Below are 922746 nucleotides of genomic sequence, written 5' to 3' on the forward strand. Positions count from 1 at the left end.
GAACGTCTTGCGATCCTCTGGCAGGCAGCTTTGCTGATACGCTTCGGTCCGCCGGCTCTTGCAGAGGCATATTGCGCCTCGCGCCTTGGCCGCCGCTGGAGCGGCTGCTACGGAGCTCTGCCTGCCGGGCTGGATGTTGCAGCCATTCTTGACAGGGTGATGCGGGCAACTGCCGCCTGAATGTCTTAAACACCGGGATAACTCCGGGGAAGCTGCGCAAGCGCCCTTGTACAACTTGCCGCCGCATAACAGACTGTTCGCACAGGAGTTTCCACTCTTCTGGTGAAAGCGCTGTCCGTGGGGGGATACGGGTGGTGCAGGCGGGGACAATGCTACCGGATCCGGACGACCAGGCAACGCTGGACCTGTCGGCGGCAATTGCCGCGCTTCAGTCCAGGATTGGCAAAGCCGGGCTTTCCTTAAAGGAAAGCGCCGATTTCTCCCTGTTCGAGCAGACTGTGCGCGGCACCGAAGACAAATACCTGATGGAGGATTTCTCGCCGCGCTTTTTCGACCTGCACGGCGCGACGGCCTTCTGGGTGGCCGCCTACAACGCTCATGGCAATATCGTCTCCGTTCAGGCCGCCAAGGTGGAGGACCTGAAGGACAGGAGCCTCGCCGAACATTGGCAGCAACAGCAGCGGCGGATTTTTGTCGATCCCAATCCCCAGGCCCGCTTCGGTACAGAACATGCGCATGACGCCTATTTCATGCGCGGCCGCATCGTCTATCACGGCAACCTTTGGCTCAGAAAGGACATCCGCGGCCAGGGATTGGCGGAACCGCTGACGCAACTCGGGTTTCTGCTGTCGCTGATTAAATGGTCGCCGGACTATCTCTATGGCCTGATGGCCGCCAAAAGTGCGGAGAAAGGTTTCGGCATCCGTGTCGGCTATCGCCGCTTCGTGCCCCGTGGGACCCATTGGGAAATCGCTCCAGGCCATATCCGCCCAGATGACTGGCTGGTCTATGCGACCCGCAGCGATCTGCACGGCCTGGCGAAGCTGATCCTCAGGTCCGCCGGTGAAGGTCCTGAATGACGCCGAGATAGGCGCAGAAGCGCAGGTCCGAGGTCAGCGCCGGCCGGACGGCGACGATCAGCCGTTCGAATGCAATCTCGAAGGTTTCTCCGTTCACATGCACCTGGGCGCGGGCATAGCCATAATAGGGTTGTCCGTCGAGCGCCTTTCGATAACCGTCTGCCGACGCCTGCTCCAGAACCGGATCAGGTGTGCGCAGGCCGCTGGCCGGGCTTGTGGGCGTCGCCCAGTCCTCGCCGAAAAGCTGGCGCTGACCGCTGTCCTTGCCGACATAAAAGATCGGTGGCGGCGTGCCGTCCGGCATCCTGTCGGAGCACAGGCTCAAATAGGGAAGAAAGGGTTTCAGACTGGCCTGCACGTCGCCAGCCGGAGCGGTCATGACGCTTTCGAAGAATGCGGACAACAGCGGATCCGCCAGGCCTTTTTCGATGGCCTCGGTGCCGAGTTCAGCAAACAGAGTGTCCGGGCGGTTAAGCACTGTTCCTCTTTCGCGCTGTGAGCTTCCGTATGTCAAATCAGTGTATCGGACATTCGTAATCAAACTGTCAAACCGGAGCCGCCGGATGCCGCGCCAACCGCATACCGAAAGGTGCCGCGAAGGTTTACCGGTCGAAGGCCTTCAGGAGCAGGGACATCACGTTCAGGAACTCATCCCGTTTCTCAGGTGAAAGTTCTTCCGGGGCCGACACGGAATAGTCGAGCGTGAGGATCATGTCCCACATTTCCGTAAGGTTGGCCGCGTCGATTGCCGCCTTGAGGTCGACGGGTTCCCTGACCACAGGCTGCACATGTTCGGGAACGTACGTCTGCAACCTTTTCAGATAGTCGTAATGCATGTCCGAGCCTGTTTGTCTTTCGGTTATTCTTTCCGGGAACCGGCGTTGCCGACATACGCTCCGGCTGACCTCCTGCGCAGATGAGGGCGCGTCGCTAGCGACAGCCCTTTCTGCTTGTTCACCCGAGGGTAGTTAATAGCATAGGTTGCACGGTTCTGTCATGTTACGGAACTGTCATAAGAGATCCGTTGCGAAACACTGTTAATACTTGCTTGCTTTCGAAATTAGGCGCAGGCAAAGCTTTCCAGGCCCGGTCGAAGCGGCCAAGTACCAAGATCGGTGTTGACTCCTGAGGCAAAGGCGGGAAAAAGCTGCAAGGAAATGAATCTCCCGCATGTCTTATCGAGGGCAGGATCACATGGTTGCGCGCATCTACCGTCCGGCAAAAACCGCCATGCAGTCGGGCAAGGCAAAGACCCACCGCTGGGTTCTGGACTATGAACCGGAAGTCGCGAAATCGGTCGAGCCGCTGATGGGCTATACCTCCTCTTCCGACATGAAACAGCAGATCCGCCTGTACTTCGACACGCAGGAAGAAGCCGTTGCCTATGCCAAGCGTCACGGCATTGCCCATCGGGTGGAAAAGGCCCAGGAACGCAAAGTGCGCGGCTCGGCCTATGCCGACAATTTCAAGTTCAGCCGCCAGGCACCCTGGACGCACTGACCGGTTCCATTCCGGTTGCTGAAAGTCCCGCCGGTCGATCGATTGTCTGTTGAAAGCAGCAAAAGCGGATCGACAGGGGTGTGGATTTCAGCGCATTTGATCGGGACGGCAACCCCCGTCCTTTTAAGAACGGCCCCGTAGCTCAGCTGGATAGAGCACTCGCCTTCTAAGCGAATGGTCGCAGGTTCGAATCCTGCCGGGGTCGCCATTTTCTAACTGTCCAACCCGAAGACACAGGTAACAGTTTGTGCCGGAGACATGGGTTACAACCTCGTGCCGAACGGGTTGTCGATTGTCTATGGTGTTCTCTGCTCCAGGTCGAAATATCCCAGATCATAGCTCATGAAGCTGATCAGCCAAATTCCATCGACGACTTCCTTGATCCCGAGCTTTTGACCGGCCAGCACGGCGCCGGCCTTTCTGAGGCTGTTGGTTGGCCTGGCACGTCAGCCGCAACGCAGCAATCCCTAGCCGCAACGCAGCAATCCCTGCGACAATGACCTGCAACCGGCCTGCAATCATGGAATGAATTTTTGCTGTTTTGGTCTTCACCCGGCACATTCAACGTGCAGGTTGAGCAGCATCGTTCATGCTGCCGTAGACAAAAAACGCCGCCCCTTCTGCAAGGGGGCGGCGGATCTTCCGGAAAGCCTCTGGAGCTTTCAGACGGAATCGGCTTTGGCCGAATCCATTTTCTGGCCAACCATCAGCGGCGTGATCTTGGTCTTCAAGATCATGTCCACGTCTTCAGATCCGTCTTCCAGGGACTGAAGGGCCATGTCCAGGAAATAGGAGCAGAACGTGCGGCCGTCCTTGTCCGATTCCTTCTTCGTATAACGGATCATGCGCTTGATTGCTTCGATAGCAGGCTCTTGATCGAGCTCAGCGCGGTCCGGTTTTCCAACTGCCTTTGACATAAGACTACCCACCAGTATTTGTTGCCGTTTGCAGCAGAGCTGCTGTGACCATCCACGAAAAGCATGCTGTTGCGGCGTGAAAGGAGCGTGATAAGGTGCTGTTGTGCTTTAGGTTGCGTGATATTCGCGGTTGCGCGATGAAGGCGCACCAAACGTGCGTTCCAAATATGGGGAATTGATGGCGATCGCGTCCTGCTTTGCATGCCTCGGGCGGCCCTTGCTCCTAAGCAAAGGGCAGGAGCCCGTTGCCGTCAAAACCCGTAAGGCTCTGGCCATTATGGGATTTTTGAGCCGCCAGAGCGGATTTTCCTCGCCGCGCGAAGCCCTTGCCGATCTTTTGTGGAGCGGAACGGACCGGCACAAGGCAATGCAGTCCCTGCGCCAGGCCCTTCGGCAGTTGAAGACGGCGGAGAATGAGGCCGGAATCGACGTCGTGCGATCGGCGCCGGGACATATCCAGCTTGACCCGGGTGTGTTCGTCTCGGACCTGAGCAGGGTCATGGATCTGGTGGAACGCGGCAACGCCGCTGATTTTCGCGAGGCGGAGGACCTTTGGCGCGGGGAATTCCTCGCCGGTTACGACGATATCGATACGGAATTTTCCGATTGGCTCACCGTTGAGCGGGAGCGGGTCAGTTCGGAGGTCACCAGTGCCGCCTTCAAGCATCTCAACCGGATATCCACCGAAGATGGCGGCCTGCAAATCGAAGCCGGCGGACGTTTTCTTCTCAAGATCGACCCGGCGATGGAATCAGCCCACAGGGTGCTGATCCGGCTTTATCTGGGGCTCGGCCAGAGGGAGCGCGCCGAGCAGCAACTGCGTGCCTGTGAACGCGAACTGAAGCTTCATTTGGATGCGGAGCCGGATGAAGAAACGCGGGCATTGCTGACGCAGGAGCATGTTAGTGCTTGGACGTCGGACGCATTTTTGCGTCCTAGTGAAGTTAAGTCAAATCGAATAGACTTTTCGAACCACGAAGAAGTCGTACGCCTTCCAGAGATTTCAATCGTGTCGTCCTCACTATTGAAGAAGGGTCTGAACGACGCTGTTCACCTTAGAGAAGAGATTGTTTCTGGATTGTCTTCCTTTAGGTCATTTGACTTATATGAGTCGGAGTACTTCGGAGACGATCACTTTCCAAAGGCGACTCTCGTAAAGGGAAATGAACTAGGAAGCTATCTCCTACGCTTCAGGCATGATGAACGATCTGGAAAAATTGTTGTCCAGTTTGAGGATCGTGGCAATGGTCAGATCGTTTTCAATGAGATCGTAGATCTGAGTCGCATGAACGTGATTTCGCCGGTCGCGAGCCAGATCGTGAGCCGCATTCATATGCATTCTACAGGTAAGCTGAGAAACCCCTCAAATACGGCTGTATTTGCAAGGTGGTGCCAAGCCGATGCCTTGTTATGGGACTTCACGCCGCAGTCAGACGAAAAAGCTCTTAGGATTCTGGATGAGATCGAAAGAATGAATAGTTCATTTTCAATGATCTATTCAGGAAGAGCTTCAATAATTATGAAGCGTGCGCTTCATTTTCCTTTGATGGAAGGTGCGCTTTCGGAAGGAATGAATAATCTACTTAATCTAGCCGAGCGTTCGATAATGCTTGACCCGTGGCAGGCCGTGAACCAACGCATTTATGGTTGGACACTCATTTTGTCGAACATGCCGGATGAGGCAAGGCGAGCTTTTCAAAACGCGGGGCGACTGAGTTCTGCAGATCCTGCGAATCTGATGTCAGTTGCCGAGGGGCTTGCCTTCTCGGGTGATGTGAACGAGGCAATCTCTACTGCAGAAAGGGCGTTCTCCCTTTCTGCCTTCGTACCTCGCATGTTTTACGAGTACCTCGCCAACATCTTTTTTGCAGCGGAGGATTATGAGGGTGCAATCAACCAGATAGAGCGTGGATCTGGTGTTGGTGTCAGCGGCCTCACAACTAGGGTTGCCGCGCTTTTGTGTGCTGGCCGAGAAGAGGAGGCGCTTCAAACGCTTCAAAGATATGGCGAGCACCGCCATGAGCTCTTGAAGAGTTCGCCAGCGCTTGCGGATGACCCTGAGGGCTGGCGAAAGAAAATCAACTTCTTTCAGGTCTCAAAGGCTCGGCAGGATTTTGATAAAGGTGCGGCTCTCGTTCAGCGCTTCCTGTTCGACGGTTCTGGATCAGTTTAGTTTGAATATTTTAGCCAATCCGGAAATATAATCTTCGTTTAAAGCGTCTAGTTTTGCTTGGTTTAGTCTGAATGGGACTGCTGTTGCATTTGGTTGTGCTTTACAGTCAACCACCTTAAACCTTAACAGTTCTGTTGTTTGTTTTGGAAGTCCGATCGCAGCCAGCTCGCGTGCAGGATTGGTCTGAAGTTCCCTGCGGAAATCGTCGTCCAATGCAGCTTTGGCGATCAGTCTGCCGAGTTCCTTCACGTTCTTTTCGTGATATGGAAATCTTGCCATTTGGTCGTTCCTTAAGCAATCCGGACCCAAAAAACTTGGATCCGGATCAGCGTGCAGAGTTTCGTTGGTTACTCCGGGATAACTTCATAGTAGCAATTTGCCAAAACGGCCTTGCCGAGTTCTTCGAAGTAGCTTTCGTCGTTTGCGGCGACGCGGGCGGCGTCGACATCGGCCGGGATCACCAGATGCACCAGGTCGGCAGTATCGGCGAGCAGGGTCGCGTCGGTTTTGACGCCGATTTCAGCCAGAACTTCTGCCGGGCTTTCGATGAGCCGGTCGCGAGCTCCAGCGTTCTGGATGATAGCGCCAAGTTTCGCGCCGATTTCCAGGTCAATACGAGAAGTTGTTTTGGCGTGCATAATGAGCCTCCAGAAGCTAAAGTTGTGCTGTGTCTTGCCTGGTGGTTGGATGGTCACCCGGCAATTCTGAAAAGGGTCAAACTTTAGTAAGATTTTGTTTGAATTAAACGATTACTACTGTTCGACTGCTTTCGATCTAAATGTAGAGCAAAGCGGTCTACTCGCTCAATGGTAGTCTTGGTAATCTACGTCGGGTGCAATTTCAGGGTGAGGCAAAGTAATAAGCTTAATAGGCTTCCGGGGGTGGGATGACGAGGGGCGTTAATCTTGGAATTGGAAATGATGTCGAGATATCCCGTCAGCTTGGAGACGAGTTGGCGTCGGATCTCTTGCGCCTGGGCCTGTTGAGCGAAAATCAGCATGGGTCACGAACCGGTTTGCGGCTTGAGGACGATAGCCTGCGCCTGTTTTTACCGATGCTCGCGGCCTTCGATATCCGCCTCGTGCCGGTGAGGAGGGAAGGGTGCCCGGTTGCCTTCTGTACCGGCCTTCTGAAAGTCGTCCATCGTACCTCGAGGGGCGGCCAGTCATCCGAACAGACAATTCCCGCCGGAGGACAGGGCAAAACCGAAGCAATTGCAGCAATTGGTTGTGTCGGCGAGCTCTCCGAGCGGCTAAGTCTTTGGAGTCTGGGGAATAGTGACAATAGAGTTTTTCAGAAAAGCCCTGGGCAACCAGAAGTCGATTTTGCCTGTCTACTTGGATTGAGTGACTCGCAAAGCCGAAATGCGGCTGTCGATCTGGGTGTGAAACCTGATGGATACACTGGAGCGGGGCCGGACTGGCACGGGCTCACGGATCGACGCGTTTCCCTTCGCAGGTTGTCGGATGGGCAGGTGGCTGCGTGTCCGAGTTTCGGAGTGTTGTTTCAGGAATTCGAACGAGCTACCGGCAGGCGCTTATCTTACGCATCAAGCGTCGGCTGTGCGGTCTGGCCGACCCTGGCCGGTGCCCGGGAACGCGCGGCGCTGGAGCTGGCCGAGCGCGACGCAATTGCACAAGCGTGGTACAACCGCTTGGGGATAACTTTCGTTGAAAATTCGACCCTTGCGGAAATTTTACAACCGGACCTGTTGGACTATCTCAACGGACAGCCGAGGGTCTTCGGCATCTATGGCGTCGAAACCGACCTAGCTGTTCATGTCGTCATGGCAATTTCACACGATGTGGAAGGTCGCCTTTGCGCCTTTGGTTCAGCCGCCGGATGGGATATCGCGTCTGCATGCGACAGTGCGATCCGAGAAATGCTGCAATCCGAAAACGCGCTGACACTGATGGACAGGTCCTATCCCGCAACGTCGCACACGGCCAAGGTGCCGCGGCAGCTTGCTTATGCTCGGCAGAAATCCATTTTCGACGATCTGCCGCTCAAGGCTCTGCCGGCTGCCGACCGGGGGCAGCTTGAAATGCGTTATTCGTTCGAAGGCCTGTTGCAAAGCTGCCGCGACCGGGCGATCGAGATCTGGGAATTCGATGCGACCCGACAGGATTTAGCAATTCCCTGTATCAAGCTGCTGTCACCGGACCTGTGCGGCTGGGAGCCGCGCTTCGGCAAGAGACGGCTCTTTCAAGGCGTCGTCGACCGGGGTCTGCGGCGGTCACCTGCGTCAGAGGCCGAATTCGCCGCGCGGCCGTTTCCGTTCTGACAGTTTGACAGGCCTGCGTGTCGAAGTTAAAAAATACATGACACAAAAGTTCATGTTTTGTGTCGCGCGTCAGGATGACGACTGGGTCATCCTATCTCTGGAAAAACTTGTGGCGGGGTCTCTCCCCGCTTTTTTTTCGCTCAAACCTCAGCGAACCGCAGGTCTTCCGTCCTCATAGGGACGGGCAAGAGTCATGACCCAGAAATTGCGCCACTTCCCCGTGTTGCGGTTCGTTCGCGCGATGCCGATCCGCGTCACATAGGGGTTGAGCAGGTTCTTGTTGTGACCTTCCGATCCCTGCCAGCCACGGAAGGCCGCGGGCAGGTCGGCATACCCGGCGCCCAGATTTTCCGCGCCCGCATAATTGGCATACCTGGCCTTGTCGAGCCGCTGCGACAGTCCAAACGCACTGTGTGCCCAGGTGTCCATGCTGTCTCGCTCGGCTATGTGCCTGGCCATCTTCTGGGACACCGTATCGAGGGCCGGGTCGTGCCGCAGCGCCGGCAGTCCCTTCTGTTCCCGGTAGGTGTTGACGAGCGACAACATCTGAGCCTTGTCGACGGGCTGGTCCGACAGAACTGTCTTGTCTTCCAGGTCACCCCGACCCGGCAGAGCGCCGCAGGCGGCAACGGTTGCCACCAGAAGGACGAGAAGCAACTTGCTCAAGAGACCGTTTCGGCGGAGCTGGCTGTAAGTCATATTCCCGCTCATGCCTCATCTCCGGGCCAGACAACTCCTTCGTCGGCAAAAAAGTCGTGCGGACCGGGGAAGTTCTCTACATAGGCCATGTGAGTTACGACGCCGGTCCGGGGTGAGTGATAATGAAGGAAATAGGCAGCCGGCTCGAAATTGAAAAGAGCCGGGCCTTCCTCGGTAAGGTCCAGGACGACCTGATGGCCGGTGCTGGGGGCGAGTGTCATGATCTTTCCGGCAAAGCCGGCGATGATCGGACGATGCAGATGGCCGCACAGAAAACGTTCCACGTGCCGGTGGGAGGAGACCACCTCGGCCAGGGCATCGGCGTCGCTCAGCCCGATCGCGTCCATATGGCCGATGCCGGAAAGGGCTGGGGGATGATGCAGGGCGATCAATGTCGGCTTGGCGCTTTCTTCCAGCCTCGCGTCCAGCCATTCCAGTTGCGCCGTGCCCAGCCTTCCGCGCGGATCGTTCGGCAAATGGGTGTCCAGGGCAATGAGACGGACATCGCCGATATCGGCCGCATAGCAAATCTTCCCGTCCGGATTGTCCGAAATGCCCGGGTAGTCCGCCATCGCGCGGCGCATGCCGTCCGTGCTGTCGTGGTTTCCCGGGATCAGATAGACGGGCATGCCGACCCTGGAAAACAGGGACCTTGCAACGGCATACTCTCTGGGGTCGCTGCCATCGGTGAGATCGCCGGTCACGACCAGCGCGTCCGGTTTGGGTGCAAGGGCGTTCAGCGATCGGATTGCGCGCTCGGCGAACATGTTTGTGTCCGACACGCGGTAGCACGCGAGGCCTCTCGGGCGCAGGTGCAGGTCGGTCATATGGGCAATCAGTGTCATCGGAACCCTACAGACTCACGGCAATTGTCTCTTGCCCGGACGATAAACCGGCGACATGAGAGGGCAAGGACTAGTTTTGTTTTTTGAAAAGCTCATGTAGGAGAAGCGTTCGGGGAAGGTTGGGAAAGCCGGCCGGTCGCAAATATTGGATATGGGAATTGATGGCGGACAAGAGCGACGATCTGGCAGCTGAAGCTCCGAAGACAGCAGAGAGCGCCACCGAAGCAGTCAGTGGCCACGGGGAAGCGATGCAACCGGTTCGAAAACCGGTTTGGCTGAAGATCTTCGGTCACGATATTACAGCACCCTTTCTGCTTCTTCTCTTTGCTATTGTCCTTTTCGCCCCCGGGCAATGGACCATACCGCCGCTTGATCGGGACGAGCCCCGCTTCACCCAGGCGACCAAGCAGATGCTGGAAACGGACAATTACATAGACATCCGTTTCCAGGATCAGGCGCGCTACAAGAAACCGGTCGGGATCTACTGGCTGCAGGCCGCGGCGGTGAAGCTAACGGGCAAGGGGGCCGATGCGCCCTTGTGGACCTATCGCCTGCCATCGGTCATTGCAGCCACAATCAGCGTTCTTGCCGCGTTCTGGCTCGCCCGGGCCTTCATGGGTCCCGCCGGGGCGTTGCTTGCCGCGGGATTTGTCGCCATGTCGATCATCGTCGGGGTCGAAGCACGGCTTGCCAAAACCGACGCAGTTCTGCTTGCCACAATTCTGATCGCCGAAGGGGCGCTTGCTCGGATCTGGCTGAAAAATCCCGGAAAACGGCTTTGGGGCTTGAGCTTTGTGTTCTGGACTGCGCTGGCGGCGAGCGTGCTCATCAAGGGCCCGGTCGGTCCGATGGTGGTTGGGCTGACCGTTGCCGGGCTGATGGTGCTGACACGAAAGTTCGCCTGGTTCAAGGCGGCCTCTCCGCTGGTCGGGCTGGTCTGGTTCCTCCTTCTGGTTTCGCCCTGGTTCGTCGCCATCTGGATCGCGACCGACGGGTCCTTCTTCACCGAGGCGATCGGCAAGGATCTGCTCGGCAAGGTGGGGCAGGGTCAGGAGGGGCATGGCGCTCCGCCTTTGACACACCTGGGAGCCATGTTTGGAATTTTCTGGCCCTTGCCGGCCTTTTTCCTGCTGGCACTGCCGCTGATCTGGCGCGAACGCAAAAGTCCGCTCGTCGTGTTCGCCGCCGCATGGTTCGTCCCGAGTTGGATCGTGTTCGAGTTGGTCGCGACCAAGTTGCCGCATTATACGATGCCGCTGCTGCCAGCACTTGTTTTGCCGGTTGCCGCCGCGTTGCTGGAAGGGGCCGGGAACGGGCTCCGATCCTGGTTGCGCTGGCTTGCCGCCATTCTCGTCGCATTGCCTGCCATCGGTCTTGCTGCAGCTGCTTTCGCGGGGCCCTTCGTTCTTGGCGCCTGGCCATCGCCTCCTGGCGCAGTCCTTATGGCGATCGGCGCCATCTTTGGCGTCATTGCCGCCGCCAGATTGCTGCGTGGCCCGGCGCTTCATGCCTTTCTTCCGGTCTGCGTCACCGCAATCTGCATTGCCGTTGGGTTCTGGGGCTTTGTGGGCCCGGCCCTGACGCCGATCTGGGTCAGCCCCCGCCTTGTGGAGGCAATCGACACGATCCCGAGCTGTGCGGATCGCAGCGCACGCCTTGTTGTGACCGACGGGTTTCACGAACCGAGCTTCATTTTTCTGGAGGGAACGACGACGCGGATCGTGCCGCCAAAGGGCGCTGCGGAGTTCCTGGCTGCCGACGACACGGACCAGCCGGCAATGTGCCGGGTCGCAGCCGTCGAAAGCCGGGAAGAAGCGGCGTTTTTGCAGGCTGCCAAGGAGATTGGCCTTGTGCCCGAGGTTCGAAAAAGGGTAGACGGCCTCAATATCAACGGTGGCGACAAGGTGGACATTGCCCTCTACCAGGCGGCAAGTCCCACCACGGGTGCAGAAGAAGGCAATGACGAGCAGCAGTAAAAATGTCTGGCATGTTCTGGCGCGGATGCGAGGGAATGTAAGGCGGGCAGCCATACTGTTTTCCGGCCGCAGGGAGCGGGCACGCCAAAACCGCGATCCGCTGCCGCCGGGGCAGCGGCCGCAGGACATCCTGGCGGTGCTGCTTCTGACCGTCGGCATCGCCGTTGTTGCCTTCGATGTGCCGACTTATCCCTGGCTCCGTTCACTGCCTGGTGAATACCGGTCGGCCTTCCGAGCCTTTACCGACTTCGGCAAAGCGGACTGGATCCTGTTGTCCACCGGGTCTGTCTGCCTCTTTCTGTTGGCGCTGGATGTAGGCCGCTATGCCTTCCGGCTGCGCATGGCTGTCGGGGCCATCTTCACCTATTCGGCTTTCATCTTCTATACGGTCGCCGGAACCGGTTTGCTTGCCATAGCCTTCAAATGGAGCCTCGGCCGGGCCCGGCCCAAGCTCTATGAGATTGTCGGTCCGGTCCGCTTCGACTTTCTGGCTTTCGATGGGACCTATACAAGTTTCCCGTCCGGGCATTCGACCACGGTCGCCGCATTGGCGACGGCACTTGCCTTCATCTTTCCGGCTTACCGCTGGCTGATTGTGGTGGCAGCCTTCTGGCTGGCATTCAGCCGGGTCATGGTCGGGGCGCATTATCCGAGTGACGTCATCGCCGGCACTCTGCTCGGGATGACGTTTACTTTCTTCACGGTCCGCGCGATGGCGCGGCGCCGGATCGGATTTCATCTGTCGTCGGCCGGCAAGATCGAGCCGAACATGAACATACTGTCGGCGCGCACCTGCCTGCGTGCTGTCTGGCAGGTGCTGCGCGGGCAGCGTGGCGCCGGCCGGATCCCGGCAACGGCACTGGCGGTCGACGAGACAGGACGGACGAACGTATGACGCAGAGCTATCAGGAGGCATTGGCTGCCAGCAAGGGAGGGCTGGAAGTCACGGTCGTAGTTCCGGCGAAGGACGAAGCCGAGAACCTGCCGATCCTTTTGGACGAAATAGAAACGGCTCTGCAGGGGCGCCGGTTTGAGGTGATCGTCATCGACGACGGCTCCTCCGACGGCACGGATATCGTATTGCAGGACTATGCGGCGACCCATGACTGGCTGCGCCCGATCCGTCACGAAAAGTCCTGCGGACAAAGCTGCGCCGTGCGCACCGGCCTGCAGAATGCCCGCGGCGATGTGGTGGCGACCATCGACGGCGACGGCGAAAACAACCCTGACTATATTCCGGCACTGCTGGACGCATTGCAGGCGGCCGGACCCGCGGTGGCGCTTGCTGCCGGGCAGAGGCTCGGGCGCAAGGCCAGCCTCGCCAAGCGGTATGCCTCCAAATTCGCCAACAGGCTGCGCGGTGCGATCCTGCGCGACAACACCCGCGACAGCGGCTGCGGCCTGAAAGCCTTGCGACGCGAGGTATTTCTACAACTACCTTATTTCGACAGCTGGCATCGTTTCCTGCCGGCCCTGGTCATCCGGGAAGGGTACGGTGTCACGCATATCGATGTGCAGGACCGCCAACGGCGGCACGGCACATCCAAATACGGTATTTTCGACCGGGCACTCGTCGGTGTCCTCGATCTCTTCGGGGTCTGGTGGTTGCGCCGGCGGCGCAAAAAGATACCTGACGCGCGTCCGCTGACCTGATTGATGCCCCAATCCCGGTGGAGAAGCCTGCCAAACTCCTAATAACTCTGACTGGATTTTCCCATGAACGCGTTTTTTGACTGGATTCACACGGTCTTTGTCGCCCAGTTCGATTTCTGGATCATTCTGGGCTTTTTTGCCCAGGGCATGTTCATGATGCGCTTCGTGATCCAGTGGATCGCTTCCGAGCGCGTCGGCCGTTCGATCGTACCGGTCGCCTTCTGGTTCTTTTCCATCGCCGGCGGGGCGCTGCTGCTGATCTATGCCATCCAGCGCCAGGATCCGGTCTTTATTGCCGGCCAGGGACTGGGGCTGGTTATTTACTTCCGGAACCTCTGGCTGATCTTCAAGGAAAAGCGGGACGATCCGACGATCTGAGAGCGAACAGCAAGAAAGTGATGGCGCCGGTCATGCCGGCGCCTTTGTCGTTCAGGATCAGCGGGCGCACAAACGGAATCGGTTGAGCGTTCTCCTGAACGCACGAAGCTCACATCTAGCCGAAGGCCCTATCGAGCGCCTGGCCGAGATCCCTGATCAGGTCTTCCGGGTCCTCCAGACCGATATGCAGGCGAACGGAGTTGAGCTCAGGATCGACTGCGGTCGCAGTGCGCGCGCCCTTGAGGCGCACCGGAATGGCAAGGCTTTCAAATCCACCCCAGGAATAGCCGAGGCCGAAAAGGGTCAGGGCGTCGAGAAAGGCAAAGGCCTGGCTCTGTGCGGTGCCTTCCCTGAAATCGAAAGCGCAGAGGCCAGAAGCACCGGAAAAGTCCCGTTTCCAGAGTGCGTGTCCCGGATCCGTTTCAAGAGCGGGATAGCGGATGCGGGCTACCTGCGGCTGGTGCTGCAGCCAGTCGAGCACGGCCTTGGTGTTGCGCTGATGGCGTTCCAGGCGCACGGAAAGGGTTCTCAGGCCTCTCAGGCCCAGGAAGATGTCGTCGGGCGCCACATGGCTGCCCATGGCGCCACAAACGGCATCCAGTTTCGGCCAGGCCTTTTCGCTTGCTGCAATCGTGCCAAGCATGGCGTCGGAATGGCCGACTATATATTTCGTGCCCGCCTGGATTGACAGATCGACACCAAGGGCAAGTGGCTGGCAGAAAAGCGGGCTGGCCCAGGTATTGTCCATAAGAACCGTCGCATCGATCTCATGGGCGGCGGCGGCGATAGACGGGACGTCCTGCATTTCGAAGGTAAGGGACCCGGGAGCCTCCGTGAAGACTGCAGCAGTCGTGTCCCGGAACAGGGACCTGATCCCGGCTCCGACCTGCGGATCGTAATACTCCACGGTGACACCTAAGCCGGGCAGCACCGTGTCGGCAAAATGCCGGGTCGGGCCATAGGCTGTGTCCGCGATCAGGATATGGTCACCCGCCTTGACGCAGGAGAGAATGGCAAGGGCAATCGCGTTGAGCCCGGAATTGGCGATCTTCACGCCCGCAGCGCCTTCGATCTCCTTCAGGGCGCCTTCCAGTGAATCGGTCGTCGGGTTTCCGCGGCGGGCATAGGAATAGGTCTGACCGCCGGTGATCATGGTCTCGACATCGGGATAGAGCACCGTCGAGGCATGGACGACGGGTGGATTTACGAAACCGTGAAAGGCGCGCGGATCCCGGCCGGCATGGGCAAGTTTTGTGTCTGGCTTCAGCGGCGTCTTGGATACGGAACTGGACATGAAGGCTCTTGCGTGCGTGGTGGAGAGGAGGGCGAACCGGGATGGGTCGCACCGACCGCACACTGTAGTCATTCGCTTCCGGCCTGCAACCGGCATGTGAAAGCGCCGTGTTGCGCTGCAAAACAATGATAATTTTACCGTCAACGTTAACGAGGCGCCCCGTCAGTCTAAATGGATTGAAGCCTTTTTAGGCATTGACTGAATTGCGTTTGGGCATGTTGTGCGTTTGTGCATCCTTTGAGGCGGGAATTGGCCGGTGGGTGGAGAAATGTGACGAGATATCTGCAGCAAGTACTTGACCCGAACGGCTAAATGCCATCGTATGGTGCCGTTGGGTTGGGACGGAAGATATCTGGAGGAAGCAGTCGTCAAGGCTGGCAACCGTCCGGTAAGCGAGACGGGGAAGACGTCTTCCGATCACACCCGGCACAATAAAGTATGGGTAACAAATAAAGGCTGCATATCCATGTCCAACAAATTCCTTCCGCTCGTAATCGGCGCTGCTATGGGAGTCGCCGCGACGACGGCTGCCGGTGCAACGACGCTGGAAGACGTCAAGGCAAAGGGCTTCATTCAGTGTGGTGTGAGCCAGGGTCTGCCGGGCTTCTCCAATCCGGATGCCCAGGGGAACTGGACCGGCATCGACGTTGACTACTGCCGCGCAATGGCTGCCGCAGTGTTCGGCGATGCGTCCGCTGTCAAATACACTCCGCTGTCCGCAAAAGAGCGTTTCACCGCTCTGCAGTCCGGCGAAGTCGACGTTCTGTCCCGCAACACCACCTGGACCATGTCTCGCGACACCCAGCTGGGTCTGAACTTTGCCGGTGTGAACTACTACGACGGCCAGGGCTTCATGGTCCGCAAGGACCTGGGCGTGACCTCCGCTCTGGAACTGTCCGGCGCTTCCGTCTGCACCAACACCGGTACCACGACCGAGCTGAACGTTGCCGACTACTTCCGTGCACATAACATGCCGTACGAAATCGTCGCCTTCGAAAAGGCCGATGAAGTTGTGGCTGCTTATGACGCCGGCCGTTGCGACGTCTACACCACTGATGCCTCGGGCCTGTACGCACAGCGCCTGAAGCTGACCAACCCGGGCGACCACATGGTTCTGCCGGAAATCATCTCCAAGGAGCCGCTGGGCCCGGTCGTTCGTCAGGGTGACGACGAGTGGTTCAACATTGCCCGCTGGACCCTCAATGCGATGCTTAACGCAGAAGAAATGGACGTCACGTCCGCCAACGTCGACGAGAAGAAGAGCTCTGACGATCCGAACGTAAAGCGTCTTCTCGGTGTCGAAGGTGCCTTTGGTGAAGCTATCGGTCTCAGCAACGACTGGGCCTATAACGTCATCAAGCAGGTTGGCAACTACGAAGAGTCCTTCAACGCCAACGTTGGTCCGGACACTCCGCTCGGTATCGCACGTGGCGTGAACGCCCTGTGGAACGACGGCGGCTTCATGTACGCTCCGCCGATCCGCTAATCCTCACGGTAAACTGAGGATTGTTGGGGTTCCGGCGGGTTTGTCTGCCGGAACCCTTAATAAATTCCACGCACAAAAAACCGGCTGAAAGCCGGGAACCGCGTGGGGGAACAGACTGCTTCCGACGACAGGGGAGCGCTGCCAAGGCGCAGCTGGGAAGCAGGACAGACACGGATCGGGGAGAGGCTTCGTGCCGGGCCCGTTCGTGAAAACTTGGGCGAGGTTCTATGTCAGTAATGGAGCAGGACTCGGCGGGGGCGCCGGCGCGTGCTTCGCTGTTGAACGATCCCAAGGCCCGCGGGCTGTTTTATCAGGTACTCCTGATTGCCGCGCTGGTCTTCTTTGGGTATTTCATCGTATCGAACACGATCCGCAACCTGGAGCAGCAGAATATCGCCTCCGGTTGGGGCTTCCTTCAAAATACCGCCGGCTTCGGGATCATCCAGTCGCTGGTGCCTTATCAGGAAACGTCCAGCTATGGGCAGGCGCTTCTTGTAGGCTTCTTCAACACAATCCTGGTCGCCGTTGTCGGTATCTTCTTTGCGACAGTGATAGGATTTGTGGTCGGTATCGCGCGATTGTCGAACAACTGGGTCATCAATCGCCTTGCCTATTGCTATGTCGAGCTTGTCCGCAATGTGCCGCTGCTGCTGCAGATCTTCTTCTGGTACTTCGCGGTGTTGCGGTCCATTCCTGCAAAGCGGGAAAAATGGTCGTTGTTCGATACATTTCACCTCAATATCGGCGGCTTGAGGATGCCCAAACCGATCTGGGAACCCGGATCGTACTGGATGGCCATCGCGCTCCTCGTCGGCATCGTCGTATCGGTCGTGGTTTCCAGGTGGGCACACAAGCGCCAGGATGCCACGGGTCAGCAGTTTCCCGTTTTCTGGACAGCTGTGGGACTCATCGTCGGTCTACCGGTTCTGACCTATCTCGTAACCGGCATGCCGATGACGCTCGAATATCCGAACTTCGTCACGGAAGGCCCGATCCTGCGTCAGGGGTTCGAACTCAATGTTGGTATCAACGTCATTCCTGAGTTCCTGGCCTTGACCGCCGCGCTTTCGATCTACACGGCATCCTTCATTGCCGAAATCGTTCGCGCAGGCATTCAGGCCGTTAACCACGGCCAAACGGAGGCGGCGCATGCGCTCGGGCTTCGCAATGGTCCGACACTGCGTCTGGTGGTCATTCCCCAGGCAATGCGGGTGATCATTCCTCCGCTGACGAGCCAGTATCTCAACCTCACCAAAAACTCGTCTCTGGCGGTCGCGATTGCCTTCCCGGACCTCGTGTCCGTCGGCGGTACGGTTCTGAACCAGACCGGCCAGGCAATCGAAATTATCGGCATCTGGATGGCGGTTTATCTGTCGCTCAGCCTGCTCACCTCGGCCTTCATGAACTGGTACAACCAGCGCATGGCGCTCGTGGAAAGGTAAGGAGCGCACAAAATGGCTAACACTGAGATGTTCCAAATCAGAACGGAAGAAGCGCCGCGGTTGCCGGCGCCTGTTTCGACCACCGGTGTCATCGGCTGGATGCGGCAGAACCTGTTTTCATCCATCGGCAACACCATTCTTACTGTAATCGGGATCCTGATCGCCTATTCGATCATCGCGCCATTCGTTCAGTTCGCGCTGATCGACGCCGTCTGGTCGGGGGAAAATCGCGAAGCCTGCCTGGTGCAGGACGGCGGTCATGCAGGTGCTTGCTGGGCCTATGTGAAGGCTTATCTGCCGCAGTTCATCTACGGCCGGTACCCGACACCCGAAATATGGCGCGTCAACATCGTCTATCTTCTGTTCGCCCTGCTTCTGGTGCCGCTGGCAATTCCCAGCGCACCGTTCAAGAAGATCAACGCGATCCTGTTTCTGGTCGTCTTTCCGATCATCTCGTATTTCCTGCTGACCGGTCTGGTCGTCGGGGGAACGGTGATCCTGCCGATCGTTGAAACAGCTGTCTGGGGCGGCCTGCTGGTGACGCTGGTCATCGCGGTAACCGGTATTGTGGCGTCGCTGCCACTCGGCATTGCGCTGGCGCTTGGCCGCCGGTCGAAGATGCCGATCATCAAGCTGGTCTCGATCGTCTTCATCGAGTTCTGGCGCGGTGTGCCGCTTATCACGGTGCTGTTCATGTCCTCGGTGATGCTGCCGCTGTTCCTGCCGGAAGGCGTCACCTTCGACAAGCTGCTGCGCGTGTTGATCGGCGTGACGCTGTTCTCCGCGGCCTACATGGCCGAGGTGGTTCGTGGTGGTCTGCAGGCGATCCCGAAAGGACAGTACGAAGGAGCGATGGCACTTGGGCTGCGTTTCTGGCCGATGATGTATCTCATCATCCTGCCGCAAGCGCTGAAGCTCGTGATCCCGGGTATCGTCAACACCTTCATCGGTCTCTTCAAGGACACGACCCTGGTGCTGATTGTCGGCATGTTCGACCTTCTCGGCCAGATCCAGTCATCCTTCACCGATCCGACCTGGTCGACACCCAGCCAAGGGCACACCGGCTATCTCTTCGCCGCGATGGTGTTCTTCGTTTTCTGCTTCGGCATGTCGCGATACTCCATCTTCATGGAGAAGAAGCTGCATACCGGCCACAAACGCTAGCACCCGCTTCCGGGGCGCGCGATGAAACGCAGCGCCCCGGCCAAAGGACACTCTTGGAGTAAAAAATATGTCTGAAAACGCTGTACGCGACGAGGATCTCGCAGCCGACCGTTCGAAAATGACCATCTCCGAAACGGATGTGGCTATCGAGATCCGGAACATGAACAAGTGGTACGGGGATTTCCACGTGCTGCGCGATATCAACCTCAAGGTCATGCGCGGCGAGCGTATCGTGATCTGCGGACCGTCCGGATCCGGCAAGTCCACGATGATCCGCTGCATCAACCGGCTTGAAGAGCACCAGGCCGGCCAGATCATCGTCGATGGCATCGAACTGACGGACGACCTGAAAAAGATCGACGAAATCCGCAGGGAAGTCGGCATGTGCTTCCAGCACTTCAACCTGTTTCCGCACCTGACCATCCTGGAAAACTGCACGCTGGCGCCGATCTGGGTCCGCAAGATGCCCAAGAAGGAAGCCGAAGACATCGCGATGCACTATCTGGAGCGCGTCAAGATCCCGGAACAGGCATTGAAATATCCCGGTCAGCTTTCCGGTGGCCAGCAGCAGCGCGTGGCGATTGCCCGTTCGCTCTGCATGAACCCCAAGATCATGCTGTTCGATGAGCCGACGTCGGCACTCGATCCGGAAATGATCAAGGAAGTTCTGGATGTCATGGTCGGGCTTGCCGAAGAAGGCATGACCATGCTGTGCGTGACCCACGAGATGGGCTTCGCCCGCAAGGTCGCCAACCGGGTTATCTTCATGGATGCCGGCCAGATTGTGGAACAGAACGAACCGGAAGAGTTCTTCACCAACCCGCAGCACGAGCGGACCAAGCTGTTCCTCAGCCAGATCCTGCATCACTGATCCCGAAGTCAGTAGGTGGCTCGGTTGTTTCGCAAGGCCGTTTTCGGTCTCATCCTTGCCGCCTTCGCACTAGGTATCGCCATGGGCCTTGGAACGCTTGTTCCAAGGCCCATGTTCGTTTCGGAAGCCGTTGAGCGGCCAGTTGACGCTCAGGAGGTCAAAAGGCGCATTCTCGTCCTTTCCAATCCGATACACACGGATATCGCGCTTCCGGCCGATCCGGATGTCCTGAAGACCTTCGACTTCGTCTCGAACGCCGGTCTGGATCTCGATTATCCCGGCGTCTTCTGGGTCGTTTTTGGTTGGGGAGGCCGGTCCTTCTATATCGAAACGCCCACCTGGGGCGATCTGAAACCGGGGCCTGTTCTCAACGCCTTAACGTGGGATGCGTCTGTGATGCACGTCCGCCGTAGCGGGGATATCCCGGTGAACCAGGATGACGTGCAGGTGGTCGAACTCGGCGCCGAAGAGTTCGCCAGTCTCTTGAAGGATATCCGCGCCAGTTTCGAACATGGGGCAGGGGGCGTACCCGTGGAGATCGCCGGGGCAGCCTATGACGCCCACGACATCTTTTTTCCGGCTGTCGGCGGTTTCAATGCGTTCCTGGGCTGCAACACCTGGACAGCGCGGATGTTGCGCGGCTCTGGCCTGCGCACAGGTTGGTGGACACCGTTACCTGACACCCTGACCTTGTCACTGGACCTGCATAACGCCCGATGAGAGGCCTGAGACGAGGGCCTCCGGCTTGCAAGCAGCGTTGCTCGTGGACCGCCGCTGATTTGAAGAGAAACTTGAACGGCGGCTGGACCCGGCCATTCATCCACAATTCCGGGGTCAGGGGACGAGCCGCTCCACGGCCGACGCTGCAAGCTCCTTCAGGACACCGGGGGCTTCACCGGCACGCGCCCGGACCGATAGGCCATGGAGAACCAGCGAGAGCAGCTGCGCAGTGGCCATGATTTCGGCTTCTTCTACCAAACCACCGGTTTCGTGGCGGATCAGGCTGGCAAAGCCCTTGTCCATCCGACCGGTAACACGTTGGAGGGCTGCGTGAAAATCAGCATCCGCGACGGCTTCAGCCGGCAAGGTGGCGATGACGAGGCAGCCGTAGGAGGCACCGCAGAAACCGGAGCGGCCTGTATAGAGATCTATGGCCGCAGTCATGATGGCTTTGAGCCGCGGCTTCAAACCTTCGGTCTTCCGCCCCGCTTCGCTTAAATAGGACTGCATCTGGTCGGCGAAACGGTCGACCGCCCTCAGAAACATCTCCTTCTTGCCGCCAAATGCCGCGTAAAGGCTCGGCCGGTTCAGGCCTGTGTCCTCCGCGATCTGGTCCAGGCTGGTTGCCGCGAAACCCTGGCGCCAGAACACCTGCATGATCCTGTCGAGAGTTTCCTCTTCGTCGAATTTGCGGGGCCTGCCGCGTTTGGTTTCCATCTTCATTTTATACCATTTCGCATAAAAACATCGACGTGTCTATTTTTGTGCGATACGGTACAGAAAAGGGAGTCGCAGATGGAAAGGTTGTTGGAGATGCCAAACGTCAAGGCAGACATGGGTACCGTCGAGTGGGGCAGGCGCCAGGGAGATTTTTCCAACGGCCGATTGAACCGGTCGGAGAAACTTACCCTGCTGGCGAATCTCGGGCGCATGGGAATGTTGGAAGCCGTCGACCGGATCGGCAGCGTCTTCGGTCTGGCAAACGCCTACGGTGCAGACCTCGAAGGTTTGCAGCCGCCGGAGACGGATCTGGTTCGCGATGCACTGGACTTTGCTCAAGACGTCCAGGGCATCGAAGTGATGCGGCACAGCTGGCGCAGCTATTATTGGGGCATGATGCTTGGTGGGTACCGAAAGCTGGACATCGACAGGGAGATCCTGTTCTGCGCAGCCATTCTGCACGATGTCGGCCTCGCGCCTGGCCGTGTGCAAGAGCCTTATGAATGCTGTTTCGTTGTGCATGGCGCGGAGCGGTGCAAACACCATCTTGTCGGTAAGGGGCATGACAGGGCCAAGGTCCATGTCATTGCGGATGCGATCGGCCTCCATCTGAACGGATATGTGTCTGCACGGACTTATGGCGCGGAAGCGCACCTTCTATCTCGCGGTGCCATGTGTGATGTCTTCGGCTTCGGTCGGCGCCGGATTGAAACAAATTCGCGGCGACAGGTCCTTGCAGGCTTTCCAAAGGGCGATCTGATCGATGCTTTGGAAATCTGGCCGGGACATCACTTGGAGGGTAGCCGGGCAGATTTCCTGATGAAATTGAGCCCGCCTCGCAGGCAGATCACACCAGCGGCAAAAATCCCGGCCGCCGGCGAATAGGAGAGCGAAAGTTCAATATCATCCAAAAATGCAACCAATGAGAGAATCGCCTTGATCGATCCTGCCGTGCGAATTCTCGAGCTGCATTGCCTAAAGTTTGCTCAAACATTGCAGTTATCCGCATTTTTTCCATGTTCGCTTCGGCTTGGGAGAGGCTTGAGATTGATATTAGATGCTACGTAAAAATACAATCTATAGTTTCTTCGGAATTGTGAGATGACGTGGGGTAGTTCTAATTGGATGTCGCGCCATGAATGATCACGATTCCGAGTTCCAGTCTCGCTTGAAATTTTCGCATATCGACAAAGACACAATTGCTTCGCTGAGAGGCATCTGGCCGCGCATTGAGCCCGTTCTCGACGACGTTCTTGCCGGCTTCTACGTGCACGTAAAGACCCAGCCGCAGCTTTCGGCTCTCATCGGGCAACATCAGCCAAGACTGGTCTCGGCTCAGAAGGGCCACTGGAAGAAGCTCTTCACAAGTGGCTTTGATGCCGACTATCGCGAGAGCATCAACAGGATCGGTCATGTGCATTGCCGGATCGGACTTGAGCCGCGCTGGTACATTGCCGGCTACCGCTTTGTCTTGAACGCCTTGCAAGCCTATCTGATCAAGAAATACAGGTGGTTATTCCGGGATCTGACGAAGATGCTGAATGCCGTCACCTCGGCGGTGATGCTGGACATGGAACTTGCCATCTCCACCTATCAGGAGCAGCTCCTGCTTGAGCGCGCAGTGCAAACCGGGAAGCTCAACCAGGCGATCAAAAGGTTCCAACAGCGCGTGGACCGGCCGTTGGCGGAAGTCGACGAAGGCGCAAGGGGCATGGCTGAAGAAGCAAGCCAGCTGACGCATGTTTCCAGGGAGGCGAGAGACCAGGTGGACAGCGCCGGGAATGTCTCGAAAGAATCGAGCCTGAGTGTGCAGACCGTCGCCTCGGCGACGGAAGAGCTTTCCAGCTCGATACAGGAAATTTCAAAACAGATCGCTAGCGCCTCCAGAATCGCGAGCCAGGCAGCAGGTGGGACGGAACAGTCGAGCCTCCAGGTGGCAAGCCTTGCCGGAGCAGCGCAGAAGATCGGAGATGTTGTCGGGCTCATTCAGGCAATCGCCGAGCAGACAAACCTTCTGGCACTCAACGCAACCATCGAAGCAGCCCGCGCCGGTGATGCCGGCAAGGGATTTGCCGTTGTGGCAAGTGAAGTCAAGACCCTGGCGGAACAGACGGCAAGGGCGACCGAGGAAATCAGCCAGCAGGTTACGGAAATCCAGGATTCCACCGAAAACGCGGTTGCCTCTATCCAGTCCATTGCAGAGGTCGTCAAGCAACTCGACGAAATGACCGCATCCATAGCCGCCGCCGTCGAAGAACAGGGCGCGGCAACGCAGGAAATCTCGCACAGCGTCCAGACGGTTGCAGCGGGTGCACAGACCCTAGACGACAACATCAACGGGGTGGGCCAGGCGATCGCCACGACGGACGAAGCCGCCGCAAAGATGCTAGGTGCCGCCGGTCATATGAAAGGCTGCGCCAATACGATCGCAGAAGAAATTCACGACTTCTTCTCTGCGTTGAAGCAGACCGGAACCTGACCCTAGAGAACCTAGTGACCCTAAGCCGGGCCGGTGGCAATTTCCGTGTCGTCCCGGCCACCCCATTCGGCCCATGAGCCGTCATAGAGAGCAAGATCTCGTACACCGAGAGCCGTCAGACCGAGGGTGAGGATGGCAGCCGTAACACCGGAACCGCAGGTGGTGGTCACTGGTCTGTCCAGATCCACACCTGCTGCGCGGTAAGCTTCCTCGAGCTGGTCCTTCGGCAGGAAGGTCCCGTCGGCGGAAATAAGGTTCGTGAAGGGCAGGTTCAAAGCCGTGGGCATATGCCCCTTGTGCAGTCCCGCGCGCGGTTCCGGCGCTTCGCCGGAAAAGCGGTCTGCGGATCGCGCGTCCAGGATCTGACGGTTGCCTGATGCGATGGTTTCGCGGACATGATCGAGATCGGCAACGGCACCATGGTTCAATCGCGAGGTGAAATGGCTTTCCACCCGGCGCGGCAGGTCGTCATCGAAAGGCCGGCCTTCCGCACGCCATTTAGGAAAGCCGCCATCGAGCACATAGACCCTTTGTGCACCCATGACTTTCAATGTCCACCAGACGCGGGGCGCGGAATAGAAATCGAAATCGTCATAGACGACCAGCGTTTGGCCGTCGCCGACACCGAGCTTGCGCATGGCGGATGAAAAGATGTGCGGCGCCGGCAGCATATGCGGCAAGCTGGAGGACTTGTCGCAAATCTCATTGACGTCGAAGAACACCGCGCCTGGAATATGCGCATTCGGATAGACAGCGGGAGCGTCCGGATGGGTGACCGGCGGCATCCAGGCGTTGATCACCACAAGGTCCGGTGATGAGAGATGATCGGACAGCCATTGGGTCGAAACGAGCGGGTGGTCGGTCATGTGCTTTCCTTAACTCTCCAAAAGTCCCTTGGATTTGTGCCAATCCTCAATGGATAGCTCCGGATAGCCCTGATAGTGCACATGCCCTGGACCTTCCGGAACATCGACCCAGTCCGGCTTGAATTCCAGCATGATATGGACAATCTCAGGCGGTGTTGGCAAGGGGCTATCGATAGCACCGGCGTGGGGATGAACAAGATGCGGCCAGCGCGGATCAAAGACCCACAGATGTGAGCCGCACGACTTGCAGAAATGACGTTCGGCTGGACTGGTCTTGCCGTCGACGTCAGCCTGCATCACGGCTTTGCATTCCACACCGCGGATCTTGAGACTGCCGGCGTCACCCATGAGATTGATCGCATAGCCGCCGCTGCCGCCGACCTTGCGGCAGATGGAGCAATAGCAGCGCATATAGGGATAGGGGGCGTGGCTCTCCACTTCAAAACCAACGGCCCCGCATTGACAGCTTCCCGACAATTTCATCTTTCCCTCCAGGTTGCCGAGGGTGTTCCACGTCAATCCGTCAGGCGGATACGTACACGGCGGTTCTGCTTTCCTTTGTTCTCGATCTTGCCGAGCTCAAGCTGCCCGATTTCGGAGGTGCGGCTGACATGGGTCCCGCCGCAGGGCTGCAAGTCGACATCGCCTCCGATCCGCACCAGACGAACCCGGCCCGATCCGCGCGGGGGCTTAACCGACATGGTTTTGACGAGACCGGGATTGGCGTCCAGTTCCTCATCGGTGATCCACTCTGTCGTCACCGCATGATCGCCCGATGCAAGCGAATTGAGCTCCTCCAGCAGCCTTTCCTTGTCGATGGTTTCGTCGCCGACGTCAAAATCGAGCCGGCCTTCAGTATCGCCGATCTGGCCGCCGGTCACAGGAAAGGGCAGGGCAACGGACAAGAGGTGAAGGGCTGTATGCATTCGCATCAAGCGATAGCGCCTCTGCCAATCGACATGCGCGATGACGACGGCTCCTTCGGCCGGGAGCTGTTGTCCTTCTGCGGGTACATGCACAATGGAGGTCTTGTCTTCGTCAAAGACTGTCGTGGCAATTTCAATCCTGCTGCCGTCTTCCAGTTCCAGGGCGCCTCAGTCGCCCGGCTGGCCACCACCTGTCGCGTAAAAGACTGTCCTGTCCAGAAGGATAGCGCCGCGTTCGTTGATTTTCACCACCTTGGCTTCGCACGTTCGAAGATAGGCATCGTCGCGAAACAGGGGCGTTGTCATCAGCGGTCTCCAGGTGGTTTGCAGAGCCGAATTGAGCAACGATCCGCGAACGGCGCAAGGCCTAATTGAACGGAAAGCGAGGCCGGGTCCCAACGACGAAGCCCGCAGACCATGGTCCGCGGGCACAGGCAATTAATGCAAAGTCGGCGTTAGTCGGCGAAGTTCAGATCGACAAATCCCTCAGACCAGTTCTGAGTGTTCGCCTTTCCCTTGGCGTTGGTAAACACCGGTTTGGTCTTCTCCTCTCGGGTAACCGTAAAGCACAGCTTGCCCCAGCCATCACCGCTCCAGTCCTCGCAATAGTGTCCCTTGCCTTCGATCTCTACGGCTTCCCAGGGGATGTTACGGATCTTGTCGCCCTTGACCACGACAACGGCGATACCGTCTTCGTGGTTGTTCTGGCGATACTCTGTGACACCGTCGGGAAAGAACCCATGGATGGAATTGCCCGACATCATGGTGTTGATTTCTGATGCTGACAGATTGGCAGGATCCGCCTGCGCGATGCCGCTTGCAAAGAATGCTGTCAGCGGCAATAGGCCAAGACCGGCCTGGTTGATTTTCCTCGTGATCATGATCCCCTCGGTTTCGATGCTTGCAATAAATCTAAACCCTTGGTTTTGTTTCCAAGGTGCTCCGCATCCTGCCTCAGCGCCAAGGGAAGGGCCGTGAATATCGACGCCAAAATTTCATCGGAACCGCTGCGTTACTCAACGAGCGCGCCCGCACGTGAAAGTGTCAACGAGCCACTTGGAGAAGCCTATTCCGCTTATTGGAACTGGTGGCTAAGGAATTTCGTCAAGCTGGCGCAAATGCGCTATCCCGAGGTCTTCTGCCAAAAGGGACCGGAAGTTGCTAAGCCGGATCCACTAAGCCGTGTCGGCCTTCTTCACAGCGCACGCGGTTGCGGTGCCGTCTTCGAGCTGTCCCGTGCGCTCGGTCGTCCAACCGGGTTCGATGTTATCAGCCATGTCCTGACAAGCGCTCCGACAGTGACCGATCTTGTCCGACGATGGTCTGGCGTTTTGGCAATGCAGTCCGAGATCCGCTTTCCCTCCGGTACCAGGTCTCAGGACTTCATTGCAGTAGATTGCGCGAAGGCGCTGGTGTTGTCCCCCCATGCGGTACGTCCTGCCAATCAACGACCTTTCGGTCCCGCAATGCTTGGGGGCGTTGCCCTCGGGACGCTGGAAAGCGCGGGAGTTGAAGTGCATAGCGTTTGGTCAGTGGCACGGAGCGGGGCGACCCATCCAGTCTTCCGGTTCGGGACCTTTGTGGGCAATCATATCGCCTTCGACAGCGATCTTGTCATCGTGCTTTCCGATGAGGCACCAGCCCTGACCGGAGAGTTCCGTCTGAAACCACCAGAGCGAGGCCTGGCGCTCAATCATCTTGTGCAGGGGGCACATCAGCTTGGCCTCAACCGTCTAGTTGGCCGTGTCGTCGGAGCGCTTGATGCTGCGGAAGGTGATCATCCGACACTTGCCGCGACTGCTGCCGGCCTGGGTTTGTCTGCACGCAGTTTGTCACGCCGGCTGAATGAGGCCAATGTCGGTTATGGCCGTCTTGCAAGGTTCGAAGGCTACCGTCATGCTGGCCGCCGGTAAGGCGTCACTCGACGAGATCGCTTTCCGGGCCGCATATTCGGACAGGCATCACATGTCCCGCGACTTCCGCAGGATGGCTCAGATCACACCGTCCGGTCTGAGGAATCTTCTGGCCGGGTGAACTTAAAGAACGGATGATGCCTTAAGGGACAGGATAGCCCTCCAGGTCAGTTATTTGCTCGTGCGACCAGCAGCTTCAGCGCAAATGTTCCCATGATGCCGGCGAAGGCCCAATCGAAAGCCTTCATGATTTTTGGCGAGGATTTCAGGAAGCGTGCAAAGGCACTTGCTCCCAAGACCATGAGCACACAGATCGGCATGCCGAGCAGCACGAAATAGAAGCCCAGGAACATCAACTTTCCAGTTGCGTTCGGGTCGCTCACGCTGACGAACTGGGGCAGGAATGTCACGAAGAACAATACGATCTTCGGATTGAGAATATTGACCCCCATGGCCTGCAACCAGACCCGATGAAACGGCTGCCGCGCTGACTTGCCAGCCTCGAGCGTCAAGCTTGACCCATGCCTTACCGACTGGATCGCCAGCCAGATCAGATAACCGGCTCCAACGATTTTCAGGAGGGTGAAGGCAAGTGCCGAGGCTGAAAGCAGGGCCGAAACACCGACAGCCGCCAGAACCGTGTGCACGACCAGTCCGCAGGCAGCTCCAAGGACTGCCGCAAGTCCTGCACCTCGGCCCTGTGTCAGGGTCTTGCTCATGAACAAAGTCATGTCGGGCCCTGGTGTGAAAGTGAGGACGAGGGCGGCGGCCGTGAAGGCGAGGAGTGTGGCGGTGTCGGGGAGGAAGGTCATGATCTGCCGGGTTCCGGTAATTCGATACCATTCCTCTTTAGATCATCGAAACCGGACTTGCCAGTGACGGACAAGACAAAGCGTGAGCCGCAGGTGGCGTCCCCGGCTCTTTGAGCCCTCAGGAGCATGCAACCAAATACCCGGGGAGCGGTCGCCAGTTTGTTAACCGGTACAACCAAAGGACTTGTCACACCGCGGGGCGAGATCAAAGGATGGGCGACAGCAGTCTTGCGCCCTGTGCCAGCACGCGAAACACATAGCTGCGGGACTGGAAGGCATCTGGCCAGGTCAGCCTGGAATTCTGGAAGTCCGTCTCCAGCATCGTCTCGACATTGGCGATCATGCGCTGATGGGTGAACCAGAGCGTCAGCTCGAAATTGATCTGGAACGAACGGTTGTCGAAGTTCACTGTCCCGATGGAGACCAGATCGTCGTCCATCAGAGTGACTTTCTGATGCAGGAAGCCGTCGGTGTAGCGGTAGACCTTGACCCCGCGCTGGACCAGCGTGTCTTCGTAAGCGTGGCTGGCGAGCCAGACGGTCCAGTGATCGCGCTTTTCAGGCATCAGCACCCGTACATCGACACCGCGCATGGCGGCCGAGCAGAGAGCGGTCTGAACGTCGAGGGAGGGGACCAGATAGGGGGTGGTGATCCAGAACCGCTTGCGTGCGCGGGCGGCCGTTTCGACGAAGGCAAGGGCGCATTCCTCGAGTTTGTCCGCCGGGCCGGTGGGCATCACCAGGACGGATTCGTCTCCCGGCATCGCGATCTCACCCACCTGCGGCACGTCGATCCGTTCGCCGCTCGCCCACAGCCAGTCCTCCACAAAGGACAACGAGCAGGCAACTGCTGCGGGACCTTCCACACGCACATGAGTGTCGCGCCAATGTCCGAACCAGGCGTCGCGGCCGACATACTGGTCGGCGACATTGTGGCCGCCGACAAATGTCACCTGGTAATCCACCACGACAAGCTTGCGGTGATTGCGGTAATTCAGCCGCATCGGCCCGAGCAGCCGCAGAAACTTGTGGTTCTGATTGAAGCCGCAGACCCTGACCCCGGCCTCGATCAGCCGGCCAAGGAACTCGCGCGACAGTGAGTGGCTGCCGACATCGTCATAGAGAAAGTAGACCTTGACGCCTTCGCTTGCTTTCGCGATCAGGGCATCCGCGATGTCTCGGCCAAGCTCATCATCATGTATGGCAAAGAACTGGAAGAAGACGACACTGCGGGCTTCGGCGATGGCTTTCTTGATGGCGGAGAAGGTGGCCTCGCCATCGATCAGCAGTTCTGCCTTGTTGCCTGCCAGGAAAGGCACTCCGGCCACCCGTGACAGAACCGGCCAATCGCGGGTTTCCTCGTGATCCGTCAGGCCGAGTTCATCGGCCCGCCTTGCACGTTCGGCCCGGCCGAGTGTTGCCTGGATACGGGCGTAATCGGAAAATGACCGCCAGCCGAAAACGAAATAGAGCGGCACGGTCAGGTAGGGCATGAAGAAGAGGGACAGCAGCCAGGCAACGGAGCCCTGCGAGGTCCTGGAATTCATCACCTCTCTCACGGCACAGATGCCGGCCGTCAGATACATGGCCGCAACGAAAGCCGCGACCAGCCCGAGGTTGTTTGCCATCACGTCCAGGACCCCGGCATCCGTCACAGCATCCCGGATCACCGCTTCTGCAGCAGCGCCATCATGTGCGAGTGTCGGATCTTCGGGGTCCATGGTGGTTCAGATCCTCAAGCCGGCTCTCAGGCGAAGGGGGCCTTGAGGGTGACCTGCCGTTCCAGCCAGACAGGCACAGGCAGGTTCTTGGACCGCAGGAATTCAGGATTGTAGAGCTTCGACTGTGACCGCGTGCCGTGATCGCAGAGGATCGTCACGATGGTTTTTCCCGGGCCGAGTTCACGCGCCAGTCGCCGGGCGCCCGCGAGATTGATCGCAGTCGAGCCGCCCAGAAGCAGGCCTTCGTTCTGGGCGAGATCGAAGACAAGCGGCAGGGCCTCTTCATCCGAAATGGTGTAGGCGTGATCGATCTTCAGATCGCCGACGATCGGCGTGCTGCGGCCAAGACCGATCCCTTCGGAGATCGAGCCGCCTTCGGAGGCTACAGCCTTGCCGGTCGTGAACAGGGACTGCATCGCTGCTCCTTGCGGATCGGCGCAACCGATGACGATGCCGGGCTTGTTTTCCTGAAGATAGGTGGAAACACCGGCGAGCGTGCCGCCGGAGCCGACTGCGCAGATGAACCCGTCGATCCGGCCGCCGGTCTGGGCCAAGATTTCCGGGCCGGTGGTCAGATAATGAGCCTTTCGGTTGTCGAGGTTGTTCCACTGGTCGGCGAAGATGGCGCCGTTAGGCTCCGTGCGGGCCAGTCCCTCGGCAAGACGGCGGGCGACATGCTGGTAGTTGTTCGGGTCGGAGAAGGGCTTGGCGGGAACTTCCAGGAGCTCTGCGCCACACAGGCGCAGCATGTCCTTCTTTTCCTGGGTCTGGGTTTCGGGGATGACTATGACGGTTCTGTAGCCGCGCGCACTGGCAACGAGGGCCAGGCCGATTCCGGTATTTCCGGCCGTGCCTTCCACGATGACACCGCCGGGCTTCAGATCGCCACGCGCTTCGGCTTCCAGGATCATCTGGCGGGCGGGGCGGTCCTTGACCGACTGGCCGGGGTTCATGAACTCGGCCTTGCCGAGGATTTCGCAGCCGGTTTCCTCCGACAGGGCTTTCAGGCGGATAAGGGGCGTGTTCCCGATCGCATCGACAACAGAAGCGGACACAGACATCTATTTTTTCCTGACTGATCTGGACCGATTGCGATTGCCGGCCAGATGAAATCTGATGAGCCCAGGACGCTAAAGGTCCGGGAGATCTTGATCAAGGCTGCAATGTAAGGCTTCAAGGGGGGAATGCCAGCATCCGTACCGCCATTCGGGGGACTTTTCCCCGTAGTGGAAAAAATGCGGCATGTGATGTTCCTCCCGGTTGCGGGATAGAAATTCTATTTCAGGCTATTCTGGTGTAAGTGATGATCCGAACCGGGTTGCCTGACGTATCGGCGATAGGGCAACTTGGGAATCTGGCCTTTGATGAGAGCAGTGATGGAAAAGAATGTGACCGGCATGGACGAGCTACTGGCCGGGTACGCGGCCGGGAACTTGACCTATCCGGCGCAGGCGCTTGTCGGTGCACATCTAGAGATGAGCGGTCAGAACAGGGGGTTCGTGTGCTCGCTGGAAACGCTCGCCGGTGTTGCGCTCGAGGACAGTCAACCGATTCCGATGTCGGACCGGGAGAGCGTGCTGGACGCTATATTCAGCGGTGCCGAAGGCGGCGACAACGACAATGTCGTTTCTGCTTCGGATTCCGGCGACGAAGACGCCGACGTACCGGCACCCTTGCGTGGCATCATTGGCCCGTCCATGACTAGCCTGCCCTGGAAGACGCTGCTGCCGGGTGTCAAGGAATGCAAGTTCGGAGACATCGATGGCTGCAGCAGCAGCCTGCTGTGGGTGCGTGCCGGCCGGGCGATGCCGTCGCATACGCACCACGGCACCGAGCTGACTCTCGTGCTCAAAGGCGGTTTTTCCGATGAAGACGGCCACTACGTTGCGGGAGACGTCGCTTTTGCCGACGGCGAAATCGATCACAAGCCCATCGCAGATGACGGCGAAGACTGCATCTGCTTTGCGGTGACGGCCGGGCGGCTGCAGCTGACCGGCCCTGTCGGACGCTGGTTCGACCCGTTCCTTCGCTGATTTAGATCCAGTCCCGGACCTGGCCGCGTAAACGGACGAAAACTCCGGGAGGCCAATTTGCCGAAAAAACTCTACGTCGCCGACCCCAAGGACGGATGTGCCTGGATCACGGGTGCGAGTTCCGGCATTGGCCGGGCACTGGCCCTTGATCTTGCCGCGTCCGGCTGGCGCGTTGCTGTTACTGCCCGTGCGGTGACGGCGCTCCAGGAGCTTGCCCAGAACGCGCGGGTTCTTCCCGGTTCAATTCATGCCTTTCCAGGCGACGTAACCGACACGTCGCTTATGGGTTCTCATTGCCGGACAATTGGCGAGGATCTGGGCGGGATTGCGTTGGTCGTTGCCAATGCGGGTCTTTATTTTCCGCAGGACGGGCTCGCCGGTGACGCTGACGCTTACCGGACGAGTTTTGACGTCAACCTGATGGGAACGGTCAATGTGCTTCTGCCGGCCATTGCAGCCATGAAAACAGCGGGCAGGGGGCAGATCGCGGTCGTTTCCTCGGTGGCAGGCTACCGTGGTTTGCCAACGTCTGCCGCCTATGGCGCGACCAAGGCCGGGCTGATCAACCTGGTGGAATCTCTCAAGTTCGACCTCGACCTCGCCGGCATCCGAATTCAACTCGTCTGCCCGGGTTTCGTCGATACGCCGGCGACCAAGAACAACCCGTTCCCGATGCCGAATCTTCTGCCAGTGGCAGATGCTGTCAGCGAAATCCGCAAGGGCTTGCAGCATCCAAGCCGCTTCGAAATCAGCTTTCCAAAGGCGTTTGTCCGTCAGCTGAAGTTGTTGAAATTGCTCCCGGACCGGTTCTATTTCCCGCTTGTTGCCCGGTCCACTGGCTGGAATAAGAAACAGGCCGGATAGACCGGCCTGTTCGATGTGTTCATAAAAGTGCCTGATCAGGCCGTTTTTTCATAGACCATCTGGCGCACGTCGATATTGCCGGAGCGGAAACCGGCCTCGCAGTAGTGCAGGTAGAATTCCCACAGACGTTTGAAGCGTTCGTCGAAGCCCATGGGGCTGATTTGCGGCCAGGCCTGGCGGAAGCGCTGACGCCACTCTGCAAGCGTACGGGCATAGTCCTGGCCGAAGATCGTCTGGTCCGTAAGCTGCAGGCCGAGAGAGCGGCCGATATCTGCAAGCCGCCCTGGTGGTGGCAGCATGCCGCCGGGGAAAATGTAGCGCTGGATGAAGTCGGTTCCCCGCCTGTAGTCGTCGAACATCCGGTCCTGGATCGTGATGATCTGCAACCCGGCGCGTCCGCCTGGTTTGAGGCAGCGCGACAATTGCTGAAAATAGGTCGGCCAGTATTTTTCACCCACCGCCTCGAACATCTCGATCGAGGCGATTCTGTCGAAAACACCCCGCTCGTCGCGATAGTCCTGGAAGACCACATCGACCTTTTCAGTGAGGCCCGCCTTGAAGATGCGTTCCCTCGCATAGTCGAACTGTTCCCGGGAAATGGTGAGTGCACGTACATGTGCACCGACCGTCCTGGCGACATGCTCTGCAAAGCCGCCCCAGCCGCAACCGATCTCAAGCACCTGATGGTTCGGTTGGATGCCGGTCTGACGCACCAGCGAAGCGTATTTCGCGGCCTGCGCCTGTTCCAGATTGTTGGTTTCGTTGCTGTAGATGGCCGAGGAATAGGTCATCGAGGGGTCGAGCCACTCCCGGTAAAAGGCATTGCCGAGATCGTAATGGGCGGAGATGTTCCGCTTCGAACCTTTCCTTGTGTTGGCATTGAGCCAATGGCGGATCGACAGCAGGAACCGGGTGAACGGCCGGCCCTGGAGCGCCCGCAAGGTCGATTCCTGGTTTTTGCAGAAGAGTTCAAGGAACGTGGTGACATCCGGTGACGACCAGTAACCGGCCATGAAGGCTTCGCCGACGCCGACGTCGCCAGCCTGCACGACCATGCGGAAGAAACGCCAATTGTGGATCTTCAGAACCGCTGCGGGACCGGGGTCCGTTCCCTCGATGCGGAAGACACGGCCGTCGGGGAAATGAATGTTTAGCGTCCCGAACCTGATGTTGACGGCAAGGCTGGCCGCGAGGCGCGCCAACCGGGGTACTCCCGTCAAAGCTGTCCGAAGGGTTTCGTGTGTCAGAACAATCGGCTCACTCATGGCAGAACCTCTTGAAATGTCATTTGTTTGAAACCAGCGGCGCCTGGAGGCCGTTCCGGTCTGACCCGTGATCCAATGCATCATTTTCGGGCCGTGGATGAAATGGTACACGCTTGCGCCAGATTTTAAAGGCCTCCCAGTGAATGGCGCCGATTACCTTGAAAGTGAGAAGCGGTACGCGAACACATTCGCGCAGCAGAGTCTTGCTCGTAAAGGGAGACCGGCGGCCCGAAAATGTCGCCGACAAGAGTGGTCCGGTGCTGTCCTTCTCCAGAATGCGGACGCGCACGGTATCGCCGGGCGGCAGCATGCGGAAGAAATAGTGCTGCTCCATCGAAACAAAGGGAGAGACGTAGAATTCCTTTCGCTGATCCTGACGGATGCCGGCGTCGCTTTCCTGTTCGGGGCGAACCGGTGCAACATAGGTATGCAACCCTCCGAAGGTGTTGCGCACCTCGTAGACCAACGCGAAGAGCCGGTCCTGCGGGTCATAGGCGTAGTAAACGCTGAGAGGGTTGAAGCCATAACCCAGCAGTCGCGGATAGGCCAGGAGAAGGATGCGGGCAGGTGGTGCCAGCTGTTTCCCTGCCAGAAGCGTTTCCACGTGGCGCCGGAGACTGGAACCGTCGCGCAGGCCGTGGTCGCTTTCGTGAAAAGACAGAAGATTGAACCGGTTGACCGAAAAAAGCCGGCTCATTCGGCTGGCTTCCTTCAACCTGTCCAGATCGATCAGCAGCGAGAAGACGGAATAGGAGAAACGATGCGACCGCGGTTTCATGCGCTGGTGCATCACCGTGCCCGGATAAAGTGTTGCCGCTTCCCGAGGGAGCGGGCCGTTGTCGCAGAGGCGGTTGGTCGGTCTTGCCGTCATTCTGCAGCCTCGAGCAAGGGGGCGTGTGCGTGTTGCCGGTCCCACGGTATTCGGGCACCGAGCGATCTGGCAATGTCGAGCCCGGATGCCAGGCCGTCCTCATGGAAACCATGGCCGCGCCAGGCTCCGCAAAACCAGGTGTTGTTTACGCCCTGGATTTCTAACAAGCGACGTTTGGCTGCAAGGGCGTTGGCATCGAATTGCGGATGATCGTAGATGAACTTGGCAAAAGTCTTTTCTGCGCGCGGTGCCTTGTACGGGTTCAGCGTCACGAAAACCGGTTTGGAATGATCGATGTTCTGTAGCCGGTTCATCCAGTAGCTGACGGTTACGTCCCGGGTCTCGCCATGATCCCGGTCGGACATGTAGTTCCAGGACGACCATACACGTTTTGAGCACGGCATGAGGGTCTCGTCCCGGTGCAGATAGACCTCATTCGGCCGGTATCGGATGGAGCCGAGGATTTCCCGCTCCTGCGGGCTCGCATCGCCGAGCATGGCAAGGCTTTGGTCCGTATGGCTGGCAAGGATCACCTGGTCGAAGACGTCGGTGTGTCCATTGATGTCACGAACGATGACTTGTCCGTTTTCGCGTCGGATGTCGGCAACCGGTGTTCCAAGACGCACCTTGTCCCTGAAGGAGGCGATAAGTCGGTCGACATAGGAGCGGCTGCCACCGGAAATCGTTCGCCACAGTGGCCGGTCGAAGGAGAGCAGCCGATGGTTCTCGAAGAAGGCAATGAAACTCTCCGCAGGATAATCCCGCATCTCGTTGATCGGTGTCGACCAGATGGCTGCGCCCATCGCCAGGAGGTAATCGTTGATGAACCCGGAAGAGTACCTTTCGTGGTCAAGGTAGCCGCCGAGCGTCACCCCCGTGAGCCTGCCAGCCTTCAGATCCTCGACAGCCTTCTTGTTGAAGCGGAAGATGTCCCGCAGCATGCGCAGGAAGCGTGGCGAGACGAGGTTTCGCCTCTGCGCAAAGATCGCGTCCAGCGAGTTGCCGGACCATTCAAGTTTGCCCCGGTCGGCAGAAAGCCCGAAACTCATGTCGCTGATTTCGCTTGCGACACCCAGATGATCGAGAAGGGCAGTGAAATTGGGGTAGTTGAGTTCGTTATAGACTATGAAGCCCGTGTCCACAGAGAGAGGCGTACCGTCATAGTCGATATCAACGGTGGCGCTGTGCCCGCCGGGCCGCATCCGCTTTTCGTAAAGCACCACGTCATGCCGGCCACTTAGAGCCCAGGCAGCACTGTTTCCGGAAATCCCGGAGCCGATCACGGCAATCCGCATTGTCTATCCTTTGGCACAGCAAACGCCTGTCGAGGCCCTCGCCAATGAAATCGTCCGTGCACACGCACTGGACCGGATACGCCACGTGGTTCGGCGCGGATCACGCATGTCGATGAATTTTTTGATTTTTTGGGAATGGGTCCACAACTGTGGATCAGCTCTTCTCAGAGCTGTTGCGGCCGCCTAGTGACGGGGCAATCCCCCGCTGATCCGGCGGATCGCCGGATGGCGGGAGTATTGTTTCACCCAGCTTGCGAGTTCTTAGGCCTGCAATGTGTCGACAAGCCAATTCCAGGCGATTTGCATGCGGGACCGGGCTGCATCGAAGAAGGCGACGACCTTCTGCCAGACCATGTCGCCAAAATCCGCGACCTGTAGCATGGTACCGCGCTTCTGTTCCGGCCGGTCTCCAGTTTCGATGAGCTCAACAGTCGTCGCGAGCGCGCCGTCATTTACGACGCGGCGGGTGACGGTCAAAGCGCCTTCGGTGACCAGTCTGGACTCATCCTTGCCCGCAACCAGATTTTCCTGGTCCATGGCCCGCACGACAACCGCACGGCCATCCGGCAACAGATGGGTTTCGTTCTTGCTGACTTCGGAGTCGTAAATAACTTCGCCGTAGGAATCGATCAGTTCGACCCAGATGGTCTTCCGGCCATCGAGCTCGATTTCGCCCACCCATATCGTGAGTTCACTTTCCAGCGGGTCCGTCTGGTCCTGGGATGCAGACGCAACTGTGACCGCGAGACGGTCCTCTGGCAACGTTACCGTTTCCTGAGGCAAAGGGGCCGCAGATGCGCTTCCCGCCAGGGCGAGGATGAGGCCAAGCGCAAGACTTCCAGCTTTCATATTCCGTTGCATGTACGCCTCCCAAGGCTGATACAACTTCATTCACTACGCCCGGGGTCTAAAATCCTGGTCCTTTTCGGACACTTTTCGACCTGTTGTGCCTAAGCGCCCCGTTTGCGCAGTCACGATTTCGCCATTATCGCACCACAATCTCCCCAATGGGTGTAACAAAGATCACAAATTTGGGCATATCCGGTTACTTTTCGGTAAGAAGTGTGGTGTCAAGGCTTAACTTCAAGGTCTTTCACCGCAACGTGATCGAATCTGCATCGTCAAATCTACCAGTGTCCGTAGGGTAAATTTCTTGACTGTGACCGATATGCATCGGTTTTTGGTGCAAATTGGAGCGGTTCTGCAGCGTGAAAACCTTCTTCTATAAACAAATAAGTGCCGTGAAGGTTCCGTGATCGGTCTGATTTTGCGCAGTCCACTTGGCCGTCAGACGTGAAAAGCTCCACCGGTTAGCCAACCGATGGAGCTTTTCCGATCTCGCCACTGTCGATGGGGCCGCGTGCCGAAATCCGATGTGCCAGATTTGATTTGTTCTGGCTGTGCGCCGCTTTTGCCGGATCCGGAACCTGAGATCCGCAGTTTTGTGCGGTCGTTATCATATTTGGAGAATTTGATACTGAGCGACCAGTCATATTCAACCTTGTCATTAATGACAGGGATGTAACAGGCAGTCTCGGAATTCTTCGGACAATTCACATCTAAAGCCATGATAATACTGGAAAATGTGGCACAGATAGTCTGTATTTGCCTTATTTCGGTCACTTAAATTAAATCGGACAAATCTTGCGCAAAGCGTAAATAGTTTGCTTAAGTCCTTGCGACTTCTTCAATAAGGTCCGTTTCCCGGCCAACCCGCATCGGAGATAAGTGACCAACACGGCCAGATCGATTCAAGGAAGTCTTCTGCTGCGCGTCAGACCTGGTTCGGTCATCATCTCCAGCCTCTCGCCGAAAGCCTCGGAACGGGGGGCCAGTCGAAATTCCGTTGAAACGGAAAGCAAGGTCCGGGCCGCTTCTCGTTGGCCAGCGCTTCGATATCCTGGTTGACCGCCCCGGCGCTGAGCGCCATTCGGGCCGGATTGGCGATCGGGGCAAGTTCCGGCGACAGATACCCCGATTTGACCACCAGGTAGCGCGCTTCAAGGGGCTCGATACCAAAGCGCCTGAAGTCGTCCAGAGCGTGAAACGGCCGGCGGCGCTCGGTCAGGATTACCCTGTTGCTGCCGATCCCGATGAGGACCTCTCTGTCCCCTTTCTGACTTGAGCCGAGCCGCTTGAGGACGAGGGCCTCCGCACTCACCCTCGGACAATTGCTGCCAAGCGCGCCACCAATAGTCAGATGGAGGAGGGAGCCGTCAGTCGCTGACCAGGCATCGTCGACCGCTAATGGATCGGCTATGCCGGCGAATACCGCGTCTCCCAACCCGCGCTGGAGCCAGGCCTGCAACACATCACACCGGTCGCCGACACCTCCGCCGGTCGGATTGTCTCCACTGTCGGCAAGTACAAAGGGAAAAGTTGTCACCGCCTCGGCGTCGTCCAGGGACGATTGAAGGGAGCCGGTGGGAACATCGAATGCAAAGGCAGAGCGAGCCGTCCAATAGGACGTGGCGATCTTGCTTGCTGCCGCCAAAATTGCAGTCGGGTCTGTTCCGGTGACGACAGCCGCGGCTGTTGCTCTTTCCGTGTCCGCCCAGACATATCCAATCATCAGATTGGCGTCGGTAACACCGGGCAAGCGGTCATACTCCGACAGCTCCCGGTAGAGCGACGCGGCAGGCTCGACTTTGGTGCTGGTACGTTCACCCGGCAGCAGAACCGGTACGGGAACCCAGGCAACGGACCGCTGCTTTCCTCCACGCAGCTGGTCGACAAGGTTTTCAGCCGCTCGTAAATGGGTCTCCAGCACATCGATATGCGGTGCCGTGCGATAGGCACAGAAGATGTCGATCCGGTCGAGGATTGCCTGGGTCACGTTGCCATGAAGATCGTAGCTGACCGCGATCGGCACCTCCTGTCCGACCAGTTCGCGAACGGCAGAAATCCAGTCTCCTTCCACATCCACCATCCCCGGAACATGCATGGCGCCATGCATGATCAGAAGCACGCCGTCCAGTGGAAGGGAGGCTTCCAGTTCCGTCAGAAAGCTCGCCTTGAACGTATTGTAGCACTCCGGTGACACCGGTCCGCCTGGAATGGAGCGGGCATGGAAGAGGGGCTGGAAGGTTGCGTCTGGGAAACGGTTGCCACCAACGCCTACCTGCGTCAGCATCGCGTCGCCGCGTGTCACCTGAAAATCCTCCACGGTTTGCAACAGCGGAGAGTAGGTGCTGCATTCGGTGTGAATGCCGCCAACCGCAATTCTCATCTGCCCCTCCCTTTGGGTTCAAAGCGAAGGCAAGAAGGAGACCTGGGCGGCAAAACGCTGCCAGACCTTGTTTTCAGGGATTGTCCATCCTGCTTCGGCCACGGCGTAGAGCCTTGGAAAGACCATGTGGTTGAATATGGTGTTATCGGTCATGTGTTCGCACCAGATACAAGCCTGGACGCCCTTGAGCCGACCTTCGCTGCCAGGTGTGAGACCGTCCGCAGGCTCGTAGCCGTAGCAAGCTTCCGGCGTCGACACGCCAGCCCACCCGGCACCCGGCTCGTACCAGCCCGATGCCTGGACCATGTCCATATAATAGTGCTGGCCAGGTGTGCAGATCACATCATAGCCTTCGTCGATCAGTTCCCTGGTGACCTGCTGTTTCTGCCAGGCCATCAGCAGGACGCCATCGGGATCTATGCCGCCGCCATGGGAGACTTCGTCCCAACCGGCGAGCTTGCGACCGAGTTTTTTCAGGATGTCGCGGACCCGGCCCATGAAATAGGCCTGGACCTCCATCGTGCCGTCGAGCTTCTTCTCTTCCATCAGGCGCTGTGTCTTGGGTGACGCGAGCCAGGACTTCATGTCGACTTCGTCGCCGCCGATATGAATGAACTCGAACGGGAACAGGCCGGCGACCTCGGCGAAGATCTTTTCCAGGAAGGCGTAGGTTTCTTCCATGGCCGGATTGAGGGCGTTGTTCGGATATCCCTGGATCGAATAGTAACTTTCCGGCGTTTCCGCCTGGTCGCACAGATGCGGATAGGTCTTGAGGACAGCCGTTGAATGGCCCGGAACGTCGATCTCGGGCATGACGTCAATGTTGAGGCTGGCGGCATGAGCGACGATGGCACGAACGTCATCCTGGCTATAGGACCCTTCATAAACTTCTGAAGCAAACCCGAGTTGCGGAACCTGCTGGCATCCCGGGCCGCGCCTTGCACCACCTGTTGTCAGTTCCGGAAAAGCCTTGATCTCAAGACGCCAACCTTCATCGTCGGTCAGGTGCCACTGGAAAACGTTCATGCGGCCCCAGGCGAGAATGTCGATAAGGCGCAGGACGTCCCTGGGTCCGCGGAAATGCCTCGAAACGTCGAGATGCGTTCCCCGCCAGGAAAAGCGGGGCGCATCCTCGATCACGCCGTCGGCCGGAAATTTGAAAAGACCCGGTTGCCGGTAAGCGCCGGTTGCGATCTGGGCAAGAACAGTCAATCCATAGTCGCGGCCGGCCGCGCCGCTGTAACTGAGCGTCGCCGATGCACCTGAGAAGGCAAGCCGGTAGCCGTCCTGAGGCAGGGAAGCGTCCTGCACAAAAGTCAAAGCCGCCAGATGATGTGAGCTCGTGAAGCGGAAGGGGTGCGGTGCGTCTGGAAAGAGGCGAATGGTGAGGGCGCTGATCTTGGCCGCCGCGGCTTTTTCTTCCGGCTTTCCTTCTGCAACGAGATAGGCGGTCAGGTCGTCGGAAAAGGCTGAAAGAGCTACCTTCTGCGGCCAGGGCACAATGTGAACCGGATCTGTCAGCTGTCCGGCCGGAAGGTGGCGCCGTTCCCCGGTGTCCAGCTCTTCCGGAGCTTCCAGGTCGTTGCAAAGTACCTCGCTCACGCTGCCATTGGTCGACACATAAGCGGATTTCGGCCCATCCAGTCGGTGCCGGGCAACATTGGCAAGGCCGGTGATGGCAAACCGCCAGCTTGTTCCGGGGGCGAGGACCAGTCCGCTTGGCGGCGTGATTTCATGAAAGTTGGCGACCCGGCTGAAGCTTGCGGCATTTTCAAGAACGGCATCGCGGGCAGCGCGGGTAACAGCTGTATAGGCAAGCGTGAAGCCTTTGAGCGGTTTCGAACCTGTATTTGTCAGGACGAATTCCTGGCGGGACGCCTTGATGTCGGCAGCGGGGCGGTAAAAACAATCGAGGACAAATTGGGGCATGACTTAAAATCCGTCAAAGTCTGGAGATTGCGTGAAAGTTCGGGGCAGGGCAGGCGATCCGGCGGTAAGGCCGCTGTCGACCGGCAGGCAAATGCCGGTGATGCAACGGGCTGCCGGACTGACGAGGAAGGAGACGGCCGCGGCGATGTCGTCCGGCTCTGGCAAGGATTTGAAGGGATACCAGGCAAGGGCCTCGGCAAAGACGTCCGGATTGGCCGCTTGCCTTGTCTTCCAGGCCTGGGTCTTGACGGTTCCCGGCGCGACGGCATTGGCCCTGATCCCGTATTTGCCGTATTCCACCGCGATCGCCCTGGTGGCATGGATCAGCCCGGCCTTGGCGGCGCTGTAGGCCGGATGCCCGAAAGCGGCAAGACCGTTGACCGAGGCAATGTTGACGACATTGGCCGATCCATTCTCAATCAAGGCTTGCTCAAAGGCCTTGAAGCAGTTGAGGGCTGCTTCGAGATTGAGCGCGAGATCCCTGCCAAGCGTATCAGCCGTCATTTCGTGCAGTGTCAGGGCAGCGGCCGCGCCGGCATTGTTGACGAGCGTTTTGACTGTTCCGAGCTGACCGGCCGCTTCGGCCAATGCGGCCAGTTCCGAAGGCCTGGTCAGGTCGCATCTGATTGCCGTGGCTTGCGCACCTTTTGCACAAAGCGCTGCGACAGCGGTGTTGAGTGCCGCTGCATCGATATCGACAGCCGCAATGACATGCGTCGCCGACAGGTGAGCGGCGATGGCTTGGCCGATATCGCCAGCCGCACCGGTAACGACCGCAACGGGTCTTTTGCTCTGGTCAGTCACCGAGGGCTTCCTTGTCGTCCGGATCGCGGGTGTTGCTGAGCTGATACTTGACGCGCCTGAGGTTTTCCCTCGCCTCGTCGCCGCGCTTCATGGCGACCAGCGTCGCAAGGAGGTCGGTCACGAACAGAAAGGCGTAGCGGCTGGTGCTGGGGCGCAGGATGTTGTCGCCTTCGGCAAGGTCGATGCCAATGGTGATGTCGGCGAGATCAGAAACCGGGCGTCCAGGACGGGTGAGGGCGATCACCGTCGCGCCATAGGTCCTGGCCGCTTCCAGCGCGCGCACCATCTGCAGGTTCCGGCCCGAGACGGACGAGGCCAGGATGACGTCACCCGTCTTCATGGTGGCTGCCTGCATCAGCTGCATGGCGTGATCAGTAATGCTCACGGTTCTGAGGCCGAGGCGGAAGAAGCGGTTCTGCATTTCGTCGGCGATCATCGAAGAGGTGCCACCCGCGCCGAAGGCGGTCAGGAGATTGGCTCCTGCGATGATGTCCGCAGCACGGACGACGCTGTCCATGTTGAGGCCCTGACGTGTCTGCGTCGCAGCGTTTTGAAACTGCGCCAGCAGGCTGTCGGCAACGTCATTAGGCGCACCGGAGGCGGCGTTGGCGGTAAGATACCGCGTGCCGGCAAAGGTGACCTGGGCCACCTGCACCTTGAAGGCCGTGAAGCTGTCGCAGCCGAGGCGCCGGCAGAACCGGGTCACCGTCGGCGGCGATACGCCGGCCCGGTCTGCAACATCCGTGATGCCGGCATTGACGATGAATTCGGCATCATTGCGCAACAGGGCGGCCAGGATTCGTTCGGACTTGGAAAGGTCCGGCTCGACCTGCTGCAGAACGGACAGGATGTCCCGCATCGGATCAGTCCGGCTTCTTGTAGGCGACGCAATCGATCTCGACTTTGCAGTCGACCATCATCGAGGCCTGTACGCAGGCACGCGCCGGCGGGTGCTCGCCGAAATAGCTTTTGTAGACACCGTTGAATGACCAGAAGTCGCGCGGATCATCCAGCCAGACGCCGCAGCGGACCACGTGCTCCAGGCCATAGCCAGCCTCTTCGAGGATTGCCAGTACGTTCTTGATGGTAAGGTGGGTCTGTTCGACGACGCCGTTGCCGACGATCTCGCCATCTTTCATCGCCACCTGACCGGAAACGTAGAGCCAGCCGTCGGCTTCCACGGCCCTGGCAAAGGGCAGGTTCTGGCCACCGGCTCCTGATTTTTCAGCGCCATAGCGTTTGATCGACATATTCCGCTCCAAAATGAAAATGATTTACATAGTGGTTTGACATTGGTTTCATTTCATCCTTATATCTTGCAAAAATCAACCATCAATATGAAAATGGTTTCCGATATGCAGGTTATTAGCGACAGTCAGACCAACCCCTTTGCCGGCAAAGACGCAGACCGCGCCTCAATCTGGGACATGCTTGTCTGGCGTGACATAAATGCTTTTGTCGCGGCCGACTGGAGCCAGGTGGCCGACGATTTCGACGAACCGGCCTTCTTCGGCGTCGATGGTGGCAAGGTGGCAAATCCCGATGACTGGAAGCTCGGATTTCCCGATCTCAATTCCTACAAGCAGCGCTGGTTGAGCCAGGCCGGAATTTTCAGGGCGACGGAATTTGCCGAAGATGCACGCGCGGCCATTTTCGATGCGACCCGTCTGACCGAGATCGACATCAATGGCGAGCGGGCGATCGCGCACAAGAAATTCGACGGCCGGATCCGGAAGGCTGATGGCGGGGAAGACCGTCTTCTCTGGCAGACGCTCTATTTCTGCGTCCGCAAGGAGGGGCGCTGGAAGATCTGTGGCTTTGCCGGGTACCTGCCGAACCCTCTCGGAGCCGTGTCCTGATATGACCCGTCCGCGCGCCTTCACAGCGGTCCTGGCAACGGAAACCAACACGTTTTCGCCCATCCGGATCGACCTCAATGCCTTCAAGGCGTCGCTCCTGGCCCGTCCGGGTGAGCATCCGGAAACACCGACGCTGTGTTCCGCTGTTGTTACAGTCGGCCGCCGGTTTGCCAGGGAAAACGGCTGGGAACTGGTCGAAGGCACAGCCGCCTGGGCCGATCCTGCCGGTCTGGTGGCGCGGGAAACATTTGAAGGTCTGCGGGACGAAATCCTCGATCAGATCAGAGCTGGTGGCGCCTTCGACGTCGTCGTCATCGGTCTGCATGGTGCGATGGTCGCCGATGGATATGACGATCCGGAGGGAGACCTTCTGTCGTCTATCCGGGAGATTGTCGGGCCTGGCACGCCGATCATCGCCACGTTCGACCCGCACAGCCATCTGACAGCCAAGCGGGTTGCCGCTGCAGATGCATTGATTGCCTTCAAGGAATTTCCGCATATCGACTTTGTCGATCGCGCGGAGGATGCCTGGGCGATCGCCGGCGAGACGGTCGCAGGCCGGATCAGGCCGGTGATGAGCGTCTTTGATCCCAAGATGATCGACGTCTTTCCGACGACGTCCGAACCGATGCGGCGTTTTGTCGATGACATGATCCACAGGGAACGGGAGACGCCGGGGCTGTTGTCCCTTTCCGTCATTCACGGCTTCATGGCAGGCGATGTCCCGGAAATGGGAACCAAGCTCCTCGCGGTGACGGATAACGATCCCGAACTTGGTCAAAACGTAGCGCGCGAACTCGGTGAAGCGCTTTATGCCTTGCGCGGCAAGGTGCGCAGCACGGAACTGACGCCGGCGGAGGCCTATGACCGGGCGTTGTCGTTCGACGGCGGTCCGGTGACGATCGCCGACATGTGGGATAATCCCGGCGGCGGTACGGCGGGCGATGCGACGGTTCTTCTGGCCGAAGCCATTTCCCGAAACCTGCAGGACATCGCATTCGGCACCATCTGGGACCCGGTCGCGGTCCAGCTCTGCCATGCCGCGGGCGAGGGCGCCCGCATGATGTTGCGCTTTGGCGCAAAGTCGGCCCCCGAAACGGGTGCTCCCATCGATGCCGAAGTTGAAATCGTCAGAAACATCCGGCAGGCGGAGCAGTTTTTCGGGGAAAGCATCGTGCCGATCGGCGATGCCAGCCTGATCCGCATCGGCGGTATCGAGGTGATCCTCAACTCCACCCGCGCTCAATGCTTCGACACGAGCCTGTTTTCGAACTTTGGCATCGATCCGGTGGCCCGCAAGATCCTGGTCGTCAAGTCGACCAACCACTTTCACCAGTCCTTCGCCCGTGTCAGTCCGCTCATCTTGTACTGCGCAGCCGGAAGGCCCTATCCGAACGATCCGCGCGTCACGCCTTACCGCAAGGCGCCGCGCGATATCTGGCCGGTCAACGAAGGCCGGACCAGTGATATCCAGAACTATGTGCCGGTGGTCGAACCGGCTGTTGCAGAGGGAGGCTGAGAGATGACTGTGGGGCTGTCTATCAACGATCTGCTGACCCCCGTTGCCGTGATCGACGAAACGGTCATGGAAACCAACATCAAGGTGGCGCAGGACTATTTCGACCGGATCGGACGGAATTTCCGCCCCCATATCAAGACCCACAAGATCCCGGCGCTGGCCGCCCTGCAGCTTGCCTTCGGCGCGCGGGGCATCAACTGCCAGAAGATCAGCGAGGCGGAAGTCTTTGCCGAAGCCGGATTCACCGACATACTGATCACCTTCAACATGCTGGGGCGACAGCGCCTCGACCGGTTGCGTGTGCTCAATTCCAAGGTGGATCTCCAGGTCGTTGCCGACAACGATGTCGTCGTCGATGGTCTGGCGGAGAGCTTTCACACGGATCAACCGCTGAAGGTTCTGGTCGAATGTGACACCGGGGCCGGGCGCAACGGCGTGCAGTCTCCGGAGGCGGCTCTCGAACTCGCCAGGCGGATCGACAGATCGCCGGGGCTGAATTTTCATGGCCTGTTGACCTACCCTAAAGCCTCTTCGGAAGCTGCGGTCGAGGCTTTCTTTTCCGAAACCCTGGCGCTCCTGAAAGAGGCCGGTCTCGACTGTCCCGTCGTCTCCCATGGCGGCTCGCCAAGTCTCTTCGACAGCGACCTCGTAAAGAGCGCGACCGAACACCGGGCGGGAACCTATATCTTCAACGATCGCTCGATGGTGCGGGCTGGCATGTGCGATTTCGACGATTGCGCCATGCATGTGCTGGCAACCGTCGTGTCGCGGCCGACGGAAACGCGGGCCGTTTTGGATGCCGGTTCCAAGGCTCTGACGTCCGATCTTCTGGGATTCGCCGACCATGGGCTCCTGATCGACTATCCGGAAGCCTCGATCCAGTCCCTCAGCGAGGAGCACGCCGTGGTGGATCTGTCGAAATCCGGCAGGAAACCCGAAGTCGGCGAGCGGGTGCGTATCGTCCCGAACCATACCTGCGTGGTCTCGAACCTCTTTGACCGCCTGGTCTTTCACAGGGACGGCGTGGTGACGCGGATTGAGCCCGTCGCCGCCCGTGGGCAAGTCGTCTAGTCCTCCAGACGACTTGCCCGCCTATTTTCTTGAAACGCAAACGGCCGCCAATTGGCGGCCGTATCGTTTTGAATGAAAATAACCAAACCTCAGATATGCATCTCTGCCGCATCGAGCTCTTCGAGCGACATCAGGCGTTCAAAGGCCTGGCCGGTGTCATCGAAGAGGTGGCAGTCGGCACCGTTGAGGCCCATGGAGACTGGCTTGCCGACCTTGGCAGGTGCGGAACCCGGCAGCAGGCTGCAGAAGGTCGCCTTCGCTCCGGTCACTGTGCTGTAGGTTACCGTGTGAATACCGAGATGTTCCACGACGTTCGGAACGACTTCGATCGCGGCGTCCGCTGAGCCCAACCTCAAGTGTTCCGGGCGGATGCCGAGGGTCAGCGTCTTGCCGGAAACGTCGCCGGCGGCATTCACCTTGACCCTCAGGTTCTGGCCTCCCGGCAGCGTCACCACGACACCATCCGCGCCGGCACTCTTTCCGGTGACGGTGAGGAAGTTCATTTTCGGATTGCCGATGAAGCCAGCGACGAATTCATTCTGCGGCTTGTGGTAAAGCTCCAGAGGCGAGCCGACCTGCGAGATCACTCCCTGATCCAGAACCACGATCCGGTCGGCCATGGTCATGGCCTCCACCTGATCGTGAGTGACGTATATCATGGTGGCATCAAGCTCGGTGTGCAGCTTTGCAAGTTCGACCCGCATTTCCGCACGCAAGGCCGCATCGAGGTTCGAGAGCGGTTCGTCGAACAGGAAGACCGAGGGCGCCCGCACGATGGCACGGCCAATGGCAACGCGCTGGCGCTGGCCGCCGGAAAGTTCGCCTGGCTTGTGCTGCAGCCGTTCCTTGAGCTGCAGGATGCCGGCGGCTTCCTGAACCTTTTCTTCGACCTTGTCTTTCGACAGGCGTTCGACTCGCAGCGGAAAGGCGATGTTCTCGTAGACCGTCATATGCGGATAGAGCGCATAGGACTGGAACACCATGGCAATGCCGCGTTTGACCGGCGGCAGGTCATTGACGACCTTGTTTTCGATCGTGATATCGCCGCCCGTGATTTCTTCTAGCCCCGCAATCATGCGCAGCAAAGTTGATTTTCCGCATCCAGACGGACCGACAAAAACAATGAACTCGCCATGGCCCACATCAAGATTGACGCCCTTGATGACTTCCATATGGCCATAGCTCTTGTGTACGTCGCGCAGCTGCAACTCGCCCATGGTCATTCCTTCTTTGGAGAGGTGGCCGGGCCCAGGATGTGGGAAGGGGCCCGGTCAGGCTCGAGGAGTTACTTGAATTCCTCAAGCTGTTCGGCTGCGGTTTCAACGGCTTCCGCCGGATCGATTTCGCCCAGGACCACGCCCTGAACGGCCTCGTTGATCGAATCCTGCAGGCCAACATAGTCGGTGACGAACGGCTCCGGTCCACCGGTTGCGATCGCATCGAGGAACGCCGCCCAGGTCGGGTCCTTCTTGACCAGTTCCTTTACTTCCGGCAGGTCGCGCAGCGGCGTGAAACCTTCGGCGAGTTCAAATGCCATCTGGTTTTCCGGGTTGGTCAGGAGCTTGGCCAGCGAAAGGGCCTGTTCTTCAACGCCCGAGCCCTTGAAGACGGCGAGCGAGTCGGTGATGAGCAGCGTGCCCGGGGTTCCACGCGGGCCGACCGGGATCGGAGCGACGCCCCAGTTCACGTCGGTTACACGGGTGCGCTCCCACGGGCCGGAGATGAACATGCCGATCTTGCCTTCGGAGAAAAGCGGACGCAGCTTGGCACGGTCATAGGCAACCGGGCCAGGCTGGGAGACGGTCGCCATCTTGCCGTAGAAGGCGAGCGCTTCGACGTTATTCTCCGAGTTGAAGACGATCTCGCCGTCCTCATTAATCACCTGGCCGCCGTTCGTGTACACGTAGTTCATGAACTGGTGCATGGTGTTGTCGAACGAGGCTGCCGCGAGTCCAAAACCGTCGGCGTCGGTCTTGTCCTTTATTGCCTTGGCGAAATCGTACATTTCGTCCCAGGTCTTGGGCGGCGTTTCCGGATCGAGGCCTGCGGCCTTGTAAAGGTCCTTGTTCCAGTAGAGTGCCTTGGTGGAGAAGGCGCGGGGCAGGCCCCACTGCTGGCCGTTTGCAGTGATCGTGGCGAGGATCGGTGCCGCGTAAGTTGCCTTTTCCTCGTCCGTCATGTTGACCGGAATAATCAGGTCGTTGGCCGCAAGCTGCTTCAGAGTGCGAGACCCCATATAGGCGACTGCGGGCGGGTTTCCAGCCGAAGCGAGGGTTGTGGACTTCTCCTGGCACTGACCCCAGGGCACGAATTCCAGCTCCACCTTGAAGCCCGGATTTTCTGCTTCCCATCCCTTGATCAACCCATCCTGGATCGGGATACCGGCGCCGGTGTTGTCGCCGCAGTTGATCATGTGAATGATCTTGTCTTCGGCCTGAGAGGAACTAACCAGGGCGAGCGCAAAAACTCCCCCCAAGAGAACTGATTTCAAAGTCATCTGTTTTCCCTTTCTGGTTGATTTTTCTTGTTATTATTCCTTGACGGCACCGGCAGTGAGGCCGGCGACGATGTAGCGTTGCAGGAACACATAGACGAACAGCACCGGCAAAATTCCGACCAGGCTGGCGGCCATGAGTTCGTTCCAGACGACCGTCTGGCGTCCGAAAAACTGGAAGAGGCCCACGGGCAACGGGTTCAGTTCGTTCACGTTGTTGAAGGTCAGTGCGTAGATGAACTGTTGCGCATAGGCGGTAATGAAGGCCGTGATCGTGACGACAACGATACCGGGCAGGGCAACCGGAATGATCACCCGCCAGAGCGTATAGATCTTGCCGGCGCCATCGACCCAGGCAGCTTCTTCGAGTTCCCTGGGGATCCGGACCAGATAGGACCGCAGCAGCCAGATGCCTGTCGGGATAACGAAGGCGGTGCCCGGGGCAATCATCGCGAAATAGGTGTTCAGGAGACCGTATTGCTGCATCAGCTTGAAGAGGGGAATGATCAGAACTGCGCCGGAAAACATGTTGACGGCGATGAAGATGCCGAGAAGCGAGTTGCGGGCGGGAAACTCGAAACGAGCGAAGGCATAGGCGGCCGGAATGATGCAGATCAGCCCGAGAATGGTGACCACCGATGCGATCAGCAGCGAATTGAGCATATAGACCCACAGAAGCGGAACGTTCCGCCACATGGAGAAATAGGCCTCGAAGCTCATCTTGTCGGTGATGAACCTGTAGGGGATCGAGAAGAGGCTGCTCAACGGGCGCAGCGACACCACGAAGGCTTCAACGAAGGGGGCGAGCACGAAGGTCAGGAATACCGCAAGCCCCAGATAGATCAGTACATATTCGTACCAGCGATATTTATGCAGCATTGTGGGGGCTCCTCTTGGCAAGGCGGCTGAGCAGGAGGAAATAGACCAGCGTGAAGGAACCCAGGAACAGGACGATCATGACCGTCCGCGCCGCACCTTCACCGTATTTGAAGCGGCTGATCGCGGTCTTGTAGGTGTCGATGATCATCGTGGTGGTCGCGCCACGCGGACCGCCTTCGGTGAGGATCCAGATGATGTCGAAGGAATTAAAGGTGGCGATCGCCGAGAGCAGCGCCATGGTGGCAATCGAGGGAATGATTAACGGCAGCGTGATCCGGCGGAACCGGTAGAAGCGGGACGCGCCGTCAACCCAGGCGGCCTCGTAGAGGTCCTTGGAAATGGACTGCATGGAGGCGAGCAGGTAAAGCGTCACCATCGGCACGCCGATCCAGACATCCGTGACGATGGTCGACATGAAGGCGGAGTTCTTGTAGGCGAGGAATTCGAACGGCCCGCTCAGGAGACCAATCCGTTGTGCCATGCCGGAAATCATCCCGAACTGGCCGTTATACATCCAGCCCCAGATGAAGACGCCAATAGCAATCGGGATCACCCAGGGTGGCATCACCAGAATACGGAAGAGCGTCCGGCCCGGCACCATGGCGTTCAGGAGCACGGCGCCAAGCGTGCCGATCAGCATCTTCAGCGCGACGGACAGGGACATCCAGTAAAACGTCCTGGCAATCACCTGAGGAAATTGCTTGGACATGATCTTTTCGTAGTTTTCCAACCCCACATACTGGAAGTTCGGACTCATGCTGGTGTTGGTGAATGACAGCCGGAAGGTCTCGAACAGCGGATAGGCGACGATAGCCACCATGACGAGAGAGGCGGGTACCAGGAGAAGGTACGGGAAGTAGTCCGTCTTTTTTCTATTCTGCGCCATGCATCCCCCTATGCCAGGCCGTAGCTGTCGAATTGCTCCCAGGTATCGGTCAGATCAAGGACAGCGCGCGCACGCCGGGCTTCGTCCAGCTTGATCGCGGTGATGCCGGCGCGAAGTGCGTCCATCACACCGACCGGCAACCGGCCGCCATTCCTGAAATAATGTGTGAGATCCCGCGCCATGGCGTCGTCTGCGCCATAGTGGCCGTCACGGCCGCCATCGACGAGTTGTGGCTTGTCGACGAGACAGGCGGAAGTCAGGGCGTCATGGACGCGGTAATAGTTGCGGATGAAGTCGCCTTCCGCCATGCCCTTCGTGCCCATGACCGCAAAGCGGCGGAATTCGTCGGGCACATACATGTTGGTGTGGAAGCAGAGGTTGGCGCCGTCCTCATATTCGATCAGCGCTGTCTGGTAGTCGATGAGATCGCCATCGCTGTCGAAATCCGCATTGCCGCCACCCCAGCGTGGGGTGAACGGATCGACGCGTTCATCATAGACGGGCGTCGGGAAACTGTGGTCCTGTGGCGGGCGGTTCTCTGGAACAAAGCTCTTACGGCCGCCGAAGCTGGAGACGTAGCGAGGCCGGCAGCCCGTGAGGCCCTGATAGAGATCCAGGTCGTGGCAGCATTTTTCCAGCATGAAGCCGCCGGAATTCTTCTCGTAGCGCCGCCAGTCGCGCATGAAGAAGGAGCCGTGATAGGGGCCGATGTGCTCGGAGGCTTCTATGGAGACGACCTTACCGAGCTGACCGGCTTTCAGGCTTTTCTGCAATTCGGTGTAAAGCGGCGAATAGCGCAGCACCAGGCCGACCATCACCCGATCCGCACCGCCATGTGCTTTCATCAGCTCAAGCAGCTCAAACGTTTCCGCTTCCGTGGTGACGACAGGCTTTTCGCAGAAGATGTATTTTACATCCGAGCGCAGCGCGGCGCGCAAGTGGTCCAGATGCATGAAATTGGGCGAGCCGATCATCAGGAGATCGAGCTTTTCCGCCGCCAGCATATCCTCAAGGGTCGAATAGGCGGTCAGGCTGTTGCCGCTCTTTGCTTCGACATGTTTCAGGCCCGCAGGTGTCGGATCGACATAGGCGGCCGGATCGAGATCGCTCGACACCTGCTGCAGGCAGTTGCTTACATGGGCGATCCGAGCGCCAAGCCCCACATATCCGGTCTTCATGCCGCATCCTCCGCGGAGAGATCCATCACATGGCGGAGTGACTGGACGAGATTGCCATCCGTTTCCCTTTCGCCGGAGGCGGCAACAAATCCCAGCCGGGTTTCGGCGTTCAAAGGCGAGGGGACTGCACTCCGGGGAGCAGAACAGGAGGCGTGCAGTTCCGGGACGCCGGAGTGCTTCAGTATATGTGCGGCATTGGAGGCATTGACGCCGGAGCCTGCCATTATGGAGATCCGACCGGCTGCGATCCGGACTGCTCGTGCCAGCGGGTCCATCCCAAGATAGGCCTTGTCGGCTTGCCCCGATGTGAGAATACGTTCGAAGCCGAGCGTTGCGGCGTCTTCGACCGCCTTCTCATAATCCCTGACGACATCGATCGCCCGGTGCAGCGTGGCTGGAAGCCGCGTCAGTTCGAGGGCTGCCGCCAGAAAGGCGTTGTCCAGGGCCTGCCGATCATCGACAGCACCGATGACGATGCCGGCAAGCCCGGCACGTTCAACTGCCTCGATATCCTGCAGCATCAGGGCCTTTTCCGCGTCGGAATAGGCAAAGTCGCCGCGGCGGGGCCGTATCATGACATAGACCGGGACCGGCAGTTTTGTGGCAGCAGTCATGAATCCATAGGATGGCGTCAAACCACCCTCGGAGAGGGCCGCACAGAGTTCAATCCTGTCCGCACCGTTCTCGGCCGCTATCCAGGCGCCTTCAATCGTGTCGACGCAGACCTCGAGCAGGATCCGGCTCATGCGATGGCCTCCCTGAACGCGGTCCGGGCGACAATCCCTGCGCCATGCAACCCACCGTTTTCGGCAAATTGTCCACGGATGATCAGTGGATCAGCGTATCGGGCAAGGACGAGGTTACGCGTTTTCCGGTCAATCAGGTCCAGCAGGACCGGATCGTTGGAAAGCCCGCCGCTGACCGGAATGACATCCGGACCGAGCGTGTTCACCAGCAAGGAAAGAGACCGTGACAAGAGGGTCGAGAAGGCTTCGATAGTGGCCGTCGCGGCAGCGTCACCGCCGTGCCAGGCTTCCGTGATGTCCTGGCTCGTCAACTCCGTATTGTGAAACGCCTTGTGGATCTTTTCCATGCCCCGTGCGGAGCAGACGGCATCGATGCAACCGGTCTGGCCGCAGCCACAACGGAAATGCTGGAGGCCGGAGATCTGGCCACCCGCCGTCGGATCGACCACCGGGCCATGTCCCCATTCACCCGCCATACCGCCAAAGCCTGTTACAAGGCGGCCATGAACGACGAGGCCTCCGCCGACACCAGACCCGAGAATGATCCCGAAGACGACAGCCTTGCCGCGCCCGGTCCCGTCAACGGCCTCTGCAAGAGCAAAGGCATTGGCATCGTTTGTAATCAGGACCGGCCGGCCAAGAGCCTCTTCCAGATCCGTCGCGACGGTGCGCTTGTGAAGGCAGGGAATGTTGGCAACGTCGGCTATTCCCGTGCGCTCGTCAAAAGCGCCGGCAAGTGAGATCGAGATCGGTGCCCGGTCGGGACCAGTGCAGGATTCTATCGCAGCGACAAATGCATCCCAGTCGCTTCTGGGGGTGGCGACGCGGCCGTTCTCGGTAACCGTTCCGTTCGTCTGGAGGGCACCGTGACGGATGAAGGAACCGCCGATGTCGAAACAGGTGATCATCGCCTGCGCATTTGCCTCTGGGTCAGATTTGTTAACGTCCAGTTATAATACCAATATGCAACCAATAAGGTCATTGGTAAACAAAAAAGTTGATTGGCATCATATTTTTTGCGGGATCGGGGGAGGTGGTATTGTCTTTAAAAGGCAGAAACGCGCGCAGGTGGGCGTCGCCCGCGCCCTCGGTATGAGGGGCAGTGTGCGGGGAACAAGTCGGGTGGTGTGTAAAAAAACGGAGTTCGGCCGTGGCCTTAGAGGAAGGGGCGCAGGTTGCCGCCGTTCTCGGTCAGGATTTTTTCCGCGCCATCCGCATCAAGACCTTCTCGGATCATGAGCGCCGCGACCTTCACGCGCCCCTCGGCTCTGCTCAGCGTGGCTGCGGCAATCTCTGCTTCGCAACCTGTGAGGTCCTGAAGGATACGCTGTGCGCGCAGGCGCAGTTTCTCGTTGTCGGCAACCAGATTGACCATGTGGCCGCGCACCGCGTGACCGAGGCGAAGGGCGACAAGTGTGGAGATCATGTTCAGCGCTGCTTTCTGCGCGCTTGCCGCACCGAGCCGGGTCGAGCCGGCAACGATCTCCGGTGGGGTCTCAAGGAAAACCGGATGGTCTGCCAGCTGCAGCAGCGGGGTGTCCGGGTTGTTTGCAAGTGCGACGATTTCGGTTCCGGCCTGCTTTGCGGCCCGTGCCGTTCCCAGGGTATAAGGAGTTGATCCGCTGGCTGAAACGGCGATCAGAATATCGCCTGTGCCAAGGTCGGAGTCCTGAAAATCACGGTAGCCGGCGTCTTCAAGGTCCTCAAAGGTCCCGGCCAGCCTCAGGAGATTCTGGACTCCGCCGGCAAATAGCATCCTGATGCGCTCGGCCGGATAGCCGAAAGTACCAGGTAGTTCCAGGCAATCCGTCAGGGCCGTCAGTCCGGAACTGCCGGCACCCGAATACCCCACTTTTCCGCCGTTCTGGGTAACATTTTGCAGCGCTGCAGCAGCTTGCGCAAGCGCCGGAATGGCCTTTTCCGTGGCGTTGACGGCATCCTTTTGCCGCTGCAGCAGCACGGCCAGAACATCCTCGTCCGACTTCTTAGACAAGCCAATGGAAAGCGGGTCGCGGTCTTCTGTCTTCGGCAACGGCATCGTTTTTGAACTCGGGGTCACGCCAAGTTTCTATCGCGGAATAATTCGGCTAAGGCAAGCTTGCGTCAGCACCCGTTCCGGATGCTGCAGGCTCGCCGACGGGAGCGAGCGCTCTTTTATCACTTGATTTTGGGTTTCGATAGAGTTTAAATTGGTATCTGAAAGGTATTATTTTCATCTCCTAAGGCGTCTCGCTTCATGACCGATTTCATCTCCATGCTTGAAAATGGCGACTGGCAGGCGAATTCCAGCGGCCCGCGCTATCTGCAGCTCAGGCGGCGAATTCAGCAGGCAATCGACGACGGCGTGCTGAAGGAGAACGAGCCGCTTCCCTCCGAGCGCGAAATTGCGTCGATCACCGATCTGTCGCGCGTGACCGTGCGCAAGGCGGTGGCCGGTCTGGTGGAAGACCAGATTGTCATTCAAAAGCGTGGCAGCGGTTCCTTCGTGGCGCCGAGGGTGCACAAGGTCGAACAGCGGCTCTCCAGTCTCACGTCCTTCACCGAAGATATGGCTCGCCGCGGCCTGACAGCCAGCAATGAATGGCTGAAGCGTGGCCTCTTTCCCGCTTCGCCGGAAGAAATGTTCACGCTTGGCCTGACGTCCGGTCAGCGGGTCGCACGGGTGGAACGTCTTCGAAAGGCGGACGGCACGCCGATGGCGATCGAGCGGGCGTCCCTTTCGGAAAAGATCCTGCCCAACCCGGAGCGGGTGACCACCTCTCTCTATGCGATCCTGCGCGCCTCGGGCTTACAGCCGGTCCGCGCCATTCAGCGCATTTCCGCGCGCAATCTGGAACCCATCGACGCCGATATACTCGGTGTGCCGGCTGGTTCGGCCGGTCTTAAGATCGAACGGGTCTCCTATCTTGCATCCGGAAATGTCGTCGAATTCACCCGATCCGTTTACCGCGGCGATGCCTATGACTTCATCGCCGAATTGCAAATTTCGGAAGACTGACCCCAATGACCGACACCAAAGAACTTGCCGCCCCGACGCATATGCGCCGGGAGATCGAAGAGATCCCGGAGGCCACCCGGCGGCTTCTCGTCGAAGGCCATCCCGCGATCCGGGACATTGCCAAGCGGGCTGGCGCCCCGGTCTTTCTGGCCAGCGTTGCCAGAGGGTCCTCCGACCATGCCGCGACCTTCCTCAAATATGTCGCCGAGATTTATCTCGGCCTGGCCATGGCGTCGCTCGGACCGTCGGTGTCGTCGATCTATCAAGGGCGGGTCAAGCTGAGCCAGGCGCTGGTCATTGCGATTTCGCAGTCCGGCGCGAGCCCGGATATTCTCTCGGTGGTCGAGAGCGCGGCGAAACAGGGGGCCTACACTGTCGGTCTCACCAACACGGCCGAGAGTGCACTTGCCAGAACCGCGGGCGCGACCGTCGATATCCTTGCCGGGCCTGAGCGCAGCGTCGCGGCAACGAAGACCTTCGTCAATTCCGTCGTGGCAGGTCTGCTTCTTCTTGGCGAAATCGGCGGCGACAAGGAGCTTCTGAGTGCGCTCGAACAACTGCCCGACCAGTTCGAAAAAGCCATCGGAACGGACTGGCACGAACTGGCGGAGCCGATCGAGAAACGCGGATCGCTCTATGTGATCGGCCGAGGCCCGGGACTTGCCATCGCCAACGAGGCCGCGCTCAAATTCAAGGAGACCTGCCAGATCCACGCGGAAGCCTACTCCTCCGCCGAGGTCATGCATGGCCCCGTTTCCATCGTCGAGAACGGCTATCCGATCCTCGCCCTCGGCGTGCGCGATGCAGCGGAAGAGGGGCTTGCGGAAGCCGCCGACCGCATGGCCGATCAGGGCGGCAGTGTTTTTGCCACCACCGACAAGGTCAGGCGTGCCGAAAAGCTGCCCTTTGTCACTGCCGGACATCCGCTGACGGATGCGCTGGTGCAGATCGTCTCTTTCTATGCCTTTATCGAGTGGTTCGCACGCCAGCGAGGCTTTAACCCGGACGTTCCGAAGCACTTGAAGAAGGTCACACAGACAGTATGACCGGCTCGACCGCCTATCTCTGCAGCCGTATTTTTGACGGCGAGACGTTTCACCTGAATGCAGCTCTCCTTGTCAGGGATGGTCGCGTCGGCGGACTTTGCTCGCAGGACGTTCTGCAAGCCGGCGTGGAGACGGTGGATCTGGGAGAAGGATTGCTGACGCCGGGCCTGATCGACCTTCAGGTCAACGGTGGCGGCGGGCTGATGCTGGGCGATGCGCACAGCGTTGCCGACATGACGCGCATCTGTGCCGCCCACTTGACCCTCGGAACGACGGCGTTGACGCCGACGCTGATCACCGACACACCGGAGACAACACAGCGCGTGGTCGACCTCGGTATCGAGGCCTGGGCGAAAGGCGTGCCGGGTTTTCAAGGTCTTCATCTGGAAGGGCCGCATCTTTTTGCGGGTCGCAAGGGCGCGCACGATCCCGGCCTCATCCGGCCGATGACAGATGTCGACATGGCGCTTTACCTGCGTGCCGCGCGGGAATTGCCGAGCCTCCTCATGACGATGGCTCCGGAAACGGTGCGGCCGGACCAGATCGCTGAACTGGCTGCGGCCGGTGTTCATGTCAGCCTCGGTCACAGCGGTGCGTCCTATCAACAGTGCAAGCAGGCGACGGAAGCGGGCGCATCCCTCGTCACGCATCTTTTCAACGCCATGAGCCCGCTTCAACACCGGGAACCTGGTCTTGTCGGCGCAGCGCTTGATCTGGGCAGCCTCAGCGTCGGCATTATCGCCGACGGTGTCCATGTCGATCCGGTCGCAATGCGCGTCGCGCTCAAGGCCAAGACAGGTCCTGGCAAGATCTTCCTGGTCACCGACGCCATGTCGCAGACCGGCACCGATGTGACCTCCTTCTTCCTGGGGGGGCGCGAGATCTTCCGCCGGAACGGCACGCTGACCCTGGCAGACGGCACGCTTGCCGGTGCCGATATCGATCTGCCTGCTTCGCTGCGTTTTCTGACCGGCACGCTGGAGATGCCCCTCGAAACGGCGCTTGCCATGGCCACCAGCGACCCCGCCGATGTGCTCGGGCGTCCGCTCGGGCGCCTGGAAGAAGGCTATCCGGCGGACTTCGTACTGTTCAGGGAACAGTTCGCGGTCGAACATGTCTGGATTGCCGGGGAAAGACTGGCAGGAGCCTGATTTTTCAAGAACTTTCAGCAGACGCGGCTGATGTCATGCGTCCTCAACTGATCTGTTTGTCTCATGCGCAGATGCCAATCGTCCTTCCAATTGTCGAAGACCGGGAGATTGGCCGCGCAGGTTCGTTTTCAACGGGAGACCCGGATCAACAGTTGCCTCTGCCAGCGCAGTTTCACACCAAGCAATTGTACCCTGCCTGAGCTCGAATTTTTGCGTTGTTGTTGGTGGACCTCTCGAAACCCATCAACTTCAACCATCGTGGCTTTACCATAATCGGTGAAACACTGAAATTTTGTGGGGAGTTCTTCCCTGCATCCCATTGCCGCAAACACACGTTTCATTTTGAATATTTTTTACGAATTACCAGCCCACGAGAGAGTCGGCAGACGTGTAACGCCTCCACAGGGTGACAGCGAAAAATCGATACTGACAAGGAAACTGCACAGCCCTATCGCCCGAGAAAGCTGTACCGGGGACTCATAAGAGGAAAACATGCATGTCTTCCACTACGCTTAATGTCTCGCTCTCAGATACGCTCCATACAAAGCTTTCCGGGCATACGACGGTTCAGGCCTGGGCTGTTGTTTTCGGTCAGGGAATAACAACACCCAATTTCATCTCCATTCTGGATGCGACAGAAGCAACCCCAACCGCGATAGAATTGTCGAACGACCTGATTGGTGGGAAAGTCTATTTTCTGATTCAAAGTGCCGAAAACAGTGAAAACAAAGGCGAAGCAAATTACATACCCGACGTAATTACCGAAGAATCCGAGTTGAACTGGTTCAACGGGCAAAATTATGGATTTCGTCTCGACAGTTTTGAGGTAACTCTCAGCAACAATCCCGCGGATGCCGGCAATCTTACCTCTGTGAATGGGTTCGGTTTGCCGATGGGGCTGACTGTGAAGTATTCAGACGGTCAGAATTCTCGCGGTTACAGTATCTCTGGCTCAGATCTCTTCACGAAATTCGCCAATATCGGGGCTTCCGGCAGTACAACCGTATACACATACTCGGATGCAGGCAGCGCTCTGTATGGTCAGAACCAGTCCGCTCTATCGCCCGCTGAAACACTCGCGATCTACCAGGATCCTGACGCACCCGGTACGCCACAGCCCTTCGCGGCTTCCGATTGGGAGGCCTATGTCACGAGCCTTCTGAGCGTTCAGCCAAACGACATCATATTGGACGGCTTCTTCAACGGGGCGGCCGATGCCAACGGGGTCTATCATCAGGCCGGATACTTCGCCTATACGCTGGAAGGCGTGGAGTCGGATGACGGCGATTATTTCTGGCTGTCACCGACCAGCTCCAGCCAGATCAAAGGGTACATCAAGATCACGTCTGCGGATCTGCAGAACAGTATTTATTCGACCCTCGGCAATGTCGGCGTATTCACATCGAAAACAGATGCCGATCCTTACCGGATACTGGACCACGCAGCCTTTTCCGGTCACCCCGAATGGACCATGAACTCCGGTGAAAACAACCAGTGGGGTGCTGTTCTGACCCAGCTGGTGACTGGCTTTTCGGCGAACTATTTCGGCAACACGGGAGCGTCGGTGAACCCTTCGGTGACTGAAGGGATCGATCTGAACAAGACCTATAACTGGGATCCGACCTATGCCTTTGGCGGAAACCTGAAGACCGCGGCGACCTATTCCGGAGATCCTTACGCGGAGATCTTGTTCAAGAACTCCAATTCCTATGGTTTCGGCTATTCCGACAATGTGATGCAGCACTTCGACAATGGAGATCCACTGATCTCCGTCAGCAACAGCGCTCAGATCGGCGGCACTTGGAACGTCAGTGAAATCGACCTGACCATCTTTGACGATAGCGAAACACCAACCGGCTATATTACGCCGGCCGTGAACAACTATCTGGCGCCGCCTGTTGCCACGCCGGTCTATGAAAAGGCTGATACGGCGGGCGCAAACAACATCACACTCAATTTCTTCAACACCAGCATGATGCTGGCGAACGAATCCGGGGAAACGAGCCCGTATGTGGCTTTAAAGGTCAAGTCCACCAAAGATGCCCATGCTCCGGACACGTTGATTGAGTTCAGTGGAGCTGGCGATAAATTCTGGGGCAACTGGACGATCGCCAGTGGCCCGACGGGATTTGTCGTGACAGCACCCACGGTGGCAGGGCCAACGCCTGGCAGCATGACCATCACCGGTCTGCCTTACTCGGAGGCAGGCTCATACTGGTTCCAGATTGTTGTCGGCACGGGGGACGCTCAAAAGACGTTTAACCTCTATGCCAGAATGGAAGAGGGGAGCAGCGGGCTGGAGTTTGTAAACCCGCTCAACGATGCCACGAACGTCCAGATCGACGGCTTGGCGCAGATCGCCGCTGCCGCGATCGACGGCTCGGTTGTCCCGACCTTCTCGGTCAATTTCCTGCATGGCACGACGTCAGCGATCGACCCGTCCCTTCTGACCTACAATCCCGACAATACGTTCCAGACAGCGCCGTCGACACCCATTGCCGGGCGACTCGAGGGGGGCACGAATTTTGTCGCCCTCGACGGGCAGGTAAACCTCAACACCAACACCATCACGACCTCGTTCGGGAGCGTCGCCTTCGGCTGGACGGGCCTCAACGTGACCGCGGCAGACTACAGCGACTGGCTGAAGGCTGAGACCAACAAGATCCAGGGCCTCAACTACGCCACGGTCGAAGTCAAACTGGGCGATGTCGTCATTCACCAGTTCTCGAACACGCAGGCCGACATCGACGGTCAATGGCAGACATCCGCTATGCAACTGGGCGACGGGACTTACACGGTCACGATGACGGAATATACCGAGGGCACGACGCTGGACAAACTCGTCAAGGCGGGTGTCACCAGCACGGTGCTGACTGTCGATGTGGATCTCCAGGAAGGCACGCTTGAACTCAAGGACGGCGGCAAGTGCCTGGGACTGACGGATTTCGGCATTGGACCCGACGACCAGGAATTCGGCAGTTGGATCTCCTTCAGCGTCTTGCAGGCGGCCGGCAACAGAGATGGCGACACCATCCTGCTCTATGTGAAGGATGCGGAAGGCGACTACGTTTCGAGAGAGGGTGTCGCAGGCTCGGACGTCTCGTTCGAGCAGTCGGTTCGAGGGTCGCTATCCTCAGTTCATGCCGACGATCTGAGCCTCCTTCTGGTCGGCAGCCAGACGGTTTACCTTGAGGCAGACCAGACCCTTTGTTTCGCGATCCTCTCCGGGAATGGTCAGATCAATCTCGATCCGGACATCCAGAACCTTTCGACCTCGGAAAACACGATCCTGGGCGTCGGCGAATTCCAGATCGTCGCCGAGGTCGAAAATGGGCTCTCCCTGCTGGAACTGCTCGCGTCCGCGCAACGCACCTTCAACCAGGAATTCATTTTCCTGGAACACGGCACCGAGGTGACGGTCAACCTCTCGGGCAGTTGCGGCAATACCAACCAGATCGGCTTTGTTCGCCTGTCACTGGATCCGGAAACGGGGGACCCGTCGAGCGTCGGCGGCGTCGACTACGGCAACACGGAGGAATTCCGGCAGTCCCTCCGGGACGAGGTCGACGGCGGTTTTCTGCTGGAAGGCGGCGGCGGTACGTTCGGCTTTGAGGATACCTGGGTGGTTGACGGCGAAGACGGCTTCTATGCCCCCGTTCTCTTCACCCAGACGGGCAACGTCTTCTTTATCGGCGATGCACACGACGGCGGTTATGAATATATCCGCACATTCGGCACAAACACATTTGGATTCGAAGACCTGTCGGCGTCCGAAAACTCCGATTTCGACTACAATGACATGGTTCTGAAGATCAGTTTGTCAGATGACGTGCTCTAACAGTGTTGTCAGTCCGCTTGCAGGGCTGCTGAGGGCAGCTTGAGGCTTTTCAAGACCAGGTTGCCGAAGATATTCCATGCAAATACGCACTCGGTGTACCCTATCGACAAACGCGTAACGTGCGCCTGGAGGACCCAGAGCTTCTACAACTCAATGATTTCTTGGATTTAGAAGAGAGTGGTGATGGCTCCCCAGGCCGGACTCGAACCAGCGACCCAGCGATTAACAGTCGCTTGCTCTACCAACTGAGCTACTGGGGATCACCACGCTCGGGGCCAGCGTGTTGCCGCCCCGTCGATGGAGATGCGTATATCAAAGGCTTGATCCGTTTGCCAAGCCCCTCAAGGCGTTTTTTTCTCCGCTCTGGCGTTTTTTTGGAGCCTATGTGGAAAACCCGATATTTTTCAGACCGATAGAGGTTAGAAACGGCCTGTAAAACGCTGCGTTTCCAGCACTTTGATACATCGAAACAGCTCAACCATCCGCAAAGCTTGCAAGGATGCGGCCGGATAATCAGGTGTTTGCGCGGGATCGGGCGCAGTGTGCTTGCCGAACGAGTGAAAAGAGCGGTGCTTGTGTGCGCCTCAAGATCCGGTTAGGAAGGTCCTGACGGTTCCGGAGAGGGCGTGTGCCCGGTCCGGATGAAACGGGAATCCGGTGCGGAGCTGATTGCTCCAGATCCGGAGCTGCCCCCGCAACTGTGAGCGGTGAGCGGCTGCACGAAAACCACTGGCTTGAAACGAGCCGGGAAGGGGTGCAGACGCGATGAACCGCAAGCCAGGAGACCGGCCGTCGCAGGAACAACCCTTGGGGACCGTCGGGTGGACGGCCGGGAGACGGATTTGACTGATCAACACGGCGCACGGACCGCCCTGGTCCTCGGCGGAGCCCGCTCCGGCAAGAGCCGGTTCGCCGAACGGCTCGTGGAAGAGACCGGTTTTCCGAAACTCTATGTCGCGACCGGCGCCGCCCATGACGCGGAAATGGGCAAGCGCATCGCCTTGCACAGGCAACAGCGTGGCGACACCTGGAAGACAATCGAGGAACAGACCGACCTTGCCGGCATTCTTGCCGCCGAAAGCCGTCCGGACCGGGCCATTCTCGTCGATTGCCTGACGCTCTGGCTCTCCAATCTTCTCTTTGCCAAAAGGGATCTTGCCGAAGAAACCGCGCAGCTCTGCGCGGCGGTGCCCAGGCTTGCCGGTCCTGTTGTTTTCGTCTCCAACGAGGTCGGCATGGGCATCGTGCCGGAGAACCGCCTCTCAAGGTCGTTCCGCGATGCGCAGGGCCGGCTCAATCAGGTTATGGCCGGGGTCTGCTCCAAAGTGGTGTTCGTTGCCGCCGGCCTGCCGATCCTTCTGAAACCCACCTCTCAACCGGATATCAGATTATGACTTCTTCTCAACAGTCGGGCCGGAAAATCCCGGCAACCATCGTCACCGGGTTTCTGGGCGCGGGCAAGACCACGCTGATCCGTAATCTCCTGACCAATGCCAACGGCAAGCGGATCGCGCTGATCGTCAACGAATTCGGCGACATGGGATTCGACGGTTCGCTGGTGAACGGCTGCGCCGATCCGGATTGCGCCGCCGAAGAAGTGGTCGAGCTGACCAACGGCTGCATCTGCTGCACTGTCGCCGACGATTTCCTGCCGACCATGGAAATGTTGCTCGCCCGCGACAACCCGCCGGAGCATATCGTCATCGAAACGTCTGGTCTCGCTTTGCCGCAGCCGCTGGTGCGCGCCTTTTCCTGGCCGAGTGTCAAACCGAAGGTGACCGTGGATGGTGTCGTGACGGTTCTGGACGCAGCCGCGCTCGCCGAAGGCCGCATCGCCCTTGACGAAGAGGCTTTGGCCGCGCAGCGGGCCGCCGATGAGGCGCTCGACCACGACAGTCCGGTTGAAGAGCTTTTCCATGATCAGCTCCGCTGCGCGGATCTGGTGGTGCTGAACAAGGCTGATCTCGTCGCCGAGGATGTTCTGAAGACCGTTCACGAGCGGATTGCCGCGGATGTGCGCCCCGCCGTACATATCGTCTCTGCCGAGAAGGGCACGCTGCCGATCGAGGTCCTGCTCGGCCGCGAGTCCGCTGCCGAAGACGACATGGCCCTCCGCCACGAGCATCATCACCATCATCACGACGATGACCACGACCATGATCACGACGATAATGACCATGACCACGATGACGACGACCATCATCATGATCACCACCACGACCATCATCATCACGACGATTTCGAAAGCCATGTGCTCGAAGTCAGTGCCTTTGCCAGCCTGAAGGATGCGGAAGCTAAGGTGCTGGAAGCCATGGCGCTGAAAGGCGTGCTGCGCATCAAGGGTGCGGTTCGTGTCGAAGGCAAGGCGGCGCCGGCCATGGTTCAGGCCGTCGGGCCACGCGTCGAAACCTGGTTCGCGGCAGGGGCGGAAAGCGCCGGCAAGCTGGTTGTGATCGGTCTCAAGGGGCTGGATCTTGCCGGTGTGCGTTCGCTGCTGGGCGAATTGAGCGCGGCCGCCTGAAAGCAAGAAGACTAAACGGAATACCGGAAGAAAAAGCAGCTGATGCATATTCTCGCCAGCCAGACGCGCCGGATCGACGACGGAGGGGACGCGGTCGATCTCGGCCAGTCCCCGGCCGACATCCTGTTCCTGTCGGCGGCCGATACCGAACTCGGCAGTTTCGCAGCAGCGCATCACCGGTCGGGCGCGGGGCGGGCAAGCCTTCGTCTCGCGAACCTGATGGCGTTGTCGCACCCCTATTCGGTCGACCTTTATGCCGAAAAGACGGTCAGTGGCTCGAAGCTGGTGATCCTGCGCATTCTCGGCGGTGTCGAATACTGGCGCTATGGTCTGGAACGCATCGAGGAAGAGGCGCGGGCGCGCGGGATCGACCTGATCGTCGTTCCAGGCGATGACAAGTGGGACGAGGACCTGACGTCCCGCTCGACGCGGCCGACAGCCGAAGTGCACCGGTTCTGGCGCTATTGCGTCGAGGGTGGTTCGGAGAACTATGTGAACGCGCTGACCTACGCGGCCCACCTCATCGGCAAGGCCGAGGACCCGGCTCATCCGGTGCCGCTGCCACGGGCCGGGATCTATCTGCCGGGGCACATCGCCCCGGGGCTGGACGATCTGAAGGCTTCCTGGAGCGACATAGCGCGTCCCGTCGCCGCGATCGTTTTCTACCGAGCGCTGGTGCAAGGTTCGCAGACCGCCCCGGTGGATGCGTTGGTTGAAGCACTCGGCGAGGCAGGCGTCAACGCGCTGCCGGTCTATGTGTCGAGCCTCAAGGAAGCCGAATCCGTTGCCGTTCTGGAGAACCTGTTCGAGGCAACACTTCCGGATGTCGTTCTGAACGGCACTGCCTTTGCTGTCTCCAAGGCGGGGACCGCGCATCAGACGACACCACTCGACCGGCCAGGCAAGCCCGTATTGCAGGTGGTGTTTTCCTCGTCCTCGAAGGACGGGTGGGTAGAAAGCGACCAAGGTCTGTCGATCCGCGACCTTGCAATGCATGTTGCGTTGCCGGAAATCGACGGCCGGATTCTGACACGCGCCGTCTCCTTCAAGGAAGAGGGGGTCTTCGATGAGGCAACCCAATCGACACCGGTGCGGTTCACGCCGGTGCCGGACCGGATGCGCTTCACTGCGGAACTGGCAGCGGCCTGGGCAAAGCTTGGGCGCACGCCAGCAGCAGAGAAGAAGACCGCGCTGATCCTTGCCAACTATCCGAACAAGGACGGCCGGCTCGCCAATGGTGTCGGTCTCGACACGCCGGCCTCGTGTGTGGGCGTCCTTAAGGCGATGGCGGCGGCTGGCTACGAGGTTGGTGAGGCGCCAAGCGGTTCGGCTGCACTCATGGAGGTTCTGACATCCGGTATGACCAACGCTCTGGACAGCCGGAACCTGCGAGCAGGCTTTCAGACGCTGTCGCTCGAGGCATACCGGGCCGCCTTCGATAGGCTGCCTTTGGCGGTTCGCTCTGCGGTAAATGACCGGTGGGGGAAACCGGAGGACGACCCGCATGTGACCGGTGGCGACTTCCGTCTTGCCTTGCACCGGTTCGGCAACCAGGTGGTCGGCATCCAGCCCGCGCGCGGCTACAACATCGATCCGAAGGAGACCTATCACGATCCGGCACTGGTGCCGCCGCACCATTATTTCGCCTTCTACATCTGGCTGCGCGAGACATTCGGCACGGATGCAGTCATTCATCTCGGGAAACACGGTAATCTGGAATGGCTTCCGGGCAAGGCGCTGGCGCTGTCTGAAGGTTGCTTTCCGGAAGCCGTGCTTGGACCGGTGCCGAATATCTATCCCTTCATCGTCAACGATCCGGGCGAGGGCGCTCAGGCCAAAAGGCGGACGGCTGCTGTCATTGTCGATCACCTGACCCCGCCACTCGCCCGCGCGGAAAGCCATGGGGTCGCCGAAGAGCTGGAAACGCTGCTCGACGAATATTATCTCGCCAGCGGTGTCGATCCCCGCCGTCTCAAGGCGCTGACACGGGATATTCTCGATGCAGCCGCCCGCCATGGCCTTGACAAGGATATCGGCCTTGAGCCTGGCATGGACGAAGAAACCCGTCTTGCACGCCTTGACGCGCATCTTTGCGATCTGAAGGAACTGCAGATCCGCGACGGCCTGCATATCCTGGGCGAAAGTCCGGAGGGCGATCTGTTGACGGATCTGCTGGTAGCGCTGGCCCGGGTGCCACGCGGCAGCGACCCGGCCGGCGAGAGCCTGCAGCGAGCTCTTGCCAGGGACCTCGGGTTCAGTGGCTTCGATCCGCTCGATTGCGAATTTTCCGACCTCTGGACGCTGGAAAAACCGGCTGTCCTGCAAGACATCATGGACGCTTCCTGGCGTTCCCACGGCGATACGGTCGAGCGGCTTGAACTGCTGGCTTGCGATCTTGTTTCAGGAATGCAGACCGCAGCTGAAACCTGGGTGGAGACCAGAGCGGTTCTGGAAGAAATAGAGCAGAAATTGAAACCGTCCGTGATCGGGTCCGGCCCGGCGGAAACTGCTGCGGTGCTGATGGCGCTAAGCGGCGGTTTCGTTGCGCCCGGTCCTTCCGGTGCGCCGTCGCGCGGGCGTCCCGACGTGCTGCCTACCGGGCGGAACTTCTATTCCGTCGATGTGCGGGCGGTGCCGACTGAAACCGCCTGGCGCCTCGGGTGGCAATCCGCCGGCCTTGTCGCCGAACGCCATTTCCAGGAGGAAGGCGAGTGGCCCAAGGCCCTGGTGCTGACCTGCTGGGGCACGGCCAACATGCGCACCGGCGGTGACGACATTGCCCAGGCTCTGGCACTGATCGGCGCAAGGCCGGTCTGGGAACAGGGATCGGGCCGCGTCACCGGATTCGAGATCCTGAAGCTTTCTGAACTCGGCCGTCCTCGCATCGATGTCACGCTGCGGGTTTCCGGATTCTTCCGCGACGCCTTTCCGCATCAGATGGATCTGTTCGACAGCGCCGTCCGGGCTATCGGCAAGCTCGACGAGCCGGAAGAGGCCAATCCTGTGGCCGCGCGCATGCGGGCCGAGACACGCAAGCTGCAGGGCGAGGGATTCGATGCCGCTGAAGCGACGCGTCGAGCCGGTTTCCGGGTCTTCGGATCCAAGCCTGGTGCTTACGGTGCAGGCCTGCAGGCCCTGATCGACGAGGGGATCTGGTCAGAACGGGCCGATTTCGCCGATGCGTTCCTGACATGGGGCGGTTATGCCTATGGCGGCGGCGCGGAGGGAACGGTCGCACGGCACGATCTGGAAGAACGGTTGAAATCGGTCGATGCCGTTCTTCACAATCAGGACAACCGCGAACACGACCTTCTCGACAGCGACGACTATTATCAATTCGAGGGCGGGCTTGCGGCGACGGTCGAAAGCCTGAAAGGCACCGCGCCAAAGGTCTATCACAACGATCATTCGCGGCCGGAACGCCCTGTCGTGCGCACGCTGTCGGAGGAAATCGGCCGCGTTGTACGGGGCCGGGCAGCCAATCCGAAATGGATCGCCGGGGTCATGCGCCATGGCTACAAGGGCGCATTCGAGATGGTCGCGACGCTCGACTATCTCTTCGCCTTTGCCGCGACGACCCGGGCTGTCGGCGATCATCACTTCGATCAGCTCTATGACGCCTACCTGGACGATCCGGCCGTGCTGGATTTTCTCAAGGACGCCAACCCTGCCGGCCTCAATGAAATGCTGTCGCGGTTTCAGGAAGCGATCGAGCGCGGCCTCTGGACGCCGCGGCGCAATTCGACCCATGCTGCACTGGGTGACTTGAAAACAAGACTGGAAGGGAGCAACGCATCGTGACTGCGGACAAGGACAAGCCGGAACTCTCCGAAGACGAACTCAACGCCCGCCATGCGGAAAAGATGCGCAAGAAGAAAGCCGCGCGCGACAAGATCATGGCCACCAAGACCATCGAGAAGGGCCTCCTGATCGTTCACACCGGCAAGGGCAAGGGCAAGTCGACCGCCGGTTTCGGTATGGTGTTCCGGTCCCTCGGCCATGGCCACAAGGTCGGCGTTGTCCAGTTCGTCAAGGGCCGGATCGAGACCGGCGAACGCATGGCGCTGGAACGCTTCTCGGATCTCGTTACCATCAAGCGCATGGGGGAAGGCTTCACCTGGGAAACACAGGACAGGCAGCGCGACATCGATGCCGCGAAGGAAGCCTGGGAAGCTGCCAAGGAGATGATCACGTCCGGTGAGTACCGGCTGATCCTTTGCGACGAGCTCAACATCGTGCTGCGCTACGACTATCTCGACATCGCCGAAGTGGTCGATTTCCTGCAGAACGAGAAGCCGGACGACGTTCACGTGGTCATCACCGGCCGCAACGCAAAGGACGAGCTGATTGAGATTGCAGATCTCGTCACCGACATGACGCAGATCAAGCATCCGTTCCGCTCCGGCGTGAAGCCGCAGGAAGGCATCGAGTTCTAGGGCTTTCCATGCATTCCAAACCCCGCACGCCGGCGATCATGATCCAGGGCACCGGCTCGAATGTCGGCAAGAGCCTGATCGTCGCCGGCCTTTGCCGTCTCTTTGCCAACCGGGGTCTGAACGTTCGTCCGTTCAAGCCGCAGAACATGTCGAACAACGCGGCTGTCACGGCCGACGGTGGTGAGATCGGCCGGGCACAGGCACTGCAGGCAATGGGCTGCCGGGTGCCCTTGAGCGTTCATATGAACCCTGTCCTGCTGAAACCGGAAACCGAAACCGGCGCTCAGGTCATCGTCCAGGGCAAGCGGTTCGGCACGATGCGCGCACGGGAATACGGAAGGCAAAAAGCCGAATTATTACCGAAGGTTCTGGAGAGTTTTGAGATCAACGCTTCAGGAGCGAATCTAGTGGTTGTCGAGGGGGCGGGCAGTCCGGCGGAGATCAATCTCAGATCCGGTGACATTGCCAATATGGGCTTTGCCGAGGCGGCCGACCTGCCGGTGATCCTGTGCGCGGATATCGATCGCGGCGGGGTGATTGCCTCCGTTGTCGGCACGCATACCGTTCTGGAAGAGGCGGAGCGGCAGCGGATCAAGGGCTTTTTCATCAACCGGTTCCGGGGGGATCCGAGCCTCTTTGCCGAGGGCTTGCACGAAATCGAAAGCCGCACCGGCTGGCATGGCCTTGGCGTCGTACCCTGGATTGCGGATGCGGCGAAGCTGCCGGCAGAGGATGCGCTCGGGCTTGCCGACGGCTTCGGTTCCGGCGGGCTCAAGGTGGTCGTGCCGGTCATTTCCCGGATTGCCAATTTCGACGATCTCGATCCGCTGCGGCTGGAACCCGGCGTGACGCTTGAACTTGTGCAGCCCGGGACTCCGTTGCCCGGAGACGCGGATATCGTGTTGTTACCGGGTTCCAAGTCCACGATCGGGGACCTGGAGTTCTTCCGGAAACAGGGCTGGGACATCGATCTGAAGGCGCATCACCGCCGGGGCGGGCACGTCCTTGGGGTCTGTGGCGGCTACCAGATGCTCGGGCGGACCATTGCCGATCCGGATGGGATCGAGGGATCGCCTGGAACGGTGGAGGGGCTCGGATATCTCGCAGTCGACACGATTCTGACCCAGGAAAAGTCGACTGTGGCGGCAAGCGGCACACATCTGGCCAGCGGTGCACCGGTTTCAGGCTATGAAATCCATGTCGGCCGCACGGATGGCCCCGGCTGCAGCGCGCCGATGATGCGGCTGGAAGACGGACGGCCCGACGGCGCCGTATCCGCTGACGGCCGCGTCTGCGGCACCTATATGCACGGCCTCTTCACCGACGATGCCTTCCGCGCGGCTTATCTTGGCGGTTTTGGAGCCGGGTCGAGCCTATCTTATGAGCGGGATATCGACCGGATATTGGACGCCCTTGCCGGACATCTTGAGCAGGTGCTGGATACGGACCTTATTCTCGAGATTGCCCGCTGTTCCTGATCCCAAAATCGGTTTGCTTCGAATGTTACCCTCCTTTTATCCCGTCAACATTCCCACACTGGGCAAGCTCTATCTGATGCCGAAGCCGTCGGGCGATTGGCTGGAGGATGATCTTGCCCGGTTGAGGGAGCAGGGTGTCGATCGGATCGTCTCGATGCTAACCGCTGAAGAGGCCGAAATTCTGGGGCTGGATCAGGAGGAAGCCAATTGTAATCAGATCGGCCTCGAGTTTACATCTGTACCGGTTCCAGACAGGCACGTTCCAGGGCTGGAAGTGGTTCGCGAGATTGTTGCTTCTATCGTTGAGGATCTGTCTCAGGGGAAGGGCGTCTCGGTTCATTGCCGGGCGGGGATCGGCCGGTCAGGCTTGGTTGTCTGCTGCGTGCTCGTAGCTCTAGGTATCAACGCAAGTGATGCTATCGATACCGTTTCAAAAAGCCGGGGCGTTGCTGTGCCTGACACCTCGGAGCAACGCGATTTCATTCTTTCTTTCAGGCTTTGAGCCTGTCATTTTTACCAATGGTTCTTACGCCGCTTCATTCGTTTGTTGGAAAGTTTCAATGCTCTTTCATTTGCCGCTCGCAATCATTCGCCTGTTTGCAATCTACTTTTTTATGAAGGCTGTTGCATACATTCCGGCAACCGTTGTCGACGTCATGGGAAATGTTCCAGACACAATAATTCGCCTACAGGTTTTGGTGGTCGTTCTAAATTTATTCGTTTCTGTGCTGGTCTTCAGCTACCCGAGAGCGATACTGATCGGGCTACCACGGCAGAGAGGAGAAATAGACCAGGACCGGAGCCAAGTTTCGCGATTTCAATCTGCTGGAATCGCGACGATCGGTCTTTATTTTGGTTTTCTCGGACTGCACGATCTTGTCTACTATCACATCTTTTTGGCGAACATGTCGGACCATGGTCTCGGCAGCCAGCCTTTGTCACCGCAGGATACGGCGGGCTATTGGGCAGCAGCTTTCGAATTGGTCGCGGGACTCGCTCTCATTGCCTTTTCTGGCGGTATTGCAAGCCTTTTTGCCAAGCTCCGCAGGCTTTCGCCTACAATAGAGGTCGACCAAGCCGAGAAATGACCCTTTCTTTGACCGACAATGGTAGTTCTCTAAAATGGCGTTCCTTAGAGGGTCAGTGCCAGGCCTGCAGCCAGAACGGCAATGATCAGCGCCTCCAGGGCATAACACCCAACCAGAATCCTGAGAGCCCGCGTGATATCGCCAGCGTTGGCATCCCGGCGTCCCTTTGAATTCAGGAAACGGTCGTTGACTGTATAGTCCTTGTAGATGCGCGGGCCGGCAAGGGCGAGGCCGAGGGCTCCGGCCATGGCCGCTTCCGGCCAGCCGGCATTGGGAGAACGATGCTTGCGGGCATCTTCCAGGATGCAGGCGAAGCTTTGCCGGACGGAACCGCGGGCGAGCGGCGCGCAGAGGGCGACGAAAAGGCCGGAGAGGCGCGAGGCCGGAAAATTGATCAGGTCGTCGAAACGGGCGGCGGCCCAGCCGAATTCGGCATAGATCTCGTTCTTGTGGCCGATCATGCTGTCGGCGGTATTGACGGCCTTGTATGCGATCAGGCCGGGCAGGCCGAGGACTGCGAACCAGAAAACAGGTGCAACGATGCCATCGGAAAAGTTTTCGGCACAGGATTCGATTGCGGCTCGTGACACGCCGGCCTCGTCGAGACGCTTCGGATCGCGGCCGACGATCATGGATACCGCCTTGCGACCGCCTTCCAGTCCGTTCTTCAGCAGGCCGTCACGGACAGCTGCGACATGCCGGTAGAGCGAGTTCTGTGCGATGAAGACAGCGGCAACGACAACTTCCAGGATGCGGCCATAGGGAATTTTGGATGCGGCCACCTCGATGGCGACGCCCGCAAGGATGGAGCCGGCGAGCAGCGCCATCAGCGTCAGTACGCCTCCGAGCTTGCGGGTGCCCGCGCTGAAATCCGTCTTGTTGAAATGCCGGTCGAACAGGCCGATGACCTTGCCGATCCAGACGACCGGATGGGGCAGGCGTTCCCATACCCAATCCGGATCGCCGATCACGGCATCAACCAGAAGCGCGGCCAGAAGCAGCCAGAGGGCGTGGTCGTAAAACAGCATCGGAAGGCCGGTCAGATTTCCTGTTGCGCCTCGACAAGGGCTTTCGAAAGCCTCGCGAGATTTTCAGGGCCGCCAGGCAGGCCGAAGCGGATCCAGGTCGGGGCGTAGTCGAAGACCCGGGTCCAGATCTTCCGGCGGGCCAGGGCTTCGTGCAGTTCCTTCGGCTTGCGCAGGCCCGCGAGCGCATAAAGCGGTGTGCCGCCGAAAACGCTGAGGCCGCATTCGGAGAGGGAAACCGTCAGGTCCGCCATATCCTCGATCAGCCGCCGGGTCATGTGGTCCTGCCACTCGGCATCCTTGAGCGCACGCGTTCCGATTTCCAGAGCGGGTCCGCTGAGGCTCCAGCTTTCCAGAATAGCGGAAATCCGGGCGACAGCCGGTTTGGACCCGGCGATAAAGCCAAGCCTGAGACCCGCGAGCCCGAAGAACTTTCCGAAGGAGCGAAGCACCAGAATGTTTTCCTTGCCGGCATGCGGCAACAGGCCCGATCCGGGAACAACGTCGGCGAAGGCCTCGTCCACAACCAGATACCCGCCGCGTTCCGTCAGGATACGGGCGATCTCCAGCAGGCTCTTGACGTCAATCAGGCGTCCGTCCGGATTGTTCGGATTGACCAGAACCAGGACCTTTGCGTCGTCGGGAAAGGAATAGACGCTGGAGACCTCGACCGGCGGCCGGCCTTCGCGTGTCCAGGCATCCTTGTGACTGGAGTAGGTCGGCGAGGCGAGTACAACAGGCCCGTCTGGCAGAACAAGCGGCAGCAGGGAAAGAAGGATCTGGGTGCCGGGCGCAGCGGCAACAGCCATATGATCGGGAATGCGGTAGGCGTGCCGGGCCGCGGCGATCAGCCGTTCACCGGCTGCGCGGGACGGCAGTTCGGTCCAGGAGCTTTCGGAAACGCCATCGGTCAGCGGGTAGCTGTAGGGATTGATGCCCGTCGATAGATCCAGCCAGTCCGCGTGTTTGCCGCCGAAGCGTTCGATCGCAAGGCTGAGGTCCCCGCCATGTTCCATGAAATGCGCCTTTTGTCTCGAGCGGCCCGTTTGAGGATGCGCCCATCCGGAATGTCATCTAGCCGGTCGCAGGTACAAAAGTACAGACTGTTCCCGACATGGCCCGCCGCAAGTGCGACCTGAGTACACACAAATGAAACAAGGCCTTGCTGGGAATGTGGCACCCACATGCACGAACCTGGAATAGACGGGTTCTCGCCTGCAACTCAAGGCGTGTTGACAGTTCATGTCGCAGTCCTAAAAAGAACAAAAAGAGAACAGTGTGCATGTGAGGACCAATCGTGCCAGACAGTCACACCAAATCGCCCGCGAAGGACTTCGACCGCGATGCACTTCTGGAGCAGCTCGGCCGGGCACGCCAGGCATTGCTTGACGCACAGCGCTGCATGCGGCCACGTTCGGGTTTGTCGCGATCGGCCAGTGCGATCATTGCCGAGATCGACGAATTCGCGCAGGTGCTCACCGGGACGGAAGATTTCTTTCACGCAAGGGCGCACGGAACGCCGGCGCGGCGGTCCGGGTGAGGCATGTCACTTGACCGTTTCGACTGTGCCGTATCGCTGCGTGGAATTGTTGCAGTGAGGTTTTTTCCACCTACCAGATATTCCCGGCGCCTGGCGTATAGGCCGCGCCGATGACCGTGTTGGCCTGCAGCACATCGCATTCCAGAATGCCGGAAAACTTGGCGGTCGGGGTGTTGGCTTCGATGATTGAGGCGGAAAGCTTCACCTTGCTGGCGGCCGAGATTTCGACCGTGTCGAGCCCCTGGATCAGGACGCTCTTGGGCGCGCTGATGACAACGTCCTGATTCTGGAACGAGATGACGCTTTCAAGCGCCGCAATCCGCGTTTCCAGATCGTTGATACGCTGGCGCAGCGTTTCCACCAGCGCGTCCGTGTTGTCGGAAGGAGCCACCAGTTGCGGTACCTTGCGGGGCTTTGGAGGCTCAACCCGCTTCATGGTTGACGTGGTGATGACGCGTGCGGGTTTCTTTGCCGCGTACGCATTGCCGCCTGACGGTTTCATGAACGCATCCCCGGTCTGATATTGCTCATACAGACGCTATCATGACGTAGGGGAAAGAGGGAGTCGCGGCAAACGGCACCGAAGCCCAAAGGGCTTGCGTTGGCGGTTAGACATGGTGGAGAGTTTGGAGGCCCCGACCGGAATCGAACCGGTGTTGACGGATTTGCAATCCGCTGCGTCACCACTCCGCCACAGGGCCCCAAGGTGGTGTGCCGCGCGTTATCAATCACTTGGAGGGATTGGTCAAGTCCTGAATGCAGGCCGCTTCATATTTCCACCGCTGCCTGGGGCATGCCTGGATGGGAAGGGCGGATTGCGGCGATTTTCCGCCAAAAGCGAAAACCCTTTGGGAGTTCAGTAGCGACTGATACTTGTCAGGGTGCCTTTGCATCGCTAATGAACGTTTCTCAAGAGGCGCCGGTAACACGGCATGTCAGAGTGAGGGCCGATATGACGGACTTTAACCAGTCCCGCCGCAAGATGGTGGACAACCAGCTGCGCACCAACGATGTGACCGATCACCGGATCCTGGACGCCATGGAACTGGTGCCGCGGGAACGTTTCGTACCGGCCTCCAAGCGGACCGTCGCCTATATCGACGAAGACCTGCCGGTCGGTTCCACGGAAAGCGGCCGCATGCTGATGAAACCCCACATTTTCGGCAAGCTTGTTCAACTGGCGGAAATCCGCGAGGGCGATGTGGTTCTGGTGGTCGGTGCAGGCACGGGTTACAGCGCCGCTGTCGTCTCCAAGCTGGCTGCCTCCGTGGTGGCGCTTGAAGAGAACGCCGATCTCGCCAAGACCGCGACTGAAGTGCTTGTCGATCTGGGTATCGAAAACGCGGTCGTGGTCGAAGGCCCCCTCGTTGCAGGTTTCGCCGCCGAAGGTCCCTATGACGTGATCCTGGTGGACGGTGCCGTGGAAGTGCTGCCGGATGCGCTGACCGCCCAGTTGAAGCCGGACGGACGCCTAGCCGTGGTCGAAGGGCAGGGCGGGGCCGGTGTTGCCAAGCTCTATCAGAAGTCCGGCACGGCCGTGAGCAGCCGCTACGGCTTCAACGCCTCGGTCAGTTTGCTGCCAGGTTTTGCGAAGGCCGCTGAATTCGTCTTCTAAACTGCCGGAAATTCCGCGTACTCGAAATTGAACCCGCCGTTTTCCGGCGGGTTTTTCTTTGCGCGGCGCAGCAGCAGGTGCCGTATCGACACCTTGTTGCCAATAAGCCGCACTCACGGAAAATCCGCATTGCGGATTTGCAAAAATCGGTCAAATGGTTGAAGAACAACACCCATCAGTTTACTCAACTGGTTCGAGTAGGTTGACCCGGAAGGAGTGTGGCGTGTCTGGTCGTTCAGCTTTGAGAATATTGACCCTTGCCATGGGCCTGCTGGGTGGTGTTTCCGTCGCTGCGCTGGGTTCGGCGGGACTGTCGCCTGCCGGCGCGGAAACCATCCGCGATTCCCTGGCGCTGGCCTATGCCAACAACCCCACTTTGAATGCAGCGCGCGCGCAGTTGCGCGGTGTCGATGAAAATGTTCCGCAGGCTTTGTCCGGGTGGCGCCCGACGGTTTCCGCATCCGCTTCAGCCGGCCGCCTCGCGACCGGGTCCGACAGCGTGATCGACTATCGCAACAATGCGTCGATTTCGCTGTCCATCAGCCAGACCCTGTTCCGCGGCTTCCGGACTGTCAATTCCACCCGGCAGGCCGAGGCTGTTGTCCGGGCACAGCGTGAAAGCCTGATGTCGACTGAACAGGACACGCTCCTGGACGCTGCGACATCCTATGTCGATGTGATCCGCGATACCGCTCTCGTTTCCCTGCAGCGCAGCGATCTGGCCTTTCTTGAGGAACAGGTCCGGGCTGCGCGCGACAGGTTCGATGTGGGCGAGGGCACGCGAACCGATGTCAGCCAGGCCGAAGCCCGTTCGGCCGAAGCAAGGGCAAGCCTCAATACGGCCCTTGCCAACCTCAATACCAGCCGCGCCATCTACCGTCAGGTGATCGGCATCGAGGCCAAAAGCCTTTCGGCCGACACCAGCATCAGCCGTTTTGTGCCTAAGTCCATCGACCAGGCGATGCAGCTCAGCGAAAGCAATCAGCCGCTGATCCGCCAGGCGCAGCATCTCGTTGATGCGGCGATCTTCAACATCAAGGCGATCGAAGGCGAATTGCTGCCGACCGTGACCCTTGACGGCAGCATTTCCCGGTCGTGGAACCCGTCCTCAGTGACGGATTACAGCGACAATGCCCAGATTTTCGGGAATGTCAGCATTCCGCTCTATCAGGGCGGTGGTGTTTCCTCCCGTGTGCGCCAAGCCAAGGAAGAACTCGGCCAGACCCGGCTGCAGTTGGACGTGACACGCGATCAGGTTCGGGCGAATGTCATTTCCGCCTGGGGCAACTATCAGGCTGCAGAGGCGTCGATCGTCGCTGCCCAGGCTGCGGTCGAGGCGCAGCAACTGGCGTTGGAAGGCGTTATCGAGGAACAGCGGGTCGGACAGCGCACCACTCTTGATGTGCTCGACGCACAGCGTGAACTGGTGACCCAGCAGTCCAACCTCGTCACAGCCCAGCGCAATCGTATCGTCAGCGGCTATCAGTTGGTGGCCTCCATTGGCCGGCTCGATGCAGAATCGCTTGGCCTGAATGTTGCGCGCTACAATCCGAAGCAGCATTACGAAGCCGTTCGCGACCAGTGGATAGGTCTCAGGACGCCGGACGGGCGGTAAGATCTCGGTAACAATTTGTCTTCACGATAGCGGCTGATGATCCGGAGGATCCTCGGCCGCTTCGTTTTTTGGCGCAGAGCCATGACAATAAAGCGGATACTGATGTTCAACGCCGGGCCGATTTCCAACTCGAATCGGCATTTTCCGACTAAAAAGGGGAAAAGGCGTTGGTAAGGGAGCGCGCTCGCTTTGCGCGTTTCTTATTGACCCGCATAATTTCGGTTAACGAATCATTCAGAATGAACTGGGTGTTCCTTAGCGTAGCCGAGAAGTACGGGGGAAGTCATGGCACAGGCGAAAAAGGCTGAAGAGCCGTCGATGGAGGAGATCCTCGCATCGATCCGCCGAATCATATCCGACGAGGACTCCCAGGGCGCCGGGGAGAGCGGTGCCACCGAGAAAGTTGAAACCCCAGTAGCTAAAGAGGCGGCGGACGATATGGGCAATGCCTCCGAAATGTCCCAGGACGATCTCGACAAACTGTTCGACATGGCCGGGGACGACGACGAACTGGACGTCGATGAAGGCGCGGATGATATGGCTGCGGCCATGGAGGCCGATGCCGAAGACGACGAGGGCGACGACGTTCTGGAATTGACCGAAGAACTGGCGATTCCCGATGATGCCATGGATATGGTCGAAGGCATGGCCGACGATCTGGAAGGCGATGCCGGGGATATTTCCTTTGCCGAACCGCCCATGCCGGAGCCGGAACCCGAGCCGGCGATGGATTTCGATCCGGACCACCTGCTGGCGGCGATGCCGATCCCGGACAATCTGCCGAATATGGCAGCCGATACACCCTTGACCTCGCAGCACACGGGCGAGCAGGTTCATGCGGCGTTCGACAATCTTGCGAATATGTTTGTCGGCTCTCAGGCCCAGACAGTGGAAGAACTGGTCAAGGAAATGCTGCGGCCGATGCTGAAAGCCTGGCTCGATCAGAACCTGCCCAATATGGTGCAGCAGATGGTCCAGAAGGAAATTCAGCGCGTTACCCGCGGCCGCTGATCGTTCTTTCGAGACTAAAGTTCACTCAGGGGGTGCCAGCCGGCATCCCCTGAAACCGTTTTGGGCTACCTCCGAGCAGAGCGCGTGCCACTCGCAGCCGGTGCAGGCGGTGCGAACAGACCCGGCTGCGAACGCATTGCGCAACTGCTTCACGCTGTCCGCATCGAGACGCACGTCCTCCACGGTGTCGAGGTCGACACCGAGCACTGTCCCCACATCGGCTGCAGCCTGGGCGTCCCGGAGCCTGACGCTTTCATTGTGGCAGTGACAAGCAGGCTCAGTGAGCATTGGCTGGCAAAGATCGTCGGGGCCGCGCACGAGCCGGACCGATTCACCATCGTTCAGCCGGCGGACGATGCGGCTGTAATTGGCGACGAAGGCAGGCGTATAGCCTTTGCCGAGATAGGTCATGAGGCAGAGCAGATGGTGGGCGCGGAGCGTAACGGTCATGGCACGCTTATGGCAGCAAACCGTCGCCAGCCCAAGCGAGGAAAGTCAGGCAGATTTGTGCTTCGGCAAATCCGCCGGTTTGAGCCGTTTCCCGAGCATAGGCGGTTGACTTGCGGCAGCGCTTCCGATTTACACGGTGGCTCACGAATTTCGAGATACATCCCCCATTGAGTGACCCTGATGCTGGATAAGACCTACGATGCGGCCAGCGTTGAGCCGCGGATTTACGAAACCTGGGAAAAGGCGGAGGCCTTCAAGGCCGGAGCGGGTGCCAAGGACGGCGCACCTGCCTTTTCCATCGTAATTCCGCCCCCCAACGTAACCGGGTCCCTGCATATGGGTCACGCGCTCAACAACACGCTGCAGGACATTCTGATCCGCTGGAAGCGCATGCAGGGCTTTGACGTCCTCTGGCAGCCGGGCACCGACCACGCGGGCATCGCGACCCAGATGGTCGTCGAGCGCGAGCTGATGGAAAACCAGCAGCGTGGTCGACGTGAAATGGGGCGCGAAGCCTTTGTCGAACGGGTCTGGGAACAAAAGCGCAAGTCGGAAGGTACGATTCTCGGTCAGTTGAAGCGCCTCGGCGCGTCTTGCGATTGGAGCCGCACGGAATTCACCATGTCGCCGAACCTCTCGGAGGCGGTGCTCAAGGTCTTTGTCGACCTTTATAACGAGGGTCTGATCTACAAGTCCAAGCGGTTGGTGAACTGGGATCCGAAGTTCGAGACAGCAATTTCCGATCTTGAGGTCGAAAACATAGAGTCCGACGGCCACATGTGGCACTTCAAGTACCCGCTGGCAGGCGGCGAGACCTATGAATATGTCGAGAAGGATGAGGACGGGAACATCACCCTCCGCGAGATCCGCGGCTATATCTCAATTGCCACCACGCGTCCGGAAACCATGCTGGGCGACGGCGCCGTTGCCGTTCACCCGAGCGACGAGCGCTACCGGCCGATTGTCGGAAAACTCTGCGAGATTCCGGTCGGGCCGAAGGAGCATCGCCGCCTGATCCCGATTATCACCGATGAGTACCCCGACCCGACCTTCGGCTCAGGTGCGGTGAAGATCACCGGCGCACACGATTTCAACGACTATGGCGTTGCACAGCGCAACAAGATCCCGATGTACCGGTTGATGGATACACAGGGTTCCATGCGCTCCGATGGCGCTCCTTATGTCGAGGAAGCTGCCAAGGCCCAGGCGATCATCGACGGCGCCGAGATGACGATCAACGAAGTCGATCTCATCAACATCGTGCCGGACGACTTGCGCGGTCTTGATCGTTTCGAGGCGCGCAAGCGCGTCATCGACCAGATCACGGCCGAAGGCCTTGCAGTGACCGTTGCTGCCGACCATCCGGACGTTGCCTGGATGAAGGGGCAGGCGCCGGAATGGAACCATCTCGGCCGGGCCATTGTACGTCCGCTGGAAGAAGGCACGGACGCACCGGAGCGCCTGCCGCTGGTCGAGTCCAAGAAGATCATGCAGCCCTATGGAGACCGCTCCAAGGTCGTCATCGAACCGATGCTGACCGACCAGTGGTTCGTCGATGCCAAGACGCTTGCGGCACCAGCATTGAAGGCCGTTCAGGACGGGTCCACCAAGTTCGTTCCCGAGAACTGGGACAAGACCTATTACAACTGGCTGAACGACATCCAGCCCTGGTGCATCTCGCGCCAGCTCTGGTGGGGTCACCAGATCCCGGTGTGGTACGACGAGGATGGCAATGAATATTGCGCGATGTCCGAGGAAGAAGCGGTTGCGAAGGCCGGCGGCAAGACGCTGACACGCGACGAAGACGTCCTCGACACCTGGTTTTCTTCAGCGCTCTGGCCGTTCTCGACTCTCGGCTGGCCAAACAAGACGCCGGAGCTGGAGCGCTATTACAAGACCGACGTCCTGATCACCGGCTTCGACATCATCTTCTTCTGGGTTGCCCGCATGATGATGCAGGGCATCCACTTCATGGAAGAAGTGCCATTCCACACGGTCTATATCAACTCGATCGTGGTCGACAAGAACGGGAAGAAGATGTCGAAATCGCTCGGCAACGTTCTCGATCCGCTTGAGCTTTTCGACGCCTACGGCGCAGATGCCACCCGGTTTGCGCTTGCAAGCCAGGAGGTGCAGTCGCGCCGGACGCTGCGCATGTCCGACCAGGCAGCCGAAGGCGGTCAGCGGTTTGCTACCAAGCTCTGGAACGCGGCGCGCTTTGCCGAGATGAACGGCTGCGCCCGTGTCGAAGGTTTCGATCCGGCGACGGCACAGCACACGCTCAACCGCTGGATCGCGACGGAAACCGGCCGTTGCATTGCCGAAGTCACCAGTGCCCTTGAGAACTTCCGCTTCAACGATGCAGCCGGTGCAGTTTACCGCTTTACCTGGAACCTCTTCTGCGACTGGTTCCTGGAGCTCGCCAAGCCGATCTTCAACGGCGAAGACGAAGCTGCAAAGGCCGAGACAAGGGCGACGGCTGCTTGGGCCATCGACGAAATTCTCAAGATCCTGCATCCCTTCATGCCGTTCCTGACGGAGGAACTCTGGGACAGGCTCGGCGACGAAGGCGTGAAGGCCGGCGGATTGCTGATGCTGACTGCCTGGCCTGACGCCAGGGTTTCCGACCAGGCCGCGGCGGACGAGATCAACTGGCTGGTGACACTCATTTCTGAGATCCGCTCTGTCCGGGCGGAGATGAACGTTCCGGCTGGTGCCAAGGTCGCAATCGTCATTGTCGGTGCCAATGACGAGACGAAGGCCCGGCTGAAGACGCACGAGGCCGCAGTGCTGCGCCTTGCCCGCGCCGAAACTGTTGATCTCGCCGATACCGCGCCGTCCGGTTCGGCCCAGATCATCGTTGGCGAAACCACGGTCTGCCTGCCGCTGGCCGGTGTGATCGATCTCGGCGCAGAAAAGGCCCGCCTGCAGAAGGAAGCCGGCAAGCTGGACGGCGAGATCAAGAAGATCGAAGCCAAGCTTTCCAACCCGAAGTTCATCGACCGTGCTCCGGAAGAAGTCGTCGACGGCGAGCGGGAAAAGATTGCCGAATCCCGGGAAAAGCTGGAAAAGGTTCAGATTGCCCTGAACCGTCTTGCGGAAATCGGCTAGACATTTTGGGGCCCGGGCAGGACTTTGTCTTTTCCGGGCCGCAATTCGACATTAGATCAGCGCCAACCGGCCGGATTCGGCCGGTGTGCTTAGCCGGGTTCCGGACGGAATGAGGCTGTTGAAGCGCGGATAAGCTCGATGGCAGAAGTTGTCGATACCGGGGACTTGAATTGAAGCGGATGGCGGATCTGGTTGACAGGATGAAGACGGCAAAGCGTTTTTGCGCGACCCTCGGGATTGCGACTGCCATCGTGGGTATGCCCGGTCTTGCAGCTCATGCGGAAAAGATCGAGAACCCGGTTGCCGTTTTTTCCGGCCTCGACAAGATCACCGGTCGCATCATTTCCTTCGACGTCTATATCGGCGAAACCGTGCAATTCGGTGCCCTCCAGGTGACACCGCGCGTCTGCTATTCCCGGCCGCAGACGGAATCGCCGCTGACCACCGGTTTCGTGCAGGTGGACGAGATTACGCTCAACAATGAGGTCCGGCGGATCTATTCCGGCTGGATGTTTGCGGCGAGCCCTGGACTGCATGCTGTCGAACACCCCGTCTACGATATCTGGCTGACCGACTGCAAACTTGCATCTAGAGTGCCGCCGCCCGAGGACTATGCAGGCCCGCCGATCTCCAGCACCGTGCCGGAAGGCGAGGATCCGCTCGCAGGTCCTGATGACGGGCAGGATAGCGGTCCCGGCGTTCCCTTGCCGAAGCCGTTCCAGGGTTGATCTTTTCTGAAATGAGAAGTGTTTGCGCTCAGCGCCGCGGCGGATAACCAGGCGCGCGCAATTCAAATCCCGTCTTGGATTTCAAGAACCCGAGCGTTTCGTAGAAGCGGTGCGCCTCGATGTTGGCGTTGCCGGACATCAGCATGACCTTGAAACATCCCTCGGCAAATGCCTTGTCGATGGCTGCCTGCAACAGATCTCGGCCGACACCCTTGCCGCGCCACGCGCTATGCGTCACCACATTTTCAATGAGGGCGTAGGACGCACATCCACGCGTGAGGTTCGGCACGATGACAAGCGTACAGGTCGATATCAGCTGATCGCCCTTTTTGCCGACAAGAAGTGTTAGTCCGGGATGATCGAGCATCCCTGCAAAGGTCTTCTGCTGCAGCTCTTCGGGCGCGGGCCGGTCGTCTGAAATCAGGTGGCGATAAAGCTCACGAAGGCCAGCCAGATCCTGCAGGTTCGCGGATCGGATGACAAAGTTTGCGCCGGAAGTGGTCATGCCTTGTTGAGCGCCCAATCCAAATGAAAAACCCGCCGAGTGGCGGGTCTTTCGCGAGGTGGTTCAGTCTATATCGATGTAATCGGCCGGTGTGATGCCGAGGCGCCCGTCGACATAGGTGCCGCAGCGCTGGATCAGCTCGTCCATGTCGTTCTCGAAGAAATGGTTGGCGCCCGGAATGGTCTCGTGGTCGATCACGATGCCCTTCTGGGTCTTCAGCTTGTCGACAAGGGTCTGAACATCCTTTTGAGGCACCACCTTGTCGTTGTCGCCATGGACGATCAGGCCGGAAGACGGGCAGGGGGCCAGGAACGAGAAGTCATGCAGGTTGGCGGGCGGCGCGACGGAGATGAAGCCTTCCACTTCCGGGCGGCGCATCAGCAGCTGCATGCCGATCCAGGCACCGAAGGAGAAACCGGCGATCCAGCAGGCGCGGGCGTCCGGGTGCACGGTCTGCACCCAATCGAGCGCTGCCGCCGCATCGGACAGTTCCCCCTGGCCATGGTCGAAGGAACCCTGGGACCGGCCGACGCCGCGGAAATTGAAGCGCAGTACTGCAAATCCGCGCCGGGCGAACATGTAGTACATCTGGTAGACGATCTGGTTGTTCATCGTTCCGCCGAACTGCGGATGGAGATGCAGCACCAGGGCGATGGGCGCATTGCGTTTTCTGGCGGGATGAAACCGGCCCTCGAGCCGGCCGGCGGGACCGTTGAAGATCACCTCAGGCATGAAGCGCTGTGTCCTTGTCAATTTGTCGCGCAGGAGAATAGCGCGCGGAATTTTGGGTTCTGGCTACGTGGTTTCCCGTAAGTCTAAACTTGACTCTTTGTCTCCGAGTTTTTAGAACCCTGTTTAGAATTATTCGAAAGTTCGCACCATCCCGCAAAGGCAGACGATGCTCGGTTCGACCGGTTGGGGGTGTTATCGTCAGCGCAGCGGAAAATTTCAAGAAATTTCGCACATGTGTCTGACGTTAAAGCGAAAATTCGATTATCAACCGTGACTGGAATCTGACAAAAGAGGTGCCATGCCGCGCAATGCCGCCCCGATCTACCTGGACCACAACGCCGGAGCGCCCCTGCGCGACAGCGTGCGTGTGGCCATGATCGAGGTGTTGAGCGATGCCGGCAATGCGTCGTCGGTGCATGCGCATGGGCGACGGGCTCGCGGCCGGATCGAGGCGGCACGGGAACAGGTTGCCCGGTTGTGCAATGCCAGAAACCGGGCAGTCACCTTTGTCTCCGGCGGGACGGAAGCGAACATGACCGCATTGTCGCCCTCCTGGCAGGATCAGGGGGCACCGGTCTATCTCGACAAGCTCTTCAGAAGCGCTGTTGAACATCCTTCCGTTGTCACGGGCGGCCGCTTTCCCGTCGCCGACCAGGTGGTGTTGACGGTGGATGATGCAGGACGCGTCGAACTCGATGCTCTCGAAGAAACGGTTCGTGAAGCTGATCCAAGCCTGATTTCAGTCATGGCAGCCAACAATGAGACCGGTGTTGTTCAACCCTTGGCGAAGATCGGCGAAATTGCCGCAAGATACGGCCATTTCTTTCATGTCGATGCGGTTCAGGCCGCCGGCAGAATGACGATCGACGTTGAGACCTGGCAAGCGGATGCAGTGACCCTGTCGGCGCACAAGTTCGGTGGACCGCAGGGGATCGGTGCTGTGGTTGTTCGCTCCACGGCGCGGGTACCTTCGCCGTTGATGGTGGGAGGCGGCCAGGAAAACTGGCGCCGGGGCGGAACGGAAAACGTCGCCGCGATCGCCGGTTTCGGCATTGCTGCGGAGGATGCCCTTGAAGAGGCCGCAGACACACGCCATCTGGCAAAGATAAAAGCCAGGCTCGAGACGGGGCTCAAGTCCGTCTGTCCAGCGACCGTTTTCTTTGGTGAAACCGCAGAACGCCTGGCCAACACAAGCTGCTTTGCAGTTCCCGGCATTCCGGCAGAAACCGCACTGATCGCGTTCGACCTCGAGGGAATGTCAATTTCCTCAGGCTCGGCTTGCTCCTCAGGCAAGGTCTCCGTCTCCCACGTGCTGACCGCCATGGGTGTGCCCGAAGATCTCGCACGTTGCGCTTTGCGTATCAGTATGGGTTGGAATACGGGCGAAGGCGATATAGACCGCCTTCTGGATCTTTGGCCGCGGATTGTCGACCGGCTCAATCCGGAAGCCCGCAACCGGGCGGCATAGAATTTCGGCGGGATACCGCCAGGAAAAGGGCAGCCGGGATCGCCCGGTTGCAGACGTAAGTTTTTAGTGCAGGCGCAAAGCCTGCCAGATGGAGGCAAGACATGCCAGCTGTACAGGAAACCATCGATCGGGTGAAAGCCATTGATGTGGACCAGTATAAATACGGCTTCGTGACGGAGATCGAGTCGGAGAAGGGTGCCAAAGGCCTTTCCGAGGAGACGGTCCGCTTTCTGTCGGCCAAGAAGAACGAACCGGAATGGATGACCGAATGGCGCCTCGATGCATTGCGCCGGTTCAAGCAGATGGAAGAGCCGACCTGGGCGCGTGTCCATTATCCGAAGATCGATTTTGACGACCTCTACTACTGGGCAGCCCCGAAATCCGTCGAAGGCCCCAAGAGCCTGGACGAAGTCGACCCGGAACTGCTGGCGACCTATGAGAAGCTTGGCATTCCGCTGCGCGAGCAGGAAATCCTTGCCGGTGTCGAGCCGAAGAACCGCGTCGCCGTCGATGCCGTGTTCGACAGTGTTTCCGTCGTCACCACCTTCAAGGAAGAGCTGAAGAAGGCAGGTGTCATCTTCTGTTCGATCTCCGAGGCTCTGCGCGAATATCCGGATCTGGTGAAGAAGTATCTCGGCTCCGTCGTTCCGGTGACCGACAATTTCTACGCGACGCTCAATTCCGCGGTCTTTTCCGACGGCTCGTTCGTCTATGTGCCGGAGGGCGTGCGTTGCCCGATGGAACTGTCGACTTATTTCCGCATCAACGAGCAGAACACCGGCCAGTTCGAGCGCACGCTGATTATCGCCGACAAGGGTGCCTACGTTTCCTATCTGGAAGGCTGCACAGCACCCCAGCGCGACGAGAACCAGCTGCATGCGGCCGTCGTCGAACTGGTTGCCCTGGATGACGCAGAGATCAAATACTCGACCGTCCAGAACTGGTTCCCGGGCGACAAGAACGGCAAGGGCGGTATCTACAACTTTGTCACCAAGCGGGGCGATTGCCGCGGCAAGAACTCCAAGATCTCCTGGACCCAGGTCGAAACCGGCTCGGCGATCACCTGGAAATACCCGTCCTGCATCCTGCGCGGCGAGAATTCCCGTGGTGAGTTCTATTCCATCGCGGTTTCCAACGGCTACCAGCAGGTGGATAGCGGCACCAAGATGATCCATCTCGGCAAGAACTCTTCCAGCCGGATCATCTCCAAGGGCATTTCCGCCGGCAAGTCACAGAACACCTATCGCGGCCTGGTCTCCGCCCACCGCAAGGCATCGAATGCCCGCAACTTCACCCAATGCGACAGCCTGCTGATCGGTCAGGACTGCGGCGCGCATACGGTGCCCTATATCGAGAGCAAGAACGCCTCTGCCCAGTTCGAGCACGAGGCGACCACCTCGAAGATCTCTGACGACCAGATGTTCTATTGCCTGCAGCGCGGGTTGTCGGAAGAGGAAGCCGTGGCGCTGATCGTCAACGGTTTCGTCAAGGACGTCATCCAGCAGTTGCCGATGGAATTCGCCGTCGAGGCGCAGAAGCTGATTTCGATCAGTCTGGAAGGATCCGTGGGTTAACGCCCAGACACAACGTTTGAATTGTCCGGGCTTTAAAAGCCTGCCGAAGTTACGAGGAAAATCTCAATGCTTGAGATCAAGAACCTGCACGCCCGCATCACGGAAGATGAAACCGAGATCCTGCGCGGGATCGACCTGACCATCAAGGCCGGCGAAGTGCATGCCATCATGGGGCCGAACGGATCGGGCAAGTCGACGCTGTCCTATATCCTGGCCGGCAAGGACGATTATGAAGTCACCGAAGGCGAGATCCTTTTCAACGGTGAAAACCTTCTGGAAATGGAACCGGATGAGCGCGCTGCCGCGGGCCTTTTCCTGGCGTTCCAGTACCCGATCGAGATCCCGGGTGTTGCCACCATGGAATTCCTGAAAACGGCGATGAACGCGCAGCGCAAGGCGCGCGGCGAAGACACTCTGTCGATCCCGGATTTCATGAAACGCGTGCGGGAAGCGGCCAGCCATCTGAACGTCTCCATGGACATGCTGAAGCGTCCGCTGAATGTCGGTTTCTCCGGCGGTGAGAAGAAGCGTGCCGAGATCCTGCAGATGTCGCTGCTGGAGCCTAAGCTCTGCGTCCTCGACGAAACGGATTCCGGTCTCGACATCGATGCTCTGCGGATTGTCTCCGAAGGCGTCAACAAGCTGCGCGGCCCGGATCGGGCGATGGTGGTGATCACCCACTACCAGCGTCTGCTGGACCACATCGTGCCGGATGTCGTTCATGTTCTTTCCAGGGGCCGCATCGTCAAGACCGGCGACAAGGACCTGGCACTGGAGCTGGAAAAGAACGGTTACGCCGACTACATCGACACGGCCGCCTGAGGGACGAGACGCGATATGAACGCCAACGCACCCATCAAACATACCCAGGCCGAAAGCGACCTGCTGGCACGGTTCGATAACGCGAAAGCGGAGCTTGCCGGTTCCGTTGCCGTTTCAGCCCTGCGTGAAGCCGCCCTCGGCCAGATCCGCGATCGCGGTCTGCCGCATCGGCGGGTCGAAGAATACAAGTATTCGGACCTGCGTGCCTATCTGAAGTCCGCAGCTTCGCTTGCAGGCGCAGCGGACCTTGCAGCAACCAGCGCGGTTCTGGACAGTCTTGACAGCTATGGTGACCTCGACCGTTACCGCATCGTCGTCGCGAATGGCAGTTTCCTGGCCGGGCTCTCCGATGTGGATGCGCTCGCCGCAGAAGGTGTCACGCTGACCGGTTTCTCTGACGCTTTGGCGAGCGAAGGTGGTGCGCAACTGCTGGCATCGCCCAAGAGTGGTGAGACCGATGGCCTCGTTGCCCTCAACACGGCCTTCGTACAAGGGGGTGTCGTGCTGACTGTCAAGGCAGGCGCGGAAGTGTCGAAGCCCGTCGAACTCGTGCAGGTCGCGGCTTCCACGGGAGCACAGGTCACGCGCAACCGCGTGGTGCTCGGAGAAGGTGCCAAGTTGCGACTTCTGGAGACCTTTGCCGGTGATACGGGTGAGGGCGAACTGAATGCGGTCTTCGATTACGACCTGGCCGACAAGGCAACGCTTGCCTCTACCCGCCTGATTGTCGGCAAGTCCGATGCCGCTCGTCTCTTCACCACGATCGCGACCATTGGCGCCGAGTGTGAATTCAAGTCGCTTGGTTTCATTGCCGGTCCGCGGTTTACTCGCAATCAGCAGTTCATCAACTTCACCGGTGAGAACTCGGAAGCCAAAATCTATGGTGTGACGATGGCAGGCGGCGATGCGCTTGCCGATCAGACGCTGATCGTCGATCACGCTGTTCCCCATTGCAACAGCCGCGAGTTCTTCAAGACTGTGCTCGACGGCCAGGCCAAGGGTGTCTATCAGGGCCGCATCAATGTGGCCCAGCATGCCCAGAAGACCGATGGCGAGATGATGACCCAGGCACTGCTCCTCTCCGAGGACGCAGAGATGGCCAACAAGCCGGAGCTGGAAATCTTCGCAGACGACGTCATCTGCGCCCATGGTGCGACCAGCGGCCAGATCGACGAGGACCTTCTGTTCTACCTGCGGGCTCGCGGCATCCCGGAAGACGAAGCCAAGACGCTGCTGGTTCTGGCGTTCCTCTCCGAGGCGATTGAAGAATACGGCGAAGACGACGTGACCGAGGGCCTGGAAGCGCGCGTGCGCGACTGGCTCGCCGCGCACTGAACCCAAAGCCGGACCGATTGGAACAAGGAGTTGCAGCCGCATGACGGTCGCCACCGCTGAAGAGACAACCGGCAGCTCCGGTTACGATGTCGAGGCCATCCGCCGGGATTTTCCGATCCTGTCGCGGGAGGTCTATGGCAAACCGCTGGTCTATCTCGACAACGGCGCTTCGGCGCAAAAGCCGCAGGCGGTGATCGATGCGGTGACGAAGGCCTATTCGCAAGAATATGCCAATGTTCACCGCGGCTTGCATTTCCTCTCCAACACGGCAACCGACAATTACGAAGCCGCGCGCGAGAAGGTGCGCCGTTTCCTGAATGCCAGGTCGGTGGACGAGGCGGTTTTCACCAAGTCGACGACGGAAGCGATCAACCTCGTCTCCTATGGACTCGGCCCGGACTATTTTGCCGATGGCGGCGAGATCGTCCTGTCGATCATGGAACACCATTCCAACATCGTGCCCTGGCACTTCCACCGCGAACGCCATGGCGCGAAGCTGAAATGGGTCTATGTCCGTGAGGACGGCTCGTTCGATCTCAACGCCTTCGCGGATACCCTGACCGACAAGACGCGCCTCGTTGCAATCACGCACATGTCCAACGTGCTGGGGACAGTTGTGCCGGTGAAGGAGGTCTGCCGGATCGCCCATGAACGCGGCATTCCGGTTCTGGTCGACGGCAGCCAGGCGGCAGTGCACCTGCCGGTCGACGTGCAGGACATGGACTGCGACTTCTATGTCTTCACCGGCCACAAGGTCTATGGTCCCTCGGGGATCGGCGTCCTCTGGGGCAAGCCGGAGCGTCTGAAGGCGCTGCGACCGTTTAATGGCGGCGGCGAGATGATCCTCGACGTCACCGAGGACATGATCACCTACAACGAGCCGCCACACCGCTTCGAAGCCGGGACGCCGCCGATCGTGCAGGCGATCGGTCTTGGGGCCGCGCTCGACTATATGGACGCGCTTGGCCGCGAAAACATTGCCCGTCACGAAGCGGATCTCAAGGAATATGCCCATCAGAAGCTGCGCGAAATCAACTCGCTCAGGATCTTTGGCGATGCTCCGGGCAAGGGTGCGATCGTTTCCTTTGAACTTCAAGGGGCACACGCGCATGATGTGGCGACGATCATCGACCGGGCAGGGGTGGCCGTGCGCGCCGGCACCCATTGTGCACAGCCGCTCTTGGCAAGATACGGCGTGACCTCTACATGTCGGGCAAGTTTCGGGCTTTATAACACGCGGTCGGAGGTGGACGCGCTTTATGAGGCCCTGTTGAAAGCACAGAGCTTTTTCGGGTAAGGACGGACCCCATGGAAAACGCGACCACAATCGACACCGCCGCCGACGGCGAAGAACTCCGGACCGAAGTCTCGGGCCAGAGCGGCATTCCGGCGGACGAACTGGACCGGCTCACCACCGATATCATCGGTGCGCTCAAGACGGTCTACGATCCGGAAATCCCCTGCGACATCTATGAGCTCGGCCTGATCTACAAGGTCGATATCGAAGACGACCGCTCGATCAACATCGACATGACGCTGACTGCGCCGGGTTGTCCCGTCGCCGGCGAGATGCCGGGCTGGGTCGAGAATGCGGTATCTGCCGTCGCCGGTGTCGGCCCGGTCAATGTCGACATGGTCTTCGATCCGCCCTGGTCGCCGGACCGGATGTCCGACGAAGCCAAGGTCGCGCTCAACTGGTATTGAGCTCTAAACCTTTTATCCGATAAGCTGAGATCCTATATCAGGTTTAAGCAACCGGAATTCCAAGAGGACAACATGGCTTCCGCCGGAAAATTCCAGGTGATGACACTGACCGATGCCGCCGCAGGGCGTGTGAAGGAACTTGTCGAAAATTCCGACAAGAATGCCATCGGCCTGCGCGTCGGCATCAAGAAGGGTGGCTGCGCCGGAATGGAATACACCATGGACATGGTGGACGAGGCGAAGCCTGGCGACGACGTCATCGACGACAAGGGCGTGAAGCTCTTCGTCGATCCTTCGGCTGTTCTGTTCCTGCTCGGAACGCAGATGGATTTCGAGACCACAAAATTTCGCTCAGGCTTTGTCTTCAAGAACCCGAACGAGGTCTCGGCATGCGGCTGCGGCGAATCCGTGTCGCTTCAGGCTGCCGACTTGAGTGCCTTTTCCCGCTGAATTACGCTTCTGATCCGACGTGCTGACCTGCGTGCCGGCTCAGCGCCCGCATGACAATCTTTCAGAGAGATCCAATGACCCTGTTCGACCGGCTGAAGGCCGACGCGGCACCGCAATGGGCCGACTACACCCGACATGCCTTCGTGGAGCAGCTGGGCGAGGGGACGCTGCCTGAGGCTTGCTTCAGGCACTATCTGGTGCAGGATTACCTCTTCCTCATTCAGTTTGCCCGGGCCTATGCTCTTGGTGTCTACAAGAGCCAGTCGATTGCCGACATGCGCCAGTCGCTGCTGGGAGTAAAGGCGATCCTGGACGATGAACTGGATCTACATGTCGAAATGTGCGGCGGCTGGGGCATGAACCGGGCTGAGATCGAAAGCGCTCCGGAAGACACGCCGACCATGGCCTATACCCGGTTCGTGCTGGATGCCGGCATGGCCGGGGACCTGCTCGACCTTCAAGCGGCGCTTGCACCCTGTGTCGTCGGTTATGCGGAAATCGGCGCCCGCCTTTCGGCTGAAGGCCGTGCCCTCGCGGGTAATCCCTATGGCCGCTGGATCGAGGAATATGCGAGCGACGCCTATCAGGATCTCGCGAAGGGGTTCATCGGCTGGCTCGATGCGACAGCCGGTCAGGTGCTGACGGAACATCGCTATCCGCGCGTCTTGTCGCTCTTCGAAAAGGCTTGCCGTCTTGAAAGCGATTTCTGGCAGATGGGTCTGAATGCAAAAGGCTGAGACGGTTCCCGCTCAGCCTTATCTTTGGAATGCAATCTTGAAAACCGCGCTTCTGAGTCAGGCGACCTCTTCCCGCTTCTCCGTCTCTTCCAGATCCTGTTCGGTTCTCACCAGGTTCCGGCCGGCATTCTTGGCAAGGTAGAGCGCTTCGTCTGCGCGTGCGACGATGGAATGGGCGGTGTCCATGGGCTCAAAGGTCGCCACGCCGACGGAAATCGTGACCCGGCCAAGATTTTCACCGGTCGACCGTTTCACAAGTTCTTTCGACATCACGGCGGTGCGGATGCGTTCGCTGATTTCCGCAGCATCGTCGAGGTCGACATGCGGCAGGATGATCGCGAACTCTTCGCCACCATAGCGGCAGGCGATATCCTGGGCCTTGATGTTCTGCTTGACCGCCAGGGCCACAAGACGCAGCACCTGGTCGCCGGTCTGGTGACCGTAGGTGTCGTTGAATTTCTTGAAATGATCGATATCGGTCATCAGCAGCGCGAAGCCGCGGCCGCTTTCCTTGGAATGGTCGATGACCCGTTCGATGGAATTTTCAAAATGTTTGCGATTATTGAGCGTGGTCAGTTCATCCGTCAGGGACTCGTAGCGGATGGCCTCGAGGGATGACTGCAGGTTCTCGATATGCTTCTTGGACTCCAGCAACTGGCTTTCCAGCCTGCGATTGGAGGCAACCGCATTCTGCGTCGACTTCACCAGGTGCGTCACGTAGTTCTGGAGCTTTTCCGGATCGGTGATCGTCTTGATCTTCTCGCCGGCCTGTTCCAGCGCGGTGCCGTAGTCGGAGGTCGCATCGGCGCTGAGTTTCAGCGTATCAACCAGTTCTTCAACTTCGCGGGAGACTTTGGATCCGACTTCGTCCAGCCGGTCGCCCAGGCGCGTCGGCGAAAGGAAGCGCCCGTAGAGGGTCAGCATTTCGTCAGTGCTGATGCGGCCGTTGCTTTTTACGGATTCATTGATGGCCCGGTTCAGGCCCTGATTGTAGCCAGCCGCATAGGTGTACCAAAGTTCGTACGACCGCGGATAAGCGGGCAAGATATTCTTCTTGATGTAACTGATCGCGGATTCTCCATACTGGATCGTCCGCTTATGGTCGTCTTCATCCGCCATCAAGCTTCTCTCAACACTATCCCGCGAATCCGCCCCACACGGTCACAGGATCTAGATTTTAACCTCGGCTGTAAGACTTAAGGAGCCGTTAAGCTTAAGGCGAAACCTCGAGAGAAATCGAATTTATGAAGCCTTTTTCGGCCGGGGTTCGCGCAGCAGAAATGCCGGGATGTGAACACCTGCACCGAAAGCCGGTTCGAACTTGTCGCTTCTTGTTTTTTTGTCGGCCGGCCGGCGTGGCAAGGTCGAGACCGGTGTCACCGTTTCCACGGCTGTTTCTACCGGCTCCTCGATGACTTCGCGTGCCTTGGACGGCGTACGGCGGCGGTTCGAGGGTTTCGGTTGTTCCGCTTCGTTGTCATTGCTCGAACGCGCCGGTTTGGCCGGCTTGCCACCCTTGCGGCGTGCCTTGCGTTCCTGGGCGGCCGCTTCGAAGTCGATCGGTTCATCAAGCCAGTCGATGGTCTTCTTGATAAGATTCTCGATTGCACCGAGATTTTTCTGGTCCTCGCCGGTGACCAGCGTGTAGGCCGTACCAGAGCGGCCCGCCCGGCCGGTGCGGCCGATCCGGTGAACATAGTCTTCCGCATTGATCGGCACGTCGAAATTGAAGACGTGGCTGACTTCTGGAATATCGAGGCCTCGGGCGGCGACATCGCTGGCAACCAGCAGCTTGATATTACCCTTGCGGAAATTGTCCAGCATCGTCATGCGGGTGCGCTGATCCATATCGCCATGGAGAGCACCGACATTGTATTCGTGTCGTTCCAGCGAGCGGAACAGCGTGGTCACGTCACGCTTGCGGTTGCAGAAGACGATCGCGTTTTTCAGGTCTTCGGCTTTTTCCAGCAGCTCGCGCAATGTGGCGCGTTTCTCGTAGTCCTTGGAGTCCGATGCCTTCAGGAACTGGGCGACATTCTCGGCGGTCGAGGATGTCGGGGCCACTTCGATCCGCGCCGGGTTCTGCAGGAAGGTTTCCGTCAGGCGCTGGATTTCCGGCGGCATGGTGGCGGAGAAGAACAGCGTCTGGCGCGTGAACGGGATCAGCTTGCAGATACGTTCGATGTCCGGGATGAAACCCATGTCCAGCATACGGTCGGCCTCGTCGATGACGAGGATCTCGACGCCTTGCAACAGCAGCTTGCCGCGCTCGAAATGGTCGAGAAGGCGGCCGGGTGTCGCGATCAGGACGTCGGTGCCGCGGTCGAGTTTCTTGTCCTGGTCGGAGAAGGAAACGCCGCCGATAAGAAGCGCAACGTTAAGCTTGTGATTGGTGCCGTATTTGGCAAAGTTCTCTTCAACCTGTGCTGCGAGTTCGCGCGTCGGTTCCAGGATCAGAGTGCGCGGCATGCGGGCACGGGCGCGGCCCTTTTCCAGCAGCGTCAACATGGGCAGCGTGAAGCTCGCGGTCTTGCCGGTACCGGTCTGTGCGATGCCGAGAATATCCCGGCGTTCCAGTACCTGCGGGATTGCACCCGCCTGAATAGCCGTGGGTTCCTTATAACCTGCTGCTTCAACTGCAGCGAGGACCTTCTCGCTAAGACCGAGAGTATCAAATGCCATGGAGCGCTTTGCCCGAATGTTGTGATTGTTAATCGACGGCACCGTGGGAGCCGCCGGTGCCAACGTGCGCACACCCTACATTCATGCGCTCAGGTGTCAATGCGTGGATGAGGTAAAATGCCAAGAAATGCGAGTATTTCCGGCATTGATTTGCCAACTCAGTTAATAGTGCAACTGGGGCGGTGCATGAAATCGGGTTGAGTTGGTGAGTATGTGTTGGTCAAACCGGCGCAGTCTCAAGCGAACTGTTTCCGTAAATTTCCCCGAAGAGGGCTGAGCCGGAAGATCCTTGCGCGAATTTGGTTATGCCGAAAGGACCTCGGGCGCGTAAAACAGCTGATAATCGGCCCGGTAACGGCGGCGCAGTTTCTGGACCACACCGTCTTGCGCAAAGGCGAGCAGTGTTTTTCCGGTCACGAATTGCGACACATCATAGTTAGCCGAAGCCGGCATCCTGAACCTTAAGGCACTCTCGGAGAGGAAAGTCGCCATCGAGCGGTCGAAATCTTCCAGAGGAAGGATGAGGTTTGCCGCGAGAATGCCCTTGTAGGTGAGGGCGGCTGCCTGGCCTCTGAACAGATTGTCGGCCTCAAGATCGGAAATATGGGACACATGGGCGACGAATTCCTGCGGAGACATTGCCTTGCTGAAATGCCTTTCCTCGTAGTAGGCGGGCAGGGGTGTGTCTTTCAGGATGATTTTTTCGTAGCAATAGGCCAGCCGGTGTGACGGATCCTGAACCCATGCGGCAATCTTCATGTCCGGATGGCGGCGCTTGAGTTCCCGCGCGGTCAAGAGCTCGACATCACCGTGAAACAGCAGCCGCTCCGCCTCGTCGCTCTGCTGGTTTTGGACGGACTTCGACGTTTGCCGGTCTATACCGGCCAGCCGGTGCAGGACAGGACGCAGAAGCTGGAAGGCCGGCTCGGCAATACGTGCGTAGGCGATATTATGTTTCGGAAATGCAAGAAAAACATGGTTGCGCAACGGGCGAAGCCGCCGATCAAAAATCGAATACATCCGGTTTAACATAGCACTCATCCGGCCGGGCAAAACGGGGAACGCGCTCAAGCACGCCGAAAATGCTCCCCTTACTTCAAAACAGAAACAGATTACCCAATCCGGCGGCTAGATATCAAGATCTTCCGCAAATTCCGCATTGTCCTGAATGAAGCGGAACCGGGCTTCGGGCTTGTTGCCCATGAGACGCTCGACCGTGTCGTTCGTGTCCGCCACGGCCTCTTCTTCAACCACGACCTTCAGCATGGAGCGCTTGGACGGGTCCATTGTCGTCTCCTTTAGCTGTGCGGGCAGCATCTCGCCAAGACCTTTAAAGCGGCCGATCTCGACCTTTCCCTTGCCTTTAAAAACCGTTTCCAGGAGTTCGTCCTTGTGGGCGTCGTCGCGGGCATAGAGCGTCTTGCCGCCCTGGCTGAGACGATAGAGTGGTGGCACGGCCAAATAAAGATGTCCGCCCCGGATCAGCTCCGGCATTTCGCGGTAAAAGAATGTGATCAGAAGCGACGCGATATGTGCGCCGTCGACGTCGGCATCGGTCATGATCACGATCTTCTCGTAACGCAGATCCGGTTCGCGGTACTGGGAGCGGGTTCCGCATCCGAGTGCCTGGATCAGGTCGGCCAGCTGCTGGTTGGCAACGAGCTTGTCACGCCCGGCATTGGCGACGTTGAGGATCTTGCCGCGCAACGGCAATACTGCCTGATTGGCGCGATTGCGCGCCTGCTTGGCGGAGCCACCTGCAGAGTCGCCCTCCACAATGAAGAGTTCAGTGCCGTCGGACTGATTGGCGGAACAGTCGGCCAGCTTTCCCGGGAGGCGGAGCTTGCGAACGGCGGTCTTGCGGGCGACGTCCTTTTCCTGCCGCCGCCGCAGCCGCTCATCGGCGCGGTCGATCACCCATTCCAGCAGGCGGTTGGCCTGGTTCGGTGAGGCGGTCAGCCAATGGTCGAACGCATCGCGGACAGCGTTTTCGGTGATGCGGGTCGCTTCGTTGGTCGCAAGCTTGTCCTTGGTCTGGCCGACGAATTCGGGCTCGCGGATAAAGACTGACAGCATGCCGCCGGCAGAAGTCATCACATCATCGCCGGTGATAATGGCTGCCTTCTTGTTGTTGGTCAGCTCGCCATAGGCCTTCAGGCCGCGCAGGAGCGCATAGCGGAAGCCTGCTTCGTGCGTGCCGCCTTCAGGGGTCGGCACGGTGTTGCAGTAGGAGTTGACGAAGCCGTCCCCCGCGAACCAGCTCACCGCCCATTCGACGGAGCCGTGCTTGCCGGCGCCGTCGGTGCGCCCGGCAAAGGCTTCCTCGACGACGCGGCGCTCCTTGGTCAGGCGTTCCGCGAGGAAGTCGCGCAGACCACCGGGAAAATGGAACACGGCCTCGGCCGGAGTTTCATCTTTTTCCGACAAGATCTCCGGATCGCAATGCCAGCGGATTTCGACACCGCCAAAAAGATAGGCCTTGGAACGCGCCATCTTCAGCAGGCGCGCCGGCAGGAACTTGGCGCCTTTGCCAAAGATCTGTTCGTCCGGCTTGAAGCGGACCTGGGTGCCACGCCGGTTCTGCGTGTCGCCGACAAATTCCAGAGGTCCCTGCGGATGGCCGCGCCGGAAGGTCTGCCGGTAGAGCTTCCGGCTGCGGGCGACCTCCACCACCAGTTCCTCCGACAGCGCGTTGACGACTGAAACGCCGACGCCGTGCAGGCCGCCGGACGTCTCGTAGACCTTGCTGTCAAACTTGCCACCGGCATGCAGCGTCGTCATGATGACTTCGAGCGCGGACTTGTCCTTGAATTTGGGATGCGGGTCGACGGGAATGCCTCGGCCGTTGTCCGTAATGGTCAGGAAGCCATCCGCGCCGAGCGTCACATCAATCCAGGTTGCGTGACCGGCGACGGCCTCGTCCATGGAGTTGTCGATGACTTCTGCAAAAAGGTGATGCAGCGCCTTTTCGTCGGTGCCACCAATATACATGCCGGGGCGCCGCCGGACCGGCTCCAGACCTTCCAGCACCTCGATGTCGGCAGCCGAATAGTCCTCGGTGACGGCGACGGGCGCGACCGGACGCGGCTTTTGCGGCACGGGCGCGGGCAGATCCTCGGGAAGAGGTGTCGAGACCGCCGCATTGCCAGCAAATAGATCGTCTTTTGCGCTCATTCCGTATCGCCTGCCGTATTGCCTTTTGAAGTTCTGGTCGCCGTTGCCGGGACGTTCGGAGCCGTTACCTACACCGAATCATGCTTCAGTTTGAAGTACAAAGACAGAACGGCAAAGGAATTTGGCCAAAAGCCCCCGTTTTCAACAGATGGCGCGCCAAAAGATCGCGGTGGAAACAGATCGTCAACCCGGACGTGTTTCTATCGTGAGGCTCGTATGGGACGGGCCGGACCAAAAATGTGCCAATTCCGCAACACTTCATGACAGAGTCATATGCAACGCCCTGGAAAGGGGCAGTTGCCCATGTTCGGCCATGTTTGACCGTCACCCGTTGCGGTAATGTCAGTGCTGAAGCCCGGCAGAGCGGTCGTCCAGGTGAAAGAGCCAGGTCGACCTGCAAGGGCGCACAGAACCGACACATGAGTCTGGAAATGGTCTTATTTGGGCGCTGAACGGCCCAACTTAGGCCGAAATGATCGGCCATGTTTGGCCACTCCGATACATAGGCTTCCGGCAGCTTCGGCTCAAGGGGGCGAAGAGACTGCAAATGCGCTTGGCGCGGACAAAAAACAACAGCGTCCGTCGGGGATCAGGATCGTTGCCGGCGGATAATAGTGTGACTGGGATGCAAAAGAACAGCGCAATGGTTCAACGCATTGGAAAAGCCGGAACTGTGCTCGGCGCGTTGATCTTTCTCGGCTTGGCCGGGCAGGCGGCGGCTTTCGACGGCCAGCCGGCAGCGACCGATGGCAGCCAGGCGAAAAGCCGGACACCGTTCGAGGCGCTGATTTCAGGTATCGGCCAGTACAAGTCGGGCGACAAGGCCGCAGCTCTTACCTCGCTGCAGTTTGCCGCGGAAAACGGTCAGCTGCGGGCCGCCTGGAAACTTGGCAAGATGTACGCCAAGGGCGACGGCGTGCCCGAAGACGACATCAAGGCCTTCGAATATTTTACCCAGATCGTACGCGACCACGGTGAGGATCACCGGACCGCTCGGGATGCGCCTTTCGTCTCCAGCGCCTTTGTCGCGCTCGGGTACTACTATCTCTACGGTATAGACGGAAAGCTGCAGGTCGACCGCGCCCAGGCGCTTCGGAACTTCACCACCGCCGCCACCTATTACCGGGACGCCAACGCGCAGTATGAGCTTGGCCAGATCTACCAGGAAACCAACAGTCTTTCTGCTGTCCGCTGGTACAATCTCGCCGCGGAAAAAGGCCATGTCGGTGCGCAGGCGCGCCTCGGTGAAATTCTGTATAGCCGTGGCAAGTCGGACCAGAACAAGGCCCTTGGCCTCAAATGGATGACGATCGCCCGCGATCAGGCGGACCCCGCGGATGCAACCTGGGTCAATTCCCTACATGAGCAGTATTTCGCACCGTCTTCGGAAACGGTGCGCAAGCTTGCCAGGGCCATGGCTGATGACTGGCTCTTGAAACACAGGCCGGACATCAAGACTGCACAGCAAGTCACGCCTCAATAGGGCGCTTTCCAAGACAAACAAGATGGATCAAGGCCGGCTGGCGTCGCGCGTCAGATAGACGCGCGCAGGGTCCCCGACTGCTGCCAGGGCGTCTGCTTCAAAAACGGTAGACCTGACGGCAGCAAGCCGGTCCCACCGGTTTGCTGAAGCTGTGTCAACGGGCAGGGCGCATTGCTGAACTGCCAGGATGTATTGTTCAGCACCATGCCGCAGGTCGCCATGCGCAACCCATCCGGGCTCTTCAGGCAGATGCTTTCCCCAATACCATAGTCCTGGCCCTTGTATCGGCAGGTGCAGGACACGGATTGGGCTTGCGCGAGGGAGTTGCCTAGGACGAACAGTGTCAGTCCAGCGGCAGCAGGTATTTTCAACTGAGCCAAAACTCTCTTCCCGGCAGAACGGACTGCTGCCGGTGAAAGATGTCCGCATTTAGCCTTTGCGGACGGAGAGCGGCCTTTGGTTACCCCATGATCTTAAAAGCTTACCAGAGCGTCAGCTGACTGCAAGTCCCGAGCGGAGGCTGGCTAGGTCAGGATGAAGGTCTGGATTGACGCACCTGGATCACTCAATGCTTACCCTCTGGGAAACATCAAGATTTTGCGCCGGATATTCCCGTTGGTGGAAGTCGGCTGCGAGGCTTGATCAATCAAGCGGTTTACATTGGCAGTTGGGCACGAATGCGGACACCTAGAGTAAAGCGGGAATCACGCGGCGAGCCGGACCCAGACCGGTACGTGATCGGAAGGTTTTTCCCAACCGCGCACATGCTTGTCGATCCCACAGCCGGCAAACCTGTCCGTTGCCTGCGGCGACATCAGGATATGGTCGATGCGGATACCATTGTTCTTCTGCCAGGCACCGGCCTGATAGTCCCAGAAGGTAAAGGTCTCTGGCGCTTCGGTGCATGACCGGACCGCTTCGGTGAGGCCCAGATGGGTAAGGGCGCGGAATCGCTGCCGGCTCTCTGGCTGGAAAAGGGCGTCCCCGAGCCAATTTTCGGGGTTTTTCGCGTCTACGGGATCCGGGATGACGTTGTAGTCGCCAAGCAGGATGAAAGGGACTTCTTCCGCAAGCCGCCTTTGCGCCTGAACAATCAGCCGGTCCATCCATTCCAGCTTGTAGGGGAACTTCTCAGTACCCAGCGGATTGCCGTTCGGCAGGTAGAGGCAGCCGACCCTAACGGTGCCGAAGTCGGTCGGGAGGCTCGCCTCGATATAGCGGGCCTGCTCGTCCGCATCATTGCCGGGCAGGCCGCGTTCGACGTCTTCCAATGGGCTCTTGGAAAGCAGTGCGACGCCGTTGAACCCCTTCTGGCCGTGGGTTTCGACATTGTAGCCGAGATCTTCGAAGGCCTGGCGCGGGAAGTTTTCATCCACCGACTTGATCTCCTGCAGGCAGGCGAGGTCAGGGGAGGTTTCCTTCAGCCATTCGAGCACCGTGTCGATACGGGCTTTGACGCCGTTGATGTTCCAGGTCGCGATCTTCATGGCTGAGGTTGCCTCGGTTAGCAGCAGTGGCGCCGGGGCAGCCGGCCGGATGACGTTGACCTGTCGGGTTCAGATCGTGAAACTGGTGCCGCAGCCGCAGCCTGCAACGGCGTTAGGGTTGTTGATCTGGAAGGACTGGCCGATCAGGTCATCGACGAAATCGATCTCCGATCCACCCATGTATTGCAAGGAAATGGAATCGATCAGCACGGTCGCACCGGGCTTCTCGATCACCAGGTCGTCGTCTTCGCGGGCATCGACGACGTCATATTTATATTGCAGCCCGGAACAGCCACCACCCTCGACGCTCACCCGCAGCATGCTGCCTGAGGGCTCCTTCGACAAAATGGTGGCTATGCGCTTGGCAGCGCGTTCGCTGACTGTTACTCGATTTTCAAGTGTTTCGGTCATGTTCTGCCGACTCGTCGGGCTACCGGAACTCCGGAAGCGTGATACCTGATTTATTGAGATAAGTAAGTTTTGCAGTCCGCCGCGTCAATGCGTGGCATGCGTTGCAGGACACCGGACACGGGGACAACTCCGTGATGAATGGCTGGTTGAGATGGAAGCGGATATTGGTTTTGGCGGGCAATCGCGGGCGGTCTATGCGGAAATTCCGGCGGAAAGCCGCGGACGGCTGTTTCCCGAGGCGGAAAGCCCGACACGCACGCCCTTCCAGCGCGATCGCGACCGGATCATCCATTCTTCCGCCTTCCGGCGGCTGAAACACAAGACTCAGGTTTTCGTCTATCACGAAGGCGATCACTTCCGTACCCGGCTGACGCATACGATCGAAGTGTCGCAGATAGCCCGGTCTCTGGCCCGCGCATTGCGACTTGACGAGGACCTGGCTGAAAGCCTGGCCCTGTCACACGATCTCGGCCACACGCCCTTCGGCCACGAAGGCGAAGATGTCATGCATGAATGCATGGCGCCCTACGGCGGCTTCGATCACAACGCCCAGTCGCTCCGTGTGGTGACCCATCTAGAGCAGCGTTACGCGGAATTCGATGGGCTGAACCTTGCCTGGGAAACGCTGGAGGGCCTCGTCAAGCATAACGGTCCCCTGGTCGCTCCGGACGGAGCGCCGCTTGGAAAGTTCAAGGACAGCGAGTTGCCCTTTGCCATTCGCGACTACGCGAAAAGGCAGGACCTGCTGTTGCACACCTGGCCGAGCGCTGAGGCACAGGGAGCGGCCATCGCCGATGACATAGCCTATGACGCCCACGACCTGGATGACGGGCTGAGGGCTGGGCTGTTTGCCATCGAGGACATGCGTGACGTGCCGTTCCTGGCGGATATCCTGGAAGAGGTGGACGGCAGATATCCTGGACTTGAGGAGAGCCGTCGTATCCATGAGATCGTGCGCCGGTCGATCACGCGCATGGTGGAAGACGTAATCCGCCATGCAATGCACAATCTGGAAGACCTCACTCCGCAAAGCGTTGAGGATATCCGCATGGCCGGCCGCTGCCTTGTCGGGTTCTCGCCTGAGATGACGGCTGCGGAAAAGGAAGTAAAGCGTTTCCTGTTCGCCAGGGTCTACCGGCACGAAGACGTTCTCGCCGTCCGTCGGCTGGTGGCGCGGGTGGTCAAGGAACTGTTCGGCAGATTTCTTGCCGAGCCGGAGCTGATGCCCAAGCCCTGGAACAGCGGCCTTGAGCAGTTGAATGAAGCCGGGATCGCCCGGCGCGTCTGTGACTATATTGCAGGCATGACCGACCGGTATGCCATTGAAGAACACCGCAGACTGTTTGACGACACCCCCGATTTGGGGTAGGCGCTTGGGCGACTTTCAAGCCCCGTGGCGCCGACGGTGAATGCCTTCGCAGCGCGCGGGGGCTTTGTGTTTGAAAAGCAAACCCTGATCGGTGCTCAATGAATATTTTCGCGGACTTCACGCAACGCGTCAAAGACGCACTTCAAGATCTTGATCTTAAAGATGCAAATGGAGAGGCGCCTGATCTGTCACGCGTTGTTGTCGAGGCTCCCCGCGATCCGGCCCACGGTGATCTGGCCACCAATGCGGCTATGGTTCTTGCCAAGGCGCTTGGATTGAAACCACGCGATCTTGCCGAGACGCTCGTTGCAAGGCTCAACAGCGACCCGGACATCCGTGAAACCACCATCGCCGGCCCGGGCTTCATCAATATGCGGGTGACACCGGCCGTCTGGCAAAATGTACTCGCCCGGGTGCTTGATCTTGGGGTTGCGTTCGGTGCGCAGACCCGCTCGCCTGCACCCAAGGTCAATGTCGAATATGTTTCGGCAAACCCGACCGGCCCGATGCATGTCGGCCATATCCGCGGCGCCGTCGTTGGCGATGCACTGGCCAACTTGCTTGAATTTGCCGGCAACGAGGTGGTCAAGGAATATTATATCAACGACGCCGGATCGCAGATCGAGACCCTGGCGCGCAGCGCTTTCCTCCGGTACCGCGAGGCGCTTGGTGAAGACATTGGCGATATTCCAGCAGGCCTTTACCCCGGCGACTATCTGAAGCCGGTCGGTGTCCGGCTTAGGGAAGAGTTCGGGGAAACGCTCAAGGACCGGAGTGAAGAGGCGTGGATGCCGCTGGTCAAGGAACGGGCGATTGCCGCCATGCTTGACCTGATCCGCGAAGATCTTGCCGCGCTCGGCGTTAAGCATGAGGTCTTCTATTCGGAAAAGACGCTGCACGAGCGGTCGGGAAGCAACGGTTCGAAAATCGACCACATGCTGGATACGCTCCGGGAGAAAGGGTACATTTACGAAGGAACGCTGCCGCCGCCGAAGGGGCAGGTGCCGGAGGATTGGGAAGACCGCGAACAGACCCTGTTCCGGGCAACCGATTTCGGCGACGACACCGACCGTGCGCTGAAGAAGTCGGATGGATCCTATACCTATTTCGCGGCGGACGTTGCCTATTTTCAGGACAAGTTCGAGCGCGGTTTTGCTGAAACCATCTATGTCCTTGGCGCTGATCACAGCGGCTACGCCAAGCGCCTGCAGGCCGTCGGCAAGGCCATCTCGGATGGCAAGACCGAGGTGATCGTCCGCTTCTGCCAGTTGGTCAAGCTGATGCGTGACGGCGAACCGGTGAAAATGTCAAAGCGGTCCGGCGATTTCATCACGCTTCGCGATGTCGTCGACGAGGTCGGCCCCGATCCGGTCCGCTTCATGATGCTCTTCCGCAAGAACGACGCGCCGCTGGATTTCGACTTCAAGAAGGTCACCGAACAGTCCAAGGACAACCCGGTATTTTATGTTCAGTACGGTCATGCACGGTGCCGGTCTGTTTTGCGTCAGGCAGGGGAAGAACTCGCAGGCGCATCCATTGACGACACCGCTCTTGCTGCCGCGGATCTGGCTCAACTTGACGATGCCGGAGAACTGGAGCTGATCTCAAAGATGGCAGAATGGCCAAAAGTGGTTGAAGCCTCTGCGGAAACACACGAACCGCACCGAATTGCTTTTTATCTGCATGAACTGGCGAGTTCTTTCCATAGCCATTGGAATAAAGGCTACGAATCGCCGCATTTACGCTTTATTCAGGCCGGTAACTTGAAATTAACCCTAGCGCGTCTTGCTTTGGTTCGTGCAGTATCTTTGGTGCTCGCGTCAGGTCTATCGATTCTTGGTGTGAATGCTCCGGAAGAAATGCGCTAGTTTTTATAAGCGGCTGACATCGGTGTTTAGGTGATCAGTGGCTGAAGTGGACCGGTTTTCGTAACGCTCATGGCACAGGACTACGAAACAAAGCGACCAGATTTGCGCGCTTCGAAAAGTGAAGCGGGCAGCGATCGGCCGTCGGCGGAAGATCCGCTGGTCGAACTGGCGCGCATTGTCCACAGAAACAAGCAATCGGGGGCAAATGTGAGCAGCGGCCGCGTCGGTAGTACGGATTATTTTGCTGGCCTAGAAGATGTCGCGGACGAGCCGCCGGCACCGGCGAGGCCTGGTTCTGGCCGTGTGGAGCCGACGTTCAACAGCCTCAGGGCTGTCCGGGACGACGCCGGGCTTGAGACCAAATCCGCTCCGGCAGCGCCGGAAGTGTCCGTTTCCGCGCCCGTCCGGCCTGCCGCGACACCATCCTACGACGCTCCCGCATCGCATGTCTCTTCGCTCTGGCCATCCGCTCCCGAGACAGAGCGTTCCAGTGACGCTCCTCAGGCATATTCCGAACCCGCTCAAGCGAGCGACCAGGTTCTGCCTTTCCGTTCTTCCCTGGCAGGTGCCGCGCAGCCTGATCCGGTCGCTGCGAATGACAGGTCCTATCTCGCACCTGCTGTGACGCTGGATCTTGAGCAGAGCCTGACCGCAGAACTGGAAGACGAGTTGATCGGCGCCTTGCGTCAATCCGTCGATGAGACGCAGCCCGCATCCTCTCACTCGCAATTCGATGAAGATCACGCAAACTGGACTGAACCGCAGTGGGACGCGCCGAACCGGAACGAGCAGACGTTCGAAGCTCCCGTGGCTGAGCCACCGTTGACTGCCGCGACGTCCTCCTATTTCCGCGAACGCATTGAAGAGCGGCCCGTACCTGCCACTCCGCCGGCAGCAGAACCGGTGTTCCGGCAGTCTCCGGCTCCGACACCTGCTGTCGACCGCTCGGACAGCTACTCGCTTCGTCAGGCAGCGACCGGCGACGTTGAACCTCGGGACTATTCAGACGAAGCTGCCGCGGACGACGCTCTGTTTTCCGACGAAGAACCTTATCGTCAGCCCGTGCCTTCTCAGCGGCCGCGCATCGATGAAAATGACTTCCTCGCAGCTCTCAATCCGGTTCCTGCCGATCCGGCGCCCAAGGCCCCGATTGTGACGCCGCACGCAGGCCATCATCCGGAACCGGCAGGCGACCCGGCGGGCATCGACGCGCTTTTTGCGGATCTGGATTTCCCGGATCCTGTTGAGCGCCGATCTCACGCCGCAGTTGTTCAACCGCCAGTGCCGGATGAGCCAGAGGTTGACGACCCGATCGACGACATGGTCTGGCCCGCTGCCGCTGCCTCGGTTCCACAGACCGAAGACGACGAAACTCCGCCGCCGCCGGAAGGCTACGATCTCGATGCCGTTGCACGGGCAATGCAGGAAAGCGATCCGAGCCTGACTGGCGCGGGTGTGCTCCCGCCGCATTCGGCTGCCGAAAGATCCGCAGTGCCGCATTCGCGCGAAAAGTCCCGACGTGGCCTTTACGTCGCAGCCGGCGTACTTGGGGTTGCCGTGATCGGCAGTGCCGCTTTCTTCTTTGCCGATGGCGATGCGGTTTCGGTTCCGAGCGGGCCGCCGCCGGTGATCGCCGGGCTGGAGCAACCGCTCAAGATTTACCCGGAACAGGGGCAAACTGCCGCGGACGACCAGCAATCGAAGGTCTTCTACGACAAGATCAATGGCAACGGCGCCGAGGGTCCTGAGAGACTCGTCGGAACAGAATCGCCGAAGCCCGCCGAATTGCCGCCCGCACCGGCGGGAGCGACAGGTGGTGCAGAGCTCGTGCCTGGTGCAACCAAGCGCGTTCGCACTGTCCTCGTCCGGCCTGACGGATCCATCATTCCCAGTGGCGATCAACCGGCAGCCGCCGCACCGGCAACGATTGCGCCTGCACAGCCGCAGGCAACCGAGCCTGCGGCACCCGCGGAAGAGCCGAGAACCGTTACGACATCTCCTGTTGTTCCAGATGCCGTGGCTGAAGAACCTGTCGTTGCAGAAGAACCGGCTCTGGCTGATCCTCAAGCGCCTGCAATCGTGACCGGAGCCGATGTCGCTCCTGAGCCGACAGTCAGCGAACCGGCAGCACCGATCGTTACCGTGACACCGCGGAAGAAGCCTGATGCGCCGGTTCAGGTCGCCAGTGCTGCGCCGGCTGTAACAGCCCCCGCTACGGCTCCCGCGGCACAGAATGACGGGCCGCTGAACCTCAACCAGCAAGCCAGTGCGCCTGCACCGGCTGCACCTGCGGCGGCCGCTCCCGCTCCAAGCACGTCGGGCAGCATTCCGTCGGGTACCTATATCGTTCAGGTGACCTCGCAGCGCTCTGAAGCTGCTGCCAGCGAGGCCTATACTGCCTTGCAGCGCCGCTTCCCGGCTGTTCTCGGCAACCGCAACGCGGTCATCGTGGCAGCCACGGTCGAGGACAGGGGGGTGTTCTACCGGGCACGCATCCCGACGACGACGCGCGACGATGCCATCAACCTGTGCGAAAGCCTGCAGGCCGCCGGTGGCGACTGCTTCGTGCGCAGGCAGCCCTGACGGGCGAAAGAACTCAGGACGATTGAAGAGCAAGACGGCCGGGTTTCCCGGCCGTTTTCATTCCGCGGCGATGGTTAGGGGCGGAGAACCGCGTCCTGTAAGCCGGGGGCCCATGAGGTGGTAGACCTCGGCAATGGCATCCATCGCCCTGCGCACCGCAGGTTCCCGTCGCAAATCCCTGTGTACGATGATGTGCTCGACATTGGTGAGTTCGGGAAGGGGATCTGTCAATCGGACCAGATCCGGGTTCCGGTCGCCCATGAAGACGGGCAGCAAGGCCAGCCCGGCGTCTGATTGCGCCATGTTCATCAGGGTGGTGATGGTGTTGGACCGCAGTTTCGGCATGGCCGGCAACCTCGTTTCCAGCCAGCGTTGTTGCGCGGGATACCAGAGATCGTCAGGTGCAAATCCGAGCCAGGCGCAGGCCTTGTAACGGTTCTCGGTCAAGGCGGCGGGATTGTCCCGGACATAAGCCGCTGATCCATAAACGGCATAGGCGAGCTCGCCGATCTTGCGGGCAATCAACGTGTCCGTTTCCGGCAGGCAGTTGCGGATCTGCAGTTCAATGCTACGGGATTGGTGGTTGACGTGCTGGTGGCTGGCGATCAGCTCCAGCTCGACTCCGTCGAGCTGGGCGGTCAGCTCGGGAAAAACATCTGTCAGTACTCTCGCACGCACCTCGTCAACGGCAACCCGCACAACCTTGAGAGCAGAACCGGAGAGATCGGGCAGGATGCGGCAGGCCGCCTCGGCATTTCGGCGCATCTCTTCGGCAAGAGGGATGAGCCGCAAGCCGGCTTCAGTGGGTTTCAGGCCCGTCGGCGTGCGGTCGAAAAGGCGCGCTCCGATGCGGTCCTCGAAGCTTTTCAACCGGCGGCTGAGCTGCGGTTGGCTGATGTCAAGAGCCCTGGCGGCGCCGGAAAGCGAGCGCATGCGGGCCGCGGCATCGACCAGTTTGAGATCGTCCCAGTTCATGGGTACGGGTATACCGATTTACAGTGCTGGGCGCAATGGAATGCATATTTGCATACCTGATATCGGCAATTCGTGACTGATGAACCCTGTCATGTAGTGGTAATCAGGTAGCCGGAAATCCAGGACTACGGCTCATGACGGAACAATCGATCTATCAACGCAACGATAACACCGCGCTGGCTCTTCTGCTGGCGATTGTGGGCCTCTCGGCTTTCACGCCGATATTTGCTGCCGGCAAACTGGCCGACGGGCTGCTGCCCGTTACGGTTCTCGTCTGGCTGCGGTTTATGGGCGGTGCCGTGACCATCCTCTCCGTGGCAACAGTCCGCCGCGTACCTTTGACACGCCGTCTCAGCCCCCTCTGGCGACTGCACCTACTGCGCGCTTTCTGCGGTGTCGGTGGGCTGGCAGCGTCAATCACCGCCGCCAGCTATCTGCCGCTCGCCGATGCGACAGCGATCGGACTTACCAAGGGCATCATCGCGATTGCTCTGGCCGGGATCATCTTGAAGGAAGTCGTCACCGGCCGGCATTGGCTGGCGGGTGGTCTGTGCGCACTGGGGGCTTATCTCGTGGTTCGCTCCGCCGGCAGCAATGGTGGCTATGGCGATTATGCGCTGGCCGGAATTGCGGCTGCGCTGCTGGCTGCAGTGTTCATGGCCTGCGAAGCGCTGATCATGCGGTACATCGCCCAAAGGGAAGATACGATCACGATCCTGGCCTATGTGAATGTTTTCGCTGCCATTCTTCTGACCGGCCCCGCGCTATGGCTGATCGTGTCGGCGGATCTGTCTTTCAACAGCATCGCCGCCTTTGCCTGGATGGGCCCGCTCGCAATCGTCGGTCAGGCGTTCAACATTTCTGCTTACAGGCGGGCAGGGGCGGCGACGCTGGCGCCGGTCTATTACGGCACGGTACTTATGTCGGCCGCCTTCGGTTATGCAGTCTGGGGCGAAGTGCCGGCACCCGTCGCAGCTCTCGGTGCGGTGCTTATCGTTGCAGGCGGTGCGGTTCTGACGCTGCCCAATCCCTTCAGATATCGACGCCGGGCTTCCTGAGGCAACTTGAATTCCCGGGTCAGCTGCTCAATTTTTCCGCGAGGAACGGCAGGCTTTCGTCCATCCGGTAGTCGATCGACGAATGATTGTCGTTGAACTCCTGATAGACATGCTCGACGCCCGCGGCCTCAAGCTTCCTGTGCAGGCGGCGGGCGCCGTAGACAAGGTTGTACTGATCGACATCGCCACATTCCAGCCAGAGACCTTTCAGGGATTTCAGCGCGTCGATATGATCGTCCACAATTTCAACCGGATCCCATTTCAGCCAGGCGTTCCAGCGTTCTTCAATGAGTTCGCAGGTTTCCGGATCGACTGGTAAACGGATGCCGCAGAAGACATTCGGGTCCGGATCCGGATCGTAGGTGGCTGCCATGGCGAGGGACATCAGGTCGTGCAGGGAATTGCCGGGGTATTTGGGACCCTTCTCGAAATCCTTGACGAAGGCTTCGATGGATCCGGCCTTGGCGATCGCTCTCAGGACGCTCGGCATTTCCGGCAGATAACAAAGGTCGAAGGCCATGTCGCCGGAATGGCAGGCGGCGGCGGACCAGACATCCGGATGCTTCATCGCGTGGATGATGGCACCATATCCACCGGAAGATTTGCCGAAGATGCCGCGCTTGCCGGCACCGCCGCATTTGAAGCGGTTTTCGACATCTTCGAGCATTTCGGTGGTGAGCCAGGTGCCCCAGGGGCCCATGGCATCGCTGTCTATATACTGGTTGCCGCCGAGGCGGGTGAAGCAATCGGGAAAGGCGACAACAACCGGTGGCATGTCGCCATCGCGAATGAGCCTGTCGAGTCGCTCCGGAACATTCTCGCCGAAATTCTTCCAACTGACATGGGCAGGCCCCCCGGCAGTGAAGCCGACGATATCCACCAATAGCGGCAATCCGGCACCGTCATGGCCGTGCGGCGTATAGACGACGATCTCGCGCGTTGCCGTGTCGCCCAGCCGGTTCCGTCCGAGGATCTCGGATCTGTGGGAAAACCGGTGCAGGCTGCCGGCCGGAATGTCGAGACGCGCGCGCATGAAGGGCTCCAATCAGCTTGGGTCAGGCGTCTAGATTGCAAGATACCGGTGGGCACGCAAGGGGCAGCCCCGGCATTTCTTGACGGCCTCCGATCCGGCAGCTAAGCCGGATTGATGATCAAAGCCTTTGTATCCGGTTGCTCCGGACTGACGCTCACTGCCGAGGAAACCGCTTTTTTCCGGGACGAGAATCCCTGGGGGCTGATCCTCTTCAAGCGCAATATCGAAACGCCGGACCAGGTGAGGGCACTGACTTCGGCCTTTCGGAACGCCGTTGGCCGGCCGGATGCGCCGGTCATGGTCGATCAGGAGGGCGGACGCGTGCAAAGGTTCCGGCCGCCGCACTGGCCGAAATACCCGGCGTCGAAAATCTTTGGAGATCTGTTCGCAGAAAATACGGAAACAGGTCTGCGCGCTGCCTGGCTCGGTGCCCGCCTGATCGCAGACGATCTTCTTGCGCTCGGCATCACCATCGACTGCCTGCCGTGTCTCGATGTCCGCTTCCCGGACACGGTCGATGCGATCGGCGACCGGTCCTTCTCCAGCGACCCGGACGTCGTCGCGGCACTTGGCCGGGCCATGGCCGACGGCGCGCTGGCAGGTGGCGTCCTGCCGGTTATCAAGCATATCCCCGGCCATGGCAGGGCGCGCGTGGACAGTCATCTGGAGCTTCCCAGGGTCGAAGCGGATCATTCTTCTTTGGAAAGCGTGGATTTCCGCCCGTTCAAGGCTCTTTCCGGCGTGTCATTGGGGATGACAGCCCATATTGTATACGAGGGGATCGATCCGCACACGGCAGGGACGCAGAGTGCCAGGGTCATCGGCGATATCATTCGTGGCGAAATCGGATTCGACGGTTGCCTGATGAGCGACGACATTTCGATGAAGGCGCTCGGCGGCAGTTTCGAGGAGCGGTCGCGGAAGATAATCCAGGCCGGGTGCGATATCGTCCTCCACTGCAACGGCGACATGGAAGAGATGCGTGCGGTAGCGGATGTGGTGCCGGAACTGGCGGGGAAGTCCGAGCTGCGATGTGCCGATGCGCTGGCAGGCCGCGAAGAGCCGGAACCTGGATTTGACAGGCAATCTGCCTGGACGGAGTTTCAAGCCTTGACCGGTTGGCAAGGCGTATAACCGGAGCGGTAATGGCGGAATTGGAAAACAGAAGGCAGGTCGCCGAGGACGGGTCCTACGATCTGTTGAGTTCCGTCAGCGCGCCGGAAGAACGGGCCAGCACCGACCCGCAACTCGTCGTCGATGTGGAAGGTTTCGAAGGTCCGCTCGACCTGTTGCTGGGACTTGCCCGCACCCAGAAAGTCGATCTTGTCCGTATTTCGATCCTGCAACTGGTGGAGCAATATCTGGAATTTGTTGCCGAGGCGCGGCGGATGCGGCTGGAGCTTGCCGCCGACTATCTCGTCATGGCGGCGTGGCTCGCCTATTTGAAATCCAAGCTGCTGCTGCCGGAACAAAAGAACGAGGACGAACCGACCGGTGAGGAGCTTGCCGCCGCGCTTGCTTTCCGCCTGCGCCGTCTGGAAGCCATGCGCGAGGTCGCGGAAAAGCTGATGGCCCGCAGCCGTCAGGGTAGGGAAGTCTTTCACCGCGGGGCTCCGGAGACCATGTCCGTCGACCACAAGAGCATCTGGGATGCGTCGATCTACGATCTCTTGACCGCCTATGCCACCCAGCGCCAACGCCAGTCGGTGACGTCGGTCAGGGTGCTGCGCCGGACGGTCTGGTCGCTGCAGGAAGCCCGCGAGTTGCTGACCAAACTTGTCGGCCGCATCAGCGAATGGGCACCGCTCAATGCCTATCTGCGCGACTACCTCTATGACAACAAGGACTGGGCAACGATTGTCGCCAGCACCTTTTCCGCCAGCCTTGAAATGGTGCGCGAGGGGCAGGTGGAAATCCGTCAGGGCGAACCCTTCTCGCCGGTCTATATCCGTTCGGTGGTGAAGGAAGACGATCATGACCACTGAGACGGAAACGCTGGACCTCGAACCGGTCGACGAAGCACCGGCGCGCCATCCGGACTTTTCCGGTCTGCGCATGGTGGAGGCTCTGCTTTTTGCGTCGTCAGAACCGCTTTCCCTGGAAGAGCTGACCCTGCGCCTGCCGGAAGGCACCGATGTGCTCGGGCTGCTGGAGCAGCTTCAGAAGACCTATGCAAATCGCGGGGTAAACCTGGTCCGGCTTGCCGGAAAATGGTGCTTTCGCACGGCCGAAGATCTCGCCTACCTGATGCACCGCAATGTCGAGGAGCAGCGCAAATTGTCGCGCGCAGCGCTCGAAACGCTTGCGATCATCGCCTATCACCAGCCGGTGACCAGGGCGGAGATTGAAGAAATCCGTGGGGTATCTACTTCCAAGGGGACGCTTGACGTTCTTCTGGAGACGACCTGGATCCGTATGCGAGGACGCCGAAGAACGCCGGGGCGGCCGGTTACCTATGGCACCACTGAGCAGTTCCTGATCCATTTCGGGCTGGAGAATGTCCGCGATCTGCCTGGTCTGGAAGAACTCAAGGGAGCCGGACTACTCGACAGCGCGATCCCGGCCTCGTTCCTGGTTCCTGTCCCCAATGACGATGCGGCATTGACGGAGGATGAAGATCCTCTAGAAGACGGGTCTCTGTTTGATGATGACGAGGATGCGGGCGAGACCGCCGAGACCTGATGCCTGATCGCGACAAGTCGAGTTTTGCCAATGGCAACGGCCATCCGTTGAGCTGGGGCGCGCCTGGAACCGCAGGTGCGACGTTTGCCGCTGGCCTCGTCTTTGAAAATGTCTCGCACGACTATGACGGGGTCACATCCGTCGAGGACCTGAGCCTGGCGATTGCACCGGGTGAGATCCTGTGCCTGCTCGGTCATTCCGGTTGCGGCAAGACCACCCTCATGCGCATAGCTGCCGGTGTCGAACGCCAAAGCCGCGGCAAGGTGCTGATCAACGGACGCGAGATCGCAGGCGACACGATCTTCATGCCGCCTGAAAAGCGCGGTGTCGGCCTGATGTTCCAGGACTATGCGCTGTTTCCGCACATGAGCATCCTTGCCAACGTCATGTTCGGCCTGACCAACATGCCCAAACGCGAGGCGCAGGCAGCGGCCTTGAGTGCGCTCGGGCGGGTCGGTCTTGCGAACTATGCAGGTGACTATCCGCATGCACTTTCCGGCGGCGAACAGCAGCGTGTGGCGCTGGCCCGCGCGCTGGTTCCGCGACCGGGCATCCTGCTGATGGATGAGCCGTTCTCCGGCCTCGACAAGCGCCTGCGAGACAATGTGCGCGATGAAACGCTTTCAGTGATCCGTGAGACGCGGGCGACCTGCATCATTGTCACCCATGACCCAGAAGAAGCGATGCGCATGGGCGACCGCATCGCGCTGATGCGCCGCGGCCGTCTCGTGCAGCATGGAACGGCAGCCGAACTCTACAAAGCACCCGTCGATCTTTTTGCCGCCAGGTTCTTTTCCGAATTGAACCAGCTGGAAGGGCAGGTGACCTCGGCAGGCGTGGAAACGCCCGTCGGCCTCCTCAAGGCAGAAGGGTTGAACAAGGGCGAGAAGGTGGATGTCTGCGTGCGTCCGCAAGGCGTTATTCTCAATACGGCCGGGCTCTGCGGTGTGCCGGGCCGGATCCGTTCGAAACGATTCGTCGGCGAGGTCGATCTCTTGTCGATTGCCGTTGATGGTCTCGACCATCCCTTGCAAGCCAGGGTGCGTGCGGGCAGCCCCTGGGAACGTGGTATGGATGTCGCCGTGACGACTGATCCGAAAGACGTGCTTGTTTTTCCGCGGAAACCTTCCCAACTTTAGGAGATGGTCCCCCCGGTTAATCATTCTGTCTAAGTAAAGCAAATGAACCGGTCGCGCATGTTGCAGGGAGGAGGCCCTTTTTGTAATAAGGGCCTAAGGGCTGAAAAGCCCATAATCAGGAGTTTGGCGTAATGGGCATTAGTATCTGGCAGATCTTGATCGTCGCGGTGGTCGTGATCCTGCTGTTCGGACGTGGCAAGATTTCCGACCTCATGGGCGATGTTGCCAAGGGCATCAAGAGCTTCAAGAAGGGCATGGCCGAAGACGAAACCGCCGATGCCCAGAAGACCATCGATCACAAGACCGGCGAAACGGTTTCTTCCGTGAAAGCCGAAGATCAGTCCAAAGCGAGCTGATCTCTGGGCCGCGCCCAATCTGCATCGCGTCTCCTTAAGGGACGGAACAACTCATGTTCGATATCGGGTGGACCGAACTCTTGGTGATCGCCTGTGTGGCGATCATCGTGGTAGGGCCGAAGGATCTGCCGCGCATGCTGCGCACGCTTGGCCAGACGATCGGCAAGATGCGCAAGCTGTCGCGCGAATTCCAGTCGACCTTCAACGATGCCCTGCGCGAGGCCGAGCAGCAGGCGGACATTGCCGACATGAAGAAGCAGGTCGAAACGGCCGCAAACTTCAATCCGCTCGGCGATTTGAAGAAGTCGATCGAGGAAGACACGGCGAAAAAGAAGGAGACGCCCAAGGCTGCTCCGGCTGAGACCGCGTCGGCTGCTCCGGCTGAGACCGCGTCGGCTGCTCCGGCTGACACGGCGTCGAAATCTCAGGACGAACCTGCTGCGAAAAAGGCGCCTGAAGAAACGGCTGTTGCCGAAGCAACACCCGCCACACCAGCCAAAAAGGCGGCGGCGGAACCGGTGACGGAAGAAGTGAAGGCATGAGCCAGGAAGATATCGACGCCTCAAAAGCGCCTTTGATCGAGCATCTGATCGAATTGCGGCAACGGCTGATGTGGTCGATCGGAGCCATATTGGTGATGTTCGCTGTCTGCTTCTATTTCGCAACGGACATCTACAATATCCTGACGGTGCCGTATCTCAGAGCCGTCGGTGAAGGCCATCCGGTGGAAATGATCTTCACCGCGCCGCAGGAATGGTTTTTCACCCAGCTAAAGCTGGCGCTGTTCGGCGCGCTCTTCCTCGCCTTTCCCGTCATTGCCAGCCAGATCTACATGTTTGTGGCCCCGGGCCTCTACAAACATGAGCGCGGTGCGTTTCTGCCTTTCCTGGTCGCGACGCCGATCCTGTTCCTGATCGGTGCCTGCCTGGTCTATTTCCTGGTCATGCCGATGGCGATGGGATTCTTCCTGTCCCAGGAACAGATGGCCGATGCCGGCAAGGTCGGCATTCAGCACCTTGCCAAGGTCAGCGAATACCTTGGCCTCATCATGGTCCTGATTTTTGCCTTCGGTCTGGTGTTCCAGTTGCCGGTGGTGCTGACGCTGCTCGGCAGGGCAGGGCTGGTGACATCGGAAACGCTGCGCCAGAAACGGAAATATGCCATCGTCGGCGCTTTTGTCGCCGCCGCGGTGCTTACGCCGCCAGACCCGATTTCCCAGATCGGTCTGGCCCTGCCGACCCTGCTTCTCTACGAGATTTCCATTCTTTCAGTCAGGCTGGTTGAACGCCAGCGGGCGGAAAAGGAAGCCGCGCGCGAAGCCGAGGATGCGGCCGCCTGATCCTGGCTTCCAGGTGTCTGCCGGGATTTGGTCCTTCTTCAAGTGATTGAGCATTTGCGGTTGGACGGCAATCACATAAGGTTGCCGTTCTTTTCTATCTTTCGGACCTGTTGGGGCAACTGCCGGGCCGCGGTCTGGTCTATTTCGGGAGCGGGACATCCATGCGCATTTTGATCACCAATGACGACGGCATACAGTCTCCGGGACTGACGGCGCTGGAAACCATCGCCAAAAACCTGTCGGACGATGTCTGTGTGGTCGCGCCGGAAACCGATCAGAGCGGTGTCGCCCATTCACTGACCTTGAGCGACCCGCTGCGCCTGCGCCGCATCGATGACCGCCATTTTGCGTTGAAGGGTACGCCGACGGATTGCGTCATCATGGGGGTGCGCAAGGTTCTGCCGGGATTGCCGGACCTGGTTCTGTCCGGCATCAACCGAGGCCAGAACCTCGCGGAAGACGTCACCTATTCGGGTACGGTTGCAGGCGCGATGGAGGGAGCGATCCTGGGTATCCGGTCGATTGCCGTCTCTCAGGCGTATGACTGGAACGTGCGCGGCGAGCCGGATTACGAGACGGCCATGACCCATGCCCCGGATCTCTTCCGCAAGCTGATCGATTTCGAATTGCCGCCCTATACGCTGCTCAATGTCAACTTTCCCGCCGGAGGGCCGGACCGCGTAAAAGGCGTCAAGGTGACTGTTCAGGGGCATCATGAGCAAAGCGGGCTTTTCATCGACGAGCGCACGGATGGCCGCGGGTTTCCCTATTACTGGCTGCGCTTCAAGGATCGGGGCAAATCCGTGCTTGATAATTCGGATCTGCAGGCGATTGCGGATGGATATGTTTCCGTTTCGCCGCTACGCATAGATCTGACGGCCCATGACATGGTGACTCACCTTGCAGGGGCTCTTCAATAATCCCGAACGGGGAGCGGTGCATGGCCGGACAGATGCCCGGCGCAGACAAAAGACCGGCGGCGTCCGGTCTGCCGGATGAAGCGGAAGCCCGCGCGTCGCTGGTGCTTGCCCTCAGGCGGCGAGGGGTCGGAGCGCGGGAGGTTCTGGCCGCGATCGAGCGCGTTCCACGCCGTCTGTTTCTGTCTGCGCGCCATCACAGTCTTGCATACGAGGACGCTGCCCTGCCGATCGAATGCGGGCAAACCGTTTCGGCACCCTCGCTGGTCGCATTCGCTGTACAGGCTCTCAATGTCGCGCCAGATCATGCGGTTCTCGAGATCGGAACTGGGTCCGGCTACCAGGCTGCGGTCCTGGCGCATCTTGCGGCTCATGTGGAAACCCTGGACCGCTTTGCAACCTTGACCGAGCTGGCAACACGACGTTTCGCCGCCCTCAAGCTGGAAAACGTCAAGGCCCGCCAGCTGGATGGTTTCGAAGGGTTGCGCCAGAAGGGCCCGTTCGATCGCATCATCGCCACTGCGGCGGTGGAAGAAGTGCCGGACAGTTGGGTCCAGCAGCTGAAACCCGGTGGCTACCTGATCGCCCCGGTGGGCAAGGCGAAAGAACCGCAGGCGCTTATCCGGTTCCAGAAGACCGAAACCGTCATGACCGCGGAAACCCTGACGATGGTGCGCACGGTGATGTTGCAGCGCGGTTTGGCGAAGAAGCTGTAGTATTTTCGTTTTCCCGTCCGGAATGGCCAGGAGCAACCTCTCCTTCGAGACGGGCTGGCGCTTGGTTGAACTATCGATTCCTGTCCTGAGCCTGCCGATTCGTACCGGAGGGCAGCCGATTCTGGGCAACAACTCAGCGGAACTCCGAATGAGCGTTGCTCCTGTCCGAATTTACTATGATCTGCAGGAACCTCCCGCATTCCGGCGCTTCAAATACTGATGTTTCCGCGTTTTTTCCGGAAACACGCGGCGGTCTTCAGTCTTTATAAACCTTACTGGCTTCTACTCTTAACCATAACAGCCATTGTTAGCGGTTTGAGTAAGGCGATGATGAAGCGGAAGCGTACCCTCCGCGGGGATATGATAGGCAAGGCAGCGACGGTGTCGCTTGTGGCAATTGCCCTCGCGGGATGTTCCAGCGCAGTCGAGCGGTTTGGTGAACCTCCGTATTATACGGGCAACACCCAGAACCAGCGTGACATCCTTGGCAACGCCCCCAAGCAGCCGACCTACCAGGATATCGTCAACGGACCGGGCGGAACCTCAGCCGGTTTGCCGCAGTCCGCAGGCCAGCCGGTCACTACGGGTTCGATACCGAAGAGATCTCCGGCGGTTCAGTCAGCGCCGTTGCCGGCTCCAACCGTGTCTGCCCAGAACCCTGCGCCGGTAAAGGCAACGCCTGTCGCTACCATGCCTGCGCCGGAAACGGCTGGTCCGGCCAGAAGCTGGAAGGGGTGGACTTCTGCCGGTGGCACGCTGGTGCAACTGCGCGAAGGGGACAGCATTGCCGCCATGTCGCGCCGCTATGGCGTGCCGCAAGAAGCGATCGTTTCCGTCAACGGGATCGAGGATCCGGCTCGCGTTCCTCCTGGCCAGAACATCATCATCCCGACCTACGTCTATAACGATGGCAGCAACCGGTCGAACGCTGGAGACGGCAGGCTTGTAACCGGGTCGGTGCCGACCGCTGTCGGTACCATGCCGCGGCCGGCCAACAAGTCGGGTACCCAGCCGACCTTCGCCGATATCAAGACGGGGCAGGTTGCCGTCGAGAACGTTGAAATTGCAAGGGTCAGCACTCTGCCGAAGCGCAAGCCCGGCGGTTCGAGGCAGGAATTGACGACGGCGTCCATTCCGTCCACGTCCGGTGTTCCTGCGCCGCCTCGCCAACCGGCCTCTCAGTCCACCAATCCGAAGGAAGTTGCGGCTGCACCGACCGACAGGGTTTCCACGAGCAGTTTGCCGCAACCGGCGCTGACCGGGGAAGCAAAGCCGACTGAACCGATCAAGACACCGACGACCGTTGCCAATGTTCAAGAGGACGACGGCAACACCGGTCAGTTCCGTTGGCCTGTTCGCGGCCGCATCATATCCGATTTCGGTGCGAAACCGGGGGGCGGCAAGAATGAAGGTGTGAACCTCGCCGTTCCGGAAGGAACGCCTGTTCATTCGGCCGACGACGGGACTGTCATCTATTCCGGCAATGAACTGAAAGGCTACGGCAACCTGATTTTGGTGCGGCATGACGGCGGCTGGGTCTCGGCCTATGCCCACAACAGCGAACTCAAGGTCAAGCGTGGAGACACGATCCGCCGCGGTGACGTGGTGGCTCTGGCCGGGGCGACCGGTTCGGTCAACCAGCCGCAGCTTCATTTCGAACTGCGCCAGGGCAACAAACCGGTTGATCCGCTGAAATACCTGCCGAAGCGCTGACAGCTGGCGCTACAGCTCTCGAAACTGATCTTGTGAAACCCGGCTCTGCCGGGTTTTACCGTTTCAGGCCAGTGTTTTGCCGAGACGACCGGCCAGATCCTGGATGAACTGATAGGCAACGCGGCCGGAACGGCTGCCGCGGGTGGTGGCCCATTCCAGCGCCTTGGCGCGCAACTCCGTTTCCTCCAATGCCAGCCCGTAATGTGCGGCATAGCCACGCACCATTTCCAGGTAGTCGTCCTGACTGCATTTGTGAAAGCCGAGCCAGAGGCCGAACCTGTCGGACAGAGAGACTTTTTCTTCCACGGCTTCCGCCGGGTTGATGGCTGTCGAGCGTTCGTTCTCGATCATGTCCCGGGGGAGAAGGTGTCGGCGGTTGGAAGTGGCATAGAAAATGACATTGTCCGGACGGCCTTCAATGCCGCCCTCCAGAACGGCCTTGAGCGATTTATAGGACGTGTCGTCATGATCAAAGCTGAGGTCGTCGCAAAAGACGATGAAGCGATAGGGAGCTGTCCGGATCAACGCCATGAGTTTTGGCAGGGACTCAATGTCTTCGCGGTGGATTTCGATGAGTTTCAGGCCACTTGAACCGCTTTCCTGCCCGATTGCCGCGTGTGCGGCCTTGACGAGGGAAGACTTGCCCATGCCCCGCGCGCCCCAAAGCAGGGCGTTGTTTGCCGGCAGGCCCGCGGCGAAACGGCGCGTGTTGTCGAGCAGGAGGTCGCGGACGTGGGCAACGGCACAAAGCAGCGTGATGTCGACCCTGTTGACCTTCGCCACCGCAACGGCTTCACCGGGATCCGGCGACCAGACGAAAGCGTCTGCTGCTGCAAAGTCCGGTACCTTCGGTGATGGCGGTACGGCCCGCCCGATCAACTCGATCAGAGAATCGAGTTTGGCGTTCAAGGTCGAGAGATCGTTTTGCGCACTCATTCTTCTTGCAAGCCCTGTTAAAAAGGCCCATGTGAGGCCCGGAACGAAGTGGTGGCAGGAGTAACACGGCTGGGCAGGCGCGAAAACGCCGGTTTTTCCCATCCCGGTACGCCGGAAACTGCTTGTGAAAGCTTGAAAACAGGCGCGCCGCCGTTATAGTCCGCGCCACCAGAATGAGAGCGTTTTTCTTCGGGACCGAATATGGCCCGGAGGGTGGGAAACGCCCCCTTAGGAGAAGTGTATGTTTATCACCCCCGCCTATGCGCAGGCCGCCGGTGCCTCGGGTACGTCCGGCATGTTGATCCAGTTTCTGCCCTTCGTGGCAATCTTCGCGATCATGTATTTCCTTATCATCCGGCCGCAGCGCCAGCGCATGAAGCAGCATCAGGAGCTGATTTCCAACCTGCGCCGCGGCGACACGATCGTCACCACCGGCGGCCTGATCGGCAAGGTTGCCAAGGTTGTCAGCGATGGTGAACTTGAAGTCGAGCTCTCCGAGGGTGTGAAGGTCCGCGTCGTCCGGTCGATGGTTCAGGAAGTCCGGTCCAAGTCCGAACCGGTCAAGGACAACGCTTGAGCCTCCGGGCACCGCTCCGATGATATCGCCGGGCCGGTCTCGCACCGGCCTGGCAGCATTTAAGGCTTGATCATGCTCTATTTCGCACGCTGGAAAATCGCGTTGATCGTGCTTGTGGTTGCCGCTGGCATCCTCACGACGCTGCCGAATTTCTTTTCCCAGAAACAGCTCGACAGCTGGCCGGACTTCCTGCCCAAGAAACAGATGGTGCTGGGGCTCGACCTTCAGGGCGGTGCCTACCTGCTCTATGAAGTCGACAAGGAGCTCTACATCAAGGGCCGGTACGAAGTTCTTGAGAGCGACATTCGCGAAGCGATGCTCCGGGGCGAGGGCGGCCGTATCAACTATACCGGGCTCGGTGTTCGCGCCGACGGTGTACAGCTGCGTATTCGGGACGTTACGCGGCTTGGCGAGGCGGAAGAACGGCTACAGCCGCTGGTCAATCCGCTCGCATCCAGTGTCTTCGGCGGACAGTCGGTCAACGAATTCGATTTGACAATCAGCGACGACGGACTGGTACGCTTTACCTATTCCGAACAAGGTCTCCAGGACCGGCTGACCAATATCGTCCAGCAGTCCATTGAGGTTATCCGGCGCCGTGTCGACGAGATCGGCACCACCGAACCGAGCATCCAGCGTCAGGGCGCCGACCGAATTCTCGTCGAAGCGCCGGGCGAAAGTGATCCTGAGCGGTTGAAGAGAATTATCGGCGAAACGGCCATCTTGAGTTTCCATATGGTCGACACGTCAATGAGCGGCGAACAGGCATTGCAGAGCCGCCCACCCACCGGAACGGTGGTGCGCATGTCGGTTGATGATCCGCCAATTCCCTATCTTCTCGAAGCCGTTCCGCTGCTTGAAGGGGATGATCTCGTCGACGCTCAGGTCAGCTTCGACCAGCGCAGCAACGAGCCTGTCGTCAACTTCCGCTTCAACCAGTCCGGTGCGCGCAAGTTTGCGCAGATCACACAGCAGAATGTCGGCCGGCCATTTGCAATTGTGCTCGACAATGAAGTGATCTCCGCACCGGTCATTCGTGAACCGATCACCGGTGGCTCGGGCCAGATCTCAGGCAGTTTCACTGTCGAGGGCGCCAACGATCTTGCCGTTCTGCTGCGGGCCGGCGCCTTGCCGGCAAAGCTGACGGTGATCGAGGAACGTTCCATCGGTCCGGGTCTTGGTGCCGATTCCATAGAGGCCGGAAAACTGGCCTCGATTATCGGCGGTGTCGCCGTGATCGTCTTCATGATCCTGGCCTACGGCCGTTTCGGTCTCATTGCCGACCTGGCACTGATGGCGAATATCTGCATGATATTCGGGGCGCTGACGGTGTTGCAGGCAACGCTGACGCTACCGGGTATAGCGGGTATCGTCTTGACAATCGGTATGGCGGTGGACGCCAACGTGCTGATCTTCGAGCGTATTCGTGAGGAAGTAAGAGCTGGCAGATCGGCGATCTCCGCCGTTGATGCCGGGTTCAGCCGGGCGCTGGGAACGATTCTGGACGCCAACATCACCACGCTTATCGCGGCAGTGATCCTGTTCCAGCTCGGTTCCGGTCCGGTGCGCGGTTTTGCCGTGACACTTGCCATCGGTATCTTCACGACCGTGTTCTCGGCCTTCACGTTCAGCCGGCTGCTGGTTGCCCTTTGGCTCCGCCGCCGCCGTCCGTCGAAATTGCCGATCTGATCCGGGAGAAAGACTAATGTTGCTGAGACTTGTTCCGGACAACACCAAAATCAAGTTCATGTGGTTGCGGAAAGTCAGCTTTCCGCTTTCCATCCTGCTTGTTATCGCCTCGCTCGCCGGATTCTTCACGGTCGGCCTCAACTACGGCATCGACTTCAAGGGCGGTACGATCATTGAAATCAAGACCGACGGTCCTGCCGATATCGCGGATATCCGCGCCAGCCTCTCCGACCTGAACCTGGGCGATGTCCAGGTACAGGAATTCGGTGGCTCGGATGACATCCTGATCCGTGTCGAGGAACAGCCGGGAGGGGAAACGGCGCAGCAGTCTGTCGTCAACAAGATCCGCTCGATCTTCGAAGGCGAAAATGTCGACTTCCGCCGCGTCGAGGTTGTCGGGCCGCGCGTTTCGGGCGAACTTGCGCAAGCAGGTGCACTTGCGGTGGCCGCCTCGCTGCTGGCGATCCTGTTCTATATCTGGTTCCGCTTCGAGTGGCAGTTCGCGATCGGTGCGATCCTGACGACCGCGAACGACGTCGTCATCACCATCGGACTTTTTGTGCTGCTGCAGCTCGATTTCTCGCTCTCCAGTATCGCGGCGGTGCTGACCATCATTGGTTATTCGCTCAACGATACAGTGGTCGTTTACGACCGCATCCGCGAGAACCTGCGCAAGTACAAGAAGCGTTCCTTGCCGGAAGTGCTCGACATGTCGATCAACGAGACGCTGTCGCGCACGACGATGACCTCGGTCACAACGCTGCTCGCGCTTGCCGCGCTCTATATCTTCGGCGGGGAGGTCATCCAGTCCTTCACCCTGGCGATGATCTTCGGCATCGTGATCGGCACCTATTCGTCTATCTTCCTGGCTGCGCCTTTCCTCATTCTGTTCAACCTTCGTGCGGAAGCAATGTCGCCGAATGACGATGAGAAGGGACCCGAGGCGAAAGCTTCGGCATAGGACCGGACGGTATGGAACTCCGTGATGCGCATTTTCCGGGCCGTGCGCCGCTGGATGCCTATGGCAACGGCGGCTTCCGGTTCGCCAACATGTCTCATCGCGGGTCGCTGCTGTGTGTTCCGAGCGGGATCTATGGCTGGAACCTGACGGATCCAAAGGACTTCTCGGAAGAAGCCTTTGAACGGGTCTTTTCGGAGCAGTCGGACATCGAGGTGCTGCTGATCGGGACCGGACTTGAATTGCGTCCGCTGCCGGCTGCGCTGAAGACGCTGTTTCGGGAGGCCGGCATTCTGGCCGATCCGATGTCGACCGGAGCGGCGGTCAGAACCTACAATGTTCTTCTCTCGGAAGACCGGGCCGTTTCAGCAGCGCTGATTGCGGTCTGAAAGGACAGGCTTGCGCTCGGATGACCACCGATTTCGATCACGCTGCCGACAGTGCGCGCCGCTACGACAAGGACCGGTACTTAAGCGCTTTGCTGGCACCGGAGCCCTACCGCGGCGGGCTGATGGCCCTCTATGCCTATAGTGCGGAAATCGCCCGCATCCGCGAGCTCGTTTCCGAACCGTTGCCGGGTGAAGTGCGGCTGCAATGGTGGCGTGATTTCCTTGAGGGAACAGAGCATGGTGCCGTTGCCGCCAACCCGGTGGCAAATGCACTTCTTCAGACGATCGAGCGCTACAAGCTGCCCAAACGAGGCTTCGTTGCCATGGCCGAGGCACGCATCTTCGATCTCTACAACGATCCGATGCCGAACCTGAACGATCTGGAAGGTTATGCGGGAGAGACCGTTTCCGGTCTCTTTCAGCTTGCCTGCCTTGTGTTGAACAACGGCGAGGACCCCGGCACGGCGACTGCCTCAGGTCATGCCGGTGTCGCCTACGGACTGACCGGGCTTATGCGGGCTCTTCCCTGGCATGCTTCGCGGCGGCAGATGTATCTGCCGCAGGATGTCTGTGCCCGGCACAATCTGGATACGGAGAGCGTATTGCGGGGAGAGGCAACACCGGAACTGAAGGCTGTGCTGGAGGAACTGCGGGGGCATGTGCGCCATCACCTGCAGCGCGTGCGGCAGGCTGCAGACACCGTACCGCAAGCCTGCGAAGCCGCCTTCCTGCCGCTGGTGCTGGTTGAGCCATATCTGAAACGGCTGGAGGCAACCTGCTTCGACCCGCTTCATCAGGTGGCGGAGGTGTCGCAACTTAAACGCCAGTGGCAACTGTGGCGCGCCACGGGCAAGGTTTTCAGCAAGATCTGATCGAGGTGCCGGTATGACCGGCATCCACGACAGCGTTATTCTGCAGCGAGTGTTTGCAGGCCAAGCTGCGTCCGCCATGCATCAAAGTCTGCCTTGGCGCGGTTGGTCATGGCCAGCTTCTTGGCACGCGTCTTGTCCTTGCCTTTCAACCGCTTGCCGTTTTCGTCCTTGTTCGGCGCTTCAACTGTCGGAAACAGACCGAAGTTCACGTTCATCGGCTGGAACGAACCGGGCTTGCCAGCGCCATCCTCGCGCGTGATGTGACCGCCGGTGATATGGCCCAGCAACGCACCGAGTGCTGTCGTTGCCGGTGGAGCCACGATTTCCTGGCCGCGCGATTCCAGGACACTGAAGAGGCCTGCCAGGCATCCGATGCTGGCTGATTCCACGTAACCCTCGCAGCCGGTGATCTGACCGGCGAACCGCAGGCGCGGGTCGGCTTTCAAACGCAGTGTTGCATCCAGCACCTTGGGGGAATTCAGGAACGTGTTGCGGTGCAGGCCGCCGAGCCGGGCAAATTGAGCCTCTTCCAGCCCCGGGATCATGCGGAAGATGTCCGCCTGGGCGCCGTATTTCAGCTTTGTCTGGAAGCCGACCATGTTGTAGAGCGTGCCGAGAGCGTTGTCCTGGCGCAGCTGCACCACCGCGTAGGCCTTCACCTCCGGATTATGGGCGTTGGTAAGCCCCATCGGCTTCATCGGCCCATGACGCAGCGTCTCGCGGCCGCGCGATGCCATCACCTCGATCGGCAGGCAGCCGTCGAAATAGGGCGTGTTTTCTTCCCATTCCTTGAAATCGGCTGTTTCACCAGCCAGCAGTGCGTCGATGAAGGCTTCGTACTGGGCTTTGTCCAATGGGCAATTCAGGTAGTCCTTGCCGGTGCCGCCGGGACCGACCTTGTCGTAGCGCGACTGGAACCAGGCCTTGGAAAGATCCACGCTCTCGAAGTGCACGATCGGTGCGATGGCATCGAAAAAGGCGAGAGCGTCCTCGCCGCTCTTTTCGAGGATGGCTTTCGAAAGCGCCGGTGATGTCAGTGGCCCTGTCGCGATGATCACCTTCTCCCAGTCCTCCGGCGGAAGTCCTGCGATTTCCTCGCGCGAAATCGTGACATTGGGATGGTTTTCAAGTGTCCGGGTAACGGCTTCGGAAAAACCTTCCCGGTCGACCGCCAGGGCACTTCCCGCCGGAACCTGGTGGGCATCGGCGCAAGCCATGATCAGCGAGCCAAGCTTGCGCAGTTCGTGATGAATCAGCCCGACGGCATTTTGCTCCGAATCGTCCGAGCGGAAAGAATTGGAACAGACAAGTTCTGCCAGACCGTCGGTCTGGTGGGCGTCGGTCTTGCGGACTGGCCGCATTTCATGAAGCACGACCTTCAGACCGGCCTCGGCGATCTGCCAGGCTGCTTCGGAACCGGCAAGGCCGCCGCCGATAATATGAATGGGGGTCATTTGATGTCCCTGGGACCTGGTCCGGCCGCCAATCGTCCGCTGTGCGGCAGGCAGGCAGGAGGATGCTTTTCCGCCGTGATACCTCCATTGCAACGGTACTGCAACGCTTTCCGGGCGGTTCATTCCATGAGCGGGCGCTTGGGAGGCCGGTGAAAACCGGTCGGCAAAAAGAAAAAGCGCCTGCCGGTGGGAGGAGGATCCGGCAAGCGCTTTTCGAAGATCTGCGCCAGTGGCGCAGAAGGTGCAGTCAGGAGGATGGGAGGAGGAGACCTCCGGACTGCGAAGCTTTTTATTTCGTGGACATGCGTGCAAAGCGGGCGATGTCGCCACGTGCAATGCCCAGGTCGTCCAGTTCGCGGTTGGACAGGTTGGACAGCTCGTCATAGGTCTGACGGAAGCGTTTCCAGTTGTTGAACTTGCGAACAACGGTATCGATCATGGTTTAGGCCTTTCGCTATCTCAATGGCCACGGCACCGCGGATCGGCGTCTGGCCCGTTCATCTCTTACAGGCTGGAAGATAGGAGTTTTGTGCAGTGCGAGGTAGAGGGGAAATCGCGAAGCAGATATGCATTTTTTGCAGATTAAAAAAGTCTTAAAAGGGTTGAAATGGCTTTATGCCTGCGCATGCCGCATGGCTGACATAATTAGACCTTCGCAAGTGCGAGATGCTCTCAAAACAACGATCCTCGAACGCCTTAACTTGCAGCCTGGGATGGCTTGCTGCCCAACGAGTGAATTTCAGTAGGCATATGGACGGCGTTTCCTGTCAGGCGGTGAAGGGACCGCAATGCTGGTTCCGGTCGAGGACCCTACCTACCTGTCATCAACCCGTTTGGTAACGGTGTGACCTTGACCGGAAAGCGACGCATGCGCCGCTGGATGTCGGTCTTTTTGGAGGCGAAATCTAAAATGCGAATGAACACTTGACTTTGACGTGGCGTCAAACCCGCAAGAAACTATTCAACGCCCTGTTTGTGAGGATCGTTTGATGTTTCGGATCGGAGAGTTTGCTCAAATTGCTCAAGTTTCGACCCGCCAATTGCGGTTTTATGACCAGCTTGAGCTTCTATGCCCGGAGCATACTGACCCGCAGTCCGGTTATCGCTATTACGCAATGCGGCAGTTACCACGCCTGAATGCGATTCTTGCGCTGAAGGATCTGGGCTTGACGCTGGATCAGGTCGCTTCTCTGCTTAAGGATGAGGTATCGCCGGAAGCCCTGCGCGGAATGTTGCTGCTCAAGAAGGCGGAAACAGAACAGGCGATCCGGGCCGAGGAACAGCGCCTGCGACATATCGAAAGCCGTATTGCGCAGATCGACAGGCGGGACGGGTCGGTCAGCTACGATGTCGTGACCAAGTCTCTGCCGCCGCAGACGATCCTTACAACGCAGCACAGCGTTGCCGATTTCGAGGAGGCTGGTTCTCTGGTGGCTCAGGTGGCGGCGGTCGGCCGGGCTGCTCTCCGTCCTTCCAGTCGGGGCAACCTGGTGGTGCTCGCACGCAACGAGCCTGAAATTGACCGCCTGGATCTCTCGATCGGGTATTTGCTGCGGCGTACGCTCGATCGCCCGCTGAAAGCCGACGGATTTACGTTCGAGCCGCAGAACCTGCCGGCGATAAAGCTGGCCGCAACGGTTGTGCGTCAGGGCACAAATTCCGAAAGCCACGCCGCGTTCGGTGCCATTGGCAAATGGATTGAAGCGAACGGATTTTCCATCGCGGGACCGAGCCGCGAGATATTCCTGGAACCGGTACTTGAGCCGCCTGGCTTCGACAAGGCGCTGGTGGAGATTCAGTTCCCCGTCACCGCCGCCTGACATCGCAATTTTGTTTTTCGCCGACCACCGCGTCCGCTGCCGGGACTTTCGCGGGCGGCTTACTGTACCCTCCCGGTCATGAAAGACCCATGTCATGAAACTCTATGGCGTTCCGCTTTCCGTCCACACCCGCAAGGTTCAGCTGGTCTTGCGTGCCAAGGAAATTGACCACGACCTGCAGGTCGTCATTCCCATCGTGCCAGATACCCTACCGGAGAATTGGGGACAGCTCAGCCCGAGTGGGCTCATACCCGTCCTCGAGGGCGGCGACTTCACGCTGCCTGACAGCGGAGCGATCATTCAGTATCTCGACTCAAAGCATCCCGACACGCCGGTCATTCCGGCCGATTCGCAAATGCGCGGACGGACTTTGTGGCTCGAGGCCTATCTCGGCGCCTTCTTCCGCGATGTAATGCACCCGTTGTTCCACCAGCGCGTCGTAGCGCAAATGCGCGGCGCAACGCCCGACAACGGTATTATCGACCATGTACTCTCGAGCGTTGCCCCTCGCTTTTTCGACTATCTTGAAGGCGAGGCAAGCGGCGAATACCTGGTCGGGGACACCATGACGGTTGCCGACATATCCGTCGGCTCGAATCTGGTGCTGTTCCACTATCTCGGCGAAACCCTAAGCGCTGAACGTTATCCCGCTCTGTCGATCTATTTCGGACGGCTGCTGAAGACACGCGCGTTCGTGGAACAGTTGGAGGCAGAGGTACCATTCACCGGACAGATGGGATTTTCGCAGGCAGGTCTCGCCGCGTGAAACTTGGCAGGCCGGGCGCTTTGCCCGGTCGCGCCTGCCGATATGCACAATCTCAAGAGCGGCAAAGTCGCCAAGAGTGGCAAAAGTCAGGGAAAACAAAGAAAGATTGTGCAAAAAGCATTCGCCGGACAAACGAACGCCCGCCAGTGGGAGGAGGTACTGGCGGGCGTCGTTTCGACGTGACAGGGCTGGGAGGAGGATGCCCTGCGTGTCACACGCCCGTCGGCTGGGAGGAGGATGCCTAGGGACGCGATCTCTTGTTCAATCAGCCGTTCTGACGGCGGGCGACAAACTTGATGTCGCTGCGGCTAATGCCGAGGTCGGCGAGCTCACGCTGAGAAAGGCGGGACAGTTCGTCGACCGCACGGCGATAGCTCACCCAGTTGCTGTACTTTTGGCGCATGGCGTCAAACATCTTCTTATTCCTTAATTCCCGAAACGCATCTGCGTTCCGCGCCGTTGTTGTCCTAGGATATATTTCACCACTCGAATTAAAAGAAGTGCCCATTCTGCATGTCTGACATGCGTCTGGTGCAATGCAGCAAACTGTGGATAGGGCAGGTGGATCTGATTCGAAAAATCTTCATGAAAACAAAAGAAAAGCCTTGTGTGCATTGCACACAAGGCGGACGCTACGTAACCTCTGGGAAGTTAATTCCTATTCGGCTGCATCATGCGTGCGCTGTGGCCTGCGATGCAGCAATTCTTGCAGGAACTGGCCTGTGTAGCTCTCATTGACTTCTGCCACATCCTCCGGCCGGCCGGTTGCCACCACCTGGCCGCCGCCGTCGCCGCCTTCCGGTCCAAGGTCGATGATCCAGTCGGCGGTCTTGATGACCTCCAGATTGTGCTCGATCACCAGAACCGTGTTTCCCTGGTCGACCAGTTCGTGCAGCACGTCGAGCAGTTTTGCGACATCGTGGAAATGCAGGCCCGTGGTCGGCTCGTCGAGAATATAGAGCGTGCGGCCGGTCGAGCGCTTTGAAAGCTCCTTTGCCAGCTTGACGCGTTGTGCTTCGCCGCCGGAAAGGGTCGTTGCCTGCTGACCGACCTTGATATAGCCGAGGCCGACCCGGGCAAGCGTTTCTATCTTGTCGCGAACGGCAGGAACGGCGGAGAAGAACTCGGCAGCTTCCTCGACCGTCATGTCGAGTACGTCGGCAATCGACTTGCCCTTGAATTCTACTTCCAGGGTCTCGCGGTTGTAGCGCTTGCCCTTGCAGACGTCACAGGTGACATAGACATCGGGCAGGAAGTGCATCTCGATTTTGATGACGCCGTCGCCCTGGCAGGCTTCGCAACGCCCGCCCTTGACGTTGAAGGAGAACCGGCCCGGCTGATAACCGCGTGCTTTCGCCTCCGGCATGCCGGCGAACCACTCGCGGATCGGGGTGAAAGCGCCGGTGTAGGTCGCCGGGTTTGACCGGGGCGTCCGGCCGATCGGCGACTGATCGATATCGATCACCTTGTCGAGAACTTCAAGGCCTTCGATCCGGTCATGCGGAGCCGGGTTTTCACGGGCACCGTTGAGGCGCCGGGCGGCGGCCTTATAGAGCGTGTCGATCAGGAAGGTCGACTTGCCGCCACCGGAAACACCGGTGACGCAGGTAAAGGTGCTGAGCGGCACATCGACATCGATGTCTTTCAGGTTGTTGCCGCGGGCGCCACGAACGGCTATCTGCCGCTTCTTGTTGATCTTGCGGCGGCCATCGGTGCGCGCAATCATCTTGGCGCCGGATAGATACTGGCCGGTCAGGGAGTTCGGATTGGCCATGATTTCGGCCGGTGTGCCCTTGGCCACGACTTCACCGCCGTGGACGCCGGCTCCCGGGCCGACATCGACCACGTAGTCTGCCGTCAGCACCGCGTCCTCGTCATGTTCGACGACGATGACGGTGTTGCCGAGGTCGCGCAGGTGCTTCAGCGTTTCCAGGAGCCGCGCATTGTCGCGCTGGTGCAGGCCGATGGAGGGCTCGTCGAGAACGTAAAGCACACCGGTCAGGCCGGAACCGATCTGCGAGGCGAGCCTGATACGCTGGCTTTCGCCGCCCGACAGCGTTCCGGAGGAGCGGGACAGGGTCAAATACTCAAGACCGACATCGTTGAGGAATGTCAGACGCTCGCGGATTTCCTTGAGGATCCGTCCGGCAATCTCGCTCTGCTTGTCGTTGAGCTTTTCCAACAGGCCCTCATACCAGCGGCTGGCCTCGCGGATGGAATATTCGGTGATCTGGCCGATATGCATGCCGGCGATCTTCACTGCCAGCGCTTCCGGCTTCAGGCGAAAGCCGCTGCAGGCCGGGCAGGCATGGTCGGACTGGAAGCGCGCGAGTTCCTCGCGCACCCAGGTGGACTCGGTCTCGCGCCAGCGCCGCTCGATGTTGCCGATCACGCCTTCAAAGGTCTTTTCCGTACGGTAGCTGCGCACGCCGTCGTCATAGACGAATTCGATGGCGGTCTTGCCGGTGCCGTGCAGGATTGCCTCGTGGACCTCCGCCGGCAGATCCTTCCAGGGCGTTGCCATGGACACCTTGAAGTGGCTGCAGATCGCTTCAAGGGTCTGGGCGTAGTAAGGCGAGGTGGCGCCGGTCTTGGCCCAGGGCAGCACTGCTCCTTCGCGCAAGGAAAGCGAATGGTCGGGAACGACCAGGTCTTCCTCAAAAGCCAGTGTCGTGCCGAGGCCGTCGCATGTCGGGCAGGCACCAAACGGATTGTTGAAGGAAAAGAGCCGCGGCTCAATCTCCGGTATGGTGAAGCCCGAAACAGGGCAAGCGAACTTTTCCGAAAAAATGATCCGCTCCGGATCGCCATTAGCGTCGGTCCGGTCGGCAAATTCGGCGATGGCTATGCCATCTGCAAGTTTCAGCGCCGTTTCAAGCGAATCCGCCAGGCGGCCGGCGATATCGTCGCGCACGACAAGACGGTCCACGACCACATCAATGTCGTGTTTGAATTTCTTGTCGAGGGCAGGGGCCTCGGCAATCTCGTAGAAGGTTCCGTCTATCTTGACGCGCTGGAAGCCCTTCTTCATGAGTTCCGCCAGTTCCTTTCGGTACTCGCCCTTGCGGCCACGCACCATGGGGGCGAGCAGATAAAGGCGGGCGCCTTCTTCCAGTTCCATAACCCGGTCGACCATCTGGCTGACCGTCTGGCTCTCGATCGGCAGGCCGGTCGCCGGGGAATAGGGAATGCCGACACGTGCGAACAGAAGGCGCATATAGTCGTAGATCTCGGTGACCGTGCCGACCGTGGAGCGCGGATTGCGGGACGTGGTCTTCTGCTCGATGGAAATCGCCGGAGACAGGCCGTCGATCTGGTCGACATCCGGTTTCTGCATCATCTCCAGGAACTGGCGCGCGTAGGCGGACAAGCTTTCCACGTAGCGTCGCTGGCCTTCGGCATAGATCGTGTCGAAAGCCAGCGACGACTTGCCGGAGCCGGAAAGTCCGGTCATGACGATCAGCCGGTCTCTGGGCAGGTCCAGATCGATGCCCTTGAGATTATGCTCGCGCGCGCCGCGGATGCTGAGCATCTTCGTCGGGTCGCTTTTCCAGGCGTCGTCCGGCTGTCCGTCCTTGGATGTCGTCATTGTCGGTCTTTCTGAGCGCGCACTGGTCCGGCTGCTGCGGCCCGCGCAGGCGCATGGTTGTCGAGAGGCGGAACGTGTCCGTTTGCCCCGATATAGCAGTTTAGGCGGGCGGTTCCAGAGAGGCTTTTAAAGCATCCTCCATTTGCGCCCGCCGGATGCGATGCCTGATTGAATCGGTTTTACAGAAATGATAAGAACAAAACAAGTACATTGCTACGGGCAGCGTCAGGAATGCATGGGCCGAAACAGGCGAGGGGCTCCATTTCCCGCCAGCAAGTTTCCTGACACGGTTTTGTGCGTGATTTGGAACAAAAACGGAGCAAAATGTAACGGAGCGCAATCAGGGGTAGTTCTTACGCTTTCTGATTGAAAAGCAGGCAGCCCTGGCCGGTAGCTGGTCACGGCCTGCCTTGTGGAAAATGGGTGCTGGCAAAGGAAAAGTGCAGCACAGCTGTTGGCGGACCGCTAGGGTTCTGATTTCTAGCAGCATGGCTTGCAGCGCGGTTCAGGGTCGGCCAATGCCGGAGAAGCATGGCGATCTGAGCAGAACCGCGCGAGAACAGACAGGAGTGCAGTATGGCGGGCAGCGTCAACAAAGTAATTTTGGTCGGCAATCTGGGTGCCGATCCGGAAATCCGCCGTACGCAGGATGGCCGCGCCATCGCAAACCTGCGTATTGCGACCTCTGAGTCCTGGCGCGACCGCAACACCGGCGAACGCCGGGAAAAGACCGAATGGCACCGTGTGGTCATCTTCAATGACGGCCTGTGCAAGGTGGCGGAACAGTATCTGCGCAAGGGATCGAAGGTCTATCTTGAAGGCCAGCTGCAGACCCGCAAATGGCAGGACCAGTCCGGCCAGGATCGCTATTCCACCGAAATCGTGCTGCAAGGCTTCAACTCCAACCTGACCATGCTCGATGGTCGCGGCGAAGGCGGCGGTAGCGGTAGTCTGCCAGACTATGGCAATGACAGCCAGGGCGGCGGCAGCTTTGGGGGTGGATCCGGAGGCGGCTTCGGTGGCGGTGGCAGCTACGGCGGCGGCTCCGGCGGTTCGGGTGGCGGCGGCTACGGCGGGCCGTCCGGCGGTGGCGGCGGCCCGATGGACGACGAAATTCCGTTCTGATCGGACCGAAATTTTTTCATGGGCCGCCGATTTCTACCGGCGGCCCTTTTCGTGAAATGTCCGTCGCGGCAATTTCGTCACAGTGATTTGAATTCAAATGCTGTGAATCCTGCCGGGTCTTAACCATACCAAGAAGCCTGCTATAGTAATTTGCTGGTGGACGCGTGTTTCCACCCTGTGGATTTGGCCGGGTTGCCTTCAATTCGCCGGGAACTTGGGGTGCATGCGTAAAGGGTTGTTCCGCAAAAGGTGGAGCAGATCGCATTTCCCTGGGCAGGGTATGAAATCTCCGGCGGTCGGGGCGCAGCGACAGGCCGTTACCAGAACGAAAAATTTACGGGTTGAAACAATGCAAACGATGAAAATGGGGCACGGTGAGCGCGACAAGGCCAGCAACCGCTCCCGGCGGGTTATCGGAACGGCATTCAAGGCCGGTCTCATGGCGACTGTTCTGGCCGCCGGGTTCACGTCCGTTGCCGTCGAACCGGCGTCTGCCCAGGGTCTTTTCCAGCGGTTGTTCAACCCGGAAGCCCACCGCAAGCAGCAAGAGCGTGAACGCCAGGAAGCACTGCGCAAGAAGGTGGTGACGGCAACTGTCTCCGCACCCCGTTACCTGGCCTATTCGCCGGATGTGTGGAAGAAGGTCTCGCTGGAGGAACTCTCCGAAAAGAAGACGGCCGAAGCACAGCCGTCTCCCGAAGACGCGGTGACCGACGCTCCGGCTGCCAACGTCTCCACGACCGATACCCTACCGCCCGCACCGGTCGTTCTGACTGCCTTTGACGAAGCCCGTCCTGCGCTCAAGGACATGACACTCACGGTACTGCCGGAAGTGGGTGAGGCGCTGATAGCCTATTACCGCGAACATCCTGATTTTCTCTGGGTGGAGGATGGACAGGTGACGCTCCGGGCTGCACAGCTCCGCCGCGCTCTCGCCGATGCCGGTCTCTATGCCCTCAATCCGGAGGACTATTTCGTTGCCTTGCCGGCAACCACAGGCCTTGAGGGTGCCGACAAGGACGCTGCCCTGATGCGCTTCGAAATGGATCTCAGCGCCGCAGCGATCACCTATGTGCTCGACGCCAAACGTGGCCGCGTCGATCCGAACCGGATTTCGCAATATCACGACCTGCCGCGCCACGAGGTCGACCTCGTTGCCGCGCTGCAGACACTTCAGGCTGCCGACGACCTGTCATCTGCGCTTGCAACGATGCAACCGCAGAACGACCATTTTCGCAAGCTGACGGAAGAACTCGCCCGGCTGAAGGCCGAGGACGAGGAAGCGGACCAGATCGTCATCGCACCGGACACGTTCCTGAAGGCGGGCAAGTCCAGCCCGGAGATGAAAAATATCGTCGCTGCGATCAACAAGAACGGATCGGCAGAACTGAGGACGGCTCATGCGGAAACCCTTGCCGCTTACGACGGCGCGGAGCTCTATTCCCCGGAACTGGTCGAACTGGTCAAGGGGTTCCAGAAGGAAGCCAAGCTGACGCCGGACGGCATTGTCGGCAAGAACACGATCCTGGCGATGGTCGGCGAGACCAATGCCGCAAAGATCGCCAAGGTCGAGCTGGCAATGGAACGCAGCCGCTGGATCCCGGAAGTGCTGGGAGAGCGCAAGGTCTTCATCAACCAGGCCGCTTTCACCGCCACCTATACCGCACCGGGCGAGGTGCCGCTGTCCATGCGTGTCGTGGTCGGTACCAAGGCCAACCAGACGAACTTCTTCTACGACAAGATCGAGATCGTGGAATACAACCCTTACTGGGGCGTGCCATACTCGATCATCGTCAACGAGATGCTGCCGAAACTGGCGCGCGATCCGAGCTATCTCGACCGCGCCGGCTATGAAGTCACGACCGCCGGAGGCCGGCAGATTTCGTCGTCATCCGTCGACTGGTACGCGGTTGCCTCCAAGCAGCAGTCGGTGAATGTGCGCCAGTATCCGGGCAGCTCCAATGCGCTTGGGGAAGTGAAGATCCTGTTCCCGAACAAGCATCACATCTATATGCACGATACGCCGGCCAAGAACCTCTTTGCCAAGGACATGCGTGCATATAGCCACGGCTGCATCCGCCTGCACGACCCCAAGGCCATGGCAGCTGCCGTGCTCGGCAAGTCCAAGGACTATGTGACGTCGCGCATTGCCGGCGGGCAGAACGAGCAGGAGCAGGTGACCGGCGACATTCCGGTCTATGTCTCCTATTTCACCGCCTGGCCTGAGCTGGACGGCAGTGTTGCCTATTATTCCGACGTCTATGATCGCGACCGCTATCTGATGCAGGCCATCGACAAGACCGAGGACCTGCGCGCCAAGGCGAGGACGTCCTGATAATTCCAGGACGTTTGACGTAAAAATGAAAACCGCCGGATTTCCACCCGGCGGTTTTTTCTTTCAGGATCGTTCTGCCCCATTTCAGGATGCGCCACCAAGGCAATCGGCCATCGATTTCGACAATCCCGACAAGAGGTTTGGATAAAGATCCGGACCATTTGGCAACTCCGCGCCAAGCGGATCGAGTACGCCTTTGCGGGCGTTGCTGCCTTCCAGCACAACATCCACGAGCTTTGAATCGAACTGCGGTTCCTGAAAGACACAGGCAACGTTCAGCGCCTTGATCTTTTCCTGAATTTCCCGAATCCGGTCGGCACTGGCAAGCGCCTCGGGCGATACGGTCACAGACCCGCTGGCCTCGATGCCGTAGTGATGCTCGAAATGATGATAGGCATCGTGGAAGACGATGAAGGCCTTGTTCGAAAGCGGGGAAAGCTGGGTGCCGATTTCGCCGTCAAGCTGGGTGATCCGGTCGGCGAAAGCCCCGGCATTGTTGCGATAGGTATCCGCATTGTCCGGGTCGTTCCCGGCGAGGGTTTCGGCCATCGCCCTGGCAATCGCAATACCGTTGTCCGGGTTCAACCAGATATGCGCGTCGTGCTCTTCTCCATGATGATGGTGCTCGTGATCAGCATGCCCCTCTTCTGCATGGGTTTCCTCGTCGTGGCCGTCATCTTCATCGTGATGACCTTCCTCGTGCCCGTGTTCATCACCGTGCCCGTGTTCATCACCGTGCCCATGTTCATCACCGTGGTCGTGTCCCTCGAAATCACCGCCTTCGCGAATATCCAGCTGTTCAATGCCCGGTGCTTCCATCAACTCGACGGCCGTCGCCTGGCCTGCCATGGCCGCAATGGGTTTTTCGAGCGAAGGGGTCAACTCCGGCCCGATCCAGAACACGATGTCTGCGTCCTGCAGGAGCGCCGCCTGGGATGGCTTCAACGAAAAACCGTGTGGTGAAGACGAACCATCGATCAAGATCTGCGGTGAGCCGACACCGGCCATCACGGCAGCGGCGATGGAGTGCAGGGGTTTGATGGTGGTAACCACTTTCGGTGCCTCTGCCTGCGCGCCAGCGGTGAGGGCCAGAACCAGACCGCTTGCGGCAAGGAGTGTGCTGACTTTAATAGCGGGCAGGGTGGGGTACTGTCGGGGAAAGTGCATCGAGGGAAGTCCAGCTATGTAATTTAGTAACATGTAATTTTATAACGTTATCGCAATTGCGGTGCAAGTCCGTTTCGAACGATTGTTGAGAACCGATAGTGCGAAGACCTTGGTTTGCAGCCGAGGCACAGGTAAGCTTCGATAAAAATGCCGACGGATCAAAAGCTTCATGCCGACCAGCACAGATATCCTGACAGAACGGTTCCTAAAGCCCAGCCCGCCCAAGGCTGCCCAACTGATCGTGACCATCTATGGTGACATCGTGGAGCCGCGCGGAGGTGTGCTCTGGATGGGGGACCTCATCAGCCTGTGCGCGGGCTTCGGCGTCAACGAGTCGCTGGTCCGAACGGCCGTGTCCCGTCTCGTGTCCAAGGGGCAACTGGTGGGTGAGCGCGAGGGGCGGCGGAGTTTTTATGCGCTGACGGCGGAAGCGCGAGAAGAATACCACCTTGCGGCAGACCTGTTTTTCGGCCCGGCTGATGGCGAATGCGGCTGGTTGTTGAGCCATAGTGCCGACCCGGTTGAACAGGCCATGTTGTTGCGTCACGGTTTTGCCTGTCTGGAGGGGGATACCTTTGTCGGTGCGGACAGGCCTGGAATGCCAAAACTGGGAATAGCGTTTCGCGCGGAGGCGATCCATCCCGGTGACACGGCGTTGGCGGATCTCGTGCGCGACCGGTTCGCGCTTGACGGCCTGTCTTCGGACTATGCGGACTTCGTCTTTCGCTTCGAGCCGATGCAGGATTACCTTGCGGGTCTGACGCCGCAGGCTGCCTTGTTGTTCCGCCTTGCGCTTGTTCATGCCTATCGGGGTATCCGATTGCGCGACCCGCGCCTGCCTCGATCGGTGCTGCCGGAAACCTGGCCCGGCATTGCGGCGCGCGCACTTTTTGCCGAGCTTTATGCCGGGCTCTCGCCGGCGGCGGATCGGTATATCGGCGAGCACCTGCTCAATCAGGACGGGCCCCTGGCTGCCAATCCGGAACCGGTCCGAGAAAGAATGCAGTCTTTGGCAGCAAGTGCTTGAAAAGATGGCTGTTTTTATTCCCCTCTTTGATGTAAATTAAAACATCACACAAAAAATCAAAAACGTACTTTTTCTGTGACGTATTGTGCGGTATCCTTTCGGAAAGTCCACATGACGAAAGGAGGCGTCATGTACGCTCAGATGGTGAAGACCGACGCGACGAAGCTGCGCGACATTTCCGAAATGTCGCCGGAAGAGCGCGCCTTTCAGGAACGCATCGACCGCGGCGAGAAGATCGAGCCGACGGACTGGATGCCGGAAGGCTACCGCAAGACGCTCATTCGTCAGATCGGACAGCATGCTCATTCCGAAATCGTCGGCCAGTTGCCGGAAGGCAACTGGATCACCCGTGCGCCAACTCTTGAGCGCAAGGCGATCCTGCTTGCGAAAGTGCAGGACGAAGCCGGACACGGTCTTTATCTCTACTGTGCCGCGGAAACGCTCGGTGTGAGCCGGGACGAACTGATCGAGCTGCTCCATGCGGGCAAGATGAAATACTCTTCGATCTTCAACTATCCGACCCTGACATGGGCCGATATCGGTGCCGTTGGCTGGCTGGTGGACGGCGCGGCGATCATGAACCAGGTGCCGCTGCAGCGCACGTCGTTCGGACCTTACTCCCGCGCCATGATCCGCATCTGCAAGGAAGAAAGTTTCCACCAGCGCCAGGGCTACGACATCATGATGAAGATGGCCAAGGGCTCAGAGGCGCAGCGCCGCATGGCGCAGGATGCGCTCAACCGCTTCTGGTATCCGTCCCTGATGATGTTCGGTCCGTCCGACAAGGACTCGATCCATTCCGCCCAGTCCATGGCCTGGAAAATCAAGATCAACACCAATGACGAGCTGCGCCAGAAATTCGTCGATCAAACGGTGCCGCAGGCCGAGTATCTGGGCTTGAGCGTTCCGGACGAAAACCTCAAGTGGAACGAGGAGAATGGCGGATACGACTTCTCCGAGCCAGACTGGAGCGAGTTCTTCGAGGTTCTGAAGGGCAATGGCCCGTGCAATCGCGAGCGCATGGAAGCCCGCGTCAAGGCCTGGGAGGACGGTGCCTGGGTGCGCGATGCCCTGATGGCCCATGCGGACAAACGCGCCGCCGCGCGCACAGCGGCGGAGTAAGCCTGATGAGCGAAATGCACCTCGCGGAGCTGAACATTGCCCGCCTCCGCTACGACATCAACGATCCGCGTGTCGCCGATTTCGTCAACAATCTCAACCGGGTGAATGCGGCTGCCGAACGCAGCCCCGGTTTCGTCTGGCGCCTTGTCGCAGACGCGGACACCTCGGTTGCCATGGCACCGGAAGCGGATCCGATGGTGATCCCGAACCTGTCTGTCTGGACTGATGTTACGTCGCTCGAAAACTTCGTTTTCAAGACCGTGCACAAACGCATCTACGACCGCCGTGCCGAATGGTTCGATCTTATGGACAAGATGCATTTCGTCATGTGGCGGGTTGAAGCCGGACATCAGCCGACGCTGGAAGAAGCGTTTGAACGGCTCGATCACCTCAATGCCAACGGCTCCAGCGACCACGCATTCGGCTGGGACCATCTGCGCGAGGCCAATCTGTGGCGCTCGGTCGGATGCTCCGGCTCTGCCGCCTGATTTTCGGAGGAAAAAGCATGAAAAAGGAATGGCCGCTTTGGGAGGTCTTCATCCGGGGGCAGCACGGTCTGAACCACCGGCATGTCGGCTCGCTGCACGCGCCGGACGCCGAGATGGCGATCAAGAATGCCCGCGATGTCTATACCCGTCGCAAGGAAGGCGTGTCGATCTGGGTGGTTCCGTCGGCACAGATCACGGCGTCCGATCCCGGTGCCAAGGACGCCTTGTTCGAACCGTCCATGGACAAGATCTACCGCCATCCGAGTTTCTACGACATTCCAGATGAAGTCGGTAAGATGTGATGGTGACCGAGGCTAAAACAGGCGATTTGATCGCAAACGATATTCTGTTCGAGTGGCTGCTGCGGCGCGGCGACACGGCACTGGTTCTTGGCCATCGTGTATCGGAGTGGTGCGGACATTCTCCGGTTCTGGAGGAAGATATCGCACTCGCGAATATCGCACTCGATCTTATCGGGCAGGCGCGTCTGTGGTTGAGCCTTGCCGGTGAGGTTGAAGGCAAGGGACGCGGTGAAAACGAGCTCGCCTATCTGCGCGATGCCTGGGACTTCCGCAATATTCTCCTGGCCGAGCAACCGAACGGAGATTTCGGCAAGACGCTGATGCGCCAGTTCCTGATCGACGCCTATCAGGTGCCGCTTCTGGAAGCGCTCAAGGCCTCGAAAGACGGCCGTATCGCCGCCATTGCCGCCAAGGCCGCCAAGGAAGTCGCCTATCACCTGGACCGTTCGGCAGATCTTGTGATCCGACTGGGCGACGGCACTCCGGAAAGCAATCGGCGCATGCAGGAGGCACTGGATAGTCTCTGGTCCTATACCGGTGAAATGTTTGCGGGCGATGCCATCGACAAGGCCGTCGCGGAAGCCGGTCTGGCACCCGATCCGTCGGAGCTGAAGCCGCTCTGGCAGGAAACGGTCGATGCCGTCCTGGCCGAAGCGACGCTGACGAAACCGGACGGCGACTTCGCTCATCTGGGCGGTATCAGCGGCAAGCATTCCGAACATCTCGGCCATCTGCTGGCTGAAATGCAGTTCCTGCAGCGCGCCTATCCCGGCGCGACCTGGTAACCCGATGCAGGTTTCAACGGACACGGTCTGGCAATGGCTGTCGGAGATCCCGGATCCGGAAATTCCGGTCCTGTCCCTGACGGATCTCGGCGTCATCCGGGATGTCGGCTGGGAGGCGGAAACGCTTGTCGTAACCGTCACCCCGACCTATTCCGGCTGTCCGGCAACGGCAGTGATCAACCTCGACATCGAAACCAAGCTCCGGTCTTGCGGCATCAAGGATCTGCGTCTGGATCAAAGGCTCAGTCCGCCCTGGACGACGGATTGGCTGACAGTCGAGGGCCGGACGAAACTGCGCGAATACGGCATTGCGCCGCCCGTCGATGGAACCCGTTCCAGCACGGCGCAGTCCGGCCGGCTGTCACGATTGACGGGGGGAGGCACTTTCACAGTGTCCTGTCCGCGTTGTGGGTCCGAAAATACCGAAAAGATTAGCCAATTTGGCTCCACACCTTGCAAAGCGGCCTATCGCTGCAAGGCGTGTCTGGAGCCGTTCGACTATTTCAAATGCCACTGAAAGGCATTTTCGAAAAACATCCGGGAGGAAGAGCATGTCGCGGTTTCACGCCCTGACAGTGACCGAGGTAACGCATGACACGCGCGATGCGGTCGTCGTGACGCTGCGGCCACAGCCAGAAGAGGTGGACCTTTTCAGGTTCTCACAGGGCCAGTACCTTACCTTCAGACGCGATTTCGAGGGCCATGAAGTCCGGCGCTGCTATTCCATTTGCGCCGGCACCGAGGACGGCGCCCTGAAGGTCGGCATCAAGCGGGTCGATGGCGGCGCGTTTTCCTGCTGGGTCAACGAAAACCTTCGCCCTGGCGATACGGTGGAAGCAATGCCGCCGCTCGGCAGCTTCAACGCGCCGATCGAACCGGATCAGGCCCGGTTCTATGTCGGTTTTGCAGGCGGTTCCGGTATCACTCCGATCCTGTCGATCCTGAAAACCGTCCTGGCGCGTGAACCGCGGTCCCAGTTCACGCTGGTCTATGCCAACCGGCAGGTGTCATCGATCATGTTCCGAGAGGAACTGGAGGATCTGAAGAACCGCTATCTCGGCCGTCTGCATGTGATCCATATCCTGAAGAGCGACGCCCAGGACACCGAGCTCTTTTCCGGCCGCATCGACGAGGAAAAGCTTGCCGATCTTTTCGATACGCTGATCGATCCGCTGGATGTCGACCTTGCCTTCCTCTGCGGTCCGCACGGCATGATGGAGACCGTCCGCGCCAGCCTCGAATCCCGTGGTGTTTCTGCCGACAAGATCAAGCAGGAGCTCTTCAAGTCGGACCAGCCCGGCCGTCTGCCGCCGAAGCTGCGCCCGGAGGTGATCGACGGCTCCGCCAAGGAAGCCGATCTGAAGCTGACCATCGACGGCACGACCCGGGAGATCCACATGGAACCGGGCGAAACCATCCTGGAAGCCGCGCACCGGCACAATATCGACGCTCCTTATTCCTGCTGCGCCGGGGTCTGTTCCACCTGCCGCGGCAAGGTGTTGGAAGGCGAGGTCGAAATGGCTGCCAACCACGCGCTCGAAGATGACGAGATCCGCGACGGCTATGTGCTGACCTGCCAGTCGCGGCCGCTGACAAAACGCCTCGTCGTCACCTACGACGCCTGAGCTTCAAACAGATTTCAGAACTGGATTTCAAAATGACCGTTCATCCGCACAAAGTCCGTGTCCTGGAAAGTTATCTGGCGGGGAGCTGGCGGCCCGGCAAAGCCGAAGGCAAAGCCCTGCTGGATGCAGCCACCGGAGCACCTGTGGCAACCATCGATGCCTCCGGTCTGGACCTTGCCGAAGCGCTGGCATACGGGCGTGAAAAGGGCGGCAGCGCCTTGCGCAAGATGACCTATCATGAACGCGCCCTAATGCTGAAAACGCTGGCGCAGGCGCTGATGGATCAGAAGGAAATCTTCTACAAGGAAAGCTTCGCCACCGGTGCTACCCGTAAGGACAGCTGGATCGATATCGAAGGCGGTATCGGCACCATGTTCGCCTATTCGTCGAAGGCCCGGCGGGAAATGCCGAACACGCGGGTCTTCGTAGAGGGGCCGGTCGAACAGCTCTCCCGCGACAACAGCTTTTCCGGCCAGCACGTGCTGACGCCTCTACGCGGAATAGCCGTTCATATTAACGCCTTCAACTTCCCGTGCTGGGGCATGCTGGAAAAGATCGCGCCCGCCCTTATCGCGGGCGTGCCCTGCCTCGTGAAGCCCGCCAGCCAGACCGCCTATCTGACCGAACTGATGGTCCGGCATATCCTTGCGACCGGCATTCTGCCGGAAGGCGCGCTGCAGCTGCTGTGCGGCTCCGCCGGCGATCTGATCGACCATGTGACCGGACAGGACGTTGTGACCTTCACCGGTTCTGCCGCAACTGGACAGATGCTGCGGGCGAACCCGGCGATCGTCCGGAATTCGGTACGTTTTTCCATGGAAGCGGACAGTCTCAATGCGGCCGTGCTTGGGAGCGATGTGACCCCGGAAGATCCGGAATTCGATCTGTTCGTAAAGGAAGTCGCCCGGGAAATGACGGTGAAGGCCGGTCAGAAATGCACCGCCATCCGCCGTGTGATCGTGCCGCGCAAGCTGGTCTCCGCTGTGGCGGACGCTCTGGGACAGCGGCTTGCGAAAACGGTAATTGGCGATCCGCGTGAAGAGAGCGTTACCATGGGGCCGCTTGCCTCCGCCGGCCAGCGCGAGGAAGTGCTGACCCGCGTCGCGGACCTGAAGGCAGAAGCAGAATTGCTGCCCGGTGCATCAGGTTCCTGCGATGCGGCGGGTGCTTTCGCTGCCCCGGTCCTGCTTCACTGCGACAAGCCGCTGACCGCGGAAGCCATCCATTCGGTGGAGGCATTCGGGCCGGTGGTCACGCTTATGCCTTATGACGAACTGGAAGAGGCGGTGGAGCTGACCCACAAGGGCAAGGGCTCGCTGGTTGCTTCCCTCTTCACCAACAATCCGGCCGTTGCAGAGGAAACGGTTCTCGGTATGGCGCCTTTCCATGGCCGCGTGATGATCGGCAACCGTGCCAGCGCGAAATCATCGACGGGTCACGGCTCACCGCTGCCGATGCTGGTTCACGGCGGGCCGGGCCGGGCAGGCGGGGGCGAAGAACTCGGCGGCCTACGGTCCGTGAAGCACTACATGCAACGCACCGCAATTCAAGGGACACCGGCATTTCTTGGGGCCGTGACCGGCCGCTGGATCGCGGGTGCGCCGGGGCAGGAAGACAGCCGTCATCCGTTCCGCAAGTCCCTCGCGGAGCTGAAGATCGGCGACCAGCTGAAGACGAATGCGCGGACCGTTTCGCTGGAGGACATCGAACATTTCGCGACCTTCACCGGCGATACGTTCTACGCCCATATGGATGAAGCCGCCGCACAGCGGAACCCGTTCTTCGAAGGCCGGGTTGCGCACGGATATCTGATCGTCTCCTTCGCTGCGGGTCTCTTCGTCGATCCGGACGAAGGCCCGGTGCTCGCCAACTATGGCGTCGACAATCTGCGTTTCATGACACCGGTGAATGCAGGCGATGCGCTGAAGGTTCAACTCACCGCCAAGGAAATCTCGCCCCGCATTTCCGCCGACTACGGTGAGGTTCGCTGGGATTGCCTGGTGACCAACCAGAAGGACGAAGCCGTCGCGCAGTATGACGTGCTGACGCTGGTTGCCAAGGAGTGGCCGGCGAGCGTTTGAGGGAAGCAACCTGCGAAAAGGCCACCCCTTTGGGTGGCCTTTTTTGTTGGGCGAAGTTTCAAGCAACAACCTCTCCTCCATCATCCCGGCTAAGCGAAGCGCGCGCCAGGACCGGGGAACCGGAAACATATCCGGGCCTGCACCCTGGAAGAGCTGATTTGGGCGCTCCGGTCCCGGATCTTTGCCGCGCTGCGTCCGGGATGACGATGGATGGGACGGTTGTTTTCGGTGAGGGCTTCGGCCCTACAGGCGCCCAATCGTAACCATCACTCTTTCGTCCGGTTGTCGACCACGCGCTTCGCCTTTCCGGCGGAGCGTTCCACCTGGCCGGGTTCGGTGACATCGATCTTTGCCGATACCCCGACAACGCTCTTGATATGGTGGGAGAGTTCCCTGGCCGATGCCTGACGCGCGTCGCCGGAGGCTGCATTGGGCAAGGCCTCCACATGCACGGTCATCACGTCGAGCCGGTCGGATCTCGTCAGTTCGATCTGGAAATGCGGCGACAGGCCTTCGCATTTCAGGATCTGTTCCTCGATCTGGGTCGGGAAGACGTTGACGCCTCTGAGAATGATCATGTCGTCGGAGCGGCCGGTGATTTTTTCCATGCGCCGCATGGAGCGGGCGGTGCCAGGCAGAAGCCGCGTCAGGTCGCGGGTGCGATAGCGCACCATCGGCAGGCCTTCCTTGGTCAGCGTGGTGAAGACCAGTTCGCCGATCTCGCCATCCGGCAGGACTTCCTCCGTCACCGGATCGATGATTTCCGGGAAGAAATGATCTTCCCAGATATGCAGACCGTCCTTGGTCTCCACGCACTCGTTGGCGACGCCGGGCCCGAGCACTTCCGACAGGCCGTAAATATCGACGGCATGCATGTCGAAGGCTTCCTCGATTTCCAATCGCATGGCGTTTGTCCACGGCTCCGCACCAAAAATGCCGGTGGCGAGAGAGCTTTCACGCGGGTCGATGCCCTGACGGCGGAATTCGTCGAGGATGGACAGGAGATAGGACGGCGTCACCATGATGATACGGGGCTTGAAGTCCTGGATCAGCGTCACCTGGCGCTCCGTCATGCCACCGGAAACCGGCACCACCGTGCAGCCCATTTTCTCCGCGCCGTAATGGGCGCCAAGGCCGCCAGTGAAGAGCCCGTAGCCATAGGCAATGTGAATGATATCGCCAGGCCGTCCACCGGACGCCCGGATCGAACGCGCCACCAGATGGGCCCACATGTCGATGTCGTTGGCGGTGTAGCCAACCACAGTCGGTTTGCCAGTCGTGCCCGAGGAGGCATGAACGCGCACGATCTTGTCGCGTGGGACCGCAAAGAGGCCGAAAGGATAATTGTCTCTGAGGTCCGCCTTTGTGGTGAACGGAAACTTCGCGAGATCGGCTAGGCTCTTCAGGTCGGACGGATGCACCCCCTTATCATCGAAGCGCTGCTTGAAAAGTGGAACGTTTTCATAAGCATGGGCGAGGGACCATTTCAGTCTCTCCAGCTGCAGCGCCGATATTTCGTCCCGGCTCGCTGTTTCAATAGGTTCGAGATCTCCGGGGAGCGGAGCCAGATTTTCCATGTTTCCTCCCTAGATCAGCGAACGCTCGGCCGGAACCAGTTGAGCGTCCAGAAGCTGATCGATCTTAAAGTGTTAGAGCATCTTTTGTGCGTTCTCCTGAACGTGCGATGCTCCGGACACCCCATTCAGGGTACCCACCGTCCTATTCCGGCAGTATCGTGCCCTTCGTCGTCCGGGAATTGCCGCGAAATTCGGCAATCACGATACCGTTCTGGTTGCTGACCGTCACATCGTAGAGACCGGACCGTCCCTGACGCGATTTCTCCCGGGCCAGCGCTGTCAACCTGTCGCCCAGATGGGCAGGTGCCAGAAAGGTGATGTCGCAGTGCTGGGCGACAGTTACCTGATTGTAGGTGTTGCAGGCGAAGGCGAAAGCACTATCGGCCAGCGTGAAGATATAGCCGCCGTGGCAGATGCCGTGACCGTTTGTCATGGCCTTGGTGACGGTCATCGCCATGGTCGAATGACCAGCGCGGACGGCTTCCAGTTTCATGTCGAGATGTTGCGTCGCCGTGTCCTGCGACCACATGCGATCGGCGCAGGCGCGTGCCAGTTCATCCGGTGTCATGAATGTCTCCTCGTTCAAGCGCCGGTAAACCGGGCAGGACGCTTTTCCAGGAACGCCGTGACGCCCTCGCGGTAATCATCGCTGCGCCCGGCGCGCCTTTGTGCATCACGCTCGGCATCAAGCTGACGGTCGAGCGGCTGGTCGGCCGCCTGTTGAATGAGCTCTTTCGTCAGTGCCAGGCCGGTCGTGGCACCCGCGGCCAGTTGGGTGGCGAGTTTTGCTGAAACTGCCATGAGATCGGTATCCGGCACGGCCTTCCAGATGAGGCCCCAGGCGGCGGCCGTCTCAGCGCCGAGCGGTTCGCCGGTCATGGTCAGTGCCTTGGCCCGCGCTTCACCGATCAGGCGCGGCAACAGCCAGGTGCCGCCTGAATCCGGTACAAGGCCGATTTTCGAGAACGCCTGTATAAAGCGCGCTGACTGAGCCGCAAGGACGATGTCGCAGGCGAGCGCGATATTGGCCCCGGCACCGGCAGCCACGCCATTGACGGCGCAGAGGACGGGCTTCTGCAGCGCACGGATCTGGCGGACAAGCGGGTTGTAGAGGGTTTCCAGCGTTACACCGAGATCGGGAGCCGCACCACCGGAGCGCATGTCCCGGTCGGACAGATCCTGTCCGGCGCAGAATGCCCGCCCGGCGCCGGTGAGCAATACGGCGCGGATCTCGGCACTGGTTTCGGCCTCTTTCAAGGCAGCTCGCAGCGCAAGGTGCATTGTTTCGTTGAACGCGTTCAGCCTGTCCGGCCGGTTCAAGGTGACCAGAAGATAGCCGTCCCGCTTTTCCGCAAGCACCGTTGGTGCATCCGTCATGCGCCCCTCCCAAAGCATCACATACTTATTCGGTTTTCCCGAAAAACTGTGACATTAATGCACGGGATTTCCTCCCGGTCAAAGGCAGATTTGGCCAAAACGGTTCGCTTTCCAATGCCAGTCCTCTGGAAGGGCCGTGACCGCGCAGACTTGCAGGCCCTATGCGAAATGCGTATCGAAATCAGCGAAATTGATTCAGCGGATATTTACTTTAATCGCCAATAGTTAGCCCAGTTTCTTCGTTCGTCAGGGCGTCATGTTCCTCCGTAAATCCGCCAATGACAGTTTTTCCCTGGATATTCCTCTCGAGCTGGAGGAAGGTCCGCCGCCCGTTGCATACCGTCGCGTCTTACAGGTGCTTTCGGTGACGGCGGCTGCTTTTCTGGCCTGGGCCGCCATTGGCCAGGTGCGCGAAGTCGCTAACGCCACCGGCGAAATCGTTCCGGCTGGAAAAGTGCAGACCGTTGGCCATCTGGAAGGCGGTATTGTGGCCGAAGTGATGGTCCTGGAAGGACAGCTCGTCGAAAAGGGCGCTCCGCTGGTGCGACTTCAGGAAACGGCAACTTCCAGCGACCTGGAGAAGGTCCAGACCCGTCTCAAATATCTGGAGACCGAAGAACAGCGCCTGGCTGCCTCCGGCACAGGAACGGGCCCAAACGGACTTCGTCTCGGCAGTGGCAGCGGGTTCTCGGAAGCGCAGCAGGCAGCATTCGATGCTCAGAACACGGCGCTTGAAAAGGAACAGCAGGCGCTCAAGGCGAGGGTCAGCGAAAAGCAGGCGGAACTGAAGAGTATCGTCGAGCGCATCGCTTTTCAGCAGACCCGGGTCGAGATCGAGCAGGAACAGTTCAAGATCCAGGAATCGCTCTTCGACCAGGGTTACACGTCGAAGCGCCGTTTCCTGGAAGCCAAATCCGCGTTGCAGAATGCACAGAGCGAGTTGAGCGAACTGGAAGGCATGCGTGGACGCGTTCAGGCGCAATTGACGGAAGCCGAAGCCAGTCTGGAGCGGTCTATCGCAGTTGCAGCTGAAGAACAGGCCATTGAGCGAAGCAAGGTCGTTCAGGAGCGCAGTGAACTTGCTTTTGAGGCGGAAAAACAGCGCGACCGCTTCGACCGCCTGTTCGTCCGTTCGCCTGTCAGCGGCCACATCAAGGCGCTTTACCTCAAAGGCCCCGGCAGCGTGCTTCCTCCGGGAGAGGTTGTCGCAGAAGTCGTGCCGAGTTCCAATGACCTTGTGGCGGAAGTTCGCATTTCCCCACGCGACATCGGCCATGTCGAGGTTGGCGATGAAGCCGAAATTACTGTCACCACCTTCGACCCAAATATCGAGGGAACGCTGAAGGGCGAGGTCTCCGTGATTTCCGCGTCGAGCTTCCGCGACGAAGAAGGCAACTACTATTTCAGGGCGATAATCCCGCTAGCCTCCAACACGATTGGTGAAGGCGCTCGCGCCGGTACTGTCTCTCCGGGCATGGTGGTCAACGCGAAGATCCTGACCGGATCCAAATCGATCCTGCAATATATGCTCAAACCCGTCACCCGGGCCATTGGTGATCCGCTCAGCGAGCGCTGACCAAAGCAATTCTCCAACCAACCTGCATTTTGTGCTCCCTCCGGGAAGGCAAAGGAAAAGGCCCCGCCGTTTCCAGAGGGGCCTTTTGTCAGTTACCGCTGTCCGGTGGCATCAGCTACCAGCGGATCTCCTCGATATCGTTGAAGTTGACCCGGCTGCCATCGGAGAAGTCGATGTAACCGTCCGCGTCCTGGGACAGTTCCATGCGGCCATTTTCCATATCAGTCGACTGGATGGAGCCGTTGGTAATCGTGACCGTCCAGTCTGTGCCGAATTCGCCGGCGGAAAGAACACCGGGGCCGCCGCCAAGGTCGATGACGTCTGTCCAGCCAATGCCAGCACCGCCGTTGATGGTGTCGCTGCCGTCGCCCAGACCGTACATGAACAGGTCCGAGCCATCGCCGCCGCTGATATTGTCGTTGCCCAGACCGCCGATGATGACGTCGTCGCCAGCGCCGGCACTGATGTTGTCGTGGCCGTCGCCGCCGAAGATAAGATCGTTGCCGCCATGGGAGACGATCACATCGCTGCCGGAACCGCCTTCGATCCTGTCGTTGTAATCACCGGATTCAATGACATCGTCGCCACCTGCACCGTCCAGGTTATAGGAGTAGTCGGTGCCCGCACCGCTGCCGGTATTGCTGTCGTCGGTATCGGTGTAGCTGATATCATACTCGCCGGTGACAGCGATCGAGAAGGTCTCGGTCGATTCCGATCCGTCCGCGGATGTTGCCGTGATGATCAGGTCGACGGAACTTTCCACCTCGCTGTCGAAGAAGGCGTGATCGGCAATCGTCACGACGCCATCGGCATCGATGGAGAACCGGTCGTCGCTGAGCGTATAGGTCACTGCATCGCCATCTGCATCGGTTGCCGATGCCGTAATGCCGACCTGGGTGCCCGCACCCGCTGTTTCGTAGATCGTGTTGGCGGAACCGTCCGTATCGGTGACCGCGCCGACATCATGCTGGATCAGATTTTCAGCCAGAACGTTGCCATCGGCGAAGCGGAAGTTCTCGACGTTGGAAACGGTGTCAACGCCATCAGGCGCGCCGGAACGAAGGTCGGTGATCGTGTAGCTACCGTCTTCGTTCTGCGCGATGTCGTAGTCGCTCCAGTTACCCGAATAGATCGCGGTGTCGGTACCCGTGCCGCCGTCGATGCTGTCATTACCTAAGCCGCCGAAGAGACTGTCGTTGCCTTCACCGCCCCGGATCGTGTCATTGCCGGCCGCCGCCCAGATGACATCGTCGCCAGTGCCGCCGTCGATCGTCATGTCGGTGGTGTATGTGTAGACATCGCTTGTCATGTCCAGGATGTCGTTGCCGGCTCCCAGATTGACAACTTCGATACTGTCAAGGCGGGCGCCTGAAGCCTCCGAATGCATGCCGGAGAAATTGTCATGCAGGAAGATGGCATCGGAACCTGAAGTGCCGAGCAGGGTGTCCGTGCCTTCGCCGCCCTGGAACACGTCGGAATTCTTGGTCTTGCCGGTGAGCGAGACGGTATCGCCGGTCACGGTGTTCACTGCCGAATAACCTGACCAGGTGCCGTCGCCGCCCATCTTGAGCGTGTCGTCACCTGCGCCACCCTGAAGCAGGTCGGCGCCCGCGCCGCCGCTCAGAGTGTCGTTGCCTTCGCCGCCCTGCAGCTTGTCGCTGCCTGTGGAGCCGTTAAGCGTGTCGTTGCCGGCACCGCCGTCGATGTTGCCACCATTGCTGTGCGCGGTGATCGTATCGTTGCCCGATCCGCCCGTGATCGACGTTTCCGCGACACCGGTATCGGTGAAGGTGACCCCGCCATTGCCAAGCTGCAGGTTTTCCGAAACGTCGGAGACGGAGAGCGAGAAGCTCTTGCTGGACGTGGATCCGTCCGTGGATGTCGCCGTAACCGTGATCGAAATCTGCGGCTGGGTCTCATAATCGAAACTCGCACCGGATGCGACCCGGACGGTGCCGTCCGCATCGACCGTGAAGCGGCTGTCGTTGACGGTGTAGGTGACGCTGTCGCTGACATCCGCGTCGCTCGCCTGGACCTTGATGCCGACCGTCGAGCCGGCAGAAGCGTTTTCGTTGAGCTTGTTGGTTGCGGAGTTTGTGTCGGTAATGGCCGAAACGTCGTATTCGTCGACGTCCGAGACAGCGATCGCAAAGGTCTGCTGCGAGGTCGATCCGTCGGAGGAGGTCGCGGTCACAGTAACGTTGATGGAGCTTTCGGTTTCCGCATCGAAGCTGGCACCGGAAGCGACCCGGACGGTGCCGTTCGCATCGACCGTGAAGCGGCTGTCATTGACTGCATAGGACACTGTGTCGGACACATTGGCATCGTCCGCGAAGGCGGTGATACCAACCGTTGTGCCCGCCGATGCGTTTTCAGCAATGGTGTTCGCAGAACCGTCGGTGTCGGAAACCGCGCCAATGTCTTGCGCGACAAGATCGCCTGCAAGAACATCGCCATCGCCATCGGCAAAACGGAAGCTTTCGACGTTATAGACAGTGTCTGTGCCGTCAGGAGAACCGTCGCGTGTGTCGACAACCGTGTAGGAACCGTTGTCGTTCTGTGTAATCGCATAATCTGCGAAGTTGCCCGAGAAGACAGCGATGTCCGTGCCACTGCCGCCGTCGATATAGTCGTTGCCGGAACCGCCTTCCAACGTGTCGTTGCCCGACCCGCCATAAAGAGAATCCCTGCCGGAACCGCCGTAAAGTACGTCGTCGTCGTTTTCACCGTAGAGGCTGTCGTTGCCTTCGCCGCCGATCAATGTGTCGTTGCCGCCGCCGCCATAGATCGTATCGTTACCCGATCCACCGTCGAGATAGTTTGCGTCGGTGCTGGGCTGCGAACCGCGTTCATCGTCGATGAAGTCGTTGCCGGCACCACCATAGACCGTATCGGCACCTTCACCGTAGAGAATGGTGTCGTTGCCCGCGCCGCCATAGATCGTGTCCGCGCCACCGCCCGCATAAATCGTGCTGCCGCTGTCATGAGCCGTGATGGTTTCGGCAGCGTCGTTGCCGGTGATCGATGTCTCGGCGACACCGGTGTCGGTAAACTCGGTTTCGCCATCGCCAAGCTGGTAGGCTTCGGCGACGTCAGCAACGGAGACCTCGAAGGTTTCCTGCGAGGTGGAACCGTCGGAGGAGGTTGCAATGACGGTCAGGAAAATCGTCGGCTCGCTCTCGTAGTCGAAGCTTGCACCGGAGGCGACAGTCACCAGGCCATCCGCGTCCACCGTGAAACGGCTGTCGGACACCTGATAGGTCACTGTATCGCCGGCATCGGCATCCGTGGCTGCGACCGTGATGCCGACTGTATCGCCTGCGGAGGAGTTTTCCGCCAGCGTGTTCGCGGAGGCGTCCGTGTCTGTCACGGCAGAAACCGCGAATTCGTTGACGTCTGAGACCGAAATCGTGAAGATCTCCTGGGATGTCGAGCCGTCGGAGGATGTGGCCGTGACGGTGATGTCGATGGACCCTTCCGTCTCAGCATCAAAGGCCGCGCCGTCAGCGACCCGCACGGTGCCGTCGGCATCGACGGTGAAGCGGGCATCGTCAACCGAATAGGTCACCGTGGCCGTGATATCGGCATCGTTGGCGTGTGCCTTTACACCGACGCTCGTGCCGGAACTTGCATTCTCCGCAATCGAATTGGCGTTGTTGTCCGTGTCGGTGACCGCGGAGACATCGAATTCATCCACATCGGAAACTGCAATCGTGAAGGTCTCGGTCGAGGTCGATCCGTCGGTGGATGTCGCTGTTACCGTGATGTCGATGGACCCTTCCGTTTCGGCATCGAAGCTGGCGCCGCTGGCAACACGAACGGTGCCGTCGGCGTCGACGGTGAAGCGGGCATCGTTGACGGAATAGGCAACCGTGTCGGACGTGTTTTCGTCCTCGGCGAAGGCGGTGATGCCGACGGTGGAGCCGCCCGCCGCGCTTTCAGCAATCGTGTTGGCGGCGCTGTTGGTATCGGAGAGGCCGCCAACATCTTGTGCGATCAGGTCGCCCGCGAGAACATCGCCATCGGCGAACCGGAAATTCTCAACATTTACAATGGTATCGGTGCCATCCGGAGAGCCCGGGCGGTTGTCGGTCACCGTGAAGACACCTTCGTTTTCGGTGATGGTGTAGTCGCCGAAATTGCCGCTGAAGACGGCCGTGTCGGTTCCAAGTCCGCCGTCGATGATGTCGTCGCCGGCACCGCCTGACAATGTGTCGTCGCCCGGGATCACGGCTGCCGTGCTGACAAGATCGGACGTAAAGAGGTTCTCGGCCGTGCCGCCTGGAGGCGTGACGGTGGCTTCGAGCACTTCCTCGCCCCGATTTTCCCAGACCTTGACGACGATCGTGTAGACTTCGCCCGGCTCGAGATCGACTTCACCCCAGCGGGTGGTCGCAGCCTGATGATAGTCGTTGTCCAGATAGTCGGTTTGTGAACCGTTCTGGTTGGTAAAGCTCAGACGGTTACCGGCTGCATCGAATATCTCGATGGTGGATCCATCGTCGGACCGGGTGGAGAACCTGTAGGTGCCGCCATCCGTCGCCGTAAAGTTCGAAGACAGAATGACACCGAAGTCCTCAGGATTGTCTTCCGATCCACGCGCGTCTTTGACGAGCGTGTCCAGATCGAAGGCATCCGTGGTGCCTTCGCCGATCAGCGTTCCCGAAGAAATATCGCCAGCTTGACCGGCATTGCCGCTGAAGTCGTGGTCGAATACCTGGTAGTGCCAGGTTCCGGTAACAGGTGCGGCTTCGCCATGGATCGTGTCGTTGCCTGCACCACCTTCAATGGTGTCGTTGCCTGCGCCGCCGGAAAGCGTATCAGCGGAGTTGCCGCCATGGATCGTGTCGTCACCTTCAGCACCATCGATGGTGCTGCCATCACCGTGAGCGACAACCGTATCGTTGCCGTCGCCACCGGTTATGCTGGTTTCAGAGACGTCAGTGTCAGCGAAGGTCTGGCCGCCATCGGCCAACAGATAATCTTCGGCAACATCCGAAACGGCGATCGAGAAGGTTTCCGATGATGTCGACCCGTCGGAAGAAGTTGCCGTTACGGTGAGGGAGATGCCCGGTTCGCCTTCAAAATCGAAGGAAGCTCCATCCGCAACCCGGACGACACCGTCCGCATCAACAGTGAAGCGGTCATCGTCGACTGAATAGGAAATGGTGTCAGTGATGTCGCTATCCGTTGCCAGGGCCGTGATGCCGACCTGGGTGCCACCGCTTGCGTTTTCCGCGATGGTATTCGCGGTCGTATCGGTATCGGTGACTGGGGTGACATCGGCTTCGTTCACATCCGAAACGGCGATGGTGAAGGTCTCCGTGGAGACAGAACCATCGGAGGAGGTGGCCGTGACGGTGATGTCGATGGAGCCTTCGGTCTCCGCATCGAAGCTTGCGCCATCGGCGACGCGAACGGTTCCGTCTGCATCGACGGTGAAACGGGCGTCGTCAACGACATAGGAGACCGTGTCGGTGACGTCTGCATCGGAGGCAAAGGCGGTCACGCCGACGGTGGTGCCGGCGGTTGCGTCTTCCGCGATGGAGTTGGCGGAAGCGTCCGTGTCGGTGACAGCGGAGACGTCGAATTCGTCAACATCGGAAACGGCGATGGTGAACGACTCTGTGGAGATTGAACCATCGGTGGACGTTGCCGTGACGGTGACGTTGATTGAGCCCTCGGATTCGGCATCGAAACTTGCACCATCAGCAACGCGGACAACACCGTTCTCATCGACGGTGAAGCGAGCATCATCGACCGCGTAAGAAACCGTGTCGGTCGCGTCCGCATCGGAGGCAAAAGCCGTTACACCTACAGTGGTTCCGGCTGCCGCATCTTCCGCGATGGCGTTGGCGGAAGCGTCTGTGTCGGTGACTGCGGAGACGTTGAATTCGTCAACGTCGGAGACAGCGATTGTGAAGGCCTCGGTCGAGGTCGACCCATCGGTGGACGTCGCTGTAACGGTGATGTCGATGGAGCCTTCGGTCTCTGCATAGAAGCTTGCGCCGTCGGCGACGCGAACGGTTCCGTCTGCATCGACGGTGAAACGGGCATCGTCGACGGAATAGGAGACTGTATCGGTCACGTCTGCATCGGTGGCAAACGCAGTCACTCCAACCGTTGTGCCTGCTGCTGCGTCCTCTGTGATGGAGTTGGCAGAAGCGTCTGTGTCGGTGACAGCGGAGACGTCGAATTCGTCGACATCGGAGACTGCGATGGTGAAGGTCTCGGTCGAGGTCGAACCGTCAGAGGAAGTCGCTGTAACGGTGATATCGATGGAGCCTTCGGTCTCTGCATCGAAGCTGGCACCATCGGCGACGCGGACCGTACCGTCTGCATCGACGGTGAAGCGGGCATCGTCGACCGAATAGGAAACCGTGTCGGTCGCGTCGGAATCGGTCGCCAGCGCCGTTACGCCGACAGTGGTCCCGGCGTCTGCGTTCTCGGCCAAGGTGTTTGCTGCGCTGTCCGTGTCGGTGACGGCAGATACTCCGGTCTCGTTGACGTCGGAGACAGCGATCGTAAAGGTCTCGGTCGAGGTCGATCCGTCGGTGGATGTCGCTGTTACCGTGATGTCGATGGAGCCTTCGGTCTCCGCATCGAAACTTGCACCGCTGGCGACGCGAACATTGCCGTCGGCGTCGATCGTGAAACGGGCATCGTCAACGGAATAGGAGACCGTGTCGGTGACGTCTGCATCGTTGGCAAACGCGGTCACACCGACACTGGTGCCGCCAACCGCATCTTCCGCGATGCCGTTGGCGGCAGAATCCGTATCCGACACTGCGGAGACGTCGAATTCGTCAACGTCGGAGACCGCGATGGTGAAGGTCTCTGTGGAGACTGAACCGTCGGTGGAGGTCGCTGTAACGGTGATATCGATGGAGCCTTCGGTCTCTGCATCGAAGCTGGCACTATCGGCGACGCGGACCGTACCGTCTGCATCGACGGTGAAGCGGGCATCGTCGACCGAATAGGAAACCGTGTCGGTCGCGTCGGAATCGGTTGCCAGCGCGGTTACGCCGACAGTGGTCCCGGCGTCTGCGTTCTCGGCCAAGGTGTTCGCTGCGCTGTCCGTGTCGGTGACGGCAGATACTCCGGTCTCGTTGACGTCGGAAACCGCGATTGTAAAGGTCTCGGTCGAGGTCGACCCATCAGTGGAAGTCGCCGTGACAGTGATGTCGATGGAACCTTCGGTCTCCGCATCGAAGCTGGCACCATTGGCGACACGAACAGTACCGTCGGCATCGACGGTGAAGCGAGCATCATCGACCGAATAGGAAACCGTGTCGGTCACGTCCGCATCGGTTGCAAACGCGGTTACACCAACCGTTGTGCCGGCTGTTGCGTCTTCTGCGAGCGAGTTGGCAGAAGCGTCCGTGTCGGTGACTGCGGAGACGTCGAATTCGTCAACATCGGAGACAGCGATTGTGAAGGCCTCGGTCGAGGTCGACCCATCGGTGGACGTCGCTGTAACGGTGATGTCGATGGAGCCTTCGGTCTCCGCATCGAAGCTGGCACCATCTGCGACACGGACTGTGCCGTCGGCATCGACCGTGAAACGGGCATCGTCCACGGAATAGGAGACCGTGTCGGTTACGTCCGCATCGGTAGCCATTGCAGTGACGCCGACCGTTGTGCCTGAAGTTGCGTTTTCTGCGAGCGTGTTGACAGAAATATCCGTATCAGAAACCGCAGAAACGCCAGATTCGTTGACGTCAGAAATCCCGATCGTAAAGGCCTCGGTCGAGGTCGACCCATCGGTGGACGTCGCTGTAACGGTGATGTCGATGGAGCCTTCGGTTTCCGCATCGAAGCTTGCACCGCTGGCGACGCGAACAGTGCCGTCGGCGTCGATCGTGAAACGGGCATCGTCCACGGAATAGGAGACCGTGTCGGTGACGTCTGCATCGTTGGCAAACGCGGTCACACCGACGGTAGTACCGGCAACCGCATCTTCCGCGATGGCGTTGGCGGCAGAATCCGTATCCGACACAGCGGAGACGTCGAATTCGTCAACGTCAGAGACTGCAATCGTGAAGGTCTCGGTCGAGGTTGACCCATCGGTGGACGTGGCGGTTACGGTGACGTCGATCGACGTCGCGGTCTCCGCGTCAAAGAGCGCGCCTTCAGCGACACGCACCACGCCGTTTTCATCGACGGTAAACCGAGTGTCATCAACGGAATAGGAGACAATATCGGTGATATCGCCGTCCTGAGCAAAGGCGGTGATACCCACTTCGGTTCCGGCGAGGGCGTTCTCCGCCAGGCTGTTGACGGCTGAATTGGTGTCGGCCACCGCCGAGACGTCGAATTCATCGGCGTCATTGACCGCAATCGAGAAGGTCTCGGACGAGGACGAGCCATCGGTGGATGTTGCCGTCACGGTGATGTCGATGGAGCCTTCCGTTTCCGCATCGAAGCTTGCGCCTTCGGCGACACGGACAACGCCATTTTCGTCAACGGCAAAACGGGCGTCGTCAACGCTGTAGGATACGCTGTCGGTCGCGTCCGCATCGCTTGCGAAAGCGGTCACGCCGATCACCGTTCCGGCGGCTGCATCTTCTGCAATCGTGTTGGCGGCGGCATCCAGGTCCATCACGTCGGAAGCCGAATATTCGTTTTCGTCTGTCAATGCCAGCGTGAAGGTCTGCGTGGACTGCGAGCCATCCGTGGACGTGGCTGTGACGGTGAAGGAAACCGATCCTTCTGTTTCGGCGTCGAAACTTGCGCCTTCGGCGATGCTGACGATGCCGTTTTGATCGATCACAAAGCGTGGGTCGTCGACCGAATAGCTGACGCTGTCGCTGACGTCCTGATCACTTGCGCTCACGGTAATGCCGGCGAGGGCGCCGCCCTCGATACCTTCGGAGATTTCTCCGGCAACGGTGCCGAAAGTAGAAACCGGGCTGACGTCGTATTCGTTGACGTCGCGAATTGCGATCGTGAAGGTCTCTGTCTGGGTCGCGCCATCGGAGGCAGTCGCGAGCACGACGATCTCGTGGCTGCCGGCGGCTTCCGAGTCCAGAGCTCCCGCGACGGTTACGATGCCGGTCACCGGATCGATGGCAAACAGGCCGTCGGCATTGTCGAGCAAGCTGTAGGTCACGCTGGCGCCGTCCGCCACATTGGCGGAGGCCTGGATGCCGGTCACGGATCCAACAGCGGAGTTTTCATCGACCGCATTTTCGGCACTGTCCGTGTCGGTCACGGCAGAAAGATCGGAAGCGATTGTGCCAATCACCTCATCGTCTTCGTCTTCGTCTTCGTCTGCAGTTGCTACCTGGCGTTGACCGGCGTCATCGGATTCCTTGTGGCCCGCTTCTGGTGTATTGGACGAAAAAGGAGACGTTTCATTTGAGCCGCCGTCGAGACGGTTTGCAGGATCGGAGAAGGAGCCACTGTCATAGTGTTGTCTGGAAGCTGCTGTTTCTTCGACGGGCCCGGAGGCGTCAGCGGCAAACTTCATCGCGGAGTTGTCTGGTTCGCCTGCCGCGTCGTCGGCACGCGGGGCAAGGTCTTCGGACTGCAATTCCAGACCATTTTCATCAATGGAGTTGCCCGGCGTTTCTTCTTCGCCGTAATGCTGCTCTGTTTCGCGGCTGCCGAGATGCAGGTTCGCGTTGACCTGTTCCATGGATTCGCCCATGTCCTGGTCCAGGTGGTAGTCGTGCGCCTTGTCGAGATGCTGGTCGCGACTGTCCAGAAGCCCGGAATGCAGCATGTTGTCGGAATTCAGGGTCGTCCTGCTTCCCGACGTTCCACCGTCCTTCGCACCGCCGTCGTTGGTGTTGCCGGTCTGCTGGTCTCGATTTTCAGTATCACTTGCCATGTCGGTCGCACGTCCGCACAATTTCCGATCATGCCAATGAACGCAGCCGTCCTTAACAAAGCGCAAAATTCCCCGTAGTTACTGGAAGTTAGTTCTAATAAAATTCTGATATTTCGCCGTAAGGTAAACGCTTTTTAAACCCGAAAGGCACAGTTTGAGCCAGTAGCCCCTCGACTCTGGCTGGAATATGCTGAATTCGGTACTTTCCTCATTCTTTTTGCCCCGCATGCGCGTCCGGCATTCGCCGACGGGGAATTGGATTTCCTCGCCGCGTTTGCCACGGGACGTCATTGTTGCATCCGTCTTCGCAAACTTCATGAGCCTGGCGATGCCGCTTGCCATCCTCCAGGTTTATGACAGGGTTCTGCCGAATGCCTCCACCGACACCCTGTTGGTGCTGATGCTTGCAGTCGTCGGCACCCTGATTGCCGATGCCATCGTCAAGGTGTCCCGCGCCGCTGTTGTCGGCAGGATGGGGGCCGGCTTCAATCATCAGGCTCATTCGGAGCTGTTCCGCCGGGTGCTGGCCGCAGAACCTTCGCTGTTTGCCAAGACGCCGGTTTCCGTCCAGGTGCACCGGCTTCGCTCCCTGCAGTCGATTGCCGATCATTACGGCGATCAGAGCCGGCTGCTGGCGATCGATCTTCCCTCAGGCGCTATCTTTCTGACCGCGCTGATCTTCATCGCAGGTCCGCTTGCGCTGGTGCCGGTCTGCCTGCTGGGCATCTTCATGCTGTTTGCCCTTCGCCGGAACCGGACCCTGCAACAGGTGGTCGCCGACAGGGCGGACCAGGACGACCGCAAGTCCGACTTCATCCTTGAGGTTCTGTCAGGTGCGAAAACCGTCAAGTCGCAGGCAATGGAGGCCCTGATCATGCGGCGCTTCGAGCGGCTGCAGCGGTCAACGGCCGAACTCAGCGCCAGATACATGCGTCTGTCGGGGCAGGCGAGGGATGCTTCGGCCCTCTTCGGCACTTTGACAACGGTGTTCGTGGTGATCTTCGGTGCGCTGATGACCATCTACGGCAATTTCAGTGTCGGCGGTGTCGCTGCAAGCACGCTCCTGTCGGGACAGTTTGTGCAGCCATTCCTGAGGGCGATCAATCAGCTGACGGATATGCAGAGGCTGAAACACGACTACACTCAGGTGGGCGACCTCTTCGACTTGCCGGAAGTTCAACAGCAGGATCCACTGGACGCAGAGACGGACGGCTCCATCCACTTGATCAATGTATCGGTCGAGGTTGGTGATGGGCGGAAAACCGTGTTTCAGGATGTGAATCTGACCGTCGACAACGGTCAGTTTGTCGGTTTTCGCGGTGCCGACGGCAGCGGCAAATCCACGCTTATGAAGCTCCTGACCGGCGAACTCGCACCGACGGTCGGAAAGGTGATGATCGGCGGGCAAGATTATGACGGTGTCTATCAGCACGCCCTTCGCAAGACCGTTGCCTATGTCGACAATCAGTCTGCCATCTTCAATGGGACGATCCTTGAAAACATCACCATGTTCGGTGCCGTTGCGGATATTGCCCATGCGCGAATGGCCGCCAAGCTGATCGGCCTGGAAAAGGAAATCCATCTGCTTCCGCGCGGCTATGAAACACAGCTCGGATCCGATCTTGGCGGCAAGGTGCCGGCTGCGACCCTGCAGCGGATCTGCATCGCACGCGCGCTGGCGAGCGAACCGAAGATCCTGATCCTGGACGAAGCCAATGCGCAACTTGACCAGCAAGCGGAAAAAGGACTGATCGATGCGCTGCACCGCCTCAAGGGGTTTCTGACTGTCATCATCATTTCGCACCGGCCCTCGATGCTGGCCGTCGCCGATCATCAGTATGAGCTGCGCGACGGGCAGATCCATTCGCTCGGTGCGGTGAATGTTGAGGGTGCGCCCCGAAAAATGGGGCAGCCTGCGTGACAAGATCGCTCTTCAATCTCGATGATGTACAGCCGACCGACAATGCCGTTCACAGGCAGTGGCAGGATCTGACCGCCGAGGTCGCAAAATCGTCCACGACGCAGGGACTGCTCGGGTTGCCGGAAGAGGGAGCCGCACCGGCCGAAAAATGCCTGATCCCGTTGCTCCGGGAAATGCGCTGGCAAGGCAACGACAGGCTGTTGTTTGAAGCTCTTCCGCATTTCGACCGCATCGAGACCTTCCAGAACCTGCGCACTGTGCTGAACAGGCTCAACGTAAAAACGGCTCTCTTTCGCGGTGGTGCTGTCGAATTGACCCATGCCCAGCTGCCGTGCCTTCGTCTTGACGGCAAAGATGTGCAAGTCATAGCGGCGCGAACCGCAACCGGCGAACTGCGTGCCTATTCGGGGCTGACGGGAGAGGCCGTTCTACTGAAACCGTCCGAAATCGGCCGGAACGAGCTTTATCTGGCCTATGAAGAGAAGGATGAGAACGGACAGGCTCAGAACAATCGCAGCTGGTTCTCGACCGTAACCAGGCGCTTTCGCACCAGCATCCTGTCTATTCTGCTGTTGGGTTTCGTCCTGAACATTCTGGCGCTCGGACCGCCGCTGTTCATCATGGCGATCTATGACAAGGCGATTGGGGCAAAGTCCACCACGGTGCTCGTTACCATGGCGGTCGGTATTGTCATCCTGCTTTTGTGCGACGTGGCTCTGCGCCGGATGAAGACCTGGCTGCAGTCCTATCTCGGCGGCCGGATCGACGCGATTGTCGGCACCAAGACCTTTGAACGCATCCTGCATCTGCCCTATGCCATGCTGTCGGAGGCACCGATCGGCACACAGGTCATGCGGCTTCGCTATTTCGACAGCGTTCGCGACATCTTTCAGAGCTCGCTTTTCAACGCCATCGTCGACATCCCGTTCACGCTGATCTTTATCGCCGCGATCTTTCTGATCGGTGGACAGGTCGCGATACCGCCGCTTGCGCTCCTCGGGATCTACGGCTTGATGGCGGTCTATGTGTTGCCGAAGGTTCAGCGCGAAGTGGCAGCGGTCGGCGATCAGAAGTCAAAGCTCAACAGCTTCATGATCGAGACTTTCCGCAATCAGCGCGCGCTCCGCAATCTGTCTGTCGACGACATCTGGCTGGAACGGTTCTCGGCACTCTCCACACATTTCAACCGCCTCAATGTTCATGCCCGCCACATCACCCATGTGCTGCAGACGGTTTCCCAGACCCTTATGACCATCTGCGGTGTGCTGGTTCTGGGGATCGGAGCGATGCGGGTTATGAATGGCGACATGAGCATGGGAGCGCTGATCGCCACCATGGCGCTGTGCTGGCGGGTGCTCAATCCGATGAACCAGGCTTTCCTAAGCATCACCCAATTGGCCCAGAGCCGCACTGTGGTCGATCAGATCAACAATCTGATGCAGGTGCAATTGGAGCGAGAGCCTGGTCATTTGCCCAAGATCACGCGTGACATTCGCGGTGATCTGAAGATTTCTTCGCTTGTTCTGCGCTATCCAGGCGCGACCGAAGCATCGCTCAAGGGCCTGGAGCTGACCATCAAACAGGGCGAGACCGTTGCGATAACCGGGCCGAGCGGTTCGGGCAAGACGGCCCTTTTCCAGGCCGTGATCGGCCTCTTCCAGCCGCAGGTTGGCTCGATCCTGTTCGACGGGCTCGACGTGCGCCAGCTCGACGCCGCCGAATGGCGCTCCTCGATCGGCTACGCACCGGACGACCTCGATTTCTTCTACGGCACCGTCAAGCAGAACCTTCTTTTGTCGGAGCCTGGTGCCAGCGACGAACGGCTGCGGGAAATCACGGACCAGCTGGGCCTGCTTGCCTATCTGGATGACAATTTCAATGGGCTGGAAACTCGCCTCAACGGCGAGGTTCTGAAACAGATCCCGGACAACATGAAGCAGCGTATCGTCCTTGCCCGGGCGCTCGTCAAATCCGCTCCGCTCTATCTCTTCGACAATCCCGGCACGCATCTCGACTTCGAGGGCGACAAGAAGTTCATGGCGATGATCGAAGCCTTGAAAGGCAAGGCGACGATCCTCATCAACACCCAGCGGCCGAGCCACATGAAGATGGCGGACAGGGTGGTCGTGCTGCGTAGCGGTGCGATCGCCATGATGGGTACGCCCGAACAGGTCGTGCCGGCGCTCATGGGCCAGCCTGCCAAAGCCGGCTAGCCTTTGAGGGTCAGAGCACAGACGTCATCCCGCCATCGGCATAGATAATCTGTCCGGAGACATAATCTGACGCCGCCGAGGCGAGAAAGACAGCGACGCCGACAAGTTCTTCCGGCCGTCCCCATCTCCTTGAGGGCGTCCGGCCTTTCACCCAGGCGTCGAAGTCCGGATTGGCAATGAGCGCCTCGTTCATGTCGGTGATCATGTAGCCTGGGCCGATGGCATTGACCTGAATGTTCTTTTCGCCCCACTCGGCCGCCATCGATTGTGTCAGCATCTTCAGGCCGGCCTTGGAGACCGCGTAGGGGGCCACGGTCGGGCGGGCAAGGGCGGACAGAACCGAGGCAATATTGACGATCTTGCCACCGTCGCTCACAGCCATGCGGCGGGCGGCCTCCCTGCCGATGACGAAGGCCGAGGTCAGATTGACATCGAGCACGCGCTGCCAATCCGCGGTTTCAAGTTCCAAAAGTGGTTTCCGGTACTGGATGCCGGCATTGTTGACGAGGATGTCGATCGAGATTCCGTCTGCATCGAAACGCTCGAAGGCCGCTCGCACTGCGGTTTCATCTGCAATATCGAAAGCAACGCCAGAGGCATCGGCGCCATCCGCCCGAAGTTCTTTCACAGCCTCCGACAGCCGGGTTTCGTTGACGCCGTTCAGGATGAGGCTCGCACCGGCCGCTCCAAGTCCCTTCGCGATCGCGTTGCCAAGACCTCGTGAAGATCCGGTCACCAGCGCGGTCTTGCCGGTGAGGTTGAAGAGAGAGTGGGTCATTTGGGGATCCCGGAATGGCAGGTTGACTGGATTGATAAGCCGACCTTACCGGAAATGCCGGCGCGCGGACCACCTCCAAAGAAAACAGCCGCACTCGGCGGCTGTCTGATGTCGTTTCTTTCCGGTGCGGGTCAAAAAGCCGACTGGACTGCTTTTTTGGTAGCCGCGACAACCATGTCGATTTCGCTTGTCGTAATGCAAAGAGGAGGAGCGAAACCCAGTATGTCGCCCTGGGGCATCGCACGGCCGATCACGCCTTCCTTTAGCAGCGATGCTGCGATCTGCGGCCCCATCTTCCGGGCGGGATCCAGATAGGTGCGGCTTTCCTTGTCGTCGACGAATTCGACCGCGCACATCAGGCCTTCCCCGCGGATGTCGCCCACATTCGGATGGCTACCAAGCGCGTCTGACAAGCTCTTCTTGAAATAGGCGCCTGCGGTCCTTGCGTTCTCGACCAGGTTGAGGCTGTCGATCAGCTTCAGATTGGCGACACCGGCCGCCGCACCAATCGGATGGGCGGAGTAGGTCCAACCATGGCCGATCGGTCCGAATTCGTCGGTGCCGTCCTCCAGCACCTTCCAGACCTTGCCGGAGATGATCGAACCGGAGAGCGGGGCGTAGGCCGAGGTCAAACCCTTGGCGATGGTAATGAAATCGGGCTTGAGGCCATAGTGGGTAGAGCCGAACATGCTGCCGAGACGGCCGAAGCCGGAAACAACCTCATCTGCGATCAACAGGATGCCGTGTTTTTCAAGGATCGGCTGGATGGCCTCCCAGTATCCCTTCGGCGGCGGCACGATGCCGCCGGTACCGAGAACCGGTTCGCCGATGAATGCCGCGATGGTATCGGCGCCTTCGCGCGCGATCAGAGCCTCGAGGTCTGCGGCACAATAAGCAACGAAGTCTGCTTCCGAGAGCGAAAGGTCCTCGCGGCGGAAATAGTCGGGTGCCACCGTGTGCAGAACCTTCTCGAGCGGCAGGTCGAACTTCTTGTGAAACAGCTCCAGGCCGGTGAGGGAACCGGTCATCAGGCCGGACCCGTGATAGCCGCGCCAGCGGGAAATGATCTTCTTCTTTTCCGGCCGGCCGAGAATGTTGTTGTAGTACCAGACCAGCTTGATGTTGGTCTCGTTGGCGTCAGAACCGCCGAGGCCGAAATAGACCTTCGACATGTGTTCGGGAGCCCGGTCGAGGATCATCTTTGCAAGCGTGATCGACGCTTCGGTGCCGTGACCGACATAAGAATGGTAATAGGCAAGTTCCCGAGCCTGTTCGGCAATGGCCTCGGCAATTTCCGAACGGCCATATCCGACATTGACACAGTACAGCCCGGCAAAGGCATCGAGCAGACGTGTACCGTCCCTGTCCTCGATATAGACGCCACTGCCGCCGGTGACGATGCGGCTGGGGCTTTCGCCGCGCGCATGCTGGGCGAGGTGGGTCGAGGGATGGAAGAAATTGTCCCGGTCCCAGGCATCCAATTGATCGTTCTTGAGCATGATATCTCCTTGAAAAAACAGCCGGGCCGGATCAGCTCCAGTCGCGGCAGACATATTTGATTTCGGTGAAGGCCTCGAGGCCATAGCGCGCACCTTCGCGGCCGAGCCCGGATTGTTTGACGCCGCCAAAGGGGATCGGATAACCGGTGACCTTGGTCCGGTTGACGGCCACCATGCCGTATTCAAGCGCGCGGCTCGCCCGGTAGATGCGCCGTGGGTCGCTGGTGTGGAGATAAGCGATCAGCCCGTATTCCGTGTCGTTGGCACGGGTGAGGGCCTCTTCTTCCGTGTCGAACGGGCTTAGTGCCGCGACCGGACCGAAGGTTTCCTCCCGGAAGATCAGAGCATCAGCGGGGACGTCAGCAAGCACGGTCGGTTGATAGAAGAGCGGACCTGCCGCATGCCTGTCACCGCCGGTCAGCAGACGAGCGTCTTTGGTTATCGCATCCTTCACCTGCTCTTCTTGTTTGGCGACAGCCCGTTCATGCATCAGGGGGCCTATATCGGGATCCTCCAGTCCCGGCCCGACGGTCAGGGCTGCCGCCTTCCTGGCGAAAGCCTCGCAGAAGGGCTCATAGATCGGGCGCTCGATCAGGAAGCGATTGGCTCCAAGGCAATCCTGGCCGGAGGTTGCGAACTTCGCTGCAATAGCCTGATCGACAGCATGATCGAGATCCGCATCGGCAAAGACGAGAAACGGTGCATGGCCGCCAAGTTCCAGCACCAGCCGCTTCACGGTCTGCGCGCCCTGCCGGTAAAGCAGGCGGCCGATCTCGGTCGAACCGGTAAAGGAGACTGCGCGGACGCGCGGATCCTTCATCCACGGGTCGACGATCTCCGGAGCATTTCCCGGCAGCACGTTGAAAACGCCGGAGGGCAGGCCGGCCTTTTCCGCAAGTTCGGCCAGCGCAAGAGCCGAATAGGGCGTTTCTTCCGACGGGTGAACCAGCACGGTGCATCCGGCCGCCAGCGCGGCCGCGGCCTTGCGGGTGATCATGGCGCAGGGAAAGTTCCAGGGCGTGATCAGGGCGGCGACACCGACCGGTTCGCGCCAGACTTCCATTTCCGCATCGGCGAGATGGGACGTGATGCTTTCGATATTTGGACGTTTGGCTTCTTCGGCATAGAATTCGACGAAGGAGGCCGCATAGTCGATTTCGCCGCGGGATTCGGAAATCGGCTTTCCCTGTTCCCGCGTCATGATGACGGCAAGGTCTTCCTTGTTCTCGAGGATCAGGGCATGCCAGGCCTGCAGCAGGCGGGCCCGTTCCTGCGGCAAAAGGGCGGACCATTGCCTGAAGGCCTCATCGGCAACGCCGACCGCCGCAGCGGCCTGACTTCCCGACAGTTTCGCAATCTCGCCAAGCGGGCTGCCGTCGGCCGGATCGCTGACGGGAAACACTGCACCATCGGTTGCCCCAAGCCAGCGGCCGCCGACATAACCGAAACTGCGCAGGAGATGCCGGTTCCGGATCTGGCTGAAGAGGGAGGTTTCGACCGGCGTATCTGCAAGAGAGTGGGACTGCATGGCGATGCCCTTTGTTGTTCAAGAGCTGATCGTATGTGTGGTCCCGGGAACGAAACGGCTTTCCTTGCCCGGATAATTGCCCGTTTCGTTCCTATTCTCCGCCTGAACTGTCCAAGTCTGTTCCCAGGCGTTCCGCAAACAGCAGATCCAGCGGTGGTGCCGCGTTCTGCTTGACCGGCTTCGTGACCACATAGGTGAAGTAGCGCACCACGCCGAGACCCCGGTCGAGTAGGGCATCCATGAAACGCTGGTAGCTGTCGATGTCACGGGTCACGATCTGCATCAGGTAGTCCAGCCCGCCCCCGATCGCCCAGCAGGCGGTGACCTCTTCGCTACTCCGGATCGCGCGCTCGAAGGTCTGGAAATACTCCGCGCGGTGATGTTCCAGTTCGATGGTTACGAAAACGGTGACGTGGGAGCCGAGAGCCTTCAGCGAGATCCTGGCGCCATAGCCCTCGATGATGCCGGCCGCCTCAAGCCGTTCCAGCCGCTTCCAGCAGGGGCTCGGGCTTAGATTTATCTTTTTGGCCAGATCCGCCTTGGAGAGACGCCCCTCAATGACAAGCACTTTCAGGATCTCCAGGTCACGGTCATCCAGTTTCAGCATGTCGCGGTCTCGGGATCTCAGGAAACGATGGTTGTCCCGGCATTCGCTTGCCGGGCCTTGCCGAGGGCATAGGTTGCGATGGCGGTATCCTGGACGCCCGTGCCGGTGAGGTCGCAGACGGTGATTTCGGCGTTGGTCGATCTGCCTGGTGCCTTTCCCGCGATCACGTCGCCAAGTTCCCTGACGGTGGATGCGTCCTTGAGCGCGCCACCTTCAAGAGCTGATCTGAGTTCTCCAAGTTTCTCGCACTGACTGATGCGGTCGCAGACAAGTATGTCGGCCCGCGCCAGGATGGCGGGCGCAAGCTCGTTCTTGTCTTCCTGGTCCGATCCCATTGCCGTGATGTGAAGCCCAGCATGCAGGCAATCTTCGGTCAGGAGCGCCTGTTTCGACGGCGTCGTCGTGATCACCAGTTCGCTGTCGGCCACCAACTGATGCCGGTCGTCGGCTGCAACCACCTCGATGCCGAGCAGCGATGTCATGTCCCTGGCGAGATAGCGGGCTTTTTCAGGATCGCGTCCCCAGATCAGCGCCCGTCTTGCGGGGCGTACCTTCGCTGCCGCGATCAGTTGCAGCTGTGCCTGTACACCGGTGCCGATGATGCCGATTGTCGAAACATTGGAAGGAGCAAGGTGCCGGGCTGCAACGGCGCCTGCAGCTGCCGTCCTCACATCCGTCAAGTAGCCGTTATCGAGAAACACGGCCTGGACGAGGCCGGTTCTGGCCGAAAACAGCACCATCAGCCCGTTGAGACTTGCAATGCCAAGCGAGGGATTGTTGAAGAAGCCGGGCGAGACCTTGATGGCAAACCCGTCGAGGCCGGGTACATAGGCGGTCTTTACGTCAACTTCCGCATTGATATCGGGAATTGCCATCGAAAGGACCGGGGGCATCACCACCTTGCCGGTTGCAAGTTTTGCAAAGGCGTCCTCGATCCGGTCGATGACTTCAAGGTCCAGATGAACTGCCCGCCGCAGTTCGGCCTCCGTAACAAGTCTGATTTCATGCGACATAGGGAATTCCCTTCACGATGTGATCGCCGAGTTCAACGTCCTGACCCGTCATCACCTTTGAAACCTGATGCATGTCGACGTTCCGTCCACTCAGAATCGTCGCGACGGGACCGCTGAGATCTTTCAGCTTACCGGCCAGACAGGCCGCAATGCCCACGACTGAGGCTCCTTCCGCGATGTGGCTGTCTTCATAATAGAGCACCTGCATCGCACGGTAGATCTCCTCTTCGCTGACGAGCACAAATTCATCCAGAAGATCCCGGCAAAGCCTGAAGGAAAATTTGTTCTCGAGCCCGATCCCGCCACCGAGCGAGTCGGCAAGGCTCGCCACTTCCTCTGCCTCGACCGGCCTGCGGGCAAGTACCGATTTGAACATCGCAGCGCCCCGGTCCATGGAAATCCCGATTGCCCGGACATCCGGGTTGGCCGTCTTGGCTGCAAGGGCAACTCCGGCTGCCAGTCCACCACCCGAAAGGGGAATGAGCAAGGTTTTCAGGTTCGGCAGGTCTTCGACGATCTCCAGCCCTAAGGTGCCTTGTCCGGCGATGACATGGGGATGGTCGAAGGGCGGAATTTCGAAAACACCCGGGTTCTGCGCGAAATCCCGGCAGTCCGCTGCGGCATCGTCCTGACTGATTCCAGCAATTCGGACCTCCGCCCCGAGGGCCCGAATGCCGTCCACCTTCGTCTTGGGAACGAGGCCCGACATGCAGATAACAGCTTTCAGGCCCAGTTCCCTCGCGGCGTGGGCAACAGCACGGCCGTGATTTCCAGTGGAACAACAGGTGAGGGTGTTGGTTCCTTCCGGTGCCCGCAGGGCGGCATTCGTTGCGCCGCGTAACTTGAAAGCCCCGGTCGGCTGCATGGTTTCCATCTTCAGGAAAAACGGGGCTCCAGTCGCTTCCGACATATACCGGGAAGGCAGCAACGGTGTCCGGACGACCCTGCCTGCAATTGCCTGCCGGGCGGAAAGAATATCGGCAAGGGTCAAATTCATGGATCTCTCCGGAACCGGTCAGTCTGCCACTCCGAGCAGAGCAATTGCGATATTTGTGTACAATTGAGCCGAAAATGACAAGAGCCATACAATTCGATTATTTATTTTCTTGCGTTCTGACGTGCTTGCGTTCTTATTTGTGTACAAATGCCATTTGAGAGGACGCGCCATGCCCGGTCTCGATCTACCCTTCAGTGCCGCTGAATACAGCCGCCGTCTTGCCCTTGTCCGCACGGAAATGAATGCACGGGGCATTGACGTTCTTTTCCTTGAAGATCCTTCCAATATGGCATGGACGACCGGCTATGACGGCTGGTCCTTCTATGTGCATCAGGGTGTCGTCGTCTTTCAGGACGAAGACCCGATCTGGTGGGGACGCAATCAGGATGCCAATGGCGCGCGCCGGACCGTATGGATGGAGGATGACCGGGTCGCTGCCTATGCGGACAATTTCATCCAGTCGACGGAACGTCATCCGATGCAGGATCTGGCGCGCCTGCTTTCCTCAAAGGGTTATGCCGGCAAACGCATCGGCGTAGAGCTGGAAAACTATTATTTCTCCGCCAAGGCGTATTTGACTCTGCGCGAGGATTTGCCGAACGCCGACTTCGTCGACGCCACCAGCATGGTCAACTGGCTGCGCGGTGTGAAATCCAACGAAGAACTGGTCTTCATGCGCAAAGCCGCACGGATCTCCGAGAAGATCATGGACGGCGTCTTCGAGCGGGTTCGGCCCGGCATGCGGAAAGCGGACCTGGTTGCGGAAATCTATGCCGACGCCATCCGCGGCCTGGACGACGCCTGGGGCGATTATCCGGCGATTGTGCCGCTGCTTCCCAGTGGTGCCGATGCCTCCGCACCGCACCTGACCTGGGACGGGCGTTTCATGCAGGAGGGCGAGGCGACTTTCTTCGAACTTTCGGGCTGTTTCCGCCGCTACCATGCGCCGCTCTGCCGGACCGTCTTTCTCGGCAAGCCGCCGCAATATTTGCTCGACGCGGAAAAGGCGCTCGTTGAAGGCCTGGAGGCTGGTCTCGACACCGCACGTGCCGGCAACACCGCCGGAGATATTGCCCGCGCACTTGCGCGTCCGCTGGAAGCTGCCGGTATCGAGCGCGGCGCCAGAGCCGGCTATCCGATCGGCATTTCCTATCCGCCTGACTGGGGCGAGCGCACGATTTCCATCCGGCCCGAGGACCCAACCGTCCTGAAACCCGGCATGACCTTCCACTTCATGCCGGGCCTCTGGATGGACGGTTGGGGTCTGGAGATTACCGAGAGCATCCTTATCCGTGAGGATGGACCGGCCGAATGTCTGTGCAGCAGGCCGCGCGAACTGTTTGTAAAAGGCTGACGCGGAATGGGCCCTCTCCATCTCCTCGACAACACCCGGGATATCCTGGACCGGCTGATCGCCTTTCCGACCGTCTCGGCCGACAGCAATCTCGACCTGATCAACTACGCAGCCGGACTATTGGCAGATTGCGGCGCGCGGGTTCGCGTTTCCGAAGACAGGACCGGGCGGAAGGCCAACCTCTTCGCGACGCTTGGACCGGACATTTCCGGTGGCATCGTCCTGTCCGGGCATACGGACGTGGTGCCAGCGGATGCGGCCGAATGGACTGGTGACCCGTTCCGCATGCGGACAGAGGAGGGGCGGCTTCTCGGCCGCGGCACCTGCGACATGAAAGGGTTCATTGCAGCTGTCCTCGCAAAGGCTCCCGATTATGCCGCCCTCGATCTCAAGCGGCCGCTCCATGTGGCACTCACTTATGACGAGGAGGTCGGTTGCTTCGGTGCCCGTCACCTTGTCGAGGAATTGAGCGAGGGCGACATCCGGCCCTCCGTCGCCATCATCGGCGAACCGACGGAGATGCGCGTCATCGAAGGCCACAAGGGATGTTATGAATATACCACATCATTCCATGGCACCGACGGACACGGCTCGGAGCCAGACAAGGGCGTCAATGCAATTCATGTTGCAGCAGCCTTCATCTCCCGGATGATGGACCTTGCAGAGGACATGAAAAATAGGGCTGGACCTGACAGCGCCCGCTATTCGCCGCCCTGGACAACCCTGCAAACCGGCCAGATCGAAGGCGGTTCCGCGCGCAACGTCATCGCCCGTCACTGTGCCGTCGAGTGGGAAATGCGTCCTGTCCGCTCCGAGGATGCGCGTCACGTGAAGCAGGCGCTTGAAAGCTATTGCCGGGATGTGCTCCTGCCGCAGATGAGGACCGTCTATCCGCAAGCGGAGATCGTGACGGAGATCATTGGCGAAGTCGCAGGTCTCGCGGTCGTGCCGGACAACGAGGCGCGGGAAATCGCGACACGGCTGACCGGTGCCAACCTGAGCGATGTCGTCGCTTTCGGCACGGAAGCCGGACTGTTTCAGGCGCTTGGCATGTCGGTGGTCGTCTGCGGCCCCGGTTCGATTGCCCAGGCCCACCAGCCGGACGAATTCGTAACGCTGGATCAGCTCGACAAGTGCCTTACCATGCTGACCGGCCTGGAACGAACGCTGGCGCAATCGGCATGAGCGACCGGAACTTGCGCCAATATGACGATGTCGCTTCCTGTCTTGAGCAGGCGGGAAGCGCGCAGGAGCGCTTCCAGATCATGTATTCGGCCCTGCGGGAACGTATCTGCATGCTCGACTATCCGCCGGGCACGCAATTGAGCGAGGAAGCGCTGGCGGAGGAATTCGGCATCAGCCGCTCGCCGCTGCGCAAGGCCCTGCAGATCCTGGAAGCCGATGGCCTTTTGCTCTCGCAGCAGGGCGTCGGTACGCTGGTTACGGATGTCGATCTCGACGAACTTGCCCAGGTCTATGAATTGCGCCTTGAGCTGAACGAGCTGACCGGCAAGCTATCGCCGGCACCGGTTGATGCGACCTTGAAACAGAAATTTTCCGTCCTTCACCAACAGGCGAATATTCTGCGGCAAGCGCCAGGCCGGCAGGCCTTTGCCAGGCTCAACATCGACTTCTTTCACGCCTTCCAGGAGCTGTCGCAGAATCAGCCATTGAAGGATGTTTCCGAAAAGCTCTTCTATCAAACGGCCCGTATCTGGCTGACGCTGATCGGAGATGAGGATCTGGCGGAAGAAGTCGGCGTATTTTGTGACGAAGTTGTTGAAATTGCCCGGGCCGTGGACGTCGGCGATCCGCAAGCCGCCGCGTCGATCCGGCGGGCACATTTGTCCATGGGATTCAGCCGGCTGCGCGCGAGACGATAAGTTGCAGGTGGCAGACGGTTCAGCCGACCCAAAAGGGATGGCATGAGCAGCATCCGAGGCTGCGAGTATTTCCAGGTGATGGATAAAGAGTTGGCTGGGGAACCTGGATTCGAACCAGGACTAACGGAGTCAGAGTCCGTGGGTCTACCGTTAACCTATTCCCCAACACGGCTCGAAGGTCGAGCGGCCAAACGCGGCAGAGCAGGCGAACGAAGTGTTCGCTCTCGTTTGGTGTGCCGCATATACATCCATCGCAAAGTGGATTGCAAGTCCCGTATCTGACTTTTTTGTGAATGCGCAGGCCTGTGGAAAGTCTGAGTGGCGGGCGAGCGCGCAGGGCTCACGGAAAGCTTTTCCGAAGGCAGGCAACCTGTTACAGTTTTGTCAACGAAAGACACGATCCCGGGTCGCGCCCGATGAAAATCGCCGGCAGCGCGGGGATCTGAGAGGCAAAAACGTGACTCAGTCAGGTCAGGAACCGCCCGATAGCGGGCGACGACCCCCTGATGTGTCCGCAAGCAGCGGGGCTCCCAGAGAGCCCGGTGGCCCGAACAGGCGGCGGCGGAAACGCCGCTCCGGCAAGGGCCCGAAAGGTAATCTCGCGGTACAGGGGAAATCCGCCGCGATCGGATCGCCTTCAAGGAACGGGCAGGGCCCCGTTCCGGCTGCAAACGGACCCGTCGAAGCTGCACCCGCAGGCGAGCCTTTGGCTGGCCGCAACGGGGAAGGTGCATCCTCCAGCAACAAGCGGCGGAAGAAGCGCAAGCGCGGCCATCCAAGATTTGGCGGAGAACCGCAGACCACCGCAAATCGGCTTGAAAACAGCTACTTGGCGCAGCCGGCTCATCAACAGGGCGACGGCACCACGAGCCTGAAGGGCAAGAAGGCCGCCAACCGGCGCGGACGCAAACGCCGGCAGGCTGGCGGAACGGCAGTCAACGGACAGCCGGTCGCCAATGGAGTTTCGGTGCCGGCTGGACCGCAGCAGGCGACCAATCCTCATTCGGAGCATGACGGCCCCGATGTGCAGGAAAACCAGCAGATTGCGGATGCCGGCATTCGCGTTCCGAATGGTCGCGGTGGCAGCGGGCGCTCAGAGGCGGCACGGCACCCGCGGGCGGGAACGGGCGAACGCAATGCGGCGCCGCTCTATGCCGCGCTTGATCTTGGGACCAACAATTGCCGGTTGCTGATTGCCCGTCCAGAGGACCGGGGCTTCCGGGTCGTCGACGCCTATTCGCGAATCGTCCGGTTGGGCGAAGGGGTCGGATCCAACCGCCGCCTCAGCGAAGCGGCCATGGACCGCGCCATCGACGCGCTTGCCCAATGCCATCGCAAGCTGGCGGACAGGGGCGTTGCCCGTTCGCGCCTGATCGCGACAGAAGCTTGCCGCGCGGCTGAAAACGGCGACGCCTTCATCGAGCGCGTCAAATCCGAGACCGGCCTGGCCCTGGAAGTCGTCAACCGTGAAACGGAAGCCCGCCTGGCCGTTGCCGGTTGTGCTTCGCTGGTCGATCCGGATGCGGACGGGGTTATCCTGTTCGACATCGGCGGCGGTTCTTCGGAAATCGTCTGGCTGGATCTGCGCAACCGCTGCGGTGCGCGTGGATATGCGCTGACGCGGTTCATCCGCTCCTGGATTTCACTACCCGTCGGCGTGGTGAACCTTGCCGAACGCCATGGCGGCGTCCACGTCACCCCGGATATTTTCGAGGCCATGATCGAGGACGCGGCCGAACATCTTGCCGCCTTCAACCTTGCCAGCAACCTGACCGAGGCGATCGCCTCCGGCCGGGTGCATATGCTCGGCACCTCCGGTACTGTCACAACGCTTGCAGGTGTTCATCTGGGCCTCAGGCGCTATGACCGCCGACGCGTCGACGGCACCTGGCTGGAAGATGGTGATGTGTCGCGCATGATTGATCAGTTGCGTGACATGCCGTATGAGGCGCGCGTGGAAAATCCGTGCATTGGCGCGGATCGCGCGGATCTGGTACTGGCGGGCTGCGCCATCCTGGAGGCGATCCGCCGCCGCTGGAGCTGCTCGCGCCTGCGCGTTGCGGACAGGGGTCTGCGCGAAGGCATCCTTACCGAACTGATGGCCGCCGACGGCGTGTGGTCGCACAGAAGAAACGGCGCCCGGCATGACCGTGGCCGCCACAGGAACAGGTCATGAGCCAGGGAAAAAAGGGCACGGGAGACCGGGGTCTACACATCAAGGTCAAATCGGCGGCCGGCCGGCGCGAATCGTCCACGCGCTGGCTGCAGCGCCAGCTCAACGACCCGTATGTGCGCCGCGCCAAGATGGACGGCTACCGCTCGCGTGCCGCCTACAAGCTCATCGAGATCGACGACAAGCACAAGCTTCTTAAGCCCGGTTACCGGGTGGTGGACCTTGGCTGTGCGCCCGGAGGATGGTGCCAGGTTGCGGTCGAACGCGTGCAATCGAGCGTCGAAGCTCCGAAAGTGGTGGGTATCGATTATCTGGAGATGGACCACGTTCGCGGCACGACCTTCCTGCAGAAGGATTTTCTGGACGACGATGCTCCGGCGGCGCTGATGGCGGCTCTTGGCGGTCACAAACCGGATGTGGTGCTTTCCGATATGGCGGCGCCCACGACCGGCCACAAGCAGACCGACCACCTGCGCACCACTCATCTCTTCGAGATCGCCATCGACTTTGCCCGGCGCAATCTCGTGCCCGGCGGTTCATTTCTTGCCAAGGTTTTCCGCGGCGGGACGGAAAACGCCCTGCTGCATGACCTGAAGCGGGAATTCAAGACGGTTGCCCACCTGAAGCCGCCCGCAAGTCGCAAGGAAAGCCCGGAGCTCTACGTGATCGCCAAGGGTTTCCGCGGCAGCGACCTGGAGCCGGATGCCTGATCCGACAGGCCGTGCGGGACAGCGTTCATTGAAGGGACTGGGAAAGGCGAGGCGAATGAGCGCCTAAACCCCTTTTCATTCTGTCACCTGCATGTTATTGACCCGCGCCAACTTCTCCGGCACAGCCGAAGCGACTCGACAGATGCAGGCACGCTCCCAGAGCCTGCGTCTCAGCTATTCTTTTTAAAGGGGAATTGGCAATGGCATCCTTCTTTGTCCCGTCGACCGGGCAGCAAGCCCTGACCTTCGACGATGTTCTGCTCATTCCCGGACACTCGGAAGTCATGCCGGGCCAGGTGGACCTGCGCACCCGCGTGACACGAGAGCTTGAACTGAATATTCCGATCCTTTCCTCCGCAATGGACACCGTGACCGAAGGCCGGCTCGCGATTGCCATGGCACAGGCCGGTGGTATCGGCGTCATTCACCGCAACCTCTCCCTCGACCAGCAGGCCGAAGAGGTCCGCATGGTCAAGAAGTTCGAGTCCGGCATGGTCGTGAACCCGCTGGTGATCGGCCCGGATGCCACCCTTCAGGACGCTCTCGACCTGATGAAGCGCTTCGGCATTTCCGGCGTGCCGGTGGTCGAAAACGGCGGCAGCGGCGCGCAGGTCGCCGGCAAGCTTGTCGGCATCCTGACCAACCGCGACGTCCGCTTCGCCTCCAATCCGGACCAGAAGATCCATGAGCTGATGACCAAGGACGATCTCGTCACGGTCAGCGAGAATGTCAGCCAGGACGACGCCAAGCGGCTTCTGCACCAGAACCGCATCGAGAAGCTCTTGGTGGTCGACGAGAACCGCAACTGCATCGGCCTCATCACCGTCAAGGACATGGAAAAGGCGCAGCTGAACCCGAATGCCTCCAAGGATCCTCAGGGACGCCTGCGGGTTGCCGCGGCCACCAGCGTCGGCGAAGAAGGCTTTGCCCGTGCGGAACGGCTGATCGATGCCGGTGTCGACATGGTTGTTGTCGATACCGCGCATGGCCACTCGCAGAAGGTTCTCGACATGGTCAGCCGCGTGAAGAAGCTGTCCAATTCGGTCCAGGTTCTCGCCGGTAACGTTGCCACGTCCGAAGCCACAAAGGCACTTATCGATGCGGGCGCCGATGCGGTCAAGGTCGGCATCGGCCCGGGGTCCATCTGTACAACGCGTATCGTTGCCGGCGTCGGCGTGCCACAGCTCACCGCCATCATGGAATCGGTCAATGAGGCCGACAAGCACGGCGTGCCGGTTGTTGCCGACGGCGGCATCAAGTATTCCGGCGACCTTGCCAAGGCGATCGCTGCCGGAGCGGCCTCCGTCATGGTCGGGTCACTGCTTGCCGGGACGGAAGAAAGCCCGGGCGAAGTCTATCTGCACCAGGGCCGGTCCTATAAGTCCTATCGCGGCATGGGGTCCGTCGGCGCGATGGCGCGCGGTTCTGCTGACCGTTACTTCCAGGCCGAAGTTCGCGACAGCCTGAAACTGGTTCCGGAAGGCATCGAAGGCCAGGTTCCCTATAAAGGCGCGCTCTCCAGTGTGCTGCATCAGCTTGCCGGCGGCCTGCGCGCTGCCATGGGCTACGTGGGCGGCAGCACCATCCAGGACTTCCAGGAGAAGGCCCGGTTCGTTCAGATTTCCGGGGCTGGCCTGCGCGAAAGTCATGCGCATGACGTGACGATTACCCGGGAAAGCCCGAACTATCCTTCCAACGTTTAATCCAACCGGCAACGGGGCCGCTTCAAGAAGGTGGCCTCGCAAGGGAACAGCATGAAAGATGGTGGACGCCTCGCGGCGGCAATCGAAGTTTTGACCGAGGTGGAAACCCGTCACCGGCCCGTTCAGGTCGCGTTGAAGGAATGGGGCTCCGCGCACCGGTTTGCAGGATCCGGTGACCGCACAGTCATCGGCAACCTCGTCTTCGATGCTCTTCGCAACAAGGCGTTACTCGGCGGATTGATGGAAGACGGCTCTCCGCGCGCGCTTGTTTTCGCGACCTACTGCCTGACGTGGGAGAAGGGGCTCCAAGCGCTGCAAGAAGTCCTCGCACAGGATCAGCATGCCCCCGAACCGCTCACGGACCTTGAGACGACGCACCTGACATCCGGTGGCGAGGCACAGGACATACCCTTGTCTGCGCAGGCGGATGTGCCTGATTGGCTTTGGCCGCATTTTCAGGCGGTCTTCGGCGATGACGCGGTCGCTGAGGGCAGGGCGCTGGCACAAAGAGCTCCGGTCGACCTTCGCACCAACACGCTGAAATCTGACCGTGACAAGGTCCTCAAGCGCCTGGCTCATACCGGCGCCCGGGCCACGGACCGGTCACCGTTCGGCATCCGGATAGAGGCCAAGCCGGATCTTGGTCGTATGCCGCATATCCAGGCCGAGGAAGGTTACCGCAAGGGCTGGTTCGAGCTTCAGGATGAAGCCAGCCAGCTTGCTGCCCACATCGCCCAGGCAGGGCCAGGCCAGCAAGTGCTTGACTATTGCGCCGGCGGTGGCGGCAAGACACTCGCGCTTGCTGCTGCAATGCAGAACAAGGGCCAGCTCTACGCCTTCGACGCGGACCGGCTTCGGCTCGCTCCGATCCACGAGCGGCTTCAACGGGCAGGTGTCCGTAATATCCAGGTTCGCGACCCGGCCAGCACCAGCCTAGACGACCTTGTCGATCTGATGGATCTGGTTTTCATCGACGCTCCCTGCACTGGAACCGGTGTGTGGCGCCGCAGACCCGATTCCAAATGGCGCCTGTCGGAAAAAGCCCTAGAGGACCGTATTGCAGATCAGCGGCAAGTTCTCGAAAGGGCAAGCCGGTATGTGAAGCCGGGCGGGCGGCTGGCCTACGCGACCTGTTCGGTCCTCAATGCCGAGAACCAGGACCAGGCAGCCTGGTTCCTGGAGACCCATGGTGATTTCAAGTCTGTCCCGGCAATCAACGTCTGGACTGAGTCCCTTCCGGGCGCCAAAGCTCCGAAATACGTCTCCGCACGCGGCGATATCCTGCTGACGCCGGCCTCCACCGGCACTGACGGATTTTTCGTGGCTCTCTTTCAGCGCGACAAATAGGGCCGTTCAGGAGTGGTCCTGGCGGCGCAGGCCGAGCACATTCGGCAGTTGGTCGCCATCCGCGGACAGAAAATCATCTCTTCCGGACGGGACTGGTTCGGCTGTGTCCCGTTCACTTTCAGGCAGCGCGGTGTCATTGCTTTCCGGGCCTGCGGCCGGGTCGTCTGCAGGTGTTTCTTTCGCCTGCGCGGCAGGCACGTCCGTCTTTTTCGGTCGATTGACGCCGGAAAGCGAAGTGACCAAACCTTCGACAAGCTTGCGAACGGCGGGATCGATGCCCTGACCGGAGGTCATGCCGGTCAACACAGAGCGTGCCTGGCCGGAATATTTGAGCGCCGCAAGCGCGGCACCAAGAGCGTTTAGCGGCTCTTTGGCTTTCGGGTCCAGGTCATGGCCGGCGAGAGCGAACCGCAGGGCGGGGCCCTGATCGTCCAGTTTTCTCGACAGGACGCTCAGGCGGACGAGGGTCGAAACGGAGCGCGGACTGAGCTTCAAGGCTGCCTCGGCGGCTTCGCGCGCGTCTTCCAGATCACCTTTGCCAGCGAGCGCGTCGGAAAGGAGCTCCAAAGGCAGAGGATCGGCCGGAGCCCTCTCGCTTGCCCGGATACACATCTCGACCACTTCGTCGTAGCGCTTGCGCAGGAGCAGCGTTTGCGACAGACCGATCAAGGCGGGGCCAAAGTTCGGATCCGATTTCAGCGCTTTGCGATAGGCGGCGATCGCGGCAGCCTTCTGGTCGGTCTTTGCCTGGGTTTCGGCAAAGAGCGTCAGCACGGCAGCGGTGTCCGGCAATAGTTCGACCAACCGGCGTGCCGGTTCCGCGGCTTCGGCCGGCTTGTCTTCCTTCAGGAGCACGCTGGCAAGACCATAGAGGGCGTTGCGATTGTCTGGAGCCTGGGAAAGTACTTCGGAAAAATTCTGCCGCGCATTGGGAATATCGCCCAACAACAGCTGGCAGTTCCCAAGGCTTGCACGGGCGTTCAGGTGCTCGGGTTCGGCAAAGACAATCCGGCGAAGCTGGCTCTGGGCTTCTTCAAGGTATCCGGTCTGCAAGAGAGCCGAGGCGGTGCGATAGGCGATTTCGGTATCGTCCGGCGACAATTCCTGCGCCTTCAGATAGGAAACGAGCGCTCTGTCCAGATTGCCGGCGTTCTCCAATGCAACGGCTTCTTCGAACGCTTTACGGGCAGCTGCAGTCATCTGGATCGATTTTCCTAAAGGCACCGGCTTCTGGCTTCGTCACGGTGCAGGCGAAGCAGGCGGTCTTAAGGTTAGCCTAAGGAGCCGGGCCGCGCCGGTCAAAAGCGAATTTCGGCCGTACACAGCTTGTCCGCCGAAATGTTTGCCGGCCAAATTCATGCCATTTCACGGCCATGGTTCGGGCACCATCGGGAAAATCCTGTGCGGGAAAGGAATGGGCGTTAAAATCAGGTTCAAATTGCTGAAAAGACCGGTTAGAAGCTGGCCATGACCCAGCATCAACGTCTTCTCATCATCGACTTCGGCTCCCAGGTCACGCAGCTCATCGCGCGGCGCCTGCGCGAACTCAATGTCTATTGCGAAATCCACCCCTACCAGAACGTGACAGACGCCTTTCTGGCGGAGTTCGCGCCTCTGGCAGTAATCCTGTCCGGCGGTCCGGATTCCGTGACGCGCGAAGGTTCTCCGCGTCCGCCGGAAAGCATGTATGAGCTTGGCATTCCCATTCTGGGGATCTGCTACGGCCAGCAGGTGATGATGCAACAGCTCGGCGGCAAGGTCGAAGGCGGCAAGATCACTGGTGGTGGCGGTACTGCCGAGTTCGGACGGGCCTATGTAACCCCTGTCGAGGCGACGATCCCGATCCTGGACGGATGGTTCGCGGAAGGGCGCGAGCAGGTCTGGATGAGCCACGGCGATCATGTCAGCCGGCTAGCGCCCGGGTTCGAAGTGTTCGGCACTTCTCCGAACGCGCCCTATGCGATCACCGCCGACATGACCCGCAATTTTTTCGCCGTTCAGTTCCACCCGGAAGTGCATCACACGCCGAATGGCAAGAAGGTCTACGAGAATTTCGTCAAGCTGGCTGGTTTTACCGGCGACTGGACCATGGGCGCCTACAAGGACGACGCCATTGCGCGAATCCGCGAACAGGTGGGCGACAAGAAGGTCATCTGCGGCCTTTCCGGCGGCGTCGACAGTTCCGTTGCTGCAGTCCTGATCCACGAGGCGATCGGCGACCAGCTCACCTGTGTCTTCGTCGATCACGGTCTCCTGCGTCTCAACGAGGCGGAAGAAGTGGTGACCATGTTCCGGGACAATTACAATATCCCGTTGATCCACGCCGACGAATCCGAACTCTTCCTCGGCGAACTCGACGGCGTTTCCGATCCGGAAACGAAGCGCAAGATCATCGGCCGTCTTTTCATCGACGTGTTCCAGAAGCATGCGAACGAGATTGAAGGCGCCGAGTTCCTGGCGCAGGGCACGCTCTATCCGGACGTGATCGAGAGCGTCAGCTTCTCCGGAGGGCCGTCGGTCACCATCAAGTCGCACCACAATGTCGGCGGCCTGCCGGAAAAGATGGGCCTGAAGCTGGTCGAACCGTTGCGCGAACTCTTCAAGGACGAGGTGAGGGCGCTTGGCCGCGAGCTCGGCCTGCCGGACAGCTTCATCGGCCGCCACCCGTTCCCCGGTCCTGGTCTTGCCATCCGCTGCCCGGGTGAGATCACCCGCGAGAAGCTGGAAATCCTGCGCAAGGCGGATGCGGTCTATACCGACCAGATCCGCAAGCACGGCCTTTACGACGACATCTGGCAGGCATTTGTCGCCATCCTTCCGGTCCGCACCGTTGGCGTGATGGGCGACGGGCGCACCTACGATTATGCCTGCGCGCTGCGCGCCGTGAACTCCGTCGACGGCATGACCGCGGATTATTATCCCTTCAGCCACGAGTTTCTTGGCGAAACGGCAACGCGTATCATCAACGAGGTTCAGGGGATCAACCGGGTCACCTACGACATCACCTCGAAGCCTCCGGGTACGATCGAGTGGGAATGACGTGAATACGGCCGCAACAGTCCACGCTGTCTGTTGCGGCCTTTTCGTTTCTGACCCTCGTGCACAAACGGGACTGTTCGAATGGCAAGTTTGCCGGATCTGAAGCCGGATTGCTCTTCCTGCGCCGCTCTTTGCTGTGTGGTCTTTGCCTTCGACAAGTCCGAGTCCTTCGGGATCGACAAAGGCGCAGGGGAAGTCTGTCCGAACCTCGGCAATTCCGGAAAATGCAACATTTTCGGGAAACGGGAGGAACTCGGTTTCAGCGGATGCGTAGCTTATGACTGTTACGGAGCCGGGCAGCGCGTGACCAACCAGGTTTTCGCCGGACGGTCCTGGCGGGACGACCCGAAGCTCAAGACCCGTATGGGCGAAGCTCTATCCGTATTGCGCCAAGTCCATGAGCAACTTGTTCTGCTCGCTGCAGCGGAAAAGCTTTCGCTGGATGACTTCGAACGTCAAAAGCTCTCAAAGCTGCAAGCGGACTTGGCGCCGGTAACCGGCTGGAGCGAAGAAGGGTTGCAGGCGTTTCCGCTCACGCAAACGGTTCGCGACGTGTCCGCCTTCCTCACCAGCCTGCGCCGGCATGTCGGTGGCAAGCGCTGATTTCTGCCGCCGTACCGCTATCGGGCACACCTGATGCAGAAGGCTGCTGCCGGATCGACTTCCAGCCGTTTCCCGGCAATTTCCTCGCCGCACTCAACGCAATAGCCGTAGTCGCCGCTGTCCAGGCGGGAGAGGGCTGCCTCTATCCTCTGGATCGAGGCGCGGCGCTGCCGTTCAGAGGCCTGCGCCATGGCCTGGCCCTGAAGGGCGTCCATCCGCGACAGTCGGCCGACCGATTGCTGGTCAAGTTCCACGGTTGCCCGCGCTTCCCCGGACATTTCGCTCAAGGTTTCCAGCTCCGACTTGAGAGCCAGAAGCTTTTTGCGAATGTCTTTCGATTTCCCGTCGCGCATCGCCATCCTCCGATATGAAGGATGACGGTGCGGGCAGGGCAGAGCAAGTCTCTTCAGGAAATGCGTTTCCTGCGATACCTTCAGAACCCTGCGAGAACAATCTTGCCGATGGTTTTGTTGCTCTCGATCTTCTCATGCGCCAGACGCAGATTGGCGGCATTGATCGGCTCGATCACTTCGGACAGCGTTGTCTTGATCTTTCCGGCGTCCACGAGATCGGCGACTTCCGTAAGAAGCCGCCGTTGCTCCTCGATGTCCGGTGTCTGGTACATCGACCGGGTGAACATCATTTCCCAATGGATGGAGACCGCCTTGAGTTTGAAGGGCGCGATGCTGACATTGTCCGGATCATCGATCAGCAGGAACCGACCCTGCGGCGCGATCAGAGTGGCGATATCATCAAGGTGCTGGTCGGTATGCGTGGTAGAGAAGACGTAACCGGGTGCTTCAAGGCCAAGAGTTTCGAGCTGGGCTGCCATGGGCCTGGAATGATCGAGCACATGATGCGCGCCGAGTTCCTTCACCCAGGCCTGACTTTCCGGCCGGGACGCAGTGGCAATCACAGTCATGTCCGTGAGCTGGCGGGCAAGCTGGACAGCGATCGAGCCGACGCCCCCCGAACCGCCGATGATCAGCAGTGTCTTTGCGCCTGAAGGCACCGGTTCCCTGACCTTCAGCCTGTCGAACAAGGCTTCGTAAGCCGTGATCGCGGTGAGGGGCAACGCGGCAGCTTCGGTAAAGCTCAAGCTCTTCGGCTTTCGCCCGACGATACGCTCATCGACGAGGTGAAATTCGGCATTCGTGCCCGACCGTGTGATGTCACCGGCGTAATAGACTTCGTCGCCAACGGCATAGCCGGTCACATCCGGCCCGACTTCCGCGACCACACCGGCGGCATCGTATCCGAGAACAACGGGAGCGCCATTTTGCGCTGGACGGGACTGCCGGACCTTGGTGTCGACCGGGTTGACGGCAACGGCCTTGACCTCGACCAGAATGTCACGGCCTGTCGGAATGGGGCGGGGCAGATCAATGTCGGCGAGGGAATTGGCGTCGCTGATCGGACGCGGTTCGTAATAACCAATGGTACGCATGTGTAAGTCTCCTGAATTGCGTACCGCTCAAATTGAGCATAAAATCGAATTACGCAAGAATGCACTTTTCAGACACTTACACACAAAAATGAGCCATAGGCACAAAATGGATACCAAAGAAATGACATCAACAAAGCAAGTGAAAGACACCTATGGCTGCCATCCGGGCTGCGCCGTGGAAGCCGCTCTGAGCCTTATTGACGGCAAGTGGAAAGGCGTCATCCTCTTTTTGCTGATGGAAAACGACGTCATGCGCTTCAATGAGTTCCAGAAAGCCTTGCCGGATATCACACAGCGTATCCTGACGGCTCAGCTGCGCAGCCTGGAAACCGACGGTCTGATCGAACGCACCGTCTTTGCTGTCGTTCCGCCCAAGGTCGAGTATCGCCTGACCGAGCTCGGGGCTTCGCTGGAACCCGTGGTGAAGGCCCTTGCCAGATGGGGCAACGACAACAAGACCTTGTGGCCGAAAGGTTTCAAGCGGGACAGTCACCTGCAACAGGCAGGCTGAAGGCGCAAACTTATTCTTCGGGCACACCTGAAACCGCTCTTTCTTCGGCCAGAATCTGCTCATGGTGTTCCATGGCCCGAACTCACATGAACAGACGGGTCATCGCGAGCATTTGCATCTTGATGGTAGGTTTCAGGGAACAGATTGTCTTTTCCACCCGTCCCAGCGGTCCCAGCGGTCCCCTGTGCAGGGTACGGATTTCATGAAGGTTCTTGATTGCAGGCGTCGCTGCGAAGATGGGTCTGATCTTGGAGATCACCTCAGGCGAAGCTCCTTTGCCGACAGCCGGTCCCTATGACGCATTCGTGAGTTTGATCAACCCGGATGACTTGCAACGATGGTTCCGTTGAAAATGAAACGGGACAGGATTTGATGAAACCCGGTTGGAACCTCTTAGGGACACTTCTTGTTGCGCTGGCAGCACTTCAAACACTGCCGGCCGCAGCGAACGAGGTGGAAATCGTCGAGGCGACCGCGGTGCAGTCCGGCGACAGCTGGACCTTCTCCGTTACCCTTCGGCACGATGACACCGGTTGGGATCATTACGCTGATCTCTGGCAGGTTTATTCGCCGGACGGGAAGCTTCTGGGTGAACGGGTACTCTTGCATCCGCACGAAAACGAACAGCCTTTCACCCGGTCCCTATCAGGTGTTGCCATTCCGGCGGATGTGAAAGACGTCATCATCCGGGCCCGCGACACCGTTCATGGCGTCTCTCCACAGGAGTACAGGCTCACTTTGGAGCGCTGAGGCCGCCTCAGGTGCGGATGAAGGCGAGGACCCCGTCGGCGACGAACTGGACGGAGAGGGCGGCAAGCAGCACGCCGAGCAGGCGTGTGATGACGAGCTGGGCGGTGTCGCCGAGCAGACGTTCGATCTTGTCTGCGACAAGGAAAGCCCCCATGCAGCTGAGCAAAATGACCGCGATGACGCCGCCAAGGCTCGCATAGGCGAGGGTATCCGGTGCCTGGCTCGAGAGCAGCACGATTGCAGAGATTGCGGCCGGGCCGGAAATCAGCGGGATCGCCAGCGGAAAGATAGCCAGTTCGTTGATCGTGCCGTGATGGGCTTCGGACTCCATAGCCTTTTCGGCAGTCTCCGTCTTGCGCGCCTGGCGTTTGCCGAAAATCATTTCGATGGCGATCATGAAGAGGAGTATTCCGCCTGCGACCCGGAAGGCGGTGACGGAGATGCCGAGAACGTTCAGCACGGTCTGTCCAGAAGCATAGAATACCAGTAGGATCGCCGCCGCCGTGACCGTCGCGCGGATGGCCACCTTGCGCCTGTCCTGCTTGCTCATTCCGGCCGTGATCGCCAGGAACATTGGCGCCAGGCCGACCGGATCGATGGTAACGAAAAGCGTCGCAAAGGCGTTGATGATGTAGTCGAGCATGGCGATTCCCGGGGCGGTTTTTCAGGCGCTTTGAGGGCCTTACTATAGGCCTTTGGCAGGGGCGGCGAGGACTTGTCGTAAAATCATTTTTCACCCCTGTGCATACTTCTTGTAGCGCATTGATTTTAAACACTTATTACTTAGGCGGAAAAGCGCCCTGAATTTGGACCGGCGCGTTGAATCGGCTATAAAAGACGCAGCAATAACAATGAAATGAGTGTCTTCCTTGGCTGACCAGGACAACAGCACGCCTTCGGATGGTCTCCCGTCCGACATCAAACCGGTCTCCATCGTCGATGAAATGAAGCGCAGCTATCTCGATTACGCCATGAGCGTGATCGTTTCGCGTGCGCTTCCCGACGTTAGAGACGGCCTGAAGCCGGTGCATCGGCGCATTCTCTATTCGATGCACGAGAACGGCTATGAGTGGAACAAGCCCTACCGCAAGTCCGCCCGCGTGGTCGGCGACGTCATGGGTAAATACCACCCGCACGGCGACAGCGCGATCTACGACGCACTCGTGCGTATGGCGCAGAACTTTTCGCTGCGCCTGCCACTGATCGACGGCCAGGGCAATTTCGGTTCAGTCGATGGCGACCCGGCGGCGGCCATGCGCTATACGGAATGCCGTCTGCAGAAAGTCGCGCACAAGCTGCTCGACGACATCGACAAGGAAACGGTCGACTTTCAGGAGAACTATGACAACTCCGAAAGCGAACCTGTCGTTCTGCCTGCCAAATTCCCGAACCTTCTGGTCAACGGGGCAGGCGGCATCGCCGTCGGCATGGCCACCAACATTCCGCCGCATAACCTGGGTGAAGTCATCGACGCCGCGATTGCCATCATGGAAAATCCGGCGATGTCGCTCGAAGAGCTGATGCAGATCGTGCCGGGGCCGGACTTCCCGACCGGCGGGATGATCCTCGGCCGTTCCGGTATCCGCAATGCTTTTGAATCCGGCCGCGGCTCCATCGTCATGCGGGCGAAAGTTGACGTGGAAGAGGTTCGCAAGGACCGTACCGCACTGATCGTTTCGGAGATCCCGTATCAGGTCAACAAGTCGACCATGATCGAAAAGATCGCCGAGTTGGTGCGGGACAAGCGCATCGAGGGCATCTCCGACATCCGCGACGAAAGCGACCGCTCGGGCATGCGCGTTGTGATCGAACTGAAGCGCGATGCGGTTCCGGACGTGATCCTGAACCAGCTCTACCGGTTCAGCCAGTTGCAGACCTCCTTCGGCGCCAACATCGTTGCGCTGAATGGCGGCAAGCCGGAGCAGATGAACCTCTCCGACATGCTGCGCGCCTTTGTCTCCTTCCGCGAGGAAGTGATCCAGCGTCGCACGCGCTTCCTGTTGAAGAAGGCCCGTGACCGTGCCCATATTTTGGTGGGCCTCGGCATCGCGGTTGCCAATATCGACGAAGTCATCAAGCTGATCCGCAGCGCACCGGACCCGGCGACCGCCCGCGCTCAATTGATGGAACGCAACTGGCCGGCACAGGACGTCGAGGCACTCATCCGCCTGATCGACGATCCGCGCCACACGGTCCAGGAAGACGGCACCTACAAGCTGTCGGAAGAACAGGCTCGCGCCATTCTGGATCTGCGTCTGCAGCGCCTGACGGCCATGGGCCGGGACGAAATCGAGGACGAACTCAACAAGATCGGCGCCGAGATTTCCGATTACCTGGACATTCTGCGATCGCGCGCCCGCATCCAGGAAATCGTCCGTGACGAGATGCTGGAGATCAAGGAAGAATTCGCGACACCGCGCCGGACCGAGATCATCGAAGGCGGACCGGATTTCGACGAAGAAGACCTGATCCAGCGCGAAGATATGGTCGTGACCGTGTCCCATGGCGGCTATATCAAGCGTGTGCCACTGGCGACCTACCGCGCACAGCGGCGCGGCGGCAAGGGCCGTTCCGGCATGGCGACGAAGGAGGAGGATTTCGTCACCCGCCTCTTCGTGGCCAATACCCACACGCCGGTACTTTTCTTCTCCTCGCGCGGCATCTGCTACAAGATGAAAGTTTGGCGTCTTCCGCTCGGCGGACCGACTTCGCGCGGCAAGGCGCTGGTCAACATGCTGCCGCTTGAGCAGGGAGAGCAGATCACCTCCATCCTGCCGTTGCCGGAAAACGAGGAGACCTGGGGCGATCTCGACGTGATGTTCGCAACCGTTCGCGGCACCATCCGGCGCAACAAGCTGTCCGATTTCGTCAACATCAATCGCAATGGCAAGATCGCCATGAAGCTGGAAGACGGCGACGGCATTGTCAGCGTCGATACCTGCTCCGAACATGACGACGTGATGCTGACGACCAATTTCGGCCAGTGCATCCGCTTCCCGGTCACCGATGTCCGCGTCTTCGCGGGCCGGAATTCGGTCGGGGTGCGCGGCATTCGTCTGGCAGACGATGATCGGGTGATCTCCATGCAGATCCTCCACCATATCGACGTCAGTGCAGAGGAACGGGCCGCCTATCTGAAGCTTTCACGTGCCATGCGCGGTGAAGCGGACGAAAACGGCAACGGTGCGGATGAGGAAGGCGTCGTCGCCGGCGACCTGCCTCAGGAACGCTACGCCCAGATGAGCGCTGCAGAGCAGATCATCCTGACCATCTCGGAGAACGGCTACGGCAAGCGGACATCCTCGTTCGAATACCGTGTCACCGGCCGCGGCGGCAAGGGTATCACGGCCATGGCGGTCAACAACCGCAACGGGGGACTGATCGCGTCCTTCCCTGTCGAGGACAGCCACCAGATCATGCTGGTGACCGACGGCGGCCAGCTGATCCGCTGCCCGGTGGATGGCATCCGCATCGCCGGCCGCGCGACCCAGGGTGTCATCGTCTTCAAGACGGCGTCCGATGAAAAGGTCGTCGCCGTGGAGGGCATCTCCGAGGTCGACGAGGACGAAGATCTCAGCGAGATCGAAGGCGTCGAAGCTGCTGAAGACGGTGCCGCCGGAGAGGGGGAGGCACCTTCGGAAGGCGGAGAAGAAACACCCGAAGCGTAAATCCGCGCTACCCGGATCTGAAAACGACAACAGCGGCCAGGGGGAAACCTGAGCCGCTGTTTGCCGTTATACAAGTGGTGTGGCGATGTTTAGTTCGCCGGGTACCGTGCCAGAATGGTCTCGTTGACGGTCGGGGTCGCTTTTTCGACTGTAACGAAGGAGACCTTGCGCACCTTGCTCGCGCCGGTCAGGGCAGCTGCGCAGTCTTCGCTCCATGCGCCCCAGGCCTGGGATTTGCAAGTTTCGCTCGCCGGGATCTGTGCAGTTCGGTCTGTCTTTGTCGTGGCCAGGCCCTGGGTCGCCAGGTTGGTCAGGTCGTCTGCCTGCGAGGCGTTGCTCGGGTGCATCGACATCACTCCGGCGGCGATCATGGTCAGCAAGGCCAGAACGAAAATTGCAGCCATTTTCAGATGAACGGCCGGATCGGCAGCGTTCGCCTTGATGGCAAAGGTTTGTGCCGCCCGCGGGGTCGTGGTCGGCTCGATAGATATTGTATTGCTCCTCATTTCCCTGGCTCCTGCTCACGCCAATTGATTTCGATGGAGCCACCTTGGACGACGCTGGGGAAGAGAGATGTGACGACCGTCACACATTGTCAGTTACTGGCAAATGAACGGATGTATTTGCGTTTTGCTTGTGAGGCTGGAGCAGGCAGAGTAAGGAAGGAGCCATGACTCGCATTGCGCTTTATCCGGGTTCCTTCGACCCAGTCACAAACGGCCACATGGACATCCTGCGGCAGGCACTTGCCCTGGCCGACAAGGTGGTGGTTGCGATCGGGATACATCCCGGCAAGACGCCACTCTTCACCTTCGAGGAGCGGGTCGAACTGATCCACGCCTCGGCAAAGGCCGAGTTCAGCCAGGAAGAGGCAGAACGCATCGATGTAATTGCCTTTGACGACCTCGTCATCAACAGGGCACGCACCCAGAAGGCGGCCTACCTGGTCCGGGGGCTGCGTGACGGTACCGACCTTGATTACGAAATGCAGATGGCCGGCATGAACGGCACGCTGGAACCGGACATCCGTACCGTGTTTTTGCCGGCGTCCCCGCACGTCCGCCATATCACCGCCACCTTGGTGCGCCAGATCGCAAAAATGGGTGGGGAAATTGCGGCCTTCGTTCCCAAACCCGTTGCGGAGCCGCTGAGGAGCCGGGCAAATCCCGGCAACTGATTGATTGATTGCTTTGACCTGAACCTTAGGAGACCCCCGTGTCACGCCTTTTCGCCGTATTTGCCGTTCTGGCATCGATCCTGATCATGCCCGCTGCCGTTCAGGCACAGGGCACGGACCTGGAAAACACGCTTTATCTTGATCTCAAGGACGGCCGTGTCGTCATCCAGTTGCGACCGGATCTTGCGCCTCAGCATGTGGAACGCATCAAGAAACTGGCCCGTGAGGGCTTTTACGACGGTATCGTCTTTCACCGGGTAATTGACGGCTTCATGGCCCAGACGGGCGATCCGACCGGCACCGGCATGGGAGGTTCCAACGAGCCTGACCTGAAAGCCGAATTCTCCAATGCGCCGTTCGAGCGCGGCACGCTCGGCATGGCCCGTGCCCAGAACCCCAACAGCGCCAATTCGCAGTTCTTCATCATGTTCGACGAAGGGGCATTCCTCAACGGCCAGTACACTGTTTTCGGCGAAGTTGTCGACGGCATGGAGTTCGTCGACAACATCACCCGCGGTGAACCGCCGGCAAATCCGGACAAGATCGTAAAGATGCAGGTTGCGGCCGACGCTCAATAAGCGCCCGGTCAAAGCTTGCCACCCCATTCAAGGAATACCAAAGGAGACTAACCCGATGGCCGATATCAAAGACGCCGAAAACACCCTGTTCATGGAAACCACCCAGGGCCCGATTGTGATCGAGATGAAGCCGGACCTGGCACCGACCCATGTCGCACGCATCAAGGAACTTGTCCGCGAAGGCTTTTACGACGGCATCGTCTTCCACCGGGTGATTGACGGCTTCATGGCCCAGACCGGTTGCCCGAACGGCACCGGCACCGGCGGTTCCGGCAAGAAGCTGAAGGCCGAATTCAGCAAGGAAAAGCACGTGCGCGGCACTTGCTCCATGGCCCGCGCGCAGGATCCGAATTCCGGCGACAGCCAGTTCTTCATCTGCTTCACCGATGCGCCGTGGCTCGATGGTCAGTACACGGTCTGGGGCGAAGTGATCGAAGGCATGGACAACGTCGACAAGATCAAGCGCGGCGAGCCGGTTTCCAATCCGGACAACATCGTCTCGGTCAAGGTTGCTGCCGACGCCGCCTGATTTCCGGTATCAATCAGTTCTGGAGAGGCGCGGTATCTTCGTCCGCGCCTCTTTCTTCTTCAGGGCCCAGCAAATCCCGGCATCGTTCGCTGAGGAAAACTCGCAGCGGATATTCCTGAATTCCCTTTTCCGAAAATTCCAGCTCTCTTCCTTCAGGAAAGGTTTTCCTGAATTCCTCGAGACCTGCACGATCTGCAGCAGCGTAGTCGACACGGGTTCTAACGAGCATTCCAAGCGCCTGTTCCATTGTCTCGACGAATGTGAACTCAGCACCGGCCTTCTCGAAGGGCATCCAGAAGTCCGACAAGGTCGAGCTACGTAGCAGAGCGATGCGTTTCCCCCGAAACTCTTCCGGTGAAGACCAGACAAACGGTTCTTCTTCTTTTCTGCGAACAAGCCCAATCACGATCTTCGCATCGCCAATCTGCCGATAGACGTGAGGCGTGGAAGCTGAAGGCGGGTACAAGGCAACGCACCAATCGCCTGTATCAACCGCATGCTGAGCTCGTGCGGGTGGTAAAAATCGGGCTTTTATCGTGAAGGGAAGTTTCCTCGCTGACAGCCAGGTTCGCAATTCATGAAAGACCAGACCGTCATCAGACCGGGTAGGGGTTGTATACGGAGGGTATTCTACCGCGATCACTTCCAATACAGTCGCCTGTGCCGCTTGGATTCCGATCAGCAGAAAAAATGCCCAAATTCGTATAACAACGAGCATCGCAACTCCGTCTTGCCAATTGGTCCGCATATCATATGCGTCTTCCTGCAGAACAAATACTGTCAAACGTGACAGAGGCACGGGAAAGCTTCAAAAGGCGGTCTTTAATCCCTGATTTCCAACAAGTGTTCCCGTGAGGAATTGCAAACGACCTGTTGACCAGAAAAAGACGGCCCGTTATGAGCGGTCGATCCAGCGCGCCGGCCGATACGCAGCCGCGCCTGTCCTCCAATGATCAAAACATCGCAAGGCCGCCATGCGCGTCGACCAATTCGATTTTGACCTTCCAAACGAACGGATCGCCCTGCGACCCGCCCGGCCGCGTGACACAGCGCGCATGCTGGTCGTGCGTCCCGGTTCCGATCCGCTGTTGAGCGACAACGGGGTGCGGGATCTGCCGGCAATGCTGCAGCCGGGCGATGCTCTTGTCTTCAACGACACCAGGGTTATTCCGGCCCAGCTGGAAGGCACGCGTCTGCGCGGTGAAATTTCTGCAGGCATTGGCGCCACACTGCATATGCGCACCGGTCCCGACCGCTGGAAGGCGTTCGTGCGGCCGGCAAAGAAACTGCAGGTCGGCGACGACATTCTTTTTGAAGGCTTCGGCACCCGTCTGACAGCAGAAGTCGCCGAAAAAGGCGATGCCGGCGAAGTCCTCTTGGTGTTCGACCGGTCTGGTCCGGATCTGGATGTCGCGATAGCGGCCGTCGGCCATATCCCGCTGCCGCCCTATATCGCCCAGAAGCGCGGCGAGGACGATCAGGACCGCAAGGACTATCAGACAATTTTCGCCGAGCGCGACGGCGCCGTCGCGGCCCCGACCGCCGGTCTTCATTTCACGCCTGAGCTGCTGCAGGCATTGAGTGACCGGGGCATCGAGCAGCACCGGGTGACACTGCATGTGGGCGCGGGCACCTTTCTGCCCGTAAAGGCCGACGATACGAACGACCACAAGATGCATGCGGAATGGGGCGAGGTTTCCCGGGACACCGCCGAAGCCCTGCTGGCGGTCAAGGCACGCGGCAACAAGGTTGTCAGCGTCGGCACCACATCACTCCGCATTCTCGAAAGCTCAGCCCTGAAGAGTGGTGCGATCGCGCCCTTTGCCGGTGAGACTTCGATTTTCATCACGCCGGGTTATCGCTTCAGGGCAATCGATGCCCTGATGACCAATTTCCACCTGCCGCGTTCGACCCTGTTCATGCTTGTGTCCGCGCTCTCGGGTCTTGAGACCATGCGCGCGGCCTATGCCCATGCCATCGCGCAGGACTACCGTTTCTACAGCTACGGCGACGCCTCGCTTCTGTTCCCGCAGGAAGGCGCCGTCTGAGGACCTTTCATGACTGACACCGCAAAACCCTTCGGCTTCAAGCTGATCAAGACCGATGGCATGGCCCGGCGTGGCGAGATCACCACACCGCACGGCATCGTCCGTACGCCGGCCTTCATGCCGGTCGGCACGCAAGCGACGGTCAAGGCCATGTATCCGGGCCAGGTACGTGAAACCGGTGCCGATGTGGTGCTCGGCAACACCTATCACTTGATGCTGCGTCCGACGGCGGAGCGCGTTGCTAAGCTTGGCGGCCTGCACGAATTCATGAACTGGCCGCATACGATCCTTACCGACAGCGGCGGTTTCCAGGTGATGTCACTGGCACAACTGCGCAAGCTTGACGAGGACGGGGTTCGATTCCAGAGCCATATCGACGGCCAGAAATATCACCTGACGCCGGAGCGTTCGGTCGAAATCCAGGGTCTGCTCGGCTCGGACATCCAGATGCAGCTCGACGAATGCATCAAGTTGCCGAGCCCGCGCGAAGAAGTACAGCGCGCGATGGAGCTGTCGCTGCGTTGGGCAGAGCGGTCCCGCAAGCAGTTCGAGGCAATGGACGGTCCGGACAAGGGGCAGGGGCTATATGGCATCGTTCAGGGCGGCGATCAGCCGGATCTGCGCGTCCGCTCGGCCGAAGAACTCGGTAAAATGCCCTTCGAAGGCTATTCGGTCGGCGGTCTGGCCGTTGGCGAGCCGCAGGACGTGATGCTGGCAATGCTCGAGATCACGACACCCGTCATGCCGGTGGAGAAGCCACGCTACCTGATGGGCGTCGGCACGCCGGACGATCTTCTGGAAAGCGTGAAGCGCGGGATCGACCAGTTCGACTGCGTCATGCCGACCCGGGCCGGCCGTCATGGGCTCGCCTATACGCGCTTCGGCAAGGTGAACCTGAAGAATGCGCGCCACCAGGACGATCCGCGTCCCCTGGATGAGGCAAGTGATTGTCCGGCGTCAAGCATCTACAGCCGCGCCTATCTGCATCACCTTGTGCGGGCGGGCGAGGGGCTCGCCGGTATGCTGCTCACCTGGAACAACATCGCCTACTATCAGCAGCTCATGCAGGGAATGCGCGACGCTATCGAGGAAAGCCGTTTCGAGGATTTCTACGCCAGGACCAAGGAAGACTGGGCGCGCGGCGACATTCCGGCTCTTTAGGCCTGAGGTTCGCTAGGACTAGCCGCACGCACACAAGGCGTCAGGTGGACAGGCCGTCCGAAGCTGTCAGGTAACAGCCGGAAATCCGCCAGCTGCCGTCGTCCTGCTGCTCGAAACTGTAAAGCGCTACCCAGCTCTTGCCGTTCGGACCGGTTACGAAGACTTCCTGCGTCGGACCGAGTGAAGTCATCTTTGACCGGCCAAAGGTGACGCTTTGCGGCCGGTAGACAGGTTGATAGCCTTGGCGGACCATTTCCATGAAGAATTCCGGCGTCTGGAACCGCTGTTGCAGGGAGCTGGTGGCAAAAGAAAAAGCCTGCTTGGCGTTGCCGGAAGCAAAGGCAGTCATCTGATCCTTGATGATCTTGTGAAAGGCGCCGCTGTCGAGACTGTCTTCCGCGCGGACCGCTCCGGTGGCCAGTATCAGGCTTACGCCAGCTGCTGCCGCCAACTTCCAGAAACGAGCATGAGCCATGATCGGTGTCTCCTTTCCCGAAACTCGATTATTATACGGCCCGAAACCCTTTTCAGATTGCTAAAATCCGAATAATCCCCTGCGTCAATCAAGGCCTCTTTGCGGCCTCATCCATTGCAATGTTCGAAAGAAAAACAAATGCCGGTCTGAGTTTTTCTCTTTGACGCGAAATTATCCCGTCAATTCAAAGGCGCCAGAGCCGAATACCGTCGGGAACGGTTGTCCGGTCCAGCAATGCCGGAATATCGGCAACAAGGCCCCGCGCACCGTTCAAGGCGCCCGCCAATGTGCTCCAGCTTGAACCACCCTGACAAAATTGCGAATGAGGAACCGCGAATACCGCGATATCCGCAACCTCAAGCTTCTCATGTGAGGTGAGGGTGATTCCGTATTCCTCGGAAACCTGCTCCGGATCGGCGAGTGGATCGATCACCTGGATCTTCGCACCGAATTTCTGCAATTCGCGAATGAGATCCACCACCTTGGAATTTCGGGTATCCGGTACATTCGCCTTGTAGGTGATGCCGAAAACGGAAATTTTCGGCGGCATCGGCAATCCGAGTTTCACACCTTCCTGGATGATCTTGCCGGCGATGAAGGCGGGCATGGCTTCGTTGGTGCCGCGACCGGCGAGGATCACCTGCGGTGTCAGGCCGATTTCATGGGCCTTGTGGGTCAGGTAATAGGGATCGACACCGATGCAGTGACCACCAACAAGACCGGGCTGGAACGGAAGGAAGTTCCATTTGGTGGCAGAGCCCGCCAGAACATCCCTTGTGTCGATCCCCATCTGGTGGAACAGCATCGAGAGTTCGTTCATCAAGGCGATGTTGAGGTCGCGCTGGGTGTTTTCGATCACCTTGGCGGCTTCCGCGACACGGATCGACGGTGCCTTGTGAATGCCGGCCGTTACCACCGAGCCATAAAGGGCGGCCAATGTCTCAAGCGCCGGTTTGGAAGACGCCGAGACGATCTTGGTGATATCTGCAAAGCCCCGCTCCGTATCGCCTGGATTGATGCGCTCGGGCGAATAGCCGACTTCGAAATCTGTCCCGAGCTTCCTGCCGGATTCCCGTTCGAGGATCGGCACGGCTACCTCTTCCGTCGCACCCGGGTAGACGGTGGATTCAAAGACTGCGATCGCGTCCCGTTTCAGATTGCGGCCGACGGTTGCTGCCGCGCTTTTGAAGGGAGAAAGATCCGGACGCTTGGCTTCGTCCACCGGCGTCGGAACGGCGACAATGAGAATATCCCGGTCGCGAAGGTCTTCCTCATTCGCGGAAAAAGAGAGGGTCTTCTGCACAAGATCCCCCGTCGAGACGGATGCGGTGCTGTCCCGACCCTCTGCCAATTCCTGCAATCGCCTGCGATTGATGTCGAATCCCAGGACATCGTAGCCATACGCCGCAAAGGCGGTTGCAACCGGCAGACCGACATATCCAAGGCCTATGACGGCGATTTTCTTCGAAGACTTCAAAGTGTCGGACATGAAATTTCCAGGGCAGATCGGAGTACAGGAAGCCGATACGGGAAGGGCCGAACCGCATTACGGTCCGGCCCACTCCTAATCTGTTACCAGCGGCTTTTTCAAGCCCGCTTTGAACGTGGAACTGCTTATTCAGCTGCCAGAGGACGACGAATCATTTCTTCAAGGAATGGCACCATTTCCCGGGCAAGCTTCGGATCGTCCATGCCGAAGGCGATGTTGGCGCTGAGGAACCCTGCCTTGCTGCCGCAGTCATAGCTGCGCCCTTCGAACTTGAGCGAAGCGAAGGGCTGGGTTTTCATCATGGCGAGCATGCTGTCGGTCAGCTGAATTTCGCCACCGGCGCCCTTGCTGTGCCGTCCGAGCAGGTCAAAAATCTCCGGCTGGAGAATGTAGCGCCCGGTGATCATCAGATTGGACGGAGCGGTGCCCGGCGCAGGTTTCTCCACCATGTTGGTGATTTTGCGGGCATTCCCGTTGATCTCATCGGCCAGTTCGACAATGCCGTAATTGTGAGTTTCTTCTTCCGGGACTTCTTCCACGGCGATGATGTTGCCACCAACCTCCTCATAGAGGTCAACCATCTGTTTGAGGCAACTGACCTGGGACTTGATGATCATGTCCGGCAGGAGGATCGCAAACGGGTCGTCGCCGATGATGTCACGTGCGCACCAGATGGCATGGCCGAGGCCGAGCGGTGCCTGCTGGCGTGTGAAGCTCGTCGACCCGGGCACTGGCCGGTGTTTTTCCAGAAGCTCCAGGGCCGCGGTCTTGTTGCGCGCCTTCAGCGTGTCTTCCAGCTCATAAGCCATGTCGAAGTGATCTTCGATAACATGCTTGTTGCGGCCGGTGACGAAAACGATGTGTTCGATCCCCGCCGCGCGGGCCTCGTCAACCACATACTGGATGATCGGCCGGTCGACGATTGTCAGCATTTCCTTCGGAACCGCCTTGGTCGCAGGCAAGAAGCGGGTTCCTAGACCTGCGACAGGCAGGACGGCTTTGCGAATGGGTTTGTTCATCTCAGACCTTCCGATGCTGACTGTTTGACAGCTTCCGCATTTTTCGTTGCCCAGTAATAGACAACCGTTCCACGAAACTCACGCTTAATGTTTCGAACCGGGAAAGCCGGGGCTGGCATTCCGTCGGCCGGTCCATTGTGCGGCGCGACAAAATTCCTATGAGTTGAACACTGTGATGATAATGAGGCCGTTACGGCCGTGTCGAATTTTAAATCGATTTAATTCCACATCAATCTCTCAGCTGGCGATGTTGCGGGGAAACCAAAAGAGCGCTATGGAACACCCGCAAAGGGTTGGGCCCGGACCTTGCTTCCGTGGAACAACGAAGCAAGGCGCTTCCGATGACACAAGGTGAAAGATGACTGAGGCAAACCGCGTAGTTTCCGTTGGCAACGTAACGTTCAGCAACGAAGCGCCTTTCAGCTTGTTGGCTGGCCCTTGCGCCCTCGAAAGCCGGGACCATGCGCTGGAATGCGCCGCAGCAATCAAGGAGATTGCCGGCCGTCTCGGTATCGGCGTCGTTTACAAGACCTCTTTCGACAAGGCCAACCGCACGTCACTTTCCGGCGGACGGGGCGTTGGCATGAAGGAAGCCTTGCCGATCTTTGCCGAGGTGAAGGAAAAATTCGGCATGCCGGTCGTGACCGACATTCACAGCGCAGACCAATGCGCGCCGGTTGCCGAAGTTGTCGACGTGCTTCAGATCCCGGCCTTTCTGTGCCGCCAGACGGATCTGCTTGTTGCTGCTGCTCAGACCGGCCGTGTCGTCAATGTCAAGAAGGGTCAGTTCCTGGCGCCCTGGGACATGAAAAACGTGCTCGGAAAGGTGACCGGATCCGGCAATCCGAACGTGCTTCTGACAGAGCGCGGCGCCAGCTTCGGTTACAACACCCTGGTGACTGATATGCGCGCGCTGCCGATCATGGCACAAACGGGTGCGCCGGTCGTCTTCGATGCCACCCATTCCGTTCAGCAGCCCGGCGGGCAGGGCGCCTCTACAGGTGGCGACCGCACCATGGTGCCGGTTCTTGCCCGCGCTGCCGTTGCCGTCGGTGTCGCCGGTCTCTTCATTGAAACCCATCCCGACCCCGACAAGGCTCCCTCGGACGGCCCGAACATGGTTCCGCTGAAGGATCTTGAAGCGCTTCTCACACAGTTGAAAGCGCTCGACAACGTGGTCAAAGCCCCGGTGGCAGCCGCGGAATAACACTTTCAAGCCGCACCTTCAGGGGTGCGGCTTTATCATGCGGAGCCTCCGCTCTACTCATCTGGCCGGTTCGCCGGCTTCCGGAAGTGCCGGACCTCCACCGGCGAATTCAGCTCAGCTACATGCGACAAGGGAGTTCTTTCCATGACCGCCATTATCGATGTCATCGGCCGTCAGATTTTTGACAGCCGCGGCAACCCGACCGTCGAGGTCGATGTCTTTCTGGAAGACGGCTCCTTCGGCCGTGCGGCGGTACCGTCCGGCGCCTCCACCGGTGCACATGAGGCTGTCGAGTTGCGTGATGGCGGCGACCGTTTCATGGGCAAGGGCGTGCAGAATGCCGTCGATGCAGTCAACGGCGAGATCTTCGAGACGGTCGGTGGCCTTGATGCCGAAGACCAGCTGCAGATCGACCAGGCGATGATCGATCTCGACGGCACCAGCAACAAGTCACGCCTTGGTGCCAACGCAATCCTCGGCGTGTCCCTGGCCGTTTCCCGCGCAGCTGCCCAGGCCTCCGGCCTGCCGCTCTACCGCTATGTCGGCGGAACCTCGGCCCGTACCCTGCCGGTTCCAATGATGAACATCATCAATGGCGGTGCCCACGCCGACAACCCGATCGACTTCCAGGAATTCATGATCATGCCGGTCGGCGCTGAGAGTCTCAGCGAAGCTGTGCGCATGGGCTCGGAAATCTTCCACACCCTGAAAAAAGCGCTGAATGCCGCCGGTCACAACACCAATGTCGGCGACGAAGGCGGCTTCGCTCCGAACCTGGAATCGACGGACGCTGCCATCGGTTTCGTCATGAAGGCCATCGAGACCGCTGGCTACAAGCCGGGCGAAGACGTCTTCCTGGCGCTTGACGCGGCTTCCACCGAGTTCTTCAAGGACGGCAAATACGTTCTGGAAGGCGAGGGCAAGACCCTGGCGCCGGAAGAAATGGCGAAGTACCTGGCAGATCTCGTCTCCCGTTACCCGATCATCTCGATCGAAGACGGCCTTGCGGAAGACGACTGGGACGGCTGGAAGGCTACGACCGACCTCATCGGCAACAAGTGCCAGCTGGTTGGCGACGATCTTTTCGTCACCAATTCGGAGCGTCTGCGCAAGGGCATCGGCCTTGGTGTCGCCAACTCGATCCTGATCAAGGTCAACCAGATTGGCACCCTGTCGGAAACGCTCGACGCCGTCGAAACCGCGCACAAGGCGGCTTATACCGCTGTCATGTCGCACCGGTCCGGCGAAACCGAAGACAGCACGATTGCCGATCTTGCGGTTGCCACCAATTGCGGCCAGATCAAAACGGGGTCGCTTGCGCGTTCCGACCGGCTTGCAAAGTACAATCAGCTGATCCGCATCGAGGAAGAACTCGGCGCCCAGGCCGTCTATGTCGGCCGGTCCATCCTGCGTGGCTGATTTTCAGCACAGCTTCAAACGGAAAGCCCCGCATTTGCGGGGCTTTTTGTTTTTCAGAAGAAGGTCTTTCAGTGCGTGGCAACGACCTGCGGGTTGGCGCGGGTTTCCTCCGCGTGCAACAGGGCGGCCGCGATGGTTTCCGCCTTCTCGGCTCCGGCAAGCACGAACCTGCCGTCGATGATGAAACAGGGCACGCCTGTTATGCCGGAGGTTTGAGCATTGGCAATCTGGGCCTCGACCTTGTCGAGATCGGTTTCCGTTTCAAGGAGTTGCTCCACCAGGTCCGACTGCATGCCTGCGTCCGCCGATATGCGGACAAGAACCGCAGGGTCTGTCAGATCCTCGCCATCTAGAAAATAGGCCTTGAAGAGGAGTTCCACGACTTCGTCCTGAAGATCGTCCGCTTTCGACCACAGGATCAGGCGATGGCAATCGAGAGTGTTGGGCGACAGCTTGATGTCCTCGAAAGCAAAGGGAATGCCTTCTTCCTGACCGGCTGCCCGGATCTGGCTGTAGAACGCATCGGCGCGCTCAAGGCCACCGAACTTGTCGCTAAGATACTGTTTGCGGTCCTTGCCGGTTTTCGGCAGCGTCGCATCGATCTGGAACGGATGCCAGCGAACCAGGATGTTGAGTTGCGGCACAGACCGCAGAGCCGCTTCCAGCCGTCGCTTGCCAATGTAGCACCAGGGGCACATCACGTCCGAGACGACATCGACGGTGAGCGGGGCAGGATCTGTCATGAGGCTTCCGGAACTGTTCTGAGATAGTGTCAAAGCTAATGTCTTTGACAAATATGCCAACCCCAATTTCACGGCAACGTTAAGGCAGACGCCAAATTGGCTTGTATGCCTGTAAGCTCAAAGCACCGTGTGGATCAGGATTGAGTTGATGCGTTTTTGCAGGCGGGTCGTGCCGGCCTCATTTTTCAGGACCGCAACCGGGCCGAATTCCCGCACAAGGCAGACGAGATCCTCGTCCCGGCTTGTTGCATCGGCGATGGAAAGAAGGGTGGCGTAAATTTCGTCCAGTTCGTCCTCCGAATGGACGGCGATGCCGAAATTTTCAGGTTGCAGCCGCATTTCCCAAAGATCGAGCCCGCGTGCTGCGAGCGCATCGCTGCAGGCTTCCAGATAGCGGGTGTAATCTTCGACTTCGAGACCGCCCTCGGTGACTTGCTGGCGCAGCCAGACATGGCTTTCCGCCAGGATCCGGTCCGCCAACCGGCGTCTCTTGCCGAAGCGAAGGGCCGATTTCAGCCGCCGTGAAAGGGTCTCCTTCCGGTTTTCTCCGACCAGAACGTCGGATGCGCCGTTGCGGAACAGGAGGACCAGATCCTCCTCACGCTCGCACACGGCCAAAACCGGCAAACCGGCAAAGCGTGCATCTCGCCGGATCTGCTGCATGTAGTCGATCGCATCGTCGAAGGGGGCATCGATGACGACGGCGTCGAAGGCCCGTTTCGACATGAATTCGACCGCCATGTTGCCGTCGAATGCGCCAACCACTTCAACCTTCTGGTCGCTGGCATCCTGCCATTCCAGGAAACGGCCGCTCAGGCCGACGACCAGCAGGCTGCTGGTGCCGGAATGATGGGGGGCGGATCCGAAACCGGGAATGCGGCCGAAGATCCTGCGGCGCAACTGCGCCTCTTCCGATCGCAATATGGCCCTTTGGTGAATGCAGATTAGCATCAACAGAACTTCATCGGGCACGATTCGGTCGATGATGGCCGTTGCCTGCAATCCTTCCGGAAACACGTCTTCGCTGCCGGTGAGGATATAGAATGGAACTTCGCAGGAGAGAGCACGCACCTGCGGCAGCAGCCAGTCAAAGAAACCAATACGCTGATCTTCGATAATGGAAGCAATGTCGATAACGATCGCGGCCGGCAACGCCATGGGGAGCCCGCCGCGCCGCTCGAACATGCTCAGCAGCGAGACATCGAGGTCTTCCGGCATGTCCCCATTGCTGCTCCGCCTCGGCCGCCGGCCCGCATACCAGTATGGGCCGCGCCAGGACAGCGAGGTTTCAACATCCATTCCGCGTCCCCATCTATGCCACGGCTGCCGGCAGACGTTGTGTCCGCATGGTCAAGCGGTCCCGGCTGATGGTCCCGTCCGAGTTCCGTGGCAGTGACCTTAAAATCAACACACGATGGGGGATCTTGGCAAGGTCTACGCCTTCCGCATCGAGATAGGCAAAGAAGGCACCGGCATCCGGCACGTGTCCGGAGTCCGGAACAAGTGCGGCATACATCCTTGCGCCTAGAACCGGATCCTCGACTATAAAGGCAGCAGCCTCGCGAATGCCGGGATAGCCGGAATAGATGACATCGATCGTTTCGAGGTTTCCGGTGCCGAGTGCATAGAGCCCTGGAATGCCGAAACCGGATATACCGCCTTCCGTCAATTCAACCTTTATGTTGGTGTTGAGGAACCCGGTTTCTTCCCACCGGACCTGTTGCTGGTCCACATGCATGGTTCGCCAGCCGATTTCCGGAACCATCGGTCCTTTAACCAGCAGCGACTGAATCTGAGCGTCCACCTCCTCGGTGACCGCGATTTCGAGAAGGGCTGGCCCGCTTTCGCACCCGTTCGACCCGCTATATTTTCCCAGCGCGGTCGCCTTCATCTTTGCGGACGGACTTCGCACCTTGGCAACCAGCGCGTATTCGTCGGCCACGTGCAGGTCGATGAGCCGCCGGCGGGCAACGAATGTCGTCGGATGCGGCGCGGCGATGTTCCACGCTGCAAGAATGGTCGTCTTGGTATTGGAAAGCTTGCGGTCCAGGGTCTGCGCCAGAGGGCCCGGCGTCATGACGATATCCGCTTCCACCTCATTCGCATGTGTTGCCAGATTGGCGAGCGACGTCGGATGGTGCAGATGCAATGTTCCACCGGTCATGAGCCAGGGCACGAGACCGCCGCCAAGGCCTGTCAGGCCGCTCAGGGAATAGGGCAGCACCAGCGTGCTGGCTTCCTTGACATGGGCTTCGTGAACGATCATCTGCGCCGCGGAAATCCAGTGATTGTGGCAGCGTGTCACCGGCACGTTTTCTTCGCCGCTTCGGCTCCAGCAGATCGTTGCAGTGTGATCGGCGGGATCCGGGCGTTCTGACGGCGTGAAGGTGAGGGCATCGCCCATCTCCGCCAGCATAGGGCCAAGTTCGATCAGGCCATCTGGTATGTCCTTGCCGAGACCGAAGACAAAACGCAACGAGAAGAGTTCGGCGGCGACGTCACGGGCCGCAGTGCCGACATCGCGCGTCTCCACCCTGTCGGCGGCAATGAACCCCTTGGCGCCGATCGAGTTGAGGGCTTCCAGGACGTTTTTCTGCCGCCAATGGAGCGGCAGCGGCGAGATGACGAGGTCGGCCCGGAGGGCTGCGAGAATGGCGATGACCGTGTCGACCGTGTTGGGTGCCTGGACACCGATCACGTGATCGGCGGCAAGGCCGACGGTCTTGTAGAAAGCGGCGAGCCGGTCGATTTCCCGGTCCGCTTCGCGGTAGGTCAACTGGCGCGGGCTTCCGCCGGTCCAGGTGGAGCGGTCGGGCGCATCCACCAGGGCAAGCCGATCCGGGTGTTCGGCGGCGGTTTTCCGGAAGAGTTCGTCAAGCGGCACATCGGACCAGGCTCCGCTCTCGTGATACTCCTTGGACAAGCTGTCTTGGGTGGCTTTCATGTCGTCTTTCGTCCGTTGGTCCGATAGTTATTGAGCGGCGGCCCACCATGTGTCGTACTCATGCCCGTAAAGGGACTCCTTCTGGGGCGGCACCACTTTCTTCCAGTGTGCGACCCAGTCGTCCGGCACGTGATACAGCGGCACGGCATAGGCACCGGAAATCAGCACGCGGTCGAAAGCCCGGACGGCTGCAACAAATTCGTCCTGGGTGCGTGCGCCGACAATTGCATCGATCATGGCGTCGATGGCGGGTTCGCTCGCGCCGACAAAATTGAAGGACCCTTCGGTTTCCGCGGCCTTCGAGGACCACCGTCCGTATTGCTCGGCGCCTGGCGACAGGGATGCCTGCCAGGTGTTGAAGACCATGTCGAAGTCACGCTTGGTGCGGCGGTCTTCGAACTGGGTCGGGTCGACGCTGCGCACGCTTGCCTCGACGCCCAGAAGCTCGAGCGTCCGGATATAGGCGAGCGCCAGCTTTTCCTCATCTTCGTTCTTGGCGAGGATTTCGAAGGAAAGCTGATTGCCGGTCTCGGAATGAATGAGTTTGCCGTCCTTGAGGGCGTAGCCCGCCGAGGCAAATTCGTTCAGCGCGGCTCGCAGGATCTTGCGGTCGCGCCCCGAGCCATCGGCGTCAGTCGGCCGCCATGTGCCTGCCATGACCTCCGGATCGACCGCATCCGGGAACGGAGCCAGCAATTCCTTCTCGCGTTCGCCGGCAGGTCGCCCGATCGAGGAAAGTTCCGAATTGTCCCAATAGCCAGCCGTGCGGGTGTAGAGGCCGTGATAAAGGTTCCGGTTCACCCATTCGAAATCGAACAGCATCCGCAAGGCCTTGCGGACGTTCCGGTCGGAAAACTGGTCCCGTCTCGTGTTGAAGGCCATGCCCTGCATTGCGGCCGGGATGCCGAGCGGGATCGCGATCTTTGCGACATCGCCGTTCTTGAAAGCGGGAAAATCGAAACCGGTTGCCCAACGGACGGGATCACGGAACTGCAGCGCGTCGACGATCCCCTTCTTGAAGGCTTCCTGGAGCGTGGTTTCGTCCCGATAATATTCAACCCGGATCTCGTCGAAATTGTCGAAACCGGCTTTGACCGGCAGGTCCTTGGCCCAATAGTCTTCGTTCTTCTCATAAACGACCAGACGGCCCGGCTCGATAGTCTTGAAGGTGTAAGGACCGGAGCCGACCGGTGGGGTCAACGACGATTTGTCGAAGTTGGCCGCATCCGTGTGCTTCTTTGAATAGATGGGCGCCAAGGCGATCAGCAGGGGCAGTTCCCGGTTATCGCCGTTTTCGAACACGAGCTTCAGCCGGTTCGGCGCCGTCACCTGCTTTTCCGTGATGGCGGCATACCAGTTGCGGAAGGGCGGGCGTCCCTTTTCGGCGATGATTTCCAGCGAAAAGATGACGTCATCGACCGTCACCGGAGTGCCGTCCGAAAACCTTGCCTCCGGATTGAGTTCGAATTCGATCCACTCGCGGCTGTACGGCATGCGCACCCGCTGCGCAAGGAGGCCGTAAAGAGAGAAGGGCTCGTCATAGGAGCGGACCAGCAGGCTTTCCAGGATGTTGTTGCCGAACTCGCGCTCACGCATGCCGCGCGCCGATGTCCATCCGCCCTGGACGATGAACGAATTCAGGCTGTCGAAGGTGCCCTGAACGCCAAGCGTGATGCTGCCGCCCTTGGGAGCCTGCGGGTTGGCGTAGGGAAAGGGTTCATCGGGACCGAGGGCAGGGCTGCCATGCATGGCGATGCCATGGCTCCACGCAACATCGCCGTCCTCAGCAGTTGCACCTGAGGACCAGGCGAAAGCCAACATGACGGCGGCCATCGCGACAGGGGCGAGGGTTCTGCCGGTCACTGTTCCGGCTGCAAGGATTGATCCGCAAACTCTCGAAATACGCATAACGCTGCCCGGATTCCAATGATTCTCACCCTTCAGAGTACCACAGGGTTGCAGCAGGTGCGCCAGCCGCAAGCCAGAAACACCAAGATATTCAGATTTGAATCAAGCCGATGGTCTGCGTTGCAAATCGGCCACCCTCTTGCCCAATTTAAGTGTCTTACCATCATTTCACCGTTCGAATGTTCTAACGGGCCTTGCGGTTGGTTCCGGAATGCCTCAGAACAACGCGAAAGTTCGTACACGCACGATTGAGGACGTTTCGATGACGAGTGTTTTGAAAAGAGGATTGTTCGGATGCGCGATGGGTGCATTCGTAGCCCTATCTTCTTTTGCAGGTGCACCCGCAATTGCCCAGGAAGAAAAAAGCCCATGGACGAAGGCGTGTAACACCAATCCGAATACGCAGAAGCAGATCTGCTTCATTTCGATTGAATTGCGCACCAATACCGGCCAGTTCCTGAGCAATATTGCCATTCAGGAAACCGAAGGCGAAGCCCGCAAGAAACTGCTGGTTGCCGTTCCGACCGGCGTTCTGATCCAGCCGGGTGTGCGCATTCAGATCGACGACGGCAAGCCGGTTCAGGGCAAATACAGCATTTGTGCCCCGAACGCCTGTTACGCCGAACTTGCAATCGACGACAGCTTCGTCACCGCGATGAAGCAGGGTGGCGAGATGATCGTCGCGCCGTATAACCAGCAGGCCAAGGAAATCGTCTTCAAGATGACCCTTGTTGGCTTCACCAAGGTTTATGACGGCGAACCGATGAACCTTGCCGAACTGCAAAAGCGCCAGGAAGAACTGCAGAGCGAACTGCAGAAGCGCGCCGACGAAGCCCGCCAGAAGCTGATCGAAGCCCAGAAGCAGGGCCAGTAAACTCTGCAGCAGGTGCTAAAAACACAAGGCCGGACCTCATCGAGGTCCGGCCTTTTTCTTTAAGTCTCCTGGAACAGACCGGCGTCAGTGGATTTCGACGCTGCGCGGCAGATAAGAGCCGTCCATCTGTTCCTCGAAAATCTCTTCCACCTGAGGATGGCGAACCGGTTCACCGGTCATGTCGGCTTCCAGGTTCTGTTCGCTGACATAGGCAACGTACTCGGTCTCTTCGTTTTCAGCGAGGAGGTGATAAAACGGCTGATCACGCAGCGGACGCACGTCTTCCGGGATGGCGTTCCACCATTCTTCCGTGTTGCTGAATGTCGGGTCGACATCGAAAATCACGCCCCGGAAGGGGTAGATCCGGTGCCGGACGACCTGACCAATTCTGAATTTCGCCGTTCGCATGATTACTCGTCCGATACTGCATGCATTGCCGGGATAACGTGCCGACTGTCTGCATGCAAGCATTGTAACATTAAATCTTAGATGGCGAGCCTTGCCAAAGTCTAAAGACCGTAGACCTCCGCGAGCGCCTTGTCCTTGGACGCAACCAGGCGGGCAAGGTCGACAATCACCTTGGCCTGTTTCCAGGTAGCGTCGTCCTGCATCTTGCCGTCGATCATGACGGCTCCGGTCCCGTCGGGCATCGCATCCAGGATCTTTTTGGCAAAGGCGACTTCGCCGGGATCGGGTGAAAACACCTTCTTGGCGATATCGATCTGGGTCGGATGCAGCGACCAGGCGCCGAGGCATCCCATCAGAAAGGCGTTGCGGAACTGGCTTTCGCAGGCCGCGGCATCGGAGAAGTCGCCGAAGGGGCCGTAAAAGGGTTTCAGTCCATAGGAAAGGCAAGCATCCACCATCTTGCCGACCGTGTAGTGCCAGAGATCCTGCTGGTAAGCTACGCGCCCGCCGCCGGCATCGGCGTCGGAAAGCACCGCATAGTCCGGATGGCCGCCACCGACACGGGTTGTCTTCATGCCGCGGGACGCGGCAAGATCGGCCGGGCCGAGGCTCATGCCGTGCATGCGCGGACTGGCGGCCGCAATGTCCTCGACATTTTTCACGCCTTCCGCCGTTTCCAGAATGGCATGGATCATGATCGGCTTTGTCAGACCGGACTTGGCTTCAAGCTGAGCAAGCAACTGGTCGAGATAATGGATGTCCCAGGCCCCCTCGACCTTGGGCAGCATAACAACGTCCAGCTTGTCGCCGACCGCCGGAACGATTTCCAGCAGATCGTCGAGGAACCACGGACTGTTCAGGCAATTGACACGGGTCCACAAACCCGTCGAGCCGAAATCGTTGTCCTGCGCCATTTGAATAAAGCCCTTGCGGGCATCCGTCTTGGCGTCGGCGGGAATGGCGTCTTCGAGATTTCCCAGTACCACGTCCACGTTGCGGATCAGCTCCGGCACTTTCGCCCGCATCTTCTCGATATGCGGCGGCACGAAGTGGATCATGCGCTCCAGCGAGACCGGCCGTTCGCGATAGGGTTCCGGAGCTCCGATGGCGAGCGGCTTGAAGAATGCACCTGGGGTTTTCATGTATCGGCTGTCCTCCACCTGACTGAAGGACTAGCTATAACGCCAATGCTGCGCTGCAACCATACCCAGAAAGGAGAAGTGTCAATTGCTTCTTTCTTTCTGGGAGATTGAACGACGGGCGTGTTTTCCGGCCGCGTTTTTCCCCGGAGGTGCCCACTTCTTGTGGATCCACATCCATTGTTCGGGGTGTTCGCGGATCCAGCCTTCGAAAATTGCATGCATCTGAGCCGTTGCGGCTTCAATATCCGCCTGCCGGTCCTCGGTGACCGGAACGGAGATCGCCCTGGCTTCCACGCAGAAACTGACGCCCTTCTTGCGGATGACCCGCCCCAATACGATCGGCACATTGCAGGAGCGGGCGAGGGAGGCCGGCACAGGCGTGGCGTAGGCCATCTGACCGAAAAACGGTACCTGAATGCCTCTCGCCTCACGCAGATCCCCCATCATTGCGACAATGCCGCCGCTCTTGAGCGTACTCAGTATCTTTCGCGCCGTCTGATGACCTTTCGACAGCAGACCGCCCCGGTAGAGATCCTGCCGGAGCGATCGCAGCGCCTTGTCGGCTTCCGGATTCCGCAGAGCCTGGTAAACACCGGTAATGTCGATCCCCCTGCGAACGGCAGGCTGCACACACAATTCCCAATTGGCACTGTGGAAGGAAACGAAGAGACAGGCGCGTTCGCCGTTCAGCACCTGTTCCGTCACCTCATCGGCGACCGCCTCGTAGCGGTTGTCCTGTTTGAGGAGCCTGTCGATATGGAAGGTTTCGGCAGCAACCCGGCCGAGATTTTCCCACATACCGCGAATGATTTGATCGCGTTCGGCCGAGGACATTCCCGGGAAGGCTTTTTTCAAGTGGCGGCGAGCTCTCTTGTGCCGGGCATTGAATGGAGCAAACAATCGCCAGCTTTTGCCCATCAGGAAAGACGCGACGTCCACCGGAATCAACCGGAACAACCAGATCGCGACGTTGAGCGCAACGCTTTCGATCCTGTTTTGAAAGGCCATCAGCCTCGGGTTTTTTCGCTGTCTTAACTTGCGGGACATTGGGTGCGATTGCTTCCGTGACTTCGCTTAAGTCTGCAGAAAATTGGTATGCCGGTCTGCACTGCGCTTCGGGGCACTTGCGATGCGGCGTCAGACCTGATTGGTATGCGGGTCACCGGGTGGCCAGCGGGTCACGCGTCCTTAGCCAAGCCCGGCGCAAGATGCAAGCGCCGAGGGAACCGCCGCTTCGTCCGACTGGGTCTGAATTTACTCCTGGAAACTGCATGCAGAACGTCATCACCCTGGCCCTTCCGTTTTTCGGGCTGATCCTCCTGGGCTTTGCCGCGGGCAAGCTGAAAGACTTGCCGGAAGCAGGCTTGAGCTGGATGAATTTCTTCGTGGTCTATCTGGCGCTGCCGGCATTGTTTTTTCGGTTGTTGTCGGAAACGCCTTTCGAAGAGCTTGCGAATGTCTCCTATATCGCTGCGACGACCTTCACCACCTATATTGTGTTCGCCATTTCCTTTTGCATCGGAGTGGCCGCGACCCGCGGCAATATAGGCGAATCGACCATCCTCGGCATAGCCGGTGCCTATTCGAATATCGGGTATATGGGCCCGGGCCTGACCCTGGCGGTCCTTGGAGTCAAGGCGACCGTTCCGACGGCACTGATCCTGGCTTTCGACAATGCGCTGATGTTCATCCTCGCACCGCTCCTGATGGCTCTTGCCGGCACGGAGAACGAGAGCATCCTCGGCACCTTGAAAAAGATCGGCATCCGGATCTTCACCCATCCCTTTATTCTGGCGACCATTGCTGGCGTAGCGGCAGCAGGCCTGGAAATCCGTCCGCCAGAGGCCATAGACACGTTGCTGCGCTATCTAAGCAGCGCGGCCGCGCCCTGTGCACTATTTGCCATGGGGGTAAGCATTGCCTTGCGGCCGGTCGGCCGAATACCACTCGAACTGCCGGTCATTCTCGCCGTCAAGCTGGTGCTGCACCCGCTGCTTGTCTTCCTGTTGCTGACCTGGCTTGGCGGTTTCGAACCGAGCTGGATCGCGACCGCTGTCCTGATGTCCTGCCTGCCGCCCGCGACCAATGTCTTCGTGATTGCCCAGCAATATGGCACCTATGTCCAGCGGGCCTCGAGTTTCGTCCTGATCGGTACCGCGCTCTCCATCGTGACGGTAACCGCCTTCATCTGGGCGCTGACCAGCGGCTTTCTGCCGACGGGTCTCGGCTAAGGAATTGGAGCGCAAATGGCAGACAATCCGGATGTTCTTGCCCTGATCGAGAGTTACCCCGCTGATATCAGTGCGGCGCTCCTCGAGCTTCGGACCCTGATCCTTGAAACGGCACAACAACTGGATGCGGCCGGAGAGATCGAGGAAACATTAAAATGGGGGCAGCCGAGCTATCTGACGGTGCGGCCCAAAACAGGCACAACGATCCGGATAGACCGCGACAGTTCAGCAGCCGGCGACGTCGCGCTTTACGTGAACTGCCAATCGTCGCTCGTCTCGGATTGGCGGGCCCTCTTTCCGGAGCTGACATATGGCGGCGATCGAAGCGTTCATTTCAAACTGTCGGATCCGCTGCCTGAAGGGCAAATCCGGCAGATGGTCACCATGGCGCTGACCTATCACAAGGCAAAGGATAAGCGGCCCCGAAAACCGGCGTGATCGACGCCGAGCAATGCTTATTTGTGCAGCTGGAAACCTGAGCCGGGCGCAAGGCCCTCACGCATCAGTATCCGCCGCAAGGGTCCGACCTTTCCGGCCAGATACATCCCGGCACTGCGCGCCACCTGGACCGGCAGGAACCCCGTCAGCAAGGAGCGGTTCAGGAGATCCACCGCATTCGTTCTCGACTGGATATCGCCGAGCCGTTTTCTTTCATAGGACGCAAGGACCGCGGAAGCGCCGATATCGGCAGCAGATCGCGCTGCCATCGACAGGACAGCGGTCAGGTCGGCAATATCCCGGAGCGAAAGGTTCAATCCCTGGGCGCCGATAGGCGGGAAGACATGCGCCGTCTCCCCGATGAGTGCCAGACGCGGACCGACCAGTGACCTGGCGCTCAGGCCGGAGAGGGGGAAGCTCTGCGGTTTCGAGGCAAGGGTGAAAGCGCCGAGAATGGAATGGGCACGCCGTTCCAGGTCGAGCGCAAGCTGCTCGGGAGAAAGAGCCATCAGTTCCGCTGCACCTTCCGAGGTTTCTACGCAGACGAGCGAGGATTGCCTCCCCGGCAGCGGGACAAGCGTGAAGGGGCCGGTTGGCGTGTGAAATTCCGTCGAGATGTTCTGATGCGGCAGCCTGTGCTCAAGGTTGAGCACGACGGCCTCCTGCGGATAGGACCAGCGCTTGACGTCGATACCGGCCGCCTCGCGCAGCACGGAATTCCTTCCATCCGCGGCAACCGCCAGCCTGGCTGATATTACCGTGCCTGAAGACGTTGTCAGCACAGCTTTGTCCCCGGCGATGCCGACTGAAACGACACTGTCGGTGAGGAGTGTCAAACCGGTCTGCTCGGCACAATGCCTTTCAAGAACTGAATTAAGATCACTGTTCAAGATATTGAAACCAAACTCTTCCATACCGAGTTCGGCACTGTCGAAGGCCACTTCAGGGGCCCGGAACAGGCGGCCCGTGCCGTCGATCATACGCATCTTTTTCAAGGAAGCCGCATTGCCTTCAATGTCTGGCCAGACACCGATGTCGCGTAGCAGATCGATCGATTTTTGCCAGAGTGCCGTCGTCCTCCCGTCGGTTTGGGCGGCCGCGGGCGCGATGACGACGCAGGAAAACCCCTGCTGAGCCAGCGCCAATGCAGCAATCCGTCCGGATGGCCCACCGCCTGCAATGGCGATATCGTACTGGTCTGACTTGGCTTTCCTGGGCATCGCGCTGATCCGTGATTTGAAACCTGTGTTTTAGATCGCCGTTTGCAGCCGGAAAATCAACGGGGCGAATAAACGCAGGCCCGTGACCCGTTCAAGAAATGATCCGAGGCGGCGTTATGAGCAAAATCAATTTCTTCCGGTGCTGTTTCGGCTAATGAGGCCTGTGATAGGCTGCCCGAAGCACGATTGATATGCACGATGACGATGCTGACCGGAACTGAGACGAGTAAAAACCTGCGTACTGGAAGCACCTCACGCGGCTGGCCCCTCGTGGTGCTTGTTGTTGCGCTTCTGAGTCTCTCGGGGTGGTCCTATCTCATCGCCATGATTGCCGACATGCTTCCGGCCATGGACATGGGCGAGGCAGGTCCCGGCATGGGCCTCCTCAACAATTTCAATCAGTTCGCCGGTCTGCCGGACGACGTCCGCGCTGCGCTCGCTGTGCTGTGCCTTCCGGCAGGAGCAACCTTCGGCATGCCTGGCACGGAGATGACCCTTGCCGATCTGACCAAGATCTTTGTGATGTGGGTGATGATGGCGATGGCCATGATGTTGCCGACAGCCGTGCCGATGCTGCGCGCTTACTACATTCAGATCGGATCTCTTACCGGAAACAGTACGAATGCAAGGCAGGGCAGGGTCTTTCCCGTCCTGATGACCGCGACCGGTTATCTCGCGGTCTGGATTGCCTATGCGTTGGCGGCCACTGCGGCACAGTGGGGCCTTTCTCGTGCGGGGGCCCTCAATGACATGCTTGCACCCGTCAGCCTCGCGCTCACGACAACGGTTCTTCTGGCCGCGGGACTGTACCAGTTCACCCCTTCAAAGCGCGCTTGTCTGCAACGTTGCTGGTATCCGCGCTGGGTGTTTTCCCTGACCCGGCAAGTGCCGTCGCCTTTGTCCGGGTTTCGCGAGGGGCTCGTTCAGGGATGGGTCTGTCTCGGCTGCTGCTGGGCGGTCATGACTGTCATGTTCGCAGTCGGCCTGATGAATGTTCTCTGGATCGCGTTGCTCGGCGGCGTCATGGCGTTGGAAAAAACCTTTCCAAACCGGCTGCTACGTCCCGCTATCGGTATTGTGTTGCTGATCTGGGCGGGATCGCTGGTGGTTCTTATCCTTTCGAGAAACGCACCCGTCTAATTTGCCCGCCTAATGCCCATGGGACTGTTTTTTAGGTTCACACTGTCATACGATTGCAATAAAGGACCGTGTCAGCGTCTGTGTGATCCAGGGATGTCCGTGGGACCGCCGTAACCTCACGCAATCGAGGGCGCGAACGCTGCGACTTGTCGCGCCCCTGATCCAACAATTGAGGAAACGCCCGTGACGGACATTACGCCAGGCAAAGACAAAGCAGAGCCGGCCCTGTTCCTGATCCATATCCTGACCGCTTCCGGTGCGCCGATCGCCCTGATCGCGCTGCTTGCCGGTGCACGGGAGAACTGGGCCGAAATGTTCGCCTGGCTGGGGCTGGCCTTTTTCATCGACGGCATCGACGGACCTCTGGCACGCCGCTTCAACATCGCAGAACGGCTGCCGCGCTGGTCTGGTGCATCCCTCGACTTCGTCATCGACTATGCGACCTATGTCTTCCTGCCCGCCTTCGCGCTTTCCTGGAGCCTGATGCTGGAAAGCCCGTGGAACTGGATCTGCGGCGGCCTCGTGGTCTTTACCGGCGCGCTTTATTTCGCCGACAACGGCATGAAGACGCCCGACGGATCGTTCAAAGGCTTTCCGGCTGGCTGGAACATGGTGGTTTTCGGCCTCATGGTTCTGTCGCCCTCGCAGAGTTTCACCATCCTCTTCGTGCTCCTGTGCTGTGCCATGACCTTCGCGCCCGTTCGCTTCGTGCACCCGGTGCGGGTACGCCGCTGGCGCATGATCACGCTTCCCGTGACGCTTCTCTGGATGGGGCTCGCCGCCTATGCCATTCTCGACGGCATGTCGCTGACCGGTCCGCTGGCCTGGGTCTTCACCGCCTCAAGCTTCTATCTGCTTCTCGTCTCCGCAGTTCAGCAATTGCTCGACCGCGTCGACTGAACGTAGCCAGGGGTCGCGCGCTTACGGACAGCTCACCACGCCCTCGATGCAAATCGAGGGCGTTTTTCTGTCCGGCGACTGACGATGGCACGCTGTTGCTTCAATCGCCGGATTCGTCAAGGCATACCCGGGTTGCCAAGGACCTTTTCGAACTGCATTGAAATCACTAAGGTCTTCAACAAACCCCGTCGCTTGTTCAGCGTGCGGGGGCATCACCAACAATGCCGGGGAAGCAAAATGGTTCAAGCAATCCGAGTTCACGCGACCGGTGGTCCGGATGTCATGCGCTGGGAACAGATCGAGGTCGGTGAGCCCGGCCCGGGTGAGGCACGTATCCGCCACACAGCCGTCGGTTTGAATTTCATCGATACCTATTTTCGCTCCGGCCTTTATCCGGCACCGAACGGCACACCGTTCAGCCCGGGGAACGAAGGCGCCGGTATCGTCCAAAATGTGGGCGAGGGGGTGAACCACCTGAAGCCCGGCGACAGAGTTGCCTATGTCGGCCCGCTCGGCGCCTATGCGCAGGAACGTCTGGTTCCGGCCGACCGGCTGGTCGTCATCCCGGACGGCATCGACGACAAGACTGCCGCCGGCATGATGCTCAAGGGCATGACCGCGCAGTATCTTCTGCGCCAGACCTATAAGGTCGGCCCCGAGACGACGCTGCTCTTCCACGCCGCAGCAGGCGGTGTCGGCCTTATCGCCGGCCAGTGGGCCGCCCATCTTGGCGCGACTGTCATCGGCACAGCCGGGTCGGAAGAGAAAGTCGCGCTCGCCAAGGCGCATGGCTATCAGCATGTCATCAACTACCGGACGGAGAATTTCGTCGAGCGGGTCAAGGACATCACCGGCGGCAAGGGCTGCGACGTTGTCTATGACAGCGTCGGCAAGGACACCTATCCGGGGTCGCTCGATTGCCTGAAGCCGCGCGGGCTCTGGGTCAGTTTCGGTCAGTCCTCCGGGCCGATCACCGATTTCAACCTTGCCCTCCTGTCGCAGAAGGGCTCGCTTTACGCCACAAGGCCAACGCTCTTCACCTACATCGCCACCCGTGAGGCTCTTGAGGCGACTGCAGGCGAACTGTTCGACGTGGTGCAGAAGGGCATCGTGAAGATCGGCGTCAACCAGGAATACAGGCTTGCCGACGCCATCCAGGCCCATACGGATCTGGAAGGGCGCAAGACCACCGGCACGACTGTCCTGATCCCCTGACGGTCGTCTCCATGCGTTCCGGCCGCGCCCAAGATCTGTCCCGCAACCTTTATAGCCCCGCCATGCGCTATTTTCTGGCCGTGGCCGAGGCCGGATCTATCCGCGCGGCTTCGCGGGAACTGAATGTCGCCTCTTCTGCCGTGAACCGTCAGGTGCTCTGGCTGGAGGAGGCGCTTGGCATGCAGCTCTTCGACAGGGTCGGGCGGCGGTTGCGGCTTTCCCAGGCAGGTGAATTGCTGCTGGCACATATTCGCCGCACCTATTCGGATTTCGAAGGAACCGTCGCCGAACTCGACGCGCTCAAGGGCCTGCGCCGCGGCACGGTTTCGATCGCCAGTGTCGAAAGCGTTGCCGAAAAGCTGCTGCCGGCGGTGATCAGCAGCTTCCGCAAAAGTTATCCGGGCATCCATGTGAATGTGTCGATCTCGTCTTCCCGGGAGGCCGCCCGCAAGGTCGAGGCCGCGGAAGCCGATGTCGGCTTCACCTTCGACCCCCCGGAAACGTCCTCGCTCACCGTTGCCTTTCACCATGATCTCGTGATCGGCGCGCTGATGCGGCCCGATCATCCGCTTGCCGGTGCCAAGGCACTCAGCCTGCATGAGTGCCTGAGATTTCCGGTGGCGTTGCCTGCAGAGGGGCTTTCGCTGCGGACCCGGCTTGACGTTGTCCGCAGCCGTATTCCCGGCATCTCGCGCACCTATGTGGAAGCCAATTCCCTGCGGCTGATGCGGGCGCTTGCCCGGGAGGAACAGGTGATCGGCTTCCAGACCCGGATCGGCTGCGAAGACGATCTCGCCAATGGTCTCCTGATCTTCAAGCCGCTCAGCGATGCGCCGCTTCAGGCCGACAGGCTCTGTGTGGTAACCTCATCATTGCGTGCCCTGGCGCTGGCGCCGGGCATGTTTTTCGACCATGCCGTGTTCGCCTTGAAGGACCAATTGCCAGCGCTTGATGCCAAATAGTTATCATAACGGTCGCAAATGAGCGCTTTGGTTCAACGTTTTTTTAAGGCACATTTTTTGTGACAGTTTTGCGGCAGACCGCCGCGCGAGGGAGAAAACTGATGGGGCGTTTGACAACGCACGGTCCCGAAACCGCCCGGCACAGGCCTATTGAAGGCCTGGCGATCCAGTTTCTGTTCGGGGAGTGCTGAGCGATGCGTGACACCATCCGTTTCCTCAAGGGCGGCGAGATCGTCGAACTTGAAAATGTCGGACCGACCGAAACCGTCCTTGATTATCTGCGCCTGCGCCGCCGGGAAACCGGAACCAAGGAAGGCTGCGGCGAGGGCGATTGTGGAGCCTGCACGGTGGCAATAGGCCGTGTCACCGGCGGCAAGGTCGTCTACCAGCCCGTCAACAGCTGCATTCAGCTGCTTGGCATGATCGACGGTGCCGAGCTGGTGACGGTCGAGGACCTGTCGACCGACAGCCGCCTGCACCCTGTTCAGGCCGCGATGGTGGAGCTGCACGGCTCGCAATGCGGTTTCTGTACGCCGGGCTTCATCATGACGCTGTTCACGCTGTATCACGATGCGGGCGCCGAGAAGTCCCGCAAGACAGTGACCGAGTGGCTCGCCGGAAATCTGTGCCGCTGCACCGGTTACAGGCCGATCATCGATGCCGCGCTGGACGCCTGTTTCGACGCGGCAGACGACGCCTTTTCCTGGCGTGCCCATGAAACCCGGGAAACCTTGAGGACTTTGGCCGACGGCAGCGACGTCTTCATAGGCGACAGCGACTGTTTCTTTTCCTCGCCCGCGACGCTCGACGGGCTCGCCGCGCTTTATGGCCAGCATCCGGACGCGACGCTGGTTGCCGGGGCAACCGATGTCGGTCTCTGGATTACAAAACACCTACGAGAGCTCCCGAAAATGATCTGGCTCGGCCGGATCGAAGGCCTCGACCGGGTGGAGGCAAGTCCTTCCGGCGTCCTGATCGGGGCGACCGCAACCTATCGGGCCACCGAAGAGGCAATGACTGACCTCGCCTCCGATCTTGGCGAGCTCTGGCGCCGCATCGGTTCCAAGCAGGTGCGGGCCTCCGGCACTGTTGGCGGCAACATCGCCAACGGCTCGCCCATCGGCGACACACCGCCCGCACTGATCGCTCTCGGCACGACGCTGGAACTGCATTCCGCCTCCGGCTCCAGGGCGCTGCCGCTTGAAGACTTCTTCATCGACTACGGCAAGCAGGATCGGCAGACCGGCGAATTCGTCACCGGTCTTTTCGTACCGCGCCTCTCGGCCAACCAGGCCTTCCGCTGCTACAAGATTTCCAAGCGCTTCGATCAGGACATCTCTTCCGTCATGGGAGCCTTCCGGCTGACCCTCGACGCGGAGGGCATCATTACAGACGCACGCATCGCCTATGGCGGCATGGCCGGCACGCCAAAGCGGGCTGCGGGAGCCGAGGAAGCGCTGAAAGGAGCTTCGCTGGAAGATCCTGCGACCTGGGGCGAGGCCATGCATGCCATCCTTGATGACTTCACGCCGCTGACCGACATGCGGGCGAGCGCGGACTACCGGATGGAAACCGCCCGGGCGCTGCTCGCCAAGGCGCTCATGGAAATCAGCGGGACGGCGCCGGAAGAGGTGCGCGTCCTTGCAAAGCGGGAGGCCGATCATGACCGTGCCGCTTGATGCCAATGAAATGACCGTTCCGTTGAAGACCGTTCGCAAGGCGCTGCCCCATGACAGCGCGGAAAAACACGTCCGCGGCACTGCGACCTATATCGACGACATGGTCGAGCCGACAGGCACCCTGCATGTGGTTCCAGGGTGGGCGAGGCAAGCCGTGCGCGGGCGCATATTGTCGGTGGACCTGGAGGCGGTGAAGTCTGCACCGGGTGTCGTCGCGGTGCTGACGGCCGGAGACGTGCCGGGCAAAAACGATTGCTCGTCTTCCTTTGGCGACGATCCTGTGCTCGCTGAAGACGAGATCCTGTTCTATGGCCAAGTGGTGTTTGCCGTAGTTGCCGAGACCCGCGATCAGGCGAGAAAAGCCGCGCAAAAGGCGAAGATTGATGTTGCTGCGATAACGCCGATCCTGACCGCGCAGGACGCGGTCGATGCGGATACAACGGTGCTGCCGGACTACCAGTTCCGCAGAGGTTCACCGGAAACCGGAATGAATGCGGCCGAAGAGGTCCTTTCCGGAACGATGCAGATCGGCGGGCAGGAGCATTTCTACCTGGAGGGCCAGGTCGCCATGGCCGTTCCCCAGGAAGACGGCGGGATGCTGGTGCACTCCTCCACCCAGCACCCGACGGAAATCCAGCACACCATCGCCAAGGTGCTTGGCGTTCCGGATGCGGCCGTGACGGCGGAAGTGCGCCGCATGGGCGGCGGTTTCGGCGGCAAGGAATCCCAGGCCAACCAGTGGGCGGCACTTGCCGCCATTGCGGCATCGGTCACCGGTCGGGCCTGCAAGTTGCGTCTCGACCGGGACGACGACATGATCATGACCGGCAAACGGCATGATTTTAAGGTCAACTGGCAGGTTGGCCATGATGGCGAGGGCCGTATTCGCGCCGTCGACATGGAGTTCCTGGCACGCTGCGGTTACTCGGTCGATCTGTCGCTTGGCGTCAACGACCGCACGCTGTTTCATGCAGATTCAAGTTATTTCTATCCGGACGCGCTGATCCGATCGCGCAGGCTGCGTACCGATACCTGTTCCAACACCGCGTTCCGCGGCTTCGGCGGGCCGCAGGGGATGCTGGCGGCGGAGCGCATGATCGATGCGATCGCCATCAGCCTCGGCAAGGATCCGCTGGAGATCCGCAAGCTCAATTTCTACGACGGCGAACGCAACCTGACGCCCTATGGCATGCCGGTCGAGGAATATGAGGTCATGCACAACCTCATCGACCAGTTGGAGGAAAGTTCCGCCTACTGGACACGCCGTGAAGAGGTCAAGGCGTTCAACGAAAGCAACGCGGTGCTGAAAAAGGGCCTGGCGCTGACACCGGTCAAGTTCGGCATCTCCTTCACGCTGAAACACCTCAACCAGGCAGGCGCACTGGTCCACCTCTATACGGACGGCTCGGTTCATCTGAACCATGGCGGTACCGAGATGGGGCAGGGGCTCTATCAGAAGGTCGCCCAGGTTGTCGCGGAGGAATTCGGCATCACCCTGGACAAGGTCCGCATCACTGCGACCAACACCTCCAAGGTGCCGAATACAGGGCCGACGGCTGCGTCCTCGGGCACGGATCTCAATGCCATGGCGGCCAAGCTCGCCGCCAAGGAGATCAAGAACCGGCTGATCACGTTCCTCTGCGAACGCCATCAATGCGGACCGGAAGCCATCCTCTTCGCCGACAACAAGGTGGTTGTGGGCGACCAGAGTTTTGCGCTCGCAGAAATCGCCAAACAGGCGCACATGGCGCGCATCCAGATGTCCCATGCCGGTTTCTACGCGACGCCGGGCATCACTTGGGACCGGGACAGCGTCAGCGGCCGGCCGTTCTACTATTTCGCGTTTGGCGGTGCCTGCGCCGAAGTCACCATCGACACGATGACCGGCGAAATGACCATTGACCGTGTCGATATCCTGCACGATGTCGGCCATTCCCTGAACCCGGCAATTGACCTTGGCCAGATCGAGGGCGGGTTCGTCCAGGGCATGGGCTGGCTGACGACCGAAGAACTTGTCTGGGACGAGCAGGGTCGGCTGCGCACCCATGCGCCTTCCACCTACAAGATCCCGACCGCCTCCGACCTGCCGCCCGACTTCACCGTCAGGCTCTATGAGGGAAGCGGCAATCCGCAGGCGACCGTCTACAGGTCGAAGGCGGTCGGCGAGCCACCGGTGATGCTGGCCAATGCTGTCTTCTGCGCCATCAACGATGCCGTGGCCAGCCTGAGCCCTGGCATGGTGCCGAACCTGAACGCGCCGGCAACGCCTGAGGCCATCATGAAGGCTGTCCAGGACATGCGGCGGAGGAAAATCTCCTGATGAAGGTCTGGGCGCACATTGCCGACTGTCTGAAGCGCAGTGGAGCTTGTGCGCTCGTTACCGTAGCCCGTGTCGACGGTTCCACGCCGCGTGAGGCTGGTGCACGCATGGTGGTCAATGGCGACGCCGGTTTCTTCGGCACCATTGGCGGCGGCACGCTGGAATTCGAGGCAATCCGGCGCGCCGCGCAGGCAGCGTCCTTAGCCGAGCCGGGCATGTTCGTGCAGTCGGTTTCGCTCGGACCAGATCTTGGCCAGTGCTGTGGTGGCCGTGCCCAGATCTCGGTCGAGGTTTTGACTTCGGACAATCTGGAGCAGGCTCAGGCCTTTGCGCAGATTGAAGCTGAAGGATTGCCTTTCTCCACCGAAGCGCTGGTGGTGAACGGAAAGGTGCAGGGCCGTCAGTTTCGCGAGGAACCGACCGAGCATCGATTTTCCCTGGAATCTGACCAAAAAACGGGCAACCAGCTGCTGATCGAGCAGTTCGGCGACACACGCCGCGCGCTCTATCTGTTTGGTGCGGGCCATGTCGGCAAGGCTCTCGTGTTGGCGCTTGCGTCCTTGCCCTTCGATATCACCTGGATCGATGGCCGGAGGGACCAGTTTCCCGGCCCGGTTCCGGCCAACGTGCACAAGGTCTGCACGGTCGATCCGGACGTCATTCTTCAAGATGCCCCGGACGGCGCATTCGTGCTGGCAATGACCCATTCACACGCACTCGACGAAGAGATCATGGCACGGGCCTTGCTTCAGCAGCGCTTTGCCTATTGCGGTGTGATCGGGTCCAGGACCAAACGCGCCCGCTTCCTCAAGCGCCTGAAGGCACGGGGGCTGAACGACACCTTGATCGCGAACATGGTCTGTCCCGTTGGCGTGAGCGCAGTCAAATCAAAACACCCGGCTGCAATCGCTGCCGGAATAGCCGTCGACCTACTCATTCGGGACGAGGCTGAAAATCATCAACAGGCCGCTGCAGGCGGAGGGCTTGCACAAAAACTAAACCATGGACAATAAAGCGGCATTCGCTTGGGGGACGGCGTGGCAGATACGTTAATACATGAAATGGAGGACGGCTCAGCCCGGCAGCGCAGGACAGGTGACAACACCTTGCTGGACGCACGCGGGCTGACCAAGCGTTTCGGCGATATTCTGGCAAACGACAGGGTCGACCTCGTCATCAACAAGGGTGAAATTCACGCGCTGCTCGGCGAAAACGGCGCCGGCAAGTCGACGCTGGTGAAGATGTTCTATGGGTCGCTGGAACCGGATGGCGGTGAAATCCTGTGGCGGGGACGGAAGGTTGATATCGGCAATCCGGCCGCGGCCCGTGAGCTTGGCATCGGCATGGTGTTCCAGCATTTCTCGCTGTTCGAGGCCTTGACGGTCGTCGAGAACATCGCGCTTGCCCTGCCCAATCCCGGCCGCATGGCGGAGCTTTCAGCCAAGATCGAGACCGTATCTCGCGACTATGGCCTGCCGCTCAATCCGGACGACATCGTCGCGGACCTGCCGGTCGGCATCCGTCAGCGCATCGAAATCGTCCGCTGCCTGCTGCAGGAACCGCAGCTGATCATCATGGACGAGCCGACCTCGGTGCTGACACCGCAAGAGGCCGACCTCCTGTTCCTGACGCTGAACCGCCTGGCCAAGGAAGGCTGCGCTGTGCTCTATATCAGCCACCGACTGGAAGAGGTCAAACGGATCTGCCATCACGCGACGATCCTGCGTCACGGCAAGGTGGTGCGCGAATGCGACCCGACAAAGGAAACGCCGGCCTCGCTTGCCAGCATGATGGTGGGGGCCGATGTGGCGTCCGTCAGCGCCGGCGCGCAGAAGCCGGTGATCGGCGAGACGCGGCTGGCCCTGAAGAACCTATCGGCCAAAGCCGCGACGCCTTTTGCAACCGCGCTGAACCGTATTTCACTGGAATTGAGGGCAGGCGAAGTGGTCGCGATTGCCGGAGTTGCCGGCAATGGCCAGGGTGAACTCTTCGATGCGATTTCAGGCGAAATGCCGGTCGCAGCGGATATGGTCGTTCTCGACGGTAAACCCTGCGGCACCCGCAACATCACGTGGCGGCGCCGGCAGAACGCGGCCTTCGTGCCGGAAGAACGTCTTGGCCACGGCTCCGTGCCCGGCATGAGGCTCTCCCAGAACATTGTGCTGACGCGGCATGCCACAGGCGACAAATTGCTTGGCGGCGGCTTCGTCTCCAAGGCTCGGGCCAGTGCGCTGGAAAAGCGCATCAAGCAGAAATACGACGTGCGCATGTCGCACGACGATGCAGAAGCGCGTTCGCTCTCCGGCGGCAATCTGCAGAAATTCGTGGTCGGCCGCGAACTTGACCGCCAGCCAGGCGTGCTCATTGTCAACCAGCCGACATGGGGCGTTGACGCCGGTGCTGCGGCCCTGATCCGGCAAGCCCTGATCGATCTGGCAAGATCCGGTTCCGCTGTTCTTGTCATCAGCCAGGATCTCGACGAAATCTTTGAAATAGCCGACCGGATCGCAGTGATCTCCCGAGGGTTTCTATCGGCGGCCGAACCCGCCGAGGACATGACCCGTGAACGGGTCGGCCTTCTGATGGCCGGCGGCGCGGAAACGCAAGGGGAGGTGGCCTGATGCGTATCGAACTGGTGAAACGCAAGGAGCACAGCCAAGTCATGGCGCTCCTGTCGCCGCTGATCGCGGTCGGCCTGACCGCCCTTGCAGCCGCTATCATTTTCTCAATAACCGGCCACAACCCGCTGATAGCTCTCTATAAATTCTTCATAGAACCATTGACGCAGGAATGGTCGCTGAATGCCACGATCGCCAAGGCGACACCGCTCATCCTGATCGCCTGCGGCCTCGCGGTCTGCTATCTCTCCAACAATTGGAACATCGGCGCTGAAGGCCAGTTCGTCTTTGGGGCACTGTTCGGGTCCGCTCTTCCGATCCTGCTGCCAGAGTTCGAAACGGTTGCGACGCTGCCGCTGATGCTGATCTTCGGTGCGATCGGTGGTGCGCTCTGGGCATTGATCCCGGCTCTGCTGAAAACGCGGTTCAACACCAACGAGATCCTTACCAGCCTTATGCTGGTCTATGTAGCCAGCCTGTTGCTTGACTACCTTGTCCGGGGTCCCTGGCGCGACCCAGGCGGGTATAACTTCCCGGAATCGCGGATTTTTTCCGACGCGGCGACACTTGGCTCCATCCCCGGCACCTCCATCAGCTATGCCGCTCTGCTGACCATCGCCGTCGCCATCATCCTGGCGGTGGTGCTTGCGAAAACCCTCAAGGGGTTCGAGATCCGGGTCATGGGCGAAAGCCCGCGTGCCGGCAGCTTCGCGGGTTTTTCCTCCCGGAAACTGACGCTGTTTTCGTTCGCGCTTGCTGGTGGCCTTGCGGGCCTTGCCGGCACGATGGAAGTCTCCGGCGGGCTCAACCAGCTCCTTCCGCAGATATCGCCAGGCTATGGCTTCACCGCGATCATCGTGGCGTTTCTTGGCAGATTGAACCCGTTTGGCATAATCGTTGCCGGATTTGTCCTGGCGCTGTCCTATATCGGCGGCGAGGCGGTCCAGTCGGCCTTGGGCGTTTCCAACAAGATTGCCAGCGTTATCCAGGGGCTTTTGCTCTTCTTCGTGCTCGCCTGCGACACGCTCATCCTTTATCGCATCCGCTTTGCCGGTCGCCGTGCCCCCGCAGGGGAGGTCTCCCATGTTTGAAGCCGTTCTACTGACCGTCATCACCGCGGCAACGCCGCTTCTCATCGCTGCCGTCGGCGAGCTTGTCGTCGAACGCTCCGGCGTCCTTAACCTCGGTGTCGAGGGCATGATGATCATGGGGGCCGTCGTCGGGTTTGCCGTTGCCAACCAGACCGGCTCCGGCACGCTCGGCGTCGTCGCCGCAATCGCCGCGGGTATGGCGATGTCGGCCCTGTTCGGGTTTCTGGTCCTGGTCCTGGTGACCAACCAGGTTGCAACCGGCCTGGCCCTTACCATCCTCGGGATCGGCTTTTCCGGCCTCATCGGTGAAGCCTTTATCGGCGTACCCGGCCTGAAGCTGCCGGAACTCAATATCCCGGTCCTGTCGGAGATCCCGTTCTTCGGGCCGGTATTCTTCCAGCAGGATGCCATCGTCTATCTCAGTTTCGTGCTGGTGGCAGTGGTTGCCTATTTTCTGTTCCGCACACGGCTCGGCCTGGTGCTGCGCTCTGTCGGCGACAATCACGGGTCAGCCCACGCACTTGGGTATTCGGTGATCCGCATTCGCTTCGCCGCCATTCTCTTTGGCGGCGCCTGCGCGGGTCTTGCCGGAGCCTACATGTCGCTGGCCTATACGCCGCAATGGGTGGAGAACATGACAGCGGGCAGGGGCTGGATCGCGCTGGCGCTGGTGGTGTTCTCGTCCTGGCTGCCGTTGCGTGTCGTCATCGGCGCCTATCTCTTCGGAGGGGTGAGCGTCCTGAACCTGCACGCCCAGGCCGTCGAGATCGACATCCCGTCACAACTGCTTTCGAGCCTCCCGTATCTTGCAACTATTTTGGTGCTTGTGCTCATCTCGGCAAACCGCAGACTGACGCTGGTCAACACGCCAGCCTGTCTCGGTAAGCCTTTCGTTCCCGACCGGTAAGCCTCCCAGCGACCGGTCGGTCCGCGCCCGAAGCGATCAGGGACGGACAGCTATAATGATCGCAACAGAGAGATCGAACCAGAGGGGACTGAACCACATGAAATCTCTTTTGAAAGCAACCGTCGCCGCTATCGCCTTCGCGGCAGCCGGTTCAGCGGCAAACGCCGCCGACGTCAAGGCCTGCTTCATCTATGTCGGCCCTGTCGGCGACTTCGGCTGGTCTTACCAGCACGATCAGGGTCGTCTGGCTGCTGAAGCCCATTTCGGCGACAAGCTGGAAACGGCGTATCTGGAAAGCGTGCCGGAAGGCCCGGATGCCGAGCGTGCCATCGAGCGTTTCGCCCGTGAAGGCTGCAACATCATCTTCACGACGTCCTTCGGCTACATGAACCCGACCGTCAAGGTCGCCAAGAAGTTCCCGGACGTGAAATTCGAACACGCAACCGGCTACAAGACCGAAGAGAACGTTGCGACCTACAATTCCAAGTTCCACGAAGGCCGCTACATCATCGGCCAGATTGCGGCCAAGCAGTCCAAGTCTGGCGTTGCCGGTTACATCGCGTCCTTCCCGATCCCGGAAGTCGTCTCCGGCATCAATGCGTTCCTGCTCGGCGCGCAGTCCGTCAATCCGGACTTCAAGCTGAAGGTCGTGTGGGTGAACTCCTGGTTCGATCCGGGCAAGGAAGCCGATGCCGCCAAGGCGCTGATCGACCAGGGCGCGGACATCATCACCCAGCATACCGACTCCACCGCACCGCTGCAGGTTGCCCAGGAACGCGGCGTGAACGGCTTCGGCCAGGCATCCGACATGATCAACTTCGCGCCGGAAGCTCAGTACACCGCGATTATCGACGATTGGGCTCCGTACTATATCGAGCGGATCCAGGAAGTCGTGGACGGCACGTGGGAATCCAAGAGCACCTGGTCTGGGCTTGCGGAAGGTCACGTCGTGATGGCGCCCTACACCAACCTGCCGGATGACGTCGTCGCCATGGCCAAGGAAACCGAAGCCAAGATCTCCGGCGGATGGGAGCCCTTTACCGGCCCGATCACCAAGCAGGACGGGACCGTCGCAGCTGAAGAAGGTGTCCGCCTCGACGACGGCGCAATCCTCGGCATGAACTGGTACGTGCAGGGTGTCGACGACAAGCTTCCGCAATAACCCAAACTGCTTCAGGTCTTGAGGGACGGCCCGGATGCCCGCCATCCGGGCCGTCTTTTTTCTGCTGGGAGCAATTTGTGGACCGATAGGGTCACGTCTTTGGAATACAGAGGGCAAATCCAGTTGCACCACAAAAATGACGTTGCGTCTTTTTGCATTTAGACGCTCTTAACAGTTGTTCGCTCTAATGCCTTGAACCGCAGTCAGAGGCCCGTCCGGGCCCGATGCGGAGCGACTGCAGGCCCGGTTCCATTGGCAAGTTTCAGTTAAGATTGTTGAAGGACACTGCGGGTCTAATTCAGCCGGGTGGTGGTGCAGGGCGAGGCCTGTACCGGCCCGGAGACGGCAAACCGGGGGGCACCGGTACGTCTGATGACAGGGATTGACCGGATGGGAGTTTTAAACAGGCCTCTTTAGGGCCATTGCGATCTGTCGTCAGGACGGTTGAGCTGATGCGATTTGATAAACTATTGCGAATTGGATTTCCGGCAATTTTTGCCGTTCTTACCCTTGCAATCGGTGTTAATTTTATTGTGCTGCTGCAAGCGCAAACCATGCTTCACCAGAAAAACCAGCTGCAAAATCTCGTACTGCAGGACACACAACGCTTCAGCACCTCGGAACTTGAAAAGCTCATCGCACGCTACGCGGCGCTCCAGAGCCCTGAAGACGCACTCGCGGCGCAGAGCGCCTACACATCCTTGCTGAAATCCTTCCAGAACTGGCCGAGCGAGCAATACAGCCAGATTGTCGGTCATTCGGACTACATTCAGGACAAGCTCTTCAACATCCTGCGCAGCAGCAGCCGGGTGGAACCCTACCTCAGCACCCTCGACGATCAGACCTCGATCAACAATGCCTTGATCATCCTGCAAGGTATCGGCAGTTCGCTCGAGCAGATCAACCAGATGGTCACTCAGGAAGCCACCCATCAGGCGGACGAAGCCAGAATAAGCCTGCAACGGTCACAGATCGTGCAAAGCCTTCTCGTCCTGGCGTTTTTGAGCGCTGCATTTGCATGGTTCATTTCGGGAATGGCGCGCAATACCCGTTTACGCCATCAGGCGGAAGCAGACAGAAAACAGGCGGAGACCCTGACGCATCTTTTGAACCACGATGCAGTCACCGGTCTCATTCAGCACAGGGTATTCGCAGACAGGGTGCGAAGTGCCCATGACGCTCTGACGGAAAACCGGACACTCAGCATTTTTTGCATCGATCTGGAATCCAGGCTGCCGACCTTGAATACCTTCGGTCCGGCGACCGAGGAATCGATCCTTGCATCAACAGCGGATCTTTTGCGTCACGCCGCCGATCAGCTGGATGGCCAAACGTGCCTGGCAAGGTCGGCAGGCAAGGGGTTCCTGCTGATGAGCGTCAGCAAAGACGAACTCGCTTTGACCGCTCCAGTTATCGCCAATCGCATCCATGATCTTTTCCTGCGTCCGGTTCAGACCGGATTTGGCGCTTTTCTTGTGTCGCCAGCCATTGGCTATGCCGATAGCGGCACGATGGACAAGGACCCTGCCGAGATCATTCGCAATGCGGAACTTGCCGTTGCGAATGCTGTCAGCTATGGACGCCGCCGTGTGGTGACCTACGAGCCGGCGATGCGTGCGGAAATGGAACGGCGCACCACGGTGGAACACGCTCTGGCACGGGCGATCGAGGCAAACGAGTGCCTGCCGCATTTCCAGCCCCAGTTCAATCTGAAGACCGGTCGCATCTTCGGGCTGGAGGCGCTGGCGCGCTGGTACCATTCCGAACTTGGCTGGATTTCGCCTTCAGAGTTCATACCGATTGCCGAAAGCAACGGCGACATTGTCTCGCTCGGCTGGAAGATCCTGGAAACGTCGTGCTCGGAAATCCAGCTTCTGCCGCCGGACCTGTCGCTTTCCGTCAACCTGTCGGTCGCGCAGATCCTGAGTGACGACGTGGTGGCGATGCTTGACGAATGCCTCGCCCGCACGGGCCTGCCGGCGTCCCGGCTGAAGCTGGAAGTCACCGAAACCACAATAATGAGCGACCTGAGGCGCATTCAGACAACGCTTTCGGAGCTGCGAGCACTTGGGGTCGGCATCTCTCTGGATGATTTCGGTGTCGGCTATTCGGCGCTTTCCTACCTGACCGACTTCCATTGGGACGAAATCAAGATCGACCGTTCCTTTGCCACCAAGGCTGTAAAGGATAGAAAACTGCGCGAGATCCTGAAGATGGTGCTCGGAATTGCCGAAACCATGGGATCGCAGGTGCTGATCGAAGGCATAGAGACCGTCGAGCAGCGCGATGTCCTGGTGGACATCGGTTGCACCATCGGTCAGGGCTACCTCTTCGGTGGACCGATGGCGATAGACGACATCACCACGCTGTTCTTTCCAGACCACAGCCACCGGACAATCGTCGGGCTTTGATGCACTAAGAACCTTCAGGCGTCGCTTTTCCGAGCACCGGGCCGGATAAAATCATCTGCGACGTGAAGTATCCCGTTTCGGCTGTTTCCGTCCCGCGCGAGCATGCACGGCCGTTGCTGCCAGCAGCCCCCCGGCAACTGCCAGAAGCAGACCGATATGGAATGGTGATCCTGCAAAATGCGAAGCTACTTCCTGCCAGCCGTTAAGATCGTCATGGGGTCCGGAGTGTGCGTGGGCAGGGGAAGCCAGAAGCAAAATCACTGCGGCATTCAAAAGCGTTTTCATTCCGGGATTTCTCCTTGCGTCAAACGTGAAATCAACAGGGTATTCAGATCAATGTCGGCACGGGCCGTCAGCGAGACGTAAGTGAAGGTCATTTTCTCGCGCGCCTTTACCATCGCGCCGGGAAATGGCAGATACGCAAGCTCCCGAGAGGCAAAGGCAGGCGAGGCAGTGCCCACCTGCCAGTTGCTGACGATCTTCGCGTCCACCAGATGCTGGATGAGCCCGTCCGGTCCTGGCCGGTGGAACGGAACCCCGGCAAGGCGCAGGTAGCTGGTCTTGTCTTCCGCCGACCGGAAGCCGTCGATGAAACTGGTCGCAAGCGCCTGAATTTCTCCTGCCCGGTCTGCCTCCGAGGGGCCATGAACGTGAGAATGAAGATGATCCGGTCCGCCGTGGTTATGGCCACGCAGATGGCTGAGATTGTGATCGTGCGGATGATCATGGTCGTGATGGTGATGCGCATGCCCATGCCTATGGCTATGGGCATGATGATGATGACCGTGAGGAGGATGATCGTGGGCCATTATCCCACCTCCGGCCCGGCCGGGATCGAAACCGGCTTGTCGAAGATCCACCTGTGAGCTCCCATCTTGCCGTGGGACACCAGAGTGCCGAGGACATCGACGATGACGCGGGTCGCCAACAATGCGGTGATGTCGGAGCAGTCATACGGTGGCGAGACCTCCACGACTTCAAGGCCGCAGATGCCTTCCTTGGCGACCAGCGACACCAGTTCCAGCGCCTCGCGCGGCAGGAACCCGCCGGGTTCGGGCCAACCGGTGCCGGGAACGAAGCCACAGTCGACGCTGTCGATGTCGAAGGAGATATAGACGGCGTCCGCGTCTTTCCAGGCAAGCTCCAGCGCGCGGGCCGCGGTTTCGGCCAGCCCCAGCTCCTCCACGTCGCGCATGGTGAAGATGTTGGTGTTGCGCTCGCGGGCGACCTCCACACCTTCGCGCGGCACCTGCCAGCCGCCGATGCCGATCTGGACGAGGTTCACTGCCGGCACATTGACGAGATCAGTGGCATGGAACCACGGCGTTGTATGCATGCGCTCATCCAGATCCTTCTCCTGGATGTCGATATGCCGGTCGAAATGAACGATGCCGATGCGTTTTGAAGTGCATTGCGCGATGCCGCGCACGCAGGGAAAGCCGATGGAGTGATCACCGCCGATCATGATCGGCAAGGCGCCGGACGAGGCGACGTGAGAGACCGCGCGTGTGATCTGGTCGAAGGTCTTTTCGATATTGGCCGGAATGGTGAAAACGTCGCCGACGTCGCACAAGGTCATCTGCTCGCGCAGGTCTACGCCCATTTCGTAGTTATAGGGCGTATAGAGCGCGGAAATCTTGCGGACGCCCTGCGGCCCAAATCGTGTTCCCGGCCGGTAGGTGGTGCCGCCGTCGAAGGGGATGCCGATGACAGCCGCATCATATGCCCCGACCTTGGTGACATCCTCGATATACGGCGCCTTCAGAAAGGTGTTGATGCCGGCATAATGAGGCAGTTCCCCGCGGGCAAACGTTGGGATCGACTTGTCGGTCAGGCTGTCGGAGCCGGTCAGCCCCATGCGCAGCGCCCAGGCCTTTTCCTTTTCCCAGGCGGCGGAGGGCAGGGTGCCTTCCTTTTCAGCTGCCTTCCAGCCGCGAAGCTGCAACTTGTCGAAGTCCGGATGATGTTGCCGCGCGATTGGCTGCCGGTTGATCCGGCCGGCAACCCTGTGCCTTTTGGAAGGTTTTGAGGGAGCGAACTGGCTCATGGGGTTTCCTCGTTCTGGGGTGTCGTGAATAACTGTTTTGTTGGCGAACCGATTACTTCCGCGATGGCGGTCGGGTCCTTTTTGCGCACCGGTGCGGTCAGCGGCAGGTCGTAGGTGATGGTCGCGCCATAGGCTTGAGGTGCCTGCGGGTCGTGGCGGATTTTGTCGAAAACCAGGAGCCGCGTGCCGAGCTTGAAGGCTTCGTGGATGTCGTGCGTGACCATGAAGATGGTCATGCCGAGTTCCTTCCAGAGACCCAGCAGCAATTCGTGCATGTCGACCCGGATACCGGGATCGAGCGCGCCGAAGGGTTCGTCGAGAAGCAGAATGCTCGGCTTCTTGACCAGGGCCTGGGCAATTGCGAGCCGCTGCTGCATGCCGCCGGAAAGCTGGGCCGGATAGCGGTCGGCCGCAGCCTTGAGGCCTATGCGTTCCAACAGGTCGCTGATCTGCTCCAGCGCGTTTCTGCGTGCCACGCCAAAAAGCTTGCCCGACCAGCGCGCTGCCTCGAATTCCTTCGCCAGAATCAGGTTTTCCGCGACCGTCAGATGGGAAAAGACCGAGTATTTCTGGAAAACAATGCCCCGGTCCGGCGTCGGCTCCAATGGCAGGGGCTTGCCGTCGAGGAGAATATGGCCGCGGGTCGCATGTTCCTGGGACAGCAGCATCCTGAGGAACGTGGATTTGCCGCAGCCCGACGCTCCAACGATGGTACAGAAGGTGCCTGATGCGACTTCCAGATCCACCCGCTCCAGCACGGGCACGCCGTCATAGAGTTTCGCAAGCCCTTGAACGGCGAGCTTTGGAGAAGGGGTCACAGTGCGTCCCCTCCCAGGTGATGCCAGCGGAAGGCGCGCCGCGACAGAAGCAGCAGGGCGCGGTCCAGCAGGAATGCAAGCAGGGTGATCCAGACGACATAGGGAAGGATCACGTCCATGGCCAGGTACCGCCGAACCAGGAAGATCCGGTAGCCAAGCCCGGAGGTCGAGGCGATGGCTTCAGCGGAAATCAGGAAGATCCAGGCAGGAACGAGGCCGAGGCGCAACGCCGTCACCAGGTGTGGCAGAACTTGCGGAAGCACCAGCCGCGTTACCATCTGCCAGACCGTGGCGCCGAGGGTCTCGGCCTTGATGATCATCTCGCGCGGGATATCCAATACAGCCTGTGCTGTGGCGCGGATCATCACCGGTGCGGTGCCGATGACGATCAGCGCGATCTTGGCAAGCTCCCCGAGGCCGAAGGTGATGAAGAGGATCGGCAGGATGGTGATGGGCGGTATCAGCGAAAAGGTTGCGAGATACGGCGCCAATGCGCTGCGCATATGAGGAATGAAACCGATGGCGACCCCAAGCGACAGCGCCAGCACCGTGGAGACCGCCATGCCGGTACCTAGCCGCCACAGACTGTCAAAGGTGTCCAGCCAGAGCAGCAAATCGCCGGAACGCTTGTCGGCGACCGTGGCCATGCGCCAGAAAGCGTCGCCCATGCTTGAAAGCGATGGCAGCAGCTTGTCGGCGGGATTATCCAGCCGGCGGTTATGGCTGGCAACCGCATAGACGATCAGCGTCAGGACGAAGGGCAGGAACCCCAGCGCGAAGGCTGTTATCCGGGACGGTTTCCGGTTGATGATACGCATGAAGGATCCGGACGATCTGGGTGTTTGCGGGTGCGGTCCCGGCAAGAGCGCGCCGGGACCTTGTCGAAAAAACCGTCAGAGCGTTCCGTCGGCCGCCATCGCCATGAAGCTCGGATCGAACTTCAGCTTCACGTTGCCCGCATCGCCATAGATGGACCCGTCCGGAAAGGAGACGCCGACAAATTCCGGGCTCGGCGCGCCTTCGCCGAGAATGCCCTTATCGAACAGGAACTCAGCGACGAATTTCATGGTCGCCGGCAGTTCCGCTGACTTGGTGAATTCCACCGCTTCCGCAGGCGTATAGAACATCTTGGTGGTGGCAAGCTGCGCATCGTAGCCGGCGAGGTCCGTGCCGGAGGCCTCCGCCATGGCGGTGCGCGCGGCAACGCCCTCATCGCTGTCGGAGGACATGATCGCCATCAGCTCATACCAGGCCCCGACCAGCGCCTTGCCGAAGGCGGGATTATCGGCAAGCGTTTCGGTATTGACCATCATGATGTCGATGATTTCGCCCGGAATGCCTGAACTGTCGAAAACCTTTGTGGCGTTGGATTCCGCCTCTATCTCGGACAGCAGCGGGTTCCAGGTGACGACCGCCGTTACGTCCGGCGTCTGGTAAGCGGCGATCATGTCCGCATCGGAGGTGTTGACGACGGTCAGGTCCTGCTCGCTTAAGTCCACGGTATCGAGGGCACGGGCAAGAAGATAATGGGAGACGGAGAGCTCCACCAGGTTGACGCTCTGGCCCTTGATATCGGCAAGCGCCGTCTTGTCTTTCAGGATGATGCCGTCGTTGCCGTTGGAATAGTCGCCGACAATCAGCGCCGTCGTGTCGACGCCGCCACCGGCGGGGATCGAGAGCGCGTCCATGTTGGTCATGGAGCAGCCGTCATAGGCGCCGGCGGTATACTGGTTGATCGATTCCACATAGTCGTTGATCTGCACGATCTCGACGGAGATGTCGTATTTGTCGGCCCATTTCTTCATGAGGCCGCTGTCCTGCATATAGCCCCAGGGCATCCAGCCGACATAGATCGACCAGCAGACCTTGAAATCGGTCTTTTCTTCGGCGGCAGCGGGGGAAAGGGACAGCGGCAGCGCGAGCGCTGCGGCGAGGAGGGTAGCTTTGGCAATCGATTTCAGCATCTGTGCGCGTCTCCTGTCTTGGGCCGGACCGATTGGCCAGGCTTACGTCATGAGGTCTTTGCGCACGGCCGGGAGCAGGTTCGCGCGCGCGAAACCTCGTGCAGTTGTCTCCCGGGTTTTTGTCCCGCCGTGTCACCGGTCTATGTCGGCATCAAGCCTTCGCGACCAGCTTGCACCTCTCGGTCCTGCGTCGACTTGCGACCGGATCCCTAGGCGCGCTGCACACTCACTTCAAAGCAAGGCTGGTGCCAGATTTGCGGAGGAGGTAATTTTTTGAGAAAATTCAATGGCTTTGGGGAGTGACAGAAGATCTATAGACGAAGTCGGGTAGTTTTCGGACATTCAGTCTTTGATCAATTAATGGGCAGGATGCGCAGCGACGCGCCAAAACGTTCCGGCCACTACTCGAAAAACCTGTTTGGTTTCTCTGTAGCGTCATAACGCGACCAAAATTAGCGGACTTCCTAGCAGCCTCAACTGCAGGTTTTGCAGATTTGGAGCCGTTAAATGAAATTTCTCTTCTTATTGCTGCTTTGTTTTTTCACCGGCGGGTCGCTGGCGGCACAACCGCTTTCTGAGGAGGAAATCCACCAAACAGCAAAAAAGCTCTCTGTCCTTATGAAACAGGTCGACACATGGGCGCCGAGCAAATTTGAAAGGGCAATGCAGGAAGGCGACAGAATATTTCTGCTTCAACTCGGCGCGAACCTCATGGAGACCGTTGCAAACTTCCAGAAACTTCGTGCGCAAGAACTCAAATTAAAGGCGTCATCTGAAACGCCGGTTCAGACACGGATTGGTGTTTACAGAAGCTGCGTGATTGCAGCGTCAAATATGGCGGAATATGTAACCAGCCTCATCGAAGCAGGCGAAGAAGAAACGTATTATGGCCGTTACTTTAGCATCGGTGATTCGAACCGATGTGAATGTAACGCTAAGGTAAACCCTGGCTATCGCGGCGTTGGTTGCAGATTTTGATCTAGCTCGCAAGTAGCGATCAGGGCCACCAGCAAGCCGTTCATACATTCGAATTGTGGGAAAGAAATTTGGCGGTGAGGGTGGGATTCGAACCCACGGTACGCTCTCACGCACGGCGGTTTTCAAGACCGCTGCCTTAAACCACTCGGCCACCTCACCTGAGCAGCCGTTCGCACAAGCGGCGCGGCTGCATCCCCCGTTTCCTTTGTCTGAAGCGGAAAGTCAAGCGCGGATGCGCGAACATGGAACTGGTCCGCCGGAATGGTGTGGATGTAGTCAGGAGTTAGTCTGACGATCGATTTGAGGATGCTGGGGAAGAGTTCCCTTGGGATATTCCGGCCCGGGGCTTTTGAGGGGGCAGGACGTGCACGCCGGGCACCGGAATATCGCCAAAGGGCAGGTGCCGCCGGTCCGGTGTCGTGGGCAGGGTTTTGGACCGGCGGCTGAAGCTGGAGGTGGGGTCCAGCATTGCTGTGACAGGGCGGTCATCAGCAATGAGTTCACCCTAGGCGGAATTGACGATCCTGAATGTGACCTGCGTCACAACTGGTCCGATTGACGATTTTTGCCGCACTGTGCCCTAGAGGCAACAGCTGTAACTCAGCGCTTGACTTGCGATTCACGTAATTATTTCAGTTTGTTACCGCCCACCAAAAGTGGCTGTTTCCTGCGCCTTTCCCCCCAGGCCGTGGAGAACCTAATTTAGGCGGCTTTGCGGTCTCGACGGCCGGTTTACTTTGAAGTAACAAAGTTGCGCTTTAACAAGGGCATATGCGGGATGAGCATGCGGGGGCTAGCGAATCTTGCGGGGACTGATCAACAGATCGGAACAATGCCTGAAAAACCGGTGCAGAGCGTCGCTAGCATCGGGATGATCGCGCGAGCTGCGGGGCCGCCAGCGCGTTAAGTGAGTAGGACGGCAGTATGCAAGGGATAGGCGGACAATCTTGCCAGGTGATGAACCAGGCGGCAGGAACGTCTTCAGGGGAACTTGAGTCCGATACGCGTCCGGCCCGAACATTCGGAGCCCAGCTACGCACCGGCCTGATCGTGATCGCGGCCGTGTCCGCGGTTGCCGCCTGCAGTTCCACTCCCGAGCAGAAATCCAAATTCAGCCCTGAAAAATACGGCGTCAAAGGCAGCCCGCGCATGGTGGCCGAAGGCCAGCCCGTGCCGAAGGGCGGCGGACGCTACATCGTCGGCAAGAAATACAAGATTGCCGGCAAGTGGTATTATCCCAAGGAAGAACCGAACTACAAGAAGACCGGCCTGGCTTCCTGGTACGGACCGACCTTCCATGGCCGCAAGACAGCCAATGGCGAAGTCTTTGACCGCAACGCCCTCACGGCGGCCCATACGACCATGCCGCTTCCGTCCTATGCCCGCGTGACCAACGTGAACAACGGCCGCTCGATGATCGTGCGCGTCAACGACCGCGGTCCCTTCCACGGCAACCGGGAGATCGACCTCTCCGAACGTGTCGCGACGATGCTTGGCACCAAGGCTGACGGTGTCGGCAAGGTGAAGGTGGAGTATGTCGGCCGCGCGCCGCTGCACGGTCAGGATGAAGCCTTCCTGATGGCCTCTTACAGCGGACCGGACGCCGTCCAGCCGGGTGCCACCATGCCAGGTACGATGCTGGCCATGGCCGAGCCGGAAGCAGCCCCGCAGGTCGTCTTCGGCACTGTGCCGGCACCGAGCTCCCGTCCTTACCTTGCGCTCACCACCACGACAACCGCAGCCGTTTCGCCCGGTGTCGACACCGTTACCGTTGCCTTCGACCCCGCCATCGCGTTCGAAGCCGGTCGCCCGACGATCAAAGTCGCTTCCAACAACCGTTTCGAACCGGTCGAGACCGGCTACAGCGCCGGACCGGCACCTGCTTCCGGTACGCTGGGTGTTCTGCGTGTACCGGTTCCCGGAACGCCAAACGGCCTGGATACGGGCGGTGCAATCTCATCCTTTGCCGCCAACCAGCGGATTTCCGATGCGCATGCGATTCTTGCAAATGCGTCGTCCTCCGGCATGTCCCTGCGCGAGCTGGCACTTCGCTCCGAAAACGGCGGCTAGGGCTGGAAGCGGGCAGCGCCCGGTGATCTGTCCTGCCGCGTAGAAATAGAGTTCGCAAGGCAGGCGGTTCGATGCGCTCGGCAGTTACTGGTTCACCTCTCAAGTCCTTGCGACAGCTCTTCTTCCGGCTTCTTCCTATCCTGCTTCTGGTGGGCGTTTCTGCCGATGCGCGAAGTGCGTTGGCAGCAGAAACCATTGTCACCAAGGCGCCGTCGGCGTTTCTTTATGAGCCGTCCTCCGGCACGATCCTGTTCGCCAAGGAACCAGACAAGCCCTTCAATCCCGGTGCGCTCAACAAGATCATGACGGCCGCCACCGTCTTCAAGGCGTTGAAGGACGGTGACCTGACCATGGATCGGCCCTGCAAGGTCAGCGAACATGCCTGGCGGACGGGCGGAGCACCTTCGCGGCGCGGGGCCACCATGTTCGCAGCGATCAAATCCGACATCGCGGTCGAGGATCTCCTCAAGGGCCTTCTGGTTCACAACGCCAATGATGCGGCCATTGTCCTAGCGGAATGTCTTGACGGATCGGAACAGGCCTTCGCCGGCCGCATGAATTCACTCGCCAAGTCAATCGGAATGACGAACAGCCAGTTTGCCAACCCGACCGGGTATCCGGAAGAACCGAGCCGGACCACGGTTCGGGACCAGGCGCGCCTGGCGGAATATGTTATCGGCACACACGCCGATCTTTATCCGATGTTCGCGCTCTCCGAATTCACCTGGAACAACATCTACCAACGAAACAAGAACCCGCTTCTGGGCGAGATTCGCGGTCTCGACGGGCTGGGCGCCGGCAATGACGAGACAGACGGCTGGTCGGGCCTTGGATCGGTGAACCGGAACGGACGCCGGGTGATCGCCGCAGTCTCGGGTCTTGCCTCGGACAATCACCGCCTGCAGACCTTGAAGGAAGTGATCGAAGGCGCCTGGGAATATTTCACCGTCCAGACGCTCTACAAGGCGGGGGAAACCGTTGTGGACGGCCGGGTCTTCGGCGGAATGGACAGCAGCGTGCCGTTGGTTTCCGGCAGCAACGTCGATGTCCTGCTGCCGCGCGGAGGCACGCTCGACTATCGCATTCGCGTTGTCTATGAGGGACCGCTTGCCGCTCCTATTGAAAAGGGAACACCTGCCGGTGAAATTCGCGTAATCGGCAAGGACGGCATCATCTATCGCTCACCGCTTGTCACGGGTGCTGCGGTCGCCAGGGGCGACATGCTCGGCCGCGCGCTCGATGGGCTTCAGGAACTGCTCTTCGGCTGGATCGGCTAGGCTCTTTCTCAGGCAAACACTTCCACATCCGGCAATGAAACTGGTACAAGCCCGGAAGGCTGACAATTTCAAGACAAGCGGAGCCAGGGTGGCGGGACATTTCATAACCTTTGAGGGCGGCGAGGGGGCCGGAAAATCCACCCAGATCGGCCGCCTCAAGACCTTCCTTGAGGGGCTGGGCCTGTCGGTTATCGTTACGAGGGAGCCAGGTGGATCTCCGGGCGCGGAAAAGATCCGCTCCATGCTGCTTTCGGGCGGAGCGAAGGATCTGGGGCCGCGCGGCGAGGCGATGCTCTTTGCGGCTGCGCGCGCGGATCACGTCGACAGCACCATACGTCCGGCGCTGGAGCGTGGCGACTGGGTGCTGTGCGACCGCTATGCCGATTCGACCTGGGTCTATCAGGGCGAGGCCGGGGTCGACCGAGATTATCTGAAACTTCTGGAGACCGCTGCGGTCGCCGGCGTCTATCCCGAATTGACGATCCTGATCGATGTCCCGGCCGAACTCGGCCTTGGCCGCGTCGCCAAGCGATCCGCGACCGACGAAAGCGGCGGACCTGACAGGTTCGAGGGTGAGGACCTGAAGGTTCACCAGCGCCGCAGGCAACTGTTCCTGGATCTTGCCCGGGAAGAGGCCTACCGGTTTGCCGTCATCGACGGGTCCAGCGATACCGAGAGCGTATCCGCTGCCGTGCGTGAGGCCGTTCTGAAAACCTTTGCCGGTGAGCTGCCGGTCTCCCATGCATCCGGCGTGCCGGAAGGGGCTGTCTGATGGCCCGCGCAAATGAACCTGCCGACATCCCCGAGGTGGATGCCCTTCCGGGCTTCCCGTTGCCGCATGAGCGGGACCGGCTGATCGGTCATCTCGAAACCGAACGGGCGCTCCTGGATGCCTACCGGTCTGAGAGGCTGCATCACGCCTGGATCCTGGGCGGGCCGAAGGGTATCGGCAAGGCAACGCTGGCCTTCCGGTTTGCCCGCTTCGTGATCGCCAACCCGGACCGCTTTGGCCCAGGGGTTGCCGCCGCGACCGATCTTGGCGTGCCGGCTGATCATCCCGTTTCCCGTCAGATCAGGGGCGGTGGGCACCCCAATATCCTGCATCTGCGCCGGCCTTGGGACGACAAGGGCAAACGCTTCAAGGCGGATCTGCCTGTCGATGAAGTCCGGCGCACCGTCTCCTTTTTCGGCACCACCGCTTCTGCCAAGGCGTGGCGGATCTGCATTGTCGACGCTGCCGATGACATGAACACGAGTTCCGCCAACGCGCTCCTGAAGATCCTTGAAGAACCGCCGCAGAGCTGCCTGTTCCTGGTTCTGAGCCACGCACCCGGCCGGCTGTTGCCGACCATCCGCTCGCGCTGCCGCCGGCTCGACCTGGCGCCGCTCAGTGTGGAGGAAATCGGCGAAGGTCTTTCGGACCTGGCACCTGGAACGGTGTCCTCCCCGGAAGACCTGCGCGACCTCGCTCGAACAGCGGATGGCAGCCTGCGCTCCGCCATAACACTTCTTTCCGGCGACGGTCTTGCCATTGCCAAGGGCGTACGCCAATTGGCAGACAATGCGGCGCAGCTCGATCTTGCGGCAGCACATGCGCTGGCAGACCTGGTCGCCGCGCGCGGCCAGTCCGACAACTGGGAAAGCTTCCAGCACATTGTCCAGATCTGGCTGCACGAGCGGATGCACCGGGATCTTTCCAAGGGGCTCGGAGCAGCTCTCGGCCATGTGGAGACGTGGGAGAAGATCAACCGGTCGATCCGGGACGCGGATGCGCTCAACCTCGATCGCAAACAGGTGGTCCTGGATTTCTTTTTTGCGCTGCGGGCGGCCTGACACCATCTAGAGGCAATCTGTTCGCCTCATTGTCTCGTCCGGCCTTGGGCTTTGCCCGATAATTCGCTATCAAGGCGCGCCGGACCTTCTGAAACCAACCAACTGCATCCTGGATTTTTCATGCTCGTCGACAGTCATTGCCATCTGGATTTTCCCGACTTTGAAGGCGAGCGCGCCGACCTGATTGCGCGCGCCAAGGAAGCCGGCGTCGGGCTGATGGTGACCATCTGCACTCACATCCGGAAGTTCGACCGGATCCGCGCTATCGCCGAGGAGTTTCCGGAGGTCTACTGCTCCGTCGGCACGCATCCGCATAATGCAGGCACGGAACGCGGCATTCCGGCCGACGAAATCGTGCGTCTGGCCGATCATCCCAAGGTAGTGGCGATCGGTGAAGCCGGGCTCGATTATTTCTACGACAAGGCTCCCCGCGACGCTCAGGCGGAAGGCCTGCGCATCCACATCGAAGCTGCGCGCCGCACCGGGCTGCCACTCGTCATCCATGCGCGCGACGCGGATGCGGATATGGCTGCAATCCTACGTGAAGAAATGGGGAAGGGGGCCTTCCCGGCCCTGTTGCATTGCTTCTCGTCCGGTCGCGAACTGGCGCTCACAGGCATTGAGCTTGGCCTTTACGTCTCCTTCTCGGGCATTCTTACCTTCAAGCGTTCCGAGGAGCTGCGCGAGATCGCGCGTGAGCTGCCCGCTGACCGGCTGCTGGTGGAAACCGACGCGCCATATCTTGCGCCGCAGCCGAAACGCGGCAAGCGCAATGAACCGGCCTATACGGCGATGACGGCTGCGGTACTGGCCGAAACCCGCGGCGTTTCGCAAGAGGAAATGGCCCGCCAGACAACCGAGAACTTCTTCAGATTGTTCAAGAAAGTCCCTCGGCCGGAGGGGTTGGCGACGGTGGGCGCGGCATGAGCCTGACGCTGACAATCCTTGGCTGCGGTTCTTCCGGCGGCGTGCCGCGTATCGGCAACGACTGGGGTGATTGCGACCCGGATGAGCCGAAAAACCGGCGCTCCCGCTGTGCACTTCTTGTGGAAAAGCGTGTGGAAAACGGGTGCACAACCGTGCTGATAGACACCGGTCCGGACGTGCGGAACCAGCTTCTGACGGCCAATGTCGGCCATCTTGATGCTGTTTTGTTCACCCATGCCCATGCGGATCATCTGCATGGCATCGACGATCTGCGCGCGTTCTGGGTTCGCAGCGGCAAAAGAATTCCGGTCTTCATGGATGACGAGACTTTCCGGCGTGCCGAGACAGCCTTCAGCTATTGCTTCAGAACGCCCGCAGGCTCCAATTATCCGCCGATCCTTGACAGACAGGTTCTTGCAGCCGGAAATCCAGTAACGATCACAGGCGCAGGCGGTCCGATCACCTTCGACCCATTCGAAGTCGTCCATGGAGAAATAAATGCTCTTGGGTTCAGGTTAGGCGATGCAGCCTATATTCCGGATGTGTCCGACATCCCGGAAAACTCCCTTAATCACTTGAGAAACCTGGATCTTCTCATTCTCGATTGCCTGCGGCGCCGGCCGCATCCGAGCCATTTCTGCCTGGAAGATTCACTGGCCTGGACGACGCGCATTGCCCCGAAACATGCCATTTTCACCAATCTTCACAATGACTTGGACTATGCAACATTGACCGACGAACTACCTTCCGGGATCGAGCCGGCCTATGACGGAATGCAGTTGGAGGTACAAGAGCACGCCAGGACAACAATCCTTCCGGCCCATGCCGGCTAAACCGCGCTACAAGCCTCCGACCGCGGAGCGGCTGACACGCTCGGCGCTGCATTATCTGGAGCGCTATGCGACATCCTCGGCCAATTTGCGCAAGGTGCTGGAGCGCAAGGTCCTGAAGGCCTGCACGAGCCTGGACCTTGATCCGGGCGACTATTCCGGACTGATAGACAGCGTCGTTGAAACCGTTGTCAGAAACGGTCTCGTCGATGACCGTGCTTACGCAGAGACCAAGCTCGCGGGCTTGCGCCGGCGCGGTGGTTCAGCGCGCAAGATTGAGGCCAAGCTTGCCGCCAAGGGTGTCGACCGCAATACCATCGAAAGAGTGCTGCAGGATGACGAGGCATCGGACGAAGACGCCGCACGTATATTCGCGCGTCGTCGCAAACTGGGCCCGTTCCGGCAAAAGGATCGCAATGAGCGGCGCGACAAGGACCTGGCTGCCATGTGCCGTGCAGGTTTCTCATTCGAGATTGCGCGAAAGATTATCGACGCAAGCGACGACTGAGCCAATTGTGAACCGCCGTTCGACGACGACTGAAAGTGAAGACGCTGATCATTCTGCGGAGATATGCGTCGCCGATAGGATCGCAGGCTCTCGTAAGTCTCTGTTTCAAAGCTTCAATTTCCCAAGCATATAAAAGTTCCATAATATTGATTATGCGAATTATGAGTATGCGCGATGGCGGTAATGCGATGGCACTTCCCGCGCTCCTGTCTCGGGCCAATTTGATCGCTTGGTACCGGACTTATGCCTGCGATCGTGAAAATGCCCATATGAGAGCGCTCATGCGCGCGATGCGCCGGTCCAATCTCAGCATCGACGTGCGATCGCGATGAACAACGCAGACTTCCCGGGATGGTCTCCGGCATTCACCAACGGCCGATATGATATTCTGCCTTGATGTCAGTGACCGACCGATACTCTTTTCGACCAGTGAGCCCCGCGGATTTTGGTCTTCTGGCGGAATGGCGGTCCCGACCACATGTTCGCGACTGGTGGGATACGGCCGAACCCTTCAACGAGCAGAAGCTGGAAGACCTTCGTGTGAAACGCTGGATCGTCTCGATCGCGGGCATACCCTTTGCCTACATGCAGGACTACACGGTCCATGGGTGGAAGGATCATCATTTCTCCGGGCTCCCAAAAGGCTCCCGCGGCATCGACCAGTTTATCGGCGAGCCTCACATGACAGGCAAAGGTCACGGGCCCGCTTTTATATCAGCACGTTTGCAAGCCCTGTTTGATGAAGGTGTTCCAGTCGTCGCGACCGATCCCCATCCGGACAATGTCCGCGCCATAGCCGCCTACAAAAAGTCAGGTTTCCGGGCGTTTGGTGCTCCTCAGGAGACGCCCTGGGGGGTGGTCTTGCCAATGAAGACCAGTCTGAAGCTTTGACCTGCTCGGATTTGAAACCGTCGGTATGGATCGGTCATTCTGATTTTCCCATCAAATGAAAGGTGCGGTAACTGTGCAACGTCAAATGCCTCCCGTGGGCATTGTGGACATGCAATCGATTGCAGTGCCGATGCGGGGCCCCGGTTTCAATCAGTCGGAGCGAGATGTAACGCGGTGCTGGTTGATGGTCTTAGACAGCCGCCCAATCCGGCCCTGGTTGCTCTGGATGACGGCTGGCAATCGGAAACGCCGCTGAAATACGTCCTCAGCACGCTCCAAGTGTTGGTTTTGACAGCCCCAGCAACTCTCAGTCGACGGGGGAAATTTCCAACGCAGCGACCGCAACAGGATTAGCAATAGCTTCGATGGTTGCGATGCGGCTCTTGTTAAACGAAAGCCGCAGCACGATGCGAAGCTTGCCACCGGGTGCGACAAGCAACCCGAGTTTTCCATCGACCAGTGCAGCGCGCGCCGCCTGGGCCCTCCCCTTGAAGGCATCGGCGACGGCATGCGCGCCCTTGATCTCGGACGAAGATCCCAATAGGGCAGCAACGCTATCTGCCCGGAACACAACGTCCGGATCCAGTATGGACACCAATGCATGGAAGTCACCGCTACGGGCTGCAGCCAAAAATGCCTTGACGACTTCATGCGAAGCGCTGTGACCGGTTTCGCCAGGACCTGCCCCGCCCCTGACGCGGCGCCGCGCGCGACTGGCAAGCTGGCGCGTTGCTTCCGGGCTCCTGTCAACTATTGCCGCGATGTCGTCGAACGGAAAGGAAAACAGATCGTGGAGAACAAAGGCAAGCCGTTCTGCCGGTGCAAGCCTTTCCAACACTACGAGCAGAGCAATGCCAACAGTATCGGCCATTGCCAACTCGTCCTCTGGACTGATACCGGATTCCAGATTGGTGCTAGTCTGGGAAGCTTCGCCATCTAATAGTTCCTCCCGGCGTGCCTTGCGCGCGCGAAGCATGTCCAGGCAGATGCGGGCGACAACTGTCGTGAGCCAACCTCCGAGATTTAAGATGCCGTTTTCTGCACCGCGTTCCAGCCGAAACCAGGCCTCCTGAACCGCATCCTCCGCCTCACCCGTTGAGCCAAGCATCCGGTAAGCGATAGCCTTCATCTGCGCCCGGTGTTTTTCGAATTCCTGCGACAAAAATTTTATTTCCGACATCGGTCACACTTTCCTTCTGAACATCGTCATGCTCATGACGAACGAATTCCGTGTGATGTGACGGACATCGCACGAAATCGTCTCCGTCGAATCCGATCCGGAAATGGATCGGCAATCTGTTGAAAAACTTCGGAGTACAAAATGCAGGCTCGTATGAAAAACCCCGTTTTCATCCTTCCCGAAGCGATGAAGGCATTGTTCTCACTGGACAAGGCGACGGAAAAGAGTGAAGGGCTGCCTCAGGTGACACGGAAACTCGTGCATCTGCGAGCCAGCCAGATAAACGGGTGCAGTGTTTGCGTTCACATGCATTCGGGTGAATTGAAGAAAGCAGATGTATCGGATGACCGGATCTTTGCCGTTGCCGCCTGGCGAGACACGCCGTTTTTCACCGATCAGGAACGCGCCGCCCTCGCTCTGACGGAAGAACTGACGCGCATCGCGGACCGGGCCGATCCGGTTTCTGATGCAGTGTGGGAACAAGCTGCCCAACAGTTTGACGAGGAAGCCCTTGCCGCACTCATTCTCCAGATCAGCCTGATAAATGTCTGGAACCGCCTCAACGCATCTGTACGCCAGGTTGCAGGCGACTGGGGTTGAACTCCGGTTTGATCGGGGAGAGATGTGGGCAGCCCCAACGAGGCTGCCCATGACTTTGCGCTGCTTCGCTGCGAAATCGGGCAACTTCGGCAGGTTCAACACCCAAGCCACATTCCCGCTCACCTGTTGCAGTTCCCCTCCAACGGCGAGCGTGTCACCAGGCAATAGCTCATCGGCAGCTGAGCCGCCCGGCCCTCATAAAGGGCATACTCCGCTTCGCGGATCGAATGCCCGTATTCGTGCAGTTCTTCTATGCCGAGCCCCGCAGCAACGGTGGCATTGACGATGTTTCCCAGCGAATGGATGAACCAGTAACCGGTCTCCCCCTTGCCGTGATCGGCGCCGTCATAACTGATGGCGTCGGTGATTTCCTGCGGGCGCCGGTCGAAGTAGCTGAATGTTGGTTCGAAAGGCGTCTTGCTCGAAGGATCGAACATTTCCAACACCGGATGGGTTTCATAGATGACCAGCACCCCGCCGGGCGCGATCAATCCGGCGACGATCCGGAAGAACGCCGGCAGATCCGGCATCCAGTTGAGAACGCCAATCGTGATCAGCGCCAGATCGAAAGTTCCCAGGTTCTCCGGCAAGTCATAGACGTCAGCTTCGATGAAAACAGGAGCAAGGTTGGCAGACGATGCCAACTGCCGGGCCAGCTCGAGAAAGCCCTTTGACTGATCGATACCGAGGGCCGGCCGGATGCCGAGTGATGCGAGGGAGAGCAATTCGCGCGCATTGTTGCAGCCGATCTGGACCGCCGACTTGCCGGTGAGATCCAAACCCTGGAGCACCCCGGTCAGATGCCCATCCAGCACGGAAAAGCCCGGCCGACCGGCCGCCTCAAGGAGCCGGTCCCATTGATCTCCGGCTCCATGCAGCGGCGCGGATGCCTCCCATGCGGCTTTGTTTGCTGCGGTGTAGTTCTTGATAGTTTCCGAAACCATTATTTTCCTTTTAGATATTATTTTCAATAAGTTACGCCACAATCACAAACCTGCCGAAGGGGATCTCATCCCTCACCGCTGGAATCCTCTACCAGGCGCCAGGGTGGAAACCGGCGATCTGGTCCTGCATGAAACAGGCAAAGCCGATTGCCGGACGGATCGGAGAAACGGGCTTCGCGCCACCGCCAGTTTTGTAGCACCGGCGGTGCGTCGAAGACGATTCCCTTGGCAACCAGATCCTTGTACCGCCTTTCGAGATCGTCGACTTCGAAATAGAGCATGGCGTTCCCGGCCATGACCTCCTCCGCGTAGTGTATGGACAGCGTGCTCGACCCGGAGGGCAATTCGAACCGGGCATAACGACCATCGCTCAGAACGATCAGCTTCAGGCCCAGTTTTCCATAGAATTCCAGCGACTTATCGAAATCGTTTGTTTCCAGCGTAACCTGATTCAAATCCATCTGTGCATACTCCGGAAGTGAGGAATTTCATTCGCCGGCAGATCCTGGGGCCTCAAGTTTAGGTCAGGTCAAGAAGTCTCGGCGCCAGGTCGAAATGGCACAAAAAGATGCCTCATTTTCGCGACAAGCCTCTAGTCTGCTGAAAACCTTCAGATACCGAATCCTGGGAGCTTTCCTTGAGCGCGAATACAGACAAGACCCGCATTGCGGTTCTCTTCGGTGGCCGGTCCGCCGAACATGACGTTTCCATCCTGTCGGCAACAAACGTGTTCAATGCTCTCGATCCGAACCGCTACGACGTTTTGCCCGTTTACATCACCAGGCAAGGTCGATGGTTGTTGAGCAGGTTGGAGAACGGGCCGGCGACGCCTGATGATGGCACGGAAGTTTGCCTGCTGCCCGGGGGCCACGGACGGGTGTTGGCACTCGCAGCAAACGGCGCTCCGGTGGAATTGCCGAAGGTCGATATTCTTTTTCCCGTCTTGCATGGAATTCACGGTGAGGACGGCGCCGTTCAGGGGCTCGCCGAGGTGGCGATGGTTCCGCTTGCTGGCTGCGGCATCGCCGGGTCTGCAAATGCGCTCGACAAGGATCTTGCCAAGCGCCTGCTCAGAGACGCGGATCTGCCTGCCGCGCGGTCAATGACCATTCGCAAAGACGCAGTCCCGCAATTCGACGATCTGACCACCGCGCTCGGACTGCCGGTCTTCATCAAACCCGCCCGTCAAGGCTCCTCGGTTGGCGTCAGCAAGGTGACGAATGCGCAGGACTACGCCATTGCGCTTGAAGAAGGGTTCCGGCACGACAACAAGCTTCTGGCAGAGGAATTCATCCTTGGCCGTGAAATCGAATGCGCCGTTCTTGAGAACCCGGATGGAAGCCTGTTAGTCTCGCGCGCCGGCGAAATCGTGCCCGCCGCCAGCCACGGATTCTACACCTACTATGCCAAGTATATCGATGCCGACGGCGCGGCCTTGCACGTCCCGGCGGTACTGCCAGGTGAAATGGAAGAAACGATCCGGGACATGGCCGCCCGTGCATTCAGGGCCCTCGGTTGCGACGGCATGGCCCGCGCGGATTTCTTCGTTACCGCCGAAGGCCGCATTCTGGTCAACGAGCTCAACACCATCCCGGGCTTTACCGATATCAGCATGTATTCCAAGGTCATGGCAGCGAGCGGCGTCAGTTATTCGGAAATCATCGACAGGCTGGTGGCGCATGGCCTCGCGCGGGCGGAAAGATCGGTTTAAGGAAGCCTTCTTCGCTGGGGAAATCATGTGCCGCAGCCGGCACTAAACGAGCATGTTTCTCCCCGAGGACTTGGCGCGGTATAGGTTCTTGTCTGCTGCCTCCACGAGCAATTTTGGCCCTGATTGTTCATTCGGAAAGAGACTGGCCGCACCGATACTGATGGTCACGAAGGGCGAGACGCTGGACTTTTCGTGTCGAAGACGCAGCTTGCGGACGGTCTTCAACAGCCGGTCCCCGAAAACCGTCGCACCTTGCAGATCCGTCTCCGGTAGCAGGCAGCCGAATTCCTCGCCGCCGAAGCGAAAGAACAGATCCCCTGCCCGCTGCGATTCCAGATTGAGAGCCTGGGCGACTTCGTGGAGACAGCTGTCGCCGGCAACATGACCGTAGTGATCGTTGAACTGCTTGAACTGGTCGATGTCAATCAGGAGCAACGACAAGGGCCTTCGGTTGCGGCCGCAGCGCCGCCATTCCTGTTCCAGAACAGTGTCGAACTGCCTCCGGTTGGCAACTCCTGTCAGTTCATCGATACAGGCAATGTTCTGCCAACTCCGGATTTCCCGTTCCAAAGTAAGTTGATGCCGGTGAGCTTCACTCACCTTGGTCACGTCATGTGAGGAGAAAAACGAAAACAAGCGCCCGCGGTGTTCGATGACTTTGGCACTAATGATGATGTGCAGTGTCTTTCCGGTCTTGGTGCGCATTCGGGCGCCAAGGTTTTCGATCTTTCCATTTAAAAGCAATTGTCTGACGATCTCTTCCCTGTAAGGCGCGCCACCTTCCCAAACACCGAGTTCCGTCGCGGTTCTGCCGATCACCTCAGCACGCTCGAACTCCAATGCTTCCAGCCAAGCCTGATTGACATCGAGATGCTCGCCGGTTGCCAGTACGGTGATGGCAGACAGGCCGGGATTGAGATCGAAGGCATGTGGATAGAGTGCACGAATGTCATTTTGCTGCCCATCATCCGGCAACAGGAAGATCATTGATCCCGCGGTATTGCCGCCATCGGACAGCGGCTTCACCTTGCAGACAAAGGTTTTGCAGGATTGAGGGTGGCGAAACCGGCCGGTGGTTACCGCCAGGACTTCCTGTGCTGGTGTAAAGGCTGAAATATCAAGTGGTTCGAGCCATTGATCTATGCCAGTTCCGGAAAGCGAAACATCCTTTCCACCGGCGACAAGCCGGGCAAAGGCTGGCGATCCAAACATAACAGTTCCGCCAACACTGACGACGGCAAAGGCATCGGAAAGTAACTGTGTTTCAAACAAGGGAATGTAATTCCGAAAGGGTAACAGCTCTGCAAAACATCTACATCTTCATCAGAAACGTGTTCATCTTTACTCTTCAATCGATTGAATAAACCGATAAGAATATCAGATTCCTGTCTGGAGAAGGCATGGATTTATCTTTTGAGCACTGTTCACAAGCGACTATTATTCTCCCAACGGCCGCGCCCTCAAGATAATATGAAGAGCATGCCTTCGGTTATTTTCGTTTTTGCCGCAAATGCAGCAATAAATTCATAAACCAAAAAACCTTCCGAAACGCAATACGAAACATTCCTATAATGCATACATTCATTATTCGGAATTTACTTGATATCGCTCTTCTTCACTTCCCGCACACACGCGTGGCTTCCGCCCCAAACCGGGCTGATACGGGCTAAATTTTACCTGTTTCCTCGCGTCAGCGGAAATTTTCTTCCAGCGGATAGCGTCACGCGCGGCGGGAGATAGCCTCCTGCAGGAACTCAACGCCCACAAACTCACCGTCCCGTCGAACGATACGGCAACTTTTTATCTGGCCATCATCCAGGTGGAGATGGAAGTGTTCAGGCAGGACCGGTTTGCCGACCAGGTAGAAGCGGGCGCCGGATTCCGATATGTCGCGCAAGGAACATGCAAGGTGTTTGTCTGGGCTCAAAACGACCGTCGCATCCTCGTGGACACGTTTGCGCGCAGCCTGGCGCCGGTTCTCCATGCCCACGACCCAATTGTCGAGATTGCTGCAGACGGCGGCGACATTGTCCGAGGCCTGCTGCAACTGGCCGCTGATCTCATCCGTCGCAACACATTGCTGCTCGGCTGCATCCGTCGTGCCTTGCACGAGAGTCTGCACTTCGGAAATGGATGTCCGGATTGATTTCAGCGCCTCATCCACGGAACCCGCAACCGACTGCATTTCCTCGATTTCGCCGAAGATGCGCGTAGTGGCGTTCGATGTCTGGTTGGCAAGCGCCTTGACTTCGTTGGCAACGACGGCAAATCCGCGTCCGGCCTCGCCTGCCCGTGCTGCTTCAATCGTCGCGTTTAGCGACAGCAGGTTGATCTGGTCGGCGACACGGGAGATCAACTGAACGACGTCGTCCATGGATCCTGCGGCTTTTCGCAATCTTTCCGTAGATTGTTCCGCCGTTTCGGAGCGAGACTGCATGTCCCCGATCGCGCGCCGCGCATTTTCCATACCGTGGGAAACATTCTGCGCAGATCCGGTGATGTCGCGAGCGGAGGATACGGCCTGTTCCACTGTGCCGAGCGTCTCCTCCGCAGCCTTGATCGCGATCTGGCGGGCCTTCATATTCTGGGTGATGTCGGTGGCGAACTTGGTAATCTTGATCAGGTTGCCCGCCGCATCGAAGATCGGATTGTAAGTCGCCTGGAGCCAGATCGGGTCGCCGGATTTCGCATAGCGCTGATAGATGGCCGAGGTGTGCTTGCCCTCGGCCAGTTCCTTCCAGAATTTGGCATATTCTTTTGTCTCGGCATATTGCGATGCCACGAAAAGCCTGTGGTGTTTGCCAACGACTTCTTCACGCCGGTACCCGGTCGCCTTGAGGAAATTATCGTTGGCATCGAGGATGACCCCGTCCTTTGTGAAGGAAATCATGGCCTGGCTTCTGCTGATTGCCTGGATTTGTCCTTCATGCTCGGCATTGCGCAGCTTTTGTCCGGTGATCTCCGTCGCGAATTTCACGATCTTGAACGGGTGTCCGGACGCATCGAAGATGGGATTGTAAGACGCAACGATCCATACATCCCGGCCGTCCTTGTGCCGCCGCCTGTACTCACCCGACTGGAACGCGCCTTCCGCGAGCTTTCTCCAGAAGTCCCGGTAGGCCGCACTTTCGCGTTCCTTGGGTTGGACAAAGAGGCTGTGGTGCCGGCCCCTCACCTCTTCGATTTCATATCCCAGGGTGTCGAGAAAGTTTGCATTGGCGTCCAGGATCGTTCCGTCGAGGTTGAAATGAATAACGGCCTGAGAACGGTTGATCGCCTCGATCTGTCCTTGCGCGTCAGCCGATTTGAGCTTGGATGCCGTGATGTCAGTGGCGATCTTGACGATCTTGCGTACCTTGCCTGAGCGGCCGATTACGGGGTTATAGGACGCCTGGATCCAGATCTCGCGGCCATCCTTCGCGATCCGGGGAAATTCTGCCGCCTGGAAGGTCCCCTCACCGAGGCGGTTCCAGAAATCCCGGTATTCGGCGCTCGCGGCATAGGCAGCATCGACGAAGATGCTGTGATGCCGGCCTTTCACCTCTGCCAGCGAATAGCCCATTGCCTTCAGGAAATTCTCGTTGGCGTCGAGAATAGTGCCATCGGGCTTAAACTGGATAATTGCCTGGGAGCGGCTGAAAGCCTCGAAGACTTCACGCCAGTCGTTATTCGGCAGCAATGCCATGAAGATCGGCCCCAACAAATGGATTCGGTCCTCAAAAATTACAGGTAGCAGATTGATCCTTGCTTAACGATAGGTATACGCACTTTTGTCAGGGCGACCACGGCACTCCCTGCCGAGGATGTCGGACTTGCCTGAAGCGGTGCCGGTCTGACATAGACCACCGAACTGGCTATCGGCTATCAAGAACGGACTTATCGAGGGTTCATCAATGATCGTGCGGGATCCCCCCAATCATCTGCGGCTGTTCTTCATCATGCAGGGCTCCATTGTGCCCCGTATCGCACCTCTTATTGCAATAGTTGCCGGCTTTACGCTTCTGGTGTCCGTCGTCGACAGGCTGGTCGTACCAGTGCCGCACATTTCGCTTGCCGCAACCGGAGTCTTCGGCATCGCGTTGTCACTGTTTCTCGGCTTTCGCAACAACGCGGCTTACGAACGCTGGTGGGAAGCGCGCAAACTTTGGGGACAGCTTGTGGCCGACATGCGCAGTCTTGGCCGGGAAACAGACCTTTTTCTGACTGATGCCGTGTCCAGACGGCATCTGTATGGTCTTGCCATTGCTTTTGCTCATCTCCACCGCGCGAATCTGCGTGGGGTCTCTGCGTCAACTGAGATCGAACGCTGGCGCGAACATGTTCCTGTATCTGCGGCCTCGATATCAACGCGCGTTGCGGCCCTCGATGCCGCAACGCGCGTCCTCATCGATGCGCGCGCCAATGACAAGCTGGACGGGTTCGGACAAAAGGCCCTGAGCGAAAGGTTCGCCTCCATCAGCCTGGCGCAGGCGGGATGCGAGCGAATTCGCAACACGCCCCTGCCCTTCGTCTATTCGCTGCTCGTGCTGCGTACATCCTGGCTCTACTGCCTCGCCATCCCCTTTGCTCTCATCGACGGCACGGGCTGGATGGCACCGCTATTCGCTGCCATCATCGCTTATGTCTTTTTCGGACTTTCGGCTGTCACGGAAGAATTGGAACACCCCTTCTACTCCACGGCTCACGGTCTGCCGCTCGATGCCCTTTGCAGGACCATCGAAATCGTCTTTGCCGAGCGGCTCGGCGAACCGAAACTGGAACCGTTGAAACCCCTGGATGGTGTGTTGACCTGATGCTCTACCACTTTTAGATCGATCAGCTTTTGGGCGCTCAACCTATCCCGGTTGTGCGTCCGCTGATCTAGTCAGCGATGCGGCCGCGCATTTTCTTGACCGCTCCGCGTTGTTTCTTGGCATCGAGCCGCCGTCTTTTGGAGCCGAGGGTCGGCTTCGTCGCCTTGCGGGGTTTCGGCTTTTCCGTTGCCTTGCGCAAAAGCTCCAGAAGGCGCTCCAGCGCGTCCTCCCTGTTTCGCTCCCGCGTCCGGTGCCTGTCCGCCTGCAGCACGATCTCTCCACCGAGCGTCAGCCGGCTACCGGCCAGGCTTGCAGCCTTTGCCTTGACGTCTTCGGGTAGCGTCCGGTTTCCTGTCAGGTTGAAACGCAGCTGGACTGCAGTCGAGACCTTGTTGACATTCTGTCCGCCAGGGCCGGAGGCGCGGATAAAGTCTTCCGAAATGTCATCCTTCAGGATATGGAGGCGCGGCGTCACCTGTATCCTCGACGCGGATTGCAGGTCCGGCGTTTCGCCGCTCATCCCGACTTGCCGTCTTCAGGTGGCCAGGAGAGGCCGACCCCGTTGAGGATCAGCGACGTGACGGCCGCCTCGGTCTCCTCCAGAAAGGCGGCGTCGGAAAGATCCCTGCCCGTCAGCGCGCGGATCTGGACCTGGAAATCCGCATAGTGCTGCGTCGTGGCCCAGATCGTGAAAATGAGATGAACCGGATCGACCCGACGCATCTTGCCGGCCTCGATCCAGTCCTCGATGACCTGGCACTTTTCCGCGACAAGCCGTTTCAGATCGGTCTCGAGGACCGGCAGGATCTGAGGCGCGCCCTGCATCACCTCGTTGGCGAAGAGACGCGAAGCCTCGGGGAAGGTGGCGGACATTTCGATCTTCTGCCGGATATAGGCGCTCAGTTCCTGCGCCGGTTCCCCCTTCGGGTTCAGCGTCTTCAGCGGAGCCAGCCAGACTTCGAGAATATGGGCAAGCGTCGCGTTGTAGATCGCTTCCTTGGAACTGAAATAATAAAGCAGGTTCGATTTCGACATGCCGGCGTCGGCGGCGATCCGTTCCACGGTTGCGCCTGAAAAGCCCTTGCGGGAAAACTCCCCGAGCGCGGCCTCCAGAATCAGGGACCGGTTCTTTTCCTGGATCCGGCTCAAGCCGCCCGATTTCAAAGTGGCCTGCGCCTGCCCGCTGATATCCGCCATTGACCGTTCCGCTTCCCGTCCCCGTACCGTCACTCAAGAAAGCCTGATTTTCCTTCGTAAACCAATGCTTTCAGCAGGTCTCGGCACAAATTCCAACAGGATGACCAGAAATTAGTCGCAACGGCTGGAATTGTATCTTGACCATTTGGTCAAATCCCTCCTAGGGTAAATTGACCAGATGGTCAGAAGGCTAGTCGATTGATCCGCCCCGGGCAATGGGGTGTCTTGAGCAAGCGGCCACCGAAGTCCATCATCAGAACCGGGACAACCCGGACCGGCCCAAACGGCCAACCAGAGACATTATGGACCGACCGGAAAGAGGCAAAGCCCGTCCGGAACGTCAGGGAACAGTTGGGGAGAGGACCAGCGCAGACCGCACTGCCTTTGGACAGGTGCGCGTGCTATGCCTTCCTCCTTAAATTGCAAACAGTCGGTCCCTTAGACGCAAAGGGCCGCGAGGAGGACGTATGTCAGCACCGAGCCAGGCTGCCACCAACAATCTCGAAGCGTTCTGGATGCCGTTCACGGCCAATCGCCAGTTCAAGCAGGCCCCACGCATGTTCGTGGCGGCCAAGGACATGCATTATACCACTGCCGACGGCCGCCAGGTACTGGACGGAACTGCGGGCCTTTGGTGCTGCAACGCCGGCCATTCCCGCCCGAAGGTCGTGGAAGCCGTCCAGAAGCAGATCGCCGAGCTCGATTATGCACCGGCCTTCCAGATGGGGCATCCGAAGGCTTTTGAACTGGCCGCCCGCCTTGCAGCGATGATGCCCTCTCCGCTCGACCATGTCTTCTTCACAAATTCCGGCTCTGAGAGCGTCGACACAGCGCTCAAGATTGCCCTCGCCTATCAGCGTGCCATCGGCCAGGGCACCCGTACGCGCCTGATCGGCCGTGAGCGCGGTTACCATGGCGTTGGCTTTGGCGGCATTTCCGTCGGCGGTATCGTCACCAATCGCAAAACCTTCGGCACCATGCTGACCGGGGTCGACCACATGCGTCATACGCACGATCCGGAACGCAATTCGTTCTCCCGCGGCATGCCGGAAAGCGGTGCCGAATATGCCGAGGAATTGATCCGCATCATCACGCTGCACGATCCCTCGACAATTGCTGCTGTCATCGTCGAGCCGGTTGCCGGGTCCACCGGCGTGCTGATCCCGCCGAAGGGCTATCTGGAGCGCCTGCGCGAGATCTGCACCCAGCACGGCATTCTGCTGATCTTCGATGAAGTCATCACCGGCTTCGGCCGTCTCGGCTCGCCGTTTGCAACAGACTTCTTCGGTGTGACCCCGGATCTCGTCACCACCGCCAAGGGGCTGACCTCAGGCGTCATTCCGATGGGCGCGGTGTTCTGTACGTCCGATATCTACCAGGCGTTCATGACCGGGCCGGAGCACATGATCGAGCTCTTCCACGGCTACACCTATTCAGCCCACCCGGTCGCCTGCGCCGCCGCACTTGCCACGCTCGACACCTATGACGAGGAAGGCCTTTTGACCCGCGCAGCCGATCTGGCGCAATATTGGGAAGACGGACTGCATTCGCTGAAGGATTGTCCGAACGTCATCGACATCCGCAATCTCGGTCTCATCGGCGCGATCGAGTTGACGCCTATCGCGGGCGAGCCGACCAAGCGTGCCTTCTCGGCCTTCCTGAAGGCCTATGACGACGGCCTCCTGATCCGCACCACCGGCGACATCATCGCGCTGTCGCCGCCGCTGATCATCTCCAGGGCCCAGATCGACGAGATTTTCGGCAAACTGCGCACCGTCCTGCACGCCATCGACTGACAGAGCCAGACCGAGACTGAAACTTCTTTAGGAGACTAGAAAATGGCAGCCCCCGGCGAGAACCTCAGGATCAACGCGGACCGTCTCTGGGACAGTCTGATGGAGATGGCGAAGATCGGCCCGGGGGTCGCCGGAGGCAACAACCGCCAGACCCTGACCGATGCCGACGCGGAAGGCCGCAGACTGTTCCAGAAATGGTGCGAAGACGCCGGGATGACGATGGCGGTCGACACCATGGGCAACATGTTCATGACACGCCCGGGCACCGATCCGGACGCCCTGCCCGTCTATGTCGGCTCGCATCTCGACACCCAGCCGACCGGCGGCAAATACGACGGCGTGCTCGGCGTGCTTGGCGGGCTGGAAGTCGTACGTACCATGAACGACCTCGGCCTGAAGACCAAACATCCAATCGTCGTCACCAACTGGACCAACGAGGAAGGCACCCGCTTTGCTCCGGCCATGCTCGCATCCGGCGTCTTCGCCGGTGTCCACACCCAGGACTGGGCCTATGACCGGCAGGACCACGATGGCAAGAAATTCGGCGACGAGCTGAAGCGCATCGGCTGGGTTGGCGACGAGGAAGTCGGCGCCCGCAAGGACAAGATGCATGCCATGTTCGAGCTTCACATCGAACAGGGCCCAATTCTTGAAGCGGAAGGCAAGGATATCGGCGTCGTCACCCATGGCCAGGGTCTTTCCTGGACTCAGGTGACGGTAACCGGCAAGGACAGCCACACCGGCTCCACGCCGATGCCGATGCGCAAGAATGCGGGTCTTGCCATGGCGCGCATTCTGGAGCTCGTCGACCAGATCGCCTGGTCCCATGCCCCCCACGCGGTCGGCGCTGCCGGTCACATCGAAGTCTTCCCGAATTCGCGCAACGTCATTCCCGGAAAGGCAGTCTTCACCATCGATTTCCGCTCACCGGACATTGCCGTCATCAAGGACATGGAAGACCGGCTGAAGATAGGCGCTCAGAAGATATGCGACGACATGGGGCTTACCGTGGAGTTCGAGAAGGTCGGCGGTTTCGATCCGGTGGAATTCGATCAGGACTGTGTCAGCGCCGTACGCAACGCCGCAGAACGGCTTGGCTACAGCCACCGGAACATCATTTCCGGCGCCGGTCACGATGCCTGCTGGGTCAACAAGGTCGCGCCGACCGCCATGATCATGTGCCCGTGTGTCGACGGCCTGTCGCACAACGAGGCCGAGGACATCTCGAAGGACTGGGCCAAGGCGGGGGCGGATGTCCTGTTCCACGCTGTGGTCGAGACGGCGGGAATTGTCGAATAGACTGGAAACAGGCCGGGGGGTGGACTGAGACATGATCGCAAACGGAAAGGGATTGGTGATGGCCGGAAGCCTGATTGGGCTTGCCGGACCTGCCTTCGCCTTTTCCGTCGGCGACACCTGGGACTGGCAGCTGAGCGCGCCCGTCGATCTCAACCGCTCCGTCAGCGTCATGGACTTACATCCTGATCTCGTCACGCCTGACGATCTGAAAGTCCTGCGCCAGAGCGGCATTCTCGTCATCTGCTATGTCAGCGTCGGAACGCTTGAAAAAGGCGCGCGCGACGCGGCCGCCTTTCCGGCCGAAGTGCTGGGCAAGACTTATGAGGACTGGCCAAACGAGCGCTTTCTCGACATCCGCCGCCTCGACATCCTGCTGCCGATCATGAAAGCCCGGTTCGAAGCCTGCCGGCACGAAGGCTTCGACGCGGTTGAACCGGACAATATGGACGTCCACGACAATGACAGCGGCTTTGCGGTTACCGCCGATGGCGTTGTTGCCTATGTCGCGCGACTGTCGATGATAGCGCATGGGCTTGGTTTGAAAATCGGCCAGAAGAACGTGCCCGATCTGACCGCAGATCTTATCGACCACATGGATTTCGCCGTCACCGAGGGCTGCTACCAGGACAGATGGTGCGACGACATGAGCGCCTATATCCGCGCCGGTAAACCAGTTTTCGATGCAGAGTACACAGACAGGCCCATAGACTTTTCAGAAGCCTGCGCAACCGCGCAGGCGCAGAAAATCGCCATGATCCTCAAGGATCGGGATCTGACGGCACCCGTCAGGTTCTGCCAGTGAGTTTCAAGGTCAGAAATAATCGCCGGCGGAAATTGCCGGGCACCTGAACGAAGCAACGAGGGGAACAGCAATGGCAAGCAAAGTGATCAAGGGCGGCACGGTGGTTACTGCCGACCTGTCCTACGAAGCCGATGTGAAGGTCGAAGGCGGCCGGATTGTCGAGATCGGTCCAAACCTTTCCGGTGACGAAGTCCTTGATGCGACCGGCTGCTACCTGATGCCGGGCGGCATCGACCCGCATACCCATCTGGAAATGCCCTTCATGGGCACCTTCTCCTCCGACAATTTCGACAGCGGCACCCGCGCAGCGCTCGCAGGCGGAACGACAATGGTTGTCGACTTCGCCCTGCCCTCGCCCGGCCAGTCGCTGCTGGAAGCGCTGCAGATGTGGGACAACAAATCGACGATGGCCCATTGCGACTATTCCTTCCACATGGCCATCACCTGGTGGGGCGAGCAGGTTTTCAACGACATGCAGACCGTCGTGCAGCAGAAGGGCATCAACACCTTCAAGCACTTCATGGCCTACAAGGGCGCGCTGATGGTGAACGACGACGAGATGTTCGCCTCCTTCTCCCGCTGTGCCGAGCTTGGCGCCCTGCCGCTTGTTCACGCGGAAAACGGCGACGTCGTCGCGACGCTGCAGCAGAAACTGCTGGCGGAAGGCAACAACGGCCCGGAAGCCCATGCCTATTCGCGTCCGCCGGAAGTGGAAGGCGAGGCCACCAACCGCGCCATCATGATCGCCGATATGGCCGGTGTGCCGGTCTATATCGTTCACACCTCCTCCGAGCAGGCGCATGAGGCCATCCGCCGGGCCCGTCAGAACGGCATCCGCGCCTATGGCGAACCGCTGATCCAGCACCTGACGCTGGATGACAGCGAATACAGGCATGCCGACTGGGACCACGCCGCCCGCCGGGTGATGTCGCCGCCCTTCCGCGACAAGAAGCACCAGGACAGCCTCTGGGCCGGTCTTGCCTCCGGTTCGCTGCAGGTGGTCGCGACCGACCACTGTGCCTTCACCACGGACCAGAAGCGCACCGGCGTCGGCGACTTCACCAAGATCCCGAACGGCACCGGGGGCCTGGAAGACCGCATGCCGATGCTGTGGACCTACGGCGTCAACACCGGCCGCCTGACCCCGAACGAATTCGTCGCTGTCACTTCAACCAATATTGCAAAGATCCTTAATATCTATCCGAAAAAAGGTGCAATTCTGGTTGGTGCTGATGCAGACATCGTTGTCTGGGACCCGGAAAAGACCAAGACCATCTCAGCCTCCAGCCAGCAGTCGGCAATCGACTACAACGTCTTCGAGGGCAAAACGGTCAAGGGTCTGCCGCGCTACACGCTCACCCGCGGCCGCGTGGCTGTCGAAGACGGCACGGTCAATCACCAACAGGGTCACGGCGAATTCGTCGCCCGCAAGCCCTACCAGGCCGTCAACAAGGCGCTCAGCACATGGAAGGAACTCACCGCACCCCGTAAGGTGGAACGCACGGGCATTCCGGCCAGCGGGGTCTGAAGGGAACCAGCCACAGCCGTCCGGTTCTAACTTCACCGGATGGCGGAGAAAACTCCCTCTCCCGCTGGGAGAGGGTTGGGGTGAGGGAACAAACCTCGGCAAGAACCACAGATGTCTGCTCCCTCACCCGGACCTTCGGTCCGACCTCTCCCACAGGGAGAGGTGATATGAAGAATGCAGCGAACGCATCGTTCGATTGAAAAATTCAGCGAACATGCTGACCTGATGTCTTTCGAAGGCGGTGTGAGACCGGACCCGACTCGTGTAGCGAGGACATAGATGAACGCTCTAGCCAGCGCAAAGGACACCGAAATGGTGGCAATGACACATAGCGCCAGCCCGAACCGGGTAATCGATATCGAGAAGCTCTCGCTCACCTTCGAGACCAATGACGGTCCGGTGCATGCACTCTCCGACATCGACCTGAAGATCGAGGAAGGCGATTTCGTGTCCTTCATCGGCCCGTCCGGCTGCGGCAAGACCACGCTGCTGCGGGTCATTGCGGATCTGGAAAAGCCGACCGCCGGATCGATTACCGTCAATGGTGTCTCACCCGAAGAAGCACGCCTCAACCGGGCCTATGGCTATGTCTTCCAGGCGGCAGCGCTCTACCCCTGGCGAACAATCGCCAAGAATGTCGCTCTGCCGCTGGAAATCATGGGGCTTTCGAGGGCCGAACAGCAGGAACGCATCACCCGCAACATGGAGCTGGTGAACCTCACCGGCTTTGAGAAGAAATACCCCTGGCAGCTCTCCGGCGGCATGCAGCAGCGCGCCTCCATCGCCCGCGCCCTGGCCGTCGAACCCGATCTTCTGCTGATGGACGAACCCTTCGGAGCGCTGGACGAGATCGTCCGCGACCACCTCAACGAGCAGCTTCTGCAGCTCTGGGCCAAGACCAACAAGACCGTGGTCTTCGTCACCCACTCCATTCCGGAAGCCGTGTTCCTTTCCACCAAGATCGTCGTTCTGTGCCCGCGACCTGGCCGGATCTACGATGTTATCGAGAGCGACCTCCCCCGCGACCGACGGCTTGACATCCGCGAGACCCCTGAATTCCTGAAAATCGCCCATCGGGTGCGTGAAGGCCTGAAGGCCGGGCATTCCTATGAGGATTGAGGGAGGGTTTTGACATGACTGACGCAACCCTCACCCCGCCCCGCAGCACCAACCCGTTTTCCGGTTTGATGTCCGGCACGGTCGGGCCTGTGATCGTCGTCGTGCTGGCGATCATCGCGCTCTGGTACATTTCGGCTGTCGCGCTGAATACGCCGTTCCAGCGCGACCTTTATGAACGCGCCGGTCAGACGGATGTCTCCTTCAGCCAGATGGTAACCGATACGCTGTCCCAGGACCGCCCGGTCCTTCCGGCACCGCACCAGGTGATCGTGGAGATCTGGGACACGACGGCGAACAAGAATATCACCTCCAAGCGGTCCCTGATTTATCATACCGGCATCACGCTCTCCTCGACGTTGCTGGGTTTCGTGATCGGTACTGCCCTCGGCATCCTGCTTGCCATCGGCATCGTGCATTCGCGTGTCCTCGACAAGTCGATGATGCCCTGGATCATTTCCTCCCAGACGATCCCGATCCTGGCCATCGCGCCAATGATCATCGTGGTGTTGAATGCCGTCGGCATTTCCGGGCTTTTGCCCAAGGCGATGATCTCGACCTACCTGTCGTTCTTCCCAGTCACGGTCGGCATGGTGAAGGGCCTGCGTTCGCCGGAAGTCATTCACATGGACCTGATGCACACCTATTCGGCAACGCGCCTCCAGGCCTTCTGGAAGCTGCGCCTGCCCTATGCGGTGCCCTATCTCTTCACCTCCATGAAGATCGGCATGGCCGCTTCGCTGGTCGGCGCCATTGTCGGCGAACTGCCGACCGGTGCCGTTGCCGGCCTCGGTGCCCGCCTGCTTGCTGGCTCTTATTACGGCCAGACGGTGCAGATCTGGTCGGCCCTGCTGATGGCCGCCTTCCTGGCCGGGTCGCTGGTTGCCCTGATCGGGGTGTTTGAAAAATTGACGCTGAAACGCATGGGGATGGCCCAATGAGCACCACGACCGTCAGGAAAAGCCGGTTCGACATGCCGGCATTGCTCGCCTGGTTCATCGTCGCGATGGTGGTGATCGGCCTCTTCAGCCCGATATTCGGGCCGGACTACGGCATCATGGACGTACCGCGCCTTGCCATTTGCCTGGTGATCCTGGCGATTGCCGGCGTGCGCTACGAACTCGGATTCATGCGCAACATTGTCGGTGACCTCATTCTGGGGCTTGTCACCGCCATTGCTGCCTGGCTGCTCGTGTCGACCGCCGCAAACCATGTCGGCGAAGCGACGCTCGGCTTTTGGGCATTGGCGGCGGCCACCTGGGCAGCCTCATGGCTGTTCGTTGAACGCCTTGCTACCTGGCGCAATATTTCGCCACTGACGGCACGGCTGGTGAACCTCGCCATTCCGGCAATCTTCGGTATCACCCTCCTGCTGCTCTGGCAGATTGTTGTCACTGGCGCCGGCGTTCCCAAGGTTCTTCTGCCGGCTCCCTCCGAGATCTGGCTGCGCCTGACATCGTCAGGCACGACACTCTGGGCGGATTTCCGCCAGACGTTCCTGAAGGCCGTGGTTGCCGGCTATGTCATCGGCTGCGGTTCGGCTTTCATCATCGCCATCCTGGTGGACCGGGTGCCATTCCTGCGCCGCGGTCTCCTTCCGATCGGCAATCTCGTCTCGGCCCTGCCGATCATCGGGGTCGCACCGATCATGGTGATGTGGTTCGGCTTCGACTGGCCCTCCAAGGCGGCGGTCGTCGTCATCATGACCTTCTTCCCCATGCTGGTGAACACGGTCTCGGGTCTCGCCGCCTCCGATGCGATGCAGCGCGACCTGATGCGCACCTATGCCTCGAATTACTGGCAGACGCTTTTCAAGCTGCGCCTGCCGATGGCGATGCCCTTCATCTTCAACGCCCTGAAGATCAACTCGACGCTCGCCCTCATCGGCGCGATCGTCGCCGAGTTCTTCGGCACGCCGATCGTCGGCATGGGTTTCCGCATCTCCACCGAAGTCGGCCGGATGAACCTCGACATGGTCTGGGCTGAAATCGCCGTGGCCGCTCTCGCCGGATCGCTTTTCTACGGGATCGTCGCGATCCTGGAGAAGGCCGTAACCTTCTGGCATCCGTCGGTCAGAGGCTAGGCTCGCACAAACCTCTGCCGTCAATCCGGACAAGCGCAGTGAATGCTGCACGCAGATCCGGAATGACGGTGGAGAGGTTGTTCGCATCCAAAAGCGGACGGGATGAAGCGGTTTTCATGGCTTTCAGGATTTGTCATAAACCAGCAAGATCTGACCTGCACTCCTGACCAATCAAATCAAGGCACTTCCATGCTCCCCAGCCGCGACATTTCCCGACTGATTGAAATCATGGCCGCGCTCAGGACACCCGTAACCGGTTGCCCCTGGGATCTGGAACAGACCTTTGCGACCATCGCGCCCTACACGCTGGAAGAGGCTTATGAAGTAGCCGATGCGATTGCCAAGAACGATATAGTTGAGCTTCGTGAGGAACTTGGCGACCTGCTGTTACAGGTCGTCTATCACGCCCGCATGGCCGAGGAAGAGAAGCACTTCGATTTCGAAGACATTGTGGAAGGCATTACCAGGAAACTGATCCGCCGGCATCCGCATGTATTTGGCGATGAAAACGGCGACAAGGCAGAGCACGTCAAGGGCATCTGGGAGCGCATCAAGGCAGAAGAACGGGCAGAGAAGCGGGCTGCGCGCGAAGCGCTCGGCATGGCGGAAACGAAGAAGGGCTATCTCGACGATGTCCCGACTGCCTTCCCTGCCCTGCAGGAGGCCGACAAGCTGCAACGACGCGCCTCGAAGGTCGGGTTCGACTGGAACGACGCAAGGCTTGTGCTGGACAAGATCCGCGAAGAAACCCACGAGCTCGACGAGGAACTGGCCAAGGGTACGCCAGACAAGGACCGCATGACTGACGAGCTTGGCGACACGCTCTTTGCCCTTGCCAATCTGGCCCGTCACCTCGACATCGACCCGGAAGAGGCCCTTCGGCGCACAAACCGCAAGTTCCGAAAGCGCTTCGCCGCCATAGAGGGTCATGCCGATGCGACCGGAACGACCCTGGAAGCGATGAGCCTGGACGAAATGGAAGCGGCCTGGCAGGCTGCCAAGGGCACGTGATCAGCCGTCGATATAAGCGGCGTACACTTCCCGGAACGGCCCCCGCTGCTTGTCGCTGACGCGGACTTCGGCCGTCACGAAATCTTCCGCATCACTCCGTTCAAGCACTTCCGCCATCTGGTAGAGCTTGGCCAGCAACGCGCCTTCGGCAACAGGAATGCGTACCGTCAGCACATCGTCATGCTGTGCCATGAAGGTATCGACACGGGTGAGAAGCTGGTCGACGCCGTCGCCGGTCAGGGCGGAAAGGGCAATCGGTCCCTCGCTGCCTGCCTCTTCCAGAAGCTTGTCGCGATAGGCCGGATCCAGGCAGTCGATCTTGTTCCAGACCTCGATGATCGGCGCGCCGGACACGGCATCGACGCCGAGGTCGTCGAGCGTCTTGCGGACATCCGAGGCCTGGGCATCGGTGTCGGCATGGGAAATATCGCGCACGTGCAGGATCAGGTCCGCTTCCAGCACCTCTTCCAGCGTCGCCCGGAAGGCGGCCACAAGATGGGTCGGCAGATCGGAGATGAAGCCCACAGTGTCCGACAGGATCACTTCCTTGCCATGGGGCAGCGAGATCTTGCGCAATGTCGGATCGAGCGTCGCGAAGAGAAGATCCTTGGCAAAGACATCGGCCTCTGTCAGACGGTTGAACAGCGTCGACTTGCCGGCGTTGGTATAGCCGACGAGGGCCACGACAGGCTGGGGGATCTTCTTTCGTTTCTTGCGGTGAAGGTCCCGGGTGCGGCGCACCTGTTCCAGCTGTTTTTGAAGCGCAATGATGCGGTCCTGGATCTGGCGGCGGTCGGCCTCGATCTGGGTTTCACCCGGACCACCCATGAAACCCGCCCCGCCACGCTGGCGCTCCAGGTGGGTCCAGGAACGCACAAGGCGGCTCTTTTGCCAGGTGAGATGGGCAAGATCGACCTGCAGCCGGCCTTCCTTGGTACGGGCGCGGTCGCCGAAGATTTCAAGAATGAGGCCGGTCCGGTCGATCACCTTGGTTTTCAGGCGCCGTTCCAGGTTGCGCTGCTGCACAGGTGTCAGCGGATGGTCGATCACGACGAGGTCGAGGTCCTCGCTGGCGACAATGCCGGCGAGTTCAGACACCTTGCCTTCGCCAAAGAGCGTCGCCGGTTTCGGGGCACCGACCCGGACGACGCCGGAGTGCCTGATGTCGAGATTGATTGCGGCACTGAGGCCGAGTGCTTCTTCAAGCCGGGCTTCCGGGCTGCGGTTGCCGCGCAGCTCCGACTGAGCACCCTCGCCGCGCAATTGCAGGACAGGCTCCAGCACCATTGCACTGAAGGGCTGGGGCAGACGGTCCACCCCAGTATCTTTAACTCTCAGCGATTTCTGGCCGGGTTCCTCGGAACCGTTGGATTTTGAGTAATCGTCCGCGCGAGACTTCGGTTTCAATCAGCTTGCCTTTTCAGCGTTTTCCTCTGCCTGATCGAACAACTGAACAGGTCCGTTTGGCATAATTGTGGAAATCGCATGCTTGTAGACAAGCTGGGAATGTCCGTCACGCCGCAGCAAGACACAGAAGTTGTCGAACCAGGTCACAACGCCCTGCAGCTTAACACCATTGATGAGGAATATCGTCAGAGGAGTTTTTTGCTTGCGAACGTGATTAAGAAAAGTGTCTTGGAGATTTTGTGCGCGCTCAGCCATCAGTCTTTTTATCCTATTTGCCCCGGATGCGGCCGAGCATCCGGCGTTTCAGCAGCTTCTCGTCAAAAAGCGTTCCAATTCAAACGCTTAAATCTGACGCACCGCTCGCTTCTTAATATTGCCCACCAGTCAGGACCGTCTGCCTCGGTCCCGAAATGTTTCGTTTTCGACCCAATTTGGCCAATCGAATCATACCGCCTGCAAATCAGTAGCAGTATGGAACACTTCGCGCAATCGGGTTGCAACGGATCCAGGATGGCCGTTGCCGATCATTCTGCCGTCCACACGTGTCACCGGCATCACGACGCTGGTTGCTGCCGTTACGAAGGCTTCCTTGGCGTCGAACGCCTCTTCCAGACTAAACGGCCTCTCCTCAAAGGTCAGCCCTTCCTTTTGGATAATATCTAGAACAACGGCACGCGTAATGCCACGCAGAATACCGCTTTCCGCAGGACGTGTGACCAGAGCGCCGTCCTTGGTAACGATCCAGGCATTGGTCGAGCCGCCTTCCGTCACATAGCCGTCCTTGTCGACATACCAGGCTTCCTTGCCGCCGTTTTCCTTGGCGTTCTGTTTCGCCAGGACGTTGGGCAGCAGGGCCACGGTCTTGATGTCGACCCGCGGCCAGCGGTTTTCCGGGTAGCTGACGACGGCAATCCCCTGAGCGGCAACAGCTGCCGCGGCTGCAGGATTGGCGGAGCGCGCGGTCACGACGATGGACGGCGCGACATTTTCCGGCGGGAAGAAGTGATCACGCTTGGAAACACCACGTGTCACCTGGATATACACTAGACCGTTGCGAACCCGGTTGCGCCGCACGACCTGGTGCAGCACGAACTCGACCGCGGCGCGGGACATCGGCCAGTCGATGCGCAATTCGCCCAAGGACCTGTCGAGACGATCCAGATGCCTCGGTACATCGACGAGATTGCCCTGCCAGACTTCACAGACCTCGTAGACACCGTCGGCAAACTGATAGCCGCGGTCTTCCACATGCACCGCTGCATCCGCATGACGAACATACTGGCCGTTGACATAGGCAATCCGGCTCATGATTCCTCCAGATCGGGACGGCTCATTTCGAACCGTTTGGTATTGTTGGAAGTTTTGACCTTTCGGTCAGACAAATGCAAGATCAGAAAAGAACCGCAATGCCCTAAAAGAAGTCAAGGCTGACGCGGAACATCTGTTCCACCTGGCGCACCCGGTTTGCGACCGCAAAGATCACGATGCGGTCCTGGGCCTGGATCTGAAGGTTGCCGTTGGGTGTCAGCACTTCACCACCACGGAAAACCGCGCCGACACGGATGCCCGAGGGAAGGTCGATCACCCGGAGCGGCTTTCCGACCAGAGGCGACGTATCCAGTGCTTCGGCCTCGACGATTTCGGCCGCACCGTTCTGCAGCGAATGCACGCCACGGATACGGCCGCGGCGCACATGCTGCAGGATCTTGGAGATCGTGACGGCGCGCGGGTTGATAAAGGCATCGATGCCGAGCGCATTGGCGAAGGCCGGGTAGCTGGGATTGTTCAAGAGCGAGAGCGAGCGCTTGCAGCCGAGCTTCTTGGCCATGACGGAGGAGAGGATGTTGACCTCATCCTCGTTGGTGAGCGCGACCATCGTATCCGCAGAGCCGGCATCGGCTTCGTTGAGGATGGTCTGGTCGAGCGCGCTGCCATGCAAGATCACCGAGCGTTTCAGCTCGTCGGCAACGGCCATGGCCCGTTCGCGCGAGGCTTCGATCATCTTGATCTTGGTGCCAGACTGGCGCTGCTCCAGAGCCTTGGCAACGTAGAGACCGATATTGCCGCCACCGCAAATGACAACCTTGGCCGCTTCCGGCTCTTCATGGCCAAAAATGCTCAAGGTTCGGCGCACCTGGTCGCGCCGGGCAACCACATAGGCCAGGTCACCGGTCAGGATGGAATCGCTGCTCTTGGGAACGAACAGCTTGTTGTTGCGATAAAGGCCGACGACGACCGCACCGAGATCCGGGAACAGTTCGGTCAGCTGGCGCAGGGGCGTGTCGACAACCGGGCAGTTTTCCTCGCACATGATCCCGACCACGACCACCTGGTCGTCGGCAAAGCGCACCGTTTCGACGGCACCCGGCAGGGCAAGCCGGCGCAGGACCATTTCCCCGACTTCGATTTCCGGCGAAATGATCACGTCGATCGGCATGTGATCGCGGGAGAACAGATTGCGCCAACGGCCCTGAAGATAGGACTGGGCACGGATACGGGCAACCTTGGTCGGCACGTTGAAGAGCGAATGCGCCACCTGACAGGCCACCATGTTGACCTCGTCATAGAGCGTGACGGCGATGATCATGTCGGCTTCTTCGGCACCGGCCTGGGCCAGAATGTCCGGATGAGCGCCATGGCCGACAAAGCCGCGCACGTCCAGCTGGTCGCCGATGGCGTTGATCAGCTGCGGCGAGGAATCGATGACCGAAACATCGTTCTGTTCCGCGGCAAGGCGTTCGGCAATGCCGTAACCGACCTGACCCGCGCCGCAAATCACGATCTTCATGAAAAGATCCCTTCTTCCCTATGCCGACTACATTCCAGCATCGCTCAGCCTTCAGGTCATGCCCAGGGTCTTCAGCTTCCGATGGAGTGCTGAGCGTTCCATACCGACAAATTCGGCAGTCCGCGAGATGTTACCGTCAAATCTCTTGATCTGAGCCTGAAGATATTCACGCTCGAAAATCTCGCGGGCTTCGCGCAAGGGGACGGACATCAGGTGTTCGCCGGTGCCGGAGGTCGGCAGGGATGGCAGTGTCTCGCCGATTTCAGCCGGCAGAAGATCCGCGGTGATGGTGCTGTCGGGGTCACCGCGGCTCAGGATCATCAACCGTTCGACGTTGTTGCGCAGCTGGCGCACGTTGCCGGGCCAGTCGTGGGTCTGCAGCACCGCCATGGCATCGTCGCCGATCGGCCGGAGCGGGATACCGGACGCCCCGGAAATCTGTTCCATGAAGTGATGCACCAGCACAGGAATGTCCTCGCGCCGCTCGGCGAGCCCCGGCACGCGCAGGGGAACGACGCTCAGGCGGTGATAGAGATCCTGGCGGAAGAGACCGGAGGCAATGTGCTCCTCAAGGTTCTTCGATGTCGACGACAGGATGCGGATATCGACCTGAACCTTCTGGGTGCCGCCAACACGGGCAAAGCTCTGTTCCACAAGCACGCGCAGGATCTTTCCTTGCGTCTCGGCGGGCATGTCGGCCACTTCGTCGAGATAGAGCGTGCCGCCATGGGCTTCTTCCAGGGCACCGATCTTGCGCAGATTGCCGTTTTCGTCCTCGATGCCGAAAAGCTCTTCTTCCATCCGCGCCGGCGTGATCGTGGCGGCGTTCAGGACCACGAAGGGGCTTTTGGCGCGCGGCGACTGGTCGTGGATCATGCGCGCGGCGCGCTCCTTGCCCGCCCCGGATGGACCGACGATCAGGATACGGCTGTTGGTATGGGCGATCTTCTGGATCGTCTGGCGCAGATTGTGTGCCGCAGACGAATTGCCGATGATCTCGCTTGTCTCGCCGCTGCGCTGCTTCAGATCGCGGATCTCGCGCTTCATGCTGGAAGCTTCCAGCGCGCGTTCCACGATATGGACCAGGCGGTCAGCCTTGAACGGCTTCTCGATATAATCATAGGCGCCACGTTTGATGGCGGAGACGGCAGTCTCTATGTTGCCGTGGCCGGAAATGATCACGACGGGCATTTCCGGGTCGGTTTCCCGGAAAAGGTCGAGGAGCGCCAGACCGTCGAGACGGCTCCCCATCAGCCAGATATCGAGCACGACCAGCGAAGGCTTTCGTTCCTTTACGGCCGCAAGCGCGCTGTCCGAATCGTGTGCGGTCCGGGTCCCGTAGCCGTCATCGTCCAGAATGCCGGCGATCATTTCGCGGATGTCGGTTTCGTCGTCTACGACAAGAATGTCATGCGCCATGGGCAGTCACTGTCTGGTTTTGCAGATCGGTCTCAGGTTCGACTTCGGCATGCGCCGCAAGGGTCAGCCGAACGAGAGTTCCCGTATCCTCAGGGTTGTCTTTCGGAGCGTCGAGCAATTCAATGCCGCCGCCATGGTCTTCCAGGATCTTGCGGACGATGGCGAGGCCCAGCCCCGTACCCTTCTCCCGCGTCGTCATATAGGGCTCCAGCAGGCGGCTGCGATTCTCTGCCGGCAGACCGATGCCATTGTCGACCACATCAATCACGATCCGGCCGCTGCCATCCTGCGCCTCACCGCGAAGGTGCACCGTAACCTTGCCTTTCGGCAGACCCTCGCCGCTGCGTGCAGCGACAGCTTCTGTCGCGTTCTTGACCACATTGGTCAGCGCCTGACCGATCAACCGCGTGTCGAATACTGCTTTGACCGGCTGGGTCGGTACGTCTGCCGAAACGCTGATCTCCGGGTTGGCAACCGCCTGCATGAACGCGGCTTCGCGTACGGCTTCGCGTAGGTCCCCTTCGGATTTGCGCGGCTTGCGCATCCGCGCGAAGGAGGAAAACTCGTCGACCATCTGACCTATATCGCCGACCTGGCGCACGATCGTGTCGACACACTGGTCAAAGACCTCCCGGTCGCCTTCCTCGATCCGCTTGCCGTAGCGCCTGCGAATGCGCTCGGCAGAGAGCTGGATCGGCGTCAAAGGGTTCTTGATTTCATGCGCTATGCGCCGGGCGACATCCGCCCAGGCAGAATTGCGCTGCGCCGAGACGAGGTCGGTAATGTCGTCAAGGGTCACGACAAAGCCGTGCTCTCGCCGCGTCGATTGTTCGCGGGTGATACGCACGTTGATCGTCCGCAGCCGCCCTCCCCGCGTGATCTCAACCTGTGATTCAGGCAGACGCTCGCTGTCATTGTGCAGAATTTCGAAAAGGCAGTCGCTGAGTTCCGGCACGACTTCCATCAGCGGCTTGTTCAGGATCTGCACCTCGTCCAGTTGCAGCAACTCAAGCGCCGACCGGTTGACCAGCATGATGGAGGCCTCGTCATCGACACTGATGACGCCCGTGGACACGCCCGACAGAACCGCCTCGTTGAAGCGCCGCCTGCGGTCGATCTGCTCATTGGCTGCAAGCAGCGCATCTCGCTGACCGAGCAACTGGCCGGTCATCTTGTTGAAGGTCTCGCCCAGATTGGCGAGGTCGCCGCCGGACTTCTCGGTCTGTACCTTGACCACGAGATTGCCCTTGGACACCTCATCGGCCGCCGATATCAGGGTCCGGATCGGCGAAACAAGCCGGTTTGCAAAGCCGAATCCGATCCAGATGGCGGACAGAAGCAGCACCAGAGCCACGCCAAGATAGACAAGGGCAAATGCCACCTGGACACCGAAGCGGCTGTTCTCCATCTGCTGATACTGCGAGGCACCCGTTTCCGTCAGGCGCAAATACTCGACCACCCGCGGGTCGATCGCACGCACGGCGTAGAGATAGAAGTTGTCATAGGCGGAAAGTTTCATCACTCCGCCGACGATGTTGGAGCTTCCCGGTGCAATCAGGATCGGGTCGCCGGACTTGGCCTTGAAGAAACTGTCGGCGGGCGGCAGCGGCACTTCAGCATTGGGGTCAAGCACGACCCGGGTCACCACGTCGCCGTTCTCGTTGAGCATGAAGGCCGCCAGGATACCGCGTAGCGACACCTGCGTCGAAAAGAACTGGTCGAAACGGGTCGGCTCGAATTCATAGACGGCCTTGGCCCGGTCAATGTCATTGGTCATGGCGATCAAGTCGCCTCGCAGCACCCTGGCGTGCTCCTGCAGGTAGGCCTGGGCGACGGTCAGGGCATTGTCGATGATCTGCCGCGTCCGGTCCTCAAACCAGCGATCTAGGCCCCGGTCAAGCGTCACGGCAGCCAGGATCGCCATCAGGACGGCAGGAACCGCGGCAACCAGGCTGAAGAGGGCAACCACACGGACATGCAGGCGCGCAGCCGCCCGGCCACGCCGGCGAGCCTGCCACAGCTTCAGGATTTCAACGAAGATGACGCCGAGAAGCACGGCCGCCAGAGCGCCATTGATCGTCATCGCCGTCATGATGACTTCGCGGGTCGGATCGATTGAGGTCAGACCCATCAGGATGGCAAAGGTCACGCCGATGGACACCAGCGCAACCACCATGATCGCAAGGCCGACCCGCCGCCATCTCTTGCCGGCAGCACTGGACTGTGCAACGGATTGCTGTTCCGCTTCGAGTATCATTCGGCCTCAGACGCCTGCCGCCCGCGACACGAACCGCGGGTGTTTACCAACTGTTGCGGCAAACTTATCACACAATGTTGCGAAATTGCGACAGAGCTGGCGCGACCGGAAAAAAATGCGGTGGACGATTCCTGCATCGGCAGGAAAGTGCCTGCTCAACCGGGGAAAATCCACGGTCTTTCCCTCAATGAGCTTCCTTGCCCATGAGCAGATCAGGGGCTACAGGCGCTTTTGCAGGATTTCGCTGATTTGAGCGTGAACGCGTAAAGCTCCAGCGGCAAGTTCGGATCTTACGACGCCGCTCTGCCCTTTCCTTTAGGCATTGGAAACAGAGCGACGAAGCAACCATCTTGAGAAACGGGCCTGTTAGCGCGACAGGCGCATCACCTGAACATCGAGATCGCGGATCTTTTTGCGCAGCGTGTTTCGATTGACGCCAAGCAATTCGGCTGCCTTGATTTGGTTTCCACGGGTGGCAGCCAGGGCGGCACTGATCAGGGGATACTCCACTTCGCGCAGAATGCGGTGATAGAGGCCGGGAGGCGGCAGCGCTTCGCCGAAGGTATCGAAATAGCCGGCAAGATAGCGCTCCACCGAACCGCCGAGATTGACAGTTTCCGGCACCTCGTCTTCCAACGGGGCGACCGAGGGTTGGCTGAGTTCCTGTTCAAGCAGGTTTTCGCTGATCACGTCCTGAGGATAGAGAGCTGCAAGCCGGCGAACGATGTTTTCCAGTTCGCGAACGTTGCCCGGCCAGCGGTAGCGGCGCAGAAGGTTAAGCGCGCCCTGGTCGATCTGCTTGGCCGGCAGGCCTTCCTTCTCTACCAGCGTGAAGAAGTGGCGCACGAGATCCGGAATGTCCTCGACACGTTCGCGCAGCGGCGGCAGGCGGATCGGCACGACATTCAGCCGGAAATACAGGTCCTCGCGGAAAAGACCCTGGTTGATCAGGTGGCGCAAGTCCTTGTTGGTCGCAGCAATGATGCGCACATCGGTTTTGATCGGTGTGCGCCCGCCGACGGTCGTATATTCCCCCTGCTGCAGAACGCGCAGGAGACGGGTCTGGGCTTCCATCGGCATGTCGCCGATCTCATCCAGAAACAACGTGCCGCCATCGGCCTGCTCGAACCGGCCGGAACTGCGGTTCTGGGCACCGGTGAAGGCCCCCTTTTCATGGCCGAACAGTTCGGCTTCGATCAGATCGCGCGGAATGGCAGCCATGTTGATGGCAACGAACGGCCCGTTGCGGCGCTTGCCATAGTCGTGCAGCGCCCTGGCGACCAGTTCCTTGCCCGTGCCGGATTCGCCGTTGATCATGACGGTGAGGTCCGTCTGCATCAGGCGGGCAAGTACCCGGTAGATCTCCTGCATGGCCGGCGAACGGCCAACGAGCGGCATGCCCTCGCCGGCATCGTCCAGATCCACAGCCGGTCGCCGCTTCGGCTCTTCCAGCGCCCGCTGGACGATGCTGGTCAGCTCTTTGAGATCGAAGGGTTTCGGCAGGTACTCGTAGGCCCCCTTCTCCGAGGCCTTGATCGCGGTCATGAAGGTGTTCTGCGCGCTCATCACTAGGACGGGCAATTCGGGACGCATCTTTTTCATGCGCGGCAGCACGTCGAAGATGTTTTCGTCCGGCATCACCACATCGGTGATCACCAGGTCACCGTCGCCGGAAGACACCCAACGCCAGAGCGTCGAGGCGTTGGAGGTCAGCCGCACCGTATAGCCGGCCCGCGACAGGGCCTGATTGAGTACGGTCCGGATGGCCGCGTCATCGTCTGCAACTAGAATCGTGCCAGTCGGCATGGTCAATTACGTCCTCTGCTGATCCGCTCGCTGCCACTCGAGCCGGTGTCCGTAAAGGCAGGCATCAGAATTCGAAAAACGGTTTTGTGCCGCTGGCTGTCGCACTCGATCACACCGCCATGATCGCCGATGATCTTGGCAACCAGCGCCAGCCCCAGGCCGGAGCCGTTGGTCTTGGTGGTGATGAACGGCTCGAACAGATGCGGCAGCAAGTCGTCGGGAACGCCAGGACCATTGTCCTGAACGCAGAACTCCAGCGGCAGGCTGACTTTTTCCTCCGTGCCGGGCACGGACAGCCGCACACCAGGCCGGAAGGCGGTGGAGACCCGGATTTCGCCGTCCGGATCATCGCCAATGGCCTCGCTGGCATTCTTGATGAGATTGAGGAAGACCTGGATCAGCTGATCCTTGTTCGCATAGACCGGGGGCAATGACGGGTCATAGACCTCGACAATGCGCTTGCCACGCGCAAAGCCTGAATCGGACAGCCGCTTCACGTGGTCCAGCACGACGTGGATGTTGACCGGCTCCCGCTCGATCGGCCGTTCGTCGGAGAAGACTTCCATGCGGTCGACCAGTTTCACGATGCGGTCGGTCTCGTCCATGATGAGCCGCGTCAGGGCACGGTCTTCGGCCGGAACTGACTGCTCGATCAGCTGGGCTGCCCCGCGAATGCCCGAAAGCGGGTTCTTGATTTCGTGCGCCAGCATGGCGGCGAGGCCCGTGACTGTGCGCGCCGCACCACGCGACGTCAGCTGCCGGTCGATCTTTTCCGCCATGGTGCGCTCCTGGAACATCAGCACCACCGCACCTGGCCGCTCGGAAACCGGCGCCGCGTTGATGTCCACGACCTTGGGCGCCCCGATACGAGGGGAGCCGATATCGACCTTGTATTCGTTGACCGGCGCCCGGCGCTCGCGCACCTGGTCGATCAGCGTCAGCAGCGGGCTGCCGAAGGGAACGAAATCGCTGATCGGATGGCGCCGAAGAACGGAAACGCTGGAACGCATGAAGATTTCCGCCGCCATGTTCGCCGATTCGATCACCCCGTCAGGAGCGACCAGCAGCACCGGATGCGGCAGAGCGTCTAGGATCGTCGGCCCGTCGCTGGCCAGTGCGGCCGTCCGGCCGTTCTGAAACACACTTTCCGTCACGCTGCGTTCCGTTCGTTCGATGTGGCAAGCCAGTCCCTGGCGAGGCGAACCACCTCGGACGGCTGATTGGAAGTCATGAGCATTTTCCGGATGGCGGCCGGAATTTGATCGCAGCCGGCCTCTTCCAGGTACCAGCCCAGATGTTTGCGGGCGATGCGCAGGCCCGCCTCGACACCGTAGTGGCTCAGCATTGCCTCGTAGTGTTCGGCGGCAAGTTCCGCAAGTTCGGAGCCAAGTGGAGCTGTCAGCCTTTCGCCGGTTGCCAGAAAGTGCCCGACCTGTCCCGGCAGCCAGGGCCGGCCATAGGCACCGCGGCCGATCATTACGCCGTCCGCACCGGAAAGTTCCAGCATGGTCAGCGCGTCATCAATCCCCCTGCAATCGCCATTGGCGATCAACGGCACCGCAATGGCTTTCTTGACGGCGGCGATGGCGGCCCAATCCGCCTTGCCCTTGTAGAACTGGCAACGGGTGCGGCCATGTACCGTGATCAACTGGACGCCTGCAGCTTCCGCGCGCTTTGCCAGGTCAGGGGCATTGAGGGACTTTTCGTCCCATCCAAGACGCATCTTCAGCGTCACCGGAACATCGGTTGCAGCAACGGTCGCCTCGATCAGCGTCAGCGCATGATCGAGATCGCGCATCAGCGCCGAACCGGAATATCCGGACGTCACCTTCTTGGCCGGACAGCCCATGTTGATATCGATTACATCGGCGCCCAGATCGGCGATGACCTTGGCAGCTTCCCCCATCCAGCGTGCTTCGCGGCCGGCGAGCTGCACCACATGCAGACCATCCTTCTGGGCCTCCGCACGCATCTGGGTTTCCGCGTCGCCGCGCATGAAGGATTCGCTGGCGACCATTTCGCTGACGACCATGCCGGCGCCATAGCGCGCCGCGATCCGCCGGAACGGCAGATCCGTCACTCCGGACATGGGCGCAAGCGCGGCCGGGTTGGGCAATTGAATGCGGCCTATCGACAGCGGTTTCCTAGGCGATAACACAGTGCCTCTTTTCTGCTCAATGACTGTGCAGATTTTGATTTGCCTATATTGTAGACAACTTTTGCATTGCAACAAGTCAAAATTTGCGAACCGAACATGTTCTTAGTTAAAGACGGTCCAAAGGTTTCAGAATGGCTCGAGATGCAAGGAGACCCGGAATGGCTAAAACCGCTGCCGCCCTGATGGTTGCCGCAGGGCGTGGCACACGCCTGGCGGATCCTGACAACCCGCAGCCCAAGCAATACCGGCTTATTGCCGGCAGTCCGGTGCTGAGCCATACACTGAAAGCCTTGGGGAATCACCCCCGGATCAGCCGCTTGGTTACCGTCATTCACGCCGACGATGGAGACCTTTATGCCGATGCTGCCGCAGCAGCGGGTCGGGAGTTCGGGCACAAACTGCTTTCCCCGGTTTTCGGCGGTGCAACGAGACAGCAATCCGTCCTTGCCGGGCTCGCTGCCCTTGCAGATGAGGCCCCGGACTATGTGCTGATCCACGATGCTGCCCGCCCTTTCCTGCCGCCTGCCGTAATCGACCGTTTGCTCGACGCACTCGAGGCTGGAGCCGAAGGCGCTCTTGCTGCCGTGCCCGTCAACGACACCTTGAAGCGCGCCGATTTGCATGGCCGTTCGTTCGAAACCGTCGACAGGTCGGGCCTTTGGGCGGCGCAGACCCCACAGGCCTTTCCCTACCGGCGGATACTGGCCGCACATTCCAGGGCTGCGGAGGCCTGCCGCCACGATTTCACCGACGACACCGGACTTGCGGAATGGGATGGAATGTCCATTGTGCTCACCGCTGGAGATCCTTCAAACTTCAAGATCACGACAGCGGCCGACCTCGGGCGCGCGGAACAAATGGCAAGGCATTCACCCATGACCGGCACTTTGATGCCCCTCGCACAACTCGCCGATATCCGAACCGGGATCGGCTATGACGTTCATGCCTTCGAGGACGGCGATGCGGTGATCCTGGGCGGTGTCGCAATCCCGCATTTGAAGAAGCTGAAGGGTCATTCGGACGCGGACGTTGTGCTGCATGCCATAACCGACGCCACCCTCGGTGCGATCGGCGACGGCGACATTGGCCAGCATTTCCCGCCGAGCGACCCGCAATGGAAGGGGGCCTCGTCCGACCGGTTCCAGTTGGAAGCGCAACGCCGTCTGGCGGCCCTAGGCGGCAGGCTTGCCCATATCGACGTGACCATCGTTTGCGAAGAACCGAAGATCGGACCACACCGGGATGTGATCCGCAGTTCCATCGCCGCCATCTGCGGCATCCCGATAGCACGCGTCTCGGTCAAGGCAACCACATCGGAGCGTCTTGGATTTACCGGGCGCAAGGAAGGCATTGCCGCTCTTGCCAGCGTGACCGTACGCCTTCCTCTTTCCGACGACGAATGAGCCGCACTATGAGCGAAAACGACCCGCATCGCCTGGAAGACCTTGCACCGCTTGCAACAGATGTTCTTGATGCGCTGAAGGCGGCCAGAAAGATGGTGGCAACTGCGGAATCGTGTACCGGTGGCCTTATTGCTGGGACACTCACGGAAATTGCCGGTTCGTCAGCGGTTGTTGACCGCGGCTTCATTACCTATTCCAACGAGGCCAAGACAGAACTGCTCGGTGTTCCGGCGGACCTGATCCGGAAATCCGGCGCAGTCAGCAAGGACGTAGCTATCGCCATGGCCGAAGGCGCCCTTGCCCGGTCCCGGGCCGATGTTGCCGTCTCGGTTACGGGGATTGCCGGTCCCGGTGGCGGCAGCCCCGAGAAACCCGTCGGCACGGTCCACATTGCCATAGCCGTCAAGGGACGCCCGACAGAGCACCTGCATTGCTGGTTTGCCGACTATGGCCGGCGCTCCATCCGGCTCGCAACGGTACAAACTGCGCTTACATCTATTTTAAATGCGATTTCCTGAGTAAACGCTTCTTAACGCTCCGGCGAGTTCGCACTGGGCTTCCGTTTGGGTCACACGTATAGTCCGGCCAAATTGACCTCAACAGAACTCACGATCCAAAATCCATGCTGAAACAAGCTACTCTTCTGGCTGCCCTTGTGTGTGTCGGCGGCACGGTCCAGGCTGGCGCAGTGCCGCAGCCGGGAGATTTTTATCTTATTTCCCGCGACCGGGGCGGCAATTTTGTCGGCAGTCACAAGCTGTTCCCGGAAAACACCGGTGGCCTTGAGCAAGTCTCGTACTGCAACCGGGATTATTTCGTGCGCAGTCATTCCGTGGCCTGGACCCAGTTGGAGGTCGAGCGTGGCAACACCGTCCGGCTGGAATTCAATTTCGGCCGCGGCTGGCGTCCGATCTGCGACAACCCGGAGCGCCAGGTCACTCTGGAAGACATCGGCATCACACTCAGCCCGCAGGACGTTCTGGCAACACCGGACGAAAGCACCGGACCAAAGAGCCGCCTTTCGGCGATCGGCGCCCTGTTCCAGGCGAATAACTCCGATGATGGAAAAGGCAGTTATCATACACGTTGAGAAGCTTTGGATGCTTTTTCCGTATGGAAGGCGTCCGGCTCGCAATTCACGCGATCAACGATTTGGCCGCCGTCTCCCGCCCAATTGAAAGACGGCCGCTCCAGCGGAACAGCACCGGCCCAAAATTGATAAATTTTTAATAAAAGACGCTCGCCTGCCGAAATCTCTTTTACAAACCCTTCCCTTATAGTCAGCGTCGGCAAGAACCAAGTCGCGAAATGATTTCGCGAAACAGGGAACAGGATATGTCAATCCATCGTGCGCTTCTTGCGGCGGCAGCCCTTCTGCTTTCGGGCGCCACTGCCTATTCGGGGAGCGATGCACCCGAGGTCGGGGATACGTATATCATCTCCCGTGACGGACAGACCTTCCGCGGCTCGCACCGCATCTACGATCGCAGCCACGATGGCCTTGTCGCCGTCGAGTATTGCGGCCGTTCCTATTGGGTGCGTTACGCCACGGTCGCCTGGACTCAGCTGGAAGTCGAACAGGAATATACCGTTCGCGTCGAATTCAACTGGGGCAAAGGCTGGCGTCCGATCTGCGATCATCCGGAGCAACAGGTGACACTCGAAGGCCTTGGCGTCATCGATGACCCGCGGATAGTCGTCCAAAACGACGGCACTTCATTGCAAAAGGTCAACCGTTTCTCGGTCATCCGCGAAGCGTTCCGGACAACTGGCGAAGAAGTCGCAAAAACGTATCACCGTAACTAAAACCGGCACAGGGTCTGGTAAGGCCCGGGTAAGCCGGAAAGCTTAGACTTTGAACAACTGAAGGTGAATTGAAGGCACAAAAGGAAACTCTGACATGAAACGCTCTATGGCGTTCATCGCGGCATTCGGCACCACCTGCATCATGCAGGCAGGTATCGCCACCGCTCAGAGCGATTTTTATATCCGGTCTCAATACTCAAACGGCACCTTCACCGGTTACCATGAAATTCTGACAGAACCCAAGGAAGGCTACTACGAGGCGCGCTATTGCGACCGTATCTTCTGGGTATCTTCAGGAACCGTCATCTGGACGGAAGAGGAAGCAGCCGCTGGACGCAGCCTCATTGTCGAGGAAAATATCGGCGACAACCGAAACCCTCTCTGCACCGACTACACCTCCTTCGCAACACTTGAGGACCTCGGGCTCAAGAAGAAGGAAATCGATCAGATCCGCCGCCGTGCCGAGCCGCTCGACATGCAGTCCAGCCGCATCCGCACTATCCGCGACGCCTTCAAGCAGTTCAAGTAACGGATATTCCGCGCCGGATCAGGCGCCGTAGACCTCGTCGGCACGGGCCTCGAAAGCGCTTGAAAATTTACGGAAGGCCTTGTCGAACATCACGCCCATCAGCGAACCGAGCGTCCGGCTGCGGAACTCGTAGTTGATGTAGAAGCCGACGGTGCAGGCACCCTCGCCCGCTTCCTCGAAGGTCCATCTGTTTTCAAGATGCTTGAAGGGACCGTCCAGATACTCGACCAGGATCGTCCTCATATCCCGACGCAGTTCCACGCGGCTGGTGAAGGTTTCCTTGAAGAGCTTGTAGGCAACGGTCATATCGGCGATGAGCACCGTACGATTGTCTGCAAGTTCCTTGCGGCCACGAACATGAAGCCCCTGGCACAGCGGCACGAATTCCGGATACCGCTCCACATCGGCCACGAGGCGGAACATTTCATCCGCCTTGTGGTTGACCTTGTGGCTTGAGGTGTAGCTGGGCATTCCGGGTCCGGTGGTCCTGTTTCCGCTTTGGCCCTAGTGGCCGAGCTTGGCTTTCCGTGCCGTACGCAATTCCGCAAAATCCTCACCTGCGTGGTGGGAAGAGCGCGTCAGCGGGCTTGCGGACACTTTCAGGAAGCCCTTGGCATAGGCGATGCGCTCATAGCCCTTGAATTCTTCCGGGGTAACGAAGGACATCACCGGGTGGTGCTTCTTCGACGGCTGCAGATACTGGCCGACTGTGAGGAAATCGACATCGGCGGCCCTGAGGTCATCCATGAGCTGCAGCACTTCGTTGCGCACCTCTCCGAGCCCGACCATGATGCCGGACTTGGTGAACATTTCCGGATCGAGTTCCTTGACCTTCTGCAGAAGGCGGATCGAGTGGAAGTAGCGCGCGCCGGGACGCACCGTCAGATATTTGGACGGCACGGTTTCAAGGTTGTGGTTGAAGACGTCGGGCCTGGCCGCGACAACAATCTCCAATGCCCCATCCTTGCGCAGAAAATCCGGTGTCAGCACTTCCACGGTGGTGTTGGGCGCCGTACGGCGGATGGCGGTGATCACGTCGGCAAAATGCTGCGCGCCACCGTCGTCGAGATCGTCCCGGTCGACGGAAGTGATGACCACATGCTCCAGCCCCATCGTCGCGACCGCATCGGCGACGCCCTGGGGTTCCTTCGGGTCGACCGGTCCAGGCATGCCCGTGCGCACGTTGCAGAAAGCGCAGGCGCGGGTACAGGTATCGCCCAGGATCATGAAGCTGGCGTGTTTCTTCGACCAGCACTCGCCGATATTCGGGCAGCCGGCTTCCTCGCAAACGGTCACCAGGTTGTTTTCGCGCACAACGTTTTGCGTTTCGCGATAAACCGGTGAAGTCGGAGCCTTGACGCGGATCCAGTGCGGCTTGCGCTGGTTGGGATTATCCGGACGATGCGCCTTCTCGGGATGGCGCGGACGTTCTGCGGATTTCTCCTGCGGGCGATTTAGCGTGTCGACGATCGTAACCATGGGCCTTAAGTGTCGTTATTCCTGGGAAAGGTCAAGACGGAAAAAGGGTGATCCAGCTATGTGTCCGGCGCAGATCGGGTCAGTTCCAGCAGCCGTTGACGCGCCCTGTCGGAAAGCGGTTGCGACTTGCGCGATGCCTCGTTCATCTGGACGATCACAGTCATGCCCTGCGCCACCGGATGGCCCTCCTGAAAGACCTTCTGGTAGAGCTTGAAAGAGCTGCGGCCGACCTCAAGAACCGCCGTCCCGATCTCAACATCGCCGGGCCAGTTGATCTCGGACAGAAAATCCAGTTCCAGCCGCGCGATCACGAAAGCCGCCCCATCGTCAGCAAGCGCCTCGTTGTAAAGCAACTCGACGCGGCCGGTTTCCAGGAAGGTGGCGAAGACAGCATTGTTGACGTGGCCCTGCCGGTCCGTGTCGCCGTAGCGCAACTTGTCACCGGTCTTCAGGGGAAAGTCCCCGATGATGGTGAATTCTCTCGGGTCCGTTCTCACTTGAACATCTTCTTCCAGATGAACAGGAACAGGATCGACCCGAGAATGGCGATAACCAGCCGGTCGAGGATTCCGCCGGTTACATTGAGATTGAGCAGCGAAGCCAGTTCTCCGCCGACAAGTGCGCCGACAAGGCCGACAACAAGGCTGCCGAGAAAGCCACCCCGGCTGTTCAGCACCCGGTGGGCGACAGCGCCCGCGATCAACCCGATGACGATTGTGATGATCAAGCCCATCGCGGACGCTCCTTCACGCAGAATTACCGGGCGATCAGCCGTGCGAGCAGCACGACCACAATCGCGCCAATGGCCGCCACGACAATCTCGTTCACGTAGACATTGCCAAGATCGACCGGGATGCCAGCGACGCGGAACAGAAAGCCGCCCACCACCGCCCCGATCAGGCCGATAATCAGCGAGCGGACGAGGCCGCCGCCTCCGACAATGAAACTTGCCAGCCAACCGGCTATAAGGCCGATTGCAATCCAGATCAGTATTGCCGTTCCATCCATGACTTAGGCTCCCTTCGGCCCTTTACCCAGACGGCCTCACGTTACCCGTTTTGCGAGAAGCGTCCAGACCTGATGTCCTGAACAGGGCCACTGGTCGTACAGGCGACTTATCGCCGCCGGCCAGAGTTCGAGGCAAATGGAGGGCCCCGGGACCATGTGCCCGGGGCTGTGCCGGATCAGGCGTTCAGAACCTTGCCATAGGCGTCGAGCACTGCTTCCTTCATCATTTCCGACAGGGTCGGATGCGGGAAGATCGTGTGCATCAGTTCTTCTTCGGTCGTTTCCAGGTTCATGGCGACGACGAAGCCCTGGATGAGTTCGGTCACTTCGGCACCGCACATGTGCGCACCGAGAAGTTCACCCGACTTCTTGTCGAAGATGACCTTGATCATGCCGTTGTCTTCGCCGAGCGCGATGGCCTTGCCGTTGGCATTGAAACTGTAGCGGCCGACGCGGATGTCGCGGCCCTGTTCCTTTGCCTTTGCCTCGGTCAGGCCGACTGAAGCGACCTGCGGGTTGCAGTAGGTGCAGCCCGGGATCTTGCGGTGATCCATTGCGTGAACGCCGGGAACACCCGCGATCTTCTCGATACAGATCACGCCTTCATGTTCGGCCTTGTGCGCCAGCATCGGCGGGCCGGCGACGTCACCGATGGCATAGATACCGGGCACGTTGGTGCGGCAGTATTCGTCGATCACGACACAGCCGCGGTCGGTCTTCACGCCGAGCGCTTCCAGACCGATATTCTCGATGTTGCCCTGAACGCCGACGGCGGAGATCAGGTGATCGGCGGTGATCTGGCTGACCTTGCCGTCCTTGGTCTCCACATGAGCGGTGATGGAATTTGCCGCCTTGTCGACCTTGGTCACCTTGGCCTCGGTGATGATCTTCAGGCCGCGCTTTTCGAGCGCCTTGCGGGCGAATTTCGAGATTTCCTCGTCTTCGACCGGCATCACGTTGGCCATCAGTTCGACAACGGTGACGTCGACGCCCATGGAACGATAGAACGAGGCGAACTCGATGCCGATGGCACCGGACCCCATGACAACCAGGGACTTCGGCATCTTGGCCGGCTTCATGGCTTCGAAATAGGTCCAGATCAGCTTGCCGTCCGGCTCGATGCCCGGCAGCGCACGTGGACGGGCACCGGTCGCGACGATGATATGCTTGGCCGTGTAGGTGCCCTCTCCCTTCACGCCCTTCGGAACCGGGTTCTGAGGTTCGACGATCGGTTTGGAGGACTTGCCGACCGTGATTTCACCCGGCTTGGTGAGCTTGGCTTCACCCCAGATCACGTCGATCTTGTTCTTCTTCATCAGGAAGCCGACGCCGCCATTCAGCCGCGCGGAAACGCCGCGCGAGCGCGCGACGACATCCTTGACGTCGGCCTTCATGGAGCCCTCAAGCGTCAGGCCGAAGCTTTTGGCGTGGTTGGCGTGATCCAGGATTTCGGCCGAACGCAGCAAAGCCTTGGTCGGGATGCAGCCCCAGTTGAGACAGATGCCTCCCAGGTGCTCGCGTTCGACGATGGCGGTCTTGAAACCCAGCTGGGCGGAGCGAATGGCGGTCACGTAACCACCCGGCCCCGAGCCGATGATGATCACGTCGTAATTGGTGTCGGCCATGGTGTTGTTCCCCGGCGAAAGATGTCATCGATTGAAAACGGCGCGGCGTTGCCGCCGCGCCGGAGATGCGGCCGTCAGACCAGCATGCTCATCGGGTTTTCGATGTAGCCCTTGAAGGCGGCGAGGAGTTCGGCGCCGAGCGCCCCGTCCACACAGCGGTGGTCGGTGGAGAGCGTCACGGACATGACGGTCGCAACCGCCAGTTCGCCGTCCTTCACCACCGGGCGTTTCTCGCCCGCACCGACGGCCAGGATGGTCGCGTGCGGCGGGTTGACGACGGCCGAGAAATTCTTGACCCCCATCATGCCCATGTTGGAAACCGCCGTGGTGCCGCCCTGGTACTCTTCCGGCTTCAGCTTGCGCTCTTTCGCGCGCTTGCCGAGATCCTTCATCTGATTGGAGATCACCGACAGCGGCTTTTCTTCCGCGCTTCGGATGATCGGTGTGATCAGACCGCCAGGAATAGACACGGCCACGCCGACATCGGCATGCTTGTGCTTGACCATGGCCTCATCCGTCCAGGACACGTTGGCATCCGGAACGTCGCGCAGAGCCAGAGCCAGAGCCTTGATGGTCATGTCGTTGACCGAGAGCTTGTAGGCCGGCTTGCCGTCCTTGTCCTTTGCCGCAGCGTCGTTGAGCTGGGTGCGGAGGGCCAGGAGGGCATCCAGTTCCACATCCACGGAGACGTAGAAATGCGGAATGGTCTGCTTGGATTCCGTCAGGCGCTTGGCGATGGTCTTGCGCATGCCATCATGCGGCACGAGCTCGTAACTGTCCTTGTCGAACAGTTTCAGAACCTGATCCGCCGACGGGCCTGCTGCCGGTGCCGGGGCAGCAGCGGCAGCCTTCGGAGCTTCCGCGGCGGCGGCAGGAGCCGCCTTGCCGGCGCCGGACGCAACAGCGGCTTCGATATCGCGCTTGACGATACGGCCATGCGGACCGGACCCGGACAGCGCCTTGAGGTCCAGACCGTTCAGCTGAGCCAGACGGCGGGCCAGCGGCGAGGAGAAAATCCGCCCGCCATCGGCGGCCTTTGGCGCCGGAACCGGATCAGTCGCAGCCTTGGCTCCAACCTCGATAGCCGGGGAGCTGGCAGGAACTGCCGGAGCCTTGTCGCCGCCCGTCGGTGCAGGAGCAGCAGCGCCGCCGCCAGACGCATCGATGGCGCCGGCGTCCTCACCGTCTTCCAGAAGCACGGCGATCAGCTCGTTGACCTTGACGCCTTCCGTTCCCGCCTGCACGACGATCTTGCCGACCGTGCCTTCGTCAACGGCTTCCACTTCCATGGTGGCCTTGTCGGTTTCGATCTCGGCGATGACATCGCCGGCGGAAACCTTGTCGCCTTCCTTGACCAGCCATTTGGCCAGGTTGCCCTCCTCCATGGTCGGAGAGAGGGCCGGCATGGTGATATTGATTGGCATGTCCGTCTCCCTGGCCTCAGGCGGTGTAGGTTACGGCTTTGACCGCATCGATGACTTCGGCAACGTTCGGCAGCGCCAGCTTTTCCAGGTTGGCGGCATAGGGCATCGGAACGTCCTTGCCGGTCACGCGCAGGATTGGCGCATCGAGATAGTCGAAGGCCTTTTCCTGGACCTGGTAGGCGATTTCCGAGGAGACTGAGCACATCGGGAACGCTTCCTCGATAGTCACGATCCGGCCGGTTTTGCGGACCGAGGCCAGCACCGTGTCGATGTCCAGCGGACGGATGGTCCGCAGGTTGATGACTTCCGCGGAAATGCCCATGCCGGCCAGCTCTTCGGCTGCCTTCAGCGTGTAGGTCATGCCGATGCCCCAGGAAACGAGCGTCACATCCGTGCCACCACGTTCCACCTTGGCCTTGCCGATCGGCAGGACGAAGTCGTCCATGTCCGGGATCTCGAAGGAGTGGCCGTAGAGGATTTCGTTCTCCAGGAAGATGACCGGATTCGGATCGCGGATCGCGGCCTTCAGAAGGCCCTTGGCATCCGCTGCCGAATAGGGCTGCACCACCTTGAGGCCCGGAACATGGGCATACCAGGCGGCATAATCCTGCGAGTGCTGGGCGCCGACGCGGGCGGCAGCTCCGTTCGGACCACGGAAGACGATCGGCGCGCCCATCTGGCCGCCGGACATATAGAGCGTCTTTGCGGCAGAGTTGATGATCTGGTCGATCGCCTGCATGGCGAAGTTGAAGGTCATGAACTCGACGATCGGCTTCAGGCCTGCCATCGCGGCACCGACGCCGAGACCGGCAAAGCCGTGTTCGGTGATCGGCGTATCGATGACACGCTTGGCGGAGAACTCGTCGAGCAGCCCCTGCGTGATCTTGTAGGCGCCCTGGTATTCGGCGACTTCCTCGCCCATGACGAAGACGTCGGGATCCCGGCGCATTTCCTCTGCCATGGCGTCGCGTAATGCTTCGCGCACAGTGGAGGACTTCATCGTGGTTCCGGCCGGAATTTCCGGGTCCTGAGCGGATTCCGGAGCTGGAGCTGCCGGTGCCGGCGCGGAGGCTACGGCAGGTGCGCTCGGGGCTTCGGCAGCGGCAGGTGCCGGCGCGGCGGCGGCCGGAGCGGACGCCGCAGCATCGACAGCACTGGCATCTTCGCCGTCGGCCAGGAGGATCGCGATCTTCTCGTTCACCTTTACGTTGTCGGTGCCTTCGGCAACCAGGATCTTGCCAAGCGTGCCTTCGTCGACCGCTTCGACTTCCATGGTGGCCTTGTCGGTTTCAATTTCGGCGATCACGTCGCCTGCGGATACGGTGTCGCCCTCGGCTTTCAGCCACTTGGAGAGCTTGCCCTCTTCCATAGTCGGCGAAAGCGCCGGCATCAAAATGTCAATCGGCATGTTGTCCCCCGACCTTAGAGCAGAATGTCGGTGTAGAGTTCAGACACATCCGGTTCAGGATCGGTCTGGGCAAATTCGGCGGCCTCGGCGACCTTGGCGCGCACATCCTTGTCGATGGCCTTGAGGTCGTCTTCGCTCGCCCATTTCTTTTCCAGAAGACGCGCACGGACCTGTTCGATCGGGTCGTGTTCGGTCTTCATCTTCTGCACTTCGTCCTTGGAGCGGTATTTCGCCGGGTCGGACATGGAGTGGCCGCGATAGCGGTAGGTGATCATTTCCAGAATGAACGGCCCCTTGCCGGAGCGGCACCATTCCAGGGCCTCTGCGGAGGCGGCCTTAACGGCACGCACATCCATGCCGTCGACCTGCTTGCCCGGGATGCCGAAGGAGGCACCGCGCTGGGAAAGGTCGGTGGTGGCGGATGCGCGGGCAACGCTGGTGCCCATGCCGTATTTGTTGTTCTCGATCACATAGACGACCGGCAGCTTCCAGAGCTCGGCCATGTTGAAGCTCTCGTAGACCTGGCCCTGATTCGAGGCGCCGTCGCCGAAGAAGGCCATCGCCACGTTGCCGTTCTCACGGTATTTGTTGGCAAAACCGAGACCGGTGCCGAGAGACACCTGGGCACCGACGATGCCGTGGCCGCCGTAGAAATGTTTCTCCTTGGAGAACATGTGCATGGAGCCGCCCTTGCCTTTCGACAGGCCTCCGCGGCGGCCGGTCAGCTCGGCCATGACGCCTTTCGGGTCGAGATCCATGGCCAGCATGTGGCCGTGGTCGCGATAACCGGTGATCATCTGATCGCCGTCCTTCTTGGCCATCTGCAGACCGACGACGACAGCTTCCTGCCCGATATACAGATGACAAAAACCGCCGATGAGGCCCATGCCGTACAATTGGCCGGCTTTTTCCTCAAATCTGCGGATCAGAAGCATTTCGCGGTAGGCGTGGAGTTCTTCGTCCTTGTCGAACTCTGCGATCGCAGGCTTCGCCTTCTGGGCGGAGCTGCGGGTCCGGCTGGCGCTCTTGGAGCTAGCGGAAGTGGTCTTTGATGCTGTGGCCATAACCCTCTTCTCGGCGTGACGTTTCCCCTAAGACAGGTAGGAGCAACTTATCCTGTTGCCGCTGTCAATCCAATCCGTCCATCTCGCACTGCAAAAGTGAGATAAGCGGCTGCGTCTGCACGCTTATTTTTTGTTTAACGGGATTTTTGTTAAGTAGCAGAAATGAACTGAAAATCAGTTCATGCTGTAACGGTGTCCGGGACGCAGAACCACCAGCTCATCCGGGTGCACCAGATTGAGATTGAGCCGTGCCCGTTCGTCGAGCATATCCGGGTCGAGACTCTCCGGACGCAGCAGGCTGACACGGGCCGCCAGTTCCTGACGCTCGGCGGTCAGTACCGCCAGCTCACCCTCAAGCTCTGACACCTGCCGCTCGATCATGGCACGACCGACCATGCCGAGCTCACCGCTCATGGCATGAAAGCCGAAATAACCCAGCGCCGCAATGGCAATTGCGGGCGTGATGAGACGGCGCAGGAATGATTGTTTTCGCTGACGGGTAGCTGCTCGGGGCACTCTTGGGACCTTGACGCTGATACACTGGCCTCTTGGTTCCATCACTATGCGGTTTTAGGTTTAATAGAGTCTTGAGACAGCCAATCAAATGCACGGTAAAAATGTGACCGTCGGGAGCGGCCTGTGGACAGCTTTTCTCGCGAACGCAAGGACATGATCGAGCAGCAACTGCGCCGCCGCGGCATCCGTGACGAACGCGTACTGGCGGCCATGGCAACGGTTCCGCGTCATCTCTTCGTCCCGGCGGATCAACAGGACCGCGCCTATTCGGACTGTCCGTTGCCCATCGGCCATGGCCAGACAATCTCCCAGCCTTATGTGGTCGCCCTCACCTGCGAATTGCTTGAAATCCCTGAGAACGCAAAGGTTCTGGATATTGGAGCCGGCTCTGGCTACGCGGCGGCCGTGCTGGGCAAACTGGCGGAAACCGTCATCAGCATTGAGCGCCTGCCGGAGCTGGCAGACCTTGCTCGAAACAATCTTGAAAAGGCCGGCAGCACCAATGTCGAGATCCTTTGCGCCGACGGCACCCTCGGCTGCGCGCAGCAAGCCTCGTTCGACGCCATCGCCGTTGCTGCCGGTGCACCGGCTGTGCCTGAGTCTCTCAAGCACCAACTCAAGGTAGGCGGCTGTCTGGTTATCCCGGTCGGACCGTCCAGGAGACTTCAGGACCTCATCCGGGTGCGACGTATCTCGGACAATGAGTTCAGGACAGACAACATGGGCGGCGTCGCCTATGTGCCGCTTGTGGGGGCGGAAGGATGGGCTGAGGGGGAATGATTTCTGAAGTCTCGCCCATGCCGCAAAACAAAATATACTCAGCACACCTTTCCGCGCGTCATTCCGGACAAGTGCAGCAAGGCTGCGCGCTGATCCGGAATCCAGATTTCAGCGTGAGCGAAGCGATCACTTAAGCTTTCCAGATAGCCGCGCTTGCAGCGCGAAATATATCTGGATACCGGATCGGCGTTCGGCTGCGCCTCACTTGTCCGGTATGACGGGCTTTACCCTCAAGCCGCCGCCAGCCGCGCCAGTTTGGTCAGGATCGTCGCCGCGCCCTTCAGCCGTGTATCCGTCTTTTCCCAATCGCGCGTCAGCACCACCTTCTGGTCCGGTCGGATCTTGGCAAGCACACCCTGCTCGGCGATATAGGAGACGAGGCCCGCCGGGTTGGCGAATTCGGCGTTGCGGAAGGCGATGACGATGCCCTTGGGGCCCGCGTCCACCTTCTCGACATTGGCCTTTCGGCAAAGCCCCTTGATGTAGACGATCTTGAGGAGATGCTGGACCTCCTCCGGCAGCGGGCCGAAGCGGTCAATCAGTTCCGCGCCGAAGGCATCGATTTCCTCCGCCTCGGTGACATCGCCAAGACGGCGGTAGAGCTGCAGACGCAGCTGCAGGTCGCCGACATAGTCTTCCGGGATCAGGACCGGCGTACCGATGTTGATCTGCGGCGACCACTGCTCGTCACCAAAGTCCGCGCCGCCGTCCTTGAGCTGGGCGACGGCCTCTTCCAGCATCTGCTGATAGAGCTCGAAGCCGACTTCCTTGATGTGACCCGACTGTTCCTCGCCGAGCAGGTTCCCTGCTCCGCGAATATCGAGATCGTGGCTGGCAAGCTGGAACCCGGCGCCAAGCGTTTCCAGCGACTGCAGCACCTTCAGCCGCCGTTCTGCAGTCGTCGTCAGCGTCTTGTTGGCCGGAACCGTAAAGAGCGCATAGGCGCGGGTCTTCGAGCGGCCGACGCGGCCACGAAGCTGGTAAAGCTGCGCCAGGCCGAACATGTCCGCCCTGTGCACGATCAGTGTATTGGCGGTAGGAATATCGAGGCCGGATTCGACGATGGTGGTCGAGAGCAGCACGTTGTACTTGCCCTCATAGAAGGCGTTCATGACGTCTTCCAGTTCGCCCGGCGGCATCTGGCCGTGGGCGACCGCGACTTTGAGTTCCGGCACCTGGTTTTGCAGGAATTCCAGCCGCTCGGCAATGTCCGCCAGGCGCGGGCAGACATAGAAGCTCTGGCCACCTCGGTAATGCTCGCGCAGCAGGGCTTCGCGCACCACCAGCGGATCGAAGGGTGAGACGAAGGTGCGTACGGCCAAACGGTCGACCGGCGGCGTCGCGATGAGCGACAGCTCACGCACGCCCGTCAAAGCTAGCTGAAGCGTGCGCGGAATCGGTGTTGCGGAGAGCGTCAGGACGTGGACGTCCGACTTCAGCTCCTTCAGCCGCTCCTTGTGTTTGACGCCGAAATGCTGCTCCTCGTCGATGATGAGGAGACCGAGATCGCGGAACTCTATCGACTTGCCGAGCAGCGCATGGGTGCCGACGACGATATCGACCGAGCCGTCGGCAATGCCTTTCTTGGTGAGGTTCAACTGCTTTGCCGGAACAAGGCGCGAGGCATGGGCGACATTGATCGGCAGGCCGTGAAAGCGCTCGGAGAAGGTCTTGAAATGCTGGCGCGCCAGCAGCGTCGTCGGCACGACGACGGCGACCTGCCGCCCGGACATCGCTGCGATGAAGGCTGCGCGCAGAGCAACCTCCGTCTTGCCGAAGCCGACGTCGCCGCAGACCAGCCGGTCCATCGGGCGCCCGGAAGAAAGATCCTCAAAGACGGAATCGATCGCCGTGAGCTGGTCTTCCGTTTCCTCGTAGGGGAACCGGGTCGCGAACTCGTCATAGACCCCGTCCGGCGTTTCCACCACCGGCGCGGTCTTGAGCGCGCGCTGCGCGGCCGTCTTGATGAGGCCGTCCGCAATCTCGAGAATGCGCTTCTTCAGTTTGGCCTTGCGGGCCTGCCATGCCCCACCGCCCAGCTTGTCGAGCGTGGCTTCCTGGTCTTCAGAGCCGTAGCGCGACAGAAGTTCGATATTTTCGACCGGCAGATACAGCTTGTCGCCGCCGGCATATTGCAGCTCCAGGCAGTCATGCGGCGCGCCAACGGCCTCGATGGTCTTGAGACCAATGAAGCGGCCGATACCGTGGTCGACATGGACAACCAGATCGCCCTCGGAGAGACCCGTCGCCTCGGTGATGGCATTGGCACCCTTGGCCTTGCGCCGCGACTTGCGCACCAGGCGGTCGCCGAGAATGTCCTGCTCGCCGATAAAGGCGATGTCTTTCAGCTCAAAGCCGTGCTCGATGCCGAGCACGCACAATGCCGTGGTCCTGGCCGGCAGGGCTTCGACATCCTTGAGTGCATCGGCATCCTTGACGGGACCGAGCCCATGGTCGCCGAGGATCTGGCCGAGGCGGTCGCGCGAGCCTTCCGACCAGCAGGCGATCACCGTGCGCTTGCCGTCCTTCTGCAGTGTCTTCACATGGGAAGTCAGCGCGTCGAAGATGTTGACGTCACCTGCGGCACGTTCGGCCGCAAAGCTGCGGCCCTGACGCCCGCCGAGTTCCACCACCGTCTTACCGCTACCGGGTGGCGGCGTGAAAGCATCGAGCGCGGCGCTGGCGCGGTCGGAGACAGCTGCCTGCCATTCGGCTTGCGAGAGATAAAGACCTGCAGGATCGACGGGCATATAGGGCACCGTGCCGGCGCTCGAGCCCATCTCGCGCGCTTCCTGCCGTGCCCGGTAATATTCGCCAACTTGCTCGGTGCGTTCCCGCACCGCGTCAACCATGCTGGTGTCGAGCACCAGTGGCGTATCCCCGACATAATCGAACAGGGTTTCAAGCCGTTCGTGGAACAGCGGCAGCCAGTGCTCCATGCCGGCATAGCGGCGGCCGTCGCTGATCGACTGGTAGAGAACATCGTCCCGGCTGGCCGCGCCAAAGCTCGCCAGGTACGACCGGCGGAACCGGGAGATGGCGTCTTCGGAGAGCACCACTTCGCTCATCGGCACCAGATCCAGCCGCTTGAGCTGCTTTGAGGTGCGCTGGGTTTCGGCATTGAAGGAACGGATCGATTCCAGCGTGTCGCCGAAGAAATCGAGCCGGACAGGTTCTTCCGATCCTGGTGCAAAGAGGTCGACGATACCGCCGCGCACCGCATATTCACCGGTTTCGCGCACGGTCGGCGTACGCGAGAAACCGTTCATTTCCAGCCAGCTGGAAATTGCCGTCATGTCGACCCGGTTGCCCGGCGTCATGGAAAAGGTCTGGTCCGCCATGAAGGACCGCTCCGGCATGCGTTGAAGCGCTGCATTCACCGTCGTCATCAGGACGGTCTTCCTGCCCGCCGGAATGCCGCGTGCGAGCTGGCCGAGTGCAAGCAGCCGGCGGGCGCTGATGGCGGTATTGGGAGAGACACGGTCGTAGGGAAGACAGTCCCAGGCCGGCAGCTGCAGGATCTCGGCGGCCGGGTCGAAGAACTGCAGCGCTTCGGCCACCATCGCCATGCGGGTGGCATCGCGTGCCACGAAGACCAGGGCCAGGCCAGTCGCCTCGCTTTCGGCGAGCAACCGCGCCAGGGCAAAACTCTCGGCCCCGTCCGGCACGCCGGCAAGCGTCACATTGGCCCGGGTCTTCAACAGGCTGTCAAACACGGCTGCAGTCCTTGTTGTTATCGGGCAAAACCGGCCGGACCGGCCGCGTCGTGATAGGCGATGATGCGGCGGTAGAGCGGTCCGTCCCATTCCTCAGGCAAAGGCTTGCGGCCGGTCATCCAGGCATAAAGATCCTGATCATGTGCCGTCAGCAGATGCTCCAGCTCGGCGAGCTCTTCTTCCGACAGGCGATCGATTTCGGCATCGGCGAAACCGCCGAGAAGCAGGTCCATCTCCTTCATGCCGCGATGCCAGCAGCGAAACAGGATTTTCTTGAGCCGCGTATCCCGGGAGGTTTCGCCGGAAGAAGTTTGCGTGCCGGAAGTTTCGGACATGAATGACCTATGTGGTGCTGGCCGGTGCCGGAACGAAGGCGGGAACCTTCCTGGCAAGCTTCGGGCCCTTGTGAAATCGTGTCGGTTATATAACGCCGGAGTTCCGGCTTGTCAGCGCCCAGTTCACAGAATGTTCTATTTCTTGCGCAGCGCTCCGCCTTCGTGGCAGAACAGGTTTTCCGATAGCCCTGCGCCCTGCCGATTGTCAAAGGTCACGTCGCCGAACATGCGCCCTCCAGTCCTCGATCCCCTCTTTGCCCCGGTCTCGACCCTGCCTGGTATCGGTCCCAAGATCGCCAAGCTGGTTTCCGGGCTTGTCGGCGGACAGCCGGACCGGGATGCGACCGTTGCCGATCTCCTGTTCCATATTCCCCACAGCCTGATCGACCGGCGTCACCGGCCCGGCATTGCCTATTCGGAAAACGGCGATATCGTCACGCTGGACGTTACCATCGGCCGGCACATGGCGCCGCCCCGTCACTCCAAGGCGCCCTACAAGATCAGGGCCTTCGACGACACCGGCGAGATCGACTTCGTCTTTTTTCATCCGCGTCACGACTGGCTGCAAAAAACGTTTCCTGCCGGCGAGAGGCGCATCGTCTCCGGCAAGGTCGAATGGTTCAACGACCGGCCGCAGATGGTCCATCCGGATTATTCGGTTGCACCCGAGGAAGCTGCCGAGATGCCGGCGATCGAGCCTGTCTATCCACTGACGGCCGGTCTCGCTTCCAAGACGATGCAAAAAGCCGTGAAGGCCGCGGTCGAGCGCATCCCGCATCTGCCGGAATGGCTGAACGAACCCTACCTGAGGCAGACCGGCTGGCCAGATTTCGACGAGGCGTTGAAAACCCTGCACGCGCCGCAGGAACGCACGGATATCGACCCCGCCTCGCCTTACCTGCAGCGCCTCGCCTATGACGAATTGCTGGCAAGCCAGCTGGCGCTGGCACTCGTCCGTGCGCACATGCGCACGCTTGGCGGTGTCGCACGCACACCAAAGGGCGACCTGCAGAAGGGCGTGATCGCCGCCCTGCCCTTCGAGCTCACCGCGAGCCAGGGCAAGGCCATCGAGGAGATCAACGCGGATCTCGCCAAACCGGTCCGCATGCTGCGCCTGCTGCAGGGCGATGTCGGTGCCGGCAAGACCGTCGTTGCGCTGGCCGCCCTCGCCCAGGTTATCGAGACCGGGGCCCAGGGTGCATTGATGGCGCCGACGGAGATCCTCGCCCGTCAGCATTACGCCTCCATGCTGCCGCTCTGCGAGAAAGCCGGCATCCGGCTTGCCCTGATGACCGGCAAGGACAGTCAGAAGGAACGCCGCCTTCGTCAGGAGCAACTCGACGCCGGCGAGATCGATCTCGTTGTCGGCACACACGCATTGTTCCAGGGGTCCGTCACTTTCAAGGATCTCGGCATGGTGGTCGTTGACGAGCAGCACCGCTTCGGCGTTCACCAGCGTCTGGCACTGTCTGCCAAGGGCCAGGGTGTCGATGTGCTGGTCATGACGGCAACTCCGATCCCGCGCACGCTTGTACTGACAGGCTTCGGCGACATGGATGTCTCCCGTCTCACCGACAAGCCTGCCGGGCGAAAACCCATTACCACCGTCTCGGTCTCCCTCGACCGGCTCGACGAGATCGTAGGCCGGATCGGTGCTGCCATAGCGGATGGCCAAAAGGTCTACTGGGTATGCCCGCTGGTTGAGGAATCGGAAAAAATCGATCTTGCCGCTGTCGAGGAACGGCACAGGGTGCTTGAACACGAACTCAACCAGCGGATCTCACTGGTTCATGGCCGCATGAGCGCAGACGAGAAGGACGCCGCAATGGCGGATTTCAAGTCGGGCGTCACCAAGGTTCTTGTCGCGACCACCGTTATCGAGGTCGGCGTCGACGTGCCGGATGCGACGATCATCGTGATCGAGCACGCCGAACGCTTCGGCCTTGCCCAGTTGCACCAGTTGCGCGGCCGCGTCGGCCGGGGCGACAAGCCGTCCTCCTGTGTCCTGCTCTACAAGGGACCACTCGGCGAAACGGCTGGTGCCCGGCTCAACATCATGCGGCAGACCAATGACGGCTTCCTGATCGCCGAGGAAGACCTGAAACTGCGCGGCGGTGGTGAAATCCTCGGAACCCGCCAGTCCGGCACGCCAGGCTTCCGCATTGCCCGGGCGGACGAGCATGCCGACCTGATGGAAGTTGCCCGCGACGATGCACGGCTGATCCTGGAGACCGATCCGGACCTGAAGTCGAAGCGCGGCAAAGCGCTGCGCTGCCTGCTTTACCTCTTCGGCCGCGACGCGGCGATCCGGTTGCTCAGGGCGGGCTGATCAGGCGTCTTCCACCTTCCGGACCCGCTCCAGCTGTGCCGGATCCTCGACAGCGTCTTCAAGAATTTCCGGGTATTTCGGATTGACGAGGCCGGCCGAAATCACAAGCTTGGCCGCGTCTTCCACACTCATTTTCAGCTCGATCACATCCTGCTTCGGCACAAACAGAAGAAAGCCCGATGTCGGGTTGGGAGTCGTCGGCAGGAAGACCGAAAGCGTATCGGCCTTGTCCTTCAGGCGGCGCTCGACTTCACCTTTGGTGTCTGTCGAGATGAAAACAATCGCCCACAGTCCCTTGCGCGGATATTCGATCAGCGCCGCCTTGGTGAAACTGCTGCCACGCTCATCAAGCACTGTCTCAAAAATCTGCTTCAAGCCACTGTAAATATTACGAACAAGCGGCATGCGGCCGACGATATTTTCACCAACCGAGATCAGGCTCCTGCCAAGGAAGTTTGCCGCCAGGAAACCGACAACCGTCAGAACGAGCACAGCGACGATGAGCCCGAACCCGGGGATCGGGAATGGCAGGTAAGTGTCCGGATTATAGATTTTCGGCACGAAGGGTTTGACCCATCCGTCGACCCATTTGATAAAGGTCCAGGTCAGCCACAACGTGATACCGATCGGACCGGCGATGACCAGACCGGTCAGGAAGTAGTTGCGAAGGCGCGTCATGGCGCCAGGCCGATGACTGGTTTTCTGTGCCTCGTCGGATTTTTGCTTTTGCCGGCTCATGGTCGAAACCTGAACTTCCCTTTGTGCTCGTCTTTTCAACAGCCCCGCATTTAGATAAGCATCTTTATCGCAGTGCGGTATCCTTCGCTCGATTTATTTTTCAGCGATATACAGCGATATTGCCGATTTCGGAGGCAGCCTTGCGGCGGACCACGTTCAAAATTCTGGGAACCGGATTCGTCGGCCTCGGCATAGTCGGCGCGTTTCTGCCTCTCCTGCCGACCACAATCTTCTTCATCCTGGCGGCTGCCTGCTTCGCCCGGTCTTCGCCAGCACTCGAGGCCCGCATCCTCGCTCATCCTGTCTTTGGACCGCCGGTTGTCGCCTGGCGCGAACATGGCGCCATTACGCCACGCGCAAAGATATTCGCCATAGCCGGCATGAGCCTGGGTTACTGTATCTTTCTTCTGTCAGCCGGACCCGGCCCGTGGCTTGCGGTTCTGGTGGCCTGTTTCATGCTTGGCTGCGCCGCTTATGTTCTCTCGCGGCCGTCCGGTCCCAAACGGTCGACATTCGGCAGCTGACGGGCCATCCGGGCGCGATCAAATGTCCGGGATAAGCCGCTTTCCGAAAGCCGCCGACGTTTCCTGCTCGTATCCCAGTTGCTGATAGAAGCGGATCACCACTTCATTTTCCCGCCGGACGAAGAGGTTGATCTTCGGGCATCCGAGTTCGGTCAGAAAAGCTTCGCAATGCGCCATCATCATCTGCCCCAAGCCTTCCGACTGGTGCTGCGGGTCGATGCAGAGATAGTAGATCGCACCACGATGGCCATCGTAACCGGCCATCACCGAGCCAATCAGCCGGTCGCCGAGAAGCAGCACGAAAAAACCGCCATTGCGATCTTTCTGCTTCCGGTCGATATCCTTGTCCGGATCGTTCCAGGGACGCACCAGGCCGCATTTTTTCCAAAGCGCGACGACATCGTCCCTGTACTTTTCCTCGAAGGTCGAGATGGTGCAGTCTTCGGCTGGCATCATCGCTTATTCCACCGTCACCGACTTTGCCAGGTTGCGCGGCTGGTCGACGTCCGTGCCCATAAAGACGGCCGTGTGGTAGGCGATGAGCTGAACGGGCAGCGCATAGATGATCGGTGCAACAATGTCGGACATATCCGGCAGGATCACAGTATTTTCCGCTGCGTTTCCGCATTCCGCCGCACCGCGCCTGTCTGTGATCAGAACGATCCGCCCGCCGCGCGCGGCCACTTCCTGCATGTTGGAGACGGTTTTCTCATAGATGGCGTCATAGGGTGCGATCACGAAGACGGGCATGTTCTCGTCGATCAGCGCGATAGGCCCATGCTTCAATTCCCCGGCGGCATAACCTTCGGCGTGAATATAGGAGAGTTCCTTCAGCTTCAGTGCCCCTTCCAGCGCCAGCGGGAAACTGGTTGAGCGGCCGAGATAGAGCGCATTGCTCGCCTTGGAGAGCGGATGGGCGAGCTTTTCGATCTCGCTTTCCGATGCCAGCGCCTTCAGCGCCAGGCTCGGCACCTCCGTCAGTTCCGCCACAAGTTCCTGCTCGCGTTCCGCCGACAGAACACCACGCTCCCGCCCGGCCTGAAGCGCAAGTGCGGCAAGCACCGCCAGTTGGCAGGTGAAGGCTTTGGTCGAGGCAACGCCGATTTCCGGTCCGGCGATGGTCTGGAAGATGCAGTCCGCCTCGCGGGCGATCGTGCTCTCCGGAACGTTGACGATGGCACCGATGGTCGCGCCGTTCATCTTGCAATAGCGAAGAGACGCCAGCGTGTCGGCCGTTTCGCCCGACTGGGAAATCACCAGCGCGGCGTCCTTGTCGCTGACCGGCGTTTCGCGGTAGCGGAACTCGCTGGCAACGTCGATATCAACCGGCAACCGCGCGTATTTTTCGAACCAGTATTTGGAAACGAGGCCGGCGAGATAGGCAGTGCCGCAGGCCGTGATGATCAGGCGGGACAGGTCCTTGAACTTCAGCTGGTCCGCACCGGCAACCTTGGCCCGGTTGGCCGTGTAGTCGAAGTAACGCGACAGCGTGTGACCGAGCACTTCCGGCTGTTCATGGATTTCCTTGGCCATGAAGTGCTTGTAGTTGCCCTTGTCCATGAGGCTGGACGTGACGGCGGAACGTGCTTCCGGCCGCTCCACCGGATTGTTGGCCTGATCGAAGATTTCGAGACTGGTTCTGGTAATGACAGCCCAGTCGCCCTCGTCCAGATAGGTGATCCGGTCGGTAAAGGGGGACAGCGCGATCGCGTCCGAGCCGAAGTACATTTCGCCCTCGCCATGGCCGACAGCGAGCGGAGAGCCCTTGCGGGCGCCGATCAGAAGATCCTCTTCACCCTCGAAGAGCATCGCAAGAGCAAAGGCGCCGCGCAGACGCGGCAGGACTTCGGCAACGGCCTCCCGCGGCGTCAGTCCTCTCTTGATGGCGAGGTTGAGCAGATGGGCGACGACTTCCGTGTCGGTTTCCGTGTCGAGCACCGCGCCGGCCGCAACGATTTCGTCGCGCAGGTCCAGGTAGTTCTCGATGATACCGTTGTGAACGACCGCAACGGATCCGGCCTGGTGCGGATGTGCATTGGCAACCGTCGGGGCGCCGTGGGTTGCCCACCGTGTGTGACCGATGCCGGACGTGCCCGCAAGCGCTGACTTTTCCAGAACGGCTTCCAGGTTGCGCAGCTTGCCTTCCGCCCGGCGGCGGACAATCGCGCCATCGATGAGCGTGGCGACACCGGCGGAATCATAGCCGCGGTATTCCAGCCGCTTCAGCGAATCCACGATCCGCGGCGCAGCTTCGATCTTACCCAATACTCCGACGATCCCGCACATCAACAAGGCCCTTTAGAAAATGGAAAACTAAGACCGGATTGCTTTAGACGACTGCGCCGCCCAAGCTGAAATCAATCCCTGTTTCAGAAAATGACAATGGTCGGTTAAGCCGGAATTACGACTTGGCATCCTTGGCCGCCTGCAGCTTTTCGCGCAGTTTCTTGGCCTTGCCTTCCTTCACCACCTGCCGCGCGCGGCCAAGCGCCATGGAATCGCGCTGCACGTCGTCGGTGATCACGCTGCCTGCTGCGATGAAGGCGCCGTTGCCAAGCTTTACCGGCGCAACCAGCGTCGAGTTGGAGCCGACAAAGCTGCCAGCGCCTATTTCCGTTCGGTGTTTCAAATAGCCGTCGTAGTTGCAGGTGATTGTTCCCGCGCCGATATTCGACTTGGAGCCGACGCTGGCGTCGCCGATATAGCTGAGGTGGTTGGCCTTTGCCCCGGCGCCGAAGGTGGCGTTCTTGACCTCGACGAAGTTGCCGACCCGGCTGTCCGGACCGAGAACGGCGCCCGGCCGCAGGCGTGCATAGGGACCGACAACGGCGCCCTCGCCAACGCTCGCCCCTTCCAGGTGGCTGAAGGCGCGGATCTGAGCACCGGCGGCCACGCGCACCCCAAGCGCGAACACCACGTTCTGCTCCACAATGGCGTCGGCTTCCAGAACCGTGTCGTGCGAAAAGAAAACCGTATGCGGTGCGAGCAGTGTCACTCCATTTTCTAGCGCCGCCCGGCGCATGCGCGCCTGAAAATCAGCTTCGCAGGCGGCAAGCTGCGCCCTTGTGTTGATGCCTTGTGTCTCGACTTCCGTTCCGGGGACGGCGACGACCTTCAATCCGCGCTTGTTGGCGATCTCGACTGCGTCGGTGAGATAGTATTCGCCCTTTGAATTCTCATTGCCGATCGCTTCCAGAAGCGCCAAGGCGTGTTTGCCGGAAAAGCCCATGATGCCGGAATTGCAGAAGGTCACCTTGCGCTCTTCTTCGCTGGCATCCTTCTCCTCACGGATCGCGACAAGGCGTCCGCCTTCCATCAAGAGGCGGCCATACCCGAACGGCTTGCGGGTCTCGAAGCCGAGCACGACGAGATCGGCACCACCGGCCAATGCCTGCCGGACCCTGCCGACGGTTTCGGCGGTTACCAGCGGCGTGTCGCCGAAGAGCACCAGGACATCGTCCACTGCAGTTTCAAGCGCTGGCTTGGCTGCCAGCGCTGCGTGCGCTGTCCCCAGCCGCTCTGCCTGAACATGGCAGCGTGCGTTTGGCGCAAGCGTTGCCACCAGTTTTTCCAACTCCGGCATGTCCGGTCCGGTGACGACGGATATCCTGTCGGACCCCGCCTTCATCAATGCCTTCAGCACGTGGCCGACCAGCGGCAGTCCGCCGATCTCGTGCATGACTTTGGGAAGGTCGGATTTCATCCGTGTACCAAGCCCCGCGGCCAGGACAATGGAAAGGCAAGAACGCAGTGTCATGAAAGATCCGTGGTAATTTTCCGGAAGAGCTTCTAGTGGTTCGGCCTCTATATGCCCCGATCCACAGAACATTGAAAGATCTGACTGCGGAAGCGTTCCGGTTTGCGTTTCATTAACCATAATCTGCCCCTGATAGGGTATCGTTCGTCAGATTCGCAGTCAGGTTCGGGAATCGTTCCGTTTGCCAAAGAAGAAGGCGCAAAAACCAGTTCGGGAGCTCGTCCGGGAGACCTTCACGCCGTCGCGTGTCGGGATTCTTTCCTGGGCGTTTGCCGCTGTCCTCATGGGCACCGTCGGTCTTGCGTCCTATCAATTCGGGAATACGGATCGTGGCTTTACGCCTCCTGGCCCCGGATCTGCTGGCTTGCTCCTGCCGCCAGCCGGCGGCGTCGAAACCACGGCCTCGATTTCCACGGGATCCGGCCGTGGTGTTCCGGTGGAAGTGATGCGGCTGCCGGAAGCTGACGGCGAAGGCTTTGAAGCCGATCTCAGTCAAAGCCAGATTGAAGTCCTGCAGAAGGAACTCGTCGGGCTACGGCGCCGCCTCAGCGCATTGTCGGAACAGAACCTGGCCTATTCGCGCCGGATTGCTGCCCTTGAGAAAGAGGTCGCACTGACCAAACTTTCCTCATCGGGCCGGCCGGCGGCCGAGCCCGAGGCCGCTGCCGAACCTGGCGCCGGGGTTGTCATTACCAGGACGCCGCCGTCTCCTGCCATGCCGGAGCCGCCGATTGAACCGGACACTTCCGGGCCAACCGGGACACCGCCAAAGTCGCAGGACCATTCGGCCGTTTTTACACTGCCCAAGCCAAAGTCGACCGTTTCGTCGGCACCCGTAATGCCGCAAGTTCCTCCCCGGCTGATCAATCTTCACCGGGATACAGTTGCCGCGACGTCTGCAGCCGATCTAAATCCGAATGACCCTGTCCGGATCGTGGCCCTGTCGCAAAGGGAAGTACCCAAAGCGAACATTGCCGAGGTGAACCAGGCGCAGGTTGCGCTGCCGCCTGTCGTCCTTCCTGAAGCAGCCGGCATCCCCCTGGCAACCGGATCCATCCCTGCGACCGCTGCCGATACGATCCCCGGCAACTTCGAGCCGACACCAACCGAGGCAAGCCAGCGGCCGGCAGTTGTTACACCGTCCAGCCCTGCAGGGCGGCTGCGTGGCGGCGGTGACAGGCAGCTGAAGCGCAGTGATTTCGGCGCCATCATCGGCCATTACACGTCAACAGCTGCGGCGGCCAAGGCCTGGGCAGATTTCAAGAACCAGAATGTCGAACGCATGCGCGACCTGCAGCCGCTGCTGATGCAGCGCTCCGGCGCGGAAAACGGCATTGCCCTGATGGTTGGACCTTTTGCAAATGCAGCCGATGCCGCAGTTGCCTGCCTCCAGCTTCTTGATGTTACCGAACTCTGTCATCCGGCACTTTATGCCGGCGATCCGCTGGTTACCGCGGCGGATTTCAGAGACACCGCGTTCTGAATCCTGGAAAAAACCCGCACAGATGCGCTCGCAGTCTAACCGATGGTCTGCAGTCCCGGAAACGTCTCCAGAAGCCAATAGGACACGACAGCGATCTGCCCTGTCAGGAAGAGGATGCCGGTCAGCACCAGCACACCGCCCATGGTCTTTTCCACGGCACCCATATGCCGGCGGAAACGTTTCATGAAGGACAGGAAGGGCCCTGCGAAAAGGGCCGCCAGCAAAAACGGAATGCCCAGACCGACGGCATAGGCGCTCAGGAGGACGGCCCCCTGCCCGACAGTGTCCTTGGTGGCTGCAACTGCAAAGATTGCCGAAAGGATCGGACCGATGCAGGGCGTCCAGCCGAAACCGAAGGCAAGTCCGATCAGGTAGGCGCCGAACGGGCCCGCGGGCTTCTTCTCCACGTGCACACGGGCCTCCCGGTAGAGAAATCCGATTCGGAATACGCCGAGAAAGTGCAGGCCCATGACGATGATCGCCGCCCCGGCGAGATAACCGAGAATGTCGAGATATTCCCTCAGGACCTGGCCGAGCACACTTGCGGTTGCGCCGAGCAGCACGAAGACCGTCGAAAAGCCGAAAACAAAAAACAGGGCGCTGAAAAAGACCCTGGTCGTCACCGCGTTGTTGTCCTCTTCGGTTCCGCTGAGCTGTTCCAGCGACACCCCCGCAAGGAAGCCGAGATAAGGCGGCACAAGCGGCAGCACGCAGGGCGAAACGAAAGACAGTACCCCGGCGAATGCGGCGCCAACGATAGTCACTTCCTGGATCATTTAACTTTCCGGTTTTTCAGACAGTCAATTCGGGTCGTCAGATCAGAATGGCAGCGCCCTGTTTAGTCCGGTTGCGGCCAGGACCAAAGACAAATGCCGCTCACCTTTTGGAGAGGTTCGATCGCTGCGCTTAAAGTCCATTCGCCGGGTCGCAGCTCTTCCGGCCCGATACACCGGTGCGGGTCAGTCTCTGCCGTTGGACCCGGTTGCAGGATCCAAACCCTTTTCCTCAAAGAAGGTCAATGCGCCAGGATGTAGCGGAGCCGCCATCTGGTATCCGACGAGGTCACCAGACTGGAGGTTACCGAGAGCGGGATGGAGCCGCCTAAAGCTGTCGAAATTGTCGAAAACGGCCTCCACCAGCGTCCGGACAATGGCATCCGGCATCCTTGCGGAGGTAACGAAGGTCGCGACGACGCCAAAGGACTCAACGGGTTCCCTCAGCCCGTAAAGACCGGCAGGAATGCTAGCATGCATGTAATAGGGCGTTTCCTGCATCAGCGCGTCGACCGCCTCCCCCTCGATCCCGAGGAGGCGTATGTCACACCGTGCCTGCGTTTCTTCAATCAAGGCCGCCGGCTGGCCGATAAGTTCGAAATACCCGTCGATCGCCCCGGAACACAGCGCTTCGGCGAGTTCCGACGTCTTCAGGTCCGACAAGGCCGCCTGATCGGCCTCCGTCCAGCCGAGACGATCGCTCAAGGCGCGCCAGGATGCAGCAGAGCCTGATCCCTTGCCGCCAATATTGATGCGTGCCCCCTTGAGGTCGTCGAAATTTTCGAAGGGCGCTTCCGTTCGAACAACCACGGTTGCGACTTCGGCATGCAGGGCAAAGATGGAACGTAGCTCGTCGAACGGCTCGATGTCCTGAAACCGGGAGGTGCCGTTATAGGCGTGATATTGCCAGTCGGACTGCACATAGCCAAAGTCGATCTCGCCGGACCGGATCTTCTCCAGATTATCGATCGAGCCAAGTGTGGTTTCCACGGAACAGCGCACACCATGTTCGGCGCGGCCGAGATTGACGATTTTGCAGGTTGCACCGCCCGACGGGTAGTAGACGCCAGTCACACCACCTGTCCCGATCGTGATAAAGGATTGCTCGTCGGCATGACCCAGTGCCGGTACACCACAAGACATACATGCCAGGAGAAACAACAAGCTCCCCGCCCGTTTCAGGACAAGAGAGAGCTTCTCGCCAGAACCCGGAAAGCTCCTTTGGCGACCTGCTCCGGAATCGCTCTTCTGCATCAGTGTCTTGCTCACGATGACACGCTCTCCTTCAACAGGTAACCGGGCTCTCCCGCTATGTCCGAAAATTCGACGCATCAAGGGATAACAAACGTATCCAGAGAAGACCAGAACTGGTTGGCGCGGGAGCTGTGTTGCAACCCGTGGCGAATGATTCAGCAAAAATGCAAAGGCAATTGGCGAGAAGAAATTGGCAGCACCCCGCCATGAATCAAAAAAGGCGCTGCCGCGCCATTTCTCAAACCATGGAATATGCTCCGGCCCCATCCCCCGGGCCGGCCATATCCAGATAGTTCAGGTGATGCGGCCTCCGCGTATCACTTCGAAGAGCTTTCCCTTGAGCTCTTCTTCGGCTTCGCCATCCCGGAGCCCTTGCCGCCATTGATCGAGAATGAGACGCAGTCCGAGCGTTTCCCGGCTATGCGGCAGATCCCCGATGAAGGATGCAAAAAACAAATCGAGCCGTTCCCGGTCGATCAGTCCCTGGTCAATCAGGCCGTGAATCAGGGTCATCGTCGCCGCGATGTGCCCCTTCACGAAATCGAACTCGACGGAGTTCGTATGGGTGTCGACTGTGGTTGTCTGCATGTAACCTCTCATGTGCATGATAACGTTACAACACAAAGCTTTATTGCGCTACCTGACAGTTTTTGCAGGAGAATGATCGTTATTTTCTTAAAAATGAATCTTCGAAATTAGCATTCAGGATAATATAACAGTCTGACTTTTGTATTACTTCCCCGCCACTATATATTATTTAGAGTAATACCCATTATAAGCGTGAAAACGTTGCCTGTGCTCCTTCCTAGTCAAGGATCAGTACGCAACAACACTGTTTTCCGGCAGCCTGTTGAAAAAGTCGAATTTGCCTCTTGCATTGTCCTCCCTGTCGGCCTAAACACACGCCACCAACGCGGTGGCGCGTTCACAACGTGCCGGCCAGCGCTGGAGATTTGGTGAGAGCCGATAGCTCAGTTGGTAGAGCAACTGACTTTTAATCAGTAGGTCCAGGGTTCGAGCCCCTGTCGGCTCACCAATCTTTTCAACGACTTATCCAGAAACACACATATTTGTGCACTCTGTTGGTGAGGCAGGAGAGTTTTACTTTTCCTGTTTCCAGCCAGCAATCGTCATACCCTCAAAAGTAGTCGATGAACACGACGGACACATGAATGCAGGGACACTTGTCCTGACCGTTCGTCGCCTGGTGAAAAACTTCCGTTAAGGCAGATCGCAAACAATCGCCGGGTTTTCAATCGCAAGAATATCGTGACCGCAACTATTTGGCCGGTAGTTTCGAGGGAGCTAAATGTGCCGGTTTTGCGCAGTGGCCGGCATGCGCGCGCCCAGGCTCATCGGGAGGTGCACCTCCAGCCGAAAACTCCTTTACGGCATTCGCTTGAAGCAGCACACATGACAGGACACTCCGGCGCAAACTTTCAGGGAAAAGAGTCGGTTGAGCGCCACTGGCTGAAAAAGCAAACCCCGGCACTTTCCCGACTGTGTTGGGAAAGAAACCGGGGTTCGGTTCGGTCTGGCGCTCGGGCTTAACCTGCCGGTGCTTCGCTCACCTCGTGTCCCTTGCCGCCGAACCAGCCCTTGACGGTCTCGCGCATGGATTGGAGGCACACATACAGAATTGGGATCATCAGCACGCCGATGCAGGTGGCAAAGAGCATGCCGCCGAAGACGGCGAAGCCGATGGCTTTCTGGCTGGCGGCCCCCGCACTCGACGCAGTCATGAGCGGCACCACGCCCAGCAGGAACGACAGCGCCGTCATCATCACCGCACGGAAACGCAAGTGCGCGGCTTCCACAGCGGCGTCCCTGATCGACTTGCCGTCCGCCCGCTGTTCCATCGCAAACTCGACGATCAGGATGGCATTCTTCGCCCCCATGCCGACCAGCATGATCATGCCGATCTGCGTATAGAGATTGACGTCGCCTCCGGTTGCGAACACGGCGACGAGCGCACCTAGAAGCGCGAAGGAAACCGACATCAGGATCGCGACCGGCATCGTCCAGCTTTCATACTGGGCGACAAGGAAGAGATAGGTGAAGAGGATCGACAATAGCAGGATGAAAAGGACGACCTGGCCGGAGCCGAGCTGCTGCAGAGCCGTACCGGTCCATTCCAGCGCATACCCGTCCGGAAGTGCCTGCACGCCGGCTGCATTGACCTCGTTGATGACTGCACCTGTCGACGCCCCCGGCGCAGGGTCGGCCATGACAGCGGCTGCCCGGAACATGTTGTAGCGGGTCAGGATCTGCGGTCCGAGCACGTTCTGGGTGGTCAGAATGCTGCGCATCGGCACCATGGTGCCATCGATCGTACGCACATAGAGCGCGCCGATATCCTCCACGCGATCGCGGAACTTGCCCTCAGCCTGGATCATGACCTTGTAGACCCGGCCGAAAATGTTGAAGTCGTTGATGTAGTAGGACCCGAGATAGGCCTGCAGCGTCGTGAAGACGTCGGAGACATTGATACCCAGTGTCTTGGCTTTCTCGCGGTCGAGATCGACGAAGACCTGGGGCACGTTGGCGCGAAACGTCGAGTAGGCGCGGCCGACATCGGGGCTCTGGTTTGCCGAATAGACGAGCGAACCAACAGCGGATGCCAGATCCTGCGGCGACCCGCCGCCCGTCTGCTGCAGCATCACCTGCACACCGCCTGTGGTGCCGAGACCCGGGATGGGCGGCGGATTGAAGGCGATGATGTTCGCACCGGGAATGGTGGAGAACTGGGCCCAGAACTTGGCCAGGATCGCATTGATGCGCAGGTCAGGCGCCTGGCGGTCCTTCCAGTTCTTCATGGTTGCGATGACGAGCGCCGCATTGGACGACGTCGCACCGTTCAGGATGGAGTAGCCGTTGACGATGACGACACTGTCGACACCCGCCGTGTTGGAAGCCAACTCGACGACACGCTTGGTGACATCCTCGGTTCGCTGCAGTGCGGCGCCATCGGGAAGCTGCACATCGACCATCAGGTAGCCCTGATCTTCCGACGGCAGGAAGCCCTGCGGCAGGGAGCCACCGAGCACCACGATGAGCGCGACTGCGCCCGCAACCACCACCAAAGCCATCACGGCCACGCGCACCAGCCGGCGGACGATCGCCGTGTAACCGTTGCGTACGGACGTAATTCCCTTGTCGAACAGGCCCATGATGCCGCGCGGCGGACCGGAGCGTGCTTTCAGGATCAGTCCGCAAAGCGCCGGGGACAGCGTCAGCGCGTTGATCGAGGAGATCAAGACAGAGACGGAGATGGTCACTGCAAACTGGGAATAGAGGCGGCCGGTAATGCCGGGCATGAAGATCGTCGGAACGAACACGGCCAGCAGAACAAGGGTCGTCGCAATCACCGGACTGGTGATCTGCTCCATCGCCTTGGTAGTGGCTTCCTTGGGCGACAGGCCCTCGTCGGAAATGATTCGTTCCACGTTCTCGACCACGACGATGGCATCGTCCACAACGATACCGATCGCCAGCACGAGCGCGAACAGCGAGATGGTGTTGAGCGTCATGCCGAGTGCCAGCAGCACCGCGAAGGTGCCGATCAGCGACACTGGGATGGCAACGGTCGGAATGATGGTCGCTCGCCAGTTGCCGAGAAAGACGAACACGACGGAAACGACGAGCAGGAAGGTCAGGAACAGGGTGGCAATCACATCATCGAGCGACGCCTGAACGAAGTCCGTGGTGTTGAACGGAACGCCATATTCCATATCCGGCGGAAAATTCACGGCAAGGCTGTCGAGGCGCTTCAGCACGTTTTCGGCAACCTGAAGCGCATTCGCGCCGGGAGCCTGATAGATGGCAAGAACGGTCGCCGGCTTGCCGTTGAATTCACCGGAAGCATTGTAGACCTGAGCGCCGAGTTCCACGCGGGCAACATCGCCGATTTTCACCACCGCGCCATCGGCGCCCGTCCGCAGAATGATCTGCTCGAACTCCTGCGGCGATGCCAGACGGCCCTTGGCCTTGATGGTGTACTGAAACTGCTGTCCGTCCGGCACCGGCGGCGCACCGATCTGGCCGGCGGCCACCTGGATGTTCTGGTCCCGCACCGCAGTGATGAAATCGGTGGGCGTCATTCCGAGGCTTGTCAGCCTGTCCGGATCCAGCCAGATGCGCATCCCGTAGGAGAAGTCGGTCATCACATCGGCCCGGCCGACGCCCTGAACACGCGCCAGGGAATCCTTCAGGTTGATCGACGCATAGTTGGACAGGAACACCGGATCATAGGTGCCGTTAGGCGAATAGAGCGTGACCACCAGCAGCATGTTGGTGCTGGCCTTCTGCACGGTGACGCCGTTGTTGGTCACATCACTTGGCAGTTGGCTTGTCGCCTGGCTGACGCGGTTCTGTGTGTTGACCGTCGCAATATCGGGATCCGTGCCGACTGCGAAGGTGACGTTGAGCGAATAGTTGCCGCTGTCGTTGCTGGTCGACTGCATGTAGATCATGTCGTCGACGCCGTTGACCTGCCCTTCGATGGGCGCAGCAACGGTTTCTTCCAGCACCTCGGCATTTGCACCGGTATAGGTCGCGGAAACGTTGACCACCGGCGGCGTGATATTGGGGAACTGCTCGACGGGCAGCGCCAGGTATCCAAGTACACCGGCAATCGTGATCACGATGGAAATGACCAGCGCGAATTTCGGCCGGTAGATAAAGAAGCGTGAAAACATCTAGCTCTGCTCCGCCGGCTTGGAGGCAAGGACCGGGTTGACCTCGACACCGGGCCGCACTTTCTGCAGCCCTTCGACGATCACCTCATCCCCATCCTTCAGACCCTTGGTGACGACAAAATTCGTCTCCACCTGCTGGCCGAGATCAACGTAGCGTTGCTCCACCTTCTTGTCGGCGGTGATGGCAAGTGCAAAAGCTCCCTCCTGGTCCCGCTGGATGGCGGCTTGCGGCACGACCAGTGCGGTCTCGGACTTGGGTGCTTCCAGCACGATGGTCACGTAGGTACCGGCGATCAGACGGATGTCCTTGTTGTCGAACTGTCCACGGAAGGAAATCGTGCCCGTTGCCGTATCCACCTGGTTGTCGATGAAGACGATCTTGCCCTTTTCCCCGTAGCTCTCGCCGTTCGGCAGAACCAGACTGAGATCCGGAGATTCATCCGGCTTGATGTCGGAGGCATTGATGCCGTGCGTCTTGACCGCATTCAGATACTGCGCCTCGCTCACGGAGAAATTCACATAGACGGGCGCGAGGCTGAGGAGACTGGCAAGCGCGCTGGCGGAAGGTCCGACGACTTCGCCGACGCTATAGGTCGTCTTGCCAAGCTGACCGTCGAAAGGCGCGGAAACATCCGTATAGCTGAGATTGAGTTCGGCATCCTGGAGCGTTGCCTGCGCTGCCTGGACCGAGGCTTCGGCCTGCTGCTTCTGTGCAAGGGTTGCCTCATAGGCAGCTTCCGACAGGTGCCCCTTGTCCCTGAGGTCGCGGTCGCGCTTTTCGTCGGCGCTCTTCAATGCCGCATCGGCCTGTGCACTCGCGAGATCCGCCTTGGCCTTGGCAAGCGCAGCCTCGTACTGGGACTTTTCAATCGTGAACAGCAGATCGCCCTTCTTGACCACCGAACCGTCCGCAACGGCCTTCTTTTCCAGGAAGCCGCTGACACGGGCAATCAGATCAACCTGATCGATCGCGGCGACCTGCCCCACGAAACGCGCACTCTGCCTGATGTCCTGACTGACGATCTTTGCAACGGTGACGGAAGGGGGCGGAGCAACGGGGGCAGCGGCCTGTTTCGAATCGTCAGAGCAACCGGCAAGAAAGGCCGAAGCGACAGCGGCTAGTGCAATGGAACGGGGGAAAGAAGCGAAACGCAAAAAGGTCATTCGGAAACTCCGCAGTCCGAGCGGCAGGCAAAGGCGCTTGGTTGGAGTTCACTATAGAAGGACTGTTTGATTCAACAAGAGATTATTGCCTGACCGACAGCAACTGCACCGCGAAGAATTGGTCAGATTTCGTGCCGTGAAGGAAGGTTGAATGCACCACCAAACGTGGCGTAGCAGGTTCGCTGCCAATCAGTCGGCAGGAGACAGAATCAAGGTAAGTCCGAAGAGATCCTTTGAGGGGATGACCGTGCGTTCGTTGCGTCCCTTGCAGGCAACTTCCAGGGCGACGATTTGCGGCAGATCGCCGGTGACGCTTTCCGCCGCCTTCCGGCCGACGAGCAGTTCATAGGCCGACGGCGTCAATACGGAGATCTGACCGCGTGCTGTCTGCAGCTCCAATCCGAGGCTGGTTGCCCGCATCTCCCGTTGCCCCGCGAAAGCGCCAAGAAATTCGTGGTGATCCGAGGGATCGTTCGCCAGAAGATAGATCCCCTTGACGCTGACAGCGCCATTGCCGTGGGTCTGGAAAGCTTCCTTCCAGAAGTTTTCCGGATACCTGTTATGGCAGGTGAAATAACCGATGCCGGGCGCATGCGGATCGCTTGCGAAGGTCAGGTCGAAGGCAACCTTGACCTTTGAACCGTCGGCGAGATTGGCAACCCGTTCGAAGGAGAACGGATCGAAAATCGCCAGGCCCGCCTTGCGGAAATCTTCGCGGTCCCGTCCGGCATCCGTGCTGTCCAGAACCAGCATGCTGGCCCCTTCCCGCTCTGCCAGGAAATCCCGGTTGAATGCCCCGAAGGAAAAGGCACTGCCCGTCGGTTCCACGATGAGCGCCGGATCGGCAACCGTGAGGATCTCAACGAAGAACCCATCCAGCTGGACCAGCCGGTTGGCCGTGCCCCAGGAATGGCGGTTTTCCGGTGTCACGGTAAAGCCAAGTGCGCGCCAGGCTTCGCCTGCGGCCTCCAGATCCTTTACCGCAACGACGAGATGATCGAGACCGCGCAGCATCGCCCTGCCCTTTCCGGTACGCCCGTCAGACCAGACGGCTCTGCTGGACGGCCGCACCGATGAAGGAGGCGAACAGCGGGTGCGGATCGAACGGCCGGGACTTCAGTTCCGGGTGGTACTGTACGCCCACGAACCAGGGATGGTCCGCAATCTCGACCGTTTCCGGCAGGACGCCGTCAGGAGAGGTTCCGGCAAAGATCAGGCCGCAATTTTCAAGCTGATCCCGGTAACCGATATTGACTTCATAACGGTGACGGTGCCGCTCGGAGATGCTGGTCTCGCCGTAGATCTCGGCAATCTTGGACCCCGCCTTGAGAGCTGCCGGATAGGCACCAAGACGCATGGTGCCACCAAGGTCACCGTCTGCATCGCGGGTTTCGCGGGCGTTGCCCTTGGTCCACTCGGTCATCAGACCGACGACCGGCTCCTTCGCCGGACCGAATTCGGTCGAGTTGGCTTCCGCAATGCCTGCAAGATTGCGGGCAGCCTCGATTACGGCCATCTGCATGCCGAAGCAGATGCCGAAATAGGGAATGTCGTGCGTGCGGGCAAAATGAGCGGCGGCAATCTTGCCTTCCGCACCGCGCTCGCCGAAGCCACCTGGCACAAGAATGCCGTGCACGCCTTCCAGATAGGGGCTCGGATCTTCCTTTTCGAAGGTTTCCGACTCGATCCATTCCAGATCGACCTTGACCCGGTTGGCGATTCCGCCGTGAACGAGCGCCTCGATGAGCGACTTGTAAGCGTCCTTCAGCACCGTGTACTTGCCGACGATGGCGATCTTCACATTGCCTTCCGGATTGGCAATGGCGCTTGAAATGCCCTGCCAGCGGTCAAGGACCGGCGCCGGCGCGCCCTTGATGCCGAAAGCCGCCAGAACCTCGTCGTCAAGGCCTTCCTTGTGATAGGCGATCGGCACGTCGTAGATCGACTTGACGTCATAGGCCGGGATGACCGCGCTCTCACGCACGTTACAGAACAGCGACAGCTTGCGGCGCTCGGTCTCCGGGATCGGCCGGTCGCAGCGGATCATCAGGATGTCGGGCTGGATGCCGATGGACCGCAGCTCCTTCACCGAGTGCTGTGTCGGCTTGGTCTTCATCTCGCCGGCGCTCGGGATATAGGGCATCAGCGTCAGATGCACATAGACCGCATCGCCGCGCGGCAGATCGTTGCCGAGTTGCCGGATCGCCTCGAAGAACGGCAGGCCCTCGATGTCGCCGACCGTGCCGCCGATTTCGACCAGCACAAAGTCATAGTCCTCGTTGCCGGTGACGACGAAATTCTTGATCGCGTCGGTGACGTGCGGAATGACCTGGACGGTGCCGCCGAGATAATCGCCGCGCCGTTCCTTGGCGATGATGTCCTGGTAGATCCGGCCGGTGGTGATGTTGTCCTGCTGGTTGGCAGGCCGCCCTGTGAAGCGTTCGTAGTGACCGAGATCGAGATCCGTTTCAGCCCCGTCATCGGTGACGAAGCACTCGCCGTGCTGATACGGGCTCATGGTGCCCGGGTCGACGTTGAGGTACGGATCGAGTTTGCGGAGGCGGACCTTATAGCCGCGGGCCTGGAGCAGAGCGCCCAGTGCCGCGGAAGCAAGACCTTTACCAAGCGAGGAAACCACGCCGCCAGTGATGAAAATATATCGCGCCATGGATCAATACCATATCCTTGCCGAGGGCGGCTTGGCCACTCGGGAGTTGCGTTCTCAACACATAAAAATGCCCTGCGATTGGCGCCGCAGGGCATATGTCGGATGAAGGAGCCGGCCGGCTCTTCGGCCGCCTTACTGGGCAGCCGGGACCTGCGGACCTGCAGGCTCCTGGTTCAGCTGTTTCAGCGAATCAAGCACACCGCCAGAGCCACCTTCAGTGGTTCCGTCAGTCGTTGCCGGTGCGTTCTGGGTTGCGGCCGGAACCGCGTCCAGAATGGAGCCCGGGCGATCCTGATTCTTGGCAATCAGGCTAAGCGCAAGAGACGTTGCGAAGAAGGCGACCGCCAGGATAGCGGTCGCGCGGGTCAGAATGTTTGCCGTCCCCCGGCTGGACATGAGGCCGCCGCCACCACCGCCGATACCGAGTGCACCGCCTTCGGAGCGCTGCAAGAGGACCACAAGCACCAGGGCCAAAACGACCATCAGGTGGATTACGATGACTACGGTTTCCATCGAATGCCATTCTGTATTGAATTCAAGATTGGCGGCCTTCTACACCAGACGCCGCCAGCTTACCACCCTTCAATTGCGCCTTCGTCACAGAAGCTTCAAGCCCCTGTGGTCAGGTTGGACGCCGGATCGGGTAACAGCCGGGCGTTCCCCTGTCAGGAATAGGCGGCCAGGATGCCCAGGAAGTCATCGGCTTTCAGGCTTGCACCGCCGACAAGAGCTCCGTCGACATTGGCGACCGCCATCAGTTCACGGGCGTTTGCCGGCTTGACCGAACCGCCGTAAAGAAGCCGCATGGCGGCGCCTTCCTGCCCGAACCGGGCCACCAGATTGTCGCGCATCGCCTTGTGCATTTCTTCGACGTCAGCGGCGGTCGGCGTTAGGCCCGTGCCGATTGCCCAGACGGGCTCGTAAGCGATCACGGTGTTTTGCGCCGTGGCGCCATCCGGGACGGAGCCGTTCAACTGCCGCTCGACCACCGAAACGGCTTCGCCGGCCTTGCGCTCTGCTTCCGTTTCGCCGACGCAAACGATTGCTACAAGGCCTGCACGCCAGGCCGCCTGTGCCTTTGCATTGACATCGGCATCGCTCTCGCCGTGATCCGTACGCCGTTCGGAGTGGCCGACAATGACAGCCGACGCGCCGGCGTCTGCCAGCATTTCCGCAGAGATATCGCCGGTGTGGGCACCGGAGCTTGCGGCATGGCAATCCTGACCGCCGACTGCCATTGCGCCGCCGGCCGCCTTTTCGGCAAGCGCCGCGATCAGCGTCGCGGGAGCACAGATCATGGGGTCGACCGCCGCGGCAAGATCACCGGAGATCCCGGCGATCATCTTGTAGAATTCGGCCTGGTTCGCCTTCAGGCCGTTCATCTTCCAGTTTCCGGCAACCAACGGCTTGATCGCTGCACTCATTATCCCAGTCTCCCCGGCGCGTTTCAATTGTGCCGCTTATAGAGCAGAAGCTTTTGAGCGTTGCAATCGTCGTGAAAGCGGGAAAATCCAAATCCTGTCCGAAGTTTGTAAAAGGCCGCCTTGCAGGTGCGGCGCCGCGTCTTTATGATCCGCCCGCTCCGGCCAGGGCCGGAATGGAAACAGGCCGGCATATTCGGCTGCTGGTAAAGAAGAAGAAGACGGGAGTCGTCATGCTTGACGCGCTGCGCAAGGGCGCCGGCACATGGGTTGCCAAATTGTTTATGGCTTTGCTGATCATGAGCTTCGGCGTCTGGGGCGTCAGCGGGTTCCTGACCGGTGTCGGCCAGAATACCGCCGCCTCCGTCGGCGAAGCGGAAGTCTCCCTCGTCGATTTCGACCGTACCTACCGTCAGGATCTGAGCCGGCTCGCACAGCAGTTCGGACGGCAACTGACCCCGTCCGAAGGCGCTGCGCTTGGCATTCCGCAGCAATCGCTTGGCAAGCTGATCGCGGAAGCTGCCATGAACAGCACCGCCAAGACGCTCAAACTCGGCGTCTCCGACGAACGTCTTGCCGAGATCATTCAGACCGATCCCGCCTTCCGTGGTCCGAACGGACAGTACGACAAGAACCGCCTGCAGGCGGTGCTGCAGCAGAACGGCTATCGGGAAGACGATTTTGTTGTCCAACGCCGCAAGGTGGCCGAACGCGGCCAGCTTGCCGAAGGCATCGCCGGGAGCATGAAGGCACCGGCAACCTATCTGGAGGCACTGGATGCCTATCAGAATGAAACCCGGTCCGCGGATTACCTCGTCGTCACACCGGCCTATATCGGTGAAATCGAAGATCCGGCGGCAGACATTCTAAGCACATTCTTCGAGGACAAGAAGGCCGATTTCCGGGCGCCAGAATACCGTGAGATCAGCTACCTCGCCTTGACCCCGCAGGCTCTTGCCCGCCCTCAGGACATTTCCGGGGAAGACGCCCGTGCCGACTACGAGCGACGACTGGACGACTTCTCTCAGCCCGAACGCCGCCAGGTGCGGCAGATGTCTTTTTCGACCAAGGAAGCTGCCGACGAAGCGGTTGCGGCACTCGCCGGCGGAAAGACTTTCGATGACCTTATGAGCGATCGGAACCTTACCAGCAATGACGTCACACTTGGCGTGATGACCAAGGCGGACTTCCTTGACGAAGCCATTGGCGATGCAGTCTTTTCGCTTGATGCCGGTTCTACCAGCGGCGCTGTCGACGGCCGTTTTTCCACGGTGATCGTCAATGTGGAGGAAGTCCTGCCCGAGAGCGTCAAGCCGTTTGAAGAGGTCAGGGAAACCATCGTCACGGAGCTGGCACGCGAACAGGCCGAGCGGGAAATCCTGGATCTCCTTGATGAAATCGAGGATGCGATCGCCGGTGGCGCGACGCTTTCCGAAGTCAGCGAACGCTTTTCGCTTCCCCTCGAGACGCCTGCCGCCTTTGATGCTTCCGGAAACGGAGAAGCCGGCGGTTCGGTCTCCCTCCCCGCAGCCGAAGGATTGCTCGAAGCAACTTTCGACAGCGACATCGGTATCGTCAACGACGTCCTTCAGCTGGGAACGCAAGGGTTCGTCTGGTACGACGTGACGAAGGTGATCCCGTCGCGGGACCGCACCCTGGATGAAGTCCGCGCGGATGTGATTACGGCCTGGAAAAGGGAAGAACTCTCCAAGCGCTTGAGCGACACGGCAGCGGACCTGCTGGCGAAGGCTGAAAACGGCACGCCCTTTATTGCGCTGGCTGCGGAAACCGGCCTGGAAATCAATATCGCCTCGGGTCTGAAGCGCAACACGCCGTCCGGTGACTTCGGCCGGGAAGCCGTCTCGGCAGCCTTCAGCGGTCCTGTCGGCACCGCTGCGGTCACCGAAACGGCGGATGGCCAGGGTCGGCTGGTGCTGAAGGTTACCAATTCCACCATCCCGGACTTCAATGCAGATGCACCGGAGGTTACGGCGCTCGGTACTCAGCTGTCGCAGCAGATCCAGGACACCCTGCTCGGCCAGTTCATTTCCGACCGGGAGACCAAGGAAGGCGTCAGGATCAACGACGCGGCCGTTGCCCGGGTTCTCGGGCTGGACACCAACTGAGCGACGAAGGCGGACTGATCCCATGAGCACTTTCAAGGACCTCATCGCCAAGGTGTCAGACGGCCATGCCTTGAGCCCGGCGGAAGCACGGGAGGCCTTCGAGGTAATCCTGTCCGGTTCCGCCACGCCGTCCCAACTCGGTGGTTTTCTGATGGCGCTCAGGGTTCGCGGCGAGACCATAGCCGAAGTGACCGGGGCGGTTGCCACCATGCGCTCGAAGATGATCCCGGTGAAGGCTCCGGCCAACGCCATGGACATCGTCGGCACCGGCGGCGACAATTCCGGCAGCTACAATATCTCGACTTGCACCGCGATCGTGGTTGCCGGGTGCGGCGTTCCTGTCGCCAAACACGGAAACCGGTCGCTGTCTTCCAAGTCGGGTGCCGCCGAAGCCCTTGCCGAACTTGGCGTCAATATCGACATCGGACCCGACCAGATTGCGACATGCCTGGCGAAGGCCGGCATCGGCTTCATGTTTGCCCCGCTCCATCATGCGGCCATGAAACATGTCGGGCCGACGCGCATGGAGCTCGGCACCCGGACGATCTTCAACCTCCTTGGCCCGCTGACCAATCCGGCTGGTGCCAAAAGACAGATGGTGGGCGTTTTCGCCCGCAAATGGGTTGAACCGCTGGCAGAATCCCTCAAAGAACTTGGATCTGAGAAAGCCTGGGTCGTTCATGGTTCGGACGGCATGGACGAAATCACCACCACGGGCCCGACATCCGTTGCCGAACTGAAAGACGGCACTATCAGGTCTTTCGAGATTTCGCCGGAGGATGCCGGTCTTCCGCTTGGCGATGCGGCACAGCTCAAGGGCGGTCAACCGTCCGAGAACGCGGCGGCGCTGCGCGCGGTGCTCGCAGGCGCGAAGAATGCGTATCGCGATATCGTGCTGTTCAACGCGGCTGCGTCGCTCATAGTAGCCGACAAGGTCTCCAACCTCAGGGACGGCGCCGCCATGGCGGCAGAATGCATTGACAGCGGTTCTGCTGCTGACACACTGGAAAAGCTCGTCGCGGTGTCGAACGGATAGAATATGGCCGATATCCTGCAGAAAATCGAAGCCTACAAACGTGAGGAAATCGCGGCCGCCAAATCGGCAGTGCCGCTGACAGAACTCAAGGCGCGGCTTCCGGACGTCGATGTTCCACGCGGGTTCCGCAAGGCTCTGGAAGCAAAGCACGCCGCGGGCGACTATGCCCTCATTGCCGAAATCAAGAAGGCCAGCCCTTCCAAGGGTCTGATCCGCGAAAATTTCGACCCGCCGTTGCTCGCCAAAGCCTACGAGACCGGCGGTGCCGCATGCCTGTCCGTTCTCACGGACACGCCTTCTTTCCAGGGCAAGCCGGAGTTCCTGAGCGCGGCACGGGCAGCCGTCTCGCTGCCGGCACTGCGCAAGGACTTTCTCTACGACACCTACCAGGTTTACGAGGCACGTGCCTGGGGCGGTGACTGCATCCTGATCATTCTCGCTGCCGTCAATGATGCGACGGCAAAGGCGCTGGAAGAGACGGCCTTCGAACTTGGCATGGACGTTCTTCTGGAAGTGCACAACGCGGAAGAACTGGAGCGGGCGCTAAGCCTCACGTCCCCGCTTGTCGGTATCAACAACCGCAATTTGAAGACCTTCGAAACCCGGCTTGAGACCAGCGAGCTACTCGCACCACAGATCCCGCAGGACCGGATTGCGGTTGGGGAATCCGGTCTCTTCACGCCGGCTGACCTTGCCCGCATGAACAAGGTCGGCATCTCCACGTTCCTTATCGGCGAAAGCCTGATGCGGCAGGAAGATGTTGCCGCAGCAACCCGGGACCTGCTGGCCCGGCCTGCTCTTTCCAAGGCGGTGTAACCCTCATGAGCGGTCAGGATCCGCGACTGACCCATCTGGATGCGGCAGGAGCCGCCAACATGGTGGACGTCTCAGAGAAGGCCGTCACTCACAGGGTGGCGGTCGCGCAAGGCAGTGTCGTCATGCGTGCCGAGACGTTGGAGTTGATCCGCTCGGGCAATGCCAAAAAGGGCGACGTTATCGGCACCGCCAGGATCGCCGGCATTCTGGCGGCGAAAAAGACCCACGAACTAATCCCGCTTTGCCATCCGCTGCTTTTGTCGAAAGTCACGGTCGATATCGAGATTGATGACGTTCTGCCCGGGTTGGTCGTGACGGCAACGACAAAAGTGAGCGGTCAGACCGGCGTCGAGATGGAAGCCCTGACCGCCTGTTCGCTTGCATGTCTGACGATCTACGACATGGCCAAGGCCGTCGATCGCGGCATGGTCATCGGCAACATCCGCCTTGTCGAAAAGGCCGGCGGCAAGTCTGGCCACTGGACGCTCGACAAAGACGGCAACCTGGGCGGCACCTGATGAGCCTGATGCCGGTCGAGGAAGCCCTGGCGAAACTTCTGGACGGTGTCGCGCCGCTGGAAACGGAACTTGTGGCCCTGGAGAAAGCCAACGGCCGTTTTCTGGCAAGGCCCCTTGCCTCCACCTGTACCCAACCGCCTTTTGCCGCTTCGGCCATGGACGGTTATGCCATCCGTTACGCGGACCTTCGCCCGGAAGCCGTAACGCTCACCGTGATCGGCGAAGCGCCCGCCGGCCACGGCTTTAAAGGTCAGGTCGGACCCGGCGAGGCTGTCAGGATCTTTACCGGAGCGCCTGTGCCGGAAGGCGCGGATACGATCCTGATCCAGGAGGATGCCGACCGTGGCGGCGAACGGATCACCGTACTGGAGAACCCGACCAAAGGCGCTTTCGTCAGGCCTGCCGGTCTCGATTTTTCAAAAGGCGAAGAGCTGCTGGCACCGCCCCTAAAGCTTGCCTACCGCCATCTGGCACTGGCGGCCGCGATGAACCATGCGGTCATTCCCGTAATCAAGCGTCCAAAGGTCGCGATCCTGGCGACCGGCGACGAACTGGTGCGCCCCGGAACCGAGCCCGGCCCTGACCAGATCATTGCCTCCAACCACGCCGGCATTGCTGCCCTTGTCGAGGATTGCGGCGGTGAGCCGCTTGATCTTGGCATCTCCCCGGATGATCCCGTGGTGCTGGCCGAACATGTGCGCCGCGCCATAGAGGAACGGGCCGACATACTGGTGACGCTCGGCGGTGCTTCCGTCGGCGACCATGACCTTGTTCAGGACGTGCTCGGCAAGGAAGGCATGGACCTCGCTTTCTGGCGTATTGCGATGCGGCCTGGCAAGCCGTTGATGGCGGGACGACTTGGACAAACCAAGGTTCTAGGCCTGCCTGGCAATCCGGTTTCCAGTCTTGTCTGCGGCCTCTTGTTCCTGAAACCTCTGCTGCAGACCATGCTCGGCCAGCCGCCGGAGCAATCCGGCCCCAGGACCGCGCTGCTTGGCGCGGCTCTTCGGGAAAATGACCGTCGCCAGGACTATGTCCGGGCAATCCTCTCCGAAGGACCGGCAGGCAGGCCATTGGTCACGCCGTTTTCCCGCCAGGACAGTTCCATGCTGAACCTGCTGGCCAGATCAGGCGCGCTGATTGTCCGCCCGCCGCATGCACCGGCGCTTGAGGCAGGAGCCGAAGTGCCGGTCCTGGTTCTCTAATTATCGCCTATGCCGATCTCAACGTTCGCGCAGGGCATGTGCGATCTGATCCTCGATCGGCTTGATCAGATAGCTCAGCACCGTGCGGTCGCCTGTCTGCAGGAAGGCTTCGACTGGCATGCCCGGCACAAGAACCTTGCCACCGAGCTTTGCCAGTTCGTCGTCGTCGATCACCAGGCGCGCGGTGTAGTAGCTGACGCCGGTGCGCTCATCCGTCGACAGGTCGGCGGAGACAGTCAGGAGTTCAGCATTAAGCTCCGGCGTGGTTCTCTGATCGAAACTCGGAAACCGGACCCGGGCCTGCTGCCCTTGCGACATCTTGTCGATATCGACCGGCTGGACCTGCGTTTCTACGATGAGCTGATCCTCGCGCGGGACGATCTGCAAGACGGTTTCACCAGGTGAAATCACCCCGCCGATGGTGTGAACCGCAAGCTGGTGCACAAAACCGCTACGCGGCGCCAGAATATCGACGCGTGTAAGTTCGTCTTCCGCTGCGATCTTCTGTTCTTCCAGCTGGGCAACGCGAGACCGCACTTCCTGCAGGTTCTCAAGCACTTCCGCCCGGTAGGATTCCTCGATCTGCAGGATCTGGATCCTGCGTTCGCTGATGGCTTCCCTGGTGCGGGCGATCTGGGCGATCAGGTCGCCATATTCGCCTTCGAGCCGAGCCTTTTCGCGCCGGAGAGCAGACACCCGGCTCTTGGCGACAAGCTGCTTGTCCAAAAGGCCGCCGAGATCCCCGAGTTCTTCCTTGATAAGTTCGATCTCCGAATCCTTGGCGGTCACCTGGGCCTCTAGCCCCTCGGTCTGCTTGTTGAACTGCCGGATCTGTTCTTCCAGCTGCTGCTTGCGCCCGTCCTTCGACGCCTGCCGTGCTTCGAGCAGCATCTGCTGCCCGCGCTCGATGTCGCCGAGATTGGACGACCGTTCCTCCGGCCAGGCGATGGTGGATTTCTCGTCGCGTTCAGCTTCCAGCCGGGATTCCTGGGCCGTAAGCTCCGCCAGCTGTTTCGTGATGACTGCAAGATTGGCACGTGTCACCGTGTCGTCGAGACTGATCAGAAGATCGCCGGCTTCGACAATATCACCGTTCTTCACCTTGATCTCTCGCACGATACCGCCTTCGCGGTGCTGGACCTGCTTGGTATTCGTTTCGACAACAACGGTGCCCGAGGTGACAACTGCGCCGGAAATCTCCGCAAAGGTTGCCCATCCGCCGAGACCGCCGACAACCAGAAGCGCCACGAACAGCGCAAAGAGCATATGATTGCGGACGGTCTTGCGCAGCATCACGTCGGAATCGTCCGGCGACTGACCGGCAAGCGGTTTGGCCATGTTTTCGTTTGCCATCTCTTATCTTCCCGGAATTGCCCCAGCGCGCATACGCTGGACCGGTTGCACCACCTGTTTGAGCACCTCTTCCTTGGGGCCAAATCCGGCCATCTTGCCGTCCTTCAGACAGAGGATCTTGTCGACCGTCGCAATGGCGCTCGGCCGGTGGGCAATCACCACGACAATGGAGCCCTTCTCACGCATCGCCTTGACGGCTCCTGCCAGCGCGCCGTCGCCTTCCGCGTCCAGATTGGAATTCGGTTCGTCCAGGACGACAAGGAAAGGATTGCCATAAAGTGCACGGGCCAGGGCGACGCGCTGGCGCTGCCCGGCGGAAAGCTGGCGGCCGCTACGGCCGATCACCGTGTTATAGCCCTCCGGAAGGCCGACAATGAGATCGTGCACGTCGGCAAGTTTGGCGGCCTCGATAATCAGTTCCGGTGAACTGTCGGGACGGAACCTGGCGATGTTTTCCGCAATCGTGCCGTCGAAGAGCTGCAGGTCCTGAGGCAGATAGCCGATGAACTCGCCCCGCCGGCTGCTCGGCCACTGACCAAGCTCGGCGCCGTCATATCGGATCACACCTTTTAGTGCCGGCGAGACGCCGACAAGGGCACGGGCGAAAGTGGATTTTCCGGATCCCGACGGACCGATAATTCCAAGACCGTCTCCTGCTTGCAGCTCCAGTGACACGTTCTGCACAAAGGGCAGCACCTCGCCGAAGGGGCCGCAGAACACCTGCTCCACCGAAATCTTGTTCGCCGGCAGAGGCAGATCCATCTTGTCCGGTTCTGCCTCGGCAGCCTGAAGCACTTCCCGCAGACGGCGCAGCGACTGACGGCTGGCAATGAAGCCGCGCCACTGGGCAACGGCCTGCTCGATCGGCGACAGCGCACGCGAGATCATGATGGACGAGGCGATCATGACGCCCGGGGAAATCTCCTGCTTGATCGCAAGCCAGGCCCCAAAGCCGAGGATCGCGGACTGCAGAACGAGCCGGATGGTCTTGATCGTTGTGCCGAAGAGACCGGTCCGGTCGGTGGCACGGCGTTGCGTCGACAGATAGTCGTTGTTCTGCGCACTCCAACGGCGGGTCAGCGAATCCTGCATGCCCATCGCCGTCACGACTTCTGAGTTCCGCTGCCCGATCTCGACATCGGCCGACCGGCGGCCGGCATGACCGGCGGCTTCTTCCGACGGTCCGCGCGACATCAATTCATTGAGGCCGATCATCACAATGATAATGATGGCGCCTGCGAGTCCCACGAAGCCCAGGAGTGGATGGAAGAGAAACACAATCCCGAGATAGAGCGGCAGCCAGGGAATATCGAAGATCGCCGCCGGGCCCGGACCGGAAAGAAACTGCCGTACGGTGTCGAGATCCTGCACAGGCCGCAAACGGGCCGCCTGCCGGCCGAGCCGCACAGGCAGAGCGTTGGAGACCCGGTAGACAATTGGCGACAGCCGCGCATCGACCCGTTGTCCGAGCCGAGCAAGCAACCGGCTGCGTACACCTTCAAGCAGACCGTAGAAAATATAGAGAATGATCGCCATGACCCCGATCACGATCAGGGTCTGGACCGAACCGCTGGCAAGCACCCGGTCATAGACCTGGAGCATGAACACAGGGCCCGTGAGCATGAGGACATTGATGACGAAGCTGACGACCGCGACGCCCCAGAAGGCCAAGTAAATCGGCCGGAAAGCCTGGGTCACGGGATTTTCGCCTCCCGCCTGGGCTTTCGCGTGCTTCTGCCTCGATCCAACCATAAAGTCCTCGGTTATTCTGAGAAGGGCGCTCAGCCCACACCAAGCCCATATAGCTTGATATCGTTTTTGTCTATGCACGCGAATTGACACACGCAATACGTGCTTTTCCTCAACAGGCACAGCCCTGTGATCTAACACGGCCTGACAGCCTGCCTACGGCCTAAAGCGTGTCGCGTTTAACTGGAAATGTCTTGCATCGCTTTTTGCGTTGAAATCTCTGATTTCAGACAGCGAAAAGCGATTCCGATAAAACGCGATTTGCTCTAGCTTGCAATGAGGTACAAGCACCGGACTGCATTCTGGCTGTGAAATTACTATGACAGCCTTCGGAAAAGTAATGAAAAATAGTTAAGCCCGGCCGAATACCGGCCGGGCTTTGTTTCCGTTGCGGAGCAAAGGAGTTAGCTGGCAGCTGCCACAGCGCGTTTGGCCATGACTGTCACCAGATTCGCCCGGTAGGCCGCCGAGCCGTGAATGTCGGCCAGCAGATTGTTCGCATCCGGTGCAAGGCCTGCGACAGCCTCAGGAGACCAGTTTCCGGCGAGTGCAGATTCCATGGCCGACATCCTGAAGACCCCGTCCTGACCTGCCCCGGTTACCGCCACCCGGACGGAGCCGTCATTGCCCTTGGCCACGAAGACGCCAGCCATTGCATAGCGCGAGGCCGGGTTCGGGTATTTGGCATAGGCACTTGCGGAGGCGCCCGGGAATTTAACCGCGACCACGATTTCATCGTCGTCCAGCGCGGTTTCGAACATGCCGGTAAAGAAGTCTTCCGCGGCCAGTTCCCGTTTGCTGGTGACGACCGTTGCACCGAGCGCAACCAGCCCGGCCGGATAGTCCGCCGCCGGGTCGTTGTTGGCGATCGACCCGCCGATGGTGCCCATGTGGCGCACCGCCGGATCGCCGATGCCGCCGGCAAGCGTTGCCAGCCCCGGCAGCTTCTGTCTGACGATGTCGGAGGACGCGACTTCCGAGTGCGTCGTCGCCGCGCCAATGACGACTTCGTCGCCTTCGGCCCGGATGCCTTTCATGCCCCCGATCCCGGTGACATCCACCAGGTCGCTCGGAGCGGCGAGCCGTTGCTTCATGGTCGGCAGCAGGGTCTGGCCACCGCCGAGGAACTTGCCGTCATCGGCACTTGCCATCAGCGACGCGGCTTCGGCGACCGATCCGGCTTTGTGATACGTCGTTTCATACATGTTGGGTCTCCCCGAAAATGGAACTGTTGTGCCGGGCGGATGACCCCGCCCGGAAATTTACGCGGATCCCTATTCGGCCGCCTGCCGCAATCCGGCCTGGCAGAGCGCCCAGACCTTTTCCGGCGACGCCGGCATCGACAGGCTGTTGTTGCCGATTGCGTCGGTGATCGCGTTGATCACCGCCGGCGGCGAACCGATGGCACCTGCCTCGCCGCAGCCCTTCATGCCAAGCGGGTTGCCCGGGCAGGCAGTCACATGGGTCGACAGACTGTAGGACGGCACGTTGTCGGCGCGCGGCATGCAATAGTCCATGTAAGACGCGGTCAACAGCTGGCCGTTCTCGTCATAGGCCGCATTTTCCAAAAGCGCCTGGCCGATGCCCTGGGTAATTCCACCGTGCACCTGACCTTCGACAATCATCGGGTTGATGATGTTGCCGAAGTCGTCGGCTGCGACGAAGTTGACAATCTCCGTCCGGCCCGTGTCCGGATCCACTTCCACTTCGCAGACATAAGTGCCTGCCGGGAAAGTGAAGTTGGTCGGATCGTAGAAGGCCCCTTCCTTCAGACCCGGTTCCATGCCTGCGGGAAGGTTATGGGCCGTGTAGGCGGCAAGTGCCACTTCGGTGAAGGACAGCTTCTTGTCGGTGCCGGCCACCTTCAGTTCGCCTCCCTCGATCTGGATGTCGCCCTCGGCGGCTTCCATCAAGTGGGCTGCGATCTTCTTGGCCTTGGCCTCCACCTTGTCGAGCGCCTTGACGATTGCAGACATGCCGACCGCGCCGGAGCGCGAGCCGTAGGTGCCCATGCCGAACTGAACCTTGTCCGTATCGCCATGAACGATGGAAACCGCGTTGGTGTCGAGGCCGAAACGCTCGCTGATCAGCTGGGCGAAGGTGGTTTCATGCCCCTGGCCATGACTGTGTGAGCCTGTCAGGACTTCGATGGTCCCGACTGGGTTCACACGCACTTCCGCCGATTCCCACAAGCCCACACCTGCACCGAGCGAGCCGACCGCTGCCGACGGTGCAATGCCGCAGGCCTCGATATAACAGGAAAGACCGATACCGCGCAGTTTGCCGCGCGACGCAGCCTCCGCCTTGCGGGCAGCAAAGCCGTTGTAATCAGCGGCGGCAAGCGCTGCATCCAGCGTCGCATCGTAGTCGCCGGCGTCGTAGCACATGATGACCGGCGTCTGGTGCGGGAATGACCGGATGAAGTTCTTGCGGCGGAACTCTGCAGGGGCAAGCCCCACTTCCCGTGCCGCAGTTTCCATGATCCGTTCCAGAAGATAGGTCGCTTCCGGCCGGCCGGCGCCGCGATAGGCATCCACCGGCGTCGTGTTGGTGTAGACCGTCTTCACATTGGCATGGATCGCCGGGATATTGTACTGACCCGACAACAGCGTCGCATAGAGATAGGTCGGAACCGACGATGAGAACAGGGACATGTAGGCGCCGAGATTGGCGACTGTCTTGACCCTGAGGCCAAGGATCTTGTTGTCCGCATCCAGTGCCAGCTCGGCTTCCGAGCGGTGATCGCGGCCATGGGCATCGGTGAGGAAGGCTTCCGTCCGATCGGAAACCCATTTCACCGGGCGGCCGACGCGCTTGGAGGCCCAAAGGCACACCATTTCTTCCGGATAGATGTAGATCTTGGAGCCGAAGCCGCCACCGACATCCGGCGCGATCACACGCAGCTTGTGTTCCGGAGCGACGTTGTAGAACGCCGAGAGCACCAGTCGGGCCACATGCGGGTTCTGCGAGGTGGTGTAGAGCGTATAATGCTCCTCGGCCGCATCGTATCCGGCAAGCGCCGCGCGCGGTTCCATGGCGTTCGGAACCAGGCGGTTGTTGTGGATCTCCATGCGGGTGACATGGGCAGCCCTTGCAAACGCGTCATTTGTGGCCGCTTCGTCGCCGATCTCCCAGTCGTAGATCAGGTTGCCTTCCGCTTCCGGATGGATCTGCGGTGCGCCAGGCTGAAGGGCAGCCAGCGGATCGATCACCGCGGGCAGTTCCTCGTAGTCCACAACCACTGCATCGGCGGCATCGCGTGCCTGGGCCTGGGTATCGGCAACCACGACCGCAACGGCCTGGCCGACATGGCGCACGATCTCCGGCTCCAGAGCGCGCCAGCCGCCCATTTTCATCGGTGAGCCGTCCTTGGAATGGATCATCCAGCCGCAGATCAGATTGCCGATGCCGTCGCCGACCAGTTGGTCGCCGGTCAGAACTGCATCGACACCGGGCATTGCAAGCGCGGCGCTGGCATCGATCCCCGTCACCTTTGCATGGGCGTGCGGCGAACGCACGAAGGCGGCATATCCCATGCCGGGCATGGTCATGTCGTCGGTATATTTGCCCTTGCCCGTGATGAAGCGCTTGTCTTCCTTGCGCAGGGCGCGGGCACCAATCCCCTCTACTGCCATCTCTCTCTCCCAGACTATCTGATCCGGTACCGCCTCTCCCGGAAATCCTCCTCGTACCGGACGGGCCGGCATGCGCCTTTACGGGCGCTCATCTCATCAGGACCTGGCGGTCAACCGGCCGATACCTGTTCCTCCCGGCATCAAGCTGCTGATGGGTCCTTCGTCCTGCTGCGCGGAGCCTTCCGCGCATCACGCTTGGGAGTTCGCCGTTATTCCGCGGCCTGGGCCATGCCGGCCATCTGGTCGGAAGCGGCTTTGATCGCCTTTACGATGTTGTGGTAGCCGGTGCAGCGGCAGATGTTGCCTTCCAGCTCGTGCCGGATCGTCTTTTCGTCGAGATTGCCGGGGCCGTGACGATTGATCATGTCAACGGCCGTCATGATCATGCCCGGCGTGCAGAAACCGCACTGAAGACCGTGATGTTCGCGGAAGGCCGCTTGCACCGGATGCAGGCTGTCGGCTGTGCCGATCCCTTCCAGCGTGACCACTTCAGCGCCATTTGCCTGGGCGGCGAGCATCGTGCAGGACTTTACCGCCTTGCCGTTGACATGCACCACGCAGGCACCGCATTGCGACGTGTCGCAGCCGACATGAGTGCCGGTCAGCCCGCGCGTGTCGCGAATGAACGATACGAGCAGCGTCCGGTCTTCGACATCCGCCGAAACCGTCTTGCCGTTCAATACCATCGATACTTTCGACATGAATTTCTCTCCCTCGTGAAATTCCCTGAGCCAAAGTTTTTGGAACCGACTTCGTCCGAAAACTCCCGGACGGATTGATCCAACACCTTAGGTCCGACCAGGTTCCGGACATGCAATCGAAAACGTTTGCCTGTCCACTGATCCGAAATACCGGCTTGTCACCGTGTTCTTTTCGCGGGACCTGACGCGTAAACGCCCGTCAGATCCCGATCATTTCAAAATTTTGACGATCCGGTCAACTTGCAAGAGCAAGCACGACAATCAGTGCTGCGACCAGAATGAGACCCCAGACCATCGGACCGCCGAGAAAATTGCGTCCGGCTGCGGCCTCGATGTTTTCCTCCGCCTTGTGCAGCCGCTCCTCAACGGCATGCTCGGCCTCCTCGATCGCGTGCATGACCTCGTGCGGTGCATCCTCCATCGCGATCCGCTTGGCTTCTTCGGCTAGACCCGGATCCAACTCGTCTTCGAGATCTTCGGAACCCTCATCTCCTGCCGCTCCACCGACCATGTCGGAGAATTTGGTGAAGAATTCCTCGGCCATTTTCTTCGCGGTGGAGTCGATCAACCGGCTGCCGAGCTGAGCAAGCTTGCCACCGACCTGGGCCTTAGCCTCATAGGTCAGGACGGTCTCGTCCCCCTCCTCCGTCAGCCGGACATCGGCAGAGCCTTTCGCAAAACCGGCAACGCCGCCCTTGCCTTCACCGGAGATCGTGTAACTCTCTGGCGGATTGATGTTTTCCAAGGTGACAGCGCCGGTAAACTTGGCCTTGACCGGGCCGATCTTCGATGTCACGGCGGCAGTCATCTCGGTGTCGGATGTCTTCTCCAGGCTTTCGCAGCCGGGAATGCAGGCCTTCAGAACCTCCGGATCGTTCAACGCCTCCCAGACGGTTTCCCGTTTGGCCGGAATCCGGTGGGAGCCACTCATATCCATATGTTCTCTCCCCAAGTCGCTCTTTGGCGATTTATGCAATCGATTAGGTAATGCTCTTGCCCGGCGATGCCAGTGCCAAAACACTTTGCCCCATGAGAACGTGTTTCGTGCAAATATTCAATCGCTTATATGACAGGCAGATCAGATTGGCCGGACTTGTCGAAAGTCCGGTGAAACAAGAGGCTCGTCACAACGCTGCTGCGGGGCGTTTCAGGTCCCGGACAAACTCTTTTTCCGAAAGAGAAAGAGTGCGGCGGACACCGCACCCGTCAGCCGAAAGCGACGCCCGGCTCGACAGCTTTCTGAATGAAGCTATCAAGGTCTCGCGTGCACATTGGCTTGGAATAAAGGTAGCCCTGCAGATAGTCGCAGGAGAGTTCCTGCATGATTTTTCGTTGCGCGACCGTCTCCACCCCTTCCGCAGTCACGCTGAGATCGAGAGCCTGGGCGACGGCTATTATCGATTTCACAACGGCCAGTGCGTCGGCGTCCTGGTCCATATTCATGATGAAGCTGCGGTCAATCTTGATGCCGTCGACGGGCAGCTTGCGCAGATAGCTGAAGGAGGAGTAGCCGGTGCCGAAATCGTCGATGACGACCCGCGCGCCCTTGTTGCGCAGCCAGGTCAACAGCGACAGCGTTACCTGGTCGCTGCTCAGGAAGAGCCCCTCCGTCACCTCGAACACAAGCCGGTCGAGGGGAAGCTCAGCCGCGGAAGACGCGTCCTCGATATCCTTGTAGATCCGGTTCGTCTGCACCTGCCTTGGCGACACATTCACGTTCAGACGGACGTCATCGGCAATGCCCGGCATGCCGCTGAATTCGGCAAAGGATGTCTTGAACATCCACGCACCGATATCTCCGATCAGACCGCTGGCCTCCGCCGCCTCGATCATCCTGGCCGTATTGAGGAAGGTTCCCGATGGCGTGCGGAAGCGCATCAATGCCTCGAAAGAGGCGATGCTTTCGTCCTGAGCCCGCATGATCGGTTGGTAATGAACCGAGAATTCCGTCTGATTGCTCGTTCCCGTCAGGAGTGAGGCAAGGCGCAGCCGCTCGAACGCGGCTTCCTGCATGAGCGGATGGAAAACCGCGTGGTTGGTCAGCCCTTTCTGGCGAACATCATTCAAGGCTATCGACGCGAACCGCACCAGTTGCTCGGCGCTCTGGTCTTCGTTTTCCGCAGAAGCAAAACCAAGCCGCATGCGCAAGGTGATCTGGTTGTCGTCGAGGGCAATCGGTTCCTGAAAAGCTTCTTCCACACGTGCGACCACATCCTGGATCTTCTCGGCGGTACCGCCTTTCAGCAGGATGAGAAACTCGTCCTTTTCCTTGCGTGCAATCGTCAGGGCTTCCGGAAAGGTCTGGGAAAGCCTGTGCCCGGTCCGCTTCAGCACGGCACTGGCTTTTTCATCGCCGATGCCGTCAACGATAACCCGGAACCTTTGAATGTCCGAGTGAACCACCAGAAGCGGCGCGCCTGCAGCCGCATGGCGCTGGAAGGTTTCGATGAACCCGGAGAAGGTCGACAGTCCGGTGACCCGGTCGACATAGGCCAGGTTGCGAATGTGCTCCAGCAGCCCCGTCTTCTCATAGCCGAGCGCGACATTCGAGACAAACAGCTGCACAACTTCCGCACCAACGAGTTCCTCCATCAATTCCTCGGACATGCCGAGAAACAGCGCGCCGGTCATGCCATTGCGCGTAACAAGTGGCAGGGCAACCCCCTTCGGCGAGGAACAGGTGGCATGCGTCTCGATGCAGCGTGTCACGGAGGTACGGATGGTATCATCGCCGATCACGTCGACGGGGAGGTCGATCTTGTCTTCATAGTCACCCGTCGCCGCAAGAACGCGAATGTTCGACCGGTCGAAAGCTCCGTATTCCGGCAATGTCTCAAGTCCGCACAGCAGGCAATCGACCGGCTGGCCGACAAGATCGGCGAAATGCTTGAGCACTGCGGAGGAGAACTCGCTGAGAGCATTCTTCTCGACAATTACGGCAAATTGCTCGTTGAGCTGCTTCAGCTTTCTGCGGTTGATCTCCAGCGACATCACCAGCTTGTAACCGCGCAGCGCGGTGATGATGGCTGTGATGAGCTTGGTCCTGGAAAGTTCGGCCTTCTCGGTATAGCCGTCGATGTCGAACTTCATGATCACGTCGGCCTGTGGCGCATAGCCCGGTTGGCCGGTACGCAGGATCAGGCGCGTGAAATGGTTCTCAAGTTCCGACCGGATCCAGCTGACAAGGCCAAGACCCGCCGTATCGCTTTCCATGACGACATCGACGAGAGCAACGGCAATGTCGTTCTGCTCGACAAGGATCTGCCGGGCCTCCTGGGCGGACAAGGCATGCAGCAACTCGAAGGGACGGTTCTCGAACATGCAGCCGGAGACCGCTATCTTGGTCACTTCATGCACGTCCGGATCGTCATCGACAATCAGGATCTTCCAGGGCGATTTGGTGCTTTTCTTGATCTCTGGTTCGGAAGGTGCGAGGAAATCCATCACCATGTCAGTGCACCTTCTGTCCGAGCGTTTTTTTGGCATCTTTCATTGAGACCGCAGGAAATTCGATGGTGAATTCCGTGCCGGTGCCGACGGTCGAGGAAACGGAAATGGTGCCGTTCAAGGCTTCTGTCACCAATTGGTAGCAAATCGCCATCCCTAACCCCGATCCCCCTTTGCCGAACTTGGTCGTAAAGAAAGGCTCGAACACTTTCTTGAGATTCTTCTCCGGGATTCCTACACCAGAATCCTTGCACTTAAAGACTATCTTTTTCTCCCCCGTCCCGTTCTTGCCCCTGTCCCGGGACACAACGACACGTGAAGACAGTTTGATCACACCGTCGTTTCGCCCTTCGTAACCGTGCTTGATCGCGTTTTCCACGAGGTTGGAAACCAGCTGGCTCACAGCTCCCGGATAACTGTCGACAATTTCATCCGCGCCAAGGTCCAGCTCGACCGAGAAGGGCGTCTTCTTGATGGTCGGCTGCAGGGTTGCAAGGGTCTCACGAATGATGTGGTCGAAATTGAAGGACCGTTTCTTCTCGCTTTGACGGTCAACGGCAACCTGACGGAAATTGCCGACCAGGTCGCGGGCGCGACCGAGCGTCTTCTCGATGATGCTGGCGGTCTCGGAGATGCGCTCGACCTCGTTTTCAAGGGCTTCCTTGCTCAGTTTCTGCTCATCCAGTTCCCTGCGCAGGTATACCGTGGAATCCTTGATCGTGGTTGCGGCCATAAGCGCGTTGCCGAGCGGTGTGTTCAGTTCATGCGAAACCCCGGCGACAAGCGCACCGAGCGCGGCAAGGTTGTCCGCCTGGATGAGTTCTTCCTGCACCAACTTCAGCTGTTCCGTGCGGTGGGCCACCAGATCCTCAAGGTTAGTCTGGTATTCTTGAATTTTTTGCAAATCCAGATGCCGGCGTTGAACCATCGACTGCAGGCTTGCAGCCAGGATACCGATCTCGTCTGCCCGCCCCTGCATAAGTTCCGCCTTGGGAGGATCCTCGATCAGTCTGGGCGTCGACAGATAATCGACGATCGCCGAAAGCGGCTGGCCTATCAGACGCCGGAAAACCGTCCTGATCACGACCGCCAGAAGCAACAGGTAGATGATGATGGCGGTCACGATGAAACCGACCGTGGAGACAATCTCATACGAAATTGTATTGCGGTCGATGAGAATAAAGACCTGCCCGATCGCGTCCTTGTGGAGGATCGTGCTGGGAGAATTCAACGTATAGCTGAGAGCCTCTGCAGCCCTCGGCCCTGTCACCGGCTCACCGAAATTGCCTGTATCCGGTGTCTCGACCCAGACCTTTTCGACAACTTCCAGGCTTTCCAGACCCCGGATCAGTTGCAAGGTCGCATCGGCATTCACGGTCCAGATAGCGCGTTCGAAAGGCCGCTTGGTCGCCTGAAAGAAGGCTTCGGTAACGCGGATCGCGCGGGCGTGGGACGCATCCCAGGTAATCTTTGTCAGGATCCCGATGAAAATGACGCCGAGAATGGCAAAAAGGCCGAGCGTATAGAGAATGAAAGTCCGGGACAGGCTGGCGCGGCCCATCTCCTTGGGTGTGTATGGCAACGACGTACTGCCGCTCAGTGTCAAGACGCCCACCTCAGTTCATGGTGTCCGTTCCGTTGCACGAAAATCCGGCAGATCGCATTGTTTCGATATTTCCCGGAGACGGGTAAGCACCGAAGCGCAGGCGCGGACCGCCTCGTTAATTTCGCCATCACAGACACATCACTCTTGCCCCTTGCCCCTTGCCCCAGTCAAACGATCCAGGTTTCGAAGACCAAGTGATCAGGGCGTCGCTGTGCCTTGTATTCTGGGTAGGTTTTCTAAATTTTCCATAAAAATCAATTGTAAATTGAAACAGCCCCGCAGACCTTGGTAAGCGGTCAAGACTTGGCTGTGTAAATCGGATGATTTCAACGATTTCGAGCGGCATTGCATCATGCAATTGTTTCCGGCAGATACTCATGCCAGTCCGCTCCATCGCTGCCTTCGCACGCCTAAGCTCCTTGCAAGATCTTCATTTAATGAAGCTATTTGGCTCAGGCGTTGACAACCGAAAGGTAAGGCTTTGTCGGCTCCCGTGCTTCGGACGGCAGTTCGACAGCGTGGGAGGTTGCGGGCGACGCTTGAACCAGACGCCGGGAATCGGCTGCTTTCTGCTTCGGCGCCGCGGCGTCCTTGAGCATGTAGCCGATGTAACGGGTGGATTCGACGGCATCGTATCCGAGTTTCTTGCGCAGTTTTTTACGCAGCTTGGAGATGTGACTTTCGACGACACACTCGTCAACACCGTCATTCATGACGCCATAGACCGCGTTGAAGATCTGGGTCTTGGTCACCCGGCGCCCCTTGTTCTTGACAAGGTATTCGAGAATGCGGCGCTCACGGCGCGGCAGTTCCATGACGTCGCCGCCAACCAGCGGATCGCGGCCGTCGAAGAACACTTCGATCGCCCCCGTGCCCGCGGAGTTGTTCCGGGACGTGATCCGGCGCCGGAATGCACCGACCCGCGCAATGATTTCCCGGACATGCACAGGCTTCTTCAGCACATCGTCCAGCCCTGCGGAGAACAGGTCGAGTGTGCCTTCCAGATTGGCCGTGTCTTCCAGCGCAACGATCTGGGCTTCCGGACAACGGCTGCGGATCGGGGCGACAAAGCCGCAACGGTCCTCGCACTCGCCCAGAAGGATTGCATCGACCGATGCAAGATCCTGGGAGCAGGTGATTTCCAGCCAGTCTAGAAGTTCAGATGGTTGCAGTTCCAGGGAGGCGTAGCCTTCCCTCTCGAATGCCGAGGCATAGCCTGCGGTCACTATCTCTCTTGAGTCCACGATTATAAACATGTCAGCCCCTTGGATTTACCAATATGGAATCCGTAATTTTGGAGCTTCACAAGGTCAACATTTCTTCCCTATCTGGGCAGCTATTTTGAAATTCAAGGTATCGATAATTCATATATCCACATGGAAAACTAAATAAAAACTCACAGACTTTGCGGCTAAACTGAGAGAAAAGTTTAATAAAATTACAAAATCGCCGATTTCCGCGATCTTCATTAGGATTTAATCCAGATATATACAAAAAACGCCGCCAGAAAAAGCAGCATTTCAAAGTTTATACTTTAAATGTGGAAAATGGTTTACGTATCGGCAGCCAATGCCGCTGCCAAATCCGCGAAGGGATCGGACGGTGCAACCTGATCGGATCGCTGTCGCAACGCCTCGTAGATTTTCGGTACGAGCCGGCAAGCTTTCTCCAGTTTCTCGTCCCCGGAAATCTGAAAGCCACCCATGAGCCGAAGGTCTTTGGTGTCCTCGTAGTGGGAAATCAGACCCTTGATGCGGTGGATCAGCTCCTGCTGGTCACGGGTCCACGCGCGATCGGCAAGGCGTGAGGTGGACTTCAGGACGCTGACAGGCGGGTAACGGCCGGATTCGGCGATCTGCCGGTCCAGCACAATATGCCCGTCCAGAAGTCCCCGGATCGTGTCAGAAACCGGATCGTTGTGATCGTCTCCATCGACGAGCACCGAGAATATTCCCGTTATCGACCCCTCGCCGCTGCTCCCGGGACCGGCCCGCTCGATAAGGCGCGCAAGATCGGCAAAGACGCTTGGCGGATAGCCGCGCGCGACAGGCGGTTCCCCCGCAGCCAGGGCCACATCGCGCGCGGCATGGGCAAAGCGTGTCGCCGAATCCAGAATGAGCAGCACCTTGTGACCCTGCGCGCGGAAATATTCGGCAACACTCATCGCCGTTTTGGGCGCAAGACGGCGCTGCATGGCACTTTCATCGCCGGTTGAGGCGACGACGACCGAATTGGCAAGGGTCTCACCCAGGATATCGTCGATGAATTCGCGCACCTCGCGTCCACGCTCGCCGACGAGGCCGACGACCACCGTGTCAAAATCGCCAAAACCGGCGAGCATGCCGAGCAAGGTGGATTTGCCGACGCCGGAGCCGGCGAAAACGCCGACGCGCTGGCCGACGCAAAGCGGCGTGAAGAGGTCGATCACCCGCACACCCGTGCGAACGCCCTCGGAGATCTTCGCCCGGTTCATCGCTGGCGGCGGTGCCCGGTCAAGCAGGAAGGCCTCAACCCCGTGAGCCAGCGGCCCGGCCTCGTCGATCGGTTCGCCAAGTGCGTTGATGATGCGGCCACGCCAGCTCATGTCCGGGTGAATGGCAAAGCCGCCCATGACGGAGGCAACGCTGCCGATGCCGATATCCGTGACCCGCTCAAGCGGCTTGATCACCACATCCTTCTGGTCGAGCCGGATAATCTCGCCCTGGCGGATCCCCGCCCGGCCTTCGAACTGCACCAGATCTCCAAGGCAGACAACGCGAGACAGACCGGAGACGCGTATCGCTTCCGTCGAAACCTGCGTGACCCGTCCGCTCAATTTGACCGGTCCGGTTTCCGTATCAAGCGCGGCCAGCGAAGCCGAAATCTGGTCAAGTGCGTTCAGATGCGGAGCGTTGGGCATGGCGTTCCTGAAGAGCTTTCAAAACATCAAGCGGCAGATGATTGGCCTTGTGGGCGGCGAGGCTGTCCAGCCCGGCTTTGTCGGGTAGAACCGGTTTCGCCTCTTCCAACTTTGGGGGAAGATCGAGGTACGAGACCGAGGATCCGTTGCCGTCACGCACGGGCTTGTCCGCGTTCCCGCCGGTCAGCAGATTTGCTAGAGCCGGCGCGTCGGCCAGCGCTTGTTTTGCACCGGTCGAAGCCACAGTCTCACCCAGAAGCATCTGAGACGTCACTTCGCTCATAGCCGGTGACCTGTCTGGATCAAGTGAGGGCTTAGGTGCCGGAACGGGGACTTCAGACTGTTCAGTCACCGGTTCGGGCGTATGCACTTCTGCTAGCGTAGCCGAGTTGCCTGCCGATGGTTCAGCCGGCCCCTTGAACCGGTCCCCAACTGCATTATAGGCGAGCATCGCCCCCAGGCCGACGGGACCTCCGAGTGCAAAGCCATAGAGGGCATTGCCCGTCTTGCGGGCTTCGTCCGAGATCCTGTCATTGGTGACCGCGCGATAAAGTTCGGCAACACCCGGGATATGCTGCAAGGGATTGATGACATCGATGAAGTCGCCGAAACTGAAGGACGAGCCTTTGTCTTCGGCAACAGCAGCATTTCGCGCAGGCTTTGGCTCTTTCGCGGTTCCTGGCCCTTGCATTGCCGCTGCCAGATCCAGGGGCCGGCCGGTGGACTGAACGCCTTCCACCGCCGTCATGACGTGGCTCCGAGTTCCCGGATCGCCTTCTCCTGGCTCTCGTTACTGCCGTCGATCATCTTGGTGGCGCTTTCAAAGGCGCGCGAGATCATGATCATCTTGGTCATTTCCCGCACCGGATTGATGTTCGCACCTTCCACATATCCCTGGCGCACGCCGTTCCGGTCGTAGGTCTGGACCGGCGTAACAGGTTTGTCCGGGATGACTGCTGAATTCTCGGCCCGGGTGAGCTGTGCGTCTTCCGGGATCAGGAACAGACCGACCTGTCCGACGACGCCAACGTCCCCTTGCGAAATCTCGCCTGACTGGGTGATCAGCGGCATGCCGCCGTCCGGATCGAGCGAGATCGCCTGGCCGCCTGTTCCAAGGATCTGCTGGCCCGTAAGGGTGCGTAGCGTCCCGTCCTGGCCAATCTCCAGGCGGCCGTCGCGGGTATAGGATACCCTGCCCCCGGCATCGCGGATCGCGAACCAGGCTTCTCCCTCGACGGCAAGATCAAGCGGATTGTCCGTCTTGTTCAGGCTGCCGCCCTGACGCGAGATGTATTTCTCGCCGCCGGTGGCAAAGCTCACGTTGTCCTGTCCGGCCTTGGAGATGAGCTCGGCGAATTTGACCTCGTCGGCGCGATATCCGGCCGTATTCATGTTGGCGACATTGCGGGCCACTGTTTCGAGCCGGTTGGACAGCGCCACCTGTGCGGAAAGCGCGACGTAAAGAGCGTCCTGCATGGATCAAAAGCCTCCGAGGCGAAATTTCTGGATGCTGGCGAGCAGCCCCTCACCCATCTGGACAATGGCGCGACCGTTGCCGTAGAGCGCCAGCGTCGGCGAGGTCCCTCCGCCCGGACCATTGGAGAGGTCATAGAGGGCGGAGAAGCGGTTGAGGAACTTCGACAGGTAGTCGGCATCGCCGAACTTGTCGAAGTCGAGATGCTCCTCCAGATAAGCCGCCTGCTTGTCGATGTCGGACATGGCGAATTCCTGCGGCAGGCCAAGCGAGGTATAGACCGCCTCGGACAGTGCCCGGTCCGCCAGGACGTCATAGGCATTGGTGATATCCGGCGCGCGGCGTTCGAAATAGAGTGCCAGACGGACTCCCTGGTTCTGTTCGCCCTCGCGTACTTCCAGAGTCTGCCGGTGGAATTTCGCCACGATCGCGTCCTGGGTTCTGGAAAAGGACGTCGTTGTCTCGCCGTAGCGCTTGAAATTGAAGACTTCAGCGAATTTCTTGTATTTTGTGTCGGCTAGCTGGTTGGCAAAGGCCTCGCGGTCGTCCGTGCCCTCTTCCAGCACCTTGCGCATGAAGGCCTTGGCGTAGGTCATGTCTTCCAGGCCCATGGCCGTCATCGCATAGTTGAAGATCCGGTCGTCGGCGAGGAAGTCGTCGATGGACTTAATATTGCGGATGTTCTCCAGGTAATACGCGCTCTGGCGTTCCACCATCGGGTCGGTGGCCACCGTCTTCAGCGAGCGCTCCATATTGGTTCTGACCAGTTGAACCTGCGTCAACGTGTTGATCATGGCGTTCTTCCCGTTCGAGAGCCCATCAGCGGGCAGGCGTTGGGGAAACCATCCCTGCCAAAGCTTACGCCAGGCTGACGGCAAACGAGATTCTCGCCGCCCTCCAGCGCGTCAGCTTCGGACAAGTCTCGCTGTCTAGCGTCCTCCCGACATGAATTGAACTTCGCACCAAATGGGAGCTGTTAGGTGACTATTCTAATCGGCCTGATCATTGCCGGCGCGTCCCTTATCGGCGGTTTCGCCGCGCTCGGAGGCAAGGTCTCCGTGCTGTGGCAGCCATGGGAACTCGTCATCATCCTCGGTGTCGCCATCGGCGCCTTTGTCGTTGCCAACCCGATGAAGGTGATCAAGGGCACTGTTGTTGCTGTCACCGACGCGCTGCGCAACGCCGTTCCGAACAAGCGCGAATATCTCGACGTCCTGGCGCTGCTTTACGGCCTTATGCGCGAATTACGCGCCAAGGGCCGAAACCAGGTCGAGCCGCATATCGAGGATCCGAACACTTCGCCGATCTTCCAGAAGTACCCTTCGGTCCTTCGCAATGCCAACCTGACGACCTTCATCTGCGACTACTTCCGCCTGATCATCGTCGGCAATGCCCGCGCCCATGAAATCGAGGCGCTGGTGGACGAGGAACTGCATACGATCCACCGCGACCAGATGAAGCCGTTCCACGCCATGAGCAGCATCGCGGATGCACTGCCTGCCATCGGCATCATTGCCGCGGTGCTCGGTGTCATCAAGGCTATGGGCGCCATCGACCAGTCGCCGCAGCTTCTCGGCAGCCTCATCGGCGCCGCGCTCGTCGGTACGTTCGTCGGCATCTTCTTCTCCTATTCGCTGTTCGGTCCGATCGCGACCAAGATCCGCAGTGTCCGCGAGGCCCGGATGCGCACCTACATCGTCGTCAAGCAGACCTTGCTTGCCTTCATGAACGGTGCAGACCCGCAGATCGCCCTGGAGCACGGCCGCAAAACGATCTCCGACTATGACCGTCCGACCATCGACGAAGTGGAAAACGAGACCATGAGCGCCGGTGCCGGTGCCGACAATGTCCAGGACCTGCAGGGAGCCGCCTAAGCCATGATTGAAGCAGCGACCGCCAGCTCAAAGGCCTCCAGTTCCGAACGCGCGATGATCGCCGACCGCCTGCTGGACGCCGCCGGCATCTCCGTCGACCGCCTGCCGATGCTTCCGGTGGTCTTCGACCGCATGGCCCGCCTGATGGCCGATGCCATGCGTCAGAAGTCACCCTCGCCGTCCTATATTTCGGTGAGCTACGTGGAGAACAACCGCATCGGCGACGTGCTCGACGAGTTCGAATCCAACGCCCTTGTCGCCGTGCTCTATTCGCCCGAATGGGACGCCCGCGTGCTGGTGGGTTTCGACCGGGATTTCATCTTTACCCTGGTCGACGTGCTCTTCGGCGCCGACGGTACCGAACCCCCGATCGACGACGAACGGCCCTTCTCGAACATTGAGACCCGCATTGCCCGGACGATGTTCGAGGTTGCCGCGAAGGCGCTTGCGGAGAGCTTCGCCCCGATTGCCGAGACGACGATGAAGATCGAGCGGATCGAAAGCCGCATGGACTTTGCCGTCGTCGGCCGGCGCAACAATCCGGCGGTGGTGGCCCGGCTGCTGCAACAGGCCATTGGCCGCGGCGGCGAGGTTTTCATCGTCATGCCGCATTCGACGCTGAACCCGCTGCGCCAGCGCCTCTCCCAGGTTCTGTCCGGCGAAATGTCGAGCCGCGACAAGCAGTGGACCCAGCATTTCCACAACGAAATCCAGCGGACGGAAGTCAAGTTGGAAGCCATTTTGGAAGAACGCGAAATGTCTCTTGGCGATCTCGCGGACCTTAGGGTCGGCCAGGTCATCGAGCTCCAGGCAACCGCGCGCTCTCCAGTCACCCTCGCCTGCAACGAGCAGCCGATCTTCACCTGCCAGCTCGGCCAGCTGAACGGCTCCTACACGTTGCAGATCGATGAACTCATCCATGAGGAAGAAAAGGATCTGTTCGATGATCTCCGCAATCGTTGATGGCGTCCTCCTGATCGCGCTGGTCGCGACCACGGTGCGGATGCTGATTATGCACCGGGAGCTGCGCCGGCTTGGGACCTTTCACGAGGACTACCAGCGCATCTTCGATCAGACCGCCCTGGCGCTCGACGGCATCGAGGTGTCGATCCAGGAAATCAACGTCAAGGGCGCCCAGATCCTCAACGCCCTCGGCAGCCGCATGGACGATGCGCGCGAGCTGATCGCCGAGATCGATGGGCTGACCCGGGAAGCCAAGCGCCAGCAATCCGTGCTGAAGGCGGAGTTGAAGGAACTCTCCAAGGCAACGGCAACGCTGCAGACACCGAAACGTTTTGAACCTGTCCGCGACGACCTGGAGCTTTTCGAAGACGACCTGACGTCCGACCGTGGCGGGCTGCCCGTCGCTGTCCAGACCTCTGCTCGCAAGGAGCCGACGATCCATCGCGGCCAGCCCGTGCAGCAGGTGCAGACCCGCATCCACCGTATCGACAACACGCTGCAGAGCCCGTTCCGCACCGTCTCCATGAACCAGAAGGATAAGATGTAATGTCCGACACGATCATCGATCACATCGACAGCGAAAAGTCCCCGAAGACCCGCCCGGCCGACGCCACCAACTTCGCAAAAGTCGAAGCGCCGGAGAAAGACCGCGCCGGGGAGACCATCGGCGACGATCGCAATCTCGACACCATCCTCGGAATTCCGGTGAACATCCAGGTGGTACTGGGGTCTGCGACCATGCTGGTCTCCAACCTTCTGAAGCTTGGCCGCGGCGCCGTCATTCCGCTGAACCACCGCGTCGGCGAGCCGATCGACATCGTCGTAAACGGCCGTGTCATCGCCCGCGGCGAGGTCGTGGTGGTGGAGGATGACAATTCCCGTTTCGGTGTCTCCCTCACCGAAATCATCAGCGCCCAGGCCGGCGCCCTGGAGATGTGAGGCCGGGGCCATCCGGTCCCGTCCCCCAATCTTTTCCAAGCTGACTTTCCAGGAATGAAGTGATCATGACGAGCTCCGCCAACGCCGCCGCCGCGACCGCTGCGCAACTTGCGAGACCCCCGACACCGCCCGCCCGCCGCCTCAACGGCGTCCAGCGGGTCGCCGCCCTGCTGCTGTCTCTGGGCAGGACCAGTTCCCAGAAGCTGCTCCGGCACTTCGACCAGGAAGAAATCCGCATGATCACCGTTTGCGCCGCCCAGCTCGGCACGGTCGCCTCGGAGGAACTTGACCGGCTGGCGGAAGAATTCATCCAGCAGTTCTCGACCGGCACGACGCTCTATGGTTCTGCCAACGAGGTGGAAAAGATGCTGGAGGGTGTCCTGCCCGAAGACCAGCTCGCCGACATCATGTCGGACGTCCTCGGCAATTCGAACCGCTCGATCTGGGACCGGTTGACGACAGTATCCGAAACTGTCTTCGCCAATTACCTGCTGAAGGAACATCCGCAGACCGCGGCGCTGATCCTGACCAAGATCAAGCCGAGCGCGGCCGCCAAGGTTCTCGGCCAGATCAATGCCCAGACCCGCAATTCGCTGGTCCGGCGTATGCTGTCCATCAAGGCGGTCGTGCCGGAGATCATGCGTGACGTGGAAAAGACCATGCATGAGGACTTCATGCTGAACCTCTCCGGCACGCTGGAGGCGGACAGCCATGCACGCATGGCCGACATCCTCAACAAGATGGACCGCGAGCATATGGAAGACGCGCTGGAAAACCTCAACGAAGTGAAACCGAAGACGGCCGAACTCCTGAAGGGGCTGCTCTTCACCTTCGACGATATCACCAACCTCAACGCCCGCACCCGCATGGCAATCTTCGACCAGATTCCGACGGACCGTATCGTGCTGGCGCTGAAGGGCACCAACGGACAGTTCCGGGAAGTGATCCTGTCGTCGCTGACCTCGCGCGCCCGGCGCATTGCCGAGCACGAGCTGGCAGCCGGCGAACCGGCGGCGCAGCGCGATGTCCTGGACGCCCGCAGCACCATCACCAACCTGGCACTGGAAATGGCGGCCCGGGGTGAGATCGAACTCAATCCGAAACAGGACGAGGGAGCCTTTTTCGCCTGACATCCGCTTACCTGAACCAAAACGCGAATATCCGGAAGCGCGGTGGGTGAATGGCAGAAGAAGACAAGGATTCAAAAACAGAAGAGCCGACCGAGAAAAAGATCAGCGATGCCGTCGAGAAAGGCAACACGCCGGTCTCCCGGGAAGCTCCGGTGCTCGCAACGTTCGTCGCGGCTCTTCTGATCGGAAGTTTCGTCGTGATGTCGGCATCGCGCCAGCTCGTCGCTCAGCTGACGCATCTTCTGGACATATCAGGAGGAGTGGACCTTGGAAACAGCGCTGATGCCCTGCTGCTCACCCACACGGTATCGATCGAGGTCATGCGCTTTCTGGCGCCCATCGTCGCCATTCTCGCAGTGTCGGGCCTTGCTTCGGCCTTCCTGCAGAATTCGCCTAGCATCGTCTTTCACCGCATCAAGCCGGATATTTCCAAACTCTCGCCCCTCAAGGGCTGGAACCGCATTTTCGGCGCCCAGGGCCTCGTGGAATTCCTCAAGGCCGTTTTCAAATTCTCCACGGCCAGTGCCATCGTCTATGGCCAGTTCCGGGCGAAAGAAGCGGAACTGATCAACGCCATGTTCACAGACCCCAGCGCCCTGCCCGAAGCGATCCTGCAGATTTCCATGAAGCTGATCGCGGGGGTGTGTATCGTCACCATCCTGCTCGTCACCGTCGACATTCTCTGGTCGCGCGCCCATTGGCGCAAGAACCTGCGCATGAGCAAGCAGGAGATCAAGGACGAGCACAAGCAGATGGAAGGCGATCCGATCGTCAAGGCGCGGCAGCGCTCCCTCGCCCGCGACCGCGCGCGAAACCGCATGATCGCCGCCGTGCCGCAGGCAACCCTTGTGGTCGCCAACCCGACCCACTTTGCAGTTGCCCTGCGCTATGACGGGGAACAAAATCCCGCTCCGGTTGTTGTAGCAAAGGGGCAGGATCTGATTGCGCTGAAGATCCGCGAGATCGCGGAGGCCAATAACATTCCCGTGATCGAGGACAGGCAACTGGCCCGCTCCCTATACGCAGCTACGGAAGTCGAGAGGATGATTCCGCCGGAATTCTACAGGGCAGTTGCGGAAATCATTTGCTACGTGTACTCACGCCAGGCCAAAACTGCTGTATAAATTAATGTATCTGGAGGTCCGGGGAATGCACGATATGCCTGAAGGCAACGGAAACAGGCCGTCGTCCCTGGACTGCGACCGTCAGCGCCAGCAAGCGATCGCGGCCGCCCTCACCGACTTCATCGAGGATCTGAAACTCGTGGATGTGGTCGATTTCGTCGCCTATATCCGCACGGACCAGCACGGCAATATCGAGGAACTGATTAAGACGTCCGCCGAGCTCTTCTTCAAGGAAGGCTCGCTGCGCTATTCCATGGCAGCACAAGCGGACGTCGAATGGGAAGAGACGCCGAAGATCTCGCTCGACCTGGAGTTCTTCAACAAGGGCGTCTGGATCTACTTCACCGTCGTGCTTGCCTGGCCGGACAATGCTGTCAACGTTTCTTACGTCGAGGTGCCGGATGCGGGCGGCGACAAGGTCAAAGAGACGGAGATGCTGCTCGAAGCGCTGAAGGATGCACGGTTGAGGTAGGGTACTACTCTTGGTATAAAATTCTTGGATCGCAGCCGGAAAATCAGTTTTTCGCCACGCCCCACTAGGGCGAACCAAGTCGTATATTGCCAGATCGTGGCACAGGCTTGGTTGAGGACAAACTGAAGTAACGCGACCACTGGTTCCAGACGTCACTTTTCTTTTTGGAAACCCAATAGCGTGTCCAGAAAGCCAACAATACCGCGAGCTGCGACCTTGTCGCCAACCTGCCATTCGGCATAGGAATTGCCGACCAAGGGCCTGTATATTGCCAATGCCTTGTAGAGTGTGTCTTCCAGTTCTTCAGTCGAGGGATTGGAGATTTCCGGTGTCACACTGCCGGTCACCGTGCCGTAGCGGTCGAATAGAATGAATTTGACGCTCACCACTTCTGCCCCGTTCAAGGTCATACCGTTGGCGAAATATAGAACGTTCCGCTGTTTATCGAGCGTCGGGTAGATCTTCCACCCTGTGGCCTCAAAGTGTTGACCAAGCGCCTCACCCTGTTCAAGCAAGGTCTCCGTCAAAGAGTTGAGAAGGGATTCAATTTTTTCGGAGACTTCGCTGCCCCAACCATCATAAGAAATGCGCCCCTCATCGCTCGGCGCGTAAAAGCCTACCCAGGCGACACCTGGAAAGGGCTTGAACAAGATCATATCATCGCTGGAGCATTGATCAGGTGGAAAACCATTGAATTCTACCAAGAATTTGCACCTCTCCTCCGCGTTAAGATAATAGCCTCGCCCATCCACCGGCGTGAGTGTCCCTCTGCCGGCGCTTAGCGGCTGGGTAAAAGGTATGGGATGGTAATTCGCTCCTGCCACTTGCAAGATTAATCGTTTGGCGAACCAGCAAACCGTTGCCACCAACGGAAAAACGTATTTCTGATAAACACGCTTTATCATTGGACCTCCCAAAACTTCAAAATCAAAATAGCGGGTGAAGAATATCTGCACGAGAAATCCACCGGTAATACTCACGCGTCAGCCTTCTCATAACGGGTTTGCTGGAGAACCGCAGCATGCATTCACCCAAGCGGTGCGATTTTGTCGAACAGCCCCTTTTGGGTGTCCCAGGCTGACCTGGTACACCGATCTTAAGCCCGGTCTGCCTTTGCTTTTTCGTAGGTGGCATCCAGCCTGGATCTCAGATACTCAGCCCCGGAAATCGGCGGATATTTCGCCGACCGGCCTGCTGACTGACATCCTGGCAGGCAGGCGATCTCCGCATCCGGGTTCGGATCCAGGAAAAAGGCGATCGAATAGCGCTCCATGCCGCTGTCGTTGACGACCCGGTGCGGGGTGGAAACGTAAGTATCGTTGGACCAGCGCATCAGGCAGTCGCCGATGTTGCAGATGAACGCCCCCTCCAGCGTTGGTGCTTTCAGCCAGGCGCCATCACGGCGGCGTACCTCCAAACCTCCGACCTGATCTGGAAGAAGCAAGGTCAGGTTGCCGTAGTCGGTATGTGTACCGGCGCCCAGCTGGCCTTCCCGGACACGGGCGGGCTGCGGCGGATAATGCAGCAGGCGTAATGTGGCGAGCGGTGCATCAAGCTTGTCTTCAAAGAAATCCGGGTCCGACCCAAGATCGAGCGCAATTGCCCGGTGCATCTGCCGGCCGAGGCTCCAGACCGCATCGAAATAGGTGAGCAACGTCTCCTTCCAGCCGGGGATCTCCGGCCACTGGTTCACCGCCCGGAACGGTTCGCCCGCAAGGATCCGCGGATCGTCCGGTGCAAGATTCCAGCCTATGTTGAAGGCTTCCTTCAGGTCCGAAGGTTTTGCCGGATCCAGCGCCTCGCCTTCCATCGGCACATAGCCGCGATTGGTTTTGAAGAAATCCTTTGTCAGCGCCATCTTGTCGTCGAGCGGCAAGGCGAAGAGCGCGTGGGAGGCAGCGAAAGTTCGATCGATCAAGCCTGGATCAATGCCGTGACCGGTTACATAGAAAAAGCCGACTTCCCGCGCGGCACAGCCCAATTCTTCTGCGACCCTATCGAGACCGTTTTTCCCGGAGGACAAGGCACTAAGGTCGATAACGGGAAGGTTCATGGCAACTTCACTTTCAAATGCGGCAGGCAATACCGATTGCGACCGGGCAATGATAGGACGAACCGGCGGTCCAACGGCATAAAAACGCCGGACAGATATGCGCTTGCGAAAGCCGTGCTAAACCCCACCTGAACTTGCAAGGTCCGCCCTTCTTACCAGTTTTCATAACCCCGGAAGCGCCAAGATGAAGAAGATACCGATACCGGAGGAACCGACACAGATGGTAACTGCCATCGTTGCCTATGCCGGCATCGCCATGCGGTTGCACCATGAACTGTCGAACCATTCGGACACTTCCGGTGCGGATCTCGAAACCATCAAGACGGATCTGATCCGGGAAGCCAAGAAGGCGATCCCTCATGGAGATTTCGCGAAGGACGAAATCGGTGTCTACAAGACGATTTTTCAGGCAATCGACACGATTTTCAGTCCGGTCGAATAAGGAATGCGGACGAGGCAATCATGAATGCTTGCCGTCAAAAAAGCGGCGCCCAACCGGAGCCGGACGCCGTTGCCTGGGAGGCGGCAGGAGGTAATCAAAGACAAGCAGAAAACAAACCCGCTTCAGTGCGTGATGATGTCTTCCTTGTTGAAATAGTTAAACTCTTCCACCAGCACGTCATGTACGACCGGCCGGCCAAGCCGGGCATTGGTGGTCTTCTTCAGTCGCTCTGTGAAAGCTTCAAGATCGTAGCGTTCCAGGTTGCGGAAATCGAGGGTCTCGTCGGAGTAGAGCACCCGGAAGGCCTCATCGATGAGGAAGGGATGCGGCGGCACCGGAAGGCGCCGGAGCGTGTCGCCATCCGCTGTGAAGACCATCTTGATGACCACGTAGCCCTGCAACGTGCCGTCGAAGAGGATCGGGACGTTGACCGGCTTGATGGTCTCGTAATCGAGACCGACAAAAGCAGGCTCGTCACCGCCGATGCGTTTCTGGGCGGCGAAATACTGGGTCGTGGCATAGCCCGACACCACCATGGTGAGCGACATCCACAGACCCGCGACCAGGATCTTCATCATCGCGCCGGCTCCGGAAAGGGGGCCTGGTAGGTGCCGTCGGAGTCGAAATCAAGCATCGTCCGCGACATCAGCGAGACCACTTCGGAAACCGCGTTCATGTGCAGCTGAAGCAGTCCTGCATTTTCCTTGAGGACGTCCTTGAACTCGGCAAGCTCATCGCGAAGTTCATCCGAGTAGGCTGCCGGCGGCACCAGATTACGTGCCCGTGTCAGATCCAGGAGCGCCTGGCTCTTGCCGTATTCGAAGATCTTCAGGTCCGCCGTCGGATTTGCCCGGAGCGCGCGCGTCTCGTCGCCGACGGCACGAATGGCGCGCCGCACGGCAACCACCAGCGGCATGGACCGGGCGGGGTCAGGCGCTGCCGGCCGCAAAACAAGTTCGGTCACGACGGCATCCTGCGGGGCAAGATCGTTGGCGGCATCCATCAGGCTTTCACTCCCTTGTTGAGCGTATCGGATATGAGATCGGCAATGCCGACACCGCCACTGGCGGCGAGCTGGTTGGCGACCTGTTCGGCGAGCATCGATTTCCAGATCTCGCCAGCGGCACCCTTGCCGAAAATCTCTTCGGAATCCTGGGGCAGCATGGTCTCTACGAACTGGGTCAGGATCATCGCCTCGAACTGCTTTGCGGGCGATTTGGTGACGGCAGCCGTGTCTGTTCCCGTTGCCCTGACGCTGCTCATCTCGGTGGAAGCGCGATTGGACGCCCCGGTAAAGGCCAGCTGGAACCCCTCGCCGCTGCCGCCGGCAGAAATCGACCGGAGCCTTTCGGTGGCATCGGCCAGGCTCACCGGGTCGGCTGCCTTGACAACGTCCAGGATCAGATCGGAGGGAGGCGAAATCGCCATATCGGGCTCCTTGAATTCTGTCGGGTGCAAACGGGGTGCGGCTGACGACAGGGCAAGGCTAGCAACAAGCTTTGGCCGGAACCCGTTTGCCGCTTCAGATGTAGCGGCCCCAGCTTGCGGGAGGCTTGCGCGCTCTCCGCCTGTCCCTCCTCAACCGTATCGGCGTTCCAGGAGTTCCATGAGGTCGCGTTCTTCCTCGGCACGCTGTTCCTCGCCTCGCATCCTTGCCAGCCGTTCTGCCATCAGCTTCAGCATCAACCGCTGGCGGTCGTATTCGGAGTTCACCTTGGCGCGGGCTTCACTCAGGCGCGACATTTCCTCGATGATCCGGCGCAGGCGCTCCGCCGCATTGGCTATGAAGCGGTCATGCTGGGCCAGGTCGCCGTTGGAGAGCGCCAGCAGGATGCGCCGTTCCTTTTCGTTGAGCTGATAAACCTGGGCGTCGAGCTTCTGCAGAAGCCATGAGGAAAACAGGAAGATCTGCTTCTGCATCCGGAACAAGCGTTCGATATCCTGACTGTTGCGCGCCATCGGACTACCCTATTTGGAGCCAAGAGAGATAGCCGTCGAGGAAGATCATGATGGCTTCCGCGATGACCAGATAAAGGAAGTAGAGACCGCCCGCGATCACGAACGGCATGGAGATGAAGTAGACGGGGATCTGTGGTGTCAGCTTGTTGACGAGACCGACGGCGAAGTTGACCACCACGGAATAGACGATGAACGGGCTGCAGACCCTGAGCGCCAGCAGAAAGGTGCGGCCCATCTGGTCGGCGAACTGTTCCAGGCTCGCCAGTGCCGCCAGCGGCTGTCCGACCGGGATTGCCTCGTAGGACGCCGTAAGGCCGCGCAGGATTTCCCAATGCTGGTTGGTGATGAAAACCATGGCGGTCGCCGTCACCGTGAAGAGGTTTGCCACCGGCGGCAGGGAATCGACGCCATCCACCGGCATACCGGGCATATTGGAAAGACCGATCGCCATGGAGACCAGGGTCGTCATGGTTTCCAGCGCTGCCAGAAAGATCCGCCCCAGAAAGCCGATGAAGGCTCCGGTCAGCAACTCCGCGCCGATGAAGCCGGCAACGGTGCCGAGCTGTTCGTCCGGCAAGGCCGCCTGGACACCCGGCGCCAGCAGCGGTGACAGGGCAAGCGCCACCGAGATCGAGATGAACAGACGCACCTGGACCGGCACCCGGTTGCTGCCGAAACCTGGAATCACCATCAGGCAAGCGCCGATCCGGCAGAACAGCAGGAACACGGCCAGGAGCAGCGACGAGCTGAACTCGCTGAAAAGCAGCCCGCCGGAAATCACGAGACGCTGCCGAGTGCCGCGACGTCGACACCGCGGGCGATTTCCAGGTGTGACAGGACGGGAAGCGTCGGGAACATGCGTTCCACGATCATGCGCACATAAGGCCGGGCATCGGGGGCCGCGACAATCGCAAAGCGGCTGCCGCCCTTCATGTGTTTCTTGACCGCATCCGACATCTGCGTTCCGAAATCCTCGACCAGCTGCGGTTCGATGTCGAACTCGATGACATCTCCCTTGCCGTCGCGCTTCAACGCATTGTGGAAGGCAAGATCCCAGCGGTTACCGAGGCGCAGCACCTTCAGCGGACCGCCTTCGGCGAGATCGCCGCAGATCTGCTGGGCAATGCGCATGCGCACATGTTCCACCACCTGTTCGGAGCGGCGCACATGAGGAACGATCTCGGCGATCGCCTCCAGGATCAGGTTGAGATTGCGGATGGAAACCCGCTCGGCCAGCAGCAGCTTCAGCACCGCCTGAAGGCCGGAGAAGGACGTATGCGCCGGGCAGATGTCGTCGAGCAGTTTCTGGTATTCCGTATCCAGCCGGTCAAAGAGCTTGCGCATGTCCTTGTAGGAGAGCAGCTGCGGCAGGTTGTTGCGGATCACTTCGCTCAAGTGCGTCAGGATCACGGTGATGTTTTCCGCCGGCACCAGTCCCTGGCGCTTCAATTCGTCCTTGTAGGCAGGCGGCACCCAATAGGCGGGCATGCCGAACGCAGGTTCGCGTGTCTGGTCCGCCGGGACCGGCAGCGGCTCGTCGCCGGTCGGGATCACCAGAAGCTCGCCGACTTTCAGGTGCTGCGAGGCGATGATCGTGCCGTGGATCTTGATCTGGTAACTCTTCGGGTCGAGGATCAGGCTGTCGGTGACGCGGATATCCGGCACGACGAAGCCGTATTGCTCGGCGAATTTCCGCCGCATCTTGGCAACCCGGCGCGAAAGTTCACCGGTCTTGGTGAGGAGTTCGGCGGAGAGCTGCTTGCCGAGGACAAGTTCGACTTCCGCCGATTTCAGCGTTTCCTTGACGCTGTCCTTTTCTTCCAGACGCGCCTTTTCTTCCGCCACGCGTTTCTTGTCGTCCTCGACCTTCCTGGCTGCCGCCAGGCGCTTCGGTATGGCGTAGCCGATGAAGCCCATCAGACAGGCGAGCAGCAGGAAGGGCAGCATCGGCAAGCCCGGCATCAAGGCAAAGATCGCCATCAGGATCGCTGCCACGAAAAGCGCGCGCGGATAACCGCCGAGCTGGCCGAGAACAGCCTTGTCGGTCGAGCCCCGGGTCCCGCCTTTTGAAACAAGAAGACCTGCGGCGAGCGAAACGATCAGGGCCGGGATCTGCGAGACGAGACCGTCGCCGACGGAAAGTTTTGTGAAGACGTCGGCGGCGTTGGCAACGGTCATGTCGTAGCGCGTCACGCCGATGACGATGCCGCCCAGGATATTCACGGCGGTGATGATGAGACCGGCGATCGCGTCGCCGCGCACGAATTTCGAGGCACCGTCCATGGCGCCGAAGAAGGAACTTTCCTCTTCCAGTTCCTTGCGCCGGCGTTGCGCTTCCTTGTCGTCGATGAGACCGGCGGACAGATCGGCGTCGATCGCCATCTGCTTGCCCGGAATGGCATCAAGGGTGAAGCGCGCACCGACTTCCGCGATGCGGGTGGCACCCTTGGTGATCACCATGAAATTCACGATGATCAGGATCGCGAAGACGATCAGGCCGATGACAAAGTCGCCGCTCATCACGAACTGCGAGAAGCCGTTGATGACGTACCCGGCCGCGTTCAGCCCCTCATGACCGTTGGCAAGGATGGCGCGCGTCGTGGAGATGTTCAGCGACAGCCGCAGCATGGTCGCAATCAGCAGGATCGTCGGGAAAGACGAGAAGTCCAGCGGCCGCTGGATCCAGAGCGACACCATCAGGATCAGGACCGAGAGCGCAATCGACATGGCGAGGCCGATATCGATCAGGAACGTGGGGATTGGCAGAAACAGGACGGCAAGTATCAGGACGATGCCGATCGCGAAGCCGATGTCCCGGCGGCCATCCGGCGTGCCCTCGGAAACCGGCGAAAGGGAAGTGTCTGTCATACCGTCTCTCTGCTGCAGGTCTGATGAGGGCACCCTCGCCTTCCAAGCTTGCGCGAGGCTGTCAGACGGGCAGGTTCAGGACTTGCGTAAGGCACGCCGAAACCGAAACGGCCCGCATCCAGGCGGATGCGGGCCGGCAGGGATCATCAAGAACGAAAGGGAGGTCAGAACCCGGTCTCGATGCGGCTGTAGATCAAGGTGGTCAGCGTATAGATCTGGCCGCCGATAAAGGGCCCGGCGACGACGATCATCACCAGAATGGCGACAATCTTCGGAATGAAGGTGAGCGTGACTTCCTGAACCTGGGTCAAGGCCTGCATCAGCGCGATGCCGATACCGACAATCATGGCCGGAACGATTGCGGGGGCGGATCCGACCAGGATGGTCCAGATTGCGGTCCGGACCAGATCCAGGGCATCAACTTCATTCATGTCGTTCCATCCGCTCCCGATCAGGAAATGGTCACACCCGGTCCAAGCAGGATGCCCTGGCCGTTGTCGAGTGCCAGAACCGTGCCGTCGGAATAGACCTCGACCTTCTCCACGACACCCGTCGTGCCGTTGGCATCGGTCACCGTCCGTCCGATCAGGTCGTCCACCTGGCCGAAGGAGAGGTTCCTCAGCAGCGTCTCCAGCTTCGCATTGGTCTGGATAGTCTGTTCAACTTGGCTGAAGCTTGCGAGCTGGGAAAGCTGTTCGGAAGCTTTCATCGGTTCGGTCGGATCCTGGTTCTGCATCTGGGCCATCATCAGCTGCAGGAAGGTGTCGTAATCGACCGTCAGCTTCTTCTGGGCAGCTGCTGCCGCACCGGTTCCCTGAGTGGCGCTTACGCCTTCAACGCTTGTCATGCTGGTTTCTCCTCAAACGACGGCCAGACGGGGGCTTCCTTCAAACCGGTCTCTTGCGACCGGACGCGGGGCCGGTTGGGCTTGCTGGGCCGGTCTGGCAGGCTGACGGGCGTGCCCGCCGGGTCCGGACTGGCTGGTCTGGTTGGCCTGACTTTTTTCGGCAAGCATCAGACTTGCCTCGAGCGGATAAAGGCCGCGCACGATCTTCATTGCCTCGAACCAGCGCTCGGAACGGGCGAGGTCCTCCACCTCGTCGAGGCGCAGCAGGATCTCCCGGGTGGAAAAAGCGGATTTCACCGACCCCAGAACCAGGTGGAACATGTCCTGCACCGCCGGTGCGGAAACCGGATCGATGATCATGGTCTGCAGGATGAAGTAGAGCTGGCGCAGCGGCGTCGTGGCGTCTTCCGGCTGCAGCACATGAGCTTCCAGCAGGAAGACCGCATCGTTCAGAAGCTCTATATTGGTCTTGCGTTCGGCCCGGATCACCGCGCCGTTGAGGAACAGGCGCTCGCCTGCTTTTAATCCGATTTTCATGTTGCTTAACCGTCCAGGCTGTCGCGGATGATGGAATTGATCTGAATGATGTCGGCGAAATCCTCCTGCTCCCACTGGCGCAGGGACTCCACTTCCTTCAGGACCCAGATACCGACGGAGATCAGGTTTGCCCTCGTCTCGATCGGCAGTTCGTTGGCGTCGTCCGCCAGGTGTTCCAGGAAGTAGCTCCACAGGCGGCGCGTATAGAACAGCGCGTCGACGGCTTCCGGCGACTTGACGCCACGTTCGCTGGCGACGTTGAGCTTGTCGATCACGATCGACATAGCCTCATGCTCGTTGAGCCGCTGGTCGGAGCAAAGATCATCCATAACCTCGGCGTATGACAGATTGTACATGGGCCCTCTCAAGCTTGGGTTTGATGTGCGGTTTCAGGCACTTGTCCGGTCTCAGAGATAGTTGAGGATGCTGAGGCCCTGCATGCGGGCCGTCACCGCGTATGTGGTTTCAAGCTGGGTCAGCGCGGTGTTGAGACGCACGGACGTTTCCTCCAGATTGACGTTTTCAAGATCGTTGATGCGGCGGTTCAGGATGTCGGTCTGAACTTTCAGCCGGTCGCTCGCGAGCTTCACCTGCTCCTGCACATTGCCGAGCTTGCCCATCTGGCTGGTGACCCCGGCGATGCCGGTGCCCAGCTTCTCGATGGCCTTGTCGACCACCACTTTCCAGGTACCCGGATCGAGGTTCTCATTGCCGAGATCCGACATCATCGTGTAGGCGGCGGCGAGATCCCGAAATGCCTGCTGATTGGCGCTGACCGAGCTCGAGACGGTTTCGCTGGCGGAAATCCGGCTGGTGAGGACGCTGCTGGAGGCCGTCGACCAGGTTGCGCCCCAGGCGGGATCCTGGAACATCGCGTCGAAGGCGCCGTTGAGGTAGGTGCTCATGGCCGACGGTGTGATGCCGGAGACGCCCGGATTGGCCTGGTTGATGCCGAACTCGGTCAGGAACGCGGCATCAGCTGCCAGCTTGTTCGGCGACGCCGGGTCCGAATAGTCCGCAAAGGGTTCCTGGTCCGAATTGATCCCGGCGAAGACATAATTTCCGTTGAGCTGCGTATTCAGCCGCGAGGTCAGCAGCTCCATGTTGCCGATCGCGTCGGCCTTGACGATGTCGGAGCTGCCGCCGTTTTCACGCAGGGCCACCAGCGTCGCCAGAAAATCCTGCGCGTCGGACAGCATGTCGCCCATCGCCGCCTGGCTGACGTCGAGCCGTGAACGGGTCAGTGCATTGGTGTCGACGATGCCGTCCAGAAAATGGAACTCGGCCCGGAGAGAAACGCTCTCGCCTGTCCTGGTGCCAAGGTCGAGACCGACATCGTATTTTCGACCGGAAGAGAGTTCGATGCTCAACCGCTGAACCAGGCTCGACTGGCTCTGGATCTGCCGGCGCGATGCATCGGCCAGCGAGATCGTGGAGATATAGGTGGTTTTCATGGCGCTTACCTCGCTGCGGCCAGTAGGTCTTCAAGCATGGCGTCGACCGCGCTGATCAGCCGGGTCGCGGCCGAATAGGAGCGCTCGATTTCCAGGAGCAGCGTCATTTCCTCGTCGATATTGACGCCGGTCTTGTTGTTGAGGTTTTCCGCGGTGCGGCCGAGAATGACGGCCTGCACCTCGACATTTCCCGTCATGGTCTTGCGGCCGGATTCAAGCCAGCTGACGGAAGTCGCCGCAAAGCCGCTCAAGGAGTCCGTCGGATCCAGTTCGACGCCGCCGTCAAAGACCGTGTTCCTGTCAAAGGCGGAGACAAGCTCCTGCAGGCGGTCGGAATAGCCCGCCGCGCCGGCGGGATTGTAGTTGTAGTTCGGGTCGAACGGGTCGGAGATGCCGCCGTCGCGCAACCGGTCGAGGTTGCCGCCCTGGTCCGGGTCCGCATTGGCATTGACGACGATTTCCGCAGCCAGACCCGAGACGAGCGTGCCCGAAGCCGGGACGGCCGGGGCGCCTGACCAGGTGAAGAGACCGGCCTGATACGGGCCGCCGCCACCACTCTGGTCGCTTTCGGCGAAGACCTCGATCAGTCCGCGGGCGACTTCGTCCAACTGGCTCTGATAGGTGACCGAAACCTCGTCCCGCAGTTCGGCCAATCCCTGCAACCGGCCGGACCTGATCTCCATGACAGCTCCGGGACCTGCAACCGGGACCCCGTCGACCATCACCGAATTGCCGGTGGTCGTTGCCCCATAGACGATGGTCGGCTGGAAGGTGACGGCCCGAGCCTTTGTCTCGAACAGTGTGACGCCGCTGTCGGTATAGACAACGATATCACCATTGCTGCGGTTGAGCGTGGTGATGCCGATCTCCTCGGAGAGCTTGAGCAACACCTGATCGCGGCTGTCGAGGGCATCGGTCACGTCGGCGCCCGACTGCGTGCCCTTGACGACGAGGGAGTTCAGATCCTCAAGCTGCTTGAGCAGCGTGTTGATCTCCCGCACCGAGGTTGCCATGTCCGCATCCGCGTTGGCACGAACGCTCTGGATCAGAGTCGATCCGGAATTGAGCGTCCGAACCATCTCCTTGGAAGCCTGCAGCACATCCTGCGCGAGGATGGCGTTGTTCGGATCGGCGGAAAAATTCTGCAGGGAGAGCTTCAGTTCGCCAAGCTTTGCCGCCGGGGACAACTTGTTCTGGGTGTCCCCGGAGGTCTCGGCAAGCCGGGTCAATCCGCCCAGAATTGCTTCCTGCGCCGTTCCGGTGGACGTTGACTGGAGCAGCGAGGAATAAAGAGCGCTGTCGGTGACCCGGCCGATACCGTCGACCCGGAGGCCACCGGACTGGCCGCTGTCGGTGTAGGTCTGGCTCAGGAGCACGGATTTCCGCGAATAGCCGGGGTCCTGGGCCCCGGCAATGTTGCGGGCAACGACCGAGGACTCTGTCTGCCGGGCGGCCAGTGCGGACTGGGCGACCTTGAGGGCGACGGACAAACTCATGACTAGTACTTTCCGGTTGGCGGGTTTGCCGCGTTAGCGGACTAGGTTCACGAGCTGCTCGAGCAGGTCCGAGCCCGCCTTGAACACCTGCGAATTGGCGGTGTAGGTGCGCTGAGATTCGATCATCGAGGTAAGTTCGTTGCCGAGATCGACGTTGGAGTCTTCCAGGCCTCCGACCTTGATCTTGCCCATGCCGCCCTCACCCGCGAAGCCGACGCGCACATCGCCTGAATCGAACGACGTGCTGTAGACGTTGCCGGAACTCGGGCTCAGCCGGTCGGGGCTCGGCACGTTGGCAAGCGGGATCTTGTAGATCGCGCGGCGATCGCCGTTGGTGTAGATCGCGAACAGCGTGCCGTCGTCGGAGAACTCGACATTCTTCACCGCGCTTGGTGCGTTGCCATCGGCATCGACGTTGGTCACGGTGAAGTCGGCGTTGAGATAGGTCGACTGGTCGAGATCGAGATCGAAGGTATTGCCGTTCGGCACAGCGATGTTAATCGTGGTCGCGCTGGCAGCTGCCAGGTTGCCCGTGGTGACATCGAAGGTCAGCGTCTGGCTGTTCAGCGCAGGTGCCGTATAGGGGAAACCGCCGCCTGGACCGGCGTCGGCCGCGTTATAGACTGTCACTTCCCAGTCACTGTCGGCCGCCGTTTCGGTAACCTTGGAATAGTAGACGTCGAGTTTCACCTCGTTGCCGAGATTGTCGTAAACGATCATAGAGGTCTTGTGGGAATAGGCGGCGGTCGCGGCGTTGGCGGAGGGCAAATCCGCGGCCGGAACGATCGCAGCGTCCTCGCTGACATTCACCCGCAGGAAGGCTTCGCTTGTCGGCACGGCTTCGAGCTGGTTCTGGGTGATGTTGATCCGCTCCAGGCCGCCAAGGCCGTTGGCAACTGTGGTCGGCGCGGTGGTGCCGTTGATCGGGTAGCCCTGGAGATAATAGCCGGCCGTGTTCAGCAGATAACCGTCGCCATCGGGAACAAAGTGGCCGGCACGGGTCAGGAAGTTTTCGCCCGCCTCGTTTCCGACAACGAAAAATCCGTTGCCGTCGACGGCGAGATCAAGCTTCGAGGTGGTGAAGCTGATATTGCCCTGCTTGGTGATCTGGTATTCGGTCTTGGCCTCGACGCCGCCGGAATTGAACGAGCCGGCCCCCTGCGAGACAACAAGCGATGAGAACTCGGACTGGGCTCTTTTGTAACCCGTAGTGCTCGAGTTCATGATGTTCTCGGCAACAGTGCCAAGCTTGCTAGACTGCGCATTCATGCCGGAAACGCCGCTGCGCATCACTCCGAAAAGGCCCATGACAGGTCTCCTGTGTCCAATTCAACTGGAGACAGTCAACCCCGCCTGCCTTGCGCGAAGCTGTTCAAGCACGAAGAATAATCATTTATACTCAAATACTTATTTGCCTAAAATTGTAATTATCAAACAAAAGAAAAGCATCGGCACAGAAAAACACCGATGCTTTGTCTCAAGCGCCGCAGAACTGCTTGGACTTATCTGTCCAGCTCCCGAAACCGGTAGCAACCATGTTGCGGATCACCGTGCACACATAGCGTTTTTGCGCCGGGTCATTGTTCGGTCCTGCGTGATACCGGGCAACAGCCATGGTCCAGGAGCCCTGGCTCTGGCGCAGGTCTTTCAGGAACTGGGCCGCGTATTGCACGTTTGCGCGCGGCTCCAGCATATGCTCGACCGAGCGGAATTTCTCGCCGTGGTAATAGGCATTGATCTGCATGCAGCCGATATCGATCAGCTTCTTGCCGTGCTGCTGCGCGTCGATGACATCATCCTTCGCTGCCTGCCGGCTCGGCGGAAACACCGACTTGCCCTCGATGTTGAGTGCGTAAGGGTAGAGCGAATTTCGGCGCCCCGTTTCCGTCAGACCAACCGCATAAAGAACGCCAAGCGGCACCTTGTATTTCTGCGCAGCCGCGATCATCTCGCGTTCGCAGACGTTCTGCGTTTCCGCGGCCGCCGGAAGGCTGGCGAGCCCGGCGCTAAAGATAGAGGCCGTCAGAAAGGCTGACGCGAGAACCGTCTTCATCACCTTCTCCTTTTGTGGACTGCGAAACTTGATACGCGTCTTCGCTGGTTTCTCGGGCTGCACGGCCTTGCTGCTGGCCCGTTCCGCCACCGGAATGCTGCGGCTGACCGTCAAACGGGTTGCCGCTTGCCGAACCGTTCTGGTTCTGGTTTTGCGTCTGGGGACCGGAGGAGTTGCCCCCTGGCTGAACCGTGATGCGGTCGTCCCCTGCCTGGATCGTGATCGTGTCGGCGCGGAAGCCGGTTGCCTTCAGCATCTGATCAAGCAGTTGCCGGTCCTGCTTCAGGACCTCGGCCGTTTGAACGCGGCTTGTCACCAGGGACACTTCAACACTATCACCGACCATCCGCAGAGACACTTTGACGGTGCCCAATTCGTGCGGGTTCAGCTGGATATCCAGAGTTTTCAGGACCGGTCCTTCCGCCTTGGCAGTCAGACCCGCCTGATCCGTCGCGCGGCCCGCAGCCATTTCCTTCATCGCAGTGGCAACCTGATCACCCACCTGCTGGGCGGGCGAAAGACGCATGTTGGGAGCGAAGTGCGTTTCCTGGCGCAGAACCTTGACCGTCCCGGCCGCATCTTCCGGCAGCAAGGACCGCTGACCTCCGGGTCTTGAAGAACCGTCCGAAACCGCCTCTGGCTCAACGCCGAACTGGGCAAAGAGCGACGACGTGCCGGTGCGGACCATGCCGTCGCCATCGCCTTCCACTAGGACGCTGCCCTGCCCCGTCATCTGATTGTTCACTGGTGAACCGGCGCTGCCGGGAGGTGCATTGGCAGCAGGCGATTGAGACTGAACCTGCTTGCCGGCGAGCACGGCATTCAAGGAAAGACCAGCGTGCGCGGCAGGCGTCTGCAACATGGTTGCCGCCTTCGGATCCGGCTCGGTCTCCGGCGCCCCTTCCTTTTCGCCGCCGACGGCAACCTTGCGTGCAAGGGCATTCTGCGATGCCTGGCGCAAGGCATCCACGAGGTTGCTGGTTGAAAAGGCGACCGCTCCTGTGGCTTGTTCCATGGCGGTTCCGGCGCTACCGGGTTCGGCGTTTCCTTGTACGGGGCTGCCATCCGGTCGGTCGGTTTCAGGCGCCCCATCAGGTTGGGAATCGCTGTTGCCGGCGTCGTCCTTTTTCATTCCCTGGAGAAGCGCCTGAAAGGCGGCAGCGGCCTCCCTCGAGGTGCTCTGCCCGCGCTCACCGGCACCACCATCCACCGGTTTTCCGGCCTTGGAAGCACCTGGAACCAGCGCCTGCGTGTTAACGGTCATTTTTGTCTCCGAGATGCCTAAGGGACGTTTCGGTGCGGCGCAGCAGCACTTCCGCCAGTTCCATATCCGGCGTTATCCAGTCCCGCGCTTCCGGGTCGGCCATGTTGCTGGCGACGTTGAATTCGCCGATGACATTTGAAGGCGGTTCCGGGAAATGGCGGACCGAGTTCAAGACCACATAAACACCGTCGAGAAGGGCCATGTCCTCGGGTGACAAAGCCGTCTTGTCGATGGACCAGAGAAGGTCACGGTTGGCAGTGATGAATTCGGGATCGAGCCGTGTGGCAGCAAGGTAGATCTTCAGGATCTCGCTCTCCTTGGAGCCCTCGATCGAAAGCGCCAGGGCTTCGGCCACCGCCTTGCGCGCCACATTGAGATGACCGGCAAGCAAGGCGGAGCGCCCAAGGCGGATGTAGAGCCCACGCCGGCTGTCGGCGTCGAATTCATGCAGCACGTCGTCCAGCAATGCGAACTTGTCTTCGCTCTTGACGAAGCCGAGCGTATCGAGCGCGAGCGCAAAGCGGCGGCGGAAGTCCCCCGCATACACCGATGTCTTGAAACGGCGCAGATAGCGGATGCTGAGAACCCGGAAACGATCGACATCGCTCAGCATGCCGGCGACGAATACCTCCCGCCGCAACGCTGCTTCTTCGACCAGCGTTCCTGGCATCAGTAGGCTTGCGACCTGCAACAGTGCCATGGCCTTTTTCGGATCGCTGCGAAGATAAGGCGCTGCCTTGACGAGCGCGACATGGCCTCCGAGGCTCGCGGGCAGATCGAGTGGATCGATCTCCACAAGCAGCAGCTCCATGTCGTCTTCGCGTCCCTCCACATAGGCAAGCGAGGCCTCCATCAGCCTGCGGTCGATGGCCGGAGCCGGATCGAGGGTCAGCAACTGGCGCATGACCTGCGGATGACCGCCGCTGAGCAGATGAATGACAGCGGCCCGTGCATTGCGCGGTTCCTGCCAGACGTCCACCGGCATCGACATGAAACCGGCATCCATTTTTTCCAACAGGGCGCGTTGCGCCTGCATGGCGTGGCTGTTGCCCTGTGCGATCTGTTCCTGAAGCGACTGCAGCGACCGGATCATTTCAAAAGGCTGCGGACCTCCTGTTCTTTTCCCGGTGTCCTGAGCGACGGATGTCTGGAAGGCAAGGAGTGCGCAGAAAAACCCCAGGAAAAGACCTGCCAGTCCGGACTTTCCAATTACCATCGCCCTGATCATTCCGAGCCCTCCAGCAGGTAGATCTCGATCCGCCGGTTCGGCGCGGCAAATGGATCGGCCGGAACCTTCAGCTGCCGGTCGGCATAGCCTTCCACCCGGTCGAACCGGGCCTTGTCGACACCGCCGCGGGAGAGCATGTAGAGCGCCATATGCGCGCGAGCCGAAGACAGGCGCCAGTTGTCGTAGGTTTCGGACTTGAACGGACGTGCATCCGTGTGGCCCTTGATCACGATCCGCCCCGGGGTTTGCGCCACCACTTCGCCGATTCGCGCCAGCAGCTTGACGAGTTCGGGCCGCGGCTCGGCAGAGCCGATGGCGAACATGCCGAAATTCTGGTCGTCGGTCAGGCTGATCAGGGCACCCTCGCCATCCCGTGTCACAGTGATGCGGCCTGCGGTTTCTTCCAGGACAGTTCCTTCGGTCTGCTCAAGCACTTCGGAGAGACGAGCGACCAGGATTTCAGCGGGCGCTGGCCCGTCCCCGGTTTTCGGCTGCACTCCGGAGCCCTGGAAGCGATCCTCCGTCGTGCCGTCATGTTGCAAACCGGCCTGTGTCAGGACATGCGCCACGACAGGATTAGTCTGGTCTCCGGTATCAGGTTTCGTGCCGGTGCCGACAAATTCGAAAGCTGTCGTCCCGTTCTGAACGTTTTCGCCTGACGCTGGCGCGACGGTGTCGTCCTTGGGCAGGAAGAGCGCCTGTCCCTTGTCCTCGGCAACACCTTCCTCGACTGGAGCGCCGAAGGCGAATTGTCCGTCGAGCGGCGTCTGGCCCGGGCCAGTGGTTGCGTCTGGTGTGCTCACCTCGGCTGCCGGCTCCGATCCGTCGACGCCCCGGCCCGGGCGGAATTGCCAGAACAACGGATCGAACGGATCCCGGTAGGCCTGGCCGCCCTGGGCGCCATCGGTTTTCTGCAGACCGGTGCCGATACCTTGCGGATTGTCTTCGCGGCTCCCGGCGACGCGGATCTTCTCCGACAAGGTGTCCAGGACAGCGTAGGGGTCGGAGAAGAGGATAGATTCCGAGTGTGTCTGGGTGAATTGACCGGACGCGCGAACCCCGCCCTGCTCCGGCAGTTCCTCGGCTTCCTCCAACTTGTTTCCGGTTTCGACGCCGTTGCCGAAATTCGCATCCTGGTCGACCGGCTCTTCGGAACCGCCGAGTTTTCCGGTGAAGAGCTTAGTGCCGTTTTCGTTGGTATCGCCGTGGATCTGTGGATCGTTGAGGCCCTTGCGGTTGGGAGCGGTCGAGGCCAGCTTGACCGGGTTGAAATACTGCGCAACCCCCCGGCGCACGCTGTCGTCGGTCACGTTGATCAGCCACATCACCAGGAAGAACGCCATCAACGCGGTCATGAAATCCGCATAGGCAATCTTCCAGACTCCATGCGGCAAGTGGTCTTCGTCCCAGCTGTTCTTGCGCCGGACAATGACGATTTCGTTCGGAACACCGTCCAGCATCACTCCGCCTCCGCTTTCAGCACTTCAAGCTGGCTGAGCCACTGGCCAAGCCGCGTTTCGATGGTGGTCTCGTCCAGCAGCGCGACAAGTTCGACCTGCTTGCAGGTCTGGACATCGATCCGCTGGCGCAATGAGGGCAGTTGCTCCAGCACCATGTCGACAAGGGATTGCGGGCCGCGAAGACGGATCATCTTTCCGGTATCTTCCTCGGCGAGCCGGTGCAAATTGGTGGCAAAGGCCGCAACAAGCTGATCGGTGATCCGCTCGCTCAGGAACGGCTGCAACAGCCGCGCCAGCGAATAGGAAATCCGCTGTTCCATGACATCCATGAAGCCTTCGATCGACGCACTGACATTGGCGGACTCCCGCATGTCGAAGCGTGTGCGCTCCTCGTCCATGAGGCGAAGGTGCTCCGCCCTTTCCGCGTCAAGGATCGCTTCGTAGTGGGCGCGGGTTCTGGCATTTCCCTCACCCAGGCCGCGCTCGTATTCGGCAACGAGGCGCTCCTCGACGCTCGGTTCAGGTGCGGTTTCGTCGCAAGGTTCGAGAACATCGACCAGGGCCGGGTCAAAGGCGGCAAAGGAACGGAGCCTTGCGGCGGAAAAGACCGGAATGTGCGAGGCGGCGGATGTGGTCATTAGATGCGCTCCGATTCATAGAGCCACTGGCGCAGGATCGCCGCGGACTGTTCCTCGTTGAATTCCAGAAGAGATTCCAGCTTGCGTAGAGCGGACTGGTTACGCTTGCTGTTGAGATCCTGAAGCATGTCGGAATGATCCGGCGGCACCAGATAGGCCTGCTCGCCATCCATCGGCTCGGCACGGCTCTCCACACTTTCCGGCAGCATGCCGATTTCCGCCATTTCCACCTGCTGCCTGGAGACTTGCGGCACCAGGGCGGCAACAGCCGGACGCAGGCCGAACCAGATCACCAGCATCGACACCACCAGGATGGCGAGCGCATTGATGATGTTGCCGGACTGACGCAGCAGATATTCGCTGACGCTGATCGGCGGGACCGGGGCCATGGCACGACCGCCATCGACGAAATCGACGACAGCAACTTTCACGTTGTCGCCACGCTCGCTCTTGATGCCGGCAGACGATGCCACCAGGGCCTCGATTTCACCGAGTTGCTCCTCGATCTGAGCCTGACTGGGTTCGCCGCCGATGGACTGGACCAGCCGGGCCTTGTCGACCAGAACGGCGATGGAGAGTTTTTCGACCCGGTAGCCATCCTGCGCGGTTTCGATCCGCTTCGACGAAATCTCGTAGTTGACGGTTTCCTCGCGGCGCTCGTTCTCTTCGCTGGAGCGCTCACCATTGTCAGCGGCAACATCTTCTTCCGGCAGGTTCTGTTCCACCGTTGTTGGAGCTGAAACGCTGGAGTTTTGCGCGTTTTCGTTCTCGCGGATGGTACGGACAGACCGTTCGGTGCGCGAATCCGGATCGAAAATGGTCTCTGCAATCGTCTTGCGATCGGTGTTGAGCTCCGCCGCAACGCTGACCTGGAAATTGTCGAGGCCGAGATAGGGCGTCAGGGTCTTGCGGATATTCTCCTGGATGCGGTTGCTGACTGCGGTTTCGAGAGAAGCGAGCTGGCCTGCGGAGGCCTTCGTCGGATCCTTGCCGGCAGCCAGGATGCCGCCGGATGTATCGAGAACCGTAACCTTGTCCGCCTCCATGCCCGGAACGCCGGCGGCGACGAGATGCCGGATGGCATCGGCCGTGCGAATGTCGTCCGGAACGTCGGAGCGGATAACGACGGAAGCGGAAGGAGGCTGCTGGTCGCGGCGGAAGGAAGCTTTCTCCGGCAGCACGATGTGAACGCGCGCCGCCCGGATACCCTGCATCAACTGGATCGTGCGGGCGAGTTCGCCTTCAAGCGCCCGTACCCGTGTGACCTCCTGCATGAAGGAGGTCAGGCCAAGCGAACCCAGCTCGTCGAAGAGTTCGTAACCGGCATTGGCGCCGCGCGGCAGGCCCTTTTCGGCAAGCAGCATGCGCGCCTTGGCCGTCTGTGCATGACTGACAAGGACCGAGCTGCCATCGGCGCTGATGTCGAAATTGATGCCGGCATCGCGCAAGGTGGAACCGATGCGGGTGACGTCCTCGCCATCAAGACCTGTATAGAGAGCCGTCTGTTCCGGCCGGCTCAGATAATAAGCGCCCGCACCGACGGTCGCGATAGTGGCGAGCCCGACAAGGGCGAGCGCGATCAATCGGCGCAGGCCCAGTTCCATCAGGTTTGCCCAGAGTTTTTCGGCGTGTTCACGGCCCGGCATGCATAACCCCTTCATGCGCGTATCGTTTTGTTGTGCTCACTATCGGCAGCGGAGCTTGCGCGAGCCTGTTAGCGCCGGTGGATGGTGAAGGCCGAAAAACAAAAAAAAACCGCGCCCCGGAGGGCGCGGTCCTCTTGCCTTGTAATCCGGCCGAAGGCCTGATGGATTAACGGAACAGGGACAGAATGTTCTGCGAACCCTGGTTGGCGATCGACAGAGCCTGGATACCGAGCTGCTGCTGGGTCTGCAGAGCCTGGAGGCGGGTCGATTCCTTGTTCATGTCAGCATCAACCAGCTGGCCGACACCGCGGTCGATGGCGTCACGCAGAGCAGACACGAAGTCTTTCTGCAGGTCGACGCGCTTCTTCACGGAGCCCAGGGTGGTCGCAGCGTTGGTGATGTCGCCGAGGGCGGCGTCAACACCGGCAATTACAGTGTCCAGACCAGCAAGGTCAGCGTCGGTCACGGCGGAAATGTCCAGATCCGCAATGCCGTTGCCGGTGATGTTGGTCAGGGCTGCAAAGCCGCGGTCCTGGTCGAGGATGCCGGACTGGTCGGCAGCGTCGTAAAGTTCCGTGGTCGTGGTGTCGATGGTGACGGTCTGGATTGTGATGGCGCCACCGGCGCGGGAGAACGAAGCCACAATGTCCTTGGCGGCCGCGTAGCCTGCTGCACCGGAGTCGACAGACAGCCAGTTTTCACCGTTGAACACGGCCGAGTCGGCAGTGTTTTTCAGCTGGTTCTGCAGCTCTGTGATGTCGGACTGGATCTTGCCGCGGTCAACGCCCGGCGTACGGGCGGCAACGACCTTGGCCTTGATTTCGTTCATGACATCAACAGTGCTGTCCATGGCGGTGTACATGACGTCGACGGTCGCAGCACCAAGACCCAGGGAGTCTTCAACGGCGCCGAGAGCCATGTTGTCGGAACGCATGGTGGTTGCGATGGACCAGTACGCTGCGTTGTCTTCCGCGCCGGAAACGCGATAGCCCGTGGAGATGCGGTTCTGCGTCTCTGCGAGGTTGGCGTTGGTGCTCCGCAGGGTCTGCAGAGCGGTCATTGCGGAAGCGTTCGTCATCAAGCTAGACATGATATGTCCCTTTCAATGTGTCAGTGGAGACTGGATTGGGACATGCCGGATTTGCACCGGCACAGCAGGGGCAGCGTCATGCTTTTGAACCTTGGGTGGGTTGGGTTCAACCTGCTGTAAGAAGGACCCTAGCGGCCCAACCTTGCGCGAAGCTTACGCCAATTCGATCATTTCGACGTTTTTCGATTTTTGACTTCGATATGCGCGCTTCACAACCTGGTCAACGTGCAATTTGAGCGTGTGCGATCTGATCGCCACAACAAGAAAAGGCGGAGCTCGCAAGCTCCGCCTTTTCAAGTCGCTTTGGCACTCGAACGCTTAAAAGAACGATCGGACCAGGCTTCCCACAAGAAGGTTCCAGCCATCGATCAAGACGAAAAACAACGCCTTGAATGGAAGGGAGATTACCGTCGGTGGCAGCATCATCATGCCCATGGACATTGTGATCGTTGCCACGATCATATCGATCACGAGAAAAGGCAGCGCGATGAGAAAGCCGATCTCGAAGCCGCGGCGCAATTCGGAAATCATGAAAGCGGGTATCAGCACACGCAGTTCCACCTCCCCGGCGCTAGCCGCGCCTTCATCGGTCAGGCGGCCGGCTGCGAGATCGTCGAAGAGCACCAGATCTTCCTCACGAACCTGGCTGAGCATGAATTCCCGGAAAGGTGCCGTCGTGCGGACATAGGCTTCCTGCTCCGATATCTCGTTGTTCATCAGCGGCTGGACGCCCTCCTGCCAGGCTTTGTCGAATGTCGGCGCCATGACGTAGAAGGTCATGAAGAGCGCGAGTGAAATCAGGATGAGATTGCCCGGCGTTGTCTGCAGTCCGATACCTGACCGCAGAAACGAAAAGGCGATGACGAAGCGCGTGAAGCTCGTCACCATGATGAGGATCCCCGGCGCCAGCGACAGAACGGTCAGGAGCGCGATCATCTGGACGATGCGCCCGCTTGCACTGCCCTCTCCCGCCGGCAGAAGCGCGGACAGATCCGGAACCTGGGCGGCAGCCGCACCAGACATCACAAGAAGCGCCAGACCGGCAAAAGCAACTCGCCTCATTGAATGACCACCGATTCCAGAATGACTTCGCTGATCTGGCCCTTGGTTCGGGTTCGCGCCCGCTCCGTCAGGTCTTCACGCAGATGCTGCAGACCGATGCCGCCTTCCAGATGCGACAGGGTGAGCGTGCGCATGTAGCCAAGAAAGTCGTCCTCGACCTTTTTCTTCAGAACGCCGACGTCTCCATCCGGATCCTCTTCCAGGAGGATCGACGCCTGCAGCCGGATCCAGGTCTCTTTCGGTGCGGCCATGTTGGTGACCAGCGGTTCCAGTGTCTGGAGCCGGGTGGAGGGTGAGAACGGCAGCGTTTCCGTGAAATTCTGCTGTTGACGGAGGCGGCCATGGACCTCTTCCTCCGTGTAGTCGGCGACATATTTCGCCAGTCCCGCGCCGGCACCGGTGCCGATAAGCGTGAGCAGCACAAGTGCGGCGACAAAACCCGAACTGCGGCTTTGCTGGGGCGCACCTTCAAACGGCACTTCAATGATAGTCGTCATGAACTTCTTTTCGCTTTTTCCGGATCAGGGTCAGAACGGGGTCACGATGTCGTAGATCTGCTGGCCCCAGCCTGGCTGCTGCACCTCGGAGATGCGGCCGCGACCGCCATACGACACGCGCGCCTCGGCGATCTTGTCGTAGGGAATGGTGTTGTTGGCCTGGATGTCGCGCGGGCGCACGATGCCGGCGATCTGAAGAATGCGCATCTCGAAGTTCACGCGCACTTCCTGGGAACCGGCTATGACCAGGTTGCCGTTCGGCAACCGGTCGGTAACGACAGCGGCCACCGAGAGCTGGATTTCCTCAGACCGGTCAATGGAGCCCGAGCCGCGCGATCCGGAGCCGGAATCAAGACCGAAATCGGCACTTCCGCCGCTGGATACACCATCCCAGTCCGTGTCGAGCGTTCCGCCGACACCAAGATCGGATGTCCGCCGCCGGTTCGAACTGTTGTCCAGGTTGGCACGATCGTTGATCTGGATGGTGACAGTCAGAACGTCACCGACCTTTTTCGCGCGCGGATCGGCGAAGAAGTTGTCGCGTCCGCTGGCCCAGAGGGAATTGTAGTCCTTGACCGTGCCCTGACTGAAAGTGCTGACCGGATAGGCGGCCGGCTGCTGCACGGCGAGGCCGTAGCCGACCGGAGACATTTCCGGCTCGCGGCCGACATCTTCCAGCTGACCGGCACATCCGGCCAGGACCACGGCGCCAAGTGAGTACAGGATGGCACGCATCAGAAACTCCGTTGTGTTTCGGGATGGGTCAGCCCCATCATCGACTGGGTCAGCTGGGCAGCACGCGAGGGTTCCATTTCGTCGAGGATGCTGCTGGCGACACGGGACTTGAGCTTGAGCAGCACTCCAACCGCGGCCTCTTCGTCCGTGGTCGACAATTGCGCGGCGGCAGTTTCGGGGCGCATGCGGCCGATAATGGAAACCACCTGGTCTTCAACCTCGTTCAAAAGGTCCTCGCGGCGCTTGACCCAGATTTCGAACTCCCGCTCCCGGCGCTGCAGTTCCTCGATCCGGCCCCTGAGCTTGGCTTCGAGACTGATCAGTTTCCAGGTCTGCCACTTGATGCGCGCGTCGGACGCGGCTTCCGCGATGTTCTTGCAATAGAGCTCGCTGTCCGGCGGCGGCACGGGTGCCTGCACACTGGCGACACCAGGGGTAGCGCCAGGTTGCGGCTTTTCGCGTGGCGCCTGGGCCATCGCGCCCGTAAGACCTGCGATCGAGAACGCCGCAAATGCCAGGAGCCCGATCGTCCGGCAGCGGTTCTTGTGAAATGGCATTGCGCCGTCCCTTGTGTTGACCCTCAGTGACTGCACCTTCCGGGATCGAGCTTGCGCGGGGCTGGCGAATGCAAAACGCCGCTCAAGGGAGCGGCGTTCTGAAAATCGGATTATCGGATCGCTGGATCCGGCAGGGACTATTGAACGACAAGTTCCGCCTGCAATGCCCCGGCCGTCTTGATGGCCTGGAGGATTGCGATGATGCCGGTCGGACGCAAACCGATCCGGTTGAGGCCGCGTACCAGGGTCGGCAGATCCGTGCCACCAACGACGGCAAGCTGGCCGCCGGTTTCCTGGGCATCGACATAGGTTCTCGGCACCACGACCGTCTCGCCGTTCTGCGAGAATGGCGAGGGTTGCGAAACCTCGGCCGCTTCGGTGATGCGGACCGTCAGGTTGCCATGCGTGATCGCGACAGTCGAAATCTGAACATCCTTTCCTATCACGACCGTGCCGGTGCGTTCGTCTATCACCACCTTGGCTGTCTGGTCGGGTGTCACCCTTATGGCTTCGATCTCGGCAACGAACCGTGTCATGCTGAGGTTGTTCGGTGGGGTCAGATCCACCGTGCGGTAGTCGCGTTCCTTCGCCACCTTGATGCCGTAACGCTCACGCGTGTACTGGTTGATGGCGTCGGTGATGCGCACTGCGGTGCGGAAGTCCGGGTTGGAAAGCTCCAGCACCAGTCCCGGAATTTGCGAAAACTTAGCCGGCAAATCTCTTTCGATCAGGCCGCCGTTCGGCACGCGTCCGACGGTGGGAATGCCCTGAGTGAGGCTTTCCGCGTCGCCGATTTCCGCAAAACCGGAAACGGCAACCGGCCCCTGGGCCACCGCATAGATCTGTCCGTCGGCACCCAGTAGCGGCGTAGCGATCAGCGTGCCGCCGGCGAGCGACGTCGCATCGCCAAGCGAAGACACACTGACATCGATGGTCGAGCCCTTGCCGATGAAGGATGGCATTTCCGCCGTGACGACGACTGCGGCGACATTACGTGTCCGCAGCCGCGCATCGCGCACATTGACACCGAGGCTATCCAGCATCGACTGCAGCGATTGTTCGGTGAAGGGTGAATTGCGCAACGTGTCGCCGGAGCCCTTGAGGCCGATCACCAGGCCATAGCCGACGAGCTGGTTGTCACGCACGCCCTGCAGGCTGGCAATGTCCTTGATCCGGACCGTCGCAGAGGCCGGCAACGCCATCAGGACGGCAAGAAGAAGCACGATAATCCGGGTCATCAATCAATTCTCCACGCGGATGGTGCCGTCTTCCTGGACCCTTCCGGAAACCACCAGTCCGCTATCGATGTTGCGAACGCGCACGAAACTGCCGGCGCCACCGTTCTGCAGGGCTTCGACCTGCATGATGATCGTCAGTCCCTGTTCCCGGAACACCAGCCGTGCCGGCTCGCCCCGCCGGACGAGGACCGGCTTTTCGACCGAATTCATTGGGACCGGCTGACCGGGCAGCAGGGTTCGGCGGGCAACCATGCCGACCAGCTGGCCGCGATGGGTGGAAACCGCAAATTGCTGGGCTGTCCTGGCCGGAAACTTTCGTTCGATCAGATCCTGATGCGAGATTTCGGTGCCCGCCGCTATCGTCTGCCGCGGCACGGGAAGATCGACACCGGCAGCGCGTGCGGCCGAACCGGCGAAAAGCGACAGCAATACCAGACAAAGAATACGCAAACCCATCACACTTGCCCCCTTAACGGATGCCGTTGGTAACGGTGCCGGCCATTTCGTCCGCGGCCTTCATGACCTTGGAATTCATTTCATAGCCGCGCTGGGCGCTGATCAGAGCCGTGATTTCTTTCACCGGATCGACGTTGGAACTTTCCAGGTAGCCCTGGCGAACGACACCAAATCCCGGATCGCCCGGAACGCCGGCAACAGCCCCACCGGATGCTTCCGTTTCGCGGAAGAGATTGCCGCCAATCGGCTCCAGACCGACGTCATTGGCAAAGTTCGAAAGGGTCAGCTGACCGAGTTCCCGCGGTGTGATTTCCCCGTCAACCTTGGCATAGACGTGACCGGACTCGTTGATCACGACCTCGATGGTCTCGTCCGGGACGATGATTGCCGGTTCGACCGCATAACCGTCGATGGTCACCAGGCGTCCCTCGGCATTCTTGTTGAAGGAACCGGCGCGCGTATAGAGCGTCTCGTCGTCCGGGCCCGTGATCTCGAACCAGCCACGGCCGTCGAGTGCGACGTCGAACTGATTGCCGGTGTTGGTGAGCGCTCCCTGCATGTGCAGCTTGCGGATACCGGCCGTGCGCACACCAAGGCCGAGCTGGGCACCTTCCGGCACCGGATCCTCACCGCCCCGGTTCGGCACGCCCTGAAGGCGTTCGGCCTGATAGAGGAGGTCGGAAAACTCGGCTTGAGACCGCTTGAAGGACGTGGTGTTCATGTTGGCGATGTTGTTGGCGACAACCTCGACATTCATCTGTTGTGCGCTCATGCCTGTCGCGGCGATCGCAAGGGCTTTCATGGGGTCTCTCCTTTGAATACGCAGGCTCTCACGGGGCTGAAATCAGCCGGTCAGATCGTCATGCGGCTGATTTCCTGGTAGGCGCTCACCACCTTGTCGCGGATGGCAATCGCAGTCTGGAGGGTGGATTCCGCAGCCATGACGGCTTCGACCACCTGCTGGACGGAGGCCTGTCCGTCGACACCGGCAATGGACACGGCCTCGCCCCGCTTGACCCTGTCGATCGCATCCTGTGAGACCTGTGCCATGGCGTCCGAAAAGCTTGCCCCTGCCACGGCACCGGTGCCACCGAGATCGGGCGTGCCGGCGGTGTAGCGCGTTGTGCTGGTGGCTTTCAGGACACCGTCGGTCGACGACGTCAGGGCGGAAATTTCATTGATCATGGTCAGTTCCTCAACAGGTCGATCTGGCGCATGACCATTTCGCGGGCCTGGGTCATGACTTTGAGATTGGCTTCATAGGATCGGTTGGTCTCGCGCATGTCGGCCAGCTCCAGGAGCGTGTTGACGTTCGGCATCTTCACGTAGCCGTCCACGTCTGCGGCCGGATGCCCCGGGTCGTATTCAACGGTGAAATCCGCCTTGTCCTCGCCGATGCCCTTCACCGAAACAAGATTGGCCTGATGGGCACGGCTGAACTCGCTTTCGAAAGTGATGGTCTTGCGTCTGTATGGATCGTCGCCGGATGTTTCACCTGTCGAGCGGGCGTTGGCGAGGTTTTCCGAAACCACACGCAGGCGCTCCGACTGGGCGCGCAGGCCGGCGCCTGAAATCTGCATCGTGGCAATGAGCGGATCGGACATCTTTGTTTTCCCTTAGGATTTTACGGCTGCGAGATACATCCGGTGAAAGGACTTCGCGACACTGGCGTTCAACGAATGATCGCGCGCGACCTCTCCTGCTTTCACCAGTTCCTGTTCCAGACTGACCGAGTTGCCCGAATGGGTGACGGTCCAGCTGTCGGCTTTTTCAACATCGGACGCACGGGCGACTTCCAAGGACTGGCCAAGGTGGCTGCCATGTGTCGCCGTCATGGCGAGCTGCGTCTTGCTAATGACCGTTGTGAAGGGCTCCAGGTCTCTTGCCTTGAAACCGGGTGTGTTCGCATTGGCGATGTTTTCAGCAATCGTTGCCTGGCGAACGGACAGCCAGTCATTGTTGTGAGAAACGAGTTTGGTCAGGAACACAGGTTCCATCGGAGACCTCCTATCGGCTCAGGTTGTCCCAAGTGATAAGCGGCCAAGCTTGCCCGAGGCTGGCTCAAGCAGCCGTTCGAAGCGCACGCGGCGCAAGCTCCACGCAATCTTCGCAGTGCATGCATTGACGACACAGGCCCGTCCGCTGCGTGGCCAACGAAGGAATACCAAAGCGGGAGTACCGCATGTCCATGTGGAAGCTGGGTTGCAGCAGCACATTTGATCATCGACCGGCCAGGAACCTGCCGGGACCGGCTGCGCTGATCCTCGTCCCGATCCTTTCTTTGGCTCCAACCCAGGCCGGTGCACAGGCCAATCCGGATTTCCAATTCAACCAGTTAAACTGCGACGCCTATGCAAGATCCTATGCGGATGCCCACACCTCGGCCGACCCGACGGATGTGCCCTTGGTCGACGGCGCCATGGAGGGCGCTGTTGCAGGTGGCGCCTGGGAGGGACCGGATGGTGCGCGCCGCGGTGCGCGCGTTGGAGCGGCCCTCAGCGTACTAGACACGCTCGGCAATTATCCCGCGGGTTGGCGCGGCCTTTACGATCTCGCCTACCGGCTCTGCCGCAACCAGCAATCGACGATCGTGCATCGCCCCTCGACACTGGGCGAGCCCAGTTACCGGCCCTTGCCCGTGGCTCCCGGAAGAGCCGAGCCGCGCAGGCCCACGCGACCGCTTGAACCGACAAAACCAGAAAATTGAGGCTGTGCCATGTTCTCCTTCCTGACCGCAAAGCGGGATTCGTTAGCAAAGGCCATCCAGCGCCGGCTGCACCCGCGCCAGCGCACCCGGTTGCGGCCGGCCAAACTGGCGGGGCTCGACAACGAATTCATCTGCGACTGTACCATCAGAGACATATCGGATGGGGGACTACGCCTGGTCCTGAACGAAGAAACGGATCTGCCGGAGGAGTTCTATGTCTTTGACGCGGTTCCGAAGACAGTATCTGAAGTTCAACTTCGTTGGCGTGACGGGTTAGCGGCAGGGGTAGTCTATTTGGTTCCACCGGCAAGTATCCGCCATTTCCGGAATACAGGGGTCCAAAAGCTTGCCCAGAGGCTCTATGCCTTAAACGACTAGTATATCAGTAATTGTCCTACAAATTGCCAGGACAGTTGCAAATACAACAATTTTTAAGCAGACGTTTTGACGCCTGCGAGTGGCAATTCAAGGCAAATCCCTCTCAATATTTCGATAGTTCTGAGAAATTGGAACAATAATTCTAGTATTCCCTGAAGATAGATTGTAAGACAGATTCAGGACACCACGCTGGCTTCGCGTTCCGACAAAGGGAAATCGAGGCCCGATTGTTTGAGTCTGCGAATGAATAACAAAAGTACAACAACTTTCGAACTCCCGGACAAAACGCTCACTTCCCTGCCGACCGGCGCGGTTAAAGACACGGTTGAACAACTTGGCAGGCGCATTGCCCACGGCGACTACAAGACCGGTGCGGTGCTGCCGCGCGAAGATGAGCTGGTAGAAGAATTCGGTGTGTCAAGAACCGTGGTGCGCGAGGCAATCAAAGTTCTGTGCGGAAAAGGCCTGGTGCGTACCGCACGCCGATATGGCTCGCGTGTCTGTCCCTTTGACGACTGGAACCTGCTCGATCCCGATGTGATCCGCTGGCACAATCCGAAAAGCCCGCAGGCCGCACGGCTTTATGCCGAGGCCACGGAGCTTCGCATCATCTTCGAACCGGAAGCAGCCGCGCTCGCAGCGATCAACGCAAGCCGAGCCCAGAGGGAGATCATTCACGCGGCAGCAAACGCCATCCATCCGGTGGACAGCTCCAACGATACGATGGGTGCCGACTATGCCTTTCATGCCACGATCCTGCAGGCCAGCGGCAACCTCATGCTTGCCCAGCTTCAGAACCTGATTTACGCGGTACTGATCTTTTCCTATTCGGACGGATGCAGAGACGTATCCGGCGACCAGATCTCCCGCCGAAATCACATGGGCGTGGCTGACGCCATCGTTTCGGGCGACGCGGAAACCGCACGGTCGCGCATGCATGCAATGCTGACGCAAAACAAGGCCCTGGCCGACAGGATCGCCGCTTCGGCAAAAAACTGACGAGACAAAATTCGTCGTCGCCTTGCAGGCTTGTGGCGCTTGCCAACGGGGAGATTCTGCCGTCTCGCGGCACTGTTCCAACGCCACCTCCCCTGGCGGCTCCACTTGGTCATCCAGTTGTTGGACAAATCCACTTTTTCCAGACACAGTGCCGTCGCAGTGATTGAAAATCAGTGATGGCCACAAGGCCGCAGTCTGGACGCCCTATGAGTTTCTATTCGCATGCTGAGCTAACCTCCGGCATTTTTCTCGGCCGCTGCTGGCGGCCGGACGTGCAAGGACCGTCCGTCGTAACCTTGCGCGATGACCAGGTACTCGACATCACCACCAAATCGGCCGCCACCGTTCGCGACATCTGCGAACTGAAAAATCCCGCCGACTATGTCGCGTCGGCCAGCGGCGATGTTCTGGGATCGCTGACCGGGATCTCTGCGGCAGATCCGGCAGATCCATCCCGTCCGCATTTTCTCGCCCCCTGCGACCTGCAGGCGGTCAAGGCCTGCGGGGTCACCTTTGCGAAGTCCATGGTCGAACGGGTGATCGAGGAAAAGGCCGCAGGCGATCCGTCGAAAGCCGAAGCAATTCGTGGCCGCATTGGTGCGGCGATCGGCGACAGCTTGCGCAATGTCCGTGCCGGGTCCGAGGAAGCGGCACGCGTCAAGGCGGTGCTCATCGAAGAAGGATTGTGGAGCCAGTATCTAGAAGTCGGGATCGGTCCGGATGCAGAGGTCTTTTCAAAGGCGCAGGTGCTTTCCTCCGTCGGCCCCGGCGCCGATGTCGGCCTGCATCCGGTTTCGCAGTGGAACAATCCCGAACCGGAAATCGTGCTGACGGTTACCTCGTCTGGCCGAATCGTAGGCGCCGCTCTCGGTAACGATGTCAATCTGCGTGACGTGGAAGGCCGGTCGGCCCTGCTGCTGTCAAAGGCCAAGGACAACAACGCCTCCTGCGCCATCGGTCCGATGATCCGGCTTTTCGACGAGGCCTTTTCACTGGCTGATGTGCGCAAGGCGGAGCTTGTGCTGACCGTCGAGGGACCAGAGGGGTACCGGCTGGAGGGGAGCTCTTCCATGAAAGAGATCAGCCGCGACCCGGAAGATCTGGTTCGTCAGACGATTGGTCGTCACCACCAGTATCCGGACGGTGTGATGCTGTTCCTCGGCACCCTGTTCGCCCCCACCAAGGACCGGGACGTCCCCGGAGAGGGCTTCACCCACAAACTGGGCGACATCGTCACCATCGCCTGCCCTGGCCTCGGCCACTTGCAGAACAAAGTTCGTCTGTCGACGGAGTGCGCTGAGTGGACCTTCGGGATCAGCCAGTTGATGCGAAATCTCGCAAGACGCAGACTTCTTTGAAGCAATCACGGCAGCCCAGCGCCAGGCGAACCGTCAGAGCGACGGCTTCACCATCCGTGCCGGATCGACGATCAGGTCGAAGTCCTCCGCGGAGACATAGTCCAGATCAAGGCAGGCCTGTTTCAGTGTCAGGTCATGTTCAAAGGCATGATGGGCCGCATGGCTGGCCTTGTCGTAGCCGATGACCGGACTGAGCGCAGTCACCAGCATAAGCGACTGATCGAGGAATTCGCGGATGCGCTTCTCGTTCGGTTCCATGCCGTCCACAAGGTAGCGGGCGAAATTCGTACAGCCATCCCCCAGGATCTTCACCGATTGCAGGATGGCGTTGATCATCAGCGGTTTGTAGACGTTCATTTCCAGGTAGCCGCTGGCCCCGCCGATGCCGACAGTGACATCGTTCCCAATCACCTGGGCGGCTATCATCGCCAGTGCTTCGCACTGGGTCGGATTGACCTTGCCCGGCATGATAGAGGATCCCGGCTCGTTCGAAGGGATCTTCAATTCAAAAAAGCCGCAGCGCGGTCCGCAGGACAACAGCCTGATATCGTTTGCGATCTTGAAAAGCGAGACAGCCAGCGTCCGCAGGGAACCGGAAAGCATCACGAGGGCGTCGTGACTGCCCTGCACGGCAAATTTGTTGGGCGCCGTGTAGAACGGCAAGTCGGTGAGTTTAGCGATTTTTTCTGCGGATTTTTCTGCGAACATGGGATGCGCATTGATGCCGGTTCCGACCGCCGTTCCGCCCAGCGCCAGCCCATATACATCCTTCAGGGCGTCGTCGATCCGTTCCAGATCCTGACGCAACAACTCGGCATAGCCCGAGAATTCCTGCCCAAGCGTCAACGGCGTTGCATCCTGCATGTGGGTTCGGCCGATCTTGATAATATCCTCCCAGGCATCGGCCTTCGTCTTCAGGCTTTCGTAGAGCCTGCGCACGCCAGGCAGTAACCGCTGGGTAACCTGCAGCGCCGCGGCCATATGCATTGCTGCCGGAAACGTGTCGTTCGACGATTGCGACAGGTTGACATGATCATTGGGATGAACCGGATCCTTTGAACCGAGCACCCCGCCGGCAAGAGCAATCGCACGGTTGGAGATCACCTCGTTGACATTCATGTTGGTCTGGGTACCGCTTCCCGTCATCCAGACATGCAGTGGAAAATGCGCATCCAGCTTTCCATCGGCCACTTCACCCGCCGCCGTCTCGATCAGTCCGGCAAGATCGTCACGCAGCAAATCCAGTTCCGCATTGGTCTGCGCGGCCGCCTTTTTCAAGATCCCATACGCATGGATGAGTTCTATCGGCATCAGATCGCTGCCGATCGAAAAGTAGCGCAGAGATCGCTGCGTCTGGGCGCCCCAGTACTTGTCTTCCGGGACGTCGATTTCGCCGAGACTGTCACTTTCCGTGCGCATGTCGATTTTTCAGATGTATCACGAGGCCAAGAGAGCAGTTGTCAGGTCGCTGTCAGGCTTTTTCAAACCATCAATCACGTCGAAATGGTGCCGGCCCGGGTCTTCATGATAGGTGGCGCTTGGCCAGGCGTCCGCAAGCAGCTTCGATTGGCGGAGAAATTCCGGACGCTCCCCACCGCCGACCCAGGCGACGACCGGGCAATCGACTGCGGCAGTCTTCAGGGCCGGGCTTTCCGCGATGGCGTCTTCCTCGCTCATCTTGAAGGCATTGTTCATGGCAGTGTTCCGGAGAGGCTGCAGATCATGCAGCCCGCTTATGGAAACGACCTTTTCGATCCGTTTGAGCACCTCTGGTGCAAGGGGGCTGTCGTCGCATACCATCCGCGACACGAGATGCCCTCCTGCCGAGTGACCGGCCAGCCGCAAGCTTCCCCCGACCCGGCTTGCCGCCTTGTTGATGGCCTCGCCGACTTGTCGGGTCATACGGGAAATGGGGACGGCAGGGGCGAGATCGTAGGAAGGCATGCACACCGTCCACCCGTTTGCGAGGCTACCCACTGCAAAATGCGACCAAAAGCTTTTGTCGAAGCGGAGCCAGTAGCCGCCGTGAACGAAGACCATCAGCCCCTTCGATTTTCTTTCCGGATGAAAGACGTCGAATCGATGCCGCTCCCCTTCGCCGTAAACGACATCCAGATCCTTCTTGATCCAAGTTTTTCGAAAGGCTTCCGCTTCCGGTGCCCAGCGTTCCACAAGTGCGTCGGCGTCTGGAATATGCGCCATGTTGGAGTAGGCATCGTCCCAATCGGTAATGGTCATGTCGTTCATTCAAGTGCCTCGGGATCTTTTCGAAATTCGCGGTGCGCATCCTGCACGATTTGCCGTGAAAGCGGAATGACCTATCGGCAATCACACCTTGTCAAAACAGTCACGCCCAACCTAACGTCTCCGGCGAAAGCAATGGGAGTTGAATTTCAAATGACGGAGCGCTGTTCCAACCGGGTTGCCAACCTGGCGCATTTCCTGACCAGGAACGCCGCCCGCTGGCCGCACAGGCCAGCGATTGTCTGGGAAGGCACTAGCTGGACATGGCAACAGTTCGATTCGCGCGTTAGTGCCCTCGCCCATGCATTACGCACCCGATACGGCATCGGGAAAGGCGACCGGATTCTCGTCCAGGCACAGAATTCAAATCAGATGTGCGAGATCATGCTCGCTGCCTTTCGCCTTGGCGCTGTCTGGGTGCCCTGCAACTTTCGTCAGGCACCCGGAGAAACCGCCTATGCCGCGGAGAAAGCCGAAGCTCGGGTCTTTCTCTGCGATGCGGCCTTTGAGGCTCAGGCAGACGCCGTCCGCACGGCGATGCCAGACCTTGCCGGTTGCATCAGCATTGGCGAAAGCGGGTTTGGCGACAGCTACGAAGGCCTTATCTCCCTATGCCTGGGTCAGCCGGTTGAGAACGCGCCGGTCGACCATAACGATCCCTGCTGGCTCTTCTTCACCTCAGGCTCCACCGGCCGGCCCAAGGCAGTCGTGCTGACCCACGGCCAGATCGGCTTTGTCTGCGTCAACTACCTGGCCGACCTCCTGCCGGGCACAAGCGAAGCAGATGCCTCCCTTGTGATCGCCCCTCTCTCCCACGGCGCCGGCCTGCAGATGATCGCGCAACTTTCGGCGGGGTCTGCCCATATCCTGATGCCGCAAGGCGGCTTCAATCCGGCACTCGCCTTCGAGCTCATCGAAAAACACCGGGTCAGCAACCTCTTCACCGTGCCGACAATCGTCAAACGGCTGGTCGAAGACCCGGCAGTTGACCATTACGACCATTCAAGCCTGCGCCACGTGATCTATGCGGGAGCTCCCATGTACCGGGAAGACCAGAAGCTGGCCCTGAAGAAACTCGGCAAGGTTCTGGTGCAATATTACGGCCTCGGCGAGGTGACCGGAAACATCACCGTGCTGCGGCCGCTGGACCACGTTCTGGAAGACGGTCCGGAAGCTCGCATCGGTACGTGCGGCACTGAGCGAACCGGCATCGAAGTTTCCATCCAGGACGAAGAGGGAACCATTCTGCCGCCGCATGCGACCGGCGAGGTCTGCGTGATCGGTGCGGCTGTCTGTGCAGGCTATCTGGACGACGATGCCGCGAACGCAAAATCCTTCGGCAATGGCTGGTTCCGTACCGGAGATATCGGCCATATGGACGAGCAGCGATACCTGTACCTGACCGGCCGTGCTTCGGACATGTATATTTCCGGTGGCTCCAACGTCTATCCGAAGGAAGTGGAAGAGGTTCTGCTGAGCCATCCCGGCATCGGTGAAGTCGCCATCCTTGGCATACCCGACCGGCAATGGGGTGAGGTTGGCCTCGCTGTCTGCGTTGCGGTTGCGGACTTGGCGACGCGTGATGTACCGACCGCAGAGGAACTCTCCGGTTTTCTTGACGGCAAGGTGGCCCGATACAAGATGCCGGCGCGTTATCTCTTCATCGAAGAGATGCCGACCAGCGCCTATGGCAAGATCACGAAAAAGCTTGTCCAAGAGTTCCTGTCGGAAAAGGGCCTGCTGTGAGGCGCCCCGCTCCCGTCAGGCTTGCGGACATCAGGCATCCTGGACCGGTTGCGCAAGATCGATCCCCGTTTGTCCCCTGCCGTGCCGACCCGGTTTCCATTGAAATTGAAGCCGGTGTCCCCTTTCTTGAAGCGCTGGGCACTTTTGCCGACAAGTCCGGTTACTGCTCCGGCGTTCTCGATCTCAGCGGCCTCACGCTGGCACCCTTTGACTATGTGATGCCCGACCGTGCAGTCGATGACCGTCATGCGGCCTGGTACAGCGACACGCAGACCTCCAGGGGGGCCGTCCTGGAAACCGCTGTTGCAATCCTCGGCTGGCGGGACGGAGCCTGGTTTGCGCACATTCACGCCTACTGGTTTGAAGACAGTGCCTGGCGTCTTGGCCATCTATTGCCGCAAACGCTCACCACAAGCCTGGCCGGTATGGTCTCCGGCTTCGGTCTCAAAGGTGCAATGTTCGAAGCCGCCCTGGACCCGGAGACGGAATTTACGCTCTTCCGCGTCAAACCCGATCCGGAGACGGCAACCGAACCGCAAACCAATGCCCTGATCACAACACTCGCCCCCTTTGCGGACCTTCACCACAGCGTCGCCGCTCTTGCCGGTAATCTTGGCGCAGGCACTTTCGAAGTCATGGGTCTCGGCAGCCTTGCCGGAGCGCAGTTTCTGGAAGGGCCGCCAATGACGGGCCTTATCTCCGAAATTCTTCTTCAACCCGGCATCAGAGGTTCTTCCGGCAAGGATCTCTCACTGCCGATCCGGGCAATAGACCTTCAAGGACGACTTTTCAGCGGCACGCTGAGCCCTGGCGGCGCGCCGACGTTGATTACCTGTGAACTCCTCTTGAGGGAGCCGGATCGCGGTTGACCCTCAGACGCCACCGGCTGTGACAGAATTGCTGACATCCGGTCGGCGCCGCCTTCAATTATTAAATCGTGCGACCGGCGGAAACCGGAACCGCAGAAAGATCCACTGCCCATATGCACTCTTCCAAGAACAGTAAGAGAACATTTACCCTTGCAGAACACAATGAGAACAGGTAATGTGTTCTTGATTTGTACCAGACTCATTTCTCGGTCAGGGGAAACCGGCATGTTGACGCGCAAGCAGTATGAACTGCTCATGTTCATTCACGAAAGACTGAAAGAAACCGGCGTGCCGCCGTCCTTCGACGAAATGAAGGATGCGCTCGACCTGCGGTCGAAGTCGGGTATTCACCGCCTCATCACGGCGCTGGAAGAGCGTGGTTTCATCCGCCGCCTGCCCAACCGGGCAAGGGCAATGGAAGTTGTTCGCCTGCCAGACTCAATTGCTCCCGGACTCGGTGCTCCCAGACCGCGCGGCAGCTTCTCTCCGGAGGTGATCGAGGGCTCGCTCGGAAAACCGGAACCGGCACGCCCTGCTCCCGAGCCTGCTGCTGGCGTTACCGAGATACCGGTGATGGGCCGCATCGCTGCTGGTGTGCCGATAGAGGCAATCCAGACGCACAGTCATTCGATTACGGTGCCACAGGAACTGCTCGGGCGCGGAGAGCATTATGCACTCGAGGTTCGCGGTGATTCCATGATCGAAGCCGGCATTCTGGATGGTGACACCGTCCTTATTCGTCGCACCGACAGCGCCGAAAGCGGCGATATCGTCGTTGCTCTGGTGGATGAAGAGGAAGCCACATTGAAGCGCCTGCGCAAAAAAGGCGCGTCGATTGCGCTTGAGGCCGCCAACCCGGCCTACGAAACACGCATCTTCGGTCCCGGACGCGTTCGTGTTCAAGGCCGCCTGATCGCGCTTTTTCGGCAGTACTAGAAAACGCGCAGTCACCGGATCTCTCGGGTCCCAGTTGATTGCTTTCGAAGAAACGATCCGTCTGTACGCACGCGTAGACCATTCCTGTTCTATGGCTTCGCGACTTTTGCTGTTGTTTTCCCCGGATCGGATCTCTTTGCCTTGGCGAGGCTTGCACGTGTCACCGTTCCGGGTCTGTGCCATGGACGCGGCGGGTCGGGAATGGCAAAGAGCAGCTTTGAAATTCCGGACGGGGTTTGGCGGTGATCAGGTGCGCTGCTTTGTGCTGCCGGAATGGTCTCAGGACTGGCTGCTGCAGCAGCGTGGACAACTTCATTCTCACCTTGATCTTCCAGCCATATGGCAACAGCGCCGCGTTTGAGACGCATCTGGCCGTCCAGGACGAGTGCAGCCCCGCAAGATGGCGGCGCGATTAGATCGGTCACGACAAGATCTGACTTTCGGCAATCCATCTCCAGGGCTTCGATCCGTTTGGGCGACGCAATCACGACAAGCTGAGCAGTTTCTGCAGGTTCCACCGCTCCTTTTCTGCCATGGGCCTTGACCACACAGCCGTCAGCGTCGCACTTTCTTTGAGGCGATTTCATCTTGCGCGACAAGATCTCCTGCGACGCTACCCCCTCCGCCTGCATCCAGAGCTCTGCAGCAAACGACCCGGTCCGGCCCGCGTAACGCAACTGGCCCGCTTCATCCCTGGCTGCCAGCTGGCTACCGCGGGCAGCGATCTGAATGTCGGGCGGGCGCGTTTCCACCGCGACCAGAAGACCGGCCAGGAGCGGCACCCCTGCAATCAGGCGTTTTTTGCCAGGAAGCAATAGACCGGCAAAGAGCGCAGCCAGAAGCAGCAGCGCGGCCAGCCCATCGAGACGGCCGAGCATGCTGTCATCCGCCCCCAACCCCGCCGTGAAGCTGGCGATTTTCAGAAGCAGCGACAAACCAAAAGACATGACCGCCAGTGGCAAAGCGGCGAGACCAAACGGCATCAGAACAAGTGCAATAACTCCCATCGGCATTACGATGAGCGAGAAGACCGGCATGCCGAGCAGGTTGCCGACAATTCCGTATGGCGCAATACGGCCGAAGTGGTGCGCCCCGATGATGCCTGTCGCCAGGCCGGCGACAAGTGCCGTAACAAATAGGCCCGCGATCCACTTGGACAGAAATATAGCAAGATGCCGCAAGGCGGAGGGCCGGCTCGGTTCAGAAAAATCGCCGCGGCTGCGTTTGCGCCAGAGGTCATAGACAGCGACGAGGCAAATCACCGCCGCAAAAGACGTCTGGAACCCTGGTGCAAACAGGCGTTCGGGCGCTATGAGCAACAGCACCAATCCGGCAAGGGCAACACTGCGCAAGGTAAGACCTCGCCGGCCGAAGACGATCCCCATGAAGACAATCGCGATCATCAGAAAGGAGCGCTGGGTCGCAACGGCCGCGCCTGACAGCGCCAGATAGAATACTGCCGCCCCTAGCGCGGCCACGGCGGCCCATTTGTGGATCTGCCGGTAAAGCGTCAGGGATGGTATCGCGGCCAGCAGCAACAGCACCACGCCATAGGCGCCACCGGCAAACAGCGCCATGTGCAGGCCGGAGATAGCGAGGATATGGGCCAGCCCCGCTGCACGCAGGTCCTCTTCCTCGTCCTCACCAATACCGCTGCGATCGCCGACCAAAAGGGCGACAATCAAGGCCGTTTCCGGTCCGGAAGAGAGAGGCGCCCGGATCCTTTGCGCAATTGTCTCCCGAACCTGAGCCACCCCGGAAAGGCCCCGCATGCGCAGCGACAGCTCACGCGGACCGGCCGATTGCGCGGGCCCGAAACTGAAACCAGTCGCCCCGATGCCGTCGAAATAGGCGCGATACGAATAGTCATAACCACCGGGAAAGACCGGCCCGGCCGGTGGAAACAATCGTGCCCTAACCCGCACCAAGTCCCCGACCCTGTCGCTGCCGCCGGCAGGCACCCGCATGCGAACCTTTTCGGGAAAGGAAATCTCGTCCGCCGGATGATCGCCTACGGATTGCACGGCAAGCACAATACGGATCCCGGCCGCATCCTCCTGGCGCTCCAGTACCAGGCCAGTGAGCGTGACGTTCATCTCTTCCGCCAGCCGGGGCGCTTCAACAGCAGCCGTTCTGATGGATGCCGTCGTTGCACCACCGGCAAAAGCCAGCAAAAGAACTGTGTGAAGAGCCAGGTTGTTCCTTCGGCGACTGGCCAAAGCCACCAACGCAGCCACACCCAGCAGCGCCGACAACAAGACCCAAGACGGTTCTTCCGGCAAATAGCCGTGAACGGCGATGCCCGCGGCAAAAGCAAAGGCGCACCAAAGCAGCCCCTGACTGTCGCGCAGCCGTTCGCCGCTTTGTGGAATGTCTGCTGAAATGACGACAGTGCGGGCCTTCAAGGTGCTCCATGAAAAAGGGGCCTTGAATCGCAACCTCAGCCTGGATCCGGATATTTCCTCCGGGTACACAGCAGCCGGCGCCTCGGAAGGTCGCGTTTTATTCTCTGCAGGTGGACCTGACGCTAGCGCCACCGCTTTTATCCTCCCGGCCCAGAAACGGCCGCGCCCCTATTTAGCCTTGCCAAAGCCTGTGCTAAGACCGCGCCCAAGATCTGGCGCGCTTTGCGCCGCAATACTGACAGAGACTTTCAAAAAGCACCATGGCACAGAAAATCGTCACGCGCTTCGCCCCGTCACCGACCGGTTTCCTCCACATCGGCGGCGCCCGTACTGCGCTCTTCAACTGGCTCTTTGCCAAACACCATGGGGGCACAATGTTGCTGCGCATCGAGGACACGGACCGTGCCCGTTCGACCCAGGAAGCTGTCGACGCCATCATGGATGGTCTGACCTGGCTTGGACTTGACTGGGATGGAGATCCGATTTCCCAGTTCTCCCGCGTCGACCGCCACAAGGAAGTCGTGGACCAGATGCTCGCGGACGGCACCGCCTACCACTGCTATTGCACGCCGGAAGAGCTTGACGCCATGCGTGAAAAGGCCCGCGCGGAAGGCAAGCCGCCGCGCTACGACGGGACCTGGCGCGACCGCGATGCCTCCGAAGCTCCGGCCGGCGTCGATCCTGTCGTGCGTATCAAGGCACCGCTGGACGGCGAAACCGTCGTTGACGACATGGTGCAGGGCCGGGTCGTGATCCCGAACAAGGATCTGGACGATTTCGTGCTGATGCGCTCCGACGGGACGCCGACCTATATGCATGCGGTTGTTGTCGACGATCACGACATGGGTGTAACGCACATCATCCGCGGCGTGGACCATCTGACCAACGCCGCCCGGCAGACCCTGATCTTCAAGGCCCTTGGCTGGGACGTCCCCGCCATGGCGCATATTCCGCTCATCCACGGTCCGGACGGGGCAAAACTCTCCAAGCGCCACGGTGCGACCGGTGCGGAAGCCTATCGCGCGATGGGGTATCTGCCGCAGGCCATGCGCAACTACCTCGCCCGCCTCGGCTGGAGCCACGGCGACGAGGAAATCATGTCGCTCGACGACATGATCAAGTGGTTCGGCATGGACGCCGTCGGTCAGTCGGCCGCCCGTTTCGATTTCAAGAAGCTGGAAAACCTCAACGGCCACTACATGCGGTCGAGCGATGACGCCGATCTGATGCGGCACTGGAAGGTCTATCTCGAGCATGCGGAAGATGGTGCACCGGTGCTGGCCTGGCTCACTACAGGAAACAACGAACAGACAGCGCTCATGGCCCTGCCCGGTCTTAAGGAGCGTGCCAAGACCCTTGTGGAACTGACAGAAAGCGCTTCTTACCTGTGGCGCCAGCGGCCACTCGATCTCGACGAGAAAGCCGGCAAGATCCTGGACGACGAAGCCCGAGCGATCCTGAAGGATCTGCACGGCGTGTTGTCCGCCACTGCGGACTGGTCTGCCGAACCGTTGGAAACCGCCGTCAAGGCGTATGCAGAAGGCAAGGAGCTAAAGCTCGGCAAGGTGGCGCAGCCGCTGCGCGCCGCGCTCACGGGACGCGGAACCTCTCCGGGCATCTATGATGTTCTGGTCGCGCTCGGACGGGAGGAGTCTCTCGGCCGCATTCAGGATCAGGCCGCCTGAGACTGGCCTGAAAAACAGTCGGCAGGCGCAATTGCTGCGCCGCCGACAGAAAGCTGCTTCGCAGAAATGCGCCTTTGACCAAAGCGTTATATCGGCCAGCTTGCGGCAGTGCAGTAAATGGGCTACGCAAGACGCGAAAATTCTTCAGTGCCGCCCGGCAACCGGAAACGGGACCCGTTTTCAGACAGGTCGAACCTGGCCGGCGCATCCGCTATTGCAAAGGGGTTTCTGAATGGCCGACAACAACGCCAAGCTCAACGTCGGTGGTAACGACCACCCATTCGACGTTCTTGACGGATCCATCGGACCGTCGGTTGTGAACATCTCGTCCCTGTACAAGGACACGGGCATGTTCACCTACGACCCGGGCTTTACCTCCACAGCGTCCTGTGAATCCAAGATCACCTATATCGATGGTGACGAAGGCACGCTGCTTTATCGCGGTTATCCGATCGAGCAGCTCGCCGACCACGGCGACTTCCTGGAATCCTGCTATCTGCTGCTCTACGGCGAACTGCCGACCAAGGTGCAAAAGGACGATTTCGTGCAGCGTGTGACCTATCACACGATGATCCACGAGCAGATGAACCGGTTCTTCTCCGGCTTCCGCCGCGACGCTCATCCGATGGCGGTCATGGTCGGCACGGTCGGGGCTCTCTCGGCATTCTACCACGACAGCACCGACATCACCGACCCGCATCAGCGCATGGTCGCCTCCCTGCGCATGATTGCAAAGATGCCGACAATTGCCGCGATGGCCTACAAGTATCATATCGGCCAGCCGTTCGTTTATCCACGCAACGACCTGAACTATGCTGCCAACTTCCTGCACATGTGCTTTGCCGTGCCATGCGAGGAATACAAGGTGAATCCGGTCCTGGCCCGTGCCATGGACCGCATCTTCATCCTGCACGCGGACCACGAGCAGAATGCTTCCACGTCAACCGTGCGCCTGGCCGGCTCTTCCGGTGCCAATCCATTCGCCTGCATCGCGGCCGGCATCGCCTGCCTTTGGGGCCCCGCCCATGGCGGCGCCAACGAAGCGGCGCTCAACATGCTGTCGGAAATCGGCTCCGTTGACCGTATTCCGGAATTCGTCGCACGCGCGAAGGACAAGAACGATCCGTTCCGTCTGATGGGCTTTGGCCACCGGGTCTACAAGAACTACGATCCGCGTGCACGCATCATGCAAAAGACCACGCACGAAGTTCTGGGCGAACTTGGCATCAAGGACGATCCGCTCCTGGACGTCGCGATGGAGCTGGAAAAGATCGCTCTCAACGACGAATATTTCGTCGAGAAGAAGCTTTACCCCAACATCGACTTCTACTCAGGCATCACACTCCGTGCGCTCGGCTTCCCGACCACGATGTTCACCGTACTGTTCGCCCTCGCGCGCACCGTCGGCTGGATCGCCCAGTGGAAGGAAATGGTGGAAGATCCGTCCCAGCGCATCGGCCGTCCGCGGCAGCTTTACACCGGCTCGACCAAGCGCGATTACACGCCGATCGATCAGCGCCGCTGACGCAATCCGGCTGTTTTCAAGGGCAGCCGGCATTACAGCGACCAACAGAATCAGGATGCTCCCGGGCCCTCCGGGAGCATCCTTTCTTTTATTCCCCAAGGGAACCGCCTTCACCTGAAGAAATTATTTTCCGCCTCGGCCACTCCAGAAAAATAAGAAATCCAGAGCGCAGTCATCGCAAACCAATATTTCCAGCTCACCTTCACCCAAGACAATATTTGGGTTTCTCCATCTAAAAACTACGAACTTTTGATTTACTAAGTTTTTAGTTAGTCAATAATATTTATTTCTCCGAAGTATTTATATCTTCTTTTTCTATGCGCTTAGTGATCCTTGAGAATTTTTACAAATAATAAGGAATCATTGCTTAGCCTAGCTCTCAATAAGCTCGCGTGAAACACGCTCGGGGTCTTGAGGGGTTGATATGAGTTTCCTGAAATTCGCTTCTGATCTGAAGTTTGGCGTAAAGGTCGGCGGCAGCTTTGCCGCTGTGGTTGCGCTTACCGGCATCGTCGGCGGCGTTGGCGCCTATAGCGTCATGACCCTGTCCGAGCGCATGGAAGTTGCCAAACAGTCGACCTCCACCATTGCCCAGCTTCAGAACCTTGCCAGCAAACGGGAAACCTTCCTGTCGACCCAGAATATCGAGGCAGCCAACAATGCCATCGCCGATATCGGTGTTTTGAGCGGTGAACTGGAAATGCTGGAGAACCAGCTCAAATCCGACCCTCAAGCCCAGGTCCCCGTGCAGCAGGCAGCCGAGGCGGTGAACAATTTCAGCACGGCTTTTGAAAAAGTTGTCGACCTTACGCAGGTCCAGGCCGGGAAACGGACACAGCTAGACAGCGCTGTCCAGAACCTTGAAAAGGTGTCCTCCGAGATCCTCGGCAAGGCCCTGATGGCGCGCGATGGCGTCAGCCAGGACGAAAGCAACGCCCGCAAGACGCTCGTGCTGGCGAACAAGGTCGGCCAGGCCGCCGCTGGCTTCCAGGAAGAATCCCTCACTCTCCAGAACATGTTTGCCGCTGCGGCCAACAACGCCAAGCAACTTGCCGAAATCAAGGACCGTGTCGCCCAGTTGGTACCTTCTGCCAAACAGATGGCAGCCAACAGTTTCGAAGGCGTCGATCCGGGCAAGTTCACGCAGTTGGCGACCAAGACCGCCGAACTTGAACAAACACTCGGTAAACTGGCGGAAACCAAAGACTATATTGCCATTTTCGACCTGACCGACACGGCGAAGGAAGGGTTTGAGCAAATCGTCTCGGACGTCAAGGCGATCCGCGCCCAGGCAAATGTCGCCATCGACAACGTCTATGCCCAGGCAGATGAGATCAACCAGCGCTTCTACGTGGTTGACAGTGTCGCCGACACCGTGATGCAGATCGAGGCCGACGCCAATGCCGTCAAGGCTGCCGCCTTCTATTTCATGCTGACGCCCGAAGACACCACGCAGCAGGCGGTTTCGACCGGGATCGAGGGCCTCAATACACTTGCCTCACGTCTTGAGAAAAGCGCCAAGGACTTCCCGGCCATCGCCGACATCGTCCCGACCGTGAAGGCATCGATCGATTCCTTTTCCGGCAGCTTTTCGGAACTCGCCTCCAACCAGTTTAAGCTGGGCCATGAGATCGAGACAATGAAGGGTCTGTCCCAACTGGTTCAGACGAAGATCTCCGAGATTTCGTCTGCCCAGAGCGAAGCCGCTCAGGCCTCCAGCCGCAGTGCGCTCAGCGTGATCAGCGTGGCCTTACTGGCTGCGGTTCTTGCCGGTGTCGGCATGGCGATCGCCCTGAACTTCGCCGTGACGCGGCCGCTGCGCCGCACCACCGAGACCATGTCGCGTCTGGCTGAAGGCAACACTGACGTCGATATCGACGGCATCGAGCGCGGCGATGAAATTGGCGACATGAGCCGCACGATGCAGGTCTTTCGCGACAATGCTGTCGAACGTCTGCGCCTGCAGTCGGAGACCGAGCAGGAACAGCATCTGCGTGCGGAACGCCAGAGTCGCATCGAAGCGCTGATATCCGGCTTCCGCGAAAAGGCTTCCGAAGTCCTGAGTTCCGTCGCCGAGACAGCCCATACGCTTGACGGGACCGCTCAGGACCTGAGCGCCATCGCCAGCCAGAACTCCAGCCTTGCCGACAGCACTTATGGCGTCACCGATGAGGCAACCCAGAACGTCCAGACCGTCGCCAGCGCCGCCGAAGAGCTCGCCGCGTCGATCCAGGAAATCTCCCGCCAGGTGAACCAGACGACCCAGGTCGTTGACCGCGCCACTGAAGGCACTCAGGTGACCAATCAGAAGGTTCAGAGCCTGTCGACGGCTGCCACCAAGATCGGTGAAGTCGTCAGCCTCATCCAGGCGATTGCGGAACAGACCAACCTGCTGGCGCTGAACGCCACCATCGAGGCAGCCCGCGCTGGCGAAGCCGGCAAGGGTTTCGCAGTCGTGGCGGCCGAAGTGAAGGAACTGGCGACCCAAACCTCGAAGGCAACGGAAGAGATCAGTTCGCAGATCTCCGAAATCCAGAGCGCCACCAAGGACGCGGTTACCGCCATCGAGGCGATTACCCAGACCATGGAAGAGGTCAACGAATACACTTCCACCATTGCGGCCGCTGTCGAACAGCAGGGTGCCGCAACCAACGAGATCTCGGTCAATGTCCAGCGGGCGGCAGAGGGCACCGGATCGGTCAAAACCAACATGTCCGATCTTTCTCAGGCCGTCGCACAGACCAGCCAGAACGCCAATCTTGTCCTCGGCGCCTCGAGCGAATTGTCCCAGAAGACCGACATTCTGAAACAGGAAGTCGGTCACTTCCTGGACAACGTCGCCAACGCCTAGAGCGTTTCGCTCTCCAGTTGGCCGCGACAAGCCTTTAACAGAGCGCTGAATTGAAAAGCCCCGGGTGGCAATGCCCACCGGGGATTTTCTGCTTCGGTACCAGTGAGGAATGCGGGCGTCAGCCGGCCCGTTTCATCGTTTCGATCACCACATCCGCCGCAGCAGCGCGCTGGCTGTAGCCGTCAGGAAGACGCATTGCTTCGTCGAGCCGTTCGAGCTCCGCAATCTGGCGTTCTCGCTCAGGGCCTCCCTTCAGGAGACCGACCAGATGCCGTGCCAGAACGTCCGGCTGCACTTGTTCGTCCAGAAACTCCGGGATTGCCTTGGTGCCGAGAATGATGTTCGGCAGGACGAAAGACTCCACGCTGGAGAATTTGAAGATCCGGTTGAGATCCTTGAGCCGGCGGAAGAACCAGTCGACCTTGTAGGCAACCACCATCGGCACGCCGGCCAGTGCCAGTTCCAGAGATACGGTTCCGGAGGCAGCCAAGGCCGCGTGCGCGCAGCGGAAGGCCTTCCTTTTGGCTTCAAGACCCGTGACGATCTCTACCGGAACCGGCCAGGCGGCAACGCCGTCGCGGATACGTTCTTCCAGATGGGCGACGGCCGGCAGCACGATCCTGAGGTCCGGAATGTCCTTGCGGACAAGACCCGCTGTTTTGCCAAAATCGCCCAGCAGACGATCTATCTCGCTGCGCCGGCTACCGGGAAGGACCAGCAAGGTCTTGCTGGTTCCGTCGAGAGGCGGTCGTTCGCCCTCCGACGGCCTGATCGCTGCAGCATTCTCGCTGAGCGGATGACCGACATAATGGGTGCGCGGTCCGCCCAGGCGCTTGTGCGCTTCCGGTTCGAAGGGTAGCAGCGCCAGCAACTCGTCCACATAGGCGCTCATTTTGCGGGCCCGTCCCGGCCTCCAGGCCCAGACGGACGGCGAGACATAGCCGACGACGGGAATGTGCGGTGCGCGCTTGCGCACACGCTTGGCGACGGCGTGGGTGAAATCCGGACTGTCGACGATGACAAGGACATCCGGTTCGGCGGCAACAGCCGCATCGACGGTCTGATAGACCCGCTTTACGATGAGTGGCAAGCGGGCCAGCACCGCCGTCAACCCCATCACCGACACATCGGAAATATCAAAAAAACTGGTAAGACCGAGCGAGGTCATCCGCTCGCCGCCGACGCCGCAATAGCGAACACCTTCTCCAAGGCGTTCATTCAAGGCCTTCATCAGCTCCGAGCCAAGCTGGTCGCCGGATTCCTCGCCGGCGACAATACAGATTGTCGGGCCCCCGCCGCTCATGGCTGCGGATCGCCTTGTAGCCCAGTGGCATTGCGGTCGATACCGACAACAAAGAGGCCGGCGGCATCTGCCTTCCGAAGTGTTTCCTCACGCTCGGCAATCAGTGCGCCCTGCGCTTCCACCGCTATGCCGGCCAGCCCCGCAGCAACCGCCAGATCGATCGTCCTTGGGCCGACAGTCGGCAGATCGACGCGCAGATCCTGGTTGGGCTTAGCGGTTTTCACAAGAACGCCCGCCCTGCCCTTCGCTCGTATCCGTCCGGCCCGCTTCAGGTCGGCACACCGTTCCAGCATAAGGTCTGTGCCTTCCGCGCCTTCCAGTGCGACAACACGGCCGCCAACGGCAATCGCAGCCTGTCCGATGTCCAGTTCGCCGAGTTTTTCCGTCGCGGTCAGCGCAAGGGCGAGGTCTCGCCAGTCGTCCTGCTTGGGCTGCACCTTGCCGAGCACACCGCTTGAAGCCAGCAATTCCGGCGCCACATCCTTGATGCCCACGACACGATACCCCTCGACTTCAAACAGACGGATCACCTTGGTCAGCAGGCTGTCGTCCCCACCGGTAAGTGCCCGGATGATGGTCGGCAGACGCTTGAGCGTGCCGAAATCTCCAAATATGGAAGTGAAATCCGGCCGTTTGGAAACACCGCCTATCAGAAGAACATCCTGGCAGTTCGTCTGTTTCAGGAATTTGTAGAGCCGGCCGATCTCGCCCCAGCCCAGTTCGGCATCCGCCCGGGACAGTGTCCCGGGATCAGCCTCTCCCCGGATGGCGACCACACGAAAATCGCGTCCGGAGCTGGCAAGCACCTCTGCGATCTGGCAAGGCAGGCTGCCATTACCGGCAATCAGGGCAAGACGCGGTTCCCGGGGTCTGTCTGCCAGGGACATCTGCTCAGTCTTCACTGCGCGGCGTGCAGAACCGCCGGTCTTCCTTTTCCAGGATGAAGTCGGTGACGATCTTCACCAGAGGCTGATCGACGCTCTCTCCGGCAATGGCTTCGGCGCGGCTGCGCAGAGTTCCTTCGTTGCTTTCAAACAACGCCCGATAGGCGGCTCTCAGGGCATGGATCTGCTCACGCGGGAAGTTGGCGCGTTTCAGACCGACAAGGTTGAGACCGCCGAGGCTCGCCCGGTTTCCGGTGACCATTCCAAAGGGGATCAGGTCGTTTTCAAGACCCGCCAGCCCGCCGATGAAGGCATTGCTGCCGATGCGGGTGAACTGGATGACTGCAGAACCGCCGCCGCAAATGACATTGTTGCCGACATCCACGTGACCTGCGATCATCACGTTGTTTGAGAGGATCACCCGGTCGCCGAGATGGCTGTCATGGCCGACATGTGAATTGGCGAGCAACGCACAGAAGTTACCGATAGTCGTGGATCCACCGCCGCCTTCGGTGCCCGGATTGATCGTCACACCTTCACGGATGATGCACTTTTCGCCGATATCAAGCGTTGCGGCCTCACCCCGATATTTCAGGTCCTGGGCCTGATGGCCGATTGACGCAAACGGAAAGATGCTGGTTCCGGCGCCGATCGTCGTCGTGCCGGAAATGGCCACGTGTGATTTGAGTTCCACATGATCGCCGAGCTTAACCTCCGGACCGATCACGCTGTAAGGGCCAATACGGACGCCTTCGCCGAGCACGGCCCCATCTTCAACAATGGCCGTCGGATGAATGTCAGTCATTTGTCCTCACGCATCTATCAGCATGGCGCTGACTTCCGCTTCCGCAACCTTCGCACCGTCAACCTTGGCCACCGCGTCGAATTTCCAGATATTGGCGCGCTGCTTGATCTTCTTGACGTGGAAATGAACCTGGTCGCCCGGCTCCACCGGCTTGCGGAACTTGGCTCGGTCGATCGTCATGAAATAGACCAGCTGCGGCGGCGCATCGTCGCCGCGGGCGTGAACGCATAGCGCGCCGGCGGTCTGCGCCATGGCTTCGATCAGGAGTACACCCGGGAAAATGGGTCGTTCCGGAAAGTGACCGGTAAAATGCGGCTCGTTTATCGTGACGTTCTTGATGCCGATGCAGCTCTCATCGCCATCCATTTCGATGATCTTGTCGATCAGCAGGAAGGGATAGCGATGCGGCAGGAGCTTCATGATCTTCATGATGTCTGCGCTGGCAAGTGTTTTGTTTTCTTTGTCTTCCATGAAATACCCCTTGGCGGTCTGCCGCCGCAAAGTTCCGGTTGTCACCTGGTCACCCAAACGAAAGTCGTCGCATCAAACGTCGCGTACTGAACGAATTCCGGATGAGACAGGTGACCGGCAAGTCTGATTTCCAGGTTACCGTTTACGATCCACCGCCACGCTCTGCAAGCTTTCTGAGGGCAGCAACTTCGCGGAACCATTGTTTGACCGGCTTTGCCGGAGTGCCACCGTAACGGCCTCCGGCAGGCAGATCCTCGTTAACGACGCTGACGGCGGCAACCTGCGCGCCCATGCCGATGGTGACGTGACCCCGTACACCTGTTTGACCGCCGATGGCGACAAAATCTTCAAGCGTGCAACTGCCGGAAAGACCGACTTGCGAGACCAGAACGCAATGACGGCCAACCACGACGTTGTGGCCAATCTGTACCTGGTTGTCGATCTTGGTTCCTTCACCGATCATGGTGTCCCGGTTTGCTCCCCGGTCTATGGTCGTGCACGCACCGATCTCGACATCATCCTGAATGATCACCCGCCCGACTTGCGGTACTTTCAGGTGTCCCTGAGGACCCATCGCATATCCGAACCCGTCCTGACCGCAACACACGCCCGAATGCAGGAAGACACGGTTGCCGATGACGGAATGCTGCACTGTGCAATTCGGGCCGATGACGCAATCGCGGCCGATCTTGACCCCGCTTCCGATCACAGCATTCGCCCGGACGACCGTACCGGACCCGATTTCCACGCCGGCGCCGATAACCGCACCAGGTTCAATCGTGACATTGTCTTCCAGCGAAGCTGCCGGATCGACATAGGCCCGCTCGGAGATCGATGCATCGCCTGGTTCCCGCGGCACCATAGCAGCGGGATAAAGCTTTGCCAGAACCTTGGCCCAGGACCTGTATGCGTCGGCACAGACCAGCGCCGCCACGCCCTCCGGCACCTTGTCCTTGTGACGCTTGCCGACAAGGCAGGCTGCTGCAATCGTCTTTTCCAGCTCAGGGAGATAGGCTGTGTTGTCGAAAAAGACCAGCATCCCAGGTCCGGCGTCTTCCAGCGGCGCGACACCGGAAATCTGCAGTTCGGGGTCTCCCCGCAAGATTTCGGCTTCCGCCCAGACGGCGATCTCCGCCAACTGTACCGGGGCAGGCGTTTTAAAAAATTTTGGCTCGGACATGATCCTATCCCTGTTGCCAGACAACAAAACGGCCGCCGATTGGATCGGCGGCCGATTTTAATCCCATGTGACCGCGGTTTAGAAGCGCGTGCCACCGCTCAAACGGAAGACCTGGGTCTTGTCGGCGTCGTCCTTGACCAGCGGGTAAGCGAAGTCTGCCCGCAACGGTCCGAACGGAGAGTTCCAGCGAATGCCAGCGCCAACTGAAGCACGGACATTGAGATCGTCAGAGTCGATCCGTCCACCGTTGCTTTCGACGAGATTGACAAGACCACTGTCTGCATCCCAAAGCGAACCCGCATCCGCGAAGACCGCACCGCTCAGGCCGAACTCCTTCGGGATCAGCGGGAACGGGAAGAATGTTTCCGCTGTAGCCGCGAAGTAGAACCGGCCACCGATCGCATCGTCAGTGGTCGCATCGCGCGGACCGATACCCTGATTTTCAAAGCCGCGGACAAGCGTGCCACCCAGCATGAACTGCTCGGACACACGCAGGCGCTCGTCACCCAGGGCCATGATGTTACCACCACGAACCGACACGCTACCGACAAGGCCGTAGTCTGCCAGGATTTCCTTGTAGGCACGAGCCTGGGCTTCGGTCTTGATGTAGAAGCTGTCGCCACCTAGGCCGGCCAGTTCCTGACCGAAGGAGGCATAGATACCGTCGGTCGGGTCAAGGTTCCGGTTGAGCGTGTTGTAGCGCAGCTCATAACCGACGAGGGAAGTCAGGTAGGTACCCAGCGAGTCACACACAGCGAGGGACAGGTTGGCTGTATCGCAGTTGCTGATGTTGGTGGACTTGTTGTCCGGGTCGGAGTTCTTTTCCTGGAAGATGTTGTAGAACAAACGAACCGTAAGCTCTTCTTCGCGCAGAGGAAGTGTGAAGCCGAAGCCACCACCGGTCTTCTGCTGGTCGAAGGAACGGTAGTCGTTGGCATCTTCAACCTTGCGGTAAAGGTCCAGATCCAGAGCAACACGGCGGCCCATAAAGAACGGCTCCACGAAACGGAACTCGTAGGACTGGGTGTCCGTACCGCCACCAACTGCAATCTTCACAAACTGCCCGCGGCCAAGGAAGTTCTTTTCCGTCAGCGAGATGTCGCCAACGATACCGTCAACAGTCGAGTAACCGACGCCGAACGAGATCTCGCCGGTAGGCTTTTCCTCAACCCTCACATTGACGACGACACGGTCGGCCGCGCTGCCCTGCTGGGTCGTGATAGAGACCTTTTCGAAGAAGCCGAGGTTCCGCAGGCGGCGTTCCGCCTTGTCCATCAGCGCCCGGTTGAATGCGTCGCCTTCGGCAATATCGAACTCGCGGCGGATAACATATTCACGCGTGCGGTCGTTGCCGATAATGTTGATGCGTTCGATATAGGCCCGCGGGCCTTCTTCGATGTAGTAGATCAGAGAGATCGTGTTGTTGTCGTAGTCGCGGGCACCGCGCGGACGCACACGGGCAAAGGCGTAGCCCTCCTCAGACACGCGCAGGGTGATGTCTTCAACCGTTTGCTCAACACGCAGAGAGTTGAAGGTCGCCCCGCTCTTGGTGCGGATCAGACGGCGCAGATCTTCCGGATCGACATCGGAGATGGTGGAAACGATCTCGACGTCGCCGATTTCGTACTTCTCACCTTCTTCAACGGTGAAGGTCACATAGAAGATGTTCTGCTCGCGATCGAGGTCGGCACTCACCGAAACGATACGGAAGTCGGCATAACCCTTCTTGTTGTAGTACTGACGCAGCAGCTCCTCGTCGGCCGCCAGGCGGTCCGGGTCATAGGTATCGGTGCTGCGCAGGAAGCTCAGAAGGCCGCTCTCGCGGGTCCGGATAACGTCGCGCAGGCGACCGTCACTGAACGACTTGTTGCCGATGAAGCTGATGCGCTCGACGCCCGTCTTGGCACCTTCATTGATCTCGAACACCAGATCGACGCGGTTCTGACCCCGGTCGATGATCTGCGGTTCGACGGACGCGCCGTAGCGGCCGGAGCGCCGGTAGGCTTCCAGAATATTCTGAACGTCGGCCTGAACCTTCGCGCGGGACAGCATCGAACGCGGCTGCGAGCGGACGGCCGTTTCAAGCGCACTGTCCTTGATCTTCTTGTTACCCTCGAAAGAAACCCTGTTGATGATCGGATTTTCAGTAACCGTCACAACCACCAAGCCGCCCCGTGGGGTGATATCGACCGTGGCAAACAGGCCGGTAGCATAGAGCGCCTTGAGGGACTCATCGACGTCGAAAGCACTGTAAGAGCGCCCGGGAACGATGGTCATGTAGCTGATAACGGTTTCATCCTCGACACGGGTGTTGCCACGCACATCAATGCTTCGGGCAACCGCGGCCTGCGCCTCGGAAATCAGGGACAATGAACCGAATGCCTTCGGCAACGCCGTCCCGATCGAAAGTACGGCTACCGCAAGCAGAACGGCCCGTGTAAGTCTCTGCAATCGCTGCATATTTGCGCTATGCCTTTGTTTTTAATACCCCTCCCGGGAATCCGCATACACCCCAGCAGATTCTCGGAACCGACGAGTGTTTTACCGGTTTTTGCCGATAACGCAACCGCCCTTCCGGGCTGAAAGCGATTTAGTCTGAAGACGTTGCGTCAATGTCACGGGTCACCTCCGCGTTTCCCGAAAAGCGTGTCACCAGCCGGCTGATATCTATCCAGTTGACGAAAACCATCAGCATCAGGATCAGCGCCAGGCCGATCCGGAAACCGGTGTCCTGAACCTTCTCGCCGAGCGGCTTGCCGCGGATCGCTTCGGCCGCATAAAACAACAGATGCCCTCCATCCAGCACCGGCACCGGAGCCAGGTTGATCAATCCGATGCTGACGGAAAGCACCGCCGACAGCCAGATCAACGACCCGAAGCCGACGCTCGCCGCTTGCCCGGACACTTCCGCCACACGGATCGGGCCGCCCAGTTGGTCTGCGGATTGCTTCAGGGTGATGACGCGCCAGATATAGCCCGCCGTCGTGGAGATGATCATGCCGGTCTCGCGAACGCCTTCCTCCACGGCTTCAAAGGGGGAATAGGCCTTGCGAACCTTGTACTGGTCCTCGGCAGGCGGAGGTGCAAACCCGATATGACCGCCTTCGATGGGATTGCCGAAGGGATCGGTCTTCTTCTGCGAACGGGGCGTCACCGTGAAATGCAGCCGCTCGTCGCCACGCTGGATCTCGAAATCCAGCGGAATGTTGGGGCTCATGATGACTGTCTGAAAGAGCTGGCCATATGTCAGGATGTCCCGGCCATCAATCTTGCGCACGATATCGCCTGCTTCAAGACCGGCTTCGGCAGCAGCTCCCCCCTCCACGATCTGGGAAGCCATCGGAAGCCATCCCTGTTTGCCGTAGAACATGAAGAGCGAGGCGAAGATGGCGATGGCGAGCAGGAAATTCGCGATGGGACCGGCCGCAACAACCGCCGCCCTCTGCCAAACCGGCTTTGCGACAAAAGCCGTTCGTCGTTCTTCGTCGCTCATCTGCGCGATCCGTTCCCGGCTGGGCATGCTCGCCGCATTCTCGTCGCCGGCAAATTTCACATAGCCGCCAAGCGGGATAAGACAAAGCTTCCAGCGTGTTCCCTGCCGGTCTGTCCATCCGATCAACTCGCGTCCGAAGCCGACGGAGAAGGCATCCACCTTGACGCTACACCAGCGCGCCACGGCGAAATGGCCAAGTTCATGGAAAAACACCACAATTGTCAGCACAAACAGAAACGGAACGATGGTGCCGACAACGAGTGAATAGGCGGAAAGCAGAAAATCCATGAAACAGTCCGGTCCTGCGCAGCTGGATCGGCGGCAGGTCCACCGGTTCCTTGTGGTCCTGCTTGCCAATCGATCAAAAGTGTCGGAGCAGCCGTTCAGCATCCAATCGAATGCGGGCTGCCCCGGGAATGGTCCTCGGCACTGTACTAAAAGGAAAATTACGGCGTGTTAATGGTGGCAGAAGTTTTTTTGAAGTGCTTCAACACTATAGACGACGTGTCACAATCCACTCGGCCGTGGCGGCACGGGCCTCCAGGTCAAGCGCCAAAACGTCTTCGACACTGTGCAGTGCACCAAGGCGCCCTGCCCCCGTCAGCTTTGCCAGAACCGCCTCGATGGCGGCAGGGATATCCAGAAACCCAATGCGATGGCCGAGGAAAGCCTCAACGGCAACTTCGTCTGCTGCGTTGAGGGCGGTAGGAGCACCACCTCCCGCCCGCATGGCCTCCAGCGCCAGACGCAGCGCCGGAAACCTCTCCGGGTCCGGAGCTTCGAAGGTCAGCGTCCGAAGCGCAGCCAGATCCAGGCGCTTGACCGGCGCCTCCATGCGGAGCGGAAAGGCAAGGCAGTGCGCGATCGGCGTACGCATGTCCGGGCTGCCGAGCTGTGCCAGCAGCGACCCGTCCCGGTACTGAACCAGGCCGTGAACTGCTGACTGCGGATGGACAAGGACATCGAGCTGATCGTGCGACACCGGAAAAAGATGTGAAGCTTCAATAACTTCAAATCCCTTGTTCATCATCGTCGCACTGTCGATGGTGATCCTCGATCCCATGTCCCAGTTCGGATGCTTCAACGCCTGCTCCGGTGTGACATGTGCCATGTCGTCCCTTGAGAAGGTCCTGAAGGGTCCACCGGAGGCAGTCAGGATCACCTTTTCCACCTGATCGGCGCGTTCGCCTTCAAAGACCTGGAAAATGGCATTGTGCTCGCTGTCGACGGGCAAAAGCTCGGCTCCAGTCGCACGGATCTTTTCCATGAAAAGGTCGCCCGCGCAGACAAGACATTCCTTGTTTGCAAGGGCAATTCGCCGACCGGGCCGGATCGCGGCCATCGTCGGCTTCAATCCTGCCGAGCCGACAATCGCGCCAACGACGATGTCCGCTTCGCAGTCGACGGCCTCAAGAACAGCTGCCTCACCTGTCGCCGCCGTGATCCCACTGCCCTCTAGGCGGCCGCGAAGATCTTCGAAATTCGCACCGTCAGCCAGAACCGCCATCCCGGCTTTCAACTTGAGCGCCATTTCGGAAAGCGCTGCGGAATTGCGGTTGGCGACCAGTGCCACGACCTCAAAACGGTCGGGATTGCGCGCTATCAGGTCGGCAAGGCTCTGGCCGACCGATCCCGTCGCCCCAAGCACGGTAACCCGGACCCTAGCCCCGGTGCCGCTTGCCGCCGTTGCAGCCGCCATCGCCAATACTCCAAATTCAGTTGAGGCCGAGACCGGCGATAGGATCTGCGAATGTGCCGCCGGCGATCAGGCCGATCAGTACCGCAAAGATGGCTGCAGCAACCAGCCCGTCGATCCTGTCCATGATGCCGCCATGCCCGGGAATGAGCCGGCTGGAGTCCTTGACATCAAAGCGGCGCTTGATCGCGGACTCAAGCAGGTCTCCAGCCTGTGAAACGATGGAAAGCCCCAGCGCAAGCAACGTCCAAAGCATCAGATCGCGTGCACCGGCCCAGAAAACGACACCGAGCCCGAACGCTGCAGCCAGCACAAGGCCGCCGATTGCACCGGACCAGGTTTTCTTGGGGGATACACGCGGCCAGAGCTTCGGCCCGCCGAGTGCCCGCCCGGTGAAATAGGCAAAGATGTCGGTTGCCCAGACGACGAACAGCAGAAAGAACGTAACCAGCAACCCGTTGGTTCCGCCGCGCAGGGCCAGCAACGCGTAAAGCGCAAGACCGCTGTATAGTATCCCTTCCAGCGCCCACCGGCCGGGTTTGCTGAAGCCGCTGACGGCATAGGCCGCGAATGCGCCCAGAACCATCACGCCAAGGCCAATGTCGGAATGACCCGCGATGTGAAGTCCGCAGAGTGCCGCCAGGGCGGCAAAGCCGACTAGAGCCGCCGCCGACTTCGCCCCAGTTCCGGTGATGGAATACCATTCCCACAGGAACAGGCCCGTGGCAGCCAGCATCAGGGCCGTAAAGGGAAGCCCCCCCCAATAGGCGATCAGCAGTACAACCGGCCCCAAAACGAGGGCGGAGGCAAATCTCAGGCCGAGATCGGAGAGTTTTTTCTGGGACTTGTCTGGATCTGCCATTGCGCGCCGGGCTTCAATAGGCTTTGGCGTCGAGGCCGCCATACCGGCGCTCACGGCTGCAGAAACAGTTCAGGGCCTCGTCGAAGGCCGCCTCGTCGAAGTCGGGCCAGAGCAGATCGCAGAAATAGAATTCGGAATAGGCGGCCTGCCACAACAGGAAGTTAGACAGGCGCATTTCGCCGCTGGTGCGGATGATCAGGTCCGGATCGGACAGTCCATGTGTATCAAGGGCACCGGAAATGGCAGCCTCTGTGACATCCTCCGGCCGGATCTCCCCCGCCTGTACCTTGCAGGCAAGTGACTGTGCCGCGCGCACGATTTCCGCGCGGGCACCGTAATTGAATGCCACCACCAGATTGAGGCCAGAGTTGTTCTTCGTAAGATCCTCGGCTTCCTTGAGGAGCGCCAGGATGCCGGGTTCCAGATCGTCCCGGCCGCCGATGATGCGGATGCGGACATTGGCGTCGTGCAACTCGCTCAGATCCCGCTGGACGAAACGGCGAAGCAACCCCATCAGGAAGGTGACTTCCGCCTGCGGCCGGCTCCAGTTTTCCGATGAGAAGCTGTAGATCGTGATCGTCTCGATGCCGATCTTGCCGGCGTGCCGAATGACCTTGCGCAGCGCCGTCAAGCCCTGCCGGTGCCCCTCGGTCCGCGGGAGGCCGCGCGCGGTTGCCCAGCGTCCGTTGCCATCCATGATGAAGGCAACGTGACGTGGCAAACCAGCACCGTTATCGTCCGCTCCAGGTGCTTGCAGGTCGCGGTCCGGGCTGACGCTCATCGGCTTCCCCCACTCACAGGCCCAGGTCGTTCAGACCTGGGAAATTTCCTGCTCTTTCTTCGCGAGCATGGCATCGACTTCCGCAATCATCTGATCGGTCAGCTTCTGAACTTCGTCGGAAGCAACGCGGCTGTCGTCCTGCGAGATCTCGCCGTCCTTCTCAGCCTTCTTGGCAGCGTCCATGCCGTCGCGGCGGACATGACGGATGGCGACCTTGGCCTGCTCGGCATATTTGTGAGCGACCTTGATCAGTTCCTGACGGCGTTCCTGGTTGAGCTCCGGGATCGGCAGGCGCAAAAGCTGGCCGTCAACCACCGGGTTAAGGCCCAGGTTGGATTCGCGAATGGCTTTTTCGACAGCGGACACCATGCTCTTGTCCCAGACCTGGACCGCGAGCATGCGCGGCTCCGGAACGGATACGGTGGCAACCTGGCTGACGGGCATGGACTGGCCATAAGCTTCGACGGTAATCGGATCCATCATCGACGCGGAGGCGCGACCGGTCCGCAGCCCGGCAAATTCGGTCTTGAGAACCGACAGGGCGCCCTGCATGCGGCGCTTCAGGTCTTCGAGGTCCACACCTACTACCGACATTTTGTCCTCACTAGTTTTCTTGTACTTGGCTTGGAACGACGGTCGTCAATTTGGCAACATTTGAGAGGAACTTCTCGCCGTCATCAATTGCTTCCAAATTAACATCCGACGCTCTGATAGAGTCTCGGCGCGCGCCAACATGGCATAAACGCGCTGAAACACAAGAGCTTGAACCGGGATTGGGGTCTAAAACTTTCAGCCGCCCACGACTGTATAGGTGCCCGTTTCCTGCAGCACGCTGACAAGGGCACCGGGCGTATGGATTGAAAACACGATGACGGGAATTGAATTGTCCCGGGCAAGCGCGATGGCGGTCGTATCCATCACCTTGAGGTTCCGGGTGATGATCTCGTCGTAACCGAGCGTGTCGTATCGCTCGGCCTCCGGATTGATCTTCGGATCTTCCGAATAGACGCCATCGACCTGCGTGCCCTTCAGGAATGCATCGCATTTCATTTCCGCCGCGCGCAGCGCCGCACCGCTATCGGTGGTGAAGAACGGGTTGCCCGTACCGCCGGCAAAGACGATGACGTCGCCATCTTCCATGTAACGGTCGGCAACACGCTGGGAAAAGGTTTCGCAGATGGACGGTACCGAAACCGCCGAGAGAACGCGCGCATTGACCTTCAGCCGGCGCAGGGCGTCGGCGAGCGTCAGGCTGTTCATGATCGTGGCGAGCATACCCATGTGGTCGCCCGTGACACGGTTACCGCCCTTGGCGGCCACCGCCACGCCGCGGAAGATGTTGCCGCCGCCTACAACGACGCCGACCTGGGCACCGAGTGCCACCGCGTCCGCGATCTCCTTGGCGATTCTCTGCACGATGGCGGGATCAATTCCAAAAGCCTGGGAACCCATCAGGGCCTCACCGGAGAGTTTCAGAAGGATCCGCTTCCAGCGCAGAGAATTCGTCATGGGTGCACCCTGTATGAAATTGTCTTTCTAAAAAAAAAGCGCCGGACTTGCCGGCGCTTTCCTTGAGCTTACTGCCCGGTGGCTGCCGCCACCTCTGCAGCGAAGTCTTGCTCTTCCTTCTCGATCCCTTCGCCGAGGGCGAAGCGGACGAAGCCGGTGAGCTTGACTGCGGTGCCAAGTTCCTTGGCCAGCGCTTCGACGGCCTGCTCGACCGTCTGATCCGGATTGATCACGAAGGCCTGCTTCTCGAGGGTAACTTCCTCGTAGAATTTGCGCAAACGGCCTTCCACCATTTTTTCGATGATGTTTTCCGGCTTGCCGGATTCGCGTGCCTGTTCGGAGAAGACGGACTTCTCGCGCTCGACGACGGCCGGATCCAGTTCCGCGGTGTTCAGGGACAGGGGGCTGGTAGCGGCCACGTGCATGGCAATCTGACGGCCGAGGCCGTTCAGCTTGTCCTTGTCGCCAGCGGATTCCAGAGCGACGAGAACGCCGATCTTGCCGAGACCTTCGACAACCTGACCATGAACGTAGGTCGCCACGACGCCTTCGTTCACGCTCAGCAGAGCCGAGCGGCGCAGGGTCATGTTTTCGCCGATGGTCGCGATTGCATCGGTGATGGCTTCGGAAACCGGCTTGCCGCCGAGGTCGGCAGCAGCAACGGCTTCAACGGAGCCATCGGTGCCGACAGCAACCTTGGCAACCTTGGTGACCAGCTCCTGGAAACCATCGTTGCGGGCAACGAAGTCGGTTTCGGAGTTCAATTCGATCACGGCAGCCTTGTTGCCTTCAGCAGCAACACCGACCAGGCCTTCAGCGGCGACGCGGCCGGCCTTCTTGGCGGCCTTTGCCAGGCCTTTGGTGCGCAGCCAGTCAACGGCAGCTTCCATGTCACCGCCTGCTTCAGTCAGGGCGGTCTTGCAGTCCATCATGCCAGCGCCGGATTTCTCACGGAGCTCTTTTACCATCGCAGCGGTAATGCTCATCGATTGCCTCGTGGATGGGGGTTTCGGATAAGACACGGTTTAGCTCAGGGCTTTCCGCGCCTTTATGACGGGGCTGCAACAAAGTGCAGCCCGTCTGGCGAATTCAACAACTATCTGCCGCGGCAGGCCGCGGCAGAAGAGACTTAAGCTTCGGCTGCAGCTTCGGCGGCCGGTGCTTCTTCAGCAACATCTGCCAGGGCTTCTTCGACCGGCGCTTCTTCAGAAGCACCGATGTCCATGCCGGATGCGCCCTGGGCGCGGGAGATGCCGTCGATGGCAGCGCGGGCGATCAGGTCGCAATAAAGCGAAAGCGCGCGGCCGGCGTCGTCGTTACCCGGCACCGGATAGGTGATGCCTTCCGGATTGGAGTTGGAATCGAGGATCGCGGCGACCGGAATGCCCAGACGGCGTGCTTCCTGGATGGCAATGGCTTCGCGGTTGGTGTCGATCACGAAGATAAGGTCCGGGATACCGCCCATGTCCTTGATGCCGCCAAGGTTCCGCTCGAGCTTTTCACGCTCGCGGTCCATGAACAGACGCTCTTTCTTGGTCAGAGCGTTTGCGGCGTCGGAGGACAGGGTCTCTTCCAGCTTGCGCAGGCGCTGAATGGACTGGGAGATGGTCTTCCAGTTGGTCAGCATGCCACCGAGCCAGCGGGCGTTGACGTAGTACTGAGCGGAGTTACGTGCGGACGAAGCAACGGCTTCCTGAGCCTGGCGCTTGGTACCGACGATCAGAACGCGGCCGCCACCGGCAACCGTGTCGGACACGGCCTTGAGTGCCTGGTGCAGAAGCGGAACGGTCTGGGACAGGTCCATGATGTGAACATCGTTGCGCACACCAAAGATGTACTGACCCATACGCGGGTTCCAACGGTGTTTCTGGTGACCAAAGTGAACGCCTGCTTCCAGAAGCTGACGCATGGTGAAATCGGGCAGTGACATGGCCCTTATCTCCTGAGTTTTCCGGTTTGACCTCCGCAAGAGGATGTGGACCGGAGGAAATTTCCTTCGGCCACCGGATGGACCCCGATAAGCTCAGGTTCCGCCCCTTGCGTGTGGAATGCGCGCCTTATAGTTGGGAAGAAATTTTATTTCAAGGCCTAAGGACCGGTTTTCTTGCCGGTTTTGCACCTTTGCAAGCCTCAACAATCCTTCCCGGCTTCCTGCGCATGTTTGCGCGCTAGTTCCCGGCTTCGATCTCGTCAAAAACCGTCCGCGACCATTTTTGCGACCATCCGCCGAACGGGGCCAGAAGAACGAACAGCTCCTGCCCGAGATCCGTCAAGAGATATCCGCTCCCGTCATGGTCGACCAACGCGCATTCCTTGAGTTCTTTCAGCCGCTTGTTCAAGACTGTCGGCGACACGCCTTCACACTGGTCCTGCAATTGGCGGAAAGTCAGGCTGCGTTCCGAGAGCTGCCAGATGATTCCAAGCGCCCAGCTGCGCCCGAGCAGGTCGAACAGCGCCATGATCGGCTTGCCGGTCTTCGATCCCCGGACCGGAGACCCGGGCCTTGGTATGGAGGCTGCCATGGAAAATCCTTGCTATCTTTTGTGTAGCAGTGCTATAGCTACATAATCAGTAGCACTTCTCGGACCATCTGTCATGCTGCTTCTTCCGATCGCTGCCGCCATCGGGGCCTCCACCGGCTGGGCAACTGGCATCGTCCTTGCCCAGAAACCCGCCCGGCTTCTCGGCGCATTTGAGTTCACCCGCATCCAGCTGACCGCCTGCGCGGCTCTGGTCTCATTGCTTTGTGCCGCTCTCGGATACTGGTCGTCCATTCCCTGGCACCACTGGCCGGCATTCACTCTCAGCACTGTTTTCGGCATTCTTGCCGGCAACCTTGCCATGATCGAGTGCTTGCGCCGCGGCGGACCTCGGCGAACGGAACTGCTGTTGTCGCTGAAAGGACCAGTCGTCGCCGTGATGGCGTTTTTTTGGTTCGGAGAAACCTTGGGCGCCTGGGATCTTGCCGGTGGGCTTGTCGTCCTGGCTGGACTTTTTCTGGCGGTGCAGTTCGGCGGCAATGAGCGCTCGGAAAGCGATCGGCTGAACGGCCGTCTCTGGTCCGTCGTCCTGCTGGGTCTTGTCGCAGTGCTGTGTCAGGGCTTCGGCTTTCTGGCAGTCAAGCCGGCCATGGCGGAGGGCATGCACCCCCTCGCCGTTTCTGCCGTTCGCCTGCTTGGCGCTGCCTTTATCATTTCCGTCATCGCGCTTTGGCCCGCCCGGCTATTTCGCCCCAGAAGCCGCCTGACCGCACCGCTGCTCGGACGGACGATCCTGCCGGGTGTCATCGGCTATATCCTCTCAACTTCGCTGCTGCTTTATGCCTTCGCCAATTTCGACGCCGGATTGGCCGCAATCCTCGGCTCTCTCTCCCCTGTCCTGGTCCTGCCGATCCTGTGGCTGAAGGAGGGGCAGGCACCGAGCCGTGAAGCAACACTTGGAGCTCTCGCGGCAATCGGCGGTACGGCGATCATCGTCTTGCTCTGACCGGGGAGACGGAATCGGTTCTGCCCTGTATGCCTAGGCTACCGCCTCTTCCTCCATGGAGCCCCGTCTTGACCACAAAAGGCATCAGCCATCTCGGCCTCACCGTCCGCGACCTGGACCAGACCACCGCTTTTTTCACCGACCTGCTCGGCTGGAAACTGCTGGCGCGTGACGACAGCTACCCGCGAACGACCGTTTCGGACGGCACGGCCCGTCTCACCCTTTGGCAGGCCGACCGCACAAAACCGATGACGGATTTCGACCGCAAGACCAATATCGGCCTGCATCACGTCGCGCTGGAAGTTGCCAGCGAAGACGAACTTCTGGATCTCGCGGCCCGCATCCGCGACTGGCCAGGTGTCATCGTCGAATTCGAACCAGAACCGCTCGGCAGCGGACCGCGCAAACACATGATGTTCGCGGAACCCGGCGGTATCCGGCTCGAGATCGTCTGGCCGGCGGGACAATAAGGATCCGGAAGTCGATGGCGCCTTCAAGAGCGGTCGCGTTCCGCTGCTTTCTAGTTTGGGGTCGCGTTCCGCTGTTTTTTTAGTCTGGGGTCGCGTTCCGCTGTTTTTTTAGTCTGGGGTCGCGTTCCGCTGTTTTTTTAGTCTGGGGTCGCGTTCCGCTGCTTTTTTAGTTTGGGGTCGCGTTCCGCTCCAGGGCCGCCGCAATTGCCTGCGGCACCGGTTGCCCCGTGCGCTCGCTGGCAAACAGGTATTCGCCCGCCGGATTGACTTCAAAGAACACATGTTCGCCACCGGGTGTCACGCGCAGGTCGATTGCCCCGTAGCGCAGCCCGAACCAGTCCATCAGTTTCAGGAGCTTGTCACTGACATCGTCCGGGAGATCGTAGGCGCGCACTTCCGCGGTGCCGACACCGGGGCGATAGTCGACCTCGTAGCGGGTTTCCGAGCGAAAGGACGTCGCGAACACCTCGCCGTCCACGATGGTGACGCGGAGGTCGAGGGCGAGCGGGATATATTCCTGGAAGATCACCGGAGCAAACCGCACGGCGTCGAGCTGCGCCATTTCCAAGGCACCGACCTTGAGGGTCTCCCGCGGTGCCTGGGCAACATTGCGGAACGCCTTGCGGACAACACCCGTCGCCGAATGTTCCTCAACGAACAGGCGTGCTTGCTGCGGATCATTGGTAACCAGCGTCTCAGGTATGCGCAGCCCGAGCCGTCTTGCCACCCGGTGCTGCGTGACCTTCCTGAGCGCGGTTTCGTCCGCGGTCGGCGGGTTCATCCAGTAACACGGCATGGCATACCAGAAACCCTGCACGGCTTCCGTCGTCTCCGACTGCGCGAACATGCGCGAGGTTTCGTCCGCAATGACCGGATCTATCCTAAACGGCCTTATCCGCCGGCACCACACCGCTCCAACCCGGTCCAGATCGATGCGCCGCCCGCTGGCCGTTTCGAAATAGAGGCGATCCTGCGACGCCCCTGCCCGTGCATTGATACGCGTTTCCATGGGGATGCTGGCCAGGTCGAGAATGTCGAATTCGGATCTTAGGTGCTGTGTGACCTTGTTGACGTGCTCGTTGCCGGCAAATGAAATGATCAAAATCAAGAAACCAATCCTTCCCGAAAAGAAGTTCCGGCCGCGCGAACGGCCGGAACCCTTTACCTCTCAAATTGCTCAGCTACCGCCGAGCTGCTGGTAGGCTGCCCAAACCTGCTGCCAGGCGGCATAGCCCTGTGCGTCCAGCATGCCGCGCTGGTTCAGGTCCGCGTATTGAGCAAGGATCTGCGCGTAATAGTTCAGGTGCTCGATCCTTGGATCCTGCTGCGGCTGAGCGGCCTGGGGCGCGCCGGTGCCGAGTACGAAGGGCACGTTCGGCCCCGGTTGAACCGGTGTGAACGGAGTGCTCGGCAGGCCAGGTTCGAAGGGTGGTTCCAGGAAGGACTTCGGCGGATCGAAGACCTGCTTTCCTGGCGTGTCGCCGAGGATGTTCTTCGGACCCGGATCAAGCCGCGGCGGTTTTTGCGGGCCCGGGTCGCTGATCAGGCTCTTTGGCGGATCGTTGATAATGGACTTCGGCCCCGGATCGAACGGACCTTCCTTCTTGATATCCTTTGGAGCGTCCTTCGGCAGATCCTTGGGGAGATCCTTCGGAAACTCTTTCGGGGGATCCTTCGGGAAATCCTTGGGCGGGTCCTTCGGGAAGTCCTTGGGAGGATCTTTCGGCAGGTCCTTTGGCGGGTCCTTGGGGAAGTCCTTGGGTGGGTCCTTCGGAAAGTCCTTCGGCGGATCCTTGGGCAACTCTTTCGGCGGGTCCTTGGGCAGATCCTTTGGAAACTCCTTGGGGGGATCCTTCGGGAACTCCTTGATGATGTCCTTCGGCAGATCCTTGGGCAGGTCCTTCGGGAAAGGTTTCGGGCCACCGCTGCACGGGATCGACACACCGATGGCGCTTCTCGGTCCGTCGAGGCAGGCATGCATGCGCTGGATCTGGCCTTCGGTGAACATCACCATCGTGTCGTCGTCGACATAGTCCATGTAGTTCATGTACATGTCGCCGTTCGGCCCGTTGGAGCAGGAGATCGTCGGAAAAGTCGGCTTGCCGGTGTTCGGTCCGCCCTGGTTTGGCGTGTCACTGACGAAATCGGATCCCGAACAGCCGGCGCCGTCATCACCCCAGATATGGCGCAGGTTCAGCCAGTGGCCGATTTCGTGCGTCGCAGTCCGGCCCTTGTCGAAAGGCGCTGCTGCAGTTCCGGTCGTGCCGAAGCCGGTATGCGTGACCACGACGCCGTCGGTTGCCGCCGGACCGCCGGGAAACTGCGCATACCCCAGAAGGCCGCCAGAGAGCTGGCACACCCAGATATTCAGATAGTCGTCCCGCGGCCAGGCATCCTTGCCGCCCTGGTTCGAGAACTTGACGTCGTCGTTCGACCCGAATGACGTCTTGTTGGTCTGCGTACGGGTAACACCGTCGGTCGGCTTACCGTCCGGATCTACCTTCGCCAGCTCGAACTCGAGCCGTGCATCTCCCGCCAGGGGCGAAAAAGGCGCAGGGACATTGGAAACATCGGAGTTCTTCTTGCGGAAATCCCGGTTCAGAACCTCGATCTGGCTGTCGATCTGCGCCTGACTGATGTTTTGGTCCGCCGTCTTGTAGACCACATGAACAACCACGGGAATGCGGGTGCAGCCCGGGCGCATGAGTGGGCCCGACATTGCCGCACGAAAGGCTTGCTCCTCGATGCGGGTCAGGCGACGTGCATATTCCCTGTCGGTATCAAGCAGACGGCGATGGACTTCCATCGTACCGCAGCCCCGATGCTTCGGATTGCTGTCTTCAGCCATATCTTTTCTCCCAATTTCCGTTTCGGCACGCGGCATGCGGCACGTGACAATGAAAAAGGTCCCCGCTCCCGGAGCGGACAAACGCTCCCGGTTCGCACCGGTCTGCGGTGCGTGAACTGTGCATGCTGCGATTGCGGCGGGGACAACCCCCAGAGATCCTGCGATCGAATGCAGAAATCTCTAACTGTTTAAAATCGACCAGCTTTTGGCTGATCCCCTCACTCCATACCGAGCGGTGTGCCCTTGAACTTGTCCGGCGCAGGTCAGATTGCGAAAGCCGAATTCAAGTGGGACGGAGTGTCTTTAAAAAAGCTGCAGATCTATTTGCGTTTCAAAATCAGTTTGTCGTCTTGTGCGTATTCTACGTCATACTCGCCCTCCCATCCTGGGACTTGAACATCCAGCCTGTCGCCCTCCAGCGACCAGCCTCCCGACCCGGTGCTTTCCAGTCTGTCAGTCGGACCGGGTGCTGCACCTCGCGCCCCGCCCTGTTCCGTAAGCTCGAGATGGCGGCGTCCGCGGGCTGGAGGTATCTTTGATCCGGAGCGGTAGAAGACCATACGGTCGCCGCTGCTTTCCTCGCCGATTTCAACCCACTCGCCTGCTATGTCAGCCTTGTCCGCCATTTACCCAATCCACGCTGGCTTTGTCTCAGTCCGGCATTTCCCGGCTGGATTTAGCAGTCGCCGCAACCGCAACCGCACCCTCCCAGGGCCTTGCCGGCGGTCAACGTATCATAGGCTGCGCGCGTCGCCTGCCAGTTGCCGTAATCCTGCGCCGAAAGCATGCCGTCGCGTCCGAGCCGGGCATATTGTGCAAAGAGCGCGTTATAATGGGTCGCCAACTCATTGAGCAGCCGCGCCTGATCGACACCGGCATGCTGCGGCCAGGCCGCCTGGCCGCCATCTGCAACCGGCAGGGCTTGTTCTTTCAGCACGGCCTGGCCGGCAACGAAGCCGGCATTCATGCGCAGGATCTGGAACGCGAATTCCGGACGCACCCGGTCCAGCGTGTCGTTTGCGGTATGGATCGCACTGTTTGCGCCGTCAGCACCCTCAATGGTCAGAACGGCAGGTATCCCCGCCTCGATGAAGGGAACGTGGTCGCTGGCGAAGGGGTTGAGAGAGGTCTGGACTGCGAGCGTGGTGAAATCGGCAGCCGACTGCGCGAGCGCCGAGATCTGCGTCTGGCTGATCGCGTGCCCTTCGAGCAAAACGGTAGGAGGCTCGGAATTGACCGAACCGATCATGTCCATGTTCAGGACAGCTCGGATGCGTTCGCGCTCGGACTGAGAGAGCGCGGCGACATATTGCGTGCTGCCATGCAGGCCCTGTTCCTCACCGCCGAACAGCACGAAAGTCAGGTCGTTTTCGAAGTCGAACGTGGAACAGGCGGCGGCAAGTGTCAGGAGACCGGCGGAGCCGCTGGCATTATCGTCAGCCCCCGGTGCTGAGGCATCGGGACCGCCCGGATGATTGACCGAATCCAGATGCGCTACGACAATCACGTTGCCGCGCCCTCCAAGCCCTTTCCCGCATTGACGGGCAACGACATTGGCGGAGGTTTGTCCACCGGGCATCGTGACCGTTTCCAGATTGGCCGAATATCCAAGCTCGGAAAGCAGATTCCGGCACCACTCGGCGGCCTCCCTATAGTGCGGGCTGCCGGATAGACGCGTCGGGTAGGAAACCAGTTTTTCGATGCAGGCCTGGAATGCGGCCTGTTGCACACAGTCGACGACACGGGCATGGGGTGCACCGGTTGCGGCTGCCGACCGCGCGGGGGATGCCGTTTCGAATACGGTCGTGTTTTCAGAAAGCGGCTCAACCTTGAAGCAGACATCGTCGCGATCGTTGATCTTGCGCGCTTTGGCCTTGGTGAGCTTGACGACGAGGTATCGGCCCTTGTCGAAAATCACCTCAACTTCGGGATGTTCAAGCTGGAAAGTCCGGCCTTTCTGGACAACGAGATGCATCTCCGGCTTGGAGACGGTCCCCTCCGGCTGACGCGTGCTGCGCCGTCCATCCGGAACCTCGCTCTCGATCTTGGACCAAAGGTTGTTCGTGGAATAGGTCAGCACGTCATCGCCGAACCGCACCCAACATCCGCCCGCAGCCTCAATCCGGTTGCGTGTGTTCTCAAAATCCAAATCGGAAACTACATAAGATGAATACTTCATGGCAACGCCTCATGAAAAACTCATCATAGCACCTTACCGGATTTTACTCAACCTGAGATCAGCGTTATGAAAAATTTATACTTTTACTATACTACCGTTTACTCAACTCGAAATTGCTTACCTTACGTTATTTTATAATATTACGGCTCGCTTTCGCAGTGCGATCAATTGTCGTTAGCCACCACGATCACTGCAGTCTTTTTGGGGTTCGCCAAGACGCTACAGACAAACCGAAGAAGGCTCGACCAGGAGTGTGATCAAACCCAACAAGCTGATCGAACGTCAACGCGACCGGAAGAACTGTTGGGTGTCATGTTGGTCGCCGCCCGTTGGCGGTATCCAGCCGAACGCCACCTGTTCAGTGGAACCAACAATCCATGAAGATCCAGCTGGCTGCAGCGTCGATGCTTGCAATTCGCAACCTGCAAAAGCGTCTCGCGAGATTGTGCGGTGGATGAAATCAAACGTCGTCTGCGTCCGGCAAACCGTTGCATTGATCCAATAGAGGCGGCGGGTAACGATGAAGCGGGATTTCGCATACTCCAACTTCACTGGTTTCCCCCTAAAGCCCGTTCTTACAATGCGTTAGAGAGACTTTTAAAAGAAAAACCTGATTTACATTGCCAAACTGTGTACCACCCTGGACAAATCTGCCAATTGCCTGCGCATCGCTTTTGGCAATGGTTGAATTCAACGTCGGAATCGACAGGCATATACGATTTGTCCGCAGGAACAGCGTCGACCTGGCTTGCCTCGGCCCATGGTCTTTGGCCAGCCTCACGCCATCTGCACATCCGTGACGCCTGGCACGGCTTTCAATGCGCCTGCTATTTCCGGTGACAGGCGGAAGCGGCCGGGGAGTTTGACTTCGACCTCGCGTGCGCCATTGTCCAGAAGCACGATCACTGTCACGTCGCCCTCGCCGCGCACCTGAAGCTGCTTGGCAAGGCTCGGGATCGGACGTTCGTCGCGCACGAAGACACGCATACTCTTCTGCAACCTCGCCGCCTCGACCTCGATCGGATCCACCTTCTCGATCCGAAGAGACGGCTCATCGTCGCGCATGTCGGCGCCGACGAGGATCACCACCGAGCGGCCTGTTTGCAGAACGTCGCGGAACTGCTCCAGCTTTTCCCGGAAGAGCAGCGCTTCGTACTGGCCGGTGGAGTCCGAAAGGCGGGCAATACCCATACGCGTTCCGGTCTTGGTCTTGCGTTCCTGCATGGAAACGACAGTACCGGCAAGACGTCCGTGAGAGGCGCCGCGCTTGACCGCTTCGGCGAACTGGGTCCAGGGCTGTGCCCGCATCTTCTCCAGGACGGCGGCATATTCGTCGATCGGATGGGCGGAGAGATAAAAGCCGATGGCGGCATGTTCCCGCTGCAGTTTTTCCTCGTTGGTCCAGCCGTGGACCTCGTCCAGCTGCAAGGGCTCCTCGCTGTCGCTGCCGCCGAAAAGCTCGTCCTGGCCGAGCGTCTTGTTCTCTTCCGTGCGTTGCGCCAGGCCCATGATCCGGTCGAGGCCTTCGAAGACACGTGCCCGGTTTGGCTCCAGCTCGTCGAAGGCGCCGGCGGCAACGAGGTTTTCCAGCGTGCGCTTGTTGAGCGCCTTGGGCGAAATGCGCCGGGCGAAATCACCGAGGCTCTTGAAGGGCTTGTCGCCCCGCGCCTCGACAATATGCTCGACGGCCTGTTCACCGACACCCTTGATGGCGCCCATGGCGTAGAGGATCTTGCCGTCGGCAACGTCGAAATAGACTTGGCCCCGATTGATGGACGGCGGCTCGATCTCGATCTTCATCCGCCGGGCTTCCTGGCGATAGTCGCCGAGCTTGTCGGTGTTGCCCATGTCGAGGGTCATGGATGCAGCCATGAACTCCACCGGGTGGTTCGCCTTGAGCCAGGCCGTATGATAGGAGACGAGCGCGTAGGCGGCCGCGTGCGACTTGTTGAAGCCGTAGTTCGCGAACTTCGCCACCAGATCGAAGATCGTGCCTGCGTGGCTCTTGTTGACGCCCTGTGCCACCGCACCGTCAACGAAACGGGCGCGCTGGACCTCCATTTCCGCGGCGATCTTCTTGCCCATTGCGCGGCGCAGAAGGTCAGCTTCCCCTAGGGAATAACCTGAAAGCACCTGGGCGATCTGCATCACCTGTTCCTGGTAGACGATGATGCCGTTCGTCTCCATCAGGATCGGTTCCAGCAGCGGATGCAGGCAGTCCGGATCCTGTTCGCCGTGCTTCACGGCGTTATAGACGGGAATGTTCTCCATCGGGCCGGGACGGTAGAGCGCCACGAGCGCAATGATGTCCTCGAACCTGTCCGGCTTCATGCCGGCAATCGCCCGGCGCATGCCCTGGCTTTCCAGCTGGAACACGCCGAAGGTCTCGCCGCGCGCCAGCATCTGGTAGGTCTTTTCGTCGTCGATCGGCAGCGCGGCCACGTCTACATGGATGCCGAGCCGGTCGATCAGCTTGACCGCCGTATCGATGACCGTCAGCGTCTTCAGGCCGAGGAAGTCGAACTTCACCAGTCCGGCTTCTTCCACCATCTTCATGTTGAACTGGGCAACCGGCATGTCGGAACGCGGGTCGCGGTAGAGCGGAACCAGTTGCTCCAGCGGCCGGTCGCCGATGACAACACCGGCAGCGTGGGTCGAGGCGTGGCGGTAGAGGCCCTCCAGCTTCTGGGCCATGCCGAGCAGCCGTTCCACGATCTCCTCTTCCTTGGCGGCTTCCCTTAGACGCGGCTCATCGTCAATTGCCTGGGCGAGCGTGACCGGATTGGCCGGGTTGGCAGGCACCAGCTTGCAGAGCCGGTCGACCTGGCCATAGGGCATCTGCAGCACCCGGCCGACATCGCGCAGCACGGCGCGGGCCTGGAGCGACCCGAAGGTGATGATCTGCGCCACCTGCTGCCGGCCGTACTTGCCCTGCACATAGCGGATCACCTCTTCGCGCCGGCTCTGGCAGAAGTCGATGTCGAAGTCCGGCATCGAGACACGTTCCGGGTTGAGGAAGCGCTCGAACAGCAGCGAGAAGCGCATCGGGTCGAGATCTGTGATGGTCAGCGCCCAGGCAACCAGGGAGCCTGCACCGGACCCGCGGCCGGGACCGACGGGAATGTCGTTGGACTTGGCCCATTTGATGAAGTCGGCAACGATCAGGAAGTAGCCCGGGAATTTCATCCGCTCGATGATGCCCGTCTCATAGTCGAGACGATCCCAGTAGTCCTTTTCCTCCAGCCCCGGCGCCAGGCCATGGGCGTCGAGACGGGCCTGCAGGCCTTCTCGGGCCTGGCGCTTCAGTTCGTCGGCCTCGGCGCGTTCCGCCTCCTCCGGATCGGCGTCAGCCCCGGCAAAGCGCGGCAGGATCGGTGCCCGCTTCAGCGGCCGGAAGCTGCAGCGCCTTGCAATCTCGACCGTCGAGGCAAGCGCCTCGGGAAGATCGGCGAAAAGCGCGCACATTTCCGCACGGGACTTGAAATAGTGTTCGGGGGTCAGGCGGCGGCGATCGTCCTCGATCAGCACCCGGCCTTCGGATATGCAGATCAGGGCATCATGAGCTTCATAGTCTTCCCGCTTCGGGAAGAAAGCCTCGTTGGTTGCCACCAGCGGCAGACCAGTTTGATAGGCAAGGTCAAGGAAGGCGTCTTCCGTCTTGCGCTCGGCTTCCATGCCGTGGCGCTGGATCTCAACGTAGCACCGGCCCGGGAACCCCTGCGACAGCCGTTCCAGCCGCAGCTTGGACAGGTCCTTTCGCCCTGCAAGCAAGGCTGCGCCGAGCGGACCGGTGACGCCGCCCGTCAACACGATCACATCTGCGGATTTCGACAGGAGATATTCGGCAGAAACATGTGGCCGCAAGCCGGTTTCCGTATCGAGAAAGGCGCGAGAGCTCAGCTCCATCAGATTGCCATAGCCGGTTTCGGTCATGGCAATCAGCACAAGATCGGCCAAAGCCGGTTCGCTGCGGCGGCCCGATTCCAGCCCGTCGTCAAAATCAACAGACAGCTGGCAGGCTGCGATCGGCTGGATGCCCGAACCCCAGGCCTTGCCTGCAAATTCCTGCACGCCGAAGAGATTGTTGGTGTCGGTGATCGCCAGAGCCGGCTGTTCATCGGCCTTGGCAAGATCGAGCAGCTTCTTGATCGGCAGGGCGCCTTCCAGCAGCGATAGTGCCGAGTGCACTCTCAGATGCACAAAACCGGGGCCGCCTGCTCCGCCGGCCTCTCCAGCACCTTCAGGCTGCCCGCCGGCTCCTGGCCGGGACGTATCGGGATTGGAACCAGTCATGACGGCACTCGTTACATCTTTCAGAATCAGCACTCAAGTGAAGCGCGTTCGGAAAACCCTGTCGAGGCGTGATGAACGTTGTGCCCGTTGTTCTTTGGCTGCGTGGCGCATGGGTCGACCAGCACGGGGCAGACAGCAGGACCAGACGGCGCGAAAAACTTTCCAAGGGCAAGAGAGCACACATCATCATAACAGATGACCCTTCCCTGCCCGCTTCCTTCCACAAGCTGCCGCGGTCAGCTGACTGAAAAAAGCACGTCACTCCAGACGGCAATCGTGGTGCAGAAACAGACCAGAGATCCGAAAGCGGCAAAATCACGAGCGATATGGAACATCACATCCTCCAACCTTGACTAGTGCGTAACTGGATCTTGTTCCATTTTTGTTCCTATTGCAAGCCCTTTTTGTTCCCCTTGTCATCAGCTAATCAAATTTGCTGAAAACTGCGGGTTTTTGGTTTGTTCCACATCATCAATCGCAAGAACGATCCCGTCTGAAGTTTTACCAGACGGTTTCGTTGTTGCGAGAGGTGAGCCGGCTATAGGGAAGCCTCTGAACTAGAGTTCCTTGACCAGACCTTCGTCGAGAGTGATCGCGCGGTCCATACGGCCCGCCAGCTCCATGTTGTGGGTGGCGAAGAGGGTCGCGACACCCGAAGCACGCACGAGGGCTTGCAGGGCATCGAAGACATAGGCGGCCGTATTCGGGTCGAGGTTGCCGGTCGGCTCATCGAGCAGCAGGATGCGCGGAGCATTGGCAACCGCACGGGCAACCGCAACACGCTGCTGCTCGCCGCCAGAGAGTTCGGACGGGCGATGGCTGCCGCGCTCGCCAAGACGCATGTATTTCAGGAGCTCGTCCGCACGTTCCGCTGCCAGATGCCGGGGCAGGCCACGGATCATTTGCGGCATCATGACGTTTTCCTGCGCGGTAAATTCCGGCAGCAGATGATGAAACTGATAGACGAAGCCGATATCGTTGCGCCGGATCGCCGTGCGCTTGTCGTCGGACAGGTTGGAGCAATTCACGGGCCCGAGATAGACATCCCCCTCGTCCGGCCGCTCCAGAAGTCCGGCGATATGCAGCAGGGTCGACTTGCCGGTGCCTGAGGCAGCGACAAGCGCGACCATTTCCCCGGCCTCGATACGCAGGTTTGCGCCTTTGAGGATATGCAGCTTCTTGCTGCCCTCGTCGAAGCTGCGCGTGATGCCGGAAAGCTCCAGCGCGGCAGGGGCAAGGCCCGGCGTGCGGGCGGGATCAACGGCCATGTTCATCTCCCGTCTCCCTATTCATACCGGAGGGCTTCGACAGGATCGAGCCGAGCCGCCCGCCAGGCCGGATAGACCGTTGCCAGCAGCGACAGCACCAGCGCCATCACCAGCACGGTGATGGTCTCGCCGCTGTCGATATCCGCCGGAAGTTTCGACAGGAAGTAAAGTTCTTCAGAAAAGACGTCAGTCGTTGTCAGCCAGGAAACGAATTGACGAATGCTCTCGATGTTGAGGCAGATCACCAGCCCCAGGCAGAAGCCCGCGAGCGTGCCTACACAGCCGATGCTGGCACCGGTGATCAGGAAGATCCGCATGACCGCGCCACGCGTCGCCCCCATGGTCCTGAGGATGGCGATATCCTTGCCCTTGTCCTTCACCAGCATGATCATGCCGGACACGATGTTGAGCGCGGCCACCAGCACGATCAGGAACAGGATGATGAACATCACGTTCCGCTCAACCTCCAGGGCCGCGAAAAAGGTGACGTTGCGCTCCTGCCAGGTGGAGACGAAGGTCGGACGATCCGCGGCTTCCTCCAGCAGGGGCCGCATGCTGCCGACCGCATCCGGGTCGCTCACATAGACCTCGATGCCGGTCACCTTGGTGTCCATGTTGAAATAGGCCTGGGATTCTTCCAGCGGCATGAACAGGAAGGTGGAATCGTATTCGCTCATGCCGATCTTGAAGATCGCGGAAACGGGATAAGCCTTCAAACGGGGAGTCACGCCCATCGGCGTCACGCTGCCACGCGGCGATATGATGGTGATGTTGTCGCCGATCGTGATGCCGAGCTGCTGCGCCATGTTGGCGCCGATGGCCACTCCAGCCCCTTCTTCGAAACCGTCCAGTGTCCCGAGTTGAATCGTATTGGCGATCAACGGGATCCGGCGAAGATCGCTCTCGTAAACGCCGCGCACCAGGGCACCGAAATTGCCGGCCGGCCCGGAGACCAGAGCCTGGCCTTCCACAAAGGGCATGGCGCTCACAACGCCCGGAAGCGGATCGAGCCGCGCGGAGACCGCGTCATAGTCCGTCAGCGGCATGTCGATCGGCTGCACCAGCATATGGCCGTTGATGCCGAGGATCTTGCCGAGCAGCTCCGTGCGAAAGCCGTTCATCACCGCCATCACGATGATGAGCGTCGCGACGCCCAGCATGATGCCGGCGAAGGAAAAGCCGGCGATCACGGAGATGAAAGTCTCGCGCCTGCGGGAGCGCAGGTAGCGCCCGGCGATCATCCATTCGAAGGCGGAAAAGGGACGTGTGGGGGCTGCCGGTTTGTGACCTTCGTCAATTTCCGCAGTGTCTACCGCTGTCATTGTCCATCCACTTCAGCAAAGCCCCGGGCCCTCAGGCAGCCGGAGAGCCGGCCGATACCATAAAGCCCCGCGGCCGCGGCAAATCCGCGACCGAATCCCCGTTCCGAGGATCACCGGACTGGATTAGTCCGTCAATGCCGCGGTCAGCTTGTTGATCGTGGCTTCCGGGGAAAGCATTTCCTTTTCCCCAGTTGCCCGGTCCTTGACTTCCAGCAGGCCGTCCTTCAGGCCGCGCGGTCCGGCGACAACCTGATACGGCAGGCCGATCAGATCCATCGTGGCAAATTTTGCTCCCGCGCGGGTATCCGTGTCGTCATAGAGGACCTCGATGCCGGCAGCTTCCAGCTTGGCATAAAGATCTTCGGACACGCTGTCGGTCAGCTCGTCGCCCGGCTTCAGATTGACCAGCCCCACATGGAACGGCGCAACAGACTTGGGCCAGATGATTCCGTTCTCGTCATGATTGGCTTCGATCAAGGCGCCAAGAAGGCGAGATACACCAACACCGTAAGAGCCCATGTGGACCGGAACCTCGGTGCCCTCGGCCGTTGCGACCTTGGCGCCCATGGGTTCGGAATATTTGGTGCCGAAATAGAAGATGTGGCCAACTTCGATGCCGCGCGCGGAAACCCGGTTTTCTTCCGGCAGCGCGTTGAAGGCGGCTTCGTCATGCATTTCGTCGGTCGCCGCATAAGGCGTCGTCCACTCGGTCACCACCGGCGTCAGATCGGAGAAGAAATCCGTGTCCTCGGCCGGGACCGGCAGATCCAGCAGCGCCTTTTCGCAGAAGACCTCACTCTCGCCGGTCTCGGCAAGAATGATGAATTCATGGCTCATGTCGCCGCCGATCGGGCCCGTATCTGCTTTCATCGGGATCGCCTTCAGCCCCATGCGGGCGAAGGTGCGCAAATAAGCGACGAACATGCGGTTGTAGGCGTGGCGCGCGGCTTCCTTGTCGAGATCGAAGGAATAGGCGTCCTTCATCAGGAATTCGCGGCCGCGCATGATGCCGAAGCGCGGACGGACCTCGTCGCGGAACTTCCACTGGATGTGGTAGAGGTTCAGCGGCAGATCCTTGTAGGAGCGCACATAACCGCGGAAAATGTCGGTGATCATTTCCTCGTTGGTCGGGCCGAACAGCATGTCGCGTTCATGTCGGTCGGTGATGCGCAGCATCTCCTTGCCATAGGCATCATAACGCCCGCTTTCGCGCCACAGATCCGCGGACTGAATGGTCGGCATCAAAAGCTGGACAGCACCGGCACGTGCCTGCTCCTCTTCCACGATCCGTTCCACCTTGCGCAGCACCTTCAGCCCCAGCGGCAGCCAGGAATAGATGCCGGCGGATTGCTGGCGAATCATGCCGGCGCGCAGCATCAGCCGATGGGACACGATTTCCGCTTCCTTGGGTGTTTCCTTCAGGATGGGCAGGAAGTAACGGGAAAGACGCATGAAAGTTCTCTCAATTGGAGCAATGCCTGTTTGGTGCGCAGTCAAACCGCAAGCGGTGGCCAATTACAAGCGTTTTGCTGCATTGCGGCCAGCTTATTCAGATCTGCCGGCGAAACGCAGCAAAAATGCCCGGGTTTCCGGCGGTTTCCGTGTGATTTGCCAGCTAATTTTTTGCCCGTAAAAATACTAAGGTCTTAGTACAAAATACCGCTAAGGAAATAGGCAAGCAAAAAAAATAGTCTGCGCACGACAAATAGGTGACAAGCCTGATTCAATCCGGTAGGTTCCATTTCCATAACAAGAAGATGCCTCGGCAGAAATGCCAAGAAGCTCAAGGACATCGCGGTCTGAGTCTTGGGAGGAAGGACCCTCGGCGCACCTTACGGTCCGCAGCCGCCCAATCGCCCGGTAATACCGGCCGGTAAGGGTACAGGGTCGAATTTAGACGCGGAACTTTTACAAGGCAGGGCTTCGGCTCTGCCTTTTTCTTTGACTTGCTGCCGTCGTTACTGACTGGCGTCTTCAATAGCTGTCAATGACTCCTCCAGTCGACGGCATTGCCGGTCCTCGGAGCCTATCAGCTTCCCGGTTGGCTGTAGGCGCCGGAGGGAGGATTGAAGAACGGAATGTCGTCCAGGCCGAAGCCGGAGGTACGAAGAGCCAGGTAACCTGAAAAGATGATCGTCGCGACGATGGTCGTCAGGATGACGACACGGATAAACCGCGGACGGTCCGGGGCGCTTGGCTCTGAACCGGGCACCACCTCACCCGCCTCTTCCTGTGTCCGGCGCATGCCGAAGGGCAGAATGGCAAACAGGATGATCCACCAGATCATGAAATAGATGGCCATGCCAAACGCCACGGACATTGCTTACGCCTCTTCCAGTTCGGTCAACGTGCCGAGGAAATCCTTCGGATGGAGAAACAGCACAGGTTTTCCGTGGGCACCGATCTTCGGCTCGCCATCGCCCAGGACCCGCGCACCATCGGCCAGCAGCTTGTCGCGCGCGGCGATGATGTCATCAACTTCGTAGCAGACATGATGAATGCCGCCGGAGGGGTTCTTTTCCAGGAACTTGGCGATCGGCGAATTCTCACCGAGCGGTTCAAGCAGCTCGATCTTGGTGTTCGGCAGATTGATGAACACCGTGCTGACGCCGTGATCCGGCTGTTCCTGTTTCGCCGAGACATCGGCACCGAGCGTGTCCCGGTAGACCGCGGTCGCAGCCTCGATGTCCGAAACAGCGATGGCGACGTGATTGAGCCGTCCGATCATGCATAAACCTCCACCTTGGATGCACCTTCAACAGGTCCCCAAAACTCAGCCTCATCATTGGAAGGACCGACAGGTCCGTCTCAAAGCATCGGCCTCTTGTTGGGGAGCATTTTGCCTGTCCTTCGAGACGGGCCGTTGACCCTCCTCAGGATGAAGTCATGCTGTCTTGATGCGCCCAGTCCGCAACTTCATTGATCAGATAGCCGGATACGGGTACCCGGCTATGCTGACAAGGCGACTATAGTTGGGTCACCATCACCTTGCAGAGCGTCTTTTTGCCCCAAACCTCCAGGATTTCGGCCCTGGCAGCCCTGCGGGCTGCTTCCCCGACCAGATCCTTGTCCTTGCGGCGGCCCTTCGGAATGCTCTTCACCGCGCCCCGGACGGCCTTGAGCACGATGTCCTCCATCGGCTCGCCGTCATCGTCGGTGTCCGGCAGACCGAGCAGCACGACATTCGGATCGTCGAGCAGGTCCCCTGCCCGGTTGACCACTATCGAGATGACTGCCGCGCCGGCAAAGGACAGCTTGCGCCGTTCCTTCACGCCGGTGACCTCCGGGTCGTCCAGGATCTCGCCGTCCTTGACCAGAATGCCCGACGGTGCCTCGTCGATGATCCCAGCCCGGCCGGCGCTGAGGCGGATGATGTCCCCGTTCTTGCCGCGTACCACTTCCGGAACGCCTTGTGCCTTTGCAAACGCTGCATGGGCGGCGAGATGCAACGGTTCGCCATGGACGGGAAGCACGACCTTGGGCTGCACCAGCTTGTAGAGCTGCTCCAGTTCTCCGCGGCGCGGGTGGCCGGAGACATGCACCAGTGCGTCCCTGTCGGTGATGATCTCGACATCCTTGTCGGCCAGGTTGTTCATGACCTCGCCGACGGCCTTCTCGTTGCCCGGAATGGTGCGGGAGGAGAAGATCACCATGTCGCCCTTGGAGAGTGCGATGTTGCGATGATCACCCGCAGCGATCCGGGCGAGCGCCGCCCGGTTTTCGCCCTGTGAACCTGTGCAGAGCAAGACCGCCTTTTCCCGCGGCAGATAGCCGAAGGCCTCTTCTTCATGGAACGGCTTCAGGCCTTCCAGATAACCAAGCTCGCCGGCCACCTCGATCACCCGGTGCATGGAGCGGCCGACCACGACCACATCGCGATCGTTGGCGGCCGCCGCTTCCGCGATGGCGCGGATACGGGCAACGTTGGAGGCAAAGGTCGTCACCGCGATCCGGTGGCTGGCCTTCGCCATCACCTTTTTCAGCTCTGCGGCGACTTCCGCTTCACTCGGGCTGACGCCGTCGCGGATGGCGTTGGTACTGTCGCAAACCAGCGCCATCACTCCTTCCCGGCCAAGTTCTGCCAGCCGGTCCATGTCGATCGGCAGACCGACGCCGGGCGTCGGGTCGATCTTCCAGTCGCCCGTGTGCAGCACCATGCCGGCGGGTGTGCGGATCGCAAGCGCGCAAGGCTCCGGGATCGAGTGGGCCATGGCGACGAATTCGACGTCGAAAGGCCCGACCTTGATCCGATCGCCCTGCTTGACCACCGTCACGGGCACCTCTTCGGCGCCCGGCTCGCTTTCGGCCTTGGCAGCCAGAAGCCCCGCGGTGAAGGCGGTGGCATAAACCGGCACCTTCAGATAGGGCCACAAATGCAGGATGCCGCCGTAGTGATCCTCATGGGCATGAGTGATCACCATGCCGGCGATGTTGTCGACCTCGTCTTCCAGGAACTTGATGTCCGGCACGACCACGTCAATGCCCGGCAGCTCCGGACCGGCAAAGCTGACGCCGCAATCGACGATCAGCCAGGTGCGGTCGTCCTCCGGACCGTAGCCGTAGAGGCCGAGGTTCATTCCGATTTCGCCCACCCCACCGAGCGGCAGAAATACGATGTCATTGTCTTTTTTCTTGGCCGAAGCCATGGATTGCTCCTTTAACCGTCAGCGCGGACCCCGCACGGCGCTCAAGCACCGGGTAAAAACACATCGCCCGCATAAAGGGTGCGCAAGCGGCCATCGCCCTGTTTCAGCACCAAATGGCCGCGCGCATCCAGGTCGGCAAAAATGCCGGTAATCTCTTCCTGGGCGGTTCGGACCGTGATCGTCTTGCCCAGATGGGCCGCCCGCCGGAGCCAGGCCCGGCGAATGGCATCGAAGCCGCCTGGCTGGCGCCAATAAGCAAGCTGCTCCGCCATCGCTCCCGCGAGGCATTCGAACAGCCGTTCGGCAGGCACCTGAAAGCCCAGGCTTCTCAAGTCTGTTGCCTGATACAGGGAAAGCGGCGGATGGGAAACACAATTCACGCCGAAACCGATCACCACCGCCTGCCGTCCATCGGCAAGCGTCTCCGCTTCCAGCAGGATCCCGGAGAGTTTCGCTCCGTCGACCAGGAGGTCGTTCGGCCATTTGAGGGCAACGAGGTTCAGCGTGCCCGCAGCCTTGTCGACCGCGTCGGCCAGAGCGACGGCGGCTGCAAGCGGCAGTTCGCCGATCCGCGCCGCGGGTTCCGGGTCGATCAGCAGCAGGCTGGTGAACAGGTTGCCGACAGGCGACGACCAGTCCCGGCCGCGCCGGCCGCGTCCTGCGGTCTGCTCCCCGGCGCGAATCCAGAGCTGTCCGGGATGTCCGGCCTGGGCGCGCTCGAAGCACAGGGAATTGGTGGAGCCGACGCTTTCGTGCTCCTCAAAGCGAAAGTCCGGCGCACCGGGCGCCGGACGTTCCATTCCGTTTCTCGTCATGTTGCCGGTCAGAACAGCGACTGGGCTGCCGAACTTGCCGCCCCGACGATCTGACCCGGCGCGATCCAGAAGAAGATCACGAACAGGCTGGAAAGACCGAGCACGACGCGCAGCTCCATCGGCATCTTTTCAAAGCCTTCGACGGGTTCGTCGAAGAACATAACCTTCACGACGCGAAGATAGTAGAAAGCGCCGACCACCGACATCACCACACCGATGATGGCGAGCGGATAGAGCCCTGCCTCGACAGCCGCTGCAAAGACGTACCACTTGCCGAAGAACCCGACCAGCGGCGGGATGCCGGCAAGCGAGAACATCAGCAGGCCGAGCAGAATGGCCATTGGAAGGTTGGTCTGGGAGAGGCCCGACAGATCATTGACTTCTTCGACCATGCCGTCCTTGCGGCGCATAGAAAGGATGCAGGCAAAAACACCGAGGGTCATGCCGAGATAGGCGATCATGTAGAAGATCACGCCTTCGACACCCGTCTGGGTACCGGCGGCAAGACCGACTAGGGCGTAGCCCATGTGACCGATGGAGGAATAGGCCATCAGCCGTTTCAGGTTGCGCTGACCGATCGCGGCAAAGGCACCGAGCGCCATGGAGGCGATGGAGACGAACACGATCACCTGCTGCCAGTCGCTGGTTACCGGCTGGAAGGCTTCGATGACGATGCGCACCAGCATGCCCATGGCGGCCACCTTCGGCGCGGCTGCCAGGAAAGCGGTGACCGGGGTCGGCGCACCTTCATAGACATCCGGCGTCCACATGTGGAACGGCACGGCGGAGATCTTGAAGGCAAGACCGGCCAGGATGAAGGTCAGGCCGATGATGAGGCCGATAGAAGCCCCGCCATGATTAAGCGTTTCCGCGATGCCTTCGAAGGAAACCTGACCGGTGAAGCCGTAGACCAGCGACATGCCGTAGAGCAGCATGCCGGAGGACAGGGCACCGAGGACGAAGTATTTCAGGCCCGCTTCCGTCGAACGCACGCTGTCGCGGTTGATCGCGGCAACGACGTAGAGCGACAGGCTCTGCAGTTCGAGGCCGAGATAAAGCGCGATCATGTCGTTTGCCGACAGCATGAGCATCATGCCGAGCGTCGCCATCACGATCAGGATCGGATACTCGAACTGATCGAAGGATTCGCTTTTGGCATAGGCCCAGGACATCGCGATGGCAAAGAACGAGCCCGCCAGCACCAGCAGTTTCATCAGATGGGCGAAGTCATCCATCTTGAAGGAACCGCCGAAGGTCTCGCCGTAACCGGGCACGAACAGCAGCACCAGGAAGGCGCCGCCGATGAGGCCCATGGCAACGCCGAAGACGGCGTAGGTCACGCGCTTGCCGCCAAAGGCGCCCATCATCAGAAGGACCATGGCTCCGAGGGCCAGGATGATCTCCGGCAGGACCGGTTTGAGATCTGGCAGGTGGGTCAATTCAGACATGGCTCTGTCTCGTCCTCGAAACCTTAGTGGGCTGCGGCGGCTGCCGCCGCGTGCTGGACAACGCCAGCCGCGTCAAGCGCCGCAGTGTACTGATTGATGAGATTGTCGACCGCACCCTGGGTCACGTCCAGGATCGCCATCGGATAGAAACCGAAGAAGATCGTCAGGATGACCATCGGGATGAGAATGACCTTTTCCCTGAGGTTCAGGTCGAGGATCGACTTGAGGCTTTCCTTTTCCAGTGCGCCGAAGACGACACGGCGGTAGAGGAACAGCGCATAGGCGGCGGACAGGATCACACCGGTGGTGGCAAAGAATGCCACCCAGGTATTGACCTGGAACGCGCCCATCAGCGTCAGGATTTCGCCAACAAAGCCCGAGGTGCCCGGAAGACCGACGTTGGCCATGGTGAAGATCAGGAAAGCCACCGCGTATTTCGGCATCCGGTTGACCAGGCCGCCATAGGCGGTGATCTCGCGTGTGTGCATGCGGTCGTAGATCACGCCGACGCAAAGGAAGAGCGCGCCGGAGACGATGCCGTGGGAGAGCATCTGGAAGATGCCGCCCTGCACGCCCTGCGTGGTCATCGTGAAGATGCCCATGGTGACGTAGCCCATATGGGCGACCGACGAATAGGCGATCAGCTTCTTGATGTCTTCCTGGGCGAGCGCCACCAGCGAGGTGTAGATAATCGCCACGATCGAAAGCGTATAGATCATCGGGGCGAACATGTCGGAGGCGAGCGGGAACATCGGCAGCGAGAAGCGCAGGAAGCCATAGCCGCCGAGCTTCAGGAGGACGCCCGCCAGAATGACCGAGCCCGCCGTCGGCGCTTCAACGTGCGCGTCCGGCAACCAGGTGTGCACCGGCCACATCGGCATCTTCACCGCAAAGCTCGCGAAGAAGGCGAGCCACAGCCAGGTTTGCATTTCAGCCGGGAAGCCGTGTGCAAGCAGCTGTTCGATATCTGTCGTGCCGGCATTCCAGTACATCGCCATGATGGCGATCAGCATCAGCACGGAGCCGAGGAGCGTATAGAGGAAGAACTTGTAGGACGCATAGACCCGGCGCGCACCGCCCCATACCCCGATGATCAGGAACATCGGGATCAGGCCAGCTTCGAAGAAGACGTAGAAGACCACCAGATCAAGCGCGCAGAAGACGCCGATCATCATGGTTTCCAGCACCAGGAAGGCGATCATGTATTCCTTGACCCGCTTCTGCACGCTCTCCCAGGAGGCGAGGACACAGAAGGGCATCAGGAACGTGGTCAGGATCACGAACAGCACCGAGATGCCGTCGACGCCCATGCGGTAGCTGATCTTGTCGCTCAGCCATTCCTTGTGTTCCACGAACTGGAAGCCGGAATTGGCCGTGTCGAAGTTGCCCCAGATGAACAGCGACAACAGGAAAGTCACCGAGGTCGTCACCAGAGCGACCATGCGGATGTTCTTCTTGCTGCCATCGTCATCTCCCGGAACGAGGAGAATGAAAAGCACGCCAAGCAGCGGCAAGAAGGTCGTGAGTGACAGAATTGGCCAGTCAATCATTAGTGTGCACCCCCGCCGGTGCTGGTACCGGTGAACATCGACCAGGTGATGAGCAGAGCCACACCGATCAGCATCGCAAATGCGTAGTGATAGAGATATCCGGTCTGCAGCCGCACGACCCAGGCGGTGACGTTCTGGACGCGCGAGGCAACGCCGTTCGGGCCGAAGCCGTCGATTACGGTGCCATCGCCCTTCTTCCAGAGCACCCGGCCGAGCCACATGGCAGGACGGACGAAGATGAAGTCATAGAGCTCGTCGAAGTACCACTTGTTGAGCAGGAACTGATAGAGGCCGGAATGGCGCTCTGCCAGCTGCTTCGGCATTTCCGGAGAGCGGATGTAGAACTGGTAGGCGACCAGGAAGCCGAGCACCATCATCACGAAAGGCGACACCTTCACCCAGGCCGGCACTTCGTGCATGGCGTGGAGAACGTGGCTGCTTTCCATGGACGGCATCGCGCCCGTGACACCGGTGTTCCAGAAGGCATCGTAGCCTGCACCGTAGAACGAGCCGTAGAAGACCATGCCGGCGAGGACGGCCCCGATCGACAGGATGAACAGCGGCACGGTCATGACCAGCGGCGATTCATGGACGTGTTTCATGACATCGACAGGTGCACGCGGCTTGCCGTGGAAGGTCATGAAGGTCAGGCGCCAGGAATAGAACGAGGTCAGCGCGGCAGCGATCACCGTCAGCCAGAAGCCGTAGAGCGCCATCGGATTGGCATGCTCGCCCATGGATCCGCCGAAGGCTGCCTCGATGATGGCGTCCTTGGAGATGAAGCCGGCAAAGCCGATATGGGTGAACGGAATGCCGACACCGGTCAGCGCCAGCGTGCCGATCATCATCGTCCAGTAGGTGATCGGGATATGTTTCCTGAGGCCACCCATCTTGCGCATGTCCTGCTCGTCGGAGACCGCATGGATCACGGAACCGGCGCACAGGAACAGGAGCGCCTTGAAGAAGGCATGCGTGAAGAGGTGGAAGATGCCGATCGAATAGGCTCCGACGCCGAGCGCCACGAACATGTAGCCGAGCTGGGAACAGGTCGAATAGGCGATCACGCGCTTGATGTCATTCTGTACGAGGCCGACCGTTGCGGCAAAGAAGGCCGTGGTCGCGCCGAAGAAGACAATCACCGTCAGCGCCGTATGGGAGAGTTCCATCAGCGGCGACAGGCGCGCCACCATGAAGACGCCCGCGGTCACCATGGTTGCCGCATGGATAAGTGCGGAAACCGGGGTCGGGCCCTCCATCGCGTCCGGAAGCCAGGTGTGCAGCAGGAACTGCGCCGACTTGCCCATGGCGCCCATGAAGAGCAGCAGGCAGACGATGGTCATCGCGGAATGCGGATCGAGGTGGTAGCCGAGGAAGGACATCACCTCTTCATGCCCGCCGATGAAGGACGGGGCATCGTTGAAGATCTTCGTGAATTCGATGCTCTGGAACAGGTAGAAGACGCCGAAAATACCGAGCGCGAAGCCGAAGTCGCCGACGCGGTTGACGACGAAGGCCTTGATCGCAGCCGCGTTGGCCGAGGGTTTCTGGTACCAGAAGCCGATCAGGAGATAGGAGGCAAGGCCCACGCCTTCCCAGCCGAAGAACATCTGCAGCAGGTTGTCGGCGGTGACCAGCGACAACATGGCGAAGGTGAAGAGCGACAGATAGGCAAAGAAGCGCGGCCGGTGCGGATCGTGGTGCATGTAGCCGATGGAGTAGACATGCACCAGCGCGGAGACCGTGGTGACCACGACCAGCATCACGGCGGTGAGCGTGTCGACCCGGATCGACCAGGCAACCTTGAGATCGCCGGTATCGATCCAGCGGAAGAGTTCGACGATCTGAAGTTCGGAGCCGCCGAGCCAGAAGCCGAAGAAGACGATCCACGACAGCATTGCCGCCAGGATCAAGAGGCCGCTGGTGACATATTCACTGGCCTTGGCACCGATGGCACGGCCGAAGAGGCCGGCGATCAGGAAGCCGATAAGCGGCAGGAACAGGATTGCGGAATACATCGGTCCCTACCCTTTCATCACGTTGACGTCTTCCACGGCAATGGAGCCGCGGTTCCGGTGGAAAACCACCAGGATCGCCAGGCCGATCGCGGCCTCTGCGGCGGCGACGGTCAGAACCAGCATGGTGAAGATCTGGCCCATCATGTCGCCGAGGAACGACGAGAAGGCGACAAAGTTGATATTGACCGAGAGCAGCAGCAGCTCGATCGACATCAAGATAACAATCACGTTTTTCCGGTTCAGAAAGATACCGAAGATCCCGATCGTGAACAGGATCGCCGCGACCGACAGATAGTGCGACAGACCGATTTCCATGGGCGCCTCGCCGTGCTCCCCTCGTTTACCCCAACCGGAAACCGCACGGAGGAGCGTGCCTGTTTCCGGACTTATTCGAATGACGCAATTGCCTCGCGTCAGATACCCTTGCCCGTCTCGACCTTGCGGACCTCGATGGCGGTTTCGCGGTTACGCGCAACCTGGTCCGGAATGCTTTGACGCTTGACATTCGGCTTGTGGCGCAGGGTCAGGACGATCGCCCCGATCATGGCCACCAGAAGAACCAGGCCAGCGACCTGGAAGAAGTAGATGTATTTCGTGTAGAGGACCGAGCCGATCGCCTGGATGTTCGTGACGCCTTCAGCGCCCGGGACCCCGGCGATCACCGGTGTCGGTTCGGAGCCATGACCCAGCACACCCGGTGCGATGATCCAGGCACCGAGACCCATCAGCAACTCGACCAGCAGGATGATGCCGACCAGGCTGCCGACCGGCAGATACTGCAGGAAACCCTGGCGCAGCTCGACAAAGTCCACATCCAGCATCATCACGACGAAGAGGAAGAGCACCGCCACGGCGCCGACATAGACGACGACCAGGAGCAGCGCCAGATATTCGGCGCCGAGCAGGATAAACAGACCCGCGGAATTCACAAAGGCCAGGATCAGGAACAGAACCGAGGTCACCGGATTGCGCGACGCGATCACCATGAAGCCGGACGCCAAGGTGACGCCGGCAAACAGGTAGAAGAAGAGAGCGTTCAGGATCATGTTGAAGACCTGCCTGTCGTGTGGCCTTGCGGCCGGATATGCGGGGCCCGGCCGGATTGCCGGGCTGAACCACGGGTTAGCTCCTAGCGGTAAGGAGCATCCATTTCAATGTTGCGGGCGATTTCGCGTTCCCAGCGGTCACCGTTCGCCAGAAGCTTGTCCTTGTCGTAGTAAAGCTCTTCACGGGTTTCCGTCGCGAATTCGAAATTCGGTCCCTCGACGATCGCGTCCACCGGGCAGGCTTCCTGACAGAAGCCGCAGTAGATGCACTTGACCATGTCGATGTCGTAGCGCGTTGTGCGGCGGGTGCCGTCGTTGCGCCGCGGACCGGCCTCGATGGTGATCGCCTGAGCCGGGCAGATGGCCTCGCACAGCTTGCAGGCGATGCAGCGCTCTTCGCCGTTCGGATAACGGCGCAGTGCGTGTTCGCCCCGGAAGCGCGGGCTCACCGGGCCCTTTTCGAACGGATAATTGACCGTTGGCTTCGGCTTGAAGAAGTAGCGCATCGCCAGGATGAAGGCCGACACGAACTCCTGCAGAAACAGCGATTTGACGGCTTGACTAAGTCCCATCGCTTTTTGCCTCTCTTTCCTCAACCAGCCAGCTGGCTGGCCGCCAAATACCCGATGACCGGAAAGCCGATCACCGGAACTCCAAAAATCAGGACGCCTAACAGCGTCTTGTGGCGGGCGACGGCACCACCGTCGCCGCCTGCCTGCCTGTTCTTCGTTTCCGCCGCCTGAAGCATGCCCTTCAGGATCTTCCAGTCGAGCCAGCCCACATAGAGGCCCACGGCGGCGCCGATCACGCCCGCCAGCGAGACACCGGCGAGCAGATCGCTCACGTCAGGGTGCCCAGCCCATGATCATCAGCACGGCTGCGACGACCACAACCATGGCCAGCGACAGCGGCAGGAACACCTTCCAGCCCAGGCGCATCAGCTGGTCATAGCGGTAGCGCGGGACCATGGCCTTCACCATGGCGAACATGAAGAAGCCGAGCAGCGACTTCAGCAGGAACCAGACGATGCCCGGAACCCAGGTGAACGGTGCGAAGTCGAACGGCGGCAGCCATCCACCCATGAAGAAGATCGTCATGAGCGCGCACATCAGGCAGATGGCGACATATTCGCCAAGCATGAACATCATGTACGGGGTCGAGCCGTATTCCACCATGAAGCCGGCAACCAGTTCCGATTCCGCTTCCGCCAGATCGAACGGCGGGCGGTTGGTTTCGGCGAGCGCAGAGATGAAGAACACCACGAACATCGGGAACAGCGGCAGCCAGTACCAGTTCAGGAAGGTCAGCCACGGCACGCCGAGCATGTTGGCAAGACCGGTTTCCTGGGCATGGACGATGCCCGAGAGGTTCAGTGTGCCGGCGCACAGCAGGACGGTCACGATCACGAAGCCGATGGAGACCTCGTAGGAAACCATCTGCGCAGCGGAGCGTAGCGCCGACAGGAACGGGTATTTCGAGTTGGACGCCCAACCACCGATGATGACGCCGTAGACTTCGAGCGACGACACGGCGAAGACGAAAAGGACACCAACGTTGATGTTCGAGATCACCCAGCCGTCCGCAACCGGGATCACGGCCCAGGCGGCAAGCGCCAGGAGCACGGAGACCAGCGGGGCCAGCAGGAACAGGATCTTGTTGGAGCCGGACGGAATGACCGGTTCCTTCAGGACGAATTTCAGAAGGTCGGCAAAACTCTGCAACAGGCCCCAGGGGCCGACCACATTCGGGCCGCGGCGGATCTGGACGGCTGCCCAGATCTTGCGGTCCGCATAAAGCACATAGGCGACGATAACCAGCAGCACGACCATCAGCAGGACACTCTGCAGTGCCATCAGAAGGAATTGCCCAAAGTAGGTCGTCGTAAAGAACTCAACCATATCGGTCCCCTACCCCTTATTCTGCTGCTTCCGCCGCCCGCGTCTTGGCGAGCGCCGAGCACTCGGCCATCACCTTCGAGGCGCGGGCGATCGGGTTGGTCAAATAGAAGTCCTGGACGGCATTCGTGAAACCGGCGCTGTCCATCTTGGCCTTGGCGTTCGCCAGCTTGGCGACATCCGCCGGATCGCCGGCTTCGATCGCGTCGATGCCGGTCATGTGCGGATGGGCTTCAAACAGCTTGGCGCGCAGTTCGCTGAGCGAGTCGAACTCGAGCGTCTGGCCGAGAACGGCGGACAGAGCACGCAGGATCGCCCAGTCCTCGCGGGCATCGCCCGGAGGGAACGCGGCCCTGTCGGCCATCTGGACGCGGCCTTCGGTGTTGACGTAGATCGCCGACTTTTCCGTATAGGCGGCACCCGGCAGGATGACATCGGCGCGGTGTGCGCCCTTGTCGCCGTGCGTGCCCTGATAGACGACGAACGCGCCTTCCGGAATTTCAACCTCATCGACGCCGAGCAGGAACAGGACATCCAGTGCGCCTGCATCCAGCATGGCGCCTGTGTCCTTGCCGCCCTCGCCCGGCACGAAGCCGAGGTCAAGCGCACCGACCTGCGAAGCTTCCGTGTGCAGAATGTTGAACCCGTTCCAGCCGTCCTTCACCACGCCGAGTGCCTTGGCGGCTGCCGCGATGTTGGCCAGCACGGCCGCGCCGTCCGGTCGGTTGAGCGCGCCCTGGCCGACGATGAACATCGGACGCTCGGCCTTCGCCGGAGCATGATCGATGAACTGCTTCAGGCTGTCCGGGCCGGCGCCGAGATAGGTCACCGGATAGGTCAGGTCGGCATTTTCGCCGATGAGGCCGATGGTGACGTCGCCGTGGACAAAACGCTTGCGGATGCGGGAATTGAGCACCGGCGCTTCACGGCGCGGATTGGTGCCGATCAGCATGATCGCGTCGGCTTCTTCGATCCCCTGGATGGTGGAATTGAAGAGATAGCTGGCGCGGCCATTCTTCGGATGCAGCGGCGAGCCCGGGAAACGGCTGTCGATATTGGCGACGCCGAGTTTTTCCATCAGGCGCTTCAGCGCGAACATGTCTTCCACACCGGCGAGCTGGCCTGCCAGCGCGCCGACCTTGTCGGCGGACGTGGCCTTCACCTTCTCGGCGATGATCTGGAAGGCTTCACCCCAGGAAACGGGCTGCAGCTTGCCATTCTTCTTGGCATAGGGCCGGTCGAGACGCTGGGTCTTGAGGCCGTCCCAGATGTAGCGGGCCTTGTCGGAGATCCACTCTTCGTTGACCTCTTCATTAAGCCGCGGCATCACGCGCATGACTTCCTTGCCGCGCGTGTCGACCCGGATGGCCGAGCCGACCGCGTCCATGACGTCAACGCTTTCGGTCTTCGTCAGTTCCCACGGACGGGCATGGAATTCATAGGGCTTGTGGGTCAGCGCACCGACCGGGCAGAGGTCGGCGACGTTGCCCTGCATTTCGGAGGAAAGAGCGGCATCCAGATAGGTGGTGATTTCCGCGTCTTCGCCGCGGCTGATCAGGCCCATGTCGGTCACGCCGCAGACTTCCGTGGTGAAACGGACGCAACGGGTGCAGTGGATGCAGCGGGTCATGATCGTTTTGATCAGCGGACCGATTTCCTTGTTCTCGACCGCGCGCTTGTTCTCGTGGAACCGGGAGCCGTCGACACCATAGGCCATTGCCTGGTCCTGCAGGTCACACTCGCCGCCCTGGTCGCAGATCGGGCAATCCAGCGGGTGGTTGATGAGCAGAAACTCCATCACCCCTTCGCGGGCCTTCTTGACCATCTCGGACTTGGTCTCGACCACCGGCGGCTCGCCGTTCGGGCCCGGACGCAGGTCCTTCACGCCCATGGCGCAGGAGGCGGTCGGCTTGGGCGGTCCGCCCTTCACTTCCACCAGACACATGCGGCAGTTGCCGGCAATGGACAGCCGGTCATGGTAGCAGAAGCGCGGAACCTCGGCGCCCGCTTCCTCACACGCCTGAAGCAGCGTGTAGTCCGCCGGGACGTCCACTTCCTTGCCGTCGATGATGAGCTTCGTCATCCGTTGCTCTCCAAATCCCGTTCCGCTTACTCAGCCGCCACCATGGTCGAAGAAGACTTCGACTTGGCGACATAGTCGTCGATGCGTTGCTCGATGACAGGCCGGAAATTCTTGATCAAACCCTGGATCGGCCAGGCGGCCGCATCCCCGAGTGCACAAATGGTGTGGCCTTCGACCTGCTTGGTCACCTTGAACAGCATGTCGATTTCCTCATAGGAGGATTCGCCCTTCACCATGCGTTCCATCACGCGCCACATCCAGCCGGTACCTTCCCGGCACGGCGTGCACTGGCCGCAGCTTTCGTGCTTGTAAAAGTAGGAAAGCCGCGCGATCGCCTTGATGATGTCGGTGGACTTGTCCATGACGATCACCGCTGCCGTACCGAGGCCGGAGCCGAGGCCGCGCAGCGTGTCGAAATCCATCGGCGCTTCCTTGATCTGCTCTGCCGTGCAACAGGGCACGGAGGAGCCGCCGGGGATTACTGCCAGCAGGTTGTCCCAGCCGCCGCGGATGCCGCCGCAATGCTTTTCGATCATCTCGTCGAACGGCACGCCCAGCTCTTCCTCGAAGGTCGACGGCTTGTTGACGTGGCCGGAGACGCAGAAAAGCTTGGTGCCGGTGTTGTTCGGACGGCCGAGCGCGGAGAACCAGGCAGCGCCACGGCGCAGGATGGTCGGTGCAACGGCGATCGATTCCACGTTGTTCACTGTCGTCGGGCAACCATAAAGACCGACGTTTGCCGGGAACGGCGGTTTCAGGCGCGGTTGGCCCTTCTTGCCTTCCAGGCTTTCCAGCAGAGCCGTTTCCTCGCCGCAGATATAGGCGCCGGCACCGTGGTGAACGTAGATATCGAAATCGTAGCCGTTCTTGTTGTTCTTGCCGATCAGACCGGCGTCGTATGCCTGGTCGATCGCCGCCTGCAGGCGCTCACGCTCTCGGATGAACTCGCCACGCACATAAATGTAGGCGGCAATGGCGCCCATGGCGAAACCGGCGACAAGGCAACCTTCGACCAGCGTGTGCGGGTCGTGGCGCAGGATCTCGCGATCCTTGCAGGTACCGGGCTCGGATTCGTCGGCATTGACGACGAGGTAAGCCGGACGGCCGTCGGATTCCTTGGGCATGAACGACCATTTCAGGCCGGTCGGGAAGCCTGCACCGCCACGGCCGCGCAGACCGGAATCCTTCATTTCCTGAATGATCCAGTCGCGGCCCTTGTCGATCAGACCCTTGGTGTTGTCCCACTGGCCGCGCTTCTTCGCGCCTTCCAGGCCCCAGTCATGCAGACCGTAGATATTGGTGAAGATCCGATCCTGATCCTTCAGCATCTCTTCCCCCTAGTCTTCGCTCTTGGAGGAGGCCACTTCACCGGCTTCCACGCGCTTGGAAAAATCTGTCTCGCCGCCCGAGGCCAGGATCTTGGCCTGGTCGATCCAGCCGTCCCGCTCGATGCGTCCCTTGAACTTCAACCGGCTGTCGACCCAGGCAACTTCCGCCGGCCCCCAGCTTGCCACCTGGTCGAAGTGGAAAAAGCCGAGTTCGTTGAGCGTTGCTTCAAGCTTGGGCCCGACGCCCTTCAGCTTCTTGAGATCGTCCGCCTTGCCACCGCGAGCAGCCTTCAGGAGTTCGGGTTCCTTCTCGGCAGTCTCGGTTGTACCGCTGGTGTCGGCGGCGCGGGCAACCTCGACTTCGGTGCGGTCGTCGCTGTCCGGCTTGCCCTTGTTCTGGCTGCGCGCTTCAGGCGTGGATGCCTTCTTGTCACCTTCGGCCTTTTCGGCCTTGGCCTTCTTGGGAGCGGCCTTTTTCGGTGCCGGAGCAGGCGCTGCAGCAGCAGGCGCTTCGTCCTTCTTGGCGGACCGGGCTGCAAATTCCGCCTTCACCTTGGCAACCGCGTCTTCTGCGGGCGTCGGTACGCCGTCATAGTCGTTGCCATGAGCATTGATCGGCGCACCGGCAAAGGCGTGCGATGCCTTCTCGGAGCCATCGACAATGTGGGGAACCGGCAGCTCGCCCTTTGTGTTGTCGTCGATCTCGGTAAGAGACGTCTGGCCGCCTTCGGCCATCGCGAAGCGGCGGCCGTTTTGCGGACCCGGGGTGACTTCCTTGCCGGCGGCAATGTCGTCGATCAGCTGGTTGAAGCTGTCCGGGGTCAGGTCCTCGTAGGTGTCCTTGAAGATCTGCACCATCGGCGCGTTGACGCAGGCGCCCAGACACTCGACTTCTTCCCAGGAGAACATGCCGTCCTCGGAAATCTCGTGCATGTGCTTGGCAATGCGGCTCTTGCAGATCTTGATCAGTTCTTCCGACCCGCGCAGCTGGCACGGTGTCGTACCACAGACCTGGATATGGGCCTTGCTTCCGACCGGCTGCAGCTGGAACATCGTATAGAAGGTCGCCACTTCCAGAACGCGGATATTGGGCATGTCGAGCAGCTCCGCGATATAGCGGATTGCCGGCTCACTCACCCAGCCATCGTTCTGTTCCTGCGCACGCCACAAAAGCGGAATGACCGCGGAGGCCTGGCGGCCTGCCGGATAGCGGTCGATCAGCTTCTTCGCCCAGTCGAGATTTTTCTCGCTGAACGCGAAGCTTTCTGGTTGTTCCGCGGCAAGTCGGCGAACTGCCATGGTGTTATCCCCGTTCTCTCATACGGACCGGAGCCGGACGGGCGGCTGCCGGGATCAAAAATTGGTGGCGGGCCGCCCGCATCAGCGGTCGACCTCACCGAACACGATATCCAGGGACCCGAGCACTGCCGAGACGTCGGCAAGCATGTGCCCGCGGCACAGGAAGTCCATGGCCTGAAGGTGAGCGAAGCCCGGTGCCTTGATCTTGCAGCGATACGGCTTGTTGGTGCCGTCCGCGACGAGATAGACGCCGAATTCGCCCTTCGGTGCCTCGACGGCGGCGTAAACTTCGCCGGCCGGCACGTGATAGCCTTCGGTGTAGAGTTTGAAGTGGTGGATCAGCGCTTCCATCGAGCGCTTCATCTCGCCGCGCTTCGGCGGCACGATCTTGCCGTCGATGGCAGAAACCGGACCGGTCTCGACCGTGAGCTTCTCCAGGCACTGCTTCATGATGCGGACCGACTGGCGCATTTCTTCCATGCGGATCAGATAGCGGTCGTAGCAGTCGCCGTTCTTGCCGATCGGAATATCGAAGTCGAGTTCGGAATAGCACTCGTAAGGCTGCGACTTGCGCAGGTCCCACGGCGCACCGGATCCGCGCACCATCACGCCGGAGAAACCCCAGGCCCAGGCTTCGTCGAGATCGACGACGCCGATATCGACGTTGCGCTGCTTGAAGATGCGGTTTTCTGTGAGAAGACCTTCGATGTCGTCCAGCGTCTGCAGGAACGGATCGCAGAAGTCCCAGATATCGTCGAGAAGATCGCGAGACAGGTCCTGGTGCACCCCGCCCGGGCGCACATAGGCTGCGTGCATGCGAGCGCCGCAAGCCCGCTCATAAAACACCATCAGCTCTTCGCGCGGCTCGAAGCCCCAGAGCGGCGGCGTCAGTGCACCGACGTCCATGGCCTGGGTGGTCACGTTGAGGAGATGCGACAGCAGGCGACCAATTTCCGAATAGAGCACGCGGATCAGCTGGCCGCGCTTCGGCACAGTCACGCCGAGCATCTTTTCGACAGCCAGCGCGAAGGCATGTTCCTGGTTCATCGGCGCCACATAGTCGAGGCGATCGAAGTAGGGAACGGCCTGCAGGTAGGTCTTCTGCTCGATCAGCTTTTCGGTGCCCCGGTGCAGGAGACCGATATGCGGATCGACACGCGTGACCACTTCGCCGTCCAGCTCCAGCACAAGGCGCAGCACGCCGTGGGCCGCCGGGTGCTGCGGGCCGAAGTTGATGTTGAAGTTACGGACCTGAGCCTCAGCCATTTTGAGGTTCCTGCATTTTTTGCGTGAAATAGGCGATGACTTCCGGACCGGTCATTCTGCGGGTTTCATTCGCGAAGGCGTAATTGTCCGGTTGTTCGTCAACGAAGATTTCAGACGTGAATTTGAAGACCGAGGGATCGTCGAAAGCTTGCGCGGCAACGCTGACATGGGACCCGTCCGCCATCCGCCACAGAAGGGACGAACCGCATTTGGTGCAGAACACGCGCTCGCCGTAGTCGGACGACTTGTAGACGCCGAGAGCCTCCTGCCCGTCCATGTCGATGCTGTTCATCGCTCCGCAGCTGACGGCCATGTAAGTACCACCGGTCCAGCGGCGGCACATGGAGCAGTGGCAGACGCCCATCTCGTTGTCGACGGGCGTTGCGGCAAACCGCACCGTTCCGCAAAGACAACCGCCTGAAAGCCGTTCGCTCATCCCTCGCCCCGCCCTTAGTTGGTCGTTGCTTTCTCATCGCCCGGCAGCACGTAATCCGTGCCTTCCCAGGGCGAGAGGAAGTCGAAGTTCCGCATTTCTTGGTTCAACCGGACCGGCTCATAAACGACGCGCTTCTTCTCGTCGTCGTAGCGCACTTCGACAAAACCCGTGACCGGAAAGTCCTTGCGCAGCGGATGCCCGTCGAAACCGTAGTCAGTGAGGATGCGGCGAAGGTCAGGATGGCCGGAGAACAGGATGCCGTACATGTCGTAGGCTTCGCGCTCGAACCATTCGGCAGCTGGAAAGATCGGCGTCAGCGAGGGGACCGGAGTTTCCTCGTCGGTTGCGACCTTCACGCGGATGCGCTGGTTCTGAACCGGCGACAACAGGTGATAAACGACATCGAAGCGCCTTTCACGCGCCGGAAAGTCGACGCCGCACAGGTCCGTCAGGTTGGCAAACTTGCAGGAACTGTTGTCGCGCAGAAAGCGGATCGCATCGAGAATTCCAGTTGCGTTGACGGTCAGCGTCAATTCGCCGAATTCGACCTTCCAGGACACAAGAGACTCGCCCAGGCCGAGCTGGATATGCTCAGCGAGTTCCTTCAACGTCTCGTCCATCGTGTTCGACCTCACTCCTGGGGCATCCCGCTTGCCGGGCACCCAAATCTCTTAAAAAATCCGCCGCCTCTCCCGCGGCAGATCCTTATCTTTCGATCGTGCCCGTGCGGCGGATTTTCTTCTGCAGCATCAGGACGCCGTAAAGAAGCGCCTCCGCCGTCGGAGGACAGCCCGGCACGTAAATGTCGACCGGCACGACGCGGTCGCAGCCGCGCACCACCGAATAGGAATAGTGATAGTAGCCGCCGCCATTCGCGCAGGAGCCCATTGAGATGACGTAGCGCGGCTCGGGCATCTGGTCGTAGACCTTGCGCAATGCCGGCGCCATCTTGTTGGTGAGCGTGCCGGCAACAATCATGACGTCGGACTGGCGCGGGGATGCGCGCGGGGCGAAGCCGAAACGTTCGGCGTCGTAGCGCGGCATGGACATCTGCATCATTTCCACGGCGCAGCAGGCCAGGCCGAAGGTCATCCACATCAGCGAGCCGGTCCGGGCCCACTGGATCAGATTGTCGGTGGAAGTGACGAGAAAGCCCTTGTCGGCCAGCTCGTTGTTGACTTCCAGGAAAAACGCGTCGTCCGCACCAACCGGCTTGCCGGTATTGGGGTCGATGATGCCCTTGGGCTGCTGCGCGACGAGCGGCCCGGTCGTGGTCAATCCCATTCCAGCGCTCCCTTTTTCCATTCGTAGATAAAGCCGACGGTCAGGACGCCGAGAAAGACCATCATGGACCAGAACCCGTACCAGCCCAGATCACCGAACACCGTTGCCCAGGGGAACAGGAAGGCCACCTCAAGGTCGAAGATGATGAACAGGATCGAGACCAGGTAAAAGCGCACGTCGAACTTCATGCGCGCATCGTCAAAGGCGTTGAAGCCGCACTCATAAGCCGACAGCTTTTCCGGGTCAGGATTCTTGTAGGCCAGGAGGAACGGCGAGATCAGCAGCGCAAGGCCGATCACCAGCGCAATGCCAATGAACACGACGATCGGGATATATTCCCGCAAGAGATCTTCCATTTCTTTCGCGTCCTTGCATATGGGGGCGGATCGGGAGGCGACCCGGCGCCGGGGCGATGCCCCTGCCCTGTTAAACCGGCAGGTCGCGCTCAGCCCGTCAGCTGTATGAAACCAACATGCGAGGGCACGCTTATCTTACGCATTGGTGCAACGCAAGACCCCCTCGCAGCCAAACTCTTGCCACACTTGGACCAAGTTCGGACCGACCCCTGCCAACTCCTTTGTTTCAGCCAGTTTGCAGCTAAGCAAAATCTTTCAACAACCTGAAGGGAAATATGCCGCACCCGGGCGGGAAATCCACTCCACAGCCAGAATCGATGATCAGCACCAGGGATCAAAACATCAAGGAAATGAATGCGCTGCAGCCGTCTTGCCCGAGGTCCGCTTGAACTTAAGTTCTACGAAAATCCGGATACGGCGCACTCGGCAATGAAGCCGCATTGGCGGCTCAAGCGCTAATGCTTTACTTTAGGATATCTCGAGAAGCGCCTGAGGCGAAAAGGAAACCGTGAGTGGCGCGAGTGACGGGGCTCGAACCCGCGACCTCCGGCGTGACAGGCCGGCACTCTAACCAACTGAGCTACACCCGCACATTCACGGTATATTGCGCCATTTCCTCAAACTGCATGCCGCAGATTTTGGGGAAGTGGCGCGAGTGACGGGGCTCGAACCCGCGACCTCCGGCGTGACAGGCCGGCACTCTAACCAACTGAGCTACACCCGCTTCGGTGGGCAACGCGCTGTCACCCTGAAGTGGCGCTGATGTACGGCGGCTGGATTTGGAAGTCAAGCACCCTAATCGGTCCGAGTTGCCGTTTTTTGACATTGCCGTGCCCGATCCCGGTTTTCCCCCATCCCATACATGCCGATCAATGTGGATAACTCTCTGTTTCGTAACGGAATTGTTCGCGGCAATTTGCACCTTTCAGGCAGGTGTTCCGGCAGGATTCTTTTGCCGGCAAGCCTGTTGACGCTATTGCGAGACAGAAAACGGGTGCCAGTCTATTCCGCCGGCACCAGTCTCGTATCGCGCAGCTGTCCTTCCTTGGCGAGGATCGGAACGGCGGCGGATGCAAACAGCGAATTGATGTCCTTGAGGCTGCGCATGACTTCAAGATGCGCATTGCTCGATTCCATACTTTCCACGGTCTTGGCCTTCAGCCGGTCCAGATGCCGGTTGTGGCTTTCCCTCTCAAGACTGCGCATCTTGTCCTTTTCGGCGATCAGCTCACGCGCAGAGGCAACATCCGCCGAGACAAGCACATTGAGCGCCAGCTCCATGTTGGCCAGGACCCGGTCGTGCATGCGTGTCAGCTCCATCAGGCCTTCCGGTGAGAAACTGATCTTGTTGGCCTGCAGTTCCAGCGCCAGATCAAGGAGGTTCTTGGCAACCAGGTCCCCCGCCCGCTCCAGATTGACCGCAAATCCGACCAGTTCCATGCTGCGCTCCGCCTGTTCGGCCGAAAGCTCGCCCCGGTTGACTTCGGCGATATAGAGCTTGATGGACGAATGGATGGCATTCACCTGCCGGTCGAGCTGCTGCAACCGACGGATTTCCTGCTCGCTCCCCTTTTCCAGCATCAGGATCACCGGTCGCGCCATAACCTCGACCAGTTCCCCCATGCGCAGGAGTTCACGCGTCGCGCAGGCAAGCGCAAGCCTCGGATTGGTGACCATCTCCCGGTCGAGCGCGCTTTGCGGCAACAGCCGCTCTCTTTCCTCCTCCTCGGCCTTGTCCGGCACCAGCCGCTCCACAAGCCAGCCGACCGGCCGTGTGAGTGGCAGGCAGGTGAGGACAAGAGCGAAATTGAAGGCGACATGAACGGCCACGATCTGCTGACCCGGATCGCTGCTGATCGCTTCGAGCGGCAGATCTACCGACGACAAGACCGCCAGAGCCAGAAGCGCGCCAGTGGTGCGGAAAATGAAGTTTCCGAGCGGCAGGAGCTTTGCCTTGCGGTCCATGCCGCGCGTCAGCCACAGCGCGACAAAGCCCGCTCCGACATTCGCGCCCAGCACCAGCGGAATGGCGGCCTCCATGGAAAGTCCCGCCTTCTGGACGAAGGCGGCAATCATCAAAACCGCGGCAACGCTGGAATGTACCAGAAAGGCCAACAGCGCACCGACAGCCGCCGCCATCGGCGCATCCTGCCCGAGATAACCGGCAATCTGCGGCATGAAGCGTGCCTCTTTCAGCGGCGTCGTCGCTTCGCCGATCATCTGCAGCGCAATCAGGATGAAGGCAATGCCGAGAAGGATCCGACCGATCTGCTTGGCAGCGCGCGAATCCAGCTTCAGAAACAGCCAGGCTCCGACGGCAAGCAGCAGCGGCACCAGCCAGCTCAGATCAAACACCAGGAACTGCACCACGAGGGCCGAACCGAGATCAGCGCCAAGCAGCACGGCAAGGCCGGCTGCCGTGGTTATGAAACCCGATGTGGCGAAACCGGCCGCAAGAATGGCCACAGCCGTCGCGCTTTGCAGAAGAACCGCGACCGCCATCCCCGAAACCGCGCCGGACACCGGTCCTGCCGACGCCTTGCCGATGGCGCGCCGCAGGGACGGTCCGGCAGCCCGCTCGAACCCGGTCCGCACCATACGGACCGCATAGAGGAGCAGCATCACCGCCCCGAACATCTTGATGAGTACAAGGATTCCCATGGTGCTAAGTTTTTATCCTCAAACGTGTTTTTATTTAGCCAGAGAAGTTTATCGAAGGAGAAGGAAAAAGAAAACAAGCCAATCGAAGGCAAAGCGAAAGCGAGCGCCTCCCTCAGAGGCGACTTTCGGCGATGACGGCGGAAAAGCAAAAGTGCACGGTGCAGGCACGCTACGGCCTGATGCATCGGCGTGAACCGGCAAGACACGCGAACGGGGCAACGCCTGCGGTGGAGACGGCCCTGAAAACACAGCTAAATCAAAGGGAAATGGTGGGCGATGAGAGACTCGAACTCCCGACATCTTCGGTGTAAACGAAGCGCTCTACCAACTGAGCTAATCGCCCTCAACGAGGTGAGACGCCTTTTATTGTGTCGCCCGTCGCTTGGCAAGAGCCTTTTCCAAGTTTCCCGCTCCCTGCATGATCCCTGTGGATGACTGCGCCAAGTGCTGGCAGACTGCGTGTTTGCGAAGCAATCGGATTTGATCGCCATGTTGCCGTCCCGCCGACTTTTCCTGAAATCGATCCTTTTCGGACTGGGTTCTTCCGCCCTGTTCCCCCGTGTGCATCCGGTCCGGGCAACCACGGGCCACAAGGTCATCGTCATCGGAGCCGGCATGTCGGGCCTTTCGGCGGCACAAACCCTGGCAGGTGAAGGATACGATGTCACGCTTCTGGAAGCCCGCCAGAGAATCGGCGGTCGTATCTGGACCGACCGGTCGCTCGGTGTCCCGCTCGACTTGGGGGCGAGCTGGATACACGGCACGAAGGGCAATCCGGTCACGGAGCTTGCCCGCCGGTTTTCCCAGCCGCTCTACGACTGGGACTACGACAACGGAGAAGTGATCGACCTCACCGGACACGATGCACGTGCGTCCGACCAGTTCGACGCCTTCACCAAAGCACTGGAGGATTATGCCGATGAACACGACGACGCCCTCACCAGCCTGTCCGTTGCGGATGCCATCGCTCGCGTGAAAACAAAAAATGAGTTCCGGAACCTGAGTGACGCAGAACTCGGATTTCTCGCAGCCGTCATGTTTGAACTGGAATTCGCCGCTGATGCGCAGGAATTGTCGCTTGCCGGTGTGGCCGAGGGATCCGGCTATTCCGGCCCGGACGCGGTGCTGCCGAATGGTTATGAACCGATCGCTCTCGGCCTCGCCGACGGCTTGACCATCCGTCTCGGCACGCCTGTCGACGAAATCTCCTATTCACAGGCCGGCGTGGAGATTCGCGCGGGCAAGGACGTCATCGAGGCCGACTATGCCATTTGCTGCGTCCCGCTCGGCGTCCTGAAAGCCGGCACGATAGATTTCAACCCGGGTTTACCCGCCGCCAAAAGCCGTGCGATAGAGCGCCTTGCCATGGGCGTTCTCAACAAGGTCTATCTTGGCTTTCCGAAGGTGTTCTGGGACGAGAACGTCCTCAATTTCGGACGCATTTCGGAAAAGCCGAAGCAGTTCGCAGACTGGTTCAACCTGGCACCGGTCAGCAAGGCCCGTGTCCTGTGTTCGCTCAATGCCGGGAGTTTCGCTCTGGATCTTGAGAAATTCAGTGACCAGGAACGGCAGGATGCTGCATTTGCAGCGCTCCAGACCATGTTCGGCAGGGATATCCCCCCACCCGTATCGGCCATCAGTACAGCCTGGCGCAGTGATCCCTATGCGGGCGGCTCCTATTCCTTCCTCCCCGTCGGGACCGATCCGTCGGAGCGGGTGGCACTCGCCGACAGTCTCAAATCGCGCGTCTTCTTTGCGGGAGAAGCCACCAGCAGCGAATATCCGGCGACCGTGCATGGGGCTTATCTTTCCGGCGAACGCGCGGCCCGGCAAGTCATGGCGGCCGCCGGGTAGCACCAACGATTTATCGAAGCTGCCCGCAGCTTTGATCGCCTCAAAAGAAAACCCCGCAGCCGGTAATCCGGATACGGGGTTTTCAGGAAGAAATCGCGTTGAACGATTATGCGTTCACAGCGTCCTTCAGGCCTTTGCCGGCCTTGAACTTCGGCGTCTTAGAAGCCGGGATCTGGATCGTTTCGCCAGTCCGCGGGTTACGGCCTTCGGTGGCTGCACGTTCGGAAACCGTGAAGTTACCAAAACCGATAATGCGGACTTCGTCGCCGCTCTTCAGCGTGGAAGTGACAGCTTCGAAAGTTGCGTCAACTGCTTCGCCTGCCTGCGCCTTGGTGAGGCCGGTCTTTTCTGCAACAGCTGCGATCAGATCGTTCTTATTCATAGCAGATACCTTTCTAAGAAACGGCAGAGTGCCGACGATTCCTGTCAGCGCCGTTGCGCGAAATTCGGTTGAATTGACATGAAACGCAAGTGGTTTTTTCGCAGAAAACAGCCATTTTGACCGATTATTCAAAAGAAAAGCCCCGGTTTTCCCGGGGCTTTCCGATTTGTGCGGTGCAATGTCGCGATCAGTGGGCCAGAACACCTGCGGTGTCGTCGTCCTTGTCACTCGCCTTGGTTGCAGCCTCGTGCGCCGTCTCATCCCATTCGATGGGTTCCGGCAGGCGGGTAAGCGCGTTTTTAAGCACCTCCTCCATGCCCGAAACCGGGATGATTTCAAGCGAGTTCTTGACCGAGTCCGGAATTTCCGCCAGGTCCTTGGCGTTGTCTTCCGGGATCATCACCAGCTTGATGCCGCCGCGCAGGGCCGCCAGGAGTTTCTCCTTCAGGCCACCGATCGGCAGGATGCGCCCGCGCAGGGTGATCTCGCCGGTCATGGCAACATCGCGGCGAACCGGGATGCCGGTCATGGTCGAGATCACGGCCGTTGCCATGGCGATACCAGCGGACGGACCGTCCTTGGGCGTCGCGCCTTCCGGCACGTGGACGTGAATGTCCTTCTTGTCGAAGGTCGGCGGCTCGATGCCGTAGTCGATCGCGCGCGAGCGGACATAGGAAGCCGCCGCAGAAATCGATTCCTTCATCACGTCCTTCAGGTTGCCGGTCACGGTCATCTTGCCCTTGCCCGGCATCATCACGCCTTCGATCGTGAGCAACTCGCCGCCCACTTCCGTCCAGGCAAGACCCGTGACGACACCCACCTGGTCTTCCAGTTCGGCTTCGCCATAGCGGTAGCGCGGAACGCCGAGATACTTCTCGACCACTTCCTGCGTCACGCGGATGCTTTCCTTGTCGCTCATCAGGATGTCCTTGACCGCCTTACGGGCCAGGGTCGCCATTTCGCGCTCAAGGTTACGCACGCCGGCTTCACGGGTGTAGCGGCGGACAATGAAATGCAGCGCATCGTCGTCGATGGAGAACTCGCCTTCGCGCAAACCGTGGTCCTTTTCGGCCTTCGGAATGAGGTGACGGCGGCAGATTTCCACCTTTTCCTCTTCCGTGTAGCCGGCGATGCGGATGATCTCCATGCGGTCCATCAGCGGACCCGGAATGTTCAGCGTGTTCGCCGTCGTCACGAACATCACATCCGACAGGTCGTATTCGACCTCCAGATAGTGATCCATGAAGGACGAGTTCTGTTCCGGATCGAGCACCTCAAGCAGAGCGGAAGACGGGTCGCCGCGGAAATCCATGCCCATCTTGTCGATCTCGTCAAGCAGGAAGAGCGGGTTGGATTTCTTTGCCTTCTTCATCGACTGGATGACCTTGCCGGGCATCGAGCCGATATAGGTGCGGCGGTGACCGCGGATCTCGGCCTCGTCGCGCACGCCGCCGAGCGACATGCGCACGAACTCACGGCCCGTCGCCTTGGCGATGGACTTGCCGAGCGAGGTCTTGCCGACGCCGGGAGGACCGACCAGGCAGAGGATCGGACCGCGCAGCTTGTTGGCCCGGCTCTGGACCGCCAGATACTCCACGATACGTTCCTTGACCTTGTCGAGGCCGTAGTGATCGGTGTCGAGCACCTTTTCGGCGAACGACAGGTCCTGCTTGACCTTGGACTTCTTGTTCCAGGGAATGCCGATCAGCCAGTCGAGGTAGTTGCGCACGACGGTCGCTTCCGCGGACATCGGGCTCATCTGCTTCAGCTTCTTGATCTCGGCCGCGGCGCGTTCGCGCGCTTCCTTGGTCAGCTTGGTCTTCTTGATCTTGTCTTCGAGTTCGGCGATCTCGTCGCGGCCGTCCTCGCTGTCGCCGAGTTCCTTCTGAATGGCCTTCATCTGCTCATTCAGGTAGTACTCGCGCTGGGTCTTCTCCATCTGGCGCTTGACGCGCGAACGGATACGCTTTTCCACCTGCAGCACGGAGATTTCGCTCTCCATCATGCCGAGGACGCGTTCAAGCCGCTCAGCCACGGAGACGACGCCGAGGATTTCCTGCTTTTCCGGGATCTTGATCGCCAGATGCGACGCGATGGTGTCGGCGAGCTTGGAATAGTCGTCTATCTGGTTGACCGCACCGAGAACCTCCGGGGAAACCTTCTTGTTCAGTTTCACATAGTTCTCGAACTCGGACACGACAGAGCGCGCCAGGGCCTCGACTTCAATGTTCTCGCCGTCCCGCTCGGGCAGAACCGTCGCGGAGGCCTCGAAATAGTCGGTGCGGCCGGAATATTCGCCGATCTGCGCACGCGCGCCGCCTTCCACCAGCACCTTGACGGTGTTGTCCGGCAGCTTCAGGAGCTGCAGCACAGTCGCCAGCGTGCCGACATTGTAGATCTGGTCGGGCTTGGGATCGTCATCGGCCGCATTCATCTGGGTGGCCAGAAGAATGTGCTTGTCGGTGGTCATCACCTCTTCGAGCGCCTTGATCGACTTCTCGCGGCCGACAAAGAGCGGCACGATCATATGCGGGAAGACAACGATGTCGCGCAGGGGCAAGACGGGGTAGACAGACGTGCTGTCCTGGTCAGTGGCGCGAATTTCTGCGTCGCTCATTTTTTATCCTTTCTCAGCGTGCTGCGGCCCCACTCGGTAAAAGGCAGCCGAAACACTGGAAAACGGCTCCGGACCGGAGAAGTCCTGGTGGCCTGACCGCAGCACCCCTGATGGGCGCGCTGACGATCCGCGCAAGCCGTCCTTAGCTCTAATAGGTGGACACCTGACCTGCCGGTGTCAAGGCAATCAGTTGCGGCCAATAGGTCTTGTCTGTTGACGACTCAGCCTGCCGGTGGAAAACCGAATGACAGCGGTACCAAACCCTTAAAAAGCAAAGTGCCGCCCCGAGGGAGCGGCACTTATTCACGTTTTTGTCGACACCGGAGCCAAACGCGTCAGGCGCCCTGTCAGGCACTCGTCGCGGATGTTTCTTCCCGGTCCTCGTAGATATAGAGCGGACGCGCCTCGCCTTTGACGACTTCCGGCGAGATCACGACTTCCTTCACGCCCTTCAGACCCGGCAGCTCGTACATGGTGTCGAGCAGGATCGCTTCCAGGATGGACCGCAGGCCGCGTGCGCCGGTCTTGCGGTCGATGGCCCGGCGGGCAATCGCCTTCAGCGCTTCCTCGTGGAAGGAGAGCTCCACCTGTTCCATTTCGAAGAGGCGCTGGTACTGCTTGACCAGGGCGTTCTTCGGTTCGGTCAGGATGGTCACCAGGGCCTCCTCGTCGAGGTCTTCCAGGGTCGCAATCACCGGCAGACGGCCGACGAATTCGGGGATAAGACCGAATTTCAGCAGATCTTCCGGCTCCAGCACCGCAAAGAGTTCGCCGATGCGGCGGTCTTCGGGAGCATGGACCTGCGCCTTGAAACCGATCGATGTCTGCGTGCCGCGGTCGGAGATGATCTTGTCGAGGCCGGCAAAGGCGCCGCCGCAAATGAACAGGATGTTGGTCGTGTCCACCTGCAGGAATTCCTGCTGCGGATGCTTGCGGCCGCCCTGCGGCGGAACGGAAGCCACCGTGCCTTCCATGATCTTCAGAAGTGCCTGCTGCACGCCTTCGCCCGACACGTCACGCGTGATCGACGGGTTGTCGGCCTTGCGGCTGATCTTGTCGACTTCATCGATGTAGACGATGCCGCGCTGTGCGCGCTCGACATTGTAGTCGGCCGATTGCAGCAGCTTCAAAATGATGTTCTCGACGTCCTCACCCACGTAACCGGCTTCGGTCAGCGTGGTCGCATCCGCCATGGTGAAGGGCACGTCCAGAATACGGGCAAGGGTCTGCGCCAGCAGGGTCTTGCCGCAGCCGGTCGGACCGACCAGCAGAATGTTGGACTTTGCCAGTTCCACGTCGTTGTTCTTGGAGGCGTGGTTCAGGCGCTTGTAGTGGTTGTGAACGGCAACCGACAGCACCTTCTTCGCACTGCCCTGCCCGATGACGTAGTCATCCAGAACGTCGCGAATCTCCTGAGGGGTCGGGATCCCGTCCCGTGACTTCACCAGCGAGGACTTGTTCTCCTCGCGAATGATATCCATGCACAGCTCGACACATTCATCGCAAATGAAAACAGTCGGGCCGGCGATCAGCTTGCGCACCTCATGCTGGCTCTTGCCGCAGAAGGAACAGTAGAGCGTATTCTTGGAATCGCTGCCGCTGGCCTTGGTCATGTAGTCAACCTCGCGTTAGTGGGGAGTGTTTCCCCTTATCTGCCCGGTTGCGGCCAAACTATGGCGGAACCGGTTCCGAAGGGACGCATGAAGCGCCGCTTCACGATGTGATGTCATCATGCTTCGCCAGTAAAAATCAATATAGGTTTAAGGCGAAGATGAAAACCCGGCATCTCACCGGGATTTTCCGGCTTTAAGCGTGGAAATTCAATCCTTGCTTAAAGCCGGGTTAGCCCGCTCACTTGCCGTCGTCATCGCCAAGTGTGGCCCGGTCGGTGATCACCTTGTCGATGATCCCGAATTCCTTGGCCCTTTCGGCTGTCATGAAGTTGTCGCGCTCGAGCGCTTCTTCAACCTGATCGAGGCTCTGTCCAGTGTGCTTCACGTAGATTTCATTCAGCCGGCGTTTCATGGCCAGGATTTCCTGTGCATGAAGCATGATGTCGGCCGCCTGGCCGCGGAAACCGCCGGAGGGCTGGTGCACCATCACGCGTGCATTCGGCAGGCTGAAGCGCATGCCCTTCTCGCCCGCAGCCAGCAGGAGCGACCCCATGGAGGCTGCCTGGCCGATGCAGAGCGTCGATACGGCCGGGCGGATGAACTGCATGGTGTCGTAGATCGCGAGACCCGAGGTGACGAGACCGCCGGGCGAATTGATGTAGATCGCGATTTCCTTGCTCGGGTTTTCCGCTTCAAGGAACAGAAGCTGCGCGCAGACAAGGGTTGCCACGTGATCCTCGACCGGACCGGTCAGGAAGATGATGCGCTCCTTCAAAAGGCGCGAATAGATATCGAAGGCCCGCTCGCCCCGGTTGGTCTGCTCGACAACCATCGGCACGAGTGTGTTCATGTAGATATCGACAGGATCCTTCATACCTCATCCATATGCTTGAGATGTTGCCCGGAGGACATCCGGGCAGGATACAGGCCTGAAGCGCATCGATTCAGGGCCTGACTCGAAAAAAGCGACACCCCGTATATATGGGATGTCGCCCTCAACGCAAAGTCATGACAGATGCGGCGTGAATGCAAGGTTAAATCCGGCGCCGCATCTGGGGATTATGAGGGAAAGCCGGGGCCTCAAGCCTCGTCTTCTTCCTCACTCACCAGCTTCTCCAGCTCTTCCTTGGAAACCGTCTTGTCGGTTACCTTGGCAAGCTCGAGCATGAAGTCGACGACCTTTTCCTCGTAGATCGGCGCACGCAAGGAAGCCAGAGCCTGCTGGTTGTTCTTGTAGAATTCGAACACCTGCTGCTCCTGACCCGGGAACTGGCGGATGCGGTCGTAAAGAGCGCGCTGCAGTTCCTCGTCGGTCACCTGGATGTTGTTCTTCTCGCCGATCTCGGAGAGAACCAGGCCGAGACGGACACGGCGTTCGGCGATCTTGCGGTATTCCGCCTTCGCCTCTTCTTCCGTCGTGTCTTCGTCCTCGAAGGTCTTCTCGTTGCGCTTCATGTCGTCTTCGACCTGACGCCAGACAACGTCGAACTCGGAGTTGAGCAGCTTTTCCGGCAGATCGAAGGAATAATGCTCGTCGAGCTTGTCGAGCAGCTGGCGCTTGACGCGCTGGCGGGTCATCTGGCCGAACTGGCCTTCGATCTGGCCGCGGACAATTTCCTTCAGCTTGTCGAGCGACTCAAGGCCGAGGTTCTTTGCGAACTCGTCGTCAACCTTGGCTTCGCCGGGAGCCGCAACTTCCTTGACAACAACGTCGAAGGTTGCCGGCTTGCCGGCCAGATGCGCCGCCGGATAGTCTTCCGGGAAGGAGACTTCGACGACCTTCTCATCACCTGCCTTGACGCCGATCAGCTGATCTTCGAAGCCCGGGATGAACTGGCCGGAGCCCAGAACCAGCATGCCGTTCTCGTCGGCACCGCCTTCAAACGGCTCGCCGTCGATCTTGCCGAGATAGGACATGGTCACGCGGTCGCCATCGGCAGCCTTGCCCTTCTTTGCTTCGAACGGGGTGTTGTTCTTGGCGATCTGGGCAACCTGCTCGTCGACTTCGCTTTCGGCGATCTCGACAACCGGACGCTCAATTTCGATGCCGGCGAAATCGACAATCTCGAATTCGGGCAGGACATCGTAGGTCATCGTGAAGGAAAGATCCGCGGAACCGGCCAGGATCTTTTCAGCATCGTCTTCCGGCAGGTCGATTTCCGGGGTCAGGGCCGGGCGCTCGGAGCGCTCCTCAACGGCCTTCTGAGTCGTTTCCTGGATGGTGTTCGACAGGATCTCGGCCATGGCCTGGCGGCCATACATGCGCTTCAGATGCGCGAGCGGAACCTTGCCCGGGCGGAAGCCCTTGATGTTGGCCTTGGATTTCAGGTCGGCCATGTACTCTTCGAGCTTGGCGGCGAGATCACCAGCCGGAATGTCGATTTTCAGCTCACGCTTGAGGCCCTCGGAGAGGGTTTCGGTTACCTGCATGGGTTTTGTCGTCCTCGGTCCCGAGCGGCAATCCGCCCCGGAGGTTTCGTTTTTAAATCCCGTGTGCCGCATCGCCCGCACTCCCCTTTTGCCGGGAGCGTTCAAACGGCGATGCTTCGCCCTGGAGAGACTCCAAGACGCACGATGGGAGCGCGATACTGCGTGGGCCTTGAAGTGTCAAGGGGAGACAGGGGATTTGAGCATGAATTCGCTGCGCAAAACGGCCGTATTGGCCACATTTCAGCTAACTTGTGCTCCAGCTGCTCAGAGGAAGGAAGGCTGGAAAGCAATGGTGCGGATGGAGGGACTTGAACCCCCACGCCTTGCGGCACCAGAACCTAAATCTGGCGTGTCTACCAATTTCACCACATCCGCATCGCGAAGGCTTATGGCACCCCGCGCTTGAAGCGGGGCCTCTATAGCATCGCCGGTTTTCCCGTCAAAGGAAAAAGCTGGAGCGCTCCTCACCCTGTGGCTGATTTCTCCACAAGATGGCGCAGCGCAGGTTTCATCGCTTCGGCAAGGTCCTCCGCAATCAGTCCGGGACCGGCGACAAGGCCGGCTTCACCGTGAAGCCAGACCGCTTGCGCCGCAGCCTCAAAGCCCGGCACGCCCTGTGCAAGAAGCCCAAGGACGATTCCCGCCAGGACATCCCCGGAGCCGGCCGTCGCCAGGAAAGGGGGCGCATTGCGGTTGATTGCGGCGCGGCCGTCGGGTGCGGCAATCACCGTGTCCGCGCCCTTGAGGATCACGATCGCCCCGCATCCAGCCGAGGCCGCCCGCGCCCGTTCCAGCTTGCTGCCGTCAAGGTCCGGGAACAACCGTGTGAATTCCCCCTCGTGGGGCGTCAGCACGACTGGCGCGGGATGGGACCGGATACGCTCCAGGAGTGAGGCCGGATGGGTCGAAAAACTGGTCAGGGCGTCGGCATCGAGCACGGTGGCCCTGCCTGCGTCCAGAATGGCATTGACCGCAGCGCAGGTTCTTTCCCCGAGCCCGTAGCCCGGCCCGATCAGCAGCGCATTCAGGCGCTGGTCCCTCAGCAGATTCCGGACGCCCTCTTCGCCCGCGACCTTTTTCACCATGACGGCTGTCAGATGGCAGGCGTTGACGATCAACGCGTCCGGTGGAGATGCGAGTGTTGCAAGACCTGCTCCTGACCTCAACGCCGCACCGGCAGCCAGGCGCCCTGCACCGGTTGCGGAAACAGGTCCGCCAAAAACGACCGCGTGCCCTCTGGAATACTTGTGCGCGAGCGGGTCCGGTCTTGGCCAGGAATCCATCCAGAGCGCCGGCTCATTGACAAATGTATCGGGAGCGATCCTCTCGAGGACGCTGGAATGAATACCGATATCGGCGGTCTGAATTGCCCCGCAATGACCTCTTCCCGGAAAAAGCAAGTGCCCCGGCTTTTCGCGAAAGAAGGTCACGGTCGAACATGCCCTGATCGCTTCCCCGCGCACCGAACCCTCCGCCCCTTCCACGCCGGAGGGAAGATCGACCGCCAGTACTTTTTTACCGGACCGGTTTACCGCTGCAACGAGCTCGGCCACAGCTCCGGTCAATGGCCGGTCGAGCCCGGCCCCGAACAGCGCGTCGACAACGAGACCGGCATCGTTAAGCGCGCAGATAAGGTCGCTAGCGACCTTATCGCCCTCAATTGCGAGGTTGATCTGGATCTTCATGCGATCGAAGGCCAGGAACGCATCGCCCTTCAGACTGTCCGGCGACTTCAGGAGATATACCGCGACGCGATATCCGGCCGCCGCAAGGCACCGTGCGGCAATGAAGCCATCGCCACCGTTGTTGCCGGGACCGCAAAGAACAACTATGGAGCTTCCTGCCGCCACCATTGCCATTGCGGCACGTGCCACGGCCAGCCCCGCCCGCTCCATAAGCTCGATACCCGGGACACCGCCAGCGATGGCAAGCCGGTCGGCTTCAGACATTTCCACCGGTGTCAGCAAGGCGGCCTGCCAGCCGGATAATTTCGAGGCCATGGGCCGGCGCTCCAGACGTTCGAGGTTGTTGCGATACCGGTTTATCCCTCAGCCGCTGCCACCGCCAGCCCGCCGGTTACTTGATCGGCACGGAAATGCGAATAGCAACGCCGCCGGCTGTGAAACGCCTGTCGATCTTGCCGCTCATCTCGCCGGCAATAAGAGCTTCCATCAGACGGCTGCCAAAACCGAAGTTTTCCGGTGCTTTCACTTCCTGTCCCGTTTCCTCGATCCAGTCCAGCTCCAGGCGACGGCTACCCTTCCCGCCCTTCACTATTTTCCAGATAACTTCGAAGCGGCTGCCGTCGCTGAAAACATCGGAATATTTCATCGCATTGGTTGCCAGCTCATGGAACACCAGGCCAAGAGCATGGGTGCCGGTCTCGTTCAGCTTGACAGAGGGACCGTCGATCGTGATCCCTTTTGCGCCGTCGCCGAAAACCTGTTCCAGTTCCTGGAGCAAAAGCGCACGCAGGTCCGCCTTTTCCCAGCGTGAGCGCGTCAGCAAATCCTGGGCGTTGGCCATGGCCTGCAAGCGTGAGCCGAAGGAATTGTTGAACTCTTCCAGGCTTTCCGACGCCCCCGCTGTCTGGCGGGCGATCGCCAGAATGCGCGCAATGGAATTCTTGATCCGATGCTTCATTTCCTGAAGCATCAGGTCCTTTTCCTGGATGGTTTTTTCAGACATCTCCTTCAGCAGGAAATTTGCCTCGCTGGCCTTCTGCCACGAGCGTACAGAGACCGCGAGCGCTGCGGAAAAGAGCAGCGACACCGAGCCAAGCATGAAGGTGCGCCAATAGAGAAAGCTGTCTTTGTGCGCAGACGTTTCGATCACTGCAATTTCCCAGAGACGCCCGCCGACCTCTATCTGTTTCAAGGTTAGATTTTCTGCGTCCCCCAGGCTCTCGGCATAGCCCTCGGACGCGAAGAGAACCTGGGGCACTCCGTCCGTGATGTCGGATGTCTGCACCAGAACCGGTACCGGAGCCGGCGATGTCAGCGCCGCCTTGTGAAGGTCCCCGGCACGAAACGGCGCATAGACGAACCCCTGTATCGGCTGCTCGCCGGTCAAGACCTCCCCGCTGGCCCCTTCATCGGCGATGAGCGGCAAATAGGCCAGGAAGCCAACCTGCTTGTCTTCCGTGATCTCCTGCACGAGGGTGACGGGCGCCGATACACTGACGGTAGACGTTTCAGCAGCTGCCAGCATGGCCTCTCGGCGGGTTGCTTCGCTGAACATGTCGAAACCAAGCGCCGCCTTGTTGCGCACATCGAGAGGTTCAAGCATCAGGATCGGCGTCCTGAAGTCCTGCCCGGTTTCCGGCCAGACCTGCCGCTCGATCTCGTAGTTGTTTCTCAGAACATCGGACGCCATGTCCTCCTGGCCTGTCCGGATCAGTCCGGCAAAACCCACCCCCTGCATCCCGGACAGGTGCCCCTTCAGAAACAGCCCCAGCGCAAAGCTTTGAAATTCCGGCCGGGAAACCCTGCCGTTGTCAGCTTCGAAGAAGGAATGAGTGGCCGCGATAAGAGACAGGTTATGTTCTGTTCGCTCGCGGATCCGGCCGACCGCGTCATCGGCCAGCGATTCAAATGCCTGCAGTTCGACTTGGCGTTCTGCCTCCAGGATAATGTAGGTCAGCGTCAGGCCGATCGCGGCGCTCAGCACAAACACGAGAAGCGGTATGTGTTTCTTCATCCTGTTTGAGCCAATCAATGCTGCCGGGAAAACGGTGTTGGTTTTATTCCAGATTTCTTACAATGAGAAATATGGACCCAAGAAGCACGACAACTCTGTCCGGCGCTATAACATTTGTTAATTTTCAAAGTTTTTTTGCTCACAGAAGTAGTTCTTCGATTTGCGGAATTCGGTCTTCGCTGCATCATCTGCCGACCGCAGCATCATCCAGGCGATGCCTGGCTTTTCGCTTCCCGTTCCTGCTCCTGAGCAGCTCCTTGCCGGATATTGGCGCTCGATTGCGGAAACTTCAGCCTGTAGTCCGGGCTCCTGCCAACCGCGCCGAATGTCGCTGAACCGTTCAGCGACTGGGGTATGACCTGCTCCAGGAGCAGGCTTGAAAAGTTGCTCGGCCGCTGGTCCCGATCCGAAGGCTCTTCGCCATTCCCGTCATCCACCATATGCCATTCGATCTCGATGCTTCCGGGCGCATCGCCGTCAAGCGACTGACAGGACAACAAAACCTTTTGCCGGCGGGAATCCCGCGCTCGCCCTGGCAGCCAGGCCATCAGCTCGTGCAGGCCGAGACCGAGATAAAGCGCGGCATTGGGCGTCAGAACCGGATTGATACCGGAATGGACGAACTCGGGCCGCCTGCTCTCTTCCTGAAGCACGGCCTGGGCGTCCGCCAGCTCCCGGAGAGAAACGCCGAACCAGTCAGCCTCCGTGACGAGATCCTGCGAACTGGAGAGGGCATAGATCCGACCCCGGAACTCGGAAAGGAACTGCTCCAGTGTTTCCGCGTACCGGGCCGATTGACTTGCCAGGCCCTGAATGATGGCCAGCAGGTTCTTGGATCTATGGCTGACCTCGAGCAGCAGATCCCGCAACACGCGTTCCCGTCGCCTTGTCTCGGTGACATCGACAACTGTCGTGAGGACCTGTTGCCGGCCCTCGAGGGAAGGCACGATTTCGATATGGACTTCGAAGAGGCTGCCCTCGCCTGCCTTGACCTCCACCCAACCAGCCTCGCCTGTTTTCAGGACCTGGTTCTTGGCTGCCACAAGCTTCGCTCCGATCCGGGCTCCAAACACGATCTCGTCGCTGGGAAGGACGCCGGGAGGAACAGACCAGATGCGGGGCAGATTGGCGATGAAGAGATAGGAGAGCGTGTCGTCCTGCAAGGTGACACACGCGCGGGAGCGCAGCAGCGCCACAATGAGATATTCACGCAGCTCCTGATCTGACTGACTTGAATTGTGCCACGTTAGCCTGCGCAAGGCATCCTCGCTCGATCGATTGCCGGATCCCGTTACTATACGAACCGGCGAATCTCTTCTCAGCTTATTTTCGTTCAAAACCTGCAATCACTGAAAGAACAAAGACCACGAGGAACAGCCCGATGAGAATCTGAGCGATAGACGCGCTCACGCCGACCGTGCCGACGAAACCGAAAAGGGCCATTACGAGTGCGATGGCCAGGACAGCCATGGCATAGAACTGCATACCGAACTCCCGAACAAATCCTTCACTTAACGCCTGAGCTGGAAATTTGTTCCAAGACAGTCCAACAAAGAGCTTTCTGATCGAGAATTAGGCAACTACCCACCCCCCCAGGCACAGTTCCACACATCCATTCTGCCTATTTTTTGTTCTGATTGCATATTTTCTGTTCATATGGTTGCTTGTTCTCACTAGCCGCCGCAACCCGACCGCCTAAAGTTGCCGCTTTTAGTGGCGGAATTCCCGGCTCCGGAAAATTTTCGATGGCCTGCACTCCGGTTGGCACACATCGTGCTTTATTGCTGGCAACGGTCCCGTCCGGGCCCGGCAGGGTCGGCGTGACCCGCGGGCTTGTGGCAAGGGCAAGCCGGTAATTGGCCTTCAAAGTGGAGAGAGACACAAGGTGATGAAAAAGATCGAGGCGATCATCAAACCCTTCAAGCTGGACGAGGTCAAAGAAGCTCTTCAGGAGGTTGGTCTTCAGGGCATCACCGTCACGGAAGCCAAGGGTTTTGGCCGTCAGAAAGGCCACACGGAACTGTATCGCGGAGCCGAGTATGTTGTCGATTTCCTGCCCAAGGTGAAGGTGGAGATTGTCCTCGGCGACGACATGGTCGAAAAGGCCGTCGAGGCGATCCGCAACGCTGCGCAAACTGGTCGCATTGGCGACGGCAAGATCTTTGTTTCCAATATCGAGGAAGCAGTTCGAATCCGGACCGGAGAGTCCGGGATCGACGCTATCTGACCCACCCATTCCGGCATCCGCCGGTTTTCCGAATTCCGGTCCAAGGCACCAGAGCCAATATTGAAGACACTCTGCAGGGCCGGAACCAAACCCAACTGTTCACACGAAAAATCAAAGGGATGGACATAATGACCACTGCCGCTGAAGTCCTGAAGGAGATTCAGGAAAAGGACGTGAAATTCGTCGACCTGCGCTTTACCGACCCCAAGGGCAAGATGCAGCACGTCACCATGGACGTTGCACTTGTCGACGAAGACATGTTTGCTGAAGGCGTCGCCTTCGACGGCTCGTCCATCGCCGGCTGGAAAGCTATCAACGAGTCCGACATGATGCTGATCCTCGACCCGGAATCCGCTCACATGGATCCGTTCTTCGCTCAGTCCACCATGGTAATCATCTGCGACGTCGTCGATCCGGTCACCGGCGAAGGCTACAACCGCGACCCGCGCATGACCGCCAAGAAGGCGGAAGCCTACGTGAAGTCCGGCGGTTTCGGCGACACCGTTTTTGTCGGTCCGGAAGCTGAATTCTTCATGTTCGACGATGTCCGCTTCACCGCCGACCCGTACAACACCGGCTTCCAGCTGGACAGCTCCGAACTGCCGTCCAACATGGGCTCCGAATACGAAACCGGCAACCTCGGCCACCGTCCGCGCACCAAGGGCGGCTACTTCCCGGTTCCGCCGGTCGACAGCGCGCAGGACATCCGTTCCGAAATGCTGTCCGTCATGGCTGAAATGGGCGTTCCGACCGAGAAGCACCACCATGAAGTGGCCGCTGCCCAGCACGAACTCGGCATGAAGTTCGACCATCTGACCCGTTGCGCAGACAACATGCAGAAGTACAAGTACGTCGTGCACCAGGTCGCCCATGCCTATGGCAAGACCACGACCTTCATGCCGAAGCCGATTTTCGGCGACAACGGCACCGGCATGCACTGCCACCTGTCGATCTGGAACAACGGCGAGCCGACTTTTGCCGGCAACCAGTATGCCGACCTGTCGGAAACCTGCCTGTACTTCATCGGCGGTATCCTGAAGCATGCCAAGGCGCTGAACGCTTTCACCAACCCGTCGACCAACTCCTACAAGCGTCTGGTCCCGGGCTATGAAGCACCGGTTCTGCTGGCCTATTCCTCGCGCAACCGTTCGGCTTCCTGCCGTATTCCGTTCACGTCTTCTCCGAAGGCAAAGCGCGTTGAAGTCCGCTTCCCGGATCCGTCCGCGAACCCGTATCTCTGCTTCTCCGCTCTTCTGATGGCCGGCCTCGACGGGATCAAGAACAAGATCCACCCGGGCGACGCGATGGACAAGAACCTCTACGACCTTCCGCCGGAAGAACTTGCAGAGATCCCGACCGTCTGCGGCTCCCTGCGCGAAGCCCTGGAAGCTGTCGATGCAGACCGCGAGTTCCTGAAGGCCGGCGGCGTGTTCGACGACGACCAGATCGACGCCTACATCGAACTGAAGATGGAAGAAGTCGAGCGTTTCGAAATGACCCCGCATCCGGTCGAATTCGACATGTACTACTCTGTCTGATCCTCAACCGATCGAGACGAAACGGAAAACCCCGGCGCAAGTCGGGGTTTTTATTTTATCAAAGTATATTGAAGCAAATTTAATCCAGGTTATTTATCCACTCCACAAGCTTTTGCTCGTTTGCAATTTGCAGCCGTAACCCATGAAAGCTGACCCCTGCGGTTTGATTTTGATTTTCTTTTGATCGAAATCGCGCCCAATCAAAAAGATCTGAAATTTTATTATAGGCCTCTGCCAACTCTAAGATCTGCGTGAATAAATTAAATCCCGTCCCAGCATTAACTATCTTAACGTCTCTCGCCAAACCATTCATCCTAGCGTTTGTTACTTGGACGACACTAATCGACTCCGCTACGTCCTTCAGATGATCCGGAAATCGCTCTAAAGTTTTTTCGAGCACTCTTATCGCTTTGTAAGGTATTTCCACACTCGAAAATTCACTTTCGGTGAGTGAAATCAGATTTAAGTGAACATACCCAGCATCACCTCTATCGTTTTCTAGATAACGAAAGAACTTTTCATACTCTTGCGCACATCTAGAGAAATATAGACACATTTCAGATAAAGCGATTGCTGCTGTGGCTCTTTTTGCTTGTGCAGCAGCCTTCGATTGAATTTCTCTCTCGTTTCGACTATTACTGTCAATTATCAACGCAATAACCGCCGCAAGCGTGGCAGCAAAAGCTGAAACAACAGTTCCAAACGCAATCAATGGATCCCAACCGACATATTCACCGAAATCAATCTGGATAACGTCATTTAAAATAAGTCCATTTATTTGCAGAAACACGATAAAAACTATAAATACCAACCACAGAAAAATACCGACGAATATTCCACCGACAAAAAAACGAAAAGTCGACATAGTAACACCTCGCTAAAAAGATTCTGATTACTATTATTGGCTTTTAACCGCTCCCCCAACTCCTAACTGAACGATAAAACTTCACATCCTCAGCCAATCCGCCAGCGACGGCCTCTTGTTGCGGCCACGGCCACGCATGGCGGGCGATGCGATCATGGCATTCAGCACCGCTTCCTGTGTGGTTTCGGCAGCCGCCTGGAAGAGGATATCGATCCTGTCTTCCGCCAGAATATCGCGAGCGATAAAATCTGCTCCACCAAAATGGGCGATCCTGCAAGCCGTTGAAAAGGCGAGCACAATATCCCCGCTGCCATTGCCATAAAAGGCACCAAGCCGCGCAAGACCCGCCCCTGCCCGCCTGGCGATCCGTTTCAGTTGCCGGCTCTCCAGGGGAACGTCAGTGGCCAGAACGACAATAACGGAGCCGCGTTCCTCCGTAGAGCCAACATCCTTGGGATGCGGCCTGCGCCCATCCGGCAGGACAAGATCTCCCGGCCGGCCGAAATTGGCGAGCACCAGGGCACCGAGACTGTAGGTTCCGCCGCCAATCTCAAAAACGCGTGACGCGGTCCCGATACCGCCTTTGAAGCCGAAGGCGCTCATGCCGGTTCCGGCACCAACGCTGCCCTGTTCCACCGAGGATGTTGCCGCCGCCAGCGCCGTCTCGGCATCCTCCTCGCTCAAGGCCAGTGCCTGGATATCGCTCAGCCAGCCGTCGTTACATTCCATGACCACCGGATTGACCGTTCCGGTGGAGCGTCCGATTTCCGGGTTCTCGGCGATCGCCCGGCGGATCAGCGCATTGACACCGGTTCCGACGCCGAATGTGTTGGTGAGAAGGATCGGTGTCTCGAGCATTCCGAGCTCCGCCACCTGGATAAGACCGGCACTCTTGCCGAAGCCGTTGATGACTTCGACACCGGCAGCAAGCTTTTCGCGGAAGAGATTGCCCTGGTGCGGCACTATGGCGGTGAAGCCTGTTCTGAGATCGCCGTCATTGACCGTGCAATTGCCTACAGTAACTCCCGCAACATCAGTGATTGCGTTGGCGGCCCCGGGCTTGAGCGAGCCGCAGACAAGGCCGAAGGAACGGGCGGGAGAAAAAGCAAGATCAGGCATCGGACACCGGGACTGGATTCTGGTGCCCGAGTTGAAAAGCAGCTTTGCCGAAATCTCAAGACGAAAAAGCCTCCCGTAGGAGGCCATTCGCTATTCTTTCCGGCTGGTCTCAGTAGCAGACCTGCTGATAGCCGACGACAATGTAGCGGCCGTAATAAGGGCTCCAGCGGTGTATCGGCTGGTTGTGGCAGCGCACCGGCTGGTAATAACGCGGCTGAGCCTGCGAAGCGATGATGGCGCCGGCGGCAAGGCCAATGATGGCGCCGGCGGCAACGGCACCGGCGCGATTCTTGGCCTGGGCTTCAGTCGGGGCAAAAGTGACGGTCGCGGTAGCGACGGTGGCAACTGCGAGGGCGGCGATGGCGAACTTGCGAAACATGACGGCTCCTTCTCTTTTGGAGGCAGCTTCGATTGCGCTGCCGATGAAGGCACCATAGGTTTTCCGAGCAGGAGCCGCTGTGACCACAATCACGTAGGGTCACTTTCGCGCCGACGTGCTAAGACAGGGACTTATTGCAAGCCATGTCGAATTTCAGGAGTTCTCCATGTGGGTGATTATGGCCGTTTCCATTCAGCTTCTCGCGGGCCCGAACAGTTGGGCAGTCACGGATGAAGGCACGTTCCAGAGCAGCGGCGAGTGCGAGGCCGCCTTGTCGGAAGCTGTTCCGCGCACCTTGTCGGAAGGCATGCGCCTTGCCTGGGAGCAGGAGGAACTGAAATTCATCTGCGTCAAGGTACGCGGGTCCGGGCCGGGCACCAACTGAAAGGTCTGGCATCCGGTGTAAGGTGCGAAGGCTCCGGATCCAGTGGCCCTGGACGGCAGCCGGAACCGGCAGACAGGAAACACGCAAGGTAATCGGGAGATGCTTCAAGGTGCCATGATCGTCTGGTTCGTCCTCACAGCTGCCAGTCTCGCCTTTGTCGTCTGGGATTCGCTCTTCAACGGGGTAACAAGCTGGGTGCAGCGGCTCGCATGGATCCTCGTCGTCGCCTATACCGGGCCTGTCGGCTGTTTCCTCTATCTTCTTGCCTGCCGCCGTCCATTTCAGGGTGGCCATGATGCCTTCACCAACAAGCCCTGGAAGCAGGCAATCAACAGCGAGATGCATTGCCTGGCCGGCGATGCAACCGGTATTGTCATTGCCGCCGCCATCGTTCCGCACTTCGCCCTCACCAATGGTTGGGATGCAATCTTCGAGTATATGGCCGGCTTCGTCTGTGGCCTCTTCATCTTCCAGGCCCTGATGATGCGCGCCATGTTCGATGGCGACTACTGGAAAGCGGTCCGCAAGACGTTCTTCGCCGAAACAGTGTCTATGAACTTCGTCATGGCCGGCATGTTGCCTACCATGATCGTGCTGACGAGCCTGTGGCCGGGTTCGAACGAACCGGCGACGCCGGATTTCTGGTTCCGCATGAGCCTTGCGTCCATTGTCGGATTACTTGTCGCCTATCCGGTGAACCACTGGCTTGTTGCCTCTCACCTGAAGCACGGCTGCATGACTCTGCCGGGCAAGGACACACCGGAACTTGGCCACCGGTCGCCGGAACACGGCATGGCCGGAATGAAGGATATCGCGGGTGGCATGAACGGTCACGGTGACCATGCAGGCCATGCCAGCCACGCAGGTCATGCGGGTCACGCCGGTCACGACGGGCAAGGCGGCCACAAGAAGATGGAAATGGCGTCTCTCTCGACTGCAAGGCAATCGGTTTACATCGCTCTTTCCTTTCTCCTGCTGATCGCTGCCGGGCTGATCACCGACCAGATTGTGCCGATCCGCTTCGCCCTGGCAAACTGAACGGCTGAATTTCGCAATCGCTGCAATTTACAAGTCCGGCTGCACGCGATAGAGCACGTCCAACAACGGCCCATGGGCAAAACGGACTTCAGGACGGACAGGCAAGCATGAGCGAGTTCAAGTCGGACTTTCTAAATGTTCTCTCGGAACGCGGTTTCATTCATCAGATTTCCGACCCCAAGGGTCTGGACGACCTTTGCGCCAAGGAAACCGTGACCGCCTATATCGGCTTCGACTGCACGGCACCGAGCCTGCATGCCGGATCGCTCGTGCCGATCATGATGCTGCACTGGTTCCAGAAAACCGGCCACCGCCCGATCGCCCTCATGGGCGGCGGCACCACCAGGGTCGGTGACCCGTCCGGCAAGGACGAGTCCCGCAAGATGCTCACCGAAGAGCTGATCGAGGAGAACAAGGCCGGCATCCGCAAGGTGTTCGAAAAACTGCTCACGTTCGGGGACGGGCCAACCGACGCCCTCATGCTCGACAATGCGGACTGGCTGTTGAAACTCAACTATGTCGATTTCCTCCGCGATATCGGCCGGCACTTCTCCGTCAACCAGATGATCCAGCGGGACTCCGTCCGCCTGCGCCTGGAGCGCGAACAGCACCTGTCCTTCCTGGAATTCAACTATATGCTCCTGCAGGGCTACGACTATCTGGAGATCTACCGGCGCACCGGCTGCCGCCTGCAGATGGGCGGCTCCGACCAGTGGGGCAACATTCTTTCGGGCACCGACCTTGTCCGCCGCCTGACCGATGTCGACGCCTATGCCCTCACCTCGCCGCTGCTGACCACCTCTTCCGGCGCCAAGATGGGCAAGACCGCCGCAGGCGCGGTCTGGCTGAACGAGGAACAGCTGTCGGCCTATGACTACTGGCAGTACTGGCGCAACACCGAAGATGCCGATGTCGAGCGCTTCCTGAAGCTGTTCACCGTCCTGCGGATGGACGAGATCGCCCGCCTCGCCGCGCTTGAGGGTTCGGAAGTCAACGAAGCCAAGAAGATCCTGGCGACGGAAGCAACCGCGCTGATCCACGGCCGCGAAAAGGCGGAAGCCGCCGCCGAGACCGCCCGCCGGGCATTCGAGGAAGGCCAGTCGGCGGAAGGGCTGCCGACGGTTGAGATCGCGAAGGCGGAACTCGAAGCCGGTATCGGCGTCCTGTCGGTTTTCGTCACCGCGGGCCTGTGCGCCTCCAACGGTGATGTCCGCCGCAACATCAAGGGCGGCGCAGTCAAGATCAACGATCAGGGCGAACAGGACGACAAGCGCCAGCTTTCCATGGCGGACCTGACGGGAGACGGCATCATCAAGCTGTCGCTCGGCAAGAAGAAGCACGTGCTGCTGAAGCCTGTCTGACCGGCAGAATTTCCAGACCGCACGAAGCCGGGCCTGCGCCCGGCTTTTTTGTCAGTTCGGCTGGAATTCGAACATCTTGCGGAAGATGCCCGGCGCGATGGCAGAGATCGGATTGACCGACAGCACCGGGTCGGACACGGTTCCCGAAAGCCGGTAGGTCACACCGATCAGCCCCTCGCCCGAATTGCCCCCAAGCGCGAACCCCAAAAGCGGGATCTTGGCGAAGAAATTGTTGAGCGCGTAGATCGGAACAAATGTCCCGGTTAGGCTCAAGGTCTGCTGGGCAAGGTCCACGGTGCCGCTGACCGTACCGCCGAGCGCGTTGCCTTGCAGCGCCCCCCGGCTGATGGTCAGGATATCGTCTTCGCGGGTGAAGTTGATGTCCAGCGTTTCAAAACTGGCGCTGCCGTCCCTGTCGAGCGCCTTGATGGCACCGGAACCGTCCGCATTCAGTTTTCCAGGGTCCTGCTCGCGGATCCGCTTGATTGCTGCATCTTCGGTGATCCTGAGCGAACGAACGTTGAATTCTCCGACCCAACTGTTCTCGTCTGCCATGGCAACGTTCAGGACCCCGGTACCGCCACGCATACGCTGGTAGAGATCGAGGAACCGCAGGGTTGCACCCGTGTTGGCGAAGCGGCCGTTCGCCGCTTGTGATCCGCCCTGATCCGTGACGGTGAACTCGAAATTCGCCTTGCCGTTGACGAGCCCCTTCAGATCCGCCGACATCAAGCCCTTGGAGCCGGTTTCGATCTTGCCGGAAAATTTCTCGATCGCCTGATTGTTGAAGCCGGTGACGCGGTCGATCGTCGCCGCGATCCTGGCCCCGCCGGAAAAGTCGCCGGCACCCTTGCTGCCGCCGGGACTGCGCATGCTGCGGATCAAGCCTCGACCATCGAAGGAAGAGCCTGCAAAGATAATGTCGTAACGGCCGTCGCCCGCCCGCTGGATATCGACCTCGACATTGTCTCCAGGCCGGAGCTTGAACGTGTCGAACGAGGCGTTCATGAGATCGCCCCTGGCCGAAAGCTGCATGGAACCGATCACGTTGACGCCCTCGGACGTCAGCTTGAAGTCCTGGATCCGCCGGTCCGTGTCTGTCTCCACCATCTTGAACGAGGCAGTGGCCGAGACGCCCTTGGCCTTTTGCCAGCCGAGTGCCTGCAGGCGCATATCGGTTTGCTTCAGGTCGATGACGAATTCCTGGCCGTCGCTCACCTTGGTAACGCTCAAGGTCATCCCGCCGGACAGGAATGCGGTCAGATCGATGTCCTTCTGCTTGAGTTGTTCCGCCGTGACGGTGACGATGACATCCTGCCTGGCAGCGATGCCCGACTCGCCAAGCGGGATCACGAGGTCTATATCCGCCTTCAGGCCGTCCAGGATGCCCTTGCCGGTGATGGCCACCTGGTCCTTGTCCGCCTCCAGAGCAACATCCGCGTCGCGCACCGTATGATCCATGATCGGATTGCTGTCGGAAAAGTTCTGAAGCTGTCCCGTCGCGCGCCAGTCAATGTCGGCAAGGTCGATCTGCTTGCCGAGCGGGAAGGACGCAGCGATGTCCATCACGCCGGTTCCCTCCACGCCATCCTTCTTCAGGCCAGCTCTTTCCAGGACGCGGAACGGTGCACTGTTCACGAGTGCGCCAAGATCTTTTGCGCCCCCTTCCAGCCGCGTGGTCACCCTGGCCGTCTTCCCGTCCCGAAGCGGCAGGTTCAGGATCTGGAACTCGCCAGCCGGTACCTTCACCTCACCGCCTTCCGGGGCGGTCGTCCGCCCGTCGGAGGCGACGACTGTCAGCGTTTCGTCCTTCAGGGTCAATGTGCCATCGAGGCCGCCGATTTCGGGAACGTCACCAACCGGCGTCACGGCCGCATCGGAGAAGGTCATGTCAATAAGCATGTCGTTGCCCGACCAACCCGGATCGGGATCCCGGTGGTCGAATGCCGGCGGGCGGATCGCCCCGGTGTAGGAAACGGTCTCGATCAGGCCGGTCTTGATCCGGTCCAGCACCCAACGCCGTGCCGGCGGCACCAGAGTGATCGGCCACATCTGCTTGGCAAGCGCAACCGGAATAAGTTCGCCTTCCGCGGCCAGGGCCAGATAGGGGCCTTGCGGTGTGAGCTGAAGCGAAGCGACACCGTTGACGACGGCCTTCCCCGCCCGGGCGATGAATTCATCGACCGACAAGTGACGCGCGACCGGATCGAAACGGGCCTTGACCAGAATGCCTTCCAGCATATGGGGTTCTTCGGCAACATCGGACGACCCGAATTGCGGATATTTGGATTCCAGGTTGATGTGCCAATCAGGCGCTTCGCCGTTGCCAGGCTCGATACGTCCCTCGAAGAAAACTCGGGTGCTGCCGCGGATGACATGGGACGTCGTGATCTCGATCGCATTCTGCCCGCCCCTAAACAGGAGCGACAGGGCCGCATCGTCGAAGGCAACCAGCGTCTTGCCGAGCTGGAACCAGCCATTGCGGACCCTGGCGACCGCATTGGCGGAAAGAAACCTGCCCTCGGCGGTCAGGGTGCTTTCAATCTTGGCAGAGGCCGGCAGCCCAAGTCCCTTGCCCTGAACGGTGCTGGCATTCGGGCCGAGGAGCTCGGCAAGCGTGATACCGTTCACCACCACGCCGATATTCTTGTGGCTGCCCCCTTCAGGTGCGCTGCGGGCAAGTTCCATGCGCCAGTTCGAGACGTTCCCGGCAACACGCGCGAAAGCCCGGATGGTGCGGTTTTCACCACGCAACACATCCGCATCGATGCCGGAATATTTGCGCGGCGCAGGCCCGGTCAGTTCGAAGGAGGCGTCGCTGATCTGGACAAACTTAAGCCCGCGCCGGGCGAACTGATCGTCAACGACGTCACTGACCCTGTCGACCGCTTCCATGAGCGGCCCCATTTCGGGAACCTTGGCGGGACCGGCACTCAAGGCGATACGTACATGCGGCTTGTCCAGATTCAGCGAGGAGAATTGGATCTTACCGGAGTAAAGCGCCTGCCGGTTGAGCGGCGCGGTCAGTACGGGCAGTGAAATGCTGACCGGAGACGCGCCGGCAATGTCGGCCCTGGCGTCCTTGATCAGGATATTGATGCCTTCGTCGGCCGTGAAATCGAGACTGGCGCTGCCGACAAACAGCTCTACTGGACCGCGCGTTCCCTGATAGGCAAGTAGGCTGCCCAGCATTGGTACGCGGACCGGCCCCGTTGCGAAGAGCCCGACCACAGTTGCCAGGGACAGAACCAGGAGACCGGCCGCGAGCAGGCACAGACGCTTTCTGCTGAATTTGCGCGGCTTCACCGCCGTCCGTTCTGCTGATCCGCCGGTTTTTGGCAAATCCGTCAATCCAATCTGCGGCCTGACCGCGTAGGTAAGGCGTTCTTTGTGATCCGGAGCTAAGCACCGGGCGAAACTTGCGCAGCGAGTCGCCGAGCAAATTATGATACTGCGAAAGCTTTGCTAAAAGCGACCGCACCCTTGATGACGCAGCCGGAAACCGGCATTAACGCACAAACTTTGACAGAAGGAAGGCATGATGGGCGATTTGGCCATTGGGGATAAGGCACCCGAATTCGATCTTGAGGGCAACGGCGGCGACCGTGTTTCGCTGAGCGCGCTCAAAGGAAAACCCGTGGTGGTCTATTTTTATCCCAAGGACGACACGCCGGGCTGCACGAAAGAAGCGATTGCCTTCACGGAGCAGCTTCCGCAGTTCGAAAAACTCGGCATCACCGTCATCGGCCTTTCACCGGACACGGCCGCCAAGCACGACAAATTCATCGCCAAGCACAATCTGGCGATCCGGCTGGGAGCTGACACAGACACAGCCGTCGCGACCGCCTATGGCGTCTGGGTCGAAAAGTCGATGTACGGGAAGAAGTACATGGGCGTGGACCGTTCCACCTTTCTGGTAGACGCGAGTGGAAAGATCGCGCAGATCTGGCGCAAGGTGAAGGTGCCCGGCCACGCGGAAGCCGTACTGGAAGCCGCACGGGCGCTCTGAACCGCAGGAAAATCCCGGATCGCCAACATGTCCACTCCCTCCTCCGGCGGCACTACGCCACCGCACAGTCTCGTCGCCGGAGCAAGGGCGATCGTCGCCTCGCCGGATACCTCGGAGAAAGTGCGGCTGGCCTACGCGGCGGCAAAGGCATGGTTCCAGAGGGACCTTGCTCTCGGGTCGCCCTCACGCGATGGCACCATGCCCGACCGGCCCGGGCGGCCGGAGCACCCACGGCTGCTGGCGCCACGCGATATGCCCAAACGCAGTCTGACCGGTCAGGCCGGCCGGCCGGCGCTGATCCATTCCCTTGCCCATATCGAACTCAACGCCATCGACCTGACCTGGGACCTGATCGGCCGCTTCGCCCATGTCCGCCTGCCTCGTTCCTACTATGACGACTGGGTGCGGGTCGGACTGGAGGAAGCCAAGCATTTTGCCATGCTTCAGGACAGGCTGGCGCAACTCGGGGCGGCCTATGGCGATCTGCCCGCCCATGACGGTCTCTGGCAGGCCGCCCAGGACACCGGACATGATCTTGCCGCACGGCTCGCCATCATTCCGCTGGTGCTGGAAGCGCGGGGTCTCGACATCACCCCTTCGATGATCGTCAAGGCGCGTGCGACCGGCGACGAGGAGACCGCCAGGTGCCTCGATATCATCTACAGGGACGAGAAAAACCACGTTGCCTTTGGAGCGAAGTGGTTCCGATTCTTGTGCGACCGGCAGGGAATCAGGCCCGAACCCGCTTTTCACACCTATGTCCGTCGGCATTTCCGTGGCGCATTGAAACCGCCCTTCAACGATCGCGCACGCTCCGAAGCGGGACTAACCCCCGGTTTTTACAAGCCTCTTGCACCTCTCGTCGGGTAATTTTCACGTTTGTGAAGACGATTTATTAACCTTACCAAACTCTAATCAGACTCAGTTCTTTTGCAGAATGCAGGCAGTGACTGAGTGACGATGCAACAGCGCCAAGAAAAGACGCGGACTTACCAGGCTCCGGGACACCCCTCCCGGCAGGCGAAAGGTCATACTCCGCATCACGCAGCTCCGGCAAAAGGTGCCAGGACAACGACCTACAGTGTGCGGCCGGTCCACCTGATATGTGGCGCTCTCACCTGCGTCGCGGCCACCCTCGCCTTCGCAGGCACCGCCGGCTATTACCTGATGCGCAGTGACCTGCTGGCCGAAGCCAGCGTCGAACGCACCGAACTCGTTCTGGAATATCAGGATCATATCGACCGCCTGCGAGCGGAAATTGCAAGCCTTACCAGCCGCCAGATGGTCGACCGGGAAACGGTTGAAATCCAGCTCATGGATGTGCTTCGCCGCCAGCAGGATCTCAACCAGCGCCATGCGATTGTTACCGATCTGGTGGCCCGCGCCGAAAGCGTCGGTATCTACCTGAGCAGCGACAAGCCGCTGCCGCCGCAAAAACCCTCTCTTGCCGCCCTCGACGGCAACGACAGCACTGCGATCGGCGGTGAAAGCCAGCTGATCGACGAACCTGTCAAGGCGCTCGGCCTTCGGGACGACACCAGCAAGGCCTTCGACCCGCTGTCGATCCTGCAGCAGCCGGTGAGCGGCACGAACAGCTCGGCGCTTGATGTAAAAAAAAACTCTGACGAGCAGGCAGCCCTGAAGAAGCGGGCTGCCCTGGAAGCCGTCAGCCAGCATATCTCCGTCATGGACGAGGAAAATACGGTCGCGGTGGACGCAATCACCATCGCCACGGAAAGCCGTATCGAGGACATCCTCGACATCACCCGGACCATCACGCCGTCCCTGAACGCAGCGCTGCGCGAGCAGACGTCGATCGGTGGACCGTTCGTCCCCATTACGGACGAGAACTTTCCCGACAGGCTGGAGCGCGCCAACAATGCGCTTGAAACCCTGCGCCGGGTGAAGTTCACGGCGCTGCGCCTGCCGATCCACCGGCCGGTCCGCAATGCCTCGGTTTCCAGCAGTTACGGACCGCGGGTCGATCCGTTCCTCGGCCAATTGGCGATGCATACCGGCATCGACTTCAAAGCTCCGTATGGCGCCCGGGTTTTTGCTACCGCGCCTGGGACAGTGGTCACTGCCGGCCGGAATGCAGGCTACGGCAAGATGGTGGAAATTCACCACGCCAACGGCTTCATCACCCGCTATGCACATCTCAGCCGGATCCAGGTGTCGGAGGGCGACCACGTTGTTGCCGGTGACCTTTTGGGCAATGTCGGCTCCACCGGCCGCTCCACGGGTCCACATCTCCATTATGAGATCCGCAAGGACGACAGGCCAAGCAACCCGGCGCCTTTCCTCTCCGCAGGCGACCGCCTCAAGGCGCTGTCCCTGTAACACTGAAGTCTCATGTTATCCGGCACAAAAACGGGGCCGAAAGGCCCCGCTTGCTTATCGTTTCGCGCATCGCATCCTAGTGGAGCGAATTTGACATTTGCTCCAGCGCTAGCAGCAGGAGGATGCAAATGTCAGAATCGAACCACTAGTCGATGTCACTGACCTCGACTTCATCGCCGCCGAACACGCGCTGCGCCAGCGCAGCTTCCATGAAGTCGTCGAGGTCGCCGTCGAGGACGTCGCCCGGAGAGGTGCTTTCAACGCCTGTGCGCAGGTCCTTGACCAGCTGATAGGGCTGTAGCACGTAGGAGCGGATCTGGTGACCCCAGCCGATATCGGTCTTGGAGGCCGCTTCCGCGTTGGCCGCTTCCTCTCGCTTTTGCAGCTCGGCCTCGTAAAGGCGCGCCTTCAGCATGCCCCAGGCCGTTGCCCGGTTCTTGTGCTGCGAGCGTTCGGACTGACACTGCACCACGATCCCGGTCGGCTGGTGGGTGATGCGCACCGCCGAATCGGTCGTATTGACGTGCTGACCGCCTGCACCGGACGCGCGGTAGGTGTCGATACGGCAGTCGCTCTCGTTGATGTCGATCTCGATCGAATCGTCGACCACCGGATAGACCCAGGCGCTGGAGAAGCTGGTATGGCGGCGGGCGTTGCTGTCATAGGGCGAGATGCGGACCAGGCGATGCACACCCGATTCCGTCTTCAGCCAGCCATAGGCGTTTTCGCCCTTGATCAGCAGTGTCGCGGACTTGATACCGGCTTCTTCGCCGTCGTGATATTCCAGAATCTCGACCTTGAAGCCGCGCTTCTCAGCCCAGCGGCGATACATGCGTAGCAGCATCGACGCCCAGTCCTGACTCTCCGTGCCGCCAGCGCCGGAGTTGATCTGCAGATAGGTGTCGTTGCCGTCGGCCTCGCCGGACAGCAGCGAATTGAGCTGCAGCTGGGTGACCTTGCCGCGAAGCCCGCGCAGGGCCTCTTCGGCTTCGGTGATGACGGACTTGTCGTCCTCCATCTCGCCCAATTCGATCAGCTCGATATTGTCGGACAGATCCTGCTCCAGGTCCTTGATGCCATTGATGCTGTCATCAAGCTGCTGGCGCTCGCGCATCAGCTTCTGCGCCTTGGTGGCGTCATTCCACAGGTTCGGATCTTCAGAAAGGGCATTCAGCTCCTGGAGACGGACAACGGCCTGATCCCAGTCAAAGATGCCTCCTCAGCAGGCTTATGGCCTGCTTGATTTCATCGACGATCGCTTCCATTTCGGCGCGCATCGGATACCTCGCTTATTTTGATGAAGCGGCCCGGCCTCGCAAGGGAGGCACGGGCCGGAAATCGGAGCGGGACATTAGCCGGGCATCTGGCCCGTGTAAACCGCCCAGGCTGCGCTTCGGCCCGGTGCACCGGTGGGGAACCGGTGACCGGATCAGTAAAGACCACCGGTCCCGACCGTCACAGCCTGCTGGGCTTCCGGTGAAACGTCGGTCGGAACGCCCATGGTCTCGTCGAAGCCGATGACGGAGTAGCTGTCGGGTGGTGCCATGCCTGGCTTGAAGGCTTCCAGAATGGACCCCGGCCCGGCGGCTGCGGTCCGCAGACCCGTCTTCCTGTCAATCGGAATCAACTGCAGGCCTTTGGGAACGCGGAATTCCACCGGTGGCTTGTCGGCGAGTGCCTTCTTGACGAAATCGGTGAAAATCGGCGCGGCGACGTGGCCACCGGTTGCCCCGCGGCCCATCGGCTTAGGATTGTCGAAGCCGACAAAGACACCGACGGCGAGATCCGGTGTAAAGCCCATGAACCAGGCATCTTTCTCGTCGTTGGTGGTCCCGGTCTTGCCGGCCACCGGACGGTTGACAGCCCGCACAGACGTTGCCGTACCGCGCTGGACCACACCTTCCATCATGGAGGTGATCTGGTAGGCGGTCATCGGATCGAGCACCTGCTCGCGGTCGTCGATCAGGCCCGGCTCGTCCTGGCCTTCCCACACATCCTGCGTACAGCCGTCGCAGATGCGGCTGTCATGCTTGTAGATGGTGCGGCCATACCGGTCCTGGATACGGTCGATCAGGGTCGGACGCACCTTGCGGCCACCATTGGCGATGGTGGCGTACGCAGTGGTCAGGCGCAGTACCGTGGTCTCGCCTGCGCCAAGCGACATGGAGAGAACCGGCAGCATGTTGTCGTAGATACCGAAGCGCTTGGCGTATTCGGCCACCAGCGGCATACCCATGTCCTGTGCAAGACGCACGGTCATGACGTTCCGCGACAGTTCGATGCCTGTGCGAAGCGTCGACGGGCCGTAGAACTTGCCGCCGTAGTTCTGCGGCCGCCAGGTGCCGAGACCCGGGCCCTGGCTGATTTCCAGAGGGGCATCCATGATCACGGACGACGGCGTATAGCCGTTGTCGAGTGCGGCGGCGTAGAGGAACGGCTTGAAGGAGGAACCCGGCTGGCGATAGGCCTGTGTCGCCCGGTTGAACTCGCTCTGGGCAAAGCTGAAACCGCCCACCAGGGCCAGCACGCGACCCGTATAGGGATCCATCGCAACCAGGGCGCCGGAAACCTTCGGGATCTGGCGCAGCTCATAGGAGCCGGGAGCAACAGCGCTTTCCTCGACATAGACAACGTCGCCGGGCGCCAGAACGTCGGAGACGGCACTTGGCGTGCGTCCCTTGACGCGGGCCCATTTCATGGTGTCCAGGAACAGCGCACCGGTCTTGCGTTCGTCGGACAGCTGACCGCTGACAAGGCGCTCCGGCTGAACGCCGACGCTGGCCTGATCGCCACCGCTTTCCAGAACGACCGCGAGCCGCCATTCCGGCAGATCGCTGAGAGCTTCCACCTTTGAAAGTTCGACGCCCCAATCGGCACCGATGGTAATCTTGTCGACAGGCCCGAGCCAGCTGCCGCGTTCATGATCGAAGGCAATCAGGCCCTCCATCAACGACTTGCGGGCCATCTTCTGCAGTTCCGGGTCGAGTGTGGACCGCACCGAGAGGCCGCCTTCATAAAGGCGCTTGAAGCCGAAGATTTCGGCGACTTCGCGCCGGACTTCTTCGGTGAAATATTCCGCCGAGAGGAGCTGAGACCCGGTTTCGCGCGGCTTGACCACGATCGGCTTCTGCTTTGCTTCCTCGCCTTCCAGGGTGCTCACGTAGCCGTCCGCGATCATGCGGTCGATCACGTAGTTCCGCCGTGCGATGGCAGCTTCGGTCTTGCGGTAGGGATGGTAGTTGCTCGGTCCCTTGGGCAGCGCCGCCAGATAGGCCATTTCTTCAAGCGTCAGTTCGTGCACCGACTTGTCGAAATATATCAGCGAGGCGGCGGCCACGCCGTAGGCGCCGTAGCCGAAGAAGATCTCGTTGAGATACAGCTCCAGGATCTCGTCCTTGGTATAGGCCTGCTCGATGCGTAGAGAAAGGATCGCTTCCTTGACCTTGCGTTCGTAAGCAGCCGAGCGGCGTTCACGCTCCTCGCTCACCAGATCGGAGAGAAGAAAATTCTTCGCGACCTGCTGTGTGATGGTGGACGCGCCTTCCGGCCGCCGGCCCGAGCCGTAATTCTGGATGAAGCGGACCGCCGCACGGGCAACGCCTTCCGGGTCGATACCGATATGGGTGTAGAAATTCTTGTCTTCCGCGGCGATGAAAGCGTGCTTGACCTTGTCCGGAATCGCCTGGATCGGCAGGAACATGCGCCGCTGTGTGGCGTATTCGGCCATCAGCTGGCCGTCCGCGGCATGGACTCGGGTCATCACCGGCGGTTCGTAGTTCTTCAGGGCTGTATAGTCCGGCAGGTCCTTGGTCAGGCTCTGCAAATAAACCCAGACGCCAGCGGCGATCAGCAGCGCGAAGACCGTGCCGATTCCGAACAGGTAGCCAAAAAACTTCACCAAAAATTTCATACCGCGGGCTCGTCTTTCCCGTTCTCAGCGCTTCCAGTTTCTAACATGGAAACTTTAACACGGCACCCACCGGCACCGGCAGTCGCACAAACTTGTCTGCCTTCCTCGTGCACCAATATGGCGATGCTGAGGCGAGCGCCAGCGCAATGCTTCAATTTTCGAAGCAATTCAAGCTTTTTACTGTGACGGCGTCGGTTGCTGCCGCGCGAGCCGGGGACGGAAGAAGCCGTTGACCGCCTCCGTCATGGCATTGGCCATGCGCACGCGCCACTCGTCCGAGATCAGCAGTTTTTCGTCGTGTTCGTTGGATAGGTACCCGAGTTCAACAAGCACCGAGGGGACGTCATGCGCCTTCAGCACCTGAAAACCCGCGGACCGATGCGGATTGTTGATCAAGCGGACCGCACTTTGCAACTCGTCGACCAGGGTGCGGGCGAAATAGACGGAAAAGGACTTCGTTTCGCGGCGCGCAAGGTCGATGAGAATATCGGTCACCTCCGCCGGTTCCTCCGACAGCTCGACCCCGGCGATCACGTCGGACATGTTTTCCGACTGTGCCAGATCTTCCGAGAGCTGGTCCGAGGCCTTGTCCGAAATCGTGTAGACCGTGGCACCGCGCGCGAATTTCTGTCCCCGGCGCACCGAATCCGCGTGAATGGAAATGAAAAGATCCGCCTGCAGTTCGTGACCGATCTCCACCCGCCGTCCGAGCGGAATGAAGGTATCGTCGTCCCGGGTCAGTTCGACGGCATAAAGGCCCGTGGCATCGAGCTTTTCCTTGAGGAGCTTGGCGAATTCCAGAACGATGACCTTTTCCGGCGTGCCGTGGACACCAGTGGCCCCGATGTCGATGCCGCCATGGCCCGGATCGAGCACGATCAGCGGCTTGGCCTTGTTGCCGCCCTCTGCCAGCCGGTCACTCTTGGGGGCGGAATCCTCGCCGGCACTGGCCCGCTTTGCCCGTGACGATTCGGCGAAGGCCTTGAATTCGTCCGGCGTTGCCTTCACCAGATCGATCACCAGCCGGGCGGGCTGGTCGTCGACAGCGGGCAGAAAGAACGTCTTGTCGACCTGGACCGGCCCCGTCAGATCCATCACGACTCGGGATTTGCCGAGCGCAAACATGCCAAAGCGCCAGTCGGCGACCAGGCCGCGGCCGGTTTTCCCGGCATCCGCCGGAATGGAGAAGGCAACTTCCGGCAGGTCGACGACAAGCCTGTAGGGGCTGGCGAGCCCCGAGATTACAGGCGTGACCTGACGGTCCATATCGAGGACGAATCGCGTGCGCGTTTCGTCGCCAGCAACACGCGCACCCGTCACCTCCGGCTTGTCATCCTGCGCAAAGGCGCTCGCGGCCGGCAGCGCAAACGCCACTGCCGCAGCCATCCGGACCAACAGGAGACACAGGAGGGCCGGCTTCTTCCAAAGGGCCGTCAGGGTCTGGTCTACTTGCGGTTTCATACCGTCCTTGAACTCAATTGCTTCAGCCGCACCACTCCGCAGTGCCGCGTTGCGAAGCCCCCGCGCCCAGTCATACGACATCCTCGGGGGAAGGAAAATGCCACATCCTATTCACATTGCTTGCAATGCGCTGCGGCGGAACGTAAAAGTACCTTACGGATTTCGGTTCGAAACCGATACCTTCCCGGGTGGCGAACATGGGTGTCTATCCACAACGTCATCGCATTCCCAGGCCTTCGAGCGACAGAACCGAGGCCGTTCTGCCGGTCCAAGAGAGCTCCTGGAAGACAGCGGATCAGGTATCGGCCTCATTTTCGGACCGCCCCGCCTCGCGACGTGATGCCCTGAAATATCGGCAGTTTTCCCGGCGAGGTCTGCGGCGGACCTTGAGGACGAGCCCCTTCCGTGTCCGGGCGCAGATCCAGTGGCGATGCCAGGCTGCCCTCCGGCACAGGTACAACGACTTTAACTGAAGGGCCTGCGTTGCCCCCAAGGACCCGCGCGATGCACATGGTGATCGACATACAGCAAGGAACCGCTTTTGCGGCCACCTGCGTTGATCATACGACCGCGCCGGGCGCAGACGCCCTTCCCTCTCTTAGCAAAACAAATACGGCAGCCATCCAGCTTTCGGACCTTGCGCGTTTCGCGCATGCGCCCGGGAACGCTGCCGTGGAGAAGTTCAATAATGGCAAACAAAATGCTGATCGACGCGGGCCACCCGGAAGAGACCCGGGTCGTCGTCGTGCGTGGCAATCGGGTTGAAGAATTCGACTTTGAGGCAGCGAACCGGAAACAGCTTCGCGGGAATATTTATCTGGCAAAGGTGACGCGGGTCGAGCCCTCGCTTCAGGCAGCCTTTGTCGAATACGGCGGCAACCGCCACGGGTTCCTGGCTTTCAGCGAAATCCATCCAGACTATTACCAGATACCGGTCGCCGACCGCGAAGCGCTGCTGGCAGCCGAAGCGGCCGACCGCAAGCGCGAGGAAAGCGACGGCGAGGAAAAGCCGAAGCGCCGCCGCCGCTCCCGCGCCGCGCGCAACGAGGCAACTGAAACCGTTGCCAGCGAGAAGATTGATTCGGACGCTGCCGAAGAAGGTTCCGATAGAGCAGCCGACGCCGGTGAACAGCCGGAAGAAGCAGCGGATGCCGGGGCGGTGACCGCCAAGGCTCCGGAAGGTTCCGAGGATGCTGGCGACGTCTCCGGCGATGGCGAAGATGCAGCCGCAGCTTCCGATGAAGCGGAAGAAGAAGATGAAGCGCCTGTCCGTTCGCGCGGACGTGGCCGCGGCCGCCGGGGCCGTCGCAACGACGACGAAGACAACGATGCGGACAACGACATCGACACTGTCGAATCCGTCGGCGCGGAAGATGCGATGGAAGAAGTTCCTGAGCGTTTCATTCCGATGCGCAAGCAGTACAAGATCCAGGAAGTCATCAAGCGCCGCCAGATCATCCTGGTGCAAGTGGTCAAGGAAGAACGCGGCAACAAGGGTGCTGCGCTCACCACTTACCTGTCGCTCGCCGGCCGTTATTCCGTGCTGATGCCGAACACCGCCCGTGGCGGCGGCATCTCCCGCAAGATCACCCAGCCGACCGACCGCAAGCGCCTGAAGACCATCGCCTCCGAGCTGGATGTGCCGGAAGGCATGGGCGTTATCCTGCGCACGGCCGGTGCCAGCCGCACCAAGGCCGAGATCAAGCGCGATTTCGAATATCTGATGCGCCTTTGGGAGAACGTGCGCGAGCTGACGCTGAAATCCAGCGCCCCCAGCCTCGTCTATGAGGAAGGCAGCCTGGTCAAGCGTTCTATCCGCGACCTCTACAACAAGGACATCAACGAGGTTCTCGTTGCCGGCGAAGAAGGCTATCGCGAAGCCAAGGACTTCATGCGCATGCTCATGCCGAGCCATGCCAAGAACGTCCAGCCTTACCGCGATCCCTCCCCGCTCTTCATCCGCTACGGCGTAGAGCCGCAGCTCGATGCCATGTTCTCGCCGCAGGTCACCCTGAAATCCGGTGGCTACATCGTCATCAACCAGACCGAAGCCCTGGTTTCGATCGACGTGAACTCCGGCAAGTCGACCCGTGAACACAATATCGAGGACACGGCGCTCCAGACCAACCTGGAGGCGGCGGAAGAAGTCACGCGGCAGCTGCGCCTGCGCGATCTCGCCGGCCTGATCGTCATCGACTTCATCGATATGGAGGAGTCGAAGAACAACCGGTCTGTCGAGCGCAAGCTGAAGGATTGCCTGAAGAACGACCGCGCCCGCATCCAGGTGGGACGCATTTCGCATTTCGGCCTTCTGGAAATGTCGCGCCAGCGCATCCGCACCGGCGTCCTGGAAAGCTCGACCACGCCTTGCCCGCATTGCCAGGGCACCGGCATGATCCGCTCCGTGGAATCGGTGGCGCTGCACGTGCTGCGCTCCGTCGAGGACAATCTCCTCAAGGGTGCTTCGCACAACCTGATCATTCGCACCACGACCCAGGTCGCGCTCTATATCCTCAACCAGAAGCGCTCCAACCTGGTCGATCTGGAAATGCGCTTCGCGATCGATATCGAAGTTCATGCCGACGACATGGTCAACGGCCAGCTCTACGTGCTTGAGCGGGGTGCGCCGGTCGACCGGGACCGTGTTCCGATGCCGGCTCCGGTCACCACCATTCATCCGGACACGTTCGACATCATCGACGAAGACACCGAACAGCCTGAGGTCGAGGAACTCGCGCAGGAAGAGGACGACGACGACGGCCGCCGCAATCGCCGGCGCCGCCGCAAGCGCCGCCGGGGCGGCGAAGGCCCGAAGGACAATGGCGATGCCCGCCAGGTCCAGGCCGAGGGCGACGAAGACGGCGATGACGGCCAGGACGACGATCAGCCGCGGGAAGTCCGCGCGGAAGAAGACGATGCGGGCGACGACGAGCCGCGCCGCAAGCGCCGCCGCGGCCGCAGGGGTGGCCGCCGGGGCCGCCGCAACGGCGAAGGCGACGAGGCAAGCCTGCAGGCGGAAGACGGCGACGACACCGAAGGTTCGGCCGACGGTGCTTCTCAGGAAGCAGCCGAAGTGAAGGAAACCGAACCGGAGAGCGTCACGGCAGAAGCTTCCGCTGACGAACGCGACGCCGACGGCGAGTCCGGATCTGAAGAAACTGGCGCCGATACCGTTGCCGAGGAGGTCGATGGCGAAGAGGTTGCCGAAGTTTCGGCCAGCAGCGATACGATCGTCGTCGAGACACCGACATCCGAACAGCCGGTCGCGAACGACGCCGAGGAAGAGGAGCCGGCCAAGCCTGTACGCACCGCTCCGGCGGAACCGGTCGTGACCAGCGAAACGTCCAACGAGGATAAGCAGGACAAGCCGAAGCGCGGCGGCTGGTGGCAGCGCGGCAGATCGTTCTTCTGATCAGATTGCCAGTGATTGGGCGGCCGGATGGCCGCCTCGGAAAGAAATCCCCCGGCCCAGTGCCGGGGGATTTTTTGTTTTCGGTCGAAGTGCCGTGAATGAACCGGCTTCTCGCCGGAGTTCGTTCGCCGCCGATTGCCTTTAAGGCAGTTGCGCCTTGACCAAGCCTTCCGCAGCGCTCTTTGCGGCGCCCGCAGGATCCGGATCAAAGCCCATATGCGCGGCGACGATCGCTCCTTCCTTGAGGAGCATGAGCTGGCGGGCGAGCAAATCCGGATCGCGCGCTTCCGCCTTCTCCGCAAGTGAACGGATTGCCGTCAGCAGCAGGCGCTTGTGCTCTGCCGATTGGACGTGAGCCGGATGGGATGGGTCCTGAAACTCTGCCGAAGCCTTGATGAACATGCAGCCCCGGAAGGCGGGGTCGGCGAACCATTCCTTCAAAATATCGAACAGCGCCAGGAGCTTTTCGCCGGGCAGCAGATCCAATTCGTCGAGGCGGCGCAAAAACCAATTGCGGAAGGTCTTGTCCCGGTGACGCAACACAGCCAGGATCAGCTCCTCCTTGGTCCGGAAATGCTTGAACATGGTCGTCTTGGAAATACCGGTTTCGGCCACGAGTGTATCCATGCCGGTGGCGTGGAACCCGTCCCGGTAAAAGACCGCCAGGGCCTTGCGCACCAGTTCGTCGCGTTTGCTCGGTCGCATGCTCACCCTTTCTGTACCGACCTGTACATAGTCTACGTAAATTGCATGCGCAAGTGATGCCCATCACACCGATAGTTCCAAAACCGTTTTAGACGCTACCTGGATCCATCCATTGCCAGTTGAACGACAAATCCAAGCCCTACCCTTGAAAAGATGTACAGATCGGTACATATAAAAATCATAACTGAACAGAACGGTACATAAACACCTTTCTTCTTCACGAGGCAGACCCATGTTTTCGCTCCGTCCCGCCTATCCGCGCGGCATCTATGTTTTCGGCGCGGTCGCTTTCGCCTTCCTGCTGTTGGCTGCAGCGATCAGGCCTGAGGCCGGCCAAGTGGAAGCGGATAGAAAACCTGCATCCGCCTCCTCCCCCCAATTGCTCGCCATGGATCTTGCGCAATGACAGACCAACGCCCGCCCTTGCCGCCATTCACACTGGAAAGCGCCCGTCTCAAGGTACGGGCGGCCGAAGACGGCTGGAACAGCCAGGACCCGGCCAAGGTGGCGCTTGCCTATACTCCGGATACCCTATGGCGCAACCGCTCGGAGTTTCCGGCCGGGCGCGAGGAAGTCATCGCGTTTTTGACCCGCAAATGGCAGAAGGAACGGGATTACCGCCTGATCAAGGAACTTTGGACCTTTGCCGGCAACCGGATTGCTGTGCGCTTTGCCTATGAATGGCACGACGGCGCCGCGCAATGGTACCGATCTTATGGCAATGAAAACTGGGAGTTTGCGCCAAGCGGCCTCATGCATCGCCGCTTCGCCAGCATCAACGACCTGGCGATCGCAGAAAGCGATCGCAAGATGCATTGGCCGAAGGGCCCACGCCCGGCCGAGCATCCGGGGCTCAGCGAACTCGGGCTTTAACTTCGAGAAATGGCCAAAGCGGGACACCAGGCCGACAACCGGGCATCCCTTTATGTTCAGGTGCGGCCGGGCCGTCGCTTCAATGCGTCACGACCGACAGGGCGCCGTTCTGCAAAAAGTAGCCCTTGTTGAAGTGGGCCAGCTCGAGCAGGTTGGTTGTCCTGATATCGGTGAAATCCGGCAAGGCTTTTCTTGCCGGATCGAATGACCTGTGAACCTGCGACAAAAATATCAGGATCGCGCCCCGTGCCGCCGCAAACTGTTTCAACGTCTCGATCTGCTGGCCAAGCGGCGGTTCGGATCTGCGCTGGTCCATGACCTGCAGATAGTCCACCACCGCGATGGTCCCGGGAACAGGGTCTCCAAGCGCGGCCGTGATGCTGCTCGCACAAAGACAGTCGCTCAGCTCCAGGTCTATCCGGCTTGCTGCACCCTGATAGCCACTTTCCGACAGGCTTCGGCTGATCTCCTGATGCGTGCATTCCGCTGAAAAGAACACTGCGCGGCGGCCGTCTCTTTCCGCTTCGGCAAGGACCTCAAGCCCAAGAACTGTCTTTCCTTGGCCCGGCCGGGCTGCCAGCACCAGCATGTCGCCGGTCTCAAGCGTTGCCAAGAGGCGCGCTGCCGGACCCTGCGCCTGCGCGTTGGCGGCCAGGTGGTTCCAGGATCTGTATCCTTCCCGGCGAGCAATCTCGTCAAGCGCGAGGTGAAGCGCCACTGATTTGCGGCGCGCAAGCAGACGGGCTTCACGTTTCAGACGGAAAACGGGTGCGGAGAACTTCATGTGCAACTCCCTGCCGCATGCAAAACCGCAATCCCTCCTCATGCGCACGCTCGGGCATCGAGAGCCTTAAAAGAATACCCTGCAGGTCGGCTGCTGTTCCAAACGGAGGGGGACGGCGCGGGTCGAGCCTGGCAAAGGTTATCCGATTCCCGGCAAAGGCCACCAGCCCTGTCGCGCCGCTCCGTTCACTGGTCCCTGCTGAGGCCCTTTTCTTCAAGCTCGCGCAGATATGTGCCCCAATGCGAGTCGCGGTCGCTGCCGAGTTCGAAGAGGTAGGTCCAGGAGAAGATGCCGGAATTGTGCATGTCGTCGAAATGGATCTTCACCGCATAATTGCCGACCGGATCCACTTTCATGATCTGGACATTGCGCTTTCCGGGGATGGTCTTCTTCTGGGACGGATTGTGGCCCTGAACCTCTGCCGACGGCGAACAGACCCGCAGATACTCGGCCGAAAGCTCGTGCCGATCCCCTGTATCGAAGGCGACCGTCAGAGATTTCTTGTCCTTGGAAACGCGCAGTTCTGTCGGCCAGGGGGCGGTCGGTTCGGTCATGTCCGGATCCTTTGAGGCAGGGCGGGCGCGGCCCGCAACAGATGCCGGACGATAGCGGCAGCCTGCTTTCCGTCAAGCGGCGTCTTGTCCCGCCCGTTTCACTGCTTCGTATCCGTCCAGCGCGGCCTTGCGGGCCTTGGCATGATCGACCAGGGGCAAGGGATAGTTTTCTCCTAGACTGACCCCTGCCTGCCGCAAGGCCTCATCCGGCGCTTCGAACGGCGCGAACAGGTAGGCTGTGTCCAGCGCCTTCAACTCCGGCACCCAGGTGCGGACATAGTTGCCCTCCGGATCGAACTTCGCGCCCTGGCTGATGGGGTTGAATATGCGGAAATAAGGCGCTGCATCCGCTCCCGAACCGGCAACCCATTGCCAGCTGGCCGAATTGTTGGCGAGGTCCGCATCCAGCAACGTGTCGCGAAACCACGCTTCGCCATGGTGCCAGTGCAGACGCAGATGCTTGATCAGGAAACTTGCGACAATCATGCGCACGCGATTGTGCATGTAGCCAGTCTGCCAGAGTTCGCGCATGCCGGCATCGACGATCGGATATCCGGTCTGACCTTTCTGCCAACGCTCCAGATCCTCGCTGCTCTCCCGCCAGGGATAGGCATCGAAGGCCGGTTTCCAGTTCTCGGAAGGCAGTGCCGGAAAGTGATAAAGCAGATGATAGGCGAATTCACGCCAGGCGATCTCTGACAGAAACTTCATGCCGTCGCCGGCAAGCGAAGGATCCTTTTCCATTACCGCCTGCGTCAGGTGCCAGATCTGACGCGGCGAGATATCGCCGAAATGAAGATGGGGCGACAGGCGGGAGACGTTGGGCAGGTCCGGACGGTTGCGCAGCGGTCCATATCCATCGAGCCCCGCTTTTAGAAAGCCGTCCAGCCGGGCTTGTGCACCAGCCTCTCCCGGCTGCCACAGCTCTTCCCATCCGTCCGCCCAGTTTGGCTTGACCGGCAGCAGCCCGAGCGCGTCAAGATCGTCCCCCCCATCGTAGGCTACTGTGTCGATCGTGTCAGGCACGGGCAATGGCTGCGGAACTTCTTTTTGCTGTGCCGTCTTCCAGAATGGCGAATAGACCTTGAACGGGCCGCCGGACTTCGTTTCCACCTCCCACGGTTCCCAAAGAAGCGATGCCTTGAAGCTCCTCGCCTCGATGCCTTCTTCTTTCAGGGCGGCCTTCAGATCCGTGTCGCGTTCTACGGCATGGGGTTCGTAGCACCGGTTCCAGTACACGGCATTGGCGCCAATTTCCCTGGCCAGTTGCGGTATCAGATGTCTTGCGCTGCCACGCAGGAACACGAGCCCGGGCAGCTCGGATTTCAGCGCAGCCAGGCTTTGATGCAGCCACCAGTGGCTCGCCCCGCTCAATGGATGCGTGTCGCCGGACTGGCTCGGCGTTTCCAGAATGAAGACAGGAAGAATCGGGCCCTGTCTTGCCGCCTCAAAGAGCGCCGTATTGTCGCTGAGGCGCAGATCCTGACGGAACCATAGAAGTGTTGTCATGCTGTCCCTAATTTTTCTCTGAAGCCAATACGCCGGAGACGGCAATCGGATCAATCCTGACCTCTGCATCCCTTCCTCCGGCGGCGGCAAATAATATCGGGGCAGCTTCTTGTTTCTGGTTCGATTTCGTACTAATTAGTGCGATATCGTACTTTTTAAAGCGAGGCAGGCATGACACTTTCCCGGCGGAAAACCCTGGCCCTTCTGGGCGGCGGCGTGGTTGTTGCGGCGGCAGCAACCGGCGGCACATTTCTGGCGACCCGAACACCGCAGAGGGCCGTGGCTCCCTGGCAGGCCGCGGGAGGTTATGACGACCCGCGCCTTTTTGCTCTTTCCTACGCGCTTTTGTCCCCCAATCCCCATAACCGCCAGCCCTGGCTGGTCGAACTGACCGGCAAGGACGGATTTCTCCTGCATCGCGACAAGACCCGTGAACTGCCTGTGACCGATCCGTTCAACCGGCAGATCTTTATCGGTCTCGGCTGTTTCGTGGAACTGATGTCGGTTGCCGCGACGTTGCAGGGCAAGGCGGCCGCGATCACGCTCTTTCCGGATGGTCCGGATGGTCCCGTCGCCTCGGTCCTTCTGGCGGACGGCGCGGAAACCGACCCTTTGGCAGCACATATTCTTGACCGCAGGTCCTGCAAGGAACCCTTCGAAATGCGGGCGGTTCCTGAAAGCATGGCGCAGATCCTTTCCGGCTACGGACGTGTTCTGACCGAAGAAACAGAGGTAGCCGGCGTGCGCGATCTTACCTGGCAGGCCTGGCTGACGGAAATGCACACCTTTCCTGCCCTTAAAGAAAGCGTCGACCTGATGCGTTTCGGCAAGGCCGAGATCAATGCCGATCCGGACGGTATAGACCTTGGCGGTCCGTTTCTGGAAAGCCTGATGCTGGCCGGCCTGCTGACCCGCGAAAGCCAGCTCGATTTCAGTTCGACGGGTTTCAAGGAAGGCGTGAAGATGTACGAGGCAATGCTGAACGCAACACCTGCCTATGTGGTGGTGGCAACCGGCGGTAACGAACGGGTGGACCAGATCGCCGCCGGGCGGCGCTGGCTGCGGCTCAATCTGGAAACGACACGGCTCGGACTGGCGCTGCATCCGGTGAGCCAGGCACTGCAGGAATATGCTGAAATGGCCCCCCATTACGCACAAGCCCACCAGTTGCTTGCCAAACCGGATGAAACCGTTCAGATGCTGGGGCGCCTCGGCTTCGGCCCGAAGACGCCGCGCACTCCCCGCTGGCCGCTTGAAACAAGGATAATGAATGGATAACGAGACACGGCATCTCTTTTTCAGCTTCTTCAACGAGATCGGCATCATCGCGCAGCTTAGCCGCGCGGCGATGGAACTGCGGTTGCCGAAAGGCCTGACCCTGCCCCATTTCAGCGTCGTCAACCATCTGATCCGTGTGAAGGACGGGCAAACCCCGTTGACCCTTGCCAAAGCCTTCCAGGTGCCGAAGACCACGATGACACATACGCTGGCAGGGTTGTCGGAGCATGGCTATGTCGAGATGCGGCCGAACCCGGAAGATGGCCGCAGCAAGACAGTCTGGCTGACGGCAAGCGGCCGGAATTTCCGCGAAGAGGCGATCCGGTCCATCGATCCGGACATCGAAATGTTGCGAAACGCTATCCCGCCCGAACGGATCGGCGACATTCTGCCGGTGCTTGCAGAAGTCCGGTCCTTCATGGATTCTTCCCGCAATTGACAAAACTACACTGACAAGTTTACCTGTTGCCGCATACTGGACACTGCCAGTCCGGTTTCAATTGATCTTCTCCAGTCTCGCACCATATGATCGGGACAAAAGGCAGAACCGAGGGAGAGCGCGACGTGACAGACGGCAAGATTGTTGTTCCGGCACCGGTGGCAATCGATCAAGCGGCGACACCGATGATCGATCCGTTCGGGCGCGCTGTCACCTATTTGCGTGTCTCGGTTACAGACCGGTGCGATTTCCGCTGCGTCTATTGCATGGCGGAAGACATGACTTTCCTGCCTAAGCGTGAAGTGCTGAGCCTTGAAGAGCTGGACCGGCTATGCACTGCCTTTATTGAAAAGGGGGTGCGCAAGCTGCGCCTGACCGGTGGCGAGCCGCTGGTGCGAAAGAACATCATGAGCCTGATCCGCAGTCTCGGCCGACACCTGGACAGCGGTGCGCTCGACGAGCTGACGGTGACGACCAACGGTTCGCAGCTCGCGCGATATGCGACGGAACTCTACGACGCCGGTGTTCGCCGTATCAATGTGTCCATCGACACGCTCGACGCTCAAAAATTCAAGGCCGTGACCCGTTGGGGCGACCTCGGCAAGGTGATGGACGGCATTCGCGCTGCAACCGAAGCCGGGCTCAGGATCAAGATCAACATGGTCGCGCTCAAGGACGTCAACGAGCACGAGATCACATCCATGCTCGAATGGTGTCATGCCCATGGCCATGACCTCACCATGATCGAAACCATGCCACTCGGTGAAATCGACGGCGACCGCACCGATCAGTATCTGCCGCTCTCGACCGTCCGCGCACGGCTGGCAGAGCAGTTCACGCTGACGGATATTCCGTTCAAGACCGGCGGTCCGGCGCGCTATGTGACGGTGGAGGAAACCGGCGGCAGGCTCGGCTTCATCACGCCGATGACCCATAATTTCTGCGAAAGCTGCAACCGGGTCCGGGTCACCTGCACCGGCCAGCTCTATATGTGCCTCGGCCAGGACGACATGGCGGACCTGCGCGCGCCCCTGCGGGCCTCGGAAGGCAACGGCTTGCTCAGCGCTGCCATCGACGAAGCCATTGGCCGCAAGCCGAAGGGTCATGATTTCGTGATCGATCGGACCCGCAAGCAACCTGCCGTTTCCCGGCACATGAGCGTGACCGGCGGCTGACCGCCACCGGGCCGATTTCCGTTCCAACGTCTTGAGAAGACATGCCGGCAGCCGTCACTCGGCTGGCACGAGATCCGCTCGGGCTGCGTTGAAACGGATTGCAAGGGCAGCGATCAGACTGCCCGCCATGCCGAATGCCATGACCGCAATCATGCCCCACGGCGTGCCGCTGAGGCTGCTGCCGGCATAAAGCCAGGCGACGACGGTCCCGGCCAACGCGCCGGTTGCAACCTGCATGGACGCCGTCAGGCCGGAAGCGGCCCCCGTCAGTTCGGGTCTGACGCTAACCGCACCTGAAAGCGCGCTCGGCAGGCAAACGCCATTGCCGAGCCCCAGCAGGAACATCGGCAGGAAAAGCCCTGTAGGTGTCAACGTTCCGAAATGTGCAAATGCGGCGATCAGAACAACACAGACGATGCCGATCAGAGTTCCTGCAATAATCATCGGATACATGCCAACCCGTTGAGCGAAGCGGCCCGAGATATAGTTCCCGGCAATGTATCCGAGCGCGACGAACATGAAATAGAAGCCCATTCCCGCCGCACTGAGACCCAGGAGATCTGCTGCGATAAACGGCGCGCCTCCCAGATAGGCGAAATAGGCAAGCGCGCTGAAGGCGGCCGTCAGTGCGTAGCTCCAGTAAAGCGGCTCGCGGAACAAGGCCGCATAGGATCGCAAGACCTGTCTTGCGCCAACCGGCCCGCGGTTGTGGTGCGTCTCCGGAAGGTTGCGGATACTTGCCCACAGGACACCGATCCCGAATACCAGCATCAGAACGAAACCGCCCTGCCAGCCATAGAACTGGTCGAGCATGCCGCCGATCGCCGGCGCGATCGTCGGCATCACGGCAAGGCCCATGGTGACATAGCCGATCATGCTCGCCGCTTCCTTGGGCTCGTAAAGATCCCGCACGATCGCCCTGCCCAGAACCAGGCCGGTGCATCCGCCTGCCGCCTGCAGCACGCGGGCGGCGATAAGCGCCTCGATGGTCGGCGCCAGCAGGCACAGAACGCTGCCGACAACAAAGAGAACCATGCCCGCAATGATCACCGGACGGCGGCCGAACTGGTCGGACAACGGTCCCCAGAACAGTTGCGCAACAGCGATGGCAATGAAGAAGGCCGACATGGACAACTGGATCTCGCCCGCCGTCGCCGAGAACACGAGCATCATGCCCGCGAGCGACGGCAGGTAGATCTGCATCGCCAGCGGACTAATGGTCGAGATCGCCACCAGCACTGCCAGGGAAGGTTTTGCGTCGCTATCGATGGACGGGGAGCAGTCGGAGGTCATGCTCGGGAGGGACCCTTCTCATTTTGCCGACGCCTGGGGACGGTTTGGTCTCAATAAGATACAAACTGGCCGTGATCGGGGTGTGAAAAGTCCCAATGCTGCCGAGACGACACTCGAAACGATTGAAAAATAACGGTAAATCCAACTTCCCGCGAAAAACGGAAGGCGTTGGCGTCACGCCGGGTGATCCAAGCGTGAAATTGAAATGCACGTGTCGGAAAACTCCCGCTTCCCGAAAAGTGGAAGCAAGATTCCTCGACCTATAAGGCACCAGGCTGCAAAAACAGAACCGCCGCTCTTTCTGGCAAAAGACCGGCGGAACTTGTTCTGTAATCAGGCCGGCAGGCCCGGTATCGGTCTGCGGAATTCCTAGTCGAAAACGATTTTCGGCGCTGCGCGCGCAGCACCGCCCGAGACGCCGTCCTCGATTCCGGCCAGCACGCGTGCAGCAATCTCCTTGTAGATCCCGGCAGGTGCTCCTTCCGGATCGGAGACGACAACCGGCGTGCCGGCGTCCGACGTTTCGCGGATCTTCATGGTCAACGGCACTTCTCCGAGGAAAGGCACGTCAAGCCTCTCCGCTTCTGCCCGCGCGCCGCCATGGCCGAAAATGTCGTGGCGTCCGCCGCAGTCCGGGCACAGGAAATAGCTCATGTTCTCGACGATGCCGAGCACAGGAACATCCACGCGCTTGAACATGTTGAGCCCCTTGCGCGCGTCGATCAGCGCCAGGTCCTGAGGGGTGGACACGATCACGGCACCGGCCAGCGGCACTTGCTGGGCCATGGTCAGCTGGGCGTCGCCCGTGCCGGGGGGCATGTCGACCACCAGTACATCAAGTTCGCCCCAGGCGACTTCCCGCAGCATTTGCGTCAGCGCAGAAATCACCATTGGTCCGCGCCAGATCATCGGCGTTTCCTCTTCCACCATGAAGCCCATGGACATCACCTTGACGCCATATCCTTCCAGCGGCTTGAGCATGCGGCCGGAAAGGGATTCCGGCCGGCCGGACACATTGAAGAGGCGCGGTATCGAAGGCCCGTAGATGTCGGCGTCGAGAACACCGACCTTCTTGCCCAGTGCGGCCATGGCAAGCGCAAGATTGGCGGTGGTGGTAGATTTGCCGACACCACCCTTGCCGGAGGCGACGGCGATAATCTGCTTGATGCCCGGAACGCCAGGTTTCGTTGGAACCTGTTCTTCCACAGGCCGCCGGGGCTGGCGCGGAGCAGACGCCGGTGCCTGCGGCGGAGCCACATTGCGCGCGGCGCCCGGGGCACGTTCAGCCGTCAAGGCAACCATGACGGTTTCGACCCCATCCACTTCCCGCACCACCTTCTCGGCTGCCTGGCGCAGCGGCTCCAATTCCTTTGCGCGCTCCGCCGGAACGGTAATGGAAAAGGCAACGCGGCCATCGGACACGAAGACATCCGAAACCAGCCCCAGAGAGACGATATTACCCTCCAGATCCGGTCCCTTGATTTGCCTCAGCCTGTCCAGGACTGCATTTTTGATGGTGTCGTTCATGTATCGGTCCTGTCGAATGCACCTGCCCGAAGACGAGCCGGTCTCAGCCTTTCGGGAACTGTAGATCGCTGTGCCTGGCAGGCAACCTGCCAAAGTGAAGCACAATCCGTCTCAACCCCGGGCAGCCAGTCTTAAAAGTGATGAAAACCGGAAACAAGCCCGTCGTAGTACAACCGTCTCCGGATCTTCCAATCCGGACTATTGCATCATCGCCTCGAAACCTCTTTGATGTAGTCTTTAAAAAACACAACCAGAAGATCCGGATCCCATGTGCACCTTCGCCGGCCTGCTGCGCCGCGCCCTGACCTGCCTCCTTTTACTTGGTGGCCATGCTTTCATTCCTGTATGGGCGGACGAGGCTTCCGTCAGAACAGTCACGTTGCTCGCCACCGATTACCCACCTTACGAAATGGCCGAGCCGGTGGAAGGGTTGCGCGGTTTCGACCATGAAGTCGTAACGGAAGCCTTTGCGCGCCAGGGATGGCAGGCAAGGATCGTGTTCCTGCCCTGGAACCGCGCCATCTCCGAGGTTCAGTCTGGCAAGGCAGCCGGCGTGATCTCCTGTGCCTACTGGGAACAGCGGGAAGAGTTTGCCCTGTATTCTAAACAGCTCAGCAGCAACACCTACGGTGTCTTCTTTCGCAAGGGCTATCCGGCAAAGGAGATTGCGCGCGCGGAAGACCTAGCCGGCGAAAATGTCGGCGCTGTGCAGGGTTATGCGACCCTCGCCCTGCTGAACGATGCCGGCGTGGCACCCTATCCTGTTCCCGACGACGAAGCCGGTGTCCGCATGCTTGAAATCGGCCGTATCGACTATTTCTTCAACGGTCGCCAGGCAACGGATTTTCTGATCAAGCAACTCGGGCTGACAGGAACCTTCAGTTTCATCTCGATCACCAACAACCCGCTGTACATATGCCTGTCAAAAGCGTTTCCCGGATCCGAACGTCTCCTGACGGATTTCAATCGCGGGCTTGCCGCCGTCAAGACGGATGGCACCTATACCCTGATCCACGCCAAATATCAGTAGCTGTGCTGGCGATATTCGATTGTTCCCCTTAAGGCGCGGGGACAATCTTTCGGTTGCAGGTTCCCGGCCAGCCGATATCTTGCCTTTCCCTCACTCGTTGCGGTCCGAAGATCGTCCAAGCCACAGGATTTGCCATGCCGGCCTGCCTTATCACTGCGGTCAACCGCGGGATCGGATTTGAACTTGCGCGTGCCGCCCTTGCCGGTGGCTGGACGGTGTACGGCTCCGTCCGCTCCCAGTTCCAGGTGGCCGAAACTTCGGAACGTCTCGGCAACGGGTTCCAGCCCCTCGTCTTCGACGTGACCGACCATGCCGCCGTGCGGGAAGCGGCCAACGGACTGACGGCGACGCTTGACCTACTGATCAACAACGCCGGCGTCATCGGCCCCGAACGGCAAACATCGCAGGATATGGATTTCGACGGCTTTGCCGAAACGCTCTCCATCAACACGCTGGCCCCGCTTGCGGTCGCCCAGGCCTTCCAGCCGCATCTGCGCCGTTCCGGTGCGGGGCGGATCCTGACAATCTCCAGTCAGATGGCCTGGATGGGTTACCGCAAGTCGGACACACTTGCCTACCGGGCCTCCAAGGCAGCGGTCAACAAGGTGATGCAGTGCCTTGCAACCGACCTGGAAGCAGACGGCATCGCGGTTGTTCTTGTCGATCCGGGCTGGGTGCGCACCGACATGGGCGGACCGGAAGCCGACCATGAGGCGGAAGACGTTGCTCGCGGGATCCTCAAGATTTCGGAAGGCTTGACCGTTGCCGATACGGGCAAATTCTTTAAATGGAACGGCGAAGAACGCCCGTTCTGACGCCATGTACCTGGAGACATCCGGAGCAATCATGACCTGGCCCCTGCCGATTACACTGACCGGAAAATTTGCAACGCTCGCTCAGCTTGACCACAGCCATACGGCGGATCTCACCGAAGCGGCAGCCGAAGGAGACCTTTGGAAGCTCTGGTATACCGCCATTCCGAAGCCGGACGCGGTCTCATCGGAAATAGATCGCCGGCTTGGCCTGCAAAAGTCCGGGTCGATGCTGCCCTTCGCCGTCCTGACACCGGACGGCAAGGCGGTCGGGATGACCACCTACATGAATATCGATGCGGCCAACAGGCGCGTCGAGATCGGATCCACCTGGTACCGCAAGGCGGTCCAGCGCAGCCGGGTAAATACCGATTGCAAGCGCATGCTGCTGGCGCACGCCTTCGAGGACCTCGACTGCATCGCTGTCGAATTTCGAACCCATTTCATGAATCGGCAGAGCCGGGCGGCCATCGAACGACTTGGCGCGAAGCTCGACGGGGTTCTGCGTTCCCATCAACGTTCGCCGAACGGTACGCTCCGGGACACCGCAGTCTATTCGATTCTCCCGCATGAATGGCCTGCCGTGAAAGCGGGCCTCGAATTCAAGCTCGAAGAAGAACGCTGAACCGCTTTTCCACACAAAGATAAGCCCACGTTGTTTTACACAATTTTCTTGTTCCGCTTACCAGGCACACAAGCACACGTTTGCGGAGAACTTGGCAACGGTTCGGTAACGGTCCGGGCACTTCTTTCAATTTGAGTCAAATTTTAAGCAAATGTGAGGAATTGGAGCGCAGGCTGGTTTCATCGGCAAAAGGATGGGACTCGCCATGGAACTTTATCGCGCCTGCTACCGAAGCAGAATCAATTGGGACCGGATGCATCTGCCTCTACCCGACGAGATCGACAAGACGCTGCTGCGCATTCGCCGCATCAACCGAAAGGCTGGCGTTACCGGTGCTCTCCTCCTGGTCGATCAGCATGTGATCCAGATCCTGGAAGGTCAGACAGGCCAGGTGCTCGACACAGTCTACTGCGTGATGAACGATCCGCGCCTGCACACCATTGAAGGCATCATCCACGAACCGGCGGACTACCGCATGTTCCCGAATTCGCTGATGTTCTTCCGCGACCTGAGCGACGGTCTGGCGGCCTCTCAACACGACGTCCTGCGTCCGCTGCTCGATCATCCCGGCGACGTGACCCGCGACGAAGCCTATCTGGCGTTCAGCCATTTCGCCAAGGAACTGCAGGAAGGCCGCCTGACCAACGACATGCTGATGATCTGAGCCGCTCCGGCCATTTGACCGGAGTGCCTCAGGCCATCAATTGTCGAAATTTCCGAGGTCTGTGACTTCGATGTCCTAGTCATTTTGCCGATGATGCCGATAGTGTGCGCCCGATGAATACCAGTGGTCATTGTCTGGCCGCTGGAGGTGGCGGGGGCGCAACATGCCGGGCAAGGGTCCAAGTCTTCAATCATTCTCCGCAGGTTTGCTGGCCGCCCTGGTCGGCTTTGCCAGTTCCTTTGCGATCGTCATCCAGGGCCTGGTCGCTTCCGGCGCATCCGCAGCAGAGGCCACGAGCGGTTTGATGGCGCTTTCCCTATCCATGGGCCTTTGCGCGATTGTTGCCTCGCTCAAAACCAAGATGCCGGTCAGCATCGCCTGGTCGACTCCCGGTGCAGCCCTTCTGGTGACGGCCGGGCCAATCGAAGGCGGCTTCGCCGCGGCGGTCGGGGCATTTCTTGTGTGCGGCGTGCTGATCGTCCTGACAGGTCTTGTCCGCCCATTCGGGCGCGCCGTCGCAGCGATTCCCGCACCGCTCGCAAATGCCATGCTTGCAGGCGTTTTGTTCGGACTTTGCCTGGCGCCTTTCAAAGCGGTGGCTGAACTTCCGCTGAGCGCCCTTTCCATCATCGCAGTCTGGGCCATCGCCTTCCGCTTCTTCCGGCTTTTCGCAATCCCACTCGCCATGGTGACGACTTTTGCGATTGCACTCGCGACCGGTGGACCGATCGACCTTTCCTCCGTCCGCCCGATCAGCGAACCGGTCTTCATCACCCCCGTCTTTTCCATTGAGGCCCTGGTCAGCATCGCCCTGCCGCTCTTCATCGTGACAATGGCTTCGCAAAATATTCCCGGGGTCGCCGTGCTCAGCGCCTATGGCTACAAGCCGAAGAGCGGCCCGCTTTTTACCCTTTCCGGGATTTTCAGCCTGCTCTCCGCCCCCTTCGGCGGTCACGCGGTCAATCTGGCGGCGATCACCGCCGCCATGTGCGCCAACGAGGATGCGCACAAGGACCCCGAACGGCGCTATTGGGCCGCTGTCTTCGCAGGTGCCGTCTACGTTCTCTTCGGCCTCTTTGCCGGTTTGGTGATGGCCTTTGTTGCCAAGACACCCGCGATCCTGATCGAGGCTGTCGCCGGTCTGGCGCTGCTCGGTGCCCTCGCCTTTTCCGTCGGCGAGGCGACCAAAACGCCCGAGACCCGAGACAGCGCCATCATCACTTTCCTGGTAACTGCTTCCGGCGTCAGCTTCTTCGGCGTCTCCGGCGCGTTCTGGGGCTTGCTGGCGGGGGGTGTATTCATGGCCGTTACAAGGACAAGAGCGACCAAGTAACACCTTGCCCTGCGGCGACCCGCTCCCATAGTGTTGCAGGATAAGGAATATTGGAGTCGCCAGGCTGTGACAGGCCCCTACATGCTGCAACCCGATCCGTCCGCACCGGGCCTCTCGACCACCGTCACCGGCATCGACCAGAACGGTGACGCCGTCGAGACAAGGGTGGTCACGGAAAAACCTCTGACGTTGTATCTGAATGCGCAGGAAGTGATCACAATGATGACGATCGGCGACCATCCGGATCTGCTTGCCGTCGGCTACCTCAAGAACCAGAACATGCTTGCCGATGACGATGTCATCACCGCAATCGACTACGATGACGACCTTGACGTCGTGGTGGTGCGCACCGAGAGGGAAACGGATTTCGAGGAAAAGCTGAAGAAGAAGGTGCGCACTTCGGGCTGCGCCCAGGGAACGGTTTTCGGCGATGTCATGGACGGGTTCGAGACCGTCTCACTCTCAACCGAAGCCCGGCTGAAAACCTCCTGGCTCTACGCACTCACCAAGGCCATCAACACCACGCCGTCGCTTTACCTGGAGGCCGGTGCGATCCATGGCTGCGTGCTTTGCCAGGAAGACAGGCCGCTCGTCTATATGGAGGATGTCGGGCGGCACAACGCCGTCGACAAGATCGCCGGCTGGATGGTCCTGAACGATATCCCCGCGCACGACAAGATCTTCTACACGACCGGCCGGCTGACCTCCGAGATGGTCATCAAGACCGTCATGATGGGGATCCCTATCCTTGTCTCGCGTTCCGGCTTCACCGCCTGGGGCGTCGACCTGGCACGCCAGGCGGGCCTGACGCTGATCGGCCGGGCCCGCGGCAAGCGTTTCGTCGCGCTTGCCGGCCAGGACCGGATCGACTTCGACATGGACCCGAGGCATGTGGAAGACGAACCGGAAAAGAGCCGCCGCAAGGGAAGCGAGGACGCAACATGACATCGGCCCGCGCTTCCTTGAATGCAAACCACGTGCTTGGCTGTGTGCTGGCCGGAGGCCAATCCCGGCGCATGGGCGGCGGTGACAAGAGCCTCATGGATATCGGCGGACGGACCATGCTGGATCTGATCCTGGCCCGTCTTGCTCCGCAACTTTCGGAAGTGGTTCTGAATGCCAATGGTGATCCGGGCCGCTTCGCCCGCTTCAAGCGGCCGGTCATCGCCGATCCGGTTGGCGAATTTGCCGGTCCCCTCGCCGGCATTCTGGCCGGCATGACCTATGCCCGCTCGGAACGGCCGAATCTGACCCATGTTGTATCGGTCGCCGGCGACACGCCGTTCTTCCCCCCGAGCCTCGTCGGGAGTTTTCTCGCCGCCGTGCCCGCTGACCGGCCGCTGATCGCCCTCGCTTCCTCCGGCGACAAGCTGCAGCCGGTTTTCGGGCTGTGGCCGGTTGCACTTGCGGACGACCTTCGGGACTGGCTGAAAGCCGGCAAGACCGGCAAGGTACTCGCCTTTGTCGACTGCTACGACAGTGTCGAAGTCGCCTTTGAACCGGACCCCGCGACCGGCCTCGACCCATTTTTCAATGCCAACACGCCCGACGACCTGACAGCCGTCCGGGAAGCTCTGAGCCATTACCAGAAATGACAAATTCTCCCGTATTCGGCATTACCGGCTGGAAAAATTCCGGCAAGACACAGCTCGTCTCCAGCCTCGTGGCCGAATTCACCGCGCGTGGCTTCAAGGTCTCGACCATCAAACATGCCCATCACGGCTTCGATATCGACACGCCGGGAACCGACAGTTTCCGCCACCGCGAGGCCGGTGCAGTGGAAGTTGCGCTTGTCTCGGGACGCCGTTGGGCGTTGATGCACGAGCTGCGGCAGGAGGAAGAACCGCCGCTGGAGGAAATTCTTGTCAGGCTGGCTCCTTGTGACCTCATCCTGATCGAGGGATACAAACGCGAAAATCATCCCAAGATCGAGGCCAGGCGCACGCAGACCAGTGATCGCGGCCCACTTTCGATCACCGATCCCAACATTCTGGCCATCGCCACCGATCATGATTTGCCCGAAGAGGTGCTGCCGGTGTTTCATCTGGATGATGTCTCCGCCATGGCGGATTTCATCCAGAACCACCTCGACCTTCGAAAGCGGGGCGCATGACCGCAAAACGGCTTCTCGACGATTGTTTTCTGCACGACAGGGACAGGTTGCGCCATGGTGAGGCCCTGGCGATCCTGAAAGAGCGCCTGTCGACGGTAGCCGGCGCGGAAATGGTCCTGCTTGAGAATGCCGACGGCCGCATTCTGGCAGCGGACGTCATCGCCCCGCGCAACGTTCCGCTTGCCGACAATTCCGCTGTCGACGGTTACGCGTTCCGCCATGCCGATTTCGACGAAGCCGGTGGCTTTTTCCGTCTGGAGCAGCGGATTGCTGCCGGACATGCACCGGACGCGGAGCTCGGCCCCTGGGCGGCAGCCCGGATCTTCACCGGAGCGGTAATGCCGCCGGGAGCAGATACGGTCGCCATGCAGGAGGATTGCGAACCTCATCGGCAGGATGGCCAGGATTTCGTCATCGTGCCGCAGGGTCTGAAAAAGAGCGCCAACTGCCGCAAGGCAGGTGAGGATGTCGCCGCCGGAACCGCTATCCTGACCGCGGGCCGGCACCTGCGTCCCCAGGACCTTGCAGCGATTGCGTCCACCGGTCAGGCCGAGGTGTGTGTCTATCGCAAGCTGAAAGTCGCCCTTGTTTCGACCGGTGACGAACTGCGCCGGCCTGGCGACCTGATCACGCTTGGCGATGTCTACGATTCCAACCACTTCCTGCTGCGTGGCCTGCTCGCGACACTGCCGGTTGAAATCGAGGACCTCGGCATCCTGAAAGACGATCCGGAGCTGGTGGAAACCGTGCTGGCGGAGGCCGCCTCCCGGTTCGACGTGATCCTGACGACGGGGGGCGCCAGCCGGGGCGAAGAGGATCATATCCTGAATGCGCTCGACAAGCTCGGCACGCGGCACCTGTGGCAGCTCGCGATCAAACCCGGCCGGCCGATGATGTTCGGCAATATCGGTTCCTGCGTCTTTCTTGGCCTGCCGGGCAATCCGGTTGCCGCGATGGTGTGTTTTCTGCTTTATGCCCGCCCGGTCCTGAGCGTGCTCGGCGGCGGCGCTTTTCTCGAACCGCAGTTCTTTGAAGTTCCGGCCGCGTTCGAGATATTGAAGAAGAAACCCGACCGGCGCGAATTCTACCGTGCGTCGCTCCAGCCGCGTGCCGACGGACGGCCCGCCGCGCACAAGTTCCAGCGTGACGGATCCGGCCTCATTACCGGGTTGCGCGAGGCCGACGGACTGGTGGAGGTCCCTGAAGACGTGACCTCGATCCGCAAGGGCGACATGGTGCGCTTCCTGCCGTTTTCGTCGTTCGGGCTGCGCTGACCCGGCGGAGACCGCCGGGCAGCACCATCAACAGGTCAGTAGGCGTAGGGCCAGCCGGCCGCAACGAAGCGATAGGCTTCGCCGTCCTTTGCAATGCGGCCCATGCCCGGGAACGGGATGTGCGCGCCGGCAAAGTAGAGCTTGTCGCTGGCGGCCTGCTCGAAGAATTTCTTCCGCGTTTCGGCCGCCATGCCGCTGTCGATATCGAAGCCGATGCCCCAATCCGGCTTGTCGAACTGGTACATGGCCATGTGGACGATGTCGCCGGCAATCACCAGGGTCTCGCCGTTGCTGTCGATCACATAGCCGGTGTGACCAGGTGTATGCCCGGGAAGCGCCATCGGCCGGATGCCGGGGAGAATTTCCTCTTCGCCGGAAAACAGGGTCTGACTGTCCTTGTAGGCTTCCGCCGCCTTGCGGGCTCCGAGGAAGAAGGGTTTGAACTGGTCCGGCGCGCCGTTCATGGCCGCATCGTTATACCAGAAGGCATTGTCGACTTCCGGCAGGATCAATTCGGCATTGGCGAAAACCCGATTACCGTCGCCGTCAATTGCGCCGAACAGATGATCCGGGTGCATATGGGTAATGAGAAGCGCGTCGATCTGGTCCGTCGTTACTCCGACCGCCTCGAGCGCCGATGGCAGGCGGCCCATGGTCGGTCCCATCGCATCGGCGGAGCCGGAATCCACCAGGACCAGACGCTCGCCCGTGTTGATCAGGAAGGCGTTGACCGGCAGGCGCAGACTGTCCTTTTCGATCAGGGCCCTGCCACGCAGGCGCTCGCCTTCGGCAGCGTCGTAGCCAACGACCACGTCAGACGTGACGTCCAGATAGCCGTCAAGCAGCGCGGTCACCTCGAAATCGCCGATCTTGTAACGCAGCGCACCGGCCAAAGGTGCTCCGGCCTGCGGTGCGGAGGCTGCTGCCGGAGCCGGGATCATCGTCAGACCGCCTGCGGCGGCAATCGCACCTGCCCCGGCAGCGGCGGTGAGTAATGATCTTCTTGAGAAGGAGATATCGGATTTGGTCATGAGTTGCCTCCCGGCTCGACCTGAATGGATGGAATTGGCTGGCCCGTTCGGACGTGAACCGCCCGGCCCGCTCTATAAGTGTTTCATTGAATTTCTTTTTGAAGCTGGCCGGATCTTATATTACTCATTAGTTCTGCTTATTAATCTCAACCCTCTCTTGCAGATCATCCAGGCGGCACGACATGGACAAGCTCAGCGCCCTTTCCGGTTTCGTCGAGGCCGTCAACCTCGGCAGCTTCTCCGCCGCCACCAAGAATCTTGGCATTTCCCAGCCTGCCGTCAGCCAGCAGGTGCGCAGTCTGGAAGACGATCTCGGTATCCGACTTCTCAACCGGACGACCCGGCAGCTCAAGCTGACGGAAGCGGGAGAACGCTACTACGCCTATGCACGCGACATTCTTGAGCGGCTGGCGGAAGCCGACCGGTCCGTGCAAAGCGAGGATGCCCAGATGTCGGGCCCGCTTTCCATCGGCCTGCCGCTCGGTTTTGCCGAAACCATCCTGTCGGATTTCCTGATCCGCTTCAAAAAAGAGAACCCCTGCATTCTGCTCGACGTCTCGCTTTCGGACCAGTTCGTCGATGTCATCCAGCAGCGGCTGGATGTGGCGATCCGCATGGGAGAGATCGAAGACGACCGGCTGATCGTGCGAAAGCTGGGACTGGCACAGCGTTGCCTTGTCGCTTCGCCTGGATATCTGGACCGGCGCGGACGCCCCAGCCACCCTGCGGACCTGCCGGAGCACGACTATCTGCTTTACAAGAATATCTCGACCGGCAACCGGGTACCGTTCATCAGCACGATCGGCGAGACGTTGTCGGTCAAGATCAATCCGGCCATGATCGTCAACAATTCCTCGACCCTGCGCCAGGCCGCCCTCGCCGGCCTCGGTATAGCCCTTTCCAACCGCTGGCTGATCGAACCCTATCTGCAGTCCGGTGAACTTGAGCTGGTGCTGCCGGACTGGCAGTACCCGCCGCATCCGGTTCATGCGGTCTACCCGTCCAACCGGTTCATCCCGCTCAAGGTCCGCCGCTTCGTCGACACGTTGCAGGCTTATTTCGAAGAGGAAGGCGCGTTTCGCGGCACGCGAACGAACTATGAGGCTGCGGCCGCGGAGTAAGTTTGCCGGACCGGCAGGTTTGCCACCGATCCGGGAAGGGTTTCAGACGTCGTAACCGGCCAGTATCCAGGGTTCCTTCTGCGCATCGGCTTCCCAGGCCTGCCAGGCAGCGGTTGCCGTCATGGTCTTGCTGTAGCGCCCGGCCACCGGGTCGTCCGACAGCCGGTAAGTTGCAAAGCGGCTGACGACCGGTGCGTACATCGCATCAGCGATCGTGAAGTCGCCGAAGAGGAACGGACCGCCTGAGGCCTCGAGACATTCCGTCCAGATGGCAACGATACGGGCCACTTCGGTTCGGACAGTTTCGCTCACCTTCAGTGCCTCGACCGGACGGCGCATGTTCATCGAACATTCCGTTCGAAGTGCCGGGAAACCGGAATGCATTTCGGCGGAGATGGCACGGGCCTTGGCGCGTTCAGTGCTATCCTTGGGCCAGAGGCCCTTTTCCGGAAACAGCTCCGCCACATATTCGAGAATCGCCAGGCTGTCCCAGACCGTCAGGCCGCCGTCCTTCAGCACCGGAACCTTGCGGCTGGGAGAAAAGGTGGCGAATTGGGGGTTGCCGTTTTCGAAATCGAAGGGAACCAGAGTCTCCCGGAACGGGATTTCCTTGTGTTTCAACGCAATCCAGGGTCGGAAGGACCAGGACGAGTAGTTCTTGTTGCCGATGAACAGTTCGAAATCCGACATTTGGCTTCCTTTCGTGCACACCGGCCGCGCCCTGGCAGATGCCGTCGCTTCGCGCCGATGGGCTCTCGTCGTAAGAGGTGTTCGCCGCCTGCACAAATTGATTAAGTTCATGATTTCATGAAAGTTTCTGATCTGTCGTCGCTACATGTCGAGCAGAGCAGTGAAAAAGGTCGAAATTTCCGTATGTTAGCGGTGTATCGAGAACCTGCGTGGTTCCTTCGGCCTGGTGGGAAACGCCTCTTTCAAGAACACCTCGTATTGTCCTGTTGGCCCGGGTTTCGTTCTCACAGCCGGCCAGACCCTTCCCCATAGGCAGCTTGAAGCACATGAAAAAAACGGCGCACGTGCCTGTGTTTTTTTCCTGGGCATGCTTGAAATTTGAACCGAAGTGTATGGAATAGAGCGTTCGGGCAAGAAGGCGGGACGAACCCGCTTGCGCCGCGAAGACAATATTAGGGGAACTAAATATGCGTGTTTTGCGTATGGCTGCGGCCGCTGTAGCAGTCCTGGCTGCCGTAGGTGGCGCTGAGGCGAAAGACTGGTCCAAGGTGCGCATCGGCACCGAAGGTGCTTATCCTCCGTTCAACTCCCTGACCGCAGACGGCCAGCTGATCGGTTTCGACGTCGACATCGCCAAGGCGCTCTGCGAAGAGATGAAGGTCGAGTGCGAATTCGTCACCCAGGACTGGGACGGCATGATCCCGGCTCTGCAGGCCGGCAAGTTCGACGCCGTGATCGCGTCCATGTCGATCACCGACGAGCGCAAGGAAAAGGTCGATTTCACCAACAAGTACTACAACACCCCGCCGGCAATCGCCGTGCCGAAGGACTCCAAGCTGACCGGCACTTCGGATGAAGACCTTAAAGGCGTTGCACTCGGAGCCCAGGCTTCGACCACCCACTCCAACTATGCAGAAGAAAAGCTCTCGTCTGCCGACCTGAAGCTTTATCCGACCCCGGACGAGTACAAGCTTGATGTCGCCAACGGCCGTGTTGATGCCGTCATCGACGACGTCGTGGTGCTGTCCGAGTGGCTGGCTAGTGACGACGGTGCCTGCTGCAAGCTGCTCGGCACCCTGACGCCGGATCCGGTGATCCACGGCGAAGGCGCCGGCATTGCCATCCGCAAGGAAGACGGCGACCTGAAGGAAAAGTTCAACGAGGCAATCGCTGCCATCCTGGCGAACGGCAAGTACAAGGAAATCAACGACAAGTACTTCACGTTCGACGTTTACGGCGGCTGATAAACCTCGCCTAGAACAAAGCGTTGATACGGCGCGCCCGGTGCGCCGTATCCACCTGCAGGGAAAAATCCCGCAGAACGGCCGGAGGGGCGGCCGGAACAACAACAACAAACAGAAAGAAGCGCCGGCTTATGAATGAAGCTTTGACGCTACTCTCCTTCGGGGAACAGGGCTGGGGCGATACCATCGCCCGCGGGGTATTGGTCACAGTCTCACTGGCAATCGCAACATTGCCCTTCGGGCTTGTGCTTGGGTTTCTGATCGCACTCGCGAAGAAGTCTTCCGAGCCCAGCCTCAAGCTGGCTGCCAATATCTACACCACCATCTTTCGCGGCCTTCCGGAACTGCTGACGCTGTTTCTGGTCTATTTCGGCGTACAGATCGGTCTCCAGCAAGCGGTGAAGCTGCTCGGCCTGGAGATCCAGATCGAGGTCAACTCCTTCGTGGCGGGCATGGTTGCGCTGGCGCTGGTGTTTTCCTCCTACGCTTCCGAGGCCTTCCTGTCCGCCTTTCGCGGCATCCCTCAGGGCCAGTATGAAGGCGGCCACGCTCTCGGGCTCAGCAGGTATCAGACCATGACACTGGTGATCCTGCCCCAACTGGTGCGCCTCGCACTGCCGGCGCTCGGAAACCTCTGGCTGATACTGCTAAAGGAAACCTCGCTGGTCTCCGTCATCGGCCTGCCGGATCTGGTGCGCGAATCCGGCATCGCTGCGCGCGTTTCCAAGGAACCCTTCCTGTTCTTCGGCATCGCCTGCCTGATCTATCTGGTGCTGGCGATGATCTCGTCGACGGGACTTGCAAAGATTGAAAACTGGTCGAAACGGGGAGAATTGCAGAAATGATCGCTGCCAATCCCCTGACCGGACGGAAACCGCCGGCACGACCCAAACAACCATGGACCAACGCAAAGATCGCCGGACATGTGCTGATGGCGCTCTGGCTGGTCTCCTTAGCTTCACTGCTGATCTACCTGGTCGGCAATCTCGAGAAGCCCATTCTGGAATATGCGTTGCCGTATCTCAGCGGCAGCTGGGCGGACTATGCCAGGGCTCGCATTGAGACACATCAGTTCGAGAGCTTCCTCGGCCGCTACGGCGACAAATATATCAGCGGTTTCCTGGTCACGCTGCAGATCGTCGGGCTTTCCCTGCTGCTTGGCGCGGCACTTTCCGTTCCGCTCGCCCTCGCCCGCTCCTCGAAGCTGAAGATCTTTGCCGCGCCCGCCTACGCCTATGTCTATTTCTTCCGAGGGACGCCGCTTCTGGCACAGACTTTCCTGATCTATTACGGCGTGGGATCCTTCAGGCCGCAGCTGGAAACCGTCGGCCTCTGGTGGTTCTTTCGCGACGCATTCAACTGCGTGATCTTTGCCTTTACCCTCAACACCTCCGCCTACCAGGCGGAAATCCTTCGCGGAGCGGTGCTAAACATATCGAAGGGGCAATGGGAGGGCGCAGCCGCGCTTGGTCTTTCCAAACCGGTGATCTTCTTCAAGATCATCCTGCCCCAGGCCCTGATGGTGGCTTTGCGGCCCTACGGCAACGAGATCATTCTGATGATCAAGGGCTCCGCGATCGCTTCGATCGTCACCATTTACGACCTGATGGGTGAAACACGGCGCGCCTATTCCCGGACATATGATTTCCAGGCTTATCTCTGGGCGGCGGTCATGTATCTGATCATCGTCGAAACGCTGCGCCGTATCTGGGACAGGATCGAAGCGCGGCTCACGCGGCACCTCATCCGCTGAAGCCTAACCATTGACACCTTCCGCAAGGCCGGGATCCAATGATCCCGGCCTTCTTTTTTCAAAATTCCCTTCGGAAAAAGCTCGTAGCCCGGGTCAGCTCCGGTAACGGAACAACCTGTTTTCATTTGATTATCCGCTTGGACAAGGCTACCCCTGACGAACCCCAAATTCGGAGCCTTTCATGTCCAATTCACCGACCGACGTCACCGGTCTTCATCTCGACAGCCTGCTGGCCCATGGCGGCGGCGGCTTCGATCCGGCGACGGGCGCCGTGGTTCCTCCCATTCCGACCGCGACCACGTTCGTGCGCGACGAAAATTATGAGCTGGTCAATCCGGGCCACCTCTACAGCCGCGACGACAACGCCCTTTTCAAGAAGACCGAGAAGCTGCTGGCCGCGCTCGAGGACGGCGCCGACAGCCGCCTTTTCTCTTCCGGCATGGCGGCCGTTGCAGCGGTGGCCCGTATCGTCAAACCGGGCGGAACGATCCTTGCCCAGTCCGGGATCTACTGGGGCACGACGCTCTTCCTGCGCAAGCTCTGCGCCCGCAACAAGATTGCGCTGATAGAGGCAGACGCCTGCGATCTCCAGGCCTTCCAGGATGAAATCTCGGTCACCAAACCGGATCTCGTCTGGCTGGAAGTGCCGAGCAATCCATACCTGAAGGTGGCGGACATTCGGCAAATTGCCGATCATTGCAAAGAGGCGGGCAGCCTGCTCGCAGTCGATGCGACAGCGGTAACGCCGCTGATCATGAAGCCGCTCAAGCTTGGTGCCGACCTGGTGATGCATTCGGCGACCAAGGCGCTCAACGGGCATTCCGATCTGCTCGGCGGTGTCGTTACGACCAGGGATGCCGACAGCGAGGCTTGGACGTTCATGAAGGAGGAACGCAAGCTCGCCGGCGCGGTGCTCGGGTCCTTCGAAGCCTGGCTCTTGCTGCGCGGTCTCAGGACGCTTGCCTTGCGCGTCGAGCGCATGAATGCCAATGCCATGGCTCTTGCCGTTCATTTGGAAAAACACCCCAAGATCGACAGCGTTCTCTATCCTGGCGTCAAAAGCCATCCGCACCATGAGCTGGCGAATTCGATGATGACCGGCGGCTACGGATCACTGATGTCCGTGCTGATCAAGGGAAGCAAGGCGGAAGCGCTCAAGGTCACCGGTGCACTCGGCCTGTTTCAACGGGCAACGTCCCTCGGCGGCACAGAAAGCCTGATCGAGCACCGCTACACGATCGAGGGCGAAGGCTCCGGTATTCCGGAAAACCTCGTGCGGCTTTCCATCGGCATCGAGCATCCGCAAGACCTGATTGCGGACTTCGATCAGGCCCTGGCGAAAATCTGACGTACCTGGAGCGCGCTCAACCGCGCTCCTGCTCGGCCCGCATCGTGCGCATCCAGCCAAGAAACGCCTTGAGCGGTGGCCGCTTGACGCCGGGCCGCGTCACCAGGTGATATCCGGTCCCTGGATAAACGCCGTCCTCGAACAGGACCCTCAGACTGCCGGATTCGATTTCCGCCTCGACAAAGGTCTTCGCGGTGGCGGAGATCCCCTCTCCCCGCCGCAACCCTTCCAGCACCATATAGCCCGGCAGGTGGGTGATATTGAGCTTGCCCTTCGGCACCACGCCCTGGTTTTCGACCCAGACTGTCAGTTCATTGGTGCCGTATTCCTGCAGCCAGGGAAACTGGAGAATATCCTCCGGGCTTTCGATCCTGGTATCGCCAATCAGGCAATTGGCGCCGATGATCGCAAAATTGGTCGGGATGAAGAGCTCGGATTCCAGGCCCGTCCAGTCCCCTTTGCCAAAGCGCACGGCGAGGTCCACGCCGCCGGGACGCAGTTCGACGACATCCGCCGTCGGGTTGATCATCAATTCGATATCCGGATGTTTGTGCCGGAAGTCGCTGATACGCGGCATTAGCCAACTGATGGCGAAGGATGGCGTGGTGGTGATGCTGAGTGGACGGGAGAGGTCCTCCCGCAACAACTCCTCGACAGTCTCCAGGATCGTCGCGAAACCTTCGCTCAAACCCAGGTAGAGCTGCCTGCCTTCGGGCGTCAGGGCGACACCCCTGCCCTCGCGGACAATCAGTTTCAACCCAAGGAACTGCTCAAGCCCTTTGACCTGTTGGCTGACGGCGGCGTGGGTGACATTGAGCTCGCGTCCGGCCGCAGACAGGCTCTTGGTATCCGCGACGGCCGTGAAGGTTCTGAGACTTCCGAGCGAAGGCAGCGACTTCCATTCCATATGTAACTTCACCTTACATTTTGAAAATCTTCCTGAGTGGCAGTTCCCCACGTTAACAGCCATCTTAGGATCAGTCATCAGGAAGAAGGATGTAAGTCAATGTTGGAAAAGTACGCACACCGCTTTCTCGAAGCAACCCGCTTTACCGCCAACACCAGGCCGGACCCGCACACGCAGCGGCATCTCGACGATGCGACTGCCAAGCGGGAACGCCATGCCCGGCTCTGGTCGCGCCGGCCCTACTGGGCCTGAGGCAAGCGCGAGTGCTGACAGCACGGTTCAAATGCCCTAAAACCATGTTGAACAGTCAATTTTCAAAGGCCCGGCTCACCACCGGGCCTTCGCGCGATAAGGATGTGTCGGCATGGCAAAGGTTGCATTCATCGGTCTGGGCGTCATGGGGTATCCGATGGCCGGCCACCTGAAAACCAAGGGCGGACACGACGTCACGGTCTATAACCGGACGCAGGCGAAGGCCGAGAAATGGGCCACGGAGTTCGGCGGCAGCTTTGCCGGCACTCCGAAGGAAGCCGCTGAGGGTTGCGACTTCGTCTTCTGCTGCGTCGGCAACGACGACGACCTGCGCTCCGTGACGACGGGCGCTGACGGCGCATTTCATAGGCTCAAGGACGGTGCGGTCTTTATCGACAACACCACCGCGTCGGCAGAGGTTGCCCGGGAGCTTTACGCTGCTGCCAGGGAAAAGGGGTGCGGCTTCATCGACGCGCCGGTCTCCGGCGGTCAGGCGGGCGCTGAGAACGGCGTCCTCACCGTCATGTGCGGCGGCGATCAGGATGCTTTCGACAAGGCCAAGCCGGTGATCGAGTGTTTTGCCAAATTCGTCGGCCTGATGGGGGAAAGCGGCGCTGGCCAGCTCACCAAGATGGTCAACCAGATCTGCATCGCCGGGCTGGTTCAGGGCCTATCGGAAGCCATTCATTTCGCCAAGAAGGCGGATCTCGACGTCGCCAAGGTCATCTCCGCCATCCGCGGCGGTGCCGCCCAGTCCTGGCAGATGGAAAACCGCTGGGAAACCATGAACGGCGGAAAGTTCGACTACGGCTTTGCAGTCGACTGGATGCGCAAGGATCTCGGCATTTGCCTGAAGACGGCAAACGACACCGGTGCCCGCCTCCCGGTGACCGCCCTGGTCGACCAGTTCTATGCGGAGGTCCAGGCCATGGGCGGCAAGCGCTGGGATACGTCCAGCCTGATCGCGCGGCTTGAAAACGCCGAGAAGAAGTAACGGCGCGGCAATGGCGCAAGACCCGCAGGCAGCAAAGACGGTCGAGGAAATCCTCGCAGATCTTCGCGCTGCCGGGTCAGAGACCAACCGCGCCGGCATGGCGCGATTCGGCATTGAAACGTCCAAGGCCTTTGGCGTGCCGCTGGCGGTTCTGCGGCCGTATGCCCGCAAAATCGTCAAATCGCCGGAGTTGGCTCAGAACCTTTGGGCCAGCGGCTATCACGAAGCACGTCTGCTTGCGATCCTGCTGACGCCGCCGAAAGCGCTCGCGCCGGAACTGGCGCTTTCCTGGCTGGAGGACATCCGCTCCTGGGACCTTTGCGACCAGCTCACGAATGTGCTGGCACGGCGTGCGGGGTCGAACGAACTTGTGCCCGCTCTTGCCGTCGATGAACGCGAATTTGTCCGCCGGGCCGCGTTTGCCCTGATTGCCTGGCGGGCGGTCCATGCCAAGACCGCGCCGGACGAGGAGTTCCTCGACGATCTTGACCTCATCCGACGAGGCGCTACGGACGAGCGGAATTTCGTCTGGAAAGCGGTGCATTGGGCATTGCGCCAGATCGGCAAACGCTCCGCCAGCCTGCACGGTCCGTCCCTGGCGCTGGCGGAAGAGTTGTCCGCCTCTGAAGACAAGACGGCGCGCAAGGTGGGCCGTGCGGCGGCGCGGGAGCTGTTTTCCAGCAAGGTTCTGAGCCGCCTGAGCAAACTTCCGGATGTCTGAGCAAACTTCCGGATGTCTGACTGGCTGAGCCCGAGGCCTACTGCCCGCTCGCTTCCCTGGCAATCGTATCGAGCAGCGCATTGACATCGGCAATCGCCGCCCTGGAAGCCTCAGAACCGGTCGCGCTCAGTTGGCGGAAACCGACCGTCACCTTTCCGGGCAGATCGGGCGTTTCGTAAACGAAGATCGAATACGGGCAATAGGCGATGTTGCCGGCATCGGCTTCCATCGCCTTGCGCGACAGGTCGGCCGAGCAGAACAGCATCGACTGGGCCTGCGTGAAGATCTGCTTGCTGCCACCGACATCCTGCGAGGTGCGTGCCAGCATGTCGCCGATATGGGAAACATAGTCGATGACCAGCCCCTGATTGACGATGGCGTTCTCCAGATCGAAGCGAACATCGTCGAAGGCGGCTTCGACTTCATAGGCGGTAACACCTTCAGTCACCGACTGGCCGACAGCAACGGTCGACACGCTGAAAACGAGCCCGGCACAGGCAGCTATCGGGAAAACCAACTTGCGGAATGTCTCGACCATACGGCCTCCTCCCAAGATCAGCAGGAAATCATTCGAGATCGATGGGACCCCGGAGCTGACCAATGATCAAAGGCGACCATGCGGTTCATGATGAAACGCGCATGCCTCGCCGGTTGGGGAGAGATTACTCTGCTCCCCGCCCAGGCGCCATTGATACATCGCAAACTTTGAATATTTCCGGTGATAGACCGGTTCAGACCTCGACTTCGACCGTACCGATCGGATTGGAACAGCAGGCCAGGATGTAACCGGACTCGATATCCTCGTCGCTGATGCCACCGGAATGGATCATGTGAACGTCGCCTGACAGCTTCTTCACCTTGCAGGTGCCGCAGACACCGAAGGTGCAGCCTGAGGGAATGTTGAGGCCGGCGCTCTTGGCAACCGCCAGCACGGTGTCCGTTTCCGTGCACGAGGCAGTAACATTGGACCTTGCGAAGACGATCTGGGCCTGGACGTCGTCCTGGGGCACCACGTCGTCGAACTCGTTGAGTTCTGCACGGGTTTCCGCAGGCGCCTGGAAGCTCTCCTGGAAATAGTTCTCCATGTTGAAGCCGAGCGAGTTCAGGATCTCGCGGACGGCATCCATGAAGCCCTGCGGGCCGCAGCAATAGACTTCCCGCTCCAGATAGTCGTTGCACATCAGGCCCAGCATCAGCTGGTTGAAATGACCGCGATACCCGGTCCAGACCTCATAAGGGTCATTCCTGTTGACGACGAAATGGATCTGCAGGCCGGTCACCCGGCTCGCCATGTATTCCAGGCGCTTGCGGAAAATCAGCTCCACCGGGCGATTGGCGCATTGGATGAAACAGATGTCGGGATCTTCACCGCGCTCGAACAGCGTCGTCGTCATCGACATCATCGGCGTGACGCCCGAACCTGCCGAGATGAAGAGGTATTTGCCGTCCGGATTGCGCGGCAGGTGGAAAACGCCTGCCGGACCATAGGCCTTGATGCGCATACCCGGTTCCAGATGATCGAGCATCCAGCGGGTACCGATGCTGCCTTCCTGCGCCTTCACTGTAACGGAGATATAGGCGTGCGAGACCGGCGATGACGAGATCGTATAGGTCCGCTGCACGTTGCCGCCGGGCACCGGCAGATCGAGCGTGATGAACTGGCCCGCGCGGAACACGAAGGTCGCTCCGGACGGCGGACGGAAGGTGAAGGTCTTCACACCAGGCGCTTCGGGCAACGCGCTGACGCATTCCAGAATTTCGCTGTCGTTCCAGACGGGCGTGTCTCGCCCAGGCATCGGGATCATGGCTCTACTCCGCCGCGACGCGGAATCGGCCCATCAGACCGGTTTCCAGGGTCTGGGCATACCAGTCGACGAACTGGATGACACCGCTTTCCTGAAGCGCGGAATAGGGTCCGGGCTCATAGGCAGGCGATTTGATGCCGATCTGGTTTTCCTCGACGATCTGGCGGTCTTCGTCGTTTGTGTGGATCCAGACCTCCGTCAGCCTTGTCAGGTCGTAGTCGACACCCTCCTGGGCATCCTTGTGCACCAGCCAGGTGGTTGTCACTTCCGTTTCCATCGGCCCGATCGGCAGGACACGGAAGGTCAGAACGGAATCCGACAGGAAGTGGTTCCAGGTGTTCGGGTAGTGGAAGAAGAGGCAGGATCCGGCATTGTCGAAAGGAACGGAGCCGATCCGCTTCGAGACGGCCGCCTTGCCGTCCATGGTGTAGCTGACCGCATCGCCCAGGAACGGAATGCGGACAAAGCGCCACTGTTCGTTTTGGGAAATCAGGTATTTCGCAGGCAGTCCTGAGTTTTCGCAGCGTTCGACATGCGCCTTGCCCATGTTGGACGTGGAAGAATCGTCGCCGCCGACGAGATTCGGATCGTCCGGGAATGTACGGCAGAGCGATGGATGCGAACCGGAGCAGTGGTAGCACTCGCGGTTGTTCTCAAGCACGAGCTTCCAGTTGCCCTGTTCGATGATGCTCGATTGATGCGCGATCTTCAGGTTGGAGAGATCGTGCGGCCCAAGATAGCGCGCGGCCTGTTTTTCCAGATCCGTCGTATCCGGCGCATTGGCGGCCAGGCAGATGAACACCATGCCGGCGACCGTCACGCAGTGAACGGTTTTCAGGCCATGGTCCTGCGGCTTGAACTCCGGTCCCATCTCGCGGGCCCACAGCAGCTTGCCGTCGAGCTCGTAAGTCCACTGATGATAGGGGCAGACAAGCTTCGGCGCCGAGCCCTTGGAGGCGGCACAGATCCGGCTGCCACGGTGGCGGCAGGAATTGTGGAAGGACCGGATCTGACCATCCGCACCGCGCACGATGATGATCGAATAATCGCCGATCTGCAGGGTGACGTAATTGCCGGATTTCGGCACTTCGGCCGATGGAATGGCAAAGATCCATTCCTTCTGCCAGATGTTGCGCAAGTCCGCCTGATAGACGTCGGCATCGGTGTAGAAGGCCTGCGGCAAGGAATAGCCTGCGCGGCGGCTCATCAACAGAGAAAGAATATCAGCATCGCTGAGCATGGTGACACGTCCTTTTCCGGCCGCAACCGGCGGCCGATCCTTGCGACGAAAGTTAGGGCCTCATGCCCCCGACATCATAGCGCAAAAGCGGCATTCGGTTATGCAGGTGAGACGCTGCCCAAAATTTCCGCGTGCGATGCAGCAAACTCAGATATCTTTCACCAGCCGCAGCGCGTCGTAGATGGCCGCATGGGTGTTGCGCGCAGCCACTGCATCACCAATGCGGAAAAGCGCATACTCCCCGTCCGGATTGGCGTTGAGCGGCTGCGGCCTGCCAAAAATCAGCGCTTCCTGATTGACCGCCCCCAGGTTCTTCGACTTCGGCTTCAGGTCGAAATAGAGCTCGTCCAGGGGAATCGTGCCGTGATTGACGACGATCTGGTCGAAATCGCGCTCTTCGGTGTGCTTCGAATAATCCGTGCCAATGACAGCTGTGAGTCGGTTGCCGGATTTCCGCGCGGCCTTTAACCGGTAGGTGACGGTGAAACGGACGTCCTTGTCCTGAAGCGAGCGCATGTAGGGCACCAGGTTCATCGCCATGACGTCCGGTGCGAAGGACCGGTCCGGCGTCATGATCTCGACGTGAGCGCCGGATTTGGCAATCATTTCCGCCGCCTGCAGGGCGGGATGGTCGCCGGCATCGTCAAAGACCAGAACCTGACGGCCCGGCTTGACGTCACCGGAGAGAATATCCCAGGCAGATACCACCAGTTCATTGCCCTCGCTCAGGACTTCGGTGTGCGGCAAGCCGCCGGTTGCAACGATAACCACGTCCGGATTTTCACCCGTTACATCATTGGCTTCTGCAAAAATATTAAAGCGAAACTTCACATTCCTGGCGAGACACTGGTCCATGCGCCAGTCGATGATGGAGATCATCTCGCGCCGCCGCTCGGACTGGGCCGTCAGCCGCACCTGGCCGCCGGCATGGGGCGCTGCCTCCAGCACCGTGACGTCGTGGCCCCGCTCGGCCGCGACCCTGGCGGCTTCCATACCGGCAGGCCCCGCACCGACGATCACGACCTTTTTTCTGGTTTCCGCTGCCGGGATATCGTGCGGCATGGTCAGCTCGCGCCCCGTCGCGGCGTTGTGTATGCAAAGCGCTTCGCCGCCCTGGTAGATGCGGTCAAGGCAATAGGTGGCGCCAACACAGGGACGGATGTCGCCTTCCCGCTTTTCCATGATCTTCTTGACGATCTGCGGATCGGCCATATGCGCCCGCGTCATGCCGACCATGTCGAGCAGGCCTTCGGCGATTGCGTGCCGCGCTGTCGCGACATCCGGTATCTTGGCGGCATGGAAGGTCGGCAGTCCGATCTCCTTCTTGATCTTGCCGGCAAAATCCAGATGCGGCGCGTTGCGCATGCCCTGGACCGGAATGACGTCGGTGAGGCCCGGGTCGGTGTCGATATGACCGCGGATAACATTGAGGAAGTCGATCTGGCCGGTTGCCTTCAGCCGCCGCGCGATCTCCAGCCCCTCCTCCGCCGTGATGCCGCCGTCCATGTCTTCATCCGCCGTGAAGCGGATGCCGAGAAGGAAGTCGTCGCCGACACGCTTGCGGATGGCATCGATGATTTCCAGCGACAACCGCATGCGGTTTTCCAGCGAGCCGCCATAGGGTCCTTCGAGCGTGTTGGTGAGCGGCGACCAGAACTGATCGATCAGGTGGCCATAGGCTTCGAGCTCGATGCCGTCCATGCCACCGGCCTTCATGCGCTCGGCTGCATCGGCATAGTCCGAGATAATTCGGGCAATATCCCAGTCTTCCACCTGTTTCGGGAATGCCCGGTGGGACGCCTCGCGGGCATGGCTTGCCGTAACCGCCGGGAGCCAGTCGCCCTTGGCCCAATGCGTGCGGCGGCCGAGATGGGTCAGCTGGATCATCACCGCACAGCCGTGCTCGTGACAGGCATCGGTCAAGCGCCGGATCCACGGAACGACTTCGTCCTTGTAGGCCAGGATGTTGTTGAAGACTGGCGGCGAATTGCGCGAGACGGCGGCGGAGCCTGCGGTCATGGTCAGCGCGACACCGGCCTTCGCCCGCGTCTCGTGATAGACGCGGTAACGGTCCTTCGGCATGCCTTCCTCCGGATAGGCGGGCTCGTGCGAGGTGATCATGATCCGGTTTTTCAGCGTCAGGTGTTTCAGCTGATAGGGCTGCAGCAACGGATCCTTCGACATCTCTTCCTCTCCCGTTTTCCGCCGCGTCGCGGATTTCCTCAGGTTTCCTGAAGAGTACGGTTCGGAGGCAGCTGTTGAAAGACCCGAAAGCGACATCTATGTCGTATTTATCGACACATGTGTCAATTTTGATTGCCGATTGGGATTTGCTCTGTTATCGCAACGTCATGAGCGACCCATTGATCGAAAAAACCTCCGGCTGGCGCGGCACGCGCGAGATCTGGATCGAGGCGGCCTACCAGGCGCTGATCGAGCACGGCATCGATGCGGTGAAAGTGATGCCCCTGGCCGACCGGCTTGGCCTCTCACGCACCAGTTTCTATGGTCATTTTTCGGACCGGAAGGATTTGCTCGACGCGCTGATTACACAGTGGCAGGTAAAGAATACCGGCAACCTCGTCAGGCGAACGGAAGCCTATGCGGAGACGGTCACGGAGGCGATCCTGAACCTCTTCGATCTGTGGCTCCTGCCGGACCTGTTTGATTCCCGCCTGGAATTTGCCATGCGCAACTGGGCGCATGCGGATCCGGACCTCACCGGAATGCTGGAGGAAGCCGACCGGGTCCGGGTCGAGGCCTTCAAGGCAATGTTCGAGCGCTTCGGCTATGACCCGGCCTCCGCGGATGTTCGGGCCAACACCATGTATTTGACGCAGATCGGCTATATCTCGATCGTCAAGGACCGTCCGAGCGAGCCGCTTGGGCCCCGCCTGCAGCGCATGCCGCATTATATCGAGATCTTTTCCGGCAAGACGGTCTCGGAAGCGGAATTCACACGGTTCCTGGCGCGGCATCCGCTTTCCGCGTGACCTCTTCCGGATGTGGTCCTATCCTGATCCCTCAAGGATAGATCATGACAGAAGCCACAGGTCTCCACACGCCATCAGACAGCCTGCCTCCAGGCATAGAGGCCGGTTTCTGGCGCCGACAGGCTCCGAATGAACTGCGGCATCTCTTTGCCAACATCACCGGATATGAAGAACGGCAGCCGCAGATCAACCGGCAGGTCGAAACCGCGTCACTGACCATTCCCTTCATCCTGAGCTTCGGCGATCCCTTTGAGATCGGCCTTGGAACCCACCCGACCAAGGACAATGCGGTCCCGAGTTTCCTCGCCGGCCTTAGCAGCGCGCCGGTCTACATCCAGTCGAACGGCCGCGCCCAATGCCTGCAGGTCAATTTCACACCGCTCGGCGCCCGCCAGTTCTTCGGCCTTCCGATGGACCTTCTGTCGGACAGGATGCTCCCGGTCCTCGATGTGGCCGATGATGAAGTCGCCGTCTTCGTTCGCCGGATCGAGGACATGACCTCGTGGACGGCCAGACTAGACCTCGCCATGGCATTCGTTTGCACCCGGCTGAAACGGAATACCGAGGCACTGACCCCGGCCGATCATGTCTTTGCCCGGCTTCTGGAAACCGGCGGCAGGGCGTCCATCTCGGCTCTGGGAGCGGAAATCGGCTGGAGCCGGAAGCATCTTGCGCACAGGTTCCGGCGGGATATCGGCCTCCTGCCGAAAACCGTTGCCCGGCTCATGCGGTTCGGCAGGGTGATCCGGCTTTCCGGCGACGGCAGGAGCGTAAACTGGGCGGATCTGGCCGCCGATTGCGGCTATGCCGACCAGGCGCATCTGATCCGCGATTTTTCAGAATTTTCCGGCAAGTCCCCCTCTGGCTGGCAGGCCAGTCTTGCCAACAATGCTCAACCGGCCTGGTAGAAGGTAACAAATCTTCAATCCCGCGCAGCCGGCAAGCGCTATCCCTTCACCATCAATGGAGGTGACACATGACACAGGAAGCAAGCCGTATTTTTCCCGCCTACCGGTTCGGCAACGCCGAAGCCATGAGAACCTTTCTCAGCGAAGCCTTCGGGTTCGTCGATCACGAGGTACACCGGGACGACCAGGGAAGGATCATCCACGCCGAAATGGCCTTCGGCTCAGCCATCATCATGTTCGGCCAGGCCCGCGACGATGATTTTGCCAAGATCGTTGGCCAGCCGGACGGCCAGTGCGGCAAGGCCATCTATCTTGCGGTGGAAGATACCGATGCTGTCTTTGAACGCGCCAAAGTCGCCGGTGCCGTCATCGTTCAGGGATTGACCGAAAGGGACTACGGCAGCCGCGAGTTCATCTGCCAGGATCCGGAAGGCAATATCTGGAGCATCGGCACCTACTGGCCGAAAGTGGAAACACCTGCCGCGCGCCTTGCGGGTTAGGCTTCCCTGTTCTTGGAAACCCTATCCGGTCGGGCGGTTCTTTCCGTCCGGCTCAGGCGTTCCGGTCCGGTTTCGGCTTTTCTGCTGCCACATAGGTGAGCGGCAGGGCCGTGGTGTTCTTGATCTGCTCCATGGCAAAAGTGGTCGAGACGTCTGAGATGTCGATCTTCGAGATCAGCTTCTTGTAAAAAGCGTCATAGGCCTCGATATCCGGCACGGCGACGCGCAGGAGGTAATCCACCTGCCCTGCCATGCGGTAGAATTCGACGACTTCCGGAAACTCCCGAATGACGTCGGCGAATTTCTTGAGCCAGTCTTCGGAATGCTGGCTTGTGGTAATGGCGACAAAAGCCGTCACCTTGGCATTGACCTTGGCCGGATCCAGCAGGGCGACGCGGCCGGTGATGACCCCGTCTTCTTCCATTTTCTGTATCCGCCGCCAGCAGGGTGTCGTCGACAGGCCGACACGCCGTCCGATTTCGGCGACGGGCACGGTGCAGTCTTCCTGCAGGATGGAGAGAATGCGGCGGTCAATGCGGTCTATCATGGGAAACCATTCCGGCTGCTGCGGCTGACTTCCCTTGCGATGCGAACAGGCCTGTCTTGGGAAATCATTTTAGCTGAGGTGGAAAAGACGTATCTGAGTTTCAATGAGATTGTCAATTCTCGCCGAATTGAGAATTTTTTTCGAACGGGTCGCCGAAGCGGCTTCAGGTGAGCCGCGCCACCTCATGCCGCAGCACCGGCAGCAGCTCGGCCTCGAACCAGAGGTTCTTCTTCAGCCAGGAATTGTTGCGCCAGGAAGGATGCGGCAGCGGCAGCACGATCGGCTTGCCTTCTTGCCTTACCGCGAAATGGCTGCGCCAGTTTGCGACGGTCTCCGTCAGTGATTTCTGCCGCTGGCCCTTGAGGTGATAGGCCTGTGCATACTGGCCGATCACCAGCACCAGTTCGATCCGCGGCATTGCTGCAAAGAGCCGGTCGTGCCAGGCCGCACGGCACTCGGGCCGCGGCGGCAGATCGCCACCCTTTGCATCAAGGCCCGGGAAACAGAACCCCATTGGCACGATGGCGAGTTTGTTTGCGTCGTAAAAGACGTCCTCGCCAATCCCCATCCAGCTTCGAAGCCGGTCGCCCGAAGGGTCCGTAAAGGGCCGGCCGCTTTGATGCACCCTCGTTCCGGGCGCCTGGCCGCACACGCATAACCGGGCTGCCCGGGAGACCTGCAGCACCGGCCGCGGCGCATGCGGCAAAGGTGCCTTCGCCGGCCTATCTGCGCAGATCCGGCAGGCACGCACCTCGGCAACAAGGCTTTCGAGCGTTTCTGAATTCGCCATTTCTGACAATGAGTTGCACCTTGACACAGCCGGTTAACACTTCCCTTACCACGATCCTGAGGACGTTCTTAAGGAATGGTGAGTCACATTGAACAAACACAAAAGAACACAATAACAAAATCAAAATGTCTGGGCGTTCTATGGGTAGCCTCGCGTCAGAAACCGGCGACGACAGATTTGCCATCGACGAGCAGCGTGCGCAGCGCCGCCGCGAAATGGCGCGCTCGGTCAAGGACGTGCGCAGCCGTCTCGGCGCGCCGGAATCCCGGCATACGACCTTCGACCTCGAACGCCAGCACCTTTTCGCCGACACCCGGATCAACGCGGCCTATGCCGTACCGCTGCTGGCTCTTATCGTCGCCGCCATCTCGGTCCTTTGGATCGACCCGCTCTTCATCGGCGGCTGGTTCACCATTACGCTTTGCACCCATTTCCTGATGGTCGTCACCAGCCACTCCTACGAGAAGGCCCCGTCCGACCAGAAAGCCCGGATCTACTGGCGCCGGCGTTTCACCATGGGCGACCTGATCTACGGTGCCAGCTGGGCGCTGTTCTTCCTGATGCCCAAGACCAGCACGGCCGGTGACGGTTTCGTCATCTTTCATTTCGCGACGCTTCTGATCGTCGTCGCCATGAACACCATGCAGTCGGCAACCCTGCCCCGGTGCCTGCTGGCCAGCACCCTGCCAATGACGCTGGTCGTGACGGTCAGCTTCCTGCAGCAGGTCAACCCGATCCACTATACGCTTGCCGCCATGGCCATCGGCGCGCAGGGGTTCTTCCTGATCCTCGGCAACCAGCTCCTGAAAAACGCCAACACCATGCTGGAATACAGGGCCGACAAGGATCACCTGATCGCCGAGCTTGAAACCGCCAATGCCATGTCCGACGAAGCGCGGCGGCGCGCGGAAGCGGCAAACCTTGCCAAATCCCGGTTCCTTGCCACCATGAGCCACGAGTTGCGTACGCCGCTCAACGCCATCCTTGGGTTTTCCGAAATCATGAAGGATGAAGTGCTCGGCAAGATGCACAACAAGAACTATCGCTCCTATGCCGAGGACATTCACGGCTCCGGGCAGCATCTCCTGAACCTCATCAACGAGATCCTGGACCTGTCGCGCATCGAGGCGGGACGGCACGAGCTGCATGAGGAGCCGCTTTTTCTCGATGATGTCGTGGAAGAATGCGGTTCGATGATGAAGGTGCGCGCCAAGGCAAAATCCATTGCGTTGCACCACACCCACGAGCCCGACCTGCCGCGTGTCTGGGCGGACGAACGCGCCCTTCGCCAGGTGGTGCTCAATCTCCTGTCCAACGCGGTGAAATTCACCCCAATCGACGGCGAAGTCCGCATCAAGGTCGGACCGACATCGGACGGCGGTCAGTATGTGTCGATCACGGACACCGGGCCGGGCATTCCGGAAGACGAAATACCGACCGTTCTGGAAGCCTTTGGCCAGGGATCTCACGCCATCAAGACGGCGGAACCCGGTACCGGCCTCGGCCTTTCCATCGTGCAGGCGCTCGTCAACATGCATGACGGCAAATTCGCGCTGAAGTCGAAACTCGGCGAAGGCACGGAAGTGATCGTGACCCTGCCGCGGGCCCGCGTCATGAACTATTCGCCGGACGTGGTCTGGGTGGACCCGGACGGCGAAGAAGCCGATTTCGGCACGGGCGGCATCCGGACCGCTTGAACGCGATCCGGATAAGTCATTTTCCAAGGTTTCCCGAAGTTTCTCAGTCTTCCTTGCCGGATACACCCGCGTCCGCGAAGGTCGCCATGCCCGAATGCATTTCGGCGGCTGCCTTGACGATGCCGGCGGCAAGAGCCGCGCCGGAACCTTCACCGAGGCGCATGCCGAAATCGAACAGCGCATCCTTGCCCATATGATCCAGCACCTTGGCATGTGCCTGTTCGGCGGAGACATGCGCAAAAAGGCAATGGTCAAGCCCGGCCGGGCCCATGGCATAGACTACGGCGGCGGCCGCCGTCGTGACGAAGCCGTCGACGATAACCGGTACGCGCTGAACGCGTGCGGCGATGATGAGCCCGGCCATGGCCGCGATTTCGCGGCCGCCGATCCGGCGCAGGATCTCGAGCGGGTCCTTCTCGCCGTTGAGCCGCGCAACCGCCTTTTGAACCGCCTCCCGCTTGCGGACAAGACCCGCGTCATCGACGCCGGTGCCGCGGCCGATCCAGTCTTCCGCCTTGCCGCCGAAGAGCGCATTGATCACGGCAGCCGCGACAGTGGTGTTGCCGATGCCCATTTCGCCGAGGCAGATGAGGTCGATGCCACCGGCAAGCGCTTCCATGCCGTAGGCCATGGTCGCCGCGCAATTGGCTTCGTCCATGGCGTCTTCCCGGGTGATGCTCGGCGTCGGCATGTCGACGGCAAGATCGAACACCTTCAGACCGATCTCGTTTGCCCGGCACAGCTGATTGATGGCAGCACCACCTGCGGCGAAGTTTTCGACCATCTGGCGGTTGACCGCGCTCGGGAAGGCGGAGACGCCTTCATCCGCAACGCCGTGGGCAGCAGCGAATATCGCGACCATCGGCCGGGTGATCTTGGGCGGCGCCTTGCCAGACCAGGCGGCCAGCCATTCGGCGATTTCCTCCAGCCGTCCGAGAGACCCGGCAGGCTTCGTCAGTTCCGCGTCCCGTGCCTTCACCTTCGCGAGCGCTTCTTCATCCGGCCCGGGCATGGATCTTACCAGGTTGCGGATATCGTCGAAGGGCAGCGCGGTCTCGGACAGGGACATTGTATTGCTTCCGGTGGTTCGGGCCGGTAAACGGCCTCTTGGTCTCGCTCTGGGCCTGATCTATAACGGCGGCCTAAGAAAACTCAAGCGCGGGACCGGCCAAATGAGCTCCGAAACCGACCAAGTGCCTGAATCCGGACCCGAACCGCTTTCTGCAAATTCTCGGGATAAATCCCGGGCCTGGGCAGAGGATCTGGCGCGATTTGCCGCAGACACTGCCGCCTGCGTGCGATTCTTTTCCCGCCTGCCCCTGAAGCCGGTCAATGCCCTGGACGATCCGGCCGCTCCGCCGGATTTCACTCGCATCGCCCGCGCGGCCCCGGTTGCCGGTGTCCTCATTGCGCTGCCGGCCGCCGCGCTCGGGCTGCTGCTTGCCCATACCGCCCTTCCTGGCCTCGCTGTCGCGGCCTTCATCGTTGCCATTGCAGCCGCAACCACCGGCGGACTGCACGAGGATGGCCTTGGCGACGTCGCTGACGGTTTTTTCGGCGGGGCAACCAAGGAAAGGCGGCTGGAAATCATGAAGGACAGCCGCATCGGGGCGTTCGGTGCGCTGGCTCTGGTCCTGTCGATTGCATTGCGCCTTGCCCTGCTTGCCGCCCTCTTCCAGCGTTTCAGCCCGGCGGATGCCGCCCTGCTTTTTCTCTGCAGCGAGGCGCTGAGCCGCGCGCTTATGGTCTGGCAGTGGCACCAGCTGCCTGCCGCGCGTTCGGGCGGCCTTGGCGCGCGCTTCGGCAAGCCGGACCACCAGGCGGTAAACCAGGCCCTGCTTGCCACGCTTCCTTTCCTCGTCCCGGCCATTCTGCTGTTGCCGCTTTCCGGCCTCTTCCTCGGCCTTGTCCCGGCAGTTGGGGCAGCCTATGGCACGGGCAGGATGGCACGGGCAAAGATCGGCGGTGCGACAGGTGATGTCCTTGGCGCGATTCAGCAACTGAGCGCACTTGGCTTTCTGACCGGGATGCTTATGGTGCAATGAGACCCACGCAAGGATTGCAGCAAGCATGACGTTTCCCGCAACTGATCCCGTGCAGATCAGCTCCCATGGCAGGAGCCTTGCTCGCGGCCTTGGTGCCGCAGTACTGCTTTTCACATTGTCAGTCCTTTCCGCTTGCGGCGGACGTCCTGACGCGGGTGTGCTGACGCTGAACCTCGATCCTGCACCCGATGCCAGGGTCAGCGATATTCTGATTGTCACGACCCGTGAACGGGACGAACGCCCAGGCACCTATTTCAGCGGCGAACGGGCGGGCTCGATAAACTATGCCGAAGCCTCCATTTCAGTTCCCCCGTCTCACAAACCCGGTGAAGTCGAATGGCCGGGCAGCGCGCCCGGCAACCCGGAAACCGACTTCGTCGCCCGCAAGGCCGGCTACATCGCCGACAAGGCTGCCTTCCGTCAGGCCGTCAACTCCCGGCTCGCCGCGCTGCCACCCGCAAAGCGCGATATCATCCTCTTCATCCACGGGTACAACACGCGCTTTCCGGAGGGCCTGTATCGTTTCACCCAGATCGTGCACGATTCCGAGTTTCCCGGGGTTCCCGTACTTTTCACCTGGGCGTCGCGCGGCAATCTCCAGGACTATGTCTACGATCTCAACAGCGCTGCCGTCGCCAGAGGCGCCCTGGAAGAAACGATTGTCGAACTGGCGAAGACCAAGGCCAGGAACATCACCATTCTTGCCCATTCCATGGGGAACTGGCTGTTGATGGAAACGGCCGTTCAGGCCAGCCCGGAAAACCGGCGCCTGATCGCGACACGCTCCGCAAACATCGTTCTTGCGGCCCCCGATATCGACATCGATGTCTTCAAGGCCCAGTTGAAAAAGGTCGGACGACCGTCGCGACCCTTTACGGTGATCGTTTCCCGAGACGATCGGGCGCTCAGCCTCTCCCGCAGGATTGCCGGTGGCAAGGAACGGGTCGGCGCCTATTCCAATGACGAGGAACTTGCGCAGCTCGGTGCAATTGTCGTCGATGTCACCGACCTCGAAGCGCAGGATAGTGCGCATCACTCGAAATTCGCCCAACTTGCACAGATCCAGCCTGAATTGCGCAAGGCACTTGGCCAATCGGCGCGTGCCTCGCATGCGGATCAGAACAGGGGTCAAAATCTCGGCGACGATCTGGGCAGTTTCGTTGGTTCCACCGCCCAGGCTGCTGTCACCCTGCCAATCCGGGTGATCACCGCCCCGTTCACATTTGCCGGCGGAGGTCTTTGATTTGGCGAAAAGCTGCGGAAAACCGGCACAATCCGTCTTGGCAAAGCCACAATCAACGGCCATATGCGATTTATGAAATCGCCCTGTATCAACATCTGTCAGATCGACCAGGAGAGCGGGCTGTGCACCGGCTGCCTGCGCACCTTGGACGAAATCGCCTGCTGGTCGAGCTATACCGAACAGAAGCGTAACGAGATCCTGGCCAGTCTCAGCCAGCGCCGCCAACCGGATGCTTCGGCCGGAGCGCGGTAATGGGCAATCCAAGACAGTATCGTGGCCTGATAGTGGTCATTCTCGTTGCCGTCATGGCCGGGGCCGCATTTTATGCCTTTTTCGGCGACCCCACGGACCCGGCCAACATCAATTTCGACGACAGCGGCCCGCGGATTGTCGCCCTCTCCGCGCTCGCCTTCGTGTTCCTTGCGAGTTTCCTCTTCGGTCAGCCGAAGGTTCGCGACATCCTTCAGGGCACGCTCTTCTGGGGCGGCCTCCTGGCGCTGCTCGTTATCGGATATACCTACCGCGCCGACCTGGTGCAGGGCGGCTATAGAGTTCTTGGAGCCCTGTCGCCGGGCCTTGCGGTGACCCAGCAGGACGGGTCAATCCTGATCGTGCGCGATATCAGCGGGCATTTCGTGCTGGACGGCCGCGTCAACGACGCCCCAACCCAGTTTTTGCTCGATACGGGCGCCAGCGCGGTCGTGCTGACCTTCGAGGACGCGCGCCGCGCGGGCTTCCGGGAAGACGACCTGACCTTTTCCGTCCCCGTCTCGACCGCAAACGGCCGCACGCTCGTTGCACCGGTCAAGATCGACACGATCACAATCGGCGATCACACCTTGCGCAACATCCGCGGCTTTGTCGGCCGCGATGGTACCCTGGAGGCCAGCCTGTTCGGCCTTTCCGCACTCGACCGCCTGCAAGGCTGGCGGATTGAGGGCGACAGGCTGATCATCTCACCCTGAGGGCCATGGTCTTCCTGAACTTTCCCGCACCTTCTTCCTCATCCTGAGGAGGACCGTCAGGTCCGTCTCGAAGGATTGGCGAATTAATCCCAATTGCGTGGCCCATCCTTCGAAGTGCCGCTGACGCGGTTCTTCTGGATGTGGTGGAAAAGGGGCGCCAATGTACCATGACCGCATTGCTCGAAGTCGAAGACTTATTCGGCTGCCGCGAGATCCGCTCCGGACGGGCTGACGGCAGCAAGCGCCTTTTCGACGACTTCCAGCCCTGCCCCCGGCTTGATTGCTTCCACGGTCAGAATACGCCGCCAGGAACGCGCACCCGGGCGTCCGTGAAACAGCCCCAGCATGTGCCGTGTCATGTGCGCGAGTTTCACGCCCTTGGATAGACGGTCTTCCAGATAGGGGCGATAGGCCTTGACCGCTTCCCAGGGAGAGATATCCGGCCCCTCTTCGCCGTAGAGACGGCGGTCGACGCTGCTCAAGACTTCCGGTGTGTGGTAGGCGGCGCGGCCGAACATCAGACCGTCGAGTGTGTCGAGGTAAGGTTCGGCCTGATCGAGATCCTGCAGGCCTCCATTGAGGCCAATGAACTGCTCCGGCAGGCGCTGCTTCAACCGCACCACCCGGTCATAGTCGAGCGGAGGGATATCGCGGTTTTCCTTGGGGCTGAGGCCCTTGAGCCAGGCCTTGCGCGCATGCACCCAGAGGGCGTCGCTGCCGGCTGCAAAGACGGCGTCCGCCATGGCGTCGAGTGCCACTTCCGGATCCTGCTCATCCACACCGATGCGGCATTTGACGGTCACGGGAATGTCGACGGCCTTCTTCATCGCCTCGACACAGGCGGCCACCAGCGCCGGCTCTTCCATCAGGCAGGCACCGAAGCGGCCGGACTGAACCCGGTCCGACGGACAGCCGACATTGATGTTGACCTCGTCATAGCCGAAATCCGCGACAATCCTTGCCGCTTCGGCCATGTCCCTCGGATCGGACCCGCCAAGCTGACAGGCAATCGGGTGTTCTATATCGGAAAAGCCGAGCAGGTGCTCCCGGTCACCGTGGATCACCGCACCGGTCGTCACCATCTCCGTATAAAGCAGCCCGTGCCGCGTCAACTGCCGGTGAAAAGCCCGGCAGTGGCGGTCGGTCCACTCCATCATGGGAGCGATAGCGAATTTGTGGGACGGGTATTGCGTCATGTGTCCAGGTGCATCAGGTCTTGCCCGGTCTGTCTTGCGGGCGGTTCGGTTTTGTTGATCCGCCCTATATCACGACTATCCATATATGCACATGGGAATGGGGCGCTTCTTTCGTTCTGGAAGTTCGAAGATTCAGGTCCTGGATGTCGGGAGGCGCCAGGAGGGCTGAACGATGCCCGGAGGGCAGTTTGCCGGCAGTCTGGAGAGCGCCAGAGCGCCGCCGTTTACGCCAATCGCCTTTGAAGTGATGGCGATCGACATGCCGTCCTCGCCAAAGAACGCGATCTTCGTAGGTGCCGGAAATGGCACTGGTATAGCCAACTCCAGTCGTCCTAGCCGATCGAAGAGGTAGATTTCACCGCCATCGACGCCGGCGATCCAGTATCGCCCGATCGTGTCTACAGCTGCTCCATCGGGGCGCCCGGCAAGGGTCTTCGTCGTTGCAAATATCGTCGCCGGTTCCTTCGCCATGCCATCCGGCTCAAGGCTGAGAGAGTGGATGACCTGACTGTCCTTGTGGGAGTCAGAGAAATACAGGCGCTGGTTCTCAAGGTCGGCGGCCAGCCCGTTCGGGATCGTCAGGCCGGCGAAGACTGGCGTCAGACGATAATCCCGCGTCACACGGTGGAGCGCCCCCTCACCCGCGTTCGCATGCAAGGACATCGTGGAAGTCCACAGACGCCCTGACTGATCGACAGCAGCATCGTTGAACCGGTGACCCGGTTGATCGAGGCTCACCAATTGCTTGAAGCTGGTGGTCGCCGGATCGAACAGGAAGATGCCGGTCTCCATGCCGACTGCTGGGCCTTCGATTCCGGCGAGTACTACAAACCCGGGCATCTCGGGGGTCGGCCATCGGGAGACCCTCCCTGATGTCAGGTCGGCCCGCAGAAGAGCATATCCCTCGATATCCACCCACCACAATGAACCTGTTGCGGGGTCCCAGACGGGGCTTTCCCCCAATTGGGTTGACCCCTCATCCGGGTATATCAATTCGAAGTCGAGCTTCATTCTGCGCCTCTCCCTCATTCAAATTAATTCGCCATTTCAATCGATTAGAAGAACAACTGGAAAGCGGTTGACTCGTGGCTCAATCTGTAAATAGTATATTAATGCAATTAATATTTTAGTTGCAATACTGACCGGGAGGAAATCATGAACAGCACCATCAAGGCGCTCGGACTCTGTCTTGCCGTCGCGGCAGGCCTTAGTGTGGGCACCCCATCCTATTCCGCGACGACTTTGCGCATCGGCACCGTGCTCGCGCCCGACGACCCGATGGGTCAGGGCCTCGACAAGTTCAAGTCGGAAGTCGAAAAGGCGACAAATGGCGAAGTGGAAATTCAGGTGTTCCACAATTCGCAACTGGGCGACACCACCGAAATGATCGACCAGGCGAGAGCCGGTGCAAATGTCGGCACCGTGACCGATGTCGCCCGACTGTCGAGTTTCGTGCCGTCCCTTGCCATCATGTCCGCACCCTTCCTGTTCGACACCTACGAACAGGCCGATACCTTCGCCCTTTCCGACGAGTATCTTGCCTGGGGCGACGAGCTGAAAGAAAAGTCCGGCCTCGTGATGCTGGCGTCCAACTGGTATCAGGGCCCGAGACATGCCCTTACCCAGAAGCCGATCTCCGGCCCGGACGATCTCAAGGGTGTGCGCATGCGCACCATCGGGGCACCAATCTGGATCGAAACCATTCGCGCGATGGGGGCCGAACCGACGCCGATTGCCTGGGGCGAAGTCTACTCGGCGCTTCAGCTCGGTACGATCGATGCAGCCGAAGCCCAGCCCACAGCGATCAAGGGTGCCAAACTTTATGAAGTGATCAAGAACGTGACCAAGACCGGTCACATCCAGCTGGTGACAGCGCTGGTCGTCTCGGCAGATGCCTGGGACCAGATCTCGCCCGAAAACCAGAAAATCGTCCGCGACCTTGCCGTTGAAAATGGCCGGTTTGCGTCGCAGCTTACGATCGATCTGGGCGAGAAGGCCTTGGCCGACGTTGCAGCCGGAGGCGTGACCGTCTCCGATGTGGACCTTGCGCCGTTCAAGGAAGCCGTTGCGGGCGTCTACAGCCTTCTGGAACTGGAGACCGAAGCGGCGATCGTCAACAAGGTGCTCGGCCGCTGACGCGACCATAAAACTGAGCATTTGGGCGCAGGCGAACCTGTCGGGAACGAGAAATGTTGAAACGCATCGAATTTGCCTGCGCCGCCCTGCTTCTGGCGGCGGTCGTGATCCTCGTCGGCGCTGCTTCGGTGGCGCGGGCGACGGGTTCACCCATCATCTGGTCCATAGAAATCGCGCAACTGCTTTTCCTGTGGCTGTGCATTTTTGCAATCGACCTCGCATTCCAGAACGAACGGCATTTCGGCATCGGGCTGGTGCTCGACAATGTCCCCGGCATCGGCCGTAAAGCGCTGGAAATCATCAATCTCATCGTGATGATCGCCCTGCTGGTTTTTCTCATGCGATACGCCTGGAAGAACACCATTCTCATGCATCCGCGGCTGGACGGAGCCCTGCAAATACCCGGGTCCTATTTCCACGCCAGCATGATCGTCGGTTTCGCCCTGCTGATCCGCACGCTCTCCTTCAAGCTCTTCGATTGTTTCCGGAACAAGGCCGAACGCTGACATGTTGCTTCTGATTGCTGGATTGTTTGTCCTTTTTCTGCTCAGCGGCATGCCGGTCGCCTTCGCGCTGGCACTGGCATCGATACCCGTCTTCGTGCTGACAGGCACGATGCCGCCGACTGTCGCCATCCAGAAGATGGTCACCGCGACACAAAGCTTTCCGCTGCTGGCGGTTCCCTTCTTCATCTTCGCCGGCAACCTGATGAATTCGACCGGGATCACTGACCGCCTGATCACTTTCGCAAGGTTGCTGACAGGTTGGCTTGCAGGAGGCCTCGGACAGGTTTCCATCATGCTCAGCCTGATGATGGGCGGCATCTCCGGCTCCGCGGTGGCCGACGCATCGATGGAAGCACGCCTCCTCGGTCCGAGCATGATTTCCAAGGGAGGTTATTCGAAACCGGCAACCGCTGCCGTTCTTGCCTTCGGCTCGATCATCACCGCAACCATTCCCCCAAGCATCGGCCTGATCCTGTTCGGCTTCATCAACGAGGTCTCGATCGGACGGCTGTTTCTTGCCGGGATCCTGCCGGGCATCCTGCTCACCGCAACCTTGATGTTTACCGCCTGGGTGGTGGCAAAACGCAACGGTTATGCTCCGGATCTGCCGTCGCCGCCGACATTTGCCGCGCTCTGGAACAGCTTCCGGGAAAGCATCTGGGCCCTCGCCTTTCCCGTGATCCTGATTGTCGGCTTCCGTTTCGGGTTCTTCACGGCAACGGAAGCGGGCGCATTTCTGGTGTTCTATGCTCTCTTCGTCGGCTTCTTCGTCTACCGGGAACTGACCTTTGCCAAGCTCTATGACGCCATGCGGGACTCTGTGCTCGATCTCGGCATGGTCATGCTGCTGATCATGATGGCAGCCGTTCTGGGATATGCGGTGACCATCGAACAGGGACCGCAGCAGATTGCCACGCTGGTGACCTCAATGACGGAAAATCCGACACTGATCCTGGTGCTGGTTCTTCTTCTGCTTCTTGTCAGCGGTATGTTCCTGGAAGGGGCGGCAAACATCCTGCTTGTGACACCCATCGTGCTGCCGGTCCTCGTCAATGCCGGCTTCGACCCGATCCATATGGGCATCCTGATGGTGACCTTGATCAATATCGGCGGACTGACGCCACCCGTCGGCGTCATCATGTTTACTGTCTGCGGTATTCTTGGCGTAAAAACAGGGGCTTTCTCGAAAGCCTCCCTGCCCTACTTCCTTGCTTTGCTTGGGTTTCTCGTCCTTCTGGTCGGGTTTCCCGTGCTTTCCCTTTTTCTGCCAAGCCATCTGATGTAGCTCTTGGGGTTCCTGTTCCGTGAGGTCGATTGAATGAGTGTCAGTTCCCTGTCCGAAGCCCTGGTGAGAGCGTCCGACGAAATGTCGGGCCCGGTCCAGCTCAACGCTGCGGCCAGCCGGGTCTACAGCCGGCTCCGGACCCAGATCATTTCCATGGAACTGAAGCCGGACTCCGTATTGACGCGTGCGGACATCGCCAAGGAGCATGATGTCAGCCAGTCGCCGGTGCGGGAGGCCATTCAGGAGCTGGAGAAGGAAGGACTTGTCGTTTCCTATCCCCAGTCGAAGACGCTGGTGACGAAAATTGACGTGAACCATGCCAGGGAGACCCAGTTCCTGCGGCTCAGCGTCGAGCTGGAAGTCGCCAAGTCCCTGGCCGGTGCCGACAATCAGGACCTGCTGCTGCCCTCGAAGCGCGTCCTCAGAATGCAGAAAATGGCCGGAGAGGACCGGGACATTGCCGAGTTCACGGCGTTGGACCGGTTGTTCCATCTGTCCCTGTTCCAGGCAGCGGGTGTTGCTTCCCTCTGGCACTTGATTTCCGGCAGGTCTGGCCACATCGACCGCCTGAGACGGCTCAACCTGCCGGACCCGGGCAAGATCGCTTCCGTGCTCGATTCTCACGAGAAGATCCTTGATGCGATATCAGCCGGAAACCTCCAGGATGTTGAAATCCATGTACGGACCCACCTGACCGGCACACTTGCTTCTGCAAAGTCCATCATGGCGCTTCACCCGGACTATTTCGGCGAAACAGACGCGGGTTAGCCTTCCCCCCAACCACCGGCGCAAAACACAGGAATGGCTGTGCATTGCCGACGAACGGTTTCGGCCTGAAACAGCCTTGCCGCTCGCTTCTGCCGATGCTTATCTGCCCGCCTGTCAGGGAGGCAATGACATGCAAACGGCGGCAGCCGGAACGCGGCCGAACGCGACAACCGGTATTTTTCTGATGTCCCTGGGCGTCTTTTGCCTGTGTATCAACGATGCCATCGCCAAGACGCTGACGGAAGGGTATTCGCCCATACAGATCCTGTTTCTGCGCAATCTCATCGCGCTGCCGATCGCCCTGGCCATCGCCTGGAAGCTGGGCGGAAGGGCGGCACTCGTTTCCTATCGGCCTACCGCACATATTGTCCGCGGTGTCTTGTGGATGATTGCGGCAGTGTTGTTTTTTTCCAGTTTTCTGTATCTCGGTCTTGCCGAGGCGACGGCACTGATTTTCGTGATGCCGGTCTTCGTGACTGCGCTTTCCGGACTGGTCTTGCGCGAAAAGGTCGGCTGGCGCCGCTGGTCGGCGGTGCTTGTCGGTTTCGCCGGCGTGCTGGTGGTTGTCCGGCCTGGCTCCGGCGCGTTTCAGGCCGCGTCGCTGCTTCCCGTCGCAACCGCATTTTTTTATGCCGCACTCATGCTGAGCGCGCGCTGGGTCGATCCGCGTGAAAGCGTCTGGACACTGATGCTGTATCTGGTCGGCGCCGGAGCGCTTCTGAGCGCCCTGCTGGTCCCCTTCTTCTGGACGCCTCTCAGTGCGGAGGACCTTTGGCTTTTCCTGGGCATTGCCTTTTTCGGGACTGCCGGCATCACGTTGATGACGCAGGCTTTCCGCTTTGCACCGGCAGCCGTTGTCGCTCCGTTCGACTATACCGCGCTGCTGTGGGCGTCCCTGTTCGGCTGGATCTTGTGGAAGGAAATCCCGGACGCAGCCACCTATGCAGGGGCGGCAATCATCATTGCCAGCGGCATCTACATCGTCTGGCGCGAGCGCCGGCTTGATGGCTAACTGACCGAATTTTGCAGGGTCCCGGCTGTTCCGGAACCCTGCTTTAGAGGCTTCGTCTATTGAGCCGACGGCTTGACGTGGTTTGCGGCGGACCAGACATTCGGTGAAATTTCGCAGCCGAGGCCGAGATCTTTCAGGCGTTTTTCCTGCTGGCCAACCTGGTAAGGGCCTTCATAGACCGGGCACTGGCAGGTCGTCAGGCCATCCGCACCTTCCTTGCAAGGGGCCGTCATGCAGCCGGCGTAGCTGTCGGCTTCGCACGCGGTCGACCCGAAGCTGTGCTGCGAGATATTCTGGAAGCTGAAGGTCGAAATCAGCTTCATGTCGGGCATGTTCTTGTAAAGCGTTTGCCCGACGCCCGCGCTGATATCGCCCAGCATTGAGCACACATCCGCCTGCTGACAGCTGTCGCCCTGAAACCCATTGTCAGCACAGTCGGAAAGGTTCTTCAGGTTCAGGCAGTTTTTCCCAGTCGGGCCGCACGTGCTCAGCGTGTTGTCATACACATCGGGCTGCAGGATGCTGGTCAGCAGGACGTAGTTGTACTGGAACATGATGCCCAGGGGGTTGCCGTCGGCTTCGTCCGCAACATCGGTCACTGCGTAACAGGTACAATCGGCCAGCTTCCCATCGGAATTTGCATCCACCGTGCAAGGCATGACCGGCGGTGTCGCGCCGTGCCGGCTGGGTGTCGCGATCTCCGGCCCGGAATAATAGCAAAGAGCATAGGAATTGCCCTTGCAGGCGAGGAATTGCGATTGCAATGACCAGGTGTCCGATTGCGGAGGCGGCATGTCATTGGCAGCAGCACCGCCAAATTGAAGCGCCGATAGGCCAAGCGCGACCAGTGCGATGCGGAACAGGTTTTTCATAGGCTCACTCCGGTAGATTTTGTCAGGTTTTGTCAGAATAGGTCTGAATAGGTTGCTCTTTTCAATTATGCTATTACAGGTTGCTATTTAAGCCAACCCAATAGTCACCTGACCGTGAGAAAGACAGATTGAGAGAACAGGTTCCGGAGGGGATCGTGGAACGCTTGTGGCTGCAGGATCTTGGATCTTGAAACGGATTGGTTCGGACGGTCTTAAGCCGTCTTGCTAATCTCGCGCAAACGCGGCATTGCCCATCGGACGACACCACTCACCCAGAGGAAACCGAGTATCCCGCCGAGATAGACATTCATTGCTCCGCCCGGTGCGAAGAAGCCGCTCGAGCCGAAGACGGTGACCGTCTCGATAAGCTGCTCCACGCCGAAGATGACGCTGAGCCAGGTCAGCCAGCGCGGGATGACGGTTTCCCTGGCAAGTCCGAGCGCTATGAAGGGAACAGCCATGGTTGCCATGGAGCCGTTGATGACCGGCCCCCAGAAGGCGGGAATGATGAAGAGCGTACGGGCCGTTGAGGGGGCGAGCCCCTCCGGCTCAAATGCCAGCCCCGCCCAGAACCAGGCCTGGACCTGAGAGGTCACGATGCAACCGATGACGCCGGCGAAGAAGATGTAGCGGTGCGGTCGCGGCATCACCGAAGCGACCAGTCCGGCGAAGATGGCAAGTCCAAGAGAGAGAAAGGCAGAGGTCCAGGCATAGATCCTGGCCTTGTGGCCGTTTTCGGAGAACCAGGCGACAATCTCCTCGCCGCTGGTCTCCACCGTCGGGAAACCACTTCCGAGAGCCACGAAGCTGCCGATATAGAAGGCGGCTGTCAGAAGGATCGACACAAGCAGAATTCGGGAAGCTGTCACAGGTCTTCTCCCGAGTGAAAAACCCTGCCGAGACTTACACCCGGCAGGGCCTTTCAGTTACATGCGCTGGGTAAAGGTCGAAGCCTTCACCAGAAGGGCATAATCCTTGGCCAGATCCAGGAAAGCATCGTAGCTCTTCTGGACTTCGGCGAATTTCGGATTGGCTGCTGCATTCTCGGCCATCACCTCGGAAACCGCCGTCTTGAGTGCTGCCAGGACATCGTCGGGGAAGTTTGCGAAGGTGACGCCCTCCTCCTTCAGCTTCTTCATGGCAACGGCGTTGTAATAGTCGAACTGGGCGGTCGTTTCGGTCGCGGCCGCATCGGCGGCATTGGCGATGATTGCTTGCAGATGTGCCGGCAGGCTGTCGTAAGCCTCCTTGTTGACAATGATCTCGAGCGCCGCGGATGGTTCGTGGAAGGCAGGAACGTAGCAGTAGCTCGCAACCTTCTGCAGACCGAAAGCCTGATCCAGCATCGGACCGACCCATTCCGCGGCGTCTATGGCACCGGACTGGAAGGCCGGGAAGATTTCCGGGGGCGGCAGCAGCACCGCGTTGACGCCGAGCTTGCGCATCGCTTCGCCGCCGAGGCCGGCGATACGCATGTTGAGGCCGGACAGATCGTTCAGGCTTTCCACCGGCTTCTTGAACCAGCCGGCCGCCTGGACGCCCGAGCTGCCGGAATAGAACGGCTTCAGGCCGCGTTCGGCATAAAGTCCGTCCCACAATTCCTGACCGCCGCCATAGCGCAGCCACGCGGTCGTCTCGACAGCGGTCATGCCGAAGGGCACGGCCGAGAAGAAGTGCAAGGCGGAGTTCTTGGAGGCAGCGTAATATGGGGTTGAATGGCCAATCTCAGCCGTCCCCTGTTCGACGGCATCCGCAACACCGAAAGGCGGGACAAGCTCACCGCCGGAGAAGACCTTCAATGTGAGCTGGCCGTCGGACATCGCCGTAACGCGTTCTGCGAACGTGGTCACGTTGGTGCCGACGCCAGGCGCCTTGGCCGGAAAGGAGGTCGGCAGTTTCCATTCGATCTTGCCCTGGGCAATGGCGGGTGCCGCCAGCAGGCTTGCGGGTGCGGCAATAGCCCCCGCTTTCAGGAAATCACGTCTTTTCATGTCTTACTCCCTCAAAGCTCAAAACAGGACGGACGGCAACAGCGTTGCCAGGATCGGAAAGGTGGCGACGAGGCCCAGGGCCAGCAGCTGGATGGCGACAAAGGGGATGACCGCGACATAGATATCGAAAGTGCGGATCTCCGCCGGTGCAACCGACCGGAAATAGAAGAGGGCAAACCCGAAGGGCGGCGTCAAGAAGGATGTTTGCAGGTTAAGCGCAATCAACACCGCGAACCAGACCGGGCTGATATCCGACTGCAGGAGGATCGGTCCGACGATCGGCACCACGATGAAGATGATCTCGACAAATTCCAGGATGAACCCGAGGAGGAAGATCACCAGCATCGTCAGGAGCAGCATGCCATATGGGCCGCCCGGCAACGCATTCAGCAGTTCGGAAACATGCTCATCCCCGTTGAAGCCTCGAAAGACCAGCGACAGGACACTGGCCGCCATGACGATGCCGAAGATCATGCCGGTGATCTTGACGGTTTCGCTCAAGGCCGGCAGCAGCAGCCCACCCCGCAGCAAGGCGGCACTAGCAGCCAGCAACAGCAGGAAAGCCGCCGCAGTCAATGTAATGGAGACGAGAGATAACGCGGTCCAGGCGACCTTGCCGCCTTCGAAATCGAGTCCGAACAGGCCTGCCCGGCGCAGCAACAGGAGCAGGACCGCAAGAAGGGCACAGGCAATCGCCCCTTTCGCCGTCCAACCGCCCTGGCCGGCAGCACTGATGAGAACGGCCCCGGCCACGCCAACGCTGGCTGCCTCGGTCGGCGTTGCGATGCCGACCAGAATGCTGCCGAGAACGGCGACGATCAGACCAAGGGTCGGAGCGACATTGCGCAGCAGCTCGGCAATGCCGACCCTTGCCTTGGATTCCGTCCGAGCTTCGCAGGTTCCGGTCCTTCGCAATCGCAACAGGACATAGGCCGCATAAAGCGCAACCAGCAGCAAACCCGGGATAAGCGCCCCGGCAAAGAGGTCGCCGACGGTGACCGGATCCGGTGCGAAATTGCCGGCCTCCTGCTGCGCCTCGAAATAGGCGTTGGAGACCTGGTCTCCCAGAAGGATCAGCACGATCGACGGCGGGATGATCTGACCAAGTGTGCCGCTGGCGCAGATGAGGCCACTGCTCATGTGCTTGTTGACACCGGCAGCCAGCAAGGCCGGCAGCGTGATGGTGCCGAGCATGACGATCGTCGCCCCGATGATGCCGGTGGAGGCGGCGATCAGTGCGCTGACAAGCACGACGGAAAGAGCGAGCGCTGACTGATGGCCACCCATAGCCGCCGTAAGGCTCTGCAGCATTTTCTCCGCCTGGCGCGACTTTTCCAGAAGCAGTCCCATCAGCACAAAAAGTGGCACCGCCAGCAGCAGCGGGTTGGTCATGATGCCGTAGATCCGCTGCGGCACGGCCTGGAAGAAGACCAGGTCGAAATGTCCCGTGGCTGCCGCCAGCAGCGCAACAATCGTCGGCGCTCCGGCAATGGCAAGAAGCACCGGCACGCCGGAAAGAATGCAGGCGAAGACGGCGAAGGCCAGCAGCAGAAGCCAGAGGATATCGGCGCTCATGCGATCTTCCGCCGGAGCGCGCCAACCAGCCGCTGCAGGGCATAGAGCAGCACCAGCGCAGGCAGGATCAGCAGACAGGTCTTAACGACGAAGAGGCCCGGCAGCCCTCCGGTTTCAGGCGACCCTTCCAGAATTTCCCAGGAGCTGCGCACCAGCGGAAATGCCGTCCACAGCATCAGGCCGAAGACCGGCAGGGCCAGCAGCAAATCGCCCAGCCAATCGATGCGACGGTTTGTGGCCGCATTCCAGTTCTGGCGGAAGACATCGACGCGCACGTGCCTGTCTGCATCAAAGGAGACAGCGACGGAGAGGGCCACCAGCGCGGCGAAGGCATAGTTGACCGCGTCCTGGATCTCCAGAAAACCAACGCCGAGCAGATAGCGCATCAGCACCATGGCCAGCTGGCCGAAAAACACGATTGCCGCGAGCCCCGTACAGAGCCAGAGCACCGCTGAAAACACCCTGCGCATGAAATCTCTTGCCGTTTACCAGTTCCCGCCCCTGAAGGCCCGGCCCCTGCCGCTATCGCAAACGATCCGGTTGGGGCGGCCTCAGCTTAAACAGCCAATTGCCATGTGTATACAAGGATTTCGCGGTCTTGCCGGGTTGCGCACAGGGGCGCCGCGCGGGGCTCCGATCACGTGTTTTCAAGTCTTGGTGAGACGACTGTAGTGTGTCGGGACTGCTTCGATTTCGCGCAGCAAAATCAATTGCGGCAGCGCAGCAAATACGCTACGCGAAACCCCTCCTCCCTTCGGAGCGCGATTGCCTTCCCTTCCTCCCGGGGTGGCGATTTTTCAGGCGCTCCGGAACAACTGCCTATTCAATTTTGGAGTTTGCGATGCTCGGCAAAAAAGTTCCCTTCGTCACCTTCCGCACCCGCGTCCGCGACGAGTCCATCGAGGGCCCTAATCCCTTCCGCTGGGAAGACAAGACCAGCGACGACTATTTCAAGGGCAAGAAGGTTGTTCTGTTCTCGCTGCCGGGTGCCTTCACCCCGACATGCTCCACCTTCCAGTTGCCGGATTTCGAAAAGCTGTTCGGCGAGTTCAAGGCTGAAGGCGTCGACGAGATCTACTGCATTTCCGTCAACGACGCTTTCGTCATGAATGCCTGGGCCAAGGCGCAGGGCGTGGAAAACGTCAAGGTGATCCCGGACGGTTCCGGCGAGTTCACCCGCAAGATGGGCATGCTTGTCGCCAAGGACAATCTCGGCTTCGGCATGCGTTCCTGGCGCTATGGCGCCATCGTCAACGATGGCGTGGTCGAACAGTGGTTCGAGGAAGAAGGCTTCTCCGACAATTGCGAAAGCGACCCTTACGGCGTCTCCTCTCCGCAGAACATTCTGGAAAAGCTGCGCGCCGCAAAGGTGCAGGCAGCATAAGATTCAGGCATGACCTGATTGCTCCGACCCCGGCCCAAGCAGCCGGGGTCTTTTTTTGCCTCCCGGCTGGCAAGTGCGGGTTCCTCCCCTACTTCCATTGTGTCAGCGGAGGTGTGTCGATGCGTTGTGCGGTTGCTTTTTTGATCCTTGGACTTGTCGCAAGCCAGCCGGTTCAAGCCGAAGACGCTCCAGCCCCCTTTGCCGCTTTCGAAAAAGCTGGTCCCGAAGTTCTGCGGGATCCGCATGACCTGGCCTTTGGCCCGGACGGCCGACTTTATGTGGCCGACAAATTCGGTCACCGCATCGCCGTCCTGGATCCTGATACTCTTGAACTTCTGGAAACCTATTCCGCAGGCGTGCTGCCCGGCGTGCACGACATTTCCTTTGCGCCGGACGGTCGGATTGCGGTTGCGGTAACGGGAATGAACAGCGTTTATGTCTATTCCGGTCTCGAGACGCTGGACGGTTCGCCTGTCGAAATCCTGCCGGCAAGCCGCACGGAAGGAGCGCTCGCACACAGCAACGGGCGAATTTATGCCATGTCCGGCGGCACCGCAGAGGTCATTGCCTACGAAAACGGCAAGGCGGTTGCGAGTGCCGGTTCTCATCCGGGCGCTCATGACGTTGCCGAGGCACCGGACGGCTCGGTCTGGGTCGCGGACAATTTCAACAGGCGGCTTGTCCGTTACACGCCTGATCTGGAAGTGCTGCAGGTGGTCGACGGACCGGAGTTCGGTTTCACAGGTCCACGCTATCTCGACATCGACAGTTTCGGCAGACTGGTTGTCGCCGACCAGGACGCCCACCGGATCCTGATGATTGATCCGAATGCCGAGGAAGGCGCCATCCTGGTCGGTGTGCTTGGCACCGGTCGGCCAGGAAAGGGACCGAACCAGTTCGACGATCCGGAAGGAATCGTCATCCGCGGGAACGAGTATTTCATCTCAGACAGCGACAACAATCGTGTCGTGAAATACACGGTGGCAATCAACTAGACGGCGGTTTCCCTGCTCCGCGACATGACCTCTCTATTTTTGCCGAATGCAGTCGGCGCGACATCCAGAAAGTGGTGAATGCGGATCTGGACGAAATTGCGCTGGCTCTGACGGACACTGTCAAACAGGCGGAAGATTCTGCAAAAACCTCCGAACAGGCTGCCACCTCGGTCCAGTCGATCGCAGCCGCCGCTGAAGAACTCGTGGCGTCCATTCAGGAAATCAGCCGCCAGGTCAAATCAGCGATGGACATTGCCCACAGCGCGGTCGAGGAAGCCGCGCAGTCGAGCAAGATCATGTCGGGACTGTCCGAAGATGCGAAGACCATCGGCAACGTGATCGAGCTTATTGACGGCATCGCCAACCAGACAAACCTGCTCGCGCTCAACGCTACAATCGAGGCGGCGCGCGCCGGGGAAATGGGCAAGGGCTTCGCGGTGGTCGCCTCGGAAGTCAAAAGCCTTGCCTCCCAAACAACCAAGGCGACGGAGGAAATCTCCAATCAGATCGTTTCGGTGCAGAACACCACCGACAATGCGGTGCTGGCGATCGAGAAGATCATGACGACCATCGAGAGGATCAATGAAATTTCGCTCGGCATTTCCTCGGCAGTCGATCAGCAGACGGCCGTGACGCAGGATATATCCAGAAACATGCAGATCGCGTCCGGAGGCGTCGAGAGGCTGACATCGAACATTCAGTCGATTTCGTCGTCGACAGCGCAGATCGATGCCGCGACCCACAAGGTTCGCGAAGCATCCCGCGCCCTCGGTTAGGTGTTCCCAGCATCCCGCAAAGCCCCTGTGTTGCTTCCCGGGGATTCTACGACTTGCCTTCCAGCCGGCGGCGCTCGTCTTCCGTGCGCAATTCCAGCCACATGGCGTTGAGGATGGCGAGGCAGCACGCCAGCGGCATGCCGAGCATCCAGGCGAAGTACCACATGTTTCTCTCCTCAGTAGGCCGAGTGATTGTCGCGTTCGATGGTTTCCTCGTCCACCTTACCCCACAGCACCTTGTAGACCCAGGCGGTGTAGACAAGCACGATGGGCAGGAAGATGAGGGTTGCCACAAGCATGTTGAACAGCGTCCGGTGGGTCGAGGATGCATCCCAGACCGTCAGGCTCGCCTCCGGCTGGACGGAAGACGGCAGGATGAACGGAAACATGGAGACGCCGACAGTTGAGATGATCCCGAAGATCGCCGTCTTGGAGACCGGAAAGATTAGCATTTCCAGCTTTGTCTGCAACAGGATCAGCGTCAGGAAAAGACCAAGGAAGCCGAGCGCCGGAGCCAGCCAAAGCACCGGGTGGACAGTGTAATTGTGCATCCATGCGCCTCCTTCCGTGATCGCCTGTTTGGCCAGGGGATTGGCGGCCATGTTCGGATCGATTTCGGAAGTGATACGGAACCCTTCCACATAGCCGCTGGCAACCAGATACCCTCCGAGCGCGAAAAGAACGATGGCGAGCCCGGCAGCGACCGTGCCGAACCGGCGGGCACGCCGGGCGATGTCGCCGCTGGCGCGCATGACCAGCCAGACCGATCCGTGCATGACCAGCATGGAAAGGGAAAGCAGCCCGCAGAGCAGCGAGAACGGCGAGAACAATCCGAAGAACGATCCCTCGTAGGTCATGCGAAGATCGTTATCCAGCGAGAATGGCACGCCGAGCAAAACGTTGCCGACAGCAACGCCGAAGACAAGCGCCGGAACGCAGGAGCCGGTGAACAGCGCCCAGTCCCAGGCAGTACGCCAGGATGGATCAGGCCGCTTGGAGCGGTACTTGAAGGCCACCGGCCGCAAGATCATGGCGGCAAGCACGACGAACATCGCCAGATAGAAGCCGGAGAAGCTGATGGCGTAAAGCGGTGGCCACGCAGCGAAGATCGCTCCGCCGCCGAGGATGAACCAGACCTGGTTGCCTTCCCAGGTCGGGCCGATGGTGTTGATGACGACGCGCCGCTCTATATCGGTCTCGGCGACGAAGGGCAGCAGCGTGCCGACGCCCATGTCGAAGCCGTCCATGACCGCAAAGCCGATCAGGAGGATGCCGAGCAGCAGCCACCAGATCATTTTCAGCACCGAGTAATCGATCAATTCATAGAGAACCATGTCTGCTTACTCCGCCGGAACAGTGGCTGAAGGAGAAACCGGCCGTCTGACGGAGGCGGGAAGGTCTTCCGTCCCCTCGCCGTCTTCCGGACCGATCTTGATATATTTGATCATCAGCGCGATCTCGATGACCAGCAGCACGCTGTAGAGCACGACAAAGCCGGCAAGCGTCAGCAGCACTTCGGTAACGCTGAGGCTGGAAACCCCGGCAGCGGTTGGCAGCATGCTCTCGATTATCCATGGCTGGCGGCCGTATTCGGCGACGAACCAACCCATTTCGCAAGCGATGAAGGGCAATGGAATGGACCAGACTGCAACATGCAGCATCCATCGGCGCTTCTCACGCATAAGGTCCAGCCGTCCGGAGGAAGAAAAGTAGAAGAAAACCGCCGTCATGAGGATGAAGAAGAAGCCGCAGGCCACCATGATGCGGAAAGCATAGAACATCGGCATGACTTCCGGCACCGTCGACCAGGCAGCCGCATCAACCTGTTCGGTCGTCGCTTCCATCGGATTGTCGGTGAACGGCAACAGCAGATAGGCATAGCCGAGAGAATTTTCGTTGATCCGGAAAGTCTCGCGCACATCCTCGCTGGCATTGGCCGGATCGTGACGGATCTTCTGCAATGCGTCCCAGGCAATCGCGCCCTGGCGGATTCGGTCCTTGGTGCGTTCGACGAGGTCCTTGATGCCGGGGATCACGGTGTCAAGCGAGCGGGTCGCGATCAGGCCCATGACGTAGGGCACTTCAATTGCGAAGACGTTCTCGCGTTTTTCCATGTCGGCCCAGGCGACAATGTTGAAGGATGCCGGCGCCGGCTCCGTGTCCCACATGGCCTCGATTGTGGCGAGCTTCATCTTCTGGTTCAGGTTCGCCTCATAGCCGCTTTCGTCGCCAAGGACGACCACCGAGAGGGCGGAAGCGAAACCGAAGGCGGAGGCAATGGCCATCGACCGCTTTGCAATCGCAATATGCCGCCCCTTGAGCATGTACCAGGCAGAGATGCCGAGCATGAACATGGCAGCCGTGACATAGCCGGCAGAAACCGTGTGCACGAACTTGGCCTGGGCCACCGGATTGAACAGCACCTCATAGAAGCTTGTGACTTCCATGCGCATGGTATCCGGGTTGAAGGCGGCGCCCACCGGATGCTGCATCCAGCCATTGGCGATCAGGATCCAGAGAGCGGAGAAATTGGTGCCGATGGCGACAGCCCATGTGGCCATAAGATGCTGGCGGCGGGAGAGCTTGTCCCAGCCAAAGAAGAAGAGCCCGACGAAGGTCGCTTCCAGAAAGAAGGCCATCAGGCCTTCGATCGCGAGCGGCGCCCCGAAGACGTCGCCGACATACTGGCTGAAATAGGCCCAGTTCATGCCGAACTGGAACTCCATCGTCAGGCCTGTCGCGACGCCAAGAACGAAGTTGATCCCGAAAAGCGTGCCCCAGAACTTGACCATCCGCTTCCAGATCTCGCGGCCCGTCATCACATAGACCGTTTCCATGGTCGCCAAAAGGACGGCGAGGCCTATGGTCAAGGGCACAAACAGGAAGTGGTAGAGCGCTGTCATGGCAAATTGCAGCCGGGACAGGTCAACGACGTTGAGTTCCATCGTATTCCCCCTTATCGGGCCAGTGAGAACCCGAGCACTAAAGACTGGAAAACCCGGCCTTCCGGCCGCCCCGGCAAGGTTACCGCTTCTCTGCCCGAGGAGCGGAAGTGCCTGCCAATCCCGTCAATGAACCGGCTTAGAAATTCGAGTCTTCCAATGCGGTGATCGTGGCCCAGTGCCAGGTCAAGGTCAATGCGACAGATCGGTTCACGCAACCTGAAGGCGTGCAAAACAGGACGCGAAGTCTTTGAATATCGGAAACAATCCGCAAAAGCAGCCTGTCCGGCCTCAGGACAAGGTGTCCAGCACGACAACCCTGTCCGCCCGCACCAGTTCCTGTTGCCTGTGCGCGATCATCAGAACCGAGGCCTTGCCCTTGAATGCAAAAAACCGGTCGAGCACATCAGCTGCGGTCGACGCATCCAGGCCTTCCGTCATCTCGTCCAGAATGAAAAGGTCCGGCGCTGTCAGAAACGCCCGCGCCAGCGCCAGGCGACGCTGTTCACCACCCGAAAGACCGAGCCCGCGCTCCCCCAGAACCGCGTTCAACCCCTCCCGGCCTTCCGCAATGCGGCCGGAGAGTGCCGCCTGCTGCAGCGCCTGCCAGAGCTGTTCATCGCTCGCCTCAGGATTGGCGATGCGCAGGTTCTCCGCGACGGTGTCGTTAAAGAGATAGGCCCACTGGCCGATCACGGTGATTTTCGCGCGCAGTTCCACCTCGCCGAACCGGCCGAGATCCTCGCCTTCCAGCCGGATGCATCCAGCAGCAGGTCGTCTCAGCCGCGCTGCGAGCGCTGCGACGGTGGACTTGCCGCAGCCGCTGCGTCCGGAGAGTGCAACCACCTCACCATGCCGGACGTCGAAAGACAGGTTTTCGACGACGTCCCGTTCGGCGCCCGGATAGCGGAAGACAACTTTGCTGAACGACAGGATCGGCCCCTTACTCTGCCTGCGAACCGCCTCGCCGTCTGCGCCCGGTGCTGCAGTCGTGTCTGCCGCCCCAAGTGCCAGAATGCGTCGGCAGGCGAGCATTGTGCGCGGAAGCTTCGCGAACCCCGGCAGCGTCATGGCAAAGATTTCCGGCAGTCCCATCACCACCAGAAGCAGTCCGATCGCCAGCGCCGGGCTCAATGTGCCGGTCAGGCTTGCGTCCGCGCAAACCAGAAGCGCAATTGCGAGGAACGCCTGACCGGCGAAGGCCGCAAGCGCGCTCAGCCGCTGTGCGCGGCGGTCTTCGATCTCTTCCGACAAGGCAAGACGCCGGTCCGCCTCCAGAACCGAGGCGGCAACGGCTTCACGTCCACCATAGATGGCGAGATCCCTGCGGCCGGCCGCAAGGTCGGTAGCGCGCAGACGCATGGCATCGAGCGCGGCATCGGACCTAATCGCTGTCGCCTTGTCGCAGCGAAATAGTACATGCAGTGCCAGCCCGGCCCAGAGCGCCAGAAAGGCGGCACCGGCAATCAGCAGCGCTGTCGAAAGCGAACTCCAGAGAAGCAGAGCACCCACTGCCACGGCAACCGCGACGGCGAGGGGAACGACCAGCCGAAGATAAATGGCATCAAGCGCGGAAATATCCAGCGTCAGCCGGTTGAGCAGCAGTCCGGAACGCCGTCCCACTCCACCGCGCGCCGCCATGGCCGAAAACAACCGGTTGCGAAAGCCGGTCAGGAAGCGGAACGTCGCATCGTGAGTCACGACACGTTCGCCGTATCGCCCAGCTGTGCGCAGGATCGCGAAGGCCCGGATCAATGCGCTCGGGGCGAAGATGTTTAGGAAAACTCCCGTCGTTCCGGCGACGGCGGCAGCCGTGATGAACCAGCCGGCGACGCCGAGCAACAAAAGACCGGCAACTGACGGCACCAGCGCCACGGCGAGACCGAGCCAGAAAAACAGGCGCCCTGCCCGGTGCTGCTGGCGGATGATGGTCCAGACGGATGTCATGCCGGCACCTCTTCAGGCCGAAGGCTGCCTTCTTCGCAAAGCGCGATCCGGCGGCCTGCGATGCATTGGAGGTTCGGATCGTGGGTCGCAATGATGGAAGTTCGGTTTTGAGTCAGCTTCTTCAGCCCCGCGATCACATCCGCCGCGGTTTCGGGGTCGAGGGAGGCGGTCGGTTCGTCAGCGAGCAGGATCGGCGCTGACTTTCGCATCGCGGCCCGCGCCAGCGCGACCCGGCGGACCTCGCCGACCGAAAGCCCAAAGCCGTCTTCTCCCAGCAGCGTGTCCAGCCCACGCGGCAGCCGCCGGACGAGTTCCTCTGCGCCTGCCAGCCGCAAGGCGGTCCAATAATCTTCGTCCCTTATCGTGTCCGGATCGTCGACAGCCCGCTTGAGATTGGACCTCAGGCTACCGTGAAAGAGCCTAGGTGCCTGCCCCAGCCAGATTACCTGGCGGCGCAACTCCTGCGCAATCTGATGAACTGGCCTGCCATCCACAAGGATCGCGCCTTCGACCGGCTCATGGAAGCCTAGAAGCGTGTCAATCAGCGTTGTCTTTCCGCTGCCGCTTGGACCTTCCAGCAGGACAGTTTCGCCGGCCGCGATCCGAAGATCGAGCTGATTGAAAACCTCTCGGCTTTCCAGGTGGATGGTCGCCGATCGGAACAGGATGTCCGGCGGCATCGCCAAGGTAAAGCCGCTACCGACACTGGCCGGGGCCGGGTCTAGCGACCGTCGGTCATCCGTATCCGTCGCAAAGAGCGTTTCAAGTTTCTCCAGAGCGGCCAGGCCACCTGCCCGGTCGTGGTAGGCGGCCGCAAAGGCCCGGAGCGGTGCAAAGAATTCGGGTGCCAGGAGGAGGACGAAAAGGCCCTCAGCAAAGGTTAGCGGCGCTCCCCAGGTGCCGGTTTGAATCTCTCCAAGCAGCGAGAAACCCACATAGACCGCGCAAAAGGCGATGCCGAGCGCGGCGAACAGCTCCAGTACCGTCGACGACAGGAAGGCGATTTTCAGGATCTGCATCGTCCCGGTTCGGAAGCGCTCTCCAGCTTCCGCAATCTGCGCTTCCGTCCGGCCGAGCGAACCGAAGACGGTCAAGGTCTCAAGACCGCGGATGCGATCGAGGAGAATGCCGCTCAGACGCGTCAGCTCCGCCTGCTGGCCGGCGCTTGCGGACTTGGCCTTCAGGCCGATCAACGCCATGAAGAGCGGAATTATCGGCCCGCAGATGAGCAGAATGAGCGCCGCAAGCCAGCTGACACAGGCGGTTGCCAGCACGATGCCGAGCGGCACCAGGCGGAGACGCATCGTCTGGGGTTCGTAGGTCCGGTAATATGGGCCGAGCAGATCGACCTGTTCGGTGACATGGGCCGCAAAAGCGCCGGAGGATGGAAAGGATGCCGCCGGCGAGCGGTCCACCGCACGCTTCAAAAGCTCTTGCCGCGCGCGGCTCTGGATGGCGCGGGCCGTCAGCCGCGCCATGTCTGCCGACCGGTTTTGCAGATAAAGTCGAAGCACCGCGACCAGAACTATGCCCACGGCCGAATACCAGACCACATCCTGGGGAAACACAGACGGTCCCGTAACGCCTGCAAATGGCAGCAGTCCGAGCGCCCATGCGATCAGGGCCGCCTGCCCGATCCAGAGAAGATCGGAAGCAGCCAACAGAAGGCCGGCCAGACGCAGGCTTTTGCTGTCAGCGGCATCCGCCTGGCCGAAGCAAGACGCAGAACCGCTGGTTCCGCCCGCCTCCATCTCCCCGACTGCCAAATTCTTCGGACTTTGCTTCGTCATCAGCCGTTTAGTGTCGCCCTGCCCGCCCAATTACAAGGGGCAGATTGCCACGGTGTCCGCCGTTTTGCCATGGAACGGATGTCTGCTCCCCAACGCTTCCTCTTCGGGTTAGACCCACATTTCCGTGTCCAGCCCAATCATCCTGACAGGAGGTTGTCAGGAGGCCTGTGCGATCTTTTGTTCAAGGGAGATTCCTCTGAAACTCAAGGAGACGAACATGTGCGAGCCCTGTCTCGAACTGGTGATTTTCAAGGTGAAGGATGCGGATGCCGCGCGTCATGCCCGCCGAAAGGCACGCGATACTGTCCAGACCTATGACGGTTTCCTGGCCTGGACGGCCTATGAAGCCGCTGAAGACGGCAATCTCTTTGCCGACCTGGTGTTGTGGCGCGACCTGGCCTCGGCCAAACGCGCGGCCGCGCGACTTGCAAAAGACCCGGTCTTCTCGGCGCTTCTTGCCGAGATCGACGGTCTCGTCTCGTTTGCGCATTATCATGCGGACTGGACCGTCGAAGCGCGGGCGCAGGCAGCCTGAGACCTGAGCCGGCGGAAAGACTTAAGCCTTGCATCCGCTTCTTCCGGATCGTCAAATATCGTCAGATACTCAACACCTTCCGGGAGAGAGACGAATGACAGGCAGGAGCAGAATTCCGGGACTGGACGGTTTCGTGATTGCCGCCCGCCTGGTGAGCTGGGGCATCTGGGGTCTTGGCGCTGCGCTTGCCGCGATCCTGCTCCTTGCCGCCACATTCACCGAAGCTCTGACCGCCTTCGCGGCTTTTCTCGTTCTGGGATATTGCGCGAGCCTGCTGATCATGGCCTATCGCGACGGAAAGCTGCTGCTGCCCTTTGGCTATATCTATCGCGAGAAGCAGCGCGCTGCTTTCTGGATATTCCTGAACATCTATTCCCTGCTGATCCCGGCCCTGCTGCTGGGGACTGCCGCCTATTATCTCGGCGTTTGATGTCCGGGTTCTAACTGGTGGATTAGTGGAGCGAATTTGACATTTGAGTCCCGCTCGCGGCTAGGCTGATGCTCAAATGTCAAATTCAAAAGCTCCACTAGAATCATATATTTATCTAGTGGTTCTTATGATTCTGACATTTGCTCCAGCGCTAGCAGCAGGGGGATGCAAATGTCAGAATCGAACCACTAGCGCCAGCTTTTACGGTCTACGACAACAAATATGTGTACCAACCGGTTGAAGTTTACTCAGCATTTGGTTCTGCAACCCCTCAGTAGTTCTGCAACGAGTTGAATCCACGAAGATCCGGCTCGCCTTCGCCTGGCGCGCGAGGCGCTTCATTCTACCGCTCGTTCTCAAGCTGGCGTTCCAGCGTGGCTATGACAGCAGCGATTGCCGCGTCGGCACGCTCCGCAGTGCATCTTGGCCGCAGCCGAGCAATGAGGAAGGGATCCCGGAACAGCTGTGTCGCGTCTTCGGCCAACTCGCAAGCCTTCGTTCTTTCCCGGCCCTCGAAAACTGTGCCGAGAATTTCCTCCAAGACGCTCTGCAGTTTCGCCACATGAAGTCCGACTGCCTCCGGGTTTTCCCCCGCAAGCGTCAGATAGGCCCGGAACAAATCCGGATCGGCATCATACCGGGCCGCTTTCAGGTCGCGTTGCACCCTGACAAAAGCCTTCAGTTTCGTTTGCCAGCTGTCCGCAGCGGATACTTTCTCCTGAAGACCGGCCTCGATTTCGGCAAACCAGCGCTCGGCCAAGGCAGCCATCAGGGCCGCCTTGTTCGGGATGAACCTATAGACATTCGACTGTGACATCCGGCAATCGGCCGCAAGATCGGTAACCGAGAAACGCGCTGTGCCAAGCCGCCTCAACCGGCGCTCCGCTGCCAAAAGCAAGGTTTCGCGGATTGCGCCTGCTTCTACCTTCGGTCTTGCCATACCTAGAGCCAGCGCCTGACGTTTTTTCTGTAGTCTTCGTAGCTTGAGCCGAATACCTGCCCGGCATTGCGCTCCTCGACCGGGATGTACCAGAACTCGGCAATCAGGAAAAAGGCGACCGCGAACAACACGTTCAAAAACTCGTTGGTGCATAGGGCGACCCCGAGCAGGATGAGCAGGAACCCCAGATACATCGGGTTTCGAGAAATCGCGTAGATCCCGGAAGTCACCAGCCGGGTCGGCGTGCGGAAAGTATGAATTTCCGTTTTCTGCGATCGGAACGTGCCGTGACCCTTTTTCAGGAAGACCAACCCCACGGCGGCAATCGCAAGACCTGCCCATTGGTAGGGCGCCGGGAACATCGGCGATCCGGGGCAAAAGATCGTGACCGGGATCATCGACAACAGGAAGACGCCGACAAGGGCGGGTGGAATTATCTGTGGCATGACAGGTCTCCAAAACCGTATATTGAAAGATAATAAATTTCATCTTTTATTATTTTACAAGTCAAAAAAGACGCCCCCGGCAAAACCGGGAGCGCCAAATCGGACGCAAGTCCGGGAGGAACTATTTCATCGTCGGAATGACGAACTCTGCCCCGTCCTTCAGACCCGACGGCCAGCGGGAGGTCACGGTCTTGGTGCGGGTGTAGAACTTGAACCCGTCCGAACCGTGCTGGTTGAGATCGCCGAAGCCGGACTTCTTCCAGCCGCCGAAGGTGTGATAGGCGAGCGGCACCGGAATCGGCACGTTGATGCCGACCATGCCGATATTGATGCGCGAGGCGAAGTCGCGGGCGGTATCGCCGTCACGGGTGAAGATCGCCGTGCCGTTGCCGTATTCGTGGCTGAGCGGCAGTTCGAGGGCTTCCTCGTAGTTCTGGGCACGGACGACAGAGAGAACCGGGCCGAAGATCTCGGTCTTGTAGATCTCCATGTCCTTGGTGACGTTGTCGAAGAGGCACCCGCCCATGAAGTAGCCGTTCTCATAGCCCTGCATGGAGAAATTGCGGCCATCGACGACGAGCTTGGCGCCTTCCTTGACACCCTGGTCGACGAGGCCCTTGACGCGGGCAAGCGCTTCCTTGGTGACCAGCGGGCCGAAATCGACATCGTTGCCTGCGGTGTATGGCCCGATCTTCAGGGCTTCGACCTTCGGGGCAAGCTTGGCAATCAGCGCGTCCGCGGTGCTGTCGCCGACCGGAACGGCGACGGAGACGGCCATGCAGCGCTCACCGGCGGCACCATAGCCTGCACCGATCAGAGCGTCGGCAGCCTGGTCCATGTCGGCATCCGGCATGATGATCATGTGGTTCTTGGCACCGCCGAAGCACTGGGCGCGCTTTCCGGAAGCCGTTGCACGGGCATAGACATACTGGGCGATCGGGGTGGACCCGACGAAGCCGACAGCCTGGATGGTTTCGTCGTCGAGGATCGCATCGACCGCGCTCTTGTCGCCGTTGACGACGTTGAGGACGCCCGCCGGCAAGCCGGCTTCGATCATCAGTTCGGCCAGCATGATCGGCACGGAAGGATCGCGCTCGGACGGCTTCAGGATGAAAGCGTTGCCGCTGGCGATAGCCGGGCAGAACTTCCACATCGGGATCATGGCGGGGAAGTTGAACGGCGTGATACCGGCAACGACGCCAAGCGGCTGGCGCATGGAGTACATGTCGATGCCCGGGCCTGCGCCCTCGGTGAACTCACCCTTGAGAAGATGCGGCGCGCCGATACAGAATTCGGCGACTTCCAGACCGCGGATGACGTCGCCCTTGGCGTCCGGCAGGGTCTTGCCGTGCTCGCGGGAGAGCGCCTCGGCAAGCTTGTCCATGTCGCGGTTGAGAAGATCGACGAACTTCATCATCACGCGAGCGCGGCGCTGCGGGTTGGTGGCAGCCCAGGCCGGCTGTGCGGCCGCGGCATTGGCAATGGCTGCGTCCATTTCAGCCTGGCTGGCGAGTGCGACCTGCGCCTGCACTTCGCCGGTTGCCGGATTGAAGACATCCGCATAACGGCCGGACGTGCCTTCAACACGCTTGCCGCCGATAAAATGACCGATCTTTTCCATGTCGCGTTTCTCCCAAAATGTCTGACGCGCCGGCTGACACTGAGGTGGCCGGGTCCGGCTTTCTTTCTGACTTTTATTTTTGCCGCAAACAAGACCCAGAAATCCGGACCTGTTGTGCATTTTTTATAGTTATGGCAATAAAACTTCGCGGCGATCACGATAGATCCAATCCTCTCTCCGTGTCATCCCGCTTGCGGCGAAGCGGAGAACCAGGCCCCTGGAATCCCGGGATGCGCATAGAGAAATGAGGATGACGGTGAAGTTTCCCGGATCCTCGCCTTTGCGGGAATGACGACGAGAAATTGGAAATTCAACGCCATGAACTGGGACGACATCCGCATCTTTCTTGCCATTGCGCGCTCGGGGCAGATCCTTTCCGCCGCACGGCGGCTCGGGCTCAATCATGCAACCGTCGCCCGGCGGCTGACGGCACTGGAGGACAGCGTCGGCACGCGTCTCTTCGACCGGTCGACCTCGGGCTGCGTCCTGACCGAGGCCGGCAGCCGCTTCTTCGAGCGGGCGGAACGGATCGAGGCCGAGGCCGTCGCGGCGGAAGCCGATCTTGGCCATGACACACCGGAGATTTCCGGCACCGTGCGCATCGGGGCTCCGGACGGTTTCGGTGTTGCCTATCTCGCGCCTCGCCTCGGCAAGCTTACGGAAAAGCATCCCGGGCTGACGGTACAGCTCGTGCCGGTGCCGCGGTCCTTCTCCCTCTCCCGGCGCGAAGCGGACATTGCAGTGACCATCGACCGGCCGGAGACCGGCCGGCTGGTGGCGGGAAAGCTCGTCGACTATTCGCTTGGTCTCTACGCTTCGCGAACCTATCTGAAGGCCCGCGGCACCCCCTCCACGGCAACAGATCTCAGCGCGCACGATCTGATCGGCTATGTGGAGGATCTTCTTTATTCGCCGTCGCTCAATTACGGGATGGAGATCGTCAAGAACTGGACCGCCCGCTTCGAGATTGCCTCAGCCCTCGGCCAGACCGAGGCGGTGCGGTCCGGCGCGGGTATCGGCATCCTGCACGATTTCATCGCACGCGATGATATAAAGCTTGTCGCCGTTCTGCCGGAAATCAAGCTGCGCCGGGCGTACTGGATGGTCACCCATGAAAGCTCGCGCCCGCTGCGCCACGTCGCTGCCGTCCAGGAATTCCTGCGCGATCAGATCGCGCGCGACAGGGCGATATTCGGCTGACCGGTCTCGCTGCTATCGCCAGCGTGCCGTGGCTTCCAACCATTCCCGTGTCCGCGTTTCCGGATCGGCGTTCAGAGTAATGTCGGTCACAACCGCCGCACTGTCGGCACCGTTTTCAAAGACGCCCGGCAGACGCTCCGGATTAAGGCCACCGATTGCGACCAATGGCAAATTGCCGACCCTGGCTTTCCACCGGGCGATCTTCTCGATCCCCTGCGGTGCCCATTTCATCTTCTTCAGGATCGTCGGATAGACCGGGCCCAGTGCCACGTAGTCAGGATTGACGCTGAGCGCCGTGCCCAGTTCCTCGCCGTCATGGGTCGAAACGCCGAGCCTCAAGCCCGCCTTGCGGATCGCGGCAACATCCGCGTCGGCCAGATCTTCCTGACCGAGATGGACGAAGTCGCAGCCCTCCTCAATGGCGAGCTGCCAGTAATCATTGACGATCAGCTGGCAACCGTGCTTCGCGCAGATCTCCTTGGAAGCGGCGATCTCGCGGCGCAGAACCTCTTCCGCAGCATCCTTGATGCGCAGCTGTACAAGCTTGACGCCGAGCGGGATCAACCGGGCAATCCAGTCGGAACTGTCGACGATGAGGTAAAAGGGATCGAGCTTCATTCAAACACCGCCATTCCAAGCACCGGGGTCGAGGGAACCGCCATATCGCGCGGTGCCAGGGGATTTGCTTCATATGCGAGCCGTCCAGCCTCGATAGCGAGACGAAAGGCCGTTGCCATGGCAACCGGATCGCCGGCCTTCGCCACTGCCGTATTGAGCAGCACCGCGTCGAAACCGAGTTCCAGGACTTGCGTTGCATGAGACGGGCGTCCGAGTCCTGCATCTACCACCAGCGGGATATCGGGGAAATGAGCGCGATAGGTCCTGAGCGCTTCCGGATTGACCGGACCACGCGCCGAGCCGATCGGCGCGCACCAGGGCATCAGCACCTTGCAGCCTGCTTCCAGCAGCTTCTCGCCAACGACGATGTCCTCGGTCGTATAGGGAAACACCTTGAAGCCATCCTCGCTCAGGATACGGGCAGCTTCCACCAATCCAAACACATCCGGCTGCAGGCTGTCGTGTTGTCCGATGACTTCCAGCTTGATCCAGTCCGTTCCGAACAAATCCCGCGCCATCTTCGCGGTCGTGACGGCTTCCTTGACCGAGTGGCAGCCGGCAGTGTTCGGCAGTATTTTGACACCAAGCTGCCGGATCAGCTCCCAGAACTTGCCGCCAGAACCGGTCCCAGCGCTTTCCCGGCGCAGCGAGACGGTCAGGATGTCCGTACCCGAGGCTTTCACCGCTTCTCCCAGGATCTTCGGCGAGGGATATTGCGCCGTGCCCAATAGAAACCGCGAGGCGATCTGTTCGCCGTAGAATTCCGGCATCTCTCAGCCCCCCTGCATCGGCGACAGGATCTCGATCCGGTCTCCGGCTGCGAGGCTGCAGGCAGAGCGTTCTTCCGCGATGACGAGATCGCCGTTGCGGGCGGTCGCAAGAAAGTCGTGGTCGTAGGCAAGTTCCTCCAGCAAAGCCGCCAGCGTGGTGCTCGCAACCTCCCGATCTTCGCCGTTAATGATGAGCTTCAAGGGTCTTCTCCTGAAGATGATGAAGGAGTGTCTTTGCGGCTTCGCTTGCATAGTGGGGCGCCAGCAAAAAGCCGTGGCGGTAAAAGCCGTTGAGCGAGAGGGTATTTTCGCTGAACGAAATGCGCGGCAGGTTGTCGGAATAGGCGGGCCGGAGCCCTGCCCCGGTCTCCACGATCTTGGCTTCCGCAAAACCCGGATGAAGGCTGTAGGCAGCGTTGAGCAGCTCCATCGTGGACCGGACGCTGACCGGGCCCTCGTCGCCGCTTTCGATCATTGTGGCGCCGACCATGAAAAGGTGATCTTCCCGCGGCACCACATAGACCGGAATGCGCGGATGCAACATCCGCACGGGCCGCGCCAGGGAAACGTCAGGCGCGTGAAGCAGCAGCATTTCACCGCGCACGGGCCGCAGGTCCGGATCGCCCGCGGCAATTCCTGTGCACTCGGCCACAAGACCGGCCTCCGCCCCCTGCCCGGCCTCAGCCCCGAAAACAAAGCGGACACCGTCTGCTTCCAGCTTTTTGCGCAGTGCCATGAGCGCCTTGCGCGGATCGAGATGCGCTTCTTCAGAAAAGAACAGCCCCCTTGCGAAACGGTCACCAAGGTCGGGTTCCAGACCGGAAATCTCTGCCGCACCGATCCTCTCGAATCCGGTCGTGCGGGAGGCGAACCTGTCGAGCTCGGCAATATCGCGCGGTGGCGCAACAACGAGTGTTCCCTTCCGGCTGACATGGCCGGGCAATACCTTGTCCCACCAGCAAATGCTTTCCCTGCCGAAGGTGAGCACGTCTTCTTCGGCATTCTCCCGCTCGCACCAGGGAGCCAGCATGCCACCGGCGAGCCACGAGGCGCTGCCGGTCTGGTCTTTTCGAACTTCGAGGATCGTGACGTCTGCCCCGCGCGCACGAAGCTCGTGAGCAAGAGCAAGGCCCGCCACACCTGCGCCGCGGATTGCAATTCTCATGACTGCCCCCTCAGGCTCGGCGAGGCAGATACGAAGTTCAAATTCGGAGGCGCAGTTTCCGGCACGCAGGACTTTCCGCAGCGATTGAACAGCACTGCACAATTCAGTCAGTCCGGCTGGAGAGGCTGCCCGGGATCTGATTCCGGGTTCCGGAACGCCCAAGACGAAGACACCCTCCCTTCGCCAGCATGACCTGGATCAGGTTCATCGGGTCCCTGCGCTGCGCGGATGCGCCCTGCAGTATCTCAGCCCCTTGTCGGGACACCCCGGGTGAACGCCAGTTGTGCCGGGACAGCAAGCGCGCTGTCAAGAGTGGAACGGCTGCCTCACCCCAGGTCGGGAAGATCGTCGAGGAACTGTTGCATGTCGGTGAAAGTCTGGAGTTTGTATACCCGGAGATGAGACGGCGGCGCGCGATAGACCGCGTCCAGCTTGACACGGGCGGATTGCCGGGTGCGCCAGATGAAGCGGACAAAGTCGACGGTTTGCAAATTGAACTGCTCCGGGCACCCGTCGGGCAAATCCGGGCGGCTCTGGCCGTAATAACGCAGCGAGCGTTTCAGCACGCGGTAGATCCGTCTGCCGACGGGAGCATCGAGCCAGACGAAGGTGTCGGCCCGCGCGATCCGTTCGGCATAGGTGCTCGAGTGACCGCCTTCGAAAATCCAGGTGTCCTTCATGTGCACTTCGTGGGTCATCCGGTCTTTCTCCGCGCGGCTCCGCTCGACCCAACCCGGCCGGTAGTGGATCTTGTCCATGTGAAAGACCGGCAATCCGGATTTTTGCCCGAGCGCGGCGGCGAACGTGCTCTTGCCGGAGCCGGGGCCGCCGACGATCATGACGCGTTTCATAATGCACCTTTTGGTTCGGAAGGGCCGGACGTTATACACGCTCCGGTTTTGACGGCAACCCGGAAACGGACTGTTCAATGGACACACGCGGCGCAGCAGCCCTATCTAACGAGGAGATGAAATTTTCCATCGAGGATGACGCTGATGAGCTGGTTGAACTGCCCCGATCCTATTGCCGGAAACGCAGCGAGCTGCGATCCGATCGAGACCATAATCGTCCCGCGGACTTCCGATCTCGGCGGTTTCTCCGTCCGCCGCGCGCTGCCCTCGGCCAGACGCCGGATGATCGGTCCCTTCATCTTCTTCGATCAGATGGGTCCTGCGGAGCTTCTCGTCGGCGGCGGCATCGATGTGCGCCCACATCCGCATATCGGTCTTGCAACTGTCACCTATCTCTTTGAAGGCGAGATGTATCATCGCGACAGTCTCGGCACCGAGATTGCCATTGCCCCGGGCGCCCTCAACTGGATGAGCGCCGGCAAGGGCATCGTTCATTCGGAGCGTGAACAGGCGGAGCGCAAGCAGCAGCCCCGCTCTCTCTTCGGCCTGCAGAGCTGGGTCGCCCTGCCGCAGCACCTTGAGGAAAGCGACCCCACCTTCCAGCATTTCGGAACGGATGAGCAGCCGGAGTTCGCCGACAAGGGAGCATCGGTCAAGCTGATCGCCGGAAGCCTTTATGGTCATAAGGCGCCGGTTCAAACGGCCTCGGACATGTTCTATGCGGACATCTCCCTCGCCCCCGGCGCAAAGATCCCGCTCGATGCCGGCTGGGAAGAACGCGGTCTTTACACGGTGTCCGGGCAGATCGAGGTCGCAGGCCAGAGCTTCGATCCCGCACAGCTTCTGGTCTTCAAGCCGGGTGACCATCTGGTAATCGAAAACAACACGCCCCATCCGGCACGCTTCGTTGTCCTCGGCGGGGAACCAATGGACGGCCGGCGTTACATCTGGTGGAACTTTGTCTCTTCCTCGAAGGAGCGCATTGAACAAGCCAAGGAAGATTGGCGGCAAGGCCGGTTCGATACGGTACCCGGCGACGCGGAGGAGTTCATTCCCCTTCCCGACCGTCCGGGGCCGTAATTGTCCAGCCGCTCTCCAGTGGCGGCGCCTGTTCGAAGCGGTCGGAGGGCCGGATCAGGTCCGGCTCGCCAAAATCGAGAATGATGTTGAGCCGGCGGCTTGCGCGCGCATCGCCGGTGAGCTTCGGGTCTTCGGGCGCAACCGACAGGCGGACGCCGCGATGGCTCGTCTCCAGCTTTGCAAAACCGGAAATAGCCGTCCTGAAGTCTTCCGGAACCGTCCAGCCGTAGCGGCCCGCAAGGGCGTCAATCACCAGCCAGACGGCTTCGAGACCGATCTGCTTCTGTTTCGGATCCTCGACAACCAGCTTCAGCCTCAAATAGTCGATCTTGGTTTCAGAAGGACCGCGCAGCAGGAAGAACAGGGTCGTCGGACCATAGTCGACACTCGGGGTCGTCAGTGGCACCAGTTCGGATGCGCATTGCCAGCGCTTCGTCTGAAACGGCGCCCGGCGCCAGCCCGGGTTTTCAAGACCGAGGCTGCCCAGCTCGGTGCAAAGGGCATCGGGCTGGCCCAAAAAAGCGCGTTTGAGTTCAGCCGCAAGCTCCGGCTTCGGATTGAGCAAGGCGGTTCTTGTGATTTCAGGCAACGGCTGCAGGGGATCCGGTAAAGGCTGCTCGATGGCAACCTCTTCGACATCGGCCCCCTGACGGAAATGCCAGAGCGTACCGCCGATTGTTGCGCTTGCGATGATCAGCGCCAATGCCCCCCAGAGATAATAGGATGCAAGGAAGGAAGCCCTGGAAGTTGGGTGTCCCGGCACCGATGGCGCGGCTTTTCGGGGAGACGTGACAGGCTCGGCGGCATCGTCCGCCCACCGCGGTCCGCTGCTGCGGGCCTTCGGCTGTCGAGCGGACCGCATGTCCTTGTCGTGGCGGGTGTCTTCCATTTGAGTCTTGTGACAGAGTTCTCGTTCGTTCGCTACCGGATGCGGTGTTCCGGTCCTGGGCATAGGCACGTCCTGCAACCAACTGCACATATGACCTTCCGGCAGACGGTTTTGTCCTAAAGTCCAAAAATGGCGCTTCTGCGGGCGAACGTCTCAGGTATTTCAGGAAAACTGTCGCGCTTAACGGCTAAAGTTGTTCGGCAGGGGCAAGAAGCCGCGCTTCGCACTTGAAGCAAAGACCTTTCGGCTTATAGGGTGCGTCGCGATCAGCCGCTCTTGCCCGGATTTGCCATGCCCACTGAAATGACCTCGCCATTTCCGGCCGACACCAAGACACTGCGCCGGAAGATCATCGAAACGGCACGGGCGCTTCCAAGGCTCGGTCTCACCAAGGGCACCTCGGGCAATGTGAGCGCGCGAATCGGCAGCGGCTTCCTCATCACGCCGTCCGGCACGCCCTATGAGGACCTAGAGGAAGACAGCATCGTCGCCGTCGATTTCGACGGCTGCTACCGGGGCGATATTCTGCCCTCTTCTGAATGGCGGATGCATCTGGATTTCTATCTGGCGAAACCGGCCTGTGGTGCCGTCGTGCATTGTCACAGCCCGCGGGCAACGGCACTCGCCTGCCATCGACGCGGCATTCCGGCCTTTCATTACATGGTGGCCCTGGCGGGCGGCGACCGGATCGACTGTGCGGCCTATGCCAGCTTCGGCACAAAGGCACTTTCGGAGGCCATGATCGCCGCACTTGGCGCGCGCAATGCCTGCCTTCTTGCCAATCACGGCCAGATCGCCGGTGGACCGACGCTGAAAAAGGCGCTCTCGGTCGCGGAAGGTGTCGAGGATCTTGCGGATCAATATCTGTCGTCCCTGGCGCTTGGCGAACCGGTGATCCTGAGTGCCGACGAGATGGCGGACATTCTGAAAAAATTCAAAAGCTACGGCAAACAGACAAAAGACCTCGAAGACGGTCAGGCGGCCGCCTTCGAATTGCCAAAACGGGTGGACTGAAATGCGGCTTGGAATCGACTGGGGCGGAACGAAAATCGAAATCATCGCCCTTTCTAACGAAGGAATGGAACTGCACCGTCAGCGGGTCGATACGCCGCGCGACGATTATCAGGGCTGTCTGGAGGCCGTCCGCTTTCTAGTGGAAGCCGCGGAAGCTGCGACCGGCGAAACCGGAACGCTTGGCCTCGGCATTCCGGGGTCGCTGTCTCCGCGTACGGGGCTGGTCAAGAACGCCAATTCCACCTGGATGAACGGCAAGCCGCTGGACAAGGATCTGCAGGCGATCCTCGGCCGTCCCGTCAGGATCCAGAACGATGCCAATTGCCTGGCTGTTTCCGAAGCGACGGACGGTGCCGGTGCCGGTGCTCACATCGTCCATGCCATCATCATCGGAACGGGCAGCGGTTCGGGCATTGCGATCGATGCCAAGGCACATCTCGGTGCCAACGGCATTGGCGGCGAATGGGGCGGGATTACCGTGCCGTGGCTCAAACCGGAGGAATATCCGGGGCCGGACAGCTGGATCGGCCACAAGGGTGTTATCGACCGTTGGTGTTCCGGGACCGGTTTCCAGCTCGACTACAAGGAAAAGACCGGAACGCTTCTGAAGGGTCATCAGATCATGGACCTGAAACGGTCTGGCGACGCGACCGCGACGGCGGTTTATGAGGCCTATGTCAGCCGCCTCGCACGCGCGCTCGCCATGTCGGCCAATCTCCTCGACCCGGATGTCTTCGTGCTCGGCGGCGGCATGTCGAATGTGGACGAGCTCTATGAAGACCTGCCGCCCGTCATGGCGCCCTATATCTTCTCCGACACGTTCGAGACGCCGATCCGCAAGGCGGTTCACGGTGACAGTTCCGGTGTGCGCGGTGCTGCCTGGCTGTGGGGATAAGCTTCCGGTCGTCAAACGACGAGCCATAAACCAAAAAGGCCTGCGCGAAAGCACAGGCCTTTTTGGGTTCCGGCAAAGCACGTGGTCAGGTCTTCAGGCGGCCAAGCGTCACCAGGACGATCCCGATACCGACCGAGGCGACGGCAGCCAGTTTGGCAAGGTTGGGAACCTCGCCGAAGACCAGGAACCCGAGGCCGAGACCAACAACGGCCGCGACCGACCCGATCTGGCTGAGATAGACCGGCCCCGCGGTCTGCTGCAGACGGAAGTAGAGGCCGTATTGAATGGCGAAGATGGCCGTCTGAGCTGCAAGGAGCCCCGCCGAGGCCGAGGTCCAGGTTACCGGCACCACCGGGATACCGGCGATCGCGGTGAAGAGCGCCAGCGCCATAAAGCCGGTTGCCATCATGCCGAGCGCCAGATCGACAGGTTTCACCCCATTCGGCCATTGCATCGTGCGGTAGATGTTGCCCGTTGCCAGGAAAACCGGGATCGACAGCGCGATCATCGACCACCAGGACGCTTCCACCGAAAGATCCTTGCCGGAAACCGCGAGCAGGACACCGCCGGCGAGCCCGAAGAGCACACCCGTTCCCCTGAGCAACTGCGGACGCTCCAGCCGAAGCAACACCGCGAAGGCGTAGGTCAGGACCAGCGGAAAGGCGAAACTCAGCGAGACGAAGCCTGCCCCCACCTTAGGTGCCGCATTGACCGCGATCATGTTGGGGATGATGAACAGGACCCCGCTCATCAACAGATAGATGCCCAGTCGCCCATAGCCGCCTTCCGGTCGCGAGACCTCTGCTTTCCGCCTGCCGTTGCCGAGCCGGGTAATCAGGAACAGCCCCAGGGCACCACCCAGGATCGACCATTGCAGCAAGGCCAGCGGATGCCAGCCCGCGGAAGGGCCCGCCTTGGCGATGATGGTGGATACGGCAAGAAAACTGCCGACGACAAGAAGAAGAACAAGGGGCTGCTCAAGCGCAACTGTGCGACCCCTCTTCCCGTCTGCCCCCGCTTCCGAACTGATCGTGTCCGCCATCGGACTGTCCTTTCTGAGACGTGACGCCGGCCCTCTGCCGCGTCGATAGGACAGAGGTATCATTTTTTATCTCGTTTTCAAGATACTTTACATCAAGATTCTTGACTGCAATTGACATCTCCCCGAAAACCGGAGAGTCTCCGGAGGAGAAAGAAACGAAAGATCAGACATTTATCCAGCGTCCACACATCGCACACGAAAAAGGTGTATGAGACGCCGTGCCCCCAATACGGAACGCGTTCGATGACAGCTCAGTCCCCCGGCTCCAAGGCCTCGAAAGACCATCTCTTCGGAGATCCGGAGGATCTCCTGCTTGACCGCGCCGAGCGTGCGCGGCGGCAATGGCAGAAGGAATTGCCGGATTTCAAGGACCGGCTCGCGCCCATGGTCCTTCTCGGACGCTTGAACGAAGCGGCACAGGTGCTGAGCCGGGACTATCTCGCCCCTGCCTATGCGGATATCGGGTTGAAGACCGGCGAATTTGATGTGCTTGCGACGCTCGTGCGGTCCGGCCCGCCCTACAAGCTGACACCGACAGAGCTTTACCGGACGACAATGATGAGTTCGGGCGGCATGACGGCCCGGGTGGACAAGCTTGAAAAGGCCGGGCTGGTCGAACGCTGTCCGCATCCGGATGACCGCCGCGCGCTGACCGTGTGCCTGACGGAAAAGGGCCTCAACCTGATCAAGACACAGATGGCCGGCTATATCGACACGCAGCACCGTGCAGTCGGGGGATTGACCGGCGAGGAACAGCAGCAATTGTCCGGCCTACTGGAAAAGTTGATCCGGTCGGTCAGCGATCCTCTTTCCAAAAACCGCTGATCTAGGCGGCCGTTTCGCGCAGGACCGATTCCAGCAGGGTCCATTGCCGCTGCGAGATTGCCTCCCTCGAGGCCAGCACCCAATAGGTCTGGGGACTGGCAAGCGTCTCCTCGCACGGCCTTTGCAGACGCCCGGTTTCCAGGTCCTCTCGGCAAAGTGGAAGCGAGGCGAGCAGAACACCGTGTCCGGCACGCGCTGCGCCGAGGGCCGAGACGAAGGTGTCGAACCTCAGCGCGGGAAGCGGCGTCGACGGCGTAGCGAAGCGCGCACTCCATTCGCTCCATCCGGGCCGAGGACCGGAAAGCGCAATACGCGGCAACTCCGTCCAGGGCTTGCCGGACTGTAGCAAATCCGGCGAGGCAACCGGAGCAATGCGTTCACCAAACAGCGGAAACCGGTACGCAACGGGCCAGTCGCCGCTGCCATAGCGGATGCGGATCATGTCGTCTTCCTGCGGCGTGTCCGTGGTCAGGACCATGGTGCGGAAGGAGAGCTGTGCATCGATCCCGGCAACGAGACGGCCAAGCCGCGGCTGGATCCAGAGATCGATGACCGACGAACTTGCCGAAACAGTCAGCCTGTTTCGCGAAACGCCGAACAATCCCTCCGTGCTCCGGCGCAGGCTTTCGAATGCCGAACGCACATGCGGCAGCCAGGCTTCGCCCTCCACGCTCAAGGCAATGCTGCGCGCCTGACGCAGGAAAAGCTGAGTGCCGAGCCGCTTCTCAAGCTTGTCGATCCGCTGGCTGACGGCCGCTTGGGTCACACCGATGTCCCGCGCGGCTGCGGTAAAACTGCCGCAACGCGCGGCAGCTTCGAAAGCACGCACCCACTCCAGCGGCAGGTTCTCGAGCCGGGACCGATCCATTAGCAAAACACCATCTCAGTCTTGAAATTCGTAATTTGATTTAATGGATAGTTCGCCCGATCCTTGGTTTCAATCACTGAACTCAAGGATCTGACCGATGGCGGACGTATCAATCCTGGATGGCGGTACTTATCTTGCCCTGACGACCGGCGGTAAGACACACCGGTTCCACGCGATCTGGCTGCGCGACAATGCGAGCGACCCTGAGACGCGATCGCCCGGCAACGGCCAGCGCCTGATCGCCTTGCGCGACATTGACGCCGGCACCAGGATTTCAGCCGCGGAAATCCGGAACGGCTCCCTGTCGGTTACCTTCGCGCCAGAAGGCAAGACGGTGAGCTATTCCCTTCCCTGGCTGCTTGCCAATTCCTACGACCGCCCGGAGGCCAACCCAAGCGGCTGGTTATCCGATGGCGTCGAAACCTGGGACGCGAAACTGAACCGGCAGGTTCCTACTGCGGATTTTGAAGCTGTCCGCACCGATCCATCCGTGAAAGGACAGTGGCTTGCACAGATCGCGAAATACGGCTTTGCCAAGCTGACCGGCGGTCCAGTCGAGGACGGTGCCCTGATGAAGGTGGTGGAACTCTTCGGTTATGTCCGGGAGACGAACTACGGACGCCATTTCGAGGTCCGCACGGAAGTCAATCCGACGAACCTTGCCTTTACCGGCCTCGGCCTCCAGGCCCATACGGACAACCCCTACCGCGATCCTGTGCCGACGGTTCAGGTGCTCTATTGCCTCGAAAGCACCGCTGCGGGCGGCGAAAACATGGTGGTCGACGGCTTTGCGGCAGCGCTTCGCCTCAGAGATGAAAACCCGGCGTGGTTCGACGTTCTCAGCCGCTATTGTGCAAGGTTCGAATATGCCGGTGAAAAGGGCGTGGCGCTGCGCTCGCGCAGGCCGATGATTGAACTTGCCCCCGACGGCGAGCTGATCGCAATCCGCTTCAACAACCGCTCTGCCGCCGCAATCACCGACGTTCCGTTCGAGGACATGGCGACCTACTACGCAGCCTACCGCAAGCTGGGGGAAATCATCGACGACACCGCGATGGAAGTGACCTTCCGGCTGGAACCGGGCGAGTGTTTCATCGTCGACAACACGCGCGTCCTGCATGCGCGCAAGGCCTATTCCGGCACTGGTACCCGCTGGCTGCAGGGATGTTATGCCGACAAGGACGGCCTTCTTTCGACGCTGGCTGCGCTGCAATCCGCCTTGCCGGAGGCTGCGGAATGAGCAAACCGGAGTTTGCCGACCTTTCGCGTGAAAACATCGTCGCCTTTCTTGGCGATATCTTCGAGCGCTGCGGCGACGAGGAATATCTCGGCGAGCCGGTCACAATGGCCGAGCACATGTTGCAGGGGGCAACACTGGCGGAGCAGAACGGGCTCGACGAAGACATCATCGTCGGCGCCCTATTGCACGATATCGGTCACTTCACCTCCGAATTCGGCACGTTTTCGATGGAGGACACAGTGGACCGCTTTCACGAGGAAGCGGGTGCCGAAGTGTTGGCGCAGTTCTTCCCATCCGTCATCACCGACTGCGTGCGCCACCACGTTGCCGCCAAGCGCTATCTCTGCGCAACCAAGCCCGACTATTTCAAGCGCCTTTCCGAAGCCTCCGTTCACTCGCTCAATTTGCAGGGCGGGCCGATGAGCGCCGAGGAAGTCGCCGAGTTCGAAAAGAATCCGAACCTGAAAAAGATCATCCAGGTGCGTTATCTCGATGAAGCCGGCAAGCAGCCGGACATGGCAACGCCCGACTTCTGGCACTTCGCGCCGATGGTGCAGCGGATCGTCGACAGGCATCTCGGTGAATAGGCCAGTCCAACCCTTGCCCTACTCGGACAGAACATGGCCGGAGGTTTCCCGAAAAATGTCCTGCCCCTCGCGCACCAGCACCACCTCGCCGGTATAGGTGCCTGCAGGCCACCCCGCGGATCTGGTCTTGCGGCCGACATAGGCAACCCACTGGGCTTTGTTGGCTTCCAGGGGCTGGCCCTCACTTTCGGCAAGGACGCCGTCGGGGCCGGTCAGTTTCAGCGCAATCCGATCTCCCTTCTTGAGATTGATCAACCGGGCATAAAATACCAGCGCGGGCGCCTTCGCCGCGGCAATTGTCACGTCAGCTGTTTCCAGTTCGATCGTTCCGACCGGGCCGCCCGCCAGCCCTTTCTCGATCAATGCCCCCTTGGCATGCTTCAAAAGCGGATCAACGGGGTCACGCCAGAGCCCCTGACCGGTGACGGCCGTTGCTCCCGCCTCACAGATTGCCGCGCGCTGTCGCGTTTTTTCCACAGTGCCGAGGAATGGATCGACGATCTCGCCATTATGTCTCACGGCAAGATGCACATGGGCAAAGGCCGCGAACCCCGAATAGCCGACCTGCCCGATGGCCTGACCCCGCTGGACGCGATCGCCGGCCGCCACGACAACAGAGCCCTCTCGAAGATGGCAGTATTGGGTTTCCCAGCCATTTTGGTGGGAGATCACAACGCCATTGCCGCATTCCTTGTCTTGGACAGCCTGCCGGTCTTCCTTGGTGCGCATCAGCCGGTCCGGCACGTCGTTGCGCAAGGCACGGACGATGCCGGGTGCTGACGCCAGCACATCGGCGATCACCTTCGTGTTTAACACACGGATATCCGTGCCCTTGTGACCGTCATAGCTCGCCTGGCCGCAATCCGCCGCCCGCACGGGCTCCGCCGGATCGATGTCAACGTAATTCTGGACGAAGCAGTCAACGCCGAGCTTGCATTGCAGCGGCATCGACAGTTGAAGCTCCTGCGCGGCTCCCAGCCCTGGCGACAACAGCAGACACGTCGCCGTCAACAGCGTCTTGGGCAAGTTTGTTCTCATCCGCCCGCCCCCTTCGTCATCAGCCTTCAATTAGCATTGAGTTGCATTCCGTGCAGCAATCGACGACCTTGCGCGGAGCAATCATTACGCAATCAGGTGTAACAAATATGTTGAAGTCATGGCTGGCCGGACTGGCCGTCACTGCCTTGTTGGCGCTGCCTGTGGCCGCCCAGGAAGGCCTGCAGATCCGCGACATCGAAAAGGGAACCGGTGAAGAAGCCACCGTCGGCAACACGGTCGTGGTGCATTACACCGGCTGGCTGATGGACGGCACGAAGTTCGATTCCAGCCTCGACCGGGGCACGCCCTTCTCCTTCACCCTCGGCGAGCGCCGTGTCATTGCGGGCTGGGAAAAGGGCGTCGAAGGCATGCAGGTGGGCGGCAAGCGCGAGCTGATCATTCCGCCGGACATGGCTTATGGTTCGCAAGGGGCTGGCGATGTCATCCCGCCGGATGCCACGCTGAAATTCGAGATCGAGCTCCTCGAAGTAAAGGCGAAGAAATTCTCCGATATCGGAAATGAGGAGCTGAAAGAGAAGCTCGCCTCGGGCGCTACCGTCATCGACATCCGCCGTCCGGACGAATGGCGGGATACGGGCGTTCTACCGGGGAGCCATCTGGTGACATTTTTTGACACGGCCGGGAACGTCAACCCGGAGTTCGGCCCGGAATTGCGGAAACTGGTCTCCAGCCCCGGCGATGAGGTTGTCTTCATCTGTCAGACCGGCGCACGCAGCCGGGTTCTGGCAGAATATCTTGCTGGACAGGCCGGTTTCACAAATGTCGTCAATATCGAAAAGGGCATTGCGGGCTGGTTGGCGGACGGCGGCGACGTGACCGAAGCGTCGCTTCCGGTTGGCTGCTGGCTGTGCTGAATTCGGCGCATCACGATTTCAAGTTGTAAATACAACAAAATTCGACAAGGCTTCCCTAAACGTCACATAAGCCGGTTAGACTGGCAGACGGACCGGACGGGAGGCCCCGATGAACGCACCTTTGATCCTTCCCCGGGACGAAGCCTGGAGCGACCATGACTTCGTCCGCCACGCCGCCCTGCAGGGGCCGATCGTGCGCGACCGTCACGGCATATTCATCACCTTTTCCTATGCCCACATGCAGCGGCTGGTCGACCCGCAGCTGACGCGGCAGATGGAAACGGAGACCATGGCGCTGCAAGGGCTCGACAGCGGTCCGGTCTACGATCTCTTCCGAAATTCCATGCTCTTTGCCAACGGCACGGCGCATGCCAATCGCAGAGCACCGCTGGCACGCAGTTTCTCCATTCCGCTCATCCGGCAGTTGCGGTCCAACCTGCGGGATCTCTCGGAAGAGCTCGTCCGGGAAGCTCTTGAGGACGGCGAGATCGAATTTCGCGACCGGATCGGCGGCCAGCTTGCCTCAAGGACAATTGCGATGGTGCTGGGCGTACCGAGAGACGACCTGACGCTGATCACCCGGCTGGTCTATTCCTCGATCCGGGCCCTCTCGGTCCGCTCGCCCCAGGTTCTGGCGGAGGCTTCCGAAGATTTGAACGCGCTCAGCGCATATGTCGAGGACCTGCTTCGGGATCACGAAGCCGCCGGCCGAAAGGATTTCCTGGCTGCCTATCTGCACCGCGCCGGAGGATCCGACTTGAGCGAAACGGAGGTCCGCATGCAGATCGTAACGCTTCTGCTGGCGGGATCCGAAACCACGCGCGGCGCCCTCACCTCAACCGTCTCCCAACTGTTGCAGAACCGGGCCCAATGGGAGATTCTCCGGTCAGACCCCGAAACCCATCTTGCCGGCGCCATTGCCGAAGGACTGCGCTTTGACCCGGTAATTGGCGCACTCATTCGCGTCGCGGAGAAAGACCTCGTCTTTGAAGGCGTCGCCATCCCGGAAGGCAGTCTCATCGGCCCGCTGGTTGTCTCGGCCCTGCGAGATCCAGACGTCTATAACCGGCCCGATACCTTCGACATCAGCCGCAGCGATCACCCTCGGTGGCATCCGGTTTTCGGCGCTGGTGAGCACCGCTGCCTTGGCGAGGCTTTGGCACGGGCCGAGATGGAGGAAGCGCTTGGCGCTCTCTGCAGGCTTGCGCCGGACATGGACCTCTGCGGCCCGCCGCCGCAAATTCGAGGGCTTGGTGCGACGCGGACCGTGGGCGAGATGATGTGCAGGCTCGCGGAATAAGGCCGCGGGCCGAACCTTGAAGGCGATTACTGCTCCAGCGGCGGCATGCGGTTCCAGGCGTCGAGGGCGGCGATCTTGTAGGCTTCGGCAAGCGTCGGATAGTTGAACGTGTTCTCGACGAAATATTCCAGCGTGCCGCGCAGGTTCAAGACCGCCTGGCCGATATGGACCAGTTCCGTCGCCCCCTCGCCCACGATATGGCAGCCGAGCAGACGCCGGGTTTTCAGCGAGAAGATCATCTTCAGCATGCCGGTATCGAGGCCCATGATGTGGCCACGCGAAGTCTCGCGGAAGCGGGCGACGCCGCATTCGTAGGGAATACCACGTTCCTTGATCTCCTCCTCCGTCATGCCGACGGTGGAAATCTCCGGCACGGCATAGATGCCATAGGGGAAATACTCCGGCGGATCGTAGGCTTTTTCGCCGAGCGCCTGGCAGGCAGCGATGCGTCCCTGTTCCATCGAAGTCGAGGCAAGGCTCGGAAAGCCGATGACGTCGCCGGCGGCATAGATATGTGGCACGGAGGTCTGGAAGGTTTGCGGGTCGACCTTGAGGCGGCCGCGATGGTCGACCTCTAGGCCGCAGTTTTCCAGATGGAGGGTCGGGGTCGCGCCCATGCGGCCGGCGGCAAAGAGGATGACGTTGGAGCGCACCGAGCGTCCGCCTTCCAGTGTGATTTCGCACTCGGCGGGCCCGTGCTTCTCGATCTTCTGAACGGTTGCCCCGAAGCGCATTGCAATGCCGCGATCGCGTAGCTGGTGCGTGAAGTCGGCAACCAGTTCCTTGTCGAGGAAGTCGAGCATGGTCTCGCGCGGCTCGACAAGCGTCACATGCACATCAAGCGCGGAGAAGATCGACGCATATTCCACGCCGATGACGCCGGCGCCGATGACCGCGACCGAACGCGGAATTTCGGTGAGATCCAGAACCTCGTCGCTGTCGAGCACATATTCGCCGTCGAACGGCACGTAGTCCGGCCGGAACGGTTTGGTGCCGACGGCAATGATGAATTTGTCGGAGGTGAAGGTGAAGACCTCGCCGGCATCGCCCTCGACTTCAATCCGGTGCGGTTCCAGGAACCGCGCCTCGCCGCGGATCGTGTCGACCTTGTTGCGGGCGAACTGGTGCTCCAGCACCTCAACCTCGTGATTGAGTGTGATGTGCAGCCGGGCACGGAGATCGGCAGCTGTCAGGTCTTCCTTCACACGGTAGGAGCGGCCGTAGAAACCGCGCTCACGCCAGCCTGTGAGGTTGAGAACGGTTTCGCGCAAGGTCTTGGAAGGGATCGTGCCCGTGTGCACCGAAACGCCGCCGACACGGCGGCCGCGCTCCACCACCAGAACGTTGTAACCGAATTTTGCTGCCTGGATCGCGGCCCGCCGGCCTGCGGGCCCGCTGCCGATCACGATGAGATCGTAGTGTTCCATGTGCCCCTCGCTGCCGCGTCGTCACCAGTAGCCGCCGCCTGAAAAGCGCGGCAACCCGTTGCGCAGCCCTCTGTCGCTGCACTGCAAAAACAGCACTTTGTCACACTGGTCAAGTCGGCTGGCGCAAAAGAGGTGGATTGCGGCGCAAACAGACCATTTTCTGCTCAAATCGAAGACGGCACGTGCATCGCCTTTAATAATTCACCCTTGAAACTGGAAGACATGGCAAGCGCAAAACTCCCAAATTTCAATAGCCATACAATTTTTGATTGAACACTTCAATCCAAACACTCGCCCCACCAAACACAATAGCAGAACAACTTAACAAAACAGAAAGACGATACTGCTAAACAGCTGTAGGAATATTCCGACTTACTCCGGATCTCGACTTTACGAACTCACAAGATGGAAATTTTCAGACGAGCTTTCCGCGCGTTTCTGACGATCACTATCCTTGCGGCCACGACAATGTCCGGCACCGCAAGAGAGCTCGTGTTTGCCGCGGACCGCTGGTGCCCGGCCAATTGTTCGCCAGTGAGCGACCGGCCGGGCTATATGGTGGAGATCGCACAAGCAGTGTTCGAGCCGCTTGGATACACGATCCGCTATGTCGAACTGAACTGGGCACGTGCCAAGCTTTATGTGCGGCAAGGTCGGTTCGACGGCATTTTCGGTGCATGGCCCGAAGGCGAACCGGACTTCATCTATCCCCGTCTTTCGCACGGATACTCGGCCAACGGGTTGTTCGTCCAGGGACAGGATCCCTGGATATTTCATGGTCCGCAATCCTTTGCCGGCAGAACCGTCGGTCTGATCGTCAATTACGAATATGGCGAAGACTTCGAAGCCGCGATCGACACCTACGGCTATCCTGCCTATGTCGCGGGTGACGAAGCGCTGGCGCTTAACATCAACAAGCTCAAGCTCGGACGTATCGACGTTGTCGTAGAGGACGTGAATGTCTTCCGTTTCAAAGCCATGGAAATGGGGCTCGCCGACCGGTTCCGGCTGGCTGCCTCCGTCAATGCGGACGAAGTCTTTATCGCCTTTTCGCCGAAGGTACCGGACGCGGAGGAACTGGCCGGGGCGCTCGATGAAGGCATGAAGCGTTTGCGTGCGAGCGGGGACCTTGCCCGGATCCTGGCACGCTACGGGTTGACAGACTGGTCGGGACTGCAGACCAGCCAGGACTCGAAAGAGCTTCAGAACTGAGAGAAAGAGAGCGATTGACTTACCGTCCCGGTCTTCAACAGCTGATGCGAAAGGTGCTGCCGTCGGCGGCCCTTGCCGCGTTGCTGGGTTTGCCGGTCGCTTTCACTGCCCCGGCGCAGGCCGACGAATGCCCCGTCGCGGACGATATTTCCATCGCCGCCGAAGATGCCTTCTTCCCCTATTCGGGTGTCTACGAGGGTGAATTGCGGGGATTTGCCGTCGATATCATCTCGGCCGCTTTCCATGCGGCTCATTGCCGGGTCACTTTTGACGTCATGCCTTACAAGCGCTGCATGCAGGAAGTGGCGCAAGGACGGCAGCTCGGCTGCTTTGACACCACCGGATCGGACGAGAACCGCCGGAATTACATCTTTCACCAGGTTCCGCTGTTTTACGGCAAGATCCTGATCTTCGCGCATCCGGACAACCTGACCCCTTTCAGGCCCGAATTATTCCGGCAGAAGACGTTTTCGGTCGTGCGCGGCTACACCTACACGGACGAATTCGATTCCGATCCGAGGATCGACAAGATCGAGGTCGATTCCGATCTGCAGACCCTTGCTCTGGCAGCCAAGCACCGCGCCGATTACGCGGTTGTCTATGAGAAGGTGGCCGCTTTTCACATCAGCAACAGCCCGGATATCGTCACCCCCGCCCCGGTACCTGTCCATGAACTCATCCGCTTCGATCTTTACGTCTCTTTCAGCCTGGAAACTCCGGAACGCTCCAGGATGGTGGCCGAGATCCTCGACGAGGGTCTTGAAGCCATCCAGGCCAACGGAACCTATGCAGCAATTGAAGCGGCCTGGGACGCGTGGCTGAAAGAGGGCCTCAAGGACGGCAAGCCTGCTCCGGTCTGGGTATCTGCAAAAGTCGCCGATTAGACTTTTTCGTTGCCAAGCTGCGCCGCATAATCTATCGGTCTTTCCATGAACATGACCCTGAAAGCAATCTGGTGGTGGCGCGGCGCGAAATAGGCGGCCAGCGATCACTCATGCTTTGATGGATCAGGGATAAACCAAAGGCCGCCGCGGGACACCGCTGGCGGCCTTGGTGCATTATAAGGCCGCCCGAACGGCCACCAGAACGGGAAAGAAACCATGCCGGTGCTGGCAGATCAGACCTATCAAACCAACAGCGGGATCACCATCCTGCGGACCTCCCGCCCGTCCGACTACGAGACAGGCACGTCCGACTGGATCGACCGGCTGGACGGTGAACTCGGCGCGGTTCTGTCCTCGTCCTATGAATATCCCGGCCGTTACACCCGCTGGGACATGGCTCTGGTCAACCCGCCGCTGGTGTTGGAGGCGACCGACCGGCGCGTGGAGATCCGCGCCCTCAACGACCGCGGTGGTGTTCTGCTGCCGGCGATCGCAGAGGTTCTGAAGAGCCATGCCGATGTCGACACGTTCGAGGCGGATGCCGGCCGTATCCGGCTGACGGTCAAGCAACCGGACCGGCTCTTCAACGAGGAGGAACGCTCGCGCCAACCGTCGACCTTCTCCATCGTGCGTGCGCTGAAGGACATGTTCGCCTGCGACGACGATCAGCTCGGCCTCTATGGAGCCTTCGGCTATGACGTTGCTTTCCAGTTCGAACCGATCGACCTGAAACTCAACAGACCGGACGACCAGCGCGATGTGGTGCTGTTCCTGCCGGACGAGATCCTGATCGTCGATCACCACGGCAAACGCGCCTATGTGCTGGAATATGACTTCGTTGTCGGTGGCCGCACCACCAAGGACATGGCGCGTACCGGCGAAAAGCGCCCGTACACCCCTGCCAACCTGGACCCCGGCCGTGGCGATCACGAGCCCGGCGAATATGCTAAGCTCGTCGAGAAGGCCAAGGACTATTTCCGCCGTGGCGACCTCTTCGAGACCGTGCCCGGCCAGACCTTCTACGAGCCCTGCGCCAATCCGCCCTCCGCCGTCTCGCGGCGTCTCGCCCAGATCAACCCCTCCCCGTATTCCTTCTTCTTCAATCTCGGCAACCAGGAATACCTCGTCGGCGCATCGCCGGAGATGTATGTGCGTGTCAGCGGTGGCCGCCGGGTGGAAACCTGCCCGATCTCCGGCACCATCCGCCGCGGCAAGAACGCCATCGAGGACGAAGCACAGATCCGCAAGCTCCTGAATTCGGCCAAGGACGAGGCGGAACTGACCATGTGCTCCGACGTCGACCGCAACGACAAGAGCCGGGTCTGCGTGCCGGGCTCGGTCAAGGTCATCGGCCGCCGTCAGATCGAGATGTATTCCCGCCTGATCCACACGGTCGACCACATCGAAGGTGTCCTCCGTGAAGACATGGACGCGCTCGACGCCTTCCTGTCGCACACCTGGGCCGTCACTGTCACCGGAGCACCCAAGCGGTGGGCGATGCAATTCATCGAGGACCACGAGAAGTCCCCGCGCGCATGGTATGGCGGTGCCATTGGCGCGGTGCTGTTCAACGGCGACATGAACACCGGCCTGACGCTCCGCACCGTGCGCATCAAGGACGGCACGGCCCAGATCCGCGCCGGAGCCACCCTGCTCTATGACAGCGTGCCGGAGGACGAGGAAGCCGAGACGGAGCTGAAGGCTGAAGCCATGCGCGCCGCCGTGCGCGAGGCAGGCCTTGCGACAAAGGCGCTGGAAAAGGGCGAAGACCGCAAGCCCGGCAAGGGCTTGAAGATCCTGCTTGTCGACCACGAAGACAGTTTCGTGCACACACTTGCCAACTATTTCCGCCAGACCGGCGCCGACGTCGTCACCTACCGCACCCCGGTCGCTGACCATGTCTTCCACGACGTCAATCCGGATCTGGTGGTGCTCTCGCCGGGACCCGGCAATCCGAAGGATTTCGACTGTGCGGCCACCATCGGCCGGGCCCGTTCGCGCGCATTGCCGATCTTTGGCGTTTGCCTTGGCCTGCAGGCGCTTTCGGAATATTTCGGGGCGGAACTCGGACAGCTCGACATCCCGATGCACGGCAAGCCGTCGCCGGTGTCCGTCTCCGGCAATTCGCTGCTCTTTGAGGGCTTGAACGCACCGGTGATCGTCGGACGTTATCATTCGCTCTATGCTAAGCGCGATACCTTGCCGGCGGATATCCGCGTCACTGCGGAAACCGAGGACGGCGTCGTCATGGCCATCGAGCACCAGAACGAAGCCATCGCGGCGGTTCAGTTCCACCCGGAATCGATCATGTCGCTGGATCAGGATGCCGGGCACAAGATCATCGAGAATGTAGTCAGCCGGCTGGTTTCCACAAGAGATCAGCAGGTTGCCGCAGCCTCGTGATTTTTGTCACGGCTTTTTGCGATTGTCCGGGTAAAGCTGCAGGCAGATATTTGAAGGAGTTTTCCCTTGCACATTCTGCTTGCAGCCCTTGGCATTCTCGCCGCCGCAGCTTTCTGGATCTATCGCATCCGCCGCGTTGCCGACAACACACGTGTGGTGCTTGACGCCGCGCAGGAGGTGAAAGCCGCTGCCCGGCGTTTCGGTTTCAAGACCCGGGCCAACCAGCACCCGGTCGACGGCATAGATGATCCGCGGGTAAGTGGTGCCGCCCTGCTCGTGCTTGTCGCGGAAACGGACGGGGGCATTTCCAAAGCCGAGCAGGATGCAATCCTGGGCCAGCTCCAGTCTGTCTTCAGCATGCCTCTCGGCGAAGCGGAGGAGCTGTTCATGTTCGCCAAATGGCTTGCGAACCGCAATTCAAATCCGGACGACATGATACGCCGGCTCATCAAGCGGACGGTGAACCTCGGTGGCCGCGACACCCTGCCCGACATGATCCGCATGGTGCGTGCCGTCGGAATGGCCGACACCGGAACGATGACCGACGATACGGCCCAGGTCATCGAAAAACTGAAACAACTGAATGCCTGAAAGGCATTGTTGCCGCGACGTCAATTTCCGACAGGTTTCACGCTGCTCTTGCAGAATGTTTCCATGTGTTTCCGGTACTAAAGACTGTAAATCCAAAAGAAAGTTGATTAACAGACTACAACGGAGTTCTATGGAATTACGCAGTCGGATTTAGCCGGTCTTCACGGATCGCGAATAGTATTCGAAGATCCTGCAAGGATGGGCGCATGGGCAATCCGCGTTCTGAAAAACGCAGGCAAGTTGCTCCAACACCAATAAAGCGATCAGCTTCTGGCCGATCAAGGGAGACACGATGGCCGCATCCCCCAACCGGATCGGACCGCGCAGGCGAAAGCTGGCGGCAGTGGCCGGACCGATGTCGCTGGCCATCGGGCTTGCGGCACTTTCCATCGGCCTCAACCCGGCTGGCGCAGAAGAAACCGGAGCCCTCAAGAACACAATTCTGGGTCTGGGCAATTGCCCGCCCTGGAACCCTCAATCCGTCGAAGTGTGCCGCCATAGCGTCGAAAAGGTGATGACCGCACTCGCCCCGCGCATCGACGCGGGACCGGAACGGCAGCATCTGCTTGTCAACGAAGGTGCCAGTGCCAATGCGCTCAAGCTGAAAGCGACTGAGCTGGCACATCAACTGGGACAGCATGACCGGCTGATCATCTATGCCAACCTGCCTGTCAGTCTGACGGAAACCGCCAGTCCGGACGAGGCGACCGGCTATACGTTGCAATTGTGGGCGAGCAACAAACCGGAGTCCGCGGTCGGGGCCATTGCCAACGGCACTTGGATGTCCGCCTCCGCTTTCGCGGCACTGATCCACGCCATCCCAGCCGGCGAAGTCATTCTGGTTTTCGACACCAACAATCCGCACGCCATTGATCTCAGCCTCTTCAATAGTCACTCGGTCGATCACAAGGACCGTCCCGAAGCTCTTGCGGTCTCCTCCGGACCAGGCCAGAAGGCCAATTATTCCGCCGACCGGACCATTTCGCTTTTCGCCAAGCACTTTGCCCTCGCGCTTGGCGAGACCGAGGGCACGCTTTTCGACGCCATGACGGTTGCCGTGAGCGGTACGCGCCAGGCGGCGATCCCGATCTGTGCGGATCTGAAGGAAACCCGAGCCCCTTCGCAAGAAGAGCCCGCCGATTGCGCCCAGGTGCCGGAGATCTTCGACCCTGAAGCGCTGCTCAGCCAGACAGTGCTGATCCCGCTGGCGGAATCCAACGTCAACTAGGGTCTTTTGACACTCAGGATTTGAGCCAAATCCCTGCAGGACGCGGCAGAATTCGGTCTCGAACACGTCGGAAAGTCCTCGTGGTGGCTAATGCGTGTCGCGTTCATTTGAATTCACGTGACCCGCTTTATCTCTTTTTTGACGCACGTCTTTTTGCGAAAAACCGGTATCCACTTTTTCGCGACGTGCTCTAGAACCGAGCTGAGTTCACCCGGCCAGGGACTTGCCGCTGGCTGCCTCGAAAACCTGCAGACCTCCGAATTTCAGACGGTCGAGCGCTTCGCTCACCTCCGCCGGAATGGTCCGTACCAGTTTGCCGGTCGGCGCCGGCCGGCCGATCAGGTAACCCTGGGCCTCGTGGCACCCGCGCTGCGCCAACATACAAAGCCTTTCGGTGTCCTCCACTCCCTCGGCGACGACGCGCATGTTCAACGCCTTGCCGAGACGGACCACCGTCTCGATGATCGCCAGCGAGCCGTAATTGTTGCGGGCTTCGGATACGAAGGACCGGTCGATCTTGATACAGTCGAAGGGAAAGCGGCTGAGGTAGCTGAGCGAAGAATAACCAACGCCAAAATCATCGAGCGCGATCTTGACGCCGATCTCCTTCAGCCGCGTCAGCACGGTCAAGGCCCTGGCATCGTCCTCGATCAGGGTGTTCTCCGTAATTTCCAACTCGATCCGGCCTGCGGGGACCCCCGAACGCTCGATCGCGCGCTTGACGTCGTCGACGAAGTCCTTGTCGCGGAACTGCACCGGGCTGACATTGATGCTGATATTGGCGTGCAGGATGGTATCGGACGCGACCCTCAAGGCTTCGGCCAGCACATATTTGCCGACGGCAACAATCTGGCCCGAGGCTTCGGCCACCGGAATGAAGTCGTTCGGACTGACGAGACCGCGCTCAGGATGGTTCCAGCGTATCAGGGCCTCGTAGCTGACGATCCTGGCTGTCGACAAGCTCATGCGCGGCTGGAAATAGAGCTCGAACTGGCCTTCGGACAACGCCGTATTCAGGTCCTTTTCCAGCGCCCGGCGCTGGCGTACCTCGTCGCCCATGCCCGGCTGGAACAGGCAATAGGTGTGACGGCCCCGGTTCTTGGCATTGTAGAGCGCGATGTCGGCGTTGGAGATCACCTGGTCCTCGTCGTCCTGGCCGGTCATCAGGGCAAGGCCGATGCTGGCCCCCGGTTTCAGAACGAGACCCTGGCCACAGTCGATCGGCTCGGACAGGATCCGCACCAGACGCAGGGCCATGTCTTCGGCCTGGTTCGCAAACTGGATGCCGTTCTGGACGATGGCGAACTCGTCGCCGCCGAGGCGCGAAACCGTATCGCCTGGCCGACTCGCCTGACGCAAACGCTCCGCCGTCACCCGGATCACCGTGTCTCCGACAGGATGACCATGCAGGTCATTGATGTCCTTGAACCGGTCGAGGTCGATCAGAAGCAGAGCGGCCGACCGGCCGTAATCACGGCATTTTCCGATGGTCTGCTTCAGTTCGGCATTGAAGACGGCCCGGTTGGGCAGGTCGGTCAGCGGATCATGTTGCGCCAGGTGCAGGATCTGGGCCTCGGCCTTCTTGCGGTCTCGCAGGTCGACGAGGGCGGAAACGCGTGTCGGAATGCCGCGGTAGGAAATGACGCGGGTGCGGATTTCCACCGGAACTCGCTCACCGGAGCGGCTGACCAGCGTGACCTCGCGCGGTTCCTTCTCGGCCTTGATCAGATGTTCTTCCAGCGTTCCGGCAAGCTCGTTGTCGACGAATTCATAGAGCCCCCGCATCTCAAGCTCGGCGATGCCGTAGCCGATCAGGTCCTCGAAGGTCCGGTTGCCGTCGAGGATCCGTCCGTCCACGGAAATGACGATGGCATCGAAGGTGGCATTTGCAAGCGCGGAAAGACGCTCCGCCTCCTCCCGCGTACGTTTGGCGTCAGCGGCGCGGCTGTGGGCGTTCTCTTCGCTCTGGACCGTATCCATCAGCGCATTGAAGAGCCGCGTCAGGCGTTCCGAATCGTCCCCCTTGGAGACTTCAAGCCGCATGGAGAGATCTGCCTTGCCGGCGATCAACCGGTCGAGTGCATCCTCGACATGGCCAATGCCAAGCCGCGTGCCGTGCTCCGCTTCGTTGAGGCCGAGTTCCTCGCTTGCAGCATCGAGCCGGAGCGGCTCGATCCGGTTAAGGAGAGAAAGCAGCAGCCAGCCGGTGCCGAAGCACCAGACAAAACAGACGGCCGCCCCGGTGAGTTGAACCAGGAACTGCGGCAGATGCGCCCCAAGGGGCAACTGATCGACAGGCGCCAGAAAGGCCAGCCCGAGCGTTCCGGCGACACCCGCGAAACCATGGACGCTGATCGCGCCGACCGGATCGTCGATCTTGAGGACCCGCTCAAGAAAGACCGCTCCGAGCACGGCGATCGCACCTCCCGCGGCGCCAATGACAAGAGCGCCCGGAGGCGTCAGGACATGACAACCGGCAGTGATGGCCACCAGGCCGCCCAACAGGCCCGAAATGGAGTTCTCCGGCAGGATTACCTTGTCCTTGCAGCGCCCCAGCAGATAGCCTGCTCCCGTACCGGCGGCAGCGGCCAGAACCGTGTTGGCCAGGATCTTCGGCACGTCCCAGGAAGCTGCCAGGGTCGAGCCGCCGTTGAAGCCGAGCCAGCCAACAAACAGGATCAGCGCACCGGAAGTAGCGAGAACCGAACTGTGGCCCTGAATTCGAAATGGCTTGCCGTCAGGTCCGAAGCGGCCGTTGCGGGCACCCAGGATGGCGCAGGCGGCGAGCGATATCCAGGCACCGGTGCCATGCACCACCGTGGAGCCTGCGAAATCGACAAAGCCGATATTGGCGAGGATCGCCGTTGCGTCGGCAAAGAGCGCCCCGCCCCAGGCCCAATGGGCAAAGACCGGATAGATCAGGCCGGCCGTCAATACGGAGCACAAGATATAGGACGAGAGCCGCATGCGTTCGGCGACAGCACCGGAAATGATCGTTGCCGCCGTGCCGCAGAACATCACCTGGAAGGCAAAGATCGTCAGGCCCCAGGCATCGAGGCCGGAAAGGCCGAAGAGACGGGTGTCGAAACCGGCAAACCAGCCACCACCGGCACCGAAGGCGAGCGAAAAGCCGAAACCGGCGAAGATCAGCACGGAGACCGCAAGATCAAGCAGGTTTTTCTGGGCGACGTTGATGGAGTTCTTCGAGCGGACCAGCCCGGCTTCAAGCAGCATGAAGCCCACCTGCATGAACAGCACCAGACCCGCGGCGACCAGAACCCAGACCATGTCGAGGCTTTTTTGCAAGGACTGCAGGTCCGGCGTTGCGGCAGCGCCAGCCGGCCCGATGCAGACCAGACCGGCACTTAGGAACAAGGCTCCGGAAGTCACCGCCCGCCTGATCATGTCTCTGCCCCGTTATTCGAAAACAGAGGCATGATTTGCCCGACAAGTTAATTCTGTGTTGCTAATTTTGTCAGGGCTTTTACCAAGGAAAAGCTGCATATTTCTTCAGCAAACGCACCGGAATGCAACCTGATAGCAGTTGACTATTAAGCCTCTGGTCAAAAACACATAATTTAGCCCGACAAACCATGCCGGCGCAGAATTGAGCAGCCTTCCGTTGGGGTATATGCTCAAAATTGATGCATCTTAAATTGCTGTAATTGCGGAGAAATTCACTCCAATCCAGCCTATCTACGCCAAATCTTGCGGACTAATCTTCAATCGCCCCGCAGTCCGGAAACTTTTCCAGGGGCAATATCTCGGGAATATCTGCCTCCGCACGCCGGATCATCGGCTGCCCGAGGAGCCGCGCCGCGAGCCACGACCAGTCTTCCGGATGGACGTTGACGAGCGCGGACACCCGTTCGGGCGCGATGGGACGGACGGCGCCGCGACCGGCTTCGGCAATGGCGAAGCTGAAGACATAGTTCGGGGTCATGCCCATGCGCAGGTCGGAGACAACGATCCTGCCATCCTTCAGACCGGTCTTGTAAAAACCACGGTTGAACCAGGCCAGCTTCCGGAAGGCATCGGTCTTGTCCACGCAGGCTGCAAGCTCCGGATGCCGGGCATGGTTGTAGATCTCGGCCGGAGCCAGTCCATCCAGCAGCGAGATATAGAGATTGTCGTAGCTGTCTTCACGCAGGCCGATCACCTTCCAGACAAGAATATTGAAGGGTGCGGCAATGGCAAAGACGCGATCGGGCGCGCCTCCATTGGCCTCGAAGATCTGGCTGGCACGGGCTTCAACAAGGCGCTGTATGCCTGCTCCAAGCGCGAGATAGCCGGTGGAGACGACCAGCGCCACCGCCGTCCAGGTGCCGAGGCGCCTGGACCAGGATTTCGATGCAAGCGCCCAGAGGCAGACGGCCAAAAGAGGCAGCGAATAAAGCGGATCGATGATGAAGATAGAACCGACGCCGACCGGATCCGGATAGAGGGGCCAGAAGAAACGCGTGCCATAGACCGTCATCGCATCGATGCCGGCATGGGTGGCAAGACAGAGGAAGACCGTTACCCAAGTCAGCCAGCGATGATCCCGCAACCCCTTGAACAACCGCATGAGCCCCTCGCCCAGGATGGGGGCAGCCAACGCGTGGACGAACACCGAATGTGTCCAGCCCCGGTGATAGACGAAGCTGTCGATTGGATCGTCGAAGGGAAGGAAGACATCAAGATCCGGAAGCGTGCCGAGCGCACCGCCAACCAGCGCTGCCTTGCGGGGTCCAAGTTTCTTGCCCAGAAGGGCTGTGGAAACGGCGGCGCCAAGAACGAATTGGGTCAGGGAATCCATGAAGCTCTACTGGTCGGTGGCAACTGTTTGGCCGGGCATGTGTGCCCGGAGGGGACGATTGACAAGTGCGAAGTGCAAAAAAGGCGGGACTGTGCCCGCCTTTTTTCAATTCAGCGACCGATCAGGCTCAGTCCACTTCCCGGACAGCGCCCTTGGAGGCGCTGGTCGTGAGCTTGGCATAAGCACGCAGCGCTGTGGTGATTTTGCGCTTGCGCTTTTCGACCGGTTTCCAGGCGGATTCACCCTTGGCATCCATCGCTGCCCGGCGGGCGGCAAGGTCCGCGTCGGAGATGTCGACTTTCAGAACGCGGTTCGGAATATCGATCACGATCAGGTCGCCCTCCTCGACCAGGCCGATAGCGCCACCTTCAGCCGCTTCCGGCGAGATGTGTCCGATGGAAAGGCCCGAGGAGCCGCCGGAGAAGCGGCCGTCGGTGACGAGGGCGCAGGCCTTGCCGAGCCCCTTGGATTTCAGATAGCTGGTCGGATAGAGCATTTCCTGCATACCCGGGCCACCACGCGGACCTTCGTAGCGGATCAGCACCACGTCGCCTTCCTTGACCTTGCCGGTCAGGATCGCGGAAACGGCGCTGTCCTGGCTCTCGAAAATACGGGCCGGACCGGAAAACTTCAGGATGCTTTCATCAACGCCTGCGGTTTTCACGACGCAGCCGTCCTCGGCAATGTTGCCGTAAAGAACGGCGAGACCGCCGTCCTTGCTGTAGGCATGCGCGGCTTCGCGGATGACGCCTTTCTGCCGGTCGAGGTCAAGCTCGTCCCAGCGGCGCTCCTGGCTGAAAGCAACCTGGGTCGGCACGCCGCCCGGAGCGGCGCTGAAGAATTTGTGCACGCTTTCCGAATTGGTCTGGCAGATGTCCCAGCGCGACAGCGCTTCTTTCATGGTCGCGGAATGTACGGTCGGCACGTCGGAATGGAGCAGCCCTGCCCGGTCGAGTTCGCCGAGAATGCCCATGATGCCGCCGGCACGGTGGACGTCTTCCATGTGGATGTTTTCGACAGCCGGCGCGACTTTGCACAGCACAGGAACCGTCTTGGAGAGGCGGTCGATGTCGTCAATGGTGAAACCGACTTCGCCCTCATAGGAGGCCGCCAGCAGATGCAGGATCGTATTGGTGGAGCCACCCATGGAGATGTCGAGGCTCATGGCGTTTTCGAAGGCCTTGAAGCTGGCGATATTGCGTGGCAGCACGCTTTCGTCGTCCTGCTCATAGTAGCGCTTGGCTAGGTCCACGATCAGGTGCCCCGCTTCCACGAAGAGGCGCTCGCGATCCGCGTGGGTTGCCAGGGTCGAGCCATTGCCGGGCAGTGCCAGGCCGAGCGCTTCGGTGAGGCAGTTCATGGAGTTGGCGGTGAACATGCCCGAGCAGGAACCGCAGGTCGGGCAGGCATTCTGCTCCATGGTCAAGACATCGGCCTCGGACATGCGATCATCGGCAGCGGCAACCATGGCATCGATGAGGTCGATGGACTTCTCGACGCCGTTTTCCAGCACGACCTTGCCGGCTTCCATCGGCCCACCGGAGACGAAGACGACGGGAATGTTCAGCCGCATGGCCGCATTCAACATGCCCGGGGTGATCTTGTCGCAGTTGGAAATGCAGACCAGGGCGTCGGCGCAGTGGCCGTTGACCATGTATTCAACCGCATCGGAAATCACTTCGCGGGACGGCAGCGAATACAGCATGCCGTCATGGCCCATGGCGATGCCGTCATCAACCGCGATGGTGTTGAATTCCTTGGCAACACCGCCGGCCTTTTCAACTTCCCTTGCCACGAGCTGACCGAGGTCCTTCAGGTGGACGTGGCCCGGCACAAACTGGGTGAAGGAGTTGGAAATCGCGATGATCGGCTTGCCGAAATCGCCGTCCTTCATGCCGGTGGCGCGCCACAGGCCGCGCGCGCCGGCCATGTTGCGGCCGTGGGTGGAGGTTCTTGAACGATACGGGGGCATTGGATCTCTTCCCTCAGTTTAGGGTATCGGCCGCGGCTTTACGCGCCGGTGCGGGTTTCCCCGCTGTTTGCGTCTGGGTACTGGTTTGGCAGCTTTTTGAGCCCAAGAAAAGGCCGGATGAGGGCAAAACCGTACGCTCGGGTACGATTGTTCGGAACAGACCTCGGCCGAAGCGCAATTCAGGCTGCCGATCGGCGTCCTGATCCTGTTTCGCGGCGTTCCGGCAATGGCTGGTCTCTTCAAGCGGCAGGTGGAAGGCTCCGCCCTGTTCTTTTCCGAAAGCCTGTTGCTTTGTTACTGTGCCGGACGCCTGATCAGCCTGTCCTTGGACAGGATGCCCCTGATCCACTTCTGATGGCCGCAACAATTGAACTGGGTCCCGGCGCCTGGTGTGCCGCCTGCCTGGGAAGGAGCAAGTCATCTGCGACAGGCCCGGCCTGAAAAGATAGCCGGCCGTGAAAAAGAAAGCCGGTGCGAGTTTGACCTCGCACCGGCTGTCCTTCAGACCGCCCTGGAAGGGGTGGATGTCGGGCGGCCTGAATTGAAGCGCCCTATTATTCGGCGGCGATGGCAGCCTCCGACAAGGTTGGATAGTCGGTGTACCCCTTTTCGCTGCCGCCGTAGAGCGTATCGGCGTCCAGCGGGTTCAGCGGGGCGTCCTTTTCTAGCCGCTCGACCAGGTCCGGATTGGCAATGAACGGCCGGCCGAAAGCCACCAGATCGATGACGCCATCTTCGACTGCCTCGATGGCGGATGCACGGTCATAGCCGTTGTTGCCCATGCGGGCGCCGTCGAAAAGCGCATAGAGCGCCGACAGATCTCCACCTTTCGGGATATCGCGCGGGCCGCCGGTCTGGCCTTCGACCAGGTGCAGATAGGCAAGGCCATAGGAGTTGAGCAATTTGATCGCGTGCGAGAAAGTCGCCTGCGGATTGCTGTCGGCGATATCATTGGCGTTGGAGAACGGGCTGAGGCGCACGCCAACCCGGTTCCCGTCCCAAACGCCGGTAACGGCGTCCATGACTTCCTTGAGCAGGCGTGCCCGGTTCTCGATCGGACCGCCATAGGCATCCTCACGCTTGTTGGAGCCGTCGCGCAGGAACTGGTCGATCAGGTAACCGTTTGCCGCATGGATCTCGATGCCGTCGAAGCCGGCTGCCTTCGCGTTCGCGGCCGCCTTGCGATAGTCCTCGACGATGCCGGGGATCTCGCTGATGTCGAGCGCGCGCGGGGTCGGCGTTTCGACGAACTGGGTGCCGTCGAAGGTCTTGGACTTGGCGGCAATCGCGGACGGTGCCACCGGGTCAGCGCCGCCGGGCTGAAGGACGGGGTGGGAAATCCGGCCGACATGCCAGAGCTGGATCACGATCTTGCCGCCCTTGGCATGGACCGCGTCGGTGACCTTCTTCCAGCCGGCAACCTGGGCGTCGGAATAGATGCCCGGCGTCCAGGCATAGCCCTTGCCCTGCGGCGAGATCTGCGAGGCTTCTGTGATGATGAGGCCGGCGCCGGCGCGCTGCTCATAGTATTTCACGGTCAGGTCATGCGGCGTGTCGTCTTCGGCCCGGGCCCGGTTGCGGGTGAGCGGAGCCATCACGATGCGGTTCTTCAACGCGATGGCGCCGGCATTTGCGGGCGAAAACAGCGTGGCTTGCGACATGGGGAGTTCCTTTCGATTGCCTGTCTGAATGAGGCTATTTTTGGACTATTCAGTCCATAATTAAACGCGGTATCGGGCGGTCAATCATGGACTTGAAGAAGGGTGAGTTATGGCGAGAGCACGGCTTTCGCCTGTTGCAGTGTTCTGGCAATCCGGTCGGCCGGTACGCCTGCCTTGCGCAATGCCAGGGTTCCGATGGCGAGCGACGAATAGGCGCTGGCCCTGTCCCTCACCGCGTCCGGATTGATCGGATCGATGGCGCGGGCGAATAGATCTTCGATGCTTTCCAGGTGACGGCGGCCGATTGCGGCGACCTTCTCGTCATGGGGAGCAAGTTCGGTGATGCAATTGACCAGAAGGCAGCCTCTCGGACCGCCTTTCGGATCGGAAAGCGCCTGCATCATGGCCTCGACCGCATTGCCCCCGGCGGTCTCCGCAACGTCCTTGAGGCCGCGGATGCCGTTTCGGGAATAATGCTCGAGCGCGCGCAGGAACAGGGTCTGTTTGCAGTCGAACGTGGCATAGAAGCTGGACCGGCTGAGACCCATGGCCTTGGTGAGGTCGTCGAGGGACGTCGCCTCGAAGCCCTTCTGCCAGAAGACCAGCATTGCCGCCTCGAGCGCGGCAGCTTCGTCAAAGCTGCGCGGCCGCCCGGGTCCGGCGCTGCGTCTTGCCGCATGGGGTGTATGGGTGCCTGTTTCGGTCATGCATCCTGATATGGACTACGCAGTCCAGAATGCAAGAGCGGCCAGAAATATTTTTGGACTGATCGTTTCAGATAACGTTCTGATCGCCCGCCGGCCTTCAGCGCTCACATCCGGCAGGAGCCGGAATAGGCATCGCCGACATCGTCGAACACACGCGCGGTCGCTTCCATTTCATAGAGCCGGCTGGTACGGCGCACGGCTTCGACCAGGTAGAAATCCTGGATCGGAAACTGGTTGGAGTTGAAACGGAAATCGCCGCGCACGCTCTCGAAGGGTGCGGCGCTGATGGCGGAAATCAGCGCTTCCTGATCCTTGACGCCACCGGTCAGTTCCAGCGCGAAATGGATCAGCTTGGCCGCATCATAGCCCTGGGCGGAATAGATGGACGGCGCGTATTTGTAGGCCCGGCTGAATTCCCGGACGAAACGCTTGTTGGCCGGATTGTCGAGATTGGGTGCCCACTGAGAAGCGGAAAACAGCCCTTCGGCCATTTCGGCCGTATAGGGCAGCGTCACCGCATTGACCGTATTGGCCGACAGAAACGGAATGATGCCCTTGAGACCGGAGGTGTGGAACTGCTTGACCAGCTCCACACCCATGCCGCCTGGCATATAGGCATAGATGGCATCGGGTTCGATTTCCCCGATCTGCTTGAACTCCTCGGAGAAATCCGTCTGGCCGAGCTTCGGGAACAGTTCACGCGCAATCTGCCCCTTGAAGTGGCGGCGGAAGGCGGCAACAGCATCGCGCGCGGCTTCATAGTCCGGGGCGATGGTGACGACCCCCTGGAAGCCCTTCAAACTGGCAAAGCGGCCCATTGTCTCGTGGACCTGGTCGTCCTGGGAGGCGGTGGAGAAGAAATATCGGCTGCAGTTGCGACCGGCGATGGGCGCGGGACCGGAATGCGTACCGATGAAGAGCGTCTGGGAGCGCACGATAGGATCGTGCACGGCCAGCATGATCTTTGAGAAATTGACACCGACGATCATGTCGACGCCGTTTTCGTTGATCAGCTTGGTCGCCTGCTCGACCGCATAGTCCGGGTCAAGCTTGTCGTCGACGACGATCACATTGGTCGGCAGGCCACCAAGAGCGCCGTTGGACTGCCTCAGCGCGAGCATGAACCCGTCGCGCATATGCTCGCCGTAGACCGCCGCCGGGCCGGAAAACGTCGCCATCAGGCCGATCTTCAGCTCCGGAACGTCCTGAGCCGAGACCGGCTGTCCTGTCAGCGCCAGTCCGGCCAGCAAACCTGCACTCAGGCCTGCGCGCAGACGCGCAGCGCGGGGAACAAGGTGAGAAATCCAGCGTTTCATGTTGCATTGCCCGTTTGTTTCGGGGTCTGACGGTTGCCGCCGGGCGCCGATGCCCAGCCCTCCGGCGGTTCCGCAAGCTCTTCACTCAGTCTGACAGAGACTGGTTAGGCTTTTGCAAACGGCAGGGATCTTCAACCGCCTCGGTTCCACCACCTTGTCACAATTGCCGAAAAATTCCCCAGTGCCGCCGCAATCCGGCCCGCGTGGCGACGCATTAACAAAGGTTAATGCTGCGGCATCTTGAAAGGCAACCGCTCCGAGCGTGCCCGAACCGCAAAACCAGGAGGGCCACATGTTTCCAGTACCCGCGCCAGCCGCCGCTTGCGACTTCCCCGAAGGCTACGAACCGGACAATGCACCGAACAGAAACGAGCTGAAACTCGTCTCCGTAACCGACTTGAAAACTCCCCCGAAAAGAGACGCTGCTCCAGAAACCGGGATCGAAACGGACACAGAGGCCGGCGAGGAATCTGTGACCGACTTGGAGGCTCCGCAAATATCAAGCGAGAGCGACCCGAGCTCCCTCGCCGCCAGGATCCTGCAGATGCACGCCGCATCCGGTGACCTGCAACAAGGGCAGACGCGCAAGCCGCAACTGATCGGCACCAGCGAGGACAGCGCCTTTGACATGCCCGGCGTCCTTCAGCGTCCAGCACCGGTCCGCCGAACCACCGGACTGCAACCCGAGCCTGTTCCAGTTCCGAAATCGGCGGCCCGGGTCTCGGCACGGCTGCGCAACGGACCGAGTTTCGGAGCGCTAGTCGCGAGCACGCTCTTGATCGTCGCCGTCGGTTCGGGAGCAGTTTTCTTCGGCCTCACCGATCTCCTGACCGGCAAGTCCGAAGACGGCAGAACCGTGACGACGCAGCTGATCGAGACGGAGCCGACCATTGCGAGCCTTATTGAGGACAGCCAATCCGATACGCCCGGCAGCAACGGCCTCGCAAGCGCGCCGGAAGCGAGCGCGGAACAGGTCACACTGGCAAAGGATCGTATCCGGCAGGCTTTTTCCGCCAGGAGCCTGCCTTCCGAAGCCCCGGTCGATCTCGCCAAGCCTTTAAGCAACACGGCAACTGTCGACGACAGCAAGATCCAGGCCCGGCTGGCTCCGGCTCAACCCCTGCCCGTGACGGTGCGAGCCGACGCCTCGCAGATCGCCTCCCCACCACAAACGAGCGCGGACGTTCTTCCGGGCGCGCTGGAGGGTGCGCCGGTCCGGACGGGTCTGGAGCCGAACGCGGAACTGCCCGTCATGGACGAGGAGGCCACCGCGCCGCGACCGGCCTCCGTTGATGCCACGCCCGTCGCCGAGGAAACCGCAGAGGCACCGGAAGCACAGGTTCTGACCGCCAGTGCGGTGGATTTTCCCAATGCGGGCAAGATCACGGCTGCGGTGAACCTGCGCCAGTCCGGGGAAAAGGACGCGTCGGTTCTCGCGGTCATCCCCGCCGGCAGCGACGTCCGCTTTAGCGAATGCGGCACCTGGTGGTGCGAAGTTGCCTTTGGCGACAAGAAAGGCTTCGTCGGCAAAAATTACGTAAAGAGCGTGCAATAGGTCGTTTCAATTGATGCGACCGGGGTAGCGCCTTGTTAAGCGCGATCGGTTACACTCCGCGCCTCAGCTCTTCCGCAGGTCTCAAGGCCCGGCGGGAGAGCAGTCTGGCAAGAGCCGGACCGCCGACAGGAGACGGACCATGCTTGATCGCGCGCCCCTTCGTTTCACGATATCCCTGGTCGTCCTCGGCCTCACCGGCTTCGCCGCCAGGGCAGACGGCACGGACTGCGTCGTTTACGCAACCGACTACGCCAATGCGCACATGGGCAGCGGCGATGTGGTCGGCGATGCGGTCTCCAGCGGCATGGCAGGAGCGGTTGCAGGCGGTGCATGGGCAGGTCCGTCAGGGGCCTATCGCGGTGCCCGCGCCGGCGGTGCGCTTGGGGTGCTCGATAATATGGGCTCCCTGCCCGGCGGCTGGCAGGGTCTCTATGACATGGCCTATCAGATGTGCCAGCAACAGACATCCGGTGTGAACGCACCTTACTACGAGGCCCTGAGCCTTGGTGCGTCCTCCTCGGATTGCCGCTCTTCCGCAACAGTTCATGCACCTTTGAAGCGCACACCCGACGGCGGCGTCATGGTAAGTTCGGATTTCGGCAACTGCCGCTGATCCGTTTCCAGCTGCTGCAATCACACTATTTCCCTCAGGACCGGCGCGAGAAACCAGCCCAGAGCGGTTGACCTTGCGGACGAAGCACAGTCAATTAGGGCGATTTTATCGGCTCCGGCCGTCTTTGCGCCAACCACAGGATTTTGCATGACCCGCCGTCTCCCGTCCGCTCCTGCCTTCGCCTTTGCCGCGCTTACCGGCCTTTGGCTTGCCGCCTCGCCCGCCCAGGCCCAGCAATGCGGCGGCGACTTCCGGCAGTTTCTGGCTGGCGTGAAACAGGAAGCCTTATCCCGCGGCCTGTCCGCTCAGGCCGCGGACCGCACGCTTGCCGGAGCGCAGATCGACAGAAAGGTTCTGTCCAGGGACCGGGCCCAGGGCGTCTTCAAGATGACCTTCCTGGACTTCTCCAAGCGTGTCATTTCCGGCTACCGGATGACGAACGGCGCTGCCAACATGAAGAAATACGCCAGCGTGTTTCAGCGGACCGAGTCCGAGTATGGCGTGCCAGCACCCGTGATCACCGCCTTCTGGGCGCTGGAAACAGATTTTGGCGCGGTCCAGGGTGACTTCAATACGGTCAACGCGCTGGCTACGCTTGCCCATGACTGCCGCCGGCCGGAACTCTTTCGCCCGCAGCTGATTGCCGCGATCGAAATGGTCCAGCATGGCGACCTTGACCCTCAGGGCACCACCGGCGCCTGGGCAGGCGAGATCGGCATGGTGCAGATGCTGCCTGAGGACATCATCAAGTTCGGCAAGGATGGCGACGGCGACGGCCATGTGAAGCTGAAGGAGAGCGCCGCAGACGCAATCCTCACCGCCGGTGCCTTCATCCAGCACCTCGGCTGGCGCCGCGGAGAGCCGTGGCTGCAGGAGGTCAGCGTGCCGCAGAACCTCAACTGGGCTGAGAGTGGACTCGGCAAGACCAAAACAGGGGCCGAATGGGCCTCACTCGGCGTCCAGCCGCGCTGGGGCCAGATTTCCGGCAACCTGCCCGCTTCCCTGCTGCTGCCCCAGGGCCGCAAGGGCCCCGCCTTCCTCGCCTATCCGAACTACAACATCTATCTGGAATGGAACCAGTCCTTCGTCTACACGACGACCGCCGCCTATTTCGCCACACGCCTTGCCGGCGCGCCGGTCTATACGGAGGGCAATCCGGAACCGGGCCTCGACGATGCACAGATGAAGCAGCTGCAATCGAAACTTTCCAGCATGGGGTATGACGTCGGCAAGATCGACGGCATTCTGGGTGCCGGCACCCGCGACGCCGTTCAGCAGGTGCAGCAAAAGCTTGGCCTGCCGGCTGATGCCTGGCCCACCCCGTCGCTTTTGAACCGGCTCTGAGGCAGTCTCTTGCGCCGCGCTGACCCGGCGGCGGCATCACCCGTTATCCGAAGCAAACTGCTTCTGGCCGCGGAACTTGCCGTCCTGATCGCCGGGCCAGTGCTGCTGATGGGCCTTTCGGTCCAACTACTGCGCTTTGCGACGATTTTCCTCGTTGCCCTCTATGCCGTCTGGCGGCTATGGGCGAACGGCGTTGCCGGAACGTATCTCAGCTTCAACTGGACCGGATGCCGTGCTGCCCTGCCCGGCATAATGTTGCGCTGGCTGCTCGGTTCAATGGTGATCCTGGCCGTTGTTCTGACGCTCAGCCCCGAGCGATTGTTCTGTATCCCGCGCGCCAATCCGGCGCTGATGGCCGTGATCGTGACCTTCTACGGGCTGGTGTCCGTGTTGCCGCAGGAAATCGCTTTCCGCGGCTATGCCGCCTGGCGTCTCGATAGCTTGCACCTACCCTTCTGGGCAGCCTGCCTGATATCGGCGGTGCTGTTCGGCTGGGTACATATTCTTTTCGGATCGATGCTGTCGGTAGCCTTGAGCGGTGCGGCAGGTCTTTCCTTCTACCGCACCTATCGCAAATACCGCTCGCTTGCAGCCGTCTGGCTCGAGCACAGCCTGCTTGGCATATCCGTCTTCGCGCTGGGACTGGATAACTTGTTCTACCTCGGCCCTGCTTCACCGGCGATTATAGCGGTTTGCGGAACACCTTGACCCGATTTCCCGGGTTCCAGAAAGCAAATATATGGCCCGGCATCCTCTTGGATCCCGGGCCTTTCTGACGGCTTACAGAAGCTCAGTTGCTGCCGCCCATGCCGGATTTCAGCTTCTCCTCGATGGCGGAGAGATTGAACGAACCGGGTGTCTGGCTCGGCGGATAGTCCTGCATGGTCTGCAGAAACCGGGAAGCGAGCGCCTGGATCGGGACGATCACGAAAGCCCTCTCAAGCAGCCAGTCATAGTAGACGTTGGCATTGTGCTGGGCCTTTTCGAACGGGTCCCGGCGCAGGTTGAAGATGGCCGGAACACGCAGTTCGGTAAATGGCTCCTGCCACACGCCGAAGGCCTGACCGCGGTTTTCCAGGAACACAACCTTCCAATCGTCGTAGCGGGCAGCGACGATCTGTCCGTCGTCATTCACGTACCAGAACTCGTGCCGGGGCGAACTGTCCGCCTCACCCTTCAGGTAGGCGTTCATGTCGTAGCCGTCGATATAGTTCTTGTAGGTCCGCCCGCCGAGTTCGACGCCCGTCTTGAGTTGCTCCTTGATGTCGGAAGAGCCTGCGATGGCCGCGAAGGTCGGCAGCCAGTCCTCATGGGCGACAATCCCGTTCAGCGTCACGCCTTCCTGGAAGACGCCTGGCCAGCGGACAAAGGCAGGAACGCGGTAAGCGCCTTCCCAGTTTGAATTCTTTTCACTGCGGAACGGCGTGGTCCCGGCATCCGGCCACGTGTTGTAATGCGGGCCGTTGTCGGTCGAATACATCACCACCGTGTTGTCCGCGATGCCAAGCTCGTCAAGCAGATCCAGCAATTCGCCGACATGCATGTCATGCTCCACCATGCCGTCATGATAGGTGTCACCGCTCGGTCCTGAAATGCCGGTGTGCTCGGCCTTCACGTGGGTGCGGAAATGCATGCGGGTGCCATTCCACCATACGAAGAAGGGAACGCCTTCCTCCACCGCTTCGCGGATGAAACGCTTTGCCTCGGCCAAGCTTTCATCGTCGACGGTCTCCATGCGCTTTTTCGTAAGCGCACCGGTATCCTCAATCCTCTGGGTACCGTCGTCATTGGCCCAGGTATGCAGCACGCCGCGCGGGCCAAACTGTTCGCGGAAGGTCTTGCCGTTGGCAAGCACCATGTCGCCTGGATAATCCCGGTTTTCCGGTTCTTCCTCGGCATTGAGGTGATAAAGGTTGCCGAAAAATTCGTCGAAGCCGTGATTGGTCGGCAGGTGTTCATCCAGATCGCCCTGGTGGTTCTTGCCGAACTGACCGGTCTTGTAGCCGAGCGACTTCAGCACCGTCGCCATGGTAACGTCCGTCTCCTGCCAGCCCTGTTCGGCACCGGGCAGTCCCACCTTGGTCATACCGGTGCGTACCGGCACATTGCCGCCGATGAAAGCGGCACGGCCTGCAGTACAACTCTGCTGTGCGTAATAATCGGTAAAGGCAACGCCTTCGCTCGCGATGCGGTCGATATTCGGCGTCCTGTATCCCATCATGCCGCGGTTGTTGTGGCTGATGTTCCAGGTGCCTATGTCATCGCCCCAGATCGCAAGGATATTCGGCTTCTGCGTTTCTTGAGCGAAGGCAGACTGGGTCACGACTGCAAACGCTAACGCGAGCCCAATTACCGCCATCTTGATAGGCGGCTTGGTCTGAAAAGGTGTCATACAAAACTCCCACACAAGTGGATACCGCAGACGCAGCCATGAGTTGCATGCGATTTCGCGACCAAGTCGCAGCATCACAGATATTACCTAGCGTCAGTTTCGGCTTTAGACAAGAAGAAACCAGCCTTTTCCTGAGGTGCCGTGATGAAAGCTCCGCCCACTCCTGCTTGAACTCGATCAATCAAGGCGTGAATTCAGGCAAAATATCAACGCATTGCGCCGGCCATTCGGGACAGGCTCCGGCTGCGTAGATCAATCTTGAGGCGATCAAGGTATCTCCCCATTCGCAATCGATTTTTCAAAACCGACTCTGTCGGCATGAACCTTTTCCAGGGTATCCTTCATTGCGTGAGCGGCAGAGTTGTACTTTCCGCTCCACAGGATGATCTCGGCCAGAACGGGGCCAAGGCCTCGCCCTTTCTGGGTCAATTCGTAGACAAAACTGCGCCAGTTTTCCGGGTCGCGCCGCTTTGTAATCAGGCCCTTCTCCTCAAGATGCCTGAGGCGCTGAGCGAGAATATTGGTCGATATTCCCTCCCAGCCTTCCAGCAATTCGCCATAGGTTCGCACTCCCTTCAGGGCCATGTCCCTAATGATGAGAAGCGTCCACTGATCGCCGAATATGTCGAGCGCAAAAGCGACCGGACATCCTGAATCGTAATTCTGCTTTTTTGCGTTCATGCAAAAAATCTAGTTTTTCCACTTGCATTTTACAAGTGAAAGCCGCATATGCAGTCAATTTGTAAAATGCAAGTAGATAGGAGTTCACGATGCAGGAAGAAGACACTCCCCCTTTCAATCACGCAAACGGACTGACCCGCCGCACGGTTCTGGCAGCAACGGCTGCAGTCGCAGGCACCATCGCGGTCCCGACCATTCTCAAAGCCAAGGAAAGCACCATCATGGAACCCAAAGCATTCGTGTATACGGAAGTCGCCATCTCGGTCCCGTTCGACCAGGCGCCCTGGGCGAAGATCAACGAGGCAATCAAGGAGCAGCCAGGTTTCCTGAACAAGACCTGGCTGCAGGGACACGCCAACCAGTCCCTTGGCGGGTTCTACGCTTTCGACAGCCTGGACAATGCCCGTAAGTTCGTGACCGGCTATTTCCCGACCGAGCCTCGTGCCTTCGGTGTGGCACACAACACAAGGGTTTTCGACGCCGAAATCGTGCGCGATGCGAGCGTTGACCTCGGATCGGTTCATTATGGCAATACCGTCACGAAAAAGCCGGGTGCGTTTGTCTATACCGAGTTGCAAGTATCGGTACCATTCGACGGTTTTGGCTGGCAGGACCGCAACGAGGCTTTGAAACTGACGCCAGGCCTGCAGAACAAGGTCTGGCTGAGCGGGCTCGGTACGAACACCCTTGGCGGCTTCGATGCCTTCGACTCGCTCGACGACGCCCTCGACTATGCAATCAATGCGTTTCCGGAGATCGCCGCCAAATTCAACAGCGCTTTCTACACCCGCGTGTTCGATGCAAGCGTGACGGAGATGGCCAGCCGGGAGATGCGCTCGCCTTATTACCCGGGCTGATCATACCGGATTGAACCTTCCCGGCTCTGGTCCGGGGCTCCGTCCGCCGGAGACTTGTCTGCCGGCGGACGGCCCTTCAGACCTATTCCACCTTGTTCGGATCGGTCCCCGGCGCATCTTCGTTCACCGTCGCCACGCTGCCTTCTCCCAAGAGGAAGACCGCCAGGATCCTCGCCGGTCCTTCGCCGGTGTTCTCACCGCGATGGGTCACGTCCATCGCCTCGAGCAGGCCGTCGCCAACACGATAGACCTTCTTGCCGAACTCTTCGTAGGTGACGGTGATCTCGCCTTCCAGAATATAGGCGAACAGCGGCGCATGGTGCTGGTGCCAGGCGGTTTTTTCACCCGGCGCCATGGTGATTTCAATGGCCCTTACCGACGGATTATCCTGAGGGAACTGGACAGCCTCACCGGTCACCGTCTTGCCGGTGTTCATGACTTCCCGAATGTTGGCATAGGGGGTCTGGGCCGCGGCCTGCTCATCCTGCGCGGCTTTCGAACCCGGTTTGGCGTGGGGCTGGGACGGCGCAGGCTTGCCGCCCGGTGTGATCGACTTGTCGGCCGACAGCACCGGCGTCGCCAGAAAGGCCCCGCTCAGAAGCGCGATGAATGCAAAGCTGGACAGCTTCATGATAAGTCCCCGGTTTGATTTTGGTGTGCCGGTACGGGTACGTAAGCACGCGCCTCGAGCGCCGACATGTGCCCCCATTGTGCACGACCTTCCGGGGCACAACAACATTTTCACAATGACTTGAACGCCTTATCCAAGCAACGATCTGAGCTTCGGGGAAATTTCCACCTCGATCACCGTCGTTCCCTTGTGTACCAGAGCGGCTTCGAGCGCGGCCTTGAAGTCGCCGGCGGTCTTGACCTTTGCGGTCTTCGCGCCGTAACCGCGTCCCAGCGCCTCGATGTCGAGCCCCGGCAGATCGAGGCCCGGCACATTCGGCGTTTCTTCCAGGATCGCAAATTCCTTGAGGATCGCATATTCGCTGTTGCGCATGGCGATGAAGACCACATGAGCCTGCTGCTGCACGCCGGTATAGAGGCTCTGCACCGAATACTGGAACGAGCCGTCGCCGATCACCGCGATCACCGGCCGGTTACGGCCGCTTTCCACTTCGGCCAGGGCCAGTCCGACAGCTGCCGGCATGTCCCAGCCGAGCCCGCCGGAGGCGAAGGTATAGAACATGTCCGGCTTGTCGATGGGGATCTGCCGTTCCAGTTCGATGACGTTGGAGGGCGACTCTTCCACAAGCACGTAGTCCGCCGGAGCGCTTTTCCGGACAAGGCTGTAGACCGCGTCCGGTGTCAGCGGCAGAGCTGTATAGTCCGGCACCGGCGCCGGGTCCTTCTTGTAGGGATTGTCCTTTTCGGCACGCTTTGCAAGCATCGGCTGGATCGCTTCGAAGAAAAGCTTGCTGTCGGAAACGAGGCTGTCGCCGACCGGGGCTTTCGAAGCCATGTCCGGATCGTCGGTGATATGCAGCAGTCTTGTTCCCGCCGGCAGATAGTCGCCCGCGACATAAGGATAATACCGGAAGACCGGAGCACCGACGGTCACGACAAGATCGTGCCCCTCAAGCCGCTTGCAAATCGGCCCGATGGCAGAAGGCAGCGTGCCGGCATGGAGCCTGTGGCTTTCCGGAAAAGGCGTCCGCTCGGCAAAGGGCGCCGTCAGCACCGGTGCGGAGAGCGCTTCGGCAAAGGCGATCCCTTCCTCCCAGGCCTCGGAGCGGGCAATGTCGGAGCCATAGACCAGCACCGGGTTGGACGCGGCATTGATCCGTTCCGCAAACTCCTTGATCCGGGCCGGGTCGGCCGCCGAGCGCAACGCGACTGAGCGGACGATTGCGGGCCCCTCCATTTCCTTGTCCCAGTCGTCCAGCGGCAGGGACAGGAAGACCGGACCGCTCGGCTGCTGGATCGCGGCCGCATAGGCGCGCATGAAAGCTGCCGGAATGTCCTGGGCCCGGGCAGGCTCGTAGCTCCATTTCACCCAGGGTTGGGGCAGCAGCGTCGCGTTGATATTCGTCAGGAGCGGTTCCAGCAGCAGCATGTCCCGGGTCTGCTGGCCAGCTGTCAGGATCAGCGGCGTCTTGTTCTGGTAGGCCGTCAGAATGCAGCCCATCGCATTGCCGAGGCCTGCGCCCGTATGCACGTTGACGATGACAGGTTTGCGCAGCCCCTGCGACAGACCGTCGGCGATGCCGACGACACTGGCCTCCTGAAGGGACAATACGTAGCGGAAATCGTCGGGAAAGTTCTTGAGGAAAGTTTCTTCGGTGGAGCCGGGATTGCCGACGATGGTCGTCAGGCCGAGATTGCGAAGCAGATCGAGGGTAACGTCTTTAACCGTCGGCATAATATCCTCCTAACGATGCCGTCAGAACCGGTTCAGGCACCAGGAAACGAAAAAAATCCATCGTCTATTGCGTCAATTCCCTCAAAAGACTAAGCCACGCCATCCGTCAGAGACAAGTGAAGATTGTTTCATCTGCGTCAACACGTCAGACGATAATTGCGTCACCTGGCTTTGGCGTGGCAACCTTTCGCCCGTCGGAGCCCGGCGCCTTGATGAAGGCATCCGCACTCTGATCGATAATCGGAAACGTGCCGAAGTGGCAGGGTACGATGGTGTCGAAATTGAAGAAACGGCTGCAGGCAATCGCCGCCACCCTGCCGCCCATGGTGAAACGGTCGCCAATCGGAACCAGGCCGATTTTAGGCTGATAGATTTCGTTGATGAGCGCCATGTCGGAGAAAATATCCGTGTCACCCATGTGGTAGAGCACTTTCTCGCCCGGTGCTTCGATGATCACACCGTGCGGATTGCCGAGATAGATCGCTTCGCCGCCTGCCTGGAAGGACGAGGAATGATCCGCTCTTGTGAGCCCCACACTGAACGGGCCTGCATCGACCTTGCCGCCGGAGTTCATCGGACTGAAATTCTCGATCCCCTGCCGGTTCGCCCACATGCAGATCTCGAAATTGGACGTCAGCTGCGCGCCGGTCTTCTTGAGGATGTCGATGGTGTCGCCGATATGGTCGTTGTGGCCATGGGTCAGGATGACATGGGTCACGCCTTCTGCGACCTTGTCCACCGAGAGGTTTTCCGGAAATGACGGATTTCCGGTCAAAAACGGGTCGATCAGGATGGAAGCACCATCGATCTCGATCTTGAAAGCGGAATGGCCGTACCAGGTCAATTTCATTGTCGTCTCCCCGATCTTCGAATTTTCGTAAAGCTACCAGCCCAGGGCGGCTCACAACAAGCCGGTCCCCAGCCAGCAGCAGCCAGACTTTCAAATGGCATCGTCAGTTTTCGCAGCGCCGGTGTGCAATTTTAGCAACACCACAGATAATTCAGCTACCGAAACTTGTGTCTTCCAAATTTGCCCAACAAAATGACGTTGGGGAATCGTGGGACGCAGGATTATTGCTTATGCCGATTGGGGCAAAACGCGTGCGACTAATCCGGGCGATGTTGCCGATCGTCCTTGCTTCTTGTTGCTCTTCCGCAGCGTTGGCTGCCAGTTGCAAGAACGATGGCGGACTGGTGTTCCTAGGCACCAACAAGTCCGACAGCCGTTCGATCTGGATTTCCGGAACGGTCGCAGGTGATTATCGCCTGGATGCGGCACAGGTCAATCAGACAGTCGACACCTGGTCGCGCTCAGACAAGGGCCTGCACCTTTCCGTTTCACCCGTTGTATCCAATGGTAATGGGGGCACGCACAAGCTTTACAGTGTCGATGGCGGATCGGACTGCCTGATCGATACCCAGAACCAGAAGCGGGATTTCCAGCTACCGGACAACATCAAACCTCCGTCGCTCGTCAGACCACCTATCGGCAATTTTTTTCCGGGGTTCGGCCGACCGGCACCACCGATCGCAACGCTCCCTCCCTCAGGCATCACGCCTGGCAGGCCAGGCCCTATTTCTCCTCCCGGCAGCGGGGTCGCACCGCCTGTCGGAACATTGCCTCCAACCGGAATAACGCCAGGAAGGCCAGGGCCGATATCCCCGCCTGGTAGCGGCGTTACGCCCCCGATCGGGACACTGCCCCCCTCTGGTCTCACTCCGGGGAGACCGGGCCCCGTTTCACCGCCAGGAAGCGGCATCGCACCACCCATCGCGACGTTGCCGCCTACCGGAATAACACCGGGCAGGCCGGGGCCGATTTCGCCACCCGGCAGTGGTGTTGCACCGCCTATCGGAACATTGCCTCCCTCGGGCATCACGCCAGGCAGGCCGGGACCAATAATGCCTCCAGGCAGCGGCGTTGCGCCGCCAATTGCAACGCTGCCCCCTACGGGTGTCACACCCGGCAGACCAGGGCCGATATCCCCACCTGGCAGCGGTGTTACACCGCCAATCGGAACGCTGCCTCCCTCGGGCATCACGCCAGGCAGGCCGGGACCAATAACGCCTCCAGGCAGTGGCGTTGCGCCGCCAATTGCAACGCTGCCCCCTACGGGTGTCACACCCGGCAGACCAGGGCCGATATCTCCACCTGGCAGCGGTGTTACACCGCCAATCGGAACGCTGCCACCCACGGGGGTCACGCCAGGCAGGCCGGGACCAATAACGCCTCCAGGCAGCGGCGTTGCGCCGCCAATTGCAACGCTGCCCCCTACGGGTGTCACACCCGGCAGACCAGGGCCGATATCTCCACCTGGCAGCGGTGTTGCACCGCCAATCGGAACGCTGCCACCCACGGGGGTCACGCCAGGCAGGCCGGGACCAATAACGCCTCCCGGCGGCGGCGTCACACCACCTATCGGAACACTACCGCCCGGCAGCCCCACAACGGCCCGGCCCGGATTGTCACCCGGTTTCGTGCCGGTGCGAAGGGCGGACGGAGCTGTGGTGAGCTACTGCATCGACCCGCGTGCACCGCAAACACAGGATCACGATCCGCAAGCCTTCTGTACGCGGCAGCAGCTTCTGGCCGAAGGCCGGCTTCAGGCACAGGAGGAGGTTTCCCTAACTCCCGGTCGTGATCTCATCGAACCGACCCGATGGAACGCATGGAGCAGCGTCACCGGGCTCATTATCGACGACGAGCGTTATGGCCGGAATTTCAATACTCTTTCCGGGACAGCCGCGTTTGGCGCGGACCGGAAACTGACCGAGAACCTTGTTGCCGGCCTCTCCGTCACGTTCGAAACAATTGAAACGGACGGCTTTAACTCCAACCTGCAGATCAATACCCAGGGCTTCGAGATCGGACCCTATGTTGCCATGCGGCTATCCCAGCACTGGGCGGCTGACGGATCCCTCAGCTACGGCTTCTCAACAAGTCAATCCGACATTTCCGTTCTGAACGGCGACTATATCAGCCATGAATTCGGAACCAGCTTAAGCCTGCATGGTCAATATGCCTTGAGCGACGTGCAGATCCGTCCCAAGGCCACGGTCACTTTCAATCGGGTGTTTTCGGACAGCTATGACCTTTCCGGCACAATCCTGAATCAATATGTCAGCGTCCCGATTTCCGGGAATGCCGCCTCGCTCGGGACACTGGAACTCTCAACAGAAATCAGCCGCGCGTTCGATCTCGGTAATGGCAGGTTGATACAGCCTTACCTGGAAGCTGGAGCCGTCTACGAATATCTGAGGGCCAATGACGGCAAGATCCTCGATGGCGACCTCAATCTTGTTACCCCGTCGGCATGGAGCTTTGCGTTGCGCGGCGGGGCAACAACGCTTCTTGCCCAGAATGTGAGCCTCGATGCCAAGGGCGGTTATCTCAGTCTCGGCCAGAACGGACTTGATGTCTGGGAAGCGGAACTCCGGGTCGCTATCGGTTTCTGAGCAGGGGCTTTGCAGGTATCTTGGCAGCCGTATCCTTCGTCGATCGCCTTTGAGCCGAGGAAAGCCCATGTACCGAGACCTCACCTGCCGTATTTCCAACAGCCTCTGGCTTGAATTGCAGGCCGAACGGCTGCGGACAGGTCACAGCCTCTCCCACATCGTCCAGGAAAAGCTCGCCTCCGCCTTCGGCCTCGATCATCATACGATCTTTCAGGTCTCCACCAGCACGGCGATTACCAAAGGCCTCTTCAAGGGCTGTGCGGCGATCGGCGATCTCAAGGACCACGGGGATTTCGGCCTCGGCACCTTCGAGGATCTCGACGGCGAGATGATCCTCTTCGAAGGCCAGGCGTATCAGGCGAGAGACGGCGGCGCCGTGGTGATAGCGCCCGACACGGCGCTGACACCCTTTGCGACAGTCACAAGGTTTACGCCGGGACATCAGGTCGACCTCAACGACGTGCGGAGCCAGGCGGATCTGGAATCCCGGCTCGACGATCTGCGCCCATCGGAAAACTTCTTCATCGGCATTCGCATCGACGGCCGGTTCGACAGGATCGAACTGCGCGCCGCTTGCAAGGCTGCTCCCGGTGAGGATCTGGTTGCCGCAACCGGTCACCAAAGCGAATTCACCTTTGAGGATATCGAAGGCACGCTGGTGGGGTTCTGGTCGCCCGGACATGCGCGCACCATGGCGATTTCCGGCTATCATCTGCATTTCATCTCAAAGGACCGGACAAAGGGTGGCCACCTCATTGGCGTCTGCGCGCGGCATCTGACAGCGCAGCTGCATCTGGAGACAGATTTTCACGTTGCCGTTCCAGAGACCGCCCAGTTTCTGTCGGCCGATCTGCGCGACGATCCGTCGAAAGCGCTGGAGATCGCCGAACACGGCCATGCGGGTGACCGCTCGTAAGGCTGTCATCGATTTTTCTGGTGCCGGTTTATCTGTTACCGGTTTTCTGTTTCCGGTTTTTCTGGCGGAAGAGACAAAGCCCTGATAAAGGCGCGCCATGGCAAATGATCCGGCACTTTCCCTTGAAGACTTTATGGCCGCCGTGCCCGACCGCACGCGCCTGATCGGCCTCGATCTCGGCACCAAGACCATAGGTCTTGCGCTTTCCGATCTCGGCCGGGGCATCGCCTCGCCGATGGAAACGATCCGGAGGAAAAAATTCACCCTGGATGCCGAACAGCTTCTCGCCATCTGCGCCAAACAGGAAGTCGGTGGCATGGTGCTCGGCATGCCGCTCAACATGGACGGCAGCGAGGGACCACGCGCCCAGGCAACCCGTGCCTTTGTCCGCAATCTTTCCCAGAAGACGGATCTGCCGATCACCTATTGGGACGAACGCCTTTCGACCGCCGCGGTGACACGAACACTCCTGGAAGCCGACAGCAGCCGGGCGAAACGCGCGGAAGTCGTCGACAAGATGGCAGCCGCCTTCATTCTTCAGGGCTTTCTGGACCGACTCGGGTTTATGGGGTTAGATAGCAGGTAACCCCACCTTCCGCCGGCGAAGCTTCTGCTTGCCGGTTCAGCCGAACCCCAAGGCCCGAAATGCTCACCACGCTCGCCGCCCTGATGCCGGTCATCCTCGTGATCGCGTCTGGCTACCTGATCGCCAGAACTGGCCTCATTACCGGCGAACAATGGCGCGGCATCGAACGCCTGGCCTATTACGCCCTCTTTCCCGCCGTTCTTTTCCGCACCATCTCGCAGGCGGATTTCAACAGCTTCCCGACGCTGAACATGGGTGGCAGCCTGCTGGCTTCCATCCTTGCGATGGCGCTCGCGCTTCTTGCCGCGCGGCAAGTCATTGAAAGGATCTGGGGCATCGGCCCGGAACGCTTCACCTCAATCTTTCAGGGCACCTTGCGCTGGAACGCCATGATCGCACTGGCAATCGCCGATAATGTTGTCGGCGACACCGGCCTTGCGATGCTGGCCGTCGCGATGGTTTTCATGATCCCGGTGCTCAACGTCGCCAGTATCCTGGTGCTGTCGCACTATGCCAGCGGTACGACGCCGAGCGGTGCCAAGATCCTGAAGGACCTTTACACCAATCCGTTCATCCTCTCGATCGGCGCGGGTCTCGTTCTCAATCTGAGCGGCATCTCCCTTCCCTTCGTCATCGAGGACACGCTGGAGATCTTCTCCCGCGCGGCCCTGCCCATCGGCATCATCTGTGTCGGCGCGGGGCTGGATCTCGGCTCCCTGCGCCGTCCGGGCCCGGCCCTCACCATGGGCACGTTTCTGAGGCCCGTCTTCATGCCATTGCTCGCCTTTGGCTTTGCCAGTCTCTTCGGCGTCACCGGCCCGGCGCTTGCCGTCGTCATCATTGCCAGCGCCGTTCCGTGCGCCAGCAACTCCTATCTGCTTGCCCGTCAGATGGGCGGGGATGCCAAGTTGATGGCGGAAATCATCACCTTGCAGACTCTGGCGGCGACAGTGACTATCCCCCTCGCCCTGTTGCTCTTCACCTGACAGCGCGTGCCATCAGACTGCGGACGGTGGAAAAGCAACACACATCAAGAGGGTCCTGGAGACGGTTGATTTCCCTTATCGACTGTGTTGACCGGCAAAACCTGTCGGCACGAGATCCAGCCAAACTTCATCAGTCTCTATTTTTGTCCAACCGCTCAAATATTTAGCGATGGTGTGGACAGCGGGCATGAGGTGAATTCGCGTCTTGTCGAACGGGAAGATTCCCCCTAAAGCAATGGTCTCGATGACCGCGAGCAACACCCATCGAGACAGCCCTTTCCCCCATCGTCATTTGCTGGGCATAGAGGGCCTTCACCCCCACGAAATTCTGGGCCTTCTGGACCGGGCCGAAGAGGCCGTCGAGGTCTCCCGGCAGATACACAAGCGCAAGCACGTGTTGCAGGGCCGTACCCAGATCAATCTCTTTTTCGAAAATTCCACCCGCACCCAAAGCTCGTTCGAGCTGGCCGGAAAACGGCTCGGGGCGGATGTGATGAACATGGCGGTGTCCCAGTCCTCGGTGAAAAAGGGCGAGACGCTGATCGATACGGCGGCAACGCTGAACGCCATGCATCCGGACCTGCTTGTGGTTCGCCACCACGCCGCCGGCGCGGTGCATCTGCTGGCCCGCAAGGTCAGTTGCTCGGTGGTGAATGCCGGCGACGGACCGCACGAGCACCCGACCCAGGCCCTGCTCGACGCGCTGACGATCCGCCGTCACAAGGGCAAGATCGCCCGGCTGACGGTGGCGATCTGCGGCGACATCGCCCATTCCCGCGTCGCCCGTTCCAACATCATCCTGCTCAACGCGCTCGGGGCGCGTGTGCGTGTCGTCGCCCCCTCCACCCTCCTGCCCTCCGGCATCGCCAAGATGGGTGTCGAGGTCTTCACCTCGATGAAGGAAGGACTGGCGGGAGCCGACATCGTCATGATGCTGCGCCTGCAGCGCGAACGCATGAACGGAGCGTTCGTGCCGTCGGTGCGCGAATACTACCGCTATTACGGCCTCGACGCGGAAAAGCTCGGCTTCGCCAAGGAAGACGCCCTCGTCATGCATCCGGGGCCGATGAACCGCGGCGTCGAAATCGACGCCTCCATCGCCGACGGCGCTCAGAGCCTGATCCGCGAACAGGTGGAAATGGGCGTTGCCGTGCGCATGGCTGTGCTCGAAGCCCTCGCTGCCAACCTGCCGACCCGCTAGAGGACAAGACCGTGGCCCACGACACACCCAAACCTCTGGTCCTCTCCAATGCCAGGGTCATCGACCCGGCACGCGGCCTGGATGCACCCGGCTCCGTCATCATCGCCGACGGCACGATCCTGGCTGCCGGACCGGAAGCCGCCAATCAGGGCACGCCGTATGGCGCGGAACTCATCGACTGCAAGGGCGCCATTGCCTGCCCCGGCCTGATCGATTTCTGCGTCTCCGTCGGCGAGCCCGGCGCGGAGCATCGCGAGACGCTGGCCAGTGCGTCGCAGGCCGCCGCCGCCGGTGGCATCACCACCATCTGCACCATGCCGGACACCGACCCGGTGATCGACGACCCGGCGCTGGTTGACTTCATCCTGCGCCGGGCGCGCGACACGGCAAGTGTCAACGTGCTGCCGCTCGCTGCCCTCACAAAGGGCCTGAGAGGCGAGGAAATGGCCGAGATCGGCCTTTTGAAGGAAGCCGGAGCGGTCGCCTTCACCAATGGCCACAGGTCGGTAAAGAATGCCCAGGTCATGCGCCGCATGATGACCTATGCCCGCGACTTCGACGCGCTGGTGATCCACCACACGGAAGATCCGGACCTGGCCGGCGGCGTGATGAATTCCGGCCTCAATGCCAGCTGGAAAGGCCTGTCCGGTGTACCCCGCGAAGCGGAGATCATCATGCTGGAGCGGGATCTTCGCCTCGTTGCCATGTCGAAGGGCAAGTACCACGCAAACCTGATCTCGACGTCGGACAGCGCCGATGTGGTGCGTGCGGGCAAGGCCAGGGGTCTCGATATCACCGCCGGCATTTCGATCAACCACCTGACCAACAACGAAAACGACATCGGCGCTTACCGCACCTTCTTCAAGATGTCGCCGCCACTGCGCGACGAGGACGACCGCCAGGCGATGATCGAGGCTGTCGCCGACGGCACCATCGACATCATATGCTCCAACCACGATCCGCAGGACGTGGAAACCAAGCGCCACCCCTGGGCGGAAGCCGAGGATGGCGCGCTCGGTCTGGAAACCCTGCTCGCCGCCGCGCTCCGGCTGTATCATTCCGGCCAGGTCGATCTGGTGACCCTTCTGGCCGCCATGACCTCCAAGCCGGCAGACCGGCTGGGTCTTGAGACCGGGCGCCTTGCCAAGGGGGCGCCTGCGGACGTGACGGTCTTCGATCTTGAAAAGCCCTGGGTACTTGAGAAGAGCGCCATCCGGTCCCGCTCCAAGAACTCACCCTTCGTCGATGCCCGCTTCTCCGGCCGGGTGCTGAGGACGGTGGTCGGCGGCAAGACGGTCTACGCCTACGCCTGACTGGACTTCGCCGGGCCGTTGGTTCGCGCACAATTGTCCTGTCTTCGTGCGACGATCCCGTTTCGCGCCACAATTCTTGGTGAACGTGGCGCGATAGTGGATTTACGCACGGGAGGAACGATGCGTCCGACGGCATTCCTGTATCTGTTTTCAGCCCTGGCGCTGCTTCCCGGCGGCGCATCAGCGGCGGATCTTTACATCAAGTACAAGCTCTATGCCCTCAGCCTGCCGATAGGGTCCGGCACCCTGTCGCTGGATGTCGGCAAGGAGACCTATTGGGCGAGCGCCGAGGGACAGACCGCGGCCTTCGGGAAACTGGTTTCCGACGGCAAGGGCTCGGTCAAGGCGCGCGGCGGTGTCGGCAGCAAGTCCCTGCAGCCGGACAGTTACGCCTATGACATCAAGAGCGAGGACGAAACCGGCACCGTTGCCATGACCCTTCGCGCCGGCAGGGTCGACAAAGTCGCGGTGAACCCTCCTCAGGATCGCATGAAAGAACGGATCAAGGTGACGCAAGACCACCTCAAGAGCGTTCTCGACCCGTTGACGGCCGCGATCCTGCCGGCGCCGAAGGGCCTGGACAAGGCAAGCTGCGACCGGACCCTGCACATATTCGACGGCAAGGAACGTTACGACGTTCGCTTGAACTACAAATCCAGCCAGACGACAAAATCTGCGGATGGCCGTTTCAAGGGCAAGGTTCTTGTCTGCGGCGTCCGCTACGAGCCGGTATCCGGCCACAGACCGAAGCGCAAGTCGATCCAGGAACTGGCGGCCAACAAATCCATGGAAGTCTGGTTGGCACAGGTCGGCGACAAACCGTATCTCGTGCCCTTGAAAGCCAGCATCTCGCTGCCCTTCGGGAGCCTTGTCGTCGAGGCGGAGAAGTTCAAGCTGGCGAAATAGGGAACCGGTCAGCGCCGCCTTTTCCCTGTAAAGACAGTCTTTTGGCCCATTCCGGACTTGATCCGGTCCGCCATGCCGTTACATTGCGGTGACCAAATCTTATGCACGTCCCAGGGGAGCCGACGCGTGCCCGATCCGATCAGCTGGGGTTTCGCCTGGCCTTATTACCTTGCCGCCCTCGCCTTCGGCTATCTGCTTGGCTCGATCCCCTTTGGCCTGCTTGTCACCCGCATGGCCGGGCTTGGCGATATCCGCAAGATCGGCTCCGGCAATATCGGCACCACCAACGTGCTGCGCACCGGACGCAAGTCGCTGGCCGCCGCAACGCTGCTTGGCGACGCCTTGAAGGGTACTGTCGCGGTCGCGGTGGTCAATCTGCTCTACGGCCAGGAAATGGCTCTCGTCGCAGGGCTCGGTGCTTTTCTCGGCCACCTCTTTCCGGTCTGGCTGAAATTCAAGGGCGGCAAGGGTGTCGCAACCTATCTCGGCATCCTGCTCGGCATCTTCTGGCCGATGGGGCTGATCTTCGCGGCAATCTGGGTTGCCATGGCTTTCGCCTTCCGCTATTCCTCGCTCTCCGCCCTGACGGCAAGTCTTGCGACACCGCTCCTGCTATATTTCGGCTTCAAGCAGTTTCAGATGGCGGAGATGTTCCTTCTGCTGACACTGCTGCTGTGGGCCAAGCATCACGAGAATATCGGCCGTCTGCTGCGGGGCGCTGAAAGCAAGATCGGGGCGAAGTCCAAACCGGCCACGGACCCGGCCGGCGCACCGGGCGACGGAGACGCGTGAGCGCGCCGGCAACAATAAAACATCCCGGCCTCTCCGAGGCAGAGCGGCTTGCATGGCTGCGCCTGATACGCTCGGAGAACATCGGGCCTGTAACCTTTTCGGATCTCCTGACCCATTGCGGATCTGCTCAAGCCGCCCTAGACCTGTTGCCGGAGCTTTCCCGGCGCGGCGGACGCAGGAGCTACAGGGTCTGTCCAAAAGAGGCAGCGGAAGCGGAGCTGGCAGCCCATCGCCGGTTCGGCGCACGGCTGGTCGCGATCGGAGAGCCGGACTATCCACCACACCTCAAACATATCGACGGGCCGCCGCCTCTTCTTTCCGTCGTTGGCGGTGGCAGTGCCCTGTCGCGCGAGCGGATGCTGGCTATTGTCGGCGCGCGCAATGCCTCACTTTCCGGCCGGAAACTTGCGACCAGTTTTGCACGCGATCTCGGTGCATCAGGCTTTGCCATTGCCTCCGGCCTTGCGCGCGGCATCGATGCGGCGGCGCATGAAGCGTCGATCGTTGGCGGGACAGTCGCCGTGTTTGCCGGTGGCATCGACGTGCTCTACCCGCCAGAGCACGACAGGTTGCTGCGAGCTATCGTTGACCATGGCGGCGCAGCCATCAGCGAGATGCCCTTCGGCCTGAAACCGCGCGGACGGGATTTTCCCCGGCGCAACCGGCTGATTTCCGGTGTGTCGCTCGGTGTGGTCGTTATCGAGGCGGCCAAGGCCTCCGGTTCTCTTCACACGGCACGCTACGCACTGGAGCAGAACCGCGACATCTTTGCCGTTCCCGGCTCGCCGCTCGACCCGCGCTCGGAAGGTGCAAACGGGCTGATCCGCCAGGGCGCAACTCTGGTGACATCGGCCGAAGATGTCCTGGAAAGCCTTGCCGGGCGTCTGGAGCCGGTGCTGCCGCTCGACAGGCCGCTGCGCGAGCCTGGCCAGGCAGCAATCTCGCAAGCTCCGGATCCTGACGACAGGCTGCGCGAACGGATCGTCGCAGCGCTCGGACCGACGCCAGTCGACCTTGATGAATTGATCCGCTTTGCCGACGGCGATGCACGCTCGGTCCACATCCTTCTTCTGGAACTTGAACTTGCCGGACGGCTCGAGCGGCACCGGGGAAACAAAATCTCGGCGCTGATGTGAGATCGGATTTTTCTTGAATCTCAGTGGATAACACGTATCAGGGCCGTATCGCTTGACCCGGATCGCTCAAAGGTCCATTTGACAGGCGGCGCGTGATCCGTGATCGTCTGCGCAATAAAATTCAGCTTCTCCACCGGGCGGGGGCTCCGTTTCCGGCAAAAAAATTTGGGTAAGAATGAACGTCGTCATTGTGGAATCGCCGGCGAAAGCCAAGACGATCAACAAATATCTTGGTTCGGACTATACGGTCCTGGCCTCCTATGGCCATGTCCGGGATCTTCCGGCCAAAGACGGCTCCGTGCTGCCCGACGAAAACTTCTCCATGAGCTGGCAAGTGGATTCGAAGGCCCAGAAACGCCTCTCCGAAATCGCCAGCGCGGTGAAGGATGCCGACCGCCTCATTCTCGCAACTGACCCGGATCGCGAAGGCGAAGCAATTTCGTGGCACGTTCTGGAAGTGCTGCAGAAGAAACGCGTCCTGAAGGACAAGCAGGTCGAGCGCGTGGTTTTCAACGCGATCACCAAGAAGTCGATCCTGGAGGCAATGGCCAATCCGCGTCAACTGGATACGCCGCTCGTCGATGCCTATCTCGCCCGCCGTGCCCTCGACTATCTCGTCGGCTTCACGCTGTCACCGGTGCTGTGGCGCAAGCTGCCCGGCGCCCGCTCCGCCGGCCGCGTTCAGTCGGTTGCGCTGCGGCTGATCTGCGACCGCGAAATGGAGATCGAGGTCTTCAAACCGCAGGAATACTGGTCGATCCTGGCCAACATGAAGACCCCGGCCGGGGACATGTTCCAGGCTGGCCTCACCGGCTTCGACGGCAAGAAGATCAACCGTCTCGACATCACCACCGAGGCCGAGGCCAAGACGATCAAGGCCATGCTGGAAAGCGCCAGCTTCAAGGTCGACAGCGTCGCCTCAAAGCCCGCCAAACGCAATCCGGCCGCGCCCTTCACCACATCGACCCTGCAGCAGGAAGCCTCCCGGAAGCTCGGCTTTTCCGCGTCCCGGACAATGCAGGTGGCGCAGAAGCTTTATGAAGGCGTTGCCATCGGCGGCGAGACCTCCGGTCTCATCACCTATATGCGTACTGACGGCGTCCAGATCGCCGGTGAGGCGATTGCCGCTGCACGCTCCGTGATTGCCAAGGATTTCGGCGACAATTACGTGCCCGAAAGCCCGCGCGTCTATACGTCCAAGGCCAAGAACGCCCAGGAAGCCCACGAGGCAATCCGCCCAACGGATCTCGCGCGCCGGCCGAAGGATGTCGCCCGCTTCCTCGATCCGGACCAGGCCCGGCTCTATGAGCTGATCTGGAAGCGCACCATGGCTTCGCAGATGGAATCGGCGACGCTGGAGCGCACCACCATCGAGATCCTCGCCAGCGGCTCCGGCAAGCGCGCCAACCTGCGTGCGACCGGCTCCGTCGTCCGCTTCGACGGGTTCCTTGCGCTCTACCAGGAAGGCCGCGACGACGAGGAGGACGAAAATTCCAAACGCCTTCCGGCTGTCGACGAAGGCGCAGCCCTGACCGCCGCCTCTGTTGACGGCTCAGCCGAGCCGATTGAAGCCTCGCAGCATTTCACCACACCGCCGCCGCGTTATACGGAAGCGAGCCTTGTGAAGAAGATGGAAGAGCTCGGTATCGGCCGTCCTTCCACCTATGCCTCGACGCTGCAGACCCTGCGCGACCGCGAATATGTCGAGCTTGAAAAGAAGCAGCTCGTGCCGCTGGACAAGGGCCGCATCGTCACCGCTTTCCTGGAAAGCTTCTTCCAGCGCTATGTGGAATTCGATTTCACCGCGAGCCTGGAAGAACAGCTCGACAAGATCTCCGCCGGCGAACTCTCCTGGCTGGACGTTCTGCGTGACTTCTGGACGGGCTTTTCCGGCGCCGTTGACGAGATCAAGGACCTGCGCGTTGCCCAGGTCATCGACTCCCTCAACGAGCTGCTCGGTCCGCATATCTTCCCGGCCAAGGAAGACGGCTCCGATCCGCGAAAATGCCCGACCTGCGACAGCGGCCAGTTGTCGCTGAAGGTCAGCCGCTGGGGTGCTTTCATCGGCTGCTCCAACTATCCCGAATGCGGCTATACCCGCCAGCTCGGCAAGCCGAACGGTGAGGACGGCGACGACGAGGGACCTAAGGTTCTCGGCACCGACCCGGAAACGGGGATGGATGTCTCGCTCCGCAACGGCCGGTTCGGGCCTTATGTTCAGTTGGGCGAAGAAGCCAAGCCGAAGCGTTCGTCCCTGCCCCGCGGATGGTCGGCAGCGGACATGGACCTTGAAAAGGCACTGCAGCTCCTGTCGCTGCCGCGCGAGGTCGGACCGCACCCGGAAGACGGCAAGATGATTTCCGCCGGCATCGGCCGCTACGGTCCGTTCGTGCTGCATGACGGCACCTACGCCAACCTTTCCACTCCGGACGAGGTCTTTTCCGTCGGCATCAACCGGGCCGTCGACGCACTGGCGCAAAAGCGCGCCAAGGGCGGCGGACGCGGCGGTGCGGCAGCTGCTCCGCTGAAGGAGCTCGGCGAACACCCCTCCGAAGGCGGGCCGGTCAATGTCTATGACGGCCGCTACGGACCTTACGTGAAACACGGCAAGATCAATGCCACCCTGCCCAAGGACACCGACCCGAAGGCGGTGACGCTGGAACAGGCGGTGGAACTGATTGCCGCCAAGGCTCCCAAGGGCGGGGCCAAGAAGAAAGCGGCCGCCAAGAAGCCGGCGGCCAAGAAAACGGCCACCAAAAAAGCGGCCCCGAAGAAAACGGCAACGAAGACCGCCAAGGCAAAGGTCGATGCGTCGTCCGAAGAGGTGCCCTGGGATGATGCGAGTTGAGCGCCAAGAAAATAAACACGCGCAAGCACACCGATCGTAAACACGCCAAGGTTCCGGGCGAAATGCCGTCCCGGGACGACATTCTCGCCTTCGTCGCCGACAATCCGGGCCGCGCGGGCAAGCGTGAGATCGCGCGCCATTTCGGCATTATCGGCGGCGCGCGCATCCACCTGAAGAAGCTGCTGAAGGACCTTACCGACGACGGTCTGATGGAGAAGCGCAACAAGCGCATGATCCGTCCGGGAGACCTGCCTCCGGTCTTCGTCGCCAACCTGATCGCGCGCGATAAGGACGGCGAGTTGGTCGCAACGCCTGTCGACTGGGACGACGAGGCGGGAGATCCGCCAAAGATCCTGGTGCTGACCGGCAAGACCAAGGCGACCCAGCCGGGCCTCGGCGACCGGGCGCTGGTGCGCCTGACGGAAGCCGACAGCGGTCCGGAGACGGACCACGTTGCCCGGGTGATCCGGGTTCTGGAAAAACGCCAGGGCGCGATCCTCGGCATCTTGAGGAAACGCGACAGGAACCGGCCTCCCTATCTGGAGCCGATCGACCGCAAGCAGCGGGAACTCGATATCGATGCGACCGACATGAAGGACGCCGAGGACGGCGACCTTGTCAGCGTCCAGGTGACGCGCACCGGCCGCTACGGCCATCCGCGTGCCGCCATCGTCGAGCGCTTCGGTTCGATGAACTCGGAAAAGGCGGTTTCGGAAATCGCGCTGCAGTCGCACGGCATCCCGCATGTCTTCCCTGCGGCTGTCGAAGCCCAGGCGGAAAGCGCCAAGCCGGTCGAGAAGCTCGGAAAGCGCGAGGACTGGCGGCAGATCCCGCTCATCACCATCGATCCACCCGACGCCAAGGACCATGACGATGCGGTCTTTGCCGAAGAGGACGAGGATCCGGCCAACGAAGGCGGCTTCATCGCCTATGTCGCGATTGCCGACGTCGCTCACTACGTCACTCCCGGCTCGCCCATGGACCGGGAAGCGAACCTGCGCGGCAACTCGGTCTATTTCCCCGACCGGGTGATTCCGATGCTGCCGGAGCACATTTCCAATCAGCTGTGTTCGCTGCGGGAAAAGGAAGACAAACCGGCGCTCGGCGTCAGGATGGTTTTCGACAAGACCGGGCGCAAGGTCAGCCACACGTTCCACCGGGTGCTGATGCGCTCGGCGGCGAAGCTTTCCTATCTGCAGGCACAGAAAGCCATCGACGGAACCACCGACGAGAAGACCGAGACCATCGTCGACGGCATCCTGAAGCCGCTCTGGAACGCGTACGCCGTGCTGAAGAAGGGCCGCGATGCCCGCGAGCCGCTGGATCTCGACCTGCCGGAGCGCAAGATCCGCCTGAAGCCGGACGGCACCGTGGACCATGTCTACGTGCCCGAGCGTCTGGATGCGCACAAGCTGATCGAAGAATTCATGATCCAGGCGAACGTCGCGGCGGCCGAGACGCTGGAGCAGAAGAAGACGCCCCTGCTCTTCCGCATCCATGACGCCTCGACGCCGGAGAAGCTGGAGAACCTCAAGGACTTCCTGTCGACGCTCAACATGAAGCTGCCGTCTTCGGGCGGACTTCGTCCCGCAGTCTTCAACGGTATTCTCGCCAAGGTGAAGGACACGCCGCAGGCCCATCTCGTCAACGAGGTGGTGCTGCGCAGCCAGGCGCAGGCGGAATATGCGCCGCAGAATATCGGCCATTTCGGCCTCAACCTGCGCCGCTACGCTCATTTCACCTCACCCATCCGTCGCTATGCCGACCTGATCGTGCACCGGGGCCTCATCTCTGCGCTTGGTCTCGGCAACGACGGTCTGCCGGAAGGCATCGAAAGCAAGCTGGAAGCCATCGGAGCGGAGATCTCCGCGGCAGAGCGGCGCGCCATGCTGGCCGAGCGCGACACGATCGACCGGCTGATCGCCCTTTGGATGAGCGACCAGATCGGCGCCACCTTCCAGGGTCGCATCGCAGGCGTCGTGAAATCAGGACTGTTCGTGCGTCTGGAAGAGACGGGTGCCGACGGCTTCGTTCCGGCCTCCACCATCGGCCTCGACTATTATCGCTATGACGAAGGGTCGCACGCGCTCATAGGTGACAAGACCGGCGAGACCTACCAACTTGGCGACCAGGTGGAAGTCCGGCTGGTGGAAGCAGCCCCCTTTGCCGGTGCGCTCACATTCGAGCTGCTCAGCCATGGGCGCATTGCCGGCAAGCGTATCCGCAAGGCCGCGCCCAAGGTGCGGCGCGGGCCGCCGAAGGGTGGCCGCAACAATCGGACCCCGCCCAAGAAACAGGGACGAAGGAGACCTTCGTGACGGTTCGCTACGAGCTGCATGAAAGCCTGAAGGCACCGGAAGCCGCGCCGGTGAAGCCGCGCCGAAACGTGCTGCCCGCCGTGCTGCGCGGCGCTGGAAACCGCTGCATGAACTGCGGCGAAGGCCGGATCTTCGACGGTTATCTCAACACCTGCCACGCCTGCTCCAAATGCGGCGAGGCGTTCCATCATCATCGCGCCGACGATGCGCCGCCCTATTTCACCATCACCATTGTCGGCCATATCATCGTTCCGGGGATGCTGGCGGTCGAGGTGTTCTGGCATCCCGAACTTTGGATCCACATGTCGCTCTGGGTGCCGCTGACGCTGCTGCTCTCGCTTGGCCTCTTGCGGCCGATAAAGGGCGCTCTGATCGGGCTGCAATGGGCGCTCTACATGCACGGCTTCGATCCGGAGGCGGAAGACGACATTCCGCCGATCCCGGCACCGCCTGAAAGGATTTCATGACCGGCTCCTTCGAACAGCGCCTGGCCAAGGACGAAAAGGCCGGAAACTATCCCTATATCCGGCCGAAGGATGCAGCGACGCTGCTCATCCTCGACCATGGCAAGGACGGGAATGTCAGGCTGCTGATGGGCCGCCGTCACATGCGTCACACCTTCATGCCGGGCAAGTTCGTCTTCCCGGGCGGCCGCGTGGATGTCGCCGACAGCCACATCTCAAATGTGCTGCCCTACCACCCCGTGGTAGAGGAGAAGCTCTCCGCGGATCTCAAGAATGCCAAATCGGCTGCCCGTGTGCGTGCCCTGGCACTTGCCGCCATCCGCGAGACCTACGAGGAAGCCGGGATATTCGTCGGCAAATCCACCGACGGTCCCGGCCTGCGTCTCGGCACAGGCTTTGAGGCCTTTGCCGAGCGGGGCATTCAGCCGGACCTTGGCGGCCTGAGGCTGATTGCGCGGGCTATTACCCCGCCGCAGCGCCCGCGGCGTTTCGACACCCGTTTTCTTGCCATCTGGGCCGATGCCATCGCCGACCGGCTGCCGGACGGCAGAGGCCCGTCAGGAGAGCTGGAAGACTGCGCCTGGCTGACCTTCGAAGAAGCGCGGCAGAAAGAACTGCCGATGATCACCAACAAGATCCTCTCCGACCTGGAAGAGCGCCTGTCGACTGATCCGGAGCTTTCTCCCGCAACGCCGGTGCCCTATTATTTCTTCCGTAAGGGCGGGTTTGTCCGCCAGACCATCTGATCTCTGCGGACCTCCGGCTGACTCCTTCGGCCGGTCCCTTGCCCGCAAGGAGGGAGTCGGCCCGATGAAGAAACATGCGATTGTCCCGGAGGAACTGGCAAGCTTCTACAAGGACTGGAAAATGTCGCCTGGTCTTGCCTGCGGCGACTTCCTGTTCCTGACCGGCTTTACAGGCGCCGATGCCGCCGGCAACTTGCCCGCCGATCCTGAAATGCAGATGCGCAATGCCTTCCGCAAGGTGGGTCTCGTGCTTGCGAAGGCCGGGCTTGACTATGGCGCGCTTGTCGAGATGACCACCTATCACGTCGGCCTGCGCGACCATCTGGAGCTCTTCAAGAAGGTGCGCGCGGACTTCGTCGAGGAGCCTTATCCGGCCTGGACGGCGGTGGAAGTCGCCGGCTTCGTGCGTGAAGGCGCCATCATCGAGATCAAGGCTGTGGCAAGCCGGGTTCCGAAGGCAGAGTGAGGCCAGTGCCTGCTGCGCACGGACCCAAGAGTTCTGCGCATCATTTTCCTGCGCCATGGCAGGGAGCGCTTGACTTTCGCGCTGCGATGAGTAGGTTGCGCGCTGATTTCAGACACTGGGGCAGATTCACCGCCAGCCCTCTGGCCACAAGAACTCTATGCCCGACAACAGAGAACAGGATCCAAGGCCATGGCCAAGGCGACAACAATCAAGATCAAGCTCCTCTCCACGGCGGACACCGGTTTCTTCTACGTGACCAAGAAGAACTCCCGCACGATGACCGAAAAGATGGTCAAAAAGAAATATGACCCGATTGCAAAGAAGCACGTCGAGTTCAAGGAAACCAAGATCAAGTAAGATCCGGTTTCAGGCTGTTTTCAAGAACCCGCCGGAAACGGCGGGTTTTTTGTATTTGGGGAGTCGGATGGCTGCAAACTTTCGCGGCTAGAGCGTGTCGCGTTTAACTGGAAGTGTCTTGCATCGCTTTTTGCGTTGAAATCTTTGATTTCAGACAGCGAAAAGCGATTCCGATAAAACGTGATTTGCTCTAACTATCACGCGTGAAACACCACGCGCCAGCGCCCCGGCGGGCGGGCATTCAGTTACGGATTTCAGCTGGAAAAATAGTGGTCGGCGGGAACACGGCATACGAGGAGGCCACTCTTCGGCCGGTTCCCAGCCGACCTGCCCCACGGACCCAGGAGATGCGGCGGACCTGAGCACTCCGAGGGGAAACTGGTGCCAATTGACGTTACGGCAATCTTTACCACGTCATAGAGGCGATCAGGAAAAACCCTAATCTAGGGTCACACTACCTGATTGGAACCCGAATGCAATATTTTCCATAAAATATGCACAGAAACAATGCCGTTTTAGTAAATCCGTAACCTTAATATGAAGAGCACGTGATCGATGACCCAACTGATTCGCCGGATAGATGCCCACAGGTGCGCCGGTTCTGCCGTGAAACCTTGGAAAAGATCTTTACCCGCCGCAGTACTTTTGACCCGTCGCGATTACGCCTCGCCGAGATAGGCGCGTACTGTTTCCAGAAACTTTGCGACCGAGATCGGCTTGGATATATAGGCTTCGCAGCCGCCCTGACGGATGCGCTCTTCGTCACCCTTCATGGCAAAGGCCGTCACTGCGATCACCGGGATGGAAGCGATGTCCTCGTCTTCCTTGATCCATTTGGTGACTTCCAGGCCGGAAACTTCCGGCAACTGGATGTCCATCAGGATCAAATCGGGACGATGATCGCGGGCCAGTTGCAAGGCTTCGATACCGGTGCGGGTCTGTAAAGTGTCATAGCCGTGTGCTTCGAGCAGATCATGAAAAAGCTTCATGTTCAGCTCGTTGTCTTCTACGATCAACACGGATTTCGCCATATGTCCGGCCCTTTATCCGGCTTTTCACCGGTCCCATCTTCTTTTCGCAGCGCTTTTTTCCGCGGTAGAACCCTTCCCCGGTCCGCATTAGGCTTCTTCTAACCCGGAATCGTTTCAGAAAGGCAAAAAAACACAATGAAAAATATACAGGGTAAGTCATTGTCCGTTGAAGAAGCTCAAGGAATTGCTACCGAAGCCCTGTTGCAGCTGAGCCGTGACCCCGAACAGATCGGCCGGTTTCTGGCGTTTTCCGGCATCGGGCCGGACATGATTCGGGAAGCGGCCGGTGAGCCGGGCTTTCTGGCCGGAGTTCTTGAGTTCTACATGATGGACGAGACGCTTCTTCTTGCCTTTTGTGAAAATGCTGGCTTGCGCCCGACCATGATGGCCGCCGCGCGCTACGCCCTTGCTGGTGGAGACGAATTCGATGCCTGAACCGACACCGGTTCTTCCCGAAGTTCTGGCCCAGATCAGCGCCCTGCCCGTTTCCTCGCGCCCGCTCATCATCTGCGATGTCGACGAGGTCGTTCTTCACATGATCTCGCACCTGGAGGAGTATCTGCACGCACGCGAGCTGATGTTCCTGAAATACGAATACCGCATGACCGGAAACATCGCCGGCAAGGCCGACCGGCAGCTGTTGTCGTCAGACGACGTGCGCCGCCATTTGCTCAGCTTTTTCGACGAGATCAGTCACAGCCAGGACATGGTGCCCGGTGCGACGGAGGCATTGAATGCTCTCGCAGTCGATTGGGACATTGTCTTCCTCACAAACCTTCCAGGTGGCCACAACAAGCCTGTGCGCGAGCAGCTCCTTGCCGGCCTCGGCCTTCCCTTTCCGGTACTGACCAACACCGGGCCGAAGGGTGGTGCGGTTGCGGCTCTTGCTGCCGGACGGCCCGTACCCGTCGTCTTCATCGATGACAGCCCGACCAACCATGCCTCCGTGCATGCCTCCCTGCCCTCGGCAATCCAGATCCAGTTCATCGCCGATCCGCGGTTTCTGGGGACGACAACCCGGGAGGAGCATGTCGCGCTGCTGACCGGAGATTGGCAGGAGACGGCCGCCTTCATCAGCGGTATTCTTGCCTGATACCGCCTGCAATCAACGTGACAGCCGGCAAGCTTGCGATCTGAAAAGCTCAAGACGTGACCCAGACACCTCCGCCGACACGCGCCCTTTGCCGGGATTGCGGCAACCGCCTGGCGCCGGGCGCCAACCGCTGCTCGAAATGCGGCAGCCCGCGCCTCGTCTGTCATGCCGAGCTGGACCAGCTTTCCATCGCCCATATCGATTGCGATGCCTTCTATGCCTCCATCGAGAAGCGCGACAATCCGGAGCTTCAGGACCAGCCGGTCATTGTCGGTGGCGGCCAGCGCGGCGTCGTCTCCACCTGCTGCTACATTGCCCGCATTTACGGTGTGCGCTCGGCAATGCCCATGTTCAAGGCGCTCGAAGCCTGTCCGCAGGCCATCGTCATCAAGCCCGACATGGAAAAGTATTCCCGGGTCGGCAAGGAAATAAGGGAGCGGATGCGCGCACTGACGCCGCTGGTCGAACCGATCTCGATCGACGAGGCCTTTCTCGATCTGACCGGCACCGAGCGCCTGCACCGCAAGACACCGGCTGAAACCCTGGCCGGTTTCATTCGCGATCTTGAAAGCGAGATCGGCGTCACGGCCTCGGTTGGCCTTGCACCCAACAAGTTCCTGGCAAAGCTTGCCTCTGATCTTGAAAAGCCGCGCGGGTTTTCGGTCATAGGCGCGGCGGAGGCGGAAACGGTTCTGGCCGCCATGTCCGTCGGGCGCATCTGGGGTGTCGGCAAGGTGTTCCAGCAGAAACTGGAGCGGGACGGCATCCGAACCATCGGACAGCTGCAACTGATGGACGCTGCCGACCTGGCCCGCCGCTACGGCACCATCGGCCTTCGCCTCGCCCGACTGTCCCATGGCGACGACAGCCGCGAGGTGACACCGGAACGCGGTGCCAAGAGCGTATCGGCGGAGACAACTTTCCGGACGGACATATCCAGTTTCGAAACTCTGCGGCCGATCCTGAGGGACCTGTCGGAAAAGGTCTCGGCGCGGCTGAAAAAATCGGACCTCTCAGGGCGCGGCATCACGCTGAAGCTGAAGACCGCCGATTTCAAGACCATCACCCGTGCGCGCCATCTGACGGACCCGACCCAGCTTGCCGACAAGATCTTTGCCGCCGGTGTCGATCTACTGCGCCACGAAACCGACGGCCGCCGCTTCCGCCTCATCGGCATCGGCGTCAGCGATCTGGAACCCGCGGCCCTCGCGGACCCGCAGGACCTGATCGACCGGTCCGCGGAACGGCGCAAGAACGCCGAGCTCGCCGTTGACCGGCTGCGGGACAAGTTTGGCAAATCCGCGGTGGAACTCGGCCTCACCCACGCTGCGCGCACCGCGCGGGAGGAGAAGAACCGGAAGGACGGTTAAGGGTCCAAAGTGAACAGGATCTGGCACTAGATCGTTCCCCTCACGACCTCATCCTGAGGAAGCGCGCTAGCGCTGTCTCGAAGGATGGGCCGCTTGCTCCGGAGTATGCCGCCCATCCTTATCTGTTCGGACTTTGGTAGAAGTTGACTTGGGAGAGCCGTTGAGTGCTCTCCCAAGCGGGCCGGAGACCGTACCATCCTCGGCACCTCGCAGTCCGTTCGAAGCAAGGCTCCCGGTCCGCTTTCCAACTTATCCCGAATGGTTGCTCGCACAAGAGTGCGTAGATAAGGCAGGGACAGATGGACGCGACAGTTTACTTTGTTGGCATTGATGTATCGAAAGCGACGCTGGATGTGCATGTGCTCCCGGGAGATACGCGAGAGCGCTTTGGCAACGACCCTGCCGGATGGGCAGAGCTTGTCGCGTTGTTGTCGCCCTTTGCAGTCGAACGCGTGGTGATGGAAGCGACCGGCGGCTACGAGCGCAAAGCAGCCCGGGAGCTTCAGAGGTGCGGGCTGCACGTTTGCGTGGTCAACCCGCGCCGTGTCCGGGACTTTGCCAAGGCTGCGGGCATTCTGGCCAAGACCGATCCGCAGGACGCGGCCGTTCTGGCCCGTTTCGCGCAGGTGTTCGATCCGCCGGCAGCTCCCCAGCCCGACGAGGCGGAAGCCAAACTGGCGCAATACGCCACCGTGAGAGAGACGCTGGTGGCCGAAAGGACCCGCCTTTCCAATCAGATCGGCCTCAATGACGATCCCGCTCTGCTGCAGTTGCTTCACAGGCTGCAAGAAGCAAACAAAGCCGCAATCGCTGATCTGGACCGCCTGATCCAGGCCTGCATTCGGCAAAAGGCTGACCTGCACCGGCGCTACGAGCAACTGCAAGGCGTTCCCGGCATCGGGCCGGGCGCGGCTGTCTCGCTCCTGGCTTTCATGCCCGAACTGGGCCAGGTCTCGCGCCGCGCCATTGCCGCCCTCGTCGGCGTTGCCCCCTTCATCCGGCAAAGCGGTACCATGCGCGGTCAAAGCAGGATTGCAGGCGGCCGTGCCAGCGTGCGGCGGGCTCTCTTCATGGCAAGCCTGTCCGCAGTCCGCTTCAACCCGATCATCAAAACCTTCTACCAGCGCCTCACCAAAGGCGGCGCCAGCAAGAAAAAGGCAATCATCGCCTGCGTCCGTAAACTCATCACCATCCTCAACGCTATGGTCCGAGACGGTAAGGACTGGAGCCAAAAAACAATCTCATAAACATGGTTGCTTCGAGACGCCGCGTTGCGGCTCCTCAGGATGAGGTCTAAGAGGGAGCGGTGCGAGGAAGGCGTTTACTGCACCGGGCAGTCTGCCTCGTCGTAAAGTTCGAGCGAGGACATCTTGCCGTGGATGGTGAAATCGCCGTAGTCGAGCTTCAGCTGGCCGCTGATGCCGTTCTGGTAGAGCCAGAAGGACAGCTGGTAAACGGGAAGAAGCTCGCCGGACGCGTTTTCCGTGCTCGGGTCGAAATAGGCAACGGTCACCGGCCAGTAGGCGACACCGGCCAGCGCCGCGTCCTGCCCGGCCGCAACCGCCTTGCCGTCATTTTCCGCCTTCGTCCCGATCACGGTCGTCGTCGCATAGACCTTTTCGCCGGTCTCCGCACCGTCATAGATATCGGCGGCCAGAAAATGCACGCCGTTATCCGCTGCGTTCAGGATCGCCAGGAGATGCTCCGTCGGAAACAGCACTTCCCGGCCGATTTCCAGCGATTTTTCGGCAGGTTCCTTCAGTTCCACGGTCCTGGCGCCGCTGCCGACACGGGCCGTGCCGCGGGTCGCCTCGACCAGCTTCTGGTCGACAAAGGTCTTGGACAGGAACTGGTAGCTCTCGGCCTTGGGCTCCTCAAAGGACGTTGTCTGCAGATCGGTGATCTGGGAGCCGCCATCGGTGTCCCGGAACTCCGTCACGAAACGGAAATTGACGCTGTAGCCTTCACAGGCGCTGCCGGAAAAATCATAGACCATACGTCCGTTCAGCCCAGCAATCCCGGCCTGCTCTTCCGTGTCGCCGAGTTTCATGTCGTAGACCGCCCGATGGGGAACGAGCCTTTGTCCGGCAGAGCCCCCTGCACTGGCGGCAAGGGCCGCCGAACCCGGCACAACAGTGACGGCCAGAGCCAGCGTGACTGCGCCAAAGGTCAAGGACACCGACTTCGGAACGCACTGCATCAAAAAACCTCTTCCTTCGTGTCCGGACGGCCAATTCAGGCCTGCGACCGGTTCCACATTATGCGACAAACTGTGCCTTTCGCTACAGCGAAAGCTTCTCGTCCGGCGCTCAGGCGCCCCTGCACAGCGCATATTTCACACGTTGCGGCCTCAAAGTGTGTTTTCCGGCGAAACAAACAAGCCTCCTCCACAGTTTCCTGTGAGCGAGACACCTGTTTTTGCCCTTGTCACCTTTGACGAATTGCGCCAAGACACGCCAACAGTCCTCTAAATTGGAGAAGGCCATGAGCAGCACCATCGACGCCCGCTTGCAGGAACTGGGGATCTCGCTTCCGGAAGCCGCGGCACCGGCTGCGAACTATGTTCCGTTTGTTGTCACCGGCAACCAGCTGTTTGTCTCCGGCCAGTTGCCGATGGCGGGCGGCAAGTTGCAGGTCACCGGCAAACTGGGAGACGGGCTCGGCATCGACGAAGGCAAGGCAGCGGCCAAACTCTGCGCCATCAATCTGCTTGCCCAGGCCAAGGCCGCAACGGGCAACCTCGACAAGGTTGTCCGCCTGGTTAAGATCGTCGGCTTCGTCAACTCCACTCCCGACTTCACCGATCAGCCGCAGGTCATCAACGGCGCATCCGATTTCCTTTTCGAAGCCATGGGTGACAAGGGCCGGCATGCCCGTTCCGCCGTGAGCGCCGCCTCGCTGCCCTTCGGCGCCGCTGTCGAAATCGAAGCCATCTTCGAAATCGAAGCCTGATCCCTTCCACCGGCGGGCGCGCGGATGCACCCGCTGCCCTCCCGAGCACTGGCCAGACGCGTCATGACCCCGGACCTTGCGGCGATCTTTGCCCGCCCGATTGCCCATCGCGGCTATCACGATGCCGATAACGGCATCATCGAAAACACCCCGACCGCGATCCAGCGGGCGGTCGAGCGCGGCTTCGCGATCGAGGTTGATGTCCAGGAAACCTCCGACGGCGAGGCTCTGGTGTTTCACGACTATACGCTCGACAGGCTGGCGGACGGCACCGGCCGGGTAATCGACCAGACTGCTGCGGATCTGACGCGCCTGCAGATGAAAACGGGAACGGACAGGCTCTGGCTGCTCAGGGACCTTTTCGACCTCGTCGACGGCAAGGTGCCGCTGGTGATCGAGATCAAGTCACTGATGCGCCGGGATGCGCAGATGGATTTCGTCCGTCACGTGACCAGCCAGGTGGCGGATTACAAGGGGCCTGCCTGCATCAAGTCCTTCGATCCGGACATGCTTTCGATAGCACGCGGGCACAATCCGGATGTTCTGCGCGGCATTGTTGCGGATGCGGCCGAACCCGGTCCCGACTATGCCCGGTATGGCCGCGTCGATCGCTTCATCCTGCGCCATCTCCTCCACGCACCGCGCACTCGCCCGCATTTCATTTCCTATGGCATCAAGGACCTGCCGAAGGCGGGACCCAGCCTGCTGCATTCGGTCTTCAAGCTTCCGCTGATGACCTGGACGGTGCGTACAAGCGACCAGCGCGAAAAGGCAGGGCGCTACGCCGACCAGATCGTTTTCGAGGGGTTCGATCCGGACAAATAGCCGCGAAGAACCCTCGGCTGGCCGCCCGGATTTCAAGAAGATTTCATGGGGATTTCAAGACTGGGAGACCGTACCTCTTGCACTGCAAAATGACGGCTCTACATTCAGGTCAAGCGCTTCTTCATCTGGCAATTTCTGACGCATGAGTTCATCCCAGTCCGAGGACACAAAAAAACCGGCTGCAGAGGCCGGCGAAACCGTTTCGTTGCGGATCCTCTCATCCTTGAAGGATGTTCCGGGCACGGACTGGGACCGGGTTGCCAATCCCGGCTGGAAGCTCTCCGGCAGCGGAAAGCTGCAGCGGGAAGAGACTTGCCAGGCACCCGGGGGCCTTCCTGGAAACCTGGCTGCCGACTGGTCCGGCGCCTTGGGTATCGAAGCTGATGCAGTTTCTGAAGAAACCTCTTTCAACCCATTCCTTTCTCATGCATTTCTGGAAGCGTTGGAAACATCGGGCTGCGCAACTGAGGCCACCGGCTGGTTGCCCCGGCACATGCTTCTTCAGGAAGCGGGCGGCACGGTTCTGGGCGCTGTACCCGCCTATCTGAAAAGCCATTCTCAGGGCGAATACGTCTTCGACCACGGCTGGGCGGATGCCTTTTACCGGGCGGGCGGCGACTATTACCCGAAGCTGCAGGTATCTATCCCATTCACACCCGCGACAGGGCGTCGCTTTCTCACCGGGCCCGGTGTCAACCGCGAAGCCGGCCTGCAGGCACTTGCCGCCGGTCTCGTCCAGGTCTGCCGACGCTCCGGCGCTTCCTCCGTTCACGCCACCTTCCTGACCAAACCCGAATGGGACAGCCTCGGCGAACTTGGCTATCTCAGGCGCACCGATCAGCAGTTTCATTGGGAAAACGATGGCTATGACAGCTTCGACGGTTTCCTGGCGGATCTCGCCTCGCGCAAGCGAAAGGCCATCAAGAAGGAGCGCCGGGAAGCGCTTGGTGCCGAGGGCATCGAGGTGGAATGGGTCACCGGCAAGGACCTGACGGAAGCCCATTGGGATGCCTTTTTCCGGTTCTACATGGACACGGGCTCGCGCAAATGGGGCCGGCCCTATCTGAACCGCACATTCTTCTCGCTGATCAACGAGCGCCTGGCCGAGCGCACATTGCTGGTGCTGGCCAAACGCAACGGCCGCTATGTTGCCGGTGCACTCAATTTCATCGGCTCCGACACGCTCTTCGGACGGCACTGGGGTTGCACCGAGCACCATCCGTTCCTGCATTTCGAGCTCTGCTATTACCAGGCAATCGATTTCGCGATTGCCCACGGCCTGAAACGGGTGGAGGCCGGCGCACAGGGTGCGCATAAACTCGCCCGCGGCTATCTGCCAACCACCACCTATTCCGCGCACTGGATCGCCCACGAGGGACTGCACGATGCGGTCGCCGATTTCCTGGAACACGAACGTCTGGCGGTGGAGCGCGAGAACGAAGCCCTCGCCGATCATGCCCCTTTCCGCAAGGACGGCTAGAGCAAATCGCGTTTTATCGGAATCGCTTTTTGCTGTCTGAAATCAGAGATTTCAACGCAAAAAGCGATGCAAGACATTTCCAGTTAAACGCGACGCGCTCTAGATCAGCGGACGCAGAACCGGACTCGGTTGAGCGTCCAAAAGCTGATCGATCTTAAGACGCTCCAGGCGGCACCACCTGTCTTCTCCGATAAAGCGTCGCTTCAGAATACGAGCTGCATCTCATGTTGCCGCAACAGTTCCTCGGCTCCCAGCTTCTGCAGAAACGCGTTCGCCGTTGCTGCCGTTGTGTCCACGTTGACGAAGCGCAGATCATCGATGCCGGCCGTTTCGCTCAGGGCCAGCAGCAAAGCGCGGCCTATCCCCTGCCTGCGGCGATCTTGCCGCACCGCGATCTGCGCGACCGCGCCGTCCGAATAACAAGCCCCCCAGCCCAGAAGTTCTCCTGCCTGCCGGACAGCCAGGAGGTGAATATCCGGGCTCAGTCCTTTAAGCGCCGCACGGCTGTTCTGCGGAGTTGGTAGCGTATCGACGTAGAGGCGCTCGTCGTCCGGCAGGTCTTCAAGACCGACCGGCTCCACGATCCAGTCGGTCGGGCCGGCTGCAATCGCGCCCTCAATGCCAAGCCGGAAAACACCAAGCGTGCGGCTGCGCCGGAAGCCGGCGGCTTCATAAGCGGCAACTGCCTTGTCGTTGGTGGTGATCACCTCGAGCTGAAGTCCCGACGCTCGAGAGGCACGCTGTCTTTCCACGACCTTCTGCAGCAGCTGCCGCGACAGGCCTTTGCGGCGGTGCGCGGGGGCGCTGCCGACAGAGAGCGTATAGGCACGGTTGCCATAGTCCGGGTTTGGCGGGCTTGAAAACCAGAAGCCCGCGATGTCGTCACCGTCAAAGGCCACGAAGGAATGCTCCGGCGAGAAGCCGCGCTGGCGCTGAAAGTCGATAAAGCCCGCCTCCGTCAGATGCAGCGGCGTCACATAGTCCGAAAAGGCCAAATTCAGCGCAGCACAGAGCTGCTTTACGCTTAAAGGAGCGCAATCTGTAAATCGATAGGTCATCTCAATTTCCGAAGGACCTGCAAACAGTGGGACGCTTGCAAACTATCACGGTGAGGCGGCAAGAGACGGCAGAGCCCCCTCTCCATCCGACGCCGGCAAGGCTGCCGGCAGATCATTCCTGATAGGTCAGATCATCTTGCGCGTTCTCTCGAATGCCTCTGGCCCTAGTCGAATGCCTCCGCAACGTCATACATCACGGGCTCGAAGCTCTTGCACAGCAAGGCGATGCGCCGGTTCCGTTCGCGCATCTCGTTTGTTCGCAACATCGCCAGGAAGTCTTCCCGCCGCCGCCACTGCGAATAATTCGCGATCCGCGTCTGCGCGTCGTTCACATGCAGGCCTGCGCCGATGAAACCGGGTTGATGGCGGATGAAATTCTCATAGGCATCCTTCAATTCGTCCAGAAGGTCGAAGCAGGTGCCCGGTGTCATCTCGAAGGTTGTGATGACGGTCTGGCAATCGCGATCACTTGAAATCTCGGGCATGGCTCTCCTCCTCGGCCGTTTGCACCGAGGCTGGCACGTTTTTGAAAGACCGGCAATATGGGGAGGTTACGTGGGCAATGCTGCTGTGCTTTTCAGTCAGCCTCAATCCCCTCCACATTCATTCCGGCAACGGCTTCGCGTGCCAGCGACAGAAGCTTGTCGAAATGGGCCGTCCGTGAGCTGCCGCGGCGCCAGACGAGGTAAAGCACGCGCCGCATGGGCACGCCTTCGACCCGTTTCAGAAGCAGATCAGGCTCCTTGCGGAATTCGGAGGCAATGTAAGCAGCCGGGAAAAGGGCGAGGCCCATGCCGATCGAGGCCATCTGGCGCAGGGCGTCAAGGCTCGTGCCTTCGTAATCCTGGCGGAAATCCGCGCCGGCTGCGCGCGCCAGGGCCTGGACGTCGTTGTGCAGGCGGAAGCCCTGACCGAGCGCGAGAAGCTTCTCGCCGCGCAGCAGATCGACCGGGATCACATCAAGCCCAGCCAGCGGGTGCGATCTCGGCACCGCCAGCGAGACGCTCTCGCGGCATACTTGCCGTGCGGTCCACTGATCCGAGGGCGTGATGTCCGGGGTCAGAATGCAATCAAGCGTCCCGGCGGTCAGGCCCTCTTCAAGGTGGTTGGGCCTGTCTTCGCGGATGTAGAGTTCCAGCAGCGGGAATTCCGTTTTCAGAATCGGCAGCAGATAGGGCATGAAATAGGGCCCGAACGTGGGTGAGACACCCATGCGGATCAATCCACCGAGATTGTCTCGGCCGGCCTTGGCCGCCGTCACGATTTCGTCGAGATTTTCCAGCGCCTGACGCGCCAGCGGCAACAGGCGCTCCCCCGCTGCCGTCAGGCTGACGCCGCCACTGCCCCGTTCCAGCAGCGCCGTGCCCAACAGCTCCTCCAACAGCTTGAACTGTACCGATAAAGTCGGTTGGGACACATGGCACCTGGCCGCGGCCTGGCCGAAATGCAGGGTTTCGGCAAGGGCGATGAAATAGTCCAGTTGCCGGGGAGGAGGCCGATGGCGCATCGAAAAGACCTAACTAATAGTTTTTCACTATCATCATAATCGAAACAATGAATTTCTTCTATTCTCTTGTCGTTGCCATATCTCGGTTGTCACCGACACAGCCGAATGCACAAGGAGGCAGGCGATGTACAACAGACTGAAATCTCTGCGGAGCCAGCACACGACGCTCGATACCCTGATCCAGCGGGAGGAAATGCATCCCTATCCGGACAGGCAGCACATCCGCTCACTGAAGAAGTTCAAGCTGCGGCTGCGTGACGAGATGAACCGCATCGAAACCGGCCTGCGCTCCGGCCGGCTTGCCTACTGACCAACGACATCACTCAAGGGAGACACCGATGACACCGTTCTGGCCCTTCCGCACCCTGCTGCCGGTCTCGACCCCGCCCCTGTCGAGACAGAGCCGCCTTGAGGACCTGAACGCACGCATGTCCTCGTTCCTGGCGGAAAAACAATCGTGCCGCACCACCTGCCCGAAGGTGCTGGACAACATCAAGGCCGCCAGGTCCAACGTCCAGCGCGAGATGGCCGGCAAGCGATAGAGCTCATCGCCCAACCAGACCGGCTCTTTTTCGGCCTATCCGGACTTCCGCCGTCCGGCCACGCCAGCCGTCCAGCTGGACCGCCCGCCCGCAGGCCTCGCGGGCGGGCTTTTTTGTTGCCTTGCATTCGGCGCCCTACGTAAACTCCGGAGCAAAACAGTGCAGCGGAACCGTCCATGTCCTCATCGCCCTATTATTCGCCCGAAGGCGGCCATCCGCCGCAAACCCAGCTCTTGAGCGACCGCGCCGTCTTTACCGAGGCCTATGCGGTGATCCCCAAGGGCACGATGCGCGACATCGTCACCAGTTACCTGCCCTTCTGGGAGAAGACGCGCCTCTGGGTGCTGTCCCGGCCACTGTCCGGTTTCGCCGAGACGTTTTCGCAATACATCATGGAGGTCCAACCGGGTGGTGGCAGCATGCAGCCGGAAGCCGATCCGGAGGCCGAGGGCGTCCTCTTTGTCGTCGAGGGCAGCATGACGCTCGTGATCGAGGGCAACCTTCACCTGATGGAGACAGGTGGCTATGCCTATCTGCCCGCCGGCTGCCGTTGGACCTTGAAGAACGAAAGCAGCGGCCCGGTGCGTTTCCACTGGGTGCGCAAGGCCTATGAGCCGGTCGACGGTCTGGCGCGGCCGGAGCCTTTTGTCACCAACGAGACACTTGTTGCCCCAAGAGAAATGCCGGGCACAGACGGCAAATGGGCGACAAGCCGGTTCGTGGACCCCGAGGACCTTCGCCACGACATGCATGTCAATATCGTCACCTTCCAGCCGGGAGCCGTGATCCCCTTTGCCGAGACCCATGTGATGGAGCACGGGCTTTATGTGCTGGAAGGCAAGGCCGTCTACCGGCTGAACCAGGACTGGGTCGAGGTCGAGGCCGGCGACTACATGTGGCTGCGCGCCTTCTGCCCGCAGGCCTGTTACGCCGGCGGGCCGGGCAAGTTCCGGTATCTTCTCTACAAGGACGTCAACCGGCATATGAAACTGAAGCGTGGATGACGTCGGAGGAACTGACGAAAAAAGGCGGCCAAGGCCGCCTTTCTCACTTTACCTGCGTGAGGCTCATTCTGCTGGTGACGGAACGGCTTTGACTGCCGTGGCCGGTTCTTCCTTCACCTTGGCTTTCTTCGGCGGGCGGACCCGGAAGAACAGGGCATAGAGCACCGGTGCGGCGATTAGGGTGAGGACGGTGGCGAAGGCCAGGCCGCCCATGATCGTCACCGCCATGCCACGGAAAAAGGCATCAGACAGAAGCGGCGCCATGCCCAGGATGGTGGTGATCGCCGCCAGCATCACCGGCCGCATACGCGAAACGCTGGCCTCGACAATGGCTTCATACTTGTCCCTGCCCTCGCCGATCAGATGATCGATCTCTTCCAGAAGCACGATGGCGTTCTTGATCAGCATGCCGGAGAGCGACAGGAAGCCGAGCAGCGACATGAAGCCGAAGGGCGTGTCGGTGGCGAGCAGTGCAATGGCAACACCGTTGATCGACATCGGCACCATCAGCCAGATGATCAACGGCTGGCGCACCGAGCCGAACAGCAGGATCGAGATGATCAGCATCACCAGGAAGCCGAGCGGCAGCTGGGCACCGAGTGACGCCTGCGCATCGTTGGTGCTCTCGTATTCGCCGCCCCACTCCAGCGCGTAGCCGGCCGGCAACTCGATTGCCTCGATCTGCGGCCGCACCCGGGCAAGCGCCGCCGAAGCGGTCTCGCCGGCCGTCGTCTCGGCCTTCACGGTCAGCGTGCGCACCCTGTCGCGGCGATGGATCAACGTGTCCTGCGGCTCCATGACGAAGTCCCGCACCACCTGGTCCACCGGCACATAACGGCGCTGATTGCTGCTCCAGACGAGCGAATCCGCAACGCTTTCGTTGACCGAAATACCGTCCTGACCCAAGCGCCGGGCAACGATCGGGATACTGTCGTCGACGTCCCGGTAGGAGCCGACGCGCACGCCTTCCGTTGCAAATTGCAGCGAGACCGAGAGCTCCTCGCGGGTGACGCCTGAAATACGGGCCCGGTCCTCGTCGAAGATCGGCCGCACAACCAACTCGCGCTGGCGCCAGTTGGTGTTCACGTCCGCGAGCCTGTTGTCCGGCAGATCGAAGATTGCCTTTGCCTCATTGCCGAGACGCTTGAGCACATCCGCGTCGGGACCGGAGAAACGCGCTTCGATCTTCGCACCGCCGCCGGGGCCGAAAACAAGCCTCTTGGTGATGATCTGTGCGGCCGGGAAGCGATCCGCGAAGGTGCGGCGCAGATCCAGCGCCAGCATGTCGATGTCGTCGCGGCTCCTTGTGCGGATGATCATGTGACCATAGGCGGGATTTGCGTCTTCCGGCGCATAGGTCAGCATGAAGCGGGTCGCCCCGCCGCCGGCAAAGGCCGTGACCGTCTCAACCCGGTCATCGGCAAGGACCACCGCTTCCATTTCCTTCAGGTCCGCCTCGGTCGCCCGGATATCGGTGCCTTGAGGCGACCAGTAATGCACGTAGAAGATCGGGGTGTTCGAATCCGGGAAGAAGGCCTGCTTGACGTTGCCGAAGGCGATGACGCAGGCGACCGTGACGCCGATCAGGACCGCCACCGTGATAAGGCGGACATGCAGCGTGCCCACCAGAAGTCCGCGATAGGAGCGATAGAGAATGCCTTTGTAGGGATCGTGATCTGCGAGATCTCCGGTCGCGGTCCTGAAGAAATACTTGCCGAAGAGCGGCGTCACCGTGATGGCAAAGACCCAGGACAGCAGCAGCGAGATGCCGATCACGGCAAAGAGCGAGAACAGGAACTCTCCTGTCGCGTCAGGCGAGAGACCGATACCGGAAAAGGCCATGATGCCGATGACGGTCGCCCCGAGCAGTGGCCACATGGTCTGCTTGACGATGCGGCTTGCGGCGTCGATCGCCTTCTGGCCGCGCTGCATGTAGATCATCATGCCTTCGGCGACCACGATGGCGTTGTCCACCAGCATGCCCATGGCGATGATCAGCGCACCAAGCGAGATGCGCTCCATCTCGATGGCGAAGATGCGCATGAAGAGAACGGTCGCCATCACCGTCAGCAGCAGCACCGTGCCGACCACGATCGCGGCCCGCCAGCCCATGAAGAGCGCCAGAACACCGATCACGATGACGACGGAGGCAGCCAGGTTCAGGATGAAGCCGTTGACGCTTTCGTCCACCACCACGTTCTGCTCGTAGATCGGGTGGATCTGCATGCCGACGGGCAGTTGCGCCTCGATCTCCGCAAGTTTTTCGACCACCCGGCCACCGACCTCGACGATATTGGTGCCGTCGACCTGGGAAACGCCGATGGTGACCGCCTCGTGACCATCGTGCCGGATCAACCGGTCAGGCCGCTCCGGTTCACCCAGTTCCAGCGTGGCAATGTCGGAGAGACGGATCATCGCCGTCGAACCCGGACGGCCGATGACGAGATCCTGGATACCGCTGTAGTCATCGAATGCGGACGCGGTCATCAGCCGGATGCGCTTCTGGCCTGAAACGCCGGAGCCATTGGTCTGGATCCGGTTCTCCGCGTCCAGAACGCTGATGATATCGGTGAAGGAGATGCCGAGACCGGCCATCTTGTCCTGATCGATATTGAGGTAGATGACGTCCTGCGGTTCACCGGCAACCTCGACCTTGCCGACGCCGGTCACGGTCAAGAGCTCGCGGCGGATACGCTTGACCGTGTCGCGGATGTCGCGGTTGGTGTAGCCATCGGCGGTGAAAGCGTAGAAAAGACCGTAGACGTCGCCGAAATCGTCATAGACCAGCGGCGTTCCCGCACCTGACGGAAGGTTTCGCTGCTCGTCATTGACCTTGCGGCGCAATTCGTCCCAGACCTGCGGCAGTTCCGTGCCGTCATAGGTGGGCTTGATCTCGACCGAGATACGCGACAGGCCGGGCTCTGAAACGGAGGTGATGATGTCGAGTTGCGGCATCTGCTGGATGGCGGTCTCGAGGTTTTCGGTCACCTCGTTCTCGACCTCCGCCGCGGTCGCGCCCGCATAGCTGGTGATCACCTGGGCCTGCTTGATGGTGAAGGCCGGATCTTCGAGCCTGCCGACCGTCGTCAGGCCCCAGAGCCCGCCGAGCAGCGCCATGATCACGATCATCCAGGTGTTGACCGGTTTTTGAATGGAATAGCGTGCAATATCCACGGCTTCCGATCCTTTCTTCTGGTTCGGAATCAGTTCAGACGACGGACGATCTGACCGTCGCTCAGGTAGGCGACGCCGGCGGAAACGATCTCGTCACCCGCTGTCAGGCCGGAACGCACCGGGAGGTAATCACCCATCACCGTGCCGATTTCGACCGGTTGCTTCGACACGGCACCGGTGTCGTCCGCGAATTTCCAGACATAGGAGTCGCCATTGCCGTCAACGGCGACTGCGCTGGTGGGCACGAGGAACTGCTCGCCGAGTTCCAACCCCTCCGGCAGGAACTTGACGATGACGGAGGCCGTCATGCCGGGCGAAAGCTGTTCGGCTCCACTCCGGGGCATTGCCAGGGTGATGCGATAAGTCTGTGCGACAGCGTCGACCTGGCTGGAATGTTCGCGATACTGCAGCGGAAACATCTTGTCGCCATAGGCAGGAAAGCGTGCCTCGATCGAGGCAACCTCGGACTCAGTCACCCGCCCGAACAGGGCTTCTGCGACGTTGATATCGACCTGAACCTCAGAAACGTCATGCATGCGCACCACCGGTGTGCCGACGCTGACGGTGGTGAAGCTGTCGACCAGCCGGTCCGAGACAATGCCGTCGAAGGGAGCCGTCAATGTCGTGTAGCCGAGGTTCTGCCTGGCCTCCTTCAAGGCCTCCAGAGCCAGGTCGTGTTTGTTCTCCTGCTCGTCATAGGCGGATTGGGAGATCACCGAACGGTCACGCAGGGTTTCCAGCCGGTCCAGTTCCCGCTTGGCCTGGTCGGCATTGATGGTGGCTTCACGTACGGCGCGGTCGTAGTCGGCCGTATCGAGGCTGGCGATCAAGTCGCCCTCCTTAACCTGCTGGCTTTCCAGAACCGGCAACTTGACCAGCTTTCCGGGAACCTGGAAGGACAGGTCGACGGTCTTGACTGCGGCGACGCGGCCGGCAAAGCGGCGTTCCAGGAGGCCGATCTGGTCGGTGACCTTGAATATCTTGGCCGGCCGGGGCGCGGCATGGAGCTTGGCTTCTGCCTCCTTGACCGGGTCGACCGCGTCGTCCTGGCATGCGGCCAGCAGTCCTGCCGTCAGAATCAAGGCCGCCCAGCGGCCGAACGAGGCTTTGCGAAGTGCCAACATCTGGTCTTCCGTTCCAGTTCTAGATTTGGTTGAGCCGCTTGCGGAGGTCCTGGAAGACCGCCGCGCGTTCGTCTTGGCTAAAAATCGCCACGCAATGGGCTTCTGAAAAATGCAGACCTTCAAGGCAGGCCCAGATCGCCCAGGCTTTGCCCCGGTCGCTCGTTTCCGTCTCGATGGCGGCCTTCAGCCGGCCTTTCACGCCAAGGAAAGGTTCACTGAGATCCGGCTGGTCGGCCTTTGTGGCCAGCATCGCCTGGGCAAGGTCGCGCCGGTCGTGCAACCAACCTTCCGTCACGTCGATCATGGCGCTGAGGGTCGGACTTTCCGAGGTGAGATTGCGCGTGCGGGCGGCTGCGACTTCTTCCTCGAACTGTCGCGCCAGAAATTCCACCATTCCGGTGATCAACGCATCTTTGGTGGGAAAATTGTAGAGGACGCCTCCCTTGGAAAACCCGCTCTCCTCGGCGACAGCGTCAATGGTCAGACCCTGTGCGCCGCGGCTGCGGACAACCTCAAGGGCGGCGTTCAAGATGTCCGACTTTGTTCCTGCCGAGGATCTTGCCATTGGCCCCGCCTGTTCCATACCGTCCGGTCTGTTCAGTCGCGCTATTTATACCGTCCAGCCGGTACAGACAAGAGAAGATTTCAGCGGGTCCCAAGCACGTTTTTGACTGACGCGATTGCATACGCGCAGGCGCAGCCGTCGGATTCCCGACAGAGGCTCACGGCACAATGCATCAAAGGGATGGCTTTCAGAGCGGGAGTACTCAGGCTGCAGCGTTGCGGCGCATGGCAGATTCGTTCGCGGCCTGTTCTGCTGCCGCGGCTTCGGCTGCAAGACGCGCCCGTTCGCGTGCCTCTTCCTCGGTCCGTGCGGCGAACTCGATAAACTCGTCGGCCGGCATGGGAGCGGCGAATATATAACCCTGGGCGGCGGTCACGCCGAGTTCCAGCAGACGTTCGATCTGCTCTTCCAGTTCGACGCCTTCGGCGATGATGCCCATGCCGAGATTGTCGGCGAGTTCCACCATGGAATCGACGATGGTGGTGGAATTGTCATCCGAGCCGATCGTGTCGATGAACATCTTGTCGATCTTGATGATGTCGACACCGAGCTTCTGCAGATAGGCCATGCCGCCATGACCTGTTCCGACATCGTCCAACGCCACGCGCACGCCAAGCGCCTGCAGTTCGGCGATGATCTTGCGGGCCAGTTCCATATCTTCCAGCGGATGGCGTTCGGTGACTTCCACCACGATCTGCTGGAAGGAAATTCGGGATTTCTCGAAGATCGAGCGGATATCGGCAATGATTTCCCGATCGAGGAAATGGCCGGCGAAGAGGTTGATGGACAGTTTCAGATCCGGGTTGTCGCCGTAAAGCTCGCCGATTTCCTCCGAGGAAACGCGCATCATGTGCCGCGTCATGTCGAAGATATGGCCGTTGTTTTCCGCATAGGCCATGAACTGGCCCGGCGAGACGATCATGCCGTTCGGGCGGCGCCAGCGCATGAGCACTTCGCAGCCCCGCAGGCGGCCGCTTTCGATGTCCATGACCGGCTGATAGTAGGGAATGAACTCACCATTGCGGATAGCCGCGATGAACTCGTCGTCGGCCTCGCGCTCCGGCCGCCAGGACAGCCAGACACCGATCGCAACAAACAAAAGCGCAATGCCGCCACAGGCGGCAGCGGCCACGACCTTGAGATCCTGCACCACCTGGGTTGCAGCGGAAGCCGGCGCCGTGACCGTCGCGACCAGCGGATATTGTTCGGAGTTCACCTCGACGGACAGGAGATCTTCCGGATCGCTTGCCTCGGAATTGTAACCACCGACGCTGTACCAGAGAAGATTGTTGCCGAGACGAAGTTCCGCCCGCCGGTAGGCGCGCAGATATTCAGGCCCCGGATCCATGGCAATCACCGCAGGCGTGACTTCAGCGAAGATACGTGTCCGGTCCTTGAGGTCCCAGCTGATGACGGCCGCGCGGGCCCCGAGATAATTCCGGTCCAGCATGCCGATGCCCACAAGCGGCCCATCGTCCCTCAGCGGTGGCAGGATCACCTTGCCCGCCAGCTCCCGATCCGGAATGATGCACATGCGCTGACCGGCGGCATCCGCAAGGCCGATCGCATCGATCATGCCGTTTTCGACGATCTGCTTTTCGTAAATGACCCGGTCCTGAGCGTCACAGGTCTGAACATCATCCCGGTCAAGCCGCTGCAGCAGACTGACAGTGGTCGTGATGGCTTCTTCCGCCCGATGGATCGCCACATTGCCCATGGCTTTCATTTCGGTGACGGCACGGCGCTCGGCATATTGATTGAGGATGATATTGATCACGAACAAGGGAGTGACCGCCAGCACAAGTGCGATCAGCACAGTTTTCACAAAGCCAGAATACCGGAACGTCAAAATGCGAGCCTGTTCGTGAATAATATCCTTTGTGACCTTCGTCGATCTCGGTAAACAAGGACTGAAGATTTGGCACTTGAAGTCCGATCATATGATTGAAATGACGCGACGAACGGCAACGGAACGTCTGGATTTGGGCCTTGCTGGAAACCCGTCGGCTTGAGGAGGTGGAAGGAGGCCTGCCGTGCGCATTTGGGAGAGAATGTTTCATCCAGATCAAAGCAGGGCGCGGGAGCGCATGCTAGAGCATCGTGCCTTCGGGAGAACGTACACAAGACGCACGACCACTTTAGGATGGATCAGCTTTTGGACGCTCAACGGTTTCCGGTTGGCGTCCGCTGATCCGGCAGATTTGGCAATGAATTACCGGAACATGGGAGGTTTCCATGCAGGCCTTGTTTATCGGGCAAGCCTATATCGACGTAACCTTTTTGGCCGATCAAATGCCAACCGGGGACGAGAAAGCCATCGCCCAGGATTACGCCATCAGTTTCGGCGGCAATGCGGTCACGGCGGCCTTCTGCTGCGCCAAGCTTGGGTGCAAGCCGGACCTTCTGTGCTCCCAGGCGGATGACTGGCTTGCCCGCATGTTCCTGGACATGGCGTCTGCCTATGGCATTTCCGTGCACGGCCGCAAGGTGCGTGAAAGCTCGCTTTCCTTCATCATGCCCAAAGGCGGCAAACGGGCGATCGTGCGTTGCCGTGACAATGACTTCCTGCACCCCTTCCCGCCCCTGACATTGACCGGAATGAAAGCCTTGCATCTGGACGGGCACATGCCGGATGCGGCGCTGCATTATGCCGCCACCTGCAAGAACCTCGGCGTGCTGACGTCGCTTGACGGCGGCGCGGTGCGCGAGAATACCGACGAGTTGCTCAATCACATCGACATCGCGGTTGTTTCCGAACGCTTCTGCCAGCAGCTCGGCAAATCGATCGGTGAGACCCTTGCCTACCTCAGGGCCAGGAACTGTCCTGTCGGTGCGGTCACGCTCGGAGAACACGGCATGGTGTGGTACGAGGCGGGAGGTCCCGACAAGGTGCTGCCGGCGCTCGCGGTACCACTTGATAAAGTGGTCGATTCCAATGGTGCCGGCGATGTATTCCACGGGGCCTATATGGCGTCTTACCTCCGGTGGCCGGAACGCAGCTGGGACCAGCATTTCCACTTCGCCCGCGGCGCGTCCACCCATGCCATCCAGCATCTGGGCAATGAGGCCAGCCTGCCGTCGCTTGAGGATGTCGAGCGTGCCTCTACAAGCTTCCCGGAGAAAATTGCGGCCTGAGGCCGACCGCCTCAACCGGACCTGAGATTTCCGGGTAAAGCCGGAAAAACTGTGACGCAGAACATATTTCATATCCACGGACCGGCTAAAGCTTGCCCGGCTTTCACCTTGCCACGCACCGGCTCATGCCGCACAGTGGCCCACCTCTTTGTTGTGGAGAGTTTCAATGATGTCTTACTGTTCACCGCGGCTTGCCGCCGGCTTTGCTGCCGCCATCAGCCTGATTGCCCTTCAAGCCAGCCCGGCCCTTGCCTTCGATCCGACAGGAAACGAAGTTGCCGACGCCTTCCTGTCGCTTCTCGACGCAAAGGACGGCACCGTAGAAGGCTATGGAGCGATCGACGGATCGGGCAACACCGTCACGATCAGCGACATCGTCCTCACCAAGGAAGGTGACGACGACAGCAAGGTCACCATTGCCACCACCACCCTGACCGACGGCGAGCTTCAGGGCGACGGCCGGCTGAAACTGTCCAACCTCGGCCTGCAGAACCTGGAACTCACCGCCGATGACGGCGGCATGTCCCTCGCCAACCTGACGGTGACCGACGTGCTGCTGCCCTCTACGGATGAACTGAACGCCGACACACCGCCGGTCGGCCCGGGCTACAAGACCTTCGAGGCGAGCAGCATCGAGATCCGCAATGAAGACGGCAAAGTGGCCGACATTGCCCGGATCGCCTCTTCCATCGATGCGATGGACGGCGACCTGCCGACTGCAGGACAGTTTTCCGTGACCGGAGCGACGGTTGACGTCAAGCAGTTGCAGACCGAGGAAAGCAAATCGCTGACCGAACTCGGCTACGAGACGCTGACAGTCGACCTGGCCGGCTCCGGCAAATGGGACCCGGAAGCAGCAACGCTCGTCATTCCGGATCTGAAGATCGATGCCAAGCAGGCGGCAAGCCTCAGCGTATCGCTTTCGCTCGGCGGTGTGACCCGCGACGTCATCACCCAGCTCAACGACACGTCCCGCAAGCCTGAAGAAGCCATGGCGATCGTGCAGAACGTCACCATCGACAACGCGATCATCCGGCTGGACGATGCATCGCTGACCGGTCGCATTCTCGACCAGGAAGCCCAGAAGGCCGGGGTCGCGACCCCGGAGTATGTCGCCGGCCTGACCGGAATGATGCCGATGATGCTCGGCATGTTGCAGAACAAGGAGCTGGAAGGACAGGTTGCCCAAGCGGTGACGGAGTTCCTCAACACACCGGGTTCGCTGGAAGTGAAGGCTGCGCCGGGTGCACCCGTTCCGCTGTCGCAGATCATGGGTACGGCCATGTTCGCACCGCAGATGATCCCGCAGATACTTTCGGTCGGCATCACTGCCAACCAGTAAAGCAGTCTTGGAAACCAATAAGCCCGGACGCGCCGTCCGGGCTTTTTTTGTTTTGCCTGTTTCCTGCCGCTCCGGCTTCAACCACCTTCTTCAGGCAGCTTCTTCAGGCGGCTTCTTCGTTCCGGCTCTGAAACTGAAGTTCGCACAGTCTGCGGTAAATGCCGTCATGCTCGAAGAGTTCGTCATGCGTACCGCTTTCAACGACACGGCCTTCATTCATGACGTGGATCTGATCCGCGTGACGAACAGTGCTCAGGCGGTGGGCAATCACCAGCGTCGTCCGGCCTTTGGTGAGCGTTTCAAGGGCGGCCTGGATCTTCGCTTCCGATTCCGCGTCCAGAGCGGATGTCGCCTCGTCGAGAAGCAGGATCGGCGCGTCACGCAGCATTGCCCGCGCGATTGCAATCCGCTGTTTCTGCCCACCCGACAGATTGTTGCCGCTTTGGCCCGCCCGGGTGTTGTAGCCCCGTGGCAATCCGACAATGAAATCATGCGCATTCGCGGCACGGGCCGCTGCTTCGATCTCTTCATCCGTCGCGCCCGGTTTGCCGATTGCAATGTTGTCGCGGATGCTGAGGTCGAATACGAACCCGTCCTGGCTCACATAGGCGATATTCCGGCGAAGCGACACCTGCGTCACATCCCGCAGGTTCTGACCGTCGATCACGATATTTCCTGACTGCGGGTCGTACAGTCTTTCAATCATGGAGAATACGGTCGATTTTCCGGCTCCGGAGGCGCCGACAAGTGCCGTCATCTTGCCGGCTTGTGCCGTGAAGCTCGCACCGTTCAGCGCGGAACTTTCGCCGTAGGAGAAGACAACATCGCGGAGTTCGACCTCGCCTGCATTAACGTCAAGGCTCACGGCATTATCCGCATCCCGCAGATCGGGTTCGCGATCAACGAGCTCGTACATGATCCTCAGGCCGACGATATTCTTGCCGAGGTTCACGTTGAGGCGCGCCAGGCGGCGAGCCGGGTCGTAAGCCAGAAGCAGCGCCGTGATGAAAGAGAACAGCGCCCCCGGATCCTGACCGAGATTGATGACGGAGTAACCGCCGTAGAAGATGACCAGTGAAATCGCAATGCCGCCAAGCGTGTCCATCAACGGCGAGGTGCGCGCGGTGAGCGAGGCAATCTTGTCGGACTGCTTCTGCACTTCCAGGACGCTCGTTTCCATCCGCTTGCGCATGGTGTCTTCCATGCCATAAGCCTTGACGATGCGAATGCCGAGGACCGTTTCCTGCTGTGTGGCGCCGATTTTTGCTGACGAGACGACCTGTCGTTTCACGTATTCCTTGACGCGGCGCACCAGGAAGGCAACGCCGATGACAGCCGGTGGCATCGTGAACAGAGCAATGACGCTCAGAAGCGGGTTCTGGAAGATCATCACGAAGGTGAGACCGATCAACGTCAACAGGTCTCGCCCCAGCGAAACGATGATCAGTTCGAGAGTTGAGCGCGTTGCCCCGACCCCCTGCCCGACCCTGACGCCGATTTCCGCCAGGGAGTATTTGTCGAAATAGGACTGATCCTGGCGGATCATGTGATCGAACATCCGGCGGGACAGATCCGACACGATCGCGTTGCCGACGCGGGACAGGACAACCATCTGCCCGTAGGTCGCTGCACCTTTAAGTCCGAAGATCACGAAAACCGTGGCGGCGATCACGTAGACCATCGTCTCGTTCTTGTCGACGAACACCTGGTTGACGACGTCGCGCATGATCCACGCGCTCGCCGCCGTCGTCGCGGCGATCAAGCCCATGAAGACGAAGGCAATCAGGTATTGCGGGATGTAGGCCCTGAAGTTCTCACTGAACAGCCGTCTGATCAGCTGGACCGTTCCGTTGGGATCGGTCCAGGACCTGGATTTAAACGGATTTCGCACGAAGCGTTACCTTTCCAAAGGTATTCCATCTTTCCGACACGAAGGAGGCCGTACAGCCGGCCTCCACCCTTCTGCGGAGAGGGGTACCCCTAACGATATCCTGCGGCAAGTGCGGAATTGTCACGCTTCCGGCAAGTTCAGGCGCAGGTGCAGGTCGCGCAGTTGGGCCGGGGTCACCTCGCTCGGCGCGCCCATCATCAGGTCTTCGGCCTTCTGGTTCATCGGGAACAGCATGACCTCGCGGATGTTGGCTTCATTCGCCAGAAGCATGACCATGCGGTCGATGCCGGCAGCACAGCCGCCGTGCGGCGGAGCGCCGTACTGGAAAGCGTTGACCATGCCGCCGAAGCGCTTGTCGACTTCTTCCTTCGGGTAACCGGCAATTTCGAAGGCCTTGTACATGATTTCCGGCTTGTGGTTCCGGATCGCACCGGAAACCAGTTCGTGGCCGTTACAGGCCAGATCGTACTGGTAGCCGCGCACTTCAAGCGGATCGCCTTCCAGTGCCGCCATGCCGCCCTGGGGCATGGAGAACGGGTTGTGCTCGAAGTCGATCGCACCGGTTTCCTCGTCACGCTCATAGATCGGGAAGTCGACGATCCAGGCGAACTCGAAGCGGTCCTTGTCGGTGTGACCGAGTTCCTCACCGATGATGACGCGCGCCTTGGAGGCAACCGGCTCGAACTGCTTCGGCTTGCCGCCGAGGAAGAAGGCCGCATCGCCCTCTTCCAGGCCAAGCTGGGTGCGGATCGCCTCGGTGCGCTCAGGACCGATGTTCTTGGCAAGCGGACCGGCCGCTTCCGTGGAGCCATCTTCGGCCTTGCGCCAGAAAATGTAGCCCATACCCGGCAGGCCCTGTTCCTGGGCGAACTTGTTCATGCGGTCGCAGAACTTGCGGCTGCCGCCCTTCGGTGCCGGAATGGCGCGGATTTCCGTGCCCGGCTGCTGCAGGAGGTTGGCGAAGATCGCAAAGCCGGATCCGGCGAAATGCTCGGAAACGATCTGCATCCTGATCGGGTTGCGGAGGTCCGGCTTGTCGGTACCGTACCAGAGCGCGCTGTCCTTGTAGGAGATCTGCGGCCAGGTACGGTTGACCGGACGGCCGCCGCCGAAACGCTCGAAGCAGCCGGCGATCACCGGCTCGATGGTGTCGAAGACGTCCTGCTGAGTGACGAAGGACATTTCCAGGTCGAGCTGGTAGAAGTCCGTCGGCGAACGGTCGGCACGCGGATCTTCGTCGCGGAAGCACGGCGCGATCTGGAAATAGCGGTCGAAGCCGGAGACCATCAGCAGCTGCTTGAACTGCTGCGGCGCCTGCGGCAAGGCGTAGAACTTTCCTGGGTGCAGTCGGGACGGCACCAGGAAGTCGCGCGCACCCTCGGGCGAAGATGCGGTGATAATTGGCGTCTGGAACTCATTGAAGCCGATCGACCACATGCGGTCGCGCAGATCGCGCACCACGTTGGAGCGCAGGATCATGTTGTTGTGCAGCTTCTCGCGGCGCAAATCGAGGAAGCGGTATTTCAGGCGCACTTCTTCCGGGTATTCCAGGTCGCCGAAGACCGGCAGCGGCAGTTCTTTCGCCGCGCCCAGGATTTCCATCTCGCGAATGAAGACCTCGATCTCGCCGGTCGGCAGTTCCTTGTTGACCGTTTCCGGGGTGCGCTGTTTCACGTTGCCGTCGATGCGGATACACCACTCCGAACGCACACTCTCTGCCAGCTTGAAAGCGGCCGAATCCGGATCGACCACACACTGCGTGACGCCGTAATGATCGCGCAGATCGATGAACAGCACCCCGCCATGATCTCGGACCCGGTGGACCCAGCCGGAAAGACGGATGGTCTGGCCTTCGTCGGACAGACGGAGATCACCGCACGTGTGACTACGGTAGGGGTGCATTCTGATTCCTCGGTATTCTTCTTGGCATAGAAAATCATTACGGCCCGCCGGGGGCAGGCCGTGTCCGGCTGCACAAGCCATGTTGCGGGGCGAAAGTCAAGGGAAAGGCTTGCGGGAGGCTTGTGCGTCCCCTTCAGAAAGGCTCGTCGGCAAAACGCCGCTTCACGTATCCACCGCCTGCAGCAGCGGATGCCACTGGCCGCGAATCTCGTGGGCCTTGGCATCGGCATGGTCGAAGATGCCGGTGCCGGCCGCCGCGTGGCGGGCATAAAGGACTCGATCCGAGATGCGGGCGAGAAGCGGATAGCCTTTCTTTGCCAACGTTTGCTCAAGATCGGCAACCTGGGTCGAGCGCTTGTTGATGCGGTTGGCGACAACATGGATGTCGGCCTTGCCTTTGCGTACCCGTTTGATATCGGAAATTCCGTCCAGGAACTTCAGCGTCGCGTCCCAGTCGAAGGCGGAGGCAAGAACCGGTACGATGATGTCGGAGGCTTCGGCAATCAGGTTCTTGGCAAGTTCCGAGCGCAGGCCGCCAGGGCCATCGATGACGATGGCATCGAGATGCTTGTCCTTGTCGCCGATGGCATCTTCCTTGGTCCAGTTGAGGCCTTCGATCGCCGTCAGTGTCTTCGGGCGCCGCTTGACCCAGGAGAGACTCGATTTCTGCCGGTCAGCGTCGGCCAGCGCCACGTCTTCGCCCCGGGCGGCGAGTGCAACCGCAAGATTGGTGGCGATTGTGGTCTTGCCGCAGCCGCCCTTGGAATTCACCACCAGTATCTTGCGCATTCCTTCTCCCTTCCTCTGTCCCGGGCTCCTGCCCGCCCCTGAACATAGGCGCACATATTGCGCTTTTTCAAGTCCCTGAAAACCGAACCTTACCATTTCGTGGCGACAAAGCGGCAGAACTCGGGTATAGGTTTGCGTCACCATGCATGTGATTACAAAAACAAAAGATCTCGCCGCTGCGTGCCAGCGACTTGCCGCCCATGACTACGTGACCGTCGACACGGAATTTCTCCGTGAGACTACTTTTTGGCCCAAGCTCTGTGTGATCCAGATGGCCGGGCCGGACATGGCGTATATTGTCGACGCCCTGTCCGAAGGTCTTGACCTTCAACCCTTTTTCGACCTGATGCGCGACGACAGTGTGACAAAGGTGTTTCACGCTGCGCGCCAGGACATCGAGATCATCTATCATCTCGGTGAGCTCATCCCCGCGCCTCTATTCGATACGCAAGTTGCAGCGATGGTGTGCGGCTTCGGCGATTCCATTTCCTACGATCAGCTGGTCTACAAGGTGACCGGCGCCCGGATTGACAAGTCCTCGCGCTTCACCGACTGGGCCCGCCGTCCGCTGACCGCCAAGCAACTCGACTATGCGCTTGCCGATGTGACCCATCTGCGCGACGCCTACCAGTTCCTGAAGGCGAATCTCGCCGAGCAGGACCGCAGCCACTGGGTGCAGGACGAGATGCAGGTGCTGACCTCCGTTGCCACTTACCGCACGGATCCGGACCAGGCCTGGAAGCGGCTGAAGCTGCGCGTGCGCAAGCCGATCGAGCTGGCCGTGATGATGGAAGTCGCTGCCTGGCGGGAAACGGAAGCCCAGTCGCGCGATGTGCCGCGCAGCCGGGTGATCAAGGACGACGCCATCTACGAACTGGCGGCGCAGCAGCCGCAGGACCCGGAAGCCCTTTCAAGGCTCCGCACCATTCCGCGCGGGTTCGAGCGGTCGAAATCGGCCGACGAGATCCTGAAGGCGGTCAAGCGCGCGCTTGCCCTGCCGAAGAACGAGTTGCCGAAGCTGCCCAAGGGACGCCAGGCTCCGGACGGGTCCGCCGCCGCGGTCGATCTTCTGAAGGTGCTGCTGAAGCTTGTCAGCGAGGCTCACGGCGTTGCCGCCAAGGTGATCGCGACCGTTGACGATCTTGAAAAGATCGCCGCGGACGACATGGCGGATGTTGCTGCCATGAAGGGCTGGCGGCGCGAGCTCTTCGGTGAGACCGCACTCAAGCTGAAGCGGGGCGAAGTCGCCCTCGCCTTCCAGGAACGGCAGATCGTCGCCATCGACCAGCCTTTGCCGGTCGAGCAAGCGGCTGAAGTAAAGACCCAGGCGGCGGAATAGAAAACGTCCCATCAGCCTTGCCAAACACGCTGCCTCAGCCTGAGGAGCGAGCGCGCTCGCGTCTCGAAGGATCGGCTGCATCTACGGAACAAGTGGCCGATCCTTCGAGACGGACCTGACGGTCCTCCTCAGGAAGAGGTTTGCACTTTGTGCTGGAGCGTGTCGCGTTTAACTGGAAATGTCTTGCATCGCTTTTTGCGTTGAAATCTCTGATTTCAGACAGCGAAAAGCGATTCCGATAAAACGCGATTTGCTCTAATGCCCTGATGGCTGGTGGCGAAAACGGATTACCCCGACTTCACTTCGACTTCGACCTCGATGGTTTTGCTGAGCTGAGCGACGCGTTTGCGCAGACGCTCGCCGTCGAGATCGGCCAGGCGCTTGCCGAGTTCAAGCACAAGACCGGTTTCCGACCGCGAGATCTTGACCTTGGGCAATAGACCCGCGATGGAGGCGCTCAAGAGCGATGCCACCCGCAAGGTTGCCCCGAGGACCCGGGCGCGGATGCGCAGGCGGTCCGTGAAAAGCTCCCGGATGACACGGGACAGATCCCCTTCTCTCAGGCCCGCATGCCGGTAGAAAACGGCAGCCGCCAGATAGGCGCGGCTGGCGTGGTCAAGTCCGACGAAGGAGGCGTTGGAAATGATGTTGAGGCTCTGTTCGCCGCGATAGTCCGGATGGGCACGCCAGCCAATGTCCGAAAGCAGGCAAGCCGCATGCCGCAGTCTGGTTTCGTTGGCGGTTTCCTCGATACCGACCTCCTTGAAGAGCGTATCAGTCCAGGCGATCAGTTCTTCCGCGTGGGCCGGTGAGCGGGCGCGCAGGGTGCAAAGTTCGCGGGCAGCCTCGATGACCGGGTCATGAGCCTGCATTTCTTCGCTCAGCTTCTCATGCAGCAGGCCTTCGCGCACGCCGGTCGCGGAGAAGACCAGGCGCTCGGCCTTCATGGAGGTAAGGACCTGTTCCAGCACCACCGCTCCGATGGGCACCAACGGCCGCCGCTGCTTGGAGACGACCTCGGCCATGTCGACACCGTCAAGGTTTGGCACGGAAATCTTGCGGCAGAACGCAATCGCCTCTTCAGCGCCGATCTCGTAATTGTGCATGACATGCAGGGGGTAATTCTTCTGCATCAGATGCAGTCGGCCGAGGGAACGCCAGGTGCCGCCGACCGCATAGAAGGTGCGTTCGCCCGGTGCCAGGTTCGGCCAGTCATAGCCTTTCAGCGCAGCTTCGGCGATCTTCTGCGCCTTGGCGATGCTGCCGTCCGCTTCTTCGGACAGGCGCAGGCCACCGAGCGGGAAAGTCGCTCCCGAGCCCGGCCGGTTGTCCGAAATCTCGACCAGCTCCAGGCTGCCGCCACCCATATCGCCGACCATGCCGCGCGGTTGCCAGAAGCCGGCGATCACGCCAAGGGCTGAATAGTAGGCTTCTTCGCTGCCGTCGAGAATGCGCACCGGCGCTTCCAGGAAGCGTTCGACCTCGCGCACGAATTCCGGACCGTTCTCCGCATCGCGGGCCGCGGCCGTCGCGACAATGTAGATATCCTTGCAGTCCGTATGCCTGATCAGAGCCTTGAAGCGGGTCAGTTCGCCGAGCGCAAGCTTGACGGAATCGTCCGCCAGCCGGCCGGTGGCGGCAATGCCCTTGCCGAGACCCGCCAGCAGCTTTTCATTGAAAAGCATGGTGGGTGTGCGGGCCTTGCGTTCGTAAATCACCAGGCGCACCGAGTTGGAGCCGATATCCACGACCGCGACAGGTCCGGAACCGTTGAGCCGGCCACGCGCCGGGTGGAACTCGACGTCCATGCTAACCTCGTTGCTGCCGCTCGAGGAACGGCTTGGGTCGGTCACTCTTCAACGATTTGCCCCGGCCCGAAAGCGAAGGGTTCGTCATGAAATACTGATGGGCATTGAACGGTTCCTCGTTCGCGGCCGGAACGATGCGTTCATGGCTGCCGTCGGGCAGAATGCGCCAGCTCTGCTGGTTGTCCTTCAGGTTGGCGACCATGATCTGGTCGAGCACCTGTTCGTGCACCGTCGGGGTTTTCAGGGGAGCCAGCACTTCGACCCGGCGGTCGATGTTGCGCGGCATCAGGTCGGCAGAGCCGATATAGACATGGGCTTCCGGCGACGGAAGTCCCTGACCGTTGCCGAAGCAGTAGATGCGGGAATGCTCCAGGAACCGGCCGATAATGGACTTCACCCGGATATTGTCCGACAGGCCCTTGATACCGGGGCGCAGACAGCAGATGCCGCGGATTACAAGGTCGATCTGCACACCGGCCTGGCTGGCGCGGTAGAGCGCGTCGATGATCTCCGGATCGACGAGGGAGTTCATCTTCCACCAGATCTGCGCCGGACGGCCGGCCCTTGCGTGATCGATCTCCGCTTCCGTCATTTCAAGCATGCGCTGGCGCAGGTTCACCGGAGAAACCATCAGGTCGTTGAGTTCGGCCGGACGGGCATAGCCTGTAATGAAGTTGAACACCCGGGCCGCATCTTCGGCGATCCCCGGATCGTCGGTGAAGAAGGACAGGTCCTCGTAGATCCGGGCGGTGATCGGGTGATAGTTGCCGGTGCCGAGATGACAATAGGTCTTCAGGAGACCGTGCTCGCGCTTGATCACCATGGAAATCTTGGAATGGGTCTTCAGCTCAATGAAGCCGAAGACCACCTGAACGCCAGCCCGCTCAAGGTCACGCGCCCACTTGATATTTGCTTCTTCGTCGAAGCGCGCCTTCAGTTCCACAAGCGCGGTCACGGATTTGCCGGCCTCGGCGGCCTCCGTCAGCGCCTTGACGATCGGGCTGTCGTTGGATGTCCGGTAAAGCGTCTGCTTGATCGCTACAACGTCCGGGTCGCGGGCGGCCTGGCGCAGATACTGGACGACGACGTCGAAAGATTCATACGGGTGGTGGACGATGATGTCCTTCTGGTGGATCGCCGAGAGGCAATCGCCGCCATGCTCGCGGATACGCTCCGGAAAGCGTGCCGTATAGGGCTGGAATTTCAGATCCGGGCGTTCCAGATCGACGATCTGCGACAGGTTGTTGAGCGCGAGCAGTCCGTTGGCGAGGAAAATCTCGTTCTCGCCCACCTTCAGAGCATCGCCGACGAACTCTCTCAGTGCAGGTGGTGTTGTTTCCTGGATTTCGAGCCGGATAGCGGAGCCTCGGCGGCGGCGCTTGAGCGCGCTTTCGAAGAGGCGCACGAGGTCTTCCGCTTCTTCTTCGATTTCAAGGTCGCTGTCGCGGATGACCCGGAATGCCCCCTTGCCGCGGATCTCGTAGCCCGGAAACAGACGGCCGATGAAAAGGCTGACGACCTTTTCGATGGCGATGAAGCGGGCGGCACCATCGGGGCCGTTGGGCAGCTGGACGAAGCGGTCGACCTGGTTCGGGATCCTGAGCAGCGCGATCATGCCGCGCCCGCCGGAGACCGGCGCAAGTTCGAAGACGATGGAAAAGCCCAGATTGGGAATGAAAGGGAACGGATGCGCCGGATCGATGGCAAGCGGTGTCAGTACCGGGAAGACATAGGACAGGAAATAGTCCTGCAGCCACTTCTTGTCGTCCGGCGCAAGCGTCGCGCCATGCAGGATCTCGATGCCCTTCTCGGCAATCTCGCGCCGCAGCTCGACCCAGATCTTCTGCTGCGAAGCCTGCAGGTCTCGCACCGCCTCGCTGATCTTCTGGAGCTGTTCAGTGGGCGTCAGACCGTCGTCCGAGAGGTTGGTCACATCGGCACGCTGCTGGCCGCGCAGGCCCGCGACACGCACCATGAAAAATTCGTCGAGATTGTTCGCCGAGATCGACAGGAACCGGACCCGCTCCAGCAGCGGATGGTTGGGGTTCATCGCTTCTTCAAGGACGCGCAGGTTGAATTGCAGCCAGGAAACCTCGCGATTGACGAAGCGCGACGGGGACGTAGCCAGCTCACCTTCCGGAATGAGACCGGCAGGCGGCGAGGTAACGGTCGATGCGGGCAGAATGTCTGAAATATCAGGCGTTTCGTTCATGGCATCTTCCCCTGTTCCGGCGCACCTGCACCTTCCCTTCCTGGCAGGAATAGATGCAGTTCAGCCCCTTGAAGGCCGTGACTAGCATGAACTTCCGAGCGGGCAAATGACAGTCCTTTGACAGCAGCCAGATTTATTGGCGTTTATGCACATCTTCGAGGACCCTGCCGGCCAGCGGTTTTGAGATCCTTACCCGTCCGGCAAGCGCTTCCTGGTCGATTGCCTCGACAGCCCGAAGCGCGACCTCGAGCGAGCGTTCCATCCGTATGACCAGATAGTCCACGACGCCTTGATCGACCGCAATCTGCCGGTCGGCGAAAAGCTTCACCAACACCCGGCGCAAAAGGTCGTCGTCCGGCTCCAGGATTTCCACAGGTGTCGCGGCCCGCAGGCGCGACTGAAGGTCGGGCAGCGCGATCTTCCAGCTCGCCGGCCAGGTGCGGCTTGTGATCAGCACCGTTTTGCCCGCCTGGCGGGCGGCGTTGAGAAGATGAAACAGCGCCGTGTTGTCGACACCGAGATGGGCATCCTCGATCACGCAGGCAGGCGCGGCGACGAGGCTTTCGACGGAAGCTTCGTCAAGACGGGGCGCGGCAAGGACGGCAGCACCGGTATCGTCGCGGAACGCTTCCACCAGATGGGATTTTCCCGCCCCGACCGGCCCGGCCAGAACCACGACCGGCGACGGCCAGTCCGGCCAGCGCTCCAGAAGTTCGAAGGCGGCCCGGTTGGAGCTGCCAACCAGATAATCCTCGCGGCTGAGGGCTGCTTCATGCGGCAGGTCTAACGGCAACTGGCGCGGAGGTTCCGCCATCATTCAAACTCTATACTTGCTCGTCTGGCGCTTTGGTTTCAGGACCGGCCACGTCACGATGGACGCCCATATAGACCGGGCTTGCCAGATACTGCCTCAAGCCGAAGCGCGCAAGCACGCCAATCATCGCGGCTGCCGGAACGGCGACGAGCATCCCCACAAATCCAAAGAGATATCCAAAGGCAAAAAGGGCAAACATCAGCGCCACCGGATGCAGGCCGGTGCTTTCGCCGACAAGCTTCGGCTGCAGGATATTTCCTTCCAGAAACTGGCCGATCGCAAAGACCGCGACGACGGCGACGATCCAGGGCCAGTCCGGCCAGAACTGCACCAGCGCCACACCAACCGAGAGCACCAATCCAAGGCCAGCGCCGACAAAGGGAATGAAACTGACAAGCCCGGCCACCATGCCGATCAGCAGACCGAAATTGAGCCCGACCAGCGCCAGCGACACTGCATAGAAGGAGCCGAGGATCAGGCAGACCGACACCTGGCCGCGCACGAAGCCGGCGACCGCGGCGTCCATTTCCCGGGCGAGACCGCGGATCTCTGCCAGATGTTCGCGCGGCAGCCAGCCGTCGATGCGGGCGATCATGCGATCCCAGTCGAGCAGAAGATAGAAGGCCACAACCGGCGTAATGACGAAGAGCGACAGGATCGACAGCAGCGCCTGCCCGCCGCTCCAGAGCGACTGCGCCAGCTTTCCAACAAAGGATGCCCCCTGCCCGATCAGGTTGGACATGGAGGATTGCAGGTCTTCCGGCTTGATGCCGGCGACAGAGGCAAGGTCTGCCGGAAAGTTCTGCGACAGCAGCGTTTGCAGCTTGCGGATCAGCTCAGGGAACTTTTCCAGGAACAGGGCCAGCTGGTTGCCGAGCAAAGGCAGCAGCAGGATGAAGAAAAGCACCAGGATAAGAATGAAGGTAAAGAGGATCGCGAGCGTCGCCCACATCCGCGCCATGCCAAGCTTTTCCAGCCGGTCACAGACCGGATCCAGCAGGTAGGCGACCGCCATGCCGGCAACGAAGGGCAACAGGACGCTGGAAAAGACATAAAGGAACAGGCACAGCCCAACGAGGGAAATCAGCCAGAACTGAACCTGACGGCGTAGTGTCATAAATGGCTCTCCTCGGGTGTGGTGTCTGGGGTAAGACCCTTGTCCTGCGACATGGGCTTAAACCCCGGGTCCGGTCAAGTCCAGAGCGGACTGCCGTGACGCACGGGCTCTCTTGAAACAATCGAACAACGCCCGCACGCGTGCCGTCCGGCGCAGCTCTTCCGGCGTCAGCAACCAGATTCCCAGCGAAAAGCAGGGCTCGTCACTGAGCTTGACGAGATCCGGTTCGCTGCCAGCGATTTCAATGGGCAATGCGCCAATGCCGAGCCCCGCCTTGACGGCGGAGAGCATCATCAACGGCGTCGGCAGAAAGGCCTTGCAGTTTGCCCCCGGCAGGTGACGCTTCTTCCAGTCCGCCGACCGCTCGCGGCAATCACGAGCGCTGTATTCCAGCCAGGGCAGCTGTGAAAGCGGCCTTGCCAGGGGATCAAGATCCGCGTGCCCGTAAAGGGCGAAGTCGAAGCGGCCGACCTCCTGGCCGAACAGATAGCCTTCCGGTGAATTTGTAAGACGCAGCGCCACTTCGGCGTCGCGTCTCGACAGGCTGACAACCTCGGTACCTGTCTGGATCGTCAGCTCGATTTCCGGGTAGCGATGCCTGAACCGGGACAAGGCGGGCATGAAATGCCAGATCAGGATATCGACGCTGGTCAGAGAGACCTGTCCGGAAAGCCTTGCATCCCGGCCGGCAATGCGCCGTTCGAGATCTGCCAGTTCTTCAGATATCCGCGCCGCGCTGCGCATTGCCTCTTCACCGGCGGCAGTGAGAACGACGCCCTCGCCGACCCGCTCAACCAGCCGCGCGCCGAAATAGCTTTCGATCTGGCGGAGCTTTCGCGCGACTGTCGTGTGAGACGTATCCAGCCTGCGTGCCGCCGCGGTGAAAGTACGTGTTTCGGCAAGGGCTGCCAGAAACTTCAGATCTCCCGCCTGCATATTACATTTCCGATGCAATTGTTCCTGAACATTTTTGCACATTCCTAGCACGACAACGACAGTTGTATGAATATTTTCGCACCTCTACCTGTTTCCTGACCGGGCCGCCTGCCCGGATAAAGGAGACTTCGACCTCATGGAAATCACTGTCCTGATCGGCCTTGCCTGCCTGATTTTCCTCTCCGCAGCCGTCCAGCATGCCGGCACCGTCCGCCTGCGCGGTGTCGGCTTTGTCATGTCGGACCGCTCGCAGCCCCTTCCGGAAACCGGTTTTCCCGGCCGGGCTCGCCGAACCTTGCAGAACAACCTGGAATCCGCTGCGATGATGCTGCCTCTTGCAGTCGTCCTTCTTGTGACTTCCGGCGGCACGCCCATGACGCAGGTCGCAGGCGCGGTCTACCTGGCTGCACGGATAGTTTTTTCCGTCGCCTACTGGTTTGGCTTCAGTTCCATCCGTTCTCTCAGCTGGGCCACCGGCATGGCGGCGATTGCCGTCACTTTTGCTGTTCTGGTCGCCGGACTTCTGTCCGCCATGCCAAACGCCTGAATCTAGGGCACTCAAAGCGTGGGCGAGCCGTGGTGACCTCTTGTGTTCCTTGGCGGCAGACTGTAAGCCGCACTGGCACAGAAACCGCACGCAGTCCCGGAGTGCCCCATGAGCGAATCCCCCGGCCGCAACGGCCTGACCTATGCCGATGCAGGTGTCGACATCGATGCCGGAAACGAACTGGTGAACCGCATCAAGCCGTTGGTCAAGGCAACGTCCCGGCCTGGGGCCGACAGCGACATCGGCGGCTTCGGCGGTCTGTTCGACCTGAAAGCCGCCGGGTTCCAGGATCCGGTGCTTGTGGCGGCCAATGACGGCGTCGGCACCAAGCTGAAGATCGCAATAGAGACAGGCCAGCACCGCACCGTCGGCATCGACCTTGTCGCCATGTGCGTCAACGATCTGGTGGTTCAGGGCGCCGAACCGCTTTTCTTCCTCGACTATTTTGCGACCGGCGCACTCGATGTGGCGACTGCCACGGATGTCGTCGCCGGCATTGCCGATGGCTGCAAGATGGCCGGTGCCGCGCTGATCGGCGGCGAAACGGCTGAAATGCCGGGCATGTATGTGGAAGGAGACTACGATCTGGCGGGCTTCTCCGTCGGTGCCGTGGAACGCGGTGCGATCCTGCCGCGCCGGGATGTCGGCGCCGGCGACGTGCTGCTGGGTCTTGCCTCTTCCGGCGTCCATTCCAACGGCTATTCCATGGTTCGCAAGATTGTCGAGCTTTCCGGCCTCAACTGGTCGGATGCTGCTCCCTTTGCCGAAGGCAAGACGCTGGGCGAAGCGCTGATGGCGCCGACGAAGATCTACGTCAAACCGCTTCTGGCGGCCCTCAAGGCGACCGGCGGCATCAAGGCGCTTGCCCACATCACCGGCGGCGGTCTGCCGGAGAACCTGCCGCGCGTCCTGCCTAAGGACTGCTCGGCGCGGATCGATCTCTCCAGTATCGCTGTGCCTTCCGTTTTCGGCTGGCTCGCCCGCACCGGCGGCGTCGCCGAAAAGGAAATGCTGCGCACCTTCAACTGCGGCACCGGCATGGTTGTGGTCGTCTCCGAGGAAGAGGCGGAGGCCGTTGCGGATGTACTGTCCGCTCAAGGCGAGACCGTCACCCGGATCGGCCGCATCGAGGCTGCAGGCGACGCCGCGGTTCTCTTCGACGGCCGCCTGGACCTCGGCGCATGAGCCGCAGGAAGACCGCCATCCTGATTTCCGGGCGCGGGTCCAACATGAGCGCGCTGATTTCAGCGGCAATGCATCCGGATTTTCCGGCCGAAATCTCTCTGGTCCTGTCCAATCGCCCGGATGCCAAGGGCCTGGAGCGCGCGGCCGAATTCGGCATCCCGACGGCGGTCGTCGACCACACGGAGTTTGCCGGTGATCGCGAAGCCTTTGAACGGGCCGTCGACGCGGCCCTGAAGGAACACCGCATCGAAGTCGTCGCCCTGGCCGGCTTCATGCGCATCCTGACGCCTTTCCTGGTCAATGCCTGGTCAGGCCGGATGATCAACATCCACCCGGCCCTCCTGCCTTCCTTCAAGGGCCTGGCCACGCACGAGCGGGCCCTGGAAGAAGGCGTCAAGCTGCATGGCGCAACCGTTCATTTCGTCTCCGCTGAAATGGACGACGGCCCGATCATCATCCAGGGCGCCGTGCCCGTTCTGGACGGTGACACGCCGGACACTCTTGCCGCGCGGGTGCTGGAGGTTGAGCACGCCATCTACCCGAAGGCGCTTGCCCTGGTTGCCGGCGGCAAGGCCAAGGTTACGGGCGCGCGGGTGACGAGCGGAGGTGGGGACGCCGCCAATGCAGGTCAGCTGATCTGGCCTTGAGGCCAAACACCGCTCCCTCGACAGCACTTTGAAATAGCTTGCAACTTTGCCGGTCTCGCCGGATCGGCTAGGCTCATCCGATGTTGCTCAGCATCCTCTCCGCGCTTGGTGGCGTCGGACTGTTTCTGATCGGAATGATGCTGCTGACCGACGGGCTGAAAGCCCTTGCCGGGCAGCGCATGCGCGACGTGCTGGCCCGGTTTACATCGACGCCAATTTCTGGCGCCGCCACAGGCGCGGTGACGACGGCATTCATCCAGTCGTCGAGTGCAACGACCGTGGCAGCGGTCGGCTTCGTCGCCTCCGGCCTGCTCACCTTTCCCCAGGCGCTTGGTGTCATCTTCGGTGCCAATGTCGGCACCACGCTCACCGGATGGCTGGTCGCAATCCTCGGCTTCAAGCTCGATCTTGGCCAGATCGCCCTGCCCTTCGTCTTTGCCGGTGCGGTTGCCCGTCTCGCCTTTCGGGGCCGGGCCGCGCAGATCGGCCAGGCATTGGCGGGTTTCTGCCTGATCTTTATCGGCATCGAGCATCTGAAGCTCGGGCTCGACGCTTTCAGCGGCATCGTCTCGCCGTCGGACTTTCCACCGGACACGCTTTTCGGCCGGCTGCAGCTTGTCGTCCTCGGCATGCTGATCACGGTCGTCGCGCAATCCTCCAGCGCGGGCGTCGCAACGGCCCTGGCGGCCCTCGGGGCCGGGGCCATCAACTTTCCCCAGGCCGCCGCACTGGTCATCGGCATGGATATCGGCACCACCTTCACTGCGGTGCTTGCGACGGTCGGCGGCGGAACGATGGCGCGGCGCACGGGCTTTGCCCATGTCATCTACAACCTTCTCACCGGCGTGATGGCCTTCTTCCTGCTCGGCCCCTTTCAGGCCGTCGCCACACCGCTGATCGGCAACGGCGACGCACAGATAGCCCTCGTCGCGTTTCACAGTTTCTTCAACGTGCTCGGTGTCGCACTGGTGCTGCCGTTTGCACGCCCCTTTGCCCGGCTGGTCGAAATCCTCATCCCGGAGCGGGGAAGCGAATTCACCCGGCGGCTGGATCCGCTGGTCTTGCGTGACCCGCATGCCGCAATGGCGTTGGCGGATCTGGCAGTGCAGGTCATTGAAAATACAATCGTCGGCCAACTAAGGTTCCGGCTTGGCGCGCCTCTGCCGACGAAAGGTGAAGAAGAGCGCGGTTCCGTTGCCAAGGCGATCGCCGAAACAAGAACCTATCTAGACCGGATTGCCGTACCGCCAGGAGACACGGTGCTGCTGGAACAGGTCAAGGGCCAGTTCCACATTCTCGATCACCTCAGCCGGCTTCATTACCGGTGCGGGCAGAGACAGCGTATCGATGAGATCGCCCTGGATCACCGTTTACGCCGGCTGGCCGGCTTGCTGCTCTGGGCAACCGACCCAGCCCGCGCGGCCGAAACCGAAAAGGAGCAGGAGAAACGTCTCGACCGGCTGCGCCTGCTGATGCGGCGCCAACGACATCTGCGGCGTGATCGGCTCATCTCGCTGGCGGCCGCTGACGCCGTTCCTGCCGGAACCATCTGGCTGAAGCTGGACGCCCTGCGCTGGCTGCACCGGGTCTCCTATCATCTGTGGCGGATACGGCTGCACCGGAATGTCCTTGAGGATGCGAACCGGAGCCTCGCCTCAACGGTCGAGGAAGCACGGGTCGACGTCGATCAGGACTGAGCGCGGAGCGGCTATCCAGTATCAGGCAGCCGACCGGTCGATGATCACGTGGCTCTGGCCGCGCGAACAGGCTTCGACACGCGCTTCGACCCGGTATATCCGCTGCAGCATCGCCGGAGTGATCACCTCTTCGGAGGGCCCCGCCGCCGCCATCCGGCCGGCTTCCACCACCATGGTCTGTCTGCAGAAGCGCAGGGCGTGGTTGAGATCGTGCAGGGCGATCAGCACGAGCATGCCCTTTTGCCTGGCAAGGTCGCGCATGAAGGACAGGACTTCCACCTGACGGTAAAGATCGAGCGCGGAGGTCGGCTCGTCCATCAGCAGCACTTCCGGCTTTCGCACCAGCACCTGGGCAATGGACACAAGCTGGCGCTGTCCGCCGGAGAGTTCGCCGAGGTTACGGAAGGCAAGATCGGTGATCTGCAACGCGGCCAGGATCCGGTCGATCTCCGCCAGCTCGGCATCACTCACCCGCCAGCCGCCCCCCTGCTTTGCCGCAAGCAGCACGGATTCATAGACCGTCAGCACCGCATTCGCATGGGTATCCTGAGGCATGTAGCGGATCGCATCTCGCGGAGCCGATCCGGTGCCGGCGAGCACCACTTCGCCCGGACCCTTGAGGAGGCCGGCGATGCGCTTGAACAGCGTCGACTTGCCGGCAGCATTCGGACCGATCACGGCGGTGAGTTCACCTCCGGAAAGGACGGGCGTCGTCACACCCTGAACCGCCAGGGTCGAGCCGTAGCGCGCTCCGAGGTCCTGAAGCTTGAGGGTTACCATGACTGTCTCCGGTCGGCGAAGATAAGGGCAAAGAAGAACGGCACGCCGACAAGGGCGGTGATCACGCCGATCGGCAGGATCGCGCCCGGCAGGATCATCTTGGAAACGACCGACGTTGCCGACAGCATCAGCGACCCGCAAATTACTGCCGCCGGCAGGAAGAAGCGCTGGTCCTCGCCCACCAGCATGCGGGCAATGTGCGGACCGACAAGTCCGACAAAGCCGATGGTGCCGACGAAGGATACCGGGATGGCCGCGAGCAGACTGACGCCGAGCAGGGTCTTCAGACGCAGGGCGCGAATGTTGACGCCGAAACTGGCAGCCTTGACGTCGCCGAGACGCAGCGCCGTCAGCGCCCAGGAATTGCGGGCGAAGAACGGAATGCAGACGACCAGGATGGCGAATGTTGCCCAGACCTTGCCCCAGGTCGCCTTGGTGAGCGAACCCATGGTCCAGAAGACGACCGCCGCGAGCGCCTGTTCGGAGGCGAGATATTCAAGCAGCGACAACAGCGCGTTGAAGGTGAAGACCAGGGCGATGCCGAGCAGCACGATGGTCTGAACGGTCACGCCGCGCACGGTCGACAGAAGATAGATGAAGAGCGACGCCGCCATCGCCATGATGAAGGCGTTGATCGGCACCATGTAGTGCACAGCCGCCGGAATGAGGGCGACCCCAACGACCAGACCGAGCGCCGCGCCGAAACTGGCAGCGGCGGATATGCCGAGCGTGAAAGGGCTTGCCAGCGGGTTGGCCAGGATCGTCTGCATTTGGGCGCCCGCCAGCGACAGGCAGCCGCCTACCGAGACCGCCATCAGGGCGATGGGCATGCGGATATCCCAGATGACGACACGGGTCTGCAGATCCGCGCCGGACGGATTGAAGAGTGCCGACAGCACCTCGCCAAGCGGATATCGGGCCGGTCCGAGGGCAAGGTCAAGCGAGACCGTCAAGGCAAGAGCGGCCAGGAGGCCGCAGATCAGAAGGATGCGCCTGAAGGCAAGGGCGCGGTAAAGACCGAGCCCCTCCCCCGCCTGACCAATGTCGGCAGCTGCCATGTCAGCCATCCGTTTTCAAAGAGACGAAGTAACCCGGACGGTAGTCGACCGGCAGGAAGCGGTCGTGCAGCTCCTTGAAGGTCGCATCCGGATCGAGATCGGCAAAGAGGTCCGGATGAAGCCACTTGGCGATCTGCTGAACGGCCACGAACTGGTACGGGCTGTTGTAGAACTGGTGCCAGATGGCATGGACGTTGTTATCCTTCGCGGCCTTGACACCGGTGAAGCCGGGGCGGTTCATGAGGTTCGCAAGCTTTTCGGAAGTGACTTCCGGATCCGCGCCGGCACCGACACCGACCCAGTTGCCGCCGGGCACATAAAGTTCCCAATTGGCCCCGGTGACGATGATCTGATCCGGATCGGATGCGATTACCTGCTCCGGGTTCACCGTACCGAACGTGCCTGGAATGATGTCCTTGGCCATGTTGATGCCGCCGGCCATCTCGACCATCATGCCAAAGTTTTCATTGCCGAAGGACATGCAGCAATCGTCGGAATAGCCCGCCGCGCGCTCCATGAAAACGACAGGTTTTACAAGGTCGTTTGCTGCCGCCAGGCGGTCGGTGACCTTGGCGATTTCGGCTGCGCGGAAAGAGATAAATTCTTCAGCTTTTTCTTCCTCGCCATAAAGCTTGCCGATCAGGCGCATGGAAGGTTCGGTGTTTTCCATCGGCTTTTCGCGGAAGTCGACATAGACGACCGGAATGCCGACCTTGCCGAGCTTTTCGATATAACCACCCTCTTCGGTCGCCACCTTGGCATCGAGATTGAGGATAATGACATCCGGCTGCAGCGCGACCGCCTGCTCCACATCGAAAGTGCCGTTCTTCATGCCGCCGAAGGTCGGCAGCTCGGCCATTTGCGGGAACTTTTCCAGGTACTGCCGGTAGCCGTCATTGTCGGCCTTCTCGAAATCGTCCCGCCAGCCGACGACGCGCTTGAAGGGTTCTTCGCTGTCGAGCGCAGCAGTGAAATAGATCTGCCGCCCTTCCCCCAAAATGACCTTCTCCACCGGCACCTCGATTTCGACATCGCGGCCGGTAATGTCCGTCACGGTGATTTTTTCGCCCGCTAGAACGGCGGTGGGAATGAGCGAAGCGGCGACCAGCACAGCGGCTGCCAGATCCTTGATTGTGTTCACGTCTGCCTCGTAATTGACAAGGGTAAATAAGTTGAGTTTTAAACTCTTGTTTTTTGGTATTTATCCTGAGTATATGAGTCAAGAATTATCTTTTGGAACCATTCCAACCAACGGGAGCAGGCCCGCCGATGAGCGACGCGGATGCAATCGCGAATTTCGATTTGCGCGAGGAAATCAAGGAATACTGGGGCCAGCGGGCCGCGACCTTCGACAGCCAGCCCGGTCATGAAATTTTTTCCGAAGACGAGCGCCAGGCCTGGCTGCGGCTGTTTGAAAAACATCTGGGTGCCGGCGACGGCCGCCACGTTCTGGACCTAGCGTCAGGAACGGGTGTCATCTCGCATCTGCTCGACGATCTCAAATTCGAGGTCACCGGCTTGGACTGGGCGGAACCGATGCTGGCAAAGGCCCGCGACAAGGCCAGGACCCGCAAACGCTCGATCCGTTTCCTGCTCGGCGATGCGGAACGCACGCTTGAGCCATCCGACAGGTACGACGTCCTCACCTGCCGCCATCTGGTCTGGACCCTGGTCGATCCGGCAGCCGCTTTCACCGAATGGCACCGCATCCTGAAGCCGGGCGGCCGCCTGCTGATCGTCGACGGTGACTTCGTCAATCCGGGATCACTTGCCCGGCTGCTTGCCCGGATATCCGGTTGTCTGACCCGTGCCGGCCTGCTGAACCCTGCGAGCCCGGAAGCAAAGTCAGCCGAGATGATGGCAACGCACCGGAGCATTCTCTCCCGGGTGCATTTTTCAGGCGGTGCGCGTGCGGAGGCGGTCGTGGAGCTTCTGCGGCAGGCAGGCTTCAAGCGGATCACCGTCGACACCAGTCTCAGCGCGATCCACCGGGCGCAGCGGCGACATCTCCCGTTCTTCAAGGGGCTGGAGCGGGCAACCCAACACCGATATGCGATTTGCGCGGAGAAATAGCTCGGACTAAGTCAATCTCCTACCAATTCAGCGCTGCTGCCGCAGCGCCTCGCTGAGAGAAGTTTCCCCTCGAACTTTCTCCCGCAGATCCAGTCCTGAATGCAAATCGATGATGTGGCTCTTCTGGATCTTTTCCGCCTCGGCCCCGTCGCGCTTCTCGAAGGCAGACATCAGGGCGTGGTGCGAGTGGCTTTCGCAGGCTGTGTCCGAGCGTTTCCAGTAGAGCGCGATGATCAGAGACGAACGCGAAATCAACGAGCGCACCATGCCGGCAAAGACCCTGTGGTCGGCAATATCGGCGATTTCCGTATGGAAGCTTCCCGAAAGCAGCAGGGCCCTGCCCATATCTCCCTTGTGAAGGGCTTCGTGTTCGGCATCCAGATGCGCCTTCAGGCCGGCAAGCTGCGCGTCGGTGATCATATCCGCAGCGAGCCGGGCAACCGCCGGTTCGATCAAGGCCCGCGCCTGGAAGACCTCATGCGCCTCGCGGATGGTTGGTTTGGCGACGAAAGCACCACGGTTCTTTTCCATCGTCACCAGGCCTGAATGGGCTAGCGCCTGCAGGGCGGCACGCACGACGGTGCGGCTGACGCCGTAGATCTCGCCGACCTCATCCTCCGACAGCTTCAAGCCGGGCGACAGCTTGTGCTCCAGAATGGCCGCCTGCAGGTTCAGGCAGATATCGAGCGCCCTCCCCGCCGGCAAGGCAAAGACTTCATGCAGTCTGCTGCGCGGATCAAGATCGGCTGAGGTCACAGGCTTTGTCATTGTTCTTGAGAGTTCCACGGGATCTGCGGTGGATTGATCCTACCTGCCCGGCCCAAAAGCGGCAATCAAATATCGTATACAATTTTTGATCATATCGTATTTGATTTGATGATTTATTGTGCACTTTTCCCGATGTCAGAACCGCCGACAGTTCGACGGAACGTCAAAAACCGCAGAGATCCTCGTATTTTTCGCCTTGGCACGGTGCTTGCTGAAATGAGCCGGACAATGTTTTTCGAAGGAGATGTCCGGCGATGGCGAAATCCCTGGAGCTGGAACTGGCGGCCACCACCAAACGCTACGGCGACACGATTGCCGTCGACGCCATCAATCACAAATTCGCGGCCGGCTCCTACTCCTGCCTGCTGGGTCCGTCCGGATGCGGCAAGTCCTCAACGCTGCGCATGATCGCCGGCCATGAAAGCGTATCCACCGGAGACATCGTGCTCGGCGGCACCAACATCACCGATCTGCCACCAGCCAGTCGCGGCACTGCGATGATGTTTCAGAACTATGCGCTCTTTCCGCACCTTTCCGTTATCGACAATGTCGCTTTCTCGCAAAAGATGAAGGGTGTCGAGAAATCCGTCCGGCTGAAGAAGGCGCATCAGCTGCTGGAATTGGTAGACATGGCTCCCTACGCGGAACGGCTGCCCTCCCAGCTATCCGGCGGCCAGCAGCAGCGTGTCGCCCTCGCCCGTGCGCTCATCACCGAACCGTCGGTGCTGCTGCTCGACGAACCGCTGTCGGCACTCGACCCGTTCCTGCGCATCAAGATGCGGCTGGAGTTGAAGAAACTGCAGCGCGAACTCGGGATCTCCTTCATTCATGTCACCCACAGCCAGGACGAGGCCCTGGCGCTCGCAGACGACATCATCGTCATGAATGGCGGCCGGATCGAGCAGGCCGGCAGCCCGCAGGCCGTCTTCAATACGCCAACCACCCGTTTCGTCGCGCGCTTCATCGGCGGCCACAACGTCTTGCAGCAGCAAGGCACCGACGTCGCGCTCAGAGCTGACAGGCTCCGCGTCAAGAAGGCCGCCGGCGAGGACGGTGCCCTTCTGACGGCAATGGTCAAGGACGTCGAATATCTCGGCTCGACCGTCAATCTGGCACTGGATGCAGGCGGCGCGGGCGACCTCACCGCCGCACTGACCGACGAGGCTTTCTTTCTCGATCCCATCGAAATCGGCGCGACCGTCTTCCTGAGCTGGAAGCCGGAAGACGCACACCTTTTGGCGGCCTGACGGCTGCCGCTAAGCGGCCTTTCCCAAGGGCCAGACAAAACTCCACAGGGGAACAGGAGTAGGACCATGACAGACAAAATGGACAAGAAAGGCGTCAGCCGCCGCAGCATTCTGAAGGGCGGCGCTGCCGCCGCCGGTGCCGCGCTCGGCTCAGGCGCGATTACCGGCTTTCCGACGATCTGGGCACAGAACATCAAGGACGTGACCCTGCGCCAGTTCGGCACCGGCGTTTCCAACCTCAACGAGGTGGCGCAGAAGGTGAAGGAAGATCTCGGCTTCACCCTGGAAATGACCGCGCTCGACAGCGACGCCGTCACTCAGCGCGCCGCAACCCAGCCGGACAGCTTCGACATTGCCGACATCGAATACTGGATCTGCAAGAAGGTCTGGCCGACCGGCAACCTTCAGGCCATGGAAACGTCGAAGATCAAGAATTACGACAAGATCGTCGGCATCTTCAAAAGCGGTAAGCTGACGCCGGAATCGGTGATTGCCCAGGGCACAGCCCCGCACACTGTCGGCTTCGTCGACGGTCCGGACGGCAAGGCCTTTGCGGGTGAAGAAACCGGCTGGATGACGCTGATCCCGACCATCTACAACGCGGACACGCTTGGCATCCGTCCGGACCTGATCGGCCGTCCGATCTCCAGCTGGACCGAACTGCTCAACCCGGAGTTCAAGGGCAAGGCGTCGATCCTCGACATCTCCTCCATCGGCATCATGGATGCGGCCATGGTCTGCGAAGCCATGGGCGAGATCCAGTATGGCGACAAGGGCAACATGACCCGCGAGGAGATCGACAAGACCATGGCGATCTTCACCGAAGCCAAGAAGAACGGCCAGTTCCGCGCCTTCTGGAAGACCTTCGACGAGAGCGTCAACCTGATGGCTTCCGGCGAAGTGGTGATCCAGTCCATGTGGTCTCCGGCGATCACTGCCGTCAAGTCGCGTGGCATTCCGTGCGTCTACCAGCCGCTGAAGGAAGGTTACCGCTCCTGGGGCGGCGGTATCGGCCTCTCCAAGAGCCTGACCGGGCTCGAGCTGGACGCCGCCTACGAATACATCAACTGGTATCTCGACGGCTGGGTCGGCGGCTTCCTGATGCGCCAGGGCTATTACTCGGCCGTGCCGGAAACCTCCAAAAACCACATGGACGAGAACGAGTGGGGCTACTGGTTCGAGGGCAAGGAAGCCACCGGCGACATCACGAGCCCGTTCGGCGACGTGCTGGCCAAGGCCGGCGAGACCCGTGATGGCGGTTCCTTCTACGAGCGCATGGGTGCGGTCGCCTGCTGGAACGCCGTCATGGACGAGAACCAGTACATGGTCCGCAAGTGGAACGAGTTCATCGCCGCCTGAGGCTGACCAACGTGACTTGGCTCCGGGGGCAGCCCCCCGGAGTTTCCTCAGAAAAGCGAAGGAAATTATTGTGTTTTCCGGCTTCGTCTCTTCTCGTTACATTTCCTCGCTCTATGCGACGCCACTGCCGTTTTCCTATAGCGAAACCTGGCGGCAGATACCGGTGTCACCCCGGGCGAGCAAAGCGAGACCCGGGGCCTACTCGCTTCCAGAGCGCAGGCGGATTACCGCAACTCTGCTGGCCAAAATCGCCCCCTTTCAACAAGTGGAGCTGCGAGTGGGCCCCGGATCTGCGCTGCGCTTGTCCGGGGTGACGCGGGAGAGAGACGACCGGCAAGACCGGTCGAAACGCGCTCTATTTAATGCCGCTGCCAACCTGCCCTTCATTCAGGCAAGAACCACATGACCGACCAGGCCCATCTTTTCGTTCACAAGGAAGCATCTGGCGCGGAAAAGCCGGACAGAAAGAAGGCCGGAGCGTCGTTCAACCTGGGCCGCCTTCCCGACGCCCTCTCGGGCTGGCTGTTGTCGCTGCCGCTGGCGCTGGTGCTGTTCTTCTTCCTGGTGTTGCCTATAGCCATGATCGTGGTGGTCAGCTTCTGGGGCGCGACGGAGTTTTCCATTTATCCGGCCTTTCAGTTCGACAATTACGAGTTCCTGCTGACCTCGCCGGTGACCTACCAGGTGTTCTTCAACACCGTGAAATACGCCCTGATCACCTGGGCGATCACGCTGGTACTGGGCTTTACGATCGCCTATTTCCTGGCGTTTCACGTCAGGACGCTCACCTGGCAGATCGTGCTCTTTCTGCTGTGCACGATCCCCTTCTGGACGTCCAACATCATCCGGATGATCTCCTGGATCCCGTTTCTCGGGCGCAACGGCATCGCCAATTCGACGTTGATGTCGATGGGCGTCATCGACCAGCCGCTGGATTGGCTGCTCTTTTCCGATTTTTCGGTGATCCTTGCCTTCGTGCATCTCTACACGCTCTTCATGGTGGTGCCGATCTTCAACACCATGATGCGCATCGACCGCTCGCTGATCGAGGCAGCCTACGACAACGGCGCCAGCGGCCTGCAGACGCTCACCAACGTCATCATTCCACTGACGAAGCCCGGCATCATGATCGGCTCGATCTTCGTCGTGACACTGGTGATGGGCGACTTCATCACCGTGCGCTTCATGTCCGGCAGCCAGAAGGCCAATGTCGGCCGCCTGATCTCCAACGACATCGCCCTCCTGCAATATCCATCGGCAGCGGCGACAGCGGTGATCCTGCTCATCACCGTCCTCCTGGTGATCTCGATCCTGCTGCGTTTCGTCGATATCCGGAAGGAGCTATGAAAATGGCGCACCGGGCGAGACGCGAGCTGCAGACTTCTGGCGAAACACAGGCTTGTCCGTTGGCTCCCCTCTCCCCCCTTGCGAGGGAGATGTCCGGGAACCGGACAGAGGGGGGTGAACCGTCACGGCACTCTCGGCGTCAGTCATTGTGTGCCGACGGACCGATACCCCCCTCTGTCTCCTGGCGGAGACATCTCCCCCGCAAGGGGGGAGAGGGGAGTGAGCCGACAGTGCCGTTGCTAATTGCCGCGCCAGAAACTTGTTTGATGGACCATGTTCGCACCATCCGGAGGGAGCTCTGACCTATGGAAAAACGTCCCCGCTCCTTTTACGTCCTCGCCGCGGTCTTCGCGCTGTTCCTGGTGTTCCTCTACGGTCCGACGATCACCATCGCGATCCTCTCCTTCCAGGGGCCTCAGGGTGGGCTGACCTTTCCGATGCGCGGTGTGTCGTTGCACTGGTTTCACGATCTCTTCGAACAGCAGGCCGTCGGCGATATCTGGGGCAGTTTCGGCCGGTCTCTCACGCTCGGGCTGATGGTGATGGTGACGACCGTCGTCGTCTCCGTCATGGGCGGCCTCGCGTTCCGCAAGCGCTTTCCGGGCTCCGGCGTGATCTTCTACCTGATCATCACGTCACTGGTGATCCCGTCGATCCTCATCTCGCTCGGCGTCGGACTGATCTTCTCGCAAGCCGGCCTTGCGGTGCACTGGTCGACCTCCGGTTTCGGCTCGCAGCTCACCTGGACGTTGCCCTTCGGCCTCCTGATCATGTTCGCGGTCTTCAACCGCTTCGACAAATCCTATGAGGAAGCGGCAAGAGACCAGGGCGCGAGTGCGTGGCAGACGATCCGGCACGTGGTGCTGCCGATCATTGCGCCGATGCTGATCGGCGTCGCGCTCTTCGGCTTCACGCTCTCCTACGACGAGTTTGCCCGAACACTCCTGACCGCCGGCAGCTACAACACGCTGCCGCTGGAAATCTACGGCATGACCACCAACGTGACGACACCGGTCATCTTCGCGCTCGGCACGCTGACCACCGCCTTTTCGTTTCTGATCATCGGCCTTTTCCTCGCCGTTGTGGTGGTGATGAACAAACGCCGCTCCCGTCAGGGCTCGGATGCCGGCAAGGGCATGGTCTAGGACGGGCGATGCGGGAAACACACATACTCGTCATCAACCCGAACACCACGGCGTCGATGACCCTCAAGATTGCGGCGGCTGCTCGCGCCGCAGCCGGTCCTGCCTCGCGGATTACGGCCATCAATCCCAGGCAAGGACCGGCCTCCATTCAAGGCCCGGCAGACGGTGAAGCCGCCCTGCCCGGTCTCTACGATCTCTACGAGCGCTCGTTGAAACATGATCCCAGCATCAGTGCCGTGATCATCGCCTGCTTTGACGACACCGGGCTCTGGGAACTGAAGTCCCGGGCGCCTGTTCCTGTCATCGGCATCGGTGAGGCCGCCTATCACGTTGCGTCGGTGGCGGCAGAACGGTTCTCCGTCGTCACCACCCTGCCCGTTTCCGTGCCGGTTCTGGAGGAGAACCTTGTCCGTACCGGCCTGGCTACCCGCTGCGCAAGGGTCCGCGCCTCGGATGTCCCGGTGCTCGAACTCGAGAACCCGCAAAGCAATGCGCGGCACAAGATCGAGGCGGAAATCGAAGAGGCGCTGAGAGAGGACGGTATCGGTGCCATCGCGCTCGGCTGCGCCGGCATGGCGGATCTCGCCGCCGACCTGACTGGCAGGTTCAAGGTTCCCGTCATCGATGGTGTCGCTTCGGCCGTGCGTCTGGCCGAAACGGTGGTTTGCTGAAACAGCGCCCCTTAATTGGTCAGGGCACGGCGCCGCTGGCGTTCACATAGATTGCCCGGAGCGACGTCGTTGCGCAGATGAACAGCCGGTTGCGCTTCGGCCCGCCGAAGGTGACGTTGGAAACGACTTCGTCGATCAGGATCTTGCCAAGAAGCGTTCCGTCCGGCGCAAAACAATGCACGCCATCGCCGGCCGAAGACCACAGATTGCCGTTTTTATCGATCCGGAACCCGTCGAAGAGACCAGTGTCGCAAAGAACAAAATCCTCACCGGAACCGACAGCCGAGCCGTCTGACGTGAGGGGATAGCGTCTGATTTTCGGTTGGCAATCCGGGAAGTGGGTCTTGCCGGTGTCGGAGACATAAAGAAAGGCCTCGTCGGGTGTGAAGGCGAGCCCGTTGGGTTGCTTGAGATCCTCGATCACCCTTGTGAGGCTGCCGTCCGGCGCGATCCGGTAAACGTGGCGGCCATCCTGCTCCATCGGCGCAGCGTTGCCCTCATAGTCGCTGTCAATGCCGTAGGAGGGATCAGTAAACCAGATCGAGCCGTCCGACTTGACCACAACATCATTGGGCGAGTTGAAGCGCTTGCCGTTGAAACGGTCGGCAAGAACCGTTTTCGTTCCGTCAATTTCGTAGCGGCTGACACAACGGCCGCCATGCTCGCAGGCGATCAGCCGGCCTTGTCCATCGACACAGTGACCGTTGTGATTACGGCAGGGCTGTTCGAAGGTGGCGATGGCCCCGTTCATCTCGTCCCAGCGCAGGATGCGGTCGTTCGGGATATCCGACCAGATCAGGTAGCGGCCAGCTGCGAGATAGGCCGGTCCCTCGGTCCAGCGTCCCCCGGTCCAGAGCGTGTCCATCTTTGCATTCTTGTGGATCAGCCTGGCAAAGCGGACATCGCGAATGTCGTAGAGTTGGGCAGTCATTGTGTCTCCCTCATGAGGTCACACGCTGATTGCGTCCATAGACCAACAGCATGCCGATGATTACGGCACCGTATATGATTTGCCGCCCGGCTTCCGGCATTTGCATGATCGAGAGGACCGAATTCAGAAGCACGATCAGAACGACACCAACCAGTGTTCCAAGGTATCTGCCTCTGCCACCGAGAATGTGCGTTCCACCGAGCACGACCGCTGCAATCGCCGGCAGGAGGAAGGCATTGCCCATCCCCTGATAGGCCTTCGCGGAATATCCCGCGAGCAACACACCGGCAATCGCCGCGCAAACGCCCGACACGACGAAAGCGCCGATTATCACCGCCCGGGTACGGATGCCGGAAAGATAAGCAGCCCCTTCGCGTGAGCCCGTCGCATAGATGGACCTGCCGAAGCCGGTCCGGGTCAAAATGACGGCAATGGCAACTGAAACCGCGGCCCAGACCAAGATAGCGGCGGGTACGCCGAGAATTCGTTCCTTGGCAAGAAACAGCATGACCGGCGTTGCCTTGTCCTGTGGCGCAAAGCCGCCCGTCTGGGCAACCATCAACCCGCGCAGGACAGTATCCACGCCAAGCGTGAAGATCATCGACGGTATCCTGAGCCAGGCGACCCCCACCCCGTTGAGGAGACCGACGCAAACACCCACGGCCAAAGCCGTCGGGATTGCAAGGTCTCCACCGACGGCGGTGGCCGTCATGGCGGCTGCCGTCAGCGTCCAGGGAATGGAGAGGTCGATATGCCCGAGCAGGATGACCATCATCATGCCGGCGGCACAGATGCCGAGGAACGCGCCGGTCTGAAGCTGCTGCAGCAGGTAATTGACAGACAGGAGCGGAGCCGTGCCGGTCGTCGTGAGTGTATAGGCTGTACCCGCCACCAGGATCACCACCACGAACAGAGAGGCAATGACGATCGGACGGTTTTCGCTGGAAAGGGAAATCTTCATGCCGGGCTACCTGAACAAGTCGAGCTGGTTCTTGACCCGCAGGGTGCGGAAAGCACCGAAGGAAACGGCTGTCAGCAGCACCAGCCCTTCGATCAAGGGCTGCAACAGCGGGTCGATGTCTAGAATGCGGAAATAGAAGGATATGACCCTCAAGATCATGGCCCCGACAAGGCTGGCAATGGCACCGCCCACGCCGCCAAGCAGCGATGTTCCGCCAAGCACGACGGCGGCAATGGAATTCAGCGTGTAGGCACCGGCCTGCTGGACATCCGCATTGCCGGACGATGTCTGGATGGCAAGATAGAGTCCGCCACAGGCGGCCAGGAACCCACTGAGCGTAAAGGCGGTTATTTTCGCCCGCTGGATCGGCAGACCGGACATGTAGGCTGCCCCTTCGGCCGAGCCGATGGCGTAAACTGTCCGGCCGGTCACGGAACGGCGGAATGGCACCCAGACGACGACTGCGACGAAGACGACGATCAGGAAGGGTACGGGAATATCGGCAAAGGGTCGTATCCACCACGCGTTGCCGCCGTCGGCGAAGCCGTAGGTATCCGCCAGATCCCAGACTGAATTCGTCAACGCCCAACTCAGGTCATCGTCAACCGCACCACCAGGTTTGGGCCGGATCAGCAAGGCAAGGCCGATGGCGATCGCACCGGACGCGAGGGTCGCGATGATCGGCTGGATACGCCCATAGACGACGATGCAGCCATTCATGAAACCGAAAAGCGCTCCGGTCATCAACGTCAGGATCGCACCGATCACGATCTGCAAAGGCGAACCGGACAGCAATTCCGAGGCAACGCAATTGGTGAGCGTCATTACGGCACCGACGGACAGATCCAGCCCACCCAGCAGAACGGGCAATGTCTGCGCCATGGCGACGAAGGCAATTGCAACGGTCTCATTTGCATTCTGGACAGCAACCGCGGTGGAGAAGCCACGCGGATGCAGCACGTTGTAGGTCAAATAGAGGAGTGCCAGCAGCAGGATGGCAACGGCAAAACCCGTGTTCTGGGACAGCCATCGCGTCAGAGGAGGCAGAGAGGAAGATTGCTGTTTCATGCTGCCTCGATACCGATGTTGAGAGAGGCTGCGACAAGGCTTTCCTCGGTAATCGCATCGCCTGCCTGTTCGCTGATCACCCGGCCGCCATAGAGAACGGACACCCGGTCACAGCAGCCGATCAGTTCCGCATAATCGGAAGAATAAAAAAGGATCGCTTTGCCCTCGTTCGCCAGATCCCGCATGAGACGGTAGATCTCCTGTTTGGTGCCGACATCGATGCCTCGTGTCGGATCGTTCAGCAGAATGATGTCCGGGTCGATCATCAGCCACTTGGCAAGCACAACCTTTTGCTGATTGCCGCCGGACAGCGTCATGACAGGATCATCCGCGGACCCGATCTTGATCTGCAGTTTCGCGATCCCCTTGCCGATCTCAGCCTCTGCCCTGCGCGGATCGATGAAAGGTCCCTTCGAGATCTGCCTGAAACTGGCAGCCAGCAGGTTGTCGGCAATCGACATGCCGAGCATGAGACCCTCGGTTTTTCGGTCTTCCGGAACGAGCGCCATGCGGATCGCGGCGGATTTGGCCGCGGCCGGTGAAGACGGCAGTCCCTTGCGCCCTCCGATTTCTATTTCGCCGTCGACATCCTTGAGGACACCGAACAGTGCGAGCAAAAGCTCCTTCTGGCCCTGGCCATCCAGACCGCCAAGGCCGACGATCTCGCCCGGACGCAGGGAAAGATCGATGCCGTTGAGCCTGTTGCCCCATTTGAGGCCCTTCACCTGCAGCACCGTTTTGCTTCTGGCGTTTTCCTCGACAGGCTGGGGCTTTGGCGGAAACTGCGCTTCGACATCGCGGCCGATCATCAGCCGCACAATCTCCCGCTCCGATTTCGTTCCCTTTGCGAAAGTCTCGATATGCTGCCCGTTGCGGAACACCGAGAGCGTGTCGCAGAGTGCCTCGACCTCGTGCATTCGGTGGGAGATGAAAAGGCTCGCGACACCTGCCTCTCTCAGCTCCCCCAAAAGGTCGTAGACCGTGCTTACGTCCCTTGCAGTCAAAGCGGAGGTCGCTTCGTCCAGAATGAGCACCTTGGGGTTCCGGCCCAAAGCCTTGGCGATCTCGACCATTTGACGGCGGGACAGGGAAAGTTCCCGCACAAGCGCGTTCGGGTCGACGTCCTCGCAGCGTACCCGGGCGAGCAATTCCTCAGCACGCCGGATCTGGGCACGCCTGTCGATCAGTCCGAAACGCCGCGGCGGATCGGAAATGGAGATGTTGTCGGCGACCGTGAGATCGGGAATGAGCGACAGTTCCTGGAACATGCAGACGATTCCCGCGTCAACGGCAAACTGCGGCCCTGGAAATGTTACGGGCTTGCCTTCGAGCAGGATGCTGCCCTCATCTGGCTGAAGCACGCCCGCCATGATCTTTATGAGAGTGGATTTTCCCGCGCCGTTTTCGCCAAGGATCGCATGCACGGAACCGGGCCGGCAGCTGAAATCGACGCCCTCAAGGGCGCGGATGCCGGCAAAAAACTTGGAAACGCCCTGGTATTCAACAATGGCTTCGGTCATGCGTGTGCGCTCACCGGACGGGGTGCCGGGTCCATGGTTTCTTGAAAGCGGCTCCGGACACAAGTCCGGAGCCGCCTCGGTAGCTTCGTGGGGGGTTACTTCACGTCTTCTTCGGTCTGGGACATGATCGCCGGACCGGAGATGTTGACGCCGCAGGGCGGGAACTCGTTGACGGTGAAGAAGTTGTCCGGCAGATCGGACCAGTAGTTCTTGCCGTCTTCGAGCTGGTCATAAGTCGCGACCGGCAGCGGCACGGAAATCAGCTGCGGCATGACATTGCCTTCAAGCGCCGACACGGCAGCCTTCATCGCAATGGCGACGAGCCCCGGCGACTGGCCGATGGAGATGCCCTTAAGACCGTCGCCGGAATACTCGGCAATCGCCTTGCGATAGCCGTTCTCGGATTCGCCCGCGACCGGCACCCAGGGATGTTTGGCATCCTTGAGAGCCTGAACGATGCCGTTGGAACCGCCCTGCCCGACGACGGCAACGAACTCGCCATGGACGGCAATTGCGTCGGCAACCACTTTCTGCGTGGTGCCGTCATCCCAGTTGCCGACGACCTGGATCACTTCCCAATCGCCATCCGAACCAACCAGAACCTCGTTGATGCCGATGGAGCGGTCGCGATCAACCGAATTGCCCGGCAATCCGCGCACTTCCAGGATCTTGCCGGAGGTGATGCCCTTGGCCTTCAATTCGTCCAGGGTGAACTGAGCCCACGTGCGGCCCATCGTGAGCTGATCCTCGTTGACCTGCATCACCTTGTCGGTATCGAGCACGTTGTCGAACGGCACCAGAACGACATTGTTCTTGTCGGCCAGCCGGATGACCCGGTCGAACCCGTCCGGAGAAACGGCGATGGTCACGATGGCATCATAGCCCTGGTTGATGAAGTCCTCGATTGCGCCAAGCTGTGCCGGAGCGTCGGTGCCGGTGGAGACGACTTTGAACTCCGAGATCTTCTCCTTCATGGTCGGATCTTCGGCGAAAGCCTTTGCGGTCTTGATCATTTGGATGCGCCAGGTGTTGCCGACAAAGCCGTTGACGACGGCGACCCGGTAAGGACCCGGCTTGGCATCCCATTTGAAGAACTTTGTTTCTGCAGACCATGGCGCGAAACATTCCGGATCGACGCCCGGTCCTGAAACGACGGCCGGTCCGGCCAACGCCATGGTGGTGGACAGGACCAGCGCCGGCAGTGCCATCGTCAGCGCGGTCGTCAGCTTCAACTTCCCAATCATCGCACTTCCTCCCTTGGATGCGCCATTTCGCGGCTCCTCTTGGCAGGTCGGCGCGCCCTGCCTCCGCTTGTTTTTTGCTTGCGGTTTGTCCGCAGTCTCAGGCGGTTGCTTCCATCTCCTCGTTGAAATGGCGGAAACCGAACATCAGATGAGTGCGCAGCCGATATTGAAAGGCCAGCCGGTCGCGCGCGGCCAGAGCGTCGATGACGCCCTGATGCTCGCTAAAGGTGTCTGTCATGAAGGTTCTGCGTGTCTTGCCCTTCTGCATGATCCTGAGGATCACCGGCTTCATGACCGCGTAAACGTCGAGAATGGCTGAATTGTCGAGGATCGAGACGAGGCGCACGTGAAAAGCGTAGTCGATCTCCGAAGCCTCGTTCAGATCGTGGTTCTCAGCCAGTTCCGCGTTGATATCGTTGAGTTCGTTCAGATCGTTCCGGTTGACCTTGTCGACCAGTGTTTCAGCCGATCCGACCTCCAGTAGACCGCGCAGCGCCTGGACGTCACTGAAGGTCTTGCGCGACAGCTCCATCGTATTGAACGAGAACAGCTCGAACGCCCGCGACATGCGGTTGTCGATGATCGTCGCTCCGACCTTGGGCCGCACCTCCACAAGCCCGTAGGCTTTCAGGATACGCATGGCCTCACGTACGGTGTTCCGGCTGGCGTTGAACTGGGTGCAAAGTTCGCGCTCCGTCGGCAGGCTGTCTCCCACCTTCAGCCGGGAACTCGCAATCAGGTCTCGAATCTGCTGCACGACAGCATCGACCGCCGATTCATTCGACGGCGCTCCCCGAGCCAAAGCTGCTCCCGTTTCCGCTTCCATTTCTTTTCCCGAGTGCAAATCGTGGCCAGCAGCTCACGTTATTTGTTGGACCAGGAATTTCCTACTCAGAGAACGGAACGAAGTCAATGCCGTTAGGGAATCTTTTGGCACTTTGTCTTTTTCGTTATATTTTTCAGACTAATAAATATGGTCTTTATTACCAAATTTTATCCGCACTCTCTCCTGGAGACAAATCTGAGGCAAGCTTCGGAGGTTATTTGTCATACCAGATACCCTCTGGAATGGAACAGAGGAGCGAACGCCACGCAGGCCCCGATCTCCCTCACATCCTCAGAAATGGTGAATTGATCAGCATTTGACGTGACCGGTGCTGCACCAAACTTGCTGGAAAACACCGGCGCGCGTCCGCCTCGCACCGCGCCACGACGACAAGGCCATGGCCAATCCCTGTCGGACCAGCTTCGTTTCTGCTTGATTGCGCTACCCTTGCAGCTGTAACAATCAAATCTGAGGTACGCTCCTCAGATTGTCGTCGCTGCCACAGCAAATCGCTTGACAAACACCCGGGCGCCTTCACGTTCGGCCTGGACAACACATCGACGCAAGGCAATGATTCAGGAGGGAAATGAAATGTCTGGGTTCGAGCCGAAACCGGAATTCGTGATTGCGGAGGAAAGCGACCTTCGCGCCCTGTTTCCCGCACTATCGCCGCTTGCCGCCAACAAATGCCTCAACGCACTCGACGCGCATGCGCAGGACTTCATCCGTCGCGCGCCGTTTCTCTGCCTCGGCACGCAGAACCTTCAGGGCAATGCCGATGTCAGCCCGCGCGGCGATCCCGCCGGGTTTGTGCGGATCCTCGACGAGACAACGCTCGCCATCCCCGACCGGCCCGGCAACAACCGTCTCGACAGCCTGTCCAACATCATTGCAAACCGAAGCGTCGGCCTGCTGTTCATAATTCCGGGCTTCGACGACACGCTAAGGGTAAATGGCGAGGCCTACCTCGTCACCGACCCGGAGCTTCTCGACAGCATGAAGATCAAGGACCGCGCGCCGCGGCTTGCCATCGTCGTCAAGGTGAAGGAGGTCTTCATGCATTGCGCCAAGGCTTTCCGGCGGTCGCATCTGTGGGCCCCGGAGCACTTCCAGGACCGCGCCGGGATGCCGTCCCTGGCCAAGATCATCCTAGACCAGACGTCAGGCGCACCGGATGACGCGGACGAAATGCGCAAGATCGATGCGGCGCTGGAAGAGACCTATCAAAAGACGATGTATTGAAGAGGGTTGCAGGAAGACCTCTTCCTCACCCCTTCCCCATCTTGGGCAATCCCTCCAGTCCCGCACCGCGCCACATGACGAAGGTCAGGATCGGTTCGTCGCCCGTTGTCATGGCGTGCTTCTGCCAGGATCCGTGCAGGCGCGTGTCGCCGCGCTTGAGAAGCCCATCAGCGCCGCCCTCGAGGTGGAAGAGCCCGGACCCGGAGACGATGACGTAGAGCTCCTCGGCCTCGTGATGATGCCAATCGTAGAAAAGCCATGGCCCCCAATAGGCGACATAGGCGCGGGCTTCGCTGGTCCGGTAATGGCCGTCCGGACCGAAGAGTTCGAAATAGCCGTAATTTTCAAGGAAATGCGCGCCGACTTGTTCTTCCGTATAGGTCAGGCGCCATTCGGCATGGGCGGCGGCCTCCGCCATCGCTTTATGAACGTCGTTGTGAACGCTGCTGGCAGCCGTGCCGTCGGACGTCTCATCCCAGCCGCCGACATGGCCGGCAACCGGCAGCGCGACAGGCTCCCGTTCCGACCAGACCAGGTTGTCCGGCCAGGGTGCAAAGTCGCGCATTGCTTCTGTTTCAGCGTAAAGGCGTTGAAGCGTTTCCAGCAGCCGGTCGAAGGCAGCGCGGCGCGGGTCCGCGAAAGACTCCGCCGCAAGGTCGACGAGGATGTCCTCCTGTGCACAATCACCCAGGACGAGATCGGCGAGCCCGGTCTCTTCTGCCGGTTCCGGATGGATTTCCAAAGCGCCAGGCATTTGCCAGGCAGCCGTTCCGCCAAGCGGACCAGACCCGGTCGCGGCAAGTTCCTCAGCTGCGGTCGCGGCATCGCCGCCGGGAGAGATTTCATCCGGAAGAACGGTCAAGGGTTGAACTCCTTGAAAAGGCGCAGGCCGGCCGGGGGCAGCGGGCCTGCGCGAGCTGAAGGGTATGGGTACCTGTTCCGGTCTCTTGCCCGTTTTCGGGTGTGGCCCTGCCGGTTGGGGCCACGTGCACAGTGTTCGAAAAATGTAAGCCTGTGCGATCCGCTCAACTCTGCATTTCTCGTCACGCGGCAATCCGTTTGCGACATGCGGGAATGACTTCAAGGCTTCGCTCCGCACCGTCTCAGACGGCGGACCGTGCGGGCCCTGTCACGCCAGTTTTGTGGAAAAGAAAGAAGCTGGGTGCGCGAGGACCAAAACCCTATATGGTTCGTCCGGATGGAGTGGATTTTTGAGGAGCTGTCATGAGCGGATTGCTAGCCCTTCTCGACGACGTTGCCGCGATTGCCAAGGTTGCAGCCGCATCCGTTGACGACGTTGTCGGCCAGGCGGCGAAGGCCGGAGCGAAAGCCGCCGGTGCGGTGATCGACGACGCTGCCGTGACCCCAAAATATGTGGCCGGCTTCTCGCCCGCTCGCGAAATTCCCATCGTCTGGCAGATCGCCAAGGGCTCGCTGAAGAACAAGCTCCTCTTTCTGCTGCCCATTGGCCTTGCGCTGAACACGTTCCTGCCGGGCATCATCACTCCGCTTCTAATGATCGGGGGCGCGTATCTGTGTTTCGAGGGTGCGGAGAAGGTCTATCATCTCTTTGCGCCACATCACCACGACGCCGACGAACCGGAAGGCTATGTCCGCGATCCACTGCATCTTGAAAAGCAGAAGGTTGCCGGGGCGATCAAGACCGATTTCATCCTGTCGGCGGAAATCATGACCATCGCGCTTGCCGAAATTCCGGACAACACGCTCTGGATGGAAGCCATTATCCTGGCCGTCGTCGCCGTCGGCATCACGGTGATGGTCTATGGCTCCGTCGCCCTCATCGTCAAGGCGGACGATTTCGGCCTGCACCTTTCCAAGGAAGGCCATTTCTCCGTGACCCGGGCCCTCGGCCACGGCATCGTCAAGGCGATGCCCGGGTTCATGAAGCTCCTGATGACGATCGGCACGGCGGCGATGCTCTGGGTTGGCGGCTCCATCGTGCTGCACGGCTTCGATGTGCTCGGCTACGGCCTCGTCTACGGCATCATTCACGACATCGCCCACAATGCCGCCCATGCCGTCCATGTCGCGGAAGGATTTGTCATCTGGGCGGTGACTGCAGCCCTTGACGGCATCTTCGGCCTTGCCCTCGGCATGGTGCTGATCCCCGTCACCGAGAAGGCAATCCTGCCGCTGTGGCGGCTTATCCGTGGAAAGAAGGCCGCAGCCGGCGGGCATTGAGACACCGCCGAGACCTAGGTCCGGCCGCCTCGTGCGGCGTCTTCCAGGCAATCGCCGAGCTTGCGTTTCTGGTTGCCGTTGCCGTCGAAATTCTCCGCTGCCAGCCAGGCCGCATAGCCTTTCTTCAGCGACGGCCATTCCTTGTCGATGATGGAGAACCAGGCCGTGTCCCGGTTGAGCCCCTTGACGATGAGATGCTGGCGGAAGACACCCTCGGCCTGAAAACCGAAACGCAGCGCCGCCTGCTTTGACGGCAGATTGTCGTCGTTGCATTTCCATTCGAATCGCCGGTAACCGAGCTCATCGAAGCAGTATTCCATGAAGAGATAGAGCGCCTCGGTGGCGGCGCGGCGGCGCGCAATCAGCAGTCCCCAATAGATGTTGCCGATTTCGATCACGCCATGGGTTCGGTCGATCCGCATCAGGGTCTGCCGTCCGGCCACCTTGCCGCTTTCCTTGTCGATCACCGCAAAGAAGAGCGGATCCTCGCTCAAGGCCACCTTTTCCACCCAGGACAGGAAGTCGGCCTCTGTTTCCGGCGGATATTCTCCAAGCCACCGGAACTTCTGATCGCCGTCCGGAACGTCGGAGGCTTCGAACAGCTCCGCACCGTGACGCACCGCGTCGAGCGGCTCCAGCTTCACATAGCGCCCCTCCAGGGTCTTGCGCTCGGGCCCTGGCCGGGCTGTCCAGTGGCTGAGATCTTCAGGCATTTCCAACTCCGGCATGAATTCGGGCGCTGTCTGCATCATCGTGCTGCGGAAAGACCCGACATGTCTAGCGCCCGACCTGCTCCCCAGAAAGCACCAGTTTCACCAGTCTCGCAGAACCACTTGCAGATCGAGTGAAATTGGCGAAGACAGGGTGCGACCATGACAGCTGCAACCGTCGCAACTCATGTTATGCTCCGGTCGTTTTTCAGGAGGGTGCAGGCCATGAATGCAGGCGTGACGGTTCTGGTCGGGACGACCAAGGGAACTTTTCTGCTGGAGGGCGGCGAAAGCCGGCAAGACTGGAAAGTCCGGGGACCTTTTTGCGACGGCTGGCCAATCAATCATGTGATCGGCGATGCGGAGAGTGGCGTGCTTTGGGCCGGTGGCGGCGGCGACTGGTCCGGCGCAGGCGTGTGGCGATCCGAAGATGGCGGCGAGACCTGGGAGGTGACGCGGCTCACCAAGGGCCAGATGGACGAATGGGCCGCCAGCGACCCCGCCTTTGCCGAAATGATCGGCTGGACACCCCAGCCCGCCCCCTTCGAGGACCAGTTCTCGCAGATCTGGTCGCTCGGCTACGCCCATGGCACGCTCTATGCCGGGACAAAACCGGCGAAATTCCTGGCGAGCCGGGATGGCGGCAAAAGCTTCGAGCATCTGGAAGGCCTCGCCAGCCATCCCTCCTCCGACAGCTGGAACCCCGGCGCTGCCGGGCTCGTCCTTCACACGATCGTCTCCGATCCGGCCGATCCGAAGAAACTCTGGATCGGGATCTCGGCGGCGGGTGTGTTTGCCAGCGAAGATGGCGGCGAAACCTGGGAACGGCGCAACCGTCTATCCAATGCGGCAGCCTGCGAGGGGCATGATCACCCGGCGGCCGCCCGGGACGGCGAGACCGGGCACTGCGTTCACAACATGATGCGCGCTCCCGGAGACGCTGACCTCCTTTACCAGCAGAACCATCACGGCGTCTGGCGATCGGCCGACGGCGGGCGCAGCTGGGAGAACATCACCGAGGGCCTGCCCTCGACCTTCGGCTTTCCGATCCGCGTTCATCCGCGCGATCCGCAGACAATCTGGACGCTGCCACTCAACGGCGACACAAAGGGCCGCTTCCCGCCGGATGCGTCAGCCGCGGTCTGGAAATCGGCCGACGGCGGCCAGACTTGGGCCGCCAAGCGTGACGGCCTGCCCCAGGCGACCTGCTTTTTCACCGTGCTGCGCCAGGCCATGGGCGGCGACCGGCGCGATCCCGCCGGGATCTATTTCGGAACCAATTCCGGCTCTGTCTTTGCCAGTCTCGACGAGGGCGAGACCTGGAGCGAGATCGCCCGGCACCTGCCTACCGTGCTGGCGGTGGAGGTGCTGGACAGGGGGTAGGTCCCCCTCTCCGGAGAAACATTGCGCCTACCGTACGGCTCGCGGAAAGACTGCGGCCGGGATTCACCATGTCTTCCGGTCATACAAGAAAGACCTGACAAATCTCGCCCGAGCAGTATACAGTCAATATCCAGTCAATTTTGAAAGCCTTGATTGTCCATGTCCGATTGGTGCCCGGATCTTTCCGCCAGCAATGCCCCGCGCTACATCGCCATTGCCGATGCCATCGAGGCCGATGTGCGGTCCGGGCGGCTGATGCCGGGGGACCGGCTGCCGGCACAGAGGCAGCTCGCAGGCATGCTCGGCCTCGACTTCACGACCGTTGCCCGCGGGTATACGGAGGCGCGCCGGCGGGGGGCGATTTCCTCCATGGTCGGCAGCGGCACGTTTGTCACCGGACCGGACATGCCGCCGGGAGGTCCCCTCCCCATCCGCGACAGCGGACGCAAGGCCCCGCCGGATTTTTCCATGAACCTGCCGCCGGAACCGGAAGCACCGGATCTCGTCGGACGGATGCGCGAGGGACTGGCTGCGGTCACCGCCGATATCGTGCCGCTGCTGCGCTACCAGACCATCGACCCTGCCGCACCCGATCGTCAGGCCGCCAGCCGCTGGCTGCGAGGCAGCGGTCTGACACCGCAGCCTGAGGATATCCTCTTTTCTCCCGGCTCCCAGGCAGCGCTTGCCGGCATTCTGACAACCATTGCAAGGCCCGGAGAGACGATCGCCTGCGAGGACGTTACCTATCCCGGCATCCGCTCGCTTTGCGGCCAGTTGCAGCTTCATCTCAAGGGGCTGCCGCAGGACGACGACGGAGTCGACCCGGACGCTTTCCGCGCCGCCTGTAACGCGGGAGGGCTTCGGGCGTTCTACCTCAACCCCACCCTGCAGAACCCGACCACGCGGACTATCCCCGAGCGGCGGCGCAAGGAACTTGCGCGGATCGCCCAGCAATACGGCGTGCCCATTCTGGAGGACGATCCCTACAGCATGCTCTGCCGCACGGCACCGCCCCCCTTTGCCGCCCTGGCGCTGGACGTCACCTGGTATATCGGCTCCCTGTCGAAATGCATTGGTGCAGGTTTGAGGCTTGCCTATGTGACCGCGCCCGAACGCAGCGCCGGCTGGCAATTCGCCCGGACGCAGCGCACCTCCAGCGTCATGATCTCTCCGCTGATGGCCGCGCTTGCAACACGCTGGATCGAGGACGGCACGGCGAAAGCTCTGCTGCGCCATGTGCGCAGCGAAAGTGCAGCCCGGCAGGCACTTGCCGCGCGCCACCTGAAGAACGCCGCCTTCCGGGCCGACCCGGACGGGTTCCACCTGTGGCTGGAACTTGCCAATGGCTGGACCCGTTCCGCCTTTGTCAGCCAGATGCGGGCGCAGCCGGTCGGGCTTGCCGAGAGCGATGCGTTTACCGTCGGCGGACCGGCCAGCGAGGCCGTGCGCCTTTGTCTTGGCGGCCCCCTGAATCGCGGTCAGATCGACGGAGCGCTTTCCGTAATCGGTGAAACCCTGGCAAGTTCGCCTGAGAAGACATCCGCCTATTTCTGACCAGCGGCTCCGCCTCTCGCACCGGGCAAATTGCATCACCTACGTCGCGCATCCCGGGCCGCTGCGGTCATTCAGACCGCGTGACCGCGAAGAATTTTCCCTGCCATGCCAATCTGCCGCAGGCGATACGCTTGCCATGCTTTCAAATTGCTCTATCTTTGAATGCATACATATACAGTCATTTTCATATTGACTGTATTTCTTCCGACGATGCATCGCCATGCATCGCCCAAACGGAAAGAGCAGCTCATGAGCACAACGCAAAGCTGGCCCAAACTTCCACCGGTCCAGACAGGTATCCGGGGCCGCTGCCCACGCTGCGGCGAAGGCAGCATTTTCGACGGATTTCTGGCCCTGAAGCCCAGATGCGACCATTGCGGCCTCGACTACAGCTTTGCCGATCCCGCCGACGGCCCCGCCTTCTTCGTGATCTGCTTCGGCTGCATCCCGGCGGTCGCCTTTGCCATCTGGCTCGAAATCGCCTTCACCGCGCCTTACTGGGTGCACCTGGTGACCACCCTGCCGCTGATCCTTCTGACCTGCATTCCGCTACTGCGTCCGCTGAAGGGATGGCTGGTCTCCAGCCAGTATTTCTATAAGGCCGAAGAAGGCCGGCTGGTGACGCCGGAGCCAAACCCCTCGGAAAGCCGGAGCTGACATCCAGACGCCCCAAGCCGGACAAGGCCGAAGCTTCCCGAGGCAGGCGGTGACATCGGACGGGGATGCACCGCCTTTTCTTTTCTGAATTTGAGAAGCTATGGAGCAAGTGGCCCATCCTTCGAGACGGTGCTTCGCACCTCCTCAGGATGAGGAAGAATGTGTTGCTCGGCTGACGTTTGAACCCACTTCCGCCTCATCCTGAGGAGCGAGCTTGCTCGCGTCTCGAAGGATGGGCCACTTGCCTTACGTATTGCACAGCATCATTCTCCACTCATTGGTAGATCCGGAATATTTGACACCACAGTCACCGATTAGGAATAATATTATTCACTCATCGATTCGAATTTTTCGATACTTTTTCACCGCCTGATGCATCTTCCGAATTAGATATCTTTTTCGAATCGTCCAACACAATTGAAATATTTTGGCTGCATGATGATCAGAAATTTTTTGCTTTTCGTTAGTGTAATTTCCGCCTTCCTTATCTCTATACCAAGTAATGCATCATCCGATTGGGATGTCAGGTACGCCGCATCGAAAGAAAGAGGGATGGCGGGGTGCAAGGACAATTCTGTCTTTGAGGACTTACTCCGCGATGCGAACAGCGGCGATCCCATCGCCGCTTTCTGGGTCTTCCGGAATATGAAACTCAAGAAGTGCGTCCGGCACAACAAGAACCCTCACAACTGGAATGCCTATCTTGAAAAGTCCGCACAGGCTGGTTTTCCCAGATCGATCTGGATAGCCGGAAAATATTATCTGTACGGATACGGTCCGAAGCAGGACATCAGGAAAGGCGAGAAATACCTTAAAGAGGCCGCAGCGCTTGGCAGTGCACTGGCTGCAAGTGATCTGGCTTATGCCTACCTTAAGGGAAACGTGTTGCGCCGGCATGCCAACAACGGGTTCAAATATCTGGATCAAGCAATCAAGGGTGGGTTGAGTGAAAAGGATCTGAATACCGTTCTGAATATAGTCCCTTCCAATCTCCAGGATCAGGCAAAACGGGTTGTTGCAGAAGCCAAGGCAGCACCGGAAGCTGACCGCGGTCGCCAAGAAAATGTGGCGGCAACAAAACGGAACCAGGCACAATCGACGCAGCAGTCATCATCCGCCTCGTCCAACTCAACCGAAAAGCAGCAACCGAAATTCGCAGCCCTCGCCGTCTCGAACGAAGACGGAACCTATGGCTGGAGCTTCGATTACAGCAGCAGGCAAGGTGCGGAGCAAAATGCACTGGACGAATGCAGCAGGCACAGTTCGTCCTGCAACGTCAAACTTGTGCTCAAGGGTCCTGCCTGCATCGCCTATCACTATCAGAAGGGACAGAGCGTTTATGGCTGGGGCTTTTCGAAGGATAGTGGAACCGCGCAGCAGCGAGCAGCGGGCGAATGCTCAAAACGTAATGGCGGACAAAATTGCGGTGCCCATGTCTGGAGTTGCAATGCCCGAACCAACGAGCCCGTTGAAGTACTTCATGAAGCCTCCCTTCCCCCCGTCGTAACGGCAGGAGCCGGCGTCGATTGCGATTTCCATGTCAGCTTCGAATGTAAAATTCCTGGAAACACGGCTAAAACCAAGTTTGCCTATGAGTCCTTTCGCGTAGGAAAGAAACTTCGAGTTCCAGGGATCGAAAGCTGCAAGGCATTTCGTAAGGATGGAAGCCTGATCTATCGGGAATTCGGTGGGGATACTTTTCGCCGACCCGGTATCTTCGAAGCACATGCCAACCGGCTCTCAAGCCTTGTGAAAAATTTGAAGGCCGAAGTCTCACGCCGTTTTCCCGGGTGCTCTGACTCTTACGTTGAAATCGCAGTTAACAATCAGGGCAAGTCATCCTTTAACAGCAAACCTGCGCGGATGAACTTCGACAACGGAACTCCCAGATACAGCTACATCAATCTTGAGTAATTTGTGCGGCGGACACGAATTCAGAACTCCGCATCCATCTTCAACGTTACCTTAGAGCACGTCGTGAAAAAGTGGATTCCGGTTTTTCGCAAAATTACGTGCGTCAAAAAAATATATTAAGCGGGTCATGTGAATTCAAATGAACTCGACAGGCTTTAGCGCCGATCCTCCTCGCCTGCGATCCGTTGCATCCATGGAGCGGCGCAGGCGGTGACATCGGATGGGGATGCACCGCCTTTTCTTTTCTGAATTTGAAAGGCTATGGAGCAAGTGGCCCATCCTGCGAGACGGTGCTTCGCACCTCCTCAGGATGAGGAAGAATGTGTTGCTCGGCTGACGTTTGAACCCACTTCCGCCTCTTCCTGAGGAGCGAGCTTGCTCGCGTCTCGAAGGATGGGCCACTTGCTCCGTACAAACCGGCAGACTGCCTCAGACCGCCCTCACCCACACCGCCGTGTCGTGAAACGCCGCGCCGCCATAGGGGGCGACCGGGTCGGCGCCCGTCAGCGTGTTGATGCCGCGGCCATCCTCGAAGGCGTCGTTGGGCCAGATGCCTTCCGAAATCACGGTACCGGGTGCGACGGTGCCGACATGGCGCGCATGCAGCGTGACGACGCCGCGCCTGTTGCCCATCGTCACCTTCGCCCCGTCTGCAATGCCGTAACGCTCGGCCTCGTCAGGCCTTAGCCAGACTTCAGGACGGCCCTCCTTTTTCTTCGAACTGTCGGTTTCGTTGAAGGTGGAATTGAGGAAGGAGCGAGCCGGCGACGTCGCCAGGCGGAACGGATGCTCCTCATCAGCAAGCTCGATACTGTCCCACTGGTCCGGCAGCTCCGGCATGGTCTGCCAGGGACCGAAGACCGTATCCCCGTCCGGCTTGTTGGGCGCAGAGGAACGGCCCCAGTCCGGCTTGAAATGGAACTTGCCGTCGGCATGGCCAAAGCCGTTCAGATAATGGGACGTCTCGAAATCGGGCTGCAGGTCGATCCACTTGTTTGCCTCAAGCTCCTCAAGTGTGCCGTAGCCGGAATTGCGCAGCATCCAGTCGATATGGTCGCGCGCGCTCATATCGAAGCCGGGGTGAGGTTTTGAGTCAACGCGGCGGGCGATCTCATTGAGGACAAAGAGATTTTCCCTCGGGCCTTCCGGCGCATCGACGGCTTTGGGACCGAGCATCAGATACTGGTGGCCGCCGCCCTTGTAGATGTCGTCATGCTCCAGGAACTGGGTCGCCGGCAGCACGATGTCGGCCATCTCGGCCGTCTCGGTCAGGAACTGCTCATGCACCACCGTGAAGAGATCCTCGCGGGCAAAGCCCTGCTTGATCAGGTCCTGCTCCGGTGCAACTGACGCCGGGTTGGTGTTCTGGATCAGCATGGCCTTTACCGGCGGACCGCCAAGGAGCGCCGCTTCGTCGCCCGTCAAAATGCGGCCGATCAGGCTCTGGTCGAGAGCACGCACCGACGGATCCTTCAGAGAATTCGCCTCGATCATCTCCTTGTTGAGCTGATAGATGGCGCCGTTGTTGTGGAAGGCACCGCCCCCTGCCTCCGTCCAGCAGCCGGTGACGGCGGCAATGGAACTAGCGGCATGCATGCCGACCGCACCATTGCGCGAGCGGGTAAAGCCGTAGCCGAGGCGGAAATAGGTTTTCTTGATGCTGCCGATCAGCCGGGCGACTTCCTCGATCTTCTCCGCGGAAAGGCCCGTGATCGCCGCCGCCCACTCCGGTGTCTTGTCCTTCAGATGGGCTTCCAGCTCGGCCGGGCAGTCGGTGTATTTGTCCAGGTAACCACGGTCGGCGAAGCCTTCGCGGAAAAGCACATGCATGATGGCACAGGCAAAGGCCGCATCGGTGCCGGGCTTCAGGATGACGCCGATGTCGGCCTGTTTCATCGTCTCGGTCTCGTAGACATCGACAACGATGATGCGGGCGCCGCGTTTCTTGCGGGCCGCGATCGCGTGGGTCATCACGTTGACCTGTGTCGCGACCGGGTTGGTGCCCCAGATGACGATCTGGTCGGAGAGTGCCATTTCGCGCGGGTCCGGCCCGGCCAGCTTGCCGGTGCCGGCGACATAGCCCGTCCAGGCCATGTTGGTGCAGAAGCTGTCGAACTGGCGCGAATAGCCCTTGGCGTGGCGCAGCCGGTGGATGCTGTCGCGCTGCACCAGCCCCATCGTGCCGGCATAGTGGTAGGGCCAGACGCTTTGCGCGCCGAATTCTGCTTCCGCTGCCAGGAACTTTTCCGCAATCAGGTCAAGCGCGGCTTCCCAGGAAATTTCTTCGAACCGCCGCTCGCCTTTTTTGCCTGTCCGCTTCAGCGGTTTCATCAGACGGTCCGGATGATAGAGCCGCTCCGGATAGCGTGCCACCTTGGCGCAGATGACACCGGCCGTGTAGTCGTTGTCCCTGGCCCCGTTCAGCCGGCGCACGTCGCCGTGCGGATAGAAATGCACCTCCAGTGCGCAGGTCGACGGGCAGTCGTGCGGACAAGCTGAGAATGTGCTCTTGGGGGGCTCGGCGTTCATGGCGGTCCTTGTGGGGGATGGCTGCGCTGCTCAGTTTACAGCTTAGCCTTATGAAAAACAAAAAGAGGCGCCGTCAAGCGCCTCTCTGTCACCCGGACAATTGCCAGTCAGCTACCGCTGCAGGGCGACTGTCCGCCCGGACGGCCTCCGGCCTGGGGTCCGCCCTGTCCTCCACCCTGGCGCGGCGGACGGCCGGCACCTGGAGGCGGAGGCGGACGCCCGCCCGGCAGGAACCGCGGCGGTTTTCCGCCCTGTGCCTGGATCAGTGTCACGGCAGCTTCCGAATTGTCCGTCAGCGCCGCGAAATCCACGGTTGGCTCACCATTATCTTCCTGGATGCCGTCACCCATGGCCCGGCGCTTCAGCCGCAGGAAGCTGTTGTCCGGGTTGCCCATCCAGCAGCGCGGAATAAAGGGAAAGGCGTCGGTCAGAACATAGTGGTAGGTCCCGTCCGGATATTCGGGCGTTGCGGCGAAACGGCCGTTGCACTGATCCAGATCGCCTGCACCAGCCACATAGGCCCAGTCCTCGGTAAACTTGCCGTTGTAGCGCCCGCCCGGACCGCCTTTTCGATTGCCGCTTTTTACCCTGTAGCTGCTTTTCAGTTTCTTCATTGCCGATTGGCCCTGCGGGTTGGAATACCCATAGGGCCCGTAGATCGGGAAGCCGTCGGCGGCAAAACCCAGGAGCGCGGGCACGGATTTGCCGCCGGTGTCGGCCAGCACGCCGGTCGGAATGCCGTGGTAATGATAGGTGCCGTCGGGCTGGACATGGGCATTATATTTGTCGAGGCCAAGTTTGCAGGCACCGCCCATCGCCTCGTAGTTCCAGCCGGACCGCCTGTTGTTCTGCCAGAATTCCGCCGTTGCAGGATCCATCACGACGCCATTCAGAGCAATGCCGAAAACGCCCCCTTGTGTCTTCGTTGCCCCGGCCCTCTTGCGCGGAGCGAGAGGGACTTTCAGATTGTAGTTTTTCTTTGAGATTGTGTGGGGATTGCCACTGTTGGGAAACTTTCCAGGTGGCTTGTTCGGATAGCCGTTGCCATGAATGCGGCGGTAGTTGCCATCGATGGATATCTCGGCGGACGCTTCCGCCTCCGGCAGGATCAGGCCCCAGAACTGATCGGTGAGGTGGGAATGTTCGACCGGATTTTCACCGTTCAGCGGCGTGGTGCTGTCATGTGCGGCTGCCGGCAATGCAATCAGCATTCCCGCCAGCGCAAGGGCTAAGCGCATATGTTCTCTCCCAGATTCTCTCGCCCGACACGATCATTATGGGCGGTAGAAACGCTAAACGCATCTGCGCAGCGGTAATGCAACGGTCAGAATGTGTATCTGAATGTGTCTGTCGGTCCGGACAGAAACAAAAAGAAAAGCCGGCCCCGAAGGACCGGCTTTCCCAGATCGCTTTTTAAAGAAGAAGGATCAGCCGACGATTTCGGTGCCGGAGAACCAGAATGCGATTTCCTGAGCTGCGGTTTCGGCAGCGTCGGAACCGTGCACGGAGTTCTCGCCGATGGACAGCGCGAATTCCTTGCGGATAGTGCCTTCAGCGGCTTCAGCCGGGTTGGTTGCGCCCATGACTTCACGGTTCTTGGCAACGGCGTTTTCGCCTTCCAGCACCTGAACGACGGTCGGCCCGGAGGACATGAATTCGGTCAGTTCGCCGAAGAACGGACGTTCCTTGTGAACCGCATAGAATGCTTCGGCTTCGCGGATGGACATCCAGACGCGCTTGGAAGCAACGACGCGCAGGCCGGCTTCTTCGAGCTTCGCGGTGATTGCGCCGGTCAGGTTGCGCTTGGTGGCGTCCGGCTTGATCATGGAAAACGTGCGTTCAATCGCCATGGTTTCGTCTTTCTCGTTTCAGTTGGAGACCGGCGGAGTGCGGGTCCCGGAATTCGAAAATTTCGCGGCCTTAATACCGGGGCGCCGTCAAGCCCGCAAGGGGGCGGCTGCATGACAATTTTATGTCCGCCAGGCCATTGCACTGTGAGATCACACTGGCAAACCTCCCTGCGGCTGCATACTCTGACGTTCTGAAAACGATCCGGCCCCTTGACGCTGGAGGCGTGCTGTCGAGGAAGAAACCTATGGTCGAACTGTTCGCTCTACTCCCCGCGCTGGTCTACGCGGCCATTGCGTCGGCCTGGATCGGCGTCGCGACACCGGGAGCTCTGGCTGGACTGGAGACCGACACGCCTTCCCTGGAATTCACAACGCTTGATGAAGATCTGGAGGTACTGCCCCAGGAGCAACTTGAGAACCTCTTCGTCTTCGTTGCCGGCAACACCCTGTTCACCCTCTATCACGAGGGCGGGCATATGCTGATCTCGGAACTCGGAATTCCCGTGCTGGCTCAGGAGGAAGATGCCGTCGACAATCTGGCGACCATTTCCATGCTGGCTGCAGACGACAAGGACATGGATGCCTTTCTCACGCAGGCCATGATCGGGTGGTTCCTGATCGCCGAGGAGGACTACGAAGACCTCATCTTCTACGACGAGCACGATCTCGACCAGCAGCGCGGCTACAAGATGCTTTGCCTGATGGTCGGCTCGGACGAAGCGGCCTTTTTGACCCTTGCGAGGGATTACGGGCTGCCGGATGAACGGATCGAGACCTGCGTCTTCGACTACGAGCAAGCCGCGGATTCCTGGGAGGTAGCGACAGATCCCTATGTCCGTGACGGCGATACGCCCGGCGGGAAAATCCGTGTTGCCTACGATCCGGCGCCGCAAGATCTGGAATCCATGGCGATCTTCCTGAAGGAAAGCGAGTTGATGGAAATGGTCGCCGAGGAGCTCGACACCGTCTTCGACCTGCCTGAGAACGTTACCTTCCGGGCGACTGCCTGCGAAGTGGAAAACGCCTTCTGGGACCCGGAAGCCCGCGAAGTCATCATGTGTTACGAGTTGCTCGCCGGCTTTGCGGAAGTTTTCCTGTCGATCGTGCCGGAAGACGCAGCAACGGATACCGCCGGCAACGGGGACGAATGAGCCTTTTTCCGGTAGGTGCCCGGCGCTTCGCCGAAGTGCCGCTGGAACTCGCGATAAAAGTTTGAGCGGGTCAGGAAGCCGACATCTTCCTGGATCTTTGCGACAGGGGCCTCGCTCGTGGAGAGAAGCCTTGCGGCTTCCTCCAGCCTCACCCGGTTCACGAACTGGCTGACATTGACACCTTCGTGGGCGTTGACCGCCCGCGACAGGTCCCGGTCCGGAACGCCCACTCTTCGCGCCAGGCGTGTCAGGGTCAGGGCCGGATCACGGAAGAAGCCCTGTTCGACCAGCACTGCTCTTGCCGCCGCCACAAGGACGGCAGCCTCTTGCCCCGGCGTATCCGGTGCAGCCGCAGCCCCGCCGTTTTGCGCCGACCGCAGGCGCAGGACGCCCAGCGTCAGTGCAAGCGCGGTCACCAGAAATACCAGGCTGGCATAGGAGATAAGCTTCGCCGCCGCCTCGACCCGCTGCTGCGCAAACAGAAGCGCAATCAGCGCGTCGGTTGCAAGAGACGCAGCCATGACGAGGATGGCGGTCAAAAGCAACTTGTGCAGCAGTCCGGTCAACGCCGTCGGCGCCTCGGAGAACCGGTCCGGCCCTCCCAGCCAGATCCGGAGGAGCAACAGGCCGTAGACGGCGTAGCTGGCCGCAATCAGCGCATCGACATACCAGAAGACCGGCACCGGCGCGTACATGGCCACGGAGACCGGCACCGGCGCGTACATGGCCACGGAGACCGCCACGGCAGCAACACCGTTGACCAGTATCAGGCGGGTTGCCCTTTCCCGCCCTGCGATGAGGACGGCGAATGCCAGAAAGACCAGTGGGGCAATCCAGACCGGCAGCAGCCGCTGCACGGCGAGCAGTTCCGTTACTCCGAAGGCAAAACGCAGTCCGACCAGTCCTGCTTCCAGCGCCAGCAGAGCCAACAGAAGCCCGAACAATGTCCTCGAGATCATCGGCAGTGGCCGCCAGGCGATTGCCGCGACAGCCAGGCCAAGAAAGGCGGCGGCAAGCAGAAACGAGACGGGAATGCTGATCATGAGGTCGCCGGGCGAAAAGACATGTCTGGTTTCTGTCCTTTATCACGTTTGAGGACAGGACACGGCCCTCCAGCCGATTGTCAACAGCGGGCAAGCGTTCGCATCTGAGGTCAATCGCAACCTTTCAGACGGAGCCCCCATGTCCAAAACCTCTTCCCCCTGCCGCCGGCTGCTTCTTGGCCTTGCCGCGGCATTGCTTGCCTTCCCACCGCTGACTTCGATTGCGGCCGCTGAAGGGAGCAACACCCTGCCCTTTGGCCCGGGCATCAGCAAACTGACCGTCTCGGACGAGAGATCCGACCGGCCCCTTGAGGGCGATATCTGGTATCCGACATCAACGCCGGAGACATTCGCCCGGACCGACAAAAGCAAGGTCTGGCAGATGGCCCTAGCGGATCCGGAAGGCAAATCCGCAGAAGGATCGTTCCCTCTGGTCGTGATCTCGCACGGCATGTACGGCAACACCTACAATCAGGCCTGGCTTGGTTCGGAACTGGCGCGTCGCGGGTTCATTGCCGCGATGGTCAATCACCCCGGAACCAGCACATTTCTGCGCAATGGCGATCAGGCCCGGCAATTGTGGCAGCGTCCGGTCGATCTCTCGCGGCTGATAAGCCATCTCGTGAACGAGAGCACCTTTGCCGGCAGCATAGACCGGGACCGGATCTACGCGGCGGGCCATTCGCTGGGCGGTATGACAGTGATGATGCTGGCGGGGGCGGAGTTCGACACCGCCCGCTACCGGAGCGCCTGCGCTGTAGAAACGCCGCCGGTCGTCTGCGGCGTTCTCGCGGACTGGTCCATCGCCGAAAGCAAAGCTGACCGAAGGGAGATGGAAACTTCGCGCAAGGACCCGCGCGTTTCCAGGGTCGTCAGCCTCGATCTTGGCGGGACGCCCGTCTTTTCGCCGGAAAGTCTCTCGGCGATCGACATCCCGGTTCTCGTACTTGGCTCCGGACGGGCAGACATGCTGAACCAGGACAATGAATCCCGCGCCCTTGCGGCAGCCTTGCCTGCCGAAAGCGTCCGGCATGTCGAACTAGAGGATGCCGGGCATTTCGACTTCATGGGCGTTTGCAAACCGGGTGCATTCGACATCCTGAAGGCGGAAGAACCCGGCGACGAGATCGTCTGCATCAAGGGTGTTTCGGAGCGCGAGGTACAGCACGAGCGTATCCTTGCAGAGATCCTGGCCTTTCTGGAGCTTTGACCTTGCCGGCGGCGGGCGAGAAGTGCAGCGAAGCCACAGCCCGCCGCCAGAAAACGCGAGGTTCAGCTTTCCGCTTGCATCCGCGAGGCGGCTCCGCCAAACATCCGGCCCATGTTGCAAATCACGGACATTACCTACCGGATCGGGAACCGCCTCCTGATCAACAAGGCCAGCGTTACCCTGCCCGGCAAGGCCAAGACCGGGCTGGTCGGCCGCAATGGCGCCGGCAAGACGACGCTTTTCAAGATCATCACCGGCGATCTCGGCACGGAGACCGGCTCCGTCCAGATCCCCAAGCGCGCCCGCATCGGCCAGGTGGCCCAGGAGGCTCCCGGCACGGAACAGACGCTGATGGAAGTCGTGCTGGCTGCCGATACCGAGCGGAGCCGGCTGCTGGAGGCCGCGGAAACCGAAACAGACCCGGTAAAGATCGCCGAGATCCACACGCGGCTTGCCGATATCGGCGCCCATACGGCGGAAGCCAGGGCCGGTTCGATCCTCTCGGGCCTCGGCTTCGATGCCGCCGCGCAGCAGCGTCCCTGTTCGTCCTTCTCCGGCGGCTGGCGCATGCGTGTTGCTCTCGCCGCCGTGCTGTTCTCCGAACCGGACCTGCTGCTGCTCGACGAGCCGACCAACTATCTGGATCTGGAAGGCACGCTGTGGCTGGAAAACTATGTCGCGCGTTACCCGCACCAGGTGCTGCTGATTTCCCACGACCGCGATCTTCTGAACAAGGCCGTCGACAGCATCGTCCATCTCGACCGGGGCAAGCTGACCTATTATTCGGGTGGCTATGACAGCTTCGACCGTCAGCGGCGCGAGGCAATGATCCTGGCCGAGAAGGCGAAGGAGAAGCAGGACGCCCAGCGCAAGCACATGCAGGCCTTTGTCGACCGCTTCCGCTACAAGGCCAGCAAGGCCCGGCAAGCGCAGTCGCGGCTGAAGATGCTGGAAAAGATGCAGCCGATTGCAGCGCTGACGGAAGAGAGCAGCCGTCCGATCCATTTCCCCGATCCGGACGTGCAGCTTGCGCCGCCGATCCTGAAACTGGAAAATGTCGCCACCGGCTATGGCAACACAAGGATCCTGTCTCGGCTGACGCTGAACATCGATACCGACGACCGGATTGCCCTGCTGGGCGCCAACGGCAACGGCAAGTCGACCTTCGCCAAGCTGATCTCAGGCCGGCTGGACGCGATGGAAGGCGAGATCGGCAAGGCTTCCAAACTGAAGATCGCTTTCTTCGCTCAGCACCAGCTGGATGAACTCAGGCCGGCGGAAAGCGCGGTCGCCCATGTGCGCATGCTAATGCCGGACGCACCCGAGGCGAAGGTACGCGCCAGGGTCGCCCGCATGGGCCTGCCCACCGACCGCATGGACAATCCCGCCAAGGATCTCTCCGGCGGCGAGAAGGCGCGCCTGCTTCTGGGCCTTGCGACCTTCGACGGGCCGCACCTTCTGATCCTCGACGAGCCGACCAACCACCTCGACATCGACAGCCGCGAGGCGCTGGTCATGGCGCTCAACGATTATCAGGGCGCCGTCGTCCTGATCAGCCATGACCGCCATCTTGTCGAAGCCTGCGCCGATCAGCTTTGGCTGGTCGCCGATGGAAAGGTGGAGCCCTATGACGGCGACATGGAAGATTACCGACGGCTGATCCTGCAAGGGCCGGACGCGGTCCAGAAGGCGCGCGACAGGGCTGCGGAAGAAGCCGACAAGGCCAGCGCCCAGGTCAAGCGCCGGGAAGCTGCCAACCGCCGCGAGCTTCTGAAACCGCTCAGGCAGAAGATCGATGCTGCGGAGAAGGAAATGGCGCGCCTGCAGGACAAGATCGGCAAGCTGGACGAAGCCCTCGCCGATCCGGAGTTCTTTACGCGCGAACCGGACCGGGCGGCAAAGTTCGCCAAGGAAAGGGCCTTCTGCGAAAAGAAGCTGGTCAAGACCGAAGAGGAATGGCTGGAACTTTCCGCCGAGTTCGAAGAGGCAAGCTGATGGCGCAGATCACGACACTCGGTTTCGACGCGGATGACACGCTCTGGCATAATGAGCGTGTCTTCCGGTTGACCGAGGAGCGTTTTGCCGCGCTCTTGTCGGATTACACGGAAAAGACCCATCTGGCCGAACGGCTGCTGGCGGCCGAGAAGCGCAACGTTCTTCACTACGGCTATGGCGTGAAGGGCTTCACGCTGTCGATGATCGAAACTGCCATCGAGGTAACCGAGCGCAGGGTGCCGGCGGATGTGATCGCCGAAATCCTGGAAGCCGGGCGCGAGATGATGTCCCATCCGGTCGAGCCTCTGCCCCATGTGGAAGACACGCTGAAGGCGGTCAAGAAGGATTACAGGCTGGTTCTGATCACCAAGGGCGACCTCTTTGACCAGGAACGCAAGGTGACGGCATCCGGTCTCGACGTCTATTTCGACGCTATCGAGATTGTCTCGGAAAAGACCTCGGAGACCTACAAGACCCTGTTCTCGCGGCATGGTTCCGGGCCGAAGGAAGCGCTGATGGTCGGCAATTCCCTGAAGTCCGACATCCTGCCGGCACTCGACGCAGGCGCTTACGGCGCTCATGTGCCCTATGAGCTGACCTGGGCGCTGGAGGAAGCTGACGAGCCGCGCGGACACGACCGGTTTTACCGGCTGGACCATATCGGCAAGGTGCGGCAGCTGCTGGCGCGGTTGAGTTAAGACGCAGCGATTCAAGGCTGGATTGAACAGCTCCTGGTGGGAACGTTGCTGTCCTACTGGTTCTAACCTGTTGATTTTGTTTTGCTCAAACATCTTTTTTGCAATGGTTAACAAATCATTAACGCGCCCTGCTGTTAGCGCTGTCGCACCAGATGTATGATGGGGGCACAGTCCGACAAGAAAACGACCCAGACGAGCACGTGGACAAATGACCCCATCGAGAGTTGCCCTGATTGTTCTTGGCATTGCCGCTTTGGTATTCGATCCGGTTTTTTCCCCGGAACGCGTTCACGCGGCTATTCCCTTAGGTACCGAAGTCATCGTCAGCCTGCACGAGGACGGAACGCTGAGTTCCGATCAAGACAAGCGTAACGCGGCCGAGTTTCAGGTGGCGAGCAATGATCTCCGCCTCTTCAACAAACGCGTTGCGCGAAAGCAGATGAGAAACCTCAACGGATTTCTGAATTCCGTTTTCAGCAACAAACCGCGCAAGATCCGCAGATCCTCAAGAAATGCCGGCAGCAACAGGTTGAGCGGGCCGGAACGTGCGACACTTGCCAATGTCAGCGTGACCCCGCAGCCGAGCCCCCTCACCCAGGCAAACAATCTCGAGGCCAGAATTGGCAATCTGAGTTCGCTTGAGCGCGACTATCACGCCTACCTGAACTCGGACGACCCCAACCTTGCTGCGATTCAGGCCTTTATCGGCGCAACGCTGCATTATGAACGCGTGACGGGCGGTTTGCCGCGCCTGAAGGAGGAACTGGCTGCAGCACGCGACACGCTGGCAGGCCTTCTGGACGCCATTTCTGCGCACGACGGTTATTCTTATGAAGATCCGACCACCGAGATGCTGCAGACAAGGCTCACCACTCTGGAAGCTGTCGAGCCTGCCGCGCTACCTGAGGCGCAGGCCGGTTTGCTGGAGACCGAACGCCTGACCTTGAAAGCCGTGCTTGAGAGCGAAGAGTTCCTTGCATTCAAGACGGCGGAAACGGCTTACTCGGACAGCGAGGAAATACTTGCGACACTTGAGGGTGAAATTTCTGACGAAACCTTCTCTGAAGCGCTCATCGCCATGGCGGACCCGGCCCTCCTGGAAGAATATGGCGATACCTATGTCGACGAAGCCATGCTCGCCTGGGCCAAGCAAGTGCTTGGCGTCGGCGACCACGAAGGCAAAATCGACGAAATCCGGAACGAAATGGCAAATGGACAGCGGACGGTGCAACCTGTCGTACCGGACAGTCCGATGGCGGAAGACCTGCCCCCTCACGGTCTATAGGCGGCCAAGGTGCACGAGCCGGTCTGCATAGCGACTGTCCTTGGCCGGTTTTCAGCTTTCCCTTAGAGGAACAGGATCGGGGCAAATAAACCCGTTTTCAATGATCGTCATCGCAGCAGCACTGCGACAGTTCCGGCTATCCCGCCGTCAGCCCCCGCACTCCACCGTGCCGTCTCTCTGCCAACCGCACTGTTTCCGAACTTTTCCGGAACTAAATAAATTCCGAGGGGTTGTCGTAAGTGAACGTTTGGACCGGCTGGCCACACTTTGTGTGACTGGACGGAAAACCGGCCCCGTCGCTGCGTGTGCGAGCTGAAATATCTGGACGAAGGACAACAAGGAAACCCCATGACCCTCTCCAAAACTGCCGCTCTTCTCGTCGGCGCAACAGCACTCGCGCTAGCCCCCGTTTTTACGCCGGACCTTCCCGGAACTTCCTATTCTTCCGGAGCTGCCTATGCAAAGAGCGACAATGGCAAAGGGGGCGGCAACGGCAATGCCGGGAGTGGCAACAAGGGGAATTCGGGTAACAAGGGGAACGGCGGCAACGGGAACCGTGGAGGGAAGTCAGCCTCAAATGGCGGTGGAAACCCAGGATTCGGAATTTTCGGCAACGGCAAAAACAAGGGCCAGTCGAAGTCGAGCAAAAGCGCGAACAAGGGCATCAACGGTTTCTTGAATTCCGTATTCGGAACCGACGCCAAGTCCGGCAAACGCCGTAATACAGCCCAGGCCAAGTACAATGCCGGCAGCCATCGCCTGCCCAAGGCGGAGCGCGTCACATTGGCGAACGTTGCCGTGACGCCGGCAGCTAATCCCATAGGAAAGCCGAAAAATTTCAATGCCAAATTGGGCAGGTTGAATTCGCTGAACCGGAACTACCACGCCTACATGAATTCCAACTCTCCGCATCTGGCGGCAATCCAGGACTATATCCACAGCACGCTTGCGTCCGAAGGATTGTCCGAAACGCTGAGAGGGCTGGAAGACGAGTTTAATGCTTTCCGCGATGAGTTCGCAGGACTGCTTGCAGGGGTCACCGCTCATGACGACTTTTCCTATCAGGACCTGACGGGCGAAGAACTTGAGGCTCGCCTCGCAGGCCTGAACGACGTCGACACAACCGGACTTACGGATGCGGAAGTCGCAGCGCTCGAAGCGGAGCGGCAAGCCTTGAGCGATGCCCTTGCAAGCGACACCTACCGGGACTACCGGGATGCCGAGGCAGCTTATGAGGACGGCAAGGCCAATTTGGATGCCGTTGCCGGAGACATTTCCGACGAAGCCTTGCCAGAAGCCCTTGTCTCGATGGCGAACCAGAACCGCATCCGGGAATATGGCGACGACTATGTCGACGACGACATGCTCGACTGGGCCAAGCAGGTTCTCGGCGTCGGCGACTATTACGGCAAGATCGACGAAATCCGCGAAGCAACGGCAGAGAGCGCCGACAATGATTTGTCCGAAGACACTGCCGATGCCGGCGACAATGATCGAACCGGCGACCCGGAGGAAGACCTGAGACTGACCCAGGCCTCCGAATAGTCCCTTCTCAAACTCGAATTTAGGCGGCCCGTATCAAGCCTTGTGCTCGACCGGCCCGCCTTCTTTGACCCAGTCCGCAAAGCCGTCTTTCAGATGTGAGGCTTCAAAGCCCATGTCCTGGAGCATCGCAACGGTCAGTGCCGAGCGCCACCCGGCGGCACAATGAAAGATGAAGCGCTTGTCTTCGCCGAAGACCTCCTTGAAATAGGGGCTTTCCGGATCGACCCAGAACTCGATCATGCCGCGCGGGCAATGGTGACTGCCCGGGATAAAGCCGAGTTTCTGGCGCTCGCGAATATCGCGCAAATCGATGAAGACGACGCCCGGGTCGTCCACGAGTGCGATGGCATCTCGCGTTTCAACCTCTTCGATACGCGCCTTTGCGGCTGCGACCATGTCGGCCGACGTCATCTTCAGTGTTTTCGTCATTTCGTCGCTCCCCGTTCCCGGTTCATGCCTTGCGTTCCCAGCCGCCCGATGGGGTCTGCTGCCAGTAGGCGATTTCGAAGCCGTCGGCCTTGGCATCTTTCCAACGCTGGCGGGCTTCCTGGACAGCGTCCTGATCATTGCCGTCGAACATGTAGATCGCCCGCTTGTACGCTTCCAGCGGCGGAGGGGACGCCCGATCGACAAGAAAGCGCACATCGGCTTCGTTCGGGTTGTCCTGCTCGGCGGTCAGATAGATCGGCTGATGTTCGGCAAAGCCGTCGGCCTTTGTGCCGTGCGGCAGGAAACTGTCATCGGTAAAGGTCCACAGATGCGCGTCAAGTGCACTGCAACGCTCCGGCGTGCCGGTCTGCACCACCACCTTCCAGTCCCGCTCCAGGCATTTCTGCAGCAACTGCGGCAATGCCACCTCCAGCGGCTTGTGCAGGAGATGATAAAAGACAACTTCAACGCTCATTCCGGCTCCTGTCGCCACGCCTCGTTATTGCTCTGTCCATTGCCGTGTTCCGGATTTGCATTGTCTGGTCCCAAAAGTGATGCAGGCCTGCAACACAGTTACGTCGATGTTCACCCGACGGCAAACTGGACATGGACTTGCCATAAGACTCGTATCATTAACCCTTCGAAAATGTCGATTGACTAGGGTTCGTTCCGGGGACGGTCCAGGGATCGAATGATTTGAGGATCGAGTGATTTGGCTGGTGACCGGTTTTCCCGACCCAGCGCAATGAGGGGATTTGGTGAATGCTCGCACGTGTAGTTGTGTTTTTTGCGTTGGTGGCAGGTGTTGCGGGCGCGACGGTCGGCATGGGCCTTCTGGTCGAACCGGCAACAGCGTGTCAGGCCTATAAGACCTGCTAAGTTTTCCACATAGAATTCGATGAAAACCCGCCTCGCAGGCGGGTTTTTCTTTGTCCGTAATTCGCTGATTACAATCGGCTTGTCCGGTCCGAAGGCCGGACAAGCCGAAACTGGTCTCAGCCCTCGTAATGATCGGCGACCAGCTGGTTGAGAAGCCGAACGCCATAGCCGGAGGCCCAGCTCTGGCAGATGTCGTCCTTGGGAGCGCCAAAGGCCGTGCCGGCAATATCCAGATGTGCCCACGGCACATCGTTGGTGAAGCGCTGCAGGAACTGGGCCGCAGTGATGGACCCCGCCCAACGTCCGCCAGTGTTCTTCACATCCGCGTTCGGCGTGTCGATGATCTTGTCGTAGTCCTTCGACAGCGGCAGACGCCAGAGCGGCTCGCCGCTGGATTTGGCGGCAGCAAGCAGGTTTTCCGCCAGTTCGTCGCTGTTGGAGAAGAGACCAGCATTCAGATTGCCGAGCGCCACAAGCACCGCGCCCGTCAGGGTCGCCAGGTCGATCATGATTGCGGGTTTGTATTTTTCCTGGGTGTACCAAAGCGCATCGGCCAGAACCAGACGGCCTTCGGCGTCGGTATTGAGGATCTCGATGGTTGTGCCGGACATGGCGGTGACGATGTCGCCCGGACGCTGTGCATTGCCGTCCGGCATGTTTTCCACGAGCCCGATGACACCGATGACGTTGGCCTTGGCCTTGCGGCCGGCAATCGCATGCATGGCACCGACGACGGCTGCCGCACCGCCCATGTCACCCTTCATCTCCTCCATGCCCGCTGCCGGCTTGATGGAGATACCGCCCGTGTCGAAGACGACGCCTTTGCCGACAAGGGCGACGGGCGCGACGCCCTTCTTGCCGCCGTTCCAGCGCATGACGGCAAGCTGCGGCGGTCGGACGGAGCCTTGTGCGACGCCAAGAAGCGCCGCCATCTTCAGCTTCTTCATTTCCTTTTCGCCCAGGATTTCCACCTCGACTCCGAGCGCTTCAAGTTCCCTGGCCTTTTGGGCGAATTCCACCGGCCCAAGCACGTTTGCCGGCTCGTTCACCAGTTCACGCGCCAGGATCACGCCATCTGCAATGGCCTCCGTTGCGCTCCAAGCCTTCTTGGCGGCCTTTGGATCGGAGACAGCAATGGAGAGCTTCAGATCCTTTGCCTTGTCGCCGTCCTTCTTTGCGGTCTTGTAGGTGTCGAAGGCATAGGCCCGCAGCTTTGTGCCCATGGCGAATTCCGCAGCATCGTCAGCGGAAAGTCCGGCTCCATCCGGCCCCTCCAGAAGCACTGTTGCGGTCTCTGCCCCGGCCTTCTGCAATTCGGCAAAGACGGCGCCGCCAAAGGCACGCCAGTCGTCCTTCGTCAGGTCGGCTGTCTTGCCGGTGCCAAAGACGATCAGCCGGTCAAGTGCGACGCCTGCCGGTGCCACCAGGTCCAGGCTGGATTTCTTCTTGCCGGAAAAACCGGCAATGGCGGCGGGCCGCTGCAAACCGCCCTGAAGACCGGAAACGACCTCCCCTGCAAGTGCCCCGAGCGCGAGGTCCTCGCCGGCCAGGATCACGGCGACGCCGTCCTTCGGAGCGGCTGCCTTGGTGAAGGTAAGTTTTGCAAGCTTGGTCATGCTTCGGTCCTGATGTTTGGTCTGATGACGAGAGGCGGTGGCGAGTTTCCAACCTCTATCCCTATGATTGCGGGATTTGCTGCAAATCATGGGGTTTCAACAGCTTTTCGGCAAGAGCGACAAAAATTAATGTATATTTACCATTCTTATTCATGGGCCATTCACCACATTCCGTGTTATTCGGACAAGGGTTGGAATTCGTCAATTTTGCAGAGGCCTGTGCCGGTACGATTATGAAAACGCTCGAGCGCTACATTATCCGGCGGACGGCCTACGCATTCACTCTCACGATTACGGCAATGACGGGTGTGGTCTGGGCGACCCAGGCATTGCGCCAGCTGGATCTCGTGACCTCGAAAGGTCAGACGATCGTCCAGTTCATCGGCATCACGATGCTTGCGCTGCCCTTCCTGATCGTGATCGTCGCTCCCTTTGCCCTGATGATCGCCCTTATCCTAGTGCTGAATTCCCTTTCCGGCGACAGCGAGCTGATCGTGATCGACGCCTCGGGCGGCTCCCGCTTCCTTGTTCTGAAGCCGGTAATGCTGTTCTCGGCCATCGTCATGCTGCTGACGGCCAGCATGTCGCTCCATTTTGCCCCGCAAGGTCTGGCGCAGCTGCGCACCGAGATCACGCGCGTGCGGGCCGACCTTGTGGCCAATATCGTCAAGCCGGGCCGCTTCATCACAGTTGAAAGCGGCCTGACCTTCCACATCCGCAACCGTACCGGCAATGGCACGCTCGACGGACTGCTGCTTCACGACACGCGCGACGAGGAAACCGCGTTCACCTATCAGGCCGACACCGGTCAGATCGTGGAAGCCGCGGACCGCACACTGCTTGTCATGCAGAACGGCACTATCCAGCGGCGGCCGAAGAAGCAGGGCGACATCTCCATCGTCCGCTTCCAGTCCTACGCCTTCGACCTGTCGAACCTCATCCCGGAAGCCGGAGAACCCGTGTTCAAGGCCAGCGAGCGCACCACCGCCAATTTGATGGCGCCCGGCCGTTCCGACGAATATGCGTTGAAGAACCCCGACAAGCTGTCCCAGGAACTTCATGAGCGCTTCAGCCAGCCGCTCTATTGCCTGTCCTTCGGCCTGATCGTGTTTGCGTTCCTGGGCAAGGCCCGGACAACCCGCCAGGGACGTGGTCTTGCCGTCCTTGGTGCCATCAGTGCTTGCGTTCTCCTGCGAACTACCGGCTTTGGTGTCACCGCGATTTCCGGCGGCTCGGAGGCCCTGCTTGGCCTGCTCTATGTCGTGCCCGTTGGAGGTGCCTTCCTGGCGCTGATTTCGATTTTCCGCGGACAGCGCGGTGCCCAGCCCAGATGGATTGCTGAGCTGCAGCTTGCCATCCAGGACCGTGTCGACGCCTTGACCGACCGATTGAACGGCGGCCACCGCGGAGGCACCGCCTGATGCTCGGCCGTACACTTTCAGCCTATTTTTCCGGACGCTTCCTGAAAGCGATCCTCGGGCTGTTCCTCTTTGCCGCCGTTTTGATTTTCCTGTTCGATGTTCTGGAACTCGTCCGGCGAGGCGGCGACCGCGAGGGTTTCTCGGTCTTGCGCGTCGCCCTCATTTCCCTCCTCAGAGTGCCGCTGCTGCTGGAACAGGTGATTCCATTTACGGTCCTTTTCGGGGCCATCGCGGCATTCGTGTCTCTAAGCCGTGCGCTGGAGCTGGTGGTGGCACGTGCTTCGGGAATTTCCGTCTGGCAATTTTCCCTGCCGGCGATCGTCGTCGGCATCGTGCTCGGAATACTTTCCATCACGCTCTACAATCCGGCCGCCGTCTGGTTCCAGCAGAAATCAGACGAAGCGGCTGCCGGCCTTTTCGGTGCCGAGCAAAGTTTCCTGCTTCAGGCCTCCAATGACGTCTGGGTTCGCCAGGACGGGCTTGACGGAGAATCCGTGCTTCTGGCCAAGCAGCTTCTGGACGGTGGCACCCGGCTGCGCGGGGTGACCGTGTTCACTTTCGACAAGGACGGCACGTTCCGCGAGCGTATCGAGGCGGCGGATGCCCATCTCGGCAACCAGATCTGGTATCTCGACGACGCGATCGTCTACACTACCGAACAGGATCCGCAGCCTTACGGCCGGTATCAGGTCAGCACTTTCCTGACGGCGACCGAAGTGCGCGAGAGCATTGGCTCGCCCGAATCGATTTCGTTCTGGAATTTGCCCCGCTTCATCGAATTGGCCAGGAACGCTGGGTTACCCGCCTATCGGTATAATTTGCAATATCAGACCCTGCTTGCCCGTCCGCTTCTTTTGGTCGCGATGATTTTGATTGCGGCGGCGGTTTCCCTTAAAGTTTCGCGGTTTGGTGGGTTGGGTAGTATGATTCTGGGTGGAATCCTGTCCGGGTTCGTGCTTTACGTTCTAACCGAACTTGCCAAGGACTTCGGGGGCGCGGGTATCGTCCCTCCCTTGGTGGCGGCCTGGGCGCCGGGAATATTTGGAGTACTTATGGGTTTGACGATCCTCTTGAATCAGGAAGACGGTTAAAGCAATGCCTTTTCCGACCTTTCTGAGCACTGGGATTTGGGCCAACAGGGGCAGATTGCTGGCGGCGGCAAGCGTTGTCGCCATCACGGCATCCCTTTGTCATGCCTATGTCGCGCCCGCGTCCGCGCAGGAAATTGCTTCAGACCTTTCCACTCAGCTCGACCCCAATGCCGAGCTGCTGCTGGAATCCAGCGAGATCACCTATGACTTCGACCGGGACCTGATCGTCGCGACCGGCAGCGTGCAGGTTTATTACGACGGCAACACCGTCCAGGCGCACCAGATCATTTTCGACCGCAAGAGCCAGCAGTTGAAGGCGACCGGCAACGTCATCTTCATTGAAAAAAACGGCAATGTCGTGCGCACCGAGGAAATGGTCCTGTCCGAGGACTTCTCAAACGGGTTCGCACGCGCCCTGCAGATCGACACGACCAAGCGCACGCGTTTCCTGGCGGAACGAGCCACGCGCGAGAGCAGCAGCGTCACGACAATCGATAACGGCGTCTATACGGTTTATACAAGGCCCACCAATCCCCCGAACAAGCCGCCGCTCTGGCGGGTGCGCGCCGAGAAGATCATCCACAATCAGCAGGAAAAGATCATCCGGTTCGAGAACGCGGCCTTCGAAGTCTACGGCCGGCCGATCGCCTGGTTGCCCTATCTGTCCATGCCCGATCCGTCGGTCACGCGGAAATCGGGTTTCCTGATGCCGAGCGGCATCGTATCGGACAAGCTCGGCTATGGCGTGACTGTTCCCTATTACTGGGCGCTCAGCCCGTATTACGACGTCACCACAACGCTGACGCCGCTGACCAAGCAGGGCCTGTTCGGAGACGTGCAATACCGGCACCGGTTCGCGGCCGGTCAGGTCAGCTTTTCAGCAGCCGGCCTGTTTCAGGCACAGCCAGGCCAGTTTTCCACTTCCAGGGCAGATGAACGCTTGCGCGGTGCGGTCAATACGCAAGCGTCCTTCTCGCTTGCGCGTGACTGGACGCTCGGCTGGGATCTGACTTACAAGAGCGACCGTCAGTTCTTCGAGGATTACTCGTTCACAAGTTTCGGTGGCGGCGACACCTCGCAGATTTTTCTGGAGGGCAACAACCAGCGGAACGCGCTTTCCGTGCGGGCCTATGCCTACCAGATTTCGCAGGAGGACTATACCGACAGCGAATTCGATGCCAACGGCTTCTCGCCCGTCGGCAGCTCGCTGCAGGACAAGCAGCCGCTGGTGCTCCCCGTCATCGACTACGACTATGTCTTTGCCGATCCGATACTGGCAGGTGAGCTGGCCCTTACTGCGAACTTCACTTCGCTGACACGCGACGAGACAGACGCGTTCTCGATCGATGGCGGCACGACGCCGAAATTCCGCGGCGTCGACGGTACTTTCTCGCGCGTGTCGGTCAAAGGCAACTGGCGGCGGACCTTCATCGACCCGCTAGGCCAGTCCTTCACTCCGTTCGCCTATGTGCGCGGTGACCTGTTCTTCCTGGCCTCCCCCGATTCCGACGTGACCGCGCTGACAGGTGAAAGCTTCGTTGGCCGCGCGATGCCGGCGGTGGGCCTGGAATACCGCTATCCGTTCATTGCCACATTCAACGGCGGCAACCAGATCCTCGAGCCGGTGGCGCAGATCGTTGCCCGTCCCGATGAGCAGCGGATCGGCGAACTGCCGAACGACGATGCCCAGAGCATCGTTTTCGACACGACGACGCTTTTCGACCCGGACAAGTTTTCCGGTTTCGACCGGTCCGAAGGCGGCACACGTCTCAATTTGGGCGTCAACTACAAGCTCCAGCTCGACAGCGGCTATTATCTCAGCGGGCTTGTCGGCCGGTCCTATCATCTTGCGGGCGAAAACTCCTACGCCACGCCAGACATTCTTGGCGCCACGCAGGATTCGGGTCTTGAAAACGATCTATCCGATTATGTCGGCAGCCTTTACCTCGATACGCAATACGGCGTGAAACTCGGCGCACAAGCACGGCTGGACAAGGACGACTTCTCTCTCAATCGCGTTCAGGCGCAGGCAAGCGCGATCTACGGTCCCGTCGTTTCCTCGCTTGCCTATGCATTCCTGAACGCGCAGCCAGATGTTGGTATCGACGACCCGCGCGAGGAATTGCTAGGCTCCGCAAGCCTGCGGATCGAGGAAAATTGGCGTATCTTCGGTTCCATGCGCTACGATCTGCAGAACAGCAACATCGTGCAGGACGGCATTGGCATCGGCTATGACGATGAGGGCTTCTCGCTTTCCGTAACCTATGCCGAGGACCGCAGCCGGAATGACGGCGACGAGGTTAACCGGACGCTCTATTTCCGACTCGGCCTGAGAACCATCGGCAATACCCAAGTATCCAGCGGTGTTCTCAATTAAACCGACGTGTCCGGCGAGTCGGGGCAAGGCAGTTGCCCCGTTCAACTCAAACCAGAAGATATCGGTCTTTTCACGCCCGCGGACAGTCGACCGGTAGGCACGCCCCGACATCCAAAAGTCATCATACCGCCACGAAATAAGGCATGATGCGGGGAAACTTTGAAATTGCCGGCATGATATGCGAAACATCATGTCACAAAACAACGAACTTCGGTTTGGCCTGATGCCAGCACGGATGGTTATTCAATGCGACTTCGTTTTGCCCCGGTCTTCTTTAGCCTCGCTCTGATATTGTCGGCGCCGCTGTCCCAGCCGGCGAATGCCGCTATCAAGGTGGTCGTCAACGATGTGCCGATCACTGATTACGACATCAGCCAGCGGGCGCGGCTGATCACACTCACGCAAAGAACTGCCGCCGGTGTTGCCAAGAAGCAGGCCGAAGAAGAGCTGATTGACGATCAGGTGAAGCTGACAGAAGCCGAAAGGGTCGGGATCGATATCGGTCCGTCGGAAGTCGACAACGCCTACAACAACATCGCGCGCAATGTGAAAATGTCGCCGGCGCAGCTTTCCAAAGCCCTGCAGAGCGGTGGCGTGAAACCGGACACGCTCAAGAGACGGCTGAAGGCACAGCTCGCCTGGAGCCAGTTGATGCGCTCGCGGTTTTCCGGCGGCGTCGACGTAAATGAATCCGATATCATTGCGGCCTTGAAGAAGACCGACGAAGAAGACCGGCAGAAATCCGTGGAATACGACCTCAAGCGTGTCATCGTCGTTGTGCCAAAGAACTCCTCCGGCGGGTTCAAGTCCAAGCGAAAGAACGAAAGCGACCAGATCCGTTCCGCCTTCAACGACTGCGATGCCGCCGGCACCGTGCTTGGCAAGTTCAGTGAAGTCGTCGTTCAACCGATCGGGCGACGGCTGGAAACCGAACTGCCGGAAGACCTGCGCGCCGAGATCCAGGCGCTCGAACCGGGACGCCTGACCAAGCCTTCAACCACGCCGATCGGCTATGAGATGATTGCCGTTTGCGGGAAGCGGGAAATCGCGTCGGATATCGCGGTCCGCACCGAAGTGGAAAATGAACTGCGCGCCAAGGAAGGCGAAGCCCAGTCCCGCCGGTTCCTGATGGAAATCCGCCGCCGCGCCACCATCATTTACCGCTGATCCCATATGCGTTCGCCCAAGGAGTCGATCGCCGTCAGCATGGGAGAGCCTGCCGGTATTGGACCGGACCTCGTTCTCATGGCGTGGGCCAACCGCAAGTCATTGGGCTTGCCTCCCTTTTATGTACGCGGCGATGAAAGCCTGTTCCGCAGCCGCGCGGAAAGGCTGGGCATGTCTGCCAGGCTGCAAGCAGTTGCACCGGAAGAGGCATGTGCTGCCTTTTCGAAGGCACTGCCGATCGTCCAGACCGGCCCTGCCCTTGCCGACCGGCCCGGCGAAGAAGATCCGGAGACGGCAGCCTCCGTCATCGCCGCCATCGAGGGCTGTGTCGAAGACATATGGTCGGGAAGCGCCACGTCGCTTGTCACCTGCCCGATCAACAAGGCAGCCCTCTACCGGACCGGCTTTACCTTTCCAGGCCACACGGAATATCTTGGCTCGCTTGCCGAGCGGCACTGGCCCGGCGAGCCTTCGCAGCCCGTGATGATGATTGCGGGACCCGAGCTGATGGTTGTTCCCGTTACCATCCATATCGCCCTCAAAGACGTTCCAGAAGCCCTGACGAGCGCACTGATCGTCGATACGGCGGAGATCACAGCCCGCGACCTGAAAAACCGGTTCGGCTACCATACGCCCCGGCTGGCGCTGTGCGGGTTGAACCCGCATGCGGGCGAAAACGGTTCCATGGGCATCGAAGACCGCGATATCATCGCCCCTGCCGTCGATCGTCTTCGCAACATGGGCATCGAGGCCAGCGGACCGCACTCGGCCGATACGCTGTTCCACCCCCAGGCACGGGCACAATACGACTGTGTTCTCGGCATGTATCACGATCAGGTTCTGATCCCGGCCAAAACCATCGGCTTCGACGACAGTGTCAATGTCACGCTCGGCCTGCCTTTTGTGCGCACATCACCCGATCATGGTACAGCCTACAATCTTGCCGGAACCGGCGGGGCCCGGATCGACAGTTTCGCAGCATCGCTGCGCATGGCGGACGTCCTCGCCAATCCCGACCGCCTTTAGGACTTCGCCAGATGGCACAGATCGACGACCTGCCCCCGTTACGCGAGGTGATTGCGACCCATGGCCTCAATGCCAAGAAGTCGCTCGGACAGAACTTTCTGCTCGACCTCAATCTGACGTCCCGCATAGCCCGTTCCGCCGGCAGCCTGGATGACTGCACCGTGCTCGAGATCGGACCGGGACCGGGCGGCCTCACAAGGGCGCTGCTTGCGAGCGGCGCGAAGAAAGTGGTCGCCATCGAAAAGGACAGCCGCTGCCTGCCTGCGCTTGCCGAAATTGCCGCGCATTATCCAGGTCGTCTGGAGGTGATCGAGGGAGACGCGCTGGAGATCGATCCGCTGGCTGTAACTGGCGGCGACAAGGTCCGGATTGCTGCGAACCTGCCCTACAACGTCGGCACGCAACTCCTTATCAACTGGATCACCACGGCGGATTGGCCACCCTTCTGGTCGTCGTTGACATTGATGTTCCAGAAAGAAGTCGGCGAGCGGATCAGCGCGGAACCCGGGTCCAAGGCCTATGGGCGGCTTGGCGTCCTGGCCGGCTGGCGCTGCAAGGGTGGCATCCTCTTCGATATCAGCCCGAAGGCCTTCACGCCGCCACCGAAGGTCACCTCCGCTGTCGTGCATCTTGTCCCGAACCTGGCACCGCTTGCCTGTGACCTGAAGGCTCTGGAAAAGATCACCGCGGCCGCCTTCGGTCAGCGGCGCAAGATGCTCAGGGCCAGCCTGAAGGCGCTCTCGCCCGATGCGGAAGGGCTGATCGAGCAGGCCGGACTTAAACCGACGGCGCGTGCGGAGGAAATCGACATTGCCGGCTTTGTCGACCTGGCAAACACCTTCAGGAATGCCCGGGCTGTTTAGTGCCTTTGGGGCGGTATCCGGTCTCGGATTTCCTGCAACCTCCCGTCTCGACCGCCTTGAGGTTTTCCGGATCATCGAGCCCGAGATCCCGCGCAAGCCAAACAGGCAGGGCATTGTTGCTTCCGGGCTGGGCGGAGTTGGGAAGGAGAACGGATCTCTTCTTTTGTATCAGTGACTTGAGCCAGTTGATGTTCATGTTCAGCCTCGTTGGTGACGAAGCCAAGATGTCAGAGCTCTTTCCCAATGTAATTGAATAAGACTGCATGCTATCATTCAGTAATGAATAGCAGCGATTTCGATTGGGATGCGGTGCGGGTGTTTCTTGCCGTCGCCGAACATCAAAGCCTCAGCCGGGCAGCACAGGAGCTTGGTCTTTCGCAGCCAACTGTTGGCCGGCACATCGCACGGCTGGAAGAGCAACTGGACGTGCAGCTCTTCGATCGGCGGCAAACAGGTTACGACCTTACAGGCGGTGGCCGGAGGCTGTTGAAAGTGGCCAGATCCATGGCACGTGGCGCTGCCGATTTCAGCCGTGCCGTTGATCTGGAGAAACTCGATTCTCCGGACCAGGTCTGCAGGATAACCCTGGGCGAATGGGGTCAGCATTTCCTCACCCGGCATCTCGACGACATCACCCGAGGGCTGTCAGGGGTGCGGCTGGAGTTCTATGCGGACGATGCCTTCTGGGATCTCAGCCGGAATTCGGCCGATATAGCCATCGGCAACCGCGCCCCGAAGCATCCGCACCTGATCGCCCAGAAGATGGGAGAAATCGCCTTCCACGTTTATGCCTCGGAAGATTTCTGCAACAGGCATCCGGAGACCACCGATCCCTCGACCTGGCAAGATCAGGTCTGGGCAGGTTATTGCGGCAACAGGGCCCGGCTCAAATCTTCTCAATTGCTCAACGAAATCCTGCAGGGACGCCCGTGCCGCTACGCGGTCAACAGTTCGGTCGCGCTCTGCAATGTTCTCCAAGCGGGACACGCGATGGGTATTTTGCCGGATTGGATCGCCGAGGCCGAGGGATTGAAGCGCCTGACGGCGAAACCGCTCGCCCAAAACGAAAGCTGGATGAGTTTCCACGAGCGGCTGCGTTTCCATCCGACACTGTCGGAGGTCAAGAACCGGATCGTCCAGCTCTACCGGCAACGCACCGCCACGACGGCGGAGTTGTCGAGACGCAATCTGAAGTCAGCCTGACTTTCGAATTCGATCAGGCGTTTTCGCCGAGCTCCTGCTCCAGGTCGTCGACCATGCCCTGGATGAGCGGACCGATCTTGGGAGAGCGGAACTGCTTCAGCCTCTCGGCCCGCAGGATCGCGCGAACGTTTTCGTACGCCCGTTCCAGATCGTCGTTGACGACCACATAATCGTATTTCGACCAGTGGCGCATTTCGCCGACGGCGGTCTTCATGCGCTTGAGGATAACTGAATCCTCGTCTTCGGCACGCCGCTTCAGGCGGGATTTCATTTCGGCTATGGACGGCGGCAGAATGAAGATGGAAACAACGTCGTCGCGCATCTTCTCATAAAGCTGGAAGGTGCCCTGGATATCGATATCGAACAGGATGTCCTTGCCGTTCTCGATGGCATTCTCGACCGGACCGCGCGGCGTGGCGTAATAGTTGCCATGCACTTCGGCCCATTCCAGCAACTCGTCGTGCTCACGCATCCGCTCGAACTGTTTCGCATCGAGGAATTTGTAATGCACGCCGTCGACTTCACTGGAGCGGCGTGGCCGCGTGGTGACGGAAATGGAGAGGGCGAGATTGTCCTCGTTCTGCAGAAGCAGGCGCGCGATGGTGGATTTGCCAGCGCCTGAGGGCGACGACAGCACAAGCATCAGGCCGCGGCGCTGCTGCTCGGCCTCTTCCGCACTCACGGTGGTCCCTTTCGGGGTTCCTGCGGGCGCGTCGGTCATGGGCTTACTCCAGGTTCTGTATCTGCTCACGCATTTGATCGATAACGGCCTTCAAGTCCAGCCCGATTGCCGTCAGTTCCACGTCGTTCGACTTGGAACAGAGCGTATTGGCTTCCCGGTTGAATTCCTGCGCCAGAAAATCAAGGCGCCGGCCGATGGCGCCGCCCGTGTCCATCAACTCGCGCACCGCCGCCACATGGGCATGGAGCCGGTCCAGTTCTTCGCGGATATCCGCCTTGGTGGCGAGAAACACCGCTTCCTGATGCAGGCGCTGGGGATCGAGCTGGCCGTCGGAGGCATCCATCAGTTCGGCAAGCTGCTTCTTCAAGCGCGCCTTGATCGCGTCCGGCTTGCGCGCCGGCAGGCCCTCGGCTGCCTGTGTCAGTTCCGCTATGTGGTCGATCTGGTCGCGCACGACCCGGCTGATCGCCTGCCCTTCCGTGTGACGCATGTCGACGAGATCGATCAGCGCCGCATCGAGCGTGGTCAGAAGCGCATTGTGCAGAGCTGCCTGAACCTCCTCGTCCTCTTCCGGTTCCTTAAGCTCGAAGACGCCTTTCTGGGAGAGGATGCCGTCGAGGGACGGCGGGGCTAGATCGGGAACCCTGTTCTTCAGAAGCTCGATCGTGGCGAGCACGGCATCCAGCGCGGACTCATTGACCTGCAACTGCTGTTCCGACTGGTCCCGCTGCATCGCAAGTCCGACGGAGACGTTGCCGCGCCGCAGAAGCTTGCTGCAGCGCTCACGTATCCTGGGTTCCAGCGTTTCAAGTCCCGTCGGAATACGGATCCTGAGATCCAGAGACTTGCCGTTCACGGATCTCAGTTCCCAGGTCCAGCGGACCTGTCCGGATTCGCCCAGAGCGCGTGCGAATCCCGTCATGCTGGCCAGTGCCATCTGCCCCCTCCGAAATCGGCCGGCCGCACCGCCTGAACGGCGCGCCCGGTCAGTTGGACGTTGCCGGCTGTGTTGCTTGGTCTTGTTCAGCCTGCCGTCTGTCTTTTTCCACCTGGCGCCATTTGCGGACATTGGCCTGATGCTGCTCATATGTCTCGGCAAAAACATGCCCGCCCGTGCCGTCAGCGACAAAATAGAGATCCAGCGTCCGGGACGGATTGGCGACCGCTTCCATGGCGGCGCGTCCTGGATTGCCGATCGGACCGGGCGGCAGACCGTCGATCTGATAGGTGTTGTACTCGTTTTCTTGCTTCAGCTCGGACTGCTTGATCGCCGAGCGGTCCTTGAGCCAGGCTTCGCCGCCGTATAGGCCGTAGAGGATCGTCGGATCGGACTGCAGGCGCATGCTCTTGTTGAGTCGGTTGACGAAGACGCCTGCCACGCGCGGACGTTCATCGGCCAGCGCGGTTTCCTTCTCGACGATGGAGGCAAGGATCACCAGTTCCTCGGGTGTCTTTACCGGCAAGTCGTTGGTACGCCGTTCCCAGATCTCGGAAAGCAGTTTCGTCTGGGCCGCCTTCATCTGGTTGATGACTTCCTGGCGGGACGTGCCACGCGCGAAAGTATAGGTCTCGGGCAACAAAGCCCCTTCAACCGGAATGTCGGTGATCTCGCCGGTCAGCACAGGATGCTCGCGCACCCGCTCGATGATCTGGGCGGTTGTCCAGCCTTCCGGAACCGTGACGGAATGGGTAACCGCGTTGCCTTCAACCAGATCGGTCATGACATCTTGCATGGAAACGCCAGGCTTGAAGGCATATTCACCGGCCTTGAGCTTGGTCGCATTCTTGTAGAACCGGATACCCAGGTTGAAGATCCATTCGTCGACCAGGCTGTCAGCGATGACCCCCTGCCCGGACAGCCTGTCCGTGATGCCGGTGAGCCCTGCCCCGGAGGAGATCACCACCGTAGCCTCTTTCTGCAGTGGCCCGGCTTCCTCGAATTTCTCCTTGCCGAAATAAAGCGCACCGCCGACGGCGGCCAACCCGAACACAGTCAGGGTCAGGATCAGATTTATCAGGATGACCAGCGGGTTGCGGACGTGGCGCGAACGCTGCGGCGGGGCCGGAGCGGGCTCGGGCTGCAAGGCTTCACGCGGGCTTTTGGGCTTAATGCGCATATTCGGTCGCACCTCCAAGAGTGAGCCCCCAAATCCCTGATTCAGGCTCAAACGGACCAGTTGTCTGGATCAAAGTCTCCGGCCGGACCGATGGATTCGGCCCGGCCGGAGCAACTTGACTGGGTTATGCGGCAACTTTGCGGAAGACAAGCGAGGCATTTGTGCCGCCGAAGCCGAAGGAGTTCGACAGGGCAACGTTGACGTCCAGCTTCTTCGGCTTGTGCGGCACCAGATCGATAACCGTCTCGACGGACGGATTGTCGAGGTTGATGGTCGGTGGCGCCATGCTGTCGCGAATCGCCAGAACCGAGAAAATCGCCTCGACAGCACCGGCGGCCCCCAGAAGGTGGCCGATCGAGGATTTGGTCGACGACATGGTCAGGCGGGAAGCGTGTTCGCCGGCAAGGCGCGTGACGGCGCCGAGTTCGATCTCGTCTCCGAGCGGCGTCGACGTGCCATGTGCATTGACATAGTCGATTTCGGCCGGTGTCACCCCTGCCCGCTTCAGCGCCGCTTCCATGCAGCGGAAAGCGCCGTCGCCGTCGGAGGACGGTGCGGTGATGTGGTAGGCATCGCCGGAGAGACCGTAACCGATGATCTCGGCGTAGATGTGCGCTCCGCGGCGGACCGCGTGTTCGTATTCTTCCAGAACGACAACGCCTGCGCCTTCACCCATGACAAAGCCGTCGCGGGCAGTGTCATAGGGGCGCGAGCCGCGTTCGGGTTCGTCGTTGAAGCCCGTCGACAGTGCACGGCAGGCGGCAAAACCGGCAAGCGCCAGACGGCAGACCGGAGATTCGGCCCCACCGGCCACCATAACGTCGGCATCGCCGAAAGCGATCAGGCGCGAAGCATCGCCGATGGCGTGCGCACCGGTCGAACAGGCGGTGACGACGGCGTGGTTCGGGCCTTTCAGACCGTGACGGATGGAGACATAGCCACCTGCCAGGTTGATGAGGCGTCCGGGAATGAAGAAGGGGGAAATGCGCCGCGGGCCTTTTTCGGCCAGCAGATGCGCGCCCTGTTCGATACCCTGCAGGCCGCCGATACCGGAGCCGATCAGGACGCCCGAACGGACCTGTTGTTCGTAAGTTTCCGCCTTGAAGCCGGAATCGGCCATCGCCTGGTCGGCAGCAGCCATCGCATAGACGATGAAGTCATCGACCTTGCGCTGTTCCTTCACGTCCATCCAGTCATCCGGATTGAACGCACCTTCGACCGACGGATCGCGCGGGATCTGGCAAGCGATTTGGCAGGCCAGATCGTCAACCTTGAAGTTCGTGACCTTGTTGGCCCCGCTTTTTCCTTCGAGGATCTTTTTCCAAGTGACATCGACACCGCTGCCAAGCGGCGTCACCATGCCCAACCCAGTTACGACAACTCGCCTCATACACCCGCACTTACGTTGGCAGGGCCAGGCGGGGTTTCACCCCGCCGGCCCGATCTTCAAACAATCCTCAAGAAGGGCTGAAACCCTTACTTGTTGGCTTCCAGGAATTTGACAGCGTCGCCAACGGTAAGGATGGTTTCTGCTGCGGTGTCCGGGATTTCAACGCCGAATTCTTCTTCGAAAGCCATGACCAGCTCAACGGTGTCAAGGCTGTCAGCGCCCAGATCGTCGATGAAGCTTGCGCCCTCGACAACCTTGTCAGCGTCAACACCGAGGTGTTCGACGACGATTTTCTTTACCCGATCCGCGATATCGCTCATTTTTCACTTCCTTGGTTTTCATCTATTCGTCACTCGCGAAACTGCCCCGGACCGGTTTTACGAAAGCGGCGGCGCGAACTCGCGGTTTTAAAGATGTCGTCGCACCGCCAGTCCGGGTTTTCTGGTCAGACGGTGCAATTCGGAACAATCGGCGGGTAGGTAACACACTTTGTTGACCTTGACCAGCCGGTCCAGACCGCTTCTGAGCGACCCGGATTCTTTTTGCCTGCTCGGCGAAACTTCCTTTTAAATCATAGCCATGCCGCCATTGACGTGCAGGGTCTGGCCCGTCACGTAGGCAGCTTCGGTGCTGGCGAGGTAAACGGCGGCAGAGGCGATTTCAGCCGAAGTACCCAAACGCCCGGCAGGCACGCTCGTCAAAATCGATTCTTTTTGCTTGTCGTTGAGCGCATCCGTCATCGCCGTTTCGATGAAACCGGGCGCGATGGTGTTGACCGTAACGTTGCGGCTGGCCACTTCCCGGGCAAGCGACTTGTACATGCCGATCATGCCCGCCTTGGCCGCGGCATAGTTTGCCTGGCCCGGATTGCCGGTAACGCCGACAACCGAGGTGACGCCGATGATGCGGCCGGACCGGCGCTTCATCATGCCCTTGATCGCGGCACGGCACAGCCGGAACCCGGAAGACAGATTGACTTCCAGAACCTGATCCCACTCCTCGTCCTTCATGCGCATGAAGATGTTGTCGCGGGTGATCCCGGCATTGTTGACAAGGATATCGACGGAGCCCATCTTCTCTTCGGCAACCGGAAGCAGCGCATCAACCTCGGCCCGGTCGGAGAGGTTCGCCGGGGTGACGAAGGCGCGCTCGCCGAGATCGGCGGCCAGGGCCTCCAGCTTTTCGGCACGCGTGCCGGAGAGGGACACCGTCGCTCCTTGAGCATGCAGCGCACGCGCGATCGCTTCGCCGATCCCGCCGGTGGCGCCGGTGACGAGGGCCGTCTTCCCTTCCAAGCTGAACATTGAGGTTCCTTCCGTAGATCTGACTTCTTTTTCTTCCGGCCTCAGGGGCCGCATGGGTGCTGGCTGATATAAGCCTTATCCGGAGATCTTTTCCAGAAGGGCGTCGATATCTTCAGGCGTGTTCACGGCAAGACCCGCCGCATCCTTGGCAATACGCTTGACCATTCCGGTCAGAACCTTGCCGGTACCGACCTCGACGAATGTGTCGACGCCGTTTTCCGCCAGCCAGGTCACGCTTTCACGCCAGCGCACGGTGCCGGTGACCTGCTCGACGAGCCGGGCACGGATTTCGTCCGCATCGGTGATCGGACGCGCCAAAACGTTGGCGACCAGCGGCACCGCCGGCGAGCGGATGTCGGCGCTGGCCAGTGCTTCCGCCATCTTGTCTGCAGCCGGAGCCATCAGCGAGCAATGAAACGGTGCGCTGACCGGCAGCATCACCGCACGGCGCGCGCCTTTGGCCTTGGCGATCTCAACGGCCCGCTCGACGGCGGCCAGATGTCCGGAGACCACAACCTGGCCCGGCGCATTGTCGTTGGCCGCCTGGCAGACTTCGCCCTGGGCAGCAGCTTCCGCCACTTCCACTGCGACGTCGAAATCGAGACCGAGAAGAGCCGCCATGGCACCCTGCCCGACCGGAACGGCGTTTTGCATCGCATCGCCGCGAGCCCGCAGGAGGCGTGCGGCGGTTCCGACGTCAAAGCTGCCGGCGGCGGCAAGCGCGGAATATTCGCCGAGCGAGTGACCGGCGACGAAGGCGGCGCTGGAGGAAAGATCGAAACCGCGGGCTTCCAGAACGCGCATCGTGGCAAGGCTGACTGCCATCAGCGCCGGCTGGGCGTTCGCCGTCAGCGTCAACGCGTCTTCCGGACCGTTCCACATGATGTCTGACAGCTTCTGGCCAAGCGCCGCGTCGACCTCGTCGAAGACGGCTTTTGCCTCTGGAAAGGCATCGGCAAGGGCTTTGCCCATTCCAACGCTCTGGCTGCCCTGACCGGGAAAGGTGAATGCAATGGTCATCTGGAAACGCCTCCGAGACTCGTGAGCGGACCTTGGGCCAATGAGGCGTTAGGTCGACGGCTATATAGAAAGCGGAGAAGACAGTCCGGCATGGACTGAAATCGACTTGGCGCGAGGCTATGATACGGCGGGGGCCGGACTGTCAAGGCCCGGCGGGCAATCATTTGCCAAAATTGGCGGCTTTCGCCCGTTTTCCGTTGGAGAGTAGGCTGGGAAGGCTATCCGCGTTGACACGCCTGCCTCCCTTATCTAATGCCGCTTCCGGACCGGTGATGCGAAAAGTGGTTGGATCCTGCATGGCCTGCCTTCCCGCAATTATTCACCGCGGACGCTTGCATTTTTCGCAGAACCGAGTATAGAGCGCGCTTCATCCGGGATTTGGCCGGGGGCTGAACGGAAGGGCTTTGCCAGGATCGGTAAAAAGATCCGACTTCCCGTGTCTCCGCTCTCGTTAGAATTCTCGTGCCTTTCCGGGGCTACGAGGAGGCTCTGCGCCGATCCCGCGTTGTCAACACGAGGAAAGGCTTGTTTCCATGCCTCTTTACGAGCACGTATTCCTGGCGCGCCAGGATATTTCGACCCAGCAGGTCGAACAACTCGTCGAACAGTACAAGGGCCTCATCGAAGGCGCTGGCGGCACTGTCGGCAAGGTGGAAAGCTGGGGTCTGCGTTCCATCGCATACCGCATCAAGAAGAACCGCAAGGCTCACTACACTCTGATGAACATCAACGCGCCGCACGCAGCGGTCGCTGAAATGGAACGTCAGATGGGTCTCAGCGAAGACATTCTCCGCCACATGACCTTCAAGGTCGAGGAACTCGACGAAGAGCCGTCTGCAATGATGCAGAAGCGCGACCGCGACGACCGCCGTGGCGGCGAGCGTGGTGACCGCGGCGATCGCGGCGGCCGTTTCGGCGACCGCGGTGGTGACCGGGGTGGACGTGGTGGCGACCGGGGCGAACGCGCTCCGCGCCGGGCAGAAGGGGAGTAAGATAGATGGTTGATGTTGCACAGCTTCCGAGCCGTCGTCCGTTCTTCCGCCGCCGGAAGACCTGCCCGTTCTCCGGCTCCAACGCGCCGAAGATCGATTACAAGGACATCCGTCTGCTGCAGCGCTACATTTCCGAGCGCGGCAAGATCGTCCCGAGCCGCATCACCGCGGTTTCCGCGAAGAAGCAGCGTGAACTGGCCCGCGCCATCAAGCGCGCACGCCTGCTCGGCCTGCTGCCCTTCGTGATCAGCTAAGATCTCCTGTTTCAGGAGACACCATCTCCCGGGCCCGCCCGGGAGACCCGAATTGGGGCCGCGGGCAAACGGCCTCTAACCACCTCACCGGTGGGACAGTAGGAGAAAGACATGCAGATTATCCTTCTTGAGCGTATCGCAAAGCTCGGCCAGATGGGCGACACCGTTCGCGTTCGCGACGGCTATGCCCGTAACTTCCTGCTGCCGCAGGGCAAGGCACTGCGCGCCAACAAGGCAAACCTGGAGCGTTTCGAACGTGAGCGCGCCCAGCTTGAAGCCCGTAACCTGGAACGCAAGACCGAAGCTTCGGCCGTTGCCTCCAAGCTGGACGGCGAATCCCTGGTGATGATCCGTTCCGCCGGCGAGACCGGTCAGCTCTACGGTTCCGTTTCCACCCGCGACATCGCCGACGGCCTGACCGCAGCCGGCTTCACCGTCTCCCGCAGCCAGGTCGAGCTGCGCAGCCCGATCAAGACGATCGGCCTGCACTCGGTCCTGATCCAGCTGCACCCGGAAGTGGAAGTCTCGGTCAAGGTCAACGTTGCGCGTTCCGAAGACGAAGCTGTCCGTCAGGCGGCCGGTGAAGACCTCACCACCCCGGAACAGGACGTCTTCGAATTCGAAGAGGAAGAAGACACCGAAGAAGGTGCCGACGCTTCCGACGAAGCTTCGGTGGAAGACGAAGCCTAAGGCTTCCCTCCTTTACCGGCTTACGAAAACGGCGCTGTTCTCAGCGCCGTTTTTATTTTGCCAGCATTTCAATTTCCGCACCCGCGAAGAGCTTTCATGCGACAGCTTCAAAGCCTCTTCCAAGGCCTTGAATCCGCTAGCCATTTCATTAACCGTCTATTAACCTTTCCAAAAATATGATTGAATTCAATAACTAAGCGCTACCCTCTTGAGTCTTCAATCGACTTTGGAGTCAAGCAGGATTCGAAACTTTCCCCGTTGATCTGCCCGGAGCGGTGGGAATCAAAAACAGCGGTTTTTGATCCTTGAGCCCTCCCCCGCCACAGAGTATTCCGGATGAACTTTGGTCATCGGGGGACGATATGAAGGGCACGTTACAGAAGGTCGAGACGGAAGAAGACGTCCAGCGCCTGGCGCCGCACAACGCGGAAGCCGAACGGCAGCTGCTGGGGGCGATTCTGGTCAACAACGAGACTTTCTACCGGGTTTCCGACTTCCTGGAACCGCACCATTTCTTCGTCCCGCCGCATCAGGACATCTACGAGAAGATCAGCCACCTGATCCGGGCCGGCAAGACCGCCTCTCCGATTACCCTGAAGACCTTCTATCCGGCCGATGCCAAGATTGCCGACCTGTCGGCGACCCAGTTCCTGCTGCGGCTTGCGGGCGATGCCGCCTCGATCATCAACGCCGAGGATTACGGCCGTACCATCTATGACCTTGCCATCCGGCGGAACCTCATCCGCATCGGCGAGGACATGGTCAACATCGCCTATGACGCTCCGATCGACGTGCCGCCCTCGCAGCAGATCGACGATGCGGAGCGGCGGCTGTTCGAACTCGCCGAAACCGGCCGCAGCGAAGGTGGCTTCGTCTCCTTTGGCGACGCGTTGAGCGAAACCATCGAGATGGCCCACGCCGCCTATAACCGCGAAGGCGCCCTCTCCGGCATTTCGACCGGCATGCGCGAACTCGACCGGCTGATGGGCGGATTGCAGCATTCGGATCTGATCGTGCTCGCCGGACGTCCCGCCATGGGCAAGACGTCTCTGGCAACCAACATCGCCTACAACATCGCCCAGTCCTACAAGTCCGAGGAACAGCAGGACGGCTCTATCAAGACCATCAATGGCGGTGTCGTCGGCTTCTTCTCGCTGGAAATGTCGGCCGAACAGCTGGCCACACGTATCATTTCCGAGCAGGCCGAGATTTCCTCCTCGAAGATCCGCCGCGGAGACATCACGGAAGCGGAATTCGAAAAGCTCGCGGCCTGCGCCCAGACAATGCAGACGGTCCCGCTGCATGTGGACCAGACCGGCGGTATCTCCATCGCCTCGCTGGTGGCCAAGGCGCGGCGGCTGAAACGCCAGCGCGGCCTGGATCTGCTCGTGGTCGACTATATTCAGCTGCTCTCCGGCTCGGCGAAGAATTCCGGCAACCGTGTCCAGGAAATCACCGAAATCACCACGGGCCTGAAGGCGCTGGCCAAGGAGCTTCAGGTGCCGATCATCGCCCTTTCCCAGCTCTCCCGTCAGGTGGAATCGCGCGACGACAAGCGGCCGATGATGTCGGACTTGCGTGAATCGGGCTCGATCGAACAGGACGCCGACGTGATCCTGTTCGTGTATCGCGAGGAATATTACCTCTCCAAGACAGAGCCGGAAGTCGGCTCTCCCGAATATGCCGCCTGGGAAGCCAAGCACGAGGCCGCCAAGGGCAAGGCCGAAGTCATCATTGCCAAGCAGCGTCACGGCCCGACCGGCACGGCCTACCTGCACTTCGAAGGTCAGTACACCCGCTTCTCCGACCTTGCCGAGGAAGATCACCTTCCTCAACGCTACGAATAGGCGCCGTCAGTCTGTTCGTTCCGGAAATTCGAAAGGTCGCGCCCACCCGGTTGCGACCTTTTGCGTGTTCTTGGAAGGTTGCACACCCATACGTGATTAAACCACTGTTAAACCTCATCATATACTTTAAGTAGTATCAAGTTGTCCCAAAGCCATTTCCTGTGAGCCCGCCTTGATATCCGCGAAGCAAAAACTGTTGGAGGAAGCCCGCGTCTTTCCACGCAGGCGGTGCAAGTGGCCGGGCATCCTGAAACAGGACGCCACTCACCGGCCTTGCGTCGTCGAGGATATCAGCGTCGGCGGTTGCCGCGTGGCGACCAACACCAAGGATCTGGAGCCCAACCAGCGGATCACCATCGAGATCGAAAGCCGCAAGTTGCGTTTCTACGGCGAGTTGCGCTGGGTGCGTTCCGGCGAAGCTGGCGTGGAATTCCTCTATATGGACTGAGTTGGCCGCGGAGCCATATGTCCCGATTTTCTCCTTTCGCCATTGGCATTTCAGCCCATCGATGCGCTAAACTCCCTATGCATTTCAGTCGATGATTCTGACGGGAGATCTCACCGGACCGTGTCGCCGATCCAGAAAAATTCCTATCCGGCCGGGCTATACGGCGGCCGTCTGACGATCGACCTTGAGGCGATTTCAGCCAATTGGACCTTCCTGAAGGACAAGCTGGCCCGTCATGTGGAGTGTTCCGCTGTCGTGAAGGCTGATGCCTATGGCATGGGTCAGGACCGGGTTGCACCAGCTCTTTATGAGGCCGGTTGCAGAACATTTTTTGTTGCGGTGCCAACCGAGGCAATCGAACTTCGGCAAATACTTCCGGAGGCTGTCATATACGCCCTCGACGGGCTCTTTCCGCAAACGGGAGACCTGCTTCTGGAGCATGACATCCGGCCTGTTCTAGGTTCCATCGGGGAACTGGTGGAATGGGCTGGTCTGTGCAAGTCCGCCGGAAGAACTCTCGATGCCGCGGTCCATGTCGACACCGGCATGCACCGGCTGGGCCTGTCGCTTTCCGAATTCTCAGAAGCGCTGAACGACCCGGGTTTACTTGGGCCGTTTCGTCCCTCTCTTCTCATGAGTCACCTCGCCTGCGCGCCTACACCTGAAAATCCGATGAACCGGCGCCAGTTGAAGCTTTTCCGCGAGGTTACGGACGCTTTCGACCATATTCCGCGATCGTTGGCGAATTCCGCAGGCGTGCTGATGGGCCCCGATTACCATTTCGATCTCGTGCGTCCGGGAATTGCACTCTATGGCGGCGTTGCAATCGAAACCGAACCCAACCCGATGCGGCCGACTGCGAAGGTCGAGGCCCGCATCATGATCGTGCGCGACGTTCCACCTGGGGACACGATTGGCTACGATGCAAGGTTTACCGCGCCCAGGCCACTGCGCAACGCAATTGTTGCCGCCGGCTATGCGGATGGTCTCATCCGGCGAGCCGGGTCCACCGACCAGCGGCCTGGTGGCTTCGGTATGATTGGCGGTTACAGGGTTCCGATCCTTGGCCGCATCTCAATGGATATGATCGCCCTTGACGTCACGGACGTGCCTGAACATCTCCTTCAGCGTGGCGCCTTTGTGGAAATGCTGGGCCCAGGTGTTGCCGCCGCCGACCTTGCCGCTTATGCCGACACCATCGACTACGAGTATCTGACAAGCCTCGGGCGGCGCTTTGAGCGCGTCTACGCCCCCCTCACCTGAACGGAAGAAATGATGGCGCGGCGGTCCACGTCCTTTGTCTGCCAGTCCTGCGGCGCTGTTACCGCCAAATGGGTCGGGCGCTGCGAAAGCTGCGGCGAGTGGAACACCATTGTCGAGGAGCAGACGGGAGGCGGCATCGGCGGCGGTCCCGGACGGGCTGCCCGCAGCAAGGGCCGCGTCGTTCCCCTGGTCGGCCTGCAGGGCGACACCAAGGAAGCCCCCCGCATCCAGTCCAAGGTGGCGGAGCTCGACCGGGTCACCGGCGGCGGTTTCGTGCGCGGCTCGGCACTTCTGGTCGGCGGGGATCCGGGCATCGGCAAATCGACGCTGCTGATCCAGGCGGCAGCGCAGCTCGCCAATCTCGGCCACCGGACCGTCTATATCTCCGGCGAAGAAGCCATAGGCCAGGTACGCCTCAGGGCCGAACGCCTCGGCCTTGCCGGCGCCCCGGTGGCACTCGCCGCAGAAACCAGTGTCGAGGATATTCTTGCAACGCTGGAGGCGGACACGGCCCCTGCCCTTCTGATCCTCGATTCGGTGCAGACGCTGTGGACCGACCAGGTTGAATCGCCTCCGGGCACAGTAACCCAGGTCAGGGCCTCGGCCCAGTCCATGGTCCGCTACGCCAAGAAGAACGGCACGACGCTGGTGCTCGTCGGTCATGTGACCAAGGACGGCCAGATTGCCGGTCCGCGCGTTGTCGAACATATGGTCGACGCCGTGCTCTATTTCGAGGGCGACGGTGCGCACCAGTACCGCATCCTGCGCTCGGTCAAGAACCGCTTCGGTGCGACCGACGAAATCGGCGTCTTCGAGATGACGGGAAAAGGCCTTCAGGAAGTGCCGAACCCTTCCGCGCTGTTTCTGGGCGACCGCAACACGTCGGCGCCTGGAGCTGCCGTCTTTGCGGGGCTGGAAGGCTCGCGGCCGCTTCTCATCGAGATCCAGGCGCTGGTGGCGCAATCCTCGCTCGGGACGCCGCGCCGGGCCGTGATCGGCTGGGACAGCGCACGCCTGTCGATGATCCTCGCGGTCCTGGAAGCGCGCTGCGGCGTGCGATTTTCGCAGCACGATGTCTACCTGAATGTTGCCGGCGGGCTCAAGATCAACGAGCCCGGCGCCGATCTTGCGGTTGCCGCGGCCCTCATCTCTTCACTCAGCGGACTTGCCCTTCCGGCCAATTGCGTCTATTTCGGCGAAGTCAGCCTTTCCGGGGCCATCCGGCCGGTCGCCCAGGCCCAATCGAGGCTGAAAGAAGCAGAGAAACTCGGCTTCGATCAGGCTTACTGCCCTGAGGGCAACCTCAAGGACAGCGCGGCCTCGTCCTTCAAGGCGACGGGATTGCCGGAACTTGGGGACTTTGTCGCCAAACTCTCGGCTGAGGCTAGTGCTTCACGGGGTAGTTGACGCATGATGGTCGCGGGTTCGAACTGAAGGTTTCGGCTCAGGAATGAGCACCAGACAGAGGATTTTTCAGGATCATGCCCATAACGCTGCTGGACGGACTGCTATTGGTCATCATGTTCATTTCGGCGGTCCTTGCGATGATCCGCGGGTTTGTCCGGGAAGTCCTTTCCATCGTCTCCTGGGTGGCAGCGGCAGCTGCGGCATTCCTGCTTTACGAGCGGGTGCTCCCCTACACCAAGCAGTATATCGACAATGAAATTGTCGCGATGGGCGTTTCTGCCGCGGCTGTCTTTCTGGTCACACTGCTGGTGGTCAGCTATATAACCATGCGGATTTCCGATTTCGTGCTCGACAGCCGCATCGGCGCGCTGGACAGGACGCTCGGCTTTGTATTCGGCGCAGTGCGCGGTTTGCTGCTGGTCGTGGTCGCGATGATGTTCTTCAACTGGTTCGTCCAGCCGGAGCAGCAGCCGCAATGGGTCCTGAACGCCAAGGCTCGGCCCATCCTTCTGTCGATCGGCGAACGGCTGGTGGCAGTGTTGCCGGAAGATCCGGAAAAGGCGATCCTGGAAAAGATCCGCCAGAGCCAGCAGTCGGGCAGCGGCGATACGCCGGCGGAAGAGCCGACATACAGCGATACCGAACGTCAAGGGGTCAACGACCTCCTGTCGACACAGGGCAACTGATCAGGTCAAACCTGACACGGGCAGCAGATCTGAAGGGCAGCAACCGGGGGCCGTGAGGCTCCTCAACCAGATCGTCCGGCGCTCCGGAGAGCGCGGGCAAAGGCAGTTTGTAACATCGTTCAATCTCCGTTCCTCCAGGTCGATCCCGGAGGACGGTTGACCGGAACCTAAAGCCGGACCTCCCCCGGCCGGAACGAAGGAGTGTTCGCCATGGCTGGCGGAACCGAAGTGCATGACCCGTTCGACATCAACGACGACACCTTGCGCGAGGAATGCGGGGTCTTCGGGATCCTGGGCCACGAGGATGCCAGCGCGCTGACGGCGCTCGGCCTGCATGCCTTGCAGCACCGCGGACAGGAAGCCGCCGGTATCGTCACCGTGGACAACGAGCAGTTCCGCGCCGAACGTCATCTCGGCCTCGTCGGCGATCATTTCTCTGACGCTGAAACGATCGAACGGCTGACCGGCAAGGCCGCCGTCGGCCATGTCCGGTATTCCACCACCGGCGAGACGATCCTGCGCAACGTCCAGCCGCTCTTTGCCGAACTCGACGGCGGCGGCATTGCCGTCTGTCACAACGGCAACTTCACCAACGCCATGACCCTGCGCCGCCAGTTGATCCGCGACGGTGCCATCTGCCAGTCGACCTCGGACAGTGAAGTCGTGCTGCAGCTTGTTGCCCGCTCGCGCAAGGGCAAGATCGTCGAACGCTTCATCGACGCCATCACCCAGATGGAAGGCGCCTATTCGCTGGTCGCACTCACGTCCAAGAAGCTCATCGGCGCCCGCGACCCGCTCGGCATCCGGCCGCTTGTTCTGGGCGATCTCAACGGCGCGCCGATCCTGGCGTCCGAGACCTGTGCGCTCGACATCATTGGGGCGAAGTTCATCCGCGAAGTGGAGAACGGCGAAGTTATCGTCTGCACCACGACCGGGATCGAATCCTTCTTCCCGTTCGGCAAGCGTCCCGCCCGCCCCTGCATCTTCGAATACATCTATTTCTCCCGTCCCGATTCCATTGTCGGCGGCCGCAGCGTCTATGACGTGCGCCGCGAAATGGGCCGCCAGCTTGCGCGTGAATCACATGTCGATGCCGACGTCATCGTGCCGGTGCCGGACAGCGGCGTGCCGGCGGCGATCGGCTTCAGCCAGGAAAGCGGGGTCCCGTTCGAACTCGGCATCATCCGCAACCACTATGTTGGCCGCACGTTTATCGAGCCGACGCAGCAGATCCGCGCTCTCGGCGTGAAGATGAAGCACTCCGCCAACCGGGCCCAGATCGAAGGCAAGCGCGTCGTTCTGGTCGACGACAGTCTGGTGCGCGGCACGACATCCGTGAAGATCGTGCAGATGATCCGCGAGGCCGGCGCCAAGGAAGTCCACTTCCGCCTCGCCAGCCCGCCGATCAAGTATTCGGACTACTACGGCATCGACACGCCGGTGCGCGAAAAGCTGCTTGCAGCCAAATACGGCCTTGAGGAAATGCGCGCCTATATCGGCGCCGATAGCCTCGCCTTCCTCTCCGTCGACGGCATCTACAAGGCCATGGGCTATGATGGGCGGGACGACAAGAACCCGCAATTCACCGACCATTGTTTCACCGGCGACTACCCGACACCGCTCACGGACCTTTCCGAAGACGAAGGCTTCGTCAAAGCTCCACGCCTTGTGGAAGTCGGCTAACTCCCTAAACCCCTCCTGAAGATCGATGTTCAGCCTTCCGGCGCCACCGCCGGAAGGATGTTCGATCCAAGAGATCACGCATGACCAAAGACTTCGAAGGCCGGATCGCGCTTGTGACCGGCGCCTCCCGCGGAATTGGCTACCAGATCGCGAAACAGCTTGGCGAGCGGGGCGCACATGTGATTGCGCTAGCCCGCACCGTCGGCGGCCTTGAGGACCTCGACGACGAGATCCGCGCAGCCGGTGGCGAGACGACGCTGGTCCCGGTCGACCTGACCGATTTCGACGCGCTGGACCGGCTTGGGGCCGCGATCTACGAGCGCTGGAAGAAGCTCGACATCCTGGTTGCCAACGCCGGCATGCTGGGCGTGCTGTCGCCTCTCGGTCATATCGGCGTGAAGGATTTCGACAAGGTGAGCGCGGTGAACATCACCGCCAACTGGCGCCTGATCCGCTCGCTTGATCCGCTGCTGCGCCAATCGGACGCGGGCCGGGCCCTCTTCCTGACCTCGGTTCATGCGAACACCTGCACGCCTTTCTGGGGTCTGCAATCGATCAGCAAGGCGGCTGTCGAGGCCATGGCCCGCACCTGGGCCAATGAAAGCCTGCAGACGAAGATGAAGATCAACATCGCCGATCCGGGACCGACCCGCACGGGCCTTCGCGCCAAGGCGATGCCGGGAGAAGCACCGGAGAACCTGCCGCAGCCGGCCGAGGTTGCCGCGGATCTGCTGCCGCTCCTCTCAGCGGATGTACTGGAGACCGGCGGCCTCTACGATCGCGTCAGCCGCGAATGGATCACGCCTTAAAGGCTCCTCATTCTTGACCTTTCATTGCTTCCGGATCAACGAACGATCCGGGAGCAAGCCGCAATGCGTAACGACATCAAGGCAATCGCCTGGGACTTCGACGGCGTTTTGAACCGCAACATCGTCGACGGACGCTTCGTCTGGGCAGACACGCTCGAAGAGGATCTCGGCATTCCGCTGCCGGAATTCGAGCGCGGTATTTTCGACGAAACCTTCTCGAACGTCATCAATGGCAAGACGGATCTGCAGGATCATGTCCAGAACTGGCTTGACCGGTCAGGCTACGGTCTTGGCGCTTCGGACCTGATCGACTACTGGTTCGACAAGGACGACTTGAAAGACCCCTACACATGCGGTCTGGTAGATGAAATCCAAAGTCTTGGGGTCGTGCAGATCATCGCGACGAATAACGAGACCCGGCGTGCAAGCTATATCGAGGACAAGGTCGGGTTCCTGTGTCTCGTCAGCCGCGTCTTCTCTTCCGGCCGTATCGGTCACGCAAAACCGGAAACGGCGTTCTTCGAACATGTCAGTGAAACACTCGGCCTGCCGCCAAGCGACATCCTGCTGATCGACGACAGCGCCTCCAACGTTCGCGCCGCCCAGTCACTTGGCTGGCAGGGTTTCCATTTCGACGGACGGACGCGCTTCGAACTTGCGTCCTTCCTTGGTCTTTGACAGCATTCCGGCACCGAAAGCATGTCGCGTTTAACTGGATATATCTTGCATCGCTTTTTGCGAAGAAACGCGATTTGCTCTCAAGGTCGCAAAGGAGCCCTGTCATGCAACTTGGTGCGTTCTCGGTCAGCCTGACCGTCAAGGACATCCGGAAATCAAAGACCTTTTATGAAGGACTGGGATTTTCAGACCTGGGCGGTTCGGGCGACGACGGCTGGCTGATCATGAAGAACGGAGAGACCGTCATCGGGCTCTTTCAAGGCATGTTCGACAAGAACATGCTGACCTTCAATCCGGGCTGGAACCAGAGCGCGGAAAAGCTGGAGAATTTTCAGGACATTCGCGAGCTGCAGAAAGCGCTGAAAGCCAGGGGCTATCAATTTGCGAGCGAGGCTGATGAAACATCAAGCGGTCCGGCCAGCTTCATGCTGATCGATCCGGACGGCAATCCGATTTTGATCGACCAGCATGTCTGACCTGGAAGCTTAAGCCGCCTCGAGCGGCGCGAAGGAGCTTTCTGCGATTTCCTGAAGATCGGCAAAGACACCCGGAGCGCCGACAACGACGCGCGCGCCGTGATAGAGGGCGTGGTTGATGTCCTGTTCAAGGACCATGCCACCGGCTTCCCTGGCGATGAGCATGCCGGCGAGGCAGTCCCAGGCATTCATGTGGGATTCCACATAGCCGATCAGACGGCCGGACGCGGCATAGGCGAGCATCAGGCCACCCGAGGCATTGCGGAAAAAGACGCCGCCCTTCGAGACGAGAGCACCGACGACGTTGACGGCATCCGTGATTGCCGTGCGGCCGTTGAAGCCGACACCGACTGAGCCATTGGACAAGCTACGGCTATCGGACGTCTTGATCGGCTTGCCGTTGACGAAAGCTCCGTGACCGGCTGCCGCCTTGAAAGTTTCCTTCGACACGGGATCGTGGATCACGCCGACGATCACCTGTCCCTGATGCACACAAGCGATGATGACGCACCATTGCGGGATGCCGGCGACGAAATTCGCGGTTCCGTCGATCGGGTCGGTGACCCAGGTAAATCCGGTCGTGCCCTCTTCCATCCCGTGCTCTTCACCCAGGATACCGTCGTCCGGGAACGCCTTGGCCAATTCTGCGCGAATGAGCGTTTCCACGTTTCTGTCGGCTTCCGACACGAGATCCTGATGACCCTTCTGGGTTACGGTCAGCGTATCCAGCTTGCGGAAATAGTCGAGACCGAGTTCACCGGCCTTTTCGGCGAGGGCGACAGCAAATTCCAGCCGGTCAATGGACATCAAATCACTCCTTCAAATACCTGGAAGCACCGCAGCCCGTCTGTGCAGGCTGCGGGTGGACAGGCAGCCTGAAACGAGACTGCCGGGTTACTGGATCTTTCGCTTTTTCTTGGTCGCGTAGGGGTTGTCGCCCTTGCGATAAGTCAGCCGGATAGGTGTGCCATGGATGTCGAAACTTTCGCGCATGGAGTTGACCAGATAGCGGGTATAGCTTTCCGGCAGTTGCTCGGGACGCGAACAGAAAACGACAAAGTGCGGCGGCCGCGTCTTTGCCTGGGTGGCATAGCGCAGGCGCACGCGGCGCCCGGCAACGGCGGGAGGCGGATGGTTGGCGGTCACCCGGTCGAGCCAGCGGTTGAGCCGGGACGTGGAGACGCGGGAGTTCCAGGCCTCATAGGCGGTGAAGACGCTCTCGACCAGCCGGTCGATGCCCTGTCCCTGCAGACCTGAAAGGGTCGCGATCTGTACACCGCGGATCTGGTTGAAATAGCGTTCGTTGGCGTCGCGGATCCGTTTCCAGGCCTCTTCCCGGTCCTCGATCAGGTCCCACTTGTTGATCGCGATCACCAGGGCGCGGCCCTCGCGTGCGACGAGATCAATGATCTGCAGATCCTGCTTCTCGAAAGACATGGTGGCGTCCAGGGTGATCACGACGACTTCGGCGAACTTGATCGCCCGCAGCGCGTCGGCGACGGAGAGTTTCTCCAGCTTCTCCTGAACGCGTGCCTTCTTGCGGATGCCCGCCGTGTCGAAGAGCTTGATGTGGCGGTCGCGCCAGGTCCAGTCGACGGAAATGGAGTCGCGCGTAATGCCCGCTTCCGGACCTGTCAGCATGCGGTCTTCGCCCAGCATGCGGTTGATCAAGGTGGACTTGCCCGCATTCGGCCGTCCGACAATGGCAACGCGCAGCGGCCGTTCCCTGGTGCCGACGGGTTCTTCGGCTTCGATGATCTCGCCGTCCTCGTCGACTGCGACGTTGGTGACGGCTTCCTCGCGCTTCGTTTCCTCTTCTTCCGTCACCCGATCGACATGCGGCTTCAGCGCGTCGTAAAGGTCCGCGAGGCCCTCGCCGTGTTCGGCGGAAATCGCGATCGGATCGCCGAGACCGAGGGAATAGGATTCGTAGAGCCCGCTTTCGCCTGCCCTGCCTTCGGCCTTGTTGGCCAGAAGGATCACCGGCCGGGTGGTCTTGCGGGCAACTTCGGCAAAATGCGCATCGAGCGGGGTCACCCCCGCACGGGCGTCGATCACGAAAAGAACCGCGTCCGCGGATTCGATCGCTTCCTCGGTCTGGCGGCGCATGCGGCCTTCGAGCGAATCCTTGTCCGCGTCTTCCAGGCCTGCCGTATCGACGATGGTGAAGCGCAGGTCGCCAAGGCGGGCTTCGCCCGGGCGCCGGTCGCGGGTGACACCAGGCGTGTCGTCCACGAGCGCAAGGCGCTTGCCGACCAGACGGTTGAACAGGGTGGACTTGCCGACATTCGGCCGTCCGATAATGGCGACGGTAGCGCCCACAGCGGTAACTCCTGACAGGCGGGCCTCTACGGGCCCTACCCAAAGATCAGCGGCCATTCAATCAGATCCGATTGAATGGCCCAAAGCTGACCGGTTTTATAATGTTAGAGCATCATGCCAGCGTTCGGGGAACGCGAAACGCTCTAGTTGAAGGCAGCGACGCCGTCATTGCCTTCCAGCACCACGATGCGCCCACCTGCAACAATCGGCGTCACATAGACATCCGTGTTGGTGCGCTGTGTCAGCATGGTTTTGCCTGAGGCGGCGTCCACAATAGCGATCTGGCCGTCGCTGGAAAAGGCGACGAGTGCGCCATTGGTCAGAATCGGCCCTGCCCAGTTACGGCGTTTCTTTTTCTTTTCGGGCCGCGGCAAAGCGGACGCCCAAAGGGTTGCCCCGTCCTTCAGGCTGAGAGCCACCATGCGGTCGTCAAGGTCGACCATGAACAGAGCTCCGCCGGAAACGATGGGCGTATGCACGCTGCCGAGATCCTGCTCCCAACGGCGCTGGCCAGTGCGCGCATCGACGGCGACCGTGCGGCCGGCAACACCTGTCGCATAGGCGGTGTTGCCCGAGACGACGGGGCTTGCGGAGACATCCGCCAGGCCGGAAAGCGCCAGTGTCCGGAAACCGCGCGAGACCCCATCAACCCAGGCCGGCTCACCGGTCTTGATGTCGATAGCCATGATCTCGCCGGAGGAGAATGGCACAATCACCCGGTTGCCGGAAATCGCCGGATTGGCCGCGGACAGGAGACCTGCGGTTTCCTCGATGCCTGCATAGCTCCAGGCGACGCTGCCGTCGGACTGTTTGAGGGCATAGACTTCGTTGGACTGGGTCACGACAAAGACATGGCCGGCACCAGCAATCGGAGCGCCTCTCGCCGGGGTGTCGATGTCGACCTTCCAGATTTCACGGCCGGAACCGGCATCAAGGGCGGCCACCTGACGGTAGCTGGTCGCGGCATAAACGACGCCGCCGTCAACCGCGACACCGCCACCAGGACCTACATCACGCTCGCCTTCCGGCCGCAGGTTCGCTACCCATTGCCGCCCGCCGCCTGTGGAGAGTGCAACAACCTCGCCATTCGGCTTGTAAACGAAGATCTGGCCGCCGTTGGAAACCGGGCGGGCGGAAAGGCGCAGGGCCGCAGACGTCAGACCACGGCCGGATGAACCGACCTGGGCCCGCCAGGCCCGGCTGCCGGAGACAGAAATTGCCACGTTTCCCGGATCGTTGGTCAAGCCGCCGCCGGCAGTTGTCCAGGACTGCCCGCCGGTTGCCGGCCCCACCTTTGCTGCCTGGCCGAGTGCTTCGGCCGCCGGATCCGCCCCGTCGAAGACCGGCTGGCGTTCGCCCGGCAAGATCTTTTCGCGGCTGAAAGGATTGACACTTTCCGTAAACTCACTCACGGAACCGCATCCCGTCAGAGCCAATGACAGCGCAAGGACACCGACCATGCCGCGTCCGCGGCGGGAAACCTTCGTCAAATTCACTGATTGGTTCCTTCACTGTCCGCCGATGCGCTGTCCGCCGGAGCGGCGCCGTTTGCAGAGCGGATGACATCGCCCAGGATCGACACGCGCCGCCTCACATCGGACGGCGTTTCCTCGTCTTCCTCAAGCGCCGCAATCCACTGGCGAGCGGTCTCGATATCTCCGCTCTTCCAGGCGCTTAGGGCGAGAAGCTCACGCGCTGCTGCACGGAAGGCACCGGTATCGCCGGTCAGTTTTTCCACGCGGTCGGCAACAGCTTCGTAGGTTTCGGTATCGACGACAATATAGGCCGCACGAAGGGCGGCAACATTGCGCAGGCCTTCCATCAGGCCGCTGTCATTTGCCAATGCGTCGAAAGCTGCGAGAGCCTCGTCCGACTTGCCGGTATTGGCAAGATCCGTTGCCAAGCGGAACTTCGCCAGCGCCGGATAACCACCGATTTCGGATTCCAATTCCCCGTAAAGCGCCGCCGCCTCTTCGAAGCTGCCGGCTTCAGACAGCTTCACGGCTTCAAAGAACGTATCCCCCGCGCTTGCCGAGTTCTGCTCCTGCCAATAGAGCCAACCACGGTAACCGCCAGTGCCGACGACGATCAGGACCGCAACGCCAAGCAGCCACGGACCGAACCGGTCCCAAAGCCGACGGTATTTCTCCTGGCGGATGTCTTCATCGACTTCACGAAAAATGTCAGACATGCGTGTCTATTTCCTGCATTCACTTCATCGGCTGGGCCCCTAGGGCCACAGCTTTGCCCCTTTATGAGTGGCGCACATTATCCATTTGACCCGGCTCGGGCAATTCCCTGATCGGCTTTAAACCGGCCTTCGTGGCGCAAGTGGGGCAACTGACCGGCAAAAGCCCGATTTCTGAAGGATTTTCGCCAAACCTGACGGGCTCAGACGACCGGCACGCCGATCAGCAAGGCATGCAGTTTCCAGACAAAAAGGCCGTAGAGCACCAGCCCGGCCAGAATCACGATCAAATCGGCGTATTTTCCCGGCACGGCAGCGGGTGCTATCTGACCAGCTCCAGGTCCGCGCCGCTTCAGCGAAATGCGATCGGCAACGGCCCAGACAAGAAAGCCGCCAAACAACAGGACGGAAGCAAGATCGCCGTTCGCCAGAAGGTGGGCAAGCGCCCACAGTTTCACGGCTGCCAGCATCGGGTGCTTCAGCGCGGTTTTGATGCGGGAAGGAACATAGGCCGCCACGAGCAGAATAAAGACCGGCACCATCAGGAGCATGGTGACGTGACGCATCCAGAACGGCGGGTCATAGATGATCGGCGAACCGTCGAAGCGGGCAATACCATAGCCGTAGATGATCAGGCCAAGACCGGCAAACGACAGGAGGGTATAGAGCCCCTTGTAGCCGATTTCGCCGAGCTTTGCGGCGAGGCCGTTTCGTGCTCCCGCAAACATCGGCAGCGTGTGCATTCCCAAAAACAGCACGAGCCCCGTGATCAACATGGCCATGTTCACTCTCCCCTACCCTTTGAACGCGACCAGCCATCGTCCGGTCAAATCGAAATCGACCGGTCAGACACCGATTTGGTGGCTGGTTGCCTGTGAAATCATCCGCGCCGCATGGCGAAGATAGGGGCCCGGTCCGACTGCCGCAACCGGCTTCAGCAAAGCAGCGCGCTTGCCTCTGCTGCGCCAAGTGCTTGCGGACGGGTCGCGGGATGCTCGATGTCGACGAAGCTGCCTGTTTCGCCCGATTTCAGGATCGAGACCATCACATCGACTGTGTGCAACGCCCTTTCGAGCGAACATCTGTATTCACTTCCCTCCCGGATCGCACGCGCCATGTCGGCAAGGCCGGCCGAGCGGTAATTCGCCCGCTTGGTGCCGTTGTCATCGACATTCGCAAGCCCGAAGGGGTGGGTCTCGCCGCCGAGCGCCTTGAGGCCGCCGTCTTCACCCGCAAGCGTCACCTCGCCGCCAAAGAAATTCGGATCGGCCAGATAGAGCGACCCGCGGGTCCCGTAAAGCTCCATCGGCGCGTGCCTGTGGGCCCACACGTCCCAGCTGGCTGACAGCGTGACCTTTGCGCCTGACTGAAAATCCAAAAGGGCGTGAATTGTCGTGGGCGTCTGGACAAAGATCCGCTCGCCCTTGCGGGCACCGTTGCCGATGGTCCGGGTTTTCGAGGCCATGGAGGACATGGCGCAGACCCGCTTCACCGGGCCGATCAGATTGAGGAGCGCGGCGATGTAGTATGGGCCAAGGTCCAGTATTGGCCCTCCGCCAGGCTGGAAGAAGAAATCCGGATTGGGATGCCAGTGTTCCATGCCGTGGCTCATCACATGGCAGGTGCCGCCGGTGATGTCGCCAATGAGGCCGTTGTCGACGGCGTTCCTTGCCGACTGGTGCGCGCCGCCGAGAAAGGTGTCCGGCGCGCAACCGACCTTGAGCCTCTTCTTGCGCGCAAGGTCGCTCAAAGCCTGACCGTCCCGCAGCGACAACGCCAGCGGCTTTTCCGAATAGACATGCTTGCCGTGAACCAGGGCCTCGTGGGACACCATGTAGTGGGCGTCCGGCACGGTCAGATTGACGATGAGGTCGACATCTTCTGCCAGAAGCAGATCGTGCACCGTCTCCGCCCGAACGCCGTATTCGGAGGCGCGGCCCTCCGCCGCCTGCCGGTTGAGATCCGCACAGGCACGAATATCCAGCCCCGTGAATTTGGGCGCCAGGTCGAAATACGTTTTCGAAATCGTGCCGCATCCGATGATGCCGATGCCAAGCGGTTCTGCCATGGACGTCTCCCTGAAAGCCTTGCGGGCATTCTAGAGCTTTTCAATCTCTCATTGAAAGCGGCAAGCGCGGCAGGGACCCGGGATCAGGTCCTAGTGGTTCGATTCTGACATTTGCATCCCCCTGCTGCTAGCGCTGGAGCAAATGTCAGAATCATAAGAACCACTAGATAAATACATGATTCTAGTGGAGCTTTTGAATTTGACATTTGAGCATCAGCCTAGCCGCGAGCGAGACTCAAATGTCAAATTCGCTCCACTAGTTTGTCGTGGAACACTGTCGGCAGGTACCGCGCAATTCGATGGTCGTGCGGGAGAGATTGAACCCTTCGGCCTTCGTCCATTCCTTCAAAAGGGCAATTGCCTTGTCTGGCGTGAACTCGCTGACATCGCCGCATTGCTCGCATATGGCGAAGGCCGCCGCGCCATGGCCCGAACAGCCCTTGTGGCTGCAGGCGACAAAGGCATTGAGGCTTTCCAGCCGGTGCACCAGGCCATACTCAACCAGCTTGTCGAGGGCACGATAGACCTGCAGTGGCGCCCGGAAGCCGTTGTCGCGCAGAAGATCGAGAATCGCATAGGCCGTTAGCGGTCCGCCGGCCCGAGACAGAGAGCCGAAGACCAGCTCCTGATTTTTCGTCAGTTCGCGATGTGACGCAGCGCTCACGGCCGGTCTCCTTTGCTTGCACCGTTCAGCCTTCGGATCAATTGCCTGCCTGGCACCAGGCTGGCGACGAAAAGCACCATGGCGGCAACGACGATCGAGGGGCCCGATGGTGTATCATAATTCAGCGACGCATAAAGTCCGCCGACGACGGCGGCAGCGCCTGTCACGGCGGCAATTGCGGCCATCTGTTCCGGCGAGGCCGACAGGCGTCTTGCCGCGGCTGCCGGAATGATCAGCAGCGCCGTGATCAGGAGGGCCCCGATGATCTTCAGGGAAATCGCGATCACGACCGCCGTCAGGAGAACGAAGACCAGCTCGGTCCGATCCGGCTTCAAGCCTTCCGCTGCCGCCAGGTCGGGCGAAACGGTTGCCGCGAAAAGACGCTGCCAGATGAGCGCCAGGACGACAAGCACCAGTGCCCCGCCGCCATAGATGAGTGCAATGTCCAGCCGGGTCACCGACAGGATGTCGCCGAAGAGCAGTCCAAGCAGATCCACGCGCACCCAGGTCATGAAAGCGAGGCACACGAGGCCAAGCGCCAGCGCGGAGTGTGAAAGCAGTCCCAGGAGTGCATCGGAGGAAAGCGTGTTGTTGTGCCGCAGGGCCAGCATCGTGAGCGCCAGGACAACGCAGACGGCGCCGACGGCAAGGGTCGTATTGACCTCCAGAAGCAGCGAAAGGGCCACCCCCAGCAGAGCCGCGTGGGAAAGCGTGTCGCCAAAATAGGCCATGCGCCGCCAGATGATGAAACAGCCGAGCGGACCCGCCACAAGCGCAACCCCGATGCCGGCAATGAGGGCCCGTGTGAAAAAGTCATCCAGCATCTTGGATCTTCTTATCGTCCGGCTCGTGCCGGTGTTCGTGCCCGTGCCCGTGCCCGGAGTGAAGATGGGGATGGGAATGCTCGTGGTGCTCGCCCGCGCAGGACGTACACACGGATCCGTCCGCATGGCGCACCTTGCCGTCCGGCAGGTGAACGTGGTCATGATGATGTTCATAGACGGCCAGCGCCGGATTGCCGCGCGCGCCGAAGAGAGCGTGGTAGCGGTCGTCCCGGCTCAGTTCCGACGGCGTCCCGCGGCAGCAGACATGGCCGTTGAGGCAAATCACCTGGTCGGCGGCTGCCATCACCACGTGAAGATCGTGCGATATCAACAGGATGCCGCAGCCGAGCGTGTTCCTGATCTCGGAGATCAGGTCGTAGATCGCGATCTCGCCGGAATAGTCGACCCCCTGAACGGGTTCGTCGAGGACCAGTAGCCCCGGATTGCGGGCGATCGCCCGCGCCAGCATGACACGCTGCATCTCGCCGCCCGAAAGCGTGCGCATATCCGACTTGATTAGCCGCTCGGCACCCGTTCGCGCGAGAGCGGCGCGGCAGTCCGCCTCGCTGAGCGGATTGGTCAGCCGGAGAAAACGCCCCACGCTCAGAGGCAGCGTCCAGTCGATGGCAAGTTTCTGCGGCACGTAGCCGACTTTGAGTCCCGGCTGGCGTTCCGCGCGGCCCTCCGTGGGTGTCAGGATACCGAGCGCCATCTTTGCGGTCGTGGACTTGCCGGAACCGTTGGGCCCGATCAAGGTGACGATCTCCCCCCGCGAGACCGTGAGATCGACACCGCGAACCAGCCAATCCTCGCCTTTGCGGACACCCGCGCGGTCGAGACGGACCAGCCTGGCTTGGGGATGTGACATTTGCGGAAACCTGCTCAGCCGCCAGCGGGCGGCAATCATCGTTACTTTATTACGTATTTAGCCGTCCCGCCACTCGCTTGCAACTTGTTGCGCCGCTGATTATCACTCGGTGCAACGAAAAATAACGAGGTCTGCCGGATGTGGATGCGGGCCGGGAAGGAATTGATGATTTTTCCATGCATCTTGTCCGGAGGGGTCGGCACGCGGTTATGGCCGTTGTCACGCATGGACCGGCCGAAACAGTTTCTGCCGCTGTTTGGCGGTGAGAGCCTGTTTCAAAAAACCTGCAAGCGTGTCAGCAGCCCGGACTTCGCCGCGCCGATCGTCATCGGCAGCAATGCCCACCGTTTCCAGATCGGCGAACAGCTCGCGGAGCTTGGTCTCGCGGCTAATTCCATCCTGCTGGAGCCGGTTGGCCGCAATACGGCTCCGCCGGCGCTGATGGCGGCATTGACCGCGGCGGAGACAGATCCCGGTGCCCTGATCCTGCTGTTGCCGTCCGACCACCTGATCGGCAAGGAAGAGCTGTTCCTGGATGCTGTCCGGGCCGCGGAAAGCGCCGCGCGCAACGGCCAGATCGTCACCTTTGGAATCAAGCCCACGGAACCTAACACCGGCTACGGCTATATCAAGGTTACGGGGGGCTCCGACCCTGTGCGCCCCGTTGAGGCCTTTGTTGAAAAGCCGGACCTGGCGCGGGCGGAAGCGTTTCTGGCAGACGGCGGCTATGTCTGGAATGCCGGTATCTTCCTTTATTCGGCCCAAACGATGATTGACGCTTTCAAGCGCTATCAGCCGAAACTGTTTGAAGATGCCATGGCTGTCATGAAGACACGGCATGCGGATCTCGATTTCACCCGGTTCGATGCGGAGGTTTTCGAGCGGCTGGACAACATTTCCATCGACTATGCGATCATGGAAAAGGCCGGCAACGTCGTTTGCGCGCCGGTTGCGCCCGACTGGGACGATCTCGGCTCCTGGTCGGCGATCTGGGACGTTCTGGAGAAGGACGGCAACGGCAATTGCGGGCTCGGCGACGCTCGCTTTCTTGAGAGCCGGGATTGCCTTGCCTATGCGGACCGGGGCCTCGTTTCCGTCATCGGCCTTGAAAACGTCATGGTGATCGCGACGACAGACAGCGTGCTTGTCGCCCACAAGGACAGGGCTCAGGACGTCAAGACTGTCGTGGAGCAACTGAAAGCCGAAGGCCGGCGCGAGGTCGAACAGCATCCCCGCTCCTACCGGCCCTGGGGATATACGGAGAGGATCAACTCGGGCGACCGCTTTGCCGTGCAATCCATGATGATCAAGCCGGGCAAGCGGCTCAGCCTGCAGAGCCATCTTCACAGAGCCGAGCACTGGGTAGTGGTTTCCGGCACGGTTGAAATCACGATCAACGGCGAAACGCGTCTCCTGAGCGAGAACCAGTCCGCCTATGTGCCGCTCGGTGCCAGGCACACGCTGCACAATCCGGGCAAGATCCCCGTGCAAATGATCGAAGTGCAGTCTGGGACCTATTTGCAGGAGGACGATATCCTGCGTCATTCCGAAACATCACAAGATTCATAAGGCAGAACGAAAAGCTGTGACCCATTCTTGCCTTGCCGGATAATTTCCGGCAAGACTTCGCTACCCTATAGCCACCCGCACGGGTCGCCTTCAGGCGACGGACAGGAACAACGCCATGCATCACGTTTTCATCTGCGATTATGTCCGCACTCCGATCGGACGCTATGGCGGCCTTCTCTCTTCGGTCCGGGCCGATGACCTTGGCGCCATTCCGATCAGTGCCCTTATGGAACGCAACGCGGATGTGGCGTGGACGGAAGTCGATGACGTTTTCTACGGTTGCGCCAACCAGGCAGGCGAAGACAACCGCAATGTGGCGCGCATGTCGGCCTTGCTTGCCGGCCTGCCTGATACGGTGCCGGGCCTGACGCTGAACCGGCTTTGCGGCTCGGGAATGGATGCGGTGATGACGGCCGCGCGGGCAATCAAGGCGGGCGAGATAGACCTCGCCATCGCCGGCGGCGTGGAAAGCATGTCGCGGGCACCATTCGTGATGCCAAAGGCAGACACCGCCTTTTCCCGGTCTGCCGAAATCTATGACACCACCATCGGCTGGCGCTTCGTCAACCCGCTGCTGAAACGCCAGTACGGGATCGATTCCATGCCGGAAACGGCCGAAAACGTCGCCGAGCAGTTCGATATCTCACGGGCCGACCAGGACGCCTTTGCCCTGCGCAGCCAGCAGCGCGCCGCCGATGCGCAGCAATCGGGACGTTTCGCGGAAGAAATCGTGCCTGTCATGATCCCGCAGCGGCGCGGTGATCCGATGCTCGTCGACAAGGACGAACATCCGCGGGCAACGACGATCGAAGCGCTCGCGGCCCTGAAAACCCCTTTCAGGGAAAACGGATCGGTGACTGCCGGGAATGCGTCAGGTGTGAATGACGGTGCCGCCGCATTGCTGATTGCCTCCGAGGCCGCGGTGGAGAAATACAATCTGAAGCCGATTGCCCGGATCGTCGGTGGCGCGACTGCCGGCGTTCCGCCGCGCATCATGGGCATTGGCCCCGCCCCGGCGACCCGCAAGCTTTGCGCCCGGCTTGGTCTGGCGCTGTCGGAATTCGACGTAATCGAGCTCAACGAGGCGTTTGCTGCCCAGGGTATTGCCGTGCTGCGCGATCTCGGCCTGCCGGAAGATGCGGACTACCTCAATCCGAATGGCGGCGCCATTGCACTCGGCCATCCGCTCGGCATGTCGGGAGCCCGCATTACCGGCTCCGCAGCCCTCGAACTGAAAAAGAGAGGCGGCAAGCTGGCGCTCGCCACCATGTGCATCGGTGTCGGCCAGGGCATCGCGCTCGCACTTGCCGCCGTTTAGAGCACGTCGCGAAAAAAGTGAGCACCGTTTTTTTTCGCAAAAAGACGTGCATCAAATAAGAGATAAAAGCGGGCCCCGTGAATTCGAATGAACGCGACACGCTTTATTAGTGCATTCAGCGGAAACGAGAGCGCTTCACGAACAGCTTGAAGCATTCTAATGAAACACGATGGCGTGGCCGGCAGCGGTCACGCTGCCCCGGCCTGTGTAGATCCGGCCGTCGGGATATCTGCGTCAGAGTGAAGCCAGTTCGGATGTAGACGCCGTCTTCGGCGCCTGTTGCCTCAGTTCGTTCTGCATATCGCCTGCATCGGTGTGCCGAGACCTTTCCATCTCGGCCTCGGCCTCCCTCAGTTTCTCCGCAAGGCGCTCGAACAGCATGCTCGGCATGCGGAGCCCGACGACATAGACTTCCATCGCGTCGTTTTTCAACTGTTGCCAACTGACCTGCCGGACGTCGCGATAGAGGTTCCGGCCAAGGCTCTGCAGCTCGACGGCATCCTCAACCAAGGGACGCATTATCACCACAGCCCGCTCAGGGCTGCCCGCGACCCAGAATGCGGAGGAGACAGATAAGAATGCAAAAACAAGAATATGCAGGTTTCGAACAAAAAAACGCATTGCAACCCCAGGAATTAGTTAACAAATCGTAAACGCTTCAATCGTCGTACAAGAATGACGCAGCCCATGCAATCCATGCGAGTGGAAACGAAGGGGTATTTCGCCCAAATTGGTTAACCGCTGCGGCGTGAAAATCCGCCTGCGAAAAGCCGGATGCATCCCTGTCAGCCCGGCAGAACCGGCAGAGGCTTCGGGTCTGTAAAATTTTACATGTCGAATTACCGGGACCTTATAGCCTGCGGCTGTAAAAGCGCCGGAGTACAACGGAGGTCGTCATGGTCGAAAGGACCGGAGAGATGAAACTCTCATCGGCAGGTCTGCTGCTTTTGCTGGCGGCTGCAGCCATGTCCTTGTTTGCGGATCTAGGCCCGCAGGCATCGAACGCGGCCAAGGCGAAAGGCCTCGGCTACCAGCTCGTTCACGCCGCAGCCAAATAAACTTCCGCATGTGGAAGCAGGCCGGCTCCGGCCGGCTTTACCCGCCAATCATCCCTGATGTCTTGTACGAAATATCGCCGGATCAGCGGTGAAGGTCGTTCCGGCGCTGTGTACCTGCGCGCACTGGCAGGGGCTGCAAGGCTCCCCTCGCGGCACGAAGCCTGATGCGACGCGGAGATCCATCGCTTTGCCCACCCTCGCCCAGCAACATGATCGCAGATCCCATGACCACTGAGCCCAGGGTGATAAAAAGTCCGAAGGCAAGCATCAGAACCGGAAGGAACGGTTCCTCCGTCGTCATCACCAGCACACGCAGATTGCCGATATTTCCGAAGAAGATTCCGCCAAGAACCAGCGCTGCGACGCCCAATCCCGCCATGCCGTTGATCGCCAGCAATCGGAAAAGCGGATCCCGTGGCAGGCGAATGCGGTTCAGCCTCGGTTTCTTCATTGCCATCGGAATTCTCCCCGTGCTGCGAATGCGAAAGAAGAACAATTACCCTAACGCCGAAATGCCGCCGCCAACAACCTGTCAAATAAGCCGAGTAGGCTAAGCTCAAGACCTTTTCTTGGCGTTTGCCTGTCGCGGTGCTCAGAATTTATTCATCTTCCGCGAGATTTTGTGCGCCGCACTCTTGATTGCCGGCTCCTCCGCATATATTTGTTCGATATATCGATCCATCATATGACACTTCTTACGATGCCTTTAGGGTCACCTCCCCGATCAGGCATGGCTCGAAGGCAGTCTGCCGGGAGGACGCTCCCAGGCCTGGAGACGTTCATGAGTGTACGCAGCCTTTGTCTTGCGATCCTGTCCTTCGGAGATGCCACCGGCTACGAAATCCGGAAGGAATCCACGGAAGGCAGGTTCAGCTATTTCGAGGACGCCAGTTTCGGCTCGATCTATCCCGCGCTCGCCCGGCTGGAGTCGGAAGGTCTCGTCACGGTGCGCGAGGAACCGCAAGCCGGCAAGCCTGCCCGCAAAGTCTATTCCATCACCGAGGCCGGCCGTGCGGAGTTCATCACGTCTCTGTGCGACCCGCAGGCCCCCGATACATTCAAATCGCCATTCCTGCTGATTGCGCTCAACGCAGCACAGCTGCCTCCGGAGGTCATCCGGCGGGCGCTGGAACGCCGCAAGGCCCAGGTCCAGGACGAGTTGCGCCTTCTGACGGGTTGCGAAGAGGAAAAGGAATGTTCGCATCCCGGGTCAAGCTGGACCCGCAATTACGGCATAGCCTGCATGAAATTTACCCTCGCCTATCTGGAAGAACATGGTGAGGCCCTGATCAAGATCGCCGAAGAGGCAGCCCGGCCCATCGCGGCCGCCGCCGAGTAAGCATGACGTTTGGAGTTTGAAAGAATGCGTTTGAAATTTTCCTATGTCCTGGCGACCGCGCTTGCTGCCGGTATCGGCTTCTGGATGTATAGCGGCACCACTGTGATCGGCGGGGTTGGTGACAGCGAACACGCAACACCTCCGCCAGCGCTGCGGATCAGCGAAGCGTCCGACAAATCGTTCCGCGTCAAGGTTGAGCGGCTTGTTGCCCAAGACCGGCGGGCCGTGCTTGAAGTGCGCGGGCGTACCGAGGCGGAAGCCAAGGTTGCCGTCCGGTCCCAGACCACGGACGACGTCATTGCCCGTCCTGCCACCGAAGGCACAAAGGTATCCGCGGGCGACGTGCTTTGCATCCTGGACAAGGGCACGCGCGAGGCACGTATCCTGGAAGCGAAAGCCGCCCTCGCCCAGGCTGAACTGGATCACGACGCCGCGACCCAGCTGAGCACCAAGGGCTTTACGGCACAGACGCGGGTTGCCGCCGTTCAGGCCCAGCTCGATGCCGCAAGGGCGCGTTTGAAGGAAGCCGAACTCGAGCTCAAGCATACCGTGATCACGTCGCCGATCGACGGGGTGATTCAGAGCCCGATGGTGGAAATCGGCGCCCAGCTTGAGCAGGGCGGCATCTGCGCGACAGTGGTCGAGTCCGACCCGATGATTGCCATCGGCGAAGTATCTGAACTCAATATCAGCGAAATCGAGCCGGGCATGGCGGCAACCGTCAAACTGGTGACCGGGGAAACGATCGAGGGCAAGGTGCGCTACATCTCGCCGTCGGCCAACCCGGATACCCGCACTTTCCGTATCGAGGTCGAGCTTCCCAACCCGGACAACAAGGCACGCGACGGTGTCACGGCCGTCACCATGCTGCCGCTGGCTACGGAAAAGGCGCACAAGATTTCCCCGGCGATCCTGACGCTGAACGACTCCGGTCAGGTCGGCATTCGCGCCGTGGATGAAAACAACAGAACCGTCTTCTACCCGGTGAAAGTGCTGGGCGGAGAACAGGACGGAATGTGGATCGGCGGGCTGCCGGATGAAGTGGTCGCCATCACCGTAGGGCAGGAATACGTCTCGGATGGACTTCTTGTGGAACCGGTCTTCGAGACGGCAGAGGTGAGCCAATGATAGACATGCTGGAAGGCGTCCTCCGGCGCCCCAAAACCGTGTTCGTGATGATGCTGGCGCTGATCGTTGCCGGTGTCGCGACCTATATCTCGATCCCGAAGGAAGCCAGCCCGGACATCGATCTGCCGATCTTCTACATCTCGGTCACCCAGCAGGGCATTTCGCCGGAAGACGCCGAGCGTCTGCTCGTGCGGCCGATGGAAACGGAACTGCGGGGCCTTGACGGGCTGAAGGAGATCACCGCGATCGCCTCGGAAAGCCATGCGGGCATCGTTCTGGAATTCGACATCTCGTTCAACAAGGACGAGGCGCTCGCCGACGTGCGGGACAAGGTCGACCAGGCCAAGAGCAAGCTGCCGGACGAGGCCGAAGAGCCGACGATCACGGAAATGAACTTCGCGCTTGCGCCTACCATGATCATCGCGCTCTCGGGCAATGTGCCGGAACGCACGCTCTACCAGCATGCGCGCCGGCTGAAGGACGAGATCGAGGCGATCGATACCGTGCGCTCGGCGGACCTCACTGGTCATCGCGAAGAGCTGCTTGAGGTCCTGATCGACACCCAGAAGCTGGAATCCTATTCCATCACCCAGCAGGAGCTGCTCAACTCTCTGCAGTTGAACAACCAGCTTGTGCCGGCCGGTTTCATCGATGGCGGCAAGGGCCGTTTCAACGTCAAGGTTCCCGGTCTCGTCGAAACCGCCGAGGACGTCTACTCCCTGCCGCTGAAGCAGAGCGGCGAAGGCGTTGTCACCCTGGCGGATGTGGCCGAAATCCGGCGCACCTTCAAGGATGCCAACGCCTATACGCGCGTCAACGGCAACCCGGCGATCTCGCTACAGGTGGTCAAGCGCATCGGCACCAACATCATCGAGAACAATGCCGCTGTCCGGGCGGTCGTCGAGGAAGCCTCGAAGGACTGGCCCGAGACGATCCACGTCAACATGATGCTGGACCAGTCGAACAACATCTTCGAGGTGCTCGGTTCGCTGCAGTCCTCGATCCTGACCGCGATCTTCCTGGTCATGATCCTGGTGCTGGCCGCGCTCGGCCTGCGGTCGGCCTTGCTGGTCGGCCTCGCAATCCCGACCTCCTTCATGGTGGGCTTCCTGATCCTTGGCGCCATCGGCCAGACGGTCAACAACATGGTGATGTTCGGCCTGGTTCTCACCGTCGGTCTGCTGGTTGACGGCGCGATCGTCATGACCGAATACGCCGACCGGAAGATCCACGAAGGCATGCCGGACCGCGAAGCCTATATCCGGGCCGCGCGGCTGATGTTCTGGCCGATCGTCTCGTCAACGGCGACGACGCTTGTGGCGTTCCTGCCCATGCTGCTGTGGCCGGGCGTTGCCGGCGAGTTCATGAGCTACCTGCCGATCATGGTCATCATCGTCCTGACCGCCTCGCTGTTCACGGCAATGGTGTTTCTGCCGGTGACAGGTGGCATCTTTGCAGCCGTCTCGCACTGGCTGAACCGCCATGCAACGGCGATCCTGGCACTGACCGTCGCGCTTGTCTTCGGGTACGCCATCGGCTTCGGACCGTTCGTGCCGGCGGCCCTTGCGGGCGTTCTTCCGGCAGAAGCTGCCGGGGGTATTGCCCTGCTGTGTGGTCTCGTCACGTTCCTGCTGGTCGGTTTCCTGTCCTACAGGCTATTGCGGCCGATCGTCCGCTGGCTGCAGGTCCGTGCGGCGAAAAGAGCCGCGATGGAGAAAGCCGAAGCCGCAGCGCTGTCCGGCGCCGAAGCCTTCGACGTGCGCAAGGTCAGTGGCTTCACCGGGCTCTATGTGCGTGTCCTGAAGCTGTTTGCCGGCAACCCGATCGGCAACATTGCCGCCCTGCTCATCCTCTTCGCCAGCTGTGCCGCAATCATCGGGGCCTTCATGGCCAACCCGACGGGCGTCCAGTTCTTCATCGACGAGGAACCGGAACAGGCTGTGGTGCTCGTGTCCGGACGCGGCAACATGTCGGCCTCGGAGGCCCGCGATCTGGTAGTCCAGGTCGAGGAGCGGATCCTGTCCATTCCGGGCGTCGACAACGTCATCACCAATTCCTTCACACCGGGCGGTTCCTCGGGCGGGCCGTCTGTCGGAGACGTCCAGGACAAGCCGGCAGACGTGATGGGCGAGATCAACATCGAGCTGGCAAACTTCTGCTGCCGGCGGGTGGCGAAGGAGATCTTCGCCGACATCCGTTCGGCGACGTCGGACATCCCCGGCATCAAGGTGGAGACCCGCAAGATCGAAGGCGGGCCGCCTACCGGCAAGGACCTGCAGCTTGAAGTCAAGTCGACGGACTATGACGACATGATTGCTGCCGTCGGCCGCATCCGCAACCATATCAATGGTGTCGAAACACTGATCGACCAGGAAGACGACCGTCCCCTGCCCGGCATCGAATGGCAGATCTCAATCGACCGGGAGCAGGCCGGCCGCTACAAGGCGAGCATCGCCTCCGTCGGCAACATGGTTCAACTCGTCACCAATGGCGTCCTGATCGGTACCTACCGTCCGGGCGACAGCGAGGACGAAGTCGATATCCGCGTCCGCCTTCCGGAGCACGAGCGCACGATCGACCGGTTCGACCAGTTGCGTCTGCAGACCGAACTCGGCCTGGTGCCGCTGGCGAATTTCGTCAGCCGCGAGCCAGCGCAGAAGGTCTCCGAGATCGTGCGGCGCGACGGGCTTTATTCGATGTTCGTCAAGGCGACCGTCAATCCGGAGTCCGGGTCCAACCCGACGGAACAGGTGGCCGCCCTGCAGACCTGGCTGGACGGCCAGGACTGGCCGTCGAACGTGTTCCTGAAGTTCCGCGGTGCGGACGAAGATCAGAAGGAATCGGGTGAGTTCCTCATGAAGGCGATGGTCGCATCGCTCTTCCTGATGTTCCTGATCCTGCTGACCCAGTTCAACTCGTTCTATCAGACGTTCCTGACACTCTCGACGGTGGTTCTGTCGGTCTTCGGGGTGCTGCTAGGCATGCTTGTCACAAACCAGCCCTTCTCGATCATCATGACCGGGACCGGGGTGGTGGCGCTTGCCGGGATCGTGGTGAACAACGCCATCGTTCTCATCGACACCTACAACCGGTTCCTGGAAGACGGTCTCGATCCGCTGGACGCTATCCTGAAGACGTCCGCCCAGCGTATCCGGCCGATCCTGCTCACCACCATCACCACGATCGCCGGCCTCGTGCCGATGGCCACCATGATCAACTTCGATTTCTTCAATCAGGTGACCAGTTATGGTGGTATCACCGCGGTCTGGTGGGTGCAGCTGGCAACGGCGGTGATCTCCGGCCTTGCCTTCTCCACCCTGCTGACGCTGCTGATGATCCCGGTGGCGATAGCAATACCGAGTGTGTGGACGCATTCGTTCTGGACGGTGATCGGCTATTTCCGTCGCAAACCTGCCGCCATCGCGGCAACGGCGCCTGCGCAGGATGTGGAATGGACCGATCCGAAACAGGAACAGGAGCGTCCGGCGGCGAAAGTGGTTGCCATGCCAAAGCCGGCCGCTCCGAAAGTCCCCCCGCAGGAGGAGCTGCCGCACGCGGCGGAATGACCTTCATCTCCTCCACCAAAAAGGCCGCCGGTTTCCGGCGGCCTTTTTGTTTGTCGAGCTACTTTTCTGGACACCCTTCTCCTGCGAAGCCATCAATCAAATGAAACCTCATCCTGAAGAGGACCGTCAGGTCCGTCTTGAAGCATGGGCTGCAATCGCCTGGGCAAGGTGCCCATCCTTCGAGACAGCGCTTCCTCAGGATGAGGTGGAAAAGTGAGACGATATTCGCTGTCCGAGCACCGGAATGGTGTTGCCAACACGACAGCTTACTCATATAGTTGTAAAATACAACTATATGAGACTACAAGATGACCTCTCCCTCCCCTGCCCTTGTCAACGATATCCGCGCCGCTTCTCGCCAGTTGGTCCGGGAATTCGGGTTTCTCGACAAGACCATCGCCGGTACGGATCTTTCCGGTTCGGGCGTCCATGCCATTATGGAAATCGGCCTCAACCCCGGCATCACCGCCAAGGAAATCTGCGCGAAGCTGAAGCTGGAAAAATCCACCGTCAGCCGGCTGCTGAAGTCCCTGGAAGCGCGCGGCGACATTCTGCAGACCAAGTCGGAGGCGGACGGTCGGGTCTTCGGTCTCAGCCTGACGGAAACCGGCAAGGCTACCTTTGCCACAATCGACCGCTATGGCGACGCGCTTGCCCGGCGTGCGCTGGCACGGATCGAAGGCAACCGGGCAAAGGTGATCGCTGACTCCATGGCCGCGTATGCAGAGGCCCTTGGAGCACCGCAAGCTGACAAGGACGCCGCCCCCCGGTTCAACATTGTCGAAGGCTACCAGACCGGCATGATCGGCGATGTCGCCGCCATGCACGGCCGTACCCACGGCCACATCGTCGGCATGGGCCCGACCTTCGAAAGCGTCGTTGCCAAGGCGATGGCAGAGTTCATGCCAAGGGTCACGAACGATGTGAACAACAGCTGGAGCGTTGTGGAGAATGGGGCCGTCATCGGCTCAATCACGATCGATGGCGAGGATCTTGGCAACAACATCGCCCATCTGCGCTGGTTCATCCTGTCGGAACGCCTGCGCGGCAAGGGGCTTGGCAAGGTGCTCCTGAACAAGGCGCTTGAGCATTGCGACCGCCACGGTTTCGACGAGATCCACCTATGGACCCTGAAAGGCCTCGATGCGGCCCGGGCGCTTTACGAAAAGAACGGTTTTGCGCTGGCCGAGGAATATGTCGGCGACCAGTGGGGCAAGGTGGTGACGGAACAGATGTTCAAGCGGAAGCGGCCGATTTGACCTGGCTACAGCCACAAACAACCTCATCCTGAGGAAGCGCGATGCACTGTCTCGAAGGGTGGGCGGCACACGCTGTGCAAGCGGCCCATCCTTCGAGACGGACCTCAAGGTCCTCCTCAGGATGAGGTTTTTCTATGATAATGCACCTCAGCCCTTCGAGATCGAATTGCCGCCGTCACACAGCATGGCGGAACCCGTGACGAAGGAACTAGCATCCGAAAGCAGGAATTCGGCCGCCTTCGCAATCTCCACCGGTTCCGCCATGCGCTTGAGCGCATGAATGCCGGCAATGTAATCGTGGAATGCTGGATCGTCTCCCGCCATCGCGGTCTTCGTGCCTCCTGGCAGCAACGCATTCACCCTTATGTTCTCGGGCCCATGTTCAACCGCCAGCACCTGGGTCAATCCGATCAGACCGGCCTTGGCGGCCGCATAGGCTGCCATGCCGGGAAAGCCGATCGTGTGGCCGACGAAAGAAGAGGTAAAGACGATGGAACCGCCACCCCGCGCCCGCATTGCCGGGATCTGGTACTTGGCGGCCAGGAACGCGCTGTTGAGATTGGTGGCAATCACCTGGTTCCAGTTCTCAAGGCTCATATCGGGCACCTGCCCCATGTCGCCCATGGTGCCGGCATTGTTGAAGGCACCGTCCAGGCCGCCGAAGTCGTTCAACGCTGCTTTGACGGAGCGTTCGGAGAAAGTGGGATCGTCGACATCACCTGCAAAAAGCGCGATCCGGTTCGACGCTTGCGGAAGGGCGTCGCGCACTTCCTTGAGCTTGTCTTCACGCCTGGCGGCGAGAACGAGATTGGCACCGGCTTCGGCCAGAAGACGTGCGGCGGCGGCGCCGATGCCGCTGCTGGCACCGGTGATCAGTATTGTCTTTCCATCGAGCAAGTTGAAGGCTCCTCTGTTTGCGAGGATGCCTAATTGAACCAGATTTTCCGCTGCTGAAACCCGAAACCCGAGCCGGTTGGTGATTAGAGCAAATCTGACCAGGAAATGCTCTAGCCGCCGTGATCCTTGTCCCGGTCGGCGATATTGTCGAGATCGGTGTCGCACTCGTCGCCATCGTCCTCCAGGCGGAGAGATGCGTCGGCCAGAACCAGCTTGCGATGCGCCCGCCAGGAGAAAGGGATCGTCAGCAGGTAGAAGACGGCTCCACCCGCCAGCATGCGGAAGGGATAGCTCACCGTCAGAGCCACGATCAGCACCGCAAAGACGAAGAGCGGCAGCACATAGTCGCGGCGCACGCGTGTGCCGAGTGTCTTGCCGGAATAGGTGGGCAGCCGGCTGATCAGCAGGAAGGCAATGACGATCGTATAGACGGCGACAAAGGCCGAATCTGCAAACCAGTGCGGGAAGAGGCCGAGAAAATCGAGGTAGAGCGGCAACAGCACGGTGAGCGCACCGGCCGGAGCCGGAACGCCGGTGAAGAAGCGCGACGCCCAGGCCGGTTTGTTGGGATCGTCCAGCGCCACGTTGAAGCGGGCGAGACGCAAGGCGGCAGAGATCGCGAAGATCAACCCGGCGATCCAGCCCATGTTGCCGGCGTCCTTCAGGATCCAGAGATAGAGCATCAGGGCCGGCGTGACGCCGAAATTGACGAAATCCGACAGGGAATCCAGTTCCGCGCCGAAGCGGGACGTCCCCTTCATCAGCCGCGCGACACGGCCGTCGAGACCATCCAGCACAGCGGCCACCAGCACGGCGCCGACCGCATATTCCCAGCGTCCCTCGAACGCCATCCTGACCGCCGTCAGACCGGAACACAGTGCCAGCAGTGTTACCATGTTCGGCACGATCAGACGGAGCGGCACCCGGCGGAAACGGGGTGTCGTCTGGGGGCGGGCCGGTTTCGGATCAGGGGTCTCGGACAAGGAGCAGCCTCAGCTTACGCGGGTCAGGGTCTGGGCAGGACCTTGCGGACCGGAGAGATCCGCCAGGACCGTTTCGCCGGCAATCATGATCTGGCCGAGTGCGACCTTCGGCTGGGTTCCGGCCGGGAAATAGACATCGAGGCGCGAGCCGAAGCGGATCAGGCCGAAGCGTTCACCGGCGTTGAGCGTCTCGCCTTCGCGCACGAAGCAGACGATGCGGCGGGCAACGAGACCTGCGATCTGCACGACACCGATCTTCAGATCGCCGTTTTCGATGACGAGGCCGTTGCGCTCGTTCTGCTCGCTCGCCTTGTCGAGTTCGGCATTGAGGAACTTGCCGGCGTGATAGGCCACCCGGGTGACGCGGCCGCCGAGCGGTGCGCGGTTCACATGGCAATTGAAGACGTTCATGAAGATCGACACGCGCATCAGCGGCTCACCGCCAAGTTCCAGCTCGACCGGCGGGCGGACAAGGCCGACATGGCTGACGACACCATCGGCCGGTGAAATCACCAGACCGTCGCCGACCGGCGTCACCCGCGGCGGATCGCGGAAGAAATAGCAGACCCAGCCGGTGAAGATGAGACCGATCCAGAACAGCGGGCTGACGAAATAGCCGACCACAAGCGTCACAACGAGCGCAATCGCGATGAAGGGCCAGCCTTCCCGGTGAATGGGAACCATGGCCTTGGTGACGGAATCGACAATCGACATTTCTCGTTCGCTTTCAAATGCTGCGCGGGTGATTTCTGAAACCTTCGAAAGGGAACGCACCCGTTGCGCTTGTTCTTCTTTCCCGCTTCTAGTGGCTTTTCGGGCTGATGAGAACCTGCTTTTTCACGAATCCATCAGCTATCGGAACGGCTTTCAGGGCTTTTTCGCTGTCCGGTAGTCCGTTTCCCAATAGGGAGGGCGGCCGTATTTCGAAATCAGGAAATCAACAAAGGCCGTCACCTTGGGCGGGACGAACTGGCTTGGCGGATAGACTGCCCAGATCGCCCCGGTCCGCGCGACCTTGTAATCCTCCATGACGGCGATTAGGCGGCCGTCGCGCAGGTCTTCCCAGACATGGGCGAGAGATTTCAGGCTGAGGCCGAGCCCATGCAGCGCGCCATCATAGGTCAGGTCGCCATTGTCGCCCTTGATCACCGGCTTCTGGACCTCGAAGGCAATTTCCCCCTCCGGTCCTTCGAAATACCAGAACGGCATGGATCCCATGGCGATGAAATCATGATTGGCCAGATCTTCCGGCGTCTGCGGCGCACCCTTTCGGGCGATGTAACCGGGCGATGCACACAATACTCGTGGATTGCCGCCGAGCCTGCGGGCCAGAAGTGAACTGTCTGCAAGAGGCGCCGTGCGGAAGGCCATGTCATAGCCTTCACCGACCAGATCTACGATCCTGTCTGACATGTCCATTTCCAACTGGATATCCGGATAAAGCTGCCGGAACTCCACCAGATAGGGAAGGATGTGCTTTCGGCCGAAAAAAGTGTTGCAGGAAAACCGAAGTGATCCGCGCGGCGCTTCAGTCGCAGCTTCCAGTATCGATCTCGCCTGCTCGATTTCCTCCACCGCCGTGCGGGCATGTTGCAGCAGCACACGCCCTGCTTCCGTCAGCGAAGTCCGGCGTGTCGTACGGGCGAAAAGCTGTGCGCCGAAGGCCTTTTCCAGCCCGGTCAGCCGTGTACTGGCAGCCGAAGGCGACAATCCGACCTCGCGGCCTGCAGCGGCCATGCTGCCGAGCTCGGCGATGCGAACGAAGAACTGCAGATCTTCCAGTCTCATTATTCCAAACTTTCGAAGTATTATTTCGATTTTAGCCTCATTCTTCGACTGACCGCAATATGAGACAAAGGCTCATCCAAACCGAAGGAGAGCATCATGTTGCATACAGGAGATATGTTTGAAGCCCGCGCCCGCGCCGCCCGCCATCAGGAACTGCGGCGCCTCGCCAGAGCCATCCACACCCTGATGGTCCGCCACGGAACCTCACGGGCCATTCCGGATACGCGGCCGATGAGCGGCATTGAAATCGCCAATGACAGGGGCACCACCACATTCGTCCATGAAAAAAATCGCGCGGCCTGAGAGCCGCGCATTTTCTTTGTTTGATCTTAGATGGAAATTAACTGAAAAATTTTCTGCAGGATAAGACCGCAAAACTGCCACTTTCCGCGGTAAGCGCCCCACTCACTCCCTATCATCTCCGCACCCGCTTTTGCGGGCATAAACTCCAGCGGAGACCCAGGATTCCGCATAGCCAGTCGCATAGCTAAAATCGCTACCACCCAGAAGTCCTGGGTCCCCGATCTCCGCTACGCTGCGTCGGGGATGGCAATAGGCGGCAAGACATCCCTCGGATACAAATGTTGGCTCTGAGTGAGCTGGCTGTATGAAGTCAAACAGTCAAGACAAAGTCCCCTACTTCACCGGCACGAAATCCGCAGACTGGCCGCGCATGACGATACCGAGATCGTCGTTCTCGCGTGCGGCCCGCAGTCTTTCTTCCGCCTCGTCCGCTTCGCGCTGGCGCGCCCACATGGAGGCATAGAGGCCATCCTTGGCGAGCAGTTCCGGATGGGTGCCGCGTTCCGCGATTTCGCCGGCCTCCAGAACGATGATCTGGTCCGCGTTGACCACGGTCGAAAGGCGGTGAGCGATCACCAGCGTCGTCCGGTTCTGCGAGACTTCGTCCAGCGCCGATTGGATCTCCCGTTCCGTATGGGTGTCGAGCGCCGAGGTCGCTTCGTCCAGGATGAGGATTGGTGGCGCCTTCAGGATTGTGCGGGCAATGGCGACGCGCTGTTTCTCGCCGCCCGAAAGCTTGAGGCCGCGCTCTCCGACTTCCGCCTTGTAACCCTGCGGCAGCTTTTCGATGAAGCCGTGGATCTGCGCCATCCGGGCGGCTTCCCGGACTTCCTCGTCGCTTGCCCCCGGCCGGCCGTAGCGGATGTTGTAGGCAATGGTGTCGTTGAAGAGCACCGTGTCCTGGGGAACCATGCCGATGGCGTGGCGCACGCTTTTCTGGGTGACGTCGCGCACGTCCTGACCGTCGATCTCTACCGCTCCGCCGGTGACGTCGTAGAAGCGGAAGAGCAGCCGCGAGATCGTCGACTTTCCGGCCCCGGACGGACCGACGATGGCAACCGTCTTGCCGGCCGGCACTTCGAAGTCGATCCCCTTCAGGATCGGCCGGTCCGGATCGTAGTGGAAATGCACATCCCGGAAGACAATCCGGCCTTCCACCGCCTTCAGCGGTGCGGCATCAGGCTTGTCCTCGATCTCGGCCGGAACGCCCAGAAGGTCGAACATGGATTCGATGTCCGCCAGGCCCTGCCGGATTTCCCGGTAGAGAAAGCCGATGAAGTTGAGCGGAATGGAGATCTGCATCAACAGCGCGTTGATCAGCACGAAGTCGCCAATATTCTGCTCACCCGCCATCACAGCCTTGGCGGAGAGCCCCATGCAGGCGGCCATGCCGATCCCGAGGATCACCGACTGGCCGAAGTTGAGCCAGGCAAGCGACGTCCAGGTCTTGGTGGCCGCCCTTTCGTATTTTTCCATCGAAACGTCGAAGCGCTCGGCTTCCATCGCCTCGTTGCCGAAATACTTGACGGTCTCGAAATTGAGCAGGCTGTCGATCGCCTTGGAATTGGCGTCCGTGTCGCTGTCGTTCATTTCGCGGCGGATGCCGATGCGCCAGTTGGACGTCTTGATGGTGAACCACACATAGGCAACGATCATCACGGCAACGATAACGACGTACAGGAAACCGAACTGGTACCAGATCACCGCCGCCATGATGGCGAATTCCAGGACGGTCGGAATGCCGTTGAGGATGGTGAAGCGGACAATCGCCTCGATCCCCTTCACCCCGCGTTCGATCACCCGGCTGAGCCCGCCAGTGCGCCGAGCGAGATGAAAGCGCAACGACAGCTGGTGCAGGTGGCGGAAGGTCATGATCGCCAGTTGCCTGACCGCATGCTGGCCGACGCGGGCAAAGAGTGCATCGCGGATCTGGTTGAAGCCGACGGCAAGAACGCGGGCCGCGTTATAGGCAAGCACCAGCATGATTGGGGCTACAAGGAAGGCAGGCAGACCTGAGCCCTCCCCGGTCAGCGCGTCGGTTGCCCAGGCAAAGAAATAAGGTGACAGGACGGTCACGATCTTGGCGATAACAAGCGTGAAGATAGCCAGAAGCACCCGCTGCTTCAGGTCCGGTCGCTCGGAGGGCCAGATATAGGGCCACAGGTTGGCCAGCGTCGTCAGCGTATTGCCTTCATCCGCGCTGACCTGCTTGCGGGTCTGCGGTCTGGGCGACTGGCTGCCGGTAGCCGCGGCCGAAGGCTTGTGCGGCGGGGTCGCTGTCTGATCTGTCACAAAGTATCTCCTGACCGCGGTGCGGCCATCTGGTTAGTCTTTTTCGGAAGGGAGGAATACGTCCGCGGGCCCTGACGGGCGCACAATGTCGAGTCGCGCCCAGAAATCCTGCGAACTGCGCTCCGCCCGGGCAATCATCTCCCAGTTCAGCTCGTAGTGGCAGTTCCGGCCACGGGTATCGCAGGTGAGCAGACCGGCATCCTTCAGCACCTGCAGGTGCTGCGAGACGGTGGATTGCGCCAGCGGCAGATGATTGACGATTTCTCCACAACAGGCCTGTTTCTTGAGCGCAAGCTTCTTGACGATCGCCAGCCTTGCAGGATGGCCAAGCGCGCGAAAGATCGCGGCCAGTTCCTCGCAAGCTTCAAGGCAGTCCCCGGTTGCCGTGCAGGCCGTTATCGACGGCTCTTCCGTCCCGTTCATCGGGCGGTTCCTCGTTCACATTCGTTTGTTTCATCGTTGATATGCGATGAATCAGCTCAAAAACAAGGGCAGAACGAAAAAGAGCGGGGACTTCCTCGGCCCCCGCTCTCGCTCTTTTTTCCTGAAAAGACCCGGCTCAGCCGTTGTTTTCCGGCAGCGGCTTCCAGTTCAGATCGCCTTCCGGCGTCAGGAAGACCTGGCCCGGATAGATCAGGTCCGGATTGCGGATCTGGTCCTGGTTGGCCTGGTAGATGGTGGTAAAGCGAACACCGTGACCATAAAGGCGGCGCGAAATGCGCCAGAGATTGTCGCCCTTGCGGATGATGACAACGGGCAGCGCCTTGTTGACCTCAGCGCCCTGGCCTTCCGCACCTGCACCTTCACCTGTTGCCACCACCTTGGTCAGAACGATCTGCTTGTCCTGTTCCTTCTCGAAGGTGACGGCGGCACGGGCATCGACAGCGTTGCCGTCGCTGCCGATCAGGTCGGCACGGACTTCGACATTGCCTTCGGCGATGTTCTTGCTGCCCTGAACCAGCCATTTGCCACCGGCATCAACCTTGGCTTCCCCCTGAAATTCGTCACCGACATAGACCCGGACGGAGGAACCCGGTGCACCGGTGCCGGCCACATAGACCTTGTCCTGCTCGGATTCCACCGCTTCAACCGTAACGGACGGCGCTGCGGGTGCGGCCCGCGACGCAGTCTGCGCAGCTGCTTCCTGCGTGGCGGCCGGTGCTTGTGTTGCCGGGGTGGCAGAGGAAGCTTCTGCGGTCACCACCGGAGCAGCCGTTGCAGGACTTTCCTGTCCTTCAGCTGCCGTTGCTGCGGCTGCGGCCTCGGACTGGGCCGTAGCCGGATTTTCAGCCGGTGCATCGGTCTTAAGCGCTGTTTCGGTTCCGGTTTCCGCCGTGGAAGCCGGCGCGGCCGACGGCTGAGATTGGTCAGCGGCGGTCTGTGTCCCGGTAGCGGACTGGTCAGCCGGCCCCTCTGCTGTCGCGGTTTCGGACGGTTGCTGTGCGGCAGCCGGGGCTTCGGCGTTCACGACAGGCGCGGCTGTGGACGAAGAGGCCTCCGCTGCAGGCGCGTCCGTCTGGCCGGATGCAGTCGTGGCTGCTGCCTGCTCGCCGGAGACTGCTGCCGTTTCCTCGTTGGAGGCCGCTTCCGCGGGAGGCGCGCTTGCCACCTGCTGTTCGCCGGTCGCCGCCGGTGCGGCGGTATCCGCAGCTGGCGCTTCTGCGGTCGCAGCAACCGTCGTTTCAGGAGCAGGTGCTTTCGACGAAGCTGCCTGATTTGGTGCGTCTGCAGGTGCCGCCTGAGCTGCCTCCGCGACCTGCTGGACGCCGGCCGGTTTCTGCAGAATGTCGGACGGGCCTTCCGGCGTGTTCAGGACAATGAGCGGCTGTTCTTTGCCGCCTTCCGGCAGGGAGACGGCAACATGCTGCTCGGAGGTCGCGATCGGCGCGCCGTTTTCGTCATGCACTTCCAGGCCGACATCATAGTCACCCGGCTTCAGCGGCTCGTCCAGGATGATGGTCCATTCGCCTGCCTCGTTGGCAATGCTCTTGCCGATCACCTTGCCGTTTGCGGTCAGGGCAACGATTGCGCCGGCTTCCGACCGGCCGGCGACGACTGTTTCACCCGTCGGTTCGACGCCGACCACGTCAAAGGTGGCGCTGAACCTGTCAGCAGAAGGAGCTGCCGGAGCGGCGTCGGCTGTCTGGTCCTTGTTGGAGACCGGTGCTTCGGCGGTAGATTGAGACTGTGCCGCTTCACCGGACGCTGCTGGCGCCACGGCCGTTGCCGGAGCTTCCTGGAAGGGCAACCTGCCGGTATCGCGGTAGATGTAACCGGTTATCAGGGCGGCCAGTCCCACGGGCACGGCCACGATCAATGTCCAGATGAGTGTCTTGTTATTCATGTGTGTCCTGCCGGGAAAGCTGCCAGGCGAACCGGCGCTCTCCAAATCCGTCCCCTGTTCGCACCCTCTGCCAGAGGCGCTCTATCCCTTAGCCGGCTTGCGGACCTTTCCGGTCCTTTTTCTACCGCCAGCTTTCATGCGTTGGCCCCATGCATAGCCGTCTTTTCCAGGCGCGGCAAGAAAACCTGCTTCGGAACCAAGGCCCTTCAAACAGAATGCTTGACCTTGCGCCGATCTGAATGCCACATCTTTGCGTCATGAATACGGTTTCTCAAAATCAGCTTACAAGCGTCTGTGTTTATTGCGGCTCCAGCTTTGGCTCGGACCCCGCACACGAGGCCGCAGCAACGCGATTAGGCCAGCTCATCGCCGAGGACGGCCTGCGCCTTGTCTATGGCGGCGGCTCGGTCGGCCTCATGGGGACGGTCGCAAACTCGGCTCTCGAATCGGGTGGCAAGGTCACGGGAATCATTCCGCGCTTCCTGGAAAAGCGCGAGGTGATGCTGGAGACGCTTCAGGACCTCGTGATCACCGAGGACATGCACGAGCGCAAGCATCTCATGTTCCAGAAATCCGATGCCTTCATTGCGCTGCCGGGCGGCATCGGCACGCTCGAGGAAGCTGTCGAGATGATGACCTGGGCCCAGCTCGGCCAGCACCGCAAACCGGTGGTGCTTGCCAATATAAACGGCTTCTGGTCGCCCTTGCTGGAACTTCTCGACCACATGCGCGCCCAGGGCTACATCCGGCCCGACACCGAAGTTCCCTACCTCGTCGCCCGCAAGGTGGAAGACATCCTGCCGCTGTTGCGCCGGGCAGTTTCCGGTGAGCCGCTGCCTTCCTCTGAGGAATATGCGTCAGTATCCGATCTCTGAAGCTCCGCAGCTCGGAGCGATTGATCCCGCAGGTCCGGTGACTTTGCCGATTTGGCTTTAATCAATTTGAAGTCACTGGAATTGGATAGTACGGTCGGGCCAAAAGCTGCGGGAACAGGCAACTCGATGCAAACTACCCTTCTGGTTGAAGACGCTGCATTTTTCGAAAAGGCGATCGTCAAGAAACTGCATGAAGTCGGCCGTCACCAGATCATGGTCGCGCGCAGCTATGAAGAAGCGGAGAACTGCCTCAACCTGCCCATCGGCGAACCCGACCTTGCCCTTGTCGACCTGACCCTTCCCGATGCGCCCGATGGCGAGATCGTCGATCTGTGCGAGAAGTGGAACATCCCGACCATCGTCTTCACCAGCCGCTTCGATCCCAAGACTCGCGGCAAGATGCTGGCAAAAGGGGTGATTGACTATGTGCTGAAGGATTCCCCGGGCAGCCTCAACTATGTCGCCGACCTCATCCGCAAGCTCGCCCAGAACCCAAAGATCGGCATTCTGATTTTGGACGATTCAGGCGTTGAACGGGACTTAATCTCGCGGATCGTCGCCAAGCATCTCTACAAGGTCTATCAGGCAGGCTCGACCGACGAGGCACTTCAGATGCTGAAGGACCACAAGGACATCAAGCTCGTCCTGGCGGACTATTTCATGCCGGAAAAAGACGGCTTCGCCTTCCTGAAAGCGGTGCGGCGCGTACATGACTCGGAAAAGGTCGGCGTCATCGGCATGTCGTCCTACGCCAATCCGGAGAACCGGGTGCGCTTTCTGAAATACGGTGCCGCGGATTTCGTCGACAAGAACTGCTCGCCGGAAGAGCTGCTGCTGAGGGTGTCGCAGAACCTCGACTACATCTACCGCATCGCGGAACTGAACAACATGGCGATGCGAGATGTGCTGACAAGCCTCTACAACCGCCGTTACCTGTTCGACAAGGCGATCAAATCCATCAGCTCCTGGCCGGTCACCGAAGGGCGTTCGCACTGGCTGGCGCTGCTTGATCTCGATTCCTTCAAGGCCATCAACGATTCGCTCGGTCATGATTTCGGCGACGCCGTGCTGACCAGTTTCGCCCGCCACCTCACCAAGCTTGCCAAGTCCGACGACATCGTCGCGCGCCTGGGCGGTGACGAGTTCTGTATCGTCTTCTGCAACAAGAGCCAGGAGGAGGTCGTGAGTGGCCTCCAGACCCTCCTCGAAACGATTCAGACTTCACCTGTCCGTCATGACGGTGACGAACACCTCATGAGGACGAGCATTGGCGTCGCCTCGATCGAGGCCGGCAAGATCGGTGACGCCTTCAAGGTGGCTGATCACCGGCTTTATGCGGCCAAGCGCAGCGGCCGGGGCCAGTTGGTGGCAGCGGGCTGATCTGCCCGTCTCGGCCCAACCCGCCTATTTCAATCAGCCAGCCCATTTCCATCAGGCTGGCCTCCGGTAACGGCGCCAGCTGTCATAGCTGAAGACCACCAGTGCCCCCCAGATCATCGCAAAGGCCAACAGCTTGGTCTGATCCAGTGGCTCACCCCAGAGATAGACCGCCATCAGGAAATGCATGGACGGGGCGAGATACTGCATCAGCCCGAGCATGAAGAGCGGCAGGCGGCGCGCGGCGGACGAAAAACAGATCAGCGGCAGTGCCGTCACGATGCCGGTCCCGGCAAGCGCCAGCAGCACGGGCAGATCGTTCAGTACCAGGGCATCGATGCCCCAGGTGAGGTTCAGGAGCACATAACCGACGGCGACAGGAAACAGCAGCAGCGTTTCGACGAACAGGCCGGGCGTCGCCTTGACCGGCGTGACCTTGCGCACGTAGCCGTAGCCGGCAAAGGAAAACGCCAGCACCAGCGAGACCCAGGGGAGACCGCCCGCAAGCACTGCCTGAAGCATCACCGCCAGCGCCGCAATTGCAACCGCGATCCCCTGCCCGATGGTCAGCCTTTCATGCAGGACGACCAGGCCGACAACGATGCTCACCAGCGGGTTGATGAAGTAACCGAGCGAGATGTCGAGCACCTGGTTGTTGGCGATCGCCCAGACGAAAACCAGCCAGTTGACCGCAATGAAGCAGGCGGATGCCGTCAGCCCCATCAGCACCGTCGGCTGACGGAAGACCTCGCGCACCTCGCCCCAGCGGCCCCGCAAATACAGAAACAGTCCGACAAAGAGCACCGACCACAGGATCCGGTGCGAGACCACGATGTCCGCCGGTACCGTGTCGGTCAGTTTGTAATAGGCTGGGAAGAAGCCCCACATGCCATAGGCCGCCAGGCCGAAAAGAAGGCCTTGGCGTAGTTCGGCATTCGCCTCGGCGGTCGGCGCCGTCTGCGACATGGTATTGCCTTTCTGGAGCTCAATTGAGTCACGGACCTTGTCAGGCCGCGTTGGCTTTCATGAGCGCAAATGTGATGGAGTCGACCAGGGCCTGGAACGAGGCATCGACGATATTGGAGGAAACCCCGATCGTGAACCAGCGCCGGTGAGTGACCGTGTCGTGGCTCTCGATCAAAACGCGGGTGACCGCGCCGGTACCACCATTGAGGATACGGACCTTATAGTCAATCAGTTCCAGTCCCTCGATAGCGGACTGGTATTTGCCGAGATCCTTCCGGAGCGCCATGTCGAGCGCGTTGACCGGGCCGTTGCCCTCGGCAACCGACATGCGGGTCTCGCCGTCGACATCCACCTTCACCACGGCTTCCGACACGGTGACGAGATCGCCGATGGCATTGAACCGCCGCTCGACCATGACCCTGAAGGAATCGACGACAAAGAAACGCGGCACTTCGCCGAGTTCCCGCCGGGCCAGAAGTTCGAAAGAGGCATCGGCGGCTTCATAGGCATAGCCCTCCGCCTCGCGTTCCTTGACCTTGGCCAGCAACCGGTCGAGACGCGGATCCGCCTTGTCGACTTCGATCCCGACCCGGGCAAGTTCGCCCAGAAGATTGCTCTTGCCTGCCTGGTCCGAGACCAGAACGCGGCGCTGGTTGCCGACGCTTTCCGGGGTTACATGCTCATAGGTCTGCGGATCCTTCAGGATCGCCGAGGCATGGATACCGGCCTTGGTGGCAAAGGCGGTCTCGCCCACATAGGGAGCCTGCCGGTCCGGCGAGCGATTGAGGATCTCGTCAAAGGCATGGGAGATTGCGGTGATGTTCCGCAGCTGCGCATCGCCGACGCCGATTTCGAAGCGGTCGGCAAAGGCGGCTTTCAGCTTCAGTGTCGGGATCAGGGTGATCAGGTTGGCATTGCCGCAGCGCTCGCCAAGACCGTTCAGCGTGCCCTGGATCTGACGCACACCTGCATCGACCGCGGCCAGGGAATTGGCGACCGCGTGACCGGTGTCGTCATGGGTGTGGATACCCAGATGCGTGCCAGGCACCACGTCCTGAACCTTGCTGACGATGTCGTAGATTTCGTCGGGCAGCGTGCCGCCATTGGTGTCGCACAGCACGATCCAGCGGGCGCCGGCGTGATAGGCCGTGCGGGCGCAATCGAGCGCATAGTCAGGATTGGCCTTGAAGCCGTCAAAGAAATGCTCGCAATCGATCATCGCCTCCTTGCCGGCGGCAATGGCGGCGGTGACCGTCTCGTAGATCGAATCCAGGTTTTCCTCGTTGCTGCAGCCGAGTGCGACGCGCACATGGTAGTCCCAGGCCTTGGCGACGAAGCAGCAAGCATCGGCGCTTGACGCCAGCACCTCCTGCAGACCCGGGTCGTTGGCGGCCGATCGTCCCGCCCGCTTGGTCATGCCGAAGGCGGTAAAGGTCGCCTTTTGCGTGCGTTTCTCGCGGAAGAAGCCCGTGTCTGTCGGATTTGCACCCGGATAGCCGCCCTCGACATAATCGACGCCAAGCCGTTCCAGCAATTCGGCAACGACAATCTTCTCGTTCATCGAGAAGTCGACCCCGCTGGTCTGGGCGCCGTCGCGCAGGGTCGTGTCGAAGAGGTAAAGACGTTCCTTGGTCATGTGCGTATCCTGCGTCGCCCTCAGGCCACGTTTGTCATGTGTCTTTTGCGCCGGGCTGGACCGGCGGCCATGTGTCCGTGTCGTGGTCCGGGTGCTGGAATGACACGAGCGTCGCCAGGAAAGGCGCCGCCTCCATGTCGTCCTCGGTCACCCGTTCTGGAATTGCCGCCATCCGGTCCGTATAGGGCAGCTTTGCCTCGACGCCGAACTGGATGCCTGGCGGGGCAATCTTTGGATCGTCGAAAGCGCCGATCGCCAGCGCAATCCCGTCCGGCGCCTCATAGGTCAGCGGCGTGCCGCAGTCGGCACAAAAGCCGCGCGCGGCATGGTTCGAACTCTGGAAATGCTTCAGCCGTCCGCGTGTCCAGGTGAGCCTGGCGGCATCGGGCACGCTGACGAGCGGTGCATAGAAGCTGCCAAAGGCCTTCTGGCACATGCGGCAATGACAGATCGAGGCTTCACCTAGAGATCCCTCGACCCGAAACCGCACTGCACCGCACTGGCAGCCGCCGGTATGAATGACATTCGCACTCATGCGTCCCTCACCTGTCATTCGCCGGCCAATGATCCGTCTCGTGATCCGGATGCTGGCGGTTGGTTGACGCGACATCATCGATACCGCCGGGCAGATCATCCCGGTTGGACCGTGTTTCTGAAAGCCCGAACAGCCCGGCGAAGAACGGCACACGCCCCTCGACCCCGGATTGCTCGACCGGCGTCACCGCCGCCACATCGTCGAGGCTTCCATGAGTGATCGCGATATGGTCGCTTCCGACGGTGTCGAATGCCAACGGCGTTCCGCATTGGCTGCAGAAACCCCGGCGGACGGGTTCGGAAGAATGGAACCAGTTCGGCTCGCCTCGGGTCCACTCGAACTCGGACCTTGCTGCCCCGAAGAGCGGCAGAAAGAAATTTCCAGACGCCTTCTGGCACATGCGGCAATGGCACAGATGCGGGTAGAGCGCTTTTCCACGCACCCGATACCTCACGGCCCCGCACTGGCAGCCACCTGTGAGAAGTTGCGCCTTGTCGCTCATCAGCACTGCTCCCTGCCGCAAGCGTCCAGGATTTGTCGGCAGACCACATCGAGGTCTTCCTGGATCGCCGAATTCCAGACGCGCAGGACGGTCCAGCCCTGAGACTTCAGAAATCTGTCTCGCTCATGGTCCATTGCGAGACCCGGTGCCTCGCCGTGTTGCGAGCCGTCCAGTTCGACGACCAACCGATGTTCTGGCGCCGCGAAATCGACGATGTATCCTTCAATTGGCATCTGCCGACGGAAGGAAATACCTTCCAGTCTGTGTGCGCGGATAACTTGCCAGTGTTTTTTCTCCGGCGCGGTCATGCCGGAGCGCAGGCGCTTGGCGTTTGACCTCAGTCGTTTAGATACCGTCTGATGTGGCATAAATCGCGCTCCTTTCCGGAACCGATACTCTGCATATGACGGGAAGGCTGCATACCCCCCCTCTGTCCCCTGCGGGGACATCTCCCCCGCAAGGGGGGAGAATGGTGCAGGTGGCGCGGTCTGGCTCACCAGCTTCCGTTGCAGCCAATCGGGCGGAATTCAGCTGAGAGCGCCGCAGCTGCCTCGCGTTGCGACTGCAAAAAGGCGCATCCACATACTCCCCTCTCCCCCCTTGCGGGGGAGATGTCCGCGTGAGCGGACAGAGGGGGGTAACCAGCCTCTCCGCCGGGCACGGTCTCACCGCTTGACCTCCCATGTCGTCACGCGTTCGCCGGTTGCCGAGTCTTTTGAATCCTTTAGGAGGATTCCCTGAGACGTCAGGTCATTGCGGATCGCGTCGGCCTCGGCCCAGTTCTTGGCGTCGAGCGCCTCCAGGCGGCGGGCGATGGCCGTCAGGATGCCCGGCTCGTCGATGCCGGAAAGATCCGCCTTGACCGGATGTACGCCCATAAGGGCCGCGGAAGCGGAATAGACGTCCAGCTTGGCCGGATCCTTGGCGGCCTCGACGGCCAGGCCATGCAGCACCTGGATGGCCGCGGACGTGTTCAGGTCGTCCAGAAGCGCGTCGAGGACGTCCTTCGATGGTGAAGCATCGGTTTCAACCGGGTCCGGCCAGCGGGCAAGCAGGTTCTCCGCCTCTTCCAGCTTGCGCCGGGAGAAGTCGATGGGCTCGCGGTAGTTGGTCATCAGCATGGCAAGGCGCAGCACCTCGCCCGGCCACCTGCGGTCGCCGAAACTCTCCGTCTCCAGGAGTTCCTGGATGGTGAAGAAGTTGCCCTCCGACTTGGACATCTTGCGGCCTTCCACCTGAAGGAAGCCGTTGTGCATCCAGTAATTGGCCATGACGCTGGTGCCGTGGGCGCAACGCGACTGGGCGATCTCGTTTTCATGGTGCGGGAAGATCAAGTCCAGCCCGCCGCCGTGAATGTCGAAAACCTTGCCGAGGTGAAACGCACTCATGACAGAGCATTCGATGTGCCAGCCGGGCCGCCCGCGGCCCCAGGGGCTGTCCCAACCGGGTTCGTCGTCCGAGGAAAGCTTCCAGAGCACGAAGTCACCCGGGCTCTTCTTGTGAGCTTCCACCGCGATGCGGGCACCAGCAAGCTGCTCGTCCAGCTTGCGCTTGGACAGCCCGCCATAGTCCGGCATCGACTGGGTGTCGAACAGCACCTCGCCGCCCGCCTGATAGGCATGACCCTTGTCGATCAGCGCCGCGATCATCTGCACCATGCCCTCGATATGCTGGGTTGCCCGCGGCTCGAACGACGGCTCCAACACGCCAAGTGCCTTGATGTCCTTGTGATACTGATCGGCGGTCTTTTGCGTCACCAGCGCAATCGCATCGTTCAAGGGCATATCCGGATGATCCCGCAGGGCGCGGGCGTTGATCTTGTCGTCGACGTCGGTGATGTTGCGCACATAGGTGACGTGGTCCGCGCCATAGAGCTGGCGCAGCAGACGGAAGAGCACGTCGAAGACGATTGCCGGACGGGCGTTGCCGATATGGGCAAAGTCGTAAACGGTCGGTCCGCAGACATAGAGACGCACATTGCCATCATCGATCGGCCGGAAGTCTTCCTTCTGACGTGTCAATGTGTTGGTGAGCTTCAAGCCCTTGAAAGTGCCGGATGTCTCTGTCTCAGCGGCGCTCATGTCAAACGGTCTCCTGGCCGGCTGGCCGGGCGGTCCGTCTCAGAGGAATTTTTGCCAAGAGGGAACGGCCACAGCCAGCGGTGTCGCTAGCTGCAAATAATGGTGATGGAAATGATGTTCCGTGTGGCCGTCATCATGGCGAGCTTTATGGACCGGAAAACGGAACCTGGTCAAGGCAGCAATTGCCGTGAAAACGCCTAAAGCCGCGCTCTGTGGCGTTGGCGCCTCACAGGAAACCCTCTAGACTTCGCCTGTTGGGAATCAGAGGGGGAATTTCCGATGGAATGCATCCGGACCGGGCGGAATAGAAGTGCGGGAATTCTTCTGGCGCTGGTGCTGGCCGCGCCGCTGCCGTTCGCTCTCGCCACAACACCCGTCAACGCCCAGGTCCAGACACCGGCCGCCGGCGAGACCCAGGTCGTTCCGCCACCCGTCTTCAAGGACCCCGAAACGCCGATCGCGCAGGCCATCCAGGCCGAGATGACACCGGACCTTGCCGATGGCCTCTTGCTTTATTACGGCGAGCGCGCCTTCGCCCCCATCTGGTTCACCGAAGCCGGACTTACCGAAGATGCCCATCTGGTCATTGCCGCCATGGCCGCTGCAAACGATCATGCGCTCAATCCCAACAATTACGATCCGCTCGGGCTCCTGCAGAAGTCGGAGACAGCCGCGAGCGAACAGGACTGGGCCCGCTTCGACATCGACCTCTCGGTCCAGTTCCTGCGCTATGCGACGCATCTCTCCTCCGGCCGCGTCCAGCCCAACAAGATCAACAAGGCGCTCAACCTCTTCCCCGACCGGCCGGAACCGAAGATCCTCCTCGAAAATGCCGAGCAGGCGGTCGATTTCAGTGCATTTCTGGAAAGCCTCGCGCCGCAGTCGGATAATTATGCCCGGCTAAAGCGGCGCCTGGCCCAGTTTCGGGAAAAGGCGGCCCAGGGCGGTTTCACCACGGTTCCCGAGGGAGAAGTCCTGAAACCCGGCATGAGCGATCCGCGGATCGCAACGCTGAAGCTGCGGCTGATGGAGGAGGACATTCCCGGTGCCGAGGCGCATACGGGCGAGACCTATGACGGCGCGCTTGTCGAAGCCGTGAAGGTCTTTCAGGAATATCACGGGCTCGATCCGGACGGAGTCATCGGCAACGCGACGCTCGCCCAGCTCAACATGCCCATCAACGACAAACTCATCCAGATGGAGCTCAACATGGAGCGCCGCCGCTGGATGCCGGACGATCTCGGCGCGTTCTACGTCTTCGTCAACCTCGCCGACCAGAACCTGAAGGTGGTTCGGAATGGCAAGACGATCCACACCACGAGAGTTGTCGTCGGCAAGCCCTATCACGCAACACCCGTCTTTTCCGACACGCTGGAATATGTGGAGATCAATCCCTTCTGGAACGTGCCCTACTCCATCGCCACGAAGGAGTATCTGCCGAAGCTGAAGCAGAATTCCGCGGCGCTCAGCGGCAAGAACATCCGCGTCTTCCAGGATGGCAGCGAGATCGCGCCGACGCAGATTGCCTGGAACAGCTATTCCGGCGGCAATTTCCCCTTCCGCTTGCGTCAGGACCCGGGCGACGACAACGCCCTCGGCCGCATCAAGTTCATGTTCCCCAACCAGTTCAACATCTACATCCACGACACGCCGTCGAAATCCCTCTTCTCAAGGTCGGAGCGCGCCTTCAGCCACGGCTGCATCCGGGTCTCCGATCCGTTCGGTCTTGCGGATGTGCTCCTGGCCGACAACAACGCCGCGCCGGGTCACTGGGAAGCAATCCGTGACAGCCGCGAACGCACCGTCGTCAAACCGGCCACCGGGGTCGAAGTCCACCTCACTTACCTCACCGCATGGATGAACAAGGATGGCTCGACTCATTTCAGAAAAGACATCTACGGGCGCGACAAGGTGCTGCTCGATGCCCTGCGCGCGGCGATGACGGAAAACCTTTGAACGCTTAACCATCTGAAAACAAAAAACAATCAACCCGTTTACTTATCTGAACGGTAGCTGAATGCCGTCCTCAGGATGGGTTCAAGCGGCAGCACCTATTCTCCAGTTCATCGAAACGGATTGCCTTCTGGAGAATAAAATGTTGAACCGCATCTTCGTCCTTCTGTTCCTCGGCCTGCTGCTTGGCGGCCCGTTTGCCGCTATCGTGGCCATCACCGACGGCACCAAGGCGTTTGGCCAGGAAGCGCAGCAGAAAGGCATGTGCCTGACGACCGGTACGGGCTGCGGCAACGGAAACATCATCGTCACTGTCGCCGGCCGGATCTGATGCCAACGAAAGCTGCTTGAGACCCGATGCCTGTTCCGTTTCGATTGTCCCAAAAACTGACCAGCTGGCCCACGCAGCCAGGCATCCAATCCAGCAGCCGCTCGAACAGGACCTCATTGTCCTTCTTTCCAACCGGCACCCATCCAGCAGCCCGATCGAAACGCTCCGCTCTCGTGCCCGGGTCTGTCGACAGCCAGGCACGCCGGTGGCCGGCAGACTTCAAGCCCCGGCACACCTCGGCAAGATTGGATTTCTTAACTCGGACCTGCTCAAATAAGGGGTGGACGAGCCCTTCAAAGTGAGAGAGCTTGCAGTTTCCCCCGTTGTTTGGCAAGGTTGTCCGATGGACTATAAGGCACTTGAAGATAAAGCAGAATCCGCGGCGGACTTCCTGAAGATGATGGCATCCGCGCCGCGCCTGCTGCTCATGTGCCTTGTGCTTGAGGAAGAACGCTGCGTCAGCGAGCTTGCCGACAAGACCGGCATGCGCATGCCGACCGTCTCCCAGCAACTGGCGCTGTTGCGCGCGCAGGGCCTCGTGAGCACGCGCCGCGAAGGCACCACTATCTACTACCGGCTTGCCAGCGAACCGGTCAAAGACATCATGGCGATGCTCTACAAGCACTTCTGCGCCGGATCGGATCTTCCGGTCGCACGGCATCTGGAAACGCTGGAAGCCGAGTAACCGCTCCCTCACCTTTCCCTAACCCATCTTCCTAACGTGTCATTGTCTTATCGACCGGCATGCGTCTGACTTTCGGGCCGGTCAGCCGACATTCTCTGCGTCATATCGCATGGCGCCGGCGAGGTTGCCTTCCCTATCCTGAAAGAAACCCAGATCGCCTGCATCGTCGATGCGGAAGGCCGCATTATGCCCCCGACGTGAAGAAGGTCATCGCCTTCGGGAGAACGCAATCCTCTTGTGAAAATGTGGCTGTATGGAGCAAGCGGCCCATCCTTCGAGACGGCCTTACGGCCTCCTCAGGATGAGGATGAGCTGATCGACGTGCTGAAGCGCTCACACGGTCATCCCTCATCCTGAGGAAGCGCGGAGCGCTGTCTCGAAGGATAGGCCGCTTGCCCCCAAGGCCACCCGTCACAACCGTTCGCGTGGGCCTTTCCTCAGGCCAGGCCAGAACAAGCAGGAGCCCTTTCCGGCATCAATCCTTGACGAAATCGCCGCATTTTGGTGGCATCTGGTCGCCCCAGGGCATCAGCGGCACCGTAGATGTGGAGTTCTTCGGGCTGCCTTCGATGATCTTGTCGGAATAGACCAGGTAGACCAGCACGTTGCGCTTGGCGTCGCAGCCACGCACGATGCGCATCTTCTTGAACATGAAGGAGCGGCGCTGGCGGAACATTTCCTCGCCCTGCTCGAAATTCTCCTTGATGGTGACCGGGCCGACCTGGCGGCAGGCAAGCGAAATGTCGGAGACTTCCTCAGCAACGCCGAGCCAGCCGGACACACCGCCCTTTTCCGGCACGGTGAAATGGCAGGCCACACCTTCGACGATCGGATCGTCGATGGCGTAGGTCGCAAGCTTGTGGTCGGGGGTCAGGAATTTCCAGACAGTCGATTTCTTGAAGATCAGGTCGGGCTCTTCCGCGCCGAATGCCGCGCCTGCGCCGAAGACGGCAAGGGAAAGGCCAACAGCGGCGGCGGTCAGAAAACGCATGTGAATCCTCCGGGTCCTGGACGACCCACATGTAGGGATCGCTCATTGCGGGTCAAGCATTGCCCAAGACAAAGCGCGCGCCCGAAGGCGCGCGCGATCCCTGCCCTGACTTGAATTTGCCTGGAAGCGTCAGCGCGCTTCCTCAAGGATCTTTTCAGACTTTGCGTCCTCATCCTTCGCCTCGGCCGAAGCTTCGTCCTCGTCTTCCAGAATATCCTCGGCGGAGAGATCGAGTGCGTCCTCGTCTTCCTCGCCGGCGGCATCAAGCACCAGAGACGCCGCGAATTCGCTGTCCGACACCAGGTCGGGCGTTTCGGACGCGCCGGTGTCTGCGTCCCCGATCACCTCTGCAGATTCCGACGTGGTGTCTTCGAGAACGGGAGCTTCGACGATTTCCTCTGCCGACTCTTCATCAACAGTCTCAGCGGTAGGCGTTGCTCCGGTCAAAGCGTCGTAAAGATCGGCAATCCGCTCTTCCGTCCAGACCTGCGGCTGGTCGAGACCGAGCGCCTCGTCATAGGCCCGGGCAACGGAAACCGGCAGCTGGAAATCAAAATCCGCTTTCGCGCCGTAGTGCGGAGCCAATGCGTCATGCACGGTCTGGAACGTGTCCTTGAGGCCAAGGCTCTGCTCGACGCAGGCGGCAGCCGCATCGCGCAGGGTGATGACGAAGTCGCGCGTGGTCTCCACGGCTTCAGCCACGGCCTGAACGCCGATTGCAGCCTTGCCGCGGCCGGGGACAAGCGCGGTCGGCCGGAAGGCCGTGATGCGGTCAAGCGCCCGCGGCCAGTCGGCCAGATGCGCATCGCCGCAATAGGGAATGGCAGACTTCTGCACCAGGTCGCCGGCAAAGATCACGCCGTTCTGCGGCACCCAGACGACCAGATCGCCCATGGTGTGGGCGCGGCCCAGATGCATCAGACGCACTTCGATGCCGCCAAGATCGATGGACATGGAAGACGCAATCGTCATGGTCGGTGCGACGACACCCGCATTTGCCGCCAGACCGGAAAAGAGCTCCGGATCCCGGCTGCGCGCCACGCGGATCTCTTCCGCGCCGCGGGTCTCCATCATCCGGCGGGTCAGGTCGGAGGCAATCACCTCGCCCGGCTCGAACACAGAGGTGCCGAGCGAATTGTCGGCATGGAAATGGGTCAGCACAACGGACTTGACCGGCTTGTCCGTCCGCTCGCGGATCTTTTCAAGCACCTTTTGCGCCAGCGCCGGTGTCGCCTGACCGTCCACGACCAGAACACCGCGTTCGCCGATCACGACGCCCGTGTTGGTGCAGCCATCGGCGCTGAAGGCGTAGCATCCGCGGCCGAGTTCCTCGAACCGTTCGTTCGCTCCCGGGACGGCTTTGGACCCGTTCGTCATCTCTACCATTGCGGTCTCGCTTTCCTGCCAGCTGCCTGACGGCCTGTTCCAATCAGCACGTCTCTTTGCGTGCTTTTTCCTGTTGACTGCAGCGTCTCAGCTTCAGGGTCTGATTCGCAATTTTTCACCTGTGAAATCCTTAACTATTCCCTGCTTATCAACAGATAGATCCGTCAATTCGCCACTCTTCGACTGCACCAGACCAAGCTCTCCGCAATGCTTGCTTTCGCGACTGTCAATTTTTGCCCTGTGACCGGGTTGTGTTTCGCCCGATCTTCGGTTGGATATACTTGCTAGTCGCAGAAAATGGCCGGATCACGGCAGCATTCTTCTGCCCCTTCAACAGGCTTAACGATACTGAAAAGACGGCGGGACCACATGTCCAAGGACAAGGAACACCAGGCACGGCAAAGCGCAGCTCCATCGGCGGCACGGCCTGTCCTGCGACTGAGCGGCTTCTTGCCCTACCGGCTCAATCACCTGGCGGAGACGGTCAGCCGGTCTTTCTCGAAGATCTATGCCGAGAAGTATGGCATCGGCATTCCCGAATGGCGTGTGATTGCGACACTCGGCGAATATGAGGCGATGACAGCCCGTGACATCAGCCAGGCAACGTCGATGCACAAGACCAAGGTCAGCCGAGCCGTCGCGGCGCTGGAGCAGTTGAACATGGTGCAGCGCGTCCGCAATCCGGACGACCAGCGTGAACAGGTGCTCCGGCTAAGCGCCGAAGGTGAAGCCGTCTATGCGGACATCGTCCCGCAGGCACTTGCCTATTCGGCACGGCTGGAAGCGGCACTGACGGCCGAACAAAGGTCGCTCCTGACCGACCTTTTCGACCGCCTGCACAGAGCCGCCGAGACCAGCGAAACCGGCTGAAACCCGCCCGTCCAAAAGCCAGCGGCATTAACCTAACGTCAGAGCTTTCGTTGCTATTCATAGGTGCAACAGCGATACTGACCCCAGGAGCCGGACGGCGTGGGGAAACGCTGTAGGGGACGGGTAATGAGACTATGCTGGCCTGCCAAGACCGGATTTCTGGTGCGCGCATTTGCGTTTGGCGCCGGGCTGGCCCTGTGCGCAGATGCCGCCGGCGCTGCCAGCTGCTCCAGCCTCAAATCGGAACTCAGCCGTCTTGAAAGCGGGTCATCCGCAAAGTCTCCGGCCGCTCAGAAATGGAGCACGGCAAAATCCGCACAGCAGAAGGCGATTACCGCGGCAGAGCGGGACGCCAGCTATTTCGGCTGCGCCACCTCCGGCAGCGACAAGTGCACCGGCCTCAATTCCAAGATCAAGCGCATGAAGGCAAATCTTGCCGCCATTGAGCGCCAGCTTTCAAAGGCAGGCGGCGGTTCTTCGGGCAATGCAAAGCGCGCACGGCAGGTGCGGGCCGCGCTTGCCAGGCAGAATTGCGATGCGCCGCCTCCCACCCGCGAGGCAGCCGCGGACGACAAGCCACGTTCCCTGCTGGCGCGCCTCTTCAATCCGCAGCAGCCCCAGGCAGAGCCGGTTTCCGCAACGACCGGCGACAGGGAAATTGCTGCTGTACGGCGGCAGACCAGAAGCGCCTCTAATCAGCGCCGGTTGCCGTCCGGCGGCACCTTCCGGACCCTGTGCGTGCGCACCTGCGACGGCTATTTCTTCCCGGTCAGCTATACCGCGGGCAAGGACCAGTTCGCCTATGACGCTTCCCGCTGTTCGGAGATCTGTCCGGCAGCCGAGACGCATCTTTACGTCTACCGCAACCCGGGCGGGGACCAAACGCAAATGATGTCGCTTGCCGGCGACCTTTATGCGGAGCAACCCTTCGCCTACCGCTACAAGAGCGAATATGTGGAAGGCTGCAGCTGCCGCGCGACCCGCCAGTCAAAACTGCAATCTGCCTGGACGGAGATCGGCACGGGTGCTGGCAGCAAGGTCTTTTTCTCGGATATCAGTTCCGGCCTGCCTCGGCGCTCACTGACCCCGAGCCGTGGCGGCACCTTCGAAGACAAAGCCGACCTGCCTTCGCCGCTGGCGCGCACGCCGCTGACACGGGCGCAATTGCCGCGCTACGACGATCCGGACACGCTCCTGAACCTGGAAAAAGGCTTCGACGTCACGAAGGGGCTGGACCTTGCGGCTGTCCGCCACGACCCCGCTCCCGATGCGACTGCGGAAGGCAGGGAACTGCGCGACGGCCTTCCGGTGCTGTCGATCCAGTCCCGCCCCATCGGCGACGACGACGGCGAGGAAGTCGCCGCCTTCGCGCCGGTGTTCAAGTCGGACGATGACGGCCTTGAGCCCGCAGGCGAGCGCAAGGGCTCCGTCAGGGTAGTCGGTCCAGAATATTTTGTCGCCCAATAAGGGGCAGCATCGCCTTCATGTCCGGGCCGTGATCCATGCCGGTCAGCACCCGACGCAGCGGCATGAAAAGCCCCCGGCCCTTGCGGCCCGTCGCATCTTTCAGCGCTGACGTCCAGGCGCCCCAGCTCTCCTCGGTGATCTCGCCCTCGGGAAGGAAATCCTTGGCCTTCGAGACGAAATCCGCATCTTCCGCGTCGACCCGGGCCGTCACCGGCCCGACCACGACCTGCCAGTAGCCGCTGGCATCGGCGACGGTCTCGCAATTGCCGCGCACGGTTTCCCAGAAGGCGGCGCTCGGCCGGATGCCGAGGTTCAGGAGCCGGTCTTCGACTGCTTCGAAGGGCAGCTCATGCACCAGCCGCGCATTGAGGCTCTTCAGCTCTTCCGGATCGAACTTGGCAGAAGACCGGGAGACGCTGGTCAGGTCGAACTTTTCAATCAAGGCATCCATCGTTGCCACCGGCTCCACCGCCTGGCTGGTGCCGGTCAGAACGGCGAGCGAGGCAACGGCCATCGGCTCCAGACCTGCCTCGCGCAGCGAGCCGATGGATAGCGCGCCCTTGCGCTTGGAAAGCCCCTCGCCGTCGATGGTCGTCAGCAGATTGTGGTGACCGAAGACCGGCGGCTTTGCACCCATTGCCTCGAAGATCGCGATCTGGACGCCGGTGTTGGAGACGTGGTCCTCGCCGCGAATGATGTGGCTCACATCCATGTCGATGTCATCGACGATCGAGGTGAAGGTATAGAGGTATGACCCGTCCGCACGCACGAGCACCGGGTCGGACATGGAGGCAAGGTCGATGGTCTGGTCGCCCCGGCAAAGATCGTTCCAGGCGACGTCTGTGCGCCGGGTCTCGAACGGATCGCCATCATGGTTCGGCAGGACGAAGCGCCAGTGCGGCTTGCGTCCCTCGGCCTCGAACGCGGCCCGTTCCTCGTCCGTCTGCTTCAGGCCGGCCCGATCGTAGACCGGCGGACGGCCAAGCGCGCGCTGACGCGAGCGGCGGCGTTCCAGTTCGTCCGGCGTCTCGTAGCACGGGTAAAGCAGCCCCGCGTCCTTCAGCTTCTGCGCGGCAGCGTCATAGCGCTCGATCCGGTCGGACTGGCGTTCGATCCGGTCCGGATCGATGCCGATCCAGCGCAGGTCGTTTTCGATCGAGTCGGCATATTCCTGTTTCGAACGCACGAGATCCGTGTCGTCGAAGCGCAGGATAAAGCGGCCGCCCTCTTTCCTGGTAAAAAGCCAGTTATAGAGAGCCGGGCGGATGTTGCCGATGTGAATGTGGCCGGTCGGCGACGGCGCGAAGCGTACAGTGACAGTCATGGCGATGAGGTAGCGCGAGCGCGTGTTGCCAGCAACTTAAAAATGGGCCAGCGCCGTCAAGATTGTTGGGAGCTGCGATAGGCCCTGGAAGCCATCGCCAGAATGCCGCAGAACAGCAGGCAATAGAGGCCCATGGCAATTACCTGCCGGTCGAACGCGACACCGAGATCGATCAGCCAGCCGACGAGGCCTGGACCGGCGGCTGAGGAAAACACCATGATGGAAAAAGCCACCGAGCGAATGGCCCCCATGTGGCGCGTCCCATAGACTTCCGGCCAGAATGCGCCGACGAGCGTGCTGTTGAAGCCGTTTGACACCCCGACAAGCAGCATGAAGACGAAGGCGGCGGCAGGCGCATGAAAGCTTGCAAGGACGAAGCAGGCAAGGGTCAGCGGCACAAGGGTGAAGGGCAGAAGCTGGCGGGCGGAGAAGCGGTCGATCAGCGGGCCGATCACCAGCGATGTGCAGACAACGCCGGAGGCCATGAGCAGAAAAGCGCTGGCAAAGAGCTCCAGCGTCCAGCCACGCAGCTCCACCAGATAGACCTGATGGAAAAAGATGGCCGTGCCGATGAATGCAGGTGCGTTGACGCCGCAATTGACCAGCCAGAATTTCGGATCACGCAGCGCCTCGCCGCGGGTCCACTGCCGCCCTTCCGGTTTGGCAGAGGCGACTTCCAGCGCGCTCGGAACGCGGTCTTTTGCAAGAAGCACCAGCAGAACCGGCAGGGCGAGCAGCAGAAGGACACCGGATGACACCATCCAGGCCCCTCGCCAGCCGAAGGCATTGCTCAGCACCACAAAAAGAAGCGGAAACAGCGCTTCGGCTGTCGGAAAACCCAAGATGGCGATGGAAACCGCCCGCCCCCGCTGCGCCGAGAACCAGCGCCCGGCCGCGGTGATCGAGGTGTGGGTCATCATGCCCTGACCGCACAGGCGCAGGCCGTAGAAGGTGAGCCCGATCATCCAGACCGAAAACGAGTTCGCCATGGTGAGGCAGAACAGCGCCAGCCCGGTCACGACCACCAGCGCAATCTTCTGCACGGGAAAATGGTCCAGGCTGCGGCCGACATAAGGCAGCGTCAGTGCACTGCCGAGGGTCGCCAGCATGTAGATGAGACCCAGCTCACCATGGCTGAGATTGAATTCGGCACGAAGATCGCCGCCGGAGAGCGAGATGAAAAATGTCTGCCCAAAGCCGGAAAAGACCGCCAGAAGGTAACTGGCGAAAAGCCAGCGCGCATTTTCACGCAGGAAGGTCAGGTAGGCCATCGGGACTTGGTTTACTTTCAGAAAGCAACTTATTTGCTGCGAAACAAATCCTCATCCTGAGGAAGCGCGAGTGCGTTGTCTCGAAGGATGGGCCGCTTGCTCCAGAGTTTGCGGCCCCTCCTTCGAGACGGGCCTGGCGGCCCTCCTCAGGATGAGGTTGTAATGTAATTCGAACTTCCAGCAGCCTCAGGAGCGGTCGCGGAAGCGGTTGGTGATCGGGTAGCGGCGGTCCTTGCCGAAGTTGCGTTCGGTAATCTTCACGCCTGGAGGCGCCTGGCGGCGCTTGTACTCGGCGATGTACAGCAGGTGTTCGATGCGGTGGATCAGCGCCCGGTCATGACCGCGCTTCTCGATGTCGCTCACAGACATCTCGTCCTCGACCAGGCATTCCAGGATGTCATCAAGGACGTCGTAGGGCGGCAGGCTGTCCTGGTCGGTCTGGTTCTCGCGCAGCTCCGCAGTCGGCACCTTGATGATGATGTTTTGCGGAATGACCTCACCGCCCGGTCCCAAAAGCCCCTTCGGCCGGTTGGCATTGCGCCATTCGGCCAGGTGATAGACCTGGGTCTTGTAGAGGTCCTTGATCGGATTGTAGCCGCCGTTCATGTCGCCGTAGAGGGTCGCATAGCCGACAGACATTTCCGACTTGTTGCCGGTGGTCATGACCATGCGGCCGAACTTGTTGGAAACGGCCATCAGGATGACGCCGCGGGCACGCGACTGCAGGTTTTCTTCCGTCGTGTCCTCGTTGGTGCCGGCAAAGAGCCCGCCGAGGGCGGAGCGGAAACCTTCCACCGGCTCGGAAATCTGCACGGTGTCATAGCGGATATCAAGGGCTTTCGCACAAGCGGCGGCATCCGCGATGCTTTCCTCCGACGTGTAGCGGTAGGGCAGCATGATCGCGTGGACCTTGTCGGCCCCGAGCGCATCCACGGCCATCGCCGCGCAGATGGCGCTGTCAATGCCGCCGGAGAGCCCCAGTACGACGCCGGGAAATCCGTTCTTGTTGACGTAGTCTCCTAGACCAAGCACGCAGGCGCGCCAATTGGCTTCATCCAGATCCGGCAGTTTTGTCACTTCGCCGTTCTCGCAAACCCAGGTCTCGCCGTCCCGCTTCCAGTCGCTGAGCCCAAGTGCCGTCTCGAATTGCGGCATCTGGAAAGCCAGTGACCGGTCGGCGTGGAGCGCAAAGGAGCCGCCGTCGAAGACGAGTTCGTCCTGACCGCCGAGCTGGTTGCAATAGATCAGCGGCAATCCGGTCTGCACGACGCGGGAGACCACCACCTGCAGCCGGTGCTCGGCCCGGTGCTCCCAGTAGGGAGAGCCGTTCGGGACCAGCAGCAGCTCCGCTCCGGTCTCTTCGAGGCATTCGCAGACCTCGTCGTTCCAGATGTCCTCGCAGATCGGAATACCGATGCGTACCCCGCGGAAATCAACGGGGCCCGGCAGCGGTCCGGCGGCAAAGACGCGCTTTTCGTCGAAGACACTGTAATTGGGAAGGTCGTATTTGGTGCGGACCGATTTGATCTCGCCGCCGTCGAGAAGAAGCGCAGCGTTGTAGACCTTGCCGGCTTCATCGCGCCAGGGCGTGCCGAGGATTATGCCGGGTCCGCCGTCGGCGGTTTCCTGAGCCAGGGTGGTGGCAGCTTCCATGCAGCGGCGCACGAAGGCCGGTTTCAGCACAAGGTCCTCCGGCAGATACCCGGCCAGCATCAGTTCAGAGGTCAGCATCAGGTCGGCACCCTTCGCCGCGGCCTCCCGGCGCGCACCGCGCACAAGATCGGTATTGCCGGCAACATCGCCGACGGTCGGGTTAAGCTGGGCGACAGCCAGTCGAAAACGGTCTGAAATCATCTTGAGGAAGTACCAGGAAGTGACATGGCCTTCTGATGTAGCGGCTCTCTTCGCACGCGTCCAATCGGAATCGACCTCCGATTAAAGAGTTGACCTGTTTTGAAAGTTTTACAGCAACGCCAGACCGCCGAAATCCTCGGCAGGCTTTGAGGACCCCAAGGACGAAATATCGGTGATCTCTGGCTTGCGTGACGGTTTCTGCTGGTCCGGCCCAAGAAGAATGCCTTTGGAGCGCCCGTACATCTCCTGACGCTCCAGGATCTCGCCTATATGTCGGTACAGGATTGCGGGAGCGATCGGCTTGGCGACGAAACCGTGAATGCCGATCTCGATCGCCTCAAGGATCGTCGCGCGCTTGGCATGGGCGGTGACGATCAGCGCCGGAGTGGTGCTGACGACCAGATCGTGGTCGGAGCGCAGGATACGCAGGAATTCGCTGCCGCAGAAGGGCCGCATGACCCAGTCGCACAGGACAATATCGGGCCTGCGGTCCACAACCAGCTCGAGTGCCTCGGCTCCGTCGGAGGCCTCGAAAACCGAGCGGATACCGAAACCGGAGAGGACGGAACGCAGGATGGCGCGCATATGGGGATTGTCTTCCGCGACAAGGCAGGACACCTTCGAAAGATCCCACTTCTCCCGCAAAACCAGTCTCCCTACCTACGTGTTTCCCTGAGGAACAGGTATGCCCCGCGAGCGTTAAGCGAGACTTACCTTGAGCGGCCGGTGCACGGAAAAATCGGTAAAAAATGCAAAAGGGGCAGCAATGCCGCCCCTTGACGTAACGTAGCGTAAGAAGAACGCAATCTTTACGCGTTGACCGCGATCGGCTCGGCCTGCTTGCCGTCGCGCTCCTTCTTCAGGTTTTCCGCAATCAGGAAGGCCAGTTCAATCGCCTGGTCGGCGTTGAGGCGCGGGTCGCAATGGGTGTGGTAGCGGTCGCCGAGCTGGTCTTCGGTCAGCGCGCGGGCGCCACCGGTGCATTCGGTGACGTTGCGGCCGGTCATTTCCACATGGACGCCGCCGGCATGTGTGCCCTCGGCGCGGTGAACGGCGAAGAAGGCTTCCACTTCCTTGAGGATCCGGTCGAACGGCCGGGTCTTGTAACCACCGGCGGTGATGGTGTTGCCATGCATCGGGTCGCAGGACCAGACAACGGTCTTGCCTTCCCGCTCGACGGCGCGCACCAGCTGCGGCAGATGATCGAAGACCTTGTCGGCGCCGAAGCGGGCGATCAGGGTCAGCCGGCCCGGTTCGTTGTCCGGGTTGAGGATGTCGATCAGTTCAAGCAGTCCGTCCGGCGTCAGCGACGGGCCGCATTTCAAGCCGATCGGGTTCTTGATGCCGCGGAAATACTCCACATGGCCGTGGTCCGGCTGGCGGGTGCGGTCGCCGATCCAGAGCATGTGGCCGGAGGTGGCGTACCAGTCGCCGGAGGTGGAATCGACGCGGGTGAAGGACTGCTCATAGCCGAGCAGCAGCGCTTCATGGCTGGTGAAGAAATCGGTCGAGCGTAGCTGCGGCACGCTGTCGGAATTGACGCCGCAGGCGCGCATGAAGGCCAGCGCTTCCGAAATGCGGTCGGCCAGTTCCTTGTAACGGTGACCCTGCGGGCTGTCGGAAATGAAGCCGAGCATCCAGCGGTGCACCTGGTCGAGGTTCGCAAAACCGCCCTGCGCGAAAGCGCGCAGCAGGTTCAGCGTCGCAGCCGACTGGCGGTAGGCCATGGCCATGCGGTTCGGATCCGGGATACGGCTTTCCGCAGTGAAGTTGATGTCGTTGATGATGTCGCCGCGGTAGCTCGGCAGCTCCGTATCGCCCATCTTCTCGATGTTGGACGAACGCGGCTTGGCGAACTGACCGGCGATGCGGCCAACCTTCACCACCGGCTGGCTGGCGGCAAACGTGAGGACGACCGACATCTGCAGGAAGACGCGGAAGAAGTCACGAATATGATCCGGGTGATGTTCGGCAAAGCTTTCGGCGCAGTCGCCGCCCTGGAGCAGGAAACCGTTGCCGCGCGCAACGTCGGCCAGCTGGGCCTTCAGTTTGCGTGCTTCACCTGCAAAAACCAGCGGCGGATACGTCGACAGGCGTTGCTCAACTTCCGCCACAGCCTCTTGATCCGGGTAATCCGGCACCTGCAAGATCGGCTTTGATCTCCAGCTGTCCGGGGTCCACTTCTCCGCCATACTTCCTACTCCTGATCGGGCTCGGGCTTTCCCAATAATTCGCTTTTGCTGATGCCCGCGACCTTTTCCTGCGCAAAATGCTCCGTGTTTGGAGCAAACGTGCGGCCTTATACACGGCCTCACCGCCGAACGCCACTCAAGATCGGCCTCACTTGCGCAGGAAACCTTGATCTTTTTTCAAGCTATCCAAGGCTCGTTCGCACCAGGGCCGCAGGCGGCACCCGGCCGGAAACGAAATGACACCCGGGCGTTCCCGGGTGCCGGTCCCATCAGCCGAGGGTCAGGCAAACAGGAAGTCGCTTTCACTCAGACTGGCGAGGCTCGGCCAGATCCCGGTGTCCAGTCTGATCATATCGTTTCCGTAGCTGATTTCCACATCCTGCCACCAACCGGGCGCGGCAATGGTGAGCTGATCGAAAGACGTAATCCCCGCCAGGCTGAGATCGATCCGGTCGATGCCGACCTGAAAATCCTCGATGAGGTCGCACACCCCGTCGGCTACGAAGACGAAGATATCCGCGCCGCCGCCGCCGATCAAAACGTCCTCGCCGGTCCCGTCCACCAGCCGGTCGTTGCCGTCGCCGCCATCCAGAATGTCGTTTCCCGCACCGCCGAGAAGCCGGTCGTCGCCGCCGCGGCCCTTCAGATGGTCATTGCCTTCAAAGCCTTCAAGCGCATCATTGCCGCCGCGGCCGCCCAGGAGATCCGCCTTCGCCGATCCAAGGATATACCCGCCGTCCCCGGCGTGCCCAGTCGGGTCCAGGAGCAGATCGATATCCTCCACCCAGACCGAACCCCTCGCCAGGTCGGAAAGCCCCGAGACGACCACAAGGCTGTCGCGGGTCATTTCGCCATAGAACTCGGACCGGCCGATGGCATCGACGGCTTTGTCATAGCCGTTCGGACGATGCGCGGACCAGGCCAGCAGATTGACGATGTTGCCGCCGTCCCAGAAGGCCGGCGTCGCATAAAGATCGTTGAAATAAACGATGTTGCTGGTCTCGTAGGCGTAGTCCGCGTCGTTGCCGAAGAGATGGATCGCATCGTCCGCCAGAACCGAAGGCACCGGATCGTTCTCGAAATCCAGGCTGAAGATCTCCGACCCGCTGTCCAGCACGGACGCGCCGTCCTCCGGCGTATAGTGCGAGGCGAAGCCGACATAGTTGGCATCGACGAAAAAGCCGTCGGCAAAGGTGTCGCTTTGCTCGGCCATGTTCGTCACGGCTCCACCGCCGAGCGAATGGCCGGTGACGATCAGATCGTCCGCGGTAAGACCGTGATCTTCCAGGAAGGTTTTGACTGCCGCCAGTAGGCCGCCGAAGGCAGCAACCGTGTAGTCCGGTTCCTCTTTCAGGAACTCCAGATAGTCGATCACGTCCCCGATCGTATCGGACACGATATTATCGATCGTGCCGGTGGTGCCGCGAAAAGCCAACCCCACCTTGGTCACCTTGCCGGTCTCGTCATAGGTCGCCAGGACATCCGCCTGCGCATCCTTGAACTTGAAGGTCTCTCCCTGAAAGGTGCCGTTCCTGTCGACCACCGCCCCTTCCAGGCCGAGGGCATCTGGCGTCAACACCGTCCAGCCCTTTGCCTCTATGGCCGCTCTGGCGTTCTCCTCCGCTTCAAGTCCTTCACTGAGGACGTTCTCGATGCCGTGATAGCTGTAGATCATCAGATCACGCGCATCCCGCACCAGGTCCAGGGCCTCTTCGCCCTTATAGGTAAACAGCGACATCCCACCTCCCAAAATTGAAGTTTTTCATTTTACACTCTTGGCGATAGTGTAAGATTACCTTTACGTAAAGGGAATCTTTTTCAGGCAAATGCCTTTCGTTTACCGATTGAAGGTTTTGACGCGGATCATGGCTTTGACCCTGTATCAGGCGCAGGCTTGTTCCAGCCAGTAAGGAAAGCCAGCCATGCCAAAGCCACGCCTGGAGCACAGTCACCGGCCCGATGATATCGCGACGCGGCTCGCCACAGGTCCCGATGCCAGTTATCTCAGGGACTGGATCTATGGCGGGATCGACGGCGCCGTGACGACCTTCGCCATCGTTGCCGGGTCCATCGGTGCGGATCTTTCCACCCGTGTGATTCTCATCCTCGGCGTCGCCAACCTGCTTGCCGACGGGTTCTCGATGGCGGCAGCGAACTACAGCGGCTCGAAGTCGGAAAACGAAGACTATGCGCGGTTGAAAGCCGTGGAAGAAAAGCACATCGCGGTGGCCCCCGACGGCGAGCGGGAAGAAATCCGGCAGATATTTCTGGCCAAGGGCTATGAGGGCGAGGATCTGGAGACCATCGTCAAGCTGGTGACCTCAAACCGGTCCACCTGGATCGAAACCATGATGCAGGCGGAATACGGCCTGTCGGACGGCGGCAGGCACCCGCTGAAGGCAGCGCTCTTCACCTTCGCCGCCTTCGTGTTGTTCGGATCGATCCCGCTGTTGCCTTTCGTCCTGTCCCTGCCCGCAAGCGCTACCTCGGCGACGGGCCTGACGGCTCTTGCCTTTTTCGTCATCGGCTCGCTCCGGGCCAGATGGTCGCAACGCCACTGGATGTCCTGCGGGATCGAGACCACGGCCATCGGCATGCTGGCGGCCGTCATCGCGTTTCTGGTGGGGCATGGGCTGCAGACGCTGCATGGCTGAATGGAGGCGGTCAGTCGGCAGGACAGATGTAACTGATCCCGAACATCTTGAGTTTTTGATCAATCAGAGCCGCGAGTTCCGCACCCAGCGTGACCGGGCGCGGGTAATGCGGCCGGTTCCTGTCCTTCAGCACCGGCACATGCCAGCCTTCGGTGGTCTCCAGGAAATGATCGATGCCCGCCTCGCCCCAGATGCGGAAATAGCCGGCCAGCACACAATCGAGATAGCTTTGCAGGATCGGGTGGGTTTCGGTGCCCCAGCGATTGTGCTCCGGCGCGGCGCGGAAGAGGAACAGGTCCTCCGGGCCCGGACGTTGGGCCACCTCGCAACGGAATGCCGCCCCGACGGAGACCACCTTCAGATACCGCTTTTCCCGCTCTTCCAGTTCGGCGAGACGCGTCAGCGGCTCTCGGGCCATCACACCCCAAATCTCTGCACCATCCTTTTCACGCACAGTGAGGGCGCAGCGCCCCTGCCCGTCCTGGCCTTCGCCGCAGACCTTCCACTCGCGCACCCAGCCCGACAGGCGCCCTGGGGTGACTTCAGCGTCGGCCGGGATAGTGTCAATGTTGACGAGGGAGCCGTATCCAAAATATGTGATCGTCATCTGTTGCTTGTCTAGATTTTATAGCCTTGGTCCAACGCGCAGCCGGAGAGTGCCATGATCGTTCCATCCCTTTCGCAGCAGGATGTCGCGCTTCTGCGGGAAGACACGCCCGGTGTACGTCAGGTGACCCACTTTAACAATGCCGGAACGGGCCTCGCCCCGGCGCCCGTGCTCGATGCAGTCAAACAGCATCTGGATCTTGAGGCAACGCTCGGCGGCTATGAGGCCGCGGCTGCCGCGAAGACGGCCATGGATACCTTCTATACGGGCCTGGCCGCTTTGATCGGCAGCAAACCGCATGAAATTGCCTATGTCGAAAATGCCACCCGTGCCTGGGACATGGCCTTCTACGGCATCGACTTCCGCGAGGGCGACCGTATCGCGACCGGGCGGGCAGAATATGTTTCCAACTATGTGGCCTTCCTGCAGATGAAACAGCGCAAGGGCATCGAGATCGATATTGTCGAGGACGACGCTTCCGGCCAGATAGACCTTGCCGCGCTGAAGGCAGCCATCGGCCCGAAGACACGCCTGATCGCGCTCACCCATGTGCCGACCTTTTCCGGACTGATCAACCCGGCCGAGGAGGTCGGGGAGATCGCCCGCGCCGCGGGCCTGCTCTACCTTCTCGACGCTTGCCAATCCGCGGGTCAGATCCCGCTCAATGTCCGAGACATCGGCTGCCACATGCTGTCGGGGACAGGCCGGAAATATTTGCGCGGGCCGCGCGGCACCGGCTTTCTCTATGTCGGCGACGCGGTCCTCGACCAGATCGAGCCGCCATTCGTTGACCTGCAGGCGGCCAACTGGATCGACGAAACCCGCTATGAGCTGGTCCCCCATGCCATGCGCTTCGAGACCTGGGAACGCTATGTCGCCGGCCAGATCGGCCTTGGCGTTGCGGTCACCTACGCCATCGGCTTCGGCATGGAGCGGATCGGCAACCGGATCTGTGCGCTCGCGGCGCAACTGCGCACCGAACTTTCAGCCCTGCCGGATGTCACGCTGCACGACAAGGGCCGCCGCAAGGGCGGCATCGTGACCTTCACCGTTGCCGGCGAAGATCCGGGAGCGACAAAGGACCGCCTGGCGCAGGCCGGCATCAATGTTTCGGTCTCCAGCGCCGGTTCGGCGCGGATCGACTTGCCCCTGCGCGGCCTCGACGCCGTGGTTCGCGCGTCCCTGCATGCATTCAATTGCGAAGAAGAAATTGAAGGTTTTATTAAGGCTCTTGGCAATTAAAGCGAGGAAGCCGCGACGACAACCTGTCTGCGTACCCGCTTATTAAACCTCTTCGGCTAAACAGAAAGCACTTGGGGAAAGATGGGTGGCAATCTTGTTTGGCAAAAAGAAAAATCTCGAGGGCTCTCGTCTACCGGGCCCCTTGCATCCCAATGCCGGCAGACGGATTACTGTCTGGATCTACAGTCTTGCCGCGCTGGTCATTCTTTTGTCGACCGCGTCCCTCACCTACATCGCCCATATGGCCTGGCGGGAAGCCGATCGACGCGCCCTAGAAGCCGAGCAGCACCGGCTGAACGACACCCTGAAGGACATGCACCGGCAGATGGCCCGCGACCAGATAACCCTGGCTCAATGGGACCGCACGTTCAACGCCCTGCAGGCACCGCTCGACCGGGACTTCGTGGAAGACGAGCTGATCGAGGACCTCAGGGAGGACTTCCATTTCGATCGCACGTTCCTCCTGCGCCAGGACGGTACGCTGATCGCACATTCCATCGGCGACGAGACCCGCTTCGAAAACCGGCAGCTTCCCGCGGACAACGTCATTCGCCGCCTGGCCGACAAGACACTGGCCGTCTACAGGTCGCGCAAGTCGAGCACCAGCTCGGTCTTTGCCGAATGGTACATGCCGCTATCGGCGCATCTGGACATCAGCCAATCCGAATTTGCGTTCCTCGACGGATCGCGGGCGTTCCTGAGCGCCATTCCTATCCTGCCGGACGATGGTCATGTGCGTTTTGACGAGGACTACCCCACGATCCTCGTCAACGCGGTCTATGTCGACCAGGACTGGCTGACTGACCTGAGCACGCAAGTGAACTACAGGGACTTCCGTTTCTATCCCGGCGCGCCGGAGCGCATGCACCCCACCAATCATCTGGTTCATGCCGGCGACGCTTCGGTATTCGGCTATTTTCGTTGGGATCACGACAAGCCCGGCCGGGATATCTGGATCGCGGCGATGCCGTTGATCGCCCTTCTGGCATCGATCATTGCTGTTGTGGCTTTCGCGCTCGCCACCAGGATCAGCCGCCTGTCGGCAACGCTTGAAGAAAGCGAGCGCAAGAACCGTCATTTCGCCATGCACGATGCCTTGACGGGCCTGGCGAACCGGCACCAGTTTTCCGATTGCCTCGCCTTCGCGCTTGAAGGACTCCCCGAAAAGGGCTTTGCGGTCCTCGCCTGCGATCTCGACCGGTTCAAGCCGGTCAACGACACCTATGGCCACGAGGCCGGCGACCGTGTCATCTGCACCGTTGCGGACCGGTTGCGCGACCTCATCGGCAAGGACGGCATCGTCGGCCGGATCGGCGGCGACGAATTCATCGTGCTGCTTTTCCAGCATGCCGACCGGGAAACGCTCGGTGCAGTGGCAGACCGCATGCGCAATGCCATTGCCTGCCCGATCGGCATCGGCAATGGCCGCGAGGTCGAAATCGGCATCAGCATCGGCATTGCCAGCGCACCGGAATGCGGCACGACGGAAGTGGACCTGATCCGGATGGCGGATATGGCGCTCTACCGCGCCAAGGAAAACGGCCGCAACTCGCATGAGTTTGCCGGTCCGCACAGCCTGGAAACGGCCAGGAGCCGCAAGCAGATGGACCTGCGCACTCTGCCCGCCTCCTGTTGAGGCCAAGCCGGCCTGCATTGTCATAAATACTATCAAGAAACCGCGCCCGAGGGGAAATACTTAGCCTCCGCGGTCAACTTTTCTAATATTCCCATTACTTATTAAGGTATTCATCCCTAAAGTGACTTTACCTTGAGGTGACGAGATTTCACAATAAGTCACCAAGACCTAACCGGGTGCGCAACTTGACCGAGTTACGGCGCAGATACAGTGACCAGGACGCGAAAGTTCCGCGGCAACAGATTTCCAGGCTGGCATTTGTTCTGGCCGGACTGCTGATTGCGGTAACCGCAGTCTCGCTGCTGTTTGTCGGTTTCGTCGCTTCCGAGGCCTCCCGAAGACAGGCAATCGCCAACGAGGAACGCCTGTTTCGCAGCACTCTTGCGGACCGGCAACGAGCCATCGTCCAGGAGCAGCTCGGGATCGCCTCATCCGATGAATCCGTCCGCAAGCTCGTGCGCAGTTTCGACCCGGCCTATGCGCGTGAGAGCTTCAACACGCTCTGGTCAGACTACCGGCACAGCAAGGTGATGCTGATCTCCGGCAATGGCGAAGTGCTGGCGGAGTCCTTTGAAGACTATACGCACATCATCCAACGTCCGGTCTCCGAGACCGCCGAGGTCGAGACGATCCACGAGAAGCTCAAAAGTCTTTTCCAGCGCAACCGCGTGCGCGTGCCGGGCGGGTTCGGCCACCGCTCGCTGCAAGGGGTGGATCCGAGCGAATTTGCCTTGATGGGCTTCGTGCATCTTGACGGCAAACCGGCATTGTTCGGTGCCATGCCGATCATGCCCGACGACTATGGCACGACCCTGCCGGATGGCCCGCCGGCCATTATCCTGTCGGCGCACTATATCGACGACATGCTGCTTGCGCAGCTCAACGCCCGTTTGAATTTTTCGAACTTCGTCTTTGCCGCCGAAGAAGCCAAACCAGGCAGCGGACCGCACCACCTGGTTTCGGATCAGCGCGGTACCCCCATCGGAACGTTCCGCTGGAAAAGCCAGACCGTAGGCGATTCCATCTGGCCGACGATCATTCCGGTCATTGCCGTACTCAGCATTGCCCTTGGCGCGCTCGCATTCGGAATTGCCTGGCGGATCGGACAGCTGACCTCGTCGCTGCAGGCAAGCGAGAAGCAGAACCGGTATCTCGCGCTGCACGACACGCTGACAGGGCTCGGCAACAGGCTCCAGTTCAACCGGGTTCTGGAAAGTTCCGTCCTGGAGCTGCCGGGCAAGCCTTTTGCCGTGATCCATTGCGATCTAGACAAGTTCAAGGCCGTCAACGACACGTTCGGTCACGCAGCCGGCGACGCGGTCATCAAGACGATAGCGCAAAGGCTCAAGAAAGTCGTAGGCAAACCCGGGCTCGTCTGCCGGATCGGCGGCGACGAATTCATGGTCATCTACAGGGGATCTGTAACGCGAGCAGACCTCAGCGTCCTCAGCAGGGCTCTGGTGGCGGCAGGCCAACTGCCCATCGACCTGCCCGAGGGCAACAGCGCCCAAATCGGACTCAGCGTCGGCATCGCGATCGCCCCGCAGGATGGGGCTGCTGCCCAAATTCTGGCCATTCGCTCCGACACAGCGCTCTATGAATCGAAGAAGCAGGGTCGCAGCCGGTTTTCCTTCTACGCGGATATCGCCGAAGTCGAGGCTGACGACGGGCCTCCACCAAGAGCATCGGCACTGTAAGTACCGGCCATCCTTGCGCTCCGCCGGGCGACCGCCGGCGGCGCTCAGGTTCTCGGGATCCGGCGAGCAATTCGTCGATAGCGTCAGCCGCGCAGCTGCTCCGTCGGCTCGCGCATCGTGACGAGTTCCTCCGCCGCAGTCGGGTGCACGGCGATTGTCCGGTCGAAATCCGCCTTGGTGGCTCCCATCTCAAGCGTGATGCCGAGAACCTGGGCGAGTTCCCCCGCATCAGGACCCATGATGTGAACACCCAGAACTTTCTGGCTGTCCGCATCGACGATCATTTTCATGAGCATCTTCTCATCGCGGCCGGATAGCGTGTGCTTCATCGGCCGGAACGAGGACTTGTAGATGTCCAGATTGGGCGTGCGCTTCAGGGCTTCTTCCTGGGTCAGGCCGACTGTTCCCAGTTCCGGCTGCGAGAACACGGCGGTCGCGATCAAGCTATGGTCCACCGTCCAGGGCTTGTTGCCGAAGACCGTGTCGGCAAAGGCGTGGCCTTCGCGGATGGCGACCGGCGTGAGGTTCGCCCGGTTGGTGACATCCCCGACCGCATAGACGGAGGCAACGTTAGTCTGGGAGTCGGCGCTGACCTTGATGGCGCCCGAAGCGTCCATTTCGACACCGGCGCTTTCCAGGCCCAGATCGCGCGTATGCGGATTACGGCCGATGGCGAACATGATCTGGCCGGCTTCCAGGACCTTGCCGCCCTTCGTGTGACCGGCAAGCGTGCCGTCGGCGTGTTTTTCGATTTTGGAGAATGTGTCGTTGAGGATGACCTTGATCCCCTTCTTCTCCATTTCCTGGCGCACGGTTGTCCGCAGATCCATATCGAAACCGCGCAGGATTTCCTCGCCGCGATAGATCAGCGTGGTGTCAACGCCGAGGCCATTGAAGATGCCGGCGAATTCAACTGCGATATAACCACCGCCGGCAACCACGATCCGGTCCGGCAGTTCTTCCAGATGGAATGCCTCGTTGGAGGTGATCACATGCTCCACGCCCGGCAGGCCGGTATCGACGTTCGGCGACGCACCGACGGCGATCAGTATGTATTTCGCGGTAATGGTCTCACCCGTTGCAAGCAGGCGCACCGTGTGGGCGTCTTCGAGGACGGCACGGCTGTCGTAAGCCGTCACATCGGTCCGCTCCAGGTTGCGCCGGTAGATCCCCTCAAGGCGGGTGATCTCCTGATCCTTCGCTGCGACGAGCTTCTGCCAAGAGAAGGTGCGCTCGCCCACCGTCCAGCCGAAGCCTTCAGCGTCTTCAAACTCCTCGGAAAACTTGGAGGCATAAACGAACAACTTCTTCGGAACGCAGCCGCGGATAACGCAGGTTCCGCCGTAACGGTATTCTTCGGCAATTCCGACCCTTGCGCCGTGTGTCGCAGCAATCCGTGCCGCGCGCACGCCGCCGGAACCACCGCCAACTACAAAGAGATCGTAATCAAAGTCGCTCATCTAAGCCTCATTTTCCTCGGTCGTCCGGTCATAGGCCGGGCGTTCCAGTCTGCCCCAGATAGGCAGTGGCCGCGGGCATGCAAGGCCCATGCGGCTTCCAGCGCTGCCGTTCAGGCGCAACCGTCGTACCGGAACAAAAGAAATGGGCCGCTTGCGCGGCCCCGAAGCCGGACGTATCCCGGCCTCACATTTTCGTGCGTCCACCGCACCTAGCGGTGCAGACGGAACGTTCAGGGTATTCGCCCTATTGAGCCTGGTTCTGCTTTTCGAGTTGTTCCTGAACCATGGTCACCATCTGCGTGGAAATCTTGTCCTGCCACTCGCGCGCGGCCGCAACGGAATACTGGGTGATCGTCGGAATGCTCGTGGTCAGCTTTTTGCCCAGATCCGTGTTGTAGAAGTCAGCCAGCTGGATCAGCTCTTCTTCCGTAAAGCTCTCGGCCCAGGCCTTGTAGACCTGATCGTTCAGCTCTGCACGCTTGGGCGCCAGCTCCAGCGCGACATTTTGCGTGACGTCGATGATTTCCTCGGCACGGGTCGGGTCAGACTGAATGAATGCAGTACGGGTCTGTTCTGCCAGAAGCGGCAGGATATCGTCGAAGGGTTCAAGCACCTTCGTGGAAACGGCAACTCTCTTTGCCGCAGCCAGGTGGCTTTCGGAAATGGCGTCCTGGGCAAAGGCGGAGGTCGTCAGGAACGCCGCGGCCATCATAGCTGCGCCCACTGCAGCAGCTCGCCGGAACAATTTCACAAGTTTCATTTTTCTACTCCTAGGCGGCTTTCTTCATAGCCGGAAAGCCAAATCCATACCACTTAGATGGGCAGAACGGTCTTTACCCCATCTGCACCAGCCACGTAAGCTTTTGTTGCAAGATCGATGAAAAGGCCGTGTTCGACAACACCCGGGATTGCGACCAGCCGTGTCCCCAAGGACCTGGCATCAGGGATCTTGTCCAACTGCGCATCCAGGATGAAATGACCGCCATCTGTTAAGAAAGGTGCGTCTTCGCCTCCCCGCAAGGTCAGCTTCGGCGGAAGGGCGAGATCCTGAAACACTTTCAGGATTGCGCGCCGTGTTACCTCCAGCCCGAATGGCACGACCTCGATCGGCAGCGGAAACTGACCGAGGCTTGCTACCTCTTTGCTGGCGTCGGCGATAACGATCATCTGGGCAGAGGCCGAAGCGACGATTTTCTCACGCAGCAGCGCACCGCCGCCCCCCTTAATCAGGGTAAGGCGCGCATCCATCTCGTCGGCACCGTCGACTGTGAGATCGAGCTCGGGCAACTCTTCCAGCGTCGTAAGGCGAATACCGAGACCGGCCGCAAGCTCATGGGTACGCTCGGACGTCGGTACGCCGATAACGTCGAGACCGTTCTCCACCCGCCGGGCCAGGGCCCTGACGAAATGCTCCGCGGTCGACCCGGTGCCGATGCCAAGGCGCATGCCGGATATTACGTCTTCGGCAGCCCGTTCGGCTGCTTCTTGTTTCCACTTGTCGCTCATCGTCCGATCCTTCGGCCCGCATTCTTGCGTCAGGCCATGGCCCGCACAGCTGTTGCGAACCGCCGGGTGCTTAACATGGCCGGTAACCGGCGGTCCAGTGACATTCCCCAATCCGGCCCCAATCCGGCTCCGCTCCCGGGAAGAAACGGGGAAAACGCATAGGGCCGCCGGCGGCTTCGCGGAATTTATTAACCATGATTTCACGGTATTGCGCGAAACTGCCCGCAGTTGTCTGGGGATTGGAAAGTACAAGGTCAGATGAATATTCTTCGGCTGAGACAGCGGCAGACAAGTGAAAAGAATAATTCGAACAAAGACATATCTGCCCCTGAGGAAATTGACAAGATCGCCGGGAGCGGCACCGACTCACAGCTGGACGCAAGCAGGTTGAGCTTTGTGCTCGACAGTCTTGAGGACGATCTGCAGGTCGCCGCCAAGACGATTAATGCGGCTGCGGAAAAAGTCCAGGATCGCCTTGTCAGCCAGATGGACACGCTGGAGGCCATCCGCGGAGACAGTCAATCTTTGGCTGATCAATCGGCGGTCGCCAACGAAAATGCTTCCGGCCTCGCCTCTTCGATCCAGGAACTCTCCAGCTCCAGCAGCGAGATCGGCACCCAGGTGGGTGTCTCCAACCAATTGGCGCAGGAAGCCCGTGATGTCGCCGAAAGGGTCAATCAGGGCGTGATGGAGCTGAAAAGCGCCATTGACGACATCGCAAACGTGGTCAGCCTGATTTCAGACATCGCCAAGCAGACCAATCTCCTGGCGCTCAACGCCACCATTGAAGCGGCTCGTGCCGGGGAAGCCGGACGCGGCTTTTCCGTCGTCGCCAGCGAGGTCAAGGCGCTGTCCGTCGAGACCCAGTCTGCGACGGAACAGATCGTTTCCAATATCGACCGGCTCAACCAGTCGGCCGAACTGAGCCTCGGTTCCGTCAATCAGATCATCGAGGTGATCGGCAAGATCAGGCCAAGTTTCGCCGCCGTCGAGGAAGCGGTTCAGACCCAGGTCGAAACCACCAACCGGATCGGCGACCAGGCCCACCAGACCGCCGAATTCGTCCAGGAGGTCGTCCGCACGGCCAAGACCATCTCACAATCGGCGGCCACTGCCGAGGAAGGTGGCATGCGCGCGCGGGAAAGCGGCGCCGAGATGAGCCAGGCGACCAGTGCGCTGCAGTCTCGCTTCACCATGATGATCCGCCAGACGGAATTCGGTGACCGCAGGCAGCACGACCGTTTGCCTGTCAAGCTCTCCGGGACCGTCGCCAGTGGCTCCGCCTCCTCCCGGCTGGAGACCCACGACATTTCCGAAGGCGGCACGCTCTTCAAGTCGGAACTCGACCGGCAACTGCAACCCGGCAGCTCCGCCCGGCTTGAGCTTGCCGGTATCGGCCAGGTCGATGTGCGCATCGTCGCCGTCTCGGAAAACGGCTGTCACGGCTGCTTCACCAACCCGGACGCCAAGTTCCGTGAAGCGCTGGCGCGCAAGATCGCCGCAATCCATGCCAGCCACGCGGCGGAAGTGGAGCGGGTCCAGTCGGGCGCCGCGCGCATCACAGCGGCCATGGAGCAGCTTGTTGCAACACGCCAACTCAGCCTTGATGACCTTTTCGACACAAAATACAAGCTGATACGCGGCACGGATCCGCACCAGTTCTCTACACGGGCGCTCCAGCACCTGGAAAAGATCCTGCCGGAGATCCAGGAGGAAATTCTCGGCAAATGCCAGGGCATGGCCTTCTGTGCCACCGTCGATCGCAACGGTTACCTGCCGGTGCACAACCTGATCTATTCCAAACCGCAAAAACCCGGTGAGGTTGCCTGGAACACGGCCAACTGCCGCAACAAGCGGATCTTCGACGATCGCGCCGGCCTGAGCGCCGCCCGCAACACAAGGCCGTTCCTCATCCAGTCCTATGCCCGCGACATGGGTGGCGGCAACATCGTCTGGATGAAGGAAATCGATGCGCCTATCATCGTACAGGGCCGCCACTGGGGCGGGTTCCGCACGGCCTATAAGCTGTAAAGACCGGGTAATCGTCTGACTGTCGTGGAACATTTGATCCACCCGCTCCCTCATCCAGAGGAGTGATAAGGAACAGGCCGAAGGAGGCAATCCAACGGCCTTCTCCCCCGGCACCACCTTGAAACCTTGCGGTGAAAGCAATCTCCCGCTAGGCAGGAACCGGATTGCAGCACAGCAGAGGGTTTCATGTCCGTATTGGTTTTCGATCTGGACGGCACGCTTGTGTCCTCCATGGAAGATCTCGTCGCCACGTTGAATGTTGTCATGACGACGGCCGGCCACAACGCCATTCCGGCGGATGACGTCGCAAACATGGTTGGCCTTGGCGCCAAGGTGCTGATCCGCCGGGGACTGGAATTCAACGGGGTCGAAGCGACAGACGCGATTGTCGCGCCGCTCTTTGCTCATTTCCTTGAGCACTATGCCGCCAACATCGCCGTCCACACCCGGCCTTTCGAAGGCGTCGTTCCGGCCCTCGAAGCTTTCAGGAAGGACGGCTGGAAACTGGCGGTCTGCACCAACAAGGCTGAACGGCTGACCCTGCCGCTTCTCGAGGAGCTTGACCTTTCCCGTTATTTCGATGCGGTTGTCGGCGGCGATACGTTCCCCGTTGCCAAGCCGCACGCCGAACCGATCCATGGTGCGATTGAGCGCGCTGGCGGTCAGGTCGAAGGCTCGATCATGATCGGAGACAGCGTCACCGACATCGACGCGGCCCGCAATGCCGGCATACCCGTGATCGCCGTCGATTTCGGCTACACGACCGTGCCGGTCCGGGAGCTTTCTCCGGACCGGGTCATTTCGCATTTTGGCGAGTTGCCGGAAGCCGTCGACGCGTTGCGGAAAGTGCCCGTCAGCTCGTAGGAACTATCAGAACGTCCTGATCGCGTCTCCAAGCTCCACGCGGATTTCCGCCTCGCGCTCGCTCAAGGCAGCAATTTCCCTGTCGATCGTCTCGATCCGGGTTTCCGATTCTTCCAGTTTGCGCGCAGCACGCTTGTAAAGATCAGCTCCCGGTTCGATGGCCTGCAGATTGGCGCGGTGCCGTTCCTGATCGCGGCTTTCGTTTTCCTTTTCCTGCCACAACAACTGGGTCTGCCGCTGGATCTGCGTGATCTCGGTCTGCAGCCTGGAAAGTTCGCGCAGCTTGTCCGCAGTCTTTTTATCGGGCGACCGGTTGGCAAGATATTGCAGCTTGTTCGCGTCCGTCGAAATCAAGGCATAGGTTTCCGATAGTGTCCGCTCCTGCTGCGCCGTGACCGTTTCGGTCTTGCCGGCAGCAACCTCGATCTTCAGCCGGTGGTGGGTCGTGGTGCTGTCCATTTCCTGAGCGGAGGAGAACGACCAGCCCGGGCGCTTGGCATGTTCGATGATGACGGTACGATCGCCATCCGGCGCCCCCTTGACGGCGTAGCGGGTTTCGGCGCGTTCACGCACGGACGCGGTGAGGACACCGTCAGTGACCTTGATCGAGACGATCTGGTTGTCCGCAAAATCCTGCTGCGCAATCAGCACCTTCTTGTCGGTGGCAAAACTCGCCATGCGGCTCTCGCCCGACGGCATGCCGTTGATCTGGGCGTCGCCGACATAGCCTTCCTTCTCGTCGTAAACGGTCAGGATGCCCTTGGGCAGGCTGGCGTCTGTCTCGTTCCTGATCAGGATCGCGGCAACGGGATGCTGCATGCCGCTTTCCGGCTGGAACACGGAAACGGTCTCGGCGGAGACCACCTTGTCGACGATCGGCGCCGACAGCGTCTGGCCGCTTTCCAGCGTGACGGGCCAGGGCAAGGTGAAGGAGGCGGTCACTGCGCCTTCCGAAACTTCGCCGACATTTGCTTGTGCCATCCTTCGCATGAGCGGCTCTGGCGCAGCCGGTGCGGCGAGGCCCGCGATCCGCGAATTGCTGTCCAGGAACGCCTGGCTCTCGGCGACCTCAAACTGCGGTTCCGCACCCGTGTCGGCAGGCGGCACGTAACCTGCGGAGACGTCGATCGGTACTTCCCGCCGCTGTTTCCAGTAAAGATCGTGCAGGCGCTGCATCAGCGTTACCGGTGCGCCGGAAGAAAGCGTCACGCGGACATTGTCCCAGTCTTCGCCGCTGGCATTTTCCAGAACGGCCCAGGCCTGCAGCCTGGCCTTGTCATCGGCCAGCGTCACCACCCGGTAGGCGGTCTTCCAGATCGGTGCTGGTACCACGTAGGAGACCGCGACTTCCCGGGCCCCCTCGCCGCCCACTTTAAGCGCGACGTTCCGCGCGCCATCCGCCTTGCCGCTGCCGACCGCCGCCAGCGCCCGCGCCACTTTCTGGCGGATGTCTTCGTCGAGGAATACGACTTCGGTGTCTGCGGTCAGGAGCACGCCGGTGATGCGCCCGTCGGCAAGGACGGAAGCGACATACGTCTGGCCCTGGTCACCCTGATCCTGGATGGCAACGCCCAGCACGAGTCCTTCCACCGTCGATCCGGCCTTTTCCAGCCGCACCTGCGTGCCCTGCAGTTTCGACAGAAGCCGGGCAGGCGATTGCAGATCCTCTTCCGAAAAGGGAAGGTTCTTGAAGGTCTCGGCCAGCGGATTTGGTCCGGGCAACGTGATCCCTTCGACGACACCGGCCTCGTCGAAGACGACAATGCTTTTCAGCACATCGTTCACCTGGTCGAGCGGCACGGTCATGTTGATAAGCCCGGAACTGTCGATATCCGCCTTGCGGACAACTTCGGCTAGCCCCCCTGAAGACAAGGTGATGCTGGTGATTGGCCCGTTATCGGCGGCAAAGGCAGTGCCGGGAAGGACAAGGCAAATAACGGCGGCGGAAAAGACGCGGGCAATCATTCAAAACACTCCGGAAAACAATGAAGGTAGCGGGATCGTCGGCCGCAAATGCGGCCTTTGTGGGAATAAGAGGAACTCCTCCTGACAAAAGGGGGCCGCTGAACGGGTCAGTTTGCGTCCAAACAGCTTAACCTGCGCGGACCCACACGTTTGCCGAATTCCGCAAAACCTTGCCAGCCTCATTACGCGGGAATCTTGTCGCGAGGAGAGCAGTGGCAAGGAAGCCGGACAATCGGCAACCGGGCAACACGATCCACCGGGAATTAACCCAACGCCGGCAAAAAGGGTGTTGCGCATGGCGTTCGTTTGCCGTAGATACGCGCCATCAGCCGCCAAGGCAGGGGCGATTAGCTCAGCGGGAGAGCACTCCCTTCACACGGGAGGGGTCACTGGTTCAATCCCAGTATCGCCCACCATCATTCAATGATATCAATGCCTTAGTCCGCCAGACCCAACAGTGGGACATACTGGTGAGACATTATCGTGTTCATTCCGAACTATCTCTGCAGGTCCAGGCACGGCGTGTACTACTTCCGCTGGCCGCTTCCCAGACACCTGCACCCGCAGCACAAACCTTCCACAGTGAAAGTGTCGCTCCGTACCAGAGAGCCGAAACACGCATTGCAACTGAGTACGGAGCTGCGCTACGTGGCAAGGAAAGCAGTTGCATACGGACTTACGCACAACATGCGATACGATGAAATACGGAAGTTGATACAAGAGCATTTCACGCAGGCGCTCGAACGGCACAAGCAGCGTATCGCAGAACAAGGTCGTGTATCGGACACACGGCTCACGGCACTTCAGAACAGCGCCGAACTAGCTGAACAGATACTACGTGACGACGAAATTGACATTCTGCAAGCCGAGAGCCGAGTTGCGGACATCATCGTGTCCAAAGAACTACCGATTAAACGCGGTAGCGAAGCTTTTCAGCAAATGCACCGAGAATACCTACGCGGGTATCGTGACTATTGTGTGCAGGCTTATGCACATGACCGGTCGTTTGAGACATACGATTTCACTAATACAGATACTGGCCAACACGCGCTATCTGCTGAGGCTGCAACTTCAGCTAAAGCCGAGAACCAAACAAGCGACGGCACATCCTTGGAAACAGTTATCAGACTGTACAAAGAAGATGCTGCGATTGGGAACCAGTGGGCAGTCAGGACAAAAGCTGAGAAAGAGAAACACTTTGCGCTGCTGTGTGAGGTGATCGATCCGACCAAGGATGTATCAACGATCCAGAACAAAGATGCGCAGCACTTGAAAGAAGTGTTGAAGCGGTACCCGTTAAACCGACACAAGAACCCTGTGACACGGGGTAAGTCGTTGCAAGAGGTCCTGCAGATGCAAGGGCTTCGCCTGTTGGAAACGAAGACGCTGAACAAGTACCTGCACACGTACGGTTCAATGTTCGATTGGGCAATACAGAACGGGTATGTCGAGAAAAACCACTTTAAGAACCTGACCGTCAAAAAGCGCGCCAAGCAGGACGGCGAGAGAGACCCTTTCACAATCGATCAGGTCAAAGTGATCTTGAAGGCCCTGACAGAACCGGGTTCAAAGCTCGCAAAGAAGCCGCACCAGCAATGGGGACCGCTGATATCGCTATTCACGGGCATGCGGCTCGGAGAAGTCAGCCAGCTGCGACTGAAGGACATCCGCGAAGAAAATGGCATCCTCTACTTCGACATCAATGAAGACGGCGACAAAAGCGTAAAAACAGCCGCAGGACGGCGAAAGGTACCTGTGCATGAGAAGCTGCTGCGGTTCGGCCTTCGCGACTACACAGGCACCCTCGGAAGCGATGGAAACGCACGTCTCTTCCCTGCCCTGACGTTCACAGAGAACAACGGCTGGGGCCGCAACCTGGGCCGCTGGTTCAATGAAAAGTTCTTGCCGAGACTGGGACTGAAAACTGAAAAGCTCGTGTTTCACAGCTTGCGGCACACGGTTGTCACCGAACTGTTACGGGCAAACGTTCCCCTGTCGCAGGTGCAGTCAATCGCCGGTCATGAACAACAGACCGTAACTGAGAAACACTACCTCAGTGGATACACGTTGGAGCAACTGAGCAGTGCGATACATAGGTTGCCGTACGGACTTGATACGGACAATGTGGTTGCAATACCGGTAGCTGCTACAAAACGCATCACTGCTTGACGGCATTTCGCTCTGTGACTGGGTGGTGTCAAAAACTCTACGCAGGGCGAAGTTCCAAGACTTTGTAGCGGAACTACTCGCCACAGCAAATCGGAGGTAATTCGGTGCCGACGAAGGCTGTTCGGCAAAGCCGAGGCCTTTGTTTGCATTCGTTGATGTACGGATTTTCTTCAAGTACAGTTCTGCAGAATACCCTCTGCTGTTTTACTAGTAGCGGACTTTGGACCTTATGCATTTTTAAATTGGCAAACTCAGAGAAGCCAAAAAATGACCTTCGTAAAGATATTTGCTGAACGGCTATATTCCGAATGGCTTCCGTCGTTTTGTAATGCACGCGACGACAGATACTCGCCTCAAGGGTTCGTAGACGATAAACTGTGCGAATTAAGTGAGCATGATGCGTACTGGTTTCTACGGGCAATGGATGCAGGCTATGTATACGAAAAGGACGGATTTTTCGTATCTGATGCAAGCAAGTCGTAAGAGCAAATCTTCTGGAGCGGCAGTGCTGCCGATCAACCGAGAAGACTGTTTCTTTGGCTGGAGCCAGTCATTACAATTGGCGCTCTTGCACGTCTAGTTGACGATTTTCAGTAGTCTGCAAAACAGGTTGGTCTGCAGTCGAAGGCACCGTGGCCGTTCGATTTGATTGGATACGGATCAGATGGTCTGGTTGAGGTGCTGGCCTGCGAAGTAAAAAAGACTGACAAAGAAATCTCGCAACTGATGACCGCGATGATGGACTATTGCGCGATGCAAGCACTATCCGAAGAACCGGAAAGAAAGGCACCAAAGAATGCGTACAGGAAGGTCGTTGGCATTCGTCGAACATCGCCATCATTATTCTGGGCCTTGGGACCAGCAGGGAACGGACAATTATTCATTGTAGACCGCACGTCCAGTGAAGACATATTAACTCTAGTACTAACTGAAATTAACAAGCTTCACTTCAATTCTGTATTCAGTATTTCTAACTAGAAAGCAAATCAAGACCGATATTCAATCATTTCCCTGGCACTCACACCACCTACGTATGTACAAAGCGAATTTTACAGATGAGCCACCCCAACAACTAACAGAGAAAACTCAATTGCTCATAACATCCACTGCCTACGAGGAATAACTATCTTCATCAACATCGTGCACTTCAGTATCTCAATCTATTAGTTTCATATATATAAATACAATATCTATCTCTACTAATGAATAACTAGTATAATATTATATATACTACTATATCTTAACCAGAGCTGACTGAGTTGTGTCTGTATCCCGCCCCAACTACCTTGAAACCGATACTGCGCTTTTGCACAGCACCGTTTTCGTATCGCGCTAGCGCCGCCGCCCTCTAGGGAACGATTGCATCTAGTGTCGATGGTAGTGGAATATACACATACACCGAAGCCTGATTAAGTATCTGTATTTACAGGTATACCTTAACCGTCGCTGACTTGAGAGTATCTTGTAGAGCCCGCCCGATAGTTATCTATCTAATAGTGGGCTCAACCATCCAGAGGCGAATTTGCGGGATATCGCCTGCAGGCGTGAAGGAGCGTCTTTCTCCCGCTCAGAGCAATCAGGGTCGCGACGCACGAAGGGTTCGCGTCAGCGGGCTTCTCTGGCCGTTTACCAAAGCATCAGAATGGCCGCTATTCACCAAGTAGACGATAGACAGACGCTCGACCGATGCCTAAGCGCCTTGCTATCTCTGATGCGCCCAATCCCTCTGCCTTCAGCGCGTGAACTTGACCCGGATCGATACTCGGCTTGCGACCCTTGTAAACGCCCTCGGCCTTTGCCTTGTTGATGCCTTCAAGCTGGCGTTCCCGGCGCAGGTTAGTTTCGAACTCGGCAAATACACCGAGCATGTCCAGAAACGCCTTGCCAGCAGCCGTCGAGGTGTCGATAGGCTGCTGGGTAGCCTGAAGCTGCACACCCTTGCTCCTGAGCGTCCTGACGATGTCCTGAAGGTCACCGATGGAGCGGGCAAGCCGATCAACGCGGGTGACCACCAGCGTGTCGCCAGACCGGAGAAATTCGAGCAGCGTTTCAAGCTCGGCTCGACCGGATCGTGACGAACCGCTGACGCGCTCCTTTCGTATCACTTCACAGCCTGCTTGCTGCAGGGCTTCAATCTGTATGGTGAGGTCTTGGTCAGTGGTGCTGACACGCGCATAGCCGTACTTGGTCATTGCCCTACCTGTCTTATTAGCATCTAGACCTGATAGGACATATGTCTCGTAATTGTCAACCCGACTTAAATAAGACGGTGATTGTGTCTCGCTGTGTCGTCTCGCAAGGGTATACTCAAACGATACGCCTCACGGACGACCGGCTGAACAACAGAGTTTTCGTAACGTATTACACTGACACGATTAGCATGCACCACTTGCCCGCTCACAGCGAGTGACGGTAGTCTTATCCCGCAGAGGTTGAGGGGTGTGGTGTTTATATGCCTGAAGTGTTGCCATTTGAGTTCGAACGAAGGTCCGACCGCCTATACATCCACTTCGGCGTGCAGGACCATTACATCAAGCTAGACACGTTTGTCCGAACAGCAGCAAGTGCTCATGATGTCATTAAGGCACTGGATGCTACCTTCTTCAAAGGCGTATTGGACTATGAACTGCTCGTTGTGCCACCGGAGGCGGGATCGTTCCTCGCGAAATTAGTAATAGTTCTAGGTAGTGCCGCTGCGTTCGTCACGATCACTGATAGTGACATTTTGTCAAATTATGTCGCAGGACTGACCGGTAAAACCCCGGCAGAATGGGCCTTCGAACTAGGCAAGCATCATCACAAGACGTTCGAAGAGCCGGAAGTTATGCCCCAGATGGCCGATGATGCGGAAAACGGGACGGATGCCTTAGAACATCCTCCAGGATGGCTAGCACCTTTCGTAGATGATGAAGAAATTGCTTGCATGGCTGGTGCACGGATTATCACGGCAATGACAAGAGAGATACTAGAACGCGATACTGACGAGCTACGAAGCGTCGGTATGGAAGTTGGAAACTTACCGGAAGCACTTGATGCCCGCGCTGATTTCTATTTGGCATGCTTTGATGACAAAGAAGTTCAGCGAATTGGTTTCACGCCTACAGACGACTTTCCTATACCGCGCAACAGCTTTCCTGAACGAGCCCAAAGACCGGTTCGAAGAGAGGAAGATGATGATGTGCCTGAATGGGTCGTTTCGATAGAGAGCATTTATGTCACCTCTCCTAACTGGGACAAAGACGATCAAAGAACCCGCCAGTGGAAGGGAAAGGACGAAACTCGTCGCGACTGCTACTTTGTAATTGATGACGCTGAGTTCTGGGGACTAGTTACTAAGAAAGACTTGCACGTAGAAGTCTTGGATGACTTGAAGGTGCAATGGGCATACCAGATCGCTGACGGGCGCCCTAAGAACCGTCGTGTTCTACGTGTCCTAGAGTTCAACGGAGACAAGCTCGCAGAGCCTCTTTCACCTGCTGCGATAAAGGCCGTGTTAGGGCACTACCTGTCGGAGAAAGCGCCGCAAGCGTTGCCCTCTCTTTTTACAGATACGGACGATCGTTGGAGACAACCTAACGATGAGTAGCCCCGCCACCTTATAGTGGTAGCCATGTATCCATATACAGATAACAGGTCTGTTCTGCTTGCGTGCACTAGGCGCAATGTCGGGTACGGGGGAAACGCAAGGCTGGCCGTTGTTAGATACCTCAACGAAAAAATGTGTCGTAATTTTTGGATCGCACCCGACAAAAAGCCCAACAGCACTCACACGTCCCGCAAGGCAACTCGGCCTGTATTCAAGACTGCTGCGCTGCGCGCAACTGGTTCAGAGCAAACAACCGTTCAAGGACTTCGTCGTCTGATAGATCGGCTGGCCAGCCGTAGGCTGCAGCAACAGCCGCGTCGAGTTCCCTGTGCGCATGCTCAAGCCACGTTGGGCAATCGTTGTATAGGTTGGTCAGCGTCCGCTTCTTAAGCTTCTCCGCAGCGGCATCGTTCACCGGCAGTATGCGTTCGGGATAGCCGGACACCACTTCGGGTTCGCGGCGCACGAGGTCCGACGGGTTCAGCCAGTTCTCGCGAAGCACGTTGAGCTTTTGTGCCGCTTTCGCGATGGCGATTGCTCGTGGATCGCTCGCATATCTTACGGCAGGTAGGTCCGGGGTGAGGCCGTCGGGGAACGGAAACGTTTCGAAGGTCGTCGTCGGCGTGTAGCGGGGCCGGTCCTCAAGCGAAGTACCCATGCGAAGCGACCAAAGCTCATGAAACCGCGAGTGCACTATGCCAAAGGTTGTGTCATCTTCGCGGGCTAACGCTATGATTTGACAGTCGGGACTGATTGCCGGTTCAAGCCAAACGAATACTCTGTGTTTTGATATACGAGGTGTGCCGATAAAACGTGATATCCGGTTCAGTGCGCCAAATAGTCCTTGCCGTGGTTCGACGTGTCTCCACCAGAACTGCCTGTACGTATCTCTTTTGTTGTTCACACGGATCGGCAGCACGTTGTCTTTAATGTACTCAAATGGTCGCTCATACAGAGCTGCATCCGGCTCGGCCATGGTCCACCCGAAGTCGATAATCCAGAAATCTCTTCTGCGTCGGGTAATGTCTAAGCCATTGACCCAAGGCTTTAGTACGTCGCTGTTGGGGCGGCTATTCGGGTTGAGTGAGAGCGACAACCATTCGCGGGCAAGTGTCCCGCTGATGTCGAACGCGCCGCCCTTTGTATCGCCCATGAAGGCAATATCGGCGTTCTCGATAAGTCGCACAGCCTTGGTCAGGTCGAATGACGTTGCGGTCAGGTCAGAGTTGATCTTCGCAACTGGCTTACCGTTCAGGCGCGGTATTTCGTCGGGGTGCAAATTACCGAATAGCAGCAGTGATACGCGCACTGCTGCACCTTCGACCGTCCACGGTTCGTCGCTCCACGCACCAACGATGTTCGTGTCCACCGCGATGCGGTCCATCACTCGCCGGTTAGCACCGCCGCGTACAGAGTTGGTCGTTACAAGACCGGCACGCACTGCATCACCATTGCAGATGGCGGAGCGAGCTTTCTCTAGCCAATAGACTACGAGGTCGGCTTCTTGTGGTACGCGACCATGATACAGATCGAACAACCTATCGACAGTTCCATCGCCCAGGCTGGATCGCAGCATCTTGCCACCAAGGAATGGTGGATTTCCGATGATCGCATCCGCGTGGGGCCATGCAGCTTCGATCCATCGCGGCTTGGCCTCATCCTCGATGAGGGTCATTAGGGCGTCGCGGCACTCGATGTTGTTCAGCGGCTTCAGGATCGGGTTGGTGCTGGCCGCGAAGCCATTCTTCAACATCCACTGAATTTCGCCGACCCATACCGACACACGGGCAAGTTCGGCGGCATAGGGGTTGAGTTCGATGCCTCTAACCGCCTCTGGACCGATATGTGGGAAGCCTCGCGGCAGACCCATCGCCTCGGCCTCCACCTGTGCCATGTGCTCGATGTCCTTAAGGGAGCGAAGGGCGAGGTACAGGAAGTTGCCTGAGCCGCAAGCGGGGTCTAGGACCCGGTAGTCCGACAGTCGCTTGAGAAAGCGATTTAACACGTCCTGAGCGCGGTTCTTCGCCTTCGTGGCAGCGCCACCCTTGGTCGCTTCCGCCTTGGCCATATGGCCTTGTATTTCGGCCTTCGCTTCGCGCCATTCGTGCATGAGCGGTTCGATGATCACCGGGTTGATGATCATCATAATCTTGTCGCGGTCGGTGTAGTGAGCGCCGAGTTGGCTGCGTTTGTCGGGGTCCAGCCCGCGTTCGAACAGGGTGCCGAGGATCGACGGATCAATGTCCCCCCAGTACTGCAGTGCCGCGTTGTGCACGATCTTTATTTCATCTCGTGTCAACGCGAACACAAGGTCATCGTCGAACAGACCGCCGTTGAACCATGCGACTTTCTCGAACCCGATACGTCCGCCCGACTTCATGGCTGTAAATAGGTCCTTGGCGAAACCCTCAAACTCTGTTGGGTCTTCCAACGCACGTTCGAGCATACGTGTGAAGATGCTGTCTGGGAGGAGTTTCACATCCTCTGCGAACATGCAGAACACCAATCGGTTGATGAAATGCGCAACTTTGTCAGCAGGGTGTCCACGTTCGCGCAACGATCTCGCAAGGCGTGCAAATTCGCCTGCAACCTGCTCTGTGAGTTCCTGACGCGTCTTCTTAGGACGAAGGACTTCTGGGTCGCACAGAGCCGACTTCAACCAGCCGCGCTTCTCGGGATCGTTTAGATCGGCAACCGCAATTTCGTAAACCTTGGATACCGAGTTCGTCCAGTTTGTGTGGATGCGAAAAGAAGTGCCAATGTCCGAGACAATCAACAGTGGCGGATTGTTCAGCGCAATGGCGTAACGCTGTAGCTGGGCGAATGCGGCCTCGAGGTTCGCATTGGTACCTTTGTATTCCCAGCCGAAGTGACCGCGCTTGAAAACGTCGGCGAAGCCCTTTCCGCCTGTCGTCTTTGACGCACCGACCTCAAACCCATAGTCCTTGCCAGTGGGGTCCGCTTCTGCCGGTGTGGGCTCACCCAGCATGCGACAGAGGTCAAGGAAATGCTCTTGTGCAGCGGCCCTTTCCTTCAGGGTTGAATTAAGCCATTTATCGATGAATTGCTGAGGGGTCATATAGAGGTGCTACTGCTCTAGGCTCAAACTGAAAGTCGTGGTTGAACATAGAGTTACGGTGCCATACACTGCAACCAGTAATATGATGCAGTATTGGAACCGCAGCCCACGAGGCGCATTGATCTGTGCAGTGACGTCTGATCCTGCTCAATATACAGCTATCTTGCACTTAGCCTTGGTCAGTGGTTCCCGTTGAACCGCAGCCTTCATTCATTTGGACTGTCTGGGTGCCTTGCGTTTTTCAAGCAGTGCCCTCACTCGTTTGACAGCTCGTTCGTGGCTTAACGTTGTTGTACCTTCATGCTTGTCCGGGTCCCATGCTCTTGCCTCTGTACGCAGTACCTCAAACAGTTTGTCCACGTCCTTCTGTGTGAAAAAGAACCGCCTCCCCACCTTGTCGTAGTATCTGTGTCGCGCAATCAGTTTTCGTAGCGTATCTTTACTTATTCTCATTATACCCGCTAGTTCAGTTAATGTGTACGGCTTCTCCATGACACCTCCTAACAACTTCCTCTCTCTGCACACCGCTTCTGCAGCATGCATGAAAACAACTCTCTTCAGCCGTTATTATTCTAGATATACTTTTCAGGAGTGTGAATGCACTTCAACGACGTTTTCGTTAGGCTGATTTTGAGGTGTGACAGATCACCCAAGCTTCGTTGCACTTGGAAACGCCAGTTTTGTCTGCTACAGGTGCGACACAAAGGTGGGACATTGTGTTCCACCACCCACTGCTGCCGTACAGTGCGGAACCAAGGCAAAACAAGCGATTAGCTCAGCGGGAGAGCACTCCCTTCACACGGGAGGGGTCACTGGTTCAATCCCAGTATCGCCCACCATTTCCTTGCTGAAAATCCGGGTTTCATGACTACCGCGCCGTGCGCGGGGTTGGCCTGTTTACCGGCTTTCAAGCTTGCGGTCCTTGATGCCAGAAAATTGGGCATAGTCGCCAATTAGCATGATTGGCGGAAGACAGATCGTCTATCCTGCCGGAAATGAGCCCCGCGGGTGCTGTCGCCATTCCGGCTTTCGACAATTCAACGGGATACCAGATCCGCGCAAGATGGCCCCGATATCGGTGGGGCATGGATGCAATGAACTGCAAGGTCCTCATGATTGCCGCTGTTCTGGCCACCGCCTGTCCCGTTATCGCGGGCCCGGGGATTGCTGCCGTGCAGCAGGACGCAGGCGCCCCGCTGAATGTTGTCAGCCCGGTGTTAGAAGCTGGCCGCAATGCCTTGGGAGCAAGGTCTCCGCGCTTTCAACTCGTCCAGTCGGATTTCCAGCAGCAGCAACTGATCCTCGAACTGGAACGCCAGCGCCTTGAGCAGGAACGCAGGGAACTGGAGGAAATGCGCCGCCTGCAGGCGATCCGGGAGCAGCGATTGCTCGAACTGCAACTCCAGCGGCAACGCACCCAGTTGCCAACGAACCGGGAACAGTATCAACGCCAGCAGTACCGCCCGCAGGACTATCGCCGTCAGCAGGACCAGTCGCAACAATACCAGCGCCAGCAATTCCAATCGCAGCAGTTCCGCCGGCAATAGGCGTAAGCGTCAAGCAATCCCCTGCCTGCAAGCGGGACTTGCATGGATACATTCAACGAAAAAACTGCAAATCCCCAAGGGAATCCGCACAGAATAGCCCCCTGCCTGCCATTCCGGTTGCGTCCTGCTATTCTGGTGACGTGATTCCTTCATGGCAGAGAAGATATGGCGATCCAAACCGCGCAACCCACGCAAAACAAGCAGGCCCTTGAAAAACTCCTGAAGGGTCTGGAACACCAAAAAGCGGGCGAGATCGAAAAGGCGCAACGCTGCTACCAGCAGGTACTCAAGAAAGCGCCAAACCATCCCGATGCCCTGAACCTGCTTGGCGTCACCTACCGGCAACTCGGATACCCGAAGCGGGCCATCGAATTTATCCAGAAGGCGATTGCGCGCAATCCGAGGGAAGCCAGTTTCTATTCCAATCTTGCGCGCGCCATGATGGATCTCGGCGCGGACGCGGACAGCCTCCTCGCGCTCGCCAACAAGGCGCTTTCGCTCAACCCCAAGGAAAAGGAGGCCAGAAATCTCAAGGGTATAGCCTTGACGAAAAAGAAGGAATTCAACGAAGCTGAATATATCTTCCAAGGCCTCATCGTCGAATTTCCCGACTATACCGAAGCTTACCAGAATTTCGGCCTCTTGTTGATGGATGCGGGCAATGCCGAACATGCGGTCAATTTCTTCTTCAAGGCGGTTCTCCTCGATCCGAACAATCCCGAGAACTATATCCAGCGCGCCCGGGCCCGGCTGACGATGAAGCAATACGAGCCGTCGCAATTCGAACTGACCGAAGCGCTCGAGCGATTTCCGGGCAACAGTGACGTCGAGCATGAGGCCGCACGGCTGCTCTTCAGCATGAACGAGACTCCGAAAAGCGTGAAATACGCCGAGATGTCGCTCAAGTCCGACCCGCGCAACTATCACAAGGCCATTACCCTGGGCGTCGCCTATCTGATGAATGGGCAGCACAGGGAATCGCTCGACACGATGCTGACCGCGAAACGCCATGCACCCGCAGACAACAAGACGGTCGACTGGAACCTGTCGCTTGCCTATCTCGCCAACGGAGATCTCGATAACGGCTGGGCGCTCCACAAGGCCCGCTTCGAAGACAAGGCTACCAAGGTTCACAACCGCAAATTCGACGTTCCCGCCTGGCAGGGCGAGGATATTTCGGACAAGACCGTGCTCGTGTGGACAGACCAGGGACTTGGCGATGCCCTGAAGGCCGGAACGATGCTGCCGGAACTGCTTGAGAAGGCCGGCAAGGTGATCGTCGAATTGTCCGCAAAGGGCGCGAAATTCTTCCAGTATTCGTTCCCGCAGACCCTGTGCCGGCGCTCGGAGATGGACAAGGACCTGAAGTCGACCATGTCCGACTATGACCTCCATGCGAATATCACAGACCTCGTCGACTTCTTCCGCCCGGATATCGAATCCTTCCGCCGGGCGCCCTGCCCTGTCTATTCCTTCGAGCAGGACCGCGCCCGAGGTTATCTGCAGCGGCTGAAGGGACACGAGGACAAACCGGTGATCGGCGTCTCCTGGCGCTCAGGCAACCTGGCGGTCAATCGCGCCCGCTACTATCTGTCCGCACCGGCTTTCGCGCCCATCGTGGAATCGCGCGATGCCATCTTCGTCAACCTGCAGTACCGCGCGGTCGAGAAGGAAATCGAATTCTTCCAGGCAAAGGCGGCGGACAAGTTCAACTTTTTCGAGGACGTGGACCTTTTCGACGATTTGCTGGGAGCCGCCGCGCTGACGGCCTGCTGCGACTTCGTGGTCTCGGCCAATACCAGCGTTGCGGACATGGCGGGGTTGCTGAATGTGCCGAGCATCCGTTTCGGCCAACAGGAAGCTGCGCTGCTGCTCGGGCAGAAGAACCCGCCCTGGTATCCCTCCATGACCTACATGGTTCCCTATGCAGACCGTCCCTGCGCGGATTTCGTGCCGGAGATCATCAAGGAACTGGACCGTCAGCTGGAAAACTGGACACCGGCACGGCGCAACGAAAGGCTGGGGCTTTAGGTCCTTTTGGCCATATCGGGTTTCCCGGAAGCTAGAAGCGACCGCCGGGACCTCACGCGGGATTGCGGGCTATCGCCACAAGGGTGTCGGTGGCGTCGATCCGATTGAGTGCAGCTTCATAGGCAGAGCGCAGCTCAGTCGTATCAAGCGTTGCAAGGGCCGATTTGTGCCCTCCCGGGCGGCCATCCGAAAGCCAGGTCAGGTGATTTGACAGCGGATAGCGTTGAACGCCTTCAATGATGACATTCTCAAAACCTCCCGCTTCAAGAAGCCGGCGCAGGCTGTCGCGTGTGTGCAGCACCAGATGCTGGCTCCAAAGCGTGAAAGCCTTGAACGCATCGCAATGCAGCTCCTTCAACAGAAAGTCGCCAGCATGCGGTACTTCGATAACCGCCGTTCCGCCTGGTTTGAGCACGCGGCGTAGATCTGCCAGGGTGGAGAGCGGATCGGGAAGATGCTCCAGGACATGGAAACTCAAAGCAGTGTCGATCGAACCGTCCTGCAGTGCATCCAGCGATGTGTGGCAGACAATGCCTTCCCGGTTCAGTGCCTCGACATAGTCCTTTTGCAGCTCCACCCCGAAGCAAGCGGAGGTACGGTCCAGTATAGCGCGCAGGAAGGAGCCGTCACCACAGCCGAAATCGACAATTGAACGGCCACTGACGAAGGGTAGATATGCGGCCGTCCGGCGAGTGGCGTCTCGCGAAATTTCGTAGTCCCGCGATCCGGTTTTAGCCAGGTTAATGTCCCGGTAGCGCCCTTCCTCGTAGATGTCGTCACCGCCATAAAAGCCGTCGATATAGATGACCCCAGAGCTTGTGTCCCGGTACACGGTGACATCGTCCCTGTCCCGCGTTCTGCACGAATAAACTTCCCGGCTTTTCTGATCGGCAACACCGATCCGTGACAGGGTATCAAAGATGCTGGTCATCGAAGGAAACCTTACAAGTGGGCGGCGTCACGGCATGCGCCCGGCTGCGCGCGCAAACGCCTCAAGCGCGATCCAGTCACGCGGCGTGTCCAGATCTATCTCCGTTGCCTCGGAGAGTACCACCGGCACGCTCCGGCCGAAGAACCGCTGGCCGGCGGCGGCAAAACCATCCTTGCCGAAAGCATAGATGGCGCCGGTTTCGCGGTATTGATGCGGACGGTCCTGACGGCGCTGGCGTGGCTTCGACGCGTCGTGATTGACGCCGATGCCAGTACCGTCCTCGGCGATCTCCCAGAGAAAGGCATGCACCTCGACAACGGAAAAGGCGGTGTCGGCAGACAGTCGCGAGCGCTCATGCACAACCTGATCGATTTCCGCCGCGGTCGTCAGCGGCGAGGTACATTGCAGCATGACGATGGTTTGCGCATCTGCGCAGCCGGAATGTTCGGCGATTGCATGCAGAACGGCGGCTTCGGACGAAGCTTCGTCGCCCGAGATCGCGGCGGGACGTCTCAGGCAAATCGCGCCGTGTTTTTGCGCGACATCCAGAATGGCATCGTCGTCGCTGCTGACCAGAACCTCGTCCACCGTCATGGCAGCGAGGGCAGCCTGAATGGAATGGGCAACCAACGGCAAACCAAGAAACGGCCGGATGTTCTTGCCCGGAATGCCTTTCGAGCCTCCCCTGGCAGGGATGATCGCAACGGTGCGTGCCATGGTCCTCAGTTCCCGCTGCGGCTCAAAGTCCCGGGCTTTCGACGGCGGCCTTTTTCAGGTCGTAGATTGCCATCCGACGGGCAATTTCCGGCGCCAGCACCTTCGGCTTCCAGCCCAGGGTTTCCTCTGCTTTCGAATTGTCACCGCGCAGATAAACCACGTCTGACGCGCGGAAATAGCGTGGGTCTACATAGGCAATCAGACGTCCGGTCTTGCGGTCATAACACTTCTCTTCCGCGCCCTCGCCTTCCGAATGCAAATCGAAACCGACTTCCGCCGCCGCCATGAACAGGAATTCACGGACGGTATATTCGGTGTTGGTCGAGATCACGAAATCATCCGGCTTATCATGATCCAGCATCTTGATCATCATGTCGGTATATTCCGGCGCATAGCCCCAATCACGCACACTGCTCAGGTTGCCGAGCGGCATGGCGTCGGCGTTCTGCAATTTGATGCGGGCGAGCCAGCTTGTGATCTTGCGGGTGACGAATTCATAGCCGCGCAATTCGGACTCATGATTGAACAGGATGCCCGACGTGGCGAACATGTTGTAGGCTTGGCGGTAGTTCACGACCAGAGAATGTGCTGCCAGCTTTGAAACCGCATAGGGGCTAAGCGGATTGAAGGGCGTTTTTTCTGATTGCGGCTTCTCAAGCACATCGCCATACATTTCCGAGGTTGAGGCCTGATAAAGCTTCGCATCCAGCTTCAACAACCGCAGTGATTCCAATATATTCATGACGCCCATATAGTTCACGTCAGACGTATACTGCGGAAAATGGAAACTATCGGCAACAAAACTCTGAGCCGCCAGATTAAAGATCAAATCCGGCCGAACCTCGTTGAGAACATATTGCACGTTCGAGTATTCAGTAATCTCAAGAGTACAGAACTTGACCTTATCCAGGATACCCAGTTCCTTCAGGCGCCCGGTCTTGGACGTGCTGCCGCGGCGCATGGCGCCCCAGACTTCGTCGCCGCGCTCAAGAAGCGCGCGCGCAAGAAAAGCGCCATCCTGCCCAGTGATACCGGTAATCAGCACCTTAGCCATGTAGTCCTCCTAATTGCCGGATAGCGTTTTCAAACCCGTCCCCTTCGGACAGGTGTCCTTGCCAGACCTCGAGCACCTTGCGATGCGGCCCACACAGATAGGCTCCCGGATCGCCGAGATCGCCCTGGCCAAACTCGATCCCTTCGCCATCGATTCCGACAGCGTCGGCGATATGGATATGCCGGGCAAGGGGCATCAGCCTGTCGCACCACTCGCGCCAGTTCGTCTTGGAATAGTTGGCCGAGAGGATCAAATGTGAAAGATCAAGGCAAATCTCCATGCCGATGTCGTTGACGATCTCGATATCATCGTCGCCGCAGAACATGTCGAGCACATCCGCACCGCCGAAATACCAGGCGATGCGCGGCAGCCATTGCGGATAGATCGGCGCGCCCCTGACGCGACCGGCCTCGTCGAGATACGTCTGGAGTTGCCGGTAGGTTTCCGGCTTGCCGCTTGGACGGAGCCTCGAAAAACTGCCGACGATCGGAACTGCGGCACCTGTTCTGTCTTCCAGTTCGAGGGCCAGATCGACGCAGGTGTCGATAATCCGACGGCTGCCGAGGCGGGTGTGGTCGTCGCTTGCCAGGGGATCTATCAGCGTCTTGCTGTCGATATAGTCCGGGATGTGAATGGAGTAGTACCGAGTGAGGTCGAGCTTCGCCAGCCCTTCCGCCATCGACCGACCAAAGGAACCGACCTCTTCGTAGGAAAGATGCAGCTCGTTGTTGCGGATCGGAAACCGGGACTGAAGCACTTTGGCATCGTGCAGCCGCAACGGGATCGACAGCTGCCTGTCGTCGCAAAAGGTCACAAGATCGGGCCCGATCGGCGCCTTGGCCTCGGTAAAATGCAGATCCGTTATCGCCGTGCCTGCAATGACCGGCCTCCTCACGGACGTCAGGCCGCGCCGTTTGACTGCGCTCCAAGTCAGCCCCTTTCGCGGCGCTTTGACCACGGTGTTTTCCGCGGACAAGACCTCACCTGCGGCAATGTTCCGGCTGGCATAGAGCGACGAACCAAGGTTCTGCATGTTGATGCGTTCACCCTGGTTGATCTCGCGCCGGCCATTGCCCTGCACGCTCGCATAGGCATTGAGCAATTTGCACAGGCGGCGGAACTCTTCCGGGTCGGAGCTGGAGCTGTCGTCGATGCCCCGGCCATTCTTGTCGAGGGTCAGGTGCCGTTCGAACACCGTTGCCCCGTTGGCGGCGGCGACCAGGCACACTTCCCAATCCTGATCGTGGCTGGAATAGCCGACCGGTGCGGTTGTCTTTTGCCGGAGCGTCTCGATGAACCGCATCTGCTGATTTCCGATAAGGACCGGATAGTTGGAGATGCAATGAAGAAAGGTGATGTCCGGAATGTCGGCCGTCGCCTCGATCGACCGGAAGATGTCATCCTCGCCGTGTCCGCCGGTGCTCAGGATCAGCGGTTTGCCGAGACCGGCCATGGATCGGATCAGATCCTCATTGAGGAGTTCGGCCGACGGAACCTTGAAGAAATCGAACTCGTGGATCCGATCGCCGAAGTCCGCCACATCCTGGAACTTGAAGAAACTGATGCCGGCGGCCATGCCCTTTTCCCGGATCCTGGCAGCCAGGGCGAGGACAATATCCGGGGCGATGTAACAGTCGTCGATCTCCCGGCTCAGGATCTCGTCGCCGATTTCGTGCGTGGCCTGGTAGAAACCGTGTTTGGAGCGATACTGAAACTTCGCCCCCCAGGCTCCAGCCGCGGCCGCAACGTCGATCAGCTGTTCGGCAACTCCTGAAGATCCGCGGTGGTTGATGCCAAGTTCAGCGATGATCTTCATCTCAAGCAATCCAGGCCAAGCGTATTTTGACTTAAGTTCAGTGTCGTTTGACCGGAGAGTATTGCAAGCCCTAAGCGGTTGATATTGATACCGCCCGGGTTGCCACTGCCTTCCACAGATAAGCACGCTTGGCGCCATCATTTCACCGGTTAGAGGCGCAGCTTTTGCCTAGTGCCCGGTCATATCCGCATCAAAACGCAAAAAAAGGCCGGAATTTCCGGCCTTTGCTGATTCTGCTTGATGTTTGCCTTCGGTGATTAACCCACGAAGGCCCGCTCGACCACGAATTCGGCCGGCTTGTTGTTTGCGCCTTCCGTCAGGCCTGCTTCTTCGAGCAGCGCCTTGGTGTCGCGCAGCATATCCATGGACCCGCAGATCATGCCCCGGTCGATAGCCGGATCGAGCGGCGGCACGCCGAGATCCTCAAACAGCTTGCCGGACTTGATCAGATCGGTGATGCGGCCTTTGCGCGGAAATTTCTCTCGTGTGACCGACGTGTAGTGAACCAGCTTGTCCTTCGCGTATTCGCCGATCAACGGATCGTTGAGAGTCTCCTGCACAAGGTCCTCGCCGTATTTCAGCTCGGCGACCTCACGGCAAGTATGTGTCAGGATCACCTGGTCGAACTTCTCGTAGGTGTCCGGGTCGCGGATCAGGCTGGCGAAAGGCGCGATACCCGTGCCGGTGGAGAACATGTACACCCGCTTGCCCGGGACCAGCGCGTCATTGACCAGCGTTCCCGTCGGCTTCTTCTTCATCAGAACGGCGTCGCCGGGCTGGATTTTCTGCAGATGCGAAGTCAGCGGACCGTCCGGAACCTTGATGGAAAAGAATTCCAGCTCTTCGTCCCATGCCGGGCTGGCGATCGAATAAGCGCGGTAAAGCGGCTTGCCATCGATCATCAGGCCGATCATCACAAACTCGCCGGAACGGAAGCGGAAGCTTGCCGGGCGGGTCATGCGGAAGCGGAACAGACGGTCCGTGTAATGCTGGACGGTCTTCACTTCTTCCACGAAGGCACCGGCCGGTGCGGCAGCTTCGAGATCGGCGGGTTTGGCAAGTACGTTCATGTCAATCGGGGTCCGTGGTCATCGCACAATCAGAGTTGTGCTCCATGTAGCACCAGTCACGCCTTGACTTGAAGCAACTCCGATCCACTAAAATCGCAAACTTCAAAAAAATCATTCTAAAAATTCGCGCATTCGCAGCGCAACGCGAATACCCCGTCCTAAAACGGGGCATCCGGCACGTCAATCACCGGCTTCCGGCGCTGCCGTCAGACCATCGGTTGGACCGTGGTGACGGTTTCCCTGAAGAAATCCAGCTTGCCGTCCGTTTCGTGGCTGAGGATATAGGTCAGGCTTTCGCACTCCGCTTCCCGGACAGGATAGTAGAAGCGCTGCTTGAACCGGGTGACATACCAGCCGTCCCCGAGTGCGCGAGATCCTAGCCCGAGGATCTTCGTACCTTTTGGAAAGACCTCCGTTGCCAGCCGCTGCAACACGCAGCCTATCTCCTGAAGACTGCCGGCAACCTGCCAGGAAACATCTGTTTCATCCTTGTAGTGGTCGATCCTGAAATCGAGCTCCGGAGCGAGATGAGCGACCAGTTCCGGCGAACCCTGCTCGAAAAGGTTCAAAACATTGTGGATTGCAATCGGCTCCGCGCGGTTCAGCGGAAAGGCGGCATCGATGGTGTCGGGCAGAATGGCATTCATGGCAGAACTCCTTCAGGGCAATTAATCTTTGCCCTTTGGGTTATGCCTGCGCGCGTTAATGCGATATACTCCTATGTTATCTATCTAATACATAGGAAAAACCTATGATTGAAGTGACCCCCTTGCGCTATTTCGTCAGTTCCTTCGAACTCGGCACGATCAGCGCAGCGGCCGCCGCGCACGGAATATCGCAGCCGTCCCTTTCCCAGGCACTGCAAAAGCTGGAAGACGGGCTGGGGACCGGCCTCTTCGTGCGTACGCGCAAGGGATTGCGTCCGACGCCGGAAGGGCGGGATCTTTACCGGCATGCCCAGACGATCCTGAACGCCGTGCAGGAAACGGAAAGGCGTTTCCGTCAGGAGACGCCGGTGCGGCTCAGCCTCTACACGGCGCCGGACATCCTTTTACCGCCGTTTCAGGGCGCATTCCGCGCGCTGCGGTCTGCCCATCCTTCGCTTGATCTGCGTTTCGAGGCAGAAGCAGGCGATGCCGAACTGGTGCTGACCGACCGGACCTGCGCTCCGAAAGGCCACCGATTTCACGAGCTTTACAACGAACCCTATGTCCTCGCGGTCCCGAATTTCCATCCGCTTGCCGGAAAACGCCTGCTGTTGCTGGACGATCTGAAGTCCCTCCCCCTGATTGCCCGCAGATATTGCCCCTTCTACGATGCCATGCTGGCCGAACTGACGCTCGCCGGCCTGCCCTTGAATGTGACTGCGGAAGCTGTCCACGACCACCAGGTGCTGGAACTGGTCGCGATGGGATTTGCCGCCGCACTTTTGCCGGCGAGCCACCTTTCCCTGAAAGAAGGCCTGACCGGGATTCCCGTGCAGCACGAGCGGCTTGGCGGACGCAATGTCGGCATGGCGGTTAAAAAGACGGCATTCGCCGATGAGATGTTCCGCATCTGGCTGACGGGTTGGGCAGCGTCCACACTTCATTTGTGACATTTCAAGGAATGTGATCGCTGTTAGCGTTTTTTATTTGACAGATAAATACAAACTGCAAAACTCATGATAAATCAAAGACTAGCCGCAATAATACCTTCCAACGAGGCACAGTAAATGTCCGGACGCGCGCACGAAGAAACAGGCCAGACGATAGCATTTGTGCTCATGGAAAGATTTTCCATGAACGCATTCGCCAGCGTTATCGAGCCGGTTCGCATAGCAAACCGTCTCCTTGGCCGAGATTACTACGCGTGGACGACTTACTCACTTGACGGAAATTCAGTGACGGCAAGTAACGGCTGTGAAGTATCCGTAAAGAAATCTGTTCGCGACCTGCACGATGCGGATATTACTTTGCTCTGCACAGGCATCGATGTCGAACGCCTGCCGCTCGATGCGGAGCTTGGCAACAAGCTGCGGCGCCTGAACGCCATGGGCCGCACCTTCGGCGCCATCTGCACCGGCGCCTATCTTCTGGCCCGCTACCATCTGCTCGACGGCCGCCGTTGCACCATCCATTGGGAAAACCTGCGTTCGCTGCGCGAGGAATTTCCCGACGTGGAGGTGACCTCCGATATCTTTGCCATCGACCGCAACTGCATCACCTGCGCCGGCGGCATGGCGTCGCTCGACATGATGCTGCGCCTGATCGCGATCCAGCACGGTGCCTATCTCGCTCACGAGGTTGCTGAGGTAGCGCTCTACCAGAACATGCGGTCGGGCGAATCCGCGCAGCGCCACGACATCGAAGCCCGGACGGGTATCTCCAACGCCAAGATCCTGGACGCTATCCGGATCATGGACCTTCACATCGAGGATCCGCTCAGCTGCCAGCAGCTCGCCATGACGGTCAATCTGTCGCCGCGTCAGCTGGAACGGCTGTTCCGCCGCCACTTCAACTGCACGCCCGGTCAGTATTATCTGCGCCTGCGCCTGGAAACTGCGCGCGACCTGCTGCGCCGCACCAGCCGTCCCGTTCTCGACGTGGCTCTGGCTTGCGGCTTCGCTTCGACGTCGCATTTCACCAAGTGCTACCGGGAACGTTTCCTGTGCACGCCGACGGAAGAGCGCCAATCCTACCAGTGGGCCAACACCAAGACCACGTCCGGCGTCGGCACGGCAACGCCGATGCGGCTGATTGCAAAATAGACATCAGGGTCAGAACAAGGCTATCAACAACGCCGCGGTCTCCGCGGCGTTTTCATTTACGGGGAATGGCTAAATCTCGGTGAAGGCTGCCGATGGAAGCCCGAAGGCTGAGCCAGTCTACTGCAGCAGACGCCACAGTCCCAAAGGCACAAGATATAGCCCGAGCGCCAGAATGGCGGCCTGTATCAGGCGGCGGAAGGCTGCTTCGGAGACGCGCTTGCGGGTTCTTTGCCCGATCCAGACGCCGCTGAGGGCCGGGACGACAAGCGCGAGAGATGCGAGCGCCTCCTGCCCGCCCATCAGCCCGAAGCCGCCGAGCGAGGCCCCGAGCGCAACCGTCGACAGCAGAAACAGCAGACCCATTGCCTGGATGAGTTCCTCCCGTCCTAGACCGAGCGCCTGCAGATACATGACGCCCGGCACCGTATAGGATCCGGTCAGCCCCGACAGGATGCCGTTCAAGAGCCCCACCGCCACACCAACCGGCGTCTCGAGCCGTTCCGGGATGGAAAGGCTAGCACCCAGCAGCATCGGCACTGCGTAGAAGATCATCAGAAGACCCAGCAGCAGGTCCGCCGCCCCCTCGGGCAACTGCGTCAGGATATAAGTGCCGGCCGCCAGCATCGCGACCGCGGAGAGCAGAAATGGCCACAGCCGCGGCAGCAACTGCCGCAGATGGCCACCCAGGAGACCTTGCCAGAAATTGGTGAGAAAGGCAGGCCAAAGGATCAGCACCATTGCCTTTTCGACGCCGACAAAGACGGTCATCAGGCCGAGGCCGATGGTCGGCAGGCCGAAGCCGACGAGGCCCTTGACGTAGCCCGCGCCGAGAAACACCAGCACCGAGACCAAAACGAGCCCCGTTTCGACACCCAACAGGCTGGTCACGCCAATCCCCGAAACCGCAACGCCTATCTCCGTTCGCCTAGCCGTCGCCCGATTTCAGTTTATAGCGTTTGACGAGACCGTCCAGTTCGCCGCCTTCGAGGCGGCGCTGCAGTTCCGCATCGAACCGCTCAAGCAGCTCCAGGCAGGGGCTGGTTCTGGAGAACAGGTAATGCAGTGTGTTGATTGTCGCCGGCCAGGGTAGCGCTTCGACAAGGTCTGCAGCATCCAGGTCCTCGATCATCATTTCTCCGTCCTGACGCGGAATGACGAGGTAGTCGGCTTTTTTCTCCATGAGGAGGCGCATGTCGGTTCTGTAGTCATCGGACGGTTGCCGGTCTATGGAGAGCCTTTCCGCCGCAAAGATTTCGAATTCCTCACCAAAGGAAGCCCCGAACGCCGCGACTCCCCGAAGCCCGACCAGGTCTTCCAGCTTCTCGGGCCGGGAGGTGAGATCCGTCCTTACGAAGACACCGACCTCCTCAAGCATGACGGGACGGCTGACACCGAATTTGCGGGTCCTCTCGCTGGTCAGGTAAGCGCCTGCGAGAACGTCGATCTGACCGAATTCGAGAAGGGTGAGCAGACGTTTCCACGGCAGTTCAGGTCCGACTGTCACCGGAACGTCGAGCGTTCCGAATATCTCCTGCCCAAGATCCGGGAATATCCCCTTGAGGCCCTCAGGCCCATCCTTGCGCATGGAAACGGGATACCAGACGCCAGATCCGTTCAGGTTCACGTTCGAGCAGGCCGGCGTCCCGGCCAGCACATGCCCGTTTGGCAGAAGCGCCATCAATGCAGCCCCTGTCAGTGCAAACATCATTCGGAAAGTATTGAATTGGCTCATTTAACCTTGGCCGAAATCAAAGTTCTGGAATGCCGAACAGAGTGAAAACGCTTTTGTCCGTCCGGTCAATCCAAATCGAACACGTTTGGCGTGTAACTGCGTTGTATGCCTCTATAAACCGTTACCGCGGCTCAATGCATCGTCAGGATTGACGAGGAAAGACGCCGAATCCGTTTTACCGCCGAACCGAAGCTGCTAACGTTCCCCCATGACATCAACTGCCCTGCCCCGAGTGCCGAATGCTGCCGCGCGGCGCCTCTTTCTCGACAAACACGGTCTCGCCTCCGCCCCCAAGGGCAGCGGCAAGGGCGAAGACCTCGCTTCTGTCATCGACCAGCTCGGCTTCGTCCAGATCGACAGCATCAATACCGTCGCACGTGCACACCACATGATCCTTGCCGCCCGGCGGCCCGCCTACAAGGAAAAGAACCTCAAAAACCTCCTGGAGCGGGACCGGCACCTCTTCGAGCACTGGACCCATGACGCCTCGGTCATACCGACCGAGTTTTTCCGGCACTGGCGCCTTCGCTTCAACCGGGACAAGGACCAGCTCATCGAGCGGTGGCGCAACTGGCACAACAACGGGTTTGAGGGCAAGCTCGACGACATTCTCCGGCGGATCAGCGATCATGGTCCGGTCACCTCGGCAACTGTCGGCGAAGACGAGGAACGCAGCAACGGGGGCTGGTGGGAGTGGCACCCGTCAAAGGCCGCGCTGGAGTTTCTCTGGCGCACGGGAGAACTTTCCGTCTGCAGCCGCGACGGGTTTCAGAAAGTCTATGACCTGTCCGAACGTGTGATCCCGGCTGAACACTTCACGGCGAGCCACGATCTTGAGGAAACGCACGATTGGGCGGCCCGCTCGGCGCTCGACCGCCTGGGCTTTGCCACGTCCGGAGAGATCGCCGCCTTCTGGGACCTGATCACGCCGCAAGAGGCCAAGGACTGGTGCCAGACGGCCCTTGCCAACGGTACCATCATCGAAATCGAAGTCGAGTGTGACGACGGCAAACCCAGAAAGACTTTTGCCTATCCGGCGACGCTCGACACGCTCGACGATCACCCCGACCCGCCGTCCCGGGTGCGTATCCTTTCGCCTTTCGACCCAGCACTGCGCGACCGCAAGCGTGCGGAGAGACTGTTCGGCTTTTCCTACCGGATCGAGATTTTCGTGCCCGAGCCCAAGCGCCGCTACGGCTATTACGTCTTTCCGGTCATGGAAGGCGACCGCCTGGTCGGCCGGATCGACATGAAATCCCTTCGGGCCGAAAACCGGCTGCATGTGCGCGCTTACTGGCCTGAAAAAGGTGTGCGGGACTCCAAGGGGCGAATGGCGAAACTTCATGCCGAGCTCGAGCGCATGGCACGCTTCTCCGGCGTGAACGACATCACCTTCGAGACAGACTGGCTGCGAACGGCCTGACGCCGGTCAGACGCTTGAAATGAGGCTCAAACCTGCGACCAGCGCCAGGCTGATGAAGCTCGTGGGCGAAACGGCAATGGTGGGAGTGATAAAAAAGCTGCAATTGCAACCGGCCCGAAGCGGGCTCCGGACCGGTTTTCTGTTTCGCAGGACTATGCCAATTCTACTGGTGGCTCCAGCCTGCATTGCTTTTCACCTGTCATTGACAGAAACGTTTTCCAGAAGATGCCGCTGTGCCCTCTGGCGGATTTCGTCGAACGGCCAGTCGCGGACAAGTACGCCATCGCGATAGACCACCTGCAACAGGTCTTCTTGCCCCGCCAAATCGTCCAGCCGCCTAGCAGTCAACCGGCCGCCATCCAGAACAACGGACTGGCGCCCTGCCTTCGATGCCTTGCCCGGGTCGGTCGCCGGGTTCTTGAAGACGTCGATCCAGGACCCGTCTGCAGTTTTCATGGCATTCGCCTTCATGGCAAAGCGCATCGTGTCCCGGTTGACCTGCTGCAGCAGCCCGCCTCCCATGCCGAAGGCGATGTTGTCGACGGACCATTTGCGGGCGACCAGTTCGCCGACAAGACGTTCGATGCTGGCCAGGGTCATGCCGTCGCCCTGGATGACCCTGATCGACGGATGCAACACCCGGGCCCCCTTGCCATTTTCCGTGCCGCCATAGTGATTCCAGAGGGTCTCCAGAACCTTCAGCGGTGTTTCGACGGGATCGCCCGAATCCGGCCGGATGACCACCGTCGCTCCGGACTGCAGGACCTTGTCCTTCAACCGGCCGCACCACAGGCCTTCAACCGCGTTGCCAAGGTCGTAGCTGTCGGAGACAACGGCCACCAGGCTGCCCGGCCGTGCAAACTGTTCCAGCATGTTCGCATAGGCTTCGTATTCCCTCTCCCGTCCCCAGCTGGTCATCGTGGAGTGTTCCGCCGCCGGGATCGAATATCCGGCAACCTCTGCGCCATACCAGGTCATGGCCGCTTCCAGCCCTTCCATGGTGTCCGTGCCGGAGAAATTGACGAGGTGAGCCATCCCGCCAAGGCTGGCGCTTTCGGCCGAAGAAACCCCGCGTGCGCCGAAATCGTGCAGCTTGAACGGGATCTGCGCATCCGGATCGTCGGACGTCTCGAGCAGGCCGCGATAGATGATCTCCTTGCATTTGAAGGACAGGGTCGCGACCGTCGACGGATACCAGATCGACCGCAGTAGCGCCGTTTCCGCCCAGGTGGTCAGCCAGGGCATGCGCTCGTCGGTATTTTCCACCTGCACCAGGGGCACACCGCTCGGCACGAGTGTCCCCTCGGGCAAAGCCTTGATTTCCAGCGGGAAAAACCCGCCGTGATCGTCCAGGATCTGCTGCCAGCCGTCCCGGTTGAAGGGAACGCCATGGGCGGCACATATCTTTTCGGCGGCCGCAATATCCGCAGCGGAGATCGGTTTCAGCAACACGCCCTTGATGTAGGACTGCAGGCCGAAGAACAGGACGCTGTCGGAAAAGGCGCTCGGACGCGATTCCACGTAAGCCGAAATCCTGCGGGCCTCGGGAGGGTATTGGCGGAAATGCGACTGCTTGTAGCTATCCGTCGCCAGAAGAGGATTTGTCATTGTGAACTCCTCACGTGACACAGTGAACTGCCTGCGGGTCTCCCCCGCAGGTGAATTGTCTAAAGATCTGCCATCAGCTCGATGATGGACCAGTGATCTTCGAAGAACTGTTCGGGCTTGAGCTCGCCAAGCCGGTACCAGTTGGCCGCTCGTGCATCATCGCCGCCGGTCACCTGGAACAATTCGCGCCGTTCCGGCAAACGGAACAGGAAAGCATGGGTGATGATGCGTCCGCGCAAGGACCGGTCCGGATGGTCGAACACGCGCGTCTTGGTGCCGTCGATGAACGAGGCCAGCATGGCTGGCGGTATCTCGCCCCTGTGGTCGCTGATCGCGGTCTCTTCCTTCAATTCACGGATAGCGGCATCGCGGATGCTTTCGCTCGGATCCAGAAACCCTCCCGGCAGGGCCAGCAGGCCCCTGCCCGGCGCCCGGCCGCGTTCGACCAGCAGAATATGCCCGGACTGAATGACGACAGCGTCAACGGTCACGAACGGTCCGCGGCCCCATTCCTTCGGATAGGCGTCCAGATATTCGGCTTCTTCCAGGAGGTCCCGGAAAGTCTCGCTCATCTTGAAGTCTTCCAGCCAGTCGGCCACTTCATCCGAAAGAACAGAGCGGGAAATGACCGGAATGCGCTGGAACAACTGTTTGCGTACATCGGACGAGGAAAAGGTTCCGAATTGGCTGGCCAGCTGGACATTGCCCCATTCGGGGAAAAGCTTCAGGTAATAGCTGGTGCGGTCCTTGCCGTAGCCTGCAAGAGCGATGCGCATGTCCTGCAGTCCGTGCAGGACAACACCGCCCCTGTTGAAGTGGGATAGCACGGTCTCATTGACCGCCCTTTGCACCTCTGCGCACCAGGCCGTATCGGAATAGGGATGATCGGGAACCGGCTTCAGGATCAGCCGGCCGGTCGATAGCTCATGCTTGAAGACCTTCGCGAACATGTCTGCCCGCTCGTCATAGGTGAACGGGTTGCGCGGGGTGCGCGCCTGGGCGGCAGAGCCGATCAGGACGATCAGCGTCTCCACCTCGTCAAGCGCCGCGCGGATGACAGCTTCGTGTCCGCTGTGCAGCGGCTGGAACCGGCCCACGAACACGCCGTAGTGAAATCTGGACATTCGAGACTCCCTCGAATCTTCTGAAAACAAAGCCGAACTCCTCGGCTATCTCAAACACTATTGCTCAAGTTGAGCATTTACAAGAGAAATAATGCTCACTCTGAGTATTAATGAATGCATGATTAACGGCGAGGACGCTACGCACATAGTGCCCGCCCGGTTCTAAAGTGTTTTTTGGGATTTTTCTGCCGGTCGGAGAGATGGTCAGCCGAGAACCATCTGCCTGAAGTAATTGGCTTTTGACGGATCTTTCAGCGTGTCGAAGAAACGCTCGACGAGCGGTTCGGATACCTTGATCGGCGATGGGCCGTAGTTTTCGTATTTGTCGGAAAGCGCCTTGTTGATCGCATTCGAAAAATTGACGAAGTCGATATGCTCTTTTGGGAAGTGAGCTGCCACGCGCTTGACGATCGTCTGAATGGCCGCGTCATTGGCAATGGTGATGGCAGTGATCGAATTGCCATGTGCCTTTGCGAGCTTGCGATAGGCTTCGGAGAGATCGTCGATGAACTTCGGATCCGCCGTGCGGCAGAGATACAGGCTGAAGCCGTGCAGAAATTCAATCTCCCAGGAGGAATCGCTGCGCTTGATCTGTAGTTCGAACACCTTTCGCAACACATCGAAGCTGAGGAAACGCAGCACCGACATGGCAAAGAAATCCTTGTTGGCACCGACAAAGGGCTGCTTCTTGTGGATCTTGCCGCAGGCCTCGTAGTTGGAGCGGTAGATGTCGAACAGGTCCGGAGAAGTAGAGATAAAGTCGAAGATCGCGCCAATATCCGCCTTGGTCAGCTTGCCGCCGCGCAAGTCGGCTGCGCTCAGAAGGCCCCTCTTCGCAAGATCAAGCGCCTGCTGCCCGGCGCCGACGCAGATATGCGGGCCGCTGAGCTTTGGCCAGGTAACGGCATTGTTCTTGTTCGACGCAGGCATCGCCAGTTTGAAGCCGGTTTCGGAATTTGGATTTTTTACAGTGCTCTCAATTGGTTTTGAAAAATTTAACTCCTGCCCCCTGCAAGGCCTCTTCTGGCAGCTGCTGTTTTAATGTTGCTCACGTCCAGCTGAGCACGACCTTGCCGGCCTCGCCGGACTTCATGGCCGCAAAACCCTGTTCGAAGTCATCGACGCCGAACCGATGGGTGATGACGTTGCGCACGTTGAGCCCGTTCTGCAGCATCGCGATCATCTTGTACCAGGTCTCGAAGATCTCGCGCCCATAGACTCCCTTGATGGTGATCGCCTTGAAGACGATGCGCGACCAGTCGACAGGAGATTTGCCGGGCGGGATGCCGAGGAGCGCGATACGGCCGCCCATCACGAGGTTTTCCACCATCTGGTCGAGCGCCATCTGGCTGCCGGACATTTCCAGGCCGACGTCGAAGCCCTCCTTCATGCCGAGCTTCTTCTCGATGCCCTTGAGGTCTTCCCTGGCGACATTGACCGGAACCACATCGGCGACCTTCGTCGCAAGGTCGAGCCTCGCCTGGTTGATGTCGGTGATGACGACGTTGCGCGCGCCAACATGCCGGGCAACGGCGGCCGCCATGATGCCGATGGGGCCGGCGCCTGTGATCAGCACGTCCTCGCCGACCAGATCGAAGCTGAGCGCCGTGTGGACCGCGTTGCCGAGGGGATCCAGGATGGCGCCGATCTCGTCGTCGATTTCGTCCGGAAGCGGGACGACGTTGAAGGCCGGAAGGCGCAGATATTCGGCGAAAGCCCCCTGTTCGTTGACGCCGATGCCGCGGGTTTCCGGGTCGAGGTGAAACTTGCCCGCCCGGGACTGGCGCGAATGACGGCCGATGAGATGGCCTTCGCCGGAACAGCGCTGGCCGATTTCGAGATCCGTGACGTTGCGCCCGATCTCGACGATTTCACCAGCAAATTCATGACCGGTGATCAGGGGCACCGGCACGGTCTTCGCGGCCCACTCGTCCCAGTTCCAGATATGGATGTCGGTACCGCAGATGCCGGTCTTGTTGATCCGGATCAGCACATCGTCCGGACCGATTTCCGGCACCGGGGCACGGGTCATCCAGAGACCTTCCCTCGGCTCGGACTTCGAAAGCGCCTTCATTTCATTGCTGCTCATGACAGAACTCCCGTCGCCTTGCCGGCTTTTTCAAAGGCGCCGAGCGCCCTGTCCAGATCGGCCCGGGTCAAGGCCGCGTTCATCTGCGTTCGGATACGTGCCTGACCGCGCGGCACGACCGGGAAGAAGAAGCCGGAGACATAGACCCCTTCTTCAAAAAGCTTCGATGCCATTGCCTGCGCGAGCTTGGCTTCGCCCAGCATTACCGGAATGATCGGGTGCTCGCCGGGAAGCAATGTGAAGCCGAGGGCTTCGAGGCCGGCACGCCAGTAGCGGGCGTTTTCGAAGAGGTTCTTGCGCAGATCGTCGCCCTCTTCCACCAGGCGGATCGCTTCCAGACCACTCATGACGACTGCAGGCGGCAGCGAGTTGGAGAAGAGATAGGGCCGCGCCCGCTGGCGCAGAAGATCGATCACAGGCTGGGGTCCGGCGATATAGCCGCCGATCCCACCGCCCAGCGCCTTGCCGAGCGTGCCGGTCAAGATGTCGACATCAACGCCGAAATGGGCGGGCGTGCCCTCGCCTTTCGGCCCCATAAAGCCGGTCGCATGGCAATCGTCGACCATGACGACGGCATCATATTGCTTGGCAAGTGCAGTGATTTCCGGAAGCTTTGCCAGATAGCCGTCCATTGAAAAGACGCCGTCGGTGGCGATCATGATGTGGCGGACACCGGCCGCCCGGGCTTCCTTCAGCTTCGTTTCCAGATCCGCCATGTCGGAATTGGCATAGCGGAAGCGCTGGGCCTTGCAGAGCCGGATGCCGTCGATGATCGAGGCGTGGTTGAGCGCGTCCGATATAATCGCATCCTCTGGCCCCAGCAGCGGTTCGAACAGGCCGCCATTGGCGTCGAAACAGGCGGCGAAGAGAATGCTGTCATCCTTGCCGAGGAATTCCGCCAGCCGTTGTTCCAGCTGGCGGTGAATGTCCTGCGTGCCGCAGATGAAGCGGACAGACGCCATGCCGTAGCCCTTGGGCTCCAGCGCCTTGCGGGCGGCTTCTTCGAGGGCCGGATGATCGGCGAGGCCGAGATAATTGTTGGCGCAGAGATTGATGACCTCGCGTCCGCCAACAGTGATCAGGCCGCCCTGCGGCGAGGTGATCAGGCGTTCGCGTTTATAGAGCCCTTCGGCCTCGATTTCTTTGAGCGTCTCGGAAATGTGGGACAGAAAGGCATCGGACACGGGGCTTCCTCCGGCAAGCTGGATAACTCATCCACTATGCCGGATATTCGTTCGGAATAAAAGATGATAATTCCAGTATGACGGATTTTCGACGGCATTCCTGCTGCATGCAGGCTCATAGTGCACGCCACTACGTTCCCGCGAATTGACAGATCACCCTAACGCGTGAGGCTGACGCTGGCCATCCGGAAACCTGCATAAAGCAAAGCCACGCCTGCACTCTTGTTGACGAGCGTCACCAGCCAGTTCCGAACACCGCCGCGTGTCAGCCGATCGCCCAGAAAGGCGTAGGCCGAATAGGAGATCAGGTCGATGAGATAAGTTGTAGCGCCCATGATGAGGATCTGCGGCAGGATGGCCGAGTTCACATCGAGAAACTGCGGCAAGATCGCCGCGAAATAGAGCAGCGCCTTGGGGTTGGCAAATTCGATGACGAAGCCCTGCGCGAACAGGACGGCAAGACCAGATTGCCTTTGCCCCGCCTTGACCCGGATCGTACCGGAGGGGGTGAAGAGCGATGTCAGGCCAAGCCAGACCAGGTAGCCGACGCCGACCCACTTGATGAGCGAGAACACCAGGTTGGATGCCAGGATCAGCGAGGCAATGCCGGTTGCCGACAGCGCAAAGTAGACCGCATTTGCCGTTGCGATGCCGAAGACACCGCCCAGCGCCCTTCGCCCGCCATTTGCCGCTCCTTGCGAGGCTACGGCAATGGCTGCCGCCCCCGGAGAAAAGACGACGACAGCGGTTGTCACGAGAAAAACAAGGTAAGTATCGAGCTGCATGTAAGCCTCCTCGGCCTTGGGCGGAGCCCGGCCGTCTTAGGCGACGGCGATGATTTCGATTTCAACGAGCCAGTCCGGCACGAGCGTCTGGACCACGATCGCGGTTGTGGGCACGCGGCGCTCACCCAACGCCTTTAGCCGCGCATTCTGGTTCTTTTCCGCGAACTCGGCGCGGGTCAGGTAGCTGGTAACGCGAACGATGTTGTTCGTAGTCATCTCCGCCTCAGTGAGTATCCGGCGTAGATTGCTCCAGATCAGCTTCAACTGATCGTCGAGACCATCCGGTGCCCTGCCCGCCTCATCCAGCCCCATGGTGCCGCTGACGAAGAGTTGCCGCGTTGCGCCACGCACTTCCAGCCCATGCACATAGTCGGGCGTTGCCGGATAGATGCCATTGGAAGGGTTGATTGTCCGCTCGATCACGCTGATGATCCCGATCTGAATTCTGTTCTGCAAACAAGAATGAGCACGAACAGGATTTTCGACAATGGAGATTCAACTGAATGAAATCAGATAAAGACGACGTTCAGAAAAACAGCGCGACCAGGCGCCCACTGGACGAATTCGACCGAAGGATATTAGGCGAGCTGGTGCAAAATGCCCGCCAGACCTACGCCGAGATCGGCACCAAGGTCAGCCTGTCCGCTCCGGCGGTCCACGACCGGGTCAAGCGCATGACTGCGTCCGGCGCCATTTCGGCCACGTCCGTTGCCATCGACCCGATGGCGGTCGGCAAGCCATTCCTCGCCTTTGTCCATGTGGACGCCAGCGGCTGGGGCAAGAGCGAGCGCATGATGAGGTTGCGGGATTTTCCAGAAGTCGAGGAGTTGCACTCCGTGACCGGCGACTGCTGCGTCATCCTGAAGGTGCGCACCGCCAATGCGGACGCCATGGAACGGTTCCTCGCCCAGGTCTATGCGCTTCCGGGCGTTCGTGCGACGCGAAGCTACGTGGTCCTGACGACCTATCTTGATCGTCCCATTCAGGCGGAGATCACGCAGGAATGGCCGGAAACACCGATGCCTGCGGAATAACGGGTGGAATTCGGCATCGCGGCTTTCAGGCCTGCAAGGGACAAGTACGCCGGTGACCAGAAATGCTTTCGCACCATGCTTCCCTCTCCCCTTCAAGAGGCAGGCAGCAAAGCGGCAAAACTAGAACTTCACCACCATCAGGATCGCCCGGGCCGGGCCGTCGATGGCTTCGATGCAATGCGGGACGTCGGCGGCATAACGCGCCGTGTCGCCCTTGTTGATCACGCCCTTGGCGACGCCAGAGGTGACTTCCAGCTTGCCTTCTTCGGCAATCAGCTGTTCCCGGGTGCCACGTTCATGCGGCTTGCTGTCCAGCTTTCCACCGGCGGTGAAAATAAGCTCATAGACCTCCAGCCGCCCGACATCCTGGGGCGATGACAGAATGCGGATCTTGCACCCGTCACCGGCCCGGTCCAGGGCCGGGGTCTGGTGCTCGTGCACGATCTCGACCCGGTCTTCCGCGGTCTCCTCCCCCAGGAGACCGGCGAAGTCCACATTCAGCGCCCTGGTCAGGTTGAGCAATGTCGCTACGGTCGGGTTGGATTCGCCGCGCTCGATCTGGCTGACCATGGACCGGGAGACACCGGACAGCTTCTCCACCGCTTCCAGCGACAGGCCCTGCGCGCGGCGCGCCTTTTTCAAGCGGGCGGGGAGACGGGAGAGAATGTCTGAATCTGTCATGACGGAACTAAAATCCGTTTCGCCAGATTTTGCAATTTATCTTTTGGCACGGAGCGGCTTTCGGAAATCCGTGTTAATTTCAGGCAGAGCCGGACAATCATCAACAATACCGGCCATAAATGGGGGAGATATCATGCAGCCGCTACCGCGTCTTTTCTTTGCCACGTCCGTCATATTCGTCCTGATCGGGATGGCCTGGGGCATCCACATGTCCATGACCACCGACCACACCATGGGACCGGCCCATGGGCACCTCAATCTGATCGGCTTTGTCGCGATGGCCATCTTCGGCACTTATTATGCGCTTACGCCGAAAGCTGCAGCCGGCATGCTGGCAAAGGTGCATTACGGTCTTGCCGTTCTGACCGTCGTCGTCCTGGTTCCAGGGATCTATCTGGCGATCGGGCAACAGAGCGAGGTCCTTGCCAAAATCGGCTCTCTGCTCGCTGTCCTCACGATGCTGGTTTTTCTGTTCGTCATCGTGCGAAACCGCACGGATTGACCACCCGTCGTTTCCGCAGCGCATCCTGTCGCTTTCGGAACATTTGCTGCACCGCCCTCTCTTCTAGCGTTCCGGCACAAGTCGGGGCGGTGCCAAACCGCATCCCAAAAACCAGAATTCGGAAACGCTTCGGAGACAAGAGCCAATGGCCAGCGATATTGAAATTGCCCGTGCAGCCAAGATGAAACCGATCCAGGAAATCGGCGCCCGGCTGAACATCCCGGAGGACTCCCTGCTGCCCTTTGGCCGCACCAAGGCCAAGATTGCCGCCGACTACATCGAAGGCCTGAACGGGCGCAAGAGCGGCAAGCTGATTCTCGTCACCGCCATCAACCCGACCCCGGCCGGCGAAGGCAAGACCACGACCACGGTCGGTCTCGGCGACGGGCTCAACCGCATCGGCAAGAATGCCATGATCTGCCTGCGCGAACCGTCGCTTGGCCCCTGCTTCGGCATGAAGGGCGGCGCGGCAGGCGGCGGCTATGCCCAGGTTGTGCCGATGGAAGACATTAACCTGCATTTCACCGGCGACTTCCACGCCATCACCTCGGCGCACAATCTGCTCTCCGCGCTGATCGAGAACCACATCTACTGGGGCAACGAACTCGGCATCGACCTGCGCCGCGTTACCTGGCGCCGCGTGCTCGACATGAACGACCGTGCACTGCGCTCCATCGTCTGCTCGCTCGGCGGCGTTGCCAACGGGTTCCCGCGCGAAGCCGGCTTCGACATTACGGTTGCCTCCGAAATCATGGCAATCCTCTGCCTTTCGACCGATCTTGAAGACCTGCAGAAGCGTCTCGGCGACATCATCGTTGCGTACCGCCGCGACCGCACGGCCGTCACAGCCCGGGACCTTGAAGCCGACGGCGCGATGACCGTGCTTCTGAAGGAAGCCATGCAGCCGAACCTGGTGCAGACGCTGGAAAACAATCCGGCCTTTATCCATGGCGGCCCCTTCGCCAACATCGCGCACGGCTGTAATTCGGTGGTCGCAACCCAGACCGCACTGAAGCTTGCCGACTATGTCGTCACCGAAGCCGGCTTCGGCGCCGATCTTGGCGCGGAGAAGTTCTTCGACATCAAGTGCCGCAAGGCAGGCCTGCATCCGGATGCCGTCGTGATCGTCGCGACCATCAAGGCATTGAAGATGAACGGTGGCATCGCCAAGGAAAATCTCGGCACCGAGAATGTCGCTGCCGTGAAGAAGGGCTGTGCCAACCTCGGCCGTCATATCGAGAACGTGAAGCAGTTCGGCGTACCGGCCGTGGTCGCGATCAACCACTTCACCGCCGATACGGAAGCCGAAATCCAGGCCGTCAAGTCTTACTGCGCCGAATATGGCGTCGATGCGATCCTGGCAACCCACTGGGCCAACGGCTCGGCCGGCACGGAAGAACTCGCAACACGCGTTGCAGCGCTTGCCGAAAGCGGCGCAGCCCAGTTCTCGCCGCTCTATGACGACAGCCTGTCGCTGTTCGAAAAGATCGAGACCATCGCCAAACGGATTTACCGGGCCGACGAAGTGCTGGCCGACAAGTCCGTGCGCGACCAGTTGAAGATGTGGGAAGCCGACGGCTTCGGTCATCTGCCGGTCTGCATGGCCAAGACCCAATATTCCTTCACCACCGACCCGCAGCGCCGCGGTGCACCGACCGGTCACAGCCTGCCCGTGCGCGAAGTACGCCTTTCCGCTGGCGCCGGCTTCATCGTGGTGATCTGCGGGGAAATCATGACCATGCCCGGCCTGCCGCGCATTCCCTCCGCCAACCACATCAAGCTGGATGCAAATGGCCAGATTGAAGGTCTGTTCTGATCCTGCCCGGACCCGGACAAACCAGAGGGCGGGTCGTCAGACCCGCCTTTTTCTTATTGCAAACCCATTTGCAGGTCATCTCGGACGTAGCGTCGCGAAGATCCCGGACCGGGGAGCCAGGACCGGCGTGCCGGGATCAGGGTTCCGGGGAACTTCAAAAAGAAGACAGAAGAAAACACAAAACCTTGTGCCTCCCCGGTCCCGGCTCGCGCTGCGCTTGGCCGGGATGACGAAGGTGAGGCTCGTCGTCTCACTAGCTTGACCAGCGTGTCAGCAGATCTTTCGCTTTTCCATTTGCCAGTCAGGCGTCATTTTCTGCATATTTCACAGGTAACGACACATTCCCTTCAAAAAATGGAAAATGCTTGGAAACTTACCTGTCTCACCCCGAAGTCTTTCACCTGATATTGCTGCTACTGGGCGCCGTGTGGGCGTATCTGAAGAAACAACAGCCAAATTGGTTGGCTATCCTCGGAAACTGGTCTGTCGCGCTTTGCTTATTTGTTTTCGTAGCGCTGTTAGGCCGGCAATCACAATCGAACCTTTACATCTATCTGATGGTGTTCAGTTTTATGTTTCCCGGTTTTCCGATAGTCTTGGCCGCTCACGTCTTTGCTGGACGACAGATTGCAAGGGTGCTTCTGCGATATGACCGAATATTGTGATCAAGAGCAGAGGTCACTACCAATTACTTGAACTTGATTTTCAAGGCAATTACTTCAATTCCTCTCCCGCGACGCCTTCCCTCCTTTCGATATGTTATACCAACCTCAACAAATAGGAACCGATCTGACCGCGTTTGGCCTTTTCAGTGCGCTGGTGGAGCCAAACGCGACCGGCTGGTCACCCGCGCCATCGCAGAGATGCCGGATGACGCATTCCTGCTCGCGCAGAGGCCGCTTGGGCAAGGCTCGAAGACATCGCTTTTGCCCTCGCCGCCGCATCCTCGTAAGTTTAGACAGCTACAAACATTTCCCCCGGCAAGAAAAAATTAGCGAAGCCGCACGAGGAGACTTTCCCTGTCGCGTAAACGACTAGCCGTGTCGCTTTGGAGATATCGGCGAATCCGGCTTGCGGCATAAGGTTTTGCACTAAGTTGATGGCCCTATTGCGCCTAGTTGGAGCTGCCCATGTCTGACGAAGACGATATCGATCTCGCCTCCCTCTCCGACGACGAACTCGTCGAACAGATGCACGACGACCTTTATGACGGTCTCAAGGAAGAAATCGAAGATGCCGTCAACATCCTTCTGGAACGTGGCTGGGCGCCTTACGACATCCTGACCAAGGCCCTCGTGGAAGGCATGCGCATCGTCGGTGTCGACTTCCGCGATGGCATCCTGTTCGTGCCGGAAGTGCTGCTCTCGGCCAACGCCATGAAGGCGGGCATGTTCATCCTGCGCCCGCTGCTGGCTGAAACCGGCGCGCCGAAGGTCGGCAAGATGGTGATCGGCACCGTCAAGGGCGACATTCACGACATCGGCAAGAACCTCGTCTCGATGATGATGGAAGGCGCCGGCTTCGAGGTTATCGACATCGGCATCAACAACCCGGTCGAAAACTATCTGGCGGCCATCGAAGAGCATCAGCCCGACATTGTCGGCATGTCCGCCCTTCTGACCACCACCATGCCCTACATGAAGGTCGTCATCGACGAGATGAAGGCAAAAGGCATCCGGGACAACTATATCGTGCTCGTCGGCGGTGCTCCGCTGAACGAGGAATTCGGCGAAGCCGTCGGTGCCGACGGCTATTGCCGCGACGCTGCCGTTGCGGTGGAAATGGCAAAGGATCTCATTGCCCGCCGCCACAACCAGCTTGCCAACAGAGGCTGAGGCCAGGACCATGTACAAGGGGGCTGCCGATATGCAGGCGGGCGAGCCTCTCTTTCCGGTCGAAACCGGCGGGAACGCGGCCGACAAGGTCGGCCGGGTTCTCGTTATTGCCTGCGGGGCACTTGCCCGCGAGATCGTCGCCATCCGGGACCAGAACGGGCTTGATCATCTCGACGTAACCTGCCTGCCGGCCAAACTTCACAACACACCAGACCGCATCCCCGAGGAAGTGCGCCGCGCCATCCTCAGGTACCGCGACAGTTATGACAATATCCTCATCGGCTACGGCGATTGCGGCACGGGCGGTCTGCTCGACAAGGTGCTGGAAGAAACCGGCGCGAAGCGGATCGAGGGCGCGCATTGCTACGCGTTCTTTACCGGCCTCGACGACTTCGACGCCATGGAAGACGACCAGCTCGGCACCTTCTACCTCACCGATTTCCTGGCCCGGCATTTCCAGACAATGGTGGTCGAGCCGCTCGGACTCGACTGGCACCCGCAGTTGCGCGACATGTATTTCGCCCATTACACACGGGTGCTGTATCTGGCCCAGACCGACGATCCGGCGCTGGAAGAAGCAGCCCGCCGCGCCGCCGAACGACTCAGTCTGCCCTTTGAGATGCGCCGCACAGGCTACGGACTGCTGAAGCCGTTCCTGGGGCGCAGTCCGCAGGACTGACCGCCCGTCGAAATTGCGCCCCGACAAGTCGGTTTTTCACGTAATGATGCCGCTATCAGGCGACCTGAAAACCCCCACTTCCTGCAAACATGATCTCAAGAGGAAATGCTGAGAATGGCGCAGAAAATCATCGTTTACTGGCGGGACATTCCGGCACAGATCCTGGTGAAACAGGGACGGAAATCCGCCCGGCGGGAACTTCCCGCGATGTTCATGGAAACGATCGACGCCTGCGCCATGCGGATCGGAGCGAAGGACAGCGACGCCTATATGGCGGAGTGGCGCCGGACCGATCCGGTCGACGTCTCGGACGATCTTGAAACGGAGGCGGATGCGGCCCTGAGCGATCTTGTCGCCGCCTATCCGAAGGAACGGTTGAAGACCCTGCTTGCTACTGGAGGAACGGAATGACTGATCAGCGTCTGCTGGCGAATGGGCGGCTTCCCGCCTCGACTGAAATGTCGCCGAAACAGGTGGTCGAAAAGACCGAGCTTCTGGCGCATATTCCCGCAGGCACGCAGGTCTATGTCACCGATCTCGGCAATTGCTCTGAAGACATGATCGTCGATGCGGCCCGCACCCTGCGTGATCGCGGGCTGATTGCCGTGCCGCATATGGCAGCCCGACGCTATCCGTCGCTGGAAGCGTTCGAGCGCCGCATCACCCGCCTGACGCAGGAAGCCGGTGCTACCGAAGTCCTGGCGATTGCCGGCGAAGCCGAAAAGGCCGGTCCGCTCACCTCTTCCGTCGCGCTTCTTGAAACCGGCCTCTTCGACAAGCTGGGCATCAGGAAGATCGCCGTTGCCGGTCACCCGGAAGGTGCGCCGGACATCAAGCCGGACGTCATCCGCTCCTTCCTGATGCGCAAGCACGAGCTTGCCCGGGAAAGCGACGCTGACTTCCGCATCGTCACCCAGTTCGGCTTCGACCCGCACCGTGTCAGTTTGTGGCTGGACGAACTGCGTGAATGGGGCAACGAATTCCCTGTGCATGTCGGCGTCGCCGGTCCGGCCAAGATGACGACGCTTCTGAAATACGCAGCTTTTGCCGGGGTGGAGAACTCCTTCAACTTCCTGAAGAAGCGCGGTGGTGCCGTCGTTTCCATGCTGACGGGCTACGATCCCGACACCATGGTCGATCCGCTGGAAACGCGCGTCGTCAGCAATCCGGCCACCAAGCTGGCCCAGATCCACGCCTACCCGTTCGGGGGCATCGAGAAGACCGCTGACTGGCTGCATGGCCGTGGGAGTTGGTCCTTTCAAACCTCGTCCTCAACCCTGACTGCCAATGAGAGCGCATAAATGACCCGCACTGTTGTCGCGTCCGCCACCAAGGAAATCATTATCGGCTTCGATCAGCCGTTCTGCGTCATCGGCGAGCGGATCAACCCGACCGGCCGCAAGAAGCTGGCGGCCGAAATGATCGAAGGCAACTTCGACACGGTCAGGGCGGACGCACTCGCCCAGGTGGCCGCCGGCGCGACCATGCTGGACGTCAATGCCGGTGTGACTGCGGTTAACCCGAACGAGACCGAGCCACCGCTGCTGGTGAAGACTATCCAGATCGTTCAGGAACTTGTCGACGTTCCCTTGTCCATCGATTCATCCGTGACCGCCGCCATCGAGGCCGGCCTCGCGGTCGCCAAGGGCCGTCCGCTGGTGAACTCCGTCACCGGCGAAGAGGAAAAGCTGGAAGCGATCCTGCCGCTGATCAAGAAGTACAACGTGCCGGTGGTGGCGATCTCCAACGACGAGACCGGCATTTCCGAAGACCCGGACGTACGCTTTGCAGTTGCAAAGAAGATCGTCGAACGCGCTGCCGATTTCGGCATTCCCGCGCACGACATTGTCGTGGACCCGCTGGTCATGCCGATCGGTGCCATGGGCACGGCCGGCAAGCAGGTCTTCGCACTGCTGCGCCGTCTGCGTGAGGAACTGAAGGTCAACACGACCTGCGGTCTTTCCAACATCTCCTTCGGCCTGCCGCATCGCCACGGCATCAATGCCGGCTTCATTCCGATGGTGATCGGCGCCGGCATGACCTCGGCGATCATGAACCCGTGCCGTCCGCAGGAAATGGAAGCAGTGCGCGCTGCCAACGTGCTCAACGGCACCGATCCGAACTGCTCGGAATGGATCATGACCTACCGCGACCACCAGCCGGCAGCCCCGGGCGCCGTGGCAGCTCCCGCCGAGGGCGGTGCTGCCTCAGGTGGCCGCCGCCGCGGCGGCCGCGCCGCGCGCCGTGCCGCAGGCTGAGGCCCTACCCCAAACAGTGCGGCAGTCTCCCCCGCCGCATATCGGGTGGCGCCTCAACCAAACCGGGCGAGCCCACCCCACTCCCCCTCCCCTTCAACAGGGAGGGGTTTTGCGTGTAAAGACGCGCGTTTTCAGATTGCGTCAGGGCCTGGCGGAATGTCATCTGGAAACACCGTCCATGAGGCCGGAGCAGCCCTTTGTGGCGCCGCTCCGGTGGACAAGTCCGGAAGTCGGACAGCCACGTGATTTGACAGTACAACAGCCGGAATTCCCATGACCGAGACAGTCAAGCAAGCCAAAGTCGTTTTCCAGCCAAGCGGCCGCCGCGGCACCTTTCCGGTCGGCACGCCGCTCCTCGACGCGGCCCGATCGCTCGGGGTCTATGTGGAATCCGTTTGCGGCGGACGCGGCATCTGCGGCCGCTGCCAGATCTCCGTGTCCGAAGGCACCTTCGCCAAGGAAAACCTGACCAGCGCCGCGGAGAACCTGGAAGGTGCGACGGAGGCAGAAACCCGTTATGCCACCTTGCGCAAGCTGCCCGCCGACCGCCGCCTCTCCTGCCAGGCAAAGATCCTGGGCGATCTTGTGGTGGACGTGCCTACGGACGCCCAGACCAACCGCCAAGTGGTGCGCAAACGCGCCGAAGCCCGCAACATCGAGGCGGACAGCGCGGTTTCGCTGATGCGTGTTTCCATCGCCGAACCGGACATGGAAACACCGCGCGGTGACATCGACCGCCTGCGCGAGGCGCTGATAGCCGAGACGGGTCTTGCCGACCTCATGGTCGACCCGATCCTGCTGCCGCGCGTCCAGACGATCCTGCGCAAGGGCAACTGGCAAGTGACCGCCGCGATCCACCAGGACCGGGGCGTGCTGCCGACGCTGGTGGCGCTGTGGCCGGGCGAGAAGCCCGCCGTCTATGGCCTTGCCGTCGATATCGGCTCCACCACGATCGCCGCACATTTGTGCAACCTTCAGAACGGCCGCACTGTGTCTTCCGCCGGCACATCCAACCCGCAGATCCGCTTTGGCGAAGACCTGATGTCGCGGGTTTCCTATGTGCAGATGAACCCGTCCAAGCTGCCGGACCTCACCAAGGCCGTGCGCGACGCCATCAATTCCCTGATCGGCAAGCTGGTCGGCGATGTCGGGGCAGAGCGGACCGACATTCTCGACGCGACCTTCGTCGGCAACCCGGTCATGCATCACCTCTTCCTCGGCATCGATCCGATCGAGCTTGGCGGCGCGCCGTTTGCGCTGGCTGCCTCCGATTCCATGATCCTCAATGCCCGTGATCTCGGACTTGAGCTGAACCTGGGTGCACGCGTCTACATGCTGCCCTGCATCGCCGGTCATGTGGGCGCCGATGCGGCTGCCGCGACGCTTGCCGAAAGCCCCTACAAGCTCGACGAAATCACGCTTCTGGTCGACGTCGGCACCAATGCGGAGATCGTCCTTGGCAACAAGAACCGCCTGCTCGCGGCTTCCTCGCCCACGGGGCCTGCCTTTGAAGGCGCGGAAATCTCTTCCGGCCAGCGGGCGGCACCCGGAGCCATCGAGCGTATCCGCATCGACAAGGACACGCTGAAGCCGCGCTTCAAGGTGATCGGCGTCGACGAATGGTCGGACGAGGAAGGATTTGCGGAGAAGGTCGACAGCGTCGGCGTCACCGGCATCTGCGGCTCCGGCATCATCGAGGCGGTGGCGGAAATGTATCTCGCCGGACTCATTACCGAGGACGGCGTCATCGACGGGTCGATGGCGGAACGCACAACGCGCGTAAAGGCACGTGGCCGGACCTTCTCGTATCTCATCGCCGACGAAGACGTCGAAATCTCGATCCTGCAGACCGACATCCGCGCAATCCAGCTCGCCAAGGGCGCGCTCTATGCGGGCGTCAAGCTGCTTCAGGACAAGCTCGGCACCTACGATCTCGACCGTATCCGGCTTGCCGGTGCCTTCGGCAGCTATATCGACCCCAAATACGCCATGATCCTGGGCCTGCTTCCGGATTGTCCGCTTGATGGCGTCTCCGGCGTCGGCAACGCTGCCGGTACCGGCGCGCGAATGGCGCTCCTCAACCGAGGCTATCGCCGCGAAATCGAGCAGACCGTGCGGGACATTGAAAAGATCGAAACCGCGCTGGAGCCGAAGTTCCAGGAGCATTTTGTCAACGCCATGGCCCTGCCCAACAAGGTCGATCCGTTCCCGAACTTGCGGGCTGCCGTCGAGCTGCCGGAACGCAAGGAAAGTTCGGCATCGGGCGATGCGGACGGCGGCGACAGGCGGCGCAGGCGGCGCCGGGGTTAGTCCCGTCCCATTCCCTCAGGCCGACCAGGCGGAGATTTCCTTGAGCCTCACAGTCAGGTCCTGCCCGATTGCAACGCCATTGCGGCCGAAGATGACGCTGAGATGGTTGCCGCGGACATCGACCCACTCGGCATTTGGAAGATAGCGGTCCCAGATCTCATGCGGATCGCAGAGGTTTAGCGATCCGCCGATTGCGCGATAGAAGACCACAGGCCCCTCGTAAGGACGTGGCCGGTAAACACCGCGCATGCGCAGCAATTGCGATCCGGCCCGGACATAGTCCGGTGTATGCCCTTCGACCCATTCCGGCGCCATCTGCGGATAGGTCTTCCAGGTCGGGTTCCAGTACCGGAACAGGATCGGCTTCAGCTGGAGGGCAAGCGACTTCCTTTGTGCCACCGGAGGACCGGCCGCATCGTTTCCGCGAGCTGATGCCCGGGCCCGCAGACCGGACGCGATGCGCGACAGGCGTCGGCGGATGCGCCGCCTGACAATCCTCAGCCAGACCGCGAGCGGCCAGGTGTGCTCGCTCTGGGGCGTATCGATCATCCCCAGGAACCGGACGCACTGACCGGACCGGGTCATCAGCCGGGCAAGTTCCATTGCAAAAATGCCGCCAAACGAATAGCCGATGAGACTGACGCCTTCCGTCAGCCCCTGGCGCTTCAATTCCTCAAAACAGGCCGTGACCTCGTCTTCGACGGTTGCCGGCGAGGTCCTTGGCCGGTCGAAGGAACTCAGGCAAACACCATAGATCGCGCCGTCATGGTCGAGCCCGTCCAGAACGCTCTTGATCTCCAGAAAACAGCTGACGCCACCGGCATAGACAATCAGAGGCCGCCGCTTGTCGCCCTCTCGTAAAGGCAACAGTTTGGGGACGTCGCGGTGACGCCCGGCGTCGATTGCCTCCGCAAGTGGTGCCAAGGTTTCGAAGACGTAGAAACTGTTGACGTCGAGCTCAACCTTCAACCGCTCGTAGACATTCTGTATGAATGTCAAAACCTTGTTGATGTTGAAATAGTCTTTGAGGTCGTCCTCTTCGACAAATTCGCGCCGAGTGACCCGAATTGCTTCTTCCCTTAAGACTGTTTTTGTATCACCTGACAAAATTGAACCCGAATTCTTTTTGTTCAAACGATGGACGATCGCTTCAATTGATCCGTCCCTGATCAATATTCCGCAAAATGACCAAAAATTCTTAAAATTGGAACCATATTATGCGGCTCGCAAAGCCTCGCTCAGACATTTTCTGAAACAAACGGCGGTGTCGCCCGCTTGGAAGGCTGCAACTGCTACTGATCCCAGAAATACTGTTCCCGCATCCGGCGCCAGATCTTTTCGCCGACGAGACAATCGTAAGGTTCCTCCACCTTGAATTGCGCAGGAATGAGCCTGGGCTCCTCCGGCGTCAGTCCTCCGATTTCCAGGATAAGCTTGCGCCGGACGGCCTCGGGGAACTGTTCCCAATCGTTGACCGGAATGACAAAACTCGCCGGACCGCCCGTGACGCAGCGGCGGTAATACACGTCAAGATCCGGAATATGGAACTGGAAGCCCATGCCGCCCGTGGTCATGAGAGGCAGACCGTTGATGACGAGCCCTGCTTCGATGGCCGCATCGCGTGCTTCCGTAACCGGCGCCCCCTGATTGTTGGGTCCGTCGCCGGAAATGTCGATCACCTTGCGGTCGGCTTCGTAGGGAGCCTTGTTGAGAAGTGCCGATGCATGCCAGATCGCGCCGGAAATGGACGTGCGTCGCTGACCGTAGGCGTTGTCCGCCAGAACCTTGTCCGCAAAGGCCTTCGCATCCTCACCCGTCTCGATGACCGTCCAGCCGACAATTTCGCGGGCGTGGCTTTCGTTGGCCCATTCGAACATCATCAGGGCAATCCGGCCTCGCGCGCCGTACTGGATCGCCCGGACCACGTCCGGGCTGGCAATCGCGGCCGCATAGCCAAGCCGCTGGATCTGCAATTCTTCGGGCGACATGGACCGCGACACGTCGACCGCAAGCACAAGGGCGACGTCCACCTGCTCCTGAGCCGGGGCAGGGCATACGGGCGCCAGTAGAAGAGAGACTGCGCCGGCAAGAGAGCGGAACGAGGTGAGCCTCCACATGCCGCAAGGATAGCCGATAGGCTGGGAACTGCCAGCCGATAGGTGCCTTGCCCGATAAACCATCCGTGATCGGGGATCACCTGTCTTTGTTCCCGCCCTTTCGCCCTGCCCGCCGCATCGGCTATAAGAAGCCCAAAATCAGATTGTTCCGGGAGCTTTCCATGTCCGATACGGCCGCCAACGACGAAGTCCAGAAACCCCTTCTGGCAACGCTCCTGCATCAGGGTGTCTACAGGATTGTTATGCAGCGGCCCGATCGCATGAATGCGCTTTCCACCGAGATGATGACGGCGCTTGCCAACGAATTGAAAAAGGCTTCGGAAGATCCGGCCGTGCGGGTGGTGCTGATTGGCGCTGAAGGCAAGGTGTTCTGCGCCGGCCATGACCTTAAGGAACTGACCGCGACCCGAGGAGAAGCCGATGGCGGCAGGGCAACCTATGAGCGGATCATGCGGCAGTGCTCGGACCTGATGCAGCAGATCGTGCGCCTGCCCAAGCCCGTGATCGCGGTGGTGACGGGCGTTGCGACCGCCGCAGGTTGCCAGCTGGTCGCCTCCTGCGACCTGGCGATTGCGACCGACACGGCCACCTTCTGCACCCCCGGCGTCAATATCGGCCTTTTCTGCTCCACCCCGATGGTTGCCCTTTCGCGCAATGTCGCGCCGAAACAGGCCATGGAAATGCTGCTGACGGGTGAGAGCATCGATGCCTCGACGGCCAAGGACTTCGGCCTGATCAACCGCATTGTGCCGCGCGATTATCTTGAACAGGTGGTGCAAAAATATGCCGAGGTCATCGCCTCCAAATCCGCCAAGACACTGAAGATCGGCAAGGAAGCCTTCTACCGCCAACTCGAGATGCCGCTGTCGGAAGCCTATGACTTCGCTGCCCAGACCATGGTGGACAACATGATGGCAAAGGATGCGGAAGAAGGCATCAACGCCTTCCTGCAGAAGCGCAAGCCGGACTGGACCGACAGCTGAGTCTGGCGGCCGTGTTCTGTCCCTGAGGATCCCCCATGCAACAGGCTGGCTATTCCGGACGGCCGCTGGCGGCCAAGCTGGGTCTGAAACCCGGGATGTCCTGCTGGCGCTATCGGATGCCCGACGGCATCTCGGCGCTGCTTGATGCGCAGGACCCCGGCACGATCGCCCTGGCAGATCCTGTCCCCGGAGTTGAATGTGCCCATGTCTTTGTGACCGATCGCGAGGACCTCGCCCACCATCTTGGAACCTTGCGGGACCTTCTGGCCGCCGACGGCATGATCTGGGTGTCCTGGCCGAAGAAGGCAAGCAAGGTCCCGACCACAATTACCGAGGACGTCGTGCGCGAAATCTGCCTGCCGATGGGCCTTGTGGACGTCAAGGTCTGCGCAGTGGACGCGGTCTGGTCCGGGCTGAAACTTATGATCCGGAAGGAATTGAGACAGGCGCAGAAGACGAGGTTGGCCGGCGCGCCGGGTTGAAGTCTCTGGCAGGCCTGTCTCCACCTCCTGATGCGGCATTGCTGTCCTTGCAAGCCGTCGGCAAATCGCATTGGATAGCGCGGCAACTCCGAGGACACCCCTTTCATGAACCACGACAATTATCCGGACAGCTATATCAAGGGCATCCTGGACGAGGTCAAAACCGTCGCGATGATCGGCGCCAGTGCCAACACCGTCCGGCCGTCCTATTTCGTCCTCAAGTATCTTCTGTCGAAGGGCTACGACGTCTGGCCGATCAATCCGGGCCACGCCGGCAAGGAGATCCTCGGCCAGACGGTATATGCCTCGCTGGAGGACCTGCCCGCCGTTCCGGACATGATCGACATTTTCCGGAACTCGGACGCCGCCGGGGCAATTGTCGACGATGTGATTGCCGGCGGCAAGTTGCCGAAGGTGATCTGGATGCAGCTGACCGTTCGCCACGACGCGGCGGCCGAACGGGCGGAAGCAGCCGGCATCAAGGTGGTCATGGACCGGTGCCCGAAGATCGAATACGGGCGCCTTTCCGGCGAAATCGGCTGGGCCGGTGTCAATTCCAGGACCCTCTCCTCAAAGCGCCCCGCCCTCAAGACCGGCTTCCAGCATCGTGGCCTTTCCGGAAAGGTTTCAGGGGAAAAAGACAACTGATTTTCCGCGTCCCGCCAGCTTCGCACAATTCTCTGCTGATAGCTCGTTGACCGAGTTACAGTTGCCCGGCACCTGCCTGGCAGGCCCGAGTTTGGTGAGGGATGAATGACCCAGGATCCGACCCTTTTCACGGCGTTTGAATGGGTGTTGCTGGCAATGGCCGGTCTGGTCGCGCTGGTTCTGTTCGCACTCGTTCACCGGGAAGCTCCCGGCTCTCCTTTCGCTGCCCGCGGGGAACGCTGGACGCACGACCCATCCGGATCGGCCGGAAACGAAGGTGAGCGGCCATGAGGCGCCACGCTAGACGGTAACGACTTTTCTACTTCAGCGTGTTTCTGTTACACTTGCGCATTCAACCTGGGCACGGGACCGGCCGGAAAAAGGGCAAGCAGTTCCACCGGCGCCGTTGGGGAGTGTGGGCAAATGATTTTCGGTCTTGCGGCGATCGCCTTTGTGCTTTGCCTCATCGTTCTGATTTACCTGCAAAAACCGGCTCAGGTCTCCCCAAAGCGCCTACCGCGCCGCGACGAAGATGCAAGCGACAACAACGAAAAATTTTAAGCAGTCTTTATGAAACCTTGCCTCCAATTCGTCCCGAATACCGGCGGTTTTCTTTGCGGATTATCCATAACCTTCCGTTAACTTTCTCCGGCATCACCACTATCGAGACCGTTTTGGAGGCCGCCATGCTTGCAGCCCTGAGCGAAAACAGCGCCCTTTTCGCCTGGAGCCTGCCGCTCCTGGCAATCACCCTTTTGTTCGGCGTCTATTTTTCCGTGAAGATCGGCGACCGCAACGACCTGCGCTAACTCTCGCCGTCATTGCCCCGGCGGCGACAAGCCGTCATTGCTAAAACATTGACATCTATTATTTCCTTGCAACCGGCAATCCGGAAAAAACGTTCTTTGACCTGCCCCCGCCCTTCGGTCAAACTGGCCGCCATTCCAAACGGGAGGTCTTTTGATGAGCGAAAATATTCCGGGTTTCTCCACTCTTGCAATTCATGCCGGCGCGGCGCCGGACCCGTCGACCGGTGCCAGGGCAACGCCGATCTACCAGACGACGTCCTTCGTCTTCGACGATGTCGATCACGCCGCCTCCCTGTTCGGCCTGCAGGCCTTCGGCAATATCTATACCCGCATCACCAACCCGACGACGGCGGTGCTGGAAGAACGGGTCGCCGCGCTCGAAGGCGGCACCGCCGCACTGGCCACCGCGTCCGGTCACTCCGCCCAGCTCCTGTGTTTCCACACGCTGATGCAGCCGGGTGACAATATCGTTGCGGCCAACAAGCTCTACGGCGGCTCCATCAACCAGCTCAATCACTCCTTCAAGAGTTTCGGCTGGGGCGTGAAATGGGCGGATCCTGCCAACCTGGCTTCCTTCGAAGACGCCATTGACGAGCGCACCCGCGCCATCTTCATCGAGAGCCTCGCCAATCCCGGCGGCATCGTCGTCGATATCGCGGCAATCGCGGCCATCGCCAAGGCCAAGGGCGTGCCGCTTGTGGTCGACAACACCATGGCAACGCCTTATCTCTGCCGCCCGATCGAGCACGGTGCCGACATCGTCCTGCATTCGCTGACCAAATTCATGGGCGGCCACGGCAATTCCATGGGCGGCATCATCGTCGACGGGGGCAGCTTCGACTGGTCGGCCAGCGGCAACTATCCGTTGCTCACCCAGCCGCGGCCGGAATATCAGGGGATCGTCCTGCACGAGACCTTCGGCAATTTCGCCTTTGCCATCGCCTGCCGCGTGCTTGGCCTGCGCGATCTCGGGCCTGCCATCTCGCCCTTCAACGCCTTCCTGATCCTCACCGGCATCGAGACATTGCCGCTGCGCATGCAGCGCCATTCCGACAATGCAAAGAAGGTGGCACTGCACCTGTCGGCGCACAGCAAGGTGAAGTGGGTGTCCTATGCCGCCCTGCCGGAAGACAAGCACCATGCCTTGCAGCAGCGCTACATGCCCAAGGGCGCCGGCGCGGTCTTCACCTTCGGCGTCGATGGCGGCTACGATGCCGGCGTTGCGCTGGTGAGCAAGGTCGAGCTGTTCTCCCATCTGGCCAATATCGGCGACACGCGCAGCCTGATCATCCACCCGGCTTCAACAACCCACCGCCAGCTTTCGGACGAACAGAAGACCGTCGCCGGCGCGGGACCGGATGTGGTGCGTATTTCCGTCGGCCTGGAGGATGTCGAGGACATCATCGCGGATCTCGAGCAAGCTCTCGCCGACTGACGCAGGCACCTGCAAACAGGAAGCCCGCCAGTTTGGCCCAGCCCCTGACGTAAACGGGGGCATATAGCAAAAGATTAACCCGAACCCCTTGGTCCAGCAGGACTTTCGGGGTTCGGACATGCTGCAAGAAGCTGAAACAGTCAAGAAACCGCGACTTCCCTTGCCCTGCGGTAGTGTGAACGTAATTCGTCCTTTCCGCGCCCGCAAATTAGGCCTTCACCAGCGCTCGACCTTGTCCTGAAAACCGCCGTTCGTTGCACGGCGAGCGAAAGGCTAGAACGGCCGGGAGTGGACATTTGTTGCGGTGCGAATGAATGACCGAAGGGGGGCCGCGTGCGGAATGTTGGTTTCTGTCTGCGCATTTGAGGAAACGGACATTCACGCAGAGGAGTTGCCTCTGATTTAGTTTTAAGACGCAAGCCGTCGCTTGTTCAACGCGTAGCGTAAGTCGCCTTGACCAAAGAGTGGTGGGATCCCCGCATTGTCGAAAAATTCAAGAAACAGCAACTTCACATTGTGATCGGCGGTCTGTCGGTAGGAGAGAATTCCATGGGTTGGATCGATTATTCACGACTACCACTTCAGCTTGATATTAAGCGTCGCATCGAGAGATGATTTGGCCAGAATAACGCCAACCTCGCCTGTAAATTTGACGCCGAACGAAACCTCAGTCTCTTTCGGCGTTTTCGCCAGAGATCCGATCGCTGCGATAATTTTGTCTGCGATCGGCTTGATGCCCTCAACGGCTTCCTCGAAGCTCCCTCTAGCCTCGACAAAACCATCCTTGCTCTTCGACACGAGCCGTGCCCCACCCTTTTCGGGTGTTTCTATTTCAACGAGTACCTTAGAGCCGCTCGCGGATTGGTAGCTTGCTACGGGCATGTTTCATCCTTCAGGATTTCGCGACGTTCGTCGCAGGAGAGTTGATATGGGTAGCGGGTGTGGACAATGTCGAGTAACGACTGGGAAATAGGCACGCTAACGACAGAATCGCGGCCCTCACCTCCTTCAGACATAGGCACAACATTCCACAAGCGGGCCGTGTCATCGCTTGATGCGGTGACGATGCGGGCGCCGTTCAGGGAAAACGCCGCGTGATAGACACTATTTTCATGTCCCTTAAGGATCGCCAGCTCGCGGCCGGTTTGCGCGTCCCACAGCCGGGCTGTGCCATCCGATGATGCGGTGACGATGCGCGCGCCGTCCGGGGAAAACGCCGCGTGATAGACAAAATGTTCATGTCCCTTAAGGATCGCAACCTCGCGGCCGGTTTGCGCGTCCCACAGCCGGACTGTGCGATCATCCGATGCGGTGACGATGCGCACGCCGTCCGGGGAAAACGCCGCGTGATTGACACTATTTTCATGTCCCCTAAGGATCGCCAGCTCGCGGCCGGTTTGCGCGTCCCACAGCCGGGCTGTGTCATCCCATGATGCGGTGACGATGCGCGCGCCGTCCGGGGAAAACGCCGCGTGATAGACACTATTTTCATGTCCCTTAAAGATCGCCAGCTCGCGGCCGGTTTGCGTGTCCCACAGCCGGGCTGTGTCATCGCTTGATGCGGTGACGATGCGTACGCCGTCCGGGGAAAACGCCGCGTGATTGACAAAATGTTCATGTCCCCTAAGGATCGCCAGCTCGCGGCCGGTTTGCGCGTCCCACAGCCGGGTTGTGTCATCGCGTGATGCGGTGACGATGCGCGCGCCGTCCGGGGAAAACGCCGCGTGATTGACACCATTTTCATGTCCCTTAAGGATAGCCAGCTCGCGGCCGGTTTGCGCGTCCCACAGCCGGGCTGTGTCATCGCGTGATGCGGTGACGATGCGCGCGCCGTCCGGGGAAAACGCCGCGTGATTGACACCATTTTCATGTCCCCTAAGGATCGCCAGCTCGCGGCCGGTTTGCGCGTCCCACAGCCGGGCTGTGTCATCGCGTGATGCGGTGACGATGCGCGCGCCGTCCGGGGAAAACGCCGCGTGATTGACAAGATGTTCATGTCCCTTAAGGATCGCAACCTCGCGGCCGGTTTGCGTGTCCCACAGCCGGGCTGTGTCATCGCTTGATGCGGTGACGATGCGCACGCCGTCCGGGGAAAACGCCGCGTGATTGACACCATATTCATGTCCCTTAAGGATCGCCAGCTCGCGGCCGGTTTGCGCGTCCCACAGCCGGGCTGTGCGATCATCCGATGCGGTGACGATGCGCGCGCCGTCCGGGGAAAACGCCGCGTGATTGACACTATTTTCATGTCCCCTAAGGATCGCCAGCTCGCGGCCGGTTTGCGCGTCCCACAGCCGGGCTGTGTCATCCCATGATGCGGTGACGATGCGCGCGCCGTCCGGGGAAAACGCTGCGTGGTCGACTGAACTTTCATGTCCCTTAAGGATCGCCAGCTCGCGGCCGGTTTGCGTGTCCCACAGCCGGGCTGTGTCATCGCTTGATGCGGTGACGATGCGCGCGCCGTCCGGGGAAAACGCCGCGTGATTGACACTATTTTCATGTCCCCTAAGGATCGCCAGCTCGCGGCCGGTTTGCGCGTCCCACAGCCGGGCTGTGTCATCGCGTGATGCGGTGACGATGCGCGCGCCGTCCGGGGAAAACGCCGCGTGATAGACACTATTTTCATGTCCCTTAAGGATCGCCAGCTCGCGGCCGGTTTGCGCGTCCCACAGCCGGGCTGTGTCATCGCTTGATGCGGTGACGATGCGCGCGCCGTCCGGGGAAAACGCCGCGTGATAGACACTATTTTCATGTCCCCTAAGGATCGCCAGCTCGCGGCCGGTTTGCGCGTCCCACAGCCGGGCTGTGTCATCGCTTGATGCGGTGACGATGCGCGCGCCGTCCGGGGAAAACGCCGCGTGATAGACACTATTTTCATGTCCCTTAAGGATCGCAACCTCGCGGCCAGTTTGCGCGTCCCACAGCCGGGCTGTGTCATCGCTTGATGCGGTGACGATGCGCGCGCCGTCCGGGGAAAACGCCGCGAGAATGAGAGAGGATCGATGTCCTCGTAAGACCGAAGGAACCTCATGCATGATCTGGTAGGTTCCGGCGAGTCCGTTCAGAGCGATCTCTTTCCTGCGTTTATCGTAATCGTTCATTTCGCGAGGAAGGACATCACGAAGGATGAGGAGTGCTGGAACGAGTTTGCCTTGTTCGACGAGGCGGTCCGCGATCGCAGTTGCGTAGATGGACTTTTCAACATCGGCCTGTTCTCGCGCGGCCACGGCAGCAGCTTTTTCCTGCTCGGCTCGAATGCGTTGCGTTTTCGCGAGAGCGGCCTGTTCCTCGGCGCGTTGCCGCTCCGTCTGCGCGATTAGTTCCTGCTTCTGTGCATATTCTGCCCTCTTGTTGAATTCTAGAAGTCCGAAGACAGATGCCACAGCTACGACGGCAAAGACCCCAGCAAGTGTAAAGGCGAGGTTGCGAATACGGCCTTGCTGTTTTTGTTTGTCTACGTCCTCAAGCGTTTTCGCGGCTTCCGATTCCTGTATGAAGTTCGTCTCATCCTTGTTCAGGAAGCTCGCCCAATCTTTGATCCGGCGAGAAGCATCAACCAGTGCGCCGCCCTTGAGAAGGTACCGGTTGGATCGCTTGTCTGTTGTCCAACGATCGTAATCCACTCGAAAGGCTTTGGCCCATTTCAGAAAACCCCGGTTTTCCGAAATCCAATCCCGCAGCGTTGTCCAATGGTCAATCAACGCTTCATGGGCGACTTCAGCTGTATCAGGCTGCCCGTCGCCGCCCCGGATGATCACAAGACGGGCATCCGTCAACTTAACAGCCGCCCCCCACAGGTCTTCATCGTCGAGTTCCTCTCGACTGACAATCCGCCTGGTGGCATCACTCCTATCACCAGGCTCCACAAGCCGGAAAAACAATCGGCGAAGGATCTGACGCTTCTCGCCTGGAAAGTGCTTTTTCGCGACCTCTTCGGCATAGGTGTCGAGAGCGCCGCCAAGACCTCCAAGTGCATCATATGCAGTGTGAGAAATCTCCCGCCCTGACATTCGGCCCCAAAGCTGCTCAAGGACATGCTCCAGCAAAGGAAGGGAACCGGCACTCTTTCCCGCGTCATCGGCAAGCCGGTTGACCAGGTCGCCTTTCTCGTCATGCACTTCGAATGTGACGTTGAGCTCTTTCGCCGGCCGTCTGATCGCCATGCGCAACTCGTGAGGGACCATCTCCGACAGTTTGACTTCACCATCCCCGAGCCGGTCGATAAAGGCGCGGTGCGGAATCAATTTGCCGGTAAAATCAGCTCTGATCGAATAGCACCACTGGATCCGGGCTTCACCTTCCAGCGTAGCGGTATTTGCCATGAGATCGCGAAAGTCTGGCCGGCTTTTGGTGGGCTTGTTGTCAGCGTGAACACTGGTATCAAGTTGCGGCCTGTCCCGGGCGTTCGTATGTCCGGCAAGGGTGAACAGCTCCTCGAACTGATCGACATAGATTAGCACTTTATGCGCGAAACCGTTGTGAGCAAGGAGAGCCCGGACATAGTCACGAAGGGCTTCGGACGCCTTGCTTGGATCTGTCGATGCCAGCTTGGCCTGGATCTCCTCCTGATGGCCGAGCCGCTCAACCTCGGTTTTTTCCGGATAGGCACAGGCGGCCAGTTCCCGCGCCAACGCCTTCCAGGGATTTGATCCGGGCCGCATCTTCAGGATCACGCATTCACCGTTGATCCGGAGCTTCGGGATCAGCCCGGCCTTGACGATCGACGACTTCCCGGCACCCGACAGCGCGGAAACACCCACGATCGGACATTCCCTGGACTTTTCGAAAAGCTCATCGATAAACCGATCGCGGCCGAAGAAGAACAGCGCGTCCACTTCCTCGAAATCCCGAAGACCTTTGTAGGGCCGAGCAACCTGTGGGCAGGCACACCAGAGGTTCTCCGCTGGCTGGGCGTAGGCCACCCGGCCTTCGCGCTCGTTGAGGGCAACGACCATCCCGACAATGATGTTGCGATTTTCATCGAGCAGCGGCGCGCCGCTAAAACCCGGTTGAATGAAGGTTTGAAGCGCGTCTGTTGCCTTAAAATTGAGCCAACCGCCGGCGTCCATTCCGAGCAGTTCACCGCCCGCGAACACACCGTTGTCATCGGAATAGCCGAATCCCGCGACACTCTTGCCTGCCAGGTCCACGACCTTGAAGCTCTCGGGTCGCAGGGTTCGCATATCGCCGGGTAGAGGATCCAAAATCTTCAGGAGCGCGATATCACTAACCGGATATTCCGTTCGCTCCAGGCCGACGCTCGGTGGGAACCACTCTAGAAGGGTTGCCGCATAAAGCTTCCCAGCGGACTTCACCGGCAGAGTGAAGGTGATTTTTTCGTCATCACCGGGCCGCTCCTCAGCATACTCACTTCGGTTGAGAAACTCGTTGACCACATGCGCACAGGTGAGAAGCACAAATCCGTCCTGCTCGGTCCGGATCACCGCTCCGGTACCGATCACGACCCCGTCGCGCTGCACCCGCGCAATCGGCTGCTGCCAAACCCCGCTCATACGGTTTTCGACAAAGTTGAACCAGCAACCCGAGCCCTGAGATGCACTAAAGACCCTCCCCACAAGATCTTATCTATCAATCAGAAATAGCATAAATCAGCGCTGCGACTGTTGCAAACAAGATGAAGGGTCACAGCAAAACTTACTCAACACCGTTGTCTTCAACCAAACGGAAAAAAACATGAATGGTTTTTCCGATATATTTCTTTCATTCGGAACTTTTTTAGAATATTCAGCGACTCTCGGGATGCCTTATGTTGTGATTATGTTAAATTGAATGAGAAAGACAGATATTTTAACATATAATCGAATTTTTTTATTTACAATACTGCAGTACAATACTTCACACTTGGAGGTTCGCTATACTTTTGTTCATTCCGCATCGCAAGAATACGATCCGCCCACCGTGTGAATTCATTGCGTGAGAAATGAATGTAAGCTTTTGAGATTTGGTCTCAGATCACCGAACGACCGCAATTAGGGCGCGAAGGAGCCATTAAATCAATAGGTTTCGATTGTCAGCTCCGGGCCAAAAGCGACGACTAGCCTACCAAGCGCCACAGTCGGCTTTGCCAAACGCCGGAGCCTGAACCTACACGGCAACAAAATTGCTGCCGCGGAACAAAGCTCTCTCTTCATGAAACGGCGCGAGAGCCGGTTTACCTGCAACCACACTCAAGGTTGGGGGCTGGCCGATCCGGCGGGCTTTTTGTTTTACTTGCGGATCGCGTAGGGGCCTTTCAGGAGCGCCAGGAAATCGACCGCGGCGGCCAGGACGAACACCGCAAAGGCCTGGTGCAGAAGCGCCAGCGGCAGCGGGACGAACCAGATCAGCGTCAGGATGCCGAAGACGGCCTGCAGCAGCATGAACCCGCCGACATGGGCCCCTGCCCGGCGAAGCTCCTTGCGCGGGCTCACCTTGAAGGTGGCAAAGGTCAGCGCGAGGCCCGTCACCACGAGAAGATAGGCGGTCATCCGGTGCTGGAACTGCACGGTCATGGCGTTTTCGAAAAAGTTCAGCCAGGCCGGTTGCATGACCAGCAGGCTGTCCGGGACGATTTGCCCGTCCATCAGCGGCCAAGTGTTGAAGGTCATGCCCGCATTGAGCCCGGCGACCAGCCCGCCGAAGAAGATCTGCACAAAGACCAGCGCCAGCACGAGCCAGCCCAGTCCCGACAGCCGGTCCCGTTCGCGTGGCTCCGGCTCCTCGATCGGCGCCAGCCGCCGGGCGATCCAGAAGAGATAGGCAAAGATGACAAGAGCCAGCGTCAGGTGGGTCGCTAGGCGGTACTGGCTGACATCGGTGCGGTCGACGAGGCCTGAGGCCACCATCCACCAGCCGACAAATCCCTGCAGGCCGCCAAGGGCAAGACCGATCAGCAGACGCGGTTTCAGCCACGGCTCGATGCGCCCGGCCACCCAGAAGGCGGCCATGGGCACGAAGAAGGCAACCCCGATGAACCTGCCGAGCAACCGATGCGCCCATTCCCACCAGAAGATGAACTTGAATTCCTCCAGGCTCATGCCCTTGTTGATGAGCTGGTATTCCGGGATCTGGCGGTACTTCTCCAGTTCCTCTTCCCATTCCGCTTCGCTGAGCGGCGGGATCACCCCATGGATCGGTTTCCATTCGGTGATCGAGAGCCCGGATTCGGTCAGGCGCGTCGCGCCGCCGACCACGACCATCGCCAGGATCAGCGCACAGACAAAATAGAGCCACCAGCGGATCATCGTCCGGCTCTGTCTCAGTCTCTGCAGTCTGGCCGGCAGCATCTGTCCGCCCTTCGCGCCTTCGGAAATCGCATTCATGAACCGGTTCCGGCTGTTCGAATTGACCTTTGGCCTGCGGAGATATAGTTGCTGGGGCAAGACGGCAAGCGGTCGCGGGCTCTTTGCGGCAAAAGGTCCCTGACACTGCGGCCAATCCTCCTGCCAACGGAACCGGCTGACAATGGTACCCTCGTTTCGCAAATTTATCGGTATGGTGCTGCTGGTCACCTTTGTGGTGATCTATGCGCTCACCGCCATGGTGATCGGCGACTTGACGCTGCAGCAGTCGTCCAATCTTGTCCGCTTCATCTATTTCGCCATTGCCGGTCTTGCGTGGGTCATCCCGGCCGGTGCCATCATCTGGTGGATGGGAAGAGACGGGAAAAGCCCGACCTGATGCCGAAGCCGGTCGCCGCCCAGCGGGCCGCCCGGTAAAGCGCGAAGGGCGCGCCCGTCAGATACTGGTCGACAACGGCCGGATCCTGGAAACGGCCGTTCAGCGAAACGCGTGGCAGCATCATCGGATCGCGCGCATTGACCGATTGCAGCACCCCCGGCTGGGTCGTGACCGAAGAGGCAAAGCCGATATCCCTGAGGATATCCGCGTCGCGCAGGCTGACGGCGTAGGATTTGCCGTAAGGATAAGCGAAGTGCTTCGGCCGGCGGCCGAGTTCCGATTCCAGCCTTTCCAATCCCCTGGTGACATCGCTGCGCGCGGCGTCCGCCTTAAGGCGCGCCATGGCGAAGTGATCGTGCGTATGAGCACCGATGCTGACGAGCGGATCCTGCGCCAGATCGCGAATTTCGTCCCAGGACATGACCTGATCTTCGGCAAGGGCTTCAAGATCCACACCGTATTTGCCGGCAAGCGCACGGACGATGGTGCGCTGATCCTCTTCGCTGACTTCCAGGGTCAAGTGGTCGACGATCTTGTCGAAGCAGGCATTCTTTTCAGAAAGTGTCCGGCAGGACAAACCGCCCTCCCCGCCCGCTTCGCTGAAGACCACCTCGTCGTTGCCTTCGATGATGCGCTCGAGGGCCTGCCACCAGAGTTCGCTCGTCCGGTCGACGAGGCCGCTCGTCACGAAGATGGTGAAGGGCGCTTCGAGTTCTTTCAGGATCGGATAGGCAAATTCCAGGTTGTCCCGATACCCGTCATCGAAGGTCAGAACAGCATAGCGCCTGTGGCCGTAGCCGGATTTCAACAGATCGACGGCCTCGTCCAGCGAGATGATTTCATAGCCGTTCGCCCTGATCCGATCGATAGCCAGGCGCAGAAAATCCGGCGTGATTTCCAGGTGGCGGTTGGGCTGGAAAGCGTCGGAACGGGCCGGGCGAACATGGTGCATCATGAACACGGCACCGCATCCTTGAGTAAACGGTGCCAGCACGCGGCCGAGCCCCGTTCCCTTCAGAACGCTGAATGCACGTGTTACTGCCTTTTGCCGCATGCCCATGTGGCCGCAATGCCCGCCTTGGTAGAAGGTGCCAGTAAGGCACGGTTTCTTTAATAATTATTGCTAAATCTATCGAGACTTGGTTCGAACTGCCAGCACGTGTTCCCGTCCGTTCCTATTGTTCGCTCAAAATGGTTTATCCTGTTTTCACAAGCCGTTTTTGCCAGGGCTTAAATCGACCGGAGAGGTATCCATGACCGGCTCTGCATGCCAGCTGGACCTGTCCATAATTACGAGGCTTAGCGAAGCACGCGCCGCCTGGCAACAACTAAAGGCTGTGCCGTACAGCAATCCGTACCAGTCGCCCCAATGGCTTGAGACCTGGCAGACAACGCTCGGCTTGTCTATTGGGGTTGAACCCGTAGTCGCGGTCGGATCGAAGAACGGTGCGCCGGTCGTCATCCTCCCGCTTGGGATCGAAAGGACCAGGGGATTGAAGACCCTGGTCTTCCTTGGGCATCAGTCCGGTAACCAGAACACCGGCTGCTGGGACCCGGAGTTCTACAGTGCGGTGACTGCGGAAGACATTCTGGCTTTTCTGACCCGGATCTGCGCCCGCACAGGCGCGGATCTCCTCAAGCTTGTGAACGTGCCCGCGACCTGGCACGGCCGCCCTCACCCACTGGTTCTCGGCAAGGCCACTGCCAGTCCCAGCCCGGTTTTCGCCCGGGCACTCCCGCCGGATTTCGACACGCTCTTTCAGGAAACCCACAGCAAGTCGTCGCGCAAGAACCTCCTGCGCAAGGAGAGAAACCTTCAGGCGGCCGGCGGGTATAGGATTGCGCGGGCCGAAACCAGGGAAGACCGAAAGCAAGGCCTCGCCGCCTTCCTGCAGCAACGGGCCTTCAGATCCAGAGCCGCCGGCATTCCGAACGCGTTTGCGACGCCTGAGGCCGAGGACTTTCTCGCAGGGGTTCTGGGTCTTGCGTCCGGGAAAGACGGCAACACCGGCCTGACATCCCCGATCATGGACCTCTGGTTCCTGGAGACGGGCGGCGCAATCCGGGCCACCTATCTCTGCCTTGAAGACGGCGGAACGCTTTATGCCTACAGCAACAGCATCGCCCATGACGACATGCTGGCCAACAGCCCCGGACTTGTGCTGATCAAGTCGATCATCGCCCATGCCTGCGCAGCGCCCCATCTTGCCGTTCTGGATCTTGGTCTCGGGGAAGAGCGCTACAAGACGGACTGGGCCGAACCCGTGCCGTTGAAAGACAGCCTCCTCGCCATCACGCTGAAGGGACGGGTGGGACTGTATCTTGAAGCGGGTCGATTGAGGCTGAAGGCGGCCGTCCGCAAGTCCAGCCTGCTCTGGCCGCTCGTGCGGCGGCTCAGGAAGTGGAAAGCCGGTCTCGGCGCGCCGGCGAACCGGCCGGACTGAGCCGGCCCCTGCCCAGAAAATCAGACCGGGCCACGGGCCCGGCCCGACCTTCATGTCTGCCTATGCTTCAGGCGGCATGGCCGTCGTCGTTGCGGCGGGGTCCCGGGCCACTGCCTCCGGCAATCACCACCTCGACCGAGGCACCGGTGTTGTGCGCCAGAAGGTTGGCCGCACTTTGCAGCTCGTGACCATTGTCCGGTGCACTGGCGGCGATCAGCACCCGGTCGGCAAAACTCAGCATGCGGGCACTGGCAAGGGAACCGTCGATCGCGCCGAGATCCACCACGACCGTCTCATAAGTCGACTTGATCGCTTCGAGCGCCAGTTTGAAGCGGTCGGAATTGACCAGATCGTCCGTGATTTCGACCCGCCCGGCTTCAATGATATGCGCCTTGGAACCGGCATCCCGGTAGACGACCTTGGCGAAGGGAGCGGTGCCGGCAACAATATCGGAGAAACCTTCCGCGGCCTTGGAGTTGGCCTGTTCCGGAAAGACCTCGATAATCAGCGAAGACTTTCCGCGCCGTGCCGCCCGGCGCACCAGGTCGAACGCGAGATCGTGCGACAGTGTCTCGTCGTCGACACTGAGAACAACGATACGCCCGGAGGCCTCGACGTCATCAGCATGAGTTGTCTTCAACGGTTTGTCCCGTTGGGGCACCGCGGCAACGTCGGCTGCGGTGTCGCGTTCCACGTCAACATTACGGGTGTCGCCGACCCAGTCGGGCGAAACATCGTGGTCATAACGTTGGGACTGCCGGCGCCCGCGCGCCGACCGGACACGTGCCGCGGCATCCCCGGACTTGCGGGGAGATTCGGCCTCCGCGTCGGCAGGCAACTCTTCCGGACGGGTTTCCTGCTCCGGCTCCTGCGCAAAGTTGCCGCTCCAGGCACCGGGATCAAGCCGGTAGCTGGCAACGGTCTGGCCATAGCCGCGGTCCCAGCCGTAGCCGTCGTCCCCGCGCCTTGCCGGGCCGCTGTTTGAGGCGGGCTCCTGCCTGGCGGTCACCGGGGGCTCGGACATGACGGGCGCGGCGGGGGCATTCGCGCGGTAGAGTGCGTTGCCGCTCAAAAACTCGCGCATCAGAACAAAGGCACAGCCAAGGATGAAGGTCACGAGAGCCGCGATGATGGTGCTGGCAATGATCTTGGGCGAATCGGGTTCCACCGGAACACTCGCCTGGGAAATGATCCTGGCATCGGCCGGCAGCACCTGGGCCCGCAGGCGGGAATCGGCTTCCTGATAGCTCAGGAGCAGTTGGTCGAGCTGCGTCGCCTTGGCATTTGCTTCCCGTTCCAGTTCCGACAGACGCGCCTGATCGGCGTTGGATTTTGCGGCCGCCGTCTTCAGGTCTTCAAGCTGTACACGAAGAGCCTTGGCCCGCTGGTCGGCGACCTTGGCGTCGTTCTCCAGTCCCTGAAGGACCTTGCGGGCCTCGGTGCGGATCTGCCGGTCATAATCAACCAGCTGCGACTGCAGGGCCTTGAGCTGCGGATGGCTGGGCAGCAATGTGATGGAAAGCTCCGCAATGCTGGACTGGATTTCCACCTGCCGCTCGCGCAGGCGCTGGATCAGTGCGGAATTCAGGACATCGCTCGCGGTCTCAAGCGATCCGCCGGAATTCAGAAGATCCCGGATCAGATCCGCCTTGGCCCGCGCTTCCGCCTTCGCGGCCTGGGCCTCTGAATAGGCCGTACTGGTCTCGGCAAGCTGTTGCTGGTTGAGCGGAATGTTGTCGGCACCGATCAGAAGGTCGGCGCGGGCACGGAAATCCGCGACCGCCTGGCGCGCCGCCTGCACTTCCTTGCGCAGCTCGACGATCTGCGGCTCCAGCGCGGCCGAGGCAAGCTCCGTCGTCTGGCGCTTGGCGCTCGACTGGACGGCCAGATATTCGTCGACGATCGTGTTGGCGACCTTGGCGGCCAGAACCGGGCTCTCGGACGTGTAGTCGACCGCAATGACGCGGGAGCCTTCCAGCCGGTAGATCTCGAGGTTCTCGTAATAATGCTTGAGGACGCGTTCTTCCTCGCTGTTGCCTTCCGACTCGGTACCGAGACCGACGAGGGAGAACAGCGTGTTCATCAGGTCGCCGCCACCCTTGGCGTCGAATTCCGGGATCGCCGCCAGGTTGAGCTTGTTCGCCAACCGCCGCGCCAGATCCGCCGACTTCAGGAGCTGCACCTGGCTCGCCACGCCTTCGCTGTCGAGCAGCGCGCGCTCCTGATCCTGCCCCCTTGTGCCTCCCGGCAGATTGTCGGTGTTTTCGATGAGGATGCGCGCCTCGCCCTTGTATTTGGGCGCCACCAGTTGCAGCCCCAGAAACACGGCCAGCGTCACGAACAGCGTCAGGGGTAGAAGCCAGCCGAGCGAACGGCCGATTGCCCGCAGCAGACCACCCAGATCCAGCGCCATATCGTCTTCGGAATGTGTCTGCCGTTCAGCATTCATCGTTTGAAACTCCAACATACCGGCAAACTATGTCGAATTATGGTAAGCGTTCGGTTAAACTGATTTCAGACCGGCTGTCGCTCCTGTTAATTAATGCATGCGCAAATCTGACAGGTTTGGTTCGCGTCCTTTTTCCTCTTCACCCTCGATTAACCATAACACGCGATGCTGTCTCCGAATTGTAGGAGAGTCGTTGATGCGAACGAGAGCGCTTGTTGTCCTGGGCCTGTGCCTGGGGCTTGCTGCTTGCAGCGGGTACAGACAGCCGCCGACAGCTTTTCATGAGACGCTGACCCAGCCTTATCTCTTGGACTCAAGCGATAAGCTGCGCATCATTGTGTTTGGCCAGGACGATCTGTCCAACACCTATGTTGTTGATCAGGCTGGATATATTTCGTTCCCGCTTGTCGGCAGCGTCGCCGCGCGCGGCAAGACCCAGCAGGGGCTTGCCAAGGAAATCGCCGCCAAGCTGCGCCAGGGCTACATCCGCGATCCGGACGTGTCCGTGGAGGTCGATACCTACCGTCCGATCTTCGTCATGGGCGAAGTGCAAAACGCGGGCCAGTATAATTACGTCGCCGGCATGACCGTCCAGAACGCGATCGCGACCGCGGGCGGCTTCAGCTCGCGCGCACTGCAAAATGATGTGGATATCACCCGTCAGATCAACGGCGAAATTCTAAACGGCCGTGTGCCCATTTCGGACCCTGTCCGTCCTGGAGACACAATTTACGTCCGCGAGCGCTATTTCTGACGCCTTGCCGAGTTAACCGCGGACTCATTTCCCTCTGCTAGGGTGCAGTTTCAAGGCCCCACAGGTTCACCAAGAAACCTGGGGGCGGAAACAGGGATACTGCACCATGACAACGACTCCCATGCGGATCGTGCATTGTGTTCGCTCGCCGATTGGCGGAATTTTCCGTCATATCCGCGATCTGGCGACCTGCCAGGCGGAGGCCGGACACAGTGTCGGCCTCATTTGCGACAGCAGCACGGGCAGCGCTTTCGACAACCGGATGCTGGAGCAGCTGCGTCCGAAACTGGCACTCGGCCTGGCACGCTTTCCCATGCAGCGCCAGCTGACGATCCAGGACCTGTCGGCGACCTTCGCGCTTTACAGGCATATCCGCGACCTGAACCCGGACATCCTGCATGGACACGGCGCCAAGGGTGGTGCCTATGCCCGGCTGATCGGATCGGTACTGCGTCTGCGTGGCCGCAAGACCGCGCGGGTCTATTGTCCGCATGGCGGCAGCCTGCATTACGATCCGAACCGTTTCGAAGGCCGCGTCTATCATTCTCTGGAGCGCCTGCTCGGCCGCCTGACCGACGGACTGGTCTTCGTCTCCGACTACGAGGCATCGGCCTACGAGAGCAAGGTCGGCCATCCCAAGGCAAGCTCGCGCATTGTCTATAACGGTCTGACCGCCGAGGAGTTCACTCCCGTGGCAGCTGCGGAAGACGCCGCGGACTTCCTCTATATCGGCATGCTGCGCGACCTGAAGGGGCCCGATCTCTTCATCGAGGCGCTCTACAATATCCGGCTGAAGACCGGTCAGGCACCGCGGGCGCATATTGTCGGCGAAGGCCCGGACGAGGAGCGCTACCGCAACATGGTGCGCAAGTTCGGTCTCGACGGGGCAATCACCTTCCATGGCGCCCTGCCCGCCCGTGAAGCCTTCAAGCTGGCCCGGAACGTGGTCGTGCCGTCCCGCGCGGAAGCCATGCCCTACATCATTCTGGAAACGGTCGCGGCGGAACGTCCGCTGATCGCCACCAGGGTCGGCGGCATTCCGGAAATCTTCGGCCGTTTCGCGCACAGGCTGGTCGAGCCCGGGCATATCGGCAAGCTGACCCATGCAATGGAGGAAGCGCTCGCCAATCCCGTGAAGATGGCAGGACAGGCCAAGGAGCTGCGCACGTGCCTCGCGGAGACCTTCTCGGTCGATCTCATGAACGACCGGATCACCACGCTTTATCAGGAAATTCAGGGCATCGCACCGGTTGAAAGTGCGGCACCGGCGCCTGCGGACAACGCCACGGCCGTTTCCCGTGCCCGGACCGTTTTTGCCAGATCGAGCAACCGATAATGAACACCCCTGCTTTCAAGCCCACAGATTCCAAGGATCCGCAGCCGCTCGCCGGCGCCGGATCCGGCCTGGGGCACAGATTGGAAAAGCATTTCAGGCACACCGTGCACGGCGTCACGGGCTATACGAATATTGAAGTCCTTGGCGCCGCCAATTCCAGCCTCTCCGCCGATGCCGTTGAAATTGCACAAAGTCTCGGCGGCAAGGGTGTTTCCGTACCGGTGCTGACGGGCATGGTCCGCCTGGCGGATATCCTGCTGATTGCCGGAACGGCGCTGGCGGCCGCCTTCACCAGCCCCGAGGCGGGTGGCTTCGGCTTCGCCAACCTCTTTGTCAGCGGTGCGGCCGTGCTCTTTGCCCTCGCCTTTTTCCAGGCGGCCGATGTCTATCAGGTCACGGTCATGCGCCACGGGCTTTCCCAGCTCGGACGTGTTGCCGCCGGCTGGACTCTGGTCTTTGCCATGTTCGCCGTCCTGCGGTCGACAACGGGTATCGGCGCCCAGTTGCCGGAAGCCTGGATCGGCGCCTGGTATGCGCTCAGCCTCACAGGCCTCTGCCTTTCCCGCATCGTGGTCTACCGGCTGGTGCGGCGCTGGATGCAATCCGGCCAGCTGGAACGGCGCGCCATCATTGTCGGCGGCGGCACAGCGGCCCAGGAACTCATCCACGACCTTGAAGCCCAGGCCGACAACGACATCCGGATCTGCGGTATCTTCGATGACCGTTCGAACGACCGCTCGCCTGCCGTTGTCGCGGGCTATCCCAAGCTCGGCAATATCAGCGCCCTGGTGGAATTCGCGCGGCTCGCCCGCATCGACATGCTGATCGTCTGCATTCCGCTGCGTGCGGAACAGCGGGTTCTGGAACTCCTGAAGAAGCTCTGGGTCCTGCCGGTCGACATTCGCCTGTCCGCCCACACTGACAAGGTCCGCTTCCGCAACCGCGGCGCCTCCTTCATCGGCACGGTGCCCTTTGTCGATGTGATCGAGAAACCGATCGCCGACTGGGACATGGTCGCCAAGCGCATCTTCGATCTCGTGTTCGCCTCGCTTGCCATCCTGACCCTCTTCCCGGTTATGATCGCGGCCGCAATCGCCATCAAGCTGGACAGCAAGGGCCCGATGCTCTTCAAGCAGAAGCGCTACGGCTTCAACAACGAGATCATCGACGTCCTGAAATTCCGCTCCATGTATACGGAGATGGCAGATCCGGACGCAAAGAAGGTCGTGACAAAAGGCGATCCGCGCGTCACTCGCGTCGGGCGCTTCATCCGCAAGACATCGATCGACGAACTGCCGCAGCTCTTCAATGTGCTCGGCGGCAGCCTGTCGCTGGTCGGGCCCCGCCCCCACGCGGTCAATGCCCATACGGACAACAAGACCTGGGACGATGTGGTGGACGGCTACTTCGCCCGCCACAAGGTCAAACCTGGCGTTACCGGCTGGGCCCAGATCAATGGCTGGCGCGGCGAGGTCGATACGCCGGACAAGATCCAGAACCGCGTCGAGTGCGACGTCTACTATATCGAGAACTGGTCGATCCTGTTCGATCTGAAGATCCTGTTCCTGACGCCGTTCAGCCTGCTCAACACGGAGAATGCCTATTGAGCGTTCTGACCGATCCCTATGGCGGCGCGCACCTTGCGCGCGCGCCCATCGGTCTCCCGGCCAGAAGCCTGGGCAACGGCGCCCTGTGGCTGGCCGCCTTTCTCTCCGGTTTCGTCATCGAGGAACCGGCGCCTTATGAACTCTACATGGCGCTGCTTTCCGTCGTCTGGCTCGCCTGCGGGCTGAAGCTCCGGCGCGAATTCGGGCCACTGATCATCTGCCTGATGCTTTATATCGCCGGCGGTGTCGCCTCCATTCCGATGGCCAAGGAAATGGGCGATGCCATCATGTATATTGCCGTCTCCGGCTTCCTGGCTGTGACGGCGATCTTCTATGCGGCGATCTTGGCGGACGATCCAGGCAGGTACCGGGTCATCCAGAGCGGATATACGATCAGCGCGGTGCTCGTTGCCACCATCGGCGTTGCCGGGTACTTCAACCTTTTTCCGGGTTCCTCCTATTTCACGCTCTACGACCGTGCGCGAGGCACCTTTCAGGATCCGAACGTTTTCGGCCCCTTCTTGGTTCTGCCGACCGTGCTTTTGATCCAGCGGCTGCTGTCGCAGTCCGTCCTGCGCAATCTTCACCTGTTGGTTCCGCTCGCCATTCTTCTGCTTGGCGTCTTTCTCAGCTTTTCCCGCGGGGCCTGGGGCGTGCTCTTTGCCGCAGTGCTGCTGGTCTATTTCCTGGCTCTTGTTACCGAAAAGAGCGGTCCGCGCCGCGCGCGGCTGGTGTTCCTCGGCGTGCTTGGTGTCTTCGCGGTTTTTCTTTTGATTGCCGCGGCGCTTTCCGTCGACACCGTCTCCAGCATGTTCGAGGAACGCGCCAAGCTGGTGCAGTCCTATGACGGCGCCCGCCTCGGCCGCTTTGCCCGCTACTCCCTCGGTTTCCAGCTGGTGATGGAGCATCCCCTCGGCCTCGGGCCGCTGGAATTCAACAAGTATTTCCCGGAAGACGAACACAACGTCTACCTGAAGGGCTTCACCACATATGGCTGGCTCGGCGGCACGGTCTATATCTTCATGGCGCTGTGGACGCTGTGTTCGCTGGTGCCGCTGCTCTTCAAGTCCCGCCCCTGGACAGCGTTCACGCATTGCGTCTTTGCGGTCTTCACCGCGCATCTGATCCTCTCGGTCGTCATCGACACTGATCACTGGCGGCACATGTATATGCTTTACGGCCTCTCCTGGGGTCTGATCGCCGCCGAAAAGCTCGGCCGCGGCCGCACGGCGTCGGGGATTGCCGCCCGCCGCACACCTTGACAGGCATATCAGACGGGATGCCGACGGAAGACCAGGGTATCAGAGCAGATCTCCGAAGCCCCAAATCAGTGTGCCAAAGCAGACGACGCCCATTTCGACGTAAATCAGCCGGCCGATCCGGTCGAGCCTGACCTGACGGTAGTCCGCCAATGCCTTGGCAAGCCGCGAAAATGCTTCGGGAGACGGACCATCGCCGTCCTTTTCCGAGGCAGCGTCAAGATAGGCCGCTTCGAGCTTTTCAATACGAGCCTCGTTCCTGGCAATGGAACGTTCCCCGAGATAGATTTCACGGCCGGCGAGAGCCACGCCCATCATCACGATCAAAGCGCCGGAGCGAATAAAGGCATCGTGGCCGTACTCCATTTCCACAAACATGCCGGCCGCGGCGATCAGAATGGCCAGTGCAGGCAACAGAAATGTCGAGTCGAGTTTCATGACGGGTCACAGTGCTGAAGCGGGGAAGTCGAATTGAATACAAGAGAATGGAAGTGGTTCACGGTTTTCCGGATGTCAGGCCTGCTGCAGCCTCATTGATCTGTTTGAAACTGCAGGCGCCAACTGCGCGAAGATGCGCCTCCTCCAGTACGCTCGTCATCAGGCCGGTTCAGTCCCTCGTTGAGACGGCACCTCCGATTACCTGATGCACATTTCTCATTTTTTCCATGGACTTTGAAACAAATATTTCCGGAGCGAGCCCGGTGCAGCCCCCGTTGTGCATGACCTGTCTCAAGACTCGAACAAGCTGCTTGCGCTCCGAAAGCGAACAAGCTAGGTAGGGTCCGTTCGGGCAGTAGCGCAGCCTGGTAGCGCACTTCACTGGGGGTGAAGGGGTCGTCGGTTCAAATCCGGCCTGCCCGACCAATCATTTCATTATTCGAACGGTGCCGGGGCGAAATACCATTCGCCTGTCGGCGCGTATTTCCGTTTCTCGCCCGTACGGGCCCGGATGCTTCTGACCAGTTGGACAGCCTGCTGATAGGAGACCGGCACCAGGGCGGAGCGTGACGGGTGGATGCTGCCTTGCTTGATTTCAAGAAGCATTCGTCCCTCGAACGGCTCACCCAGGGGTGGCGGCATGGTCGGGCGGGGTTCTCCCGACGGGTTGAAACCGTCCAGATACCGGCGGAATGTTCTGAGATCCGCCCGGCGCCGCCAGAACTCCTCCTGATCGACATTCCCGAAATACAGGTGTTTTCCACTCGGCGGATGATAGCCGATGTTGTCGTCGTTCTTGTGGGACTGGGTGAAGCGAGACCCGTTGGCGAAATAGACGGTCGGCCGGATCTTGCCCAGCCCGGAAAAGGAAATTGCCGGCCTGCCGATCGCGTCCGCCTCGTGGTAATCCGGCAGATTTTCCGTCTGCAGCCGGACAAGATCGGCCGGGGTCACGCCGATCACATGGACCGCGGTGAGATTGCCCGGCAGGGTGAAGATATTTATGCTCATCTGATAGCGGCTTTCGTGTCGAACGGCTCGCGCCTTCAAGCCAGCGAGCCAAGCCCCGACCTAAAGAGTGTATCAGATAAGAAAAGCAATCTGTGATTTAAGTCACGCGGAAGTGCACCAAGCGACGTATTGCCCGGACCGGCTTGCATTTGCCCAACTCCAAACCGGTCCGGATGTCGCGTCTACGTCAGCGCAAAATCGAATACCGCGGAAGATCCGACAGGATCTCAGGCCCCCCTTCCCGCAGGATGACGATGTCTTCCAACCGCAGGCCGAACTGACCAGGCAGATAAATACCGGGCTCAATGGAGAACACCATGCCGACGTCCAGCACCGTTTCCGAGGTCGCAGTCAGGTAAGGTGGCTCGTGGATGTCGATCCCCATGCCGTGGCCGGTGCGGTGGGTGAAGTACTGGCCATAGCCTGCTTCCCTGATGACATCGCGGGCTGCCTTGTCGACCATCTTCGCGGCGACACCTGGCTTTGCCGCGGCAAGAGCTGCCTCGACGGCGCGGTTGACGACGGCATGGACCTTCTCGAATTCTTCCGTCGGTGTGCCGAAGAATCCGACACGGGTCATATCCGAGGGATAGCCATCGAGGCGCCCGCCAAGATCGATCAGGACGGCGTCGCCGCGCTTCAGTTTCGTCTCACCCGTATGGTGATGCGGAAAAGCGCCGTTGCCACCAAAGCAGACGGACGTGAAGACCGGGGCTGCACCTGCCTGCTTGTAGTAATCGCGGATCACCGCCGCGACTTCCTGCTCGGTGATGCCTTCGGCCAGTGCATCGAAGCCTGCGAGCGCCGCCGCGTCGTTGAGGACGGCGCTGGCCTTGAGGCGCCTGTACTCATCGTCTTCCTTGCGGGCGCGCAGAAAGCCGACCGTGTCGCCGGTGAAGCGGCGCTTTGCGCCCGGGATTGCATCGAGCAGAAGCAGCGCGAAGTCGGCGCGCATGGTCTCGTCGAGGACGACACCCGGGTCTTGCGGCAAGCCCGAGGCTTTCAGCAGTGCAGAGAGCGCCGCATCCGGGCCGTCATCGTCGCTCCAGGTGAAGAGCGGCCAGGAGGTCTTCTGGCGGGAGCTGTCGGCATTCAGCGCAGGCATCAGGAAGCCGGCATGGTTCATGGACACCAGCAGCATCACCGGACGTTCGTCCCCATGCGGGTCGAGACCGGCAAGATACATCATGTGGCTGGAGGGGCCGATCGCGACGAGGTCGGTGCCGGTCGCGGACATGCGTGCCCGGAGGGCGGCAAGGCGCTGATCGGAAAGGGAGGACATTCTGAAAGCTCCAAACAGGAAGCGCGTTCAAAAGCGCGCAAGAAACTGCGTCGAATTCGTCATCCCAGACGCAGCGCAGCGAAGATCCGGGACCGGGGAGCCACAGGCGGGTGTGTTGAGATCACCTCGAGACCGGGGCTCCCCGATCCCGGCTCGCGCTACGCTTGGCCGGGAGGACGACAGTAAGGTTTGTGGATCACCACGAAAAGCCGCCCCGGGGACCGGGACGGCTTCGATTGTCTGCCTCAGTTCTTGGTGACCAAGCGATAGTAGACGAAGTCGGAGGTTGCGCCGTTGACATAGCCTTCGACCTTCTTGTCCATGGCAACCTGATAGGCGGCCTGGAACATGATGACGATCGGCGACTTGGCCTGCACCTGCTTCTGCAGATCCACATACATGCCGTTGCGCTTTTCCGGATCGCTTTCCGCAAGAGCGGCCTTGGTCATGTCGTTCATTTCCTCCGGCACGGCCCAGGCATTCCGCCATGTGGTGGTGGCCTGGTAGTTGCCGTCGGAATTGTCGCTGTTATAGGCAAAGGCCTTGGCGTTGGAATGCGGGTCCATGAAATCCGGGCCCCAGTAAAGCAGCATCGCCTCGTGGCTGCGCTCGCGGTATTTGGTGATGACCTGCGAACCGGTGCCCGGGATGATATCGAAGTTGATGCCGGCTTCGGCGAAGCTTGCCTGCAGCGACTGGGCCATGTCGGTGAACGGAGCTGCGTTGATGACGTCGAGCGTTACGGTGACCGGCGTCTCGATACCTGCGTCGCTGAGGATCTGCTTGGCCTTTGCCGGGTCGTAGCTGTAGGGCGTCTCGTCAAAGGAACCCGGAAAGCCCTTCGGCCAGAAGGCCTGGTGGATTTCCATCTGGCCTTTCAGGAACGTGTCGGTCATGCCCTTGTAATTGACGAGGTAGCGGGCTGCGTCCCAGACGGCTTCCGGCTGCAGGCTGTCCTTCTTCTGGTTGAAGGAGAGGAAGTGGACGGCGGCCTGCGGAAATGTCTCGACCTTCAGCGCCTCGCTGTCCATGCCGGCGATCTGGTCCGGGGTAAGGTTGCGGGCCATGTCGACGTCGCCGGACTGCAGCAGAAGCTGCTGGGTTGCGGCTTCGGCGACGTGACGGATGATGACGCCTTCCAGCTTCGGCGCACCCTTGAAATAGTCGCCGTTGGCCTTGAAACGCACCAGCTCGCTCGGGCGGTAGGACTGCAGCTCGAACGGACCTGAGCCGGCGGAGTTGGCGTTGAGCCACTTGTTGCCCATGTCGCCATCTTCCTCGTGCTCCATCACCGTCTTTTCATCGACGATGGACGCCGGGCGGGCGGCGAGAACGTTGAGCGCGAAAGCCGGCGAGAAGTCGCCCTCATACTTCACGATGACCTTGTTGCCGTCGACTGTGACCATGTCGGCGACATTCTCCGGCGTCCAGCCGAGCTGGGTCAGGATGAAAGCCGGGGTCAGGTTCAGCTTCACGACGCGCGCGAACGAGAAGACCACGTCTTCAGCCCGCACCGGATTGCCGGAGTGGAACTTCGCGCCGTCGCGCAAGGTGAAGGTGATGGTCTTGGCGTCTGCATCGGCCTGCCAGTCGGATGCAAGGCCGGCTGCCAGCACCGTCGGATCCTCGGCATCATACTGCACCAGCCGGTCATAAACGTTGGTCACCAGCTCGCCGGAGGAAAATTCATAGGCCTGGGCCGGGTCGATGGCGACGATATCGTCGATATTCTGGGCCACCACCAGAAGGTTGTCAGGCGTTGCAGCGGTTGCCTGCTGTGCGACCGGCAGCGCAAGCGCGGCTGCCAGAAGCGCGGTCCTCAAAAGTCTCATTCCACGTCTCCGTCTGTCAGGGGTTCAGGTTTTCCTGGGTTTGGCGCGGCTTGTTGCTTTCGCCGCGCTCTTGTCCGGCGACACCAGCTCGATGCGGCTGGTTGTCTCGTCGCCCGCGTTGAAAATAGTCAGGGTTCCGGTCCACAGGATCTTCGCCGGTGCCTCGTTGGGGTTCGACCAGGCATGAGGTGTGTTGCCGCGGTAATGCAGGCTGTCTCCCGCCTTCATGATCATCGCCTGGCCGTCCAGAAACTGGGTGATCGAGCCTTCCAGGATATAGATCAGCTCTTCGCCCTCATGGCTGACCGTCTCGGAGGCGTAGCCGGGCGGCACGGTCAGGATAAAGGACGAGAGCTGGTTTCCCGGAAACTCCGCCCCCAGCCGCTCGTAGCTGACCGAAGAGCCGGAGATAGAAAAATGCGGCCGGGTTTCGGAGCGCGTCAGGGCATCCTGTGCCCGTGGCTGTGCCACGAAATAATCGAGCCCCACTCCGAGCGCCCGGGCAATACCGGCGAGTGATCCGAGCGTCGGCGTCGCATGATCGCGCTCGACCTGGCTGAGATATCCAACCGACAAATTGGAAGCATCGCTGAGCTGCTGCAGGGTGAACCCCAGCTGCCGGCGGCGCGCACGGATAAGCGCCCCAACCTTCGTTTCAGCTTCTGCGGCACGGACCGGCAAACTGCTCAAAGATTTTTACTCCCATCAAAATTTTTTTGATGAAAGCAGATTTTTTTGTATGCTCCAAGAACTTTTTTAGACGGCACAGCGGTTGGAGACGAAATTTTCTACGCATTATTCCGTTTAAAAACAGACAGTTAATCTCGTGACTTGAGAATTTGAGTCACACAAGCCGGGAGCGCCGACTTGCACAGTCCGATTGACCAGGGAGCGGCACTCTGCCGGCGACGGCATGTCCTTTGAGCCGTCGGAAAGCGTCACAGACGCACGCGAAGGCTTGCTCACGGGTCAGCTTCTGGGCAGCGCTGCGGCGCTTGCACGGTTTGCTCTGGTGACCGCCATCACATTCCTCGGGCTGCTCGCCATAACTTTCTTCATCGGCAGGGTCGTGCCGATCGACCCGGTGCTGGCCGTTGTCGGCGACCGCGCCACCAACGAGGTCTATGAGGCTGCCCGCCAGTCAATGGGGCTGGACCGGCCCTTGATCGTCCAGTTCCTCGCCTATGTCGGCGATGTGGTCACCGGTAATCTCGGCATGTCGATCACCACCGGCCGGCCCGTTGCCGAGGACCTCGGCCGTTTTTTTCCGGCGACGCTTGAAATGGCCACCATCGGTATCCTGATCGGTGTCTTTCTGGGCGTGCCCATGGGCGTGCTTGCGGCGACGCGTCAGGGCAGCTGGGTCGATCAGGTGATCCGTGTTCTCGGCCTTCTCGGCTATTCCGTGCCCGCTTTCTGGCTTGGTCTCGTCGGCCTTGCCGTCTTCTACGCCGGGCTCGGCTGGGTTGCGGGCCCCGGACGCATCGACATCTTCTACGACGGACTGGTGGCCCCGGTGACCGGCCTCTACCTGATCGACAGTGTGATCGCCGGTGAATGGGACATATTCTGGAATGCCCTCGATCATCTGATGCTGCCGGCTTCGATCCTGGGCTTCTTCAGCCTTGCCTATATTGCTCGCATGACCCGGTCCTTCATGCTCGACCAGCTGGGCCACGAATACATCACCACGGCCCGGGTGAAAGGCGTGCCGGAACGGCGGGTCATCTGGCGCCATGCCTTCTATCCGATCCGCATCCAGCTGATCACGGTGATCGGCCTTTCCTATGCCGCCCTTCTGGAAGGCTCGGTCATGATCGAAACGGTTTTCTCCTGGCCCGGCATCGGCAATTACCTCACCAACGCCCTTCTCAATGCCGACATGAATGCCGTGCTTGGCGCGACACTCGTGATCGGTGCTGTCTTCATCCTCATCAACAAGATATCCGACGTGCTCTACCGCATTCTCGATCCGAGGGCCCGCTGATGATCGACTGGCTCCTCGACGACAGTCCTTCTTCGCGCCTCCAGGCCAATCTCGGCCGCGCCTGGCGCGTCTGGTCCGCGCTGCTGCGCAACCCGCTTGCCGTGGTCGGTGGCATCATCATCCTGGTGCTGATCGCCATGGCAGTCTTTGCTCCCCTGATCGCTCCCTATTCTCCCATCGGCCAGGACCTCGCCAACCGGCTCATGCCGCCATCGGCTGACCACTGGATGGGGACGGATGAACTCGGCCGCGACATCTTTTCCCGCGTTGTCTATGGCGCCCGGATCACATTGCTGATCGTCACCATGGTCGCCGTCATCGCCGCTCCGCTCGGCCTCATCATCGGTGCGGTTTCAGGCTATTTCGGCGGCTGGACCGACAGGCTCCTGATGGGCGTCACCGACATCTTCCTGTCGATGCCGAAGCTGATCCTGGCGCTCGCCTTTGTCGCCGCCCTCGGACCCGGCATTGAGAATGCAATTATAGCAATTGCTATAACCTCGTGGCCCGCCTATGCGCGTATCGCCCGGGCCGAGACGATCACATTCCGCGATGCGGAGTTTATCGCAGCGGTACGCCTGCAGGGCGCGTCTTCGGCGCGGGTCATCCTGCGCCATGTTTTGCCGCTCTGCACCTCCTCCACCATCATCCGCGTGACACTGGACATGGCCGGCATCATCCTGACGGCGGCCGGTCTCGGCTTTCTCGGGCTCGGTGCGCAGCCGCCGCTGCCGGAGTGGGGCGCGATGATTTCGCGCGGTCGGACCTTCATTCTCGATCAGTGGTGGGTTGCCACCATGCCGGGCTTTGCCATCATCCTGGTCAGCCTCGGCTTCTGTTTCCTTGGCGACGGCTTGCGAGACGTGCTCGATCCGAAGCAGGGAGGCAAACAATGAGCGCTCCCCTCCTCGATATCGACGGCCTCACCGTCACCTTTCCGACGGCGCGCGGCCCGATCGATGTTGTGAAGGGCATTTCCTTTACCCTCGGCCGGGAACGGCTCGGCATTGTCGGCGAATCCGGATCCGGCAAATCCATGACCGGCCGGGCGATCTTTCGGCTGATCCGCTCCCCCGGCAAGGTGACCGCCCGCAGGATGACCTTTGACGGCATTGATCTTCTGACCCAAAGCGAGCGCCAGATGCGCGGACTACGCGGTGCGCGCATGTCGATGGTGATGCAGGACCCGAAATTCTCGCTGAACCCGGTCATGACCATCGGCGAGCAAATCGCAGAAGCCCTCATGACGCACAAGCGGCTACCGCGCCGGGAGTTGAAGGCCCGCGTGCTTGCCATGCTGGAAGCGGTGCGGATCAACGATCCGGCACGCGTCGCCGGGCTCTATCCGCACGAAGTTTCCGGCGGAATGGGGCAGCGCGTGATGATCGCGATGATGCTGATCCCGGAACCGGACCTCCTGATCGCCGACGAGCCGACGTCGGCACTCGATGTCTCGGTGCAGGCACAGGTGCTCGACATCATCGACGATCTCGTCACCGGCAAGGGCATGGGACTGATCCTGATCAGTCACGATCTCAACCTGGTGGCCCGCTATTGCGACCGGATCCTGGTCATGAACAGCGGTGAAATCGTCGAGGAATGCAAGGCGGGCGACCTGCACCAGGCGCAGCATCCCTATACGCGCGGGCTCATCGCCGCGATGCCGCGCATGGACGAGGATCGGGAGGAACTGCCGGTGCTGGACCGCAGCACCTGGACAACAGGAGCCGGCACATGAGCATTGCGATCCATCTGCAAGACCTGACGGTTCGCTATGGCACCACGGCCGTCGTGCACGAGGTCTCCTTCGATGTGGCGACGGGTGAGAGCTTTGCGCTGGTTGGCGAATCCGGCTCCGGCAAGTCGACCATCCTCAAAGCCATTTCCGGCCTTGCCCCAGACTGGACCGGAACCATCGAGGTCGAGGGCAATCCACGCGGTCATGCCCCGGACCGGGCCTTCGCCGAAACCTGCCAGATGGTGTTCCAGGACCCCTACGGCTCGCTCCATCCGCGCAAGACCGTCGATACCTGCCTCGCCGAACCGTTGGCGATCCATGGTGTCGGCGGGCGCGATAGCAGGGTCAAGGAGATGCTTGCCGCAGTCGGCCTCGACCAGCGCTTCCGGTTCCGCTTTCCGCACCAGCTCTCCGGCGGCCAGCGTCAGCGCGTTGCCATTGCCCGGGCCCTGATGCTGGAACCGCGTGTGCTTCTGCTGGACGAGCCGACTTCTGCCCTGGATGTGTCGGTGCAGGCGGAGATCCTCAATCTCCTCAAAAAGCTTCGCCGCGAGCAAGGTCTCACCTATCTGATGGTCACGCACAATCTGCCCGTCGTCTCGTTCCTTTGCGACCGCCTCGCCGTCATGCGTCACGGCCGCATCGTCGAGGTCGCAGACGTAAGCGACCTGAAGACCGGTCACCTGACCGCTCCCTATTCCCGTGAACTCTTCGCCGCCAGCGGCGGTGCCCTGCAACCCGCCTGATTTGAGATCCCAGAATGACCGATTTTAACGGCGCGCTCGCCGACTTCGACCGCGCCCTGTCGCTTGCCACCACGCCCGATGCCCCGTTCAAGGCCCTCCAGGCCCTGACCGAAGCCACGATCGGCGTGAAGCTCTTCACCTTCATGACTGCCGACATGAAGACGGAGCTTGCGAGCCGGACCTACACCTCGCACCCTGAGGACTATCCGGTCTCCGGAACCAAACCGATCACCTATGACCGCTGGTTCGGGATCGTGCACAAGGACCGGCAATTCTTCGTCGCCAACACATTGGCCGATATCGCCACCGTCTTTCCGGACTATGAGCTGATCGGCCGCCTCGGCTGCGGTTCTGTCATCAACCTGCCCGTTGTGCTGGGCGATACGCTGGTCGGCACCGTCAACATGCTGCATGAAGAGCATCACTATACCTCGGAACGTGTCGAAGCGGCGAAGGCCTGGCTTTCCGTCCCGGCGAAGGCCGCGTATCTGGCGAGCCGGGCGATTGCCGCAGAGGGTTGAACCGCAATTCAGCACCTTCAACGGCCTGTGAACCTGACCCGGAGACCTGGGTCAGGCTCATGCTGGTCAGCGCCGCAATACGGCGGTCGCCTCGACTTCGAACAACATTCCGTCGAGGGCAAGCCGCGGCACGGGGATCAAGGTACAGGTAGGCTTCACGACGGAACCGAAGGCGGCATTCACTTCATCACCCAATACATGCAATCGCTCTTCGGAATGATCGACGATCAGGACGGTAAGCTTGAAGACATCCGAGAGTGTCGCATCGGCAGCCGCCAACGCGGTTTTCAGGTTCCTGAATGCCTGCCGCACCTGCTCACGGAATTCGCGAGGCAGGTTTCCGTCTTCGGTTTCCCCGCCCTGTCCGGCTATCTGAACCAGGCAGACGCCGGGGTCGAGAATTGCCAGATGGGAATACCCGTTCGCAGAAGGATCATATAGGCCAGCCGGGTTTTGCAGGTCGAAGGCTCGCTTCGCATTACGTTCCGCTGTTGGCATCGTTCGGGCTCCATGAAAGTTTCAAAAAAAGGACCGGACCAACTCTTTCAGCCCGAGGACAAGCTCGGCCACGAACGGATTGGACCCGGCTCCTGGAACGATGACGTTTCAGCCCGGTGCGATGTGACAGGCTGGCAGCAACCAAATTCAAAGAAATTGCCAAACCGGCACGAGGCTGTGGATTGCCGCCGGCACTTCGCCTGCCTATTCCCTGGTCCGCTGCGCCTGTACGGCCTCAGTTCCGGATTCTATGTAGTGCAGGTAAGTCGCGGCCAGCGGTGGCCCCAGGACGACGGCAAGAAAAGCGACACTCGCCGGCTTCCCGGGGGTGAACTTGACGCCCTGCTCCGCCTTCCGGAAGAGCCGTTCACGAGGCCCGAGAAAAATATAAACGAAGCAAGCGGAAAAGATGATCACAGCCAGGGAGAGAAGCAGGGAGAACTTGCGCCAGTAGGCGGCCCGATCAACGCCTTCAAACCTGAGGATTTCCGTGGTGGTGGAGAACAGACTGTTGGACATGAGAGACAGCACGCCCGGGTACGCCGAGTGAGTATGGCTCACGCATAAGTTTCCGTTACGTCAAACACTTCGTTTTGGTTTACAGTATCTACCCTAAACGCAGAGAATTTTCTGGTCGTGCGGGAGACTGTCAGATGTTTGATCGCTATGAAATTACCTCCATCAAGGGCCCCTTTTTTTCAGCTGTTTTTCTTGCAGGCATGAGTACCGTTCTTCCGTCAGCGGCGCAAACTGCGCTGCTGGTGACGTCCGGTGCGGACGCCGGCAAGGGTTCGCTGCGCGATGCCCTTGAAGCCGCATCCAGACAGACCAGGCACGGCGCTATTCAGATCGTCACTGATAGCGACATCGAAATATCCTCGTCTCTCGTCTATTCCGGTCAGGCCCCCCTCCATCTGCTGGGCAATGGGCAAACTGTCAGATCAGCAAAAAACGTGACCCTTCTGGAGCTTTCAGAGGGCGCAGATCTCTCTGTCAGCAATCTCAATTTCAAGGGGCCAGGCGGTTTCAGTCTCGAAAATCGCGGCGATCTCGACGGAGCGGGTGGCAAAGGCATCTTTGTAGATGTTCGTGAAGATCAGACCGGGGTTGTGAACCTGTCGCTTGAGTCCGTCACCGTCTCCGACGTCGCCTATCACGGCATTCACGTTTCCGATTGTGACCTCGCGGATGCCTGTGGCGGTGGCAGCGGTGGTGGCGGCGGCGGCGCGCCAGCCTCCATCTCGGTGCGTCTTTCCGACGTTGAAATCTCCCATGTCGGCAACGGCGCCTTCGATGCCGATGGCATACGTGTTGACGAACGCGGCGACGGTGACATCCGCTATAGCGCCTATCGTTCGGTTTTCCGTGACGTTGGCGCTGACGGTGTCGAACTGGATGAAGGCGACGACGGAGGTGTCTATGCCACGACCGTCGCCAACCGCTTCCTCGACAATGGCGGTTATTGCGACCCGAGGCTTCTGAAAGCCTTCCTGCCCGATGTGCCGGACGGCGAATTTGGCGACGGCGAGAAAGCCGAAGCCGATATTCCCGGCCCGGTAACCGGCTCGCCGGACGACAGGTGCTTCGAGCGGGAGGTGAGCCTTTACGCCTCGGGCTCGGTCAAGGAATACGAAATCTCGATAGACCTCGATGACGGCATCGACATCGACGAGGCCGGGAACGGCGATCTGGTGCTGGCGATGACGGATAGCGAAATCAGCGGCAATCTGGACGAGGAAGATGCCGGCAACGCGGTCGTCTCGCTTGTGCGCAGCTTCGCGGACCACAACACGGATGACGGTTTCAGGACCTCGGAGATCGGACCGGGCGATATCACCGGCTTTGCCTACGATGTCGGTGCCTGGAAGAACGGCGGCAACGGCCTGCGGTTCGACGAGACCGACGAGGGCACGCTCTCCGTTGAACTCTTCCGCACGACGACCTCGGACAATGACGATGGCGACGACACCGGTGTGCGGGTCACCAAGCAGGGCGACGGCGAGGGAACGCTCAAGGTCTCCGATTCCGACATCCGGGACGGGATCGATGCGCGCAATGTGAAAGTCGAAGAGCTCGCAAACTGACCGGCCAATTGGTCCAGGATCGCCGCGCCGCGCTTACGCCGCTGCCCGTTTCGCGCGTTCGATCCTGCCGATGAAATCGGAGAGCCAGGCGATTTCCCTTAAATAAACTTCCATGCTGAGGGAGGCGAGTTCCATGAGGAGGGCTTGCGGATTCGGATTGTCCAGGCCGGTCTCCCGCAGGAAACTCCGGTATTCGTCACTGAAAGCCTTTGGCACTTTCATCTCGGCCTCACGCACTCACGGTTCTGCTGGTTGGTGCAAGCGGGCGCAACGCCTCGCATTTAGGAATTGTTAAGATTTGAGAGCCCGGACGGATATCGTCAGAACTGTCCTTTCCTCGCAATCCCCAGGACCTCAAGGCCGTGCTTGGGATAACTTCCGAATTCCCGCACAAATCGGCCTATAGGTCCTGCTTTCCGCTTGCACTTGGCCAGCCAAATCTTCGACCCTGCCAAGAATCACAATTCTAACCCATACAGACCCGCCCCAAGAGCCCTTCATGAGCCCGTCCACAGACCTTTCCTTCGCCCCTTTGTCCAAAGCCTTCGCCCAGGATCCCTATCCCTTTTACGCCGCGCTCAGGTCCCGGGAAGGACTGACCTATTTTGAGGATTTCGACGTCTGGCTGGCCGCCCGGTTCGATGACGTCACCGAGATCGTGCAGCACCCGAAGATGGTCCGCTCGCTGGATCACATTGCCAGCACTGAAGAGATCGTGGAGCTGAAGCGTGCTCAGAACTGGCACGACATGCCGCATCACTCCCGCTTCGTGCAGTTCTCGCTGCTGGACAGCGACGGCGAAGTGCATGACCGGCTGCGCAAGCAGGTCTTCAAGCTGTTCACGCCGGTCATGGTGGGCCGGCTGCGGGACGATATTCAGGCCTATGTCGACCGGCTGGTGGACGGCCTGGCGGACCGGGACGGTATCGATTTCATCGAAGATCTTGCCGCGCATGTTCCCGGTCACATCATCGGCCGCGTTCTCGGCGTGCCGGACGAGGACTGCCCGCAGCTGCGGGTCTGGTCGGAAAACATCGTCCAGTTCTTCGACATAGACCGCTCTGAAGAGCGCAAGGCACTGGCCGAACGCAACACGACGGAGTTCTACCACTATCTCCTGACGCTGAAGGCGGAACGCGAGCGTGCGCCGAAAGACGATCTCCTGTCGCTGATGATCGAGGCGGAAAAGGCCGGGCAGATGAACGGCGACGAATTCATTTCAACCGCCATGCTGATCCTCATGGCCGGGCACGGCTCCACCATCGACGTGCTCGGCAGCGGCATGCATGCGCTGTTGAAATTTCCGGGCGAAATGCAGCGCCTGCGCGACGACCAGAGCCTGATGAAGACCGCGGTCCAGGAAATGTTCCGCTATGAGTCGCCCCTGCCCTTCTTCCATCGCTACTGCACCGAAGAAGTCGAGATCTGCGGCAGGACTTATCCGAAGGGGACCAAGTTCGGCGTTCTGTATGGCGCTGCCAACCGCGACCCGAAGCAGTTTCCCGACCCCGACCGTTTCGACGCCGGCCGCACGCCCAACTATCATATCGCCTTTGGCCGCGGCGCCCATTTCTGCCTCGGCAATCACCTCGCACGGCTGGACATGGACATCATCTTCTCTACGCTGCTGAAGCGTTTCGGCAAGATCGAGCTTGCGGAAGAAGACGTCGCCTACAAGCGCGGGCTGTCGGTGCGAGGACCGGAGGCACTCAGGATTACCTGGAAACAGGCTTAGTGGTTCGATTCTGACATTTGCATCCCCCTGCTGCTAGCGCTGGAGCAAATGTCAGAATCATAAGAACCACTAGATAAATATATGATTCTAGTGGAGCTTTTGAATTTGACATTTGAGCATCAGCCTAGCCGCGAGCGGGACTCAAATGTCAAATTCGCTCCACTAGAGCATCGTGCGTTCAGGAGAACGCACCTTAGATGCACTACCACTTTAAGATCGATCAGCTTTTGGACGCTCAACCGATTCTGGTTGTGCGTCCGCTGATCTTGCGCACACTATTTACGAGCTCCGAGGCAATCGCCCAGGATGCATTTCCCGATGACCAACCAGATTGCGGATACCTCATGCGTTTCAGTTCCCTCTTCCTTTGCCTTTCCCTGGTGTCTGCCCCACTCTGCGCGCAGGCGGACACGGTCGACCTCGGCCCCCGTCCCGCCTGGCTGGTCGACCAGATGGCGGAGAGCCCGCTGAAGCAGAAACTGGAGAGCTGCCTCGGCCAGCAGTCAAAGCGGACGCTGTTTTCCATCAGCCACCGGGGTGCACCGCTGCAGTTTCCGGAGCACACGGAGGAAGGTTACCGTGCCGCCGCGCGCATGGGCGCCGGTATCCTGGAATGCGATGTGACCTTCACCAGCGACAAGGAACTGGTCTGCCGCCATTCCCAGAACGACCTGCATACGACGACGAACATTCTTGTGACGGATCTCGCCGGCAAATGCACTTCCGGCTTTGCCGCCGCCAAGGACGGGAACAAGGCGTCCGCGGAGTGCCGGACGAGTGACCTGACCCTTGCGGAGTACAAGTCCCTGCAGGGCAAGATGGATGGTGCGGATGACACAGCAGTCACACCGGAAGGCTATCAGAAGGGAACCGCTTCCTTCCGAACCGAGCTTTATGGTGCCGGTACGCTGATGACCCATGCAGGCTCCATCCAGCTCTTCAAGGAGCTGGGCGTGAAGTTCACACCGGAACTGAAAACACCGGCTGTGGAGATGCCCTATGACGGTTTCACCCAGCAGGATTACGCCCAGAAGCTGATCGACGAGTACAAGGCGGCCGGCATTCCTCCGGAAGACGTCTATCCACAATCCTTCAGCCTTGACGACATCCTCTACTGGATCGAGACCGAGCCAGACTTCGGCCGCCAAGCCGTCTATCTAGACGGGCGCCGTGATCTCGTTCCTTCCGACCCGTCGACTTTCAGGCCCTCCATGGCGGAGCTGAAGGCCATGGGCGTCAACTTCCTGGCGCCGCCGCTCTTTGCCCTTCTTGCTCTGGAGGACGGCAAGGTCGTGCCCTCCGCCTATGCGACGTCAGCAAAGGACGCAGGCCTTGAACTGATTGCCTGGTCGCTGGAACGCTCGGGACCGCTTTCCTCGGGCGGCGGCTGGTACTTCCAGACAGTCAACGAGGCCATCGACGGCGACGGCAGGCTTTACGAAATCGTGGATGTTCTGGCCAGGGACGTCGGCGTCAAAGGGATCTTCTCCGACTGGCCCGCGACCACCAGCTTCTATGCGTCCTGCATGGGACTGGACTGAATGCCGTCAGGCCGGCCCATCCGGAAAACGACCGGGACGGCCATGACTTGCTAATCACTTTTTCAGGCCGCCGGGGTATCCTGCCCCCAGTCCACAGTTTCAGTTCGGGTTTCCCTTGAAGATACATCCGCTGCCAAGCATCGACACCCAGGTCATCTTTCGCGACTACCAGCCGATCGACGGCCGTCAACTCATCGAGTTCCTGATCCGCAGTGCCATTTCACTTGGACTGCGGAAGACTGACTGCATTGTGCTGGAGGCTGTTTCAACCGACCTGGACATCCAGGTCTTGTGCGGCGACTTCCATATTCTGGTCACCCAGACATCTCCATTCGAAGACAAATCCCATCTGGGACCTGCCCTGCAGTCTTTCGCGCTCCGAAGCAAATTTCCGGAGGCAGAAAAGGTGGTGCAGTCAGCCAAGGCCAGTACACTGATCTCCGTGCAAAAAGGCCTGATCCCGCATGAGGCAATGCCTTCAAGCCTCCTCAAAAATGCCGGCCCTGAGATAACTGCTTTCTGCACGACAAAAGAAGCGCAGACAGCGCTGACGCTTGCCCGTATCGCAACGTATTTCGTCGTGCAGAAATCCAGGCCGATGGCAGTCCTATGGAGCCCAAGCCATTTCCTGATGAAGCCGGAGGTCTTCCTCGACCTTGCAAACGGCGATGCGCCCGAACTCCTTTACCTTCATCCCCATCTTTATGGTCAGGCCGCCGCCGATGGCGGCAATCCGCTTTTCGGGTTGATCGGAGCCGGAGCACATACGTTGATCGGCCATACTCTTGAGTTCAAGCCGTCGGCGGTGCCGCCCAACTATCTCGCCGAAAAGATGTACGAATTTGTCGCCTTCTGCCGACTGCGCGGCGAGCTTATTCCAGAAGGTGATGTCTTCGGCGCGGACGAAAACGAAAAGATTCTGGTGCTCTATCACCCGCCCAAGTCTGAAGGCAATCCGCCGGGAATAGAGCTGAAGGTGGTACACAATCCGGACTTCGGGATTGTCCAAGAACCAGTCACGACGGTCTACAAACGGTATGACAAAGATTACAATCCGGCCGGAGAAAACGTCAGCGACGGGGAAACAGCGCTCAACCCGAACGATCCGGTCGACGCCGCCATCCTGGAACGGCTGAGCGCTCTTAAGGCCAGTGAAAAGCCGGCCACTGAGGCACCGGCTGCCGACCAGGCCGATTTCGATGCCTTCGTCGCAGAAGAACAATCGCCAGCCGTCAAGTCACCGCCCCGAAGAGAAGTCGACCTAAGAACCGTCGAAATAGAGCCGGAGCCGACGAGTCCGATGCGGGAACCCGATGCAGATGCGGACCCGGGGCAAGTTCAGCCGGAAGCACCCTCTTCCAAACGCCCTTCCATGGAGGACCTGAGGAGGTTTGCGAAGGAGGCCCAGGTGCCCCAGCCGAGCGCGATACGCTCCGGACGCAAACAAGGCTTCTTCAGCAAATTGTTCGGCAAAAAGACGGACTGAGTGTTCCGGGCAAGCGGCTTCAGCGCGCCTGATCGAGGGTGCGCTTGCATTCCAGCAACTCGAACAACGTCGCCTGAAGGCGGCGGATGTCCTCTTTCGTCACCGTGGAATGGGATGCGCCGCCCTGCGCCGGCTTTTCGCCGCGCAAGCGCCCGAGGATGCTGAAATGCCCGTGTGAATGGGCTGCGGCCTCAGGTGGATCGTCAGGAAGAACACCGTGCGGCAGTTGCTCGTGCCGGCCGTTGCCGGACTTTTCGACCGGCGCGGCCACTTGTGCTGCCGGTGCTGGTTCAGCGGCGACTGCCGCCTGCAGAACGGACAGGTCCTCGTGCCGGATCTGCATGACGAACCGGGGTCCCTGCTCCTTCAGGATGCGCTGTACACCCTTGATGGTATAGCCTTCGCCGTAGAGAAGATGGCGGATGCCCTTCAAAAGCTCGACGTCGTCCGGACGGTAGTAACGCCGTCCCCCGCCACGTTTCAGCGGTTTTATCTGCGAAAAGCGCGTCTCCCAGAATCGCAACACATGCTGCGGCAAATCCAGGTCTTCGGCGACTTCGCTGATGGTACGAAAGGCGTCGGGGCTTTTTTCCTGCGAGCTCATCCGGTCTTATTATTTGCTTGTTATTTGCTAGCCTGTCCTGCCAGCGCATCGTTGATCCGCTGCTTCAATACGTTGGATGGTTTGAACACCATCACGCGGCGCGGTGAAATCGGTACTTCCTCGCCGGTCTTCGGGTTGCGGCCGATACGCTCTCCCTTGGAGCGGACCACAAAAGAACCGAAGCTTGACAATTTTACCGATTCTCCGGTCACAAGACAGTCGGAAATTTCAGAAAGAACACGTTCTACCAATTCGGAAGACTCGGTCCGGGACAGACCAACCTTCTGATAAACGGCTTCACAAAGATCCGCACGGGTAATAGTCCGGTTGCCCATAACCCCTCCTCGACGACGCCATCATCTGGCTGATTTTGCAAGAGAACTCCGATGCAAGACCATACGGTACGGCCTTGCGGCGAGCCGGTCAACCGGAACTCTCTGTCAAGAGGAGAATTGTCTAAGGACCGGTGCCCGGCCTCACCAGCGCAGCAGGACCGAGCCCCAGGTGAATCCGCCGCCCATGGCCTCCAGCATCAAAAGATCGTTCTTTTTGACACGTCCGTCTTTTACCGCTGTATCGAGGGCAAGCGGGATGGAGGCGGCAGAGGTGTTGCCGTGCAGATGCACCGTGGTGACAACCTTTTCCGGCGCGATCTGAAGCTTCTTCGCGCTGGCATCGATGATGCGCTTGTTGGCCTGGTGCGGAATGAACCAGTCAAGATCCTCGGAGGTCAGCCCCGTTGCCTTGTAGGCATCCTCGATCACGTCGGTGATCATGCCAACGGCGTGCTTGAAGACTTCCTTGCCTTCCATGCGCAGATGGCCAACGGTCTGCGTCGAGGAAGGACCGCCGTCGACGAAGAGTTTCTCCTTGTGGCGGCCGTCGGAGCGCAGATGCGAGGTCAGCACGCCGCGGTCCGCAGTCGTGCCCTCCCCTTCCGATGCCTCGACGACCACGGCGCCGGCACCGTCGCCGAAGAGCACGCAGGTGGTCCGGTCCGTCCAGTCGAGAATGCGCGAGAAGGTTTCCGCACCGATGACGAGGCAGCGCCTGGAAAGGCCCGCCCGGATATAGGCGTCGGCCGTGGTCAGGGCATAGACGAAGCCGGAGCAGACCGCATGGATGTCAAAGGCAGCGCCGTGATGGATGCCAAGCCGTGCCTGCACCGTGACGGCGGTCGCCGGGAAGGTGTTGTCGGGTGTTGCCGTCGCCAGGATGATCGTGTCGATATCCTGTGCGTCGCGGCCGGCGCTCGCCAGCGCGCGCCTGGCTGCCTCGAGCGCCAGATCGGAAGTCAGCTGGCCTTCGGCTGCGACGTGGCGCTGCGTGATGCCGGTGCGCTGGACAATCCATTCGTCGGACGTATCGACCATCCTGGAGAGGTCGTCATTGGTCAGGATTTTTTCCGGCAGGAAACTTCCGCAGCCGGTTACGGTTGAACGGATCACGCTCACAAATCACCTTCCGAAGTCGGCGCGGCTTCCGAGAAGCGGCCACGATGGTAATGCACAAGATCCTGGGCGATCTTGTGGGTCAGTTCGTTCTTGACCATGTCATAGGCCAGGTCGATTGCGGAGGCATACCCTTCCGCGTCGGTCCCGCCATGGCTCTTGATCACGATGCCGTTCAATCCCAGGAACACGCCGCCATTGACCTTGCGCGGGTCCATTTTCTCGCGCAGCAGATTAAAGGCGCCCTTGGCGAAGAGATAGCCGATCTTGGACATGAAGGTGCGGTTCATGGCAGACCGCAGATAACTGCCGATCTGCTTGGCCGTTCCTTCCGCCGTTTTCAGCGCGATGTTGCCGGCAAAACCTTCGGTGACGACAACGTCGACCGTCCCCTTGCCCAGATCGTCGCCCTCGACAAAACCGGCATAGTGCAGCGAACGCAGCGGCGTTTCGCGCAACAGCCTGCCGGCGGTGCGCACTTCTTCCAGACCCTTGACCTCTTCCACGCCGATATTGAGCAGGCCGACGCTTGGCTTTTGCACGCCGAAGAGTGCCCGTGCCATTGCGCCGCCCAGAATGGCGAAGTCGATCAATTGCTGGGCGTCGGCGCCAATGGTGGCACCGACATCGAGCACGACGGATTCCCCGCGCATCGTCGGCCAGATGGCGGCGATGGCCGGGCGTTCGATGTTGGCCATCGTGCGCAGGCAGAATTTCGACATCGCCATCAGCGCGCCGGTGTTGCCGGCGGAAACGGCGACGGCGGCATCGCCCGTCTTCACCGCCTCGATGGACCGCCACATGGAGGACCGCCAGCGGCCCTGGCGCAGGGCCTGGCTCGGCTTGGTGTCCATGGCGATGGAAACGTCACAATGGTGAAAGGTCGATGCGTCCCGGACCCGGGGATATTTCTCAAGAAGCGGCAGAACGACCTTTTCGTTGCCGAACAGCAGAAAACGGATGTCAGGATGGCGCACGAGCGCGATTTCCGCGCCGGGTATAACAACCTCGGCCCCATGATCGCCGCCCATGGCATCCAATGAAATCGGAATAGTTTTCGCCATCTAGAAGGTCTTTTGACGCTTTGCTACCAGGAACGGCACCGATTGGCACCCAGGATAAAGATCCGCCGGACCGGCAAGGGTCCAGAACGGGCGCGAACATAACGGTTTTGGCAAGACTGACAACCGTTTTCCTGTCCGCGCCTGTATCCGGCGTTGAAAACCTGTCCGAACTGCCTTCCGGTACCAGTCAAGCACATGCTGGTTACCATGCTGCTTAACTCTCCGGCTGGTTCTTGAGTGCCTTCAGCGCGGCAAATGGAGACGGTTTCGTTTCCGGCTCTTCCGGCTCCGGCAGTGCGTCGTCTTCTGCGCTCTCGAATTCGACGCCGGGCCGGCGCGGAAACGGGTCCAGCGACAGGGCCATTTCCTCGCAGATCACCGCACCGAGGTCGAGGACCCCGTCCAGGATCACATCGGGCGGGTCGAGAGATTCAAGGTCGATTTCTATTTCGCCGTCATCGTTGAGGTCGCGAATCTTGCGCGGACGGCTCGAAGCCGGTTCGAAGGTGCGGTCGACCTCGATTTCCAGGCGGCTGTCGAAAGGCTCCAGCGACACGACGCAGGTCTGGGTGATCTCAGCCTTCAGCGGACCGACGACCCGCAGCCCTTCCTTGCGGTAGGGTTTCAGGGTGAACCGTGCCGTCAGCTTGGAAATCGCGTCGAGGCCGAAGCTTGCGGCAATGGTCTTCAGTTCGGCTGGGCCTGGTTCGATGCAAAGCTCTTCGTCCTTGTCGACGACCCGGCTGGCATTCACCTTGTAGGTATAGGGAAAGGTCTCCGTTGCCATTCTTCTTGTTTCCCGTTGTTTTCTTGTTTTGGGCTCCCAGACAAGATCCGAAGCTCAGACGTTCAGGTCCTTGAAGCGCTCCGGATCCGGCCAATCGATACCGGCTGTCATCAGCTTCTTTGTCGACTGTGCCTCAAGGAGGCTTGCCGCTTCCAGCATATAGTGAGCAAGGCGCGCCTGCGCGACCGGCTCCAACGCGTCCGGATAGATGTTCCGCCCGAGCGCCTCGGCAAGGTCTTCGACGTTGCCGGCCTCGATCGATGGAATATAGGCGTCCGCCCGGCCGTAAAAGGCCTCGCCCATGACTTTCACCTTCTTCGGCACGCGCGTATCGCTGACGCCCATCTCCCGCAAGGAGGCATCCATGTCGAGGAAGAACAGGTCGAAGACTTCCTGCGCGAAGTCCGCGACCTCCTTGCCCTCGCCGCGCATTCTGCGGAAATACAGCACTGCATGGGCCACGATCAGGTCAAACCGCCCGTCGATCGTGTCCGGTACAAGAAAATCGGTGTAGAACACCGGCTGCCGTGCTTGAGCCACGATTTCGCAATAGATCTTGTGCTCGGCATCGCGGGAGCGGCGGCGGAACAGGCCGAAGACCATGGCATCTCCTTTTAAGTCAGGTGTTGCCTTGTGCCCTAACCCGAGATAGTGACTTTGCCAAGCAACGAAATTCAAAAGCAGCCAGACCTGTCTGGCAAAACGGGAATTCCTAGATGACCTTCAAGGCAGGCGCCGTAATCATACCGCTTCTGGCGACGTTACCGCTCGGAGGCTGTTTTACATCCACCTATACGCACGGGCACGTCATCACCTCCGACATGCTCAACCAGGTTCAGGTGGGCTCCAGCCGCGAACAGGTCGAACTGGTGCTTGGAACCCCGTCGACCACGTCCAGCCTGCAAGGTGATGCCTATTATTACATCTCGCAGAAGACCGCAACGACGGCCTTCCTGGCGCCCGACATCGTCGAGCAGCGAGTGGTGGCGGTCTATTTCGACAAGGACGGCTATGTCCAGGACATGGGCAACTACACGCTGGAAGACGGCAAGATCGTCGATATCGTCACCCGCAAGACCCGCACGGGCGGCGCCGACTACGGCTTCCTGACCCAGATCCTGAGGGGCGCGACCAATCCGGGCATCAACCTTTAAGGTTCCGAAGCGTACCTGGAACAAAAAAGCCCCGGCCATCGGCCGGGGCTTTCCATTTCAAGAGCACTCGCTCCTGACGCATCGTGCGTTCAGGAGAACGCACGTAAGATGTTTTACCACTTCAAGATCGATCAACTTTTGGACGCTCAACCGATCCCGGTTGAGCGTCCTCTGATCTAGTGAGCCAGGATCGCCAGCAGCAGCAGGGCCACGATGTTGGTGATCTTGATCATCGGGTTCACCGCCGGGCCGGCCGTATCCTTGTAGGGATCGCCGACCGTATCGCCGGTCACCGAAGCCTTGTGGGCTTCGCTGCCCTTCTGGTGGGTGACGCCGTCCTTGTCGGTGAAGCCGTCTTCAAAGGACTTCTTGGCATTGTCCCAGGCGCCACCGCCGGCGGTCATGGAAATTGCCACGAAGAGGCCGGTCACGATCACGCCGAGCAGCATGGCGCCAAGGGCCGCAAACGCGTCCGCAGGGGTTGCGACGGCGCGCACCAAGAAGAAGACGACGATCGGCGACAGCACCGGCAGCAGCGAGGGGACGATCATTTCCCTGATCGCGGCTTTGGTCAGCATGTCCACCGCACGGCCATAGTCCGGCCGTTCCGTTCCTTGCATGATACCCGGCTTTTCCCGGAACTGGCGACGGACTTCCTCCACCACGGCACCGGCTGCCCGGCCGACAGCGGTCATGGAAATGCCGCCGAAGAGGTAGGGCAGAAGGCCACCGAACAGGAGCCCGGCCACCACATAGGGGTTGGACAGGCTGAAGAGCGTGCCGACATCGATGCCATAGAAGATCGATCCTTCCACCGCATTTGCGGAGAAGTATTTGAGATCTTCCGTATAGGCCGCGAACAGTACCAGTGCCCCCAGTCCGGCCGAACCGATTGCATAGCCCTTGGTCACTGCCTTGGTGGTGTTGCCGACCGCGTCAAGCGCGTCCGTCGTGCTACGCACTTCAGCAGGCAGGTCCGCCATTTCAGCGATGCCGCCGGCATTGTCCGTCACCGGACCGAAGGCGTCGAGCGCCACCACCATGCCTGCCAGTGCCAGCATGGTCGTCACCGCGATGGCAATGCCAAACAGACCAGCGAATGCGTGCGTCACAAGGATACCGGCGATGATGATCAGCGCCGGCAGAGCGGTCGCCTCAAGCGAGACGGCGAGACCCTGGATCACGTTGGTGCCGTGGCCGGTGACCGACGCCTGGGCGATGGAGCGCACAGGGCGGTATTCGGTACCGGTGTAATACTCGGTCACCCAGATGATGAGTCCCGTTACGATGAGGCCGGCAACACCGCAGACGAAGAGATCGAAGCCGGTGAAGGTCGTCCCGCCCGAGGTGGTGAACTCCGTTCCCGCGCCGATCCAGCCGAAGATGATAATGGCGAGAGCAACGGCGGAAAGCACCGCGGTGGCGATGAAGCCCTTGTAGAGCGCGCCCATGATGGAGTTGTTACTACCGAGCTTAACGAAGAAGGTGCCGATGATCGACGTCACAACACAGCTTGCGCCGATCAGGAGCGGCAGTTGCATCAGTTCGATAGCCTGGCTACCGGCAAAGAAGATCGACGACAGCACCATGGTCGCGACCACGGTCACCGCATAGGTCTCGAAAAGATCGGCCGCCATGCCTGCACAGTCGCCGACATTGTCGCCGACGTTATCGGCGATGGTGGCCGGATTGCGCGGATCGTCTTCCGGAATACCGGCTTCGACCTTGCCGACGAGATCGCCGCCAACGTCAGCCCCCTTGGTGAAGATCCCGCCGCCGAGACGGGCAAAGATGGAAATGAGCGAAGCGCCGAAGCCGAGGGCGACCAGGGCATCGATAACGGTGCGGTCGGTCGGTTCATACCCAAGCATGGTGGTGAGAATGGTGAAGTAGACCGCGACGCCGAGCAGCGCCAGGCCAGCAACCAAAAGGCCGGTGACGGCACCGGCCTTGAACGCGATTTCCAACCCTGCCCCGAGGCTTTGGCTGGCCGCCTGGGCGGTGCGCACGTTGGCGCGGACAGACACCATCATGCCAATATAACCGGCGGCACCCGAGAGGACGGCCCCAATGGCAAAGCCGATGGCCGCGGTTCCGGACAAGAGCAGCCAGGCGATCACGAACACCACGGCTCCGACGATGGCAATGGTCGTATATTGACGATTGAGATAGGCTTTGGCCCCTTCCTGGATCGCCCCGGCGATCTCCTGCATGCGTGCATTACCCGCGTCCGCTGCCATGACGGACTGGATCGCCCAGGCTCCGTAGGCAAGGGACAAGAGGCCACAAATGATGACGACAAGCTCGATCATACTTCCTCCCAAAACTGCGGCGGACTGATTTTCTTGTCGTTTTTTGCCGCCTGACGGCCCTTCACACCAATTCCCCGACGTGAGGGAAGGACACGATAGCAGCAAAGCGGAGCGCTTCGTCAAGCTCTCACATTGTTTAATTTAACACTTCCGTTGCGGTATTGTTTGGTGCGGCGCAGTATCCATGCTGCACTGACGAAATGGAAATCGTCAGCTACTTTAAGCAGTTGTATCTGCTTTCCTTTCAGCCAGCACGAGCCATCCGAGCAGAATGAGGCAGAGAACCACAAACGGGAAGACGAGGATGTTGACGGTGCTCCAGCCGTAGGTGTTGAGCAGCGCACCGGAGGAAAAGGACGCCGCCGCCACGAAGCCGAAGACCAAGAAGTCGTTGACCGCCTGCACCAGATTGCGCTCCTCCGGCCGGTACGTGTCCGTGAGCATGGCGGTTGCGCCGATGAAGCCGAAATTCCAGCCAAGTCCCAGCAGCACCAGCGCGGCCCAGAAATGCGCCAGTTCGATGCCGGAAAGAGCGACGATGGCGCAGCCCGCCAGCAGCAGGAGGCCGATGGAGACGATCCGTTCCTTGCCGAAGCGGGCGATAAGGTTGCCGGTGAAGAAGCTCGGCCCGAACATGGCCAGAACATGCCACTGGATACCAAGTGTCGCGTCGTCGGAGGAAAGGCCGCAGCCGATCATGGCAAGCGGCGTTGCCGTCATCACCAGGCTCATCAAGGCATAGGAACAGATGCCGCAAGCGGCCGCGACGACGAAGCGGCGCTGACTTACGATCTGGCGAAGCGGCCGTCCCCCGGCCTGGGAATGGCTGAGACGCGGCGGTTTAGGTATCCGGATAAAGGCCAGCAAGACAAAGGCGACAAGGGCGAGACCGGACATGGCAAGATAAGTGCCGGCGAAAAGGATCGGTTCGAAAAGGCTCTTGGTGTGGATCACGGTTTGCGGACCGACAACGCCTGCGAGCACGCCACCCGCCAGCACCCAGGAAATCGCCTTCGGCTTGAAGGCGTCGCTGGCGGTGTCCGCGGCCGCAAAACGGTATTGCTGCACGAAGGCCCCGGCAAAGCCGCTCAGGCAGCAAGCGAGTGCCAGAAGCAGGAATTCGTCTTGAAAAATGGCGAAGGCTGCCAGAAGGCCTGACAAGGCGCCGAGCAGGGATGCACCCATGAAACCTGTGCGGCGGCCGTAGCGGCGCATGATCATCCCGGCCGGAATGGTTCCGAAAGCAGTGCCCAGAACCATGGCAGACACCGGCAGTGTCGCCAGCGATTTGTCGGTTTCCAGCATCTGGTAGCCCACAATCGGAGCTGTTGCGATGACGATAGAGGCGGCCGCCCCGCCCATTGCCTGAGCAAGCCCCAGCAACAGCGCATTGCGCTTGGCCAGGCTGTCATCAACGTAGATATCCGGGGTTACGGCGGTCATATGCTCTTCTCTGGGAAACGGCTGCCAGCGCGGCTTGGGGATTCGAGTGCCGAAGGTCATACCTGGAGACCTCTTAAAGCCGACAGCAACTGGAAGCTCAAGTGTAAATCTGTGACCGTTGCAATTGCGGCTTACGCAGGCTCAGAAATGCCGGAAGCCGGTGAAGCGCTTGACGTCAAGCAGTTGCCCCGCCTCCATGAGGCGCACATGCCCCTCGCCTGCCGCCGCCACGCCGATTTCGGTGAGGCAGCACCCCGAGGCTTCGGCACTTGCGCGGAAAGCTTCGGCTTTGTCTTCGGCAACCGCAGCCAGGATTTCATAGTCATCACCGCCGTTGAGGCAGCGGGTGAAGTCGTCCGGCGCCTTCACTTGCAGGTGGGACAGGGCATCCGACAGCGGTACCCGGTCAAGATCGATGACGAAATCGACCAGGGAAGCGGCGGCCATGTGGCTGCAATCGGCGACCAAGCCGTCGGAGACGTCCATGGCAGCCGACGCAAAGTCCGCAATTGCGCCAGCAAGCCGCGTGCGCGGCCGCGGCAGCAGATAACGGTCGAGGATATGCAGCTCTTCGGCTTCGGTCAGGTCGTGATCGCGGCAGAAATCCGGCTTGAGGCGGGCCTGCAGACCGGCCGCCGCATCGCCGATCGTGCCTGTCACGAAGAGACGGTCACCGGCTTTGGCTCCGGAGCGGCGAACGGCACGGCCGGTTGCCACTTCGCCGATGGCGGTGATGGAAACCTGCAGACCGTTGCCGGAGCGGATCGTGTCGCCGCCGAGGAGCTGGATGTCATAGGCGGCCTGATCGGCGGCCAGTCCGTTGCAGAAGCGCTCCAGCCAACCGGCGGTCCAGTCTGAAGGCAGTGCCAATCCCATCAGATAGCCGCGCGGGTGCGCGCCCTTGGCGGCGAGATCCGACAGGTTGACGCGCAGCGCCTTGGCGGCAATCGCCTCCGGAGCGTCGTCGGCAAAAAAATGAATGCCGGCGGCCAGGACATCCTTGGTCAGAACGAGGTCAAAACCGGGCCGCGGCGTCAGCACCGCGGCATCGTCGGTGAGGCCCAGGCTACCGGGGTCCTTTGCCAGGGGGGCAAAAAACCGCCGGATCAGTTCAAATTCGCCTGGCCGATCCGCCGCCATGGTCAGGCGTCGCCGTCCGTGTCCCCGGAGGTTTCCTCGGCGTCGTTCCTGGCAGCTTCCCTGGTCTTCGCGGGGGCGTCGAATTCCGATCCGCGCAGTTCATGCGCCAGGCGGTCGAGGACACCGTTGACGAGGCCGGGCTCGTCATCCTCGAAGAAGGCCTTGGTGACGTCGATATATTCGGAAATGATCACCTTGGCGGGCACATCCTTGCGGCGCAGCAGCTCATAGGAGCCGGAGCGCAGGATTGCGCGCAGCAGGCTGTCGATCCGCTTCAGCGGCCAGTCTTCGGTCAGCGCCGTGTGGATGTAGGGATCGAGGAACTTCTGGTCCTCGACCACGCCCGAGACGATCTGCTTGAACCACTGCTCATCGGCTTCGCGGTATTGTGCACCATCGATTTCCTTGCCGAGGCGGAAGGCGGTGAATTCGCTGATGACATTCATCAGCGGCGCACCGCCGACGTCCATCTGGTAAAGGGCCTGCACCGCGGCAAGGCGTGCCACGCCGCGTTTGTTGGCCGGTCGCACAGTTTTTCCAGCCGGTTTTTCCGGGTCGGCCTTTCCGGTCATTGTTCTTATACTCCAAGCCGCTCGCGCAGGGCGATCATGTCGAGCGCTGCCTTGGCGGCCGCGCCGCCCTTGTCCTTGTCGTCCACCTTCGCACGGGCCCAGGCCTGCTCGTCGTTCTCGACCGTCAGGATACCATTTCCAACAGCCAGATCCGCATCGACAATCAGGTCCATGATGACACGGTTCGATTCAATGGAGACGATGTCATAGTGGGTCGTCTCGCCGCGGATCACCACGCCAAGCAGAACGAAGCCGTCATAGAACGTGCCATCGCCTTCCATCGCGGTCAGCGCCATGGAGAGGGCGGCCGGAATTTCCAGGACGCCCGGCACCGCAATGCGGTCGTAGCTGGCGCCGGCGGCTTCCAGGGTCTTGATCGCGCCTTCGGCGAGGGCATCCGCCAGATCGTCGTAGAAGCGGGCTTCAATGATCAGCAGTTTCGGTGCAGCGCTCATGGATTTTCGTTCCTATGTAAGGCCGCGACAGGAACCATGTCTGCCCCGGTTTGTCCAGTCTCATTCGTAAACGGCCGCCGACCAGCGCCAACAATCACGTTGCCTGGTAAATGCGGTTGTCCAACCAAAGTCTTTTTCAGAAGGTGTTGGGAACGTCCCCTACCCGGTCTTGGAGAATTCCGCAAGACGGGCGGCGTAGCGGGCCATCATATCCACTTCCAGGTTGATCTTATCGCCGACCTGCCGCTCCGACCAGGTGGTGACTTCCAGCGTGTGGGGGATCAGGAAGACGGAGAAGAGCAATCCGTCGACCTCGTTGACAGTCAGCGACGTGCCGTCCAGCGCAACGGAGCCCTTCTTTGCAATGAAGGGAGCCGCTTCCGCGGGCGCTTCGAACTGGAAATAGACCGAATCCGGATGGTCCTCGCGCTTGGTGACCGTCGCCAGGCCGTCGACATGACCGAGCACCAGATGGCCGCCAAGCTCGGCTCCCATGGTCAGCGAGCGTTCCAGATTGAGCTTCTGGCCAACCTTCCATGCGGAAACGTTTGTCAGCGCAAGTGTCTCGGCAGCCGATTCCACCTCGAACCAGTTGCCGTTGGAGGCGTTGTCCTTGGCTGTCACCGTGTGGCAGACGCCGGCGCAGGAAATGGAGGCACCGATGTCGAAGCTTTCGGTGTCGTATTCGGTCCTGATCCGGGTCCGCATTCCGGCTGGAATGGCGTCGATGGCGAGGATCTCGCCGAGGTCGGTCACAATACCGGTGAACATGTCAGGCTCCGCGCCGTCTGAGATAAATGAAACTGTCGTTGCCGAACCGGCCGGCGTCGACCCGCTCGAATTTGGGGTCTTTGAGCACATCTGCAAGCTCAAGACCGTGCAAAGCCGGTATACCGCCCGCGCCGACCACGAGATCGCCGGTGACGACGCAGAGGTCGTCGACGAGATCGGCGCCCAGGAAAGACGATGCCATGCGGGAGCCGCCCTCGACCATCAGCCGCGTGATTCCCCGCGTTGCCAGCGCGCTCAGGATCACCGACGGCCTGACGCCGTCATCATCCGCCGGAACGCGAATGATATTGACACCGGCGGCTGCCAGAACCTCGATCTTCTCTGCATCGGCATCGTTGCCGCAGATAAGCCAGACCGGTACATCGGCGCAGGTCCGCACGAGTTTGGATTCCAGCGGCAGCCGCGCGCAGCGATCGACGATGACCCGGACCGGCGAGCGGCTTTCAAGGCCGGGCAGTCGGCAGGTCAGCTGTGGATCGTCGGCAAGCGCCGTACCCGAGCCGACAAGGATTGCGTCATTTTCCGCCCGGAAGCCATGGACCTTGCGCATGGAGAGCGGGCCGGAGATCCTGACCTGGCCCTCGCCTTCCCGGCCGATGAAGCCGTCCTTTGAGACCGCCAGCTTCAGGAACACCTGTGGCCGCTGTTTCAGCTGGCGCAGCGTGAAACCCCGGTAAAGCGCCTGCATGGCAGCTTCGCGCAGGCCGACGGCAACATTGATGCCGGCATCGCGCAGCATACCGACGCCCCGGCCGGCAACCCTTGGATTTGGATCCTGCATACCGACGACCACGCGCGTCACGCCAGCTTCGACCAGCGCCAAGGCACAGGGAGGCGTGCGGCCGTAGTGGGAACAGGGCTCCAGCGTGACATAGCAAGTCGCCCCCCTCGCCCTGTCGCCTGCCTGCGCCAGCGCATTGACCTCCGCATGCGCCATGCCCGGGCGCGACGTGACGCCCCGGCCGGCCACGATAGGACCGTCGCCGTCGTCCCTGACGATCAGCGCGGCGACAGATGGGTTGGGCCAGACCCGGCCGAAGCCCCGGCGTGCAAGGCGTTCGGCGGCGGCCATGAACCGCATGTCAAGATTGGAAACGGACGTCATTGGTACCGGAGGCTTTGGTCAGGAATTCTTGAGCGGCTGGCCGTCTGGACCGTTGAGTTCGTCCAGTAGGGCTTCGAAATCCTTGGCCTCGCGGAAATTCTTGTAAACAGAGGCAAAGCGCACATAGGCGACGTCATCGATGCCCTTCAGGCCTTCCATGACGTGGTTGCCGATGGTTTCCGCTGTGATTTCGGTTTCGCCGGAGCTTTCCAGCTGGCGCACGATGCCGGAGACCATGCGCTCGATCTTGTCCGGATCCACGGGCCGCTTGCGAAACGCGATCTGGACGGAGCGCATCAGCTTTTCCCTGTCGAAGGGCACGCGGCGGCCGGACCGCTTCAGCACCATCAGCTCGCGCAGCTGCACACGCTCGAAGGTCGTGAAACGGCCGCCGCAGGTGTTGCAGATCCTGCGGCGGCGAATGGCAGTGTTGTCCTCGGTCGGGCGGGAATCCTTGACCTGGGTTTCCTCACCGCCGCAAAACGGACATCTCATATCTCAAAGCTCCTGAGCGAGCCCCTGTCAGCCCCCGTAGATCGGGAACCGGGCCGTCAGTGCTTCTACCTTGGCTTTGACCGCAGCTTCAACCGCTGCGTTGCCCTCTTCACTGTTTGCGGCCTTCAAACCGTCCAACACTTCCGTGATCAGGAGGCCGACTTCGCGGAATTCGGCAACGCCGAAGCCGCGGGTGGTTGCCGCCGGAGTGCCGAGACGGATGCCGGAGGTGACGAAGGGCTTTTCCGGATCGAACGGAATGCCGTTCTTGTTGCAGGTGATGTTGGCCCGGCCGAGCGCCTTTTCGGCAACCTTGCCGGTAGCGTTCTTCGGACGCAGGTCCACCAGCATCAGGTGGTTGTCGGTGCCACCGGAGACGATGTCGAGACCCTGTTCCTTCAGGGCTTCGGCGAGCGCCTTGGCGTTTTCGGTCACCGCACGGGCATAGGCCTTGAAGTCCGGCGTCAGCGCTTCCTTGAAGGCAACGGCCTTGGCAGCGATCACGTGCATCAGCGGACCGCCCTGCAGACCCGGGAAGACCGCGGAGTTGATCTTCTTGGCGATGTCCTCGTCATTGGTGAGGATCATGCCGCCGCGCGGGCCGCGCAGGGACTTGTGGGTGGTGGTGGTGCAGACATGGGCATGCGGCACCGGAGACGGGTGCACGCCACCTGCGACGAGGCCGGCGATATGGGCCATGTCGACCATGAGGTAAGCGCCGATGCTGTCGGCGATCTCGCGGAAGCGCTTCCAGTCCCAGACGCGGGAATAGGCGGTGCCGCCGGCCAGGATCAGCTTCGGCTTGTGTTCGTTGGCAAGGCGCTCGACCTCGTCCATGTCGAGCAGGTGATCGTCTTCACGCACACCGTAGGAGACCACGTTGAACCACTTGCCGGACATGTTGACCGGGGACCCGTGGGTCAGGTGACCGCCCGAATTCAGATCCAGGCCCATGAAGGTGTCGCCCGGCTGCAGCAGCGCCAGGAAGACGGCCTGGTTCATCTGGCTGCCGGAATTCGGCTGCACGTTGGCAAAACCGGCACCAAAGAGTTCCTTGGCGCGTTCGATGGCAAGGCTTTCGGCGATATCGGCGAATTCGCAGCCGCCGTAGTAGCGCTTGCCCGGATAGCCTTCGGCATATTTGTTGGTGAAGATCGAACCCTGGGCTTCCAGCACCGCGCGGGACACGATGTTTTCCGAGGCGATCAGCTCGATCTCGTGCTGCTGACGGCCGAGTTCCTTCTGAATGGTGCCGAAAATGTCCGGATCGACCTCATCGAGGCTACGGGTGAAGAAACCGGACTGCAGGGACTGACCGGAACTTTCCATCAAAGACATCGCACCATCCTTGTAATTGGGCAGGATATGAACGGCGCCGACTGCCGCCCTCTCCCAAGGGTATTGTTTGCCGTCGCGCCAATGTGAGGCGACGAATTAACACAGCCCCCGGGCATAACCAAGGGCCTATCCGACGCAGCGCGATTGGAAAACGACACCAATGTTCCGCATTGTCCCCTCTGTTGTGTTTGCGGAGCAAAACCGGCCTGGGCCACGCGAAAAACCTGCGAATTTTCGACCGGATGATCGAAAATTCGATGCCTTACAATCGGATGAATCCGGGTCAGTAAAGGGTTGGGTCAGACCGGCTGCCGCCGTCGCCTTTCTCCTGGGCAAGGCGCCGCTGGAGCTTGCGCACGGCCAGCTGCTTGAGATCCTGCTGCGAGGCGGAGGTCGGTCCAAAAACCGAAACCTCGATCCCCGTGGCCGCGTCGATGGCGGACACTTTGACCTGTTGGCCCACGGGCCTGAATTCCAGATAGATTTCGCCGGGCTGCGGATCGCGACTCATCCCCGGTCTCCTCAATGACAGCCGTTCGATCAAACGCACGAAACGCCAGCCTTATCAAGACTGGCGTTTCAGGTGTCACCGTTCCTGGCTGAACGAAGGAACGTCAGAGACGCGCCTGATCGCCCGTGCCGTAAATGTCGTCGCGATTGTAGATGTCGTCGCGGAAATGCACCACACCATCGGCGTTGGCCCAGGCCGTGATGTAGCTCAGGTAAAGCGGGATCTGGTTTTTCAGCTTCACGTCTTCCCGCTCACCGGTCCGGATCACACCGTCGACACGGCTGCGGTCCCAATCGGGCGTCGTTGACTGCAACAGCCAGGTGACCAGTTCACGCACGTTCTGGACACGCACGCAGCCGGAGGAATGGAACCGGTTCTCTTCGCCGAACAGGGTCTTCGACGGCGTGTCGTGCAGATAGACCTGATGCGTGTTGTGGAAATTGATGCGGACGGACCCGAGGGAGTTTTCGGAGCCCGGATCCTGGGTGAAGCGGTATTGGGTCGCCTCGTCCGTGTTCCAGTCGATCTGCTGCCAGTCGAGCTCGTTACCGCTCCAGTCGAAGATGCGGATGTTGTTCTTCGCCAGGTACTGCGGATCCTGCTTCATCTTCGGGATCAGGTCCTTGCGGATGATCGATACGGGAACCGTCCAATAAGGATTGAAGTTGAGCTCGTAGATCTTGCTGTTGAGGATCGGCGTCTGCCGGTCGATCTTGCCGACAACCGCCGTGTGGCGCGACCGGACGAACCCGTTTTCAACGGCTTCGATTTCCGCTGCCGGAATGTTGACCATCACGTAGCGGTCGCCGAGGAAGCCGGACATGGTGCGCATGCGGATCATGTTGGTTTCGAGCTGACGCAGGCGCACATCGGCCGGAATGTTGAGCGCGGCAACCGTGCCCTCGCCCATGACACCGTCCGGAATGAGGCCGTGGCGCAGCTGGAAGCGGCGCAGGCCCGCATCGACGTAGGAATCGAAGGTGTCGGAAAGGCCTGCCTGCTGTTCCAGATCGCCGGAGACCATCAGACGGCGGCGCAGTTCGACGACGCGCGGATCCTTGGCACCGATGCGCAGGGACTTTCCGTCGCTGCTGACAGTGCCCCAGCCGCCCGCCTGCACGATGCGCTGGTACCGGTCGATGGCGATCGCGATGTAATCGGCGGTTTGCGGAGAAAGCGTCGGCGCGGACGACTTCACCTCGGTGATGTGGTCCGTCGCAATGTCGAAATTGTCCGCCCATTCGACTTGCTGATTCTGTGCGATCGTGATCGGCGCGGTCTGTGCATTGGAGCCGGTCGCAGCCATCAACGGCGCGACAATACCCAGCACGATCATGCTCGTGAACGTTTTTCCAGCGGTCAAATTCCTGTGAAGCTTTATCCCGAACGGCGCGGATAAAAGGTTCATCGCCAACCCCATGTTGCTGCACGTCTAAGCGCAAATTTCTTCAGTGGGTGCGCCAAGCCCCAAGCAATCGGGCCGCCGCGTTTGTTCCTGGCCCCATTCCTAACGGAAGGGAGTTAACAAATCGCTTGATTTCTTAACCATCTTGGTTTCAGGGACATCGCACAAAGCCATTCCAATGTGACCACAAGATGTCATGACCGGCGGAAGCCGGGATTCCGAAGCGGATATAGCTTTGTTTTTTACGGACAAGAAAAAACCTCTCCGCAATTTTGAGGAGAGGCCGGAAAAACAGAAGGCACCGCCCGGCGGGCGGTGCCTTGTCATCTGAATGGACCGCGCAAAAATTAAAGGCGGTAGAGGATCTGGTCGGTCCAGAACCGCTCGAGGCGGCGCAGCGACTTGTTGAGGGCAACGAAGTCCTGCGGACCGATCTCGCCGACCTGCTCCACGGACAGCATGTGACGCTCGTAAAGATCGTTGACGATCTTGGCGACGTCCCTGCCCTTTTCCGTCAGGCTGACACGAACGGACCGGCGGTCCATGCGCGAACGCTGATGGTGGATATAGCCGGTTTCGACCAGTTTCTTCAGGTTGTAGGAAACGTTCGAACCCAGATAGTAACCGCGCGTGCGCAGCTCCCCGGCCGTCAGCTCGCTGTCGCCGATGTTGAACAGCAGCAGAGCCTGCACGCTGTTGACATCGGACCGGCCCATGCGGTCGAACTCGTCCTTGATAACGTCCAGCAGACGTCGATGCAGCCGCTCAACGAGCGTAAGAGCTTCGAGGTAGAGCGGCTTGATCTCCAGCTCTTCCCCTTCACTCTGTGCAACAGCGTCGACTGCCCTACTTGCGGTGATCATGTGATTGCGCCTCTTTTGTACCTGTCGTTCGACGGATATTTTCCCGCCTTGTTACGCAATCTAACCGAGCGATTCTAAAATCCGCTTAAGAGACACGCTGAATCATCGGTTAACTTTCGACAGGTGTTTTAGAGGTCGGTTTAATCTTTGATTCATGATGATCCGCGCAGGAACTTCACGATGCCCGAGAAATCCTGCGCCGCACCGCCGGAATTGCAGAAAAGCGCATAAAGCGAGGCAGCTTCTGCGCCGAGCGGCGTTGCAGCCCCCGCCGAACTGGCCGCTTCCTGGGCCAGTTTCAGGTCTTTCAGCATCATTGCCGCGGCAAAACCTGGCTGGTAATCGCGGTTTGCCGGTGACGTCGGCAGAGGTCCCGGCACCGGGCAATAGGAGGTCAGCGACCAGCACTGGCCGGATGCGGTCGAGGAGATGTCGAACAACTTCTGCTTGTCCAGGCCGAGCTTTTCCGCAAGGACGAAAGCTTCGGAAACGGCGATCATGGAAATGCCGAGGATCATGTTGTTGCAGATCTTGGCCGCTTGCCCGGTACCGGCGCCGCCCGCGTGCACGATGGTCTTGCCCATGATGTCGAGATAGGGCTTGGCCGCCTCGAATGCCCCGTCCTCACCACCGACCATGAAGGTCAGAGTGCCTGCTGCCGCGCCCGCGACACCGCCGGAGACCGGCGCATCGACCATCTTCATGCCTTTCGCGGCAGCAGCCTCGCTGACCGCACGGGCACTATCGACATCGATCGTGGAGGAATCGATCATCACGGTGCCTGGCTTCGCCGCATCCAGAATGCCGCCCTCGCCCTGATAGATCTGCCGCACGTGCTTGCCCGCCGGCAGCATGGTGACGATGACATCGGCGACTGCAGCAAGTTCGGCAACGCTGGCAGCCTTTTCGCCGCCGGCTTCGGCATGGGTAGCAAGCGCCGTATCCGACAGGTCGAAGCCGAGAACCCGGTGTCCCGCCTTGACCAGGTTGATGGCCATCGGGCCGCCCATATTGCCGAGGCCGATAAATCCGATAGTGCTCACGTGATGTCCTCCCAGAGAGATTTCGTGTTTCTTTTGAATCTGTTGACCCGATCCGATGAAAGACCGGTCAAGGCGCTTCAGAAATCGATTCAATCCGGCTCAGCCGGAATTGACGCGGCTTTCCCGGTCCATCAGATAGGCCAGGACCGCATAGATCGCGATCGTCAGAAGATAGAAGGCGATCTCGTAGGGACGGCGGCCATAGAGATCGGAAAAGGCGGTGTGCATGACGATCTGGCAGAAGCAACGGAAGATCCACATGACCGTTCCCCAGGAGACGGTCAGCCAGAGGCCTGTCGCGGCAACCAGATCGAGCACGGCGAAAAAAACGATCGCCCCCTGCATCGGCACCGGCATGTCCCAGAACCAGAAACCGCGCCATTCGACAATGCCGATGATGCGTGCCCAATAGATGACGCCGCCGCAAAACAGGATGACGGCAATGACGCGCAGATACCAGACGAGAAGCGTGCTCCAGGGCGGGCGGGCTTCGATCAGGTCCTGAAAGCTCGTAATCATCTATAGTCTGGGTCCGGTTGGGTCTGTCGGGACCTTGCAGCTTCAGGAAAGCGGCAGGTCTCCGTCGGGTGGTCCCTCGAAATACGATGCCAGATCGGCGCTGTCCACTTGGCCAAACTGGGAAGGTGACCATTTCGGTGCCTGGTCCTTGTCGACCAGCACCGCGCGGATGCCTTCGTAGAACTCGGTTCCCCGCAGAATGCGCGAGACAATCCGGTATTCCAGCTTCATGCAGCCGTTGAAGGAAAGCTCAGCGCCGCGCTGCATCTGCTCGAAAGCAATTAGGACGCTTGTCGGCGATTTGTCGCGGATGGCGGCAGCGGTCTTTAACGCAAAATCGCTGCCTGACGCGTCGAGGCGTGCAAGAATCTCTTCCACTTTTGCAGCCGAAAAGGCCTGTTCGATCTCGTTCAGATGTTCTGTTACCGGTCCCCGTTCCGGGGTCACCAGATAGGGGGCGAGCGCGGCGCCGATATCGTCCGCGGTCTCAAGCGACAGTTCCACGTCCTTGAGGTTTTCCGACGAGAGGGCATGGGTCAGCACGCCGGTCGTCAGGGCGTCGCCCTGTTTCAAACGGCCGGCGCTCAGGGCGCAGTAGACGCCGCTCTTCTTCTGCATGCGCGGCAGGAAATAAGTGCCGCCGACATCCGGGAAGAAACCGATGCCGGTTTCCGGCATGGCAAAAAGCGTCTTTTCCGTACCGACCCGGTGGCTGCCATGGACCGAAACGCCGACGCCGCCACCCATGACGATGCCATCGATGAGCGCGACATAGGGTTTCGGATAGGCCTTGATCTGCGCGTTGAGGAGATATTCCTCGCGGAAGAAGGCACCGAGACCATCCACCTGCCCCGCCTGGCGCGCGTCATAGATGCTACGGATGTCGCCGCCGGCGCAGAAGGCTTTTTCACCTGCACCGGTAACGACAACGTGGGCGATCCCGGGATCAGTTTCCCAGGCTGTCAACTGCGCGGCCAGGGCCGAGACCATGGGATGGCTCAGCGCGTTCAGGGCCTTGGGCCGGTTGAGGGTGACGAAGCCGGCCTTGCCGCGCTGTTCGAACAGGATCTCGTCGCTCACTGAGGCGCCTCACATTAAAAGAAGAGTCGTTTCAAAAAGTTGGGGCGAAAGGCTTCATCAGTCTTTCAACAGATGCCGGGCGATGATGAGCCGCATGATCTCGTTGGTGCCTTCCAGGATCTGGTGCACGCGGACATCGCGGAAATAGCGCTCGATCGGATAGTCGCGCAGATAGCCGTATCCGCCATGAAGCTGCAGTGCCTCGTTGACCACCTTGAAGCCGGTGTCCGTCGCCAGCCGCTTGGCCATGGCCGCCAGCTTGGTGGCGTCGTGCGACTTGGCGTCGACTGCGGTGGCCGCCTTGTGCAGCAGCAACCGGGCCGCTTCCAGTTCGGTCGCCATGTCGGCAAGACGGAACTGCAGGGCCTGGAAATCGGCGATCGGCCGGCCGAACTGCTTGCGCTCCTGGACATAAGCCAGGGCATGGTCGAGACAGGCCTGCGCGGCGCCGAGCGAACAGGCTCCGATGTTGAGGCGGCCGCCGTCGAGCGCCGCCATGGCGATCTTGAAGCCCTGACCCTCAACGCCGACAAGGTTCGACTTCGGCACCCGGCAATCCTGGAAATTCACCTGGGCGGTCGGCTGGCTCTTCCAGCCGAGCTTGACTTCATTTGCGCCGAAGCTGAGGCCGGGCGTACCTTTTTCCACCAGCAGGCAGGAGACCCCGGCAGCGCCCTCGCCGCCCGTGCGCACCATGACCGCATAGAGATCGCTGACACCGCCGCCGGAGATGAAAGCCTTGGAACCATTGAGGACATAATGATCGCCATCATCCTTCGCGCTGGTGCGAAGGCTCGCCGCATCGGAGCCGGAGCCGGGCTCCGTCAGGCAGTAGCTGGTGAGCAGCTCCATGGTGCAGAGCTTCGGCAGGTATTTCTGGCGCAGGTCTTCAGAGGCAAAGGTGTCGATGATCCAGGCGACCATGTTGTGGATCGACAGATACGCCGCCGTCGAGGTGCAGCCCTGGGACAGTTCTTCGAAGATCAGCGCCGCGTCGAGCCGGGTCAGCGCAGAGCCGCCGACCTCTTCCTTGACATAGATGCCGCCGAAGCCGAGTTCGGCTGCCTTGCGCAGGGTCGGGATCGGAAAGTGGCTGTCCTCGTCCCACTGCTTTGCATTGGGGGCGAGCTCGTCGCGTGAGAAGCTTGCGGCCATGTCCTGAAAGGCACGCTGATCTTCGTTGAGTGAAAAGTCCACGGCTTGTCCTCCCTAAAGCGGCAGCGGGCTGCGCGACTCCCTCGCGCCCGGTCTGCAGATCGATCGGCCGCACTAAAGCACATTTGACGCGAACGTCAAACAATCTCTTTTTCGTTATAAATTTCAGTTATTTTACAGAATGTTGGAATGCGTCAATCTGCGTGATAGATTGGCGCCTCGCTTCGATCAGAATGCGCTTTCCATCAAGTTTAGAGAACAGACAGGGCCGATGCCGTCAAAATCCCCGCTTCCGCCGATCACCTCCGACCACATGGACACGCTTCTTGCCGGTACCCGCATGCGCCGCAACCGCCAGACCGACTGGTCCCGCCGGCTTGTGCGCGAGAACACGCTGACGGTCAATGACCTGATCTGGCCGATCTTCATCGTAGATGGTGAGAATGTCCGCCAGGCCGTGCCTTCCATGCCGGAAGTGATGCGTTTGTCCGTGGACGAGGCCGTGCGCGAAGCGGAACGGGCGGCGAAGCTGAATATCCCCGCACTCGCGCTGTTTCCCTATACCGACCCTGCCTTGCGCGACGAGACCGGCTCCGAGGCGCTCAATCCGGAGAACCTCACCTGCAGGGCGCTGCGTGCCATCAAGGCGGAGGGGCTGAACCTCGGCCTCATGACCGATGTCGCTCTCGATCCCTATACCAGCCATGGCCATGACGGGCTGATGGCAGGCGACACCATTCTCAACGACGAGACCGTCGACCAGCTCTGCCGCCAGGCCCTGGTGCAGGCGGAGGCCGGATCCGACGTGATCGCGCCCTCGGACATGATGGACGGCCGTATCGGTGCGATCCGCCAGGCGCTCGATTCCCAAGGCTTCCGCGGCACGCAGATCATGGCCTATTCGGCCAAATACGCCTCCGCCTTCTACGGCCCGTTCCGCGACGCGGTCGGCTCTTCCGGCACGCTGAAGGGTGACAAGCGCACCTATCAGATGGACCCGGCCAACACCGACGAAGCGCTCCGGGAAGCCGCGCTCGATATCGCCGAAGGTGCCGACATGGTGATGGTGAAGCCGGGCATGCCCTATCTCGACATCGTCCGGCGTCTCAAGGACGAATTTCAGGTACCGACCTATGCCTATCAGGTGTCCGGCGAATACGCGATGATCAAGGCAGCGGCCGGCAATGGCTGGCTCGACGGCGACAAGGCGATGGTTGAGAGCCTGCTTGCCTTCAAGCGTGCCGGCGCCGACGGCATCCTCACCTATTTCGCGCCGAAAGTGGCGGAGATGCTGGCGGCCGGCAAATGACCGTCTCATCAGACGAGGTCACCTTCAGCCGGGTCCAGGCCGCGGCCGATCTCCTGCGCGGTGCGGTGATCGAAACACCTTGCCTCCCGGCCCCGCGCCTGTCGCAGCTCACAGGCGCCGAGGTCTACGTCAAATACGAGAACATGCAAGTGACCGGCGCCTTCAAGGAACGCGGCGCCCTTGTCAAGCTTTCCAGCCTGAGCGCGGACGAAAAGGCACGCGGTGTCATCGCGGTTTCGGCCGGCAACCATGCCCAGGGCGTTGCCTACCACGCCGGCCGACTCGGCATTCCGGCAACCATCGTCATGCCGGTGTTGACGCCTTTCGTGAAGATCTCCGCCACCCGCAATCATGGAGCCGAAGTCGTTCTTGCCGGCAATACGCTGGCCGAGGCCAAGGAAGAAGCCGATCGGCTGGCCGCCGAAAAGAACCTCGTCTGGGTACACCCCTATGACGATGCCCATGTCATCCACGGCCAGGGCACCATCGGCATCGAGATGCTGGCGCAGCAGCCGGATCTTGATGTTCTGATCGTTCCGGTCGGCGGCGGCGGTCTTATCGCGGGCATTGCGACAGCCGCCAAGGCGATCAAGCCCTCCGTCGAGGTGATCGGCGTCGAGACGACGCTTTATCCGGGCATGTGGGGTGCTTTCTACGGCAAGGACGTGCGCTGCGAAGGCGCCACGATCGCCGAGGGCATCGCCGTGCGTGACATCGGCGTGCTGACGACTGAGGTCATCAAGAAAACTGTCGACGACATTCTGCTCGTCTCCGAAAGCAGCATCGAACAGGCAATCAACGCCTATCTCACATTGCAGCGGACGATTGCCGAGGGGGCAGGCGCTGCCGGTCTCGCCGCCCTCCTCGGCAATCGGGAGCGCTTTGCGGGCAAGCGCGTCGGCCTGGTACTCTGCGGCGGCAATATCGACCCGCGGCTTCTTTCAAAGATCGTGGTGCGCGAGCTTGCCCGCGACGGCAAGCTGGTCTCGATCCGCATCGACACGCCGGACCGCCCGGGCGTTCTCGGTGAAATCGCCACTGTCATCGGCGACATGCAGGGCAACGTCGTCGATGTGGAGCACCACCGTCTGTTCCTCAATGTTCCTGCCAAGGGCGCGACGCTGGACGTCACCTTCGAGGCCTTCGACCGCCCGCACGGCGAGCGCATCGTTGCTGCCTTGCGCGAACGGGCGTTCATTGTGCGGTATCTGGAGATCGGCGACCGGATGGATTGAGGAGGGCGACGGGCATTCAACCGTTCTTTCTGCGGCCATCAAAGACCAGTGACCTCATCCTGAGGAGGGCTGCAAGCCCGTCTCGAAGGATAGGCCACTTGCTCCGGAATTCTTGGCCCATCCTTCGAGACAGCGCTGCGCGCCTCCTCAGGATGAGGTAATCGGTGTGGCTCCTCAGCGTTGCTCGCTTTAAGTCCCGAGACAGGAGAATTGCGAAATCCCTGAGCAATCCCCACATGAGTACCATCAAACTCAAGGGAGCCGGACCATGTCAGCTGAAACCACCTCGGACTATGCCCGTCAGGACGTCTTAGATCCTGTGCGCAATCCGGAGCTGTTTTCGGGCGTGCGCAGCCGGCGGATCTTTGCCTTCTTCATCGACGTGATCGTCATCGCACTCCTGACCTTCGGGGCGGGCATCGTGGTGTTTTTCCTGGGTGTCTTTACGCTCGGCCTCGGTTTCCTGCTCTATGCCATCCTGCCGACGGCGGTGGCCCTGCTTTACGTGGCCTTCACCCTTGGTGGGCCTCAGGCCTCGACGCTCGGCATGCGGGCGATGGGCCTTGAGATGCGGCTCTGGTACGGTGCCAAGCCCTACCCGTTGCTGGCGGCCGTCCATGCAATCCTGTTCTGGTTCTCGATCTCGCTGCTGACGCCGCTTGTACTGCTGGTCTCGCTCTTCTCCGACCGCAAGCGCCTGCTGCATGATCTGGTCCTCGGTACGGTCGTCATCAATTCGGCCCATCACACGAGCTACGCGCAGACACACGGCCGGGCTTGAGCGAAGTCAGTTCAAAATTGCGAGCGACAGATTGAGCAACGCTGCAAATCCAACCCATATGGCGTATGGAACAAACAGCAGCGCCGCGGTGCGATCTTTTTGCCAGTTCCCTCCGACGAAGTTGAGGATGAGGAACAGCATGGCAATGATTACGCAGAACGTAACCCAGGTCAGGTGAAGACCGAAGAAGAGTGGCGACCGGAGCCAGTTCAGCCACCTCTGAGCATAACAGATATACATGAGCCCGCTGTCAGGATCGTGGACAAACGTTCGCCAGCCGGCAACAGCGAAGAGCACGTAGAGTGCTGTCCAGCGCCAAGTGCTTGACAAGACTGCGACGAATAGCCGATGAGGCGTAGAAATCTATCAACGGCAATATTGCCTTAAGTCTCTTCCATAGCCGGGTGCGCCTGCTTTAGAGTGTCCTTTCGTGAATTCGGCCATCGTGGCCTTGGGCAGGTGAATGCACTCAGTCGATATTGCCATGGCGCTGACCTTTTTGGTGATTGCGTCAACCGTCGTCCTCTACGCCCTGGAGCGCTATGCGATCGAGACGATCGCTCTCGGCTCCGTTTCCGCGTTCATCGTCATCTTTTCCGTGTTTCCGGTTGGCAAGCCGGACGGCTCCCTGATCGGCGCTGGCGATTTTCTGGCGGGATTTGCCAACCCGGCGCTGATTACGGTCATCTGCCTGCTGATCATCGGACAGGGCCTGTTCCAGACGGACGCGCTGGAAGCCCCCGCCAAAGCGATCGTGCGAATGACCCGCGGCAGATCCCTGCGCGCTGCAATTCCGGTGCTTCTGACCGTGGCGGCCCTCAGCGCGTTTTTGAACAACACACCGGTCGTGGTGATGTTCCTGCCGATCCTGACCGCCGTCGCGGCGACCGTCGGACAATCGCCTGCTCGGGTGCTCATGCCCCTTTCTTTCCTGGCGATCCTTGGCGGCATGACGACGCTGATCGGGTCGTCGACCAACCTGCTCGTCGCGAACTTTGCAGCACAAAGCTCGGACCTGAGCCTCACCTTTTTCAGCTTCACGCCAATCGGCCTGATCGTCGCCGGCGTCGGCACGATCTATGTGCTCTTCTTCATGCCGAAGTTGTTGCCCGTGCGCAAAACCATGGCGGAAGAGTTTCAGAGTTCGTCCGGCAAGCAGTTCATCGCGCAGATCGAAATCACCTACGGCCATCCGCTGGTCGGTGTTGAATCCGTCTCCGGCATGTTCCCGAAGCTGAAGGACATGACCGTGCGGCTGGTGCAGCGTGGTCAGAAGCCGATCCTGCCGCCGTTCGAAAACGTGGTTCTGTCTCCGGGCGACACCGTGATTGTGGCTGCGACGCGCGCCGCCCTTGCCAACGCCCTCGCCCGCCGTCAGCCGCTGATGGAAACGGAAGGCGACAGCAACGGCTCCGGCCGCGAAACCCAGGCGGCCCCCGCCGGCACCATCAGCCTCGCCGAGGTGGTGGTGGCTCCGGCCTCTCGCCTGATGGGGCGCACGCTGCCCCAGTCGGGCTTTTACAACGACACCGGCTGCCTGGTGATGGGCATCCAGCGGCGCAGCCGCATGCCGCGCATGGCGATGAACGATATCCGGCTGGAAGCCGGCGACGTGCTGCTTGTCGCAGGCAGCGAGGAAGCGATTGCGCGCCTGCGCGGCAACCGCGACGTGCTGCTGCTGGACTGGTCCATGGCCGAGGTGCCGCGCAAGCGCTACGCCCCTTACGCGCTTGTTATCTTCGCTTGCGTCGTCGTGCTCGCCGCAAGCGGCCTGGTGCCGATTGTTTCAACCGCAGTCGCCGGCACCTTTGCCATGATCGTCTCCGGATGCCTGAACATCCGCCAGGCCATGCGTGCCATCGACAGCCGTATCTTCATGCTGGTGGGGGCGTCGCTTGCTGCCGCTGTCGCACTGGAGGGAACGGGCGGTGCCAACGCGATCGCGACCGGCCTGGTACAGGTTCTGCACGGCGCATCGGCGCCGGTTATGCTTTCGGCGCTGTTCTTTATCGTGATGATCCTGACGAACTTCCTGTCGAACAACGCCGCCGCCGTCCTGTTCACCCCAATCGCCATCAAGCTTGCGGAACAGATAGGACAGAGCCCGGAGGCCTTCGTGGTCTGCCTGATCATCGCCGCGAACTCGTCTTTCGCCACCCCGATCGGCTACCAGACAAACCTCATCGTCATGGGTCCGGGCCACTACAAGTTCATGGACTTTGTGAGGGCCGGAACGCCACTCGCGCTTATTTTATGGTTGACCTTCTCATTGGTCGCGCCATGGTATTACGGATTATAGGACCGGGAACAGGAACAAGAGCAACAAGGATTCGCGGGACAACACGGTGACACGGCACCCCACAGACCATCCGCAGTTCTACCTTACGGCGCCAGCGCCCTGCCCTTATCTTGAGGGGAAACAAGAGCGCAAGGTTTTTACCCATCTCGTCGGCCACGGCGCGCCGGCCCTCAACGAGGTTCTGACCCAGGGCGGGTTCCGCCGCAGCCAGAACATTGCCTACCGGCCAGCGTGCGAGCGCTGCCAGGCCTGTATCTCCGTTCGTGTCCGGGTTGCCGACTTTCAGTGGACCAAGTCCTTCAAGCGTGTCTGGAAATCCGCTGCCGACATCGTCGGTGCGCGCCTGCCGCCGAGCCCGTCGGCCGAGCAATACGACCTCTTCCGCGACTATCTGCAGGCCAGGCACGAGAATGGCGGCATGACGGAAATGAGCGTGCTCGACTATGCGATGATGGTCGAGGACACCCATGTGGAAACGCTCGTCATCGAATACCGGCGCCGCGGCCCCAACAGCTTCCTCACCGGAGCGGGCGAAGGCAAGCTTCTGGGTGTCGCCCTCTCAGACCAGCTCTCCGACGGACTGTCGATGGTCTATTCCTTCTACGACCCGGACTATGCCAAGTCGCCGCTTGGCACCTACATGATCCTCGATCATATCGAGCGCGCCCGCAGGCTGAACCTTCCTTACGTCTATCTCGGCTACTGGGTCGATGGCTCGCAGAAGATGGCCTACAAGGCCCGCTTCAAGCCGCAGGAACATCTCGGCCCCAACGGCTGGGTGGTCGTCGATGCGGAAGCCTATCACCGGGAACCGCATTCGGACGAGTGATGCGGTAAGAAACTGAGAAGTTGCGCTTCCCTGAGCCTCATCCTGAGGAGGGCCTTCAGGTCCGTTTCGAAGGATGGGCAACAGGTTGCCAAGCAAGCGGCCCATCCTTCGAGACAGCGCTTTGCGCTTCCTCAAGATGAGGCGGAGAAGGCGGCTCTGATCCGCAAAATGAGATTTGCCCGTCAACTGGCGCAGTTCACTGTTCCGATCACGGAATATGCGTACGGATCTTTTCGAACACGGACCGGAACATATCCTCGGTCAGGCGCCCGGTATTGGTGTTGTATCTCGAGCAGTGGTAGCTGTCGAACAGGGTCAGGTTCGTGCCCGGCAGGTCGTGGCGAGCGCCATGGGCAAAGGAAAATGATGCCCGGCGCTGGTCAAGCGCTGTCAGGAACGTTTCGTGGGCAATGCGGCCGAGAGCCAGTACGGCACGAATGGACGGGTTGGCCGCGAGTGTCGACAACAGATAGGGCCGGCAGGTCTTGATCTCCGCCCCTGTCGGTTTGTTTTGCGGCGGCAGGCAACGCACCGCGTTGGTGATCATCGCGTCCTGCAGGGTCAATCCATCATCCGGCCGCGCCAGATAGGTACCTTTCGCAAAGCCGAAATCGATCATGGTCTTGTAGAGAAGGTCGCCGGCATAATCGCCGGTAAAGGGCCGCCCCGTGCAATTTGCTCCCTTCATTCCCGGTGCGAGGCCGATCACCAGAAGGCGCGGCGCAGTGTCGCCAAAGGAGGGAACGGGAGCGTTGTGCCAGTCGGGATAAACCGCCTTCAGCTCCTCGCGCAGGGCAACGAGCCGCGGACAGGCGGGGCAGTCCAGGGGCGGATCGACCTGCCCCGGATTTCCGGTAGGCACAGACATTGCCGGGCAGCGCCTTAGTAGTCGTCGTCCTCGTCGTCGTCTTCAGCCTGCACCGGTGCCTGGGGGCGGGCAGGACGTTCGGACGGGTCGCGGCCGATCTTGTTGGCGAGGTTTGCAAGGTCGATGAAGTGGTCGGCCTGGCGCCGCAGGTCGTCTGCGATCATCGGCGGCTGGGTTTTAAGCGTCGATACCACGCTCACCTTGCGGCCCTTGCGCTGAAGCGCCTCGACCAGCGAGCGGAAGTCGCCGTCGCCGGAGAACAGAACCACATGGTCGACGGATTCCACCAGTTCCATCGCATCCACTGCAAGCTCGATATCCATGTTGCCCTTGACCTTGCGGCGGCCGGCACTGTCCACAAATTCCTTCACCGGCTTGGTGATGACCTTGTAGCCATTGTAGTCGAGCCAATCGATCAACGGACGGATAGAGGAATATTCCTGATCTTCTATCAGCGCGGTGTAGTAGTAAGCGCGCAGCAGGTAGGCTTGTCCCTGGAACTCTTTCAGCAAACGCTTGTAGTCAATGTCAAAGCCGATGGCCTTGGCAGTTGAGTACAAGTTGGCTCCATCAATGAACAAAGCAACCTTTTCCCGAGCGTCAAACATCTTATTTGAAACCTTTCCAAGTGATATGCTTGTCTTTGTTTTTTTGTGTAGATGAACTTGGCTTCCCGCAGCCGGGCTCATCTCGCCCACGTTGTTCAAGACAAAGCATAGTCGCTGTTAGGGGGTCACGCAGTCCGCGACGTCAGACAGCTTATAGTTTTATTTTCCAAACGGCCTTCTGATTCTGGAAGGGGCCGCTAGTAACGGCCTACACTATAATATTGGACTGCCGCAATGCAAAAGCGAGTACGGTTTTCAAAAATCCGGCAAAATTTCTTCGAATTTCGTGACTGACCGTTCAGGAAAAAGCCGCTTCCTCCGATATCTGACAAGGGGTTGCTTTTTCGAAACGCGAACACTATACGCTGGTCGTTCAAGTTCCTTAAGCCTATGGAGACGTCGAATGGCGCGCGTGACCGTCGAGGACTGCATCGACAAGGTCGAAAACCGGTTTGAGCTGGTGCTGCTTGCTGCGCATCGCGCTCGCATGATCTCAAGCGGTTCTCCGCTGACCATTGACCGTGACAACGACAAGAACCCTGTTGTCGCGCTGCGCGAGATTGCCGAGCAGACCGTTAGCCCGGAAGACATGAAAGAGGACCTGATCCACTCGCTGCAGAAATATGTGGAAGTGGATGAGCCGGAAGCCGATGCCGTGCCGCTCGTTCCGTCCTCCAATCAGCATCAGATGACGCAGGTCAACAATGTCGACGACAGCGCGGTTGAATTCGACCGCATGTCGGAGGAAGATCTTCTGCGTGGCCTCGAAGGCCTCGTTCCGCCGGAGCGGACGGACGACGTCTGATCGCTTGCCACAAGTTCGTCTGAAGCGCGTCCGGAACCATCCGGCGCTTCGGGCGATTTTGTTTGTTTGTCCAGCTGATGTCTCAGCCGGTTGCCAGGGTCGGTTGCGGCCATGATGCGTCAATACGAGCTCGTCGAACGGGTTACGCGCTACAATCCCGATGCCGACGAGGCCTTGCTCAACAAGGCCTATGTCTATGCCATGCAGAAGCACGGCACCCAGACGCGCGCATCCGGCGACCCCTATTTTTCCCATCCGCTTGAAGTTGCCGCGATCCTGACCGATCTGCGCCTGGACGACGCGACCATTGCAGTCGCCCTCCTGCACGATACTATCGAGGACACGGATGCGACACGCGCCGAGATCGACAGCCTTTTCGGCGAAGAGATCGGCAAACTGGTCGAGGGCCTGACCAAGATCAAGCGGCTCGACCTTGTCTCGCAGAAGGCCAAGCAGGCCGAGAACTTCCGCAAGCTTCTGCTGGCGATTGCCGACGACGTCCGCGTGCTTCTGGTCAAGCTCGCCGACCGGCTGCACAACATGCGCACGCTCCATCACATGCCGGAGCACAAGCGCGGTCGCATCGCCGAAGAGACCATGGAAATCTATGCGCCGCTCGCCGGGCGCATGGGCATGCACGACATGCGCGAGGAGCTGGAGGACATTGCCTTCCACACGCTCAACCCGGAAGCCTACGAGACCATCACCGACCGTTTGAGCGACCTGCGCGAACGCAACCGGGATCTCATCCACGACATCGAAACGACGCTGACGGAGCGCTTGAGCGAGCGCGGCATGGCGGCACTCGTCAAAGGCCGCGAGAAACGCCCCTATTCGATCTTCCGCAAGATGCAGCGCAAGGCGATCGGCTTCGAACAGCTGTCCGACCTCTATGGCTTCCGCGTGACGGTCGGCACCGTCGAAGCCTGCTACCGGGTGCTCGGGGTCATCCATACGACATGGCCCACCGTTCCGGGCCGGTTCAAGGACTATATCTCGACGCCGAAACAGAACGATTACAAGTCGATCCACACGACCATCGTCGGCCCGTCGCGCCAGCGCGTGGAGCTGCAGATCCGAACCATTTCCATGGACCGGGTCGCCGAATACGGCATTGCCGCTCATGCGCTTTACAAGGACGGCGAGTTTGGCGGCCGCAACATTGCCCAGCACACAGAAGACTGCCGCGCCTTCGAGTGGCTGCGGCGTACCACCGAGTTGCTGGCCCAGGGCGACACTCCGGAAGAATTCCTTGAAAACACCAAGCTGGAACTCTTCCATGACCAGGTGTTCTGCTTCACGCCCAAGGGGCGGCTGATTGCCCTGCCCCGCGGCGCGACCCCGATCGACTTCGCCTATGCGGTTCATACCGGCGTCGGCAATACCTGTGTCGGCTGCAAGATCAACGGCAAGATCATGCCGCTGGTGACCGAATTGCATAACGGCGACGAAGTCGAGATCATCCGATCGCCCGCCCAGACGCCGCCACCGGCCTGGGAAGCGATTGCCGTCACCGGCAAGGCCCGCGCGGCGATCCGGCGCGCGACGCGAGAATCCGTGCGCAAGCAGTATGGCGCCCTGGGCGAGCATATCCTGAAGCGCGCCTTTGCCCGGGCCGACAAGGTCTATTCGGAAGACCTGCTAGACGCCGTCCTCGACCTGCACCACCAGGCAAGCGTCGCGGATCTTCTGGCGGCGGTCGGACGGGGCGACCTTTCGGCCCAGACGGTGCTGAAATCCGCCCATCCGGACTATCAGGACGAACGCGTCGCGATTTCCGGACCACCGGTTGAGGAAGGCTGGTTCGGCCTGAAACAGGGGCACGGTCTCAAGTTCCGCATTCCTCCGACCGATTTCGGTGCGGACAAGCATGCCGGCGACGATCTTAACAACAGCGAAGGGCCGGCTCTGCCGATCCGGGGCCTCTCCGGTGACATTCCGGTGACATTCGCACCCGATGGCGGCGCGGTTCCAGGCGATCGGATCGTCGGCATCTTGACCCCGTCGGAAGGGCTGACCATCTATCCGATACAGTCGCCTGCCCTGAAAGAGTTTGACGACGAAACCGAGCGCTGGGTGGATGTGCGCTGGGACATTGACGTCAACAACCCGGAACGGTTCCCGGCACGGCTCAACATTTCCGCAGTCAACGAGCCTGGCTCCCTGGCGACCATCGCCCAGGTGATCGGCGAGAACAGCGGCAACATCGACAACGTCAAAATGATTCGAAAGGCGCCTGATTTTCACCAGATGATCATCGATCTTGAGGTTTGGGACCTGAAGCATCTGAACCGGATCATCAACCAGTTGCGCACGAAGCCGAATGTTTCCACCGTCAGCCGGGTGAACGGCTAGGCAGGGTCAATGATAAGACGGTTTGCGGCTGCCGGTCCGGCGGCGCGGACCGGATTGAGAGGATGACTAGATGACACGCGATGAAGTCCTGGACGTATTCCGCGAGGCGGGCGCTTTTCTGGAAGGCCATTTCATTCTGACCTCCGGACTGCGCAGCCCGGTATTCCTCCAGAAGGCGCGTGTGTTCATGTATCCGGACAAAACCGAAAAGCTTTGCAAGGCGCTCGCCGACAAGATCCGGGCGTCCGGCCTCGGTGACATCGACTACATCGTTTCCCCGGCCCTCGGCGGCCTCATTCCAGGCTATGAAACCGCCCGTCATCTCGGCATCCCGGCCATGTGGGTGGAGCGCGAGGACGGCGAATTCCGCCTGCGCCGTTTCGAACTGCCGCAGGGCTCCAAGGTCATCGTGGTCGAGGATATCGTCACGACAGGCCTTTCAAGCCGGGAAACGGTAACCTCGTTGAAAGCTCTTGGTGCTGAAGTTCTGGGTGTCGCCTGTCTGATCGACCGTTCGGGCGGCGAAGCGGACGCTTCCGTTCCGGTCATTGCGCTTGCCGAATACAAGGTGCCGGCCTATGAGCCGGACAACCTGCCGCCGGAACTGGCCGCCCTGCCCGCGGTCAAGCCGGGCAGCCGGGGACTGAGCTGACAGGTAATAGTCGAGAGAGACCGGAGAAAACCGTTTAGTCATGCTGTTCCGTCGCAGAAATAGGCCCACGCGCATCGAACGCCTGCGTGTTGCTGTCTGGCCGCGGAATGGCTGGGCCCGATCTACCCGGTATTTCGGCAAGCGGGTGCTGCGTCTGACAGCGACACCTCACGCGATCGCCATCGGCTTCGCTGCCGGCGCCTTCGCATCCTGCACTCCTCTGGTCGGCTTCCATTTCCTGACCGCCTTCGCCCTTGCCTATCTCCTGCGCGGCAACCTGATCGCCTCCGCCCTCGGAACGTCCGTCGGCAATCCGCTGACCTTCCCCTTCATCTGGGCCTTCACTTTCAAGCTGGGCCAATGGTTCCTGCACGGCCGGGCGCCCAAGACCGACCCGCATAAGGTACACCAGCAGTTCCAGGAAGGCCTCTTTGCGAAATCTCTGGACGCGCTCTGGCCGATGTTGAAGCCGATGTTCATCGGCGCGGTTCCCCTGGGCCTCGTGGTCGGGACAGTGTCTTATATCCTGGTCTACAAGAGCGTCGAGGTCTATCAGCGCCGCCGCCGCAACAAGCTCGCCGGCAAGGGGAACAGGTTGTTTCCCGCCCCAGGCCGGACCATGGAAGAAGACGGACGCGCTTGAAATCGCTGCCGGTCCGGACCACCTTGAGCCTTCATCACCGTGTCAGCGAACCCTGAACGTACCGGCATGTCCGATCCGAGTGCCGCCGGATAGCAACTACCTCCTGCAATGAACCGGGTCGGTTGGACGACCGCCAAATGAGGAAAACAGCGCCATGATCCTGGGCATCGGCAGCGACCTGATCGACATCCGGCGCATCGAACAGACGCTGGAACGGTTCGGCGAGCGCTTCACCAACCGGGTCTATACGGAGATCGAGCGGGCGAAGTCTGACAAGCGCGCGGAACGTGCTGCCTCCTATGCCAAGCGTTTTGCAGCCAAGGAAGCCTGTTCCAAGGCACTCGGCAGCGGCATCCGCATGGGTGTCGCCTGGCGGGAAATGGGCGTTGTGAACCTGCCTTCGGGCAAGCCCACCATGGCCCTGACCGGCGGCGCAGCGGAGCGGCTGCTGGCCATGACGCCCGATGGTTTCAAGGCCAGAATCGATCTTACCATCACGGACGACTTTCCGCTGGCGCAGGCCTTTGTGGTGATTTCAGCCTGGCCTGCGGACTGGCCGGAACCGCCACGGCCGGTTTCCCCCCAAAAGCCGGAGGCTTGAGGCCTTCCTCGCATTGCGTCAACAGAAATGACCGGCTAAAAGTCCCGCTGAGCACCGGTGGCGATTTCAAGCCCGCCGGCAATTGGATCAAGGGACGACATGAGCGTGACGGAAAACAAAAAAGACAAGGAAAGCGGCCTTGGAGAAACCATCAAGGTCGTTCTCCAGGCGCTGGCCCTTGCCCTCATCGTGCGCACCTTTCTGTTTCAACCCTTCAACATCCCGTCCGGGTCGATGGAGGACACGCTGCTGATCGGGGACTATCTCTTCGTCTCCAAGTACAGCTACGGCTACTCCCGCTATTCCTTCCCCTTCGGTCTTGCACCGTTCTCTGGCCGGGTCTGGGCGAGCGAGCCGGAACGCGGCGACGTTGCCGTGTTCAAGCTGCCGCGCGACACTTCGATCGACTATATCAAGCGCGTCATAGGTCTTCCCGGCGACCGCATCCAGATGATCGACGGCGTCCTGCATATCAACGGCGAGCCGGTGAAGCGCGAGCGCATCGACGACTATATCGAGCAGTCCTCCTCCGGCATCGTGCGCCGGGTGGCACGCTACCGCGAGACTCTGCCGAACGGCGTCTCCTACGACACGCTGGACCTGAGCCCGAACGGGGAATCCGACAACACGCGCGAATACACGGTTCCCGAGGGTCACTACTTCATGATGGGTGACAACCGCGACAATTCCGTCGACAGCCGTTTTCTGTCGCAGGTCGGCTACGTCCCCTTCGAGAACTTCATGGGCCGTGCGGAGATCCTGTTCTTCTCCATCAAGGACAAGACCCCGGCCTATGAAATCTGGACCTGGCCGTGGAGTGTCCGCTGGGAGCGGATCGGCCGGACGCTCTGACCGGCTCGCGACCTGAACCCGAAGCAGGCTTTATGAAACGACAACAACAAACACAAAGCCCAGTATCGGCCCTGAAAGCGGCCCTGCAATACGACTTCAAGGACCTGGAGCTGTTGCGTGTTGCGCTGACCCACGCCAGCGCGCTCGCCCCGTCCGAGACCGTATCCGGCAGTTACCAGCGCCTGGAATTCCTGGGCGACCGCGTGCTTGGCCTGGTGATCGCCTCGATGCTTCACAAGCACTTTCCGAAGGCCGACGAGGGCGAGCTGGCCCGGCGCTTCAACCACATGGTCAAGCGCGAGACCTGCGCCGAAATCGCCCAGGAACTGGGTGTCGGCGATGCCATGCGCATCGGCCTTGCCGAAGCCCAGACAGGCGGGCGCAAGAAGACCGCGCTTCTGGCCGATATCTGCGAATCCGTCATAGCCGCGATCTATCTCGACGGCGGTTTCGAAGCGGCAGACCGCTTTGTAAAGCGCCTTTGGGAGCCGCGTATGCTATCGTGGTCGGGTCCGCTCAGGGACGCCAAGACCACGCTGCAGGAATGGGCCCAGTCCAAGAGCCTGCCGACGCCGCACTACGACGTGACGGGCCGGGACGGACCGGACCACGCGCCGAATTTCACGGTGTCCGTTACGGTCCAGGGCCTGCCCCCCGGCGAAGGCGCCGGCGGATCGAAGCGGATTGCTGAACAGAACGCGGCCGAAGCCGTGCTGCGCCGGGAAGGCGTCTGGAAGGAATAGAGTAACTTGAGCGACGATTTCGATAACGACGGCCTGCCGGACGACGACGACACCGTGTTCCAGGCGCCGGCGGGCCGGTTCGACATGCCCTTGCCGGAACCGCTTGCGGCCATGCCGGCTGATACCAAGGCGGGTTTTGTCGCCCTGATCGGCGCCCCGAACGCCGGCAAGTCGACGCTGATCAACCAGCTTGTCGGCACCAAGGTTTCCATCGTCACCCACAAGGTGCAGACGACGCGAACCATCGTGCGCGGCGTTGCCATGCATGGCGCCGCGCAGCTTGTCTTCATCGATACACCGGGCATCTTCAAGCCCAAACGCCGGCTCGACAGGGCCATGGTCGACACGGCCTGGGGCGGCGCACGCGACGCCGACCTGATCGCGCTCCTGGTCGATGCCCGCAAAGGCCTCACCGAGGAAGTGGAAAATATCCTCAAGCGTCTATCCGGTCAGAAAGCGCCCAAGGTGCTGATCCTGAACAAGACCGATGTCGCCAAGCGCGAGAAACTGCTGCAACTGGCGCAAAAGATCAACGAATTCGCCCGATTTGAGGAAACCTTCATGGTCTCCGCACTGACCGGCGACGGGACACAGTCCATTCTGGACTATTTTGCCGACAAGGTTCCCGATGGTCCCTGGCTTTTCCCGGAGGACCAGCCGTCGGACCTGCCCCTGCGCATTCTGGCGGCGGAAATCACCCGCGAGAAACTGTTCGAGCGTCTCCACGAAGAGCTGCCCTATATTTCCACGGTGGAAACCGAGCGCTGGGAGAGCCGCAAGGATGGTTCGGCCCGGATCGAGCAGACCATCTATGTGGAGCGCGACAGTCAGAAATCCATCGTACTCGGCAAGCGCGGCCAGACCATCAAGGCGATCTCCCAGGCAGCCCGCGAAGAGCTGTCGGAGATCATCGAGGCGCCAGTGCATCTGTTCCTGTTCGTGAAGGTGCGCGAAAACTGGGGCGACGATCCCGAGCGTTACCGGGAGATGGGGCTGGAATTCCCGAAATAATTGGCGCGGAGCCCAGAATCCGCCAGACTGCCGCTCCGACCGGATAGAGGATACGGCCCTTGGAATGGAGCGGACGCGGCGTGGTGCTGACCACCCGCAAACACGGCGAGAACGACGTCATCCTGGAGGCCATGACACTGGAGCATGGCCGCCATCTCGGCCTTGTCCGCGGCGGCCGCTCGAAGCGGCAGCGGCCAGTGCTGCAGCCAGGCAACGAACTCGCCCTCACCTGGAAAGCCCGCCTCTCGGACCATCTCGGCCAGTTCCAGATCGAACCGGAAACATTGCGGGCCGGCGACCTGATGACCAGCGGCCTCGGCCTGACTGGCCTGCAGCATCTTGCCTTCCTGTTGCGTCTCTTGCCCGAGCGTCATCCCTATCCGAAGCTCTACAGTGCCCTGAGTGTCGTCCTGGACCATCTGGAGACACCAGATACGGCCGGAGCCCTGCTGATACGCTTTGAACTGGAGCTGCTGCGCGATCTCGGCATCGGCCTTGATCTTACCTCGTGTGCCGCGACCGGCAGCCGGGAGGACCTTGCCTATGTCTCGCCGAAATCAGCCCGGGCCGTCAGCCGCGAGGCAGGCCAACCCTACCACGACCGACTTCTGCCCCTGCCCGCCTTTCTGATCGAAGGCCAGCGGCAGGCAGGCAGCGAACTCACCTGGAAAGACGTCACGCAGGGCTTTGAGCTGACGAGCTTCTTTCTCGGCCGGCATCTTCAGGAAAGAGGGTCTCAGGACAGCGGCACGCGTGCTCAGTTTCTGGCGGCGCTGGAGAAGCGCTATCGCGCGGACTTTCCGTGGAATTTCTGAGGAAGCAAAAGCAGCCATTTGGTTGCATGGCCCCCCGGAAAATATTCTGGTCGGGCGTCCGTTCCCGGTCTCCTGGAAAACTGACCTGCCCGCCCTTGCCCGCGAGATGAATTCCCACCAGGCGCAGACGTGCCATTTGCCCACAATAGCTGTGAAATCCGTTGAAAATCCGCCGCTCGCGGCCGATTGCCCGCCCTGATGAATTGCACCCTCCGCCTGAAACGGTTAGCAAGCAAATATGGGAAAAGAGACGACACCGCCGCCGAGCGGCATTGAGAACATCAATCTCAAGAATGCGCTGGAAGAGCGCTATCTGGCCTATGCCTTGTCGACCATCATGCACCGGGCCCTGCCCGACGTGCGCGACGGATTGAAACCGGTGCACCGGCGCCTTCTCTACGCCATGCGTCTTTTGAAACTCGATCCCGGTGCGGGCTTCAAGAAATGCGCCCGTGTTGTCGGCGACGTCATCGGTAAGTACCACCCGCACGGCGACCAGGCGGTTTATGACGCTCTCGTGCGCCTCGCACAGGATTTCGCGCAGCGCTATCCGCTGATCGATGGCCAGGGCAACTTCGGCAATGTCGACGGCGATAATGCCGCCGCCATGCGATACACCGAAGCCCGCATGACCGACACGGCCAAGCGGCTGCTCGATGGTCTCGATGAAGATGCCATCGACTTCCGCGAGACCTATGACGGCGAGGACAAGGAACCGATCGTCCTGCCAGGCGGTTTCCCGAACCTGCTCGGCAACGGCTCCTCCGGTATCGCCGTCGGCATGGCGACCTCCATTCCGCCGCACAATGCCTTCGAGCTTTGCGAAGCCAGCCTGCATCTGATCAAGAACCCCAATGCGGAAACATCGGAGCTGCTTGAGTTCATCAAGGGTCCGGATTTCCCGACCGGCGGTCTGCTTGTCTCCGACCAGGGTTCCATCCGTGAGGCCTATGAAACCGGCCGTGGCAGCTTCCGAGTCCGCGCCCGCTGGGCGGTGGAAGATCTGGGTCGCGGCCAGTGGGCCATCGTCGTCACCGAAATCCCTTACCAGGTGCAGAAGTCGCGGCTGATCGAAAAGATCGCCGAGCTTCTGACCGCCCGAAAACTGCCGCTCCTGGACGATGTGCGCGACGAATCCGCCGAAGACATCCGCATCGTGCTGGTGCCGCGCTCGCGCAATGTCGACGCCAACATCCTAATGGAGTCCCTGTTCAGGCTGACGGACCTGGAAAACCGGTTCTCGCTGAACATGAACGTCCTTTCCATGGGCAAGGTGCCGATGGTGATGGGACTGAAGCAGGTCCTGCGCGAGTGGCTGGATCATCGCAAGGAAGTGCTGATCCGCCGTTCCGAGCACCGGCTTGGCCAGATCAACCATCGGCTCGAAGTCCTTGCCGGTTACCTGATCGCCTATCTGAACCTCGACGAAGTCATCCGCATCATCCGCGAGGAGGACGATGCCAAGGCCTCGCTCATCAGAACATTCGAGCTGACTGACGTCCAGGCCGAAGCCATCCTCAACATGCGCCTGCGGTCCTTGCGCAAGCTTGAGGAATTCGAAATCCGCAAGGAGCATGAGAAGCTCTCGGACGAGAAGGACGAGCTGACCAAGCTGCTTGGCTCCGATGCCCGTCAATGGACGAAGATCTCCAAGGAAATCGCCGAGATCTCGAAGGTCTACGGTCCGGAAACCGAAATCGGCAAACGCCGGACCGACAAGTCCGAAGCGCCGGAGACCGACATTGTCGACATCCAGCAGGCGATGATCGAAAAGGAACCGATCACCGTCATCATTTCCGAAAAGGGCTGGATCCGGGCCATGAAGGGCCACCAGTCGGATCTCTCCAGCGTCGTCTTCAAGCAGGGCGACAAGCTGAAGCTCTCCTTCCATGCGGAAACGACCGACAAGATCCTGCTGTTTTCCACCGGCGGCAAGTTCTTCACTCTCGGCGCCGACAGGCTGCCGGGCGGGCGCGGTCATGGCGAACCGCTCCGCCTGATGGTGGAGATGGACGAGGCCCAGGACGTCGTCAACGCCTTTGTCTACAAGCCCGGCCGCAATCTGCTGCTGGCAACGACCGAAGCCCGTGGCTTTGTCGTCAACGAGGACGACGTCGTCGCCAACACCCGCAAGGGCAAGCAGGTTCTGAACCTGACCGCGCCTGTGGAGGCATCCCTTTGCGTCGAGGCCCTGGGCGATCAGGTGGCGATCATCGGCGAGAACCGCAAGCTGCTGGTCTTCCCGATGGCGCAGATCCCGCAGATGAGCCGTGGTCGCGGTGTCAGGCTGCAGCGCTACCGGGACGGCAACATTTCCGATATCCGTGTCTTCAAGGGCGAGGATGGCCTGACCTGGACCGACAGCTCCGGCCGCAGCTTCACCCGTTCCATGGACGAGCTCGCCGACTGGCGGGGCGAACGCGGCCAGGCCGGCCGCCTGCCGCCGACCGGTTTCCCGCGGTCGAACAAGTTCGGGCCGGCGAAGCTCTAGGTTTGATCGTTTCAGGATTGAATTGAACTGGCGGCGCACAACTGCCGCCAGTGTCCGGGCGTCATGCCAAAGGCCCGCTTGAAATGCCGCGTCATGTGGCTCTGGTCGGCAAAGCCGCTGGCATGGGCAGCATCGGCCAACGCCGCCCCCTGCCCCAGCGCCGCCTTTGCCCGCTCCAGACGCCTCATCACAAGGTAGCGATGCGGGCTGGTGCCGAATGCGGACCGGAACTGACGGGCGAGCGTGAACCGGTCCATCCCCGCCAGGTCTTCCAGCTCTTCCATCTTCACAGCTTCGCTGCAGGCTTCGCGCAACAGGCGTCCGCAGGCCTTGAGTACCGGCCAGTTCAGCGCGCTTTTCCGCGATGTCCGGTTGTCCGAATGCCGGTCGAGGCAGGCGGCGAGATCCGCCACCAGGCAATCGCGCCGGAATGCGCCCAGCCCCTTGTCCATGTCACCAAGCGCGTCCCTCAGATCCCTCTGAAATTCCGGATCGGAAATGACCGGCGTCGGCAGGAACGGCAGACCGGGGGAACCAACGCCCGCGAGAGCTTCGCCGATCATCTCCGGCGGCACGTAGATCATCCTGTAGCGCAGCCCGCGTTCCGTGCCCGCGCCGCCGTCATGCACTTCGTCCGGGTGGATAACGATGACCTGCCCTGGAAGCGACGCACGCTGCTCGCCGCGATAGTTGAAGGTCTGAACACCGCTGATGGTCAGGCCGATGGCGTAGGTGTCGTGACGGTGCGGCGCGAAGCCGTTGCCGCGAAACCGGGCTTCGATGCGCTCGATACCGTCTTCCGATGGCCCGACCAGTATCCCGTCCCGGTCGGGCTTGCACAAACGTTCAAGACCGCCGGTGCCATGCCCGGCTATCCCAGCCTCTTCCCTTTCCCTTTGAAATCCCCGCATGGAGTTGAAAGTCATGTTCGAAACCAAATTCGTCGTTATCGTCCGCGAAGATCTTGCCATCTGGCAGAAGCTGAATGTAACCGCCTTTCTGGCGACAGGCGTCGCAGCGGCAAAGCCCGAGATGATCGGCGAACCCTATCGCGATGCAGCCGGCAATGTCTATCACGCGATGAGCGTGCAGCCGATCATCGTCCTGAGTGCCGATGCCGATATCCTTGCCAAGGCCCGCAAGCGTGCGCTGGAGCGGGACATTCCCGCCAGCCTCTATATCGAGGAGATGTTCGCGACCGGCCACGACAGTGCCAACCGGGAAGTGTTTTCGCGGTTTTCGCCGGAAGACGGCCGGGTCGTCGGCATGGCCTTTCACGCGGACAAGAAGGTTGCGGACAAGATCTCCAAGGGGGCCAAGATGCACGCCTGACGCGCCTCCTGCAAAAGTCTGATCACTCTCCCCTCGACGGACGCCACCGTTTGCGGGCAATCTGAGCCGGACAAAAGGCCCCCCAAAAAACGGGGTCCAATACATCGGGAGGAAGAATGATCGGGGCTTTCACCTTCAATACCAGCCAGAGGATCGTGTTCGAGAACGGCTCGGCGGCGAGGCTTGCGGACCATGCGGCCCCTTTCCTCGGGGATCGGCCGTTTCTGGTGACCGATCCGGGCATAATTTCGCTCGGTCTCCAGGACGCTTGTGAAGCTTCGCTGACGGGGTCCGGACGCGCACTCGCGCGCTTTACGGACGTGGTTGCAGACCCGCCGCGGTCACTGGTCGATGCTGCCGTCGAGGCGGCAAAAGCCCATGGAGCGACCTCCATCGTCGGTTTCGGTGGTGGCTCGTCGCTCGATGTCGCCAAGCTCGTTGCCCTGCTTCTGGGAAGCGGCGAAGACCTGGACGAAGCCTGGGGTGTCGGTAACGCAAGGGGACCGCGCCTGCCGCTGATCCTGATCCCGACGACCGCCGGTACCGGGTCGGAGGTGACACCGATCTCGATCATCACCGTGGGAGAGGAAGAAAAACGCGGTGTTGTTTCACCCCTTCTCCTGCCAGACCTTGCTGTGCTCGATCCCCTGCTAACCCTCGGGCTGCCCGCACCGGTCACCGCCGCAACGGGGATCGACGCCATGGTACATGCCATCGAAGGGTATGCGTCCAAATCGGCCAACAACAATCCCGTTTCCAGAACCCTTGCGGTGGAAGCGCTCCGCCTTCTCGGCGCCAATATCGAAAAGGCGGTCACGGCACCCGGAGACGTGGATGCCAGAGGCGCCATGCTGCTCGGCTCCATGCTGGCGGGCATGGCCTTTGCCAATTCGCCTGTCGCTGCGGTTCACGCCCTCGCCTACCCTATCGGCGGCACATTTCATGTTCCGCACGGGCTCTCCAACGCGCTGGTTCTGCCGCATGTTCTCAGGTTCAATAACGCGGTCGCAGCAAAGACTTATGCCGAAATCGCGCCGGAAGCCTTTCCCGATCTCGCAAGCGTTTCCGATCCAACCGACCGCGCCGGGCAGTTCGCGGACCGCCTGGCGGACCTTGCCGTACGGCTTGGCCTGAAGACACGCCTTTGCGAGGTTGGCATCGACGAGAAAGACGTGTCAAAACTGGCGCGCGATGCCATGAAACAGACCCGACTACTGGTGAACAATCCACGCGATTTGGGTGAAGCCGATGCCCTTGCAATCTACATGGCGGCCTTATGACACCCACAGCTCATCCACAGCCGGCGCGGCCCGAACCTTTAATGAGGTCCGATTTCAAGGCGTTTCAACTTATCCCCACAAGGTGGATGGATGTGGACATCTATGGCCACGTCAACAATGTGCAGTATTTGAGCTTCTTCGATACGGCCGTAAACCGCTGGTACATCGAAAACGGCCTGCTTGATCCAATAGCCGGCGAAGAAATCTTCCTCGTCGTCGAAACCGGCTGCCATTACTTTGCCGAGCTCACCTTTCCTTCGGTCATTTCCGCGGGTCTGTGGATCGAAAAACTCGGCTCCAGCTCTGTCGTTTTCCGGGTCGGGCTGTTTGCCGGCGAAGACATGCAAACCGCCGCTCACGGGCGCTTCGTCCACGTACATGTCGACCGGACAACGCGCCGTCCCCGCCCCATATCCGAAAGCAAGCGCGCGATACTAACAAGTTTGACGGCTTAAAAAGCCGTCATTTCGCCGGCAAGCAGGTCTGCACGCGCGCCCCACAGGTCCTGCACAGGAAAAGCGGTTGAAAGCCGAAGTTAATACTCACAGCCGGTACACAGGACATCCACATGTTATGCGCAAGCTCTCAACAGCTTACGCACAGTCATACAATTGTCACTTGATCGGTTTGTGGAAAGTCCTGCTCAGCTGAAAGTCTTCATAATGCGGGACTTCTCGCGCTGCCAGTCGCGCTTCTTTTCCGTCTCGCGCTTGTCATGCAGCTTTTTGCCCCGCGCAAGGGCCAGTTCCAGCTTGGCCCGGCCCTTGTCGTTGAAATAGAGCTTGAGCGGTACAATCGTCTTGCCTTCCTTCTGCACGGCTCCAGCCAGCTTGCCGATCTCGCGCTTGTGCAAAAGCAGTTTCCGCGGCCGGCGCGGTTCGTGGTTGAACCGGTTGGCCTGCAGGTATTCCGGAATATAGACGTTGTAGATCCAGATCTCGCCCTGATACTCGGCCGCGTAGGATTCGGCGATATTCGCCTTGCCGTTGCGCAGGGATTTGACTTCCGTGCCCTTCAGCTCGATCCCTGCTTCCAGCGTATCCTCGATCTCGAAATTGAACCGGGCCTTCCGGTTGTCGGAAATGATCGTCCGTCCCGGAGCGTCCCCTTTTTTCGGAGCCATCTTAATCCTTCAGGCGCGATCCGCCCTGTCCTCTTCGTTCAGTTGATCAAGCCGGCATGCGCCATGGCCGCACGCATCTCTGCGCGGGCCGCCTCGGAAATCGGCACCAGCGGCAGGCGCAGGTCTTCGCCAATTTTGCCAAGCAGCGACAACGCGTATTTCGCGCCGCCCGGGCTCGGCTCCAGGAACATGGCCCGGTGCAGCGGTGCCAGGCGGTCCTGATACTCCAGCGCCTTCTTGTAATCGCCTGCAAGCGTCGCCGCCTGGAATTCCGCGCAAAGGCGCGGCGCGACATTGGCGGTGACGGAAATGCAGCCAACGCCGCCATGGGCATTGAAGGCCAGCGCTGAAATGTCCTCGCCCGACAACTGGACGAAGTCCGGGCCGCAGAGGTGGCGCTGACGGCTTGCCTTGGCCATGTCGGCAGTCGCATCCTTCACGCCCTTGATGTTCTCGCAGGTCTGAAAAAGCTCGGCCATGGTTTCCGGTGTCATGTCGATGATCGACCGGCCGGGAATATTGTAGATGTAGATCGGAATACCGACCGCATCGTTGACCGCCTTGAAATGGGCCTTCAGTCCAGCCTGGTTCGGCTTGTTGTAATAGGGCGTGACAAGAAGGATTGCATCCGCCCCCGCCTTTTCCGCGTGCTGGGCAAAGTCGATCGCCTCGATCGTGTTGTTGGAGCCGGCACCCGCCATCACCGGAACACGGCCGGCAGCCGCTTCGACGCAAAGTTCAATCACCCGCTTGTGCTCGTCATGGGTCAGCGTCGGGCTTTCACCCGTGGTTCCCACCGGAACCAGACCGGAAGAGCCTTCCGCAATCTGCCAATCGACAAAGTCCTGAAACCGTTTCTCATCAAGCGCTCCGTCCTTGAACGGGGTAATCAGCGCTGGAATGGAGCCTTTGAACATTTCGGTTTCCTCTTGGATGACTTTCTCAATGCCGGCATGGGCAGCCGTCCTCTTCAGACGGAGGCGCAACATACTCATCTGCCGCACAAGGAGCAATGCTTCGCGCAGCATTCAACGGCCGCTTTTCGTCTTTTCTTAAGCCGACTGCGTTCTTCGCGCGACACTTTTCGCACCGACTTAACGCCTTCTTTGGAGCGTTCCTATTGGCAGTCTCCCATTCCGGCCTCTATCTTTCCGGGAAGCAATTATCAGATGGAAACGTTTCGGGAGACACTCATGACAACTGCGCCGCAGGAAGCGCTGAAAGACACCACGGCAGTCACGGCCGGGTCCTCTTCGGACTTCACCTGGCAAGGTCCGGATGGATTGCTGCTTTCGGGACGCCAGTGGTGGCCAGTCCCCTCGCCTGATGGCGGAAGAAATACAACGCCGATCCCGGTTCTTTGCTTGCCGGGACTTTCCCGAAACATAAGGGATTTCAATGACATTGCCGCGTTCCTGCAGTCCCGCGGCCACAGGGTGATCGCACTTGATTATCGCGGCCGGGGAAAGAGCGCCTGGGATCCGGACTGGCGGAACTATGCGCTCACCGTGGAGGAAAAAGACATCGATGCGGCGATCGAGGCGCTCGGCCTTGACCGCTTCGCCCTGCTCGGCACCTCGCGCGGGGGGCTGCATGCGCTGGCGATGGGCCTGCGCTACCCGGCAACGCGCATGGCCGCGGTCATTTTCAACGATATCGGCCCTCACATCGAAATGCGCGCCATCCACCGGATCGCCGCAACGCTTGGCCGGAACATGAAACATTCGTCGTTTGACGCCCTGGCATCAGGCCTTGAGCATGTTCTCGGCCAGCAATTTCCCGGTTTCGCGTCGAAGGACTGGCTAAAGCTGGCAGGCCAGCTTGCCTCGGAACAGGACGGCGGTGTGGTGCTGGACTACGATCCTGCCCTCGCACACCAGTTCGCGAGCCTCGACGATGCGGCGCCGGCTCCAGATCTCTGGCCGCTCTACGAAAAGCTCAAGGACCGGCCTGTCCTGGTTCTGCGCGGCGCACATTCCGATCTTTTGAGCGCGCAGACTTCGCAGTGCATGATCGAAAGCCATCCGAGCGCCAGCCTCAGGACCATTGCCGGCCAGGGTCACGCGCCTGTTTTGTGGGATCGGGATACCCATGAAGCAGTAGCCGGTTTCCTGAAAGGCGTTTGACCGCGGTCCTGACGAACAAAGCGTGTCGCGTCCAATTGAATTCAAGTGACCCGCTTTTTCTCTTATTTGACGCACGCCTTTTTTGCGAAAACCCGGAAACCACTTTTTCGCGACGTGCTCTGATTGACCGTTCGCCCGTCAGCGACTGCAGCTGGCACGAAACCGTTTGCCGTCTTGTCCGATTTCTTTGAACAGGAGGGGTTCGGCCGATTTCCTGGTCAGGTTCTACGAAGCCCTTGAGACAAAAAAGAAAACCCGGCGTTTCCGCCGGGTTTTCCCTCAAACCTCGAGTGAGGATTGATTAGAACGTGCGCTGCATACGAACACCGAAGAGCAGAGCGTCGGTGTCGCCAGAGCCGTCGATGTCGGTGTTGGAGTAGCCCATGTCGGCACCCATCACGAAGCCAGAGACCGGCTCCCACTGAACGGAACCGTCGATTGCGTAACGGGTCACGTCGCCGATGGCAGCGTTCTGGTCCATGTCAACCTGAGCGTACGAGCCGTCAAGTGCGAGACCGATGGTCGAGGTAGCCTGGATGTACAGACCACCAGACAGGGAGTAACCGCTGTTGGTGTCGTCGCCGGTGTAGTCGGACACGCCGGTCACGCCGGTGATGCCGTTACCGATGTAGGACAGAGCGCCGTCAGCGTAGAAGCCCTGGAAGTAGATGTTCGAACCGGAGTTGATCATCGGCAGGTTGAAGCTCACGCCTGCGCCAACTGCCCAGCCGAGGTTGTCTTCACCGCTGGTTGCGTTGTTGTTGGCAACATCCGGGTAGACCTGGTGCAGAGCACCAACCAGCTTGGCAGCGCCCCAGCCCTGAGAAATGCCGAGAGCAGCAACGACGTCCGGAGCACGGGTGCCGCCGTAGGCGCCGACTTCACGACCAGAGCGGTCTTCGAGAGCGATCGTAGCAGACAGGCCGTTGCCGAAGGCAGCGGTGTAAGCGATCTGGTTGAGCGTGGTGTCCGACCAGTCGCGGGTGACAACACCCATGAAGGTCTGACCGGTGTAGATGTTGGCGTTAGAACCGAGGTAACCAGCCGTCAGGCCGCCCCACTGGATGTAAGCGTTGTCCAGCGTGGAGCTGTTCACACCGTTTACGTTGGTCATGTACATGGAGACGTATGCACGCAGGGTACCGAATTCGGTTGCGGTGCGAGCGTCGAGGTACAGGTAACCACGAGACAGCCAGGAATAGCCATCGGAGTCACGGTTGCCCCAGTTGCCGTCGTCCAGGACGTTGTTCACAACGAACTGGGTACGAACACGGCCGCCGACGCGCAGGCAGGTTTCGGTGCCCGGGATGTAGTAGAAGCGTGCGCCGTAAGCGTCGCAGACGCGAACGTAGTCAACCGGCTCCGGAGCAACCGGAAGATCGGCAGCCTGGGCGGTGGTGGCAGCGGCTGCAGCAGCAGCGCCGAGCATCAAGCTCTTGAGTTTCATTTCTGACCTCCAATCAGTCATATCAATCGGCACTAATAAAGAAGCACCATTGTCCCCGCGAATTATGTCTGTGTTTGCCACCGGCCGGAGGTTGGATGTCCGAGGTATCAAACCAGTGCGGCACGAAGCCGCTCGCAAGATGACCATACGCATCCGATTTTCTGGTTCAACACAGAATGCAGCCAGCACCTGCCGTCAGGGCTGTTTTCAAAAACCGGTGTTGCGCGAATGTCACAAAAACGGATCGGAAATTTAGAAACTGTTAGGAAACAGGCTCAAAAGCGGCTGTAGACAAGACGCAAAGCAGTTCGCGCAGCCGAATGATCCGGACCGAAAAGGGCAAGAATCGCCTTCCCCAAAAAGGGGACGGCCCGGCAGATTGGAGCCTGCCGGGCCGCATGACTGACTGGAGTTCAGAGAATCACAGTCAGATTCTAATCAGATGATTAGAACGTGCGCTGCATACGAACACCGAACTTCAGTTCGTCGGTGTCGCCAGAGTTGTCGATGTCGGTGTTGGAGTAGCCCATGTCGGCACCCATCACGAAGCCAGAGACCGGCTCCCACTGAACGGAACCGTCGATTGCGTAACGGGTCACGTCGTTGCCATTGTTGGACATGTCAACGGCTGCATAGGAACCGTCAAGTGCCAGACCGATGGTCGAGGTTGCCTGGATGTACAGACCAGCAGACAGGGAGTAACCGCTGTTGGTGTCGTCGCCGGTGTAGTCGGACACGCCGGTTGCGCCGGTGATGCCGTTACCGATGTAGGACAGAGCGCCGTCAGCGTAGAAGCCCTGGAAGTAGATGTTCGAACCGGAGTTGATCATCGGCAGGTTGAAGTTCACGCCAGCGCCAACTGCCCAGCCGAGGTTGTCTTCACCGCTGGTTGCGTTGTTGTTGGCAACGTTCGGGTAGACCTGGTGCAGAGCACCAACCAGCTTTGCAGCGCCCCAGCCCTGGGAAATGCCGAGAGCAGCAACGACGTCCGGAGCACGGGTGCCGCCGTAGGAACCGACTTCACGGCCGGAACGGTCTTCCAGAGCGATCGTGGCAGACAGGCCGTTGCCGAAGGCAGCGGTGTAAGCGATCTGGTTGAGCGTGGAGTCAGCCCAGTCGCGGGTGACAACACCCATGAAGGTCTGACCGGTGTAGATGTTGGCGTTAGAACCGAGGTAACCAGCCGTCAGGCCGCCCCACTGGATGTAAGCGTTGTCCAGAGTAGCAGAACCAGCGCCATTCACGTTGGTCATGTACATGGAGACGTATGCACGCAGGGTACCGAATTCGGTTGCGGTGCGAGCGTCGAGGTACAGGTAACCGCGAGACAGCCAGGAGTAGCCTTCGGAGTCACGGTTGCCCCAGTTGCCGTCGTCCAGGACGTTGTTCACAACGAACTGGGTACGGACACGGCCGCCGACGCGCAGGCAGGTTTCGGTGCCCGGGATGTAGTAGAAGCGTGCGCCGTAAGCGTCGCAGACGCGAACGTAGTCAACCGGCTCCGGAGCAACCGGAAGATCGGCAGCCTGGGCGGTGGTGGCAGCAGCTGCAGCAGCAGCGCCGAGCATCAAGCTCTTGAGTTTCATATCTGACCTCCAAAAGTCAATTTTCACTGGCACCGGCCTGACCAAACGGCCTGACAGGCACCATCCCCGCGATTTCGTACAAAAACGATCCAGTATTTCTTTTCCGAACCATTTTTTTCTGGCGATTACTCGCCGTCGCAAAACCTAAGAACCAAACTCGATGCGGCACAGCAAGCCCAAACTACCACATAGAGGAACACAGAAGTCGTCGTGTGTTTTTTCTGCAACATGCTGTTTTGCAACATATTTTTCTTACTCTTGGTCAGAATTGACGCACCCACATGTTCACATTAAATTAATATCAAAGATTCCTTAACGTCACTTAGACTCTTTAGAAAAACCTTCCGTTGGCGCAAAAATATAAATACTTTCAAGAAAATAAATAACTAAAACCCAGTACAGCCCTAAGGTTGAAATATTTTTTCTTCGCAATTAAAAAATTTTGTACGGAATACTATCTCTTTTCCTTTTTGACGCAACATAGGTAGTTTTATCGGTTCTTTTTGCGACCCTCCTTTACGGAATGCCGTTTAGGGCCCGGAAGTCAGACTTCGAATGCAGCAAGTTGCTGTCTGCGACGCAAACGCGGGAGAAAAACCAGGCCTACGGATCCTTTGCATGCACAAGATTCGGCACTTGATCACGCATACGAAGTGATTTGGAACGAGTTCAGGAGCAATTCGGTAAACCTTGCTACCATCAGCACATCGTCGAAGGGGATCGCGTTGATCAGCCGGTAGTGGCATTTCCAGGTAAGGTATAGGGCAAATGATCGGCGCCGTTGTTGGCGTCGATGCGGTTTATCGGTTTGCGATTGGATGCCTGCAATATTCCAGTTCAGGGTTACCGGCACTGCCGGAAGCAAGGTCGGGCGGCATTGAAGGCATTTTCGAAGCAAGCTCTCGAAATGCGGTAGAATTCCTGGCAGCGACACGTCGGTATTGCGGACTGGAGATCTGGAGCGCTTAACGGTTCGACCGAAGCATTCGGTTTACCGTCCAGCGAGGCGATTGTACGGAGGGACGCAAAGTCCATGGCCGGACTATGGACTTTGCGTCCGACAAAGCAGACTTTCGCCGGACGCGAACCCGAAGGGCCAGGCCGGTATTACTCAGTACCATCGGGAACTATCTCTGCCGTGCGGCCAGCGCAGCATTCGGCATTTCACTCGATCTTGCACTAAACCGGCCTCGGCAAAACACTTCAAACCGACCGAGAGGTACTCTAGCGCAGCAGAACGGTGATTCCCGCGCTGTTTCCGTCCGCATCGACAATGGTCACGTCTGTAAAACCTGGCGCATCGGGCTGCCAGACGAGTTGGCGCTCTTGCTGTGTCGTCTGGAGTGGCCGGCCATTGACCAGGAAGGAGAAGGGGCCCGCCCCACCCTTGAACTTGACGACCAGCGGCTGCGCCGCCAAGCCGTCGTCCACACCAGGATTGAAGTCGAGATCCAGTTCTGCCCCGTCGGGCGGATAAGATATCTGGAGCGTGTTGCCGCGCCGGGCCGTTGCCAGGCGCTGAGGCAGGCGTGCGTAGCGCAATGGCTGCGGCACCTGAAGGTCCGCCATCGCCATCGCTTCCGCCGGACCGTCCGGCAAGGGCACGCGTTTCGGGCCCAGGGTCTGGAAAACCTCAAAGAGAACCGGCACCGCGACCACCGCCCCGGTTGCTCCGGGCACCGGTGTCCCGTCCGGGCGCCCTGACCAGACGGCAACCACATATTTGCCGTCATAGCCAACCGCCCAGGCATCCCGGTAGCCGTAGGCCGTGCCGGTCTTGTAAGCGACATGAGAGGTTTCCGCACTCTGGGGCTGAGGCAGGCCGGACAGGATATCGCCGACAAGCCAGGCGGCCTTTTCGCTCAAGACCGGCTGCGGGGCAAAAGGTGCGGCGTCCCGAGCGCAACCCACCCGGCAAACGCTGAGAGCAACGGGTGAACCGCCTCGCGCCAGCGCCGCATAGGCTTGCGTCAGGTCTCTCAAGGAGAGCCCGAGCCCGCCAAGGCTGATGGCAAGACCGGGAGCAATCCCCTTTTCCATGACCGGCTGAACACCCGCCCTCTTCAAGCGTGCAATCAGTCTTGCCGGCCCGACAGCCTCCAGAAGCTTGACGGCCGGCGTGTTCAAGGACAGCTGCAAGGCTTCTCTCAGGGTCACGGTGCCCTGATAGGACTGGTCGAAATTGGTTGGCTGGTAGCCGCCGATATCCGTCGCCCGGTCTTCGATATAGCTGCCGGGCAGACCGATCCCCTCCTCGAAAGCCAGGCCGTAGATGAACGGCTTGAGTGTCGACCCGGGCGAGCGAGTCGCACGTGTCATGTCCACGTGCCCCTGACGGGCATCGTCGAGGAGATCCGGTGCACCGACGCTGGCCAGGATTTCGCCGGTCTGGTGATCGGCAACAAGAATTGCCATGGAAACCGGTGCCGGCATCGTACCGGCCTTGCGCTGCGCAAGCGCCTCGAGGGTCGCCTGCAGGTCCCGGTCGAGTGTCAGTCGATGGACTGTTTCCTGCGGAGAACCGGATTTCGCCTGCCTGCTTTCATGCGGGGCAAGAAACGGCATGGCATAGCGGAGCGCCCGGACTGGTTCCGCCGCCGCCGAAGCTGCGTCCTCTTTGCTCAGAACACCAGCGGTGACCGCCCGGGCCAGAACGCGATTGCGTGCGATCTTCGCCGTTTCTGGAAACCTGTCCGGACGCCTCCCTTCCGGGCTTTGCGGCAAGGCGACGAGCAGCGCCGCTTCGGCCGGTGTCAGCCGCCCCGGCTCCTTTCCGAACCAGGTCAGGGACGCGGCGCGGATGCCCTCCAGATTGCCACCGAAAGGAGCACGCAGCGCATAGAACCGAAGGATGTCCTGTTTCGAGAAGGTGTTTTCCAGTTGCACGGCCTTGAGAAGCTGCTCGTATTTGCGCTGGACTGATTTGGTCGGCGTTTCTTCCAGAAGCCGTGCCACCTGCATGGTCAGGGTCGATCCGCCGGAGACGACGCGGCCTTGTCGCAGGCTTTGCCATCCGGCGCGGGCGATGGCTCTGAGATCGAATCCGCCGTGGCTGTGAAAGCGCTTGTCCTCGAAGGCGAGCAGCATGCGGAAATAGAGCGGGTCGATCCGGTCAAGTTCGACCGGCAGACGCCACTTGTCGTCCGAGCTGGTGAAGGCCCGCAACAGCAGGTCGTCGCGATCAAGTACGACGACGGAGAGGGAGAGATCGGCGACCTCCGGCGGCAGCGTCAAGGTCTTGTAATCGTGCCGGACCTTCAGGGCGGCGCATGCGAACAGGACAGAAAAGCCCAACCCGGCAGCAGCTGCCCACCGCCGGATCGATTGCCAATCATGCCGCCTCGATCTCATCGCGGGCTCTTACCGGGCCGGCCCCAGCACCACGAACCGGCTGGTTCCCGAGATCGCGCGCCGATCGGGACGGTACATGTCCTCGACTGATGCCGGTGGATGGCTGTAGCTGCCGGGTGTCGCCGCGCGCGCAAGATAGGCAAAGCTCAGCTCGCGGGCACTCCATCTGGTCTGGTCCACGGCCACTTCGAAGCGGTCGCGGTAGAAGGACGAGTGATCCGGCTCATCCACCGTCGACAGGAAGGAAAGACCACCCAGATCGCCGGAGCGCACCAGACGCGGATTGTCGATGACGAGACCGGCCGGCAGCCGGTCGACCACCATCAGGCGTCCGGGATGTTCGGTGAGCGCCCGTACCGTCAGAACCACGGCGACGCGCGTGTTGACGGGCACTGCTGAGGCATCAACCTCGTTGCCATCAAGGTCGTAGACCTTGCGTTCGATCGCATAGTCCTTGCCGCCCGCTGGCTCCGGAACAAGCGGTTGACCGGCAACGGAGACCAGAATTTCCGTTGCTGCCGACCCATTGTTCCTGATCTCTGCCGGATAGGCGGCGACTTCCTCGCCGGCGAGCGACCAGGCAAGCCGTCCGGGCGTCACTTCGCCCCGGACAGATATCCGGGCATCCTGCGCCGATTCATTCAGCGCATTGGCTGCCAGCAGCATCCAGGCCATTTCCTGGGTCGAGCGGTAGCGATCCTTGTCTTCCGCCTTTTTCAGGAAACTGATGGCCTCCGCCTTGAGGCTGTCCTCCATCGCCGCCGAGGCGACATAGTCGGTGAGACCGGCGCTGTCGCGCAGGATCGAGCCGTAGTCGTCGCGGTAGTAGGACGGTTTTTCCAACGGCAGGGCGGCAAGCGCCGCGCGGAAGCCGATGGTAGCCCGGTCCCGCTCGCCATAAAGGGCAAGCCCGGCCGCCACCTGGGCCTTGGCGAGCGGCGTCGCGAAGTTCTTGAGCTTCGCGTCGAGATAATAGCGCAGGTCCCCCATGGAGGCGCGGCCGTTGCGGGCGAGCACATAGAGCGCATAGGCAACGCCTTCCCCGCCGTCCTGGAAATCGGACGCATAGGCGATCCGGTTCTCAAGATTGTCCAGTGCACTGGTAAAGGCGAGATCGGCAACCTGATAGCCCTTCTCCCGCGCCCTGGTCAGGAAATCGGTGACATAGGCATCAAGCCAGGTATCGCCGTTGCCATAGCTGCTCCACAGGCCGAAATCGCCAGAGGACGACTGGTTGGCCAGCACACGGGCGATCGCCTTGACCACCCGCTCGCGAATGGCATCGTCACCGCCAAGCCCGGCCGCTTCCGCCACCTCGCTCAGGTAAAGCAGAGGCAATGCACGGCTGGTCGTCTGCTCCGTACAGCCATAGGGGTAGCGGTCGAGCGCTGCCAGCAGGCCTGCAACATCGATGCTTGCAGCGCCTCCGGCAGACAGGGTGATGTCGACCGTGTCGGCACGAAGGCCGTCGAAGGTGTCCGAGCTCAAGGACAGGCTGTCGCCCGAGGCAAGGGCGAAGGTCGAACGGCGCACCACTTCCGGCTGTGTGTCCTCGATCTCCAGACTGAAGCGTTTGACGTAGGATCTATCTTCAGGCCCGGTCAAGGAAGCAACAACCTCCGACCTCGTCAGAAGTCCACCCGCGCTGACGCCCATCAGCACCAGCTCCTTCTTGCCGGCGGCAAGGTCGATCGAGCGGGTCTGGCTACTCGTCCCGTCTTCAAGGCTGAGGCCTTCTGCGACGGAAACCTCAAGTTCATAGGTTCCGGACGCGCCATCAACATTGTCGATCTCAAGCGCGATCCGCGACGTGTCGTTCGGTGCCAGGAAGGAGGGTGCACTGGCCGTCACAACCACGGGTGAGCGAACCTGGACTTCCTGGTCGCCATGCCCAACCCCGTCCTTGGTCCAGGCGACCGCCATCAGCTTGACGGCGCCGTTAAAGGCGGGAATGTCGAAAGACAGGGTTGTTTCGCCGTTGTCGCCGACCTTTACAATGCCTGAGAACAGCGCCAGCGGTTCTTCATCGGGCGGAGGAGCATCGAGCCGCATGCCTGCGGCGTCTCCTCCGGAGCGTACCCGCCCCAGAGTTCCGGCGGTGCGGTCGATCAGCTGGCCATAAAGGTCGCGGATATCCGTGCCGAGCCGGCGCTGGCCGAAATACCAGCTGTCCGGGTCCGGCGTCTTGTAACCGGTCAGGTTCAAAATGCCGACATCGACTGCCGCAACAGTAAGATAGGCCTCTGTTCCGGCTTCAAGGCCGGCAAGCTTGACCGGCACGTCAAGGGTTGTTTCCGGCAGGATCTTGTCCGGCGCGGAGAGTTCGACACTCAACTTGCGCGCACCCGGGTCCACCTGCAGCCAGGAAAGACCGATTGCGCGTGAAGGCATGCGCTTCTGGTCCAGATTCATCGGCCGGTAGAGGCTTGCGGTGATATAGGCACCAGCACCCCAATCGTCGCTGACCGGGATGTCGATTTCGGTTTCCTCGGCCGAGACCTCCACCGCCTTGCTGCTGACGAAGCCGCCGGAGACGACATTCACCACGGCCACTCCGGCCATTTGCGGTATCAGGCGCAGTTTCGCCGTATCACCCGGGCGGTAGCTGGCCTTGTCCAGGCCGACATCCAGATAGTCCGGCGTGTCGGAGGTGGCGTCGGCCGAATACCAGCCGGCATCGAAGCTGACGCGCGTCGAGGTCTGCAGATCGCCGATGCCTTCGACGTCGAGACGGTACTCGCCCCATTCGACCGGCAGCGACAGCTGGGCCGGCTGGCCCGCCTTTACGTCGACCTTGCCGGTGGCCACCCGCCGCGTCGTGGTGATCGGCTCATAGGACCAGTTGCCGTCATAGCGGTACCACTGATACCGCCGGTCCACCCGGGAGAGCGTCCAGCCGACATTCGTGGCATCTGTCTGTTGCCCGTTGGCGTCGACCACGATGACCGCGAAGTTTGCCGGTCCGCCTTCGTCAACGCCACCGTCAAAGGCGGGCTTCACGCCGATGCGCGGACCGTCGAGGGCGACGGGAAGCTTCAGGTCGCGCTCGACATAACGGCCGCCGGCCTCCACCAGCCGTGCGATCAGCTCACCGTCGTAGAGCATGGTCGTCACCGGCAGGTCGGGCATCGTCACCTCGAAGGTGAGTTTGCCGTCGTCGTCGGTGCGCAGGTTCGAAGACATCGACCCGCGCTCGGAATAGGCATCGGTCTCCGGCACGCCGAACTCATAACCGGGATAGGCTTCGAGCTTGCGCACCGGACGCACGATCACATCGCCTTCAAGCGTCTGACCGCTCGCCGGAGAACCGTAGAGGAACTTTGCATCCAGCGAGACTTCGGTCGGCCCCGTCCGGCTGAAGGTCTTGGCGTCCGTTTCAAGGTCGAAATCGACCCGCTCGGGCTGATAGTCCTCCACCAGGAAAGTCTGCTCCGAGAGAGCCCTTCCCTTGGGATCGGCAAAGACACGCCAGGACCAGATGCCCTGCTGGGCGGACGAGGCAAGCACCAGATCCTGCAGATAACCGCCAAGACCGCCGTCTTCGACCGTGTAACGGGCCTGTTCAACACCGTCCGGCCGGGTGAAGACAAAGGTCAGCGGGAAGTCCTGCTGGGCGACGGCGGCGGCGTTCCGCAGCAACGCCTGCGCATGGACGGTCTCACCGGCCTTGTAGATACCGCGGTCATTCCAGGCGAAGACGTCCAGCGGACCAGGAGCGGGCCGGCCTTCGACGCCACGGTCGGACAGATCGAATGCGGGTTTGCGCAAGTCCAGGAAGGAATAGTCCCCTTCGCCGGTTTCGGCCACCAGAATGCCAGGAGCCTGACCGCCCCGGCCGCGCGTCAGGCCAACGGCGAACTCGGCAAAACCGTCCGCATTCGTCGTGGTTTCACCGAGAATGTCGTTGTTGACCGCCAGCAGGCGGACAGTGACACCTTCGATGGCCTTGGCGCTTGTCAGCGAGCGGATGTTGGCGACGATGCCATTGTCGCCGGACAGGGTGGTAAGACCGAGATCGGAGACAAGGAACCACTGGGTGGCCTGGGCGCCCCAGCGGTTCTGCTGGTCGAGCTTGGAACGCGCCGTCATTGCGTAGATGCCGGGTTTCATCTCGATACCCGTCTCGGAGACCGGGATCGCGGTGGTGATGTCCTGGTTCAGTTCATTGCCGGTCTCGACAATGCCCTTCCAGACCCTCTCGCCAAGTTCGTCCTCGATCTGGTTGGCCTGCCAGTTGTCGAGCTGGCGCAGGAAACGGTTGTCGCGCAGGATATCGGCAACGGACCGGTTGCCGACCCGGTAGATCGTGGCCTCCACCTCGCTGGTGTTGACGGACACGATCGGGATCGTCGGGTTGCCGCCGGAGGGCAAAACGTAGGAGCGGCTGAGGAAGCTCACCGAAGGCGACCGGTCCTTCACATAGACCGAAATCTCCGCGGATTTTTCCAGTTTTTCGCCGTCTGATGCCGGCAGGCCGCTGCGGGCGGTGATCTGGTAGCGGCCGCCATGCTTCAGCCCATCGGCGCAGATCTGATTGCCTTCCGATTCAACGGCGAAAGTTCCCTCGCCCGTAACACTCACATAGGGGCTCATGTCCTCGCCGATGGGCAGGTTCTGCGAAAAGACCAGGCAGATCCGGGGTGAAGCGCTGTCGCTGTCAACCACGTGATCGACGATGCGGAAGCCATGTTCTGCCATAAGGTCGTCATACTGGCGGCGGACGCTGCCATTTTCCTCAGCCGCAAGCGAAGCGCGATAGGCCTTGATTGCGGTCTTGTATTCGCTTTCGCGGACCAGCGAGCGGCCGACCAGCTCCAGTGCCAGCGCCCGCTCAGATGCGCTGACGGAACGCAGATAGGCATTGATCGAGGCCGAAACGGCGTTCTTGCGCTTGTTGGTGCGCTCCTGCCAGTCGTCGGGATTCTGCATCAGGAGGGCCGTTGCCAGCTGGGTCCAGGCCTCGTAGTCGCCAGGTTCCAGCTTGATCACCTGCAGGAAATCTGCTTCTGCCGGAGCGCCGTTGTGGCGGCCGAGTTCCACCAGCCCGCTCTGGCGCAACTGGTCTACTGTCTGGCCGGTTGAACGAACATTGTTGGAGATGCTGAGCGAATAGGTTTCCGCGCTTTCCAGCTGCGATTTGGGCAGGAAGACAAGCTCCGCCTTGCGGTCGGCGCTTTCGTCAGCTCGCGGCGCCTTGACCTCGACCACCCGGCCGGCAACCGCGCCGGCGAAGCTCTGCAATTCGCCAAAATCGGTTTTCAGGAAACACCAGCCGGCGGAGGTGTTGAACGTGAAGGCGCGGCACTGATTGTCACCGAGGCAGGCTGTCTTGCAGCCTTCGATGTCGACACCTTTGACGGTTCGATAATCGCCGCCGAAGAAATCGGCGTCGTCGACGGTGACGATGCGCTTGTCCTGGGCCCCGGCGGCTGAAACCAGCATGGCAGCAGCCGCAGTTGCCGCGAATGCTCTCAAGGCCGGTTTCAGAAATGACTTGAGACGGTGCGGAGTGTTTTCACGAATAGTCTGAGAAAAAATCGAAAAATCAAACATGGCCATTCCTCCGGGGCCGGGAATTTTCCCAATCAAGACACCGGATCGTGACAAGGACAAGGCAAATATTGTTTCAGATGCGACTCTCCTGACGCCGGGATCAGAATGACTTAGGCCGCAGCCTAGGCTCTACCATTTCAAGATCGATCAGCTTTTGGACGCTCAACCGATTCCGGTGGGGCGTCCGCTGATCTAGCCGATCCGGGCGACAAGCTCCTCGACAAGCGCACCGACTTCCTGGGCGGCCTTGCTGGAAGGCGCTTCCTCGGTGACTGCAAAGCCCCGGCCCATGGCGGCGGCAAAAACAGTCCGGTTCCCCAGCCGTGCGGCCAGCGTGTCGTAGCCTGAGGCGGCAATCGCATCGGCCATTTCACCCGTGAGGGACGCCCGTGGAGGTACCCGGTTGAGGACGAGCAGCGCTGGAGTGTCTTCCCGGCTGGCCATCTCTATGGTTTGGGAAGTC

Annotated in this window: 824 protein-coding genes, 12 tRNA genes, 3 pseudogenes and 3 riboswitches (2 of these 842 only partly in view); of the genes and pseudogenes, 394 read left to right on the plus strand and 445 right to left on the minus strand. The window is 60.1% G+C overall.

Going from position 1 to position 922746, the window contains the following annotated elements:
* Positions 1–180: the 3' portion of an acyl-CoA dehydrogenase family protein gene (locus ACX3M4_RS03115; RefSeq protein ID WP_459357140.1), read on the plus strand. It extends 1497 nt beyond the left edge of the window; the window shows 180 of its 1677 coding nt (coding positions 1498–1677); its start codon lies off the left edge, out of view; its stop codon occupies positions 178–180.
* Positions 181–329: 149 nt separating this feature from the next.
* Positions 330–1040 carry a hypothetical protein gene (locus ACX3M4_RS03120; RefSeq protein WP_459357141.1) on the plus strand — a complete coding sequence of 237 codons (711 nt, stop codon included), beginning with the start codon at positions 330–332 and terminating at the stop codon, positions 1038–1040.
* On the opposite strand, the gene ACX3M4_RS03125 is transcribed toward ACX3M4_RS03120, so the two are convergent.
* Both ACX3M4_RS03125 and ACX3M4_RS03130 read right to left on the minus strand, forming a co-directional pair.
* A complete protein-coding gene (locus ACX3M4_RS03125; RefSeq protein WP_459357142.1) occupies positions 1012–1518 on the minus strand; it encodes a hypothetical protein in 507 nt (168 codons plus the stop codon). The two genes, ACX3M4_RS03120 and ACX3M4_RS03125, sit on opposite strands and share 29 nt — an antisense overlap.
* Before the next feature lie 124 nt (positions 1519–1642).
* Positions 1643–1876, minus strand: coding sequence for a hypothetical protein (locus ACX3M4_RS03130; protein ID WP_459357143.1), 234 nt, complete (start codon positions 1874–1876; stop codon positions 1643–1645).
* Positions 1877–2234: 358 nt separating this feature from the next.
* Between ACX3M4_RS03130 and ACX3M4_RS03135 the strand changes: the two genes are divergently transcribed.
* Both ACX3M4_RS03135 and ACX3M4_RS03140 read left to right on the plus strand, forming a co-directional pair.
* Positions 2235–2540, plus strand: coding sequence for an ETC complex I subunit (locus tag ACX3M4_RS03135; protein ID WP_459359356.1), 306 nt, complete (start codon positions 2235–2237; stop codon positions 2538–2540).
* A 131-nt stretch (positions 2541–2671) separates the two neighbouring features.
* Positions 2672–2748 (plus strand) — tRNA-Arg (locus ACX3M4_RS03140).
* 88 nt (positions 2749–2836) lie between these two features.
* Here the strand turns inward: ACX3M4_RS03140 and ACX3M4_RS03145 are convergent.
* Both ACX3M4_RS03145 and ACX3M4_RS03150 read right to left on the minus strand, forming a co-directional pair.
* A pseudogene (locus ACX3M4_RS03145) lies at positions 2837–2947 on the minus strand (transposase); the annotation flags it as partial.
* A 255-nt stretch (positions 2948–3202) separates the two neighbouring features.
* Entirely contained in the window at positions 3203–3385 is a 183-nt protein-coding gene (locus tag ACX3M4_RS03150; protein WP_459357144.1) for a hypothetical protein, read from the minus strand.
* A gap of 250 nt (positions 3386–3635) precedes the next feature.
* Here ACX3M4_RS03150 and ACX3M4_RS03155 point away from each other — a divergent pair, with 250 nt between their 5' ends.
* Positions 3636–5630, plus strand: a complete 1995-nt coding sequence (locus ACX3M4_RS03155; protein ID WP_459357145.1) for a BTAD domain-containing putative transcriptional regulator — start codon at positions 3636–3638, stop codon at positions 5628–5630.
* Here ACX3M4_RS03155 and ACX3M4_RS03160 read toward each other — a convergent pair.
* Together ACX3M4_RS03160 and ACX3M4_RS03165 are read right to left on the minus strand one after the other, a co-directional pair.
* Positions 5622–5909, minus strand: a complete 288-nt coding sequence (locus ACX3M4_RS03160) for a hypothetical protein (RefSeq protein WP_459357146.1) — start codon at positions 5907–5909, stop codon at positions 5622–5624. The genes ACX3M4_RS03155 and ACX3M4_RS03160 overlap by 9 nt on opposite strands.
* 68 nt (positions 5910–5977) lie before the next feature.
* On the minus strand, positions 5978–6268 hold the full coding sequence (locus ACX3M4_RS03165) for a hypothetical protein (RefSeq protein ID WP_459357147.1): 291 nt from the start codon (positions 6266–6268) through the stop codon (positions 5978–5980).
* Positions 6269–6516: 248 nt separating this feature from the next.
* On the opposite strand from ACX3M4_RS03165, the gene ACX3M4_RS03170 reads away from it, so the two are divergent.
* Complete coding sequence (locus ACX3M4_RS03170) at positions 6517–7914, plus strand: YcaO-like family protein (protein ID WP_459357148.1); 1398 nt, start codon at positions 6517–6519, stop codon at positions 7912–7914.
* A gap of 147 nt (positions 7915–8061) precedes the next feature.
* Here ACX3M4_RS03170 and ACX3M4_RS03175 read toward each other — a convergent pair whose 3' ends face one another.
* Positions 8062–8625: a CAP domain-containing protein gene (locus tag ACX3M4_RS03175; RefSeq protein WP_459357149.1), complete on the minus strand. Its 564-nt coding sequence runs from the start codon at positions 8623–8625 to the stop codon at positions 8062–8064.
* Positions 8622–9458 carry a phosphodiesterase gene (locus ACX3M4_RS03180; RefSeq protein WP_459357150.1) on the minus strand — a complete coding sequence of 279 codons (837 nt, stop codon included), beginning with the start codon at positions 9456–9458 and terminating at the stop codon, positions 8622–8624. Before ACX3M4_RS03180 ends, ACX3M4_RS03175 begins: the two co-directional genes overlap by 4 nt.
* 161 nt (positions 9459–9619) lie before the next feature.
* Here ACX3M4_RS03180 and ACX3M4_RS03185 point away from each other — a divergent pair, with 161 nt between their 5' ends.
* From ACX3M4_RS03185 to ACX3M4_RS03200, 4 genes are all read left to right on the plus strand, one after another.
* Positions 9620–11434 carry an ArnT family glycosyltransferase gene (locus ACX3M4_RS03185; RefSeq protein WP_459357151.1) on the plus strand — a complete coding sequence of 605 codons (1815 nt, stop codon included), beginning with the start codon at positions 9620–9622 and terminating at the stop codon, positions 11432–11434.
* Positions 11418–12329 (plus strand): phosphatase PAP2 family protein, encoded by a 912-nt coding sequence (locus ACX3M4_RS03190; protein ID WP_459357152.1) that lies wholly within the window; start codon positions 11418–11420, stop codon positions 12327–12329. The genes ACX3M4_RS03185 and ACX3M4_RS03190 overlap by 17 nt, the downstream gene beginning before the upstream one ends.
* Positions 12326–13087, plus strand: a complete 762-nt coding sequence (locus tag ACX3M4_RS03195) for a glycosyltransferase family 2 protein (RefSeq protein WP_459357153.1) — start codon at positions 12326–12328, stop codon at positions 13085–13087. The genes ACX3M4_RS03190 and ACX3M4_RS03195 overlap by 4 nt, the downstream gene beginning before the upstream one ends.
* 63 nt (positions 13088–13150) lie before the next feature.
* Positions 13151–13465, plus strand: a complete 315-nt coding sequence (locus tag ACX3M4_RS03200; protein WP_459357154.1) for a lipid-A-disaccharide synthase N-terminal domain-containing protein — start codon at positions 13151–13153, stop codon at positions 13463–13465.
* A 115-nt stretch (positions 13466–13580) separates the two neighbouring features.
* Here ACX3M4_RS03200 and metC read toward each other — a convergent pair whose 3' ends face one another.
* Positions 13581–14759 (minus strand): cystathionine beta-lyase, encoded by a 1179-nt coding sequence (gene metC / locus ACX3M4_RS03205; protein ID WP_459357155.1) that lies wholly within the window; start codon positions 14757–14759, stop codon positions 13581–13583.
* Between the two features lie 466 nt (positions 14760–15225).
* Between metC and ACX3M4_RS03210 the strand changes: the two genes are divergently transcribed.
* The 5 genes from ACX3M4_RS03210 to ACX3M4_RS03230 all read left to right on the plus strand — a co-directional run bounded on the left by ACX3M4_RS03210 (position 15226) and on the right by ACX3M4_RS03230 (position 20442).
* Positions 15226–16245: an amino acid ABC transporter substrate-binding protein gene (locus ACX3M4_RS03210; RefSeq protein WP_459357156.1), complete on the plus strand. Its 1020-nt coding sequence runs from the start codon at positions 15226–15228 to the stop codon at positions 16243–16245.
* A gap of 236 nt (positions 16246–16481) precedes the next feature.
* Positions 16482–17687 carry an amino acid ABC transporter permease gene (locus ACX3M4_RS03215; RefSeq protein ID WP_459357157.1) on the plus strand — a complete coding sequence of 402 codons (1206 nt, stop codon included), beginning with the start codon at positions 16482–16484 and terminating at the stop codon, positions 17685–17687.
* 12 nt (positions 17688–17699) lie between these two features.
* Positions 17700–18851, plus strand: coding sequence for an amino acid ABC transporter permease (locus tag ACX3M4_RS03220; protein WP_459357158.1), 1152 nt, complete (start codon positions 17700–17702; stop codon positions 18849–18851).
* Positions 18852–18918: 67 nt separating this feature from the next.
* Positions 18919–19722: an amino acid ABC transporter ATP-binding protein gene (locus tag ACX3M4_RS03225; protein ID WP_459357159.1), complete on the plus strand. Its 804-nt coding sequence runs from the start codon at positions 18919–18921 to the stop codon at positions 19720–19722.
* A 15-nt stretch (positions 19723–19737) separates the two neighbouring features.
* Complete coding sequence (locus tag ACX3M4_RS03230; protein ID WP_459357160.1) at positions 19738–20442, plus strand: TIGR02117 family protein; 705 nt, start codon at positions 19738–19740, stop codon at positions 20440–20442.
* Positions 20443–20556: 114 nt separating this feature from the next.
* Here the strand turns inward: ACX3M4_RS03230 and ACX3M4_RS03235 are convergent, their stop codons facing one another.
* Positions 20557–21165: a TetR/AcrR family transcriptional regulator gene (locus ACX3M4_RS03235; protein WP_459357161.1), complete on the minus strand. Its 609-nt coding sequence runs from the start codon at positions 21163–21165 to the stop codon at positions 20557–20559.
* Positions 21166–21237: 72 nt separating this feature from the next.
* Here ACX3M4_RS03235 and ACX3M4_RS03240 point away from each other — a divergent pair, with 72 nt between their 5' ends.
* Positions 21238–22047, plus strand: a complete 810-nt coding sequence (locus ACX3M4_RS03240; protein WP_459357162.1) for an HD domain-containing protein — start codon at positions 21238–21240, stop codon at positions 22045–22047.
* A gap of 250 nt (positions 22048–22297) precedes the next feature.
* A complete protein-coding gene (locus ACX3M4_RS03245) occupies positions 22298–23641 on the plus strand; it encodes a methyl-accepting chemotaxis protein (RefSeq protein WP_459357163.1) in 1344 nt (447 codons plus the stop codon).
* Between the two features lie 20 nt (positions 23642–23661).
* Here ACX3M4_RS03245 and sseA read toward each other — a convergent pair whose 3' ends face one another.
* The 4 genes and pseudogenes from sseA to ACX3M4_RS03265 form a co-directional block, all read right to left on the minus strand.
* A complete protein-coding gene (gene sseA, locus ACX3M4_RS03250; RefSeq protein ID WP_459357164.1) occupies positions 23662–24507 on the minus strand; it encodes a 3-mercaptopyruvate sulfurtransferase in 846 nt (281 codons plus the stop codon).
* Between the two features lie 9 nt (positions 24508–24516).
* A complete protein-coding gene (locus ACX3M4_RS03255; RefSeq protein ID WP_459357165.1) occupies positions 24517–24990 on the minus strand; it encodes a GFA family protein in 474 nt (157 codons plus the stop codon).
* Positions 24991–25022: 32 nt separating this feature from the next.
* Positions 25023–25739: pseudogene (locus tag ACX3M4_RS03260) on the minus strand (alanyl-tRNA editing protein).
* 149 nt (positions 25740–25888) lie between these two features.
* Entirely contained in the window at positions 25889–26314 is a 426-nt protein-coding gene (locus ACX3M4_RS03265; RefSeq protein WP_459357166.1) for a hypothetical protein, read from the minus strand.
* A gap of 93 nt (positions 26315–26407) precedes the next feature.
* Between ACX3M4_RS03265 and ACX3M4_RS03270 the strand changes: the two genes are divergently transcribed.
* Both ACX3M4_RS03270 and ACX3M4_RS03275 read left to right on the plus strand, forming a co-directional pair.
* The gene (locus tag ACX3M4_RS03270; protein ID WP_459357167.1) at positions 26408–27346 is read left to right on the plus strand and encodes a hypothetical protein; all 939 of its coding nucleotides are present in this window, start codon (positions 26408–26410) and stop codon (positions 27344–27346) included.
* Positions 27330–27467 carry a helix-turn-helix domain-containing protein gene (locus ACX3M4_RS03275; RefSeq protein WP_459357168.1) on the plus strand — a complete coding sequence of 46 codons (138 nt, stop codon included), beginning with the start codon at positions 27330–27332 and terminating at the stop codon, positions 27465–27467. Before ACX3M4_RS03270 ends, ACX3M4_RS03275 begins: the two co-directional genes overlap by 17 nt.
* A gap of 46 nt (positions 27468–27513) precedes the next feature.
* Here ACX3M4_RS03275 and ACX3M4_RS03280 read toward each other — a convergent pair whose 3' ends face one another.
* The 3 genes from ACX3M4_RS03280 to ACX3M4_RS03290 all read right to left on the minus strand — a co-directional run bounded on the left by ACX3M4_RS03280 (position 27514) and on the right by ACX3M4_RS03290 (position 30939).
* Positions 27514–28158 (minus strand): LysE family translocator, encoded by a 645-nt coding sequence (locus tag ACX3M4_RS03280; RefSeq protein WP_459357169.1) that lies wholly within the window; start codon positions 28156–28158, stop codon positions 27514–27516.
* Between the two features lie 205 nt (positions 28159–28363).
* Positions 28364–29878, minus strand: coding sequence for a cardiolipin synthase (gene cls / locus ACX3M4_RS03285; protein WP_459357170.1), 1515 nt, complete (start codon positions 29876–29878; stop codon positions 28364–28366).
* Between the two features lie 26 nt (positions 29879–29904).
* Positions 29905–30939, minus strand: coding sequence for a cysteine synthase A (locus tag ACX3M4_RS03290; protein WP_459357171.1), 1035 nt, complete (start codon positions 30937–30939; stop codon positions 29905–29907).
* Positions 30940–31254: 315 nt separating this feature from the next.
* On the opposite strand from ACX3M4_RS03290, the gene ACX3M4_RS03295 reads away from it, so the two are divergent.
* Positions 31255–31911 carry a ChrR family anti-sigma-E factor gene (locus ACX3M4_RS03295; protein ID WP_459357172.1) on the plus strand — a complete coding sequence of 219 codons (657 nt, stop codon included), beginning with the start codon at positions 31255–31257 and terminating at the stop codon, positions 31909–31911.
* A gap of 57 nt (positions 31912–31968) precedes the next feature.
* Positions 31969–32775, plus strand: a complete 807-nt coding sequence (locus ACX3M4_RS03300; RefSeq protein ID WP_459357173.1) for an SDR family NAD(P)-dependent oxidoreductase — start codon at positions 31969–31971, stop codon at positions 32773–32775.
* Between the two features lie 35 nt (positions 32776–32810).
* Here ACX3M4_RS03300 and ACX3M4_RS03305 read toward each other — a convergent pair whose 3' ends face one another.
* The 9 genes from ACX3M4_RS03305 to ACX3M4_RS03345 form a co-directional block, all read right to left on the minus strand.
* Positions 32811–34040 (minus strand): class I SAM-dependent methyltransferase, encoded by a 1230-nt coding sequence (locus ACX3M4_RS03305; protein ID WP_459357174.1) that lies wholly within the window; start codon positions 34038–34040, stop codon positions 32811–32813.
* A 19-nt stretch (positions 34041–34059) separates the two neighbouring features.
* Positions 34060–34911: a DUF1365 domain-containing protein gene (locus ACX3M4_RS03310; RefSeq protein ID WP_459357175.1), complete on the minus strand. Its 852-nt coding sequence runs from the start codon at positions 34909–34911 to the stop codon at positions 34060–34062.
* Entirely contained in the window at positions 34908–36206 is a 1299-nt protein-coding gene (locus ACX3M4_RS03315; RefSeq protein ID WP_459357176.1) for an NAD(P)/FAD-dependent oxidoreductase, read from the minus strand. The genes ACX3M4_RS03310 and ACX3M4_RS03315 overlap by 4 nt, the downstream gene beginning before the upstream one ends.
* Before the next feature lie 261 nt (positions 36207–36467).
* Complete coding sequence (locus tag ACX3M4_RS03320; RefSeq protein ID WP_459357177.1) at positions 36468–37067, minus strand: hypothetical protein; 600 nt, start codon at positions 37065–37067, stop codon at positions 36468–36470.
* 931 nt (positions 37068–37998) lie between these two features.
* A complete protein-coding gene (locus ACX3M4_RS03325; RefSeq protein WP_459357178.1) occupies positions 37999–39435 on the minus strand; it encodes a M81 family metallopeptidase in 1437 nt (478 codons plus the stop codon).
* A gap of 18 nt (positions 39436–39453) precedes the next feature.
* Positions 39454–41364 (minus strand): beta-N-acetylhexosaminidase, encoded by a 1911-nt coding sequence (locus ACX3M4_RS03330; RefSeq protein ID WP_459357179.1) that lies wholly within the window; start codon positions 41362–41364, stop codon positions 39454–39456.
* 3 nt (positions 41365–41367) lie between these two features.
* Entirely contained in the window at positions 41368–42168 is an 801-nt protein-coding gene (locus ACX3M4_RS03335) for an SDR family oxidoreductase (protein WP_459357180.1), read from the minus strand.
* Positions 42161–43027 carry a MurR/RpiR family transcriptional regulator gene (locus ACX3M4_RS03340; protein ID WP_459357181.1) on the minus strand — a complete coding sequence of 289 codons (867 nt, stop codon included), beginning with the start codon at positions 43025–43027 and terminating at the stop codon, positions 42161–42163. The genes ACX3M4_RS03335 and ACX3M4_RS03340 overlap by 8 nt, the downstream gene beginning before the upstream one ends.
* Before the next feature lie 4 nt (positions 43028–43031).
* Positions 43032–43418, minus strand: coding sequence for a RidA family protein (locus tag ACX3M4_RS03345; RefSeq protein WP_459357182.1), 387 nt, complete (start codon positions 43416–43418; stop codon positions 43032–43034).
* 105 nt (positions 43419–43523) lie between these two features.
* Here ACX3M4_RS03345 and ACX3M4_RS03350 point away from each other — a divergent pair, with 105 nt between their 5' ends.
* Genes ACX3M4_RS03350 through ACX3M4_RS03360 form a run of 3 tightly spaced genes read left to right on the plus strand, consistent with a single transcriptional unit; the run spans position 43524 to position 46617 of the window.
* Entirely contained in the window at positions 43524–44027 is a 504-nt protein-coding gene (locus tag ACX3M4_RS03350) for a hypothetical protein (RefSeq protein WP_459357183.1), read from the plus strand.
* 1 nt (position 44028) lies between these two features.
* A complete protein-coding gene (locus ACX3M4_RS03355; protein WP_459357184.1) occupies positions 44029–45546 on the plus strand; it encodes a M81 family metallopeptidase in 1518 nt (505 codons plus the stop codon).
* A gap of 3 nt (positions 45547–45549) precedes the next feature.
* On the plus strand, positions 45550–46617 hold the full coding sequence (locus ACX3M4_RS03360; protein WP_459357185.1) for a D-TA family PLP-dependent enzyme: 1068 nt from the start codon (positions 45550–45552) through the stop codon (positions 46615–46617).
* 89 nt (positions 46618–46706) lie between these two features.
* Here the strand turns inward: ACX3M4_RS03360 and ACX3M4_RS03365 are convergent, their stop codons facing one another.
* The 8 genes from ACX3M4_RS03365 to ACX3M4_RS03400 all read right to left on the minus strand — a co-directional run bounded on the left by ACX3M4_RS03365 (position 46707) and on the right by ACX3M4_RS03400 (position 54859).
* The gene (locus ACX3M4_RS03365; protein WP_459357186.1) at positions 46707–47834 is read right to left on the minus strand and encodes an ABC transporter ATP-binding protein; all 1128 of its coding nucleotides are present in this window, start codon (positions 47832–47834) and stop codon (positions 46707–46709) included.
* A 68-nt stretch (positions 47835–47902) separates the two neighbouring features.
* Positions 47903–49114 (minus strand): ABC transporter substrate-binding protein, encoded by a 1212-nt coding sequence (locus ACX3M4_RS03370; protein ID WP_459357187.1) that lies wholly within the window; start codon positions 49112–49114, stop codon positions 47903–47905.
* A gap of 33 nt (positions 49115–49147) precedes the next feature.
* Positions 49148–49990 carry a carbohydrate ABC transporter permease gene (locus ACX3M4_RS03375; protein WP_459357188.1) on the minus strand — a complete coding sequence of 281 codons (843 nt, stop codon included), beginning with the start codon at positions 49988–49990 and terminating at the stop codon, positions 49148–49150.
* Positions 49980–50876 carry a carbohydrate ABC transporter permease gene (locus ACX3M4_RS03380; RefSeq protein ID WP_459357189.1) on the minus strand — a complete coding sequence of 299 codons (897 nt, stop codon included), beginning with the start codon at positions 50874–50876 and terminating at the stop codon, positions 49980–49982. The genes ACX3M4_RS03375 and ACX3M4_RS03380 overlap by 11 nt, the downstream gene beginning before the upstream one ends.
* A gap of 8 nt (positions 50877–50884) precedes the next feature.
* Positions 50885–52054 (minus strand): Gfo/Idh/MocA family protein, encoded by a 1170-nt coding sequence (locus tag ACX3M4_RS03385; RefSeq protein ID WP_459357190.1) that lies wholly within the window; start codon positions 52052–52054, stop codon positions 50885–50887.
* Complete coding sequence (locus ACX3M4_RS03390; RefSeq protein WP_459357191.1) at positions 52051–52800, minus strand: copper homeostasis protein CutC; 750 nt, start codon at positions 52798–52800, stop codon at positions 52051–52053. The genes ACX3M4_RS03385 and ACX3M4_RS03390 overlap by 4 nt, the downstream gene beginning before the upstream one ends.
* Positions 52797–53708: an ROK family protein gene (locus ACX3M4_RS03395; protein ID WP_459357192.1), complete on the minus strand. Its 912-nt coding sequence runs from the start codon at positions 53706–53708 to the stop codon at positions 52797–52799. Before ACX3M4_RS03395 ends, ACX3M4_RS03390 begins: the two co-directional genes overlap by 4 nt.
* A gap of 248 nt (positions 53709–53956) precedes the next feature.
* Positions 53957–54859: an N-acetylmuramic acid 6-phosphate etherase gene (locus ACX3M4_RS03400; protein ID WP_459357193.1), complete on the minus strand. Its 903-nt coding sequence runs from the start codon at positions 54857–54859 to the stop codon at positions 53957–53959.
* Between the two features lie 177 nt (positions 54860–55036).
* Here ACX3M4_RS03400 and ACX3M4_RS03405 point away from each other — a divergent pair, with 177 nt between their 5' ends.
* From ACX3M4_RS03405 to ACX3M4_RS03420, 4 genes are all read left to right on the plus strand, one after another.
* Positions 55037–55798 carry a GntR family transcriptional regulator gene (locus tag ACX3M4_RS03405; protein ID WP_459357194.1) on the plus strand — a complete coding sequence of 254 codons (762 nt, stop codon included), beginning with the start codon at positions 55037–55039 and terminating at the stop codon, positions 55796–55798.
* Positions 55799–55803: 5 nt separating this feature from the next.
* Entirely contained in the window at positions 55804–56844 is a 1041-nt protein-coding gene (locus ACX3M4_RS03410; protein ID WP_459357195.1) for an SIS domain-containing protein, read from the plus strand.
* Positions 56841–57995, plus strand: a complete 1155-nt coding sequence (gene nagA, locus ACX3M4_RS03415; protein WP_459357196.1) for an N-acetylglucosamine-6-phosphate deacetylase — start codon at positions 56841–56843, stop codon at positions 57993–57995. Before ACX3M4_RS03410 ends, nagA begins: the two co-directional genes overlap by 4 nt.
* A gap of 496 nt (positions 57996–58491) precedes the next feature.
* Positions 58492–61833 carry a hypothetical protein gene (locus ACX3M4_RS03420; RefSeq protein ID WP_459357197.1) on the plus strand — a complete coding sequence of 1114 codons (3342 nt, stop codon included), beginning with the start codon at positions 58492–58494 and terminating at the stop codon, positions 61831–61833.
* A 184-nt stretch (positions 61834–62017) separates the two neighbouring features.
* Here ACX3M4_RS03420 and ACX3M4_RS03425 read toward each other — a convergent pair.
* Positions 62018–62093, minus strand: a tRNA-Asn gene (locus ACX3M4_RS03425).
* A 335-nt stretch (positions 62094–62428) separates the two neighbouring features.
* Positions 62429–62641: riboswitch (cobalamin riboswitch) on the plus strand.
* A gap of 34 nt (positions 62642–62675) precedes the next feature.
* Here ACX3M4_RS03425 and cobU point away from each other — a divergent pair.
* Genes cobU through ACX3M4_RS03460 form a run of 7 tightly spaced genes read left to right on the plus strand, consistent with a single transcriptional unit; the run spans position 62676 to position 71356 of the window.
* Positions 62676–63227 (plus strand): bifunctional adenosylcobinamide kinase/adenosylcobinamide-phosphate guanylyltransferase, encoded by a 552-nt coding sequence (gene cobU / locus ACX3M4_RS03430; RefSeq protein ID WP_459357198.1) that lies wholly within the window; start codon positions 62676–62678, stop codon positions 63225–63227.
* The gene (gene cobW, locus ACX3M4_RS03435; protein ID WP_459357199.1) at positions 63224–64354 is read left to right on the plus strand and encodes a cobalamin biosynthesis protein CobW; all 1131 of its coding nucleotides are present in this window, start codon (positions 63224–63226) and stop codon (positions 64352–64354) included. Before cobU ends, cobW begins: the two co-directional genes overlap by 4 nt.
* Before the next feature lie 42 nt (positions 64355–64396).
* Entirely contained in the window at positions 64397–68155 is a 3759-nt protein-coding gene (gene cobN / locus ACX3M4_RS03440; RefSeq protein ID WP_459357200.1) for a cobaltochelatase subunit CobN, read from the plus strand.
* A complete protein-coding gene (cobO, locus tag ACX3M4_RS03445) occupies positions 68152–68790 on the plus strand; it encodes a cob(I)yrinic acid a,c-diamide adenosyltransferase (RefSeq protein ID WP_459357201.1) in 639 nt (212 codons plus the stop codon). The genes cobN and cobO overlap by 4 nt, the downstream gene beginning before the upstream one ends.
* Positions 68791–68798: 8 nt before the next feature.
* Complete coding sequence (locus ACX3M4_RS03450; protein WP_459357202.1) at positions 68799–70268, plus strand: cobyric acid synthase; 1470 nt, start codon at positions 68799–68801, stop codon at positions 70266–70268.
* 22 nt (positions 70269–70290) lie between these two features.
* Entirely contained in the window at positions 70291–70770 is a 480-nt protein-coding gene (locus tag ACX3M4_RS03455; RefSeq protein ID WP_459357203.1) for a protein-tyrosine phosphatase family protein, read from the plus strand.
* A 58-nt stretch (positions 70771–70828) separates the two neighbouring features.
* Positions 70829–71356: a hypothetical protein gene (locus ACX3M4_RS03460; protein WP_459357204.1), complete on the plus strand. Its 528-nt coding sequence runs from the start codon at positions 70829–70831 to the stop codon at positions 71354–71356.
* A gap of 44 nt (positions 71357–71400) precedes the next feature.
* Here ACX3M4_RS03460 and cbiB read toward each other — a convergent pair whose 3' ends face one another.
* Positions 71401–72384 carry an adenosylcobinamide-phosphate synthase CbiB gene (cbiB, locus tag ACX3M4_RS03465; protein WP_459357205.1) on the minus strand — a complete coding sequence of 328 codons (984 nt, stop codon included), beginning with the start codon at positions 72382–72384 and terminating at the stop codon, positions 71401–71403.
* Positions 72385–72395: 11 nt separating this feature from the next.
* The gene (cobD, locus tag ACX3M4_RS03470) at positions 72396–73397 is read right to left on the minus strand and encodes a threonine-phosphate decarboxylase CobD (RefSeq protein ID WP_459357206.1); all 1002 of its coding nucleotides are present in this window, start codon (positions 73395–73397) and stop codon (positions 72396–72398) included.
* Between the two features lie 281 nt (positions 73398–73678).
* Between cobD and ACX3M4_RS03475 the strand changes: the two genes are divergently transcribed.
* Complete coding sequence (locus ACX3M4_RS03475) at positions 73679–73921, plus strand: hypothetical protein (RefSeq protein WP_459357207.1); 243 nt, start codon at positions 73679–73681, stop codon at positions 73919–73921.
* 70 nt (positions 73922–73991) lie between these two features.
* Here the strand turns inward: ACX3M4_RS03475 and ACX3M4_RS03480 are convergent, their stop codons facing one another.
* Complete coding sequence (locus ACX3M4_RS03480) at positions 73992–74423, minus strand: hypothetical protein (RefSeq protein WP_459357208.1); 432 nt, start codon at positions 74421–74423, stop codon at positions 73992–73994.
* A gap of 125 nt (positions 74424–74548) precedes the next feature.
* A tRNA-Cys gene (locus tag ACX3M4_RS03485) sits at positions 74549–74622 on the minus strand.
* A gap of 251 nt (positions 74623–74873) precedes the next feature.
* On the opposite strand from ACX3M4_RS03485, the gene ACX3M4_RS03490 reads away from it, so the two are divergent.
* The 3 genes from ACX3M4_RS03490 (at position 74874) to ACX3M4_RS03500 (ending at position 78162) form a co-directional block, all read left to right on the plus strand.
* The gene (locus ACX3M4_RS03490; RefSeq protein ID WP_459357209.1) at positions 74874–75536 is read left to right on the plus strand and encodes a protein-L-isoaspartate O-methyltransferase family protein; all 663 of its coding nucleotides are present in this window, start codon (positions 74874–74876) and stop codon (positions 75534–75536) included.
* A gap of 223 nt (positions 75537–75759) precedes the next feature.
* Positions 75760–77151: a TolC family outer membrane protein gene (locus ACX3M4_RS03495; RefSeq protein WP_459357210.1), complete on the plus strand. Its 1392-nt coding sequence runs from the start codon at positions 75760–75762 to the stop codon at positions 77149–77151.
* Between the two features lie 285 nt (positions 77152–77436).
* Positions 77437–78162 (plus strand): PopZ family protein, encoded by a 726-nt coding sequence (locus ACX3M4_RS03500; protein ID WP_459357211.1) that lies wholly within the window; start codon positions 77437–77439, stop codon positions 78160–78162.
* A 21-nt stretch (positions 78163–78183) separates the two neighbouring features.
* Here the strand turns inward: ACX3M4_RS03500 and ACX3M4_RS03505 are convergent, their stop codons facing one another.
* Positions 78184–78612 (minus strand): DUF1284 domain-containing protein, encoded by a 429-nt coding sequence (locus ACX3M4_RS03505; RefSeq protein ID WP_459357212.1) that lies wholly within the window; start codon positions 78610–78612, stop codon positions 78184–78186.
* 180 nt (positions 78613–78792) lie between these two features.
* Between ACX3M4_RS03505 and ACX3M4_RS03510 the strand changes: the two genes are divergently transcribed.
* Together ACX3M4_RS03510 and ACX3M4_RS03515 are read left to right on the plus strand one after the other, a co-directional pair.
* Positions 78793–81723, plus strand: a complete 2931-nt coding sequence (locus ACX3M4_RS03510; protein WP_459357213.1) for a valine--tRNA ligase — start codon at positions 78793–78795, stop codon at positions 81721–81723.
* A 179-nt stretch (positions 81724–81902) separates the two neighbouring features.
* On the plus strand, positions 81903–82451 hold the full coding sequence (locus ACX3M4_RS03515) for a DUF2155 domain-containing protein (RefSeq protein ID WP_459357214.1): 549 nt from the start codon (positions 81903–81905) through the stop codon (positions 82449–82451).
* Positions 82452–82479: 28 nt separating this feature from the next.
* Here the strand turns inward: ACX3M4_RS03515 and ACX3M4_RS03520 are convergent, their stop codons facing one another.
* Positions 82480–82956 (minus strand): GNAT family N-acetyltransferase, encoded by a 477-nt coding sequence (locus ACX3M4_RS03520; protein WP_459357215.1) that lies wholly within the window; start codon positions 82954–82956, stop codon positions 82480–82482.
* A gap of 63 nt (positions 82957–83019) precedes the next feature.
* Positions 83020–83688 (minus strand): alpha/beta hydrolase, encoded by a 669-nt coding sequence (locus ACX3M4_RS03525; RefSeq protein ID WP_459357216.1) that lies wholly within the window; start codon positions 83686–83688, stop codon positions 83020–83022.
* Between the two features lie 298 nt (positions 83689–83986).
* Here ACX3M4_RS03525 and ACX3M4_RS03530 point away from each other — a divergent pair, with 298 nt between their 5' ends.
* The 8 genes from ACX3M4_RS03530 (at position 83987) to tenA (ending at position 91778) form a co-directional block, all read left to right on the plus strand.
* Positions 83987–85156: a cysteine desulfurase family protein gene (locus ACX3M4_RS03530; protein WP_459357217.1), complete on the plus strand. Its 1170-nt coding sequence runs from the start codon at positions 83987–83989 to the stop codon at positions 85154–85156.
* 101 nt (positions 85157–85257) lie between these two features.
* Positions 85258–86730 (plus strand): Fe-S cluster assembly protein SufB, encoded by a 1473-nt coding sequence (sufB, locus tag ACX3M4_RS03535; RefSeq protein WP_459357218.1) that lies wholly within the window; start codon positions 85258–85260, stop codon positions 86728–86730.
* 66 nt (positions 86731–86796) lie between these two features.
* Complete coding sequence (gene sufC / locus ACX3M4_RS03540) at positions 86797–87552, plus strand: Fe-S cluster assembly ATPase SufC (RefSeq protein WP_459357219.1); 756 nt, start codon at positions 86797–86799, stop codon at positions 87550–87552.
* Between the two features lie 15 nt (positions 87553–87567).
* The gene (gene sufD, locus ACX3M4_RS03545) at positions 87568–88887 is read left to right on the plus strand and encodes a Fe-S cluster assembly protein SufD (protein ID WP_459357220.1); all 1320 of its coding nucleotides are present in this window, start codon (positions 87568–87570) and stop codon (positions 88885–88887) included.
* Between the two features lie 40 nt (positions 88888–88927).
* Complete coding sequence (locus ACX3M4_RS03550; RefSeq protein WP_459357221.1) at positions 88928–90184, plus strand: cysteine desulfurase; 1257 nt, start codon at positions 88928–88930, stop codon at positions 90182–90184.
* An 11-nt stretch (positions 90185–90195) separates the two neighbouring features.
* Complete coding sequence (locus ACX3M4_RS03555; protein ID WP_459357222.1) at positions 90196–90591, plus strand: SUF system Fe-S cluster assembly protein; 396 nt, start codon at positions 90196–90198, stop codon at positions 90589–90591.
* A 72-nt stretch (positions 90592–90663) separates the two neighbouring features.
* Positions 90664–91041: a Fe-S cluster assembly scaffold SufA gene (sufA, locus tag ACX3M4_RS03560; protein WP_459357223.1), complete on the plus strand. Its 378-nt coding sequence runs from the start codon at positions 90664–90666 to the stop codon at positions 91039–91041.
* 74 nt (positions 91042–91115) lie between these two features.
* Positions 91116–91778: a thiaminase II gene (gene tenA, locus ACX3M4_RS03565; RefSeq protein WP_459357224.1), complete on the plus strand. Its 663-nt coding sequence runs from the start codon at positions 91116–91118 to the stop codon at positions 91776–91778.
* A 57-nt stretch (positions 91779–91835) separates the two neighbouring features.
* Here tenA and ACX3M4_RS03570 read toward each other — a convergent pair whose 3' ends face one another.
* The 4 genes from ACX3M4_RS03570 to parE form a co-directional block, all read right to left on the minus strand.
* On the minus strand, positions 91836–92897 hold the full coding sequence (locus tag ACX3M4_RS03570; RefSeq protein WP_459357225.1) for a GGDEF domain-containing protein: 1062 nt from the start codon (positions 92895–92897) through the stop codon (positions 91836–91838).
* Positions 92898–93020: 123 nt separating this feature from the next.
* On the minus strand, positions 93021–94460 hold the full coding sequence (locus ACX3M4_RS03575; protein WP_459357226.1) for a DEAD/DEAH box helicase: 1440 nt from the start codon (positions 94458–94460) through the stop codon (positions 93021–93023).
* Positions 94461–94763: 303 nt separating this feature from the next.
* The gene (locus ACX3M4_RS03580) at positions 94764–95447 is read right to left on the minus strand and encodes a sulfotransferase family 2 domain-containing protein (protein WP_459357227.1); all 684 of its coding nucleotides are present in this window, start codon (positions 95445–95447) and stop codon (positions 94764–94766) included.
* Positions 95448–95588: 141 nt separating this feature from the next.
* Positions 95589–97634 carry a DNA topoisomerase IV subunit B gene (gene parE / locus ACX3M4_RS03585; RefSeq protein ID WP_459357228.1) on the minus strand — a complete coding sequence of 682 codons (2046 nt, stop codon included), beginning with the start codon at positions 97632–97634 and terminating at the stop codon, positions 95589–95591.
* 643 nt (positions 97635–98277) lie between these two features.
* Between parE and ACX3M4_RS03590 the strand changes: the two genes are divergently transcribed.
* Positions 98278–99117, plus strand: a complete 840-nt coding sequence (locus tag ACX3M4_RS03590) for a tetratricopeptide repeat protein (protein ID WP_459357229.1) — start codon at positions 98278–98280, stop codon at positions 99115–99117.
* A gap of 50 nt (positions 99118–99167) precedes the next feature.
* On the opposite strand, the gene ACX3M4_RS03595 is transcribed toward ACX3M4_RS03590, so the two are convergent.
* The 3 genes from ACX3M4_RS03595 to erpA form a co-directional block, all read right to left on the minus strand.
* Complete coding sequence (locus ACX3M4_RS03595) at positions 99168–99497, minus strand: hypothetical protein (RefSeq protein WP_459357230.1); 330 nt, start codon at positions 99495–99497, stop codon at positions 99168–99170.
* Between the two features lie 324 nt (positions 99498–99821).
* Positions 99822–100604, minus strand: a complete 783-nt coding sequence (gene xth, locus ACX3M4_RS03600) for an exodeoxyribonuclease III (RefSeq protein ID WP_459357231.1) — start codon at positions 100602–100604, stop codon at positions 99822–99824.
* A gap of 69 nt (positions 100605–100673) precedes the next feature.
* The gene (erpA, locus tag ACX3M4_RS03605) at positions 100674–101015 is read right to left on the minus strand and encodes an iron-sulfur cluster insertion protein ErpA (protein WP_459357232.1); all 342 of its coding nucleotides are present in this window, start codon (positions 101013–101015) and stop codon (positions 100674–100676) included.
* 151 nt (positions 101016–101166) lie between these two features.
* On the opposite strand from erpA, the gene ACX3M4_RS03610 reads away from it, so the two are divergent.
* The 3 genes from ACX3M4_RS03610 to ACX3M4_RS03620 all read left to right on the plus strand — a co-directional run bounded on the left by ACX3M4_RS03610 (position 101167) and on the right by ACX3M4_RS03620 (position 106835).
* Positions 101167–102384, plus strand: coding sequence for a deoxyguanosinetriphosphate triphosphohydrolase (locus tag ACX3M4_RS03610; RefSeq protein ID WP_459357233.1), 1218 nt, complete (start codon positions 101167–101169; stop codon positions 102382–102384).
* Positions 102385–102482: 98 nt separating this feature from the next.
* Positions 102483–104252: an arginine--tRNA ligase gene (argS, locus tag ACX3M4_RS03615; protein WP_459357234.1), complete on the plus strand. Its 1770-nt coding sequence runs from the start codon at positions 102483–102485 to the stop codon at positions 104250–104252.
* Between the two features lie 102 nt (positions 104253–104354).
* Positions 104355–106835 carry an SPOR domain-containing protein gene (locus ACX3M4_RS03620; RefSeq protein WP_459357235.1) on the plus strand — a complete coding sequence of 827 codons (2481 nt, stop codon included), beginning with the start codon at positions 104355–104357 and terminating at the stop codon, positions 106833–106835.
* A 57-nt stretch (positions 106836–106892) separates the two neighbouring features.
* Here the strand turns inward: ACX3M4_RS03620 and ACX3M4_RS03625 are convergent, their stop codons facing one another.
* Positions 106893–107810 (minus strand): LysR family transcriptional regulator, encoded by a 918-nt coding sequence (locus ACX3M4_RS03625; RefSeq protein WP_459357236.1) that lies wholly within the window; start codon positions 107808–107810, stop codon positions 106893–106895.
* Between the two features lie 134 nt (positions 107811–107944).
* Here ACX3M4_RS03625 and ACX3M4_RS03630 point away from each other — a divergent pair, with 134 nt between their 5' ends.
* Positions 107945–108868: a DMT family transporter gene (locus ACX3M4_RS03630; protein ID WP_459357237.1), complete on the plus strand. Its 924-nt coding sequence runs from the start codon at positions 107945–107947 to the stop codon at positions 108866–108868.
* 19 nt (positions 108869–108887) lie between these two features.
* Here ACX3M4_RS03630 and ACX3M4_RS03635 read toward each other — a convergent pair whose 3' ends face one another.
* The gene (locus ACX3M4_RS03635; protein ID WP_459357238.1) at positions 108888–109901 is read right to left on the minus strand and encodes an alpha/beta hydrolase; all 1014 of its coding nucleotides are present in this window, start codon (positions 109899–109901) and stop codon (positions 108888–108890) included.
* Between the two features lie 114 nt (positions 109902–110015).
* Here ACX3M4_RS03635 and nagZ point away from each other — a divergent pair, with 114 nt between their 5' ends.
* The 10 genes from nagZ (at position 110016) to ACX3M4_RS03685 (ending at position 118763) form a co-directional block, all read left to right on the plus strand.
* A complete protein-coding gene (gene nagZ / locus ACX3M4_RS03640) occupies positions 110016–111035 on the plus strand; it encodes a beta-N-acetylhexosaminidase (protein ID WP_459357239.1) in 1020 nt (339 codons plus the stop codon).
* 11 nt (positions 111036–111046) lie between these two features.
* Positions 111047–111886 carry a segregation and condensation protein A gene (locus ACX3M4_RS03645; protein WP_459357240.1) on the plus strand — a complete coding sequence of 280 codons (840 nt, stop codon included), beginning with the start codon at positions 111047–111049 and terminating at the stop codon, positions 111884–111886.
* A gap of 70 nt (positions 111887–111956) precedes the next feature.
* Positions 111957–112583 (plus strand): SMC-Scp complex subunit ScpB, encoded by a 627-nt coding sequence (scpB, locus tag ACX3M4_RS03650; RefSeq protein ID WP_459359357.1) that lies wholly within the window; start codon positions 111957–111959, stop codon positions 112581–112583.
* On the plus strand, positions 112583–113722 hold the full coding sequence (locus ACX3M4_RS03655; protein WP_459357241.1) for an ABC transporter ATP-binding protein: 1140 nt from the start codon (positions 112583–112585) through the stop codon (positions 113720–113722). Before scpB ends, ACX3M4_RS03655 begins: the two co-directional genes overlap by 1 nt.
* Positions 113723–113853: 131 nt before the next feature.
* A complete protein-coding gene (locus ACX3M4_RS03660; protein WP_459357242.1) occupies positions 113854–114078 on the plus strand; it encodes a twin-arginine translocase TatA/TatE family subunit in 225 nt (74 codons plus the stop codon).
* Positions 114079–114131: 53 nt separating this feature from the next.
* Positions 114132–114620 carry a Sec-independent protein translocase protein TatB gene (tatB, locus tag ACX3M4_RS03665; protein ID WP_459357243.1) on the plus strand — a complete coding sequence of 163 codons (489 nt, stop codon included), beginning with the start codon at positions 114132–114134 and terminating at the stop codon, positions 114618–114620.
* On the plus strand, positions 114617–115417 hold the full coding sequence (gene tatC, locus ACX3M4_RS03670) for a twin-arginine translocase subunit TatC (RefSeq protein WP_459357244.1): 801 nt from the start codon (positions 114617–114619) through the stop codon (positions 115415–115417). Before tatB ends, tatC begins: the two co-directional genes overlap by 4 nt.
* A 161-nt stretch (positions 115418–115578) precedes the next feature.
* Complete coding sequence (surE, locus tag ACX3M4_RS03675) at positions 115579–116337, plus strand: 5'/3'-nucleotidase SurE (protein WP_459357245.1); 759 nt, start codon at positions 115579–115581, stop codon at positions 116335–116337.
* Between the two features lie 20 nt (positions 116338–116357).
* A complete protein-coding gene (locus tag ACX3M4_RS03680; protein WP_459357246.1) occupies positions 116358–117050 on the plus strand; it encodes a protein-L-isoaspartate(D-aspartate) O-methyltransferase in 693 nt (230 codons plus the stop codon).
* 360 nt (positions 117051–117410) lie between these two features.
* On the plus strand, positions 117411–118763 hold the full coding sequence (locus tag ACX3M4_RS03685; protein ID WP_459357247.1) for a peptidoglycan DD-metalloendopeptidase family protein: 1353 nt from the start codon (positions 117411–117413) through the stop codon (positions 118761–118763).
* 63 nt (positions 118764–118826) lie between these two features.
* Here ACX3M4_RS03685 and ACX3M4_RS03690 read toward each other — a convergent pair whose 3' ends face one another.
* Positions 118827–119699 carry an ATP-binding protein gene (locus ACX3M4_RS03690; protein ID WP_459357248.1) on the minus strand — a complete coding sequence of 291 codons (873 nt, stop codon included), beginning with the start codon at positions 119697–119699 and terminating at the stop codon, positions 118827–118829.
* Between the two features lie 241 nt (positions 119700–119940).
* Here ACX3M4_RS03690 and yajC point away from each other — a divergent pair, with 241 nt between their 5' ends.
* The 5 genes from yajC to ACX3M4_RS03715 all read left to right on the plus strand — a co-directional run bounded on the left by yajC (position 119941) and on the right by ACX3M4_RS03715 (position 124184).
* The gene (yajC, locus tag ACX3M4_RS03695) at positions 119941–120276 is read left to right on the plus strand and encodes a preprotein translocase subunit YajC (RefSeq protein ID WP_459357249.1); all 336 of its coding nucleotides are present in this window, start codon (positions 119941–119943) and stop codon (positions 120274–120276) included.
* Positions 120277–120348: 72 nt separating this feature from the next.
* A complete protein-coding gene (gene secD, locus ACX3M4_RS03700; protein WP_459357250.1) occupies positions 120349–121965 on the plus strand; it encodes a protein translocase subunit SecD in 1617 nt (538 codons plus the stop codon).
* 16 nt (positions 121966–121981) lie between these two features.
* Entirely contained in the window at positions 121982–122926 is a 945-nt protein-coding gene (secF, locus tag ACX3M4_RS03705; protein ID WP_459357251.1) for a protein translocase subunit SecF, read from the plus strand.
* An 11-nt stretch (positions 122927–122937) separates the two neighbouring features.
* Complete coding sequence (locus ACX3M4_RS03710) at positions 122938–123312, plus strand: Mth938-like domain-containing protein (protein ID WP_459357252.1); 375 nt, start codon at positions 122938–122940, stop codon at positions 123310–123312.
* A 20-nt stretch (positions 123313–123332) separates the two neighbouring features.
* The gene (locus ACX3M4_RS03715) at positions 123333–124184 is read left to right on the plus strand and encodes a phytoene/squalene synthase family protein (protein WP_459357253.1); all 852 of its coding nucleotides are present in this window, start codon (positions 123333–123335) and stop codon (positions 124182–124184) included.
* 35 nt (positions 124185–124219) lie between these two features.
* Here the strand turns inward: ACX3M4_RS03715 and trmFO are convergent, their stop codons facing one another.
* Together trmFO and ACX3M4_RS03725 are read right to left on the minus strand one after the other, a co-directional pair.
* Positions 124220–125638 carry a methylenetetrahydrofolate--tRNA-(uracil(54)-C(5))-methyltransferase (FADH(2)-oxidizing) TrmFO gene (gene trmFO, locus ACX3M4_RS03720; protein ID WP_459357254.1) on the minus strand — a complete coding sequence of 473 codons (1419 nt, stop codon included), beginning with the start codon at positions 125636–125638 and terminating at the stop codon, positions 124220–124222.
* Between the two features lie 289 nt (positions 125639–125927).
* The gene (locus ACX3M4_RS03725; RefSeq protein WP_459357255.1) at positions 125928–126077 is read right to left on the minus strand and encodes a DUF1127 domain-containing protein; all 150 of its coding nucleotides are present in this window, start codon (positions 126075–126077) and stop codon (positions 125928–125930) included.
* 550 nt (positions 126078–126627) lie between these two features.
* On the opposite strand from ACX3M4_RS03725, the gene ACX3M4_RS03730 reads away from it, so the two are divergent.
* Both ACX3M4_RS03730 and ACX3M4_RS03735 read left to right on the plus strand, forming a co-directional pair.
* Positions 126628–127458 (plus strand): MerR family transcriptional regulator, encoded by an 831-nt coding sequence (locus ACX3M4_RS03730; RefSeq protein ID WP_459357256.1) that lies wholly within the window; start codon positions 126628–126630, stop codon positions 127456–127458.
* Between the two features lie 94 nt (positions 127459–127552).
* On the plus strand, positions 127553–128224 hold the full coding sequence (locus ACX3M4_RS03735) for a glutathione S-transferase family protein (protein WP_459357257.1): 672 nt from the start codon (positions 127553–127555) through the stop codon (positions 128222–128224).
* A 265-nt stretch (positions 128225–128489) separates the two neighbouring features.
* Here ACX3M4_RS03735 and ACX3M4_RS03740 read toward each other — a convergent pair whose 3' ends face one another.
* Both ACX3M4_RS03740 and uvrA read right to left on the minus strand, forming a co-directional pair.
* Entirely contained in the window at positions 128490–128639 is a 150-nt protein-coding gene (locus tag ACX3M4_RS03740) for a DUF1127 domain-containing protein (protein ID WP_459357258.1), read from the minus strand.
* Positions 128640–128882: 243 nt separating this feature from the next.
* The gene (gene uvrA, locus ACX3M4_RS03745; RefSeq protein ID WP_459357259.1) at positions 128883–131813 is read right to left on the minus strand and encodes an excinuclease ABC subunit UvrA; all 2931 of its coding nucleotides are present in this window, start codon (positions 131811–131813) and stop codon (positions 128883–128885) included.
* Between the two features lie 576 nt (positions 131814–132389).
* Here uvrA and ACX3M4_RS03750 point away from each other — a divergent pair.
* Both ACX3M4_RS03750 and ACX3M4_RS03755 read left to right on the plus strand, forming a co-directional pair.
* The gene (locus ACX3M4_RS03750; protein ID WP_459357260.1) at positions 132390–132938 is read left to right on the plus strand and encodes a single-stranded DNA-binding protein; all 549 of its coding nucleotides are present in this window, start codon (positions 132390–132392) and stop codon (positions 132936–132938) included.
* Positions 132939–133287: 349 nt separating this feature from the next.
* On the plus strand, positions 133288–135273 hold the full coding sequence (locus tag ACX3M4_RS03755) for a L,D-transpeptidase family protein (protein ID WP_459357261.1): 1986 nt from the start codon (positions 133288–133290) through the stop codon (positions 135271–135273).
* Between the two features lie 84 nt (positions 135274–135357).
* Here ACX3M4_RS03755 and ACX3M4_RS03760 read toward each other — a convergent pair whose 3' ends face one another.
* Positions 135358–136440 carry a zinc ABC transporter substrate-binding protein gene (locus tag ACX3M4_RS03760; protein ID WP_459357262.1) on the minus strand — a complete coding sequence of 361 codons (1083 nt, stop codon included), beginning with the start codon at positions 136438–136440 and terminating at the stop codon, positions 135358–135360.
* A gap of 169 nt (positions 136441–136609) precedes the next feature.
* Here ACX3M4_RS03760 and ACX3M4_RS03765 point away from each other — a divergent pair, with 169 nt between their 5' ends.
* The 8 genes from ACX3M4_RS03765 (at position 136610) to paaZ (ending at position 143870) form a co-directional block, all read left to right on the plus strand.
* Positions 136610–137467: a PaaX family transcriptional regulator gene (locus ACX3M4_RS03765; protein WP_459357263.1), complete on the plus strand. Its 858-nt coding sequence runs from the start codon at positions 136610–136612 to the stop codon at positions 137465–137467.
* Between the two features lie 129 nt (positions 137468–137596).
* Positions 137597–138589 (plus strand): 1,2-phenylacetyl-CoA epoxidase subunit PaaA, encoded by a 993-nt coding sequence (paaA, locus tag ACX3M4_RS03770; protein ID WP_459357264.1) that lies wholly within the window; start codon positions 137597–137599, stop codon positions 138587–138589.
* Positions 138590–138594: 5 nt separating this feature from the next.
* Entirely contained in the window at positions 138595–139077 is a 483-nt protein-coding gene (locus tag ACX3M4_RS03775) for a DUF3291 domain-containing protein (protein WP_459357265.1), read from the plus strand.
* 17 nt (positions 139078–139094) lie between these two features.
* Positions 139095–139379, plus strand: coding sequence for a 1,2-phenylacetyl-CoA epoxidase subunit PaaB (paaB, locus tag ACX3M4_RS03780; protein ID WP_006933303.1), 285 nt, complete (start codon positions 139095–139097; stop codon positions 139377–139379).
* Entirely contained in the window at positions 139379–140164 is a 786-nt protein-coding gene (paaC, locus tag ACX3M4_RS03785) for a 1,2-phenylacetyl-CoA epoxidase subunit PaaC (protein WP_459357266.1), read from the plus strand. Before paaB ends, paaC begins: the two co-directional genes overlap by 1 nt.
* Before the next feature lie 4 nt (positions 140165–140168).
* A complete protein-coding gene (gene paaD, locus ACX3M4_RS03790) occupies positions 140169–140681 on the plus strand; it encodes a 1,2-phenylacetyl-CoA epoxidase subunit PaaD (protein ID WP_459357267.1) in 513 nt (170 codons plus the stop codon).
* 34 nt (positions 140682–140715) lie between these two features.
* On the plus strand, positions 140716–141789 hold the full coding sequence (gene paaE, locus ACX3M4_RS03795; RefSeq protein ID WP_459357268.1) for a 1,2-phenylacetyl-CoA epoxidase subunit PaaE: 1074 nt from the start codon (positions 140716–140718) through the stop codon (positions 141787–141789).
* Positions 141790–141821: 32 nt separating this feature from the next.
* Positions 141822–143870 carry a phenylacetic acid degradation bifunctional protein PaaZ gene (gene paaZ, locus ACX3M4_RS03800; protein WP_459357269.1) on the plus strand — a complete coding sequence of 683 codons (2049 nt, stop codon included), beginning with the start codon at positions 141822–141824 and terminating at the stop codon, positions 143868–143870.
* 266 nt (positions 143871–144136) lie between these two features.
* Here paaZ and paaK read toward each other — a convergent pair whose 3' ends face one another.
* The 3 genes from paaK to paaG form a co-directional block, all read right to left on the minus strand.
* Positions 144137–145447, minus strand: coding sequence for a phenylacetate--CoA ligase PaaK (gene paaK / locus ACX3M4_RS03805; RefSeq protein ID WP_459357270.1), 1311 nt, complete (start codon positions 145445–145447; stop codon positions 144137–144139).
* A gap of 142 nt (positions 145448–145589) precedes the next feature.
* The gene (paaI, locus tag ACX3M4_RS03810) at positions 145590–146015 is read right to left on the minus strand and encodes a hydroxyphenylacetyl-CoA thioesterase PaaI (RefSeq protein WP_459357271.1); all 426 of its coding nucleotides are present in this window, start codon (positions 146013–146015) and stop codon (positions 145590–145592) included.
* 14 nt (positions 146016–146029) lie between these two features.
* The gene (paaG, locus tag ACX3M4_RS03815; protein ID WP_459357272.1) at positions 146030–146824 is read right to left on the minus strand and encodes a 2-(1,2-epoxy-1,2-dihydrophenyl)acetyl-CoA isomerase PaaG; all 795 of its coding nucleotides are present in this window, start codon (positions 146822–146824) and stop codon (positions 146030–146032) included.
* Between the two features lie 256 nt (positions 146825–147080).
* Here paaG and ACX3M4_RS03820 point away from each other — a divergent pair, with 256 nt between their 5' ends.
* Positions 147081–148400: an HlyD family type I secretion periplasmic adaptor subunit gene (locus tag ACX3M4_RS03820; RefSeq protein ID WP_459357273.1), complete on the plus strand. Its 1320-nt coding sequence runs from the start codon at positions 147081–147083 to the stop codon at positions 148398–148400.
* A 115-nt stretch (positions 148401–148515) separates the two neighbouring features.
* Here ACX3M4_RS03820 and ACX3M4_RS03825 read toward each other — a convergent pair whose 3' ends face one another.
* Positions 148516–158235, minus strand: coding sequence for a cadherin domain-containing protein (locus ACX3M4_RS03825; protein ID WP_459357274.1), 9720 nt, complete (start codon positions 158233–158235; stop codon positions 148516–148518).
* A gap of 226 nt (positions 158236–158461) precedes the next feature.
* Between ACX3M4_RS03825 and ACX3M4_RS03830 the strand changes: the two genes are divergently transcribed.
* A complete protein-coding gene (locus ACX3M4_RS03830; RefSeq protein WP_459359358.1) occupies positions 158462–160156 on the plus strand; it encodes a peptidase domain-containing ABC transporter in 1695 nt (564 codons plus the stop codon).
* On the plus strand, positions 160153–162369 hold the full coding sequence (locus ACX3M4_RS03835; protein ID WP_459357275.1) for a peptidase domain-containing ABC transporter: 2217 nt from the start codon (positions 160153–160155) through the stop codon (positions 162367–162369). Before ACX3M4_RS03830 ends, ACX3M4_RS03835 begins: the two co-directional genes overlap by 4 nt.
* 10 nt (positions 162370–162379) lie before the next feature.
* On the opposite strand, the gene ACX3M4_RS03840 is transcribed toward ACX3M4_RS03835, so the two are convergent.
* The 6 genes from ACX3M4_RS03840 to eutB form a co-directional block, all read right to left on the minus strand.
* Complete coding sequence (locus ACX3M4_RS03840) at positions 162380–163147, minus strand: SDR family oxidoreductase (protein WP_459357276.1); 768 nt, start codon at positions 163145–163147, stop codon at positions 162380–162382.
* Positions 163148–163278: 131 nt separating this feature from the next.
* Positions 163279–164646, minus strand: coding sequence for an aminotransferase (locus ACX3M4_RS03845; protein WP_459357277.1), 1368 nt, complete (start codon positions 164644–164646; stop codon positions 163279–163281).
* A gap of 31 nt (positions 164647–164677) precedes the next feature.
* Positions 164678–166174 carry an NAD-dependent succinate-semialdehyde dehydrogenase gene (locus ACX3M4_RS03850; RefSeq protein WP_459357278.1) on the minus strand — a complete coding sequence of 499 codons (1497 nt, stop codon included), beginning with the start codon at positions 166172–166174 and terminating at the stop codon, positions 164678–164680.
* A 91-nt stretch (positions 166175–166265) separates the two neighbouring features.
* Positions 166266–166781 (minus strand): Lrp/AsnC family transcriptional regulator, encoded by a 516-nt coding sequence (locus ACX3M4_RS03855; RefSeq protein ID WP_459357279.1) that lies wholly within the window; start codon positions 166779–166781, stop codon positions 166266–166268.
* Between the two features lie 17 nt (positions 166782–166798).
* Positions 166799–167794: a cyclodeaminase gene (locus tag ACX3M4_RS03860; RefSeq protein ID WP_459357280.1), complete on the minus strand. Its 996-nt coding sequence runs from the start codon at positions 167792–167794 to the stop codon at positions 166799–166801.
* Positions 167784–168791 (minus strand): hydroxyectoine utilization dehydratase EutB, encoded by a 1008-nt coding sequence (gene eutB / locus ACX3M4_RS03865; RefSeq protein ID WP_459357281.1) that lies wholly within the window; start codon positions 168789–168791, stop codon positions 167784–167786. Before eutB ends, ACX3M4_RS03860 begins: the two co-directional genes overlap by 11 nt.
* A 169-nt stretch (positions 168792–168960) precedes the next feature.
* On the opposite strand from eutB, the gene doeA reads away from it, so the two are divergent.
* From doeA to ACX3M4_RS03880, 3 genes are read left to right on the plus strand one after another with little or no spacing between them, the layout of a single operon-like run.
* Entirely contained in the window at positions 168961–170145 is a 1185-nt protein-coding gene (doeA, locus tag ACX3M4_RS03870; RefSeq protein WP_459357282.1) for an ectoine hydrolase DoeA, read from the plus strand.
* A 6-nt stretch (positions 170146–170151) separates the two neighbouring features.
* Positions 170152–171330 (plus strand): acetylornithine deacetylase, encoded by a 1179-nt coding sequence (argE, locus tag ACX3M4_RS03875; RefSeq protein ID WP_459357283.1) that lies wholly within the window; start codon positions 170152–170154, stop codon positions 171328–171330.
* On the plus strand, positions 171327–172028 hold the full coding sequence (locus ACX3M4_RS03880) for a GntR family transcriptional regulator (RefSeq protein ID WP_459357284.1): 702 nt from the start codon (positions 171327–171329) through the stop codon (positions 172026–172028). The genes argE and ACX3M4_RS03880 overlap by 4 nt, the downstream gene beginning before the upstream one ends.
* Positions 172029–172119: 91 nt before the next feature.
* On the opposite strand, the gene ACX3M4_RS03885 is transcribed toward ACX3M4_RS03880, so the two are convergent.
* Positions 172120–172193: transfer RNA gene (locus ACX3M4_RS03885), tRNA-Gln, on the minus strand.
* A gap of 541 nt (positions 172194–172734) precedes the next feature.
* Between ACX3M4_RS03885 and ACX3M4_RS03890 the strand changes: the two genes are divergently transcribed.
* From ACX3M4_RS03890 to ACX3M4_RS03905, 4 genes are all read left to right on the plus strand, one after another.
* On the plus strand, positions 172735–174204 hold the full coding sequence (locus tag ACX3M4_RS03890; protein WP_459357285.1) for a Ppx/GppA phosphatase family protein: 1470 nt from the start codon (positions 172735–172737) through the stop codon (positions 174202–174204).
* A complete protein-coding gene (locus ACX3M4_RS03895; protein ID WP_459357286.1) occupies positions 174201–174911 on the plus strand; it encodes an RlmE family RNA methyltransferase in 711 nt (236 codons plus the stop codon). The genes ACX3M4_RS03890 and ACX3M4_RS03895 overlap by 4 nt, the downstream gene beginning before the upstream one ends.
* Positions 174912–175111: 200 nt before the next feature.
* Positions 175112–176614 (plus strand): IMP dehydrogenase, encoded by a 1503-nt coding sequence (gene guaB / locus ACX3M4_RS03900; protein ID WP_459357287.1) that lies wholly within the window; start codon positions 175112–175114, stop codon positions 176612–176614.
* Positions 176615–176665: 51 nt separating this feature from the next.
* A complete protein-coding gene (locus tag ACX3M4_RS03905; protein WP_459357288.1) occupies positions 176666–177961 on the plus strand; it encodes an RsmB/NOP family class I SAM-dependent RNA methyltransferase in 1296 nt (431 codons plus the stop codon).
* A 6-nt stretch (positions 177962–177967) separates the two neighbouring features.
* Here the strand turns inward: ACX3M4_RS03905 and ACX3M4_RS03910 are convergent, their stop codons facing one another.
* Positions 177968–179161, minus strand: a complete 1194-nt coding sequence (locus tag ACX3M4_RS03910; protein ID WP_459357289.1) for a tetratricopeptide repeat protein — start codon at positions 179159–179161, stop codon at positions 177968–177970.
* Positions 179162–179428: 267 nt separating this feature from the next.
* On the opposite strand from ACX3M4_RS03910, the gene guaA reads away from it, so the two are divergent.
* The gene (gene guaA, locus ACX3M4_RS03915; RefSeq protein WP_459357290.1) at positions 179429–181000 is read left to right on the plus strand and encodes a glutamine-hydrolyzing GMP synthase; all 1572 of its coding nucleotides are present in this window, start codon (positions 179429–179431) and stop codon (positions 180998–181000) included.
* A gap of 81 nt (positions 181001–181081) precedes the next feature.
* Entirely contained in the window at positions 181082–181603 is a 522-nt protein-coding gene (locus ACX3M4_RS03920; RefSeq protein ID WP_459357291.1) for a hypothetical protein, read from the plus strand.
* Between the two features lie 17 nt (positions 181604–181620).
* Here the strand turns inward: ACX3M4_RS03920 and ACX3M4_RS03925 are convergent, their stop codons facing one another.
* The gene (locus tag ACX3M4_RS03925; protein WP_459357292.1) at positions 181621–181956 is read right to left on the minus strand and encodes a TraR/DksA family transcriptional regulator; all 336 of its coding nucleotides are present in this window, start codon (positions 181954–181956) and stop codon (positions 181621–181623) included.
* 80 nt (positions 181957–182036) lie between these two features.
* Positions 182037–183050, minus strand: a complete 1014-nt coding sequence (locus tag ACX3M4_RS03930; protein ID WP_459357293.1) for a zinc-binding alcohol dehydrogenase family protein — start codon at positions 183048–183050, stop codon at positions 182037–182039.
* A gap of 121 nt (positions 183051–183171) precedes the next feature.
* On the opposite strand from ACX3M4_RS03930, the gene ACX3M4_RS03935 reads away from it, so the two are divergent.
* Together ACX3M4_RS03935 and ACX3M4_RS03940 are read left to right on the plus strand one after the other, a co-directional pair.
* Positions 183172–183561 (plus strand): winged helix-turn-helix transcriptional regulator, encoded by a 390-nt coding sequence (locus tag ACX3M4_RS03935; protein WP_459357294.1) that lies wholly within the window; start codon positions 183172–183174, stop codon positions 183559–183561.
* A 372-nt stretch (positions 183562–183933) separates the two neighbouring features.
* Positions 183934–184311: a hypothetical protein gene (locus tag ACX3M4_RS03940; RefSeq protein ID WP_459357295.1), complete on the plus strand. Its 378-nt coding sequence runs from the start codon at positions 183934–183936 to the stop codon at positions 184309–184311.
* 7 nt (positions 184312–184318) lie between these two features.
* On the opposite strand, the gene ACX3M4_RS03945 is transcribed toward ACX3M4_RS03940, so the two are convergent.
* A complete protein-coding gene (locus tag ACX3M4_RS03945) occupies positions 184319–184954 on the minus strand; it encodes a MarC family protein (protein ID WP_459357296.1) in 636 nt (211 codons plus the stop codon).
* Between the two features lie 226 nt (positions 184955–185180).
* Here ACX3M4_RS03945 and gyrA point away from each other — a divergent pair, with 226 nt between their 5' ends.
* The gene (gene gyrA, locus ACX3M4_RS03950; protein WP_459357297.1) at positions 185181–187979 is read left to right on the plus strand and encodes a DNA gyrase subunit A; all 2799 of its coding nucleotides are present in this window, start codon (positions 185181–185183) and stop codon (positions 187977–187979) included.
* A gap of 89 nt (positions 187980–188068) precedes the next feature.
* Here gyrA and ACX3M4_RS03955 read toward each other — a convergent pair whose 3' ends face one another.
* Complete coding sequence (locus ACX3M4_RS03955) at positions 188069–188485, minus strand: phosphopantetheine adenylyltransferase (RefSeq protein WP_459357298.1); 417 nt, start codon at positions 188483–188485, stop codon at positions 188069–188071.
* Between the two features lie 164 nt (positions 188486–188649).
* Here ACX3M4_RS03955 and coaD point away from each other — a divergent pair, with 164 nt between their 5' ends.
* The 3 genes from coaD to ACX3M4_RS03970 all read left to right on the plus strand — a co-directional run bounded on the left by coaD (position 188650) and on the right by ACX3M4_RS03970 (position 190263).
* Complete coding sequence (gene coaD / locus ACX3M4_RS03960; protein WP_459357299.1) at positions 188650–189156, plus strand: pantetheine-phosphate adenylyltransferase; 507 nt, start codon at positions 188650–188652, stop codon at positions 189154–189156.
* A gap of 86 nt (positions 189157–189242) precedes the next feature.
* A complete protein-coding gene (locus ACX3M4_RS03965) occupies positions 189243–189734 on the plus strand; it encodes a peptidylprolyl isomerase (protein ID WP_459359359.1) in 492 nt (163 codons plus the stop codon).
* 64 nt (positions 189735–189798) lie between these two features.
* Entirely contained in the window at positions 189799–190263 is a 465-nt protein-coding gene (locus ACX3M4_RS03970) for a peptidylprolyl isomerase (protein ID WP_459359360.1), read from the plus strand.
* Between the two features lie 13 nt (positions 190264–190276).
* Here ACX3M4_RS03970 and ACX3M4_RS03975 read toward each other — a convergent pair whose 3' ends face one another.
* Positions 190277–190981, minus strand: coding sequence for a hypothetical protein (locus ACX3M4_RS03975; RefSeq protein WP_459357300.1), 705 nt, complete (start codon positions 190979–190981; stop codon positions 190277–190279).
* Positions 190982–191237: 256 nt separating this feature from the next.
* Between ACX3M4_RS03975 and queA the strand changes: the two genes are divergently transcribed.
* Together queA and tgt are read left to right on the plus strand one after the other, a co-directional pair.
* On the plus strand, positions 191238–192311 hold the full coding sequence (gene queA, locus ACX3M4_RS03980; protein ID WP_459357301.1) for a tRNA preQ1(34) S-adenosylmethionine ribosyltransferase-isomerase QueA: 1074 nt from the start codon (positions 191238–191240) through the stop codon (positions 192309–192311).
* Between the two features lie 9 nt (positions 192312–192320).
* Complete coding sequence (tgt, locus tag ACX3M4_RS03985; protein WP_459357302.1) at positions 192321–193472, plus strand: tRNA guanosine(34) transglycosylase Tgt; 1152 nt, start codon at positions 192321–192323, stop codon at positions 193470–193472.
* A gap of 40 nt (positions 193473–193512) precedes the next feature.
* Here the strand turns inward: tgt and ACX3M4_RS03990 are convergent, their stop codons facing one another.
* The 3 genes from ACX3M4_RS03990 to galU all read right to left on the minus strand — a co-directional run bounded on the left by ACX3M4_RS03990 (position 193513) and on the right by galU (position 196455).
* Complete coding sequence (locus tag ACX3M4_RS03990) at positions 193513–193947, minus strand: DUF4864 domain-containing protein (RefSeq protein WP_459357303.1); 435 nt, start codon at positions 193945–193947, stop codon at positions 193513–193515.
* A gap of 184 nt (positions 193948–194131) precedes the next feature.
* Entirely contained in the window at positions 194132–195436 is a 1305-nt protein-coding gene (locus ACX3M4_RS03995) for a nucleotide sugar dehydrogenase (protein WP_459357304.1), read from the minus strand.
* A 125-nt stretch (positions 195437–195561) separates the two neighbouring features.
* The gene (gene galU, locus ACX3M4_RS04000) at positions 195562–196455 is read right to left on the minus strand and encodes a UTP--glucose-1-phosphate uridylyltransferase GalU (protein WP_459357305.1); all 894 of its coding nucleotides are present in this window, start codon (positions 196453–196455) and stop codon (positions 195562–195564) included.
* Between the two features lie 358 nt (positions 196456–196813).
* Between galU and kdsA the strand changes: the two genes are divergently transcribed.
* Positions 196814–197662 carry a 3-deoxy-8-phosphooctulonate synthase gene (kdsA, locus tag ACX3M4_RS04005; protein WP_459357306.1) on the plus strand — a complete coding sequence of 283 codons (849 nt, stop codon included), beginning with the start codon at positions 196814–196816 and terminating at the stop codon, positions 197660–197662.
* A gap of 144 nt (positions 197663–197806) precedes the next feature.
* The gene (eno, locus tag ACX3M4_RS04010) at positions 197807–199081 is read left to right on the plus strand and encodes a phosphopyruvate hydratase (protein ID WP_459357307.1); all 1275 of its coding nucleotides are present in this window, start codon (positions 197807–197809) and stop codon (positions 199079–199081) included.
* A gap of 68 nt (positions 199082–199149) precedes the next feature.
* Here eno and ACX3M4_RS04015 read toward each other — a convergent pair whose 3' ends face one another.
* The 4 genes from ACX3M4_RS04015 to ACX3M4_RS04030 all read right to left on the minus strand — a co-directional run bounded on the left by ACX3M4_RS04015 (position 199150) and on the right by ACX3M4_RS04030 (position 204601).
* The gene (locus ACX3M4_RS04015; protein ID WP_459357308.1) at positions 199150–199824 is read right to left on the minus strand and encodes a DsbA family oxidoreductase; all 675 of its coding nucleotides are present in this window, start codon (positions 199822–199824) and stop codon (positions 199150–199152) included.
* 117 nt (positions 199825–199941) lie between these two features.
* Positions 199942–201123 carry a PleD family two-component system response regulator gene (locus tag ACX3M4_RS04020; RefSeq protein ID WP_459357309.1) on the minus strand — a complete coding sequence of 394 codons (1182 nt, stop codon included), beginning with the start codon at positions 201121–201123 and terminating at the stop codon, positions 199942–199944.
* A 13-nt stretch (positions 201124–201136) separates the two neighbouring features.
* Positions 201137–202768, minus strand: a complete 1632-nt coding sequence (locus ACX3M4_RS04025) for an AMP-binding protein (RefSeq protein WP_459357310.1) — start codon at positions 202766–202768, stop codon at positions 201137–201139.
* A 27-nt stretch (positions 202769–202795) separates the two neighbouring features.
* A complete protein-coding gene (locus ACX3M4_RS04030) occupies positions 202796–204601 on the minus strand; it encodes an extracellular solute-binding protein (protein ID WP_459359361.1) in 1806 nt (601 codons plus the stop codon).
* Between the two features lie 376 nt (positions 204602–204977).
* Between ACX3M4_RS04030 and ACX3M4_RS04035 the strand changes: the two genes are divergently transcribed.
* Complete coding sequence (locus ACX3M4_RS04035; RefSeq protein ID WP_459357311.1) at positions 204978–205550, plus strand: invasion associated locus B family protein; 573 nt, start codon at positions 204978–204980, stop codon at positions 205548–205550.
* An 84-nt stretch (positions 205551–205634) separates the two neighbouring features.
* On the opposite strand, the gene hspQ is transcribed toward ACX3M4_RS04035, so the two are convergent.
* From hspQ to ACX3M4_RS04050, 3 genes are all read right to left on the minus strand, one after another.
* Positions 205635–205958 (minus strand): heat shock protein HspQ, encoded by a 324-nt coding sequence (hspQ, locus tag ACX3M4_RS04040; RefSeq protein ID WP_459357312.1) that lies wholly within the window; start codon positions 205956–205958, stop codon positions 205635–205637.
* 101 nt (positions 205959–206059) lie between these two features.
* The gene (locus ACX3M4_RS04045) at positions 206060–207100 is read right to left on the minus strand and encodes an HpcH/HpaI aldolase/citrate lyase family protein (RefSeq protein WP_459357313.1); all 1041 of its coding nucleotides are present in this window, start codon (positions 207098–207100) and stop codon (positions 206060–206062) included.
* Between the two features lie 81 nt (positions 207101–207181).
* Entirely contained in the window at positions 207182–208108 is a 927-nt protein-coding gene (locus tag ACX3M4_RS04050; protein WP_459357314.1) for a lysophospholipid acyltransferase family protein, read from the minus strand.
* A 263-nt stretch (positions 208109–208371) separates the two neighbouring features.
* Here ACX3M4_RS04050 and ACX3M4_RS04055 point away from each other — a divergent pair, with 263 nt between their 5' ends.
* A complete protein-coding gene (locus tag ACX3M4_RS04055) occupies positions 208372–209331 on the plus strand; it encodes an AEC family transporter (protein WP_459357315.1) in 960 nt (319 codons plus the stop codon).
* A 15-nt stretch (positions 209332–209346) separates the two neighbouring features.
* Positions 209347–209769 (plus strand): DUF1801 domain-containing protein, encoded by a 423-nt coding sequence (locus ACX3M4_RS04060; RefSeq protein ID WP_459357316.1) that lies wholly within the window; start codon positions 209347–209349, stop codon positions 209767–209769.
* A 17-nt stretch (positions 209770–209786) separates the two neighbouring features.
* Here ACX3M4_RS04060 and ACX3M4_RS04065 read toward each other — a convergent pair whose 3' ends face one another.
* Entirely contained in the window at positions 209787–210989 is a 1203-nt protein-coding gene (locus ACX3M4_RS04065; RefSeq protein ID WP_459357317.1) for a UbiH/UbiF family hydroxylase, read from the minus strand.
* 198 nt (positions 210990–211187) lie between these two features.
* Here ACX3M4_RS04065 and ACX3M4_RS04070 point away from each other — a divergent pair, with 198 nt between their 5' ends.
* The 12 genes from ACX3M4_RS04070 to ACX3M4_RS04125 all read left to right on the plus strand — a co-directional run bounded on the left by ACX3M4_RS04070 (position 211188) and on the right by ACX3M4_RS04125 (position 227394).
* On the plus strand, positions 211188–212129 hold the full coding sequence (locus tag ACX3M4_RS04070; RefSeq protein ID WP_459357318.1) for a DUF2182 domain-containing protein: 942 nt from the start codon (positions 211188–211190) through the stop codon (positions 212127–212129).
* A gap of 183 nt (positions 212130–212312) precedes the next feature.
* Positions 212313–213029, plus strand: a complete 717-nt coding sequence (locus ACX3M4_RS04075) for a CDP-alcohol phosphatidyltransferase family protein (protein ID WP_459357319.1) — start codon at positions 212313–212315, stop codon at positions 213027–213029.
* A gap of 237 nt (positions 213030–213266) precedes the next feature.
* Complete coding sequence (locus ACX3M4_RS04080) at positions 213267–214244, plus strand: quinone oxidoreductase family protein (protein ID WP_459357320.1); 978 nt, start codon at positions 213267–213269, stop codon at positions 214242–214244.
* A gap of 11 nt (positions 214245–214255) precedes the next feature.
* Complete coding sequence (locus ACX3M4_RS04085) at positions 214256–215206, plus strand: LysR family transcriptional regulator (RefSeq protein WP_459357321.1); 951 nt, start codon at positions 214256–214258, stop codon at positions 215204–215206.
* 194 nt (positions 215207–215400) lie between these two features.
* Complete coding sequence (gene xdhA / locus ACX3M4_RS04090; protein ID WP_459357322.1) at positions 215401–216885, plus strand: xanthine dehydrogenase small subunit; 1485 nt, start codon at positions 215401–215403, stop codon at positions 216883–216885.
* The gene (gene xdhB, locus ACX3M4_RS04095; protein ID WP_459357323.1) at positions 216869–219205 is read left to right on the plus strand and encodes a xanthine dehydrogenase molybdopterin binding subunit; all 2337 of its coding nucleotides are present in this window, start codon (positions 216869–216871) and stop codon (positions 219203–219205) included. The genes xdhA and xdhB overlap by 17 nt, the downstream gene beginning before the upstream one ends.
* On the plus strand, positions 219205–220218 hold the full coding sequence (xdhC, locus tag ACX3M4_RS04100) for a xanthine dehydrogenase accessory protein XdhC (RefSeq protein ID WP_459357324.1): 1014 nt from the start codon (positions 219205–219207) through the stop codon (positions 220216–220218). The genes xdhB and xdhC overlap by 1 nt, the downstream gene beginning before the upstream one ends.
* A gap of 48 nt (positions 220219–220266) precedes the next feature.
* Complete coding sequence (locus ACX3M4_RS04105; protein ID WP_459359362.1) at positions 220267–221826, plus strand: ABC transporter ATP-binding protein; 1560 nt, start codon at positions 220267–220269, stop codon at positions 221824–221826.
* Positions 221826–222914: an ABC transporter permease gene (locus tag ACX3M4_RS04110; RefSeq protein ID WP_459357325.1), complete on the plus strand. Its 1089-nt coding sequence runs from the start codon at positions 221826–221828 to the stop codon at positions 222912–222914. The genes ACX3M4_RS04105 and ACX3M4_RS04110 overlap by 1 nt, the downstream gene beginning before the upstream one ends.
* Positions 222907–223821 carry an ABC transporter permease gene (locus ACX3M4_RS04115; protein WP_459357326.1) on the plus strand — a complete coding sequence of 305 codons (915 nt, stop codon included), beginning with the start codon at positions 222907–222909 and terminating at the stop codon, positions 223819–223821. Before ACX3M4_RS04110 ends, ACX3M4_RS04115 begins: the two co-directional genes overlap by 8 nt.
* Before the next feature lie 97 nt (positions 223822–223918).
* Complete coding sequence (locus ACX3M4_RS04120) at positions 223919–224983, plus strand: BMP family ABC transporter substrate-binding protein (RefSeq protein ID WP_459357327.1); 1065 nt, start codon at positions 223919–223921, stop codon at positions 224981–224983.
* A 554-nt stretch (positions 224984–225537) separates the two neighbouring features.
* Positions 225538–227394 carry a putative bifunctional diguanylate cyclase/phosphodiesterase gene (locus ACX3M4_RS04125; protein ID WP_459357328.1) on the plus strand — a complete coding sequence of 619 codons (1857 nt, stop codon included), beginning with the start codon at positions 225538–225540 and terminating at the stop codon, positions 227392–227394.
* A 281-nt stretch (positions 227395–227675) separates the two neighbouring features.
* Here the strand turns inward: ACX3M4_RS04125 and ACX3M4_RS04130 are convergent, their stop codons facing one another.
* The 5 genes from ACX3M4_RS04130 to ACX3M4_RS04150 all read right to left on the minus strand — a co-directional run bounded on the left by ACX3M4_RS04130 (position 227676) and on the right by ACX3M4_RS04150 (position 232223).
* A complete protein-coding gene (locus tag ACX3M4_RS04130) occupies positions 227676–228203 on the minus strand; it encodes a hypothetical protein (RefSeq protein WP_459357329.1) in 528 nt (175 codons plus the stop codon).
* Positions 228203–229441, minus strand: a complete 1239-nt coding sequence (locus tag ACX3M4_RS04135; RefSeq protein WP_459357330.1) for an agmatinase family protein — start codon at positions 229439–229441, stop codon at positions 228203–228205. Before ACX3M4_RS04135 ends, ACX3M4_RS04130 begins: the two co-directional genes overlap by 1 nt.
* Positions 229438–230259, minus strand: coding sequence for an ATP-binding cassette domain-containing protein (locus ACX3M4_RS04140; protein ID WP_459357331.1), 822 nt, complete (start codon positions 230257–230259; stop codon positions 229438–229440). The genes ACX3M4_RS04135 and ACX3M4_RS04140 overlap by 4 nt, the downstream gene beginning before the upstream one ends.
* Positions 230256–231077 (minus strand): ABC transporter permease, encoded by an 822-nt coding sequence (locus tag ACX3M4_RS04145; protein WP_459357332.1) that lies wholly within the window; start codon positions 231075–231077, stop codon positions 230256–230258. Before ACX3M4_RS04145 ends, ACX3M4_RS04140 begins: the two co-directional genes overlap by 4 nt.
* Positions 231078–231152: 75 nt before the next feature.
* Positions 231153–232223, minus strand: coding sequence for a putative urea ABC transporter substrate-binding protein (locus ACX3M4_RS04150; RefSeq protein ID WP_459357333.1), 1071 nt, complete (start codon positions 232221–232223; stop codon positions 231153–231155).
* 106 nt (positions 232224–232329) lie between these two features.
* A riboswitch (guanidine-I (ykkC/yxkD leader) is annotated at positions 232330–232447 on the minus strand.
* A 283-nt stretch (positions 232448–232730) separates the two neighbouring features.
* On the opposite strand from ACX3M4_RS04150, the gene ACX3M4_RS04155 reads away from it, so the two are divergent.
* Positions 232731–233201, plus strand: coding sequence for a hypothetical protein (locus tag ACX3M4_RS04155; RefSeq protein ID WP_459357334.1), 471 nt, complete (start codon positions 232731–232733; stop codon positions 233199–233201).
* 69 nt (positions 233202–233270) lie between these two features.
* Here ACX3M4_RS04155 and ACX3M4_RS04160 read toward each other — a convergent pair.
* Positions 233271–233360: transfer RNA gene (locus ACX3M4_RS04160), tRNA-Ser, on the minus strand.
* Positions 233361–234158: 798 nt separating this feature from the next.
* Here ACX3M4_RS04160 and ACX3M4_RS04165 point away from each other — a divergent pair.
* The 8 genes from ACX3M4_RS04165 (at position 234159) to ACX3M4_RS04200 (ending at position 241537) form a co-directional block, all read left to right on the plus strand.
* Positions 234159–235271: a septal ring lytic transglycosylase RlpA family protein gene (locus ACX3M4_RS04165; RefSeq protein WP_459357335.1), complete on the plus strand. Its 1113-nt coding sequence runs from the start codon at positions 234159–234161 to the stop codon at positions 235269–235271.
* 71 nt (positions 235272–235342) lie between these two features.
* Complete coding sequence (locus tag ACX3M4_RS04170) at positions 235343–236548, plus strand: D-alanyl-D-alanine carboxypeptidase family protein (protein WP_459357336.1); 1206 nt, start codon at positions 235343–235345, stop codon at positions 236546–236548.
* Between the two features lie 88 nt (positions 236549–236636).
* Positions 236637–237320: a dTMP kinase gene (gene tmk / locus ACX3M4_RS04175; RefSeq protein ID WP_459357337.1), complete on the plus strand. Its 684-nt coding sequence runs from the start codon at positions 236637–236639 to the stop codon at positions 237318–237320.
* Positions 237320–238381 carry a DNA polymerase III subunit delta' gene (locus ACX3M4_RS04180; RefSeq protein ID WP_459357338.1) on the plus strand — a complete coding sequence of 354 codons (1062 nt, stop codon included), beginning with the start codon at positions 237320–237322 and terminating at the stop codon, positions 238379–238381. Before tmk ends, ACX3M4_RS04180 begins: the two co-directional genes overlap by 1 nt.
* 120 nt (positions 238382–238501) lie before the next feature.
* The gene (locus ACX3M4_RS04185; protein ID WP_459357339.1) at positions 238502–239308 is read left to right on the plus strand and encodes a TatD family hydrolase; all 807 of its coding nucleotides are present in this window, start codon (positions 238502–238504) and stop codon (positions 239306–239308) included.
* Positions 239305–240141 carry an MBL fold metallo-hydrolase gene (locus ACX3M4_RS04190; RefSeq protein WP_459357340.1) on the plus strand — a complete coding sequence of 279 codons (837 nt, stop codon included), beginning with the start codon at positions 239305–239307 and terminating at the stop codon, positions 240139–240141. The genes ACX3M4_RS04185 and ACX3M4_RS04190 overlap by 4 nt, the downstream gene beginning before the upstream one ends.
* Positions 240131–240646 carry a regulatory protein RecX gene (locus tag ACX3M4_RS04195; protein WP_459357341.1) on the plus strand — a complete coding sequence of 172 codons (516 nt, stop codon included), beginning with the start codon at positions 240131–240133 and terminating at the stop codon, positions 240644–240646. Before ACX3M4_RS04190 ends, ACX3M4_RS04195 begins: the two co-directional genes overlap by 11 nt.
* Before the next feature lie 396 nt (positions 240647–241042).
* Positions 241043–241537, plus strand: a complete 495-nt coding sequence (locus ACX3M4_RS04200) for a GNAT family N-acetyltransferase (RefSeq protein ID WP_459357342.1) — start codon at positions 241043–241045, stop codon at positions 241535–241537.
* A 307-nt stretch (positions 241538–241844) separates the two neighbouring features.
* Here ACX3M4_RS04200 and ACX3M4_RS04205 read toward each other — a convergent pair whose 3' ends face one another.
* Positions 241845–242717 carry a sigma-70 family RNA polymerase sigma factor gene (locus tag ACX3M4_RS04205; protein WP_459357343.1) on the minus strand — a complete coding sequence of 291 codons (873 nt, stop codon included), beginning with the start codon at positions 242715–242717 and terminating at the stop codon, positions 241845–241847.
* A 141-nt stretch (positions 242718–242858) separates the two neighbouring features.
* Here ACX3M4_RS04205 and ACX3M4_RS04210 point away from each other — a divergent pair, with 141 nt between their 5' ends.
* Complete coding sequence (locus ACX3M4_RS04210; protein ID WP_459357344.1) at positions 242859–243317, plus strand: carboxymuconolactone decarboxylase family protein; 459 nt, start codon at positions 242859–242861, stop codon at positions 243315–243317.
* A 119-nt stretch (positions 243318–243436) separates the two neighbouring features.
* On the opposite strand, the gene ACX3M4_RS04215 is transcribed toward ACX3M4_RS04210, so the two are convergent.
* Positions 243437–244261: a class I SAM-dependent methyltransferase gene (locus ACX3M4_RS04215; RefSeq protein WP_459357345.1), complete on the minus strand. Its 825-nt coding sequence runs from the start codon at positions 244259–244261 to the stop codon at positions 243437–243439.
* Between the two features lie 65 nt (positions 244262–244326).
* The gene (locus ACX3M4_RS04220) at positions 244327–244722 is read right to left on the minus strand and encodes a VOC family protein (RefSeq protein ID WP_459357346.1); all 396 of its coding nucleotides are present in this window, start codon (positions 244720–244722) and stop codon (positions 244327–244329) included.
* Positions 244723–244898: 176 nt separating this feature from the next.
* Here ACX3M4_RS04220 and ACX3M4_RS04225 point away from each other — a divergent pair, with 176 nt between their 5' ends.
* On the plus strand, positions 244899–245972 hold the full coding sequence (locus ACX3M4_RS04225; protein ID WP_459357347.1) for a D-alanine--D-alanine ligase family protein: 1074 nt from the start codon (positions 244899–244901) through the stop codon (positions 245970–245972).
* Between the two features lie 42 nt (positions 245973–246014).
* Here the strand turns inward: ACX3M4_RS04225 and ACX3M4_RS04230 are convergent, their stop codons facing one another.
* Both ACX3M4_RS04230 and ACX3M4_RS04235 read right to left on the minus strand, forming a co-directional pair.
* Positions 246015–247244, minus strand: a complete 1230-nt coding sequence (locus tag ACX3M4_RS04230; protein ID WP_459357348.1) for a sensor domain-containing diguanylate cyclase — start codon at positions 247242–247244, stop codon at positions 246015–246017.
* Between the two features lie 448 nt (positions 247245–247692).
* Positions 247693–249657 (minus strand): PAS domain S-box protein, encoded by a 1965-nt coding sequence (locus ACX3M4_RS04235; protein ID WP_459357349.1) that lies wholly within the window; start codon positions 249655–249657, stop codon positions 247693–247695.
* Positions 249658–249865: 208 nt separating this feature from the next.
* Between ACX3M4_RS04235 and ACX3M4_RS04240 the strand changes: the two genes are divergently transcribed.
* Positions 249866–250765, plus strand: coding sequence for a bestrophin family protein (locus tag ACX3M4_RS04240; protein ID WP_459357350.1), 900 nt, complete (start codon positions 249866–249868; stop codon positions 250763–250765).
* A 67-nt stretch (positions 250766–250832) separates the two neighbouring features.
* Here ACX3M4_RS04240 and arfB read toward each other — a convergent pair whose 3' ends face one another.
* Both arfB and ACX3M4_RS04250 read right to left on the minus strand, forming a co-directional pair.
* Complete coding sequence (gene arfB, locus ACX3M4_RS04245; protein WP_459357351.1) at positions 250833–251285, minus strand: alternative ribosome rescue aminoacyl-tRNA hydrolase ArfB; 453 nt, start codon at positions 251283–251285, stop codon at positions 250833–250835.
* A complete protein-coding gene (locus ACX3M4_RS04250) occupies positions 251282–251962 on the minus strand; it encodes a TetR family transcriptional regulator C-terminal domain-containing protein (protein ID WP_459357352.1) in 681 nt (226 codons plus the stop codon). The genes arfB and ACX3M4_RS04250 overlap by 4 nt, the downstream gene beginning before the upstream one ends.
* A 467-nt stretch (positions 251963–252429) precedes the next feature.
* On the opposite strand from ACX3M4_RS04250, the gene aptA reads away from it, so the two are divergent.
* The 8 genes from aptA (at position 252430) to mazG (ending at position 261597) form a co-directional block, all read left to right on the plus strand.
* Complete coding sequence (gene aptA / locus ACX3M4_RS04255; RefSeq protein ID WP_459357353.1) at positions 252430–253758, plus strand: omega-aminotransferase AptA; 1329 nt, start codon at positions 252430–252432, stop codon at positions 253756–253758.
* 42 nt (positions 253759–253800) lie between these two features.
* Positions 253801–255057: a Zn-dependent hydrolase gene (locus ACX3M4_RS04260; protein WP_459357354.1), complete on the plus strand. Its 1257-nt coding sequence runs from the start codon at positions 253801–253803 to the stop codon at positions 255055–255057.
* Between the two features lie 31 nt (positions 255058–255088).
* Positions 255089–255859 carry an endo alpha-1,4 polygalactosaminidase gene (locus ACX3M4_RS04265; protein WP_459357355.1) on the plus strand — a complete coding sequence of 257 codons (771 nt, stop codon included), beginning with the start codon at positions 255089–255091 and terminating at the stop codon, positions 255857–255859.
* Between the two features lie 70 nt (positions 255860–255929).
* Positions 255930–257387 (plus strand): dihydropyrimidinase, encoded by a 1458-nt coding sequence (gene hydA / locus ACX3M4_RS04270; protein WP_459357356.1) that lies wholly within the window; start codon positions 255930–255932, stop codon positions 257385–257387.
* A gap of 321 nt (positions 257388–257708) precedes the next feature.
* Positions 257709–258506, plus strand: a complete 798-nt coding sequence (locus ACX3M4_RS04275; RefSeq protein WP_459359363.1) for an ABC transporter ATP-binding protein — start codon at positions 257709–257711, stop codon at positions 258504–258506.
* 14 nt (positions 258507–258520) lie between these two features.
* Positions 258521–259444: an ABC transporter permease gene (locus tag ACX3M4_RS04280; RefSeq protein ID WP_459357357.1), complete on the plus strand. Its 924-nt coding sequence runs from the start codon at positions 258521–258523 to the stop codon at positions 259442–259444.
* Positions 259441–260586, plus strand: a complete 1146-nt coding sequence (locus ACX3M4_RS04285) for an ABC transporter permease (protein WP_459357358.1) — start codon at positions 259441–259443, stop codon at positions 260584–260586. Before ACX3M4_RS04280 ends, ACX3M4_RS04285 begins: the two co-directional genes overlap by 4 nt.
* A gap of 189 nt (positions 260587–260775) precedes the next feature.
* On the plus strand, positions 260776–261597 hold the full coding sequence (gene mazG, locus ACX3M4_RS04290) for a nucleoside triphosphate pyrophosphohydrolase (RefSeq protein WP_459357359.1): 822 nt from the start codon (positions 260776–260778) through the stop codon (positions 261595–261597).
* Here the strand turns inward: mazG and hflX are convergent, their stop codons facing one another.
* The 9 genes from hflX to dusB form a co-directional block, all read right to left on the minus strand.
* Entirely contained in the window at positions 261598–262884 is a 1287-nt protein-coding gene (hflX, locus tag ACX3M4_RS04295; RefSeq protein WP_459359364.1) for a GTPase HflX, read from the minus strand.
* A gap of 120 nt (positions 262885–263004) precedes the next feature.
* Positions 263005–263262 carry an RNA chaperone Hfq gene (gene hfq, locus ACX3M4_RS04300; protein ID WP_173006241.1) on the minus strand — a complete coding sequence of 86 codons (258 nt, stop codon included), beginning with the start codon at positions 263260–263262 and terminating at the stop codon, positions 263005–263007.
* A 186-nt stretch (positions 263263–263448) separates the two neighbouring features.
* Positions 263449–264312, minus strand: coding sequence for a D-amino-acid transaminase (locus tag ACX3M4_RS04305; RefSeq protein WP_459357360.1), 864 nt, complete (start codon positions 264310–264312; stop codon positions 263449–263451).
* Positions 264313–264415: 103 nt separating this feature from the next.
* A complete protein-coding gene (gene trkA, locus ACX3M4_RS04310; RefSeq protein ID WP_459357361.1) occupies positions 264416–265792 on the minus strand; it encodes a Trk system potassium transporter TrkA in 1377 nt (458 codons plus the stop codon).
* A gap of 51 nt (positions 265793–265843) precedes the next feature.
* Positions 265844–267211: a nitrogen assimilation response regulator NtrX gene (gene ntrX, locus ACX3M4_RS04315; protein WP_459357362.1), complete on the minus strand. Its 1368-nt coding sequence runs from the start codon at positions 267209–267211 to the stop codon at positions 265844–265846.
* The gene (locus ACX3M4_RS04320) at positions 267201–269468 is read right to left on the minus strand and encodes a sensor histidine kinase NtrY-like (protein WP_459357363.1); all 2268 of its coding nucleotides are present in this window, start codon (positions 269466–269468) and stop codon (positions 267201–267203) included. Before ACX3M4_RS04320 ends, ntrX begins: the two co-directional genes overlap by 11 nt.
* 366 nt (positions 269469–269834) lie before the next feature.
* A complete protein-coding gene (ntrC, locus tag ACX3M4_RS04325) occupies positions 269835–271274 on the minus strand; it encodes a nitrogen regulation protein NR(I) (RefSeq protein WP_459357364.1) in 1440 nt (479 codons plus the stop codon).
* A 2-nt stretch (positions 271275–271276) separates the two neighbouring features.
* On the minus strand, positions 271277–272428 hold the full coding sequence (locus ACX3M4_RS04330) for a two-component system sensor histidine kinase NtrB (protein WP_459357365.1): 1152 nt from the start codon (positions 272426–272428) through the stop codon (positions 271277–271279).
* A complete protein-coding gene (gene dusB / locus ACX3M4_RS04335; RefSeq protein WP_459359365.1) occupies positions 272425–273465 on the minus strand; it encodes a tRNA dihydrouridine synthase DusB in 1041 nt (346 codons plus the stop codon). The genes ACX3M4_RS04330 and dusB overlap by 4 nt, the downstream gene beginning before the upstream one ends.
* A 125-nt stretch (positions 273466–273590) precedes the next feature.
* On the opposite strand from dusB, the gene ACX3M4_RS04340 reads away from it, so the two are divergent.
* The 3 genes from ACX3M4_RS04340 to ACX3M4_RS04350 all read left to right on the plus strand — a co-directional run bounded on the left by ACX3M4_RS04340 (position 273591) and on the right by ACX3M4_RS04350 (position 275925).
* Entirely contained in the window at positions 273591–274835 is a 1245-nt protein-coding gene (locus ACX3M4_RS04340; RefSeq protein ID WP_459357366.1) for a bifunctional 2-C-methyl-D-erythritol 4-phosphate cytidylyltransferase/2-C-methyl-D-erythritol 2,4-cyclodiphosphate synthase, read from the plus strand.
* Positions 274836–274843: 8 nt separating this feature from the next.
* Positions 274844–275353 carry a CinA family protein gene (locus ACX3M4_RS04345; protein ID WP_459357367.1) on the plus strand — a complete coding sequence of 170 codons (510 nt, stop codon included), beginning with the start codon at positions 274844–274846 and terminating at the stop codon, positions 275351–275353.
* A 104-nt stretch (positions 275354–275457) separates the two neighbouring features.
* On the plus strand, positions 275458–275925 hold the full coding sequence (locus ACX3M4_RS04350) for a hypothetical protein (protein WP_459357368.1): 468 nt from the start codon (positions 275458–275460) through the stop codon (positions 275923–275925).
* On the opposite strand, the gene ACX3M4_RS04355 is transcribed toward ACX3M4_RS04350, so the two are convergent.
* Positions 275913–276128 carry a hypothetical protein gene (locus tag ACX3M4_RS04355; protein ID WP_459357369.1) on the minus strand — a complete coding sequence of 72 codons (216 nt, stop codon included), beginning with the start codon at positions 276126–276128 and terminating at the stop codon, positions 275913–275915. The genes ACX3M4_RS04350 and ACX3M4_RS04355 overlap by 13 nt on opposite strands.
* Before the next feature lie 42 nt (positions 276129–276170).
* Between ACX3M4_RS04355 and ACX3M4_RS04360 the strand changes: the two genes are divergently transcribed.
* Positions 276171–276641: a hypothetical protein gene (locus ACX3M4_RS04360; RefSeq protein ID WP_459357370.1), complete on the plus strand. Its 471-nt coding sequence runs from the start codon at positions 276171–276173 to the stop codon at positions 276639–276641.
* 94 nt (positions 276642–276735) lie between these two features.
* Positions 276736–277170, plus strand: coding sequence for a hypothetical protein (locus ACX3M4_RS04365; RefSeq protein WP_459357371.1), 435 nt, complete (start codon positions 276736–276738; stop codon positions 277168–277170).
* Between the two features lie 18 nt (positions 277171–277188).
* Here ACX3M4_RS04365 and ACX3M4_RS04370 read toward each other — a convergent pair whose 3' ends face one another.
* From ACX3M4_RS04370 to ACX3M4_RS04415, 10 genes are all read right to left on the minus strand, one after another.
* The gene (locus ACX3M4_RS04370) at positions 277189–277641 is read right to left on the minus strand and encodes a type II toxin-antitoxin system RatA family toxin (RefSeq protein ID WP_459357372.1); all 453 of its coding nucleotides are present in this window, start codon (positions 277639–277641) and stop codon (positions 277189–277191) included.
* 33 nt (positions 277642–277674) lie between these two features.
* A complete protein-coding gene (lipA, locus tag ACX3M4_RS04375; protein WP_459357373.1) occupies positions 277675–278649 on the minus strand; it encodes a lipoyl synthase in 975 nt (324 codons plus the stop codon).
* A 56-nt stretch (positions 278650–278705) separates the two neighbouring features.
* Complete coding sequence (locus tag ACX3M4_RS04380; protein ID WP_459357374.1) at positions 278706–279146, minus strand: acyl-CoA thioesterase; 441 nt, start codon at positions 279144–279146, stop codon at positions 278706–278708.
* A complete protein-coding gene (locus ACX3M4_RS04385) occupies positions 279143–279382 on the minus strand; it encodes a GlsB/YeaQ/YmgE family stress response membrane protein (protein ID WP_459357375.1) in 240 nt (79 codons plus the stop codon). The genes ACX3M4_RS04380 and ACX3M4_RS04385 overlap by 4 nt, the downstream gene beginning before the upstream one ends.
* Positions 279383–279405: 23 nt before the next feature.
* Positions 279406–279657: a GlsB/YeaQ/YmgE family stress response membrane protein gene (locus ACX3M4_RS04390; protein ID WP_459357376.1), complete on the minus strand. Its 252-nt coding sequence runs from the start codon at positions 279655–279657 to the stop codon at positions 279406–279408.
* Positions 279658–279833: 176 nt separating this feature from the next.
* On the minus strand, positions 279834–281282 hold the full coding sequence (gene lpdA, locus ACX3M4_RS04395) for a dihydrolipoyl dehydrogenase (RefSeq protein ID WP_459357377.1): 1449 nt from the start codon (positions 281280–281282) through the stop codon (positions 279834–279836).
* A gap of 74 nt (positions 281283–281356) precedes the next feature.
* Positions 281357–282706 carry a pyruvate dehydrogenase complex dihydrolipoamide acetyltransferase gene (locus ACX3M4_RS04400; RefSeq protein ID WP_459357378.1) on the minus strand — a complete coding sequence of 450 codons (1350 nt, stop codon included), beginning with the start codon at positions 282704–282706 and terminating at the stop codon, positions 281357–281359.
* A 16-nt stretch (positions 282707–282722) separates the two neighbouring features.
* Positions 282723–284114, minus strand: a complete 1392-nt coding sequence (locus tag ACX3M4_RS04405) for a pyruvate dehydrogenase complex E1 component subunit beta (RefSeq protein ID WP_459357379.1) — start codon at positions 284112–284114, stop codon at positions 282723–282725.
* A gap of 14 nt (positions 284115–284128) precedes the next feature.
* A complete protein-coding gene (gene pdhA, locus ACX3M4_RS04410) occupies positions 284129–285178 on the minus strand; it encodes a pyruvate dehydrogenase (acetyl-transferring) E1 component subunit alpha (protein ID WP_459357380.1) in 1050 nt (349 codons plus the stop codon).
* A 174-nt stretch (positions 285179–285352) separates the two neighbouring features.
* Positions 285353–285694 carry an FtsB family cell division protein gene (locus ACX3M4_RS04415; RefSeq protein WP_459357381.1) on the minus strand — a complete coding sequence of 114 codons (342 nt, stop codon included), beginning with the start codon at positions 285692–285694 and terminating at the stop codon, positions 285353–285355.
* A gap of 123 nt (positions 285695–285817) precedes the next feature.
* Between ACX3M4_RS04415 and ACX3M4_RS04420 the strand changes: the two genes are divergently transcribed.
* Positions 285818–286474 carry a protein-L-isoaspartate(D-aspartate) O-methyltransferase gene (locus ACX3M4_RS04420; RefSeq protein WP_459357382.1) on the plus strand — a complete coding sequence of 219 codons (657 nt, stop codon included), beginning with the start codon at positions 285818–285820 and terminating at the stop codon, positions 286472–286474.
* A gap of 230 nt (positions 286475–286704) precedes the next feature.
* Here the strand turns inward: ACX3M4_RS04420 and mfd are convergent, their stop codons facing one another.
* Together mfd and ACX3M4_RS04430 are read right to left on the minus strand one after the other, a co-directional pair.
* The gene (gene mfd, locus ACX3M4_RS04425; protein ID WP_459357383.1) at positions 286705–290190 is read right to left on the minus strand and encodes a transcription-repair coupling factor; all 3486 of its coding nucleotides are present in this window, start codon (positions 290188–290190) and stop codon (positions 286705–286707) included.
* 17 nt (positions 290191–290207) lie between these two features.
* The gene (locus ACX3M4_RS04430; protein ID WP_459357384.1) at positions 290208–290525 is read right to left on the minus strand and encodes an FAD assembly factor SdhE; all 318 of its coding nucleotides are present in this window, start codon (positions 290523–290525) and stop codon (positions 290208–290210) included.
* Positions 290526–290751: 226 nt separating this feature from the next.
* Here ACX3M4_RS04430 and recG point away from each other — a divergent pair, with 226 nt between their 5' ends.
* Entirely contained in the window at positions 290752–292854 is a 2103-nt protein-coding gene (gene recG, locus ACX3M4_RS04435; RefSeq protein WP_459357385.1) for an ATP-dependent DNA helicase RecG, read from the plus strand.
* Here the strand turns inward: recG and ACX3M4_RS04440 are convergent, their stop codons facing one another.
* Positions 292855–293592, minus strand: coding sequence for a DUF502 domain-containing protein (locus tag ACX3M4_RS04440; protein ID WP_459357386.1), 738 nt, complete (start codon positions 293590–293592; stop codon positions 292855–292857).
* A gap of 140 nt (positions 293593–293732) precedes the next feature.
* Between ACX3M4_RS04440 and ACX3M4_RS04445 the strand changes: the two genes are divergently transcribed.
* Positions 293733–294116 (plus strand): YbaN family protein, encoded by a 384-nt coding sequence (locus ACX3M4_RS04445; protein ID WP_459357387.1) that lies wholly within the window; start codon positions 293733–293735, stop codon positions 294114–294116.
* A gap of 18 nt (positions 294117–294134) precedes the next feature.
* Here ACX3M4_RS04445 and ACX3M4_RS04450 read toward each other — a convergent pair whose 3' ends face one another.
* The 3 genes from ACX3M4_RS04450 to glmU all read right to left on the minus strand — a co-directional run bounded on the left by ACX3M4_RS04450 (position 294135) and on the right by glmU (position 297873).
* A complete protein-coding gene (locus ACX3M4_RS04450) occupies positions 294135–294572 on the minus strand; it encodes a GNAT family acetyltransferase (protein ID WP_459357388.1) in 438 nt (145 codons plus the stop codon).
* A gap of 3 nt (positions 294573–294575) precedes the next feature.
* Positions 294576–296402, minus strand: a complete 1827-nt coding sequence (gene glmS, locus ACX3M4_RS04455; RefSeq protein ID WP_459357389.1) for a glutamine--fructose-6-phosphate transaminase (isomerizing) — start codon at positions 296400–296402, stop codon at positions 294576–294578.
* 115 nt (positions 296403–296517) lie between these two features.
* Entirely contained in the window at positions 296518–297873 is a 1356-nt protein-coding gene (gene glmU, locus ACX3M4_RS04460) for a bifunctional UDP-N-acetylglucosamine diphosphorylase/glucosamine-1-phosphate N-acetyltransferase GlmU (protein ID WP_459357390.1), read from the minus strand.
* 181 nt (positions 297874–298054) lie between these two features.
* On the opposite strand from glmU, the gene ACX3M4_RS04465 reads away from it, so the two are divergent.
* A complete protein-coding gene (locus tag ACX3M4_RS04465; RefSeq protein ID WP_459357391.1) occupies positions 298055–299356 on the plus strand; it encodes a hypothetical protein in 1302 nt (433 codons plus the stop codon).
* 35 nt (positions 299357–299391) lie between these two features.
* Here ACX3M4_RS04465 and ACX3M4_RS04470 read toward each other — a convergent pair whose 3' ends face one another.
* From ACX3M4_RS04470 to ACX3M4_RS04480, 3 genes are all read right to left on the minus strand, one after another.
* Complete coding sequence (locus ACX3M4_RS04470) at positions 299392–300132, minus strand: cytochrome c biogenesis CcdA family protein (protein WP_459357392.1); 741 nt, start codon at positions 300130–300132, stop codon at positions 299392–299394.
* A 183-nt stretch (positions 300133–300315) separates the two neighbouring features.
* On the minus strand, positions 300316–301311 hold the full coding sequence (locus ACX3M4_RS04475) for a TAXI family TRAP transporter solute-binding subunit (protein ID WP_459359366.1): 996 nt from the start codon (positions 301309–301311) through the stop codon (positions 300316–300318).
* A 366-nt stretch (positions 301312–301677) separates the two neighbouring features.
* Positions 301678–301971, minus strand: coding sequence for a hypothetical protein (locus tag ACX3M4_RS04480; RefSeq protein WP_459357393.1), 294 nt, complete (start codon positions 301969–301971; stop codon positions 301678–301680).
* A 372-nt stretch (positions 301972–302343) separates the two neighbouring features.
* Between ACX3M4_RS04480 and ACX3M4_RS04485 the strand changes: the two genes are divergently transcribed.
* A tRNA-Lys gene (locus ACX3M4_RS04485) sits at positions 302344–302419 on the plus strand.
* A gap of 511 nt (positions 302420–302930) precedes the next feature.
* Here the strand turns inward: ACX3M4_RS04485 and ACX3M4_RS04490 are convergent.
* The 6 genes from ACX3M4_RS04490 to tpiA form a co-directional block, all read right to left on the minus strand.
* A complete protein-coding gene (locus ACX3M4_RS04490; RefSeq protein ID WP_459357394.1) occupies positions 302931–306080 on the minus strand; it encodes an efflux RND transporter permease subunit in 3150 nt (1049 codons plus the stop codon).
* Entirely contained in the window at positions 306081–307244 is a 1164-nt protein-coding gene (locus tag ACX3M4_RS04495) for an efflux RND transporter periplasmic adaptor subunit (RefSeq protein ID WP_459357395.1), read from the minus strand.
* A 189-nt stretch (positions 307245–307433) separates the two neighbouring features.
* A complete protein-coding gene (locus tag ACX3M4_RS04500) occupies positions 307434–308258 on the minus strand; it encodes a VOC family protein (protein WP_459357396.1) in 825 nt (274 codons plus the stop codon).
* A gap of 25 nt (positions 308259–308283) precedes the next feature.
* Positions 308284–309912 carry a CTP synthase gene (locus ACX3M4_RS04505; RefSeq protein ID WP_459357397.1) on the minus strand — a complete coding sequence of 543 codons (1629 nt, stop codon included), beginning with the start codon at positions 309910–309912 and terminating at the stop codon, positions 308284–308286.
* Positions 309913–310044: 132 nt separating this feature from the next.
* Positions 310045–310425: a preprotein translocase subunit SecG gene (gene secG / locus ACX3M4_RS04510; protein WP_459357398.1), complete on the minus strand. Its 381-nt coding sequence runs from the start codon at positions 310423–310425 to the stop codon at positions 310045–310047.
* A gap of 152 nt (positions 310426–310577) precedes the next feature.
* A complete protein-coding gene (gene tpiA / locus ACX3M4_RS04515) occupies positions 310578–311336 on the minus strand; it encodes a triose-phosphate isomerase (protein ID WP_459357399.1) in 759 nt (252 codons plus the stop codon).
* 230 nt (positions 311337–311566) lie between these two features.
* Here tpiA and ACX3M4_RS04520 point away from each other — a divergent pair, with 230 nt between their 5' ends.
* Genes ACX3M4_RS04520 through ACX3M4_RS04540 form a run of 5 tightly spaced genes read left to right on the plus strand, consistent with a single transcriptional unit; the run spans position 311567 to position 317034 of the window.
* Entirely contained in the window at positions 311567–313459 is a 1893-nt protein-coding gene (locus ACX3M4_RS04520) for a SurA N-terminal domain-containing protein (protein WP_459357400.1), read from the plus strand.
* A 22-nt stretch (positions 313460–313481) separates the two neighbouring features.
* Positions 313482–314495 carry an anthranilate phosphoribosyltransferase gene (trpD, locus tag ACX3M4_RS04525; RefSeq protein WP_459357401.1) on the plus strand — a complete coding sequence of 338 codons (1014 nt, stop codon included), beginning with the start codon at positions 313482–313484 and terminating at the stop codon, positions 314493–314495.
* Positions 314496–314498: 3 nt separating this feature from the next.
* Entirely contained in the window at positions 314499–315311 is an 813-nt protein-coding gene (trpC, locus tag ACX3M4_RS04530; RefSeq protein WP_459357402.1) for an indole-3-glycerol phosphate synthase TrpC, read from the plus strand.
* Positions 315312–315316: 5 nt separating this feature from the next.
* Positions 315317–315829, plus strand: a complete 513-nt coding sequence (moaC, locus tag ACX3M4_RS04535; RefSeq protein WP_459357403.1) for a cyclic pyranopterin monophosphate synthase MoaC — start codon at positions 315317–315319, stop codon at positions 315827–315829.
* Entirely contained in the window at positions 315829–317034 is a 1206-nt protein-coding gene (locus ACX3M4_RS04540) for a molybdopterin molybdotransferase MoeA (protein ID WP_459357404.1), read from the plus strand. The genes moaC and ACX3M4_RS04540 overlap by 1 nt, the downstream gene beginning before the upstream one ends.
* Positions 317035–317052: 18 nt before the next feature.
* Here the strand turns inward: ACX3M4_RS04540 and ACX3M4_RS04545 are convergent, their stop codons facing one another.
* The 13 genes from ACX3M4_RS04545 to ACX3M4_RS04605 all read right to left on the minus strand — a co-directional run bounded on the left by ACX3M4_RS04545 (position 317053) and on the right by ACX3M4_RS04605 (position 334692).
* Positions 317053–318387 (minus strand): HlyD family type I secretion periplasmic adaptor subunit, encoded by a 1335-nt coding sequence (locus ACX3M4_RS04545; RefSeq protein WP_459357405.1) that lies wholly within the window; start codon positions 318385–318387, stop codon positions 317053–317055.
* A 3-nt stretch (positions 318388–318390) separates the two neighbouring features.
* A complete protein-coding gene (locus ACX3M4_RS04550) occupies positions 318391–320085 on the minus strand; it encodes a type I secretion system permease/ATPase (RefSeq protein ID WP_459357406.1) in 1695 nt (564 codons plus the stop codon).
* A 455-nt stretch (positions 320086–320540) separates the two neighbouring features.
* Entirely contained in the window at positions 320541–321341 is an 801-nt protein-coding gene (locus ACX3M4_RS04555) for an FAD binding domain-containing protein (protein WP_459357407.1), read from the minus strand.
* A 69-nt stretch (positions 321342–321410) separates the two neighbouring features.
* Positions 321411–323771, minus strand: coding sequence for a xanthine dehydrogenase family protein molybdopterin-binding subunit (locus tag ACX3M4_RS04560; RefSeq protein WP_459357408.1), 2361 nt, complete (start codon positions 323769–323771; stop codon positions 321411–321413).
* Positions 323772–323980: 209 nt separating this feature from the next.
* A complete protein-coding gene (locus ACX3M4_RS04565; protein ID WP_459357409.1) occupies positions 323981–324472 on the minus strand; it encodes a (2Fe-2S)-binding protein in 492 nt (163 codons plus the stop codon).
* Positions 324473–324707: 235 nt separating this feature from the next.
* Positions 324708–325409, minus strand: a complete 702-nt coding sequence (locus ACX3M4_RS04570) for an SRPBCC family protein (protein ID WP_459357410.1) — start codon at positions 325407–325409, stop codon at positions 324708–324710.
* Positions 325410–325678: 269 nt separating this feature from the next.
* The gene (locus ACX3M4_RS04575) at positions 325679–327922 is read right to left on the minus strand and encodes an EAL domain-containing response regulator (protein ID WP_459357411.1); all 2244 of its coding nucleotides are present in this window, start codon (positions 327920–327922) and stop codon (positions 325679–325681) included.
* Between the two features lies 1 nt (position 327923).
* Entirely contained in the window at positions 327924–329525 is a 1602-nt protein-coding gene (locus ACX3M4_RS04580) for a sensor histidine kinase (protein ID WP_459357412.1), read from the minus strand.
* Positions 329526–329977: 452 nt separating this feature from the next.
* Positions 329978–330751 (minus strand): winged helix-turn-helix domain-containing protein, encoded by a 774-nt coding sequence (locus ACX3M4_RS04585; RefSeq protein ID WP_459357413.1) that lies wholly within the window; start codon positions 330749–330751, stop codon positions 329978–329980.
* Positions 330752–331077: 326 nt separating this feature from the next.
* The gene (locus ACX3M4_RS04590; protein WP_459357414.1) at positions 331078–332424 is read right to left on the minus strand and encodes a FliI/YscN family ATPase; all 1347 of its coding nucleotides are present in this window, start codon (positions 332422–332424) and stop codon (positions 331078–331080) included.
* Positions 332393–333172 (minus strand): hypothetical protein, encoded by a 780-nt coding sequence (locus ACX3M4_RS04595; RefSeq protein WP_459357415.1) that lies wholly within the window; start codon positions 333170–333172, stop codon positions 332393–332395. Before ACX3M4_RS04595 ends, ACX3M4_RS04590 begins: the two co-directional genes overlap by 32 nt.
* A complete protein-coding gene (gene flgF, locus ACX3M4_RS04600; RefSeq protein ID WP_459357416.1) occupies positions 333169–333900 on the minus strand; it encodes a flagellar basal-body rod protein FlgF in 732 nt (243 codons plus the stop codon). The genes ACX3M4_RS04595 and flgF overlap by 4 nt, the downstream gene beginning before the upstream one ends.
* A 3-nt stretch (positions 333901–333903) precedes the next feature.
* Positions 333904–334692 (minus strand): DUF1217 domain-containing protein, encoded by a 789-nt coding sequence (locus tag ACX3M4_RS04605; RefSeq protein ID WP_459357417.1) that lies wholly within the window; start codon positions 334690–334692, stop codon positions 333904–333906.
* 186 nt (positions 334693–334878) lie between these two features.
* Here ACX3M4_RS04605 and motA point away from each other — a divergent pair, with 186 nt between their 5' ends.
* From motA to ACX3M4_RS04640, 7 genes are all read left to right on the plus strand, one after another.
* Positions 334879–335772, plus strand: coding sequence for a flagellar motor stator protein MotA (gene motA, locus ACX3M4_RS04610; RefSeq protein ID WP_459357418.1), 894 nt, complete (start codon positions 334879–334881; stop codon positions 335770–335772).
* A 3-nt stretch (positions 335773–335775) separates the two neighbouring features.
* A complete protein-coding gene (locus tag ACX3M4_RS04615) occupies positions 335776–336735 on the plus strand; it encodes a flagellar motor switch protein FliM (protein WP_459357419.1) in 960 nt (319 codons plus the stop codon).
* Entirely contained in the window at positions 336716–337282 is a 567-nt protein-coding gene (locus ACX3M4_RS04620; RefSeq protein ID WP_459357420.1) for a hypothetical protein, read from the plus strand. Before ACX3M4_RS04615 ends, ACX3M4_RS04620 begins: the two co-directional genes overlap by 20 nt.
* Complete coding sequence (fliN, locus tag ACX3M4_RS04625) at positions 337282–337674, plus strand: flagellar motor switch protein FliN (RefSeq protein ID WP_459357421.1); 393 nt, start codon at positions 337282–337284, stop codon at positions 337672–337674. Before ACX3M4_RS04620 ends, fliN begins: the two co-directional genes overlap by 1 nt.
* Positions 337675–337739: 65 nt before the next feature.
* Positions 337740–338804 (plus strand): flagellar motor switch protein FliG, encoded by a 1065-nt coding sequence (locus ACX3M4_RS04630; RefSeq protein ID WP_459357422.1) that lies wholly within the window; start codon positions 337740–337742, stop codon positions 338802–338804.
* A 50-nt stretch (positions 338805–338854) separates the two neighbouring features.
* Positions 338855–339928 carry a flagellar biosynthesis protein FlhB gene (gene flhB / locus ACX3M4_RS04635; RefSeq protein ID WP_459357423.1) on the plus strand — a complete coding sequence of 358 codons (1074 nt, stop codon included), beginning with the start codon at positions 338855–338857 and terminating at the stop codon, positions 339926–339928.
* A 25-nt stretch (positions 339929–339953) separates the two neighbouring features.
* A complete protein-coding gene (locus ACX3M4_RS04640) occupies positions 339954–340400 on the plus strand; it encodes a hypothetical protein (RefSeq protein ID WP_459357424.1) in 447 nt (148 codons plus the stop codon).
* Between the two features lie 152 nt (positions 340401–340552).
* On the opposite strand, the gene ACX3M4_RS04645 is transcribed toward ACX3M4_RS04640, so the two are convergent.
* Positions 340553–341380 carry a DUF2167 domain-containing protein gene (locus tag ACX3M4_RS04645; protein ID WP_459357425.1) on the minus strand — a complete coding sequence of 276 codons (828 nt, stop codon included), beginning with the start codon at positions 341378–341380 and terminating at the stop codon, positions 340553–340555.
* 116 nt (positions 341381–341496) lie between these two features.
* Entirely contained in the window at positions 341497–342453 is a 957-nt protein-coding gene (locus ACX3M4_RS04650; RefSeq protein ID WP_459357426.1) for an isopenicillin N synthase family dioxygenase, read from the minus strand.
* Between the two features lie 184 nt (positions 342454–342637).
* On the opposite strand from ACX3M4_RS04650, the gene ACX3M4_RS04655 reads away from it, so the two are divergent.
* Positions 342638–342895, plus strand: coding sequence for a hypothetical protein (locus ACX3M4_RS04655; RefSeq protein ID WP_459357427.1), 258 nt, complete (start codon positions 342638–342640; stop codon positions 342893–342895).
* 122 nt (positions 342896–343017) lie between these two features.
* Here ACX3M4_RS04655 and ACX3M4_RS04660 read toward each other — a convergent pair whose 3' ends face one another.
* From ACX3M4_RS04660 to flgB, 30 genes are all read right to left on the minus strand, one after another.
* On the minus strand, positions 343018–343473 hold the full coding sequence (locus ACX3M4_RS04660; protein WP_459357428.1) for a hypothetical protein: 456 nt from the start codon (positions 343471–343473) through the stop codon (positions 343018–343020).
* A complete protein-coding gene (locus tag ACX3M4_RS04665) occupies positions 343470–343898 on the minus strand; it encodes a hypothetical protein (RefSeq protein ID WP_459357429.1) in 429 nt (142 codons plus the stop codon). Before ACX3M4_RS04665 ends, ACX3M4_RS04660 begins: the two co-directional genes overlap by 4 nt.
* Positions 343898–344323 carry a rod-binding protein gene (locus tag ACX3M4_RS04670; RefSeq protein ID WP_459357430.1) on the minus strand — a complete coding sequence of 142 codons (426 nt, stop codon included), beginning with the start codon at positions 344321–344323 and terminating at the stop codon, positions 343898–343900. Before ACX3M4_RS04670 ends, ACX3M4_RS04665 begins: the two co-directional genes overlap by 1 nt.
* Positions 344324–344473: 150 nt before the next feature.
* The gene (locus ACX3M4_RS04675) at positions 344474–344854 is read right to left on the minus strand and encodes a flagellar biosynthesis protein R (protein ID WP_459357431.1); all 381 of its coding nucleotides are present in this window, start codon (positions 344852–344854) and stop codon (positions 344474–344476) included.
* 4 nt (positions 344855–344858) lie between these two features.
* Complete coding sequence (gene fliR, locus ACX3M4_RS04680) at positions 344859–345635, minus strand: flagellar biosynthesis protein FliR (RefSeq protein WP_459357432.1); 777 nt, start codon at positions 345633–345635, stop codon at positions 344859–344861.
* Complete coding sequence (flhA, locus tag ACX3M4_RS04685) at positions 345632–347722, minus strand: flagellar biosynthesis protein FlhA (RefSeq protein WP_459357433.1); 2091 nt, start codon at positions 347720–347722, stop codon at positions 345632–345634. The genes fliR and flhA overlap by 4 nt, the downstream gene beginning before the upstream one ends.
* Positions 347723–347886: 164 nt before the next feature.
* Positions 347887–348153: a flagellar biosynthetic protein FliQ gene (locus ACX3M4_RS04690; protein ID WP_459357434.1), complete on the minus strand. Its 267-nt coding sequence runs from the start codon at positions 348151–348153 to the stop codon at positions 347887–347889.
* Positions 348154–348173: 20 nt separating this feature from the next.
* A complete protein-coding gene (gene flgD, locus ACX3M4_RS04695) occupies positions 348174–348569 on the minus strand; it encodes a flagellar hook assembly protein FlgD (RefSeq protein ID WP_459357435.1) in 396 nt (131 codons plus the stop codon).
* A gap of 12 nt (positions 348570–348581) precedes the next feature.
* Positions 348582–349106 (minus strand): flagellar biosynthesis repressor FlbT, encoded by a 525-nt coding sequence (flbT, locus tag ACX3M4_RS04700; RefSeq protein WP_459357436.1) that lies wholly within the window; start codon positions 349104–349106, stop codon positions 348582–348584.
* A 5-nt stretch (positions 349107–349111) separates the two neighbouring features.
* A complete protein-coding gene (flaF, locus tag ACX3M4_RS04705; RefSeq protein WP_459357437.1) occupies positions 349112–349462 on the minus strand; it encodes a flagellar biosynthesis regulator FlaF in 351 nt (116 codons plus the stop codon).
* Positions 349463–349513: 51 nt separating this feature from the next.
* Positions 349514–350560 (minus strand): flagellar hook-associated family protein, encoded by a 1047-nt coding sequence (locus ACX3M4_RS04710; RefSeq protein ID WP_459357438.1) that lies wholly within the window; start codon positions 350558–350560, stop codon positions 349514–349516.
* Positions 350561–350565: 5 nt separating this feature from the next.
* The gene (flgK, locus tag ACX3M4_RS04715) at positions 350566–352056 is read right to left on the minus strand and encodes a flagellar hook-associated protein FlgK (RefSeq protein WP_459357439.1); all 1491 of its coding nucleotides are present in this window, start codon (positions 352054–352056) and stop codon (positions 350566–350568) included.
* 33 nt (positions 352057–352089) lie between these two features.
* Positions 352090–353364, minus strand: coding sequence for a flagellar hook protein FlgE (locus ACX3M4_RS04720; RefSeq protein ID WP_459357440.1), 1275 nt, complete (start codon positions 353362–353364; stop codon positions 352090–352092).
* Between the two features lie 169 nt (positions 353365–353533).
* Positions 353534–354109 carry a transglycosylase SLT domain-containing protein gene (locus tag ACX3M4_RS04725; protein WP_459357441.1) on the minus strand — a complete coding sequence of 192 codons (576 nt, stop codon included), beginning with the start codon at positions 354107–354109 and terminating at the stop codon, positions 353534–353536.
* The gene (gene fliK / locus ACX3M4_RS04730; protein ID WP_459357442.1) at positions 354063–355373 is read right to left on the minus strand and encodes a flagellar hook-length control protein FliK; all 1311 of its coding nucleotides are present in this window, start codon (positions 355371–355373) and stop codon (positions 354063–354065) included. The genes ACX3M4_RS04725 and fliK overlap by 47 nt, the downstream gene beginning before the upstream one ends.
* Complete coding sequence (locus ACX3M4_RS04735; RefSeq protein WP_459357443.1) at positions 355363–356601, minus strand: chemotaxis protein; 1239 nt, start codon at positions 356599–356601, stop codon at positions 355363–355365. Before ACX3M4_RS04735 ends, fliK begins: the two co-directional genes overlap by 11 nt.
* On the minus strand, positions 356598–358061 hold the full coding sequence (locus tag ACX3M4_RS04740; protein WP_459357444.1) for a MotB family protein: 1464 nt from the start codon (positions 358059–358061) through the stop codon (positions 356598–356600). Before ACX3M4_RS04740 ends, ACX3M4_RS04735 begins: the two co-directional genes overlap by 4 nt.
* The gene (locus ACX3M4_RS04745; RefSeq protein WP_459357445.1) at positions 358061–358699 is read right to left on the minus strand and encodes a hypothetical protein; all 639 of its coding nucleotides are present in this window, start codon (positions 358697–358699) and stop codon (positions 358061–358063) included. Before ACX3M4_RS04745 ends, ACX3M4_RS04740 begins: the two co-directional genes overlap by 1 nt.
* Positions 358699–360345 (minus strand): flagellar basal-body MS-ring/collar protein FliF, encoded by a 1647-nt coding sequence (fliF, locus tag ACX3M4_RS04750; protein WP_459357446.1) that lies wholly within the window; start codon positions 360343–360345, stop codon positions 358699–358701. The genes ACX3M4_RS04745 and fliF overlap by 1 nt, the downstream gene beginning before the upstream one ends.
* A gap of 166 nt (positions 360346–360511) precedes the next feature.
* Positions 360512–361435 (minus strand): flagellin N-terminal helical domain-containing protein, encoded by a 924-nt coding sequence (locus ACX3M4_RS04755; protein ID WP_459357447.1) that lies wholly within the window; start codon positions 361433–361435, stop codon positions 360512–360514.
* 318 nt (positions 361436–361753) lie between these two features.
* Complete coding sequence (fliP, locus tag ACX3M4_RS04760; RefSeq protein WP_459357448.1) at positions 361754–362497, minus strand: flagellar type III secretion system pore protein FliP; 744 nt, start codon at positions 362495–362497, stop codon at positions 361754–361756.
* Positions 362494–362994 carry a flagellar basal body-associated FliL family protein gene (locus tag ACX3M4_RS04765; protein WP_459357449.1) on the minus strand — a complete coding sequence of 167 codons (501 nt, stop codon included), beginning with the start codon at positions 362992–362994 and terminating at the stop codon, positions 362494–362496. Before ACX3M4_RS04765 ends, fliP begins: the two co-directional genes overlap by 4 nt.
* Before the next feature lie 30 nt (positions 362995–363024).
* The gene (gene flgH / locus ACX3M4_RS04770; RefSeq protein ID WP_459357450.1) at positions 363025–363729 is read right to left on the minus strand and encodes a flagellar basal body L-ring protein FlgH; all 705 of its coding nucleotides are present in this window, start codon (positions 363727–363729) and stop codon (positions 363025–363027) included.
* Positions 363729–364286, minus strand: coding sequence for a MotE family protein (locus tag ACX3M4_RS04775; RefSeq protein WP_459357451.1), 558 nt, complete (start codon positions 364284–364286; stop codon positions 363729–363731). Before ACX3M4_RS04775 ends, flgH begins: the two co-directional genes overlap by 1 nt.
* A gap of 137 nt (positions 364287–364423) precedes the next feature.
* Positions 364424–365524: a flagellar basal body P-ring protein FlgI gene (gene flgI / locus ACX3M4_RS04780; protein ID WP_459357452.1), complete on the minus strand. Its 1101-nt coding sequence runs from the start codon at positions 365522–365524 to the stop codon at positions 364424–364426.
* A gap of 3 nt (positions 365525–365527) precedes the next feature.
* Positions 365528–365980 (minus strand): flagellar basal body P-ring formation chaperone FlgA, encoded by a 453-nt coding sequence (gene flgA / locus ACX3M4_RS04785; protein WP_459357453.1) that lies wholly within the window; start codon positions 365978–365980, stop codon positions 365528–365530.
* 13 nt (positions 365981–365993) lie between these two features.
* Positions 365994–366782 carry a flagellar basal-body rod protein FlgG gene (flgG, locus tag ACX3M4_RS04790; RefSeq protein WP_459357454.1) on the minus strand — a complete coding sequence of 263 codons (789 nt, stop codon included), beginning with the start codon at positions 366780–366782 and terminating at the stop codon, positions 365994–365996.
* A gap of 50 nt (positions 366783–366832) precedes the next feature.
* Complete coding sequence (locus ACX3M4_RS04795; protein WP_459357455.1) at positions 366833–367165, minus strand: flagellar hook-basal body complex protein FliE; 333 nt, start codon at positions 367163–367165, stop codon at positions 366833–366835.
* A 2-nt stretch (positions 367166–367167) separates the two neighbouring features.
* The gene (gene flgC / locus ACX3M4_RS04800; protein ID WP_459357456.1) at positions 367168–367584 is read right to left on the minus strand and encodes a flagellar basal body rod protein FlgC; all 417 of its coding nucleotides are present in this window, start codon (positions 367582–367584) and stop codon (positions 367168–367170) included.
* Positions 367585–367596: 12 nt separating this feature from the next.
* Positions 367597–367977 (minus strand): flagellar basal body rod protein FlgB, encoded by a 381-nt coding sequence (gene flgB, locus ACX3M4_RS04805; RefSeq protein WP_459357457.1) that lies wholly within the window; start codon positions 367975–367977, stop codon positions 367597–367599.
* A 185-nt stretch (positions 367978–368162) separates the two neighbouring features.
* On the opposite strand from flgB, the gene ACX3M4_RS04810 reads away from it, so the two are divergent.
* The 4 genes from ACX3M4_RS04810 (at position 368163) to ACX3M4_RS04825 (ending at position 371422) form a co-directional block, all read left to right on the plus strand.
* Positions 368163–368687, plus strand: a complete 525-nt coding sequence (locus ACX3M4_RS04810) for a hypothetical protein (RefSeq protein WP_459357458.1) — start codon at positions 368163–368165, stop codon at positions 368685–368687.
* Positions 368688–368696: 9 nt separating this feature from the next.
* A complete protein-coding gene (locus tag ACX3M4_RS04815) occupies positions 368697–369065 on the plus strand; it encodes a PilZ domain-containing protein (protein WP_459357459.1) in 369 nt (122 codons plus the stop codon).
* 243 nt (positions 369066–369308) lie between these two features.
* Positions 369309–370064, plus strand: a complete 756-nt coding sequence (locus tag ACX3M4_RS04820) for a FadR/GntR family transcriptional regulator (protein WP_459357460.1) — start codon at positions 369309–369311, stop codon at positions 370062–370064.
* Positions 370065–370270: 206 nt separating this feature from the next.
* Positions 370271–371422, plus strand: a complete 1152-nt coding sequence (locus ACX3M4_RS04825) for a fumarylacetoacetate hydrolase family protein (RefSeq protein WP_459357461.1) — start codon at positions 370271–370273, stop codon at positions 371420–371422.
* A 33-nt stretch (positions 371423–371455) separates the two neighbouring features.
* Here the strand turns inward: ACX3M4_RS04825 and fumC are convergent, their stop codons facing one another.
* Entirely contained in the window at positions 371456–372841 is a 1386-nt protein-coding gene (gene fumC, locus ACX3M4_RS04830) for a class II fumarate hydratase (protein ID WP_459357462.1), read from the minus strand.
* A gap of 18 nt (positions 372842–372859) precedes the next feature.
* Complete coding sequence (locus tag ACX3M4_RS04835) at positions 372860–373669, minus strand: alpha/beta hydrolase (RefSeq protein ID WP_459357463.1); 810 nt, start codon at positions 373667–373669, stop codon at positions 372860–372862.
* Positions 373670–373819: 150 nt separating this feature from the next.
* On the opposite strand from ACX3M4_RS04835, the gene ACX3M4_RS04840 reads away from it, so the two are divergent.
* From ACX3M4_RS04840 to lexA, 3 genes are all read left to right on the plus strand, one after another.
* Positions 373820–375412 carry an acyl-CoA synthetase gene (locus ACX3M4_RS04840; protein WP_459357464.1) on the plus strand — a complete coding sequence of 531 codons (1593 nt, stop codon included), beginning with the start codon at positions 373820–373822 and terminating at the stop codon, positions 375410–375412.
* Entirely contained in the window at positions 375409–376281 is an 873-nt protein-coding gene (locus tag ACX3M4_RS04845; protein WP_459357465.1) for a hypothetical protein, read from the plus strand. Before ACX3M4_RS04840 ends, ACX3M4_RS04845 begins: the two co-directional genes overlap by 4 nt.
* A gap of 225 nt (positions 376282–376506) precedes the next feature.
* Positions 376507–377217 (plus strand): transcriptional repressor LexA, encoded by a 711-nt coding sequence (lexA, locus tag ACX3M4_RS04850; RefSeq protein WP_459359367.1) that lies wholly within the window; start codon positions 376507–376509, stop codon positions 377215–377217.
* An 89-nt stretch (positions 377218–377306) separates the two neighbouring features.
* On the opposite strand, the gene ACX3M4_RS04855 is transcribed toward lexA, so the two are convergent.
* On the minus strand, positions 377307–379622 hold the full coding sequence (locus ACX3M4_RS04855; RefSeq protein ID WP_459357466.1) for a ComEC/Rec2 family competence protein: 2316 nt from the start codon (positions 379620–379622) through the stop codon (positions 377307–377309).
* 260 nt (positions 379623–379882) lie between these two features.
* Here ACX3M4_RS04855 and gltX (ACX3M4_RS04860) point away from each other — a divergent pair, with 260 nt between their 5' ends.
* The 3 genes from gltX (ACX3M4_RS04860) to ACX3M4_RS04870 all read left to right on the plus strand — a co-directional run bounded on the left by gltX (ACX3M4_RS04860) (position 379883) and on the right by ACX3M4_RS04870 (position 385683).
* Positions 379883–381307: a glutamate--tRNA ligase gene (gene gltX / locus ACX3M4_RS04860; RefSeq protein WP_459357467.1), complete on the plus strand. Its 1425-nt coding sequence runs from the start codon at positions 379883–379885 to the stop codon at positions 381305–381307.
* Positions 381308–381539: 232 nt separating this feature from the next.
* Positions 381540–382832: a citrate synthase gene (gene gltA / locus ACX3M4_RS04865; RefSeq protein ID WP_459357468.1), complete on the plus strand. Its 1293-nt coding sequence runs from the start codon at positions 381540–381542 to the stop codon at positions 382830–382832.
* A gap of 424 nt (positions 382833–383256) precedes the next feature.
* A complete protein-coding gene (locus tag ACX3M4_RS04870; protein WP_459357469.1) occupies positions 383257–385683 on the plus strand; it encodes a methyl-accepting chemotaxis protein in 2427 nt (808 codons plus the stop codon).
* 118 nt (positions 385684–385801) lie between these two features.
* On the opposite strand, the gene lpxB is transcribed toward ACX3M4_RS04870, so the two are convergent.
* The 15 genes from lpxB to ACX3M4_RS04945 form a co-directional block, all read right to left on the minus strand.
* A complete protein-coding gene (lpxB, locus tag ACX3M4_RS04875; RefSeq protein ID WP_459357470.1) occupies positions 385802–386986 on the minus strand; it encodes a lipid-A-disaccharide synthase in 1185 nt (394 codons plus the stop codon).
* Positions 386983–387873, minus strand: a complete 891-nt coding sequence (locus tag ACX3M4_RS04880; protein WP_459357471.1) for an LpxI family protein — start codon at positions 387871–387873, stop codon at positions 386983–386985. The genes lpxB and ACX3M4_RS04880 overlap by 4 nt, the downstream gene beginning before the upstream one ends.
* A gap of 4 nt (positions 387874–387877) precedes the next feature.
* Positions 387878–388675 carry an acyl-ACP--UDP-N-acetylglucosamine O-acyltransferase gene (gene lpxA, locus ACX3M4_RS04885; RefSeq protein ID WP_459357472.1) on the minus strand — a complete coding sequence of 266 codons (798 nt, stop codon included), beginning with the start codon at positions 388673–388675 and terminating at the stop codon, positions 387878–387880.
* A gap of 6 nt (positions 388676–388681) precedes the next feature.
* On the minus strand, positions 388682–389146 hold the full coding sequence (gene fabZ, locus ACX3M4_RS04890) for a 3-hydroxyacyl-ACP dehydratase FabZ (RefSeq protein WP_459357473.1): 465 nt from the start codon (positions 389144–389146) through the stop codon (positions 388682–388684).
* A 142-nt stretch (positions 389147–389288) separates the two neighbouring features.
* Positions 389289–390326 (minus strand): UDP-3-O-(3-hydroxymyristoyl)glucosamine N-acyltransferase, encoded by a 1038-nt coding sequence (gene lpxD, locus ACX3M4_RS04895; RefSeq protein ID WP_459357474.1) that lies wholly within the window; start codon positions 390324–390326, stop codon positions 389289–389291.
* Between the two features lie 78 nt (positions 390327–390404).
* Positions 390405–392696 carry an outer membrane protein assembly factor BamA gene (gene bamA, locus ACX3M4_RS04900; protein ID WP_459357475.1) on the minus strand — a complete coding sequence of 764 codons (2292 nt, stop codon included), beginning with the start codon at positions 392694–392696 and terminating at the stop codon, positions 390405–390407.
* 220 nt (positions 392697–392916) lie between these two features.
* On the minus strand, positions 392917–394107 hold the full coding sequence (gene rseP, locus ACX3M4_RS04905; protein ID WP_459357476.1) for an RIP metalloprotease RseP: 1191 nt from the start codon (positions 394105–394107) through the stop codon (positions 392917–392919).
* A gap of 205 nt (positions 394108–394312) precedes the next feature.
* Positions 394313–395518, minus strand: a complete 1206-nt coding sequence (dxr, locus tag ACX3M4_RS04910; protein WP_459357477.1) for a 1-deoxy-D-xylulose-5-phosphate reductoisomerase — start codon at positions 395516–395518, stop codon at positions 394313–394315.
* Between the two features lie 16 nt (positions 395519–395534).
* The gene (locus tag ACX3M4_RS04915; RefSeq protein ID WP_459357478.1) at positions 395535–396377 is read right to left on the minus strand and encodes a phosphatidate cytidylyltransferase; all 843 of its coding nucleotides are present in this window, start codon (positions 396375–396377) and stop codon (positions 395535–395537) included.
* Positions 396378–396390: 13 nt separating this feature from the next.
* Positions 396391–397158: an isoprenyl transferase gene (locus ACX3M4_RS04920; protein ID WP_459357479.1), complete on the minus strand. Its 768-nt coding sequence runs from the start codon at positions 397156–397158 to the stop codon at positions 396391–396393.
* A 30-nt stretch (positions 397159–397188) separates the two neighbouring features.
* Entirely contained in the window at positions 397189–397752 is a 564-nt protein-coding gene (frr, locus tag ACX3M4_RS04925; RefSeq protein ID WP_459357480.1) for a ribosome recycling factor, read from the minus strand.
* Between the two features lie 195 nt (positions 397753–397947).
* Complete coding sequence (gene pyrH, locus ACX3M4_RS04930) at positions 397948–398667, minus strand: UMP kinase (protein WP_459357481.1); 720 nt, start codon at positions 398665–398667, stop codon at positions 397948–397950.
* 68 nt (positions 398668–398735) lie between these two features.
* Positions 398736–399653: a translation elongation factor Ts gene (gene tsf, locus ACX3M4_RS04935; protein WP_459357482.1), complete on the minus strand. Its 918-nt coding sequence runs from the start codon at positions 399651–399653 to the stop codon at positions 398736–398738.
* A 143-nt stretch (positions 399654–399796) separates the two neighbouring features.
* Positions 399797–400597 carry a 30S ribosomal protein S2 gene (gene rpsB / locus ACX3M4_RS04940; protein ID WP_459357483.1) on the minus strand — a complete coding sequence of 267 codons (801 nt, stop codon included), beginning with the start codon at positions 400595–400597 and terminating at the stop codon, positions 399797–399799.
* A gap of 238 nt (positions 400598–400835) precedes the next feature.
* A complete protein-coding gene (locus ACX3M4_RS04945; protein WP_459357484.1) occupies positions 400836–401189 on the minus strand; it encodes a winged helix-turn-helix transcriptional regulator in 354 nt (117 codons plus the stop codon).
* A gap of 73 nt (positions 401190–401262) precedes the next feature.
* Here ACX3M4_RS04945 and ACX3M4_RS04950 point away from each other — a divergent pair, with 73 nt between their 5' ends.
* Positions 401263–402153, plus strand: a complete 891-nt coding sequence (locus tag ACX3M4_RS04950; protein ID WP_459357485.1) for an EamA family transporter — start codon at positions 401263–401265, stop codon at positions 402151–402153.
* Between the two features lie 68 nt (positions 402154–402221).
* Complete coding sequence (locus ACX3M4_RS04955) at positions 402222–402623, plus strand: VOC family protein (RefSeq protein WP_459357486.1); 402 nt, start codon at positions 402222–402224, stop codon at positions 402621–402623.
* Positions 402624–402789: 166 nt separating this feature from the next.
* On the opposite strand, the gene ACX3M4_RS04960 is transcribed toward ACX3M4_RS04955, so the two are convergent.
* The 9 genes from ACX3M4_RS04960 to proS form a co-directional block, all read right to left on the minus strand.
* The gene (locus ACX3M4_RS04960; RefSeq protein ID WP_459357487.1) at positions 402790–403731 is read right to left on the minus strand and encodes an MvdC/MvdD family ATP grasp protein; all 942 of its coding nucleotides are present in this window, start codon (positions 403729–403731) and stop codon (positions 402790–402792) included.
* Between the two features lie 69 nt (positions 403732–403800).
* Positions 403801–405471 carry a zinc metalloprotease gene (locus ACX3M4_RS04965; protein ID WP_459357488.1) on the minus strand — a complete coding sequence of 557 codons (1671 nt, stop codon included), beginning with the start codon at positions 405469–405471 and terminating at the stop codon, positions 403801–403803.
* Positions 405472–405791: 320 nt separating this feature from the next.
* Positions 405792–406097, minus strand: coding sequence for a hypothetical protein (locus ACX3M4_RS04970; protein WP_459357489.1), 306 nt, complete (start codon positions 406095–406097; stop codon positions 405792–405794).
* Positions 406098–406147: 50 nt separating this feature from the next.
* On the minus strand, positions 406148–407569 hold the full coding sequence (locus ACX3M4_RS04975; RefSeq protein WP_459357490.1) for a M28 family metallopeptidase: 1422 nt from the start codon (positions 407567–407569) through the stop codon (positions 406148–406150).
* Positions 407570–407932: 363 nt separating this feature from the next.
* Positions 407933–408202: a hypothetical protein gene (locus tag ACX3M4_RS04980; RefSeq protein ID WP_459357491.1), complete on the minus strand. Its 270-nt coding sequence runs from the start codon at positions 408200–408202 to the stop codon at positions 407933–407935.
* Positions 408203–408427: 225 nt separating this feature from the next.
* Positions 408428–411943, minus strand: a complete 3516-nt coding sequence (dnaE, locus tag ACX3M4_RS04985; protein ID WP_459357492.1) for a DNA polymerase III subunit alpha — start codon at positions 411941–411943, stop codon at positions 408428–408430.
* 557 nt (positions 411944–412500) lie between these two features.
* A complete protein-coding gene (locus ACX3M4_RS04990; RefSeq protein WP_459357493.1) occupies positions 412501–413217 on the minus strand; it encodes an ABC transporter ATP-binding protein in 717 nt (238 codons plus the stop codon).
* 11 nt (positions 413218–413228) lie between these two features.
* A complete protein-coding gene (locus ACX3M4_RS04995) occupies positions 413229–414509 on the minus strand; it encodes a lipoprotein-releasing ABC transporter permease subunit (protein WP_459359368.1) in 1281 nt (426 codons plus the stop codon).
* A 147-nt stretch (positions 414510–414656) separates the two neighbouring features.
* On the minus strand, positions 414657–415985 hold the full coding sequence (proS, locus tag ACX3M4_RS05000; RefSeq protein ID WP_459357494.1) for a proline--tRNA ligase: 1329 nt from the start codon (positions 415983–415985) through the stop codon (positions 414657–414659).
* On the opposite strand from proS, the gene ACX3M4_RS05005 reads away from it, so the two are divergent.
* On the plus strand, positions 415984–416166 hold the full coding sequence (locus tag ACX3M4_RS05005; RefSeq protein ID WP_459357495.1) for a hypothetical protein: 183 nt from the start codon (positions 415984–415986) through the stop codon (positions 416164–416166). The genes proS and ACX3M4_RS05005 overlap by 2 nt on opposite strands.
* A gap of 396 nt (positions 416167–416562) precedes the next feature.
* On the opposite strand, the gene ACX3M4_RS05010 is transcribed toward ACX3M4_RS05005, so the two are convergent.
* The 24 genes from ACX3M4_RS05010 to ACX3M4_RS05125 form a co-directional block, all read right to left on the minus strand.
* Positions 416563–416853, minus strand: coding sequence for a DUF1467 family protein (locus ACX3M4_RS05010; protein ID WP_459357496.1), 291 nt, complete (start codon positions 416851–416853; stop codon positions 416563–416565).
* A gap of 3 nt (positions 416854–416856) precedes the next feature.
* Complete coding sequence (gene mce / locus ACX3M4_RS05015; protein ID WP_459357497.1) at positions 416857–417261, minus strand: methylmalonyl-CoA epimerase; 405 nt, start codon at positions 417259–417261, stop codon at positions 416857–416859.
* A gap of 238 nt (positions 417262–417499) precedes the next feature.
* Entirely contained in the window at positions 417500–419179 is a 1680-nt protein-coding gene (locus ACX3M4_RS05020; RefSeq protein ID WP_459357498.1) for a ribonuclease J, read from the minus strand.
* Between the two features lie 41 nt (positions 419180–419220).
* Positions 419221–419979 (minus strand): biotin--[acetyl-CoA-carboxylase] ligase, encoded by a 759-nt coding sequence (locus ACX3M4_RS05025; RefSeq protein WP_459357499.1) that lies wholly within the window; start codon positions 419977–419979, stop codon positions 419221–419223.
* A 23-nt stretch (positions 419980–420002) separates the two neighbouring features.
* A complete protein-coding gene (gene nuoN / locus ACX3M4_RS05030; RefSeq protein ID WP_459357500.1) occupies positions 420003–421442 on the minus strand; it encodes an NADH-quinone oxidoreductase subunit NuoN in 1440 nt (479 codons plus the stop codon).
* Between the two features lie 23 nt (positions 421443–421465).
* Entirely contained in the window at positions 421466–422992 is a 1527-nt protein-coding gene (locus tag ACX3M4_RS05035) for an NADH-quinone oxidoreductase subunit M (RefSeq protein ID WP_459357501.1), read from the minus strand.
* Positions 422992–425007, minus strand: a complete 2016-nt coding sequence (nuoL, locus tag ACX3M4_RS05040; protein WP_459357502.1) for an NADH-quinone oxidoreductase subunit L — start codon at positions 425005–425007, stop codon at positions 422992–422994. The genes ACX3M4_RS05035 and nuoL overlap by 1 nt, the downstream gene beginning before the upstream one ends.
* Before the next feature lie 6 nt (positions 425008–425013).
* On the minus strand, positions 425014–425322 hold the full coding sequence (nuoK, locus tag ACX3M4_RS05045) for an NADH-quinone oxidoreductase subunit NuoK (RefSeq protein ID WP_006934707.1): 309 nt from the start codon (positions 425320–425322) through the stop codon (positions 425014–425016).
* A 98-nt stretch (positions 425323–425420) separates the two neighbouring features.
* Positions 425421–426053, minus strand: a complete 633-nt coding sequence (locus ACX3M4_RS05050) for an NADH-quinone oxidoreductase subunit J (RefSeq protein ID WP_459357503.1) — start codon at positions 426051–426053, stop codon at positions 425421–425423.
* Between the two features lie 83 nt (positions 426054–426136).
* Entirely contained in the window at positions 426137–426625 is a 489-nt protein-coding gene (nuoI, locus tag ACX3M4_RS05055) for an NADH-quinone oxidoreductase subunit NuoI (protein WP_055677396.1), read from the minus strand.
* 20 nt (positions 426626–426645) lie between these two features.
* A complete protein-coding gene (locus ACX3M4_RS05060) occupies positions 426646–426897 on the minus strand; it encodes a hypothetical protein (protein WP_459357504.1) in 252 nt (83 codons plus the stop codon).
* Position 426898: 1 nt separating this feature from the next.
* Positions 426899–427951 (minus strand): NADH-quinone oxidoreductase subunit NuoH, encoded by a 1053-nt coding sequence (nuoH, locus tag ACX3M4_RS05065; RefSeq protein ID WP_459357505.1) that lies wholly within the window; start codon positions 427949–427951, stop codon positions 426899–426901.
* A 16-nt stretch (positions 427952–427967) separates the two neighbouring features.
* Entirely contained in the window at positions 427968–430031 is a 2064-nt protein-coding gene (gene nuoG / locus ACX3M4_RS05070; protein ID WP_459357506.1) for an NADH-quinone oxidoreductase subunit NuoG, read from the minus strand.
* Positions 430032–430057: 26 nt separating this feature from the next.
* Positions 430058–431359, minus strand: coding sequence for an NADH-quinone oxidoreductase subunit NuoF (gene nuoF / locus ACX3M4_RS05075; protein ID WP_459357507.1), 1302 nt, complete (start codon positions 431357–431359; stop codon positions 430058–430060).
* A gap of 9 nt (positions 431360–431368) precedes the next feature.
* The gene (locus tag ACX3M4_RS05080) at positions 431369–432658 is read right to left on the minus strand and encodes an NADH-quinone oxidoreductase subunit E (RefSeq protein WP_459357508.1); all 1290 of its coding nucleotides are present in this window, start codon (positions 432656–432658) and stop codon (positions 431369–431371) included.
* An 81-nt stretch (positions 432659–432739) separates the two neighbouring features.
* Complete coding sequence (locus tag ACX3M4_RS05085) at positions 432740–433924, minus strand: NADH-quinone oxidoreductase subunit D (protein WP_459357509.1); 1185 nt, start codon at positions 433922–433924, stop codon at positions 432740–432742.
* Complete coding sequence (locus ACX3M4_RS05090; RefSeq protein WP_459357510.1) at positions 433917–434360, minus strand: GFA family protein; 444 nt, start codon at positions 434358–434360, stop codon at positions 433917–433919. Before ACX3M4_RS05090 ends, ACX3M4_RS05085 begins: the two co-directional genes overlap by 8 nt.
* Before the next feature lie 14 nt (positions 434361–434374).
* The gene (locus tag ACX3M4_RS05095) at positions 434375–434980 is read right to left on the minus strand and encodes an NADH-quinone oxidoreductase subunit C (RefSeq protein ID WP_459357511.1); all 606 of its coding nucleotides are present in this window, start codon (positions 434978–434980) and stop codon (positions 434375–434377) included.
* A gap of 85 nt (positions 434981–435065) precedes the next feature.
* Positions 435066–435644 carry a NuoB/complex I 20 kDa subunit family protein gene (locus ACX3M4_RS05100; protein WP_459357512.1) on the minus strand — a complete coding sequence of 193 codons (579 nt, stop codon included), beginning with the start codon at positions 435642–435644 and terminating at the stop codon, positions 435066–435068.
* Positions 435635–436000, minus strand: a complete 366-nt coding sequence (locus ACX3M4_RS05105) for an NADH-quinone oxidoreductase subunit A (protein ID WP_459357513.1) — start codon at positions 435998–436000, stop codon at positions 435635–435637. Before ACX3M4_RS05105 ends, ACX3M4_RS05100 begins: the two co-directional genes overlap by 10 nt.
* A gap of 513 nt (positions 436001–436513) precedes the next feature.
* Positions 436514–436590: transfer RNA gene (locus ACX3M4_RS05110), tRNA-Asp, on the minus strand.
* A gap of 57 nt (positions 436591–436647) precedes the next feature.
* Positions 436648–436724: transfer RNA gene (locus tag ACX3M4_RS05115), tRNA-Asp, on the minus strand.
* A gap of 278 nt (positions 436725–437002) precedes the next feature.
* Positions 437003–438661, minus strand: a complete 1659-nt coding sequence (locus ACX3M4_RS05120; RefSeq protein ID WP_459357514.1) for a Na/Pi cotransporter family protein — start codon at positions 438659–438661, stop codon at positions 437003–437005.
* 267 nt (positions 438662–438928) lie between these two features.
* A tRNA-Val gene (locus tag ACX3M4_RS05125) sits at positions 438929–439004 on the minus strand.
* A gap of 146 nt (positions 439005–439150) precedes the next feature.
* On the opposite strand from ACX3M4_RS05125, the gene ACX3M4_RS05130 reads away from it, so the two are divergent.
* The gene (locus tag ACX3M4_RS05130) at positions 439151–440515 is read left to right on the plus strand and encodes a flavin monoamine oxidase family protein (protein WP_459357515.1); all 1365 of its coding nucleotides are present in this window, start codon (positions 439151–439153) and stop codon (positions 440513–440515) included.
* Between the two features lie 106 nt (positions 440516–440621).
* Here the strand turns inward: ACX3M4_RS05130 and ACX3M4_RS05135 are convergent, their stop codons facing one another.
* The 10 genes from ACX3M4_RS05135 to ACX3M4_RS05180 form a co-directional block, all read right to left on the minus strand.
* Positions 440622–440897, minus strand: coding sequence for an HU family DNA-binding protein (locus tag ACX3M4_RS05135; RefSeq protein WP_031268410.1), 276 nt, complete (start codon positions 440895–440897; stop codon positions 440622–440624).
* Positions 440898–441084: 187 nt separating this feature from the next.
* Positions 441085–443514, minus strand: coding sequence for an endopeptidase La (gene lon, locus ACX3M4_RS05140; protein ID WP_459357516.1), 2430 nt, complete (start codon positions 443512–443514; stop codon positions 441085–441087).
* 347 nt (positions 443515–443861) lie between these two features.
* The gene (gene clpX / locus ACX3M4_RS05145) at positions 443862–445127 is read right to left on the minus strand and encodes an ATP-dependent Clp protease ATP-binding subunit ClpX (RefSeq protein WP_459357517.1); all 1266 of its coding nucleotides are present in this window, start codon (positions 445125–445127) and stop codon (positions 443862–443864) included.
* 238 nt (positions 445128–445365) lie between these two features.
* Positions 445366–446001 carry an ATP-dependent Clp endopeptidase proteolytic subunit ClpP gene (clpP, locus tag ACX3M4_RS05150; RefSeq protein ID WP_459357518.1) on the minus strand — a complete coding sequence of 212 codons (636 nt, stop codon included), beginning with the start codon at positions 445999–446001 and terminating at the stop codon, positions 445366–445368.
* A 206-nt stretch (positions 446002–446207) separates the two neighbouring features.
* Positions 446208–447557, minus strand: coding sequence for a trigger factor (tig, locus tag ACX3M4_RS05155; protein ID WP_459357519.1), 1350 nt, complete (start codon positions 447555–447557; stop codon positions 446208–446210).
* Positions 447558–447847: 290 nt separating this feature from the next.
* Positions 447848–447932: transfer RNA gene (locus ACX3M4_RS05160), tRNA-Leu, on the minus strand.
* Positions 447933–448021: 89 nt separating this feature from the next.
* Entirely contained in the window at positions 448022–449557 is a 1536-nt protein-coding gene (locus ACX3M4_RS05165) for an NAD(P)H-hydrate dehydratase (protein WP_459357520.1), read from the minus strand.
* A 76-nt stretch (positions 449558–449633) separates the two neighbouring features.
* On the minus strand, positions 449634–451256 hold the full coding sequence (locus tag ACX3M4_RS05170) for a CHASE domain-containing protein (RefSeq protein WP_459357521.1): 1623 nt from the start codon (positions 451254–451256) through the stop codon (positions 449634–449636).
* A 203-nt stretch (positions 451257–451459) separates the two neighbouring features.
* The gene (locus ACX3M4_RS05175) at positions 451460–452515 is read right to left on the minus strand and encodes an HWE histidine kinase domain-containing protein (RefSeq protein WP_459357522.1); all 1056 of its coding nucleotides are present in this window, start codon (positions 452513–452515) and stop codon (positions 451460–451462) included.
* A gap of 64 nt (positions 452516–452579) precedes the next feature.
* A complete protein-coding gene (locus tag ACX3M4_RS05180) occupies positions 452580–452741 on the minus strand; it encodes a DUF1328 domain-containing protein (RefSeq protein ID WP_459357523.1) in 162 nt (53 codons plus the stop codon).
* A gap of 403 nt (positions 452742–453144) precedes the next feature.
* Between ACX3M4_RS05180 and ACX3M4_RS05185 the strand changes: the two genes are divergently transcribed.
* Complete coding sequence (locus tag ACX3M4_RS05185; protein WP_459357524.1) at positions 453145–453483, plus strand: P-II family nitrogen regulator; 339 nt, start codon at positions 453145–453147, stop codon at positions 453481–453483.
* Between the two features lie 128 nt (positions 453484–453611).
* Positions 453612–455021: a type I glutamate--ammonia ligase gene (glnA, locus tag ACX3M4_RS05190; RefSeq protein WP_459357525.1), complete on the plus strand. Its 1410-nt coding sequence runs from the start codon at positions 453612–453614 to the stop codon at positions 455019–455021.
* A gap of 79 nt (positions 455022–455100) precedes the next feature.
* Here the strand turns inward: glnA and ACX3M4_RS05195 are convergent, their stop codons facing one another.
* The 3 genes from ACX3M4_RS05195 to ACX3M4_RS05205 all read right to left on the minus strand — a co-directional run bounded on the left by ACX3M4_RS05195 (position 455101) and on the right by ACX3M4_RS05205 (position 457384).
* A complete protein-coding gene (locus ACX3M4_RS05195) occupies positions 455101–455886 on the minus strand; it encodes a hypothetical protein (protein ID WP_459357526.1) in 786 nt (261 codons plus the stop codon).
* A gap of 81 nt (positions 455887–455967) precedes the next feature.
* Complete coding sequence (locus ACX3M4_RS05200) at positions 455968–457005, minus strand: DmpA family aminopeptidase (protein WP_459357527.1); 1038 nt, start codon at positions 457003–457005, stop codon at positions 455968–455970.
* Positions 457006–457114: 109 nt separating this feature from the next.
* Positions 457115–457384: a tyrosyl-tRNA synthetase gene (locus ACX3M4_RS05205; protein ID WP_459357528.1), complete on the minus strand. Its 270-nt coding sequence runs from the start codon at positions 457382–457384 to the stop codon at positions 457115–457117.
* Between the two features lie 166 nt (positions 457385–457550).
* Between ACX3M4_RS05205 and ACX3M4_RS05210 the strand changes: the two genes are divergently transcribed.
* The 3 genes from ACX3M4_RS05210 to tyrS all read left to right on the plus strand — a co-directional run bounded on the left by ACX3M4_RS05210 (position 457551) and on the right by tyrS (position 460168).
* The gene (locus ACX3M4_RS05210) at positions 457551–457769 is read left to right on the plus strand and encodes a hypothetical protein (protein ID WP_459357529.1); all 219 of its coding nucleotides are present in this window, start codon (positions 457551–457553) and stop codon (positions 457767–457769) included.
* A gap of 99 nt (positions 457770–457868) precedes the next feature.
* The gene (locus tag ACX3M4_RS05215; RefSeq protein WP_459357530.1) at positions 457869–458807 is read left to right on the plus strand and encodes a DUF4396 domain-containing protein; all 939 of its coding nucleotides are present in this window, start codon (positions 457869–457871) and stop codon (positions 458805–458807) included.
* Between the two features lie 107 nt (positions 458808–458914).
* The gene (gene tyrS / locus ACX3M4_RS05220) at positions 458915–460168 is read left to right on the plus strand and encodes a tyrosine--tRNA ligase (protein ID WP_459357531.1); all 1254 of its coding nucleotides are present in this window, start codon (positions 458915–458917) and stop codon (positions 460166–460168) included.
* A gap of 51 nt (positions 460169–460219) precedes the next feature.
* On the opposite strand, the gene ACX3M4_RS05225 is transcribed toward tyrS, so the two are convergent.
* Positions 460220–463474 (minus strand): AsmA-like C-terminal domain-containing protein, encoded by a 3255-nt coding sequence (locus ACX3M4_RS05225; protein WP_459357532.1) that lies wholly within the window; start codon positions 463472–463474, stop codon positions 460220–460222.
* A gap of 235 nt (positions 463475–463709) precedes the next feature.
* Here ACX3M4_RS05225 and bcp point away from each other — a divergent pair, with 235 nt between their 5' ends.
* From bcp to ACX3M4_RS05240, 3 genes are all read left to right on the plus strand, one after another.
* Positions 463710–464177, plus strand: a complete 468-nt coding sequence (gene bcp / locus ACX3M4_RS05230; protein WP_459359369.1) for a thioredoxin-dependent thiol peroxidase — start codon at positions 463710–463712, stop codon at positions 464175–464177.
* Positions 464178–464204: 27 nt separating this feature from the next.
* Entirely contained in the window at positions 464205–465047 is an 843-nt protein-coding gene (locus tag ACX3M4_RS05235) for a ferritin-like domain-containing protein (protein ID WP_459357533.1), read from the plus strand.
* Between the two features lie 90 nt (positions 465048–465137).
* Positions 465138–466517, plus strand: a complete 1380-nt coding sequence (locus ACX3M4_RS05240; RefSeq protein ID WP_459357534.1) for a M23 family metallopeptidase — start codon at positions 465138–465140, stop codon at positions 466515–466517.
* Between the two features lie 145 nt (positions 466518–466662).
* Here ACX3M4_RS05240 and prfB read toward each other — a convergent pair.
* The 3 genes from prfB to ACX3M4_RS05255 form a co-directional block, all read right to left on the minus strand.
* Positions 466663–467794 (minus strand): peptide chain release factor 2 gene (gene prfB, locus ACX3M4_RS05245; protein WP_459357535.1). Its coding sequence is split into 2 segments (ribosomal slippage): positions 466663–467724 and positions 467726–467794, totalling 1131 coding nucleotides; the frame shifts between segments, so codons are not numbered across the junction.
* 152 nt (positions 467795–467946) lie between these two features.
* On the minus strand, positions 467947–470418 hold the full coding sequence (locus ACX3M4_RS05250; protein ID WP_459359370.1) for a penicillin-binding protein 1A: 2472 nt from the start codon (positions 470416–470418) through the stop codon (positions 467947–467949).
* Between the two features lie 186 nt (positions 470419–470604).
* Entirely contained in the window at positions 470605–471888 is a 1284-nt protein-coding gene (locus ACX3M4_RS05255; RefSeq protein WP_459357536.1) for an N-acetylmuramoyl-L-alanine amidase, read from the minus strand.
* A gap of 688 nt (positions 471889–472576) precedes the next feature.
* Here ACX3M4_RS05255 and ACX3M4_RS05260 point away from each other — a divergent pair.
* Positions 472577–475300, plus strand: coding sequence for an Rne/Rng family ribonuclease (locus tag ACX3M4_RS05260; protein ID WP_459357537.1), 2724 nt, complete (start codon positions 472577–472579; stop codon positions 475298–475300).
* A 141-nt stretch (positions 475301–475441) separates the two neighbouring features.
* Here the strand turns inward: ACX3M4_RS05260 and ACX3M4_RS05265 are convergent, their stop codons facing one another.
* The gene (locus ACX3M4_RS05265) at positions 475442–476005 is read right to left on the minus strand and encodes a TetR/AcrR family transcriptional regulator (RefSeq protein ID WP_459357538.1); all 564 of its coding nucleotides are present in this window, start codon (positions 476003–476005) and stop codon (positions 475442–475444) included.
* 232 nt (positions 476006–476237) lie between these two features.
* On the opposite strand from ACX3M4_RS05265, the gene ACX3M4_RS05270 reads away from it, so the two are divergent.
* Together ACX3M4_RS05270 and ACX3M4_RS05275 are read left to right on the plus strand one after the other, a co-directional pair.
* Positions 476238–476411, plus strand: a complete 174-nt coding sequence (locus ACX3M4_RS05270; protein ID WP_459357539.1) for a hypothetical protein — start codon at positions 476238–476240, stop codon at positions 476409–476411.
* Entirely contained in the window at positions 476408–476878 is a 471-nt protein-coding gene (locus tag ACX3M4_RS05275; RefSeq protein ID WP_459357540.1) for a nuclear transport factor 2 family protein, read from the plus strand. The genes ACX3M4_RS05270 and ACX3M4_RS05275 overlap by 4 nt, the downstream gene beginning before the upstream one ends.
* Before the next feature lie 79 nt (positions 476879–476957).
* Here ACX3M4_RS05275 and ACX3M4_RS05280 read toward each other — a convergent pair whose 3' ends face one another.
* The 3 genes from ACX3M4_RS05280 to ACX3M4_RS05290 form a co-directional block, all read right to left on the minus strand.
* Positions 476958–477662: a DNA helicase gene (locus ACX3M4_RS05280; RefSeq protein WP_459357541.1), complete on the minus strand. Its 705-nt coding sequence runs from the start codon at positions 477660–477662 to the stop codon at positions 476958–476960.
* 185 nt (positions 477663–477847) lie between these two features.
* Entirely contained in the window at positions 477848–478216 is a 369-nt protein-coding gene (locus tag ACX3M4_RS05285; RefSeq protein WP_459357542.1) for a gamma-butyrobetaine hydroxylase family protein, read from the minus strand.
* Positions 478217–478288: 72 nt separating this feature from the next.
* Positions 478289–479725, minus strand: coding sequence for a cryptochrome/photolyase family protein (locus tag ACX3M4_RS05290; protein WP_459357543.1), 1437 nt, complete (start codon positions 479723–479725; stop codon positions 478289–478291).
* 171 nt (positions 479726–479896) lie between these two features.
* On the opposite strand from ACX3M4_RS05290, the gene ACX3M4_RS05295 reads away from it, so the two are divergent.
* The 3 genes from ACX3M4_RS05295 to moaA all read left to right on the plus strand — a co-directional run bounded on the left by ACX3M4_RS05295 (position 479897) and on the right by moaA (position 482617).
* Complete coding sequence (locus ACX3M4_RS05295) at positions 479897–481003, plus strand: Acg family FMN-binding oxidoreductase (protein ID WP_459357544.1); 1107 nt, start codon at positions 479897–479899, stop codon at positions 481001–481003.
* On the plus strand, positions 480996–481442 hold the full coding sequence (locus ACX3M4_RS05300) for a MarR family winged helix-turn-helix transcriptional regulator (RefSeq protein ID WP_459357545.1): 447 nt from the start codon (positions 480996–480998) through the stop codon (positions 481440–481442). The genes ACX3M4_RS05295 and ACX3M4_RS05300 overlap by 8 nt, the downstream gene beginning before the upstream one ends.
* 86 nt (positions 481443–481528) lie before the next feature.
* The gene (gene moaA / locus ACX3M4_RS05305; RefSeq protein ID WP_459357546.1) at positions 481529–482617 is read left to right on the plus strand and encodes a GTP 3',8-cyclase MoaA; all 1089 of its coding nucleotides are present in this window, start codon (positions 481529–481531) and stop codon (positions 482615–482617) included.
* A 54-nt stretch (positions 482618–482671) separates the two neighbouring features.
* Here moaA and ACX3M4_RS05310 read toward each other — a convergent pair whose 3' ends face one another.
* Both ACX3M4_RS05310 and ACX3M4_RS05315 read right to left on the minus strand, forming a co-directional pair.
* The gene (locus tag ACX3M4_RS05310; RefSeq protein WP_459357547.1) at positions 482672–483910 is read right to left on the minus strand and encodes a multidrug effflux MFS transporter; all 1239 of its coding nucleotides are present in this window, start codon (positions 483908–483910) and stop codon (positions 482672–482674) included.
* A 369-nt stretch (positions 483911–484279) separates the two neighbouring features.
* Entirely contained in the window at positions 484280–485437 is a 1158-nt protein-coding gene (locus tag ACX3M4_RS05315) for an Mrp/NBP35 family ATP-binding protein (protein WP_459357548.1), read from the minus strand.
* A 268-nt stretch (positions 485438–485705) separates the two neighbouring features.
* Here ACX3M4_RS05315 and ACX3M4_RS05320 point away from each other — a divergent pair, with 268 nt between their 5' ends.
* From ACX3M4_RS05320 to ACX3M4_RS05360, 9 genes are all read left to right on the plus strand, one after another.
* On the plus strand, positions 485706–486467 hold the full coding sequence (locus ACX3M4_RS05320) for a substrate-binding periplasmic protein (RefSeq protein WP_459357549.1): 762 nt from the start codon (positions 485706–485708) through the stop codon (positions 486465–486467).
* Positions 486468–486601: 134 nt separating this feature from the next.
* Positions 486602–487282: an SDR family oxidoreductase gene (locus ACX3M4_RS05325; RefSeq protein ID WP_459357550.1), complete on the plus strand. Its 681-nt coding sequence runs from the start codon at positions 486602–486604 to the stop codon at positions 487280–487282.
* A 31-nt stretch (positions 487283–487313) separates the two neighbouring features.
* On the plus strand, positions 487314–487904 hold the full coding sequence (locus tag ACX3M4_RS05330; protein WP_459357551.1) for a GNAT family N-acetyltransferase: 591 nt from the start codon (positions 487314–487316) through the stop codon (positions 487902–487904).
* 205 nt (positions 487905–488109) lie between these two features.
* The gene (locus ACX3M4_RS05335) at positions 488110–488568 is read left to right on the plus strand and encodes a BLUF domain-containing protein (protein ID WP_459357552.1); all 459 of its coding nucleotides are present in this window, start codon (positions 488110–488112) and stop codon (positions 488566–488568) included.
* 163 nt (positions 488569–488731) lie between these two features.
* The gene (locus ACX3M4_RS05340; protein ID WP_459357553.1) at positions 488732–489901 is read left to right on the plus strand and encodes a benzoate/H(+) symporter BenE family transporter; all 1170 of its coding nucleotides are present in this window, start codon (positions 488732–488734) and stop codon (positions 489899–489901) included.
* Positions 489902–489982: 81 nt separating this feature from the next.
* Positions 489983–490846 (plus strand): formate dehydrogenase accessory sulfurtransferase FdhD, encoded by an 864-nt coding sequence (locus tag ACX3M4_RS05345; protein ID WP_459359371.1) that lies wholly within the window; start codon positions 489983–489985, stop codon positions 490844–490846.
* Positions 490843–491496, plus strand: coding sequence for a molybdenum cofactor guanylyltransferase MobA (mobA, locus tag ACX3M4_RS05350; RefSeq protein WP_459357554.1), 654 nt, complete (start codon positions 490843–490845; stop codon positions 491494–491496). The genes ACX3M4_RS05345 and mobA overlap by 4 nt, the downstream gene beginning before the upstream one ends.
* Positions 491493–492014 carry a molybdopterin-guanine dinucleotide biosynthesis protein B gene (gene mobB, locus ACX3M4_RS05355; RefSeq protein WP_459357555.1) on the plus strand — a complete coding sequence of 174 codons (522 nt, stop codon included), beginning with the start codon at positions 491493–491495 and terminating at the stop codon, positions 492012–492014. The genes mobA and mobB overlap by 4 nt, the downstream gene beginning before the upstream one ends.
* Positions 492011–493288 carry a molybdopterin molybdotransferase MoeA gene (locus ACX3M4_RS05360; protein ID WP_459357556.1) on the plus strand — a complete coding sequence of 426 codons (1278 nt, stop codon included), beginning with the start codon at positions 492011–492013 and terminating at the stop codon, positions 493286–493288. Before mobB ends, ACX3M4_RS05360 begins: the two co-directional genes overlap by 4 nt.
* A 35-nt stretch (positions 493289–493323) precedes the next feature.
* Here ACX3M4_RS05360 and ACX3M4_RS05365 read toward each other — a convergent pair whose 3' ends face one another.
* The gene (locus ACX3M4_RS05365) at positions 493324–494319 is read right to left on the minus strand and encodes an MBL fold metallo-hydrolase (protein WP_459357557.1); all 996 of its coding nucleotides are present in this window, start codon (positions 494317–494319) and stop codon (positions 493324–493326) included.
* A gap of 182 nt (positions 494320–494501) precedes the next feature.
* Here ACX3M4_RS05365 and ACX3M4_RS05370 point away from each other — a divergent pair, with 182 nt between their 5' ends.
* Positions 494502–495440, plus strand: a complete 939-nt coding sequence (locus ACX3M4_RS05370; protein WP_459357558.1) for a LysR family transcriptional regulator — start codon at positions 494502–494504, stop codon at positions 495438–495440.
* A 42-nt stretch (positions 495441–495482) separates the two neighbouring features.
* On the opposite strand, the gene ACX3M4_RS05375 is transcribed toward ACX3M4_RS05370, so the two are convergent.
* A complete protein-coding gene (locus tag ACX3M4_RS05375; protein ID WP_459357559.1) occupies positions 495483–496130 on the minus strand; it encodes a glutathione S-transferase family protein in 648 nt (215 codons plus the stop codon).
* Positions 496131–496597: 467 nt separating this feature from the next.
* Between ACX3M4_RS05375 and ACX3M4_RS05380 the strand changes: the two genes are divergently transcribed.
* From ACX3M4_RS05380 to ACX3M4_RS05395, 4 genes are all read left to right on the plus strand, one after another.
* Positions 496598–497374: an ABC transporter substrate-binding protein gene (locus ACX3M4_RS05380; RefSeq protein WP_459357560.1), complete on the plus strand. Its 777-nt coding sequence runs from the start codon at positions 496598–496600 to the stop codon at positions 497372–497374.
* A 131-nt stretch (positions 497375–497505) separates the two neighbouring features.
* Positions 497506–498219 carry an ABC transporter permease gene (locus tag ACX3M4_RS05385; RefSeq protein ID WP_459357561.1) on the plus strand — a complete coding sequence of 238 codons (714 nt, stop codon included), beginning with the start codon at positions 497506–497508 and terminating at the stop codon, positions 498217–498219.
* A complete protein-coding gene (locus tag ACX3M4_RS05390; RefSeq protein WP_459357562.1) occupies positions 498216–499127 on the plus strand; it encodes an ABC transporter permease in 912 nt (303 codons plus the stop codon). Before ACX3M4_RS05385 ends, ACX3M4_RS05390 begins: the two co-directional genes overlap by 4 nt.
* Before the next feature lie 181 nt (positions 499128–499308).
* Positions 499309–500475, plus strand: a complete 1167-nt coding sequence (locus ACX3M4_RS05395) for a trans-sulfuration enzyme family protein (RefSeq protein ID WP_459357563.1) — start codon at positions 499309–499311, stop codon at positions 500473–500475.
* A gap of 16 nt (positions 500476–500491) precedes the next feature.
* Here the strand turns inward: ACX3M4_RS05395 and ACX3M4_RS05400 are convergent, their stop codons facing one another.
* Positions 500492–501382, minus strand: a complete 891-nt coding sequence (locus ACX3M4_RS05400; RefSeq protein ID WP_459357564.1) for a LysR family transcriptional regulator — start codon at positions 501380–501382, stop codon at positions 500492–500494.
* A 99-nt stretch (positions 501383–501481) separates the two neighbouring features.
* On the opposite strand from ACX3M4_RS05400, the gene ACX3M4_RS05405 reads away from it, so the two are divergent.
* The 3 genes from ACX3M4_RS05405 (at position 501482) to ACX3M4_RS05415 (ending at position 503349) form a co-directional block, all read left to right on the plus strand.
* On the plus strand, positions 501482–501634 hold the full coding sequence (locus ACX3M4_RS05405; RefSeq protein ID WP_459357565.1) for a hypothetical protein: 153 nt from the start codon (positions 501482–501484) through the stop codon (positions 501632–501634).
* A gap of 112 nt (positions 501635–501746) precedes the next feature.
* Positions 501747–502628, plus strand: coding sequence for an NAD(P)-dependent oxidoreductase (locus ACX3M4_RS05410; RefSeq protein WP_459357566.1), 882 nt, complete (start codon positions 501747–501749; stop codon positions 502626–502628).
* 10 nt (positions 502629–502638) lie between these two features.
* On the plus strand, positions 502639–503349 hold the full coding sequence (locus ACX3M4_RS05415) for a DNA alkylation repair protein (protein WP_459357567.1): 711 nt from the start codon (positions 502639–502641) through the stop codon (positions 503347–503349).
* Between the two features lie 37 nt (positions 503350–503386).
* Here ACX3M4_RS05415 and ACX3M4_RS05420 read toward each other — a convergent pair whose 3' ends face one another.
* The 4 genes from ACX3M4_RS05420 to ACX3M4_RS05435 form a co-directional block, all read right to left on the minus strand.
* Complete coding sequence (locus ACX3M4_RS05420) at positions 503387–503887, minus strand: DUF302 domain-containing protein (protein ID WP_459357568.1); 501 nt, start codon at positions 503885–503887, stop codon at positions 503387–503389.
* 193 nt (positions 503888–504080) lie between these two features.
* Positions 504081–505154 carry an FAD-binding oxidoreductase gene (locus ACX3M4_RS05425; protein ID WP_459357569.1) on the minus strand — a complete coding sequence of 358 codons (1074 nt, stop codon included), beginning with the start codon at positions 505152–505154 and terminating at the stop codon, positions 504081–504083.
* Between the two features lie 4 nt (positions 505155–505158).
* On the minus strand, positions 505159–506394 hold the full coding sequence (locus tag ACX3M4_RS05430) for an aromatic ring-hydroxylating oxygenase subunit alpha (RefSeq protein ID WP_459357570.1): 1236 nt from the start codon (positions 506392–506394) through the stop codon (positions 505159–505161).
* A 147-nt stretch (positions 506395–506541) separates the two neighbouring features.
* Entirely contained in the window at positions 506542–508578 is a 2037-nt protein-coding gene (locus tag ACX3M4_RS05435) for an oxidoreductase (protein WP_459357571.1), read from the minus strand.
* A gap of 179 nt (positions 508579–508757) precedes the next feature.
* Between ACX3M4_RS05435 and ACX3M4_RS05440 the strand changes: the two genes are divergently transcribed.
* The 3 genes from ACX3M4_RS05440 (at position 508758) to ACX3M4_RS05450 (ending at position 510795) form a co-directional block, all read left to right on the plus strand.
* Entirely contained in the window at positions 508758–509387 is a 630-nt protein-coding gene (locus tag ACX3M4_RS05440; protein ID WP_459357572.1) for a TetR/AcrR family transcriptional regulator, read from the plus strand.
* A gap of 44 nt (positions 509388–509431) precedes the next feature.
* Positions 509432–510295, plus strand: coding sequence for a helix-turn-helix domain-containing protein (locus tag ACX3M4_RS05445; RefSeq protein WP_459357573.1), 864 nt, complete (start codon positions 509432–509434; stop codon positions 510293–510295).
* Positions 510296–510363: 68 nt separating this feature from the next.
* A complete protein-coding gene (locus tag ACX3M4_RS05450) occupies positions 510364–510795 on the plus strand; it encodes a VOC family protein (protein ID WP_459357574.1) in 432 nt (143 codons plus the stop codon).
* A gap of 52 nt (positions 510796–510847) precedes the next feature.
* Here the strand turns inward: ACX3M4_RS05450 and ACX3M4_RS05455 are convergent, their stop codons facing one another.
* Together ACX3M4_RS05455 and ACX3M4_RS05460 are read right to left on the minus strand one after the other, a co-directional pair.
* Positions 510848–511339 carry an Lrp/AsnC family transcriptional regulator gene (locus ACX3M4_RS05455; RefSeq protein ID WP_459359372.1) on the minus strand — a complete coding sequence of 164 codons (492 nt, stop codon included), beginning with the start codon at positions 511337–511339 and terminating at the stop codon, positions 510848–510850.
* Positions 511340–511505: 166 nt separating this feature from the next.
* A complete protein-coding gene (locus tag ACX3M4_RS05460; protein ID WP_459357575.1) occupies positions 511506–512132 on the minus strand; it encodes a uracil-DNA glycosylase family protein in 627 nt (208 codons plus the stop codon).
* 140 nt (positions 512133–512272) lie between these two features.
* Between ACX3M4_RS05460 and ACX3M4_RS05465 the strand changes: the two genes are divergently transcribed.
* The gene (locus tag ACX3M4_RS05465; RefSeq protein ID WP_459359373.1) at positions 512273–513829 is read left to right on the plus strand and encodes a sensor histidine kinase; all 1557 of its coding nucleotides are present in this window, start codon (positions 512273–512275) and stop codon (positions 513827–513829) included.
* A 43-nt stretch (positions 513830–513872) separates the two neighbouring features.
* On the opposite strand, the gene cobT is transcribed toward ACX3M4_RS05465, so the two are convergent.
* On the minus strand, positions 513873–514898 hold the full coding sequence (gene cobT / locus ACX3M4_RS05470) for a nicotinate-nucleotide--dimethylbenzimidazole phosphoribosyltransferase (protein WP_459357576.1): 1026 nt from the start codon (positions 514896–514898) through the stop codon (positions 513873–513875).
* A 103-nt stretch (positions 514899–515001) separates the two neighbouring features.
* On the opposite strand from cobT, the gene ACX3M4_RS05475 reads away from it, so the two are divergent.
* The 4 genes from ACX3M4_RS05475 to ACX3M4_RS05490 all read left to right on the plus strand — a co-directional run bounded on the left by ACX3M4_RS05475 (position 515002) and on the right by ACX3M4_RS05490 (position 518082).
* Positions 515002–515874, plus strand: a complete 873-nt coding sequence (locus tag ACX3M4_RS05475) for an adenosylcobinamide-GDP ribazoletransferase (RefSeq protein ID WP_459357577.1) — start codon at positions 515002–515004, stop codon at positions 515872–515874.
* Between the two features lie 25 nt (positions 515875–515899).
* Positions 515900–517117: an alpha/beta hydrolase gene (locus ACX3M4_RS05480; protein ID WP_459357578.1), complete on the plus strand. Its 1218-nt coding sequence runs from the start codon at positions 515900–515902 to the stop codon at positions 517115–517117.
* A 63-nt stretch (positions 517118–517180) separates the two neighbouring features.
* The gene (locus ACX3M4_RS05485; protein WP_459357579.1) at positions 517181–517369 is read left to right on the plus strand and encodes a DUF1289 domain-containing protein; all 189 of its coding nucleotides are present in this window, start codon (positions 517181–517183) and stop codon (positions 517367–517369) included.
* Positions 517369–518082, plus strand: coding sequence for a retropepsin-like aspartic protease family protein (locus ACX3M4_RS05490; protein ID WP_459357580.1), 714 nt, complete (start codon positions 517369–517371; stop codon positions 518080–518082). The genes ACX3M4_RS05485 and ACX3M4_RS05490 overlap by 1 nt, the downstream gene beginning before the upstream one ends.
* A 194-nt stretch (positions 518083–518276) precedes the next feature.
* On the opposite strand, the gene dusA is transcribed toward ACX3M4_RS05490, so the two are convergent.
* A complete protein-coding gene (gene dusA, locus ACX3M4_RS05495; RefSeq protein ID WP_459357581.1) occupies positions 518277–519278 on the minus strand; it encodes a tRNA dihydrouridine(20/20a) synthase DusA in 1002 nt (333 codons plus the stop codon).
* A gap of 132 nt (positions 519279–519410) precedes the next feature.
* Positions 519411–520289 (minus strand): SMP-30/gluconolactonase/LRE family protein, encoded by an 879-nt coding sequence (locus tag ACX3M4_RS05500; RefSeq protein ID WP_459357582.1) that lies wholly within the window; start codon positions 520287–520289, stop codon positions 519411–519413.
* A 144-nt stretch (positions 520290–520433) separates the two neighbouring features.
* Between ACX3M4_RS05500 and ACX3M4_RS05505 the strand changes: the two genes are divergently transcribed.
* The 5 genes from ACX3M4_RS05505 (at position 520434) to ACX3M4_RS05525 (ending at position 524985) form a co-directional block, all read left to right on the plus strand.
* Positions 520434–521414, plus strand: a complete 981-nt coding sequence (locus tag ACX3M4_RS05505; RefSeq protein WP_459357583.1) for a C4-dicarboxylate TRAP transporter substrate-binding protein — start codon at positions 520434–520436, stop codon at positions 521412–521414.
* Positions 521415–521467: 53 nt separating this feature from the next.
* Positions 521468–521920, plus strand: coding sequence for a TRAP transporter small permease (locus tag ACX3M4_RS05510; protein ID WP_459357584.1), 453 nt, complete (start codon positions 521468–521470; stop codon positions 521918–521920).
* Position 521921: 1 nt separating this feature from the next.
* Positions 521922–523205: a TRAP transporter large permease gene (locus tag ACX3M4_RS05515; RefSeq protein WP_459357585.1), complete on the plus strand. Its 1284-nt coding sequence runs from the start codon at positions 521922–521924 to the stop codon at positions 523203–523205.
* A 33-nt stretch (positions 523206–523238) separates the two neighbouring features.
* Positions 523239–523973, plus strand: a complete 735-nt coding sequence (locus tag ACX3M4_RS05520) for a GntR family transcriptional regulator (protein WP_459357586.1) — start codon at positions 523239–523241, stop codon at positions 523971–523973.
* Between the two features lie 130 nt (positions 523974–524103).
* On the plus strand, positions 524104–524985 hold the full coding sequence (locus ACX3M4_RS05525) for a DMT family transporter (protein ID WP_459357587.1): 882 nt from the start codon (positions 524104–524106) through the stop codon (positions 524983–524985).
* A 56-nt stretch (positions 524986–525041) separates the two neighbouring features.
* Here ACX3M4_RS05525 and ACX3M4_RS05530 read toward each other — a convergent pair whose 3' ends face one another.
* The 5 genes from ACX3M4_RS05530 to ACX3M4_RS05550 form a co-directional block, all read right to left on the minus strand.
* A complete protein-coding gene (locus ACX3M4_RS05530; RefSeq protein WP_459357588.1) occupies positions 525042–525857 on the minus strand; it encodes a hypothetical protein in 816 nt (271 codons plus the stop codon).
* A 212-nt stretch (positions 525858–526069) separates the two neighbouring features.
* Positions 526070–526726, minus strand: coding sequence for a hypothetical protein (locus tag ACX3M4_RS05535; RefSeq protein ID WP_459357589.1), 657 nt, complete (start codon positions 526724–526726; stop codon positions 526070–526072).
* Positions 526727–526783: 57 nt separating this feature from the next.
* Positions 526784–527848, minus strand: coding sequence for a TRAP transporter substrate-binding protein (locus ACX3M4_RS05540; RefSeq protein ID WP_459357590.1), 1065 nt, complete (start codon positions 527846–527848; stop codon positions 526784–526786).
* An 18-nt stretch (positions 527849–527866) separates the two neighbouring features.
* Positions 527867–529423 (minus strand): TRAP transporter large permease, encoded by a 1557-nt coding sequence (locus ACX3M4_RS05545; RefSeq protein ID WP_459357591.1) that lies wholly within the window; start codon positions 529421–529423, stop codon positions 527867–527869.
* Positions 529420–529893 carry a TRAP transporter small permease subunit gene (locus tag ACX3M4_RS05550; protein WP_459357592.1) on the minus strand — a complete coding sequence of 158 codons (474 nt, stop codon included), beginning with the start codon at positions 529891–529893 and terminating at the stop codon, positions 529420–529422. The genes ACX3M4_RS05545 and ACX3M4_RS05550 overlap by 4 nt, the downstream gene beginning before the upstream one ends.
* Positions 529894–530264: 371 nt before the next feature.
* Here ACX3M4_RS05550 and ACX3M4_RS05555 point away from each other — a divergent pair, with 371 nt between their 5' ends.
* The 3 genes from ACX3M4_RS05555 to ACX3M4_RS05565 all read left to right on the plus strand — a co-directional run bounded on the left by ACX3M4_RS05555 (position 530265) and on the right by ACX3M4_RS05565 (position 532578).
* Positions 530265–530807: a redoxin family protein gene (locus tag ACX3M4_RS05555; protein WP_459357593.1), complete on the plus strand. Its 543-nt coding sequence runs from the start codon at positions 530265–530267 to the stop codon at positions 530805–530807.
* 119 nt (positions 530808–530926) lie between these two features.
* Positions 530927–531802, plus strand: a complete 876-nt coding sequence (locus ACX3M4_RS05560) for a Vgb family protein (RefSeq protein ID WP_459357594.1) — start codon at positions 530927–530929, stop codon at positions 531800–531802.
* Between the two features lie 71 nt (positions 531803–531873).
* Positions 531874–532578, plus strand: coding sequence for a methyl-accepting chemotaxis protein (locus ACX3M4_RS05565; protein ID WP_459357595.1), 705 nt, complete (start codon positions 531874–531876; stop codon positions 532576–532578).
* A gap of 46 nt (positions 532579–532624) precedes the next feature.
* On the opposite strand, the gene cydX is transcribed toward ACX3M4_RS05565, so the two are convergent.
* The 5 genes from cydX to cydD form a co-directional block, all read right to left on the minus strand.
* Positions 532625–532744, minus strand: a complete 120-nt coding sequence (cydX, locus tag ACX3M4_RS05570) for a cytochrome bd-I oxidase subunit CydX (RefSeq protein WP_459357596.1) — start codon at positions 532742–532744, stop codon at positions 532625–532627.
* Between the two features lie 10 nt (positions 532745–532754).
* A complete protein-coding gene (gene cydB / locus ACX3M4_RS05575; RefSeq protein ID WP_459357597.1) occupies positions 532755–533912 on the minus strand; it encodes a cytochrome d ubiquinol oxidase subunit II in 1158 nt (385 codons plus the stop codon).
* Between the two features lie 6 nt (positions 533913–533918).
* Positions 533919–535523: a cytochrome ubiquinol oxidase subunit I gene (locus ACX3M4_RS05580; RefSeq protein WP_459357598.1), complete on the minus strand. Its 1605-nt coding sequence runs from the start codon at positions 535521–535523 to the stop codon at positions 533919–533921.
* Between the two features lie 288 nt (positions 535524–535811).
* Complete coding sequence (gene cydC / locus ACX3M4_RS05585; RefSeq protein WP_459357599.1) at positions 535812–537467, minus strand: thiol reductant ABC exporter subunit CydC; 1656 nt, start codon at positions 537465–537467, stop codon at positions 535812–535814.
* Entirely contained in the window at positions 537464–539257 is a 1794-nt protein-coding gene (gene cydD / locus ACX3M4_RS05590; RefSeq protein WP_459357600.1) for a thiol reductant ABC exporter subunit CydD, read from the minus strand. The genes cydC and cydD overlap by 4 nt, the downstream gene beginning before the upstream one ends.
* Positions 539258–539474: 217 nt before the next feature.
* Here cydD and ACX3M4_RS05595 point away from each other — a divergent pair, with 217 nt between their 5' ends.
* Positions 539475–539792, plus strand: coding sequence for a hypothetical protein (locus tag ACX3M4_RS05595; RefSeq protein ID WP_459357601.1), 318 nt, complete (start codon positions 539475–539477; stop codon positions 539790–539792).
* A 94-nt stretch (positions 539793–539886) separates the two neighbouring features.
* Positions 539887–540222, plus strand: a complete 336-nt coding sequence (locus ACX3M4_RS05600; RefSeq protein ID WP_459357602.1) for a hypothetical protein — start codon at positions 539887–539889, stop codon at positions 540220–540222.
* Between the two features lie 343 nt (positions 540223–540565).
* Here ACX3M4_RS05600 and ACX3M4_RS05605 read toward each other — a convergent pair whose 3' ends face one another.
* The 3 genes from ACX3M4_RS05605 to ACX3M4_RS05615 all read right to left on the minus strand — a co-directional run bounded on the left by ACX3M4_RS05605 (position 540566) and on the right by ACX3M4_RS05615 (position 543229).
* Positions 540566–541162 carry a TetR/AcrR family transcriptional regulator gene (locus tag ACX3M4_RS05605; protein WP_459357603.1) on the minus strand — a complete coding sequence of 199 codons (597 nt, stop codon included), beginning with the start codon at positions 541160–541162 and terminating at the stop codon, positions 540566–540568.
* Positions 541163–541164: 2 nt separating this feature from the next.
* Positions 541165–541608: a methyltransferase family protein gene (locus ACX3M4_RS05610; protein ID WP_459357604.1), complete on the minus strand. Its 444-nt coding sequence runs from the start codon at positions 541606–541608 to the stop codon at positions 541165–541167.
* Between the two features lie 121 nt (positions 541609–541729).
* A complete protein-coding gene (locus tag ACX3M4_RS05615; RefSeq protein WP_459357605.1) occupies positions 541730–543229 on the minus strand; it encodes a CoA-acylating methylmalonate-semialdehyde dehydrogenase in 1500 nt (499 codons plus the stop codon).
* Positions 543230–543547: 318 nt separating this feature from the next.
* Here ACX3M4_RS05615 and ACX3M4_RS05620 point away from each other — a divergent pair, with 318 nt between their 5' ends.
* Positions 543548–544429 carry a LysR family transcriptional regulator gene (locus ACX3M4_RS05620; protein WP_459357606.1) on the plus strand — a complete coding sequence of 294 codons (882 nt, stop codon included), beginning with the start codon at positions 543548–543550 and terminating at the stop codon, positions 544427–544429.
* A gap of 12 nt (positions 544430–544441) precedes the next feature.
* On the opposite strand, the gene ACX3M4_RS05625 is transcribed toward ACX3M4_RS05620, so the two are convergent.
* The 5 genes from ACX3M4_RS05625 to ACX3M4_RS05645 form a co-directional block, all read right to left on the minus strand.
* Positions 544442–545047 carry a thiamine phosphate synthase gene (locus ACX3M4_RS05625; RefSeq protein ID WP_459357607.1) on the minus strand — a complete coding sequence of 202 codons (606 nt, stop codon included), beginning with the start codon at positions 545045–545047 and terminating at the stop codon, positions 544442–544444.
* On the minus strand, positions 545044–545817 hold the full coding sequence (locus ACX3M4_RS05630; protein ID WP_459357608.1) for a thiazole synthase: 774 nt from the start codon (positions 545815–545817) through the stop codon (positions 545044–545046). The genes ACX3M4_RS05625 and ACX3M4_RS05630 overlap by 4 nt, the downstream gene beginning before the upstream one ends.
* Positions 545818–545820: 3 nt before the next feature.
* The gene (gene thiS, locus ACX3M4_RS05635) at positions 545821–546018 is read right to left on the minus strand and encodes a sulfur carrier protein ThiS (protein ID WP_459357609.1); all 198 of its coding nucleotides are present in this window, start codon (positions 546016–546018) and stop codon (positions 545821–545823) included.
* Positions 546002–546982, minus strand: a complete 981-nt coding sequence (gene thiO, locus ACX3M4_RS05640) for a glycine oxidase ThiO (RefSeq protein ID WP_459357610.1) — start codon at positions 546980–546982, stop codon at positions 546002–546004. The genes thiS and thiO overlap by 17 nt, the downstream gene beginning before the upstream one ends.
* Positions 546983–547139: 157 nt before the next feature.
* Positions 547140–547261: riboswitch (TPP riboswitch) on the minus strand.
* A 47-nt stretch (positions 547262–547308) separates the two neighbouring features.
* Positions 547309–547821: a P-loop NTPase family protein gene (locus ACX3M4_RS05645; protein WP_459357611.1), complete on the minus strand. Its 513-nt coding sequence runs from the start codon at positions 547819–547821 to the stop codon at positions 547309–547311.
* Between the two features lie 156 nt (positions 547822–547977).
* Between ACX3M4_RS05645 and ACX3M4_RS05650 the strand changes: the two genes are divergently transcribed.
* Positions 547978–548913, plus strand: a complete 936-nt coding sequence (locus tag ACX3M4_RS05650; RefSeq protein ID WP_459357612.1) for a pirin family protein — start codon at positions 547978–547980, stop codon at positions 548911–548913.
* On the opposite strand, the gene ACX3M4_RS05655 is transcribed toward ACX3M4_RS05650, so the two are convergent.
* Positions 548882–549802, minus strand: coding sequence for a DUF6030 family protein (locus tag ACX3M4_RS05655; protein WP_459357613.1), 921 nt, complete (start codon positions 549800–549802; stop codon positions 548882–548884). The genes ACX3M4_RS05650 and ACX3M4_RS05655 overlap by 32 nt on opposite strands.
* A 291-nt stretch (positions 549803–550093) precedes the next feature.
* On the opposite strand from ACX3M4_RS05655, the gene ACX3M4_RS05660 reads away from it, so the two are divergent.
* Both ACX3M4_RS05660 and ACX3M4_RS05665 read left to right on the plus strand, forming a co-directional pair.
* Positions 550094–550816 (plus strand): class II aldolase/adducin family protein, encoded by a 723-nt coding sequence (locus tag ACX3M4_RS05660; protein ID WP_459357614.1) that lies wholly within the window; start codon positions 550094–550096, stop codon positions 550814–550816.
* Between the two features lies 1 nt (position 550817).
* Positions 550818–551711, plus strand: coding sequence for an ROK family protein (locus tag ACX3M4_RS05665; RefSeq protein ID WP_459357615.1), 894 nt, complete (start codon positions 550818–550820; stop codon positions 551709–551711).
* Between the two features lie 85 nt (positions 551712–551796).
* On the opposite strand, the gene ACX3M4_RS05670 is transcribed toward ACX3M4_RS05665, so the two are convergent.
* Positions 551797–552753: a DMT family transporter gene (locus ACX3M4_RS05670; protein ID WP_459357616.1), complete on the minus strand. Its 957-nt coding sequence runs from the start codon at positions 552751–552753 to the stop codon at positions 551797–551799.
* Positions 552754–552996: 243 nt separating this feature from the next.
* On the opposite strand from ACX3M4_RS05670, the gene ACX3M4_RS05675 reads away from it, so the two are divergent.
* On the plus strand, positions 552997–553578 hold the full coding sequence (locus tag ACX3M4_RS05675; RefSeq protein ID WP_459357617.1) for a MarR family winged helix-turn-helix transcriptional regulator: 582 nt from the start codon (positions 552997–552999) through the stop codon (positions 553576–553578).
* A gap of 1 nt (position 553579) precedes the next feature.
* On the opposite strand, the gene ACX3M4_RS05680 is transcribed toward ACX3M4_RS05675, so the two are convergent.
* Positions 553580–554446: a LysR family transcriptional regulator gene (locus tag ACX3M4_RS05680; RefSeq protein ID WP_459357618.1), complete on the minus strand. Its 867-nt coding sequence runs from the start codon at positions 554444–554446 to the stop codon at positions 553580–553582.
* A gap of 97 nt (positions 554447–554543) precedes the next feature.
* On the opposite strand from ACX3M4_RS05680, the gene tmpA reads away from it, so the two are divergent.
* Both tmpA and tmpB read left to right on the plus strand, forming a co-directional pair.
* On the plus strand, positions 554544–555686 hold the full coding sequence (gene tmpA, locus ACX3M4_RS05685) for a 2-trimethylaminoethylphosphonate dioxygenase (RefSeq protein WP_459357619.1): 1143 nt from the start codon (positions 554544–554546) through the stop codon (positions 555684–555686).
* The gene (tmpB, locus tag ACX3M4_RS05690) at positions 555683–556273 is read left to right on the plus strand and encodes a (R)-1-hydroxy-2-trimethylaminoethylphosphonate oxygenase (RefSeq protein WP_459357620.1); all 591 of its coding nucleotides are present in this window, start codon (positions 555683–555685) and stop codon (positions 556271–556273) included. The genes tmpA and tmpB overlap by 4 nt, the downstream gene beginning before the upstream one ends.
* An 18-nt stretch (positions 556274–556291) precedes the next feature.
* Here tmpB and ACX3M4_RS05695 read toward each other — a convergent pair whose 3' ends face one another.
* Complete coding sequence (locus ACX3M4_RS05695) at positions 556292–557311, minus strand: M23 family metallopeptidase (protein ID WP_459357621.1); 1020 nt, start codon at positions 557309–557311, stop codon at positions 556292–556294.
* 107 nt (positions 557312–557418) lie between these two features.
* On the opposite strand from ACX3M4_RS05695, the gene ACX3M4_RS05700 reads away from it, so the two are divergent.
* Positions 557419–558186: an FKBP-type peptidyl-prolyl cis-trans isomerase gene (locus ACX3M4_RS05700; protein WP_459357622.1), complete on the plus strand. Its 768-nt coding sequence runs from the start codon at positions 557419–557421 to the stop codon at positions 558184–558186.
* 109 nt (positions 558187–558295) lie between these two features.
* Complete coding sequence (locus tag ACX3M4_RS05705) at positions 558296–559486, plus strand: cytochrome P450 (RefSeq protein ID WP_459357623.1); 1191 nt, start codon at positions 558296–558298, stop codon at positions 559484–559486.
* Between the two features lie 26 nt (positions 559487–559512).
* Here the strand turns inward: ACX3M4_RS05705 and sthA are convergent, their stop codons facing one another.
* A complete protein-coding gene (sthA, locus tag ACX3M4_RS05710; protein ID WP_459357624.1) occupies positions 559513–560913 on the minus strand; it encodes a Si-specific NAD(P)(+) transhydrogenase in 1401 nt (466 codons plus the stop codon).
* Between the two features lie 405 nt (positions 560914–561318).
* Here sthA and ACX3M4_RS05715 point away from each other — a divergent pair, with 405 nt between their 5' ends.
* The 5 genes from ACX3M4_RS05715 (at position 561319) to ACX3M4_RS05735 (ending at position 567231) form a co-directional block, all read left to right on the plus strand.
* On the plus strand, positions 561319–562125 hold the full coding sequence (locus ACX3M4_RS05715; protein ID WP_459357625.1) for a substrate-binding periplasmic protein: 807 nt from the start codon (positions 561319–561321) through the stop codon (positions 562123–562125).
* Between the two features lie 14 nt (positions 562126–562139).
* Positions 562140–563009, plus strand: coding sequence for a substrate-binding periplasmic protein (locus tag ACX3M4_RS05720; protein WP_459357626.1), 870 nt, complete (start codon positions 562140–562142; stop codon positions 563007–563009).
* A 216-nt stretch (positions 563010–563225) separates the two neighbouring features.
* Complete coding sequence (locus ACX3M4_RS05725) at positions 563226–565412, plus strand: anthranilate synthase (RefSeq protein ID WP_459357627.1); 2187 nt, start codon at positions 563226–563228, stop codon at positions 565410–565412.
* A 66-nt stretch (positions 565413–565478) separates the two neighbouring features.
* Positions 565479–566003 carry a TerB family tellurite resistance protein gene (locus ACX3M4_RS05730; RefSeq protein ID WP_459357628.1) on the plus strand — a complete coding sequence of 175 codons (525 nt, stop codon included), beginning with the start codon at positions 565479–565481 and terminating at the stop codon, positions 566001–566003.
* A gap of 292 nt (positions 566004–566295) precedes the next feature.
* Complete coding sequence (locus ACX3M4_RS05735; RefSeq protein WP_459357629.1) at positions 566296–567231, plus strand: hypothetical protein; 936 nt, start codon at positions 566296–566298, stop codon at positions 567229–567231.
* A 207-nt stretch (positions 567232–567438) separates the two neighbouring features.
* Here the strand turns inward: ACX3M4_RS05735 and amt are convergent, their stop codons facing one another.
* The 3 genes from amt to ilvD form a co-directional block, all read right to left on the minus strand.
* Entirely contained in the window at positions 567439–570636 is a 3198-nt protein-coding gene (gene amt / locus ACX3M4_RS05740) for an ammonium transporter (protein ID WP_459357630.1), read from the minus strand.
* A gap of 310 nt (positions 570637–570946) precedes the next feature.
* Positions 570947–572029: a metal-dependent hydrolase gene (locus tag ACX3M4_RS05745; RefSeq protein WP_459357631.1), complete on the minus strand. Its 1083-nt coding sequence runs from the start codon at positions 572027–572029 to the stop codon at positions 570947–570949.
* A 127-nt stretch (positions 572030–572156) separates the two neighbouring features.
* On the minus strand, positions 572157–574001 hold the full coding sequence (gene ilvD / locus ACX3M4_RS05750; protein WP_459357632.1) for a dihydroxy-acid dehydratase: 1845 nt from the start codon (positions 573999–574001) through the stop codon (positions 572157–572159).
* A gap of 226 nt (positions 574002–574227) precedes the next feature.
* Between ilvD and ACX3M4_RS05755 the strand changes: the two genes are divergently transcribed.
* Positions 574228–574356 (plus strand): hypothetical protein, encoded by a 129-nt coding sequence (locus tag ACX3M4_RS05755; protein ID WP_459357633.1) that lies wholly within the window; start codon positions 574228–574230, stop codon positions 574354–574356.
* 199 nt (positions 574357–574555) lie between these two features.
* Here the strand turns inward: ACX3M4_RS05755 and ACX3M4_RS05760 are convergent, their stop codons facing one another.
* The 3 genes from ACX3M4_RS05760 to ACX3M4_RS05770 all read right to left on the minus strand — a co-directional run bounded on the left by ACX3M4_RS05760 (position 574556) and on the right by ACX3M4_RS05770 (position 577685).
* Positions 574556–575662, minus strand: a complete 1107-nt coding sequence (locus ACX3M4_RS05760; protein ID WP_459357634.1) for an alkene reductase — start codon at positions 575660–575662, stop codon at positions 574556–574558.
* Positions 575663–575769: 107 nt separating this feature from the next.
* Positions 575770–576369: a TetR/AcrR family transcriptional regulator gene (locus ACX3M4_RS05765; protein WP_459357635.1), complete on the minus strand. Its 600-nt coding sequence runs from the start codon at positions 576367–576369 to the stop codon at positions 575770–575772.
* A 104-nt stretch (positions 576370–576473) separates the two neighbouring features.
* Positions 576474–577685: an ABC transporter substrate-binding protein gene (locus tag ACX3M4_RS05770; RefSeq protein ID WP_459357636.1), complete on the minus strand. Its 1212-nt coding sequence runs from the start codon at positions 577683–577685 to the stop codon at positions 576474–576476.
* 292 nt (positions 577686–577977) lie between these two features.
* On the opposite strand from ACX3M4_RS05770, the gene ACX3M4_RS05775 reads away from it, so the two are divergent.
* The 4 genes from ACX3M4_RS05775 to ACX3M4_RS05790 all read left to right on the plus strand — a co-directional run bounded on the left by ACX3M4_RS05775 (position 577978) and on the right by ACX3M4_RS05790 (position 581905).
* A complete protein-coding gene (locus tag ACX3M4_RS05775; protein WP_459357637.1) occupies positions 577978–579240 on the plus strand; it encodes an SH3 domain-containing protein in 1263 nt (420 codons plus the stop codon).
* Positions 579241–579379: 139 nt separating this feature from the next.
* Complete coding sequence (locus tag ACX3M4_RS05780) at positions 579380–579853, plus strand: hypothetical protein (protein ID WP_459357638.1); 474 nt, start codon at positions 579380–579382, stop codon at positions 579851–579853.
* Between the two features lie 147 nt (positions 579854–580000).
* The gene (locus ACX3M4_RS05785) at positions 580001–581197 is read left to right on the plus strand and encodes a lytic murein transglycosylase (protein ID WP_459357639.1); all 1197 of its coding nucleotides are present in this window, start codon (positions 580001–580003) and stop codon (positions 581195–581197) included.
* 9 nt (positions 581198–581206) lie between these two features.
* Positions 581207–581905: a CPBP family intramembrane glutamic endopeptidase gene (locus tag ACX3M4_RS05790; RefSeq protein ID WP_459357640.1), complete on the plus strand. Its 699-nt coding sequence runs from the start codon at positions 581207–581209 to the stop codon at positions 581903–581905.
* A gap of 82 nt (positions 581906–581987) precedes the next feature.
* Here the strand turns inward: ACX3M4_RS05790 and ACX3M4_RS05795 are convergent, their stop codons facing one another.
* Both ACX3M4_RS05795 and ACX3M4_RS05800 read right to left on the minus strand, forming a co-directional pair.
* The gene (locus tag ACX3M4_RS05795) at positions 581988–583589 is read right to left on the minus strand and encodes an arylsulfatase (RefSeq protein ID WP_459357641.1); all 1602 of its coding nucleotides are present in this window, start codon (positions 583587–583589) and stop codon (positions 581988–581990) included.
* Positions 583590–583856: 267 nt separating this feature from the next.
* Positions 583857–584270, minus strand: a complete 414-nt coding sequence (locus ACX3M4_RS05800; RefSeq protein WP_459357642.1) for a winged helix-turn-helix transcriptional regulator — start codon at positions 584268–584270, stop codon at positions 583857–583859.
* Positions 584271–584359: 89 nt separating this feature from the next.
* On the opposite strand from ACX3M4_RS05800, the gene ACX3M4_RS05805 reads away from it, so the two are divergent.
* Positions 584360–585127: a YdhR family protein gene (locus ACX3M4_RS05805; RefSeq protein WP_459357643.1), complete on the plus strand. Its 768-nt coding sequence runs from the start codon at positions 584360–584362 to the stop codon at positions 585125–585127.
* An 82-nt stretch (positions 585128–585209) separates the two neighbouring features.
* Here the strand turns inward: ACX3M4_RS05805 and ACX3M4_RS05810 are convergent, their stop codons facing one another.
* The 3 genes from ACX3M4_RS05810 to ACX3M4_RS05820 all read right to left on the minus strand — a co-directional run bounded on the left by ACX3M4_RS05810 (position 585210) and on the right by ACX3M4_RS05820 (position 588342).
* Positions 585210–585758, minus strand: a complete 549-nt coding sequence (locus tag ACX3M4_RS05810; protein ID WP_459357644.1) for a cupin domain-containing protein — start codon at positions 585756–585758, stop codon at positions 585210–585212.
* A gap of 129 nt (positions 585759–585887) precedes the next feature.
* Entirely contained in the window at positions 585888–587492 is a 1605-nt protein-coding gene (mdlC, locus tag ACX3M4_RS05815; protein ID WP_459357645.1) for a benzoylformate decarboxylase, read from the minus strand.
* A 145-nt stretch (positions 587493–587637) separates the two neighbouring features.
* Positions 587638–588342, minus strand: a complete 705-nt coding sequence (locus ACX3M4_RS05820; protein ID WP_459357646.1) for a metal-dependent hydrolase — start codon at positions 588340–588342, stop codon at positions 587638–587640.
* A 1658-nt stretch (positions 588343–590000) separates the two neighbouring features.
* Here ACX3M4_RS05820 and ACX3M4_RS05825 point away from each other — a divergent pair.
* The 15 genes from ACX3M4_RS05825 (at position 590001) to rpmG (ending at position 605983) form a co-directional block, all read left to right on the plus strand.
* Complete coding sequence (locus ACX3M4_RS05825) at positions 590001–590948, plus strand: autotransporter outer membrane beta-barrel domain-containing protein (RefSeq protein WP_459357647.1); 948 nt, start codon at positions 590001–590003, stop codon at positions 590946–590948.
* A 67-nt stretch (positions 590949–591015) separates the two neighbouring features.
* Positions 591016–591864 (plus strand): acetolactate decarboxylase, encoded by an 849-nt coding sequence (gene budA / locus ACX3M4_RS05830; protein ID WP_459357648.1) that lies wholly within the window; start codon positions 591016–591018, stop codon positions 591862–591864.
* 97 nt (positions 591865–591961) lie between these two features.
* Positions 591962–592450, plus strand: coding sequence for a Holliday junction resolvase RuvX (gene ruvX / locus ACX3M4_RS05835; RefSeq protein ID WP_459357649.1), 489 nt, complete (start codon positions 591962–591964; stop codon positions 592448–592450).
* A gap of 59 nt (positions 592451–592509) precedes the next feature.
* Positions 592510–593436, plus strand: a complete 927-nt coding sequence (locus ACX3M4_RS05840; RefSeq protein ID WP_459357650.1) for an AEC family transporter — start codon at positions 592510–592512, stop codon at positions 593434–593436.
* Positions 593437–593680: 244 nt separating this feature from the next.
* A complete protein-coding gene (locus ACX3M4_RS05845) occupies positions 593681–594637 on the plus strand; it encodes an aspartate carbamoyltransferase catalytic subunit (protein WP_459357651.1) in 957 nt (318 codons plus the stop codon).
* Between the two features lie 11 nt (positions 594638–594648).
* A complete protein-coding gene (locus tag ACX3M4_RS05850; RefSeq protein WP_459357652.1) occupies positions 594649–595950 on the plus strand; it encodes a dihydroorotase in 1302 nt (433 codons plus the stop codon).
* A gap of 120 nt (positions 595951–596070) precedes the next feature.
* Complete coding sequence (locus ACX3M4_RS05855) at positions 596071–596856, plus strand: DUF3108 domain-containing protein (protein WP_459357653.1); 786 nt, start codon at positions 596071–596073, stop codon at positions 596854–596856.
* Between the two features lie 126 nt (positions 596857–596982).
* Positions 596983–597648: a glycerol-3-phosphate 1-O-acyltransferase PlsY gene (gene plsY / locus ACX3M4_RS05860; protein WP_459357654.1), complete on the plus strand. Its 666-nt coding sequence runs from the start codon at positions 596983–596985 to the stop codon at positions 597646–597648.
* Entirely contained in the window at positions 597645–598784 is a 1140-nt protein-coding gene (gene dprA, locus ACX3M4_RS05865; RefSeq protein ID WP_459357655.1) for a DNA-processing protein DprA, read from the plus strand. Before plsY ends, dprA begins: the two co-directional genes overlap by 4 nt.
* Before the next feature lie 175 nt (positions 598785–598959).
* On the plus strand, positions 598960–601632 hold the full coding sequence (gene topA / locus ACX3M4_RS05870; RefSeq protein ID WP_459357656.1) for a type I DNA topoisomerase: 2673 nt from the start codon (positions 598960–598962) through the stop codon (positions 601630–601632).
* A gap of 62 nt (positions 601633–601694) precedes the next feature.
* Positions 601695–603950, plus strand: a complete 2256-nt coding sequence (rnr, locus tag ACX3M4_RS05875) for a ribonuclease R (protein WP_459359374.1) — start codon at positions 601695–601697, stop codon at positions 603948–603950.
* Positions 603947–604417 (plus strand): DUF983 domain-containing protein, encoded by a 471-nt coding sequence (locus tag ACX3M4_RS05880; RefSeq protein WP_459357657.1) that lies wholly within the window; start codon positions 603947–603949, stop codon positions 604415–604417. The genes rnr and ACX3M4_RS05880 overlap by 4 nt, the downstream gene beginning before the upstream one ends.
* Entirely contained in the window at positions 604414–605160 is a 747-nt protein-coding gene (locus tag ACX3M4_RS05885; protein WP_459357658.1) for an NUDIX hydrolase, read from the plus strand. The genes ACX3M4_RS05880 and ACX3M4_RS05885 overlap by 4 nt, the downstream gene beginning before the upstream one ends.
* Positions 605161–605224: 64 nt before the next feature.
* Positions 605225–605626 (plus strand): RidA family protein, encoded by a 402-nt coding sequence (locus ACX3M4_RS05890; RefSeq protein WP_459357659.1) that lies wholly within the window; start codon positions 605225–605227, stop codon positions 605624–605626.
* Between the two features lie 189 nt (positions 605627–605815).
* Positions 605816–605983 (plus strand): 50S ribosomal protein L33, encoded by a 168-nt coding sequence (rpmG, locus tag ACX3M4_RS05895; protein ID WP_006934913.1) that lies wholly within the window; start codon positions 605816–605818, stop codon positions 605981–605983.
* Positions 605984–606642: 659 nt separating this feature from the next.
* On the opposite strand, the gene ACX3M4_RS05900 is transcribed toward rpmG, so the two are convergent.
* Positions 606643–607014: a response regulator gene (locus ACX3M4_RS05900; RefSeq protein ID WP_459357660.1), complete on the minus strand. Its 372-nt coding sequence runs from the start codon at positions 607012–607014 to the stop codon at positions 606643–606645.
* Between the two features lie 135 nt (positions 607015–607149).
* Here ACX3M4_RS05900 and ACX3M4_RS05905 point away from each other — a divergent pair, with 135 nt between their 5' ends.
* The 4 genes from ACX3M4_RS05905 to ACX3M4_RS05920 all read left to right on the plus strand — a co-directional run bounded on the left by ACX3M4_RS05905 (position 607150) and on the right by ACX3M4_RS05920 (position 610724).
* Positions 607150–607449 carry a DUF3572 domain-containing protein gene (locus ACX3M4_RS05905; protein ID WP_459357661.1) on the plus strand — a complete coding sequence of 100 codons (300 nt, stop codon included), beginning with the start codon at positions 607150–607152 and terminating at the stop codon, positions 607447–607449.
* A complete protein-coding gene (locus tag ACX3M4_RS05910; RefSeq protein ID WP_459357662.1) occupies positions 607442–608107 on the plus strand; it encodes a hypothetical protein in 666 nt (221 codons plus the stop codon). The genes ACX3M4_RS05905 and ACX3M4_RS05910 overlap by 8 nt, the downstream gene beginning before the upstream one ends.
* Positions 608108–608163: 56 nt before the next feature.
* Positions 608164–609477, plus strand: coding sequence for a DNA polymerase IV (locus ACX3M4_RS05915; protein WP_459357663.1), 1314 nt, complete (start codon positions 608164–608166; stop codon positions 609475–609477).
* Between the two features lie 299 nt (positions 609478–609776).
* Positions 609777–610724: an IS110 family RNA-guided transposase gene (locus ACX3M4_RS05920; protein WP_459357664.1), complete on the plus strand. Its 948-nt coding sequence runs from the start codon at positions 609777–609779 to the stop codon at positions 610722–610724.
* Between the two features lie 74 nt (positions 610725–610798).
* On the opposite strand, the gene ACX3M4_RS05925 is transcribed toward ACX3M4_RS05920, so the two are convergent.
* Positions 610799–611656: a cell envelope integrity EipB family protein gene (locus tag ACX3M4_RS05925; protein ID WP_459359375.1), complete on the minus strand. Its 858-nt coding sequence runs from the start codon at positions 611654–611656 to the stop codon at positions 610799–610801.
* Positions 611657–611961: 305 nt separating this feature from the next.
* Between ACX3M4_RS05925 and ACX3M4_RS05930 the strand changes: the two genes are divergently transcribed.
* The 3 genes from ACX3M4_RS05930 to ACX3M4_RS05940 all read left to right on the plus strand — a co-directional run bounded on the left by ACX3M4_RS05930 (position 611962) and on the right by ACX3M4_RS05940 (position 614734).
* Positions 611962–612429, plus strand: a complete 468-nt coding sequence (locus ACX3M4_RS05930; protein WP_459357665.1) for a RidA family protein — start codon at positions 611962–611964, stop codon at positions 612427–612429.
* Between the two features lie 63 nt (positions 612430–612492).
* The gene (locus ACX3M4_RS05935; RefSeq protein WP_459357666.1) at positions 612493–613254 is read left to right on the plus strand and encodes a glycerophosphodiester phosphodiesterase family protein; all 762 of its coding nucleotides are present in this window, start codon (positions 612493–612495) and stop codon (positions 613252–613254) included.
* A 142-nt stretch (positions 613255–613396) separates the two neighbouring features.
* Positions 613397–614734 carry a GNAT family N-acetyltransferase gene (locus ACX3M4_RS05940; RefSeq protein WP_459357667.1) on the plus strand — a complete coding sequence of 446 codons (1338 nt, stop codon included), beginning with the start codon at positions 613397–613399 and terminating at the stop codon, positions 614732–614734.
* Between the two features lie 203 nt (positions 614735–614937).
* On the opposite strand, the gene ACX3M4_RS05945 is transcribed toward ACX3M4_RS05940, so the two are convergent.
* The 3 genes from ACX3M4_RS05945 to ACX3M4_RS05955 form a co-directional block, all read right to left on the minus strand.
* Positions 614938–615792 (minus strand): GNAT family N-acetyltransferase, encoded by an 855-nt coding sequence (locus ACX3M4_RS05945; protein WP_459357668.1) that lies wholly within the window; start codon positions 615790–615792, stop codon positions 614938–614940.
* Between the two features lie 164 nt (positions 615793–615956).
* Positions 615957–616277, minus strand: a complete 321-nt coding sequence (locus ACX3M4_RS05950; protein WP_459357669.1) for an antibiotic biosynthesis monooxygenase family protein — start codon at positions 616275–616277, stop codon at positions 615957–615959.
* 92 nt (positions 616278–616369) lie between these two features.
* Positions 616370–617299, minus strand: a complete 930-nt coding sequence (locus tag ACX3M4_RS05955) for a LysR substrate-binding domain-containing protein (protein WP_459357670.1) — start codon at positions 617297–617299, stop codon at positions 616370–616372.
* Positions 617300–617423: 124 nt separating this feature from the next.
* On the opposite strand from ACX3M4_RS05955, the gene ACX3M4_RS05960 reads away from it, so the two are divergent.
* From ACX3M4_RS05960 to ACX3M4_RS05970, 3 genes are all read left to right on the plus strand, one after another.
* The gene (locus tag ACX3M4_RS05960; RefSeq protein ID WP_459357671.1) at positions 617424–617609 is read left to right on the plus strand and encodes a YdcH family protein; all 186 of its coding nucleotides are present in this window, start codon (positions 617424–617426) and stop codon (positions 617607–617609) included.
* Positions 617610–617637: 28 nt separating this feature from the next.
* The gene (locus ACX3M4_RS05965) at positions 617638–617841 is read left to right on the plus strand and encodes a hypothetical protein (protein ID WP_459357672.1); all 204 of its coding nucleotides are present in this window, start codon (positions 617638–617640) and stop codon (positions 617839–617841) included.
* Positions 617842–618017: 176 nt separating this feature from the next.
* Positions 618018–618845 (plus strand): bifunctional allantoicase/(S)-ureidoglycine aminohydrolase, encoded by an 828-nt coding sequence (locus tag ACX3M4_RS05970; protein WP_459357673.1) that lies wholly within the window; start codon positions 618018–618020, stop codon positions 618843–618845.
* A gap of 63 nt (positions 618846–618908) precedes the next feature.
* Here the strand turns inward: ACX3M4_RS05970 and ACX3M4_RS05975 are convergent, their stop codons facing one another.
* From ACX3M4_RS05975 to ACX3M4_RS05990, 4 genes are all read right to left on the minus strand, one after another.
* Positions 618909–622019: an efflux RND transporter permease subunit gene (locus tag ACX3M4_RS05975; protein WP_459357674.1), complete on the minus strand. Its 3111-nt coding sequence runs from the start codon at positions 622017–622019 to the stop codon at positions 618909–618911.
* A gap of 29 nt (positions 622020–622048) precedes the next feature.
* Entirely contained in the window at positions 622049–623143 is a 1095-nt protein-coding gene (locus ACX3M4_RS05980) for an efflux RND transporter periplasmic adaptor subunit (protein ID WP_459357675.1), read from the minus strand.
* Positions 623144–623162: 19 nt separating this feature from the next.
* Complete coding sequence (locus tag ACX3M4_RS05985; RefSeq protein WP_459357676.1) at positions 623163–623708, minus strand: TetR/AcrR family transcriptional regulator; 546 nt, start codon at positions 623706–623708, stop codon at positions 623163–623165.
* A gap of 202 nt (positions 623709–623910) precedes the next feature.
* Complete coding sequence (locus tag ACX3M4_RS05990) at positions 623911–625524, minus strand: EAL domain-containing protein (protein WP_459357677.1); 1614 nt, start codon at positions 625522–625524, stop codon at positions 623911–623913.
* Positions 625525–625943: 419 nt separating this feature from the next.
* On the opposite strand from ACX3M4_RS05990, the gene ACX3M4_RS05995 reads away from it, so the two are divergent.
* Together ACX3M4_RS05995 and ACX3M4_RS06000 are read left to right on the plus strand one after the other, a co-directional pair.
* Positions 625944–626843: a sugar kinase gene (locus ACX3M4_RS05995; protein WP_459357678.1), complete on the plus strand. Its 900-nt coding sequence runs from the start codon at positions 625944–625946 to the stop codon at positions 626841–626843.
* Between the two features lie 169 nt (positions 626844–627012).
* Complete coding sequence (locus tag ACX3M4_RS06000; protein WP_459357679.1) at positions 627013–628185, plus strand: hypothetical protein; 1173 nt, start codon at positions 627013–627015, stop codon at positions 628183–628185.
* A gap of 103 nt (positions 628186–628288) precedes the next feature.
* On the opposite strand, the gene ACX3M4_RS06005 is transcribed toward ACX3M4_RS06000, so the two are convergent.
* From ACX3M4_RS06005 to ACX3M4_RS06015, 3 genes are all read right to left on the minus strand, one after another.
* Positions 628289–630076, minus strand: coding sequence for an ABC transporter ATP-binding protein (locus tag ACX3M4_RS06005; RefSeq protein ID WP_459357680.1), 1788 nt, complete (start codon positions 630074–630076; stop codon positions 628289–628291).
* 120 nt (positions 630077–630196) lie between these two features.
* Positions 630197–631978, minus strand: a complete 1782-nt coding sequence (gene aspS, locus ACX3M4_RS06010) for an aspartate--tRNA ligase (RefSeq protein ID WP_459357681.1) — start codon at positions 631976–631978, stop codon at positions 630197–630199.
* Positions 631979–632140: 162 nt separating this feature from the next.
* A complete protein-coding gene (locus ACX3M4_RS06015; protein ID WP_459357682.1) occupies positions 632141–632767 on the minus strand; it encodes a nucleotide-binding protein in 627 nt (208 codons plus the stop codon).
* Positions 632768–632909: 142 nt separating this feature from the next.
* On the opposite strand from ACX3M4_RS06015, the gene rnd reads away from it, so the two are divergent.
* On the plus strand, positions 632910–634106 hold the full coding sequence (gene rnd / locus ACX3M4_RS06020) for a ribonuclease D (protein WP_459357683.1): 1197 nt from the start codon (positions 632910–632912) through the stop codon (positions 634104–634106).
* Between the two features lie 287 nt (positions 634107–634393).
* Here the strand turns inward: rnd and ACX3M4_RS06025 are convergent, their stop codons facing one another.
* The 5 genes from ACX3M4_RS06025 to ACX3M4_RS06045 all read right to left on the minus strand — a co-directional run bounded on the left by ACX3M4_RS06025 (position 634394) and on the right by ACX3M4_RS06045 (position 640993).
* Positions 634394–635914 (minus strand): Ppx/GppA phosphatase family protein, encoded by a 1521-nt coding sequence (locus ACX3M4_RS06025; RefSeq protein ID WP_459357684.1) that lies wholly within the window; start codon positions 635912–635914, stop codon positions 634394–634396.
* 1 nt (position 635915) lies between these two features.
* Positions 635916–638126 (minus strand): RNA degradosome polyphosphate kinase, encoded by a 2211-nt coding sequence (locus ACX3M4_RS06030; protein WP_459357685.1) that lies wholly within the window; start codon positions 638124–638126, stop codon positions 635916–635918.
* 133 nt (positions 638127–638259) lie between these two features.
* Complete coding sequence (locus ACX3M4_RS06035; protein ID WP_459359376.1) at positions 638260–638940, minus strand: P-loop NTPase family protein; 681 nt, start codon at positions 638938–638940, stop codon at positions 638260–638262.
* A gap of 10 nt (positions 638941–638950) precedes the next feature.
* Complete coding sequence (locus ACX3M4_RS06040; RefSeq protein WP_459357686.1) at positions 638951–640057, minus strand: AI-2E family transporter; 1107 nt, start codon at positions 640055–640057, stop codon at positions 638951–638953.
* Positions 640058–640114: 57 nt separating this feature from the next.
* Positions 640115–640993 (minus strand): LysR family transcriptional regulator, encoded by an 879-nt coding sequence (locus ACX3M4_RS06045; protein ID WP_459357687.1) that lies wholly within the window; start codon positions 640991–640993, stop codon positions 640115–640117.
* 136 nt (positions 640994–641129) lie between these two features.
* Between ACX3M4_RS06045 and ACX3M4_RS06050 the strand changes: the two genes are divergently transcribed.
* From ACX3M4_RS06050 to ACX3M4_RS06065, 4 genes are all read left to right on the plus strand, one after another.
* On the plus strand, positions 641130–641540 hold the full coding sequence (locus ACX3M4_RS06050; protein ID WP_459357688.1) for an MAPEG family protein: 411 nt from the start codon (positions 641130–641132) through the stop codon (positions 641538–641540).
* Positions 641541–641648: 108 nt separating this feature from the next.
* Positions 641649–642725 (plus strand): phosphoribosylformylglycinamidine cyclo-ligase, encoded by a 1077-nt coding sequence (gene purM, locus ACX3M4_RS06055; RefSeq protein ID WP_459357689.1) that lies wholly within the window; start codon positions 641649–641651, stop codon positions 642723–642725.
* Positions 642722–643372: a phosphoribosylglycinamide formyltransferase gene (gene purN / locus ACX3M4_RS06060; RefSeq protein ID WP_459357690.1), complete on the plus strand. Its 651-nt coding sequence runs from the start codon at positions 642722–642724 to the stop codon at positions 643370–643372. The genes purM and purN overlap by 4 nt, the downstream gene beginning before the upstream one ends.
* Before the next feature lie 80 nt (positions 643373–643452).
* Positions 643453–645069, plus strand: a complete 1617-nt coding sequence (locus tag ACX3M4_RS06065) for a Na/Pi cotransporter family protein (RefSeq protein ID WP_459357691.1) — start codon at positions 643453–643455, stop codon at positions 645067–645069.
* 21 nt (positions 645070–645090) lie between these two features.
* On the opposite strand, the gene ACX3M4_RS06070 is transcribed toward ACX3M4_RS06065, so the two are convergent.
* Genes ACX3M4_RS06070 through ACX3M4_RS06080 form a run of 3 tightly spaced genes read right to left on the minus strand, consistent with a single transcriptional unit; the run spans position 645091 to position 648018 of the window.
* Entirely contained in the window at positions 645091–645849 is a 759-nt protein-coding gene (locus ACX3M4_RS06070) for an ABC transporter ATP-binding protein (protein WP_459357692.1), read from the minus strand.
* Positions 645843–646907: a FecCD family ABC transporter permease gene (locus ACX3M4_RS06075; RefSeq protein WP_459357693.1), complete on the minus strand. Its 1065-nt coding sequence runs from the start codon at positions 646905–646907 to the stop codon at positions 645843–645845. Before ACX3M4_RS06075 ends, ACX3M4_RS06070 begins: the two co-directional genes overlap by 7 nt.
* A gap of 1 nt (position 646908) precedes the next feature.
* Entirely contained in the window at positions 646909–648018 is a 1110-nt protein-coding gene (locus ACX3M4_RS06080) for an ABC transporter substrate-binding protein (RefSeq protein WP_459359377.1), read from the minus strand.
* A gap of 158 nt (positions 648019–648176) precedes the next feature.
* On the opposite strand from ACX3M4_RS06080, the gene ACX3M4_RS06085 reads away from it, so the two are divergent.
* Positions 648177–648980, plus strand: a complete 804-nt coding sequence (locus ACX3M4_RS06085) for a class I SAM-dependent methyltransferase (protein ID WP_459357694.1) — start codon at positions 648177–648179, stop codon at positions 648978–648980.
* A 27-nt stretch (positions 648981–649007) separates the two neighbouring features.
* Here ACX3M4_RS06085 and ACX3M4_RS06090 read toward each other — a convergent pair whose 3' ends face one another.
* Entirely contained in the window at positions 649008–649748 is a 741-nt protein-coding gene (locus ACX3M4_RS06090) for a GntR family transcriptional regulator (protein ID WP_459357695.1), read from the minus strand.
* Positions 649749–650002: 254 nt separating this feature from the next.
* Between ACX3M4_RS06090 and ACX3M4_RS06095 the strand changes: the two genes are divergently transcribed.
* The 5 genes from ACX3M4_RS06095 (at position 650003) to ACX3M4_RS06115 (ending at position 655517) form a co-directional block, all read left to right on the plus strand.
* Entirely contained in the window at positions 650003–650995 is a 993-nt protein-coding gene (locus ACX3M4_RS06095) for an ABC transporter ATP-binding protein (RefSeq protein ID WP_459357696.1), read from the plus strand.
* A gap of 66 nt (positions 650996–651061) precedes the next feature.
* The gene (locus ACX3M4_RS06100; RefSeq protein ID WP_459357697.1) at positions 651062–652354 is read left to right on the plus strand and encodes an ABC transporter substrate-binding protein; all 1293 of its coding nucleotides are present in this window, start codon (positions 651062–651064) and stop codon (positions 652352–652354) included.
* A gap of 402 nt (positions 652355–652756) precedes the next feature.
* Positions 652757–653701 carry an ABC transporter permease gene (locus tag ACX3M4_RS06105; RefSeq protein WP_459357698.1) on the plus strand — a complete coding sequence of 315 codons (945 nt, stop codon included), beginning with the start codon at positions 652757–652759 and terminating at the stop codon, positions 653699–653701.
* A 305-nt stretch (positions 653702–654006) separates the two neighbouring features.
* On the plus strand, positions 654007–654846 hold the full coding sequence (locus tag ACX3M4_RS06110) for an ABC transporter permease (RefSeq protein WP_459357699.1): 840 nt from the start codon (positions 654007–654009) through the stop codon (positions 654844–654846).
* Between the two features lie 8 nt (positions 654847–654854).
* On the plus strand, positions 654855–655517 hold the full coding sequence (locus ACX3M4_RS06115; RefSeq protein ID WP_459357700.1) for an aspartate/glutamate racemase family protein: 663 nt from the start codon (positions 654855–654857) through the stop codon (positions 655515–655517).
* Between the two features lie 19 nt (positions 655518–655536).
* On the opposite strand, the gene ACX3M4_RS06120 is transcribed toward ACX3M4_RS06115, so the two are convergent.
* The 6 genes from ACX3M4_RS06120 to ACX3M4_RS06145 all read right to left on the minus strand — a co-directional run bounded on the left by ACX3M4_RS06120 (position 655537) and on the right by ACX3M4_RS06145 (position 662067).
* Complete coding sequence (locus ACX3M4_RS06120) at positions 655537–656448, minus strand: SMP-30/gluconolactonase/LRE family protein (protein WP_459357701.1); 912 nt, start codon at positions 656446–656448, stop codon at positions 655537–655539.
* Between the two features lie 10 nt (positions 656449–656458).
* The gene (locus ACX3M4_RS06125; RefSeq protein ID WP_459357702.1) at positions 656459–657409 is read right to left on the minus strand and encodes an ABC transporter permease; all 951 of its coding nucleotides are present in this window, start codon (positions 657407–657409) and stop codon (positions 656459–656461) included.
* A 6-nt stretch (positions 657410–657415) separates the two neighbouring features.
* The gene (locus tag ACX3M4_RS06130; RefSeq protein WP_459357703.1) at positions 657416–658477 is read right to left on the minus strand and encodes an ABC transporter permease; all 1062 of its coding nucleotides are present in this window, start codon (positions 658475–658477) and stop codon (positions 657416–657418) included.
* Positions 658474–659997 carry a sugar ABC transporter ATP-binding protein gene (locus tag ACX3M4_RS06135; RefSeq protein WP_459357704.1) on the minus strand — a complete coding sequence of 508 codons (1524 nt, stop codon included), beginning with the start codon at positions 659995–659997 and terminating at the stop codon, positions 658474–658476. The genes ACX3M4_RS06130 and ACX3M4_RS06135 overlap by 4 nt, the downstream gene beginning before the upstream one ends.
* Before the next feature lie 95 nt (positions 659998–660092).
* Positions 660093–661241, minus strand: a complete 1149-nt coding sequence (locus tag ACX3M4_RS06140; protein WP_459357705.1) for a sugar ABC transporter substrate-binding protein — start codon at positions 661239–661241, stop codon at positions 660093–660095.
* Between the two features lie 97 nt (positions 661242–661338).
* Positions 661339–662067, minus strand: a complete 729-nt coding sequence (locus tag ACX3M4_RS06145) for a FadR/GntR family transcriptional regulator (protein WP_459357706.1) — start codon at positions 662065–662067, stop codon at positions 661339–661341.
* 591 nt (positions 662068–662658) lie between these two features.
* On the opposite strand from ACX3M4_RS06145, the gene ACX3M4_RS06150 reads away from it, so the two are divergent.
* Positions 662659–663309 (plus strand): pyridoxamine 5'-phosphate oxidase family protein, encoded by a 651-nt coding sequence (locus tag ACX3M4_RS06150; RefSeq protein WP_459357707.1) that lies wholly within the window; start codon positions 662659–662661, stop codon positions 663307–663309.
* Positions 663310–663334: 25 nt separating this feature from the next.
* Here the strand turns inward: ACX3M4_RS06150 and ACX3M4_RS06155 are convergent, their stop codons facing one another.
* On the minus strand, positions 663335–664171 hold the full coding sequence (locus ACX3M4_RS06155) for a dimethylsulfonioproprionate lyase family protein (RefSeq protein WP_459357708.1): 837 nt from the start codon (positions 664169–664171) through the stop codon (positions 663335–663337).
* 362 nt (positions 664172–664533) lie between these two features.
* Here ACX3M4_RS06155 and ACX3M4_RS06160 point away from each other — a divergent pair, with 362 nt between their 5' ends.
* Entirely contained in the window at positions 664534–665511 is a 978-nt protein-coding gene (locus ACX3M4_RS06160; protein WP_459357709.1) for a DUF808 domain-containing protein, read from the plus strand.
* Between the two features lie 14 nt (positions 665512–665525).
* Here the strand turns inward: ACX3M4_RS06160 and ACX3M4_RS06165 are convergent, their stop codons facing one another.
* A complete protein-coding gene (locus tag ACX3M4_RS06165; protein WP_459357710.1) occupies positions 665526–666224 on the minus strand; it encodes a GNAT family N-acetyltransferase in 699 nt (232 codons plus the stop codon).
* 222 nt (positions 666225–666446) lie between these two features.
* On the opposite strand from ACX3M4_RS06165, the gene ACX3M4_RS06170 reads away from it, so the two are divergent.
* The 4 genes from ACX3M4_RS06170 (at position 666447) to ACX3M4_RS06185 (ending at position 671729) form a co-directional block, all read left to right on the plus strand.
* Entirely contained in the window at positions 666447–667604 is a 1158-nt protein-coding gene (locus tag ACX3M4_RS06170; RefSeq protein WP_459357711.1) for a WD40/YVTN/BNR-like repeat-containing protein, read from the plus strand.
* A gap of 159 nt (positions 667605–667763) precedes the next feature.
* A complete protein-coding gene (locus tag ACX3M4_RS06175) occupies positions 667764–669158 on the plus strand; it encodes an aminotransferase-like domain-containing protein (RefSeq protein ID WP_459357712.1) in 1395 nt (464 codons plus the stop codon).
* Positions 669159–669407: 249 nt separating this feature from the next.
* Complete coding sequence (locus ACX3M4_RS06180; RefSeq protein WP_459357713.1) at positions 669408–669815, plus strand: DUF983 domain-containing protein; 408 nt, start codon at positions 669408–669410, stop codon at positions 669813–669815.
* Positions 669816–670367: 552 nt separating this feature from the next.
* Positions 670368–671729: a DUF4189 domain-containing protein gene (locus tag ACX3M4_RS06185; protein WP_459357714.1), complete on the plus strand. Its 1362-nt coding sequence runs from the start codon at positions 670368–670370 to the stop codon at positions 671727–671729.
* Between the two features lie 429 nt (positions 671730–672158).
* Here the strand turns inward: ACX3M4_RS06185 and ACX3M4_RS06190 are convergent, their stop codons facing one another.
* The 3 genes from ACX3M4_RS06190 to ndk all read right to left on the minus strand — a co-directional run bounded on the left by ACX3M4_RS06190 (position 672159) and on the right by ndk (position 676108).
* Positions 672159–674258, minus strand: a complete 2100-nt coding sequence (locus ACX3M4_RS06190) for a molybdopterin-containing oxidoreductase family protein (protein WP_459357715.1) — start codon at positions 674256–674258, stop codon at positions 672159–672161.
* Positions 674259–674365: 107 nt separating this feature from the next.
* Complete coding sequence (locus tag ACX3M4_RS06195; RefSeq protein WP_459357716.1) at positions 674366–675496, minus strand: YHYH protein; 1131 nt, start codon at positions 675494–675496, stop codon at positions 674366–674368.
* A 189-nt stretch (positions 675497–675685) separates the two neighbouring features.
* Positions 675686–676108 carry a nucleoside-diphosphate kinase gene (gene ndk, locus ACX3M4_RS06200; protein WP_459357717.1) on the minus strand — a complete coding sequence of 141 codons (423 nt, stop codon included), beginning with the start codon at positions 676106–676108 and terminating at the stop codon, positions 675686–675688.
* Positions 676109–676353: 245 nt separating this feature from the next.
* On the opposite strand from ndk, the gene ACX3M4_RS06205 reads away from it, so the two are divergent.
* Positions 676354–677259, plus strand: coding sequence for a DUF4344 domain-containing metallopeptidase (locus ACX3M4_RS06205; protein ID WP_459357718.1), 906 nt, complete (start codon positions 676354–676356; stop codon positions 677257–677259).
* Here the strand turns inward: ACX3M4_RS06205 and ACX3M4_RS06210 are convergent.
* Positions 677169–678302, minus strand: a complete 1134-nt coding sequence (locus ACX3M4_RS06210; protein WP_459357719.1) for a helix-turn-helix transcriptional regulator — start codon at positions 678300–678302, stop codon at positions 677169–677171. The two genes, ACX3M4_RS06205 and ACX3M4_RS06210, sit on opposite strands and share 91 nt — an antisense overlap.
* A gap of 139 nt (positions 678303–678441) precedes the next feature.
* On the opposite strand from ACX3M4_RS06210, the gene ACX3M4_RS06215 reads away from it, so the two are divergent.
* The 5 genes from ACX3M4_RS06215 to ACX3M4_RS06235 all read left to right on the plus strand — a co-directional run bounded on the left by ACX3M4_RS06215 (position 678442) and on the right by ACX3M4_RS06235 (position 685035).
* Positions 678442–679512 carry an alpha/beta hydrolase family protein gene (locus tag ACX3M4_RS06215; RefSeq protein ID WP_459357720.1) on the plus strand — a complete coding sequence of 357 codons (1071 nt, stop codon included), beginning with the start codon at positions 678442–678444 and terminating at the stop codon, positions 679510–679512.
* 111 nt (positions 679513–679623) lie between these two features.
* Entirely contained in the window at positions 679624–681507 is a 1884-nt protein-coding gene (locus tag ACX3M4_RS06220; protein ID WP_459357721.1) for an ABC-F family ATP-binding cassette domain-containing protein, read from the plus strand.
* On the plus strand, positions 681507–682205 hold the full coding sequence (locus ACX3M4_RS06225; RefSeq protein WP_459357722.1) for an HAD family hydrolase: 699 nt from the start codon (positions 681507–681509) through the stop codon (positions 682203–682205). The genes ACX3M4_RS06220 and ACX3M4_RS06225 overlap by 1 nt, the downstream gene beginning before the upstream one ends.
* A gap of 208 nt (positions 682206–682413) precedes the next feature.
* Complete coding sequence (locus ACX3M4_RS06230) at positions 682414–683490, plus strand: hypothetical protein (RefSeq protein WP_459357723.1); 1077 nt, start codon at positions 682414–682416, stop codon at positions 683488–683490.
* A gap of 348 nt (positions 683491–683838) precedes the next feature.
* A complete protein-coding gene (locus ACX3M4_RS06235; protein ID WP_459357724.1) occupies positions 683839–685035 on the plus strand; it encodes a hypothetical protein in 1197 nt (398 codons plus the stop codon).
* Positions 685036–685068: 33 nt separating this feature from the next.
* Here ACX3M4_RS06235 and ACX3M4_RS06240 read toward each other — a convergent pair whose 3' ends face one another.
* The 3 genes from ACX3M4_RS06240 to ACX3M4_RS06250 all read right to left on the minus strand — a co-directional run bounded on the left by ACX3M4_RS06240 (position 685069) and on the right by ACX3M4_RS06250 (position 687959).
* Entirely contained in the window at positions 685069–685464 is a 396-nt protein-coding gene (locus tag ACX3M4_RS06240) for a rhodanese-like domain-containing protein (protein ID WP_459357725.1), read from the minus strand.
* 22 nt (positions 685465–685486) lie between these two features.
* Positions 685487–685939 (minus strand): DNA polymerase III subunit chi, encoded by a 453-nt coding sequence (locus ACX3M4_RS06245; RefSeq protein WP_459357726.1) that lies wholly within the window; start codon positions 685937–685939, stop codon positions 685487–685489.
* Between the two features lie 520 nt (positions 685940–686459).
* Positions 686460–687959, minus strand: a complete 1500-nt coding sequence (locus tag ACX3M4_RS06250; protein WP_459357727.1) for a leucyl aminopeptidase — start codon at positions 687957–687959, stop codon at positions 686460–686462.
* A gap of 191 nt (positions 687960–688150) precedes the next feature.
* Here ACX3M4_RS06250 and lptF point away from each other — a divergent pair, with 191 nt between their 5' ends.
* From lptF to rsmA, 6 genes are all read left to right on the plus strand, one after another.
* Entirely contained in the window at positions 688151–689380 is a 1230-nt protein-coding gene (gene lptF, locus ACX3M4_RS06255) for an LPS export ABC transporter permease LptF (RefSeq protein ID WP_459357728.1), read from the plus strand.
* Complete coding sequence (lptG, locus tag ACX3M4_RS06260; RefSeq protein ID WP_459357729.1) at positions 689380–690471, plus strand: LPS export ABC transporter permease LptG; 1092 nt, start codon at positions 689380–689382, stop codon at positions 690469–690471. The genes lptF and lptG overlap by 1 nt, the downstream gene beginning before the upstream one ends.
* Positions 690472–690526: 55 nt before the next feature.
* On the plus strand, positions 690527–692848 hold the full coding sequence (locus ACX3M4_RS06265) for an LPS-assembly protein LptD (protein ID WP_459357730.1): 2322 nt from the start codon (positions 690527–690529) through the stop codon (positions 692846–692848).
* A gap of 246 nt (positions 692849–693094) precedes the next feature.
* Entirely contained in the window at positions 693095–694015 is a 921-nt protein-coding gene (locus ACX3M4_RS06270) for a SurA N-terminal domain-containing protein (RefSeq protein WP_459357731.1), read from the plus strand.
* Between the two features lie 6 nt (positions 694016–694021).
* Positions 694022–695041, plus strand: a complete 1020-nt coding sequence (gene pdxA, locus ACX3M4_RS06275; protein WP_459357732.1) for a 4-hydroxythreonine-4-phosphate dehydrogenase PdxA — start codon at positions 694022–694024, stop codon at positions 695039–695041.
* Between the two features lie 11 nt (positions 695042–695052).
* Positions 695053–695904, plus strand: coding sequence for a 16S rRNA (adenine(1518)-N(6)/adenine(1519)-N(6))-dimethyltransferase RsmA (gene rsmA / locus ACX3M4_RS06280; protein WP_459357733.1), 852 nt, complete (start codon positions 695053–695055; stop codon positions 695902–695904).
* Here rsmA and ACX3M4_RS06285 read toward each other — a convergent pair.
* Positions 695882–696100 carry a hypothetical protein gene (locus ACX3M4_RS06285; RefSeq protein ID WP_459357734.1) on the minus strand — a complete coding sequence of 73 codons (219 nt, stop codon included), beginning with the start codon at positions 696098–696100 and terminating at the stop codon, positions 695882–695884. The two genes, rsmA and ACX3M4_RS06285, sit on opposite strands and share 23 nt — an antisense overlap.
* 83 nt (positions 696101–696183) lie before the next feature.
* Here ACX3M4_RS06285 and ACX3M4_RS06290 point away from each other — a divergent pair, with 83 nt between their 5' ends.
* Positions 696184–697107, plus strand: coding sequence for a LysR family transcriptional regulator (locus ACX3M4_RS06290; RefSeq protein WP_459357735.1), 924 nt, complete (start codon positions 696184–696186; stop codon positions 697105–697107).
* A gap of 13 nt (positions 697108–697120) precedes the next feature.
* Here ACX3M4_RS06290 and gmk read toward each other — a convergent pair whose 3' ends face one another.
* The 7 genes from gmk to fabD form a co-directional block, all read right to left on the minus strand.
* A complete protein-coding gene (gmk, locus tag ACX3M4_RS06295) occupies positions 697121–697828 on the minus strand; it encodes a guanylate kinase (protein ID WP_459357736.1) in 708 nt (235 codons plus the stop codon).
* A 4-nt stretch (positions 697829–697832) separates the two neighbouring features.
* Positions 697833–698726: a YicC/YloC family endoribonuclease gene (locus tag ACX3M4_RS06300; RefSeq protein WP_459357737.1), complete on the minus strand. Its 894-nt coding sequence runs from the start codon at positions 698724–698726 to the stop codon at positions 697833–697835.
* A gap of 49 nt (positions 698727–698775) precedes the next feature.
* Positions 698776–699906, minus strand: coding sequence for an endolytic transglycosylase MltG (gene mltG, locus ACX3M4_RS06305; RefSeq protein WP_459357738.1), 1131 nt, complete (start codon positions 699904–699906; stop codon positions 698776–698778).
* Between the two features lie 124 nt (positions 699907–700030).
* Positions 700031–701296 (minus strand): beta-ketoacyl-ACP synthase II, encoded by a 1266-nt coding sequence (gene fabF, locus ACX3M4_RS06310; RefSeq protein WP_459357739.1) that lies wholly within the window; start codon positions 701294–701296, stop codon positions 700031–700033.
* Between the two features lie 86 nt (positions 701297–701382).
* Entirely contained in the window at positions 701383–701616 is a 234-nt protein-coding gene (locus tag ACX3M4_RS06315; protein WP_006931822.1) for an acyl carrier protein, read from the minus strand.
* 246 nt (positions 701617–701862) lie between these two features.
* Positions 701863–702600 (minus strand): 3-oxoacyl-[acyl-carrier-protein] reductase, encoded by a 738-nt coding sequence (gene fabG / locus ACX3M4_RS06320; RefSeq protein WP_459357740.1) that lies wholly within the window; start codon positions 702598–702600, stop codon positions 701863–701865.
* Between the two features lie 75 nt (positions 702601–702675).
* The gene (fabD, locus tag ACX3M4_RS06325) at positions 702676–703620 is read right to left on the minus strand and encodes an ACP S-malonyltransferase (protein WP_459357741.1); all 945 of its coding nucleotides are present in this window, start codon (positions 703618–703620) and stop codon (positions 702676–702678) included.
* Positions 703621–704153: 533 nt separating this feature from the next.
* Between fabD and rpsF the strand changes: the two genes are divergently transcribed.
* From rpsF to ACX3M4_RS06385, 12 genes are all read left to right on the plus strand, one after another.
* Positions 704154–704612: a 30S ribosomal protein S6 gene (rpsF, locus tag ACX3M4_RS06330; protein WP_459357742.1), complete on the plus strand. Its 459-nt coding sequence runs from the start codon at positions 704154–704156 to the stop codon at positions 704610–704612.
* Between the two features lie 5 nt (positions 704613–704617).
* Positions 704618–704866 carry a 30S ribosomal protein S18 gene (rpsR, locus tag ACX3M4_RS06335; RefSeq protein WP_207139517.1) on the plus strand — a complete coding sequence of 83 codons (249 nt, stop codon included), beginning with the start codon at positions 704618–704620 and terminating at the stop codon, positions 704864–704866.
* 111 nt (positions 704867–704977) lie between these two features.
* Positions 704978–705556 carry a 50S ribosomal protein L9 gene (gene rplI / locus ACX3M4_RS06340; protein ID WP_459357743.1) on the plus strand — a complete coding sequence of 193 codons (579 nt, stop codon included), beginning with the start codon at positions 704978–704980 and terminating at the stop codon, positions 705554–705556.
* A 362-nt stretch (positions 705557–705918) separates the two neighbouring features.
* Positions 705919–707403 (plus strand): replicative DNA helicase, encoded by a 1485-nt coding sequence (locus tag ACX3M4_RS06345; RefSeq protein WP_459357744.1) that lies wholly within the window; start codon positions 705919–705921, stop codon positions 707401–707403.
* Positions 707404–707575: 172 nt separating this feature from the next.
* Positions 707576–707851: a PilZ domain-containing protein gene (locus ACX3M4_RS06350; RefSeq protein ID WP_459357745.1), complete on the plus strand. Its 276-nt coding sequence runs from the start codon at positions 707576–707578 to the stop codon at positions 707849–707851.
* Between the two features lie 120 nt (positions 707852–707971).
* Positions 707972–709114, plus strand: a complete 1143-nt coding sequence (gene alr / locus ACX3M4_RS06355; RefSeq protein WP_459357746.1) for an alanine racemase — start codon at positions 707972–707974, stop codon at positions 709112–709114.
* Between the two features lie 12 nt (positions 709115–709126).
* Positions 709127–710521, plus strand: a complete 1395-nt coding sequence (gene radA, locus ACX3M4_RS06360) for a DNA repair protein RadA (protein WP_459357747.1) — start codon at positions 709127–709129, stop codon at positions 710519–710521.
* 74 nt (positions 710522–710595) lie between these two features.
* A complete protein-coding gene (locus ACX3M4_RS06365) occupies positions 710596–711207 on the plus strand; it encodes a CvpA family protein (protein WP_459357748.1) in 612 nt (203 codons plus the stop codon).
* A gap of 210 nt (positions 711208–711417) precedes the next feature.
* Positions 711418–712890 (plus strand): amidophosphoribosyltransferase, encoded by a 1473-nt coding sequence (purF, locus tag ACX3M4_RS06370; protein WP_459357749.1) that lies wholly within the window; start codon positions 711418–711420, stop codon positions 712888–712890.
* An 80-nt stretch (positions 712891–712970) separates the two neighbouring features.
* A complete protein-coding gene (locus ACX3M4_RS06375) occupies positions 712971–713699 on the plus strand; it encodes an SDR family NAD(P)-dependent oxidoreductase (protein ID WP_459357750.1) in 729 nt (242 codons plus the stop codon).
* A gap of 63 nt (positions 713700–713762) precedes the next feature.
* Positions 713763–714377 carry an HAD family hydrolase gene (locus ACX3M4_RS06380; RefSeq protein ID WP_459357751.1) on the plus strand — a complete coding sequence of 205 codons (615 nt, stop codon included), beginning with the start codon at positions 713763–713765 and terminating at the stop codon, positions 714375–714377.
* A 104-nt stretch (positions 714378–714481) separates the two neighbouring features.
* Positions 714482–714853, plus strand: coding sequence for a VOC family protein (locus ACX3M4_RS06385; RefSeq protein ID WP_459357752.1), 372 nt, complete (start codon positions 714482–714484; stop codon positions 714851–714853).
* A 9-nt stretch (positions 714854–714862) separates the two neighbouring features.
* On the opposite strand, the gene ACX3M4_RS06390 is transcribed toward ACX3M4_RS06385, so the two are convergent.
* From ACX3M4_RS06390 to ACX3M4_RS06430, 9 genes are all read right to left on the minus strand, one after another.
* Positions 714863–715660: an inositol monophosphatase family protein gene (locus ACX3M4_RS06390; RefSeq protein ID WP_459357753.1), complete on the minus strand. Its 798-nt coding sequence runs from the start codon at positions 715658–715660 to the stop codon at positions 714863–714865.
* Positions 715661–715747: 87 nt separating this feature from the next.
* Complete coding sequence (gene der / locus ACX3M4_RS06395; RefSeq protein ID WP_459359378.1) at positions 715748–717175, minus strand: ribosome biogenesis GTPase Der; 1428 nt, start codon at positions 717173–717175, stop codon at positions 715748–715750.
* 143 nt (positions 717176–717318) lie between these two features.
* Positions 717319–718587, minus strand: coding sequence for an outer membrane protein assembly factor BamB family protein (locus ACX3M4_RS06400; RefSeq protein WP_459357754.1), 1269 nt, complete (start codon positions 718585–718587; stop codon positions 717319–717321).
* A gap of 80 nt (positions 718588–718667) precedes the next feature.
* Positions 718668–719366 carry a tetratricopeptide repeat protein gene (locus ACX3M4_RS06405; RefSeq protein ID WP_459357755.1) on the minus strand — a complete coding sequence of 233 codons (699 nt, stop codon included), beginning with the start codon at positions 719364–719366 and terminating at the stop codon, positions 718668–718670.
* A 200-nt stretch (positions 719367–719566) separates the two neighbouring features.
* Positions 719567–720145 carry an NnrU family protein gene (locus tag ACX3M4_RS06410; protein WP_459357756.1) on the minus strand — a complete coding sequence of 193 codons (579 nt, stop codon included), beginning with the start codon at positions 720143–720145 and terminating at the stop codon, positions 719567–719569.
* Positions 720146–720297: 152 nt separating this feature from the next.
* Entirely contained in the window at positions 720298–721431 is a 1134-nt protein-coding gene (locus ACX3M4_RS06415) for a Gfo/Idh/MocA family protein (protein WP_459357757.1), read from the minus strand.
* A gap of 256 nt (positions 721432–721687) precedes the next feature.
* Positions 721688–722095: a Fur family transcriptional regulator gene (locus ACX3M4_RS06420; RefSeq protein ID WP_459357758.1), complete on the minus strand. Its 408-nt coding sequence runs from the start codon at positions 722093–722095 to the stop codon at positions 721688–721690.
* Entirely contained in the window at positions 722092–722919 is an 828-nt protein-coding gene (locus ACX3M4_RS06425; RefSeq protein ID WP_459357759.1) for a metal ABC transporter permease, read from the minus strand. The genes ACX3M4_RS06420 and ACX3M4_RS06425 overlap by 4 nt, the downstream gene beginning before the upstream one ends.
* Complete coding sequence (locus tag ACX3M4_RS06430) at positions 722909–723787, minus strand: ATP-binding cassette domain-containing protein (protein ID WP_459357760.1); 879 nt, start codon at positions 723785–723787, stop codon at positions 722909–722911. The genes ACX3M4_RS06425 and ACX3M4_RS06430 overlap by 11 nt, the downstream gene beginning before the upstream one ends.
* Positions 723788–723952: 165 nt before the next feature.
* On the opposite strand from ACX3M4_RS06430, the gene ACX3M4_RS06435 reads away from it, so the two are divergent.
* Both ACX3M4_RS06435 and pcaF read left to right on the plus strand, forming a co-directional pair.
* The gene (locus ACX3M4_RS06435) at positions 723953–725356 is read left to right on the plus strand and encodes a mannose-1-phosphate guanylyltransferase/mannose-6-phosphate isomerase (protein WP_459357761.1); all 1404 of its coding nucleotides are present in this window, start codon (positions 723953–723955) and stop codon (positions 725354–725356) included.
* 115 nt (positions 725357–725471) lie between these two features.
* Positions 725472–726674, plus strand: a complete 1203-nt coding sequence (gene pcaF, locus ACX3M4_RS06440; RefSeq protein WP_459357762.1) for a 3-oxoadipyl-CoA thiolase — start codon at positions 725472–725474, stop codon at positions 726672–726674.
* A 234-nt stretch (positions 726675–726908) separates the two neighbouring features.
* On the opposite strand, the gene ACX3M4_RS06445 is transcribed toward pcaF, so the two are convergent.
* Complete coding sequence (locus ACX3M4_RS06445) at positions 726909–727295, minus strand: hypothetical protein (RefSeq protein WP_459357763.1); 387 nt, start codon at positions 727293–727295, stop codon at positions 726909–726911.
* A 275-nt stretch (positions 727296–727570) separates the two neighbouring features.
* Here ACX3M4_RS06445 and ACX3M4_RS06450 point away from each other — a divergent pair, with 275 nt between their 5' ends.
* The gene (locus ACX3M4_RS06450; protein WP_459357764.1) at positions 727571–727732 is read left to right on the plus strand and encodes a hypothetical protein; all 162 of its coding nucleotides are present in this window, start codon (positions 727571–727573) and stop codon (positions 727730–727732) included.
* Positions 727733–727814: 82 nt separating this feature from the next.
* On the opposite strand, the gene ACX3M4_RS06455 is transcribed toward ACX3M4_RS06450, so the two are convergent.
* Positions 727815–728189 carry a hypothetical protein gene (locus ACX3M4_RS06455; protein WP_459357765.1) on the minus strand — a complete coding sequence of 125 codons (375 nt, stop codon included), beginning with the start codon at positions 728187–728189 and terminating at the stop codon, positions 727815–727817.
* 324 nt (positions 728190–728513) lie between these two features.
* Between ACX3M4_RS06455 and ACX3M4_RS06460 the strand changes: the two genes are divergently transcribed.
* The 4 genes from ACX3M4_RS06460 (at position 728514) to ACX3M4_RS06475 (ending at position 735024) form a co-directional block, all read left to right on the plus strand.
* Positions 728514–729071, plus strand: coding sequence for a helix-turn-helix transcriptional regulator (locus ACX3M4_RS06460; protein ID WP_459357766.1), 558 nt, complete (start codon positions 728514–728516; stop codon positions 729069–729071).
* 24 nt (positions 729072–729095) lie between these two features.
* Positions 729096–730199 carry an efflux RND transporter periplasmic adaptor subunit gene (locus ACX3M4_RS06465; protein WP_459357767.1) on the plus strand — a complete coding sequence of 368 codons (1104 nt, stop codon included), beginning with the start codon at positions 729096–729098 and terminating at the stop codon, positions 730197–730199.
* Complete coding sequence (locus ACX3M4_RS06470) at positions 730196–733765, plus strand: efflux RND transporter permease subunit (protein WP_459357768.1); 3570 nt, start codon at positions 730196–730198, stop codon at positions 733763–733765. The genes ACX3M4_RS06465 and ACX3M4_RS06470 overlap by 4 nt, the downstream gene beginning before the upstream one ends.
* 308 nt (positions 733766–734073) lie before the next feature.
* Positions 734074–735024, plus strand: coding sequence for a helix-turn-helix domain-containing GNAT family N-acetyltransferase (locus tag ACX3M4_RS06475; RefSeq protein WP_459357769.1), 951 nt, complete (start codon positions 734074–734076; stop codon positions 735022–735024).
* A gap of 147 nt (positions 735025–735171) precedes the next feature.
* On the opposite strand, the gene ACX3M4_RS06480 is transcribed toward ACX3M4_RS06475, so the two are convergent.
* The 4 genes from ACX3M4_RS06480 to ACX3M4_RS06495 form a co-directional block, all read right to left on the minus strand.
* Positions 735172–735921: an SDR family oxidoreductase gene (locus ACX3M4_RS06480; RefSeq protein ID WP_459357770.1), complete on the minus strand. Its 750-nt coding sequence runs from the start codon at positions 735919–735921 to the stop codon at positions 735172–735174.
* Positions 735922–736031: 110 nt separating this feature from the next.
* Positions 736032–736844, minus strand: coding sequence for a CDP-alcohol phosphatidyltransferase family protein (locus tag ACX3M4_RS06485; protein ID WP_459359379.1), 813 nt, complete (start codon positions 736842–736844; stop codon positions 736032–736034).
* A gap of 69 nt (positions 736845–736913) precedes the next feature.
* On the minus strand, positions 736914–737651 hold the full coding sequence (locus ACX3M4_RS06490) for a phosphatidylserine decarboxylase (RefSeq protein WP_459359380.1): 738 nt from the start codon (positions 737649–737651) through the stop codon (positions 736914–736916).
* A gap of 120 nt (positions 737652–737771) precedes the next feature.
* Complete coding sequence (locus tag ACX3M4_RS06495; RefSeq protein WP_459357771.1) at positions 737772–738692, minus strand: LysR family transcriptional regulator; 921 nt, start codon at positions 738690–738692, stop codon at positions 737772–737774.
* 96 nt (positions 738693–738788) lie between these two features.
* Between ACX3M4_RS06495 and ACX3M4_RS06500 the strand changes: the two genes are divergently transcribed.
* The gene (locus tag ACX3M4_RS06500; RefSeq protein WP_459357772.1) at positions 738789–738995 is read left to right on the plus strand and encodes a hypothetical protein; all 207 of its coding nucleotides are present in this window, start codon (positions 738789–738791) and stop codon (positions 738993–738995) included.
* 333 nt (positions 738996–739328) lie between these two features.
* Here the strand turns inward: ACX3M4_RS06500 and ACX3M4_RS06505 are convergent, their stop codons facing one another.
* From ACX3M4_RS06505 to ACX3M4_RS06515, 3 genes are all read right to left on the minus strand, one after another.
* The gene (locus ACX3M4_RS06505) at positions 739329–741176 is read right to left on the minus strand and encodes an ABCB family ABC transporter ATP-binding protein/permease (RefSeq protein WP_459359381.1); all 1848 of its coding nucleotides are present in this window, start codon (positions 741174–741176) and stop codon (positions 739329–739331) included.
* Between the two features lie 144 nt (positions 741177–741320).
* Positions 741321–741710, minus strand: a complete 390-nt coding sequence (locus ACX3M4_RS06510) for an ArsR/SmtB family transcription factor (protein WP_459357773.1) — start codon at positions 741708–741710, stop codon at positions 741321–741323.
* A 136-nt stretch (positions 741711–741846) separates the two neighbouring features.
* Positions 741847–743631, minus strand: coding sequence for a LysM peptidoglycan-binding domain-containing protein (locus ACX3M4_RS06515; protein WP_459357774.1), 1785 nt, complete (start codon positions 743629–743631; stop codon positions 741847–741849).
* 239 nt (positions 743632–743870) lie between these two features.
* Between ACX3M4_RS06515 and ACX3M4_RS06520 the strand changes: the two genes are divergently transcribed.
* The gene (locus ACX3M4_RS06520; RefSeq protein ID WP_459357775.1) at positions 743871–744506 is read left to right on the plus strand and encodes an LOG family protein; all 636 of its coding nucleotides are present in this window, start codon (positions 743871–743873) and stop codon (positions 744504–744506) included.
* A 126-nt stretch (positions 744507–744632) separates the two neighbouring features.
* On the plus strand, positions 744633–745886 hold the full coding sequence (locus ACX3M4_RS06525) for a GGDEF domain-containing response regulator (RefSeq protein ID WP_459357776.1): 1254 nt from the start codon (positions 744633–744635) through the stop codon (positions 745884–745886).
* Positions 745887–745937: 51 nt separating this feature from the next.
* Here the strand turns inward: ACX3M4_RS06525 and rarD are convergent, their stop codons facing one another.
* From rarD to cysS, 6 genes are all read right to left on the minus strand, one after another.
* Positions 745938–746849 (minus strand): EamA family transporter RarD, encoded by a 912-nt coding sequence (rarD, locus tag ACX3M4_RS06530; RefSeq protein WP_459357777.1) that lies wholly within the window; start codon positions 746847–746849, stop codon positions 745938–745940.
* 40 nt (positions 746850–746889) lie between these two features.
* Complete coding sequence (gene cimA, locus ACX3M4_RS06535; RefSeq protein ID WP_459357778.1) at positions 746890–748485, minus strand: citramalate synthase; 1596 nt, start codon at positions 748483–748485, stop codon at positions 746890–746892.
* Positions 748486–748519: 34 nt separating this feature from the next.
* Positions 748520–749020, minus strand: a complete 501-nt coding sequence (locus ACX3M4_RS06540; RefSeq protein ID WP_459357779.1) for a GFA family protein — start codon at positions 749018–749020, stop codon at positions 748520–748522.
* Positions 749021–749027: 7 nt separating this feature from the next.
* Entirely contained in the window at positions 749028–749522 is a 495-nt protein-coding gene (locus tag ACX3M4_RS06545; RefSeq protein WP_459357780.1) for a GFA family protein, read from the minus strand.
* Entirely contained in the window at positions 749522–749890 is a 369-nt protein-coding gene (locus tag ACX3M4_RS06550; RefSeq protein WP_459357781.1) for an endonuclease domain-containing protein, read from the minus strand. The genes ACX3M4_RS06545 and ACX3M4_RS06550 overlap by 1 nt, the downstream gene beginning before the upstream one ends.
* 297 nt (positions 749891–750187) lie before the next feature.
* Positions 750188–751603, minus strand: coding sequence for a cysteine--tRNA ligase (gene cysS / locus ACX3M4_RS06555; RefSeq protein WP_459357782.1), 1416 nt, complete (start codon positions 751601–751603; stop codon positions 750188–750190).
* Positions 751604–751882: 279 nt separating this feature from the next.
* On the opposite strand from cysS, the gene ACX3M4_RS06560 reads away from it, so the two are divergent.
* The 3 genes from ACX3M4_RS06560 to ACX3M4_RS06570 all read left to right on the plus strand — a co-directional run bounded on the left by ACX3M4_RS06560 (position 751883) and on the right by ACX3M4_RS06570 (position 754572).
* Complete coding sequence (locus tag ACX3M4_RS06560) at positions 751883–753559, plus strand: L,D-transpeptidase family protein (RefSeq protein ID WP_459357783.1); 1677 nt, start codon at positions 751883–751885, stop codon at positions 753557–753559.
* Between the two features lie 139 nt (positions 753560–753698).
* Positions 753699–753887 (plus strand): sugar transporter, encoded by a 189-nt coding sequence (locus tag ACX3M4_RS06565; protein ID WP_459357784.1) that lies wholly within the window; start codon positions 753699–753701, stop codon positions 753885–753887.
* A 343-nt stretch (positions 753888–754230) separates the two neighbouring features.
* Positions 754231–754572, plus strand: coding sequence for an ArsR/SmtB family transcription factor (locus ACX3M4_RS06570; RefSeq protein WP_459357785.1), 342 nt, complete (start codon positions 754231–754233; stop codon positions 754570–754572).
* Between the two features lie 475 nt (positions 754573–755047).
* On the opposite strand, the gene ACX3M4_RS06575 is transcribed toward ACX3M4_RS06570, so the two are convergent.
* The gene (locus tag ACX3M4_RS06575; protein WP_459357786.1) at positions 755048–755563 is read right to left on the minus strand and encodes a CreA family protein; all 516 of its coding nucleotides are present in this window, start codon (positions 755561–755563) and stop codon (positions 755048–755050) included.
* Positions 755564–755692: 129 nt separating this feature from the next.
* The gene (locus ACX3M4_RS06580) at positions 755693–756949 is read right to left on the minus strand and encodes an MBL fold metallo-hydrolase (RefSeq protein WP_459357787.1); all 1257 of its coding nucleotides are present in this window, start codon (positions 756947–756949) and stop codon (positions 755693–755695) included.
* A gap of 369 nt (positions 756950–757318) precedes the next feature.
* Between ACX3M4_RS06580 and ACX3M4_RS06585 the strand changes: the two genes are divergently transcribed.
* Positions 757319–757819 (plus strand): MarR family winged helix-turn-helix transcriptional regulator, encoded by a 501-nt coding sequence (locus ACX3M4_RS06585; RefSeq protein WP_459357788.1) that lies wholly within the window; start codon positions 757319–757321, stop codon positions 757817–757819.
* 126 nt (positions 757820–757945) lie between these two features.
* Positions 757946–759286 (plus strand): DUF2865 domain-containing protein, encoded by a 1341-nt coding sequence (locus tag ACX3M4_RS06590; RefSeq protein WP_459357789.1) that lies wholly within the window; start codon positions 757946–757948, stop codon positions 759284–759286.
* Here ACX3M4_RS06590 and gltX (ACX3M4_RS06595) read toward each other — a convergent pair.
* The 6 genes from gltX (ACX3M4_RS06595) to ACX3M4_RS06620 form a co-directional block, all read right to left on the minus strand.
* A complete protein-coding gene (gltX, locus tag ACX3M4_RS06595) occupies positions 759249–760610 on the minus strand; it encodes a glutamate--tRNA ligase (RefSeq protein ID WP_459357790.1) in 1362 nt (453 codons plus the stop codon). The genes ACX3M4_RS06590 and gltX (ACX3M4_RS06595) overlap by 38 nt on opposite strands.
* 56 nt (positions 760611–760666) lie before the next feature.
* The gene (locus ACX3M4_RS06600) at positions 760667–761881 is read right to left on the minus strand and encodes an MFS transporter (RefSeq protein WP_459357791.1); all 1215 of its coding nucleotides are present in this window, start codon (positions 761879–761881) and stop codon (positions 760667–760669) included.
* 186 nt (positions 761882–762067) lie between these two features.
* Positions 762068–763735: an NAD+ synthase gene (locus ACX3M4_RS06605; RefSeq protein WP_459357792.1), complete on the minus strand. Its 1668-nt coding sequence runs from the start codon at positions 763733–763735 to the stop codon at positions 762068–762070.
* 108 nt (positions 763736–763843) lie between these two features.
* Entirely contained in the window at positions 763844–764380 is a 537-nt protein-coding gene (locus ACX3M4_RS06610; RefSeq protein ID WP_459357793.1) for a response regulator, read from the minus strand.
* A gap of 164 nt (positions 764381–764544) precedes the next feature.
* Positions 764545–765927, minus strand: a complete 1383-nt coding sequence (locus ACX3M4_RS06615; RefSeq protein WP_459357794.1) for a class II 3-deoxy-7-phosphoheptulonate synthase — start codon at positions 765925–765927, stop codon at positions 764545–764547.
* 280 nt (positions 765928–766207) lie between these two features.
* Positions 766208–767665, minus strand: coding sequence for an alpha/beta hydrolase family protein (locus tag ACX3M4_RS06620; RefSeq protein ID WP_459357795.1), 1458 nt, complete (start codon positions 767663–767665; stop codon positions 766208–766210).
* 184 nt (positions 767666–767849) lie between these two features.
* On the opposite strand from ACX3M4_RS06620, the gene ACX3M4_RS06625 reads away from it, so the two are divergent.
* Positions 767850–768581, plus strand: a complete 732-nt coding sequence (locus tag ACX3M4_RS06625) for a VIT1/CCC1 transporter family protein (protein ID WP_459357796.1) — start codon at positions 767850–767852, stop codon at positions 768579–768581.
* Between the two features lie 10 nt (positions 768582–768591).
* Here the strand turns inward: ACX3M4_RS06625 and ACX3M4_RS06630 are convergent, their stop codons facing one another.
* Entirely contained in the window at positions 768592–769188 is a 597-nt protein-coding gene (locus tag ACX3M4_RS06630) for a gamma-glutamylcyclotransferase family protein (protein WP_459357797.1), read from the minus strand.
* Between the two features lie 54 nt (positions 769189–769242).
* Between ACX3M4_RS06630 and ACX3M4_RS06635 the strand changes: the two genes are divergently transcribed.
* From ACX3M4_RS06635 to ACX3M4_RS06645, 3 genes are all read left to right on the plus strand, one after another.
* Positions 769243–770430, plus strand: coding sequence for an aminotransferase class V-fold PLP-dependent enzyme (locus tag ACX3M4_RS06635; protein WP_459357798.1), 1188 nt, complete (start codon positions 769243–769245; stop codon positions 770428–770430).
* An 85-nt stretch (positions 770431–770515) separates the two neighbouring features.
* The gene (locus ACX3M4_RS06640; RefSeq protein WP_459357799.1) at positions 770516–772066 is read left to right on the plus strand and encodes a diguanylate cyclase domain-containing protein; all 1551 of its coding nucleotides are present in this window, start codon (positions 770516–770518) and stop codon (positions 772064–772066) included.
* Positions 772067–772251: 185 nt separating this feature from the next.
* Positions 772252–773763 carry a sensor domain-containing diguanylate cyclase gene (locus ACX3M4_RS06645; protein ID WP_459357800.1) on the plus strand — a complete coding sequence of 504 codons (1512 nt, stop codon included), beginning with the start codon at positions 772252–772254 and terminating at the stop codon, positions 773761–773763.
* 83 nt (positions 773764–773846) lie between these two features.
* On the opposite strand, the gene gor is transcribed toward ACX3M4_RS06645, so the two are convergent.
* The 3 genes from gor to rpiA all read right to left on the minus strand — a co-directional run bounded on the left by gor (position 773847) and on the right by rpiA (position 776729).
* Positions 773847–775223, minus strand: a complete 1377-nt coding sequence (gene gor, locus ACX3M4_RS06650) for a glutathione-disulfide reductase (RefSeq protein ID WP_459357801.1) — start codon at positions 775221–775223, stop codon at positions 773847–773849.
* A gap of 244 nt (positions 775224–775467) precedes the next feature.
* Positions 775468–775983, minus strand: a complete 516-nt coding sequence (locus ACX3M4_RS06655; protein WP_459357802.1) for a DUF2059 domain-containing protein — start codon at positions 775981–775983, stop codon at positions 775468–775470.
* A 53-nt stretch (positions 775984–776036) separates the two neighbouring features.
* On the minus strand, positions 776037–776729 hold the full coding sequence (gene rpiA / locus ACX3M4_RS06660) for a ribose-5-phosphate isomerase RpiA (protein WP_459357803.1): 693 nt from the start codon (positions 776727–776729) through the stop codon (positions 776037–776039).
* 396 nt (positions 776730–777125) lie between these two features.
* Here rpiA and ACX3M4_RS06665 point away from each other — a divergent pair, with 396 nt between their 5' ends.
* Positions 777126–778760 (plus strand): methyl-accepting chemotaxis protein, encoded by a 1635-nt coding sequence (locus ACX3M4_RS06665; RefSeq protein WP_459359382.1) that lies wholly within the window; start codon positions 777126–777128, stop codon positions 778758–778760.
* A 186-nt stretch (positions 778761–778946) separates the two neighbouring features.
* Positions 778947–779624: a phosphoglycolate phosphatase gene (gene gph / locus ACX3M4_RS06670; RefSeq protein WP_459357804.1), complete on the plus strand. Its 678-nt coding sequence runs from the start codon at positions 778947–778949 to the stop codon at positions 779622–779624.
* 6 nt (positions 779625–779630) lie between these two features.
* Here the strand turns inward: gph and ACX3M4_RS06675 are convergent, their stop codons facing one another.
* Positions 779631–781589: a DUF4139 domain-containing protein gene (locus tag ACX3M4_RS06675; RefSeq protein WP_459357805.1), complete on the minus strand. Its 1959-nt coding sequence runs from the start codon at positions 781587–781589 to the stop codon at positions 779631–779633.
* Between the two features lie 341 nt (positions 781590–781930).
* On the opposite strand from ACX3M4_RS06675, the gene ACX3M4_RS06680 reads away from it, so the two are divergent.
* The 3 genes and pseudogenes from ACX3M4_RS06680 (at position 781931) to ACX3M4_RS06690 (ending at position 783758) form a co-directional block, all read left to right on the plus strand.
* Positions 781931–782005 (plus strand) — tRNA-Val (locus ACX3M4_RS06680).
* A 106-nt stretch (positions 782006–782111) separates the two neighbouring features.
* Positions 782112–782210: pseudogene (locus ACX3M4_RS06685) on the plus strand (hypothetical protein); the annotation flags it as partial.
* A 66-nt stretch (positions 782211–782276) separates the two neighbouring features.
* Positions 782277–783758: a site-specific integrase gene (locus tag ACX3M4_RS06690; protein WP_459359383.1), complete on the plus strand. Its 1482-nt coding sequence runs from the start codon at positions 782277–782279 to the stop codon at positions 783756–783758.
* A gap of 1649 nt (positions 783759–785407) precedes the next feature.
* Here ACX3M4_RS06690 and ACX3M4_RS06695 read toward each other — a convergent pair.
* Entirely contained in the window at positions 785408–785950 is a 543-nt protein-coding gene (locus tag ACX3M4_RS06695) for a recombinase family protein (protein ID WP_459357806.1), read from the minus strand.
* A gap of 260 nt (positions 785951–786210) precedes the next feature.
* Here ACX3M4_RS06695 and ACX3M4_RS06700 point away from each other — a divergent pair, with 260 nt between their 5' ends.
* Positions 786211–787344, plus strand: a complete 1134-nt coding sequence (locus tag ACX3M4_RS06700; RefSeq protein WP_459357807.1) for a hypothetical protein — start codon at positions 786211–786213, stop codon at positions 787342–787344.
* Between the two features lie 211 nt (positions 787345–787555).
* Here the strand turns inward: ACX3M4_RS06700 and ACX3M4_RS06705 are convergent, their stop codons facing one another.
* Positions 787556–790423: a class I SAM-dependent DNA methyltransferase gene (locus tag ACX3M4_RS06705; protein WP_459357808.1), complete on the minus strand. Its 2868-nt coding sequence runs from the start codon at positions 790421–790423 to the stop codon at positions 787556–787558.
* A 1112-nt stretch (positions 790424–791535) separates the two neighbouring features.
* Here ACX3M4_RS06705 and ACX3M4_RS06710 point away from each other — a divergent pair.
* Positions 791536–791970: a hypothetical protein gene (locus tag ACX3M4_RS06710; protein ID WP_459357809.1), complete on the plus strand. Its 435-nt coding sequence runs from the start codon at positions 791536–791538 to the stop codon at positions 791968–791970.
* 165 nt (positions 791971–792135) lie between these two features.
* Positions 792136–794001 carry a tetratricopeptide repeat protein gene (locus ACX3M4_RS06715; protein WP_459357810.1) on the plus strand — a complete coding sequence of 622 codons (1866 nt, stop codon included), beginning with the start codon at positions 792136–792138 and terminating at the stop codon, positions 793999–794001.
* 52 nt (positions 794002–794053) lie between these two features.
* Here the strand turns inward: ACX3M4_RS06715 and ACX3M4_RS06720 are convergent, their stop codons facing one another.
* The 6 genes from ACX3M4_RS06720 to ACX3M4_RS06745 all read right to left on the minus strand — a co-directional run bounded on the left by ACX3M4_RS06720 (position 794054) and on the right by ACX3M4_RS06745 (position 800236).
* Positions 794054–794932, minus strand: coding sequence for a class I SAM-dependent methyltransferase (locus ACX3M4_RS06720; protein WP_459357811.1), 879 nt, complete (start codon positions 794930–794932; stop codon positions 794054–794056).
* Between the two features lie 27 nt (positions 794933–794959).
* A complete protein-coding gene (locus ACX3M4_RS06725) occupies positions 794960–795649 on the minus strand; it encodes an acylneuraminate cytidylyltransferase family protein (protein ID WP_459357812.1) in 690 nt (229 codons plus the stop codon).
* Between the two features lie 22 nt (positions 795650–795671).
* The gene (locus ACX3M4_RS06730) at positions 795672–796703 is read right to left on the minus strand and encodes a GDP-mannose 4,6-dehydratase (protein ID WP_459357813.1); all 1032 of its coding nucleotides are present in this window, start codon (positions 796701–796703) and stop codon (positions 795672–795674) included.
* The gene (locus ACX3M4_RS06735) at positions 796696–798519 is read right to left on the minus strand and encodes an N-acetylneuraminate synthase family protein (protein ID WP_459357814.1); all 1824 of its coding nucleotides are present in this window, start codon (positions 798517–798519) and stop codon (positions 796696–796698) included. Before ACX3M4_RS06735 ends, ACX3M4_RS06730 begins: the two co-directional genes overlap by 8 nt.
* 257 nt (positions 798520–798776) lie before the next feature.
* Positions 798777–799589, minus strand: a complete 813-nt coding sequence (locus ACX3M4_RS06740) for a ferredoxin--NADP reductase (RefSeq protein WP_459357815.1) — start codon at positions 799587–799589, stop codon at positions 798777–798779.
* Positions 799590–799795: 206 nt separating this feature from the next.
* Positions 799796–800236, minus strand: a complete 441-nt coding sequence (locus tag ACX3M4_RS06745) for a hypothetical protein (RefSeq protein ID WP_459357816.1) — start codon at positions 800234–800236, stop codon at positions 799796–799798.
* 104 nt (positions 800237–800340) lie between these two features.
* Here ACX3M4_RS06745 and ACX3M4_RS06750 point away from each other — a divergent pair, with 104 nt between their 5' ends.
* Together ACX3M4_RS06750 and ACX3M4_RS06755 are read left to right on the plus strand one after the other, a co-directional pair.
* Positions 800341–801186 (plus strand): LysR family transcriptional regulator, encoded by an 846-nt coding sequence (locus tag ACX3M4_RS06750; RefSeq protein ID WP_459357817.1) that lies wholly within the window; start codon positions 800341–800343, stop codon positions 801184–801186.
* A gap of 183 nt (positions 801187–801369) precedes the next feature.
* The gene (locus ACX3M4_RS06755) at positions 801370–802338 is read left to right on the plus strand and encodes a GlxA family transcriptional regulator (RefSeq protein ID WP_459357818.1); all 969 of its coding nucleotides are present in this window, start codon (positions 801370–801372) and stop codon (positions 802336–802338) included.
* 117 nt (positions 802339–802455) lie between these two features.
* Here the strand turns inward: ACX3M4_RS06755 and ACX3M4_RS06760 are convergent, their stop codons facing one another.
* The gene (locus tag ACX3M4_RS06760) at positions 802456–803226 is read right to left on the minus strand and encodes a sulfite exporter TauE/SafE family protein (protein ID WP_459357819.1); all 771 of its coding nucleotides are present in this window, start codon (positions 803224–803226) and stop codon (positions 802456–802458) included.
* A gap of 37 nt (positions 803227–803263) precedes the next feature.
* Positions 803264–804016, minus strand: coding sequence for a substrate-binding periplasmic protein (locus tag ACX3M4_RS06765; RefSeq protein WP_459357820.1), 753 nt, complete (start codon positions 804014–804016; stop codon positions 803264–803266).
* A 262-nt stretch (positions 804017–804278) separates the two neighbouring features.
* Here ACX3M4_RS06765 and ACX3M4_RS06770 point away from each other — a divergent pair, with 262 nt between their 5' ends.
* Positions 804279–805493, plus strand: a complete 1215-nt coding sequence (locus tag ACX3M4_RS06770) for a winged helix-turn-helix domain-containing protein (protein WP_459357821.1) — start codon at positions 804279–804281, stop codon at positions 805491–805493.
* Between the two features lie 192 nt (positions 805494–805685).
* Here ACX3M4_RS06770 and ACX3M4_RS06775 read toward each other — a convergent pair whose 3' ends face one another.
* The 7 genes from ACX3M4_RS06775 to ACX3M4_RS06805 all read right to left on the minus strand — a co-directional run bounded on the left by ACX3M4_RS06775 (position 805686) and on the right by ACX3M4_RS06805 (position 812706).
* Positions 805686–807101 (minus strand): nicotinate phosphoribosyltransferase, encoded by a 1416-nt coding sequence (locus tag ACX3M4_RS06775; protein ID WP_459357822.1) that lies wholly within the window; start codon positions 807099–807101, stop codon positions 805686–805688.
* Positions 807102–807160: 59 nt separating this feature from the next.
* Positions 807161–808225 (minus strand): NUDIX domain-containing protein, encoded by a 1065-nt coding sequence (locus tag ACX3M4_RS06780; RefSeq protein ID WP_459357823.1) that lies wholly within the window; start codon positions 808223–808225, stop codon positions 807161–807163.
* Positions 808226–808429: 204 nt separating this feature from the next.
* Complete coding sequence (locus tag ACX3M4_RS06785) at positions 808430–809155, minus strand: hypothetical protein (protein ID WP_459357824.1); 726 nt, start codon at positions 809153–809155, stop codon at positions 808430–808432.
* A gap of 118 nt (positions 809156–809273) precedes the next feature.
* A complete protein-coding gene (gene tdh, locus ACX3M4_RS06790; RefSeq protein ID WP_459357825.1) occupies positions 809274–810314 on the minus strand; it encodes an L-threonine 3-dehydrogenase in 1041 nt (346 codons plus the stop codon).
* Positions 810311–811498: a glycine C-acetyltransferase gene (locus tag ACX3M4_RS06795; protein WP_459357826.1), complete on the minus strand. Its 1188-nt coding sequence runs from the start codon at positions 811496–811498 to the stop codon at positions 810311–810313. The genes tdh and ACX3M4_RS06795 overlap by 4 nt, the downstream gene beginning before the upstream one ends.
* A gap of 158 nt (positions 811499–811656) precedes the next feature.
* A complete protein-coding gene (locus ACX3M4_RS06800) occupies positions 811657–812283 on the minus strand; it encodes a LysE family translocator (protein ID WP_459357827.1) in 627 nt (208 codons plus the stop codon).
* A 36-nt stretch (positions 812284–812319) separates the two neighbouring features.
* Entirely contained in the window at positions 812320–812706 is a 387-nt protein-coding gene (locus ACX3M4_RS06805; protein WP_459357828.1) for a RidA family protein, read from the minus strand.
* Positions 812707–812786: 80 nt separating this feature from the next.
* Between ACX3M4_RS06805 and ACX3M4_RS06810 the strand changes: the two genes are divergently transcribed.
* A complete protein-coding gene (locus tag ACX3M4_RS06810; RefSeq protein WP_459357829.1) occupies positions 812787–813317 on the plus strand; it encodes an Lrp/AsnC family transcriptional regulator in 531 nt (176 codons plus the stop codon).
* A 120-nt stretch (positions 813318–813437) separates the two neighbouring features.
* On the opposite strand, the gene ACX3M4_RS06815 is transcribed toward ACX3M4_RS06810, so the two are convergent.
* Entirely contained in the window at positions 813438–813998 is a 561-nt protein-coding gene (locus ACX3M4_RS06815; RefSeq protein ID WP_459357830.1) for a helix-turn-helix domain-containing protein, read from the minus strand.
* A 133-nt stretch (positions 813999–814131) separates the two neighbouring features.
* On the opposite strand from ACX3M4_RS06815, the gene ACX3M4_RS06820 reads away from it, so the two are divergent.
* From ACX3M4_RS06820 to ACX3M4_RS06855, 8 genes are all read left to right on the plus strand, one after another.
* Positions 814132–814500, plus strand: coding sequence for a hypothetical protein (locus ACX3M4_RS06820; protein ID WP_459357831.1), 369 nt, complete (start codon positions 814132–814134; stop codon positions 814498–814500).
* 145 nt (positions 814501–814645) lie between these two features.
* Complete coding sequence (locus ACX3M4_RS06825; protein ID WP_459357832.1) at positions 814646–816316, plus strand: formate--tetrahydrofolate ligase; 1671 nt, start codon at positions 814646–814648, stop codon at positions 816314–816316.
* 1130 nt (positions 816317–817446) lie between these two features.
* Positions 817447–818151: a corrinoid protein gene (locus ACX3M4_RS06830; protein ID WP_459357833.1), complete on the plus strand. Its 705-nt coding sequence runs from the start codon at positions 817447–817449 to the stop codon at positions 818149–818151.
* A 10-nt stretch (positions 818152–818161) separates the two neighbouring features.
* A complete protein-coding gene (locus ACX3M4_RS06835) occupies positions 818162–818830 on the plus strand; it encodes a DUF1638 domain-containing protein (protein ID WP_459357834.1) in 669 nt (222 codons plus the stop codon).
* A gap of 114 nt (positions 818831–818944) precedes the next feature.
* Positions 818945–819241, plus strand: a complete 297-nt coding sequence (locus ACX3M4_RS06840; RefSeq protein ID WP_459357835.1) for a virulence factor — start codon at positions 818945–818947, stop codon at positions 819239–819241.
* Positions 819238–820131, plus strand: a complete 894-nt coding sequence (locus tag ACX3M4_RS06845) for a methylenetetrahydrofolate reductase (protein WP_459357836.1) — start codon at positions 819238–819240, stop codon at positions 820129–820131. Before ACX3M4_RS06840 ends, ACX3M4_RS06845 begins: the two co-directional genes overlap by 4 nt.
* On the plus strand, positions 820132–821088 hold the full coding sequence (locus ACX3M4_RS06850) for a methyltetrahydrofolate cobalamin methyltransferase (protein ID WP_459357837.1): 957 nt from the start codon (positions 820132–820134) through the stop codon (positions 821086–821088).
* Between the two features lie 273 nt (positions 821089–821361).
* Positions 821362–823398 carry an ASKHA domain-containing protein gene (locus tag ACX3M4_RS06855; protein WP_459357838.1) on the plus strand — a complete coding sequence of 679 codons (2037 nt, stop codon included), beginning with the start codon at positions 821362–821364 and terminating at the stop codon, positions 823396–823398.
* A 15-nt stretch (positions 823399–823413) separates the two neighbouring features.
* Here ACX3M4_RS06855 and ACX3M4_RS06860 read toward each other — a convergent pair whose 3' ends face one another.
* Positions 823414–824397 (minus strand): thioesterase domain-containing protein, encoded by a 984-nt coding sequence (locus ACX3M4_RS06860; protein ID WP_459357839.1) that lies wholly within the window; start codon positions 824395–824397, stop codon positions 823414–823416.
* Between the two features lie 293 nt (positions 824398–824690).
* Positions 824691–825428, minus strand: a complete 738-nt coding sequence (locus ACX3M4_RS06865; protein ID WP_459357840.1) for a DUF1194 domain-containing protein — start codon at positions 825426–825428, stop codon at positions 824691–824693.
* 248 nt (positions 825429–825676) lie between these two features.
* Here ACX3M4_RS06865 and ACX3M4_RS06870 point away from each other — a divergent pair, with 248 nt between their 5' ends.
* The 6 genes from ACX3M4_RS06870 to ACX3M4_RS06895 all read left to right on the plus strand — a co-directional run bounded on the left by ACX3M4_RS06870 (position 825677) and on the right by ACX3M4_RS06895 (position 829872).
* Complete coding sequence (locus ACX3M4_RS06870; protein WP_459357841.1) at positions 825677–826498, plus strand: enoyl-CoA hydratase; 822 nt, start codon at positions 825677–825679, stop codon at positions 826496–826498.
* Between the two features lie 35 nt (positions 826499–826533).
* Positions 826534–826980, plus strand: coding sequence for a hypothetical protein (locus ACX3M4_RS06875; protein WP_459357842.1), 447 nt, complete (start codon positions 826534–826536; stop codon positions 826978–826980).
* Positions 826981–827085: 105 nt separating this feature from the next.
* Positions 827086–827628 (plus strand): CoA-binding protein, encoded by a 543-nt coding sequence (locus tag ACX3M4_RS06880; RefSeq protein ID WP_459357843.1) that lies wholly within the window; start codon positions 827086–827088, stop codon positions 827626–827628.
* Between the two features lie 105 nt (positions 827629–827733).
* Complete coding sequence (locus ACX3M4_RS06885; RefSeq protein ID WP_459357844.1) at positions 827734–827919, plus strand: hypothetical protein; 186 nt, start codon at positions 827734–827736, stop codon at positions 827917–827919.
* A gap of 395 nt (positions 827920–828314) precedes the next feature.
* The gene (locus ACX3M4_RS06890; protein WP_459357845.1) at positions 828315–828437 is read left to right on the plus strand and encodes a hypothetical protein; all 123 of its coding nucleotides are present in this window, start codon (positions 828315–828317) and stop codon (positions 828435–828437) included.
* A 154-nt stretch (positions 828438–828591) separates the two neighbouring features.
* A complete protein-coding gene (locus tag ACX3M4_RS06895; protein WP_459357846.1) occupies positions 828592–829872 on the plus strand; it encodes an O-acetylhomoserine aminocarboxypropyltransferase in 1281 nt (426 codons plus the stop codon).
* Between the two features lie 573 nt (positions 829873–830445).
* Here the strand turns inward: ACX3M4_RS06895 and ACX3M4_RS06900 are convergent.
* The 3 genes from ACX3M4_RS06900 to ACX3M4_RS06910 all read right to left on the minus strand — a co-directional run bounded on the left by ACX3M4_RS06900 (position 830446) and on the right by ACX3M4_RS06910 (position 837194).
* Positions 830446–830754 (minus strand): CU044_2847 family protein, encoded by a 309-nt coding sequence (locus ACX3M4_RS06900; protein ID WP_459357847.1) that lies wholly within the window; start codon positions 830752–830754, stop codon positions 830446–830448.
* Positions 830745–835385, minus strand: coding sequence for an nSTAND1 domain-containing NTPase (locus ACX3M4_RS06905; protein ID WP_459357848.1), 4641 nt, complete (start codon positions 835383–835385; stop codon positions 830745–830747). The genes ACX3M4_RS06900 and ACX3M4_RS06905 overlap by 10 nt, the downstream gene beginning before the upstream one ends.
* Before the next feature lie 714 nt (positions 835386–836099).
* On the minus strand, positions 836100–837194 hold the full coding sequence (locus ACX3M4_RS06910; RefSeq protein WP_459357849.1) for a COX15/CtaA family protein: 1095 nt from the start codon (positions 837192–837194) through the stop codon (positions 836100–836102).
* 142 nt (positions 837195–837336) lie between these two features.
* On the opposite strand from ACX3M4_RS06910, the gene ACX3M4_RS06915 reads away from it, so the two are divergent.
* Entirely contained in the window at positions 837337–837552 is a 216-nt protein-coding gene (locus ACX3M4_RS06915; protein WP_459357850.1) for a DUF2842 domain-containing protein, read from the plus strand.
* On the opposite strand, the gene ACX3M4_RS06920 is transcribed toward ACX3M4_RS06915, so the two are convergent.
* Positions 837512–838507 (minus strand): polysaccharide deacetylase family protein, encoded by a 996-nt coding sequence (locus ACX3M4_RS06920; protein WP_459357851.1) that lies wholly within the window; start codon positions 838505–838507, stop codon positions 837512–837514. The genes ACX3M4_RS06915 and ACX3M4_RS06920 overlap by 41 nt on opposite strands.
* Before the next feature lie 298 nt (positions 838508–838805).
* On the opposite strand from ACX3M4_RS06920, the gene ACX3M4_RS06925 reads away from it, so the two are divergent.
* Positions 838806–839996, plus strand: a complete 1191-nt coding sequence (locus ACX3M4_RS06925; protein WP_459357852.1) for a GNAT family N-acetyltransferase — start codon at positions 838806–838808, stop codon at positions 839994–839996.
* A gap of 67 nt (positions 839997–840063) precedes the next feature.
* Here the strand turns inward: ACX3M4_RS06925 and ACX3M4_RS06930 are convergent, their stop codons facing one another.
* Positions 840064–842445 (minus strand): succinoglycan transporter, encoded by a 2382-nt coding sequence (locus tag ACX3M4_RS06930; RefSeq protein ID WP_459357853.1) that lies wholly within the window; start codon positions 842443–842445, stop codon positions 840064–840066.
* Between the two features lie 196 nt (positions 842446–842641).
* On the opposite strand from ACX3M4_RS06930, the gene ACX3M4_RS06935 reads away from it, so the two are divergent.
* From ACX3M4_RS06935 to ACX3M4_RS06950, 4 genes are all read left to right on the plus strand, one after another.
* Positions 842642–843199: a polysaccharide biosynthesis/export family protein gene (locus ACX3M4_RS06935; protein ID WP_459357854.1), complete on the plus strand. Its 558-nt coding sequence runs from the start codon at positions 842642–842644 to the stop codon at positions 843197–843199.
* 106 nt (positions 843200–843305) lie between these two features.
* The gene (locus tag ACX3M4_RS06940; protein ID WP_459357855.1) at positions 843306–844535 is read left to right on the plus strand and encodes a glycosyltransferase family 4 protein; all 1230 of its coding nucleotides are present in this window, start codon (positions 843306–843308) and stop codon (positions 844533–844535) included.
* Entirely contained in the window at positions 844535–846142 is a 1608-nt protein-coding gene (locus ACX3M4_RS06945; protein WP_459357856.1) for an undecaprenyl-phosphate glucose phosphotransferase, read from the plus strand. Before ACX3M4_RS06940 ends, ACX3M4_RS06945 begins: the two co-directional genes overlap by 1 nt.
* On the plus strand, positions 846139–847404 hold the full coding sequence (locus tag ACX3M4_RS06950; RefSeq protein ID WP_459357857.1) for an O-antigen ligase family protein: 1266 nt from the start codon (positions 846139–846141) through the stop codon (positions 847402–847404). Before ACX3M4_RS06945 ends, ACX3M4_RS06950 begins: the two co-directional genes overlap by 4 nt.
* 39 nt (positions 847405–847443) lie before the next feature.
* Here the strand turns inward: ACX3M4_RS06950 and ACX3M4_RS06955 are convergent, their stop codons facing one another.
* A complete protein-coding gene (locus tag ACX3M4_RS06955) occupies positions 847444–847839 on the minus strand; it encodes a hypothetical protein (protein ID WP_459357858.1) in 396 nt (131 codons plus the stop codon).
* Positions 847840–848188: 349 nt separating this feature from the next.
* Here ACX3M4_RS06955 and ACX3M4_RS06960 point away from each other — a divergent pair.
* Positions 848189–848265, plus strand: a tRNA-Pro gene (locus ACX3M4_RS06960).
* 9 nt (positions 848266–848274) lie between these two features.
* Here the strand turns inward: ACX3M4_RS06960 and ACX3M4_RS06965 are convergent.
* The 4 genes from ACX3M4_RS06965 to ACX3M4_RS06980 form a co-directional block, all read right to left on the minus strand.
* The gene (locus ACX3M4_RS06965) at positions 848275–848850 is read right to left on the minus strand and encodes a hypothetical protein (protein WP_459357859.1); all 576 of its coding nucleotides are present in this window, start codon (positions 848848–848850) and stop codon (positions 848275–848277) included.
* Positions 848851–849037: 187 nt separating this feature from the next.
* Positions 849038–850132, minus strand: coding sequence for a M24 family metallopeptidase (locus ACX3M4_RS06970; protein WP_459357860.1), 1095 nt, complete (start codon positions 850130–850132; stop codon positions 849038–849040).
* Between the two features lie 245 nt (positions 850133–850377).
* On the minus strand, positions 850378–851964 hold the full coding sequence (locus tag ACX3M4_RS06975) for an ABC transporter substrate-binding protein (protein ID WP_459357861.1): 1587 nt from the start codon (positions 851962–851964) through the stop codon (positions 850378–850380).
* Positions 851965–851988: 24 nt separating this feature from the next.
* A complete protein-coding gene (locus tag ACX3M4_RS06980; protein ID WP_459357862.1) occupies positions 851989–852654 on the minus strand; it encodes a cupin domain-containing protein in 666 nt (221 codons plus the stop codon).
* A gap of 223 nt (positions 852655–852877) precedes the next feature.
* Here ACX3M4_RS06980 and ACX3M4_RS06985 point away from each other — a divergent pair, with 223 nt between their 5' ends.
* The 5 genes from ACX3M4_RS06985 to ACX3M4_RS07005 are packed head-to-tail and all read left to right on the plus strand — an operon-like array spanning position 852878 to position 856956.
* Entirely contained in the window at positions 852878–853951 is a 1074-nt protein-coding gene (locus tag ACX3M4_RS06985) for an ABC transporter permease (RefSeq protein WP_459357863.1), read from the plus strand.
* Positions 853951–854847 carry an ABC transporter permease gene (locus ACX3M4_RS06990; protein ID WP_459357864.1) on the plus strand — a complete coding sequence of 299 codons (897 nt, stop codon included), beginning with the start codon at positions 853951–853953 and terminating at the stop codon, positions 854845–854847. The genes ACX3M4_RS06985 and ACX3M4_RS06990 overlap by 1 nt, the downstream gene beginning before the upstream one ends.
* Positions 854844–855689, plus strand: a complete 846-nt coding sequence (locus ACX3M4_RS06995) for an ABC transporter ATP-binding protein (RefSeq protein ID WP_459357865.1) — start codon at positions 854844–854846, stop codon at positions 855687–855689. Before ACX3M4_RS06990 ends, ACX3M4_RS06995 begins: the two co-directional genes overlap by 4 nt.
* On the plus strand, positions 855686–856435 hold the full coding sequence (locus tag ACX3M4_RS07000) for an ABC transporter ATP-binding protein (protein ID WP_459357866.1): 750 nt from the start codon (positions 855686–855688) through the stop codon (positions 856433–856435). The genes ACX3M4_RS06995 and ACX3M4_RS07000 overlap by 4 nt, the downstream gene beginning before the upstream one ends.
* Before the next feature lie 14 nt (positions 856436–856449).
* Positions 856450–856956 (plus strand): GAF domain-containing protein, encoded by a 507-nt coding sequence (locus tag ACX3M4_RS07005; protein ID WP_459357867.1) that lies wholly within the window; start codon positions 856450–856452, stop codon positions 856954–856956.
* Positions 856957–857022: 66 nt separating this feature from the next.
* Here the strand turns inward: ACX3M4_RS07005 and ACX3M4_RS07010 are convergent, their stop codons facing one another.
* Together ACX3M4_RS07010 and ACX3M4_RS07015 are read right to left on the minus strand one after the other, a co-directional pair.
* Entirely contained in the window at positions 857023–857454 is a 432-nt protein-coding gene (locus tag ACX3M4_RS07010) for a RidA family protein (RefSeq protein ID WP_459357868.1), read from the minus strand.
* Between the two features lie 204 nt (positions 857455–857658).
* Entirely contained in the window at positions 857659–858015 is a 357-nt protein-coding gene (locus ACX3M4_RS07015) for a hypothetical protein (protein WP_459357869.1), read from the minus strand.
* A gap of 92 nt (positions 858016–858107) precedes the next feature.
* On the opposite strand from ACX3M4_RS07015, the gene ACX3M4_RS07020 reads away from it, so the two are divergent.
* A complete protein-coding gene (locus tag ACX3M4_RS07020; RefSeq protein ID WP_459357870.1) occupies positions 858108–859538 on the plus strand; it encodes a hypothetical protein in 1431 nt (476 codons plus the stop codon).
* Positions 859539–859571: 33 nt separating this feature from the next.
* Here ACX3M4_RS07020 and ACX3M4_RS07025 read toward each other — a convergent pair whose 3' ends face one another.
* Positions 859572–859760, minus strand: coding sequence for a hypothetical protein (locus ACX3M4_RS07025; RefSeq protein WP_459357871.1), 189 nt, complete (start codon positions 859758–859760; stop codon positions 859572–859574).
* Between the two features lie 277 nt (positions 859761–860037).
* Between ACX3M4_RS07025 and ACX3M4_RS07030 the strand changes: the two genes are divergently transcribed.
* From ACX3M4_RS07030 to ACX3M4_RS07040, 3 genes are all read left to right on the plus strand, one after another.
* Entirely contained in the window at positions 860038–861273 is a 1236-nt protein-coding gene (locus ACX3M4_RS07030; protein WP_459357872.1) for a cytochrome P450, read from the plus strand.
* A 344-nt stretch (positions 861274–861617) separates the two neighbouring features.
* The gene (locus tag ACX3M4_RS07035) at positions 861618–862814 is read left to right on the plus strand and encodes a glycerophosphodiester phosphodiesterase family protein (RefSeq protein WP_459357873.1); all 1197 of its coding nucleotides are present in this window, start codon (positions 861618–861620) and stop codon (positions 862812–862814) included.
* 250 nt (positions 862815–863064) lie between these two features.
* Positions 863065–864300 (plus strand): hypothetical protein, encoded by a 1236-nt coding sequence (locus tag ACX3M4_RS07040; RefSeq protein WP_459357874.1) that lies wholly within the window; start codon positions 863065–863067, stop codon positions 864298–864300.
* Positions 864301–864319: 19 nt separating this feature from the next.
* Here the strand turns inward: ACX3M4_RS07040 and ACX3M4_RS07045 are convergent, their stop codons facing one another.
* From ACX3M4_RS07045 to ACX3M4_RS07070, 6 genes are all read right to left on the minus strand, one after another.
* Positions 864320–864904, minus strand: a complete 585-nt coding sequence (locus ACX3M4_RS07045) for a MerR family transcriptional regulator (protein WP_459357875.1) — start codon at positions 864902–864904, stop codon at positions 864320–864322.
* 20 nt (positions 864905–864924) lie between these two features.
* Positions 864925–865239: an integration host factor subunit alpha gene (locus ACX3M4_RS07050; protein ID WP_428687443.1), complete on the minus strand. Its 315-nt coding sequence runs from the start codon at positions 865237–865239 to the stop codon at positions 864925–864927.
* Between the two features lie 141 nt (positions 865240–865380).
* Positions 865381–866358: a beta-ketoacyl-ACP synthase III gene (locus tag ACX3M4_RS07055; protein ID WP_459357876.1), complete on the minus strand. Its 978-nt coding sequence runs from the start codon at positions 866356–866358 to the stop codon at positions 865381–865383.
* Complete coding sequence (gene plsX / locus ACX3M4_RS07060) at positions 866355–867419, minus strand: phosphate acyltransferase PlsX (protein WP_459357877.1); 1065 nt, start codon at positions 867417–867419, stop codon at positions 866355–866357. The genes ACX3M4_RS07055 and plsX overlap by 4 nt, the downstream gene beginning before the upstream one ends.
* 214 nt (positions 867420–867633) lie before the next feature.
* Positions 867634–868206 carry a YceD family protein gene (locus ACX3M4_RS07065; protein WP_459357878.1) on the minus strand — a complete coding sequence of 191 codons (573 nt, stop codon included), beginning with the start codon at positions 868204–868206 and terminating at the stop codon, positions 867634–867636.
* A gap of 54 nt (positions 868207–868260) precedes the next feature.
* Positions 868261–868809 (minus strand): ubiquinol-cytochrome C chaperone family protein, encoded by a 549-nt coding sequence (locus ACX3M4_RS07070; RefSeq protein ID WP_459357879.1) that lies wholly within the window; start codon positions 868807–868809, stop codon positions 868261–868263.
* Positions 868810–868922: 113 nt separating this feature from the next.
* On the opposite strand from ACX3M4_RS07070, the gene ACX3M4_RS07075 reads away from it, so the two are divergent.
* On the plus strand, positions 868923–869360 hold the full coding sequence (locus ACX3M4_RS07075; protein WP_459357880.1) for an outer membrane protein assembly factor BamE: 438 nt from the start codon (positions 868923–868925) through the stop codon (positions 869358–869360).
* Positions 869361–869536: 176 nt separating this feature from the next.
* Here the strand turns inward: ACX3M4_RS07075 and ACX3M4_RS07080 are convergent, their stop codons facing one another.
* The 16 genes from ACX3M4_RS07080 to ACX3M4_RS07155 all read right to left on the minus strand — a co-directional run bounded on the left by ACX3M4_RS07080 (position 869537) and on the right by ACX3M4_RS07155 (position 885630).
* On the minus strand, positions 869537–871672 hold the full coding sequence (locus ACX3M4_RS07080) for a sodium-translocating pyrophosphatase (protein ID WP_459357881.1): 2136 nt from the start codon (positions 871670–871672) through the stop codon (positions 869537–869539).
* A 219-nt stretch (positions 871673–871891) separates the two neighbouring features.
* Positions 871892–873115 carry an MFS transporter gene (locus ACX3M4_RS07085; protein ID WP_459357882.1) on the minus strand — a complete coding sequence of 408 codons (1224 nt, stop codon included), beginning with the start codon at positions 873113–873115 and terminating at the stop codon, positions 871892–871894.
* Positions 873116–873256: 141 nt separating this feature from the next.
* Positions 873257–874255, minus strand: coding sequence for a thiamine-phosphate kinase (gene thiL, locus ACX3M4_RS07090; protein WP_459357883.1), 999 nt, complete (start codon positions 874253–874255; stop codon positions 873257–873259).
* Between the two features lie 2 nt (positions 874256–874257).
* On the minus strand, positions 874258–874827 hold the full coding sequence (gene nusB, locus ACX3M4_RS07095) for a transcription antitermination factor NusB (protein WP_459357884.1): 570 nt from the start codon (positions 874825–874827) through the stop codon (positions 874258–874260).
* 5 nt (positions 874828–874832) lie between these two features.
* Entirely contained in the window at positions 874833–875282 is a 450-nt protein-coding gene (gene ribH / locus ACX3M4_RS07100) for a 6,7-dimethyl-8-ribityllumazine synthase (protein WP_459357885.1), read from the minus strand.
* Between the two features lie 159 nt (positions 875283–875441).
* The gene (locus ACX3M4_RS07105; protein WP_459357886.1) at positions 875442–876053 is read right to left on the minus strand and encodes a riboflavin synthase; all 612 of its coding nucleotides are present in this window, start codon (positions 876051–876053) and stop codon (positions 875442–875444) included.
* A 1-nt stretch (position 876054) separates the two neighbouring features.
* Positions 876055–877179, minus strand: a complete 1125-nt coding sequence (ribD, locus tag ACX3M4_RS07110) for a bifunctional diaminohydroxyphosphoribosylaminopyrimidine deaminase/5-amino-6-(5-phosphoribosylamino)uracil reductase RibD (protein WP_459357887.1) — start codon at positions 877177–877179, stop codon at positions 876055–876057.
* 18 nt (positions 877180–877197) lie between these two features.
* Positions 877198–877674: a transcriptional regulator NrdR gene (gene nrdR / locus ACX3M4_RS07115; RefSeq protein ID WP_459357888.1), complete on the minus strand. Its 477-nt coding sequence runs from the start codon at positions 877672–877674 to the stop codon at positions 877198–877200.
* Positions 877675–877701: 27 nt separating this feature from the next.
* Positions 877702–879003 carry a serine hydroxymethyltransferase gene (gene glyA / locus ACX3M4_RS07120; protein ID WP_459359384.1) on the minus strand — a complete coding sequence of 434 codons (1302 nt, stop codon included), beginning with the start codon at positions 879001–879003 and terminating at the stop codon, positions 877702–877704.
* Positions 879004–879295: 292 nt separating this feature from the next.
* A complete protein-coding gene (locus tag ACX3M4_RS07125) occupies positions 879296–879523 on the minus strand; it encodes a DUF6898 family protein (RefSeq protein WP_459357889.1) in 228 nt (75 codons plus the stop codon).
* Positions 879524–879626: 103 nt separating this feature from the next.
* Positions 879627–880859 carry a L,D-transpeptidase family protein gene (locus tag ACX3M4_RS07130; RefSeq protein ID WP_459357890.1) on the minus strand — a complete coding sequence of 411 codons (1233 nt, stop codon included), beginning with the start codon at positions 880857–880859 and terminating at the stop codon, positions 879627–879629.
* Positions 880860–881275: 416 nt separating this feature from the next.
* Positions 881276–881791 carry a transcriptional regulator LdtR gene (gene ldtR / locus ACX3M4_RS07135; RefSeq protein WP_459357891.1) on the minus strand — a complete coding sequence of 172 codons (516 nt, stop codon included), beginning with the start codon at positions 881789–881791 and terminating at the stop codon, positions 881276–881278.
* A gap of 152 nt (positions 881792–881943) precedes the next feature.
* Complete coding sequence (gene mmsB / locus ACX3M4_RS07140) at positions 881944–882834, minus strand: 3-hydroxyisobutyrate dehydrogenase (RefSeq protein ID WP_459357892.1); 891 nt, start codon at positions 882832–882834, stop codon at positions 881944–881946.
* A gap of 99 nt (positions 882835–882933) precedes the next feature.
* Positions 882934–883353 (minus strand): DUF6163 family protein, encoded by a 420-nt coding sequence (locus tag ACX3M4_RS07145; RefSeq protein WP_459357893.1) that lies wholly within the window; start codon positions 883351–883353, stop codon positions 882934–882936.
* A 42-nt stretch (positions 883354–883395) separates the two neighbouring features.
* Positions 883396–884433, minus strand: a complete 1038-nt coding sequence (locus tag ACX3M4_RS07150) for an enoyl-CoA hydratase/isomerase family protein (protein WP_459357894.1) — start codon at positions 884431–884433, stop codon at positions 883396–883398.
* A gap of 57 nt (positions 884434–884490) precedes the next feature.
* On the minus strand, positions 884491–885630 hold the full coding sequence (locus ACX3M4_RS07155; RefSeq protein WP_459357895.1) for an isobutyryl-CoA dehydrogenase: 1140 nt from the start codon (positions 885628–885630) through the stop codon (positions 884491–884493).
* Positions 885631–885901: 271 nt separating this feature from the next.
* Here ACX3M4_RS07155 and hemB point away from each other — a divergent pair, with 271 nt between their 5' ends.
* From hemB to ACX3M4_RS07170, 3 genes are all read left to right on the plus strand, one after another.
* Positions 885902–886897: a porphobilinogen synthase gene (gene hemB / locus ACX3M4_RS07160; RefSeq protein ID WP_459359385.1), complete on the plus strand. Its 996-nt coding sequence runs from the start codon at positions 885902–885904 to the stop codon at positions 886895–886897.
* Positions 886894–888132: a threonine ammonia-lyase gene (locus ACX3M4_RS07165; RefSeq protein ID WP_459357896.1), complete on the plus strand. Its 1239-nt coding sequence runs from the start codon at positions 886894–886896 to the stop codon at positions 888130–888132. Before hemB ends, ACX3M4_RS07165 begins: the two co-directional genes overlap by 4 nt.
* Before the next feature lie 268 nt (positions 888133–888400).
* Entirely contained in the window at positions 888401–888913 is a 513-nt protein-coding gene (locus tag ACX3M4_RS07170; RefSeq protein WP_459357897.1) for an RDD family protein, read from the plus strand.
* Between the two features lie 6 nt (positions 888914–888919).
* On the opposite strand, the gene ACX3M4_RS07175 is transcribed toward ACX3M4_RS07170, so the two are convergent.
* A complete protein-coding gene (locus ACX3M4_RS07175; protein ID WP_459357898.1) occupies positions 888920–889243 on the minus strand; it encodes a TspO/MBR family protein in 324 nt (107 codons plus the stop codon).
* A gap of 133 nt (positions 889244–889376) precedes the next feature.
* Between ACX3M4_RS07175 and ACX3M4_RS07180 the strand changes: the two genes are divergently transcribed.
* A complete protein-coding gene (locus ACX3M4_RS07180) occupies positions 889377–891212 on the plus strand; it encodes an SLC13 family permease (RefSeq protein ID WP_459357899.1) in 1836 nt (611 codons plus the stop codon).
* Positions 891213–891258: 46 nt separating this feature from the next.
* Positions 891259–892041: an arginyltransferase gene (locus tag ACX3M4_RS07185; protein WP_459357900.1), complete on the plus strand. Its 783-nt coding sequence runs from the start codon at positions 891259–891261 to the stop codon at positions 892039–892041.
* A gap of 208 nt (positions 892042–892249) precedes the next feature.
* Here ACX3M4_RS07185 and ACX3M4_RS07190 read toward each other — a convergent pair whose 3' ends face one another.
* Positions 892250–892909, minus strand: a complete 660-nt coding sequence (locus ACX3M4_RS07190) for a uracil-DNA glycosylase (protein ID WP_459357901.1) — start codon at positions 892907–892909, stop codon at positions 892250–892252.
* Positions 892910–892923: 14 nt separating this feature from the next.
* Positions 892924–893517, minus strand: a complete 594-nt coding sequence (locus ACX3M4_RS07195) for a LabA-like NYN domain-containing protein (protein WP_459357902.1) — start codon at positions 893515–893517, stop codon at positions 892924–892926.
* Between the two features lie 403 nt (positions 893518–893920).
* Between ACX3M4_RS07195 and rpoZ the strand changes: the two genes are divergently transcribed.
* The 10 genes from rpoZ to parC all read left to right on the plus strand — a co-directional run bounded on the left by rpoZ (position 893921) and on the right by parC (position 904485).
* Positions 893921–894322, plus strand: coding sequence for a DNA-directed RNA polymerase subunit omega (gene rpoZ, locus ACX3M4_RS07200; protein ID WP_459357903.1), 402 nt, complete (start codon positions 893921–893923; stop codon positions 894320–894322).
* Between the two features lie 111 nt (positions 894323–894433).
* Positions 894434–896677, plus strand: coding sequence for a RelA/SpoT family protein (locus tag ACX3M4_RS07205; RefSeq protein WP_459357904.1), 2244 nt, complete (start codon positions 894434–894436; stop codon positions 896675–896677).
* 70 nt (positions 896678–896747) lie between these two features.
* Positions 896748–897329 (plus strand): orotate phosphoribosyltransferase, encoded by a 582-nt coding sequence (gene pyrE / locus ACX3M4_RS07210; protein ID WP_459357905.1) that lies wholly within the window; start codon positions 896748–896750, stop codon positions 897327–897329.
* Between the two features lie 40 nt (positions 897330–897369).
* Complete coding sequence (locus tag ACX3M4_RS07215; RefSeq protein ID WP_459357906.1) at positions 897370–897972, plus strand: DUF2062 domain-containing protein; 603 nt, start codon at positions 897370–897372, stop codon at positions 897970–897972.
* Positions 897973–898126: 154 nt separating this feature from the next.
* Positions 898127–898573 (plus strand): holo-ACP synthase, encoded by a 447-nt coding sequence (acpS, locus tag ACX3M4_RS07220; protein WP_459357907.1) that lies wholly within the window; start codon positions 898127–898129, stop codon positions 898571–898573.
* Between the two features lie 99 nt (positions 898574–898672).
* Positions 898673–899425 carry a signal peptidase I gene (gene lepB, locus ACX3M4_RS07225; protein WP_459357908.1) on the plus strand — a complete coding sequence of 251 codons (753 nt, stop codon included), beginning with the start codon at positions 898673–898675 and terminating at the stop codon, positions 899423–899425.
* Positions 899426–899457: 32 nt separating this feature from the next.
* Positions 899458–900168: a ribonuclease III gene (gene rnc, locus ACX3M4_RS07230; RefSeq protein ID WP_459357909.1), complete on the plus strand. Its 711-nt coding sequence runs from the start codon at positions 899458–899460 to the stop codon at positions 900166–900168.
* Positions 900169–900252: 84 nt separating this feature from the next.
* Positions 900253–901179, plus strand: a complete 927-nt coding sequence (gene era, locus ACX3M4_RS07235; RefSeq protein ID WP_459359386.1) for a GTPase Era — start codon at positions 900253–900255, stop codon at positions 901177–901179.
* 59 nt (positions 901180–901238) lie between these two features.
* Complete coding sequence (gene recO / locus ACX3M4_RS07240) at positions 901239–901994, plus strand: DNA repair protein RecO (protein ID WP_459357910.1); 756 nt, start codon at positions 901239–901241, stop codon at positions 901992–901994.
* A 238-nt stretch (positions 901995–902232) separates the two neighbouring features.
* Positions 902233–904485: a DNA topoisomerase IV subunit A gene (parC, locus tag ACX3M4_RS07245; protein WP_459357911.1), complete on the plus strand. Its 2253-nt coding sequence runs from the start codon at positions 902233–902235 to the stop codon at positions 904483–904485.
* An 11-nt stretch (positions 904486–904496) separates the two neighbouring features.
* Here parC and ACX3M4_RS07250 read toward each other — a convergent pair whose 3' ends face one another.
* Complete coding sequence (locus ACX3M4_RS07250) at positions 904497–905411, minus strand: AraC family transcriptional regulator (RefSeq protein WP_459357912.1); 915 nt, start codon at positions 905409–905411, stop codon at positions 904497–904499.
* Here ACX3M4_RS07250 and ACX3M4_RS07255 point away from each other — a divergent pair.
* From ACX3M4_RS07255 to ACX3M4_RS07265, 3 genes are all read left to right on the plus strand, one after another.
* Positions 905410–905817: a DUF2000 family protein gene (locus tag ACX3M4_RS07255; protein ID WP_459357913.1), complete on the plus strand. Its 408-nt coding sequence runs from the start codon at positions 905410–905412 to the stop codon at positions 905815–905817. The genes ACX3M4_RS07250 and ACX3M4_RS07255 overlap by 2 nt on opposite strands.
* 116 nt (positions 905818–905933) lie before the next feature.
* Complete coding sequence (locus tag ACX3M4_RS07260) at positions 905934–907097, plus strand: iron-containing alcohol dehydrogenase (RefSeq protein WP_459357914.1); 1164 nt, start codon at positions 905934–905936, stop codon at positions 907095–907097.
* Between the two features lie 41 nt (positions 907098–907138).
* Entirely contained in the window at positions 907139–907552 is a 414-nt protein-coding gene (locus ACX3M4_RS07265; RefSeq protein ID WP_459359387.1) for an acyl-CoA thioesterase, read from the plus strand.
* A 188-nt stretch (positions 907553–907740) separates the two neighbouring features.
* On the opposite strand, the gene smpB is transcribed toward ACX3M4_RS07265, so the two are convergent.
* Both smpB and dapA read right to left on the minus strand, forming a co-directional pair.
* Positions 907741–908220, minus strand: a complete 480-nt coding sequence (smpB, locus tag ACX3M4_RS07270) for an SsrA-binding protein SmpB (protein ID WP_459357915.1) — start codon at positions 908218–908220, stop codon at positions 907741–907743.
* A gap of 38 nt (positions 908221–908258) precedes the next feature.
* On the minus strand, positions 908259–909137 hold the full coding sequence (gene dapA, locus ACX3M4_RS07275; RefSeq protein ID WP_459357916.1) for a 4-hydroxy-tetrahydrodipicolinate synthase: 879 nt from the start codon (positions 909135–909137) through the stop codon (positions 908259–908261).
* A 276-nt stretch (positions 909138–909413) separates the two neighbouring features.
* On the opposite strand from dapA, the gene ACX3M4_RS07280 reads away from it, so the two are divergent.
* Complete coding sequence (locus tag ACX3M4_RS07280) at positions 909414–910346, plus strand: alpha/beta fold hydrolase (protein WP_459357917.1); 933 nt, start codon at positions 909414–909416, stop codon at positions 910344–910346.
* A 301-nt stretch (positions 910347–910647) separates the two neighbouring features.
* Here the strand turns inward: ACX3M4_RS07280 and ACX3M4_RS07285 are convergent, their stop codons facing one another.
* The 5 genes from ACX3M4_RS07285 to parA all read right to left on the minus strand — a co-directional run.
* Complete coding sequence (locus tag ACX3M4_RS07285) at positions 910648–911793, minus strand: porin (RefSeq protein WP_459357918.1); 1146 nt, start codon at positions 911791–911793, stop codon at positions 910648–910650.
* A 446-nt stretch (positions 911794–912239) separates the two neighbouring features.
* On the minus strand, positions 912240–913379 hold the full coding sequence (locus ACX3M4_RS07290) for a porin (RefSeq protein WP_459357919.1): 1140 nt from the start codon (positions 913377–913379) through the stop codon (positions 912240–912242).
* Between the two features lie 1224 nt (positions 913380–914603).
* Positions 914604–916730 carry a penicillin-binding protein 1C gene (gene pbpC / locus ACX3M4_RS07295; protein WP_459357920.1) on the minus strand — a complete coding sequence of 709 codons (2127 nt, stop codon included), beginning with the start codon at positions 916728–916730 and terminating at the stop codon, positions 914604–914606.
* A 9-nt stretch (positions 916731–916739) separates the two neighbouring features.
* Positions 916740–922172, minus strand: coding sequence for an alpha-2-macroglobulin family protein (locus tag ACX3M4_RS07300; protein ID WP_459357921.1), 5433 nt, complete (start codon positions 922170–922172; stop codon positions 916740–916742).
* A 303-nt stretch (positions 922173–922475) separates the two neighbouring features.
* Positions 922476–922746 carry the end of a ParA family partition ATPase gene (parA, locus tag ACX3M4_RS07305; RefSeq protein ID WP_459357922.1) on the minus strand. It continues 371 nt past the right edge of the window, so only the last 271 of its 642 coding nucleotides appear in the window; its start codon lies beyond the right edge, outside the window — the gene reads right to left on this strand; it ends in the stop codon at positions 922476–922478.

Source organism: Roseibium sp. M-1 (assembly GCF_054515675.1).

Bases quoted from the DNA above. Each gene is read 5' to 3' on its own strand.
- ACX3M4_RS04670 (WP_459357430.1), bottom strand. From the start codon at position 344,323: ATGGCGATTTCGCCTCCCTCCGATCTGATCCTGGACGTTGTCAAGGCA.
- ACX3M4_RS06315 (WP_006931822.1), bottom strand. From the start codon at position 701,616: ATGAGCGATATCGCGGATCGGGTAAAGAAAATCGTCGTCGAACACCTC.
- ACX3M4_RS06145 (WP_459357706.1), bottom strand. From the start codon at position 662,067: ATGGAAGCGGAAACGGGAGCAGCTTTGGCTCGGGGAGCGCCGTCGAAT.
- ACX3M4_RS03460 (WP_459357204.1), top strand. From the start codon at position 70,829: ATGCTCTTTCATTTGCCGCTCGCAATCATTCGCCTGTTTGCAATCTAC.
- ACX3M4_RS06905 (WP_459357848.1), bottom strand. From the start codon at position 835,385: ATGAGCGGGGTTTGGCAGCAGCCGATTGCGCGGGTGCAGCGCGACGGG.
- paaI (WP_459357271.1), bottom strand. From the start codon at position 146,015: ATGACACCGGATGAACTGGCACGCGCCTGCGCCGATCGCATGTGGTCG.
- ACX3M4_RS03450 (WP_459357202.1), top strand. From the start codon at position 68,799: ATGCATTCCAAACCCCGCACGCCGGCGATCATGATCCAGGGCACCGGC.
- ACX3M4_RS07035 (WP_459357873.1), top strand. From the start codon at position 861,618: ATGCGTTTCAGTTCCCTCTTCCTTTGCCTTTCCCTGGTGTCTGCCCCA.
- rpiA (WP_459357803.1), bottom strand. From the start codon at position 776,729: ATGAGCGACAAGTGGAAACAAGAAGCAGCCGAACGGGCTGCCGAAGAC.
- ACX3M4_RS04120 (WP_459357327.1), top strand. From the start codon at position 223,919: ATGAAATCTCTTTTGAAAGCAACCGTCGCCGCTATCGCCTTCGCGGCA.
- ACX3M4_RS05810 (WP_459357644.1), bottom strand. From the start codon at position 585,758: ATGAAGCTGTCCAGCTTTGCATTCATCGCGCTTCTGAGCGGGGCCTTT.
- secF (WP_459357251.1), top strand. From the start codon at position 121,982: ATGTTGCTGAGACTTGTTCCGGACAACACCAAAATCAAGTTCATGTGG.
- ACX3M4_RS05280 (WP_459357541.1), bottom strand. From the start codon at position 477,662: ATGAAGTTCTCCGCACCCGTTTTCCGTCTGAAACGTGAAGCCCGTCTG.
- ACX3M4_RS06750 (WP_459357817.1), top strand. From the start codon at position 800,341: ATGATTGAAGTGACCCCCTTGCGCTATTTCGTCAGTTCCTTCGAACTC.
- ACX3M4_RS03855 (WP_459357279.1), bottom strand. From the start codon at position 166,781: ATGCTGAAACTGGATGACCGTGACCTGGAGATCCTGAAAGTGCTTGTC.
- ACX3M4_RS07285 (WP_459357918.1), bottom strand. From the start codon at position 911,793: ATGAAACTCAAGAGCTTGATGCTCGGCGCTGCTGCTGCAGCCGCTGCC.
- ACX3M4_RS04565 (WP_459357409.1), bottom strand. From the start codon at position 324,472: ATGTCGAAAGTATCGATGGTATTGAACGGCAAGACGGTTTCGGCGGAT.
- argE (WP_459357283.1), top strand. From the start codon at position 170,152: ATGGGCCCTCTCCATCTCCTCGACAACACCCGGGATATCCTGGACCGG.
- ACX3M4_RS04205 (WP_459357343.1), bottom strand. From the start codon at position 242,717: ATGTCGGAAATAAAATTTTTGTCGCAGGAATTCGAAAAACACCGGGCG.
- cydC (WP_459357599.1), bottom strand. From the start codon at position 537,467: ATGACATCCGTCTGGACCATCATCCGCCAGCAGCACCGGGCAGGGCGC.
- kdsA (WP_459357306.1), top strand. From the start codon at position 196,814: ATGACTGAGGCAAACCGCGTAGTTTCCGTTGGCAACGTAACGTTCAGC.
- ACX3M4_RS06025 (WP_459357684.1), bottom strand. From the start codon at position 635,914: ATGGACGTCGAGTTCCACCCGGCGCGTGGCCGGCTCAACGGTTCCGGA.
- ACX3M4_RS05785 (WP_459357639.1), top strand. From the start codon at position 580,001: ATGACCCGCCGTCTCCCGTCCGCTCCTGCCTTCGCCTTTGCCGCGCTT.
- ACX3M4_RS04500 (WP_459357396.1), bottom strand. From the start codon at position 308,258: ATGCTGCGCGGTCTCGATCATCTCGTCGTTGCGGTAAAGGATCTGGAG.
- ACX3M4_RS03975 (WP_459357300.1), bottom strand. From the start codon at position 190,981: ATGCTCGTTGTTATACGAATTTGGGCATTTTTTCTGCTGATCGGAATC.
- ACX3M4_RS05265 (WP_459357538.1), bottom strand. From the start codon at position 476,005: ATGCGACCGAGCAAACGCGACGAACTGGTGCGCAAGGCCCTGGCGGTC.
- ACX3M4_RS06540 (WP_459357779.1), bottom strand. From the start codon at position 749,020: ATGAGTGCGAATGTCATTCATACCGGCGGCTGCCAGTGCGGTGCAGTG.
- ACX3M4_RS03420 (WP_459357197.1), top strand. From the start codon at position 58,492: ATGTCTTCCACTACGCTTAATGTCTCGCTCTCAGATACGCTCCATACA.
- ACX3M4_RS06695 (WP_459357806.1), bottom strand. From the start codon at position 785,950: ATGACCAAGTACGGCTATGCGCGTGTCAGCACCACTGACCAAGACCTC.
- ACX3M4_RS05780 (WP_459357638.1), top strand. From the start codon at position 579,380: ATGCTTGATCGCGCGCCCCTTCGTTTCACGATATCCCTGGTCGTCCTC.
- ACX3M4_RS06590 (WP_459357789.1), top strand. From the start codon at position 757,946: ATGAGACTATGCTGGCCTGCCAAGACCGGATTTCTGGTGCGCGCATTT.
- ACX3M4_RS06545 (WP_459357780.1), bottom strand. From the start codon at position 749,522: ATGAGCGACAAGGCGCAACTTCTCACAGGTGGCTGCCAGTGCGGGGCC.
- ACX3M4_RS03755 (WP_459357261.1), top strand. From the start codon at position 133,288: ATGCAAACGATGAAAATGGGGCACGGTGAGCGCGACAAGGCCAGCAAC.
- ACX3M4_RS06715 (WP_459357810.1), top strand. From the start codon at position 792,136: ATGGCGATCCAAACCGCGCAACCCACGCAAAACAAGCAGGCCCTTGAA.
- ACX3M4_RS03520 (WP_459357215.1), bottom strand. From the start codon at position 82,956: ATGACCACTTCCGGCGCAAACTTTGTCATCCGATCCGCGAACCTGCAG.
- ACX3M4_RS03220 (WP_459357158.1), top strand. From the start codon at position 17,700: ATGGCTAACACTGAGATGTTCCAAATCAGAACGGAAGAAGCGCCGCGG.
- ACX3M4_RS04690 (WP_459357434.1), bottom strand. From the start codon at position 348,153: ATGAATGAAGTTGATGCCCTGGATCTGGTCCGGACCGCAATCTGGACC.
- ACX3M4_RS06500 (WP_459357772.1), top strand. From the start codon at position 738,789: ATGTTGCATACAGGAGATATGTTTGAAGCCCGCGCCCGCGCCGCCCGC.
- ACX3M4_RS07085 (WP_459357882.1), bottom strand. From the start codon at position 873,115: ATGACCGCCGTAACCCCGGATATCTACGTTGATGACAGCCTGGCCAAG.
- ACX3M4_RS07205 (WP_459357904.1), top strand. From the start codon at position 894,434: ATGATGCGTCAATACGAGCTCGTCGAACGGGTTACGCGCTACAATCCC.
- ACX3M4_RS06770 (WP_459357821.1), top strand. From the start codon at position 804,279: ATGACATCAACTGCCCTGCCCCGAGTGCCGAATGCTGCCGCGCGGCGC.
- rarD (WP_459357777.1), bottom strand. From the start codon at position 746,849: ATGTCGCAGACGGCGCCGACCGCCGAGGCGAATGCCGAACTACGCCAA.
- ACX3M4_RS05105 (WP_459357513.1), bottom strand. From the start codon at position 436,000: ATGGAAGATCTCTTGCGGGAATATATCCCGATCGTCGTGTTCATTGGC.
- ACX3M4_RS04360 (WP_459357370.1), top strand. From the start codon at position 276,171: ATGTCAATCCATCGTGCGCTTCTTGCGGCGGCAGCCCTTCTGCTTTCG.
- ACX3M4_RS06985 (WP_459357863.1), top strand. From the start codon at position 852,878: ATGTCCTTTGAGCCGTCGGAAAGCGTCACAGACGCACGCGAAGGCTTG.
- ACX3M4_RS06090 (WP_459357695.1), bottom strand. From the start codon at position 649,748: ATGACAAAGCCTGTGACCTCAGCCGATCTTGATCCGCGCAGCAGACTG.
- fliK (WP_459357442.1), bottom strand. From the start codon at position 355,373: ATGACCGTTAACACGCAGGCGCTGGTTCCAGGTGCTTCCAAGGCCGGA.
- gltA (WP_459357468.1), top strand. From the start codon at position 381,540: ATGGCCGACAACAACGCCAAGCTCAACGTCGGTGGTAACGACCACCCA.
- ACX3M4_RS07130 (WP_459357890.1), bottom strand. From the start codon at position 880,859: ATGATCGTGCTGGGTATTGTCGCGCCGTTGATGGCTGCGACCGGCTCC.
- lpdA (WP_459357377.1), bottom strand. From the start codon at position 281,282: ATGGCCGACACCAATTACGACGTGATCATCATCGGCTCGGGGCCGGGT.
- ACX3M4_RS05480 (WP_459357578.1), top strand. From the start codon at position 515,900: ATGACGTTTCCCGCAACTGATCCCGTGCAGATCAGCTCCCATGGCAGG.
- ACX3M4_RS05795 (WP_459357641.1), bottom strand. From the start codon at position 583,589: ATGACACCTTTTCAGACCAAGCCGCCTATCAAGATGGCGGTAATTGGG.
- ACX3M4_RS04260 (WP_459357354.1), top strand. From the start codon at position 253,801: ATGGCAGCCCCCGGCGAGAACCTCAGGATCAACGCGGACCGTCTCTGG.
- queA (WP_459357301.1), top strand. From the start codon at position 191,238: ATGCGCGTCGACCAATTCGATTTTGACCTTCCAAACGAACGGATCGCC.
- ACX3M4_RS04820 (WP_459357460.1), top strand. From the start codon at position 369,309: ATGAATAACAAAAGTACAACAACTTTCGAACTCCCGGACAAAACGCTC.
- fabD (WP_459357741.1), bottom strand. From the start codon at position 703,620: ATGACCATTGCATTCACCTTTCCCGGTCAGGGCAGCCAGAGCGTTGGA.
- ACX3M4_RS03355 (WP_459357184.1), top strand. From the start codon at position 44,029: ATGACCCGTCCGCGCGCCTTCACAGCGGTCCTGGCAACGGAAACCAAC.
- ACX3M4_RS06560 (WP_459357783.1), top strand. From the start codon at position 751,883: ATGGAATGCATCCGGACCGGGCGGAATAGAAGTGCGGGAATTCTTCTG.
- ACX3M4_RS05995 (WP_459357678.1), top strand. From the start codon at position 625,944: ATGCAGGCCTTGTTTATCGGGCAAGCCTATATCGACGTAACCTTTTTG.
- ACX3M4_RS04430 (WP_459357384.1), bottom strand. From the start codon at position 290,525: ATGTCCGAAACTTCCGGCACGCAAACTTCTTCCGGCGAAACCTCCCGG.
- parE (WP_459357228.1), bottom strand. From the start codon at position 97,634: ATGAGCGCAAAAGACGATCTATTTGCTGGCAATGCGGCGGTCTCGACA.
- ACX3M4_RS05940 (WP_459357667.1), top strand. From the start codon at position 613,397: ATGAGTTCATCCCAGTCCGAGGACACAAAAAAACCGGCTGCAGAGGCC.
- uvrA (WP_459357259.1), bottom strand. From the start codon at position 131,813: ATGACGACATCCAAGGACGGACAGCCGGACGACGCCTGGAAAAGCGAC.
- ACX3M4_RS03845 (WP_459357277.1), bottom strand. From the start codon at position 164,646: ATGCTCAAGAACGATCAATTGGATGCCTGGGACCGGGACAATTTCTTC.
- ACX3M4_RS05320 (WP_459357549.1), top strand. From the start codon at position 485,706: ATGTGCACCTTCGCCGGCCTGCTGCGCCGCGCCCTGACCTGCCTCCTT.
- dapA (WP_459357916.1), bottom strand. From the start codon at position 909,137: ATGTTCAAAGGCTCCATTCCAGCGCTGATTACCCCGTTCAAGGACGGA.
- ACX3M4_RS05460 (WP_459357575.1), bottom strand. From the start codon at position 512,132: ATGGCGAATTCAGAAACGCTCGAAAGCCTTGTTGCCGAGGTGCGTGCC.
- ACX3M4_RS04150 (WP_459357333.1), bottom strand. From the start codon at position 232,223: ATGCTGAAATCGATTGCCAAAGCTACCCTCCTCGCCGCAGCGCTCGCG.
- ACX3M4_RS07070 (WP_459357879.1), bottom strand. From the start codon at position 868,809: ATGGTCTTCGGCCTGTTCCGCCGCCGCTCCCGCGATGCCGAGCACAAG.
- ACX3M4_RS03195 (WP_459357153.1), top strand. From the start codon at position 12,326: ATGACGCAGAGCTATCAGGAGGCATTGGCTGCCAGCAAGGGAGGGCTG.
- ACX3M4_RS06290 (WP_459357735.1), top strand. From the start codon at position 696,184: ATGAATAGCAGCGATTTCGATTGGGATGCGGTGCGGGTGTTTCTTGCC.
- ACX3M4_RS04775 (WP_459357451.1), bottom strand. From the start codon at position 364,286: ATGCCATTTCACAAGAACCGCTGCCGGACGATCGGGCTCCTGGCATTT.
- ACX3M4_RS05960 (WP_459357671.1), top strand. From the start codon at position 617,424: ATGTACAACAGACTGAAATCTCTGCGGAGCCAGCACACGACGCTCGAT.
- ACX3M4_RS05510 (WP_459357584.1), top strand. From the start codon at position 521,468: ATGTTGAAACGCATCGAATTTGCCTGCGCCGCCCTGCTTCTGGCGGCG.
- ACX3M4_RS06780 (WP_459357823.1), bottom strand. From the start codon at position 808,225: ATGTCCAGATTTCACTACGGCGTGTTCGTGGGCCGGTTCCAGCCGCTG.
- ACX3M4_RS06835 (WP_459357834.1), top strand. From the start codon at position 818,162: ATGTACAAGGGGGCTGCCGATATGCAGGCGGGCGAGCCTCTCTTTCCG.
- ACX3M4_RS06105 (WP_459357698.1), top strand. From the start codon at position 652,757: ATGACCGACCAGGCCCATCTTTTCGTTCACAAGGAAGCATCTGGCGCG.
- ACX3M4_RS06285 (WP_459357734.1), bottom strand. From the start codon at position 696,100: ATGAACATCAACTGGCTCAAGTCACTGATACAAAAGAAGAGATCCGTT.
- ACX3M4_RS04285 (WP_459357358.1), top strand. From the start codon at position 259,441: ATGAGCACCACGACCGTCAGGAAAAGCCGGTTCGACATGCCGGCATTG.
- ACX3M4_RS04840 (WP_459357464.1), top strand. From the start codon at position 373,820: ATGACGGAGCGCTGTTCCAACCGGGTTGCCAACCTGGCGCATTTCCTG.
- ACX3M4_RS05270 (WP_459357539.1), top strand. From the start codon at position 476,238: ATGTTTTCGCTCCGTCCCGCCTATCCGCGCGGCATCTATGTTTTCGGC.
- ACX3M4_RS05560 (WP_459357594.1), top strand. From the start codon at position 530,927: ATGCGTTGTGCGGTTGCTTTTTTGATCCTTGGACTTGTCGCAAGCCAG.
- dnaE (WP_459357492.1), bottom strand. From the start codon at position 411,943: ATGACTGGTTCCAATCCCGATACGTCCCGGCCAGGAGCCGGCGGGCAG.
- ACX3M4_RS06215 (WP_459357720.1), top strand. From the start codon at position 678,442: ATGTCCAAAACCTCTTCCCCCTGCCGCCGGCTGCTTCTTGGCCTTGCC.
- ACX3M4_RS04365 (WP_459357371.1), top strand. From the start codon at position 276,736: ATGAAACGCTCTATGGCGTTCATCGCGGCATTCGGCACCACCTGCATC.
- ACX3M4_RS07215 (WP_459357906.1), top strand. From the start codon at position 897,370: ATGCTGTTCCGTCGCAGAAATAGGCCCACGCGCATCGAACGCCTGCGT.
- ACX3M4_RS06725 (WP_459357812.1), bottom strand. From the start codon at position 795,649: ATGGCACGCACCGTTGCGATCATCCCTGCCAGGGGAGGCTCGAAAGGC.
- flbT (WP_459357436.1), bottom strand. From the start codon at position 349,106: ATGAAAATCGGATTAAAAGCAGGCGAGCGCCTGTTCCTCAACGGCGCG.
- dxr (WP_459357477.1), bottom strand. From the start codon at position 395,518: ATGGCGGCTGCAACGGCGGCAAGCGGCACCGGGGCTAGGGTCCGGGTT.
- ACX3M4_RS04660 (WP_459357428.1), bottom strand. From the start codon at position 343,473: ATGATGAAGATCCTGGTCGCGGGTCTGTGGATGTCGCTCACCATGGTG.
- ACX3M4_RS06675 (WP_459357805.1), bottom strand. From the start codon at position 781,589: ATGATTGCCCGCGTCTTTTCCGCCGCCGTTATTTGCCTTGTCCTTCCC.
- mdlC (WP_459357645.1), bottom strand. From the start codon at position 587,492: ATGCCGACGGTTAAAGACGTTACCCTCGATCTGCTTCGCAATCTCGGC.
- nuoF (WP_459357507.1), bottom strand. From the start codon at position 431,359: ATGCTGAAGGATCAGGATCGGATCTTCACCAATATCTACGGTCTGCAT.
- ACX3M4_RS05845 (WP_459357651.1), top strand. From the start codon at position 593,681: ATGACCGCGAGCAACACCCATCGAGACAGCCCTTTCCCCCATCGTCAT.
- guaA (WP_459357290.1), top strand. From the start codon at position 179,429: ATGACCCAGCATCAACGTCTTCTCATCATCGACTTCGGCTCCCAGGTC.
- ACX3M4_RS04490 (WP_459357394.1), bottom strand. From the start codon at position 306,080: ATGTTTTCACGCTTCTTTATCTACCGGCCGAAATTCGCGCTGGTCATT.
- ACX3M4_RS05620 (WP_459357606.1), top strand. From the start codon at position 543,548: ATGAACTGGGACGACATCCGCATCTTTCTTGCCATTGCGCGCTCGGGG.
- ACX3M4_RS06820 (WP_459357831.1), top strand. From the start codon at position 814,132: ATGCAGCCGCTACCGCGTCTTTTCTTTGCCACGTCCGTCATATTCGTC.
- ACX3M4_RS05705 (WP_459357623.1), top strand. From the start codon at position 558,296: ATGAACGCACCTTTGATCCTTCCCCGGGACGAAGCCTGGAGCGACCAT.
- ACX3M4_RS05465 (WP_459359373.1), top strand. From the start codon at position 512,273: ATGGGTAGCCTCGCGTCAGAAACCGGCGACGACAGATTTGCCATCGAC.
- fliN (WP_459357421.1), top strand. From the start codon at position 337,282: ATGTCCGACACGATCATCGATCACATCGACAGCGAAAAGTCCCCGAAG.
- ACX3M4_RS07020 (WP_459357870.1), top strand. From the start codon at position 858,108: ATGTTTGATCGCTATGAAATTACCTCCATCAAGGGCCCCTTTTTTTCA.
- xdhC (WP_459357324.1), top strand. From the start codon at position 219,205: ATGAAGGTCTGGGCGCACATTGCCGACTGTCTGAAGCGCAGTGGAGCT.
- gph (WP_459357804.1), top strand. From the start codon at position 778,947: ATGTCCGTATTGGTTTTCGATCTGGACGGCACGCTTGTGTCCTCCATG.
- fabF (WP_459357739.1), bottom strand. From the start codon at position 701,296: ATGAGGCGAGTTGTCGTAACTGGGTTGGGCATGGTGACGCCGCTTGGC.
- ACX3M4_RS04825 (WP_459357461.1), top strand. From the start codon at position 370,271: ATGAGTTTCTATTCGCATGCTGAGCTAACCTCCGGCATTTTTCTCGGC.
- cysS (WP_459357782.1), bottom strand. From the start codon at position 751,603: ATGAGCGCCGCTGAGACAGAGACATCCGGCACTTTCAAGGGCTTGAAG.
- ACX3M4_RS03660 (WP_459357242.1), top strand. From the start codon at position 113,854: ATGGGCATTAGTATCTGGCAGATCTTGATCGTCGCGGTGGTCGTGATC.
- ACX3M4_RS06925 (WP_459357852.1), top strand. From the start codon at position 838,806: ATGACCGGCTCTGCATGCCAGCTGGACCTGTCCATAATTACGAGGCTT.
- lon (WP_459357516.1), bottom strand. From the start codon at position 443,514: ATGAGCGACGCAGAAATTCGCGCCACTGACCAGGACAGCACGTCTGTC.
- ACX3M4_RS03955 (WP_459357298.1), bottom strand. From the start codon at position 188,485: ATGAGGAGCAATACAATATCTATCGAGCCGACCACGACCCCGCGGGCG.
- trmFO (WP_459357254.1), bottom strand. From the start codon at position 125,638: ATGACCCCCATTCATATTATCGGCGGCGGCCTTGCCGGTTCCGAAGCA.
- yajC (WP_459357249.1), top strand. From the start codon at position 119,941: ATGTTTATCACCCCCGCCTATGCGCAGGCCGCCGGTGCCTCGGGTACG.
- ACX3M4_RS07190 (WP_459357901.1), bottom strand. From the start codon at position 892,909: ATGTCTGTGCCTACCGGAAATCCGGGGCAGGTCGATCCGCCCCTGGAC.
- cobT (WP_459357576.1), bottom strand. From the start codon at position 514,898: ATGTCCCTGTCCGAGACCGCGCTGCCCTTCGACGATATCCGCAACCTG.
- ACX3M4_RS03135 (WP_459359356.1), top strand. From the start codon at position 2,235: ATGGTTGCGCGCATCTACCGTCCGGCAAAAACCGCCATGCAGTCGGGC.
- ACX3M4_RS05165 (WP_459357520.1), bottom strand. From the start codon at position 449,557: ATGGCCTCGAAATTATCCGGCTGGCAGGCCGCCTTGCTGACACCGGTG.
- ACX3M4_RS04185 (WP_459357339.1), top strand. From the start codon at position 238,502: ATGCTCGTCGACAGTCATTGCCATCTGGATTTTCCCGACTTTGAAGGC.
- ACX3M4_RS04280 (WP_459357357.1), top strand. From the start codon at position 258,521: ATGACTGACGCAACCCTCACCCCGCCCCGCAGCACCAACCCGTTTTCC.
- ACX3M4_RS05745 (WP_459357631.1), bottom strand. From the start codon at position 572,029: ATGGATTCCCTGACCCAATTCGTTCTTGGCGCCGCCGTTTCCACAGCC.
- sthA (WP_459357624.1), bottom strand. From the start codon at position 560,913: ATGGAACACTACGATCTCATCGTGATCGGCAGCGGGCCCGCAGGCCGG.
- ACX3M4_RS04815 (WP_459357459.1), top strand. From the start codon at position 368,697: ATGTTCTCCTTCCTGACCGCAAAGCGGGATTCGTTAGCAAAGGCCATC.
- ACX3M4_RS05370 (WP_459357558.1), top strand. From the start codon at position 494,502: ATGGACAAGCTCAGCGCCCTTTCCGGTTTCGTCGAGGCCGTCAACCTC.
- nuoH (WP_459357505.1), bottom strand. From the start codon at position 427,951: ATGGTTGAGTTCTTTACGACGACCTACTTTGGGCAATTCCTTCTGATG.
- moaC (WP_459357403.1), top strand. From the start codon at position 315,317: ATGAGCGGTCAGGATCCGCGACTGACCCATCTGGATGCGGCAGGAGCC.
- ACX3M4_RS06470 (WP_459357768.1), top strand. From the start codon at position 730,196: ATGATAGACATGCTGGAAGGCGTCCTCCGGCGCCCCAAAACCGTGTTC.
- guaB (WP_459357287.1), top strand. From the start codon at position 175,112: ATGGCATCCTTCTTTGTCCCGTCGACCGGGCAGCAAGCCCTGACCTTC.
- ACX3M4_RS06870 (WP_459357841.1), top strand. From the start codon at position 825,677: ATGTCCGATACGGCCGCCAACGACGAAGTCCAGAAACCCCTTCTGGCA.
- ACX3M4_RS06605 (WP_459357792.1), bottom strand. From the start codon at position 763,735: ATGATTTCAGACCGTTTTCGACTGGCTGTCGCCCAGCTTAACCCGACC.
- ACX3M4_RS05515 (WP_459357585.1), top strand. From the start codon at position 521,922: ATGTTGCTTCTGATTGCTGGATTGTTTGTCCTTTTTCTGCTCAGCGGC.
- ACX3M4_RS03765 (WP_459357263.1), top strand. From the start codon at position 136,610: ATGCCGACCAGCACAGATATCCTGACAGAACGGTTCCTAAAGCCCAGC.
- hemB (WP_459359385.1), top strand. From the start codon at position 885,902: ATGGACACGCTTCTTGCCGGTACCCGCATGCGCCGCAACCGCCAGACC.
- mltG (WP_459357738.1), bottom strand. From the start codon at position 699,906: ATGCGCATTAAGCCCAAAAGCCCGCGTGAAGCCTTGCAGCCCGAGCCC.
- ACX3M4_RS05425 (WP_459357569.1), bottom strand. From the start codon at position 505,154: ATGATCCCGATGCCTGGGCGAGACACGCCCGTCTGGAACGACAGCGAA.
- ACX3M4_RS07280 (WP_459357917.1), top strand. From the start codon at position 909,414: ATGACAACTGCGCCGCAGGAAGCGCTGAAAGACACCACGGCAGTCACG.
- paaA (WP_459357264.1), top strand. From the start codon at position 137,597: ATGTACGCTCAGATGGTGAAGACCGACGCGACGAAGCTGCGCGACATT.
- tmpB (WP_459357620.1), top strand. From the start codon at position 555,683: ATGAGCAAACCGGAGTTTGCCGACCTTTCGCGTGAAAACATCGTCGCC.
- plsX (WP_459357877.1), bottom strand. From the start codon at position 867,419: ATGGCGAAAACTATTCCGATTTCATTGGATGCCATGGGCGGCGATCAT.
- ACX3M4_RS05345 (WP_459359371.1), top strand. From the start codon at position 489,983: ATGCTGCAACCCGATCCGTCCGCACCGGGCCTCTCGACCACCGTCACC.
- ACX3M4_RS06765 (WP_459357820.1), bottom strand. From the start codon at position 804,016: ATGGCGCTTCTGCCAAACGGGCATGTGCTGGCCGGGACGCCGGCCTGC.
- ACX3M4_RS05395 (WP_459357563.1), top strand. From the start codon at position 499,309: ATGTCCAATTCACCGACCGACGTCACCGGTCTTCATCTCGACAGCCTG.
- ACX3M4_RS03575 (WP_459357226.1), bottom strand. From the start codon at position 94,460: ATGGCATTTGATACTCTCGGTCTTAGCGAGAAGGTCCTCGCTGCAGTT.
- ACX3M4_RS03690 (WP_459357248.1), bottom strand. From the start codon at position 119,699: ATGAGTGCGCAAAACGATCTCTCGACCTTGAACGCCAAACTCGATTCT.
- ACX3M4_RS06935 (WP_459357854.1), top strand. From the start codon at position 842,642: ATGCGAACGAGAGCGCTTGTTGTCCTGGGCCTGTGCCTGGGGCTTGCT.
- ACX3M4_RS04720 (WP_459357440.1), bottom strand. From the start codon at position 353,364: ATGGGCCTTTTCGGAGTGATGCGCAGCGGCGTTTCCGGCATGAATGCG.
- ACX3M4_RS06580 (WP_459357787.1), bottom strand. From the start codon at position 756,949: ATGGTAGAGATGACGAACGGGTCCAAAGCCGTCCCGGGAGCGAACGAA.
- ACX3M4_RS06015 (WP_459357682.1), bottom strand. From the start codon at position 632,767: ATGCGCAAGATACTGGTGGTGAATTCCAAGGGCGGCTGCGGCAAGACC.
- ACX3M4_RS03925 (WP_459357292.1), bottom strand. From the start codon at position 181,956: ATGCGCGACGGGAAATCGAAAGACATTCGCAAAAAGCTTCTGGCTCTC.
- ACX3M4_RS04085 (WP_459357321.1), top strand. From the start codon at position 214,256: ATGCGTTCCGGCCGCGCCCAAGATCTGTCCCGCAACCTTTATAGCCCC.
- ACX3M4_RS04640 (WP_459357424.1), top strand. From the start codon at position 339,954: ATGCACGATATGCCTGAAGGCAACGGAAACAGGCCGTCGTCCCTGGAC.
- fliP (WP_459357448.1), bottom strand. From the start codon at position 362,497: ATGAGGCGAGTTGCTTTTGCCGGTCTGGCGCTTCTTGTGATGTCTGGT.
- ACX3M4_RS05130 (WP_459357515.1), top strand. From the start codon at position 439,151: ATGTTGCCGTCCCGCCGACTTTTCCTGAAATCGATCCTTTTCGGACTG.
- ACX3M4_RS06940 (WP_459357855.1), top strand. From the start codon at position 843,306: ATGACAACGACTCCCATGCGGATCGTGCATTGTGTTCGCTCGCCGATT.
- ACX3M4_RS05035 (WP_459357501.1), bottom strand. From the start codon at position 422,992: ATGATTGACTGGCCAATTCTGTCACTCACGACCTTCTTGCCGCTGCTT.
- ACX3M4_RS06390 (WP_459357753.1), bottom strand. From the start codon at position 715,660: ATGTCCATTGACCGGCTGGAATTTGCTGTCGCCCTCGCCGAAAAGGCC.
- ACX3M4_RS06915 (WP_459357850.1), top strand. From the start codon at position 837,337: ATGGTACCCTCGTTTCGCAAATTTATCGGTATGGTGCTGCTGGTCACC.
- ACX3M4_RS05550 (WP_459357592.1), bottom strand. From the start codon at position 529,893: ATGCGCAGGGTGTTTTCAGCGGTGCTCTGGCTCTGTACGGGGCTCGCG.
- ACX3M4_RS03940 (WP_459357295.1), top strand. From the start codon at position 183,934: ATGAAACCCGGTTGGAACCTCTTAGGGACACTTCTTGTTGCGCTGGCA.
- ACX3M4_RS06570 (WP_459357785.1), top strand. From the start codon at position 754,231: ATGGACTATAAGGCACTTGAAGATAAAGCAGAATCCGCGGCGGACTTC.
- ACX3M4_RS06345 (WP_459357744.1), top strand. From the start codon at position 705,919: ATGAAGGGCACGTTACAGAAGGTCGAGACGGAAGAAGACGTCCAGCGC.
- ACX3M4_RS05530 (WP_459357588.1), bottom strand. From the start codon at position 525,857: ATGAAAAACCTGTTCCGCATCGCACTGGTCGCGCTTGGCCTATCGGCG.
- ACX3M4_RS06700 (WP_459357807.1), top strand. From the start codon at position 786,211: ATGCCTGAAGTGTTGCCATTTGAGTTCGAACGAAGGTCCGACCGCCTA.
- ACX3M4_RS04675 (WP_459357431.1), bottom strand. From the start codon at position 344,854: ATGGCGCGCAACAGTCAGGATATCGAACGCTTGTTCCGGATGCAGAAG.
- ACX3M4_RS03655 (WP_459357241.1), top strand. From the start codon at position 112,583: ATGCCTGATCGCGACAAGTCGAGTTTTGCCAATGGCAACGGCCATCCG.
- ACX3M4_RS06150 (WP_459357707.1), top strand. From the start codon at position 662,659: ATGTCTGGGTTCGAGCCGAAACCGGAATTCGTGATTGCGGAGGAAAGC.
- ACX3M4_RS06825 (WP_459357832.1), top strand. From the start codon at position 814,646: ATGGCCAGCGATATTGAAATTGCCCGTGCAGCCAAGATGAAACCGATC.
- ACX3M4_RS03265 (WP_459357166.1), bottom strand. From the start codon at position 26,314: ATGATCACGAGGAAAATCAACCAGGCCGGTCTTGGCCTATTGCCGCTG.
- ACX3M4_RS03500 (WP_459357211.1), top strand. From the start codon at position 77,437: ATGGCACAGGCGAAAAAGGCTGAAGAGCCGTCGATGGAGGAGATCCTC.
- ACX3M4_RS03550 (WP_459357221.1), top strand. From the start codon at position 88,928: ATGACGGTCGCCACCGCTGAAGAGACAACCGGCAGCTCCGGTTACGAT.
- ACX3M4_RS06185 (WP_459357714.1), top strand. From the start codon at position 670,368: ATGGCGGGGTGCAAGGACAATTCTGTCTTTGAGGACTTACTCCGCGAT.
- ACX3M4_RS04130 (WP_459357329.1), bottom strand. From the start codon at position 228,203: ATGGCCCACGATCATCCTCCTCACGGTCATCATCATCATGCCCATAGC.
- ACX3M4_RS06405 (WP_459357755.1), bottom strand. From the start codon at position 719,366: ATGTCTGACATTTTTCGTGAAGTCGATGAAGACATCCGCCAGGAGAAA.
- ACX3M4_RS06585 (WP_459357788.1), top strand. From the start codon at position 757,319: ATGTCCAAGGACAAGGAACACCAGGCACGGCAAAGCGCAGCTCCATCG.
- ACX3M4_RS06745 (WP_459357816.1), bottom strand. From the start codon at position 800,236: ATGAATGCCATTCTGCCCGACACCATCGATGCCGCCTTTCCGCTGAAC.
- ACX3M4_RS03240 (WP_459357162.1), top strand. From the start codon at position 21,238: ATGGAAAGGTTGTTGGAGATGCCAAACGTCAAGGCAGACATGGGTACC.
- ACX3M4_RS05290 (WP_459357543.1), bottom strand. From the start codon at position 479,725: ATGACAACACTTCTATGGTTCCGTCAGGATCTGCGCCTCAGCGACAAT.
- ACX3M4_RS04220 (WP_459357346.1), bottom strand. From the start codon at position 244,722: ATGGATTTGAATCAGGTTACGCTGGAAACAAACGATTTCGATAAGTCG.
- ACX3M4_RS04740 (WP_459357444.1), bottom strand. From the start codon at position 358,061: ATGCTGGACGGTGTTCCGAACGAAATCGTCATTGTCCGGCGCAAGAAC.
- ACX3M4_RS05935 (WP_459357666.1), top strand. From the start codon at position 612,493: ATGACCCCGGACCTTGCGGCGATCTTTGCCCGCCCGATTGCCCATCGC.
- ACX3M4_RS03245 (WP_459357163.1), top strand. From the start codon at position 22,298: ATGAATGATCACGATTCCGAGTTCCAGTCTCGCTTGAAATTTTCGCAT.
- ACX3M4_RS07005 (WP_459357867.1), top strand. From the start codon at position 856,450: ATGACCGATTTTAACGGCGCGCTCGCCGACTTCGACCGCGCCCTGTCG.
- ACX3M4_RS03935 (WP_459357294.1), top strand. From the start codon at position 183,172: ATGACATCAACAAAGCAAGTGAAAGACACCTATGGCTGCCATCCGGGC.
- ACX3M4_RS06705 (WP_459357808.1), bottom strand. From the start codon at position 790,423: ATGACCCCTCAGCAATTCATCGATAAATGGCTTAATTCAACCCTGAAG.
- ACX3M4_RS06900 (WP_459357847.1), bottom strand. From the start codon at position 830,754: ATGCCCGTAGCAAGCTACCAATCCGCGAGCGGCTCTAAGGTACTCGTT.
- ACX3M4_RS06710 (WP_459357809.1), top strand. From the start codon at position 791,536: ATGATTGCCGCTGTTCTGGCCACCGCCTGTCCCGTTATCGCGGGCCCG.
- ACX3M4_RS06930 (WP_459357853.1), bottom strand. From the start codon at position 842,445: ATGAATGCTGAACGGCAGACACATTCCGAAGACGATATGGCGCTGGAT.
- ACX3M4_RS06110 (WP_459357699.1), top strand. From the start codon at position 654,007: ATGGAAAAACGTCCCCGCTCCTTTTACGTCCTCGCCGCGGTCTTCGCG.
- ACX3M4_RS03905 (WP_459357288.1), top strand. From the start codon at position 176,666: ATGAAAGATGGTGGACGCCTCGCGGCGGCAATCGAAGTTTTGACCGAG.
- ACX3M4_RS03160 (WP_459357146.1), bottom strand. From the start codon at position 5,909: ATGGCAAGATTTCCATATCACGAAAAGAACGTGAAGGAACTCGGCAGA.
- ACX3M4_RS05195 (WP_459357526.1), bottom strand. From the start codon at position 455,886: ATGTCGACTTTTCGTTTTTTTGTCGGTGGAATATTCGTCGGTATTTTT.
- ACX3M4_RS05970 (WP_459357673.1), top strand. From the start codon at position 618,018: ATGTCCTCATCGCCCTATTATTCGCCCGAAGGCGGCCATCCGCCGCAA.
- ACX3M4_RS07105 (WP_459357886.1), bottom strand. From the start codon at position 876,053: ATGTTCACCGGTATTGTGACCGACCTCGGCGAGATCCTCGCCATCGAC.
- tmpA (WP_459357619.1), top strand. From the start codon at position 554,544: ATGGCGGACGTATCAATCCTGGATGGCGGTACTTATCTTGCCCTGACG.
- ACX3M4_RS04055 (WP_459357315.1), top strand. From the start codon at position 208,372: ATGCAGAACGTCATCACCCTGGCCCTTCCGTTTTTCGGGCTGATCCTC.
- ACX3M4_RS03610 (WP_459357233.1), top strand. From the start codon at position 101,167: ATGGAAGCGGATATTGGTTTTGGCGGGCAATCGCGGGCGGTCTATGCG.
- ACX3M4_RS04340 (WP_459357366.1), top strand. From the start codon at position 273,591: ATGGCTAAAACCGCTGCCGCCCTGATGGTTGCCGCAGGGCGTGGCACA.
- ACX3M4_RS05505 (WP_459357583.1), top strand. From the start codon at position 520,434: ATGAACAGCACCATCAAGGCGCTCGGACTCTGTCTTGCCGTCGCGGCA.
- ACX3M4_RS05335 (WP_459357552.1), top strand. From the start codon at position 488,110: ATGGAACTTTATCGCGCCTGCTACCGAAGCAGAATCAATTGGGACCGG.
- trkA (WP_459357361.1), bottom strand. From the start codon at position 265,792: ATGAAGATCGTGATTTGCGGCGCGGGTCAGGTCGGTTACGGCATTGCC.
- ACX3M4_RS04650 (WP_459357426.1), bottom strand. From the start codon at position 342,453: ATGAACCTTCCCGTTATCGACCTTAGTGCCTTGTCCTCCGGGAAAAAC.
- ACX3M4_RS03685 (WP_459357247.1), top strand. From the start codon at position 117,411: ATGATAGGCAAGGCAGCGACGGTGTCGCTTGTGGCAATTGCCCTCGCG.
- ACX3M4_RS05545 (WP_459357591.1), bottom strand. From the start codon at position 529,423: ATGAGCGCCGATATCCTCTGGCTTCTGCTGCTGGCCTTCGCCGTCTTC.
- ACX3M4_RS06920 (WP_459357851.1), bottom strand. From the start codon at position 838,507: ATGATGCACCATGTTCGCCCGGCCCGTTCCGACGCTTTCCAGCCCAAC.
- purN (WP_459357690.1), top strand. From the start codon at position 642,722: ATGAGCCGCAGGAAGACCGCCATCCTGATTTCCGGGCGCGGGTCCAAC.
- ACX3M4_RS06035 (WP_459359376.1), bottom strand. From the start codon at position 638,940: ATGGCGGAACCTCCGCGCCAGTTGCCGTTAGACCTGCCGCATGAAGCA.
- ACX3M4_RS05405 (WP_459357565.1), top strand. From the start codon at position 501,482: ATGTTGGAAAAGTACGCACACCGCTTTCTCGAAGCAACCCGCTTTACC.
- ACX3M4_RS05490 (WP_459357580.1), top strand. From the start codon at position 517,369: ATGGGCAATCCAAGACAGTATCGTGGCCTGATAGTGGTCATTCTCGTT.
- ACX3M4_RS07290 (WP_459357919.1), bottom strand. From the start codon at position 913,379: ATGAAACTCAAGAGCTTGATGCTCGGCGCTGCTGCTGCAGCTGCTGCC.
- ACX3M4_RS05380 (WP_459357560.1), top strand. From the start codon at position 496,598: ATGCGTGTTTTGCGTATGGCTGCGGCCGCTGTAGCAGTCCTGGCTGCC.
- ACX3M4_RS04060 (WP_459357316.1), top strand. From the start codon at position 209,347: ATGGCAGACAATCCGGATGTTCTTGCCCTGATCGAGAGTTACCCCGCT.
- ACX3M4_RS03215 (WP_459357157.1), top strand. From the start codon at position 16,482: ATGGAGCAGGACTCGGCGGGGGCGCCGGCGCGTGCTTCGCTGTTGAAC.
- ACX3M4_RS04125 (WP_459357328.1), top strand. From the start codon at position 225,538: ATGCTTCACCAGAAAAACCAGCTGCAAAATCTCGTACTGCAGGACACA.
- ACX3M4_RS06175 (WP_459357712.1), top strand. From the start codon at position 667,764: ATGTCCGATTGGTGCCCGGATCTTTCCGCCAGCAATGCCCCGCGCTAC.
- ACX3M4_RS06435 (WP_459357761.1), top strand. From the start codon at position 723,953: ATGATTTTTCCATGCATCTTGTCCGGAGGGGTCGGCACGCGGTTATGG.
- ACX3M4_RS03390 (WP_459357191.1), bottom strand. From the start codon at position 52,800: ATGAGCCGGATCCTGCTCGAGGTCTGCGTCGACACGATTGAAGGCGCC.
- nuoL (WP_459357502.1), bottom strand. From the start codon at position 425,007: ATGTATTCCGCAATCCTGTTCCTGCCGCTTATCGGCTTCCTGATCGCC.
- ACX3M4_RS03360 (WP_459357185.1), top strand. From the start codon at position 45,550: ATGACTGTGGGGCTGTCTATCAACGATCTGCTGACCCCCGTTGCCGTG.
- flgI (WP_459357452.1), bottom strand. From the start codon at position 365,524: ATGACCCGGATTATCGTGCTTCTTCTTGCCGTCCTGATGGCGTTGCCG.
- ACX3M4_RS05820 (WP_459357646.1), bottom strand. From the start codon at position 588,342: ATGAAATTGACCTGGTACGGCCATTCCGCTTTCAAGATCGAGATCGAT.
- ACX3M4_RS04345 (WP_459357367.1), top strand. From the start codon at position 274,844: ATGAGCGAAAACGACCCGCATCGCCTGGAAGACCTTGCACCGCTTGCA.
- tsf (WP_459357482.1), bottom strand. From the start codon at position 399,653: ATGAGCATTACCGCTGCGATGGTAAAAGAGCTCCGTGAGAAATCCGGC.
- ACX3M4_RS06040 (WP_459357686.1), bottom strand. From the start codon at position 640,057: ATGACACTACGCCGTCAGGTTCAGTTCTGGCTGATTTCCCTCGTTGGG.
- argS (WP_459357234.1), top strand. From the start codon at position 102,483: ATGAATATTTTCGCGGACTTCACGCAACGCGTCAAAGACGCACTTCAA.
- rpoZ (WP_459357903.1), top strand. From the start codon at position 893,921: ATGGCGCGCGTGACCGTCGAGGACTGCATCGACAAGGTCGAAAACCGG.
- ACX3M4_RS07050 (WP_428687443.1), bottom strand. From the start codon at position 865,239: ATGGGCAACCGGACTATTACCCGTGCGGATCTTTGTGAAGCCGTTTAT.
- ACX3M4_RS06910 (WP_459357849.1), bottom strand. From the start codon at position 837,194: ATGAATGCGATTTCCGAAGGCGCGAAGGGCGGACAGATGCTGCCGGCC.
- cbiB (WP_459357205.1), bottom strand. From the start codon at position 72,384: ATGCTGTTTTACGACCACGCCCTCTGGCTGCTTCTGGCCGCGCTTCTG.
- ACX3M4_RS06205 (WP_459357718.1), top strand. From the start codon at position 676,354: ATGGTCGAACTGTTCGCTCTACTCCCCGCGCTGGTCTACGCGGCCATT.
- ACX3M4_RS04755 (WP_459357447.1), bottom strand. From the start codon at position 361,435: ATGTCTAGCTTGATGACGAACGCTTCCGCAATGACCGCTCTGCAGACC.
- ACX3M4_RS03320 (WP_459357177.1), bottom strand. From the start codon at position 37,067: ATGCAACGGAATATGAAAGCTGGAAGTCTTGCGCTTGGCCTCATCCTC.
- ACX3M4_RS03740 (WP_459357258.1), bottom strand. From the start codon at position 128,639: ATGTTTGACGCCATGCGCCAAAAGTACAGCAACTGGGTGAGCTATCGC.
- ACX3M4_RS05450 (WP_459357574.1), top strand. From the start codon at position 510,364: ATGACACAGGAAGCAAGCCGTATTTTTCCCGCCTACCGGTTCGGCAAC.
- gor (WP_459357801.1), bottom strand. From the start codon at position 775,223: ATGAGCGACTTTGATTACGATCTCTTTGTAGTTGGCGGTGGTTCCGGC.
- ACX3M4_RS05360 (WP_459357556.1), top strand. From the start codon at position 492,011: ATGACCGCAAAACGGCTTCTCGACGATTGTTTTCTGCACGACAGGGAC.
- ACX3M4_RS03190 (WP_459357152.1), top strand. From the start codon at position 11,418: ATGACGAGCAGCAGTAAAAATGTCTGGCATGTTCTGGCGCGGATGCGA.
- hydA (WP_459357356.1), top strand. From the start codon at position 255,930: ATGGCAAGCAAAGTGATCAAGGGCGGCACGGTGGTTACTGCCGACCTG.
- ACX3M4_RS04990 (WP_459357493.1), bottom strand. From the start codon at position 413,217: ATGAACATGGCCGTTGATCCCGCCCGCACGCCGGGCCTTGCCCCTGCC.
- recG (WP_459357385.1), top strand. From the start codon at position 290,752: ATGCGCCCTCCAGTCCTCGATCCCCTCTTTGCCCCGGTCTCGACCCTG.
- tpiA (WP_459357399.1), bottom strand. From the start codon at position 311,336: ATGAGTGCAGCGATCAAGCCGTTGGTTGCCGGAAACTGGAAGATGAAC.
- scpB (WP_459359357.1), top strand. From the start codon at position 111,957: ATGGTGGAGGCTCTGCTTTTTGCGTCGTCAGAACCGCTTTCCCTGGAA.
- ACX3M4_RS03295 (WP_459357172.1), top strand. From the start codon at position 31,255: ATGGAAAAGAATGTGACCGGCATGGACGAGCTACTGGCCGGGTACGCG.
- ACX3M4_RS05665 (WP_459357615.1), top strand. From the start codon at position 550,818: ATGCGGCTTGGAATCGACTGGGGCGGAACGAAAATCGAAATCATCGCC.
- cydX (WP_459357596.1), bottom strand. From the start codon at position 532,744: ATGTGGTACTTCGCCTGGATGCTCGGCATGCCGCTGGCGTGCTGCCTC.
- ACX3M4_RS06730 (WP_459357813.1), bottom strand. From the start codon at position 796,703: ATGGCTAAGGTGCTGATTACCGGTATCACTGGGCAGGATGGCGCTTTT.
- ACX3M4_RS03945 (WP_459357296.1), bottom strand. From the start codon at position 184,954: ATGCTCGACTACATCATCAACGCCTTTGCGACGCTTTTCGTTACCATC.
- cobW (WP_459357199.1), top strand. From the start codon at position 63,224: ATGACTTCTTCTCAACAGTCGGGCCGGAAAATCCCGGCAACCATCGTC.
- nagZ (WP_459357239.1), top strand. From the start codon at position 110,016: ATGATCAAAGCCTTTGTATCCGGTTGCTCCGGACTGACGCTCACTGCC.
- ACX3M4_RS05020 (WP_459357498.1), bottom strand. From the start codon at position 419,179: ATGGCTTCGGCCAAGAAAAAAGACAATGACATCGTATTTCTGCCGCTC.
- ACX3M4_RS05800 (WP_459357642.1), bottom strand. From the start codon at position 584,270: ATGAACGCAAAAAAGCAGAATTACGATTCAGGATGTCCGGTCGCTTTT.
- ACX3M4_RS06655 (WP_459357802.1), bottom strand. From the start codon at position 775,983: ATGAAACTTGTGAAATTGTTCCGGCGAGCTGCTGCAGTGGGCGCAGCT.
- ACX3M4_RS06425 (WP_459357759.1), bottom strand. From the start codon at position 722,919: ATGCTGGATGACTTTTTCACACGGGCCCTCATTGCCGGCATCGGGGTT.
- nuoG (WP_459357506.1), bottom strand. From the start codon at position 430,031: ATGACGAAGCTCATCATCGACGGCAAGGAAGTGGACGTCCCGGCGGAC.
- ACX3M4_RS05765 (WP_459357635.1), bottom strand. From the start codon at position 576,369: ATGACCGAAACAGGCACCCATACACCCCATGCGGCAAGACGCAGCGCC.
- ACX3M4_RS06170 (WP_459357711.1), top strand. From the start codon at position 666,447: ATGAATGCAGGCGTGACGGTTCTGGTCGGGACGACCAAGGGAACTTTT.
- ACX3M4_RS05080 (WP_459357508.1), bottom strand. From the start codon at position 432,658: ATGGCAGTTCGCCGACTTGCCGCGGAACAACCAGAAAGCTTCGCGTTC.
- gltX (WP_459357790.1), bottom strand. From the start codon at position 760,610: ATGACTGTCACTGTACGCTTCGCGCCGTCGCCGACCGGCCACATTCAC.
- ACX3M4_RS04440 (WP_459357386.1), bottom strand. From the start codon at position 293,592: ATGAGCCGGCAAAAGCAAAAATCCGACGAGGCACAGAAAACCAGTCAT.
- ACX3M4_RS05420 (WP_459357568.1), bottom strand. From the start codon at position 503,887: ATGGTCGAGACATTCCGCAAGTTGGTTTTCCCGATAGCTGCCTGTGCC.
- lipA (WP_459357373.1), bottom strand. From the start codon at position 278,649: ATGGTTACGATCGTCGACACGCTAAATCGCCCGCAGGAGAAATCCGCA.
- mobA (WP_459357554.1), top strand. From the start codon at position 490,843: ATGACATCGGCCCGCGCTTCCTTGAATGCAAACCACGTGCTTGGCTGT.
- ACX3M4_RS06775 (WP_459357822.1), bottom strand. From the start codon at position 807,101: ATGACAAATCCTCTTCTGGCGACGGATAGCTACAAGCAGTCGCATTTC.
- ACX3M4_RS06140 (WP_459357705.1), bottom strand. From the start codon at position 661,241: ATGATTGGGAAGTTGAAGCTGACGACCGCGCTGACGATGGCACTGCCG.
- ACX3M4_RS05955 (WP_459357670.1), bottom strand. From the start codon at position 617,299: ATGCGCCATCGGCCTCCTCCCCGGCAACTGGACTATTTCATCGCCCTT.
- ACX3M4_RS06575 (WP_459357786.1), bottom strand. From the start codon at position 755,563: ATGCGTTTTCTGACCGCCGCCGCTGTTGGCCTTTCCCTTGCCGTCTTC.
- ACX3M4_RS05340 (WP_459357553.1), top strand. From the start codon at position 488,732: ATGCCGGGCAAGGGTCCAAGTCTTCAATCATTCTCCGCAGGTTTGCTG.
- ACX3M4_RS05330 (WP_459357551.1), top strand. From the start codon at position 487,314: ATGACCTGGCCCCTGCCGATTACACTGACCGGAAAATTTGCAACGCTC.
- ACX3M4_RS06430 (WP_459357760.1), bottom strand. From the start codon at position 723,787: ATGTCACATCCCCAAGCCAGGCTGGTCCGTCTCGACCGCGCGGGTGTC.
- ACX3M4_RS04265 (WP_459357355.1), top strand. From the start codon at position 255,089: ATGATCGCAAACGGAAAGGGATTGGTGATGGCCGGAAGCCTGATTGGG.
- ACX3M4_RS04250 (WP_459357352.1), bottom strand. From the start codon at position 251,962: ATGGCGGATATCAGCGGGCAGGCGCAGGCCACTTTGAAATCGGGCGGC.
- fabG (WP_459357740.1), bottom strand. From the start codon at position 702,600: ATGTTCAGCTTGGAAGGGAAGACGGCCCTCGTCACCGGCGCCACCGGC.
- ACX3M4_RS03830 (WP_459359358.1), top strand. From the start codon at position 158,462: ATGCGCGTCCGGCATTCGCCGACGGGGAATTGGATTTCCTCGCCGCGT.
- ACX3M4_RS05090 (WP_459357510.1), bottom strand. From the start codon at position 434,360: ATGAGCGAACGGCTTTCAGGCGGTTGTCTTTGCGGAACGGTGCGGTTT.
- ACX3M4_RS04035 (WP_459357311.1), top strand. From the start codon at position 204,978: ATGGGTGCATTCGTAGCCCTATCTTCTTTTGCAGGTGCACCCGCAATT.
- ACX3M4_RS03175 (WP_459357149.1), bottom strand. From the start codon at position 8,625: ATGAGCGGGAATATGACTTACAGCCAGCTCCGCCGAAACGGTCTCTTG.
- lpxA (WP_459357472.1), bottom strand. From the start codon at position 388,675: ATGACTGACATTCATCCGACGGCCATTGTTGAAGATGGGGCCGTGCTC.
- eutB (WP_459357281.1), bottom strand. From the start codon at position 168,791: ATGAATTTGACCCTTGCCGATATTCTTTCCGCCCGGCAGGCAATTGCA.
- ACX3M4_RS03635 (WP_459357238.1), bottom strand. From the start codon at position 109,901: ATGCGCGCGCGTCTCGACATTCCGGCCGGCAGCCTGCACCGGTTTTCC.
- xdhB (WP_459357323.1), top strand. From the start codon at position 216,869: ATGACCGTGCCGCTTGATGCCAATGAAATGACCGTTCCGTTGAAGACC.
- ACX3M4_RS06955 (WP_459357858.1), bottom strand. From the start codon at position 847,839: ATGAAACTCGACTCGACATTTCTGTTGCCTGCACTGGCCATTCTGATC.
- ACX3M4_RS03995 (WP_459357304.1), bottom strand. From the start codon at position 195,436: ATGTCCGACACTTTGAAGTCTTCGAAGAAAATCGCCGTCATAGGCCTT.
- ACX3M4_RS03630 (WP_459357237.1), top strand. From the start codon at position 107,945: ATGACGGAACAATCGATCTATCAACGCAACGATAACACCGCGCTGGCT.
- ACX3M4_RS03820 (WP_459357273.1), top strand. From the start codon at position 147,081: ATGTTCCTCCGTAAATCCGCCAATGACAGTTTTTCCCTGGATATTCCT.
- era (WP_459359386.1), top strand. From the start codon at position 900,253: ATGCCCTTGCCGGAACCGCTTGCGGCCATGCCGGCTGATACCAAGGCG.
- ACX3M4_RS06000 (WP_459357679.1), top strand. From the start codon at position 627,013: ATGTCTTACTGTTCACCGCGGCTTGCCGCCGGCTTTGCTGCCGCCATC.
- xth (WP_459357231.1), bottom strand. From the start codon at position 100,604: ATGAAGATCGCGACCTGGAACATCAACGGCGTCAAAGCCCGTATCGAC.
- glmS (WP_459357389.1), bottom strand. From the start codon at position 296,402: ATGTGCGGGATCGTCGGAGTATTGGGTAAGATCGAAGCTGCGCCGCGG.
- ACX3M4_RS05945 (WP_459357668.1), bottom strand. From the start codon at position 615,792: ATGACCTATCGATTTACAGATTGCGCTCCTTTAAGCGTAAAGCAGCTC.
- ACX3M4_RS04965 (WP_459357488.1), bottom strand. From the start codon at position 405,471: ATGGCTGAAGACAGCAATCCGAAGCATCGGGGCTGCGGTACGATGGAA.
- flgK (WP_459357439.1), bottom strand. From the start codon at position 352,056: ATGAGTTTGTCCGTCGCCCTCAAGGTCGCCCAGTCCGCACTGGCCGCC.
- ACX3M4_RS03455 (WP_459357203.1), top strand. From the start codon at position 70,291: ATGTTACCCTCCTTTTATCCCGTCAACATTCCCACACTGGGCAAGCTC.
- frr (WP_459357480.1), bottom strand. From the start codon at position 397,752: ATGTCGGTAGTAGGTGTGGACCTCGAAGACCTGAAGCGCCGCATGCAG.
- ACX3M4_RS05855 (WP_459357653.1), top strand. From the start codon at position 596,071: ATGCGTCCGACGGCATTCCTGTATCTGTTTTCAGCCCTGGCGCTGCTT.
- ACX3M4_RS07125 (WP_459357889.1), bottom strand. From the start codon at position 879,523: ATGAGTCGCGATCCGCAGCCCGGCGAAATCTATCTGGAATTCAGGCCC.
- ACX3M4_RS06100 (WP_459357697.1), top strand. From the start codon at position 651,062: ATGACAGACAAAATGGACAAGAAAGGCGTCAGCCGCCGCAGCATTCTG.
- ACX3M4_RS04190 (WP_459357340.1), top strand. From the start codon at position 239,305: ATGAGCCTGACGCTGACAATCCTTGGCTGCGGTTCTTCCGGCGGCGTG.
- ACX3M4_RS06850 (WP_459357837.1), top strand. From the start codon at position 820,132: ATGACCCGCACTGTTGTCGCGTCCGCCACCAAGGAAATCATTATCGGC.
- rpsF (WP_459357742.1), top strand. From the start codon at position 704,154: ATGCCTCTTTACGAGCACGTATTCCTGGCGCGCCAGGATATTTCGACC.
- ACX3M4_RS04950 (WP_459357485.1), top strand. From the start codon at position 401,263: ATGCTGCTTCTTCCGATCGCTGCCGCCATCGGGGCCTCCACCGGCTGG.
- ACX3M4_RS07000 (WP_459357866.1), top strand. From the start codon at position 855,686: ATGAGCATTGCGATCCATCTGCAAGACCTGACGGTTCGCTATGGCACC.
- ACX3M4_RS04655 (WP_459357427.1), top strand. From the start codon at position 342,638: ATGAAGAAGATACCGATACCGGAGGAACCGACACAGATGGTAACTGCC.
- ACX3M4_RS03340 (WP_459357181.1), bottom strand. From the start codon at position 43,027: ATGCGGGACATCCTGTCCGTTCTGCAGCAGGTCGAGCCGGACCTTTCC.
- xdhA (WP_459357322.1), top strand. From the start codon at position 215,401: ATGCGTGACACCATCCGTTTCCTCAAGGGCGGCGAGATCGTCGAACTT.
- ACX3M4_RS04405 (WP_459357379.1), bottom strand. From the start codon at position 284,114: ATGCCGATTGACATTTTGATGCCGGCGCTTTCGCCGACTATGGAAGAG.
- ACX3M4_RS06810 (WP_459357829.1), top strand. From the start codon at position 812,787: ATGAAATCAGATAAAGACGACGTTCAGAAAAACAGCGCGACCAGGCGC.
- ACX3M4_RS05210 (WP_459357529.1), top strand. From the start codon at position 457,551: ATGTGGGTGATTATGGCCGTTTCCATTCAGCTTCTCGCGGGCCCGAAC.
- ACX3M4_RS05430 (WP_459357570.1), bottom strand. From the start codon at position 506,394: ATGCTCAGCGATGCTGATATTCTTTCTCTGTTGATGAGCCGCCGCGCA.
- ACX3M4_RS07145 (WP_459357893.1), bottom strand. From the start codon at position 883,353: ATGATTACGAGCTTTCAGGACCTGATCGAAGCCCGCCCGCCCTGGAGC.
- ACX3M4_RS03530 (WP_459357217.1), top strand. From the start codon at position 83,987: ATGCCGCGCAATGCCGCCCCGATCTACCTGGACCACAACGCCGGAGCG.
- ACX3M4_RS03840 (WP_459357276.1), bottom strand. From the start codon at position 163,147: ATGACCCACTCTCTCTTCAACCTCACCGGCAAGACCGCGCTGGTGACC.
- ACX3M4_RS06625 (WP_459357796.1), top strand. From the start codon at position 767,850: ATGCCAAAGCCACGCCTGGAGCACAGTCACCGGCCCGATGATATCGCG.
- budA (WP_459357648.1), top strand. From the start codon at position 591,016: ATGTACCGAGACCTCACCTGCCGTATTTCCAACAGCCTCTGGCTTGAA.
- ACX3M4_RS05775 (WP_459357637.1), top strand. From the start codon at position 577,978: ATGTTTCCAGTACCCGCGCCAGCCGCCGCTTGCGACTTCCCCGAAGGC.
- flgA (WP_459357453.1), bottom strand. From the start codon at position 365,980: ATGGGTTTGCGTATTCTTTGTCTGGTATTGCTGTCGCTTTTCGCCGGT.
- flgF (WP_459357416.1), bottom strand. From the start codon at position 333,900: ATGCAGGACGCTCTTTACGTCGCGCTTTCCGCACAGGTGGCGCTGTCC.
- ACX3M4_RS04370 (WP_459357372.1), bottom strand. From the start codon at position 277,641: ATGCCCAGCTACACCTCAAGCCACAAGGTCAACCACAAGGCGGATGAA.
- ACX3M4_RS06620 (WP_459357795.1), bottom strand. From the start codon at position 767,665: ATGTCGCTGTTTACCTATAAGGGCGAAGAGGCCCTGGACCTGGTGCGG.
- ACX3M4_RS03860 (WP_459357280.1), bottom strand. From the start codon at position 167,794: ATGTCGCATGAAATCAGACTTGTTACGGAGGCCGAACTGCGGCGGGCA.
- pdxA (WP_459357732.1), top strand. From the start codon at position 694,022: ATGCGTTCGCCCAAGGAGTCGATCGCCGTCAGCATGGGAGAGCCTGCC.
- ACX3M4_RS03480 (WP_459357208.1), bottom strand. From the start codon at position 74,423: ATGAAACCGTCAGGCGGCAATGCGTACGCGGCAAAGAAACCCGCACGC.
- ACX3M4_RS06465 (WP_459357767.1), top strand. From the start codon at position 729,096: ATGCGTTTGAAATTTTCCTATGTCCTGGCGACCGCGCTTGCTGCCGGT.
- ACX3M4_RS04320 (WP_459357363.1), bottom strand. From the start codon at position 269,468: ATGATACTCGAAGCGGAACAGCAATCCGTTGCACAGTCCAGTGCTGCC.
- ACX3M4_RS03185 (WP_459357151.1), top strand. From the start codon at position 9,620: ATGGCGGACAAGAGCGACGATCTGGCAGCTGAAGCTCCGAAGACAGCA.
- ACX3M4_RS03775 (WP_459357265.1), top strand. From the start codon at position 138,595: ATGAGCGAAATGCACCTCGCGGAGCTGAACATTGCCCGCCTCCGCTAC.
- dusA (WP_459357581.1), bottom strand. From the start codon at position 519,278: ATGACGCAATACCCGTCCCACAAATTCGCTATCGCTCCCATGATGGAG.
- ACX3M4_RS05215 (WP_459357530.1), top strand. From the start codon at position 457,869: ATGCTTCAAGGTGCCATGATCGTCTGGTTCGTCCTCACAGCTGCCAGT.
- ACX3M4_RS06895 (WP_459357846.1), top strand. From the start codon at position 828,592: ATGAGCGAAAATATTCCGGGTTTCTCCACTCTTGCAATTCATGCCGGC.
- tdh (WP_459357825.1), bottom strand. From the start codon at position 810,314: ATGAGCAGCAATGAAATGAAGGCGCTTTCGAAGTCCGAGCCGAGGGAA.
- flgB (WP_459357457.1), bottom strand. From the start codon at position 367,977: ATGGAACCTGTGTTCCTGACCAAACTCGTTTCTCACAACAATGACTGG.
- ACX3M4_RS05010 (WP_459357496.1), bottom strand. From the start codon at position 416,853: ATGTCCGTGGCGTTTGGCATGGCCATCTATTTCATGATCTGGTGGATC.
- rpsR (WP_207139517.1), top strand. From the start codon at position 704,618: ATGGTTGATGTTGCACAGCTTCCGAGCCGTCGTCCGTTCTTCCGCCGC.
- ACX3M4_RS05725 (WP_459357627.1), top strand. From the start codon at position 563,226: ATGCCGGTGCTGGCAGATCAGACCTATCAAACCAACAGCGGGATCACC.
- ACX3M4_RS04025 (WP_459357310.1), bottom strand. From the start codon at position 202,768: ATGAAAGCCACCCAAGACAGCTTGTCCAAGGAGTATCACGAGAGCGGA.
- ACX3M4_RS03730 (WP_459357256.1), top strand. From the start codon at position 126,628: ATGTTTCGGATCGGAGAGTTTGCTCAAATTGCTCAAGTTTCGACCCGC.
- ACX3M4_RS05435 (WP_459357571.1), bottom strand. From the start codon at position 508,578: ATGTCGAAGGATCCGTTGCTGCAGCCCTATCAGCTGAAACACCTGACG.
- ACX3M4_RS05910 (WP_459357662.1), top strand. From the start codon at position 607,442: ATGCCTGAACCGACACCGGTTCTTCCCGAAGTTCTGGCCCAGATCAGC.
- ACX3M4_RS06180 (WP_459357713.1), top strand. From the start codon at position 669,408: ATGAGCACAACGCAAAGCTGGCCCAAACTTCCACCGGTCCAGACAGGT.
- ACX3M4_RS07255 (WP_459357913.1), top strand. From the start codon at position 905,410: ATGTTCGAAACCAAATTCGTCGTTATCGTCCGCGAAGATCTTGCCATC.
- ACX3M4_RS05630 (WP_459357608.1), bottom strand. From the start codon at position 545,817: ATGCCGGAATTCTACGGCGAACAGATCGCCTCGCGGTTTCTATTGGGC.
- surE (WP_459357245.1), top strand. From the start codon at position 115,579: ATGCGCATTTTGATCACCAATGACGACGGCATACAGTCTCCGGGACTG.
- acpS (WP_459357907.1), top strand. From the start codon at position 898,127: ATGATCCTGGGCATCGGCAGCGACCTGATCGACATCCGGCGCATCGAA.
- clpP (WP_459357518.1), bottom strand. From the start codon at position 446,001: ATGAAGGATCCTGTCGATATCTACATGAACACACTCGTGCCGATGGTT.
- ACX3M4_RS04390 (WP_459357376.1), bottom strand. From the start codon at position 279,657: ATGGATGGAACGGCAATACTGATCTGGATTGCAATCGGCCTTATAGCC.
- trpC (WP_459357402.1), top strand. From the start codon at position 314,499: ATGGCCGATATCCTGCAGAAAATCGAAGCCTACAAACGTGAGGAAATC.
- ACX3M4_RS06085 (WP_459357694.1), top strand. From the start codon at position 648,177: ATGAGCGACGCGGATGCAATCGCGAATTTCGATTTGCGCGAGGAAATC.
- aspS (WP_459357681.1), bottom strand. From the start codon at position 631,978: ATGCACCCCTACCGTAGTCACACGTGCGGTGATCTCCGTCTGTCCGAC.
- tig (WP_459357519.1), bottom strand. From the start codon at position 447,557: ATGCAGGTAACCGAAACCCTCTCCGAGGGCCTCAAGCGTGAGCTGAAA.
- ACX3M4_RS03410 (WP_459357195.1), top strand. From the start codon at position 55,804: ATGACCGACACCAAAGAACTTGCCGCCCCGACGCATATGCGCCGGGAG.
- ACX3M4_RS04195 (WP_459357341.1), top strand. From the start codon at position 240,131: ATGCCGGCTAAACCGCGCTACAAGCCTCCGACCGCGGAGCGGCTGACA.
- topA (WP_459357656.1), top strand. From the start codon at position 598,960: ATGAACGTCGTCATTGTGGAATCGCCGGCGAAAGCCAAGACGATCAAC.
- secG (WP_459357398.1), bottom strand. From the start codon at position 310,425: ATGGAAACCGTAGTCATCGTAATCCACCTGATGGTCGTTTTGGCCCTG.
- ACX3M4_RS05900 (WP_459357660.1), bottom strand. From the start codon at position 607,014: ATGGCGAAATCCGTGTTGATCGTAGAAGACAACGAGCTGAACATGAAG.
- ACX3M4_RS04495 (WP_459357395.1), bottom strand. From the start codon at position 307,244: ATGACCTTTTTGCGTTTCGCTTCTTTCCCCCGTTCCATTGCACTAGCC.
- flaF (WP_459357437.1), bottom strand. From the start codon at position 349,462: ATGTACAATCTGTCATACGCCGAGGTTATGGATGATCTTTGCTCCGAC.
- ACX3M4_RS04835 (WP_459357463.1), bottom strand. From the start codon at position 373,669: ATGAACGACATGACCATTACCGATTGGGACGATGCCTACTCCAACATG.
- ACX3M4_RS05365 (WP_459357557.1), bottom strand. From the start codon at position 494,319: ATGACCAAATCCGATATCTCCTTCTCAAGAAGATCATTACTCACCGCC.
- flgH (WP_459357450.1), bottom strand. From the start codon at position 363,729: ATGCGTGCCATCCTGTACTCACTTGGCGCCGTGGTCCTGGCCGGATGT.
- ACX3M4_RS05410 (WP_459357566.1), top strand. From the start codon at position 501,747: ATGGCAAAGGTTGCATTCATCGGTCTGGGCGTCATGGGGTATCCGATG.
- ACX3M4_RS05120 (WP_459357514.1), bottom strand. From the start codon at position 438,661: ATGGGAATCCTTGTACTCATCAAGATGTTCGGGGCGGTGATGCTGCTC.
- ACX3M4_RS06365 (WP_459357748.1), top strand. From the start codon at position 710,596: ATGCCCATAACGCTGCTGGACGGACTGCTATTGGTCATCATGTTCATT.
- ACX3M4_RS06880 (WP_459357843.1), top strand. From the start codon at position 827,086: ATGAACCACGACAATTATCCGGACAGCTATATCAAGGGCATCCTGGAC.
- ACX3M4_RS07010 (WP_459357868.1), bottom strand. From the start codon at position 857,454: ATGCCAACAGCGGAACGTAATGCGAAGCGAGCCTTCGACCTGCAAAAC.
- ACX3M4_RS03365 (WP_459357186.1), bottom strand. From the start codon at position 47,834: ATGGGCGAGTTGCAGCTGCGCGACGTACACAAGAGCTATGGCCATATG.
- ACX3M4_RS05555 (WP_459357593.1), top strand. From the start codon at position 530,265: ATGCTCGGCAAAAAAGTTCCCTTCGTCACCTTCCGCACCCGCGTCCGC.
- ACX3M4_RS05200 (WP_459357527.1), bottom strand. From the start codon at position 457,005: ATGCCTGATCTTGCTTTTTCTCCCGCCCGTTCCTTCGGCCTTGTCTGC.
- ACX3M4_RS03170 (WP_459357148.1), top strand. From the start codon at position 6,517: ATGACGAGGGGCGTTAATCTTGGAATTGGAAATGATGTCGAGATATCC.
- ACX3M4_RS03880 (WP_459357284.1), top strand. From the start codon at position 171,327: ATGAGCGACCGGAACTTGCGCCAATATGACGATGTCGCTTCCTGTCTT.
- ACX3M4_RS07045 (WP_459357875.1), bottom strand. From the start codon at position 864,904: ATGAGCTCGCAGGAAAAAAGCCCCGACGCCTTTCGTACCATCAGCGAA.
- ACX3M4_RS03920 (WP_459357291.1), top strand. From the start codon at position 181,082: ATGGCAAGTTTGCCGGATCTGAAGCCGGATTGCTCTTCCTGCGCCGCT.
- ACX3M4_RS06990 (WP_459357864.1), top strand. From the start codon at position 853,951: ATGATCGACTGGCTCCTCGACGACAGTCCTTCTTCGCGCCTCCAGGCC.
- gmk (WP_459357736.1), bottom strand. From the start codon at position 697,828: ATGACCGACGCGCCCGCAGGAACCCCGAAAGGGACCACCGTGAGTGCG.
- ACX3M4_RS03645 (WP_459357240.1), top strand. From the start codon at position 111,047: ATGGCGGAATTGGAAAACAGAAGGCAGGTCGCCGAGGACGGGTCCTAC.
- ACX3M4_RS05605 (WP_459357603.1), bottom strand. From the start codon at position 541,162: ATGGCAAGACCGAAGGTAGAAGCAGGCGCAATCCGCGAAACCTTGCTT.
- ACX3M4_RS06475 (WP_459357769.1), top strand. From the start codon at position 734,074: ATGACCTCTCCCTCCCCTGCCCTTGTCAACGATATCCGCGCCGCTTCT.
- ACX3M4_RS05885 (WP_459357658.1), top strand. From the start codon at position 604,414: ATGACCGGCTCCTTCGAACAGCGCCTGGCCAAGGACGAAAAGGCCGGA.
- trpD (WP_459357401.1), top strand. From the start codon at position 313,482: ATGAGCACTTTCAAGGACCTCATCGCCAAGGTGTCAGACGGCCATGCC.
- ACX3M4_RS06690 (WP_459359383.1), top strand. From the start codon at position 782,277: ATGCGATACGATGAAATACGGAAGTTGATACAAGAGCATTTCACGCAG.
- ACX3M4_RS04110 (WP_459357325.1), top strand. From the start codon at position 221,826: ATGCGTATCGAACTGGTGAAACGCAAGGAGCACAGCCAAGTCATGGCG.
- ACX3M4_RS05595 (WP_459357601.1), top strand. From the start codon at position 539,475: ATGTGCGAGCCCTGTCTCGAACTGGTGATTTTCAAGGTGAAGGATGCG.
- ACX3M4_RS05050 (WP_459357503.1), bottom strand. From the start codon at position 426,053: ATGATCCTGAACGCTCTCTTCTTCTACCTGTTTGCCGGCGTCACCTTG.
- ACX3M4_RS06785 (WP_459357824.1), bottom strand. From the start codon at position 809,155: ATGCCTGCGTCGAACAAGAACAATGCCGTTACCTGGCCAAAGCTCAGC.
- ACX3M4_RS03325 (WP_459357178.1), bottom strand. From the start codon at position 39,435: ATGAGAATTGCGGTTGGCGGCATTCACACCGAATGCAGCACCTACTCT.
- ACX3M4_RS06415 (WP_459357757.1), bottom strand. From the start codon at position 721,431: ATGGCAGAACCGCTTGGCATCGGCATCATCGGATGCGGCACGATTTCG.
- ACX3M4_RS04070 (WP_459357318.1), top strand. From the start codon at position 211,188: ATGACGATGCTGACCGGAACTGAGACGAGTAAAAACCTGCGTACTGGA.
- ACX3M4_RS04200 (WP_459357342.1), top strand. From the start codon at position 241,043: ATGTCAGTGACCGACCGATACTCTTTTCGACCAGTGAGCCCCGCGGAT.
- purM (WP_459357689.1), top strand. From the start codon at position 641,649: ATGAGCGAATCCCCCGGCCGCAACGGCCTGACCTATGCCGATGCAGGT.
- ACX3M4_RS06840 (WP_459357835.1), top strand. From the start codon at position 818,945: ATGGCGCAGAAAATCATCGTTTACTGGCGGGACATTCCGGCACAGATC.
- ACX3M4_RS04880 (WP_459357471.1), bottom strand. From the start codon at position 387,873: ATGTCCCTGGCAGACAGACCCCGGGAACCGCGTCTTGCCCTGATTGCC.
- ACX3M4_RS04915 (WP_459357478.1), bottom strand. From the start codon at position 396,377: ATGGCAGATCCAGACAAGTCCCAGAAAAAACTCTCCGATCTCGGCCTG.
- ACX3M4_RS03710 (WP_459357252.1), top strand. From the start codon at position 122,938: ATGGAACTCCGTGATGCGCATTTTCCGGGCCGTGCGCCGCTGGATGCC.
- ACX3M4_RS04620 (WP_459357420.1), top strand. From the start codon at position 336,716: ATGATCTCCGCAATCGTTGATGGCGTCCTCCTGATCGCGCTGGTCGCG.
- ruvX (WP_459357649.1), top strand. From the start codon at position 591,962: ATGGCAAATGATCCGGCACTTTCCCTTGAAGACTTTATGGCCGCCGTG.
- ACX3M4_RS04665 (WP_459357429.1), bottom strand. From the start codon at position 343,898: ATGGATGCCGCCAACGATCTTGCCCCGCAGGATGCCGTCGTGACCGAA.
- ACX3M4_RS06525 (WP_459357776.1), top strand. From the start codon at position 744,633: ATGCAAACTACCCTTCTGGTTGAAGACGCTGCATTTTTCGAAAAGGCG.
- ACX3M4_RS03130 (WP_459357143.1), bottom strand. From the start codon at position 1,876: ATGCATTACGACTATCTGAAAAGGTTGCAGACGTACGTTCCCGAACAT.
- ACX3M4_RS05645 (WP_459357611.1), bottom strand. From the start codon at position 547,821: ATGATCGTCGGCGGCCCCGGCTCCGGCAAGAGCACGTTCGCCGCCGCG.
- clpX (WP_459357517.1), bottom strand. From the start codon at position 445,127: ATGACCAAGGCCAGCGGCAGCGATTCCAAGAATACGCTCTACTGTTCC.
- ACX3M4_RS04575 (WP_459357411.1), bottom strand. From the start codon at position 327,922: ATGGTGATGGATTTCCTCGCACCTTCCGAACCAGAGATCAAGAAAAGC.
- lpxB (WP_459357470.1), bottom strand. From the start codon at position 386,986: ATGAGCGGCGGGGGCCCGACAATCTGTATTGTCGCCGGCGAGGAATCC.
- hflX (WP_459359364.1), bottom strand. From the start codon at position 262,884: ATGGTGCTGGAGCCTGTCCTGCAATTGCGCGGCGAGGGTGCTCAGTCG.
- ACX3M4_RS06445 (WP_459357763.1), bottom strand. From the start codon at position 727,295: ATGCGTTTTTTTGTTCGAAACCTGCATATTCTTGTTTTTGCATTCTTA.
- ACX3M4_RS03315 (WP_459357176.1), bottom strand. From the start codon at position 36,206: ATGCGGATTGCCGTGATCGGCTCCGGGATTTCCGGAAACAGTGCTGCC.
- pcaF (WP_459357762.1), top strand. From the start codon at position 725,472: ATGCATCACGTTTTCATCTGCGATTATGTCCGCACTCCGATCGGACGC.
- smpB (WP_459357915.1), bottom strand. From the start codon at position 908,220: ATGGCTCCGAAAAAAGGGGACGCTCCGGGACGGACGATCATTTCCGAC.
- ACX3M4_RS03370 (WP_459357187.1), bottom strand. From the start codon at position 49,114: ATGACTTTGAAATCAGTTCTCTTGGGGGGAGTTTTTGCGCTCGCCCTG.
- ACX3M4_RS06130 (WP_459357703.1), bottom strand. From the start codon at position 658,477: ATGAAACAGCAATCTTCCTCTCTGCCTCCTCTGACGCGATGGCTGTCC.
- ACX3M4_RS04540 (WP_459357404.1), top strand. From the start codon at position 315,829: ATGAGCCTGATGCCGGTCGAGGAAGCCCTGGCGAAACTTCTGGACGGT.
- ACX3M4_RS05255 (WP_459357536.1), bottom strand. From the start codon at position 471,888: ATGAAACCGCAAGTAGACCAGACCCTGACGGCCCTTTGGAAGAAGCCG.
- pyrE (WP_459357905.1), top strand. From the start codon at position 896,748: ATGACACGCGATGAAGTCCTGGACGTATTCCGCGAGGCGGGCGCTTTT.
- ACX3M4_RS06800 (WP_459357827.1), bottom strand. From the start codon at position 812,283: ATGCAGCTCGATACTTACCTTGTTTTTCTCGTGACAACCGCTGTCGTC.
- coaD (WP_459357299.1), top strand. From the start codon at position 188,650: ATGACTCGCATTGCGCTTTATCCGGGTTCCTTCGACCCAGTCACAAAC.
- ACX3M4_RS03200 (WP_459357154.1), top strand. From the start codon at position 13,151: ATGAACGCGTTTTTTGACTGGATTCACACGGTCTTTGTCGCCCAGTTC.
- ACX3M4_RS05950 (WP_459357669.1), bottom strand. From the start codon at position 616,277: ATGCCCGAGATTTCAAGTGATCGCGATTGCCAGACCGTCATCACAACC.
- ACX3M4_RS07260 (WP_459357914.1), top strand. From the start codon at position 905,934: ATGATCGGGGCTTTCACCTTCAATACCAGCCAGAGGATCGTGTTCGAG.
- pbpC (WP_459357920.1), bottom strand. From the start codon at position 916,730: ATGAGATCGAGGCGGCATGATTGGCAATCGATCCGGCGGTGGGCAGCT.
- ACX3M4_RS05670 (WP_459357616.1), bottom strand. From the start codon at position 552,753: ATGGCGGACACGATCAGTTCGGAAGCGGGGGCAGACGGGAAGAGGGGT.
- ACX3M4_RS05400 (WP_459357564.1), bottom strand. From the start codon at position 501,382: ATGGAATGGAAGTCGCTGCCTTCGCTCGGAAGTCTCAGAACCTTCACG.
- ACX3M4_RS05695 (WP_459357621.1), bottom strand. From the start codon at position 557,311: ATGAGAACAAACTTGCCCAAGACGCTGTTGACGGCGACGTGTCTGCTG.
- ACX3M4_RS04045 (WP_459357313.1), bottom strand. From the start codon at position 207,100: ATGAAAACCCCAGGTGCATTCTTCAAGCCGCTCGCCATCGGAGCTCCG.
- ACX3M4_RS03930 (WP_459357293.1), bottom strand. From the start codon at position 183,050: ATGCGTACCATTGGTTATTACGAACCGCGTCCGATCAGCGACGCCAAT.
- ACX3M4_RS03680 (WP_459357246.1), top strand. From the start codon at position 116,358: ATGGCCGGACAGATGCCCGGCGCAGACAAAAGACCGGCGGCGTCCGGT.
- ACX3M4_RS03255 (WP_459357165.1), bottom strand. From the start codon at position 24,990: ATGAAATTGTCGGGAAGCTGTCAATGCGGGGCCGTTGGTTTTGAAGTG.
- ACX3M4_RS03305 (WP_459357174.1), bottom strand. From the start codon at position 34,040: ATGAGTGAGCCGATTGTTCTGACACACGAAACCCTTCGGACAGCTTTG.
- metC (WP_459357155.1), bottom strand. From the start codon at position 14,759: ATGTCCAGTTCCGTATCCAAGACGCCGCTGAAGCCAGACACAAAACTT.
- ACX3M4_RS06875 (WP_459357842.1), top strand. From the start codon at position 826,534: ATGCAACAGGCTGGCTATTCCGGACGGCCGCTGGCGGCCAAGCTGGGT.
- ACX3M4_RS07030 (WP_459357872.1), top strand. From the start codon at position 860,038: ATGAGCCCGTCCACAGACCTTTCCTTCGCCCCTTTGTCCAAAGCCTTC.
- ACX3M4_RS06615 (WP_459357794.1), bottom strand. From the start codon at position 765,927: ATGGCGGAGAAGTGGACCCCGGACAGCTGGAGATCAAAGCCGATCTTG.
- lepB (WP_459357908.1), top strand. From the start codon at position 898,673: ATGAGCGTGACGGAAAACAAAAAAGACAAGGAAAGCGGCCTTGGAGAA.
- ACX3M4_RS04970 (WP_459357489.1), bottom strand. From the start codon at position 406,097: ATGGCGGACAAGGCTGACATAGCAGGCGAGTGGGTTGAAATCGGCGAG.
- rnr (WP_459359374.1), top strand. From the start codon at position 601,695: ATGCCGTCCCGGGACGACATTCTCGCCTTCGTCGCCGACAATCCGGGC.
- ACX3M4_RS07300 (WP_459357921.1), bottom strand. From the start codon at position 922,172: ATGCTGGTTTCAGCCGCCGGGGCCCAGGACAAGCGCATCGTCACCGTC.
- glmU (WP_459357390.1), bottom strand. From the start codon at position 297,873: ATGACACTGCGTTCTTGCCTTTCCATTGTCCTGGCCGCGGGGCTTGGT.
- bcp (WP_459359369.1), top strand. From the start codon at position 463,710: ATGGGCGATTTGGCCATTGGGGATAAGGCACCCGAATTCGATCTTGAG.
- ACX3M4_RS04545 (WP_459357405.1), bottom strand. From the start codon at position 318,387: ATGGCAAACGAAAACATGGCCAAACCGCTTGCCGGTCAGTCGCCGGAC.
- ACX3M4_RS06885 (WP_459357844.1), top strand. From the start codon at position 827,734: ATGACCCAGGATCCGACCCTTTTCACGGCGTTTGAATGGGTGTTGCTG.
- ACX3M4_RS03120 (WP_459357141.1), top strand. From the start codon at position 330: ATGCTACCGGATCCGGACGACCAGGCAACGCTGGACCTGTCGGCGGCA.
- ACX3M4_RS04630 (WP_459357422.1), top strand. From the start codon at position 337,740: ATGACGAGCTCCGCCAACGCCGCCGCCGCGACCGCTGCGCAACTTGCG.
- ACX3M4_RS05735 (WP_459357629.1), top strand. From the start codon at position 566,296: ATGGCCGCATCCCCCAACCGGATCGGACCGCGCAGGCGAAAGCTGGCG.
- ACX3M4_RS05625 (WP_459357607.1), bottom strand. From the start codon at position 545,047: ATGAAGCTCGATCCCTTTTACCTCATCGTCGACAGTTCCGACTGGATT.
- hspQ (WP_459357312.1), bottom strand. From the start codon at position 205,958: ATGCGAACGGCGAAATTCAGAATTGGTCAGGTCGTCCGGCACCGGATC.
- secD (WP_459357250.1), top strand. From the start codon at position 120,349: ATGCTCTATTTCGCACGCTGGAAAATCGCGTTGATCGTGCTTGTGGTT.
- ACX3M4_RS04305 (WP_459357360.1), bottom strand. From the start codon at position 264,312: ATGAGCCGGATTGCCTATGTCAACGGCCAGTATGTTCGTCATGCGGAT.
- ACX3M4_RS05300 (WP_459357545.1), top strand. From the start codon at position 480,996: ATGGATAACGAGACACGGCATCTCTTTTTCAGCTTCTTCAACGAGATC.
- ACX3M4_RS04570 (WP_459357410.1), bottom strand. From the start codon at position 325,409: ATGGATATGAGTGGCTCCCACCGGATTCCGGCCAAACGGGAAACCGTC.
- ACX3M4_RS05325 (WP_459357550.1), top strand. From the start codon at position 486,602: ATGCCGGCCTGCCTTATCACTGCGGTCAACCGCGGGATCGGATTTGAA.
- paaD (WP_459357267.1), top strand. From the start codon at position 140,169: ATGCAGGTTTCAACGGACACGGTCTGGCAATGGCTGTCGGAGATCCCG.
- ACX3M4_RS05660 (WP_459357614.1), top strand. From the start codon at position 550,094: ATGCCCACTGAAATGACCTCGCCATTTCCGGCCGACACCAAGACACTG.
- ACX3M4_RS05500 (WP_459357582.1), bottom strand. From the start codon at position 520,289: ATGAAGCTCGACTTCGAATTGATATACCCGGATGAGGGGTCAACCCAA.
- ACX3M4_RS06075 (WP_459357693.1), bottom strand. From the start codon at position 646,907: ATGGCAGCTGCCGACATTGGTCAGGCGGGGGAGGGGCTCGGTCTTTAC.
- paaK (WP_459357270.1), bottom strand. From the start codon at position 145,447: ATGGAAAATCTGGCTCCGCTCCCCGGAGATCTCGAACCTATTGAAACA.
- ACX3M4_RS06165 (WP_459357710.1), bottom strand. From the start codon at position 666,224: ATGCCTGAAGATCTCAGCCACTGGACAGCCCGGCCAGGGCCCGAGCGC.
- erpA (WP_459357232.1), bottom strand. From the start codon at position 101,015: ATGACCGAAACACTTGAAAATCGAGTAACAGTCAGCGAACGCGCTGCC.
- glnA (WP_459357525.1), top strand. From the start codon at position 453,612: ATGACCACTGCCGCTGAAGTCCTGAAGGAGATTCAGGAAAAGGACGTG.
- ACX3M4_RS04470 (WP_459357392.1), bottom strand. From the start codon at position 300,132: ATGATCCAGGAAGTGACTATCGTTGGCGCCGCATTCGCCGGGGTACTG.
- ACX3M4_RS04450 (WP_459357388.1), bottom strand. From the start codon at position 294,572: ATGATGCCAGCCGAAGACTGCACCATCTCGACCTTCGAGGAAAAGTAC.
- ACX3M4_RS06455 (WP_459357765.1), bottom strand. From the start codon at position 728,189: ATGGCAATGAAGAAACCGAGGCTGAACCGCATTCGCCTGCCACGGGAT.
- ACX3M4_RS05095 (WP_459357511.1), bottom strand. From the start codon at position 434,980: ATGGACGAGACGTTGAAGGAACTCGCTGAGCATATCCAGCTCGGCCTG.
- doeA (WP_459357282.1), top strand. From the start codon at position 168,961: ATGCCCGGTCTCGATCTACCCTTCAGTGCCGCTGAATACAGCCGCCGT.
- ACX3M4_RS03850 (WP_459357278.1), bottom strand. From the start codon at position 166,174: ATGCAGTCCCACTCTCTTGCAGATACGCCGGTCGAAACCTCCCTCTTC.
- ACX3M4_RS06815 (WP_459357830.1), bottom strand. From the start codon at position 813,998: ATGACAGATTCAGACATTCTCTCCCGTCTCCCCGCCCGCTTGAAAAAG.
- ACX3M4_RS04170 (WP_459357336.1), top strand. From the start codon at position 235,343: ATGCGCTCGGCAGTTACTGGTTCACCTCTCAAGTCCTTGCGACAGCTC.
- ACX3M4_RS06240 (WP_459357725.1), bottom strand. From the start codon at position 685,464: ATGACGAAAACACTGAAGATGACGTCGGCCGACATGGTCGCAGCCGCA.
- ACX3M4_RS06495 (WP_459357771.1), bottom strand. From the start codon at position 738,692: ATGAGACTGGAAGATCTGCAGTTCTTCGTTCGCATCGCCGAGCTCGGC.
- ACX3M4_RS07195 (WP_459357902.1), bottom strand. From the start codon at position 893,517: ATGTTTGACGCTCGGGAAAAGGTTGCTTTGTTCATTGATGGAGCCAAC.
- ACX3M4_RS05170 (WP_459357521.1), bottom strand. From the start codon at position 451,256: ATGAAGAAACACATACCGCTTCTCGTGTTTGTGCTGAGCGCCGCGATC.
- cobD (WP_459357206.1), bottom strand. From the start codon at position 73,397: ATGGAACATGGCGGGGACCTCAGCCTTGCGATCGAACGCTTCGGCGGC.
- ACX3M4_RS04595 (WP_459357415.1), bottom strand. From the start codon at position 333,172: ATGACGGCGGTGGAAGGCGTTCAGTCCACCGGCCGGCCCCTGGATCTG.
- fumC (WP_459357462.1), bottom strand. From the start codon at position 372,841: ATGCGCACGGAAAGTGACAGTCTCGGCGAAATCGACGTCCCGGAAGAC.
- ACX3M4_RS05260 (WP_459357537.1), top strand. From the start codon at position 472,577: ATGGCAAACAAAATGCTGATCGACGCGGGCCACCCGGAAGAGACCCGG.
- ACX3M4_RS04870 (WP_459357469.1), top strand. From the start codon at position 383,257: ATGAGTTTCCTGAAATTCGCTTCTGATCTGAAGTTTGGCGTAAAGGTC.
- ACX3M4_RS07080 (WP_459357881.1), bottom strand. From the start codon at position 871,672: ATGATCGAGCTTGTCGTCATCATTTGTGGCCTCTTGTCCCTTGCCTAC.
- ACX3M4_RS03505 (WP_459357212.1), bottom strand. From the start codon at position 78,612: ATGACCGTTACGCTCCGCGCCCACCATCTGCTCTGCCTCATGACCTAT.
- ACX3M4_RS04145 (WP_459357332.1), bottom strand. From the start codon at position 231,077: ATGCGTATCATCAACCGGAAACCGTCCCGGATAACAGCCTTCGCGCTG.
- flgC (WP_459357456.1), bottom strand. From the start codon at position 367,584: ATGTCCGATCCGCTCATTGCCACGATGCAGATTTCAGGCGCCGGCCTG.
- ACX3M4_RS04180 (WP_459357338.1), top strand. From the start codon at position 237,320: ATGGCCCGCGCAAATGAACCTGCCGACATCCCCGAGGTGGATGCCCTT.
- ACX3M4_RS05375 (WP_459357559.1), bottom strand. From the start codon at position 496,130: ATGTCGGATTTCGAACTGTTCATCGGCAACAAGAACTACTCGTCCTGG.
- ACX3M4_RS04605 (WP_459357417.1), bottom strand. From the start codon at position 334,692: ATGATCAACACGTTGACGCAGGTTCAACTGGTCAGAACCAATATGGAG.
- paaE (WP_459357268.1), top strand. From the start codon at position 140,716: ATGTCGCGGTTTCACGCCCTGACAGTGACCGAGGTAACGCATGACACG.
- ACX3M4_RS05655 (WP_459357613.1), bottom strand. From the start codon at position 549,802: ATGGAAGACACCCGCCACGACAAGGACATGCGGTCCGCTCGACAGCCG.
- ACX3M4_RS03275 (WP_459357168.1), top strand. From the start codon at position 27,330: ATGCTGGCCGCCGGTAAGGCGTCACTCGACGAGATCGCTTTCCGGGCC.
- ACX3M4_RS06550 (WP_459357781.1), bottom strand. From the start codon at position 749,890: ATGCCACATCAGACGGTATCTAAACGACTGAGGTCAAACGCCAAGCGC.
- paaB (WP_006933303.1), top strand. From the start codon at position 139,095: ATGAAAAAGGAATGGCCGCTTTGGGAGGTCTTCATCCGGGGGCAGCAC.
- gltX (WP_459357467.1), top strand. From the start codon at position 379,883: ATGGCACAGAAAATCGTCACGCGCTTCGCCCCGTCACCGACCGGTTTC.
- ACX3M4_RS04240 (WP_459357350.1), top strand. From the start codon at position 249,866: ATGATCGTGCGGGATCCCCCCAATCATCTGCGGCTGTTCTTCATCATG.
- ACX3M4_RS04590 (WP_459357414.1), bottom strand. From the start codon at position 332,424: ATGCCCAACGCTCCGCATCTGAACGCACTTGACCAGATTTCGGCTTCG.
- ACX3M4_RS06995 (WP_459357865.1), top strand. From the start codon at position 854,844: ATGAGCGCTCCCCTCCTCGATATCGACGGCCTCACCGTCACCTTTCCG.
- ACX3M4_RS06755 (WP_459357818.1), top strand. From the start codon at position 801,370: ATGAACGCATTCGCCAGCGTTATCGAGCCGGTTCGCATAGCAAACCGT.
- ACX3M4_RS06460 (WP_459357766.1), top strand. From the start codon at position 728,514: ATGAGTGTACGCAGCCTTTGTCTTGCGATCCTGTCCTTCGGAGATGCC.
- ACX3M4_RS03910 (WP_459357289.1), bottom strand. From the start codon at position 179,161: ATGACTGCAGCTGCCCGTAAAGCGTTCGAAGAAGCCGTTGCATTGGAG.
- paaZ (WP_459357269.1), top strand. From the start codon at position 141,822: ATGACCGTTCATCCGCACAAAGTCCGTGTCCTGGAAAGTTATCTGGCG.
- ACX3M4_RS05135 (WP_031268410.1), bottom strand. From the start codon at position 440,897: ATGAATAAGAACGATCTGATCGCAGCTGTTGCAGAAAAGACCGGCCTC.
- pdhA (WP_459357380.1), bottom strand. From the start codon at position 285,178: ATGGCCACAGCATCAAAGACCACTTCCGCTAGCTCCAAGAGCGCCAGC.
- ACX3M4_RS04235 (WP_459357349.1), bottom strand. From the start codon at position 249,657: ATGGCATTGCTGCCGAATAACGACTGGCGTGAAGTCTTCGAGGCTTTC.
- ACX3M4_RS05520 (WP_459357586.1), top strand. From the start codon at position 523,239: ATGAGTGTCAGTTCCCTGTCCGAAGCCCTGGTGAGAGCGTCCGACGAA.
- ACX3M4_RS06520 (WP_459357775.1), top strand. From the start codon at position 743,871: ATGCCACATCTTTGCGTCATGAATACGGTTTCTCAAAATCAGCTTACA.
- ACX3M4_RS04735 (WP_459357443.1), bottom strand. From the start codon at position 356,601: ATGATCAGGGCGATGGTAATTGGAAAGTCCGGACTGGCAGGTCTTTTC.
- ACX3M4_RS03225 (WP_459357159.1), top strand. From the start codon at position 18,919: ATGTCTGAAAACGCTGTACGCGACGAGGATCTCGCAGCCGACCGTTCG.
- ACX3M4_RS05540 (WP_459357590.1), bottom strand. From the start codon at position 527,848: ATGAAAAGACGTGATTTCCTGAAAGCGGGGGCTATTGCCGCACCCGCA.
- ACX3M4_RS04165 (WP_459357335.1), top strand. From the start codon at position 234,159: ATGAACCAGGCGGCAGGAACGTCTTCAGGGGAACTTGAGTCCGATACG.
- ilvD (WP_459357632.1), bottom strand. From the start codon at position 574,001: ATGCCCCCGTATCGTTCAAGAACCTCCACCCACGGCCGCAACATGGCC.
- flhB (WP_459357423.1), top strand. From the start codon at position 338,855: ATGGCAGAAGAAGACAAGGATTCAAAAACAGAAGAGCCGACCGAGAAA.
- ACX3M4_RS04020 (WP_459357309.1), bottom strand. From the start codon at position 201,123: ATGGATGTTGAAACCTCGCTGTCCTGGCGCGGCCCATACTGGTATGCG.
- ACX3M4_RS04795 (WP_459357455.1), bottom strand. From the start codon at position 367,165: ATGATCAATGAAATTTCCGCCCTGACGTCGTCGACCGACGGTGTCCTG.
- ndk (WP_459357717.1), bottom strand. From the start codon at position 676,108: ATGGCGATTGAACGCACGTTTTCCATGATCAAGCCGGACGCCACCAAG.
- ACX3M4_RS04480 (WP_459357393.1), bottom strand. From the start codon at position 301,971: ATGCAGACAACCACAGTCGACACCCATACGAACTCCGTCGAGTTCGAT.
- ACX3M4_RS05890 (WP_459357659.1), top strand. From the start codon at position 605,225: ATGAAGAAACATGCGATTGTCCCGGAGGAACTGGCAAGCTTCTACAAG.
- ACX3M4_RS06270 (WP_459357731.1), top strand. From the start codon at position 693,095: ATGCGACTTCGTTTTGCCCCGGTCTTCTTTAGCCTCGCTCTGATATTG.
- mazG (WP_459357359.1), top strand. From the start codon at position 260,776: ATGCTCCCCAGCCGCGACATTTCCCGACTGATTGAAATCATGGCCGCG.
- ACX3M4_RS06630 (WP_459357797.1), bottom strand. From the start codon at position 769,188: ATGACGATCACATATTTTGGATACGGCTCCCTCGTCAACATTGACACT.
- ACX3M4_RS05385 (WP_459357561.1), top strand. From the start codon at position 497,506: ATGAATGAAGCTTTGACGCTACTCTCCTTCGGGGAACAGGGCTGGGGC.
- ACX3M4_RS03895 (WP_459357286.1), top strand. From the start codon at position 174,201: ATGAGCCAGGGAAAAAAGGGCACGGGAGACCGGGGTCTACACATCAAG.
- ACX3M4_RS06735 (WP_459357814.1), bottom strand. From the start codon at position 798,519: ATGAAGATCATCGCTGAACTTGGCATCAACCACCGCGGATCTTCAGGA.
- ribH (WP_459357885.1), bottom strand. From the start codon at position 875,282: ATGAGCGCTGCACCGAAACTGCTGATCATTGAAGCCCGCTTCTACGAC.
- ntrC (WP_459357364.1), bottom strand. From the start codon at position 271,274: ATGCCGACTGGCACGATTCTAGTTGCAGACGATGACGCGGCCATCCGG.
- amt (WP_459357630.1), bottom strand. From the start codon at position 570,636: ATGATCAGGCGGGCGGTGACTTCCGGAGCCTTGTTCCTAAGTGCCGGT.
- ACX3M4_RS07180 (WP_459357899.1), top strand. From the start codon at position 889,377: ATGCACTCAGTCGATATTGCCATGGCGCTGACCTTTTTGGTGATTGCG.
- ACX3M4_RS04810 (WP_459357458.1), top strand. From the start codon at position 368,163: ATGTCCATGTGGAAGCTGGGTTGCAGCAGCACATTTGATCATCGACCG.
- ACX3M4_RS03490 (WP_459357209.1), top strand. From the start codon at position 74,874: ATGACGGACTTTAACCAGTCCCGCCGCAAGATGGTGGACAACCAGCTG.
- tgt (WP_459357302.1), top strand. From the start codon at position 192,321: ATGACTGACACCGCAAAACCCTTCGGCTTCAAGCTGATCAAGACCGAT.
- lexA (WP_459359367.1), top strand. From the start codon at position 376,507: ATGTTGACGCGCAAGCAGTATGAACTGCTCATGTTCATTCACGAAAGA.
- nrdR (WP_459357888.1), bottom strand. From the start codon at position 877,674: ATGAGATGTCCGTTTTGCGGCGGTGAGGAAACCCAGGTCAAGGATTCC.
- rsmA (WP_459357733.1), top strand. From the start codon at position 695,053: ATGGCACAGATCGACGACCTGCCCCCGTTACGCGAGGTGATTGCGACC.
- ACX3M4_RS05905 (WP_459357661.1), top strand. From the start codon at position 607,150: ATGAAAAATATACAGGGTAAGTCATTGTCCGTTGAAGAAGCTCAAGGA.
- ACX3M4_RS04210 (WP_459357344.1), top strand. From the start codon at position 242,859: ATGCAGGCTCGTATGAAAAACCCCGTTTTCATCCTTCCCGAAGCGATG.
- ACX3M4_RS03715 (WP_459357253.1), top strand. From the start codon at position 123,333: ATGACCACCGATTTCGATCACGCTGCCGACAGTGCGCGCCGCTACGAC.
- purF (WP_459357749.1), top strand. From the start codon at position 711,418: ATGGCTGGCGGAACCGAAGTGCATGACCCGTTCGACATCAACGACGAC.
- ACX3M4_RS05085 (WP_459357509.1), bottom strand. From the start codon at position 433,924: ATGGCTGAGGCTCAGGTCCGTAACTTCAACATCAACTTCGGCCCGCAG.
- ACX3M4_RS04615 (WP_459357419.1), top strand. From the start codon at position 335,776: ATGATTGAAGCAGCGACCGCCAGCTCAAAGGCCTCCAGTTCCGAACGC.
- ACX3M4_RS06190 (WP_459357715.1), bottom strand. From the start codon at position 674,258: ATGAACGCCGAGCCCCCCAAGAGCACATTCTCAGCTTGTCCGCACGAC.
- ACX3M4_RS05445 (WP_459357573.1), top strand. From the start codon at position 509,432: ATGACAGAAGCCACAGGTCTCCACACGCCATCAGACAGCCTGCCTCCA.
- ACX3M4_RS03150 (WP_459357144.1), bottom strand. From the start codon at position 3,385: ATGATCCGTTATACGAAGAAGGAATCGGACAAGGACGGCCGCACGTTC.
- ACX3M4_RS06600 (WP_459357791.1), bottom strand. From the start codon at position 761,881: ATGGCCTACCTGACCTTCCTGCGTGAAAATGCGCGCTGGCTTTTCGCC.
- ACX3M4_RS03625 (WP_459357236.1), bottom strand. From the start codon at position 107,810: ATGAACTGGGACGATCTCAAACTGGTCGATGCCGCGGCCCGCATGCGC.
- ACX3M4_RS06095 (WP_459357696.1), top strand. From the start codon at position 650,003: ATGGCGAAATCCCTGGAGCTGGAACTGGCGGCCACCACCAAACGCTAC.
- ACX3M4_RS05840 (WP_459357650.1), top strand. From the start codon at position 592,510: ATGCTCACCACGCTCGCCGCCCTGATGCCGGTCATCCTCGTGATCGCG.
- parC (WP_459357911.1), top strand. From the start codon at position 902,233: ATGGGAAAAGAGACGACACCGCCGCCGAGCGGCATTGAGAACATCAAT.
- thiO (WP_459357610.1), bottom strand. From the start codon at position 546,982: ATGAGAATTGCAATCCGCGGCGCAGGTGTGGCGGGCCTTGCTCTTGCT.
- ACX3M4_RS06385 (WP_459357752.1), top strand. From the start codon at position 714,482: ATGCAACTTGGTGCGTTCTCGGTCAGCCTGACCGTCAAGGACATCCGG.
- ACX3M4_RS06125 (WP_459357702.1), bottom strand. From the start codon at position 657,409: ATGAAGATTTCCCTTTCCAGCGAAAACCGTCCGATCGTCATTGCCTCT.
- ACX3M4_RS05675 (WP_459357617.1), top strand. From the start codon at position 552,997: ATGACAGCTCAGTCCCCCGGCTCCAAGGCCTCGAAAGACCATCTCTTC.
- ACX3M4_RS05980 (WP_459357675.1), bottom strand. From the start codon at position 623,143: ATGTTGGCACTTCGCAAAGCCTCGTTCGGCCGCTGGGCGGCCTTGATT.
- ACX3M4_RS05180 (WP_459357523.1), bottom strand. From the start codon at position 452,741: ATGCAGTTCTATGCCATGGCTGTCCTGGCCATCGCACTCGTAATGGCC.
- ACX3M4_RS06230 (WP_459357723.1), top strand. From the start codon at position 682,414: ATGACCCCATCGAGAGTTGCCCTGATTGTTCTTGGCATTGCCGCTTTG.
- ACX3M4_RS03525 (WP_459357216.1), bottom strand. From the start codon at position 83,688: ATGCCTGAGGTGATCTTCAACGGTCCCGCCGGCCGGCTCGAGGGCCGG.
- ACX3M4_RS04080 (WP_459357320.1), top strand. From the start codon at position 213,267: ATGGTTCAAGCAATCCGAGTTCACGCGACCGGTGGTCCGGATGTCATG.
- ACX3M4_RS05610 (WP_459357604.1), bottom strand. From the start codon at position 541,608: ATGCCACAGATAATTCCACCCGCCCTTGTCGGCGTCTTCCTGTTGTCG.
- mobB (WP_459357555.1), top strand. From the start codon at position 491,493: ATGACAAATTCTCCCGTATTCGGCATTACCGGCTGGAAAAATTCCGGC.
- cimA (WP_459357778.1), bottom strand. From the start codon at position 748,485: ATGACCAAGGAACGTCTTTACCTCTTCGACACGACCCTGCGCGACGGC.
- ACX3M4_RS07265 (WP_459359387.1), top strand. From the start codon at position 907,139: ATGAGGTCCGATTTCAAGGCGTTTCAACTTATCCCCACAAGGTGGATG.
- ACX3M4_RS05285 (WP_459357542.1), bottom strand. From the start codon at position 478,216: ATGACCGAACCGACCGCCCCCTGGCCGACAGAACTGCGCGTTTCCAAG.
- ACX3M4_RS03515 (WP_459357214.1), top strand. From the start codon at position 81,903: ATGGCGGATCTGGTTGACAGGATGAAGACGGCAAAGCGTTTTTGCGCG.
- ACX3M4_RS05700 (WP_459357622.1), top strand. From the start codon at position 557,419: ATGTTGAAGTCATGGCTGGCCGGACTGGCCGTCACTGCCTTGTTGGCG.
- ACX3M4_RS05240 (WP_459357534.1), top strand. From the start codon at position 465,138: ATGCAACAGCGCCAAGAAAAGACGCGGACTTACCAGGCTCCGGGACAC.
- fliF (WP_459357446.1), bottom strand. From the start codon at position 360,345: ATGCCGGGCCGTGAACACGCCGAAAAACTCTGGGCAAACCTGATGGAA.
- ACX3M4_RS06720 (WP_459357811.1), bottom strand. From the start codon at position 794,932: ATGACCAGCATCTTTGATACCCTGTCACGGATCGGTGTTGCCGATCAG.
- ACX3M4_RS03345 (WP_459357182.1), bottom strand. From the start codon at position 43,418: ATGTCGATCAAACGCTATGGCGCTGAAAAATCAGGAGCCGGTGGCCAG.
- ACX3M4_RS05770 (WP_459357636.1), bottom strand. From the start codon at position 577,685: ATGAAACGCTGGATTTCTCACCTTGTTCCCCGCGCTGCGCGTCTGCGC.
- ACX3M4_RS03395 (WP_459357192.1), bottom strand. From the start codon at position 53,708: ATGATCACCTGTTTCGACATCGGCGGTTCCTTCATCCGTCACGGTGCC.
- ACX3M4_RS03990 (WP_459357303.1), bottom strand. From the start codon at position 193,947: ATGGCTCATGCTCGTTTCTGGAAGTTGGCGGCAGCAGCTGGCGTAAGC.
- ACX3M4_RS03330 (WP_459357179.1), bottom strand. From the start codon at position 41,364: ATGCCCCAATTTGTCCTCGATTGTTTTTACCGCCCCGCTGCCGACATC.
- thiL (WP_459357883.1), bottom strand. From the start codon at position 874,255: ATGGCGGCGGATCGGCCAGGCGAATTTGAACTGATCCGGCGGTTTTTT.
- ACX3M4_RS06845 (WP_459357836.1), top strand. From the start codon at position 819,238: ATGACTGATCAGCGTCTGCTGGCGAATGGGCGGCTTCCCGCCTCGACT.
- ACX3M4_RS03350 (WP_459357183.1), top strand. From the start codon at position 43,524: ATGCAGGTTATTAGCGACAGTCAGACCAACCCCTTTGCCGGCAAAGAC.
- ACX3M4_RS04350 (WP_459357368.1), top strand. From the start codon at position 275,458: ATGCTGAAACAAGCTACTCTTCTGGCTGCCCTTGTGTGTGTCGGCGGC.
- ACX3M4_RS03590 (WP_459357229.1), top strand. From the start codon at position 98,278: ATGGTTCAACGCATTGGAAAAGCCGGAACTGTGCTCGGCGCGTTGATC.
- cydD (WP_459357600.1), bottom strand. From the start codon at position 539,257: ATGACGAAGCAAAGTCCGAAGAATTTGGCAGTCGGGGAGATGGAGGCG.
- ACX3M4_RS04215 (WP_459357345.1), bottom strand. From the start codon at position 244,261: ATGGTTTCGGAAACTATCAAGAACTACACCGCAGCAAACAAAGCCGCA.
- tenA (WP_459357224.1), top strand. From the start codon at position 91,116: ATGACCCTGTTCGACCGGCTGAAGGCCGACGCGGCACCGCAATGGGCC.
- ACX3M4_RS03280 (WP_459357169.1), bottom strand. From the start codon at position 28,158: ATGACCTTCCTCCCCGACACCGCCACACTCCTCGCCTTCACGGCCGCC.
- pyrH (WP_459357481.1), bottom strand. From the start codon at position 398,667: ATGACGAATTCTCTGCGCTGGAAGCGGATCCTTCTGAAACTCTCCGGT.
- ACX3M4_RS04560 (WP_459357408.1), bottom strand. From the start codon at position 323,771: ATGGCAGTAGAGGGGATTGGTGCCCGCGCCCTGCGCAAGGAAGACAAG.
- sufA (WP_459357223.1), top strand. From the start codon at position 90,664: ATGGCTTCCGCCGGAAAATTCCAGGTGATGACACTGACCGATGCCGCC.
- ACX3M4_RS04745 (WP_459357445.1), bottom strand. From the start codon at position 358,699: ATGACCACATCCGCCGCCTCGCACATTCCGGTCTTTTCCGCCGCAAGG.
- ACX3M4_RS03180 (WP_459357150.1), bottom strand. From the start codon at position 9,458: ATGACACTGATTGCCCATATGACCGACCTGCACCTGCGCCCGAGAGGC.
- ACX3M4_RS04385 (WP_459357375.1), bottom strand. From the start codon at position 279,382: ATGGGCTTGATCATCACAATCGTCATCGGGTTGATCGCGGGCGCTGTC.
- ldtR (WP_459357891.1), bottom strand. From the start codon at position 881,791: ATGATCACCGCAAGTAGGGCAGTCGACGCTGTTGCACAGAGTGAAGGG.
- ACX3M4_RS05235 (WP_459357533.1), top strand. From the start codon at position 464,205: ATGTCCACTCCCTCCTCCGGCGGCACTACGCCACCGCACAGTCTCGTC.
- ACX3M4_RS04135 (WP_459357330.1), bottom strand. From the start codon at position 229,441: ATGAGCCAGTTCGCTCCCTCAAAACCTTCCAAAAGGCACAGGGTTGCC.
- aptA (WP_459357353.1), top strand. From the start codon at position 252,430: ATGTCAGCACCGAGCCAGGCTGCCACCAACAATCTCGAAGCGTTCTGG.
- ACX3M4_RS06030 (WP_459357685.1), bottom strand. From the start codon at position 638,126: ATGAACGAAACGCCTGATATTTCAGACATTCTGCCCGCATCGACCGTT.
- ACX3M4_RS05680 (WP_459357618.1), bottom strand. From the start codon at position 554,446: ATGGATCGGTCCCGGCTCGAGAACCTGCCGCTGGAGTGGGTGCGTGCT.
- ACX3M4_RS05390 (WP_459357562.1), top strand. From the start codon at position 498,216: ATGATCGCTGCCAATCCCCTGACCGGACGGAAACCGCCGGCACGACCC.
- rnc (WP_459357909.1), top strand. From the start codon at position 899,458: ATGAAACGACAACAACAAACACAAAGCCCAGTATCGGCCCTGAAAGCG.
- ACX3M4_RS06375 (WP_459357750.1), top strand. From the start codon at position 712,971: ATGACCAAAGACTTCGAAGGCCGGATCGCGCTTGTGACCGGCGCCTCC.
- ACX3M4_RS04030 (WP_459359361.1), bottom strand. From the start codon at position 204,601: ATGGCCGCCGTCATGTTGGCTTTCGCCTGGTCCTCAGGTGCAACTGCT.
- ACX3M4_RS06115 (WP_459357700.1), top strand. From the start codon at position 654,855: ATGCGGGAAACACACATACTCGTCATCAACCCGAACACCACGGCGTCG.
- ACX3M4_RS06300 (WP_459357737.1), bottom strand. From the start codon at position 698,726: ATGGCACTGGCCAGCATGACGGGATTCGCACGCGCTCTGGGCGAATCC.
- ACX3M4_RS06635 (WP_459357798.1), top strand. From the start codon at position 769,243: ATGATCGTTCCATCCCTTTCGCAGCAGGATGTCGCGCTTCTGCGGGAA.
- ACX3M4_RS07165 (WP_459357896.1), top strand. From the start codon at position 886,894: ATGACCGTCTCATCAGACGAGGTCACCTTCAGCCGGGTCCAGGCCGCG.
- ACX3M4_RS05930 (WP_459357665.1), top strand. From the start codon at position 611,962: ATGAGCAGCACCATCGACGCCCGCTTGCAGGAACTGGGGATCTCGCTT.
- ACX3M4_RS06510 (WP_459357773.1), bottom strand. From the start codon at position 741,710: ATGAACGGGACGGAAGAGCCGTCGATAACGGCCTGCACGGCAACCGGG.
- ACX3M4_RS04155 (WP_459357334.1), top strand. From the start codon at position 232,731: ATGAAATTTCTCTTCTTATTGCTGCTTTGTTTTTTCACCGGCGGGTCG.
- ACX3M4_RS06160 (WP_459357709.1), top strand. From the start codon at position 664,534: ATGAGCGGATTGCTAGCCCTTCTCGACGACGTTGCCGCGATTGCCAAG.
- ACX3M4_RS06740 (WP_459357815.1), bottom strand. From the start codon at position 799,589: ATGAACGTACTTGCCAAACCCGCCGATCTCGAAGCTGCCGCACCGGCC.
- ACX3M4_RS04115 (WP_459357326.1), top strand. From the start codon at position 222,907: ATGTTTGAAGCCGTTCTACTGACCGTCATCACCGCGGCAACGCCGCTT.
- ACX3M4_RS05985 (WP_459357676.1), bottom strand. From the start codon at position 623,708: ATGGCAAGATCCTCGGCAGGAACAAAGTCGGACATCTTGAACGCCGCC.
- ACX3M4_RS06450 (WP_459357764.1), top strand. From the start codon at position 727,571: ATGGTCGAAAGGACCGGAGAGATGAAACTCTCATCGGCAGGTCTGCTG.
- ACX3M4_RS06235 (WP_459357724.1), top strand. From the start codon at position 683,839: ATGACCCTCTCCAAAACTGCCGCTCTTCTCGTCGGCGCAACAGCACTC.
- tatC (WP_459357244.1), top strand. From the start codon at position 114,617: ATGAGCCAGGAAGATATCGACGCCTCAAAAGCGCCTTTGATCGAGCAT.
- ACX3M4_RS06515 (WP_459357774.1), bottom strand. From the start codon at position 743,631: ATGAATAACAAGACACTCATCTGGACATTGATCGTGGCCGTGCCCGTG.
- ACX3M4_RS04065 (WP_459357317.1), bottom strand. From the start codon at position 210,989: ATGCCCAGGAAAGCCAAGTCAGACCAGTACGATATCGCCATTGCAGGC.
- ACX3M4_RS04765 (WP_459357449.1), bottom strand. From the start codon at position 362,994: ATGACGACTATCATTGAAGTGCCGTTTGAAGGTGCGCCCCAGCAAAGC.
- ACX3M4_RS05295 (WP_459357544.1), top strand. From the start codon at position 479,897: ATGACACTTTCCCGGCGGAAAACCCTGGCCCTTCTGGGCGGCGGCGTG.
- ACX3M4_RS06970 (WP_459357860.1), bottom strand. From the start codon at position 850,132: ATGTCCTCCCTTTCCGATCAGCGCCTTGCCGCCCTCCGGGCACGCATG.
- tatB (WP_459357243.1), top strand. From the start codon at position 114,132: ATGTTCGATATCGGGTGGACCGAACTCTTGGTGATCGCCTGTGTGGCG.
- paaG (WP_459357272.1), bottom strand. From the start codon at position 146,824: ATGACGGATGCACCAACGGTGCTTGCGGAAAAGCGGGACGGCTATCTT.
- rseP (WP_459357476.1), bottom strand. From the start codon at position 394,107: ATGGATTTTCTGCTTTCCGCCTATTCACTCGTTGTCGGCACCATCGTT.
- ACX3M4_RS05525 (WP_459357587.1), top strand. From the start codon at position 524,104: ATGCAAACGGCGGCAGCCGGAACGCGGCCGAACGCGACAACCGGTATT.
- rnd (WP_459357683.1), top strand. From the start codon at position 632,910: ATGCATGTGATTACAAAAACAAAAGATCTCGCCGCTGCGTGCCAGCGA.
- ACX3M4_RS06120 (WP_459357701.1), bottom strand. From the start codon at position 656,448: ATGACTGCCCAACTCTACGACATTCGCGATGTCCGCTTTGCCAGGCTG.
- ACX3M4_RS07065 (WP_459357878.1), bottom strand. From the start codon at position 868,206: ATGGCAACGGAGACCTTTCCCTATACCTACAAGGTGAATGCCAGCCGG.
- mce (WP_459357497.1), bottom strand. From the start codon at position 417,261: ATGATCGGACGGCTCAATCACGTCGCCATCGCTGTTTCGGACATCGAG.
- ACX3M4_RS07170 (WP_459357897.1), top strand. From the start codon at position 888,401: ATGTCAGCTGAAACCACCTCGGACTATGCCCGTCAGGACGTCTTAGAT.
- ACX3M4_RS05100 (WP_459357512.1), bottom strand. From the start codon at position 435,644: ATGGGATTGACCACGACCGGGCCGCTCGTCGCGCAGCAGCCCAAGGGC.
- ACX3M4_RS05315 (WP_459357548.1), bottom strand. From the start codon at position 485,437: ATGAACGACACCATCAAAAATGCAGTCCTGGACAGGCTGAGGCAAATC.
- cobN (WP_459357200.1), top strand. From the start codon at position 64,397: ATGCATATTCTCGCCAGCCAGACGCGCCGGATCGACGACGGAGGGGAC.
- sufC (WP_459357219.1), top strand. From the start codon at position 86,797: ATGCTTGAGATCAAGAACCTGCACGCCCGCATCACGGAAGATGAAACC.
- ACX3M4_RS06410 (WP_459357756.1), bottom strand. From the start codon at position 720,145: ATGGCCATGTTGATCACGGGGCTCGTGCTGTTTTTGGGAATGCACACG.
- eno (WP_459357307.1), top strand. From the start codon at position 197,807: ATGACCGCCATTATCGATGTCATCGGCCGTCAGATTTTTGACAGCCGC.
- ACX3M4_RS05475 (WP_459357577.1), top strand. From the start codon at position 515,002: ATGAGCTCCGAAACCGACCAAGTGCCTGAATCCGGACCCGAACCGCTT.
- ACX3M4_RS03310 (WP_459357175.1), bottom strand. From the start codon at position 34,911: ATGACGGCAAGACCGACCAACCGCCTCTGCGACAACGGCCCGCTCCCT.
- ntrX (WP_459357362.1), bottom strand. From the start codon at position 267,211: ATGGCGCATGACATTCTTGTCGTAGACGACGAAACCGACATCCGCGAA.
- ACX3M4_RS03385 (WP_459357190.1), bottom strand. From the start codon at position 52,054: ATGAAGACCGGATATGTGGGGCTTGGCGCTCGGATCGCCCATGTAAGC.
- ACX3M4_RS05275 (WP_459357540.1), top strand. From the start codon at position 476,408: ATGACAGACCAACGCCCGCCCTTGCCGCCATTCACACTGGAAAGCGCC.
- cls (WP_459357170.1), bottom strand. From the start codon at position 29,878: ATGGACCCCGAAGATCCGACACTCGCACATGATGGCGCTGCTGCAGAA.
- ACX3M4_RS03290 (WP_459357171.1), bottom strand. From the start codon at position 30,939: ATGTCTGTGTCCGCTTCTGTTGTCGATGCGATCGGGAACACGCCCCTT.
- ACX3M4_RS05415 (WP_459357567.1), top strand. From the start codon at position 502,639: ATGGCGCAAGACCCGCAGGCAGCAAAGACGGTCGAGGAAATCCTCGCA.
- rplI (WP_459357743.1), top strand. From the start codon at position 704,978: ATGCAGATTATCCTTCTTGAGCGTATCGCAAAGCTCGGCCAGATGGGC.
- ACX3M4_RS06225 (WP_459357722.1), top strand. From the start codon at position 681,507: ATGGCGCAGATCACGACACTCGGTTTCGACGCGGATGACACGCTCTGG.
- ACX3M4_RS04920 (WP_459357479.1), bottom strand. From the start codon at position 397,158: ATGAGCGTCAGCCCGGACCGCGACCTGCAAGCACCTGGAGCGGACGAT.
- ACX3M4_RS05755 (WP_459357633.1), top strand. From the start codon at position 574,228: ATGGCTGGTCTCTTCAAGCGGCAGGTGGAAGGCTCCGCCCTGTTCTTT.
- ACX3M4_RS04945 (WP_459357484.1), bottom strand. From the start codon at position 401,189: ATGGCAGCCTCCATACCAAGGCCCGGGTCTCCGGTCCGGGGATCGAAG.
- ACX3M4_RS04520 (WP_459357400.1), top strand. From the start codon at position 311,567: ATGCTTGACGCGCTGCGCAAGGGCGCCGGCACATGGGTTGCCAAATTG.
- ACX3M4_RS04505 (WP_459357397.1), bottom strand. From the start codon at position 309,912: ATGGCGCGATATATTTTCATCACTGGCGGCGTGGTTTCCTCGCTTGGT.
- ACX3M4_RS07025 (WP_459357871.1), bottom strand. From the start codon at position 859,760: ATGAAAGTGCCAAAGGCTTTCAGTGACGAATACCGGAGTTTCCTGCGG.
- galU (WP_459357305.1), bottom strand. From the start codon at position 196,455: ATGAACAAACCCATTCGCAAAGCCGTCCTGCCTGTCGCAGGTCTAGGA.
- sufB (WP_459357218.1), top strand. From the start codon at position 85,258: ATGCCAGCTGTACAGGAAACCATCGATCGGGTGAAAGCCATTGATGTG.
- sufD (WP_459357220.1), top strand. From the start codon at position 87,568: ATGAACGCCAACGCACCCATCAAACATACCCAGGCCGAAAGCGACCTG.
- ACX3M4_RS06135 (WP_459357704.1), bottom strand. From the start codon at position 659,997: ATGACCGAAGCCATTGTTGAATACCAGGGCGTTTCCAAGTTTTTTGCC.
- ACX3M4_RS05650 (WP_459357612.1), top strand. From the start codon at position 547,978: ATGAGCTGGTTGAACTGCCCCGATCCTATTGCCGGAAACGCAGCGAGC.
- ACX3M4_RS06565 (WP_459357784.1), top strand. From the start codon at position 753,699: ATGTTGAACCGCATCTTCGTCCTTCTGTTCCTCGGCCTGCTGCTTGGC.
- ACX3M4_RS04710 (WP_459357438.1), bottom strand. From the start codon at position 350,560: ATGAAAACCACCTATATCTCCACGATCTCGCTGGCCGATGCATCGCGC.
- ACX3M4_RS06830 (WP_459357833.1), top strand. From the start codon at position 817,447: ATGTCTGACGAAGACGATATCGATCTCGCCTCCCTCTCCGACGACGAA.
- ACX3M4_RS05920 (WP_459357664.1), top strand. From the start codon at position 609,777: ATGGACGCGACAGTTTACTTTGTTGGCATTGATGTATCGAAAGCGACG.
- ACX3M4_RS06050 (WP_459357688.1), top strand. From the start codon at position 641,130: ATGGAAATCACTGTCCTGATCGGCCTTGCCTGCCTGATTTTCCTCTCC.
- ACX3M4_RS06195 (WP_459357716.1), bottom strand. From the start codon at position 675,496: ATGCGCTTAGCCCTTGCGCTGGCGGGAATGCTGATTGCATTGCCGGCA.
- ACX3M4_RS06965 (WP_459357859.1), bottom strand. From the start codon at position 848,850: ATGAGCATAAATATCTTCACCCTGCCGGGCAATCTCACCGCGGTCCAT.
- ACX3M4_RS06045 (WP_459357687.1), bottom strand. From the start codon at position 640,993: ATGCAGGCGGGAGATCTGAAGTTTCTGGCAGCCCTTGCCGAAACACGT.
- ACX3M4_RS03735 (WP_459357257.1), top strand. From the start codon at position 127,553: ATGAAACTCTATGGCGTTCCGCTTTCCGTCCACACCCGCAAGGTTCAG.
- ACX3M4_RS04400 (WP_459357378.1), bottom strand. From the start codon at position 282,706: ATGCCAATCAATATCACCATGCCGGCCCTCTCTCCGACCATGGAGGAG.
- ACX3M4_RS03210 (WP_459357156.1), top strand. From the start codon at position 15,226: ATGTCCAACAAATTCCTTCCGCTCGTAATCGGCGCTGCTATGGGAGTC.
- ACX3M4_RS06065 (WP_459357691.1), top strand. From the start codon at position 643,453: ATGTTGCTCAGCATCCTCTCCGCGCTTGGTGGCGTCGGACTGTTTCTG.
- ACX3M4_RS03510 (WP_459357213.1), top strand. From the start codon at position 78,793: ATGCTGGATAAGACCTACGATGCGGCCAGCGTTGAGCCGCGGATTTAC.
- radA (WP_459357747.1), top strand. From the start codon at position 709,127: ATGGCGCGGCGGTCCACGTCCTTTGTCTGCCAGTCCTGCGGCGCTGTT.
- flgG (WP_459357454.1), bottom strand. From the start codon at position 366,782: ATGAAAGCCCTTGCGATCGCCGCGACAGGCATGAGCGCACAACAGATG.
- ACX3M4_RS03235 (WP_459357161.1), bottom strand. From the start codon at position 21,165: ATGAAGATGGAAACCAAACGCGGCAGGCCCCGCAAATTCGACGAAGAG.
- proS (WP_459357494.1), bottom strand. From the start codon at position 415,985: ATGCGTCTTTCCCGTTACTTCCTGCCCATCCTGAAGGAAACACCCAAG.
- ACX3M4_RS05965 (WP_459357672.1), top strand. From the start codon at position 617,638: ATGACACCGTTCTGGCCCTTCCGCACCCTGCTGCCGGTCTCGACCCCG.
- ACX3M4_RS03750 (WP_459357260.1), top strand. From the start codon at position 132,390: ATGGCGGGCAGCGTCAACAAAGTAATTTTGGTCGGCAATCTGGGTGCC.
- ACX3M4_RS03965 (WP_459359359.1), top strand. From the start codon at position 189,243: ATGCCCGCTGCCGTTCAGGCACAGGGCACGGACCTGGAAAACACGCTT.
- ACX3M4_RS04725 (WP_459357441.1), bottom strand. From the start codon at position 354,109: ATGAAGACGGTTCTCGCGTCAGCCTTTCTGACGGCCTCTATCTTTAGC.
- ACX3M4_RS04050 (WP_459357314.1), bottom strand. From the start codon at position 208,108: ATGGCCTTTCAAAACAGGATCGAAAGCGTTGCGCTCAACGTCGCGATC.
- flgD (WP_459357435.1), bottom strand. From the start codon at position 348,569: ATGACAAGCGTTGAAGGCGTAAGCGCCACTCAGGGAACCGGTGCGGCA.
- ACX3M4_RS04555 (WP_459357407.1), bottom strand. From the start codon at position 321,341: ATGTATGAAACGACGTATCACAAAGCCGGATCGGTCGCCGAAGCCGCG.
- ACX3M4_RS05310 (WP_459357547.1), bottom strand. From the start codon at position 483,910: ATGACCTCCGACTGCTCCCCGTCCATCGATAGCGACGCAAAACCTTCC.
- sseA (WP_459357164.1), bottom strand. From the start codon at position 24,507: ATGACCGACCACCCGCTCGTTTCGACCCAATGGCTGTCCGATCATCTC.
- ACX3M4_RS03375 (WP_459357188.1), bottom strand. From the start codon at position 49,990: ATGCTGCATAAATATCGCTGGTACGAATATGTACTGATCTATCTGGGG.
- ACX3M4_RS03155 (WP_459357145.1), top strand. From the start codon at position 3,636: ATGGCGATCGCGTCCTGCTTTGCATGCCTCGGGCGGCCCTTGCTCCTA.
- ACX3M4_RS05025 (WP_459357499.1), bottom strand. From the start codon at position 419,979: ATGGAACGTCCGGCGCCCGGTGCGCCGGACTTTCGCTTTGAGGAGCAC.
- ACX3M4_RS03825 (WP_459357274.1), bottom strand. From the start codon at position 158,235: ATGGCAAGTGATACTGAAAATCGAGACCAGCAGACCGGCAACACCAAC.
- ACX3M4_RS05485 (WP_459357579.1), top strand. From the start codon at position 517,181: ATGCGATTTATGAAATCGCCCTGTATCAACATCTGTCAGATCGACCAG.
- ACX3M4_RS07250 (WP_459357912.1), bottom strand. From the start codon at position 905,411: ATGACTTTCAACTCCATGCGGGGATTTCAAAGGGAAAGGGAAGAGGCT.
- ACX3M4_RS03380 (WP_459357189.1), bottom strand. From the start codon at position 50,876: ATGGCGCAGAATAGAAAAAAGACGGACTACTTCCCGTACCTTCTCCTG.
- ACX3M4_RS05615 (WP_459357605.1), bottom strand. From the start codon at position 543,229: ATGGAAAAGATCGGTCATTTTATCGGCGGCAAGCGTGTTGAAGGCACG.
- nagA (WP_459357196.1), top strand. From the start codon at position 56,841: ATGACCGGCTCGACCGCCTATCTCTGCAGCCGTATTTTTGACGGCGAG.
- ACX3M4_RS03725 (WP_459357255.1), bottom strand. From the start codon at position 126,077: ATGATCGATACCGTTGTTCGCAAGTTCAACAACTGGAAACGCTTCCGT.
- cydB (WP_459357597.1), bottom strand. From the start codon at position 533,912: ATGGTTCTCTATGAATTGATCGATTACTCGGTGCTGAAAATGATCTGG.
- lpxD (WP_459357474.1), bottom strand. From the start codon at position 390,326: ATGTCCGAGCCAAAATTTTTTAAAACGCCTGCCCCGGTACAGTTGGCG.
- ACX3M4_RS06220 (WP_459357721.1), top strand. From the start codon at position 679,624: ATGTTGCAAATCACGGACATTACCTACCGGATCGGGAACCGCCTCCTG.
- ACX3M4_RS05600 (WP_459357602.1), top strand. From the start codon at position 539,887: ATGACAGGCAGGAGCAGAATTCCGGGACTGGACGGTTTCGTGATTGCC.
- moaA (WP_459357546.1), top strand. From the start codon at position 481,529: ATGATCGGGACAAAAGGCAGAACCGAGGGAGAGCGCGACGTGACAGAC.
- ACX3M4_RS06890 (WP_459357845.1), top strand. From the start codon at position 828,315: ATGCTTGCAGCCCTGAGCGAAAACAGCGCCCTTTTCGCCTGGAGCCTG.
- nusB (WP_459357884.1), bottom strand. From the start codon at position 874,827: ATGACCGGAAAGGCCGACCCGGAAAAACCGGCTGGAAAAACTGTGCGA.
- paaC (WP_459357266.1), top strand. From the start codon at position 139,379: ATGGTGACCGAGGCTAAAACAGGCGATTTGATCGCAAACGATATTCTG.
- fabZ (WP_459357473.1), bottom strand. From the start codon at position 389,146: ATGGAAGACAAAGAAAACAAAACACTTGCCAGCGCAGACATCATGAAG.
- ACX3M4_RS06245 (WP_459357726.1), bottom strand. From the start codon at position 685,939: ATGAGCGTTGAAGTTGTCTTTTATCATCTCCTGCACAAGCCGCTGGAG.
- ACX3M4_RS03555 (WP_459357222.1), top strand. From the start codon at position 90,196: ATGGAAAACGCGACCACAATCGACACCGCCGCCGACGGCGAAGAACTC.
- ACX3M4_RS06855 (WP_459357838.1), top strand. From the start codon at position 821,362: ATGACCGAGACAGTCAAGCAAGCCAAAGTCGTTTTCCAGCCAAGCGGC.
- arfB (WP_459357351.1), bottom strand. From the start codon at position 251,285: ATGAGCGGCGAAACGCCGGACCTGCAATCCGCGTCGAGGATACAGGTG.
- lptG (WP_459357729.1), top strand. From the start codon at position 689,380: ATGCTCGGCCGTACACTTTCAGCCTATTTTTCCGGACGCTTCCTGAAA.
- ACX3M4_RS05580 (WP_459357598.1), bottom strand. From the start codon at position 535,523: ATGGAACTCAACGTCGTTGACCTGTCCCGGCTGCAATTTGCCATGACA.
- ACX3M4_RS03760 (WP_459357262.1), bottom strand. From the start codon at position 136,440: ATGCACTTTCCCCGACAGTACCCCACCCTGCCCGCTATTAAAGTCAGC.
- ACX3M4_RS03165 (WP_459357147.1), bottom strand. From the start codon at position 6,268: ATGCACGCCAAAACAACTTCTCGTATTGACCTGGAAATCGGCGCGAAA.
- ACX3M4_RS04015 (WP_459357308.1), bottom strand. From the start codon at position 199,824: ATGACAGATCCTGCCCCGCTCACCGTCGATGTCGTCTCGGACGTGATG.
- ACX3M4_RS05005 (WP_459357495.1), top strand. From the start codon at position 415,984: ATGAAAGTTCTCTCAATTGGAGCAATGCCTGTTTGGTGCGCAGTCAAA.
- ACX3M4_RS05760 (WP_459357634.1), bottom strand. From the start codon at position 575,662: ATGTCGCAAGCCACGCTGTTTTCGCCCGCAAATGCCGGCGCCATCGCG.
- ACX3M4_RS05715 (WP_459357625.1), top strand. From the start codon at position 561,319: ATGGAAATTTTCAGACGAGCTTTCCGCGCGTTTCTGACGATCACTATC.
- ACX3M4_RS06210 (WP_459357719.1), bottom strand. From the start codon at position 678,302: ATGATCAGCATTCCCGTCTCGTTTCTGCTTGCCGCCGCCTTTCTTGGC.
- nuoI (WP_055677396.1), bottom strand. From the start codon at position 426,625: ATGGGACTTAGTCAAGCCGTCAAATCGCTGTTTCTGCAGGAGTTCGTG.
- ACX3M4_RS07075 (WP_459357880.1), top strand. From the start codon at position 868,923: ATGACCTTCAAGGCAGGCGCCGTAATCATACCGCTTCTGGCGACGTTA.
- tyrS (WP_459357531.1), top strand. From the start codon at position 458,915: ATGAGCGAGTTCAAGTCGGACTTTCTAAATGTTCTCTCGGAACGCGGT.
- ACX3M4_RS06250 (WP_459357727.1), bottom strand. From the start codon at position 687,959: ATGACCAAGCTTGCAAAACTTACCTTCACCAAGGCAGCCGCTCCGAAG.
- ACX3M4_RS04105 (WP_459359362.1), top strand. From the start codon at position 220,267: ATGGAGGACGGCTCAGCCCGGCAGCGCAGGACAGGTGACAACACCTTG.
- ACX3M4_RS05185 (WP_459357524.1), top strand. From the start codon at position 453,145: ATGAAAAAGATCGAGGCGATCATCAAACCCTTCAAGCTGGACGAGGTC.
- ACX3M4_RS06975 (WP_459357861.1), bottom strand. From the start codon at position 851,964: ATGAGACTTTTGAGGACCGCGCTTCTGGCAGCCGCGCTTGCGCTGCCG.
- ACX3M4_RS06380 (WP_459357751.1), top strand. From the start codon at position 713,763: ATGCGTAACGACATCAAGGCAATCGCCTGGGACTTCGACGGCGTTTTG.
- ACX3M4_RS05805 (WP_459357643.1), top strand. From the start codon at position 584,360: ATGCAGGAAGAAGACACTCCCCCTTTCAATCACGCAAACGGACTGACC.
- glyA (WP_459359384.1), bottom strand. From the start codon at position 879,003: ATGGAAAGTTCCGGTCAGTCCCTGCAGTCCGGTTTCTTCACCCGTAGC.
- ACX3M4_RS06945 (WP_459357856.1), top strand. From the start codon at position 844,535: ATGAACACCCCTGCTTTCAAGCCCACAGATTCCAAGGATCCGCAGCCG.
- nuoK (WP_006934707.1), bottom strand. From the start codon at position 425,322: ATGGAAATCGGTCTGTCGCACTATCTGTCGGTCGCGGCGATCCTGTTC.
- ACX3M4_RS06070 (WP_459357692.1), bottom strand. From the start codon at position 645,849: ATGGTAACCCTCAAGCTTCAGGACCTCGGAGCGCGCTACGGCTCGACC.
- ACX3M4_RS05205 (WP_459357528.1), bottom strand. From the start codon at position 457,384: ATGTTTCGCAAGTTCGCCATCGCCGCCCTCGCAGTTGCCACCGTCGCT.
- ribD (WP_459357887.1), bottom strand. From the start codon at position 877,179: ATGACGTCCGTTTCCAATCTTGACATGCGGTTCATGGCCGCCGCCGAA.
- rpmG (WP_006934913.1), top strand. From the start codon at position 605,816: ATGGCCAAGGCGACAACAATCAAGATCAAGCTCCTCTCCACGGCGGAC.
- ACX3M4_RS04275 (WP_459359363.1), top strand. From the start codon at position 257,709: ATGACACATAGCGCCAGCCCGAACCGGGTAATCGATATCGAGAAGCTC.
- ACX3M4_RS03405 (WP_459357194.1), top strand. From the start codon at position 55,037: ATGACCGATTTCATCTCCATGCTTGAAAATGGCGACTGGCAGGCGAAT.
- flhA (WP_459357433.1), bottom strand. From the start codon at position 347,722: ATGACAGACACTTCCCTTTCGCCGGTTTCCGAGGGCACGCCGGATGGC.
- nuoN (WP_459357500.1), bottom strand. From the start codon at position 421,442: ATGTCTGAATTGACCCACCTGCCAGATCTCAAACCGGTCCTGCCGGAG.
- ACX3M4_RS03570 (WP_459357225.1), bottom strand. From the start codon at position 92,897: ATGGCGGATGAAGACGACCATAAGCGGACGATCCAGTATGGAGAATCC.
- rpsB (WP_459357483.1), bottom strand. From the start codon at position 400,597: ATGTCACTGCCCGATTTCACCATGCGTCAGCTTCTGGAAGCAGGCGTT.